A 647,023-nucleotide genomic window follows, 5' to 3' on the forward strand; every position below is an offset into this window, starting at 1 on the left:
TGATCAGTTTATGGGCGATCTTGAATGAGGAAAGACTCATGTGCGCGGCCTCTTATTCGAGTATGGGCTGGCACAAGGATAGCTCGGTATTGAGGGTTGTCTGCCATTCAGCTTATGAATGCAATGAGAAACCCTGTGGGAGCGAGCTTGCTCGCGATAGCGCACTGACATTCAGCATCAATGTTGAATGCTCTACCGCTATCGCGAGCAAGCTCGCTCCCACATTTGGACAACGCTGACCCTTCAGACCTGGGCCGTGCGCAACTTCTCGCTACGCCCACGCAACCACTCCAGGGTCAGCAGCAGGATCACCGAGAAGGCAATCAGCAGCGTCGCCGCCGCGGCGATGGTGGGGCTGAGGTTTTCGCGGATGCCGCTGAACATCTGCCGCGGCAACGTTGCCTGCTCGGGGCCGGCCAGGAACAGGGTCACCACCACTTCATCGAACGACGTCGCGAAGGCGAACAGGGCGCCGGAGATCACGCCCGGGGCGATCAACGGCAGGGTCACCCGACGAAACGCCGTCAGTGGCGAAGCCCCGAGGCTGGCGGCGGCGCGGACCAGGTTGTGATTGAACCCCTGCAAGGTCGCCGACACCGTGATGATGACGAACGGTACCCCCAGCACGGCGTGGACCACGATCAGCGAGAGGAAACTGTTGCCCATCCCGAGCGGTGCGAAGAACAGATAGCTGGCCACGCCGATGATCACCACCGGCACCACCATGGGCGAAATCACCAGGGCCATCACCAGCGCCTTGCCCGGGAAGTCACCGCGGGTCAGGCCGATGGCCGCCAGTGTGCCAAAGATCATCGCCAGCAACGTCGCCGCCGGGGCCACGATGATGCTGTTTTTCAGCGCCCGCATCCATTCGGCCGAGGCGAAGAAATCGTGGTACCACTGCAGCGAGAAGCCTTGCAGCGGGTACACCAGGAAACTGCCGGAGTTGAACGACAGCGGAATGATCACCAGCACCGGCAGGATCAGGAACAACAGGATCAGCCCGCAGAGCGTGCGCAAGGTGTAGAACCACACCCGTTCGACGGGAGACATGTAAGGACTCAGCATTTCGATCTCCCCTTAGCTCAGGCGCAGGCGACTGGCGCCCACCAGCCGGTTGTAAATCAGGTAAAGCACGACGGTCGCCAGCAACAGCAGCCCGCCGAGCGCCGTGGCCATGCCCCAGTTGATACTGGTGTTGGTGTAGAACGCGACGAAATAGCTGACCATCTGGTCGTTCGGGCTGCCCAGCAGCGCCGGCGTGATGTAGTAGCCGATGGCAAGGATGAACACCAACAGGCAACCGGCGCCGACACCAGCATAGGTCTGCGGGAAATACACCCGCCAGAAACTGGCGAACGGATGGCAGCCCAGGGAAATCGCCGCCCGCATGTAGGTGGGCGAGATGCCCTTCATCACGCTGTAGATCGGCAGGATCATGAACGGCAGCAGGATATGGACCATGGAGATGTAGACACCGGTGCGGTTGAACACCAGCTCCAGGGGCTTATCGATGATGCCCATGGCCATCAGGCCACTGTTGATCAGGCCGCCCGACTGCAGCAGCACGATCCACGCGGCGACGCGCACCAGGATCGAGGTCCAGAACGGTAGCAACACGAGGATCATCAACAGGTTGCTTTGGCGCGACGGCAGGTTCGCCAGCAGGTAGGCCAGCGGATAGGCCAGCACCAGGCAGATCGCGGTGATGACCAGGCCCATCCAGAACGTACGGGTGAAAATATCCAGGTAAATCGCCTGGTCGGGAGTCGCCGGGGCCAGTTCCCCCAGGTCATCGATACGGTGGTCGACGGCCGCCAGCAGGTAGTACGGGGTGACATTACTGGTGTTACGGCGGACCACCTGCCAGTACGCCGGGTCGCCCCAACGCTCATCGAGGTTTTCCATGGCTTCTTTATAGGAAGCCGGCTCGGTGGCAAACGGCAACGCCCGAGCAGTCTTGGTCAGCAGGCTGCGATAGCCGGCCAGTTCCATGTTCAGGCGCTTGGACAAGTCACCCAGGGTCTGATTCTTGCGGGCTTCGGCCAGGTCTTCACTGGCAGCCTTGTACACCGGCTCGCCCGGCAAACCGCGTCCGTCCCAGGCCGCGACGGCAGCGACCGTGCGAGGCATGGCGCCCACCACTTCCGGGTTGCTGACGCTTTTGAACAGCAGTGCCACGATCGGCACCAGGAACACCAGCAACAGAAACAGCACCAGCGGCGCGATCAAGGCCTGGGCCTTCCAGCGGTTGACCCGCTCGGCGCGCTTGAGCCGTTGCTTGAGGGTGGGGCTGGTGCCCGCGTTCAGTGGAACGGCGATGGCCATGGCGAACTCCGCAAATCTTTTTATCGTTACAGGGGCGGCGGGCCGCCTCTGTTCTTTTGAAACACCCGCTTGGAGCAAAAACCTGTGGGAGCGAGCTTGCTAGCGATGGCTACGGCACATTCAACATTGATGTGTCTGACAAACCGCTATCGCGAGCAAGCTCGCTCCCACATGGATTTCATCCAGCTTCAGAGCGTCGGGTTACTTGGCCGCCCAGGAGTTGAAGCGCTGCTCCAGTTGCTCACCGTTGTCAGCCCAGAAGCTGACGTCGATCTGCACCTGGTTGGCGATGTTTTCCGGGGTGGTCGGCATGTCTTTGAGGACATCCTTGGCCAGCAACGGCACAGCCTGGGTATTGGCCGGGCCGTAGGCGATGTTTTCCGAGTAGGTCTTCTGCTGCTGCGGTGCAACCGAGAAGGCGATGAATTTCTTCGCCGCTTCGGCGCGGGTCTTGTCCAGGCCGCGCGGGATGGCCCAGGCGTCGAAGTCGTAGATGCCGCCGTTCCACACCACTTTCAGGTTGCTTTCTTTCTGTACCGCAGCGATCCGGCCGTTGTAGGCCGAGCTCATGACCACGTCACCGGAAGCCAGGTATTGCGGCGGCTGGGCGCCGGCTTCCCACCACTGGATATTCGGCTTGAGCTCGTCGAGCTTCTTGAACGCACGGTCCTGGCCATCCTTGCCGGCCAGCACTTTGTAGACGTCTTTCGGCGCTACGCCGTCGGCCATCAAGGCGAATTCCAGGGTGTACTTGGCGCCTTTGCGCAGGCCGCGCTTGCCCGGGAATTGCTTGGTGTCCCAGAAGTCTGCCCAACTGGTCGGCGCGGTCTTGAGTTTGTCGGCGTTGTAGGCCAACACGGTCGACCACACGAAGAAACCTACGCCGCAAGGCTGGATGGCGCCCTTGACGTAGTCTTCGGTCTTGCCGAACAGGGCCGGGTCCAGTTGCTCGAACATGTCTTCGTCACAACCACGGGACAATTCCGGAGACTCGACTTCCACCAGGTCCCAGGAAACGCTCTTGGTATCGACCATGGCCTTGACCTTGGCCATTTCGCCGTTGTACTCGCCAGCCACGATCTTGCCGTTGCCAGCCGCTTCCCACGGTGCGTAGAAGGCTTTGACCTGAGCCGCCTTGTTCGCCCCGCCGAAAGACACCACGGTCAGGTCCGGGCCCGCCGCCATCGCGCTTGCCGCACCCATCATGCCCAGTGTCAGGGCTGTGAACTTCAGGGATCTCAACATTTATTGTTCTCTCCACGTGCAGGGTTGGTGTTGGTACAGCAGGGGGCGATCAATTCGCCTCTAGAAGGGGATCGAGCGCACGCACATGCTCGACTTGCCAGCCAAGCGGAACCACGTCGCCGACGGCGAGCGCGGGATCGAGCTCGGCAATCGGTTGCTTCACGAAGAAGTCGTTCTTGCCACAGACTTCCAGGCGAACCCGGACGTGGTCGCCCAGATAGATGAATTCCGCCACCCTCCCTGAGAAGCGGTTGACACATTGTTCGCTGACGCCGTTGAGGCTCACCCGCTCCGGACGAATCGACAGGGTCACCGGCTCGCCGGGCTGACCGACATTCACCGCCAGGGCCTCGACTTTCTCGCCGCGCGCCAACTCCACCAGGCAACGATCGCCGGTATGGCTGTGCAGGCGACCGTTGAGACGGTTGTTTTCGCCGATGAAGTTGGCGACGAAAGTGTTTTTCGGCTCTTCATACAGGGTGCGCGGTGGGGCGATCTGCTGGATTTCGCCCTGGTGAAACACCGCCACACGGTCGGACATGGTCAAGGCTTCGCCCTGGTCGTGGGTCACGTAGACCACAGTCACGCCAAGGCGCTGGTGCAGGTGCTTGATTTCCATCTGCATGTGTTCACGCAATTGCTTGTCCAACGCCCCCAGGGGTTCGTCCATCAGCACCAACTGCGGCTCGAACACCAGCGCCCGGGCCAGGGCCACCCGTTGTTGCTGGCCGCCGGACAATTGCGCCGGGTAGCGTTGGGCGAAGCTGTCCAGCTGGACCATGCTCAGGACACGCTTGACCCGATCGCTCACGTCGCTCTTGTTCAGGCCTCGCACGGTCAGCGGGAAAGCAAGGTTCTCGGCGACGGTCATGTGCGGGAACAAGGCGTAGTTCTGGAACACCATGCCGATGTCGCGCTTGTGCGGCGGCACATTGTTGATCGAACGCCCGGCCAGCAGGATCTCGCCGGCGGTTGGGGTTTCAAACCCGGCGAGCATCATCAGGCTGGTGGTCTTGCCGGAGCCGGAAGGCCCGAGCAGGGTCAGGAATTCGCCTTTGCGAATGTCCAGGTTGAGGTCTTTGACGATCAGGTTCTCGCCGTCGTAGCTCTTCTGCACACCACGAAAGCTGACCAGCACATCGCTGGCCCCCGCGCTTGAATCGACCTGGCTCATACCCGCACCTTTTGTTTTGATGACTGCTTGTGAATCAAGCCTAGTGGACCCTGGGGTCCGCGCAAATCGGGGCGCAGGAGAGAATCGCCTCAGCCGGATGGAAGAGTCGGGGTAGGGATCGCCCTACAAGGATGGCGGGATTGGGTAAGTGCGGCGGCGCGTTTCAAGCGCCAAGCTGCAAGTAAGGGCAAAAAGCGCTGTCGGGGTGTGTCGCAAATGGATATGCCGACACAGAACCCTGTGGGAGCGAGCTTGCTCGCGATAGCGGAGTGTCAGCCGACATCAATATTGAATGTGCCGCCGCCATCGCGAGCAAGCTCGCTCCCACAAGGGGAAATTGCGGGGCTCAGAGCAACTTGTGCTCCATCGCATATTTCACCAACTCGGCCAATGAGGTGATGTTGAGTTTCTGCATCAGCCGCGCCTTGTGGGTGCTGATGGTCTTGCTGCTCAGGGCCAGTTGCTGGGCGATGTCGTTGACGTTGGCGCCCTGGGCCAGGCGTTCGAAGACCGAGAATTCACGCTCGGACAGCAGCGAGTGCAGCGGTCGCGTGTCCGTCAGGCCGACTTCGAAGACCATGCGGTCGGCCAGGTCCGGGTCGATGTAGCGCCCGCCGGCCGCGACCTTGCGAATCGCCATGAGCAGCAGGGCCGGGTCGCTGTCCTTGGTTGCGTAGCCCGCGGCGCCGACCTTCAGGGCACGGGCGGCCATTTGCGCCTCGTCATGCATCGACAGCACCAGGATGGCCGGCGGATTGTTCAACGCACGGATCCGCGGGATCGCCTCCAGGCCGTTGACACCCGGCATGGAGATATCCAGCAGCACCACTTCGCAGGGCACCTGGCGCAGGGTTTCGAGCAACTGTTCGCCATTGCTCGCCTCCCCCACCACCAGCAGATCCTTGGCCAGGCCGATCAACTGCTTGATGCCTTCGCGGACGATGGTGTGGTCTTCGGCTACCAGTACACGGATCACATTGCTCTCCAGATTCAAGATCTCATCGCGAGCCAGCTCGCTCCCACACGGTGTGTGTACACCTCAATCGATGTGGGAGCGAGCTTGCTCGCGATAGCGTCAGCCCAGCCAACCCAAACCATCAGGCCTCATTCAACGGCACCCGCACCGACAGGGTGGTGCCCTCCCCCGGCTCACTGTCCAGGGTCAACTGTCCGCCCATGATCAACACCCGTTCACGCATGCCGACCAGGCCAAAGGACGTTGGCCGGCTCGTATCGGCAATAAATCCTACACCGTCGTCACTGACAGTCAGACATAAATCAGCGCCTTGCTGAACCAGCGTCAACTCCACAGTATGCGCCTGGGCATGGCGCATCACGTTGGTCAGCGCCTCCTGGAGAATCCGAAACAGGCCGATGGCCTTGGCGTCGCTCAGGGGTGGCAGGTTGTCCGGCACCTGCACCAGGCAAGGAATCTGCGTTCGCGCCTCGAAGCGCCGGGCCTGCCATTCGATGGCCGAAGCGATGCCGGCATCCAGGATTGGCGGGCGCAATGCCGTCGCCACATCCCGCACCAGCTGGAACAGCTGAGCAATCAGGCGCTTCATGCTGTTAAGCCGCTCATGCAGGCCCGGGTCGAGTTGCGCGTAGGCCAATTCACACATGGAAGTTTCAAGCTTCAACACCGTCAGCATCTGGCCCAGCTCGTCGTGGACCTCCCGGGCAATCCGCGCTTTTTCCTCTTCCCGCACGCTTTCCAGGTGCGCCGACAACTCGCGCAACTGCTCCCGGGAACTGGCCAATTCCAGTTCGATGCGCTTGCTGTCGGTGATGTCCCAGACGATACCGTCCCAGACATAGGCGCCATCCTCAAGGCGCCGAGTGATCGCCTTGATCTCGGCCCAACGCTCCTGGCCTTCGCGGGTCAGGATACGGCCCTGCCATGACCAGTCGCTGTCGGTATCCAGCGCCTGGTCCTGGGTGCGGTGATAATCGGCCTTGTCCTGCGGATGCACCAGACTGCGCAGCCCGGTGTCGCTGCGGGCCAGGGTTGCAGGGGAATAGCCCACCAGGCTTTCGCTGCCTTCGCTGATGTAGGCAAAGTCGATCTGGCCGGTCACCGGCGCCCGCTCCAGGCGAAAGACCAGGCCCGGCACGTTGGCGGCGATGCCTTGCAGCCGCGCCTCGCTTTCGCGCAACGCCGCCAGCGCACGTCGGCGCTCGGTCACATCATTGAGGTAGACCACCAGGTATTCGGCGTCGCGAAAACGCAGGAAACTCAGGGAAACGTCGGTCGGCAGAATACTGCCATCGGCTCGCACGCACTCGGTTTCGAAGCTCAGCGGCCCCTCTTCACTGGCCCGGGCGCGCTTCCACAGATTCAACCAGCGATCCATGTGCAAGCCCGGCTCGAAGTCGATCAAGGGCCGCTCGATGATGGCGCCCGAGGCGTAGCCGAGCATGGTTTCGGCCGCTCGGTTGGCATAACGCACGTGGCTGTCCCAATTGACCCACAGGATGCCGACCGTGCTTTGATCGATGGAGAACTGGGTCAGGCGCAAGGCTTCTTCGCTGGCTGCACGCTGGGCGATGTCTTCCCTCGCGGCACGCAGGCGGCGCTCCAGTCCACGTTGCTGGCGGCGCTGCCAGAACACGATGGCGACACTGCTGAGCAGCAGGGCCAGGATCAACAGGGTCAGGTTCTGCCAGAAACCCGGGGTCTCGGTCAGGCGCGGGTATTTTGGCTTGAGCCAACGACTGTGCAGTTGCTCCAGCTCCTTGGCCGGGATTGCCTGCAACCCTCTGTCGATGATTTCTGCCAGCTCCGGCCAGTCCCGGCGTGTGGCAACCCGTAGCAACTGCGGCAGGCCAATGTCGCCCACCACCGCCAGCTCGGCGAATTCGGGTTCGACCATCAACCTGCCCAGTTGCGCCTCGTCGACCACCGCGTACCGGGCCTGCTGGGTCAGCAGCAATTGCAGGGCCTCGCGCTCCATCGGCACGCCTTGCAGGTTCAGCGTCGGGTAGTTGCTGCGCAGGTAATCGGCCGTGGCACTGGGCATGCGCACCACAACGCGGGCCTGGGCGTCGAGTTTTTCCAACTCCACCCCCTCGGCGCCTTTCTGCGCACCGACGATCAATTGCGGCACGCGCATGTAGGGATCGGAAAACTGCCAGAGCTTGAGCCCGCCTGGGGATTGGGTCAGGCCCGGAGCGATGTCCACCTCGCCGGCACGCAATGCCGCTTCCAGTTGCGCCACGTCCTGGAAGTTGCGCCAGGTCAGCTCGACGTTCAGCGCCTTGCCCAGCCATTGCATCAACTCGACATTGGTGCCGGACAAACGCTGCAAGCGCCGGTCGTATTGCGCATAGGGCGCCTGCAAGACCAGGCCGACCCGCCACTGCGGATGTTGCACCAGCCATTGGCGCTGCCCTGCATTCAATTGCACCCCAGGCGCCGACGGCGCGGGCGCGGCCCACGCCATCAAGGGAAGCCATAAACAGCCGATAACCCACAGGCAGCAAAAACGCATCATTGAAGTCTCATGCACTGACAAATACTGACCAACCCATTAGGCTGCCGGAAATACTTCTGGTCATGGAATATCCAATGCCCTCTGTTTATCGCCTGGCGTTGCCAGCATTGTGCCTATCGCTGATCCTGCCAAGTGCCTTTTCTGTCCAGGCCAGCGAAACGGCCCCCGCCGCCGAGCAACCCGCCGGGGAAAAACCTGTCGAGCGCCAGCCTTTGCTCGAGCGTAGCCAGGAAGAAGCGGCTGCACTTGGACGAACAGTCCCGCCCCAGGAACAGCAACAGTTGCAGACCGGCAGCGACACCTTCCTCGCACTGTGGAAACCGGCCAATACCAGTGACCCCAGAGGCGCGGTCATCATCATCCCCGGTGCCGGCGAAACCGCTGACTGGCCTCAAGTCGTCGGCCCATTACGCAAAAAGTTGCCCGATGTCGAATGGAGCAGCCTGAGTATCACCCTGCCGGACCTGCAAAGCGACGTCATTGCTCCTCGCGTGGAGGAAGCCGCGCCCGAGACCAAACCGGCCGACACCGCTGCCGCGGCACCGGACGCTACCACTTCGGCGCCGATCGAACAGGTCGCCGGCGGCGAAGCCGATGCGGTGGATCCGCTCGTTGCGCAAACCGATGAAGAGCATGCCAAGGCCGACGCCGAGCGCATCTTCGCCCGCATCGACGCGGCGCTGGCCTACGCCGAACAGCAAAGCGCACGCCGTATCGTGCTACTGGGCCATGGCACCGGCGCCTATTGGGCCGCGCGTTACTTGAGTGAAAAGCAACCCTCGCAAGTCGAACGCTTCGTGATGGTGGCTGCGCAGACTCCGGTCACTGCCAAACCCGGCCTGGCTGAACTGACCCCGACCTTGAAACTGGCGACCGCCGATATTTTCTACATGGACAAACCGCTGGATCGCAACGCGGCGCTGGAGCGCTTGCAGGCGAGCAAACGTTTGAAAGGTTCGACCTTCAGCCAAGTGTCCCTCAAGGCCCTGCCGAACCCGTCGGCGGAGCAGGAGCAGCTGTTTCGTCGGGTTCGGGGTTGGTTGAATCCGCAAAAGGCAGGGGAGTAAGGCTGACAGCTGGCCAAGCCGAACACTAACTTTGTGGCGAGGGGATTTATCCCCGCTGGGTTGCGCAGCAACCCCAAAGCCCGCGCGACAACACAATCTGATGGCCAGTGCTGAGCACTTGAGCGGGGATAAATCCCCTCGCCACAGTGGTTACCTTCCTCTCTACTGTTATCCCTTCTACCGAAAATCCCGCCGCTCGCGAATCAACCGATAGGCGTTATGCAGCTCTCGGGTTTTGTCGGTGGCTTCACGCACCTGCAAAGGCGTCGCCCCGCTGCCGGCAATCTTGTCCGGGTGATGGCGGCTGAGCAGTCGCCGGTAAGCACGCTTGATCTGCGACGGCTCGCTGGTGGCCGAAACCCCCAGCAAGCGCAAGGCCTCCTGATAGGTCACGCCGGCGTTGGGGCGCGACAGTTTCTGCGGTTCGTAATCAGCCGCCAGCGCCTGGACCTGTTGCGGCGTCCAGCCCAACCAGCGGCCCCATTGGGCCACCAGCTCTCGCTCGCCGACACCGGCACGCCCATCGGCCCAGACCATCCGCCAACAGGCGCGCAATACCCCTTCAGCCGCATGGGGCTGGACGGCCAGGCGACGCATGTAACCGCGCAACCGATCGTTTCCGGACTTGCCCCGGTTGAACGCCGCGATCGCCCGGCGCTGCGCCGATTCACTCAAGTCCAACGCCCGCATCTCCTGGCGAGCCTGCTGGATGTGGCCGTCGACCACACGCCCATCGCATTTGGCCAAGCGCCCGAGCAATACGAACAACAATTCATCGTTGCGCAACGCCGGACGGCCGCCCAGACGCTCACGTACTTGCGCCCAGCCCTGCAGGTTCAGGCGCCGGTCCAGCGCCTGCCCCAACAACGCACCAAGCATGGCCCCCGGAATGCTGGCGATGGCAAAGCCTGCCCCGGCTCCAATCAGAGTCCCTGGCCACCACATATCAACCGCTCGCTTCTATCAAGGTTTCGACCTGCGCCAACCGTTCATGGGTGCCGACATCGACCCAATGTCCTTTCAGGTGCTCGCCACTGACGCACCCTTCGGCCATGGCCGTGCGCAACAGCGGTGCGAGCTTGAAGGCACCGCCTGTGCAACCGTCGAACAAGCGCGGGTGCAGGACGGCAATGCCGCTATAGGTCAGGTTGTCGGCAGGTGTTTGCCCATCGTGAACCTTTCCGTCGGCCAGGATGAAATCGCCGTCCGGGTGATGCTCTGGATTATCGACCAGCACCAGGTGCGCCAGCCCTTTGAGCGGCCTGCGCAAGACGCTGAAATCGTAGTCGGTCCAGATATCGCCGTTCACCACCACAAACGCGTCATCGCCCAGCAGCGGCAAGGCCCGGAAGATTCCACCACCGGTTTCCAACGGCTCGCCTTCGGGTGAAAACCGAATGCTCACGCCAAAACCCGAACCGTCCCCCAGGTGATCTTCGATCTGCTGGCCGAGCCAGGCGTGATTGATCACGATCTCGGAAAAGCCGGCCTTGGCGAGCGCCCGCAAGTGGTATTCGATCAAGGGAACGCCACCCACGCGAATCAACGGCTTTGGCGTGGTGAGGGTCAAGGGGCGCATGCGCTCGCCCTTGCCCGCCGCCAGGATCATTGCCTTCATTCTGTTGCTCCGGCCAACTGCCGCAGGCTGCCAAGCAGCTCATCGAGCGGTGCCAGTTCAGGACGCCGGGCGATGACCGCATCTATATAAGCAAAGAAACGCGGCACATCACCGAGGTAACGTGGTTTGCCATCACGGTGGCAAATGCGCGCGAAGATCCCGATGACCTTGAGGTGACGCTGCACGCCCATCAAGTCGCTGGCCCGCAGGAAATCCTCGAGATCCGGCTGGACGGGAATGCCAAGGGCGCCAGCCTCCTGCCAGTAACGCTCCAGCCAACCACGCACACGCGCCTCGGGCCAACTGAGGAAGGCATCCTTGAACAGGCAGGTCACGTCATAGGTCACCGGGCCATAGACCGCATCCTGAAAGTCCAGCACACCGGGGTTCGGTACGCTGAGCATCAGGTTGCGCGGCATGTAGTCGCGGTGCACCAGCACTTTGGGCTGGGCCAGGGCGCTGTCGATCAACAGCTCGCTGGCCTGTTGCCAGAGTTGCTGCTGGGCCGGATCGAATTCGATGCCCAGCTCGCGCTTGACGTACCACTCGGGAAACAATTCCAGCTCCCGACGCAGCAACGCGACATCGTAGCTCGGCAACGGCGCGACCATCGGCAGTTGCTGGAAAGCCAACAAGGCCTGCAAGGCATCGCCGAATAAATCGTCGGCATTTTCGCTGTCGATCACGTCCAGGTAGGTCTGATTGCCCAGGTCATTGAGCAAAAGAAAGCCGCGCTCGAGGTCTTCGGCATAAATTTTCGGCACGTTGATACCGGATTTCGCCAGTAAAAAAGCAATATCCACGAAGGGTTTGCAGTTTTCCTGGGGCGGTGGCGCATCCATTACGATCAAACTGCGACCCTCGCCTTCCCAGCGGAAATACCGCCGGAAACTCGCGTCACTGCTGGCGGCGGTCAACGTGGCCGGGGGTACGGTGCCCCAGCCCTGTTGAGTGAAAAGGATCGGCAGTTGTTCATCGAGCCAAACTTTCAGGTGTTGCAAGCGTACATCTTGGTCGGGCATTGCAAGGGTCTCCGACGGCGCTAGCCGTCAAGCGGGTCATGCTTTATTATCCAGCATCTTTTTCAGACCATCGAGAGGCGTGCGGCCCACACCGCGGGCAGATGGCACGCAGGAAGCCCGGACTAATAAGATGGCATTGAAATCCCCCGCGTTTCGTAAAAAATTTCCGTTGCTGGTCACCGGCAGTCTGCTGGCCCTGCAACCCCTGGCCTCTTCATTCGTCGTCGCGGCGCAGCAGTATGACTGCTCCGTCTCCGCTTCGGGTGCCTGGGACTGTGCGCCCAAGACACCGGCCGCCGCGTTGCCGCCGCGTCCCGTGCATGACGGCAGTGCGGTTTCCGACAGCGGCGCGGCACCAGCCGACAGCAGCTCGGGCGAGGAAGCCGGCGAAAAGCCGATGCTCGTTACCGAAGCCAAGGGCCGCGGCCTGAAGTCGCGCAGTGCAGACTACAGCCACCTGGATTGGGTTCCACGCGAGAACCTCACCCCGGCGCAACTGGCTGAAACCGGTCCTTACTGCGCCGGTGCCTATATCGAGCCGACGCGTCCTGGCATGAATGACAAGACCGCCAAGAGCGATGCGCCCACGTTCCTCGGTGCCAAGGCTTCACGCTATCAGCAGGAAGAACAGGTGGCGACCCTGGCCGGTGACGTGGTCATGCGCCAGGGCAGCATGCAGGTCGAGGCCGACGAGGCCAGCCTGTACCAGGCCGAGAACCGTGGCGAGCTGAGCGGCAACGTACGGGTTCGCGACAACGGTGCGCTGATCGTCGGCGACCATGCCGATGTACAGCTGGACACCGGCGAAGCCAAGGTCGACAACGCCGAATACGTGATGCACAAGTCGCGCATCCGCGGTAACGCGCTGTACGCCAAGCGTGCCGAGAACGCGATCATCCGCCTCAAGGACGGTACGTACACCACGTGCGAACCGGGCAGCAACGCCTGGACGCTCAAGGGCAACAACATCACCCTGAACCCGGCCACCGGCTTCGGCACCGCGACCAACGTGACGCTGCGGGTCAAGGACTTCCCGGTCCTGTACACGCCGTACATCTACTTCCCGATCGACGACCGTCGCCAGTCCGGCTTCCTGCCGCCGACCATCGGCAGCGGCAGCGACACCGGCTTCCTGCTGGTCACCCCGTACTACTTCAACCTGGCGCCGAACTACGACGCCACGTTGTACCCACGCTACATGAGCAAGCGCGGCCTGTTGATGGAAGGCGAGTTCCGCTACCTGACCAAGTCCAGCGAAGGTCAGTTCGGTGCCGCATACCTCAACGACGAAGACAACGAGCGCAGCGGGCAGAGCGACTACGACAAGACCCGCTACATGTACAACTGGCAGCACAAGGGCAGCCTCGATTCGCGCGTGCTGACAGAAGTCGACTACACCAAGATCAGCGATCCGTACTATTTCCAGGATCTTGAAAGCGATCAGATTGGTATCGAGTCCAATGATTACGTCAATCAGCAAGGCGCAGTCAGCTATCGTGGCGACAGCTACACGGCGCGGGTGAATGCCCAGGCCTACCAGATGGCAACGATTTCGAAGATCACCCCTTACAACCGCTTGCCTCAGATCACCTTCATCGGTGAGCTGCCGCAACACCCGTATGGACTGGACCTCGCCTACAAGACAGAGCTGGTGCGGTTCGATCGTGATCTGCGGACCGGCGCCTACACCGACGAAGACGGTAACTCCGAGCCAAGGCTGGACTCCAACGTTCGCGGACTGGCACGGGCCAACGGTACTCGCCTGAATCTGGCACCGGTAATGAGCCTGCCGATGGAAGCCACCTACGGCTTCATCACGCCGTCGCTCAAATACCAATACACCCAATACGATCTGGATCTGGACGGCACTGGCAAATCCCAGATCGCCGCGCAATCCGCCGAGACGGATCGCCTGCGCGGCACGTACAGCGGCAGCCAGAGCCGCGGCGTCCCAATCGCCAGTATCGATAGCGGCCTGTATTTCGACCGTGATACCCAGTGGTTCGGCACCAACTATCGCCAAACCCTGGAGCCACGCCTGTTCTATCTCTACGTACCTGAGAAAGACCAGAGCGATATCCCTGTGTTCGACACCGGTGAGTACACCTTCAGCTACTCCTCGCTGTTCCGTGACAATCGTTTTTCGGGCTCCGACCGTGTCGGCGACGAGAACAAACTGTCGCTGGGCATAACCAGCCGCTGGATCCAGGAAAACGGTTTCGAACGCCAGCGCATCAGCGTCGGCCAGGCCTTTTACTTCAAGGATCGCGAAGTCCAGTTGCCGGGCATCGACTTCAAGACGCGCGAAGACGCCAAATCGGATGTCTCGCCTTACGCCCTGGAGTATGAGTTCCGCTGGAACCGCGATTGGCGCACCACGGCTACCTATAACTGGGACCCGGACACTCGCAGCCCTCGCTCGGGTAGCGCGATGTTCCACTACCAGCCTGAAGACAACCCGAACAAGGTCATCAACGCCGGTTATCGCTATCGCAACGACCAGGTCCGTTACGACCAGACTACGGGTCAATGGTCCGTGGGCGGTGGCGACTACGGCACGCCTGGCCAGCCTGGCTACGTGAAGGACTACTACAAGATCCAGCAGCACGACTTCTCGGTCATCTGGCCGATCGTGCCGCAGTGGAACGCCATCAGCCGCTGGCAGTATGACTACAACCGCAACCGTACCCTGGAAGCCTTCGGTGGTTTCGAATACGACAACTGCTGCTGGAAATTGCGCCTGATCAACCGTTACTGGGTCGACTACGAAGAGTTCAGTCAAGCCGCCCCGGAAAACGAAAAAGGCGACCACGGCGTCTTCCTCCAAATTGTTCTGAAGGGACTCGGCGGCCTCACCGGCGCCAAGGTAGAGAGCTTCCTCGACAAAGGCATCCAAGGTTATCGTGAACGTGAAGACCAAGCTTTCTGATTGTCTGCGCCCGCTGATGCTGGGCGCGCTGTTCCTGGGTACCGCGGCCAACGCCGCGGTACAGTCCATCGACAAGGTCGTGGCCATCGTCGACAACGACGTGGTCATGCAGAGCCAGCTGGACCAGCGCGTCCATGAAGTGCAGCAAACCATCGCCAAGCGCGGCGGTGGCCTGCCGCCCGCAGGCGTGCTGGACCAGCAAGTGCTCGAGCGCCTGATCGTCGAAAACCTGCAACTGCAGATCGGCGAACGCTCCGGCATTCGCATTACCGATGAAGAACTGAACCAGGCTGTCGGCACCATTGCCCAGCGCAATAACATGAGCATCGACCAGTTCCGCGCCGCCCTGGCTCGCGACGGCCTCTCCTACGAGGACGCCCGCGATCAGATCCGTCGCGAAATGGTCATCAGCCGTGTGCGCCAGCGCCGTGTCGCCGAACGCATCCAGGTGTCGGAGCAGGAAGTGAAGAACTTCCTCGCCTCCGACCTGGGCAAGATGCAGCTTTCCGAAGAGCTGCACCTGGCGAACATCCTGATTCCTACTCCGGAAAGCGCCAACTCCGAAGCCATCCAGAGCGCTTATCGCCAGGCAATGGATGTCTACCAGCAGCTCAAGCAAGGCGCTGATTTCGGCCAGATGGCCATTGCCAAGTCGGGCAGCGACAACGCCCTGGAAGGCGGCGACATGGGCTGGCGCAAGCCCGCTCAACTGCCGCCTCCGTTCGACCGTGAACTGAGCGCCATGGCCGTGGGCGACATCACCCAGCCAGCACGCACCCCAGGCGGCTTTATTATCCTGAAAGTGCTGGAAAAGCGCGGTGGCGGAACCCAGGTCCGTGACGAAGTGCATGTTCGCCACATCCTGATCAAGCCAAGCGAGATTCGCAGCGAAGCCGAGACCAAGCGCCTGGCGGAAAAACTCTACGACCGCATCGAAGCGGGCGAGGACTTCGCCGAACTGGCGAAGAGTTTCTCCGAAGACCCGGGGTCGGCCCTCAACGGCGGCGATCTGAACTGGGTTGACCCGAATGCACTGGTTCCCGAGTTCCGCCAGGTCATGGCCGAGACACCGCAAGGCCAACTGTCCAAGCCGTTCAAGAGCCCGTATGGTTGGCACGTACTGGAAGTCCTTGGCCGTCGCGCCACCGACAGCACCACCCAGGCGCGTGAACAGCAGGCGATGACCGTATTGCGTAACCGCAAATACGACGAAGAGCTGCAAACCTGGCTGCGTCAGATTCGCGATGAAGCCTACGTTGAAATCAAACTTCCTGGTGCAGACCAGGCAGCGCAGTGAAACCCAAGCGTTTCGCGCTGACACCCGGCGAACCAGCCGGCATCGGTCCCGACCTGTGCCTGCTGCTCGCCTCGCACCCCCAGCCGCACCCCCTGATTGCCATCACCAGTCGCGACCTGCTCCTTGAGCGGGCCGCGCAACTGGGGGTGGTCGTCGACCTGTTGCCGGTGACGCCGCAGGCCTGGCCGGATGCTCCGGCGCCCGCCAACAGCCTGTATGTCTGGGATACGCCCTTGGGCGCCCCGGTCGTCACCGGGCAGTTGGACAAGGCCAACGCCGCGTTCGTCCTGCAAACCCTGACCCGCGCCGGCCAAGGCTGCCTGGACGGGGTGTTCGCTGGCATGATCACCGCACCGGTGCACAAGGGCGTGATCAACGAATCCGGGATTGCCTTTTCCGGACACACCGAATTCCTGGCGGACCTGACCCACACCGCGCAAGTGGTGATGATGCTCGCCACCCGCGGCCTGCGTGTGGCCCTGGTGACCACTCACCTGCCCCTGCGGGACATCGCCGACGCCATCACCCCGGAACGCCTGGAGCGGGTCACGCGCATCCTGCACGCCGACCTCCAGGAAAAATTCGGCATCGCCCGGCCACGTATCCTGGTCTGTGGGCTCAATCCCCATGCCGGCGAAGGCGGGCACCTGGGCCGTGAAGAAATCGACATCATCGAACCCACTTTGGAGCGCTTGCGCAGCGAGGGCATGGACCTGCGTGGCCCGCTGCCTGCCGACACTCTGTTTACCCCCAAATATCTGGAGCACTGCGATGCAGTGCTGGCGATGTACCACGACCAGGGCCTGCCCGTGCTGAAGTACAAAGGCTTCGGCGCGGCAGTCAACGTGACGTTGGGCCTGCCGATCATCCGTACCTCCGTGGACCATGGCACCGCCCTGGACCTGGCCGGCAGCGGCAAGATCGATACCGGCAGCCTGCAAGTCGCCCTGGAAACCGCCTACCAGATGGCCGAGACCCATTTATGACCGAGCAATACCAACACCGCGCGCGCAAGCGCTTCGGCCAGAACTTCCTGCATGACGCCGGCGTGATCGATCGCATCCTGCGCTCCATCCGGGCCAAGCCCGACGACCGCCTGCTGGAAATCGGGCCGGGCCAGGGCGCCCTGACCGAGGGCCTGCTCGACAGCGGCGCGCAACTGGACGTGGTGGAACTGGACAAGGACCTGGTCCCGATCCTCAACCAGCAGTTCGCCGGCAAGAGCAATTTCAACCTGCACCAGGGCGACGCACTGAAGTTCGACTTCAATAGCCTGAATGCCGCGCCGAACAGCCTGCGGGTGGTGGGAAACCTGCCGTACAACATCTCCACACCGCTGATCTTCCATCTGCTGAGCAACGCCAGCCTGATCCGCGACATGCACTTCATGCTGCAGAAAGAAGTGGTCGAGCGCCTCGCCGCCGGCCCTGGCGGTGGCGATTGGGGTCGCCTGTCGATCATGGTCCAGTACCATTGCCGGGTCGAACACCTGTTCAACGTCGGCCCGGGGGCATTCAACCCGCCGCCGAAAGTCGATTCGGCCATCGTCCGCCTGGTACCTCATGCCGTCCTGCCGCACCCGGCCAAGGATCATCGCCTGCTGGAGCGGGTGGTGCGCGAAGCGTTCAACCAACGCCGCAAAACCTTGCGCAACACCTTGAAACTGTTGCTCAGCAGCGCCGAAATCGAAGCCGCCGGCGTCGATGGCAGCCTGCGCCCCGAGCAACTGGACCTGGCGGCCTTCGTACGCCTGGCCGACAAGCTCAGCGAACAGGTCGCCCCGCAAGCCGACGCCAGCTGAACGGGTGACAAGCGCTATCGGGCAGTACGCCAGTCTGGTCTACTACCCGATACTTGGCCTAGACTGATCTCCTGAGTCGCGCCCGCGTCCCGCTTCGTTTTTAAGGCCTTATTTGCATGTCTGATCCTCGTTACCAGGTCGACGTCAGCGTCACCACCCGTTTTCTGGCAGAACAGTCGCAACCCGAGCATGACCGCTTCGCCTTCGCCTACAGCATTACCGTGCGCAACAATGGCTCCTTGCCGGCCAGGCTGCTGTCGCGGCACTGGGTCATCACCGATGGCGACGGCCATGTCGAAGAAGTGCGTGGTGAAGGCGTTGTCGGCCAGCAGCCGTTGATCGACGCCGGTAAAAGCCACAGCTACAGCAGCGGGACCGTGATGACCACCAAGGTCGGCACCATGCAGGGTACCTACCAGATGCTGGCCGAGGACGGCACACGCTTCGACGCCGTCATCAAGCCCTTTCGCCTGGCCGTGCCCGGAGCGCTGCACTAATGGCCACGTATGCGGTCGGCGACCTGCAAGGTTGCCTCGATCCGCTCAAATGCCTATTGGAACGCGTCGCCTTCGATCCCCAGAAAGACACGCTGTGGCTGGTGGGCGACCTGGTCAACCGTGGCCCACAATCCCTTGAGACGTTGCGTTTTCTCTACGGCATCCGCCAGTCGCTGGTGTGCGTGCTCGGCAACCACGACCTGCACCTGTTGGCCGCCTGGCAGAACATCGAGCGCCTGAAAAAGTCCGACACCTTGAGTGAAATCCTCGACGCCCCCGATTGCGTTGAACTGCTGGAGTGGCTGCGCCAGCAAAAGCTCATGCACTACGACGAGCCACGGAACCTGGCGCTGGTCCATGCCGGCATCCCGCCCCAGTGGTCCCTGCGCAAGGCACTCAAGTGCGCCGGCGAGGTGGAGCAGGCACTGCGCGACGACAATCTGTTCGCGCCCTACCTCGATGGCATGTACGGCAACGAGCCGGTCAAGTGGGACAACGACCTCACCGGCAGCGCCCGCCTTCGCGTCATCACCAACTATTTCACGCGCATGCGCTTCTGCACCCGCGACGGCAAGCTCGATCTCAAGGGCAAGGAAGGCATCGAGACCGCACCACCCGGCTACGCCCCCTGGTTCAAGCACAGCGAGCGCAAGACCCGTCACCTGAAAATCATTTTCGGACACTGGGCGGCACTGGGCGGTCAATGCGACGAACCCGGCGTCTTCGCCCTCGATACCGGCTGCGTGTGGGGCAGCGCCATGACGCTGATGAACGTCGACACGGGCGAGCAACTGCATTGCGATTGCGACGAACAGGGCCACGCCAGAATCCATCACCCGACCACTGCACCATTGCCGGCCGGCACCGCCGTTTGACCGGCGTTGCGCTCAAGCTACAGGAGTCCCTCATGACCGAATTCAAACGCATCCCCCCGGAACAGGCCCAGGCCCTGCGCGAGCAAGGCGCGGTCGTCGTCGACGTCCGCGACCCAGCCACGTTCGCGGCTCTGCACATCAGTGGCGCCAAGCACCTGGATAACCATTCCATCGCCGACTTCATCCGTGCCGCCGACCTCGATGCGCCGACCGTCGTGGTCTGCTATCACGGCAACTCCAGCCAGAGCGCAGCCGCCTATCTGATCAGCCAGGGCTTCACCGACGTCTACAGCCTGGACGGTGGTTTCGAGTTATGGCGCACGACCTATCCCGCAGAAACAGCGCAAGGCACCGCCGAATAATTTTTTATGCCGGCCAAGCCCGCGTGAACCGTGGGCTTGAGCGATGGCAGACGAACGGTCAGCCACAACTAATTACGTATTCCACCTTTACCTCCGTGATTCCGAACTATCCTTAGCCTCAGGCCATCCAAAACAGGGGAGAGCCGGTACACCGGCGCGCGGGTCATCGGGAGTCAGCTTTCAGGAGCCTGCATTCTTGAAAGCATTCTGGGGGGTAAACGGCAACTGGGTTCCCAGCGGCTGTCCAGCATCGACTGATTGATCCGACACCGGCTCCACGTATCGAGCGAGGTGACGTCATGAGCATTTTTAGCCACTTCCAGCAACGTTTCGAGTCCACGCGGCAAGAGGAATACTCGCTGCAGGAATACCTCGAACTCTGCAAGCAGGACCGCAGTGCCTATGTGTCGGCTGCGGAGCGTCTGTTGCTGGCCATCGGAGAACCGGAACTGCTGGATACCTCGACCAACTCGAGGCTCTCGCGCATCTTCTCCAACAAGGTGATTCGCCGCTATCCGGCCTTTGCGGACTTCCACGGGATGGAAGAATGCATCGAACAGATCGTGTCCTATTTCCGCCACGCCGCCCAAGGCCTGGAAGAGAAGAAACAAATCCTTTATCTGCTCGGCCCCGTGGGTGGTGGTAAATCGTCCCTGGCCGAAAAACTCAAGCAACTGATTGAAAAAGTGCCCTTCTATGCCATCAAGGGCTCGCCGGTGTTCGAATCGCCCCTGGGGCTGTTCAATGCGACAGAGGACGGCGCGATCCTCGAGGAAGACTTCGGTATCCCACGCCGCTACCTCAACACCATCATGTCGCCATGGGCGACCAAGCGCCTGGCCGAGTTCGGCGGTGATATCAGCCAGTTCCGGGTGGTCAAGCTCTACCCCTCGATCCTCAACCAGATCGCGGTAGCCAAGACCGAGCCGGGGGACGAAAACAACCAGGACATCTCCGCCCTGGTGGGCAAGGTCGATATCCGCAAACTGGAAGAATTCCCACAGAACGACGCCGACGCCTACAGTTATTCGGGTGCGCTGTGCCGGGCCAACCAGGGCTTGATGGAATTCGTCGAAATGTTCAAGGCACCTATCAAAGTGCTGCACCCGCTGCTGACCGCCACCCAGGAAGGCAACTACAACAGCACCGAGGGCCTGGGGGCCATTCCGTTCACCGGCATCCTGCTGGCCCACTCCAACGAATCGGAATGGCATACCTTCCGCAACAACAAGAACAACGAAGCCTTCATCGACCGGATCTATATCGTCAAGGTGCCGTACTGCCTGCGAGTGACCGACGAAGTGAAGATCTACGACAAGCTGCTGTTCAACAGCTCGCTGTCCAAGGCTCATTGCGCCCCCGACACCCTGAAGATGCTGGCCCAGTTCACGGTTCTGTCGCGTCTCAAGGAGCCGGAAAACTCCAACATCTATTCGAAGATGCGTGTGTACGACGGTGAAAACCTCAAGGACACCGATCCGAAGGCCAAGTCGATCCAGGAGTACCGCGACAACGCCGGCGTCGATGAAGGGATGAACGGGCTGTCCACACGCTTCGCGTTCAAGATCCTGTCCAAGGTCTTCAACTTCGACCCCCACGAAATTGCCGCCAACCCGGTTCACCTGCTGTATGTGCTGGAACAGCAGATCGAACAGGAACAGTTCCAGGCCGAAACCCGCGAGCGTTACCTGCGCTTCCTCAAGGAATACCTGGCCCCACGCTACATCGAGTTCATCGGCAAGGAAATCCAGACGGCGTACCTGGAGTCCTACAGCGAATACGGCCAGAACATCTTCGACCGCTACGTGCTGTACGCAGACTTCTGGATCCAGGACCAGGAATACCGCGACCCGGAAACCGGCGAAATACTCAATCGCGTGGCCCTCAACGAGGAACTGGAAAAAATCGAGAAACCGGCGGGCATCAGCAATCCGAAGGATTTCCGCAACGAAATCGTCAACTTCGTGCTGCGCGCCCGGGCCAACAACAACGGCAAGAACCCAACCTGGCTCAGCTATGAAAAGCTGCGGGTGGTCATCGAGAAGAAAATGTTCTCCAACACCGAAGACCTGCTGCCCGTCATCAGCTTCAACGCCAAGGCCAGCAAGGAGGACCAGCAAAAACACAACGATTTCGTCACACGCATGGTCGAACGTGGCTACACCGACAAACAGGTACGACTGCTTTCCGAGTGGTACCTGCGGGTCCGGAAATCGCAGTAAGCAGCGGCAAGCTTCTAGCTACAGACTGCAAGGGAGCGGCGTCGAGCCCTAGGCTCGACGCCACGCCACTTACGGCTTGAGGCTTACGACTTGAAGCTCCCCTGGAGGGGCCTATGAGCTATGTGATCGACCGACGCCTTAATGGCAAGAACAAGAGCACGGTGAACCGCCAGCGGTTTCTGCGGCGTTACCGCGACCACATCAAGAAGGCCGTCGAAGAGGCGGTCAGCCGGCGCTCCATTACCGATATGGAACACGGCGAGCAGATCAGCATCCCCGGCCGCGACATCGACGAGCCGGTGCTTCACCATGGTCGCGGCGGCAAACAGACCGTCGTGCACCCTGGCAACAAGGAATTCACCAGTGGCGAGCACATCCCCCGGCCCCAGGGCGGCGGTGCCGGCAAGGGCCCTGGCAAGGCCGGCAATTCCGGCGAAGGCATGGATGAGTTTGTCTTCCAGATCACCCAGGAGGAATTCCTGGAGTTCATGTTCGAGGACCTGGAGCTGCCGAACCTGGTCAAGCGCAACCTGACCGGGACCGACACCTTCAAGACCGTGCGTGCTGGTATCAGCAATGAAGGCAACCCATCACGCATCAACATCATCCGCACCCTTCGTTCGGCCCACGCCCGACGCATCGCGCTGTCGGGCAGCAGCCGGGCCAAACTGCGCGAAGCCAAGGAAGAACTGGCTCGCCTGAAACGCGAAGAACCCGACAATTTCGGCGACATTCAGGACCTTGAAGCGGAAATCGAGAAACTCAGCGCACGCATCCACCGCGTCCCGTTCCTCGATACGTTCGACCTCAAGTACAACCTGCTGGTGAAACAGCCAAACCCCAGCTCCAAGGCGGTGATGTTTTGCCTGATGGACGTTTCCGGCTCCATGACCCAGGCCACCAAGGACATCGCCAAGCGCTTCTTCATCCTGCTGTACCTGTTCCTGAAACGGAACTACGACAAGATCGATGTGGTGTTCATCCGCCACCACACCAGCGCCCGGGAAGTGGACGAAGAAGAGTTTTTCTACTCCAGGGAAACCGGCGGCACCATTGTCTCCAGCGCCCTGAAGCTGATGCAGGAAATCATGGCCGAACGCTACCCGGCCAACGAATGGAACATCTATGCGGCCCAGGCGTCGGACGGTGACAACTGGAACGACGACTCACCGATCTGCCGTGACATCCTGATCAACCAGATCATGCCGTTCGTCCAGTACTACACCTATGTGGAAATTACTCCACGGGAACACCAGGCGTTGTGGTACGAATACGAACGGATTGCCGAAGCATTTTCCGACACATTTGCCCAACAGCAACTGGTCTCGGCCGGGGATATCTACCCGGTCTTCCGTGAACTCTTCCAGCGCAGGTTAGTGACATGACCGCCAAAAAAGAGCAGAAACGCCAGCCCATTTCCACCGGCTCCGAATGGACGTTCGAGCTGATCAAGGCCTACGACCGCGAAATCAGCCGTATCGCGGACCGTTATGCCCTCGACACCTACCCGAACCAGATCGAGGTGATCACCGCCGAGCAAATGATGGACGCCTACGCGTCGGTCGGCATGCCGCTGGGCTATCACCACTGGTCCTACGGCAAGCACTTCCTCAGCACAGAGAAATCCTACAGCCGCGGCCAGATGGGGCTGGCCTATGAGATCGTGATCAATTCCGACCCCTGCATCGCCTACCTGATGGAAGAAAACACCATCTGCATGCAGGCCCTGGTGGTGGCGCATGCCTGCTACGGGCACAACAGCTTCTTCAAGGGCAACTACCTGTTCCGCACCTGGACCGATGCCAGTTCGATCATCGATTACCTGGTGTTCGCCAAGCAGTACATCATGCAATGCGAGGAGCGCCACGGTATCGACGCGGTGGAGGACCTGCTGGACTCCTGCCACGCCCTGATGAACTATGGCGTGGACCGCTACAAACGACCGTATCCGATTTCCGCCGAAGAAGAACGCCGGCGCCAGAAGGACCGAGAAGAACACCTGCAAAAACAGATCAACGATCTATGGCGCACCATTCCCAAGGGTGCGGACAAGTACAACGAAAAAGACAACGCCCGCTTCCCTGCCGAGCCCCAGGAGAACATTCTCTATTTCATTGAAAAACATGCGCCGCTGCTGGAACCGTGGCAGCGGGAAATCGTGCGCATCGTGCGCAAGATCGCCCAGTATTTCTATCCACAGCGCCAAACCCAGGTAATGAACGAAGGCTGGGCCACGTTCTGGCACTACACGCTGATGAACGACCTGTACGACGAAGGCCTGGTCACCGACGGCTTCATGATGGAGTTCCTGACGTCACACACCAGCGTGGTGTTCCAACCTGGCTTCGACAGCCCGTACTACAGCGGCATCAATCCTTACGCACTGGGTTTCGCCATGTACCGCGACATTCGGCGCATGTGCGAGAACCCTACCGAGGAAGATCGTCGCTGGTTCCCGGAAATCGCCGGTTCGGACTGGTTGTCCGCCATTAAATTCGCCATGAGCAGCTTCAAGGACGAAAGCTTCATCCTGCAGTACCTTTCGCCCAAGGTGATCCGCGACCTGAAACTGTTCAGCATCCTGGATGACGACCAGAAAGATGACCTGGTGGTACCCGCCATTCACGATGAGAGCGGCTATCGCATCATCCGCGAAACCCTGGCGGCGCAGTACAACCTGGGTAATCGCGAGCCCAACGTGCAGATCTACAGCATCGACCGCCGCGGAGACCGCTCGCTGACCCTGCGGCACCAGGCCCACAACCGCAAACCACTGGGTGACTCCACCGATGAAGTGCTCAAGCACCTGCATCGCCTCTGGGGCTTCGACATCCACCTGGAAACCCTGCAAGGCGACCAAGTGATGAAAACCCATCATGTACCGCCCAGGGGCGAACAAGCCGAAGGCGATTATGGCCGCCTGGACCTGGCCGTCATTCATCTTTGATCCCGTTTTCGCCTCCGGACGTCCGACGCAAAGGTTATCCTGTCGGACCAACGGAGGTTTTTTATGCAGATCTATAAAGTTGGCGGCGCCGTACGCGATCGCCTGCTGGGCATTCCCATCACCGACGTCGATCGGGTCGTCGTGGGAGCCACCGCCGAGGAAATGCTCGCCAAGGGTTTTCGCCCCGTGGGGGCCGACTTTCCGGTATTCCTCGACCCGAAGACCGGCGAGGAATACGCCCTCGCCCGCACCGAGCGCAAGAGCGGTCGGGGCTATGGCGGCTTCGTGTTCCATGCCAGCCCTGAAGTCACTCTGGAAGAAGACCTGGTCCGCCGGGACTTGACCATCAACGCCATGGCTGAAGATGACCATGGCAACTTGACCGATCCGTACCACGGCCAACGCGATCTCGAAGCCCGGGTGCTGCGTCACGTTTCCCCCGCTTTCACCGAAGATCCGCTCCGAGTTCTGCGGGTTGCCCGCTTTGCCGCGCGTTATGCGCCGCTGGGTTTCAAGGTGGCGGGCGAAACCCTTGAGCTGATGCGCCAGCTCAGCGAGTCCGGCGAACTGGAGGCGTTGACGGCCGAGCGCAGCTGGAAAGAAATTTCCCGCGCCCTCATGGAAAAGCAACCACAGGTATTTATCCAGGTCTTGCGCGACTGCACGGCCCTCAAGGTCTTGATGCCCGAAGTCGACGCGCTGTTCGGCGTGCCACAACCTGAAGCCCATCACCCGGAAATCGATACCGGCGTCCATACCCTGAGCGTGTTGGAACAGGCGGCACTGCATCAACAGCCGTTGACGGTCCGCTGGGCCTGCCTGCTCCATGACCTGGGTAAAGGCCTGACGCCCCAGCACGAATGGCCGCGACACATCGCCCATGAGCACACGGGCTTGAAGCTGATCAAAGTCGTAAACGAGCGCTTCAAGGCGCCGCGCGACTGTCAGGAACTGGCGTTATTGGTGGGCCAGTACCATACCCATGGTCATCGCGCGCTTGAACTGAAGGCATCTACCCTGCTTGAACTGCTACAAAGTTTTGATGTGTACCGTCGGCCCCAGCGCTTCGAGGAATTCATTGCGGCCTGCGAGATGGACGCGCGCGGGCGCAAGGGGCTTGAGCAGCGAAGTTATCCACAGGCTGATTATCTGCGGGGCGCTGCGGCAGCGGCCCGCGCGGTGGCGGTGCAGCCTTTGCTGGAAAAAGGCTTCAAGGGGCCGGAGCTGGGTGAGGCGATCAAGCGTGAGCGGCTCAAGGCGTTAAAAAGCTACAAAGAAGCGGCGAGCTGACGGGAGGTCGTGTCAGTTTGTATTTTGCTGGATGTTCCGCCGTCATCGCGAGCAAGCTCGCTCCCACAGTGACTCTCAGTGGACACATGTCTTGTGTTCGACTGAAATCCTCTGTGGGAGCGAGCTTGCTCGCGATGGCGGCAGGCGCCTCACAGCAGGCTGGACGGCGTAAGCTGCTGGCCGCGCCACTCGAAAGCCACCGGCGCCAGCACCTGGTCGATCTGCGACTCTTCCCACAACGTGGCGAAGCTTTTGCCCACTCCTGGGTGAACCCGATCCGGCGCGATCAACGACAAAGGCCACAGGACGAAGGCGTTCTTGAGGATTTCCGTACGTGGCAGGATCAGCCCGTCGAAGTTGCCGACCTGTTCGCCATACAACAACACGTCGATATCCAGTGGCAGCCCCTTGCGGTCCGGCGCATAGCGACCGTTGTCCGCCTCGATGAACTTGAGGCGACGATCCAACTCCATCAGCGGCAGGTCCGTGAAGGCCGAGACGACAAAATTGAAGAACGGCCCGCTCTTGATCCCCACCGGCTGGCTCTCGAACACGGCCGAACAGCGCATGTCCACGAGAAAACCGGCCAAGGCCTCAAGACCGGCGCGCAAATGGGTTTCGCGCTCGATATTGCTGCCGAGCCCGAGAAAAACCTGAGTCAGCGACATCCGCGCTCGATCTCCACGCCAACGCCGCTGGCCGCCGGTACGGCGCCAGGCTTGGTCACCTTCAGACGCATCCAGGTGATCTTGAACTCGTCCATCAGCTCCTGGGCCAGTCGTTCGGCGAAGGTCTCGACCAACTGGAACTGCGCTTGTTCGGCAAACGCCTGGATGCGCGACGACACGCTGGCATAGTCGAGTGCCAGGGTCAGGTCGTCGCCCGCGGCGGCCGGGCGGTTGTCCCAGGCGAAGCTCAGGTCAAGCCGCAGGCACTGTCGGATACCTCGCTCCCAGTCGTAGGCACCGATTACCGTGTCGACTTCCAGGCCCTCGATAAACACTCTGTCCAAGCACTCTTCTCCGCAGCACGACAAGGGCGCGATGCCCCGTTAGAATCAGGGCGTCCTCGCCCGGAATAGTTAGCATGTTTTGGTTACTGGCGATTCTCGCCTACCTGCTCGGCTCGCTGTCCTTCGCCATTTTGCTCAGCCGCCTGACCGGTCGCCCGGATCCGCGAATGAGTGGCTCAGGCAATGCCGGCGCCACCAACATGCTGCGCCTGGCCGGACGCAAACTCGCCATCCTGACCCTGCTGGGCGACCTCTGCAAAGGCCTTGTCCCGGTATTGATCGCCAGCCTTGCAGGGCTCTCGTTGCAGCAACAGGCCTGGATCGGCGTCTGCGCCGTCATCGGCCACTTGTTCCCACTGTACTTCCGTTTCCGTGGCGGCAAGGGTGTCGCCACCGCCGCCGGCATGCTGCTGGGCCTGTACCCGCCCGCCGCCCTGCTGGCTGTCTGTGCCTGGCTGCTGACGTTCTACCTGACCCGCACCAGCTCCCTGGCCGCGCTGATCGCCACGCCGTTGACCCTGCCATTGCTGGCCTGGCAGGAACCGGCGGCCTTGCTGCCAATGACCGTGCTGGTTGCACTGATCGTCTGGCGCCACCGAGGCAATCTACGCGACCTGTTCGCCGGGCGCGAACGGCATTTTTAAATACCGTTTCACAGAGGTGCCAACTGCTCCATGGGCCAGCGCGCCTGCACACTGATTGCCAGGCTTTCCTGCTGACCGGCCTGCAAACGCTGGCAGCCGGCAAAAGCAATCATTGCGCCGTTATCTGTGCAGAACTCCGGCCGGGCGTAGTAAACGTCGCCCTTCATGTCTCCGAGCATTTTCTCCAGCGATGTGCGCAAGGCCTTGTTCGCACTCACGCCCCCGGCGATCACCAGGCGCTTGAGGCCGGCCTGTTTCAGGGCACGCTTGCACTTGATGGTCAAAGTCTCCACCACGGCCTGCTGGAACGCCAGCGAGATGTCGCAACGGGCTTGCTCACTGTCGTCCCCGGCGCTGACACACTGCTGCCAGGTGTTCAGGGCGAAAGTCTTCAGCCCACTGAAACTGAAATCCAGGCCGGGGCGGTCGCACATCGGCCGCGGGAACACGAAGCGCCCATCGACCCCTTGGTTTGCAAGCCGGGAAATTTCCGGCCCACCGGGATAATTGAGCCCCATCATTTTTGCAGTCTTGTCGAATGCTTCGCCGGCGGCATCGTCGAGGGTTTCGCCGAGCAGCTCGTATTGGCCGATGCCATCGACCCGGATGAGCTGTGTATGGCCACCCGATACCAACAAAGCGACGAACGGGAATTGTGGCGGTTGCGCCTCCAGCATCGGCGCCAGCAAGTGGCCTTCCATGTGATGCACGCCCAGGGCTGGAATATCCCAGGCAAAGGCCAGCGCCTGGGCACAGGAAGCGCCCACCAGCAACGCGCCCACCAGGCCCGGGCCGGCAGTGTAGGCGATGCCGTCGATCTCGGTCGGCATGCAGCCGGCTTCGGCCAGGACCTGGCGGATCAAGGGCAGCATGCGCTTGACGTGATCGCGGGAGGCAAGTTCGGGCACTACCCCGCCGTAGGCGCGGTGCAGGTCGATCTGGCTGAACAGCGCATCGGCCAGCAGGCCGCGCTCACTGTCGTAAAGTGCGACACCGGTTTCATCGCAGGAGGTTTCTAATCCCAGTACTAGCATGGGTTTGCGCCTTGTAGAGGCTGAATTCGAAGGCGCGCATAATAGTCGCCGCGTTGTGCCCCGACCAGCGGTTTTCGATCAGAGGCTTTGCATTCCGAGCGTTGAGGGGTTAACATCCGCAACCCTTAAAAACCGACGTCTTCAAGTGCTCTTTTGCCGCGAGGATGTTGACCCCGGTAATGAATGAAGGTAGCTCTGGATGCCAGCCGTCAAAGTAAAAGAGAACGAACCCTTCGACGTAGCTCTGCGTCGTTTCAAGCGCTCCTGCGAAAAAGCCGGTGTTCTGGCTGAAGTTCGTAGCCGCGAATTCTACGAGAAGCCGACTTCTGAGCGTAAGCGCAAGGCAGCAGCCGCTGTTAAGCGTCACGCCAAGAAAGTTCAGCGCGAACAGCGCCGCGCCGTACGTCTGTACTAATACACAGACGTCCGTAGCAAGCTTCTGCCAAGCCCGGCCTTCAAGCCGGGCTTATGGCATTTGCGGAATAACGCTTGATGCTTCACCGTCAAAGCCGCAGACGCGACCAAGACAACCGTTTCACCGCGTCAGACCTGGCTCTTTTGCCAGCGGTGCACGTCTTTCCTGACGAGCCTTCCAAGGCTACCGACGAGCACACCCTGATTCCTCTAACGACGATCAGCCCAAGGCACCTGCCTGCGTGCCCGCTTCATGAGCTATCCGAGGCCTGACCGGCCGTTACCGGACTCAGCGCAACACATTCAAACAGTCGAATACTGATAGTTATTAACGTCAGTGGATTATCGGCAGATACACTTCCCGACAGCGATGATGCAGACGACCCGGTCGAGCCACCGATTCAGCGTGCCTCAAACCCAGACCCGGTTACGCCTGCCGATTTCGGGTCCATATTTCGCGCAGTGATGATGAGAACGCCATGGCCGGGCTGATTCCCCAGAGCTTTATTGACGACCTCCTGAACCGCACCGACATCGTCGACGTGGTCAGCTCTCGCCTGCAAATGAAGAAAGCAGGCAAGAACTACACGGCCTGCTGCCCGTTTCACAAAGAGAAAACGCCCTCTTTCAGCGTCAGCCCCGACAAGCAGTTCTACTATTGCTTCGGTTGCGGCGCGGGCGGCAATGCCCTCGGCTTCATCATGGACCACGACAACCTGGACTTCCCCCAGGCCGTCGAAGAACTGGCCAAAGCCGCCGGCATGGAAATTCCCCGCGAGGAAAGCGGTCGACCGCACAAGCCGCGCCAACCGACCGACTCACCGCTCTACCCACTACTGACGGCGGCGGCCGATTTCTATCGCCAGGCCCTCAAGAGCCACCCGGCGCGCAAGGCCGCGGTGGATTACCTCAAGGGCCGCGGCCTGACTGGCGAAATCGCCCGGGATTTCGGCCTCGGCTTCGCCCCGCCCGGCTGGGACAACCTGTACAAGCATCTAAGCAGCGACACGCTGCAGCAGCGCGCCATGATCGACGCAGGCCTGCTGATCGAAAACGCCGAAACCGGCAAGCGCTACGACCGCTTCCGCGACAGGGTCATGTTTCCGATCCGCGACACACGCGGGCGGATCATCGCCTTTGGCGGCCGAGTGCTGGGCGATGACAAGCCGAAGTACCTGAACTCCCCGGAAACCCCAGTGTTCCATAAGGGCCAGGAACTCTACGGCCTGTACGAAGCGCGCAAGAACAACCGCAACCTCGACGAAATCATCGTCGTCGAGGGCTACATGGACGTGATAGCCCTGGCCCAGCAAGGCCTGCGCAATGCCGTCGCGACCCTGGGCACGGCCACCAGCGAAGAGCATATGAAGCGCCTGTTTCGCGTCGTGCCCAACGTGCTGTTCTGCTTCGACGGCGACCAGGCCGGTCGCAACGCTGCCTGGCGCGCACTGGAGTCCACCTTGCCGTGCCTGCAGGACGGCCGGCGGGCACGCTTCCTGTTCCTGCCCGAGGGCGAGGACCCGGACACCCTGGTGCGCTCCGAAGGCACCGACGCGTTCCGTGCGCGGATCAACCAGCACGCACAACCGTTGGCCGACTATTTTTTCCAGCAGTTGACCGAAGAAGCCGATCCACGCTCCCTCGAAGGCAAGGCCCACATGGCCACCCTCGCGGCGCCGCTGATCGACAAGGTGCCCGGTGCCAATCTGCGCACGCTCATGCGCCAGCGCCTCACCGAGATCACCGGCCTCAACAGCGAAGCGGTCAATCAACTGGTGCACAGCGCCCCCCAGGAGGCGCCGCCGGCGTATGACCCGGGCATCGATTACGACGCGATGCCGGATTTCGCCGACTATCATCAACCCCAGCAGGATTACGCCCCCCAGCAGGAATGGACGCCGAAAAAACCCGGCAGCGGCGGCAAGAAATGGGACAAGAAACCCTGGGACAAGAACGGCAAGCGCGGCGATCGCGACCAGCCACGTGCCCCGCGCGTGCCGGCCGCCGTCGAACCCCCAACACTGGCCGCTTTGCGCACCTTGCTGCATCACCCGCAACTGGCGGAAAAAGTAGAGGACGCAGGGCACTTCGCCGCCGAGGACCACAGCAATACGCAATTGCTGGTCGCTCTCCTTGAAGCCGTGCAGAAGAACCCCAAGCTAAACTCTTTCCAGTTGATCGCACGGTGGCACGGTACCGAGCAGGGACGCCTCTTGAAGGCCTTGGCCGAGAAGGAATGGCTGATTGATGGAGACAACCTTGAACAACAGTTTTTCGACACCATTACTAGCTTGTCCGCCCGCCAACGCGAGCGAAACCTGGAACAACTTCTGCGAAAAGCTCGCCAGAGCGAGTTGACCAGCGAAGAGAAAAACCAATTGCGCGACTTACTCAGCCGCAATGTTTGCGCATCAAACCCGACCTCAACTGGCGCGTGAGGTCACAGCTCAGGTATAATCCTCGGCTTGTTTTTTGCCCGCCAAGACCTTCAGTGGATAGGGTGTTATGTCCGGAAAAGCGCAACAGCAGTCTCGTATCAAAGAGTTGATCCTATTGGGTCGTGAGCAGGGCTACCTGACTTACGCGGAGGTCAACGACCACCTGCCGGAGGATATTTCAGATCCGGAACAGGTGGAAGACATCATCCGCATGATCAACGACATGGGGATCAACGTATTCGAGGTTGCTCCAGATAAGGATGCCCTTATGCTGGCCGACGCCGATACCGACGAGGCGGCCGCTGAAGAAGCGGCCGCAGCGTTGGCAGCGGTCGAGACCGACATTGGTCGCACCACGGACCCCGTGCGCATGTACATGCGTGAAATGGGTACGGTAGAGCTCCTCACACGTGAAGGCGAAATCGAAATCGCCAAGCGTATTGAAGAAGGCATCCGTGAAGTGATGGGCGCAATTGCGCACTTCCCTGGCACGGTTGACCATATTCTCTCCGAGTACACCCGCGTCACCACCGAAGGTGGCCGCCTGTCCGACGTCCTGAGCGGCTATATCGACCCGGATGACGGCATTGCGCCGCCTGCCGCCGAAGTGCCGCCGCCGATCGATGCGAAAGCCGTCAAGGCCGACGACGACACCGATGACGACGACGCCGAAGCGAGCGACGACGAGGAAGAAGCCGAAAGCGGTCCGGATCCGGTCATCGCCGCACAGCGTTTCGGCGCTGTCGCCGACCAGATGGAAATCACCCGCAAGGCGCTGAAGAAGCACGGCCGCAACAACAAGCAGGCGATTGCCGAGTTGTTGGCGCTGGCCGAGTTGTTCATGCCGATCAAACTGGTGCCGAAGCAATTCGAAGGCCTGGTTGAGCGTGTTCGCAGTGCCCTGGATCGCTTGCGTCAGCAAGAGCGCGCAATCATGCAGCTTTGCGTGCGTGATGCCCGCATGCCACGTGCTGATTTCCTGCGCCAGTTCCCGGGCAACGAAGTCGACGAAAGCTGGACCGATGCACTGGCCAAGGGCAAGAGCAAATACGCCGAAGCCATTGCCCGCCTGCAGCCGGACATCATTCGTTGCCAGCAGAAGCTCAGTGCGCTGGAGGCCGAGACCGGCCTGAGCATCGCCGAGATCAAGGACATCAACCGTCGCATGTCGATCGGCGAGGCCAAGGCCCGTCGCGCGAAGAAAGAGATGGTCGAAGCGAACTTGCGTCTGGTGATCTCCATCGCCAAGAAGTACACCAACCGCGGCCTGCAATTCCTCGACCTGATCCAGGAAGGCAACATCGGCCTGATGAAGGCGGTGGACAAGTTCGAATACCGTCGCGGCTACAAGTTCTCGACTTATGCCACCTGGTGGATCCGTCAGGCGATCACTCGCTCGATCGCCGACCAGGCCCGCACCATCCGTATCCCGGTGCACATGATCGAGACGATCAACAAGCTCAACCGCATTTCCCGGCAGATGCTGCAGGAAATGGGTCGCGAACCGACGCCGGAAGAGCTGGGCGAACGCATGGAAATGCCTGAGGACAAGATCCGCAAGGTATTGAAGATCGCCAAAGAGCCGATCTCCATGGAAACCCCGATCGGCGATGACGAAGACTCCCATCTGGGGGACTTCATCGAAGACTCCACCATGCAGTCTCCGATCGATGTCGCCACTGTCGAGAGTCTCAAGGAAGCGACTCGCGAAGTACTCTCCGGCCTCACTGCCCGTGAAGCCAAGGTACTGCGCATGCGCTTCGGCATCGACATGAATACCGACCACACCCTTGAGGAAGTCGGTAAGCAGTTCGATGTAACCCGCGAGCGGATTCGTCAGATCGAAGCCAAGGCGTTGCGCAAACTGCGCCACCCGACGCGAAGCGAGCATCTGCGCTCCTTCCTCGACGAGTGACCTTCAAAACCCCCGGCCCTGCCGGGGGTTTTGTTATGCGCAAATAAAATCCCCTTCGTTACGCTCCTCCCCCCCTGTTGCCCGTCTACACTCGAAACATCCTCCCCAAGCCATGACGAGACAGTGATGCCCAGACTGACGGCCGCGCTTTTGCTGTCATTGATCACCTGGACCGCAACAGCTGGCGCGTTGACGCTCACCGATGAGGAGCTCCGCTGGCTCAAGGACCACCCCGACCTGCGCCTGGGTGTCGACGCCTCATGGCCGCCGTTTGAGTTTCGCGACGATCAAGGCCGCTATCAGGGCCTGGCCGCCGACTACATCGAGATCATCCGTGAACGGTTGGCCGTCAGGCTCACGCCCGTCGAGCCGGCCAGCTGGACTGCCGTACTGGAACAGGTCGGACAGGGCAAGATCGACCTATTGCCTGGCATCATGTCCACTCCGGAGCGCCAGAATTACCTGGCATTTACCCGCCCCTACCTGGATTTCCCCATTGTCATCCTGGCCCATTACGGTGGCGCCCAGCCTCACAGCCTCAAGGAACTGTATGGGCTGAAAATCGCCGTGGTGGAGAACTACGCGCCTCATGAATTGCTGCGCAACCATCATCCCGACCTGAACCTGGTGGCGCTGCCTAACGTCAGTTCAGCCCTGCAAGCACTGGCGACCGATGAAGTGGACGCGGTGGTGGGCGATCTCGCTTCCAGTGTCTGGAGCCTGCGCCAGCTCAAGCTCGAAGGCCTTTATGTCAGCGGGGAAACGCCTTATCGCTATCAATTGGCAATGGCCGTCCCTCGAGACAACAAGGTATTGGTGGGCATCCTGGACAAAGTCCTGGCAGACATGAGCCCGGCCGAGGTCGCCGAGATCCAGCAGAAGTGGATCGGCAATGTGCACGACTATGGCCAGCTCTGGTCAGATTTACTGTTTTACGGCCTGCCTGCGCTGCTGCTCCTGGTCGGCATACTGGCGGTGGTGATTCGCATCAATCGCCGGCTCAGCTCGGAAATCGCCCGTCGGGTGGAGCTTGAGCAGGAGCTGCGCAGCAGCGAATACCATTACCGTGGGCTGGTGGAGAGCCTGTCGGCCATTGCCTGGGAGGCAAGGGTCAGCGATTTCACCTACAGCTACGTGTCGCCTCACGCCGAAGACCTGTTGGGCTATCCCCTCTCCCATTGGCTGGTCCCGGGCTTCTGGCGCAACATCATTCATCCGGCCGACCTGATCCGCGCCCAGACCTATTGCGACCATGAAGTGCTGGCGGGTCGCGATCACTGCATCGATTACCGGGTCATCACGGCCGATGGTCGCTGCCTGTGGGTGCGCGACATTGTCAGCCTGATCGAACACGGGCACGAGCCGCTGATGCGCGGATTGATGATCGATATCAGCGAAGCCAAGCGCACCGAGGAAGCGCTGCGTCTTTCGGAGCAGAAATTTGCCTCGGTGTTCCGCCAGTGTCCGGACATCCTGGTGATAGCACGGCTGTTGGACGGTTGCCTGCTGGAGGTCAACAAGGCGTTCGAAGAGCAGATCGGCCTGAGTGCCGCAGAAGTGGTGGGGCACAACGCAACCGAACTGAATATCTGGGGCATCCAGGGCGTGGGGCCGAGCCTGTTGCAGCGTTTGCAGGCCGGCAGCATTCGCAACCTGGAAATGCCCTTTCGTCGCAGCAACGGCCAGGTATTCACCGGGCTGATCTCCGCTGAACCCTTCGACCTCGACACGACGCCAGCCCTGGTCGTGGTGGTGCGGGACATCAGCCAGCTCAAGGAAACCCAGCAGCAATTGCAGACCTCCGAAGAGAAGTTCGCCAAGGCGTTCCACGCCTCGCCCGATGGACTGCTGCTGTCCCGGCAAAGCGATGGCCTGCTGATCGAGGTCAACGAAGGGTTCAGCCGCATTACCGGCTTCAACAGCGCCCTGTCGGTGGACCGCTCTACCCTGGACCTGGGCATCTGGGTCAATCTCAACGAACGCAAGCAGATGCTCGACCTGTTGCAACGGGACGGCTTCGTGAAGGATTTCAGCTGCCATATCCGCCGCAACGACGGACAGATCCGGCTCTGCGAAGTGTCCAGCCGCCCCCTGCCCATCGGCAACGAAGACTGCATGCTGACCATCGCCCGGGACATCACCGAGCGCCACCTGATGCAGGAAAAACTGCAACAGGCCGCCACCGTGTTCGAAAGCACTGCCGAAGGCGTGCTGATCACCGATACGCAACAGCACATCAGCGCCGTGAACCGAGCCTTCACCGAAATCACCGGCTACAGCGAAACCGAAGCCTTGGGCCATACGCCTCGGTTGTTGGCTTCCGGCCTGCATGACAGCGCGTTTTACGCCGCGATGTGGCACCAGTTGACCGCGGAGGGACACTGGCAGGGAGAGATCTCCAACCGACGCAAGAACGGCGAGCTGTACCCCAGTTGGCTGACCATCAGCGCGGTGCGCAATCGGGGCCGACAGATCACCCATTTCGTCGCGGTCTTCGCCGATATCTCCAGCCTCAAGCACGCCCAGGCCCGGCTCGACTACCAGGCTCACCACGACCCGCTGACGGGCCTGCCCAATCGCACGCTGTTCGAAAGCCGCTTGCTGGCGGCGCTCAACGGCCAGCAGGAAAACGGCGGCCAGGGTGCTGTGCTGTTCCTGGACCTGGACCGCTTCAAGCACATCAATGACAGCCTCGGGCACCCGGTCGGCGACCTGCTGCTCAAGGGCATTGCCGTGCGCTTGCGCGAGCAGCTGCGCGACATCGACACCGTGGCGCGCCTGGGCGGCGACGAATTCATTATCCTGCTGCCAGGCCTGCAACAGCCCAGCGATGCCGAGCACATCGCCCAGAAACTGTTGAACTGCTTTACCGCACCGTTCCAGGCCGGCGAGCACGAGTTTTTCATCAGCGCCAGCATCGGCACCAGCCTCTACCCCCAGGACGGCTGCGACGTCGCCACGCTGGTCAAGAATGCCGACGCGGCGATGTACCGCTCCAAGGCCAAGGGACGTAACCGGGTGGAAAGCTACACCCGCGACCTCACCGCCCAGGCGAGCGAGCGCGTGGCCCTGGAACACGAACTGCGCCGAGCGATTGAACGCAACGAGCTGTCACTGTCCTTCCAACCGAAAATCAGCCTCGCCGACAACCGACTGGTGGGGGCGAGGCGCTGATTCGCTGGTATCACCCGACATTTGGCGACGTTCCCCCCGAACATTTCATCCCGTTGGCGGAAGAAAACGGCATGATCCTGCAAATTGGCGACTGGGTACTGGAACGCGCCTGCCGGCAACTGTGCGAATGGAACAGCACCTACGAAAGCCTTGGCTCCCTGTCGGTCAACCTGGCCGGCGCCCAACTGCGCCAGCCCAACCTGCTGGGGCGTATCGAACAACTGCTGCGCGAACACCAGCTCCGGCCCGACTTATTGCAACTGGAAATTACCGAGAACTTCATCATGAGCCAGGCCGAAGAGGCCCTGACGGTGCTGCACCAGTTGAAGAACCTCGGTGTGCAACTGGCCATCGACGACTTCGGCACGGGCTATTCCTCCCTGAGCTACCTCAAGCGCCTGCCGCTGGACATCCTCAAGATCGACCAGTCCTTCGTCCGCGGCCTGCCCGACGACCCACACGATGCGGCCATCGTGCGGGCAATCATCGCCCTGGGCCGCAGCATGCAATTCACCATCATCGCCGAGGGCGTCGAAACCCTGGCCCAGCAGCAATTCCTGGCCGAAGAAGGTTGCGAACAGATCCAGGGCTACATCGTCAGCCTGCCCCTGTGCGCCGACGAGTTTGCCGCAACGTTTCTTCGTGTGAGCGTATCGGATTTTTCGGATAGCACAGCCGAGAAACCGTCGCTATAATCCGCGGCCTACTGAGGGCCTATAGCTCAGTTGGTTAGAGCAGAGGACTCATAATCCTTTGGTCCACGGTTCGAGTCCGTGTGGGCCCACCATACAAAAAGCCGCGCATTGCGCGGCTTTTGCGTTCTTGAGCCTGTTGACTCTTGCGCCCTAGGCGAAGGTCTTCATAAAACGGCTCTGCACACTGCCTGATGGCTGCGACCCCATTCGCTGCTTGTTCACAAAGTTCAGTCGAGCGGGTCAGCACCTGAGGCGTTGCTACCCGTAGCAAGGTCGTCATCAGTCGAACACTCCCTGGATTTCCTCAAGCGTAGGCATCGCAGCCGGTACCACGGCGAACTCACAATCCAGGGCCCCAGGACTCGTGCATAGGCAAGCATCCCCACCGACGGGTCACCCTTTTCGAGCGGATATCCCCTCGCAGTTAACGTACTCACCTTTCACCGAAACATCCGTCCCCGAATCGACGTCAAAAGCTCGCCGTTGTTTGACCGCGATAGCAACTTTGGCAACTGCCCGCCCTCTTTCCTTGTTCCTCGACTCACCTGGAAGTAATACTCTGGGGAATTAACGACGGGCGAAGACCCCACGTCCAAGCCGTTCAACCTCCTCAAGCGAGATCCCCATCATCGCCAGCCCCAGCCTCTCCCGACTGTTTCTTGAACTGTTCTGGCAACTCGGCATCCTGCTGGTGCCGGCTTTTTTCGTCACGATATTGCCGCCTCCATTGGCTTTGTTAGCGGTGTTGTTCTTCGGCCTGCTGATGGGGCTTGCCGCACGATTCGGTTTTCTGTCGGCCGGGCGAGTCTGTGGCAGGTTGATCGTCGGCGCCGTGTTCGGCCTGGGTTTCAGCGTGGGTCGGGCCTTGCCTGAGTGGTGGGGCATCCTGGCGGCCATCGCCTGCATCGGCGGCGGGCTGGCGGGCGTCAGCACCTGGGAGCGGCGTCTGGGCTTGGCGCCCGTTTCTGGCAAGGGCGCCAGTGCCTGGGGTGGAAGCGAGCCGCAACTGACGCCTGAAGGCGAACCGATCCGGGTGTTCAACCACAGTGAAATCGCCATGGGCGGCCCCACCTATTGCGACTATCTGTTTCCCGATGGTGTGCTCCTGCAAGGCCTTGGCTCTTCGTCACTGTTCTCCCGCGACGGGCGCTATTTTGCGGCGACCGTACCGTCCCGGCAGAACTGGGGGCTGGTCGTCCTCGACCGTCAACAGCGCCAGGTGTACCGCTGTGCCGACAGCGAACTCTGGGAGTTGGACGCTTTTGACCTCGGCGTGTTGAGCGGGCGCCATAGCCCGCTGGTGGACGACAGCGTTCGCGAAATCCGACTGGAGGAACTGTTCCAGACGGCCAGCGTTACCCCCTTGGTCCCCTTCGCCGACCTCTGGCTGGACTCCGATTGGCATCCCGAGCAAGTTCAACATACCTTCGAGCGGCGTTCTGCGGACGGCCAGCACTGCCTGCGGGGCGACATTGCCTTGCCCGCGACATTTCGCGACCTGGCCCAGCCGCTGGAACCGCTGGTTTCACCGCGCTACGCCATCAGCGTCAACGGGCAACCGGCCGGCCTGTCGATGGCGGCCGATGCGCCGTTGGTATGGAGCAGCGATCAACGCGCCCTGGTGTGTCTGGCCCAGGAACAACCCCCTCATGCAGACGGCGACCAGTATTGGCTGTGGCAGCTCGACCTGGGCTGGCGCGCCCTGCCCTCGCCTTGGGTGAAGAGCGAAGCAGAACCGTCCTTCTATTGGCACGAGTTGCTGGGTCTCGACGCAAGCCATGTGCAGATCGGCTCGTACCTTGACTATCCGCGACCGGGCTCCGGGCGTTATGGCTACCGCTTGGACAGCATCCACGGCGATAGCGAGACCCAGGTCGGTCACGATGCCCAAGGTCGCGTGCAGGAGGGCGAGTTTGCGTTGACCCGCATGACCATCGCGATGCCGCTGGACAGCCAAGGCCAGCGCGGCGATTCATCCATCGAAACGCAGCCGATGCAGGACGGGGTGCGCGCACGGTTGACCTGGCTTGGCGATAATCCCGACGGGCTGGGCGGTTATCGCTGTCAGATCGGCGACTGGCAATTGCCTGGCCGCTGGTTGTTGGATCATCGGGTCTCCGATTGCGGACGTTACCTGGCCCTGCTGCCCTTCGACGGTGCAACGACGGTCGCGACCCACGGGGTGGTTGCCGATCTGAAGGAGCGACAGCTACTGCAGGGGCCCACGATGTGGGTCGCTCGCCTGCTCGATTTCCGCGCAGGCCGGCTGAGCCTGGCGGTGGTGGCCGGCCGTCTCGATCAAGACCTGGAGAGCAGCGCGCTGCAACGCTTCAATATCCCCGCGCCGCAGAGCGATAGCGACTCTTCGTTCTTTCAACCCGACGAGCAATCCCGGCTGTTCTACAACACCGTGGAGCTGCAGGTGACCGATTCACACCTGCACAGCGTTACACCTTGGCGTCTGGTGGATCGCCCGCAAGTGGCCAACGCCGATGGCGACTTCATCCAGCCCGCACCCGACCATCGAGATGCCGCCTGGTTGTTCGGCAGCGAGACGGAATATGCCGACAGTTGGATGCGGGCGCGGACGCCTCGGCTTGGCGGCCATCTGCTGACAGCATCAGGCTGCGCGTTGACCGACCTGGCACCCTCGATGATCTGGTCGGCGAATGGTCGTTATCTGGCCCTGACCTGTATGGCTACCGACGTGACCGAGCTGTGTGGCAGCTATCGAGGCTGGCAGTTGCTGCTGCTGGATGTCCAGGCGCACACGTTGCGAGTACATCCGCAATGGCTGGGTCAACGCCCTCTGTTTGAAGACTTCGCCGACGATCAGGTGCACGTGCGCTGTTTTGAACGCGATTGGGAAGCAGAGGACGACGAGGACCCAGGTTCAATACAGTCATTGCCTCTGACCCTTTTGCTGCAAGCGCCCGCTGAACAGCTGGTGTGCCAGGACGGTTTCTGGCTAAGGTCTACGCAAGTACACCTGGCCCCCGCCTGGCGAGCGTTGACCTTACCCGCCATTGGCTATTTCGAACGCGAGAGCCTGTAACATGCTCGCCATCGATGCCCACGCCGGAGCCCACCTTGCCTGACACCCGCCCTCCCGTCCTCGACGAAATCGACCGCCAACTGATCGCGGCCCTGCAAATCAATGCCCGGGAAAGCGTCGCCATGCTGGCCCGGCAGTTGGGTATCGCCCGCACGACCGTCACTTCGCGCTTGGCGCGCCTGGAAAAGACCAAGGTCATTACCGGGTATGGCGTGCGCCTGGGCCAACGGGTGATTGATGGCGGCTTGCAGGCTTACGTGGGCATCAAGGTGCAACCGCGCTCCGGCAAGGACGTGCTGCGACGCTTGAGCGCCATGGCCCAAGTCCAGCAACTGTGCGCGGTCAGCGGTGAGTTCGATTACGTCGCCTGGCTGCGCACCGATTCACCGGAACAACTGGACCAGTTGTTGGACCAGATCGGCAGCGTGGACGGTGTGGAGAAGACCACCACCTCCATCATCCTCAGCAGCAAGATCGATCGGGGCCAACCGGTCTAGCGCTTATACATGCGACTTACCTTGTGGGAGCGAGCTTGCTCGCGATAGCGGTCTGTCAGTCCACGAAAGTGCTGACTGAACCGGCGCTATCGCGAGCAAGCTCGCTCCCACAGGAATATCGCCAGTTACGGTGTTGGATGGGAGAAATTTTCGATCCTGACCTGCCCCTCTGGAAAGGTCGCGATAATCTCCAATTCTCCCCCCATGGCCCGGATGTAATTTCGCAACGTGCTGATGTACATATCCGTCCGACGCTCCATTTTCGAGACTGCCGCCTGGTTGATATGCAGTGCCTTGGCCAAGGCCTCCTGGCTCAACTCCTGCGCCTGGCGCAACTCGTGCAACGGCATTTCTGCACGCAACGTCTGATACAGAGCCTGTGCACGAGCCTGGGAGTCAGGCGACCGACGCGCCATCAAGTCGGAAAATTTCTTAGCCATTGTCAAAGCCCTCTCTCTTCAATACTTCCAAATGCTCGTCATAGAGGCGTTCGGCCAAAGGCACATATTCCTGATACCAACGGCCCTGGCCGGTCTTGTCTCCCCCGATCAGCAGGATGGCGCAGCGGCGAGGATCAAACGCATAGAGCACACGATAAGGCCTACCCGCGTGTTGCACTCGTAACTCACGAAGGTTGCCATGGCGCGAACCCTTGATATCACTGGTGTGAGGAAAGCCCAGATACGGCCCGGTGTCGCCGAGCAGCATTACCGAGGCCTGTACAGAGTCTTGCTCTGACTCACAGAGACGGTTCCACCACCTCTCAAATTCGTCAGTGTATTCAACGTCCCATTTCATTCAAATATGCCACCCAGGATATATAACCTCAAGGGAATAACCATAGGAGTTTGGGCGGGTATCTGCTTCTGTTGATCGCGCAAGCAATTGTTAAGGAGAGTTTCTGTGGGAGCTTGCTCGCGATAGCGGTCTGTCAGTCCATGAAAGTGCTGACTGAACCGACGCTATCGCGAGCAAGCTCGCTCCCACAGGAATGCATTTCGTCACTACGCCTTACAATCACATCAAAATGACTTATAACCACTCAAAACGACGACATATTGTGTCTTATTAACGTGTTCTACCCTCCCTAGAATGGCTGGCATCTTTCCTATACTCAGACGCGAACACCGCGTCGAGTCGCCCATCAAGGTCCGCCATGAACAAGAACAATCGCCACCCAGCAGACGGTAAGAAGCCCATCACCATTTTCGGGCCGGACTTTCCTTTCGCCTTTGACGACTGGATCGAGCACCCGGCGGGCCTGGGCAGCATTCCCGCCCACAACCACGGTACGGAAGTGGCGATTGTCGGTGCCGGGATCGCCGGCCTGGTGGCGGCGTACGAACTGATGAAGCTGGGGCTCAAGCCCGTGGTCTACGAGGCGTCGAAAATGGGCGGGCGCCTGCGCTCACAGGCGTTCAACGGCGCCGAAGGGGTGATCGCCGAGCTGGGCGGCATGCGTTTTCCGGTGTCATCCACCGCGTTCTACCATTACGTCGACAAACTGGGCCTGGAAACCAAACCCTTCCCCAACCCGCTGACCCCGGCGTCCGGCAGCACGGTCATCGACTTGGAAGGCCAGACCTATTACGCACAGAAACTGGCGGACCTTCCCGCACTGTTCCAGGAAGTCGCCGACGCCTGGGCCGATGCGCTGGAGGACGGTTCGCGCTTCGGCGACATCCAGCAGGCGATCCGCGACCGCGACGTGCCACGCCTCAAGGCGTTATGGAACACCTTGGTGCCGCTGTGGGACGACCGCACCTTCTACGACTTCGTCGCCACCTCCAAGGCGTTCGCCAAGCTCTCGTTCCAGCACCGCGAAGTGTTCGGCCAGGTCGGTTTCGGCACCGGCGGCTGGGATTCTGACTTCCCCAACTCGATGCTGGAAATCTTCCGCGTCGTGATGACCAACTGCGATGACCATCAGCACCTGGTGGTCGGTGGCGTCGAGCAGGTGCCCCACGGCATCTGGAACCATGTGCCGGACCGCTGTGCGCACTGGCCCGAAGGTACCAGCCTGAATTCGCTGCACCTGGGCGCCCCACGCAGCGGCGTGAAGCGCATTGCCCGCGCCGCCGATGGCTGGTTCAGCGTGACGGACGTGTGGGAAAACACCCGCGAGTACGCCGCCGTGCTGGTCACTTGCCAGAGCTGGTTGCTGACCACCCAGATCGAATGTGAAGAAGCGCTGTTCTCGCAAAAAATGTGGATGGCCCTGGACCGCACCCGCTACATGCAATCATCGAAGACCTTCGTGATGGTCGACCGACCATTCTGGAAGGACAAGGACCCGGAAACCGGGCGCGACCTGATGAGCATGACCCTGACCGACCGCCTGACCCGTGGTACCTACCTGTTCGACAACGGCGATGACAAGCCAGGGGTGATTTGCCTGTCGTATTCCTGGATGAGCGATGCGCTGAAAATGCTCCCGCATCCGGTGGAAAAACGCGTGAAGCTGGCCCTCGATGCCCTGAAGAAGATCTACCCCAAGGTGGACATCGCCGCACGGATCATCGGCGATCCGATCACCGTATCCTGGGAAGCCGACCCGCACTTCCTCGGTGCCTTCAAGGGCGCCCTGCCCGGCCACTATCGCTACAACCAGCGCATGTACGCGCATTTCATGCAAGACGACATGCCGGCCGAACAACGCGGGATCTTTATCGCCGGCGATGACGTCTCATGGACACCCGCCTGGGTCGAAGGCGCGGTACAGACCTCACTCAATGCCGTGTGGGGCATCATGAAGCACTTCGGCGGTGAAACTCACGCCGAGAACCCGGGTCCAGGTGATGTGTTCCACGAGATCGGTCCGATCGCCCTGCCTGAATAAAAGGAGTTTTCGATGCGCGTAGCCCTCTACCAATGTCCACCGCTGCCACTGGATCCGGCCGGCAACCTGCACCGTCTGCACCAGGTGGCGCTTGAAGCCAGGGGCGCCGATGTGCTGGTGCTGCCGGAGATGTTCATGACCGGCTACAACATCGGTGTCGATGCGGTGAATGTACTGGCCGAGGTCTACAACGGCGAATGGGCGCAGCAGATCGGCCGCATCGCCAAGGCAGCCAACCTGGCGATTGTCTATGGCTACCCGGAACGTGGCGAAGACGGGCAGATCTACAACGCGGTGCAACTGATCGACGCCCAGGGCGAGCGCCTGGCCAACTACCGCAAGAGTCACCTGTTCGGCGACCTTGATCACGCCATGTTCAGCGCCGGCGACTCAGCGCTGCCCATCGTCGAGCTCAACGGCTGGAAGCTCGGCCTGCTGATCTGCTACGACCTGGAATTCCCGGAAAACGCCCGACGCCTGGCCCTGGCCGGCGCCGAGCTGATCCTGGTGCCAACCGCCAACATGCAACCCTACGAGTTCATCGCCGACGTCACCGTGCGCGCCCGGGCCATCGAGAACCAGTGTTTCGTGGCGTACGCCAATTACTGCGGCCATGAAGCTGAATTGCAGTATTGCGGCCAAAGCAGCATCGCCGCACCGAATGGCAGTCGCCCGGCGCTGGCGGGGCTGGACGAGGCCTTGATCGTCGGTGAACTGGATCGACAACTGCTGGACGACTCCCGCGCGACCTACAACTACCTGCACGATCGCCGTCCCGAGCTTTACGACGACCTGCACAAACACTGATTGAGGATTGAGAAAGGGCCCTGATCCGCTAGCATGGGCGCATCCTTGTTCTGGAAGCGCCCATGCCGGTCCCCGATTCCCTCCGCCCCCACACCGAAACCCTGGCCAACGGCTTGCGGGTGACATTGCGTCATGTCCCGGGCCTCAAGCGCAGCGCCGCGGTACTGCGCGTCGCCGCTGGCAGCCATGACGCCCCCCTGGCCTGGCCGGGCATGGCGCACTTGCTCGAACACCTGTTCTTCCTCGGTACCGAACGGTTTCCCGCCGAGGAGAATCTGATGGCCTACGTGCAGCGGCACGGCGGTCAGGTCAATGCGCGCACCAGTGAACGCACCACGGATTTTTTCTTCGAGCTCCCTCCCGCAACCTTCGCCGACGGGCTGGAACGGCTGTGGGACATGCTCGCCCAGCCACGCCTGGATGAAGCTGAGCAGTTGCGGGAACGGGAAGTGTTGCACGCGGAGTTCATCGCCTGGTCCCAGGATGCGGCCGCCCAACGACAGCTTGCCTTGTATGACGGCGTGTCAGCGGCCCATCCGCTGCGGGGCTTTCACGCCGGCAATCGCGACAGCCTCGCCGTGGAAAATGCCGAATTCCAGAGCGCATTGCACGACTTCTATCGCCGCTTTTACCAGAGCGGCCAGATGACGTTGAGCCTGGTCGGCCCACAAAGCATCGACGCCTTGAAAGCGCTGGCGCAACGGTTCGGCAGCCATGTATCGGCCGGTGAAGCGGTCGCTGGATCGTCGCCGCCAAGGCTGCTGGCATCGCCCCAGATGCGTTATCAACAGGCCCGGGAAGGTTGTCTCGACCTGCTGTTCGCCTTCGAAGCGTTGCCCGCCGCCTCCCCCCAAGCCCTGGATTTTCTCTGTACGTGGCTGAACTCCAGCAAACCGGGCGGCCTGCTCGCCACGTTGCGCCAGCGCGGCCTGGCGGACAGCCTCAAGGCCACTGCGCTGTATGAGTTTGCCGGACAAGGGCTGCTGCACATCGAGTTCAAGCACGGCAACGCTCAGGCAGCGGCGCAAATCCAACCGTTGCTGCACGACTGGTTGGGATTCTTTGCCGCCCAGGATGACTGGGCGCCGTTGCGCCAAGAGTTCACCGCGTTGTTGCAGCGACGGCAGGAGACAGGTTCGGCCTTGCAGTTGGCCCGCTGGGATTGTGAAGGACGTGACACGCCGCTGCTGGCAAACGACCTCGTGAGGCTCAGGGAAATCCTCAGGCAACTGCACCCCGCCGATACCGTCGTGGAACCCTGGCAACTGCCCGCGCCCAATCCGTTCCTGCAAACACCAAGCGAAGTGCCTCGCGCCGGGCTGATCCGCGGCCAGACCAGCGCCCACCGCGGCTTGCGCACCTTCGCCCAGGATCGCTCCCGGGCCGGCGGGAACGCTCGCCCATGCAGTTCAGCCAGGCGCTGCCAGACAATGGTCGCGAAGGCGCGGTGTACCTGCGCTGGCAACTGACGACCCAGGCACCGCCCGACGTTCAATCCAGGCTCGACCGGCACCTGCAGGATGTGCGCGAAGAGGCTCGGCAGGCTGGCGTGGACGTCAGTTTCGAAGCGTCCGCCCATCAATGGCTGCTAAAACTGGTCGGCTTGCAGGCACCGCTGCCGCTGGTGCTCGAACACGTTCTGGCGAAGCTTGCCCAACCCCTGCCAATGGCCCAGGCCGGTGACGAAATTCCGTCGATGCCGATTCGACAGCTGTTGAAGGCGCTGCCGGATCATTGCCGGCAAATATCAACGTTGCCAATGCCCGACAGCGATCAAGACGTATGGACAACGGCCCGCTGGGATGGGCTGTCCATCGGTCTGTCGGCCGCCACCCAAGGGGCGCTTGGCCCGGCGCTGGCCCGTGTGCCGGGCGTTGTCGGCGAGGACGTCAGCCTGGCGACGGCGTCGCGCGGGCAACGCGTCTGGCATAGGCTCCAGACCCACGGTGAAGAATCGGCCGTGTTGCTGTTTTGCCCGACCGCCACCTCGGTGCTCGCCGACGAAGCCGCCTGGCGGTGGCTGGCGCAGTTGTGCCAGACGCCGTTCTACCAGCGCCTGCGCGTCGAGTTGCAGGTGGGTTATGCGGTGTTCAGCGGCTTGAAGCAGGTCGATGGGCAAACCGGAGTGTTGTTCGGCGTCCAATCGCCCAGCCTTTCGGTGGCGGAACTGATCGCCCACCTCGAGCAATTCCTGGCCGGGTTACCGGCGCTGATCCAGCAGCTTGATGATGCGTCCCTTGCCCGTCAGCAGCAGGCACTCGCCGCCCAACTCCAGAGCAGTGCCCTGCCCTTCGCCCAGGCCGCCGAACTGCTCTGGCAGGGCAAGCTGGCCGGCCGCCCGTCGGATTATCTTGAGCAGTTGTCTGCTGCCATCCTGTGCCTGGATCGCGCCCGGCTCGAGGCTGCCGCCCAGGGTTTGCTCGATGCGCAAGGGGGATGGTATTGCCTGAGCAACGGCGCCTGCCCACCAGAACACTGGCAAGCGGCGCAGTGATCATTGCAGCCGCTGTAATGAGCTTTCTTCGAGAATCGCGGCGAACGAATTTGTCAGATTTAGTAACATAGGCGCCTAAGCATCTGAACATCTCCGAACGGAGGTGGACTATATGTATAGGTCTCCACCGTTCCATCAAACCAAAGTCCCCCAACCAAAGGAGTATTCCCATGTCCTGGTCCAAACCCGCATATATCGACCTGCGTATCGGTTTCGAAGTCACCATGTACTTCGCCAGCCGCTGATTGCTGCAGGCGGTTAAGCACGCAGCACTACGCCTCGGCCAGCCGAGGCGTTTTTATTTCGGTTTGCAGATGGAGCAGCCATGTTCGTCCAGATTCTAGGTTCCGCCGCCGGTGGCGGTTTCCCCCAGTGGAACTGCAACTGCGCCAATTGCGCAGGTTTTCGCAACGGCAGCCTGCGGGCCCAGGCGCGTACCCAGTCGTCCATCGCCCTGTCCGATGACGGCGTGAACTGGGTGCTGTGCAACGCCTCCCGGACATTCGCGCCCAGCTCCAGGGCTTCGCCCCGATGCAGCCTGGCCGCGCCCTGCGCGACACCGGCATTGGCGCGATCATCCTGATGGACAGCCAGATCGACCACACCACCGGCCTGCTCAGCCTGCGCGAAGGTTGCCCGCATCAAGTCTGGTGCACCGACATGGTTCATGAAGACCTGAGCACGGGCTTTCCACTGTTCAACATGCTGACCCACTGGAACGGCGGGCTGAGCTGGAATCGCATCGAGCTCGACCAGAGCTTCACCATCGCCGCCTGCCCGAACCTGCGCTTCACCCCGCTGCCCCTGCGCAGCGCCGCACCGCCCTATTCACCCCATCGCTTCGACCCGCACCCGGGCGACAACATCGGGCTGATCGTCGAAGACCTGCGCACGGGCGGCAAGCTGTTCTATGCCCCGGGGCTGGGCAAGGTCGACGAGTCATTGTTGGCGATCATGGCCGGCAGCGATTGCCTGCTGGTGGACGGCACGATGTGGGACGACGATGAAATGCAGCGCCGTGGCGTAGGCACCCGCACCGGCCGGGAAATGGGCCACCTGGCCCAGAACGGCCCCGGCGGCATGCTGGAAGTGCTGGAGCAACTGCCTGAGCAGCGCAAGGTCCTTATCCATATCAACAACACCAACCCGATCCTGGATGAAGACTCGCCCGAACGGGCCGAGCTTGTACGTCGAAAGATTGAAGTGGCCTACGACGGAATGAGTATTGAGTTGTAGGAAGGTCGGAACCAATGTGGGGTGGGCTTGCGGTGTATCCGTCGACATGGGTGCCGACTGGTAGGACGCTATCGCGAGCAAGCTCGCTCCCACAGTAGTCCTGATATCTGATTCACAGCACAACCCGTGTGGGAGCGAGCTTGCTCGCGATGGGGCCAGCCCTGACGCCACCGAAACCAACGGTTATTCCCCGGAGACCGAAATGACTGACACCCCCCTGTCCCCCGCCGAGTTCGAAGCGGCCCTGCGTGCCAAAGGCGCGTATTACCACATCCATCACCCCTATCACGTGGCGATGTATGAAGGCCGTGCCACTCGCGAGCAGATCCAGGGCTGGGTCGCGAACCGTTTCTACTATCAAGTGAATATCCCGCTCAAGGACGCCGCGATCCTGGCCAACTGCCCGGACCGGGAAATCCGTCGCGAGTGGATCCAGCGCCTGCTCGACCATGACGGCGCGCCCGGCGAAGACGGCGGCATCGAAGCCTGGCTGCGGCTGGGCCAGGCGGTGGGCCTGGACCCTGACCAACTGCGCTCCCAGGAGCTGGTGTTGCCAGGTGTGCGTTTTGCCGTGGACGCCTACGTCAACTTCGCCCGCCGGGCCAGTTGGCAAGAGGCCGCCAGCAGCTCGCTGACCGAACTGTTCGCCCCGCAGATCCACCAGTCGCGCCTGGACAGTTGGCCCCAGCATTACCCGTGGATCGACCCGGCCGGCTATGAATACTTCCGCACCCGCCTGGGCCAGGCCCGGCGCGATGTGGAGCATGGCTTGGCGATCACTTTGCAGCACTACACCACCCGCGCAGGGCAGGAACGCATGTTGGAGATTCTCCAGTTCAAGCTGGACATCCTCTGGAGCATGCTCGACGCCATGAGCATGGCCTACGAATTGAATCGCCCGCCCTATCACAGCGTGACCGACCAACGGGTTTGGCACAAAGGAATTACCTTATGAGTTTCGATCGCAGCCAAACCCCGCGCTGGCGCCCCGGCTATCGTTTCCAGTACGAACCGGCCCAGAAAGGCCACGTGCTGCTCTATCCTGAAGGCATGATCAAGTTGAACGACAGCGCTGCGCTGATCGGCGGCCTGATCGACGGCGAACGGGATGTCGCGGCCATCATCGACGAGTTGGCCAAGCAGTTTCCCGACGTGCCGGAACTTGGTGACGACATCGAGCAATTCATGGAGGTCGCCCGTGCACAGCACTGGATCGAACTTGCCTGACACCACCGCCCTGCCACCCAGGCCGGAAGTCGGCCTGCCGCTGTGGCTGCTGGCGGAGCTGACCTATCGGTGTCCGTTGCAATGCCCGTACTGCTCCAACCCGTTGGACTTCGCCGAGCAGGGCAAGGAGCTGAGCACCGAGCAGTGGTTCAAGGTCTTTCGCGAAGCCCGGGAAATGGGCGCCGCGCAGTTGGGTTTTTCCGGTGGCGAGCCGCTGGTGCGCCAGGACCTGGCCGAACTGATCGGCGAGGCGCGCAGGCTGGGTTTCTATACCAACCTGATCACCTCCGGCATCGGCTTGACCGAACAGAAAATCAGCGACTTCAAGAAGGCCGGGCTCGACCATATCCAGATCAGTTTCCAGGCCAGCGACGAGCAGGTGAACAACCTCCTGGCCGGCTCGAAGAAAGCCTTCGCGCAAAAACTGGAAATGGCCCGGGCGGTGAAGGCCCACGGCTATCCGATGGTGCTGAACTTCGTGACCCACCGGCACAACATCGACAAGATCGACCGCATCATCGAGCTGTGCATCGCCCTGGAGGCCGACTTCGTCGAACTCGCCACCTGCCAGTTCTACGGCTGGGCGCAATTGAACCGTGTCGGCCTGCTGCCCACCCGGGAGCAACTGGTGCGCGCCGAGCGCATCACCAATGAATACCGCGCCAAGCTGGAAGCCGAAGGCAATCCGTGCAAGCTGATCTTCGTCACGCCGGACTACTATGAAGAGCGCCCCAAGGGCTGCATGAACGGCTGGGGCAGCATTTTCCTCACCGTCACGCCGGACGGCACGGCATTGCCCTGTCACGGTGCCCGACAGCTGCCGGTGCAGTTTCCCAATGTGCGCGACCACAGCATGCAGCACATCTGGTACGACTCGTTCGGCTTCAACCGTTTCCGCGGTTATGACTGGATGCCCGAACCGTGCCGCTCCTGCGATGAAAAAGAGAAGGACTTCGGCGGTTGCCGCTGCCAGGCGTTCATGCTCACGGGGGACGCCAGTAACGCCGACCCGGTGTGCAGCAAGTCCGAACACCACGGGGTGATTCTCCAGGCCCGTGAAGACGCCGAGCACGCCACGCAAACCATTGAACAGTTGGCCTTTCGCAATGAACGAAACTCGCGCCTCATCGCCAAAGGCTGAGCCTTTCAGCGCCGCCCAGGCCGTTGCCGCCGGCACTGACTTCGCCGAACTGCAGGTCGGGCCCTTGGGCTTGTTCTGGAATGAATACCGCCCCGCGGACGGCGCCTGCCGGATCTGGCATTGGCAAGATGCCCAGGCCCGCTGTTTGACGCCGGACGGGTTCAGCGCGCGCAGCCGGGTCTATGAATACGGCGGCGGGTCGTTCTGCCTGAGCCGTGACGGCGTGCTGTTCGTCAATGAGACCGACCAGCAGTTGTACCACCAATCGCTGAGCGACGGGCAGCCCGTGGCGCTGACCTCCGGTGAGTGCCGCTACGGGGACCTCGGCTTTGCCGGTGGCCAGGTGTTGGCGGTGGAAGAACAAGCCAACCAGCATCGCCTGGTGTCGATCGGGTTGGCGGATCATCAACGGCATCTACTGGTTGAAGGCGCCGATTTCTACGCTTCGCCGACCCTGAGCCCGGACGGCCAGCGGCTCGCCTGGGTTGAGTGGAGCCGCCCGCATCAACCCTGGACAGCCACGCGGTTGATGTTGGCCGAACGCAATGCTTCGGGTTGGGGCGAGCCACGCTGTGTGGCCGGCGAGGGTGAGCAAGAGTCCATTCAGCAACCGCGCTTCGACGCGGCCGGTCGCCTTTATTGCCTGAGTGATCGCGGTGGTTATTGGCAGCCCTGGAAGGAGTCGGCCCAAGGCCTGGAACCACTGCCCGCCGCCGAAGCCGATCACGCCCCGGCGCCATGGCAACTGGGTGGCTGTACCTGGCTGCCGCAGGATGAACACACGTACCTGGCGAGTTGGACCGAAGCGGGTTTCGGGCGCCTGGGCCTGTGTCGCGAAGACCACGCCAGCGATGACTTTACCGGCACCTATACCCGCTTTCGCAGCCTGGCGCTGGATGAGCGGTTCATCTACGCCATTGCCGCCTCGCCGACCGGCCCGTCGGCGGTCATTGCCATCGAGCGGCATAGTCATGACGTGGCGGTGCTGGCCGGCGGCGTCGCGCCATTGCCCGTCGAACAGATCAGCCGTCCTCGCACCCTGCGTTATCCATCCGGGTCAGGTGAGGCCCACGGGTTCTTTTACCCGGCCATGAATGTACAGGCGAAGCCGCCCCTGGTGGTGTTCATTCACGGCGGCCCCACCTCGGCCTGTTATCCCCTGTTCGATCCGCGTATCCAGTATTGGACCCAGCGTGGCTTTGCCGTTGCCGATCTCAATTACCGCGGCAGCAGCGGCTATGGCCGGGCCTATCGGCAGGCATTGCATTTGAACTGGGGCGTGGTGGATGTCGAGGATGCCTGCGCGGTGGTCGCCTACCTGGATGAACAAGGCCTGATCGACGGCCGTCATGCGTTCATTCGGGGTGGCAGTGCCGGCGGCTATACGTCCCTCTGCGCCTTGGCGTTCCATGAGGTCTTCCGTGCCGGCGCCAGCCTCTATGGCGTGAGCGACCCTGTCGCCCTCGGCCGGGCCACGCACAAGTTCGAAGGTGATTACCTGGACTGGCTGATCGGCGATCCGCAACAGGACGTCGAACGCTACCGCGCCCGTACGCCGCTGCTGCACGCCGGGAACATCCGTGTGCCGGTGATCTTTTTCCAGGGTGAACTGGACGCCGTGGTGGTGCCGCAGCAAACCCGCGACATGGTCAGTGCCTTACAGGCCAACGGCGTGGCCGTCGAGGCGCACTACTATCCGGATGAGCGCCACGGTTTTCGCAAAGCCGCGAACCAGGCGCATGCGCTGGAACATGAGTGGTTGTTCTATCGCAAGGTGATGGATGGCGATCTGTAGGACGCCAGACAAACTGTGGGAGCGAGCTTGCTCGCGATAGCAGTAGTCCAGTCGATATTTCCGTGGACTGACACACCGCTATCGCGAGCAAGCTCGCTCCCACAGGGGATTTTATGACCGATGAATTCAGCGCTTGGCGATGATGTACACCGCATGCACGATGCCAGGGATGTAACCCAACAGCGTCAGCAGGATATTCAGCCAGAACGCCCCGCCGAAACCGACTTGCAGGAACACCCCCAGTGGCGGCAGCAGGATGGCGATAATAATGCGAATGAAATCCATGGATGACTCCCTGATCGACGATGGCCAAATTGCCACATAGCTCATTGACCTCAAGCCGCTCGTCAGGGTTCAGTGAAACGCAAGCAGAAGCAGCCCGGAGTAGGGCGCGCTGCCAAGGAACAAAAAATCCAGGCAAAAGAAAACCCCGCCGAAGCGGGGCTTTGCAGACTGTTTCCCTGACATCCATTTCACTCCGCCGTCCTGGCAGAATCCTACGTGTCCATGTTGTTACTTTTGCGCGTCCTGCGCGGCGTCCATGTGAAGTAGATTAGCCCTGGATCCAATCTGCCGATAGAGGGAAAACGCCAGCACATTGTGTAAGCTTTTGCTTACACAATGTCAGTTTTTAGAACTGCCCGGGCTCCAGCAGAAACAGCGACTCGCTGCCAGCTTTCACCGAAGCACTCAGGGAGTGAATGCGCGGCAGCAGGCGAGCGAAATAGAACCGCGCCGTGCCCAGTTTGCTCGCGTAGAAATCATCCTGGTTTTCTTTGCCAAAAGCCGCCTTGGCCATCAACGCCCACATGTAAGCGTAAGCGGTGTAGCCGAACGCCTGGAGGTACTCCACCGAAGCGGCGCCGATTTCGTTCGGGTTGTTCTTCGCCCGGTCCAGCAACCAATCGGTCAACTCATCCAGCGTACCGACCGCATCGTTCAGTGGCTTGGTGAACTCCGCCAGGTCGCTGCTCGCGGTGGCGGTGAAATGGCGGATTTCATCGGCGAACAACCGGTAGAACGCTCCGCCACTGCCGACGATCTTGCGCCCTACCAGGTCCAGCGCCTGGATACCGTTGGTACCTTCGTAGATCTGGGTGATGCGCACGTCACGCACCAGTTGCTCCTGGCCCCATTCACGAATGTAACCATGGCCGCCGAACACCTGCTGGCCATGGACCGTGGTTTCCAGGCCCAGGTCGGTCAGGAATGCCTTGGCCACTGGGGTCAGCAACGCCACCAGGTCTTCGGCGCGCTTGCGGGTGACCGGGTCTTCGCTGAACTTGGCGGTGTCCAGTTGCATCGCCACGTAGGTGGAAAATGCCCGGCCACCCTCGTTCGAGGCCTTCATGGTCAGCAGCATCCGACGCACGTCGGGGTGGACGATGATCGGGTCAGCGACCTTGTCCTTGTTCTGCGCACCAGTGGGCGAACGGCTTTGCAGGCGGTCACGGGCATATTCGACGGCGTTCTGGTAGGAACGCTCGCCGGAGGCCAGGCCTTGGATGCCAACCCCCAGACGCTCGTAGTTCATCATGGTGAACATCGCCGCCAGGCCTTTGTTCGGCTCACCCACCAGGTAGCCCACGGCTTCGTCGAAGTTCATCACGCAGGTGGCGGACGCCTGGATGCCCATCTTGTGTTCGATCGACCCGCAGTTGGCCGCGTTGCGCGCGCCCAGGCTGCCGTCGGCATTGACCATGAACTTGGGCACCAGGAACAGCGAGATACCCTTGGGGCCCGCCGGTGCATCTGGCAGTTTCGCCAGCACCAGGTGGATGATGTTTTCGGTGAGGTCGTGCTCGCCACCGGTGATGAAAATCTTCGTGCCACTGACCTTGTAGGAACCGTCGGCCTGAGGTTCGGCCTTGGTGCGGATGATCCCCAGGTCCGTACCCGCGTGAGGCTCGGTCAGGCACATGGAACCGGCCCAGACGCCGGCGTACATGTTCGGCAGGTACGCCGCCTTCAGTTCTTCGCTGGCATGGGCATTGATCGACAGGCAGGCGCCGGCGGTCAGCATCGGATACAAGCCGAAGGACAGGCTGGCGGAGTTGACCATTTCCTCGACCTGGGCCGAAACGGCCTTGGGCATGCCCATGCCGCCGTACACCGGATCACCACCGACACCGACCCAACCGCCTTCAGCGTAAGTCTGGTAGGCCTGTGGGAAACCTGCCGGCGTGGTGACGGCGCCGTTGGCCCAGTGGCAACCTTCTTCGTCAGCGGCGCGGCTGAGGGGGGCGATGCTTTTGCTGGTGACTTTGCCGGCTTCTTCGAGGATCGCTTCGACCGTTTCAGCGTCCACGGTGTCGGCCAGTACCGGCAATTGGGCCCAGAGCTTCGCGACCTCGAACACTTCATTGAGGACGAAGCGCATATCGCGCAGGGGCGCTTTGTAGTCAGCCATGGCAAACCTCGCAGGATCTAAACAGTTGGGTTCGTAAAAGACGGTTTCGCAATGACCCGAGTGTACCTCAACAACTTTTGCGACACATAGGGTCAACCCATGACTGTTTTGTTATTTTTAGTCACCGCAGGATTTTAGAGATTAACCGTGGCGAAAGAGCTTGCTCCCGCTTGAGTGCGCAGCATCACAAAAAAAAGGGCTGCTGCGCAGCCCAACGGGAGCAAGCGCCCTCGCCACGGTTCAGTCAGAGGGCAAACAACGCTGCCGGCAGCTTCATCAAACACTCGCTCCCGGCTTCGACCGCAGCCCGATGGGCGGTCGTACGTGGCAGCAGGCGCTTGAAGTAGAACTCGCAGGTCGCCAGTTTGGCCTGGCAGAAATCGCCGTCACCCTTGCCGCTGTCGAGTTGCGCCTGGGCCACCAAGGCCATGCGCAACCACAGATAGGCCAGGATGATGTAGCCGCTGTACATCAGGTAGTCCACCGAGGCGGCACCCACTTCATCCGGATTCTTCATGGCGGCCATGCCAACCCGAGTGGTCAGCACGCCCCACTGCTGGTTGAGCCCGTCGAGTTGCGCGACGTACTCCTTGAGCTGCGGATGTTGCGCGTTGGCAGCGCAGAACTTATGGACAATCTTGGTGAAGCCACGCAACAACTTGCCCTGGCTACCCAGCACCTTGCGCCCCAGCAAATCCAGGGCCTGGATGCCGTTGGTGCCCTCGTAGATCGGCGCGATGCGGCAGTCGCGCACCAACTGCTCCATGCCCCACTCGCGGATGAAGCCGTGGCCGCCAAACACTTGCATGCCGTGGTTGGTTACCTCCAGCCCGGTGTCGGTCATGAAGGCCTTGCAGATCGGGGTAAGAAACGCCAGCAGGTCCTCGGCCTCCTGGCGCGCGGTGTCGTCCGGGCTCAGGTGGGCGGTATCGAGCAGTTGCGCGGTGAAATACGTCAGCGCCCGGTTGCCTTCGTTGAAGGCCTTCATGGTCAGCAACATCCTGCGTACATCGGGATGGACGATGATCGGGTCGGCAACTTTTTCCGGCGCCTTGGGGCCGGTCAGCGCGCGCATCTGCAGGCGGTCGTTGGCGTATTTGATGGCGCCCTGGAAGCTCGCCTCCCCCAGGCACAGGCCCTGCATGCCGGTGCCAAGCCGGGCGTGGTTCATCATGGTGAACATGCAGTTGAGGCCCTTGTTCGGCTCGCCGATCAGGAAACCCTTGGCCCCATCGAAATTCAACACGCAAGTGGCCGAGGCCTTGATGCCCATCTTGTGTTCGATCGAGCCACAGGAAACGCCATTGCGCGCCCCCGCCTCACCGCTGGCCTCGGGCAGGAACTTGGGTACGATGAACAACGAGATGCCCTTGGTCCCGGCGGGGCGTCCGGCAGCTTGGCCAGCACCAGGTGGATGATGTTATCGCTCATGTCATGTTCGCCGGCGGAGATGAAAATCTTGCTGCCGGAGATCGCGTAGCTGCCGTCGGCCTGGGGCACGGCGCGGGTCTTGATGATGCCCAGGTCGGTGCCGCAGTGGGCTTCGGTCAGGCACATGGTGCCGGTCCACTGGCCGGCGGTGAGTTTGCTCAGGTAGGCCTGTTTCTGCTCTTCAGTGCCGTGGGCATGAATGGCCGACATGGCACCGTGAGTCAGACCCGGGTACATGCCCCAGGACGTGTTGCTGGAACCGATCATCTCGCTGATGACCAGGCCCAGGGAGCTGGGCAAGCCTTGGCCACCATACGCCGGATCTGCCGCCAAGCCGTGCCAGCCGCCTTCCACGTACTGTGCGAAAGCCTGCTTGAAGCCTGTAGGCGTGGTGACCACGCCGTTGTCGAAATGGCAGCCCTCTTCGTCACCGGAGCGATTGAGCGGCGCCAGCACGTTTTCACAGAATCTGGCGCCTTCCTCGAGGATCGCGCTGACCATGTCCGGGCTGGCATCGCTGGCACCCAGCTCGGCATAACGGCCATGGAAATCGAAGACGTGATCGATCAGAAAGCGCATGTCGCGCAGGGGGGCTTTGTACTCGGGCATGGTGGTTTTCTCCGGTAGCAGATCGTTCCAACCTACTGCCGGCCACCCTGTCCCACAATCACAGTCCAGACGCTGAATGCGCCGTCATCACTCAACCCGCGGCGACTTCCATGCGCACCGCGCCGCGGCGGTTCTGGCCGAAGGCAACCACACAGTTACGCCCCGCGCCCTTGGCGTTGTACAGCGCCTGGTCGGCGGACTTGAGCACTTCTTCGGGCGTGCGCTGCTCAAGGCGCTCCGCGACACCGATGCTGACCGTCACCGATACGCTGGAAGCACCCGCGCCGGAGCGACGCTGGCGGCCTTGCTGATCGTCCTGGGGACGGCTATCGGGATTGCGCAGCTGGATGGCATACGTCTCGATGGACTGGCGGATGACTTCCAGATGGGGCATGCACTCGTCGATGGTCTTGCCTGCGAACACCAGGGCAAATTCCTCACCGCCGTAGCGATACGCCCTACCGCCACCGCCGATCTTCGACAACTTGCTGGCGACCAGGCGCAGCACCTGGTCGCCCACGTCGTGGCCATGGGTGTCGTTGAATTTCTTGAAATGATCCACGTCACTCATCGCCAACACATAGTTGCGTCCCAGGCGCTGCATGCGTTCGTTCAGTGCCCGCCGGCCCGGCAGGCCGGTGAGTTCGTCACGGAAGGCCATCTGATAGGCCTCGTGGGCGACCGCCGCGGCGATCATCAACATGACCTGGCTGCACATGATGTTCAGGGTGAACGGCAGGATAAAGGTCTTGGGCAGCATCCAGAACAACCCCAGCAAACCCACCAGTTGTGCCGCGTGCAATGGCCGGGGATTGCGCCAGTATTGCCAGGCCAACAGCAGGAACGCGGCGGCGAACATCGGGTAGGACAATTGGATCAGGCTCATCCAGGCACCGTGCAACGCGGGCCAGCGGATCTCCGAGAGCCACAACAACAAGGCCTGGGGGAAACTCTGCTCCAAGGCCAGCGCCACACTGCCAAAGACCAGCAACACCGCAAACCGCGCCACCATGTCCTGGAACAGGTGGGTGCGCTCCTGCCACGCGGCGAACAGCCCGAACAACAGCGGCAACAACAGGCAGACGAGATGGAACACCACCGCCGCGTCTTCGCGCACCTTGCCGTTATCGCGATAAAAGTCGGTTTGGGTATCCAAGAGAAAGTAGGCGATATACACCGTGACCATCAGAAACAGTTCACGTTGACGTCGGTAGACCGCGCAATACGCCCCGCCTAGCAACAGCACCAGCGTCGGGAGAACGTTGAACAGCGAGGTGAAGAAAACGTTGAGATCCTTGACGTAGGCAGCCGCAAGCCCCGCCACCAACAACAGCAACGACGGTAGGAAATGGCTCAAACGTACAGCGGAAGAACGCGGCAAGGGTAAAGCTCCGACCCGGCTGATCAAAGATGGCATTGTGCCTGCAATTGGAACAGTAAGGCACGCGAGATGTGACAGATGTCACACTGCCATCGCTGTAACGGCAGGGCGGGAGGTTTTCTTAAGGCTTTGTCGGAGCAATTGTTGTTACAGAATTTTCATGCAAACAACTGCGCCTGCTCAGATGGAAAACCTGAGCTTGCGATCCACGGCAAAGTGGCCGCTACCGCGCACGGCAATATAGAGCGCAAGAAATCCCATCAATACGGGAAACTCAATGCCGCGATCGATCCACGGCCAAGTGGGGCCAAGCGCGTAGCTGATAGCCACCATTTGCACCGCCATCATGAACGCGACCGGGCGCGCCCACAGACCGACAGCCAGCATGACCGCACCGACCGTTTCAAGAAGCATGACCAGAACCGCCCATTGCGCGGCGAACGGCAGGCCCATGACGTTCTGGATCAGGTTGATGGAGCCCGCCATGGGATCCGCCATGGAACCGTGGGATATCCCCAGGGCTTTTGGAAGGCCGTGGGTGAACATGACAACGCCGAACGCAAACCGCAGCACTGCATACAAAACGGGCTCCGCACGGGTGTAAAGCCCATCCAGCGCCGGAAACAGCAGGCGCTCTTGGGAGGCGGTGGTTTCCATGGAGGTCATCCCGGATTTACGTTGTGACGTGTCCATCTTGGTAGTCCTTTTTGTGAATGAGGTTTTCAGAGCCACCCGCTAACGCGGCCGGCACTTGCTGGCGAGATGCTGGACTCCCCGCGTCAATGACCAGCGCCCTGGCGAACCCGCTTTTGCAGCGAATGCGCCAGCAGGGCCGCTGTCGCTCCCAGCGTCCCGGCCAGGGCCAGCATCCCGAAGGTTGTGAGCGACGGGGGTTGGTGCGAAGCGAAATACGCCACCAGCCCCAGGAAGAAACCGAGCAGGTTGTTGAACACCGGCGCCTTGGCCAAAGACAGCGCAATGACCGTGATGGCGAACACCACTGCACTGATGGCATAGCTGCCCAGAACAGGCGTCAGGGCAGCCATGGCCTGGGCCGCACCGATCCCCAGAATGACGCCGATCAGCACGCAGGCCAGGTTGATCGCCCCTTGCTTGAGGTTGAGCCCGCGGGTAAAGAATGAAATCCACCCGACAAACATGGCCCACACCGGAACCTCCAGCGCCATCACGCTCAGGGTGGCGGCGGATGACGCAATGACCGACTCCCCCACCACCACCTTCAGATGAGTGAAAAATGCATTATTGGCCATGACTCACCTCCCGGGTCGCAAGTACCCGCCCTGACGTCAAGAGGCCAGACAGGGCGATACGACGCAAGAAGCGATCGCCAGCGGCAATCAGGCGCCAGGCCGCAAGAGTGGTGTTCACGTTCATGGTCAATTCCTTTCCGGTACGTGCGATAAAGCTGGTTTCACGGGATCGGCACCGGCCGACCCACATGGGGCGAAGGTTGTCAGCCCACAACCCCATGATGTCGATTGACCGTCTGTGAATAAACGGGATGAAATTGACTTATCTATTCCAAAAACCACAACAAATGGGCCGCTATGGACCGTTTCGACGCGTTGCAGGGACAGGTGACGGAATTTGAAGCACGAGGCTGGATTTCCACAGTGAGAAATTCGGCGACTTGAAGCCTGCTGGTGCTTGAGGCGCGTGTTTGTCGGCGGCGCAAAAAAAAGCCGCTGCTCCCGAAGAAGCAGCGGCTTTTTTCAAAGAACCGCGTAAGGCTTAGTAACCCAGCGCGAAGTCTTCTTCTTTCATGTCCATCAGGTTGTTCGCGCCCGACAGCATGGTTGCCACGTGGGTACGGGTGCGCGGCAGGATGCGCTGGAAGTAGAAGCGCGCGGTCTGCAGCTTGGCGGTGTAGAAGGCTTCTTCGGTGGTGCCGGCTGCGAGTTTTTCCGCTGCCAGGCGCGCCATGTCGGCCCAGAAATAGGCCAGGCAGGCGTAACCGGAGTACATCAGGTAGTCCACCGATGCCGCGCCCACTTCTTCACGATCCTTCATGGCCGCCATGCCGACCTTCATGGTCAGCTCGCCCCATTCCTTGTTCAGCGCAGCCAGGGGTTCGACGAACTCCTTGACCGCTTCGTTGCCTTCGTTGCTCTGGCAGAACTTGTGGACAATCTTGGTGAAGCCCTTGAGTGCCTCGCCCTGGGTCATCAGCACTTTACGGCCCAGCAGGTCGAGGGCCTGGATGCCGGTGGTGCCTTCGTACAGCATCGAGATGCGGCTGTCGCGAACGTTCTGCTCCATGCCCCACTCGGCGATGAAGCCGTGGCCGCCGTAGATCTGCACGCCATGGTTGGCCGATTCGAAACCGACTTCGGTCATGAAGGCCTTGGCGATCGGCGTCATGAACGCCAGCAGCGCATCGGCTTTTTTCTTCTCTTCTTCGTCCACGCCGTACTTGACGATGTCGACCTGCTTGGCGGTGAAGTACACCATCGCCCGGTTACCTTCGGCGAAGGCCTTCATGGTCAGCAGCATGCGACGCACGTCAGGATGCACGATGATCGGGTCGGCGGCCTTGTCTGGCGCTTTCGGGCCCGTCAGGGAGCGCATTTGCAGGCGATCACGGGCATATTTCAGGCCGCCCTGGAAGCCGATCTCGGCGTGGGCCAGGCCTTGCAGCGCAGTGCCCAGGCGTGCGGTGTTCATGAAGGTGAACATGCAGTTCAGGCCTTTGTTCGCCGGGCCGATCAGGTAACCGGTGGCCGCGTCGAAGTTCATCACGCAAGTGGCGTTGCCGTGGATGCCCATCTTGTGTTCCAGGGAACCACAGCTCACCGCGTTGCGCTGGCCGATGGAGCCGTCGGCGTTAGGCAGGAATTTTGGAACGATGAACAGCGAAATGCCCTTGGTGCCAGCCGGTGCGTCCGGCAGGCGTGCCAGTACGATGTGGACGATGTTGTCGGCCATGTCGTGTTCACCGGCCGAAATGAAGATCTTCGTACCGGAAACCTTGTAGGAACCGTCGGCCTGAGGCTCGGCCTTGGTGCGCAGCATGCCCAGGTCGGTACCACAATGCGGTTCGGTCAGGCACATGGTGCCGGTCCATTCACCGGAAACCAGCTTGGTCAGGTAGGCCTCTTGCTGCTCGGGCGTACCGTGCTCGGAAATCGTGTTCATCGCGCCATGGGACAGGCCCGGGTACATGCCCCACGACCAGTTGGCTTCACCGACCATCTCGCTGACCGCCAGGCCCAGGGATTCCGGCAGGCCTTGACCGCCATGCTCGACGTCGTGGGCCAGGCTCGGCCAGCCGCCTTCGACGAATTGCTTGTAGGCTTCCTTGAAACCGGCCGGGGTTTTCACGCCGGACTCGCTCCAGGTGCAACCCTCGATGTCGCCCACACGGTTCAGCGGAGCCAGCACCTGCTCACAAAACTTGGCGCCTTCTTCGAGAATGGCGTCAACCATGTCCGGAGTTGCATCCTGGCAAGCCGGAAGGCTCTGATAATGCGCTTCGTAGCCAAGCAGTTCGTCACGAACGAAGCGAATATCACGCAAGGGGGCCTTGTAGTCAGGCATAGCGATAAACCTCTGCTGATGTAACCGGGAATGAACGACCGCGTGGATTTGTTGTGGCGGTCAAACAGTTGTTTGAAACATACGTTTACGCCCAAATCTTGTCAAGCGCCGATCTTTTGCCGTTCGTCATCAGCCTGAGAAAAATGTCGGACACAGGAAACCCATCGCCCTGAAGAATCCGCGATGCGCGTAGGAAAAGATTAGTTGAGCAATAAGACGTTAGAGACAAAAACGCCGCGAATAATCGCGGCGTTTTGGCAAATCTGAAGAACAGGATCAGGCAAAGGTATCGATCAATGTCCCGAGCATTTCGTCGGATGCCTTGGCGACGTTGGCACCCAGTTGCACCTGGAACTTGCCCTGGGCCATTTCGACCATGTTGGCAGCCTGGTCCGACTGCTGGCTACGATCCACCGAACGCAGGCGATCTACCTGGACTTCGGACGACTGGCTGGTGACCGAACGCTCGATCGTGTTGTTGGCGATCTGGCCGGAGGCCTGATCGACGCGGTTCTGCCCTGTCTGAATCGTGCTCAGACCGGCATAGAACGCGGTACTTCCTGAGATTTCCATGGCAGAGCTCGTCTTCTTGAAGGGTCGACAGTGGCCATTGAATCAGAAGCCCCGGGAAAAGGCTCGACAAAAACACTAATGGCACAGTGCCGTGTCATAGGCAAAACCTTGGCGGGGCTCAGTCCAGCAGATCCAGTTGCAGGTGTCCGGCCACGGCTTCGGCCGTCACACTCTGGATCCGCGCCACCCTGCCCAGGCACGGCGCCGGAAGTCGCTCGGCCAAGGTTGCCAGGTTTTCTTCCAGGCGCGAGGTGGCCGGGTCGATGATGTTCGCGACCCAACCGGCAAGCTGCAAGCCATCACGGGCGATAGCCTCGGCGGTCAACAACGCGTGGCTGATGCAACCCAGGCGCACGCCCACCACCAGAATCACCGGCAAGCCCAGCGCGATCGCCAGATCGGAAAGATTGTCCTGGCCGGCCAGCGGTACCCGCCAACCACCTGCGCCCTCGATCAGGGTGAAATCAGCGTTCAGCGCCAGCACTTCGCGCATCGGGCCCAGTAGCGACTGCACCGTCAAGGCAACGCCCGCTTCCCGGGCGGCCAAGTGCGGCGCTATTGCCGGTTCGAACGCCACCGGGTTGACCTGTGCATACGTCAACGGTATCGAGCATTCGGCCAGCAAGGCCAAGGCATCGGCGTTGCGCAGGCCCTTGGGCGTCACGTCGCAGCCAGAGGCCACGGGTTTTCCGGCAGCCGTGCTCATGCCAGCCTGTCGCGCAGCATGCAGCAGGCCCGCCGCGACGGTGGTCTTGCCTACATCGGTGTCGGTGCCGGTAATGAAATAGGCCTTGCTCATAGCGGTTTCTCCAAAACGGCGTAGACCACCTGGTAAGTTGCCGGCAGCCCCTGGGCCTGACGAAACTGCTCATAGGCCTCAACCAGCGCGAGAATCCGCGCCCTGCCCGTCAAGCCACCGGGGCGACCAGGGTTCAGATTGTGGGCACCCAAAGCTTTCAATTCATGTGTCAGGCTGCGCACATCAGGGTAATGCAGCACATGCGGACGGATTTCAAGACTGATGACATTCAGCCCGCTGGCCGCGCAAAGGTGCTGATACGTTTCGAACGCACGGAAACGGTTGACGTGCACCAAGCCATCCACCTGACGCCAGCTGTCGCGCAACTCGTACAAAGTGCCCACGCAGAGGCTGGTGAAGGCCAACACCCCACCCGGCTTCAACACCCGATGGGCCTCGCTCAGCACCGTGGCGAAATCCGCGCACCATTGCACCGCCAGGCTGGAGAACACCAGGTCGCAGCTCGCCGCCTGCAAAGGCAGCCGCTCGGCATCACCGGCGACAAAATACGCGGCGCCACCTTGAGGACGCGCATGGTTGAGCATGCCTTCGGCGATATCCAACGCCAGGCCGGTAGTCGCACCAAAACGCGCACCCAAGGCCCGAGTGAAGTAGCCGGTGCCGCAGCCCAGGTCCAGCCAACGTTGCGGCGTGAAAGAAGGCGGCAAGCGACCGAGCAATTGCTGCCCCACGTCGCGCTGCAGCTCGGCCACACTGTCATAGCTGGTCGCTGCCCGGGAAAACGACGCCGCTACCTGGCGTTTGTCGGGCAAGGCACCGGGCAATGGAGGGAGAGACAAATCAGTCATCGCCGGACTCATGCAAAAAAACCTGGATCGCCGCCGCTATACCGTGAGGGTCTTCCAGAAGGAATACGTGGCCGGCCTGTTCAATCAGACCGATTTCGACATCCGGCAGCAAGACCAGCAAATCACCCGCCGCTTCAGCCGGCACCAGGGCATCGAGCCCGGCAAACAGATGCAGTTGCGGGCCTCGGAAACTCTGCAACGCAGCGCGGGTGTCCAATCGCGCCAGCAGTTCGAGCCCGGCCATCAATACTTCAGGCGAAGTGCTTGGCGCCCCGGCCAACAACAACCGCGACAACCCGCGTGGATCGCTGCAGCCCTGGGCACACAGCAGACTGAAACGCTTGAGGGTCTGGCGTGGGTCGGCCCCACAGCCGGCGAGAAAGCCATCGAACGTCTGGCCGTCCATCGCGCTCGGCCATTGCTCATGGGCGACAAAGGACGGATTGCTGGCCATGGTCAGCAGGCCACAGCAGCGCTCACCCCGGCGCGCCGCCAGCGCCGAGGCCAGCATGCCGCCCAGGGACCAACCGCCCAGCCAGGTGTCCTGAGGCACGGTGGCGTCCAACTCTTCGAGCCATTCATCGGGGTCGCTCGATAGCAATGCCGGCAACGGCTCGATTTCCACCCGCAGGTGTTCGTCGAGCCCTTGCAAGGCCGCCGCCAGCGGTTCCAGCGGTGAAACGCCCAAGCCCCAACCGGGCAGCAAAATCAGTCGATCACGCATGGCTTGGCTCCGGTCCCAACAGGGCAAAACACTCGGCCAGTGCATTCAACAATAGCTGCACCTGGGCCTCGCTATGGGCGGCGGTCAGGGTCACGCGCAAACGAGCGCTGCCGGCCGGCACGGTGGGTGGGCGGATCGCCGTGACCATCAGCCCGCGCTCACGCAGCATCTGCGACAAACGCATGGCCCGACCCGCATCGCCCACCAGGATCGGCTGGATCGGCGTGAAGCTGTCCATCAATTGCAGGCCGATCTGCTCGGCACCTTGGCGGAACTGGCGGATCAGCACCTGCAGGTGTTCACGCCGCCAATGCTCGCCGCGCAGCAGTTCCAGGCTCTTGAGCGTGGCGCAGGCCAGGGCCGGCGGTTGGCTGGTGGTGTAGATGTAGGGACGCGCGAACTGGATCAGGCTTTCGATCAGTTCCTCGCTACCGGCGACGAAGGCCCCGGCGGTGCCAAAGGCCTTGCCCAGGGTACCGACCAGCACCGGCACATCGTCCTGGCTCAAGCCGAAATGTTCGACGATACCGCCACCATGGGCCCCCAGCGGACCAAAGCCGTGGGCATCGTCGACCATCAGCCAGGCCCCCCGGGCCTTTGCCTCACGGGCCAGGGCCGGCAGGTCGGCAATGTCGCCGTCCATGCTGAACACGCCGTCGGTGACCACCAGGGTATTGCCAGTGGCTTTCTCCAGGCGACTGGCCAGGCTCTGGGCATCGTTGTGCAGGTATCGGTTGAAACGCGCACCGGACAACAGCCCGGCGTCGAGCAGCGAAGCATGATTGAGGCGGTCTTCCAGCACCGTATCGCCCTGCCCCACCAGCGCGGTGACCGCGCCGAGGTTGGCCATGTAACCGGTGGTGAACAGCAACGCCCGCGGACGCCCCGTCAGGTCGGCCAACGCTTCTTCCAGGGCGTGATGAGGGCTGCTGTGGCCAATCACCAAATGGGAGGCGCCGCCCCCGACGCCCCAACGCGCCGCGCCGGCGCGCCAGGCCTCGATCACTTGCGGGTGATTGGCCAGGCCCAGGTAATCGTTGTTGCAGAACGCCAGCAACGGCTGGCCGTCCACCACCACTTCCGGGCCCTGGGGGCTTTCGAGCAGCGGGCGCTGGCGGTAGAGGTTGTCGGCACGACGGGCAGCCAGGCGTGCGGCGAGATCGAAGGGCATGCAGGCCTCGGGGTGAACCATTTATGGACGGAGTGAGATCCCCTGTGGGAGCGAGCTTGCTCGCGATGAGGCCATGACATTCAACATCTCTGTCGGCTGTTATACCGCCATCGCGAGCAAGCTCGCTCCCACAAGGTCTTGCATTCCAATCAGGGGATCGGTGAGCAATCAGACAGCGGCGTTATAGAACTGCTCGCTGCTCTTCTGCTCCACCAGCGCCTGTTCGATCGCCGCCTGGTGCACTTCGTCGGCATGTTCTTCCCGGGCTTCGGGCTGGATGCCCAGGCGTGCAAACAATTGCATGTCCTTGTCGGCTTGCGGGTTGGCGGTGGTCAACAGCTTTTCGCCGTAGAAAATCGAGTTGGCACCGGCAAAAAATGCCAGGGCCTGCATCTGCTCGTTCATCGCTTCACGACCAGCGGACAGGCGCACATGGGACTGGGGCATCATGATCCGCGCCACGGCAAGCATGCGGATGAAATCGAATGGATCGATGTCTTCGGCATTCTCCAGCGGCGTGCCGGCGACTTTGACCAGCATGTTGATCGGCACCGATTCCGGGTGCTCCGGCAGGTTCGCCAACTGGATCAGCAGGTTGGCGCGGTCGTCCAGGGACTCGCCCATGCCCAGGATGCCGCCGGAGCAGATCTTCATCCCCGAATCACGCACATAGGCCAGGGTTTGCAGGCGCTCGCTGTAGGTACGGGTGGTGATGATGCTGCCGTAGAACTCCGGCGAGGTATCGAGGTTGTGGTTGTAGTAGTCCAGGCCAGCCTGGGCCAACGCTTCGGTCTGTTCCTGGTCGAGGCGGCCCAGGGTCATGCAGGTTTCCAGGCCCATGGCCTTCACGCCTTTGACCATTTCCAGCACATACGGCATGTCCTTGGCCGACGGATGTTTCCAGGCCGCGCCCATGCAGAAACGGGTCGAACCGATGGCCTTGGCCCGCGCAGCCTCTTCGAGGACCTTCTGCACTTCGAGCAATTTCTCTTTATCCAGACCGGTGTTGTAGTGACCGGACTGCGGACAATATTTGCAATCTTCCGGGCAAGCACCAGTCTTGATCGACAGCAGCGTGGAAACCTGGACGCGGTTGGCGTCGAAGTGCGCGCGGTGCACGGTCTGCGCCTGGAACAACAGGTCATTGAATGGCTGGACAAAGAGTGCTTTGACTTCGGCCAAAGACCAGTCATGACGCAGGTTGGCAGTGGTGCTGGCGCTCATGGGCATTTCCTTGATTATGCTTGGCTGGCGCCTGGGGCATGCAATACCCACAGGCGCGACACGGATGTTCGGCATATTTAAGGAAGAGTCATGCGCTGTCAACCACGATACAAATGGCCGGTTTACATCTGGTTAAAAAACAAGCATCCCTGTCTACTGTGCGGCGAAAGCACGGATACCCCGCAACCCATCTGCACCCCCTGCGAAAGCGAGCTGCCCTGGCTCGGCGATCAATGCAGCATTTGCGCCCTGCCACTGCCCATGGCCGGACTGCGTTGCGGCCAATGTGCCTCGTGGCCGCCGGCCTTCGAGCGGGTCCTGGCGCCCTGGGCCTACGACTTCCCGGTAGACACCCTGATCACCCGCTTCAAGCATCAGGCGAAATGGCCCCTTGGCCGGCTGCTGGGCGAACTGCTGGCGCAATCGCTGCAACATCATTTCGACGAAGGGCTGGAACGGCCCGACGCACTGGTACCGGTGCCACTGGCAACCCGGCGTTTGCGCCAGCGCGGTTTCAACCAGGCGGCACTGCTGGCCCGCTGGCTCAGTGGGCCGCTGGCGATCCCTTGCGAAGAAAACCTGCTGCGACGCACCCAGGACACGCCCGCCCAACAGGCACTCGACGCCAGGGCCCGGCGCCAAAACCTGCGCCAGGCCTTTGCCCTCGCGCCCCAGGCGACGTTACGCAATCGTCACCTGGCGTTGGTCGACGACGTGCTCACCACCGGCGCCACCGCCCAGGCCCTGGCCGCCCTGTTACTCGATGCCGGCGCGGCGCGGGTCGATGTGTATTGCCTGGCCCGCACGCCGAAACCCGGTGAACCGGCTTGACGTGCCGCGCCCAAGGCGCCAACGTCCGCTCATCGACTTTTGCACGCAGTTTGCCGTCATGTCATTGCCCACGCTCCTGACCCAACACATCGTCCGGCGACCACAACGCATCGCCCTGTTGCAGCACATCGCCGAACAGGGCTCGATCACCCGCGCCGCCAAGAGCGCGGGCCTGAGCTACAAGGCGGCATGGGATGCCATCGATGAGTTGAACAACCTCGCCGACCATCCGTTGGTGGAACGCAGCGTCGGCGGCAAGGGCGGTGGCGGCGCGAGGCTGTCGCAGGAAGGCCAACGCGTGCTGCGCCTGTATCAGCGCCTGCAAGCGCTGCAGGCGCAACTGCTGGAAGCCAGCGAAGACGCCGGGGACCTGGGCCTGCTCAGTCGCCTGATGCTGCGCACCAGTGCCCGCAATCAATTGCATGGCAAGGTCCTGGGCATCGAGGCCCAGGGGCACAACGACCGGGTACGCCTGGAACTGGCCCGGGGCCTGGTCATCGAAGCGCGGATCACCCATGACAGCACGTTGCGCCTGGAGCTGGCTGTCGGCACCGATGTGGTGGCGCTGATCAAGGCCGGCTGGCTGGAATTGCACCCCGTCGAACAAGCGGAAAAACCGGGGATCAATACGCTGCGCGGCCTGATCGAGCAGGTCGACGCCGCCGAAGACGGCCCCAGCGAAGTGCGCATCGGCCTGCCCAACGGCCAGACGCTGTGCGCCCTGGCCGACCCGCTTCAGTTGCAAGCGCAGGACCTGGCAGCCGGCTCACCGGTGCAAGTGACGTTTTCAGCGACAAATGTGCTGCTCGGCACACCGCTGTAGCGCGCTGCAACAATAGCTTCATCGACCCGCTTTAAGGTGACTGCCAAAACCAGCAGGGAGCCTGATGATGAGCCTATTAGAAGAAAACCAATCCACCGACCTGGAAAAGATCGTCGGCCTGAGCCGGCGCAGTTTCATCAGCGCCGGCGCCCTGTGCGGCGCGGCGATGTTCCTGGGCGGCAACCTGCTGAGCCGCAGCGTGCTGGCCGCCGCCGTGAGCGAAGGCAACAGCCGGCTGCTGGGTTTCAACAGCATCGCCGCCGCCACGGCTGACACCATCACGCTGCCGCCAGGCTACAAGGCCTCGGTGCTGATCAGTTGGGGCCAGCCGCTGCAGAAAAATGCACCGGCGTTCGATCCCAGTGGCAATGGAACAGCCCGCGCACAGGAAGTGCAGTTTGGCGACAACAACGACGGCATGAGCCTGTTCGAATTCCCCGGCGACAAGAACCGGGCGCTGATGGCGATCAACAACGAATACACCAACTACCGCTACCTCTTCCCCCACGGCGGCCAGCCGCAGTCGGCCGAAGACGTGCACAAGGCCCAGGCCAGCGAAGGGGTGTCGGTGATCGAGGTCCAGCGTCGTCGCGGCCAGTGGCAGTTCGTCCAGGAATCGCGCTACAACCGCAGGATCCACGGCAACACGCCGATTCGCCTGCGTGGTCCGGCCGCCGGCCACGACCTGCTGAAAACCAGTGCCGACAAGAGCGGCAAGAAAGTGCTGGGCACCTTCCAGAACTGCGCCAATGGCATGACGCCGTGGGGCACCTACCTGACCTGCGAAGAAAACTTCACCGACTGCTTCGGCAGCAGCAAGACCGACCTGCAGTTCGATGAGGCGCAAAAGCGCTACGGCGCCACCGTCACCAGCCGCGAGATCAACTGGCACCTGTACGACCCGCGTTTCGACCTGGCGAAGAACCCCAACGAACTCAATCGCCATGGCTGGGTGGTGGAAATCGATCCGTTCGATCCAGAATCCACGCCGGTGAAACGCACCGCCCTGGGCCGCTTCAAACACGAAAACGCCGCCCTGGCACAAACCAACGACGGTCGCGCCGTGGTGTACATGGGCGACGATGAACGCGGCGAGTTCATCTACAAGTTCGTCAGTCGCGAGCGCATCAATCATCGCAATGCCAAGGCCAACCGCAACCTGCTGGACCACGGCACCTTGTACGTGGCGCGCTTCGATGCCGGCGACGGCAACCCGGACCACCCCAAAGGCAAGGGCCAGTGGATCGAGTTGACCCACGGCAAGAACGGCCTCGACGCCAGCAGTGGCTTCGCCGACCAGGCCGAGGTGCTGATCCATGCGCGCCTGGCCGCCAGCGCCGTGGGTGCCACCCGCATGGACCGCCCTGAGTGGATCGTGGTCAGCCCGAAAGACGGCCAGGTCTATTGCACCCTGACCAACAACTCCAAGCGCGGCGAAGACGGCCAACCGGTGGACGGGCCGAACCCTCGGGCCAAGAACGTCTACGGGCAGATCCTGCGCTGGCGCACCGACCGCGACGATCATGCCGCCAAGACCTTCTCCTGGGATCTGTTCGTGGTCGCCGGCAACCCAACGGTACACGCCGGCACGCCGAAAGCCGGGTCGTCCAATATCAACCCGCAGAACATGTTCAACAGCCCCGACGGCCTGGGCTTCGACAAGGCTGGCCGGCTGTGGATTCTCACCGACGGCGACTCCAGCAACGCCGGGGACTTCGCCGGCATGGGCAACAACCAGATGCTCTGCGCCGACCCTAGCAGTGGCGAAATCCGCCGCTTCATGGTCGGACCGGTGGGCTGCGAAGTGACCGGGATCAGTTTTGCCCCGGACCAGAAAGCCTTGTTCGTCGGGATCCAGCATCCAGGGGAAAACGGTGGTTCGACCTTCCCTGAGCACCTGCCCAACGGCAAGCCGCGGTCTTCGGTGATGGTGATTACCCGGGACGATGGCGGGGTCATCGGCGCCTGACAGGGCCTCATCGCGAGCAAGCTCGCTCCCACAATGTGGACTGCCCCCAAAAAGTTGGACACCCATCTGGCTTTTGGGGGCAGTCCAATGGATCCGCTATCCCTGTGGGAGCGAGCTTGCTGGCGATAACGTCAGCACAGCCGCCACCTATCTGCCTCTGTCTGCGCTACCATGCTGTGCCGGACGCGGCAGCCCTGCCGCTGCGCAGGAGTCAGCATGTCCCATCCGTTTGAAACCCTCACGCCCGACCTGGTGCTCGATGCCGTTGAAAGCATCGGCTTTCTCAGCGACGCCCGCGTGTTGGCCCTCAACAGCTACGAGAACCGCGTCTACCAGGTCGGCATCGAAGATTCCGAGCCGCTGATCGCCAAGTTCTATCGCCCCCAGCGCTGGACCAACGAAGCGATCCTGGAAGAGCACAGCTTTACCTTCGAGCTGGCCGAATACGAAGTGCCCGTGGTGGCGCCGCTGATCCACAACGGCGCCAGCCTGCACGAACACGCCGGGTTTCGTTTCACCCTGTTTCCTCGTCGCGGTGGCCGGGCGCCGGAGCCGGGCAATCTCGACCAACTCTATCGCCTGGGACAATTGCTCGGACGCCTGCACGCGCTCGGGGCGACCCGGCCGTTCGAGCATCGCGAAGCCCTGGGCGTGAAAAATTTCGGCCACGATTCACTGGCCACCGTGTTGGCGAGCGGCTTCGTTCCCCGCAGCCTGCTGCCGGCCTACGAGTCGGTCGCCCGGGACTTGCTCAAGCGCGTCGAAGAGGTCTACGCCGCCACGCCCCACCAGAACATCCGCATGCACGGCGATTGCCACCCCGGCAACATGATGTGCCGCGACGAGGTGTTTCACATCGTCGACCTGGACGACTGCCGCATGGGCCCGGCGGTGCAGGACTTGTGGATGATGCTCGCCGGCGATCGCCAGGAGTGCCTGGGGCAATTGTCGGAACTGATGGACGGCTACCGTGAGTTCCACGACTTCGACCCGCGTGAACTGGCGCTGATCGAACCGCTGCGGGCCCTGCGGCTGATGCACTACAGCGCCTGGCTGGCACGGCGCTGGGACGACCCGGCGTTCCCCCGCAGCTTCCCGTGGTTCGGCAGCGAACGCTACTGGGGCGACCAGGTGCTGGCATTGCGCGAGCAATTGGCGGCGCTCAATGAAGAGCCGTTGAAGCTGTTCTGACCTACAGCGGGTCCCCCTGTGGGAGCGAGCTTGCTCGCGATGGCGATCGAACACTCGACACCTCTGTCGACTGACACATCGCTATCGCGAGCAAGCTCGCTCCCACAAAGGGATTTGCGCTGGAACGCTCACAAAGGTTCACAGCACAACCAGACAAATCTCCTTACAATCATCCCTTTGTTAGCTGCCTAAGCAAGGATTCTGCATGCAAGCCGCCAACCCGCGTCGCGGGTATATCCTGGGCCTGAGTGCCTACATCATCTGGGGTCTGTTCCCGATCTACTTCAAGGCCATCGCCAGCGTGCCGTCAGTGGAAATCATCATCCACCGGGTGCTGTGGTCGGCCCTGTTCGGCGCGGCATTGCTGCTGGTCTGGAAACACCCGGGCTGGTGGCGCGAACTGCGGGACAATCCACAGCGCCTGGCGATTCTCGCCCTGAGCGGGACACTGATCGCGGCCAACTGGCTGACCTACGTCTGGGCGGTGAACAACGAACGCATGCTCGAAGCCAGCCTGGGTTACTACATCAACCCGCTGGTGAATGTGTTGCTGGGCATGTTGATCCTCGGCGAGCGCCTGCGCCGCATGCAATGGCTGGCGGTGGGGCTGGCGGCCGTCGGCGTGGCGCAGCAGGTCTGGCAAGTGGGCAGCCTGCCGTGGGTGTCGCTGGTGCTGGCGCTGACCTTCGGTTTCTATGGGTTGATCCGCAAACAAGCGCCGGTCAAGGCATTGCCGGGGCTGGTGGTGGAAACCTGGATGCTGGTGCCGATCGCCATCGCCTGGTTGCTGTTCAATCCCACGGCCACCAGTGCCCAGGCCGCGTTCTGGACCACCTCCGAAGCCTGGTGGCTGGTGGCGGCCGGCCCCGTGACACTGGTTCCACTGGTGTGCTTCAACGCCGCGGCCCGGCATTTGCCCTACACCACCCTGGGGTTTCTCCAGTACATCGCACCGACGCTGGTGCTGTTGCTCGCCGTGCTGCTGTTCGGTGAGCACCTGTCGTCCAGCACGCTGGTGGCGTTCCTGTTCATCTGGGCCGGGCTGGCGGTGTACAGCGTCGATGCGGTGATCAGCATGCGCCGGCGCAGCTGATCAAAAAACGCACAACCCTCTACAGGCCACGTGCGCCGTGGCCTGCGCTTATCCTTCCCAAGGTTATCCACAGCGTGATCCCCGCCGTTTGTGCACAAGCCCTTGAAAACTGGTGATTTTTTGATCATTGGCCGCTGAGCCCCGGCGGGCCTGGGCTGGAGCCGGGTCTCTACAGGTTATCCACAGGCAGGCGCAGTTTTTCCTTGGATAACCTTCATTACACTTCGTCGCTGAGCTTGAGCTCCACCATCAACTCATCGGCCAAGGTTTCCAGACGTTCCTGCAAGGTCTCCAGGGACAAGGTCAAGGGCACGCCCAGGATCGCTTCGGCATGAAACAGCAGCTCACTGCTCATCGGTGCCGGCCGGACATGGGTCACCAGCCGCTCGACATTGACGCCCTGCTCGCTCAACAACCGGGTGATGTCCCGTACGATACCGGGACGATCGTTGCCCACCAACTCCATGGTGATGGGTTTCCAGGTGCAGGACTCCTCAACGGCGCTTTCAGCGATCAATACGTGGATGCCGTGGGCCGCCAGCCCCTGCAAGGCCTCGATCAATTCTTCATGGGCCTCGGCCGGGGCGCTGAAGCGCACGATCCCGGCAAATTGCCCGGCCAGGTGCGCCATGCGGCTTTCCAGCCAGTTACCGCCATGTTCGACAATGCAATCGGCGATGCGCTCGACCTGCCCGGGCTTGTCCGGGGCGAAAACAGTGATGACGAGGTGGTCCATGGCGCAGTCCTCTTGTGGTGGAAGGAACAGTATAGGCAGGACGCGCAAGTGCTGTGTGCTCACGCCAATCGTGTACAAGTTTTAATATTTATCTGGAACAATCCACAGTTTTTTTGAGAACATCAGAAGCCGCGCCGTGACTGTACTGCTTTAGTCGGTCGCGGAACGACGCAATTAGTCTAATTTTCACAACCGCAATTGATCATGTAGTATGCCGCAGCGCGCACTACATAATCGTGACACCCCTGTTGTACCGATGTCTGCTTAAGGCCAGTCGCATCCCTGAAAAGCCCCGTCAGCAAGGCTTGAATACCCAGCCGCCAGCGATGGCATGTACTGGTTCCGGGGTTTGTGGTTTAAATGTCCCGAGGCTTCATTGTCAAAATCGAAGAGCTGAAAAGCGAAATAGCTGAGCAGAGTGAGGCAAGCAATGACTGAACACGTTCAAGTCGGTGGCCTGCAGGTCGCCAAAGTCCTGTTCGACTTCGTGAATAACGAAGCCATTCCCGGAACCGGCCTCACCGCCGACGCATTCTGGGCCGGTGCCGACAAGGTCATCCACGACCTGGCCCCGAAGAACCAAGCCCTACTCGCCAAACGCGATGATTTCCAGGCGCAGATCGATGCCTGGCACCAGGCCCGTGCCGGCCAGGCCCACGACGCCGTGGCTTACAAAGCCTTCCTGCAAGACATTGGCTATCTGCTGCCAGAAGCGGCGGATTTCCAGGCCACGACCCAGAACGTCGATGACGAAATCGCCCGTATGGCCGGTCCACAGCTGGTGGTACCGGTGATGAACGCCCGTTTCGCCCTCAATGCCTCGAACGCCCGCTGGGGTTCGCTGTACGACGCGTTGTACGGCACCGATGCCATCAGCGAAGCCGATGGCGCGGAAAAAGGCAAAGGCTACAACAAGGTGCGTGGCGACAAGGTCATCGCCTTCGCCCGCGCCTTCCTCGACGAAGCGGCCCCCCTGGCGGCCGGCTCCCATGTCGACTCCACCGCGTATAAAATCGTCGACGGCAAACTGGTCGTGGCCCTCAAGGGCGGCAGCAACAGCGGCCTGCGTGACGATGCCCAGTTGATCGGCTTCCAGGGCGATGCCTCGGCACCGACCGCCGTGCTGCTGAAACACAACGGCCTGCACTTCGAAATCCAGATCGATGCCAGCACGCCCGTCGGCCAGACCGATGCCGCCGGCGTCAAAGACATCCTGATGGAAGCCGCGCTGACCACCATCATGGACTGCGAAGACTCGGTCGCCGCCGTCGACGCCGATGACAAAGTGGTGATCTATCGCAACTGGCTCGGCTTGATGAAGGGCGACCTGTCGGAAGAAGTCGCCAAGGGCGGCCAGACGTTTACCCGGACCATGAACCCTGACCGTGTCTACACCGCCGTCGACGGCTCGGGCGTGACCCTGCACGGCCGCTCGCTGCTGTTCGTGCGTAACGTCGGCCATCTGATGACCATCGACGCGATCCTGGACAAGCACGGCAACGAAGTGCCGGAAGGCATCCTCGACGGCCTGGTCACCAGCCTGGCGGCGATCCACAGCCTCAACGGCAACACCTCGCGCCGCAACAGCCGCACCGGCTCGGTGTACATCGTCAAGCCGAAGATGCACGGCCCGGAAGAAGCCGCGTTCACCAACGAGCTGTTCGGTCGCGTCGAAGACGTGCTGAACCTGCCGCGCAACACCCTCAAGGTCGGGATCATGGACGAGGAGCGCCGTACCACGGTCAACCTCAAGGCCTGCATCAAGGCCGCCAGCGAACGCGTGGTGTTCATCAACACCGGCTTCCTCGACCGTACCGGCGATGAAATCCACACCTCCATGGAAGCCGGCCCGATGGTGCGCAAGGCCGACATGAAAGCCGAGAAGTGGATCGGCGCCTATGAAAACTGGAACGTCGATATCGGCTTGAGCACCGGCCTGCAAGGTCGCGCGCAAATCGGCAAGGGCATGTGGGCGATGCCGGACCTGATGGCGGCGATGCTCGAACAGAAAATCGCTCATCCGCTGGCCGGCGCCAACACCGCCTGGGTTCCGTCACCCACCGCCGCCGCCCTGCACGCGCTGCATTACCACAAGGTCGACGTGTTCGCTCGCCAGGCCGAACTGGCCAAGCGTGCTCGCGCTTCGGTGGACGACATCCTGACCATCCCGCTGGCCGTCAACCCGAACTGGACGCCGGAACAGATCAAGAACGAACTGGACAACAATGCCCAGGGCATCCTTGGCTACGTGGTGCGCTGGATCGACCAGGGCGTCGGCTGCTCCAAGGTGCCGGACATCAACGACGTCGGCCTGATGGAAGACCGTGCGACGCTGCGTATCTCCAGCCAGCACATCGCCAACTGGCTGCGCCACGGCATCGTTACGCAAGACCAGGTAATGGAAAGCCTCAAGCGCATGGCGCCAGTGGTCGACCGCCAGAACGCCAGCGACCCGCTGTACCGGCCACTGGCGCCAGACTTCGACAGCAACATCGCCTTCCAGGCGGCGGTCGAACTGGTGATCGAAGGCACGAAGCAACCTAACGGCTACACCGAGCCGGTGCTGCACCGTCGCCGTCGCGAGTTCAAGACCGCCAATGGCTTGTGATTGAGCGCTAGACGCGGCACAAAAAAGCCCTGATCGAAAGATCAGGGCTTTTTCATTTGCACGGCATCACCTCGCTGTTGTGGCGAGGGAGCTTGCTCCCGCTCGACTGCGCAGCAGTCGTCAGTCAGCCAATGAGGTTTCGAATGCTGGAAAAAAAGAGGGTCTGCTTCGCAGCCCAGCGGGAGCAAGCTCCCTCGCCACGACAGCACTTCGGCACAAATACGACAGGCTACAGATCCATCCCCAACTCATGCTTGACCAACCCCAGCAGCTTGTCGGTATCGATCGGCTTGAGCAGAAAGTCCACCACGCTCAAGTGCATGGCTTCGATGGCGTCCTTCACGTCGGCATCGCCTGACACGATGATGATCGGCAGAGCCGCCCGCTCGGACTCGCGCACCAGGCGGACCAGTTCCAGGCCATCGACATTGCCCATGCGCAGGTCGGTGATCAGCAGGCCGATCGACGGCTTGGTTTCCAGCATCTTGAGTGCCGTTTCGCCGCTGGCGGCGGTCATGCAGTGAATCCCATCCAATGCCAGGATCTCCGACAACAGCTCGCGAGCGTCTTTATCGTCATCGACGATCAAGACGCGCTGCGGCGGCAGGTCAGGTTCCAACATGACGGCACTCAGCGCCTCGCGCTCGGCGTCACTCAAAATATCGTGGTCGGACATGGTGCTCTCTACGTTCTTTAAATCGATCCCCTGGCACAGTGGTCAGACATCGTTCTGCGGCGCTTCAATGTGCACTTCGTCGGATTTTTTTCCAAGAACATTCAATGAAGATTTTTCTGACGCCTGGCGTAAGACTTTTCCGTGAGTCCGGCCCTTAGGCCGCGACCTAGACTTACGTCCAATGGGCACCCCGCGCTGAGGGGCCGACCATGGAGAACAGATCCGACCACAACAATTCGAATAAGACTGCGTAATGGTTATGAAAAAAGCGGACGCCTTCATCCAGGCAGGGAAAACCGCGGTGTTGCAAAACATCCAGGGGACGCTGCAGTTTCTCCAGCGCTTTCCGCCGTTCAACCAAATGGAAAACGCCCACCTGGCCTATCTGGTGGAGCAATGCCTGCTGCGTTTCTACGCCCCGGGCGACACCATCATCAAACCGGCCGACGGCCCGGTGGAGCACTTTTACATCGTCAAGCAGGGCCGGGTGGTGGGCGAACGCCCGCATTCGGCCAAGGGTGGCACCGAGACCACCTTCGAGATCACCACCGGCGAATGTTTCCCCCTGGCCGCGCTGCTGGGCGAGCGGGCCACGCGCACCGAGCACCGGGCCGGCGAAGACACGTTCTGCCTGCAACTGAACAAACTGGCCTTCATCAAGCTCTTCGCCCTGTCCGCCCCGTTTCGCGATTTCGCCCTGCGCGGGGTCAGCAGCCTGCTCGACCAGGTCAACCAACAGGTCCAGCAGAAATCCGCGCAAACCCTGGGCACCCAGTACTCCCTCAATACGCGGCTGGGTGAACTGGCGATGCGTCATCCAGTGAGCTGCAGCCCGGACACGCCGCTGCGCGAAGCCGTGAAACTGATGCACGAGCAGCAGGTCGGCAGCATCGTGGTGGTCAATGAGCAAAAGGCGCCGGTGGGAATTTTCACTTTGCGCGACCTGCGGCAGGTGGTGGCCGATGGTTCCGGGGACTTTTCCCAGGCCATCGCAGGCCACATGACCCAGGCCCCTTCTTCCTTTCGCCGGACCACAGCGCCTTCGACGCGGCCATCGCCATGACCGAGCGCCACATCGCCCACGTCTGCCTGGTCAAGGACCAGCGCCTGTGTGGCGTGGTCTCGGAGCGCGATCTGTTTTCCTTGCAGCGCGTCGACCTGGTGCACCTGGCCCGGACCATCCGCAACGCCCCCAGGGTGGAAAACCTCGTGGCCCTGCGCGGCGAGATCGGCCAACTGGTGGAGCGCATGCTGGCCCACGGTGCGTCGTCGACCCAGATCACCCACATCATCACCCTGCTCAACGACCACACGGTGTGCCGCGTCATCGAGCTGACCCTGGCCGACAAAGGCGACCCGGGTGTGCCGTTAAGTTGGCTGTGTTTCGGCAGTGAAGGCCGGCGCGAGCAAACCCTGCACACCGACCAGGACAACGGCATATTGTTCGAAGCCCGGGACGCCGCCCATGCCGCGCAGATCCGCGGCCTGCTGCTGCCCATCGCCCAACAGATCAACCAGAGCCTGGCCCTGTGCGGCTTCACCTTGTGCAAGGGCAACATCATGGCCGGCAACCCCGAGCTGTGCCTGTCCCGCGCCGAATGGGCCCGGCGCTTCGCGTCATTCATTCGCGAAGCGACGCCGGAAAACCTGCTGGGCTCGAGCATCTATTTCGACTTGCGGGTGGTCTGGGGCGATGAGCAAGGTTGCGAGCAGTTGCGCCAGCAGATCCTTGGTCAAGTGGCCGACAATCGCCTGTTCCAGCGCATGATGGCCGAGAATGCGCTGCGTCATCGCCCACCGGTGGGACGCTTCAGGGACTTCGTGCTGAGCCGCAAGAATGGCGAAAAGGCGACCCTGGACTTGAAAGTGCAGGGCCTGACGCCCTTCGTCGACGGCGCCCGCCTGCTGGCCCTGGCCAACGGCATCGAAGCCAACAATACCCTGGAACGCCTGCGGCAACTGGTCGTCAAGGAAGTGATCGAACCGCTCGATGGCGCGGCCTATGAAGAGGCCTATCACTTCATCCAGCAGACTCGCATGCAACAACACCAACTGCAAACCCGCGAGAACCTACCCTATTCCAACCGCGTCGACCCCGACAGCCTCAACCATCTGGACCGACGCATCCTGCGCGAATCCCTGCGCCAGGCCCAACGCCTGCAAAGCAGCCTGACGCTGAGGTATCAGTTGTGAACCTGTTTTCCTGGCTGCGCCCGGCCCAGCCGACATTGCCCGACGCGCTGCAGCAGCGCCTGGAGCGCCTGCCCGCGCCTTCGCCACTGGGCGAAGGCGACCTGCGGGCGCAACGCTGGGTCGTCCTGGACCTGGAAACCACCGGGTTGAACCTGAACAAGGACCAAGTGCTGTCCATCGGCGCGGTGGTCATCGAAGACGGTGCCATCGACTTCAGCCAGCAATTCGAACGTACCTTGCAGTGCAATCAGCAAAAGCTCGGGCCCAGTGTGTTGATCCATGGCCTGGCGCCCAGTGCCATCGCCGCCGGCAGCGACCCGGCCGAGGCGCTGCTGGCGTTCATGGCGTTCGTGGGCGACAGCCCGCTGCTGGCCTTTCACGCGCCGTTCGATTCCCACATGCTCGGGCGCGCCTTGAAAGACCATCTGGGCTATCGCCTGCAGCATCCGTTCCTCGACGTGGCGGACCTGGCCCCGATGCTTTGTCCACAAGCCAACCTGCGCAAGTCCGGCCTGGACGAGTGGATCGACTGGTTCAAGCTGCAAGTCTTCGACCGCCACAACGCCAGCGCCGACGCCCTGGCCACGGCGGAACTGGCGCTGATCCTGTTCAGCCGCGCCCGCCAGCAACAGATCCACAGCCCGCTTGACCTGCAACAGCGCCTGGGCCAGTGGAAACGGCGGCAGCAGGCGCCTTCGCTTTAAATCCTCTGCTCCGAGGGTGGTTCCCTGTGGGAGCAAGGCTTGCCCGCGATGGCATCGCTTGGGATTGAGAGACTGACCGAGTCGCCTGCATCGCGGGCAAGCCTTGCTCCCACAGACTCATGCAGACCCACAAACTCACGCCGGCCCCACAGATCGGGTCCCGACCAGCGCCAATTGCTTTCCCGCCCCCGCCTCTGCCACAATCGCGAACAATTCTCGTTACTTAAAACATCGGTGATGCTCCGTGTCGTCAGTTCCTAGCCCCCACAGTGATTTGGTTGGTGCGTTGTACCGTGACCATCGCGCTTGGCTATTGGCATGGCTGCGACGCAACGTGGCGTGTGCGCACCGGGCGGAAGACCTGAGCCAGGACACTTTTGTGCGCTTGCTGGGACGCGAGGACCTGAAGACGCCCCGCGAGCCCCGGGCATTTCTGGTGGCCATCGCCAAGGGCCTGTTGTTCGATTATTTCCGTCGAGCGGCATTGGAGCAGGCTTACCTCACCGAACTGATGCTGATCCCCGAGGCCGAGCAGCCCTCGGTGGAAGAACAGCAAATCATCCTGGAAGACCTCAAGGCCATCGATCGCCTGCTCGGCAAACTGTCGAGCAAGGCCCGTGCAGCCTTCCTCTATAACCGCCTCGACGGCCTCGGCCACGCCGAAATCGCCGAGCGCCTGGGGGTTTCGGTGCCGCGGGTACGGCAGTACCTGGCCCAGGGCATCCGACAGTGCTACATCGCCCTGTACGGTGAACCGACATGAGCCAGGCCCATGCCAAACCGGTCTCGGCCAGCGTGCTGGATGCCGCCATTGCCTGGCAGTTGTCTTTGGACACGAGCAACGCCCAGGAGCATGAAGCGTTCGCCCGCTGGCATGCCGCCGATGAAGAACACGCCCGGGCCTGGCGGCAATTGGGCATGCTCGACCAGCGCTTCAGCGTGGCCAACGGGCCGGCGCGGGCGGCGTTGCTGCAATCGCGGGTGAGCATTCGTCGACGGATACGCAAGATCGGCAGCGGCCTGGCCAGCGTTGTCGCGGTCATCGGCCTGGCGTTGTTTGCCAGTGAACGTCTGCCGCTGGATTACTGGCTGGCCGATCAGCGCACCGCGACAGGCGAGCAACGCACCCTGCGCCTGAGCGACGGCACGCTGATCAACCTCAACACCCACAGTGCGCTGGACGTGCGTTTCGATGACAAGCAGCGCCGTATCGTCCTGCAGGAAGGCGAAATCCTGGTGGAAACCGGCCACGACGACCCGCGCCCGTTCATCGTCGAGACCCGCGAAGGCCGCCTGCGCGCGTTGGGCACACGATTCCTGGTCAAGCGTGAAGACGAAGGCACGCGCCTGAGCGTGTTGAAATCCGCCGTGGCGGCGCATCCCCAGGCCACGGACAGCGAACAGATCCTGCGCGAAGGCCAACAAGTGCTGATGCGTCGCGACGGCCTCGGGCCGACCGTTGCCCTGAGCCCCGGCGCCGATGCCTGGACCCGCGGCATGTTGGTGGTGGATAACGCGCGTCTTGAAGATCTGGTCCACGAGTTGGGACGCTATCGTCGCGGCTACCTGGGCGTCGAGCCACAAGTGGCCGATTTGCGCATCACCGGCAGTTTCCCGCTGCACGACACCGACCTGGCGCTGACCGCCCTGCTGCCGACCTTGCCGGTGCAGGTCGAGCATCACACGCGGTGGTGGGTGGTGGTGGGGCCACGGGCTGAAGCCAAGCCCTGAATGGCTTTGTGTCAGGGATGGCCTCATCGCGAGCAAGCTCGCTCCCACATTGACCGGGTCGCCCACGAATCATCCTGTGGGAGCGAGCTTGCTCGCGATGAGGCCATTCGCTTCACCACAAAGCCACCAGCTGCAAAACGAATCTAAATTATTTTCATCCAGCCCTATCACTTTTCGACTTTCATCCGGCACCCAGGCAATTGAGAAATATTTCCATTCAGGAGCCGCCGTATGTCCCGCCCGCTAGACACCCTGTTGCGCCCCAGCCTGTTGGCCGTTGCCATTGCCTTCGCCGTCCCGTTGACCAGCGCCCCGCTGCTGGCCGCCGAACAAGCCACAAGCGTGCGCACCTACAACCTGCCCGCCGCGCCCCTGGCCAGCACCCTGAACCAGATCGCCAGCCAGGCCGGCCTCGCACTGAGCCTGAATCCGTCCCTGGCCTCGGGCAAGACCTCGGCCCCGGTCCAGGGCCAGTTCGACGCCACCGGCGCATTGCGCGAGGCCTTGCGCGGCACCGGCCTGCAACTGGAACAAAGCAGCGCTGGCACCTACAGCCTGGTGGCCTTACCTGAAGGCGTCATGGCCTTGCCGGAAACCAGCGTGATCGGCGCCGGTCTCAGCGAAACCGCGTGGGGCCCGACCGAGAGCTACGTCGCCACCCGCACCGCCGCTGGCACCAAGACCGACACGCCGATCGTCGAACTGCCGCGCTCCGTCTCCGTGGTCACCCGCCAACAGATGGAGGACCGTTCTGTCCTCAACCTCAATGACGCCCTGCGCTACACCGCCGGCGTGCAAAGCAGCGGCTACGGCTCGGATTCGCGCAACGACTGGCTGCTGGTGCGCGGCTTCGTACCGACCCAATTCCTTGATGGCCTGCCGCTGCCCAAGGGCAACTACATCACGCCGAAAATCGAGCCCTGGAACCTTGAGCGCATCGCCGTGCTGCGTGGCCCGGCCTCCTCGGTCTACGGCCAGACGCCACCTGGCGGCATGCTGGACATGGTCAGCCGTCGCCCACAGGCCGAAAGCAGCCATGAGGTCGAGCTGCAGGCCGGCAGCTACGAACATAAGCAGATCAACTTCGACAGCACCGGCAAAGTCGATGACGAAGGCCAGTTCCTCTATCGGGTCAGCGGCACCGTGCGCGACAGCAACTCCCAGGTCGACCACATCCCGGACAAGCGCTACAACCTCGCGCCGAGCCTGACCTGGAACATCAACGACGACACGCGCCTGACCTTCCTGTCCCAGTACACCCGCGACGACACCGGCATCACCGGGCAATTCCTGCCGCTGCAAGGCACCAAGCTGTCCTCGCCAGCAGGCAAGATTTCCCACCACAAGAACCTCGGCGATCCGGATTGGGAATTCTACGACCGTACCTACTACGCCCTCGGCTATGCGTTCGAACACCGTCTGAACGACACCTGGCAGTTCCGCCAGAACCTGCGCTACACCAAAAGCGACCTGGAAACCCAGGGCATCTCCGCTGGCGGGCAGTTCTGGCCGGCGGGGCCTGAGGAAGCAGTCAGCGCCGATGGCACCATCAAGCGCAGCGCCAGTGTCGTTGACGAAGACATCAGCCAGTTCGCCGTGGACAACAATTTCCAGGCCGACTTCCAGACCGGCGCCCTCAATCACACCCTGTTGCTGGGCCTGGATCACCAGCGCTCCAACAGCAATTCGCGTTGGTTGTGGGGCTCGACCGGCGTGCCGACCAGCAACATCCACAACCCGACTTACGGACAGGATTTCTCCAACGTCCAGTATTTCACCATGTATGACTACAACCAGAAGACCAACCAGACCGGCCTGTATGTCCAGGACCAAATCGCCCTGAACAACTGGCGCCTGACCCTCGGCGGCCGTGAAGACTGGATTCACACCGGCACCGAATTCCACAACCAGAACAACGTCACCAACACCCAGCGCGACAAGAAATTCAGCGGCAACGCGGCGTTGAGCTACGTCTTCGATAACGGTGTGACGCCCTACATTTCCTTCGCCCAGTCGTTCCAGGCAGCGGCCGGTTCAACCGTCAACAGCACCGAAGCGTTCAAGCCAACAGAAGGCGAGCAGTACGAAGCCGGTATCAAGTATCAACCGCCGGGCACCAAGACCTTGCTGACCGCCGCGGTGTTCGACCTGACCCAGAAAAACAACTCCGTGACCGAAAACAACGTCACCCGCCAAGTGGGTGAAGTCCAGGTGCGCGGCCTGGAACTGGAAGCCTCGGGCGATGTGACCGACAACCTGAAGCTCATCGGCTCCTACACCTACAACGACAGTGAAATCACCAAGGGCACCGCAGCGGAAAAAGGCAAGCGCATGGCCCAGGTGCCGCGCAACCAGGCCACCGCCTGGGCGGACTACACCTGGCACAACGGCCCGCTGGATGGCTTCGGTGTCGGTGCCGGTGTGCGCTATGTCGGCGACACCTACGGCAATACCACCAACACCGATTGGGGTCATGTCGGCTCCTATACCGTGTACGACGCATCGGCCCACTACGATCTCGGGCGTTTGAACAAGACCCTCAAAGGCGTCACGGTGGCGGTGGACGCGAAGAACATTTTCAACAAGGACTACCTGTCCACTTGCGATGGCTTCTACTGCTACTACGGCGACCAACGCAACGTCGTCGCCAGCGTGAATTACAAATGGTAAACGGTTAGCATTTGCAAAACCTTTTGAGGGCACCTGTACCCGAGACCTGCCAGTCAAATGAAATCCCTGTGGGAGCGAGCTTGCTCGCGAAGACGGCGTAACAGTCAACATTGATGTTGTCTGGCACCCCGCTTTCGCGAGCAAGCTCGCTTCCACAGGTTTCACGACTGGACCGAAGGGGTTCAGGCATCGAGGCCCTCTTGCATTCGGATCGCTCATGAAAAGCAAAACCATCCGCCGCTGGTCCTTCGTCCACACCTGGACCAGCCTGATCTGCACGGTGTTCCTGCTGATGCTGGCAATTACCGGGCTGCCGCTGATTTTCCATCATGAAATCGAGCATCTGCTGGGCGACGCTCCCGAGTTCCGGGAGATGCCTGCCGACACGCCACACCTGGACCTCCAGCAGTTAGTGGAAAAGGCCAAGGCCCATCGTCCGGGTGAAGTGGTCCAGTATTTTGGCTGGGACGAAGACGAGCCCAACGGCATCTTCACCATCATGGCGCCGACACCGGACACCGAGCCCAATTCCTCCCATACCTTCATGCTCGATGCACGCACTGGCGAGGCCCTGGAAATGCCCTCGGCCAACGGCGGTTTCATGATGGTCATGCTGCGCCTGCACGTGGATATGTTCGCGGGTTTGCCGGGCAAGTTGCTGCTGGCGTTCATGGGGCTGTTGTTCGTGATCGCCATCGTTTCCGGGGTGGTCCTGTACCTGCCCTTCATGCGCCGGTTGAAATTCGCCACGGTGCGCCAGGACAAATCCACGCGCCTGCGCTGGCTCGACCTGCACAACCTGATCGGCGTGGTGACGCTGGTCTGGGCGCTCACCGTGGGCGTCACTGGCGTGATTGCCGCGTGCGCCGACCTGATCATCGCCGCCTGGCGCAACGACAGCCTCAGCGCCATGGTCGAACCCTATCGCAACGCCCCGCCGCTGACGCAATTGGCCCCGGCCACCCGCTTGCTCGACATCGCCAAGGAGGTCGCGCCGGGCATGGAGCCTAGCTTCATCGCCTTCCCCGGCACGTTGTTTTCCAGCCAACACCACTACGGCGTGTTCATGAAAGGCAGCACCCACCTGACCTCGCACTTGCTGACGCCGGTATTGATCGATGCCAGCACCCTGGCGGTCACCGCGGTGGCCGAGCGGCCGTGGTACATGGACGTCATGAGCCTGTCTCTACCGTTGCACTTCGGCGACTACGGTGGCCGGCCGATGCAGATCTTCTGGGCCACCCTCGACGTGCTCACCATCATCGTCCTCGGCAGCGGCGTCTACCTGTGGCTGGTACGGCGCAAAGCGGCCAAGCGTGCAACGGTCGGTACGGAGGTCGCCTCGTGAGGCCACGGCAGTCGAGTTTCTGGAAAGTGTTCGGCATGCCCGTGCTGATCGCCATTCTCTGCGCCGCCGGGCTGTTCAGTGCCTTGCTGGGGGACGGCCTGTGGGACGCCGTCAGTTGGCTGGGGTTGGGTATACCCTCCGTGTTGGCGGTGTGGGGACTGATCCCCCGCCGCTGAGTCATCCGGGCGTGCACTTGCCAGAGTGGGCGCCCCTTCTCTCTTCGTTATACGACAACCGCGAGCGCGCCGGCTGTTTCAGACCGCCCAGCCTTTGACATATTTGTTGACAAATTAATTCTTGACCCTCTATAAGTGCGCTAGTTGTACGACAACCTACAACGAAACACGCCACGCCAAATCCAAAAATAATCGATGGTGAAGTGATGAAAATCAAAGGCATCCGCTGGTGGATGGTCGGCCTGGTCACGGCCGGCCTGATGGTCAACTACCTGGCTCGCAATACCCTCTCGGTGGCCGCTCCCACCCTGATGAGCGAAATGAATATCTCCACCGAGCAGTATTCCCACATCGTCGTGGCCTGGCAGGTCTGCTACGCGTTGATGCAACCGGTGGCCGGCTACATCATCGATGCCATCGGCACCAAGATGGGCTTCGCCATTTTCGCGTTCGCCTGGTCCATCGCCTGTGCCGCGGCGGCCATGGCGTCGGGCTGGCAGGGCCTGGCGTTTTTCCGCGGTTTGCTTGGCCTGACGGAAGCCGCCGGGCTGCCGGCTGCGGTAAAGACCTCTACCGAATGGTTCCCGGCCAAGGAACGCTCGGTGGCCATCGGCTGGTTCAACATCGGTTCCTCGATCGGCGCCGTGCTGGCTCCGCCGCTAGTGGTCTGGGCGATCCTGAACAGTGGTTGGGAGCTGGCGTTCCTGATCGTTGGCGGCCTGGGCGTGGCCTGGACGTTCCTCTGGCTGATCTTTTACAAACATCCACGCGACCAGAAGCTCCTGGGCGACACCGAGCGTGATTACATCCTCAGCGGCCAGGAAGCTCACTTTCAAGACCCGACGCCGAAGAAAGGCAGCTGGAAACGCATCATCGCCAGCCGCAACTTCTACGCCATTGCCAGTGCCCGGATCCTCTCAGAGCCGGCCTGGCAGACGTTCAACGCCTGGATCCCGCTGTACCTGATGACCGAGCGGCACATGAACATCAAGGAGATCGCGATGTTCGCCTGGCTGCCGTTCCTGGCCGCCGACCTCGGTTGCGTGCTGGGCGGCTACCTGAGCCCGTTCTTCCATAAATACTGCAAGGTGTCGTTGTTCACTTCGCGCAAGATGGTCCTGCTGTTCGGCGCCTCCTGCATGATCGGCCCAGCCTGCATCGGCCTGGTCGCCAGCCCGTACACAGCGATCGCCCTGCTGTGCATCGGCGGCTTTGCCCACCAGACTCTGTCCGGCGCGCTGTACGCCATCACGTCCGATTCGTTCGGCAAGAATGAAGTCGCCACCGCCACCGGCATGGGCGGGATGTTCGGTTACCTGGGCGCCGCCGCCTTCACGCTGCTGTTCGGCGTCATGGTGACCCAGATCGGCTACAGCCCACTGTTTGTGCTGCTGGCCATTTTCGATGTCATCGCCGCGTTCATCGTCTGGACTGTCGCCCGGGAACTCAAGCAGCAACCGACGACGTCGACGCCAGAACCGCAGGCCCTTCAACCGGCCACCTGATGCATGGCGCGACCGCCCTTCTTCGCCTCGGTCGCGCCTGCCTTGAACACGGATGAACGCGCTATGCTGCGCGACAAGTCCCATTGAATCGAGACGTTGCCATGTCCACCCCCAGCATGACGCTGTTCCACAACCCCGCTTCGCCCTTCGTTCGCAAGGTCCTGGTGCTGCTGCACGAAACCGGTCAGCAGGACCGCGTGGCGTTGCAGCTCAGCCAGCTCACGCCGGTCAAGCCGGATCGGGCGCTGATCGAGGACAACCCATTGAGCAAGATCCCGGCCCTGCGCCTGGCCAACGGGAGCGTGATTCATGACAGCCGGGTCATTCTCGACTACCTCGATCACCAGCATGTCGGCAACCCGCTGATCCCCCGGGACGGCGCGGCTCGCTGGCGGCGTTTGACCCTGGCCTCCCTGGCCGATGGAGTCATGGATGCGGCGGTGATGATCCGCTACGAAACCGCGCTACGTCCTGTGGAAAAACACTGGGACGAATGGCTCGAGGCGCAACGGGACAAAATTCGCCGCGCCCTGGGCCTGCTCGAAGCCGAGGCGATCGCCGAACTGGCCAGCCATTTCGACGTGGCCTCCATCAGCGTGGCCTGCGCCCTGGGCTACCTGGACCTGCGCCATCCCGACCTGGAATGGCGCAAGGCCAACCCGCAATTGGCGGCGTGGTTTGCCGAGGTGAGCTTGCGGCCTTCAATGATTGAGACAGTGCCAAAAATCTAGCTCTGCACTGGCTGCACCGGCCCCATCGCGAGCAAGCTCGCTCTCACATTTGATTCGGTTGCCTGGGTAAACGAGGTCTCCTGTGGGAGCGAGCTTGCTCGCGATAGGGCCAACGCGGTCCAGCGGAAACAACCCGGCAATCAGCGCCACCAACATCGCCCCCTCCCGCTGATCCTCACGCAACCCCAACGACCGGCTCATTTCACTTCTCCCAGATCGAAGGCCATTGCAGCGGCCGGCTTCGACCCCACCCCGTACCAATCCAGCTTGCGGGTCAGCACCATGAACACGCCCAGCAGGCCGAATAGCAACAGCGACCCCATCAGCAACGCATAGTCCTCCGCGCTCAACAGGCCGTAGAGCAAACCGTACAAACCCGCCAGCCCTGCCGAAAAACCCAGGCCGTGGCTCACGCTGCGCAACACGTGGCAGACATAAAACCCGATCAGCACGACACAGGCACTGGCCGACACCAGGTACGCCAGGGTGAAGCCGATGTGCTCCGACAGCGACAACAGCAGCAGGTAGAAGAACGCCAGCGCCACGCCCACCAAGGCGTACTGGACCGGGTGGACGGCCAGGCTCTTGAGCACTTCGAAGAGAAAGAAGCCGGCGAACGTCAGGGCAATGAACAGCAACGCATATTTGATCGCCCGGTCGCTCTTGAGGTACTGGTCCACCGGGTCGATGAAGCTCACACCGAAGGCCCGGCTGCGGAACGCTTCACAGCCATCGCTCGGCTCGCAGGCTTGCAATGTTTCCAGCAGGTTGGTGGAGAAAAACGACGTCTGCCAGTCGGCACTGAAACCCTGCTCATTGATCTCGCGATTGCTGGGCAGATAGTTGCCAATGAAGCTCGGGTGCGGCCAGTCCGCCGACAAGTGCACTTTGGTGGATTTGCCCACCGGCAGAATCTGGAACTCGCCAGTGCCTTGCAGGCGCAGGTCAAAACCGAAGGTCAGCTCGGGGCCGCCCTGGGCGGTGATCATCGGCAGCGGCACATGCACACCCTGCCCCAGCCAGCCAAGCCGCGAACCGGGCAGGAAGTCGACGGTCTGCTGGTTCAGCGTCAGGGTCAGCGCGTTCTCGATGCCACGAATATCGCTGATGCCAACGCTCAAATACGGTTCGTCGAAGCGGTAGTCGGCAAAGTCCTTGGCGGCGACACCGTAGCGCTCTGGCACCTTGAAGCGGCCATCGATCCGGTTATCGGCGTGGAACATCCGCGCTTCGTAGATGCCCCGGGCACGGGTCTCGGTGCGGACCTGGCCGTCGAGCTCGAATTGCTCCGGCAAGAAATACAACTCGCCCGTGCGCTCGACGGTTTCCAGGAAACGCACGCCGGTCTTCTCATTGGTGTTCCAGACCTTCACGCTCTTGCGAAACGGCACCACGATCATCGGCCCGATCAATTGCTGGCTGTAGCTGGAGCTGCGGGCGATATCCTGCAGCACACCGTCGCGCAACTCCTGGCGCTCATCGATGAGGCCGTTGATCATCAACAGCGGAATCATCAGCAAGAGAATCAAGAGGGCAATCATGCCCAGTTTTATGGCGAGGCTGCGGTTCATGTGGGGCTCTCCCTGTTCGAATGAGGGAGAGTCTGGGCTGGCTGTGTGAGGGGTTTATGGGCGCAATATGGAGATTGTGTGGAGAACCAGGAACCTCTGTGGGAGCGAGCTTGCTCGCGATGGCGGTGGGTCAGCGCCAGTTATGCCGGCTGGTACCCCGCTATCGCGAGCAAGCTCGCTCCCACAAGGATGAGTGTTCCGTCAGATAGCGGATGCGGTTTCAGGGCAGCCGCAAAACCACCTCCACCCCGCCCTCGACATTGCCAATACTGAACTGCCCCCCATGCAACTGCACCACCTCCTCCACGAAGTTGAGCCCCAGGCCGGTGCTCTTGCGGCCACTGTCCGGGCGCGGCAGGGAGTAGAAGCGTTCGCTCAGGCGAGGCAGCGCGTAGTCGGGGATCGGCGCGGCCTGGTTGAACAGGCGGATCTCGACGCGGTTCCCACGGCGCTCGGCGCTGACTCGTAGCAGGCCGTTGACGGGGGTGAAGTCCAGGGCGTTTTCCAGCAAATTGCCCAAGGCCTGGCGCAACAGGAACGGCTCTCCCGTCAATGTCAGGTCGGCAGCGATGTGCTGTTCAACCGTCAACTGGCGACTTTCGAGCCAGCCGCCGCGCGCTTCCAGCAACTCGTCCATCAACGCCGCCAGCGGCACCGAGACCTCTTCCTCCAGCCCCTGACGCTGCTCGATCTGGGCCAGGTTGAGCAAGCGTTCGATCAACTGCTGCATGCGCGCACTTTCGTTGTCGATGTTACTGACGAAGCGCTGGTGCTGGGCGGCGGGCATGTCGCTTTGCAGCAGCTCGGCGGCGCCGCGAATCGCCGCCAGCGGGCTCTTGAGTTCGTGGGTGAGTGTGTGCACGTAACGCTCGACGTACGCCTTGCCTTCGAGTTGGGTGCGCATGTGTTCCACGGCACCCGCCAATTGCTCGAACTCGCCGCCACGATAATGCGGCACTTCCACCCGACGCCCCTGGCTGACCGCCTGGGCATAGATCGTCAATCGCCGCAGTGCCGCGCTGAGCCACCACGACAGCAAGCCGCCCAGCAACAAGCCCAGGGCGACCAAGCCGGCGCCGTAGGCCAACAGGCGCCGCTCCGTGCGGTCGACATAAGGCTGCAAGGAACTGTTGGGCTTGGCGACGGTGACAACGCCGATGATCCGGCCGTTGTCGCGGATCGGCGCGCCGACGTGCATCACCGAAGACGCCGGATCGTCCGGATCGCTGCGGCTCGAGCGGGCGCCGTAGTGGCCGCGCAGGGTCAGGTAGACGTCGTTCCAGCGCGAGTAATCCTGCCCTACCGCCACGCCACTGGAGTCGAGCACCACGATGCCGTTGGCATCCGTAACGTAGATGCGATGGCTGACCTGATTCTTCGGCAAGCCCCAGATCGTCGCCGCCGGCTGGCGCTCGCCGTAGGCCTTGAGCAACTGCGGCCAGCGATTCTGGTTGAGGGTGCCGGCCTTGAAATCGTCCCGCAGGATCTCGGCCATCAGGTTGGCGGTGTCCACCAGGGTTTCTTCGGTGGACTGGCGCACGCCGGGGCGGATTTCCTCCATGACCGTGTTGAGCACGAAATAGCCGGTCAGGGCGATAAACAGCACATACACCAGGAAAATCCGGATCCCCAGCGACATCAGCTGTGCCCTGGGCTGTAGCTGTAGCCCAGGCCTCGATGTGTCTGGATCGGTTCGGCCTCGGCCCGAACCAGGCGCAACTTGGCGCGCACGCTCTTGATGTGGCTGTCGATGCTACGCTCGTAGCCGGCATCGCTGGCAACCCCCAAGGCATCGAGCAATTGCTCGCGGCTGAAGACCCGCTCGGGTTGCTCCAGCAGACAATTGAGCAGGCGGAATTCGTGGCGGGTGAGGTTCAGCGGTTTGCCGCGATAGTTGATCTGCACACGGTCGGCATCGACCTGAAACAATCCCATGCCCGGCTCTACCGCTGGCCGCGGCGCCACGCGCTTGAGGATCGCCCGGACCCTGGCCGCCACCTCGCGGGGGCTGAAGGGTTTGACCACGTAATCGTCGGCACCGATTTCCAAGCCTACGATCCGGTCGATCTCCCCATCCCGGGCTGTCAGAAAAATGACCGGAACCTCGCTGAAACGTCTGAGATTTTTACAAGTCTCGAATCCGCTGATGTCCGGCAAGCCCACATCGAGAATGATCAGGTCCGCCGGGGTGCTTTTCTGGTACTCGAGGGCGGCGGCGCCAAGGCTCAACCAAGTGGTGTCAAACCCCTCCCCTTGCAGGGCAAACACCAGCGTATCGGCGATGGCGGCTTCGTCTTCGACAATCAGGATATGAGGCATGGCTTGCGAGCCCGGCAGTAAAAGTTGCCGGAACGGTGCCGCAAGGCTTGGGGTGAGTCAATCAGGGAAATCAGCAGTCCGGCTTATCCGCCGTAAACCGCCGCGCCGGGTTCACCGCCGCGCCGAACTCACGCAACGCCTTGGCACCAATCAACAGTGGGTAATTGAAACTGCTGCGGTCAGTCAGGTTGACCTCGACCGTGCGCTTGACGTTACCCAGGCACAACTCCAGATCGACCACCGGGCGCTTGGTGGGGGCGATCTTTTCGTCGTCGTCCTCATCCTCTTCGGAACGGGTCTTGATCTTGCTGATGCGGGCGATCTTGTGTTCGTAGACCTTGTTGCTCGCATCCTTGGTCGCCAGGCGGAACCGCACCCAATCATCGCCGTCACGGGTAAAGGTCTCGATGTCCTTGGCCGACAGCGAGGCGGTCAGGGCGCCGGTGTCCATCTTGGCCTTGAGCACTTCACCGCCGATTTCCGGCAGCGCGATGTATTCGTAGCGCCCGTACAGGGTCGGCTCGGCGGCCAGCACTGGAAGGGCCACCAGGGAAAGCAGGGCGAGAAGGGATTTCATGGGATAGGGCTTCCTGTATGGGTGGGCTTTTAGACAGTGGCAAAGGGATTCGTTCTGCGTACTTCAAGATCGATAGCCGAGAACAACCAGCCCGGCGCGGCCCCTGTGGCGAGGGGATTTATCCCCGTTCGAGTGCGAAGCGCTCGCCATGGTGCTGAATCGCTGTACAGAATCCGGGCCGCCGCGCAGCCCGACGGGGATAAATCCCCTCGCCACAGAAGCAAACCCAGCATACCGATCAAAAGGTGAAACATTCGTCCACACCGATTTGGCCTACCGCCCGAAGCTTGCTTATCATGGCCCGCCCACCCGTTTGCAAGAGTCATCTATGCGCCGCCTGCTCACCGGCTGTTTCGTCACCCTGCTGCTGTTGCTCAACACCCTGGTGCTGTTCGGGCCGCTGATGGTGTTCGCACTGCTCAAACTGGTCCTGCCCGGGCGCTTTCGCGACTACGCCTCGTGGGCGGTGATGTGGATCGCCGAGACCTGGGCCGAGATCGACAAACTGATCTTTGCCCTGTGCATCCCTACCCGCTGGGACATTCGCGGCGGTGCGGACCTGCGCAGCGATACCTCTTACCTGGTGATCAGCAATCACCAGTCCTGGGTAGACATCCCCGCCCTCGTCCAGACCCTCAACCGGCGCACGCCGTTCTTCAAGTTCTTCCTCAAGAAAGAACTGATCTGGGTACCGTTCCTGGGCCTGGCCTGGTGGGCCTTGGACTACCCTTTCATGAAACGCTACACCAAGGCGTTCCTGGCGAAGAACCCGGAGCTGGCCGGCAAGGACCTGGAAATCACCAAGGCCGCCTGCGAGCTGTTCAAGCGGCAACCGGTCACCGTGGTCAACTACCTCGAAGGCACCCGCTTCACCACCACCAAAAGCCAACAACAGCAATCGCCCTTCACCCACCTGCTCAAGCCCAAGGCCGGTGGCGTGGCGTTCGTGCTGGCGGCCATGGGTGAACAACTGGATGCGGTACTGGACGTGACCGTGGTCTATCCGCAAGAGAAGATTCCCGGGTTCTGGGACTTGATCAGCGGCGCGGTGCCCAGGGTCATCATCGACATCCAGACCCGCGAACTGGACCCCGCCTTGTGGCAGGGCGACTACGAAAACGACCCGGTGTTTCGCCAGCATGTGCAGGATTGGGTCAACCAGCTCTGGACTGAAAAGGACCAGCGTATTGCAGCTTTGCGCAACAAGGGTGGCTGATCAGACACCTGTGCCCCAAATACCACCCAGGTTCTGCAGCAGCGAACCGGCCACACCCTGCTGGCCGAGGTACTGCAGAATGATCGGGGCAAACTGGCCGATCATGCCGCTGTCCATGCCCAGCGCACTGAAGGCATTGTTCAGGTCGCCGGTGTCCTTGACGTTACCCAGCAGGTCGTCGAGCAAGGCATTTTTGTCCGACCCGCCACCGAGCAAACCGCCCAAGCCATTGAGCCCCCAATGGCGCTGTTGCCGGCGATCTGATCCAGGCCCGGCACACTTTTGCTCAACTCGGAGAACTGCGGCTCGCTGAGCCGATTCTTCGCCAGCCCCAGCATCGCACCGGCGCCGCCGATGGCCTGTTCCGGCGTGATCTTGAGTTCCGACCCCAGGGTGTTGAGCAGGCCGGCAGCTTTCGGCGCGGCGGCTACGACGCCCTCTTCCTCACCTGAGTTGCCCTGCATCGCCGACACCACATTGGCCGCATCGCTGAGGCTGAACTGCGCGAAGGCCGGGCTGGCGGCCAGTATCAGCAGCCAAGACAGTGCAAAACCTCGTGAAACCTTCATCCGGTACATCCTCTTGAGCATGAAAAAGCCGCCCATAACGAGCGGCTTAAAACGTGCGTTGGACTGGCACGGACGGAGATTGTTCCTAAACGTATTACGAGAATGGCCGATAGCCATTACAGAAAATTCTTCAGGGCCAGTAGGAAGCGTCTGATTTAACGAAAACTGCGCTTTTTTATATAGCAAAAAGTTACCAAACATCCCTATACAGTTCTAAATTGACATAAATAACTGCCAACATTGACAGTAGCCCGCCCCGACCAAAGCCGTGAAATTGTCGAACTGAGCCCTGGAGCCTGGCACATGAAAAAAATACTGGCTGGAGGCGCGGTCTTGCTTTTGCTGATCATCGGCCCCGTCCATGCCAGTGAAATAACGTGCCCCGCCGTCACTGACATTCACCGGAACATTGAATCTCTGGAAGATGTTTACTTCGTCGATATCCGGGAAGACCACGAATGGAAGAGCGAAAGCCTGGTGGACGTGGTCGACCCGACCTCGTTGCAATTCGAAGGTGCCGAGTACGTCATCCATGAGGACGATGGGGACGAGCAGACAGCCCCCCGTGCGACCATCACGTGCAGGTACGGGGCGATCAATCTGAAGTTGGATGATCAACAAATCCTGGAACCGGCCTTTTCAAAGTGGATGAGCAATCGCTGCGAAAGCGCGGAGACCCGAATGTGCAGGTTGATGAACGGCGACTACTTCAACTTGATTTATTGATCGGTCATGGTAACCGCGTCACTGTTCCAGCACCGCCCGCCCAAAGCCCCCTGCCCTCACCTGCACCATTACCGTACAGTGCGGCTTCCTCCTGCAGAGTTTGCCCATGAACGTAAAAATCGGCGGCGCCACCCTCGCGGTCATCCTGACCGGCATGCTCATCGCCCTGGGCGTCAGCGAATGCCAGCGCGGCCCGCTGACCCCGGAACTTGCCGATGGCACCAGCGAAGAACAAAAGACCTGGCTGACCATCGAACACCGCATCAAACGCTCCGACCCGACCCTGACCGAGGTGAGCCGCGATCAACAGGCGCTGACCGTGCTCTACCGTCCAGGCCCTTGCGCGGATGACTGCGAGCCCTGGGTCCCGCACATGCTGCGTGTCGTCGGCCACGGCCTGGCGGCACTCAATGGCGCACCAGGGGGCAAGCAATACACACAGGTGACGGTCAAGGCGCGACTGCTGGCTGATGATGACGTGGAATTGGTCTACGACATGCAGGGTTTCGACGCCATCAAGACGCAACAGGATGGCTACATCACCTTTGCCAGCATGCCTCGCAACCTGAATTTCAGCGGTGCTGCATTGGCCCAGGCGCAAGACTATTGCCAAGGCCCTAGCGCCCGGGGTTCTACCCTGAATTCTGCGACCGGGTCGGGGCCGCAACTGCACATCAATAACCCGTGGCGAGGGAGCTTGCTCCCGCTCGAGTGCGAAGCGCTCGCCGCTGGTATCTGAAAAGCAAGGGGCTGCTACGCAGCCCAACGGGGATAAATCCCCTCGCCACAATGGAAAGCGCAAGCCATGGCATGACCGCCTCATGACAGGCCTCTGAATATCACCTGCAATCGGTTATTTCCTCTCGGTATTGCCTACTGTCAACTCTGACAGTAGGCAACGATTTGCCCCGTCCCTAAGCTCCCGTTGTGTCAACGGAAACAAGGTCATGGGCAACCACGCCTTTATTCATTCGGCAAGCAGGACAATAAAAATGAACGACCGAATCAAAGGAACCGTTAAATGGTTTAACGATGCAAAAGGCTATGGCTTCATTACCTGCGGCAACGGCGGCGAGGAATTGTTCGTTCATTACTCGGCGATAGCCGGCGAGGGTTATAAAACGTTGAAACAGAAGCAGACCGTTTCATTTGAAATCGAGAAGGGAACTAAAGGCATGCAGGCCACAAGAGTAACGCCGGAATAAGCAATCCGGGACAGGCCGAATAAAAAGGGCGACATCACTGTCGCCCTTTTTCCGTCCTGCCTACTGCTTTACGCCGCACTGAACAACTTGTGCGGATCAATCACAAACTTCTTCGGCACGCCCGCATCGAACTCGCCATAACCCTTCGGCGCATCATCCAGGCTGATGACCTGCACACCCACGATTTCGGCGATGTTGATACGGTCCCACATGATCGCTTGCATCAGCGCGCGGTTGTACTTCATGACCGGGGTCTGGCCGGTATGGAAGCTGTGGGATTTCGCCCAGCCCAGGCCGAAGCGGATGCTCAGGCTGCCCATTTTTGCCGCCGCATCGACTGCGCCCGGATCTTCGGTGACGTAGAGACCGGGGATACCGATCTTGCCAGCGACGCGGACCACACCCATCAACGAGTTGAGCACGGTGGCCGGGGCTTCGTGCTTGACGCCGTCATGGCCATGGCCGCGGGCTTCGAAGCCTACCGCGTCGACAGCACAGTCGACTTCAGGCTCGCCCAGCAGCGCAGCGATCTGTTCGTGCAACGGTGTATCGGTGGACAGGTCGGCAATTTCGAAACCCTGGGCCTTGGCGTGAGCCAGGCGGATCGGGTTGACGTCGCCGATGATCACCACCGCCGCGCCCAACAGGCGAGCGGAAGCGGCAGCCGCCAGGCCAACCGGGCCGGCACCCGCGATGTAGACGGTGCTGCCAGGGCCAACACCCGCAGTGACGGCGCCGTGGTAGCCGGTCGGCAGAATGTCGGACAGGCAGGTCAGGTCACGGATCTTCTCCATGGCCTTGTCGCGGTCCGGCAGTTTCAGCAGGTTGAAGTCGGCGTAAGGCACCAGCACGTATTCGGCTTGGCCGCCGGTCCAGTCGCCCATGTCCACATAACCGTAGGCACCGCCGGCACGGGCCGGGTTGACGGTCAGGCAGACGCCCGTGTGTTGCTCCTTGCAGGAACGGCAGCGCCCGCAAGCCACGTTGAACGGCACCGACACCAGGTCACCGATTTTCAGGTTCTCGACGTCGCTGCCCTTTTCGATCACTTCACCGGTGATCTCGTGACCCAGGACCAGGCCGGTCTGGGCAGTGGTACGACCGCGGACCATGTGTTGGTCGGAGCCGCAGATGTTGGTGGAGACCACGCGCAGGATGACACCGTGCTCAATCTTCCTGCCGCGCGGGTCCTGCATTTTTGGATAGTCGATTTTCTGTACTTCGACCTTGCCGTTGCCGAGATACACGACACCACGATTACCAGACATGCTTTCACCTCGCTGTTGTTTTTGTGGAACTGCGTTGCCCAGGCAGGCAGCGCGTTGATTGCTCGGGTTAGTGCTTGTGTCTTGTTTCTTTGTTGTCTTAAAGGCCTCATCGCGAGCAAGCTCGCTCCCACAATTTTGACCGCGTACCCCTTGTTCGCGATGTCGGCCTAAAGAACGACAGTACGATTGGCGTTCAGGAACACCCTTCTTTCAATGTGATACCCCACCGCCCGGGCCAAGGTGAGCCCTTCGATGTCCCGGCCCTTGGCGATCAGGTCTTCGGGATAGTGGCTGTGGTCCACCACTTCCACGCCCTGGGCGATGATCGGGCCTTCGTCCAGGTCGTTGTTGATGTAGTGCGCCGTGGCGCCCACCAGCTTCACGCCTTTGTTATAGGCCTGGTGATACGGCTTGGCCCCCTTGAAGCCCGGCAGCAGCGAGTGATGGATGTTGATCGCCTTGCCGTCGAGCTTGCGGCACAACTCCGGCGACAGCACTTGCATGTAACGGGCAAGGATCACCAGTTCGGCACCGGTGTCTTCGATCACCTGCCACACCTGTCGCTCCTGGGCCGGCTTGTCGTTCGGGTCCAAGGGGAAATGGTAGTAGGGAATCTGGTGCCAGTCGGCCAGCGGCTTGAGGTCGGGGTGGTTGGACACCACGGCCACCACGTCCATGGACAACTGGCCGATGCGCTGGCGGTAAAGCAAATCGTTGAGGCAGTGATCGGCCTTGGAGACCATGATCACCACTTTAGGGCGGTAGTTGGGCGGTGTCAGTTCGAAGACCATGCCGAAGGCTTGCGCACGCTCGGCCAGGCCGGCGCGAAAGGCCTGCTCGTCAAAACCGTCGGGCTGGCGAAACTCCACGCGAATGAAGAAACGCGCCGAGAGCCGGTCGTCGAAGGAGTGGTGCTCGGTGACATAGCAGCCCTGCTCGAACAGAAAGCGGGTCACCGCGTCCACGGTGCCGAGCACGCTGGGGCAGTCGGCAGTCAAGATCCATGTATCCGGGGCGCGGCTCATTGCGGTGACTCCTGTTCAAATTAACTGGGCGACAAAGAACCCTGTGGCGAGGGAGCTTGCTCCCGCTCGACTGCGCAGCAGTCGCCTGATACTGGGGGCTGCTTCGCAACCCAGCGGGAGCAAGCTCCCTCGCCACAAAAGCATTCCAAGGCCATCAATCAGGCCTGCACGCTCAACCCATACTCAGCCGCGGCATCCTGCAACCACAGCCACCAGTAATCGGAGAAGCTGCGGCGAATCACCAGCTCCCAGGTGTCTTCGCCCGTGTGGCGGATCACCAGTTGCGACTTGGCGAACACCGTACCCACGGCCTTGCCCACCGGGAAGTTGCTTGGGTGTACATCGTAGCTGGTGGATTTCATCAGCACGTCGCGCACGTTCGGGCCGGACAGCTCGAGCAGCTGCTGACCGCCGCTGACGTTGACGATCTGGATGTGCAGGTCGCCCAGGGCTTCACGCAGTTTCTGCTCGGCGGCGAACTCTTCGCCAGTGGGCACCACCAGCAGCCATTCATCCGGGCCGAGCCATTGCAGGCTGGTTTCACCCTTGACGATGACGGCCAGGGCGCCTGGCAATTCCAGGCCCAGGGCCTTGTGCACGCCCGCGGCGAACGCCGGGTCATGGCCATCGCCACGGAGGGTCAGGTGGCCCAGGAGTTTTTTCTCGCGCACGGTCACACCGGCGTTCTTGCGACCCTTGCCCACCAGGCTGGCGAGGTCGGCATGGTGCAGCGACGACTCGGCCTTGGCCCCGGTGGTTGGGCGTTGTTGGTACACGTTGACTGCGGTCATATGGAGCACCTGTCTGAATGCTTGCTCGACCTGCCGGTGCGTGGCGCTGTGGGAGCAAGGCTTGCCCGCGATGAACGATAACTCGGTCTGATGGCTACCGTGTCGCCTGCATCGCGAGCAAGCTTTGCTCCCACACGCCCCCACCGCAGGGCTTGAATGTTAGATATTCTGCCGATCCCCCTTCGGATCGAAGAACACCGAAGAAACGATCTCTGCCTCGATCACGCTGCCATCAGCCAATGGCGCGAACACTCGCTCGCCCATCCGCTTGAGGCCGCCCTTGACCACACCCATGGCAAATGAATAACCCAGGGAGTTGTGGGCGTAGCTGGAGGTCACGTGACCCACCATGGTCATCGGGATCGCCTGCTTGGTGTTGAACACCAGTTGCGCACCTTCCGGCAGCCAGACATTCGGGTCGATCGGCTTGAGACCCACCAGTTGCTTGCGGTCTTCACGCACGCAATCTTCGCGATTCATGCCACGCCAGCCGATCCACGAGAACGGTTTGGTCCGGCCTACACACCAGCCCATGTTCAGGTCGTCCGGCGTCATCGAGCTATCAGTGTCCTGGCCGACGATGATGAAGCCCTTCTCGGCCCGCAGTACGTGCATGGTCTCGGTGCCATACGGGGTCAGGTTGTATTTCTTCCCGGCCTCGACGATCTGCTCGAGCACGCCCATGGCGTAGTCGGCCTGTACGTTGATTTCGTACGACAGTTCACCGGTGAACGAGATCCGGAACACCCGTGCCGGCACGCCACCCACCAGGCCTTCCTTCCAGGTCATGAACGGGAACGCGTCCTTGTCCAGGTCGATGTCGGTGACTTCGCTCAGCAGCTTGCGGCTGTTGGGGCCCGACAGGGTCATCGTCGCCCAGTGGTCGGTGACCGAGGTGAAGTACACCTTCAGGTCCGGCCATTCGGTCTGGTGATAGATCTCCAGCCATTGCAGCACGCGCGCCGCGCCGCCCGTGGTGGTGGTCATCAGGAAGTGGTTGTCCGCCAGACAGGCCGTTACGCCGTCGTCGAAGACCATGCCGTCTTCCTTGCACATCAGGCCGTAGCGGGCCTTGCCCACGTCGAGCTTGGTCCAGGCGTTGGTGTAGACGCGGTTGAGGAACTCGCGGGCATCCGGGCCCTGGATGTCGATCTTGCCCAGGGTCGAGGCATCGAGCAGGCCGACGCTGTCACGCACCGCCTTGCATTCGCGCTTGACCGCGGCGTGCATGTCTTCGCCGTTCTTCGGGAAGTACCAAGGGCGTTTCCATTGGCCGACGTCTTCGAACTCAGCGCCATTCTTGACATGCCAGGCATGCAGCGCGGTGAAGCGCACCGGCTCGAAGATGTGCCCACAGTGCCGGCCAGCCACCGCGCCGAAAGTCACCGGCGTGTAGTTCGGACGGAACATGGTGGTGCCCATCTGCGGGATGCTCACGTTCAGCGAACGGGCCGCGATGGCCAGGCCGTTGACGTTGCCCAGTTTGCCCTGGTCGGTACCGAAGCCCAGTGCGGTGTAGCGCTTGACGTGTTCCACCGACTCGAAGCCTTCGCGGGTGGCGAGTTCGATGGCGGCGGCAGTGACGTCGTTCTGCAGGTCGACGAATTGCTTCGGCGCCCGCGCGGTGGATTTTTCGTGAGGCACCTGGAACAGCGCCAGGGTCGGCTCTTCATGACGGCTCAGGGCTTTGGGCAACACGCCCTCTACCGCTTTGAAGCCGGCTTCGCTGGCCGCGCGCACGCCGCCTTCGAAACCGTCGGCCAAGCTGTCGCCGAGGCTGTAGACACCGTTCACACCGCCGACGCAAACACGTTTTTGCGGTGCTTCGCCCGGTACGAAACCGAGGATGTCTTCACGCCAGATCGGCTTGCCGCCCAGGTGCGAAGCCAGGTGGACCACCGGGCTGTAGCCGCCGGAGCTGGCCACCAGGTCGCAGTCCAGCCATTCGCCAGGGCTGGTGACTTTATGGGCGCGGACGTCGATCGCGGCAACACGTGCCCCGGTGACGCGCTTGCTGCCACGGGCTTCGACCACGGCGCTGCCGGTGAGGATACGGATGCCCTTGGCGCGGGCTTCTTCCACCAGCGCGCCACGTGGGTTGCTGCGCGCATCGGCCACGGCCACCACTTGCAGACCGGCGTCGAACCAGTCCAGGGCGACGCGATAGGCGTGGTCGTTGTTGGTGCTCAGCACCAGTTTCTTGCCCGGTGCCACGCCGTAGCGACGCACGTAGGTCGACACCGCACCGGCCAGCATGTTGCCCGGCACGTCGTTGTTGCCGTAGACCAGCGGGCGCTCGCAGGCGCCGGTCGCCAGCACCACGCGCTTGGCGCGAACGCGGTTGATGCGCTGGCGAACCTGGCCGATCGGTGCGCGGTCACCGAGGTGGTCGGTGAGGCGCTCGTGGATGGTCAGGAAGTTATGGTCGTGGTAACCGTTCACCGTGGCACGAGGCAGCAGCACCACGTCGGGCATCGACTTGAGTTCAGCGACAACAGAGGCTACCCATTCGGTCGCTGGCTTGCCGTCCAGGCTCTCGCGGGAGTCGAGCAGGCTGCCGCCGAACTCTTCCTGCTCATCGGCCAGGATGACGCGCGCACCGCTGCGGGCCGCGGCCAGTGCGGCGGCCAAACCAGCAGGGCCAGCACCGACGATCAACACGTCGCAGTGACGGTTCATGTAGTCGTAGGTGTCCGGATCGTTCTCGGTCGGCGAGCGGCCCAGGCCGGCGGCCTTGCGGATGTACTTCTCGTAGGTCATCCAGAACGATTGCGGGTACATGAAGGTTTTGTAGTAGAAACCCGGCGGCATCAGCTTGCCGCCGACCTTGCCGAGAATCCCCATCATGTCGTTGTTCACGTTCGGCCAGCCGTTGGTGCTGGTGGCGACCAAACCTTGGTACAGCGCCTGTTGCGTGGCGCGCACGTTAGGGATCTGCGTGGCTTCGGTGGCACCGATCTGCAGCACCGCGTTCGGCTCTTCGGCACCGGCGGCGAAGATGCCGCGCGGGCGGGAATACTTGAAGCTGCGCCCGATGATGTCGACACCGTTGGCCAGCAGCGCAGCGGCCAGGGAATCGCCCTCGAAACCTTTGTAGGTCTGACCGTTGAAGGTGAAGCTCAGCACTTTGTTGCGGTCGATCCGTCCGCCGTTGGACAGGCGATTGATCTGGCTCATACCTTCTCTCCCAGAGCCTGTGCAGCCGCTTTCGGACTGTCAGCCTTGTCGGTGAACTGCGGCTTTTGGCCGATCTTGTAGGTTTCGAGAATCTCGTAGGTCACGGTGTCACGGGTCACGTTGAAGTACTGGCGGCAACCGGCGACGTGGTCCCACAGTTCATGGTGCAACCCGCGCGGGTTGTCACGGAAGAACATGTAGTCGCCCCACTCCTCGTCGGTGCAGGTGTTCGGATCCAGCGGACGCGGGATATGCGCCTGGCCGGATGCGTGGAATTCCTCTTCGGAGCGCAGTTCGCCGCAGTGAGGACAGAAGATGTGCAACATAGGGATTTCTCCTGTTAGTGGGCGACGGCAGCAGCGCCGTGTTCGTCGATCAGTGCGCCGTTGTGGAAACGGTCGATGGAAAACGGCGCGGCCAGCGGGTGCATTTCACCCTTGGCCAGGCTTGCAGCGAAGACGTTGCCCGAACCCGGAGTGGCCTTGAAGCCGCCGGTGCCCCAACCGCAGTTGAAGAACATGTTCGGCACCGGGGTCTTGGAGATGATCGGGCAGGCGTCCGGCGTGGTGTCGACGATGCCGCCCCACTGGCGGTTCATGCGTACGCGGGACAACACCGGGAACATCTCGACGATGGCCTGGACCGTGTGTTCGATCACCGGGTACGAGCCGCGCTGGCCGTAGCCGTTGTAGCCGTCGATACCGGCACCGATCACCAGGTCGCCCTTGTCGGACTGGCTGATGTAGCCGTGCACGGCGTTGGACATGATCACGCTGTCGATGATCGGCTTGATCGGCTCGGACACCAACGCTTGCAGCGGATGGGATTCGATCGGCAGGCGGAAGCCCGCGAGCTTGGCCATGTGCCCGGAGTTACCGGCGGTCACCACGCCGACGCGCTTGGCGCCGATGAAGCCCTTGTTGGTTTCCACGCCGATGCACACGCCGTTTTCCTTGCGGAAACCGATCACTTCGGTCTGCTGGATCAAGTCCACGCCCAACGCGTCCGCCGCCCGGGCAAAGCCCCAGGCCACGGCATCGTGACGGGCCACGCCGCCGCGACGCTGGACGGTGGCGCCCATCACCGGGTAGCGGGTGTTTTTCGAGCAATCCAGGTACGGGATCTCGTCGGCCACTTGCTTGGCGTTGAGCAGCTCGCCATCCACGCCGTTGAGGCGGTTGGCGCTGACGCGACGCTCGGAATCACGGATGTCCTGCAGGGTGTGGCACAGGTTGTAGACGCCACGCTGGGAGAACATCACGTTGTAGTTCAGGTCCTGGGACAGGCCTTCCCAGAGTTTCATCGCGTGTTCGTACAGGTGGGCCGATTCGTCCCACAAGTAGTTGGAGCGCACGATGGTGGTGTTGCGCGCGGTGTTACCGCCGCCCAACCAGCCCTTCTCGACCACCGCCACGTTGGTGATGCCGTGTTCCTTGGCCAGGTAGTAGGCGGTCGCCAGACCATGCCCGCCACCGCCGACGATGACCACGTCGTAGACCTTTTTCGGGGTCGGCGTGCGCCACATCCGCTGCCAGTTTTCGTGATGGCTGAGTGAGTGTTTGAAGAGGCCGAAGCCCGAATAGCGTTGCATAGTCATTACTCCAAAACCGACTCAGCGATAAACCGGGAAGTCCGCGCACAGGGCCGCCACTTGCTGTGCGACATTGGCCTCGACATCGGCATCGCCGAGGTTGTCGAGAATGTCGCAGATCCAGCCGGCCAGCGTGACGCACTGGGTAACCTTGAAGCCACGGGTGGTCACCGCCGGGGTGCCGATGCGCAGGCCCGACGTCACGAATGGCGATTGCGGGTCGTTCGGCACGGCGTTCTTGTTGACGGTGATATGGGCGCGGCCCAGGGCAGCATCGGCATCCTTGCCGGTCAGGCCCTGACGGATCAGGCTGACCAGGAACAGGTGGTTATCGGTACCACCGGACACTACATCGTAGCCGCGCTTGATGAACACGCCAGCCATGGCCTGGGCGTTATCGATCACTTGCTGCTGATAAGCCTTGAAGCCAGGCTCCGCCGCTTCCTTGAAGCACACCGCCTTGCCGGCGATCACGTGCATCAACGGGCCGCCCTGGGCGCCGGGGAATACCGCGGCGTTGAGCTTCTTCTCGATTTCTTCGTTGGCCTTGGCCAGGATCAGGCCACCACGCGGACCGCGCAGGGTCTTGTGGGTGGTGGTGGTGACCACGTCGGCGTACGGCAGCGGGTTCGGGTACAGACCGGCGGCAACCAGGCCAGCCACGTGGGCCATGTCGACGAACAGCAGGGCACCGACCTTGTCGGCGATCTGACGGAAACGTGGGAAATCCAGGGTCTTGGAGTAAGCGGAGAAACCGGCCACGATCATTTTCGGCTTGTGCTCGACCGCCAGGCGCTCGACTTCGTCGTAGTCGATCAGGCCGGTGGTGGTGTCGATGCCGTATTGCACCGCGTTGTAGAGCTTGCCCGAGGACGACACCTTGGCACCGTGGGTCAGGTGACCGCCATGGGCCAGGCTCATGCCCAGGATGGTGTCGCCGGCTTGCAGCAGGGCCAGGTACACGGCGCTGTTGGCCGAAGACCCGGAGTGCGGCTGGACGTTGGCGTAATCGGCACCGAACAACTGCTTGGCGCGCTCGATGGCCAGGGCTTCGACTTTGTCGACGTGCTCGCAGCCACCGTAGTAGCGCTTGCCCGGATAGCCTTCGGCGTACTTGTTGGTCAGGCCGCTGCCCTGGGCCTCCATCACGCGCTTGCTGGTGTAGTTCTCCGACGCGATCAGCTCGATGTGATCTTCCTGGCGTTGCTCTTCGGCGTTCATCGCCGCCAGCAGCGCATCATCGTAGCCTTGAATTTGGTCTTGTTTGCTGAACATCGCGTCTCTCCCAGCGGCGGCGGTGCGCCTTTCGTCTCGGTGAGGCACGGACCATTCGGTCGTGCCCTTTGGATGCGATGGTATGGCTGGCGCAGGCATGTCAAATGCCTATGGACGCCACGCAAAGGTGCGTTTACGACATGGGATCAAAGAGTCGGAGAGCAAGGCCTGCGCGATAGCACTGTGGGAGCAAAGCTTGCTCGCGATCCAGGCGCCGCGATCCATGGAAGACCGCGGCGCTTTCATCGCGGGCAAGCCTTGCTCCCACAGGCCTGTTCCCAAAATACAGTTCCCGCAGGGTTAAGCAGCGACCTGGCGAACCGCGAGCAATAGCAGGAAATGCGCTGGATAAAGGCCATAGGCCCAGCGCCGCATCGCCGGTGGATGAAAACGACCGGCATGTCGCAAAAGCACCTGCCCAAGCCATGGCGCGATCAGGCAAGCCACCAGCCCCCACAACGCCACCCCATCTCCCAACCACGCCGCGCCATACAATACTCGCCATTGGTTGGCCGCCACGCAGACCAGCCCCGGCAACAGCGCCATGTACAAGGGACGCTTGAATACCAGCAACATCGCCAGCGGCAGCAGCACACCGAAGAAACCGAACATCAACTGCGACGAAAACAGCGCCGCCAACAGCAACGCCATCACCGCCAGGCATCGCGCCTCCAGGGTGGGCGTTTGCCAACAGCGCGCCACCAACAATCCCAGCACCAGGGTTGGCATCACATTCAGGGTGGTGGGATCAGGAATGAACAAGCGGTAGGGGATTTCGCTGACGGCACTGAATAGCAGCAGCCAGCCCAGGTACCGCCATGGAGCGGCGCTGGCACCCCTGCGCGCCAGATTCGCCGCCATCGCCAGGCAGAACCACGGGAATGCCAAGCGTCCCGGCACATAGAGCCAATCGACGGAAAAACCGACATATCGCAGATGATCGAGGACCATCGACAAAAGAGCCAACCACTTGAGCAGGTCCAGGGCCCCGTCACGCCGGCTCATGTATAAAGCCGCGCGACGAGATTGATACTTTCCGACAGAAACATCCGGTGTGTTCCCCCACTAATCTTGGGTAAAGTGCGCACCAGTATCGACCACGGCGCTGTGGACCCAAACACGCCGAACCAGGGAACGCCCCATCCGGGCATTCCGCCAGGGATCTCTTTATCCAGGACTCTCTATTCAGGAGCAAGGCCATGACCGACAAGAGTCAACAGTTTGCCAGCGACAACTATTCCGGCATTTGCCCCGAAGCCTGGGCCGCCATGGAAGAAGCCAACCAGGGTCATCAACGTGCCTACGGCGACGATGAGTGGACCCACCGCGCGGCGGACGATTTCCGGGCCTTGTTCGAAACCGACTGCGAAGTGTTCTTCGCGTTCAACGGCACGGCGGCCAACTCCCTGGCCCTGTCCTCGCTGTGCCAGAGTTATCACAGCGTGATCTGCTCGGAAACCGCCCACGTCGAAACCGACGAATGCGGTGCACCGGAGTTCTTCTCCAACGGCTCCAAGCTGCTGCTGGCACGTACTGAAAACGGCAAGCTGACCCCCGAGGCGATCCGCGAGATCGCCCTCAAGCGCCAGGACATCCACTACCCCAAGCCTCGGGTCGTCACCCTGACCCAAGCCACGGAAGTCGGCAGCGTCTACACGCCGGATGAAATCCGCGCCATCAGCGTCACCTGCAAGGAACTGGGGCTGAACCTGCACATGGACGGCGCGCGCTTTTCCAACGCCTGCGCCTTCCTCGGCTGCTCCCCGGCGGACCTGACCTGGAAGGTCGGCGTGGACGTGCTGTGCTTTGGCGGCACCAAGAACGGCATGGCGGTGGGCGAGGCGATCCTGTTCTTCAACCATGACCTGGCCGTGGATTTCGACTACCGCTGCAAACAGGCCGGGCAACTGGCCTCGAAAATGCGCTTCCTGTCGGCGCCCTGGGTCGGCCTGCTGCAAAACGACGCCTGGCTCAAACACGCCCGCCACGCCAACCACTGCGCCCAATTGCTGGCAGAACTGGTCAACGACATTCCCGGCGTGGAACTGATGTTCCCGGTCCAGGCCAACGGCGTTTTCCTGCAACTGTCGGAACCGGCCATCGCCGCGCTGACCGCCAAGGGCTGGCGCTTCTATACCTTCATCGGCAAGGGCGGCGCACGGTTCATGTGCTCGTGGGACACCGAAGAAGCGCGGGTGCGGGAATTGGCGGCGGATATTCGGGAAGTGATGAGCCTTTAAGTGACCACCCAGAGCCTGGGTGGCTTTGGGCGCCTTTTGTGGCGAGGGAGCTTGCTCCCGCTGGGCTGCGTAGCAGCCCCATGCGGTGTATCAGGTAGCTCGTGTTTACCGGATGACGACTGCTGCGCAGCCGAGCGCGAGCAAGCTCCCTCGCCACAGGGGGCTCACTGCAGCATCAGAACTCGATCCGCACATCCCCCTTCGGCACGCTGCAGCACGACAGGATGTAGCCCTCGGCCTCGTCGTCCTCGGTGATCCCGCCGTTGTGATCCATCTCCACTTCCCCGCCCAGCTTCAGCACCTTGCAGGTACCGCAGATGCCCATGCCGCAGGCCTTGGGGATCATCATGCCGAGCTTGGCGGCGGCGGCGTGCACGGTTTCGCCCGGGCCCACGCGGATGCTCTTGCCAGAGGAAGTGAATTCCACCAGGTGCAGGTCCGCCGCATCGACTTCCGGCGCGTCGGCCGCCTGTTCGGCCTGTTCCACGGCGTCGGCACGGGCTTCCGGTGGCGTGGCGCCGAAGGATTCCTCGTGGTAACGCTTCATGTCGTAGCCAGCCGCTTCCAACAGGCGCTTGACCGCGGTCATGTACGGGGTCGGGCCGCAACAGAACACTTCGCGCTCGAGGAAGTCGGGCACCATCAATTCCAGCATCTTGTGGTTCAGGTAACCGCGATACCCGGCCCAAGGCTCGCCCAGGCCATGCTTTTCACAGATCAGGTGCAGGCTGAAGTTGTCGATCCGCGACGCCATGTGTTCCAGCTCGCGGTGGTAGATGATGTCCTTGGGCGACCGGGCGCTGTGGATGAAGGTCATGTCGACATTGGCGTTGGTGTCGTAGAACCAGCGAGCCATGGACATGCACGGCGTGATTCCCACGCCACCGCTCAGGTACAGGACTTTCGGGCTCGGGAAATCGATGGCGTTGAACAACCCCACCGGCCCGTGCACCGCCAGCTCCTGGCCTTCATGCAGGGTATCGTGCAACCAGTTGGAGACCTTGCCCCCCGGCACGCGCTTGATGGTGACCGAGAAGCTGTAGGGCACCGACGGCGAACTGGAGATGGTGTAGGAGCGCATGATCGGCTGGCCTTCGATTTCCAGCTCCAGGGTGACGAATTGCCCCGGCTTGAAAAAGAACATGATCGGCTGATCGGCCATGAAGCAGAAGGTGCGCACATCCCAGGTTTCCTGGATGACTTTGACGCAACGTACGATATGTCGGCCATTGGCCCAGGTCTGGGTAGTGACCGGGTTCAGGAAGTTATTGGACATGCTGATCTCCACGGCCGACTGTCGGCCTTCATGATGGCGATTGTGCGCAGGCGCCTGGGTGACCATTTACCTATCTGCGACATTCACATACTTATCGCGACCAGCCCTTAACTACCGGGGCTTGCGCGTCGGGAACAGATTGGGCCATGTCGCCCATGGATAAGGTTCGGCCCCTGCGCGGCCCCACACTCGCCCCAACAGATAAACAAAGTTTTCTGCCTTGCGTAGCACAACCGATTAGTCATTTTCACCGGCTCCGCTTAGAGGGCCACGAGGATAAAACGATGGACACCACTACCCTGAGCCTGGGCGATCCGCTGGAACCCGCACGCAAGGCCACCGCGCAAATGCTGCAAGAGCGCGAGCGCACCTTCTCGCTGCCACAACCGTTCTACAGCGATGAGCGCCTGTTCGATATCGATATGCAGGAAATCTTCCAGAAGGAATGGTTGATCGCCGGCATGACCTGCGAGATCCCGGCCAAGGGCAACTACCTGACCCTGCAAGTCGGCAAGAACCCCATCATCGTGATTCGCGGTGCCGACGGTGTGGTCCACGCTTTCCACAACGTCTGCCGCCACCGCGGTTCGCGGCTGTGCACCAGCGAAAAGGGCAAGGTCGCCAAACTGGTCTGCCACTACCACCAGTGGACCTACGAGCTGGACGGTCGCCTGCTGTTCGCCGGCACCGAGATGGGCGCCGACTTCGACATGAAGCAGTACGGCCTCAAGCCTGTGAACGTGAAGACCGCGGGCGGCTACATCTTCATCAGCCTGGCCGAGAATCCGCCGGCCATCGATGATTTCCTGTCGACGCTGAACCACTACATGGAACCGTACGACATGGAGAACACCAAGGTGGCAGTGCAAACCACCTTGATGGAAAAGGCCAACTGGAAGCTGGTGCTGGAAAACAACCGCGAGTGCTACCACTGCGGCGGTTCGCACCCGGAATTGCTCAAGACCCTGCTGGAATGGGACGACGTCACCGACCCGCGGGCCGACCAGGCCTTCAAGGACCACGTGGCCGCTTCCGCCGCCGCCTGGGACGCCGAGAAGATCCCTTACGCCCACGCCAGCTTCGGCCTGCGCAACCGTATCGTGCGCATGCCGCTGCTCAAGGGCACCGTGTCGATGACCATGGACGGCAAGCAAGGCTGCGCCAAGCTGATGGGTCGCATCAAGAACCCGGATCTGGGCTCGATGCGCATCCTGCACCTGCCGCACTCGTGGAACCACTGCATGGGCGACCACATCATCGTGTTCACCGTGTGGCCGATCAGCGCCCAGGAAACCATGGTCACCACCAAGTGGCTGGTGCACAAGGACGCGGTCGAAGGCGTGGACTACGACGTCGCGCGCATGCGCCAGGTCTGGGACGCCACCAACGACCAGGACCGTCGCCTGGCCGAAGAAAACCAGCGCGGCATCAACTCCACCGCCTACCAGCCTGGCCCGTACTCCAAGACCTATGAGTTCGGCGTGGTGAACTTCGTGGACTGGTACAGCGAGCGCATGCTCAACAACCTCGGGGCCGAGCCAGCGCCGTACCTCAAGGGCGTTCCGGTCCAGGGTTAAGTCAGAAGCATCGCGAGCAAGCTCGCTCCCACAGGGGTTCTGTGTCGTTCACAAAACCTGTGGGAGCGAGCTTGCTCGCGATAACGGCCTGACACTCACCGTCTACTTGGAAGACCACCGCACACTGCCATCCTCCCCGTAAAACGTCTCTTCGATGTTATCCCCCACCAACCGCACCTTCACGTACCCATTCAGCACCCGCTCCGGATACGCCTCGTCCCCCGCCAATTGAGTCTCCGACCACAGCACCCGGGCATGCCCGTTCAGCTCGCTGGTGGTGCCGTAGGGAATCGCCCCATGCCCGGCGCAGCGCGCATGCAGCCCGCCCTGGGTGGCGTAGCAGATGCCGTTATGCAAATGCCCCCAATACCAGTAGTCCGGCTCACGCCCCAGGGCATCGCACACCGGTTGGTAGAGGGCGGTCTTGTTGTGCCCGGAAATATCGAAGCCCTGATGATGACTGAGCACCATCAACTTCTTGCGCTTGGGCAGGGTTTTCATCCACTCGATCTGCTGGGTGTTGAGGGTGCCGTCCATGTACAGGTTCATCGCGTCCGAGGCGTAGGCACTGTCCAGGCCAACCACCAGCCAGTCGTCGTTGTACAAGGCAAAGTAGCTGGTGCCTTGCTGCACCGGAAAACGCTTGGCCAGTTCCTTGAAGTAACCGTGGGCACCGCTGTACATCTCGTGGTTGGAGTTGAGGGTGAACGAGCCGTGCTTGCCCTGGGGCCAGCCGACCATGTCGACGTCTTCCTGGGAATGGGTGCCGGCGTAATACACATCACCCAGATGGATGGTGAAGTCAGCCTGGGCCAGTTGCATCTGATTGGCCACGGCCACCGCCGGCGCGTGACTGTCGAACGGCCCGGTGCCCCAGTCGCCGGCGATGGCCAGCACCACGTCGCTGTCCATTTTCACCAGCGCCGGGTTGGTGGCGAACGGCGCGTGATGGCGCAGGTTCTCGATCCACTTGAGCAGCGCCTCGCTCCACAGCAGGTCCAGCAGCTCCCATTTGCGACAACCGAGCAAGGTGCCGTCCTTGAGCACCCGGGTCGGCAGTTCGTCTTCGCTTTGCGGCAACGGCGTGGGGTTACCGATCTTCAGGATCGACAGGCCGTGGGCCAGCTCCCAGGGTACGGCCGGCTCGTCATCCGGGAGGTCGCCATGCTCGATGACGTGCCGCGCCTGGTCGTGCCCGCGCTGCAGCAGTTTGACGATGGCCTGAAACTCCTCGGGTTCCAGGTCGTTGACGAGTTTCTTCCAGGACATCTCCAGCCGCGTGACCAACCCGTGCAGGCGGACCTTGACCTTGTCGAACTCATGTTCCCAATGGTGCAGTAATGACATGTGAACGCTCCTTCGCAATGCCCTGGGCTACAGGGTCTTCATGAACTCGATCAGGGCCCGTTTGTCGACGTCCGACAGTTGCGTGCCATACAGGTGGCCGCCGTTGTGGTTGCCTTCCAGACGGGTGTCGTATTTGAAATCCGCCGATGCTTTCATCTGTGCACCGCGGGTGACGAAGCCGACCTTCTCCTGGTCGTAAATGTCAGAGCCGGTGTAGAACACCTGCGGACGCTGTTCCGGTGCTTGCAGCAAATCCCACAGGGTTGGCACCGAACCGTTGTGCAGGTACGGCGCCCGCAGCCAGATGCCGTCGGTGGGGGTGTTGCTGTAGCTCTGGGTCTTGCGGTAGGCGCCAAAGTCGAACGGCGGTTTCTTGAAGCCGTGGAACGCCGTCACCAGGCCCGTGGTGAAGGAATTCAGGCGATGGGGATCAGTGCCCAACTGGTCGATGTTGGTAGTGACCTGGCCTGTATCGGTGCGGCCGAAGTCGTGACAACCGGCGCAGTTTTTCTCCCAGATCGGTTTGCCCTGGGCGACTTTCGCCTGGTCCAGGGCGAACGGCCAGGCCGGTGCCTTGTGGCCCAGCAGCCAGTTGGTCACCCGGTTGAAACTCGGCGGCAGCACCGATTCCGGCGTCGCGCCCACGGCCATGGCCGCTGCGTAGTTGCGCTCGTGGATCTGGTTGTTATTGCCGTCCCAATGCAGGTACATGGACTCGCGGGGTTTCTGGTTCCAGACCTGTGGCAGATCCACGGTGCCGATGGTGGAGTCATCCGGGAAGCCGAACACCACCATTTTGGTCGGGTTGAAGGTGTCGGTCCGCCCTGGCCCCTGGGCCGGGCGCAGCTTCTGCCAGGCATAGGCCTGCTTCTGCTTGAGCAGCGCACTCTTGGCCATCGGGATGATCAAGTAACGGTTGTACAGTTTTTCGAAAAAACCCAGCTGGAACTTGCCATTGATCGCCGCCATCACCGCCTCGGGGGTGAATTTCGGGTCGCTGGCGCAATCGTAGGCGAACCACTGGAAGGCTTGCAGTTGCAGGGTATTGGCCGGCGCGGCGGCGACCGGCACTGCCACGTCAGTGGCATTGGCCCGGTAGGAGCCGGTGTGACACAGGGCGCAATTGGGCTCGACCGTGGGGTAACCGAGTTGCCGCTTGGCCATGCCGATGGGCAGGTCTTTGCCGTTTTCATAGAGAAACCCGAACACTTCGTAGCCGCCGGGCTTGGGCAGTTTTTCCGGGCACATTTGCGGCAGCACGGCGAACAGGTAGTAGGGAATCCGCGCCTCGATGCCCAGGCCGATGGCGGCGTATTTGTAATGGTCTTCGTCGGAGGCGAAATCCGGTTGCGGTACCTCCCGGATCATTTGGTACCAGGTCTGGTAGCCAATGAAACCCAGCAACACGACCACTACCAACATGCCGACCTTGAACCCGTGGCTCTGCCAGCGCAGCGCCCAGCTGGCGCGCCATTCCCGCCAACCGGCGCACAGTAGGGCCAGCGGACGATTGGCCACCGGGCTGCCCAGGTACAGCAGCACGCCCAGGATCAGGAACATGCTCAGGTCGCCCATCAACATCGGCACAAACAATTGGCCCTGGTTATTGGTGTTGATCAGATAGATCCAGAACACCACCGCCACCAGCCGCGACAGCACGCACAACCACGAATGCACCACGAAACGCGGCGCGTTGAACCCCGAGGGCATGTAGAACAGGCTGATCCCCACCAGCAACATGCCGGCGTTCTCCAGCCAGGGATCGGACAAGACAGGTGGCAGGCCGATCATGGACGTCAGCAATGCCGGCGCGAACAACGCCGGGATCGCGAAGAACATGTTCATGACAATCCCGACCCAGATGATGCGTTGGAACCAGCGGATGTAAGTGTTCATGGCATCCTTTTCCTTATTCTTGGCTCACGATATGCGGCGCTCTGACGATCGCCATCGCGAGCAAGCTCGCTCCCACACTGGATGTGTGGCGTGCACAAAATCAGCGGCACATGGCCCCTGTGGGAGCGAGCTTGCTCGCGATGCAGACCACTCGGTCTTGCGTCAACCGAGGGCAGTCTTTTCCAAGTGCTCAAGAATGATCGGATACACATCCACCACCGCATCCTTGCCGAACATGCAGTCGATGTGACCGTACCCCGGCACTTCGTGGCGGCTGAACAATTGCGGGCCATGCATCTCGCACAGTCGCTCGTAGGTCTTGAGGGTGCTTTGCGGCAGGTAGCACTGGTTGTCGGCGCCGCTGATGAAGCAGATCGGCAACTTCAATCGATCGAAATGCGGCATGTAGACGTCGTTGCCCTTGAAGTCCACCAGGTGCCCCTTGCGCACGATCAGCGCCAGGTGCTCGAAGGTCTGGATGTTCGACTCGCCGAACAACTCGTGCAGGTTGTCGTGCAGGGTTTCGTTGAGGGTGTCGTGGCGGTACAACGATGCATACATGAACGTGATGCGATGGCAGACCGGGTTGGTGCAATAGCCCTGGGCCTCGATCCGGGCATAGCCATTGAGGGCCTTGTCGTAGAGTTTGTTGAACCAGCTTTCCTTGGTGTCGGCGTAGGCCGTGAGGGACTTGATGCCGATGGCATCGAGCATCCCCGGCAAGTGCAAGCCGGCCTTCAGACCGGTGGCGGTGGCGACCACCGTGTCGGCGGCGATCTGCGAGCAGACCACCGAGCGCACGCCCTGCAGCCCCGCCAGCATCGACATGAAGAACGTCGTCGCGCCGTAGCAATGCACCACGCACTGCACGTCACGGGCCAGGGTCGCTTGCTGGATCTGCTCGATGGCGGCCTTGAAATCGTACTGGGCCACCTGGTCGCCGTTCCATTCGTGCTTGCTGGCCGGCAGCAGGATGCTCACCCGCAAATCCAGGAGCCAGACGTCATATTCGTGCTTGCACAGGTACTCCAGCAGGTTGGTGTGGATGGTGTCGGTGGAGAAAATGTTCGAGCCCACGCCCAAGCCATGGACCAACATCACCGGACCTTTGGTGCCGGCCTGATAACGGGTCAGGCGCAGCTCGACGTTGTCTTCGGTCTGGAAGAAATGCACGGCCGGCGCCGGCGCATCCAACGGCCGTTTCAACCGGGGCGGCGCGTCCGGGTTAAAATAGACGTCGCCGGCGAAGACACCGCCGTAGCTCTCCCACAGGATCCCGGCAAAGAACTTGCCGAACCGAGCCAGCGCCTCCACGCGCTCACGCTCGTTGCGCGCGTTGAGCACTTTCATGGTGGTCATCTGCTTGGCGAAGTCGGCCGGCAGGATGTGCATCACGCCGCAGCCAATCACTGCGCCGGTCTTGTCCGGCCCGCGATAGAGCGTGACATAGAGCGTGCTGGTGTCGTGCCAGATATTCAGCACGCCGTTGTCCTCGGGCACGGTCTTGAAGGCGCTGAAGTAATAGTCGCTGCCGTCCTCGGCGGTCAGCTTCATGTCGTAGTTCATGTGCCGTACGCCGACCTGTTCCTGGTACTGCTCGAACAGGTTGAACACCCCGTTGCTGGCCACCAGCGGTTGCGGTGAGAGCAGCGGTGCATCGAGGGTGCCCACCAGGGTGGCGGCGTGTTCCGGCTCCTTGATCAGACGGTTGAGGTCGGCGGCGGTGATGGTCAGGGTGAATTCGATGGGCGAGTTGTCGGCCTTGCCGCGCTTGGCCGCCGCCTCGTACAGGCTCAGATCGGTGCCCTGGGCCTGAGTGAAGGCCGTGGAGAAGTAGCCCTTCATGGTTTCGGTGAACTGCACGCCAAGGGTCGGCGGCGCCACCGTTTTGCGCGGGGCCGAGGGCAGCGTGTAGTCGATGATCCAGCCACGATCGGCCGCCAGCAGCCCCATGTTGCGCTCGCTTACCGCCGAGATGGTCAGCAGCGGATTGACCGCCAGGGACGTGGGGATCACCGCACCGTCAGTCACGTACAGGCCCGGGTAGACATCGGTGCCGCTGGCGCCACTGAACACCTGGCCCTTGTGGTTGACCACCCCTTGGGTGGCATCCTCGCCCATCACGCAACCGCCCAGGGGGTGGACCGAAACGATGCTGTGCTTGAGCAGCTTGGTCCAGATCGGGTTCTCGACCCAGATCCCGCCCAGGGCCTTGGTGCTCTGGTGCAGCCGCTCGTTGCCAAGGGTGACGTTCTCCTGTTCGCCGACGCCGGGCCAGTCGATGCGCAACTGGTCCTTGTTGTCGAGCAGCATGCGGCCCTTGGCGTTGTCATGGCTCATGATCAAGTAGGTCTGCATGTTGTGCAGCGCGCCGTAATACGGCCCGCGCAGGAAGCTCTCGGCCTCCCGGCCCTTGTACTTGAGGCTGGCACCGAAACCGGTGTCGGTGGCCACGCCGATCATTTCGGCAAACGCCGCCATGCTCGGCACCATGGCCCGGCCGAGGGCGCCGGGAATCGAACCTTCCTCGATGACCATGCGGCTGCGCCAGTCGCCTTCGGTGCGCATGTCGATGATCGAGGTGATGCACGGCCCCACCGGCTCCAGCTCCTTGGCCGGATGGGCGCCGAAACCGATGCCATTGATGACCTGGTCGCAGTTGTGGCCGAACCCGAGGATGTCGCCGTTGCCGCTCATGTGCTCGCCCAGTTGGCCGGACATGGCCAGGCCCTTGTCCCGCGAGCGCAACATGATTTCGGTGGAGCCCAGGGTGCCGGCGGACACCACCACGATATCGGCCCGCACGAACAACGTGGGCGCCGAGAACAGCTCGCGGCCGCTGTCCAGGTATTGGAAGTGCACGATCCAGCCGTCGCCGTCGCGCTCCAGGTGCCGCACCTCGGCCTGGCAGAAAATCTCCGCGCCGTGGTTCCAGGCATCCGGCAGGTAATTCATCAGCGTGGTGTTCTTGGCCTTGTTGTTACAGCCCGAGACGCAATCGCCACAGCCATTGCAGGGCAACTGTTCGACGCCGACGTGGTTGAGGTTGTTGGGCAGCTTGTCGAAGGTCACGTTGATCGGCGGCTTGTAGAAATGCGCGCCTTGCTTGAGGTAATCGGCCGACTTCTTGTGAGCGTCGAGCTTGGGCAGGTTCGGTGCTGAAGCCGGGTAAGGGTTGGGCTTGAGCATCTCCCGGGCCCGGGCGTAGCCGTCCTTGAGCAGCGTGTCGCGGTGCTCCCGTACCGCCAGGGGCCAGCGCGGGTCGTCGAACACGCCAGGCTCCGGCTCCAGCGCAACGTTGGCATTGATCAGCGACGTGCCGCCCAGGCCACAACCGACCACCACGTTCTGCTGGGCGTTGACGTGCAGGTCGAACAGCCCGGTGCGCGAGCCGATATGCCCGTCCGGGTCATGGACCTGCAGTTCCTCGGTGGCCGCGAGCAGGGTGTTGGGGTATTCGCCGGGCTGGATTTCCCGGCCACGCTCCAGCAGGCACACCTTGCGTCCGGCCCGGGACAGGCGCGAGGCAGCAATGCCGCCACCGTAGCCGGAACCGATGACGATGACGTCGTAGTGCTCCTGGATATCACTGATGGGGGTTGAGATCCGTGTCATGTTCAAGTCCTCTCAGGCAGAAGGGGCAACTCTGCGGTTGCCTGCAAATCGACAGGCGCACGAACGCCTGGCCACTGTCCCGTGCAGGGTCCAGCGGCAGTCAGCGGTGCTACAGGGGGAAAAACCGGACGCTATAGACGTGCACGCTGATTGGCGGCGCGACGGTGGATGCGTTTATGCAGCGAAGTGGGCGGTGCCGGGACGCAGGTCAGCAGGGGGAGCGGGTGCGAGCGGGGGTGCTTGCTATCCATCATGTGTTCTCCCTGAACCTGATGTGGATAAAGTGCGATGTCCTTGTGCCATGGAAGTGAAGACAGCCGACAGACCTGCGTCAAGGTTGGGCCTTAGAACTGTATGAAATTTGATCTATCGCGATTTGCGCTATGCCGGCCGTGGCCGGCAGCGTTTGGTGAACAAGTTATCCACATGACCACCCACAGCAAATGGGGACAAGTGTGCGTAAGTCGGGCATTTTCTCCGTGGCAAAGTGAATAAAAACCGTGACTTATGGACAATCACGGTTTTAGGGGTCCATCGGTTGTTTTTTGAACAAATCCCTGTAAGCCCCGATAAGCATGGGCTGTGGCGGTGAGCAAACACCTTATCCACAGAAGCGCCAACAGTGTTTGGGGGTAATTTTGACGATTCTGTGGAAAACCCCGTGGACGGCTTGTAAATCGCGGTTTTCCGGAGGTTTTACCGATAAAAAACACCAATCGATCATTTTATGATCAATCCACTGAACACCCCGTCTCGTATGGCTTGCAGCGTTGAGCGAACATCTTATCCACAGAAGCGCCAACAGAGATTGGGGGCAAGTTTCAGCTGGAAGGGGTCGTTATTCACCACAAAAAGCCAATAAAAACCGTGGGTTAGCCTGGCTACTTTTTGATCGCAGGCCGGCAGGGCCCGATCTGCATGGGGTGCAGCGAGGGGCGAACAGGTTATCCACAGAGGCGCGCACAGGGATTGTGGGTAAACACATGCCCCTGTGGGAGCGAGCTTGCTCGCGATGGCGGTGTGTCAGTCAACATCGATGCCACTGATCTACCGCTATCGCGAGCAAGCTCGCTCCCACAGGGTTTCAGGGCCGCTGTGCCGGCTAAGGCCGATGCATGAGGTAGGCCGCGCCCGTTACTTGAATCAACGGATGCGGGACGACCTGACAGGTTTTGACGATGCCAAAGCCATGGCGCTCGTAAAAACGCCGTGCGCCGGTATTCGCGGCGTAGTCGATCAGGCTCAGGCCCTTGAGTGCCAGTTGATCGGCACGCTGTTGCGCCAGTTCGAGGAAGCGAACGCCGAGCCCCTTGTTACGCCAGCCTTCATGCAGGGCCAAGCTTGAGATATAGAGGGTGTCGGGCACTTCCATGTCGGCATAGGGCGCCAGGACCGGGTCTGTGACTGGTGCCGCCTGTGGATCATGACGCGTGACATAAGCGTGCATCATGCCGATGACCTGTCCGTTGGCCTGGGCGACAAGGCAGTTCTGGTAGGAAAAATCGACACCTTCCCGGGCATAACGCGCGGCGCCCACGTCAAGCAGATCCTGACCAGGCTCCGCCAGTTGGCTCCAGATGTAATCCGACGCACCCTCTGAGGAAATCCGGAACAGACGGGCGATATCCCGTGCATCCGTGGGCAAGGCCGGGCGAATTGCTACTTCCATTGATAGGACTCCATTGGCGATGAAACGACCTTTTTCACCCACAGGCTTGGGACGCGGCAACCCGTCAGGCCAGCGGTTTTATGGCCGGATGTTGCAGCAGGTCAGGTGGGTGTTTTTTGAGCGCAGGCCTGGGCCTGGTTTACGGCGAGGGGCCGAGCAGGTTATCCACAGAGACACACGGCAATGGTGGGCAAACACTGCCTGTGGGAGCGAGCTTGCTCGCGATAGCGGCGTGTCAGCGAAGAAGATGCAACCTGACATACCGCCATCGCGAGCAAGCTCGCTCCCACAAAGGGATTCAGGTATTCCTGGGGTTAGCGAACGACCCCTTCCTCAATCAACAACTTGAGAATGGCCTCGGCCCCGGCCTCCGGGCTCACGCCCTTGAGCACTTGCCCGCCTCCGCCGCTGGCCTTGGCCGTGGCGGCTTTCATGCGGTCGGCGCCGCTCTTGGCCTTGATCACTTTCAAGCGCTTGGGGCGTGGCTTGGCCGGTTGCAGGGTCGCCACCGCCAGCAAGGTGTCGTCGATCACTTCGACTTCCTCGGCATGCAATGCCCCACGCCGGGCCGGACCGTAGGCGCTTTGCCGAGGTTTTGGCGCGGCGTTATCCACAGTGGCCAGGAATGGCAGGCGCACTTTGAGACGACGCCGTTGGCCGCGGGGCAAGGCTTGCAGCACCAGGGCCACGCCACTGTCGATGGACTCGACCTGGGCCAGCCCCACCACCAACGGCCAACCGAGGTTTTCCGCCAGCAGAAAGGGAAGCATGCCCGAGCCTTCACCGGTTTCCGCCTGGCTGCCGGTGAGCACCACTTGGGCGCCAGCGTCACGCAGGTAGTCGGTCAGGGCCGGCAGGGCGTCGGCCCCCTCGGGATTTTCCAGGACGTGGAGTTCATCCAGGCCCATGCCCAAATAGGCGCGCAGGGCTGGTTCGGCCACGTCACCGGCGTGCAGCACTTGCAGGTCGTTGCCGGCCAGTTGCAGGCCCAGTTCCACGGCCCGGGCGTCCTGTTCGGCGCGCCGGGGCCGACCGGAAGTGGGGTGGGCGCCAATGGACACGAGGCTGATCACTTGGGTACTCATCAACTTATCCTTCTTAAGCCGCATCGCGCTTGGCTTCGTTGCGGTAAGCCTCTACCGCCGCGATCAAGGCCTGGAGAATCGCCGCGCTGTCACCGATCACCGACAGGTCTGCCCGTTTGATCATGTCGCAGCCTGGGTCGAGGTTGATTGCCACCACCTTGTCGCAGGCGCCAATGCCCTGCAGGTGCTGGATCGCCCCGGAAATCCCCACCGCCACGTAGACCCGTGCCGTGACCCAGGTACCGGACGCACCGACCTGGCGATCCCGGGCCATGAAGCCGTCGTCCACTGCCACCCGCGAAGCGCCTTCGGTGGCACCCAGGGCCGCAGCGGTCTGGTGGAACAGCGCCCAGTCCTTGACCCCGTTGCCGCCGGAGAAAATGAATTCGGCCTCGGCCATCGGGATCGCGCCCGGGTCCACCGCCACCGCACCGAGATCTTCGATTCGCGACAAGCTGCGGGCCACGCTTGTGGATAACTCCACCGGCAAGGCTTCGTGGCGGGTTTCGCTGACCGGTTCGGCGCATTCGGCCGCTGCCAGGATCAAGCGCGCCAACGGCCGGGCCAAGTCTTGCAGGCCCGCACCGGCGCGGCCAATGCACTCTTCGCCCTTGACCTGCCAGACCCGCGTGGCCGGGCGCTCACCCAGGGCTGCGGCAAAACGCCGACCCAGTTCACCGCCACCGGTGCGGCTGTCGGGCAGCAGCCAATGGCGTGGGTTGAATTGGTTATCCACAGCCCGCAGACCCTGCACCCGTTGTTCCGGTGCATAACCGCTGAAGGCCTCACCTTCCAGTACCAGCAAGCGGTCGACACCGGCCGTGGCGAAGGCGTTTTCCTTGTGCTCGCCGAACACCACTGCCAGCACCGCGCCGTCCGTACCCGCCAGCTGATGGGCCAGGCCCAGCAGATCGCGGTCGTGGCTGCTGAGGCGACCACCGACCATGTCCGGCACCACACTGATGTAGAACGCCGGTTGCGGTACTTGATGCAGCGGCAATTGCACTTCAACGGCGGCAGTGCGTTTGCTCGCGCCACCCTGCTGGGCACCGCTGCGGTCGATGCGCTTGATGCCGTTGGGGCCGATGAAACCGATGCCATGGACGTTTTTGCGAATGACGCCGTTGGGGCCCATCCAGCTGTGCTGGACCGGTTGCATGGCCGCGTGCAGCGGGTGCAGGCGGTTGCGGGCGATCCACTCGGCGCGAGGGTCGCGGCGGATGATGTCGCTCATTAATGCACCTCCGCAGGTTCACGTTTGGCTGGGGCCACGGGCTTGCTCGGGGCTGCGTCTTCAAGCAGTGCGTCAGCCACCAGTTCGGCAATGTCCTTGATCATTGGCCGCGGTTCGACCACGCCTTCGAGCATCGCGGTGCACTGTGGGCAACCCACTGCCACCAGCTCAGCGCCGGTTTCGCGAATGTCGTCCATGCGCATATCAGGAATCCGCTGCTTGCCTGGAATGTCAGTGATCGGCGCACCGCCACCGCCGCCGCAGCAACGCGAACGGAAACCAGAACGCTGCATCTCCTTGACCTCGATACCCAGCGCACGCAGCACCTGGCGCGGCGCCTCGTATTCGCCGTTGTAGCGGCCCAGGTAGCACGGGTCGTGATAGGTCACGCTGTCGCCCTTGTGCTGGCCGAGGTTCAGCGCACCGGCGTCGATAATCTCCGCCAGGTAGGTGCTGTGGTGCTGCACCAAATAGTTGCCATCGAAGGCGCCGTATTCGTTTTTCAGCACATGGAAGCTGTGGGGGTCGCAGGTGACGATGCGGTTGAAGCTGTATTTGGCCAGGGTCTGGATGTTGCGTTTGGCCAACAGCTGGAACGTCGCTTCATCACCCAGGCGCCGGGCCACGTCGCCACTGTCGCGTTCTTCGAGGCCGAGCACGGCAAAATCGATTTTCGCCGCCTTCAGCACTTTGACGAAGGCGCGCAAGGTGCGCTGGTTGCGCATGTCGAAGGCACCGTCGCCGACCCAGAACAGCACGTCGGTGGATTTCTTCTCGCTGAGCAGGTTCAAGTTCAGGTCCGCCGCCCAGTTCATCCGCCCGCCCGGGGCAAAGCCGCCAGGGTTGTCGGTGGCGATGAGGTTTTCCAGCACCTCGGCGCCCTTGTTCGGCGTGGCGCCTTTTTCCAGGGTCAGGTGGCGGCGCATGTCGACGATGGCATCGACGTGCTCGATCATCATCGGGCATTCCTCGACGCAGGCGCGGCAGGTGGTGCAGGACCACAGGGTCTCGGCGTCTACCAGGCCGTTGACGATCGGCTGATGGGGATTACCCGCATGTTCGCCCACAGGTTTACCCGGGTATGGGCTGCCAGCGAATTTCGCATCGGTGCCGCCGGCCAGGCCGACGACCATGTCCTGGATGAGTTTTTTCGGGTTCAACGGCTGGCCGGCCGCGAACGCCGGGCAGGCAGCCTCACACTTGCCGCACTGCACGCAGGCGTCAAAGCCCAGCAGTTGGTTCCAGGTGAAATCCTTGGGTTTCTCCACGCCCAGTGGCGCGGCGGGATCGTTCAGGTCCAGCGGCTTGAGACCGGTGGAACGGCCGCCGCCAAAGCGCTCGGCGCGGCGGTGCCAGGCCAGGTGCAGGGCACCGGCGAAGGCGTGCTTCATCGGCCCGCCCCAGGTCATGCCGAAGAACAGTTCCGAGACGCCCCACAGCACACCGACACCCAGGACCGCCGCCACCAGCCAACCGCCGAAGTTCTCCGGCAGGATGCCCGCCACCGGCAGGGTCACCAGGAAGAACGACGCCGAAAACGCCAACAGGCTTTTCGGCAGGCGCATCCACGGGCCCTTGGACAAACGGGCCGGCGGATTGCGCCGACGCAGGTAGACGAAGATCGCACCGACGAACATCACGGCCGACATCAACAGCAAGGCATAGCCGAGGAAACGGTTATGCAGGCCAAACCCGTGGACCAGGATCGCCAGCACCACCGACGCCACCGCACCACCGGCCGTGGCCACGTGGGTGTTGGCAATGTATTTGTCCCGCGCCACTACGTGGTGCAAATCCACCATGTAGCGCTTGGGCATGGCAAAGAGACCGCCGATCAGGTCGACCTTGGCCGGTCGTCCCCGGCGCCACATGTTCACCCGCCGCAAGGCGCCGAGGACCGCGAGGCCCAGGGCTGCGAACAGCAGGATTGGAAGAAGGGTGTTCAGCATGGTGAAGCTCCCAAAGACCTCAGGTCTTGCAGGCACAGAAACCTGGATGTCTTGCTCGATCCCTGTGGGAGCGAGCTTGCTCGCGAAGACGGACTCAGATCCAACATAAATGTCGCCTGATCCACCGCTATCGCGAGCAAGCTCGCTCCCACAGGGTTATCCACAAGCCGTTAGAAATCCTTGCACAACCGCAGGGCGTCGTAGATGGCCGCGTGGGTATTACGCTGGGCCACGCAGTCACCGATGCGGAACAGCAGGTAGCCATCGCCGCTCTGCTCCAGGCACGGCTGGGGCTTGATCGCGAACAAGGCTTCGACGTCGATCTGGCCCTTGTTGCGCGAGCCTTCCTTGAGCGCGTAGTAGATTTCTTCGTCCGGCCGCACGCCGTTTTCCACCACCACCTGGTCCACCACGCGTTCTTCCTTGGCGCCGGTGTATTCGTTCTCCAGCACCGCCACCAGCTTGTCGCCTTCGCGGTAGACCTTCTCCAGCATCATGTCCCCGGTCATGATCACTTCCTTGGGGTACATGCTGCGGTAGTACGTGGGGAACGAAGTCCCGCCAATGGCCACGCCCGGCTTGATGTCGTCGGTGACGATCTCGACCTGGCTGCCTTTGTCGGCGAGGAAGTCGGCCACCGACATGCCGGTGAACTCGCAAATGGTGTCGTAGACCAGCACGTTCTTGCCCGGCGCGACCTTGCCGTCGAGCACATCCCAGCTGCTGACCACCAGCCCTTCGGCGGCGCCCCAGTGTTCGTTCTGCTCCAGGAACGGATGGCCGCCGACGGCCAGCACCACCACGTCCGGACGCAGGTCCATGATCGTCGCCGCGTCAGCCGCCACGCCCAGGCGCAGGTCGACTTTCAGCCGCGCCAGTTCCAGTTGGAACCAGCGAGTGATACCGGCGATCTGGTCCCGTTGCGGGGCTTTCGAGGCGGTAGTGATCTGCCCGCCGATGAATTCCTTCTTCTCGAACAAGGTCACGTCGTGCCCACGTTCGGCGGCCACACGCGCCGCTTCCATCCCGGCCGGGCCGGCACCGACGACGACCACTTTGCGCTTGGGCCCGGTGGACTTCTCGATGATGTGCGGCACGCCCATGTATTCACGGGACGTCGCGGCGTTCTGGATGCACAGCACGTCCAGGCCTTGGTACTGACGGTCGATGCAGTAGTTGGCGCCCACGCACTGCTTGATCTGGTCGATCTGGCCCATCTTGATCTTGGCGATCAGGTGCGGGTCGGCGATGTGGGCACGGGTCATGCCGACCATGTCGACGTAACCGCCTTCCAGGATCCGCGTGGCCTGGTTCGGGTCCTTGATGTTCTGCGCGTGCAGCACCGGGACCTTGACCACTTCCTTGATACCGGCGGCCAAGTGCAGGAACGGCTCCGGTGGATAACTCATGTTCGGGATGACGTTGGCCAGGGTGTTGTGGGTGTCGCAACCCGAGCCCACCACGCCGATGAAATCCAGCATGCCGGTGTCGTCGTAGTACTTGGCGATCTGCTTCATGTCCTCGTGGGACAAGCCGTCCGGGTGGAACTCGTCGCCGCACAGGCGCATGCCCACGCAGAAATCGTCGCCCACTTCGGCGCGCACGGCCTTCAGCACTTCCAGGCCGAACTTCATGCGGCCTTCGAAGCTGCCGCCCCATTCGTCGGTACGCTTGTTGACCCGTGGGCTCCAGAACTGGTCGATCATGTGCTGGTGCACGGCGGACAGCTCGACGCCGTCCAGGCCACCGGCCTTGGCACGCCGTGCCGCCTGGGCGTAGTTGCCGATCACCCGCCAGATTTCTTCTGGCTCGATGGTCTTGCAGGTGGCACGGTGCACCGGCTCACGCACGCCGGACGGCGACATCAGGGTCGGCCAGTTGAAACCGTCCCAGCGCGAGCGACGGCCCATGTGGGTAATCTGGATCATGATCTTGGCGCCATGCTTGTGCATGGCGTCGGCCAGGTTCTGGAAGTGCGGGATGATGCGGTCGGTGGACAGGTTCACCGAGCTCCACCATTCCTGCGGGCTGTCGATGGCAACCACCGACGAGCCACCACAGATCGCCAGGCCGATGCCGCCCTTGGCCTTTTCTTCGTAATACTTCACGTACCGGTCGGTGGTCATGCCGCCGTCGGTGGCGTAGACCTCGGCGTGCGCGGTGCTGAGCACGCGGTTGCGGATGGTCAGCTTGCCGATCTGGATCGGCTGGAACATTGCTTCAAAAGCCATGGCGCGATCCTCGACTTACAACGGCTTGACGATGAACAGGCCGTCGTCGTGGCCTTCTTCGGAACCGCCATAGACCTGCTCGGCCACGGTGCGGATCGAACTGCCACGAGCGGCGAGGATCTGGTCCATGGCGCCGGCGAACCAGCCGGTGAACATGTAGTCGACCTTGCGCCCGACCTTGCCGTACACATAGACGAACGCCGAGTGCTCGAGCTTGACGCTGGCGGTGCCTTTATCCAGGTCGATGTCCTGGATCTTGAACAGGCCCCAGCCACGCTGGGACAGGCGTTTCATGTAGTGCTCGAACACTGCGACGCCTTCCAGGCCGTGGCATTCGGCTTCTTTTTCACACCAGTGCCAGGCGGATTTGTAGCCGGCCTTGTAGAGAATCTCGGCGTAGGCGTCGGCGCCCAGCACTTCTTCGATGCCCATGTGGTTGTTGACGAAGAAGTGACGCGGTACGTACAGCATCGGCAGGGCGTCGGACGTCCAGATACCGGTTTCGCTGTCGACTTCGATAGGCAGTTGCGGGGCGATCTTGGCCATGAAAACTTGACTCCGGAAATTCGTGGTATTGCCTGCGGCGCAGAGGGCCGCAGGTAGAGGATTAGCGATGCGGCGGCGATTATTCGCCCCAGACGTCTTTCAGCACGTTGACCCAGTTCTCGCCCATGATCTTGCGCACCACCCGCTCAGGATGGCCGCGCTTGAGCAGCGTCTCGGTCAGGTTCGGGAACTCGCCCACGGTGCGGATGCCCAGGGGGTTGATGATCTTGCCGAAGCTGGTCAGACGACGGGCGTAGCCCTTGTCGTGGGTCAGCATTTCGAAGAAATCCTGGCCGTGGCCCTGGGTGAAGTCGGTACCGATGCCGATGGCGTCCTCACCGACGATGTTCATGGTGTATTCGATGGCTTCGGCGTAGTCGTCGATGGTCGAATCGATGCCCTTGGCCAGGAACGGCGCGAACATGGTCACGCCGACGAAACCGCCGTGGTCGGCGATGAACTTCAGCTCTTCATCGGATTTGTTGCGCGGGTGCTCTTTCAGGCCGGACGGCAGGCAGTGGGAATAGCACACCGGCTTCTTCGATTCGAGGATGACTTCTTCGGAGGTCTTGGAACCGACGTGGGACAGGTCGCACATGATGCCGACACGGTTCATCTCGGCGACGATCTCGCGACCGAAGCCCGACAGGCCGCCGTCGCGCTCGTAGCAACCGGTGCCGACCAGGTTCTGGGTGTTGTAGCACATCTGCACCACACCGACGCCCAACTGCTTGAAGATCTCGACGTAGCCGAGCTGGTCTTCGAAGGCGTGGGCGTTCTGGAAGCCGAAGATGATGCCGGTCTTGCCCTGTTCCTTGGCGCGACGGATGTCGGCGGTGGTTTTCACCGGAATCACCAGGTCGCTGTTCTCGCGGATCAGCTTCTGGCTGGCGACGATGTTGTTGATGGTGGCCTGGAAACCTTCCCACACCGACACGGTGCAGTTGGCTGCGGTCAGGCCGCCCTTGCGCATGTCTTCGAACAGGTCGCGGTTCCACTTGGCAATGATCAGCCCGTCGATAACGATGCTGTCGGCGTGCAATTCGGCTGGGCTCATCAGGCAGTCCCCTTTTGTCAGCGATTCATGCGCCGAATCGTGTGCCGGCGCTTTGGGGCCAGCATATGCCTGAGGGCCGTCGCGACCCGGTGCAAAAACGACAGGGGAATTGCCGAAAGCGTCAATCCACGACAATGGGCTACGACAGGCCCACCCTGCCCGTCTGTTCTTTACCCGACGGTTGCGCCAGAATCCGCCGCATCACTGGTTTTCACTGGACTTGAGCGGCAACGCGATGAAATCAATCTTCCTGGCTTTGGCACTGATCAGCACCCTGGCACACGCAACCGAAGACACCGAGCCCAATCCCTGCGACGAAGTTGAAAACGACGTCCAGACCCTGGCCTGCTCGGCCTACGGCAAGACGGCCGCCGAACAACTGCTCAACGAAAACCTGCAGAGCCTCAACGAGCGCCTGCAAACCCGCTACGCCAGCGACAAGGCCCAGCTCAACGACATCACCGCCAAGGTCAAGGCCGCCCAACAACTGTGGCAAAAACAGCGCGACGCCGACTGCGCCATCGCCGCCTTCCCAGCCAAACCCGGTAGCGAAGCCTACAAGATCGCCGAAAACGACTGCATGGCCCAGGTGAGCGATGATCGGTCGGAGTTTTTGGAGTCGATTGGGCAGGAGTAAAGGGTTATCCACGGAGCAATATCCAGACATCGTTCACGCGTTGGCCCCGGAAAGAATATAAGTCAGGATTCGCAAATCTTATAAAAGACTTATATTCTTTCCATGAACACTATCCACTGGACCAGAAAAGCCGTTAAGCAGCTTCTGAAATTGCACTCAGCCCATCAGGCCCAAGTTCGGGATGCCGTTACGGCGCTCGCCCAGATGCCTGACGTGGTCAACGTCAAAGCGCTTGTCGGTCATGACTATGCGTACCGCCTGCGGGTAGGCAACTACCGAGTCATGTTCGATTGGGACGGGGCGATCAAGGTCGTCAGCATTCAAGAGGTCAAGAAACGCGATGAACGCACCTACTGATATTCAGATCATCAACGATGCAGACGGAAACCCGGCATTTGTGGTCATTCCGTACGCACAATACGTTGCGCAAAAACTGGAACCCGATCTGATCCCTCACGAAGTGGTCAGCCGTATCGTCGACGGCGCTACGCCTATCCGCGCCTGGCGCGAACACTTGAACCTGACTCAGGATGAAGTCGCCAGGCGACTGGGTATTTCTCAACCGGCGTTTGCCCAGCAGGAATCGGTCGCAAAGCCTCGCCGGGCTACTCGAGAGAAAATTGCCGCTGCCTTTGGTATCCATGCTGACCAGTTGGAACTGTAGGCCTACGGGGATATCCCAACAGACATTAGGCTTCAGATACTGTTAACTCTGACAGTATCCGAAGCGAAAGGAGGGCTTAGGATCAGCTCATGACAGGCGCTCACGTTAGTCGGTGTTATTGCCTATCAAGGGATTTTCATATGCTCTCTCTTACCGCCTTGCCTTTATATGGGTTAGCTATTTTTATCGCCATCGTGGCGGGCATCGAGGCCGGTCGCCGGATCGGCAACCGTCACCTGGCCCAAGACCCGGAGGGCGCCCGCCAAGGCATTGGGGCAATAGAAGGCGCAGTGTTCGGCCTGCTGGCACTGCTGATTGCCTTTACCTTCTCTGGCGCAGCCACGCGCCTGGATCAACGGCGCGCGCTGATCGTTGCCGAAACCAATGCCATGGGCACCGCCTGGCTACGCCTGGACCTGCTACCGGCCAGCGAGCAACCGGCCGTGCGCCAGGCGTTCAAGGATTACGTCGACGCCCGCATCGAGTATTACCGCGATCTGCGCGAAGACGAACTCGACGAAGCCGCCCATGATCGTGCCAGTGACTTGCAACAGACCATCTGGAAACGCACGATCGCCGCCCTGCAGCAAATGCCCACCCCAACCCTGGGGGTCAGTGTGCTGCAGGCACAAAATGAAATGATCGATATCACCACCACCCGCGCCGTGGCCCATGAAACCCACCCACCGCTGGTCATCTACCTGATGCTGGTGACCATGGCCCTGATCAGCGCCCTGCTGATCGGCTATGGCATGGCCGGTACAAAGCGGCGCAACTGGCTGCACAGCCTGGGTTACGCGGCGGTCATGGTCTGCGTGCTGTATGTGATCCTGGACTTCGAATACCCCCGCTTCGGCGTCATCCGGGTCGATTACTTCGACAAGATCATGCTCGATCTGCGCCAAAGCATGAACTGAGTGGGCCGCAAATGAAAAAATCACCGCGGCGTTCCAGACCAAGATGGATAAACTGCAACTCCACACCTCCAGGCATCAAGGGTTCCAATGATCATTTGCGGCATCGAAATCAAAGGCAGCGAAGCGATCATCGCCGTTGCCTCGCTGGAGCAGCAGGCGTTGACTCACATCGCGCTGAACACCAAGAAAATCGCCCTGGACGACGATGACGAAGCCGCCAACGTCAAGGCGTTTGCCGCCCAGGTACGGGCGTTCGTGGTCGAGAATGGCATCGAACGCATCGCCATCAAGAAGCGCAGCAAGAAAGGCGAGTTCGCCGGCGGACCGACCACGTTCAAGATTGAAGGGGTTTTCCAGTTGCTGGAAGGCTGCGAGGTGACACTGCTGTCACCGCAGACCCTCAACGCGCAGCACAAGAAACATGACTTCGCCTTGCCGGCGACGCTGAACAAGTATCAGCACGAGGCGTACAAGGCGGCGTGCTCGGCATTGATGAAGAAATAGACCTTTTCCAGCCGAACACAATACCTGTGGCGAGGGAGCTTGCTCCCGCTCGGCTGCGCAGCAGTCGTAAACCGGTTTGCAGGGTTCACCTGTTGCACCATGGCGCCTGGTTTGGGGCGACTGCGTCACCCAGCGGGAGCAAGCTCCCTCGCCACAGAATGTATTCCCAGGTTCAATGTTGCTTGCGATACCCCTTCAACCAATCCGCAAACGCTTTGTCCTCCAAGGCGTAACCACCGCGATTGGACTTCCACACCAGTTCCTTGTCACGCAGCGCGTCGATGCAGGATTGGATGGTCTGGGTGCCAGGCACGACTTCGCTGCCCATGCTCCTGAGCACCTTGCCCACGGCGTCCAGCGTTGAATCGGTGAAGGGCGCAAAGGGTTCGTTGTTTTGCGAGCGCTCGGCCATGACCTGCAGCACTGCCCGTTGCGGCACCGTCAAGGCGTTCCAGGCACTTTCAAACTCGGTCCAGACGCCAGCACGGAGCATTTGCGCGCTGTTGCGCAGCAATTCGCCCAAGTGGCTCGCCTCACCCAGTTCCAAGGCAATTTCGCCAATGACGCTGCGCAGCATTTCAGGGCGGCGCCCTACCAACTCGAAGGCCTGGTCCAAGTCATCGGCATTGAACTGATTGGTTTGGGCCAGATGCGCGTTCAAATGGGCAGCGTAGGCTTTGGTGAACTCTTTACCCAGCAATGGGAACGAGGTGATGCTGGATCCGTAGAACGGTTGGTTACGGCTGAGTACCAAGTGCGCGAGTTTGTCGCGATTGGAGCCGGTGAACACCAGGCGCAGGCCGCTGGTATCACCCTCGCGCCCTTGGTTGAGTTGGTCGCGGGCAGCCTTGAGGGCGAACATGGCGTTGACCCCGGCCTCGGTGGTCAACGCATGCTGAGCTTCGTCGATCACCAGCACCACGGTTTTACCGGCCGCACTGTGCAACAACTCCAGCGCCTGGGTCAGCGTCGCCCCTTCGGGCAGTTGCGGCAGGCTGAAATCCCAGGACAACGTGCGCAAGAAGCTGAGTTTGTCGATGCCCATGGATTTGGCCAGCTTGCGGATCCCCTTTTCATAAGGCACCAGTGCCCCGGCGATTGCCGAAGCGATCAGGTCGGCAGGGTCTTTCTCCTTGTTGGCCCACAGGTCGACGTAGACCGCGAGCCAGCCGCGGGTTTCGCACTCGGGAATCAAGTCTTCACGCAGGAACGTACTTTTTCCGGTACGTCTCGGCGCGGCCAGGAACAGGCCTGAGGTGTAATCCTGGATCCCGGCGCCGACCAGCCCATCGACAATATTGCGGGCCAGATCAGGGCGCCGGAATACAAAACCAGGGTGCTTGGACATGGTTTTATACTCAATTATGGCGACAGGTATAATTTATAGTCGCGAGTATAATTGAGTATAAAAGCCTGTCAAACCACCTCCCGCCCATCCCCCTGCCGCCGCCGATCTTCCCGTGGACAACGCGCGAACCGTGCCCGGTAACTGCGGGTGAAGTACGACGGTGACTCAAAGCCGCAGGCGATGCTCACTTCCAGTACGCTCATGTCGGTCTGGCGCAGCAGTTGCCGGGCCTTTTCCAGGCGCAGGCGCAAATAGAAGTTGCTCGGGGTGTCGTTCAGGTGCAGGCGGAACAGGCGTTCGAGCTGGCGTCGTGTGACGTTGATCGACTCGGCCAGGGCCAAGGTGCTCAGGGGCGGTTCGCTGTGGGTTTCCATCTCGCCGATGACGTGCACCAGCTTCTTGTTGCGAATGCCATAGCGGTTGGCGATTTCCATGCGTTGGTGATCTTTGCGCGGGCGGATGCGGCCGAGCACGAACTGTTCGCTGACCTGGATCGCCAGCTCCGAACCATGGGCCTGGCCGATCAGGTCGAGCATCAGGTCGATGGACGCGGTGCCACCGGCGCAAGTGATGCGGCGACGGTCGATTTCAAACAGTTCCTGAGTCACGCCAAGCTGCGGATAAGACTCCTTGAACGCCTCGATCGCCTCCCAGTGCAAGGTCACGCGATGCCCTTCCAGCAGCCCCGCCTCGGCCAGGACCACACTGCCGGTGTCGATGCCGCCCAGGATCACGCCTTCGTTGTCCAACCGATGCAGCCAGCGCTCCAGGGCCGGGGTGGCGAACTTCAGTGGTTCGAATCCCGCCACCACCCAAAGGGTCGCGCCCTTCTTCAACGGCTCCAGCGCGGCATCGGCGTTGACCGACATGCCATTGCTCGCCAGCACCGCCCCGCCATCGACGCTCAACACATGCCAGCGATACAGCTCGCCACGAAAACGATTGGCGACCCGCAACGGCTCGATGGCCGAGATGAAACCGATGGCCGAAAAGCCCGGCATCAACAAGAAGTAGAAATCCTGGGACATGAAGCGCACTCGGTCGACGGGTAGCGTGCGGACCTTGATACGCCAGTTGCAAGCGTCGTTCAAGAGCGCAGGTCGCTGCAGTGCAAGAGCACGTCGCCGCTGTGCGTTTTGCCACGCTTCGGGCTGCGTAACTTGGCATCACCGGCGCACAGACACCGGGCCCCATAACAATAAGCTGCCGAGGAACCCGACATGAAACGACTGATCAGCTCCTGCGTTCTTGCACTCAGCGCTACCACCTTAATGAATGGCGCCGCCATGGCCGCGGAACCCGCCGCGTGCCAGAACGTGCGCCTGGGCGTGGTCAACTGGACCGACGTCATCGCCACCAGCGCCCTGACCCAAGTGATGCTCGACGGCCTCGGCTACACGACCAAGCAGACCAGCGCCTCCCAGCAAATCATCTTCGCTGGCATTCGTGACCAACGCCTGGACCTGTTCCTGGGCTACTGGAACCCGCTGATGACCCAGACCATCACTCCATTCGTCGAAGCCAAGCAGGTCAAGGTCCTGGAGCAGCCCAGCCTCAAGGATGCCCGCGCCACCCTGGCCGTGCCGACCTACCTGGCCGACAAGGGCCTGAAGACCTTCGCCGATATCGCCAAATTCGAAAAAGAGTTGGGGGGCAAGATCTACGGCATCGAACCCGGCTCGGGCGCCAACACCCAGATCAAGGCGATGATCGCCAAGAACCAGTTCGGCCTGGGCAAATTCCAACTGGTGGAGTCCAGCGAAGCCGGCATGCTCGCCGCCGTGGACCGCGCCGTACGGCGCAAGGAAGCCGTGGTGTTCTTTGGCTGGGCGCCGCATCCGATGAACGTCAACGTGCAAATGACCTACCTCACCGGCAGCGAAGACGCCCTCGGCCCGAACGAAGGCATGGCCACCGTCTGGACCGTCACTGCGCCGAACTACGCCGAGCAATGCCCGAACGTCGGTCGCTTGCTGAGCAACCTGACCTTCACCGCCGAAGACGAGAGCCGGATGATGCAGCCGCTGCTCGATCACAAGGATCCGCTCGAATCGGCCCGGCAATGGCTCAAGGATCATCCGCAAGACAAGCAGCGCTGGCTCGACGGCGTGACCACCTTCGACGGCAAGCCGGCCGCCGACAACCTGAAACTCACCAGTAACTGACCAACCGTTCTCCCTCTGCGCAGCACCATACGGCTGCGCGGTGACTCACCACGCCTGAAGGAATCCGCACCATGAACCACGACGTCATCATCACCTGCGCACTCACCGGTGCTGGCGACACGACCGCCAAGAGCCCCCACGTGCCGGTCACCCCGAAACAGATCGCCGCCGCTGCCGTCGAAGCCGCCAAGGCCGGTGCCACCGTGGTCCACTGCCACGTCCGCGACCCGCAGACCGGCAAGTTCAGCCGCGACGTGGCGCTGTACCGCGAAGTGATGGAGCGCATCCGTGAGGCGGACGTGGACATCATCGTCAACCTCACCGCCGGCATGGGCGGTGACCTGGAGATTGGTGCGGGCGAACGACCGATGGAGTTCGGCCCCAACACCGACCTGGTGGGGCCGCTGACCCGCCTGGCCCACGTCGAAGAGCTGTTGCCGGAAATCTGCACGCTGGATTGCGGCACCCTGAACTTCGGCGACGGCGACACCATTTACGTCTCCACCCCGGCACAACTGCGGGCCGGGGCCAAGCGGATCACCGAGCTGGGGGTCAAGGCCGAACTGGAAATCTTCGACACCGGGCACCTGTGGTTCGCCAAGCAACTGATCAAGGAAGGCCTGCTGGACAACCCGCTGTTCCAGCTCTGCCTGGGCATCCCGTGGGGCGCGCCGGCCGACACCACCACCATGAAGGCCATGGTCGACAACCTACCAGCCGACGCAGTGTGGGCGGGCTTCGGCATCGGCCGCATGCAAATGCCGATGGCCGCCCAGGCGGTGCTGTTGGGGGGCAACGTGCGGGTCGGGCTGGAAGACAACCTCTGGCTGGATAAAGGCGTGCTCGCCACCAACGGCCAACTGGTGGAGCGCGCTGGCGAAATCCTCAGCCGCCTCGGGGCGCGCGTGCTCACTCCGGCTGAAGGCCGCAAGAAAATGGGCCTGGCCCAGCGCGGCTGAGCCGACATCCACATTCCCCTATTGGGGGGCACAACCTGTGGGAGCAAGGCTTGCCCGCGATGACGGTATGTCAGTCGACATCCCTGCTGAATCTACTGCCGCCATCGCGGGCAAGCCTTGCTCCCACAGGAGACCACCGAACTATTTTTTCAGGACATCACCATGAGCTTTATCACCGACATCAAGACCTTCGCCGCCCTGGGCAGCGGCGTGATCGGCAGCGGCTGGGTCAGCCGCGCCCTGGCCCATGGCCTCGACGTCGTCGCCTGGGACCCCGCGCCGGGTGCCGAGGCGGCATTGCGCAAACGCGTCGCCAACGCCTGGGGCGCGCTGGAAAAACAGGGCCTGGCCCCTGGCGCCTCGCAGGATCGACTGCGCTTTGTCGCGACCATCGAAGAATGCGTGCGCGACGCCGACTTCATCCAGGAAAGCGCCCCCGAGCGCCTGGAACTGAAGCTCGAACTGCACGGCCAGATCAGCGCCGCCGCCAAGCCGAATGCATTGATCGGCTCCAGCACTTCGGGGCTGCTGCCCAGTGAGTTCTACGAAGGTTGCACCCACCCCGAACGCTGCGTGGTCGGACACCCGTTCAACCCGGTCTACCTGTTGCCGTTGGTGGAAGTGGTCGGTGGCAAGCACACCGCGCCCGAAGCCGTGCAGGCGGCCATGCAGGTGTACGAATCCCTCGGCATGCGGCCGCTGCATGTACGCAAGGAAGTGCCCGGCTTCATCGCCGACCGCCTGCTCGAAGCGCTGTGGCGCGAAGCCCTGCACCTGGTCAACGACGGCGTCGCCACCACCGGGGAAATCGACGATGCCATCCGTTTTGGCGCCGGCCTGCGCTGGTCATTCATGGGCACGTTCCTGACCTACACCCTGGCCGGTGGCGATGCCGGCATGCGGCACTTCATGGCCCAGTTCGGCCCGGCACTGCAACTGCCCTGGACCTACCTGCCAGCGCCGGAGCTGACCGAGAAGCTGATCGACGATGTGGTGGACGGCACGAGCGAGCAATTGGGCAGCCACAGCATCTCGGCCCTGGAGCGCTATCGTGATGATTGCCTGCTGGCGGTGCTGGAGGCGGTGAAGACCACCAAGGCCAAGCATGGAATGGCTTTCGAAGAGTAAACCCTGGTTCTGGGGCCAGCAGGCCTGGCCCCATCGCGAGCAAGCTCGCTCCCACAAGGATTTCGCGGTGTGAACGCTCTTTATTTCCCCCAGAAGATCCCTGTGGGAGCGAGCTTGCTCGCGATAGCGCCAACCCAGTCACCCCAATTGTCGGACCTGAATCATGCCCACCCTCACCACCTACCAAACCCGCATCCTCCCCGAATGGGTCGACTACAACGGCCATCTGCGCGATGCCTTCTACCTGCTGATCTTCAGCTACGCCACCGACGCGCTGATGGACCGGCTCGGCCTGGACAGCCAGAACCGCGAAGCCAGCGGTCACTCGCTGTTCACCCTCGAGCTGCACCTCAACTACCTGCACGAAGTGAAACTCGGGGCCGAGGTGCAAGTGCACACGCAGATCATCGGCCACGACGCCAAACGCCTGCACCTCTACCACAGCCTGCATCTGGTTGGTGGTGATAAAGAACTGGCCGGCAATGAACAGATGCTGCTGCACGTCGACCTGGCCGGCCCGCGCTCGGCGCCCTTCACCGAGCAGACCCTGGCCCGGCTCGACGCCCTGCTGGACGAGCAATCCGACCTGCCGCCCCCAGCCTACATCGGTCGGGTCATCGCCCTGCCCCCGCCCGATAAGCCCCGCACAGGAGATCGCATGAACACCGCCGCCGCTTTTGCCGACTTCCGCCGTTATCCCCTGATCTTCGCGTTGACCGCCGCAACCCCCTTGGCCGACCGGGTGCAAGTCACATGGGCCGATGGCCGGACCAGCCCCTTTCATCACCCATGGTTACGGGACAACTGCCCTTGCCCCCAATGCGTCTACAGCGTCACCCGCGAGCAGGTGCTGGAAATCGTCGATGTCGCTGAGGACATGGCCCCCGGCGCGATTCGCCTCGACGACGAAGGCTGCCTATGCGTGGACTGGCAGGACGGCCACCAGAGCCGTTTTGACCCGGGCTGGTTGCGCGCCCACGCCTACGACGATCAATCCCGGGCCGAGCGCCTGGCGAACAAGCCCCAACGCCAGCTATGGCGGCACGACCTGCCACTGCCGGTGTTCGATTATCCGGCGCTGATGGACGATACCGACGCGCTGCTGCAATGGTTGCTGGCGCTGCGCGACATCGGCTTGACCCAAGTAAGCGGCGTGCCCACCGAACCCGGTTCGCTGAAACGGGTGGCCCAACGCATCGCCTTCATCCGCGAGAGCAACTTCGGCGTGCTGTTCAACGTGCAGTCCAAGGCCGATGCCGACAGCAACGCCTACACCGCTTTCAACCTGCCACTGCACACCGACCTGCCGACCCGGGAGTTGCAGCCGGGGCTGCAGTTCTTGCATTGCCTGGTGAATGACGCCGACGGTGGCGAGAGCATTTTTGTCGACGGTTTTGCCATTGCCGAAGCCCTGCGCCGGGAAGACCCCGAGGCCTTCGACGCCCTGTGCCGGATTCCGGTGGAATTTCGCAACAAGGACCGCCGCAGCGACTATCGCTGCCTGGCGCCGATCATCGCCCTGGATGCCCTCGGACAGGTCTCGGAAATCCGCATGGCGAACTTCCTGCGCGGGCCGTTCGACACCTCGGTCGAGCAGATGCCCAAACTTTACCGTGCCTACCGCCGCTTCATCGCCCTGACCCGCGAGCCACACTTTCGCTTGGTGCAGCGCCTCGAACCGGGCCAGCTCTGGTGCTTCGACAACCGCCGCACGCTCCATGCCCGCAACGCCTTCGACCCGGCTTCCGGCGCGCGGCATTTCCAGGGGTGTTATGTGGATCGGGATGAATTGTTGTCGCGGATTCTGGTGTTGCAGAGGTAGACCGCGTCATCGTTCATCGCGAGCAAGCTCGCTCCCACATTAGGTTTCGTGAACGACACAACCCCAGTGGGAGCGAGCTTGCTCGCGATAGCGTCCTGACGAACAACCCATCACTCCCTGATTGTCACAGACAAAAAAATCCCCGATCAAGCCGTGACAGGATCGGGGCAGGTTGCGTTACTGGAGGAGCTGTCGCGCGAGGGTGACCAAACCATCGTGATTCAGCTTGGGGCCAGTGTGCCCAGTCCAGGCCTGGGCAAGTTAACCGAAAACGACGCCTCCATAGTCATTCGTGACATTGCGACCATTTGCCCTTGCCGCCGCTTCGGGTGGCTACCAGAATCGAGACACGACCCCAATCCCTGAACAAGGAAAAGCGTCATGATGCACGCCGATTTGATCGACCAGGAAGACCTGCTGGGCCATCTCAAGGCCCTGGGACTGCAGATACCCAGTGGCTCCACCGCCGAGCAGGCCTGCGAGTGCGCTGTGCGGGGCTTGGACCAGGCCCGCGCCAATGAACTGCGGCGGATGGTCAAGGACATGTACACCAGCAGCGCCACCATCCTGCCGGCCGTGCGCCAGGCAATCGACAAGCAGCTGTTGCCGGCGCTGATGAATTACCAGCAAAACCACAGCGCCTGATAAAACCAATCGCGAGCAAGCTCGCTCCCACAGTGATCCCTGGTGTGCACACTTTCTATTGCACCCAGCCGATCGCCCTGTGGGAGCGAGCTTGCTCGCGATGAAGGCGCTAGAGGTTTTAGAGCCTCACACTGGCAAACGTCGACTCATTACGCGCCTGGCTCAGCGCCGACAGCGGCCCGGACAATGGCGACAGCACCAACGCCTGCGGCAGCGGCATCATCGCCACCTGTTGCGTGGTGTTGGAACCGACGCGCTCGTCCCGCGGTGGAATGCCGAAGTATTCGCGGTAGCACTTGGAGAAGTGCGGGGTGGAAACGAAGCCGCACACCGAGGCTACCTCGATGATCGACATCGGCGTCTGCTTGAGCAGTTGCCGCGCACGAATGAGCCGCAGCTTGAGGTAGTAGCGCGACGGTGAGCAGTGCAGATACTTCTGGAACAACCGCTCCAGCTGACGCCGGGACACGGCGACGTACACCGCCAGTTCGTCCAGGTCGATCGGCTCTTCGAGGTTGGCTTCCATCAACGCCACGATTTCCTGCAACTTCGGCTGGTTGGTGCCAAGCATGTGCTTGAGCGGCACACGCTGGTGATCCTGCTCGTTGCGGATACGCTCGTAGACAAACATTTCAGAGATCGCCGCCGACAGCTCGCGACCGTGATCGCGACTGATCAGGTGCAGCATCATGTCCAGCGGCGCGGTGCCACCGGAGCTGGTGAAGCGGTTGCGGTCGAGGGTGAACAGGCGGGTACTCATCGACACCCGCGGGAATGCTTCCTGCATCGCCGCCAGGCATTCCCAGTGCACGCTGCAATCGAAACCGTCCAGCAGGCCGGCGCAGGCCAGGGCCCAGCTGCCGGTGCAGACCGCGCCGAGGCGACGGGACTGGCGGGCCTGGCTCTGCAACCACGACACGTGTTCACGGGTCACGGTGCGCTGGATGCCAATGCCACCACAGACGATGACGGTGTCCAGGGGCGGCGCCTTGTGCATGGAAGCGTCGGGGGTGATCTGCAAACCGTCGCTGGCCCAGACCTGGCCACCATCGACCGTGAGGGTGGTCCAGCGATACAGCTCGCGACCGGACAGCTGGTTGGCCATGCGCAGCGGTTCCACCGCGGACGCCAGGGAAATCAGCGTGAAATTGTCCAGCAGCAAAAAGCCGATGGATTGAGGCGCACGGTTCTGGGGTTGGGCCCCGGAGTTGGACGTCGTCATCGCGGTATCTCCTCACACAAAGCGGGTGATGGCCTCAGGCGGAGGCTCTTGTTATTGCCACGTTCTCTTGCGCGAGACAGGGCTTTATCGGGATAGAGCAATTGCCATGCCTAAAATTGAATGTGTGTTCAATAAATCCTGAAAACGACATCGCAGCCTGTCTATATAAGGCGTGCATCGCGTCCGGGTTTTAGGTGCCATCAATGGCGGCAGGTACCGATCACAGAAGGCTGTGAGCAGTTCGGTAGCACTTGTGGGAACTGGGCTGCGCGGCTAGCGCAAGGAGTAGCACCACAGGTGCGGGTGACGGACGGTCGAGCGCGATTGAGCGGCTGGCTCGACAACGGGGGGCTTGTCTGTTTGCGACGCGCTAAAAGGTGGCGTGTTTCAGGATGGATGTGCATTTTGTGAGCGATTTTAAGAACAACCCGTGGCGAGGGAGCTTGCTCCCGCTCAGCCCGGTAGGAGCTGTCGAGCGAAGCGAGGCTGCGATCTTTCCACAGCCCATTGAATCGAGAGCCAAAGATCAAGATCAAAAGATCGCAGGCTTCGCCAGCTCCTACCGGGCCCAGCGGGAGCAAGCTCCCTCGCCACAGAGAGCCCCGGCAATGCGTGCTTCAGCACTCCACCGCACTGACCGCCAAGCCGCCGCGCGAGGTCTCTTTATATTTGTCATGCATGTCGGCACCGGTGTCACGCATGGTGCGGATCACCCGGTCCAGGGAGATGAAATGCTGGCCATCCCCGCGCAGGGCCATTTGTGCGGCGTTGATGGCCTTGACCGCGGCGATCGCGTTGCGCTCGATGCACGGCACCTGCACCAGGCCGCCCACCGGGTCGCAGGTCAGGCCGAGGTTGTGTTCCAGGCCGATTTCCGCCGCGTTGCACAGTTGCTCCGGCGTGGCCCCGAGGATTTCCGCCAGGCCCGCCGCCGCCATGGCGCAGGCCGATCCCACCTCGCCCTGGCAACCGACTTCGGCGCCGGAGATCGATGCGTTCTTTTTGCACAGGATCCCGATGGCCGCCGCAGCGAGGAAATAATCCACGACGTTGGCGTCGGTGACCGCTTCGCTGAATTTCATGAAGTAGTGCAGCACCGCCGGGATGATCCCCGCCGCACCGTTGGTCGGTGCCGTGACCATACGCCCGCCGGCCGCGTTCTCTTCGTTGACCGCCAGGGCGAACAGGTTGACCCACTCCATGGCGCTGAGGGTCGAGCCGATGACATTGGGCTTGTTCAACTCTTGCAGGCTGCGGTGCAACTTGGCCGCCCGCCGACGCACATTCAAACCGCCCGGCAGGATGCCTTCGTGCTTGAGGCCCTGCTCGACGCAATCCTGCATGGCCCGCCACAGTTTCATCAGGCCACTGCGGATCTCTTCTTCGGACCGCCAGACCTTTTCGTTGGCCAGCATCAACTCGGCTACCCGCAAGTTGTGGGTACGGCACAGCTCAAGCAACTCTTCGGCACTGGAGAAATCGTAAGGCAGCTCAGTGCTGTCCAGATCCACCACGCCGCTGGAGGCCTGGGCTTGATCGACGACAAAACCACCGCCCACCGAGTAATAAGTGTCACGGTGCAGCTCGCCGTCGGCGCCCTCGGCCACCAGCGTCATCGCATTGGGATGGAATGGCAGGTTCTCGTCGATCAGGCGCATGTCCCGGGACCACACGAACGGCACCGGCAGCCGACCGTCGAGCAGCAGGGTCTGGGTTTCACGCAGCAGCTCGATGCGCGGGCCGATCTGCGACGGGTCGATCGCGTCCGGCCACTCCCCCATCAGGCCCATGATCACGGCGTTGTCGCTGCCGTGGCCGATGCCGGTGGCTGACAGCGAACCGAACAATTGCACCTCGACCCGGCGCACATCATTGAGCAGGGCCTTTGCCTTCAGCGCTTCAACGAACAGCGCCGCGGCACGCATGGGGCCCACGGTGTGGGAACTGGACGGGCCGATACCGATTTTGAACAAGTCGAAAACGCTGATTGCCATTGCCGATAACCTCCAGAACAGGCACATCCGGGCGCAGGAGCGTCCGGTGACGGAGCTGCTACGCTCAACGCCGGGATGGCCGCATCATCCGGTTTTTGCCTGGGCGCCCGACGTCTGACACCGACGCAATCATGCCCACCAGCGCCGCCCGTCCCTGACCCCGTTTCTGCGGCGTTTTTCTGCGTGTCAGAGGCCCGTCAGGGGCGGAAAAAATCTGTAAACGACGTCACCGACACTGGATGCGACCATCCCTGTACTGGATACGACCCACCCTGTAGGCGTCAGATTTGCACTGGTACATGATCGGTTACGGCTCGTTTGCAAGGCCGCGTGTCAGAGAGTGCCCACGCGCCACCAACCGCAACATCCAATTAAGCGTGGTTGTCCTGACCGGACACCGCCGATAAAACACCAGGAGTCCACCCATGAAAGGTTCCAAGCCGTTGTTGTTGGCCGCCATGCTGAGTCTTCCGATGCTGGCCAACGCTGCAGACCCCGAAAAGTGCAGCACCGTCAACTTCTCCGATGTCGGCTGGACCGACATTACCGTGACCACGGCGACCACCAGCGTGGTGCTGGACGCGCTGGGCTACAAGACCAAGACCACCATGATTTCCGTGCCGGTGACCTACAAGTCCCTGGCCGATGGCAAGAACATGGATGTATTCCTCGGCAACTGGATGCCGACCATGGAAAACGACATCAAGGCCTACCGCGAAGCCGGCACCGTGGAAACCGTGCGCACCAACCTCAAGGGCGCCAAGTACACCCTCGCCGTGCCCCAGGCCTTGTACGACAAAGGTCTGCATGACTTCGCCGACATCCCCAAATTCAAGAAAGAGCTGGACGGCAAGATCTACGGCATCGAACCGGGCAACGACGGCAACCGCCTGATCCAGAGCATGATCGAAAAGAACGCCTTCGGCCTGAAGGACGCCGGCTTCAAAGTCGTCGAATCGAGTGAAGCAGGCATGCTCTCGCAGGTCGACCGCGCCTCCAAGCGTGGCACCGACGTGGTGTTCCTCGGCTGGGCGCCACACCCGATGAACACGCGTTTCAAGATCCAGTACCTGACCGGCGGCGACGACTTCTTCGGCCCCGATTTCGGTGCCGCTACCGTGGCGACCAACACCCGCAAGGGCTACAGCCAGGAATGCAGCAACGTTGGACAACTGCTGAAAAACCTGGAGTTCACCGTCGACATGGAAAGCCAGCTGATGGGCAACGTGCTCGACGACAAGATGAAACCTGAGGCCGCCGCCAAGGCCTGGCTGAAGAAAAACCCACAGGTACTCGATACCTGGCTCGCTGGCGTGACCACCATTGACGGTAAACCTGGCCTGGAAGCCGTGAAAGCCAAACTTGCGCAATAACTGCTTATGTTATGCCGGGCGAGTTCGCTCGCCCGGGCTGTTTATTCCCTTGCATGCGGACGTTCACTACCATGCTTATTGATCAGAAAATACCCTTGGGCCAGTACATCGCGGGCTTTGTCGAATGGTTGACGCAAAACGGCGCCAGCACATTCGACGCAATCGCGCTGTTTCTGGAAACGATGATTCACGGCGTGACGTTTGCGCTGACCTGGTTCAACCCCCTGGCCCTGATCGGCCTCATCGCGCTATTGGCGCACTTCATCCAGCGCAAATGGGGCCTGACCGTATTCGTCATCGCGTCCTTCCTGCTGATTCTCAACCTGGGTTACTGGCAAGAAACCATGGAAACCCTGGCCCAGGTGCTGTTCGCGACCCTGGTCTGCGTGCTGATCGGCGTGCCGCTGGGCATTGTTGCCGCGCACAAGCCGATGTTCTACACAATGATGCGGCCGGTACTCGATCTGATGCAGACCGTACCGACCTTCGTCTACCTCATTCCTACCCTGACCCTTTTCGGTCTGGGTGTGGTCCCGGGCCTGATCTCCACGGTGGTGTTCGCGATTGCCGCGCCCATCCGCCTGACCTACCTGGGCATCCGCGACGTTCCGGACGAACTGATGGACGCCGGCAAAGCCTTCGGCTGCTCCCGCCGCCAACTCCTGTCGCGTATCGAACTGCCCCATGCGATGCCAAGCATCGCGGCCGGTATCACCCAGTGCATCATGCTGTCGTTGTCGATGGTGGTGATCGCCGCGCTGGTGGGTGCCGATGGCCTGGGCAAACCCGTGGTCAACGCACTGAACACCGCCGATATCGCCCTGGGCTTCGAAGCAGGCCTGGCGATCGTATTACTGGCGATCATGCTCGACCGAATCTGCAAACAACCCGACGCTAAAGTAGGGGGTGACGCATGAGCATCATTCGTTTCGAGGACGTCGATGTTATTTTCTCCAACCGTCCCAAGGCCGCGCTGGACCTGCTGGACAAGGGTTTTTCGCGCCCCGAGATCCTGCAGCAGACCGGCCTGATCGTCGGCGTGGAAAAAGCCAGCCTATCCATCGAGAAGGGTGAGATCTGCGTCTTGATGGGCCTTTCCGGCTCAGGCAAATCCAGCCTCCTGCGCTGCATCAACGGCTTGAACACCGTCAGTCGTGGCAAGTTGTTCGTCGAGCATGAAGGACGGCAGATCGACATCGCCTCCTGCTCCCCCGCCGAGCTGAAGATGATGCGCACCAAGCGCATCGCCATGGTGTTCCAGAAGTTCGCCCTGATGCCTTGGCTGACGGTGCGCGAGAACATCAGCTTCGGCCTGGAAATGCAGGGCCGTCCCGAGAAGGAACGGCGCAAGCTGGTGGATGAAAAACTCGAGCTGGTGGGCCTGACCCAATGGCGCAACAAGAAGCCCGACGAGCTGTCCGGCGGTATGCAGCAACGGGTCGGCCTGGCCCGCGCCCTGGCGATGGACGCCGACATCCTGCTGATGGACGAACCGTTCTCGGCCCTCGACCCGCTGATCCGCCAGGGTTTGCAGGACGAACTGTTGGAACTGCAACGCAAACTGCAAAAGACCATCGTGTTCGTCAGCCATGACCTGGACGAAGCCCTGAAACTGGGCACGCGGATCGCCATCATGAAAGACGGCAAGATCATCCAGTACAGCAAGCCGGAAGAGATCGTGCTGAACCCGGCGGACGACTATGTGCGCACCTTCGTCGCCCACACCAACCCACTCAACGTCCTGTGCGGTCGCAGCCTGATGCGCACCTTGGACAACTGCAAGCGCATCAACGGTTCGGTCTGCCTGGATCCGGGCGGCGACTCCTGGCTCGACCTGGCCGAAGGCAACACCATCAAGGGCGCCCGGCAGAACGGCGCGGTCCTGGATTTGCAAAACTGGGCACCGGGCCAATCGGTGGAAGAGCTGGGCCGGCGTCCGACCCTGGTGGACTCCAACATCGGCATGCGCGACGCGTTGCAGATCCGCTACCAGACCGGCAACAAACTGGTGCTCCACGATAACCAGAAAGTCGTCGGGATCCTGGGCGACAGCGAGCTGTACCACGCATTGCTCGGCAAGAACCTGGGCTGAGCCCACGCACACAAACGCCGCGAGATGATCGCGGCGTTTTTGTTTGTGCGGACATTCAGCCTTGCCACAACCGTTTGCTCGGCAACCGACCGACGAGTGTTATAAAGACATCCCGAAAAAGTCCTCGCCCCTGCGCGGCGGGTTTCCATGTGCCTTCAGGCGCCATTTACACATGGAATCCCGACAAACAGCGACGACTTGTCATAGAACTTTGTTTTTGTTGATTGAACGTTCAATCAAAACAAAATAGACTGGCCCTCGCCATGACGGACTGCACTCGTCCGCCTGCAGGCCTAAGGAGATGTGCTAGATGCCCAAGGTCGGTATGCAACCCATCCGCCGCCAACAATTGATCGAAGCCACATTGCAAGCGGTCGATCAGGTCGGGATGGGGGACGCCAGCATTGCGCTGATCGCCCGTTTGGCCGGTGTCTCCAACGGCATCATCAGTCACTACTTTCAGGACAAGAACGGCCTGATCGCGGCCACGGCCCAGTACCTGATGACTGTCCTGAGCGAGAACGTCACCGCGCGCCGTCATGCGCTGGAGGATTCGAGCCCGCGGGCTCACCTCAAGGTGATCATCGAAGGCAACTTCGACGCCAGCCAGGTCAATGGCCCGGCAATGAAAACCTGGCTGGCCTTCTGGGCCACCAGCATGCACCACCCGTCTTTGCACAGGTTGCAGCGGATCAACGATCACCGTCTGTATTCCAACCTGTGCTGCCAGTTCCGCCGCCTGTTGCCCGTCGATCAGGCACGCAGCGCGGCACGGGGCCTGGCCGCGTTGATTGACGGTTTGTGGCTGCGCGGAGCGCTGTCGGGAGACGCGTTCGATACCGCCCAGGCGCACCAGATCGCTTACGAATACATGGATTTCCAACTGGCCAAGGCAGGGGCGCCAGAGCACACAGAACCGCTCGATTCCTGAACCCCCACCGCAGCGCGTAGTCAGCTATAAACGACACGCTCGGTGGCCAGCCAACCACTCATGCACTTGCGAGGACTTTATGGCCCGTTTCGAACTGCAAAAACTCTACATCGATGGCGCGTACAGCGATGCCAGCGGCGACGCCACTTTCGAAGCCATCAACCCGGCCAACGGTGAAGTACTCGCCCTGGTGCAGCGCGCAACGTTCGAGGACGTCGAGCGCGCCGTGGTCAGCGCCGAAAAGGGCCAGAAAGTCTGGGCGGCCATGACCGCCATGCAGCGTTCGCGCATCCTGCGCCGCGCCGTGGACATCCTGCGCGAGCGCAACGATGAACTGGCCGCCTTGGAAACCCTGGACACCGGCAAGGCCTACTCCGAAACCCGCTACGTCGACATCGTCACTGGCGCCGACGTGCTGGAATACTATGCCGGCCTGGTGCCCGCCATCGAAGGCGAGCAGATCCCGTTGCGCGACACGTCTTTCGTCTATACCCGCCGCGAGCCCCTGGGCGTAGTGGCCGGTATCGGCGCGTGGAACTACCCGATCCAGATCGCCCTGTGGAAATCCGCACCGGCCCTGGCGGCTGGCAACGCGATGATCTTCAAGCCGAGCGAAGTCACCTCGCTCACCACCTTGAAACTGGCCGAGATCTACACCGAAGCCGGGGTTCCAGCGGGTGTGTTCAACGTATTGACCGGCAGCGGCCGTGAAGTCGGCACCTGGCTGACCGAGCACCCGCGCATCGAGAAAGTCTCCTTCACCGGCGGCACCGACACTGGCAAGAAAGTCATGGCCAGCGCTTCGAGCTCTTCGCTCAAGGAGGTGACCATGGAACTGGGTGGCAAGTCGCCGCTGATCATCTGCGACGATGCCGACCTGGATCGCGCTGCCGACACCGCGATGATGGCCAACTTCTACAGCTCCGGCCAGGTCTGCACCAACGGCACCCGCGTGTTCGTACCGAGCCACCTCAAGGCCGCCTTCGAAGCCAAGATCGCCGAGCGCGTGGCGCGCATCCGCGTTGGCAACCCAGAGGATGAAAACACCAATTTCGGCCCGCTGGTGAGCTTCGCCCACATGGAAAGCGTGCTGGGCTACATCGAGAAAGGCAAAGCCGAAGGCGCGCGCCTGCTGTGCGGCGGCGGTCGCCTGACTGAAGGCGAATTCGCCAAGGGCGCGTTCGTCGCCCCGACCGTGTTCACCGACTGCACCGATGAGATGACCATCGTGCGTGAAGAAATCTTCGGCCCGGTGATGAGCATCCTCACCTATGACACCGAAGAAGAAGTGATCCGCCGCGCCAACGACACCGACTTCGGCCTGGCCGCTGGCGTCGTGACCCGCGACCTGAACCGCGCCCACCGCATCATCCACCAGTTGGAAGCCGGTATCTGCTGGATCAACGCCTGGGGCGAGTCCGACGCCAAGATGCCGGTCGGCGGCTACAAGCAATCGGGGGTGGGCCGGGAGAACGGCATCAGTTCGCTGAACAACTTCACGCGAATCAAATCGGTACAGGTCGAACTGGGCGATTACGCGTCAGTGTTCTAAGCCGGCGTTGCCTCTGCGGCCGCCATCGCGAGCAAGCTCGCTCCCACAGGAGCTCCCATTCCAATGTGGGAGCGAGCTTGCTCGCGATTGAGTGCGAAGCACTCGCCAGGCCTGACCTGAACCCAATTCAAAAAGAGGGTGCATTTCATGTCCCAAGAATTCGATTACATCATCATCGGTGCCGGCTCGGCCGGTAACACCCTGGCCACTCGCCTGACCGAAGACGAGGGCGTCACCGTCCTGCTGCTCGAAGCCGGCGGCCCGGACTATCGCCTGGACTTTCGCACGCAAATGCCTGCCGCCCTGGCATTCCCACTGCAAGGCCGACGCTACAACTGGGCCTACGAGACCGACCCGGAGCCGCACATGAACGGCCGCCGCATGGAATGCGGTCGCGGCAAGGGCCTGGGCGGTTCTTCGCTGATCAACGGCATGTGCTACATCCGCGGCAACGCCCTGGACTATGACAACTGGGCAAAACTGCCTGGCCTCGAGGACTGGACGTACCTGGACTGCCTGCCCTACTTCAGAAAAGCCGAGACCCGGGACATCGGCCCGAACGACTACCACGGCGGCGACGGCCCGGTCAGCGTGACCACGCCCAAGGCCGGCAACAACCCGTTGTTCCACGCCATGGTCGAAGCCGGCGTGCAGGCCGGTTACCCGCGTACCGAAGACCTCAATGGCTACCAGCAGGAAGGTTTCGGCCCGATGGACCGTACCGTCACGCCCAACGGCCGTCGGGCCAGCACCGCGCGCGGTTACCTGGACGTCGCCAAGAAGCGCTCGACCCTGACCATCGTCACCCACGCCCTGACCGACAAGATCATCTTCGAAGGCAAACGCGCGGTCGGCGTGCGTTACCTGGTGGGCGCGGCTGAAGAGCGCGTGGAAGCCCGGGCACGCAAGGAAGTGCTGCTGTGCTCTGGCGCCATCGCCTCGCCACAGATTCTGCAACGCTCCGGCGTCGGCCCGGCCCAATTGCTGGAAAGCCTCGACATCCCGGTGGTCCATGACCTGCCGGGGGTCGGTGAGAACCTGCAGGATCACCTGGAGCTGTACCTGCAATACGCCTGCACCCAACCGGTCTCGCTGTACCCGTCGCTGCTCTGGTACAACCAGCCGGCCATCGGTGCCGAATGGCTGTTCAACGGCACCGGTATCGGCGCCAGCAACCAGTTCGAAGCCGGCGGCTTCATCCGCACCCGTCCGGATTTCGATTGGCCGAACATCCAGTATCACTTCCTGCCGGTGGCGATTAACTACAACGGCAGCAACGGCGTGAAGGAACACGGTTTCCAGGCGCACATGGGCTCCATGCGCTCGCCAAGCCGCGGCCGGATCCAGGCCAAATCCAAGGATCCGCGCCAGCACCCGAGCATCCTGTTCAACTACATGGCGACCGAGCAGGACTGGCAGGAGTTTCGCGACGGCATCCGTCTGACCCGCGAGATCATGCAGCAACCGGCGCTCGACCCGTTCCGGGGGCGCGAGATCAGCCCGGGCATCGAGGTGCAGACGGACGCGCAACTGGACCAGTTCATCCGCGAGCACGCCGAAACCGCGTTCCACCCGTCCTGCTCGTGCAAGATGGGCACCGACGACATGGCCGTGGTGGATGGCGAAGGCCGCGTGCATGGCATGCAAGGGCTGCGCGTGGTGGATGCCTCGATCATGCCGATCATCACCACCGGCAACCTGAACGCGCCGACGATCATGATCGCCGAGAAAATCGCCGACAAGATCCGCGGCCGCAAGCCCCTGCCACGCAGCACCGCCCCGTACTACGTGGCCGGCGAAGCGCCGGTGCGTGGCAAGCCACTGCGCGAAGTGGGGCCAATGGCTCAGTAAGGCTCAGGACCGCCATCGCGAGCAAGCTCGCTCCCACAGGGATCTGCAGCGAACGCACATTTTGTGACCATTGAAGATCCCCCTGTGGGAGCGAGCTTGCTCGCGAAAGCGGTGGGTCAGCGTGCATCCATGTCGGATGTACCGCCGTCTTCGCGGGCAAGCCCGCTCCCACAAAGGGCACGATGGCCGGCACGGATTCCGTGGTCGCCGAAGATCCAATGTGGGAGCGAGCTTGCTCGCGAAAGCGTCCGCCCTGACAACCTCAGTATTCCCTTCTACCTTGATCCCACCCCACCCCAGGCCTAATCTAGAGCCGCCGCGTCAAATCACCGCAATGCGCTGCACCCTCGCTCCAGACAAGGAGGTTCCATGTTCGACTTCCACCCCCAGCTCAAGGAGCGTTTCGCTGCCTTGCGCACGGGCGCTGAATTCTTTTCCCTGCGTTACGTGCGCGAATCCGGCCAGCATTTGTCGGTGCGCAAGAACGTCGCCGAACCGCCCAGCCTGAACCGTGATGAAGGTGCGATGCTCACCGCGCGGGTCAACGGTGTCGAGGCGTATGCCGCCACCAACGACCTGTCCCAGGCCGGTCTGCAAGCGGCACTGGAACGTGCCGAACAACATGCTCGCCAGCTCAAGCCCCATGCCTTGCTCGACCTGCGTGAACAAGCCGTGTCCAGTGACCGCGCCGATTACTTCTCGCCGCATTTCGACCAGGCCTTCCCACCCCTGAGCGACTGCTACCAGTTGCTCGGCGACGAATCGGCTGCGGTGCCCCAGGACGAGCGCCTGGTGAACTGGCAGGCCAGCATCGGCCTGACCCAGGTCGAGCAGATCTACCTCAACAGTGCCGGCGCTGAACTGCGCCAGGCCCAACGCTTCATCTACCCGGCCCTGGAAGTCACCGCCTTCGACGGCCACGACAGCCAGACCCGCACCCTGGGCCGGGAAAACTTCGGCCAGCAAGGCGGCTTCGATGTGATCAGCCGCTGCGGCCTGATCGGGGCCGGGCCGAAAATCGCCGACCAGGCCCTGCAGTTGCTGATGGCGCCGAACACGCCGCAAGGCCCCCGCGACCTGCTGCTGATGCCCGACCAGATGATGTTGCAGATCCACGAGTCCATCGGCCATCCGCTGGAACTGGACCGCATCCTGGGGGACGAGCGCAATTACGCCGGCACCAGCTTCGTCAAGGCCAGCGATTTCGGCCACCTGCAATACGGCTCCCGCCTGCTGAACGTGACCTTCGACCCGAACATTCCCGAAGAACTGGCCAGCTACAGCCACGATGACGACGGCAGCGCCGCCAGCAAACAGTTCCTGATTCGCGAAGGCCTGTTGCTGCGTCCACTGGGCGGTGCGCTGTCGCAGTTCCGCGCCGGCCTCGACGGTGTCGCCAACAGCCGCGCTTGCGGCTGGAATCGGCCACCCATTGACCGCATGGCGAACCTGAACATCGAACCCGGCGACCAGTCCCTGGCGCAATTGATCCAGGGCACCGAACGGGGCGTGCTGATGCGCACCAACCGCTCCTGGTCCATCGATGACGCCCGCAACAAATTCCAGTTCGGCTGCGAGTGGGGCCAGTTGATCGAGAACGGCGAGCTCAAGGGCGTGGTGAAGAACCCCAACTACCGGGGCATTTCCGCGCAGTTCTGGAAGAGCCTGCGCGCGGTGGGCGATGCCAGCACCCTCCAGGTCCTGGGCACGCCGAACTGTGGCAAGGGCGAACCGAACCAGGTCATCCGCGTCGGCCATGCGTCGCCAGCCTGCGTGTTCAGCAACGTTGATGTGTTTGGGGGGGATGCCTGATGAGCACTTTCAACAATCAGGCCGAGGCATTCAAGGCGTTGGTCGGCTGGCTGCGCGATACGTTGCATGAATCCGAACAGTTCACCCTCGGCTACGCCGCCGAGTCTTCGGCCTTCGTCCGTTTCAACCATGGCAAGGTCCGCCAGGCCGGCCAGGTGCAGCAAGCCAATGTCAGTTTCAAACTGATCGACGACGGGCGCCACGCCGATTTGCAGATCACCTTGTCCGGCGAAACCGAGACGGACTTGCAACGCCTGGCCGAAGGCCTGCAACAACTGCGCGAAACCTTGCCGTTGCTGCCCCGCGATCCGTACCTGCTGCTCAACCCCGACCACTGGCAGAGCAACAATGTGCAAGCCCATCCATTGCCCGAGACGGAACAGGCCATTACCGAAATCACCCGCGCCGCCGAAGGCCTGGACCTGGTGGGGTTCTACGCCGCCGGGCCCATCAGCCGTGGTTTCGCCAGCTCTTCGGGGGCGTTCGGCTGGCATCAGGCCAACAGCTTCAACTTCGATTTCAGCCTGTTCCATGACAATGGCCAGGCGGTGAAAGCCAGCTACGCCGGACATGAATGGAGCAGCGACGGATTTGCCCGGCGCTTCGAACAGGCCCGCGAGCAACTGGAATTCCTCGGCCGCCCGCTGCGCACGTTGCCGCCCGGCGAATATCGCGCCTACCTGGCGCCGGCCGCTCTGGAAGAGATCATGGGCATGCTCAGTTGGGGCGGGTTCTCGGCCGGTGCAATCGCCAGCAAGCAAAGCCCGCTGCAGAAGTTCTACGCTGGCGAAGCCCACTTCAGCCCCAACGTGTGGCTGACGGAGCAGGTCAGCGGCTCCTTGAGCCCGGCATTTTCCGACGAAGGTTATCCCCGCGATGACTTGGGGCTGATCGCCAAGGGCACGGCCAATGCGCGACTGGTCAACTCCCGCAGCGCCGCCGAATATGGCCTCGCGGCCAACGGCGCCAGCAGCAGCGAATACCCTACGGCGCTGGACATGCGGGGCGGACAACTGGAGCAAAGACACATCCTCGAAGAACTCGGCACCGGGCTGTACATCAGCAACCTCTGGTACCTGAACTACTCGGACCAACCGGCGGCGCGCCTGACCGGCATGACCCGCTTCGCCACGTTCTGGGTCGAGAATGGCCAGATCGTCGCGCCGGTCAGCACCATGCGTTTCGACGACAGTGTCTACAGCCTGCTCGGCTCACAACTGGAAAGCCTGACCCAAGAGCGGGAACTGCTGCTCTCGGCCAGCACCTACAGCCAGCGAGCCACGGCCTCGATGTTGTTGCCGGGGGCGCTGGTGAAGCGGTTGACCTTGACGCTGTAACAAAGCATCGCGGGCAAGCCTTGCTCCCACAGGATGTGCGCCGTACATGTGGGAGCAAGGCTTGCCCGCGATGAAGCCAACAGACACCCGAACACAAACAAGAGGTCCCATGCCCAACCGCGCACCGCTCGACGCCGTCACCGCCCGCTGGCTTCCGTGGGTGGTGGCGATCGCCTTCTTCATGCAGTCCCTGGACGGGACCATCCTCAACACCGCCCTGCCCGCCATGGCCAGCGACCTGGCGGAAAACCCGCTGCGCATGCAAGGCGTGATCATCGCCTACATGCTCACCGTGGCGTTGCTGATCCCGGCCTCGGGCTGGATCGCCGACCGCTTCGGCACCAAGAAGATCTTCTTCGGGGCGATCCTGCTGTTCAGCTTCGGCTCGCTGCTGTGCGCCCTGTCCAATTCGTTGAGCATGCTGATCGGCGCCCGGGTCATCCAGGGCCTGGGCGGTGCGCTGATGCTGCCGGTGGGCAGGCTGGTGGTGCTGCGGGCTTATCCGCGCTCGGAACTGGTGCGGATCATGGGCTTCATCACCATCCCCGGCCTGCTCGGTCCACTGATCGGGCCGACCATGGGCGGCTGGATGGTCGAGTACCTGACCTGGCACTGGATCTTCATCATCAACCTGCCGGTGGGGGTGATCGGCTGTTACGCGGTGTGGAAATTCATCCCCGATCTGCGCGGCAGCGAGCGCACTCGGTTCGATAGCCTGGGGTTCCTGCTGTTCGGCGCGGCGATGGTGCTGATCACCGTCGCCATGGAGGGCCTAGGCGAACTGCACCTGCCGCACCTGCGGGTGATGCTGTTGCTGTTCGGCGGCATGGCCTGCCTGGCGGCCTATTGGCTGCGGGCCGGGCATGTCGAGAACGCGCTGTTCCCGCCGTCATTGTTCAAGACCCGCACCTTCGCGGTGGGCATCCTCGGCAACCTGTTCGCGCGCCTGGGCAGCGGCGCCTTGCCGTTCCTGGTGCCGTTGCTGCTGCAAGTCGCCCTCGGCTATTCACCGTCCCAGGCCGGCATGAGCATGCTGCCCCTGGCGGCAGCGGCCATGGTCGCCAAGTCCGTGGCCCGACCGCTGATCGAACGCCTGGGCTATCGCATCGTCCTGACCGGCAATACCGTGGCCCTGGGCGTGATGCTGGCGAGCATGGGCCTGGTCAGCGAACAGACGCCGTACTGGCTGCTGCTGGCGCAACTGGCGGTGCTGGGGGCGATCAACTCGCTGCAATTCACCGCGATGAACACCGTGACCTTGATCGACCTGGACGACGCCAACGCCAGCAGCGGCAACAGCCTGTTGTCGGTGGTGGCGCAACTGTCCCTGAGCCTCGGCGTGGCCTGCGCCGGCGCCCTGCTCGGCGGCTTTACCGCCCAGGTGGGCAACGACGGGGTGGAGACGGTGCTGGGCGCGTTCCAGCTGACCTTCGTGACGGTGGGGATCATGGCGATGCTGGCGGCGACGATTTTTTCCCAGTTGTCCAAGCAGGATGGACGGCGGCAGAAGCGTCCCGATGAGCATATCGAGCACTGAAAGGCTGGCTGAACATTGGAGGGAGCGATTGAGAAGCCAGACCCGGCAACCCTGTGATGGAGTTGTGGGAGCAAAGCTTGCTCGCGATAAGGAGCACGCGGTGCCTTGAATAACCGAGGTGCCTGTTTCGCGGGCAAGCCTTGCTCCCACAGCCTTGTCCCCATGGTCTTGCTTCCGGACCCTGCCCCACAGCTCGTCCAGAACTTTCGAAGAAAGTGGCACGAGGCTGCTACACTGCGCGACATTTTGTTTTGCAGGCCAGTCCCGTGACCACCATTGCCACCGCTTTTAATACTTTGCCCCTGTCCGCCGCCATGCTGGCTAACCTCGAATCACTCGGTTATGCCCAGATGACGCCGATCCAGGCGCAAAGCTTGCCGGTGATCCTCAAGGGCATGGACCTGATAGCCCAGGCCAAGACCGGCAGCGGCAAGACCGCCGCCTTCGGCATCGGCCTGCTGAACCCGATCAACCCACGCTTCTTCGGCTGCCAGGCACTGGTGATGTGCCCCACCCGCGAGCTGGCTGACCAGGTCGCCAAGGAAATCCGTCGCCTGGCCCGCGCCGAAGACAACATCAAGGTCCTGACCCTGTGCGGCGGCGTGTCCTTCGGCCCGCAGATCGCTTCCCTCGAACACGGCGCCCACATCATCGTCGGCACGCCGGGACGCATCCAACAACACCTGCGCAAGGGTTCGCTGGTGCTCGACGGCCTCAACACGCTGATCCTCGACGAAGCCGACCGCATGCTCGACATGGGCTTCTACGACGCCATCGAAGACATCATCCAGCAGACCCCGGAACGCCGCCAGACGCTGCTGTTCTCCGCCACCTACCCGGTGGGCATCAAGCAACTGTCGTCCAAGTTCATGCGCAATCCGCAGCAAGTGAAAGCCGAGGCGTTTCACTCCGACGCGCAGATCGAGCAGCGCTTCTATGAGATCTCCCCCGAGGAGCGCATGGACGCGGTGGTCAAGGTGCTGGCGCATTTCCGCCCGGCCTCCTGCGTGGCGTTCTGCTTCACCAAGCAGCAGGTCCAGGAAACCGTCGACCACCTGAGCGCCAAGGGCATTTCTGCCGTTGGCCTGCACGGCGACCTGGAACAGCGCGACCGCGACCAGGTGCTGGCGATGTTCGCCAACCGCAGCACCTCGGTGCTGGTGGCGACTGACGTGGCGGCCCGCGGCCTGGACATCGATGCCCTGGACATGGTGATCAACGTCGAACTGGCCCGGGACTCGGAAATTCATATCCACCGCGTTGGCCGCACCGGTCGCGCCGGTGAGAAAGGCATCGCCATCAGCCTGGTAGCGCCGTCCGAAGCCCACCGCGCCCAGGCCATCGAGCAACTGCAGAAGTCGCCCCTGAGCTGGGACCAACTGGACAACCTCAAGCCCCAGGGCGGCGGCCCGCTGCTGCCGGCCATGAGCACCCTGTGCATCGGCGCCGGGCGCAAGGACAAGGTCCGCCCCGGCGACATCCTCGGTGCCCTGACCGGCGAGGCCGGCATCCCCGGCACCCAGGTCGGCAAGATCGCGATCTTCGATTTCCAGGCCTATGTGGCCGTGGAACGCGGCATCGCCAAACAGGCCCTGCAACGCCTGAACGATGGCAAGATCAAGGGCCGCTCGTTGCGGGTGCGGATCCTGTAAAGCGATCTGCAACCCAACAGAGATCAAACTGTGGGAGCGAGCTTGCTCGCGATAGCGGTGGATCAGCGGCATTGATGCTGCCTGAGACGCCGCCATCGCGAGCAAGCTCGCTCCCACATTCAGTGTGCGAGAAAGTTGAGAGGACACCGTTTTGCGCTCTACCGAAGTCGTGATCATTGGCGCTGGCGCCGCGGGGTTGATGTGTGCGCTGACCGCGGCCGTGCGCGGGCGGCAGGTGATGCTGCTGGACCACGCCAACAAGGCCGGCAAGAAAATCCTCATGTCGGGCGGTGGGCGCTGCAATTTCACCAACATGTACACCGAGCCGGGCAACTTCCTGTCGCAGAACCCGCACTTCTGCAAATCGGCCCTGGCCCGCTACACCCAGTGGGACTTCATCGCCCTGGTGGCCAAGCACGGCGTGCCCTATCACGAGAAAAAACTCGGCCAGTTGTTCTGCGATAACAAATCCAGCGACATCCTCGGCCTGCTGCTGAATGAATGCGACCAGGCCGGCGTCAGCCTGCACCTCGACACGTCGATCACCCAGATCGAAAAAACCGACGGCGGCTACCTGCTGCAAACCACCCTTGGCGCCCTCGCCTGCCAATCCCTGGTGATCGCCACGGGTGGGCTGTCGATCCCGACCCTCGGGGCGACCGGCTTCGGTTATCAGGTGGCGAAACAGTTTGGCCATGCGCTGCTGCCGACCCGCGCCGGGCTGGTGCCGTTCACCATCACCGATCAGCTCAAGACGTTGTGCACCGAGCTGTCGGGCACCTCGGTGGATTGCCTGGTGAGCTGCAACGACCAGAGTTTTCGCGAGAACATCCTGTTCACCCATCGCGGCCTGAGCGGGCCGGCGATCCTGCAGATTTCCTCGTTCTGGGAACCGGGAGACACGGTGCAGATCAACCTGCTGCCCGACCACGACGTGCCGCAATGGCTGCAACAGCAACAGGCCGAACGCCCCAACAGCGAACTCAAGACCCTGCTGGGCGAGCTGTTCACCAAGAAGATGGCCAACCTGCTGGCCGACACCTGGTTCGTGTCCAAACCCATGAAGCAGTACACCCACGGGGAGCTGGCGGACATTGCCGAGAAATTGGCGAGCTGGAACGTCGTCCCCGCCGGTACCGAAGGCTACCGCACCGCCGAAGTCACCCTGGGCGGCGTCGACACCCGGGAAGTCTCGTCCAAGACCATGGAATCGTTGAAAAGCCCTGGCCTGTACTTCATCGGCGAAGTGCTGGACGTCACAGGGCACCTGGGCGGGTTCAATTTCCAGTGGGCGTGGGCTTCGGGTTATGCGGCGGCGCAGTACGTCTGATCCGACATGATTTGAATGTGAGCAGTAACCCTGTGGGAGCGAGCTTGCTCGCGATAGGGCTGGTTCAGTCAACATCAATGTGACAGGACTGCCGCCATCGCGAGCAAGCTCGCTCCCACAGGGACTGGTGGCGGCTCCCGGAACACTTTTTGCTGTCAGATGTGATCGCCGCCATTGCGTCGGCGTCATTACTGCCTCAATTTAGCGTCATTGCCCGTCAGGCCCGTGCACTTCATGTCATCGAACTCGTTTAGCCAGTCTTTGCGTCGCCTTTGGGCGTTGGATAAGTTCAGTTATAGCGTGCGGGTGTTCATCGCCCTGACCGGCAGCATGGGGCTGTGCTGGTACCTGGACGAAATGGCGCTGCTGATTCCCCTCTTTCTGGGCATCATCGCCAGCGCCCTGGCCGAGACCGACGACAGTTGGCAGGGCCGCCTCAACGCGCTGGCCGTAACGCTGGTGTGCTTCACCATTGCGGCGCTGTCGGTGGAGTTGCTGTTCCCGTATCCCGTGCTGTTCATCGTCGCCCTGGCCCTGGCGAGCTTCGGCCTGACCATGCTCGGGGCCCTGGGTGAACGTTATGGCGCGATTGCCTCGGCCACCCTGATCCTTTCGGTCTACACCATGATCGGCGTGGACCAGCGCGGCGGCGCGGTCACCGATTTCTGGCATGAGCCGCTGCTGCTGGTGGCCGGCGCCACCTGGTACGGCCTGCTTTCGGTGCTGTGGCAGGCGCTGTTTTCCAACCAACCGGTGCAGCAAAGCCTGGCGCGGCTGTTTCGCGAGTTGGGACGCTACCTGAAACTCAAATCGTCGCTCCTCGAGCCGATCCGTCAACTCGACGTCGAGGCCCGCCGCCTGGAACTGGCCCAGCAGAATGGCCGGGTGGTCGCCGCGCTCAACAGCGCGAAGGAAATCATCCTGCACCGCGTGGGCAACGGCCGGCCGGGCTCGAAGGTCAGTCGCTACCTGAAGCTGTACTTCCTGGCCCAGGACATCCACGAACGCGCCAGTTCCTCCCACTATCCCTACAACGCGCTCGCCGAGGCCTTCTTCCACAGCGACGTGCTGTTCCGCTGCCAGCGCCTGCTGCGCCAGCAAGGCAAGGCCTGCCAGGCGCTGGCCGAGTCGATCCAACTGCGACAGCCGTTCGTCTACGACGACACCTTCGCCGAGGCCCTCAACGACCTGCACGCGTCCCTTGAACACCTGCGCATCCAGAGCAACCCGGCCTGGCGTGGCTTGCTGCGTTCGTTGCGAGCCCTGTCGGTGAACCTGGGCACCATGGACCGCCTGCTCAGCGACGCGAGCAACCCCGACGCCCTGGCCGACGCCACCGACAGCAGCCTGCTGGACCGCTCGCCGCGCAGCCTCAAGGATGTCTGGCTGCGCTTGCGCACCCAGCTCACGCCCACCTCGCTGCTGTTCCGCCATGCCCTGCGCTTGCCCCTGGCTTTGAGCGTGGGTTACGCCGTGGTGCACATGATCCACCCGTCCCAGGGCTATTGGATCATCCTCACCACGCTGTTCGTGTGCCAACCCAACTACGGCGCCACCCGGCGCAAGCTCGGCCAGCGGATCATCGGCACCGCCATCGGCCTGACGGTGGCCTGGGCGTTGTTCGATCTGTTCCCCAACCCGCTGGTGCAGTCGTGCTTCGCCATTGCCGCCGGGGTGGTGTTCTTTACCAACCGCACCACCCGCTACACCCTGGCGACGGCGGGGATCACCATCATGGTGCTGTTCTGCTTCAACCAGGTGGGCGACGGCTATGGTCTGCTGCTGCCGCGGCTGTTCGATACCTTGCTCGGCAGCCTGATCGCCGGGCTGGCGGTGTTCCTGTTCCTGCCCGACTGGCAAGGTCGGCGGCTGAACAAAGTGCTGGCCAACACGCTGACCTGCAACAGCATTTACCTGCGCCAGATCATGCAGCAATACGCCGCGGGCAAAAGTGACGACCTGGCCTACCGCCTGGCCCGACGCAACGCCCACAACGCCGATGCCGCGCTGTCCACCACGCTGGCCAACATGCTGATGGAGCCTGGGCATTTCCGCAAGGAAGCCGATGTGGGGTTCCGCTTCCTGGTGCTGTCCCACACCCTGCTCAGTTACTTGTCCGGCCTGGGCGCCCACCGGGGCACCGAACTGCCGACGGAAGTGCGCGAACAGTTGATCGACGGTGCCGGGGTGAGACTGGCAGCGAGCATCGACGAAATCGCCCAGGGCCTGGCGAGCAAACAACCGATTGCGATCCAGAGCGACGAAGAGGAAGCCCTGGCCAGCGAGCTTGAACAGATGCCCGATGAAATCGACGAAGGCCAGCGCCTAGTGCAGACGCAACTGGGGTTGATCTGTCGACAGTTGGGGCCGTTGCGCACGTTGGCGGCGCATTTGATCAAGGACACTGGCGAGGCTTGAGGGCTGTGGTGTCCAAGCGGACCTCATCGCGAGCAAGCTCGCTCCCACATTGAATCTGCTGTAACACAAAGTCTGTGCACACCAGCGATCCACTGTGGGAGCGAGCTTGCTCGCGATAGGGCCGGCTCAGGCGCTACATCCCATGCGCCTTCAATAACCGCGCATAACTCCCATCCGCCTTCATCGCCGCGATCTCCCGATCGAACCCGGCCACGATCTGCTCATGCTCCGGGTTCTTCAGGCTGACCAGGATGTGCAGGCTGTTTTCGCTCAAGGGCTTGGGCAGGAACTCCACGGCGCTGCGCACCTTGGGCGATTCGCGGGCCAGGTAATAGCGGGCGACGAACTCGTCTTCCAGGGTCAACTTCACGCGGTCGGCAGCCAGCATGCGCACCGCCATGGCGAAGTTATGCACCGGGACTTTCTGCATCTGCGGGTCTTCATCGAAATCCTTGGAATAGGCATAACCGCGCACGACAGCGATGGGATAGGCACGCAGCTGTTGCAGGCTGTCGAACTGGATCGCCTCGTCCTTGCGCTTGATGAAGAGCACGCGGTTGATCAGGTATTCGGCCGAGAACCGGCCGATATGGGTGCGATCCTCGCTGTACCAGGCGTTGATCAGCACGTCATAGCGGCCCTCGCCGATGCCCAGCATCGCCCGGGCCCAGGGCACCTGTTCGAAGTCGGTGGCATAGCCGGCCCGCGCCAGGGCGGTGCTGACGATATCGGTCGCCAGGCCGCCATTGATCAAGGTGGAATCGGTAAAGGGCGGCCAGGCATCGGCGACCAGGCGCAACTTCTGCGCGCAAGCCTCATAGCTCAGCAACAGCAACCCGATCAATGCAAGAGTTCGATGCAATCGCGGCATGCCAAACGTCCTTGACGGGTTCAAAGCCCGGTTTGTTTTTAGCCGAAACTCAACAGGCATCCTCGGACACCCGGTCCTAACATTAGCTCATTGGAACCGCTGCGCAGGGCTGTCACGAAGATTACACAAAGACGACAGCACCGCGACAAAGGAATGATGGCATTTTGGTCTTTGTCACAGATTTTCCGGTCGCGCGAGCAAGAGACTTCCGAGCCAACCACGCTTAATATCGGCAGCAGGTTCTTCAGGAAATTCAAAAATGGATATCGAGTGGGTCTGCAAACATCACAGTGACCTGAGCAAGGAACAGCTGTATGCCATCCTCAAATTGCGCTCCGACGTGTTCGTCGTCGAGCAGAACTGCGCCTACCCGGACGTCGACGGGCTGGACCTGGAGGGCGACACCTGCCACCTGATGGCCTGGCACGACAACCACCTGGTGGCCTACCTGCGCTTGCTCGACCCGCACTCGCAGAACAGCGACGTAGTGATCGGGCGCGTGATCATCGCTCCCCAGGCGCGCGGCCAGGGGTTGGGCCACACGCTGATGGAGCAAGCGCTCAAGCAGGCCGAGAAACATTGGCCCGGCACATCGATCTCATTGTCGGCCCAGGCGCATCTGCAGGGGTACTACGGGCGGTACGGGTTTGAAGTGGTGGGGGTGGAATACCTGGAGGATGGGATTCCACACATCGGTATGCATCGACCTTGATGACGGCATCGCGAGCAAGCTCGCTCCCACAGTGGATCCAGGTCGTACATCAATCGCGTGTTCACCGAAGATCGATGTGGGAGCGAGCTTGCTCGCGATAGGGCCAGCCCAAACACCACCCTACAATCAGGGATACTCGAGCACCGCCTTGATCCGCGGCAGATTCGCCTCGATCCACTCCCGGTCAATCGCACCCCAGTCGCGAATCCGATAACGCCCGGCGTGGTTGCGAGCGCCCTCCTCTTGTTCGAACTCACACACGATATCCAGGTCCGCCAGGGCCGCGACCGTGTCCTGGGCAGTGCGTCGCGGCATGCCGGTGACTTCAGTGAGCGCCGGGACGTTGCTCGCCAGGCCGCTGTCGATCAGGTAAGCCACGTACAGGCGACGGTAGAAACTGGTCTTGGTCTTGCTCACGTCCATCCGGTCAGTCCTTGTGAGGTTGCAGGTCACGCCAGGTCAGGTACACCCGCAGGTCGAATTCCAGTTGGTGATAGCCCGGCAGCATGTGTTCGCAGAGTTGGTAGAAGGCCTTGTTGTGGTCCGACTCCTTGAAGTGCGCCAGCTCGTGCACCACGATCATCTTCAAGAACTCGGGTGCCGCGTCCTTGAACAGCGCCGCGATGCGGATTTCCTTCTTGGCCTTGAGCTTGCCGCCCTGCACCCGCGACACCGCGGTGTGCAGGCCGAGAGCACGGTGGGTCAGGTCCAGGCGACTGTCGAACAATACCTTGTCGATGGCCGGCGCGTTACGCAGGTATTGCTGCTTGAGGTCCAGCGCATAACCGTACAGGGCCTTGTCGCTCTGGATCGGATGCCGATCCGGGTAGCGCTGTTGCAGGTAATCGCCCAGGCGGTCCTGGGCGATCAATTGCTGCACTTGGGCTTGCAAGGCGGCGGGGTAGGCCTGGAGGTATTTGAGCGCGGTCATCGGCAGGCAACACAGTCACAAGAGGCCGCCAGTGTAGCGAATTCAGACCTGCACCGCGCTCCAGTCGAAGGGCGTGGCGAAGACATCGGTGTCTTCGGCCATCAACGGACGCGCCACCAGGAACCCCTGCACGAACTCACAGCCGTGGGCATGCAGCCACAGATACTGCTCGCGGGTTTCCACCCCTTCGGCGATGACCCGCAAGCCCAACTGCGTACAGAGGTCGATGACCGAGGCGGCCAACGCGGCATCCCGGGGCGACCCTGGCAGACGGGCGATCAAGTGCCGATCCAGCTTGAGGGTATCGAGTTCAAGGTCACGCAGATGCGTCAGCGAACACGGGCCCGACCCGAAGTCATCCAACGCCACCCGCACCCCGAGCTGGCGCAGCAACCGCAACTGCTTTTGGGTTTCATCGGGATTGCGCATCAGCGCATCCTCGGTCACCTCGACCTCCAACTGCCGAGGCTTCAAGGCGTGGCGCTCCAGGACCTGGCGCAACTCGGTCACCAGGTTCGGCATGCCGAACTGAGTGCTGCTCAGGCTTACCCCCAACACCAGGTCGTCAGCGAACAAACGCTCCCAGACTTTGCGCTGGGCCGCGCTGCGATGATAAATCCAACTGCCCAGCCGACTGATCAATCGCGCCTCTTCCAGCAACGGCAGGAACAGGCCCGGCGGCACATCGCCGACACTCGGATGCTGCCAGCGCAACAGCGCCTCGAACCCACGGATCCGCCCGTCGACGATGCTCACCTGCGGCTGGTAGACCATATTGAAATCACGGTTTTCGATGGCCGAGCGCACGCTCTCTTCCAGCATCAGCCGTGAACGGGCTCGACCGTTCATTTCATGGTCGTAGAAACGGTATTGCTGGCGACCGGCACGCTTGGCTTCGTACATGGCGATGTCGGAGGCCCGTAGCAAGCCATCGAGGTTGGCGCCACAGTCCGGGTACGTCGCGATGCCGATGCTGGCACCGAGTGCCACGTCCATGCCTTCGATCTGCTGGCAGATCGCGACGCGCTCGATGAGTTTCTCCGCGATCTTGGCCGCCTGCTCGGGAAACTCCAGGTCCAGCAGGGCCGTGAACTCGTCACCGCCCAGCCGCGCCAGAATATCGAAGGGGCGCAGGCACGCCTTCAACTGCTCCGACACCCAGCGCAAGACCCGGTCCCCGGCGTCGTGCCCCAGCGAGTCATTGACCCGCTTGAAGCCATCGAGGTCCAGGTACAGCAGCACCCAATTGCTTTCCAGCCGCTCGCTGCGCATCAACAGGTTTTCCGCGGTCTGGTAGAAGCCCCGGCGGTTGAGCAAGCCGGTCAGCGGGTCCGTGACGGCCTGGTATTCGAGCTGCTGGTGCAAGTGGCGAACCACGGACATGTCCTGGAGCGTTACCACCATCGCCTTCTGCTCCGAGGGCAGCGGCGCACAGGACAAGGCCACCGACACCTGCTGGCCGGGTGCCGTGCGCAGCACCGCGTCATGCAGTCGCCAGGTTTCACCGCGCCGATAGGCATTATGGATATCAGAATCGGCCCATTCGGGAATATGGGGTTTCTGCAGGAAATCCAGGAACGGCATCCCCTGCAACTGGTCGGCGGTGGCATTGAGCAAACGGCAGGTAGACGGGTTGGCGAAGCGGATACAGCCATTCTCATCCACCACCAGGATGCCTTCGGCGGCATTGTCCAGCACCGAGGCATTGAAGGCCCTGGCCGCTTCGAGATCCTGGCTCAGGCGCTGCAAGGCCCGGCGATTGCGCTGGTGCTCGAGCAATGCCTGGACCTTGGGCTTGAGGATTTGCGGATCGAAGGGCTTGAACAGGTAATCCACGGCTCCACTGGCGTAGCCCTTGATGACCGCGTCCTGGGATTGCTCGTTGGCGGTCAGGAAAATGATCGGCGTGAGCCGCGTGCGCTGGCTGCCGCGCATCAGGCGCGCCACTTCGAAACCGTCCATTTCGGGCATCTGCACATCCAGCAGCACCAGATCGATGTCGTGTTCGAGCAGCAGGTTAAGCGCCTCGACCCCCGAGGACGCGGTCATCACCTGCCAATCCTGCCGCTGCAACAAGGCCCGCATGCTGAGCAGGTTTTCAGGGTAATCATCAACAATCAAAAGGACAGAGCTGTCTTCGCCGGGCGTTGGTTGCGCGCATTCCATGCTGCTTCTCTTATCGGGCGCCACGTCCGTTTTTACGTAGCAAATCGGACAAATACTGTCCCCTCACTCTAGACCGGGATTTTGAAAAGCAGTAGGTGTCATCGCGCCATCATCCAGACAAAGCCCGAAATAGCCGACTAACGGTCACCCACCTCGGGCACAAAAACTGCAAAGACACCAACGACGAACAATTGACGTCAATCATCCGCCGGACGGTTGTCGAAAAACACCCATCCTGCGTGATCAACACGCCCACAACGCGCGAGTTAGAGCCCGCGCCAGGGCTTCAACTTTTTTCGCTTCGTTACGTAGGATCCGGACATGATCGATCTCGCCACCTGGAACTTGAGCATCCCCGAGGGCAGCCCACCGGCAACCATTTCAACCCCGCTGCTGGTACAGGGGTTCAAGGACCAATACTTCAACTCCGAAACCGGGACCCTGTTCTTCTGGGCACCGGTGACCGGCGCCAAGACGGAAAACGCGATCTACCCGCGCAGCGAACTGCGGGAGACCTACAGCAACGGTACATTGCGCAACTGGCTGTATTCGGCGGCGGACAACAAACTGGCCGCGACCCTGACCGTCAGCCAGGTGCCCAGCAGCGGCAAGATCGTGATCGGCCAGATCCACGCCAAGGACAGCACCAGCCCCATGGTGAAGCTGGAGTACCAGTACAAGACCTACAGCTCCACCGGCAACATCGTCGCCAAGGTCCGCATACGCCCCGATGACGAATCGGGCCAGGTCATCACCATCGCCACGGGCATCAAGCTGAACCAGTCGTTCTCCTACCTGATTCACCTCAGCCCCGCCGGCGTCCTGACCATCAACGGCGCCGGCTATCAGTGGAATACCAACATCAGCAACACCTGGAGCGACAAGCCGCTGTACTTCAAGGCAGGCGTGTATGTGCAAGACAACACCGGCTACGTCACCGAAGGCGGGAAAGTGACCTTCAGCATGCTGGATATCGATCACAACCTCTGATTGCGCCCTCTCGTAGCGCCATAGCAGCAAGGAACGCTGCTTGCCTCGTGCGACAAAAACCTCCCTATGGGTTGTTTGACGCCCCACAACAGGGCGCCATAGACAGATGCCATATCGCCATGTTCCCGAAAAATTCCTACTAGCCGACTAACGGTCGCCTATCTCGGGCACCAAACCGGCAAACGCAACTCTGACGGACTGTTGACGCCAACCCTCCGCCGTACGAACGTGCCAAATACACGTTCGCGCCCCCTTTTTGGCCTCAGCAAAAGCGCGTCTTAGAGCCCTCCGGCTGTGGCGTAAATCATTTCTTCTTCTCAGAAAGGATCCGAACATGGTCGATCTTGCAACCTGGAACCTGAGCATCCCCGAGGGCAGCCCACCGAAGACCATCGAAACGCCTCGACTGGTGGATGGGTTCAAGGATAAGTACTTCAACTCAGAAGGCAGCACGGTGTACTTCTGGTCGCCTGTCACCGGCACCAAGACCGAAAACGCGATCTACCCGCGCAGTGAATTACGGGAAACCTATAAAGACGGCACCTTGCGCAACTGGGTCTACCCTGACGCCGACAATAAATTGAGCGCGACCCTGGTGGTCAACCAGGTGCCCAGCAGCGGCAAGATCGTGATCGGGCAGATTCATGCCAAGGACAGCAGCAAGCCCATGGTGAAACTGGAGTACCAGTACAAGGATGACGGCAAGACTGGCGACATCGTTGCCAAGGTCCGCATGCGTCCCGATGACGATGAGGGTCGGGTTATTACCGTCGCGTCCGGCGTGAAGCTGGCTCAGTCCTTCAGTTATCGGCTTCACCTTGATCGTACGGGTGACCTGGGTATTACTGCGGCGGGTCGTAGTTGGTACACCACCGTCAGTTCCAAATGGAAGGTCAAGCCGTTGTACTTCAAGGCTGGTGTGTATGTGCAGGACAACAGTGGCTATACCAGCGAAGGTGGGAAGGTGACGTTCAGCAAGTTGGATATCGATCACAACACTTGATTGTGGGCTTTCGATAGAGAGATACCGTGTGTATATCCGTTGCTGCGGTAACGGCGGCTTACGGTTCCGCCCTTACGGCGGGTCACTTTTGAGAAGCGCAAAAGTAACCAAAACGCTTTATGCCCCACCACTCGGCACCTCGCCTAGGCTCGGTGTGCCCTCACTCCGGCATTGCTCCGTGGGCCCGCCGCGAAGGGCCATCCATGGCCCAGCGCGGCTATCCCGGCATCCATGCCGGGATGCCCACTCCACAATACCTGCGTTCGGCCAGCGTGGTTAACGGGGCGCCGAGATCAACGTCCACCGCGAGGCGGCCTGCCAGCCGGCGTGGCTCTCACGGTCGTACTCCGATCCAATTGTGGGAGCGAGCTTGCTCGCGATGGCGGCCTGACAGCCGACCAATCTCTACCGGTTGCACCCGATCCCAACTGTGGGAGCGAGCCTGCTCGCGAGACGGCCTGACAGCCGGCCAGTCCCTCCCGGTTGCCCTCCATCAACCACAGCATCTGCCATTCCCTCAGGCGCAGCGACAGCAAATACTGCGCACCTGCCCTTCTGAAAATCTCGTAGGAAAACACGCACCGTGGCGAGGGAGCTTGCTCCCGCTGGGCTGCGAAGCGACCCTTCTTTTCGTCAGACCTACCCGATGCCCAATGTTTACGGGGGCTGCGCCCCCGAGCGGGAGCAAGCTCCCTCATCACAGGGGCTGCGTGCGTCCTACAGCTCGGTTGCTGGGTCAAAAATCCGCTCTGAATCCGCTCTATAGTTAGGGCCGTCGCTGGCTTTGGTCAGTGACGGGGGTTTCGCAGCCCAATACAGAGGAATACACCGTCGAATGAATATTCAGGCAAAATGCCCGCGTTCATTTTATGGCGGTTGCGCGCGGGAGATCTTTGGGTCTGCCGAGTTTGATTCCTCTTCGGTCTGCGAACCCGCGCGTAGCTGCCACCCGTTTGTTTCGCAGCGAAAAGGTGGCATTTCTTTTTTTTTGAGGAATTAAACCTTATGACGTCGAATCAATCGTCCAACAGCTTCACCCCGCTAACCCCAATCGCAACCACCCACCCCGTCCTGTTCATCGATAAAACCGCCCCACTGCCCGAACTCCACGCCTGCGCCAGCGAACGCCTGCATGCCACCCTCGACTACCTGACGCTGATGGCCTGCACCACACTGCGCGATTCGGCCGAGACCGACATCAACACCATCACCAACATCGCCCGAATCATGGTCCAGGATGTAGCGGATGTCTTTGGGGTGATTGAACAGCGCGGGCTCGAAGGGCAATAAAGCTTCCCGTAGGAAGAAGCCTGCAAACTCAATATCTTCATCGACAGTAACATTGCCTTCGCGAGCAAGCTCGCTCCCACAGGAGAAACGCGATCACATCAAGAATCAGGTCGGCTATAAGGCCGCCTCGGCGGGCTTTTGATCTGGGGGCCCCGTTGACCACGCTGGCCGAACGCAGGTATTGCGCAGTGGGCACCTCGGCATGGATGCCGAGGTAGCCGCGCTGGGCCATGGATGGCCCTTCGCGGCGGCCCACGGAGCAATGCCGGAGTGAGGGCACACCGAGCCTAGGCGAGGTGCCGAGTGGTGGGGCAATGTACGGGACAACCACATGGGTTACAAAAAAGTGCATTCACATAGGTGACACTTTGATTGAAACATAGCCGTTCTTTGCGTCCCTGGCGTTGACGTGACCTAGGATCACCGGACCGAAGATCACATTCCATACTCCGTCTTTGATCATCTCCATTCCAATGTTTTGATGCCTGAGCAGATTCCCCACGTATATCCGCAGACCCGCTCGGTTAATGATTCCGCAACTATCAGCCAGGTAACACTCAACATGGCTCGCATACCCCATTTCCGGTAGCTTTTCCGGGTAAGCTCGGGTTGAGGGTGTATAGCAGGAGGCCGGGGTTTTCTGGCCGAGAGCCTCGTGTCCCCGCTCGTGATTGTAGTGCTGCATAAATCGATCAAAGTGTTTTTGCTGAGCCTCCCAGGCAATGGCTGGCGGTTTGGGAAAAGTACTTTTTAATGTCCGGTGCATGCGCTCATGACGCCCATTTTGATCTGGCCGACCGGGCTCAATTCGCTCAGGAATAATCCCAAGTCGCAACCACCAGATCGACAACTGCGATAGCCCTGCACGACCCGTACTGGCAAACGGCACGCCGTTATCGGTGCGGATGCGCTCAGGCATCCCGTATTCGCGAAAAACGCGCTCGAAGGTTTGCTGGGTCTCCTTGAGATTGGTATTGGCCATGCTCTCGCAGGCAAGCAAGAAGCGACTGGCATGATCCATGATCGTCAGTGGATAGCACCAAACGCCCGCCCCGGTGAGAAATTGGCCCTTGTAATCTGCGCTGAAGAGCTGATTAGGCGTTTCTGCCTTACGCAAAGGCTTGGGATAGACAGCGACACGCTGGCGCAACGGTCGAGACGTAATCAAGTCCGCTGCCTTAAGGATGTTGTAGATAGTCGTCTTCGACGGCGGATCCTGTCCCGGAAAACGTTTCATCAGGTCGTTCTGAATCTTTTTAGGACCCGGAACCGTTTCGCCAGTAGAGCGAAACTCAATGATTGCCTGCCTCACAACCAATGGCACCACATAGGTTTGGTTGTGCCGTCGGCGGCTACGTTCGTCGAGCCCACTGGGTCCCTCCAGCTCATAGCGCTCGACCCATTTGTAGCCAGTCTTTCGGCTGATCTGATAGTCCTGGCACAGCCGGCTAAAGCTGTACTTTTCAGACAGATACTCAGCGATGAACATCACTTTGAGGTCCATAGGTTTCAGCTCTCTCCAGGGCATGGTCAGATCCTCGCGAAATCGACCCTGCCAGTTAAAAACTGTTACCTATGTGCGTGAACTGATTTGTAACCCATGTGGGTGAGTCATACCGCAAAGACCTTTTGGTTACTTTTGGGGCGTTTGCCAAAAGTGACCCGCCGTAAGGGCGGAACCATAAGCCGCCGTTACCCAAGAAACGGATATACACACAAACCCCACCCATAAAAAAACCCGCATCACTGCGGGTTTTCTCACACCACTGAAGGAAGCCTTAGTTAACCTTGGCGTTCAACTCACCCTTCAAATACCGCTGATACATCGCTTCCAGCGAGATCGGCTTGATCTTCGAAGCATTACCGGCAGTCCCAAACGCCTCATAACGCGCAATGCACACATCACGCATGGCCGTCACAGTAGCGCCAAAGAACTTACGCGGATCAAACTCACTCGGGTTGGTCGCCATCAAACGACGCATGGCACCGGTAGAGGCCAGGCGCAGGTCAGTGTCGATGTTGACCTTGCGCACGCCGTACTTGATGCCTTCGACGATCTCCTCAACCGGCACGCCGTAGGTTTCCTTGATGTCGCCGCCGTACTGGTTGATGATCGCCAGCCACTCTTGCGGTACCGAGGACGAACCGTGCATCACCAAGTGGGTGTTGGGGATGCGCTTGTGGATTTCCTTGATGCGGTCGATGGCCAGCACGTCGCCGGTAGGTGGCTTGGTGAACTTGTAGGCGCCGTGGCTGGTGCCGATGGCGATGGCCAGGGCGTCGACCTGGGTTTTCTTGACGAAGTCCGCCGCTTCTTCCGGGTCGGTCAGCATCTGGCTGTGGTCCAGCACGCCTTCGGCACCGATGCCGTCTTCTTCACCGGCCATGCCGGTTTCCAACGAACCCAGGCAACCCAGTTCGCCTTCCACGGAAACGCCGCAGGCGTGGGCCATGGCCACGGTCTGCTGGGTAACCCGGACGTTGTATTCGTAGTCGGTCGGGGTCTTGCCGTCTTCGCCCAGGGAACCGTCCATCATCACCGAGCTGAAGCCCAGTTGGATGGAGCGCTGGCAGACGTCCGGGCTGGTGCCGTGGTCCTGGTGCATGCACACCGGGATGTGCGGGAATTCTTCGATCGCCGCCAGGATCAGGTGGCGCAGGAACGGCGCGCCGGCGTATTTGCGGGCACCGGCCGAAGCCTGGACGATCACCGGAGAGTCAGTCTTGTCAGCGGCTTCCATGATGGCGCGCATCTGCTCAAGGTTGTTGACGTTAAAGGCTGGAACGCCGTAGCCGAACTCGGCTGCGTGGTCCAGCATCTGACGCATGCTGATAAGTGCCATTGTGTCTCTCTCCCGGTCGAGGGTCGTTAATCGTGCCAGCCTGCCGGAGCGGCGGCGGCTATTCAAGTCATTGCGGATCGGGGGTTGGCCCGAGCTGCGTGTTCGGTATCGCTAAACCCAAATACTGACGCGATCCCTGTGGGAGCGAGCTTGCTCGCGATGAGGGCGGTACATTCAACATCACTGTTGCCTGGTACACCGCTATCGCGAGCAAGCTCGCTCCCACACTGGATCTGCCCCCACATTTGGATCTGTGTGGATCAGTTCAATCGTATTACTGCGCCTTGCAACCACGCCCAATCAAGTCATTGGTGGCGACCCAGTAAACCAGGCCTTCCTCACCCTTGACGTGAAAGGCCAGCATGTCATCGCTGTACAGCGAACCTTCAGCACCCGGCTCAAGCTTGAGGCGATAAACCTTATCGGCGCCGCCCAGGCGTACATCGACTTCCTTGCGGGTGGCATCGGTGTAGCGCCAGAGCACTTTGGCCTCGCTGTCACAGGTCCAGCTCGTCCAGCCCTCTGCAACGGGCTCGGACGACTGCAAAAAACCCAGTTGCGAACAACCGGCCAGCAATGCCAACGCCATAACGGCGATCAAGCCTTTCATCCGTGTTCCTCGACGGACGGCACACGCCGCCTGCCATGAGTTAAGAGTCAGACCCGTCAAGGACAACCATGTTCCTTGGCCGGGGTTTGCGTCTCGTATTTGTCCAGGCCGTCCGGTCCGGAACGCTTGTTCAGCACCGGATTCGTCTCGGCCTGCCAGTCGGCCTGGTAACAGCCTTCTTCGGGCGTCGGCGTGTCGGTCTGCGAGGCCGGAGCCTCCGGCCTGCTCGAGCAAGCCACCAGCATCGTTGTCGCCAGCAGCAACGTGAACGTCTTGACCATCAGAACACTCCTTTGCCTGGTCAACGCAGCCTCAGGCCTTGGCCCGGCTTTCCAGGACTTCCACGGCCGGCAACACTTTGCCTTCGACGAACTCGAGGAATGCGCCGCCACCGGTGGAAATGTAGGAGATCTGCGCGGCCACGCCATATTTGTCGATGGCCGCCAGGGTGTCGCCGCCGCCAGCGATAGAGAACGCGGAGCTTTCGGCGATGGCCTGGGCCAACACCTTGGTGCCGTTGCCGAACTGGTCGAACTCGAACACGCCGACCGGGCCGTTCCACAGGATCGTCTGGGAGGATTTCAGCAATTGGGCGAAGTTGGCTGCGGTTTGCGGGCCGATGTCGAGGATCATGTCGTCGTCGGCCACGTCGGCCACCAGCTTGACGGTGGCCGTCGCGCTTTCAGCGAATTCCTTGGCCACGACCACGTCCACCGGCAACGGTACGCTGACCTTGGCGGCGATTTCCCGGGCGGTGTCCAGCAGGTCCGGCTCGTACAGGGATTTGCCGACCGGGTGACCGGCGGCGGCGAGGAACGTGTTGGCGATGCCGCCACCGACGATCAACTGGTTGCACACCTGGCTCAGGCTGTTGAGCACGTCCAGCTTGGTGGAGACCTTGGAGCCGGCCACAATGGCGGCCATCGGCTGGGCCGGCGAGCCCAGTGCCTTGCCCAGTGCGTCCAGTTCGGCCGCCAGCAACGGGCCTGCGGCGGCGACTTTGGCGAATTTCGCCACGCCATGGGTCGAACCCTCGGCGCGGTGAGCGGTGCCGAAGGCGTCCATCACGAATACGTCGCACAGGGCGGCGTATTGCTGGGCCAATTCGTCGGCGTTCTTTTTCTCGCCCTTGTTGAAGCGCACGTTTTCGAACAGCACGACATCACCGGCCTTCACATCGACGCCGCCCAGGTAGTCCGCGACCAACGGCACGTCGCGGCCCAGGGCACGGCTCAAGTAATCGGCTACCGGCTTGAGGCTGTTTTCCGCCGAGAACTCGCCTTCGGTCGGGCGGCCCAGGTGGGAGCAGACCATCACGGCCGCGCCTTTTTCCAAGGCCAGCTTGATGGTCGGCAGCGAAGCCAGGATACGCGCGTCGCTGGTGACAACACCGTCCTTGACGGGGACGTTGAGGTCTTCGCGGATCAGTACGCGCTTACCTTGCAGATCGAGGTCGGACATCTTCAACACGGTCATGGGTCGCAATTCCTGGGTAACTGTTTAGAGAGCAGGTTTTTTCGAAGCGGTTTGCAGGTAATGCTCGGCAACGTCCAGCATTCGGTTGGCAAACCCCCATTCGTTGTCGAACCAGGCCAGGATGTTCACAAGCCGCGGCCCGGAAACACGGGTCTGGCTGGCATCGACAATGGCCGAATGAGGGTCATGGTTAAAATCACAACTGGCGTGAGGCAACTCGGTGTAAGCCAGGAGGCCTTTGAGCGGGCCGCTGGTGGCGGCTTCGCGCAGGATCCGGTTGACCTCGGTGGCGTCGGTATCGCTCACGGTCTGCATCGTGATGTCGAGGCAGGACACGTTGACCGTCGGCACCCGCACGGCTTTGGCCTGAATTCGCCCGGCAAGTTCCGGCAGCAGCCGTTCGATGCCGCGCGCCAGACCAGTGGACACCGGAATCACCGATTGGAACGCCGAACGGGTGCGGCGCAAGTCCTCATGGTGGTAGGCGTCGATCACTGGCTGGTCGTTCATCGCCGAGTGGATCGTGGTGATCGACACGTATTCCAGACCAATGGCCTGGTCCAGCAGGCGCAACAGCGGCACGCCGCAGTTGGTGGTGCAGGACGCGTTGGACACCAGCAACTCTTCGCCGGTCAGGCAATCCTGGTTCACACCGTAGACAATGGTGGCGTCGACATCCGCTTCGCTGGCCATCGGCTGGGAGAACAGCACCCGTGGCGCGCCGGCCGCGAGAAAACGCTGGCCGTCTTCGCGGGTGTGGTAGGCACCGGAACACTCGAGCACCAGATCGACACCCAGGGACGCCCAATCGATGCCTTCGGGGGTGGCGCTGCGCAGCACTTTCACGCAGTCGCCATTGATATGCAGACAATCGCCCTCGACCCGCACTTCACCGGGAAACCGGCCGTGAGTGGAGTCAAAGCGTGTCAGGTATTCGATGCTGGCCATGTCGGCCAGGTCATTGATCGCCACGATCTCGAAATCGGCCTTGGCCCCTCGCTCGAACAACGCACGCAAGACGCAACGACCTATCCGGCCGTAGCCGTTGAGTGCAACTTTGTAGGGACGCGGTTGGGGCATGGGGTTCTCGGTTACCGTGGTGAATCCTTCAGTCCAGTATTGCCTGGGCCACCGCTATCGCGAGCAAGCTCGCTCCCACAGGGCCGGTGAAAATCCTTGTGGGAGCGAGCTTGCTCGCGATGGCGTCAGCCCGGACGACGCAACTTTCGGATCAGTCTTCCAGCAGCTCTTCAGCCTGACCCAGGATGTTTTCCAGGGTGAAGCCGAACTCCTCGAACAGCGCCGGCGCAGGCGCCGATTCGCCGTAGGTGGTCATGCCGATCACGCGGCCTTCCAGGCCCACGTACTTGTACCAGTAATCGGCATGGGCAGCCTCGATGGCGATCCGTGCGCTGACTTGCAGCGGCAACACCGCCTGCTTGTAGCCAGCATCCTGGGCATCGAACACGCTGGTGCACGGCATGGACACGACGCGTACGTTGCGGCCCTGCTCGGTCAGCTTGTCGTAGGCCTGGACGGCCAGGCCGACTTCGGAGCCGGTGGCGATCAGGATCAGTTCAGGCTCGCCGATGCAGTCCTTGAGCACGTAGCCGCCGCGCGTGATGTCGCCGATCTGGTCGGCATCGCGGTTCTGATGCTGCAGGTTCTGACGGGAGAAGATCAGCGCCGATGGGCCGTCGTTACGCTCAAGGGCGTATTTCCAGGCCACTGCCGATTCCACGGCGTCGCAGGGACGCCAGGTGTCCAGGTTCGGCGTGCAGCGCAGGCTCGCCAGTTGCTCGATCGGCTGGTGCGTCGGACCGTCTTCGCCCAGGCCGATGGAGTCGTGGGTGAACACATACAGGATGCGTTTTTTCATCAGCGCCGACATGCGCACGGCGTTGCGGGCGTATTCCATGAACATCAGGAAAGTGGCGCCGTAAGGTACCAGGCCACCGTGCAGCGCAACGCCGTTCATGATTGCGCTCATGCCGAACTCGCGAACGCCGTAGTACATGTAGTTGCCGCTGGCATCTTCGGCGCTGACGCCTTTGCAGCCTTTCCACAGGGTCAGGTTGGAACCGGCCAGGTCCGCCGAACCGCCCAGCAGTTCCGGCAGCAGTGGGCCGAAGGCATTCAGGGTGTTCTGGCTGGCCTTGCGGCTGGCGATGGTTTCGCCCTTGGCGGCGACTTCAGCGATGTACGCCGAGGCTTTTTCGGCGAAGTCGGCCGGCAGCTCGCCGCTGAGGCGACGCACCAGCTCGTTTGCCAGCGCGGGGAATTCGGCGGAATAGGCAGCGAAACGCTGGTCCCACTCGGCTTCGAGCGCACGGCCCTTTTCCTTGGCATCCCATTCGGCGTAGATGTCGGCCGGGATTTCGAACGGGCCATGGTTCCATTTCAGCGCAGCGCGGGTCAGGGCGATTTCCTCGGCCCCAACGGTGCGCCGTGGCAATCTTCCTTGCCTTGCTTGTTCGGCGAGCCGAAGCCGATGGTGGTCTTGCAGCAGATCAGGGTCGGCTGGGCGCTTTTGCGAGCGGTCTCGATGGCGGTCTTGATTTCTTCCGGATCGTGGCCGTCGACGTTGCGAATCACCAGCCAGTTGTAGGCTTCGAAGCGCTTGGGGGTGTCGTCGGTGAACCAGCCTTCGACTTCGCCATCGATGGAGATGCCGTTGTCGTCGTAGAACGCGATCAGCTTGTCCAGGCCCAGGGTGCCGGCCAGGGAGGCGACTTCATGGGAAATGCCTTCCATCATGCAGCCATCGCCCAGGAACACGTAGGTGTGGTGGTCGACGACGTTATGACCTGGGCGGTTGAACTGCGCTGCCAGGACTTTTTCCGCCAGGGCAAAACCCACGGCGTTGGCCAGGCCCTGGCCCAACGGGCCGGTGGTGGTTTCCACGCCTGGGGTGTAGCCGTATTCCGGGTGGCCCGGGGTGCGGCTGTGCAACTGGCGGAAGTTCTTCAGGTCATCGATCGACAGGTCATAGCCGGTCAGGTGCAGCAGCGAGTAGATCAACATCGAACCATGGCCGTTGGACAGCACGAAGCGGTCACGGTCGGCGAACGAGGGATTGCTCGGGCTGTGCTTGAGGTAGTCGCGCCAAAGCACCTCGGCGATATCCGCCATACCCATGGGGGCACCGGGATGGCCGCTGTTGGCTTTCTGCACGGCATCCATGCTGAGGGCACGAATGGCATTGGCACGCTCACGACGGCTGGGCATCGCTGTTCTCCTGCGGGTATTGAATCGAGAATGAATAAAACGAAACTGAAAAAGGCGAGCATTTTCCCTCACCCACCCGCTCCGGGGCAATGACAGATAGTCATCCTTGAGCGTTTTTCCGGTGGATAAAGTCGCATTCGCCGGGTGAAACCTTTCCGCTGATGGCCTGTAGAGTCAAGCACGGAGTGGGAAGTGCCATTTATCAACCAATATCAAAACTTTTTGATATTGAACTTGCGATGATTCAAACCCCTCACTAGACTGCCTCACTGAAACGGACCGCCCCACTCATGAAACAGACGGCCCCACGATGAACCTGCCCGCGCCCTCCATTCGTCACGACGACTGCGATGAGCTGGCGGCCCTTTGCAAGGCCGGCGGCGATCCGTTGCGGCTCAATGTATTGCGCGCCCTGGCCAACGACTCGTTCGGCGTGCTGGAACTGGCGCAGATCTTCGGCATCGGCCAGTCCGGCATGAGTCACCACCTCAAGGTCCTGGCCCAGGCCGACCTGGTGGCGACCCGCCGGGAAGGCAACGCCATTTTCTATCGTCGCGCCCTGCCCCACACCGACCTGCTGGGCGGCAAGCTGCACGCGGCGCTGCTGGACGAAGTGGACGCACTGAGCCTGCCGACCGACGTGCAGGCTCGCATCACCCAGGTTCACGGGCAGCGGGCGGCCGCCAGCCAGGACTTCTTCGCACGGGTCGCCGAGAAGTTTCGCGCCCAGCAAGATCTGATCGCCGGCTTGCCGCAATACCGTGAAAGCGTGGTGGCGCTGCTCGACAAATTGAGCTTCGAGCCTGCGGCCACGGCGATCGAAGTCGGCCCCGGCGATGGCGCCTTTCTGCCGGAGCTGGCGCGGCGCTTCAGTCAGGTGACGGCACTGGACAACAGCCCGGCCATGCTCGAACTGGCGCGCCAGGTGTGTGAGCGCGAGGCCCTGGCTAACGTGCGCCTGCAACTGGCCGATGCACTGGATGGCATGAGCCTGCAGGCCGACTGCGTGGTATTGAACATGGTGCTGCATCATTTCGCCGCGCCGGCCGATGCACTCAAGCACATGGCCCGCCTGCTGCAACCGGGCGGCAGCCTGCTGGTGACCGAGTTATGCAGCCACAACCAGAGCTGGGCCAGGGAAGCCTGCGGCGACCTCTGGCTCGGCTTTGAACAGGACGACCTGGCCCGCTGGGCCACCGCAGCGGGCCTCGTGCCCGGGGAAAGCCTCTATGTAGGCTTACGTAATGGTTTCCAGATCCAGGTTCGCCACTTTCAGCGACCCACTGGCGACACTCACCAACGGTAACTTGTAGGAAAACATCGAGATGAGCGAATACTCCCTTTTCACCTCCGAGTCCGTGTCTGAAGGGCATCCGGACAAAATCGCCGACCAGATTTCTGATGCGGTGCTGGACGCCATCATTGCTGAAGACAAGTTCGCCCGCGTGGCGTGCGAGACTCTGGTGAAAACGGGCGTGGCGATCATCGCTGGCGAAGTCACCACGTCGGCCTGGGTCGACCTGGAACAGATCGTTCGCGACGTCATCCTGGGCATCGGCTACAACAGCTCCGACGTCGGCTTCGACGGCGCAACCTGCGGCGTGATGAACATCATCGGCAAGCAGTCCCCGGACATCAACCAGGGCGTTGACCGGGCCAAGCCTGAAGACCAGGGCGCAGGCGACCAGGGCCTGATGTTCGGCTACGCCAGCAACGAGACCGACGTGCTGATGCCGGCCCCGATCACCTTCTCGCACCAGTTGGTTAAACGCCAGGCCGAGGCCCGTAAATCCGGCCTGCTGCCGTGGCTGCGCCCGGACGCCAAGTCCCAGGTGACCTGCCGTTACGAAGGCGGCAAGGTGGTCGGTATCGACGCCGTCGTCCTGTCGACCCAGCACAACCCCGAGGTGTCCTACAAAGACCTGCGTGAAGGTGTGATGGAACTGATCGTCAAGCACGTGCTGCCTGCCGAGTTGCTGTCCAAGGACACCCAGTTCCACATCAACCCGACCGGCCAGTTCATCATCGGCGGCCCGGTGGGCGACTGCGGCCTGACCGGTCGCAAGATCATCGTCGACAGCTATGGTGGCATGGCCCGTCACGGCGGTGGCGCGTTCTCCGGCAAGGATCCATCGAAGGTTGACCGCTCGGCCGCCTACGCCGGTCGTTATGTCGCCAAGAACATCGTGGCCGCCGGACTGGCCGAGCGCTGCGAGATCCAGGTGTCCTACGCCATTGGCGTCGCCCAGCCTACGTCGATCTCGCTGAACACCTTCGGCACCGGCAAGATCGGCGATGACAAGATCATCAACCTGGTCCGCGAAGTGTTCGACCTGCGTCCATACGCCATCACCACCATGCTTGACCTGCTGCACCCGATGTACCAGGAAACCGCCGCCTATGGTCACTTCGGCCGTACGCCAGAGACCAGGACCGTCGATGGCGATACCTTCACCACGTTCACCTGGGAAAAGACCGACCGCGCGGACGCCCTGCGCGCCGCTGCCGGCCTGTAACACCCGCGTGTAAGGAAAAGCCCCTGGCGACTGGGTCGTCAGGGGCTTTTTCATGCCAGGTGCTTGACTACTCAGAGTGCAAAGTCATGCCAGGTTCTTGTGGCGGGAGAATTTATCTGTGGGAGCAAGGCTTGCCCGCGATGAGGACAACGCGGTCCCTGCGGTAACGAGGCGCCTGTATCGCGGGCAAGCCTTGCTCCCACAAAATCCCCTCGTCATGGCGCTCAAGAGCGCCGTGCCACCAGCAAAAACGAAGCCGCACTGGCGAGCAGCCCCGCACACATCCGATTGAACAGGCGTTTGCCACTGGGCCGGGCAAACAGCCGCCGCGCGTAAATGCCCATGTAGCAATACAACCCGATGGCGATGCACTCCAGCGCGAGGAACAAGCCGCCCAGCACGGCGAATTGTTGGGTGACGGTACCTGTACGGTCGACGAATTGCGGCAGGAACGCAGTGAACAACAAAATTGCCTTCGGATTACCAATCGCCACCAGGAACTCCTGGCGCGCCAGGCCGGCCCGGGTCATCGATGCGAGCCCGGCTTCGCTGTCGGCCTCGGGCCGGGCCCGCCATAACTGCACGGCCAGATAGAACAGGTAACCGGCACCAACGAGCTTGATCCCCAGGAACAGCAGCTCCGATGTGTGCAACACGGCGGTGAGCCCCGCCGCAGCCAGGGCGATCATGATCGCAAACGCCAGCAACCGACCGACGCCACCGCTGCACGCCCGGACGAAGCCATAACGCGAGGCGTTGCTGATAGAGAGCAGGTTGTTCGGCCCCGGCGCCATGTTCAGCGCAAAGCAGGCCGGAATGAAAACAGCGAGTGTCGGCAGGTCCATTCGGGCGTTCCAGGCAGAGGTGGATCGAAGGCTCATTCTGCACCGGTCATTGAGGGGTTCAAGGGACAGTTGCGTGGCGAAATCCCGCAGGACTGTACCGCCGCGACTTTGCCACCAGGCGCCGCAAAATCCGGTAACGCTCCGCCCCTCGCAACAACCGGGACGCTGACTAGCCTTCAGATACTCAACCGAGCAAGGATGCTTCGATGCCACCGTTCCTCTATGCCCTCGCCTGTCTCGTATTCATGGCCCTCCCCGCGCTATCCGCACCCTGTCCCGACTGGCCCGCTGAACGGGCCCGGGCGGAGATCGCCGCACTGCAACAACAAATCGACACCTGGGACGACCGTTACCACCGCCTCGGCCAATCGCTGGTGGCCGATGAGCTTTATGATCAGTCCCGCACACAGCTGGGCCAATGGCGCCGCTGCTTCGATCTCGCGGCGCCCGACAATCCCCTGCGCTCAGCGGGCGGAAAGGTGCGGCACCCCATCGTCCATACCGGCCTGGAAAAACTGAAGGACGCCGACGCCGTGGAGGCCTGGCTGCTCGGTCGAGAGGACGTCTGGGCGCAACCGAAAGTCGATGGCGTGGCGGTCTCCCTGGTTTACCGCACGGGTCGCCTGCATCAGGCGATCAGCCGCGGCGATGGCGTCCTGGGGCATGACTGGACCGCGAGTGCGCACCAGATCGGCGCCATCGCGCAGCAACTGCGCCAGCCCGTGGACCTGGTCGTCCAGGGCGAGTTGTACTGGCGCCTGGACGCCCATGTCCAAGCCAGCCACGGCAGCCTGAATGCCCGCGCAACCGTGGCGGGCTTGATGGCGCGCAACAATTTGACGGCGCAGGAGGCATCCTCCATCGGCCTGTTTGTCTGGGACTGGCCTGAAGGGCCCGGCACCCTGCCAGAGCGGATGGCCGCGCTGAACGCGCTGGGTTTCGCTGACACCCACGACTACAACCAACCTGTCCGGACACTGAGGGATGCCCAGCGGTGGCGCGACCACTGGTATCGCACGCCGCAGGCCTTCGCCAGTGACGGGATCGTCCTGCGCCAGAGCCGCCGTCCACCCGCCGACCGCTGGCAGGCCAGGACGCCGTTCTGGAGCGTGGCCTGGAAATACCCGTATGCCCAGGCCCTGGCCGAAGTGCGCAAGGTGCGCTTCAAGGTCGGGCGTACCGGGCGCATCACCCCTGTGTTGGAACTCGAACCGCCCCTGCTCGACGACCGGCGGATTCGCCGGGTCAGCGTCAGTTCCCTCAAGCGCTGGGAGGAGATGGACATCCGTCCCGGCGATCGGGTTGCCATCAGCCTGGCCGGGCTGACCATTCCACGCCTCGACGAGGTGGTGCTGCGCAGCCTCGAGCGCCAAGACGTCAATGCCCCCACGGCAAGCAATCACCACTTCTTGAGTTGCTGGCAAGCGACGCCCGGCTGTGAAAGCCAATTCCTCGCCCGCCTGAACTGGCTCAGCGGCAAGCACGGGCTCGCCCTGGCCCATGTCGGCCCCGGCACCTGGGAAAAACTCCTGGCTGCCGGCAGGCTTCACGGATTGTTGGATTGGTTGACCCTCGATGCCGCCGAGCTTGCTAACATTGACGGCTTCGGCGAACGCACTAGCGCGCGCCTGCTCGCCAGCCTCGACAGCGCCCGGCAACGCCCTTTCGGGCAATGGCTCAAGGCCTTGGGCCTGCCACCCATCGGTGAGGCCCGGCTGGAAGGGCCGTGGCAGGCGCTGGCCGAGCGCAGCACCGAACAATGGCAAGCCGAAGTCGGCATCGGAGCGGGACGCGCCGCGCAATTGAGCGCCTTTTTTCGCGACCCGCAGGTGCTGGCCTTGAGTGACGTATTACGCTCCGCCGGGGTCGACGGTTTTTAATCCGGCCCCCGTGCGGTTGAACCCAAGGGGCGAACATGCGTTCCAACAGCGCATCTGTACCGACCGCTCGCGATTTTTTACGGAGTTGCTATGAATTTCCTGTCCCCCGTTGCCCTGTTGGTCTTATGCAGCGCCATGGCCGCCCCTTTGCTGGCGGACGAACAAACCCCGGAACTCACCGGCTGCGCGGCCAAGCGCCAGGGCATCATCAACCAGATCGAACTGGCCAAGTCCCGTGGCAACCAGGACCAGCAGGCAGGCCTGGAAACCGCATTGAGTGAAGTCACCACCCATTGCACCGATGCGTCCTTGCGCAAGGAGCGTGAAAACAAGGTACTCGATGCCAAGCACGAGGTCAGCCGGCGTCAGGCCGACCTGGAAAAGGCCATGAAGAAAGGCGACGCCGAGCGGATCAACAAACGCAAGGACAAGCTGGCAACCTCCCGCAAGGAGTTGCAGGAAGCGGTGGATGAGTTGGATAAGTGAACACCCGATCTGTAGGCGCTGGCGAAGCCTGCGATCCTTCAAGGCATGTCAATAATCCCGAAACTCTTTATGACAGGCACTGCACGCATCTTCGACCTTCTGCACCGCCGGCCCCAGGTAACTGGCCCTGTAAGGCTGGACTTTGCTGGCGGTCACCAACTCACCGGTGGCCGCTTCAAGGTTGCGGGCCAGTTCCTGAAAGCGTGCCTGTTTTTGCCAGACGTCATCCCGGGCGCTGGTGTGGTCTTGCTCGCGCACTTGCGGGAAGTGCTTCCACGGCTCATGGGACAATTGGTCCAGTTGCGCCGCGCCCTCGGCGAAACGTGCGCCATCGAACGGAACTCGGCCGCGCAACATGCCGCCCAGCTCTTCGTTGGTCTTGAGCATCTGCTTGAAAATCGTCTTGCGCTGGCCCAGGGGAGAATTGGGATCGACGCCGCCACAGGCGGACAACATCAGGCAGGCCAGCACGGCCATGGAAAATCGTTTTACAAACATCTTGGCCTCGGGGCAGGAAACGGCGGTTAGTATCCTCGGGTCATCGGTAAAGACCAATGGCCCTATCAACAATACGGGTTGTTCGAGCGCCTGACAGCGCCCGAATGGCTGCAAAGGAAATCTTCATGAACAGCCGCATCAAGCCCTGGCACAAAGGCCTGGCATTGACCCTACCGCTGATCGCACTGTTGGCCGGTTGTAACCGCGGCGAAAAGGTCGAAGAACCTCAGACCCATGCCCTCGCCACCTATGTCAGCGCCCCTGGGAGGCGCTGCCAGCGGTGTCCGATGCAGACCTGCTGGCCGGTTTCGGTTCCTGGCGCAGCGCGTGCACCCGGCTCAAGGCCGATGCGACCTGGGGTCCGACCTGTGCGGCAGCGGCCAACGTGCCGCAAACCCCACAGGATGTACGCAACTTCCTGAAACAGAACCTGGACGTCTATGGCCTGCGCTCGGGGGACAACAGCCCCAACGGCCTGATTACCGGCTATTACGAGCCGGTCTACCCCGGCAGCCTCACCCAGACCACCACGGCGAATATCCCGGTCTACGGTGTACCGGAGGACATGATCATCGTGTCGCTGGACAGCATCTACCCTGAGCTCAAGGGCAAACGCCTGCGCGGCCGCCTCGAAGGCCGGGTGCTCAAGCCGTACGACGACGCGGCCACCATCGAGACCAATGGCGTGAAGGCGCCGGTCATTGCCTGGCTGACCGATCCCATGAACCTGCAATTCCTGCAGATCCAGGGTTCGGGACGCATTCAACTGGCCGATGGCCGCCAACTGCGCATCGGCTATGCCGACCAGAACGGCCATCCCTACCGCCCCATCGGACGCTGGCTGGTCGAACAAGGCGAACTCAAGAAAGAAGACGTGACCATGGGCACCATCAGTGCCTGGGCCAAGGCCAACCCGAACCGCATTCCCGAATTGCTCGCCAGCAACCCCAGCTACGTGTTCTTCAACCGCAACCCCGACAGCAACGAAGGCCCACGAGGTTCGCTGAATGTACCTCTGACCGCTGGCTACAGCGTGGCGGTGGACCGCAAGGTGATTCCGCTGGGCAGCCTGCTGTGGTTATCCACCACTCGCCCCGACGGCAGCGCCTTGAACCGCCCCGTCGCCGCCCAGGACACTGGTGGTGCGATTACCGGCGAAGTGCGGGCGGACCTGTTCTGGGGCACGGGTGAAGCGGCAGGCCAACTGGCCGGGGACATGAAACAGCAGGGGCAGATCTGGATGCTCTGGCCCAAGGGCATGGTGTTGCCGCAAGTACCTCAGGTGGCGAATGCGGTGACCGCCAACCCTTGAGAAATGGATTGAGGGTACAGGCCCCATCGCGAGCAAGCTCGCTCCCACAGTCGATCGCCAGTGGACACATATCTTGTGTGCGGCTAGATCCAAGTGGGAGCGAGCTTGCTCGCGATAAGGCCAGTACAGACGCCGACGATTCAGCCGCCAGGCTCAAATCGAAACGAAGAAGAAACTCGCCACCAACCCTACCCCCACGAACCACACCAGCGAACGCAGAATCGCCCAGTCCGCCAGATAGCAAATGATGTAGAGCAGGCGGCTGGTGATGAACAGCACCGCCAGCACGTTGATGGTAACCAGTTCGGCGTTGCCGGCCAGGTGCGCGACGATCACGGCGGCGGCGAAAAACGGGCTGATTTCAAAGCTGTTCAGTTGCGCCGCGTAGGCGCGCCGGGGAGCGCCTTCGAGCGAGTCCAGAAAATCCCGGGGGTCGTGATTATCCTGCAACCGGTATTTCCCACCGGCCTTGGCGATCCCGATACACAGGTAAGGCAGGAGAAAAGCAATCAACACACACCACAGGGCAACTGTCATACCGCACTTCCTTTTTGAGTTTTATAGAGAGTCGAGCGTCAGGCTTTCATCACCAGCATGCCAATCAGCACCAGCCCGCAGGCTAAGAGCCGCGGCAAGCCAAAAGGTTCTTTCAGATAGCGCATGCCGAACAGCACCACCAGGATCACGCTGATTTCCCGCAACGCCGCCGCTTCGGCGATCGAGCCCAGTTGCATGGCCCACAGCACCAGAGCGTAGCTGAACAATACGCAGAATCCGACCGCCAACCCCAGCCGCCACTGCTCGTGCCAGAACCGCATGAACGCCGGCCGTTTGCTCACCAACGCCAGCACGGGGAAGGGCCAGGCGCTGAGCAGCGTGACCCAGACCAGGTAATCCAGCGGATGGGACCAACGCCGCAGGGCATGGCCGTCGATAAAGGTGTAGCAACCGATGCACAGGCCGATCAACGCCACCACCGGCAACATCGACCACGGCAGCCGATCGCCGCCACCGCCCTGCCACAACAGGCAAAGCATGCCGAACGGGATCAGCAAGATACCGATGACCTGCTGGGTCGTCAGCGCTTCACCGGCGAAAATAAACGTCAGGGCCAGCACCACCAGCGGCGACAGGCCACGCATCAGTGGATACACCAACCCCAGGTCACCGACCCGATAAGCCTGGATCAGCAAATAGCGGTACAACAGCTCGAACGCCGCCGAGGCCAGGATCCACGGCCAGATCTCCAACGGCGGCAATGCCACGAAACCCAGGGCCAACGCGACGAACAGCAAGGCGACGCTGTCCATGCACGCCACCACCAGCAAACGCTCGCCACTGAATTTGATCAGCGTATTCCACGCCGCATGCAACAGCGCCGCTACCAACACCAAGGCCGTCGCAAGCACGGCACGCTCCTTGTCTTCTCCCCGCCCCTACGATCAGCGGGCTCATGAATTGATTCGCGATCGTTTATACTTCAAGCCGATCACGCCGCACTCAGTTGCGCATAAGCCAATTCCAATAATTCTGCTGCTGCCAAGTTCACTAGAACCGGGCGCCGGCATGCGTATGCCTGATCCGGGCGTCAAGACTACAGACAGAGACCTTGCGCATGCCACTCGCCTTGCTTGCTTTGGCCGTTGCCGCTTTTGGCATCGGCACGACTGAATTCGTCATCATGGGGCTGTTGCCCGATGTCGCCCGGGACCTGGCCGTGAGCATTCCCCAGGCCGGGCTGCTGATCACCGGCTACGCCCTGGGCGTGGTGTTCGGTGCGCCGATCCTGGCGATCGGCACCGCCAACATGCCGCGCAAGGCCACGCTGTTGGGCATGACCCTGATGTTCATTCTCGGCAATGTGCTCTGCGCCCTGGCGCCGAACTACACCACGCTGATGGCTGCCCGGGTGATCACGGCGCTGTGCCACGGGGCGTTCTTCGGCATCGGCTCGGTGGTGGCCGCCGGGCTGGTGGCGCCGAACAAGCGGGCCCAGGCGATTGCCATGATGTTCACCGGCCTGACCCTGGCCAACGTGCTGGGCGTCCCGTTGGGCACGGCCCTGGGTCAATACGCCGGCTGGCGCTCGACTTTCTGGGCGGTCTCGATCATCGGCGTGATCGCGGCCATTGCCCAATGGGTCTGGCTGCCCAAGGAAATTCCCATGGACAAAGCCAACCTGGCCAGTGAGTTCAAGGTCCTGGGCAAGGCCAACGTGTTGCTCGCCCTGGGCATGAGCGTACTGGCCTCTACCAGTCTGTTCAGCGTATTCACCTACATCGCGCCGATCCTGCAGGACATCACCGATGTCAGCCCCCACGGCATCACCGTCATGCTGCTGTTGTTCGGCGTCGGCCTGACGGCCGGCAGCTTCCTCGGTGGACGCCTGGCGGACCGGCGCCTGCTGCCTTCGCTCGTCGGCATGGCCCTGGCCGTGGTGCTGGTATTGGCCGCGTTCAGCCAGACCAGCCGGTCGGTGATCCCGGCGGCAATCACCCTGGTGCTGTGGGGCATCTTCGCCTTCGCCCTGTGCCCGATCCTGCAATTGCTGATCATCGACCAGGCCCACGAAGCACCGAACCTCGGCTCCACACTCAACCAGAGCGCATTCAACCTGGGCAACGCCGCCGGGGCCTGGATGGGTGGGTTGGTGGTGGCCAGCGGTGCCGACCTGGCGGATCTACCCTGGACCGGAGCAGCGGTCGGCGGCCTCACGGTATTGACCGCATTGTTCTTTATTCAGCGACAACGACGCTTGGCGGCAGTCGCTGTTTGAGGGCCTGAGAAATATGCCCTGCCCATGAGCGAATGGGCGACGCCTTCAGTAAGACTTAGCCCCCCAGCCATGCGAGCTGTTTTACCAGCCCTCCAGAAGCCTTGTTCCAGAGCGTTTCGCATTGACATCCGCCGGGTACTGCTTGTAGCCGGCGGATGTTTGTCCAATTGAGTCGCAACGAAATTAGCCTTCAGATCTTGCTTACAGTTCGGCCCCCTCCCTCCCGGGCACACGGAACGAACCAGAATGCTAGCAATCTCGCAATACACCCCCTCCCTTCACACGTTTGAAAACGCAGGCCAGCCCGCAAAGCAAGCCATCCCTGAACGCCCCCAACAATTGGCATGCGGCGCGACAGACCGGTCGATCACCCTCGTTCGAAATGAAGACGGTAGCGCTCAAGTCAGTATCAATCGGCCTCCCATCACAGAATTGGTGCTCAGTGGCGGTGGCGCCAAGGGGGTGGCGTATTCCGGCTTCGTCGATACGCTCGAAACCAACGGCATCATGGACAATATCAGAACGATTTCAGGCTCCTCTGCGGGGGCCATATCGGCAGCGTTGCTCGCCAGCGGCATGAATCATGCCGGCTTCGATAGGATTTCTGACGATATCCCTCTCATTTCCTTGCTCGACAGCACCAACGCTACTGTTCAAAAAATCCAGAACGGATTGTCGAAGCTGGGCGAGAAACTGGAAAAACTCCCGCTGGCGCAACTGTTGTGTGATTTGCTGCCACGCCTGGGTTCCAAAGGGATGCCACTGGAGAAACTGATCAGGGAGGAAGCTTGCACGTCGCTGTTGCAGCGTTGCAAAGAACACCCGGAGCCTCTTTCCGAAGACGCGCGACAAGCCGTTGCCAATGTGGAAAGGAACCAATACGTCACTTTTGCCGACCTGGCCGTCCTGAGCAAAGAGGTCCCGCAAATCAAATCCGTGGAAATCACCGGCACCGCCATGTTCGAGGAAGGCACGCAATTGGTGGTCTTCAGCGCGGACCTGACCCCCGATATGGACATTGCCGTGGCCGCGCATATCTCCGCATCGCTGCCGGTGGTGTTCAGCCAGCCGACCCTGCAAGGACAGCCGTTCCAAGCGGTGGGCACCACCACGGCATTTGCCGATGGCGGCATCCTGAACAACACACCGGTACCTGCCATCTACAACCCGGCCACCTCCATGAGCCCGATCCCGGACGGCGAGCCGTTGATTCTGGTATTCGAGGCTCAAGAGTCGGCCCAGGAAAGCCCGCGAGGCACGGGCATCTCGGCCCTGATCGATCGGGTGCTCAAGGCTCCCCACACAGCCAGCTCTGCATGGAATGCCGAACAACTGAAGCCCTTTGCCGACAAGACCGTCGTCGTGCCGCTGATAACCGATAAAGGCAATTACTCTGGCCTGGTGAGCGGAACGATCAACTTCAGCATGTCCAAGGAGACCAAGAACCATCTTCAGGAAGAACTGCGCAAGGCTGTTCAAACCCACGTGGACGAGCGCAACACCACGCAGCAGACCTTTTCGTTTGCCTCGGTCGAGGACGCCCTCCTGGCGTTGAGCGACAAGGACTTCGAGCCGCTGAGCATAGAACTGGAAGGCGACGAAGCCTGCGCCGAGGTAATCGCCTTCAGGCGCCACGCACTACTGGCGTTGACGCAATTGAAGGAAGCGATCCAGGCGGCCAACGAAACATCCTCCAAGCTTGAACCCACTTCACAAATGCAGAGCGCCATCTGGGCCCTCGACCAGCTTGCGGACCAGCCCGGCAAGCTGGATTGGTTGGCAAAACGCCTCAACCACGGCAATGACCCGGACTTCATGCAGTTCCTGCAGGCTGCCGCCGAATGGGACAGCGGCGCGACCGGCGCCATTTCCGAGGTGACCCGTCACGCCGTCGAGCAAATGCACCTGCACGACATTGGCACGCGCATCCATAACGTCGTGCAAAACGTGCTGAATCCCGCACGCTTTATCGGCGGCCAGCCCGATGCGAACATCAAGCTGATAAATGGGGTCATCCGGGACCTGCAGGACGTGCAAGATCCAAAGGCCTCCAAAAACTCACTGGAGCAGAAGATCGCGTTCAACAATTCACTCGAACGGGTCATCGCCAACTACAGGTCCCGCTACACGGGGATGCTCGATCCGGAGTCGACAACCCGCAAGACACTGCGCAACATGCAATTCAAATAACCGCCGCTCACGCCGGGAGCCAGGGATCAGGTTCCCGCCTACTCCGAATCGTTGCGCCGCGCAGGCTTATCTGGGCGTTTATCGTTGGGCAGGCCGACTTCGCTGCGGATCTGTGCATGGCTGATCAAAGCGAAGATGAAGCTACCGCCGACGATGTTGCCGGCCAGTGTCGGCCCGGCGAAGACCATCCAGAAGTCCTCCCAGGACAACTGGCCGGCGAACACCAGGTAGGACACTTCGGCCGAGCCGACGACGATGTGGGTGAAATCCCCCAGCGCCATGAGGTAGGTGATCAAAATGATGATCCACATCTTGGCGCTTTCCATGGACGGGATCATCCAGACCATGGTGGCGATCATCCAGCCGGAAATGATGCCCTTGGCGAACATCTGGCCGGTGTCGTTCTCCATGACCTTGCGGCCGATTTCCAGGAAAGCCTGGTCGGTGCGCGGGTCGAAAATCGGCAGATGCAGCATCACGTAGGCCACCAGCAAGGTGCCGCACAGGTTGCCCACCAGCACCACCCCCCACAGCCGCAACAACCGACCGAAGTTGCCCAGCGTGGGTTTGCTCATGATCGGCAGCACGGCGGTCAGGGTGTTTTCGGTGAACAGTTGCTGGCGGGCCAGGATCACCGCGAGAAAGCCGGCGCAGTAACCGAAACTGGCGATGACCTTGAAGCCCTCGTGATCCGGCAGCCGGGAGCTGAGCAAGCCCATCGCCATCAGCGACAGCCCCATGGTCAGTCCCGCCGCCAGCGCCGACCACCAGAGCGCGGCGATACTGCGCTCCAGCTCCAGATTGCCCTGGGTGCGGATGATTTCATGCAACACGGCCGCCCGCGGCGGCTGGTTACGGTCGACTTCGTGCTGCTCCTGAGCCGAAAGGTCAGGGGTCTTGCCGTCTTTGTGGGTGTCCATACAGCTCCTGAACCGGTGGCGTGATGTACCTACGACACGCGGCGTTCAGAGCTGTTCAGTGGCACCCCGAACACAAATGTGGGAGCGAGCTTGCTCGCGATAGCGGTGGGTCGGTTTGCATCGGTGTTGAATGTGCAATCGTCATCGCGAGCAAGCTCGCTCCCACAGGGGAGTCCTCACCGCAGTCCCCTTGTGGGAGCGAGCTTGCTCGCGATGACAGCGCCGCCGATCTCACCCGACGACATCCTCCTTGAACTGATCCTTGACGTACGTGATCTCGGTCCGCCCATGAGGCGCGGGCAAGCCGTCTTCGCCGAGGTTGACGAAGACCATCTTCTCCACGGTCAGGATGCTCTTGCGGGTGATTTTGTTGCGCACCTCGCAGGTCAGGGTGATGGAGGTGCGGCCAAACTCGGTGGCGGTGATGCCCAGCTCGATGATGTCGCCCTGGCGCGAAGCGCTGACGAAATTGATTTCCGAAATGTACTTGGTGACCACGCGCTGGTTGCCCAACTGGACAATGGCGTAGATCGCCGCCTCCTCGTCGATCCAGCGCAACAGGCTGCCGCCGAACAGCGTGCCGTTGGGGTTGAGGTCTTCGGGCTTGACCCATTTGCGGGTGTGGAAATTCATGATCACTCCTGAGCGTCTGGCCGTTGAATAGCCGCATCATGGCAGACCGGGCGGTCAGGCTCTAGGTCGCGGGCCCTATGACGATCATCGGCAATTTCGATTTGCCGACAGAAACCCTTTTGGAAGATCCGATTAGCCCGTTATAATCGCCCCGCTTTACCCGGTCCACCCGTTGGACCGTTCCCGCCACCTGTCCGAGGGGCGCTGCAGCAGGCTCGACCTGTCAGGCTCGGATGGGGCGTTGTTTGTACGGGCCTGCCCGCACGGACACTAAACGCACAACGGCGCCCATTCGCATACATTACGAATGGAGGCTCTTCATGAGCGCTGTTATCACGCCTGCAGCTTTTACCGATTACAAAGTCGCCGACATGTCCCTGGCTGCCTGGGGTCGTCGCGAAATCATCATCGCCGAATCCGAAATGCCAGCCCTGATGGGTCTGCGTCGCAAGTACTCTGGCGAACAGCCATTGAAAGGCGCAAAAATCCTCGGCTGCATCCACATGACCATCCAGACTGCCGTGCTGATCGAAACCCTGGTTGCCCTGGGTGCCGAAGTGCGCTGGTCGTCCTGCAACATCTTCTCGACCCAGGACCAGGCCGCTGCCGCCATCGCCGCCGCCGGTATCCCGGTATTCGCCTGGAAAGGCGAGACCGAGCAAGAGTACGAGTGGTGCCTGGAACAGACCATCCTCAAGGATGGCCAGCCATGGGACACCAACATGATCCTCGACGACGGCGGCGACCTGACCGAGCTGTTGCACAAGAAATACGCATCCGTGCTGGAAAACGTCCACGGCGTGACCGAGGAAACCACCACCGGCGTACACCGCCTGCTGGACATGCTGGCCAAGGGCGAACTGAAGATCCCGGCCATCAACGTCAACGACTCGGTGACCAAGAGCAAGAACGACAACAAGTACGGCTGCCGTCACAGCCTCAACGACGCCATCAAGCGCGGCACCGACCACCTGCTGTCGGGCAAGCAGGCGCTGGTGATCGGCTACGGTGACGTGGGCAAGGGTTCTTCCCAGTCCCTGCGTCAGGAAGGCATGATCGTCAAGGTGTCCGAAGTCGACCCGATCTGCGCCATGCAGGCTTGCATGGACGGTTTCGAGCTGGTTTCCCCGTTCATCGACGGGATCAACGACGGCACCGAAGCCAGCATCGACAAGGCGCTGCTGGGCAAGATCGACCTGATCGTGACCACCACCGGCAACGTCAATGTCTGCGATGCCAACATGCTCAAGGCCCTGAAGAAGCGCGCCGTGGTCTGCAACATCGGTCACTTCGACAACGAAATCGACACCGCTTTCATGCGCAAGAACTGGGCATGGGAAGAAGTGAAGCCACAAGTCCACAAGGTGCACCGCACCGGTACCGGCAGCTTCGACCCACAGAACGACGACTACCTGATCCTGCTGGCCGAAGGCCGCCTGGTTAACCTGGGCAACGCCACCGGTCACCCAAGCCGCATCATGGACGGTTCGTTCGCCAACCAGGTCCTGGCCCAGATCTTCCTGTTCGGCCAGAAATACGCCGACCTGTCGCCGGCCCAGAAAGCCGAGCGCCTGACCGTGGAAGTACTGCCCAAGAAACTCGACGAAGAAGTGGCCCTGGAAATGGTCCGCGGTTTCGGCGGCGTGGTCACCAAGCTGACCAAGCAACAGGCTGACTACATCGGCGTCACCGTCGAAGGCCCGTTCAAGCCGCACGCTTACCGCTACTGATCGGCGCTGCTCCCCCACGGGAGCAGGCTTTTTTGTGGGAGCGAGCTTGCTCGCGATGCAGACACCTCGGCCCAACTGCCGTACCGAGGCGATGGCAATCGCGAGCAAGCTCGCTCCCACATAAGCCCGCCCCCACCAGGGATATGCAAGCCTCACCGGCCTACGAGTTTCCAAGGATATGACCATGTCCCAAGACCGTCGCTACAGCTTCGAGTTCTTCCCGACGAAGACCGATGCTGGGCATGAAAAACTGATCGCCACTGCCCGCCAGTTGGCCAGCTACAACCCCGATTTCTTCTCCTGCACCTATGGCGCCGGCGGTTCGACCCGTGATCGCACCCTGAACACCGTGTTGCAGCTCGAAAGCGAAGTCAAAGTTCCCGCAGCCCCTCACCTGTCCTGCGTCGGCGACAGCAAGGACGACCTGCGCAGCCTGTTGGCCCAGTACAAGGCCGCCGGCATCAAGCGCATCGTTGCCCTGCGCGGCGACCTGCCGTCGGGCATGGGCATGGCCAGCGGTGAGCTGCGCCACGCCAACGAACTGGTGAGCTTCATTCGTGAAGAAACCGGCGAACACTTCCACGTCGAAGTGGCTGCGTATCCGGAAATGCACCCGCAAGCACGCAACTTCGAAGACGATCTGCGCAATTTCGTACGCAAGGCCAATGCTGGCGCCAACAGCGCCATCACCCAGTACTTCTTCAACGCCGACAGTTATTTCTACTTCGTCGAACGTATCCGCAAGCTGGGCGTCGACATTCCTGTCGTGCCGGGAATCATGCCGATCACCAACTACAGCAAGCTGGCACGCTTCTCCGACGCATGCGGTGCAGAAATCCCACGCTGGATCCGCAAACAACTGGAAGCCTATGGCGATGACTCCTCAAGCATCCAAAGCTTCGGCGAGGAAGTCATCACACAAATGTGTGAACGTTTGTTGCAGGGCGGCGCACCGGGGCTGCATTTCTATACCCTTAACCAGGCCGAGCCCAGTCTCGCGGTATGGAACAACCTCAAGCTGCCGCGCTGATTGACTTAATGCGGTGGTACAAAGAGGCCTTGGCGAAAACCAAGGCCTTTTTTTTAAGCGCAGACATCTGGAGGATTGCAGTAGATGCCTAATGGTCACAGGCTAACGACCCCACAACTCATTTATCTGGTCTACGGGGCCGAAACCTACCACCAGGAAGCGTTGTTCAGCATCGCCAGCGCGCTGGCCGGTCTGCGCAAGACGCCGGACGAAGCCTTGGATATCCAGGTGTTCACCGACAATCCCGCACCGTACGCAGGGCTGCCGGTGCGTTTGCGCCCGCTGGACAATGAAACCCGCCAGGCCTGGATCGAACCCCACGGGTATCACTTCCGTGCCAAGCACGTGGTAATGCAGAAGGTGCTCGAAGAAGCCGAGGTGGCGCTGCTGATCGACACCGACACTTTTTTCCACTGCTCCCCCTCGAACTGTTTCGCCGCGTCCAGCCTGGTACGTTGCTGTGCAATGCCTTCGGCCTGACGTATGGCGCCAACAAGGACGCCGAGCTTTACCTGACACTGGCCGACACCCTGCGCCAGCGGCAGTTGGCGGACGACGACATGCCCTTGCTGAACTCCGGGGTCATTGGTCTCAACTGCGTCGATGCGTCAGTCCTGGATCGCTCGATCGCCCTGATGGATGAACTGTATCCATTGGCGAAGGGTGCCTACACGCTGGAAGAGTTCTGCCTTTCGGTAGCGGCCTATCGCTCGGTGCAAGTGCGCGAATGCCCGGACCTGATCCACCACTATTGGAGCCGCAAGCAGCTGTTCCGCGCCAAGACCAAAGCCTGGCTCGACAAACACGGCGCCGCACCGACTTGCCACCAGGCCCTGGATGAAACCGGCCAAGTCACCGCCACCCTGCCTCGGCCGCCGACCTTCCAACGCCTGGCCTACAAATTCATCACCCTGGGGCTGCCCAGCCATAAACGCCAGTTCATGCGCGAGATCCTCTATGGCTGCTACCGCCATACCAACGAGTTCGACCAGGCCTGCGCCCCGGTCTGGTGGGAAAAAGCCCTGGAGAACGTCGAACATCGCCTGGAAAAATCGCTGCAGGACCATGAACTCAAACGTTGGCTCGATCATCCGCTGATTCGTCTCGTGCTGGGTGAGCGCCGCGAAGCCATCTATGCGCACCTGATGCAGGCAAAAGGCAAGTAGTGGCCTGTGTGGTGAGTTCGTCAGTTCAAATTCGCAGAAGTTGACTCACTAGCCAAACAGGCCACCAGGGCACAGGCCAGGGCGCTCTAGCTATTTGATGAGCTCTCGTCGTAACCTCAGGCCCATGCCCGTCATTGTCCAGCTGCTGACCGCCCTTCTTCTCTTGTGCCTGAGCGTGACCGCCCAGGCCGAGAAGTTGCGCATTGTCACCGAACCCTGGGCGCCTTATGTCTACGAAGAGAACGGCAAGATGCTCGGCCTGGACTACGAAACCACGGCCATTGTGTTCAAGCGCCTGGGCATCGACGTGGAATGGCAATTCCTGCCCTGGAAGCGGTGCCTGGCGATGCTGGAACAGGGGTTGGCGGACGGTGCGCTGGACATTTTCCACAGCGATGAGCGCGATGCCCTGTTGCTTTACCCCAGCGAACCACTGTCGGACGTGGAGTTCGTGATGTTCTACGCCAACGCCCGCCCCCATCCGTTTCGCACGCTCGACGACCTGGGCGGCCTGACCGTCGGCACCTCGCCCGGCTACCTGTACAGCCAGGCCTTCAGTGAGTCGACCCTGTTCAAACGTGAAGCGGCGCCCACCCACGAAGCCAACTTCGGCAAGTTGCAACTGGGTCGGATCGACCTGCTCATCACCGACCGCAGGGTCGGCCGACATGTGCTCGAACAAATGCAGTTGGGCGACCAGATCACCGAAAACCCGGTGGTGGTGAGCCGTCAAAGCCAATACCTGGCGGTGCGACGCAATGCCGGGATGGATTTGCTGGTGCAACGCTTCAGTGCCGAACTCAAGCGTTTCAAGCGCGAACCAGCCTATGCCGAGCTGAGCGCCCGCTACGGCGCAGGCGATATGACCAAGGCCACTTCGCCCGGACGGGCCAGCACTGAAATAAACCGTTGAGCAGCAGGAAAGCGGCGCGAGGCGTTTGCTCTGTTATACTCCGGCCTTCCCGCCAGGCTCACGCCCGGACGCCCGGTCTTGCAAAAGGCATCCCGACACCGCTACAGCGCAGCCTACAGCCCGCGCGAGCCTTGTCCGGACCCGCCTTCGAGGCCCGGCAGGACCGGACGGGATGACGTCTTTTGGTTGAACGTCATTCGCGCCCGGCAAGACTATCCCATTGGGCCAGGCCCTCACTAAAACAGGATTACTCATGTCCTTTGCTTCCCTCGGTCTCTCCGAGGCTTTAGTCGGCGCCATCGAAGCCGCCGGCTATACCCAGCCTACCCCGGTGCAACAGCGGGCCATTCCCGCCGTGTTGCAAGGTCGCGACCTGATGGTCGCGGCGCAGACAGGTACTGGTAAAACCGGTGGTTTCGCCCTTCCGATCCTGGAGCGGTTGTTTCCCAACGGTCACCCAGACAAATCCCAGCGTCATGGCCCGCGCCAACCGCGCGTACTGGTCCTGACCCCCACCCGCGAACTGGCGGCCCAGGTACACGAGAGCTTCAAGGTCTACGCTCGCGACCTGAAGTTCGTCAGCGCCTGCATTTTTGGCGGCGTCGGCATGAACCCCCAGGTCCAGGCCATGTCTCGTGGCGTCGATGTACTGGTGGCCTGCCCCGGTCGCCTGCTGGACCTGGCCGGCCAGGGCAGCGTCGATTTGTCCCACGTTGAAATCCTCGTGCTGGACGAAGCCGACCGCATGCTCGACATGGGCTTCGTCCATGACGTGAAGAAAGTCCTCGCCCGCCTGCCCGCCAAGCGCCAGAACCTGCTGTTTTCGGCGACGTTCTCCAAGGACATCACCGACCTGGCCGGCAAACTGCTGCACAACCCGGAGCGCATCGAAGTCACGCCGCCGAACACCACGGTCGAGCGTATCGAGCAGCGTGTGTTCCGCCTGGCGGCCAGCCACAAACGTGCCCTGCTGGCGCACCTGATTACCGCCGGCGCCTGGGAACAGGTCCTGGTCTTCACCCGTACCAAGCACGGCGCCAACCGCCTGGCCGAGTACCTGGACAAGCACGGCCTGCCAGCCGTGGCGATCCACGGCAACAAGAGCCAGAACGCCCGCACCAAGGCCCTGGCCGACTTCAAGGCCGGCGAAGTGCGCATCCTCGTGGCCACCGACATCGCGGCCCGTGGCCTGGACATCGACCAGTTGCCCCACGTGGTCAACTTCGAGCTGCCGAACGTCGATGAAGATTACGTTCACCGTATCGGCCGTACCGGCCGTGCCGGTCGTTCGGGCGAAGCGATCTCGCTGGTCGCGCCGGACGAAGAAAAGCTGCTCAAAAGCATCGAGCGCATGACCAAGCAGAAAATCGCCGACGGCGACCTGATGGGCTTCGATGCCAGCACGATCGAAGCCGAGAAGCCTGAAGTACGCGAACGTCCGGATGTGCGTAATCCGCGCAATGCCCGCGGCCCACGGGGCGACGGTCCGAACGGCGGTGGTGGCGGCGGCGGTCGCAAAGACAAAGGCAAGGACAAGGGCAAGGAAAAATCGGCCAGCAACAGCAATGGCCGCGGCGAACGCCCTGCCCGCGAACAGAAGCCCCGCGAAGGCACCCCGGCCCGTGAGCAGCAGCGCCCGGCTCCACGCGCCGCAGCCGATCGTGCCCCGGACGAGTTCCTGGATGACGATGTCGATAACTTCGGTAACCGCGTCGACTACGTGCCACAGCAGAAACCAGCCCAGGGCCGCGGTCGCCGTCCGGGTGCCCCGGCACAAGGCGCAGGTGCAGGCGCACCGCGCAGTGGCCAGCCACAGGGTCGCCAGAACGGTCCGCGCAACAGCAACGGCTCGTCTACCGGCACACCGCCGGCCAAGCGCAGCGGCCCACGCAACGGTGCCCCCCGTGACGGCCAGGCCCGTCGCGACGACACCCGCCCGCGCCGCCCGGCCCGTGACGACCAGCCTCGCCAGGAACCGGCCGTGCAGAACCCGCGCAGCAACCAGCCGAAAATCATGCACAAGGAATCGAAAGCCGATCGCTTCCCGACACCTGAACAGCTGGATCAACTGCCAAGCCGTCCACGGGGCGAAAAACCGGCATTGCTGACACGCAATCGCTGAGTTTTTCCAATCCGTGAAAAAGCCCCGGGTCTCGCGACCCGGGGCTTTTTTTGGCCCGACACATTCCAAATGTGGGAGCGAGCTTGCTCGCGATAGCGGTGTATCAGCCAACATCAATGTGACAGAACTGCCGTCATCGCGAGCAAGCTCGCTCCCACAGGGTTCTCTGCGTTGCCCGAATCCGCGCAATAAAAAACGCCCCTGGTCCCAAGACCGGGGCTTTTTTTGGCCCGCACATTCCAAATGTGGGAGCGAGCTTGCTCGCGATAGCGGTGTATCAGCCAACACCAATGTGACAGAACTGCCGTCATCGCGAGCAAGCTCGCTCCCACAGGGTTCTCTGCGTTGCCCGAATCCGCGCAATAAAAAACGCCCCTGGTCCCAAGACCAGTTTTTTTGGCCCAACACATTCCAAATGTGGGAGCGAGCTTGCTCGCGATAGCGGTGTATCAGCCAACACCAATGTGACAGAACTGCCGTCATCGCGAGCAGGCTCGCTCCCACAGGGTTCTCTGCGTTGCCCGAATCCACGCAATAAAAAACGCCCCTGGTCCCAAGACCAGGGGCGTTTTTTTGTCAGGCGCGAAGGTTACTTCGCTTTGACACCTTCAAACGAGACGTACAGTTCGACCGCGTCGGAGGTTGGACCCAGGTCTTTCTGCTTGCCGAAGTCCGAACGCTTGATGCTGGTGGTGCCTTCGAAGCCAGCACGGTAGCCGCCCCATGGGTCCTTGCCTTCACCCAGGAAGGTGGCCTTGACCACAACCGGCTTGGTCACGCCCAGCAGGGTCAGGTCACCGGTCACATCGGCGGTTTCCTTGCCATCAGCGTTCTTGCCAGTGGACTTGACGCTGGTGGAAACGAAGGTCGCCTTGCCGAATTTGCTGGCGTTCAGGAAGTCAGCGCTGGCGATGTGCTTGTCGCGCTCGGCGTGGTTGGTGAACACACTGGCGGTATTCACGTTGAACTCGATCTTGCTGGCTTCAGGCTTGGCGGCGTCGAAGCTGAACTTGCCGTCGATGTCCTTGAAGGTACCGGTGATGTAGCTATAGCCCAGGTGGCTGATCTTGAAGTCGACGAAGGCGTGCTGGCCTTCCTTGTCGACGACGTAGTCGGCAGCCATGGCCTGGCCGGCAGACAGCAGGGCAGAACCGATTGCCAGGGCGGCGAGCGTCTTTTTCAACATGCTTTCTATTCCTTTGGAGTCGAGGTTGAACATCAGGCTTGGCGCCCCAGCATTCGCTTGAGGGTCGCGTCACGGTCGATAAAGTGGTGTTTCAATGCTGCCAACGCATGAAGGCCGGAAAAAATGACCAACGCCCATGCCAGGTAGAAATGAATCTCACCGGCGACGTCTGCCTGATCGGGCAGTCCGGACACCAGCGCGGGTACTTCAAACAGGCCAAACACCGGAATCCCGACACCGTCTGCGGTGGAAATCAGGTAACCGGCAATCATCACGGCGAACAACCCGAGATACAGTGCGCTATGGCCAAGCTTGGCGCCGACGCGGGTCAGGCGGCCATAGGTTGGCAGAGTCGGTGGTGGCGGGCTGACAAACCGCCAGATTACCCGCAGCAACATGACCGCCAGCAGCACCAGGCCAATGCTCTTGTGCAGGTCCGGCGCGTCTTTGCGCCAGGTGCTGTAGTAATCCAGCCCGACCATCCACAGGCCCAGGGCGAACAGCCCGTACACCACCAGCGCAACGCCCCAGTGCACAGCGATACTGACCCAGCCATAGCGAGAAGAAGAGTTGCGAAGCTGCATTGCTCATATCCTGTAAAAACTGCGATCAAGACTAGCGAGTTATCTATCGATTTAAAGCGGAAATTTTCGCTTTGAAATATCGAGAAATACGATCATCAGTCTGGAGGGGGTGGGTTAAGGAAAGATTAAAGGGGAAACGGTGCTGATGGCGAGGGGTACAGGCAGCCGTTGGGTGCCTGCAAGGACCTCATCGCCAGCAGGCTCGCTCCAACAGAAGACCGCGTCGGAATCGTCACCATCGCCCAACTATTTTTTCCATGCAATATATATGTATCACCATTTCCGCTTCTCCTCTTGATCAAATGGGCGCTCAACAACTATTGAACGAGGTGAAGCATGGCTGTTCCTTACACCCCATTTCGGGCCAACGGCTCGCCGCTACTTCCGCCCAATCAAACAATGGCGCCGGGGCAGTCTCTTCAGTCCCCAAACGGAAAGTTTCGACTGATATTGCAGGCTGATGGGAATTTGGTTATCAAGGACGGCGGTACTGTCGTCTGGATTGCAGACAGCAATCAACGTTATAGTGCAACCTTGTATCCAAAGAGAATGCGAGAGCCCCTGCAATTTGTAATCGCTAATAGCGGCTTTCTTTATGATCCATCCAGAAGACGCTTATGGATTTCTGAAAGTAGCCATAGCAGGGACAAGTCGCTTTGGTACAACGCTTGTATGATCATTCAGGATGACGGCAACCTGGTCATCCATGACAGGCGAACGGGAAAGCTATGCTGGGCTCGCTTTGGTTTCGTCCCGGGACGTATGTCCAAGCCAAAGCGGGTCAAAATTTTATTTGAGGACTTTGAAATTAAAACTTGGTCGTTTTCACTGCCGCCTCTCTAGAGTCACTTATTGACGCACTCAGGCCTGTAAGGATCCATGTCGCATCTATAAACTAATTGAGGATCGTGCTTTTTCAGCACCATACGACCATCAGCAGTGCAACCACTGATACCGAATACTGCCAATAGCATTAAAGCTACTATCAATCTCATATTAACTCCAGCTTTTACGAGGTGAAAATTGTGAGTTATTAGTTTACCGAGCACTCAGGCCTATATGGATCGATGGAGCACTTATGTACTAACTGCGGATCTCTTTTTGGAATCATTGGAATTCTCAAAGGATCCCGGCATTCACCATACACACATCCTTATATCGAAGCCAACACGACCACTGCCATTAGTATTTTCATACGCGCTTCTGTTTTTTGGAGGAGCCTAGACTTATGGTTTGGTAAGCGCTATCGCCTGCTTCCGGTTAAAGGGTGGGAAGTTTCCGATATATCGCCGAGGCGTGTAGGACGTCGCGCTTATCAAGCCGCGCCGATACGCTTGATGCGGGATAAAAAAACGCGGCCCTTGGGCCCATGTGGTTCATTTGAGAAAAATAATGGAGCTGTGGCGAGGGAGCTTGCTCCCGCTCGGCTGCGAAGCAGTCGTAAACCGGCGGGTGCGGTGTATCTGATGCTCCGCATTTGGCAGGTTTTGGGGCCGCTTCGCGGCCCAGCGGGAGCAAGCTCCCTCGCCACGGGTTTTTCGATCACCTCAAGTGAACAGCATTGGGTCCTCGAGCCGTGCTTTTTTCCACCTGACCGTTACTGAGCCTTCGTCTCAGTAGTCGCCGCCGGCTTGGTGGCGGGTTTCTTCACCGGTTCAGTCTTTTTCACCGGTGCCTTGGCCGGTGTTTTTTTAGCCGGTGCCTTGGCAGCTGGTTTTTTTGCTGCCGGTTTGGTCGTTGCTTTCTTGGCTGGCTCAACCTTCGCCGGGGCCGGCGCGGGAGGTTCCACTGGTGCCGGCGCTGGGGCGGGTGCCGGCACTGGAGCAGGCGCTACCGGCTGCTCTGGCGCCTTGACCGGCTCCGGCTTCTTGTCGTCATCCGAGCCACCGAACAGGTTGCTGAAGAAGTTGCCCTTCTTCGCCGCCACCGCACCGGCAGCGGCGGCTGTCGCGGCGGGAGCGACCTTGGCCGGTTCGAACGACTTGCCGGCCGCCAGGTCTTCAACCTGGCTGGCAGCCCGCTGGCCGCTGCGCAACGCGCCTTCCAGGGTGCCCGGATACAGGGTGTCGGTGTGTTCGCCGGCAAAGGCTACACGCTGCAACGGTTTTTCCCACAGACGCCAGTACTTGCTGATCTGGCCCGGGCCGAAGGCCAGGTACGCGCCGCCCGTGGACGGGTCGGTGCTGTAGCGGCGGATTTCATAGCCGGTGAACGCGCCACGGGCCTGTGGATAAAACGCGTGCAGGCGGATCAGCACCTGATCGACCATCTGCTTGTCGCCGAAGGCCTGCATCACCCGGGCGTTGTCGCCGGACAGGTTGATGACCACGTTGGCGCCGCCCTTCATGGCCGGCTCGATCCACATCATGCCCAGGCCGGCGTTGCTGTAGATTTCGCCCGACATGCGTGCCTTGCTGTCCCAGACGGGGGTCTTGAACTTGAGCATGATCTGGTCGCGCCAACCGTAGTTGGTGCCCTTGATCGCGCCTTGATGCTGGGCGTCCAGGGCCGGGGTCAACTGGATCTTGTTCAGCGCCCGCAACGGCACCGCCAGCACCACGTAGTCAGCCTGGTAACCCACGCTGCCGACCTTGACGGTCACGCCATCCTTGTCCTGGGAGATGGCCGACACCGGCGAGTTGGTCTTGATGGTTTTCAGTTGCTTGACGAACGCCTGGGCCAGGGTCGGACTGCCGCCGAGCAGGCGCGAGGCGCGCAGGTCGCGGTCGGACACGCCACGATAGACGCGGTTCTGCTGGGCGAAATACAGCAGCGACAGGCGCGAAGGTTCGTCATAACGGGTGCGAATCTCCTGGTTCACCAACTGACGCGCCGTGGCCGGCAGTTGTAGACGATCGAGCCAGTTGGAGACGGTGATCTGGTCCAGCGCGTGCAACGTGTTATTCGCCGCCGGGTTCTGCGGGTCTTCGATGGAGCGCGCCAGGTCGTCCAGGGTGGTTTCGTAGCGCTTGAGGGCTTCGGCGGTGGCCGGCTGCTTGGTCGCCAGATCGGCGGCGGTGAAGTAGGTGCCGTCGATCAGGTAGCTGGGGGTACGCACGAACTCCGGGGCCGGCGTGGTGCTCAGCTTGAAGGCCGAGACGTATTTGTTCAGCACCGGCTGCGTCTTCTCATTGCCGATCCACTCGCTGGTGGCCATGCCCGAGCGACCGCCCAGGTCCGGCTTGGCTTCCAGCAGCGTCACGGCCCAGCCTTTGTTCTGCAGCTCATAGGCCGCGGTGAGTCCCGCCAGGCCGCCGCCGATGACGATGGCCGTCGGTTGTTTGTCCTTGGCCAGCGCCGAAACGCTGAACAGCCCTATCATCACCAGCGCACAGGCGCGCAGCCAACCAGCAGACATTCAACGAACTCCGGATTAAACGTAGGAAATTTCAGCTTTCGAGCCAGGCGGCTCTCGGTTTTTCGAGCCAGTCGGCTCAGGGAACGGCGAAGAATACGACAGCCATCAAAGCGCCGCCAGCGGCGTCTATCGCCTCGCGCAAAGTCGCGTCAACGACACAATGGGTTGTCCCCAGGGCCGCCATTGCATAGGCTTGCGCGATTGTTTTGCCCGCGCCCGCCGCGAGCCGCCTCGAGGAGACTGTAAATGGGCCTGAATAACCAGTGGATGCAACGCGACCTCGCGGTGCTGTGGCATCCCTGCACCCAGATGAAAGACCACGAACAGCTGCCGCTGATCCCCATCAAGCGTGGTGAAGGCGTGTGGCTGGAAGATTTCGAAGGCAAGCGCTACCTCGATGCCGTCAGTTCCTGGTGGGTCAACGTGTTCGGCCACGCCAACCCGCGCATCAACCAGCGCATCAAGGACCAGGTCGATCAGTTGGAGCATGTGATCCTGGCCGGCTTCAGCCATCAGCCCGTGATCGAACTGTCCGAGCGCCTGGTGAAGATGACGCCCGAGGGCCTGACCCGGTGCTTCTATGCCGATAACGGCTCGTCCTGCATCGAAGTGGCGATGAAGATGAGCTTCCACTACTGGATCAATCGCGGCCGGCCGGACAAGAAACGCTTCGTCACCCTGAGCAACAGCTACCACGGCGAAACCATCGCGGCGATGTCAGTGGGCGATGTGCCGTTGTTCACTGAAACCTACAAAGCGTTGCTGCTGGACACGATCAAGGTGCCGAGCCCCGACTGCTACCACCGCCCCGAAGGCATGGGCTGGGAAGAACATTCACGCAACCTGTTCGCCGCCATGGAGCAGACCCTGGCCGAGCACCACGACACGGTGGCGGCGGTGATCGTCGAGCCGCTGATCCAGGGTGCCGGCGGCATGCGCATGTACCATCCGGTGTACCTGAAGTTATTGCGCGAGGCATGCGACCGCTATGGCGTGCACCTGATCCATGACGAAATCGCCGTCGGCTTTGGCCGCACCGGGACGATGTTCGCTTGTGAGCAGGCCGGTATCACACCGGATTTTCTCTGTCTGTCCAAGGCCCTGACCGGCGGCTACCTGCCGCTGGCGGCGTGCGTGACCACCGACGAGGTCTACAGCGCGTTCTACGACGACTACCCGACCCTGCGCGCCTTCCTGCACTCCCACAGCTACACCGGCAACCCGCTGGCCTGCGCGGCGGCCCTGGCGACGCTGGACATCTTCGAAGAAGACAACGTCATCGAAAACAACCAGGCCCTGGCCCAGCGCATGGCCAGCGCCACTGCGCACCTGGCCGATCACCCGAACGTCGCCGAAGTGCGCCAGACCGGCATGGTGCTGGCCATCGAGATGGTCAAGGACAAGGTCAGCAAAACCGCGTATCCGTGGCAGGAACGGCGTGGCCTGGCGGTGTTCCAGCATGCCCTGGAGCGCGGTGCATTGTTGCGGCCGTTGGGTAGCGTGGTGTATTTCCTGCCGCCGTATGTCATCACCCCCGAGCAGATCGACTTCCTCGCCGAAGTGGCCAGTGAAGGCATCGACATCGCCACCCGGGACAAGGTCAGCGTGGCGGTGCCGAAGGACTTTCACCCGGGCTATCGCGATCCGGGCTGACGACACGTTTCTCTGTGGCGAGGGAGCTTGCTCCCGCTGGGCTGCGAAGCGGCCCTAAAGAAGAGCGGGCGCTGCGCACCCGAGCGGGAGCAAGCTCCCTCGCCAAAAAAGCTCCCCTGCAGCAATGTCGAATTCAGATTCAATAGAGAACAAAACATGAGACTGTCCCGCTTCTTCATCGACGCCCCCCTGAGCCTCGGCGACCACGAACTGCCTGAAGCCCAGGCCCACTACATCGGTCGGGTGCTGCGCATGGCCGAGGGCGATGCGGTGCAAGTGTTCGATGGCTCCGGCCAGGAGTTTCGCGGCACGTTGGCCGAAGTCGGCAAAAAGCGCGTGCGGGTGCAGTTGGACGAGCAGTTCGCCGGACAACTTGAATCGCCGTTGCGTATCCACCTCGGCCAGGGCCTGTCCCGGGGCGAGCGCATGGATTGGGCGATCCAGAAAGCCACGGAGCTGGGGGTCAGCGAGATCACGCCGATTTTCAGCGAACGTTGCGAAGTGCGCCTCAAGGACGAGCGCGCCGACAAGCGCCTGCTGCACTGGCGCCAGGTGGCGATCAGCGCTTGCGAGCAGTGCGGGCGCTCGACCGTGCCGGTGATCCATCCACCGCTGCTGCTGGCTGACTGGTTGAAGCAGGCCGAGGCCGAATTGAAGCTGGTGCTGCACCCGGTGGCCGAGCCGCTGGTCAGTCATGAAAAACCGTCGACCCTGGCCTTCCTGATCGGTCCCGAAGGCGGGTTGTCGGATGCCGAGGTCGAGCAGGCCAAGACCGCCGGCTACCAGGCCGCCCGCCTCGGCCCACGCGTGCTGCGCACCGAAACCGCGCCGGTGGTGGCCCTGGCCGTGGCACAGCAGTTGTGGGGGGATTTCTGAAGTCAGCCCCCCTGTGGGAGCGAGCTTGCTCGCGATGGCGGTGGGCCAGTCAACATCGATGCTGACTGATCCGACGCTATCGCGAGCAAGCTCGCTCCCACATTGAATCCAGGTTGCTCAGGGGTTAGAGCACATAAAACAGAATCGCCACGAAGTGCAGCAGGCTGCCGGCGATCACGAACAGGTGCCAGATGCCGTGGGCGTGGCGCAGACGGTGGTCAAGGGCGAAAAAGATGATGCCCACGGTGTACAACACGCCGCCCGAGGCCAGCCAGGCAAACCCGGTGCTGCCCAGGGCCGCCAACAACGGTTTGACCGCCACCAGCACGATCCAGCCCATCACGGCGTAGATCACGATCGACAGGATCCGCGCTTCGGAACGCGGCTTGATTTCCTGCAAGATCCCGATCACCGCCAGCCCCCAGACGATCCCGAACAACGTCCAGCCCCACGGCCCGCGCAGGGTCACCAGGCAGAACGGGGTATAGCTGCCGGCGATCAGCAGGTAGATCGAAAAGTGATCGACCTTCTGCATGATTTCCTTTTTGCGCCCGCGCACGCTGTGATAAACCGTCGAAGCGCTGTACAGCACCAACAAGGTGAACCCGTAGATCGCCACGCTGACGATCTTCCACGGATCGCCGGCCATCCCGGCGATCACCAGCAACCACACTGCGCCGATAAACGCCGCCACCGCCCCCACCAGGTGCGTCCAGGCGTTGAGTCGTTCCCCGTGATACATCCAATACCACCTCACATTTAGAAACAGGTGCCCAGGCTCAGGCTTGGCGCTGCAAAGTGCAATGGTTTGCTGCTACCCCTCTGAGCCCACCACTGATTAACTCCTCCAAAAAGAGTCGGTTGGGGCACAATCAAACCATACGAATAAGAGTCCGCCCCATGCTGATCGACGAAGAATTGACCCTGAAGAAACTGGAGGTGTTCCTGGCCTTCATGCGCACCGGTAACCTGGCGCGGGCGGCGGCCGAGTTGCAGACCAGCAACGTCAGTGTGCACCGGGCCATTCACTCGCTGGAAAGCGCCCTGCGCTGCCCATTGTTCAAGCACGAAGGGCGCAACCTCACACCGCTGGAAAGCGCTTACGTGCTGGAAGAACGGGCGCAGAAGCTGATCCAGGACGTGGTCGACAGCGTGCGCCTGACCCGTGAGGCCGCCGGTTTCTCCGCCGAGCGCTTCAAGCTCGGCTCGCTGTATTCGCTGACGGTCAAGACCGTGCCGCAGTTGATCATGGGCCTGAAGATCCGCCGCAGCGAACTCAATATCGACCTGATCATGGGCTCCAACATCGACTTGCTGTACAAGCTCAAGAACATGGAGGTCGATGCGATCCTGGTGTCCCTGGACGACAGCGTCAACGACCCGGACTGCGAGCAGATTGCGCTGTTTTCCGATGACATCTTCCTCGCCACGCCAGCCGACTCACCCTTTGCCCATCGCAGCGAAGTCGACCTGGCCGAGGTCCGCGACGAGACATTCATCACCTTGACCCAGGGTTTTGCCACACATCAGGACGGGATTCGGGTGTTCAAGCAGGCGGGGTTCGAGCCGAAGGTGGCGATGCAGGTCAACGACATCTTCACCCTGCTGAGCATGGTCAGCTCCGGGGTGGGTTATGCGTTGCTGCCCGGCCGGATCGCGGCGGTGTATGAAAACCGGGTGAAACTGATCCCGTTGCAGGAAAAGTACCGGTTGCAGCAGCACATCGGCGTGGTGTTCCTCAAGGCCAAGGAGCGTGATCCGAACCTGCTGGCGCTGTTGGCCGAGTGCCGGATGTATGCCAATCGCCAGGCCTGAAATCGTGCTGCCCCCATCGCGAGCAAGCTCGCTCCCACAAGGTTCGTGGCATACCCAGAATCCAGGTTCACCCCGATCCACTGTGGGAGCGAGCTTGCTCGCGATGGCATCGGCCCACTCAGAGCCGATCCGGAGGCTTAACCAACAATCCCGCGAACAATGAAGTACAACAACGAAGGCCCCAGCAAGCACCCCAACCCGGTGTGGAAGGTCGCCGTCAACGCGCCGTACGGCACCAGCCGCCGGTCCGTCGCGGCCAGGCCGGCCGTCACGCCACTCACCGTCCCGGCCAAGCCACCGAATACCATGGCCGAGCGCGGGTTATCCAGGCCCATCCAGCGCGCCGCCATGGGGGTGCCGACCATTACGATGATCGCCTTGATCAAGCCGGTGGCAATCGACAACGCCATCACATCGGACGTGGCGCCAATCGCGGCCCCGGTCACGGGCCCGACGATGTAGGTCACCGCACCCGCGCCGATGGTGGTCATGCTCACCGCGTCGCGATAACCGAACAACCAAGCGATGCTCGCACCGACGATGAACGGCAGGATCGTGCCCAGCAGCAACGCGATGACGCCAATCATCCCGGCCTTCTTCGCCTCGGTGGCCTGCACTTCGAAGGCCGTGGCAACGATGGCGAAGTCACGCAACATGGCCCCGCCCATCAAACCGATACCGGAGAACAGGGACAAGTCCGCCAGACCTTTTTGCCCGCCAGTCATGGTGCCGCCCACCCAGGCCAGCACCAGGCCGATGACAATGGCGATCGCCGAACCGTGGATCCGTCCATAGGTCAGGCGCTTGGACAACACCACCGATACCCACATGATCACGCCCACGAACGCGAACGCCGTGATCAGACCGTTATGCTCCAGGCCTTTCTCGATGAGATCCCACATATCAGCGACCTCCTGCTGGCGTGCCCAGCGGGGTCAGTTCCGCCGGCTCATCGGGCAATGGCTCGCCTTTGTGGGTCCGGCTGATCAGCGCAATGGTGCAACCACAGAGCACCACCGAACCGATGGCCGCCAACACCGCCACCGGGCCACCGTGCAGGGCCGTGACCACGTTCTGCTGCGCGGCCATCGCCACCACCACCGGAATGTACATGGCGCCCCAGAAGGCCACGCCCATCTCACAGTCCTTGGTCATGCCGCCGCGTTTTTGCATCCACAACCGTGCGCAGATCAGCAGGATCATGGCAATGCCGACCCCGCCCACGTTGGATTTGACGCCCAGCAACACGCCGAGCATGTCGCCCAGGATCACCCCTGTCAGCGTACAGATCGCCAACAGCGCCACACCGTAAATAATCATTGTCGTAGTCCTCAAAGTGCATCGTCGAAGTTGTTGTTTTTGTGCTTCGTCAGCTTGAGTAGGTGGTCTAGGGTTGGCGGTTTCCCTCCTCACGCAACAGCGCCTGCAAGGTATCGAGCCGGGCACCGTCGAAGGCAATGACGGTGCCCTGCTCGAACACCCGGCGCGCCAGCCCGGTGAGTACCGCGCCGGGTGGCAGTTCGATCTGTAGCCGCACGCCACGCTCGTAGGCGCTTTGCACGGTGCCGCGCCAATCGACGACGCGGCACATGTTGAACGCCAGGTCGTCGCGCAGGGCCTCAGTGCTGATCACCGGCCGGGCGCGGCTGCTGCTGAGATAGCCCAGTGTGGGGGCTTTCAACGGCACCTCGGCAAACGCCTGGGCCAATGTCCGCGCCGGAGCCTCCAGCAACGGGCAATGGGACGGCACGCTCACCGCCAGCCGACAGGCTTTGCCAGCGCCTTGGCGCCGAGCCTTTTCGGCGACCAGGCCCATGGCTTCGTCGCTGCCGGCAATGACCACTTGGTTGTCGGCGTTGATATTGGCCAGGTAGACCGGCGTTGCTTGGCTATGCACCTGGGCCAGCAAGGCTTCCACTGCCGCCAGGTCCAGGCCGATGATCGCGCTCATGCCGTAGCCATGCGGATACGCCTGCTGCATCAGTTCACCGCGCAGGCTGACCAGCCGCAGCGCATCCTCGAAGCCCAGCGCCCCGGCAACGACCGCCGCCGGATACGCACCGATGGACAGCCCTGCCACATAATCCGGCGCGGGGGCTTGTTCCAGCAATCGGCGGGCCGCCGCCACGCCGGCGATCAGCAGGCACAGCTGCACGGCGCGGGTCGATTGCAACGCCTCGGCGCTGTCCAATCGCAAGACGTCTTCACCGAGCACATCCCCTGCCTCGTCCAGGATCAGCGGCGCCAGCCCATGAAGCATGCCCACGCGCTGCGCACCCTGGCCGGGAAAGACGAAGAGGCTGCTCACACGACCTGCTCCACGCAAGGCTGCCAAGGATCGCTCACCAGCCGGGCCTGAACATCGTCCTTGAGCAAGACCCGAGGCGACGAACCCGCCCATTCCCGCAGGGCCACGGCGCCGCGAGGCGTTTGCAACTGCATGTCCACGGCGCATACCGAAGCATCCAGTAGCGCCAGCAAATCCCTGGCCTGGAGACGATCCAGACAGTGCGGTGTGCGCAGAATCAAATCCAGGTCACTGCGCTCATGCAGGGCCTCGACACCGCTGGCGAGTTCGAACCCGGCGCTGCCGCTAACGCCCCAGGTCCAGCCACTGCCATCGAGTAGCGGGCGCAGCCGGGCCAGGGCGTGCAGGGCCGGCAGATCGCGCGGCGACTCGATCTGGCACAGGTCCTCCGGGCGCACCCGGCGCTGGATCGCAGCCATCGGCATCGACGTGGCGTAACGCTGCGCCCTGGAGCGACCGCGCACGCCCACCGCGACATCCCCGGACAAGGTCAACGCCCGGCGCACCACCACCGGTTGGCCGAGGCCGAGGCTCTCGACGGCCCAGCGTGGCGCATCCGCCGGCAAGTGCTCCGGCGTCATTCCCCAGAGCAGGTCATGGGCCAGGAACCCGTTCACCACTGCGCGCTCAACAATTGGCGAACCGTGCTGGAGGCGGCCCGATGGGTCGCACCGAGGCGGCTGCGCAAGTCGCGAGGCGCATTGGCGACATCGTTGATCGCTTGTTGCAGGCAGTCAGTCACCCGAGCCAGATCGCTCGCGCAGGGCTGCTCGATCTGCTCCACCGACAAGGTTTCCCACAGCAGGCCCAGGCTGGCAAAACTGTCGATGTCATAGGCCATCGGCGGCACGCTGGCGGCCAAGGCTTCAAGCTCTTCGACACTGCGCAAGGTCACCCGCGCCGCCGAGGCCTTGCCCATGGCGTGGACCATCACGCCCGGGTCGCGCAGGGCAATCAGCCGGTTGGCCTGGTAGCCGTGGGCCAGGAACGCCCCCGACATCGCCTTGCCCACCAGCAAGCCAATCACCGGATGCCCGGCCAGCCGCGCACGGGCATAGCTGTCCGCCGCACCGGCCAAGGCCTGATGAATGCCCAGGGCTTCTTCACGCCGGCCATAGGCCTGGCTCGGTACATCGACAATCGCGATCAACGCACGCTTGTGGGCGGCATCGCGGTCGGCATCGATGGCGTCATCCACCGCCTTGGCCAGGCCCCAGCCTTCCAGCAAGCCGACTTCGCCGTTGCGCGCCCGGGGGAAACGGTTGTCGGGATCGGCCACCACCGCCAGCAGGCGCGCGGTTTGCTCGCCCAGGCGGACATCGGCGACCTTCAACGAAGCAGGCAAACCTTGTACCGCGCTGGCATCGCCACTCAAGGCTTCGAACCAGCGCAAGCCTCTCAATGAATAGGCACTCATGGGCGTTCTCCCTGATACAACTGACGAACCGCTGCCGGTTCGATTTGCACATCAGTGTCCAAGCGCGCCAAGCGCTGCAGGAACAGTTCGGCCTGGCCGCTACGGTGTTGCACGGGCACGCCCAGGTGCAGCAATTGGCTGACCTGTTGGCGGATCTGCGTCACATCGTCGGCCGCATAACGATCCACCAGTCCCGTGGCGAAACGCTGCTCGCCGCCCGTCAGGCTCCAGATGAATGGCCGGTCACGGGAGTCGTATTCGTCGAGGCCGGCTTCCTGTTCGATCACTTGCGGACCGTTCAGGCCCAGCCGCGCTTCCCGGGTCACCAGCAGATAACTGCACAGCCCGGCGGCGATGGACATGCCGCCAAAGCAACCGACGCTGCCGGCCACCACGCCCACCACGGGCTGGTACTGACGCAAATCGACAATCGCCGAATGAATCTCGGCAATCGCCGCAAGCCCCAGGTTGGCCTCCTGCAACCGCACGCCACCGGTTTCCAGCAGCAGCACGGCGCGGGTCGGAATGCCTTTGCGGTTGTCTTCGGCGGCCAGTTCCAACGCCCCGGCAATCTTCGCCCCGCCGACTTCGCCGAGGCTGCCACCCTGGAACGCACCTTCAATGGCGGCGATCACCACGGGCAGGCCATCGAGCGAGCCTTTGGCGATCACCACGCCGTCGTCGCTTTGCGGCACCACGCCCTGACGCAACAACCACGGCGACATGACCCGCTGGAACGGGTCGAGCAATTCACGGAAAGTGCCGTCATCGAGCAAGGCCTTGGCCCGCTGCCGGGCGCCGAGTTCGACGAAGCTGTGCTTGTTGAGCAACGCTGCGCTGTCAGTCATGGCCGATCTCCTCGAAACCTTGCTCCAGGCGCAGACGCACCACGCCAGGGGTGGCGCCGAAATCATGAATGTCGATGGACAGGGCCGGTGGCGTCTGGCCGTCGAACATGCGGGCGAACAGATGTTGCCAGCGTTGCTCGCTGCCATTGACCGAGGTCTGCACCTGGATGGTCAGCTTGCCCGCCAGGCCAGGTTCGATCAGCACTTCCAGGTCGCCCGAGCCGACGCAGCCCACCAGCGCCCGGCCCCGTGGCGGCTGCCCGGCGGGGAATTCAAAGGATAGGGTTTCCATCAGCACACTCCAGGGAAGAGGCCATCGCCACGCTCGATACGATCGAGGAACAGGCAGGCGGCGAGCAGGTCGGCAGCGCCGCCGGGCGAGGCGTTCAAGGCAATCAGTTGTTGATCCAGCGCGTGCAATTGGCGCCGACCGCCCAGGCTCGCACTGCCACCGGCATCGAGCACCGCTCTGGCGCCTTGTTGCATGGCCTGCAAACCCGGCTCGCCAGCGCGGTAGAGCACGCAGGTGTCGGCCAGGGTGGTCATGATCGCCAGCAAGGCATCGAGCCGGGCGTTCTGCTCGCCCGCCCCTGCCGCGCGGCTGCGCTTGAGTTGCGGCAGGCCCAAGCCAGTCACCGCCGGAAACGCCAGTTGCGCTTCTTCCCGGGCACCGCGCACGCCATAGCGCTGGGCGACCTGGGCGCCATGGCTCAAGGGGCGAGGCGCATAACGGTCGTTGAGCAAGGCCAGGCGGGCGGCGCGCAAAGTAACGGCGCTGGCGACACTGGATTCAGGTTCCAGCGCCGCTGCAGCGACCAACAGGCCCAAGGCCCAGATCGCGCCACGATGGGTGTTTACCCCGCCCGTGGTGGCAAGCATCGCCGCTTCCCCCTCACGGCCGATCCGCCCAAGGGCTTCACGCAACGGCAGGCCGATTTCGCCGCATTCGAGGGCGGCCTCGGCCATTTCCTTGAACGCCGGCCACAGCGACAGCGCCGAAGCATGCATCAGGCCCAGGTGCAGGTCGGTGTGGGCGCCATTGCCGCGACGGTCCACCAAGGCCGGTTTAGGTGACAGGTCGGCTTCGTCGATCAGCGCATCCACTGCCATGTCCGCCAGACGTTCGGCCAAGGACAGTTTTTTCGGTTGCAGGTTGAAGGCGTGCATTTACCAGCTCCTGAACTTGGCGGGTGGGTTGTAGAGGCCACCGGACCATTCCACCAGATCGGCCACGCTCTTGGCCGCGAGCAACTCGCGGGTGGCGTCGGTGCGACGGATGCCGAGGTCTTCGGGCAAGGCGATCAGCCCTTCGCGGCGCATGCGCGCGGTGTCTTTCGGGTTGTGGCGCAAGCCGATGGCAGTGACCCCGGCCACGGCGGCGATCATCGCCTGGCGTTCTTCCAGGGAACGAGCCTTGTACAGGTAGGCGATGCCCTCTTCGGTCAGCAGGTGGGTGACGTCGTCGCCGTAGATCATGATCGGCGCCAGGGGCATGCCGGCTTTCTTCGCCACGTCCACCGCATCGAGGGTCTCGACGAAGGTCGGTTTGCCGCCCTCCTGGAACGTCTCGACCATCTGCACCACCAGCTTCTTGCCGCGTTCGAGCAACGGCGCCTCGCCATCGCCATGGCGCATGTCGAGCCAGGCCGGCGTGCCATGACGGCGACCGCGGGGTCGTGGCCCATGTTCGGCGCACCGCCGAAGCCGGCCAAGCGGCCGCGGGTCACGGTGGAGGAATGGCCGTCGCCGTCCACTTGCAGGGTGGCGCCGATGAACAGGTCCACCGCGTATTGCCCGGCCAGTTGGCAGACCATGCGATTGGAACGCAGAGAGCCGTCGTGGCCGGTGAAGAACACGTCGGGGCGAGCGGCGATGTAGTTTTCCATGCCCAACTCGGTGCCGAAGCAATGCACGCTTTCGACCCAGCCGCTTTCGATGGCCGGGATCAGGGTTGGATGGGGATTGAGGGTCCAGTTGCGGCAGATCTTGCCCTTCAAACCGAGGGATTCGCCGTAGGTCGGCAGGATCAATTCGATGGCGGCGGTGTTGAAACCGATGCCGTGATTGAGGGACTGGACGTTGTGTTTTTCGTAGATCCCGCGGATCGCCATCATCGCCATCAACACATGCACAGGCTTGATGTGGCGCGGGTCGCGGGTGAACAGCGGCTCGATGTAGAACGGCTTGTCGGCCACCACCACGAAGTCCACCCAGGACGCCGGGATGTCCACTCGCGGCAGGTCGCTGACGTCATCCACCAACTGGTTGACCTGGACAATGACAATCCCGTCGCTGAAAGCCGCCGGCTCGATCAGCGCCGGCGTGTCTTCGGTGCTGGGGCCGGTGTAGATGTTGCCGGCGCGGTCGGCCATGAAACCGGCCGAGAGCACCACGTTGGGAATCAGGTCCACCACCAGCCGGGCATAGAGTTCGATGTAGGTGTGGATCGCACCGATTTCCAGCAGGCCATCTTCCAGCAACTGGCTGATGCGCAGGCTCTGGGTACCGGCGAAGGAGAAATCGAGCTTGCGGGCAATGCCGCGCTCGAACAGGTCCAGGTGCTCGGAACGGCCGACGCTGGGCATGATCATGTGCAAGTCATTCAGCTTGCTCGGGTCAGCCTTGGCCAAGGAGCGCGAGAGGAAGTCCGCCTGCTTCTGGTTATTGCCCTCCAGCACCACACGGTCGCCGGGCAGGATCAACGCCTCCAGCGCCGCGACGATCTTGTCGGTGGGCAACACCACACCGTCGGCAAGCCCCTTCACCAGCCCGAGACGCCGCTGCTTTTCGCTGCGCCGCCGCGTCCAGCGCGAGTCGGGGGATATTGTTGTTGTCATGACCACTCCACGGGTTCGCTGTCGTGGGGGTTACCTTAGGAGTGTTGTGGCGAGGGCATCAATCAAGCTCAGCGGCGGATCGTTACGGTTGGAGTAATGGTGGGAAAAACGGACCCAGTCCCCTGTGGGAGCGAGCTTGCTCGCGATGACGGCGGATCAGTCAACGCTGAGCCGGCTGACACTCCGCTATCGCGAGCAAGCTCGCTCCCACAAGTATTGCGTTTGGCTTTAGATTTTGTGGCGGCCAGCAGGGATCAACTCATACCCATCAATTGCCGGACCCGTTCGAGCAGCTCTACCGCACTCTCAATCAGTTGGGTAAGAAGCGCGTCATCTTCATCCATGTAGCCCTCGTACTCGGCAAGGTTGCGCCGCTCATGGCATAGGGCGAATAGCCGGACCTGCACTTTAGTGACATCCGCCGTATGAACCAGACACTGAAAGACCAGATAACGCTTGTCCGAACGATAGCCGCTCAAACGTACGCCGTAAGGGCGGCGGCATGGGCGGCGTTGTACGCCAAGTCGAATCGACTGGCAAACGAAAGAGACACTGTTTGCGCATCTGTCAGGCGTTCCATTGCAGAACGCATCAAGCCCTCACATTCCTGGCGATCAGGCGGTTCTGCTTTGAGGCTGCCGCTACGTAACAGATTTTCCAGGCTTTCCTGCTTGCCCATCCTTGGACTCCAAAGGGTCTTCACCCAACAAGTTGATCTTGTCCTGCTGCGCTACCCGAACCACGAAGCTGTTACCCGCCGCAAATTTTGCGGCCCAGTCCTGGGGCGTGTAGAGCGTAGGGTTAAGAGGACGGCCCAATTGCTCTTCCAGAGGCATAAGCCGCTCCATCACTTCACTGTAGTGCAGGCCTTCGCCGATCAGCATGAGATCTATGTCACTGGATGCGTTCGCCTGGCCTTTGGCGATGGAACCGTAGACGAATGCCCAGCTCAACTGCCTGGAAAACGGCTGCAAGGCTTGGCGCAAAGGTTCCGCTATACCCATGGTTTTTTGAACGATGCCCAACAGTTCCGCGTAAATCGGGCAGTTCACATTGGCTTGGTAATGGGTTTGATTGCCCTGGCGAGTCATCATCAAGATCCCTGAGTTTTGCAAACGCTCCAACTCCCGCATCAGACTGCCCTTGCCGACTTGAGCCCAGCGAGCAATTTCATTGGCATAGAAACTTTGATCCGGTTTACCGAACAACAGGCCCAGGACCCGTTGCTGAGTGGCCGTGAACAAGGCATCGCTTAGAGAGAGGTGATTCATGGAAAAGGCCACAAGTCCCAAAAAGGGAACGATAGGTCCCTTTTTGGGACTTATCAAGTTGGAAGTGGCGTTAAACGTAAGCGTCTGGACTTTTGTGGAGCGAGCTTGCTCGCGATGACGGTGGATCAGTCAACACTGAGCCGGCTGACACTCCGCTATCGCGAGCAAGCTCGCTCCCACATGGGCCCTGCATAGGCTTCAGGATTTGTGCTGCTGAACCAACCCGGCCGCCACCACCAACTCCTCCAACGCCAACAAATCCGGCACTTTCGCCACATGTTCCCCCACCTGCACCGCCGCCTGCTCCAACCCGCACAGCGGCACGTCGACATAGCTCAACTGACTGTCGAGCTTGCAGGAGCGGGGAATGCCTTGCACCAGCAATGCGATGAAGCGCAGCTCCGGCCGGCCGCCCAGGGCGTTGAGGATGACGATGCGTGCTCGCTCGCCGATCACGGTTTTCTGGCCGCAGGCCGATTCGAAGCTCAGCAGCGGGATTTGCCGTTCGCGCCAGCTCACCCACCCCAGGAACCACGGCGGGGTGTCCATATCGAAGGCACTGCTCTGGTAGTCGATCAGTTCGGCCACCGCCACGTTGGGCAGGATCAGGTGGCGGTCGGCCAGTGGCAGCAGCAGGCCGGTGAGGTGGCTGGCGCGTGAGTGATGCAGGTCATGCATGGGTTCTGCTCCAGTAGGCGATGCTGTCGAGCAGCACCGATTCCTGGTACGGCTTGCCCAGGTAGTCGTTGACACCGATGGCCATGGCGCGGTCGCGGTGTTTCTGGCCCGTGCGGGAGGTGATCATGATGATCGGCAGGTGCGCCAGGCGTGGGTCGTTGCGCACTTGCGTGGCCACTTCGAAGCCGTCCATGCGCGGCATCTCGATGTCCAGCAGCATCAGGTCAGGCGCGTGCTCGGACAGCAGCGCCATGGCATCCACGCCGTCCTTGGCGGTCAGGACGTGCATGCCATGGCGCTCCAGCAGGCGGCTGGTGACCTTGCGCACCGTCACCGAGTCGTCCACCACCAGCACCAGCAGTGGCCGTTGCGGTTCGCCCTCGCCTTCCGCCGGCACCTGGCGGCGCGGGACTTGATGGGGCAAGGCGCGGATCGGCGCCAGCAGGTCGAGAATCAGCACCACTCGGCCATCCCCCAGGATCGTCGCCCCGGACAGACCCTGCACCGCCGAGAACTGCGGGCCAAGGCTCTTGACCACGATCTCCCGGGTCCCGGCGATAGCGTCCACCTGCACGGCGACGTGCCGCTCGTTGCACTGCACCAGCAGCACCGGCAACGGCTGGCTCTGGCCCAGCAGCTTCGGCCGGGCGCCAGTTTTCAGCAGCTCGCCCAGGTAGCACAGTTCATAGCGTTGCCCGGCGTAGGTGTAGGTCGGCGGGTCGAGTTGGTAATGGCCGTCCAGTTCGGCCGGCAACACCCGGACAATGCTTTCGATGGCGTTCAACGGGATCGCGTACTGGTCTTCGTGACAATGCACCATCAACGCCCGGTTCACCGCCACGGTAAACGGCAGGCGAATGCGGAAATGCACGCCCTGCCCCGGCGTGGAATCGATGGTCATGCTGCCGCCCAACTGCCGCACCTCTTCGTGGACCACGTCCATGCCCACGCCACGCCCGGAGATCTGGGTGATTTTTTCCGCTGTGGAAAACCCCGGCTGCAGGATGAACTGCAGCACGTCGCGGTCGCTGATATCGCTGTCCGGCGCCAGCAGGCCCCGCTTGATCGCCTTGCTCCGCACCGCCTCCAGCGGCACGCCGGCACCGTCGTCGCGGATGTCGAAAATGATGTCGCCGCCTTCCCGCGACAGGTCGAGGCTGATGCGCCCTCGCGCCGGCTTGCCAGCGGCGAGGCGCACGTCGGCCGGTTCCAGGCCGTGGTCGACGGCGTTGCGCAGCATGTGTTCCAGGGGCGCGGCCATACGCTCCAGGACGTTACGGTCCATCTCGCCGTCGGCATTGCCCACCACGAATTCCACGTCCTTGCCCAGTTCCTGCGCCACTTGCCGGACGATGCGCTTGAGCCGCGGCAGCATGCGCTCGAACGGCACCATGCGCGTGCGCATCAGGCCTTCCTGGAGCTCGGTGTTGATTCGCCCCTGCTGTTGCAGCAGAAGCTCGGCATCATGATTGCTGCGATCCAGGGTTTCCTTGAGTTCGAGCAAGTCCGAGGCAGACTCGAACAGCGCCCGGGACAGTTGCTGCAACTGGGAATGCCGATCCATCTCCAGCGGGTCGAACTCTTCGTAGCCCAGGCGCTCGGCCTCCACCTGTTGACGACTGAGAATCCGCCCCTGGGTTTCGGTATCCAGGCGCCGCAACTGGTCGCGCATGCGCTCGATGGTGGTTTCCATTTCGCCCAGGGCCACGTGTGCGTCGTTGACCTGCTGTTCGATGCGCCCACGGAAAATCGAGGTTTCCCCCGCCAGGTTCACCAGGTCGTCGAGCAGCTCGGCGGAGACCTTGACCATGTCCGCACCGTCGCCCGCGGCACTGGGGTCTTGTCTGGCGGGCGCCGCGGGCGGACTTGCGATGGGGGGCGTGATCGGCTCCGGCGCCGGGACAGCCTGGGCCACCGCACTTGCCTGGGGATGATTCACCGCCTGGATCTGCGCGATCAGCCGATCGGCCAGCGGACACGGATGGCCGGCGCGCACCGCATCGAGCATCTGCGCCAGTCGGTCATGACTGCTTTGCAGCAAGGCGAACAGCGCCGGGGTCGGCTGGAGCAGGCCCGCCGACAGGCCTTCATAGAGGTTTTCCAGCTCGTGGGCCAAATCGCCGATAGGGACGATTTCCACCATCCGCGCACCGCCCTTGAGGGTGTGCAAATCCCGCAGCAGGGTCTCCACGGCCTGGCGATTCGACGGTTCTTCCTGCCAGCGCAGCAACGCCGCGCCTGAGCTGTCGAGGATGTCGAAACCTTCTTCAAGGAAGATTTCCAGCAACTCGGGATCATGGCCGGCACCGTCGGCCTGGGCCGCTGCGCTCGTCTCGATGGCGTTCGGCTTGTCCTGGCGGAACCTTCGGATAGAGTCGATCAGTGCAACGGGATCGCCCAACGGTTGGCCCTGTTGCAACTGCCCGAGCAACAGGTCGAGGCGTTCGTGGCTGCTGCCGAGCAGTTGCGCCAGCTCCTCACTGTAGCTGTAGCGCCGGTCCACCAGCCCTTCGTAAAGGTTTTCCAGCTCCTGGGCCAGGTCGCTCACCGGCCGGATGTCGGCCATCCGCGCGCCGCCCTTGAGGGTGTGCAAGTCACGTTGCAGCGAGGACAGCGGCGCACCGTTATCCGGATCGGCCAACCAGCGTTGCAAGGCCTGGGCGGCACTTTCGAGGATGTCCTGGGCCTCTTCGAGGAAAATCGATGCGAGGTCATCTTCCACCGAGGTTTCGGCGGGCGCGTCGCGTTCCATTTCCGCCGTCGCGTGGCCCAGTTCGCGGATACTCAGCGTGCGGCTGCCGTCGCTGCGGATCAGGCCAGTGGCCGACGGGTCGAGGCTCTCCTGAAGCAGGCGACGCAGGGCCGCTACCCGCTCCGGCTGCGGACGCACATGCTGCCCGGCCGCCAGCTGATCGAGCATGTCGATCAGCGCTTCATGGGCGAGCTGCGCCTGCCGGAAAAATTCATCGCTGACCGCCAGGCTGCTTTCTTCCACCGCGCCGTAGAGGTCCAGCAAGGCTTCGCAGAGTTCGTCCACCGGGTGCAGATCGGCCAGGTGCGCGCCTTCGCCGAGGGTGGTCAGCTCATCCAGCAGCGCACTCAGTTCCTGGCCTTCACCGGGGTGCTGCTGCCAGCGCTGCAAGAGGCTTTCGGCGTCCAGCAGGATGTCCATGCCCTGGGCGAGGAAGTTGTTGATCAGTTGTGGATCGCGCTTGGTCCGTAGTGCTTTGTCCGGCGCACTGTTGGCGGCGTGCAGACGCTCGGCCAGCAGGGCCTGGGCGCGCTGGATCAGGTCCTCGGCGTCGGGGATCGGCGCCAGCGGCTCGCTGTGCAACTGGCGCAGGCCGCGGCGCAGCAGCCCTTCGGCCTCCAGCAGCAATTCCACCTCATCCAGGTCGAGGGCAATCAGGTGCGCCCGGTACTCCCGGGCCAGCTCATCCATCGCACCGGCCAACTCGGCGATGGGTAGCACGCCGGCCATCGAAGCGCTGCCCTTGAGGGTGTGCAAGGCCCGCTGCAATTCATCGCTGGCCTGCAACGGCAGGTGGTCGGCCGCCTGGTCGAGAAAACGATTGAGGCTGGCGAGGTGGCCCTGGGCTTCGTTGTCGAAGATCTTCAACAACAGCGGATCGAGAGCGGCCACGTCCTGCTCGTCGTCTTCGTCGTCTTCATCGCCGCCCTTGGCCAGGGCATGGGCGCGGGCGGCCAGGCGGTCGACGTCATCGCGCTGGCGTTGCCGATTGGCCGCGAATTCGGCCACCAGGGCCGGCAACAACTGCACCGTGTCGTCGATCAACTGACGGACCGACGCCTGCGGTTCGACGCTGCGCTCCAGCACCCGGTTGAGCAGGTTTTCCACAGCCCAGGCCAGTTCACCCAGCACCAGCGCCCGCACCATCCGACCACTGCCCTTGAGGGTGTGGAAGGCCCGGCGCAGTTCGCTCAGGGCGCCGTGGTCGTCGGGATACGCACTCCAGCGCGGCAAGTATTCGCGCAGAACGTCGAGCACCTCGGCGGTTTCCTCGAGGAAGACCTCGCGCAACTCGTCGTCCACCGGGCTCTCATCCAGTGGTGGGGGCAACAGGCTGCCCGGGGTACTCCTGGCCGGCGGATTGACCGCCGAGACCGGGCTGGCCAGCACCTGTGCCAAGGACTGCACCGTCTGCGGGTCATCCAGCTCCTGCAGGTCCTGCAGGTCCTGCATGACCTGGGCTTCGTTGGGACTCAACACATCGTCAAGCACCGGCACCCGCGCTTCATCAGGGTAATAACCGAGCGCGGCCAGGCTCCGTTCGACCCCATCGAGCAAGGGCTCGCCAGGGGTTTCCGGGTCCTCGCTCAAGCGCTCCAGGTAGTATTCGAGACCGGTGATCACGTCGGCCAAATGGTCGAGTTCTTCCCAGCCCGGCTGGGCCTGCTCCAGCAATAGATGGTCGCGAATGAACGCATTGCAGGACTCCACCAGGCTGGCGGCACGGCTCAGGGGGATCATCGCCAGCGCACCGCGCACCTGGGTCAGCAGCGCCGGCAACGGTTGCAGCTGCTCGCTGTTCCAGTCCGCGTCGATGTAGTCGACGATCATATCCTTGGCCTGTTGCAGGCAGGTGTGGGTTTCCTTGATGACGATCTGGTGGATCTGGGTCAGGTCGGTGGTGGGCAGGTGCGTGTCTTCGCGACTCTCGGGCTCGACGGTGCCAACCATGCCGGCCAGGGTCGCCTCGACATAGAGCAAGGCCCCGGCAACGTCCATGAGGGTCGCGTCATCCGGCTCGCGCTGGCCCTGGGCGAGGCTCAGCACCACCGCCAGCTGATCGATGATGACCTTGCGCGGCTGGCCGAAACCCAGCACCGCCAAGGTGTCGGCGATCTGCCGCAACGGCGCCAGCAGGCTGTCCAGTTCCGAGGCGTGCTGGCGATCGCTGCGCACGAACAGGTCCAGGCGCTCCTTGACCCGTACCAACTCCTCGCACAGCGCGGCGAGCACCGAGCGCATGGCATCGCGGTCGGGCCCGGCCAGGCGCGCGCGTTCTTCGTCGACCATGGCGCTGTCGGGCAGCGCGTCGTCCAGTGAGTAGCGTTCTTTCATGATCTGCATCTGCCCGCTGGGATGTTCGGCCTTGGCAATATAGAACAACAAGCTCTTGAGCAGGTGGGGCGGTGCCGGCTGATTGATGCCGGGCATGCCTTGGTCCAGCAGGCGCTTGAGTTCCTTGTCGGCTTCCTTGAACAGGCTGCGCAGCGCCGGGCTGTTGGCGATGCGTCCGTCACGCATGCCTTCGACCAGCGCTGAGGCCACCTGCCATAAGGCATTGAGCGGCGCCCCGGCACACAACGTTTCCAGGCGCTGGAAAACCTTGGCCAGGTAACCGAGGTGGGTCGCGTCATCCTGTTCGCGCAGCAGGCCCACCAGGGCCATTTGCAGGGTCTGGCGCCATTTGCGCAAGGTGTTCGGCAGGTCAGCGGGTTCGAGGCGCTGCAAGGCTTCGTCGCTGAGCGGCGCAATATCGGGCAACTCGGGACTGAACAGGCTGGTTTCCGACAACAGGCTCTCGCCCCGGGCACTGCGCAGGTCGTTGATCAAGGGCAATACCACCAGCGGCAGGTCACGGCGAGCGCCTTGTATGCGGTCCAGGTAGATCGGCAACTGCCCCAGGGCCTGGCTCAACAGACTGATGGCTTCGTCGCGATGGATGACGCGGTTGTCCTGCAGGGCGGCGCACAGTTGCTCCATCTCTTCGGCCAGCAACGCCGCACCGTAGAACTCGACCATCTGCAGGCCGCCGTGGACCTGGTGAATGCAGGCCAGGCATTGCCCGAGGGCGTCCGACGCCTGGGGATCGTCCACCAGGCGGTTGAGGGCCAGATGGGCCTGCTTCAGCGTTTCGGCAATCTCGCCCTTGACCCATTCCAGGGCCACGTAGTCGTGCCGATCACCCATAACCACTCCAATCAGGAGAACACAACACGCCTGTGAAGAAGAGATTTACCTGTGGGAGCAAAGCTTGCTCGCGACGCAAACACCTCGGTTTCCGAGGTACAGCGCTACCTTCATCGCGGGCAAGCCTTGCTCCCACAGAAACCTCCTCGCCACAAAAAGCCTTTTCCAACAGGTGGATCCGGTTGGTCACCCTTTTTCCTCATCGCCAGCCGCTGCCGCCGCCGGCAAGGTAAACCCCGACACCGAACGGCGCAGTTGGCTGGCCATTTTCGCCAGGTTGCCGATGCTTTCGGCGGTGGCGGTGGAGCCCGAGGAAGTCTGCGTGGTGATCTGCTGGATCACGTTCATGGTCAAGGAAATCTGCCCCGCCGAGGTGGTCTGTTGCTGCGCCGCGTTGGAGATGCTCTGGATCAGCGCCGCCAGGGTCTTGGACACACCTTCGATCTCTTCCAGGGCGACGCCGGCGTCCTGGGCCAGTCGCGCACCGCGCACCACTTCGGTGGTGGTCTGTTCCATGGAAATCACCGCTTCGTTGGTGTCGGCCTGGATCGCCCGCACCAGGGTTTCGATTTGCCGGGTCGCCGCCGAAGACCGCTCGGCCAGGCGTTGCACTTCATCGGCCACCACCGCGAACCCGCGCCCGGCATCACCGGCCATGGACGCCTGGATGGCGGCGTTGAGGGCCAGGATGTTGGTCTGGTCGGCGATGTCGTCGATCAGGCTGACAATGTCGCCAATTTCCTGGGATGACTCGCCCAGGCGCTTGATGCGTTTGGCGGTGTCCTGGATCTGCTCGCGAATGTTGTCCATGCCATGAATGGTGTTGTGCACCACCTCGTTACCCTTGTTGGCAATCTCCACCGAACGTTCGGCCACCGCCGACGATTCGGCGGCATTGGCCGACACCTGGTCGATGGACTGGGCCATTTCATTAATTGAAGTCGAAGCTTCGGAAATTTGCTGGGCCTGGTGCTCGGACGCCTGGGCCAGGTGCATCGCCGTGGCCTGGGTTTCCTGCACGGCGGCGGCGACCTGGCCGGCGGTGAGGTTGATGGTCGCCACCAGATCCCGCAGTTGGTCCACCGAGTAGTTGATGGAGTCGGCGATGGTGCCGGTGAAATCCTCGGTGACCGAGGCCGTGACGGTCAGGTCGCCGTCGGCCAGGTCCTCGATTTCATCCAGCAGCCGCATGATCGCGTTCTGGTTGCGCTCGTTCTTTTCCGCGGTTTCGTGCAACTGGCGGTTGGTCTCGCGGACCATCACCAGCCCGATCAGGATGATCGACATCAGCGCCAGCAGGCCCAGCACATAACCGCCGATGGTATTGACGGAACGCCCGCCGGCCAGGTTTTCGAAGGCCGTGGCCAGGTGCGAAGCCTCGTCGAGCAAGGTCTGCGACAGGTTGAAGATATTGCCGGCCGATTCGCGGACCTTGAACAGCTCCGGTGAGGTCTCGAGGATTTCATCCACCGAGCCGGAGACGAACTCGAACAGCTCGCTGATTTCGCTCAGTCGCGCCCGGGCATCGCGGTCCTGGACCTGGGAGATTTTCAGGGCCGGGTCACCTTGCAACATGCCATTGAGCACCTGGCCAAAACGCGCCGCGTCGCGACCGAAGGTATCGGCGGCCTGGCTGGCGTTTTCGTCCCCCGCCAGCACGGTATTCACTGCGCCGAGAATCCGCTCGGCCAGCAGGGACTGGCGCTGGGCCATGGCCACCTGGGTGGCGGGGGCGCCCCGTTGCAGCAGGATTTCGACGACTTTTTCGTACTCGACCTGCAACTGCGGCACGGTTTCGGCCAGGGTGGCCGCCACCTGGTGCAGCGACAGCACAGTCTGTTCGCTGGAGAGGATGGCATCGGTGTTCTTGAGCAGGCGCTCCCAATCCAGCTGCACGGCGCGCATCTGCGGGCGCAGGGTGGCGGGCGCAGGCGGCAGGCCGGTCACCGGGTCGCCCTGTTTCAGGTAGCCCCAGCGCTGGGCGAAGTCATTGCGCGCATCGCTCAGCAGCTTGAACGCCGCAGGCTTGCCGGCGGCGGCCTCGGTGGCGTTCTTGGCGATGCGCTGGGACAGCACCCGCAGCTCACCGGCATGGCCGATGTACTGTTTGTCGTAGGTGGACTGGGTGTTGAGGTAAGCGAAGTTGGCGAACAGCAGCACGATGAAGACGATCAGCGCGACGAACAGCACGATGATCTGCGAACGACTGCGCGACGCTTCCAGTGGCTTGCCTGTTTTTGCTTTGATCATCGGTTCTCGCCTGTGCTACCCAGTCCAACTCACTCACCGTGGTCCCCATGTGGGAGCGAGCTTGCTCGCGATAGCCTTGGATCAGTCAGCATTGCTCTGGCTGACCCACCGCAATCGCGAGCAAGCTCGCTCCCACAAGGGGCCTGCGCTGCATCTCGTCAAATCGCCACATCCATGAACCCCGGCGACCGCGCCAGGGCAAACGGGCTGAACACTTGCCACTCGCGCTCGCCGCCGAACCGGCCCTTGACGAAGGCCGCTTCCGGGCCGTCGTGGTCGTCCACCAGCATCGGTTCCAGACTGTCCTGGGCAAAGTGCTGCAGCCCGAGGACCTCGTCCACCAGCAACCCGGCGAACACCTCGTCGTGGTCCACCACCAGCACCCGCCGTTGCTTGCGCACGGTGGACAGCTCATGGCCGAAGAACCCGCACAAATCCATCAACGGCAACAAGCGCCCACGCAGGTTAGCCACGCCACGCACCCACGGCTTGACCCCGGGCAAATGCGTGTGACGAGGCTCGTGCAGCACTTCGCTGACTTCGCCCATCGGCGCCACGTACCAGTGCTCGCCCAGGCGAAAGCCGATGCCGCTCCAGCCGGCACGGTGGGTCGGCTGGGAAGGCAGGTCCGCCCCCAGCAGCCGGCAACGCCGGTCGATCTGCAGCAGCAGTTCGAAGGCCGTCAGGGATTGGCTCATGGCCGCGCCGTCAACCCGCCAGCACTTTGTTCAGGGTCGCGATCAGGGTTTCTTCGTCCACCGGCTTGGTCAGGTAGTCCTTCGCCCCCTGGCGCGTACCCCAGACCTTGTCGGTGTCCTGATCCTTGGTGGTGATGATGATCACCGGGATATGGCCGGTGTCCGGGTCCTTGGTCAACTGGCGCGTGGCCTGGAAACCATTGAGGCCGGGCATGACGATGTCCATCAGCACCGCATCGGGTTTTTCCTGGCGGGCCAGCGCCACGCCATCGGCGCCATTCTCGGCCTTCAGGACCTGATGGCCGTGCTTTTCCAGCATGCCGGTCAGTTTGTACATTTCAGTCGGCGAATCATCGACGATCAGAACTCGTGCCATGGTGTTCCCCATTTTCTTGTTGACCCCAGGCCCGTTGGCCGAGTGTCATTAATGTGCCTGGTGCGGCTGGACAGCGGCAAAGCCCGGGACATGGGCCTGTATCGCCCCCAGCAGTTCTTCCTTGCTGAACGGCTTGGTCAAAAACTGATCGGAACCGACGATGCGCCCCTTGGCCTTGTCGAACAACCCATCCCGGGACGACAGCATGATCACCGGCGTGGCCTTGAACGCGCTGTTGTTCTTGATCAGGGCACAGGTCTGGTAGCCATCGAGGCGCGGCATCATGATGTCGACAAAGATGATGCCCGGATGATGGTCGGCGATCTTGGCCAGGGCATCGAAACCGTCGATCGCCGTGATCACCTCGCAGCCCACGTTGCGCAGCAAGGTTTCGGCAGTGCGGCGGATGGTCTTCGAGTCGTCGATGACCATGACCTTCAAGGCGCTGGGTTGCTGTTGCGTAGAGTGCTCTGCCATTGCCGCTGCGGACCGGTTTTTAACGCCTGAGAGTGAACGACAGCGCAAACCCTTGATGTTCAAGGCCCGCACGTCACATGGCAGCCTTTTTAGCACAGTCTCCATCGCCGATCTATCGGCCGCTGGGCGCGGTGGTTTTTCCTTGACCGCCAATCTTCCGGGCGCCACTCTGACGCCACTTTTTCACGCCATTATGTGCCCATCATATTTCGAGGAACCAAGCCATGAGCGTACGCGTCGGCATTGTCATGGACCCTATCGCCAGCATTTCCTATAAAAAGGATAGCTCGCTGGCCATGCTGCTGGCCGCTCAGAAGCGCGGCTGGGAGCTGTTCTACATGGAGCAGCGCGACCTCTACCAGGCCGAAGGCCAGGCACGGGCGCGGATGAAGCCGCTGAACGTCTTCGCCAACCCTGAAAAGTGGTTCGAGCTGGGCGACGAGCGCGATGCGCTGCTCAGCGACCTGGACGTGATCCTGATGCGCAAGGATCCGCCGTTCGACATGGAGTTCGTGTACTCCACCTACCTGCTGGAACAAGCGGAAAACGCCGGCGTGCTGGTGGTCAACAAGCCCCAGAGCCTGCGCGACTGCAACGAAAAGCTGTTCGCCACGCTGTTCCCGCAGTGCACGCCGCCGACCATCGTCAGCCGTCGCCCGGACGTATTGCGCGAATTTGCCGACCATCACGGCGACGTGATCCTCAAGCCCCTGGACGGCATGGGCGGGTCCTCGATCTTCCGGCACACCGCCGGCCACCCGAACCTGTCGGTGATCCTGGAAACCCTGACGCTGCACGGCAAGCAGCAGATCATGATCCAGGGCTACCTGCCGGCTATCGTCGATGGCGACAAACGCATCCTGATGATCGACGGCGAACCGGTGGACTATTGCCTGGCGCGTATCCCGGCAGCCGGTGAAACCCGGGGCAACCTGGCGGCCGGTGGACGTGGCGAAGCCCGTCCGTTGACCGAGAAGGACCGCTGGATCGCTGCCCAGGTCGGCCCGACGCTGCGGGAAAAAGGCCTGTTGTTCGTGGGCCTGGACGTGATCGGCGAGCACCTGACGGAAATCAACGTCACCAGCCCGACCTGCATCCGCGAGATCGATAACGCCTTTGGCACCGACATCGGCGGCATGCTGATGGATGCCATCGATCAGAAGCTCAAGGCTCGTTGATCCAGATCTGCTGAAGGAAACCCACATTGCGTTATCATGCCCGGCCTGAAAAAAACGCGATGTTGGTTTCCTTGTCATGACACTCCCGTCCGATCTGCCCCTAGAGCTCGCCCATCGTGGCGTGCGCCCGGCCGATCGCCTCGGTTTTACCCTGTTCCTGGCGGCGTTGATCCACCTGGCCTTGCTGCTGGGCGTCGGGTTTGCCACGGTCGAGCCGAAACAGATCAGCCAGACCCTGGAAATCACCCTGGCCACCTTCAAGAGCGAGACCAAGCCCAAGAAGGCCGACTTCCTCGCCCAGGAAAACCAGCAAGGCAGCGGCACCCTGGAAAAAAAGGCGATCCCCAAGACTACCGAGATCGCGCCCTTCCAGGACAACACGGTGCAGAAAGTCACCCCGCCGCCAGCGGCCAAGCCCGAAGTGCAGGAAACGGCGCCCAAGGCGGCCGTGACCACCGTCGCGCCGAAACCGAAGAAAGCCCCGGTCAAGGAAGAGGTCAAGCCTGATCCCAAGCCCCAGGCCCCCTTGCCTACCTTCGACAGCTCCCAACTGTCCAGCGACATCGCCAGCCTGGAAGCCGAACTGGCCCAGGAGCAACAGCTCTACGCCAAGCGCCCGCGCATCCACCGCCTGAGCGCCGCTTCGACCATGCGCGACAAGGGTGCCTGGTACAAGGACGAGTGGCGCAAGAAGGTCGAGCGCATCGGCAACCTCAACTACCCTGACGAAGCGCGGCGCAAGCAGATCTACGGCAACCTGCGGCTAATGGTCTCGATCAATCGGGACGGTTCGTTGTATGAAGTGCTGGTGCTCGAATCCTCCGGCCAGCCGCTGCTGGACCAGGCCGCCCAGCGGATCGTCCGTCTGGCGGCACCGTTCGCGCCGTTTACCGGGGACCTGTCGGACATCGACCGGCTGGAAATCATCCGCACCTGGAAATTCGCCCGCGGCGACCGGCTGTCCAGCAACTGATAACCCCCCAATTCCCTTGTGGGAGCGAGCTTGCTCGCGATAGCAGACGGTCAGTCGACCTCTGTGTTGAATGATCAATTGCTATCGCGAGCAAGCTCGCTCCCACAGGGGATTGTGTGACAGTCTCAGGCATTTCCCGGCTTGTCAGTTCGCCCCTGCCCCGCCACACTAGCGCCTATGAAAAACGTCAGCCCCACCTACCTCAAGCATCACTTCCTGATTGCCATGCCGCACATGGCCGATCCGAACTTTGCCCATACCTTGACCTACATCGTCGAGCACACGGCCAATGGGGCCATGGGGCTGGTGATCAATCGCCCGCAGGAGCTGAACCTGGCGGACATTCTTGAGCAACTGCGGCCCGAGATCGAACCGCCACTCTTGTGCCAGCACGTGCCGATTTTCATCGGTGGCCCGGTGCAGACCGACCGCGGCTTCGTGCTCCATCCGTCGGGCCCCAAATACCAGGCCACGGTGGACCTGGACGGCTTGTCGCTGTCCACTTCCCAGGACGTGCTGTTCGCCATCGCCGATGGGGTCGGCCCGGAGAAAAGCCTGATCGCCCTCGGCTATGCCGGTTGGGAACCCGGGCAACTGGAAGCCGAGCTGGCCGACAACGCCTGGCTGACCTGCCCGTTCGACGCCGACATCCTGTTCAACACCAGCAGCGAACTGCGCCTGGAAGCGGCGGCCAGCCGGTTGGGGGTCAACCTCAGCCTGCTCACCAGCCAGGCAGGACACGCCTGATGGCCCTGCGCTTGCTGCTGGGCTTCGATTACGGCACCAAACAGATCGGCGTAGCGGTCGGCCAGGTCATTACCGGCCAGGCCCGCGAGTTGTGCACCTTGAAAGCGCAGAACGGTGTTCCGGACTGGAACCAGGTCGAAGCGCTGATCAAGGAATGGAAACCCGATGCCGTGGTGGTCGGCCTGCCGCTGAACATGGACGGCACGCCCAGCGACATGTGCCTGCGCGCCGAAAAGTTCGCCCGCCGGCTCAATGGCCGCTACAACCTGCCCTTCTATACCCATGACGAGCGCCTGACCACCTTCGAGGCCAAGGGCGAGCGCCTGGTGCGCGGCGGGCAGAAAGGCAGCTACCGCGACAACCCGGTGGACGCCATCGCCGCCGCCCTGCTGCTGCAAGGCTGGCTCGACGCCAACGCCGCCCTGTTCGAAACCTGATTTTTTACAAAGCGCCGCCAAGGCGCTTTCTTTTAGCGACAAGCCGCGCCACTCACCACCGGCCCGGGAACCTGAAGGAGCCAGCATGAGCCTGCCCAATCCTGCCGAACTGATCAGCCAGATGGCGATTCGTCTCACGGCACACCTGGAACACCGCGGCATCAGCGAACCGCGCTACATCGGCATTCGCACCGGTGGCGTCTGGGTCGCCCAGGCCTTGCTCGAAGCACTGGGCAGCCAATCGCCGCTGGGCACCCTGGATGTGTCCTTCTACCGCGACGACTTCAGCCAGAACGGCCTGCACCCGCAAGTACGCCCCTCGGCGCTGCCGTTCGAGATCGAAGGCCAGCACCTGGTGCTGATCGACGACGTGCTGATGAGCGGCCGGACCATCCGCGCCGCCATGAACGAACTGTTCGACTACGGTCGCCCGGCCAGCGTGACGCTGGTGTGCCTGCTGGACCTGGACGCCGCCGAGCTGCCGATCCGGCCGAACGTGGTCGGCGCGACGCTGACGCTGGCCGCCCATGAGCGGGTCAAGCTCTCCGGGCCGTCGCCGCTGCAACTCGAACTGCAAGACCTTGCCCTTTAACTGCCCTTGTAAGAGTCCATCGCGATGACGCCTCTCGAAACCAAGCGCCCGCTGCAGCTCAACGATCAGGGCCAGCTGCGGCACTTCCTGTCCCTCGACGGCCTGCGCCGCGAGCTGTTGACGGAAATCCTCGACACTGCCGACTCCTTCCTCGAGGTCGGTGCCCGGGCAGTGAAGAAAGTCCCGTTGCTGCGCGGCAAGACCGTGTGCAACGTGTTCTTCGAAAACTCCACCCGCACCCGCACCACCTTCGAACTGGCGGCCCAGCGCCTGTCGGCGGACGTGATCACCTTGAACGTGTCCACGTCCTCGGCGAGCAAGGGCGAAACCCTGCTCGACACCTTGCGCAACCTCGAAGCCATGGCCGCCGACATGTTCGTCGTGCGCCACGGCGACTCCGGCGCAGCGCACTTCATTGCCGAACACGTGTGCCCGCAAGTGGCGATCATCAACGGCGGCGACGGCCGTCACGCCCACCCGACCCAGGGCATGCTCGACATGCTGACCATCCGTCGGCACAAGGGCAGCTTCGAAAACCTGTCGGTGGCCATCGTCGGCGACATCCTGCACTCGCGGGTCGCCCGCTCGAACATGCTGGCCCTCAAGACCCTCGGTTGCCCGGACATCCGCGTGATCGCGCCGAAAACCCTGCTGCCCATCGGCGTCGAGCAATACGGCGTGAAGGTCTACACCGACATGACCGAAGGCCTCAAGGATGTCGACGTGGTGATCATGCTGCGCCTGCAACGCGAGCGCATGACCGGCGGCCTGCTGCCCAGCGAAGGCGAGTTCTACCGCCTGTTCGGCCTGACCACGGCGCGCCTGGCCGGGGCCAAGCCGGATGCCATCGTCATGCACCCGGGGCCGATCAACCGCGGCGTGGAGATCGAGTCGGCGGTGGCCGACGGCCCGCACTCGGTGATCCTCAACCAGGTGACCTACGGCATCGCCATCCGCATGGCCGTGCTGTCCATGGCCATGAGCGGGCAAACGGCCCAGCGCCAATTCGACCAGGAGAACGCCCAGTGAAGCTCAGCATTCTCGGCGCACGCGTGATCGATCCAGCCAGTGGCCTGGATCAAGTGACTGACATTCATATCGATGCCTGCAAGATCGTCGCCCTGGGCGCCGCGCCCACCGGTTTCGTGGCGGCTGAAATCCTCGACGCCCAGGGCCTGGTGGCCGCGCCGGGCCTGGTGGACCTGAACGTCGCCCTGCGCGAACCGGGCTACAGCCGCAAAGGCAGCATCGTCAGCGAAACCCGGGCCGCCGCTGCCGGTGGCGTGACCAGCTTGTGCTGCCCACCGCAGACCAAACCGGTGCTGGACACCTCGGCCGTGGCCGAACTGATCCTCGACCGCGCCCGCGAAGCCGGCAACACCAAGGTCTTCCCGATCGGCGCACTGAGCAAAGGCCTCGACGGCGAGCAACTGGCCGAACTCATCGCCCTGCGGGACGCCGGTTGCGTGGCGTTCGGCAACGGCCTGAACAGTTTCCGCAACACCCGTACCCTGTGCCGCGCCCTGGAATACGCGGCGACCTTCGGCCTGACGGTGATCTTCAATTCCCAGGATCACGACCTGGCCGAAGGTGGCCTGGCCCACGAAGGCCCGACCGCCAGCTTCCTCGGCCTGCCGGGCATCCCGGAAACCGCCGAGACCGTGGCCCTGGCCCGGGACCTGCTGTTGGTGGAACAAAGCGGCGTGCGCGCCCACTTCAGCCAGCTGACCAGCGCCCGCGGCGCGGCGTTGATCGCCCAGGCCCAGGCCCGCGGCTTGCCGGTGACCGCCGATGTGGCGCTGTACCAGTTGATCCTGACCGACGAGGCGCTGATCGACTTCAACAGCGTCTACCACGTCCAGCCGCCGCTGCGCACCCGCGCCGACCGCGATGGCCTGCGCGAGGCGGTGAAGTCCGGGGTGATCTCGGCCATCTCCAGCCATCACCAACCCCACGAGCGCGATGCCAAGCTGGCCCCGTTCGGCGCCACCGAGCCGGGCATCAGCAGCGTCGAACTGCTGCTGCCGCTGGCCCTGACGCTGGTGGAAGACGGCTTGCTGGACCTGCCGACCTTGCTGGCCCGCCTGAGCGCCGGCCCGGCCCAGGCGCTGCAATTGCCAGCGGGGAAACTGGCGGTGGGCGCCCCGGCGGACCTGGTGCTGTTCGACCCTGCCGCGTCCACCGTGGCCGGCGAAGCCTGGCGCTCCAAGGGCGACAACTGCCCGTTCCTCGGTCACAGCCTGCCGGGAGTGGTGCGCTATACCCTGATGGATGGGCGGATCACCCACCAGGCCTGATACCGCGCCTATCGCGAGCAAGCTCGCTCCCACAGGGGGATCTTCGGTGAACACATGATGTGTGAACACCTCGATCCAATGTGGGAGCGAGCTTGCTCGCGATACAGGCGACTCGGTCTTACTGAAAAGCCCCCCGCTTCTGCGCATTACGAATCGACACCTGATCGTTCAGCGTCCAGAAGTCATACAGCACCCCGAGAAAAAACACCCCGCCGGTCAGCAGGTAAATAATCCCGCTGATCCACTTGCCCTGATACATCCGGTGTACGCCCAGCACCCCGAGAAACGTCAGCAGAATCCACGCCACGCTGTACTCGATCGGCCCTGGGGTGAAACGCAGGTCCGCCTCGCGGTCCATGGCCGGGATCAGGAACAGGTCGATCAGCCAACCGATGCCCAGCAGGCCGAAGGTGAAGAACCAGATCGTCCCCGTGACCGGCTTGCCGTAATAGAAACGGTGGGCGCCGGTAAAACCGAAAATCCACAGCAGATACCCGATGACTTTGCTGTGGGTATCGCGGATTGCGTCCTGCTGATAGCTGTTCATGAATGGCCTCTTTTGCCTCGATAGAAAAATTTGTTCGGACTTTTTGTGACTTTTTTGTGTCTCGCCGACAAGCGGTCCTGGGCGACACGAACCGGGGAAACCCCCGTGTCACGGGGGTTCTGTCGGACAATCAAGCCCAATTGTCGCCATTGTGCAGGGTTTACGCTGGGTTTCGAATCGACAAACGGCCTCGGAATGGCAAAAAAAGCTGTTATAAAGTTGCGCGCTAACCTTTAAGAGCCTTGCCTAATGCGTCCATTTTTCAAGACATGGCTAACCATTTGCCTATTATTGCCACTGGCCGCCCACGCCACCAATCGTGAGCAACGTCTTCCCAACGTCAACGGCTACACCCCGAAATCCCATGTTTCTGCTCCTTCGAGCAAGAACAAGCCAAGCGTCCAGCGCGTGGGCACGGCCAACAGCAAGCTGGTGCCGCCCATGGCGACCAAAGCGAGCAGCAACGTGCTGAGCCGCGCCGTGAATGTACTCGGCACACCTTATCGTTGGGGCGGCAGCAGCCCAAGTAAAGGCTTCGATTGCAGCGGGTTGGTGAAATACGCTTTCAACGACGCCACGTTCGACCTGCCACGCACGTCCAACGCCATGGCCGCCGGTCATGGCGAGAAAGTCGAGCGCAAGGATCTCAAGCCCGGCGACCTGATCTTCTTCAAGCTCAAGAGCCGCCGGGTCAACCACGTGGCCATCTACCTGGGCAACGACCGTTTCATCCACGCCCCACGCCGTGGCAAGTCGGTGACCATCGACACCTTGAACAAGCCGTACTGGGACACCCACTACGTAGTGGCCAAGCGAGTGCTGCCGAAAGAACCAGGTGCGCTGCGCGTGGTTCAGCGCTGATCAAGCATTTGTGTCACAACTGAGGCCCCCATCGCGAGCAAGCTCGCTCCCACACTTGATTTTCAGCGCTCACAGAAATTGTGTCCGCCGTAAATCAAATGTGGGAGCGAGCTTGCTCGCGATGAGGCCTGCAAAAGCGCTGCAAATCTCCTGACAGATCCCCTAGAAATTATCCGGCGTACGCGCCCGCTCCCGGGCATGTTCGCGGCTGATCAGGCCCTTGTTCACCAAGTCCTTCAAACACATGTCCAGGGTTTGCATCCCCAGCGAGCCGCCGGTCTGGATGGACGAGTACATCTGCGCCACCTTGTCTTCACGGATCAGGTTCCGGATGGCCGAGGTCCCCAGCATGATTTCATGCGCCGCGATCCGGCCGCCGCCGATCTTCTTGATCAGCGCCTGGGAAATCACCGCCTGCAACGACTCCGACAACATCGAGCGAACCATGGACTTTTCATCGCCCGGGAACACATCCACCACCCGGTCGATGGTCTTGGCCGCCGAGGTGGTGTGCAAGGTGCCGAACACCAGATGCCCGGTTTCGGCGGCGGTCAGCGCCAGGCGGATGGTTTCCAGGTCGCGCATCTCGCCCACCAGGATCACGTCCGGATCCTCCCGCAGGGCTGAACGCAGCGCCGTGGAGAAACTTTGGGTGTCGCGGTGCACCTCGCGCTGGTTGATCAGGCATTTGCGCGGCTCGTGAACGAATTCGATAGGGTCTTCGATGGTGAGGATGTGATGGTGCTTATGGCTGTTGAGGTAGTCGATCATGGCCGCCAGGGTGGTGGACTTGCCCGAACCGGTCGGCCCGGTCACCAGCACCAGCCCGCGCGGCGATTCGGTCACCTTGCGAAACACCTCGCCCATTCCCAAGTCTTCCATGGTCAGGACTTTCGACGGAATGGTCCGGAACACCGCCCCCGCGCCGCGATTCTGGTTGAAGGCGTTGACCCGGAATCGCGCGACGCCCGGCACGTCGAAGGAAAAGTCAGTCTCCAGAAACTTTTCGTAATCCACCCGTTGCCGGTCGTTCATGATGTCGTAGATCAGCTCATGCACCTGCTTGTGGTCCAGCGCCGGCAGGTTGATCCGCCGCACATCGCCATCCACGCGGATCATCGGCGGCAGCCCGGCGGACAGGTGCAGGTCCGACGCCCCCTGTTTGGCGCTGAACGCCAGCAGTTCAGTGATATCCATAGCGCTCCTCAATTCCAGTAGAATGCCGCGAACCTCACCGCTGGCGCTTCCTTTATGTCCACGATAGCAGACAACATTGCTCAGGTTAGTTCGCGCATCCGCACGGCGGAGCAGACCGCCCAACGTGCCGAAGGCAGTGTCCAACTGCTGGCCGTGAGCAAGACCAAGCCTGCCCAGGCCCTGCGTGAAGCCTATGCCGCCGGCCTGCGGGACTTCGGCGAGAATTACCTGCAAGAGGCCCTGGGCAAACAGGTCGAATTGACCGACCTGCCCTTGATCTGGCACTTCATCGGCCCCATTCAATCGAACAAGACGCGCGCTATCGCCGAACACTTCGACTGGGTGCATTCCGTGGATCGTTTGAAAATTGCACAGCGCCTGTCCGAGCAGCGCCCGGCCGAGTTGCCGCCGCTGAACATCTGTATCCAGGTCAACGTCAGCGGTGAAGCCAGCAAATCCGGCTGCGCCCCGGCGGACCTGCCCGCCCTGGCCAGCGCCATCAGCGCTCTGCCGCGCCTGAAGCTGCGCGGGCTGATGGCGATTCCCGAACCCACCGAAGAACGTGTCGCCCAGGATGCAGCCTTCGCCGCCGTTCAACGCCTGCAAGCCAGCCTGGCACTGCCGCTGGACACGCTTTCCATGGGCATGAGCCACGACCTCGAGTCGGCCATTGCCCAAGGCGCCACCTGGGTGCGCATCGGTACTGCCCTGTTTGGTGCCCGCGACTACGGTCAATCCTGAACCATGGCCGACTCATCTCTTTATAAGGACCTGTCATGAGCAACACGCGTATTGCCTTCATCGGCGCCGGCAACATGGCCGCCAGCCTGATCGGCGGCCTGCGGGCCAAGGGCCTGGACGCTTCGCTGATCCGCGCCAGCGATCCGGGTGAAGAGACCCGCGCCCGAGTGAGTGCCGAGCACGGCATCGAAACCTTCGCCGACAATGCCCAGGCCATCGACGGTGCCGACGTCATCGTGCTGGCGGTCAAGCCGCAAGCGATGAAAATCGTCTGCGAAGCCCTTCGCCCCAGCCTCAAGCCCCATCAACTGGTGGTATCGATTGCCGCCGGCATCACCTGCGCCAGCATGAACAACTGGCTCGGCGAGCAGCCGATCGTCCGCTGCATGCCCAACACGCCGGCGCTGCTGCGCCAGGGCGTCAGCGGCCTGTTCGCCACGCCACGCGTGAGCGCCGAGCAGCGCCAGCAGGCCGAAACGCTGCTGTCGGCCGTCGGCCTGGCCCTGTGGCTGGACACCGAACAGCAACTGGACGCGGTCACCGCCGTCTCCGGCTCCGGCCCGGCGTACTTTTTCCTGCTGATCGAAGCCATGACCGCCGCAGGCGAAAAACTTGGCCTGACCCGGGAAACCGCCGCCCAGTTGACCTTGCAGACCGCCCTCGGTGCCGCGCACATGGCGGTGTCGAGCGACGTCGATGCGGCCGAGCTGCGTCGTCGCGTAACCTCGCCGGCCGGCACCACCGAAGCGGCCATCAAATCGTTCCAGGCCGGGGGCTTCGAAGCCCTGGTGGAAAAAGCACTCGGCGCCGCCGCGCACCGCTCGGCCGAAATGGCCGAACAACTGGGCCAATAAGGAGCCATTCATGATTGGATTGAACACTGCAGCGGTCTACGTGCTGCAAACCCTCGGCAGCCTGTACTTGCTGATCGTGCTGCTGCGTTTCGTGCTGCAACTGGTGCGCGCCAACTTCTACAACCCGCTGTGCCAGTTCATCGTCAAGGCCACCCAGCCGCTGCTCAAGCCGCTGCGCCGGATCATCCCGAGCCTGTTCGGCCTGGACATGTCGTCGCTGGTCCTGGCGATCCTCGTGCAAATGGCGCTGATGGCCCTGACCCTGCTGCTGACCTACGGCACCACCGGCAACCCGCTGCAATTGCTGATCTGGTCGCTCATTGGCGTGACCGCGCTGTTCCTGAAGATTTTCTTCTTCGCCCTGATCATCAGCGTGATCCTGTCCTGGGTCGCACCGGGCAGCCATAACCCGGGCGCCGAGCTGGTGAACCAGATCTGCGAACCGGCCCTGGCGCCGTTCCGTCGCATCGTGCCGAACCTGGGCGGCCTGGATATCTCGCCGATCCTGGCGTTCATGGTGCTCAAGCTGATCGACATGCTGGTGATCAACAACCTGGCGGCGATGACCATGATGCCGGAAATCCTGCGGCTGCTGATCTGACCCGATACCGGCCTGATCAGTCAGCACCTCTCTCAGTGGGAGCAAAGCTTGCTCGCGAAACAGGCGCCTCGGTCCCCAAAAGACCGCATCGGCCCCATCGCGGGCAAGCCTTGCTCCCACAGGGTCTACGTTCACCGAAGAATCAGCGCCGCCCTTTGCTTGCCGCCCGCCACAGCGGTCTTTAGACTTACGCCTCATTTCAACGCGAGCAGGGTCGATGCCAGCTGCCTTTCCCCCGATTCCGTTGGTCTGGTGACGCCGCAAACGGCGCATTTCAGCGAGCCCCTGGCCCTGGCCTGCGGCCGTTCGTTGCCAGCCTATGACCTGATCTACGAAACCTACGGCACCCTCAATGCCACGGCGAGCAATGCCGTGCTGATTTGCCACGCCTTGTCGGGGCATCACCACGCCGCCGGCTACCACAGCATCGACGACCGCAAGCCCGGCTGGTGGGACAGTTGCATCGGCCCGGGCAAGCCCATCGACACCAGCAAGTTCTTCGTGGTCAGCCTGAACAACCTGGGCGGCTGCAACGGTTCCACCGGCCCCAGCAGCCTCAACCCGGACACCGGCAAGCCCTTCGGCGCCGATTTCCCGGTGCTGACCGTGGAAGACTGGGTCCACAGCCAGGCCCGCCTGGCCGACCGCCTCGGTATCGGCCAGTGGGCCGCCGTGATCGGCGGCAGCCTGGGAGGCATGCAGGCCCTGCAATGGACCATCACTTACCCGGACCGCGTGCGCCACTGCCTGGCAATCGCCTCGGCCCCCAAGCTGTCGGCGCAAAACATCGCCTTCAACGAAGTGGCGCGCCAGGCGATCCTCACCGACCCCGAATTCCACGGCGGTTCGTTCCAGGAACACGGCGTGATCCCCAAGCGCGGGCTGATGCTGGCACGGATGGTCGGGCACATCACCTACCTGTCCGACGACTCCATGGGCGAGAAATTCGGCCGTGGCCTCAAGAGCGAAAAGCTCAACTACGACTTCCACAGCGTCGAGTTCCAGGTCGAGAGCTACCTGCGCTATCAGGGTGAAGAATTCTCCGGGCGTTTCGACGCCAACACTTACCTGTTGATGACCAAGGCGCTGGACTACTTCGATCCGGCGGCGAACTTCGACGATAACCTGGCGAAAACCTTCGCCAATGCCACCGCCAAGTTCTGCGTGATGTCGTTCACCACCGACTGGCGCTTCTCCCCGGCGCGCTCGCGGGAGCTGGTGGACGCGCTGATGGCCGCGCGCAAGGACGTCTGCTACCTGGAAATCGACGCGCCCCAGGGCCACGACGCCTTTTTGATCCCGATCCCGCGCTACCTGCAGGCGTTCGGCAACTACATGAACCGTATAACGCTGTGAGGACGCCATGAGAGCCGATCTGGACATCATCCAGGAATGGATCCCCGCCGGCAGCCGCGTGCTCGACCTGGGCTGCGGCAACGGCGAACTGCTGACCTGGCTGCGGGACAACAAACAGGTCACCGGCTACGGCCTGGAAAACGACCCGGACAACATTGCCGAATGCGTCGCCAAGGGCATCAACGTCATCGAGCAGGACCTGGACAAGGGCCTGGGCAACTTCGCCAGCAACAGCTTCGACATCGTGGTCATGACCCAAGCCCTGCAAGCGGTGCACTACCCGGACAAGATCCTCGACGAAATGCTGCGGGTCGGGCGCCAGTGCATCATCACCTTCCCCAACTTCGGTCACTGGCGCTGCCGCTGGTACCTGGCGAGCAAGGGGCGCATGCCGGTTTCGGATTTCCTGCCCTACACCTGGTACAACACGCCGAACATCCACTTCTGCACCTTCAAGGATTTCGAAGCGCTGTGCCGCGAACGCGAAGCCAAGGTCATCGATCGCCTGGCCGTGGACCAGCAGCACCGCCACGGGTGGGCCAGCAAGCTATGGCCTAATCTGTTAGGTGAAATAGGCATCTATCGGGTCAGCAACCCAGGCCTTGCCGATTACCAGGTCGCGGTGTAAGCCCCGGCCTCACCAGGAGCACGACATGAAACGTCTAGCGTTGTTTCTCATCACCGCTTGCCTGAGCGTGGGCGCCATGGCCGCCGACGTCATCAAGGGCGAGCGCAAGGAAGTGTTCGGTGATATCACCGTGCACTACAACACGTTCAACTCCACCTTCCTGACGCCGGAGATCGCCAAGGCTGCCGAACTGATTCGCAGCAAGAACCAAGGTGTGATCAATGTCTCGGTGATCAAAAGCGGCAAGCCATTGATCGCCGACGTCAGCGGCACGGTGAAGGACCTGACCAGCAAGACAGTCCCCCTCTCCTTCCGCCAGATCACCGAACAAGGCGCGATCTATTACATCGCCCAGTATCCAGTGGACCAACAGGAAACCCGCACCTTCGAGATCAAGGTGCAAACCGGCGACAAGATCAACACCATCAACTTCAACCAGGAACTGTTCCCCGGCGAATGATGAACCTCACCCAACTCGTACTGGCCAGCCACAACGCCGGCAAACTCAAGGAACTGCAGGCCATGCTTGGCGGGTCGGTGCAGTTGCGCTCGATTGGCGAATTCAGCCAGGTGGAACCGGAAGAGACCGGCCTGTCGTTCGTCGAGAACGCCATCCTCAAGGCCCGCAATGCCGCACGCATCTCGGGCCTGCCGGCGCTCGCCGACGATTCCGGGCTGGCCGTGGACTTCCTCGGCGGCGCACCGGGCATTTACTCGGCCCGTTACGCTGACGGCAAAGGTGATGCGGCGAACAACGCCAAGCTGCTCGATGCCCTCAAGGACGTGCCCGAAGCCGAGCGCGGCGCGCAGTTCGTCTGTGTGCTGGCCCTGGTCCGCCACGCCGACGATCCGCTGCCGATCCTCTGCGAAGGCCTGTGGCACGGGCGCATTCTCACCCAAGCCAGCGGCGAGCACGGTTTTGGCTACGACCCGTTGTTCTGGGTGCCAGAGCGCAATTGCTCCAGCGCCGAGCTGGGGCCGGTGGAAAAGAACCAACTGAGCCACCGCGCCCGCGCCATGGCCCTGCTGCGTCAACGCCTGGGCCTGCAATGACCGACGACGCCCCCGCACCCCTGATCCATGGCGGTGCACAAACCCCGCGGGCGCCGCTCCCGGTGCTGCCGCCCCTGGCGCTGTACATCCACATCCCGTGGTGTGTACGCAAATGCCCCTATTGCGACTTCAACTCCCATACCGCCAGCCCGCAGCTGCCGGAGGAGGAATACGTCGACGCTTTGCTGGCCGATCTCGATCAGGACCTGCACGGGGTTCATGGCCGCGAACTGAGCTCGATCTTCTTCGGCGGCGGTACGCCAAGCCTGTTCAGTGCCCAGGCCCTGGGCCGATTGCTCAAGGGGGTCGAAGCGCGGATACCCTTCGCCCAGGACATCGAAATCACCCTGGAAGCCAACCCCGGCACGTTCGAGCAAGAAAAATTCGTCGCTTACCGGGCCTTGGGCATCAACCGCCTGTCCATCGGTATCCAGAGCTTCCAGCAGGCCAAGCTCGAAGCCCTGGGGCGGATCCATAACGGTGACGAGGCGGTGCGCGCCGCCGGCATGGCCCGCCAGGCCGGGTTCGACAACTTCAACCTGGACCTGATGCATGGGCTGCCCGACCAGTCCCTCGACGACGCCTTGAGCGACCTGCGCCAGGCCATTGCCTTGAAGCCGACTCACCTGTCCTGGTACCAGTTGACGCTGGAACCGAACACGGTGTTCTGGAATCAGCCGCCGACCTTGCCCGAAGACGACACGCTGTGGGATATCCAGGAAGCCGGGCAGGCCTTGCTGGCCGAACACGGCTACGCCCAATACGAAGTCTCGGCCTACGCCCAGCCCGGTCGGGCGGCGCGGCATAACCTCAACTACTGGAGCTTCGGCGACTTCATCGGCATCGGCGCCGGCGCCCACGGCAAGCTCAGCCATCCGGACGGGCGCATCGTGCGCACCTGGAAGACCCGACTGCCCAAGGACTATCTCAATCCGGCCAAAAGCTTCCAGGCTGGCGAGAAAACCCTGGCCAATGAAGAACTGCCGTTCGAGTTCCTGATGAACGCCCTGCGCCTGACCGCAGGCGTGGACGCGCGGCTGTACCCGGAACGCACCGGGTTGCCCCTGCAAAGCCTGGCCGAAGGCCGGCGCGAGGCCGAACAAAGCGGGTTGTTGCAGGTCGAACCGACACGTCTGGCGGCCACCGAGCGCGGACAGCTGTTTCTCAATGACTTGCTGCAGACATTTCTGAGCTGATCAACACAAGGAAATCGAATGGATCTGGTACTCGACCTGCTGGCCACCGTGTCCCGCTGGAGCCGCAGCAACCTGTCGGAAATCTCCCTGGCATTGGTAGGTTGCCTGCTGGTGCTGTTTGGTGCCGACATCAAGGGCTGGGTCGACCAACGCCTGGGCAGCATCGCCGGCGCCTTGCGCGTCCCCTTGATCGCCCTGCTGTGCATGATCGGCAGCGGTGCCGCGCTGATCTATGCCACGCCATGGATCGTCAGGGGCTTGAGCCAGTTCAACAACTACAGCCTGGCGCCGGTGTTGTTGGTGGTGCTGGTGTTGATTGGCGTGGTGGCGGATCGGCGCTGATTTCGACCATTACACAAAACAAATGTGGGAGCGAGCTTGCTCGCGATGGCGGTATAACAGTCAACATTGATGTTGGATGTCATGCCCTCATCGCGAGCAAGCTCGCTCCCACAAGGGATCCTGTTTCAACAGGATCTTCTGATGCTTACGCCACCTTCTCGAACTTCAAATCCCAAACCCCATGCCCCAGCCGTTCGCCACGGCGCTCGAACTTGGTGATCGGCCGTTCGGCCGGGCGTGGCACGCACTTGCCGTCTTCGGCCAGGTTGCGATAGCCCGGGGCGACGTTCATCACTTCCAGCATGTACTCGGCGTAGGGTTCCCAGTCGGTGGCCATGTGCAGCACACCGCCGACCTTCAACTTGCTGCGCACCAGTTCAGCGAACGACGCCTGGACGATACGGCGCTTGTGGTGCCGGCTTTTGTGCCAAGGATCCGGGAAGAACAGCATCAGCCGGTCGAGACTGTTGTCGGCCACGCAGCGGTTGAGCACTTCGATGGCATCGCAATCGTAGACCCGCAGGTTGGTCAGCCCTTGGGTCAGCACGCCGTTGAGCAGCGCACCGACGCCGGGACGGTGGACTTCCACCCCGATGAAATCCTGCTCCGGCGAAGCGGCGGCCATTTCCAGCAACGAGTGGCCCATGCCGAAGCCGATTTCCAGCGAGCGCGGGGCCGAGCGGCCGAACACCTGGTCAAAATCCACCGGTGCATCGGCCAGGGGCAGGACAAACAGCGGCGCGCCCTGCTCCAGGCCGCGCTGCTGGCCTTCGGTCATGCGCCCGGCGCGCATCACGAAACTCTTGATGCGGCGGTGCTGGCGCTCTTCGCCTTCTTCCGGCAGGACCGGCGTGTCGTTCGATTCAGTCATCAATGGCTCTTACTTGATCAGACCATCCAGCGGCGAGGAGGCGCTGGCGTAAAGTTTTTTCGGCATGCGGCCGGCCAGGTACGCCAGGCGACCGGCGACGATGGCGTGCTTCATGGCTTCGGCCATCAGGACCGGCTGCTGGGCGTGGGCGATGGCCGAGTTCATCAGCACCGCCTCGCAACCCAGCTCCATGGCGATAGTGGCGTCGGAGGCGGTGCCGACACCGGCATCCACCAACACCGGGATCTTGGCTTCTTCCAGGATGATCTGCAGGTTGTACGGGTTGCAGATCCCCAGGCCAGTGCCGATCAGACCGGCCAGCGGCATGACCGCGATGCAGCCGATTTCCGCCAGTTGACGGGCAATGATCGGGTCATCGCTGGTGTAGACCATCACGTCGAAACCTTCCTTGACCAGGGTTTCGGCGGCCTTGAGGGTTTCGATCACGTTGGGGAACAGGGTTTTCTGGTCCGCCAGCACTTCCAGCTTCACCAGGTTGTGGCCGTCGAGCAGCTCACGGGCCAGGCGGCAGGTGCGCACGGCCTCGATGGCGTCGAAGCAACCGGCGGTGTTCGGCAGGATGGTGTAGCGATCCGGCGGCAGGATATCCAGCAGGTTCGGTTCGCCCGGGTTCTGGCCGATGTTGGTCCGGCGCACGGCGACGGTCACGATCTCGGCGCCCGAGGCCTCGATGGCCAGGCGGGTTTCTTCCATGTCGCGGTATTTGCCGGTGCCTACCAGCAAGCGCGACTGGTAGGTACGACCGGCCAGGACGAAGGGCTTGTCGCTACGAACGATGCTCATGGGAAATCCTCTGTTGGGGTGAGGTTCTTGCGAAATGCTGCGAAACCGAGGCGGCTAGCCACCACCGATGGCGTGGACCACTTCGACCGAATCGCCGTCGTTCAACGTGGTTTCGGCGTGCTGGCTGCGCGGGACGATATCCAGATTGAGCTCCACCGCGACGCGACGTCCAGCCAGCTCCAGACGGGTCAGCAGGGCCGCAACGGTTTCACCGTCGGGCAGTTCAAGGGGTTCGCCGTTCAACTGAATGCGCATGCCGGATGCCGCCATCATTTTTAGGGGCTGGCATTCTAGCCCGATCAGTCAGGGCGACCCAAGCCATTCGTCATGAAATGGACCGGCAGGTCAGCCCAGCCGCCAGGCGGCAAGCCCCAGGCACAACCAGCCGATCAGGAACGCCACGCCACCCAACGGGGTGATGATGCCCAGCTTGCTGATGCCGGTCAGGGTCAACAGGTACAGGCTGCCGGAGAACAACAGGATGCCGATGACAAACGCAATCCCGGCCCAGGTGACGACGCGTCCGGGAATGTGCGTGGCCAGCAACGCAACGCCCAGCAACGCCAGGGTGTGCACCAGTTGGTAGGTGACGCCGGTGTGGAAAATCGCCAGGTAATCGGCGCTCAGGCGATTTTTCAGGCCATGGGCGGCAAATGCCCCCAGCGCCACGCCCGTAAAACCGAAAAAAGCCGCCAGCATCAGAAAGCTACGCAACATGGGAACTCCAGTCAGACTCGGTGGACAGGGTCTGTATAATGGCCCGCTCGACGGGTTCGGCCAAGCCATCTCTATGCTGCGTTTATTGTTTCGACGATTCCTTAAAGCCCTGCTCTGGTTCGCCGTCGGCAGCGTCGTGCTGGTGCTGCTGTTTCGCGTGGTGCCGCCGCCGTTCACGGCACTGATGATCGAGCGCAAGGTTGAATCCTGGTTCGGCGGTGAGCCGATCGACCTGCAACGCACCTGGCAGCCTTGGGACCGGATTTCCGACAGCCTCAAGGTGGCGGTGATCGCTGGTGAAGATCAGAAATTCCCCGAGCACTGGGGCTTCGACATTGGCGCGATCCAGGCCGCCTTCGCTCACAATGGGCGTGGCGGTTCGATTCGCGGCGCCAGCACCCTCAGCCAGCAAGTGTCCAAGAACCTGTTCCTGTGGTCGGGCCGCAGTTGGCTGCGCAAAGGCCTGGAGGCCTGGTTCACCGCGCTGATCGAGGTGCTCTGGCCCAAGCAGCGGATCCTTGAGGTGTACCTCAACAGCGTCGAGTGGGATGACGGTGTGTTCGGGGCGGAAGCCGCAGCACGCCACCACTTCCGCACCAGCGCCGACGCCTTGTCCCGGCAACAGGCCAGCCTGCTGGCGGCGGTATTGCCCAACCCGCGGAAATGGAACGCCAGCCGGCCGAGCCCCTATGTGCTACGGCGGGCGGGCTGGATTCGCCAGCAGATGAGCCAGCTGGGGGGCGACAGCTACCTGCTGGAGCTCGATCGTTCGCGGCGAGCGCCCTGGGCGCAGTAGCCCAGACACTAAAAAACCCTGTGGGAGCGAGCTTGCTCGCGATAACGGTTCGACAACCAACACTGATGTTGAATGCAATGGCCTCATCGCGAGCAAGCTCGCTCCCACAGAATCAGCAGTGAATTCAAATCATTGGCACAAACAAAAACGCCCCGATCATCACTGATCGGGGCGTTTTTCATGGCTGCTATCGCAGGTCAAGCCGCAATCGACACCTTGAGCTTGTTCATCGCGCTCTTCTCGAGCTGGCGAATCCGCTCGGCCGACACGTTGTACTTCTGCGCCAGGTCGTGCAGCGTGGCTTTTTCCTCGGCCAGCCAGCGCTGGTAGAGGATGTCGCGGCTGCGTTCGTCCAGCACTTCCAGGGCTTCGTGCAGGTTGGTGTTGGAGTTGTCGCTCCAGTCGGCGTCTTCCAGTTGACGCGCCGGGTCATACCGGTGGTCTTCCAGGTAGTTGGCCGGCGATTGGAAAGCGCTGTCGTCGTCCGCTTCGGCGGCCGGGTCGAAGGCCATGTCATGGCCGGTCAGGCGGCTTTCCATCTCGCGCACTTCCCGGGGTTCTACGCCCAGGCTTTCAGCCACGCGGTGGACTTCTTCGTTGTTCAGCCAGGCCAGACGCTTCTTCTGGCTGCGCAGGTTGAAGAACAGCTTGCGTTGGGCCTTGGTGGTCGCGACTTTCACGATGCGCCAGTTGCGCAGGATGAACTCGTGGATTTCCGCCTTGATCCAGTGCACGGCGAACGACACCAGGCGCACACCCATTTCCGGGTTGAAGCGCTTGACCGCCTTCATCAGGCCGACGTTGCCTTCCTGGATCAGGTCGGCCTGGGCCAGCCCGTAGCCGGAATAGCTGCGGGCGATATGTACGACAAAACGCAGGTGGGCGAGCACCATCTGCCGAGCCGCCTCAAGATCCTGCTCATAATAGAGACTCTCGGCCAGTTCACGCTCCTGCTCGGGCGTCAGCAAGGGGATGCTGTTCACCGTGTGCACATAGGCCTCCAGGTTCGCACCCGGGACCAGAGCATAAGCAGGTTGCAAAGAAGTGGTCATACGAAAAAACCTCCGACTCACATAACTCGTGCAGTTCAGCACTGCGAAAATTGACCGGGAACCCAAAGACAAGTTCCCACAAAAACCGAAAGGTCAATACGCGCAAAAAAACACTATTTTGGCGCAAGCTCACGCAAGTGGCGTGCGACCGCAATCCATGCACCGATATAACCCAACAGCACCGCGCCAAGCAAGAGCGACAGACCGTCGGCGACTGGCACTCCGGCCAGCGCGAAATCACTGCCGTACAAACCGGCCAGCCCCACTACCGCATCGTTCAGCCAGTCCAGGCCAAACGCCAATACGCCCCAGGACAGAATCCCCGCACCGAAGCCATACAGCGCCCCCATATAAAGGAAGGGCCTGCGTACATAACTGTCCGTACCGCCGACGAGTTTAATCACTTCTATCTCGGTGCGGCGGTTTTCAATATGAAGACGAATGGTATTGCCTATCACCAAAAGTAATGCAGAAACCAGCAGCACCGTCAGACCGAAGACAAACCGGTCGCCGAGCTTGAGGATCGCCGCAAGACGTTCGACCCAGACTAGATCAAGTTGCGCCTGTTGTACCTTCGGCAACTCGGAAAGTCTTTGTCTTAATGCTTCAAGGGCGGGCTTGTCGACCTCGTTCGGCGTCACCAGCACCACGCCCGGCAGCGGGTTCTCCGGCAGTTCCTTGAGCGCGTCGCCCAGTCCGGACTGTTGCTGGAACTCTTCCAGCGCCTGCTCGCGGCCGATGTATTCGGCTTCGGCCACTCCCGGCATCGCCTTGATCTGCTCACCCAATGCCTGGCCTTCGGCGGGACTGGCGTCCATCTGCAGGTAGAGGGAAATCTGCGCCGCGCGCTGCCAGGAGCCGCCCAGGCGTTCCACATTATTCAGCAATAATGACAGGCCCATGGGCAGGCTCAAGGCAACCGCCATCACCATGCAGGTAAAGAAGCTGCCGATGGGCTGCTTGCCCAGACGCCGCAGGCTGTCCAGCAGGCTGGCGCGATGGCTTTCGATCCAGGCGCGCAACAGCGTGGCGAAGTCCGGGCCGTCGTCATCGTCGCGCTTTTTCTTTTGCGGCTGCGGATCGGAGGCCTTCGGGGCCACGCGTTCGGCCACTTTCGGGCTGCGAGTAGCACTCATGCGCCAGCCTCCCCGTCACCGATCAATCGACCGCGTTGCAAGGTGAGCATGCGGTGACGCATGCGGGCGATCAGGGCCAGGTCGTGACTGGCGATCAGCACACTGGTGCCCAGGCGGTTGATGTCTTCGAACACGCCCATGATTTCCGCCGCCAGGCGCGGGTCGAGGTTACCGGTGGGCTCGTCCGCCAGCAGCAAGGCTGGGCGATGGACGATGGCGCGGGCGATGCCGACGCGTTGTTGCTGGCCGGTAGAGAGGTCGCCCGGGTACAGGTCGGTCTTGTCCGACAGGGCCACGCGCTCCAGGGCCGAGTCCACCCGCTTGATGATCTCGGCCTTGGACAGGCCAAGGATCTGCAACGGCAACGCCACGTTGTTGAACACGGTACGGTCGAACAGCAACTGGTGATTCTGGAACACCACGCCGATCTGCCGCCGCAGGTAGGGGATCTGGGCATTGCTGATGGTGCTCAGGTCCTGGCCGGCCAGCAGCAGTTTGCCGGTGGAAGGCCGCTCCATCGCCAGCAACAGGCGCAGCAAGGTGCTTTTACCGGCGCCGGAATGGCCGGTGACAAACAGAAACTCGCCCCGACGGACCCGAAAGCTCAGCTCATGCAAGCCGACGTGACCGTTCGGATAGCGTTTACCGACCTGTTCGAAACGAATCATGGATGCTCCCGTTCGGCAAACAGTGCCTGGACAAAGGGCTCGGCCTCAAAGGTGCGCAAGTCGTCGATGCCTTCGCCCACGCCGATGTAGCGAATGGGCAGGCCGAACTGCTTGGCCAGGGCGAAAATCACCCCGCCCTTGGCGGTGCCGTCGAGCTTGGTCAGGGCCAGCCCGGTCAGTTCGACGGTCTGGTTGAATTGCTTGGCCTGGTTGATGGCGTTCTGGCCGGTACCGGCGTCCAGCACCAGCAGCACTTCGTGGGGCGCGTCGGCGTCGAGCTTGCCGATCACCCGGCGCACCTTCTTCAATTCTTCCATCAGGTTGTCTTTGGTGTGCAGGCGACCGGCGGTGTCGGCGATCAGTACATCGATGCCACGGGCCTTGGCCGCCTGCACAGCGTCGAAGATCACCGAAGCGGAGTCGGCGCCGGTGTGCTGGGCGATCACCGGGATCTTGTTGCGCTCGCCCCACACTTGCAGTTGTTCGACCGCGGCGGCGCGGAAGGTGTCGCCGGCGGCGAGCATGACTTTCTTGCCTTCGAGTTGCAGCTTCTTGGCCAGCTTGCCGATGGTGGTGGTCTTGCCGGCGCCATTGACGCCAACGACCAGGATCACGAATGGCTTGTTCTGCGAGGCGATCACCAGCGGCTTTTCCACCGGCTTGAGCAGGCTGGTCAGCTCGCCCTGCAGGGATTTGTACAGGGCGTCGGCGTCGGTCAGCTGCTTGCGTGCGACCTTCTGGGTCAGGCTCTGGATGATCACCGAGGTGGCCTCGACGCCGACATCGGCGGTCAGCAGGCGGGTTTCGATGTCCTCCAGCAATTCGTCGTCGATGACTTTCTTGCCCAGGAACAGGCTGGCCATGCCTTCGCCGATGCTGGCGCTGGTCTTGGACAAGCCCTGCTTGAGGCGGGCGAAGAAGCCGACCTTGTTTTCCTCGGCGCTACGGACGGGCTCGACGGGGGCCATGGTTTCCAGCACGGCAGGTGCCGGCTCGGGGGCGGCAGGCGCAACCACGGGTGCAACGACGGCGGCTGGCGGTTCAATGACAGCTTCGACGACTGGCGCCTCGACAACCTGTGTCGGCGCTGGAATCGGCGGGGTGATATGGGGCGTGGTTTCCTCGACCAGCGCGACGGGCTCTTCCGCCACCGGCAAGGTCAGCCAGGGCGTTTGCTCGGCGGGCGGGGTCAGCGGCTGCTCGGCCATCGGCTCGGCAACGGGCTCAGGCTCGACCGGTTGCAGCACCGGCTCGGCGATCGGCAGGACAATGGGCGCGGCCTCTTCGGCCACTGCCTCGGCGGCGGGCTCAGGCAGCGCTTGCGGCTGTTCGACGACGGTATCCTGCGGCTTCTTGCGCAGCCATCCGAACAGGCCTTTTTTCTCGCCAGCCGCGGCTGGGGTCTTCTTGTCGTCGTTGGAACCAAACATGGAGGACGGCTATCTCACGGTAGCGATGCGCCACGAGGGCGCCTCGGTGATAAATATTCAATGCTGAACAGACTGCGTTTCATCCAGCTTGTTCACGCGCAACATTTTGTCGAAGCGTCCCCGGACGCCTCAAAGTCGATTTTTTCGAAGGACTGGTACGGCATCATCGGCGAAAACGCCGGGATCAACGAGCAAACCCAGGGTTTCTCCGCAGAACCCAGACAACCCCGGGCCGATAAAAGGCCCGATAGGCGTGGCCGCCAGTAAAACGGATCAGTATCCTAGCACCTCCTCGCCTGCCGAGGCTAAGACCTAGCAGGCAACCCAACAGGTTTAAACACGAATGAATGCTCTTGCCCGCCGCGCCGCAGGCCTGCTGCTCAGCACAGTTTGTCTGCCTCTTTCAGCCCTGGCTGCCGACCCACAACCCACCCATGAATTCACCCTCGACAACGGCCTGAAGGTCGTCGTGCGCGAAGACCATCGTGCGCCGGTGGTGGTGTCCCAGGTCTGGTACAAGGTGGGTTCCAGCTACGAAACGCCAGGCCAGACCGGTTTGTCCCACGCCCTTGAGCACATGATGTTCAAGGGCAGTGAAAAAGTCGGCCCCGGCGAAGCGTCGCTGATCCTGCGCGACCTCGGTGCCGAAGAGAACGCCTTCACCAGCGACGACTTCACCGCCTACTACCAGGTGCTGGCCCGCGACCGCCTGGGCGTGGCCTTCGAACTGGAAGCCGACCGCATGGCCAGCCTGCGCCTGCCGCCGGAGGAATTCAGCCGCGAAATCGAGGTGATCAAGGAAGAGCGCCGCATGCGCACCGACGACAAGCCCATGTCCAAGGCCTACGAGCGCTTCCAGGCCATGGCTTACCCGGCCAGCGGCTACCACACGCCGACCATCGGCTGGATGGCCGACCTGGACCGGATGACCGTCGAGGAACTGCGTCACTGGTACGAGTCCTGGTACACCCCGAACAACGCGACCCTGGTGGTGGTTGGCGACGTGACGCCGGAGGAGGTCAAGTCCCTGGCCCAGCGTTATTTCGGCCCGATTGCCCGGCGCGCGGTGCCGGTCGCGAAAATCCCCCTGGAACTGGTCGAACCCGGCGAACGCCAGATCACCTTGCACGTGCAGACCCAACTGCCCAGCGTGATGCTGGCCTTCAACGTGCCGAGCATCGCCACCGCGACGGACAAGGCGTCGGTCAACGCGTTGCGGCTGATCTCGGCCCTGCTGGACGGCGGCTACAGCGGCCGGATCCCGACCCAACTGGAGCGCGGCGAAGAATTGGTGTCCGGCGGCTCGTCGAGCTACGACGCCTTCACCCGCGGCGACTCGTTGTTCACCTTGTCGGCGACGCCCAACACGCAGAAAAACAAAACCCTCGCCCAAGCAGAAGCAGGTTTGTGGCGCTTGCTTGAGCAGTTGAAAACCACCGCCCCGACCGCCGACGAACTGGAACGCGTGCGCGCCCAGGTCATCGCCGGCCTGGTGTATGAGCGCGACTCGATCACCAGCCAGGCCACCGCCATCGGCCAGCTGGAAACCGTCGGCTTGTCCTGGAAGCTGATGGACACCGAACTCGCCGAACTGCAAAGCGTGACCCCGCAAGACATCCAGAAGGCAGCCCAGCTGTATTTCACCCGCTCGCGCCTGAGCGTTGCGCACGTCCTGCCCGAGGAGAAAGCTCATGAATGAGCGCAAATCATCGCGCCTGGTACCGATCGGCCTGGCATTGATCGCCCTGGCCGGCGCCCTGGCCTTTTACCTGTCGCCGTCCAGCGACTCCAACGCCAGCCAGGCATTGGACAAGGCCAAGTCCGGCAACAAGCTGCAATCCCTGGCCGAACTGAACGACAAGGCCCCCAGTCGGCGCCAGCTCGACGTGCAAACCTGGACAACCGCTGACGGCGCCAAGGTGCTGTTCGTCGAAGCCCGGGAATTGCCGATGTTCGACCTGCGCCTGACCTTCGCCGCCGGCAGCAGCCAGGACGGCGACGCCCCCGGCCTCGCCCTGCTGACCAACGCCATGCTCAACGAAGGCGTGGCCGGCAAGGATGTCAGCGCCATCGCCCAAGGTTTCGAAAGCCTCGGCGCGGACTTCGGCAACGGCGCCTATCGGGACATGGCCGTGGCGTCCCTGCGCAGTCTCAGCGCCGCCGACAAGCGTGAGCCGGCATTGAAGCTGTTCGCCGAAGTCGTCGGCAAACCGACCTTCCCCGCCGACTCCTTCGCCCGGATCAAGAACCAGATGCTCGCCGGCTTCGAGTACCAGAAGCAGAACCCCGGCAAACTGGCGGGCCTGGAACTGATGAAGCGCCTCTACGGCGAGCATCCTTATGCCCATTCCAGCGACGGCACCGCCGACAGTATTCCACCGATCACCCTGGCCCAGGCCCGGGCGTTCCACGCCAAGGCCTATGCCGCCGGCAACGCAGTGATTGCACTGGTGGGGGACTTGTCCCGCGCCGAAGCCGAAGCGATTGCCAGCCAGGTCGCCGCCGCGCTGCCCAAAGGCCCGGCCCTGGCGAAAACCCCGGCACCGGTGGAACCGAAGGCGAGCATCGGCCACATCGAGTTCCCGTCCAAGCAGACCAACCTGATGCTCGCGCAACTGGGCGTCGACCGCGACGATCCGGACTATGCCGCGGTGTCCTTGGGCAACCAGATCCTCGGCGGCGGTGGCTTCGGCACGCGGCTGATGACTGAAGTCCGCGAAAAGCGCGGCCTGACCTACGGCGTGTATTCCGGTTTTACGGCGATGCAGGCCCGCGGCCCGTTCATGATCAACCTGCAGACCCGTGCCGAGATGAGCGAGGGCACCTTGAAACTGGTGCAGGACGTGTTCGCCGACTACCTCAAGAACGGTCCGACCCAGAAAGAACTCGATGACGCCAAGCGTGAGTTGGCGGGCAGCTTCCCACTGTCCACCGCCAGCAATGCCGACATCGTCGGCCAGCTTGGCGCCATGGGGTTCTATGACTTGCCGCTCAGCTACCTGGAAGATTTCATGCGCCAGTCCCAGGAACTGACGGTCGAGCAGGTCAAGGCCGCGCTGAACAAACACCTGAGCACTGACAAAATGGTCATCGTCACCGCCGGCCCGAGCGTGCCGCAAAAGCCGTTGCCGCCCCCTACTGACAAACCTGCCGAGCAGCCGCTCGGGGTTCCGGAGCACTAATGGCCCGCCCATCGAATTCCAGCAAGAAACCCGTGCACAACGGTGTGAACCAGTTGCGCATCATCGGCGGCGAATGGCGCAGCCGGCGCCTGAGCTTCCCGGATGCCCCGGGGTTGCGCCCCACCCCGGACCGCGTGCGGGAAACCCTGTTCAACTGGCTCGCGCCCTATGTGGCAGGCGCTCGGGTACTCGACCCGTTCGCCGGCAGCGGCGCACTGTTTCTCGAGGCCCTGTCCCGTGGCGCCGCCATGGGCCAGGCGCTGGATGCCAGCAACCTGGCGGTCTCCAGCCTCAAGGAACACCTGGGCACCCTGCGTTGCACCGTCGGTCAGGTGCAGACCGCCGACGCGCTGCGCTACCTGGACAGCCAACCGGCAACGCCTTTCGACCTGGTGTTCCTGGACCCTCCTTTCAACCAGAACCTGTTGCCGACGGTCTGCGCCTTGCTCGAGGAGCGTCACTGGCTGGCCGAGGATGCCTGGGTCTACACTGAAAGCGAGACTGCCCCGTCCACCCTGGGCTTGCCGGGCAACTGGCGCTTGCACCGCGAGCAGAAATCCGGACGGGTGTACTACGCGTTGTGGCAGCGTTTGCCAAAGGACATTGGCTGAACGGCTGACCAGTGCATCGAGAATAATAATGATGTCCGCCGCATCTGAACGTTTCGTCCCTGCCCCGGGCCTTGGCAACCCGCACCTGCAAACCTTGTGGGGCCCCTTGTGGCGCCAGACCACCCACATCGAGCGTCAACGCGAGCGCCTGTGGCTGGAAGACGGTGATTTCCTCGACCTCGACTGGCACGGCCCCACAGCGCCGAGGCACCACTGGTGCTGGTGCTGCACGGGCTGACCGGCTCTTCCAACTCGCCTTACGTGGCCGGGTTGCAGCAGGCGCTCGGTCGCCAGGGCTGGGCCAGCGCGGCCTTGAACTGGCGTGGCTGCTCAGGCGAGCCGAACCTGTTGCCCCGCAGCTATCATTCGGGCGTCAGCGAAGACCTGGCCGCCGCCATCACTCACTTGCGCGCCAGGCGGCCCTTGGCGCCGCTGTTTGCCGTGGGTTATTCACTGGGCGGCAATGTGTTGCTCAAGCACTTGGGCGAAGCCGGCCGCGACAGCCAGTTGCAAGGAGCGGTGGCGGTCTCGGTACCGTTTCGCCTCGACCAGTGCGCCGATCGCATCGGCCAGGGATTTTCCAAGTTCTACCAGGCGCACTTCATGCGACAAATGGTGGCCTATGTGCGCAACAAGCAACGCCAGTTCCAGCACGACGGACGCCACGAAGGCCTGGCGACCCTGGCGGCCCTTGGCCCGCTGGAAAACATGCGCACCTTCTGGGACTTTGACGGCCGGGTGACCGCGCCGCTGCACGGGTTCTCCGATGCAGCGGACTATTACCGCCGCGCCTCCAGCCGTTATTTCATGGCGAGCATCAGCACGCCGACCCTGGTCATCCAGGCCGCCGACGATCCTTTTGTGTTTCCCCACAGCCTGCCCGAACCCGGCGAGTTATCCACCTCGACCCGACTTGAACTGCACGCCCGGGGCGGGCATGTCGGGTTTGTCGACGGAACCCTGCGCCGCCCAGGGTATTACCTGGAGCGACGGATTCCCGATTGGCTGGCCAGCCTGAGGCGCGGCTGACGATTCGCAGACAACACAAATCCCCTCTGGGAGGTGTTCACCCGTTCAGCGTTCGCCAGGAATCCCTGTGGGAGCGAGCTTGCTCGCGATAGCGGCGGGACAGCGACATTGAAATTGCCTGGCACACCGTCATCGCGAGCAAGCTCGCTCCCACAATTTTTTTGGGGTATTCACCGGTTCAGCGTTCGCCAGCAATCCCCGTGGGAGCGAGCTTGCTCGCGATAGCGGCGGGACAGCGACATTGAAGTTGCCTGGCACACCGTCATCGCGAGCAAGCTCGCTCCCACAATTTTTTTGGGGTATTCACCAGTTCAGCGTTCGCCAGGGAATCCCCTGTGGGAGCGAGCTTGCTCGCGATAGCGGCGGGACAGCGACATTGAAATTGCCTGGCACACCGTCATCGCGAGCAAGCTCGCTCCCACATTGGTTTTTTGGGGTGAGCTATTCGCCCTTCGCCACGCCCCGCTGGGGATCATTGATCCACTCACTCCACGAGCCGGCATACAGCCTTCCCAAGGGATACCCTGCCAGGCACAAGGCGAACAGGTTATGGCACGCCGTCACGCCGGAGCCGCAGTACGCCACCAGTTCGGTGGGCGAGCGCTCGCCCAGTTTTTCGGCGAAGCGTTGCTTGAGCTGGGCGGCCGGCAAGAAGCGTCCATCGGCGCCCAGGTTGTCGGTGAACGCTGCGCACTGGGCGCCCGGGATATGCCCGGCCACCGGGTCGATCGGCTCGACTTCGCCCTTGAAGCGCGGCAACGCCCGGGCATCCAGCAGGGTCATGGCCGATTCGCCGAGGCGTTGTTGCAGCGCTTGCGCATTGATCAACAAGCTCGCATCCGGCGCCCCCGTGAAACTTCCACGACTGTGCTGCGGCGGATCCAGGCTCAACGGCAAGCCGGCGGCATGCCAGGCCTTGAGCCCACCGTCGAGGATGGACACGCCATCACGCTTGCCCAGCCAGGCTAGCAACCACCAGGCCCGCGCGGCATAAGCGCCAGGGCCATCGTCGTACAGCACGACGTCGCTGTCGTTATCGAGCCCCCAAGCCCTGAGGCGCTCGATCAAGGCCTCGGGCTCGGGCAGCGGATGGCGCCCGGTCACGCCTCTGGTCACCGGCCCGCTCAGGTCGCGCTCAAGGTCCGCGAACGACGCCCCGGCAATGTGGCCCTCGGCATAACTGCGTTGACCGTAATCCGGGTCTTCCAGGGCAAAACGACAATCGAGGATGACCAGCCCGGGCCGTGATCGCCGCTGTTCGAGGGCTTCGGGGCTGATGAGTAGCGCGATGGGCATGGTGAGCTCCTGTGGCTAAGTCGGGGATCGATCCTACTGCCCTTCCTCCAGGGTCTGGGCCAGGGGGACGTAATATTCCTTGAACAGTGCATCCACCGCTTCGCGGGCCTGATCGGTCACGAAACCGGCTTCCAGCACCAGCACCTGATAGACGCCGCGCTTGATGGCCTGCTCACTCAGGTGACTGAAATTTTCCCGCGTGGTGCACAGGAACCGCACCCAGGACGTGAGAATGATCCAGGCGTTGAGGGTCAGGGACTCGATCTGCACCCGGTCCATCTTCAGGATGCCGGCGGCAACGAAACCCTCGTAGATCGCGGTGCCGTGGATCAGGCAGCGCTGGGAAAACCGACGATAGCGGGCCGCAAGGTCCGGATCGCTGTCGAGCAGATGCTCCAGGTCCCGATGCAGGAAGCGATAGCGCCACATGGCCGCCAGCAGCTCCTGCAGGTAGAAGCGCTTGTCATCCACCGTGGCCGCCCGGCCCTGGGGCGGACGCAGGAAGCTGTCCACCAGGTTCTCGTATTCACTGAACAGCACGGCGATGATCGCCTGCTTGTTGGGGAAGTGGTAATAGAGGTTGCCCGGGGACATGTCCATGTGGGCGGCGATGTGATTGGTGCTGACGCTGCGCTCACCCTGTTGGTTGAACAGCTCGAGGCTGTTTTGCACGATGCGCTCGCTGGTTTTCATTCGTGGGGCCATGGTTTGGGCTTTAATTCGACGAAGGCATTGATCGGCATCTTACGACCTATCGGTCACAGGAAAAACCCACAGCCGTTGCGGATGCCATTGACTTTCTAGAGTATAAGCTCTAGAAAACACCCACTCTAATAATATCCGGTGCCTGACGATGCCTGCCGACGTTGCCTACCTGCACGAGTCTCAACAACAACTGGACGAGCTGCGGTCGCTCTTCGATGCCCAGCGCCAGGCCTACGCCGCCCATCCGATGCCACCGGCCGAACAGCGCCGACAATGGCTCACGGCACTGCGCGAGGTATTGAGCAACGAACGGCAAGCCTTGATCGACGCCATCAGCCAGGATTTCAGCCACCGCAGCGCCGACGAGACACTGTTGGCCGAGCTGATGCCGAGCCTGCATGGCATCCATTACGCCAGCCGACACCTCCAGGGCTGGATGAAACCCTCCCGACGCAAGGTGGGCATGGCCTTTCAACCGGCCTCAGCCAAAGTGATCTATCAGCCGTTGGGCGTGGTCGGGGTCATCGTGCCGTGGAACTACCCGCTGTTCCTGGCCATCGGGCCGTTGGTCGGGGCGTTGGCGGCGGGCAACCGGGTGATGCTCAAGCTGAGCGAATCGACACCGGCGACCGGCTTGCTGCTCAAGCAACTGCTCGCCCGGGTCTTCCCCCAGGACCTGGTGTGCGTGGTGCTCGGCGAGGCGGAGGTCGGCATGGCGTTTTCCAAGTTGCCCTTCGATCACCTGTTGTTCACCGGCGCCACCAGCATCGGCAAGCATGTCATGCGGGCCGCTGCCGAAAACCTGACTCCGGTCACCCTGGAGCTGGGTGGGAAATCGCCGGCCATCGTGTCGGTCGATGTACCCATCAAGGACGCCGCCGAACGCATTGCCTTCGGCAAAACCCTGAATGCCGGGCAAACCTGTGTCGCCCCGGACTATGTGCTGGTGCCGCAGAACCGCGTCGGTGAATTCGTCGAAGCGTATCGCGAGACGGTTCGCGGGTTTTATCCGACCCTGGCGAACAACCCGGACTACACCGCCATCATCAACGAACGACAACTGGCGCGGCTCAATGGCTACATCAGCGACGCCACCGGCAAGGGCGCGTTGCTGATCGAGCTGTTCGAGCAAGGCCAGGGTCGCCGCATGGCCCACAGCCTGCTGCTCAACGTCAACGATGAGATGACCGTCATGCAAGACGAGATCTTCGGCCCACTGTTGCCCATCGTGCCCTATGACCATCTGGACCAGGCGTTTGCCTACATCAATCAGCGACCCCGCCCGCTGGCGCTCTACTACTTCGGCTACAACAAGGCCGAACAGCATCGCGTGCTCCACGAAACCCATTCCGGCGGCGTCTGCCTGAACGACACGCTGTTGCATGTCGCCCAGGATGACATGCCGTTCGGCGGCATCGGGCCCTCGGGAATGGGGCATTACCACGGGCATGAGGGCTTCCTGACCTTCAGCAAAGCCAAGGGCGTGCTGACCAAACAGCGATTCAACGCGGCGAAGCTGATTTATCCGCCCTACGGCAAACCCTTGCAGAAACTGATTCAGAAGCTGTTTGTCCGCTGACGCGTGTCTGCCCGGGTAATCACAATCATGAACGCCAGCCTCACCGATACCCCCGCGCTGTCACGGCGCGGCCTGCTGAAATTCAGCCTCGGCGCCAGCGCCTTCCTGGCCACCGTCGGGCTGGGCGCCAGCCTGAGCGGCTGCTCGCCAAGCCAACCGGCCGCCGGTCTGACGGCCCTGCGCGACAGCGACCTGGCGTTTTTACGCGCCGTCATCCCTGTGATGCTGGACGGCGCAGTGGCCGTCGGGCAGATCCCTGCCGCCATTGACGCGACCCTGGGCAGCCTCGACAGAAGCCTGGCCCACTTGTCCCCCGCCATGCTCAAGCTCCTGCACCAGCTGTTCGATGTGCTCACGCTGGGCGTTACCCGCGGGCCACTGACCGGGGTCTGGGGGGCGTGGGAAAACGCCAGCGCCGATGACATCCGCCAGTTCCTCGCGCGGTGGGAAAACAGTTCGCTGGATCTGCTACAGCAAGGTCACTGCTCGTTGCTGCAATTGGTGATGATGGCCTGGTACACCCAATCCGAAGCCTGGGCGCATTGCGGGTATCCGGGGCCGCCAACGGTTTGAAAACCAGAACCAACCCCTGTGGGAGCGGGCTTGCTCGCGATAGCGTCACATCAGCCACCTATCGATTGACTGATAAACCGCTATCGCGAGCAAGCTCGCTCCCACAAGGGGTCTATCGCTACCTCAAAACAATAAGAGAGCCCAGAACATGCCCGTACCCGATCCCTTTCGCGAAGGCCTGGCCCGTGGCTGGACCACCTACAACGGCGCGCAGTTGACCGAGGACCTGACCCTGGAAGCCGACGTGGCAATCATCGGCAGCGGTGCCGGTGGCGGCACCACGGCGGAAATCCTCAGTGCTGCCGGCTACCGGGTGTTGCTGATCGAGGAAGGGCCGCTCAAGACCAGCCATGACTTCAAGCTGCTCGAAGACCAGGCCTACAGCAGCCTGTACCAGGAAGGCCTCGGGCGCATGAGCAAGGACGGCGCCATCACCATCCTCCAGGGCCGGGCCGTCGGTGGCACGACGCTGATCAATTGGACCTCCAGCTTCCGCACGCCCGACCAGACCCTCGATCACTGGGCCGCCGAGCACAACGTCAAGGGCCACGGCCGCGCCGAAATGGCGCCCTGGTTTGCGCAGATGGAACAACGCCTGGGCGTGGCGCCGTGGCTGGTTCCGCCCAACGCCAACAACGACGTGATCCGCAAAGGCTGTGAACAATTGGGCTACGCCTGGCACGTCATCCCGCGTAACGTGCGCGGCTGCTGGAACCTGGGCTATTGCGGCATGGGCTGCCCAACCAACGCCAAGCAGTCGATGCTGGTCACCACCATCCCGGCCACCCTGGACAAGGGTGGCGCGCTGCTTTACCTGGCGCGGGCCGAACGCCTGACGATCAAGAACGATGCCGTTGCCGGCCTCGAGTGCCAGGCCATGGACGAGCGCTGCGTGGCGCCCACCGGGCGGCGCATCACCGTCAAGGCACGGCACTACGTGCTGGCGGGCGGCGGCATCAACAGCCCCGGCCTGCTGTTGCGCTCCGCTGCGCCAGACCCGCACGAACGTGTGGGCAAACGCACCTTCCTGCACTTGGTGAACATGTCCGCCGGGCAATTCGACGAGGTCATCAACCCGTTCTACGGTGCGCCACAATCGATTTATTCGGATCACTTCCAATGGCAGGACGGAACCACCGGCAAGATGTCCTACAAGCTCGAAGTCCCGCCCTTGCACCCGGCGCTCGCCGCCACGCTGTTGGGCGGGTTCGGCCCCGAGAACGCCTTGCACATGTCCCGGCTGCCTCACACTCACGCCATGCTGGCGCTGCTGCGCGACGGTTTTCACCCGGACAGCCCCGGCGGCCGCGTCGAGTTGCGCAGCGACGGCACGCCGGTGCTCGACTACCCCGTTTCGCCGTATACCTGGGACGGCTTGCGCCGGGCCTTCCACAGCATGGCCGAAATACAGTTCGCCGGCGGCGCCAAGGCGGTCATGCCCCTGCACAACGACGCCCGCTACGTGAAGACCCTGGCCGAGGCCCGCACGCTGATCGACGGACTCGACCTGGCCTTGTACCGCACGCGCCTGGGCAGTGCCCACGTGATGGGTGGCTGCGCCATGGGTGAAGACCCGAAAACCGCCGTCACCGACAGCCTGGGTCGCCATCACCAACTGGGCAACCTGTCGATCCATGACGGCTCGCTGTTCCCCACCAGCATCGGCGCCAACCCGCAATTATCGGTGTACGGGCTGACCGCACAATTGGCGACAGCCCTGGCCGAACGCCTGAAAAACCCATGAATATCCGGATTATTCGCAGCGTCTATAGTGCTTTCTTATCCAACAGCCGACTTGGCCGACCGAGAAGGCTGCGATACCATCCGACTCCCCAACGGACTCCCGCCAGGACGACGCGATGAACCGAGTGTTGTACCCAGGTACCTTCGACCCTATTACCAAGGGCCATGGCGATCTGGTCGAACGCGCCGCGCGCCTGTTCGACCACGTGATCATTGCCGTCGCCGCCAGCCCGAAGAAGAACCCGCTGTTCCCGCTGGAGCAACGTGTGGAGCTGGCCCGCGAGGTCACCAAGCACCTGCCCAACGTGGAAGTGGTCGGCTTCTCGACGCTGTTGGCCCACTTCGCCAAGGAAAAGAACGCCAATGTGTTCCTGCGCGGCCTGCGTGCGGTCTCGGACTTCGAGTACGAGTTCCAACTGGCCAACATGAACCGCCAATTGGCACCGGACGTCGAGAGCCTGTTCCTGACGCCGTCGGAGCGCTACTCCTTCATTTCCTCGACCCTGGTCCGGGAAATTGCGGCGTTGGGCGGTGATATCACCAAGTTTGTCCACCCGGCCGTGGCCGATGCGCTGACCCTGCGCTTCAAGAAATGACCGGCAGGCGCTGCGAGCCACCTCGCAGCGCAACGCAGTCCATCGCGCCCGCGTGCACTGCGCTCGCCAATGCGGCACAATTGCGCCCATACGTTTTCAGATGCCCGGGCCCAACGCCCCGGCAGGAGCCTGCATGTCCCTGATCATCACCGACGACTGCATCAATTGCGACGTCTGCGAACCCGAATGCCCGAACGAGGCCATTTCCCAAGGCGAGGAGATCTACGTCATCGACCCGAACCTGTGCACCCAGTGCGTCGGCCACTACGACGAACCCCAGTGCCAGCAGGTTTGCCCGGTGGATTGCATCCCGCTGGACGAGGCTCATCCGGAGACTGAAGAGCAGTTGATGGCGAAATATCGCAAGATTACTGGCAAGGCTTGAGCTTTTAGGCGGCCCCACAGGCCCCATCGCGAGCAAGCTCGCTCCCACAGGAGCTTTGCTTCAGGCACGAATGGTGTAACCACAGCAGATCCCTGTGGGAGCGAGCTTGCTCGCGATGAGGCCAGCAGCAATACCCAAGCTCCAGCTGCCCGCCTCACTCCTGCCGCTCAAAACCCTCCCCCACACACCCCAGGCACCGCACGAACGTGGCCCTGGCAGGGTCCACCACCAACGCCTTCCCCGCATCGCCGACCCCGCCGCCCAGCGCGGTAAAGGGCAACGACACCACGAATGCCCCAGCCCCGATCACCGTAGCGGCGAGCAGCAGCGGGCGGGCGATCAGCAGGTCACCGAGCATGGCGAAGGCCGGCGGATTCTGGATGGTGTAGCGCGGGTCGCCGCTGCCGCTGTTTGCCAGGGCAGGCAAACCGACACTCAGCAGCAGCGCTAGAACGACAGGTCGAAGCGGTTTCATCGGGCGATCCTTCGGCTAAATCAATATGACTACTGACTATAGACCGTCGGACGAATCAGCTCTGGCAGCGTGGGCACCAGACACTGGCGCGCTGGCCCAGGCGGATTTCCCGCAGCCCCGTGCCACAGACCTTGCACAATTCCCCGCCCCGGCCGTAGACGAACAGCTCCTGCTGGAAATAGCCGGGCTGGCCGTCCCCACCGATGAAATCCCGCAACGTGGTGCCGCCGCGCTCGATGGCATGGGCGAGGATGCGCTTGATCTCGATCGCCAGCTTCAGGTAACGCCCCCGGGAAATGCCTCCGGCAGCCCGACGCGGGTCGATCCCGGCGGCGAACAGCGCCTCGGTCGCGTAGATATTGCCCACGCCCACCACCACCGCGTTGTCCATGATGAACGGCTTGACCGCCATGGAACGCCCCCGCGACAGCTGGAACAGCCGTTCGCCATCGAACAGGTCGGTCAGTGGCTCGGGGCCGAGGCGAATCAACAGCTCGTGATTGAGCGGGTCGAGGCTCCAGAGCATCGCGCCGAAGCGACGAGGGTCGGTGTAGCGCAAGGCCAGGCCGGACTCCAGCTCGATGTCCACGTGCTCATGCTTGAGGGCCGGCATGCCGACCTCCACCAGCCGCAGGTTGCCGGACATGCCCAGATGGCTGATCAACGTGCCGACCTCGGCATTGATCAGCAGGTACTTGGCCCGCCGCTCCACCTGCACGATGCGCTGGCCCGAGAGCCGCACGTCGAGATCTTCCGGGATCGGCCAGCGCAGGCGGCGGTCACGGACCACCACGCGACTGACCCGCTGGCCTTCAAGATGGGGCGCGATGCCGCGACGGGTGGTTTCGACTTCCGGCAGTTCTGGCATGAGGTTCTCGCGTCAGGCGACGCCACGCACTCAACGAGAGGCGAGGTCGCGAATTTCCTGTTTCTGGGTCTGGAAGTCGTATTCCGACAAACCGATGTAGTCGAGCACCAGGCTCCCGACGCTATCCCACTCGTGGTCTTCGGCCTGGTTGCCGAGCACCCGGTGGGACGCACAGATGTTCTCGGACATCTTCAGGATCGCCAGCAGGTTTTTCAACTGGCTGTTGTTGCGTGAAGAGTCGTCGCTGAAGACCGCCAGGGCATTGTGGTGGTTGGCGATCGCCTGGCTGACGTGATCCGGCAGGCGCCAGGATTTGGAGGTGTAGTAACCGACCACCGCATGGTTGGTGTTGAACACGCGGTTCTCGGTGTCCACCACCCGGCACTCGGCGCTGGCATTGGCGTAGGCCTCCTCCAGCACACTCATGTAGTTGGGGAACTGCTTGAGCATTAACGGCACGCCGCAGTCGTGGAACAACCCCAAGGCATAGGCTTCGTCACCGTTCTCCAGGCCGACGCGCTTGGCCAGGGTCAGGCAGGTCATCGCCACGTCCTGGGCCGTATCCCAGAAACGGTTCAGGGTCACGATGGCATCGTCGTGCAGTTCGCCCTTGATCGACTGCGCATTGATCAGGTTGATGATCGAACGGCTGCCCAGCAGGTTCACCGCGCGCTGGATCGAGGTGATCTTGTTGCGCAGCCCGTAATACGGCGAGTTGACGATCTTGAGCAAGGCTCCCGAGAGACCCGGGTCCTGGGAGATCAACTTGGCGATGGTCTCCAGGTCCGGGTCGGGCATGTACTGCTCCATCTGCAGATCCACCATGATCTGCGGCTGGGGCGGCACACTGATCCCTTGCAGGGACTGTTGGATCTGTTCGGCGGAAAGTTCTTTGGACATGAGTACACACTCCGGGTCAGGCGGGGATTCTAACCCTTAAAGATGGATCCGATACACCGCCGGGCCACCGATCGTCCTTCAAGCCCGTCAACCCTTGCAACACGGTATACTCCCGCTCTTTTTTCCGGAGCGACGTCATGTCCCTGCCTAGCCTGCGCCTCAAAGCCAACGCCGACCGTCGCCTGCGCGCCGGCCACCTGTGGGTCTACAGCAACGAAATCGATGTGGCCGCCACGCCCCTGCACGGCTTCAAGGCCGGCGACCAGGCCATCCTCGAAGCCGCCGGCGGCAAGCCGTTGGGCATCGTTGCGATGAGCCCCAACAACCTGATCTGCGCCCGGCTGCTGTCCCGTGACGTGAAGCTGCCGCTGGACAAGTCCCTGCTGGTGCATCGCCTCAACGTGGCGTTGTCCCTGCGCGAGCGGCTGTTCGACAAGCCGTTCTATCGCCTGGTCTACGGTGACTCCGACCTGTTGCCAGGCCTGGTGGTCGACCGTTTCGGCGACATCCTGGTGGTGCAGATCGCCTCGGCCACCATGGAAGCCCACAAGGACGACGTGATCGCCGCCCTGACCCAGGTGCTCAAGCCCAGCGGCATCCTGTTCAAGAACGACTCTGCGGCCCGTGACGCCGAGGGTCTGAACCGCTACGTCGAGACCGTGTTCGGCCTGGTGCCGGAATGGGTGGCCCTGGAAGAGAACGGCGTGAAGTTCGAAGCGCCGGTCATGGAAGGCCAGAAAACCGGCTGGTTCTACGACCACCGCATGAACCGCGCCCGCCTGGCCCCGTACGCCAAGGGCAAGCGCGTGCTGGACCTGTTCAGCTACATCGGCGGCTGGGGTGTGCAAGCCGCGGCGTTCGGCGCCAGTGAAGTATTCTGCGTCGATGCCTCGGCCTTCGCCCTCGACGGTGTCGAGCGCAACGCCGCGTTGAACGGCTTCGCCGAGAAGCTGACCTGCATCGAAGGCGACGTGTTCGAGGCCTTGAAAGAACTCAAGGCCAGCGAAGAACGTTTCGACGTGATCGTGGCCGACCCACCGGCCTTCATCAAGCGCAAGAAGGACCTGAAGAACGGCGAAGGCGCCTATCGCCGTCTCAACGAGCAAGCCATGCGCCTGCTCAGCAAGGACGGCATCCTGGTCAGCGCGTCGTGCTCGATGCACCTGCCCGAAGACGACCTGCAAAACATCCTGCTGACCAGCGCCCGTCATCTGGACCGCAACATCCAACTGCTCGAACGCGGCGGCCAGGGACCAGACCACCCGGTACACCCGGCCATCGCCGAGACCCGCTACATCAAGAGCATCACCTGCCGGTTGTTGCCCAACAGCTGACACCGGGCGGGGCCAGTGCCGCAGCGCTGCGCCCCGCGCACTCGAATCGCATTCTGATCGCGGCCTCGGCTGCGATTTTTTTGCGCGTCTGAATAAGTCCGCAGGAGAACTCCCACGCAATTACCAGAGCCTTCCTACTCAATCTCCCCGCGCCCGGCGGGCATGACGCATTAGGATTGAAAGCGCCCCTCAGGTACGCCTTGGACCTCGTCAATGATTGATCCGCAAAATCGTCTGGCTGCCCGCAAACCAGCCACCGTCGGCTTGTTGCTGACGCTGACACTGCTCGGCGTCTTTCCCATCGATGTCGTGCTGCCCTCGTTCCCCGCCCTGTCCGAGCATTTCGAACGCTCATCCGCGGACATTGCCCTGTCTGTCAGCCTGTTCGCGGTGGGGATTGCCCTTTCCCAACTGCTGGTCGGCCCGCTCTCCGACGTCATGGGCCGGAAAAACCTGCTGTTGATCGGAATCGCCGTTTCCGCCGTGGGAGCCGCCGGTTGCGTGCTCGCCGACGGTTACGGGGCCTTTCTGTTCTTGCGTGTCGTCCAGGCCTTGGGGTGCGGTTGCTTCGTGCTGTCCCAAGCGCTGATCCAAGACCTGTTCACCGGCCGGGAACAGCAGCGCCTGCGGATCTTTCTGGTCACCTGCGGGGGATTTTCATTTCCGTTTCGCCCCTGGCCGGCACCGGGCTGCAAAGCTGGATGGGCTGGCGAGGCAGCTTCCTGGTGTTCATTGCCCTGGCAATCGGTGCATTCATCAGCGCCTGTCGTTTACTTCAATGCCCTGTGGCAGACAGCCAACCCAGGCGCCTGGATTTCATCGCATCCTATCGAAAGGTCTGCGGCGACTTCAGCTTCATGGCCTATTGGTTAACCTCGGCGCTGGCTTTTTCCTGCCACTTTTCGTTCATCGTCATATCGCCGCTGGTCCTGATCGACCAGTTGCGCCTCTCCCCCGAGGCTTTTTCCCTGGCGCTGCTGGGCTATGGGCTGGCCTACATCGGCGGGGGCGCGGTGGCGTCCGTGCTGAGCAATCGAATCGATCCACAGACGCAAATCATCACCGGGCTAGCCCTGATCCTCGCCGCAGGCTTCCTGATGCTGGGGCTTGCCAATCAACTGGGGTTGTCAGTCACCACCCTGTTGCTGCCCATGATCGTGTGCACCACCGGGACGACCATTGCCCGCGCAGCCGCCCACACCCAAGCCATGAACAGATTTCCCGGACGGGCCGGCACATCCGCCTCCGCCGGCAGCGTGCTGATCTTCATCGTCGGCGGGCTGACCAGTGCCGCGATCAGCCTCACCCCGCTGGACTTGCAGCTCACCCTGGCCCTGTGCCTGGTCTTGCTCAGCCTGCTGGGGCTGGCGCTCAATGCCTTGGTCCGGCAGCGTGACAGGGGGCTGTTGGCCGGCTGAACCCTGCCAGTCGTCATCCCGTGCACGACATTGGCGCCCGATCAGCGCTTTGCGTCATTTCATCCTGGCGCCAGCGGTGTAGAATCGTGGCATTCATCGCCATTCATCCCCGGCGGGTTTATGAGCTCATGCCGAGGCGCGCAGCGATCCTGCAAAGTCATCGGCCACTTCCGGACACACGGCCAAACCCGGGTGCTCCAGACGTCGACAGAAGCTCACTTCCCCATTGATACCTGATAAGTACCTGATTAGCCGCCCGGAGTGCTCCATGCCTGATTACCGCTCGAAAACATCCACCCATGGCCGCAACATGGCCGGCGCCCGTGCCTTGTGGCGCGCCACGGGGATGAAGGATGACGACTTCAAGAAGCCGATCATCGCCATTGCCAACTCCTTCACCCAGTTCGTACCCGGCCACGTCCACCTCAAGGACCTCGGCCAACTGGTTGCCCGGGAAATCGAACGCGTCGGCGGCGTTGCCAAGGAATTCAACACCATCGCCGTGGACGACGGCATCGCCATGGGCCACGACGGCATGCTGTATTCGCTGCCGAGCCGCGAGATCATCGCCGACTCCGTCGAATACATGGTCAACGCCCACTGCGCCGACGCCATCGTGTGCATTTCCAACTGCGACAAGATCACCCCGGGCATGCTCATGGCCGCCCTGCGCCTGAACATCCCGGTGATCTTCGTTTCCGGCGGCCCGATGGAAGCCGGCAAGACCAAGCTCGCCAGCCACGGCCTCGACCTGGTCGATGCCATGGTGATCGCCGCCGACTCCAGCGCCTCTGACGAGAAGGTTGCCGAGTACGAGCGCAGCGCCTGCCCGACCTGCGGTTCGTGCTCCGGCATGTTCACCGCCAACTCGATGAACTGCCTGACCGAAGCCCTGGGCCTGGCCCTGCCGGGCAACGGCTCGACCCTGGCCACCCACAGCGATCGCGAGCAGTTGTTCCTGCAGGCCGGCCGGACCATCGTCGAGCTGTGCAAGCGCTACTACGGCGAAAACGACGAGTCGGTGTTGCCGCGCAACATCGCCAACTTCAAGGCGTTCGAAAACGCCATGACCCTGGACATCGCCATGGGCGGTTCCACCAACACCATCCTGCACTTGCTGGCCGCGGCCCAGGAAGCCGAGATCGATTTCGACCTGCGCGACATCGACCGCCTGTCCCGTCACGTGCCGCAACTGTGCAAGGTCGCGCCGAACATCCAGAAGTACCACATGGAAGACGTGCACCGTGCCGGCGGGATCTTCAGCATCCTCGGTTCCCTGGCCCGTGGCGGCCTGTTGCACACCGACCTGCCGACCGTGCACAGCAAGAGCATGGCCGAGGCCATCGCCAAGTGGGACATCACCCAGACCACCGACGAGGCCGTGCATCACTTCTTCAAGGCCGGCCCGGCGGGCATCCCGACGCAAACCGCGTTCAGCCAGTCGACCCGCTGGGATACGCTGGACGACGACCGTGAAAACGGCTGCATCCGTAGCGTCGAGCACGCGTACTCCCAGGAGGGCGGCCTGGCCGTGCTCTACGGCAACATCGCCCTGGATGGCTGCGTGGTGAAGACCGCCGGCGTCGACGAGTCGATCCATGTGTTCGAAGGCAACGCGAAGATTTTCGAAAGCCAGGACAGCGCCGTACGCGGCATCCTCGCCGACGAAGTGAAGGCCGGCGACATCGTGATCATTCGCTACGAAGGTCCGAAAGGCGGCCCGGGCATGCAGGAAATGCTCTACCCGACGTCCTACCTGAAGTCCAAAGGCCTGGGCAAAGCCTGCGCCTTGCTGACCGATGGCCGGTTCTCCGGCGGCACCTCGGGCCTGTCCATCGGCCACGCTTCGCCGGAAGCGGCGGCTGGCGGTGCCATCGGCCTGGTGCGCGATGGCGACAAGGTCCTGATCGACATTCCGAACCGCTCGATCAACCTGTTGATCAGCGACGAAGAACTGGCCGGGCGCCGCATCGAACAGGACAACAAGGGCTGGAAGCCGGTGGAAGTGCGTCCGCGCAAAGTCACCACGGCCCTCAAGGCCTACGCCCTGCTCGCCACCAGCGCCGACAAGGGTGCGGTGCGTAACAAGGCGATGCTTGACGGCCTGTAAGCGTCGTTAGTCGCAATAAAAATGCCCCGCCAAGTGCGGGGCATTTTTTTAGCGATGAGCGCAAATCCTGAGAACGCCGACAATCAATGTGGGAGCGAGCTTGCTCGCGATGGTGGTGTGTCAGCCAACAAGGATGCTACTGATCCGACGCCATCGCGAGCAAGCTCGCTCCCACAGGGTGTGGGGCTTACTGGATATCTTCCGGCTTGACGATCACCCAGTTCTTGTCCGCCGTCACCGGCAGTCCTTCCTTGGCCTGGGCGGCGGCGTGCTTGGCCATCATCCCGTTAATCTGGGTCATGTATTTGTCCTTGCGGTTGACCCACAGGTGAATCCCGCCCTTGGCTACGTCCACATCGTGGAACAGCATGTAGCCGTCGCTGCTTGGCGTGTCACCGGCCACCAGCACCGGTTTTTTCCATTCGTCGATGTACGTCAGGATCGCCGCGTGCTTGCCGGCCATCCAGGTCGCCGGGGTCCACAGGTACGGCGTGTATTCCAGGCCGAGGTTGGCCTTCTCGTCATATTTGCCCGCGGTGATCTGCTTGCGGGCGGTGGTCAGTTCGCCGGTCTTGCGGTCCTTGAGCAACGTGGTCACGCCGATCACGTTCTGCGGCTTGAGGTTGTAGCCGTATTTCGGGTCCGCGGCGACCATGCGTACCAGCTCTTCGGAAGCGGCGGTCATGACATAGACCTCGATGCCGTTTTCCATCAACTTGTTGTACAGCTCGGCCTGGCCGGTGAAGACTTTCGGCGGGTTGACGTTGTACTGGACCACCTTGTCGCCATCGTAATAGGTGGTCGGCACCGGCTTGCCGGACGCCATCAGCTCATCGACATAGCCCTTGAGTTCCTTGAGCGTAAAGCCCGAGAACACCTGGGCCACCCACGGATAGCAGACCATGTCATCCACTTCGCACAGGCGGTAGTAGTAACTGAACAGGCTTTCCTTGTGGTCGGCCGTGTCCTTGAACGGCATCAGCTTCAAGGACGGGTCCAGGCTTTCCCGGGTGATGAGGCCCTTGTTCTCCATGAACGGCAACAACGATTCCTCAAGGTCGTAGCGGTAACTGGTGTTGTCCATGTCGAACACCGCGTAGTTACCCTTGTTGGCGTTGGCCGCGATCATCGCGTCCAGGGCCTTGGCCTGTTCCGCCGGCCAGTGCTTGAGTTCGGTGGCGAGCACCTGGCCAGCGAGGCCAAGACTCAAGGCGACAGCGAGAAAACGAGGTGCGAGTTTCATCGGCATTTCTCCCGGGTTCAAAGAATCCGACGCTAACAAATGCTTGTGACAGTCCTCGCCTGTGGGCGACCGCTTACATCGTGATCACGCCAGCCGCGTATCCGTAAACGTCATTGCCTTATTCCATAAACGACAATCTACATGCTTTTTTAGTATTAATTCATTAGTTATCAGGCTGTTAGGCTCCCCGGTTCGCAGTCGCGGCTTCAGGCGACTGGCACAAGTCTGATGGAGCTCTCTTGATGAATCTGCCGCTGATCCTCAATCTGCTGGTATTCCTCGCCTTGCTGTTCGGCCTGGCGCAAACCCGTCATAGCACCTGGAGCCTGGCCAAGAAAGTGCTGCTGGCACTGGTGCTGGGCGTGGTGTTCGGCATCGCCCTGCACACGATTTATGGCGCCGGCAATCCGGTCCTCAAGGCCTCGATCGGCTGGTTCGACCTGGTGGGCAACGGCTACGTGCAATTGCTGCAAATGATCGTGATCCCGCTGGTCTTCGCTTCGATCCTCAGCGCCGTGGCACGCCTGCACAACGCCTCGTCCCTGGGCAAGATCAGCTTCCTGACCATTGGCACGCTGCTGTTCACCACCGCCATCGCCGCGCTGATCGGCATCGGCCTGACCAACCTGTTCGGCCTCACCGCCGAAGGCCTGGTGGCCGGCACCCAGGAACTGGCACGCCTGCAAGTGATCCAGAGCGACTACGCCGGCAAGGTCGCCGACCTGAACATCCCGCAACTGCTGCTTTCGTTCATTCCGCAAAACCCCTTTGCCGACCTGGCGCGGGCCAAGCCGACGTCGATCATCAGCGTGGTGATCTTCGCCGCGTTCCTCGGTGTCGCGGCGTTGCAGTTGCTCAAGGATGACGTGGAGAAAGGCCAGAAAGTGATCAACGCCATCGACACCCTGCAAAGCTGGGTGACGCGCCTGGTGCGCCTGGTGATGAAGCTGACGCCGTACGGTGTGCTGGCGCTGATGACCAAGGTGGTGGCCGGCTCCAACCTGCAGGACATCATCAAGCTCGGCAGTTTTGTCGTGGTGTCGTACCTCGGGCTGGGCCTGATGTTCGTGGTCCATGGCCTGTTGGTGTCCGCGGCCGGGATCAACCCGTTGCGCTTCTTCCGCAAGATCTGGCCGGTGCTGACCTTCGCCTTCACCAGCCGCTCCAGCGCGGCCACCATCCCGTTGAGCATCGAAGCCCAGACCAGCCGCCTCGGCATCCCACGGGCGATTGCCAGCTTCAGCGCCTCGTTCGGCGCTACCATCGGCCAGAACGGTTGCGCCGGCCTTTATCCGGCCATGCTCGCGGTGATGGTCGCACCGACCGTGGGCATCAACCCGCTGGATCCGGTCTGGATCGCGACGCTGGTGGCGATCGTGACGTTGAGTTCAGCCGGGGTAGCCGGGGTCGGTGGCGGCGCGACGTTCGCCGCGCTGATCGTGCTGCCGGCCATGGGCTTGCCGGTCGCGCTGGTCGCCTTGCTGATTTCCGTCGAGCCATTGATCGACATGGGCCGTACGGCGTTGAACGTCAGTGGCTCGATCACCGCCGGGGCGATTACCAGCCAGGTGATGCAGCAGACTGACAAGGCCTTGCTCGATGCCGAGGAGCATGGGGAGTTGGTGCACGCTTGACTGCCTGACACCTGTGGGAGCAAAGCTTGCTCGCGATCCGGGCGCCTCGGTCCATGGAAGACCGCGTCGCTTTCATCGCGGGCAAGCCTTGCTCCCACAGGCTGCACCCACAGGGCTTACAGCTTCTCCCACACCTCAAAGCTGTAGGCCGGCTTGTCCCCTTCCGCCGGGTTCGGCTGGTTCGAGACCAATTCCCACTGGCTCGAATCAAATTCCGGAAACCAGGCATCCCCCTCCGGGCTCAGCGCCACGCGGGTCAGGTACAGTCGATCCGCCTGCGCCAGGGCCTGGGCGTACAGCTGGGCGCCGCCGATCAACATCAGCTCATCGACGCCCTGCTCCAGTGCCCAGGCCTCGGCCCGCGCCACTGCGGCCTCCAGGGTGGAAAACACTTCCGCACCTTCCAGCACCAGGTCCGGCTGGCGACTGACCACGATGTTCAAGCGCCCGGGCAGCGGTCGGCCGAGGGAATCCCAGGTCTTGCGTCCCATGATGATCGGCTTGCCCAAGGTGGTGGCCTTGAAGTATTTGAAATCCCCCGGCAGGTGCCAGGGCATGCTGTTGTCGACGCCGATCACGCGGTTTTCACCGAGGGCTGCGATCAGGCTTAAGGGGAGAGTTTTGTTCATGGCCGCGAGGATACCAGAGGCCCGGCGTACCCCGACAGGCATCACAGCGGTTATGCTCAACCCTCATTCGAGCAACGGAAGCCCCCGTGACAGCACTGCAGAACCTCTGGTTGACCGAGACGATCCGCCTGCGTGAAGAACACGCCGGCCCCCTCGAGGACCAGGAAGCCAATCGCCTGGCCCGCGCGGCAGGCGGCGATCTTTGCACCCGCATCCGCCACCGCGCCCGCTGGCTGGCCGAGCGCGATGGCCTCAGCCAAGCCCTGCGCCATTGGCTGCAAGGGGCACGCCTGGCGCTGATCGTGCTGGCGGTGCTCGCCATCATCAGCGGCGCCGGCCTCGGGTTCGCCGCCCTCGGCGACGGCCAGGCCCCGGTCAATGTGTTCTGGGCCCTGGGCAGTCTTTTGGGGCTGAACCTGATCCTGCTCGTCGGTTGGGTCCTGGGACTGATCTTCGCGGGCGAGCAAGGTGCAGCGCTGGGGCGCCTGTGGCTGTGGCTCAGCGAAAAACTCGCCCGGGATGCCAAGGCCGCCCAACTGGCACCGGCCCTGCTGCTGTTGCTGCAACGGCACAAGCTCAACCGCTGGGCCCTCGGTGCGCTGGTCAACGGCGTGTGGTTGCTGGCGATGCTCAGCGCGCTGGTCATCCTACTGATGCTGATGGCGACCCGGCGCTATGGCTTTGTCTGGGAAACCACCCTCCTCGGCAGCGAGACCTTCGTCGCCATGACCCGTGGCCTCGGCGCGTTGCCTGCCCTGTTGGGCTTCAGTGTGCCGACGGTGGAGATGATCCGCGCCAGCGGCGACGGCGCCCTGGCCATCGAGAGCGCCCGCCAGGCCTGGGCCGCCTGGCTGGTCGGCGTGCTGCTGGTCTATGGCGTGCTGCCGCGCCTGGGCCTGGCGTTGCTGTGCCTGTGGCGCTGGCGACGCGGTCGCGCCACATTGCACCTGGATTTGAACCTGCCGGGCTACGCCCAATTGCGTGAACGGCTGATGCCCAGCAGCGAGCGCCTGGGCGTCAACGACGCCGCACCCGCGCAGTTGCACCCCATCGAAAGTGCCGTCGGCGCGATGGACAGCGACGGCGCGCTGCTGGTGGCGATCGAACTGGACGATCGACCCTGGCCGCCCAAACTGCCCGAAACCGTGAAAAGCGCCGGCATTCTCGACAGCCGCGAGTCGCGCCACAAACTCCTGGAGCAACTGTCGCGCTTTCCACCCGCACGCCTGGCCATTGCCTGTGACCCGCGCCGTTCACCGGACCGGGGCAGCCTGGCGCTGATCGCCGAGCTGGCCCGCAGCGCCAGCGCCACCCGCGTCTGGCTGTTGCAGGCGCCGCCCGGCGAAGCCCTGGACGCCGAACGCCTGGGCGACTGGCACAACGCGCTGCAGCAGTTGCAGCTACCCTTCGCCGACTGCATGCCCTTGAACTGGCTGGAGACCGGCCATGACTGAATCCATGAAGCCGTTGAAGCTGGCCGTGGTCGGCCATACCAACGTCGGCAAGACCTCCCTGCTACGCACCCTGACTCGGGACGTCGGCTTCGGTGAGGTGTCCCACCGTCCGAGCACCACCCGGCACGTCGAGGGCGCACGGTTGTCGGTGGATGGCGAAGCACTGCTGGAGCTGTACGACACGCCGGGCCTGGAAGACGCCATCGCCCTGCTCGATTACCTCGAGCGCCTGGAACGCCCTGGCGAACGCCTGGACGGCCCGGCGCGCCTGGCTCGCTTCCTCGAGGGCAGCGAGGCGCGGCAACGCTTCGAACAGGAAGCCAAGGTGCTGCGACAATTGCTCGCCAGCGACGCCGGGCTGTATGTGATCGATGCCCGTGAGCCGGTGCTGGCCAAGTACCGCGATGAATTGGAAGTCCTCGCCAGTTGTGGCAAACCGCTGCTGCCGGTGTTGAATTTCGTCAGCAGCGCCCACCATCGCGAGCCCGACTGGCGCGAAGCCCTGGCGCGATTGGGGCTGCACGCCCTGGTGCGTTTTGACAGCGTCGCCCCGCCCGAGGACGGCGAGCGGCGCCTGTATGAAAGCCTCGCGTTGTTGCTGGAAAGCGCCCGCGGGCAACTGGAGCGACTGGTCGCCGACCAACAGGCCCAACGCCTGGCCCGCCAGCAGAGCGCGGCGCGCTTGATCGCCGAATTGCTGATCGACTGCGCCGCCTGCCGACGCAGCGTGGCCAGTGATGCCGAGCTGGAACGCGAGGCCATCAGTGAGCTGCGCAACGCGGTGCGTCAGCGCGAACAGCGCTGCGTCGAAGCCCTGCTCAAGCTCTACGCGTTCCGCCCCCAGGACGCGGCCGCCAGCGACCTGCCGCTGCTCGACGGACGCTGGGGCGATGATTTGTTCAACCCCGAGACCCTCAAGCAACTGGGCGTACGCGTCGGCGGCGGAATCGCGGCAGGCGCGGCGGCCGGCGCTGGCGTGGACTTGCTGGTGGGCGGCCTGACCCTCGGTGCCGCCGCCCTGGCCGGGGCCATTGTCGGCGGCACCCTGCAAACCGCCCGCAGCTACGGCAACCGGCTGATGGGCAAGCTCAAGGGGCAACGGGAACTGACGGTGGACGATGGCGTGCTGCGCCTGCTGGCCCTGCGCCAACGACAATTGCTGCAAGCCCTCAACCTGCGCGGCCACGCGGCGATGGACAGCATCCGCATCGCCACGCCCCAGGACAAGACCTGGCGCGAAGGCAAGTTGCCCGACGCCCTGAACAAGGCCCGGGCGCATCCACAATGGTCATCCCTCAATCCCCAGGCGCGGTTGAGCCAGGCAGAGCGCCAGGAGCTGATCGAGCAGTTGGCCGAGCAGCTCTAAGCGACACAAAACCCTCTGGCAAGCACACAAGACCTGTGGCGAGGGAGCTTGCTCCCGCTGGGTTGCGAAGCAACCCCAAAACCTGACACATCGGTGTGTCAGGCCTACCGCGCTTCAGCATTTCGGGGCCACTTCGTGGCCCAGCGGGAGCAAGCTCCCTCGCCACAAAAGCAATCCATCAATCGTTGTTCAAGGCCTTGAGGGCCGCCGCCGCTTCAGCCAACTCCAGCTCACTGAACACTTGCACCCCATGGCGCTTGAGCAACGCCGCCGTCACGCCTTCGCCACTGACCTTCACACCGCTGAACGTCCCATCATAGGTCAGCAGATTGCCGCACGACGGGCTGTTGGCCTTGAGCACGGCGATACGGATGCCGTGTTCACGCACCTGTTCCAGCGCTTGATACGCGCCCGACAAAAACTGCGCACTGACATCTTCACCGTCGGTAGTGATCACGGCTGCGTGGCCGTCGAGCACTTGTCCACCCTGCCCGCCGGGAATCTCCGCCGCCGCCCGGGGCGTGGGCAGGCCGCCGGCGACTTCCGGGCACAGCGCCACGATCCGGCCTTCGTCGAGCCAGTGCTGAAGCTGATCGAACGGCCCGCTGGCACCGCCGTCGTAGCGCACGCGATGGCCGAGCAGGCAGCGACTGACCAGGATCTTTTCCATCGTCAGAACAACTCGTTGCCGCGGCGTCGGAACCACCCCGTCAAGGACAGGCGATCCCGGGTGGCCGGCAGTACTTCGTGGGGGATATCCCCCGACAGGAACACCACCAGGCAACCGCCGATGGGCACCACATCACGCTCCACGCCATCCTCCAGATACATGCGCAACTGGCCGCCGTGCTCCGGCAGCCAATCGTCATTGAGGTAGAGCACCGCAGACACCGCGCGTCGGTCGTCATCGCGAAAGCGGTCGACATGCTTGAGGTAAAACGCACCGGGCGGGTACAGGGCGAAATGGCTTTCGAAATCCTCCAGCCCCAGGAACAGCCCGCGATTCATCGCCTCGCGCAGGCTGTCCATGAACCCCAGGTAACGGTCGCAGGCTGGTGCCTGGCCGGGTTCGATCCACTGGATGCGATCACCCCGAATGCCTTCGCGAATCTCCGAGAACGGCCCGCGCCCGACCGCTGCCGGAGCCAGCTCGCCCTCGGCGGCACGCTGACGGCATTCGGCCGCCAGGGCACGGGTCAGCGCGTCCGGCAGGAAGAGGTTCTGCTGCGACCAGCCGCGCTCGGCCAGGTCGTCGACGATACGTAACAGCAGCGGGTGATCAGAAGGTATTTGCATGGCGCGCATAGTATGCCTGTGCCTGCAAAACCGACAGCGCCACGCAGCGGGTTCGCTGCGTCGGATAGCAACACCGTACGAACTTGATACGAATTCTCGACAAGACCCCACACCCCACGGAGAATAGTCGGCTGCTGACAGGAGTCCCTATGCGCCGTTTGCTTTTCTCACTGTTGATGTTCTGCGTTTTGCCCGCCTGGGCAGACAGCTACGACCAGTTGTACAAGGTCGCCGGCTGGCCGGAACAGCGGGCGCATTTCAATGATGCCTTGAGCGCCGCCCAGCAGCGCTATCAGAGCAGCCTGCCGCCGGCGGTGTTCCAGGCCCTGGTCAACAACAGCAATCAACGTTTCGCCCCCCAGGCCATGGACCAGCGGGCCGAGGCACAAATACGCAGCAAGCTTCGAGACCCGAACCCGGCCCTGGCCTTTTTCCAGTCGCCCCTGGGCCGCAAGGTCGTGGCGGCCGAGTTGCTGGCGACCCGGCGCGATCAATTGGCGAAAAACGCCAAGGGCCTGCCGAAGATGCAAGCCAGCGACAACCGCCTGTTGATCATCGGCCACCTGGCCCAGGCCCTGCCCGCCCGCGAAGCCGGCGCCGAAGTCAGCCTGGCGATCGCCGGCGTGGCGGCCGACAGCCTGAGTTCGATGATCCCCGGCCTGCTGGGTGCTGGCCAGGCCCAAGGCATGCTCAACGGCCAGCGCCAGCGACTGATGGAGCAGATCGGCGCGGACCTGAACAACACCCTGCTCTACGTCTACCGCGACCTGACGGACACCGAGCTGGAAGAGTTCGCCACCTTCGCCGAATCGGCCGAGGGCCAGGCTTATTACCAGGCGGCTTTGGCGGCGATCCGGGCGGGGTTGGCGGTGGGGCAGACGCTCGGGCAATAGTTCAGCACCGCTATCGCGAGCAAGCTCGCTCCCACAGGGGCTTGAGTGAACTCAGGTTTCGCGAGCACCAAAGGTCCAATGTGGGAGCGAGCTTGCTCGCGATAGCAATCGCCCGGTCACCGCCGAACCCGACTCATCCGCTTGGTCAGAAACCCAAACATCTCCTGCCGCAACGCCAAGGCCTCATTGGCCAGGTGATGCCGCCCCTGCGGCAACATCAACACCTGCGGCCGGTCGAACTTGCCACGCAGCACTTGCAGGTTGTGCACCCAATCCACCGTCATGTCCGCCTGCCCCTGCACGATCAACGGCTGGCGCGGGCTGCTGGGGGCGGCTTCGATACGCTTGATCCATTGCGCCAATGCCCCCACCCAGGCAGTAGGCAGGCGCAGCGGTTGCAGCGGGTCGGCTTGCAGGAATGGCAGGAACTGCGGGTCGGTGGAGTTCTCGCTGAAACGCCGGGCGATACCCGTCACGAACGGCTTGAGCAAGTAATAACTCAGGCGCGACCACCCCCAGGCCCGCGGCCGTACCAGGGGTGACAGCAGGATGACCTGGCCCTGGGCTGGACTCTGTGCGCCGTGGTTGAGCACGTGATCGACCACGATCGCCCCGCCGGTGCTCTGCCCGCACAGGTGCCAGGGGTGCGGCAGGTCCAGCGTCGCGGCCTCGGCCAACAACCCTTGCAAGGTGGCCTGGTACTCGGCGAAATCCTCGATGCTGGCGCGTTCGCCGCTGGACAGGCCATGGCCCGGCAGGTCGCAGGCGATCACCGCGAACTTCTGCTCCAGGGCCCACTCGATCAAGTGCCGGTACAACCCCATGTGGTCGTAGTAACCGTGGAACACAAACAACGTCGCCACGGCCTTTTCCGGCCACCAGACTTGGCTGACGACCTCATACCCGCCCACCTCGAAACGTCCCAACCCTTTGCGCACACTGCGCTGGGGAAAATCCAGCCCGTAGAACCGCTGGTAAGCCTGGGCTTGCTCGGACAGGGCTTGCCACTGGGCCAGCGGTTGCAGGCTGGCACGCAGGAGATCGGGGTCGAAAGTGGCAGGCATCAAGGTTTCCAGGCATGGGCGCATTGCGCGAAACAGACTTTACAGGCCTGCGATATTCATCTGTCGCGGCAAGCATGGCAAGCTACGCGGCTTCAGAGGATCGACTCCATGCGCCCGACCCACCGCACGACCTTGCTTGCCAGCCTGCTTGCCCTCGGGTGCGCCGTCGTCTTGTGGGTGGCCTACGACTGGTTCCAGGGCCGTTTCCTGCGGGCCTTCAGTCAACACACCGCGGTGTTTTCCGGCGACCCTCTGCGCCTGCCCGCCGACCTGGCCGGCCCTGGCGCGATCCGCCTGGTGCATTTCTGGGACCCGGCGTGCCCGTGCAACGTTGGCAACCAGCAGCACCTTGCCGAACTGATCGATAAGTATGTACCGCAAGGCGTTGAGTTTTATGCCGTGCAAAAAGCCGGCAGCCAAGGTCAACTGCCGGCCACCTTGAACAGCCTGAAAACCCTGCCGGCGCTTCCGGGTTCAAGCCAGATTCCTGCCAGCCCAGCGGTGGCGATCTGGGATCGCAGCGGCCAGCTGGCGTACTTCGGCCCTTACAGTGAAGGCCTGACCTGCAATTCGAGCAACAGCTTCATCGAGCCGATTCTCGAGGCGTTGAGCGCTGGTCGGACGGTCAATGCGACCCATACGATGGCGGTGGGTTGTTATTGTCCGTGGGACAAGGACACATCTGCCAAAGAATAAGTAATCCCTCCGAGGGGCGATGCGCAGGAAAGCAGTGGCATGCTAAACAGGGAATCAACAGCGAGACCATGGAACCGCTGTCATCAGAATAAGGAATCACCATGAAACGCACCCTCATCGCCTTCCTGTCATTGATCGTCACCGCGATCATCGTTGCGGGCGGCTACCTCTACAGCAAGCAGCCCACCCGCCAGGGCACGATGCAGGTGCAAGGGCTCCAGGGCTCGGTGACGGTGCGCTACGACGAACGTGGTGTGCCGCATATCCGCGCCGAGAACGAAACCGACTTGTACCGCGCCCTCGGCTATGTCCATGCCCAGGACCGGCTGTTCCAGATGGAGATCATGCGTCGTCTCGCCCGGGGCGAACTGGCCGAGGTGCTGGGGCCGAAGCTGCTGGACACCGACAAACTGATGCGCAGCCTGCGCATTCGCGAACGCGCCGCGGCCTATGTGACCGAACAAGACCCGCAATCCCCGGCCTGGGTCGCCATGCAGGCCTACCTGGATGGGATCAACGCCTACCAGGACAGCCACACCCGGCCCGTGGAGTTCGATGTGCTGGGCATTCCCAAGCGCCCCTTTACGGCTGAAGACACCGTGAGCATCACCGGCTACATGGCCTACAGCTTCGCGGCGGCGTTCCGTACCGAACCGCTGCTGACCTACGTGCGCGATCAACTGGGCGCCGATTACCTGAACATCTTCGACCTCGACTGGCAGCCCCAGGGTGTGCTGGCCGACGGTCCCAAGCGCGGCCTGGCCCTCGCCGCCGCCGACTGGAAAGACCTCAATGCCCTGGCCCGCCTGAGCGAACAGGCCCTGGCGGAAAACGGCCTGCCGCAGTTCGAGGGCAGTAACGCCTGGGCGGTCGCCGGCAGCCGTACCCACAGCGGCAAGCCGTTGCTGGCGGGCGACCCGCATATCCGTTTTTCCACGCCGTCGGTGTGGTACGAGGCGCACCTGTCCGCGCCGGGTTTCGAACTCTACGGGCACTATCAGGCCTTGATGCCCTTTGCGACGCTGGGCATGAACAAGGATTTCGGCTGGAGCATCACCATGTTCCAGAACGACGACCTGGACCTGATCGCCGAGAAGGTCAACCCGGACAATCCCGAGCAGGTCTGGTATCGCGGCCAATGGGTGGAGATGACCCGCAGCGAACAGCAGATCGCGGTCAAGGGCCAGGCACCGGTGACGCTGGTGCTGCGCCAGTCGCCCCACGGCCCGATCGTCAACGATGTCCTCGGTGCGAACGCCGGCAAGACCCCGGTCGCCATGTGGTGGGGGTTCCTGGAAAGTCGCAACCCGATCCTCGACGCCTTTTACCAGCTCAACCGCGCCGATACCCTGGCCAAGGCCCGTGGCGCCTCGGCCCAGATCCACGCGCCGGGGCTGAACGTGGTGTGGGCCAACGCCAAGGGCGATATCGGCTGGTGGGCTGCCGCGCAACTGCCCAAGCGCCCCGCCGGCGTGAAACCCGCGTTCATCCTCGATGGCAGCAGCCCGGAGTCGGAAAAGGAAGGCTTCTACCCGTTCAGCAGCAACCCGCAGGAAGAGAACCCGGCGCGGGGCTACATCGTCTCGGCCAACTTCCAACCCGTGCCGGCCAGCGGCATCGAGATCCCCGGTTACTACAACCCCGCCGACCGCGGCCAGCAACTCAACCAGCAGCTCAGCGACAAGCAGGCGATATGGGACATCCAAACCACCCAGAAGCTGCAACTGGGCACCACCACCGCCTACGGCCCTCGCGTGCTCGCGCCGTTGTTGCCGGTGCTACGTGAAGTGGTCAGCGACCCGCAGGAACGCAAATGGGTGGAACAACTGGCCCAATGGCCGGGCGATTACCCGCTGGACTCCATCAGCGCCACGCTGTTCAACCAGATCCTGTTCAACCTGGCCGGCGCCGCCCTGCACGATGAACTGGGTGACGGATTCTTCGAAACCGCGCTGTCGACCCGGGTGATCGACGCGGCCCTGCCACGCCTGGCGGCATCGAAGGATTCACCGTGGTGGGATGACCGCACGACGCTGGGCACGGAAACCCGTGCAGACACGGTGAGCGTCGCCTGGAAGAAAAGCCTGGCGCACCTGCGGGCCACCCTGGGCGACGATGCCACGCAATGGCAATGGGGCAAGGCTCACACCCTGACCCATGGTCATCCGCTGGGTCAGCAAAAGCCGCTGGACCGTGTCTTCAACGTTGGGCCATTTGCGGCCCCAGGTACCCATGAAGTGCCCAACAACCTCTCCGCCAGAATCGGCCCGGCGCCGTGGCCGGTGACCTACGGGCCTTCGACCCGGCGCATCATCGACTTCGCCGACCCCAGCCATAGCGTCACCATCAACCCCGTCGGCCAGAGCGGCGTGCCGTTCGACAAGCATTACGAGGATCAGGCCGAGGCGTACATCGAAGGGGTCTATTACCAGGCGCACCTGGCCGAGGAAGAAGTGGTCGCCAATACCCGCACAACCCTGAAGCTGCTGCCGGCCCGGGCGCCCTGAACCGTGCGTGCCGATCTTTTTCACTGCTGAACCGGGCTTGATCGTCACGGATGGTCAAGACTACAGGGGCTCACCTCCCCGCCTCTTTCACAGGAGTCAACGCTATGTTCAATAACTGGTCCGAACTGCTGCCCACCATCAAGAGCGCCTTTGGCGCCCTGGGCAAAAGCAATCCGAAGATGGTCAAGGCCTACATGGCCCTGGACGAAGCCGCGGCTGAAAACAACGTGCTCGATGCCAAGACCCGCGAGCTGATCTCCATCGCCGTGGCCATCACCACCCGCTGCGACGGCTGCATTGGCGTACACACCGACGCCGCCATCAAGGCCGGCGCCACCCGCGAAGAAATCGCCGCCACCCTGGCCACTGCCGTGTCATTGAATGCCGGCGCGGCGTACATCTATTCCCTGCGAGCCCTGGAGGCCCATGACGCATTGAAGAAGTGAGCGGCGATAACTGAACCGCTATCGCGAGCAAGCTCGCTCCCACAATGGGGTCTGCGTTCGACTGCGGATTTGTAGACGCCCCAAAAAACTGTGGGAGCGAGCTTGCTCGCGAAGGCGGACTGACATTCAACATCTTCGTCGACTGTCACATCGCTTTCGCGAGCAAGCTCGCTCCCACAATGGAATCTGCGTTCGGCTGCGGATTTGTAGGCGCCCAAAAAACTGTGGGAGCGAGCTTGCTCGCGAAGGCGGACTGACATTCAACATCTTCGTCCACTGTCACACCGCTATCGCGAGCAGGCTCGCTCCCACAATGGGATCTGCGTTCGACTGCGGATTTGTAGACGCCCCAAAAAACTGTGGGAGCGAGCTTGCTCGCGAAGGCGGACTGACATTCAACATCTTCGTCGACTGTCACACCGCTATCGCGAGCAGGCTCGCTCCCACAATGGGGTCTGCGTTCGACTGCGGATTTGTAGGCGCCCAAAAAAACTGTGGGAGCGAGCTTGCTCGCGAAGGCGGACTGACATTCAACATCTTCGTCGACTGTCACACCGCTATCGCGAGCAGGCTCGCTCCCACAATGGGGTCTGCGTTCGACTGCGGATTTGTAGACGCCCCAAAAAACTGTGGGAGCGAGCTTGCTCGCGAAGGCGGACTGACATTCAACATCTTCGTCGACTGTCACACCGCTATCGCGAGCAAGCTCGCTCCCACAATGGGGTCTGCGTTCGACTGCGGATTTGTAGGCGCCCCAAAAAACTGTGGGAGCGAGCTTGCTCGCGAAGGCGGACTGACATTCAACATCTTCGTCGACTGTCACACCGCTATCGCGAGCAAGCTCGCTCCCACAATGGGGTCTGCGTTCGACTGCGGATTTGTAGGCGCCCAAAAAAACTGTGGGAGCGAGCTTGCTCGCGAAGGCGGACTGACATTCAACATCTTCGTCGACTGTCTCACCGCTATCGCGAGCAAGCTCGCTCCCACAGGTAGAGCTGCGTCGGGTTAGACCGGTGCGGTCTCGGCCCGGCGGACTTCCGGTTGTTTCCAGGAGTCGGCAGCGCTTTCTTCGATGGCTTGCTGGATCGCGCGCTTGCGGTTCTCTTCGGCGCGGCGGCTGAAGTACCAGACCAGGAAGGTCACCAGCGACACCGCCAGCAGGATCAGGCTCGCCACGGCGTTGATTTCCGGTTTTACCCCCAGGCGCACGGCCGAGAAGACTTCCATTGGCAAGGTGGTCGAGCCGGGGCCGGAGACGAAGCTCGCCAGCACCAGGTCATCCAGGGACAACGCGAACGACATCATGCCCCCCGCCGCCAGTGACGGCGCGATCATCGGGATGGTGATCAAAAAGAACACCTTCCACGGCCGGGCACCCAGGTCCATGGCCGCCTCTTCGATGGACAGGTCCAGCTCACGCAAACGTGCCGAGACCACCACCGCCACATAGGCCGCGCAGAACGTGGTGTGGGCGATCCAGATCGTGACGATGCCACGCTCCTGGGGCCAGCCAATCATCTGCGCCATGGCGACGAACAGCAGCAACAGCGACAGACCGGTGATGACTTCCGGCATCACCAGCGGCGCGGTGACCAGGCCGCCGAACAGCGTGCGGCCCTTGAAGTGGGTGATGCGGGTCAACACGAAGGCCGCCAGCGTCCCCAGGGCCACCGCGGCAATCGCCGTGTAGCAGGCGATTTCCAGCGAGCGCACCACCGAGCCCATCAACTGACTGTTGTCCAGCAGGCCGACGTACCACTTGATCGACCAGCCACCCCACACCGTCACCAGTTTCGAGGCGTTGAACGAATAGATCACCAGGATCAGCATCGGTGCGTAGATGAACAGCAAACCCAGCACCAGCATCAGGCTTGAAAAACTGAAGCGCTTCATTCCTTGCCCTCCATTTCTTTGGCCTGACTGCGGTTGAACAGGATGATGGGCACGATCAGGATTGCCAGCATCACCACCGCCAGGGCGGATGCCACCGGCCAGTCTCGGTTATTGAAGAATTCCTGCCACAGCACTTTGCCGATCATCAGGGTTTCCGGGCCGCCCAGCAGTTCCGGGATGACGAACTCGCCCACCACGGGGATGAACACCAGCATGCAGCCAGCGACGATGCCGTTCTTGGATAGCGGCACGGTGATTTTCCAGAAGCTGTTGAAGGTGCTCGACCCCAGGTCCGACGCGGCTTCCAACAGGCTGGCGTCATGTTTCACCAGGTTGGCGTACAACGGCAGGATCATGAACGGCAGATAGGAGTAGACGACCCCGATATACACCGCCAGGTTGGTGTTGAGGATCTGCAGCGGTTCGCTGATCCAACCCATGCTCAGCAAAAAGCCGTTGAGCAAGCCGTTGTTGCTGAGGATGCCCATCCACGCGTAGACGCGGATCAGGATCGCGGTCCAGGTCGGCATCATGATCAGCAGCACCAGCACCGTCTGCATCTCTTTGCGGGCATTGGCGATGCCATAGGCCATCGGGTAGCCGATCAGCAGGCACAAGAGCGTGCTGATCAGGGCCATTTTCAGCGAACCGAGGTAGGCGGCGATGTACAACTCGTCCTCGCTCAGCATCGCGTAGTTGGCGAGGTTGAGCAGCACCTGCAGCTTCTGGTCGACGTAGCTGTAGATCTCGGTGTACGGCGGGATGGCCACGTCGGCTTCGGCAAAGCTGATCTTCAGGACGATGAAGAACGGCAGCATGAAGAACAGGAACAGCCAGATGAAGGGCACCCCGATGACCAGTTGGCGGCCACCGGGCGTTATTCGATCGAGTCGGCGTTTGAGTTTGCGCATGTTCATGAGCGAAGCACCACGCCGCTGTCGTCTTCCCACCAGACGAACACCTGGTCGCCCCAGGTCGGGCGCTGGCCACGGCGTTCGGCGTTGGCGACGAAGGACTGCACCAGCTTGCCGCTCGGCAGCTCGACGTAGAACACCGAGTGGCCGCCCAGGTAGGCGATGTCATGGACCTTGCCGCTGGACCAGTTGTGCTCGCAGGTCGGCGGCTCGGAAGTGACCAGCAGCTTTTCCGGGCGAATCGCGTAGGTCACCGACTTGTCCTGCACCGAGGTACTGATGCCGTGGCCGACGTAGATGTTGCGGTCCAGGTCCTTGCAGGTCAGCACCGCGTGGCCTTCGGCGTCGTCCACCACTTCGGTCTCGAAGATGTTGACGTTGCCGATGAACTCGCAGACCAGCCGGCTGGTCGGGGTCTCGTAGATGTCGATCGGGCTGCCGATCTGGGCGATCCAGCCCAGGTGCATGATCGCGATACGTTCGGCCATGGTCATGGCCTCTTCCTGGTCGTGGGTCACCATGACGCAGGTCACGCCAACCCGCTCGATGATCTCCACCAGCTCCAGTTGCATCTGCGAGCGCAGTTTCTTATCCAGCGCGCCCATCGGCTCGTCGAGCAGCAACAGCTTCGGGCGCTTGGCCAGGGAACGGGCCAGGGCCACACGCTGGCGCTGGCCGCCGGAGAGCTGGTGCGGCTTGCGCTTGGCGTATTGGCTCATCTGCACCAGCTTGAGCATCTCCGCCACGCGGGCATCGATCTCGGCCTTCGGGATCTTGTCCTGTTGCAGGCCGAAAGCGATGTTCTGCGCCACGGTCATGTGCGGGAACAGGGCGTAGGACTGGAACATCATGTTGATCGGCCGCTCATAGGGCGGCATGTCGGTGATGTCCACACCGTCGAGGAAAATCCGCCCCTCGGTGGGCCGCTCGAAACCGGCCAGCATGCGCAGCAAGGTGGATTTGCCCGATCCCGAACCGCCGAGCAAGGCGAAGATCTCGCCTTTCTTGATTTCCAGGGACACGTCGTCCACGGCAATCGTCTCGTCGAACTTCTTCGTGACCCGGTCGATTTTGACCAGCACCTGCTTGGGTGTCTGGTCGCCCTCGAGGGCTTTCTTATAGGCGCCGGAGGCAACTGCCATTTACGAAACTCCCACAGAATTTGCAGTTCGCCCCACGCGGACGAACAAGAGTGTTGAGGTTATTTACCCGACTTGACCTTGGTCCAGCTGCGGGTCATGAGTCGTTGGATCTTGGGCGGCAACTCGGAGTTGACGTAGAGCTTGTCGACGACCGCTTGCGGTGGATAAACCGCTTCATCGGTGCGTACTTTCTGGTCCATCAGCTCGCCAGCCTTCGGGTTCGGGTTGGCATAACCGACAACGTCACTGACCTGGGCGATGACCTCAGGCTTGAGCACATAGTTGATGAAGGCATGCGCTTGCTTGACGTTGGTGGCGTCACGCGGGATCGCCAGCATGTCGAACCAGAGATTGCCGCCTTCCTTGGGAATCACATAGGCGATGTTGACGCCCTTGCCGGCCTCGCTGGCACGAGCCCGGGCCTGGAAGATGTCGCCGGAGAAACCGGCCGCCACGCAGATCTCGCCATTGGCCAGGTCGGAGATGTATTTGGAGGAATTGAAATAAGTCACGTAAGGCCGGATCTTGAGTAGCTGCGCCTCGGCCTTCTTGTAGTCTTCGGGGTCTTCGCTGTTGGGGTTCAGGCCCAGGTAATTGAGCATCGCCGGGATCATTTCGTCGCCCGAGTCGAGGAACGAAACACCGCAGCTGGACAGCTTCTTGATGTTTTCCGGTTCGAACAGCATGGCCCAAGAATCAATCTTCTCGACGCCCAGGACCGCCTTGATCTTCTCGACGTTATAGCCGATGCCGTTGGTGCCCCAGAGGTAAGGCACGGCGTACTGGTTGCCCGGGTCGTTCTTTTCCAGGCGCTTGAGCAGCACAGGGTCGAGGTTGGCGTAGTTGGGCAACTGCGCCTTGTCGAGCTTCTGGAACGCCCCGGCCTTGATCTGCTTGCCCAGGAAGTGGTTGGACGGCACGACCACGTCGTAGCCGGTACGTCCGGCCAGCAACTTGCCTTCCAGGGTTTCGTTGGAGTCGAACACGTCATACACCGGCTTGATGCCAGTGGCTTTTTCGAAATCCGCCAGGGTGGTCTCGCCGATGTAGTCCGACCAATTATAAATATGCACGGTGGAAGCGGCCTGGACACTGACGGCGAGCGTCAGGCCGGCGCCGACCAGCAAGGCGTTGCGTAACAAAGAAAAGACTGGCACGTGGAGGTCCTCTTAAATAGTTGGGCCCAAGTTGCCCCCGTTACTTGGTCACGATGGACCCTGCAACAAAACCGGCGCGCAACTTACCCTCGATAAACCGATCCAGCAAAACTTTTAGTTATTGAGTTGCTCCTGTTGCCGCCGCAGCAATGCCAGCGGCAACAGGAGGATGCTTCAGACCGGCTTATTTACCGGATTTGATCTTGGTCCAGCTGCGGGTCAGGATCCGCTGGGTCGCTGGCGGCAGATCGCTGATGGCGTACAGCTTGGCCTTCACTTCGTCCGATGGGTAAATGCTCGGGTCACCGGAGATTTCCTTGTCCACCAACGCGGTGGCGGCCTTGTTGCCGTTAGGGAAACGCACGTTGTCGGTGATCTGCGCCATGATTTCCGGCTGCATGATGAAGTTCATCCATTTATAAGCGGCCTCGACATTTTCGGCATCCTTGGGAATGGCGACCATGTCGTAGAACGAACCGGCACCTTCCTTGGGAATGGTGTAGGCCACTTTCACTTTGCCGCCAGCCTCGGCAGCACGGCTCTTGGATTGCTCGATATCACCCGAGTAGCCCACGGCGACGCAGATGTTGCCGTTGGCCAGGTCGGAAATGTATTTGGAAGAGTGGAAGTAACCGATCGATGGACGCAACTTGAGGAACAGTGCTTCAGCCTCGGCCAGTTGCTTCTTGTCCTGGCTGTCGGTCGGGTAGCCAAGGTAATGCAGGGCCACCGGAATCATTTCGGTTGGCGAATCGAGGAAGCTCACGCCGCAGCTCTTGAGCTTGGCGATGTTCTCGGGCTTGAGCAGGGTGTCCCAGGAATCGATCTTGTCGACGCCCAATGCGGCCTTGACCTTCTCGGGGTTGTAACCGATGCCGATGGTGCCCCACATGTAAGGGAAGGCGTGTTTGTTGCCCTGGTCGCTGGCATCGCCAACAGCCTTGAGCAGGTCGGTGTCCAGGTTCTTCCAGTTCGGCAGCTTGGACTTGTCCAGCTCCTGGTAGACGCCGGCCTTGATCTGCTTGGCCAGGAAGTTGTTCGACGGCACCACGATGTCATAACCGGACTTGCCGGCCAGCAACTTGGCTTCCAGGGTTTCGTTGCTGTCGAACACGTCGTAGACGACTTTGATCCCCGTTTCTTTCTCGAACTTGGCAACGGTGTCCGGCGCAATGTAGTCGGACCAGTTGTAGACATGCAGCACTTTGTCGTCCGCCTGGACGGCGCCCGCCATCACGCCCATCAGTGACATGGCGAGGAGGGTCTTGCCAGCTATCTTCATACCTAATGCCTTCATGGATTGATGCTCCAGTTATTCTTTTTAGCCACGTTCAGTAGCCGGCTCGCGGGCAACTTGAACAGTCGGTAGTCTGGCAAGTTACAGGGCAGGCTTTCAACACAAGCCCAGCCTTTTGTTCACGCTGGGCGAGGCCCTTGCAGGCACCTCGCTCAGAGCCTAGCACTTAGCCCTGCAACGCACTGAGCGTCAGGTCCAGGCAATGCCGCGCCTTGGTCACCAATTCATCGATCTCGGCCTTGCTGATCACCAGCGGCGGCGCAATGATCATGGTGTCGCCCACCGCGCGCATGATCAGCCCGTTATCGAAGCAGAACTGCCGGCAGATCATGCCCACGCCCTTGCCTTCGTAGCGTTTGCGCGTGGCCTTGTCCTGGACCAGTTCGATCGCCCCCAGCAAACCGACCCCGCGTACTTCACCCACCAGCGGATGATCGTTCAGTTCCCGCAAACGCTTCTGCAAATAGGGTGCCGTTTCGCTGTGGACACGCTCGATGATCTTCTCGTCGCGCAGGATGCGGATGTTTTCCAGGGCCACCGCCGCGGCCACCGGGTGACCGGAGTAGGTAAAGCCGTGGTTGAAGTCACCGCCTTCGTTGAGCACCGCGACCACGTCGTCGCGCACGATCAGCCCACCCATGGGGATATAGCCGGAGGTCAGGCCCTTGGCGATGGTCATCATGTGCGGTTTCAACCCGTAATGGTCGGTACCGAACCACTCACCGGTGCGGCCGAAGCCACAGATCACTTCGTCGGCCACGAACAGAATGTCGTACTTGGCGAGGATTTCCTTCATGCGCGGCCAGTAGCTGTCCGGCGGCACGATCACGCCACCGGCGCCCTGGATCGGCTCGGCGATGAAGGCCCCGACGTTGTCCACGCCGATCTCCAGGATCTTTTCTTCCAACTGGTTGGCCGCCCACACGCCGAACTCTTCGGGGCTCATGTCGCCGCCTTCACCGAACCAGTAAGGCTGGGCGATGTGGACAATGCCCGGGATCGGCAGGTCGCCCTGCTCGTGCATATAGGTCATGCCGCCCAGGCTCGCGCCCGCGACGGTCGAACCGTGATAACCGTTCTTGCGGCTGATGATGACTTTCTTGTTCGGCTGGCCCTTGATCGCCCAATAGTGGCGGACCATGCGCAGCATGGTGTCGTTGCCCTCGGAGCCGGAGCCGGTGAAGAACACGTGGTTCATGCTTTCAGGGGCGATGTCGGCGATGGCTTTGGACAATTCCAGCACCGGCGGGTGGGCCGTCTGGAAGAACAGGTTGTAGTACGGCAGTTCACGCATCTGCTGGCTGGCGGCGTCGGCCAGTTCCTCACGGCCATAACCGACGGCCACACACCAGAGGCCGGCCATGCCGTCGAGGATCTTGTTGCCTTCACTGTCCCAGAGGTAGACGCCCTTGGCGTGGGTGATGATGCGCGGGCCTTTCTCTTTGAGCTGCTTGAAATCGCTGAACGGCGCCAAGTGATGATCGTTGCTCAGGGCCTGCCATTCACGGGTTTGCGGGTTATTGCGGGTCATGCGAATTCTCCTGTTATCGGTGGGGGCGAAGCTGCCTGAAGCAGCCTCGCCCAGCGCTTCAGACGGCAAAGAGCAGGAATTCCCGCTCCCACGAACTGATGACGCGCTTGAAGTTTTCATGCTCGGCCCGCTTGACCGCGACGTAGCCTGTGATGAATTTCTTGCCCAGGTATTTCTCGATGGTGGTGCTGTTTTCCATGCGTTCCAGGGCGTCTTCGATGGTCAGCGGCAAACGCAGGTTGCGGCGCTCGTAGCCACGGCCCACCACCGGCGCGCTCGGGTCGATGCCTTCGACCATGCCGATGAAGCCACACAGCAGGCTGGCGGCAATCGCCAGGTACGGGTTGGCGTCGGCGCCCGGCAAACGGTTTTCCACCCGACGGTTCTGCGGCCCGGCATCCGGCACGCGCAGGCCCACGGTGCGGTTCTCTTCGCCCCACTCCACGTTCACCGGTGCCGAGGTGTCCGGCAGGAAGCGGCGGAACGAGTTGACGTTGGGAGCGAACAGCGGCAACAGCTCGGGGATGAACTTCTGCAAGCCACCGATGTGGTGCAGGAACAGATCGCTCATGGTCCCGTCTTCATTGGAGAAGACGTTCTTGCCGGTTTCCTTGTCGATGATGCTCTGGTGCAGGTGCATCGCACTGCCCGGCTCGCCGGTCATGGGCTTGGCCATGAAGGTGGCGGCCACGTCGTGCTTGAGTGCCGCCTCGCGCATGGTGCGCTTGAACACCAGGATCTGGTCGGCCAGGGACAGGGCATCGCCGTGACGGAAATTGATTTCCATCTGCGCCGTGCCGTCCTCGTGGATCAGGGTATCGAGGTCCAGCTCCTGCAGTTCGCACCAGTCGTAGACGTCTTCGAACAGCGGATCGAATTCGTTGGCCGCTTCGATCGAGAAAGACTGGCGACCGGTTTCCGGGCGGCCGGAGCGGCCAATGGGCGGTTGCAGCGGAAAGTCCGGGTCGTCGCTGCGCTTGGTCAGGTAGAACTCCATTTCCGGCGCCACGATAGGCTGCCAACCTTTGTCGGCATAGAGCTTGAGCACTTTCTTGAGCACGTTGCGCGGCGACAGCTCAATGGGGTTGCCCTGCTTGTCGTAGGCGTCGTGGATGACCTGGGCGGTGGGCTCGATGGCCCAGGGCACAAGGAACACGGCGTTCTCGTCCGGGCGGCAGATCATGTCGATGTCAGCCGGGTCGAGCAGTTCGTAATAGATGTCGTCTTCGACATAGTCGCCCGTAACGGTCTGGAGCAGAACGCTCTCGGGCAGGCGCATGCCTTTCTCGGCGATGAACTTGTTGGTCGGCGAGATCTTGCCCCGGGTGATACCGGTCAGGTCGCCAATCATGCATTCGACTTCTGTGATCTTGTGGTCTTTCAACCAATCGGTGAGCTGGTCGAGGTTGTTACTCATAAATGCCTCTAGGCGTGAGTTTCCTGACTGCTATTAGTTGTCAGGCGTTGTTTGACGCATCTGCGTCGCGTTGTGTTGCCCTTGCTCGGCAGGCATCGCCAAATGCCTGGAAAATCGCAAGGTAGTGCGGGTTAGAGCTTACCTCCCATTCAGGGTGCCATTGCACACCTAAAGCAAAAGCCTTGCCTTCTGGCACCGAAACAGCCTCGATCAGGCCATCGGGCGCCACCGCTTCGGCCCGCAGCCCAGGCGCCAGGCGCTCGATGCCCTGGCTGTGGATCGAGTTGACTTCAATCGACTGGGGCAGCCCCAGGCCTGCCAGTATGCCGCCAGGCTGGATGTCCACGGCGTGGGCAGGACCATATTGGACCTCCACCGCTTGAGTATCGTCTTCACGATGATCGATGAACGTTCCGACTTCATGAACTTTCTGATGCAGGCTGCCGCCAAAGGCTACGTTCATCTCCTGGAAACCACGACAAATGCCCAGCACCGGGACGCCCGCCTCGACAGCGGCGCGGATCAGCGGCAGGGTGGTGGCGTCCCGTGCAGGATCATGGGTAGTGCCTGGCGCGCTGGCTGGGCCCTGATAATGAAAAGGTTCTACATTGGAAGGAGAGCCGGTCAGAAGAATGCCGTCCAGGGCGTCCAGAATATCGGACGGTGGGAACAGATCCGCCAGGGACGGGACCAGCACTGGCAAGCCCTTGGCGGCTGTCGCGACAGCCCGGGCATATTTATCGCCACTGGTGTGATAAGCATGCAGACCCATCTGCCTGGAGCAGGTGGTGACGCCGATTAACGGCAGGCGAGACATGAAGCACCCCGGTATTATTGCTGTTATGGGTTTGAATCGAGCTTAGCCTTGTTCATTTTTTTACACAACACCCCCGTAAAAAATACAACACGGCCCGCTCAAGCCTGCGGGCGCCAAGGCCCCTAAAGGGAAAAAAACGCCCTAAATTGCCTCAAAAAAGCCCTGCAGGTGCTTTTTTAGGGCAAAAAAGGCCCTGCTTGACTTCGGCATGCCGTTCGGGTTGACTGGCTTTCGAAGAGATCAATGATTGATATTTTTAACAACAAAGGTGTTGCATCATGTCGGTACCCCCGCGTGCCGTTCAGCTTAACGAAGCGAACGCGTTCCTTAAGGAACATCCTGAGGTTCTGTACGTTGACCTTCTGATTGCGGATATGAATGGTGTGGTGCGCGGCAAGCGCATAGAACGCACCAGCCTCCACAAGGTTTACGAGAAAGGCATCAACCTGCCGGCCTCTTTATTTGCCCTGGATATCAATGGCTCTACGGTGGAAAGCACCGGCCTGGGCCTGGACATCGGTGATGCTGACCGAATCTGTTATCCAATCCCTGACACCCTGTGCAACGAGCCTTGGCAGAAGCGCCCGACTGCGCAACTGTTGATGACCATGCACGAACTCGAAGGCGAACCTTTCTTCGCCGATCCCCGTGAAGTCCTGCGCCAAGTCGTGACCAAGTTCGATGAACTGGGCCTGACCATCTGCGCCGCATTCGAGCTGGAGTTCTACCTGATCGACCAGGAGAACGTGAATGGACGCCCACAACCGCCTCGCTCGCCGATTTCCGGCAAACGCCCGCATTCGACACAGGTCTACCTGATCGATGACCTCGACGAATACGTCGATTGCCTCCAGGACATTCTGGAAGGGGCCAAGGAGCAAGGCATTCCCGCCGACGCCATCGTCAAGGAAAGTGCCCCGGCGCAGTTCGAAGTGAACCTGCACCACGTGGCCGATCCGATCAAGGCTTGCGACTATGCGGTCCTGCTCAAGCGCCTGATCAAGAACATCGCCTACGACCATGAAATGGACACCACCTTCATGGCCAAGCCGTATCCGGGCCAGGCGGGCAATGGGTTGCACGTCCACATTTCGATTCTGGATAAAGACGGCAAGAATATCTTTGCCAGCGAGGATCCCGAGCAGAACGCCGCACTGCGTCACGCGATCGGCGGTGTGCTCGAGACCCTGCCCGCGCAGATGGCTTTCCTCTGCCCGAACGTCAACTCCTACCGTCGTTTCGGCGCACAGTTCTACGTGCCGAACTCGCCGACCTGGGGCCTGGACAACCGCACCGTGGCCTTGCGCGTGCCGACCGGCTCGGCCGATGCCGTGCGCCTGGAACACCGCGTCGCCGGTGCCGATGCCAACCCCTACCTGCTGATGGCAGCCGTGTTGGCGGGCGTGCACCATGGCCTGGTCAACAAGATCGAGCCCGGTGCGCCGGTGGAAGGCAACAGCTACGAGCAAAACGAGCAAAGCCTGCCGAACAACTTGCGCGATGCCCTGCGCGAGCTCGACGACAGTGAAGTCATGGCCAAGTACATCGATCCGAAATACATCGATATCTTCGTGGCCTGCAAGGAGAGTGAGCTGGAGGAGTTCGAACACTCCATCTCCGACCTCGAGTACAACTGGTACCTGCATACCGTGTAAGCGGTTGCAGTAAAAAAGACGCCGCAGGCCTTCGGGGCTGCGGCGTTTTTTTGTATTTGGGGGATGGCCGCCTTCGGCGGATCGCGAGCCAGCTCAGCTCCCACAGGGGATTTGCGGTGCTGACTTGAAATCACCACAAACCCAATGTGGGAGCAAGCTCAGCTCCAACCGGGGCTTTGTGATCGTTTGGTCTGATTCACTGAGTATTGCTCTGTGGGAGCAAGGCTTGCCCGCGATGAGGGCCGGGAAGACAACACCGGACCCGACTCGTACAATGCCCGGCAGCCCCGCAGGAGAGCTTCATGACACGCATCGCCACACCCCGCAAACCCCGCGCACGCAGCCAGGCCCGGATCGACACCATTCTCGATGCCGCCCGTACGCTGCTTGCCGCCGAAGGCGTGGCCAGCCTGTCGATCTACAGCGTCGCCGAGCGCGCCGGGATCCCGCCCTCTTCCGTGTACCACTTCTTCGCCAGCGTCCCGGCCCTGCTCGAAGCCCTGACCGCCGACGTCCACGCCGCTTTTCGCGCTGGCCTGCAGGCACCGATCGATCATGCGGCGCTGAACCATTGGCACGACCTGTCACGGCTGGTGGAGCAGCGCATGCTCGCCATCTACAACCAGGACGCCGCCGCGCGCCAGTTGATCCTGGCCCAGCACGGCCTGACCGAAGTCACCCAGGCCGACCGCCAACACGACCTCGAGCTGAGTGACTTGATGCACACGGTGTTCGACCACCATTTCGCCCTGCCGCCCCTGCCCGGCGACGTCGATGTGTTCGCCCTGGCCATGGAGCTGGGCGATCGCGTCTACGCCCGCTCGATACAGCAGCACGGCCAGATCACCCCACGCATGGCCGAAGAAGGCATGCGGGTGTTCGATGCGTACCTGGGGCTGTACCTGCCGCCGTATTTGCCCAAGCGTGAAATCATCCGGTGATGACAGCCACTGTCAGTTGACCCGTGGGAGCAAAGCTTGCTCGCGATAGCGGTGGTCCAGCCGATACGGTTTTCAACGGTCATGCCCAATCGCGAGCAAGCTTTGCTCCCACAGACTTCTGCGCCGCTTGGTCCTTGACTGACCGGCACTACGCTATAGAAAAGCCCCGAAGGGCTCACGCCGTCCGGGGCTGTGGGTGAAGCATCGTTCACAACTTGGCGATAGACACCTCGGTGGATTTGACGAAGGCGATCACTTCGCTGCCGATCGCCAGTTCCAGCTCCTTGACCGAACGGGTGGTGATGACCGACGTGACGATGCCGGAAGCAGTCTGCACGTCGATTTCCGACAGTACGTCGCCTTCGACGATTTCCTTGATGGTGCCTTTGAACTGGTTGCGTACGTTGATGGCTTTGATAGTCATGGTGTCGATTCCTGTCTGGATGAAGTTATTGCGCCCAACGCAATTGCGTGGGCAAGGGTGAAACGGGTTCGGGATCCGGCGGTTGGCCGGGCAAGGACAGCACACGGTTGAGGACTTCGGTTTCCAGGCTGGCCAGGCGATGAGAGCCGCGAGCCCGCGGACGCGGCAGGTCGATGGCCAGGTCGAGGCCGATCTGGCCGTCCTCGATCAGGATCACCCGATCGGCAATCGCCACCGCTTCGCTGACGTCGTGGGTCACCAGCAACACCGTGAAGCCGTGCTGCCGCCAGAGGTTTTCGATCAGTTGCTGCATCTCGATACGGGTCAGGGCGTCCAGCGCTCCCAAGGGTTCGTCGAGCAGCAACAGCCGGGGCTTATGAATCAATGCGCGGGCCAGGGCCACCCGTTGCTTCTGGCCGCCGGACAGCGCCGCCGGCCACTCATGGGCGCGGTCGGCCAGGCCCACCGCTTCCAGTGCCTGCAACGCTTGCGGGCGCCAATTGCCCTTGAGGCCGAGGCCGACGTTATCGATGATTTTTTTCCAGGGCAGCAAACGTGCCTCCTGGAACATCAGCCGCGTGTCTTCCCGTGCATCGCTCAACGACGCCGAACCGGCCAGCAGCTGTCCACCGGTGGGCTGATCGAGGCCAGCCAACAAGCGCAGCAAGGTACTTTTGCCACAGCCACTGCGACCGACCACGGCCACGAACTGACCGGCCGGAATATGCAGATCGATATCGCGCAATACCTGGCGCGTGCCAAAGGTTTTTTGCAGCTTGCGCACCGCCAGCGGGATGCCACGCAGCAGATGCGGAGGTTGTTGGGCGGTCATGCCACACCTCCCTTGTTCACTTGGTACGCCGGGTGCCAGCGCAGCCAGACCCGCTCAAGCCCGCGAGCGGCCAGGTCGGCCAATTTGCCCAGCACGGCGTACAGGAGAATCGCCAGCACCACCACATCGGTCTGCAGGAACTCCCGGGCGTTCATCGCCAGGTAACCGATGCCGGAGCTGGCCGAGATGGTTTCCGCCACGATCAGCGTCAGCCACATGAAACCCAGGGCGAAGCGCACGCCCACCAGGATCGAAGGCAAGGCCCCCGGCAGGATCACCTGGCGAAACAGGCTGAAGCCGGACAAGCCGTAGCTGCGGGACATCTCCACCAGCGCCGGGTCGACGTTGCGAATCCCGTGGTAGGTGTTGAGGTAGATGGGAAACAACGTGCCCAGGGCCACCAGGAAAATCTTCGCCGACTCGTCGATGCCGAACCACAGGATCACCAGCGGAATCAGCGCCAGGTGCGGGACGTTCCTGACCATTTGCACGGAGCTGTCCAGCAGGCGTTCGCCCCATTTCGACAACCCGGTGATGAAGCCCAGGGTCAGGCCGATGCCGCCGCCGATCAGGAAACCGACCGCTGCGCGCCAACCGCTGATCGCCAGGTGTGTCCAGATTTCGCCGCTGCGCACCAGGTTGACCCCGGCTTCGATCACCGCCACCGGTGCCGGCAGGATCCGCGTGGACAACCAGCCAGCCGATACCGACAGTTGCCAGACCGCCAGCAACAGCAGCGGCACCGCCCAGGGCGCGAGGTTGTGGATGATTTTCTTCATGGCCGCCTCAGCTCTGGGACGCGGCTTTGGGCAGGATGTCGTTGGCGACCATTTCACCGAACGGACTCACATAGCCCTGGCTTTTCGGCAGCTCAGGGCGCTCCACGTCCAGGTGCGGGAACAACAGTTCCGCCACGCGATAGGACTCTTCCAGGTGTGGATAACCGGAGAAGATAAAGGTGTCGATGCCCAGGTCGGCGTACTCCTTGACCCGCGCCGCCACGGTCGGGCCATCGCCCACCAGCGCCGTACCGGCACCGCCGCGAACCAGACCGACACCGGCCCAGAGGTTGGGGCTGACTTCCAGCTTGTCGCGACGGCCACCGTGCAGGGCGGCCATGCGTTGCTGGCCCACCGAATCGAAGCGCGCCAGGGAGGCCTGGGCACGGGCGATAGTGTCGTCGTCCAGGTGGGAGATCAGCCGGTCGGCCGCCTGCCAGGCTTCGGCGTTGGTTTCCCGCACGATCACATGCAGGCGAATACCGAAGCGCACGGTACGGCCCAGTTTCGCTGCCTTGGCCCGTACCTGGGCGATTTTTTCCGCCACGGCCGCGGGCGGCTCGCCCCAAGTCAGTACCATTTCCACTTGCTCGGCCGCCAGGTCCTGAGCGGCTTCCGACGAGCCGCCGAAATACAGCGGCGGACGCGGTTGCTGGATCGGCGGATAGAGCAGCTTGGCGCCCTTCACACTGATGTGCTCGCCGTCGTAATCCACGGTCTCGCCTTCCAGCACCCGGCGCCAGATGCGGGTGAACTCCACTGAGGCCTGGTAGCGTTGCTCGTGGTCGAGGAACAGGCCATCGCCGGCCAGTTCGTCCGGGTCACCGCCGGTCACCAGGTTGAACAACGCCCGCCCGCCGGACAACCGGTCGAGGGTCGCGGCCTGACGCGCCGCCACCGTCGGGGAAATGATCCCGGGGCGCAGGGCCACGAGGAATTTCAGGCGCTGGGTCACGGGAATCAACGAAGCGGCCACCAGCCAGGAGTCCTCGCAGGAACGCCCGGTGGGGATCAGCACCCCGCCGAAGCCCAGTCGATCCGCCGCTTGGGCGACCTGCTGCAGGTAACCGTGATCGACGGCGCGGGCGCCTTCGGCAGTGCCAAGGTAATGGCCGTCGCCGTGGGTAGGCAGGAACCAGAAGATATTGAGGCTCATGGAGTGGTCTCCTAAAGGAATCGAATTACTGCGCGTTCGCGACGGCCGCCGGCGGCGTCCAGATCACGTCCTTGATGCTCAAGGGCTTGGGAATCAATTTGAGCTGGTAGAAGCTGTCGGCGATTTTCTGTTGTGCCGCCACCACTTCCGGCGTGAGGAACAGCGCCCCGTAGCCTTGGCGTTTCACCGACGTCAGGGTGATGTCCGCCGGCAGGCCCAGCAGCGGCGAGACCTGCTTGGTCACGTCTTCAGGGTTGGCCTTGGACCACTCGCCGACTGCGCGCACTTCCTCCACCAGGGTCGTGATGACCTGCGGGTGCTTCTGCGCATAGGGTTTGGTGGCGAGGTAGAACTGGTGGTTGTCGACGATGCCCTTGCCGTCACGCAGGGTGCGTGCCTGCAACTGTTGCTCGGCGGCAGCCTGGTACGGGTCCCAGATCACCCAGGCGTCCACGCTGCCCCGTTCGAACGCGGCACGGGCGTCGGCCGGCGGCAGGAACACAGTCTGGATATCGGAATACTTGAGGCCGGCGTCTTCCAGCGCCCGCACCAGCAGGTAGTGGACGTTGGAGCCTTTGTTCAGCGCGACTTTCTTGCCCTTCAGGTCTTGCACCGACTGGATGGCCGACCCCTTGGGCACGAGGATGGCTTCGCTGGTGGGTGCCGGTGGTTCGTAGGCGACATAGAGCAGATCGGCGCCCGCGGCCTGGGCAAACACCGGCGGGGTTTCACCGGTCACGCCAAAGTCGATGGAACCGACGTTCAAGCCTTCCAGCAGCTGCGGGCCGCCGGGGAACTCGGTCCATTGCACGTCCACGCCTTGGGCGGCGAGGCGCTTCTCCAACGACCCCTTGGCCTTGAGCAGCACCAGCGTGCCGTATTTCTGATAACCGATCCGCAAGGTCTCGGCTTGAGCTTGAGCGATGACGCCGAGGGACACAGCCGCAGCAAACAGAGCGACCAGCCCGCGACGCAAAATGACAGTGCGCATGGCGCCTCTCCTTTCTGCTGTGGGGTTTTGGCTGCACCTGCTGGGCCGTTGGCGGCTGAGTAAGGTGAGTTGAATCAGGGTGTTCGGGGTTCAAATGCTCCAGCGAGCACTCAGCAAACGTTCGTTCAATACATTGGGGTCCAGCGGCCTGGGCCGACGGGCCATGGCACTGAAAAACTGTTCCAGCGCCTCATTCAGGCGCTGTTGCAGGGCCGGCGTCAATTGCGCCTGGGCGCTGCCCTCGCCGTAAGCGATCTGGCTGTCTTCGGCAAAGATCCCGTGGAGCATTTCCTGGGCCTTGAGCGCTGACAACACCGGCTTGAGGGCGTAGTCCACCGCCAGCATGTGGGCGATGCTGCCGCCGGTTGCCATCGGCAACACCACTTTATGGGCCAGGGCGCGCTCAGGCAGCAGGTCCAACACAGTCTTCAGTGCGCCGGAAAAAGACGCCTTGTACACCGGCGTGGCGATCAACAGGCCATCAGCGTTTTCGATCTGCTGGAGCAGGTCCACCACCTTCGGGCTGTCGAAACGGGCATGGAGCAGATCTTCGGCCGGGAAGTCGCGTACCTGATAACTCACCACTTCCACACCTTGCTGCTGCAACCAGCGTTGCGAACGTTCCAGCAGCACCCCTGAGCGGGAGCGTTGGCTGGGACTGCCACCGAGTGAGACGACCAACATGCCTACCCTTCCTTAACTGTCACGTGCGATTCGCGGCGGGCGATCTCGCTGCATGGGTCAAACCATAACAGGGGATTCATATATCTTTAAATCATATTTATTCATTTGGTTATGCAATCTAGATATATTCAATATCCTTTCCCTGCCGCAATAAAAAAAGGCCGTCGAAACGGCCAAAACCCTTGGTGCACAGAAAGACCAACCTGTGGGAGCGAGCTTGCTCGCGATAGCGGTGGATCAGCCGACATTGACGCTGGCAGATCCGACGTCATCGCGAGCAAGCTCGCTCCCACAGGTTCGGATCAGGTGTTGCGTCAGCGATTGGGTTGCGGGGTGAGGCGCAGGTAGGGCTTCACGGCGCGGTAACCCTTGGGAAAGCGCTGCTTGAGTTCCTCTTCATCCTTGAGCGACGGCACGATCACCACTTCATCACCGTCCTGCCAGTTGGCCGGGGTGGCGACTTTGTAGTTGTCGGTCAGCTGCAGGGAATCGATCACCCGCAGGATCTCGTTGAAATTGCGCCCAGTGCTGGCCGGGTAGGTGATGGTCAGGCGAATCTTCTTGTTCGGGTCGATCACAAACAGTGAGCGCACGGTCAAGGTGTCGCTGGCATTGGGGTGGATCAGGTCGTACAGGTCCGACACCTTGCGGTCGGCATCGGCCAGGATCGGAAAATTGACCACGGCGTTCTGAGTCTCGTTGATGTCCTCGATCCACTTGTGGTGCGAGTCCACCGGGTCCACCGAAAGGGCAATGGCCTTGACCCCGCGCTGGGCGAACTCGTCCTTGAGCTTGGCGGTGAGGCCCAACTCAGTGGTGCATACCGGTGTGAAGTCCGCCGGGTGGGAAAACAGCACACCCCAACTGTCGCCGAGCCATTCGTGGAAGCGAATCTTGCCGGCGCTGGAATCCTGCTCGAAGTCGGGGGCGATGTCGCCAAGTCTGAGGCTCATGGTGCGGCTCCTGGATGAGGTTGTCGTGAGCCCAACTTTGCACCGGTTTCGATTGATTTAAAAAGAATAAATATCCATTTATCTAGATCATTAGTGAATATAAAAAACTGTTCACTGGCGCCATTCCGCCTACCGGCCCAAGATCGGCATCGAGGTTCGAGAAGGCCTCGAGTTGCTGAAAGAGGAGAAGTTTCGAGGAAGGCTACAGGGGTGGGCCCGACTCGAAAAACGTAAAGCCCCGCCCGGCGTGATGTCGGGCGGGGCTTTTTTTGTTTTGTACCCACACTACGGAAATTATTGACGCGATTTCAGGACGAGCGGCTAGGATAGGCAACATGAACACTCAAGCCTTGTTGACTCATCTGCAAAACCAACTCCCTGGTCTGCTGGCGGTTTACCTCTTTGGTAGCCATGCACAGGGCACCGCCGGGCCTGACAGTGATGTCGATTTGGCTGTGCTCTTGTCCGGCGAGGTTGACCCTGTGTCGTTATGGCAGCTTTCAGGGGATTTGGCGGATATCGCTGGCAGTCCGGTGGATCTGATTGACCTACGTGCGGCAACCACCGTCATGCAATATCAGATCGTGACCCGAGGCCAGAGACTCTGGGCCAGAGACGTACAGGCCGGGTTGTTCGAAAGTTTTGTTCTCAGCGAGAAAACAGCCTTCGACGAAGCTCGAGCAGGCTTGCTCAAGGATATTCAGGAAGAAGGCATCGTGTATGGCCGATGATGTACTGATCAATAAAGCAGCGAGTATCGAGCGTTGCGTCGCCAGGGTACGGGAGGAATATGAGAAGAATCCCGCTACGTTTGCCACCGACTTCACTCGCCAGGATTCGGCAGTTCTGAACATCCAGCGTGCATGTGAAGCGGCACTGGATATGGGCCAGCATTTGATTCGCCGTGAGCGACTGGGCGTCCCACAAAGTGCCCGGGACGTGTTCGAGTTGCTTTTTCAAGGGGGCTGGGCGGAGGAAGGCCTGGTTAAAAACCTGAAGAACATGGTTGGCTTCAGGAACATCGCCGTGCATGACTACCAAGCCCTGCAATTGCCGATCATGGTCGCAATCATTACCGGCCATCTGGACGATTTCCTGGCATTCAGTGCGTTCGTCCTGCGTAAGGACGCGAGGGAGTCGGCGTCATAGCGCTGGGGCGTCGAGGCAGAAGGAGTAAGGGATAGAGCTTGCTACCTGCCGCCGAAAACGCAAAAGCCCCGCCCGGCGTGATGCCGGGCGGGGCTTTTTTGCCGCCGAATTACAGAATCGGCAGCGTGTAGCTCACGATCAGGCGGTTTTCGTCCTGGTTACGCTGGTTGGCCACTTCGGAGCGCAGCGAAGCGTTCCTCCACGCCAGGCCCAGGCCTTTGAACTTGCCATCCGGAACAACGTAACCGAGCGTGAAGTCACGTTCCCACTCGCTCTTATCACCGGTAGCAGTAGCAATGTTGTCGCCCTTCAGGTAGATGACCGAAGTCGTCAAGCCTGGCACGCCAACAGTTGCAAAGTCATAGGCGTACTGAGCCAGCCAGGTACGCTCGCCAGCCCGCTGGAACTTGCCAATCTGAACGTCAGTGATCAGGTAGGCGGATGCTCCGTCACCCTGGTTCAGGAATGGGAAGTCGCTGGTGCCATTCACACGCTGATAACCGGCGCTGAGCGCATGGCCTTGCAGGCTATACGTGAATTTTGCACTCCAGGTACGGTTGTCTACTTCACCACCGTTGTTCTGGAAGCCAGAAGCGCGATACCCCGCCAGACGACCTTCCTGACTGGCGTTCTTGCCATCGGAATCACTGTTGAAGTAACGCAAGTCGGATTTCAGGCTACCCACTGGCAACGCCAGGTTGTGGACCAGACCCAGGAAGTGCTGGGTGTAGAAGTCTTCCAGGTTGCCGTAGTAGTACTGAGCGGTCAGATCCTTGGTGAGCTTGTAGTCACCACCAGCATAGTAGAACTCGTTGCTGCGCTGGTTGCTGGTGGCGGTGGTCGTTGCGCCGTTGGAACCTGCAATGGTCAGCGAATCGTTGTTAGTCGAGTTACGACCTTTGGCATGCTCCAACTTACCGCCAACCAGGGTCAGGTTATCGATATCGTTGGAGGTGATCTGACCACCCTCAAACGTTTGTGGCAGCAGACGACCATCGTTGAAGGTCACAACAGGCAGCTTCGGCTGCAGGGTGCCCAGACGCAGTTCAGTCTTGGAAACCTTGACCTTTGCGGTCAGGCCCAGGCTGCCGAAATCGTCGACCGCACGGCCATCGCTTTCGCTAGGGAAAACGGTGCCACCCTTGTTGTTGGTAGCGTTGTAGGCGGTCCCTTTGCCAGAGTCCAGCTTCACACCCAGCAGGCCAATGGCATCGACGCCGAAACCGACGGTGCCTTGAGTGTAGCCGGAAGTGAAGTTGAAAATGAAACCCTGACCCCACTCTTCCTGCTTGGAAGGATTGGCAGCGCCATCACGGTTATCCGTGTTGATGTAGAAGTTACGCAGACCCAAGGTAGCCTTGCTGTCTTCGATAAAACCGGCGGCGCCTGCCTGCTGCGCCAAAACCCCAACGGCCACAGCCAGGGCCAAGGTGGACTTGTTCATGCTTCGCTCCTCTCGTTTTCTAATTCTTGTGTGTCTTTGGTTCCGGATCGAACGCCCGGAATCCGCGGATGCGCGATTAGCGCCAGACCGTGACTGACAAGTCAATCGTAACCATTTGTGACTACGACCAAGGTCTAACCCCGCTACACCGGCCCGCAGAATAATGGATTCTCTATAAATCCAAAAAGAATTGTTTCGTTAGTTTTCAGCTCGTTTCGACATATGGTTGCCAGCAAAGCGTCATCAAGCCGTGGAAAGGCTTATCGGCGATAGCGAGGATTACTGAATGGTGTTTTATCGGGCTTTTTGCGAGGTCCGCTCATCCTGCGGCGAAATAGGCTCCGGCGCCTCCAATGGCTTCGATCCTGATCACGACGGCTCGCGCACGGTGCGATCTTGAGCGTTCCAGACTAGCTGCTCATTGTCTGAAATCAAGATCGCGGTCGCGCAAGGGTTCAGGACGGCTCTACAGGGCTTTTTCGAAGATCTTCGAATTACGCTGATAGTTGTAGAGCGACGCCCGCGCTGCCGGCAGACGGTCGACGCTGCTGGGCTCGAAACCACGTTCGCGGAACCAGTGGGCGGTCCGGGTCGTCAGTACGAACAGCGTCTTGAGCCCTTGGGCGCGGGCCCGGGTTTCGATTCGTTCCAGCAGTTCATCGCCCCGGCCACCGTGCCGATATTCCGGGTTCACCGCCAGGCAGGCCAGTTCCCCGGCATCCGAGTCGGCGATCTGGTACAGCGCCGCGCAGGCGATGATCATGCCTTCGCGCTCGACCACGCTGAACTGCTCGATCTCGCGTTCCAGCACTTCGCGGGAGCGACGCACCAGAATCCCCTGCTCTTCCAGTGGGCTGATCAGGTCCAGCAGGCCGCCGACATCTTCGATGGCCGCTTCACGTACCACCTCGAATTGCTCCTGGGCCACCAGCGTACCGCTGCCATCGCGGGTGAACAGTTCAGCCAGCAGCGCGCCATCCTCGGCATAGCTGACGATATGGCTGCGTGCGACGCCGCCACGACAGGCCTGGGCCGCCGCATCCAGCAGTTCGGCCTGATAGTCGCTGCCCAGGCGTTGCATGTGGCCCGGGACCTGTTGCGGGCGCAACTCCCGAACCAGCCGTCCGTCCTCGCCGATAAGCCCTTGCTCGGCGCCGAACAGCAACAGCTTGTCGGCCGCCAGGTCGATGGCCGCCCGGGTGGCGACGTCTTCACAGGCCAGGTTGAAGATCTCTCCCGTGGGCGAATAACCCAGCGGCGACAGCAACACAATGGAGCGTTCGTCCAGCAGGCGGTTGATGCCCTTGCGATCGACCCGGCGCACTTCACCGGTGTGGTGATAATCCACGCCTTCGAGCACGCCGATAGGACGCGCGGTGACCAGGTTGCCGCTGGCGACCCGCAGCCGCGAGCCCTGCATGGGCGAGGAGGCCATGTCCATGGACAGGCGTGCCTCGATGGCGATGCGCAACTGGCCGACCGCGTCGATCACGCACTCCAGGGTCGCCGCATCGGTGATGCGCATGCCGTGGTGGTAATGGGGCGTCAGGCCCCGTGCCGCGAGACGGGTCTCGATCTGCGGGCGCGAACCATGGACCAGCACCAGGCGCACGCCGAGGCTGTGCAGCAGCACCAGGTCATGGACGATGTTGCCGAAATTGGGGTGTTCCACCCCGTCGCCGGGCAGCATGACGATAAAGGTGCAATCGCGGTGGGCGTTGATGTAGGGCGAAGCGTGACGAAGCCAATTGACGTATTCGGGCATGAACCTGGACCTGTAATAAATAACAGCCAAAAAAAGACGAAACAGAACGCACAACGGGCTGGTGGTTATCGTCGGAACAGGCTTGGCGACACGCGCGCTCTCCTCATGTGATGAATACGGCCCCGCAAGGGCGCAATTTAACCGGCCGTGGCCGGCGTCAGGCAGTAATGGCCGATCAACTGCCGCAACAGCTGTACGGTAGGTTGCAAACGTGACATTTCAAGGTACTCGCCCGGTTGGTGGGCACAGGCGATATCGCCAGGACCGAGCACCAGGGTTTCGCAGCCAAGGCGCTGAAGATAAGGCGCTTCGGTGCCGAACGCCACTGCTTCGGCGCGATGGCCGGTCAGTCGTTCGGCCACGCGGACCAACTCGGCGTCCTCGGCCTGCTCGAACGGCGGCACTTCGGGGAACAGCGGCGCATAGTCGATCTTGACCTGGTGTCGCTCGGCAATCGGCTCGAGCTTCTGCCGGATCGCCGCCCGCAGCACTTGCGGGTCCATGCCCGGTAACGGCCGCAGGTCGAATTCCATGGAGCACTGGCCGCAGATCCGGTTGGGATTGTCGCCACCGTGGATGCAACCGAAGTTCAGGGTCGGTTGTGGCACGCTGAACTGCGGATTACGGAATTCACGCTGCCATTGCAGGCGCAGGCCACGCAATTCGCCCATGGCATCGTGCATGGCTTCCAGGGCGCTGCGGCCCAGGCTTGGGTCGGAGGAATGGCCGCTGCGCCCGAGAATATCGATGCGTTCCATCATCACGCCCTTGTGCAGGCGAATCGGTCGCAGGCCGGTCGGCTCGCCGATCACTGCCGCGCGCCCCAACGGTCGGCCGGCATCGGCCAGGGCCCGGGCGCCGGCCATGGAGCTTTCTTCGTCACAGGTCGCGAGGATCAGCAGCGGTTGCTTGAACGGTTGGTCCAGCAGCGGCTTGACCGCTTCGATGGCCAAGGCGAAAAAACCCTTCATGTCGCAACTGCCCAGGCCCACCCAACGGCCATCGACCTCGGTGAGCTTCAATGGATCGGTCTGCCATAACGCACCGTCGAACGGCACCGTGTCGCTGTGGCCCGCCAACACCAGGCCGCCGGGACCACTGCCGAAACTGGCCAGCAAATTGAATTTGCCGGGGCTGACCTGCTGGACATCGCAGGAGAACCCCAGCTCGGTGAGCCAGCCTGCCAGCAGCTCGATCACGGCACTGTTGGACTGGTCGAGCCCAGGTTGGGTACAGCTGACCGAAGGCGTGGCGATCAGGGCAGCGAATTGATCTTTCATGGACGGCAAAGGCATCGCTGACTCCAGGCTTACAGATTGATGTCCATCATAGAACCATCCGGCGCAAGGAATAAACCGTCGCGGCGCGTAGGATGATCGAGTCCTGTACACTGCACGGCCTTGGCAGCCACACCTTCCCCCGGCTGCGCACCCGATCCCTGGATTTTCCGGCCATGCAGAAAGAAACCGAAATCAAACTCCGCGTCAGCCGCGAGACCCTGGCAGCCTTGCGCGAGCATCCGCTGCTGAAAAAACGCAACAAGAGTGGCTGGGAACGCCACGAATTGATGAACCAGTATTTCGACACGCCAGAACGCGACCTGGCCCGGGCCAAGGTCGCCCTGCGCCTGCGCCGCGACGGCGAAGAGGTGATCCAGACCCTCAAGACCCGTGGCCAGAGCGTCGCCGGCCTGTCCGAACGCAACGAATACGACTGGCACCTGCCCAAGGCCAAGCTCGACCTGAAGAAGCTCGACGGCGAGTGCTGGCCCGAGGCCCTGGCCGAACTGGACAAAAAAACCCTCAAGGCCATCTTCACCACCGATTTCGTCCGCGAACGCGCTGAAATCGCCTGGGGCCGTGGCAAAAGCAAGGTGGTCATCGAAGCCGCCCTGGACCTGGGCCACGTCGTGGTGGGCAAGCAGAAGGAAGAAATCTGCGAACTGGAGCTGGAATTGCGCGAAGGCGAGCCCGCCGCCCTGCTGGAACTGGCCGCCGAGCTGGCCGCGACCCTGCCCTTGATGCCGTGCGACATCAGCAAGGCCGAGCGTGGCTATCGCCTGTATGACGCGGGCAGCTATGCCTTGAGCCTGCCGGCCCCGCAGTTGACCGCCGAAACGCCGCTGGATGACGCCTTCGCCGCGCTGAGCTGGCATTTGCTCGGCAGCAGCCAGCGCCTGGCTGAACAATACCGTTTCAACGGCCACTGGCGCCTGCTGCAGGACTGGGTGGAAAACCTCGCCGAACTGCGTGCCCTGCTCAGCAGCCTCGGCCAGGCCGCGCCACGCCAATCGACCCACGACCTGCGCCTGGCCCTGGACGCGTTGCTGGAAGACTGGCGTCCGCTGGTCCAGGCCGGCCTGGACGATGAAGACGTGCGCAAGGCCGCGCCGGAACAGTTCCTTGAAGAGCTGCAAGACCCGCGCTGGGGCCTGTTTTCCCTCAACACTTCACGCTGGCTGATGGCCCACAGCTGGGCCGCCGAGCGCAACACCCGTGGTAATCGCCAGGGCGCGGCACAACTGGGCAGCTGGCTGCCACGTCTGTTGGGGGAAGAATCCTCGTCCCTGCAATTGCAACGCTATCAGCAGCAGCCGGAAGACCTCGCCGAGCAACTGCCGCGTATCGAACGCATCCAGGCCTGGCTGCACCACGCCCGTCATGTGCTGGAGATCCCGGAAATGGATCGCCTTTATGGTGAGCTGAACAAGCTGGCGCAACTGGCCAACCAACCCATCACCGACGAAACCCTGGATGCACGCAAGCAGCAGGCGATTGCGGTGTACCAGAATCGGGCTTGGAAGACTTTGCTGCGCCTGTGATGCCGCCATCGCGAGCAAGCTCGCTCCCACAGGGGTTCAGCGTTGTAACCACATCTAGTGGCCGCTGAAGATCAACTGTGGGAGCGAGCTTGCTCGCGATGAGGCCAGCACAAACACCCTGGAAACAAGCTTCAGCGCACCACCGGCAAACTCGTCGTCGACTTGATCTCCGACAGCGCCACGATCGAATTCACTTCCTGGATCCCCGGCACCATCGACAGCTTTTCGAAAAAGAATCGCTCATACGCCTCGATGTCCGCCGTGACGATGCGCAGCAGAAAATCCACCGCCCCCATCAACACATAACACTCCAGCACTTCGGGAAAGCCGCGAATCGCCTCGGTGAACTCGGTGAAGTTCGAACGGCCATGGGCGTTGAGTTTCACTTCGGCGAAGATCTGCGTGTTCAGGCCGATTTTCTTGCGATCCAGCAACGTCACCTGAGCACGGATGATGCCCTCCTCCTTCATCCGCTGGATCCGCCGCCAGCACGGCGATTGAGACAAGCCGACCTGCTCGGCGATTTGCGCACTGGACAGCGAGGCATCCTCTTGCAGCAGCGCCAGTATCCGGCGGTCGTAGCCATCCAGCTCGCTTTGCATAAACAAACCCATAAATAATGATTTGGAGAATCAAGCGATTCGAAAAATCGCTAGAACCACTCATCTTAGATAAGAAATACCCCGCGACACATGTAAATATTTCTCCCGAATCCCAGGAGACCACCCATGCCCCCACTCGAAGCCGTTGCCACAACCACGACCCGCGCGGACGTCTGGCACGCCGCCAATGCCCATTGCCGAGTGCAGTACCAGATGCTGGCCGAGGCCGAGCCGGACCTGTTGTGCCGGGCGTTGAACCTGTTTGCCTTGCAGGGCCTGACGCCACGGCACGTGCGCGTCGAGCGCCTCGACGATCTGCTGTCGCTGGACATCGGCCTGGATGGGCTGAGTTGGCACCGAGCCCAGGTGATCGCTGAAAAACTACGTAACCTGATCGGCATGTGCTCGGTGGACCTGCAAAGCGCTGAATTTACGAGGGTTGAGCCGACCCAGGCGGCCGGCTGAGCGCCCCACGGGCAAGACCTGGTAACGCATTGGTCGGGTAGTGGCCCAACGGACCACTGGGTCGGGACTATTCTTTTGCAGACCGAGCGAGGACGCCGAAGCGTCTGTATCGCGGCTTTGCTGCAATTGTCCAATAGGAACCCGCATGTCCACCAAACACGCCACTCAGGACCGCTGGCTGGACCTCAATGATCTGCTGCGCCAACTGGTCACCCAGGGCTTCATCAGCCAGGATTCAGCCGAAACCGCGCTCAACGCCCGCCGACGCCACAGCGCCAATAGCCAGCTACATCCGCTGGAGTTCATTGCCAACCAACACCTGGACGACCTCAGTCGACCCGGCAAGCGCCTGGACCTGGAGAACCTGACCCTGTGGTTGTCCCAGCAGGCCGGCCAACCCTACATGCGCATCGACCCGCTGAAAATCAACGTAGCGGCCGTGACGCCCTTGATGTCCTATGCCTTTGCCCAGCGCCACAAGATCCTCGCAGTAGCCGTCGATCGTGACGCCGTCACCGTTGCCAGCGCACAACCCTACGTCAGCAGCTGGGAAGCCGACCTGACCCACGTGCTCAAGCTGCCGATCAAGCGGGTGGTCGCCAACCCGGTGGATATCCAGCGCTTGAGCGTGGAGTTCTATCGCCTGGCCAAATCGGTCAGCGGCGCCACCACGACCGACCAGCAACCGAGCAACCTGAGCAATTTCGAACAGTTGCTCAACCTGGGGGCCAGTGACCAGGAACCGGACGCCAACGACGCTCACATCGTCAATATCGTCGACTGGTTGTTCCAATACGCCTTCCAGCAGCGGGCCAGCGATATCCACATCGAACCGCGCCGCGAGCAGGGCACCGTAAGGTTTCGCATCGACGGGGTGCTGCACACCGTCTATCAGTTTCCGCCGCAGGTCACGATGGCGATCGTCAGCCGCCTCAAGAGCCTGGGGCGGATGAACGTCGCGGAAAAACGCAAACCCCAGGACGGCCGGGTCAAGACCAAGACCCCGGACGGCGGCGAAGTGGAATTGCGCCTGTCGACCTTGCCCACGGCGTTCGGCGAAAAAATGGTCATGCGGATCTTCGACCCGGAAGTGCTGCTCAAGGATTTCGACCAGCTCGGTTTCTCCGCCGATGACCTGCGCCGCTGGCAGGACATGACCCGCCAGCCCAATGGCATCATCCTGGTGACCGGGCCTACCGGTTCCGGCAAGACCACCACCCTCTACACCACGCTCAAGAAACTGGCGACGCCGGAAGTGAACCTCTGCACCATCGAGGACCCGATTGAAATGGTCGAGGCGTCCTTCAACCAGATGCAGGTCCAGCACAACATCGACCTGACCTTCGCCGCCGGGGTACGGGCACTGATGCGGCAAGACCCGGACATCATCATGATCGGTGAGATCCGTGACCTGGAAACCGCTGAAATGGCGATCCAGGCGGCGCTGACCGGGCACCTGGTGCTGTCGACGCTGCACACCAACGACGCGCCGAGCGCCATCAGCCGCCTGCTGGAGCTGGGTGTGCCCCATTACCTGATCAAGGCCACCGTGCTCGGGGTCATGGCCCAACGGCTGGTGCGCACCCTGTGCCCGCAATGCAAGGCCCCGCTGGCCCTGGACGAAGACGACTGGCAGACCCTGACGCGGCCCTGGCAGGCACCGTTGCCGAGCAATGCCCAACAGGCCGTCGGCTGCCTGGAATGCCGCGACACCGGTTACCGCGGCCGCGCCGGTGTCTACGAAATCATGCAACTGACCGACAGCATCAAGGCCTTGATCCACCCCGACACCGACCTGCTGGCGGTGCGCCGCCAGGCCTTCAAGGAAGGCATGCGCAGCCTGAGGCTGTCGGGGGCGCAAAAGGTGGCGGCGGGCTTGACCACCGTTGAGGAAGTCCTGCGCGTGACACCGCAGAGCGAACAGAAGTAGCTGTGGGAGCAAGGCTTGCCCGCGATGAAAATGACGCGGTCTCCCGGGGAGGCAAGGCGCCTGCATCGCGAGCAAGCTTTGCTCCCACAGAGTTTGCTCCCACAGAGTGAGGATAATGGCCGCTTGCCCTACACTCAGGGCTCGCAGGTCCATCTCAACTCGCACAGGGAACCGTCATGCAGATCGGTAGCGTACTTTTACTTTTCATCGGCCTGGTGGTCGCCATTCTCTTCATGGGCTTCAAGGTCGTGCCCCAGGGCTACCAATGGACTGTCGAGCGGTTCGGCCGCTACACCAACACCCTCAAGCCGGGCCTGAACATCATCATCCCGGTGATGGATCGCATCGGGCGCAAGATCAATGTCATGGAAAGCGTGCTGGACATCCCGCCCCAGGAAGTCATCACCGCCGACAACGCCACGGTACAGATCGACGCCGTGTGCTTCTTCCAGGTGGTCAATACGGCCCAGGCGGCCTACGAGGTGAATAACCTCGAGCACGCCATCCGCAACCTGCTGCAAACCAATATCCGCACCGTGCTGGGATCCATGGAGCTGGACGCGATGCTGAGCCAGCGCGACGGCATCAACGAAAAACTGCTGCGCACCGTCGATGAAGCCACGGCGCCGTGGGGCATCAAGATCACCCGGATCGAGATCAAGGACATCAGCCCCCCGGCGGACCTGATGGCCGCCATGTCCGGGCAAATGAAAGCCGAACGTATCAAGCGTGCCCAGATCCTCGAAGCCGAGGGCCTGCGCGCATCGGCGATTCTCACCGCCGAAGGCAAGAAGCAGGCACAGATCCTCGAGGCCGAGGGCAGCCGCCAGGCGGCGTTCCTGGAATCCGAGGCCCGCGAGCGTCAGGCGCAAGCCGAAGCGTTGGCCACCCAGGTGGTGTCCCAGGCCATTGCCGACGGTAACGTCCAGGCCGTGAACTACTTCGTCGCACAGAAATACATCGATGCACTGGGCAAACTGGCGTCGGCCAACAACAGCAAGGTGATCCTGATGCCGCTGGAAGCCAGCCAGGTCATCGGTGCGGTCGGTGGCATCGGCGAGATCGTCAGGGCCACCTTCGACAGCAAGAAAGCCTGAGGCGCGCGTATGTGGGGGTTCCTGCAACACATGTCGTACTGGGACTGGCTGGCGCTGGGCGTCATCCTGCTGATCCTTGAAGTGTTCGGCGCCGGTGGTTACCTGCTGTGGATCGGCATGGCCGCCGCGGCAGTCGGCGTGCTCACGTTCTTCCTGCCGCAGATGCCGTGGGAACTGCAATTCCTGTTGTTCGGCCTGTTCGCCATCGCCACGGCACTGTACTGGTGGCGACGCCAGCGCAGTGCTGTGCGCCAAAGCGATCAGCCGCACCTGAACCTGCGCGGGCAGGAACTGATCGGCAAGGTCTTCCTGGTGCATGAAGCGATTGTCGATGGCCGCGGCAAGATCAAGGTGGCCGACAGTGTCTGGCTGGCCAAGGGGCCCGAATCGCCCGTTGGCACGCGGGTCAGGGTGGTGGCGCAGGAGGGCGCGGTGCTGCAGGTGGAACGGGCTGACTGACAAGTCATGGAACTGAATCGAGACGCAGGTAATCCAACGTCATAGTTAACCCAGTGGAGTCACCTATCATGCGTCTCAAACTTGCTGTCGCTACCCTAGCCTTGCTGTCTCTTCCTGTTGGCTCGGCAATGGCCGACACGTTTTGGCGTAACGTCATCTCGTCCGGTGCGACCACCGGTTCCACCTACCTGACCTTCAAGGATCACAAACTGATCGTCGCCGCCCAGGACGACGCCGGCAGCTTCGTCGCCAGCGATGGCGGTATCCGTGGCCCTTACCTGGAAGCGGCGATGCAGAAAGTGCGTGCCGATAACCCAGGTCTGCAAGCCACCGACATGGAGCTGGCCAATGCGATCCTGGCGAAAAACGCCGTCGCCCAGGACTGATGCCCGGCCAATAAAAAATGCCGCTCGATGAGCGGCATTTTTTGCCCGGTAAAACCCCCAGGGCTATCCCAACCCCCTGTGGGAGCGAGCTTGCTCGCGATAGCGGAGTGTCAGCCCACATCAATGCCGCTGATCCACCGCTATCGCGAGCAAGCTCGCTCCCGCAGGTGCGGTCGTCCTTACTCGCCGATGGCAGCCTTGTAACCCGCCGCGTCCAGCAACTTGTCCAACTCAGCCGTGTTGCTTGGCTTGAGCTTGAAGATCCAGGCGCCGTACGGATCGGAGTTCAGCAGCTCAGGCGAACCGCTCAGTTCTTCATTGACTGCAATCACTTCACCTGCAATCGGGGAATAGATATCGGAAGCGGCCTTGACCGACTCCACCACGCCGGCCTGGGCGCCCGCCTCAAAGACCGTGCCGACCTCGGTCAGCTCGACAAAGACCACGTCGCCCAAGGCTTCCTGCGCATGATCACTGATGCCCACGGTAACGGAGCCGTCGGCCTCCAGACGCGCCCACTCATGGCTTTCGGCAAAACGCAGTTCGGCAGGGATATCACTCATATTCTGTGTCCTCAATAAAAAGTGTCAGCGGCCAGCGGCCCGCCGCAAAAGGTTAGATCAGGGTTTTGCCATGGCGGACGAAGGTCGGTTTGACCACCCGTACCGGGTACCACTTGCCGCGAATTTCTACCTCGGCACGGTCGGCGGTTGCCATCGGAACACGTGCCAGGGCGATCGACTTGCTAAGCGTAGGAGAAAAACTACCACTGGTGATCTCCCCTTCGCCAACATTGGCGATGCGAACCACCTGGTGGGCGCGCAAAACACCCCGTTCTTCCAGCACCAGTCCGACCAGTTTGTGCTGCACACCGCTGGCCAGCTCGGTCTCCAGCGCGCTGCGCCCGATGAACTGACGGCTCGCCGGTTCCCAGGCGATACTCCAGGCCATGTTCGAGGCCAGCGGGGAAACATCCTGGTGGATATCCTGGCCGTAGAGGTTCATGCCGGCCTCCAGGCGCAAGGTGTCGCGGGCGCCGAGGCCGATGGGCGAAATGCCAGCGCCGACCAGGTCGTTGAAGAAACTCGGGGCCTCCTGGGCGGGCAGGACGATTTCCAGGCCATCTTCGCCGGTGTAGCCGGTCCGGGCGATGAACCATTCGCCGTCGGCGCGCCCTTCGAAAGGCTTGAGTTGCTGGATGATTTGCCCACGGGATTGCGTGACCAGCTCGGCAATCTTCTGCCGGGCGTGGGGGCCCTGGATCGCCAGCATCGCCAGCTCGGGGCGCTCATGCAGTTGCGCGTCGTAGTCACCGAGTTGTGCCTGCATCCAGGCCAGGTCCTGATCGCGGGTCGAGGCGTTGAAGACCAGGCGATAACCGTCTTCGACACGGTAGATGATCATGTCGTCGACGATGCCGCCGCGCTCATTGAGCATCGCGCTGTACAAGGCACTGCCTGTGTCTTGCAAGCGGTCGACGTCATTGGCCAGCAAGCGCTGCAGCCAGACCTTGGCCTGGGGGCCGGCGACGTCGATCACGGTCATGTGGGATACATCGAACACACCGCAGTCGCGACGCACCTGATGGTGTTCTTCGACCTGCGAGCCGTAATGCAAAGGCATATCCCAACCGCCAAAATCGACCATCTTCGCGCCAAGGGCGAGATGAAGGTCATACAGAGGCGTACGCTGTCCCATGGGTTTCTCCTTCCGGGCTTGGCGAAGGTGCGGACGGACACTGCGTAGCGCGAACGTCTGAAAAAAGGAGTTTTCTGACGCTCTCAGTTGCCCGGTCCGACAGACGGACCGCACCGAATGCCGCGCATTGTAGCCGCATGAGGTAGGACTGGCACCTAGCTGTTTCGATGGGCCGAACGTCGTATCAATCCGATGACCGGCAACAGCCCCACCAATACCAACGTCAGCGCCGGTAACGCGGCCCGGGCCCACTCCCCTTCGCTGGTCATCTCGAAGATCCGCACCGCCAGCGTGTCCCAGCCGAACGGGCGCATCAGCAACGTCGCGGGCATTTCCTTGAGTACATCGACGAACACCAGCAACGCCGCGCTCAAGGTGCCGGGCAACAGCAACGGCAGATACACTTTGAAAAACAGTCGCGGGCCACTGACCCCAAGGCTGCGTGCCGCTTCGGGCAAGGACGGACGAATGCGCGCCAGGCTGCTCTCCAACGGCCCGTAGGCCACGGCCAGGAAACGCACCAGGTACGCCAGCAACAGCGCCGACAGGCTGCCCAGCAACAATGGCTTGCCTGCACCGCCGAGCCAGGTCGACAGCGGGATGACCAGCTCACGGTCCAGGTAGCTGAACGCAAGCATGATCGACACCGCCAGCACCGAACCGGGCAAGGCATACCCCAGGTTCGCCAGGCCGACGCCGGCACGAATCGGACGGGTCGGCGCCAGCCGCCGGGCGAACGCCAGCAGCAAGGCCACACAGACGGTGACCAGCGCCGCCAGGCCGCCCAGGTAGAGGGTATGGACAATCAGCCCGGCATAACGCTCATCCAGGTCGAAACGACCGCGTTGCCAGAACCACACCACCAACTGCAGCACCGGGATGACAAACGCGCAGGCAAATACCAGGAAGCACCAGCCACTGGCCGCCACGGCCTTGAGGCCGCGCAACGTGTACAACGCCTTGACCCGGGGCCGCTCGTTACTGGTCCGGTGAGCGCCGCGGGCCCGGCGTTCGCCGTAGAGCACCAGCATCACCGCCAGCAACAGCAGGCTGGCCAGTTGGGCAGCGCTGGAAAGGCTGAAGAAGCCGTACCAGGTCTTGTAGATGGCGGTGGTGAAGGTGTCGAAGTTGAACACCGACACCGCGCCGAAATCCGCCAGGGTTTCCATCAGCGCCAGCGCCACGCCCGCACCGATGGCTGGCCGGGCCATCGGCAGCGCCACGCGCCAGAACGCCTGCCACGGCGACTGCCCCAGCACCCGGGCAGCCTCCATCAAGCCCTTGCCCTGGGCCAGGAAGGCACTGCGCGCCAACAAATAGACATAAGGGTAAAAGACCAGCACCAGCACCAGGATCACCCCGCCGGTGGAACGAACCCGGGGCAGGCGCAGGCCGCTGCCGAACCATTCACGCATCAGCGTCTGCACCGGACCGGCGAAATCCAGCAGGCCAACGAAAACGAACGCCAACACATAGGCCGGAATCGCGAACGGCAGCATCAACGCCCAATCGAGCCAGCGACGTCCCGGGAATTCACACAGGCTGGTGAGCCAGGCGAGGCTGACACCCAGCAAGGTCACTCCGACACCCACGCCAATGATCAAGGTGAGGGTGTTGCCCAACAAGCGCGGCATCTGCGTATCCCACAAGTGGGACCAGATTTGCTGGTCGATGCTCTGCCAGGACAGCAGCAAGACACTCAAGGGCAACAGGACCAGCGCAGCGATGGCGAAGACCAGGGGGTACCAGCGGCGTTGGGCGGGGTGGGCCAAGGGGAGCTCTCGTTCAAATGATGATGCCCGCGCATTGGCGCGGGCATCTATTTTATAACCACCACAGGGAATCGTGTCTGGCTTGGGGTTAATTCCAGCCAGCGCGATCCATCATGCGAATGGCTTCGGCCTGGCGTTTACCCGCGACTTCCACCGGCAAGGTGTCGGCCTTGAACGCACCCCAGGCCGCCACTTCCTTGGACGGCTCGACCTTCGGGTTGGCCGGGAATTCCTGGTTCACGTCGGCGAAGATGCTTTGCGCTTCTGGTGTGGTCATCCACTCCACCAGTTTCTTGGCGGCATCCGGATGCGGCGCATGCTTGGTCAAGCCAATGCCCGAGAGGTTGATGTGCACGCCGCGATCAGCCTGGTTCGGCCAGAACAGCTTCACCTTCAGGTCCGGCTTCTGCTGGTGCAGGCGGCCATAGTAGTAGGTGTTGACGATACCGACATCGCACTGGCCAGCATTGATCGCTTCAAGCAATGCGGTGTCATCGGAGAACACGTCGGTGGACAAGTTCCTGACCCAGCCCTTGAGGATTTCCTCGGTTTTTTCCGCACCGTGGGTTTCGATCAGCGTGGCGGTCAGGGACTGGTTATAGACCTTTTTCGAGGTCCTCAGGCACAGACGGCCTTCCCACTCTTTGCCGGCCAGCGCTTCATAGGTGGTCAATTCGCCCGGTTTAACCCGGTCGGTGGAATAGACAATGGTCCGCGCCCGCAGGCTCAAGCCGGTCCAGGCGTGGGACGAGGCGCGGTATTGGGACGGGATGTTGGCGTCGATCACCGGGGAGGTGAACGGCTGGAGAATGCCCATCTGCTCGGCCTGCCAGAGGTTGCCGGCATCGACGGTGAGCAGCAGGTCGGCGGTGGCGTTCTCGCCTTCGGCCTTGATCCGCTGCATCAACGGCGCTTCCTTGTCGGTGATGAACTTCACCGAGACGCCGGTTTTCTGGGTGTAGGCATCGAAGACCGGCTTGATCAGTTCATCGATACGCGAGGAGTAGACCACCACCTCATCGGCGGCCTGGGCGGCAGTGGTGCCGATCAGGGTCAAGGCGAGGACGGACAGCAGGCGCTTGGTTGCCAACATGATAGCGGTCTCTGGATGGCGAAAGAGGCGCAAATGATAAGGACTCACATTTGGCTTCTCAATCGAACAGTGGGTGGACACATTTCCAAATGTTGCACAGATGGAGTGAGGTGGCTGTGACGGCCTCATCGCGAGCAAGCTCGCTCCCACATTCGAACCGGTGACGACTGTGGGAGCGAGCTTGCTCGCGATGAGGCCATAAGCCCCAACCCACATCTCAGGCCTTGGCCAAATCCGGCAAGTCCCCACTCAACCCCAGCGCCTCGCGCACGAACAAGGCCTTGGCCTCAGGCAGGCGGTCCACCAGCTTCAGCCCGGTGTTGCGCAACCAGCGCACCGGCAGCGGATCGGCCTGGAACAACCGCTCGAAGCCCTCCATCGCCGCCATCAGCGCCAGGTTGTGGGGCATGCGTCGGCGCTCGTAGCGGCTCAACACCTTCACGTCCGCCAACCGCTCGCCACGACCAGCCGCGTGCAACAGCACTTCGGCCAGCACGGCGGCGTCGAGGAAGCCCAGGTTCACCCCTGCCCGGCCAATGGATGGATGGTATGGGCCGCGTCGCCGATCAACGCCAGCCCTTCGGCCACATAGCGCTTGGCATGTCGCTGGCGCAGCGGTACGCACAGGCGCGGGTCGGCGCTCAGTACCGGGCCAAGCTGGCCTTCGAAGGCGCGTTCCAGTTCGTTGCAAAATTCGCTGTCATCGAGCGCCATCAAGCGCTGCGCTTCTTCGGGGGTGGTGGACCAGACAATCGAGCACCAGTCGTGCTGGCCGTCACGCTCAAGGGGCAGGAACGCCAGCGGGCCGTTGTCGGTGAAGCGCTGCCATGCCGTCATCCGATGCGGCCGGGTGCTGCGCACGCTGGTGACGATGGCGTGGTGCAGGTAATCCCATTCGCGCGTCGCCACGCCGGTCAGGCGGCGCACAGCGGAATTCGCGCCATCGGCGGCAATGACCAGGGGCGCCCGCAACGTGCGGCCATCGGCCAGGGTCAGCAGCCAGTCGTCGCCAGAACGACGCATCTGCTCCAGCCGGGCGTTGGCCAACAAGCCCAGGTCGCAGTCATGCAGGCGGTCCAGCAGGGCATCCTGCACCACGCGATTTTCCACGATGTGCCCAAGCGTCTCGGCATGCAGGCTGGCCGCGGAAAAATGGATCTGCCCGGTGCCACTGCCGTCCCAGACGTGCATGTCGGTGTAAGGGCTGGTACGCCGGGTGGTGATGCCCTGCCAGACGCCCAGGCGATCGAGGATCCGCTGGCTGGCCGTCGACAAGGCACTGACCCGGGGCTCGAACGCGGCCTGGGGATCGAAGGGCTTGACGCTCATCGGGCTGCCGTCGAGCAACAACACTTGCAGGCCACTGCCCTGCAACGCCAGCGCCAGGGCGCTGCCGACCATACCGGCGCCGACAATCAGCAGATCTGCACGCAATTCCATGCTCTAAGCCTGTTTTGCGGGCGACATCAGCCGCCCATGAAAAGAAATGACCACCCCAGCCTCAAGCATCGGGACGCGTCCCCAGCCCCATGGCCTGGCGGGCGAACCAGCGCTTGGCCGGCGGCAGCAGGTCGAGGCCCAGCAAGCCGAGGTTGCGGCCCAGGGACACCAACGGCAGGCTGCTGCCGAACAGCCGCGTGACCTGGTCGGAGAAGCCCACGGTCAGGGCCTGGTCCATGCGCTGGCTCTCGCGGTAGGCTTGCAACACAGCAAAATCCCCCGGCTCGCGGTCGCTGTCGAGCAAGGCATCGGCCAGGGCCTGGGCATCGCGCAGGGACAGGTTGAACCCCTGCCCGGCAATCGGATGCAGGCTGTGGGCGGCATTGCCCAGGATCGCCAGGTGCGGACGGACCTGCTCTTCGGCCTCCACCAGCGCCAACGGGTACAGGTGCCGTACACCCACCTGCTTCAGCGTCCCCAGGCGATAACCGAACACACCCTGCAATTCGGCGAGGAAGCTGCGCTCGTCGAGGGCCGCCAGCCGTTGCGCGTCCATGCCCTGGCGGGTCCAGACCAGCGCGCAACGATTCTCCGGCAGCGGCAACAAGGCCATCGGGCCGTCATCGGTGAAGCGTTCGAAGGCCATGCCATTGTGGGCTTCGCTGGGGGTGATGTTGGCGATCAAGGCGCTCTGGTCATAGGGACGACTGCGTACGCCGACCCCCAACTGCTCGCGCAGGCTGGAGCGACCACCATCGGCCAGAACGGCAAGGTCGCACTCCAGGGTGGTTTCGTCGTCGAGGGTCAGGCGATAACCGCCGACCAGTGGCTCCATACGCGTAACCTGCGCCGGGCAGCGCCAACTGACCACCTCCGGGTCCAGGCCTTGCCACAGGCACTGGCCGAGCCAGGCGTTTTCCACCACGTAGCCCAGCGCCGGCACGCCCTCTTCCATGGCCGACAGCCGCGCGGTGGAAAACCGTCCGCGATCGGACACATGGATCTGCTTGATCGGTTCGGCACGACGGGAAATCTCCTGCCAGACACCCAAGCGTTGATAAATCTGCCGGGCACCGTAGGACAATGCCGAAGACCGGGCATCGTAGCTTGGCTGCCAGGCGTCGCCGGGGGCGAAGGGCTCGATCAGGATGATCCTCCAGCCCCGGGCCTTGGCACCGGCCTGCAGGGCCAGCGCCAGGCTCGCGCCGACCAGGCCACCACCGATGATCGCCAGATTGACCCGGCTCATGCCGCTTGCGTCCGGGCGGCGGCCATCAGGGCCTCGATGTCGGCGACCGTTTTCGGCACGCCTCGGCTCAGGATTTCACAACCGGTTTTGGTCACTACCACGTCATCCTCGATGCGCACGCCAATGCCGCGCCATTTTTTCGCGACACTGCGGTTGTTCGGGCTGATATAGATGCCCGGCTCCACCGTCAGCGTCATGCCGATTTCCAGGACCCGCCACTCGCCGCCAACCCGGTATTCGCCCACATCATGCACGTCCATGCCCAGCCAATGGCCGGCGCGGTGCATGTAGAACGCCCGGTAGGCCTCGCTGGCAATCAACTCGTTCACCTCACCCTCCAGCAGCCCCAGGTGCACCAACCCTTCGGTTATGACCCGGACCGTCGCTTCGTGGGCCTGGTTCCAGTGCTTGTCCGGTGCGATCTGGGCAAACGCGGCTTCCTGGGCGGCCAGCACCACTTCGTAGATCGCCTTCTGCTCGGGCGAAAACTTGCCGCTGACCGGCCAGGTACGGGTGATATCGCTGGCGTAGCAGTCGATTTCACAGCCGGCATCGATCAACACCAGGTCGCCGTCCTTGAGCAGCGCATCGTTCTGCTGGTAGTGCAGGATGCAGCTGTTGCGCCCCGCCGCGACGATCGAGCCATAGGCCGGCATCTTCGCCCCGCCCTTGCGGAATTCATAATCGAGCTCGGCCTCCAGGCTGAACTCGTGCAACCCCGGGCGCGCCGCCTGCATCGCCCGGATGTGCGCCTGGGCGGAGATCCGCGCCGCTTCGCGCATGACCTTCAGTTCCGCCGCCGATTTATACAGGCGCATATCGTGCAGCAAGTGATCCAGGGCAACGAATTCGTTCGGCGGCTGGGCGCCGAGGTGGGCCTTGGAGCGAATCACGTTGATCCACTCCATCAGGTGCCGGTCGAATTCAGGGTTGCTGCCCATGGCCGAATACACCCGGTCGCGGCCTTCGATCAGGCCCGGCAGGATGTCGTCGATGTCGGTGATGGGAAACGCGTCGTCGGCACCGAAGTCACGGATCGCCCCTTCCTGGCCGGCGCGCAGGCCGTCCCACAACTCACGTTCGGCGTTGCGCTCGCGGCAAAAGAGGATGTATTCGCCATGGGCGCGGCCGGGCATCAGCACCAGCACCGCTTGCGGCTCGGGGAAGCCGCTGAGGTACTGGAAGTCACTGTCCTGGCGGTAGACATGCTCGACGTCGCGGTTGCGGATCGCAACGGCGGCGGCGGGCAGGATTGCGATGCTGTTGGGTTCCATCTGCGCCATCAGGGCCTTGCGGCGACGGCTGTATTCCGATTTCGGGATATGAATCATGGGCAGACGGGGTTCCCTCTGAAATTCAATGCAAGGACGGCTTGGGAGCCGCTGCATCGGTTTTCTTGGTCTCTGTGAACAGTAGCAATGGTGCGACCCGCAGGTACTCCATCACTTCCATGTAGTCGCTTTCGCCGTCATCGGACTCTTCCAGGGCATCCTGGACCTGGGAGATCGCGGCCAAGTCCTGCAGCACTTCCTTGGCCTCTTCGCTCAGCGCGTATTCGCGGCGGGTCAGGCCGAAGCCGGCAAGGAAGCCCTGGCACCACTGGCCCAGCGCCGCGGCGCGCTCGGCCAGGGGGGCGTCGTCGGTGGGCAGCAGCAGGACGACGGTCATGTCATCGCTGGTCAACTCGCCCTTGACCATTTCCTGCAGGCCGATCAGCGCGTTACGGACGTTGTCCGCCGGCTCGCCTTCCAGCAGCTCGGCGGCGTCGGCCAACCAGCCGTCGGCATCGAAACCGGCGCCGGCGCAACTGCGGCCGAGCAACAGGCCATGCAGTTCGGCAGGCGAGACAGGGTGACCGCTGGTGCTCAGCAGGGTGGCGAATGCTTGATACGGGGAATTCTGAATGGGCATGGGCAGCTAGGCGCCAGACGGCGCTATGTCTAGAATGGAGGCCTTGTATCCTACATCGACAGACTCGCCAAGACTATCAGAGGCTGTGCGACCCACATCCCTCCATCAGACACATTCTTCAGTGGACACAATGGAAGACACCGACCTGCAAGCGCTGATGGCCAGACTCGAACTGCTAATTGACCGGGTCGAGCAACTTAAGAGCCAAAACGGACTCCTATTAGCTCAGGAAAAGACCTGGCGCGAGGAACGCGCGCACCTCATTGAAAAAAACGAAATCGCCCGGCGTAAGGTCGAATCGATGATTTCGCGCCTCAAGGCCCTGGAGCAAGACTCATGAGTTCAAGCAATAGCGTTACCGTGCAGATCCTCGACAAAGAATATTCGATCATCTGCCCCCAGGAAGAGCGCAGCAACCTGGTGAGCGCCGCCCGTTACCTGGACGGCAAGATGCGCGAGATCCGCAGCAGCGGCAAAGTCATCGGCGCCGACCGCATCGCCGTGATGGCCGCCTTGAACATCACCCACGACCTGCTGCATCGCCAGGATACGCCGGACGTACAGGTCAGTGGCTCGACCCGTGAGCAGGTACGCGACCTGCTCGATCGGGTGGATCTGGTGCTCGCCACCGATCCAGACGTCAGCAAGGGCTGATTCGCGAGGCTGCCTGGGGTATACTCGCCTCACTCCCTGGGGTGCTTGCCAGTTGGTGATGTCCCTGAGCCGATACGCACAACCACGGGGGTTGCACGTTGGGGCCGGTGTGCATGTCCGCTTGACGGAAAGCCTTAACGCCTCCTGCAACTTCCACCTTGAACTTTCGGGTTCAAGGGCTAAGCCGACAGCGGTTCATCCGGGGAGCCTGACTCCAGACAATGCCAGTCCATGTGGACTGGCATTGTCGTTTCCGGGCGCAGGCATTTCTGAGCGTCCTGTTTTGCGGTTACGCTGTACGGCATCGCCACTGCGTGAAGCCTCGACATGACTGAACCCGCGCTGCTGCCCCGCCCGCAACTTCGCCGCCTGCTGCGCCAGGCCCGTCGCGCCCTGACGCCCGCCCAGCAACGGCAAGCCGCCCGCGGGCTGTACAAACAACTGGCCCAGCATCCGTTGTTCCGCCGAGCGAAGCACATCGCCCTGTACCTGCCCAACGATGGCGAGATCGACCCGCGCCTGCTGCTGCGCGCAGCCCAGCGCCGGGGCAAGGCCACCTATCTGCCGGTGCTCAGCCCGTGGCCGCAGACCAAGATGGTGTTCCAGCGCATCCACCCCGGCGAAAAAATGCAGCCCAACCGGTTTCGCATCCCCGAGCCACGCAAGAACATCGCCCGACAACGCAAGGTCTGGACGCTGGACCTGGTGTTGTTGCCATTGGTGGGATTTGACGATGCGGGAGGTCGGCTAGGCATGGGCGGCGGCTTTTACGACCGCAGCCTGGCGTACCTGGCGCGACGCAAGCAGTGGCGCAAGCCGACGCTGTTGGGGCTGGCCCATGAATGCCAGAAGGTCGAACGATTGGCGCAGGCAAGCTGGGACGTGCCGCTACAGGGAACGGTCAGCGACAGGCAATGGTATATCGCGGGGTTGACGCCGCGGTAATCAGCGGCGCCTGGAAAGCAGGTTCAGCGTTTGAGCGTTGGCGCGGGCTGGGTGATATCCACCGGCGCCTCGGTCTTGTTGGCCCACAGGCTCTGGGCGTAACCCGTGGTCACGACACCCAGTCCGAACAGAATGACCAAGATCCACAACAAATCCGGTTTGCGTTTCATCGATTGCCCCCCTCAAGGCATATCACACACGATGACAGCAGCGGTTTTCTTATTGGCCGTGCAGCAGCGTCAAGCTTGGAAGGCCGGCATTTTGCGGCAAGCTGCAGCGACACGCAAACTCTGGCGTCAACCGACTGTCGGTTTGTCATAAAATCGCCGAACTATTTTGATACCCACCGCCCAGGAGAAAAAATCATGGCCTATTGGCTGATGAAGTCCGAGCCCGACGAATTGTCCATCCAGGGCCTGGAAAAACTCGGCCAGGCCCGCTGGGACGGCGTTCGCAACTACCAGGCGCGCAATTTCCTGCGGGCCATGACAGCGGGTGACACGTTCTTTTTCTACCACTCCAGTTGCCCCGAGCCGGGCATCGCCGGGATTGGCAAAATCATCCAGGCAGCCTACCCCGACCCTACGGCCCTGGACCCGGACAGCCATTATTTCGACCCCAAGGCCGGCCCGGATAAAAACCCCTGGACCGCAATCGACGTGGCGCATGTCGAGACCTTCCCCCGCGTCCTCAAGCTCGACTACCTCAAGCAACAGGCCGCCCTGGCCGAGATGCCCCTGGTGCAGAAAGGCTCGCGGCTTTCGGTGATGCCGGTGACCGCCGAGCAGTGGGCGGCAGTGATTGCCCTGCGCTGAACCTCCATGTATTGATGGATATCAAGCTGGGGCGGTAGCGGATCCAGCAAACTGGACGCTATAGCCGCAGGATGCCGGACATGTCGACGCCCCCTCATACCTCTCGTTTCTTCGCCCTCGCCCTGCTGGCCGTCTTGTTGGCCGCCGGCGGGTTCGGCTACTGGAAGTCCCGACATGACCGCCTGCCGGAAGGCCTGAGCATAGGCAACGGGCGCCTCGAAGCCACCGAAGTCCAGATCGCCAGCAAGACCCCCGGTCGCCTGGCCGAAGTGCTTGCCAATGAGGGCGACAAGGTCGTCAAAGGCCAGTTACTGGCGCGCATGGACACCCGTACCCTGGAAGCCCAGCGCAACCAGGCCGAAGCCGAAGTGCTGCGGGCCCGGGAAAATCTCGCGGCCACCGAGGCCAATGTACATCTGCGCCAGAGCGAACAATTGCTCGCCCACCAGGAACTCCAGCGGACCCGGGAACTGTTCAAGCGTGGTTTTGCCAGCGGCCAGGTCATCGACCAACAGCAAGCTCGCATGGACACTGCCAACGCCGCGGTCAATGCGGCCCGGGCCCAGGTATCGGCGGCAAACGCCGCCATCGGCGCGACCCTCGCCCAGGTGGCCCAACTGACCAGCGAAATCGACGACAGCCGCTTGCGCGCGCCCATCGACGGCGTGATCCAACTGCGCCTGGCCGAGCCGGGCGAAGTGCTGGGTGCTGGCGGACGGGTGCTGCTGATGATCGATCCGAACGACCAGTACATGAACCTCTACCTGCCGGCCTCCGTGGCCGGGAAACTGGCGGTCGGCGACGAAGCACGCGTGCTGCTCGACGCCCTGCCCGAGCGACCGCTGCCGGCCACGATCAGCTTCGTCGCGGCGAAATCCCAGTTCACCCCCAAGGAAGTCGAAACCCGTGACGAACGCCAGAAGCTGGTGTTCCGCGTCAAGGTACGCCTGACCCGGCCCGGCGAGGTGCCCCAGGCCAAACCCGGCATGCCGGGTGCCGGCTATCTGCGCATCGCCCCCATCGACTGGCCGGCCAACCTGCAATGAACGCCGGCGGCGGCGAACCGGCGCTGCGCGCCTCGGGCCTCAAGCACCGCTACGGCGCCCATGCCGCCCTGGACGACATCGCTTTCAATCTGCCCGTCGGCACTCGCTGCGGCCTGATCGGCCCGGACGGGGCCGGCAAGTCGAGCCTGCTGGGATTGATTGCCGGGGTGAAGAAACTCCAGCACGGCGAACTGGACGTACTGGGCGCATCGATCGAGGACCGGCATCATCGCAACACCCTCTACCGACGTATCGCCTTCATGCCTCAAGGACTGGGGGGCAACCTTTATCCTGATCTGTCGATACGCGAGAACATCCGGTTTTTCGGCACGCTGTTCGGACTGTCGCGGGCGGAATGCGAACAACGCATGGGCACGCTGCTGCTGGCGACCGACCTGCAGCGTTTTGCCGACCGCCCGGCGGGCAAGTTGTCCGGTGGCATGAAACAGAAGCTCGGCCTGTGTTGCGCTCTGATCCACGAGCCGGACCTGCTGATTCTCGACGAACCCACCACTGGCGTGGACCCGCTGTCGCGGCGACGCTTCTGGGAACTGATAGAAGACGTGCGCCGCCAACGACCGCAACTGACCCTGCTGGTCGCCACGGCCTACATGGAAGAAGCCGAACAATTCGAGCATTGCCTGATGCTCGATAACGGTCGCTTGATCGCCCAGGGATTGAGCGCGGACCTGGCCGCTGTCACGCCGGACGGCAAGCTCGACTCGGCCTTCACCCATTTCCAGGGCGACAGCGGTCACGACGCCGAGCCGCTGACGATCCCTCCCAGGGGCGACAGCACCGCCGACATTGCCATCGAAGCCCATGACCTCACCTTGCGCTTCGGTGATTTCACCGCGGTCGATCACGTCAGCTTCGCGATTGGTCGTGGTGAGATTTTCGGTTTCCTGGGCTCCAACGGTTGCGGCAAGACCACCACCATGAAAGTGCTGACCGGGCTGATGCCTGCCAGCGAAGGCAGCGCACGCCTGCTGGGCAACCCGGTCAACGCCAAGGACCTCGCCACTCGCAAACGGGTGGGTTTCATGTCCCAGAGTTTCTCGCTGTACGGCGAGCTGAGCGTGCGCCAGAACCTGACCTTGCACGCCAAGCTGTTCGACCTGCCCAAGACCGAAAGCACCAGCCGCATCGAAGACCTGATCCAACGTTTCCAGTTGCAGGACCTCGCCGACCAGCCTTCCGGGGCATTGCCCCTGGGCCTGCGCCAGCGTTTGTCCCTGGCGGTGGCGGTGCTGCATCGCCCGGAAGTGCTGATCCTCGACGAGCCGACCTCCGGCGTCGATCCGGCCGCCCGGGATGACTTCTGGCGCCTGTTGATCGAGTTGTCTCGCGAACAGGGCGTGACGATTTTCCTCTCCACGCACTTCATGAACGAAGCCCAGCGCTGTGACCGTATTTCGCTGATGCACGCCGGCAAGGTCCTGGCCTGCGACACGCCAACGGCCCTGCAGGCGCAGTTCAACGGCCAGACCCTGGAAGCCGCGTTCGTCAGCTGCCTGGAACAGGCCCAGGGCGAGGCGCAGCCAGACGCCACCCCCGTGGCCCTCGACCAGGCCGACACCCCGCGGGACCGGCACGGCCTCAGCCTGGGTCGCCTGTTGGCCGTCGCCAGCCGGGAAGGCAAGGAACTGCTACGGGACAAAGTGCGAATGGCATTCGCCCTGCTCGGTGCCCTGTTCATGATGGTGATCTTCGGCTACGGCATCTCCCTGGACGTGGAAAAGCTCGCTTTCGCCGTGTTCGACCAGGATCAGAGCCCACAAAGTCGCACCTACCTGGAAGCTTTTCGCAGCTCGCGCTATTTCGAGGAGCAACCGGCTATCCGCGACGCCAACGAACTGCATCGACGCCTGCAACGCTCGGAAATCAAGCTGGCCCTGGAAATACCGCCTGGTTTCGGTCGCGACCTGTACGCCGGCCGACAGCCCACCGTCGGCGCCTGGCTGGACGGCGGCATGCCGTTCCGCGCCGAGACCAGTCGCAACTATGTCGAGGCCGTGCACCTGGCCAACCTCGAACAATGGGCCGAACAGAGCAGCCCGGCGCGCCCCCCGCACACCGCGGCCAAGCTGGAAACCCGGTTTCGCTACAACCAGGACGTGGTCAGTGTGAATGCCATCGGACCGGGGGTCATGGCACTGATCCTCGCGTTCATTCCCGCCATGTTGACGGCTCTGGGCATCGTGCGGGAGAAGGAACTGGGCTCGATCACCAACTTCTACGCCACGCCGCTGACCCGCCTGGAGTTCCTGCTGGGTAAACAGGCCCCCTACCTGGTCGTCAGCCTGGTCAACCTGGCCCTGCTGACGGCCATGAATCGCTGGCTGTTCGGCGTGCCGTTCAAGGGCAGCGGCCTGACGCTGGCACTGGGCGGCCTGCTCTACGTGCTGGCGACCACCAGCATGGGCTTGTTGATCTCGGCGTTCACCCGCACCCAGATCGCTGCGATCCTCGGCACCATGATCATCACCAGCCTGCCGACCATCCAGTTCTCCGGGCTGATCGTGCCGCGCTCGTCCCTGGAAGGCGCAGCGTCGGTGATGGGCCAGTTGTTCCCCGCCGGCCATTTCCTGGACATCGCCGTCGGCACCTTCACCAAGGCCCTGGATCTGCGCCAGCTATGGCCGCAATGCCTGGCGTTGTTCGGGTTTTTCCTGGGGTTCACCGGGCTCAGCCTGGTCATGCTGAAGAAGCAGGAGGCCTGATGCGCACGCTTTCACACATCTGGCGCCTGGGCCTCAAGGAACTGACCAGCTTGCGGTACGACTCGGTCCTGCTGCTGTTTTTGGCTTACGCCTTCACTGTGGCGATCTATATGCCGGCCGCAGGCTCGGTGATTGGCGTTCACAACGCCAGCGTGGCGGTGGTGGATGAAGACCAGAGCCTCCTCTCACGCCAACTGGCCCAGGCACTGCAACCGCCGGAGTTCCAGACTCCGATGGCGCTGCCCTATGCCGAACTGGACAAGGTCATGGACAGTGGCCGCTACACCTTCGTGATCAACGTGCCCGCCAACTTCCAGGCCGACCTGCTTGCCGGACGCGAACCGGCGTTACAACTGAACGTCGATGCCACGGCCATGAGCCAGGCGTTCATGGGGGCCGGCTACATCGGGCGGATTTTCCAACAGCAATTGCTGACCTACAGCGGCCAGGCACAAGCGAGCGAGCAAACGCCCATCAGGCTGACCACCCGTGCGCTGTTCAACACCAACCTTGAGGGTGGATGGTTTCTGGCGGTGATCCAGATCGTCAACAACATCACCATCCTGGCCATCATCCTGACCGGAACCGCACTGCTGCGCGAGCGCGAGCACGGCACCCTCGATCACTTGCTGGTGCTGCCACTGACGGCCCTGGAAATCATGCTGGCGAAAATCTGGAGCAACATGCTGGCGGTCGTGCTGTGCACCTGGGCGTCGCTGGAAATCATCGTCAAGTTTGCCCTGGGCGTGCCGCTCGCCGGCTCCATGCTGCTGTTCCTGCTGGTGACGGCGCTCTACCTGTTCGCCAGCACCGCCCTGGGTATCTTTCTCGCCACCCTGGCGCGCTCGACGCCGCAGTTCGGCTTGCTGTCGATCCCGGTGATCATCCCGATGCTGCTGTTGTCCGGCGGCAGCACCCCGCTGGACAGCATGCCGCAATGGCTGCAATGGGTGATGCAAGGCTCGCCTTCGACCCATTTCGTCAGCCTCAGCGCGGCGATCCTGTTCCGTGACGCAGGGGTTGGCGTGGTCTGGCCAGACCTGTTGGCACTGGCGGCCATCGGGCTGTCGTTCTTCGCTATTGCCCTGGGGCGTTTTCGTAAAAGCCTGGCCTCTTGATAAAAAAAAGCCTTGGACAGAGCCTGGAAACCCAGGCCCTGTCCAAGGCTGTGTGCCAGCGCTTATTGAATGATCAGGTTGTTGAACAACAGATCGTCCACCATCGGCTTGCCGGTCTCGTCATTCATCACCTGCTGGGTCTGCTTCAAGGCTTCCTGGCGCAGCTTTTCCTTGGCTTCGAGGTTGTTCATCGTCTCGGTGGTCTGCTGGGCGAACAACGCCACCAATTGGTTACGAATCAGCGGCTCGTTGGCCTTGACCGCCGCAGCGGCGGCGTCACCGGTCACGCGCAGGGCCACATCGGCCTTGTAGACCTTCAGCTTCGCCGTGCCGTCCAAGCCATAGTTGCCCACGAATGGCGGGCTGAGGGTGATGTAACTGACTTTCGGTGCCTCGCCCTCTTTCGCTTCCTTGGCCTCTTCGGCCATTGCCGCCACAGGCAACGACAGGGCCAGCATCAACATGATCCGCGCTTTCACAATTGACTCCTCATCCGGTTTGCGGCCCAGCATACCGCCCCACCGTTCAAGCACAAGCTTATGGCCGGCTATCAGGGCGGGGCATGCTCGTTGACCCGTTGTCTCTCACACCTACACTTATCGGCCATCACTCCCAAAGGAATAGCCCTGATGAAAGCCGTGCTGTGCAAAGAATTCGGCCCCGCCGAATCGCTGGTGCTGGAAGACGTCGCCAGCCCCGTCGCCAAGAAGAACGAAGTGCTGCTGGACGTGCACGCCGCCGGGGTGAATTTCCCTGACACACTGATCATCGAGGGCAAATATCAATTCAAGCCCCCCTTCCCGTTTTCCCCCGGTGGCGAAGCGGCGGGCGTGGTCAGCGAGGTGGGTGAGAAAGTCAGCCATTTGAAGGTCGGCGACCGGGTGATGGCGCTGACCGGTTGGGGCAGCTTTGCCGAACAAGTGGCGGTGCCAGGCTACAACGTGTTGCCGATTCCCGCGGCCATGGACTTCAACACCGCCGCCGCCTTCAGCATGACGTATGGCACCTCGATGCACGCCCTCAAGCAACGGGCCAACCTGCAACCCGGCGAAACCTTGCTGGTGCTCGGCGCCTCCGGTGGCGTTGGCCTGGCGGCCGTGGAAATCGGCAAGGCCATGGGCGCCCGGGTCATCGCCGCCGCCAGCAGCGCGGAAAAACTTGCCGTGGCCAAGGCAGCCGGCGCCGACGAACTGATCAACTACAGCGAAACCAGCCTGAAAGATGAAATCAAGCGCCTCACTGACGGCCAGGGCGCCGATGTGATCTACGACCCGGTGGGTGGCGACCTGTTCGACCAGGCCATCCGCGCCATCGCCTGGAACGGCCGGCTGCTGGTGGTGGGCTTCGCCAGCGGACGCATCCCCGAACTGCCGGTGAACCTGGCGCTGCTCAAGGGCGCCGCCGTGGTGGGCGTATTCTGGGGCTCCTTCGCCCAACGCCAACCCCAGGACAACGCCGCCAACTTCCAGCAATTGTTCGGCTGGTTCGCCGAGGGCAAGCTCAAGCCGCTGGTGTCGCAGGTATACCCGCTGAGCAACGCGGCACAAGCCATCAATGATCTGGGCCAACGCAAGGCAGTCGGAAAAGTGGTGGTTCAGGTTCGCTGATTGCTTACCCGAACGGTTTCATACCGGGCCGTAACCCTGCGACCCGGTTTCGCCATTCCCACAGCGCCCTTCATTTACACCTGAGCGACATGTTCATAAAAGAACACGGTATCTCCAACATTCCTGCTTTTTTGTTGATGCGAACCGATGCTATTTTCGGTAACGAAACTGTAACATTCGCATCCGCAGTCAAAACAAGAAATCTGGAGCTCTTGAATGTTTGCTTTCTTTCGTCCCGCCGCCCATCAGGCTCCATTGCCTGAAGAAAAAATAGACAGCACCTACCGACGCCTGCGCTGGCAGATCTTCGCCGGGATTTTCATTGGCTACGCCGGCTATTACCTGTTGCGCAAGAACTTCTCCCTGGCCATGCCGTACCTGATCGACGAAGGTTACACCCGTGGCCAGTTGGGCCTGGCCATGTCGGCCATCGCCATTGCCTACGGGCTGTCGAAGTTCCTGATGGGCCTGGTGTCCGACCGTTCCAACCCGCGCTACTTCCTGCCCTTCGGCTTGTTGGTATCGGCGGGGGTGATGTTCGTGTTCGGTTTCGCACCCTGGGCAACCTCCAGCGTGACCATGATGTTCATCCTGCTGTTCATCAACGGCTGGGCCCAAGGCATGGGTTGGCCGCCAAGCGGACGCACCATGGTGCACTGGTGGTCGCAGAAGGAACGTGGCGGCGTGGTCTCGGTGTGGAACGTGGCGCACAACGTCGGCGGCGGCCTGATCGGCCCGCTGTTCCTGCTGGGGATGGGCTGGTTCAACGACTGGCACGCGGCATTCTATGTGCCCGCTGCCGTAGCGCTCGCCGTTGCGGTGTTTGCCTTCGTGACCATGCGCGACACGCCGCAATCCGTGGGCCTGCCGCCCATCGAGAAATACAAGAACGACTACCCCGAAGGCTACGACGCGAGCCACGAGAACGAATTCAGCGCCAAGGAAATTTTCGTCAAATACGTGCTGCGCAACAAAATGCTCTGGTACATCGCCATGGCCAACGTCTTCGTCTACCTGCTGCGCTACGGCGTGCTGGACTGGGCGCCGACCTACCTCAAGGAGGCCAAGGGCTTCACGGTGGACAAGAGTTCCTGGGCCTATTTCTTCTACGAGTGGGCAGGCATTCCCGGCACGCTGCTGTGTGGCTGGATGTCGGACAAGATCTTCCGTGGCAACCGTGGCCTGACCGGCATGGTGTTCATGGCCCTGGTGACCGTGGCCACGCTGGTGTACTGGCTGAACCCGGCCGGCAACCCGACCGTCGACATGATCGCCCTGGTTTCCATCGGCTTCCTGATCTACGGCCCGGTGATGTTGATCGGTTTGCAGGCATTGGAGCTGGCACCGAAGAAAGCCGCCGGTACAGCTGCCGGCTTCACTGGTCTGTTTGGTTACCTGGGTGGCTCGGTCGCGGCCAGCGCCGCCATGGGCTACACCGTGGACCATTTTGGCTGGGACGGTGGCTTTGTGCTGCTGATCGGCGCCTGCCTGCTGGCAATGGCGTTCCTCGCGCCCACGCTGTGGCACAAGCAAATAGCCAGTCAGAGCCGCGAAGCGGTCGCCTGATCCAGCGCTGATTGGCAGCGCTTGAGCCGCGCCTCCAGATTCCGGTCTGGCATGGCGTGGCTGCGCAGGGCGTGGACGGTCTGCTCGACGTAATCGCGAGTGGTGCCGTAACGCCCACAGGCGCTTTCGAACACCTGGCTCAGCACATGGTCCGGCACGTTGCCGGCATAGCTGGGCAGGTGCCGCTCCAGCACAAACCCCAAGGCTTGCACCCGGCTGCCATCCTCGAGACGGCAACTGAGCCAGTGCGGACGATAGGACGGGACCGGCATCTCGCGCTGCCACAGGGCAAACAGCGAGTCCTCGAGATTCTCTTCCGGCAATTGGTAGGCGAACCCGCTGCACGAACCGCCGCGATCCAGCCCGAACACCAGCCCCGGCAACTCCGGGGTCCCGCGGTGCTCATGGGACCACAGGTACAAACCGCGATGATAACCATGGACCCGACCGCGCATGCGCTGCACCGCCGTGCATTCCGGCCGCCAGATCAATGAACCGTACGCGAACAGCCAGACCGGACCGCCCTGGTGGAGACTCATGGTCAATTGCATCGAGGCGAGCAATTGCTCACGGGTCAGCTGCGGCCCCAACTCGAGTCGTGGCGGGTACAAGGCACAGGTAATGGCGGATTCGATAGCGGTCATGGCCGGTAGCGGTTGGCTCCTCGCGGGTCGGAAAGTGAATGGGGCCCGTCATGGGGTTGACGTTCACAGGGATCAAGGCAAGTTAAATGCCATCCACTCCCTATATACGTTATCGGTATCTAGCCTTGAGACTAAATATCGAAACGAAATATATGCAGTTATATCGATGGGTGGACATGCGCTGTTGTGGCGAGGGCGCTTGCTCCCGCTGGACTGTATAGGAGGCGGTTGCTGCGCAACCGAGCGGGAGCAAGCTCCCTCGCCACAAAAAGCGCACGATCCAGATCACAAAAGCGCATGAATCCAGATTTCAGGTCAGCCGCTAAGCCCGAGGCGCATAGGCAAATACATCGGCGCGCATCTGGTGGGCGTCCATGCCGGCTTCCACCAGCGCATCGAGCGTGGCATAGATCATGGCCGGCGAGCCGCTGGCGTAGACGTGCACGCCGGAAAGATCGCTGAGGTCCTCGCACACCGCTTCATGGAGCATCCCGCAGCGACCTTCCCAGCCGCACAAGTCGCTGACGACTTTGTGCAGGAACAGGTTCGGCAGCTTTTTCCATTCGTCCCAATGCTCGATTTCATAGAAATCGTCCGGCCGCCGCACGCCCCAGTACAGATGCACCGGGTGCTTGAAGCCCGCAGCACGACAATGCTCGATCAGGCTGTGCATCTGCGCCATGCCGGTTCCGGCGGCGATCAGCACCAACGGTCCGTCCGGCAACTCGGACAAATGCGTGTCGCCAAAAGGCATTTCGATGCGCACGCTGGGGTTGCGTTGCAGTTGTTCCAGCAGCGCCTGTGCACTGCTTTCGCGCACCAACACATGCAGCTGCAGCTCGCGCCCGGAATGCGGTGCCGAGGCCAGGGAGAACGCCGATTTTTCGCCGTTTTCCCGTTCGATCATCAGGTACTGCCCGGCGTGATAGCGCGGTGGCTTGCCCGCTGGCGCCCGCAAGCGCACTCGCCAGACATCGCCGCCCACGTCGGCGCACTCGATCACCTGGCACGCCAGGTTGCGTACCGGTAGCTCACCTGGCGAGAGCACGCCGTCCCACAACACCACGCAATCCTCCAACGGCTCGGCGATGCACGTGAAAATCTCACCGTGGTCGCGCACCTCGCCCGCCTGTTCCACACGGCCTTCCACCAGCAACGCACCACAGACGTGGCAGTTGCCGTTGCGGCAGCTTTGCGGGCATTCATAGCCCAGGCGCCGCGCGCCATCGAGAATCCGCTCGGCGGGCCGTATCTCCAGCACCGCCCCGGAAGGCTGCAAGGTTACACGCATCAATCTATTCCTAACTGATTCCAGATGGCATCGATCCGTTGGGTAACGGCTTCATCCTTGACGATAACCCGGCCCCACTCGCGAGTGGTCTCACCGGGCCATTTATGCGTGGCATCGAGTCCCATCTTCGACCCCAGGCCAGACACCGGCGAGGCGAAGTCGAGGTAGTCGATCGGCGTATTCTCGATCATCACCGTGTCGCGCTTGGGGTCCATGCGCGTGGTGATGGCCCAGATCACGTCGTTCCAGTCCCGTGCGTTGATATCGTCGTCAGTGACGATAACGAACTTGGTGTACATGAACTGTCGCAAAAACGACCAGACCCCGAGCATCACGCGCTTGGCATGCCCCGGATACGACTTCTTCATGGTCACCACGGCCATGCGATACGAACAACCTTCCGGCGGCAGGTAGAAGTCGGTGATTTCCGGAAACTGCTTCTGCAGGATCGGCACGAACACTTCGTTCAGCGCCACGCCGAGAATGGCCGGCTCATCGGGTGGACGGCCGGTGTAGGTGCTGTGGTAGATCGGCTTGATCCGATGGGTGATGCGCTCGACGGTGAACACGGGGAAGCTGTCCACTTCGTTGTAGTAGCCGGTGTGGTCGCCGTACGGACCTTCATCGGCCATTTCGCCGGGATGGATCACACCTTCAAGAATGATCTCGGCGGTGGCCGGCACTTGCAGGTCATTGCCACGGCATTTCACCAGCTCCGTACGGTTGCCCCGCAACAGGCCGGCGAACGCATATTCGGAGAGGCTGTCGGGCACGGGCGTGACGGCGCCGAGGATGGTCGCCGGGTCCGCGCCCAAGGCCACCGACACCGGGAAGGGCTGGCCGGGGTGTTTCTCACACCACTCACGGTAGTCCAATGCACCGCCGCGATGACTCAGCCAGCGCATGATGACCTTGTTGCGGCCAATCACCTGCTGACGGTAGATGCCCAGGTTCTGGCGGTCCTTGTTCGGGCCTTTGGTGACAGTCAGGCCCCAGGTGATCAGCGGCCCCACGTCGCCCGGCCAGCAGGTCTGCACCGGGAGCGTGGCCAGGTCGACGTCGTCGCCCTCGATGACCACTTCCTGGCAGATCGCGTCCTTGACGACTTTCGGCGCCATGGCAATGATCTTGCGGAAAATCGGCAGCTTGGACCAAGCATCCTTCAGGCCTTTCGGCGGCTCGGGCTCCTTGAGGAAGGCCAGCAGCTTGCCGATCTCACGCAATTCGCTGACGGCTTCGGCCCCCATGCCCAGGGCAACACGCTCCGGCGTACCGAACAGGTTGCCCAGCACTGGAATGTCGTACCCCGTCGGGTTTTCGAACAGCAGCGCCGGGCCTTTCGCACGCAGGGTGCGGTCGCAGACCTCGGTCATTTCCAGGACAGGAGACACCGGTACCTGAATGCGCTTGAGTTCGCCGCGCTGTTCCAGCCCGCTGATAAAGTCGCGCAAGTCGCGATACTGCATGCAAAAGCCTCATGGTGGCCGTGGCGTTCGGGGGCCCGAGTTTAACGCCGCCCGTCCAGAATAGTGAATGCACAGATAGCAAAAAGCCGGGTTTCCCCGGCTCTTGCTGGCCTGTCTTGGCGATTTACTTGCGTTTCATCGACAGGAAGAACTCATCGTTGGTCTTGGTCGTTTTCAACTTGTCGACCAGGAACTCGATGGCGGCGACTTCATCCATCGGATGCAGCAGCTTGCGCAGGATCCACATGCGCTGCAACTCGTCGTCGGCGGTCAGCAACTCTTCGCGGCGCGTGCCGGAACGGTTGATGTTGATGGCCGGGAACACACGCTTCTCGGCGATACGACGATCCAGAGGCAGCTCCATGTTGCCGGTGCCCTTGAATTCCTCGTAGATCACTTCGTCCATCTTCGAACCGGTTTCAACCAGTGCGGTGGCGATGATGGTCAGCGAACCGCCTTCCTCGATGTTCCGCGCGGCGCCGAAGAAACGCTTTGGTTTTTCCAGCGCATGGGCATCGACACCACCGGTCAGTACCTTGCCGGAGCTCGGGATCACGGTGTTGTAGGCACGGGCCAGACGGGTGATGGAGTCCAGCAGGATCACCACGTCTTTCTTGTGTTCGACCAGGCGCTTGGCCTTCTCGATCACCATTTCGGCAACCTGCACGTGGCGGGTTGGCGGCTCGTCGAACGTCGAGGCGACCACTTCGCCGCGCACGGTGCGCTGCATCTCGGTCACTTCTTCCGGACGTTCGTCGATCAGCAACACGATCAGGTGAACTTCAGGGTTGTTACGGGCGATGTTGGCCGCGATGTTCTGCAGCATGATCGTCTTGCCCGCTTTCGGCGGCGCCACGATCAATCCACGCTGGCCCTTGCCGATGGGTGCGCACAGGTCGATCACGCGACCGGTGAGGTCTTCGGTGGAACCGTTGCCGGCTTCCATCTTCATGCGCACGGTCGGGAACAGCGGGGTCAGGTTCTCGAAGAGAATCTTGTTCTTCGCGTTTTCCGGACGGTCGAAGTTGATCGTGTCGACCTTGAGCAGGGCGAAATAACGTTCGCCTTCCTTCGGAGGGCGGATCTTGCCAACGATGGTGTCACCGGTGCGCAAGTTGAAGCGACGGATCTGGCTCGGCGAGACGTAGATATCGTCCGGGCCGGCGAGATAGGAAGCGTCTGCGGAGCGAAGGAAGCCGAAGCCGTCCTGGAGAATCTCCAGCACGCCATCACCGGAGATTTCCTCGCCGCTTTTCGCGTGCTTCTTGAGCAGGGAGAAAATCACGTCCTGCTTGCGCGAACGGGCCATATTTTCTATGCCCATCTGTTCGGCCAATTCGAGCAGTTCGGTAATCGGCTTTTGCTTGAGTTCAGTCAGATTCATATAGGAATGACGTAATCATTTATGGAGGGGGGAAATTAAGCTTTTGGCTTAATGAGGCCGCGCCGCAGAGAAGGCGACAGGATCGCGTACTTATTCGAAAGGAGAGCGTCGGCGACGGCTTGCAGGGGGCAATGGAGAAACCAGTGCGGGGCCGAATGTACCACCTGGGTTTGCAAGCGTCTAGCCCCGGATAACGAAAAAGCCCCGCGATTTGCGGGGCTTTTTCAGTGGCATTCGGCGCTTAGATGTTGGCGTCGAGGAAAGCAGCCAGTTGCGACTTCGACAACGCACCGACCTTGGTGGCTTCGACGTTGCCGTTCTTGAACAGCATCAGGGTCGGGATACCACGCACGCCGTGCTTGGCCGGAGTCTCCTGGTTTTCGTCGATGTTCAGCTTGGCAACGGTCAGCTTGCCCTTGTAGGTCTCGGCAATCTCGTCCAGGACTGGGGCGATCATTTTGCAGGGACCGCACCACTCAGCCCAATAGTCGACCAGTACCGCGCCTTCGGCCTTGAGTACGTCAGCTTCGAAGCTAGCGTCGCTAACGTGTTTGATCAGATCGCTGCTCATGGAAATCTCCGGGGTCATCAGCAAAAAAACGTGGCCCATCATAGCGGCCCTTCCCGGGTTCAGGAAGCCGCAGTTGATTGAGTCTCGCTATGGCGCAGGATGTATTTGGGTATGGCCCGACTCATGAAGCCGTGGGGGCGACGAACGAAATCCCGGTACGCAGTGCAGCGTTACGTACATGTTCCTGCATGGCTTTTTGCGCGGCGCCGCAAGCCCGACGGGCCAGGGCGCGAAGGATCTTGCGGTGCTCCTGCCAGGTTTCCATCGCCCGCTCCGCCCGGATGAACGGTAGTTTCTGGCTTTCCAGGAAGATGTCGGCGCTGGCGGTAAGGATGCTCAACATCGCCTGGTTGCCGCTGACCAGCAGGATTCGCCGATGGAATTCGAAATCCAGCCGCGCGGCGGCGTCGAAATCGCCGACCTTCAGCTCCCGGCGCATGGCTTCGACATTGTCTTGCAACCGGTCGAGTTCATCGGCGCTGAGCGTCACCGCCGCCAACCCCGCCGCAAAGCCCTCCAGGGCGTAGCGCAACTGGAAGATGTCCACCGGCGAAGCCTGGGCCGCGAACGGCCAACCCGGCGCCGACTCGGTGCGTGGGGCCTCTACCGGTGCCTGCACGAACACCCCCTTACCCGGCTGCACGCTGATCATGCCCAAGGCACTCAGGGAGGACAGCGCTTCGCGCAACGACGCCCGGCTCACGCCCAGCTGCAGCGCCAGGTCCCGTTGCGACGGCAACGCATCGCCTGGGCCGAAGCCTTCATCGACGATCAGTTTGCGGATGGCTTGCAGAGCCACTTCAGGAACGGCACGAGCGATGGAATTCATGGTTTTTTCAGACGAACCGGGCCAGTGAGCGGCTAGTTGTAAAGCTATTCGCCGCGCCCGGCAAGTCGTGCCCCAGCAGGGTTCGGCGACAAATGCCGACGCCCGATAACGGTGCGAAACACAATGCAACTGTTCAGACCAGTAAGACCGCTGCCCACCAGCAAAACCGTGGCTTTGGCCGATTAAAAGTCGCCTTGGCATGGCCTGTGCTCTGTCCGAACGCAGAAATCACATCACCGATTGCGGAGATTCGCCATGATTCAGCGTTGCAGTGTCCTGCTCACAGCCCTGTTTGCCAGCCTGATGCTTTGTCAGTTACCCGCCCACGCCGATGGCCTGGAAGACGTGGTCAAGCGTGGCACCCTCAAGGTCGCCGTGCCCCAGGACTTCCCGCCATTCGGTTCGGTCGGCCCGGACATGAAACCCCGTGGCCTGGACATCGACACCGCGAAACTGCTGGCCGACCAGCTCAAGGTCAAGCTTGAACTGACACCGGTCAACAGCACCAACCGCATCCCCTTCCTGACCACTGGCAAGGTCGACCTGGTGATTTCCAGCCTGGGCAAGAACCCGGAGCGGGAAAAAGTCATCGACTTCTCCAGTGCCTATGCGCCGTTCTACCTGGCCGTGTTCGGCCCGCCCGATGCCGCCATCAGCACCCTGGACGACCTCAAGGGCAAGACCATCAGCGTCACCCGTGGCGCCATCGAAGACATCGAGTTGACCAAGGTCGCCCCCGAAGGCACCACCATCAAGCGCTTCGAAGACAACAACTCGACCATCGCCGCCTACCTGGCCGGCCAGGTGGACCTGATCGCCAGCGGCAACGTGGTGATGGTCGCCATCAGCGAACGCAACCCCAAGCGTGTTCCGGCGCTGAAGGTGAAACTCAAGGACTCGCCGGTGTACGTGGGCGTGAACAAGAACGAGCCGGCGCTGCTGGACAAGGTCAACCAGATCCTGGCCACCGCCAAGACCGATGGCAGCCTGGAGAAGAATTCCCAGACCTGGCTCAAGCAGCCACTGCCGGCCGATCTCTGACCGTCGCTTGAGAGGCTGAGCATGGCTTATCAGTTCGATTTTCTGCCGGTGGTGCAAAACACCGAGCTGCTGCTGCGCGGTGCGCTGTTCACCCTGGAACTGACGGCCATCGGTACGTTGCTCGGGGTCGGCCTGGGCATCGTCGGCGGCGTGGTGCGGGCGTGGAACATTCGTCCGTTCGCGGCGATCTTCGGTGTGTACGTGGAATTGATCCGCAACACACCGTTCCTGGTGCAGTTGTTTTTCATCTTCTTCGGCTTGCCGTCCCTGGGCCTGCAGATTTCCGAATGGCAGGCGGCGGTGCTGGCGATGGTGATCAACCTCGGCGCCTACTCCACCGAGATCATCCGCGCCGGTATCCAGGCCATCCCGCGGGGGCAACTGGAAGCGGCCGCGGCCCTGGCCATGAGCCGCTTCGAGGCTTTCCGCCACGTGGTGCTGCTGCCGGCATTGGGCAAGGTCTGGCCGGCCCTGAGCAGCCAGATCATCATCGTGATGCTCGGCTCGGCGGTCTGTTCGCAGATCGCCACCGAAGAGTTGAGCTTCGCCGCCAACTTCATTCAGTCGCGCAACTTCCGCGCCTTTGAAACCTACGCACTGACCACGCTGATCTATTTGTGCATGGCGCTGCTGATCCGCCAGTTCCTGAACTGGGTGGGGCGCCGCTACATTGCCAGGAGCGGCCAATGAGCGATTTCACTTTCTGGGACGTGGTGCGCAACCTGCTCACAGGCCTGCAATGGACCCTGGCGTTGTCGCTGGTGGCGTTTATCGGCGGCGGCGTAATCGGCCTGCTGGTGATGGTGCTGCGCATCTCCAAAAGCGCCCTGCCCCGCAACATCGCCCGCACCTACATCGAGTTGTTCCAGGGCACGCCGCTGTTGATGCAACTGTTCCTGGTGTTCTTCGGCGTGGCCCTGGCCGGCGTAGAGATTTCGCCGTGGATGGCGGCGGCCATTGCCCTGACGTTGTTCACCAGTGCCTACCTGGCGGAGATCTGGCGCGGTTGTGTCGACTCGATTTCCAACGGCCAGTGGGAAGCCTCGGCGAGCCTGGCCCTCAACCCGCTGGAGCAGTTGCGCTACGTGATCCTGCCCCAGGCCCTGCGCATCGCCGTGGCGCCGACCGTGGGCTTTTCCGTGCAGGTGGTCAAAGGCACCGCCGTGACGTCGATCATTGGCTTTACCGAACTGACCAAGACCGGCGGCATGCTCGCCAACGCCACGTTCGAGCCGTTCATGGTCTATGGCCTGGTCGCCCTCGGTTACTTCCTGCTCTGCTACCCCTTGTCCCTCAGTGCGCGCTACCTGGAAAGGAGACTGCATGCCTCTGCTTAGAATTACCGCCCTGCATAAATACTACGGCGATCATCACGTGCTCAAAGGCATCGATCTGACCGTCGAGGAAGGCCAGGTGGTGGCGATCATCGGCCGTAGCGGCTCGGGCAAATCCACCTTGCTGCGCACCCTCAATGGCCTGGAGTCGATCAACGACGGCGTGATCGAAGTCGACGGCGAATACCTCGATGCCGCCCGCGCCGACCTGCGCAGCCTGCGGCAGAAAGTCGGAATGGTGTTCCAGCAATTCAACCTGTTCCCGCACCTGACGGTGGGCGAGAACGTGATGCTCGCGCCGCAAGTTGTTCAAAAAGTGCCCAAGGCCAAGGCGGCCGAGCTGGCGCGGCAGATGCTCGAACGGGTCGGGCTTGGCGAGAAGTTCGACGCCTTCCCCGACCGGTTGTCCGGCGGCCAGCAGCAACGGGTGGCGATTGCCCGCGCGCTGGCGATGTCGCCGAAAGTGCTGCTGTGCGACGAAATCACCTCGGCCCTGGACCCTGAACTGGTCAATGAAGTGCTCAGCGTGGTGCGGCAACTGGCCAAGGAAGGCATGACCCTGATCATGGTCACCCACGAAATGCGTTTCGCCCGGGAAGTGGGCGACAAACTGGTGTTCATGCACCAGGGCAAGGTGCATGAGGTGGGCGATCCCAAGGTGCTGTTCGCCGATCCGCAGACCGCGGAGCTGGCGAATTTCATCGGGACCGTCGAGCCGGCCTGATGCTCGCGGCCAAAGAGCTCTCGTGGCGAGGGAGCTTGCTCCCGCTCGGCTGCGAAGCAGTTGTGAAACCGCCTAACCGAGTTTTCCTGATGGACCGCGTTGAATGGCTTTGGGGCCGCTTCGCAGCCCAGCGGGAGCAAGCTCCCTCGCCACGGGAACTGCTCTGGCTCAAGGGTTTGGTTCAGGTGCGTTGGCGTAAGCGGTCGATCGTGGCAGGATGGCGAGGTTATCGACCGAGACTTTTTGACCATGCCGCCATCCCAAGCCAAGAATCTGTCCCTGATCGCCGCCATCGACCTGGGCTCCAACAGCTTCCACATGGTCGTCGCCAAGGCCCAGAACGGGGAAATCCGCATTCTTGAGCGGCTCGGCGAGAAGGTCCAACTGGCCGCCGGCATCGACGAAGAACGCAAGCTCAGCGAAGAATCCATCCAGCGCGGGCTCGATTGCCTCAAGCGGTTTGCCCAACTGATCAACGGTATGCCCCTGGGCGCGGTGCGGATCGTCGGCACCAACGCCCTGCGCGAGGCGCGCAACCGTGGCGAATTCATCCGTCGCGCCGAAGAGATCCTCGGCCATCCGGTGGAAGTCATCTCCGGCCGTGAAGAAGCCCGCCTGATCTACCTTGGCGTCTCCCACACCCTGGCCGACACCCCGGGCAAGCGCCTGGTGGCGGACATCGGTGGTGGCAGTACCGAATTCATCATCGGCCAGCGCTTCGAACCGCTGTTGCGCGAAAGCCTGCAGATGGGCTGCGTCAGCTACACCCAGCGTTATTTCCGCGACGGCAAGATCACCCCGGCCCGCTACGCCCAGGCCTACACCGCGGCGCGCCTGGAAATCATGAGCATCGAACACGCCCTGCACCGCCTGACCTGGGACGAAGCCATCGGCTCCTCCGGGACCATTCGCGCCATCGGCCTGGCGCTCAAGGCTGGCGGCCACGGTACTGGCGAGGTCAACGCCGAAGGCCTGGCCTGGCTCAAGCGCAGGGTGTTCAAGCTCGGTGAAGCGGACAAGATCGATTTCGAAGGCATCAAGCCCGACCGCCGGGCGATTTTCCCGGCGGGCCTGGCGATCCTCGAAGCGATTTTCGACGCCCTCGAACTGCAACGCATGGACCACTGCGAGGGCGCTCTGCGCGAAGGCGTGCTCTACGACCTGCTGGGGCGTCATCATCACGAAGACGTGCGTGAACGCACCCTGGGCTCGCTCATGGAGCGTTATCACGTCGACCTGGAGCAGGCTGCACGAGTCGAACGCAAGGCACTGCATGCCTTCGACCAGGTGGCCGATGACTGGGACTTGAACGACGGGGTCTGGCGCGAACTGCTGGGCTGGGCCGCCAAGGTCCATGAAGTGGGCCTGGACATTGCCCACTATCACTACCACAAGCATGGCGCCTACCTGATCGAGCACTCGGACCTGGCGGGCTTCTCCCGGGAAGACCAGCAGATGCTCGCGCTATTGGTGCGCGGCCATCGGCGCAACATTCCCAAGGATAAATTCGCCGAGTTCGGCGATGACGGCATCAAGCTGATTCGCCTGTGCGTACTGCTGCGCTTTGCGATCCTGTTCCACCACATCCGTGGCACCCAGGAAATGCCCCAGGTCGCCCTGCATGCCGACGGCGATCAACTGGACGTGATGTTCCCCGACGGATGGCTGGAAGAAAACCAGCTGACCCAGGCCGACTTCGCCCAGGAAGCCGAGTGGCTGACCCGGGTCGGGATTGTGCTGAACATTCACTGAGCCCCGGCTACAACACAGATCTGTGTGGCGAGGGAGCTTGCTCCCTCGCCACACAAACCAAGCCTGCCTCCCCTGTTTTTTAACGAACCGCCAACACCGGGCTGCTCAAGCGCTCCAGCAACGTCGCCTGGGCGCTGCGGGGGTTCTGGTTGCCGGTCGGCGTGTTGCGGATGTAACGGCCATCCGACTGTAGGCTCCAGCTGTGGGTGTTGTCGGTGAGGTAGCTTTCCAATTCCTTCTTGACCCGCAGGATCAGCTTCTTGCCTTCCACCGGGAAGCAGGTCTCGACCCGCTTGTCGAGGTTGCGCTCCATCCAGTCGGCGCTGGACAGGAACATCTGCTCCTCCCCGCCGTTGAGGAAGTAGAACACCCGCGTATGCTCCAGGAACCGCCCGATGATCGAGCGTACATGGATATTGTGGGACACCCCCGGGATGCCCGGCCGCAGGCAGCACATGCCCCGCACCACCAGGTCGATGCGCACGCCCGACTGGCTGGCCTTGTACAACGCACGGATGATCTTCGGATCGGTCAGCGAGTTGAACTTGGCAATGATGTGGGCCGGCTTGCCGTCCAGGGCGAACTGCGTCTCCCGGGCGATCATGTCGAGCATGCCCTTTTTCAAGGTGAACGGCGCATGCAGCAGTTTCTTCATGCGCAGGGTCTTGCCCATGCCGATCAACTGGCTGAACAGCTTGCCGACGTCTTCGCACAAGGCATCGTCGGAGGTCAGCAGGCTGTAGTCGGTGTACAGGCGGGCGTTGGCGGCGTGGTAGTTGCCGGTGCCCAAGTGGGCGTAACGCACGATCTCACCGGCCTCACGGCGCAGGATGAGCATCATCTTGGCGTGCGTCTTGAAGCCGACCACGCCATAGATCACCACCGCGCCGGCCGCTTGCAGGCGGCTGGCCAGTTGCAGGTTGGATTCTTCGTCGAAACGGGCGCGCAATTCGATCACCGCCGTGACTTCCTTGCCGTTTCGCGCCGCATCCACCAGGGCATCGACGATTTCCGAGTTGGCGCCGCTGCGGTACAGGGTCTGGCGCACCGCCAGGACGTGAGGATCCTTGGCGGCCTGGCGCAGCAGGTCGACCACCGGCGTGAACGACTCGAACGGGTGCAACAGCAGGATGTCCTGCTTGCTGATCACGCTGAAAATGTTCTCGCTGTTTTGCAGCAGTTTCGGGATCTGCGGCGTGAACGGCAAATATTGCAGCTCAGGGTGACTGTCCAGGCCGGTGATGCTGAACAGTCGGGTCAGGTTGACCGGACCGTTGACCTGATACAGCTCGGTCTCGTGCAGGTTGAACTGCTTGAGCAGGTAGTCGGACAGGTGTTTCGGGCAGGTGTCGGCCACCTCCAGGCGCACCGCATCGCCGTAGCGACGGGAGAACAGTTCGCCGCGCAGGGCCCGGGCCAGGTCTTCGACGTCCTCGGTGTCCACCGACAGGTCGGCGTTACGCGTCAGGCGGAACTGGTAGCAACCCTTCACCTTCATGCCCTGGAACAGGTCATCGGCGTGGGCGTGGATCATCGACGACAGGAACACATAATTGTCGCCGGGGCCGCCGACATCTTCCGGCACACGGATGATGCGCGGCAACAGGCGCGGCGCCGGAATGATCGCCAGGCCGGAATCGCGACCGAAGGCGTCGATGCCCTCCAGTTCGACGATGAAGTTCAGGCTCTTGTTGACCAGCAGCGGGAACGGGTGCGTAGGATCGAGACCGATCGGCGTGATGATCGGCGCGATCTCGTCGCGAAAATAGCGGCGCACCCAGGTCTTGATCTTGGTGTTCCAGTAGCGCCGGCGGATGAAGCGCACCTGGTGCTTTTCCAGCTCCGGCAACAGGATGTCGTTGAGGATCGCGTATTGCCGGTCCACATGGCCATGGACCAACTCGCTGATGCGGGCCAGGGCCTGGTGCGGTTGCAAGCCGTCGGCACCCGCCTGTTCACGGGCGAAGGTGATCTGCTTCTTCAGGCCGGCCACGCGGATTTCGAAGAACTCATCCAGGTTGCTGGAAAAGATCAGCAGGAATTTCAGCCGTTCCAACAGCGGATAGGACTCGTCCAGCGCCTGCTCCAGCACGCGGATGTTGAACTGCAGTTGCGACAGCTCGCGATGGATGTACAGGCTGCTGTCATCCAGGTTCGGAATGGCAATCGCCGGCGCCGGGGCGGGCTCGATGACGGCCGGGGGAGCGGGCTCCAGCTCCGGCGGTGTTTCGGCAACTTGCTCGACCACGGGTTGAGCGTCTTTTACGGCAACTTCGGAGAGTCCTTCGGTATTCATCGCAAGTTCCTGGGAGGCTATTTCTGCTCTCGTAACAATTGGGCGGCGCGCACGGCAAAGTAAGTCAGGATGCCATCGGCACCTGCGCGTTTGAAAGCGGTCAAGGACTCCAGGATCACCCCTTCGCCCAACCAACCGTTCTGGATCGCGGCCATGTGCATGGCGTACTCGCCGCTGACCTGATAAACAAAGGTCGGCACTTTGAATTCGTCTTTGACCCGGCAAAGAATGTCGAGGTAGGGCATGCCAGGCTTGACCATGACCATGTCTGCACCCTCTGACAAGTCAGCCGCCACTTCGTGCAAGGCTTCCTGACTGTTGGCCGGGTCCATCTGATAAGAGGCCTTGTTGGCCTTGCCCAGGTTCAGGGCCGAGCCGACCGCATCGCGGAACGGGCCGTAATAGGCGCTGGCGTACTTGGCCGAATAGGCCATGATCCGCACGTTGACGTGACCGGCCACCTCGAGGGCTTCGCGGATCGCCTGGATGCGCCCGTCCATCATGTCCGAGGGGGCCACCACCTGGGCACCGGCCTCGGCGTGGGACAGCGCCTGCCTGACCAGTGCATCGACGGTAATGTCGTTCTGCACGTAGCCCTCTTCATCGAGGATACCGTCCTGCCCGTGGGTGGTGAACGGGTCCAGCGCCACGTCGGTGATTACCCCCAGCTCCGGGAAACGCGCACGCAGGGCACGCGTCGCACGTTGGGCGATGCCCTCCGGGTTCCAGGCTTCGGCGGCGTCCAGGGACTTGAGAGCCGGCGGGGTCACCGGGAACAGGGCCAGCGCCGGAATGCCCAGTTCGACCCACTGGGCCGCTTCTTCGAGCAGCAGGTCGATGGTCAGGCGTTCCACCCCGGGCATCGACGCCACCGCTTCGCGACGGTTCTCACCGTCCAGCACGAATACCGGCAGGATCAGGTCATCGGTGGTCAGCACGTTTTCACGCACCAGCCGACGAGAGAACTCATCACGGCGGTTGCGACGCAGGCGGGTAGCAGGGAACAGACGATTGGCGGGGGTAAAGCTCACGGCAGACTCCTGAGCCCGCAGACGGGCGAGCGTGACAGTTATAAGCGGACATTATGACGAACGCGTGACAGTTGTGCTAAGGCGCGACCGGTAGTCGCAGTCATTGTCTTCTGTAGGAATTGTTCACGTCGAGACACATTTCGATACTTTCCTGAATGTGCCTGAAGGGTTAGGCTGCGCGTTCATTTCGCCAGCACCCAGACAATGCTCCAACAATTTCTGCATGACTTCGGCTACTTGGCCTTGTTTATCGGCACGTTCTTCGAAGGCGAAACCATCCTCGTGCTCGCAGGTTTCCTGGCGTTCCGTGGCTATATGGACATCAACCTGGTGGTGGTCGTGGCTTTCTGCGGCAGCTACGCGGGCGACCAGCTGTGGTATTTCCTGGGACGCAAGCACGGCCGCAAGCTCCTGGCGCGCAAGCCGCGTTGGCAGTTGATGGGGGATCGCGCGCTGGAGCACATCCGCCGGCATCCAGACATCTGGGTGCTGAGCTTCCGCTTCGTCTATGGCCTGCGCACGGTGATGCCAGTGGCGATCGGCCTGTCAGGCTACCCGCCGGGCCGCTACCTGTTGCTCAACGGCATCGGTGCGGCGATCTGGGCCACGGCCCTGGCCGCTGCCGCGTACCACTTCGGCGCCGTGCTGGAAGGCATGTTGGGCAGCATCAAGAAATATGAGCTGTGGGTACTCGGCGCGCTGCTGGTGCTGGGCCTGGTCCTGTGGTTGCGCCGACGCATCAAGAATGCGCGGCTGGCCAGGAAAGTCCTCGAAGCCGAACGCCTGGAACAAGCCAGGTCCGACGCACCTACGACGCCAACCGAGTAAACCGGCTGCGGCAGCAATACAGCCCGATGCCACTGAGCAGGCTGTAGCTGAGCAGCCCGACCCAGGCCACAGCGCTGGCCGGCCACAACCCGGCCAAGGGCGCCAGCCACACCAGCGGCAGGTTCGAGGCCAGCCGCAGCAGCTCCAGTTTCAGCGCCCACGGGCGATTCTCCAGGGCCACGCCCAACACGAACAGACCGAAGGCCACCGCGCCCCACCCCAGCACCAGGGCGGCGACCGGCAGACTGCTTTCAAGGTTCATCAAATAACTGCCCAAGGCAATGTAGACGCAGAACTGCAGCCCCACGTACCACTGCTGGCGCGGGTCCAGCGGCACGGCAAATTTGCGGAACTGGCTCAGGTCCGGCTTGTTCAGCGGGTACCGGGCTGCGACGTCCGCCGGACGCCAGCCGGTGGGCATGAACCAGATCCGCAGCTTGTCCCTCCAGCGCCCGGCCCGCCGCGCATCGGCCCATAACTGTGCATAGAACTGCAGGTTGGCCCACAACGGATTCCAACTCGCCAGCGGCGTGGTCACGCCAAAAATCACCGGTTCGTTATCGTCTTCTTCCTGGAAGGTGCCAAATAGACGGTCCCAAATAATGAACACCCCGCCGTAGTTGCGATCCATGTAGAGAGGGTTCTGTGCATGGTGGGCACGATGATTGGACGGCGTCACGAAGCACCACTCCAGCCAGCCGAGCTTGGGAATGTGCTGGGTGTGGACCCAGAACTGGTACAGCAGATTCAACGCCGCGACGCTGACGAAGACCACCAGCGGCACGCCCAGCACGGCGAGCGGGACGTAGAAGATCCAGCTCAACAGGAACCCGGTGCTGGTCTGGCGCAACGCGGTGGACAGGTTGTAGTCCTCGCTTTGGTGGTGAACCGAATGGGCGGCCCAGAGGATGTTGCGCTCATGGCCCATGCGGTGCAGCCAGTAGTAACAGAGGTCGTAGAGCACGAAGGCGAACACCCAGGTCCAGGCCCGGTCGGCAGGCAGTTCGATGACGGCCAGGTGTTTCAGCGCAAAGGCATAGGTCAGCAGCCCCACGCCTTTGGTCAACAGCCCCGTGGTGGTCGACAGCACGCCGGTGCTCAAGCTGTTGATCGCGTCCGCCACGCGGTAGTGGCTCACACCCCGCCAGCGATCGGCCAGCAACTCGACGGCGATCAGCACGAAGAAGAACGGCACGGCATACAGGATGAAGTTCATGACGCAACCCGGGCACGCGAGGCAAGGAGATAGTCGGCAGATTAGGTGTAGCTGCCCGATCCCCCTATGGCAACGAGTGACAAATTAGTAGACATTTAACGCCATGAATCTGGAGAAAAGCCCATGAGCAAAAAAATTGCAGTGATCCTTTCCGGCTGTGGCGTCTATGACGGCGCCGAGATCCACGAAAGCGTGATCACCTTGCTGCGTCTCGACCAGCGCGGGGCGCAGGTCCAGTGCTTCGCCCCCAACATTGCCCAGTTGCATGTGATCAATCACCTGACCGGCGAGGAAATGCCCGAGAGCCGCAACGTGTTGGTGGAGTCGGCGCGAATCGCCCGGGGCAACGTGAAGGATTTGCGTGAAGCCAGGGTCGAGGATTTCGACGCCTTGATCGTACCCGGTGGTTTTGGCTCGGCGAAAAACCTCTCCAACTTTGCCGTCGAAGGCGCCGGCTGCACCATCCAGCCAGAGGTCCTGGCCTTGACCGAGGCCTTTGCCGAGGCGGGTAAACCGGTCGGGCTGATCTGCATCTCCCCGGCCCTGGCGGCCAAAATCTATGGCCCGGGGGTGACGTGCACCATCGGCAACGACCCGGACACGGCGGCAGCCGTGGGCAAAATGGGTGGCACTCACGAAGACTGCGCAGTCACCGACATCGTCGAAGACCGCGCGCGCAAATTGGTCAGCACCCCGGCCTACATGCTGGCCCAGAACATCAGCGAAGCGGCTTCAGGCATCAACAAGCTGGTGGACCGGGTGTTGGAGCTGACGCACGAGAATGATGCCTAGCAACACGCCGAGCCCCTGTGGGAGCGAGCTTGCTCGCGATAGCGTCGGTTCAGCTACATTTGCATTGGTTGATACACCGTATCGCGAGCAAGCTCGCTCCCACAGGGGGGTGGGCATGATTCAAGGCAATCGGGTCAGACGCGTCAATATCCGATCCAAAGCATTGGCAAACCCCTGCTTGTCCCGCTCGCTGTACGCCGCCGGGCCGCCGCCCATATGGCCCTGTTCGCGCAAGTCGGTGAACAGGTTTCGCACCGCCAGCCGCTCGCCCATGTTTTGCGCATCGAACTCCTTGCCTCGCGGGTCCAGGGCCGCGACGCCCTTCTTCACCAACCGATCAGCCAGGGGCACGTCGCTGCAGATCACCAGCTCGCCCGGCACGGCGTGCTCCACCAGGTAGTCGTCCGCCGCGTCGGGGCCGCTGGGCACCACGATCAATTTCACACAGGCCAGGGCCGGCTTGATCTGCGGTTGACCGGCCACCAGCACCACCTCGAACCGGCGCTTCAGGGCGAACTTGACCACCAGCTCCTTCGCCGCCTTGGGGCAGGCATCGGCGTCGATCCATACGCGCATTGTGTTGTTTCCTCCAAATAAGAGCATCGCGGGCAAGCCTTGCTCCCACAGCCAGCAATTACCTGTGGGAGCAAGGCTTGCCCGCGACTATGAGCGCAGCGAATGTTTATCAGGAAACCTGGACCCGACGCTTCTCCGCCACCCAACTGCGCCCATACAGCACCACGATCGCCAGGATCGCCACCACTTGAGCGGCCAGCGAATAGGCATCGGCATGAATGCCCAGCCAGTCGAAGTCGAAGAACGCCACCGGGTGGGTGCCGAAGATCCCGGCTTCCTGCAACGCCTTCACGCCATGGCCGGCAAACACCACCGACAGTGCGCACAGCAACGCGGCGTTGATGCTGAAGAACAGCGCCAGCGGCAGTTTCGCCGAGCCGCGCAGGATCACCCAGGCCAGCCCCACCAGCAACACCAGCGCCGTCGCGCCGCCGGCCAGCACTGCGTCATGCCCGGCAGGACCCGCTTGCAACCACAGGGTTTCGTAGAACAGGATCACTTCGAACAGTTCACGATAGACCGAGAAGAACGCCAGGATCGCAAAACCAAACCGACCACCGCCGCCCACCAGGCTGCTCTTGATGTAATCCTGCCAGGCCGCCGCGTGACGACGGTCGTGCATCCAGACCCCGAGCCACAGCACCATCACACTGGCGAACAACGCCGTCGCGCCTTCGAGCAGCTCGCGCTGGGCGCCGCTGACGTCGATCACATACGCCGCCAGCCCCCAGGTCGCCAGGCCGGCCAGCAGCGCCAGGCCCCAACCGACGTTGACGCTGCGCACCGCCGACTGCTGGCCGGTGTTGCGCAGGAACGCCAGGATCGCCGCCAGCACCAGGATCGCCTCCAACCCTTCACGCAGCAGGATCAGCAACCCGGAGATGTAGCTCAGCGACCAGCTCAAGCCATCGCCACCCAGCAGGCCAGCGGACTCCTTCAACTTGGCCTTGGCCGTGTCCAGGCGCTGTACGGCCTGCTCCACCGGCAAACCGTCCTGCAACGACTGACGGTAGGCCATCAGGGCCTTTTCGGTGTCCTTGCGCACGTTGGCATCGACGTTGTCCAGCGAGCTTTCCACCAGCTCGAAACCTTCCAGGTAAGCCGCTACCGACAAGTCATAGGCCTGGTCGTGGTCACCGGCGCGATACGCGGCGATGCTTTTATCCAGGGTGGCGGCCGTGTAGTCGAGCAACTGCGCCGGGCCACGTTGCACCTGCGGCGGCTGGGCGCGCTGGGCACGGAATGTCGCCGCCGCTGCGGGGCCTTGCGCGGCGAGCACTTCGGCCGGGGTCTGGCGCGCCAGGTCAGCGAGATTGAAGACCTGTTCGCCTTTGGCCGCGGCCGGGTCGGCGCTGAAGCTGGCGATGTAGGTTGCCAGGTCCCAGCGCTGACGGTCGTCGAGCTGATCGGCGAAGGCCGGCATGTCGGTGCCTTCGATGCCCATGCCGAGGGTGTTGTAGATCGCGTAGAGACTCAGGCGATCCAGGCGCTGGGCGTCGCGCAAGTTGGCGGGCGGCGGTTCCAGGCCAACACCGGCAGGACCGTCGCCGGCACCGTTGGCGCCGTGGCACACCGAGCAATTCTGCGCATACAGCGGCGCGCCGCGGGTGGGGTCGGGCGTGATGACCGGTGCCTGGCTGACTTCATACGCTACCGCCAGCTTGGCCCCCAGTTGCCGCGCCAGGCGTGCAACATCGCCGCCGTCCTGGCGCTGGGTGATCGCCGTGCGCAAGGTGCCGATGCCCTGGACCAGCTCAGTCTTTTCCGGCTTGGCCGGCAACCCGGCGACCAACCCTTCCAGCGCCTGGGTAAATTCCAACTGCTCGCGGTACTCCGCCTCGCCGATGACCTTGCCCGCCTCGACCGTCGCCGGGTAATCCGCCCCGATGTAATCCAATAAATGCAGCGCCTGGGGGGCACTCTCGAGGGTGTCGGCCTGCAGCGCAGTGCTGCACAAAGCAAGCAATGGCAGTACAAGCCAGGCCAGGAAACGGTACGGCGCAGTCATGAATGACTCTCAGTTGGTAATAAGAAGTAACACATTGTTCACTTCCAATGGCTTCGGCTCAAGGGCGGATGTGGCTTGGGAGCCGATTTTCATCGGATTTTCATGCTTTGGAGGTGATATCACAAAAACAGCATTTAGGAATTGAAAAGCCATTACATAGCCAAGCGCCATGTTTATAATCCCGCCGCCTTCTTATCATTCGATGGCATAAAAGCTCCTCTTTTTATGAGGAACCGACAGCGTACCGACGCTTGTCCGTGGGATCGCTCCAGCCCGACCCGCACACCCCGGCTGCTATCAGGGAAGAAAATGTTCATGGCATCCCGTGCCGTTCTTTCGGTCGCCCTCGGCGCGATCACCTTGTTGTCCGGCTGCTCGGCCTTTCGCAACTATGACAGCGAATTGGCCCAGACCAACCAGCAGTTGGCGTCCGGCAATGTCGACGGCGCGTTGACCCTGCTGGAAAAGAACAACTCCAGCCAAGACAAGGACCTGCTGTACTACTTCGAGAAAGGTGAGCTGCTGCGTGCCAAGGGCGACTTGTCCGGCAGCCAGACCGCCTGGAGCAGCGCCGACCAACAAGTTGCCCAGTGGGAAGATGCGGTCAAGCTCGACACGGCCAAGTACCTGGCCCAGTTCGGCAGTTTCCTGGTCAACGATAAAGTTCGCCGCTACGAAGGCTACGATTACGAAAAGGTCATGCTGACCACGCAGATGGCCCTGAATCTGCTGGCGGTGAATGACTTCGACGGCGCGCGGACCCAGATCAAGAAGACCCACGAACGCGAAGCGGTGATCGCCGACCTGCGGGACAAGGAATACCTCAAGCGCGAGGAAGAAGCCGAGAAACAAGGGGTCAAGACCGAATACAAGGACCTCCAGGGTTACCCGGTGGCCAGCCTCGACGCCCCGGAAGTGGTCAACCTCAAGAACAGCTACCAGAGCGCGTTCAGCCATTACCTGGCCGGTTTCGTCTACGAAGCCCTGGGTGAAAAGGACCTGGCCGCACCGGGTTATCGCAAGGCCGCCGAACTGCGCCCCAACACACCGTTGCTGGAGCAGGCCCTGCGTGACCTCGACAAGCCCGCCGCCAAGAGCGACGACAGCGACATCCTGATCGTGGTGCAGAGTGGCCTGGCACCGTCCCGGGATTCGATCCGCATTCCCTTGCCTTTGCCAATCAGCGGCAACCTGGTCATCACGCCGTTGTCGTTCCCCCTGATCAAGCCTGACACCTCCACGGCCACCTTCGGCCAGATCGGTGTCGACGGCCGTCAGCTGGACCTGACCCAACTCAACAGCACCACCGCCATGTCCCGTCGGGCCCTGCGCGACGACATGCCGGGCATCATCCTGCGCACCACCGTGCGCGCCGTCACCCGTGGCGTGGCACAAAAGCAGATCAACGAGACCAATCCCCTGGCCGGCCTGGCCGTCGGCCTCACCTCGGCGGTATTCGAAGGGGCCGACACCCGGACCTGGCGCACCCTGCCCGACTACACCCAGGTGGTGCGCCTGCGCCTGAAGAAAGGCGAGCACCAGGTCACCTTGCCAAGTGCCGTGGGCGGCTCGGTGGTCAAGGTCACCGTCGACCAGCGCTACCAGGTCATCAGCCTTCGCGCGGTGGGTAACCAAGTGTTCGCCGGTGGCCTCGCGGCCCAGGTGATGCCAAGCGCCAACCCGACCGCCATTGCCCTCAAGCAACCTTAAGAACGGAGTCTTGTTCACATGCGTTTAAAACTGATCGCCGTCGGCGCCCTGGCCTTGCTGGCCGGTTGCGCCACCCCGCCGCCACCGGAGCCGGGCAGCGCCGCCAGCAAGGTCGTGGCGATGGGCAAGACCAAGAACATCGTGGTCGGCGCCATGCGCGTGGCCCGGGAAAACGGCTACATGACCGTCAATGTCCAGTTGAGCAACACCAGCTACAACAACAAGACGATGTACTACCGCTTTGCCTGGTTGGGGCCGGAAGGTTTTCCGATCGCCGAGGAAGAAACCTGGAAAAGCCTGACGCTGTACGGCGAACAGACCAGCTTCCTGCCGGCCATCGCCCCGACGCCCAAGGCCGTGGATTTCCGCTTGGAAATCAATACCCCTTAAAAACGCAAAAAAACTGTGGGAGCTAGCTTGCTCGCGATAGCGCTGGATCAGCCAGCCATGATGTGACTGACACACGGCTATCGCGAGCAAACTCGCTCCCACAACAAACGCCCGAGTGACGCGTTATCCCTTTTTCAGTTTTCGAGAGTCCTTACATGTTCGTACGCATTTCATCCCTCGCCCTCGCCGCCCTGCTGGTCAGCGGCTGTGCCAACAACTCGCCGGTCCTGGGCAACAAGAACATCAGCTACGGCGATACCAAGGCCGTGGAAACCGTGACCAACGAGTTCGGCTCCACCGACCTGCAAATGATCGCCGAGTCCATGACCCGCTCCCTGGCCCAGTCCGGCATCCTGCAGGGTCGCCCGGTGGTCCAGGTCTATGACGTGAAGAACAAGACCAGCGAATACATCGACACCCGCGAAATCACCACCAGCATCAAGACCCAGTTGATGAAGACTGGCGCCGCCCGTTTCGCCAGCGACAACACCGCCATGGACAGCCAGGTCGACCAGCTCAAGCTGCAGAACCAGAGCGGCCTGTACAAGAAAAGCACCGTGGCCAAGACCGGCAACATGATCGCGGCCAAGTACCGTCTCGAGGGCTCCATCAGCTCGATCGTCAAGCGCAGCAGCGACTACAAGGACGTCTTCTACAAATTCAGCCTGCAATTGATCGACGTCGAGAGCGGTCTGGCCGAGTGGATGGACGAAAAAGAAATCCGCAAGACCACGGAGCGCTAAGCCATGCGCACATGGATAGGCATCATGGCCCTGGCCTGCGCATTCAGCGCGCAGGCGGCCCCAAAAGTCGCGGTGACCGACCTGGCGTACCAGGAGCGGGTGGAGGAATACATCCACACCGTTTCAGCGCAGAGCAACTTCCAGGCGAACCCCTACAGTGCCAGCGCTTCCTCGAGCTACGACGAGATGGAAGCCACCAGCAGCTACATCGAGCAGGGCGAACTGCGCAAGTTCACCGGCGACATCAAGGGCGAGATCCTGCGCAGCGGGATGTTCCAGCTGACCCAGGGCACGCCCCACACGGCGGCGTCCAGTGGCGACGTCTATGACGTCATCAAGCGCATCAAGGCCGGGAACTTCAAGGGTGCCGACTACGTTCTGTTCGGCACGGTGTCGGACATCGACTTCACCCGCGACATCAACGAGCTGGCCAATACCGACAGCTACTCGGCCGTGCTGGCGCTGACCCTGGTGGCGGACTTCAGCCTGATCAACACCAAGACCTACGAAATCACCTCGGCCTTTACGGCCATGGGCGAAGGCCAGGACACCAAGTTGTTGAACCACCGGGACGTGCGCATCAGCCTCAACCGTCCACGGGTGGTGCGCGAAGTGTCCAAGGCCCTGGGTGAAGACGTGGCGCGGCAGCTGAGCGAACAGCTCGGTGGCCCGAGCTACCAACAGCCCGGCGAGCCGATGCAGCGCAATAACCTGCCCCGGGATACCGCGCCGGTGATCCTGCGCTGAATAGCTGAGCGAATGCTCTGTGGCGCAGAGGTCTTGTGGGAGCAAGCCTTGCTCCCACAAAGTAACCTCGCCACAGGTTTTGCTTTACACCGCAGCCTTGCGAATCGTCGCGAGCAAACCCGCCGCGCCAATGAACATACCCGCGAAGGCGCGGTTCATCCGCCGTTGCTGCTTCGGTGTGCGCAGCAGGCGCAGGACTTTGGACGCCAGCCCGGTGTACCCGGCCATGACGATGAGATCGACGACGATCATTGTGACGCCCAGGGTCAGGTATTGCGGGATCAACGGTGCATGGGGATTGATGAACTGCGGCAACACCGCCAGCATGAACACCAGCGCCTTGGGGTTGCTGACGTTGACCAGAAAGCCGCGAAACACCAGTGCCAGGGGGTTGCCGATGGGCCGCGGGGCCGCGTCATCAGTCATGTCACCGGGAATGGCTCGCCACTGCTTGACCCCCAGGTAGACCAGGTAGGCCACGCCGAACCACTTGATCGCATAGAACGCGGTGGCCGACGCCGTGAGGATCGCGCCAACACCGGCGGCGACGATCACGATTTGCAGCGCCAGGCCCAATTGCAGGCCCAGGGCATTCCAGTAACCGCGCCAAAAACCGTAGCGCAAGCCACTGGACATCGATGCAATGGCGCCGGCGCCCGGGGAAAGACTGATCACCCAACAGGCGGCGAAAAACGCCAGCCATGTTTCCAGCACCATTGCACACCTCGGCTCGGATTCGTCGAAAACGACTAAGCTAATGCGCCGCCGCAGGATTGACCATCGCTTTTTTGCAAAAAAAGCCAATCGGCGAGGCCAGGTTATTCGACGAACCCACCCACCGGAAACGCTTCGCTGCCACGCCAGCGCCGTACCGAGCGCTGGAAGAACAGGCTGTTGGGCACTTGCACCATGGCGCTGCCGGTACCGAGTTCCTCGGGCTCGATCAGCGTGGTGTACAGCAGATTGATCGCCACCACGCGCCCTTTGATGCCGGGCTTGTCGGTGGTGTCCACCAGCTCGACCACATCGCCCAGGCGAAACGGTCCGACGGTGTAGATCAACACGGCGCAGAACAGGTTGGACAGCACGCTCCAGATGGCGAAGAACGCCACCGCTGCCACCGCGACAAAACCCGACAGAGCCGTCCACAGCACCGTGGCCGAGACGCCCAGGCGTTCGAGCACCACCAGCACCGCAGTCCCCATGATCAGCCAGCGCAGCACGCCCCGCAGGATAATCACCAGTTGGGGTGGAAGCGGGTAACGCTCACCCAGGCCTGTGAGCGCACGCGCGACGAAGCGCTGCGAGACATAACCGGCCACCAGGATCAGCAGGATTTGCACACCGAGCCAGATCGGCTCGATCCACATGACAGGAACAGGCAACGCCAACGCTTCCATCAGGACAACGCCTCCAACTCCGCTTGCAGGTTTTCCAGCAGTTCCAGCGCTTGCATCCACGCCTCCTCGAGCTCCGCTTCCCGAACCTTCAGCTTGGCCTGTTCGGCCAGCAGGTCACGCAACTCATCCTTGCGCGCCGCCTCGTAGAGACCGCTGTCGCCCAGGCTGGTTTCGATTTTCTGCAGCTTTTCATGCAGCTTGCCCAGCTCGGCTTCGAGCTTGTCGGCCTCACGCTTGTGCGGCGCCAGTTGCTGGCGCAATGCGGCGGCGGCCTGGCGCTGGGCCTTTTTGTCGGTCTTGTCCGGGTTGACCGGTGTGTTGCTGACCGGCGCGTTGCGCTGGCGGTATTCCACCAGCCAACGGGCATAGTCTTCCAGGTCACCGTCGAACTCCTCGACCTTGCCGTCGGCGACCAGGAAGAAATTATCCGTGGTGCTCTTGAGCAAATGCCGATCGTGGGACACCACCAGCACCGCGCCAGTGAATTCCTGCAAGGCCATGGTCAGGGCCAGGCGCATTTCCAGGTCCAGGTGGTTGGTCGGTTCGTCGAGCAGCAACAGGTTCGGCCGGCCCCAGGCGATCAACGCCAGCGCCAGGCGCGCCTTTTCGCCACCGGAGAAATTCAACACCGGCTCGTCGATGCGCGCCCCGCGGAAATCGAAACCACCGAGGAAATCGCGCAGGGTTTGCTCGCGCTCGGTTGGCGCCAGGCGTTGTAGGTGCAGTAGCGGGCTGGCCTTGGAATCCAGGGAATCGAGCTGGTGCTGGGCGAAATAGCCAACGACGGTGTTTTCGCCTCGGGTCAGGCGTCCAGCCAATGGCTGGAGTTCGCCCGAGAGGTTCTTGATCAGGGTCGACTTACCGGCACCGTTGGGGCCCAGCAGACCGATCCGCGCACCCGGGGTCAGTTGCAGCTTGACCTTCTCCAGCACGGTCTTGTCGCCATAACCCAGGCGCGCGTCGGACAGGTCGATCAACGGGCTGGAAATCTTGGTCGATTCGCGGAAGACAAAATCGAACGGTGAATCGACGTGGGCCGCCGACAGCTCTTCCATCCGCTCCAGCGCCTTGATCCGGCTCTGGGCCTGACGGGCCTTGGTGGCCTGGGCCTTGAAGCGGGCGATGTAGCTTTCCATGTGCGCACGTTGCGCCTGTTGCTTCTCGTAGGCCTGCTGTTGCTGGGCCAGGCGTTCGGCACGGGCGCGCTCGAAGGCACTGTAGCCGCCGCGGTACAAGGTGAGCTTGCGCTGGTCGACATGGGCCACGTGATCCACCACCGCGTCGAGGAAATCGCGGTCGTGGGAAATCAGCAGCAGCGTGCCCGGGTAACCCTTGAGCCAGTCTTCGAGCCAGATGATGGCGTCGAGGTCCAAGTGGTTGGTCGGCTCATCGAGCAGTAGCAGATCCGAAGGGCACATCAGGGCCTGCGCCAGGTTCAGGCGCATCCGCCAGCCACCGGAGAAGTCCCCGACCTGGCGGTCCATCTGTTCATTGGTAAAGCCCAGGCCAGCGAGCAACTTGCGCGCGCGGGCATCGGCGGTATAGCCGTCGGCACTGTCGAGCTCCGCGTGCAGGCGGGCCTGTGCGGCACCGTCGTGGGCCGCTTCGGCCGCCGCCAGGTCGTGTTGCACCTGGCGCAGGCGCAGGTCGCCATCGAGCACGTAGTCCACCGCCAGACGATCGAGGGTGTCGACCTCCTGGCGCATGTGAGCGATACGCCAGTCTGCCGGCAGCAGGCAATCGCCCGAGTCCGGGTGCAGCTCGCCTCGCAGCAAGGCGAACAGGCTCGATTTGCCGGCGCCGTTGGCACCGATGAGGCCGGCTTTGTGGCCGGCGTGCAGGGTCAGCTCGGCGTCTTCTAGCAGACGTTGCGGGCCACGCTGTAAAGTCAGGTTCTGAAGTCGGATCATAATGGCGGCGGAGTCTACCAGCTTCGCTCGCAACTGGCGCGAGTAGCACGATGTCCCCTGACCTGTGGAGTTTCTCCCTCGACCTCTATGCCAAGCCTGGCGTAGAGCCTGCGTGCCTGACGCTGCAGAGCGCCGGTGTCAATGTCTGCCTGCTGCTTTGTGGACTGTGGCTGGAACGACGCGGCGTGGCCTGCAATGAACAACGGCTGCAACAGCTTCGACAATTGACCGAGCCTTGGGAGGCAGAGGTGGTAAGGCCCTTGCGCACGCTTCGCAGCCAATGGAAAGCCGGCGCCCTCCGGGACACGGCACTCGATAGCCTGCGCGAACAGGTCAAGCGACTGGAATTGGAAGCCGAACGACGATTGCTGGAACGATTGCAGGCGGCGGCCGAGGATTGGCCTGAGGAACAATGGAATGATTCAGCGCTATGGCTGCAACGGCTGGTGGCGAGTGCCGACCCAGCGAACCGCGACGCGCTGCATCAGCTGCGCGTCGCGGTGTCCGGCACTTAGGAAGCGCTGGTTGGGGTGCTGCTGGTGGTCGGCGCAACGGCGGCTGGGCTGGTCGCCGAGGCCGGAGTGCTGGCGGTAGGCGCAGGCGTCGCGGTCGGAGCCGGTGTCGCTGGCTTGGCGGCTGGCGCAGTCGCAGGTTTTGCAGCGGCTGGCTTTTTCACGGCCGGTTTAGCGGCGGGCTTGGCGGCAGCTGGCTTGGCCGTAGCGGCGGGTTTGGCAGCCGTTGGCTTCGCTGCAGCAGGCTTCGCGGCAGCAGGCTTGGCAGCGGCTGGTTTGGCAGCGGGTTTAGCCGCCACTTTGGCAGGCGCTTTGGCAGCGACGGGCTTGGCAGCCGTTTTCGCAACAGGCTTGGCCGCGGCCGTTTTGGTTGCCGCAGGCTTGGCAGCAGGTTTGGCGGCAGGTTTGGCGGCAGCAGGTTTGGCAGTGGCTTTTACCGCCGCTTTGGCAGCCGGTTTAGCAGCAGCGGTTTTCGTCGCGGCAGGTTTTGCGGCGGCGGTTTTAGCGGCAGGCTTGGCTACAACTTTTGTTGCAGGCTTAGCGGCAGGCTTAGCAGCGGCTTTTACAGCAGGCTTGGCAGCGGCAGGTTTAGCGGCCGCCGTTTTTGCGGCAGGCTTGGCAGCAGCAGCCTTGGCGACTGGTTTTTTTGCCGCAGGTTTTGCAGCGCTGGCAGCGACGGGTTTGGCAGCCGGCTTGCTGGCCGCCTTGGCCGGTGCTTTGGCGGCAGGCTTGGCTGCGACTTTGGCCGGTGCTTTTGCCACGGCGGGTTTAGCCGCCGGCTTCTTGGCCGATACAGCGGCAGGCTTGGCAGCACGAAGCGACAGCGCCTTGCCCGCGGCTTCTTGCACGCGACCGACGCCTTGGGCCAGCTTCAGGCTTTCCTGGGCATCACGCTTGAGTTGCAAAATGTAGGCGCGGGTTTCGGACTGACGATCCTTCAGGGCATCGAGCAGGTCTTCGAGCTCTTTCACGACATCTTTGGCCTTGGCTTGTGCCTTGGCCTTGCCAGCGGTGGCTGCGTCTTGCAATTTGGTGCGCGACTTGTGCAGTTTTTCCTGCGCTTTGCCGCGTTGCTTTTCCAGTTTGGCGAGCAGTTTTTCAGCATCAGCCAGGGCTTGGGAGCAGGCGTTTTCCAGATGTTCGAGCAAGCTGCCCGAGAGTTGTTGGAGCAAGTGCAACGGAGTGTTTACAGGCTTCTTGGTGGCCGACATGGTTTACCTCCTGACTGACGTGAGTGCGGCTCATACTAGACCTCTGCTGCAACCGCCGCTAGGGCATGTTGACAGTACACAAGACGTTGCGTTGCAAGGGACGAAAAATCTTCTGCGCCAGAGCCTTGGCAATCCACTTCTACAGATATCGACACTGGCATAATTCCTCGATTCGAGGCCGGAGAGCACACATGTCGCGTCACCTGTTTTTATTCCTGTGCATGGCTTGCGCCACGGTCCAGGCCGTTGAAAAAACCAGCGCAAACGATGCCCACGATCTGGCTTACAGCCTGGGCGCGAGCCTCGGCGAACGCCTGCGCCAGGACGTGCCGGACTTGCAGATCAAAGCCTTGGTCGAAGGTTTGCAACAGGCCTACCTGGGCAAACCGCTGGCCCTGAAAGATGAACGCATCGAACAGATCCTGGCCGAGCACCAGGCGCAACTGAACGCGCCATCGACAACGCCGCAGGACGAAGCCGCGTTGAAAACCGAGCAGAAATTTCTCACCGAAGAAAAAAACCGGCCCGGTGTCCAGCAACTGGCCGACGGCATTCTGCTGACCGAAATCAAGCCGGGCCATGGCGCCAAAGCCGGCCCTCACGGCAAGGTCCAGGTGCTGTATACCGGTCGATTGCCAGACGGCACCGTCTTCGATTCAAACCGCCAGGCACAGTGGTTCAATCTTGACAGTGTGATCGACGGTTGGCGCACTGCATTGCCGCAAATGCCGGTCGGCGCGAAATGGCGGCTGGTGATTCCGTCGTCCCTGGCCTATGGCGCTGAAGGGGCCGGGGATGTGATCCCGCCGTACACACCGTTGGTGTTTGAAATCGAGTTGCTGGGCGCGACGACCTGACGCTGGCCCTGGTCCAACGAAAAACGGTGCGCAATGCGCACCGTTTTTTCATGACCGCGAACCCTCAGGCCTGGACCGCAGCTTCTTCCTTGTGAGCGTTGTGCAGCACTTCGATCAGGCAGTCTTCCAACTCGAAACGCTCGTGCAACAAGCCGCCCAGCTCCTTGAATTTTTCCGCTACGCACTTGCCTTCATCGCACAGGTCGTTGAACGCCAGCAGCTTCTCGGTGATGACATCGATGCGCGGGTAGATCGTCTCGGCCAGTTCAAGGCCGCGCTTGTCGTTGAAGGCCTTGGCCTCGCCCGTCAGTTGTTCGTATATCTCGAAATGACCGGCAGACACATAGTCGACCAGCACGCCGCAGAAATCCTGCAAGGGTTTGCGGCTTTCGCTCAGGGCTTCAGGCTTGGCGCCGAGATCATCGTAGGCCCGAACCAGTTCGTGACGCTCCTGCAGCCAGCGATCGATCAGCAGATGCACTCCACCCCAGCGTTCCTGAGCATTCTGACAACTTTCGAGCATGGTGATTTCTTCCCTTGTGAGTCATGCCCCCTCGCAGCTTGTGCACGCCTGATGACCAGGGACAAGCCAGACACAACATGATCGAGCGGCACAATTCCAATAACACGTGCGGGCCAGATTATGCCCGCACGACAACGGCTTCAAGGTACGCAGGAGATAAAGTTCATACAAGTGTTTAATCCAGGGCCCGGACCAACTGCGACGTCTCGCCGCTGAGCGGTCGTACCAGAGCACTCCAGGCAAGGCGCAGCAGCAGGTAAGTCATGGCGCTGGACACCGCGAGAAAAAACAACAGGCTCCACTCGGGGATGCTCAGGTCGAACAACGTCCACGTGATATTCGCGCAGTCGACGGTGCCGTCGAGGACACGATGCAACGCGCACCACCACGAACCCGTCGGGTTGAGCTGTGCCGCACAATCGGATAACGGCTCGAACGAGTGGCTTTGCATCAGGACCTGACGCCACGCCAGGGTCATGCCCCCGGTCGCAAAAACCAATCCTGCGGTGCCATAGAAGAGACTGCCTCGTTGGCCTGGACCGTGTACGCACGCTACGAGGCTGTTCGCCAGGAACAGCATCAGGCACAACCGCTGCAAGACACACAGGCTGCAAGGCGTCAGGCCGGCCGAATACTCCAGATAAGTGCTGATGCCCAAAGCCAGGGCGGCGGCGATGGAAGCCATGAGAAACGAGAAGCGTGAGCTGGCCAAAGACATGGCGATTCCGTAACAGAAGAGACAAGCAGTTACGGTAGAGGAAAGCCCTCGGGCCTTTCAAGGCAGCCCCGCGCAGACACTTCATCAGGGGTGTAGGGAATTCCCGACAGGTCGAAGAGGATTCGGCGCGGTCAGCTGTAGGACTTTGCTGAAGGTATGACCAAAGCCCCAAAAACAAACGGGTGTCACCGGTGGGAGCAAGGCTTGCCCGCGATGAAGACGACGCGGTCTTTTGAGAAACCGAGGTGCCTGTTCGCGAGCAAGCTTTGCTCCCACCCATGCGGGAGCGCCACAATGACTCATCTCAAGTGGACAAGACCTGAGCCGGAACCGGCAACGGCGCGGCCAGCAGGCGCTCATCCAACAGCCCCAACCCCTCCTGGAACAACTGGTTGCTGCGCTCGGCATCCCCCAGTTGCGCCAGCAGGCGCGCCAGTTCGGCGCAGGCTTCGGGATTGCGCTGGGCGCGCAAACTGCTTTCCAGATAATCCCGCGCCTTGCCCCACAAGCTGTTCTGCAGGCATAGGCGCCCCAGGGTCAGCAACAGGCTCGGGTCGGCCGGGTGGTCCTTGAGCCAGCCTTCGGCCGCTTGCAACTGGCGGATCGGATCACTGCCGCGCACCAGCCCGTACAGGCGCGCCAGATGGCTGTCATAGTGACGCTTGAGCGCGCCGCGCAGCACCTCTTCGGCTTCGACCTGGGCGCCCAACTGACGCAATTGCTCGGCATAGGCCAGCACCAGCGCCGGCTCCTGGCGCTGTGCGGAGGTCAGTTGTTGCCAGGCGCGATTGAGCGACTGCAAACCGACGCTGCCGTCCTCCTCGCGGTGGGCCGCCAGGGTCAGGTTTTCGCCCCAGGCACGCCGCTCCAGTTCAGCCAGTTCGGCCGGCGGCAGGACTTTATCCTTGCGCAGCTCCGGCAACAGCCGGATCACCGCCGACCAATCGCCGCGCTGCTGATGCAGCCGTTGCAATTGGCGCAGGACCTGGGCGTTATGGGGGTGACGCTCATGCATGGCTTGCAGCGTGCTCAATGCGCCATCCGTGTCACCTCGATCCATCTGCAATTGCGCGTGCGTCAGGGCAATGGCCAGTTCCGCCTGGGGCTGACGCTCCAGGGCGCGCTCGAGCAAACTGTCGCTCTGTTCGTAAAGCCCTTGTTCGTTGGCCGCGCGGGCGGCCCCCAGGTAATACAGCAGCGGCTGGCGCTCGGCTTCGGCGGCACGATGCAGATGGCGCTGGGCACTGGCCCAGCGACCTTCGGCCAGGTCCAACTGGCCGTGTTCGATCGCCACTTGCACCCGACGGCTGCGGTTGCGCCGCGACCACGGGTTGACCACACCGCTGGACGTGGTCACCAACCCGATCAGCGCCCTCAGGCCTCGCCACACCAGCCAGAGCACCGCCACCAGGGCCAGGGTGACCCACAGGCCAGCTTCATAACGGAAGTTCTTGTACGCCACCAGCACGTAACCCGAATGCTCGGCAATCGCTACGCCGAGCAAAGCTGCGGCAGCGATGACCACGAACAGAATCACGTAGAGACGCTTCATGGCGTGGCCTCCTGCGCGCCTGGCGCGGGCAGCGGCTTGACCGATTCCTGGGCATTGAGGTTGCGGCGTTCAAGGTAGGCCTGGACGCTGCTCAGCGTGCCCGTGAGGTCCGGGGTGACCACCGTCACCGGCTGCCTGGACAGTTCACCCACGCGTTCGAGCATGATTTTGCTTTGCGGATTGTCCTGGTTGAAGTTGTTCTTCAACACGTCCCGGGCCTCGGTCAGCGCCTGGGTGTATACCGGCGCCTGACCATTGAGGGCGGCCCATTGCGCCTGCTCCAGCGCCAGGCTCAAGGCCAGGCGCACTTGCACGAGGCTTTGTCCGGCCAGCAGCGGACGGACGTTCTCGTCGGCGTTGAAGTCGATGCGGATATAGCGCGAGATCTGGTCCCACCACTGCGCCCACCGGCTGGCCCCATCGCCATCGGCGGTCAGGCCCAGCAGCGACTCTCCACGATCCTTGTACTCGGGTGCCAGTTCGGTCAGTTGCAGCACCTGGTCACGCAAGGCGCCCAGTTGCAGGAACAGCCCGGTACGATCCGGTTGTTCCGTGCTGCGCAGCGCAGCGAGGGTCTTGGCCAATTGCTCGCGGGCCGCGAACGAACCGGGGTCGTTCTGTTCGCGCAGGATTTCGTCAGCGCCCTGGACCAGCGCCTGGGCACTGTCGATGTCTTGCAGGGCGGAAAGACGCAGGCTGGCCAGGCGCAACAGATGCTCGGCCTCCGCCAGGCGCCAATCCTTGCGGCTGGCACCCAGCACGGTTTCCAGTCTCTGGCTCAGGTGCTGCTGATCACCTTGCAACTGGGCCACCTGGCGCCGCCGCTCCTCCAGCTCTTCGGCCGGGGGCAATTGCGCCAGGCGCTCGCTCAGGCGTTGCTCGTTGAGCTTGAGGGCCTGGGCCTGGTCGTTCAGCGCCTGGACCTGGGCGGACTGCTGCTGGTTATTGGTTTGCAGGTGACGTACCTGCCACACGCCCCAACCGCCCACGGCGACACCGGCGGCGCCGAGCAGCAAGGCAACAATGGCCAGCCCGTTGCCGCGGCGCGGCGCCACTGGGGCCGGGGGTTCAACCGGCGCATCGATCGCTGGCTGGTCTAGATCTTCTTTTGGCAAGGCTGTTTCGCTCACGTATCCATCCTTTGCATTAGAAAACGGCACGGAGTGTTCCCGTAACGCCGCCAGCAAAGCCGCGGCATTGGCGCCACGGCAATCCACAACTGTTCGGGCTCCGGCGGCACGCGCCATCTCGGCAACCCTTGGGCTTGGAACAAACAACGGTAACCGCGCCAGGGCCGGCCACGCTTCGCCGGCCAGCCGCTGCAGATGCTCGAAGCCCTGCCCACTGCTGACCACCAGTGCGTTCAAGCGTTCCGCTTCGACTATCGCCGGCAACGCCCCTTCACCGTAACTGGGCAGGTGGCGGCGGTACAATTCCAGATAATCGACACTAGCACCTTGCTCGCGCAAACGCTCTGCCAGCAAGCCACGCCCGCCTTCGCCCCGCACGATCAAGACCTTGGGGTCGGGCCGCGAAACAGCCTGGCGCAAGACCAAGTGTTCCAGCAAGGCTTCGCTGTCGTCGCCGTTATCGGGATAAAACACCGTGAGGCCGGCATCGGCAAGGATCTGTCCGGTGGCCGCGCCCACGCTGAACCAGGGTTGGTCCGGAGGCTGGGGCCAGTGTTGGCGCAGCAGCTCGAGGCACAGGCGTGCGGCCGGCTTGCTGACCACGATCACGGCAGAGTATTGATCCAGTGCCAGGAATATCGCCCGCCCGGCCTCGGACAGCGGAACCGGCTCGATATCCAGCAACGGCAGGCTGCTGCTGTAGACCCCCGCTTCGGCCAGGACAGCCGCCAGCGCCGACGACTCGTCCGCCGGCCGGGTGAGCAACAGCCGCCAACCCGTCACGCGTGGCCGGCCTCGCCGTAGACCGCCTTGAGAATGTCGGCGGCGCCCTGGCTCAACAAGTCTTCAGCCACCCGCACGCCCAACGCCTCGGCATCCTGGCGCGGTGCCCGGGCTTCGGCGCTGAGCAGCCGGCCCCCGTTGGGATCCCCCACCAGGCCGCGCAACCAGACCTGTTCGCCCTCCAACACGGCGTAACAGGCGATCGGCACTTGGCAGCCGCCATTGAGGTGTTTGTTCAGCGCGCGTTCGGCGAATACTCGCGTGGCGGTGTCTGCATGGTGCAGCGGCGCCAGCAGGGCGTGGATGTCGCTGTCGGCGCTGCGGCACTCGATACCCACCGCCCCTTGCCCACCGGCCGGCAGGCTGTCGTCGACGCTGATGGCCGAGGTGATGCGGTCTTCGAAGCCCAGGCGGATCAGGCCGGCGGCGGCGAGGATGATGGCGTCGTACTCACCGGCATCGAGCTTGGCCAGGCGCGTGTTGACGTTGCCGCGCAGGAAACGGATTTGCAGGTCCGGACGACGCGTCAGCAATTGGGCCTGGCGACGCAGGCTGGACGTACCGACCACGCTCCCGGCAGGCAACGCCTCAAGGCTGGCAAAGGTGTTGGAGACGAACGCATCGCGCGGGTCTTCCCGCTCGCAGATGCAAAACAGGCCCAGGCCTTCGGGAAAGTCCATGGGCACGTCTTTCATCGAATGCACGGCGATGTCGGCTTCGTTGTCCAGCAGCGCGGTTTCCAGCTCCTTGACGAACAGCCCCTTGCCGCCGATTTTCGACAGGGGCGAGTCCAGCAGCTTGTCACCGCGACTGACCATGGGCACCAGGGTCACGATCAGGCCGGGATGGGCCGATTCCAGGCGGGCTTTGACGTATTCGGCCTGCCAGAGGGCCAAGGCACTTTTACGGGTGGCGATGCGGATCTCGCGAGGGGACATGGATCAATCCGTACTTAAAAGATACGGCAGATAATAACAGCTCAGTCAAAACCGCTTTGATTTGAATCACGACCCCAAGGCCTCCCTGGCCGCCAGATCCTGGAAATGAAACGCGTTGAACGCCTTGGACCGCCTGGCTTAAAGCTGCTGCATCATCTTGCGCACGCCGGCCACGTGCCGCCGGCTGACAATCAGCGCGTCGCCATTGAGGCCTTTGAGGAACAGTTGGAAATGCCCAAGGGGGGTGCGTTGCAAACGCTCGATGCGCTCGCGGGCCACGAGGGCGTTGCGGTGGATGCGTACAAAGCGTTCGCCGAACTCGTCTTCAAGGGCCTTGAGAGGTTCGTCCAGCAACACCTCGCCACTCTCATGGCGCAAGGTCACGTATTTATGGTCGGCAATGAAATAGACCACCTGGTTCAAGGGGATCAACTCGATGCCTTTGCGGGTGCGCGCACTGATGTGGCTGCGTGGGCCACTGCCGCTTTCGGCGGCCGGACGGGTCAGCGCCGCCAGTTGCACGCGGTTGGGTCGCTCGGCCTTGCGCAAGGCTTCGAGCAACGCCTCGGACGCCACCGGCTTGACCAGGTAGCCCACGGCACCGGCCTGCAACACCTCGGGTGGAAAGTCGTCCCGGGTGGTACAGAACACCACGGCGGGCGGCGACTCTCGTTCGCACAACTTCGCCGCCACCTGCAGGCCGTCCAGGCCAGGCATGCGAATGTCGAGCAGCACGATATCCGGCTTGTGGCTGTCAATAAGGGCCAATGCCTCGTCGCCATTGGTGGCGCTCGGCTCCAGGACACTGTAACCCTCGAGCTCGCCAACCATTCGGCTCAGGCGCTCGCGGGCCAGTGGTTCGTCATCAACGATCAGGACATTCATATTGCGCTGGATTCCTGCGTGAGTCTCGCACAAGGATAGCGTAGACAGGGGAAGTGACATCCGTCACCGCGATCCACGCTAAGACTCGCTCGAGGGCCAAAAAGTGCCGCGAGGCGGTTGCCTATCTTTACCAGCGCTTGCCGACCGATGCCCGAGGCCCGTTGTCGCACGGCGTTGCCGTAGGGATTGTTAACTGTCGATCTGACCAATATGAGCTCCCCCTTTTTCTATGTGTCCGGTGCGCCATGGATGGAAAAAGCAAAAGTCCTACCGTCCACTGTAGACGGTTGCCACGACGATATTGCTCAATTGAAAAATATCGTTGTGCGAAAACCCGGTTGGATCCCAGGCCTCGATCGAAAAAACCTGCCGACCAGTGCCAGCGCCAGTCCCGGCAACCCTGCTATCATCCGCCGCAGCCTTTAACCGCTACTTTTTCCACAGCCGATCACGAGCGAATTCATGAGCACTGACAAGACCAATCAGTCCTGGGGCGGCCGCTTCAGTGAACCCGTCGACGCCTTCGTCGCCCGCTTCACCGCCTCCGTCAACTTTGACCAGCGCCTGTATCGCCACGACATCATGGGCTCGATCGCCCACGCCACCATGTTGGCCAAGGTCGGCGTGCTGACCGATGCCGAGCGCGACAGCATCATCGATGGCCTGAAGACCATCGAGACGGAAATCGAGGCCGGCCAGTTCGACTGGCGCGTCGACCTTGAAGATGTGCACATGAACATCGAAGCACGCCTGACCGACCGCATTGGCGTGACCGGCAAGAAGCTGCACACCGGCCGCAGCCGCAACGACCAGGTCGCCACCGACATCCGCCTGTGGCTGCGGGATGAAATCGACCTGATCCTGGGCGAAATCACGCGCTTGCAAAAAGGCCTGCTGGAACAGGCCGAGCGCGAGGCCGAAAGCATCATGCCGGGCTTCACGCACCTGCAGACGGCTCAGCCTGTAACGTTTGGGCATCACATGCTGGCCTGGTTCGAAATGCTCAGCCGCGACTACGAGCGCCTGGTGGACTGCCGCAAGCGCACCAACCGCATGCCCCTGGGCAGCGCCGCGCTGGCCGGCACCACGTACCCGATCGATCGTGAATACACCGCGCAACTGCTGGGCTTCGACGCCGTGGGCGGCAATTCGCTGGATAACGTCTCGGACCGCGATTTCGCCATCGAATTCTGCGCCGCCGCGAGCATCGCGATGATGCACCTGTCGCGCTTCTCCGAAGAGCTGGTGCTGTGGACCAGCGCACAGTTCCAATTCATCGATTTGCCCGACCGCTTCTGCACCGGCAGCTCGATCATGCCGCAAAAGAAAAACCCCGACGTGCCGGAACTGGTGCGCGGCAAGAGCGGCCGGGTGTTCGGCGCACTGATGGGCCTGTTGACCCTGATGAAAGGCCAGCCGCTGGCCTACAACAAGGACAACCAGGAAGACAAGGAACCGCTGTTCGACGCCGCCGACACCTTGCGCGACTCGCTGCGGGCCTTCGCCGACATGATCCCGGCCATCAAGCCCAAGCACGCGGTGATGCGCGAAGCGGCCCTGCGCGGCTTCTCCACCGCCACCGACCTGGCCGACTACCTGGTGCGCCGTGGCCTGCCGTTCCGTGATTGCCACGAAATTGTCGGCCATGCCGTGAAATACGGCGTGGACACCGGCAAGGACCTGGCGGAAATGAGCCTGGACGAACTGCGCCGGTTCAGCGACCAGATCGAGCAGGACGTGTTTGCCGTGCTGACCCTCGAAGGCTCGGTCAATGCCCGTGACCACATCGGCGGCACCGCGCCGGCGCAGGTCAAGGCAGCGGTTGTGCGCGGCCAGGCGTTGCTCGCCAGCCGCTAAAAGCCAGAAGCATCGCGAGCAAGCTCGCTCCCACAATGGATCTACGGTGAACACACCCTTTGTGAACATTCAGAGATTCAAATGTGGGAGCGAGCTTGCTCGCGATAGCTGACTTCAAATCACCGAAAAGCTCACTTCTTGGCGGCAATCATCGCCAAAAACGCCGGCATCTCTGCCTCCCTGTCTGCAGCGATCCGCCGCACGTTCGGGTTCTGCTCCAAGCGCTCCATCAGCGCCTTGGCCGCCGGCATGTCCGCCAGCCAATCGATATCGAAGACCTTCCTGCCCACTTGCAAGGCCAGCGAAAGGCTGTAGTAGAAATACAGGTCGGCAATGCTCAGGCTGTCGCCCGCCACATAGGGCGAGAATTTGCCGTGCCGGCCGAGCGAGGCGAACCCCAGCAGCAATTCGGACTTGGACTTTTCCTTGATGGCATCGGCCACTGTCATGCCGAAAAACGCCTCGCCATAGCAGGCCCGCCCCGGCAGCTCGATGTACAGCTCGATTTCCCGGCACAAGGCCAACACCTGGGCGCGCTCGAACGGGTCGGTCGGCAGCAGGGTTTTACCCGATTGGGTTTGCTCGATGTATTCGAGAATGACGCTGGTCTCGTTGATAAAACCCTGCTCGGTCTTCAACACCGGCACCTTGCCGCGCGGGCTGATGGCCAGGGCTTCCGGGGTCTGGCTACCAAAGAACTGCACTTCTTCGAAGGGCACGCCCTTCTCCAACAGTGCCAGCTTGACCATGTTGTAATAATTACTGACAGAGAAACCATAAAGCTTGAGCATTACAAAGCCTCCAGGCCGTGCGGGGTTGGCAGCCTTGCGTTATAGACCGTCGAGGGGGTTCTTGCCAGGCGCATCACGCCGCTGAATGCAGGTAAACTGGCGACCTTTCTTACAGGAGCCTGCCATGAGCGAGCCAACCGACATCGACAACGACGAAGAAGAATTCGTCGAGAACACGCTGATCCAAGCCATCGAAAACCAGATCGAAAGTGACAATCCGCCTGCGGCCAAGGCCACTTTCAACAAGTTGACCCTGGTCGGTTATGAGCGCGAAGAAATCCTCAATCTGATGGCCCATGTGCTGGCGGTGGAGATCGATGCGATCCTGGAAGAAGATCGCCCGTTCGATACCCAATGGTACGAAGCCGCATTGCGCGCCCTGCCTGAGTTGCCGCCGGAAAAGAACTGAACCGACAGGCAAAGTTGCTTCTGTGGCGAGGGAGCTTGCTCCCGCTGGGGCGCGAAGCGGCCCCAATAGCTTAACGACTGCTGCGCAGCCGAACGGGAGCAAGCTCCCTCGCCACGACAAATGGCTTCTCTTGCCACCCAAAACAAAAAAACCATGACACTGACACTGGACAGCTCGGCCGAGTGCGCTCACCTTAGTGACGCTGTCGACCAAATTCCTAGAAAGTCTGGAGTCCTTATGTCGCTTACCCCTGAGCTGGTTGCCGAACTGGAAATCCTTGCACTCTTCAACCTGGACAGTTCCCAGGAAGGCCTGAAAATTCATCAGACCGCTGCCCCTAAAGCGATTGCCGCTGCCCAACGCTTGTACGAGAAAGACCTGATCACCCAGCCCGACGGTGGTTACCTGACCAGCCTGGGACGGGATGCCGCCCAAAATGTCCAAACCGTCCTGACGATACTCAGCGTTCAACAAGAAGCCGCCTGATCCCCCTGCCGCCCACGGAAATCTCCTCTACGGGATTTCCGCAGGCGCACTGGCGCCCGGCGTAAAGAACCGGCATCAAAAATCCTGTTTTCAGCTTAAGTATTCCCAAGACCGGGCGCTAACCTGCCATCACCCCACGTTCGACGCCGCGAGCCGGTTTGAGCTGACATGACCCGCAATCACGAAATACGCCCCGATCTGGACGAGGGAATCGACCGCAAGGTGCTGAGCCAGTTGCGCGCACGTTTTCTCAAGCTCAACACCGTGCGACTGGAGCGCGCCCTCGAAGGCCTGTCGCCCCGCCAGCAAGGCGTACTGACGCTGCTGCCGCTGTTTTTCCACGTCAACCATCCGCTGCTGCCCGGCTACGTCTCCGGCAGCACGCCCGCCGGGCTGTCGAACTACGAACCTGACGCCAACGTCCTTGCCGAAGCCCAGCGGCTGACCCGTTCGTTTTCCTACAAGCCCCGGCACGGCAGCAACCCGCCGCGGCCGATCCTTGGCCTGTTCCTGATGGGCAGCCTCGGCACCCTGGCCCAGGCCGACCAGAGCGACATGGACGTGTGGGTGTGCCACGGGCCGGACCTGAGCGACGATGAACTGGCCGAGCTGCGCAAGAAATGCCAATTGCTGGAGATCTGGGCCGCGACCCAGGGCGCCGAAGCCCACTTTTTCCTGATCGACCCGGCGCGTTTCGTGCGGGGCGAGCGGGACAACCAGCTCAGCTCCGACGATTGCGGCACCACCCAGCATTACCTGCTGCTGGACGAGTTCTACCGCACTGCGATCTGGCTGGCCGGGCGCACGCCGATCTGGTGGCTGGTGCCGGTCTATGAAGAAGAGAACTACGAGCAGTACACCCATACGCTGATGTCCAAGCGCTTCATTCGCGCGGATGAAACCCTGGACCTGGGACACCTGGCCTATATTCCGCCGGGCGAATTCGTCGGCGCCGGGCTCTGGCAGCTGTTCAAGGGTATCGAATCGCCCTACAAGTCCGTGCTCAAGCTGCTGCTGACCGAGGTCTATGCCAGCGAACACCCGAACGTGCGCTGCCTGAGCCTGCGCTTCAAACAGGCCGTGTTCGCCAATCGCCTGGACCTGGAAGAGCTGGACCCGTACATGCTGGTTTACCGCCGCATCGAGGAATACCTCAATGCCCGTGGCGAACCCGAACGCCTGGAGTTGATCCGCCGTGCGCTGTACCTGAAGGTCAATCGCAAACTCACCGGCCAGGCGCGCAGCAGTGGCTGGCAACGGGTGCTGCTTGAGCGACTGGCCCGGGAATGGGGCTGGGACCAGCGTCAACTGGCATTACTGGACAGCCGCAGCCAGTGGAAAGTCCGCCAGGTCAGCCACGAGCGGCGCGCACTGGTCAACGAACTCACCCACAGCTACCGCTTCCTGACCCAGTTCGCCCGCACCGAGAAAACCGTCAGCCTGATCAACAAGCGCGATCTCAACGTGCTTGGCCGGCGCTTGTATGCCGCCTTTGAGCGCAAGGCCGACAAGGTCGAGTTCATCAACCCCGGTATCGCGCCGGATCTGGCCGAAGACACCCTGACGCTGGTCCAATCACCCAACAAGAAGGAACCGGGGCAGAACCAGTGGGGCCTGTACAACGGCAGCCTCAACGCCCTGGAGTGGGAGAACTTCGCGCCCATCAAGCGTTGCCGCGAGTTGCTGGAGCTGCTGACCTGGTGCCATCGCAACGGCGTGATCGACAGCAGCACGCGCCTGGCGCTGCACCCAGGTGACAGCGACCTGAGCGAGTTCGAACTGTTCAACCTGCTGGGCAGCCTGCAACAGTCCATCGCCCTGCCCCTGGTCACGGTGGATGAAGCGCAGTTACTGCGCGCCAGCGTGCCCAGCGAAGTGCTGATCCTGGTGAACGTCGGCGTCGATCCGCTCAAGCACCATCGCGACCTGAATATCCTGATGACCACCGAGCGTACCGACTCCCTGAGCTATGCCGGGGTCCGGGAAAACCTGGTGCTGACCCTCGACCAGGTTACGCTCAACAGTTGGAATGAAGTGCTGGTCAACCGTTTCGACGGCGAACACGCCCTGCTCGACTGCCTGCGCGACTACCTCAACGACCTGCCCGTCACCCAGCGCCAGCCGCGCTTGCAGGTGCGCTGCTTCTGCCACAACCGCGCCCAATTCATTGCGCGGCGTGTCGAGGAAGTGATCGAAACGGCGCAGACCCTGCTGTTGAGCAGGCTCAATCACCGCTACCTGCTTCAGGTCCAGCAGCATTACCACGTGCTGGAACTGGTGCCCGGTCATGTCAATCACGTGGCCCTGGGCAGTTTGTCGGCGCTGATGGATTACCTGGGCGAGGAACTGACGGCCTACAGCCCCTTGCACCTGGACCCGATGGCCCTGGAAGACCACGACCTGGCGCTGATCCTGCCCATGGGCCAGCCCGAGTGCATCCAGGTGTTCTACCGGACCAACGAGGACGAAGCCGATCTGTACGTGCTCGATGAATTCAACGCGCTGTGGCAACAACACCTGCCCTATCACGACGAACAAAGCCTGCTGGTGCCGCTGCAGCGCTTTCTGCAATCGGTGCTGTACCGTCGCGACGCCCTGCTGCCGCTGGACGCCGCCCAGCCGCTGACCCTGGAAACCCTCTACTACCAGTTGCTGCCTTCAGGTGGCCGGGCGCGCCGGATCGAAGCGCGGCAAGCCCCACAGACACCGGTCAACAAGCCGTTCTATGACGTGCAGGCGATCATCGGCAAGGCGGCGCACGGGCAGGTGCACGTCACCCTGTACTGCGATCAGCAGGAGTTTTCCGAACTGGAGCATGGCGACCAACTGTTCCGCGTGGTCGCCAGGGAGATCGTCGAACAGCGCCGCGAAGCCCAGCGCTATCGCTGCTACATCACCGACCTGGACCTCTCGGGGCTGGTGGGCGATGGGGCCTGCTCAAGCAATTTGTACCTGCGCTACAAGGCCGACCTGGAACGCGCCCTGAACGAGGCGCTGGCCCTGGTCTGAAGCACCCGGGCACTCAGAGGTGGAAGTCGCCGCCTGCTTCGGGCTGGTACTCGACGTCCAGCAAGGTCAGCTTCAACGTCTTGCCGCCCGGGGCCGGCCAGTCGATGTGCTGGCCGACCTTCAGGCCCAGCAAGGCACTGCCCACCGGCGCCAGGATCGAGATCCGGCCTTCGTCGGCATTGGCGTCCTGTGGATAAACCAACGTCAGGTGATAGTCCTTGCCGCTGCTTTCTTCGCGGCAGTGCACACGCGAGTTCATGGTCACGACATCGGCAGGCACTTCTTCGTGGCCCACCACGTTCTCGGCGCGATCCAGTTCGGTTTGCAACGCAATCACGCCTGGCAGCGTTTCATCAAGACTGTCGATCAGGCGTTCCAGACGCTGTACGTCCAGGCGGGTAAGGGTGATGGAAGGTGCGGTCATGATCCAGGCAGACTCCTTTCTTCTGCACAAAAAAAGCAAAACCCCGCCACAAAAAGGCGGGGTTTTCACGGGCCTCGACGAATTGAGGCGTAGCCGGACACTATCACAGCTCAATAAATAAACAAGACGGGCGGGGTCTAGCCGTGCCAATAGGTCGCTCACGAACAAACGAATGTGAGATGCCGAACCCTCGCCACAAAAGCTTCCAAGGCCAATGGTTACCTCAGAGATTTGCGCTTAGCCGCCTCTGCACAAATGACCCGCCGGCGCTCATCATCGGCCGAGCGCCATTCGCGGATATCTTCCACATGGCGGAAACAGCCGAGGCAGACCTTCTGTTCATCCAGCTTGCACACGCTGGTGCACGGCGACGGCACGGCGGGGCTGACGTTGCTGTAGAGCGGCTTGGGAGGCCGTGGCGGGGCGGTCTGGATCACGCCGTCACAAGCCTTCGAACTCGAGTTCCACGTCCGCCTGCTGCTTGACGATGCGCTCGAGCATCTCGCCCAGTTGCTCTTCGCTCTTGTCGCACATCCAGCGCTCGCTTTCCTCGTCGTAGTCGAAATGAAAGCCGCCGGAGACCGCCGCCAGCCACAGCTGCCGCAACGGCTCCTGGCGACTGAAGATCAGTTGGCTGCCGTTTTCGAACTTGACGGTGAGTACACCGGCGGAGATTTCCAGGTCAATGTCCAGGCCACTGTCATCGAACACATCTTCCAGCGTTTGCTGGGTCGCATCGACCAGATCGTGGAAACGGGCTTCACTCAAACTCATTTGCGGCAACCTCGAAAATGTCTGCTCATGCTCAAGCGCCGCAAGATACGGACGCCGCCCGGCGATTGCAAAGGATATACCGATCAACGACAACAGTGCCGCCGGACGGGCGCCCCGTTGCATAGGCAAGCTGACGGGTGGCCGGTATACTCCGGCGCAATTAACGCATTTTCAAGGATTTCGCCATGAAGCGCCTGATCTCTTCCCTTGCTGCGCTCGTCGCGGTTGCCTGCCTCGTGACAGCCTGTGGTCAAAAAGGTCCGCTGTACCTGCCTGATGACAGCAAGTCCCCTGAAGAACAGGCCAAGTCGTCGCAATCCAAGACACACTCGCACGACACCCACACCACTTACTAAGGGAACGCCATGGACGCTTTTAACTACCGTGGCGGGGAGCTGTTCGCGGAAGGGATTGCCCTGTCCGCGATCGCCGAACGTTTCGGCACGCCGACCTACGTCTATTCCCGTGCCCACATCGAAGCCCAGTATCGGACGTTCGCCGATGCTCTCGACGGGGTGCCGCACCTGGTGTGTTTCGCCGTCAAGGCCAACTCCAACCTGGGTGTGCTCAATATCCTGGCGCGCCTGGGGGCCGGTTTTGACATCGTCTCCGGTGGCGAGCTCGAGCGCGTGCTGGCCGCGGGCGGCAGCGCCGACAAGATCGTGTTCTCCGGCGTCGGCAAGACCCGCGAAGACATGCGCCGCGCCCTGGAAGTCGGCGTGCACTGCTTCAACATCGAATCCACCGATGAGCTGGAGCGCCTGCAGGTTGTCGCCGCCGAGCTGGGCGTTCGCGCGCCGGTTTCCCTGCGCGTGAACCCGGACGTCGACGCTGGCACCCACCCGTACATTTCCACCGGCCTGAAGGAAAACAAGTTCGGCATCGCCATTGCCGACGCCGAGGACGTGTACGTACGCGCCGCCCAGCTGCCGAACCTGGAAGTGCTGGGTGTCGATTGCCACATCGGCTCGCAACTGACCACCCTCGAACCCTTCATCGATGCCCTCGACCGCCTGCTGGCGCTGGTCGATCGCCTCGGCGACTGCGGCATCTACCTGCGCCACATCGACCTGGGTGGCGGTGTCGGCGTGCGCTATCGCGATGAAGAGCCGCCGCTGGTGGCCGACTACATCAAGGCGGTACGCGAGCGCCTCGAAGGCCGTGACCTGGCGCTGATGTTCGAGCCCGGCCGCTATATCGTGGCCAATGCCGGCGTGCTGCTGACCCAGGTCGAATACCTCAAGCACACCGAGCACAAGGATTTCGCCATCGTCGATGCGGCGATGAACGACCTGATCCGCCCGGCGCTCTACCAGGCGTGGATGGACGTCACCGCCGTGCGCCCTCGCGACACCGCGGCCCGCCCCTACGACATCGTCGGGCCGATCTGCGAAACCGGTGACTTCCTGGCCAAGGGTCGGGAGCTGGCGCTGGAAGAAGGCGACTTGCTGGCCGTGCATTCGGCCGGTGCCTACGGGTTTGTCATGAGTTCCAACTACAACACCCGCGGCCGTTGCGCCGAGGTGCTGGTGGACGGTGATCAGGCATTCGAAGTGCGTCGCCGCGAGACGGTAGCCGAGTTGTTTGCCGGCGAAAGCCTGCTGCCGGAGTAAAACCATGCTGCTGCGTTTTACCAAGATGCACGGCCTGGGCAATGACTTCATGGTCCTCGACCTGGTCAGCCAGCACGCGCATATCCTGCCCAAGCATGCCAAGCAATGGGGAGACCGGCACACCGGTATCGGTTTCGACCAGTTGCTGATCGTCGAGGCGCCCAACAACCCGGACGTGGATTTCCGTTATCGGATCTTCAACGCCGACGGTTCGGAAGTGGAGCAATGCGGCAACGGCGCGCGCTGCTTCGCCCGCTTCGTGCTGGACAAGCGCCTGACCGCCAAGCGGCAGATCCGCGTCGAGACCAAGAGCGGCATCATCGAACTGGATGTGCGCAGCGACGGCCAGATCGGCGTCAACATGGGCGCTCCGCGCCTGGTACCGGCGGACATTCCATTCGAAGCGCCGGCCCAGGCCCTGAGCTATCCGTTGGAAGTCGATGGCAACACGGTGGAACTGGCGGCAGTCTCCATGGGCAACCCCCATGCCGTGCTGCGAGTGGCCGATATCAACAGCGCCCCGGTGCATGAGCTGGGGCCGAAAATCGAACACCATCCGCGCTTCCCCGCGCGGGTGAATGTCGGTTTCCTGCAAGTCATCGACCGTCACCGCGCACAATTGCGCGTCTGGGAGCGCGGTGCCGGGGAAACCCAGGCCTGCGGTACCGGCGCCTGTGCCGCTGCCGTCGCTGCGATCAGCCAGGGGTGGATGGATTCGCCATTGTTGATCGACCTGCCCGGCGGGCGCCTGTCCATCGAATGGGCGGGCCCTGGCCAACCGGTGATGATGACCGGCCCGGCAGTGCGCGTATACGAAGGACAAGTTCGTCTTTGAGTGAGCCAAACCCATGACCGATCAGCCACAGGTTCCAGCCCCACAGCCCGACGAATCTCCCAGCCTTCCAGAAGTCGCGGCGGTGACCGCTTACCTGGAGGCTCATCCGGACTTCTTCGTCGAGCATGAAGAACTGCTTGCGACGATGCGCATCCCCCACCGGCGCGGCGACACCGTGTCGCTGGTGGAGCACCAGATGAAGATCCTGCGCGAGCGCAACATCGAAATGCGCCATCGTCTTTCGCACCTGATGGACGTGGCCCGGGACAACGACCGGCTCTTCGACAAGACCCGTCGGCTGATCCTGGCCCTGATGGACGCCAGCACCCTCGAAGACCTGGTCATGAGCGTCGAAGACAGCCTGCGCCAGGACTTCCAGGTGCCCTTTGTCAGCCTGATCCTGTTTGGCGACAACGCCATGCCGGTGGGCCGCTGGGTGACCCACGCCGAAGCGCAGACGGCCATCGGCGGCCTGCTCACGGAAAACAAAAGCGTCAGCGGCAGCCTGCGCGAACATGAGCTGGACTTCCTGTTCGGCGAAGAACAGCGCAAGCAGATCGGCTCCACCGCCGTCGTCGCCATCGCCCACCAGGGCGTGCATGGGGTACTGGCCATCGCCAGCCGCGATCCGCAGCACTACAAGAGTTCGGTGGGCACACTGTTCTTGAGCTACATCGCCGAAGTCACCGGCCGGGTGCTACCAAGAGTCGCCGGTTCGCTGCGCTCGGTACGCTGATGATGGAGCGGCAACTGGACGCCTACTGCGAACACCTGCGCAGTGAGCGCCAGGTGTCGCCCCACACGTTGTTGGCCTATCGCCGCGACCTGGAAAAAGTGCTGGGCTGGTGCCAGAAGCAGAACATCGGCAGTTGGTCGGCCCTGGACATCCAGCGCTTGCGCAGCCTGATCGCCCGCCTGCATCAACAGGGACAGTCCTCCCGCAGCCTGGCGCGACTGTTGTCGGCGGTGCGCGGCCTGTATCACTACCTCAATCGCGAAGGCCTGTGCGATCACGATCCGGCTACCGGCCTGGCACCGCCCAAGGGCGAACGCCGGCTGCCGAAGACCCTCGACACCGACCGCGCCCTGCAATTGCTTGAAGGCGCCGTCGAAGATGACTTCCTGGCCCGGCGCGACCAGGCGATTCTCGAGCTGTTCTATTCTTCCGGCCTGCGGCTTTCGGAGCTGACGGGGCTTAACCTGGATCAACTGGACCTGGCCGACGGCATGGTCCAGGTGCTTGGCAAGGGCAGCAAGACCCGCCTGCTGCCTGTCGGCCGCAAGGCCCGTGAAGCCCTGGAACTGTGGCTGCCCCTGCGGGCCCTGGCCAACCCCGCCGACGACGCGGTATTCGTCAGCCAACGCGGTCGACGCCTCGGCCCGCGGGCGATTCAGTTGCGGGTCAAGGCCGCCGGCGAACGCGAGTTGGGGCAGAACCTGCACCCGCACATGCTCAGGCACTCCTTCGCCAGCCATCTGCTGGAATCCTCTCAGGACCTGCGCGCCGTTCAAGAGCTGCTGGGCCACTCGGACATCAAGACGACCCAGATCTACACCCACCTGGACTTCCAGCACCTGGCGACGGTCTACGACAGTGCCCACCCCAGGGCCAAACGCATCAAGGGCGACGAATCATGACCATCGAACTCATCACTTTCGACCTGGACGACACCCTGTGGGACACCGCCCCGGTGATCGCCAGCGCCGAAGCCATACTCCGCCAATGGCTGAGCGACAACGCACCGAACCTGGGCGGGCTGCCGGTGGAGCATCTTTTTTCGATTCGCGAGCAAGTGTTGCACGAAGAACCCAACCTCAAGCATCGCATCAGTGCGCTGCGCCGGCGGGTGCTGTTCCGTGCCTTGCAGGAAGCCGGCTACGACCAGTGGCATGCCTCTGAACTGGCGGACCAGGCCTTCGAGACGTTCCTGCACGCCCGTCATCAGCTGGAGATTTTTCCCGAGGTGCAGCCCACCCTGGAAATCCTGGCCAATCATTTCGCCCTCGGCGTGGTCACCAATGGCAACGCCGACGTGCGACGCCTGGGGCTGGCGGACTACTTCAAGTTCGCCTTGTGCGCCGAAGACATCGGCATCGCCAAGCCTGACGCCCGGCTGTTCCACGAAGCCCTGCAGCGCGGCGGCGCCACGGCACAGACCGCCGTGCACGTTGGCGATCACCCGGGCGACGACATCGCCGGCGCCCAACAGGCCGGCCTGCGCGCGGTGTGGTTCAACCCGGCAGGCAAGCCCTGGAATGCCGACCATGTACCGGATGCGGAAATTCGCAGCCTGACCGAACTGCCGGGGCTGTTGGCAGGTTGGCATAGCCAACCCTGAACCCTGCTTCGCAACCGCCAAAGCCCTCTGTGGGAGCGAGCTTGCTCGCGATGACGGCGGCACATCCAACATCAATGCCAACAGACCCACCGCTATCGCGAGCAAGCTCGCTCCCACCCTGGAGCGGCTGTGGCCCGCAGCTCCCCGCCCACCAAAAAACCTGTGGGAGCGAGCTTGCTCGCGATGACGGCGGCACATCCAACTCAATGCCAACAGACCCACCGCTATCGCGAGCAAGCTCGCTCCCACAGGGACTGCGCCTGGCCCGGAGTAGAATCGCGCCCATGAAAAAGCCCGCAGCGACGGCGGGCTTTTTCAGCAAGCAAGAAGCCGATACTCAGATAGGGCGGCTGCCGTACTTGTTGTCAGGCTTCTTGGGCGGATCAGCGACCACGTTGGCTTCCACTTCCTGCACCTTACCGCCCCTGGCCAGGAACTCCTCCATGGCCTTGGCGAGGGCATCACGCTCCTTGTTCTTGGCCTCTACGCTCGGCAACTCGTCGACCGACACCGCGGCCTTGGCCTTGCCCTTGGCGGTAGGCGTCGGAACGTCGGCGCCATCGTCTTCGGCAACGTCTTCAGCCGCCACTTCAAGGCCTTCTTCGGTCTCGTCTTCGTCGCCTACTTCGAGGTCGTCGTTTTCCAGATCATCGTCGCTCATGTTCTACCTCATGACTTGCGAAAAGCAGATTAGTTATAGCCCAGCTTCGCCATCTGTTCGAAGGCTGCCGGAAAAAATTCAACATCCGCTGGCAATCAGCGGTTATGCCCCTTCACCGTACAAGGTGGCGAGGACTTTACGAGCACCGCCGTGATCACGGTGCTCGCCCAGATAAACACCTTGCCAGGTTCCCAATGCCAGCCGTCCCGCCGTAACCGGCAGGCTGAGCTGGCAACCGAGCACACTGGCCTTGAAGTGCGCCGGGAGGTCGTCCAAGCCTTCGTCGTTGTGCTCATAGCCGGCGGTTCCTTGTGGGATCAGCCGATTGAAAAATCGTTCGAAGTCTCGACGTACCGCCGGATCGGCGTTCTCGTTGATGGTCAACGAGGCCGAGGTATGCTGCAGCCACAGATGCAACAGACCGACACGACACGCCTGGACTTCAGGCAGGCCGGCCAGCAACTCGTCCGTCACCAGATGAAAGCCCCGGGGCCTTGCCCGCAGGGTTATCAGCGTCTGTTGCCACATACAGATCTCCGCACGTTCGGCGCGCATTCTAGCGCGCTCTGGGAAAAAACAAAGGCCCTAATATTCTTGCTTCGGTGTAAGCCTTTGGCGGTATAAAAACCCATGTCGCATCCACAACAAAAGGCGTCGGAAAAACCGCCACACCTTGTGAGCAATGACAAACTCCAGACAAAAAAATGCCCGGCGAACCGGGCATTTTTTGTTGCGCGTACTTACAGGTTGTAGCCACGCTCGTTGTGCTGGGCCAGATCCAGGCCCACAGCTTCTTCTTCCTCGGTGACACGCAGACCCATTACGGCGTCCAGGACCTTGAGGATGATGAAGGTGACGATCGCGGTGTAGACCACCGTGAAACCCACGCCCTTGAATTGAATCCACACTTGCGCGCCGATATCGGTCACGGTGCCGAAGCCACCCAAGGCCGGTGCGGCGAACACACCGGTCAGGATCGCGCCGAGAATACCGCCGATGCCATGCACGCCGAAGGCATCCAGGGAGTCGTCATAACCGAGCTTGCGCTTGAGGGTGGTGGCGCAGAAGAAGCACACCACGCCCGCCGCCAGGCCGATGACCAGGGCGCCCATCGGGCCCACGGTGCCGGCAGCCGGGGTGATTGCAACCAGGCCGGCCACCACGCCCGAGGCAATGCCCAGCGCGCTTGGCTTGCCGTGGGTGATCCACTCGGCAAACATCCAGCCCAGCGCCGCCGCAGCGGTAGCGATCTGGGTCACCAGCATCGCCATGCCGGCAGTGCCGTTGGCGGCGACAGCGGAACCGGCGTTGAAGCCGAACCAGCCGACCCACAGCATGGCCGCGCCCATCAGGGTGTAACCCAGGTTATGCGGCGCCATTGGCGTGGTCGGGAAGCCTTTGCGCTTGCCCAATACCAGGCACGCCACCAGGCCGGCGATACCAGCGTTGATGTGCACCACGGTGCCGCCAGCGAAGTCCAGCACGCCCCAATCCCACATCAGGCCGCCATTGCCGGACCAGACCATGTGCGCAATCGGTGCATACACCAGGGTGAACCACACGCCCATGAAGATCAGCATGGCGGAGAACTTCATCCGCTCGGCAAATGCACCGACGATCAGGGCCGGGGTAATGATGGCGAACGTCATCTGGAAGGTGATGAACACCGCTTCAGGGAACAGCGCCGCCGGGCCGGTCAGGCTGGCTGGCGTGACACCTGCCAGGAACGCTTTGCCGAAACCGCCAATGAAGGAGTTGAAGTTGACGACGCCCTGCTCCATGCCGGTGGTGTCGAACGCGATGCTGTAGCCATAGATGACCCACAGGATGCTGATCAGACCGGTAATGGCAAAGCACTGCATCATCACGGAAAGAATGTTCTTCGAACGGACCATGCCGCCGTAGAACAGCGCCAATCCGGGGATGGTCATGAACAGTACAAGAATCGTGGCCGTGAGCATCCAGGCGGTGTCGCCGGAGTTCAGGACAGGGGCTGCCGCTTCTTCTGCCATGGCCAGGCCAGGCATTGCGAAGGACAACAGGGCTCCTAGCCCTGCGAATTTACGCAGAGTCATATTGTTTTCTCCTGGGGCGTTGGGTTTGGCGGCTTAGATAGCGTCGGTATCGGTTTCGCCGGTACGGATGCGGATAGCCTGTTCCAGATTGACCACAAAGATCTTCCCGTCACCGATCTTTCCGGTGTTGGCGGCCTTGGTGATTGCCTCGATCACCCGGTCCAGATCCTTGTCGTCAATGGCGACATCGATCTTCACCTTGGGCAGGAAATCGACCACGTACTCCGCGCCGCGATACAGCTCGGTGTGGCCCTTCTGCCGACCGAAGCCTTTGACCTCAGTAACGGTAATGCCCTGCACGCCGATCTCGGACAACGACTCGCGCACGTCGTCCAACTTGAACGGCTTGATGATGGCAGTGACTAGCTTCATGAAACTTTCTCCCGAATTGGTGGACTTGCCCCAGGAAAACAAACCCGACTCAAGTCTAAGCGCAGTGCCTGGCTTTGTAACGCGTCGTCGGCCCAAGTTGCCCGACAGGTGCCAGTTAACCGATCCTGACGAAACTCCCCGTTCCGCCTGCTGCACTGCATTCGTCACAGCGACTGCATCAGTGCATGGGTCATCAGCCTCTAAGCAGAAACCTTGCCATCTGCACCCAAACCCTCTGATTTCAGCCCCTTGGCCACCGGCTCGACGTGCACCGCACCACGAACCGCAGCGATACGCACAACAACAGTGCAGCGCCGCCCGGCCCCATGCGCGAAAAGCGTGCATCCCTGGCTGGCGAATTGACTATAGACACTGCGTGGTACACTGCCCGCCATCGTTTCCAGGACACCTGCACATGCTTGCGCCCAAAGACCTCCTCGACGCCCTGAGCGGCCACGCCTCCCGTATCTTGAGTGGCGACACGCCGCTGCCCAAAAGCGAAATCGAAAGCCAGTTCAAGGCCCTGCTGCAAAGCGGCTTCAGCAAGCTGGACCTGGTCAGCCGGGAAGAATTCGACAGCCAGATGGTCGTGCTGGCCCGGACCCGAGCGCGGCTCGAAAGCCTGGAGGCCAAGGTCGCTGAGCTGGAAGCGCGACTGGCTCCGGCCCAGGAATAAGCAGCCCCCTGCGGGCCACTCAACCACTCGCAGCGTGTTGAGACTGCTCCGGGGTCAGTGCCAGCGGCAGCTCCAGGATAAAGAGCGCGCCCTGCCCCGGCCCCGCGCTCTGCGCCGTCAGCTCGCCGCCCATCTCGTGCGCCGCCAGAATGCAGCTGTGCAAACCAAAGCCGTGACCGTCGACACGCGTGGTGAAGCCGTGCTCGAACACCCGCGCAAGATTGTCCTGCGCAATCCCCTCGCCATTGTCCTCGACCTCGACCCGCACGCGCCCATCGTCAACGACCTTCAGGCGCAGGATGATCTGCGGTGGCCGGTTCACACCGGCGTCCAGCGCCTGCTTGGCGTTGTTGATCAGATTGACCAGGATCTGCAGCACGCGGTGCTTGTCCAGTGGCATTTGCGGTATATCGCTGAACTCCTTGACCAGCGTGATGTGGTGGCGAGCCAGGGACACATCGCAAATGCGCACGACATCCTCGACCAGCTCACGCAACGAGCCCGGCTCCAGCACGCTGGCGTTGCCGGCGTAGGATTGCTGAGTGGCGACGATTTCCTTGATGTGGTCGATGCGGCGGGTCAACTGCGCCAACTCGGCGATCATGCCCTGCTGCTCGACGGCCAGCGCGTCGGCCAGCTTGTCGAGATAGTCCGGTAGCGCGCGTCCTTTCGGGTCGCTGCTGATGAAGTCGCCGAGGTCGTCGGGATGCTCCTTCATCAACTGGACAACCTTGGCCACCCCTGGCCCCTTGGAGGTGTGCACCTTCTCGTAGAGGACCTGGGCTGACACGTTGACGCTATTGAGCACATTGCCCACGTTGTGCAGCACATTGGTGGCGATCTCCGCCATGCCGGCGCGGCGGGCGGTGGTGACCAGTTCGGCCTGGGCCTCGCGCAACTCGTCGTTGACCTTGGCCAATTGCTGCGGGCTGGGGATCTTCAGGGCCGCCGGCACCAGCCGGACCAGCAGGATGGCGGTAATCACCGAGGCAATCGCGGTGATGACCTTGACCAGCGCCATCAACCAGTAATAAGGCTGCCAGATGGTCAGGATCTCCATCACATGGCTGGTCCCGCAGGCCAGGATAAACACGCCAAAGGCCGCCAGCATCCAGTCGAACGGCACGTCCTTGCGCTTGTGGATAAAGTACAGGAGCGTGAAGGGGATGGTGACGTAGGACAGGGCGATCAAGCTATCGGCGATCACATTCGTCCACAGCAGATCCGGACGCCACATGTAGCAATGCCCGTGGGGCATGAAGCGCTTGTCAGTTAACAGAGCCAGCAGATCATTCATGGCCACTTCCTCCCTGTGCCGTTGATACCGCCAAGTGCCGACTGGGCAAGTCGGAGTCTAGGCCGGTCCCGGGCATTTCGCTTGGGCAGGTGAAGGATGGCATCGGCTGAACCGTATCGCGCTTGCCGCCTCGGCTGTCACTGACAGTCGAAACATCCTGCCAAATTTTCTCCCCTCAATTGCTGCGCCCAAGTTCATCCCCACGACTACCCTTCAAAAGTCGCAGGACGCGGCCTCCCATTCACTCAAGGAACGATTCATGTCGCTCGCCATTGTCCACAGCCGCGCCCAAGTGGGGGTCGAGGCTCCTGCCGTTACCGTTGAAGTCCACCTGGCCAATGGCTTGCCGTCGCTGACGATGGTTGGCCTGCCGGAGGCGGCGGTGAAGGAAAGCAAGGATCGGGTGCGCAGCGCGATCATCAACTCGGGGCTGAATTTTCCGGCGCGGCGCATCACCCTGAACCTGGCGCCGGCGGATCTGCCCAAGGACGGCGGGCGGTTCGACCTGGCGATTGCCCTGGGCATCCTGTCAGCCAGTGTGCAGGTGCCAACCCTGACGCTGGACGACGTCGAGTGTCTCGGTGAGTTGGCCTTGTCCGGCGCGGTGCGCCCGGTGCGCGGGGTACTGCCAGCGGCGCTGGCGGCTCGCAAGGCCGGACGCATGCTGGTGGTGCCGCGGGCCAACGCCGAGGAAGCCTGCCTCGCGTCGGGCCTCAAGGTGATCGCCGTGGATCATCTGCTCGAAGCAGTGGCCCACTTCAATGGGCACACACCGGTCGAGCCTTTCGTTTCCAATGGACTGCTCTCGGCCAGCAAGCCCTACCCCGACCTGAATGAAGTACAAGGCCAGGCCGGGGCCAAGCGTGCCCTGCTGATCGCTGCCGCGGGGGCACATAACCTGTTGTTCAGCGGACCACCGGGCACCGGCAAGACCTTGCTGGCGAGTCGTCTGCCCGGGCTGCTGCCGCCCCTGGCCGAGAGCGAGGCCCTTGAGGTGGCGGCGATTCAGTCGGTTGCCAGTTGCGTGCCGCTGAGCCATTGGCCGCAGCGGCCGTTTCGCCAGCCCCATCACTCGGCTTCCGGCCCAGCGCTGGTGGGTGGCGGGTCAAAACCGCAGCCAGGGGAGATCACCCTCGCCCACCATGGCGTGCTGTTTCTGGATGAACTGCCGGAGTTCGACCGCAAGGTGCTGGAGGTCTTGAGAGAACCGCTGGAGTCAGGGCACATCGTGGTCTCGCGCGCCCGGGACCGAGTGCGCTTCCCTGCCCGTTTCCAGCTGGTGGCGGCGATGAACCCCTGCCCCTGTGGCTATCTTGGCGAGCCCAGCGGCCGTTGCGCCTGCACACCGGATATGGTGCAGCGCTACCGCAACAAACTCTCCGGCCCGCTGCTGGACCGTATCGACCTGCACCTGACCGTCGCCCGGGAAGCCACGGCATTGAACCCCAGGCTCGAACCCGGGGACGATACGGCCACGGTCGCCGAGCGCGTAGCCGAAGCCCGGGAACGCCAGCACGACCGCCAGGGCTGCGCCAACGCCTTCCTCGATCTACCGGGGTTGCGCCGGCATTGCAAGTTATCCACAACCGATGAAACCTGGCTGGAAACCGCCTGCGAGCGGCTGACCCTGTCGCTGCGCGCCGCCCACCGCCTGCTCAAGGTCGCCCGGACACTGGCGGACCTGGAGCAAGCGGGGAACATTCGCCGCGAGCACCTGGCCGAAGCGCTGCAGTATCGGCCGGCTACGGCGTGAACCGCGTTACGGTTTGCTCAGGTCTACCAACGGTGTTTCCCGGACCTCGGTCTTTTGACCGTTCTGGATCGCATCGATGCGCTTGAGCGCCTTATCCACAGCGCCCTTGTCCGCCAACAGGCTGTAGTGGATCTGGAATTGCCTGTGCTCCTTCGGCCCGATCGTGGGCACCAGGCCCAGGGGGCGCTGGTACCGGCGGTTGTAGGAAAAACTGGTGCCTGGTTCCAGCCCGGTCACGTAGCCCTGGCCCTGGGTATCAGTGTTTTTCCACAGGGAGAACACGGGCAGCGTACCGGTGTTGAAGCCTACCGACACACCGAGGCTGCCGGCCTTGTTGTGCAGCACGGTGAGGGTGTCACCCTTGGCGTCTGCGTAGGGCACGACGTTGTAGACGGTTTCGTCGTAATCCTTGGTCGGGGCCCGGTAGGTTTGCCAATCGGGCAAGTCGCCCTTGGCCTTGTCGTTGAACGGCGAGACCTGCTTGACCGGTGCCGCGAAACGAGCGCCCTGTTCCAGGAAAGGCGTGCTGAAATTGCTGTGGTAGAGCGCTTGGTACTCCTTCGGGTAATCGCCGTTGTTGGTCAGCGTGTCGCTGAGCGCGAACGTCACGCTGCCAGGCTCGGTGACCAGTTCGGTCTGCACCGAGAAATCGACCTTCTTGAACGCCTGCTCCTTCAACTCGCCCCGCAGGGTGATGGCGTAGGGCGGTTTTTCGTCGATGTGCAAGGTGACTTTGTTGGCCGGAATATTGGCGGCGCGACCATGCAGGGTCAGCAGCTCGCCATTGTCCATGCCGGGATGGCCGACCCATTCGTAGCCGCAGCGGGTGACCAACTCGTTGAAGCCTTCGAGCCAACCCAAGCCGCCTCGACCGTTGAGCTCGATGAACGCCGGGTTGACCACTTCCTTGACCGGCGAATCCCACCCCATGCGCACATTCCCGACCGACGCCTGCAGCACATTCATGCCACGGGTCGGGACGACTGAAAGCTTCAGGGTGCCGTTGTCGATATCAACGATGCTGACGCCCTCTTGCCGGCCACCGTGCAGGGTGCGCATCGTCACAGAGAAAGGTTTGTCGGTTTTCACGCCGAGCTGCTGGCTGGTGATTTGCCAGGGTTGGGCGGCTTTGTCGGTATCCAGCAGGACGTAATCCCAAGCCATGGCATGGGAGGCAGCGCCCAAGGCGCCAAGGGTAATGAGGAGTTTGAGCGGAGTCATGGACGCGACCTTTTATTGGAGTTGTGCGGTTTTTATAGACTTGAAGAAACGTTTCAGCAAGCTTAAAAACAGCAATACCCCTAAAAAATCACGACTACATGATCGACAGCGATTTGTGGCAGCGAGCTTGCTCGCGATAGCGGTAGGTCAGATTGAGATGATGCTGGCTGGGCAACCCCAATCGCGAGCAAGCTCGCTCCCACAGGGAATCGAGGGTGGCCCGGGTTCGTATTCACTCGGAATCAAACTGTGGGAGCGAGCTTGCTCGCGATGGCGGTGGGTCAGATTGAAGTGATGTTGGCTGGGCAGCCGTCATCGCGAGCAAGCCCGCTCCCACAGGGAATCTCTGGGAGCGGGCTTGTGAGAGGCTTCAGCGGAACCGATCAACCTCTTGGCGCAGGTCCTGGGCCAGTTTTTCCAGTTCCTTGGCGGTGACCGCCAGGTTCGAGACCACTTGGCGCTGTTCGCTGTTGGCCATGGCGATGCTCTGCAGGTTGCTGCTGAGCAGGGTCGCGGTGCTGCTTTGTTCCTGGGTGGCGGTGGTGATCGCCGCGAATTGCTGGCCAGCCGAACGGCTCTGCTCATCGATTCGCGCCAGGGCCGAGGCCACATTGGCGTTGCGCGACAGGCCTTCCTGCATCAACAGGTTGCCCTGTTCCATGGTGCTGATGGCATTGCCGGTTTCCTGCTGGATGCTGTTGATCATGCTGGAGATTTCGTCAGTGGCCTGGCGGGTGCGGGACGCCAGGCTGCGGACTTCATCGGCCACCACGGCGAAACCACGGCCCTGCTCGCCGGCGCGGGCAGCTTCGATGGCGGCGTTCAAGGCCAGCAGGTTGGTCTGCTCGGCAATCGAGGTGATGACCCCCACGATGCCGCCGATTTCCTGGGAACGCTGGCCCAGGGTATTGATGACCGTGGCCGTGCTGTTCAGCGCGCCGGCGATTTGTTCCAGGGACGACGACGCTTCATCCATCGAGGTCCGGCCAATGCGGGTTTGCTGGGCGTTTTCCTGGGCCAGGCGCTCGGTGTTGCCCATGTTGTCGGCAATGTTCAGGGAGGTCGCACTGAACTCTTCCACCGCGCCGGCCATGCTGGTGATTTCGCCGGATTGCTGCTCCATGCCTTCGTACGCCCCGCTGGACAACCCGGACAGGGCCTGGGCGCGGCTATTGACCTCCTGGGAGGCCTTGCGGATGTGCTCGACCATGGTCGACAGCGCCTGGCTCATCTGGTTGAAGGCACGGGCCAACTGACCGATTTCGTCATGGCTCGACACGTTCAGGCGCACGCTCAGGTCGCCAGCACCCAACGCTTCGGCCTGGCGCACCAGATCCCCCAGTGGCGCCAGTTTGCTACGCAACAACCACATTGCCGAACCGACCGCCAACAGCATCGCCAGCAGGCTGCCAATGGCCAATTGCGTACCGACGCTCCAGGTCACGGCGCGGATCTCGGTTTTCGGCATGCTCGCCACCACCGCCCACGGCCCACCCTCGAACGGTACGGCAACGCTGTAGAAATCTTCGGCGGTATCGGCCCAGAACGCGCCCTTGCCCGGCTTTTTGATCAAGCCGGTGATGGTGGTGGTAGCGTTGTCCAGCGCCTGCACGCCGGCGGGCGGCACCAGCCATTTGTTTTGTTCGTCCAGCAGCGCCAGGGAGCCGGTCTGGCCAATGCGGAAGCGCTTGAGGTTCTCGAACTGCGCGTTCTGAGCATCGGTGTAGTCGAAGCCTACGTACAACACGGCAATGATCTTGCCGCTGCTGTCGCGCACAGGCGTGTACTGCGACATGTAGAAGCGCCCGAAAAGCAGGGCCCGACCAATGTAGCTCTGCCCGCTGATCACCGGACCGTAGGCGGGGCCGGCGCGGTCGAGCACGGTGCCGATGGCCCGCGTACCGTCCTGCTTGCTGACGGAGGTACTGACTCGGATGAAATCGTCGCCGCTGCGCACGAATACCGTGGCGACCCCAGCGGTCATCGCTTTGAAGTCATCCACTTCCTTGAAGTTGTTGTTCAACACTTCGCTACCCAGGCTCAAGCCTGGGGTTTGTACGCCCGCCACCGTCACCGGCTGGTCCGGATGCACGCTCAGGCCCGCGCTGAAGCGCTTTTCGAACAGACCGGCCAAGCGCTGGGTGCTCTCGCGCAAAGTGCCGTGGAACGTATTGAGCTGATCGGCCATCAGGCGCGCTTCGCTGGCCAGGTGCTCTTCACGGGTGGCAAGGTTGGCAGCGTCCAGCGAACGCAAGGCGAAGACGGTACTGCCGGAGATCACGATCGCCAGTATCACGGCAAGGGCAAGGCCTAGCTGTGAGGCGATCCGGGCGCGGGGTTGAGACATGACGGCTCCTGGCCGAGAGACCGGATCATCCTGATCACGTCGCACGCTCGGCATTTTATTCGGGTGAGGTGTAAGTAGACCCTTTCTGAACGAGGGTTCCATGTTCACGGATTCGGCGGCAAAGCCAAATACTTGAGCGGTTTGCACGGATTAGTGCCAAGTGGCTAGCACGCCAACTTCAACGTTTCAGCTTAGACGTTGTACATCAGGCAGTTGCATGGCCTTGACCTCGCCTTGGAGAAAGTCGCTGAGCCGGCGCAAACGTTCACCTCCCGGCCGGGTTTTCGGCCAGACCAGGTAATAGTGTTCCCCACTGGCGACAGCTGTCGGCCATGGCAGGCTCAGGCGCCCTTGGGCAACGTCCTCGGCCACCATCAGCAGGTCGCCCATGGAGACCCCATAGCCACGTGCGGCCGCGATCATGCCCAGCTCCAGGGTATCGAACACCTGCCCCCCCTTGAGCGAGACCTTGTCGGACAGGCCCATGCGTTGCAGCCAGTTGCGCCAGTCCCGGCGATCCGGCGTCGGATGCAACAGCTCAGCACTGGCCAGCCGCGCCACATCCCAGGGCTGATCGTTCAACAGGTTCGGCGCGCCCACCGGAATCAATTCCTCGGGAAACAGCAAACTGGCCTCCCAGTCCGCCGGAAAATGCCCGTTGCCCAGCAATACGGCGCAATCGAAGGGCTCGACGTTGAAGTCCACCGAATCGATGTCCATCCAGGCACTGGTCAGTTGCACCTCGTTGCCGGGCTGCAAATGCCGGAAGCGACTCAGGCGCGCCAACAACCAACGCATGGTCAGCGTGGAAGGCGCTTTCATGCGCAGGATGCCGTCTTCGCCATGCAAAGTGTGGCAGGCCCGCTCCAGCGCCATGAAACCCTCGCGCACGCCCGGCAGCAGCAACCGCGCCGCCTCGGTCAACTGCAGGTTGCGGCCGCTGCGCAGGAACAGCCGGCAGGCAAAGTGATCTTCCAGCGTGCGGATGTGCCGGCTGACGGCGCTCTGGGTGATCGACAGCTCTTCGGCGGCCCGGGTGAACGAGCTATAGCGCGCCGCGGCTTCGAATGCCCGCAACGCATAAAGAGGAGGAAGACGACGGGACATCGCAAAAGCTCCATGGCGTGGTCTGCAAACCCTACCAGAAACCCATCCAGCATGAGTTTTAATCATGCCAGCGATCTTTTTTATCCTTTTGTGCAATCCGCCAAGAGCGCCGAGAATCGTCGCTTTACTGCCTTGTTTGAACATGGAGCGTGATGATCATGCGGCATCCGGTGCGTACCGAACTCTGGGCCATCCTGCGGCTGGCGGGGCCGTTGATTGCCTCGCAGTTGGCGCACATGCTCATGGTGCTCACCGACACCGTGATGATGGCGCGCCTGAGCCCCGAAGCCCTCGCCGGGGGCGGGCTCGGAGCGGCCACCTATTCGTTCGTGTCGATCTTCTGCATCGGCGTGATCGCCGCGGTGGGCACCCTGGTCGCGATCCGCCAGGGCGCGGGCGATGTCGAAGGCGCCACCCGGCTGACCCAGGCCGGGCTTTGGCTGGCCTGGTTGATGGCGCTGATGGCCGGGTTGCTGCTGTGGAATCTCAAGCCCGTACTGCTGATGTTCGGCCAGACCGAAACCAACGTGTTGTCCGCCGGCCAGTTCCTGCTGGCGCTGCCGTTCGCCCTGCCCGGCTACCTGAGCTTCATGGCCCTGCGCGGCTTCACCAGCGCCATCGGCCGGGCCACGCCGGTCATGGTGATCAGCCTCGGCGGCACGGTGGCCAACTTCCTGCTCAACTACGCGCTCATCACCGGCATGTTCGGCTTGCCAAAACTCGGCCTGATGGGCATCGGCCTGGTCACGGCCATTGTCGCCAACTGCATGGCCCTGGCCCTGGCCTGGCACATCCATCGGCACCCGGCCTACCGTGCCTATCCGCTGCTGGATGGGCTGTCGCGGCCCAATCGCCAATACCTCAAGGAGCTGTGGCGCCTGGGCCTGCCGATCGGTGGCACCTATGCGGTGGAAGTCGGGCTGTTCGCGTTCGCCGCGCTGTGCATGGGCACCATGGGCAGCACGCCGTTGGCGGCCCACCAGATCGCCCTGCAAATCGTCTCGGTGGCGTTCATGGTGCCGGCCGGAATGTCCTACGCCATCACCATGCGCATCGGCCAGCACTACGGCGCCGGGCAGCTGTTGAGGGCGCGCCTGGCCGGTCGGGTCGGCATTGGCTTTGGCGCGGCCGCGATGCTGGCGTTCGCCATGGTGTTCTGGCTGCTGCCCCATCAATTGATCGGCTTGTTCCTGGACCACGATGACCCGGCGTTCCGCGACGTGATCAACCTGGCCGTGAGCCTGTTGGCGGTGGCGGCGTGGTTCGAGCTGTTCGACGGCACGCAAACCATCGCCATGGGCTGCATTCGCGGGCTCAAGGACGCCAAGACCACCTTCCTGGTGGGCCTGGGTTGCTATTGGCTCATCGGCGCACCGTCGGCGTGGTGGATGGCGTTCCATTTGAACTGGGGACCGACCGGTGTCTGGTGGGGCCTGGCCCTGGGGCTGGCCTGCGCGGCCGTGAGCCTGACCCTGGCGTTTGAATGGAAGATGAAGCGGATGATTCGCAGTGAAGCTGGGCAGCCCGGTTTCGAAGCCATTCAGGCCAAGTGAAGTCCATGCCTTTGTGGGAGCGAGCTTGCTCGCGATAGCGGTGTGTCAGTCAAAATCGATGTGACAGACCTATTGCTATCGCGAGCAAGCTCGCTCCCACAAGGTTTTGCGTCAGACCACGACGTCGTGTGTGGAGTGCTGATCACCCTCGAACGTCAAATACTCAACCAATTCCGGCAACGGCAACGGCTTGCTGATCAGGAAGCCCTGCACCTGGTCGCAACCGAAACCGCGTAGCAGGTCCAGTTGTTCCTGGGTTTCCACACCTTCGGCCACCACCTCCAGGTTGAGGTTGTGGGCCAGGTTGATCATGGCGTGCACCAATTTGCGGTTCTCTTCGCGCTGCTCCATGCCGCCGACGAAGCTCTTGTCGATCTTGAGCAAGGCGATCGGCAGGCTGTTGAGGTGCACGAACGAGGAGAACCCGGTGCCGAAGTCGTCCAGGGAGAAGCGCACCCCCAGGCGGCCCAAGGCATCCATGGTCTGCTTGACCAGTTCGCTGCGGCGCATGACCGCGGTTTCGGTGAGTTCGAACTCCAGCCATTGCGCCTCGACACCTCGCTCGGCAATCAGTCGGCTCAAGGTCGGCAGCAACTGGCTGTCCTGGAACTGCCGGAACGACAGGTTGACCGCCATGTGCAACGGCGCCAGCCCCCGTTCGCGCAGGGCCTGCATGTCCCGCAGCGCCCGGGAAATCACCCAATAGCCCAACGGCACGATCAGGCCGCTCTGTTCGGCCAGCGGCACGAACTCACTCGGTGGCAACAAGCCGCGTTCGCCATGGCGCCAACGCACCAGGGCTTCGAGGCCGACGATGTGGCCGCCATCGAGGTCCAGGCGCGGCTGGTAATGCAATTCCAGCTCGTCACGGCGCAGTGCCCGGCGCAGTTCGCTTTCCAGGTCGGCAAGGCTGCGGGCATTGCGATTGATGCGCTCGTTGAAGATATGAAAGGTGCAGCCCTGGGTGCTCTTGGCCTGCTGCATGGCGATGTGGGCATGCCACATCAGCGGATCGGCGCCAGCCTGGGCGCGAGCATGGGCGACGCCCAGGCTGCAACCGATCAGCAGGCTTTCGCCGTCCACCCAATAGGGTTCGGCCAAGGCTTCGGTAATACGCTCGGCCATCCATTCGGCCCGCTGCGGTGCGCGGCGGGTGTCGATCAGCAAGGCAAATTCATCACTGCCCAGCCGCGCCAATTGATCGCCGGCTTCGAGCGACCCCTTGAGCCGCGACACCACTTGCAGGATCAAACGGTCGCCGGCCTGGTGACCGAGGGCGTCGTTGGCGTGGCGAAAGTTGTCCAGGTCCAAGTGACCGAGGGCCAGGCCTCGGCCGTCATTTTCCGCCAGGCGCGCCGCCAGCAATGTCTGGAAACCCTGGCGATTGGCGATGCCTGTCAATGGATCCTGCTCGGCGAGGCGCTGCAGGGTGTTTTCCAGCACGCCGCGCTCGCGCACATGGCGCAGGCAACGACGCAGGGTCGCGCTGTCGAGGACATCGCGCACCAACCAGTCGCTGGCACCGTCGGGGGCAACCGCCGGCTCGTGCTCGAGCAACAGGATGGTCGGCAGGCTGCAACGGCCCGGCGTCGGCTGCAACGCCGCAACAGTCAGCAACACCGCGTTGCGATTGTCTTCGAACAGGCTGCTGACGGACTCCCAGCTCGGGGCGCTGATCAACACGACCGAGGGCCCCATGGGCACCAGGCACTCGCGCAGTATTGCTGACCACTCTGGCTCTTGGGCCAATAACAGCAAACGCAAGGGTTCGACAGGCGTTGACAAGCTGACTCCCTAGACTCTGCAAGGTGGTAGGCGCCGGGCATTATGACCTGCCGATGGGCAATGACCAATGCCAACGGTTCTCAAACACGCGCTTTCGGTGGTTTTTCCCGCTCGAAATGCTGCGCGGGACCCAATTGGTTCCACATCCTGCGTGAAAGTGGCAGAAGCGGCAAATGACAATCCTGTGTGCGTCACAAGTCGGACAGAGCAGCACAATTCTCTGAGCCTGTTAAAATGCCGGCCCATTTCGCAAACGACTCCCTGACTCTGTCATGTCCCGACTCAATCCCCGGCAGCAAGAAGCCGTGAACTATGTCGGCGGCCCTCTTTTGGTGCTCGCCGGTGCAGGCTCCGGCAAGACCAGCGTAATCACCCGCAAGATCGCGCACCTGATCCAGAATTGCGGCATCCGCGCCCAATACATCGTCGCCATGACGTTCACCAACAAGGCCGCCCGAGAAATGAAAGAGCGGGTCGGCGGCCTGTTGCGCGCCGGCGAAGGCCGCGGCCTGACGGTGTGTACCTTCCACAACCTGGGCCTGAACATCATCCGCAAGGAGCACGCGCGGCTGGGCTACAAACCGGGCTTCTCGATTTTCGACGAGACCGACGTCAAGGCCTTGATGACCGACATCATGCAAAAGGAATACTCGGGCGACGACGGCGTGGACGAGATCAAGAACATGATCGGTTCCTGGAAAAACGACCTGATCCTGCCCGCCGAAGCCCTGGAGAACGCCCGCAACCCCAAGGAACAGACTGCCGCCATCGTCTACACCCACTACCAGCGTACCCTCAAGGCGTTCAACGCGGTGGACTTCGACGACCTGATCCTGTTGCCGGTCAAGCTGTTCCAGGACCACGCCGACATTCTCGAAAAATGGCAGAACAAGGTCCGCTACCTGCTGGTGGACGAATACCAGGACACCAACGCCAGCCAGTATTTGCTGGTGAAGCTGCTGATCGGCAAACGCAACCAGTTCACCGTGGTGGGCGACGATGACCAGTCGATCTATGCCTGGCGCGGCGCGCGGCCGGAAAACCTGATGTTGCTCAAGGACGACTACCCGTCGCTCAAAGTGGTGATGCTGGAGCAGAACTACCGCTCCACCAGCCGCATCCTGCGCTGCGCCAACGTGCTGATTTCCAACAACCCCCACGAGTTCGAAAAACAACTGTGGAGCGAGATGGGCCACGGCGACGAGATCCGCGTGATCCGTTGCCGCAACGAAGACGCCGAAGCCGAGCGCGTGGCCATGGAAATCCTCAGCCTGCACCTGCGCACCGATCGGCCGTACAGCGACTTTGCGATCCTGTACCGCGGCAACTACCAGGCCAAGCTGATCGAGCTGAAATTGCAGCATCACCAGATCCCCTATCGCCTGTCGGGGGCAACAGCTTCTTCGGGCGCCAGGAGGTGAAGGACCTGATGGCCTACTTCCGCCTGATCGTGAACCCGGACGACGACAACGCCTTCCTGCGGGTGATCAACGTGCCGCGCCGGGAAATCGGCTCGACCACCCTGGAAAAACTCGGCAACTACGCCACCGAGCGCAAGATCTCGATGTACGCCGCCACCGATGAAATCGGCCTGGGCGAACATCTGGACAGCCGCTTCACCGATCGCCTGGCGCGCTTCAAGCGCTTCATGGACAAGGTACGTGAGCAGTGCGCCGGGGAAGATCCGATCTCGGCGCTGCGCAGCATGGTCATGGACATCGACTACGAGAACTGGCTGCGCACCAACAGCTCCAGCGACAAGGCCGCCGATTACCGCATGGGTAACGTCTGGTTCCTGATCGAGGCGTTGAAGAACACCCTGGAAAAGGACGAAGACGGCGAGATGACGGTCGAGGACGCCATCGGCAAACTCGTCTTGCGGGACATGCTCGAGCGCCAGCAGGAAGAGGAAGACGGCGCCGAAGGCGTGCAGATGATGACCCTTCACGCCTCCAAGGGCCTGGAATTTCCCTACGTGTTCATCATGGGCATGGAAGAGGAAATCCTGCCGCACCGTTCCAGCATCGAGGCCGACACCATCGAGGAAGAACGGCGCCTGGCCTATGTCGGCATTACCCGGGCACGCCAGACGCTGGCCTTTACCTTCGCCGCCAAGCGCAAGCAGTACGGCGAAGTGATCGACTGCGCCCCCAGCCGCTTTCTCGATGAGCTGCCACCGGACGACCTGGCCTGGGAAGGCAACGACGACACGCCCACGGAAGTCAAAGTCGTTCGCGGCAACAGTGCCCTGGCGGATATACGCGCGATGCTAAAGCGCTAGAATCGACTACTTTTTTTCAACGACTTCAGGCGCTGAAGGCGTCATCAGAGGAGGCTTCATGGAAGCCCTGCACCAGAAAATTCGTGAACAAGGCATCGTGCTTTCCGATCAGGTCCTGAAAGTCGACGCTTTCCTGAACCACCAGATCGACCCGCAATTGATGAAGCTGATCGGCGACGAATTCGCCGCGCTGTTCAAGGATTCGGGCATCACCAAGATCGTCACCATCGAAGCCTCGGGCATTGCCCCGGCGATCATGACCGGGCTGAACCTTGGCGTACCGGTGATCTTCGCCCGCAAGCAACAATCCCTGACCCTGACGGAGAACCTGCTGTCGGCCACCGTGTATTCGTTTACCAAGAAAACCGAAAGCACCGTCGCCATCAGCCCGCGTCACCTGACCAGCAGCGATCGGGTGCTGATCATCGATGACTTCCTGGCCAACGGCAAAGCCTCCCAGGCGCTGATTTCCATCATCAAGCAGGCCGGCGCCACCGTCGCCGGGCTGGGGATCGTGATCGAGAAGTCGTTCCAGGGCGGCCGCGCGGAACTGGATGCCCAGGGTTATCGCGTCGAGTCGTTGGCCCGGGTGCAGTCGCTGGCGGGTGGGGTCGTGACCTTCATCGACTGACCCAATCCCCCCTGTGGGAGCGAGCTTGCTCGCGATAGCGGTGTATCTGTCAAATAAAAGGTGTCTGACAGATCGCCATCGCGAGCAAGCTCGCTCCCACAGGGGTTTCAGGTTGATTGTTGTTGTGCAGTAGCCTTGAGCCCGGCCAACAGCAACCGCTGGAATAGCTCCTCCTTCAGCCCTTCAGGACTGGTCAGCTGCATCCGCTCCAGATGCCCGGCAAATTCCCAGGGCTCCGGCGCATCCAGCGCGGCTTTGCCCAACTCCAGGATCTCGGTGAGCTTGAATTTGCTCTTGAGCCAGTTCAGCGCCCGCAACAGGTCCCGCTCGACCCCGTCGAAATCACAGCCCAGCGGGTATTCGGGAAACAGATTCGGATGCCGGGCCTGGATCGCCTGCAACCGCTCCGACGTGTTGTCGGCGAACCGCGGATCGAGGCGGAAATCCTTCGGCAATTTGCCAGCCTTCTGCGCCTGCTCGATCAGCCCGGGCTGGAAGCGTGAGTCGCTGATGTTCAGCAACGCCTCGATCACCGCGGCGTCGGTCTTGCCGCGTAGGTCGGCGATGCCGTATTCGGTCACCACGATGTCGCGCAGGTGCCGGGGAATCGTACAATGGCCGTACTCCCAGACGATGTTCGAGCTGATCTCGCCCCCGGCCTCGCGCCAACTGCGCAGCAGCAGGATCGAGCGCCCGCCCTCCAGCGCATGGCCCTGGGCAACGAAGTTGTATTGCCCGCCCACGCCGCTGAGCACCCGCCCGTCCTCCAACTGATCGGCCACCCCGGCCCCCATCAGGGTCATGGTGAAGACGGTATTGATGAAGCGGGCATCGAGGCGCTGCAGGCGCTTGAGCGGCTCCTGGCCGTAGAGCTCGTTGATGTAGCTGATGCGCGTCATGTTGAATTCGAGACGACGGCTCTGCGGCAACTCGCGCAGGCGCTCGTAAAAACTGCGCGGGCCGAGAAAGAAGCCGCCGTGTATGCAGATGCCGTCGGGTTGTGCCGCCTCGTCGAGGGTTCCGGCGTTCGCTCGTTCCTGGGTCGGCTCGTCGGGGTAGACCTTGCGCCGGATGATCCCGGCCTCGGCCAGCACCAGCAAACCGTTGACGAACATTTCACTGCAACCGTACAGCCCTTTGGCAAACGGCTCGACCCCGCCCTCGCGCTCGATCAGTTGCGCCCACTGGCTAAGGTTCAGGTCCGCCAGCAACGCCTGGTAACCGGCGTTATCGGCCTGGCGTGCCAGCAGCGCCGCCGTCAACGCGTCGCCCATGGCGCCGATGCCGATCTGCAATGTCCCGCCGTCACGCACCAGGGTACTGGCGTGCAGGCCTATCAGATGATCCTGGAAACCCACCGGCATGTTCGGCGTGGAAAACAGCGTGTGGCTGTCCTTCTCGTCGATCAACAGGTCGAAAGTGTCGATGCCGACTTCCGCGTCGCCCGGCATGTAAGGCAAGTCGTTGTGCACCTGGCCGACCAGGAGAATGGTTTCCCCGGCCGCCCGGCGCTTGGCGATCATCGGCAGCAGGTCGAGGGTGATGTCCGGGTTGCAGCTCAGGCTCAGGCGGTCCGGGTGTTCCGGGGCGCTCGCCACCAGTTGCGCCACCAGGTTCAAGCCGGCGGCGTTGATGTCCCGGGCCGCATGGCTGTAGTTGCTGCTGACATAGTCCTGCTGGGCCGACGCACTGTGCAACAGGCTGCCGGGCTGCATGAAGAACTGCTGGACGCGGATGTTGGCCGGCAGACTGTCCTGGTGCAGGTCGACCAGGTAATCCAGCTCGGGATAGTCGCCGAAGACCCGTTCGACAAAGGGTTCGAGGAAGCGCTTCTGCAAACCATCGCCCAGGTTGGGCCGGCCCAGGCTCAGGGCGGTGTAGATCGTCAGTTGTCGCTCGGGCAGTTGTGCGATGCGCCGGTACAACGCGTTGGCGAACAGGTTGGGCTTGCCCAGCCCCAGGGGCATGCCGAGGTGAATATGCGCGGGCAGGCGCTCGAGCACGTCATCCACCGCCTGTTCGATTGAACACAACTGCACCATCGGACCCTCCAGGACATTCCATGAATGTGGGTTGGACCGAGCTTGCCGGGTCTTGGTTGCGATGAACAGTCCCGAAAAATCCGAGGCGCAAAAAAGCCGCTCGTAAGCGGCTTTTTTGTGAAGGATGCCGGCGTATTACAGACCGGACATCTCTTTGATGGCGCCCTTGAGGTCGTCATCCGAGCAATCGGCGCAGGTGCCTTTAGGCGGCATTGCGTTGATGCCGGTAATGGCCTTGGCCAGGATGCCGTCGAGACCGCCCTGGTGATCGGCGCGTTCTTTCCACGCAGCCTTGTCACCAATTTTCGGCGCGCCCAGCAGGCCCGTGCCGTGGCAAGCGTTGCAATGCTTTGCAATTACGTCTTTCGGCGCCTTGGCACCGCCGGCGCCGCCGGCCGAGGCCACGACTTCCATACCCTTGCATTCCTTGCCCTGGACGCAGACCTGGCCGACGGGTTCAAGGCGCTTGGCGATTTCGTCGTTCGGCGCCGCTTGAGCGGTCGCAGCCCATAGGGCCAATACGGTTGCTGGTGCAGCCAGCATTTTCATAATTAGGTTCACGCGTACACCCTCAATGGTGGCTAGTCACGCCTGCGGCCACGGTTTGCAGGCGGGCGCAAGTATAGCGGTAAGCCTGTCACTCTGAAACAACCCCAAAGTCGCAAGGGTCTTGTTTGTCATGACAGCCCAACAGGTGGGCGCCTTTGCCACGCGGGCCTGGCGCCTCTTGGTCTAGAAATTGGCCGGCGTGGCTGCGCTGATCAGTCGCGCCGGCACATCGAACGGATTACGGAAACGGTGGGGCTTGGTGCTTTCGAAATAGTAGCTGTCGCCAGCCTCGAGCACGAAGGTTTCGACGCCGACCACCAGTTCCAGCCGTCCTTCCACCAGGATCCCGGTCTCCTCGCCCTCATGGGTGAGCATCTCTTCACCGGTATCGGCACCCGGCGGATAGATCTCGTTGAGGAAGGCAATCGCCCGGCTCGGATGCGCCCGGCCCACCAGCTTCATGGTCACGGCACCATCGGAGATGTCGATCAGTTCGTTGGCTTTGTAGACGATCTGGGTCGGTTTTTCCTGAAGGATCTCTTCGGAGAAAAACTCGACCATGGACATGGGAATCCCGCCAAGGACCTTGCGCAGCGAGCTGATCGAGGGGCTGACGCTGTTCTTCTCGATCATCGAAATAGTGCTGTTGGTGACGCCCGCGCGCTTGGCGAGTTCACGCTGGGAAAGGCCTTTGAGTTTACGAATGGATTGCAGTCGTTCACCGACGTCCAATGCTGGAGCCTCCAGGGAATCAGGTTGTGAGGAAAGTGAGCGTTATCATGGCGACAGCGTTCAGTATTTACAACACTTTGACCCGAATCCTGTGCGGTGAAGCGACTTTCGGTAGGTGGCGCTTCGTCTCAGCCCCCGGAATAGAGCCGTGGCACCCGCCGCAGGTTGCAGAAAATCTGATAAGGAATCGTGTCGGCGGCCTTGGCGACATCACTGGCAAGGATGTTCTTGCCCCACAACTCCACGGTCGAGCCGAGCCCGGCCTGGGGGACATGGGTCAAGTCGACACACAGCATGTCCATCGACACCCGCCCGACCAGCTGGCTGCGCTGCCCATCCACCCGCACCGGCGTGCCGTTCGGCGCCTGGCGCGGGTAGCCGTCGGCATAGCCCATGGCGACCACCCCGACCCGGGTCGGTTGCGTGGTCACGAAGCGAGCACCGTAGCCCACCGGCTCACCGGCGGGCAATTCACGCACGCAGATGATCTTCGATTCCAGGGTCATCACCGGTTGCAGGCGCGAGGCGACAGTGTTGGGTTCGTCGAAGGGGGTCGCGCCGTAGAGCATGATGCCCGGCCGCACCCAGTCGCTCGGCATCTGCGGCCAGCCCAGTACCGCTGGGGAGTTGCGCAGGCTGATCTCTGCCGCCAACCCCTGACGGGCCGCCTCGAACACGACCAGTTGCTCGGTGCTGCTGGGATCGTGCAGTTCATCGGCACGGGCGAAGTGGCTCATCAGGACAATCTTCGCCACTTTGCCGCTGGCCAGCAGGCGACGGTAGGCCGCCTGGTAATCCGCCGGATGCAGGCCGACCCGGTGCATGCCGGAATCGAGCTTGAGCCAGACCGTGATCGGCTGGCTCAGCGCGGCTTTTTCAATCGCTTCGAGTTGCCACAACGAATGCACCACGCACCAGAAATCATGCTCGACGATCAACGGCAGCTCATCGGCTTCGAAAAACCCCTCCAACAGCAGGATCGGCCCACGGATCCCACCGGCCCGCAGCTCCAGGGCTTCTTCGATGCAGGCCACGGCGAACCCGTCCGCCGTGGCCTGCAGCGCCTCGGCGCACCGCACCGCACCGTGCCCGTAGGCGTCGGCCTTGATCACCGCAAGGGCCTTGGCCCCCGTGACTTCGCGGGCCAATTGGTAGTTGTGACGCAGGGCTTGGAGATCGATCAGGGCACGGGCAGGACGCATGGCGGCAGGCTTCTAGGCGGTCATGAATAAAAAACCGGCGCAGGTTGGCAGGGTGAACCACCCAGCGCCGGAAGAGGGATCGTTTAGGCAGGTATTAAGGCAGCGCAGCCACGACGGACAGCTCCACCAGGATCTGCGGTTCACACAGCTTGGCCTCCACCGTGGCCCGGGCCGGGGCGACGCCTTTGGGCAACCACTTATCCCAGACCGCGTTCATGCCTGCGAAGTGAGCCTCAATGTCCTTCAGGTAGATCGTCACCGATAACAGCCGCGTCTTGTCGGTCCCGGACAACTCCAGCAAACGCTCGATATTGGCCAGGCATTCGCGGGTCTGCTGTTCAATACCGGCGTTCATGTCGTCGCCGACCTGCCCGGCCAGGTAAACGGTGCCGTTGTGCACGACAACCTGGCTCATGCGGTCATTGGTGAGCTGGCGCTGGATTGACATGTTTTGCAGACTCCTGGGTTTTGCTGCCATAACGGGAAATATCGAGGCCTTCGGCGCTGATCTGCGGCTTTTTCTTCGCCATCAGGTCGGCCAACAGGCGACCGGAACCACAGGCCATGGTCCACCCGAGGGTACCGTGGCCGGTGTTCAGGAACAGATTCTTGAAGGGCGTGGCACCGACGATGGGCGTGCCATCCGGGGTGGTCGGACGCAAGCCGGTCCAGAAACTGGCCTCGGCCAGATCGCCGCCCTGAGGATAAAGGTCGTTGACGATCATCTCCAGGGTTTCACGCCGACGCGGGTTCAGGGACAGGTCAAAACCGGCGATTTCCGCCATGCCGCCCACCCGAATGCGATTGTCGAAGCGAGTGATCGCGACCTTGTAGGTTTCGTCGAGAATGGTCGAGGTCGGGGCCATCGCCGGGTTGGTGATCGGCACGGTCAGGGAGTAACCCTTGAGCGGATACACCGGCGCGCGGATCCCGAGGGGCTTGAGCAATTGCGGCGAATAGCTGCCCAGGGCGAGCACATAGCGGTCGGCGGTTTCCAGCTTGCCGTCGATCCAGACACCGTTGATGCGGTCGCCAGCGAAGTCCAGGCGCTGGATATCCTGGCCAAAGCGGAATTGCACACCCAGCTTCACCGCCATTTCCGCCAGGCGCGTGGTAAACATCTGGCAGTCGCCGGTCTGGTCGTTAGGCAGGCGCAAGGCACCGGCCAGGATGTCGGTGACATTGGCCAGTGCCGGCTCGACCCGGGCAATGCCTTCGCGGTCGAGCACTTCGAACGGTACGCCGGACTCCTTCAGCACGGCGATGTCTTTTGCCGCGCCATCGAGCTGGGCCTGGGTGCGGAACAACTGTGTAGTCCCCAGGCTACGGCCCTCGTAGGCAATGCCGGTTTCGGCGCGCAGCTCGTCGAGGCAATCACGGCTGTACTCGGACAGGCGCACCATGCGTTCCTTGTTGATGGCATAGCGGCTGGCGGTGCAGTTGCGCAGCATCTGCGCCATCCACAGGTATTGATCAATGTCGGCCGTGGCCTTGATCGCCAGCGGCGCATGCCGTTGCAGCAGCCACTTGATGGCCTTGAGCGGCACGCCCGGCGCGGCCCATGGCGAGGCATAACCCGGCGACACTTGGCCGGCGTTGGCGAAACTGGTTTCCATGGCAGGTGCTGGCTGACGGTCGACCACCACCACTTCAAACCCGGCACGAGCCAGATAATAAGCACTGACGGTACCGATGACGCCGCTACCCAAGACCAGAACGCGCATGTTGATGCCCTCATCGCGGATGAACCGCTGACGTTTGTTGTACAAAGCTTTGATGGGCGCAGTGTAAAAAAGATCAGCCAGTGCTTTTCACTATATAAACACCTATATTTGGCGAGAATTCTCGGCAAAACCCCTTTTCATGGAGGCGCATCACCTGTGCGTACCAACACCCAGACCAAACGCGAGCTGGACAAGATCGACCGCAACATCCTGCGCATTCTCCAGGCGGACGGGCGGATCTCCTTCACCGAGCTGGGGGAAAAGGTCGGCCTGTCCACCACGCCCTGTACCGAGCGGGTTCGGCGCCTGGAGCGCGAGGGCATCATCATGGGCTACAACGCCCGGCTCAATCCGCAGCACTTGAAGGGCAGCCTGCTGGTATTTGTCGAGATCAGCCTCGACTACAAATCCGGCGACACCTTCGAAGAGTTCCGACGCGCCGTGCTGAAACTGCCTCACGTGCTGGAATGTCACCTGGTGTCAGGGGATTTCGACTACCTGGTGAAAGCACGGATTTCCGAGATGGCTTCGTACCGCAAGCTGCTGGGGACATCCTGCTCAAGCTGCCCCACGTACGCGAATCCAAGAGCTACATCGTGATGGAAGAAGTGAAGGAAAGCTTGAACCTGCCGATTCCGGATTGAGCCTGGCTCCGGACCGCTTTCGCGAGCAGGCTCACTCCCAAACAGGTGAGGGGTGAGCACGTTCTTGCGAACGAACCGAGATCCATTGTGGGAGCGAGCTTGCTCGCGAAGGCCGCGACTCGGTCTCCTGGCGACTAGACCAACACCTGCCGGGTGCTGGCCATGTACTCATGAATCTGCTTCTCGACCCGTGGATGAATCAGTTCCACTGGCCGCCGGCCATTGGGACACGGCAAGGTCGCCGTGGTGCCGAACAGCCGGCAGATCAGCGGTCGCTCGTCGTAGACGGTGCAACCGTTGGGCCCCAGGTGCACGCAGTCCAAGGCGTCCATGGCCGCGTCCTGTTCGGCGCGAGTCTTGCGGGGCAAGCGGGCCATTTCCTCGGGCGAGGTGGTGACCGGACCGCAGCAGTCATGGCAACCCGGTACGCACTCGAACGAGGGAATCTGCTGGCGTAGCGTGCGGATCTTCTGACTGTTGCAGCTCATCGAGGCGTTTACCGAGAGGGACAAACCGGGATTCTGCCTTAAAGGCCGCGTGCCAGACAGCGCAAACCGACCGGTGTTGCCCAGGAAGGAAGCCCCGGCTTATGCTCCGTAAAATTTCTCAAACACAACAATCAGGATTACGCACATGAACGCCCGTGTTCAGCAACCGGTCCCGAACCACGCGCACGCCGCCTCTTACTACGCCGCCAGCAGCCTGCCGCAACCGGACCATCCGCTGCTGCAGGGTGAGTTGCGGGCGGATGTCTGCGTCGTCGGCGGCGGGTTCTCCGGGTTGAACACGGCGATCGAACTGGCCGAACGCGGCATGAGCGTGGTGCTGCTGGAAGCGCACCGGATCGGCTGGGGGGCCAGCGGGCGCAACGGCGGCCAATTGATCCGTGGTGTTGGTCATGGCCTCGACCAGTTCGCGTCGATCATCGGCACCGACGGCGTGCGCCAGATGAAACTCATGGGGCTTGAGGCCGTGGAAATCGTCCGACAGCGCGTCGAGCGTTTTCAAATCCCCTGTGACCTTACCTGGGGCTACTGCGACCTCGCCAACAAACCCAGCGACCTGGAAGGCTTCGCCGAAGACGCCGAAGAATTGCGCAGCCTGGGTTATCGCCACCCGACCCGACTGCTGCAAGCCGACGAAATGCACAGCGTCGTGGGTTCGGATCGCTACGTCGGCGGACTGATCGACATGGGTTCGGGCCATTTGCATCCGTTGAACCTGGCCCTGGGCGAAGCCGCCGCGGCGCAGCAATTGGGGGTCCGGCTGTTCGAACAATCGGCGGTCACGCGCATCGACTACGGCCCTGAGGTGAACGTGCACACCCAACAGGGCTCGGTCCGTGCCAAGACGCTGGTGCTGGGCTGCAATGCCTACCTCAATGGACTCAATCCACAACTCGGCGGCAAAGTCCTGCCGGCCGGCAGCTACATCATCGCCACCGAGCCCTTGAGCCAGACCCAGGCACAGGCGCTGTTGCCACAGAACATGGCCGTCTGTGATCAACGGGTAGCACTGGATTACTACCGGCTTTCGGCGGATCGCCGCTTGCTGTTCGGCGGGGCTTGTCACTATTCCGGCCGCGACCCGCAGGACATTGGCGCCTATATGCGTCCGAAAATGCTCAAGGTGTTCCCGCAATTGGCGGATGTGAAAATCGATTATCAATGGGGCGGGATGATCGGCATTGGTGCCAACCGTTTGCCGCAGATCGGCCGGCTGAAGGACCAGCCCAATGTGTATTACGCCCAGGCCTATTCCGGCCATGGGGTGAATGCCACGCACCTGGCCGGCAAACTGTTGGCCGAAGCCATCAGCGGGCAGCACAGCAGCGGTTTCGACCTGTTCGCCCAGGTCCCGCACATGACCTTCCCGGGGGGCAAGCACTTGCGCTCACCGCTGTTGGCGCTGGGGATGTTGTGGCATCGGTTGAAAGAGTTGGTTTAGTCCTGGATCCGTGGCGAGGGAGCTTGCTCCCGCTCGGTTGCGCAGCAACCGCAAAAAGACGGTCTGCTACGCAGCCCAGCGGGAGCAAGCTCCCTCGCCACCGGGTTCCTATTGCTTCAAAGCCGCCAGAACGGCCTGAGCCCCTCCTCCAACGCCTGCTCCCGACTCAGCCCGACGTCACGCAACTGTTCGGGTGTAAGTTCCAACAAGGCCCTGCGTGTATGCAGACGATGCCAGAACAGGGCCCAGCGGCTCAGGCCGGACGGCGAATTGCGCAATGTCGCGCTGCGCAGCCCCTTCTCCTGCCCTGCCGCCAGTTCCTGACTGTGTAACGTCAGCCGCACATCGCTCAAGCCGTTCATTTTGATCGCTCCTGTTTACTTGGGTAGCCAGAGGTTTCATGATGCGCGAACGGCTAAAAGCAATACAGATTCAACCTATTCCTTTTATAAGCATACAGATTCGGTATTTCCGCCACTGAATTGTCATTTTCCAATCCAACTGTATCGGTCGCAGTTGTCCATCTCATCGGGAGCGCACCATGACCCTCTATGTGAACCTCGCCGAACTGCTCGGCACCCGCATCGAACAGGGCTTCTACCGCCCCGGCGACCGGCTGCCGTCGGTGCGGGCATTGAGCACCGAACATGGGGTCAGCTTGAGTACGGTGCAGCAGGCCTATCGGGTGCTGGAGGACAGTGGGCTGGCGATGCCGAGACCCAAGTCCGGTTACTTCGTACCCGTGGGCCGCGAATTGCCAGACCTGCCGGTAGTAGGCCGTCCGGCCCAGCGCCCCGTGGATATTTCCCAGTGGGACCAGGTGCTGGAGCTGATACGCGCCGTACCGCGCCCGGATGTGGTGCAACTGGGACGCGGCATGCCGGACATCAACTCGCCGACCATGAAACCGCTGCTGCGCAGCCTGGCGCAGATCAGCCGCCGGCAAGACATGCCCGGCCTGTATTACGACAACATCTACGGCAACCTCGAACTGCGTGAACAGATCGCCCGACTGTCGTTGGACTCCGGCTGCCAACTGGGCCCCAACGACCTGATCGTCACCACCGGCTGTCATGAAGCCCTGTCGGTCAGCATCCGCGCCACCTGCGAACAAGGCGACATCGTCGCAGTGGACTCACCCAGCTTTCACGGGGCCATGCAAACCCTCAAGGGCCTGGGCATGAAGGCCTTGGAAATCCCCACCGACCCGCTCACCGGCATCAGCCTGGATGCACTGGAGCTGGCCCTGGAGCAATGGCCCATCAAGGCCATACAGTTGACCCCCAGCTGCAATAACCCGCTGGGCTACATCATGCCCGACGCCAATAAACGCGCGCTGCTGAACCTGGCACAGCGCTTCGACGTGGCGATCATCGAAGATGATGTGTATGGGGAGTTGGCCTACACATACCCCCGCCCACGCACCATCAAGTCCTTCGATGAAGACGGTCGCGTCCTGCTCTGCAGTTCGTTTTCCAAGACCCTGGCGCCTGGCCTGCGCATTGGCTGGGTTGCGCCAGGCCGGTATCTGGAGCGGGTGCTGCACATGAAATACATCAGCACCGGCTCTACCGCGCCACAGCCGCAGATTGCCATTGCCGAGTTTCTCAAGGGCGGGCATTTCGAACCCCATTTGCGGCGGATGCGTACGCAATACCAGCGCAATCGCGACGTGATGATCGACTGGGTCAGCCGCTATTTTCCAGCGGGCACCCGTGCCAGTCGCCCACGGGGCAGTTTCATGCTGTGGATCGAATTGCCCGACGGCTTCGACACGCTGAAGCTCAATCGGGCTCTGCTGGACCAAGGCGTGCAGGTGGCCGTCGGCAGTATTTTTTCGGCATCGGGCAAGTACCGCAACTGCTTGCGGATGAACTACGCTGCCAAGCCAACGGCTCAGATCGAAGAGGCCGTGCGCAAGGTCGGGGCCGCCGCTATCGCGCTGTTGAACGAAACCCAGCGCGACGTCGTCTGAACTTTACCCAGGGAAGCAGCACCCAATAGCCGATCAACGTGAACAAGCGGAACGATCCTACGTGAGATCCAGACCGATCCTGCCTGCGCTACTGTTAGTCGGCTCACTGCTGAGCGGCTGCGCCGGTCTTGATGTCACCCGCGAGCCGTCCCAGGCCCTGCCGGCCACCGAATCCTCGTTCGGCCGCTCGGTCCAGGCCCAGGCCGCCGCCCATGAAGGGCGCTCGGGCTTTCGGCTGCTGTCGGACAGCACCGAGGCCTTCACTGCCCGGGCCGAGCTGATTCGCCATGCCCAAGGCAGCCTGGATTTGCAGTACTACATCGTCCATGACGGCATCAGCACGCGGATGCTGGTGGATGAACTGCTCAAGGCCGCCGACCGGGGCGTACGCGTGCGGATCCTGCTGGACGACACCACCAGCGATGGCCAGGATCAGATCATCGCCACCCTCGCCGCCCATCCGCAGATCCAGATCCGCCTGTTCAATCCGCTGCACCTGGGACGCGCCACCGGCGTGACTCGCGGCCTCGGACGCCTGTTCGACCTGTCGTTGCAACACCGCCGGATGCACAACAAGCTGTGGCTGGCGGACAACAGCATGGCCATCGTCGGCGGTCGCAACCTGGGCGATGAGTACTTCGACGCCGAACCCAACCTGAACTTCACCGACATCGACCTGCTCAGTGTCGGTCCGGTGGCCGAACAATTGGGCCACAGCTTCGACCAGTACTGGAACAGCGCCCTGAGCAAACCCATCGAACAGTTCCTGTCCCATCGCCCCACGCCCAAGGACCTGGCCAACAGCCGCCTGCGCCTGCAAGAGTCCCTGGAGCAGACCCACAAGGAAAACCACGCGCTCTACCAGCAGTTGACCGCCTACAAGACCCAACCGCGCCTGGACACCTGGCGCGACCAGTTGATCTGGGCCTGGAACCAGGCGCTGTGGGACGCACCCAGCAAGGTGCTGGCCAAGGACGAACCGGACCCTCAGTTGTTGCTGACCACCCAACTGGCCCCCGAACTGACGGGCGTCAGCAAAGAACTGATCATGATTTCCGCCTACTTCGTCCCCGGCCAGCCAGGCTTGGTGTACCTGACCAGTCGCGCCGATGCCGGCGTGTCGGTGAGCCTGCTGACCAACTCCCTGGAAGCCACCGACGTGCCCGCCGTGCACGGCGGCTATGCACCGTACCGCAAGGCCCTGCTGCAACATGGCGTGCGCCTGTTCGAACTGCGACGACAACCGGGCGACACCGGTGGCAGCCCGCATCTGTTCTACAGCAAATCCTACGGCGAATCGGACTCCAGCCTGCACAGCAAGGCGATCATCTTCGACCAGCAGAAATCCTTCATCGGCTCGTTCAATTTCGACCCGCGCTCAGTGCTGTGGAACACCGAAGTCGGCGTGCTGGTGAACAGCCCGGAACTCGCCGGCCAAGTCCGCGAGCTGGCCTTGCAAGGCATGGCGCCGGCCCTGAGTTACCAGGCCAGGCTGAAAGATGGAAAGCTTGTATGGACCACCGAAGACAACGGCAAGATCCACGACCTGGACCGCGAACCGGGCAGTTGGTGGCGCCGGTTCAATGCCTGGTTCGCCACGACTGTCGGGTTGGAGCGGATGCTTTAGAGGCAGCCCGCTTTTGTGACAAGGGATTTGGGTGTGCTCAGGCCGCTTGGGTTGCCCCGAACGCCCCTTGGCGCAACAGCAGGATCACCAACCCGAACGCCCCGGCCGCCATGAACAACGGCAGCGCATGTCCGCTGACCCATTGGCTGCCCGCTCCCGCCACCAGCGGGCCGACCAGGCAGCCGATCCCCCACAACTGCGCGATATGGGCATTGGCCCGCACCAGCGCATCGTCGCGGTAACGCTCGCCGATCAGGATCAGCGACAAGGTGAACAACCCGCCTGCGCTGGCACCAAACAGCACCCATAGCGGCCAAATCAGCAACGTATCGATCAGCAGGGGTACCGCCAGGCTCGATAACGTCAGCGCCACCGCGCATCCGGTGAACAACGACCGGCGAGACACGCGATCGGCCAGGGCGCCGATGGGCAATTGCAGCAAGGCATCACCGACCACCACGGTGCTGACCATCGCCAGCGCAATGTCGGCCGTGAAACCCTGGCGCAGGCAATACACCGGCAACAACGTGAGGATCATCGCCTCGAACGCAGCGAACAACGAGACCGCCCAGGCAATCGCCGGCAAGCCACGGCAAAACCTCCACAAATCGCCGAACGTAACGTTGCCGGCCTCGCTGCTCGGCGCACCGCTACGGCCCAGCAACAGCAAGGGTGCGACCAACAGCAGGCCGACGCCCACCCAGAACCCGTAGTCATGATCGGTCCCCAGCGCGCCCAGCAGCAGCGGGCCGGACAACTGGCTCAGGGCGTAGCTGCTGCCGTACAGCGCCACCAACCGTCCACGCCATTTTTCAATGACCAGTTGGTTGATCCAGCTCTCACCCAGAATGAACACCAAGGTCAGGACCACGCCAATCATCAGGCGCAGCAGCAACCAGACCGGATAGCTGGGCAGCAGCGCCAGCAACCCGATGGACACCGCACCGCCCCACAGGCACAGGCGCATCAACGCCGCCGTGCCGAACCGCGCCGCCAGCCGGCTCGACACCTTGGCCCCGAGCAACACCCCCACCGCCGGCATGGCCGCCATCACACCGATGGCAAACGAACCATAACCCCAGCCCTCCAGGCGCAGCGACACCAACGGCATGCTCACGCCCAGGGCCAGGCCGACGCTCAGGACAGACGCCAGCACGGCGAAATAGGTTGCCCAACGCATTTCCACGCTCCTGTGGACAGTTATCAATCTCAACCATCACCCAAAACACTGTGGGAGCGAGCTTGCTCGCGATGGCGGCGCAACATTCAACAAGGTCGTCGACTGTCGTACCGCTATCGCGAGCAAGCTCGCTCCCACAGGGGATGTGTGTTGACCGCCAATCTTCCGCTCATCCCCGACCAATGTGGGAGCGAGCTTGCTCGCGATGGCGGCGTAACATTCAACAAGGTCGTCGACTGTCGTACCGCTATCGCGAGCAAGCTCGCTCCCACAGAGGGAATCAGCGCTGCATGAGACCCCGGACAAGATCCGGGGCCGTCACTGTCAGAGCTTGATCCAGGTCGACTTCAGTTCGGTGTATTTGTCGAATGCATGCAGCGACTTGTCGCGACCGTTGCCCGACTGCTTGAAACCACCGAACGGTGCGGTCATGTCGCCGCCGTCGTACTGGTTGACCCATACGCTGCCGGCACGCAGGGCCTTGGCGGTCAGGTGAGCCTTGGAGATATCCTTGGTCCATACCGCTGCGGCCAGGCCATATGGCGTGTCGTTGGCGATCTCGATGGCCTGCTCGGCGGTGTCAAAGGCGATGACCGACAACACCGGGCCGAAAATCTCTTCCTGGGCAATTTTCATGGCGTTGCTCACGCCGTCGAAAATCGTCGGCTCGACGTAAGTGCCGCCGGTTTCCTCAAGGATGCGCTTACCACCGGCCACCAGTTTGGCGCCGTCGCTATGGCCAGCCTCGATGTAGGACAGCACAGTATTCATCTGCTGGGTATCGACCAGGGCACCGACGTTGGTGGCCGGGTCCAGGGGATTGCCCGGCTTCCAGCCCTTGAGGGCTTCGATCACCAGCGGCAGGAACGTGTCCTTGATGGAGCGCTCCACCAACAGTCGCGAGCCGGCGGTGCAGACTTCGCCCTGGTTGAAGGCGATGGCGCTGGCAGCGGATTCGGCAGCGGCCTGCAGGTCCGGGGCATCGGCGAACACGATGTTCGGGCTCTTGCCGCCGGCTTCCAGCCAGATGCGCTTCATATTGGATTCGCCGGAATAGATCATCAGTTGCTTGGCGATCTTGGTCGAGCCAGTGAACACCAGCGTATCGACGTCCATATGCAGGGCCAGGGCCTTGCCGACGGTGTGGCCGTAGCCTGGCAACACGTTCAGCACGCCTTTCGGAATGCCGGCCTCGATCGCCAGCGCAGCGATACGGATGGCGGTCAGCGGGGATTTTTCCGACGGCTTGAGCACCACCGAGTTACCAGTGGACAGCGCTGGGCCGAGCTTCCAGCAGGCCATCATCAACGGGAAGTTCCAGGGCACGATAGCCCCCACGACACCCACCGGCTCACGGGTCACCAGGCCCAGTTGATCGTGCGGGGTGGCCGCCACTTCGTCGTAGAGCTTGTCGATGGCTTCACCGCTCCAGCTCAACGCCTGGGCCGCGCCGGGCACGTCGATGTTCAGCGAATCGCTGATCGGCTTGCCCATGTCCAGCGTTTCCAGCAGGGCCAGTTCTTCAGCATGCTGCTTGAGCAAGCCGGCGAAACGGATCATGGTGGTTTTGCGCTTGCTTGGCGCCAGGCGCGACCAGACGCCGGAGTTGAAGGTGGCGCGGGCATTTTCGACGGCACGTTGGGCGTCGGCCACGTCGCAGCTGGCGATCTTGCCCAGCAGGCGGCCATCGACCGGGCTGAGGCAATCGAACGTTTCGCCGGACACCGCATCGGTGTACTCACCGTTGATGAAGGCGCGGCCTTCGATCTTCAGGTCGCGGGCGCGTTGTTCCCAATCGGTACGAGTCAGGGTGGTCATGCGTGTGTCCTCCTCTTATTGAGTACGAACGCCGCGCAATGCGCAGCGCTCAAAAGAATTCTGCCCGGCCAGCCTGTTTTCGGCGCTGTTTTCGGCATAGGGCACCCGCCACCCTAAACCAGCGGCCGGTCATGTTTCAATATATTTGACACATCGACGGCAAACGGCCTTGCGATGTTCGTTTTAATAAACATAGACTCGAGGCCTTCCAAGCGATCACTGGGGATCACCCGCATGAGCATTCAGGACATCGTCGACTTCAGCCAGGCCAATACCACCGCCGAACGTTATCGCCCGGACCCGGCCAAGGTGTTCAAGGGCGATCCCGAGCAAACCGTGTTCAACCACTACAGCAGCCCTTGTGGGCAAATGAACGCTGGCGTATGGGAAGGCGCCGTCGGCCAGTGGACGGTCAATTACACCGAACATGAATACTGCGAGATCGTCCAGGGCGTCTCCGTGCTGCGGGACAACGATGGCAACGCCAAGACCCTGCGGGCCGGCGACCGCTTCGTGATCCCGGCCGGATTCAAGGGCACCTGGGAAGTGCTCGAGCCATGCCGCAAGATCTACGTGGTGTTTGAAGCAAAGCTATAAATATGTACCGCACAGCGTGTGGCGCCGAGGAAGAAGATCGAGTTGTCCATCCGGACATCACTTCTTACTCAAAGGATTAATGACCATGACCAATGACGAGGTCCAACACAAGCTCCGCTACCTGATTGGCAGCTCTTATGTATCCTCCCTGAAGGCTTACATCAGCGAGCTGACCGGGCGTGCACACGTCGTAGGCCCTAATGAAGGGGCTTCCAGGGAATGGGATCCCAATCGAATTCGCGTCGTCGCCAATGCTTGTGGGACCATTGAATCGTTCCGCTTCGGCTGAAAACAAGACACATCGAACAAGTAACAAAAAAGGGCCCGTATCTCACGATACGGGCCCTTTTTTAGCCACCGAAAAAGAAGCTGACACTCTATCGCTGGCCAATGTCCCCCACCACAGATAAGACTGCTCACGGGCGTCACGCACTTTATTGTCGCAACGACAACGCACAGGACGTGCGGTCAACCCGACAAGTGAGCGCCCCGACCCCATAACTATTTGCAAGGAGGCAAACATGCCCGTCTTACCCGATCAATGCGACCTGGCCATCGCCCGATACACCATCGGCCAAAAATGCACCCCCGAGCTGCTTGAAGAGGTTCGCGCCTTGGCCAATGGGGCTCCCGTACGCGCCACGGGGCCGAAGTATCCTTCGAGCTGGGACCTGCGTCCGCGACGCATCAACCTGCACACCGATGCCAACAGGATCATTGTCAGCATCCACTGCGGTTGACCCCTCTCGTTACTGACCACGAAACCTGAGCAACAAAAAAGGCCCGTATCTCGCGATACGGGCCTTTTTCGTAAGAGGGAAAAATCAATTACTTGATTTTGCCTTCCTTGTAGATCACGTGCTTGCGAACAACCGGATCATATTTCTTGATCTCGATTTTGTCCGGGGTAGTACGCTTGTTCTTGTCGGTAGTGTAGAAGTGACCAGTACCGGCGCTCGAGATCAAACGAATCAATTCACGCATGATTAGCTCCCTTAAACCTTGCCATCGCGACGAAGTTCGGCCAGCACGACACTGATGCCACGCTTGTCGATGATACGCATGCCCTTGGCAGATACGCGCAGACGCACAAAACGTTTCTCTTCTTCAACCCAGAAGCGGTGATGCTGCAGGTTCGGCAGGAAACGACGACGGGTTTTGTTGTTTGCGTGGGAAATGTTATTCCCAGTCACCGGACCCTTACCGGTAACTTGACAGACTCTCGACATGCCTCAGCCCTCTAAAACCACATGCCCAACCCGGCATGGGTTGGCCGCTTAATCTCTCAGTCATTTGGCGCCAGGCGCCGCGTTTCTTTAAGGGTCTTACCGGCTACACCTACAGTGAAGGAACCGGGCCCCTAGAAAAGAGCGCTGCTTTATACCAGAAAGACCACAGCGCAACAACAGCCGATGTGATTTGTCTTTCTGAAGAAACATCGGCTCACCGCCCCGGACGGCTGGGGCAGAGGCTGGCACGGCCCCTGACCGCTCGTCGCTGCACGCAGGTTTTTTTCACGTGCGGCAGGTTCTGGCCACCCATACCGTCGCCGCAGAGTGCCGGAAAATGCAAAAAGGGGATAGTCATTTGGCAGCGAGCCCACTAGGGTAGGCCTTTTCCAGACTGCACTCGCAGATGGGCCTTCGACTTGCACAGGAAACCGACCATGCGCCTCGCTGCCCTACCGTTGTTGCTCGCCCCTCTGCTGATCACCCCGCAGGCTTGGGCCGCCGCCCTGAGCGTCTGCACCGAAGCCAGCCCGGAAGGGTTCGATGTCGTCCAGTACAACTCCCTGACCACCACCAACGCCTCCGCCGACGTGCTGATGAACCGCTTGGTGGATTTCGATACCGCCAGCGGCAAAGTGGTCCCCAGCCTGGCCGAGCGCTGGGAAATCTCTACCGATGGCCTGACCTACGTGTTCAAGCTGCGGCCACAGGTCAAGTTCCATCACACCGAGTACTTCACGCCGCGCCGCGACCTGACCGCCGAGGACGTGAAGTTCAGCTTCGAGCGCATGCTCGACCCGGCGAACCCGTGGCACAAGGTTGCGCAAAGCGGCTTCCCCCACGCCCAGTCCATGCAATTGCCGGCGCTGATCAAGAAAATCGACGCCCTGGACCCGCTGACCGTGCGTTTCACCCTCGATCACGCCGATTCGACCTTCCTGGCAACGTTGAGCATGGGCTTTGCCTCCATCTATTCGGCCGAATACGCCGATCAACTGATGCAGGCCGGCACGCCGGAAAAACTCAACAATCAGCCGATCGGCACCGGCCCGTTCATCTTCAGCCGGTTCCAGAAGGATGCCTCGATCCGCTACAAGGCCAACGACGCCTATTTCGGCGGCAAGCCCAAAGTGGACCCGCTGGTCTTCGCTATCACGCCGGATGCCAACGTGCGCCTGCAGAAACTGCGCCGCAACGAATGCCAGATCGCCTTGTCGCCCAAGCCGCTGGACGTGCAGGCCGCCCGGCAGGAACCGACCCTGAGCGTGGCCCAGACCGACGCCTTCATGACCGCGTTCGTGGCGATCAACAGCCAGCATCCGCCACTGGACAAGCCTGAGGTGCGACAAGCCATCAACCTGGCCTTCGACAAGGCCAGCTACCTCAAGACCGTCTTCGAAGGCACCGCCGAAGCCGCCAACGGCCCCTACCCGCCCAACACCTGGAGCTACGCCAAGAGCCTGCCCGGCTATGCCCACGACCCAGCGAAGGCCCGCGACCTGCTGGCCAAGGCCGGTTTGAAGGAAGGCTTCCAGACCACCATCTGGACCCGCCCTTCCGGCAGCCTGCTGAACCCCAACCCCAGCGTTGGCGCCCAGCTGCTGCAATCCGACCTGGCGCAGATCGGCATCCAGGCGGAAATCCGCGTGATCGAATGGGGCGAACTGATCCGCCGCGCCAAGGCCGGCGAACATGACCTGCTGTTCATGGGCTGGGCCGGCGACAACGGCGACCCGGACAACTTCCTCACTCCGCAGTTTTCCTGCGCGGCACTCAAGTCCGGCACCAACTTCGCCCGCTACTGCAACCCGGACCTGGACAAACTGATCAGCGCCGGCAAGACCACCGGCGAACAAGGCGTGCGTGCCAAGCTCTACGAGCAGGCCCAGGCCCAGATCCAGCAGCAGGCCCTGTGGCTGCCCCTGGCGCACCCTACCGCCTTCGCACTGACCCGCAAGGATGTGCAGGGTTATGCGGTGAGCCCGTTTGGACGGCAGGATTACTCCAAGGTCAGCCTCAAGTAACCACAGTCCCCTCCTGTGGGAGCCTGTGGGAGCAAAGCTTGCTCTCGATAGCGGTTTTACAGCCAACAGAAGTGTTGTATGTGTCAACGTCATCGCGAGCAAGCTTTGCTCCCACAAGGGATTATTCAAGCATGACCCTGGCTACATCCACCCATACTCCGCCATCGACAGCGGCTCCCCATCGCCAACAATGAAGTGGTCGAGCACCCGCACGTCGATCAGTTCCAGGGCCTCTTGGAGCCGCTCGGTGAGCACCCGGTCGGCCTGGCTGGGCTCGGTGTTGCCGGAGGGGTGGTTGTGGCACAGGATCAACGCAGCGGCGTTGTGGGCCAGGGCGCGCTTGACCACCTGCCGGGGATGGACACTGGCGCTGTCGATAGAACCGCGAAACAGCGCCTCGAAGGTCAGCACCTGGTGCTTGGCGTTGAGAAACAGGCAACCGAACACCTCGTGGGGTTCGTGACGCAGCATGGACTTGAGGTATTCACGAACCGCCAACGGGCTTTCCAGCATGGTCTTTTCCCGCGCCCGTTCAGCCAAATGCCGCCGACTCATTTCCTGAGCCGCCTGCAGTTGGGCAAACTTCGCCGGCCCGAGCCCCATGTGGTTACTGAATGTGATCTGATCCGCTTCAAGCAGCGCGCGCAGGCTGCCAAATTGAATCAACAGTTGTCGCGCCAGATCCACCGCGCTTTTGCCGGACACGCCGGTTCGTAAAAAAATCGCCAGCAGCTCGGCGTCCGAAAGACTCCCCGCCCCCAGCGCCAATAACCTCTCCCGCGGCCGCTCGGCCACAGGCCAATCGCGAATACTCATGGCATCTCCCTGATTGTGGGCGCCGCTGTTCCGTAGCGGTCGCTGTGATATCGTAGCCCATCTTTTTTGCAGGTGATTTGCACCCTGGCAGCTGCTGCCAAGGGGTTCGCCTTGCACTGACCACTGAAATCGAAAGGCAGGCCTATGCAGCGGCTGTATCGGAAACGCATCGTTCTGGGCGTCGGCGGCGGCATTGCCGCCTACAAGAGCGCCGAGCTGGTTCGCCGACTCATCGACCAGGGCGCGGAAGTACGGGTCGTCATGACCCGTGGCGGCAGCGAGTTCATTACCCCACTGACCATGCAAGCCCTGTCGGGGCACCCGGTCCACCTGGACTTGCTCGACCCGGCGGCCGAAGCCGCCATGGGCCATATCGAACTGGCCAAGTGGGCCGACCTGGTGCTGATCGCCCCGGCCACGGCCGACCTGATCGCCCGCCTGGCCCAAGGCATCGCCGACGACCTGTTGACCACCCTGGTGCTCGCCACCGACGCCGTGGTCGCCGTCGCACCCGCCATGAACCAGGCCATGTGGCGCGACCCGGCCACCCAGGCCAACCTGCAACTGCTGGAAAGCCGCGCCCTGAAAGTCTTTGGCCCGGCCTCCGGCAGCCAGGCCTGCGGCGATGTCGGCATGGGGCGCATGCTCGAAGCCACGGACCTGGCCCAGTGCGCCGCCGACTGCTTCCAGCGCCAGGCCCTGACCGGCAAGCACGTGCTGATCACCGCCGGGCCGACCCAGGAAAACATCGACCCGGTGCGCTACATCACCAATCACAGCTCCGGGAAAATGGGCTTCGCCCTGGCCGAAGCCGCCGTGGAAGCCGGCGCCCGAGTGACTCTGATCACCGGCCCCGTGCACCTGCCAACCCCGGACCGGGTCACGCGCATCGACGTGGTCAGTGCCCGGGACATGCTCGCGGCCTGTGAAGCGGCCATCCCCTGCGACCTGTTCATCGCCTCGGCTGCGGTAGCGGACTACCGCCCCGAAGTCGTTGCCCCGCAAAAATTGAAGAAAGACCCTACAAGCGGCGACGGCCTGCTACTACAAATGGTGCGCAACCCGGACATCCTGGCCAGCATCGCCACCCGCCCCGACCGCCCGTTCAGTGTCGGCTTCGCCGCCGAGACCGAACACCTGCTCGATTACGCCGCCCGCAAGCTCAAGGACAAGAACCTCGACTTGATCGTCGCCAACGACGTCGCCAATCCGAGCATCGGCTTCAACAGCGAAGAAAACGCCTGCAGCGTGATCGACCGCCAGTTGCACGCCACGCTTTTCGCCCAGACCAGCAAGAGCAAGATTGCCCGCCAGCTGATCACTTTTATCGCCGAACGTCTGAACCAGGTTTAATTTTCATGCACGCCTTACAAGCCAAGATTCTCGATCCACGCATCGGTAGCGAATTCCCGCTGCCGCAATACGCCACACCGGGCTCCGCCGGCCTCGACCTGCGGGCGATGCTCAAGCAGGACACGATCCTGGAACCAGGCCAGACCCTGCTGATTCCTACCGGCCTGTCGGTGTACATCGGCGACCCGGGCCTGGCCGCGCTGATCCTGCCGCGCTCGGGCCTGGGCCACAAGCACGGCATCGTGCTGGGCAACCTGGTGGGCCTGATCGATTCCGACTACCAGGGAGAACTGATGGTGTCGTGCTGGAACCGCGGCCAAACGGCTTTCAACATTGCCGTGGGCGAGCGCATCGCGCAGTTGGTGCTGGTGCCGGTGGTCCAGGCCCACTTCGAACTGGTCGAGGAGTTCGACGAGAGCCAGCGCGGCGCCGGTGGTTTCGGGCACTCCGGCAGCCATTGACCGTGCAGTTCCGGGCCGGGCGTCCTGCCCGGCCCGTTTGTTAAGCTTCTGTTTCAGGACAAAAAATGCGCAATGGCTTTCTGCTAGGTTTCCCATCCGGAATCAATGTATTAGGCGAGCGAGGCCGGGGTAACGCTGTCTCATGGCAATTTCCCACCACGAACTCTCTGTCAAAAACGCCGTCATACCCTTCAGCTTGAGCCTGCCGACGCCCAGCGTCGGCCTGTCCAGTCACTTTCCTGATAGAGCGCCCCGCCCATGAACACCCCAGCCGCAATCGCCCCGATCTTCCCTGATAGCATCTTCCGCGCCTACGACATCCGTGGCGTGGTACCGGAAACCCTCACCGCCGAAACCGCCTACTGGATCGGTCGCGCCATTGGCTCCCAGAGCCTGGCCCAGGGTGAACCGAACGTGTGCGTCGGCCGCGACGGCCGCTTGTCGGGCCCCGAGCTGGTCGAACAATTGATCAAAGGCGTTGCCGACAGCGGCTGCCACGTCAGTGACGTGGGCCTGGTGCCCACGCCTGCGCTGTACTACGCCGCCAACGTGCTGGCCGGCAAGTCCGGGGTCATGCTCACCGGCAGCCACAACCCGTCGAACTACAACGGCTTCAAGATCGTCATCGCCGGCGACACCCTCGCCAACGAGCAGATCCAGGCCCTGCACACCCGCCTCAAGACCAACGACCTGAGCAGCGGCCAGGGCAGCGTGACCAAGGTCGACATCCTCGAGCGCTACAACGACGAGATCGTCAAGGACGTGAAGCTCGCCCGACGCCTGAAAGTGGTGGTCGACTGCGGCAACGGCGCGGCCGGCGTGATCGCTCCGCAACTGATCGAAGCCCTGAACTGCGAAGTCATCCCGCTGTTCTGCGACGTGGACGGCAACTTCCCTAACCACCACCCGGACCCGGGCAAACTGGAAAACCTGCAAGACCTGATCGCCAAGGTCAAGGAAACCAACGCCGACCTGGGCCTGGCCTTCGACGGCGACGGCGACCGCGTCGGCGTGGTGACCAATACCGGCAGCGTGGTGTTCCCCGACCGCCTGTTGATGCTGTTCGCTCGCGACGTGGTGGCGCGCAATCCGAACGCCGAAATCATCTTCGACGTTAAGTGCACCCGTCGCCTGGTCCCGCTGATCAAGGAATATGGCGGTCGCCCGCTGATGTGGAAAACCGGTCATTCGTTGATCAAGAAGAAAATGAAACAGAGCGGCGCCCTGCTGGCCGGTGAAATGAGCGGCCACATCTTCTTCAAGGAACGCTGGTTCGGTTTCGACGACGGTATCTACAGCGCCGCGCGCCTGCTGGAGATCCTCAGCAAGGAAAAATCCACGGCCGAAGAGCTGTTCGCGACCTTCCCGAACGATATTTCTACGCCGGAAATCAATATCCATGTGACCGAAGAGAGCAAATTCAGCATCATTGATGCACTGCACGACGCCCAGTGGGGCGAAGGCGCCGAACTGACCACCATCGACGGTGTACGGGTCGACTACCCACAAGGCTGGGGCCTGGTCCGCGCGTCCAACACCACCCCGGTGCTGGTGCTGCGTTTCGAGGCCGACAACGAGGCCGAACTGCAGCGCATCAAGGACGTGTTCCATACCCAACTCAAACGTGTTGCACCTGATCTCCAACTACCGTTTTGATTTTTTGAAGCACTACCGGAGCCCTGAATGACCCTCGAACGCGAAGCCGCCGCCAACACCGCCAAGGTCCTGTCCGAAGCGTTGCCTTATATCCGACGCTACGTCGGCAAGACCCTGGTGATCAAATACGGCGGCAACGCGATGGAAAGCGAGGAGCTGAAAACCGGCTTCGCCCGCGACATCGTGCTGATGAAGGCCGTGGGCATCAACCCGGTGGTGGTCCACGGCGGCGGCCCGCAAATCGGCGACCTGCTCAAGCGCCTGTCCATCGAGAGCCACTTCATCGACGGCATGCGCGTGACTGACGCACAGACCATGGATGTGGTGGAAATGGTCCTCGGCGGCCAGGTCAACAAGGACATCGTCAACCTGATCAACCGCCATGGCGGCAGCGCCATTGGCCTGACGGGCAAGGACGCCGAGCTGATCCGGGCGAAGAAACTCACCGTCACCCGCCAGACGCCGGAGATGACCCAGCCGGAAATCATCGACATCGGTCATGTGGGCGAAGTGGTCGGCATCAACACCGACCTGCTGAACTTGCTGGTCAAGGGCGACTTTATCCCGGTGATCGCGCCAATCGGCGTGGGCGCCAACGGTGAGTCGTACAACATCAACGCCGACCTGGTGGCGGGCAAGGTTGCCGAGGCACTGAAAGCTGAAAAGCTGATGCTGCTGACCAACATCGCCGGCCTGATGGACAAGACCGGCAAGGTCCTGACCGGGTTGTCGACCCAGCAGGTAGATGACCTGATCGCCGATGGCACCATCTACGGCGGCATGCTGCCGAAGATCCGTTGCGCGCTGGAAGCGGTACAGGGCGGCGTCGGCAGCTCGCTGATCATCGATGGCCGGGTGCCGAATGCGATTCTGCTGGAGATCTTCACCGATACGGGTGTGGGTACGTTGATCAGCAATCGCAAGCGTCCTTAAGCGATACCGGTAAAAAAAGACCCCGCTCAACCAGGTTGAGCGGGGTCTTTTTTTGTCTGGCTACTGTGGGAGCGAGCTTGCTCGCGATAGCAGTGGGTCAGTCAATAGTAATGCTGAGGATAAGCCGCCATCGCGAGCAAGCTCGCTCCCACAGGGCTTGGCGCAAGCCTTTTAGACACCAAACTGCGCGCGATAAGCCTCAACCGCCGGCAAATGCTGCTTGAGCTGCGGGTCGTCGGCCAAAAACTCCAGCACCTGGTTCAGTGACACGATGCTGATCACCGGAATGCCGAAATCGCGCTCCACTTCCTGGATCGCCGACAACTCACCGTTGCCACGCTCCTGACGGTTCAGGGCGATCAGCACGCCGGCCGCCTTGGCACCTTCCTGGGAAGCGATGATCTGCATCACTTCGCGAATGGCGGTCCCGGCGGTGATCACGTCGTCGATGATCAACACATCGCCGGTCAGCGGCGCGCCGACCAGACTGCCGCCTTCGCCGTGGGCCTTGGCTTCCTTGCGGTTGAAACACCAAGGCAGGTCGCGGTCATGGTGTTCGGCCAGGGCGACGGCGGTGGTGGCGGCCAAGGGGATGCCTTTGTAGGCCGGGCCGAACAATACGTCGAACGGGATGCCGCTCTCGACGATGGCCGCCGCATAGAAACGGCCCAACTGCGCCAGGGCGGTTCCGCTGTTGAACAGGCCCGCATTGAAGAAGTACGGGCTGGTGCGCCCGGACTTGAGGGTGAATTCACCGAAGCGCAAAACCCCGCGATCGATGGCAAAGCGAATGAAATCGCGCTGATACGCCTGCATGAAAAAAGCCTCAAATACCGCGGATTTAGCTAAATAGGTACACGGCGTGTATCATACACGCACGTGATTTTTGGGGCCATTTATGCGGATCATCAGTGTGAACGTCAATGGTATTCAGGCTGCAGTGGAGCGTGGTTTGCTCAGTTGGCTGCAAGCACAGAATGCCGACGTCATCTGCCTGCAGGACACCCGCGCCTCCGCCTTTGAACTGGACGATGCAGCCTTCCAACTGGATGGTTACTTCCTTTATGCCTGCGATGCCGAAGTCCCCGCCCAGGGTGGCGTGGCTTTGTACTCGCGGCTGCAACCGAAGGCTGTCATCAACGGTCTCGGTTTCGAGACGGCGGACCGCTACGGGCGCTACCTGCAAGCCGATTTCGACAAGGTCAGCATCGCGACCTTACTGCTCCCTTCGGGGCAGAACGGCGATGAAGATTTGAATCAGAAATTCAAGTTGATGGACGACTTCGCCCGTTACCTGGATAAACAGCGGCGCAAACGTCGCGAGTATATCTATTGTGGCTCGCTGTACGTGGCGCAACAGAAGCTGGATATCAAGAACTGGCGCGACAGCCAGCAATCTCCTGGTTTCCTGGCGCCGGAACGGGCCTGGATGGACGAGATCATTGGCAACATGGGTTATGTCGATGCCCTGCGTGAAGTCAGCCGCGAAGGCGACCAGTACAGCTGGTGGCCGGACAACGAGCAGGCCGAAATGCTCAACCTCGGTTGGCGCTTCGACTACCAGTTGCTGACGCCTGGGCTGCGCCGCTTCGTACGCAGCGCCCGCCTGCCGCGCCAGCCACGGTTCTCGCAGCATGCGCCGCTGATCGTGGATTACGACTGGACGCTGACCATCTAAGCGTATCGGCGACAGCCTTCAGGCCGACCGCCCCAAAAAATGCCCGTATCGCAAGATACGGGCATTTTTCATGGAGCGCGCTACCGCCTCGAGCATCAAGCCACGGCAAAAAACGGCAGGGCCAGATACAACTTGATGACGATGACGTTAATGAGGTCGATGAAGAACGCCCCTACCATTGGCACCACCAGAAACGCTATCTGCGAAGGTCCGTAGCGCTGCGTCACGGCCTGCATGTTGGCGATGGCCGTTGGCGTGGCGCCCAGTCCAAAACCGCAATGCCCTGCCGCCAATACCGCGGCATCGTAGTGACTGCCCATGAGCCTGAACGTCACGAAAATCGCAAACAGGGCCATGACCAATGTCTGGGCCGCCAGAATGATGAAGATCGGCAAGGCCAATGACGCCAGGTCCCACAACTTGAGTGACATCAAGGCGATCGCCAGGAACAGTGACAAGCTGACGTTGCCGAGCACGGACACTTCTCGCTCGAATACCTGATACAGGCCAAGTGCCGAAAGCCCGTTGCGCAGGATCACGCCCACGAAAAGAACACAAACGAACGTCGGCAACTCGAATGCGGTGTCGTGGAGCTGTCCATTCAGGAGCGTACCGGCCAACAGGCTGACCGCGATCAAGGCGAGCGTCTCGATAAACGAAAATGGCGTAATCGAGCGCTCCTTGTTTGGCTGTTCGAAGCCCTTGGGCACGCGGGGCTTTTCTGGTTCAAGGCCGCCGGGCGATTGGACACGCTTGATGAGCAGGCGCGCAACCGGCCCACCGATCAAGCCACCCAACACCAAGCCAAACGTCGCAGAAGCCATCGCAAGCTCGGAGGCGGAAGCCAGACCGAACTTCTCGCTGAACACCGTTCCCCACGCCGCACCGGTGCCGTGACCGCCCGCCAAGGTAATCGAGCCGGTCAGCAATCCCATCAACGGATCGAGCCCCAGTGCTTTTGCGAGTCCGATGCCCATGGCATTCTGGACCACCAACAGGCCGGTGACCGCCAACAGGAAAATCCCCACCACGCGGCCACCTTTCTTCAGGCTGGCGAAATCCGCACTCAGGCCAATCGTGGCAAAAAACGCCAGCATCAAGGGTGTTTGCAATGAAGTATCAAAACGCACTTCAACTTCAAGCCCCCGTAAAGCCAGGAGCAGCAGGGCAACTACCAACCCACCCGCCACGGGTTCGGGAATATTGTAGACGCGTAGAAAACCGACACGTTTAACAAGACCGCGCCCCAGCAAAAGCACTAGAGAGGCGGCGACAAGGGTTCCGTAGAAGTCGAGCTGAAACATAAGTGTTTATTCTTTGAATATATCTATTCAGGGCGAACTTTTTACCTGGGCACGCCGCCTGAACAGGTTGATTGCCTCAACACTGATTGACTTTGAATTCAAGGACCTTCAATGGTCTGAATATATCGAAATATTTCTAAAGGAATATAACTTGGGGCAACTCTATCAATCGACGCGTGTTATTGCCAAGAACATAGATCGCCTTGAAACTTCGTGAGTTGTGACTAAAAATTTAAGAGTGCTACATGGATGCGCACGATAACGCGCCAGGCAATTGGATGCTCGACAGGGATAGAAACATTTTTATTTAAAAAAGAATGCCCCGATAAATCGGGGCATTCTTTTGAATCACAGCATTGATCGTTATTTGACCAACCGCCAGGTGAACGGATACCGATACGGCTGCCCTTCATTGGCCTTCACGCCACCTATGATGGTCAGCACCAGCGCACCGATGGCCACCAGGCCGAACAGGAAGAAGCCAATCACCACGATCATCAGCAGCAGGCAGATCGCCGAAGCAATCGCCACGGTGATCTGGAAGTTCAGCGCTTCCTTGCCCTGGGCATCGATGAACGGGTCGGATTCACGCTTGAGTTGCCAGAGCACCAACGGCCCGATCAACGTGCCAAACGGAATCCAGATCCCCAACAAGGCGGACAGGTGACAAAACATTGCCCATTGACGCGCCTCTTTGCTCGGCTGGGGCAGCAGGATTTGTTCATCACTCATGACGCTCTCCTTGTTGTCTTGAAGCAGGGATCGATCAGTCAGCCAACGCGGCCTTTTGCAATTCGAAGATCTCGTTCATGCCTTTCTTCGCCAACTCCAGCATAGCGTTCAAATCTTCCGGCTGGAACGGCGCGCCTTCGGCGGTACCCTGGACTTCGATGAAACCGCCGGCGCTGGTCATGACCACGTTCAGGTCGGTCTCGGCGGCGGAGTCTTCCAGGTAATCCAGGTCCAGCACCGGCTCGCCCTGGTACATGCCCACGGACACAGCGGCGATCATTTGCTTGAGCGGGTCGCCGCCCTTGAGGCCGCCGCGCTTCTTGATCACTTTCAAGGCATCGACCAGCGCAACCATGGCCCCGGTGATGGAGGCCGTACGGGTGCCGCCATCGGCCTGGATCACGTCGCAATCGACATACAGCGTCACGTCGCCCAGCTTGGACATGTCCAGCGCAGCGCGCAGCGAACGGCCGATCAGCCGTTGGATTTCCAGGGTACGACCGCCCTGCTTGCCACGGCTGGCCTCACGCTGGTTCCGCTCACCGGTGGCGCGCGGCAGCATGCCGTATTCGGCGGTCAGCCAGCCCTGGCCCTGGCCCTTGAGGAACCGTGGCACGCCGTTTTCGACGCTGACGGTGCAGATGACCTTGGTATCACCGAATTCGACCAGTACAGATCCCTCGGCGTGTTTGGTGTAGTTGCGGGTAATGCGGATCGAGCGAAGCTGATCGGCAGCGCGACCACTTGGACGTTTCATAGGGAACACCTGTACAGAGGACGGAAAACTGCCTGGCATTATAGAGCCGTGAACCGTCAGAGGGCAGTTAAAACGTCGTGCAGCGCTAAAAAGCTGGCGCGGGTGAGCGCCCTCAAAGCCCCGGCCGACGGGCTGCGGCGCTTTGTTACCGGAGCTGTTTGGGCGCTTGCGTCCCACTGCGCTACAATCCTGCGCCTTTGCTGCCCTCGGGCTTTTATCTACAGATCCCAGGCCCACGACCACCGTCGTGCCGGCCTGCATTGCGAGGAACCTCCATGGTGCACAGCATGACCGCCTTCGCCCGCGTCGAAAAAGCCGGGGCCCAAGGCACGCTGAGCTGGGAACTGCGCTCGGTCAACAGCCGTTACCTGGAGCCGCACCTGCGCTTGCCCGAGTCCTTCCGCGACCTGGAAGGCGGCGTGCGCGAAGCCCTGCGCCAGGGCCTGTCCCGGGGCAAACTGGAATGCACCCTGCGTTTCACCGAAGAAAATACCGGCAAGACCCTGCAAGTGGACCGCGAGCGCGCCGCGCAGCTGGTCGCTGCCGCCGAAACCGTCGCCAGCCTGATCAAGAACCCCGCCGCCCTGAACCCGCTGGAGGTCCTGGCCTGGCCCGGCGTGCTGGTGGGTGACGCGAGCGACCCGCAAGCGCTGAACGCCGAGGCGCTGGCGCTGTTCAACCAAGGCTTGCAAGAACTCAAGGCCGGTCGCGAGCGTGAAGGCGCGGAGCTGGCCCGGCTGATCAACGAGCGCCTGACCTCCATCGAAGAAGACGTCAGTACCCTGCGCGAGCTGGTCCCGCAGATGCTCGCCACCCAGCGCCAGAAAGTCCTCGACCGCTTCGCCGATATGAAGGCCGAGCTGGACCCGCAACGACTGGAACAGGAAATGGTCATGCTCGCGCAAAAGAGCGACGTGGCCGAAGAACTGGATCGCCTGAGCACCCACATCATCGAAGTTCGCCGGGTGCTCAAGTCCGGCGGCGCGGCCGGTCGTCGCCTCGACTTCCTGATGCAGGAGCTCAACCGCGAAGCCAATACACTGGGCTCCAAGGCCTTCGACCCGCGCAGCACCCAGGCGGCGGTCAACCTCAAGGTGTTGATCGAGCAAATGCGCGAACAAGTGCAGAACATTGAGTAAGGCTAACAACATGACCCACAGCACCGGCACTCTCTACATCATTTCCGCGCCCTCGGGCGCCGGCAAGACCAGCCTGGTCAAGGCCCTGATCGACGCCGAGCCGCAGATCCGCGTCTCGGTCTCGCACACCACCCGTGCCATGCGCCCGGGCGAAGTGAACGGCGTGAACTATCACTTCGTCGACCGCGAAGAATTCGTGAAGATGGCCGAACACGGCGACTTCCTGGAGCGTGCCGAAGTCTTCGGCAACCTCTACGGCACCTCGCAAAGCTATCTGCAGCAGACCCTCGACGAAGGCCATGACCTGATCCTGGAAATCGACTGGCAAGGCGCCGAGCAGGTACGCAAGCTGATGCCCCAGGCCCGTTCGATCTTCATCCTGCCGCCGAGCCAGCAGGCGTTGCGCCAGCGCCTGACCAATCGCGGCCAGGACAGCGACGAGATCATCGAAGGCCGGATGCGTGAAGCGGTCAGCGAAATGAGCCACTACGTCGACTACGATTACCTGATCATCAACGACGATTTCGCCCATGCGCTGGACGATCTGAAGGCGATTTTCCGCGCCAGCCAGCTGCAGCAGAAACGCCAGCAGCAACGTTTCGGTAAATTATTGGCCGAACTGTTGGGTTGAACAGCCCTTCCCAAAACCGCTGCGACGGCTTTACATTGGTACTCGCAGCGCGCCGAGGGGTTTGGTTAAAAAATCAGCGCTTCCCTAAACGCTGGTGTTTTTTTAAACTGTCGAGTCCGCTCGCCCAACCGGGCAGCGCGCATATTGCATTCGCTCCGAGGAATACCATGGCCCGCGTAACCGTTGAAGACTGCCTAGAACACGTGGAAAACCGCTTTGAGCTGGTCATGCTCTCTACCAAGCGTGCCCGTCAACTGGCCACCGGCGGCAAAGAGCCATTGGTCCAGTGGGAAAACGACAAGCCTACCGTGGTAGCGCTGCGTGAAATCGCCGAGGGCCTGATGAGCTACGAGTTCATCGCCAACGCTGAAATCGTCGAAGACGAACCGCTGTTCGCAGCGTTCGAGGACGAGTCCAACGAGGCGGTCTAAGCCTATGCCTGGTCGACGTAGCACGGCGCGGGGTCACAGCAAACGGCAGGAGTCATCATCATGCCGAGCATAGACGCCCTCGCCGATCGCTTATCGGCCTACCTCGGCACGGACCAGGTCAACCTGGTCCGCCGAGCCTATTTCTACGCCGAACAAGCCCACGACGGCCAACGCCGCCGCAGCGGCGAGGCGTACGTCACGCACCCGCTTGCCGTGGCGAATATTCTTGCCGACATGCACATGGACCATCAGAGCCTGATGGCGGCGATGCTGCATGACGTGATCGAAGACACCGGCATTGCCAAGGAAGCGCTGCAAGCGCAGTTCGGCGAAACCGTGGCCGAACTGGTCGACGGGGTCAGCAAGCTGACCCAGATGAACTTCGAGACCAAGGCCGAGGCCCAGGCCGAGAACTTCCAGAAAATGGCCATGGCCATGGCGCGCGACATCCGCGTGATCCTGGTCAAGCTCGCCGACCGCCTGCACAACATGCGCACCCTGGAAGTGCTGTCCGGCGAAAAACGCCGGCGCATCGCCAAGGAAACCCTGGAAATCTACGCCCCCATCGCCAATCGCCTGGGCATGCACGCGATCCGCATCGAGTTCGAAGACCTCGGCTTCAAGGCCATGCACCCGATGCGTTCGGCGCGGATCAACCAGGCCGTCAAGCGCGCCCGGGGCAACCGCAAGGAAATCGTCAACAAGATCGAAGAGTCCCTGAGCCACTGCCTGGCCATCGACGGCATCGAAGGCGAAGTCAGCGGGCGCCAGAAACACCTCTACGGCATCTACAAGAAAATGCGCGGCAAGCGGCGGGCCTTCAACGAGATCATGGACGTCTACGCGTTCCGGATCATCGTCGACAAGGTCGACACCTGCTATCGCGTGCTGGGTGCTGTACATAATTTGTACAAACCGTTGCCGGGGCGCTTCAAGGATTACATCGCGATCCCCAAGGCCAACGGCTACCAGTCGCTGCACACCACGTTGTTCGGCATGCACGGCGTCCCGATCGAAATCCAGATCCGCACCCGCGAGATGGAAGAGATGGCCAACAACGGCATTGCCGCCCATTGGCTCTACAAATCCAGCGGTGACGAACAACCCAAGAGCACCCACGCCCGTGCCCGGCAGTGGGTCAAGGGCGTGCTGGAAATGCAGCAGCGCGCTGGCAACTCCCTGGAATTCATCGAGAGCGTGAAGATCGACCTGTTCCCGGACGAGGTCTATGTCTTCACGCCCAAAGGCCGGATCATGGAGCTGCCCAAAGGCTCCACGGCCGTGGACTTTGCCTATGCGGTGCACACCGACGTCGGCAACAGTTGCATCGCCTGTCGCATCAATCGGCGCCTGGCACCGTTGTCCGAGCCGCTGCAAAGCGGCTCCACGGTGGAAATCGTCAGTGCCCCCGGCGCACGGCCCAACCCGGCATGGCTCAACTTCGTGGTCACCGGCAAGGCCCGTACGCACATCCGGCATGCGCTGAAACTGCAACGCCGCTCCGAATCCATCAGCCTCGGCGAACGCCTGCTGAACAAGGTCCTGAACGGTTTCGACAGCTCCCTGGACAAGATCCCCGGCGAGCGTGTGCAGGTGATGCTCCACGAATACCGCCTCGAATTGATCGAAGACCTGCTCGAAGACATCGGCCTGGGCAATCGCATGGCCTATGTCGTCGCCCGTCGCCTGCTCGGCGAAGGCGAACAACTGCCAAGCCCCGAAGGCCCGCTGGCGATTCGCGGCACCGAAGGCCTGGTGCTCAGCTATGCCAAGTGTTGCACGCCGATCCCGGGCGACCCGATTGTCGGCCACCTGTCCGCCGGCAAGGGGATGGTGGTGCACCTGGACAACTGCCGCAACATCAGCGAAATCCGTCACAACCCGGAAAAATGCATCCAGCTCTCCTGGGCCAAGGATGTCACCGGCGAATTCAACGTCGAGCTGCGGGTAGAGCTGGAACACCAGCGCGGCCTGATCGCGCTGCTGGCCAGCAGCGTCAACGCCGCCGACGGCAATATCGAAAAAATCAGCATGGACGAGCGCGATGGCCGCATCAGCGTCGTCCAATTGGTGGTCAGCGTGCACGACCGTGTGCACCTGGCCCGCGTGATCAAGAAACTGCGCGCCCTGACCGGCGTTATCCGCATCACCCGCATGCGCGCATAGCGCCTCAATAGCCCTATTCCTTACAAGGAGTCATCAATGACCAAGACCGTTATCACCAGCGACAAGGCCCCAGCCGCCATCGGCACCTACTCCCAGGCGATCAAGGCCGGCAACACCGTGTACATGTCGGGCCAGATCCCGCTGGACCCGAAGACCATGGAGCTGGTGGAAGGCTTCGAAGCCCAGACCGTGCAGGTGTTCGAAAACCTCAAGGCCGTGGCCGAGGCCGCCGGTGGTTCCTTCAAGGACATCGTCAAGCTGAACATCTTCCTCACCGACCTGAGCCACTTCGCCAAGGTCAACGAGATCATGGGCAAGTACTTCGACCAGCCTTACCCTGCCCGCGCCGCCATTGGCGTGGCGGCCCTGCCAAAGGGCGCGCAGGTTGAAATGGATGCCATCCTGGTCATCGAGTAATAAGGTCGGCGCAGCCTCCCCCGCTGCGCCGTTTTCGTCTTGAAAGGATTCCACCATGCGCAAAGCGCTTGCTTTCTCGCTGCTCGCCCTTTTTCTGGGCGGTTGCGCCAGCGACCCTGCCGACCGTGACATCAGCGGCACCTGGATCAACCAGGCGGCCATCGACGCTGCCGCCAAGGGCGGCCCGCTGCGCGAAGCGCTGCAAGGCTATGGCCCGAACCTGGAATGGGACGTCAATACCCGGGCCGGCCAGGCACGCTACACCAATGGTTTTGAAAACGTCGAAGGCAAGCTGCTGGGCGAAGAAGACGGCGCCTGGAAAGTCGACTTCTACGGCAGCTCCGCCAGCGAGCTCAAGCGCGACGGCGACCAGTTGAGCCAGGCCGCCACCGAGAACGAACCGCAGCAGGTGTTCCACCGCGCGCAAGTCCAGGTACCGGAAGGCGCCCCCATCGGCGCCAGTTTCGAACGCGCGCTGTATGCCGCCTACCTGGGCGGCACCTGGAACATCGCCAGCGGCCCCGGCCAGGGCGCCACCGTGCAATTCCAGCCCGACGGCCAGGTCAGCGGCCTGCCGGGCGCCGACCGTTACGCCCTGTGCCTGGCCGGCGATTGCGCCTCCATGAGCGGCGGCAACGACAATATCTGGCTGCAACAGAACGGCCAGGGCAACACCTGGATCTTTGCCCGTGATGGCAAGAAGCTGGAGATTTTCCAGACCGTGAATGCGGCGCTGGCGGATGAAATGCCGTCGTTCACGCCGGGCAACCGGCAGTGGGTGTTGGAAAAGCAGTAAGTCGGATCTGAGCCCTTCAGACCGAAATCCTCTGCTCGCGATAGCGCGGTGAAGCAACGCCGCCATCGCGAGCAAACCCGGCCCTTGAGCCCTCCCTGTGCCCCCCGAACATCCCCAAACGTTTTTTAGTGGGCGTTTGTCCGCAAAGGGAGCCGGCCGGTATAGGGTTGATGCTTAAGATGTGGATACGTCCCCTAAGCTGCTCAATGCCGGTACGACGGCTATCCGCCGATGCTGTTGAAAACAGTCGGTTCTTCCAGACTGACCGCATTTGGCGTTAGCGCTGGCTTCACCTGCCTGCAATTCCCCGATCCTCGCCCCTTCGCGATGATCGTCACCGCGCTGTTTTTCCTTTGGGTTATCTGTCGGGCGACGGTTACCGGCGAGTCGCCAAAGCCTACCTGAAACAGTAGCAGGCCCCTTAGGCGGCATCCGGTTCGCGTTTACCAAACTTCCCCTCGTGGTGCTTTGCTTGGGGTTTCTCATCTTGATCATGGTGGGAGCCGTGACCGCCGAACGTATTTCAGAGTGGGAACGTTTTTTGCCGCCGTCGCCTTTTTGAGGGCTGGAGCCTGCCCCGGATTCTGCAGAAGATACTCGATGTGGTGCAGCTTGCTTGTGCTTTTACACGCCCGTTCTACACTAGCTGAAGCCACGAATGGCCACTATTTTGATGCCATACAGATGAATCAGGGAGAAAGGTATATGAAACATTTCGTTCCTATGGGCGAGAGGTACATCTTTCCCCTGCTAACGGCCTGCTTGCTACTGAGTAGTTGTATTTCAGTTCCAACAGGAACGACGCACGTCTATCGCAAATCCGATGCAACCAACCCTCCAGCGCAACCAACCGCGAATACGGTGACGTTCAATCCGACACTGTTCACGAACGCCATCGATCCCAATTTGACCGTCCGAAAGGCCAGCATAGATAAAAACAACGCTGACGTGTTTGCGATTTATCTCAGCGATGGATACTTCAAGTATCTCAAAGACATCGGGGGCGTTAACGAGGTCGTGGTAGTGGCCGAGTTCACTGAAACCAATGTCGGCACCGAGTCAGATACTGTTACCCGCGTGTTAGGCCCCTATTTTGGAGTGTCCGATAAAGCCAATACACCCTTCCTCAACAAACTGCTCTATGGCCCCAAAACACTCGATGCCGACCACCTCAATATGAGGCTTACGGTGATTGAGTACGACCAGGGCGAGAACCAAAACTCAGCGGCATTTCTGGATTTCATTCAATCCGTCACCCAGACACTTTCTCTAGCCAACCCGGTCACCGCTTCCGAACAAGCCTTTGCCAAAGAGATTGCCAAGAGTCTTCTGAGCTTGAATAAAGATGATGTTGTCATGGAAATTGACATGAATTTCACTGGCAACGCCGGTCAGTTGGCGAGCATGAAATACAACGGGTCATACATTCCCTTGAATGTGGGCGATTATGTACTGATCAATAAAGAGCATTGTGTCTCGGCCAACTGCTTTATGCAGATGACGAATGAAGGACGCTCTTGGAACCCCTTCGCCTGGATTGGCGATATCGCCATGCTGGTGCCCACCGCAGTACGCCGTGGTTGGGCAGATACGCCTGACGGCCCATCGCTGGAAAACGTTAGTAGCGACGATCTGGATTACGTCAATCACAGGCTTGCCAAGAAACCACCTGCAAACCCATCAGGTACTCCCGGCTCGCACCCTTCACCCAGCTCTGAGCCCTTCACTGACAAAACCTGGCTTGCCCTATCCATCGTCAAGGGTGGTGATCCCACACTCTGGCAAAAACGTAAATTGTTGACCCAGGCAGAAACCTCCATTCAGAAAATGATAAAGGTTCGCGGTGGACCAATAGCGTTTAACCAAGACTATCAAGCCGCCAGGCAAGCACTGGAGGAAGCCCGAGAGGCCGAACGGTTGAGCAGCTCCGGGATTACTTTCATTTCGCCATTGACGGTCAACGGCGATTTTTCCCCAACTACAGGCGATAGTGAGTATTGCCTGTACCATTCAAACAACCTTACCGAGATAGCGGCCGGTTTCTACCGCCTGGACGCGGAAAAAGTGCCCCAACAACTGCCACCTTCTTCCATCTCCAGGAATACCGCAAAAACCACACCCAACAACACCTGCTTCACCGTCACGCCCTCTGCCCGCACCGTAGGAACCTACGACATGCTCGCAACGTACAAAGTCGCAGGCGAAATCCTGACTCAGAAGGTTCGCTACAAAATCGAAAAATAAACTCTGACTCTTTCGTTAACCGAGTTGCGACAGCGGAGGGATTCGTGATGCGAGCGTTCTTTGTGGGACTGGGACTTCTAGTTGTGCTTCCAGCAATGGGGACAGAGATTACCTGGTCTGTTGAAAATGGCTTTCCACTCTTTCGCGGTACGGAAGCAATAAAGAAGATAAAAGACAGTTGGGAGCCCGGTCTTTCAGCAAGCGATTTCCTGGCCACACAGAACGCGGCAAGCTTGAGGGAACTCCTACCCAAGACATCGGAAACGTTATGGAATCCTGCAACTGGGCTCTATGACAAAAAAGCCCTATTTGTCCGCGATCACACGGTTGTCGCTCAGGTTAGCGGCGTGCCCGAAGGGACTTATTGCCTCTGGTTCCGAGATGAAAAGCAATATGGCAAATCAGTGCCTTGTACCGAGGCACTCAAGATTTCCATTCCGGAGCGCGTGAGCACGACGCTTAGCGTGGTGCCTGCCGAGGGTGAAAAGGCCTCTGCGAATGTATTCATCAAAACCCACACTATCCTTGCATTTGGAGACTCTTTCGCAAGCGGAGAAGGAAATCCCGATAGAGCAGCCATTGGAACGGGAAAATCGACCGAAGACTTGCTCAAAGGAAGCCAAGTACTGAGTGCCAAGCACAAAGCCGGAGGCCGATTCTCGCAAGGTGCCGATTGGTGGGATACCACTTGCCATCGCTCGCTACTCTCCTGGCAATCAATGTACGCCCTCAAACTGGTGATTTCCGACCCTCATCTGGTGGTGAGATTTGCATCGTTCAGCTGTTCTGGGGCTGAGATCTACGATGGTTTTTTTCGAGCGCAGATGTCACCTCCGGCAAACGATGTTTCTGACCGCGTGAGACGCTGGCCGACTCGCGACGGCGGCAACTTTCTTGAGTTGTCAAAAAAAATCGCGGGGAAGCCATTGCAGGAAGATATCGTCAGAGGTGAGTTACTAAATAAGTCACAGCTGAATGCTGCGATACACCTTCTTTGCCCGGAGGCCCCCTACCCTGCACGCCCTCATTCTTTTCGACCGGAAATCACAATGCTTGGGAGCCGAAAGTATTTCGGCGCTGTAAAGTACGATGCCTGCAAAAAACAGATGCAAGCCGTCGACGAGGTTCTTCTTTCTTTTGGAGGTAATGACTTTGGATTTTCCGGCGTAGTGAAATGGGCCCTGGTACCAAGTGGAATATACAAGAGCTCGTGGTCTGACTCGACTAACGCGCTCATCGCCGGACTTGGTGGTTTGCAAGACGGTGTGCACAGGACTGGCCTAAACGGCCTCAGGCTATTTCTTGGCGTGATCCACCCAGAAAAAGCCGCAGATGCGGCCAACCCCAATCTCAAAAAGCTGTATGCCGACCTGGATTACGCACTTACCCACTACCTGCATATCCAGTCCGGCAGGGTACAGGCGCTACTCTATCCCAACCCCATTCAGACCCCCTTCCAAGCATACTGCAAAAACCGGCTGAACCAGGGCAACGTCGCAATGACTGAGTTAGTCGTTCAGACCCTGGGAGTAAATCGAGGCAAAAGATTCATGTTCCTGATTGACGAAGAAAATGGAGAAAAAGTCGAACGGCAATTCATCGATCATTTTCGCAACAACCAAGAAGCCGCCAAGGAGGAGAATTACAAAAGGTGGAACCTTATCGATGCCCAGCGTGTTTTCCAGGGACGCTCATTATGTGCAGTATCTCCCGAGTGTGATGCTGGTGCAGCCTGCTCGGAATCGGATCGCTTTGCCTGGACAAAGGGTGGAGAACTCAAAGCGAACCACGCATCAATGGAGCCAATTTCAACTTTTGCACAGTGGGAGCCCTACAGCAGTACACGAACTCGTGGCATCAGGACCGGAAACGACGCTTTCATGACCATGGCCCGCTTCAATTCGAATGGCGAATTACTCGATGACTGGTTCCTGGGGGCCGTACACCCCGATGCCAAAGCCCATTCAGACATTGCCGATCTCCTGGTATTGCCGACAATCGAGCAGCCGGAGCTCTCAACTTCGAGGTAACCACATCTAACCGATGTGAAAGATCTCTTGTAAATACAAACGACAACGAACTTTCAGCGAAGTCCCCCATGAGAGCCGCCCAACGGGCCAACAAGGCCAAGGCGACCACATTGGTCGCTCCAAGGTCCCCCGTGTCGCCTACCGCCCGCTCGATCGCTCGCTCCAGCGCGGCCGTGGTTCGATCATTCAGCTCGATGCGCAACGCCACCGCCCGTTCCACGCCAACCTGCAGGGCCGGGCCGAAGCGGCTGGTGTCCAATCCCAGACGGATGAGCATCTTCTCGACACCGACGGTGGTAACCGTCACGAACTGCTTCACCCCACACCCGAGGGCGAAATTCACAATGGCGTGGATCGCCTGGACAGTGCCTTGGGAGAAACCGAAGCGGTTGTCATGGGGCATCTCGATGGCAAACCGGCTCAACTCCCAGATCGAATCGGAGCACGGCGCCGGTTGTCCGTGCAGCAGTTCGGGAAATGTATGCGCCAACATGTTCGGCCCGGTGGTGGGAAGGATCCGCCAGCAACCGCAGACGTATGCCTGCTCCGCGCTCCGATTGATAATCATGTAATAAGGATCGAGTGCATCGTATCCATCGATTTCCATGTCATTGATCAGCGGTATATCCCACATCTTCTTTTGCTTGAAGATACGCGCCCGAAGTTTGTGCATGTTATTCAGCGCTTGAGGATTGATCTTGTGGCGACGGCCAATGGAAATAAACATGACGGGTATATACCGGCGGAGTGAAATATGTCGCACAGCGTATATTCGCAATGAATAAATGAGACCCTCCCCGATCCGGGAGGTAGTTCGGGCCGGACGGATTTGCTAGTTTTTGCCTTTTGAAGGACTCAGCCCGATGAAGCTACTCAACACCTCGACCGTGCGCGAGGTTGCGCGCCAAGCCATCAGCCTGCGCCTGGATCAAAAGCAGAGCCAGACCGAGTTCTGGTCAAGGTTCGGCATCAGCCAGGCCTGCGCCAGTCGTATCGAATGCACCAGCCAGGTCCCCGCCCCGGTTTACATTCTGTTGCGCCTCTACTTGAGCGGGCGCCTGCAGGAGAGCGACCTGGCCCAGCGTCCACAGTGACGCTCAAGGCGTGATCGATTTCTGCTGGATAGCCTTGAGCACTGCCATCTGGCGCGAGCTGACCTGAAACTTGCGGCGAATGTTCTTGAAATGGAAGTCGATTGCCGAGGTTGTACAAGAGAGGATCATCGCGATCTCCCAAGTCGTCTTGCCCGCCGCGCTCCATTGCAGCACCTCTTTCTCCCGTTTCGTCACATGCACCGGTGCATGGTGTTCAGCCTGGGCCTTGAGGACCCGCTCGATGACGTAGTCACGCAGCATTGTCGCCAGGGGCAAGGTTTCGATCATGGCAGGGGTGGCTCGGGCGCCGTGTTCGGAGTGCTTGAGACAGAGCATACCCGCCTCCCCCCGTGGACCATGCAGGGGCAGCGCCAGTCCGCGCTGGAGCCCATACATGGCAGCCTCTTCAAAGAACGCCGATTCCGAGGGCCGACGGTAATTTTCACGGTTCCAGAGCAACGGCTGGTTCAGGTTCAGGCAATGCTGGACGATCGGGTCAACCGCCACATAGCCCTGGGCGTCGTAACGTTTGCGCCAGGCGCCGGGATAGTCACTGTGGATCAGCACCTGCTGGTTCATGGCAGCGGGGCCGGGCTTGAGGCCCAACAGGAAGTTCGCGTAGCCCAGCTTGCGGGTCAGCGTTTTCAACCCTGCCAGCCAATCCTCGAAGCACTCCGTTTCGCTGAGTTGTATCAGCTCATCCATTGCCAGCACAGCCATTCCCTTCCTTGTGACACCGCTCGACGGTGCTCTCATCCTGAGACAGCACGTGAGGGAAACCGCCCCCCTCGCAAAAGTGGGGCGATAAGATAGAGATATGGCGCTTTGAAATCAATGTGCGAGCGAGGCCCTCTGGCAAAGGCTCACGCGCGAGACGGGACAGGCGTTTTTCTGCCCAGGCGGATCAGCTCGTTGGAGAAACACAAACCGATGATGATCAGTGCCGCGCCCGCGTACAGACTTTCGCGAGGCACCTCATTGAGCACCACAAACGCCAGCAGGGCGGCGAACAGCGGTTCGGTCAACTCCAAGGCCTGCACCTGGGAGGGCTTGAGGTATTCGATGGCCTTGGTGGTGCAGAAAAAGCCGAGGATGGTCGGCAGCGCAGCCAGCGCCAGCAGCGCGGCAATCGCCAGGGACGACAGCTCACCGATCACGAAACCGTCGGCCGCGGCCGGCATCAACAAGTACAGGCTTCCGAAGAACAGCAGTTGACGGGTGAAGTGCAACCCACCGGACACGCCCATCCGCTTCATGGCGACCGAAAACGCTCCATAGCCGCAGCCCGCCATGGAAGCCAGTGCAGCGCCTTGGAGAGTGAAGCCCTGCCGCAGGTCGGCACCGAAGATCACCGCGATCCCGGCGATAGCCAGGGCCGCGCCCACGGTGGCGTTGGCGGTGATGGCGTCCTTGAGGAATATGCGGCCGAGCACGATGGAGGAGATGGATGCGCTGGCCATCAACATCACGACCACGCCCGCCGCGGCGTAATGCCGATAGGCAGATGTTTCGAAGTGGAACAGCACGAAGATACCGAGGAACGCACAGATCGCCGCCTGGGTCCATTTGGCTGTCGTCGCCGGACGCTTGAGAAACAGCAGCAAAGCCGAGAGCAGCAGACAACCCAGGACCGTCTTTATGACGGCGACACTGCTGGCGGTAAAGCCATTGCTCATGAGCACTTTGCTGAGCACGCCGATCGTGGCGTTAAGTGCGGCGGCGGAGAGTGCAAAGATAACGCCTTTGCTGAAACTAGCTTGCATTGATGACGGTCCCTGTCGCTGGTAGGTCGTTCGATAAAATGTCGGCCCACATCGACGGCGCGAAATTGGAGGATATGAAGATCCCGCCAAACCCCGCATTCGTGGTGGCGTATGCCGCGTCGCAGAGCAGGATCCGATGAGCCTTCTTGAGGTTCCAGTACGGAATGGCAGGGAAGAGATGGTGGATCAGGTGGAAGTTCTCTCCATGCATGGCCGTGAAGAAATGCTCGAGCGGATGGCTGAAGCGGTTTCGGGTGGCCTGCAGATCGCTCTTGGCTTGGGCGATCATCGGGTAATGCTCGGCGAGCTCGATGAACCAAGTCAAGGCCTGGAAAGTACTGAGGTAGGGCAAGAGCCAGTAGAGAACATAGCCCTTGGCGCCGAACAGCATCGTCAGGCCCACGCCGAGCAGGCCCTGGCAGGCGAGCACCGCAAACAGCTCACGCTTGCTGGGGCTGCGGATCAGTCGGTTGACCAGCAGATACTTCAAGCTCTGCGGTGCGCCCAGGAATAGCAGCGGCCTGATGAGGTGCGCAAGCGCGAACCTGGCCGTCGAGCGCACCTCGAACACCCCGGACTGCTGATAGTACCGATAGTCGGGATCGCGCTCCGGGTCACCCAACTTGTGGTGGTGATCCAGGGTGTGGGAGCGCTTGTAGCTGGCCCAGCCCTGGAAAATCAGGTAACCCGAGCACCAGGTGCCGAGGAATTTTTCCAGCCGCTTACTGCGACACAGCGCACCATGCGCCGCTTCGTGCAGCAGCGTGGCCAATGCCCGTTGTCGTGAACCGATCAGCAGGATGGACAACGGCAGCAGCCAGGGACTGGACTCGCCCAGGTAGATCGCCAGGCTGATCCAGAACAGGTTCTGCAGCAACGCGAGGGGGCCATGGTAATTGTCGTAGCGGTACAACTGCTTGATCTGGTCCTTGATCTCTTTCGAGAACCGGTGTCTGGGTAACATCGATGATCCTGTTTCATTCGCCTTGGAGACTCGGGCCCTGCGGATAGGGCGTCCGCCAGCCTTCGAGCGGCCGCAGAAACTAGTGAGTTGCCACGACGCTAACAACCTCCCTGTTCCGGGAGGTACCAGGCCGTACGCGCGCCCTATCTACTAGGCAGTGCCGGGCGCTATCGGGCCCGACAGCACCACTTCGCACCAAGGACGCCACGGGAAGTTAGCGATGCCAGGTCTTGAAAACGATTACCTCACTTACGATTTCGACATTACTTTCGAAAACAGCGTCGCGCTGGTGGCCTTCACCGACTCGCACCGGCACAACCTGTGGTCGATGCCACGGATGGCCCAGCTGACCCGACTGCTGAGACAGTTGAACGAGGATGACGCGGTAGGTGCAGTGCTGCTGCACAGCGGCGAGGGCCGATCGTTCGGTGCCGGCGGCAGCTTCCACGAGACCTCGACATTCACCGGTGGCAACGAGGTCGATGTCTGGATCGACCACGTCACCGACCTGTACATCGCAGCCCTGCAGTTGAACCGTCCGCTGATCGCAGCCATCGATGGCTACGCCATCGGCATCGGCCTGCAGATAGCCCTGACCGCCGACTACCGGATCGGCAGCGATCGCTGCGTGCTGAAGATGCCCGAGTTCGAACTGGGCATCGCCTGCACCTTTGGTGGCTTCATGCTGGAGAAGATCGTCGGTCGCAGCCTGATGCAGAACATGCTGATGTCCTGTGCCGAGTGGCCAGCACCGCGCGCCATGGCCGACGGGCTGCTGCATGCAGTGGCCGATGCCGGACAACTGCGCGCCAGCGCCCTGGAACAGGCCCACCGCGCCGCCGCGTTCACCGATGCCGCGTTCCGCAATACCAAGGCCTACCTCAACCGAGACTTCATCGCCGGGCTGGAGCAGACCCGCATCGCCGGCAAACAGGCGCATCGCGCGGCCTTCGCCGCTGGCGAGGCACAGGGCCGGATGAAGACGATCCTCAACCGCTCCAGTGTGCAACCGAGCCTGGAGGCGACCCCATGACCGTACAACCCTGGTTGCTGCTTTCCAGCCGCCCCCTCGACCGCTTCGAATCCGCCCACGTGCCGCTGGCCGCCTCGGCTTTCCACGGCTATGCCTCGGCCTGGCCGGTCCCCGCGCCCGACGACCGTCACGATGCGTCTGGCCGGCCTCGCACGCGCCTGCACGTAGGGGGAGACAACCTGATCGAGGTGCAAGGCGACCAGCTGACCGTGACGACCAGCAGCCGCAACACCTGCGCGCTGTACTGGAGCGCCGACCATCAAGGCAACTTCGTCCTGTCGACCGACCTGCTGATCGCTGCCAGCGCCTGGATGAGCCTGACCGATTGCCAGTTGGGCGTGCGCGAACAGGCGGGCGTGCACCTGGACGATCGCTCGAGCATCCATGGCATCGGCCGGTTGTTGCACAGCAGCCGCCTTGAGGTTGTGTTGCAGGGCAACCAGGTGCGCGTCGGACGTGACGCAATGCAAGACACCCTGGCCCTGCAAAGCGACCGCTACGGCGACGCCCTGTTCGCCGGACAGACGCAGATCAGGGCGTTGCAGGAAAGTATCGCCGGCCATCTGCAGCGGCCCGGCAAGGTCGCCGCACTGGTTTCCGGTGGTGTCGACTCCGGGTTGGTCGCCGCCCTGCTCGCCGCGCAGTGCCCGGACTTCGAAGCCTTCAGCATCGGTACCCCCTGGGGCAACGAGTTCGATGACGCCCAGCAACTGGCCGACGCACTCGGACGCCCGTTGAACCGTGTCGAACTCGACCCGCAATCGATCCTGCTGGCGCTGCCCCAGACCATCCGTGCCTTTGGCCATCCGCAGCCCCAAGCCGTAGAGATCGGCGTGGCAATCACCGCGTTCTGTCGGCAGTTGGAAGAAGGCCGGACGATTTTCACCGGTTATGGCTCGGATCTGATCAACTCCGGCATGGCCACGGGTGACGGCCTGGCTGAAGATATCCGCAGCAGTATCGCGGTCGAGGTCGACAAGACCCGTTACTCCAGCGAACTCACAGGCATCGCGGCCCAAGCCTGCGGCAGCGAACTGGTTCATCCCTACTGGGACCTGCCGGTGCTGCGTAGCGCGCTGGACACGTGTCCGTCGGTCAAGACCACCCGCGGCCGCGAAAAGGGCCACCTGCGCCTTGCCGCCGAACAATGGCTGCCTGCCGAGGTCGCCTGGCGCAAGAAGACCGCCATCCACCACGGCAATGGGTTGGGCACGGCGCTGTCGCAGTTGATCGACGTCACCACCCACCAATCCGCCAGCGCGCCGGCGCTGTACCGCCAGATCCTGGCGACCCAGCTGGACCAGGCCGTACGAGCCCCATTGGCGCCGCTGTGTGCCGAAGAAGTACTCGACCGCGCCCTGCACTCACTCGCTCACCGCCGCTGAAGGAACCGCCCATGAACTCATCCGTTTCTTTGCGCGACCTGCGCGGCCAGACCCTGACCGCCTCTGGCCTGGGCGTCCATCTGCCGGACGAAACACCGCTGGCGGCCGTTCGCCAGGCGGTGCTCGACCATGGCGTGACCCTGTTGCGCAACGCCCACTTCGACGAAGACAGCTTCCGGCAGTTCGTCGAAAGCCTGGGGGACAAGGTGTCCTACGACGAGGGCAACGCCAACGTTGGCTACGGCTTCGCCGACATCCTCAAGCTCGACGGCACCCACGATAAGGAAAAGGTCATTACCGGCCGGGGCAGCCTGCCGCTGCATACGGACGGCATCCTGCTTGGCACCCAGGTCGACCTCATCATCCTGTATGCCGCCGACGTTGCGAACATTGACGAAGATGGCGCAACCGTCGTGTGCGACCAGCTCGCGGCCTGGAAGGACATGCCCGATTCGTTGCGCCAACCGCTGCTGGACGGCCGGCTCGAATACCTGGCCTTCGAGCGAGGCTATTTCGCCACGGTGCCCGAGGGCTGGTATCCGATATCCACGTTCCGCGACTACGGCCGTGTCCGCTCGCTCAACCTCGCGCTGCCTTTCGACAGCCAGGTCCAGGCCAGTTGGGATGTTCGCGTGCCGGGGCTGAGCGAGGACGCATCGGCTGCCTGGTTCGCGGAACTGGAACGACACCTGACAGCCGACCCGTACCTGTACTGCCATCGCTGGCGCAAGGGTGACCTGTTGATCATCGATAACCAGCGCACCCTGCACGGCCGGCGCGGGCTGTTGCCCAATACCTGCCGCAAGCTGCTACGCGGCCAGGTGACGTTCGAGGCCATCGCCTCGGCACCCGGCGCGGCGCTGGAGAGTGCCTGAGCGTGTGCACGATCATTGCCGCGCTCGGCCTTTCACCGCAGTGGCCGGTGATGCTGGCCACGGTGCGGGACGAGTCGGTCGCGCGCCCATGGCAAGCCCCGGCCGCGCATTGGCCCGAGCAGCATCCACAGGTGATCGGCGGCCTGGACCTGCAATCCGGCGGCACCTGGCTGGCGCTTGACGTTCACCAGCACCGCGCGAGTTTTCTGGTCAACCGCCCAGAGCACGTCGCCGGTAAAACCCGCAGCCGTGGCGAGCTGCCGCTCATCGCATTGCAAGCACCCGCGCAGCGCTGGGACGCCGACAGCCTGAGCCAGTACAACGGCTTCATCCTAGGACTGGCCGATGCCAACGGCCTGGTGCTCCATCAATGGGACACCCGCACCCTGCGCTCAGTGCGTCTGGGCAAGGGTATCCACGGCCTGTGCTACCGCGGCATCGGCGAGGATCACCCACGCCTGGCACGGCACCTGCCCCGTTTCGCCGCCAGCCCGCTGCCTCGGCCTCTCGCGACGGCCTCCCCGGCGCAAGCCTGGGGTCGCTGGCTGCACCTATTGGCCGATGGCGGCCAGTACAGCAGCGCCGACGATGCGCTGATGTGGCGGCGCGACGTTGAAGGCGGCCCCTGGGCCTCTCAATCGGCCGCTTGCCTGGCGCTGGGCAAACAACAGTCGCGACTGGACTTCAGCGCCTCGCCACTGGACCCGACCAGTTGGTGCAACTTGCCGTCCCCTTTATCCCATTAGAACGAGAATGCTGCCTTGAACATCCACCTCCTCGCGCCGGATCAATACCCCCAGTTGCTGGCTTTCATCGGCCAGTCGAACGATGCCGACGCCCAGTTGTTCCTCGCCGGCGCACTGAGCAATCGCGCCGAGGGCCTGCAGGTCTATGTGCGTCAGGCGGGCGACCACCTGCTCGGTGCCGTCGCCCTGTTGCCCAGCCTGCCGCCGTTCGCCGTGCCGGTCATCCTCGTTGCCGGCGAGCCGGACGCAGCGTTGCTGGCACACGTTGCCGCAGGGCATGTCAGCCCGCAGATGGCAATCGGTCCCAAGGCCGTCCTGGAGCGCTTGCTGGAACACTGGCCGGCCGCCTGGCTGCAGCTGATCGGGCGGCGCGACGAAGTGCTGCTCAAACAGTTCGCCCCCTTCCCGGTCGAATCGATACCGGCACTCAGCACCCGCCTGGCCGGGCCTGAGGATGAAGCCACCCTGGTGGGCTACCGGATCCAGATGGAGAAAGACTCCGGCGTAAAGCTCGTGTCCAGTCGCGAACAGGCCACGCATACCGTCCGCCAGCTCACCCAGCGCCAGGCGCTGCATGTGATCGAGGTGGACGGCCAGCTCGGCGGCTGCACGGCCCTGACCAGCCGGGACGAACAGCACGAGCAACTGGGCTTCATCTTCGTCGAGGCCCGTCACCGGCTGCGTGGCGTTTCGGACAGGCTGCTGAGTGACGTCTGTGCCGGCATCCACCGCCGCCAGCGCAAGCCGCTGACGTTTACCTGCAGCGGCGGCCCGTTGCGTCATCGCCTGGGTGAGATCGGCTTTCGCACAGTGGGCGAACATTTGAAGCTGTATTTCGGCTGATCACCAAGGAATCCAACGAATGTTCCAGCGCCAGTTCCTCAGCATGGTTGCGCATCATCGAGACCATCCGGCCGTCATCGACAGCCACGGCACGTCCAGCACCTACGGCGACCTGCTGCAAGCCATCGACCTGTTGCGCGCCCGCTTGCAGGCGGCGGGCCTGCGAGAAGGCGATGTGGTGGCGACCCAACTTGGCAACAGCACCGGCTATGTGGCGCTCTTGTTCGCCATGGCCAGCCTGGGCCTGGTCCATTGCCCGATCAATCTGGCCAGCAGTGCCGAGCACCGGGCGATGCGCCTGACCCAGGTCGGTGCCACCGTGCTGGTCAATGAACGGGGCATCGTACCCGACGGCATCGATGTACCCGGCTTCGCCCTGCACTCCTCGATCCCCGTCAACCAGGAAGCTCCCGCCTGGCAGGAGCGAACCGGGCTGATGCGCATGCAGGAGACCTCCGGCAGCACGGGTACGCCGAAACTCGCCCTATGGCGCCAGGACCGCCTGTTTCGGGAGATCCTGCACTGGGTCGAGTGCGCCGGCCTCGATGACAGCGCGCGCTACCTGAACATCCACACCCTCGATGGCGGCCATGCCGTCGACCTCCATGTGTTCCCTGCCTTGCTGACGGGCGCCACGCTTTACCTGGGCGAAGCGTCCCGAATCGAGGACACCCTGCGCACCCTCGACGAGCAGCGCATCAGCGTGATGAGCGCGTTGCCCTCGCAATACCTGGCGCTGGCGCAAGCCGCGCAACGGCTCGGCACCCGGTTGCCGGCGCTGACCCGGCCGTTCTGCGGCGGCGCCTACCTGGACGATCAGGTGGTGCTCGAAGCCGAGCGCGGTCTGGGCATACACATCAAGCGAATCTATGGTTCCACCGAGTTCGGCATGATCCTGGCCAATTTCGCCCCCGGCCTGCAGGTCAACTGCGGCATGCGTGCGGTGGGGGATGTCGAGGTGACGCTGGCGGTGCTCGACCCCGCGCAGCCGGAGGTCGGCGAAATCGTCGCTCGCTCCGCGCATCGCGGCTCCGGTTACTTCCCCCTCCCGGCCAACCCGGTCGAGGACGACGCCTATCCCACCGGGGATGTCGCACGAAGACTGGACGATGGCAGCCTGATGCCCTTGGGACGCACGAACGACGCCCTGCTGACCGCACAGGGGACACAATTCACGCCCGCCCTGGAAGGACGTCTTGCACAGTCGCTGGTACTCGAACGGGTGGTCGTGCTTGTCGACGAACAGGATCGCCGTCGCGCCCACGTGGTGCTGCAAGCCAGCCCCGTCATCGCTGCTCAAAAGCGGTCGACGCTGGTCATGCTGCTGGAGCGACTGGGTGTTGCCGCTGGCATCGCGGCAATCGAAAGGATACCGTTGACGCCGACCGGCAAGCCGGACCGCATGCGCTTGCGCATGCTGCTCGGCACAAGGCACACAGGCATGGAATCAATCATTTATCTGAAGGACCTGACATGAGCGCCACGCACATTCAGCCAAAAGGCTTTCGAAGCATCATCGCCAACCTGGGCATCAAGGACAGCCGCGACGATTTCATGGCCGTCATCTCCGACGTGCCGGCCAGCATCAGTGCCGTGTTCACTCAGTCGCGCTTTGCCGGCCCGAGTGTGACGCTGTCCCGCGAGGTCGCCCAACGTGATACCGCACAAGGCGTGGTGGTGATCGCGCGCAACGCCAACGTCGCCACGGGCCCAGAGGGCCTGGCCAATGCCCAGGAAGTTCGCGCGGGGCTGGCCCGGGCCGTGGACGTCGACCCGCAGGCGCTGGTGATCGCCTCGACCGGCGTGATCGGTCGCCAGTATCCGATGGAGAAGATCCGCACCTTCCTGGGCAACGTACCGCCCCTGCAACCCGCCGACTTCCAACGCTGCGCGGCGGCGATCATGACCACCGACACCCACACCAAGTACGCAGCACGCCAGGTCGGCAGCGCAAGCCTGGTTGGCATCGCCAAGGGCGTGGGGATGATCGAGCCGAACATGGCGACCCTGCTGACGTTCTTCTTTACCGATGCCCGCATCGCCCCCGATGTGCTGGATGCGCTGTTTCGTCGGGTGATCGACAAGACCTTCAATGCCTTGAGCATCGATACCGATACCTCCACCAGCGACTCGGCGGCGATCCTCGCCAACGGACTGGCGGGCGAAGTGGACATGGTCGAATTCGAGCAAGCGCTTTATGACATCGCCCTTGGGCTGGTGCGCATGATCGCCTCGGACGGCGAAGGCGCGAGCAAGGCGCTGGAGGTGCACGTCACGGGGGCGCGTGATGATGCGCAGGCCAAGCGTGTGGCCAAGGCCATCGTCAACTCGCCGCTGGTCAAGACTGCTGTCCATGGCGCAGACCCGAACTGGGGGCGCGTAGCCATGGCAATCGGCAAGTGCGAGGCAGAGCAGGACATCGACCCGGACAAGGTACGCATCGTTTTCGGTGAGACCGAGGCGTATCCACAGCAGTTGGACGAGGCTGGGCTACTGGCGGTCAAGGGTTACCTGCAGGGCAAGGAAGTGCTGATCTCGGTAGACCTGAACATCGCCCAAGGGCAGTTCACCGTCTATGGGTGCGATCTTTCGGAGGGTTACATCCGCATCAACGCCGACTACACGACTTGAGTACCGGCGTGGGCTGAAGTTCGAGGGTGGAACCGTGGTGCCCGTGCATTCAATGGGCACCACGGATCCTGCGCGGGCCACAGCAATAGCGGCTCACGGCCAACGAGCGAGCCTAGGCCCCGAGGGCATCGTTGATACCGTGTCAGCAGCGCCCTTCCAGAATCGCCGCATACCCCTCGCGAAAACTCGGATAACGCGGCGACCAGCCCAGGGCCTTGGCCCGGGCGTTGCTGCAGCGCTTGCTACCGGCGCGGCGGACGCTGGCGTTTTCGGCCCATTGGGTGACACCCATGTAGTTGCGCAGCCAGCCCACCACGTCGGCCAGCGCGGCGGGCGTGTCGTCGACACCGATGTAGCAGTCTTCCAGGGGCTTGCCCTGGCGATCGGCTTCCAGCAGAAAGGCCAGCAGGCCCGCCGCGTCGTCGGCGTGGATGCGGTTGGCGTACAGGGGCGGATCTTCCACCACGCTGTAGCCCTGGCGCACCTGGTTCAGCAGCCATTCGCGGCCCGGCCCATAGATGCCGGTCAGGCGCACGCGGCTGGCGGGGATGCCACTGTCCAGGGCCACTTGCTCGGCTTCGAGCATCAGCCGGCCGGAATACCCGCCGGCCACGGTGGGCGAGGTTTCATCCACCCATTCGCCCTGCTGCTGCCCATACACACTGCTGCTGGACACAAACAGCAGGCGCTTGGGCCGCTGCCCATGCTGCTCCAGCCAGCCCAACACATGCTGCAAGCCTTCGACATACGCCGTGCGATAGCCCGCTTCGTCATGGTCGGTGGCCGCGGCGCTGTACACCAGGTAATCCAGCGAGCCGGTGGGCCAGTCGGCCGGGCATTGCTCGCCGAACAAATCCCCCGCCACCCCGATGACGCCGGCCGGCAGGCTCGAAACCGTACGCCGCAGGCCATGGACCTGCCAATGTTCGGCCAATAACTGGCGAGCCAGGCGGCCGCCGATATCACCGCAGCCGGCGATCAAAACAGAAGGCGCGGACATCAAGAACTCCTCTGGCAAAGCCCCAGACTAGCCTCCGAGGGGGACGAGCGGCTAGCCATGGGACAAAAAAAGTAACTGTATTACTTTTGTTAACAAGAATTACTTGCAATAATGCCCGCCACTTTTGTTCTCGGCCCACGAGGCCTGGAAGAACATCAACCTTCTTTTTTTCTCAGGTCCGGCCAGCATGAAACGCTCTCTATCCCCCGCTTCGCCAACCAACCGACCTCGTGCCTGGAGCACGGTAGCCGCCCTGCTGTTCAGCCTGCTGCTGGCACCTGTCGCCGCGCTCGCTGATGCACAGACGCCCGCCACGGCCCCAGCCACAACCCCGGCCGCCGCCCAGGCACCGGCAGACCCGGCCGCTCCCGTTGCGACGCCGGTCGCCACCGATCCGGCCCAAGCCGTCGAGGCCCAGGCACCTGAAGCACTCGAAGCCGACAACTCGCTGGGCATGGCCCACGACCTGTCGCCATGGGGCATGTACAAGAACGCCGACATCATCGTGAAAATCGTGATGATCGGCCTGGCCATCGCGTCGATCATCACCTGGACCATCTGGATTGCCAAAGGCTTCGAGCTGTTGGGTGCCAAGCGTCGCTTGCGCGGTGAAATCGCCGCCCTGAAAAAAGCCGCCACCCTCAAGGACGCCAGCGCCACCGCCGCGAAGGAAGGCACCCTCGCCAACCTGCTGGTGCATGACGCACTCGAAGAGATGCGCCTGTCGGCCAACAGCCGCGAGAAAGAAGGCATCAAGGAACGCGTGAGTTTCCGCCTGGAGCGCCTGGTTGCCGCCTGCGGTCGCAACATGAGCAGCGGCACCGGCGTGCTCGCCACCATCGGCTCCACCGCCCCCTTCGTCGGCCTGTTCGGCACCGTGTGGGGCATCATGAACAGCTTCATCGGCATCGCCAAGACCCAGACCACCAACCTCGCCGTCGTCGCTCCAGGCATCGCCGAAGCCCTGCTGGCAACGGCACTGGGCCTGGTCGCGGCCATTCCAGCCGTGGTGATCTACAACGTCTTCGCCCGCTCCATTGCCGGCTACAAGGCCCAGGTCTCCGACGCTTCGGCGCAAGTCCTGCTGCTGGTCAGCCGTGACCTCGATCACCTGCCATCCGAGCGCAGCTCGCAACCGCACATGGTGAAAGTGGGGTAATCGGCCATGGGCCTGCATTTGAAAGAAGGCGCAGACGACGATCTGGCCGAGAACCACGAAATCAACGTCACGCCGTTCATCGACGTGATGCTGGTGCTGTTGATCATCTTCATGGTGGCCGCCCCGCTGGCCACCGTGGACATCAAGGTCGACCTGCCGGCGTCGACGGCAAAGCCTTCGCCGCGGCCGGAAAAACCGGTGTTCCTCAGCGTCAAGGCCGACCAGCGCCTGTTCCTGGGTGAAGACGAGGTCAAGGCCGACACCCTCGGCGCGACCCTCGACGCCAAGACCCAGGGCAAGAAAGACACGACGATCTTCTTCCAGGCCGATAAAGGCGTGGACTACGGCGACCTGATGAGCGTGATGGATGCGCTGCGAAGCGCCGGCTACCTGAAGGTCGGCCTGGTCGGACTCGAGACGGCGCCCAAGAAATGATCACGACGCGCCAAAAGCTGACGCGTTACAGCGGTAGCCTGGTGGTGGTATTGGGCGTGCATGCGCTCGCCATCGCCCTGGCGCTGAACTGGACCTCGCGCGCGCCCATCGAATTGCCACCCCAGGCGATGATGGTCGAACTGGCGCCAGTGCCAGCCCCGCCGCCACCGGCACCGCCGAAAGTCGTCACACCGCCGCAACCGCCCGAGCCGGTCGAAGAGCTGCCGCTGCCCAAGCTTGCCGAAGCGCCGACGCCGGAAATCGCCGTGCCCAAGCCGGTCAAGCCCAAGCCCAAGCCTCAACCGCCCAAACCCAAGCCCGTGGTCGAGAAAAAGCCGGAGCCGCCGAAGGAACAGCCGTCGGAGCAGAAACCGAGCGACACTCAGCCGACCCAGGCACCGACCGAGAAGTCCGCGCAACCGGCGCCCGGCCCGTCACCTGCGCAGACGGCCGCCAAGGCCAATTGGCAGGGCACGCTGCTGGCACACTTGGGCAAGTACAAGAAGTACCCGCCCAGGGCGCAGCAAATGAACAAGGAAGGCACCAACCGCTTGCGTTTCGTGGTGGATGCCGACGGCAACGTGCTGTCATTCGAATTGGTGGGCAGTTCCGGCACGGAGTTGCTGGACCGGGCCACCCTGGAAATGATCCGCCGCGCCCAACCGCTGCCCAAGCCACCGGCGGAGTTGCTGACCAACGGCACCATCGAACTGACGGCACCGTTTGTGTACTCCATCGACAAGCGCCGGCGCTGATCGCAAATTTGCAAGCCCCTGTAACAGGGGCTTTTTATTTCTGGTGAAGAGGCCTTTTGGAGCAAAGGCAATGTGGGAACCAGGGCATCTGTGGGAGCAAAGCTTGCTCGCGATACAGGCACCTCGGTTCCAGTGAACACCGCGTTAACTTCATCGCGGGCAAGCCTTGCTCCCACAGACAATTCCACATTCTTGAATAAATCCCCTCGCCACACAGACATTCGACAGTGTCACACCGCGCCCCCAGTCTGATAACGTGCGTCTATCGATTGCAGCCGGTATGCTTGGCTCGCAACTTCACGGACGCTCGCCATGACCCTCACAGAATTACGCTACATCGTGACCCTCGCCCAAGAGCAGCATTTCGGCCATGCGGCCGAGCGTTGCCACGTCAGCCAGCCGACGCTGTCGGTGGGCGTGAAAAAACTTGAAGACGAACTCGGTGTACTGATTTTCGAGCGCAGCAAAAGCGCCGTGCGCCTGACCCCGGTGGGTGAAGGCATCGTCGCCCAGGCACAGAAAGTCCTGGAGCAGGCCCAAGGCATTCGCGAACTGGCCCAGGCCGGCAAGAACCAACTGACCGCCCCGCTGAAAGTCGGCGCGATCTACACCGTCGGCCCATACCTGTTCCCCCACCTGATTCCACAACTGCACCGGGTCGCCCCGCAGATGCCGTTGTACATCGAAGAAAACTTCACCCACGTGCTGCGCGACAAGCTGCGCAACGGCGAGCTGGACGCGATCATCATCGCCCTGCCGTTCAACGAAGCCGACGTCCTGACCCTGCCGCTCTACGACGAACCCTTCTACGTCCTGATGCCGGCAGAGCACCCCTGGACCCAGAAAAAAACCATCGACGCGGCCCTGCTCAACGACAAGAGCCTGCTGCTGCTCGGCGAAGGCCATTGCTTCCGCGACCAGGTGCTCGAAGCCTGCCCGACCCTGACCAAGGGCAGCGAAGGGGCCAAGCACACCACGGTGGAATCCAGCTCCCTGGAAACCATTCGCCACATGGTCGCATCCGGCCTGGGCATCTCGATCCTGCCGCTGTCGGCAGTGGACAGCCATCATTACTCCCCCGGGGTGATCGAAGTCCGCCCGCTGACGCCGCCCGTGCCGTTCCGTACCGTCGCCATCGCCTGGCGCGCCAGTTTCCCGCGGCCCAAGGCCATCGAAATCCTCGCCGACTCGATCCGCCTGTGCTCCGTGGCCAAGCCGCCCGCTGGCAAGTAAGCCGCGGTCATGACTGAGCTGTCGAAGGTGCCGGTCACGACACTCAAGGGTGTCGGTGAAGCCATGGCCGAGAAACTGGCCAAGGTCGGCCTGGAAAACCTCCAGGACCTGCTGTTCCACCTGCCGTTGCGCTATCAGGACCGCACCCGCGTGGTGCCCATCGGCCATCTGCGCCCGGGACAGGATGCGGTGATCGAAGGCACCGTCAGCGGCGCCGATGTGGTCATGGGCCGCCGCCGCAGCCTGGTGGTGCGCCTGCAGGACGGCACCGGCGGGCTCAGCCTGCGCTTCTATCACTTCAGCAATGCGCAAAAGGAAGGCCTCAAGCGTGGCACCCGCGTGCGCTGCTACGGTGAGGCGCGGCCCGGGCGTCGGGACTGGAAATCTACCACCCGGAATACCGCAGCATTACCGGCGACGAACCGCCGCCCGTGGATGAAACCCTGACCCCGGTCTATCCGCTCACCGAAGGCCTGACCCAGCAACGCCTGCGCCAGCTCTGCCAGCAAACCCTGACGTTGCTCGGCCCCAGCAGCCTGCCCGACTGGCTACCCACGGAACTGGCCCGGGATTACCACTTGGCGCCGCTGGCCGACGCGATCCGCTACCTGCATCATCCGCCCGCCGACGCCGACGTGGACGAACTCGCCCTCGGCCATCACTGGGCCCAGCATCGTCTGGCGTTCGAAGAGCTGCTGACCCATCAACTGTCCCAGCAACGCCTGCGCGAAAGCCTGCGCTCCCTGCGCGCCCCGGCCATGCCCAAGGCCAGGGACCTGCCGACCCGCTACCTGGCCAACCTCGGCTTCACCCCCACAGGCGCCCAGCAACGAGTCGGCAACGAAATCGCCTACGACCTGAGCCAGCCCGAGCCAATGCTGCGGCTGATACAGGGCGATGTCGGCGCCGGCAAGACCGTGGTCGCCGCCCTCGCCGCGCTGCAGGCCTTGGAGGCGGGTTATCAGGTGGCGCTGATGGCGCCCACCGAGATCCTCGCCGAACAACACTTCATCACCTTCCAGCGCTGGCTCGAACCGCTGGGCATCGAAGTCGCCTGGCTGGCCGGCAAGCTCAAGGGCAAGAACCGCGCCGCCGCCCTGGCGCAGATCGCCGAGGGCGCACCGATGGTGGTCGGCACCCATGCGCTGTTCCAGGACGAAGTGCAGTTCAAGAACCTGGCCCTGGTGATCATCGACGAACAGCACCGCTTCGGCGTGCAACAGCGCCTGGCCCTGCGGCAGAAAGGCGTCGGCGGGCGGATGTGCCCCCATCAACTGATCATGACCGCCACGCCGATCCCGCGGACCCTGGCGATGAGCGCCTACGCCGACCTCGACACCTCGATCCTCGACGAACTGCCTCCCGGCCGTACGCCGGTCAATACCGTGTTGGTCACCGATACCCGACGAGTGGAAGTGATCGAGCGCGTGCGCAGCGCCTGTGCCGAGGGCCGGCAGGCCTATTGGGTGTGTACGTTGATCGAAGAATCGGAAGAACTGACCTGCCAGGCGGCCGAAACCACCTTCGAGGACCTCACCGCCGCCCTCGGCGAGTTGAAAGTCGGGTTGATCCACGGTCGCATGAAGCCCGCCGAGAAAGCCGCGGTCATGGCTGAATTCAAGGCCGGCGCCCTGCAACTGCTGGTCGCCACCACGGTGATCGAAGTGGGCGTCGACGTGCCCAATGCCAGCCTGATGATCATCGAAAACCCCGAGCGCCTTGGCCTGGCACAGTTGCACCAGCTGCGCGGCCGGGTGGGCCGGGGCAGCGCCGCCAGCCATTGCGTCTTGCTCTATCACCCGCCGCTGTCGCAGATCGGCCGCCAACGGCTGGGGATCATGCGCGAAACCAACGACGGTTTCGTCATCGCCGAAAAAGACCTCGAATTGCGCGGCCCCGGTGAAATGCTCGGCACACGCCAGACAGGTCTGCTTCAATTCAAGGTAGCCGACCTGATGCGCGACGCCGATCTGCTCCCCGCCGTACGCGACGCCGCCCAGGCCCTGCTGGAACGCTGGCCCGACCACGTCAGCCCGCTGCTGGATCGCTGGCTGCGTCATGGGCAGCAATACGGCCAAGTGTGAGCACGCGCTCAGTTTTCAAGCCCCGCGTGCAGGACAAGCTGGTTATACTGACCAACTTGTAGGAAAACGGATACAGACCATGACAGAAGCTGCCCTCGTCCCCGAAGCCCCGCACGCTCCGTCTGTTATTCGGCTGTTGCTCGAGAAATTGGGCATCGGCTATGACGAAGTACTCGAACGACCCGGCCTGAACCCCGCCCGCAAAGTGCAGGCGGTGTTGCTGCACGATGCCGTTGGCGCGCTCATGGTGCTGTTTCCACAAAGCCAGCTGCTGGACCTCAATCGCCTGGCCGAACTCACCGGCCGCAAGCTCACGGCTGTGCCGACCGAACGCCTGGAGCGCATGCTTGGCAAACACAGCCTGAGCCTGCTGCCCGGGCTGCCGGCGCTGACCAGCTCACCGTGCCTGTACGAAGAAAGCCTGCTGCGCGAACCGAAGCTGCTGATCAACTCCGGCGAGCCGGGGCTGCTGCTGGAAGTGACCAGCGAAGCGTTCAAGACCATGCTCACCAAGGCCAGCGCCGCGACGTTCGGCGAAGCCGTGAGCAACATCACCCCCAACCTGGACCGCCCCCACGACGACCGCGCGGAAATCACCCAGGCTGTGCAGGCGTTCACCGCCCGGCGTATCCAGCAACGGCTGGAAGAAACCATCGAGATCCCGCCGCTGGCTGAAACCGCGCAAAAAATCATCAAGCTGCGGGTCGACCCCGACGCCACCATCGACGACATCACCGGCGTGGTGGAAACCGACCCGGCCCTGGCCGCGCAAGTGGTGAGCTGGGCCGCCTCGCCCTACTACGCGTCGCCGGGCAAGATTCGCTCAGTGGAAGACGCCATCGTGCGGGTACTGGGCTTCGACCTGGTGATCAACCTGGCACTGGGCCTGGCCCTGGGCAAGACCCTGAGCCTGCCCAAGGACCACCCGCAACACACCACGCCGTACTGGCACCAGTCGATCTACACCGCCGCCGTCATCGAAGGCCTGACCCGCGCCATGCCGCGCGCGCAACGTCCCGAGGGTGGCCTGACCTACCTGTCCGGCCTGCTGCACAACTTCGGCTACCTGCTGCTGGCCCACGTGTTCCCGCCGCACTTCTCGCTGATCTGCCGACACCTGGAGGTCAACCCGCACCTGTGCCACAGCTACGTGGAACAGCACCTGCTGGGCATCAGTCGCGAACAGATCGGCTCATGGCTGATGCGCTACTGGGACATGCCCGACGAACTGGCTACCGCCCTGCGCTTCCAGCACGACCCCAACTACGACGGTGAATACGCCGCCTACCCGAACCTGGTGTGCCTGGCCGTGCGCCTGCTGCGCGCCCGCAGCATCGGCTCCGGCCCGGACGAAGACATCCCGGATGCCCTGCTCGAACGCGTGGGCCTGACCCGGGAAAAGGCCAACGACGTGGTCAGCAAGGTGCTTGAAGCAGAAGTGCTGCTGCGGGAGTTGGCTTCGCAGTTTCATGGCTGAACACCGCGCCGGGTCGCTGTGTCACCGAGCTTTTGTGGCGAGGGAGCTTGCTCCCGCTCGACTGCGTAGCAGTCGCCCGCTCCTTCGCCACGCAGGTTTACTAGCTTTGCTCATGGCTCAAGCCAGATAACGAATCACCCACCCTCCCCCAATAGCTGCCCAGGGGTCCCTATCTATCCACGTTAACCCACACCCGACGATCCGCCCGTCTGGCATCTTGGTCATGTCTTGCAGGCTTTCAAACGTCAAGTCTTCGTCGAAAATCGTAAAACCGCTGCCGTTGAACGCCGGGTCCAAGGAGCCATCAGAAAGAAAGCGTGCCGTCAGCACCGTCGCCTCTTCGGTAGCGAACCCCCTGCCCGTGGTTCCGGCGACGATGATCGAACCATCTGCCTGCAATGCACAACGCCACCATTCCAAGCCCTGGGGCACTAGCGAAGAGAACAGCGGCTGCCCACGATTGAAATTGAAATCGAAGAATCCACCCTCGCTTAATACGAATATCAATCCATTGCGTACACCAGCGCGCAGTGCGTCACCTACCGCGACAATACTGCCGTCGGCCTCTCTTACGTCCATAGCCCTCAAGTAAATAAGGCTAGAGTTGCGAACGGTCACAGTTCCGCCATTGAAGCTTCTATCGAGATGTCCCATAGCATCGAAACGCGTCACATACACGCCTCTGACATTTTGCCCTGCCAAATCAAATTCACCACCGACCAGCACCTTGCCATCCGCCTGGACAGCCACAACGTTGGCAAAGTTGTCCCCAGCACCAATGCCTTCAAGTTCGACAATCGCAAAGCCCGACCCGTTGAACGTGTAGTCGGTTGAACCATCCGGGTTAAGACGCAGTACGGTCCCTTTACTCTGGCCAGACTCGGTTCTCACCGCACTGACCAAAAGGATTTTCCCATCCAACTGCTGGACCGCAGTGGCTCCGTTACCGCCGGAGGTTCGTGGCGCCCCTGTTGAAGGCCCTTCGTCCCTCAATCCAAGTGCCTCCCCGCCTATCCCGACATCTCCGGGGTTGCCCATGCCAGCGAAGGGAAGTAAGCGCACACCTTCTTCTCCGAATGACTCGTCCACCTGCCCATCTTCGCGATACCGCACAAGGTACAGGCCTGAAGATCCGCGTAGCGCGTACCGGCCCATTACCAGCCAACCACCATTGCCCAAGCCGAAGAGCTTGTGGACATCCAACTCTGCTCCTTTTATAGGAATCTCGACGAAACCGGCCCCATCACTACCGAATTCAGTGTCGAGCGAACCATTTTCATTCAGTCTCATTACTATGGTGGGGCGTTGGCCAATTTCTCCCAATAAAGTCATACTCAAGAGTATTTTTTTATTGGGCAACGCCAGAAGGGCCTCCGTATAAACCCCAAATATTTCGGGGATTGGAAACTTCAATACACCCTTATCGGCAAAACTCGGATCCAGAGTGCCTACTGCTGTGGTGCTTGTTGGTTGAGTCATGGTTCTGTCGCTCTTGAGGTGAAGGTAACCTCATGAAATCCCTAAACAGGCACGTCTACACCTGTCAGGGATGACAGTTCGCATTACTTTTTGGAGATAAGGTCCAGGCCCGTTAAGCCAAACTCCGACTCAATTTGATTGAGTGATTGCGGCTTTCACCTTGCTCCCTCGCCCTACTCAAGCCAGATAGCGAAGGATCCAGCTTCCAATAATCCGGGACCAAACCGGGCCGGGTAGCCGCGCAAAACCGCCAACGACGATCCGTCCGTCTGGCATTAGCGCCATATCCTCGACCGTCTCGTACTGTCCTTCTTCGTCAAAAAGCACAAAACCAACGCCGTTGAAAGTCAGGTCCGGCGAACCATCGGAACGGAACCGTGCGGTGAGCGCTGACACGCCCTCTTCCACAACCCCTCTGCCGGTACTGCCCCCGACAAGAATGGAACCGTCTGCCTGCCATGCGCAGCGATACCAGTCATGCCCCTGATCCACCCACTTAGAGAACAGCGGCTGCCCGCTATTGAACGCAAAATCGAAGAATCCATCGCGACTCAACACGAACATCAGCCCGTGCCTGTATTGGTCGCGCCAAACATCCCCGACAACAACAATCGCGTCGTCGCGTTCTCTCAGCGCCATCGCATTCGCATTCATGAAAGTGGGATTGGCAACGGTCACAACGCCGACGCCGCCATTGAAACTGGTATCGAGACGTCCCGTTACATCCAGACGCATCACATAGATACCGTTGGAATCCGGAGTGTCTTGGGAAGAATACTCCCCGCAAACCAGCACCTGGCCATCCGCTTGAAGGACAACACTTCTGATACTGGTAGGGGTACGGGGAATACCGGGGAGTTCGATAACCACGAACCCACTCCCGTTAAACGTGTCGTCAGTAGAGCCATCCGGGTTAAGACGAAGCACCGCCCACTGCCCTGGTGACGTGCCGAACTCTACCCAACTGGGCAGAACGATCTTCCCATCCGACTGCACAACCGCAGAGACGCCCTGATTGCCTGAAGATCGCGCAGCCCCTGCGGAGGGTTCTCGGTCCCGCCGACTGAAAGTCGCCGGCCCATCTTCCCTACCTCCATCCCTTGGCTCACTACGATACGGAAGCAAACGCACACCGCCCTCGCCAAAGAGCGTATTCAGCTGTCCATCCTCCAGGAATCGCACGACATAAGCGCCGCTCTGCTCGAACGATGAAAATTGACCGATCACCAACCATCCACCATCGTCCAGGCCGCTGAGTTGGTAGACCTCCAAGTCTGTATTTTTGATGGAGAACTCCACCAAGCCCGTCCCGGCGCCACCAAACGCCATATCGAGCGATCCATCCTCGTTCACTTTCGCCAGTCTGATAGGGGCGGGGTCTCCCGGTAGAAGCACGGTGATCAGCAGTTTGTTTTCAGCCAGCGGCAGGATGGCTAGCGTGCGATAGCCTGTTAAATCGGGAGTCGGCAGTGTCAGTACCCCCTCTTCGGCAAAGGTCGGGTCGAGCGTGCCAGCCTGAACGGCGCTTGGTGCCTGGGCCATGATCGTCACTCCATCAAGGTGTATGAAACCACGCGGGTTTCATCACAATGGAGCACCCAAACACCGATCCGCACACCTGTCAGAGCTGACAGTCACCATGATCCCTGACGGCCAAATCAATGGCCTTTCAGGCCAAACCCGATCAAGCCTTCGGCTTGGCCTTCTTCGGCTTCAGATACTTGGTCAGCCCCTGGAACCAGATCACCAGCGCCGGGTTGCCCTTGATCTGGATCGACTTGTCCTGGATCCCTGTCATGAACGCCAACTGCTTGTTCTTGGCCTGCATCGTGGCGAAGCCATAGGCGGCGTCCTTGAAGGCGATGGCGAAGGCAGGCTCCGGGTAAGTACCGGACTGGCTGGTGATGCGCTGGTTCTTCACGGTGAAATGCCGGGCGACCTTGCCGTCCAGGGTTTGCAGCTGAAACACCAACTCCTTGTCGCCCAACTGCTGCTGGAACGCCGGATTGGTCCGACTGGCCTTGCCCATCAACAACCCCAGCATCCACAGCAGAAAACGAAATTTCATGGGCACAGCCTCGTGAGAAAAGATCAATGGCTGGCAGTTTAGCGATTCTTCGGCACAACGCCATCATCGGATCGCTTTGTCGGAAGATAAGCGGGTTTTCGCGAAAGATGACTGCCAAGTCACAAAACCTGAAATCAAAAGATCGCAGCCTTCGGCAGCTCCTACATCGGTTTCTGTAGGAGCTGCCGAAGGCTGCGATCTTTTGATCTTTTTGCCCTCCTGCTCCTCGGACATTTCCTTCAACACGCCGGGCTGTTCATGAACTAGGCAGGGCTCTGGGGCACCGCTAACCTTTGTTTGTCATCGCAAAAAACGGTGACACGGACGTGCAAGTCCGGATTGGTACGCAATTGGTCATGGCTATTGACCGAGCATTTTTTTATGCTCGCGTCCGTTATGGCGATTGTGCGTGGGAGACCTTCGGGTCTGCCGGGGGTACCAGCCGGTCTTGCACACCTACGCACAGTTGCCACCTCTTCGAATGCAAGCGAAAGGATGTCGACCCCAACTCTGGTACATAGATATGTTCAAGGTCACTCCAAATCCGCCACAAAGCGGCCACAAATCCCGCGTCGAAGCGCAGGAAGAAAAAAGCTCGAAGACGCCGCCACCCGCGCCCTCGACTACTACCTCAACCCCAAACCCTCTGACCCACCCGAAACCGATAAAAGCCAGCTCTTCATCGTTGCTCCCCACATCGACACCGAAACCCTGCTCGCCAACGCCTCCGAAGACCTGCTGTCCATCAGCACCATCGCCGCCGACCTGGCTGACGACGTGGATGACTCACGCCGCTGCATCGCCCTGGCAATCAGCCGCATGGCCGATGGGGTGCAGTTGTTGGTCGAGCGGGCGTTGGATCATCTGGAAACCAAGGAGATGGCGGCGCCTGATGCCAAGGGATAGCGCTTGCATTGATGCAGGCTGAGCCAACGCCATCGCGAGCAGGCTCGCTCCCACAATTGGATCGGGCACAACCGCAAGAGATAGGCCGGCTACTAGGCCGCCTTCGCGGGCAAGCCCGCTCCCACAATTGGATCGGGGGACGACCAAAGAGCCAGGTCGGCTATAAGGCCGCCTCGCGAGCAAGCTTTGCTCCCACAGTTGGATCGGGGACGGCCAAAGAGCCAGGCCGGCTATAAGGCCGCATCGCGAGCAAGCTTTGCTCCCACAATTGGATCGGGGGGACGGCCAAAGAGCCAGGCCGGCTATAAGGCCGCCTCGCGAGCTAGCTTTGCTCCCACAATTGGATCGGGGGGACGGCCAAAGAGCCAGGTCGGCTATAAGGCCGCCTCGGCGGGCTTTTGATCTGGGGGCCCCGTTGACCACGCTGGCCGAACGCAGGTATTGCGCAGTGGGCATCCCGGCATGGATGCCGGGATAGCCGCGCTGGGCCATGGATGGCCCTTCGCGGCGGGCCCACGGAGCAATGCCGGAGTGAGGGCACACCGAGCCTAGGCGAGGTGCCGAGTGGTGGGGCATGTACGGGACAACCACATGGGTTACAAAAAAGTGCATTCACATAGGTGACACTTTGATTGAAACATAGCCGTTCTTTGCGTCCCTGGCGTTGACGTGACCTAGGATCACCGGACCGAAGATCACATTCCATACTCCGTCTTTGATCATCTCCATTCCAATGTTTTGATGCCTGAGCAGATTCCCCACGTATATCCGCAGACCCGCTCGGTTAATGATTCCGCAACTATCAGCCAGGTAACACTCAACATGGCTCGCATACCCCATTTCCGGTAGCTTTTCCGGGTAAGCTCGGGTTGAGGGTGTATAGCAGGAGGCCGGGGTTTTCTGGCCGAGAGCCTCGTGTCCCCGCTCGTGATTGTAGTGCTGCATAAATCGATCAAAGTGTTTTTGCTGAGCCTCCCAGGCAATGGCTGGCGGTTTGGGAAAAGTACTTTTTAATGTCCGGTGCATGCGCTCATGACGCCCATTTTGATCTGGCCGACCGGGCTCAATTCGCTCAGGAATAATCCCAAGTCGCAACCACCAGATCGACAACTGCGATAGCCCTGCACGACCCGTACTGGCAAACGGCACGCCGTTATCGGTGCGGATGCGCTCAGGCATCCCGTATTCGCGAAAAACGCGCTCGAAGGTTTGCTGGGTCTCCTTGAGATTGGTATTGGCCATGCTCTCGCAGGCAAGCAAGAAGCGACTGGCATGATCCATGATCGTCAGTGGATAGCACCAAACGCCCGCCCCGGTGAGAAATTGGCCCTTGTAATCTGCGCTGAAGAGCTGATTAGGCGTTTCTGCCTTACGCAAAGGCTTGGGATAGACAGCGACACGCTGGCGCAACGGTCGAGACGTAATCAAGTCCGCTGCCTTAAGGATGTTGTAGATAGTCGTCTTCGACGGCGGATCCTGTCCCGGAAAACGTTTCATCAGGTCGTTCTGAATCTTTTTAGGACCCGGAACCGTTTCGCCAGTAGAGCGAAACTCAATGATTGCCTGCCTCACAACCAATGGCACCACATAGGTTTGGTTGTGCCGTCGGCGGCTACGTTCGTCGAGCCCACTGGGTCCCTCCAGCTCATAGCGCTCGACCCATTTGTAGCCAGTCTTTCGGCTGATCTGATAGTCCTGGCACAGCCGGCTAAAGCTGTACTTTTCAGACAGATACTCAGCGATGAACATCACTTTGAGGTCCATAGGTTTCAGCTCTCTCCAGGGCATGGTCAGATCCTCGCGAAATCGACCCTGCCAGTTAAAAACTGTTACCTATGTGCGTGAACTGATTTGTAACCCATGTGGGTGAGTCATACCGGCAAAGACCTTTTGGTTACTTTTGGGGCGTTTGCCAAAAGTGACCCGCTGTAAGAGCGGAACCGCCAGCCGCCGTTACCGCAGCAACGGATATGTACTCAGTCAACAACATCCTGGCCGGCTGTCAGGCCGCCATCGCGGGCAAGCCCGCTCCCACAATTGGATCGGGGACGGCCAAAGAGCCAGGTCGGCTATAAGGCCGCCTCGCGAGCAAGCTTTGCTCCCACAATTGGATCGGGTACAACCGCAAGAGATCGGCCGGCTACTAGGCCGCCTTCGCGGGCAAGCCCGCTCCCACAGTTTGATCGAAGTAAAACCGGAAGAGACAGGCCAGCTGTAAGCCCGCTCCCACAGGGGATTGGAGGTGTCGCAGATATCACCGGCAACACAAAACAACTGTGGGAGCGAGCTTGCTCGCGATGGCGGCGGGTCAGTCGACATGGATGCCAACTGAACGGACGCTATCGCGAGCAGACTCGCTCCCACAGGTTTTGGCTGCTGACCAAAGATCAGCAGCCCTCACTCAATCAAACATTCGGGCAAGGCACCGGTGCCCAGTCGCCCAGGTCCGGGTTTTTGCACATGCTGTTGACCTGAGTGGTACCGGCACTGGCAACCTGCTTGCTTTCATCCTGCTTGACCTTGGCGGTCTGCAGGGTTTTCTCGGTGGTCACCGCTTCTTTCGGCACGGTCGGCAGGTCTTTCTTCTTCGCCGGCTGCACTTTCTTGATTTTCTTGTTGTTGGTGGTCTGAGCCACGACCGCCGGGGTATCAGCAGTGGCCACAGTCACCACGTCAGTACGCTGCACACCCACCTGCTGCAGATCTTTCTCGTAGGCCTGGGTGTAGTTGTTCAGGTCTTCCGAGGCTTTGCCGTTGACCGCGACGATCAGGTCGTTCGACTCTTTCAGGCCGGAAACGATTTCCGCCAGGCGCTTGCGGCCTTCGGTGTCGTTGACGGTCTTGGCCTTGCGGTCGGCAACCAGTTTGCTGAACGCGTTCTGGTAGCACTGCTGCGAGGTCTTGGCGTAAGCGGTGCTGCGGTCGATGTCGGAGACGCTTTTGTTGACGTCGGCAGCGTAGGAGGCGATGCGCTGGTTGTCATCGGCGATCTGCTTCTGGCGCTCGGTGTAGTAACCGGCGGCACCACCGGCCAATGCACCGCCCGCGGCACCGATGGCAGCGTTGCGGCCACGGTCTTCCTTGTCGGCGGTCAGGGCGCCCAGCAGTGCACCACCGACAGCGCCGACAGCGGCACCGGTGACGACCGACTTGGTCATGTTGCCTTCGGTGGAGCGCAGGTGCTGCACCGGCTCGTAGCAGTTCGGGTAGTACTCGACCTTGGTGCTCGAGGCGACCTTGGAGGTCGGCGACGTGGCGCAGCCGGTCAGTACGGTGCTGAAGCCGACAGCGACCATCAGCAAGTGACGCTTGGAAACCGAAGCAAATGGTTTACGGGAGAAAAGCATAGTTGTGTTCTCGTTTAAGTGTTGACCAAGCTCAGCACGGCGCTATCGCCGCCTGAGTCCCTTCCAAGCTCGCTGACAACGAACACTCAAGACCGCTGAGCGTTCGATGCGAGCAATTCCTTCAATATCGCCGCCGGGTCGGCTCGTTTTTGCTGACGATAATCCCCGACATGACGAACGAATAACGTTGCACGCGCCACCAGGCTCTTGCCCAGTACCGGTTTGCGCTCCAATTCTTCCTTGATGCGCTGGAACTGCGCCTGGATCACGGCATCGGTGTAGCGCGTGCCGGTGGCCAGGTTGTCGATGTAGATCGCCACCGCGCCATCCAGTGCGCTGCGGCCGTTGTCGATGGCCGTGGCAAACAGCGTGGCGCTGGCCTCATCCTTGGCATCCAGCGCGGCCTGCCGGCTGTTCTGCAGATTGGTCAGGCGAATGTTGTAGTTGTTGACGGTCTCGGCCACCAGGGCCGACGACTGGATCAGGTTGCCCGCCGCTTCCTCGCGCTGCTGGGCGATGAGCGAGACGTTGCGCTTGAGCTCTTCGTTGACCAGGCCCAGTTCGGCTTGCAGGCGCGGATCGACGCTGGCAGCGATGATGCTGTCCAGGCGTTTGGTCGGGTCGTCAGCGTCATCGATGGCGTCGGTCAGCGACGCGAGCCGCCCTTCTTTCTGCCATTGGGCGAACAATTCCTTGTAGCGCGAACGCGGCGCCGACAGTGCCCCGACGGCCACGCGAAAGCCGGTGGTTTCGTTGCTCTGCTCGGTACCGTCGGCGGCGAACAACGGGTATTCGCGGCGCATGCCGGTGAACAGCGTGCCCTCGCCTTCCAAGTAGTTGCCGCCCTTGACCACGAAGCCGCCATAAGCGCCCTGGCGGCGACCGGCATGCACCAACTGGAAGGACTCCTGGACCATCTCGGCCGCGTTGCCCACCACATCGAACAGACCGATGGGGTTCGGCAACTTGGTGCCGATGGGCATCAGCCGCGCCGCCTGACCGGTGCCACCGGCGACCTGGTTGAACACCGCCCAATCGGCCAGCGGCCCGTCGCTCTCACTGCCCTCCAGGCGCCGGGGAAACAGGCGCCCTTCCAGGTCCTGGCGGCTGACGGCTTGCCCGCCGCGGGCGGCGAATTCCCATTCGACTTCCGTCGGCAAGCGCACGAAACCCAACCCGCCGTCTTCGGCGGAGGTGCCGCGACCGCTCACCGGCAGCAGGTCCTTGTGGTATTTCATCAGCCAGGCGCTGTACACCGCCGAGAAGCGCTCGGCCTCGAACTTCGACAGTTTCACCTTGGGCAAACGCCCCGCCACCCCTTGGGGCAAATCGGCTTGCAGGGTTTCGCAGGCCGGCGCCGCTTCGCCGCTGGCCAGCGATTGCGCCTGGGCCATGACCTGGGCGTATTGGCGGGCCGTGACCTCGTACTTGCCGATGAAATACAGCATCGGCTTGAGCGGCGTCTTGGCGTCGGTCTTGGGCATCAACGGCGTGATGGTCGTGTTCCAGTCCTTGGGCAAGTCCTTGAGAGTGAACTGGCCGTTGATGAAGTCGCGCCGGTAGCCGGAAATGAACGACTGCTGGTAACCGGCCTCGCCTTCACTGAACGGGTAACCGAGGCTGATCTCGCGATCGTCCAGGGTGCCCTGGGCGAGGATGTAGACGTAGCGGAACACCATCTGGCCTTCGCACGGCAGCGGCAGGCTGACGTCGTCGGGCAACGGCTTGGGGTTGTCCAGTTTGTCCGTGCTTTCATCAGCCCAGACCAAACCGGCCAGGCTCAGCGCCACGGCGGCGCCCAATAACTTATACATCGCGAATTCCTTCACACGCCTGGATGCGCGCCACCCGCCAGCCACCACAAGCCGCCGCGACGGCGCTGACGCCGAGCACGGCCACCAGGGCCAAAGTGTAGTGACGCACCAACAGATGGCTGGCGTATTCGCCGGGCATCTGTGCAAATAAATAATTCAGGCCCGACTGCGCCAGGCCATACAGGCCGGCACTCAGCAGGGCCGCGAACGTGGCACTGTAGAGCGCCTGCAACACCACGAACAGCAACAGCGCCGCGGTGGAAACCCCCAGCAGGCGCAACACCGACAACTCCCGGCGCTTACGCTCGACCGCCGCCAGGGCGCCGGCAAAGATCGCCGCGAACGCACCGGCCAAGGCCAACCCGGCGATGATCCAGAACACGATCGACAGATTGCGGCTCAGCGATTGCACTTGTGCGATGGTCTGGGCCTGGGTCGAGACCAGCAGGTTCTGCCCGGCGAAATACTGACGCAGCGGCTCGACGTCACCGAGGCTGCGGGCATACAAACGAAACGCCGGGTAGACCCGTTGCCCGGCCACACTCACCGCATCGCCCGGCCAGCCGAACGCGGGCACGGCGCGGCCGTCGCGGTAATCCTCGGCGGCCTCCAGCAGGGCCAGCGGTGCAAACAGGCCGTCCCGGGCGAAGGCTTCCAGGGGCAGCACGTGCAGCACCTGCACGCGGGTGCGCTGCGCCTCGCTGCGACCGGCCACCTGCCGGCCGAAACTGGCTTGCACCCAATCGCCAGCCTTGGCGCCGAGCTTTTCAGCGGCGGTCTGGCTGAGCACCACTTGATCCAAGCCTTGCGGCACCGGCAAATGCTCGAACAAGGGATCGTTGGCCGCGGTGGGAATCATCTCGACCGTGACAGCCGAAGCATCGCTGCTCAGATCCGCCGTGGCGGCGATCTGGCGGGTGCGCGGCAAGGCAAAGGCCACGTCGCCGCGCTGGCTCAATTGTTCGATGAATTCGGCACTGAAGCGACCGCCGCCCAAGGGGATGATTTCCCGGGTGGCCGGGTCGTTCTGCAAGCGCTCGGTCAGGCTGCTGACCAGGCCGAACTTCAGGCCGAACAACACCAGCAACGGCGCCACCACGGCCACCAGCGCGAGCACCGAGCAGGCCGACAGCCAGGCATCGTTGCGGTAATCCTGCCAGGCCAGGGAAGCCACCAGCGCGCCGCGCATCAGCAAGCCTCCCCGAGGGTGGCGGTGACACCGCCGTCGGCATCGCGACGGCAACTGATGCGTCGCACCTGCAAACCGCTGGCGCGAGCCAACGCCTCGTCGTGGGTGGCGACCACACAGCACACCCCATGTTCGCGAGCCTGGGCCACCAGCAAGTGCATGACGCGCTCGGCGTTCAGCGGGTCGAGGGCGGCGGTCGGCTCATCGGCCAGCAGCAGGCGCGGCCCATGGGCCAACGCCCGGGCACAACTGACCCGCTGGCGCTGGCCGACGGATAAGTCCGCCGGTTTCTTGTCCAGTTGATCGGCGATGTCCAACTGCCCAGCCAGGCGCGTCACGCTTGCGTCATCCTTCAAGCCCAGCAATTTGCGCGACAAGGCGATGTTGCCGCGCACATCCAGGAAGCCCAACAGGCCGCCGGTTTGCAGAACATAACCCAGGTAACGACTGCGCAGCTCGGCCAAGGTGCCCTGTTGCGACGCACGCCACAATTTGGCGATGTCCAGCGGCGTGTCGGCGGGCGTGAAGTCGAACTGCCCGGCCTGATCCGGTGCCAATACCAGCGCCAGCAGGTCCAGCAACGTACTCTTGCCGCAACCGCTGGGGCCGACCACCGCCAGTTGTTCACCGCCGCGCAATTGCAGCCGTGGGATCACCAGGCTGTAGCGCTGGCTGCCGGCGCCCCGGCTTTTGTGCACGGCGTTGAGGGTCAGCATCACGGCAGCGTCGACAACGGAACGCGGTACAAGGCATCGCCCGGCTCGGCGTCGCCGAAGCGCACCCAGTTGGCGAGGTCGTTGTGGAAGGTTTCGTAGAGGCGGATTTTCGAATCCAGCTCGTCGATGAAATCTTCCTGCTCGGCCACGCTCAAGGACAGCCACAAGTCCTGGGTCATGTTCAGCGACTTGCTGCGGTACGGCAGCCCTTCCAGGTACTCGCCCAGAATGCCGCCGTCGGCCAGGTTGCCGCCCTTGCGCAGGGCCGACGGGTCGCGGCTCATGTAGGCACTGGCGCTGGCGATTTCCTGGAAGAAATCCTTGGGCGAGCTCTGGGTCTTGCGGGCCGCGTCGACAATCAGCTTCAGCGACTGCTGCAGGTCGTTGAGTTGCAGCTTGGTCAGCATCACGCAGACCTGGAACGCCGGCAGCGCCGGGTTGGTCAGGTCGCGGTCGGCGGTCCAGGCGCTGACCAGTTGCGGCGCCTGGCTGGCGGATTTGCGCCCCAGGAAATCCATGTGCATCGCGTAGCCGACCGCGACCGACTTGTCGGCCAGGCTCGGCGCGGCACTGAGCAGCGGCACGCTTTGCGCCTTGTTGCTGCGCACCTGATGCACCAGGTCGGCGAACACCGAACCGATCTCGTCGACCCGCTCGCCGAACTTGCGCACGTCGGCGCCCGGCACCGGAATGTACAGGTCGCCGATCTGCGGGTTGGCGTCGGCGGTCAGGGTGCGGTACTGGCTCTGGGCGCCGGCATGGGTTTTCTTGCCCGCGTCGCTGAGCAGGTGCAAGGCGTAGATCTTGATCTGCTTGCCCAACGCCGCCTGGCGCACTTCGGCCTCGTTCATTTGCGTGGCGGCAAATGGGTCGTTCTTGCGCAGGGCACCGGCGTCGGTGACCAACAGGATCAAGCGCCCACCGTAACCGGACCAGTCCATGCCTTCGACGGCTTCCATGACCCCGGCGAACGCATCTTCGTTGAACGAATGGCTCGACACCGTCGATGCCTTGACCTGCCGCGCCAGGTCCATGAAGCGTTGCGGGTCGCGGCCCTGCTCGAGGGTGATCAGGGTCTTGGCGACGTATTCCAGGCCCGGGGTTTTCTTGATGCTGCTGCGGAAACCCACCATGCCGAAGCTGACGCTGTCCAACTCGCCGCGCTCGGCGATGCGGGTTTGCAGTTCGTGGACCACGTCGCGCACCTGGTCGATGTAGGGCTGCATCGACACGGTGGTGTCCACCACCAGCACCACGGCGGTGCGGAACGCGTCGGCGTTGGCGGTGGTGATCGGCGTATTGCCCGCCGCCTTGGGGGTGTTGCCAGGGTCGATGGACGCCACGTTCAGCAACTGCACCGGCTGGCCGTTTTCATCGAGGCTTTCGCGGGAGTCGAAGATCGGCAACAGATAGAACTGGCTCTGCGGCACCGCGCTGGCGGCCGGTTCAAGGGCCAGCACTTGCTGGTCCTCCTGCGGACTCTGCTGGGCCTTGAGCAACACGTTCTTGGCGGCCGATGGGTTAGCCAGGAGCTTTTCCACTTCGCCAGGCTGACGCAGGAACATCACTGGCGCACGGCCGGAACGTTCGGTGAATTTGAGCACCAGGCTTTGCTTCCAGTCGCTGACCTGGGCGGCGGGCAACCAGCCGTCGCTGCGCCCGTCGGTGGCCGCGCCGACCCGTACCCAGGCGCTGCCATCGAGGTCTTTGCGCTGATACACGTACAACACCGAAAACGCCGGCAGTGCCTTGCCCGGTGCGGCACCCGGCGCCTCGGCGAGTTTCGCCCCCGGCTTGCTGAGCACACGCTGGAACAGGGTTTTCTTGCCAGCCATTAACAGCGGACGCTGGCCACCGTCGGCCTCGGTCGCCACGGGGGGCTGGGCCGGCGGGGCGACGGGTGGCTTGACCGCCGGCACGTCCGGGGCCTTCGGCGGCTTCACTTCCGGTGGCTTGACCGAGGTGGTCGTGGCCACCGGCGTCTTCACTTCTTTACCATCGTCACCGGCCAACCACCAATAACCCGCGCCACCCAACGCCAGCGCCACGGCGACCGCAACGGCGGCCAGGGCGAACACCGGGCCCTTGCGTTGCTCCGACACCGAGGATTGAACCGTCGGTTTTATCGGCGGCGGAACGGGCTTGGACTGCGATTGTGGCTGCGGTGGTGAATAAGCCGGGCCGCTGGGAATGTCGATGGACATGGGCGTCAAACCCGCCAAGTCATCCACCGAAGGCGGCGTGGTCGGCAGTTGCAACGACAACGGCCGGATCAGCGTCGCTTCCGACGATTCCTCAGGCAGGTTATCCAGCGCCCGCAGCAATGCCGCCGCGTCCGGGAAACGCTCCGCCGGGTCCTTCGCCAACAGTTTGCGCAACACGTCCTGATAACGGCCGTGGTGCACCGGCAACTCCGGCAACGGTTCGGTCAGGTGCGCCAGGGCCGTGGACAGTGCGTCGTTGCCGGTATACGGCAGTTTGCCGACGAGGATTTCGTAGAGCACCACGCCCAGGGCGTACAGGTCGGCGCGGCCGTCGATGTCTTGCCCTCGGGCCTGTTCCGGGCTCATGTAGCTGGGCGTACCGACGGCAAAGCCGGCCTGGGTGAACTGGGTGCGGTCGTCCAGGGACTTGGCGATGCCGAAGTCCGAGAGCACCGCCGTGCCATCGGCGCGGAACAGGATGTTGGCCGGCTTGACGTCGCGGTGGACCAGGCCCAAGCCGTGGGCATACCCCAGGGCCGAGGCGATCTGGCGGATGTAGGTCAGGCCCTGCTCCGGCGTCAGGCCCGCGGCGATGCGTTCCTTGAGCGTGCCGTTGGGCAGGTACTCCATCGCCATGTAATACAGCTCACCGACGTTGCCGATGTCATGGATGGTGACGGTGTGCGGGTGCGACAAGCGCGCCAGGGTCTTGCCTTCGCGCAAAAACCGCTCGCAGAACGTCGGGTCGGCGGCCAGGGCTGCCGCCATCACTTTCAACGCCACCTTGCGCTCCAGCGAACGCTGGGTCGCCAGGTACACGCTGGCCATCGCGCCTTCGCCGATCGGCCCTTCGATGTCGTAGCCGGGGATGACAATGTTCAGGGTCAAGCTCATGACGGCACCTTCACGACCACCACGGTGATGTTGTCCGGCGCGCCGCGCATCAGGCCCAGGGACACCAGGCTGCTGGCGATTTCGCCGGGCTCGTCGTGGCTCAGTACTTCGCGGATCTCCTCGTCCTCGACAGTCTTGGTCAGCCCGTCGCTGCACAACAGGTAGCTGTCGCCAGGCACCAGCAGCAATTCGGTCAGCGCCAGGTTCAGTTGCGCCTCGACGCCAATGGCCCGGGTGACGATGTTCGCCCGCGGGTGCACCCGCGCCTCGGCTTCGCTGAGCAGGCCGCTGTCCTGCAGATCCTGAACGTAGCTGTGGTCCCGGGAGATGCCTTCGAGCACGCCGTCGCGCAGGCGATACAGGCGGCTGTCACCGGCCCACAGGCACATGCCCCGCAGGTCACGGACGGCCAGGACCACCACGGTGCTGCCCATCATGGTCACGCCACGGTTGGCGGTTTCTTCCCGCACGGCGGCGTTGACCCGTAGCAGGTCGCTTTGCAGCGCCGCGACGTATTCGTCCAGCGAACGCCCCACGGCGATGCCGCGCAGGCTGTCGACGATCAGGCTGCTGACGTAATCGCCCGCCGCGTGCCCGCCCATGCCGTCGGCCACCACCCAGAGGCCGTTTTCCGGCAGGTCCAGGCAGGCGTCTTCGTTGACCTGGCGGACCATCCCGACATGGCTCTTGCTTGCAGACTTGATTGCTTTTCCGGCACTTGGACGCATCTACACAACACCTTCTTGGCCGAGCAAAAATTGCGCAAAATCAGCGGCTGCCGGCAATCCCTGGCAGCGCATCAAACCCGGGGCAATGCGCTCCGATCCCTGGCCCCACCACAGGCTTACGCCTTCGCAGGCCGCCTCGGCCAAGGCACTCATGCGCCGCTGCGGGTCGGTGGCATCGAAGCGATGCAGGCTGGCGAAACGGCTGCTCGACGTGCGCGGCAGGTACATCGGGCTACCGAGGGTTTCCAGCTGTTCGTTGAACGCCTCGAAACTGGCCTCCACGCTCAACGTGCTCAGCAACAGGTTTTCGACCCGCTCAAACCACTCGTCCGCACCGCCCACCACGGACGCCGGGTCCGCATCGGGCTCCAGCAGCACCGCGACGGTCAGCGGGAAATAACGGCCGACCCGGTCGATGCTCGGCATCACCACCCCGACGGCGGCGTCCGGGCCACACACCCCCGGCGCGAGCATGAAGCGCCACAGCGGGCTGACCAGATAAGCATCCAGCCAGCGCTCGCCGAGGCTGCTCTGGCTGGCGAGCAGACCCGCCGCCAACCACGAATCCCACGGGCCGATGAACCCCTGGGGCAAGCCACGGCTGACGAAGTCGCCGCGGCTGGCCAACTTTCCGTAGAAGCCCGGCGTACTCATAGCCGCTCCGGCAGGCTGAAGCCGCTGAGCACCCGGCTCTTGAACGGGTTGAAGGCGCTGTTGGCCCGCAGCTCATAAGAGGCACTGGCACCATCGACCCGCAGCCGCAGGTTGAAGCGATCCGGCGAGTTGCCGGCGGTCAGGTCCGATTGTTCCAGCAAGCGGAACCAGGCCCACGGCCCGTCCAGGGTGATGCCGGAACGACCGCTGGAAGACGGCGGCATGATGGATATCCGCACCACGCCGATGCTGCCCGGGTTCGGCCACTGCATGGCGGTCGGGCGGCTCGGGCCGTGGTCATAGCTCAACTGTTGGCCGTCGAGGTCGAGCAGGAATTGGGTGATGGTCGAGTCCATCGCCACCGGCTTGAGTTCGAAGCGCACCATCGGCTGGGTGCCGCCGGAGCGGAAGAACGCATCGCGGATGGTGGCCGCGCGCTGGAAGGTCTGCAACACGCCGGGGGCGATGCCGAGCTTCTGCGCCGCGCCCGGCTGCCAGCGCCAGGTCGGAGTCGAGGTGTCGACGTAGGGTTGCAGGTACTTGCGGAAGTAGTTGTCCATTACCCCGCCAACGCCGAAGAACTGGCCGAAATCGTCCAGGGTCGCGTCCCGCGCACTGCCCGGCGACATCGGATAGCGCCCGGCCAGGGACTGGCGATAGATGTTCACCACTTCGCTGGTCCAGGCGGCGTTCAGTTGGTTGCGCACCCCACCCATCATGCTGTTGGTGGTGGAGTTGACCACCGACTTGACCAGGCCCTGCACCAGCGGTGGCTGGCGTTCGGCGTTGAGGCTGACGCGAGTGGCGGCGGCCGTGGCCTGGTTCTTGGCCTCGCCAAGCAAGGCGTCGCCGCTGGCCCCGACCATGGCGCTGACCTGCACGTACAGAGCGTTCATGTCGGCCAACAGACCGTCGATGGCCGCCGGCTCGCCTTCGCTTTTGCTGACGATGCTGTTGAGCTCGGCGAAGTGCGCGGTGATCGGGTCATCACTCGTCGCCGGCGCGTTTGGCGTCGCCTGCTCCTGGCCGAGCAAGCTGCCCAGGCGTTCCTTGAGCTTGTCCACGCCACCTTCCACCGGCGCACCTTGGGCGGCCAGCAGGCGTTCATCCTGTTGCAGGTCGGTTTCCTTCGCCACCGCCACCAGCAGTTTTTTCAGCGGTGAGGTCGGTCCGGAAATCACCCGCAGCACATCGGCGGCCTGGGCCACGCTGGTGATCGGCACGAAGTCGATGTCGGCGAGCAAGGCGTCCCATTGGCGCAGGTAGTCCTGGAAGTACAAGCGACGCACATCGGCAGCCAGGCTGGCGACGTTCTGCTGATCGGCCTGTTCATGGCCCAGCACCCACTGCTCTTCGGCCAGGGTGCCGGTCTGGCTCAGGCTGGTGAGCAAGAAGCCCTGGCGGTAACCCTTGACGGTGAAGAACCCGCTCAGTGGTTCGCCCAGCGGCTTGCCGCTCTTGCGGCTGAACACCAGCGCCGCGTCACGCCCGGCGGCTTCGTTGATGCGGAAGTCCGGGATACCTTCGGGCAGTTTCTGGCGCTTGATCCGGTCATAGACCCGCTGGGCCACCGGCAATTGCTGCAACTGGCGCCGCAGGTCTTCGACCAGGCGCTGGTCCAGGCGCGCGAGGGGCGGACGTCGCTCGAACAGTGCCTGCAAATGCGCGGCCAGGGCCTGGCGCTGCTCGGCCGGCAAGTCCCGCGGCAGGCTGCGGTCCCAATCCAGGGCGATCCAGGCCTTGATGAAGTCGGCGTCGTAATGCTCGGTGTCGGCGAGCATCAGGTAGGCCTTCAAGCCTTCGTAGAGGAAATCCGAATTGCCGCCGCTGTGCAGCTGTTCTTCGATGCGCGTCAGCAGGCGTGGCGCGAACACCGCGATCAGCAGCTTGCGGTAGACGCTGCCGGACTCGGCTTCGAGCATGTCACCCTGGTACAGGCCCAGGCCTTCGGCCCAGCTCGGGGCGTCGTCGGCCAGGTGTTTCACGGCGTTGAGCAATGGCAACACCGCGAGCACATCCCGTTGCGCCGGGCTGAGGTTCTGCACGGTCTGGCCCAAGGGCGCGACCTTCTGATCGACCTGGGCGATGTAGGCCTGGTTGGCACGGTAGCTGACCCACCACAACGTGCTGACCACCAGCACCAGCACCACGGTGGAGGCCAGAACGCCGCGGGCGATCCACTTGCGTCGACGCTCGACTTTCGGGTCGACGCCCACCAGCCCGCGCTCGGCGAAAGCCACGGCGGTGAAGAGTTTTTCGATGAAGTAGCTGCGCCCGGTGCCGGTCTGGCGCGCCAGGTGTTGACGGTCCAGGTTCATGCTCTGGGCCATGGAGCCGATCAGGCGGTCGATCGGGCTGCCCTCCTGGGTGCCGCTGGTGAAATACACACCGCGCAGCAACACGCGCTCTTCGAAGGCGTTGGGTTTGAACACCCCTTCGAGGAAGCTTTGCAGGCAATCTTTCAGGGCGCCGAACTGCTGCGGGAAGCCGTAGATCAGGTCGCGCCGCGCCGGGTCGCGCTCTTGTTGCAGGCGCTCCACCAGGCGATCGTTGAGGCGTTGCTCAAGGCCGGTGAATTCGCTTTGCAGGTGCGCCAGCGGGCTGTCGTTGCTCTTGCCATCGTCCAGGGCGAAGGTCATGCCCCAGACCTGGGCGCGCTCTTCCTTGCTCAGGGTATCGAAATACTCCATGAACCCGGGCACCAGGTCGAGCTTGGTCAGCATCAGGTAGATCGGGAAGCGCACGCCCAGTTGGGTGTACAGCTCCTGGATCCGCAAGCGAATCGCCGCGGCATGGGCGGCGCGCTCGGCGTCGCTGCCCAGCAGCAGGTCGGACAGGCTGATGGCGATGAACGCGCCGTCAATCGGGCGGCGGGCCCGTTGCTTTTTCAACAGCCCCAGGAAGCCCAGCCAGGCGGCCTTGTCGATGGTCGCGTCGCTGTCCTGGGTGGTGTAGCGGCCAGCGGTGTCGAGCAGGACCGCCTGATCGGTGAACCACCAATCGCAATTGCGCGTACCGCCAACACCGCGCACGGCACCGGCGCCCAGTTGCGCGGCCAGTGGGAAATGCAGCCCGGAGTTGACCAGCGCGGTGGTCTTGCCCGAACCCGGCGGGCCGATGATCACGTACCACGGCAGCTCGTAGAGGTTGCGACGCTCGTCCCCGCCCAGCTTGGCTTTCTTGAGCAGGGCCAAGGCTTCGTCCATGCGCTGGCGCAGGGTTTCGAGCTCTTCGGCGGTGGCGATGCTGGTGGGGTCGGGCGGGGTTTGCGCGGCCAGGCTGCGCATCACTTCGGCGGCCTGACGGCGCGCCTGGATGATGCGGAACACCCGGTAGGCGATCCACACCGCGAACACCAGGATGATCAAGGCCCAGCGGCGACCTTCAGGCACCAGCCAATCGAGCAGCGGGCCGACGAACCAGATGATCAGGCTCAGGGCGATCAGCCCCAGCAATGGGATGACCCAGCGGGTCATAAAACTGAAAAACGCCTTCACTCGACCCCCTCCGCCAATACTGTGATTTCAACCCGACGATTGCGCGCACGCCCCTCTGGGGTGGCGTTGGACGCCAACGGCTCGGTGTCGCTGCGGCCTTCGGCGCTGAAGCGCTCGGGCTGGCCGGTCTTGGCCGAAAGAATTTGCAGCACCGATTGGGCCCGCGCTTCGGACAACGCCCAGTTGGACGGGAACCGGAGGGTGGCGATCGGCCGATTGTCGCTGTGGCCGGTGACCAGGACCTGGCCCTTGACCTTGCGCACCGCATCGGCGATGCGCAGCATCAGCGGCTGGAAATCGTCCTTGATGCTGGCGCTGCCCGAGGCGAACAGTTCGTCGCCGCGGATGGTCACCACCGAGCGGTCGACAGCGTCTTCCACGGCAATCCGGTTGGCGCGGATTTCATCGGCCAGAAAGCCTGCCAGGCGTGGGCGCTCGACCACTTTGGGCTGCACCACGGGGCGGTCGATGGTCTGCACCGGGATTTCGCCCAGGAAGTGAATGTTCTTGAACACCGGCTCGGCATCGGAGGCCAGTTTCATGCGCAGGCCGAACAGCAGCGCCAGCAGCAAGGCCGCGCCGATGGCCACGGCGATCCACGGCGGCATGAATTGCGCCAGTCGATCACGGGCCACGGTGACACCGCGCCAGTGCGGCGACAGCTCGCGCTCGTAGTCGCCCCGGGCGCTGCGGATCACCGCGCTGGTGCGCTCACGCAACGCTTCCAGTTGGCTGCGACCGTCGTTCATCACCCGGTAGCGCCCCTCGAAACCCAGGCACATGCACAGGTACAACAGTTCCAGCAGGTACAGGCGCTCACGGGGGCTTTGCAGGCAATGCTCCAGCAACTGGAACACCTTCTCACCGCCCCAGGCTTCGTTGTGCACGGTGATCAACAGGCTTTGCTTGCCCCAGTCACTGGTGCCGCCCCACGGCGTGCTCAATACCGCTTCGTCCAGCGCGGTGCACAAGGCGTAGCGGGCCAGCAACACATCGTTGCGCACCACACCGGCGGCCTCGGCGCGCTCTTCGAACTGGCGCAGGTAGGCCAACAGTTGCGCGCGCAAACTGGCCGGCGCCGGGTGGGCGATGGTGTTGCGCAGGCGCGTCAGCAGGGCCAACAGCGGGCCGGCGGCGCTTTCCAACGGGTTGAGGCCCTCGGCCTTGCCGGTCAGGACCGGCGCGGCCGGCATCGACAGCGGTGCCGGCTGTGGACGAGCCGGATCCGGACGGCCAGGGTCCGGGCGGAATGGATCGGCGCCACGGCCACCGGGCGTCGGCATGAATTGGGTACGATCGTCGTTGCTCATCGCGGTTTATCCTCGGATCGCCCAGAAAGCCAGGTTCAGCCCTGGGAACTGGCCGGCGATGTGGAACGCAAAGCCGCCGGAGTTGCTCAACTGCTGCCAGTGGTCGCTGCCCCGGTCGAGTTCGTAGTAGGTGGAGCCGGCGTGGTACGGCAGTTGCCGTGGCGCCACCGGCAACGGCAGCAGGCCGATGCCCGGCAGTTGCAGGTTGACCAGGTCGCGGATGTGCTCCACCGAGCCGACCTTGCTCTGCTGGCCGAAGCGGCTGCGCAGGGTTTCGGCCGGCACATCGGCACGCACCACCAGGATGAAGCTGGCGCTGTCGAGCAGGGTCTTGTCGGCCAGCATCGCCACGTGGATGCCGTAGGCTTTCTCGACAATCGGAATCGGCGTCGCCTTGCTGTCGATCAGCATCGACAGGGCTTCGCGCAGGGCCTGCATCACCGGCGCGTAGCTGAGCGCCAAGTCATCGTGCTGGTACGGCGGGTATTGCTGCGGTCGTCGCCCGGACGCGGTGAACGTGGAGAACTCCCCGGCCAGGCTCACCAGTTCGCTGTAGAAGCGCTCGGGGTGCAACGGGCTCAACTGGCTCAGATGCTGGATCAGCGGCTGGGCGCGGTTGACCAGTTGCAGCAGCATGAAGTCGGCAATCTCCGAGGCGCCACCGGCACCGGACGCCACCACCCGCCCGGCCAAGGCTTCGCCGCGTTGATGCAGCAGGCCCAGCAGTTCGCTGCGAAACGCCGCCAGCGGTTTGGAGGCGATGACATCCAGCAGTGGCGGGATGTAGGTGTCGTCGAGCACCAAGGCACGGTCGGCACGTTTTTCCTTGATGCGCACCACACCGATGGCGGCGTAGTCGCCGATGCCATCCTGTTCGGTCAACAACCGCAGGGCCCGGGAGCCAAGGGCCACCGGCGCGCGGTTTTCGAACGGTGCGTTGTCGTCGCGCACTTCGCACACCTGGCTCACATAACGCGCGGCGCCGAGGTCTTCGCCTTCGTCCACGGTGTCACGGGCGCCGGCGCGCTTGAGCGGCAAGGCCAGGTACACCAGGCCATCGCGCAGGTTGTCATCGACGTTCAGCGGCGTGGGCGCCAGGTCATCCTGGGGAATGTTGAAGGGCGTGCCGTCCGGCAACAGGCCCCGCGCCGAGATGATCGCCAGCTTGCCCTGGGCCAGCAGGCCCTGGTCGATCAGCAATTCGGAAAAACCCCAGGCGCCGGCCGACAATGGGCGGCTGCGTGCGTCGATGAGGTTTTCCAGGTAACGGTCATGCTGTTGGAAGTGCTGCGTTCCAATGAACATGCCTTCCGACCAGACCACGCGATTGTTCCAGGACATGGGGGCTCCGATTGCTTATTGGGCAGGGCTGGATGGGGGAACGACGACGGCGCTGCGCACGGCGCGCACATCGAGGCTGATCTGGTATTCGGTGTATTCGCGCGCCGGGACATTCATCACCGTGCGCCACAACGACTGGTCCAGCTCGCGATAGCCCACCAGTATTCCGATGTGTCGCGTGGCCGGGTCGAGGTCGCGTTGCAGGCTCAGTTGCTGGCCGGGCTGGATCAGCACCTCGTCCTGGTCGATCAGGTCAGCGCCCAGCGTGGCCTGGGCCCGTTCGGCCAGGGCGAAATAATCGGAACGGCCAAAGGTCGCGGCATTTTTCAGTTCGAAAATGCGCACCCGGACCGGGGCCGGCTGGCCGGTGGCGCCGGGGTTGAGGCCGGCAATGGCATGGAAATGCAACTCGATGGCGGCGGTGTCGGCCTCAGCTTCTTCGGGCTGGGGGTTGGCCGCATCCTTGGCGCACGCCGTCAGCAGAAGCGCGGTGGCGACTGCGAGTAAAAACCTGGGAATCATCCTGCGTCCTCAATGACGTTTGAGCTATCCGTTGTTGGCTGATCAATATTGTTATAGGACAGCGCCGCTCAACGGCGTCGCTGTCGTGTGCTGTGTTCTTCGTAGGCGCGACTGAACTCGCGACCGAACAGGTCCTGGAAATCCTCCTGGGCTTCCCGGGAAATGTTGCTGTAGAGCTCGGTGAATTGCTGCCAGTACTGGGCCTGCCGCGAGCCGCTGAAAATCCCCGAAAGCCCGCCGGGCTTGGCCATGCGTTCTTCCAGTTGCGCCGGCTCGAAGCGCCCCAGCAAATGCTTGATGGCCGCTTCCACACCGGCCATTACCGCCAGTTGGTGGGCCCGCAAGTCATCGAAACTGTCACGCACCGCCGCGTCCGGGGCCATGAACGCCTGGTTGCCGTGGCGCAACAGCAACAGCAAGGCTTCATCGACATTGGGGGCGAACTTCAGCGGGTTGTTTTCCACCGGCTGGATCATCGTCTGCTGGATGCGGAACTCACCCTTGAGGCTGCTGCGGGCGCGCAAGACATCGATCAGGCCTTCGACCATCAAGCGATAACTGCGCCCGATGCTTTCCATCTGTGCTTCGGCATTGGCCTTGTCCAGGCGCAACTGATCCAGCCCGGCGCCGCGCAGGAAGGCTTGCAGCAAGTCGGGTTGGGCGGCCTCGACCGGCGCGGCCGGAGGAACTGGAGCAACTGGAGCAACCGGGGCAACTGGAGGAGCAACTGGCGGTGCGACCGGGGTCTCGACGCGGGTCACCGGTGCTTCACGCACGGGTGCCGGCGGCGGTGCACTGATTTCAGCAAAGATGTCGACGAGCGGAGGCTGCGAAACCGGGGTCGCGATCGGCTCAACCACTGGCGGTAGCGGCACCGGCGGCGGGGCCACGGGCAGCGGGGCAACCGCCACCGGTGCAGGCTTGTCGCTGAACGGGTCCCAGTCGTCCGGAATCACCGAGGCAGACGGCGGTACAACCGGCTCGACCACGGAGGGCGGGCTCGGCCGGGCAATTGGCGTCGGCGGGCGGAAATTGTGTTGCTCGGCCGGGACATGGTCAGGCTGGGTGGCCGGCGGGACACTGCTCGGGGCCAAGAAGTCGAACAGGTCCGGCAGGGTGTCCATGGCCGACACGCCCTGGAAATGCGCAGGCGAGGCCACCTGGATCGGCGACGGCACATGCGCCGTGGCGCTCTGCTGCCCCATCAAGGCCTCGAAACTGCTGGGCGATTCGGCGAACGGATTGCTGTCGGTGACCGGCAGGTTGAAATCGACGCGGGCCTGGATTTCATAATCACCAATGCGGATCACTTCGCCGTCTTGCAGGGGCTCGCTGTTGCCCTTGCGCAAGCGAACGCCGGCCTTGACCAATTCCACACCATTGGTGCTGTTATCGGTCAAATAATAACGCCCGTCTTTGTATTGGATAACGCAATGTTTACCGGAAACCAGGCGCTCGGGGTCCGGTAATACCCAGTCATTATCGGAATTACGGCCAATTGCCATCACCCCCTGGTCCATGGACTTTTCAGAACACTGGCCTGGGGTAATTTTGTGATAACTAGTGATAGTCAAACACAGCGGCATCTTGCCTCCTTGCTGAATACTTCGCGCGCGGGCGGGAGTGAGGGTTCAGACCTTGACCACCCGCCGGCAACCTGCCAACAACCGTAAAAACGGCTTTTTGCCAGCATGATCGCTGATCATAACCGGCTTGCGTGACAAAAACCCCACGTCAGTTGCCGCTTCGACCGGTAGGTCGGACAGGCTGTTAAGCGCATCACAACTGTTACATAGGGCATACACAGGCGAAATAGCTTACCTTGACAAGCGATAAGTACTACACCAAAAATGCACAACTTCTTGAATATACATGATGGCACTTTAGGATCATCACAGATCTAAAGGGCCATTACCGTCAAGGAACATGTGAAGTTTCATCCGAAACTTGCGTGTGAACTGCCCGACTTCTATCAAGCGGGTGATAGGGAGATCGATCCAAGTGGATGTGCCTTTGCTGCTCGCCGCCGTTTCCGCGACTTCGCCGTGTGGTGAAGATCTGGAATATGACGCGGATTTCCTGCGCCTGGAACGTGACTCCCGGGGCCAACCCGAGCGCAGCATGGGCGATTCGATCCTGCCTGCCGAACCCCCTGAATGGCGCAGCATCCAGCAGCAGAGCCTGGACTTGCTGCAGCGCAGCAAAGACCTGCGCATCACCCATTTCCTGATGCAAAGCTCCCTGGCCCTCGAAGGCCTGCCGGGCATGGCCCGTGTGCTGACGCTGATCAGCGAATTGCTCAAGCAATACTGGGCCGAACTGCATCCGCGCCTGGACGCCGATGACGACAACGACCCCACCGTGCGCATCAATGCCCTCGCCGGCCTGACGTCCGATGTCACCATCCGCCTGCTGCGCGAAAGCATCCTGACCCGTTCGCGGACCTTCGGTGCCGTCAGCCTGCGCGCCGCCGCCAACGCCAGTGGCCTGCAAAGTTTCCCGGATGAAAACCTCGGTGCCGAACAGCTCGCCGGGGCCCTGCTCGACAGCGACCCCGAGCAGTTGGAAGTCATCCGCGCCGCCCTGCTCGAAGCCCGCAGCGCCGCCGAAGCCATCGAGCAGCAGGTCAGCGACCAGGTCGGTTCCGCCCAAGGCGTGGACCTCGGCCCGTTGAAGCAACCGTTGAAGATGGCCCTGCAGATTCTCGGCCAGTTCGCCCCGCAGAGTGGCGACAGCGCCCAGGCCGATTCCGTCAGCGACAACAGCCCAGCGCCCGCTGAGCATGCAAATGTCACAAGCTCACCGCGCAACACCAATAACAGCACCAACACCGTCAGCGGCGACATCAACAACCGCGACGACGTGCTGCGCAGCCTGGACCGGATTCTCGCGTACTACACCCGTCATGAGCCCTCCAGCCCGCTGCCGGTGCTGTTGAACCGGGCCAAGCATCTGGTGCACGCCGATTTCGCGGCCATTGTGCGCAACCTGATTCCCGACGGCATGAGTCAATTTGAAAACCTGCGCGGCCCAGACAGCGAATAAAAAGCGAGCGGATCACGCAGTCACGTCACCGGCACCCCCGATGACGCCAACACCGTCGCTCAAGCGACCAGGAGCAGCAACGTGGCGAAGCAAAGTTCTCAGAAATTCATCGCGCGCAACCGCGCGCCTCGAGTGCAGATCGAGTACGACGTCGAGCTCTACGGCGCCGAGAAAAAGGTCCAGTTGCCCTTCGTCATGGGCGTCATGGCCGACCTCGCCGGCAAGCCTGCCGAGCCTCTGGCTGCGGTAGCCGACCGCAAGTTCCTCGAGATCGACGTCGATAACTTCGACTCGCGCCTCAAGGCCATGCAGCCGCGCGTGGCGTTCCATGTGCCTAACGAACTGACCGGCGAAGGCAACCTGAGCCTGGACCTGACGTTCGAAAGCATGGACGACTTCAGCCCGGCGGCCGTGGCCCGCAAGGTCGACTCGCTGAACAAGCTGCTCGAAGCGCGCACCCAGTTGGCCAACCTGCTGACCTACATGGACGGCAAGACCGGCGCCGAAGAAATCATCATGAAGGCGATCAAGGACCCAGCGCTGTTGCAGGCCCTGGCGAGCGCGCCGAAGCCAGCACAGGACCAATGATCATGACTGACAATACAGCCCGCGAAGGCGCACAGAACCTCGGCGCGACAGAAGAAACCAGCGAGTTCGCGTCCCTGCTGCTGCAAGAATTCAAACCCAAGACCGAGCGCGCCCGCGAAGCCGTCGAGACCGCCGTGCGTACCCTGGCCGAACAGGCCCTGGCGCAGACCGACCTGGTGTCCAACGACGCCATCAAGTCGATCGAATCGATCATCGCCGCCATCGACGCCAAGCTCACCGCCCAGGTCAACCAGGTCATCCACCACCCCGACTTCCAGCAACTGGAAAGCGCCTGGCGTGGCCTGCACTACCTGGTCAACAACACCGAGACCGATGAGCAGCTCAAGATCCGCGTGCTCAACATCTCCAAGACCGACCTGCACAAGACCCTGAAGAAATTCAAGGGCACCGCGTGGGACCAGAGCCCGCTCTTCAAGAAGATGTACGAAGAAGAATACGGCCAGTTCGGCGGCGAGCCTTACGGCTGCCTGGTGGGCGACTACTACTTCGACCAGTCGCCACCGGATGTCGAGCTGCTGGGCGAGCTGTCGAAAGTCTGCGCGGCCATGCACTCCCCGTTCATCGCCGCGGCATCGCCGACCGTGATGGGCATGGGCTCGTGGCAGGAACTGTCGAACCCGCGCGACCTGACCAAAATCTTCACCACCCCGGAATACGCCGGCTGGCGCTCGCTGCGTGAATCGGAAGACTCGCGCTACATCGGCCTGACCATGCCGCGCTTCCTGGCGCGCCTGCCTTATGGCGCCAAGACCGACCCGGTGGAAGCCTTCGCCTTCGAAGAAAACACCGACGGCGCCGACAGCTCCAAGTACACCTGGGCCAACGCCGCCTACGCGATGGCAGTGAACATCAACCGCTCGTTCAAACACTTCGGCTGGTGCTCGCGCATCCGTGGCGTTGAATCGGGCGGCGAAGTGGAAAACCTGCCAGCCCACACGTTCCCGACCGACGACGGTGGCGTGGACATGAAGTGCCCGACCGAAATCGCCATCTCGGACCGCCGTGAAGCGGAACTGGCGAAGAACGGTTTCATGCCGCTGCTGCACAAGAAAAACACCGACTTCGCCGCGTTCATCGGCGCCCAGTCGTTGCAGAAACCGGCCGAATACGACGACCCGGACGCCACCGCCAACGCCAACCTGGCCGCGCGCCTGCCGTACCTGTTCGCCACCTGCCGGTTCGCCCATTACCTGAAGTGCATCGTGCGCGACAAGATCGGTTCCTTCAAAGAGAAGGACGAGATGCAGCGCTGGTTGCAGGACTGGATCCTCAACTACGTCGACGGTGACCCGGCGCACTCCACCGAGACCACCAAGGCCCAGCATCCACTGGCTGCCGCCGAAGTGATCGTCGAAGAAGTCGAAGGCAACCCGGGGTACTACAACTCCAAGTTCTACCTGCGCCCGCACTACCAGCTCGAAGGGCTGACCGTGTCGCTGCGCCTGGTATCGAAACTGCCGTCGGCCAAGGGCGCGTAAAAACTTATTGAAACGGGTGGCGGTAACCCTGTGGGAGCGAGCTTGCTCGCGATAGCGGTGGATCAGCTTGCATTGATGTCGGATGTGACGCCGCCATCGCGAGCAAGCTCGCTCCCACAGGGGATCTCCAGCAGGCTGGAGATCGTCTTCCACCCCGTTCAGCACCCGTAATTTCGCAAGGTCAGCGTCAACCAAACAATGTGGTTAGAAACCACACAGGGAGAAAACATGGCTGTTGATATTTTCATCAAGATCGGCGACATCAAGGGCGAGTCCATGGACAAGGCCCACAAGGACGAGATCGACGTCCTGAACTGGAGCTGGGGCATGTCCCAGTCCGGCAACATGCACGTGGGCAGCGGCGGCGGTGCCGGCAAGGTCAACGTCCAGGACCTGTCGCTGACCAAGTTCGTCGACAAGGCTTCGCCGAACCTGATGATGCACTGCGCCAGCGGCAAGCACATCGACAAGGTCAAGCTGACCGTGCGCAAGGCCGGCGGTGAAAGCCAGGTCGAGTACATGATCATCAACCTGGAAGAAGTGCTGGTCACTTCCCTGAGCACCGGCGGCTCGGGCGGCGATGATCGCCTGACTGAAAACGTCACCCTGAACTTCGCCAAGGTGCTGGTGGACTACCAGCCACAGAAAGCCGACGGCACCAAGGAAGGCGGTCCGGTCAAGTTCGGCTGGAACATCCGTCAGAACGTCAAGGTGTAATCGAAAATACCCCCGGTGCCACGCGCCGGGGGTGTTTGGTGCTTGCTCGAATCCAATCTTTTCCCTTTCGGTGTCTGAGTCATGGCCAAGCCTTCGTTTATCAATTTGTGGAAAGCCTATTCCGACCTGCTGATTGCCCATCCTGACGCAAAACCCTGTGACGGTCCCTGGGCAAACCAATGCGCCATACGCATGAGCCTGACGCTCAATGCGGAGAAAACCATCAAGGTCAACAAATCCACCTACACCAAAGACCCCCTGTGTAAGCATGAACACGCCAGGGGCGCCGAGTCATTGGCGAATTGGTTGTGGAAACATCATCTGGGCCATCCAACTATTCTCAGTAACAGCCCCGAAGACCGAAAGACATTGATGGGCAAGACCGGTCTGATTTTCTTCAAGGACTGCTTTCAGCAATCAGGAGAGACTGCCGAAGGTCGTAGCGGCGACCATATCGATCTATGGAATCGTGGCCTGACCCAAACCAGCGACCTTTTCTATCGATCCAAGAAGGTCTGGTTCTGGGAGCTCATTTAATGAACAAGCCCCTGCTCGCCTTATGCCTGACGACTAGCCTGATCAGCCTGAGCGCGTGCGCCGAGCATGCCGGGGCGCCGACGACCCAGGCGGTTTTCGAGGGCCAGTCACTCAGCCTGGTTGACGATCAGGGCCAATGCACGCTGGTCAAACCCGATCAGAGTCGCATGAAGCTGGACATGGAATGGCCGTGCGGCTTCAGCTTGGATAAACAGCAGAAACTGCGCGTGGAAATGTTCAATAACATCCCGATTTTTGCGGTCTGGCGCAGCGAACACATGCCCGCCCCCAGCCGCGATTGTCTGAGCAAAATGCAGGCTATTCGTCAGATGCCGGAAGGTTTTGAGGCGGGAACGGTCAGCCTGTATGCAGCTTGCGGCTCCGGCGGAGACCAGAAAATGTACGTGGCGCCCTTTACGTGGTAACCGAAATCGCCACCCGCGATCGCCTCCAGCCCTCCCTATTGGACCGGTTGACCGACGACGATCCGACCAACCCCAAGGAAAGCGCTGACAAACGCGTGCTGTCCCTGACCCAATTGAAAGCCTCGGTGCTGCGTGACCTGGCGTGGCTGCTCAACACCACCTCATTGCTCGACGCCGATGCCACGTTGCACACCCCGGCGGGTACCTCGGTGGTGAATTTCGGCCTGCCGGCGCTGGCCGGCAACAGCGCGTCGAACGTCGATGTCTCGGCCCTGGAAACCTTGATCCACCAGGCCATTGCCACCTTCGAACCGCGCATCCTGCGCCACACCCTGCGGGTACGCGCCCGGGCGACCGCCGAGATGAACCACAACGCCTTGAGTTTCGAGATCGAGGGCGACCTCTGGGCCCAGCCGGTGCCCCTGCGCCTGATGCTGCAGACCGACCTGGACCTGGAAACCGGCCATGTGCGCGTGGTCAACGCCGACCAGCGGAGACGCTCATGAACCCGCGCCTGCTGGAGCTGTACAACCAGGAACTGCACCACGTGCGCGAAAGCGCAGCGGAGTTCGCCAAGGAATACCCGAAGATCGCCAGTCGGCTGACGTTGTCCGGCATGGACTGCGCCGACCCGTATGTCGAGCGCCTGCTGGAAGGCTTCGCCTACCTGACGGCGCGGGTGCAGCTCAAGCTCGACGCCGAGTACCCGACCTTCACCCACAACCTGCTGGAAATCGCCTACCCCCATTACCTGGCACCGACACCGTCGATGACCGTGGTGCAGATGCAGGCCGACCCGGACGAAGGCTCGCTGAGCAGTGGCTTCCCGCTGCCCCGCGATACCGTCCTGCGCGCCGCCCTGGGTCGCGAAACCCAGACCTGCTGCGAGTACCGCACCGCCCACGCGGTGACGTTGTGGCCGTTGCAGGTCAGCCAGGCCGAATACTTCGGCAACCCGTCCGTGGTGCTCGGGCGCCTGGCCGCCAGCGAGCCCAAGGCCAAGGCCGGGCTGCGCATCACACTGCGCACCGGTGCCGAACTGCCGTTCAACAGCCTGGCCCTGGACAACCTGCCGCTGTACTTGAGCGGCGCCGACGAACAGCCCTTCCGCCTCTACGAACAACTGCTGGGCAACGCCTGCGCGGTGTTCGCCCGCAAGCCCGGCGGCGACTGGGTGGAGCGGCTGCCCCAGGACGCGTTGCGCTCGCGCGGTTTCGACGATGCCGACGCCGCGCTGCCGGTGGTGTCCCGGGCCTTCCAGGGCTACCGCCTGTTGCAGGAATACTTCGCCCTGCCCCACCGCTTCCTGTTTGTCGATTTCACCCAGTTGAGCCGCGCGGTGAAACGCTGCGACGGCCAGGAACTGGAGTTGATCGTGCTGTTCGACCGTCACGATCCAAGCCTGGAAGGCAGCGTCGGCGCTTCGCAGTTCCTGCCGTTCTGCACCCCGGCCATCAACCTGTTCCCCAAGCGCCTGGATCGCATTCACTTGTCGGAGCGGGTCAACGAACACCACGTGATCGCCGACCGCACCCGGCCGATGGATTTCGAAGTCCATTCGCTCAGCGGCCTCACTGGCCACGGCACCGGGCCGGAGCAGCCGTTCTTGCCGTTCTACGCCGTGCGCGATCCATCCCGCTATGGCCGCGACCAGGCCTACTACACCGTGCGCCGCGAACCGCGCGTGCTGTCCAGCGACCAACGACGCAACGGCCCGCGCTCGACCTACATCGGCAGCGAAACCTTCGTCAGCCTGGTGGACAGCCAGCAAGCGCCCTACCGCCACGACCTGCGCCAGTTGGGCGTGACGGCGTTGTGCACCAACCGCGACCTGCCGCTGTTCATGGGCGTGGGCAACGGCAAGACCGACTTCACCCTGGCCGACAGTGCGCCGGTTGGCGCCGTGCGCTGCGTGGCAGGTCCCAGTCGCCCACGGGCCAGCCATGCCCACGATGCCAAGGCCTGGCGGCTGATCAGCCAGTTGTCGCTGAACTACTTGTCGTTGAGCGAACAAGGCCAAGGCGCCGCCGCCCTGCGTGAACTGCTGCGCCTGTACGGCGACAGCAACGACGCGGCGCTGCAATTGCAGATCGAAGGCCTGCGGGAAGTCAGCAGCAAGGCTTGCACCCGGCGCTTGCCGATGCCCGGCCCGATCGTGTTCGGTCGGGGCCTGGAGATCACCCTGGAATTCGATGAAAACGCGTTTCGCGGCACCGGGGTGTTCCTGCTCGGTGCGGTGTTCGAGCGCTTCCTGGCACGCTACGTGTCGATCAACAGTTTTACCGAGACGGTGATCCGTACCACCGAACGCGGCGAGATCATGCGATGGAAAGCCAAGCCCGGACGTCGTCCGACCCTGTGAGTACCCTGGAAGCGATGCACCAGGAACCCTGGGAATACGACTTCTTCCAGGCGTTGCGGCGCATCGAGTGCGAATCCCCCGAGCTGCCGCGCCTGGGCCATTCCCTGCGCCTGGCCGATGACCCGTTGCGCCTCGGGCAACAGGCCGACTGCACCTTCGCCCCGGCCACCCTCGCCTCGGTGCAACCGGGCGGCGACGGTACGCCGGCGCGCCTGGAGCAATTCTTCTTCGGCCTCGGCGGCCCCAACGGCCCGATGCCGCTGCACATTACCGAATACGTGCGCGAACGCCAGCGCAACAACGCCGACAGCACCAGCAAGCGCTTCCTCGATGTGTTTCACCATCGCCTGCTCAGTCTGTTCTACCGGGCCTGGGCCGAAGCGCGGCCGACCGTCAGCCATGACCGCCCGGACGATGACTACTGGTCGGCGCGCCTGGCGGCGCTCAGCGGCCGGGGCATGCCGAGCCTGCTCAACCAGGGGCTGATCCCCGACACGGCGAAACTCCATTACAGCGGCCACCTGTCGGCGCAAACCCGCTACCCGGACGGCTTGAAGGCGATTCTCAGCGAGTACTTCGGCCTGCCGGTAGAGATCGAAGAATACGTCGGCCAATGGCTGGAGCTGCCCGAACGCAGCCGCGTCGGGGTCAGCGCCCATCAATTGGGCGTGGACTTCTGCCTGGGCCGCTTCGTGTGGGATCGCCAGCACAAATTCCGCATTCGCCTGGGGCCACTCAAGCTCGTCGACTACATGGGCATGCTGCCCGGCAGCCAACCGTTCAACGAGCTGGTGGCCTGGGTCGCCGAATACCTGGGCCATGAGTTGGACTGGGACCTGAACCTGGTCCTGGAACAACCCGAAGTCCCGGCACTGCAACTCAATGGTCGCTTCCGCCTGGGGTTCAATACCTGGCTGGGCCGCCCCGAAACAGATGCCAACGATTTAATACTGGCCCGGCATTACGCCGAACAGGCCAACACCTCACAGACCTCAAGGAGCCATGAGCATGGGTGAAATCAGTCGCGCCGCGTTGTTCGGCAAACTCAACAGCGTGGCCTACAAAGCCATCGAAGCCGCCACCGTGTTCTGCAAGTTGCGCGGTAACCCTTATGTGGAACTGGCCCACTGGTTTCACCAGTTGCTGCAACTGCAGGACTCGGACCTGCATCGCATCATCCGCCAGTTCAACATCGAGCCGGCGCGCCTGGCCCGTGACCTCACCGAAGCCCTCGACCGCCTGCCACGGGGATCGACTTCCATCACCGACCTGTCCTCCCACGTCGAAGAAGCCGTGGAACGCGGCTGGGTCTACGGCAGCCTGATGTTCGGCGAAAGCCAGGTGCGCACCGGTTACCTGGTGCTGGGCATCCTCAAGACGCCGAGCCTGCGCCACGCGTTGCTGGGCCTGTCGTCGGAGTTCGACAAGGTCAAGGTCGAAGCCCTGAGCGAGCGCTTTGACGAATACGTCGGCGACTCGCCGGAAAACGCCCTGACCGCCAGCGACGGCTTCAATGCCGGCGCCGTGCCGGGCGAAGCCAGCGGCGCCATGGCCCCCAGCGCCATGGGCAAGCAGGAAGCCCTCAAGCGCTTCACCGTCGACCTCACCGAGCAGGCCCGCAGCGGCAAGCTCGACCCGATCGTCGGCCGTGACGAAGAGATCCGCCAACTGGTGGACATCCTCATGCGCCGCCGGCAGAACAACCCGATCCTCACCGGTGAAGCCGGTGTGGGCAAGACCGCCGTGGTCGAAGGCTTTGCCCTGCGCATCGTCGCCGGCGACGTACCGCCGGCCCTCAAGGACGTGGAACTGCGCAGCCTCGACGTGGGCCTGTTGCAGGCCGGCGCGAGCATGAAAGGCGAATTCGAACAGCGCCTGCGCCAGGTCATCGAAGACGTCCAGGCTTCGCCCAAGCCGATCATCCTGTTCATCGACGAAGCCCACACCCTAGTGGGTGCCGGTGGCGCCGCCGGCACGGGCGACGCGGCCAACCTGCTCAAGCCGGCCCTGGCCCGTGGCACCTTGCGCACCGTGGCGGCCACAACCTGGGCCGAGTACAAGAAACACATCGAAAAAGACCCGGCCCTGACCCGCCGTTTCCAAGTGGTGCAAGTGGCCGAGCCCTCGGAAGACAAAGCCCTGCTGATGATGCGCGGCGTAGCCTCGACCATGGAAAAACACCACCAGGTGCAGATCCTCGACGAAGCCCTGGAAGCCTCGGTCAAGCTGTCCCACCGCTACATTCCCGCGCGCCAGCTGCCGGACAAATCCGTGAGCCTGCTGGACACCGCGTGTGCCCGCGTCGCCATCAGCCTGCACGCCGTGCCGGCCGAAGTGGACGACAGCCGCCGGCGCATCGAAGCGCTGGAAACCGAGCTGCAAATCATCGCCCGTGAGCACGCGATTGGCGTGGTCATCGGCACTCGCCAGACCCAGACCGAAAGCCTGCTGAGCGCCGAACGCGAGCGCCTGGCCGAGCTGGAAAGCCGCTGGGCCGAAGAGAAAACCCTGGTGGACGAGCTGCTCGCCACCCGCGCCACCCTGCGCGAGCGCGTCGGCGTGGTGGACAGCGAGGACGGCAGCGAAGCCAGCCACACCCTGCGCGAGAAATTGGTGGACCTGCAACAGCGCCTGACCGCCCTGCAAGGCGAAACCCCGCTGATCCTGCCGACCGTGGATTACCAGGCCGTGGCCTCGGTGGTCGCCGACTGGACCGGTATCCCGGTGGGCCGCATGGCCCGCAACGAACTGGAAACCGTGCTCAACCTCGACCAGCACCTGAAAAAACGCATCATCGGCCAGGACCATGCCTTGCAGATGATCGCCAAGCGCATCCAGACCTCCCGCGCCGGCCTCGACAACCCGAGCAAGCCGATTGGCGTGTTCATGCTCGCCGGCACCTCCGGCGTGGGCAAGACCGAAACCGCCCTGGCCCTGGCCGAAGCCATGTACGGCGGCGAGCAGAACGTCATCACCATCAACATGAGCGAGTTCCAGGAAGCCCACACCGTGTCCACCCTCAAGGGCGCACCACCGGGCTACATCGGCTACGGCGAAGGCGGCGTGCTGACCGAAGCCGTGCGGCGCAAACCGTACAGTGTGGTGTTGCTGGACGAGGTGGAAAAAGCCCACCCGGACGTGCATGAAATTTTCTTCCAGGTGTTCGACAAAGGCGTGATGGAGGACGGCGAAGGCCGAGTGATCGACTTCAAGAACACCTTGATCCTGCTGACCACCAACGCCGGCACCGAGCTGATTGCCGACGTCTGCAAGGATCCGCAGAACGTGCCCGAGCCGGAAGAAATCGCCAAGGCCCTGCGCCAGCCGTTGCTGGAGATTTTCCCGCCGGCCCTGCTCGGCCGCCTGGTGACGATCCCGTACTACCCGCTCAGCGACGAGATGCTCAAGGCCATCACCCGCCTGCAACTCAACCGCATCAAGAAGCGCGTGGAGAGCACCCACAAAGTGGCCTTCGACTACGACGACGCGGTGATCGATTTGATCGTCTCGCGTTGCACCGAAACCGAAAGCGGCGGGCGTATGATCGACACCATCCTGACCAACAGCCTGCTGCCGGACATGAGCCGCGAGTTCCTGACCCGCATGCTCGAAGGCAAGGCCTTGGCCGGGGTGCGGATCACCGCGGTGGACAACGAATTGCAGTACGATTTCAGCGACGCGGCCTGACGGTAAGGAACACTGCAAGACCCCGTGGGAGCGAGCTTGCTCGCGATAGCGCAGTCACATTCAACATCCGTGTTGACTGACATACCGCCATCGCGAGCAAGCTCGCTCCCACAGTTGTTCCAATCAGCGGCGCAGCCATTACAACGATGAGATGAGCGATGTTATTCAACCAAGCCTCACGCCTGGCCAAGATCACCAGCCCCCTGGGACCTGAGGTACTGCTGCTCAAGGACATGGGCGGCGGCGAAGAACTGGGGCGGCTGTTCAACTATGAGCTGCAGCTGCACTCGCTGGACAACGCCATCGACCTCAATCAGGTGCTCGGCAAGCCCATGTGCGTGAGCCTGCAACTCGATGGCGGTGGCGAGCGTTATTTCCATGGCATCGTCGCCCGTTTCAGCCAGAACGTCGACGAGGGCCAGTTCGCCAGTTACCAGGCCACCCTGCGCCCGTGGTTTTGGCTGCTGACCCGCACCTCCGATTGCCGGATTTTCCAGAACCTGACCATCCCGCAGATCATCAAGCAGGTGTTCCGCGACCTGGGCTTTTCCGATTTCGAAGACGCCTTGAGCCAGACGTATCGCGAGTGGGAATACTGCGTGCAGTATCGCGAGACCAGCTTCGATTTCGTCAGCCGCTTGATGGAACAGGAAGGCATCTACTACTTCTTCCGCCATGAGCAGGGCCGGCATGTGCTGGTGCTGGCCGATGCCTATGGCGCCCACACCACGGCCCCCGGCTACGGCTCAGTACCGTACTACCCGAAGAACGAGCAGCAGCGCGAGCGTGACCACATTCACAACTGGCACCTGGCCCAGGAAGTCCAGCCCGGCTCCCTGGAGCTCAACGACTACGACTTCCAGCGCCCGAGTGCGCGCATCGACGTGCGCTCGGCCATGCCCCGCCCGCACACGGCCGGCGACTATCCCCTGTACGACTACCCTGGCACCTACGTGCAGAGCCAGGACGGCGAACACTACGCCCGCACCCGCATCGAAGCCTTGCAGACCCAGCACGAACAGGTCGAGCTGGCCGGTAACGCTCGGGGCCTGGGCTCGGGGCATCTGTTCAGCCTCACCGGCTTCACCCGCCAGGACCAGAACCGCGAATACCTGATCGTCGGCGCCCGCTACTACATTTCCCAGGAAAGCGGCGAAACCGGCGGTGGCGCGCCTTCGGCGCAGTTCGAAAGCAGCCTGATCTGTATCGACGCCCAGCAAAGCTATCGGCCACTGCCCACCACCCATCGCCCTATCGTCAAAGGCCCGCAGACTGCGTTAGTGGTGGGTCCCAAGGGCGAGGAAATCTGGACTGACCAGTTCGGCCGGGTGAAGGTGCATTTCTACTGGGACCGTCACGACCAATCCAACGAAAACAGCTCGTGCTGGATTCGCGTGTCCCAGGCATGGGCCGGGAAAAACTGGGGCTCGATGCAGATCCCGCGAATTGGCCAGGAAGTGATCGTCAGTTTCCTCGAAGGCGACCCGGATCGGCCGATCATCACCGGTCGCGTCTACAACGCCGAACAGACCGTGCCCTACGACTTGCCCGCCAATGCCACCCAGAGCGGCATGAAAAGCCGTTCGAGCAAGGGCGGCACGCCAGCGAATTTCAACGAAATACGCATGGAAGACAAGAAAGGCGCCGAGCAACTGTACATCCACGCCGAGCGTAACCAGGACATCGTGGTCGAGGTGGATGAAAGCCATTCGGTGGGCCATGACCGCAACAAGAGCATCGGCCACAACGAGACGGTGACCATCGGCAACAACCGCCTGCGCATCGTCAAGCAGGAGGACATCCTCTCCGTCGGCCAGCGCAAGACCGACAGCATCAGCCAGAGCTACGTGATTGAAGTGGGCGAAAACCTGCGCCTGGTATGTGGCGAAAGCATCCTGGAGCTCAACGCCAGCGGCCAGATCAACCTGACCGGCGTACAGATCAGCTTCTACGCCAGCGGCGATGCCGAGTTCAACACCGGCGGCGTGCTGCACCTGAACAACGGTGGCGGCCCCGGAGCCACGCCGGACGGCCAGGGCGTCAAGGGCAGCATCGATGCCAACATCCAAGCCGCGTTCCCTGCACCCAAGGGCTAACCTCGAGATTTTCGCGCCATGACTTACCGCCTCAATGAATTCCAGTTCCAGCTGCCGCCCAGCGAATTGCTGGACGCGACAATCAACATCCTCAAGTTCCCCGAACTGGGCACGTCCTTGATCGTCAGCCGCAGCTTGCTGGCCGAGGGCGAGACCCTGCAAAGCAACCTCGACGACCAGCTCAAGCGCCTGGAAAAACAGGTCCAGGACCTGCGCTGCCAACCGGGCGCCACCGTGCGCGTAGGCGCCAACCAGGAAGTCGAAGCCATCGAACTGCGCAGCCAGTTCAACAAAGGCAATGAAAAGGTCTTCCAGTTCCAGCTGGCCCTGGTGCTGCCCGGCACCCGCAAAATGCTTGCCCTGAGCTACGTGAAAGCCGAGAAACTGGGCGATGCCGAAGCCGCGCATTGGGCAACGATCAAGGGTTCGCTGCTGTTCGACGCTCTGGCTTGATGAGCACCTTGCATGTCTGACGCACTCTGGGCCGCTCGGCTAGGCGACGCGCTGAACCACACCTCGATGATGGCCGATATCCTCGGCGGCGTCCTGGAAGTGGCCGCTAACATTGCGATCACCGCGGTGGCGACGGCTGCCGTGGTCGCGGCCACGGGCATTACCGTTGCCACTGGCGGCTTGGGTTGCTTCCTGCTCGGCGCGGTGGTGGGTGCCGTGGTCGGCCTCGCCATGAGCAAGACCGGGGCCGACAAGGGGCTAAGCGACTTATGCGAGGGCATCGGCAACGCCCTCTTCCCGCCCACGGTGCAGGCCAACATCCTCACCGGCTCCACCAACACCTTGACCAACAACATCCCTGCCGCCCGCGCCGCCGGGGCGATCGAGTCCCATGTCGCGCCGGCCGGCACCGAACTTGAAGCACCCGAAGCCGAACCCAGCTACCTGGACATGGCCGAGAATTTCTTCTCGCAGATGTGGCGTCCCACCGTCGCCGTACCCGCCCCCGGTGCCGTGCCCAAGCCGCTGGACATGATCACCTGCATGAAACACCCGCCGATGCCGCCGCAGTTCCTGGCCGAAGGCTCGGACAAAGTCACCATCAACGGTCAGCCCGCCGTGCGCAGCGGCGACCGCAGCACCTGCGATGCGACCGTGGTATCAGCCGGGCTGATTTCACCTGACGTGACCATCGGTGGCGGTTCGGTGGTGGTGCGCGAGATCCGCAGCGGCAAGACCCCGGGCGTCGGGCTGGCGGTCACGGCGCTGCTGATGCTCAAGGGCGGCAAGGGTAAATTCCTCAGTAACCTGCCCTGCATGTTGATCGGCGGTGCGGCGTCGATGGCGGTCAGTAGCGCGATGGGCGCCGCGGCCAACGCCGCGATGGGCTCGTCGAACCCCGTGCACGCCGCCACCGGGGCCAAAGTGTTGGGCGATGTCGAGGAGATGGACTTCGTCCTGCCCGGCATCTTGCCGATCGACTGGCAACGCTTCTACAACAGCCGCGACGAACGCCGCGACGGATTGTTCGGTGCCGGTTGGAGCGTGCCCTACGAGGTGCGCGTCGAAATCCTGCCCCATCCAGACGGCGGCGAAACCCTGGTCTATAGCGACGAACAGGGCCGCCGCATCGACATGGGCTCGATCCCCCTGGGCGGTGCCGTGTTCAGTGCCGGTGAAGGCCTCAGCGTGCGCCGGCATGCCAACAGCGAGTTGCTGATAGAGAGCGCGGACGGGCTGTACCGCTTGTTCGAACCCACGCCAGCCAATGCAGCGCTGCTGCGCCTGAACCAACTGGGCGACCGCAACGACAACCGTATCCACCTGGAATACGACGATAACGGACGCCTGGCGCAACTGCGTGACACCTTCGACCTGACCCGCATCGCACTGGCGTATGACGAGCGCTGGCCACAACGGGTCAGCCGGATCGACCGCCTCTATGCCGATCAACGCCGGGAAGTGCTGATGCACTATGGCTACGACGGCCAGGGCGATCTGGCGCAGGTCCGTCAGTCCAACGACCAGGTAAAACGTCGCTACGCCTACGACGCCGGGCGGCGAATGGTGGAACACCAACTGCCTACCGGGCTTCGCTGTTTCTATGAATGGGCGTTGGTTGAAAACCTGGAATGGCGCGTGGTTCGCCACTGGACCGACGCGGGCGACGCCTACACCTTCGATTACGACCTGGCCGCCGGGACCACGCGCATCACCGACGGTTTGCAGCGCATCAGCACCCGTCGCTGGGATACCCGATATCAGATTACCGAAAACACCGACACGCTGGGTCGCACCTGGACCTTCCAGTGGAACGACGAAAGCCAGTTGCTGGGGGCGACCGATCCCAACGGCGGGCAACATCAGTTCAGCTATGACGAAGCGGGCAACCTCTGCGAAACCCGCGACCCGCTGGGGCGCAGCGAGTCAACCCTGTGGCTCGAACACTGGGCCCTGCCCCTGGCTGAAACCGATGCCGCGGGAAATACCTGGCAATACCGCTATGACGCGCGGGGAAACCGCGTTCGCGAAACCGACCCGCTGGGCCACGTCACCCGCTATCGCCACGACGCCCACGGCCAAGTGGTGGAGGTCATCGACGCCACCGGCAAAAGCAAGCGCATGCGCTGGACGGCGCTTGGGCAACTCAGCGAACACACCGATTGTTCCGGTTACACCACACGGTTGAGCTATTGCGAGCGAGGGCTGTTGCTCAGCAGCACCGACGCACTGGGAGAGCGGACGCTTTTCAGCTACGACGACCAGGGTCGACTGCTGAGCAAGCAACTGCCGGACGGGCGCACCGAGCACTATCAGCGTGACGCAAGCGGACAGTTGATCAGCTATAGCGATCCGGCCGGGCATACGACAACTTTCCAACACACCCTAAGCGGCCAACTGCGGGTGCGCACCGACGCCCATGGTCGCCGGGTGGAGCTGAGCTACGACAACTACGGGCGCCTGCTGGCCCTGACCAACGAAAACGGTGAGCGCTACCGGTTCGCCTGGGACGCCGCCGACCGCTTGACCGCCCAACACAGCCTGGACGGCAGCCTCAAGCGCTACGCCTACGACCCGCTGGACAACGTCACCCGCGTGGAAGCGCTCGCGGTGCCTGGCAGCACCGACCTGGACCTCGCCCCCCAAGCCCCCATCATTCATGAGCTGGAGCGCGATGCGATGGGGCGACTGGTGGCGAAAGTCACCGCAGACGGGCGCACCGAGTACCGCTATGACGCGCTCGACCAGGTCAACGCGATCACCTTCACCAGCCAGACCGGTGAAGTACAAAGCCTGGGCTTGCGTTACGACGCCCTGGGGCAATTGATTACCGAGCAAGGCTGGGCGGGGAACCTCGAACATCGCTATGACGAACTGGGCAACCTGAACCAGACGCTGCTTCCCGACGGTCGTTGGCTGAACCGCCTGCACTACGGCAGCGGTCACCTGCACCAGATCAACCTCGACGGCCAGGTCATCAGCGATTTCGAGCGCGACCGCCTGCACCGCGAAGTGCTGCGTACCCAGGGGCGCCAGAGCACCCGCAGCGAATACGACCGCAGTGGCCGCCTGCGGGCCCGCCAGCGGCGGCAACAGGGTCAATCCACGCTGCTGCAGCCTGTGGCGCAATCGCTGTTTGGCTATGACGCCAGCGATCAACGGGTGGAGCGCTTCGACAGCCAGCCCGAAGCGTCCCATCGCCAGTTACTGCACTATGACGCCACCGGCCGCATTCTTGCCAGCCAGGACAACCTTCAAGGCCAGCGTGAAAGCTTCGCCTATGACCCGGCCGCCAACCTGCTGGACGGCCTGGGCACAGGCCAGGTCGCGCATAACCGCTTGTTGACCTACCAGGACAAGCGCTACCGCTATGACGGTTTCGGTCGCATGGTGGAAAAACGCAGCGCCCGACGTGGCGTCCAGCGTTTTCGCTACGATGCCGAACAACGCCTGGTGGAAGTGCGCAACGATAACGGCTCGGTCGTAAAAATGACCTATGACCCGTTGGGTCGACGCATCGAAAAAGCCGAGTACGACCGCAACGCCACGCTGCTCAGCCGCACCCGTTTCACCTGGGATGCGCTGCAACTTTTGCAGGAACACCGCGACAGCCAGACCAGCCTCTACATCTACGCCGACGACAGCCACGAACCCCTGGCGAGGGTCGACGGCCTGGGCGATCAGCAGAAGGTCCGCTACTACCACAACGACTTCAACGGCCTGCCCGAACAGCTCTCGGAAGCCGACGGCCACACACTCTGGCGAGCCCGTTACCAAGTGTGGGGCAACACCGCCGAAGAGCTGCGCGAACCGTACTACATCGAAGAGCAGAACCTGCGCTTCCAGGGCCAATACCTGGACCGCGAAACCGGGTTGCACTACAACACCCTGCGTTTCTACGACCCGGACATCGGCCGCTTCACCACACCGGACCCGATCGGCCTAGCCGGTGGGCTGAACCTCTACCAGTATGCGCCGAACCCGGTGAGTTGGATCGACCCCTTCGGGCTGATGAAATGCTCGACGCCGCCCAAGGGTCGCAAGGTCAACCGAACGGTGTATCGCTTTGAAGAGCCGGGGCGGATCAGCACGACTTGGACGGCGCACAAGTGGAACGTCGCCTCCAGGCACCGTTACACCGCCCCCGGCCTGGGCGGTGTCTATGGCGCCAACTCACGCAAGACAGCCATGGGCGAAGTCAATCACTGGGGCGTGGACCTGTCCACACGGGTGCTGGTCAGCAAGAAAGTGCAGCTCAACAACGTCCTGGACCTGACCCGGGCCGATGTGCGCAAACAATTGGGGGTCTCCCTCAAGAGCATTACCGGCGACAAATACACCCAGACCCATCAAATCGGCGCCTGGGCCAAGGCTAATGGTTATGATGGGATCCTGGCGCCGTCGGCGCGAAACCCGACCGGCAGCAACTTGATTTCGTTTGCAGGTTTTTAAAATGGGACTGGAAGACGAATACGTCGGCGATGCCGATTGGCAGCATTTCGTGCGGTTGTACGAAGAGGACTACCTCGACGACAACGCCCGCGTGCTGGCCAAGGCCATGGATGACAACCTCGACATGGCCGTGGTGCTCTATGGCAAAAGGGGGCTCAAGGAAGGCTTATGGTGGCTGGAACAGACCGTGCCCGCCCTGGGTAACAAACGCCCGGCCGATTGCCTCAAGACCCCGAAACTGATCAAGCGCCTGAGAATGGCCCTGATGAGCATGCCCTAACCCACAAGGACAGATGCAATGGAAGGCATCCAACTGCTTGAACACACTCTCCCCAACCACCCTACCCGCCTGAGCAACGTGCATGTCTGACGCGCTCTGGGCCGCCCGCCTGGGCGATGCACTCAACCACACCTCGATGATGGCCGACATCCTGGGCGGTGTATTGGAGGTGGCGGCCAACATTGCGATCACCGCCCTGGCGACCGCCGCCGTGGTCGCGGCCACGGGCATCACCGTGGTCACCGGCGGCCTGGGCTGCTTCGTCCTGGGCCTGGTGGTGGGCACCATCGTCGGCCTGGCCATGAGCAAGACCGGGGCCGACAAAGGCCTGAGCAATTTATGCGAGGGCATCGGCAACGCCCTCTTTCCGCCCACGGTGCAGGCCAACATCCTCACCGGCTCCAAGGACACCTTCACCAACAACATCCCCTCGGCCCGGGCCGCCGGCGCGGTGGTTTCCCATGTGGCGCCGGCCGGCACCGAACCGGAAATGCCCGAGCCGGAAGAAGAACCCAGTTACCTGGACATGGCCGGGAGTTTCTTCTCGCAAATGTGGCGCCCCACTGTCGCCTCGCCCGCCCCCGGTACGGAGACCCGACCGGAAGACCTGGTGATCTGCACCAAGCACCCACCCATGCCACCGCAGTTCATGGCCGAAGGTTCGGAGAAGGTCACCATCAACGGCCAGCCCGCCGTGCGCAGCGGCGACCGCAGCACCTGCGATGCCACGGTGGTGTCGGCCGGGCTGATTTCCCCTGACGTGACCATTGGCGGCGGCTCGGTGGTGGTGCGCGAGATTCGCAGCGGCAAGACCCCGGGCGTGGGCCTGGCGGTCACCGCACTGCTGATGCTCAAGGGCGGCAAGGGCAAGTTCTTCAGCAAACTGCCGTGCATGCTGGTGGGCGGCGCGGTGTCCATGGCTGCCAGCAGCGCGGCGAACGCGGCCGCCAACGCGGCCATGGGTTCGTCGAACCCGGTGCATGCCGCCACCGGGGCCAAAGTGCTGGGCGCTGACGAGGACCTGGATTTCGTCTTGCCCGGCATCCTGCCGATTGACTGGCAGCGCGTCTACAACAGCCGCGACGAACGCCGCGACAGTTTGTTCGGCGCTGGCTGGAGTGTCGCCTACGAAGTGCAGGTGGAAATCCAACCCCACCCCGAGGGCGGCGAAACCCTGGTCTACACCGACGAACAGGGCCGGCCCATCGACATGGGCTCCATCCCGTTGGGCGGCGCGGTGTTCAGCGCCGGCGAAGGCCTGGCCGTGCGCCGCCACGTGAACGGGCAATTGCTGATCGAGAGCGAAGACGGCCTGTACCGTTTGTTCGAACCTTCACCCGCCAACCCCTCACACCTGCGCCTGAACCAACTGGGCGACCGCAACGACAACCGCATCCACCTCGACTACGACGACGCCGGACGCCTGGTGCGGCTGCGCGACACCTTCGACTTGGTGCACGTCGAGCTGATCCGCGCAGGCGAACGCGTCACCCACATCGAGCGCCTCTACCCCGACCAAACGCGGGAGGTGCTGGTCAGCTACGCCTACGACGCGGCCAACACCCTCGCCGAAGTGCGCGACGCCAGCGGCCAGGTACAACGGCGCTTCCGCTACGACGCCGGGCAACGGATGGTCGAGCACCAGTTGCCCACCGGCCTGCACTGCTTCTACGAATGGGCCCTGATCGACGACCAGGAATGGCGCGTGGTCCGGCACTGGACCGACGAAGGCGACGCCTACCAGTTCGACTATGACCTTGAGGCCGGCACCACCCGCATCAGCGACAGCCTGCAACGCGTCAGCACCCGGCAGTGGAACAGCCAGCACCAGATCACCCACTACACCGACAACCTCGGCCAGACCTGGCTGTTCGAATGGAACGACGAACGCCAGTTGCTCAGCGCCACCGATCCACAAGGCGGCCAGTACTCATTCAGCTACGACGAAGCCGGCAACCTGCTCAGCGAAACCGACCCGTTGGGCCGCAGCGAATCCACCCTCTGGCTCGAACACTGGGCCTTGCCACTGGTGGACACCAACCCCGCCGGCCACAGCTGGAAATACCGCTACGATCAACGCGGCAACTGCACAGCGCAAATCGACCCGCTGGGCCACGTCACCCGCTACCGCCACGACGCCCACGGCCAGGTCGTGGAAATCATCGACGCCACCGGCAAAAGCAAAAAACTGCGCTGGAACCCGTTCGGCCAATTGGTGGAACACGTCGATTGCTCGGGTTACCCGACACGCTTCAGCTACGACGCCCGCGGTTATTTGCAGACCATCACCGACGCCCTCGGCGAGCGCACCCAATTCAGCTACGACGCCCAGGGGCGTTTGCTCGGCAGCCAGTTGCCGGACGGCCGCACCGAGCGCTACCAGCGCGACACCGCCGGCCAGCTCACCGGCTACACCGACCCGGCCGGGCACACCACGCTCTACCAACACAACCGCCGCGGCCAGGTCCGCCAACGCACCGACGCCCAGGGCCGGCAGGTGCAGTTTGTCTACGACAGCTTCGGCCGGCTGCAAGCGCTGACCAACGAGAATGGCGAAAGCTACCGGTTTGCCTGGGATGCAGGGGATCGGTTGGCCGAACAGCGCAACCTTGATGGCAGCGCCAAAGGCTACACATACGACGCCCTCAACAACGTAAAACGGGTCGAAACCGTCGCCGCGTCGCGAGGTGGTCATCAGCCCAGTGAAAAGCCCCTTGTTCATCAGTTAGAACGTGATGCCATTGGCCGGCTGACAACCCGAATCACACCGGATGGACAGTCCCGGTACAGCTATAGCCCGTTGAATCAGTTAATCGAAGCCACGGTTGTCGATAACGACGGCAACGAACAACGACTGGGCTTTGCTTATGACGCTCTGGGTTATCTGATTGAGGAGCAGAGTTCAGCAGGTGTTCTGAAGCATCACTACGATGAACTCGGCAACCTGATCCAGACCCAGCTACCCGATGGCCGTTGGGTCAACCGTCTGTACTACGGCAGTGGTCATCTGCACCAAATCAACCTCGACGGGCACGTCATCAGCGACTTCGAACGCGATCGGCTGCATCGAGAGGTACTGCGCACCCAAGGCCAAATCAGCACACGGAGTGAGTACGACCGTAGCGGGCGCTTGCGCAGCCGCCAACGTCGGCATACCAGCCAACCGGCGTTGATCCCTGCCACCGATCAGACCCATTTCGAGTTTGATCCTGGCGACCACCTGGTGGGGCGCCTTGAGCGGCGGCCAACAGGTCAACAACGCCAATTGCTGCACTACGATGTGACGGGCCGGATCCTGGCAAGCCAGGGCACTCGGCAAAGCCAGAATGAAACATTCTCCTTCGATGCCGCCGCCAATCTCCTCGACGGTTCACCGGGTACAAGTGGGCGGGTTACGCACAACCAACTCAAGCGCTATCAGGATAAGCACTATCGCTACGATGGCTTTGGCCGAATGATTGAAAAGCGCAGCGGCCGGCATGGCCTGCAGCGTTTCAGCTACGACTCGGATCATCGGTTGGTTGAAGTTCGAACGCACAAGTCCGACGGTGAAAGCATCGTCAGGATGCGCTACGACCCGTTGGGCCGAAGGATTGAGAAAACCGAACACGATGACGACGGACGTCTCATCGCCTGCACGCGTTTCGACTGGGATGGCCTGCAACTACTCAAGGAACATAAAAATAGCCTGACCAGCCTGTACCTCTACATCGGCGACAGTCACGAGCCCTTGGCCCGTGTCGACGGCATCGATGAACATCAACGCATCCGCTATTACCACAACGACCCCAATGGTTTGCCACAAGCCTTGACCGAAAGTGACGGCCATCCGCTATGGCACGCTCACTACCAGGTATGGGGCAACACCACTGATGAAGTCCGTGAGCCGTACTACATCGAAGAACAGAACCTGCGGTTTCAGGGGCAGTACCTGGACCGGGAAACGGGCCTGCACTACAACACCTTCCGCTTCTATGATCCCGACATAGGCCGCTTTACCACGCCCGACCCGTTGGGCCTGGCGGCAAGCCTGAATCTCTATCGCTACGCACCGAATCCATTTACCTGGATCGACCCGCTGGGGCTCAAAGAGAATGAGATTATCCGGTACATGGGCGAGAGCGAAACCGTCTCGTCCAAGGCTGCCAACGGGGGCAAAGGTGGCCTGGTTCCGAATATTCGAGGAGAGAAAGCGGTGTGGGTCAACCAGGACAGTAACCCTGGATTCAACCCAGGCAATGAGAAGTATCGGGTAGTGGCCACCGTCAATAACGAAGGTGTGAGCATGCTCAATAATCACAAGGACATCTCTACCGTTGACTATAAAGAGACGGGCCTGAAAGATGGCGTGCTGTCCAAGACGAATGAGCCCAAGGCCAGAGGCATCGGTTTCCGATTATTGGATAAATTCAATAAAACCATTACGTCATTTCGTGTCGAGAAAAAAGGCCCGAACGGAAAATGGAAGACCTGCGGATAACGCCAGATGGACATATTCGATCTTCTCTCCTACAAGCTTGAAAATTTCCTCAACGTCCGGCCGTATCCGAAGGCGTTGGGTGCTGTTTTTTACGAAGAAGACGAGCCTGCGCTGCTGACCGCTGTCGCCAGAAAACGCAATGGCGCGCCCTTCAGCGTTAGCCGCTGGCATGATTTGTTTTCCGTCAGCGCTTTCGAAAAAGCCATGTTGAAGAACGGCTTCACAGAACCCGACTGCTACGCCCTCCTGCTGGTCCTGTCGCGTTTTGGCTACCTGCTTGAAATCGACAACCGTCAACGAACCAACAAGCAGTACTTTATTTTCTTCTACCTGATCCAACTGATCAGCTTGAAGAACAGCGCCCTGGATGCGGACACGCACCTGAGGAACTACATGCTCAGGTTTCTGCTTTTCGAATTGAGCATTGATGACGAGGCTTATCGCCGGTTCAGCATCGAAGGTAATCAACTGATGATGGCGACCGACGGGCTGGGGTCCGTGGCTTTTCTGGATGTGATTGATCGGGTCTACAAAACGATCAAGGCCGACAGCAGGAAAGAGCATGAACTGCTCAGGACGTTGAAGACCTTTCAAACAGGCACCGTCAGATTACTCACCGAGCCCGACGAGACTCATTACCGCTTCGCGATCAATGATCGCCACAGCGAGCTTATGTACCCCGATGTATTTCTGCTCACGTACGCTCAGGACCCGAAAAAAATATTTGATGCGTTGATCGATGCGGTCAATCCGCTTCAGTCAACGGCAAACCTGTTCGTCTCCAATATGGTTGTGATGAATTACGCCTTTCACATCCTGAAAGACAAACCTCGCGACGTTCTAAAACTGAAAAAACACGTCCGTGATGAAGCGTTGTTCGGCCAATTGCTGGAGGTGATCATCCGGCGTCGGATGGGGGTCGACAAAGCGCTGTTCGAAAAAATTCCCACAGGGCAGGATCTTGCCTTGATCAACGATGAGCACACCGCGTTCTACAACATCTTGTACAGCCACGCAGGCTAAGCACAAATCCCCGTGGCGAGGGAGCTTGCTCCCGCTGGGTGGCGAAGCCGCCCCCGCTTGCCGAAAAAAAAAATGCGCTTTGGCTTGGTCTCCCAACATTCTTTTGCTCGGCTCAGTCGCGGACATCGACTCCATGAGCTATACCAGAGTGCCATCATCGCCAAGCAAAGGGAGCCATGCGCCATGAAGGGGACCTTATTAGCTTTCATCATTATGTCTATCGCCGGCTGCGCCAACCTGAACAGCATCTACCGAACTTTTGATGTTTCTCGTGGGGAAAGCTCCCTGAGCGATATTCGACAGAGAGCCATACTGGTAGCCCCCAATGAGAACGTAACCAGAAAATACGACCCCACCGGAAAGCTCGTTTCGGAGGAGCACAAAAAGAACGGGGTGTTTGTCTGTGCAGAACCCAGCCCCGATGCAATGGCCTCCCTTGCTTATGAGTTGGCGGCAAAAGGGGGGTATCCAGGTAAGGCAAGCGGTGAATTGGCTTTCGCCATGCAGGATGGAGCCGCATTCACAGGCATACGCACACAAAGCATCCAGTTGCTCCGTGATTTCGGCTATCGCTTGTGTGAGAGCTACATGTCTGGCGCGATAAGCGCCGCTCAATATGACCTTCTCATGAGGCGCTTCCAAAAAAATACAGTGGCCCTTTTGGCGATTGAGCAACTGACAGGAACGGTGAAGGCCCCTCCAATAGCCCTCACGACCAGTGGGCGGGCCGAAGCGACAAAATCACTTTCCGAACAAAGAGCAGAGAGAGAAAAGGTCAGCGATAGAATTTCTGCCCTGGAAACAGAGAAGACGGCCGTAGACAAAAAAATCAGTGACGCAAAAAAAGCGGACGCCAAGGCTGATACGTCGGAAATGGATCAAACCGCATCGGACCTGGCGGAAAAAATCAAAAACCTGAAAGACGATAGAACCGTTATCGACAGCGCAATAGCCGATACAAAAGGCGTCATTGCAGACGGGGAAATAAAGGTAAAAATAGAAACCACTGGCATGGGTAGCCAACGATCAGACGCCCACATACAACAAATAGCAAAAACAGTCGAAGGGATTGTGAATAACGTTGTGCTTGCCGATGATGAACAGCAATTGTGCATGTCGGCTCTTTTATTGCCAGACCCGAATGAGGGCCAGAAAAAATTCTCGGCTTGGTGCGTCAAAATATTGGAAACCCAGGCTGAAGCCCGGGATGCCTCGCTGAAAAACGCAAAACTCCAGATGGAACAAGAACAAGCAATTTTGCGAAGCGGAGCCAGTCCAAAAGAAAAAGAAAAGGCAAGTAATAAGCTTGCCGATCTCCAAGATACATTTGATGGTGCTGGGAAGGGCATAAGGCAATACAACGTAACCAGACCTTCCGTTGATAAATAATGCAATTAAAGAACGCCGCGTATCCATCGTTATTTACCGGCGTAGACGGAGAAACTATGAAGCGTCGGGACAGCACTGTCTCGACGCTTCTTTATTGATCGCGCTTAGCTGTTCCAGAAAAGTTAATTCATTGCTGGCAAACTGAGTACTGGATAACGCCGACCCACGATAGCCGCAACACCACCAACCCTGTGGCGAGGGAGCTTGCTCCCGCTGGGCGGCGAAGCCGCCCCAAAACAGGCTGACGCATTTCTCCGGAAAAACCGCATCAGCCGGTTTACGTCGGCTGCGCCACCCAGCGGGAGCGATCTCTGGCCACGGATCGCGTACACCCTCAGATCGAGAAGGGCCGGACTTAGGTGTGTAATGTACTGCCGCCTTCGCGAGCAAGCTCGCTCCCACAGGGGATTTGCGTGAACGCAATGCCTATGAACAACTGGGAAAAAACTGTGGGAGCGAGCTTGCTCGCGATGACGACGGCACCTTCAACATCACCGGGTCAGACAAGCTCACTCCCACAGGGGAATGTCACCACCAAGACGAAACATCACTCAAGGCATCACACAACTGAGCCGCACCAATACGCCGCTGCCCCGGATCAAGCGCCAACGCCATTCGCAGCGCCGGCCAGCAACGCCTGGGCAGGTGGCGCGGTGCCTTGAGCCCGCGCTCCAACCGGGCATCGCGAGCCTCGGTGGCGGGTAACCGTCGGAACGGGTGTTGGCCGCTCGCCAGTTCATACAGCACGCAAGCCACACCATAGACATCGGCACCCGCTGACAGGCGTGCACCTTCAAGCAATTCAGGTGCCGCGTAACCTGGCGTCCAAGCGTTGAGGCGCTCACGGTTCAGGTTCGGCAGGTGCTGCGAGGGGCCTTCCTCGGCCAGGCCCAAGCCAAAATCGAACAGACGCAGGCCTTCCTCGCTCAACATGACGTTGCTCGGCTTCATGTCTCCGTGCAGCACGCCACGGCTGTGGGCGTACGCCAAAGCATCGAGCAGCGGCACGGCGATCGCCTTCAGTTCAGGCCAAGGCAGCCCCAGGGGCCGTTCGCAAAGCAGCTGGTCCAGGGTCAAGCCGCGCATCAGCTCCATGGTGATGAACGCTCGCCGTTGGCCGGCATCCACCTCGAAGGTGTACGGACGCAAAATATTCGGGTGGTGCAATCGCCGCGTCAGGGCAAACTCGCTGTAGAGCAACGCACTCCCATCGGCTGACTCATCGAATGCCTCACTGAGCATCTTCAGCGCAAGGTACGGATCGGGATCGGCGTATTGTTCGTGCAACAGGTCCCGCGCACGGTAAACCACGCCCATTCCGCCGGCCCCAAGCAAGCGTTCGAGGCGATAGCGCCCTGCGAGTATGTCCGGTACTTCGCTGGCGCTACGCGGGTTGGATTTCACAACGGGTGCCGCGTTGGCGAAGGCGAAATACGTGGGATGACCAGCCTCTTCATTCACGGTCGGATCACTACGGCCGTCAGGTTATCCCGCGCCGGGCCACGCAAGACGTCATCGAAAAGCTGCTCCAACACCCTAGGTGGCGATGCCAGGCCCAAGGCATTGCCAAGGGCTTGCGCACCAAGGCCTTGGTACAGACCGTCACTGCACAGCAAAAATGTGTCGCCCGGGTGAACATCCAGCTCCAGCACCTCCAACGTCAGTTCTGCTGCGGCGCCCACCGCGCGCGTCAATGCCTTGGCCGCAGGATGGGCACCGGCTTCATCGCGGCTGATGTGTTGCGTGTCGATCAGTTGCTGTTGCAGTGAGTGATCCTTGGTCAATTGGTACAACCGACGACCGCGCCACAGGTAACAACGGCTGTCGCCCGCCCAGATGCAGACCCCACGGTTCCCTTCCAGCAACAGCGCCACCACCGTGCTGCCGGTAATGCCGGGATGATCTTCGGTGACGGTAAGCTCCTGGCTCAACCGGCGGTTGGTCCAGCGCAGGCATTGGCGCACCGCTTTCGAACGTTCATCCAAGTCTTGGTACAAGGGCAGTGCCGCCAGGTTGGCAACGATCAACTGGCTGGCGATGTCGCCGCCCGAATGGCCGCCCATGCCATCGGCGACCGCCCACACTCCCTGTCGCGGGCAGTCGAGAAAGGCGTCCTCGTTACGTGCCCGGGTCTTGCCAGGGTCCGTGCGCGCGGCGCTGCGCCAGGGGCCGGGCTCCTGTTTCAAAGCTGCACCGGCAGGCGAAATGTGCGCAGCACGCTCATGTCGAAAGGGTTCGGCGTGCGCTGGCTCGTCAGTAAGTAATTGGCGCGCAGGCCACCCAGGTCCGCCTTCAATACACGGACATCGCGCCCGGTCAGGTATTCGCTCTGCATCAGGTCGAACAAACGAAACAGCGACCACGGCCCGGTATTCTTCTCAATGCCGACGCCACGACCGATCATTTTATCCAGCACCAGGGCGGTCCGACCGTTCTGCGCGTCGGTTGGCCAGGTAAATGCCACCGGCAGGATCGGACCGTGGCGGTACTCAAGCGTCTGGTCGCCAAAGCGGAATTCAGCACGGCTCACCGCCGGATCCAGGGTGTACGGTTCAAGCTTGAACTGCACTTGCGGCTCGGTCGGGTTTTCGGCGAAAAAGCTCCGGCGGATGGTATGCGCTGTCGCCATCTGATCAAGATAGACCCGAGACATCGGCAAGCTCTGGCCGTCGATACTACGCAAGCGATAGTGTCCCGCAGGGCCACTGACGAAGGGCTGCATGTAATGTTCGAAGAATCGATCGACGATGCCCTGCTCCTTGAAAAACTCCCGGAAGTCGTTGAGCGCGACGTCGCTGGCACTGTGGGCGCTGAACGGATACCGCTTGTTGATCGCCTTGCCGTAAAAACTGTACAGCTCGCTTTGATAACGCTGGTTCAGGTAGCGGTACGAGTCGTTGAGCACCAAGCGCCAGCTATCCTCGGCCAGCACGTTGAACCATGCCTTGACCGGACGCGGAAGCCGAGCAGAAGCGTCGCGCAGGCTGCTCAGCGCATCGCGCTGCCCGCCCATGCGGTGCCTGGCCAGTTCGAACGCCGCTTGTTCCGGTGCACTGGCCCGAGCCAGGTTCGCCAGTTGCAATTGCACCTCATCAAGGGCCCGCAAGGCCTGGAGCAGATCAGCCGTGGGGCCGCCATCCCTATCCAGAAGACGATGCAGCGGTTCGAAACGCCGTCGCAGGGATTTTTGCGCGGTGTCCGGCAGATGCTCGGTCAGAGACGCAGCGGTTTTCCCAGCTACGGCGACGAGCTTTGTCACGGCTTGTCCACCCTTCCCGACCGCTGGCGCCAGATCGTCGAGCTGCTCGGCCCCCCCTGGAGTCGAGTGTTCTCGCGCACTTGTACCAGCAGCCGCAGAATCGGCGAATGTGCCGAGGTCAGGCCCGCGAGTTGCTCGGCGCCCTCACCCGGATGGCTGATGGTTTGCAGGCCGACCTGACCGACGGCTTCGCTCCAGTGGTCGGCATAATCACGAAAATACAGCTGTTCCAGTTCGACCATCAGGCGCCGCATGTCCATGCCGCTGAGGCCATCGCCTTCACCCAATACCCAGTTGTCCCGCAGCAATTCGGTGACCAGGGCCACGCCCTGGACCGAAAAGTAGCGTTCGTAACCCTGGCGGGTGTAGAAACCGGGGATCATACGGTCGGTGCCAACCAGCAGCGCACCTTGTGAACCCAGGTGTCGGCTGAGTCGGTAGAGCGGCAGATGATTGGCCTGTTCGTGCAGCATCCTGTACACCACGGCGGCCAAGGACTCACGGCGAAGCGCCTCCCGAGCCTGGGCCACCAGCGGCTCGTTGAGCTCATGGATGAAGGGCAGCTCCAACAGGCGCGCGAAGTGGGCATTCAAGCGCTCTTGTCGCGCCGTGTTGCCGGGGTAACGAAGCGATTCGTCGTTGGCCACCCGATCCTTGAGCCAGGCGATATCGCGACGCTCTTTGAGGCCCAGCATCAAGTACGCACGCAGGCTGTTGAGCAGTTGCTCGCGGTCAGCCCGGCTGTTGCGGACATGTTCTTCCAGCCTCTGCGCAATCTTCGGTAGCAGTTGCGCCTGAAGCTCACGCTCGTAAGCGTCGATCACCGCAGCCTTGATCGCTTCCCCCTGATACAAGCCGACACGCTCATGCAACGGCACCGCACTGTAGGGTGGGAAAACCCGAGTGGCCTCCAAACGCGTATCCAGTGATTCAAGCAGCGCGCTCCAGTCATCAGCGTTCATCTGGGTCGATTGCTGCTGGTCCCAGCGTTGCGCCAGCGTACGCAAGCTGTCCAGGCGCTCGTGGTTGGTTGAAAAACCCTTCGCCCACAACAACCCGCACAGACCAACGACTGCCAGCGCTCCAAGGTATAGGGCCCGCTGCCTCCAATGGATACGGCGGCGTTCGCGTTGAACGAGGTCGCTCAAATCAGCTTCCGGAAAGATCACCCGGCTGAGCAAGTGATGAATGAACCGCGAGCGCCGGCCAGGTGCGGTATGGCTGACTCCCAACCCCGCGTAGCCAGGTTCGGCGGTCGGGGTTGCCGTGCGGTCCAGCGACGATGCGCAGGTCAAATAGAAACCACGCAACGTTCCGACGTTACCGCCGAACACCTGTTCGACCAGCAGGCACAGGCTGGTGCCGAGCTGGCCAAGGTGATGAGGGAAATCAAGCATACGGCTACGGCGTAGCGTGTCGCGCTCCTGATGCATGCGCATGATCATTTGGCTATTGAGCCGCTGCAGCAGCGCCTCGAACTCGGCACGTAACACGGTGATGTCACTGCCGCGTGGGTCCCGGCTGAAACTCGCCCCCAGCACCTGGTCGTTTTCCTCACGCGTCAGCGAATCAAAGAACTCATCGAAACCGGGCATGCTGTCCGCTTTGCTCAAGACCAGGTAAATCGGGACATCGATGTGCAGTCGCTGTTGCAGCTCCTGCAGGCGACCACGAATCTGACGGGCCAGCGTGGTCACTTCGTCCTCACTGCCCCGCAACAGCAACTCGGCCGGCACCGTCACCAGTACACCGCCCAACGGACGACTGCGGCGACGCTTGCGCAACAGTTCGAGCAATACGGCCCAGCCACGGCCGTCGACCTCACTGTCCGCCTGAGTCAGGTAGCGCCCGGCGGTATCGACCAGCACGGCGTGCTCGGCAAAATACCAATCGCAATACCGAGTGCCAGATGCGTCGCTGACAGGGCTGCGATCTAGCCTGTTGAGAGGAAACTCCAGGCCCGAGCACTCCAGCAGACGGGTCTTGCCGCTGGCAGGCGGGCCTATCAGCAGGTACCAGGGCAAATCGCTGCGACCGGCATAAAGGTTCGAGGACCTTGACCTGGTCAAGGCTTGCTTGAAGCGCGAGCGCACTTCGCGCCGCTCATCGTCGATCCTGGCTTGGTGCAGGGCGCGAGCCTGGTTGGGGACGTTTTGTTGGGCGTTGGTGTTGGAAGCGGCGCGCTCATTGACGAAAACCATGCCCAGGCCCCAGCCCAGCGCCAGCACGCTGGCGGTCAGCAATCGCGCCGTCGGACTCGCCCAGAACTTGTAGTCATTGACGGCCACGAATGGCCCGGCGAACCACACCAACAGCGTGACACCTAGCACCAGCAGCAGCGTCCAAACCCAGGTCTGGCGCACCCAGGCGCCGGCTTTCCTGAAAAGCAATTTCATGACACGTCCCTGTTTACGGCAGCGGCTGAGCAGCGACCGGTTCTGACAGTTGATAAGGTTGCAATACGCTTTTGCGTTGCTCGTCCAATACCCAGGCGAAACTCGCATACATCACCCCCAGGCAGGCCAGCGTGAACACCGCCACCGTCCAGGTCGGGACAATGCGCACCGGACGACGTCGCGCACCGTCGAAGCCTTCCCAGTGAGGCGACAGTTCACGCGGGGTGTCGCCGCGGGTCTGGAGAATCAGCCGATACAGGGCGTCGCGCAGGCTTTCGAGTTCGAGCATCCCGCGGGTCTGAATCCGGTATTTACCCTCGAAACCCAGGGACAGGCACAGGTACAGCAACTCAAGCATCGGCAAGTGCTTGATGGGGCTCTTTGACAAGCGCTCGAGCAATTGAAAGACTTTCTCGCCGCCGAAGGTTTCATTGTGGAAGGTGCTGAGCAGGCTTATCTGTGACCAACCACCTCCGTGGCCCCACGGCGTGGTGACAATCGCCTCATCGATCACCGTGCACAGCACGTAACGCGCGGCGATCAGCTGACTGTTTTCAACACCGCCCTGCAAGGCACAGGCTTCGAACTGCTCCAGGCCCCGCTTCAGCTCACCTTTAAGGGCGTGCAGGTCCTCGCGTTCGCGACCGTGCTTGAGCTGCACCATGTGCGACAGCAATCCGGACGCCGCCGCCACCAGCGGATTGAGGCTGACCGTGAATATCTGTGGCTGCGGCAGGTGCGCGGCGTAGATCATTCGCTCTTGCAACTGTTCGAAACGCGGTGGCGCGGCAGCGTCGGTCAAGGGCCCTGAAGCAGGGCGTTGTCCATGGTGGTCGAGCAGGACCGTTTTTTCGTCCTGAGGACTTTCCTTATCCATTTGGTTCAGTTCCTGATGGCCCAGAAATTCAGTTCAAGCTCGGCGAAATCACCGCTGACATGGAACGCAAAACCTGCAGAGCGCTTCAGTTGCGCCAGGTCTTCGGCGTTGGGCTCGAGAATGAAATAGGTTTTGTTGGCATGGAATGCAATCTGCCGAGGGGCCACGGGCAAAGGCCTGATCTTGATGCCGGGCAGATGCAGGTTGACCAACTGGCGGATGCGCTCCACCGAACCGACCTTGAGGTGCGCAGGCAATCGATGGCGCAGTTCTTCGCCGTCACAGTGGGCACTTGCCGCCAGTACGAATGAAGCGGTGTCCAGCAGTGACAGATCCTGCACCGGCGAGACAATGATTCCGTATTGGCGCCGCTGCAGTTGCAGCTCGATAGCGTGTTGCTCGAGCACCATCGATAGAACCTGGCGGATCGCTTGCATCAGGGTTCGAAAACACGCGCCTTGGTCACTGTGCCGGTAGCGGTTGTTGAGCGGCGGGCGCTTGCTGTCACTGGAGAACGTTGCCAAGTCACCCAGCAAGGCCAGCAGCGCTCGGTAAAGTTTTTCGGGGTGCACCTGCTCCAGGTCCAGGTAATGACGCAGCATCAGTTCGCTGCGGTTGATCAGTTGCAGCATCATGAAATCGCCGACTTGCGCACCACCGGCCTTGCCATTGAAGCGGACTCGCTCGGCCAGGCTATCGCCCCGATGGGCAAGCATGCCGATGATCTCCTTGAGGCACGCCAGCAAATAATGAGAGGAGCGGGCCTGGATGAAGGTCGGCACAAAGTTCGGATCCAGCCTGATGACGCCATCGGCCGTGGTATCGAGCACCTCGCAGAGTTTGAGCTTCACAAACGCATGGTCACTCTGCTGTTCGCCCAACAGCAGGCGCAGGTCCGGGCGGCCGCAACTGATCTGGCTTGCACCGGCATCCCCGGCGTTGGAGTCGGTCACTTGCGCGTCGTAGAGGGTGTAGCGTGCCAATACATCAGACTGTTCCGGACGACGGGACTCGATGTGATTGCCGGTCACCAATGGCAGCGCGAGGTAGATCGGTGTGTTGCGGGTATTGGATGGTACTTCCAAGGCCAGCGGCTCGGCGTTGCCGCCCAACTCGAACAGACTGCCGTCCGGCAGGACCCCACTGGCCTGGCTGACCACCAGTTGCCCCATGTTGAGGAATTGCAGATCGATATCCAGCGCCAGGAATCCCCAGGCGTAGCTGGCCAGCAACCGAGTGCGAACCTTCAACTGGTGGTCGAAGTAGCGATCGTTGTGTTGCAGATGTTGTGGGCGCAACAGCATGCCTTCCTGCCAGATGACCTTATCGTGATTCATCGGTCATCCACCTTGGCCAGCCGCTCAAGCGTGTTGGCGATCCCATTTTCGTCGAGTGTCAGGTTCGCTTCAGTCAACTGCGTTGCCGCCACCGGCAGTGTGTAGCGCCAGCGAGCGTGTGGCAGGTCACGGTACGCCACGAGTACGCCCACGTAACGGCCATCCCCGCTGATAGCGAGCCTGAGCTCGACGGTTTCGCCTGGGCGCAGTTCCAGCTCCTCGCTGGAAACCAGATCAGGGGCCAGTGTTTCCCTCGCGCGCTCATAGAGGCTGAAGAAATCTGCGTTTTCATAAGCCACGGGGTGCTTGAGTTCGAACAACCGCACCACCACGGGCGATGGTCGTCCATTGAGGTCGGGGTTGAGTCGATCACTGGCCGTCAGGGTGAGGTTGAGCTTGGTCATCGTCGAAAAGGGCGACAACGCGGAGCAACCGGCCAGCAGCAGGGTCGTGGCGAACGCCGGCAAAATCTTGGATAAGTGCATCGTGCAGTGCGGCATGGACATCATCCGTGGTGGTCGATTTGCAGGCCGGCAATCAAGCGAACCCGTTCTTCATAGGTCTGGGCCTGACGCCATTCGCTGTTCAATTCCGAGCGAGTACGCAGGCTCTGTTGCAAAGCCTGGATGCTTTGCTTGAGCAGCAGCGCGGCGTTGATCGCCAGGGCTTCGCGGGCCTCGCCATCCAGGCTGTCGAGATCCATGCCCAGGGCAGTACCGAAGCGCTGCCAAAAGCCTTCGAGAGGGTGATCAATAACGTCGGCGGACGGGCCCGGTTCAAGGGGGGCTTCGACCAGCTCCGGCCAGGGCAGGTTTTCCATGTCGATACGCGCATAATCCGGCCGCCCAAGGGCATCCGGCGGCACGACAGCGGGATTTATTAGTTCATCGACGTCCAAAACGGCCCGCTCCTGCTGATCCAGCGCCTTCAGCGGGTCGAGTTCCAGAAAGGCGTCATCCGGAATGAGGCTGTCGACCGGCATCGAACGGCTCGCTTCGGCAAGCTGGCCCGCCGGCCTGGAGACCAGCCGTGCGAGGACCTCGAAATCGCCCATGATGTAGGCATCTCCGTCCTGTATCCGTACCGGCTCGCCCTTGGGCAGACGCGCGCCGCTTTGGCGATGAGTCGTACCGTTGCCACTGGTGTCGGTCAGGAAAAACACACCGTCACGGAAACTGACCTGCGCATGACGCTTGGACAGCAGGCGCTCGCGGTCATGGATGACCCAGTGGCAGCCCTCGCCCCGCCCAATCACGCCGCCGGCCGGCCCAAAGGTCTTTTGGCACAGCCGTGACGGGACGAACTGGTTGGCGTTCAGCATTTCGAAAACAAGTTCCATCTATCAAAGGCTCCTTGGGATCACTTGCCGCGATTAACCGCCTGTGGATCACCCAAAGGGCGATAACCACTGTCGTTGAATGTGTAATTGGCGTTGCAACCGCCCAGGGTGAGTGACACGAGAACCATCAACAGGACTGCTCGCCAGGAAAAGACAGGCATCGAAAAGTCTCCAGGAATGAAAGGGTCGGGCTGGAACGGCTGCGAATAGGGCGAGGACAGGGTCAATCATTGAAATCACTGCGCTGGACGTTCAGACGCGCAAGGCGATAAATCAATGTGCGCAGCGGCAGGCCGAGTTCGCTGGCGGCGCGGGTCTTGTTACCCGAATGCTCGCGCAGGCAATCGATCAACAAACCTCGTTCGATCTGTTCCATTCGCTCACGCAGATTGATGCGGCCGCGCTCGGAAGGGGGCTCGATGTGCAGCGCAAAATGCTCGATGAGCAGTTCGCCGCTCTCGCACAGGAGCACTGCCCTTTCCACGACACTCTTGAGTTCACGGACGTTGCCCGGGAAACCGTAGGCAGCCAGGTGATCGAGCGCTGCCTCTGACCAACGCACCGGATCACGCTGCAGGAGCGCGCAAGCCTTCTCGGCAAAATGCCGCGCCAGTTCAATGATGTCGCCATCGCGCTGACACAACGCCGGTAACTGGATCGGAAATTGTGCCAGGCGGTAATACAGGTCTTCGCGGAACTTGCCCTCCTCCATCAACTGCTTAAGGTCGCGGTGAGTGGCGGCAACGATGCGCACGTCGACGTGATGAGTGTCGTTGGACCCCAACGGACGAATTTCGCCTTCCTGCAACACGCGTAGCAACTTGGCTTGCAGGGACAGCGGCATGTCGCCAATTTCATCGAGCAACAGCGTGCCACCGTTGGCCGCGTCGAACAGCCCGGCACGGTCCCGATCGGCACCGGTGAACGCGCCCTTGCGATAGCCGAACAGCTCGCTTTCCAGCAGATTCTCGGGAACCGCCGCACAGTTCTGCACGATAAACGCCTTGGATCGACGCGGGCCATGGTCATGGAGGGCCCGGGCCACCACCTCCTTGCCGGTGCCGGTCTCACCCCGCAGCAAGACGGTATAGGGGCTGTGCAGCACTTTACTGATCAATGAGCACGTCTTGCGCATCGCCACGCTCTTGCCGATCAGGCCATAGCTGATGCCACTCGGCAGGCTTGAGGTAACGGATACGGGCTCGTCGACAGGACGCTGCAGGCGCTGCAGCAGATGCATCTGGCCAAGGGCAAAAGCCCCGAGCTGTCCTAGGGATTCAGCAACCCCATGCAGGTCGAGATGCTGATCGCTGGCACACAGCAGTAGGCCTCCGACACGACCCTGCGGGTCGACCAGGGGTACACACAGCAGTGACTGCCAGGGTGTGGCCCGGGCTGGCAGGAAGCGGGTTTCGTGCACGCTGTCGCCCAACGCGCCAAGACACACCACACGGTTCTGGCCCAGGGAAAACTGCAGCAATTGCTCAGCGCGATAATCGGAAGGCAGGCTTTGCGGGTCACGAAACTGCAACTGGCCTTCCAGGCATTCGGTGTTCATTTCCAGGCGGGTACCGGTGGCATCGAGCACGTACAACTGCACCAGCTCACAGCCGCTGAGCCGCGCCACGCCCTGAAGGAAATCCCCCACCAACACCGCACCGTCCGCCAAACGCGAGAGGCTGAAGAACTGCGCCAAGAGTGCTTCGGCATAGTCCAGCGGCTGCGAGAGCGTCTTGAACATGGCGCCCACCTCAGGAGAACTCGCACGCGACGCTGGCTTCACCCTCGAGCACCGCGTGTACATGCCGTAGCGGTTCGCCACCGGCCATGGCCGCGAGCAAGCGGTCGGCCACCAGCGGCATCAGGTGCTGGTCGAGCAGTTGGTCAATCAGCCGCGCACCACGGTCATTGCGACTGCAGCGCTCGACCAGATGGCTCACCAGATGCCCGCAATAACTGAAGCCCAACTGCCGACGACGCAACCGCTCGCCCAGGCGGTCGAGTTTGATTTCCACCAGCTCACGCAACACCGGCCCGCTGACCGGGTAATACGGGACCACGCACATACGGGCCAGCAGCGCTGGCTTGAAATGCTCGCTGAGGATCGGGCGAATGGATTCTTCGAGGCGCTCGGCACTCGGTTGTGCGCCGTTTTCGCACAGTGCGTCAATACGTTCACTGCCCAGGTTCGACGTCATCAGAATCAGGGTGTTGCGAAAATCAATCTCCCGCCCTTCCCCATCGTTGGCCAGGCCCTTGTCGAAGATCTGGTAGAACAGGTTCAACACATCGGGATCGGCTTTTTCGACCTCATCGAGCAACACCACGCTATAGGGCTTTTGCCGCACGGCTTCGGTAAGCATGCCACCTTCGCCAAAACCGACGTAGCCCGGCGGCGCGCCGATCAGCCGGGAAACGGTGTGTTTCTCCTGAAACTCGGCCATGTTGATCGTGGTGATGAAACGCTCACCGCCATAGAGCAGGTCGGCGAGGGCATGTGCCGTTTCGGTCTTGCCGACGCCACTGGGGCCTACCAACAGAAATACGCCCACCGGGACATCGGGTTTGTTCAAGCCTGCGGCGGCGGCGCGCATCGCACGATCAAGGGCCTGCACAGCCGGTTCCTGTCCACGAATACGCGCACGCAGGTCCGTGGCGAAACTGGCGACTTTCAGATTGTGCTCGCGTGCCAATTGCGCCAGCGGTACACCGGTCCATGCGTTGATCACCTCGGCTATCAGTCGTGGGCAAACTTCGAAACTGACCAGGCGCTCCTGGGTTTGCGCAGCCACCAGCGAGCCGTATGTTTGCTCCACCGCCGCTTCCAGGGCTTCAATACTGAGGTCTTGATCGACCGCGCTTTCCCGTGCCCTGGCCAATTGCTGACGCAGCGACAGCAAACGCTCCGCGAGGATACGTTGCTCGGTCCATTGGATTTCCAGCGTTTGGCACTCGTCTTCGATGGCCGCCAGACCTGCCTCCAACGTTTCCAGCGCCTGAAGATCAATGGATAGGCCCGCCTCGGCATCACGCCGCAGCGCCCGGCGTTGGCACTCGCCTTCCGCCAGCTCGCCGCGCAATCGCTCCAGGCTTTGCGGGGCAGTGGCCAGGCTGATACGCACGCGAGCGCAGGCGGTGTCGAGCACGTCCACGGCCTTGTCCGGCAACTGACGACCGGCCAGGTAGCAGGCCGATAATTGCGCCGCCGCGACCACCGCATCATCACGCAGGTAGATGCCGTGGCTGTTTTCGTAGATACGGGCCAGGCCACGCAGGATGGTCACCGCTCCACCGACGGTCGGCTCGTGCAATTGCACCGGTTGGAAACGACGGGCCAGGGCCGAGTCTTTTTCAAAGTATTTTTTATACTCGGTCCAGGTGGTGGCCGCGATCGTACGCAGCTCGCCCCGGGCCAAGGCTGGCTTGAGCAGGTTCGCCGCATCGGCGCCCCCGGCGTTGTTACCCCCGCCGATCAAGGTATGGGCCTCGTCGATGAACAGGATGATGGATTTGGACGAAGCCTTGACCTCGTCGACCACCCCTTTGAGACGACGCTCGAATTCCCCTTTGATGCTGGCACCGGCCTGCAGCAGTCCCATATCCAGCGAAAGCAGTTCAACGCCCTCAAGCGCTGGGGGTACGTTCCCGGCGACGATGCGCAACGCCAACCCCTCGACGATGGCGGTCTTGCCCACCCCTGCTTCACCGACCACGATTGGATTGTTTTTGCGGCGACGAACGAGAATATCGATCATCTGCCTGATTTCGTCATCGCGACACAGCACCGGGTCGAGTTGGCCTTCGCGGGCCTGTCGGGTCAGGTCATGGGTAAAGCGCGCCAGCAGGGAGTCGTCCGGCGTGGTGGGCTGGTCGGCAACCGGTTGAGCCTGTTGCGACAAGGCGAACGCTTTCAGCCGATCGACATTCAGTCGGGTCAGCAGCGCCAGGTAAGCACTCCCGGCGTAGCGGAGCGGATTGCGCAGCAACGCCAGGATCAACGCGGCTTGTCCGACCTGGCCGCGGCCGAGTTCGAGATTGGCCACCAGCAGCGCATCCTGCAACCACTGCACCAGTTCCGGGGCAAATACCGGGTTGCGCGAAGCACTGTGCCCCATCCGCGGTTGCAGGGCCGCGCCCAGTTCGCCGGCACTGACCTGGGCATCCTGCAAGGCACGCGCGAGCAGCCCCTGCGGACGCTCCAACAAGCCCAGCATCAAGTCCTCCACCAGGACCTTGTCTGCGCCACGGGCCACGCATTGCTCGGCCGCGCGCTCCAGATCACGCCTGGTTTCGGCGTCCAACGCCTGGATCAATTGTTGAAGGTCTACGTTGATCATGTCATCCATTCCTAATGAATTTTGCTGCCAAGGGTCACCATCCCATCGGCGCGCTCGTGTCCCAGCCAACTGGTCCATCCCAGGCGGCAGGTGTTCTGTTCACCGATGCACAGCTGACGAATCTCCTGCTGGCGCAGGACCAGGCGAATGTCATATTCAAGGGGATCACGCAGGGTGAATCGCACCAGCGAGCACAACGGCTGGTAACCGCTTCCGATGGGCAAGAATTCGTGGAAACGCTGCCAGTCCAGCTCGCAGACATGGATCCGGAACTTGCCGCTGCGGTCGCGCACCCGCTCGCCGAGCACCAGGTCCTGGCTGAGCAGGCTATTGGCGCTTCCCAGGCGATTGCGCTGTTCCTCAAGGATGTCCACATGCCGCTCGATGCACTGTTCGAGGTTCAGTTCGGCGTGCTTGAAGTAATAACGCAGTACGGCTTCGATCAGCGCCGCCGAATGGGCACGCAGGCTCAGCAAGCCCAGGTATGGCAGCAGACGTTTCCAGTTCAGTTGGCTGGCCTTGCGAATCTCTTCGCCCCCCAAACCGATCAACGCGTACAACTGTTCGGAAAACGGATCTCGGGCACCGCTCTGAAAACTTGCGCAGTAACGGTACTTGCGCCAGATCGGCAACATCAGCCGTTGGAGACGATGGTGAAAGACGTCGAGGAAGTCCCGTGTCGGGTTGTCCTTTTCATCCCCCAGGGCCTGCTCACCATAGAACGCCGGCAGCGGCGACCCCGCCCCCACCAGTCCGATCAGGTTCAAGCACAGACGCGCCCGCACCTGGCCGTGTTCTTCGAAAAACTCCACGCGATCAATGTCGCTGGCCGGGAACCCCAGGCTTGGATTGGCCTGGAATTCCAACTGGTCGTACAGCGCGTCATCATCCAGGCCAGGGTGAGCCTCGCGTAGCCGATCAATGACCAGCAACACAGCCTGGAATAACGAGTACTCGCGTATTCCTCGTGTCAGCACGCTCAGAGAAGCGGCTGTTGGCCCATGCGGGGTGTCCATTGGTACACCTCTCCCTGTGTGCTGTTCACCCGCAGCTCGTGGTACGAATTGAGGCTGGCATACAACGCGAAGAACTCGTTGAGGACCGAGGCGAAGACGAACAGGTCGCCCTCGCCGATGTAACCCTGCGGGTCGACGATCAGTTCGGTGCGCAAGCCACGCACCGGCAAGCCCCGGTGCAGGCGGTCGACGTGTTGGTGCCGGATCGACTTGAGCCCCTCCAGCAAACGCTTGCTGACTTTCTCTGCCTGCTCGTCGTGGTAACGCGGAAAATCGTAACTTTCGAGAATCACCTTGAGCGCATTGACGTCTGCCAGTGACAGGTAGTTGAGCGACATGTTGCTGATCAGCTTCCAGAGGAAGTCGTGATTGAGTGGCGGCGCGAAGCTTGGCGTGACGGGGCCGATGTTGCGGAAACTCAGCCCCTCGGGGCTTTTTTCGCCGGGTTGGTCGATGTCACCCGGCTTGAGCTGGCGCGGCAGGTTCCGGTTGGTGCACATCAACTCGATGGACAGGGTTTCATGCGGGTGAGTGTGTCGGACACCAAAGCCCAGGCAAGTGTCCAGACCGCCGTGCAACAACGAAGGTCGCTGACGAACGCTGTAGTAGGGGCGGCTGTGGGGCACATCGAAGCTTGAATCGTGCTCGAAAGACTCGAACGGCACATAAGCCTGATAACCCAGGCCTCCGGGGCTCCAGCCAGTGACGCTTTCGACCGAAAACACGCCGCAGTGCGCCTGGTCGTAATCGGCCGGCAACAGCAGGTACTCATCCTGTTTGCCGTCCAGGCGGATCGGCTGGGCGTCATGCTTGAACAGATTGACGATCGGCGTGCAGTACAGCTTTATGTTATCCAGCGTCGGGCGCATCCGCTGGATACCACTTTTGCCAATATCGAAGCGCAGCTCCAGGCCACGTATCTGTTCGATGTTGCCGTGCGGCAGGGCGTTGATCACGTCCAGGCCATCGATGTCGACGAACAGGAACTTGTCCTGGAAAGCGAAATATTCTTGCAGGTAGCGATAGCCGCGAAAGGTATTCAGAGGATACGGGACCAGCGCTTCCTCTTCGGCAAACCCTACCGGCTGAACACGGTCGGCGGGGAGCCTGAATGTCATTGGACTGCCATCCGCAGCCCGCAGGGCCACACCAGTGCCGTCCAGCGGGATCAGCTCGATAACCTCGAGATTACGTAACAGGCTGAGATAGAGCATCTGGCTGATGTAGCGCTCGCCGGTCAAGTGCAGGCGCAAACGGCTCAGTTGCAGCTCGCCTAAATGACCGTCGCAACACATCTCCAGATGCAGGCTCAACAGCGACCCCTCCCCTTTCACGGAGTAACTCAACCGAGTCAGATCAAGCGCCAGGACTTGCGTGGGGTAACACGTCAGGAAACGACAACGCACCTGCTGGACAGGCTTGCTTTCGACCGGCGTATCGCGCTCGACCCGCAGCGCCGGGCCGGATCGCTGCAGCGGATCGAACTGTAAAATGCCGAAGGCTGGCAATGGCCGCATGTAGTTCGGCCACAACAGCTGCATCAGCGAATGGCTCAGCTCCGGCAACTGGTCATCGAGCTTCTGGCGCAGTCGCCCGGTCAGAAATGCAAACCCCTCCAGCAGCCGTTCTACATCCGGATCCCGTCCGGCCTGTCCCAGGAAGGGAGCCAACGCCGGGTTACGCTCGGCGAAACGTCGACCCAGTTGGCGGAGCGCCGTCAGCTCGCTCTGGTAGTAATGATTGAACGACATCAGGGGCTATCCTTGACCTTGACCTGACCGCTGCCGTCCAGGCACGCGGAAAAACTGACCTGCCGCTTGATCCCCTCCACATCCAGCAAGGCGTCGATGCGCAAGGACAGGCGAAGCTGATCGGCGTTACTCGGCATTGAAACGACACAGACATTGCGCAGACGTGGCTCGTAGGCCTTGATAAAGGTCTCGATCGCCATGCGGGCCTGGCTCCTCGCGTCGTGCAGGCTCAAGCGCATGTCATTGAGGTCCGGCAGCCCGTAATCCACGAGCGTCTGCACGCTACCCGCCCGGGTGCTGAGCATCTTGGCCAGATGCGCAGCCACGGATGTGACGATGCAGACCTCGCGGCTCAAACCCGCGCGCTTTTTGGAATCACCGGCCAGGCGCTCGAAAAGGCTGCCGTAAGTCATGGGTGCTTACGCCTTGTCCAATTTGCCAACCAGCGACAGCGTGAAATCGGCGCCCATGTACTTGAAGTGAGGCCGAACGTTGAGGCCAACGCGGTACCAGCCCGGCTCACCGTCCACGTCACTGACAATGACCTTCGCCGCACGTAATGGACGGCGGCCACGGACTTCGGCACTCGGGTTCTCCTGGTCGGCCACGTACTGGCGGATCCAGTTGTTGAGCTCACGCTCCAGGTCCGTACGCTCTTTCCAGGATCCCAATTGCTCGCGCTGCAGCACCTTCAGATAATGAGCCAGGCGATTGACGATCATCATGTACGGCAACTGGGTGCCGAGTTTGTAGTTCAGCTCGGCATGCTTGTCCTCGGCACTGTTACCGAAGAACTTCGGTTTCTGCACGGAGCTGGCGGAAAAGAACGCGGCATTGTCACTGCCTTTGCGCATGGTCAGGGAGATGAAGCCTTCCTCGGCCAATTCGTATTCGCGACGGTCGGACACCAGCACTTCGGTCGGGATCTTGGTTTCGATTTCGCCCATGCTTTCGAAGTGGTGCAACGGCAGGTCTTCGACCGCGCCACCGCTTTGGGGACCGACGATGTTCGGGCACCAGCGGAATTTGGCGAAGCTGTCGGTCAGCCTCGTACCGAACGCATACGCCGTGTTGCCCCACAGGTAGTGCTCGTGGCTGTTGGCAACGGTTTCCTTGTAGACGAACGACTTGACCGGGTTCTCTTGGGGGTCGTATGGGTTGCGCAACAGGAAGCGCGGTACGGTCAGGCCGAAATAACGGGCGTCTTCCGATTGACGGAAGCTCTGCCACTTGGCGAATTGCGGACCTTCGAAATGGTCTTTAAGGTCCTTGAGGTCCGGCAGTCCGGTGAAGCTCTCCAAGCCGAAGAATTTCGGACCGGCCGCGGCGATGAATGGCGCATGGGACATGCAGGCGACACTGGACACGTACTGCATCAATTTCACGTCCGGCGAGCTTGGGGACATGAAGTAGTTGGCGATGACCGCACCCACCGGCTGTCCACCGAACTGGCCGTACTCTGCGGTGTAGATATGCTTGTACAGGCCCGATTGCATGACTTCCGGCGAGTCCTCGAAGTCGTCCAGCAAATCGTCCTTGGACACGTTGAGCATTTCTATCTTGATGTTTTCACGGAAGTCAGTGCGGTCCACCAGCAACTGCAAGCCGCGCCAGGCCGACTCCAACGCCTGGAATTGCGGGTGGTGGAGGATTTCGTCCATCTGGCGACTGAGCTTGGCGTCGATTTCGGCGATCATGCGGTCAACCATGGCTTTCTTGACCGGTTCGCCGCTGTTTTGCGGTTTGAGCAACTCTTCGATGAACGCGGATACACCGCGCTTGGCAATGTCGTAGGCCTCATCGTCCGGGGTCAGGCGGGTCTGGGCGATGATGCGTTCCAGAATGCTGTAATCCGCGTTGTCCTGGCTCTGCTGCTGTACTGCATGGGTACTCATGTTTCGGCTTCCTTGGCTGAAAGAATCAAGCGCTCTTCGCGGTGGTATCCAGACCCAGCTCATCCAGGACGCGACGGCGGGAATCGTCATTGGCGAGTACGCCTTCGATGGCTTTACGAAACGCCGGCGCGTTGCCCAATGGGCCCTTGAGCGCCACCAACGCGTCGCGCAACGCCATCAGTTTGCTGAGTTCCGGTACTTGCTCGACCAGGCTCGCCGGGTTGAAGTCTTTCATCGAGTTCAAGCGCAGCTGTACCGCCAATTCCTCAGTACCGTCCTGTGCCTGGAGACGATTCGGTACGCTCAGGGTCAGGCTCAGCGCTTGCTTGGCCAACACTTCGTCGAAGGTCATTTTGTCGATGCCAATCGGCTTGCGATCCTCGACCTTGCGTTCGTCCTTGCGGTGGGTGTAATCACCGAGCGCCAACAATTTCAACGGCAGTTCAATGTCCTCCCGAGCACCGCCGGTGGCGGGTTTGAAGGTGACGTTGATGCGTTCCTTAGGGGCGACCGAGCCTTCTTTGGCCATGACTTTCTCCTTGCAGTTTGGGACTCTGAGACCTATTCAATGACCCGTTCCAGATCGAGGTGACACAACCTGCGATGGGTCTCTTCCTTGCACTCACGTACAGAGTGGTTCTGTGGCAACAACTCGCAGCAACTGTGCAACAGGTGCAGCACCTGCAGCTCCAGGAGGGGTTCCCAGGCGTTCAGACCTGCGTTTCGTAGCGTCTGATCGAGTACCTCCAGTTGAACCTTGGTGAGTTCGTATTTCCTGGCTGAAAAGCACAGGCGAGCCAGCGCGAACTGCCAGAGGAATCGCTCGCGTGTCCTATGGGCGCCTTGCATGGCTTGCCTGAGCAACTGAACGGCAGGTTTGAGACCGTCCTTGCGCAGGATCGCCTCGGCCTCCTCCAGCGCCAGTTCCCAAGGCGCCTGGTTGTCGGCGACATCGGCTGTGGGTGCCCCGCCGGGGCTTTGCAGGTGAGGCATGACCTGGGCAGCGATCCAACCCCGGGTGGCCGAGTCGGCGAACGGTGTACCGTCATGCCAGCGCAACTCGATAATGCCCGGCAGGCGCTGGATGAATAACGCGAAGTGGATTTCCACCTCACACATGGCCAATTCGGCGTTCAGCCCTTGCAGGCATTCCCAGGCAAGCCTCTGGCCATCGAACCAGAACGGCGCCGTCGCCAGGCTCGCCTCGATATCCACAAGCAGGTCTGCGTAATCGCCCTGTTGGAGTCGGTCCTGATAAGCCTTGAGTTTGTCCGCCGGCAGGCCACGTAACTGGGTGACCTGCTCGGCGTTGCGCTCGGGCAATACATCGATGGCCAGCCAGAGCATGGTGCGACTCAGGCGCAGGGCACGAGCGTCAGTCGCTTTTTGTTTGAGCCACCAGGTGCATAACGGCCGCGCACCTTCCTGCTGGACGCGCAGGGCCTTGTGGGCTTCTTTTTCGTTTTCGATCGGAGTGCCGGGCGTGAACAGCTGGGTGGCAACGTGCTTTACCTGGGCCACAACCGTTCCAATGGCACCCGTTTGCGGCAGGTTTTCGGTGGCCCGCTGGATCATGGTGTTGAGGCGCCGACACAGCGGCAGCAGTAGAGGCGCGTCATCACCCAAGTGGGCGGTGCAAGCAGCGTCGAGGCCTTCCAGTTGCGCCGCCAGATGACGGAATATCGGCAATTGCTCCTTGATCGCAATGTCATCGCCGAACGCTTGCTCAAGGCGAGGCATCAACCAATTGATGCTGGCGGCACGGGTTCGATTTTTGAGCGGATGAATGTCCAGCCAATGGTGCTTGCATAAGTGCTGCAAAAGACCGAGACCCGCCAGCAACCCCTGGAACGACTCACACTGATACAGCGCCCACACCAGCCAGGCCACCACCCGCAGATCCTTCGACTGGGTGCGCAACAACGCTTCACTTGCCTCAAGAACCTTCAGCCAGTCGACATGGCCACTTTCGTGCATCGACTGGGTTTTGCTCACCTCGCGCTCCAAGGCTTCGTATTCATTTGAAAAACGCACATCCGCACCCGCAAAACTTTCCTTGGACACAGGAGTTTTGGCGAGCGCCAGATAATGGACGGACAGTTTTTCGGAATACGACATTCACGCCCCTGCTGAGACAATTCGGTTTGTGGCATGGGTTGTTTGGACGACATGGTTATTGAGTGGTAAATATTCAGCTTCGCTTGTAGGAAGTTTCGCCAAACATCATCCAACCACTTCCCCTGAACTCACACCGCTTTTTTACCAGCCGAACGCCGCGAAGAATGCCAAGGTTTTCAGGATAAAAAAGTAGGAGCTTTCCTTTTTTCAAAGAAACAAATCCAAATAGATATTCGCTGAAACATCCGAAGACGAAACGGTCGTTGACAACATTTGACCCTCCAGTCCAGGCAACGAAAACCACTTCAAATTATTTCATTCGCAACCTCTTTCTCTTACAGAGAAAAGTCCTACATCCTTTTCTTTTTTTACCAGCGCCGGCGCGCGCATCCAGCAAGGCTGCTTCACTGAGAGCAGGAGTCAAAGCCACAGCCCAAGGACGTTCGCATGTTCCATACCCTTGATTTGCCCAGCTTCCATCTCACGATTACGGATCTCAAACATGATCTCCAAGTCGTGGCCTTCAAAGGTTACGAAGCCATCAGCGCACCTTATTCGTTCGACATTGAACTCGTCAGCGAACAAAGCGACATGAATCTGGAACATTTATTAAACAGGCAAGCCTTTCTAACATTCGATAAACAGGGAAGCGGTGTTCACGGCCTGATTTATCGCGTTGCACAAGGCGACACCTGCAATCGCCTGACTTACTACAAAGTAAGATTAGTGCCACGACTGGCTTACTTGGAACACCGCACCAATCAGCGAATTTTTCAACAAACCAGTGTGCCGCAAATCATCACAACGATTTTCAAGGAGCACGGCATTCTCACGGACGCTCATCATTTCCAGTTAAGTGCAAGTTACCCGACTCGTGATTACTGCGTGCAATATGGAGAGTCCGATTTGCACTTCATTGAACGCCTGTGTCACGAAGAAGGCCTGCATTACCACTTCCAGCACAGTGAGTCGGGCCATCAGTTGGTATTGGGTGATGACCAGACCGTGTTTCCTCGACTTGAACAGCGCACTGTTTATAAACACGGCAACGGGATGGTTTACGACGAACCGGTTATCCATCGGTTCGGCCTGCGGCTGGAACCCCGAACCAGCCGCGTCACGCGCCGTGATTACGACTTCAAGAAGTCGACACACCTATTGGAGAGCAGTTGCCAGCCCAGCCTCGAAGCGCTCCGGCCAGACGTGGAGGCCTATGAATATCCGGGTGACTTTACCCAGGAAAAACGCGGCAAGTTATTGAGCCAGAGGACCTTGGAGCGCCATCGCGCCGACTACGTCCAGGCTGAAGGAAAGAGCAATCAGCCGGCACTGACGACGGGACACTTCCTGGCATTGAGTGAGCACCCTCGCCAGGAATGGAATGACCTATGGCTCCTGACCCAGGTGAATCACGAGGGCAAGCAGCCGCAGGTGCTGGAGGAAATGGCCCCTTGCGACACAGGTAGACATGAAGACCACTTCAACCAGGGCTATCGCAATCGCTTTGTTGCCACGCCTTGGAACGCGATCTTCCGCTCGCAGCGGGTTTATCGAAAACCATGTATATCGGGCAGCCAGACGGCAATCGTCACGGGGCCCAAGGGTGAAGATATCCACTGCGACCCGTACGGCCGGGTCAAGGTCCGGTTTTTCTGGGATCGTGCGGGACACTTCGACGACGGCAGCAGTTGTTGGTTGCGAGTTGCTTCCAACTGGGCAGGCAACCGCTACGGCGGCGTCACGATCCCGAGGGTGGGCATGGAGGTGCTGGTGACCTTCATGGAAGGCGATCCCGACAAGCCTTTGATCAGCGGGTGCCTGACCAATAGCGCCAATGCCGCGCCCTACCCGTTGCCGGCGCACAAGACCCGCTCGGTGTTTCGTTCTTGCAGCTCGCCGGGCAGCCAAGGCTTCAACGAGTTGCATCTGGAAGATCGTGCAGGTCAGGAGCTGATCTATCTGCGGGCCCAGCGCGACATGGAACAGAAAATCGAGAACGACAGCCGCCTGGAGATTGGCAACGAACGGCGGGAAACCATCAAGGGTAACAGCATCACCGTGCTGCACGCCGAGGAACATCGGACCACGGCCGCCGACCGCTCGGTCCAGGTCAAAGGCAATGATTACCTGCGCGTCACCAACCGACACACCCGCGTCGATCAGACAATGGTCGTCGAGGCCGGGCAACACGTGCATATCAAGGCGGGTGCCCATCTGGTCCTTGAAGCAGGTGCGACCCTCAGTTTGAAAGCCGGTGGCGAGCACATCGTGATCGACCACAGCGGCGTCTACAGCAGCAGTGCAATCCAGCTCGGCGGCGCGCCCATGGCCAGTATCACCGCATCGTCGTTCACGCCAGGCTCGACGGATCCCTCGCCGGAGCTCGCCCCCACCCAACGTGCCCTGATGGCGGCCAGCAAAGCAGCGGGACTGGATTTCTGCCCTGTCTGCGAGGCTTGCCGTGAGGGTTTCTGCCCAACGGAAGCCACCGCATGACTCACCCACTCCCGCACCGCTGGTTGATCGAACAGCAACGTCTCGGGCATGCCTTGTGCGTCGTCCTGGACTCAGAAAATGAGCACTCCGTGCGCCAGACACTGCTCAAGAGCCGTCGTCCCGACCAATACCTGAGCATCTACGCCCAAACCCCGGTTGCCGAGCTGGGTGACTCCGGGCCCTTTGTGTTCAGCGTCGAGCGGCCCGGCGACGAACCTATCAATGAATTGCTCAACCGACCGGACAACCACTGGGGATGGCTTGCCAGCCTTCCCCAAGGGGGCCTGCCAAGACTGGTGGAGCACTGGCGTGAGCGGTTGATCATTGGAGAACGTCCTCATCAGGTGCTGTATCGCTTCCATGACAATCGAGTCCTGGCCCGGGCGCTCAAACATTTGCCCGTTGAAGCCTATCCGGCTTACCTCGGACCGGCGCTCAGTGTTTGCTATTGGCAGGACACGGGTTGGGCAAGCACGGGCAACCCGGCACCTGGGACATATCCGGTGCCAGATTCACCTCTTTGGTTGCAGATGCCTGCTACCCCGCAACAAGCAACGCAAGCTCGCCTGCTCAATGCCCGCCGTTTCCTGTTGGCCGAGCATGTCCAGGCCTTCGCCACACTTGCCGAACAACAGGACCCGGAAATGTGGTTGCGCGCCACGCTTGATCAGGCCGGGGCATGGCACTGGCAGACGCCTGAGCAGTTGGAGTTTTTGCTGACCCAAGGCCTGCAAGCTCCCGCCTATAGTCGGGCGTCGTACTGGCAAGTACGCCCGGCCGAAAAACCTGACGAGCATTTTGAACGGGTGCGCCTGATGACGGCGTTCTGCCAAGGAGACGCGCCGCTATGAAACTTGCCCTGCGAATTGCCGCTTTGAACGGCTGCCTGGCGATGGCGACAGGTTGTGCCGACAAACCACCGAACACGTTTATTTTCACGGCAGATTTGCCGCCTGACTTTGCCTATCGTGCGGCGGTGTACTACGTCCCCGCCCCAGGCGAAACCTGCACCGTCGAGACCCGATATAACAAAGCACCGGTGTTCAACAGGGCGTGGCGCGAGGCCTACAAACCTGACTCCGAAATCGTCATTCGCCGCACCCGCATGGGCTGCCCGTTGGTGATCAATCGCATCGAACTCCAAATCCACTCCGCCTACGGCAAGGATTGGAGCGATATCAGTCAGGACTCGGCCACGGTCTTGATTCACGATGCCCTGGAAGAACACTACAAAGGTGTTTTCAGCGAAGCGGGTGAAAGTACTTTTTACGGCCAATGCCAATGGTTGTTCCGCACCTCAGGCAAGCCTCGAATCCTCAGGAAAATCCTCGACTGCAAAAAAACCAACCCACAGGTCGAGCTCGGGCGCGGGCGTCCTTTCTCGGCGTACACCCTTGCTCAGCTCCCGGGTAAAACCGTGAGGATGAAAATCAAGCTGGCCCGCGAAGAAAGACCCTACATGGGTGATACCTGGGTAAAGGTGCCCAACGGCTGGAAGCGCTGCATGGGCGATAGTTTCGAAGACCCATACGCATTTTGTTTCGGTAATCACAAAGACTTCAGCGGTTTTCAGATGCCCGACGGACGCAAATGCACTATTTACCCCGGTTGTACGGAATAAGGAGATCACGTATGACGTCGTTTCAAAAGGAATTGGAATCAAGGCTGAGCAGCCGCAATCTGACCTGCCCTGTAGGGGGTAGATGGACCAGCTTTCAGCTCGTCGATGAATGGGGCTCTGGTGAGCCTTATGCGGGGCTGGCCTATGTCACTATCGATTCGGAAGGACAAAGATATTCGGGCAATCTGGATACCAGGGGTATCGGTAAGGTCAACAACCACTATGCCGGGCCCATTGCCCTTACCTTTGAGCAACCGTATCAAGGGGAGGAAAAACTCTATATCGAGCTTCAACGCAGAGCTCACTACCCCCTCAAGATCACTGAACTGCAAGTTCGCGCCGAGCAAACCCGCTACCTGAACCCAAACGCCACCCGCACCCGGGAAAACCCGGCACAAGCCTGCGCAGACGACTTTTTCCAGGTGGAAGTGCGGCATCTGGTCGAGCACGTCGCCCATTTGCCACCCGAGGTGTACCGCCATTACCCGCACCCGGCAGGGCCGGCACGACTGATGGGCGAACATGGCAAGCTCGGCGTGGCTGTGATGCCGCAAAAACACACGGTGCTAGAAATACGGCCGTTGCGTGCCCTGCGGCCCATGCTGTCCACCGCCTCAGCATTCTGCGCGCTCAACTTGTACCAGTTGGCCCTGATGTCGACACTGACCTATTGTGCCTTCGGCCAGAAACCCGACAAGGCTCCGATCACAACAGCGGTGAGCTTCACTCGACAGCCAAGCGTGGGTAACTGGTTCGCCGATGCACTGGCCAAGTCCGAGGAACTCGGGGAGTGCTATCCAGGGCAAAGAAAACCCTACTACCCGCTGTATGAAGACGTGCCCTACTCCAGACGCCTGGAGGTCGTGCCATTCGACCCTGCCCTCTACGCGGTCAACGATCCTGAATTGGGCATACATCAAGAGCATCCCGCCAACGTCCATTTTCTTGACGACACCGGCGAAGAAGACAGCACGGACACCCAGGCCTACATCACCCACAACGACGAGCTGATCCTGATAGCCGTGCGCGGCACCCAGCAACTCGCCGACTTCCTGCGCGACGCCGATGCACGCCAAGTGCCGTTTGAGGAAGGTGTCGGCCAGGTGCATCGAGGCTTCTATGGCGCCGCCAAAAAAACTGCGGCCTTCGTGACGAGTTATCTGGACCGGTTCTACGCCGGGCAAAAACTGCTGATCTGCGGTCACAGCCTGGGCGGCGCAGTAGCATTGCTGCTGGCAGAAATGCTGCGGCGCCGACCGGAAGGCTACACCCTCCAGCTCTACACTTATGGTGCACCTCGCGCCGCCGATGCCACCTTCACAAAAAACGCCGAACCCCTTGTGCACTACCGAATGGTCAACCACAACGACCCGATACCCAGCGTGCCCGGCAGTTGGATGAATACCAAGAGAAACGTTTATGGCACAGGATTGGCCCTTGCATTCGCCAACGTACCGGTCGGCCTTTCCGTGTTCGTCGCGGGCATCACTCGCTGGACGGGCGAACCGTATGAACACCACGGGATCTTGCGACATTTCCTACCGGTGGAGTTCGATCGCAAGGAGCGCTCTTCGATCTTGTGGATGCCCCGTTGCGACACCATCACCCAACACGCCGCCTGCGAGGTGGCCCTCGAGCATAAACATGGCCTACCGGACCGCCCTGCATTACTGGCCCAACTCATCCAGACCGGCAACCATTTCATGCTCCCCAGCTACATCCCCGCTTGCTGGGCGACCTTGCGGCGCTGGCAGGAAGCGCACATAACCGGAAGCACACTGGCGACAAAACGCGAATATGAATGGATCGACAATGCGCTGGCACGCATTACCCAACAGCTGCGTGATGAAGAGCGCTCCCTGGCGGGACGGAGCGCACCCAATGGACGTAGCGAAAGCGATATCAACATTGCGCTCATCCGCGAGGTCGACAAGCTGCACAGCACCCGCGCGCGCCTGGCTACGTTGCGCACTGCATCGGTCAGCGAAAAAGACGTCTATGGGAGCTTGTCGGAACACCCCGAGCAACTGGCACAAGACCTGGCCCGCTGGCAGGCACACCCGGAAAACAGGGAGGAGGAGCAACTGGCGATGGCACCGACCCGGGATGACGACGGTGAATTGATCCGTGGTGCTCACGGATACGCTATTGGTGAACCGTATACGCTGGATCTCGATTCAATCGTTTGATCGGCGTAGCCGCCCCCGAGCGAGGAGCAAGCACCGTCGCCAACCAGCTACAAGCCCGTCCTAACGCGTCTAGGATCCTTATAGGTCAAAAAATGATCTATTATTAGCTTATTAGGCTTATTTAGCTGTTCAGCTAAACACCTAATTTGAGCTAAGGTATTGCTTCTCGCAGAGGTTTTGCTGGCCAGCTAAAGATGGGATTGGAGCTAAGATATGGAACGACATCATGATTGGGACTCCAAGCTTGAGGGTCAGGTCTTGGATAGCTTAGAGCACAGTCTCACTGACGCCTTTGGTCACGAGGCACACGTTAAAGTGCACTCAGGCCTGGATTTTTATCATGGGCATGAAGGCCTAAACGCAAGTCCCGACGGTGTGATCGAGCTGAGCATGTCAGCTAAAGACCTAAAGATCCTCGTCGAGGTCATTGGCAGTGCTTACCCCCGAGACATCCGAGACGCAGTCTGGCGCCTGGACAGTTTTGAACGAAATCGCCTCCGCGATGTGGATAGTGTCCGGATGATTGCAGCGGAATCGCTGAGTCCTGGCGCAAAGAAAGAACTGAAAGAGAGAGACATCGCATTTTTTGAGCTAGGTGGAAGCCTCTACCTAAAACATGGCCACTGGCTAGTTGATATACAGCGGCCATCAAAACCCAACACCTCAAAGCGAGCGATACAGCTTTTTACAGGTGCTCGCGAAAACGTCATTCATTCGCTGCTAATGCACAGTCATGAATGGCTGACAGGAACCGAGCTATCGAATTTGGCAGAAACCTCTCAGTACACCTGCTCACTGGTGCTTCAAGAGCTAACGCAGCGCGAATGGTGCGAGTCTGTAGGTGGAGGGCCGACCCGCCGGAGACGGTTGGTCAACCCTGGAGCCTTACTCGACGCGTGGGCCGAGCAATGGCAGGCGCGAGCACGTGAGAACTCATCCACTTGGTATACGTTTGTGGAAAGCTCAAAGCACCTACTTGCCCGGGTTGCAGAAACAGTTGCCGAAAAGCAGGTCGATTATCCATGGGCATTCACAGGGACCGCTGCTGGAAACGTATTCGCACCCTTGCTCACAAGCACAGACACCGTCGACCTGATTGTTCCTAAGGGGTATACGCAGGACATGGCGGATATGCTCGGGCTCAAGCCCGCAAAAAAAGGGTCGAACGTAACCATCACTGAGCGTGAAGGCGCTAGCTTGCTATTTAGGCAGCCGCACCCTGAATACCCTGCATATTTTGCAAGCCCATACATTCTGTATCTTGATCTCCTTGATGGTAGAGGGCGAAACAAAGAGCTGGCTGAGCACATCAGGAATTTTTTGGAGGTTGAATGGGCAAGGAATTGAAACCCCGCACGGCTGCGGGGTACGACGCTGATGTGACGAACGCCTGTGAGAGGACCTTGCTTACGCTACTCAGTGCGTTTGGTAATTTGAAGGACACATTGCGCTTAGTCGGCGGCCTAGTGCCTCGCTATCTGACTCCAGAGGCACCACCAGAGGTGCCAACGCATGCGGGTACGTCTGATGTAGATATTGTGCTGAACCTGGAAGTCCTAGCGACCGGCGACGAATACGTTAGCCTTGCCGATCAGTTGAAGGCGCGAGGATTTGTACGTTGGGTCGAGAATGGAAAACCAACGTCTTGGAGATGGCGCAGACAAGTTGATGAGCATATTGAGGTCGTCGTAGAGCTACTGCGTGATGCCGGTGACGAGCAACCTGGAAAGGCCGTAAGCGTCAGCGGTGAGCAGGTCTCAGCACTCACCATTAAACACGCCAGAATCGTGCACGACTGGTATCAAGAAAAAGAGGTCGGTGCTCAACTGCTCGACAGTGGAGGAATGTCGGTCGATATCATACGTTTTGCAGACGTGCCTGCATTCGTGATTCTGAAAGCGCTTGCCCTTGACCAGCGGCAAGAGAACAAGGATGCAGCGGATCTCATCCATGTAGTTCGGTACTCAGGCTCACTTGAAAATGTTGCCAGGCTTTTTGTCGAGCGAATTCGCACGGGGAGGCATGGAGAGGCCGTAAGCGATGGGTTGGCTGCATTGGCCCGGCGTTTTGGCGATGATCATTTCAGCGAAGGTTTTGAAAAGGTGGGGGCAGTCGCATACGCACGGTTTCATGGCGGCGAAGATGAAGACGACCTCATTAGCGCACAGCGTTATGCGGCAGGCTTAATTCAAGGCTTGCTCGCAGAAATTGAAGCTCAAATGGCCTGACTTCAGGTTGTTCAAACACCTTTAGACTGCACTCTGGCATGACCGCTGTGCTGCCGCCATCGCGAGCAAGCTCGCTCCCACAAGGCGGTGGCGGTGGACGTACATTTTGTGGCGAGGGGATTTATCCCCGCTGGGCTGCGCAGCAGCCCCAAAAAGGCCGGCGCATTCCTACAGAAAAACCGCTGCGCCACCGAGCGGGAACGAGCTCCTTCGCCCCGAATCCTGGGCATTACGAAGGCTTGTTTATTCTCCCTTCGCAACGCTTCCACCAAGCTACGAATCCTTGCGCCATTGCCTACAACTACGCCAGAATCCGCCCGCTTGTGCGCCTTGCCCCCGGGTTCTATCGTTTCCCTGCCACTGCCCATCAGTGGTCGGGTTTAGTAGCCCGGGGTTGTGTCAGTAAGATGTACAAGTTCTCCATCGAAGCAGGTTCCTAACCTGTCCTTGATGGTGGCTGTGCGCAGGGCGCTTCGGCGCGCCGGCAATGCTGATCTCCCCGGTCTACTAACCTGCGTACAGCCGCCACCCTTCTTTTAGTAGGGAAGAGGTTGCGGCTTAACCATGGAGTATCAGCACATGTTCAAGCCTACACCGAATCCCCCAGGGACAGACCGCACCTCCCCGCACACCAGATCCGAGGCTAAAAGGCACGACGAAGCCGCCAAACGTGCCTTGGATCACTACCTGCTACCGAAACCGGAAAAGTCCGAAGATACATCCAAACCAGGCCAGCTCTTCACCGTGGCAAAAAACGCCGACAACGAATGCCTGCTCGCCAACCTCAGCGAGAACCTGGCATCCGCCGACGCGATGATCAGCAACCTGGCCTTCGACCTGGAAGGCCCCCGCCGCCACATCGCCCTCGGCATCCAGCAACTGATCGAAATGAGTTCATTGCTGGCAAACCGAGTGCTGGATAACGTCGACCCGCGCTAACCGCTACACCACCAACCCGTGGCGAGGGAGCAATCTCTGGCCACGGATCACCTGCACCTTCAGACCGAGGAGGGGGCGGATTTAGATGTGTATGGGCTGCAGCCATCGCGAGCAAGCTCGCTCCCACAGGGGATTGGTGGTGGGTGCCCGCTCTGTGATCGCCTCGGGATAAGGCACGTCCTAGAACCATCGAAATTCACATCACAACAAAATAACCATATTTTATTTTATGAACCACAATTGACTAAATGGTTTTTCAGGTAGACGATGGTTCCATCTCTTCTACGTCGGAGGAGCTTTCCCAGAGTCATTCCCTATGAACGATGTTGAAAAGGCCGAAACGGTCTCCTACACGCTGCGTAATTTGAGCAGCAGCCTGGACAGGACCATTGCCGCTGTCGCCAATACCCTTGGCAAATCGAAAAACGCCTTGATCCTGGAGACCTTGGAGCGGGAGTTCTACGCCTACATCTCCACCTACGCCCGGTCGAATCTGCTGGTTTCGGCGATGGATGCCGAGCTGGCGAAAAAGTTCGGCATCGAGATTCTTTCGGAATGGTATGAAAGCGACCACACCATTCGATACGACCGCTACCTCAGCGGCGAACTCAAACTGGACAGCATCGATAAGGTGGATGCTATGTTCAAGACGAACCTTCCATTGCTTGAACTGCGTGCCAAGCAACTTATAGACAAAGGTTACTTCCGGCTGCCACGGGGCATCTCTTTGACGTTTGCCGTGTTCATTGAGATCGCCAAGCAAGATGAGGCTCTCGTTCACAAGATCTACAGAGGGGCGTTCGGCAACACTGAGGATTTCTACGTGTCCTTGAACGCAATACGTGCAGCCCTTTCGCTTCCCGCGATCAAACCTGAATAGCCAATGCCCAAGGGGCTCCCCCCGCTAACCCCGCGCATTCGTTCAGCTAACAAATGAACAAGGAAATATGACGCATGCTCCTCGATCACCTGAGTGAAATTACTGACAACCAGCACTACCTTGTAAAAACCAGCATTCATTACGACGAGTACCTACACGCTCTGAATAAAATCCTCAATTCGCTTCAGGCTAAGATAGGCGAGAAAGCAGTCAAGCGTCTCATCCGAGAAAAATTGCAAGTTCGCGCCGGGGCTTTTAACGAGAGTCAATATATACAGGCTGCTTGCGAGCTAACAGCCATGAGTGAATTTATCGACTACCCCAATGCGGCATTCGTCTACGAAGATAAAGTCACATCGCCTAAAGATGTTGACTTCAGCATAACTGTAAAAGGGGGGAAATATAATCTCGAAGTAAAATGCGCTTCTTATAAGGATGAAGTACGCCCCCCTGACGAAGTGACGCTTACCTTTTCAAACAGAATGCCCCACAACGCACTTCGCGAGCAGGCGCTTAAGGACGCGCGTGAGCGCTTAACGCCACAAGGCATCACAGTGAAAGAAGGGAAAAATCTAGATAACGTAATGAAGGATTTTCTGGAATCCACCCAAGCAAAAGTCAAGCAATGCAGAGTCGAAGACACCAACATATTAATTGTGTGCTGTCACAAAGAGATCGACATGCAACTGTGGCGTGGCTACCTGTTTGGTGAGGGTGGTTTTTTTACCGAAGACAGTCCAATTGGGCATGAACGCTTCGATCTCGTGGATTTTGTCTTGCTCACCAACATCTACAACCGGCATTTCAATTACTTCAATGACCTCAGGGTATCCAATCACTGGCGCCTTTCGTCCTCTTTCAATCTGTTGTACCCCAATAGATTTTCAAAGAAAAGCAAGTCCATAACCGTAGAAAATGGACGAAAAAAACTAAATGAGCTAAATGAAATATTTCCCAACCACAATGTAAAATTTGAAGAATTCCTAAAAAACCGAGACGATGTTCCTTCCGGAGAAAAGGAAGCAATGAAGCATATTCTCGGCGTTGCTTGGTACGCCGACAAATTCAAGAACAACGGTATTTTCTATTTTCAACAGAGCTGAATCACGAAATCTTGCGTGACCAAACGCATTATTCATTACAAACAAAACTACTTGAGCACCTAAATGGCCTCGACCCCTGACGTTTTCATTATTGAAACACTTAATCCTGACGATGAGGGCAATGGCCGCTTTGAAGGGGGTGTTATTTCTTCAGTCTTAAGGCTACACGAAAAAAACCCCATCTACCGTTATGTCAGGACACGACACCAGTTCATCGAAGCCGTTACAGAGTTCGGGAAGTCGGGATATCGGTACCTGCACATCTCTGCTCATGGGAACGAAGATGGATTGTTCACGACCAATCAGAATGAGATCGGCTATACGGATCTTGCAAAAATCCTAGAACCTCACCTGAAAAAACGTCGCCTGTTCCTATCCGCTTGCTCCATGATCCATGACAAATTTTTATCTGCACTTTTCTCTACTACAAAGTGCATCTCAGTCGTGGGCCCTCGTGAGGACATCTATTTTTCGGACGCAGCTGTCACTTGGCCTGCCATTTACCACCTTATGTTTTCAGAAAATACTGATCGCATGACTCGATCTCATCTCAAAGCACAGCTCGCCCACGTCCGCGCTCTTTTTAAAATCGATCTAGCTTATTACTCCAAATCAACCAAGGAAAAACGCGGCTATGCCCATAATCTCTAAGCTGATTGGCCCCCGGCTCTGACCGCTCCCCTGCCCCAACCCCGCGCACACCCGCGCCAACAAGGGGCGATTTACGGTCAAACTTTTTGGCCATTTCGATCCCCTTTTGGCCTCTCCTGCCGTTCTCTGAAACGCCGCGCGCCGCAAGACTGTGTTCAACCGAATCAGCCTTGCGGAGAACAAAAAAATGCTGACGATCTACTCAGACGATCACCACCTGCACCACGGGCGCTGCGAGTTGATGGATGGGCAATTGATGCCCTGCTTCGAGATGCCGTCCCGGGCCGATCATGTGCTGGAGCGGGTCAAGGCGCAGGGGCTGGGGCCGGTGGAGGCGCCGCAGGATTTTGGCCTGGGGCCGATCCAGCGCATCCACAGTGCGGCGTACCTGGAGTTTTTCAAAGGCGCCTGGGACCGCTGGGCCAAGTACAACCGCGACGGTGATTTGTTGCCCTTCACCTGGCCGGCGCGAACGCTGCGCTCGGTCATTCCCACGAGCCTGCACGGCCAGTTGGGTTATTACAGTTTCGACGGCGGTGCGCCGATTACCGCCGGCACTTGGCAGGCGGCCTACAGCGCCGCGCAAGTGGCCCTTACCGCTCAGGCGGACATCCAGCGCGGGGCGCGCAGTGCCTTTGCGTTGTGCCGCCCACCGGGGCACCACGCCGCCGGTGATTTGATGGGTGGTTATTGCTACCTCAACAACGCCGCCATCGCCGCCCAGGCCTTTCTCGACCAGGGCCATCAGAAGGTCGCGATCCTGGATGTGGATTACCACCACGGCAACGGCACCCAATCGATTTTCTATGAGCGCAGCGACGTGTTGTTCGCCTCGATCCACGGTCACCCAGAGGCGGAGTTTCCATTCTTCCTGGGGTATGCCGACGAGCAGGGCGAGGGCGACGGCGAGGGCTTCAATTTCAACTACCCTTTGCCAGCCGGTTCAGGCTGGGACACCTGGAGCGCGGCGCTGGAGCAGGCCTGCGGGCAAATCCGGGGGTACGACGCCGATGTCATCGTCGTGTCCCTGGGTGTCGACACGTTCAAGGACGACCCCATCTCGCAATTCAAGCTCGACAGCCCGGATTACCTGGCGATGGGCAAGCGCATCGCGGCGCTTGGCAAGCCGACGCTGTTCGTGATGGAAGGCGGCTACGCGGTGGCAGAAATCGGCATCAATGCCGTGAACGTTCTTGAAGGTTTCCAAAGCGCCCCATGAGGAATCACAGCATGAACAGACTCAAGCGTTTTATGGCCCCAGCCGTGTGCGCCGCGCTGCTTTGCGGCGCTGTCCAGGCCGAGGAGCGCACCTTGCGCGTCTACAACTGGTTCGACTACATCACGCCCAAAGCCCTGGAGGATTTCAAGGCGCAGAACAGCCAGGTCAAGCTGGTCTACGACATCTTCGACACCAACGAGGCCCTGGAGGCCAAGTTGCTGACGGGTAACTCCGGCTATGACGTGGTGGTGCCGTCCAACGTGTTCCTGGCCAAGCAGATCGAAGCCGGGGTGTTCCAGCCCCTGGACCGCAGCAAGCTGCCGAACTGGAACCACCTCGATCCCAAGCTGATGAAGCTGATCGAAGCCAACGACCCGGGCAACAAGTTCGCCGTGCCCTACATGTACGGCACCATTCTGATCGGCTTCAACCCGGACAAGATCAAGGCCGCCCTGGGCGACAACGCGCCGGTGGACAGTTGGGACCTGATCTTCAAGGAAGAGAACATCAGCAAGCTCAAGCAGTGCGGCGTGGCGCTGCTGGATTCGCCGTCGGAGATCCTGCCCCTGGCCTTGCAGCACCTGGGCCTGGACCCCAACAGCAAGAAGCCGGCGGACTACGCCAAGGCCGAAGCGCTGATGATGAAGATTCGCCCGCACATCACCTATTTCCACTCGTCCAAGTACATGGCCGACATCGCCAACGGCGACATTTGCGTGGCGGTGGGTTACTCCGGCAGCTTTTCCCAGGCGGCCAACCGCGCCAAGGAGGCCAAGAACGGCGTGACGGTGGACATGCGCCTGCCCAAGGAAGGCGCGCCGATCTGGTTCGACATGCTCGCCATTCCCAAAGGCGCCGCCAACCCAGGCGACGCCTACACCTTCATCAACTATTTGCTGCAACCGCAGGTGATCGCGCCGGTCAGTGATTTTGTCGGCTATCCGAACCCGAACAAGGACGCGACCGAGATGGTCGACCCGGCGATCCGCAACAACCCCAACCTGTACCCGACCGAAGCGGCCATGACCACGCTCTACACCTTGCAACCCTTGCCACGGGATGCCGAACGGGCGCGGACGCGGGCCTGGACGCGGATCAAGTCCGGTCAGTGAGTTCATCAAGCTAAACAGAAAACCTGTGGGAGCGAGCTTGCTCGCGAAGACGCCGGTACATTCAACATCACCGGCGCCTGATACATCGCTTTCGCGAGCAAGCTCGCTCCCACAGGCGCTATCCCCGTCCCATACATAGTTACCACCTTCCCTGTTTTTCGCCTCACTAGTATGGCTATCCCGAAGCGCTCGGCTTCGCCATTCCATTCGTCGCGAGAGACAGGAAGACTCAGATGACACCCACGCCCCCTATCACGGCCCCCAGGGCCAATGCCAATCCCAAAGATGCAATCCTCAATCAGTTGCTCGCAGGGCCCACGTATCCGGAGGTCGCGTCCATTCTCTTGCGCGATGCCCTCAAGAAGCTCTACCCCACGCTGAACCTCGATCCACACAACACCGTGGTGGGCGAGCCGGACTGGGAGATTGTCGACGATGAAATCGTGCGACGGCCCACCCGCTACGAAACCCTCAGTGAAATGCTGGCCGGGCTGGTGAACGAGGAAGGTAATTCGATGCTGTTGATCGAAGGCCTGCATTTCCTCACCCGACTGCCGCTCACCTCTCCCGATGTGCATTTACCGGTGCGCATCGACCAGATCGGGCACCTGCTCAACGAGCTGGTGCCGGCCATGCTGACGGCTTGCCAGGAGCAACAGTTGGCCTATTGGAATGCCTCCCTCGGCGAGTCCGGGCCCCGCTGGCATCAGCTTTCCAGTGCGCTGCGTCAAGCCTGGAACGTCGGGCGCGTCCGCGGCTGGACGACGACCGAATGCGACATGGCCAGGCAATTGTTCCACCACCCCGACCGCAAGGACCGCAAGGAGAACGACCCCTACGATAGCCATGGTTATCTGATCGACATCGATAGCGTCGATGGTTCCGAGGTGAAGCGCCTGGGCGACAATTCCATCGTCGTGCTGATCGGTACCATCGACAAAAAGGAGGTCATCCTCAAATACTCGATCGCCAACGGCTACCAGAAATTCGATTCACAGCAGGCCCTTGGTCAATCCCTCACGACCCATTTCGGTACGGCCACCTACCGCAAGATCCAGTGGCGACTGTATGAGCCCGAGGGCAATCTCTTCGATCACAAGGCCTGCGGGATGATTGCCGAGCAGGTCAAGATCATCGGTTCTTCCCCGCAGACATGGGCGACCTACGATCCCCCCGCCAGCGGTGAAGAAAGCGACGAAGATGCGCTCGTGGCCTGGTTCCAGAGGCAGATGCCCCACTGGTTGCTGGACGCCTCGCCGTCCGATCAGATCCTGTTTGCCCAGCACATGAAAAACCTCTCGATCTTGAACCAGGAGCATGCCGGCAAGACCTACCTGGACGGGATCGTGCCAATCAAGACGTTCACCTTGAACCTGCTGAAGCAGCAGATGGTCTCGGACCATGCCGACGCCTCGACATTCGATCTGGAGAACATCGAGATCGAGGTGCGCAGCCCCGTGGTCTGGGGAAGCTTCGTGCTGCCCGGCAAGATCGAGACCACCCGGTTCAGCCTCGTCGAACTGGCCTTGCAGAACCTGATCGCCCTGCCCCTTGGCGACAAGACCGTCAAGTTTCGGGACGACACGGAACTGCCCGGATGGATGACCGTCGAGTACATCGAAAACCTCATCACCCAGGCCGATATCGGTCGTGTCTATCCCGAGCTGATCCAGCGCACGCTGCTCGACGATCCAACCGAATCGAGCCGCCGCGAACAGCTGTACACCTCTCAGCTACGCATCCAGCTGCCGATGCTGGCGTTGGAACGCAAGATCCGCAGGGAGGACCACCTGGACGATACGGGTTACCGCTACGTCGCCGCGCTGATGGAACCTGCCGAGGCGGATCGCAAGGTGGACGGAAAAACCATTGTCCTGCGCCAACTGGCCTTCGTGCCGGAACTGCAACTGGGCGATGCACAAGACGTGGTGGGCAATATGTTCATCATCGGCCCCGAGGATTCCAGCGCCGGGCCCTGCCTGTTGTATCGGCCCCTGCTGGAACCACAGTTGAGCCAGTACCCCTCCTTCAGCAACCTGCTGTACGCCATCAGGCAAACCCCGTCGTTACGCCAGTCGGTACTGGCCTGGTTGCCCGATGGGGTACGGGACGATTACGGCCGGTTTGTCTTCCCGGACCTGTTGCCCTCCCCCTGGAGCATCGTGGCATTCGTGGTCGATCCGTTGAGTTCCTTGGCCAACAGCGGTCCTGTCAGTTTGACCGACAAGACCCTGGGGGCGAATTTCTTGCCGCAGCTGTTCAAGGCCAATGCCAACGCCTTGGTCGAACTGGCCGATCGTCAATCGGTGTCCAATCGGGAAAACCGCTGGGAGACCTTCAAACGGGCAGGCTGGCTGCTGTTCAACCTGGCCCTGCCGTACCTGGGCACCGCCGTAGGCACGGCCGGCTGGCTCTGGCAGATCCTGGACGACATCGACAAGCTCACGCAGGGCAAGGAAGGCGCCGACAAACCGGCCAAGTGGGAGGCGTTCACCGACCTGCTGCTGAACGTTGCGCTGGCGATCATCACCCATGCCATCGATCGCGCCAGGTCAGCCAGGAGCCCCCACCGGCTCCAGGCCTCGCAAGAAGTAAGGGAACTGGAAAGCCTGCCCAAGCCCCCCCATGAGCTGGTGATCGAGCGACTCCCACCGCTTCCAGGCGCTTCGCTGCCGACCGAACACTACGAAGCCATTCGCTCCAGCGGTGCCTTGATGGGCAAATCGAAAGAAAGCGCCCGGTTTCTCGACACCTTCAGCATCGCCGAACCCGAAGACCCCGGACAGTTCCGAACCTGGGGGGCCCTCAAGGGGCTCTACGAAAAGGACGGCGTCTGGCACGCAAAAATGGCCGGCAAGTGGTTCAAGGTGCAGGTCGAAGGCGAGCTGGTTTCTATCGTCGACGCAACGGATCCCGCGCGTGAAGGCCCTCCGCTGATGAGTGACACCCACGGCAAATGGCACATCGACACGCGCCTGCGCGTACGTGGCAGCGGGTCCAAGGGCATCCGGCAAAAAGTCATCGCCGATGCGCAGCGGCGCCGAATCGATCTGCTTGCCTCGCTCAATCAATTCGAAGCGAAGAAACCGCAGAACCAGAAACTGTTGACCATGCAAGCGGTGGAAATGGACGTGGCCTCGGGCGCTGCCAAGGAGGTGAAACGCGACGCCTATGTCGCGGCACTGAAGACGCAGCGGGAAAACTACGAGCAGGCACTGGCGCTGCTGTTGGAATGGCCGCTCTTCCAGTCCAGGCCCGACTACCCCCGCACTCGGCTCGGCTACCTGAATGCGCAGATCAACTTCACCTTTGCCGAGATGGAAGCCCTGGAGGATCGGTTCGCCCCGGCCATGGACAAAGCCAAGGGCATGATCACCTCCGGGATCAAGGTGCTGGAGCAAGCGCACATCGACGCGGCCGAAAGCATGATCAGCGTCGGCGACGACATGACCGAACGCCTGGACTACATGGAGACGCGCTTCACCGAACTGAAGAGCCTTGGCTACGAAGGTTTCGAATTCATCCGACGGCACCGCAAGAAGATGCCGCTCTACACCGGCGCCGACCTGCGCCTGATCAAGCTCGATATGTTCCGTCACTTGTGCCTGACACTCGACAGCGTCGAGTCGATGCCCGAAGGCTGGGAAGCGATCAACCAGATCGTGGACAACGCCACGGTCGCCTACCAGAGCCTGCGCGACGCGATCGATGAACGCAGCGTGATCCGGCTCGATGAGCGCATCGACGCCTTCGGCAGCCTGGCCGAACAGTTCGCCGCCATCGACGAACATCTCAACTACCTGGGCAACGAGTACAAGGGCAGCGTGCGTGCGCCCCAGCTCGCCCGCCTGCGCAAGGGGATTGGCACGCTTGAACAATCGACGATGCGGCACTTGGCGGCGGCCCTCGAAGAACGCAGGGACCAGCGCAGCGCCGGCTCCCCGTACGTGCAACGCCCTCGGCCGAGGAAAAAATTCATCCGGGCGCGCTTCTGGGGCCTGGTCAGCGGCGAGCCGCGCCTGTCTCGGTTGATGGAGGAAACCGATTGGGTCGATGTGAAGAACCCGTTTTCCGGGGAGATCATCATTACGTTCCACCGCAAAGAAACCGGCGAGTGGATCCCTCATGTCAAACCCGACGCGACGCCGCCCGCCGTCCCGCCCCTGGACGTCAGCGTCACCAAGGGCCAGGACCTGATCAACGGCCTGACGGCGTTCAAGGCGCAGATGCAAGCCACCGTCAAACAGCCCAGCCATACACCTGCCGGGATCGGGATGATCCTCAATGCCCATGCCGGCAGGATGGAGAAAATCAGCGCGGCCATCCAAAAGGCCCTCGACCAGGCGCAAGGTGTGGCTTCGAATGAAACCTTCGAGCTGCCAGAAGCACAGCGGCGCTCGGCCGAGACCCTGCGCGCGCAGCTTCAGCGGGAAGCGAGCGCGTTGTATGTCCTGGGGTTCGACACCGTGTTGAATGTCATCAAGCAACGCCCGCCGACCATGAGCAGCATCCTGTGGCTTAAAAGCCGGAACCAGATTTCCATTACCAAACAAAAGAGCCGGCAGCGCATCAAGACTCCGCCCTACGGCTACCTTGACCGGTATGAGATCAGGGACGTGAAAAGCGGTGAGACCCTCTGGTTTGCCGATTTCCGCTATTCGACGAACTGGGTGCCCGCCTATGCGTTCCTTTCGGCACGCTTGAAAACCATTGAGCAAGCCAGCCGAGAAGCCACTGCCGCCGATGCCACACAAGTCCTCAGCCAGCGCCAGCTGGTCGACCGTTATCGCAGCGAAATTGCCGTGGACCAGGCCAAGGAGGTGTTCTTTCAAAAAGCCCGGTCATGAACCCAATGCGGTTCATTTAAGAAAAATGATGGACCTGTGGCGAGGGAGCTTGCTCCCGCTCGGCTGCGAAGCAGTCGTAAACCGGCGGGTGCGGTGTGTCTGATGCTGCGCATTTGGCAGGTTTTGGGGCCGCTTCGCGGCCCAGCGGGAGCAAGCTCCCTCGCCACGGGTTTGTCGATTGCCTTAAGTGAACCGTATTACGGTCATGCACACGGGGCGTCAGAGCCTCCAGGCTTGGGCCAGGCTCGCCAACGCGGTCGCGATCGCCGTGGGCGGGACCGCGGCGAATCCCAGCACCAACCCGCCGTGGATAGGCGTGGTGGTGCTGGGCAACCAGTAGCTGCTCAAACCATTGACTTCGACCCCTGCCGCCGTCGCCTGGGCGATCAGTTCGCGTTCCCGGGCGAGGCTGTCCACCGGCACCGTGACATGCAGCCCGGCCACGACGGTCGGCAAGCTGCCAACCCCTGGAATGTCTTTGGGCCAACCCGCCAGCAGCGCGTCTCGTCGGACCAGCGCGGCCCGCCGCATGCGCCGGATGTGCCGTTGGAAATGCCCGGCGGCCATGAACTCGGCCATTACCGCCTGGGTACTGACTTCAGAATGGCGTACGTCCACGGCGCGACGCCGGGCGAAGGCGTTGACCAGGCCCGGCGGCAGCACCAGGTAGCCCAGGCGCAAGGCCGGGAACGCCACTTTGCCGAACGTACCGACGTAGAGCACCCTCCCCTGGCGATCCAATGCCGCCAAGGGCGCCAGGGGCGCGCCGCTGTAGCGGTACTCGCCATCGTAGTCGTCCTCGACGATCCAGCCGTTGTTGCGCTCGGCCCAGGCCAGCAGTTCCAGGCGCCGGGGCAGGCTCATGACCACCCCGGTCGGGTATTGATGGGACGGGGTGACGTAGGCCAGCCGGCAGTGGCTCAACTCACCGAGCGCCGTGCAATCCAGGCCATCACCATCGACCGGCACGCCTCTGACGTCGGCACCGGCGACGGCGAACGCATGCCCGGCCGCTCGATACCCGGGATTTTCCACCGCCACGACGTCGCCCGGGTCCACCAGCAGCTGTGCACAAAGGCTGATGCCCTGCTGTGCGCCACTGGTGATCACAATTTGTTCAGCCGTGCAGTGCAGCCCCCGGGAGCTGCGCAGGTAAGCGGCGATCAGCCCGCGCAAGCGCGCATCCCCTTGAGGGTCGCCATAACACAACTGCTGCAGATCCGGTTTGCGCCAGAAAGCCGCGTTCAGCTTGGCCCACACGTCGAAAGGGAACAGATCGAACGCCGGCACACCGACCCTGAATGCTCGCGGCGGGCCACCAGGCGGCTGGGGTAAATGGTGGTTTTCGACACGATTCAACCCATCGCTGTGGATAACTTTACTGGATGGAACCACAGGCAAATCGAGCCAATCTGTGGATAAGGCTGTGGGTAAGCCTGTTGAAAACCCTGTGGATACTTTTGTGGATATGTTTTTCAGCGGCAGGGTCGTCGAGGACAGTTTCGCCACGTAAGTACCGTCCCCTACCCGCCCTTCGATGAAACCTTCGGCGTAGAGCTGGTCGTAGGCCCGCACCACGCTGTTGCGCGAGATCGACAAGGCCGCCGCCAGGTCACGGCTGGCCGGCAGGCGCGTGCCGCTGGCCAGGCGTCCGTCCAGCACCCGGGTGCGCAACGCCTGGTAAAGCTGGCGGCTGAGCCCCTGGCGGCGGTCCAGCTCAATGCCAGCGGGGTTGAACGACAGTGGCGGGACGACGTTGTGCATGGCAGCCCTCACGAATGGACCTATCGAATTGGCCGGAAGTGGCTCTTACAACAGACCAATAGCCTGCCTAGGATGCTCGCATTCGCCAAGGAAAATCATCATGTACAACCCCAAAGCCTTTGCCGTCGAAGACTTGCCCCCATTGCACCAGATGATGGGCGATTGCCGCCTGGCCGTGCTCGTCACCCACGGTGAACACGGTGTGCAGGCCAGCCATCTGCCGCTGTTGCTGGACACGCAACAGGGGCCGAACGGCACCCTTTACGGGCACATGGCCCGGGCCAATCCACAATGGCGCGACTTGGAAGCCGGCACCGAGGCCCTGGTGATATTCGCCGGTGCCGAGGCCTACGTCAGCCCGGGTTTCTACCCGAGCAAGGCCGAACACGGCAAAGTCGTGCCGACCTGGAACTACGTGGCCGTACACGCCTACGGCAGCGCGGAGGTGTTCAGCGACGCGCAGCGCCTGCGCAACCTGGTCGGCGCCCTCACCGACCGCCACGAAACCGCTCGCGAGCCGTGGAAAATCGACGATGCACCGGCCGAGTACATCGACAGCATGCTCAAGGCCATCGTCGGCTTCGCCCTGCCCATCCAGCGCCTGGAAGGCAAGCGCAAGCTCAGCCAGAACCGCAGCCCCGCGGATGTCGCCGGGGTACGCAACGGCCTTGCCGCCAGCCCCGACCCGCAGGACCAGACGCTCGCGCGGCTGATGCCTGATCCATCGTCCAAGGAGTGAATATGAGCCAGATTGAAATCCGCCGCGTCAGCGCCAACGATCACGCCGCGTGGCTGCCGCTGTGGCAGGCCTACCTGCGTTTCTACAACACCGAGCTGCCGGAGGCGGTCAGCCAAAGTACCTGGCAGCGCTTGCTCGACGACCGCGAGCCCACCCACGGCGCCCTCGCCTGGAACGGCGACACGGCAGTCGGCCTGGTACATTTCATCTACCATCGCTCGAACTGGAGCATCGAAAACTCCTGCTACCTGCAAGACCTGCTGGTGACAGAACAGAGCCGTGGCACCGGTGTGGGTCGCCAGCTCATCGAATTCGTCTACACCACCGCCAAGGCCGATGGCTGCTGCAAGGTGCACTGGTTGACCCACGAAACCAACGCCACGGCGATCCAGCTGTACGAGCGCATCGCCGAGCGCCCAGGCTTCATTCAATTTCGCAAAGCCCTTTAAGGAGCCCCCCATGTCGTCTTCACTCGCTGATTGGAAAGGTGTCCCGGCGCCGTCTGCGCAGTTGCTCGAAGGGCGTTTCATCCGCCTGGAAAAACTCGATCCGGCGCGGCATGCCGACGGCCTGTGGCAAGCCCTCGAAGGGCCCGGGGCCGACCCAAAACTCTGGGATTACTTGCCCTATGGCCCGTTCAAGGATCGCGGCGCGTTCGATGCCTGGCTGAACAACCACGCCGCCAACACCGACCCGTATTTCTTCAGCGTGATCGACCGCGCCAGCGGCGAGGTGCAGGGCATTCTCAGCCTGATGTCCATCGTCCCGGCCCAGGGCCGTATCGAGATCGGCCACGTGACCTTCGGCGCGCCGATGCAGCGCTCGCCGAAAAGCACCGAGGCGGTCTATCTGTTGGCGAAGGAGTCTTTCGCCCTGGGTTACCGCCGGCTGGAATGGAAGTGCAACAACGGCAACGCTCGCTCCAAATACGCCGCCGAACGGCTGGGGTTCACGTTCGAAGGCGTGTTCCGCCAGCACATGGTGGTCAAGGGCCAGAACCGCGACACCGCCTGGTACTCGATGCTGGATTCGGAGTGGCCGGCCATTGGCGCCGGGTTCGAGCAGTGGTTGAGCGAGGCCAATCAGCGCGACGGCGGACAGGTGCGCAGCCTGGCGCAATGCCGCGCATAGGCTAAGTGACGGATGATCGCCAGCGCGAACCGCTTCGCGCTGGCGATCGATCAGGACGCGCTACTTCGGCTTGGACGGCTTCCTGCGCTCCAGGAACCCTGCGAGAGTTTCGTCGCTTACCCCGGGGCGGGCGTAGGGCCATGCCCATTGTGGTATCTCGCCATTGATATTCACATAGCGAGCCAGGTTCAACCGGCTGTGATCGGCACGATGGTTAGTGAATTGAAAGTTGTGGAGAAAGTGCTGGGCCTGTCTTTGGGTCACGACGTACGCGTCCATGATCAGCTGGTGCGCCAGGGCTTCTTCCTCGACCAGGCTGTCGATCAAGGCTCGGGTAAACGCCGCCTCGGAACTTAGCGAACCCGCCCGCCCGAGGGCGAAGCGGATGTTGTCGTCGGTGAACTGCGGCCCCATCAGGTCTTCCCAGATGCCCCTGGCGCTCTGGAGCGTGATACCGGGCATATTCTGTAGAGAGCCCCATATATCCGGCGTATCGAGCACGATGGCGATCCGGCTATTGGGAACGGGCCCACCGGCAACGCTGAACAGCCTGGCGATCGCCGCCATGTCACTGTCCTCGACATACCGGGTACCGCCAAGAAAGGTGAAGAAGTTCGACAATGCCGAGCGCTGATTGAACAGGCGACGCAGGTTCCGGTCATTGAACCGCCGCATCCAATCGATATCAATGCGGCCCCGGTTCGCCACTTCCTGATACCGGCTGCCGGCATACTCGGCAATCACCTGCAGGCGCGCATCGGACAACGCCGGGGTGCGTATCCATTGCGAAACGACATTCAAGGGCAGCAGCCCGCCCAGGTTGGAAGCAATCACCGGAGACTGCAGCAGGATATTGGCCCGCCGCAGCAAGATCGGGTAACGCCCAAGGACAACGGTCAACAGATCGACCAGGTCTTCAGCCCGGTCGTAATAGATAAACTGATCCAACAGGTCCGAAGCGTCGTCCATGACATCGCCGGTCTCGCGCTCGTATCGCGTCTTCACTTTTGCCAGATCGTCGCTTTCCACCAGAAGCGCGCCATTGAGCTGCTCCTCCATTTGCTCGTAGCTGAGGTGACCATGCAAGGCCTGGTCGTACTCAACATAGCCCAGGTGGTTCTTGGGGTGGTGATCGGTCAGCTCCCGGGCCCGGACGCCGTACTCGAGCATGATATGGAGCACGTCCTGGGACAGCATCAAATACTCATTGTTGAGCAGTTCGGTGACCTCCTGGTGCAGGACCGGTCCCAACAACGTGTCCTCGAAGAAGGTTCGCAGTGCTTGATCTTTCAACGAGTAAAAAGGCGTGCTGCTCAATGGCAGGCGAACGGGCGTGCGCGGCGACAGATAGCTGCCGATCAGGCGCAGCATCTCCGGTGGCAGGTTGGCGCCTTCGGCCTGATTCAAGTAGCGGCGCCCCATGTCCAGGGCATACTGATTCAGGCGGTTCAAGACCGGTTGAAACAGACCCTGGGGATTGGGCGACCCAAAGACGATTTGCGTCAGGTCCAATACCGCCGACTCGCCCAACAAATTTTCCAGCGCCGGGGCGTTGTAAGCCAGTGCCTGTTGCATCGCAGTGGGCTGCGCCACCAGGTAGTTCCCCATCTCCGGATGCTGGTCGATATAGTCGGCAATGTCATTGCGCAGTCGCTGCATCGTGAATCTTCGTTGCACCGGCCCTCGTTCAGGCCCCGGGCGACCGCGTTGAAGAAGCAATTGCCGTCGGCCGGGAACAAGACTTCCTGATCCTGGTCCAGCATCAACGTGTAGTGGTTTTCACCCGTGCGCAGCAGCACCACGTCGGTGCTCGATCTAAGCGGATGGGTGCGCATCGGATAGCCGACTTCATCCTGTCCCGGCGTAAAGCGTACGGACCAGTCCTGGTGCCCGCGCCTTTGATCGATGATCAACAGACTGCGGTTCTGCGGCCAATTCGGAAGGCGGGTGATGACGGACGGCACCAGATCCATGATCTCTACGTCCCATTGGTTGGGCGTACGGATCAGGTCGGAAACGGCGCGAAGCAACGAGGTGGCAGGTCGCTTGGGTGCCGACGGGCCCGCTTCAGGGGAACCGGGCTGCGACCGTTTGCCCCCGCCCATGCCAAACCCTACGGCACGCCACTCACCATCGGGCGCGCGCGCCACGGTGCTGCGCATCACGCCACTGGAGCGAATGTTCACCCCCGTGACAGGGTCGACGATGTTGGCCTCGGTAGCCCTGATCGGCGTGTTGTCGTGGACCCGGAACACCGTCCCATCAGGTTGGCGTACGAACACAGGCCGGGTCACGCTGCCGGTGGCGCCATCGGTAATCACCGGTCGATAGAAGCCCTGGGCATCGGCTGGCAGGCTCTGGATCAGCGTGGTATCCGCCACGGCATAGCGGCGATAAAGCGCCTCCTCCAGGGGCAATCCGATCGATGCTTCAGCCTGGCTCTGCTGCGCCGTTATTGCCCGGAATGAGGCCTGCCCTCGCAAGTTGACGCTCACGCCGCCGAAGCCTGTCGTGGTGCGGGTGTTTGCCACCCGATGGACGAAAACCAGCGTTGCCAGGTCCGTCGGAACCCCGCCGGTCTTGACCACCAGCAGGCCCGTGCGGATGGCACGCGTGAGCAGCTGGAACCCGGGAATCAGCAGCAGGCCGGCCAGGTCCATGACGATCTCCACCACCATCATCACGATCCGCGCCGCGGTTTGCAGGCCGATATCGCGGTTGCTGTTGGAGCGGTGGTCCGCGTAGGCACTGTGGAAATTGACGTGGGCCCGGTGAAGCTCTTCAAGTACATCGCCGTTGAGCAGATAGCCACGGATCAGTGGCCGACCGCGGTTCTGGCCCAGCGCACGCTTGATCTCCTCCTGGTCGAGGGTCGAAATGCGCGAGCGGAAATACGCTCGCCACTCTTGCTCTTGCAGCAACCCTGTGACGCCATCGCTCAGGTCGGCGAATTCGTGAAGGTCATTGCCATGAGGACTGTCCGGGAAGTAAACGCCCACGGTCCCCTTGATGTCCGGCCCGCTCTGGTCTGAAAGGATCAGCGCGCCGTCAATGGTGACCGCGTTGCCCATGGTGCCACGTTGCAAACCGACGGTTCCGCCCAGCAGCAGGCCATGGACGTGCACCCTGCGCCCACCTACCAGCGCACGTTTCGCAGCGCTGGGCGCTTGCAAGACCGCTTCCAGCCATTGCGCGACCAGTTTTTGCGATTTGGGTGGGTCGCAAACTTCATCGATCACAGTGGCCTTGAACACTTCGTCGCCCTTGAGCACCGCCTCGTAGCCTTTGAACTCCAGACTGGCGCGGTAGGCGGTCTGCCAAGCAGCCTTGTATCGAGGCTGGTTCATTTGCTCGCGAAGCAGAATTTCGTAGTTGCCACCGGCATCGATACTCGACGCCATCTTCGCCAGCTCACCGCCCGTCAAGGTGATCAGAAAACCGCTCGCCGGGTGACGCACCCGTTGTCCATACTTATCGACCAGCTGGACCGCCAGCACTTCGCGCATGGCGTTGGGGTACTGCGGCGGGCGCAGGTTATCGAGCATCAACTGGGTCAGGCTGCTGACCCGCGACTGTCTCGGGTTGGCTGCATCACCGAAGGACAACCGGATCATGGTTCGATCAGGATCCAGGTCCAGCCGCGGATGGATGGTTCGCTGCAGGTATTGCCTGATCTTCTGGCGAGTGAATTGCACCAGCGTCGGAATATCGCTGCCCAGTGCATAGACCGCCTGGAATACCTGCCCTTCCAGACGGCGATAGCGGGCCTGCTCGGCAAACGTCGCCATTTTGTAGAAGCCGGGGCGACGGTTCTCCGCCAGGGTTTCCTGACGAGTCGCCAGTGGCCCGGCCAAGGACAACATGGGCAAACCCAAGGCGTCTTCGGCTCGTTGAGCGAACACGCGCACGGCGAGGGTTTCGTTGCCTGGCGCATTCAGGGCCCTGTCCAGCGCAGCGCTTTGGCTCTGCAACAGGTCCGCCGACGCCACTTCAAAGACATGCCCGGACAGCTCCACGGAGATATCCAGGATCGTGCGTTCCTGGCCCTGGACGCTGGGCCGCACGTGAGCGACCAGATCCTGGAATGAACGAAATCGCTGCAGCCCGTGCTCCAGGGAGTACAGGAACAGCGACTGCCTGTCGGTGAACTTGATCACCATCGCCGCGGGCCATTTCTGCGGTGAGGCCATGCCCTGGTCGAGCAGGACGGCATAGACATGGGGAATGGGCGCCCGTAGCAGCCGGTTCCTGTCAGCCTGGGAAGGATGGGTGGTGATGAGGTCCAGCAGGCGATCGTCATCGGCCTGCTGGATTCGCGCGGCTTGGGTGAGTGGAGCGGCAGGATCCCGATCGGCTTTATACAAGTTGAACAAGTGCAGGAATCGTTGGGAAAGCAATTGGGCGAGGACCGCTTCAGCCGTGGACGGTGCGGTCGCCTCGCTGGTGTCGCCCCGGTTCTTGCCCAGGCGAAAGCGCGCCAGCTCGTCACGGAACTGACGTATTACCCGTTCGTTCGCGGTGGGCCGGGGAAAATGGAACACCGACTCCAAGGCCCGTAGCGTCTGCGCGTCCGGTTGCCGGGCGAATACGCTGTCGGCCTCCTCCAGCGAGTCCGGACGGGTGAAGAAGCCGACGCCACCGTTCGTGAAGTCAGGCGCGGTGTCGCTGAGCAAACCGTTGTGCAGGACATCGGTGAAACGCTCCGAGGACGTCAGGGTGCGGCCACCGGCCTGGTCCTTGGTGAAGCGGTTCACGTAGCAGTTATCCGGATCGATATCCGCGAGCAGCGATGGGCGGAATCTGTCGGCGGGAATCTTCGCCTTGAGCAGGCTGACCAGCAGGTTCCCAAGCACCCCGTCGAACGTGGGAAGGCCTGCAAACAACCGGGTGAGTTGAATCTGGTTGGTGTCCAGCAACTCCAGTTGCCTGAGTTGCACCTTTGCCTGGGCGCTGAGCGGTTCGCCCTGGGGGACGACGGCGTTGGCCGGGTCGCCTTTGGAGAAAGTAGCCATCTGAATGGTCCGGTTCTGATTGAAGAGTCCGGACCCTATCGCGCCGTTCGACCCGAAACGGCATACATATGTATGGCTTGGCTACGTCATTCAACGAAAAACGTAATCGCGGATGTCGCTCAGCTAAGCCACAAACCCGTGGGAGCAAAGCTTGCTCGCGATTGCTGGGCAAGAGCCAGTACCGGTGTCGACTGACTTATCCCACTCGCGAGCAAGCTTTGCTCCCACAAGCTTTGCATCGTTTTGACGATTGATTCATTCATCTGCCGACATCGCCAGACGGCTCAACCCAGTTGCTGTGCCAATACCGCAATATGCTCCGGCCCGATCCCGCAGCAGCCGCCCAAATGGCTGGCCCCGCGCTTGCGCCAGTCCGCCGCCCATTGCAGGTAACCCGGTGGATCGAGGTCTTCGCGCAGCGGGTCCAACCCGTCGTTGGCGGTCGCTTCTTTGGGTTGCGGCGGAAAGGCGTTGGCGTAGGCGCCGATGTGGATCGCCACGCCCAGGCGCTCGAAGGTTTCACGGGCATCGTCAATCGCCGCACCGATCACTTCCGGCTGGCTGCAGTTGAACAACAGCACTTCGACGCCCAGTTCGGCCGCCACTGCCGCGGCTTCCGCCACCGGTTCGCCGGAGCGCAGGCGCGGCACTTCATCGGTGTCTTCGTCTTTCAGGGTGAACGACAGCCAGAACGGCTTGCCGTCCTTCGGCAACCCGGCGTGAATCGCCCGCGCTTCAACGGTCGAGCTTTGAGTCTCGGCCAGCCACAAATCGATGTGGGGGGCCAAGCCGTTTACCAGGGGCGCCAACAGTTCACTGGCGCGGGAAGCGTCGAACAGGTCCGGCCGATAGGAACCGAACAGCGGCGGCAGCGACCCGGCCACGCGCACCGCTTTGCCTGAGGCCTGCACCGCCCGTTGCGCCAACTCGCCAGCCAATGCGGCCAGGGCTTGGCCTTCGGCGGCGAAACGCGCTTCGCCAATATGGAACGGCACCACCGCATAGCTGTTGCTGGTGATCACGTTGGCGCCGCTGGCGATGTAGGCCGCGTGCACGGCTTCAACCGCCTGGGGCGCTTCGCTCAAGGCCAGGGCCGACCACTCGGGCTGGCGGAACGGCGCGCCCCGGCGTTGCAGTTCGCGGCCCATGCCGCCATCGAGAATGACTGTCGTTGCTGCGCCCATATGCGATTCACTCATAAGCTTATGAAAAATACTCACTACCGGAGTTGTTCTTATAACTATTTAATACGCACCATTCAGAGAACTACAACTTATTTTTCTAACAGGGCCCTCACATGAAACGACAACCATTGCTGGCCCTGGGCCTGACGCTGCTGGCCGCCTCTTCGCAAGCGTTTGCCGGTGCCACGCTGGATCGCATCGAACAGAAAAAAGAACTGGTCGGCGTATTGATGGAAAGCTATCCGCCCTTCTCGTTCCTCAACGATCAGAACCAGCTCGACGGGTTCGACGTCGACGTGGCCAAGGCCGTGGCGCAGAAACTGGGGGTGAAGCTGCGCCTGGAGACGCCGTCCTGGGACGTGATCGCGGCCGGTCACTGGAGCGGGCGCTATGACATCTGCATCTGCTCCATGACGCCGAGCAAGGCCCGCGCCGAAGTGTTCGACTTCCCGGTGCAGTACTACGCTTCGCCCGCGGTGATCGTGGTCAACGCCAAGGACGACCGTATCCACGGTGCCAAGGACTTGAGCGGCAAGAAAGTCGGCCTCACCAGCGCCTCCAGCTACGAAAGCTACCTGAACAAGAACCTGGTGATCGAAGGTGCCGAGGATACCCAACTGAGCTATCCGTTCGAGGACGTGCAGGTCGCCCCGTACGACACCGACAACGTGGCGTTCCAGGACCTGGGCCTGGGCGCCGGGGTGCGCCTGGACGCGGTGCTGACCAACCTGGTGACGGCCCAGCCGCGCCTGACCGAAGACAAGCGCTTCAAGGTGGCCGGCGAGCCGCTCTATTCCGAACCGAACTCGGTGGCCATCGAAAAAGGCGACGCCCAATGGGACAGCAAGGTGCGTGAAGTCTTCGCCCAGTTGAAACAGGACGGCACCTTGAGCAAACTCTCGCAAAAATGGATCGGCGCCGACATCACCCAATGACTTCTTTTCCACCCCCTCAGCCACCGCCATCGGTGGCTGAGTCACGCCTGCAGAAAATCTTCGGTTTCCGCACCCGGCTGTACCTGACCTGGGCGGCCATGCTGGTGCTGTTCGCGAGCTTCTTCCTGAGCTTCGACCTGAAGTTCTCCATCATCCTCGACAAACTGCCGAACCTGCTGGGTGTGCACCTGGCGCCCAATGGGTTTTTGCAGGGTGCGGTGCTGACATTGTTCCTGTGCCTGTGCTCGATCGTCGCCTCGTCATTGCTGGGCTTCATCACCGCCCTGGCGCGGCTGTCCAGCAGTGCGGTGGCGTTCGGCATCGCCAGTTTCTACGCGTCGTTCTTTCGCGGCACGCCCCTGCTGATCCAGATCCTGCTGATCTACCTGGGCCTGCCCCAACTGGGCGTGGTCCCGGGCGCCATCGCCGCCGGGATCATCGCCCTGTCGCTGAACTACGGCGCCTACCTGAGCGAAATCTTCCGCGCCGGCATCCTCGGCGTCCCCAACGGCCAACGCGAAGCCTCCCTCGCCCTGGGCCTGAGCGAAACCGTGATCTTCTGGCGCGTCACCCTGCCCCAGGCCATGCGCACCATCATCCCGCCGACCACCAACCAATTCATCTCGATGCTCAAGGACTCTTCGCTGATCTCGGTGATGGGGGTCTGGGAGGTGATGTTCCTGGCGCAGTCCTATGGTCGTTCCAGCTATCGCTACATCGAAATGCTCACCACGGCGGCGATCATTTACTGGTTGATGTCCATTGCATTGGAGCTGATCCAGGCACGGATGGAGCGGCATTATGGGAAGGCGTATCTGAATAACCGCTGAGCCGTTGCCAGCGTTGCCGGTATGACTCACTCACATGGCACGGTACAAAAACCTGTGGGAGAGAGCTTGCTCGCGATGACGTAGGCACAGCCAACATCATCGCAAGCTGCCTCACCGCCATCGCGAGCAAGCTCGCTCCCACAGGAGATACGCGTTCATTTCTAACCATGCACACCGAGCCTAGGCGAGGTGCCGAGTGGTGAGGCATTGCTCCGTCAAATGCCGGTCAAATAGAAAGGTCCGTACGGGCTGTAAGGCAAAGCTTCGAACCATGAAAGCCAACGAACCGCCACGCTGATCGCAGCACAAGCAGCCTACAGATTTCATCCGCCGAATCTTTCCCACGGCGAGAAAGTGGCTGGCATCGCCGCCCAGGGTGAAATTTTTAAAGTGCGACCTCCTTCATGAGAGGTCGCATTCGATGCCTACCCAACACCTGTTCCTGCCCCAACACCTCGCGCTGGCCATAGCCTTGGTACTTGGCTGTGCCGAGGTTTCGACAGCTCAGCCAGTTACCGGGGAAACCCGCCCCTTCGAAACAACCGCCGAGATGCAGGCTCGTCTCAAGGCGTTCGCGGATAAGCCGGATACAAATATCGATAGAGTCATCAAAGCCCGGGAAACGCCCCTGTCCAAGGACGACAGCAATGATCTGGTGGTTGTCAGCAGGCAAGGCGAACTCATCGGGCTCACCGACGGTGGCGGCGGTGCCAATGTCTTGCAACTGGAGATCGCCAAGGGCGGCGAGTTAGGCGAGATACGCAATATCCAGGATGTGTATTTGAAGCGAGGCGAATGGTCGAACGGCAAGGATTTCGACAGCCGCAGCCTGATTGATTCGAACGCCAAATTGATCAACACCGGCCGTATCGGTGGTGCGGTTCACGTTCTGGGTGAGTTCGCGAACCAGGGCTTCGTCGCCGGGCCGGTCTTCGTGGGGAAAAAGGCCAGGTTCAGCGGCAGCGGAACGGTCGACGCGCTGGACGTAGCGGGCTCGCTGGAAGTCGGCCCTGACATGGGCGCCCCTTCAGTGGTCAACGACCTCAGGTTTTCCAAGGGCGCGACGCTGGTCTATGGCATCGACGCAAAGAAAGGCAGCGCCACGATCAAGGTCGGCGGCACCGCCACCCTGGACAATGCCATCTTGAAAATCGCAGCCGTACCGGGCGAATACATCGACACGAGCAGACACATCGTGATCGACGCGGATACGGTCGAGGGGGAATTCGGGAAGATCGTCAATGACCTTGCGTACATGACGGCTACAGTGGACTACACCACAGGAAAACAGGTCGGCCTGACCTACACACGTAACAATGTCCCGCTCGAACAGGCCGCGACCACTGATAGCGGCCAGGCACTTGCAGCCAGCATCCTGGCGCCGGCCTCAGAACACGTCGTCACGGCAACAGCCCCACAACCGCCTGCCACCGAGCCGCCACCCCACCACGTCACACCCAAGCCCGCGGAACCCGCAAAAATCGCCCGCGCCACGCCCACTCCCGCCAGCCAAGCGCAAACCACCCAACCGGGCCCCAAGCCCAACGCCGCCATCAACGCCCTGCTCGGCAGCAACCGGGTCACCGCCGCCGATGCCCTCGACCAGTTGAGCGGATACGACACAGCTGACCTGGGCAACGCTACCCTGAGCAGTGTCGCGCCCATCAGCACCGGGATACTCGCGGCCATGGGCCAGAACACTTCGCAGGGCACCCATGGCAATGGGCAGGTCTGGGTCCAGGCCATCGGCAACAGTGGCCGTATCGGTAAGCATCTGGACGACTACGCGCTAAAGCATTCGACAACCGGTTTGCTGCTGGGAACCGACTGGACGATCAACCCGACTTGGCGCCTGGGGGTCATCGGCGCCAAGAGCGAGACGCGGCTGGACGGTCATCGATTCGATGGCCGGCTCGACAGTTGGCATGTCGGCGCCTATGCCTTGCGCCAGGATGGGCCGCTGGCGCTACGCCTGGGCGCGGTGTATGGCGATCACGACGGCAGCACCAAGCGCCACGTGGCTTTCAACGGTTTCAGCGATCGACTCAAAGGTCGTTACGACGCCAACACGCAGCAGGTCTTCGGGCAAGTCGGCTACAACCTGGACGTCGGGCATTTCGATATCGAGCCCTATGTCCAGTTGGGTTACCAGCGCTACCAACGCGATCGCTTCACGGAGAAAGGTGGCGACGCGGCGCTGCGGTTCGAGAGCCAGACCCAAGATCACTACACCAGCGAACTGGGCCTGCACCTCGCCCGCCCCTTCGTTCTTGACCAGGGAGCGCGGTTGACGCCGCGCCTGAATGTCGGCTGGAAACACCTCTATGGCGACGTCCGAGGCAGTTCTCGGCAGCGCCTGGTCGACGGCGGCAAGGCCTATACCGTCGAGGGCATCGAGCTGGACCGGGACAGCTTGCTCCTGGAAGCCGGCCTGGACCTGGCCGTTTCGCCACGACACACATTGGGGGTGAGCTACCAGGGCGAAACCGGCCAGGACAATCGCAACGGCGCGCTGATGGGGCAATGGCGGATGATGTTCTGACTCATTTTCGGCAGACACCACCCTCCCCTGTGGGAGCAAAGCTTGCTCGCGATGCAAGCGACTCGGATCCAGCTTGGTACCGAGGCACTACTATCGCGGGCAAGCCTTGCTCCCACAGGCTCGCTCCCACAAAGGACTGCGGAAAATGGGCAAAAAAAAAGGGGAGCACATGCCCCCCGAGGTTAAAACGTTGTATCGAGGCTGTTCAGTCAGCCTTCGATCTCGATCAGGATCTCGCCCGGGTTGACCCGGTCGCCCTTGGCCACATGAATGGCGGTGACCTTGCCGGCGATGGCCGCCTGCACTTCGGTTTCCATCTTCATGGCTTCGGTGATCAGCACCGCTTGGCCGGCCTTCACCACGTCGCCCTCCTTGACCAGGACATCGACGATGTTGCCCGGCATGGTGGTGCTGACATGGCCCGGCGCAGTGGCTTGCTTGCGCTTGCTGCTGCCGCCGCTGACAAACTCATTGAGCGGTTCGAACACGACCTCTTCCGGCATGCCATCGATGGACAGGTAGAAGTGACGCTTGCCTTCGGCCTTGACGCCCACACCGGTGATGTCGACGCGGTAGGTTTCCCCGTGAACGTCGATGACGAACTCGGTCGGCACACCTTCGCCGCCCGCGGAGCTGACGCTGCCCGCCTCGGGGATCGGCAGCAGCACTTCCGGGGTCAGGGTGCCGGCGTCGCGTTCTTCGAGGAACTTGCGACCGATGTCCGGGAACATGGCATAGGTCAGCACGTCCTCTTCGGACTTGGCCAGCGCACCGATTTCGCCACGCAGCTTGGTCATTTCCGGCTTGAGCAAATCGGCCGGACGCACGTCGATCACCTCTTCGCTGCCGATGGCCTGGCGACGCAGCTTTTCACTCACCGAACCCGGCGCCTTGCCGTAGCCGCCCTGCAGATAGAGCTTCACTTCGTTGGTGATGGTCTTGTAGCGCTCACCGGCCAACACGTTGAAGAACGCCTGGGTGCCGACGATCTGCGAGGTCGGGGTCACCAGCGGCGGGAAGCCGAGGTCTTCGCGCACCCGCGGGATCTCCGCCAGCACTTCGTTCATCCGGTTCAGTGCGCCCTGCTCTTTCAACTGGTTGGCGAGGTTGGAGATCATCCCGCCTGGTACCTGGTTGACCTGGACGCGGGTGTCCACGGCGGTGAACTCGCTTTCGAACTGGTGGTACTTCTTGCGCACGGCGTAGAAGTACAGGCCGATTTCCTGCAACAGCTCCAGGTCCAGACCCGTGTCGAATTCACTGCCTTTAAGGGCCGCGACCATCGATTCGGTGCCCGGATGGCTGGTGCCCCAGGCGAAGCTGGAGATCGCAGTGTCAATGTGATCGGCACCGTTTTCGATGGCCTTGAGCTGGCACATCGCGGCCAGGCCGGCGGTGTCGTGGGAGTGGATGAACACCGGCAACGATTGCTCGGCCTTCAGCGCTTTCACCAGTTCGCCAGTGGCATACGGGGTCAGCAGGCCGGCCATGTCCTTGATCGCCACCGAGTCGCAACCCATGGCTTCCATCTGCTTGGCCTGGGCCACGAACGCCTCGATGGTGTGCACCGGGCTGGTGGTGTAGGCGATGGTGCCCTGGGCGTGCTTGCCGGCGGCCTTCACCGCTTCGATGGCGACCCGCAGGTTACGCACGTCGTTCATCGCATCGAAAATACGGAACACGTCGATGCCGTTGACAGCGGCCTTGGCCACGAACGCCTTGACCACATCATCGCTGTAATGGCGGTAGCCCAGCAGGTTCTGGCCGCGCAGGAGCATCTGCAAGCGAGTGTTGGGCAGCGCCGCGCGCAGTTGGCGCAGGCGCTCCCACGGGTCTTCCTTGAGGAAGCGCACGCAGGCGTCGAATGTCGCGCCGCCCCAGACTTCCAGCGACCAATAGCCGACTTTGTCGAGCTTGTCGCAGATCGGCAGCATGTCTTCGGTGCGCATGCGGGTAGCGAGCAGCGATTGGTGGGCGTCGCGCAGGATTGTGTCGGTAACAAAGATCTTCTTGGACATGGTCATACTTTCCTTACAGGCCTGCGTGGGCGGCAATGGCGGCGGCGATGGCCAGGGCCAGCTCTTCGGGTTTGCGCTTGATCGAGTAGTTGGTCAGTTCAGGGTGGCTTTCAACGAAGCTGGTATTGAACTGGCCGCTGCGGAATTCCGGATTGCGCAGGATCTCCTGGTAATACGCGGCGGTGGTCTTGACCCCCTGCAGGCGCATGTCATCCAGGGCTCGCAGGCCACGGTCCATCGCTTCTTCCCAGGTCAACGCCCAGACCACCAGTTTCAGGCACATCGAATCGTAGAACGGCGGAATGGTGTAGCCGGTGTAGATCGCCGTGTCGGTGCGCACACCCGGGCCGCCAGGGGCGTAGTAGCGGGTGATCTTGCCGAAGCTGGGCAGGAAGTTGTTTTTCGGGTCCTCGGCGTTGATCCGGAACTGCAACGCGAAACCCCGGTGCAGGATGTCTTCCTGCTTGACCGACAGTGGCAGCCCGGAAGCGATGCGGATCTGTTCGCGAACGATGTCGATACCGGTGATTTCTTCGGTGATGGTGTGTTCCACCTGCACCCGAGTGTTCATCTCCATGAAGTACACCTCGCCTTCGGCGAGCAGGAACTCCACGGTGCCAGCATTCTCGTAGCCCACGGCCTTGGCCGCGCGCACCGACAGGTCGCCGATGTAGGCGCGCTGCTCGGGGGTCAATTGCGGGCTCGGGGCGATTTCGATCAGCTTCTGGTTGCGGCGCTGGATCGAGCAATCACGCTCGAACAGGTGCACCACGTTGCCGAAACTGTCCCCCAGGATCTGCGCTTCGATGTGCTTGGGGTTGACGATGCATTTTTCCAGGAACACTTCCGCCGAACCGAATGCCTTGGTGGCTTCGGAGATGACCCGGGGGAAGGCCTGTTCCAGTTCTTCCCGACTGTTGCAGCGACGGATGCCGCGACCGCCGCCGCCAGACGTGGCCTTGAGCATCACCGGGTAACCGATCCGATCACCTTCGGTCAGCGCTTCTTCAATGCCCGATACGTTGCCTTCGGTGCCTGGCGTGACCGGCACACCGGCCTTGATCATGCTGCGGCGCGCTTCGGTCTTGTCGCCCATGCGGCGAATGACTTCCGCCGACGGGCCAATGAATTTGATGCCGCGTTCAGCGCAGATGTCCGCCAGTTCGGCGTTTTCCGAAAGGAAACCGTAACCGGGGTGCAAGGCATCGCAGCCGGTTTCCACCGCCAGGTTCACCAGTTTGCGCGGGTTGAGGTAGCCGGCCAGCGGATCGGCGCCGATGCTGTGGGCCTCGTCCGCACGCTTGACATGCAACGCATGACGGTCCGCGTCGGAGTAGACCGCGACCGAGCGAATGCCCATCTCGGCGCAAGCGCGCACGATGCGGACGGCAATCTCACCACGGTTGGCGATCAGGATCTTTGTTATCAATTGGAGGTTCCCTTGAGCCGGTGATACCACGGCCTGAGGTCCAGGCCGACGCGTGACCAGATGTAACAATTGGTCGCAGCTCCACACTAGTCCTGGCCGTGGATTAACAAAAATGAATAATTATTGGGTCATGCATAAGCAAAGACTTATAGTTGCGTTACCCGCCCCACCCCAGAGTGCTTAGAAAATGCGTAAGTCATTGATGCGTATGACATTGCGTCAATTGCAAATTTTCAACGAGGTGTGCGACCTGAGGTCTTACAGCCGTGCAGCCGACGAAATGTCTCTCACACAACCGGCCGTTAGCCTACAGATTCGATCCCTGGAAGAGCTGATTGGCCAGCCGCTGTTCGAGTATGTCGGCAAGAAACTCTACATGACCGAAGCCGCCGAAGCCCTGCAACGTGCCAGCCGAGACATCTTCGGACGCCTGGAAAACCTCGATATGCAGCTCTCGGACATGCAGGGGTCGCTGCAAGGTCAATTGAAGCTGGCGGTGGAGTCCAGCGCCAAGTACTTCGTGCCGCACCTGTTCGCCGCGTTCAAGCGCCAGCATCCGGAGGTCAATCTGAACCTCACGGTGGTCAACCGGGGCCAGGTCATCCGCCGCCTCTCGGACAACCGTGACGACCTGGTGATCATGTCCATGGTGCCCCAGGACATGGGCCTGGAGTTCCTGCCCTTCCTCAACAATCCGATCGTCGCCGTGGCGCCGCCCGATCATCCGCTGAGCCACCTGGGTCCGCTGCGCTTGCAGGACCTGGAGCCCTACACGCTGCTGTTGCGCGAACCGGGGTCCGGCACACGACTGGCCTGCGAGGAATACTTCAAGGAGAAACGGGTGCACTTCACCCAGACGCTGGAAGTGGCGTCGGCGGAGGCCCAGCGCGAATGCGTGGTGGCCGGGCTGGGCGTGGCGCTGTTGACGCGCCACGCCGTGAGCCGGGAGCTGTCGTCCGGCGCACTCATCGAGCTGCCGGTGGAGGAATTGCCGCTGTACCGCAGTTGGTGTCTGGTGCAGGCCAGGGCCAAGCGCCTGTCACCGGTGGCCCACGCCTTCCTGGCGTTCGTGCGCGGCGAGCGCGCTCAGATCATTGGCCTGGTTGAGCGTTTCGACGGGAAACCGCCGACGATGCCTGCCAGTAATTGAATTCTGCCGCGTCAGGAAATTCGCTGATCTCGGCCAGGAGCTGACGCTGCTCATAGCGGTCTTCGATGGCGCGACGGAACGCCATGCGGCGCTGATCTTCCTGCTGACGACGGGTTTTGACGGCGCTGCGTTCTTCGTAGGACTGGGTCATGTCGAGACTCCCAAGACGTATACGGGAGTTTCACGATGAAGGCGCGCGATGACCGTTTGGCGGCGCGGGGGTTACAGAACGATGAATTCGGGCGGATGACACCCTGTGGCGAGGGAGCTTGCTCCCGCTCGGCTGCGCAGCAGTCGCACCTGCCAATGCGGCGTGTCTGGATAATCGTTTGGGGGTCGCTTCGCAACCCAGCGGGAGCAAGCTCCCTCGCCACAGAAGCCCCAAGTTTCAAGACCGGGGCTCAGTCGTCCAGCGCCTTCACCGACTTGGGCGACAGCCGCAGGCTGCGAAGGCTGCGCTTCACGCTCTTGAGGTGGTTGACCAGGCTCGGGCCACGGGCCATGGCGACGCCCATTGCCAAGACGTCGATCACCACCAGGTGGGCGATGCGCGAGGTCAGCGGCGTATAGATCTCGGTGTCTTCATGCACGTCGATGGCCAGGTTCACCGTGGACAGCTCCGCCAGTGGCGTCTGGCTCGGGCACAAGGTGATCAGCGAGGCACCGCTTTCACGCACCAGGTTCGCGGTGATCAGCAGATCCTTGGAACGCCCCGATTGGGAAATACAGATCGCCACATCGGTGGGTTTCAACGTCACCGCCGACATGGCTTGCATGTGCGGGTCGGAATAGGCTGCCGCCGTGAGCAGCAACCGGAAGAACTTGTGCTGGGCATCGGCCGCCACCGCGCCCGAAGCGCCGAAACCATAGAACTCGACACGCTGGGCCTGGGACATGGCCGTGACGGCTTTTTGCAACGCCACCGGGTCAAGCTTCTCGCGAACCTCCATCAGCGTATGCAGGGTGGTGTCGAAGATTTTCAGGCTGTAGTCCGCCACCGAGTCATCTTCATGGATCGCAAACTGACCGAAGCTCGCCCCGGCGGCCAGGCTTTGCGCCAGCTTGAGTTTCAGGTCCTGGAAACCCGAGCAACCGATGGCCCGGCAGAAGCGCACGATGGTCGGTTCGCTGATGCCGACGCTGTGGGCAAGATCGGCCATGGAGCTATGCATCACGGCCGCGGGATCAAGCAGTACGTGATCGGCGACTTTCAGCTCCGACTTGCGCAGCAAGTGGCGTGACTGGGCGATGTGTTGCAACAGGTTCAAGGGGCTGGACTCTTGTTATGGGCAAATGCCGGGATGTAGCAAGCTTGTAGTTATACTACAAGAATTGGCGCTTTGCCCGTCCAAAACGTAACTGGATTGCCGCGCCGCCCCTTTGTTTTGGCCGAGGATCGCCAGATGTAGCAGCCTGGACCGTAGCGCCAACCCTCTGCGCTGCCGATCGGTTGATCCCCAGACGCGACCTGAGCCTCTGGCTGGGGGAAAACCATCTATTCAATCACTGACTACTTCCCCAACAACATACTCCGGCCGTCATCGATAATATGACCCACGAAAAATCTGACAACTCACTCAACAACTAACGTCTTCTTACAATCCCAATCGCAATTTCCCAGACACTATCAAGTCAAAGTCGATATATTGGCTCCCGCAGGACGCAATCAACTAACTACAGGAGTTACTATCATGAAAATCACAACTAAAGATTGGACCGCACAAATCGATCGCATGCCAGGTGCCGCGTCGTTCCGTACCTTTGGCACTGTAACCGTACCCCACACCGGCATTACGCCAACGCTGGTACGAAGCCCAATGCAGGACAAGTCCTTTGATCTGCGACTGGAATTGAAACTTGAATCTTCCACTGAAGTTTCGCTGCCGGTCATAACCGACAAAGTCGTCGAATACAAAGTACCCGGCGAGTCTCATGTCACCGGCGTGAGCATTTTTTTCGAAGGGCAGTTGCTGCATCACATTGATGACGTACTCGTGACCAACTAAGCGCATGTTAATAACTTCCCGCCAGACACTAAAAGCGTCTGGCGGGAAGTTCCAATCGAGGATCTGACTCATTCAGTCAAGTGTTGCATCCGCAACAACCCGGCCAGCCCATCAGCTTCCACTGGCCGACTGATCAGATACCCCTGCACCTCATCGCAACGCTCGTTCCTGAGGAAATCGAGCTGCTCCTGCCGCTCGACGCCTTCGGCCACTACCTTGAGCGACAGCCCATGGGCCATTGCGATGATTGCCCGGGTAATGGCGGTATCCACGCTGCCCTCGCCCAGCCCGCGAATGAATGCCTGGTCGATCTTCACGTAGTCCACCGGGATACGTTTGAGGTAGCTCAGGGATGAGTAGCCGGTGCCAAAATCGTCGATCGCCAGTTTGACCCCAAGATCACGCAATTGCTGGAATGTGGCGATGATGTGTTCGACGCTGTCGAGCAACTGGCTCTCGGTCAACTCCAGCTCCAGGTACTGGGGCGCCAGACCGGTTTCTTCCAGCACTTGTCGCACCAGGCTGACCAGCTTGCCCTGGCGCAATTGATGCACCGACAGATTGACCGACACCCTGATCGGCTCGAGCCCCTGGCGCTGCCATTCGCACGCCTGCCAACAGGCCTGGCGCAACACGAACTCGCCAATCGGCCCGATCAACCCGGTCTCTTCGGCCAGGCCGATGAAATCCCCCGGCGGAACCCGCCCCATGGCCGGATGATCCCAGCGCACCAGCGCCTCGGCGGCGTTCAGGCGACCGGTCGCCAGGCACAGTTTCGGCTGATAAAAGACCGTCAGTTGTTGCTCTTCCAAGGCCTTGCGCAGTTGGTTTTCCAGTTGCAGGCGCTCCAGCGTGCTGGCCTGGAGGCTCTCGGTGTAGAACTGGAAGTTGTTGCCCCCAAATGCTTGGCGTGCTGCATGGCCATGTTCGCCTGGCTGACCAGCGTGGCAATTTCCCGCGTGTTGTCAGGCAACAAGCTGATGCCGATGGAAGCACTGAGCACCAGCTCATGGCCCTCGATGGTCAGCGGCACGCGCAGCTTGGAAGCCAATCGGGTCGCCACCCGCGCCAGGCTTGAAAGGTTGCCGTAGGCATCGAACAACACCGCAAACTCATCGCCGGATAACCGGGCGATGGTATCCGCCTCGGGCAGTGCATTGATCAGGCGCCGCGCCATTTTCTGCAACAACTGGTCGGCGATGTCATGGCCGAGGCTGTCGTTGAGCAATTTGAAACGGTCCAGGTTGATATGCAGCAACGCCAGGCTGCGCCGTCCACCCTGGCGCACCCGCTGATGCGCTTCGTTCAGGCGTTCGCGAAACAGCGAACGATTCGCCAACCCAGTCAATTCGTCGTAATGGGTCAGGTAGCGCATCCGCTCTTCGGATTCGCGCCGTGCCGAAAGATCGGCGAAGAAGCCCACGATATGGCTGACATTTCCCCGAGCATCGCGCACGACGTTCAGTTGCAGCCACTGCGGATACAGCTCGCCGTTGGCCCGCGCCTCCACCAACTCACCCTGCCAGGTGCCGTGCTGCTTGAGCGATTGGCGAATGACGGGGTAGTGCCGGCGCGCATCGCGGCTGCACGGCAGGTCGACCACGTTGCGCCCAAGCATGTCCTCGATATTGAAACCGGTGACCCGCGTGAACGCCTGATTGGCGGCGAGCAGCAGGTAGTTGGGGTCGAAAATCACAATGCCTTCGCTGGCGGCCTCGAACACCGTGGCCGCCAGCTGGCGTTGCTGCTCGAGTTCCTTGCTGGCGCTGATGTCGCGCCGGGTGCCGACCATGCGCAGCACCCGTCCGCTCGCGCTCCGCTCCACGGCCCGGCCGCGGTCTTCGATCCAGACCCAGTGACCATCGCCATGACGCACACGGTATTCGATCTGGTAATCCTCGCTGCGACCCTTGAGGTGTTCGACCAGGGCCCGCTTGAGCGCCGGCACGTCCTGGGGGTGCAGGCGCGGGGTGAGGTGGCTGAGCATCGCCGTGACGTATTCGGGCTCCAGGCCGAACAACTCCTTGAGCTGGGTGTGATGGACTTCGTCAGTCTGCAGGTTCCAGTCCCACAACCCCAGCTCACTGGCCTTGAGGGCCAGGGCCAGGCGCGCCTCGCTCTTGCTCAGGGCCTGGCTGGCGACCTCCAGTTCAAGGCTGCGTTGCGCGACCCGCGCCTCCAGGCCAACCTGGGCCGCCCGCAGTTTCTCCTCGGCCGAGCGACGTTGCTCGACCTCCCGGGCCAGTGCCTCGTTGAGCAACGCACTGCGGGTTTGGGTTTGCTGCAGATGCTCGATCAGGGCCTGGTTCTGGAAGCGGCGCAGCATGCCACTCTGGATCAAGCGATTGACTTGCCAGGCCACTACGCTCAGGGAAACCAGCACGATCAACCCCAGCCAGCCCCACCCATGTTGCTGCTCATCGCCGCCCCAGAAGAGATAACCGATGGCCGGTAACAGGCAGGGCAAGGTGAAGGACAGGAACGCTGGAAGGCTCACGGCATAGGCCACACTGGCCGACAGCACCGCCGCGCCAATCAGGCCGAACACCCAGGCCTGCTGCTGGAAGCTGTCGGCCGGGACCAACGCGATGCCGGCCCCGGCCAGCGTCAGGCCGGTCATCGCCGAGCCCAGCAAAAACATGCGCAACCAGATCGGATGCGCCTGGCGGCCTGGCATCGCCGAATCGAAAGCTGCCACTTGGATCACCCGCAGCGCCACCAGCGACAACAACCAGACGAGCCAGACGCTGACCAGGAAATAGCGCCGCGGCTCCCATAACAGCGCGGCGCAGACCAGGCCATTGAGCAGCATGAACAGCGTAGGCAGCAGTGAGCCTTGATACAACAGACGTGTTCGCTCGACCGCCATCTCCGTGGCGTACTGCTTGCAGATGACCCGCGGTTCCACACAGGGGCCCGCCGGATCGGAATTGAGGGTCATTGGCACTGTTCTTGTTCTTATTCAGTCAAGCGTGGAGAACCCGAAACGAGCACCGAGCATACACAAGCCATGGGCCATCCCACACTGCCCCAGCTCATAAAAACCAGGAAAAAAGTCGCTATTTCATTGGGTGGCGCCACTCCCGAGCGAGTCCCGCCAACGCCTGTAGCCTGTGACCCGCCGGTCATCACCAAGCGGTCTTTCTATCGGCTGATGCAAAGCTCGGTTTGCCCGGGGTGACGCCGCACCCTAGAATGCCCCGATGCGCGATGATCTCTCCCTTCTGCTGAACTCCCTCAACGATGCCCAACGTCAGGCCGTAGCTGCCTCCGTGGGTCGTCAGTTGGTCCTGGCCGGTGCCGGCTCCGGTAAAACCCGAGTGCTGGTGCACCGTATCGCCTGGTTGATCCAGGTCGAGAACGCCTCGCCCCATTCGATCCTGTCGGTGACATTCACCAACAAGGCCGCGGCCGAGATGCGCCATCGCATCGAACAACTGATGGGCATCAATCCCGCCGGTATGTGGGTCGGCACCTTCCACGGCCTGGCGCACCGCTTGTTGCGGGCGCATTGGCAGGAAGCCGGGCTGAGCCAGACCTTCCAGATCCTGGACAGCGACGACCAGCAGCGCCTGGTCAAGCGGGTGATCCGCGAGCTGGGCCTGGACGAGCAACGCTGGCCCGCGCGCCAGGCCCAATGGTTCATCAACGGCCAGAAAGACGAAGGCCTGCGCCCGCAGCACATCCAGGCCAGCGGCGACTTGTTCCTGGCGACCATGCGCAGCATCTACGAAGCCTACGAGGCGGCGTGCCAGCGTGCCGGGGTGATCGACTTTTCCGAGCTGCTGCTACGGGCCCTGGACCTGTGGCGCGACCACCCAGGCCTGCTGGCCCACTATCAGAAGCGCTTCCGGCATGTACTGGTGGACGAATTCCAGGACACCAACGCCGTGCAATACGCCTGGTTGCGCCTGCTCGCCAAGGGCGGCGACAGCCTGATGGTGGTGGGTGACGACGATCAGTCGATCTACGGCTGGCGCGGCGCCAAGATCGAGAACATTCACCAGTACTCGGCGGACTTCCCTGACGCCGAAGTCATCCGCCTGGAACAGAACTACCGCTCGACCGCCGGCATCCTCAAGGCCGCCAACGCCCTGATCGCCAACAATACCGGGCGCCTGGGCAAGGAACTGTGGACCGACGGCGGCGAAGGCGAGGCGATCAACCTCTACGCCGCCTTCAACGAACACGATGAAGCCCGCTACGTGGTGGAAACCATCGAGAGCGCGCTGAAAACCGGCCTGGCCCGCAGCGACATTGCCATCCTGTACCGTTCCAACGCCCAATCGCGGGTGCTGGAAGAAGCGTTGCTGCGCGAACGGATCCCCTACCGCATCTATGGCGGCCAGCGCTTTTTCGAACGTGCTGAAATCAAGAACGCCATGGCCTACCTGCGCCTGCTCGAAGGTCGTGGCAACGACGCGGCCCTGGAGCGGGTGATCAACGTGCCGACGCGAGGCATCGGCGAGAAAACCGTCGAAGCGATTCGCGATCACGCGCGCCACAGCCACGTGTCCATGTGGGAAGCCATGCGCCAACTGGTGGCCAACAAAGGCGTGACCGGTCGCGCCGCCGGCGCCCTGAAGGCCTTCATGGACCTGATCGAAGACCTGGCCGCCAAGTGCGGGGAGATGCCTCTGCACTTGATGACCCAGACCGTCATCGAGCAGTCCGGCCTGATCGCCTACCACGAAGCGGAAAAAGGCGAGAAAGGCCAGGCCCGGGTGGAAAACCTCGAGGAGCTGGTCAGCGCCGCGCGCAACTTCGAGAACACCGAAGAAGACGAAGACCTGTCGCCGCTGTCGGCCTTCCTGGGTCACGCCTCCCTGGAGGCCGGCGACACCCAGGCCGACGAACATGAAGACAGCATCCAGCTGATGACCCTGCACAGCGCCAAGGGCCTGGAATTCCCCTACGTGTTCCTCGTGGGCATGGAAGAAGGCCTGTTCCCCCACAAGATGAGCCTGGAAGAACCGGGACGCCTGGAGGAAGAACGGCGCCTGGCCTACGTTGGTATCACCCGTGCCATGCAGAATCTGGTGCTGACCTACGCCGAAACCCGACGCCTTTATGGTAGCGAGACCTACAACAAGGTGTCGCGCTTCGTACGTGAAGTGCCGAAGGGCCTGATCCAGGAAGTTCGGCTGTCCAACAGTGTCAGCCGACCGTTCGGCGGCGGCCAGCAACAAAGCACCAGCAGCCTGTTCGGCGGCAGCGACATCCCGGAAACCGGCTTCAGCCTCGGCCAGACCGTGCGGCACTCGGTGTTCGGCGACGGCGTCATCCTCAACTTCGAAGGCGCCGGCGCCCAGGCCCGGGTGCAGGTGAACTTCAGCGAAGGCAGCAAGTGGCTGATGCTGGGGTATGCCAAGCTCGAGGCGATCTAGAGATTTCGTAAGAAGGACCTTGCTGTGGGAGCAAGGCTTGCCCGCGAGGCGGTGGCACATTCGACACAGGTGCGCCAGACAGATCGCTATCGCGGGCAAGCCTTGCTCCCACAGGTATTTCTCCCTATCCCACATTAGTCTCCGACCAAACTTATTTACTTTTCCTACAGCCCAAAGCGAACAGGCCCTCTTGCACAGCTGAAGCTGAACCTCACCTGTCATGCAAAAGCCAGAAACACTCTGCCGCTAGCCAGCAACAGTTCAGCTGTGCAACATGGCCCGCGTGCTATCCACAAATGGGAATGCCTTTATATGAAACGTTTTCTTAGCGTCGCCATGGCGTTGTGCATCGGCCTGACGATGGCCATCGATGCCAATGCCGCCAAGCGCTTTGGCGGTGGTAAAAGCTCGGGGGCAGCCCCGACTCACCAGACCAGCCAGATGGCGCCGTCTTCTGCCGCCGGCTCCACCGCTGCCACCGCAGGCGCGGCCGGTGCCGCTGGCGCTGCCACCAAGGCCAGCGGCGCTTCCCGCTGGCTCGGCCCCCTGGCCGGCATCGCCGCCGGTGGCTTGCTCGCCTCCATGTTCATGGGCGACGGCTTCCAGGGCATGCAGATCTTCGACATCCTGATCATGGCGGTCATCGCCTTCCTGGTCTTCCGCTTCATTGCCGCTCGTCGTCGCAAGCAGCAGGAGCAACTCGCTCCAGCCGGCCACGCGCCGATGCAGCGTGAAGTGTTCAACCAGCAGCCTGCCAGTGGTTCGATCTTCGGTGGTTCGGCAGCGCCTGTGGCCGCTCGTCCGGTCATCAATGCGCCGGCCTGGTTCAACGAGCAGCGCTTCATCGAAGCCGCGCGCAACCACTTCATGGCCCTGCAGCAGCATTGGGACGCGAACGAAATGGACAAGATCGCCGAGTTCGTGACCCCGCAACTGCTGGAGTTCCTCAAGCGCGAGCGAGCCGAGCTGGGTGATGGCTTCCAGTCCACCTACATCGATAACCTGCAGGTGCAACTGGACGGTGTCGACGATCGCGCCGACAAGACCATCGCCACCCTGACCTTCATCGGTGTGTCGAAGGATTCTCGCTTCGACAAGGGCGAAGCGTTCAGCGAAAGCTGGAACATGGAACGCGCCCAGGGCGATGACCAGCCTTGGCTGGTGGCAGGTATCCGCCAGAACGGTTGAACCTTTGCCCGTTTTGCATGTTGAAATAAAAGAACCCCGGCCCAGGCCGGGGTTTTCTATTTCGCGGTTGCATCTATAGCGAGCTACTGTATAAACCGCTTCATATAAAACCGCGCCATCGAGAAAGAGGATCCCCGGACGTGGAAGAAATCATCGAACAATTGCGTGAAGCCAACGAACCCGTACCGGTCCCGCTGGAGTTGCCCGACGAAGATTTGCTGGTAGAGATCGAAGAGCAGCTGTTCATCGATATCCCATTCGTCTTCAGGGAGTTTTTGCTGACCGTCAGCGATGTCGTCTACGGCAGCCTGGAGCCGGTGACCGTCACCGATCCACAATCCCACACCTACCTGCCGGACGTGGCCGCCAACGCCTGGGATGCCGGTGTCGACCGCAGCCTGATCCCGATCTGCCAGGACGGCGACGATTATTACTGCGTCGAAGAGGACGGCACGGTGGTGCTGTGGCAGGCCGAAGAAGAACTGATCGCCGAGGAAACCTGGGAATCGGTCTGGCACTGGGCCCGGGACGTCTGGCTGGAAAGCTGAGCCCCGCCGCCGGTCAATGCCCGGACGACTCCTTGTGGTTGTCCAGGGTTTCAAGCAAGGCCACCTGCATCCGCGTATGCAGGCGGATGAACCAGCGCCAGAGCAATGCCGCCACGGCAGTCGCCACCACGGCGATCAGTACGAGCAACTTGTTGGTCGGCAGAATGCTGGCCGACAAGGCTGCCAAGAGCAGGAAAATCACCAACAGCGAGAGAATCGGGATCACTTCGGCGATCACCCGACGCACACGCTGGGTGTGGCGGCCAGCCATCTCCGGCTTCACGCCCATTTCCGCCAGCAGCATCGACAGCGCCTTGAGTTTGCGGTACGCGGCGATCAGGAACGGTAGCGACAGCAGCAACGCCCCACCCCAGATCAGTGCTTTCTGCCAGCTCGGGTCGCTGATCCAGGCTTGCAGGTAAGCCGACATCCGTTCGGCGAAAAAACCACCCGAGACAAAAATCGCAATCACCAGCGCCAGGTTGACGCCGACCTGCAGCAAAATCCGCCGGATCATCGACGCCACCATCGCCCCTTCACCCTGGGGTTGGATGCTACGCAGCCATTCCCCGTACATCCCCAGCACCCGCGTCAGGCGCTGCGGCATGACCGTTGCCAGCTTGACGGACAGCGGGTCGGCAGCTCGGATCAGGTACGGCGTCATCAGTGTGGTCAACACCGAGACGGCGACCGCGACCGGATAGAGGAAATTGCTGGTGACCTGCAGGGTCATCCCCAGCGAAGCGATGATGAAGGAAAATTCGCCGATTTGGGAAAGCCCCATCCCAACGCGCAGCGAGGTGCGTCCGTCATTGCCGGCGATAAAAGCACCAAGGCCGCAGGACAGCATCTTGCCGAGCACCACTGCGCCAGTGATCACCGCAATCGGCCAGGCGTACTGCAACAGTATCGCCGGATCGAGCATCAACCCGATGGCGACGAAGAAGATCGCGCTGAACAGATCACGCACCGGCTCCACCAGCCGCTCGATTTTCAGTAGCTGCCGGGACTCAGCCATGATCGCACCGATCAGGAACGCCCCGAGCACCATGCTGTATTCCAGTTTCACCACCAGCAGGCAGAAGCCGAAACACAAGCCCAGTACGGTAATCAGCAGCATTTCGTTGCTGTCGAACTTCGCCACGTAGGCCAGCACCCTCGGCACCAGCAGAATGCCGATGACCAACGCGACGATCATGAACAGCGACAACTTGCCGACGGTGGAAAACACTTCGCCGGAGCTCACGGTGCCGCTGACGGCAATGCTCGATAGCAAGGCAATGATGCCAATGCCCAGGATGTCCTCGACGATCAACACCCCGAAAATCAGCTGGGCGAAGCGCTCGTTTTTCATCTTCAGGTCGTTGAGCGCCTTGACGATGATCGTGGTGGAGGAAATGGCCAGGATGGCGCCGAGGAACAGCGAGTCCATGGTGCTCCAGTCGAACCAGCGGCCGATTTCGTAGCCGATCCAGATCATCAGCACAATTTCGAGGAACGCCGCAATGAAGGCCGTGGCGCCGACCTTGAACAGTTTGCGCAGGCTGAATTCAAGGCCCAGGCAAAACATCAGGAAGATCACCCCGAGCTCGGCCAGGGTCTTGATCGTGTCTTCGTCATGGATAAAGCCGAACGGTGGCGTGTGCGGACCAATGATGAAGCCGGCCACGATGTAGCCCAATACCACCGGTTGTTTGAAACGATGAAAGAGTACGGTCACCAACCCCGCCGCCATCATGATGATCGCCAAATCCTGGATGAAACTGATGGCATGCATGTCGGGGCTCCCTGTTCAAAAATGACTCACTGCAGAGCTGGAGAAATCCGTTTCCTCTGTAGGAATTGCCCTCGCAACGGGCTTTTGAAGGGTAACACCGCGACTTCCGACAAAAAGACGGTGCAATATATGGAAACAGATCCATCGGCGCGTGACGGCAACCACAGGCGCAGCGTCCCGATATCGTGTGGTTTTTAAAACCTGGTGACCTGTTCGCAGGCCACCCCTAGCACCCGCAGAGGTGCCTCCCGAATGACTGCCTTGAACCGTGAGTACGTTATGGAACCCGGAAACGCCCAGCTGTCGATGACGGTGTTGATGACCCCCGATATGGCCAACTTCTCTGGCAATGTCCATGGCGGCACCTTGCTCAAATACCTCGACGAAGTCGCCTACGCCTGCGCCAGCCGCTACGCCGGACGCTACGTGGTGACCCTGTCGGTCGACCAGGTCATCTTTCGTGAGCCGATTCATGTCGGCGAACTGGTGACCTTCCTGGCCTCGGTGAACTACACCGGCAACACGTCGATGGAAGTGGGCATCAAAGTCGTGACCGAAAATATTCGCGAGCGCTCGGTGCGCCACACCAACAGTTGCTTCTTCACCATGGTTGCGGTGGATGACCAACGCAAACCCGCGACCGTGCCGCCCTTGCAGCCGCAAAACAGCGAAGAAAAACGCCGCTACGAACAAGCCCAGCAACGCCGGCAGATCCGCCAGGAACTGGAGAGGCGCTACCAGGAGATCAAGGCGGACGGGCCTTAATCGGCCGCCGGGAGCGCGCTTGCTCGCGATGGCGGTGTCACAGCCAGCATCGATGTTGAGTGTGATGGCCTCATCGCGAGCAAGCTCGCTCCCACAGGGATTTGCAGCATCTCCACGGGCGATCAGAGGCTGATTGGCACAGCCTCGAAGCGCACCCGTGGATGGGCGATCCGGTCCTGGGCGCGGACCAGTTCCAGCTCATAGCTGGTACAGGCCTGGGTCTCCAGCAACACTTCGTGCACCGCCGCGGCGGTGAATTCGAACGCCGCGACCAAACTGTCCCCCAGCAGAATCCGCGCCAGGAACAGGCCCGACGTCAGATCGCCCACCCCCACCGGCTGGCGCGGGAAAGCCAGCAGTGGACGACGCAGGTGCCAACTGTCATTGGCGGTCACCAGCAGCATTTCGAAACTGTCATCGGGTTTGCCGGGGTAGGCCAGGTGCTTGACCAGCACCGCCTTCGGGCCACGGGCCAGCAACGCGCGGGCCATGGCCAGGCAGTCCAGCAACGACTGCGCCTTGCGCCCCGAAAAACTGTCCAGCTCCAGTTGGTTCGGGCACATGAGGTCCGCCACGGCAGCGGCTTCTTCCAGGAGAAATTCGCTCACCTCGGGCGCCACGATGCAGCCCTTCTCAGGGTGCCCCATGACCGGGTCGCACAGGTACAGCGCCTTGGGGTTGGCGGCCTTGATCCGCGCCACGCCCGTCAGAATCGCCCGCCCCTGAGCCGCGCTGCCCAGGTAACCGGACAACACCGCATCGCAATGCCCCAGCTCACCGATAGCGGCAATGCCATCTACCAATGCCGGTATCTGCTCTGGCGCCAACACCTCACCGGCCCATTGGCCGTACTGGGTGTGATTGGAAAACTGCACGGTATTGAGAGGCCAGACGTTCACGCCGACCCGCTGCATCGGAAACACCGCGGCGCTATTGCCAGCGTGACCGAACACCACGTGGGACTGAATGGCAAGCAGATGAGGCGTACGTTTCATGCGGGAAGTTTCCGTAAAACGATTGAAATTCAAGCCGCGCAGTATGCGACTAAACACAGCCTGTACGACAGACCGGCGAGACAGTTAAGCTGACAGCAACTTGTTGGAGCACTTCGTTCATGCTGACCCTTGGAAACATCTTCGTGCTGATGCTGCTGGCTACCGGCGGCGCCTGGCTGTGGCACAACCATGGCTTGCGCGAACGGGCGTTGGCGAGGGTCATGCAGCATTGCGCCAACCTCAAGATCGAGCTGCTGGACGGCAATGTAGCGCTGAAAAAAATCGGCTTCGTGAAGGACGCCAATGGACGACGACGCCTGGCTCGCGTCTACAACTTCGAGTTCACCGTCACCGGCGAAAGCCGCCATTCGGGCACCATCACCCAATTTGGTGCCCACAGCGCACACATAGAGCTGGCGCCCTACCCGATGCCCTTCGAAGAAACACCGCCAGCGCCCATCGAACCGGTCCAGACCAGGCCCAGGGCTGAAGTCATCGAATTGAGCCAGTGGCGCCAGGAACACAACAAGTGGAAGCCTTGAAACAAGGCTGATTCAGGAACATCGACAACTCACCAGACCGGCTTTCAGGCGATCGACGTCTTGCGGCTGATGGAAAATCAGCTCGACCCGAGAATCCTGGCGCCACTCGCTGGTTTGCCAGCCCAGCGCCTCCCCCTCCAACGCATTGGCTGAAACCCAACCGTCGCGGCTGTAGATAACCATCTTCGCCCGTTTCCAGCCCTGGTCTTGTAGCCATCGCGTCAGCGCCGCCGCGTCGAATCGTTGGCTTGGGTGCCAGCGCCAGCCGATACTCCAGCCTCCGTCCTGCTGCTGATACAGGCAGATGGGTTGCGTCGGGTCGGTCCAGATGGCCGGGATCTGCCCCAGACTCTTGGGCAGGTTCACGTTATCCACAGACCCGCTGCCCCGAGCCGCCAGGCCTGGCAATCGATCGATCGGTAATGCCCCGTGTTGCGTCCAGTACAACGCAGACCCTGACAGTTGCGCCGTCACCCGTTCGCGATCGGCTTGCGTGAGGCGCTCGGATTTGTTCAGCACCAGCAGTCCGGCATCCGCCAGGGTTTGTCGCTGCGCATCGGGCAAGGGTTTGCCGTCCGCCATCGCCCGGGCATCCAACACCAGCACACAGGGTTGTACCGCGAGCACGCCGAGCCAGGGCGCTTCACTCAGTTGCCGCATCAACTGTGCCGGATGACCCAGGCCCGAGGGTTCGATGAACAGCCGATCCGGCCGGGCCTTGCGCAGCAAACGCCCAAGACCGATCTGAAACGGCGCGCCATTGACGCAGCACAAACAGCCGCCGGCCACTTCGCCCAGTGCGATACCATCGCCAGCCTGGGTCAGCAGCGCGGCATCCAGGCCGATCTGGCCGAACTCGTTGATCAGCACCGCCCAGCGTTCATTGGCCGGTCGCTGGGCCAGCAGATGCTTGATCAGGCTGGTCTTGCCGGCGCCCAAGGGGCCGGCGATGACATGGGTGGGAATGTGCTGCAACATAATCGACGGCTTTCGAAGGAGGTGAACATGCGATTGATCGGCTGGTTGTTACTGGCACTGACGTCGGACCAGGCGCTGGCCCAGGCCTGCGTGGTTCACAGCCAGGCGGAGCGACTCGATGTGAAAGTCTGCCAACAGAACCGCAGCATTCCGCAGAAGCTGTTTGCCGATGGCTTCTGCCAGCCAAACCTTGCCGGCCAGAAGGTCGAGGTGCAATACGTCGATCAATGCCCTGGCGGCGCGTTCGGCGTGTGCAGCAACGCCCAGGTCGCCAATATGCCTTACCGCCAGGATATTCACTATTACGGCGTGGCGACCGATGCCGCGTACCTGCAGCCATTTTGCGAAGGGCAAAGCCAAGGCACCTGGCTCAAGCCCTAAGCCAGCCAATCCAGCGTGAGAATCAGGCGACGCTCTCCCGGCGCAGGCGCCGGCGAGCGATGGATCAGGCCGAACCCCTCATTACCGTGCCATTTCTCGCCTTTAAGCAAGCCGACATCACCGCAACCAAACTGCTGGATCACACGCGGATCAACCGGCTCTGCCTCAGGCAGTGCCAGGTGCCGACGGTCCATCGCCTCTTCCTTGAGCCACTGGCTGCCGACGCCCGCATAAGTGGTCAGCAGCCGCACCGGTACGTGGTCAACGTGGAAGCGCGGGCACATGGCCTTGTCCAGCGTGCGCAGGCGCAGACCGACACGTTGCGCGCCCAACAGGCAGGCAAACGCACAGACCAGCCAGGAAACATCGGCGATAAAACCCTCATAGCCCCGCAGGTCACCGAAACCCGCGGCCAGACCGTGCAGCGCTGGCTGGGTGTCTTCCTCTGGCAAATCGAGCACCCGTGATTCAGCCAGCGGCTGGTCCATCACCAGCACCATGGCCGCAAAATCGCTGATGTGGGCGGGAAGCTGACGCTGCCAGAGCGCCAGGTTGGTGCCGTCGTCCAGGATCTGCGTGAATACCCCTGGCGTATCACCTTGGACCTGTCGTACCTGCGTCGCTCGTTTCAGACTGGGCGCCAGCATCACGCTGCAACCTCTTCATGCCACGGCCCGAACGGATCCGGCAACAAGCGCCAATTTTCGACCCCGAGGGCCATTTCCGCATCGGTGAGCAGGCAAGCATCCAGTTCAGCGGCGAGTTGGCCAAAATCAATGTCCTGGCCAATGAAGACCAGCTCCTGACGGCAATCGCCTGTGGCAGCCAGCCAGTTCTTCATGATCGCCGCGGTGCTCTCTTCGTCCTGCGGCCATTGGTTTTTCGGCACGAACCGCCACCAGCGCCCGGCGAAGCCATGTCGCATCAAGCCGCCAGCCTGAGACCAGCTGCCCGCCTCCTCAGGTTTGCTGGCCAGCCAGAAGAACCCCTTGGAGCGCAGGAGTTTGCCATTGGGCCACGGCCGGTCGATGAAGTTGAAGAACCGCTGGGGATGAAACGGTCGGCGAGCCCGATAAGCGGTCGAGGCGATGCCGTATTCCTCGGTTTCTGGCACGTGCTCACCGCGCAGCTCCTGTAGCCAGCCAGGTGCCTGGGCGGCGCGTTCGAAGTCGAAAAGGCCTGTGTCGAGGATTCTGCCCAGTGGCACCTGCCCCATGACCATCGGAATGATCTGCGCCTGGGCGTTGAGACGCTGCAGAATCGCGGTCAACTCTTCCCGCTCATGCTGGCTGATCAGGTCGATCTTGCTGATCAGAATCACGTCGGCAAACTCGATTTGTTCGATCAGCAGATCGGTGATCGAGCGCTCATCCTCCTCACCCAGGGTTTCGCCCCGTGACGCCAGGCTTTCGGCGGCCTGGTAATCCAGCAGGAAATTCACCCCATCGACCACCGTGACCAGGGTATCGAGTCGCGCCACATCGGCCAGGCTTCGGCCCTCTTCATCCCGAAACGTGAAGGTTTCCGCCACTGGCAGCGGTTCGGAAATACCGGTGGACTCGATCAGCAAGTAGTCGAAACGCCCTTCCCTGGCGAGTTGCCCGACTTCTTCGAGCAAGTCCTCGCGCAACGTACAGCAGATGCAGCCGTTGCTCATTTCCACCAGTTTCTCTTCGGAACGACTCAGGGTGACATCTCGCTGGACTTCGCTGCCATCGATGTTGATCTCGCTCATATCGTTGACGATCACAGCAACCCGCAGGTTGTCGCGATTCCGCAGGACGTGATTGAGCAGTGTGCTTTTACCGGCACCGAGGAATCCGGAAAGTACGGTGACGGGAAGACGATTGGGCATCAGGTATATCCTCATCGGGCGGCCGCTTCGATGACGGCTCGTTTTCAGGGTTTGGTTGTTTTTATGTTATAGTATAACAATACGGTTCAACCAGCCCCGCCGCTCCTCATTCGTCTGAGTTCCATCCATGCGCAATCCTCTGAAATTTGTTTTTGCGGGCTCATTGTTGCTGTGGGCGTCAGGCGCTGCTGCCCAGAGTCCGCTCTTGGCAAACTGCACCCGTAGCGCGAATTTGCTGGCGTGTGTGGATATGCAAGGCAATGCCTATAGCGTTGCGACGGCTGGAAACACTATTTACTTACGCGGCTTTGAAGCAGCCAGTCGCCGCTATTGGGCGCAAACGAACAGCCGTTATGGTCAGCTCACGTTCTTTACCGGACTGGCGTCGGATGGAGAAAGTTGGGTTGGATACAGCCGGCGTGTGGGCTGGACAACCCTCAATCGTTTTTCCAGCTCGGGCGGTAGCACCGGTGCATTTACATGCGGCCGCATGAACGGGTGCCAGGATTCATCGCGTTAATGTTTCACGTGGAACGTGAACATGCGGGGAGATGAAACTCCTTTCATGGAAAAGGTTTCTTGAAATTAACTGTTATACTATAACATCTAATTTTAACCTTCGATGGGCCTTGACCATGAATGCGTTAACGCTGCCCGATGTGGCTGCGCAGGTTTCACATCAAACCCTACCCCTTGATTGGGTAGGCATGTGTGGTATCGCAACGCCGGTGTTGATTGATGGCCAGCGCCTCAGCGCAACGGTCGACGCCGGTGTGAGCCTCGATGACAGCGAGGCACGCGGCATTCATATGTCGCGCTTATATCTGGCGCTGGGGTTACTGGAAGAGACGCCACTTTCTCCAGCGCTATTGCGCCGAATCCTGGAGCAATTTCTTGATAGCCATGAAGGCTTATCCCATGCGGCTTCGCTCAGCGTGCATACCAATCTACTGCTCAAACGTCCGGCGCTAATCAGCCCGTTGGCAGGCTGGAAAGGTTATCCGGTGAGCATCGAAGCTCAGTTGAAAAACACAATGTTCCACGTGGAACTGAAAATTCAGATCCCCTATTCCTCGACTTGCCCTTGTTCGGCAGCCCTTGCCCGGCAGTTGATCCAACAGCAATTTGTCGACGACTTCGCTAACAAGAAACTTGAGCATGCCGAAATTCTCGCCTGGCTGGGCTCATCGAACGGCATTGTCGCCACCCCTCATAGCCAGCGCAGCACGGCGACCTTGACCCTGCGTCTGGGCACCGCTGTCGACGAATTACCACTGCAGTCATTCATCAACCAAGCCGAAGCAGCCCTTGGCACCGCCGTGCAGACCGCCGTGAAACGCGCCGATGAACAAGCCTTCGCCCTGGCCAACGGGCAAAACCTGATGTTCTGCGAAGACGCCGCGCGGCGATTGAGCACGGCCCTGGCCCGCTCATCGGAGATCACCGCCCTGGATGTACGCGTCGTTCACGCCGAAAGCCTTCATGCCCACGACGCCGTGGCGCAAAGCCGCTGGACCCGGGAGCCATCATGATCGACTGCCAAGCACTGCGCTGGGGTGCACCCGGACAACCCCTCACACCGCCCCTCGCCATGGAGCGACCGGCAGGCAGCCTCACCGCCATCATCGGCGCCAACGGTTCGGGCAAAAGCAGCCTGTTGAAAGTGCTCGCGGGGCTGCAAAAGCCGCTGGCCGGCAAAGTCGCCTTGAATGTTCCACGACGTGGTGGCGTCTCATTCATGCCCCAGCAGCAACATCTGGATCGGCAATTTCCCATCAACTTGCAAGACCTGGTGGCGGCCGGTTCTTGGGGCAATCGCCACACGCCAGCCATGCGTAGACAGTTACTGCAGACCGTACTGGACGATTGGGCATTGAACGGCCTTGAGCAGCGTCCGCTAATGGCGCTGTCGGGAGGCGAGCTGCAACGCGCCCTGCTCGCTCGCCTGAGCCTGGCCGAAGCGCCTTTGCTGTTGCTCGACGAACCCCACGCCGCCCTCGACGAACAAGGCCAGGCGCTACTGTGGAAACACATCCATCGCTGGCACGCAGCAGGCCGAACCCTCGTAGTGGTGTGTCATGACCTGGCAGCGGTACGCCAACATGTCCCCCATACGCTGCTGATCAAAAACACCGGCTGCGTGCTGGGCCGCAGTGTCGATTTGATCGCCCAACAACCCCATGCGTGGGTGGCCTGATGCTCGCGGCCACGCATTTCTGGCAACCCTTTCAAGAGTTCGTCTTCATGCGTCGGGCCCTGCTCGGTGGCCTGGTGTTGGCGTGCAGCACGGCGCCGTTGGGTGTGTTCCTGATTCTTCGGCGCATGAGCCTGATCGGTGACGCCGTGGCTCACGGCATCCTGCCCGGCGCCGCCCTGGGCTTCTGGTTTGCCGGGCTGAGCCTGCCCGCCTTGACCCTGGGCGGCCTGGGCGCGGGCCTGAGCATGGCCGGGCTTGCCGCCTGGATTACCCGGCGCACCGGCCTACGAGAGGACGCCAGCCTCGCGGCGATTTATCCCATTTCCCTGGCGGCCGGCGTGTTGATCCTCGGCATGGCCGGCAAACGCCTGGACTTGCTGCACCTGCTGTTTGGCTCGGCCTTGGCGGTGGACGGCCCCACACTCACCGGCATGTTGTGGGTTTCCGGCGCCAGCCTGGTGGCGATGGCGTTGATTTATCGACCGCTGCTGCTCGATACCCTCGACCCGCTGTTCCTGCAAACCGTCAGTCGTCTCGGCCCGTTGGCCCACGGCGTGTTCCTGACCTTGGTGGTGCTGAACCTGGTGATCGGTTTCCAGGCCATCGGCGCGTTGATGGTCGTCGGCCTGATGATGCTGCCGGCCGCCGCGTCGCGATTCTGGAGCCGTCGCCTGCCGCTACTGATCCTGATCGCCGCGCTGCTCGGTTGCCTCTCGGTTTGGCTTGGCCTGCTGTTGTCGTTCTATTACTCACTGCCCAGCGGACCGTCCATCGTTCTGGTGGCGGGCGTGTCGTATCTGCTGTCGGTGGTATTCGGGCCGGTGCACGGTTTGCTGCGCCGCCCGCCCTTGCTCACATCCCAATGAGGTGTTTCCCGATGCGCGTACTGCTCGTGCTAATCAGTCTGATGCTGTCCATGTCCCTGTCCGCCGCCGAAAAACTCCAGGTGGTGACCAGCTTCAGCATCCTCGCCGACATGACCCGACAGGTCGGTGGTGAGCATATTCAAATCACCAACATGGTCGGGCCGGACGCCGATGCACACACCTACGAACCCACCCCAGACGACGCCAAGGCGTTGCTCAGGGCAACACTGATCATCAAGAATGGCTTGGGTTTCGAGCCGTGGCTGGACCGACTGGTGACCAGTACCGAAACCAGTGCCCCGGTGATCAGCGCCAGCCGTGGCGTCATCCCGCGGTCACTGGATGAGGACGGTGAGACCATCCCCGACCCGCACGCGTGGCACAACCTGGCGAACGCCGAGCTGTATGTCAGCAACATCACCAAGGCACTGGAAGCTGCCGACCCGGCCAACAAGGCCGACTACGAACGTAACAGCCAGGCATACCTGAAAAAGATTTACGCCCTACTCGCCGAAGCCAAGGCCAAGCTCGGCGCATTGCCTGCCGGTAATCGCAAGATCGTGACGTCCCACGATGCATTCGGTTACCTGGGCCAGGCCTATGGCATCGAGTTCATGGCGCCCCAGGGGTTATCCACCGAACGTGAACCGTCGGCGGCAGAAGTCGCGGCGCTGATTACCCAGATCCGTCAGGCGAAAGTCAAAGCGGTGTTCATGGAAAACATCAAGGACGCGCGCCTGCTCAAGCAGATCGCCGACGAGAGCGGCGCTCACATCGGCGGCACGCTGTACTCCGACGCACTCGCCGCCAGCGGACCTGCGAGCACGTTCACCGGCCTGTTCGAATACAACCTCAATACGTTGTACGAGGCACTGAGTCGGCCTTAGAGCATGTGTGGGAGCAAGGCTCGCGATGAACGGTGACGTCCTTGGCGACTCACCGAATTGTTTGCATTGCGATGCAAGCCTGGCTCCCACAGGCTCACCAAGCGATTATTTCAAATGAGCTTCAAGCCCTCGGTTTGACCGTCCCGCAATCCTGCCCCAGCCAGACCGCGCGAGTGTCGAGGCTACCGTTCTGCTGGATGCCGGTGGCATTGAACGTGCCGTTGACCTTGGTGGTGAATTCACGATCACTTTGGAATGTCGCGACCCCATTACCCTGGGCTTTCGGGCAACTGAAGCGAAACTTCCACTGATTGCCGGTGCGCTCGGTGATCTGCTGCTTGCAACCCGATTGCGGGTCTTGCAGCGGAATGTCATTGGTTTGCACCTGCGCCGGGGTCAGGCACACGCGAATGCCTTTACCCCCCATGGTAATCCCCTGCTTTTCCAGCATCGCCCGTTGCTCCGGGGTCATCTGGGTTTGCAACTGGCCAAGGATCAGTTGCAGGTCCGGCAGGTTCTGGTTATCGACCTTCATATTGCTGGTGGTCAATTCCCACAAACCCGGCTGGAGCATCTGCGCCTGAGCCGCCATCGGAACCGACAAACCCATCGCCAAGGCCACACCCAGCAGACGAACATTCATTACACGAACTCCAGAGGACAAGTGGCCGTTAGACGCCGTCCGCCGGCTTCGGTTCAGAGCCCGGACCTGTGAATTAAATAGCGACATTCGTCACGGAACATGGTCTGTTAAGCATTGAAACTTCAGGAGCAAGGCTGCCCCATGGATTATTTCGGCCCGCATGTTTTCGGTTACCTGATCGCGCTGCTCCACACCCTGGGTTCCATTGCCGCCGTCCACGCCGTGCTGACGGTGCGCACCGCCCAAGGCTCGATTGCCTGGGCCCTGTCGCTGACCTTCATTCCCTACCTGACGTTGATTCCTTACCTGGTGTTCGGCCGCAGCACGTTCGATGGTTACATCAAGGCGCGCCGGCAAGCCAACGAAGAAATGCGCAAGGCAATCTCCGAGTTGAACTGGCGCCCCTGGGTCGAAGAAGCCCTGACCGCTCGCGCCTCCCAGGCCTATGCCTCGTTACGGGCCATGCCGAAACTGGGACGCACACCGTGCCTGGCCAATAATCAGGTGCGTTTGCTGGTCAATGGCCACGCTACGTTCGAGGCGATTTTCCAGGCCATCGAGCAGGCACGAGAGGCCGTGCTGATCCAGTTTTTCATCGTCCATGACGACCGCCTCGGTCAACGCTTGCACTCGCTGCTCTTGAAGAAAGCCGCCGAAGGCGTGGCCGTGTACCTGCTCTATGACCGCATTGGCAGCCACTCCCTGCCCCACCGCTACGTGCAAGCCTTGCGCGACGGTGGCGTCCACGTAAAAGCGTTCGCCACCCGCAGCGGCTGGCTCAACCGATTCCAGGTCAACTTTCGCAACCATCGAAAGATCGTGGTGGTGGACGGCGTGCAAGGGTTCGTCGGCGGGCACAACGTCGGTGACGAATACATGGGCGATAAACCACCCTTGGCGCCGTGGCGCGACACCCATGTGCAAGTGTGCGGGCCGGTGGTGGCGAGCATGCAAGAGTCGTTCGCCGAAGACTGGTTCTGGGCGGCCCGTTCCCTGCCCCCACTGATCCTGCCGGACAGCTATCCGGACGATGGTGTGCTTTGCCAGTTGCTGGCCAGCGGCCCGGCCGACGCCTATGAAACCTGCTCGCTGTTTTTCGTCGAGGCCATTCACGCCGCCAGCGAACGCGTCTGGATCACCACGCCCTACTTCATCCCCGACGAAGCGGTGTTCGCAGCCTTGCGCCTGGCGGTACTGCGCGGTGTGGATGTGCGCATCCTGCTGCCCTCGCGACCCGACCACAAGATCGTCTACGCAGCGTCCAGCCTGTACGCGTTTGAAGCGGTACGGGCCGGTGTGCGGATGTTCCGTTATGGGCCGGGCTTCCTGCATCAGAAAGTGGTGTTGATCGACCGGGAAATCAGCGCCATTGGCAGTGCGAACCTGGACAACCGTTCGTTCCGCTTGAACTTCGAAGTCATGCTGCTCACCGTGGATATCCCGTTCGCCAGTGAGGTCGAGCAAATGCTTGAAGAGGACTTCGCCCAAGCCCAGGAAATCGACAAACAGGAAAGCCGGGAGACCCACCGCCTGCAGAAGGTCGGCATGCGGATCGCCCGGCTTATTTCCCCGATTCTCTAAGGGGTGTAGATGTCGTCGCGGGTCCATGGCAGCTCATGGCTACCGTCGGCATGGGCCTTCACCGCCAGGATCTGGTGCAGGTTGATCCAACCCTTGGCGAACGCGTAGGCGCACCCGGCCAGGTACAGACGCCAGATCCGCAATGCCTGCTCCGGCACTTCCTTCGACGCTGCCTCGAGGTTGTCCTCCAGGCGTTCACTCCAGTGATCGAGCGTGCGTGCATAGTGCATGCGCAAGCTTTCCACATCGACGATCTCCAGCCCCGCTTCACTGATCTGCGCGGAAATCATCGACAGGTGCGGCAGCTCGCCGTTGGGGAATACGTACTTCTCGATGAACTCGCCCGCGCCGCGACCGACCGGACGCCCGTCGGTGTGCTTGGCGGTGATGCCATGGTTCATCACCAACCCTCCTTCGCGCACGGCGCCGAACAGCGTCTTGCAGTACTGCTCGAGGTTGGCGTGGCCGACATGCTCGAACATACCCACGCTGACTACTTTGTCGAAGCGGCCGTCCTGGGGCAGGTCGCGGTAGTCCAGCAGTTGCAACTCGACCTGATCCTCCAGGCCTTCGGCCTTGACCCGTTCCCGGGCCAGTGCCAGCTGCGCCTTGCTCAGGGTAATGCCGAAGACCTTGGCGCCAAACTCCCGCGCGGCATAACGTGCCAGGCCACCCCATCCGCAACCGACATCCAGCAGGTAGTCCCCCGGTTGCAATCGCAGCTTGCGACACAGGTGGCGGAACTTGGCTTGCTGGGCCTGCTCGAGGGTTTCGCTACCCGTCTCGAAATAGGCACAGGAATAGGCCATGTCGCTGTCGAGCCATAGCTGATAAAACGCGTTGGAAAGATCGTAGTGGTAGGAGATCGCCTTGGCGTCGGTTTCCTTGTCGTGGACCGAGCGCACCGGCTGGTTGTCGGGATCGTCCTCGACCAAGGCCTGGCTCAATTCATCGCAGACCCGAATGACTTCGTGGATCGGGCCTTCGAGTTCCAGTTTGCCTTCGACAAACGCCGCCCCCAATGCGTCCAGGCTGGGGTGGGTGAATTGCGCGACCATTTGTGGGTCCTTGACCACAATCGTGACGCTGGGGTCGGCCCCCAGTGAAAATTCATGGCCATCCCAGAGCCGCAGCCGAAGCGGTAAATGCAGATTCTGTAAGGCCGGTGGAAGTTGCGCGAGCATGGAAAATCCCCCTTGTTTCAGACGTCTGAAATGAGGGTAGACCATGCTAGAAAAATAGCAGGCTATCGAATTTATAGCCTTTTTCTATCGCTGTCCCAAATCACTCCTGTGGCGGGTAACTCCTGCGCTGGCACGCCCTCTCCAATAGCAGACTGCAAGTACAACGCGCAGTTCGCTGACCCTACCCAACGGTGCCCTTCGCTTGGATCTTGAGCAGTGGCTCCTGGAACCGCAGCAAGCGCCCGGCATTACCTAACACTAGCAGGGTACTGAGATTGTGCAGCAGCGCAGCGATCATCGCCCCCGCCGCGCCAAGCCAGCCGAAGGCGGCAAAGGCAACGATGGCCAGCGTCCAGCCCAGGCCAATGATCACGTTGACCTGCAACGTGCGCCGACACTGGCGACTCAGTCGCACGCAGGTGCCGAGGCGCCGCAGGTCGCTGCCGATCAGCACGATGTCTGCTGACGCCAAGGCGATGTCTGCACCTCCGGCTCCCATGGCGACGCCCACCACCCCGGCCTTGAGCGCCAGGGAATCGTTGATGCCATCACCCACCACCATCGGGCGGAACCCATGGTCGATTTCAGCCATGACCCGCTTGAGTTTGTCTTCCGGCAAGGCCTGGGCTTGCACATCGCCGATGCCGACATCCCGGGCCAGGATCGTGGCCACGCTATGGCGGTCGCCGGTCAACAGCAACTGACGGCCCAGACCCAACTCGCGCAACTCGGCCATGGCCACCTGTGCCTCCGGCTTTACGCTGTCGGCCAACAGCAGCCAGGCGAGGAACTGCCCATCCAGCGCCAGACCGGCAATCGGGCCGTCGTGCTCAGGGACCGCTGGGGTTTGAATGCCCAACTGTGCAAACAACTCCGGCCGACCGAGGGCCGCTTCGCCCTGAGCCGTCATCGCGACCACCCCCAACCCTTGGCGCTCACGAATGTCCGTCAGGGCCAGGCAGTTGTCCTGTTCCACCAGCCCCGCCAAGGCACGACTGACCGGATGACTGCTGGCCGACCCGAGGCTGGCAGCCAGCGGCAGCAGCAACGATGCGTGAGCATCCTGGGCAGGTTCGATGGATTGCAGGCGCAGCACGCCATAGGTCAAGGTACCCGTCTTGTCGACGACCAACGAAGTCAGGTCCGCCAGTTCCTCCAGGAAGGCCGAGCTGCGGATCAGGATCCCGTGGCGCGCCGCCACCGCAATCCCGGCAATGGCGGTGGCCGGCGCCGATAGCACCAACGCGCAGGGACACGCCGCCACCAATACCGCCAACATCGCCTGGGCATCGTTGGTGACGAACCAGGTCACTGCCGCCAGCAACAACACCAATACCAGGTAACTGCCGGCGTAGCGTTCCAGCAAACGGGTGATGGGTGGCTTGGAGCGTTCGGCGTTTTGCATCAGGGCGATGACCTTGCCCAAGGTGGACGCTTCGCCGGTACGGGTCACCTCCAGGCGCAGCAGGCCATCGAGGTTGATCGCACCACCGAAGACTTCCGTGCCAACCACCGCCTCCAGCGGCACCGACTCACCGGTGATGGGCGCGGTGTCGAGGCTGGCCTGACCAGACAACACCCGACCATCGGCCGGCACCCGGTCACCGGCGCGCACCTCCACGACATCGCCGGCCTGGAGCGTCGCGTTGTCGACGTCGATGATCGAGCCGTCGGCCTGTACCTTGCGACCTTGGCTACGGGTCAGTTGGCCAAGGGCATGGATCGCCTCTTGGGAACCGATGACACTGCGCTCTTCCAGCACATGGCCGAAGATCATGATGATCGGCAGCAACGCCGCGGTCAGCAGATCGCCGGTGGCCCAGGCGCCGAGCATCGCCAGGGCAATCAGTTGGTCAGTAATTCCGTGCAGGCTTGGGTACCGCAAGCTGTACCAGGCCGAACGCATCACCGGGACCGCCACCAACAGCGAGGCGAACCCTAACAGCAGTTGGCTGACGCCGCTCTGCTCTGGCGACCAACCGCGCCATGCCAGGCCCAATGCGAGCAAGCCGAGAGCGAGCATCGCCAAGGTCAGTTGCCGGGCGGCGATGCGTTGTTCCGCCGAGGACAACATCGGTACAGCAGGTGTTCGAGCGGTCATTGGCCGGCTCCCTGGATGATCAGACGAGAATCGTCTTTCGGGTCGACCGTGGTCACTGAACCGGCCTGGCGAAGGATGGCAGGCATGCGTTCGCGATACAGGCGCAGCAGCATTTGCGGATCGCTGCCCTGGGTTTTCGCCAGTCCGAGTACCGTGGCCGTGTCGGCCGAAGCCTTGGCGAGCCGTTCGCTGGCCTGGGCATGGGCGACTTGCACGGTACGGTCGGCGTCCTGGCGGGCGACCTGGGTGAGTTTTTCCGCTTCAGTCCGGGCGTTGGCCACGGCTTTGTCGGCCTGCTGGCTGGCGGTCAATACTGCATTGAAAGCACTCACCGCCGGCCCGGGCAGACTCGATTGCACGTCGACCCGCACCACTTCGATGCCCAGCCCCTGCCCCGTCGCCGCCAGGTCAGCCAGGCGTCGGTTAAGCCCCTGAACCAGATCGCCTCGCAAGCGTTCGCGGCGCTCGGCCGCCTGGTTGTCACTGCCCATCAGTTCGGGGCGAGCCACCAGAATGGTGTCCAAGTCCCGGGCCGCGGTCAGGGCCACGGCACTGCGGGTCGCCAGTCGGTCCAGTGCCGGCAGGACATGCTCACCTTGCAAAACGAAAGCGTAAGGATCAGTGACCTTATAGAACACCCGCACATCCAGTTGCACCACGCCGGCATCACCGGTCAATAAATAACCAGAGCCGGCCAATGCATCGCTGACCGGCGTGGCGAAACTGGCCACACGATCAGCCTGCAAGGCCGCATCCGAGCGCAGCAGATTTTCCACCCGCCGCTCGAGCACCCGATCCGCTGCTGGCAGCAGGATCACTTGTTCCACGGGACGCGGCCAAGCCAGCAAGAGGCCGGCATTCTGGATACGATCCAAGGCGCCGAAGTGCAGCACCACCGCACGATTCTGCGGGTCGATCTGGCGCACGTTGGAAAAGACCCAGGCCAACGCCGCCAACACCGTGACGGCGTAAAGCGCTAGAAACGCCAAACGCCCGGCCTGGATCCACGGACTGGATAACGTATTTGTTCCACGTGGAACCAAACTCATGGTTGTGTTCCACCTTTGCCGTCCATGGAGGCAGGACCATCCACCAGGACACGGAATGGCGCGGCATCGGTGCGCAAAATCAGCTTGGTGCCTGGGCTGACGATGGTGCCCAAGGTGTCCAGCGAACGGAGCAGGTTGTAGAGCTGGGGAGAGCCGGCGTATGCCCGGCCATAGATTTCGGCCGCGTCCACCCGGGATTGCGCCTCGATATCAGCGGCCTTTACCGTGGCATCGGCTTGCACGACGCGGGCATCCCGTTCTGCGGCGGAGCGAATCTGCGCCGCTTCGCGCTTGCCGATGGCGGTGCGTTCGGTGGCGATGGTTTCGCGCTCGGCTCGCATGCGGTCGACCGTTGCGGTCAGCGTTACCGATGGCAACGTCAGGCGTTCGATACCGACTTGCAACACTCGTACACCGTAAGTGGTGAGCAACTGTTGGTCAATCTGCTGACGCAACTGCGCTTCGAAATCGGCGATGCGCACTTGGCTGGCATCGGTGTTGACCAGGTTCGCCAGGTCAAAACTGGCGGCCGTGGTTTCCAGCGCGGAGCCGACAAATGTGCGGATCTGCCGCGCAGCTTCGTCCGGTTGGTTCTGCACCGCGCGCATGAAACGCTGCACGTTGTCCGGGTCGCCCTGGACCTGCCAGGCCACGTAGGCCTGGACAATGATCCGCAGTCCATCGCGGGTACCGACATCCTGCAGGCCGCTTGAGGTGGTGCGCAATCGCAGGTCCACCGGGATCGCCGCCTCGAACGGCGCCGGCCAGCGCCACCCCAGGCCAGGTTGCAGCAGCACCCGGGCCGGATTGCCGAAACGGGTAATGACCGTGGCCTCCCCCGACCGCACTTGCACCAGGCTCGCGGCCGCGACGGCAAATGCCACCAACAACACGGCCCAGCCCATCCGCCGCCAAGGAAACGGCCCGGCTTGCTGCGGGTCGCCGTGATGGTGGTGATGATGACCATGGTGATGACCGGCATGGCCGTGATCGTGACCGGCGTGATCGTGTGAAGAGGACTGGCTCAATGGGCAGCTCCTGGCGGGACAGGGTTACGCGGCGACGCGGGGTCGGCCGGCAGCGTGAAGGTTCGCAAGTCGATGGTCGGCGCGTTGCTGCTACCGCCCAGGCGATGATCGAGAATCAGCAACTGGGCATTGCCGAGGCCCTGGCTCAGTTGGCTCAAATAATGTTCCAGCACAAAAGCGTGCCCCGCCGTGGCGTAGGCTTTGCGGTCGGCGTTGAAACGCAAATCGGCAGCCTGGGCGGTCGCGTTGATTTCCCGCGCCGTGGCACTGGCCCGGTCATGGGCGATGCTGGCTTGCAATTGCGCCTGGTTGGTCTGTTCCGCCGCCGCGCCACGCTCCCGGGCGATCAATGCCTGGGCGCCGATCTGCGCGGCCTGCACGCCGTGGTAGGCATTGGCCGCACCGGCCGGCGGATGAATCGCCTCCACCACCGTCGCCAGGATTTCCACACCGCTGTCGACAGATTGCAGATCAGCCTGGACAGCGCGACCGATTTCGTCGGCCAGGCTCACGCGGTCGGCGCCCAACAAACCATCCAACGTACGCGAAGCAAACTCATGCACCAGGATGCGGCTGGCGGTGCTGCGGATCAGCGTCGGCACATCGGCGCTGTTGTAAGTCGCCGCCAGCGCCGCGGCATCCGTCAGGCCGATGCGATAGACAAAACGCACATCCATGTTGACGATCTGGAAGCTCTGCTGGTCGGCACGACGGCTGGCAATGACCTGGGATTTGTCGTTCACATGGCTGGCATCCCACAACCGATTGGCAATGGCCGGTGCCGGTCCCTCCGCCGGTTCAGCCTCGACCTCTGCACGACTCTGCGCGACGCTGGTCGCCAGTTCATGCACAACGCCATTCTCGACATTGAGCACCCTGCCCCACGGCCAAGGCAACGCGACATGCAAACCGGGACCGAACACCTCTACCGGTTTACCGAAGCGCTCATAGATGCCCCGCCCCTGCAGCGGCACTTCGTGCACACCTGTCAGCAACCAGCCCACCAGCGCCACTGACGCCAACACCGGCAGAAAAGCCCGACGCATGTAGCTGAAGGCCCAGATCTGGCGCAGGTCGATGCCGAAACGGTTATGCAGCTCATGCTGCAAGGCCAGCCACGGTTGCGGTGGCCAGCGCAGCAGATCGGCGATGACACTGCGGCCTAGCAGCGTCGGCTCCAGGGCGTCCCGGCGCGGGATGAACAACGATAGCACCGCGCGCAACAACAACTCCGCCGCCACCAGCCCCGGCAACAGCCCCATCAGCACCGCCAGGCGCACCGGCCAGATGGACGTTTCTGCAGCGAACAGCAAGCACAAGGCGCCAAGCACCAGCACGATGATCGCCACCCGGGTCAGTTGCGCCAGCGCTGGCGCTTCCGGCCATTCCACGGGGGGCTGCTGGGCCAATTGCCGCTCGAACACCAATAACCCGAACGCCAACAACAACGACAGCACCGCCCCCACACTGGCGGAAACACCGAGGGCGGCAGCCGGCAACTGCAAGTCCCAGGCGTGCTCCAGGCCCAGCAATACCAGCACGGCCCAACCGGCCAGCCACAACGCGGGCGCACCGATTTGCTTGAGCAGGCCGACCGAACGGGCACCGATGCGGTCCAGCAGCCGCTCATACCAACCCAAGTTATCAACAGGCTCGTTTTCCGTCGGCAGGTTATCCACAGCCGGCAACAATGCCCTGCTGCGCCATTGCGTCACCCACCAGGCGGATTGCAAGCCGGCCACCAGCACCAACAGTCCCGCACCTTGGCTGACCAGCAAGACCGGCCACAGCGATTGCGGCGAAAACACCCCGATAAAAAACGCCAGGACCAGACCCAATCCCGCTACGCCTCCCAAGGCGCAGGCGATAAGCTTCAAGCGGCGTCCTTGAAACGACGCGCGCTGGAAACGCGGCCATTCGGCCACTTGTGCCCCCTCGATATCTAGATCGACTTGCATACCACCCCAGCTTTCGTGGCGATCAAAATCCGGGCCTGTGGGCAGACGCCACCGCCGCTTCGTTATAGGCCGTTACCTTATAACGATTACTGTGAAATTTCCGTTTTGAATTCTTCATGACAAGGCCCACGCCGACCTCTTGACTTAAGCCTTGACCGGAATCTCTGGAAACGCTCATATTACGATCATAATTTTTTATCAGGCCAAGCGGGAGAACAGCGATGAGCAACTACGACGTGGTCATTCTGGGCGGTGGACCCGGCGGGTACAACGCGGCGATTCGGGCCGGGCAGTTAGGGTTGAAGGCCGCCTGTGTCGAAGGTCGAGCCACCTTGGGCGGCACCTGCCTGAACGTCGGCTGCATGCCCTCCAAGGCCTTGTTGCACGCTTCGGAACTGTACGAAGCGGCCACGGGAACGGAGTTCGCCAACTTGGGCATTGAGGTCAGCCCTACCCTCAATCTTGCGCAAATGATGAAGCAGAAAGACGAAAGCGTGACGGGCCTGACCAAGGGCATCGAGTTTCTGTTTCGCAAGAACAAGGTCGACTGGATCAGAGGCTGGGGCCACATCGACGGGCCGGGCAAGGTGACCGTCACCGGTGACGATGGCAGCAAGACCGAACTCACCGCCAAGGACATCGTCATCGCCACCGGCTCGGAACCCATGCCGCTGCCAGGCGTGACCATCGACAACCAGCGCATCCTCGACTCCACCGGCGCCTTGTCCCTGGGTGAGGTGCCCCGGCATCTGGTGGTGATCGGCGCTGGCGTCATCGGCCTCGAGCTGGGCTCGGTCTGGCGGCGCCTGGGCGCCCAGGTGACCGTGGTGGAATACCTCGATCGCATCTGCCCGGGCGTGGACGGTGAGGCCGGCAAGACCTTGCAACGGGCCTTGGCTAAACAAGGTATCCAGTTCAAGTTGAGTTCGAAGGTCACCGGCGCCACAACCTCGGCCAGCGGTGTGCAATTGCAGATCGAACCGGCGGCGGGCGGCGAAGCACAGTCCCTGGACGCCGATTACGTGCTGGTCGCCATTGGTCGACGGCCCTACACGCAAGGGCTGGGGTTGGAAAACGTCGGGTTGAGCACCGATAAACGCGGCATGCTCGCCAACCAGCATCACCGTACCGAAGCACCCGGCGTCTGGGTGATCGGCGACGTGACGGCCGGACCGATGCTGGCCCACAAGGCCGAAGACGAAGCCATGGCCTGCATCGAACAGATCGCCGGCAAGGCCGCCGAGGTTAACTATGCGCTGATCCCCAGCGTCATCTACACCCGTCCGGAGCTGGCCAGCGTCGGCCAGACCGAGGAACAGCTCAAGGCCGAAGGCCGCGCCTACAAGGTCGGCAAGTTTCCGTTCACGGCCAACAGCCGGGCCAAGATCAACCACGAGACCGAAGGGTTCGCCAAGGTCCTGGCCGATGAGCGCACCGATGAAATCCTTGGCGTGCACCTGGTGGGCCCGAGCGTCAGTGAGATGATCGGGGAGTACTGCGTGGCCATGGAGTTCAGCGCCTCGGCCGAGGACATCGCCCTGACCTGCCACCCGCACCCTACCCGTTCGGAGGCGTTGCGCCAGGCGGCCATGAATGTGGAGGGGATGGCGACGCAGATGTAGGAACAACGCTCCACGGGCGATAACACCCACCCCTGTGGGAGCGAGCCTGCTCGCGATGCGGTCATCCATAGGCACTGGTAGTGCCTGCAATGCCGCTATCGCGAGCAAGCTCGCTCCCACAATGGGTGCTTCACCTCAGGAGGCTGACATCCGGGCCTTGCGCCGCCGACGACTGATCAACCCCAACCCCACCGCCACCACCAGCACGAGCCCGCCCACTTCCAGCCAAACCTTGTAAGGTCGCAGCGTCGAGCGGATCGGGTCCAGGGCCTGGGTCACGTAGCGTTTGTTCGCCTTGCCGAAGTCCGGCTCCTGGCATTGATGACCAAAATCCCCAGCCCAATCCACGTATGGGCCGTCCTTCACATAGCGCTGGTACAACGCGCTTTGCTCTTCAAGGCTGGAGTTGTACCCCACCGCCTTGCACAGCACCGCCGCAAACGCCTGGCTGGTATGGGGCAGGTAATCCGCCGCCTGGCTCGCCAGCGCCGTGGCGACAAACCGATAGTGATAACGCACGTCCGGCTGCGCGGCGCTGGCCTGCTGGCGTTGCACTTCACCTTCGGCCACCAGTGGCCCGACGTTCAACTCGACCGGTTCCAGGCTGTAATTGCCGCCCAGGCTGGCGTAATCCGGTGCCATCTCATAGCCGAGCAGTTCCATACCCCATTTGCGCGCCATCCACGACGCATGGAAATACGCCTCGGCCCGCCGGGTTGGCCACCACTTGGACTCGGCGTCCTGGCGCAACTGCCCATAGGCACGGGCCTTGTTCTGCAGGTCCGGGTTATCGAAATAAGCCGGCGCCTCATCAAAGCGCCCTTCCCTCAGCAAACGCCTGCCCAGCAGATTGCGCAAGCTGGCGGCCACCGGCAGCGGCACGTAGTTGTCCCGGTCCTCTTGGCTCAACGCCGGTGGCGCCGGGACTTGAGCGTCGACGTACTGCTTGAGCTCATCCACTGTGAGCACCCGCTCGGCGACGGCGGCAGCGTCGTACCAATAGTTGCTCTGGCCGCGATAGAGCTGATCGAAGGCTTGCAGGTAATCACCGCGCTGCAAGGCCAGGATCGCGCTTTCCCCTTCGACCCGGCACTTGGGTTGCACCGATTCGTAATTCCAATCCGGTGTGCGCCGGCTGCCCCAGGACTCATCGTTCGGAAAGGCCTGGGCAGCCTTGGCATAGGCCGCCGCCGCGGCCACCTTGTCGCCGTCGCGCAAGGCCAGCTTGGCGCGCACCCACCAGGCCAGGCCTGTGTCGGAAGCCTTTTGCACAAACGCCTGGGCGTTGGCGTAATCGCCGTGCTGGTAACTCACCGCCGCCAAACGGTCAGCATCGTCCAGGTTGTCCCGGGCGTTGGTCTGCAACAGTTTGACCAACCTTTTCTCACCCGAAGGTTCTTCACCGTCCCACCAGCCAACGCGGCTGAGCAGGTAGGCGGTGACCAGTCGCTGCACCGCTTGGGTCTTGAGCAGCTCGCTCAAGCGTTCATCCGACTCGACGCTCAGGCGTTGTGCCAATTGCAGCAACGAACTGTAGCCGACCGGGGACCCTAGCAGGTTCTGGATCGCGTACAGACCGATGGCGCTCTCCCAGTCATCGGCGGTGTAGGCCACCCGGGCTTCTTCGCCGAGGCTGGCGATGCCCAGTTCCAGCGGATCGCTGAACCCGGCGATGCTCATTTCCCGGGCTTGGCGAAACGCCGTTCGCGCCTGATCCTGCAAGGCCACAGGGTCGCCGCTGCCCGCCTCGGTGCTCACGGCAAACAATGCCCGCCCAAGGGAATACGCGGCCCAGGTGCTGCGCAACCGTCGCTGGTCAGCCGGTAATGCCAGCAATTGCTGGAACGCCTCCACGGCGCGCTGATGCTCACCGACGTTAAAAGCCGTCGCGCCGAGCGCATACAGGCGCAGCTCATCGGGCAAGTTGGCTGCCTCGGCCGCTACCTGGTCGATATCGGTCAGCGCCCGCAGGCGCTCCACCACCGCTTGTTGCGGCGGGGTCAGGCCAATCTGCTCGGCCTGGTTGCGTTGTTCAATGTAGGAAGGCAGGTCGTCATAGCTGTAGTCCGGGTTGCGCGTCGCCTCGGTGGCCGGCTTGAGCCCGGCAATCGCCTGGCCGAGACGGCTGACCTCGAAGCGAAAGCTGCCTTCGGGCAACTCCGCCAGGGTCTGGGCGCGGTTATCCAGCAGACGCATCGGGAAATCCGGCCCGCAGGCCAGCGCCGGGCCCAGCGGCAGGCACAGGCTCAGGCACAGCAGGTGACGAGACCACTTACGGGTAAACATTGAAACCTCCTTGGTCGATTTTCGTACAGCGCGCCCAACCGATTGCTCGTTGGCTACCAGCCGCCAAGCGGCCTTCCTGAATGCGGGTGAAGGTAAGCAGTCCGGGGGTTTGTTGCAACGTGTAACCGGCCAAGGCATCGACGCCGTCACACGCCCCGACCGCCAACGTCAGGCGCTGGGGCCAGGGGCGGTCGAGATTGCCCTGGTTGACCAGGCGGATATCGTACAAACCGCCCTGCTCCTCCCACTGCAATGCCAGGCGACTGTCCAGGTGATCGCCCCGGGCGACGGCGCCGAGCGTGGTCAGGCTCCACGCTCGCCGGTCGCCGGCCAGAGGCAGGCGAAACCAGATCAGCCCGGCGAGATGTTTCGGCGGATCAGCCCGCAAATCCGCCGCAAGCCCGGCCACTTGTTGCGGATCGGCCAGCAACTCCCGACGCTCGCCACCGCGATCGATCGGCACTTCGCTTTCCACCACCGGTACGCCGCTCTCCTGGGTCAGCAGCGCCACGCCGTAGGCTGGCAGGGCCAGATAAAACGGCCCCGTGGTGACCTCGCTCCAGCGTTGTGCCCAGTGCCGGGCCTGTTTCGGATCGAACAGCCCTTGCCGTGGATCGCTCACCGCGTGGACCTGCAGCACGCTGCTGTCCACCGTTTCCAACAATCCCGGCAATGCGGGGCTGTCGAGCCAGGCTGGTAGCGCCGTGATGCTGAGCCGCAGGTTGGCCGGCAGGCTGTGCCGCAGTTGGCCGAGGAAGTTTCCATAGGCCGGCAGCCGCGCATTGCCAGCATCGTGGTCGACCTCCACGCCCACCGGGGTCAGGCCTTGGGCTTGCCAATCGCCCAGCACTTGCTGGATTTGCGCAATGACCTCGTCCTGGTCCAAGGCCTTGAGCTGGCCGTCCAGGCGAATCACGGCGATCAGCGGACGGCCGTCCGCCTTGAGCAGGCCCGGGTCGATCCGCGCACGACGCCAGCCCGCCCCGGGAAAAGCCTGCAACGCCAGCACCCGCAGCGTGGAAAAATCGCCCCGGCTCTGGCGCAGCGCCGGCTCATGAGCCTTTGTCCATTGGCGCTGCCAGATATACAACTGTTGATCCAGGGCTGGGGGTGGCGGTTGTTCGCAGCCCGCCAAAAGCAACACGGCGAGGGCCAGGGAGAGCCGGAAAAAAACAGTCATGAAACCTTACCGCGCGCAAAAGATGTGCAGATTAACGCCGAGCACGTCATTGTGGGAGCGAGCTTGCTCGCGATAGCGGTGGGTCAGTCAACATCAATACAACCTGACCCGACGCCATCGCGAGCAAGCTTTGCTCCCACGGCTCGGTCCCACAGGGTTCCATTCTTTAACAGCCCATCAAGGCTTACGCGCAATAATCACCTGACTCTTGGCCACCACCGCGTCCAGCGCCTGCTTGATCTGCGCCCCGCGCGGTGAGTTCAGCACCGCTTGCCAGGTGTCGGCCCAGTGATTGAGCAACGGGTGGTCGGCGTTGCTGAAGTCGACCTTGGCCTCCCAGAACAACAGCATCCACATCGACCAATAGAACCCGTATTGGCTGTGGCTCAACACCTCCAGCCCGGCCTCGCTGACCATCGCCTTGAACTGCTCTTCACTGATGATGCGAATGTGGTTGGGCTTGCGGAAGTACTCCGGTGCGGCGATGTCTTTTTGCAGGTCTTCGGAACTGGGGTGCGGCACGCTCAGCAGGTACAGCGCGCCGGGCTGGCCGACCCGTACCAGTTCGGCGAGGAACTGCGCCGGGTCGTCGACGTGCTCGATGACTTCTGTGGACACCACCCGGGTGGCCGTGGCATCGGCAATGGGCAGCGGATTGCAGTCGGTCACATGGCACTCGACGCCGCGCGCAGGGGTGTCGCTCAAGCGCTGGCGCGTGGCTTCGACCTTGGCCGCGTCGATGTCGGCGATGATGATCTTCGCCCCGCGCATTCCGCAAAAATGCACGTTGCCGCCGTCGCCGCATCCCACGTCCAGCAACGTGTCCTCAGGCGTCACAGGGAAACCCGTGAACAGTTCGCCGGTTTGCTGGTTGAACCAGCCGCTGAGCATCGCATCGTGCAGCCCAAGCATGTACGGGTCGACTTTCTCGGCCACCGGTTCGGCGGGCGCGGGCGTGCCCGTGGTGAGTTTCTTCAAAAGGCTCAGCATGACGGGGCTCCAGAAACAGGAAGGACGGTTCGGGCGGCGGACAGGCGTTCAACCAACCGTGCGCCACGATTGCGCATGGGCATTTCGACCCAACGGTAGTTGAGTTCGCTCAACAGCCCGATCAGCAACAACGCACACGCCAGGGCCGGCCAGGGATGGCTTGCCGGGTCCGGCGAGCCCAAGGGGGCGAAACGAAACCACAACTCGCGCAGCAGAAAAAACACCGGGATGTGGATCAGGTAGATCCCATAGGAACGACTGCCCACCCAGGTCAGCGCCGTTTTCAGCCGACCGCGGGGCAACAGGTAATCCCGGTCGTAAGAGGCCACCCAGACCAGCACGGCACTGAGCACCGCAATGACCCCGAGACGGTAGAACGACAAATTGAAGTGCTCGGTGGCGATCCAGGCCATCACGCCACCAAGGCCCAGCACCAGTAGCACACCCAGGGGTGGGCGGCGCAGCCACGTGGGCTCGAAGCGCCAGTAGCTGGACCGCAGGCTCCAGATCGACAACAACACACCCAGCGCCAAGGCATCGGTACGGATCACCGACAGCCACAGCGCCCGCCAGGTGAAAAACTGCACGAGCACCACCGCCAGCAGCACCCACACCAAATAGCGGCGCGAGACGAACACCAGCAGCGGCAGGATCAGATAGAACTGTTCTTCCAACGACAGCGTCCAGTACACGAAGCTCGCGCCGTATTCATACTGCATGAAGGCATCGGCAAAACGCAGGTTGGCGAATTGCAGGAAACCGGCCAGGGTCGCCTGCAGGTTGGCCTGCACGCTGCCGAACGCACCGGAACGGTTCAGGAAAAACACCGCGAACAACACCAGCAGCAGCCAGAGCCAGGCCGACGGCAACAGGCGAAACGCCCGGCGAATCCAGAAATCCCGGGTGACGGCCCAGAATTGCCGGGGGCTGTCGCAGCGACGCAATTGCGGGATCAGGCTGCGCCCGATGACGAACCCGGATATCGCAAAAAACAGGTCCACGCCCCACCACAGCTGGAAACTGTCGGCCAGGGCCGCCAGGCGCGGCCATCCGCCAGGAAACGGCATGCCTTGCAGGTGATGGAACAGCACGCCGATCACCGCAACGGCGCGCAGCAATTCGATGTCCAGGATCCGCTTGCCGCTCATGAAGTACTCCCGGAAGAAGGATCGGGCTTACGCGCGATGATGACCTGGCTCTTGGGCATGAACCGGTCCAGCACCTGCTTGATCACCAGGCCGTCGGGTTGCGTCAGCAAGTCCTGCCAGAGGCTCGCCCAGCGCTCCATCAAGGGTGGATACGGCGCCTGGATACGGTCACGCACGGCACCCTCGAGGTCCCGGCCGGCCGCTCGTTCGCTGGCCCAGAAGAAAATCATGCCCATGACCCAGAAAAACCCGCTGGCCTGGCGATGCTCGATCACCAGCCCGGCGTCCTCCACCAACGCGGCGAATCGTTCGGCACTGAAAATCTGCACATGGTTGGGCGCTTGAAAGTAGCCCGGCGGCGCGATGCCTTGCTGCAAATGCTCGCCCACCGAGGCCGGCACGCTGAGCAGGTACTGCGCCCCGGGTCGGCCCATGCGCACCAGCTCGGCCATGAACGGCTCAGGCTCATGGATATGCTCGAGCACCTCCATGCAGACGATCTTGTTCGCACAGCCATCGGCCAGGGGCAGCGGCAAGCTGTTGCTGACCAACCCCAGGAACGGCGCGGCGGCCTGGGCTTCGACTTGGCGAGCCAGGTCGCGCACCTTGTCCTGTTCGCTGTCGGTAAAGATCACGGACGCACCCTGGCGCATGGCAAACAGCGTCGCCACACCTTCTCCGCAGCCCACATCCAGCAAGGTATCGTCGGCCGTGATGGCAAAGCCCTTGAGCAATTCGCCGGTTTCACTGCGAAACCAGCCGTCGAGCATCGCGTCGTAGAGGCCGGCATCCCGGGGCGAAACGGCCACCGTCGGCGCTGGCGAAGGCGCCACAGGCCTGCGCCCGGCCAGCCATCGCCGGATCATGGCTGCGTCGCGTTCCGGCGACGCTCGGACAGTTGTTCGAAAAACGCCCGCAAGCGCTGCTCGGCGTTGGCCTGGCTGCAGAATTTCTCCAGGCTGCGCACGGCATGGGCCGACATGCGGCGATACCGCTCGGGATCATTTGTAGCCACGTCGTAGCTGGCGCGGTAGGCCGAGCACAGCGAGTCCCAATCGGTGACATAACGCAGGGTCCGGTAAGCCGCACGCGGGTCGTGGGGCCAGGCGGTCAATTCCTCGGTCGAATCCACCACGAAGGCATTGTCGTGATCGATGTAGTCGGCCATCGCCGTGTTCAGCGGCGCAATTGCCGGACGGCCGCAGGACATGAACTCCATCAACGGCAGGCACTGCCCTTCGCCATAGGAACTGTTGACCACGTACCGGGTGGCTTCCACCAGCCGTTCGTAGTCCGCGTCCGCCAGGTAACCGTGGATCAGCACGATGCGGCAGCGGTACGACTGGTTCTTGTAGACGTGGTGGAGCATGTCGGTGAGCGCGGCGGTGACATCGTGGTGGGTCAGCTTGAGCACCAGGGTAGCGTCAGGAACATCGCGAAACGTCGCGCAAAATGCGCTGATCATGTCCTTCCAGTTCTTGCGCCCGTCGTAGGGATTGAACACGGAGGTATAGATCACACCGTCCAGCAGTAACTCGCAATCCTCGGCCGGGCCGTCCAGCACCAGCGGCGTGCCGGCCTGGTGCACCGGTGGGCCATAAGGCCGCAGGTCGGTGGTGCGACTGTCAATCAGCAGGCCACGCAATTGCAGGCGCATGTGATCCACGGTCGGCCGCTGGGCCAGCACCGCGCCACGGGCGGCAAAGCGGTCCCATACCGGCGCGGCGACAGCGGCGATGGGAAAGTCCGCGCCCATCACCTCACGAACGGTGTTGACGGTGAAGCTGGAATGGGTGATCGCCATGCCGGTCGCGCCCAAGACCACTCGCCAGTCGTGCCGGGCCTCGCCCTGCCAGCTTTCGGTAGGGATGGTGCTGAATTCCCAGGCGAACACCGGAATCGTCGGGCAAGCGTAGTGGGCAGCGGTGCGATGAGGCGGTGAAAACGACAGGAATACGCAATCCTCGCCACGCCCCAGGCAATCGGCGTACAGCTGATCGACCTCTTCGTCAGGCCGGGTCACTTCGACCACCCGCCCCAACCGCTCCAGCACCGGGCGAAACTCCTTGAGCACGAAGTAATAGCTGTACTCGGGCTTACCGAGGTTTTCCAGAATGTTGCTCTGGTTGGTTTCCGAATAAATGATGATCAACATGAGGCGGTACCTGCCTGGACCGCCAGCGGCAGCCCTTCGTCACAACCTGGCTCAGCCAGGAAATCCGCCAGGCGCTGCTGCACCGGGGCGAACGCGCAATAGCGGCGCATCCGCTCGTTCGCGGCAACCGCCATGGCCTGGTAGGCCTGCGGCTGGTGCTTGGCCATGGCGTAGCTCTGCTGGTAGGCAAGTTTCAATGAGCCCCAGTCGGGTCGATGGCGCAGGGTACGATACAAAATGCGCGAGTCTTCCGGCCAGATGGTCGGTTCGCGGCTGGACTTGACGATGAAGGCCACCTCGGCGTCGATGTAATCGCGCATTGCCGTGTGGTCCGGCGCGATGACGGGGCGTGCACAGGACATGAACTCCATCAACGGCAGGCACAGGCCCTCGCAGCGGGACGCATTGACGTAGAAACTCGCCGCGCCATACAGCCGGGCGAATTGTTCGTCCTCCAGGTAACCGTGCATCACCACCACCCGGCAACTGAACGGCGACAGTTGGGACAGCAGCGTCAACAGTTCGACGTAGTAGGTCGACAGGTCGTTCTGGGTCATTTTCAGCACCAGCGTGGCGTCCTCGACGTCACGCAGGGCCCAACAGAATGCGGTGACCAACTGATGCCAGTTCTTGCGCCCGTCATCGGGGTTGAACACGCTGACGTACACCACGCCGCTGACTTCGGTTTCCACCACTTGGAGGGTATCCGGCAGCACGGCCTGGGGATGTGCCGGTGCCGCCGGTTCGGGGGCAGGCTCTGGAACGGGCTCGACGGCCACCGGCAGCGGTGCCGGCCCTCTCAGGACCCTGCTGATGGCAACGCGCACCGGCACGGGGACCAGGTCGCGGACCGCCTCGCGATACCAGCACAGCAGGTTGTGCTTGCACAGCCACACGGGGCCCTGCTCGTGCTTGCCGCTGAAGGCGCGGATGACTTCGCGCAGGTAATGGCGGGAAATGAATGCGCGCCGCCGCCAAGTCAGAGGGGGTGGCTCAATGATCGGTTCCGGCTCTGGTTCCGGTTCCGGTTCCGGCACTTCTTCGAGGATCGGTGCGATCAAGCCATCGGCCGACAGCCCGAGGGGCAGGCTGTCGATGATGCAGCCCTTGATCTGCAAGGTCGTTCCCGGGTTGATCGGCAGGCTCGGGTATTGCTCGCGAACCGCCGCGAAACGCTCCCACAGCGGCGTGGGCAATACCAATACCGGGAAATCCTCGCCCAAGGTCCGACGGATCGCCTCGGCCGTATGGCTGGACAGGGTAATCACCCGGCCATGACGGGCCAGCGTGCGACTCCAGTCATGCCGCAGGTCGTCGTCCCAGTGCTCGGCCGGGATCGAATCGAACTCCCAGGCCACCACGCAGACCATCGGGCAAAGCAGGTCCAGCGGCGTCTTGTGCGGGGGGGAAAACGAAAGGAACAAGCAGTCCTGCCCGGCCTGCTGCAGTGTCTGATACAGCGGATCGACCTCGGCAACCGACGACACCACATGCACCGGCCCCAGGCTTTCCAGCACGGGACGATAGGCCTTGAGCACGAAGTAATAGCTGTACTCAGGGCGGCCGAGGCTCTGGCTGATGGAGTGGTCGTTTACGTCCGAGTAAAGAATGAAATTCATGGCATCCCATCATGGCGCCGCCGTCCCGGCAGCCCCACTTCATGACGGTCGAGTCACGCATCGAGCCGGCCCGGGGCCGCCACGCGTCGTTCATCTCGCTACCCGTCTCGTTCTTGTTTTTTTATGGTCCTGCTCCTGGGGTTCCTCTCGAAGATCGAAACCAGGGACAGCCTGACGAGGGGCATTCTAAACACATCCGCCAAGGGTTCGTGAACCGCCCGGCGAGAATAAACCAGCTATAAATATGAGAACTGACCAGTCACGGTTTGCGCTGTTGAAATTGCTGCAAAATTGGCACAGATTGGCAACCAAACAACTACAACAAACGCTTCTCTAGGCTAATCGTTGAGTGGCTTTTCCCCGATCTTACGGAAATTTCCCACTCAGTTCGCAATAGACGAAGCAACCATCAGGGGAGCTGGTGCTTGAAAAAACGTCTGTTCGTTACGGGCCTCAGCGGTTTCGTTGGACGTCACCTCAAATCTCGACTGAACGGTCATGATTCGACGTGGCAGGTGATGCCTGTCGCCGCACGCTACGACCTGACGGACGCCAAGACCCTGGAGGGCCTCTGGCCCGAGCTTCCCGACGCCGTGATCCACCTGGCAGGCCAGACCTTTGTGCCCGAAGCCTTCCGCGATCCGGCGCGCACCCTGCACATCAACCTGATGGGCACCTTGAACCTGCTCCAGGCCCTCAAGGCCCGGGGTTTCACCGGGACGTTCCTGTATGTCAGCTCCGGTGACGTCTATGGCCAGGTCGGTGAAGACCGACTGCCGATTACCGAACTGCAACCGCCCGCCCCGCGCAACCCGTATGCCGTGAGCAAGCTGTCGGCCGAACTGCTGAGCCTGCAGTGGGGCATGAGCGAAGGCTGGCCGGTGCTGGTGGCCCGCCCGTTCAATCACATCGGTGCCGGCCAGAAGGACAGCTTCGTCATTGCCAGCGCCGCCCGGCAGATCAGCCGGATCAAGCTGGGCCTGCAACCGGCCCGGCTGCAAGTGGGCGATATCGACGTGACCCGCGACTTCCTCGATGTCGGCGATGTGATTTCGGCCTACCTGACCCTGCTGGAAAAAGGCACCCCGGGGCAGGTCTACAACATCTGCTCGGGGCGCGAGCAAAGCATTCGCAACCTGATCGAACAACTGGGCGATCTCGCCCAGGTCGATGTGCAACTTATCCAGGACCCTGCGCGTCTTCGCCGCGCAGAACAGCGTCGCGTCTGTGGTAGCCCAGCCAAGCTACGACAGGCCACCGGATGGACGCCCGAAACAACAACACAACAATCCTTGCGGACGATCCTGTCCGACTGGGAGATACGGGTACAACAAGAATGAAAAGTGCATTGATCACAGGGATCACCGGCCAGGACGGCGCGTATCTGGCCAAGTTGCTGCTCGACAAGGGTTACAAAGTCCACGGCCTGGTGGCGCGACGCAGCAGCGATTCGCGCTGGCGGCTGCGAGAGATGGGCATCGAACAGGACATCGTTTACCTGGACGGTGACATGGCCGATGCCTGCTCGGTGCAACGGGCAGTGATCAAGTCGGCGCCGGACGAGGTGTATAACCTGGCCGCGCAAAGTTTCGTCGCGGCCTCCTGGGACCAGCCGGTGACCACCGGCATCGTCGACGGGCTGGGGGTTACCCACCTGCTCGAAGCCATTCGCCAGTTCAGTGTGCAGACCCGCTTCTACCAGGCCTCCACCAGCGAAATGTTCGGCCTGATCCAGGCCGAGCAACAAGACGAGCACACCCCGTTCTATCCGCGCAGCCCCTATGGCGTGGCGAAACTGTACGGCCACTGGATCACCGTCAACTACCGGGAAAGCTTCGGCCTGCATGCCAGCAGCGGCATCCTGTTCAACCACGAATCACCGCTGCGCGGCATCGAGTTCGTGACTCGCAAGGTCACCGATGCCGCTGCGCGCATCAAGCAGGGCAAGCAGCAGAAATTGCGCCTGGGCAATATCGACGCCAAGCGCGACTGGGGCTTTGCCGGCGATTACGTCGAAGCCATGTGGCTGATGTTGCAACAGGACAGCCCCGATGATTACGTGGTGGCCACCGGCGTCACCACCACCGTGCGCGAGATGTGCAGGATTGCCTTCGAACACGTGGGCCTGGACTACCGTGACTTCGTCAAGATCGACCCGGCGTTTTTCCGCCCGGCCGAAGTCGAGGTGTTGCTCGGCAACCCGGCCAAGGCACAACGCGTCCTGGGCTGGAAGCCTCGGACCGACCTCGACACCCTGATCCGCATGATGATGGATGCGGACATGAAACGCGTCGCCAAGGAGTAGGCCATGCTCATTCCCGTGATTCTTTCCGGCGGTGCCGGGACGAGGTTGTGGCCGGTGTCCCGCGAGGGCCATCCCAAGCCTTTCATGCTCTTGCCCGACGGCCAGTCGCTGCTGAGCAAGACCTATCGGCGGGCGGCGGGGTTGTTCGACGGTCGAGGCGACATCGTCACCGTCACCAATCGCGAGTACTACTTCCAGAGCCGCGACCACTATCAGAGCGCCCATCTGGAGCGTTATCGCGGTCACTTCGTTCTGGAACCGACAGGCCGCAACACCGCGCCGGCCATTGCCACGGCCACCCTCGCGGTACAGGCCCTGCACGGTGACGAGGCGATCCTGGTGGTCATGCCTGCCGATCACTTGATCAAGGACGAGGCGGCCTTCAAGGCCTCCGTTGAGCACGCCGTGGAGCTGGCCAAAAACGGCCATCTGGTGACCTTCGGCGTGCTGCCCTCGGCGCCGGAAACCGGCTTCGGCTATATCGAACGGGGCCAGCCCCTGGATACCAAGGGCGCGGCCAAGGTCGTGAGATTTGTCGAAAAGCCCGACTTGCAGACCGCCACGCAGTACCTGGAAAGTGGCCGTTTCCTGTGGAATTCGGGGATGTTCTGCTTCTCGGTCAAGACCCTGTTGGCGGAGCTGCACGCCCACGCTCCCGAGCTGCTGGAACAGGCGCGCGCCTGTGTCACGGCCAGCACGGCGGTGGAAACCTCAGGTTGTGTGCAGCAGGAATTGTCCGCGGCGCATTTCGCCGAAATGCCGGACATCTCCATCGACTACGCCCTGATGGAGCGCTCAGCCAATGTCGTGGTGATCCCGGCCGACTTCGACTGGAGCGATATCGGTTCCTGGAGCGCCGTCGCCAGCCTGGTACCCGCCGACGGGCAAAACAACCGCGCCACCGGTGAAGCCCTGTTTATCGACAGCCAGAACACCTTCGTCCAGAGCGACAGCCGCCTGGTGGCCGCCCTGGGCGTGGAAAACCTGATCATCATCGACACCGCCGACGCCGTGCTGGTGGCCCATGCCGACCGCGCCCAGGATGTTCGCCGCGTCGCCCGGCAACTCAAGGACAAGGACCACGAAGCCTATCGCCTGCATCGCACGGTCAGCCGTCCATGGGGCAGTTATACCGTCCTCGAAGAAGGTCCACGTTTCAAGATCAAGCGCATCGTGGTCAAGCCTGGCGCATCGCTGTCGCTGCAAATGCACCATCACCGCAACGAACATTGGGTAGTCGTCGAAGGCATGGCCAAGGTCACCAATAACGGCTCGGGCTCGCACCTGGTCGCCAAGAACGAATCGACCTTCATTCCCGCCGGCCACAAGCATCGCCTGGAAAACCCCGGTGTCATCGACCTGGTCATCATCGAGGTCCAGAGCGGCGAATACCTCGGGGAAGACGACATCGTCCGCTTCGAAGACCACTACGGCAGGGCCGTCTGATGCTGTTGGCCTTGCAACGCTCACTGTGGAGCTATCGCGGCTTCGTCCTGGGCAGCGTCAAGCGCGAGTTCCAGGCACGCTATCGCAACTCGTTGTTCGGCGCGTTGTGGACGGTGCTCAACCCGTTGTCGATGATCCTCGTCTACACGGTGATTTTTTCCCACATCATGCGTGCCCGCCTGCCCGGGGTCGAAGACGGCATGGCCTACAGCGTCTACCTCTGTGCCGGGCTGCTGACCTGGGGGTTGTTCGCGGAAATCACCACCCGCAGCCAGGGCATGTTCCTGGAAAACGCCAACCTGCTGAAAAAGATCAGCTTCCCCCGGATCTGCCTGCCGGTGATCGTGCTGTTCAATGCAGGGATCAACTTCGCGATCATCCTCGGGCTCTTTCTCGGTTTCCTGCTGATCACCGGGCGCTGGCCAGGCATGACCTTGCTGGCCCTGGTGCCGCTGCTGGCCCTGCAAGTGATGTTCGCCGCCGGGCTGGGCATGCTGCTGGGGATCCTCAATGTGTTTTTCCGCGATGTCGGGCAGTTGTTCGGCATTTGCCTGCAATTCTGGTTCTGGCTCACACCGATCGTTTACCCGATGACGATCCTGCCGCCATCGATCCAGCAACTGCTCGCCCTCAACCCCATGACCGCCCTGATGCAGAGCTACCAGAACCTGTTTCTCTACAACCAGTGGCCGGTCTGGAGTTCGCTGGTGCCGTTGCTGGTGGTGGCCCTGTTGTTGTGTGCCTTGGGCCTGCGCATGTTTCGCCGGCGCGGCGGTGAAATGGTGGATGAACTCTGATGGGACATTTGCGCGTCACCGGCCTGGGCAAGGCCTACAAGCAGTATCCAAACCGCTGGAGCCGGCTGTTCGAGTGGTTGATCCCCTTTTCCCGCCAGCGCCATCAACTGCACTGGATCCTGCAAGGTGTGGACTTCGAGATCCAGCCCGGCGAAGCCGTCGGCATCGTCGGGGTCAACGGTGCCGGCAAAAGCACGTTGCTCAAGATGATCACCGGCACCACCCAACCCACCTGCGGCCACATCCACTTGCAAGGCCGCGTCGCCGCGTTGCTGGAATTGGGCATGGGCTTTCATCCTGACTTCACCGGCCGCCAGAATGCGTTCATGGCCGGTCAGTTGCTGGGGATGCACGTGGAGGAAATCGAAGCGTTGATGCCCGAGATCGAGGGGTTCGCCGAAATCGGCGAGGCCATCGACCAGCCGGTACGCACTTATTCCAGCGGCATGCAGATGCGCCTGGCGTTCAGCGTTGCCACCGCCCGACGCCCGGACATCCTGATCGTCGACGAAGCGCTGTCGGTGGGCGATGCCTACTTCCAGCACAAGAGCTTCGAGCGCATCCGCAGCTTCCGCAAGGCCGGCACCACGCTGCTGATCGTGTCCCACGATCGCTCGGCGATCCAGTCGATCTGCGACACCGCCATCCTGCTCGAACACGGGCGCATGGCCATGCGCGGCAAGCCGGAAGAGGTGATGGATTACTACAACGCGATGCTGGCCCAGCGCGAGGGCCAGGTGGTTCGCCAGGAAATGCTCGCCAACGGCCAGATACGCACGATTTCCGGTACCGGCGAGGCCGGCATCGTCGATGTGCAATTGCTCAACAGCCAGGGGCAGTCGGTGGAAGTGGCCGAGATCGGCCAGCCAATGGTGTTGCAAGTGCGGGTCGAAATCCGCCAGGACATCGAGCGGCTGGTGCTGGGCTTTTTGATCAAGGACCGCCTTGGCCAGCCCATGTACGGCATCAACACCCATCGCCAGGACAAAGCCGTGACCGACCTCAAGGCCGGCGAACAGATCACCTTCCGTTTCAGTTTCGACATGCGCCTGGGCAAGGGCAATTACTCCGTCGCGCTCAGCCTGTCGCGACTGGACTCGCACCTGGACCGTAATTTCGAATGGCGCGACTATGGGTTGGTGTTTCACGTCATCAATAATCGCCAGGAGGATTTCGTCGGCTGTTCCTGGCTCCAGGCCCGGACCAGTATCCAGCGTTCGAGCCAGACGGCCGTCGAGGCGTTGCCGCAAAAGGAGTTGCCATGAGCCGTCTGCTGGTGGATTGCACCTACGTATACGACCACCCGAATGACAACTCCGGCATTCAGCGAGTGGTGCGCAACGTCATTCGCGAATTACCGGCCAAGGACCAGGACCGCGAATGCATTCCCGTGGTGATGCTGCAGGGCAAGCTGTATGAAGTGATAAGCCTGGCTCCCCTGCCCACGGACGGACTGGATCTGGCCGGCCTGCGAGTACGGCTGCTACAGTTCGCCAACCTGTTCTGGGTCAGACATCGGTCCCTCGAACAGCAGCGCCCCTTCAGCCAGTCGATCTGGGCGCGCCGCTTCCTGTACGTTGCTTGCCGACTGTTCGCCCTGGGGTGCCTGAGCCTGCCCATTCGAATCCTCGATCGTCTGCTCAAACGCAAGCCTGCCCCGGCGCGCAGCGTACCGCTGGCACATCGAGCCGGCGATCAACTGGTATTGCTGGACTCTTCCTGGCACTCAGGTTTCTTTCCCCTGGCCGAACAGCTCAAGCGTGATGGCGTCGGGATCATCTCGGTGATCTATGACCTGATTCCCCTGACCCACCCACAATTCTGCGACGCCGGACTGGTCAAGGTGTTCAACCATTGGTTCGACTGGATTGCCCGCACCGCCGACGGCTACATCGCCATCTCCACCACCATCCGCGACCAGCTTCGCCAGGAAATGGTCCGGCGTATTGGCGAGCAACAGGTGCGCGAGCGCTGGTTCGACTATTTCCACTTGGGCAGCGAACTGGACCTGATCGACGCCACTCACGCCGTCGACCCGAACTTGCTGCGGCTGTTCAAGCGCCCCGAGCCGGTGTTCCTGATGGTCAGCACCATCGAACCGCGGAAAAACCATGCCTACCTGATCGATGCGTTCGAGCGGGCCTGGGCCGCCGGGTCACAAGCACGGTTATGCATCGTCGGGAAAATCGGCTGGAAATGCGAAGCCCTGATCGAACGTATCCAACGTCATCCACAACTCGACAGCCGCCTGTTCATGTTCAACAACCTGGCGGACCAAAGCCTGGAACACGCCTATCGACACTCCACTGCACTGGTGTTCCCGTCCTACGTGGAGGGCTTCGGCCTGCCGTTGGTGGAGGCCATGCAACGCGGCTTGCCGGCGATGGGCAGCGACATCCCGGTATTTCGGGAAATCGGCGGTGACTTCATGGTCTACTTCGATCTCGACGATCCCCAAAGCCTGGCGAACCTGGTCATCGACATGGAACACACCGGGGTATTCCCGGCCAGGCGCAACCTGGAGCAATGGCAATGGCTGAGTTGGCGCCAGGCCAGCGCGCAACTGGTGGAGCGGATCGAGCGACACGTCGACGAAGTGATCGTCGACAGGGAAACAGCATGCGGATAGCCCTCAACGCACGCATTCTCCAGGCGCCACGCACCGGCATCGGCCACTACGTGGCGGAACTGGCGACGGCCTTGGCCCGGGAACCGGATGTACAGCTGTCGCTATTCCACGGCTGGGGCTGGAGCCCGCAATTGCCGCCAACCGCCAAGCCTGGCTATTCAAGGCTGAGCCCCTTGCTGCGACGGGTTCCGGGCGCCTACCAGGCGCGGCGCTGGCTGGAGCAGAAACGCTTCGATCAAGGTCGTTCAAAAGCTATCGACCTGTATCACGAGCCCAGCCTGTGGCCGCTGGCCTTCGAAGGGCCGACGGTGATCACTCTCCATGACCTGACGCACCTGCGCTACCCCGAGACGCAACCACCGGCACGCCTGAAGGAAATCGAGCGACGACTCAGCCGCGCAGTGGAGCAGGCGCAGCTGATCCTGACCGACTCGCAGTTCATCGCCGATGAAGCCCAGCAGTATTTCGGCCTGCCCGCCGAGCGCCTGAGGGTCGCGCCACTGGGGGTCGCGGCACGTTTCCACCCGCGCGAACCGGAAGCGATCGACGCCGTGCTCAAAGCCCATGGCCTGGAGCACGGCCGATACTTCCTCTGTGTCGGCACCCTGGAGCCACGCAAGAACCTGTCGTTGGCCCTGCGCGCCCATGCCGGGCTCCCTGAATCCCTACGTCAGGCTTTTCCTTTGTTCATTGTAGGAATGAGCGGATGGCAACAGGCGCAGCTCAATGATGAGTTGAAACGCGCCCTGGCTGGCGGTCATGTTTGTCTGGCAGGTTACCTGCCTGACGAACAGGTCGCCCATTTGTTGGCGGGAGCACGGGCACTGGTGTTCCCGTCGTACTACGAAGGTTTTGGCCTGCCGGTGCTCGAAGCCATGGCCAGTGGCACGCCGGTGATGACCACCCGCTGCTCGGCGATGCCGGAAGTGGCCGGGCCGGCCGGTATCTATTGCGAACCCGACGATCCGCAAGGCATGCGCGACGCCATGGAGCGGTTGATTGAAGACCGCCTACACTGGCAAGCATGTCGGGAGGCGGGATTACAACAGGCGGCGCTGTTTTCCTGGGAACGCTGTGCAAAGGTCACTGCCCACGCGTATCGCCAGGCCTTGGGAGGTTGAATGCGAGTCCTGCACTTCTACAAAACCTATTTGCCTGACTCCATGGGTGGCATCGAACAGGTGATTTTTCAACTCTGCGACAGCACTGACCGGCTGAGTATCGATAACACTGTGTTGGCCCTGAGCGGGCAGCCATCACCAGAACCGATCCAGCTTCGACAGCATGTCGTTCACCAAGCCCGGATGGACTTCCAAGTGGCGTCCACCGGTTTCTCCTACAGCGTGTTCAAGAAATTCCGTGAGTTGGCCGCCGAAGCGGACGTGATCAACTACCACTTCCCCTGGCCGTTCATGGACCTGGTGCACTTTTGCAGTGCCGTGAAAAAACCCTACGTCGTGACCTACCATTCGGACATCGTTCGCCAACGGCACCTGCTCAAGCTCTATCGGCCGCTGATGCGACGCTTCCTGGACGGCGCTGACCGCATCGTCGCGGCCTCGCCGAACTATGTTCATACCAGCGATGTGCTCAAGGAATACAGCGCCAAGACCCGTGTCATCACCTACGGCCTGAACAAGACCAGTTATCCACAGCCTGACGCCGAGCGCATGGCGCACTGGAAGGCAAAACTGGGCGAGCGCTTCTTTTTGTTCGTGGGGGTGATGCGTTATTACAAAGGCCTGCACATTCTGCTCGACGCCCTCAAAGGCGTGGATTACCCCGTCGTCATCCTGGGCGCCGGCCCATTGGAAAAGCAACTGCATGCCCAGGCCACGAAACTGGGCCTGCGTAACCTGCATTTCCTCGGGCGCCTGGGGGACGAAGACAAGGTCGCATTGCTGGAACTGAGTTATGCCATCGTGTTTCCTTCACACCTGCGCTCCGAAGCCTTTGGCATCTCCCTGCTCGAAGGCGCGATGTTCGGCAAGCCGATGATCTCCAGCGAAATCGGCACCGGCACCAGCTACATCAACATCCACGACGAAACCGGCCTGGTGGTGCCCCCCAGCAACCCCGAGGCCTTCCGCGAGGCGATGCGCACCCTGTGGGAAAACCCGGCCCAGGCCCAGGCAATGGGCATCAAGGCCGAAGCCCGTTACCGCCAGTTGTTCACCTCCGAAGAGATGGGCCAAAAGTGGGTGCAGTTGTACGAGGAACTGCTGGAGGAAAAGGCACTTTCCTACGCCTGATACCAAATCACGATAGAGCGACGAAATCTCTGCCGAGTGGGAGCAAAGCTTGCTCCCACAGTGAAGATACCCCCCTCACCACCGGGTCTGTTTCAGGCGTGCTTTTGCAACCCGACAACCGTACGCGGCATGCCCACGAACCCGGGCAAGGCTTCGATCCGCACCAGCCAGGCCCGCACATGGGCATAGTCCTCCAGCGACACATTGCCTTCCGGTGCGTGGGCGATGTAGCTGTAGCCGGCGATGTCCGCGACAGTCGCCGTATCACCCGCCAGAAAATCACGACGGCTCAATTCCTGATCGATGACTTTCAGCACAGCGTGGGAACGGGCAATCACGTCCTCGGCGTTGTAGGCCGCGCCAAACACCGTGATCAGCCGTGCGGTGGCTGGCCCCGCATGGATCGGCCCGGCCGCCGCCGACAACCAGCGCTGCACCCGCGCGGCGCCGACTGGATCGGTGGGCAGCCAGCGACCCTTGCCATATTTGTGCGCCAGGTACACCAGGATCGCGTTGGAGTCCGCCAGCACCACGCCGTCATCGTCAATGACCGGTACCTGGCCAAACGCATTGAGCGCGAGGAAACCCGCCTGTTTGTGCGCGCCCTTGGCCAAGTCGACGAAGACCTCCTCGACCGGTAGCCCGAGCAACGAAAGCATCAATTGAACGCGATGGGAATGGCCGGAAAGCGGGAAGTGATAGTGCTTGATAGGGTTCATGGTCGACTCCGCAGGAAGTGACGCCATCAGCACAACGGCGTCGATGGGGTCATCTTCCGCTCCGGGCCAAAACAAGAGAATCACCCAGAAATGCAATCCATTGTTTCAGCCAGAGAAACAATGCGTCAGCCGCTCAAGGCCGGATGTTCGCGCAATGCACTGACGACAAAATCGACAAAACTGCGGACCCGCGCCGGCGCATTGCGTCCGCCCTGGTACACCACATGGATCGGCAGAGGCGGCAATTCGAAATCGGCCAGGACGATTTCCAGTTCGCCGGCGGCCACGTTGCCCGCCACTTGGTAGGACAGGACTCGCGTCATTCCCAACCCCTGGCAAGCGGCAGTGATCGCCGCCTGGTTGGCCGTCACCACCAGCCGAGGCACGGGCCGGACGGCCAACGGTTGGCCTGAATCGATGAAGGTCCAGCTTTTGACCTGGCCAATGGCCGACGACGCCACCACGGGCATTCGCTCCAGGTCATCCGGATGCCGGGGCCGCCCGTGGCGTGCGAAGAAATCCGGGGAGCCGCACACCACTCGCCGTACTTCACCGACCCGAACGGCGTGCAGGTTGCTGTCCGGCAGCTCGCCGATGCGCAGGGCAACGTCGATGCCCTCCTCCACCAGGCTGACCGTGCGGTCCAACAACAAAGCGTTGATGCTGACCTCGGGGAACCGATGCAGGTAATCCACCAGCAGCGGCGTGACGAACAACTGGCCGAACAGCACCGGCGCGGTGATCGTCAATTGCCCACGGGGCTGAACGTGACTGCCGGCCGCCGAATCCTCGGCTTCCTGCAAATCGCTCAGGATCCGCCGACAGTCCTCGAGAAAGCGCTGACCGGCTTCACTCAGGTACACATTGCGGGTGGTGCGCACCAGCAATGGCGTGCCGATACGTTGCTCCAACCCTGCCACCGCCCGCGTGACGCTGGCCGCCGACAGGCCCAGGCGCCGCGCCGCCGCCGAAAAACCCGACTCCTGGGCCACGGCGAGAAAAACCTGCATTTCCTGGAACCTGTCCATCCATCCCCCGATGAGAAATCCTGATACAAGTTTTCCGCGCACCTCAAAAACAGCGCTGCGCCGCCATTGTAGAGGCCTGCGCCAGTGAACCACAGCCTAGCGCAGCCGGACACCGGGACATTGGCTCGGCCAGGGGCGATTGCCCTTGGTACCATCCCTCCTCATGACAGTTTCATGACCGAAGGAAGAACCTGCTGTGGGAGCGAGCTTGCTCGCGATGGCGTCAGTCAGTCACATGCCATATGGACTGATACACCGCTATCGCGAGCAAGCTCGCTCCCACAGGGTGGGTGTGTCGTTCAATGGATTGGCTTCAACAGAAAGGCCCGTTTCTCGTGAATATTCTTTATCGCGCTTCAACCCACCCCCGCGCCGCCCTCATCGCCCTGATTGGCTGCGTATTACTCGTCCCCATGGGCCTGCGTCTCGCCCTGGGTTGGTCCGACCCGCTGGGCTATCTGTCGGACCTGGGCGTCGGTGGGTTACTGATCGCGTTGTTTTATCGTCGCCCCTGGTGGCTGGTGCTGCCGGTATTGCTGGCCTGGAGTGCGTTGACGCTGGCTAGCATCGAGCTGGTCAGTGCGGTGGGGCGGATGCCCAATCCTTCGGACATTCATTACCTGACCGACCCGCAGTTCGTTGAAAACTCCACCAGCGGCGGCTTCGCCCATCCGTGGCTGGCCGCGATCCAGTTGGCCGCGCTGGCGCTCTGGCTGATGACCCAATGGACCAGCCGCCCACACCTGGCGCCACGCTTGCCTCGCCACGCCTGGGCCGTGCCCGTGTTGCTCCTGTTGAGCCACGGCGCATTGCAAACCTGGCGCCCCAGTGAGGCGGACCAATGGAACGTGTTCAACCTGCCTCACCAACTCGTCACCGCAGGTGTCGCGGCCGGGCAGGACCAAGCCCGGCAATGGCTCGACGGCGATGCCGTGGACCCCGCCCCGCCCATGGCGGGGCTGACCCGCCTGGACCTCGATGGCAACAGGCTGCTGGCCGAACCGGGGCGTGCGCGCAATGTCCTGGTCATCGCCCTGGAGGGCATTCCCGGCGCCTACGTGAGTGCCAACCGCCAGGCCTTGAACAGCCGCTATCAGGAAAACCTGATGCCACACCTCAGCGCCTGGGCCGAGCGAGGCATGAACACCCCCGATTACGTCCTGCACAGCCACCAGACCATTCGTGGCTTGTACGCGATGCTGTGTGGCGACTACGACAAACTCGACGACGGCACGCCCAAAGGCGTCGAAATGCTCAACCAGACCCAGCGCAACCAGGCCTGCCTCCCGGCCCAGTTGCGCCAGAACGGCTTTTCCACGCATTTCCTCCAGGGCGCGGGCCTGCGGTTCATGGCCAAGGACCGGATCATGCCGCACATCGGCTTCGACACGACCCTGGGCATGGAGTGGTTCACTCGCCCCGCCTACCTGGAATTTCCTTGGGGCAAGGACGACAAGACCTTCTTCGAAGGCGCACTGGACTACGTCGGACAACTGCAGCAGGCGGACAAGCCCTGGATGCTGACCTTGCTGACCGTTGGCACGCACCAGCCCTACTCGGCGCCGGATGACTACCTGCAACGCTACGACACCGCCAAGCAGGCGGCGGTGGGTTACCTGGACGACGCACTGGCGAGCTTCCTGGCGGGCCTGGAACGCCAGGGCATCCTGGACAACACCCTGGTGGTCATCACCTCGGATGAGTCCCATGGCATCGACGAGGTGCGGCTGGCCTCGTCCTGGGGGTTCAACCTGACGCTGGCGCCGGAACCATTGCCCCGGATCAAGTCAGGCACCTACGGGCATGTGGACCTGACCGCCTCGATCCTCGATTACTTCGGCTTCACGGTGCCCACGTCGTTGTCCGGTCGCTCGATGTTCAGGGACTACCCGACGGGCCGGGAAATCATGTCGTTCACCAATGGCAAGCTGCGCTACCACGACGGCAAGGGCACGTTTACCGAATGCGACTTCCTCCAGCATTGCCGTTACTACAGCAGCGAAGGTTTCATCGCCGACCGCGCCACCTATGGCGGGCAATACAGCGGCCAGCGCGCCCGATTGATCAGCGCCCGGGCCACGGCCCTGGACCAGACCCTGATGCGCACGCCCCTGAACCAGCACTATCAGTTCGGCAGCGCCGATAAAATCCCGCTGCCGGCCCAGGTCACCAACGACTGGACCGACAACCTGATCGGTGCCCAATACCTGGAAATGCCCAAGGGTTCACAGACCCGCGTCAGCCTGACCATCCGCGCGGTGGAGGCAGACCATGCCGCCTACATCTCCCTCAAGGCCAAGGAGTTCGAGCAGGATGTGCCAATGGACCTGCCGACCGAGGTGGCGGTGACACCCGACCAGCCGCTGGTGATGAACATCAGTTTCGACAACCCACAGCAGCGCAAGGCGTTTTCCTTCCATCTGCTCGGCCATGGCGTCGGCGCCATCGAAATCAGCGACTTCAGCGTCGTGACCGAACTGCCGGACCAGACGGACCAGCCGCAATACCTGGACGATATGCAGGAAGACAGCGAGGCCCAATCCAGTTGAACAAAAAACGCGGCTAATCCAGCAACCGATGCAGCTTGGCGTACTGCAACAACATGATGGTCTTGCCGTCGCAGATCTCCCCGCTCTCGATCATGCCCAAGGCCTGGTCGAGGGACAGCTCCAGCACTTCGATCTCTTCGCCCTCGGCTTCAAGGCCACCGCCTTCGTGCTGCTTGTCTTCGTCGAAATATTCGCCAACGAAAAAATGCACCCGCTCAGTCACCGAGCCTGGGCTCATGAAGGCGTCGAACACCTTGCGCACGTCCTGGATGATGTAGCCGGTTTCCTCCTGGGTTTCCTTGCGGATGCAGGTGTGCGGGTCGTCGTTGTCCAACAGGCCGGCGCAGGTTTCTATCAACAGGTCATCGTGCCCGTTGACGAAAGCCGGAAAGCGAAACTGCCGGGTCAACACCACCGTTTGCTTGGCCTTGCTGTACAGCAGGATGGTGGCGCCGTTGCCGCGGTCATAGGTCTCGCGCGTCAGTTCGCGCCATTGGCCGTTGCGGCCGAGGTAGTCATAGGTGGTCTTGCGCAGCACGTACCAATCGTCCGAGAGGACTTCGACGTGCTTGATGCGTACGCGATCCTTGATGCTGATTGCCTGTGTCATTCATCACTCCATTCCGGCCCCGGGGCCCGGCATAAAAATCCTGTTCGGGTGTTCGGTGCCCACAAAAAAAACCACGATGGCCCATCGTCTTTTCTCGTTCGACAAAACCTGCCCGCTCGTTAACTCTTCGACCAGCCCTGGGCCTGCGGGGATGCATAAATAAAAACAAGCCAGACGAGAACTCCTCATGGGCATCCATCTGAAATTCGGTCACAAGATTCTTCTTGGTGCCTGCGCCATCGTGATGACGGTATTTCTGTCTTTCTCTTTGTTCAACGACCATCGCCAGGAAGCCAGCACCCGCGAAGCACTGCACAGCAATCTGCAGGCCACGGGCCAGTTGCTGGGTGCGAACCTCGGCAGCTGGCTGGCCGGCCGGATCCTGTTGATCGAAGGTGCCGCCGAAACCGTCGCCGCTCATCCCACGCCGGACACCATCAGCCGCGTTCTATCCCAGGACATCATTACAAAGACCTTCATAGCCAGCTACGTCGGTCTTGAAGACAGTCGGTTCTTTATTCATCCCGAACGGGTGATGCCCGATGGCTATGATGTCCGCCAACGCTCTTGGTACAAAGACGCGGCTCGCACCCTTCAACCCGTGCTCACCGAACCCTACATCGGTGCGGGTATCGATTATCTGATCATGACCCAAGCGGCTCCGATCAAGGTCAATGGCAAAGCCGTTGGGGTACTGGGTGCGAGCCTGAGCCTGGAACAACTCGCGAAAATCATCAATGCCGTGGACCTCAACGGCATAGGCTATGCCTTCCTGGTCAGCGACGACGGCAAGATCCTGGTGCACCCGGACAGCACGCGGGTTACCCAGACACTGGCGCAAGCGTTCCCCGAAGGCCCGCCGAGTATCAACAGCGCCTTGAATGAAGTGCAGGAAAACGGTCAGGCGCGGATCGTCACTTTTACGCCGATCGACGGCCTGCCCTCGCTGCACTGGTCCATCGGACTTTCCGTGGATAAAGACAAAGCCTACGCCGCACTCCATGAGTTTCGCACCTCGGCGCTGATCGCCACCCTGATCGCGATGCTGGTCATGGTCGGCTTGCTCGGCCTGCTGATCAACGCCCTGATGCGACCTTTACGCAGCATGGGCTTAGCCATGCAATCCATAGCCGATGGCGAAGGTGACCTGACCCAACGCCTGCACAGCCTGTCCCGGGACGAGTTCGGCCTGATGGCAGCAGGGTTCAACCGCTTCGTCGAACGGATCCAACAATCGATCCGAGAAGTCCTGGCGTCCAGTATCCAGCTCACTCAATTGGCATCACAGGTCAGCCAGGCGTCCAACTCCTCCCTGAAAAGCTCTGACACTCAAGCGTCGCTGACCCATAACGTTGCCACGGCGATCAATGAACTGGGGGCCGCTGCCCAGGAAATCGCTCGTAGCGCCGCTCACGCGTCAAGCCGCGCCTCTGACACCAGAGATCGGACCCGGGAAGGCCAGTCTGTGGTGCAGCAAAGTATCAGTGCCATGTCGCAACTCTCGTCGCAAGTGGTCAATACGCGCCAGGACATCGAAAGCCTGAATGAAAAAACGCTGAAGATCGGACGTATTCTCGACGTCATCAAAGGCATCTCTGACCAGACCAACCTGCTGGCCCTTAACGCTGCCATCGAGGCCGCCCGCGCCGGAGATGCCGGACGCGGTTTTGCGGTGGTCTCGGACGAAGTGCGCACGCTCGCCCATCGCACCCAACAATCAGCCCAGGAAATCCACGGCATGATCGAGGCGTTGCAAGCAAATGCCGGCAACGCGGTGAGCGCCATGCTCGAAAGCCAGCGTTACAGCGACGACAACGTCAATACTGCCAAGCTCGCGGGCGAACGGCTCGATCGCGTGCTGCTAGGTATTGGCGAGATCGACGAGATCAACCTGTCGGTGGCCACCGCCACCGAAGAGCAAACCTCAGTGGTGGATAACCTCGATCGCGACATCAGCCACATCAATGACCTCAACCAGGAAATGGTCGGCAACCTGCAATCCACCTTGCAGGCCTGCACAGAACTGGAAGATCAGTCACGCCGCCTGCAACAAATGGTCAATACCTTCAAGATCTGAACGTCATCCAGGACCGGATTGGCGGCGATCGCTCCGGTCCTGGCACGAATAAAGGGTTCCAACTACAAGGCCGGAACGCGTGGCAATGCGCGCTTGTGGGCCGTCTTGATGTAGGCGCGCTCGATGATCTGTCGCGCCTGGGGCGACACCTCTTGGCCCATCAGGTACGCGTCGATTTCCTCGTAGCTGCAGCCGTACGCCACTTCATCCAACTTGCCGGGCGCCAGGTCTTCCAGGTCCGCGGTCGGCGCCTTGCGCACCAGGTGCGCGGGGGCGCCCATCGCGTCGGCCAACAATCGCACCTGGGTCTTCGTCAGCCCGGACAACGGTGCCAGGTCGCACGCGCCGTCGCCGAACTTGGTGAAAAACCCCATCACCGCCTCTGCCCCATGATCGGTGCCCACCACCAACCCGTTGCTTAAGTTGGCGATGGCGTATTGCGCCAGCATCCGTGCCCGGGCCTTGGCGTTGCCTTTGGCAAAGTCGGTGAGTTCGGCCGAAGGCTGCAAGCCATCGATGGCGATGCTGCCCATCAGCCCGTCGACACACGCGGCGATGTTGCTGGCGGTGATCACGTCCGGCCGGATGAAATCCAGGGAAGCCTGGGCGTCTTGCTCGTCGGCCTGGGCCTTGTACGGCAGCCGGACGGCGATAAACCGCGCCGCGTAGTCTTCACCCCGCAGTTGCTCCACCGCCAACTGGCAGAGGCGACCGGCGGTAAGGGAGTCGACGCCGCCACTGATCCCCAGGACCAGGGACTGGCAACCCGACTCGCGCAAGATCTGCTTTATGAACTCGACGCGGCGGGCAATCTCGGTTGCTTCGCCGCCCTGCGTGAGTTGGCGGTCGATGCCCAGCTCCTGGGCAATGCTCTCTTGCTGAAACGAAGTCATATCAAGCTCCCAACTGTGGATTGATCAGGGCGACGTTGAACACTTGGGCGGCGTACCGCAGAAACGAGACATCCTCGCAGACGTTCTTGATCGGGTCGTCGGAGAACTTCACCACCGGTTCGCCGTGAACCCGCACCAGTTTCATGACGATGCTCAGCGGTTCGACACCGTCGACATCGCAGGCCAGGCTGGTGCCCATGCCAAAGCCGAATTTGGCCTTGCCGCGAACATGACGCAGGATCGGCAGGCACTTTTCGAAATTGAGGCCATCGGAGAACATCAGGTCCTTGGTACGCGGATCGATGCCCAGTTCCTGATAGCGCCCCAGCACCTTGTCGGCCCAGACGATCGGATCACCGGAATCCTGGCGCAGGCCGTCATAGAGCTTGGCAAAGTACAGGTCGAAATCCTTGAGGAAAAAGTCGGTGCTGATGCAGTCCGTCAGGGCGATACCAAGGCGGCCGCGATACTCGCGCACCCAATTTTCCAACGCCGCGTTCTGGCTCTCGCGCAAGCGTCCGAGTTGCTGGTGCACCATCAGCCATTGGTGAGCCATGGTGCCGATCAGGGGCAGATCGAACTCGTACGCCAGGTGAGCGTTACTGGTGCCGACAAAGACCCCAGGAAAATCGCTGCGCATCACATTCACCACCTCACGCTGGGCCCTGAACGACAGCCGCCGCCGGGTGGAGAAGTCTGAAACGCGAAACTCGGCGAGTTCTTCACGGCTGGCATTTTTCTCCAGCCATTCGAACTTCTGGTACAGCTTGCGGGTGACGTCGGCCAACTCGACCTCGGGGTATTTCTCGCGGTTGCGCAGTTCGCTGACCATCGCCAATACCGGTTGCTCGAACATGATGCAGTGCAGCATCGGGCCACGGACGCGGATGTGCAGTTGGCCATCGACTTCCGCAACGTGGATGTAACGCAAATTGAAGCGAAACAGGCCAAGAAACTGTTCGAAGTCCGGGGTCAGGTACTCACGGAAACGCTTGTTGAACAGGAACCGCTGCTCTCCTTCGCGCAGCTGCAACCCGGCGAGCTTCTCCAGTTCGACACGGATGTCCGGGATCAGGTGACCGAGCCGCTCCTTGGAACGCACGATGAACTGGTATTCCACCTCGACATTCGGGTGCTGGTGCAAGACCGCCTGCATCATGGTGAAGGTGTAGTAGTCGGTATCCAGAAGGCTCTGGATGGTGCCACTGCTTGAATCGAATGCACTGTCCATGTCTTTTCCTTATGGGTTTGCCAGGCAGATGGTTTCTTCGCGGGTCGCGGCAACCGAGATCCCCGCTTGCTGCATGTCTTGGATGGCTTGAATCGCCCCCTCCTCACTGATGGCCCGACAGGCCGGGAGGTGAATGATCACCTTGAAGCCGGCGGCGGCCAGTTGCAGGGCGGTGGTCTTGACGCAGAAATCCAGCGCCAGCCCGCCGACAATGACCTGCTCCACTCCCAGGCCCCTCAGGTACTCGATCACCCCGGTGGACAGCTTGCCGTGCAGGTCGTGGTAGCAGGCGCCGTACGGGTGCAAATCCGGCTCGACCCCCTTCCAGACGAAATAGTCGTAGTCGTACGGGGTCGGCAGTTGATCCAGCAGGGCGAAACCTTCGGTACCAGGGACGCAGTGGCTGACCCAGGTGATGTCGGCGTGCTCGAGCCCGGTCGGCACGAACATCTGTGCGTGATCGGCGACCACCCACGGGGCAGGGGCGAATGGGCGTCCTTGCTGCCGATACGGAGGCTGGCCAGGGACGCGATGAAATTCAGCTCACCGGCAATCTGATCACCACCCGGCACCGGAAGCTCATCGGGGCATAGCGGCGTGAAGCTCTTTTGCGCATCGACATCGAAGGAAGCGGTTTTCCGGGTCAGGCTGTTCATGCTGGGTTTCTCCTCTTCATGGTCACGAGAGTACATAAGGTGTACTTTCATAACAAGCCATCCGTAGAAAATATTTTTGACGTGCCCTTTCTATCCAAACCAATTGGTGCAACAGAAAGCGGGTTTTCACAAAAAAGATTTTGCTGATAGAGTACATGTCATGTACTAACAGAGGATGAGCCATGTTCGAGATAGCCCTTTATGGCGGCGCCTTCAATCCCCCTCACGCCGGTCATGCCCAGGTGATGATCGAGGCCTCATGCCAGGCCAGACGCGTGCTGGTGGTCCCAAGCTTGCGCCATCCCTACGGCAAGCAAATGGTTGACTATGAGGTGCGCCTGAACTGGCTGGAATCGATCGTCGAGAACGTTCAGCCGCTGTGCCGCGCCGAAGTGCGTGCAAGCCGGGTGGAACAGGTCGTGGCCCGCGGCGTTGAAGGCGCGATCTACAGCTACACCCTGCTCGCCCACCTCGCCGACAGCCTGGCCCTGGAAGGCAAGCGGATCGCGTTGGTGGTGGGCCAGGATGTCGCGGACCTGCTGCCGACCTTCTATCGCGGGCAGGAATTGCTGGAGCGTTTTTCCATCCTTCGCGTGGAGGAAAAGATCCACGTGCGCAGCACTGTGGTTCGCGAACGGCTGGCCTTGGGCGAGCCGCTTCCCAGCGACTGGATGGCACCCGGCATGAACCCGTTAAACTATGACCTTTACGCTACCCACGGAAATCGACATGCCCACTAGCACAGCCCCCGTCCGCGGTTACCTGCACACCATCGACCTCTGTGTGCTGCGCTTCTGCCGGGAGACCCAGGCGCTGGAAATCCTCCTGAACCGACGGGAAGCCGAGCCGTTCGCCGGCCATTGGGCGCTGCCCGGGATCGTGGTCAATGGTGGCGTCGAAGATCTCACGCTGAACGACGCCGTGGAGCGCCTGCGCAGCTCGAGCAAAGTGGGCATGCCGCTGGCCTGGATCGAACAGGTGGGTACCGTCGGCGACGCCTTCCGCGACCCACGCTGCTGGTCATCCTCGACGTTCTACCTGGCGATTGTCAGCGAGGCGGTCCAGCTCACCGAACACCAGGGGTTTTTTCCCCTCAAGGATGTCGCCGACGCCTCGATCAAACTCCCTTTCGACCACAACAGCCTGGTGGCCGCCGTCCAGGAACGGTTGTTGTCCAAAGCCCTCTACAGCAGCCTGCCGCTGATGTTCCTGGGACCGGAATTCAGCGCGCCGGAAGCGGTGAGCATTTTCTCCGTGGTACTCGACCGCCCGGTGCTCAAGACCAGCATGCGCCAGCGTTTGCTGAAGATGAGCGAGGCGGGTTATTTGCAGGAAACCGGCCGCAAGAAAAGCGGCGACGGCGGCCGCCCGCAACGCACGGTGGAAAACCTCAAGCCGGGAAGCGTTTATCTTTTTGATCGTTGCTTTCTGGAATAGCGCTTAGGGGGCCAGCGCAAATGCTGGCGCCATCCGCTCCTGCTCATTGCTTGAGATGCCCAGATAGCGTGCGACCCTGGGCCATTTTCTGACGACGCCCTGGAACCTCTCGATGGTTTGTCTGGCATCGTCAGCGGAGACGCGGAAATAACCGGCCACGCTCATTGCAAGATCAAGGTCTATGGCGTTATCGGCCTCTGAAACGTTGAGCCTCAAGCCAGTGTCACCAGGGACAGGGTTCATGTCATACGCAGGCGAAAGACGCCAACCGCGCCCTGGCTCCAATAGGAAGCCGTGGTTTCGTAGATGATCATCAGTATTCGAAACCAGCATGTTGAAGACAATTCTTCGCCAAAGCTCGGGAAGATCCACGTCGGCAGCGGCCCCCTCCCTGACCAATACCTCTGCAATCTCCAGGTAACTGGCCCCTGTCTCATGCCCATCACCATCCTGATGGTCCGTCAGGGTCATCGCTGAAGCAAAGTGAAGTCGACCACCCGTTGCTGTTCTGTCAAAGCGCTTAACCATGAAACAGTGGTACTCACTCGCGTACCGTTGCGCTTTTCCTTCAGCCACATAGAGCCCACAGCCTTGGGCCAATGTGTTGACGACCATCTCCCAGCCGCCCACGTCGTGGGTGTCTCTATTACTGGGAAATTTTCCTATCCAGAGCGCGTGCTCGTCATCTACTACACTTGCCTTGGGCCTCGCTCCACCCAGAGAGCCACCTGGAGCAATGAGCATTCGAATCCAGTCCTGACCCTGAGCCCCCCGATCCTCTCCAGCTTCAAATCGACGCGAAGCCTCTTCAAGCTCACGCATGCGGGCCATCGGTGGGGCGGCATGCTCCACATGGTCGTCGAGGAACGCTCCTTCTTCCTCGACTTTGAAACGCAGTCCCCCTACCCGGTAGGCGTCGTGAACCCCGATGAGATAGTCCGAGTCAAACAGCCGCGCGTCCTGCGGTACGACTCCTGCTCTTTTGTCCCGCTCCAAGCGACGATCCATCAACAGTCGCCCCCATCGATCAGGCGAGGAGTCCGATACGCACCCAAAGCAATTTCTCGTTGGATATTGCCGCCCTTCGTAAGGCTGAATCCGAGGGTCGATCGCAATCTGAGTGTGAAGGGTTTGAAGAACAGCCCGTGCGTACTCGAACTCCATACGCTCGGATCCTGCCAATCTGCGGGAATGAAGGGTTCCAAGCAGTACGGGTGCTGTTTCATTCCAGTCTGCGTAGACGAAAATCCTTTCAGGCATCGTCGTCCCCTAAAAGCTTCTTAGCCAGTTCAGAGCTTGTCTGGCTTCGGCTGTCAGCGGCTGGTGAGGTAGAACTGTTCTCTTTTGCCGAGACGCTGACCAGATTGTCCCAATGAAACTGGGGCAGCCGTACTTTTGGCTTGATGTGCTCGACTGCAGAACGCCCTTTCAATTCGGCATCTTGCAGATCACGGCCTAATTCATCCGTGCGTGCGAGCAATTCAAGGTCCTTCTCCAACCCCAAGGCTACCAATACCGAAACGTAGGCCCCGATGGTCACAGCAGGACTGCCACTTTCCAGCGCCCTCAACGTGGGAGCGCTCATGCCCGCCCGCGCAGCCATTTGCGCCGCAGTGATCTTACGGCGCTTGCGAGCCAGTTCGATCCGTTCGCCAAGCTGGCGCAGGAGCCGCTCAGCGGATGGCATGAGGGGTGCTGTTTTTTTCGGCATGGCAGTATTTTTTCAATTTCTTTGAGGATTTGAAAAAATACTAGCACATGGATGATCGAAATCTGCCCATAACGAGAAAAAATGAAAGTATTTTTTCATATTCATAAAGAAAATCGAAAAATACCTTCCAAGCCAAATTTTGGTTTCTCAAAGATCAGCAGATGTCAGGTCGGTTTTCTCTTCAGCTGTTCGGTGAAGGGTCGGGATAGACCCTCAAGGTGTCATCCATTTGTAGGGACCGATGCGGCTGAACGAATGAGCGGGTTTAGCAGTGCTAAACCCGACCAGATTCATTACCTAGGATCACCAAGAAGCCTGGCCCTGGTGGACGACTCACTCCACCGTCACAGACTTCGCCAAGTTACGCGGCTGGTCCACATCAGTTCCCTTGAGCACCGCGACGTAGTACGACAGCAGCTGCAGCGGGATGGTGTAGAGGATCGGCGACAGGATGTCGTGGATGTGCGGCATGTGCACCACGTGGGTGCCTTCACCGTTGGTCATGCCGGCTTGCTCGTCTGCAAAGACGATCAACTGGCCGCCGCGGGCGCGCACTTCCTGCAGGTTGGACTTGAGCTTTTCCAGCAGCTCGTTGTTCGGCGCCACGGTGACCACCGGCATGTCGTTATCCACAAGCGCCAGCGGGCCATGCTTGAGTTCACCGGCTGGGTAGGCCTCGGCGTGGATATAGGAGATTTCCTTGAGCTTCAAGGCCCCTTCCATCGCCACCGGGAATTGCGCGCCACGCCCGAGGAACAGGGTGTGGTTCTTCTCGGCGAACAGTTCGGCGATTTTTTCCACCGTGCTGTCCATGGCCAGGGCTTCGCCCAGGCGGGCCGGCAGGCGGCGCAGTTCTTCCACCAGTTTGGCCTCGACGCCCTCGCCCAGCGTGCCGCGGACCTGGCCCAGGGACAGGGTCAGCAGCAGCAGACCCACCAGTTGCGTGGTGAATGCCTTGGTCGACGCCACACCGATCTCACGGCCGGCCTGGGTCAGCAGGGTCAGGTCGGACTCGCGCACCAGCGAGCTGATGCCGACGTTGCAGATCGCCAGGCTGGCGAGGAAACCCAGTTCCTTGGCGTTGCGCAGGGCCGCCAGGGTGTCGGCGGTTTCCCCGGACTGGGAAATGGTGACGAACAAGGTGTCCGGCTGCACCACCACCTTGCGGTAACGGAACTCACTGGCCACTTCGACCTGGCACGGAATACCGGCCAGTTCTTCGAGCCAGTAACGGGCGACCATCCCGGCGTGATAGCTGGTGCCACAGGCGACGATCTGCACGTTACGTACTTTGGCGAACAGTTCGGCGGCCTGTGGGCCGAACGCCTGGACCAACACCTGGCTCTGGCTCATGCGGCCTTCCAGGGTGCGCTGCACCACGGCCGGTTGTTCGTGGATTTCCTTGAGCATGAAGTGGCGGAACTCGCCCTTGTCGGCGGCTTCGGCACCGTCGCGGTATTGAACGGTCTCGCGCTCCACGGCTTTGCCGTCGATGTCCCAGATTTGCACGCTGTCGCGGCGAATCTCGGCGATATCGCCTTCTTCCAGGTACATGAAGCGGTCGGTGACCTGACGCAGCGCCAACTGATCGGAAGCCAGGAAGTTTTCCCCCAGGCCCAGGCCGATCACCAATGGGCTGCCGCTGCGGGCTGCGACCAGGCGATCAGGTTGTTTCGCGCTGATGACCGCCAGGCCATAGGCGCCATGCAGTTCCTTGACGGTGGCCTTGAGGGCCACGGTCAGGTCCGCCAGGTCCTTGAGCTTATGGTTGAGCAGATGGGCGATGACTTCAGTATCGGTGTCCGAAGTGAACACATAACCGAGTGCCTTGAGCTGTTCACGCAGGGCTTCGTGGTTTTCGATGATGCCGTTATGCACCACCGCCAGATCGCCGGAGAAATGCGGGTGAGCGTTACGCTCGCACGGCGCGCCATGGGTGGCCCAACGGGTGTGGGCGATACCCAGGCGACCGAGCAGCGGTTCGGCGTCCAGCGCCTGCTCCAGCTCGCTGACCTTGCCCGGACGACGCATGCGCTCGAGCTTCTCGTCGTGGGTGAACACCGCCACACCGGCGCTGTCGTAGCCGCGGTATTCCAGGCGCTTGAGGCCTTCGAGCAAGATTGCTGTGATGTTGCGTTCAGCAACGGCGCCGACAATTCCACACATGCTATTTCTCCTGGCTGACAGGCGCGCAGATCACGGTGATGCCGCGGGCCTGAATCTGATCGCGGGCCTCTACGGGCAGGCGATCATCGGTAATGAGGGTATGGACGCTGCTCCACGGCAGCTCCAGGTTGGGGATCTTGCGGCCGATCTTGTCGGCCTCCACCATCACGATCACTTCCCGGGCAACCTCAGCCATCACGCGGCTCAAGCCCAGCAGTTCGTTGAAGGTGGTGGTACCTCGAACCAGATCGATGCCGTCGGCGCCGATGAACAACTGGTCGAAGTCGTAGGAGCGCAGAACCTGCTCGGCCACCTGGCCCTGGAACGACTCGGAGTGAGGGTCCCAGGTGCCGCCGGTCATCAACAGCACCGGCTCGTGCTCCAGTTCGCTCAAGGCATTGGCGACATGCAGGGAATTGGTCATCACCACCAGGCCCGGCTGTTGGCCGAGTTGAGGGATCATGGCGGCGGTGGTGCTGCCACTGTCGATGATGATCCGCGCGTGTTCGCGGATCCGCTTCACGGCGGCCCGGGCAATGGCGAGTTTGTACTTGGAAACGGTTTGCCCGTTATCGGCCACCAACTCCTGCGGCATCGGCACCGCGCCACCGTAGCGACGCAGCAGCAGGCCATTGGTTTCCAAGGCGGCGAGGTCCTTGCGAATCGTAACCTCCGAGGTTTCGAAGCGCTTGGCCAGTTCATCCACACTGACCTCGCCCTGCTCTTGGAGCAAAGCAAGGATGTTGTGACGGCGCTGTGGCGTATTGCGTTTCGACATGGCGGCTTAAGTTTCGATTCGAAAGATAACGTAAGCAATCAAAACCTATTGCAACGATATCGTCAAGGCGCCAGAAGAAAAATTCAGAAATCCTCTCATCCCTGTGGGAGCGAGCTTGCTCGCGAAGGGGCCAGGCCAGGCAATACAGCTTTCCTGATACACCGCTATCGCGAGCAAGCTCGCTCCCACAGGGGTTGTGGATAACTTAGGGCTTCTTGATTTTTTCCGGCCGCTTCCAGCCGTCGATGTTGCGTTGGCGCGCGCGCGCCACCGCCAATTGGCCGTTATCCACATTCTGGGTCAGGGTCGAACCGGCCGCCGTGGTCGCACCGCTGGAGATATCCACAGGCGCCACCAAGGAGTTGTTGGAGCCGATGAAGACATCGTCACCCATTACGGTTTTCCACTTGTTGGCGCCATCGTAGTTGCAGGTGATGGTGCCGGCGCCAATGTTGGTGCGGGCGCCGACTTCAGCGTCACCCAGGTAGGTCAGGTGACCGGCCTTGGCGTCTTCGCCCAAATGAGCGTTCTTGAGTTCGACGAAGTTACCCACATGGGCACGGGCTTCCAGCACGGAGCCTGGACGCAATCGCGCAAACGGGCCGGCGTCGCTGCCTTCGCCCATGACCGCGCCATCGAGATGGCTGTTGGCCTTGATCACCACGCCTTTGCGCAGGGTGCTGTCCTTGATCACGCAGTTCGGGCCGATGACCACATCGTCTTCGATGACGACCTTGCCTTCGAGGATGACGTTGATATCGATGACCACGTCGCGACCCACGCTGACTTCACCACGCACATCGAAACGGGACGGATCGCGCAGGGTCACGCCTTGGGCCATCAGGCGGCGGGCGGCGCGCAATTGATAGTGGCGCTCCAGCTCGGCCAGTTGCCGGCGATCGTTGGCGCCCTGCACTTCCATGGCGTCCAGCGGCTGCTCGGTGGCGACCACCAGCCCATCGGCGACAGCCATGGCAATCACATCGGTCAGGTAGTACTCACCCTGGGCGTTGTTGTTCGACAGACGACTCATCCAGTCACCCAGGCGCTCGGCCGGCACGGCAAGAATTCCGGTGTTGCCCTCGGTGATCGCGCGCTGTGCCTCGTTGGCGTCCTTTTGCTCAACAATCGCCGTCACCTGGCCGTCGGCGTTGCGCACAATGCGGCCGTAACCGGTGGGGTCACCCAGCTCGACGGTCAGCAGGCCCAACTGCTGCGGGGCGACGTGCTTGAGCAGGCGCTGCAAGGTCTCGACTTCGATCAGCGGCACATCGCCGTAGAGAATCAGCACCGTATCGGCCGTGATGAACGGCACGGCCTGGGCCACGGCATGGCCGGTGCCCAGTTGTTTGTCCTGCAGCACGAAATTCAGGTCATCCGCCGCCAGGCGTTCGCGTACCGCATCGGCACCGTGGCCGATGACCACATGAATGCGCTGTGGATCAAGTTGCCGCGCACTGTGGATAACATGACCGAGCATGGAATTGCCGGCGACCGGGTGCAAGACCTTGGGCAACGCCGAACGCATGCGGGTGCCTTGGCCGGCCGCGAGGATAACGATTTCAAGAGACATGACTGGCTACCAATCCTGGGTGGTCAGCGGCTGCGACCAGGTAATGAATAGGGGGAAAAGAAAAAAGGGTAGCCGAGGCTACCCTTTTTAATCAATCGCACAGAAAGCAGACGGCTTAGCCGCCGAACTTCTTGCGGATCTGCTGGACGGTACGCAGCTGGGCTGCGGCCTCGGCCAGACGTGCGGCAGCAGAACCGTAGTCGAACTCCGCGCCGCGCTCATGCAGGGCCTTCTCGGCGGCCTTGACGGCCTCCTGAGCGGAAGCTTCGTCCAGGTCGGCAGCACGTTGCACGGTGTCGGCAAGGACCTTGACCATGTTCGGCTGAACCTCGAGGAAACCACCGGAGATGTAGAACACCTCCCTTTCCCCGCCCTGCTTGGTCAGAGTAATCGGACCTGGCTTCAAGCTGGTGATCAGCGGTGCGTGACCCAGGGCGATACCAAGATCACCCAGCTCACCGTGCGCAACCACAAACTCGACCAGACCGGAGAAGATTTCCCCTTCCGCACTGACGATATCGCAATGGACTGTCATAGCCATCTGATTGCCTCAACCTAAATTAGCGCCCGTTGCCGGGCGCCGGGATTACAGTTTCTTGGCTTTCTCGATCGCTTCTTCGATGCCGCCGACCATGTAGAACGCTTGTTCTGGCAGGTGGTCGTAGTCACCGTTGAGGATGCCTTTGAAGCCAGCAATGGTGTCTTTCAGGGAAACGTATTTACCCGAGGCACCGGTGAAGACTTCAGCCACGAAGAACGGCTGCGACAAGAAGCGCTGGATCTTACGAGCACGGTTTACCAACTGCTTGTCGGCTTCCGACAGCTCGTCCATACCCAGGATCGCGATGATGTCCTTCAGTTCCTTGTAACGCTGCAGCACGTACTGAACGCCGCGAGCGGTGTCGTAGTGCTCCTGGCCGATCACGTTCGGGTCCAGTTGGCGCGAAGTCGAGTCCAGTGGGTCTACCGCTGGGTAGATACCCAGGGAAGCGATGTCACGGGACAGAACGACGGTGGCGTCCAAGTGGGCGAAGGTGGTCGCTGGCGACGGGTCGGTCAAGTCGTCCGCTGGTACGTATACCGCTTGGATCGAGGTGATCGAGCCTTGCTTGGTGGAAGTGATGCGCTCTTGCAGCACGCCCATCTCTTCAGCCAGGGTCGGCTGGTAACCTACTGCCGAAGGCATACGGCCCAGCAGTGCGGATACTTCGGTACCGGCCAGGGTGTAACGGTAGATGTTGTCGACGAACAGCAGAACGTCGTTACCTTCGTCACGGAACTTCTCGGCCATGGTCAGGCCGGTCAGGGCTACGCGCAGACGGTTTCCCGGCGGCTCGTTCATCTGGCCGTAGACCAGTGCCACTTTGTCCAGAACGTTGGAATCCTTCATCTCGTGGTAGAAGTCGTTACCCTCACGAGTACGCTCACCCACACCGGCGAACACGGAATAACCGCTGTGCTCGATGGCGATGTTACGGATCAGTTCCATCATGTTTACGGTCTTGCCTACACCGGCACCACCGAACAGACCGACTTTACCGCCCTTGGCGAACGGGCAAACCAGGTCGATAACCTTGATGCCGGTTTCCAGCAGCTCGTTGCCACCAGCCTGTTCAGCGAAGGTTGGCGCAGGACGGTGAATGCCCCAGCGCTCTTCGGTGTCGATCGGGCCAGCTTCGTCGATCGGGTTGCCCAGTACGTCCATGATCCGGCCCAGGGTCGCTTTACCGACCGGTACGGAGATGGCTGCGCCAGTATTGTTGACGTCCAGACCGCGCTTCAAGCCCTCGGTGGAGCCCATCGCAATGGTACGAACCACGCCGTCGCCCAGCTGCTGCTGAACTTCCAGGGTGGTTTCGGCGCCTTGAACCTTCAAGGCGTCGTAGATGCTCGGTACGCTGTCGCGTGGGAATTCCACGTCGATAACGGCGCCGATGATTTGAACGATACGTCCGCTACTCATAGCTGGATCCTCTGAATATTTGAACCGTTAAACCGCGGCAGCGCCGCCGACGATTTCCGAGATCTCTTGGGTGATCGCAGCCTGACGCGCCTTGTTGTAGATCAGCTGCAAATCGCTGATCAAATCACCGGCGTTGTCGGTAGCGTTCTTCATCGCGATCATCCGCGCCGCTTGTTCAGCTGCGTTGTTCTCGACCACCGCCTGGTAGACCTGCGACTCCACGTAGCGGACCATCAAGCCGTCAAGCAGCTCCTTGGCATCCGGTTCGTAGAGATAGTCCCAGTGGTGCTTGAGTTCCTGTTCCGGGGTCGCCACCAGTGGAATCAACTGCTCCACGGTCGGCTGTTGCGTCATGGTGTTGATGAACTTGTTGGATACCACGGACAGGCGGTCGATCCGGCCTTCCAGGTAAGCATCCAGCATCACCTTGACGCTGCCGATCAGGTCATTGATCGACGGTTCTTCACCCAGGTGGCTGATAGCAGCGACGACGTTGCCGCCGAAGTTGCGGAAGAAAGCCGCACCCTTGCTACCGACCACGCACAGATCGATCTCGACGCCTTGTTCGCGGTTTGCCGCCATGTCCTTGACCAGGGCCTTGAACAGGTTGGTGTTCAAGCCGCCGCACAGACCACGGTCACTGCTCACCACAACGTAACCGACGCGCTTGACGGCGCGTTCGATCATGAACGGGTGGCGGTATTCCGGGTTGGCGTTGGCCAGATGACCAATCACCTGGCGGATGCGCTCCGCATAAGGACGGCTAGCAGCCATGCGCATTTGTGCCTTGCGCATTTTGCTGACCGCCACTTTTTCCATGGCGCTGGTAATCTTTTGCGTGCTTTTGATGCTCGCAATCTTACTGCGAATCTCTTTTGCGCCTGCCATGTAACACCTATCAGGTTAGCAAGCGGGAGCCTTGCGGCTCCCGCTGCGGCTTACCAGGTTTGGGTGGCCTTGAACTTCTCGATACCGGCCTTGAGGCCAGCGTCGATTTCGTCATTGAAGTCACCTTTAACGTTGATCTTGGCCATCAAATCGGCGTGATCGCGGTTGAAGAAAGCGATCAGCGCTTGTTCGAAGCTGCCGATCTTGGCGATTTCAATGTCAGTCAGGAACCCACGCTCAGCGGCATACAGCGACAGCGCCATGTCAGCGATCGACATTGGTGCGTATTGCTTCTGCTTCATCAGCTCGGTAACGCGCTGACCATGCTCAAGTTGCTTACGGGTCGCTTCGTCCAGGTCAGAAGCGAACTGGGCGAATGCCGCCAGTTCACGGTACTGGGCCAGGGCGGTACGGATACCACCGGACAGCTTCTTGATGATCTTGGTCTGAGCGGCACCACCCACACGGGATACCGAAACACCGGCGTTCACAGCAGGACGGATGCCCGAGTTGAACATGGCCGATTCCAGGAAGATCTGACCGTCGGTGATGGAAATCACGTTGGTCGGAACGAACGCGGAAACGTCGCCAGCCTGGGTTTCGATGATCGGCAGAGCGGTCAGGGAACCGGTCTTGCCAGTCACTGCGCCGTTGGTGAACTTCTCTACGTACTCTTCCGAAACGCGGGATGCGCGCTCCAGCAGACGGGAGTGGAGATAGAACACGTCGCCTGGGTAGGCTTCACGGCCTGGTGGACGGCGCAGCAGCAGGGAAATCTGGCGGTAGGCCACTGCTTGCTTGGACAGATCGTCATAAACGATCAGCGCGTCTTCACCGCGGTCGCGGAAGTATTCGCCCATGGTGCAACCGGAGTACGGTGCCAGGAACTGCAGTGCGGCCGATTCGGAAGCACTGGCGGCAACGATGATGGTGTTAGCCAGTGCACCGTTTTCTTCCAGCTTGCGAACCACGTTGGCGATGGTCGATTGCTTCTGACCGATTGCCACGTAGACGCAGAAGATGCCGCTGTTTTTCTGGTTGATGATCGCGTCGATCGCCAGAGCGGTCTTACCGATCTGACGGTCGCCGATGATCAGCTCACGCTGCCCACGGCCGACAGGGATCATGGCATCGACAGCCTTGTAGCCAGTCTGTACAGGCTGGTCTACCGACTTACGCCAGATCACGCCTGGAGCAACTTTCTCGACCGCGTCGGTCTCGGTGTTGTTCAGCGGACCTTTGCCGTCAACAGGGTTACCCAGTGCGTCGACAACGCGACCCAGCAGTTCCTTACCTACCGGAACTTCGAGGATGCGGCCGGTGCACTTGGCGCTCATGCCTTCAGCCAGCGTCGTGTATGCGCCCAGTACCACGGCACCTACAGAGTCTTGCTCCAGGTTGAGGGCCATACCGTAGACGCCGCCCGGAAACTCGATCATCTCGCCGTACATGACGTCGGCCAGACCGTGAATCCGCACGATGCCGTCAGATACGCTGACGACAGTGCCTTCGTTACGGGCTTGGGAGGTCACATCGAGCTTGTCGATGCGGCCCTTGATAATTTCACTTATTTCGGAAGGATTGAGTTGCTGCATTGCTCTGCTGCCCCTTCAAACTCAAGATTTCAATGCTTCGGCAAGTTTCGCGATTTTGCCGCGAATCGAGCCATCGATAACCAGGTCGCCGGCGCGGATGACAACGCCCCCAATCAGGGACTTGTCTTCCTCGACTTGCAGGCGCACTTCCCGGTTGAGTCGTGCACTGAGAACCTTGGCGAGTTTGTCTTGCTGTTCTTGGTTCAATGCGAAAGCACTGGTGACTTCCACGTCTACCGATTTCTCTTGCTCGGCCTTGTACAGGTCGAAAAGAGCGGCGATCTCCGGCAGAAGCGGGAGACGGTCGTTTTCGGCAACGACATGGATGAAATTCTGTGCCTTGGCATCGAACTTGTCGCCGCACACGTCAATGAACGTGGCGGCCTTTTCTGCGCTCGTCAGTCGCGGGGCCTTGAGCACGCGCTGCATGGTGCCGTCTTGCGACACCGCTGCTGCCAGGCCGAGCATGGCTGACCAATTGGCCAGTTGCTGGTGGGCCTGAGCGTGCTCGAAGGCCGCCTTAGCGTAAGGTCGGGCCAACGTGGTCAGTTCTGCCATGATCGCCCTCGCTTAGATTTCAGCAGCCAGTTTGTTTACCAGCTCTGCGTGCGCGTTTTGATCGATTGTGGCACCCAGGATCTTCGAAGCACCGCCAACGGCCAGAGCACCCACTTGGGCACGCAGCGCGTCTTTGACACTGTTGAGTTCCTGTTCGATCTCGGCTTGAGCCTGAGCCTTCACACGGTCAGCTTCGACGCGAGCCTGTTCACGGGCTTCGTCGACAATCTGGGTACCGCGTTTCTTGGCTTGCTCGATGATTTCAGCTGCCTGAGCTTTCGCTTCGCGCAGTTGCTGACCCACTTTCTCATGGGCCAACTCCAGGTCGCGAGCTGCACGGCTGGCAGCGTCCAGACCATCAGCGATCTTCTTTTGACGTTCGTGCAATGCCGCAATGACCGGAGGCCATACGAACTTCATGCAGAACAGTACAAAAATCAGGAACGCAACGGACTGGCCAATCAGGGTCGCATTAATGTTCACGCCAACACCTCGCAGTTACGTTGTCCATCACACCAATCTACTCGAGAAATCCGAGTAATTAGCCAGCGATTTGACCAACGAACGGGTTCGCAAAGGTGAAGAACAGCGCGATACCAACACCGATCATGGTCACGGCGTCGAGCAGACCGGCCACGATGAACATTTTGACTTGCAGCATTGGAACCATTTCTGGCTGACGCGCTGCGCCTTCCAGGAACTTGCCGCCCAACAGGCCGAAACCAATTGCGGTACCCAGTGCGCCCAGGCCGATCAACAGTGCAACAGCGATAGCGGTTAGACCAACTACAGTTTCCATCTTTCCTCCCGACTTTTACGTCGTATGGTTTAGGTTTTTTAGATTAAAGCGGTAAAACAAATCGTTTCTCAGCCCGGTTCGGGCTCCTTCCCGTTTGACCGGGAAGGACATCAGACTAGTCGAGACTGGCCTTAATGGTTTTCTTCGTGCGCCATCGACAGGTAGACGATGGTCAGCATCATGAAGATGAACGCCTGCAGGGTGATGATCAGGATGTGGAACACAGCCCACGCCCACTGCAGAACTACACCCAGGCCGCTGAGCCACAGCAGGCCGCTGCCGAACATCACAGCGATCAGGATGAACACCAGTTCGCCGGCATACATGTTGCCGAACAGACGCAGTGCCAGGGAAATCGGCTTGGCGATCAGGGTCACGAATTCCAGCAGGAAGTTCACCGGAATCAGCAGGGCCTGAACGAGGATGTTCTTGCTGCCGAACGGGTGCAGGGTCAGTTCGCCGATGAAGCCGCCGATGCCCTTGACCTTGATGCTATAGAAAATGATCAGTGCGAAAACCGAGAACGCCATGCCCAGGGTCGCGTTCGGGTCGGTGGTCGACACGGCGCGGAAGGGGATGTGTGCATCGCCGGAGATCAGGATGGCCAGCTGAGGAATCCAGTCGACCGGTACCAGGTCGATGGCGTTCATCAGGAACACCCAGACGAAGATGGTCAGTGCCAGCGGTGCGATCACCGGGCTGCGGCCATGGAAGCTGTCTTTCACGCTGCCATCGACGAATTCGACCAGTACTTCAACGAAGTTCTGCAGTGCACCTGGCTGACCGGAGGTCGCCTTCTTCGCCGCCATGCGGAAAAGAAGAACGAAAATCAGGCCCAGTGCGACCGACCAGCCGAGGGTATCGACGTGGAAAGCCCAGAAGCCCATTTCCTTGGCTTCTGCTGCGGTGTGGGCAAAGCCCCAGCCGCCGTTGGGTAGCTGACCGAAGGTCAGGTTCTGCAAGTGGTGCTGGATATAGCCCGAAGCGGTTGTCTCTGCCATGGTTGCCTCAAACGCCCTAAGGTCTCGAAAGTCTTGTTCTCATTAGCAGGGGAGCGAACCAGCTGACCAGTTGGGTCAGCACGAAGACGCCGAATACAGCCAGCGGCGCCAATGGCTTCACACCTGCGAACGTCAGTGCAAACAGCACTGCCGTCAAAATCAGTTTCCCCGCCTCGCCGGCATAAAAAGACCGGACGATAGCCTGGGCTGCTCGGGCGCCGGAAAACCGAAAGGCCCTGTGAGCGAAGTAAATATTGGGAAGCAAGGCTATCAGGCCTCCGCAAAGGCCTGAGTATCCGGCGACGACTCCTTTCCATTGCCAGAGCGCCAATGTGGCGATCAGTACGACGGTGAATTGAGCCATCAGAACCGGGAAAACTGCCAGACGATGGAACGGCAAGCGGTTTGGCGTGCGGGTTTCCATCGCTTTTGCTCTCCAATAGTCGGCCGCCATAATTCAATAACTTGGCATAATTTGTGCCGACAAAATGCGCGCAGAGTATAGGGGCGGTTCTGCCCCTATTCAACTGTCAGGTAGTGATTTCCGACTGCGCGCTACAAGAGCAATTGTTTCAGCGAATGTGTGCAAGGACACCTTGCAACTCATCGAGGGAGTTATAACCGATCACCAGTTGACCCTTGCCCTTCTTCCCGTGGCGAATCTGCACCGCAGAGCCCAGGCGCTCGGCCAGGCGTTGTTCGAGGCGGGCGATATCCGGATCGATCTTGGGTGCCTCCACAGGTGCCGGTTTGCCACTGAGCCACTGGCGAACCAGTGCCTCGGTTTGGCGCACGGTGAGGCCGCGTGCGACAACATGTCGCGCCCCTTCAACCTGTTGATTTTCCGGCAAACCGAGCAATGCCCGGGCATGACCCATTTCCAGGTCGCCATGGGACAACATGGTCTTGATGACTTCCGGCAACGCAATCAGGCGCAGCAGGTTGGCCACGGTCACGCGGGACTTGCCCACCGCCTCGGCAACCTGTTGCTGGGTCAGCTGGAATTCCTGCTGCAAGCGCTGCAAGGCCACGGCTTCCTCGATCGGGTTGAGGTCTTCACGCTGGATGTTCTCGATCAGCGCCATGGCGATGGCCGTTTCATCCGGCACATCGCGGACCATCGCCGGGATGGTTTCCTGGCCGGCCTGCTGGCTGGCGCGCCAGCGACGTTCGCCGGCGATGATCTCGAAGCGTCCATTGGCGATCGGCCGGACCACGATCGGCTGCATCACGCCCTGGCTCTTGATCGATTGGGCCAATTCTTCCAGCGCCTGCGGGTCCATGTCCCGACGCGGCTGGTATTTGCCGCGCTGGATCAGGTCCAGGGGCAAGTGCTGCAGCTCACGCTGGTCGGCCTGTACGGCCTGTTCCTCCAGCGAGCTGACAGTCGGACCGCTGAGCAGTGCATCCAGTCCACGTCCGAGACCTCGTTTCTTGACGGCCATGGGGTTTCCTTAAGTTGGCTGGGCTGCAGCGGTGCGTGGGTTGCGGCGCTGACGACGAACCATCTCGCCCGCCAGGGCCAGGTAAGCCAGCGCACCACGGGATTGTTTGTCGTAGGCCAGGGCCGGCATGCCGTAGCTCGGCGCTTCGGCCAGACGGATGTTACGGGGGATGACGGTGTCGTAGAGCTGCTCGCCGAAGTGTTCCTTGAGCTGGGCCGAGACATCGTTCATCAGGCTCAGGCGCGGGTCGTACATGGTCCGCAACAGGCCTTCGACCTTCAGGTCCGGGTTCAACAGTTCGGCGATGCGCTTGATGTTATCCACAAGGTCGCTCAACCCTTCCAGGGCGAAGTACTCGCACTGCATGGGGATAATGACCCCATCGGCGGCCACCAGGGCGTTGAGGGTCAGCATCGACAGCGACGGCGGGCAGTCGATCAGGATGTAATCGTAGTTTTCCCGGATCGGCGCCAAGGCGCTGCGCAGGCGGCTTTCCTTCATCTGCATTTCCAGCAGCACCACTTCGGCCGCCGTCAGGTCACGGTTGGCCGGCAGCAGTTGATAACCGCCATGTTCGGAGAAGTGCATGGCCTGGCCCAGATCGCATTCGCCGATCAGGACGTCGTAGATGGAATTTTCCAGGCCATGTTTATCCACACCGCTGCCCATGGTGGCGTTGCCCTGTGGATCGAGATCGATCAACAGCACCCGGCGCTTGGTCGCGACCAGGGATGCTGCGAGGTTGATGCAGGTGGTGGTCTTGCCCACACCACCTTTCTGGTTCGCTATCGCGAATACCTTAGCCATTCTTGCTTGTGTTCCCAATCATGCCGTGCGGCGCAGTATCAGCAGATGGCGTTGGCCTTGGCAACCGGGTACGGCCAAGGCGTGTTCGCTATCGAGGTGGAAGTCTGCCGGCAATGCTACCAGCTCATCGGCCGGATGAACGCCCTTCATTGCCAGCCAGCGCGTATCGGCGTCGCCCAGGTGGCGAGTCCAGTTGCTGAAGTTCTCCATGCTGCTGAACGCCCGGGAAATGATCCCGTTGAACGGCTCGGCAGGCTGGAACGCTTCGACGCGGCTGTGGATAACTTGCAGGTTATCCAGTTTGAGTTCGAGTTTGACCTGGGTCAGGAAGCGGGTTTTCTTGCCGTTGCTGTCCAGGCAGGTCACTTGCGAGTCGGGAAACAGGATCGCCAGCGGAATGCCCGGCATGCCACCGCCGCTGCCAACGTCCAGCCAACGACCGTTTTCGATGAAGGCCATCACGCTGAGGCTGTCGAGCAAATGCCGCGAGACCATTTCATCCGGATCGCGCACGGCGGTCAGGTTGTAGGCCTTGTTCCATTTGATCAACAGCGCCAGATATCCCAGCAATTGCGCATGCTGGGCTTCGCTCAGGCTGACGCCGAGTTCACGGGCACCTGTGGATAACTCTTCAGCGTGTTGCGAGGTGACCATCGAACTCAAGCGCTTTGCTCCAACTGGCGGCCCGCGCCGCGTTTTTTCAAATGAATCATCAACAGGGAAATCGCCGCCGGCGTGACGCCGGGAATGCGCGAGGCCTGGCCCAGGGTCTCTGGACGGGTCGCACCGAGCTTGCTCTGGATTTCTTTCGACAACCCGGAAATGCCGGTGTAATCGATATCCACAGGCAGCTTGGTGTCTTCGCTGGCGCGCAGGCGGGCGATTTCATCCTGCTGGCGGTCGATGTAGCCGGCGTACTTGGTCTTGATCTCGACCTGTTCGGCCACCTGCGGATCTTCCGCGCCCTGGCCGGTCACCTCCACCAGCCCGGCGTAATCGATTTCCGGACGGCTCAAGAGGTTGAGCAGGTTGTATTCGTGGGTCAGCGGGGTACCGAATTTCGCCGCGATGGCATCGCCCTGCTCGGTACCGGGACGAACCCAGGTGCTTTTCAGGCGTTGCTCTTCCAGCTCGATACGCTCGCGTTTCGTGCAGAAAGCGGCCCAGCGCACGTCATCCACCAGACCCAGCTCGCGACCTTTCTCGGTCAGGCGCAGGTCGGCGTTGTCTTCACGCAGGATCAAGCGATATTCGGCGCGGGAGGTGAACATCCGATACGGTTCCTGGGTACCCAGGGTAATCAGGTCGTCCACCAGCACACCGATGTATGCCTCATCGCGGCGCGGGCACCAGCTGTCTTTGCCCTGGGCCCGCAGTGCCGCATTGGCACCGGCCAACAACCCTTGGGCGCCGGCCTCTTCGTAACCGGTGGTGCCGTTGATCTGCCCGGCGAAAAACAGGCCGCCGATGACTTTGGTTTCCAGGCTGTACTTCAGGTCACGCGGATCGAAATAGTCGTATTCGATGGCGTAGCCGGGGCGAACGATGTGGGCGTTTTCCATGCCGCGAATCGATTGCACGATCTGCAGCTGCACATCGAACGGCAGGGAGGTGGAGATCCCGTTCGGGTACAGCTCATGTGTGGTCAGGCCTTCCGGCTCGATGAAGACCTGGTGGCTTTCCTTGTCGGCAAAGCGATGGATCTTGTCTTCGATCGACGGGCAATAACGTGGGCCGATGCCTTCGATTTCACCGGCAGCGGAATACATCGGCGAACGATCGAGGTTCGCCGCAATGATTTCATGGGTGCGGGCATTGGTGTGGGTGATCCAGCAACTGACTTGCCGTGGATGCTGTTCCTTGTTGCCCATGAACGACATGACCGGGATCGGCGTATCGCCAGGCTGCTCGGTCATCACCGAGAAATCCACAGACCGACCGTCGATACGCGGTGGCGTACCGGTTTTCAAGCGCCCGACACGCAATGGCAGCTCACGCAAACGGTGAGCCAGAGCGATCGACGGCGGATCACCCGCGCGCCCGCCGGAAAAGTTCTGCAAACCAATGTGGATAAGTCCGCCGAGGAAGGTCCCGGTGGTCAACACCACGGAATCGGCGAAGAAACGCAGGCCCATCTGCGTCACGACACCGCGTACCTGATCCTGCTCGACGATCAGGTCATCGGCCGCTTGTTGAAATATCCACAGGTTCGGCTGGTTTTCCAGGATTTCGCGGACAGCGGCCTTGTACAGGATGCGGTCGGCCTGGGCGCGAGTAGCGCGCACGGCTGGGCCTTTGCGGCTGTTCAATACGCGAAACTGGATCCCCCCCTTATCGGTGGCCATGGCCATCGCGCCCCCAAGGGCATCGATCTCCTTGACCAGGTGGCTTTTGCCAATGCCACCAATGGCAGGGTTGCAGCTCATGGCGCCGAGGGTTTCCACGTTATGCGTCAGCAACAGGGTTTTTACTCCCATGCGCGCTGATGCAAGTGCTGCCTCGGTACCGGCATGACCGCCGCCGATGACGATCACTTCAAAACGGGAAGGGAAATCCACCACGCACCTCGTGCCTGCTTTATTCAGGTAATTCGGAAATAGGTTTTGAGTCTGGCCCTGGGCGTTTTTCGAGCCAGGTCGGCAAGTATAGGGACTTCATCCTTTCTAAAGAACCCTTTGCACAAAATTTAACCAGCTGTGGAGAACTCGCGGTTAAAAAAATAAAAAAGAAAGAAATTTATAAAATCTTTGTTTTTATGTTTATTCTTACTGCCCCACCTATCTGTGGATAACGTTCTGTAGTCCTTTATTTACGTTGTGTACAGAGATTCAAAACCCTGTGGTCATGTGGCATTGAGGGGCTTGGATAACCGGTGTAAGCCTGTGGATGAATGAGCTGGTTATCCACAGAGGCGGTTATCTTCAGTTTTGAAGGCCGCTTATCAACCGACCTCAATGGCAGTTATTCACAGGGCTTAATCCACAGAAAACCGCCGCTACGGGTCGCATCAGCGCCCACAGGCAAGCCGCCATCAGGGGCAATCGGTTCAAAAAAAGAGAGGGGGAACCGGGTTTGCGTTGCGCTCGTCAGATTGTCGAGGACAAACCCGGTTGCAAAGGAGGGGCTATTTACCGATACAAAAGCTGGAAAAGATCCGCCCCAGCAAGTCATCGGAGCTGAAGGCGCCGGTAATTTCCCCAAGGGACTGTTGCGCCTGGCGCAGGTCTTCGGCCAACAACTCACCAGCCCCCGCCAAGGTCAGCTGCGCGCGACCGTGTTCCAGGGCGGCACTGGCATGGCGCAACGCTTCAAGGTGCCGCCGGCGAGCGCTGAAGCTGCTTTCCGAGGTCTGCTCGTAGCCCATGCAGGCTTTGAGGTGCTCGCGCAGCAGTTCCAGGCCTTCGCCTGCCGACTTCGCGCTCAGGCTGATGGTCACGTGCCCGTCATCGCTGACTTGCAGGGCAATCGATTCCCCAGTCAGGTCGGCCTTGTTGCGAATCAGGGTGACTTTCGCGGGATCCGGGCGGACCTCGAGGAACTCCGGCCACAACGCAAACGGATCGTCCGCTTCCGGTGCGGTGGCATCGACCACCAGCAACACACGATCGGCCTCGCCAATAGCTTTCAGTGCCCGCTCAACCCCGATCTTTTCCACATGATCGTCGGTGTCGCGCAAACCGGCTGTATCCACCACGTGCAGCGGCATGCCGTCGATGTGGATATGTTCACGAAGGATGTCCCGGGTGGTGCCGGCGATCTCGGTGACGATCGCCGCCTCGCGGCCGGCCAGGGCATTCAACAGGCTGGATTTGCCGGCATTCGGTCGGCCAGCGATCACCACGGTCATCCCATCGCGCAACAAGGCACCCTGCCCGGCTTCGCGCAGTACTGTGGATAACTCATCGCGCACTTTATCGAGCATGCTCAGCACGTGGCCATCGGCGAGGAAGTCGATTTCCTCTTCCGGGAAGTCGATCGCGGCCTCGACGTAGATCCGCAGGCCGATCAATTGCTCGGTGAGGTTATGCACACGCTGGGAAAACGCTCCCTGCAAGGAACGTAACGCGTTGCGTGCAGCCTGTGCAGAACTGGCTTCGATCAAATCGGCGATCGCTTCAGCCTGGGCCAGGTCGAGCTTGTCGTTGAGGAACGCCCGCTCGCTGAATTCCCCCGGCCGGGCCAGTCGACAACCCAATTCCAGGCAGCGCTTGAGCAGCATGTCCAGCACGATGGGGCCGCCATGTCCCTGCAGTTCCAGTACGTCTTCGCCGGTGAACGAGTTTGGCCCCGGGAAATACAAGGCCAGCCCTTCGTCGAGCACCTGCTGGTCATCACTGAAAAACGGGCCGTAATGGGCGAACCGCGGCTTGAGTTCACGACCGCTGATAGCCTTGGCCGCGGCACTGGCCAAGGGCCCCGAAATACGGACGATGCCGACACCGCCGCGACCTTGGGCGGTGGCAACGGCGGCGATGGTTTCACGCGGTGCGCTCATAAACCGGTATCCAGACAAAAGTGGCAGATAGCAAAACGCCCCACTAGGGGGCGTTTTGTGTGGTTATCCACAGAGCAAGTTACGCCTCGGCTTTTTTAGTCGCCGCTTCGATCTTACGCGTGATGTACCACTGCTGAGTGATGGACAACACGTTGTTCACAACCCAGTACAGCACAAGACCCGCCGGGAACCACAGGAAGAAGAAGGTGAAGATGATTGGCATCATTTTCATGACCTTCGCTTGCATCGGGTCCGGAGGCGTCGGGTTCAGTTGCTGCTGGATGAACATGGTCGCGCCCATGATGATCGGCAGGATGAAGAACGGATCCTTGATCGACAGGTCGGTAATCCACAGCATGAACGGTGCCTGACGCATCTCCACGCTTTCCAGCAACACCCAGTACAGCGACAGGAACACTGGCATCTGCACAAGAATCGGCAAGCATCCACCCAGCGGGTTGATCTTCTCTTTCTTGTACAGCTCCATCATGGCCTGGGACATTTTCTGCCGGTCATCGCCATGCTGTTCTTTCAGGGCGGCCAGTTTCGGCGCCACTGCACGCATGCGCGCCATGGATTTGTAACTGGCGGCCGACAATGGGAAGAAGATCCCCTTGATCAGCATGGTCAGGAAAATGATCGACCAGCCCCAGTTACCGACGATGCTGTGGATATGTTGCAGCAGCCAGAAGATCGGCTGGGCAATGAACCACAGGAAACCGTAGTCCACGGTCAGTTCCAGGCCTGGGGACAACTCTTTCAGCACCGCCTGGCTTTTTGGACCGGCATACAGAATGGCGCTGGTTTCGGCTTTCGCACCTGGCGCGGCAGTCAATGTCGGGCCGGTGTAACCGATGATGAAGTTGCCCTTGCTGTCTTTACGCGTCTGGACAACATTGCTGTCGCCCTTCTGCGGGATCCAGGCTGTTACAAAATAGTGCTGCAGCCAGGCAACCCAGCCACCTTGTACGGTTTCCTTGAGCTGACCCTTGTCCATGTCCTTCATGGACACTTTCTTGTACGGCTCCGAACTTGTCCACAGGGCGGCGCCCAGGTAAGTCGCGGTGCCGGTGGCCGTGCTGGAGGAAGGATCGTCGCTGGCGTCACGCTTGAGTTGCGCGAACATCGCACCGGACCAAGGCTGGGCGCTCTGGTTGTCGATCAGGTAGGAAACGGTGACGTCATACAGGCCACGTTTCAGGGTGAAACGCTTGATGTAATTGACGCCGTCCTTGCTGAACTTCAGGTCCACGACCAATTGGTCCTGACCGTCAGCCAGTTGATAAGTCTTCTTCTCGGCAGAGTAGACCGGGCGACCGGCCGGGTTCGAATCCGGGCCGTTGCTACCAATCAGGCCACTTTGGGCCAGATAGGTGCGCTCGTTGCCGTTGTCGAACAACTGGAACGGGATGTCCGGATGATCCTGGCGACGCGGGTACAGCGGCAGCTTCAGCTGGGCGACGTCACCACCTTGTGGATCGATTGCCAGCTCGAGCACGTCCGTCTTGACCTGGATGAGATCTTTGCTTGCGGCCACAGGGGCTTCGGCAGGAGCGCTGGTATCGCTTGCCGCGCGTGGGATGTCGTCATTGTTGGCAGCGTTGTTGCCAACGGGAGCATCCGGCAGGCTCGGTGCGGTATTGCTGGCTGCAACATTCTGAGTCGGCAGGGCAGCCTGGCCATAGTCCTGGTTCCATTTAAGGACCATGACGTAGGACACGATTGCCAGGGCGACGATCAGGATCGTGCGTTTGATATCCATGATTACTCGGCCATCGAAGAAGAACGGGAGGTAGGGATAGGCGGAACCGGGTCATAACCGCCGGGATTCCACGGATGACAGCGACCTAAACGACGAAAGGTCAGCCAGCCACCGCGCAGGAGGCCATGATTTTCTATGGCTTCGTACGCGTAGCAGGAACAACTGGGGTAGAAACGACAGTGACTGGCCATCAAAGGACTAATGGCGTAGCGATAAAACTGGATCGGAACGAGTGCCAGTTTACGCATCGGGACTGTCTACCCCTGCAGTTTCGGTGTTGACTGCCGGTACTGGCTTGTTGCGTGCCAGACGTTTCCAGAGCTTGCCGAAATGCTGAATCAATTCGGGGTTTTCTACGTCACCCAAACCTTTGCGCGCGACGATAACGATGTCCCATCCAACCAGTGAATCCTGGTTCAGGCGAAACGATTCGCGCATCAGACGTTTGAGGCGATTGCGCTGAACGGAGAGCTTGACGCTCTTTTTCCCGATAACCAGCCCTAGTCGGGGGTGATCGAGATCGTTACTGCGCGCAAGGAGCAGGAGATTTTTCCCCGGAACCTTGCCGGTAGGGGAGTCAAAGACTGCCTTGAAATGCCGGGGTGTAAGCAGACGCTTTTCCCGACTGAAGTCCTGACTCACCTCCAGTGCCGGATTATCAAACTGCCAGACGCGCACGACCTTTGGCGCGACGACGCGACAGGACGGCACGACCGTTCTTGGTAGCCATGCGAGCACGGAAACCGTGGGTACGAGCGCGTTTGATAGTGCTTGGTTGGAAAGTACGTTTCATGTCGTGTTACCTGGTTCGTCCACAACGGGCCGGAATGGCCCCCGTTTTAAGAGACCGGGGATTCTAGAGAAAGCAAGCCTCTAGGTCAATTTCCAACCAGCGTTTCCTTTAAATAGATATCCAGCCGCTTTCGGCGGATTCATCACACAGCGCTAGATATAGAAATAAAGAAGGGAATTATTTAAAGCTTTTCTGTAAAGCTTATAAAAGCAAGGTCGCCACCTGTCTGTGGATAACCATGTCGGGGCCTTGTAATTCGCCATGTACAGAGAATGACAACTACAGGGGAAAGCAGTGGCCAGCCTGTGCTGCGCTGTCGGATAAGCTGTGGGTGGAATGGCTGGTTATCCACAGGGCGGTTATCCAC

540 protein-coding genes, 1 tRNA gene, 1 other RNA gene, 27 pseudogenes and 1 riboswitch (1 of these 570 only partly in view) are annotated in these 647,023 nt (G+C 61.7%); of the genes and pseudogenes, 277 read left to right on the top strand and 292 right to left on the bottom strand.

What is annotated here, in order from left to right; genetic code table 11:
* From ACZ5M5_RS27820 to ACZ5M5_RS27850, 7 genes are all read right to left on the bottom strand, one after another.
* On the bottom strand, window positions 1-40 hold the 5' end (the start) of the coding sequence (locus ACZ5M5_RS27820; protein WP_060740370.1) for an iron-containing alcohol dehydrogenase. Its footprint begins 1,109 nt before the window's first position; only the first 40 of its 1,149 coding nucleotides appear in the window; the start codon lies at window positions 38-40; its stop codon lies off the left edge, out of view.
* Between the two features lie 203 nt (window positions 41-243).
* Window positions 244-1,068: an ABC transporter permease gene (locus ACZ5M5_RS27825; RefSeq protein ID WP_060740369.1), complete on the bottom strand. Its 825-nt coding sequence runs from the start codon at window positions 1,066-1,068 to the stop codon at window positions 244-246.
* Window positions 1,069-1,080: 12 nt separating this feature from the next.
* Complete coding sequence (locus tag ACZ5M5_RS27830; RefSeq protein WP_060740368.1) at window positions 1,081-2,328, bottom strand: ABC transporter permease; 1,248 nt, start codon at window positions 2,326-2,328, stop codon at window positions 1,081-1,083.
* 201 nt (window positions 2,329-2,529) lie between these two features.
* On the bottom strand, window positions 2,530-3,573 hold the full coding sequence (locus ACZ5M5_RS27835; RefSeq protein ID WP_042730717.1) for an ABC transporter substrate-binding protein: 1,044 nt from the start codon (window positions 3,571-3,573) through the stop codon (window positions 2,530-2,532).
* Between the two features lie 49 nt (window positions 3,574-3,622).
* Window positions 3,623-4,747 carry an ABC transporter ATP-binding protein gene (locus ACZ5M5_RS27840; RefSeq protein WP_072342484.1) on the bottom strand — a complete coding sequence of 375 codons (1,125 nt, stop codon included), beginning with the start codon at window positions 4,745-4,747 and terminating at the stop codon, window positions 3,623-3,625.
* Between the two features lie 346 nt (window positions 4,748-5,093).
* Window positions 5,094-5,723 (bottom strand): response regulator, encoded by a 630-nt coding sequence (locus ACZ5M5_RS27845; RefSeq protein ID WP_060740366.1) that lies wholly within the window; start codon window positions 5,721-5,723, stop codon window positions 5,094-5,096.
* Window positions 5,724-5,844: 121 nt separating this feature from the next.
* Entirely contained in the window at window positions 5,845-8,241 is a 2,397-nt protein-coding gene (locus tag ACZ5M5_RS27850; protein WP_103308213.1) for a PAS domain-containing sensor histidine kinase, read from the bottom strand.
* Window positions 8,242-8,315: 74 nt separating this feature from the next.
* Between ACZ5M5_RS27850 and ACZ5M5_RS27855 the strand changes: the two genes are divergently transcribed.
* Window positions 8,316-9,308, top strand: a complete 993-nt coding sequence (locus ACZ5M5_RS27855) for an alpha/beta hydrolase family protein (RefSeq protein ID WP_060740364.1) — start codon at window positions 8,316-8,318, stop codon at window positions 9,306-9,308.
* A 177-nt stretch (window positions 9,309-9,485) separates the two neighbouring features.
* Here the strand turns inward: ACZ5M5_RS27855 and ACZ5M5_RS27860 are convergent, their stop codons facing one another.
* From ACZ5M5_RS27860 to ACZ5M5_RS27870, 3 genes are read right to left on the bottom strand one after another with little or no spacing between them, the layout of a single operon-like run.
* Window positions 9,486-10,253, bottom strand: a complete 768-nt coding sequence (locus ACZ5M5_RS27860) for a TerB family tellurite resistance protein (protein WP_060740363.1) — start codon at window positions 10,251-10,253, stop codon at window positions 9,486-9,488.
* Window position 10,254: 1 nt separating this feature from the next.
* Window positions 10,255-10,926 (bottom strand): N-acetylmuramate alpha-1-phosphate uridylyltransferase MurU, encoded by a 672-nt coding sequence (gene murU / locus ACZ5M5_RS27865; protein WP_060740362.1) that lies wholly within the window; start codon window positions 10,924-10,926, stop codon window positions 10,255-10,257.
* On the bottom strand, window positions 10,923-11,948 hold the full coding sequence (locus ACZ5M5_RS27870; protein ID WP_103308211.1) for an aminoglycoside phosphotransferase family protein: 1,026 nt from the start codon (window positions 11,946-11,948) through the stop codon (window positions 10,923-10,925). The genes murU and ACZ5M5_RS27870 overlap by 4 nt, the downstream gene beginning before the upstream one ends.
* 130 nt (window positions 11,949-12,078) lie before the next feature.
* Here ACZ5M5_RS27870 and ACZ5M5_RS27875 point away from each other — a divergent pair, with 130 nt between their 5' ends.
* From ACZ5M5_RS27875 to ACZ5M5_RS27925, 11 genes are all read left to right on the top strand, one after another.
* Window positions 12,079-14,877 carry an LPS-assembly protein LptD gene (locus ACZ5M5_RS27875; protein WP_464738254.1) on the top strand — a complete coding sequence of 933 codons (2,799 nt, stop codon included), beginning with the start codon at window positions 12,079-12,081 and terminating at the stop codon, window positions 14,875-14,877.
* Window positions 14,858-16,174, top strand: coding sequence for a peptidylprolyl isomerase SurA (gene surA, locus ACZ5M5_RS27880; RefSeq protein WP_464738255.1), 1,317 nt, complete (start codon window positions 14,858-14,860; stop codon window positions 16,172-16,174). Before ACZ5M5_RS27875 ends, surA begins: the two co-directional genes overlap by 20 nt.
* Entirely contained in the window at window positions 16,171-17,160 is a 990-nt protein-coding gene (pdxA, locus tag ACZ5M5_RS27885) for a 4-hydroxythreonine-4-phosphate dehydrogenase PdxA (protein WP_060740359.1), read from the top strand. Before surA ends, pdxA begins: the two co-directional genes overlap by 4 nt.
* Window positions 17,157-17,975: a 16S rRNA (adenine(1518)-N(6)/adenine(1519)-N(6))-dimethyltransferase RsmA gene (rsmA, locus tag ACZ5M5_RS27890; RefSeq protein WP_060740358.1), complete on the top strand. Its 819-nt coding sequence runs from the start codon at window positions 17,157-17,159 to the stop codon at window positions 17,973-17,975. The genes pdxA and rsmA overlap by 4 nt, the downstream gene beginning before the upstream one ends.
* A gap of 116 nt (window positions 17,976-18,091) precedes the next feature.
* Complete coding sequence (apaG, locus tag ACZ5M5_RS27895; protein ID WP_053125932.1) at window positions 18,092-18,472, top strand: Co2+/Mg2+ efflux protein ApaG; 381 nt, start codon at window positions 18,092-18,094, stop codon at window positions 18,470-18,472.
* Entirely contained in the window at window positions 18,472-19,347 is an 876-nt protein-coding gene (locus ACZ5M5_RS27900) for a symmetrical bis(5'-nucleosyl)-tetraphosphatase (protein ID WP_060740357.1), read from the top strand. Before apaG ends, ACZ5M5_RS27900 begins: the two co-directional genes overlap by 1 nt.
* 32 nt (window positions 19,348-19,379) lie before the next feature.
* The gene (gene glpE / locus ACZ5M5_RS27905; protein ID WP_060740356.1) at window positions 19,380-19,709 is read left to right on the top strand and encodes a thiosulfate sulfurtransferase GlpE; all 330 of its coding nucleotides are present in this window, start codon (window positions 19,380-19,382) and stop codon (window positions 19,707-19,709) included.
* Between the two features lie 299 nt (window positions 19,710-20,008).
* Window positions 20,009-21,931 (top strand): PrkA family serine protein kinase, encoded by a 1,923-nt coding sequence (locus ACZ5M5_RS27910; protein WP_053125937.1) that lies wholly within the window; start codon window positions 20,009-20,011, stop codon window positions 21,929-21,931.
* Between the two features lie 113 nt (window positions 21,932-22,044).
* The gene (locus ACZ5M5_RS27915) at window positions 22,045-23,316 is read left to right on the top strand and encodes a YeaH/YhbH family protein (protein ID WP_014340517.1); all 1,272 of its coding nucleotides are present in this window, start codon (window positions 22,045-22,047) and stop codon (window positions 23,314-23,316) included.
* Window positions 23,313-24,878 (top strand): SpoVR family protein, encoded by a 1,566-nt coding sequence (locus ACZ5M5_RS27920; RefSeq protein ID WP_060740355.1) that lies wholly within the window; start codon window positions 23,313-23,315, stop codon window positions 24,876-24,878. The genes ACZ5M5_RS27915 and ACZ5M5_RS27920 overlap by 4 nt, the downstream gene beginning before the upstream one ends.
* Before the next feature lie 63 nt (window positions 24,879-24,941).
* Window positions 24,942-26,168 (top strand): multifunctional CCA addition/repair protein, encoded by a 1,227-nt coding sequence (locus ACZ5M5_RS27925; protein ID WP_464738256.1) that lies wholly within the window; start codon window positions 24,942-24,944, stop codon window positions 26,166-26,168.
* A gap of 149 nt (window positions 26,169-26,317) precedes the next feature.
* Here ACZ5M5_RS27925 and folK read toward each other — a convergent pair whose 3' ends face one another.
* Both folK and folB read right to left on the bottom strand, forming a co-directional pair.
* Complete coding sequence (folK, locus tag ACZ5M5_RS27930) at window positions 26,318-26,836, bottom strand: 2-amino-4-hydroxy-6-hydroxymethyldihydropteridine diphosphokinase (protein ID WP_060740353.1); 519 nt, start codon at window positions 26,834-26,836, stop codon at window positions 26,318-26,320.
* Complete coding sequence (folB, locus tag ACZ5M5_RS27935) at window positions 26,827-27,180, bottom strand: dihydroneopterin aldolase (RefSeq protein ID WP_060740352.1); 354 nt, start codon at window positions 27,178-27,180, stop codon at window positions 26,827-26,829. Before folB ends, folK begins: the two co-directional genes overlap by 10 nt.
* 74 nt (window positions 27,181-27,254) lie before the next feature.
* On the opposite strand from folB, the gene plsY reads away from it, so the two are divergent.
* Window positions 27,255-27,824: a glycerol-3-phosphate 1-O-acyltransferase PlsY gene (gene plsY / locus ACZ5M5_RS27940; RefSeq protein ID WP_060740351.1), complete on the top strand. Its 570-nt coding sequence runs from the start codon at window positions 27,255-27,257 to the stop codon at window positions 27,822-27,824.
* 8 nt (window positions 27,825-27,832) lie between these two features.
* Here the strand turns inward: plsY and tsaD are convergent, their stop codons facing one another.
* Window positions 27,833-28,858, bottom strand: coding sequence for a tRNA (adenosine(37)-N6)-threonylcarbamoyltransferase complex transferase subunit TsaD (gene tsaD, locus ACZ5M5_RS27945; protein WP_103308207.1), 1,026 nt, complete (start codon window positions 28,856-28,858; stop codon window positions 27,833-27,835).
* Window positions 28,859-29,057: 199 nt separating this feature from the next.
* Here tsaD and rpsU point away from each other — a divergent pair, with 199 nt between their 5' ends.
* The 5 genes and pseudogenes from rpsU (at window position 29,058) to ACZ5M5_RS27970 (ending at window position 37,586) form a co-directional block, all read left to right on the top strand.
* Window positions 29,058-29,273 (top strand): 30S ribosomal protein S21, encoded by a 216-nt coding sequence (rpsU, locus tag ACZ5M5_RS27950; RefSeq protein WP_002551877.1) that lies wholly within the window; start codon window positions 29,058-29,060, stop codon window positions 29,271-29,273.
* A gap of 478 nt (window positions 29,274-29,751) precedes the next feature.
* On the top strand, window positions 29,752-31,710 hold the full coding sequence (gene dnaG, locus ACZ5M5_RS27955) for a DNA primase (protein ID WP_464738257.1): 1,959 nt from the start codon (window positions 29,752-29,754) through the stop codon (window positions 31,708-31,710).
* A gap of 67 nt (window positions 31,711-31,777) precedes the next feature.
* Window positions 31,778-33,625 carry an RNA polymerase sigma factor RpoD gene (gene rpoD / locus ACZ5M5_RS27960; RefSeq protein WP_060740348.1) on the top strand — a complete coding sequence of 616 codons (1,848 nt, stop codon included), beginning with the start codon at window positions 31,778-31,780 and terminating at the stop codon, window positions 33,623-33,625.
* 126 nt (window positions 33,626-33,751) lie between these two features.
* A pseudogene (locus ACZ5M5_RS27965) lies at window positions 33,752-37,494 on the top strand (bifunctional diguanylate cyclase/phosphodiesterase).
* Window positions 37,495-37,509: 15 nt separating this feature from the next.
* A tRNA-Ile gene (locus tag ACZ5M5_RS27970) sits at window positions 37,510-37,586 on the top strand.
* A gap of 187 nt (window positions 37,587-37,773) precedes the next feature.
* Here the strand turns inward: ACZ5M5_RS27970 and ACZ5M5_RS27975 are convergent.
* Window positions 37,774-37,901: pseudogene (locus ACZ5M5_RS27975) on the bottom strand (transcriptional regulator); the annotation flags it as partial.
* Window positions 37,902-38,221: 320 nt separating this feature from the next.
* Here ACZ5M5_RS27975 and ACZ5M5_RS27980 point away from each other — a divergent pair.
* Window positions 38,222-40,549 carry a hypothetical protein gene (locus ACZ5M5_RS27980; protein ID WP_464738258.1) on the top strand — a complete coding sequence of 776 codons (2,328 nt, stop codon included), beginning with the start codon at window positions 38,222-38,224 and terminating at the stop codon, window positions 40,547-40,549.
* A 35-nt stretch (window positions 40,550-40,584) separates the two neighbouring features.
* Window positions 40,585-41,046: an Lrp/AsnC family transcriptional regulator gene (locus tag ACZ5M5_RS27985; RefSeq protein ID WP_060743121.1), complete on the top strand. Its 462-nt coding sequence runs from the start codon at window positions 40,585-40,587 to the stop codon at window positions 41,044-41,046.
* Between the two features lie 125 nt (window positions 41,047-41,171).
* Here the strand turns inward: ACZ5M5_RS27985 and ACZ5M5_RS27990 are convergent, their stop codons facing one another.
* Entirely contained in the window at window positions 41,172-41,486 is a 315-nt protein-coding gene (locus ACZ5M5_RS27990; RefSeq protein WP_025215812.1) for an XRE family transcriptional regulator, read from the bottom strand.
* A complete protein-coding gene (locus tag ACZ5M5_RS27995) occupies window positions 41,479-41,844 on the bottom strand; it encodes a type II toxin-antitoxin system RelE/ParE family toxin (RefSeq protein WP_060740345.1) in 366 nt (121 codons plus the stop codon). Before ACZ5M5_RS27995 ends, ACZ5M5_RS27990 begins: the two co-directional genes overlap by 8 nt.
* 358 nt (window positions 41,845-42,202) lie before the next feature.
* Here ACZ5M5_RS27995 and ACZ5M5_RS28000 point away from each other — a divergent pair, with 358 nt between their 5' ends.
* The 9 genes and pseudogenes from ACZ5M5_RS28000 to ACZ5M5_RS28040 all read left to right on the top strand — a co-directional run bounded on the left by ACZ5M5_RS28000 (window position 42,203) and on the right by ACZ5M5_RS28040 (window position 52,585).
* Entirely contained in the window at window positions 42,203-43,885 is a 1,683-nt protein-coding gene (locus tag ACZ5M5_RS28000) for a flavin monoamine oxidase family protein (RefSeq protein WP_464738259.1), read from the top strand.
* A 12-nt stretch (window positions 43,886-43,897) separates the two neighbouring features.
* Window positions 43,898-44,692 (top strand): carbon-nitrogen hydrolase family protein, encoded by a 795-nt coding sequence (locus ACZ5M5_RS28005; RefSeq protein WP_464738260.1) that lies wholly within the window; start codon window positions 43,898-43,900, stop codon window positions 44,690-44,692.
* A 62-nt stretch (window positions 44,693-44,754) separates the two neighbouring features.
* Window positions 44,755-47,186: pseudogene (pqqF, locus tag ACZ5M5_RS28010) on the top strand (pyrroloquinoline quinone biosynthesis protein PqqF).
* Window positions 47,187-47,356: 170 nt separating this feature from the next.
* The gene (pqqA, locus tag ACZ5M5_RS28015; RefSeq protein ID WP_003177660.1) at window positions 47,357-47,431 is read left to right on the top strand and encodes a pyrroloquinoline quinone precursor peptide PqqA; all 75 of its coding nucleotides are present in this window, start codon (window positions 47,357-47,359) and stop codon (window positions 47,429-47,431) included.
* Window positions 47,432-47,511: 80 nt separating this feature from the next.
* A pseudogene (gene pqqB / locus ACZ5M5_RS28020) lies at window positions 47,512-48,422 on the top strand (pyrroloquinoline quinone biosynthesis protein PqqB).
* 202 nt (window positions 48,423-48,624) lie between these two features.
* Window positions 48,625-49,377 carry a pyrroloquinoline-quinone synthase PqqC gene (gene pqqC, locus ACZ5M5_RS28025; protein WP_060740340.1) on the top strand — a complete coding sequence of 251 codons (753 nt, stop codon included), beginning with the start codon at window positions 48,625-48,627 and terminating at the stop codon, window positions 49,375-49,377.
* The gene (gene pqqD / locus ACZ5M5_RS28030) at window positions 49,374-49,649 is read left to right on the top strand and encodes a pyrroloquinoline quinone biosynthesis peptide chaperone PqqD (RefSeq protein WP_060740339.1); all 276 of its coding nucleotides are present in this window, start codon (window positions 49,374-49,376) and stop codon (window positions 49,647-49,649) included. The genes pqqC and pqqD overlap by 4 nt, the downstream gene beginning before the upstream one ends.
* Window positions 49,621-50,790 (top strand): pyrroloquinoline quinone biosynthesis protein PqqE, encoded by a 1,170-nt coding sequence (gene pqqE, locus ACZ5M5_RS28035; RefSeq protein WP_060740338.1) that lies wholly within the window; start codon window positions 49,621-49,623, stop codon window positions 50,788-50,790. Before pqqD ends, pqqE begins: the two co-directional genes overlap by 29 nt.
* Complete coding sequence (locus ACZ5M5_RS28040; RefSeq protein WP_103310497.1) at window positions 50,756-52,585, top strand: S9 family peptidase; 1,830 nt, start codon at window positions 50,756-50,758, stop codon at window positions 52,583-52,585. The genes pqqE and ACZ5M5_RS28040 overlap by 35 nt, the downstream gene beginning before the upstream one ends.
* A gap of 126 nt (window positions 52,586-52,711) precedes the next feature.
* Here ACZ5M5_RS28040 and ACZ5M5_RS28045 read toward each other — a convergent pair whose 3' ends face one another.
* The 14 genes and pseudogenes from ACZ5M5_RS28045 to bioB form a co-directional block, all read right to left on the bottom strand.
* Window positions 52,712-52,870 carry a YqaE/Pmp3 family membrane protein gene (locus ACZ5M5_RS28045; RefSeq protein WP_003177654.1) on the bottom strand — a complete coding sequence of 53 codons (159 nt, stop codon included), beginning with the start codon at window positions 52,868-52,870 and terminating at the stop codon, window positions 52,712-52,714.
* 346 nt (window positions 52,871-53,216) lie between these two features.
* Window positions 53,217-54,995 (bottom strand): acyl-CoA dehydrogenase C-terminal domain-containing protein, encoded by a 1,779-nt coding sequence (locus ACZ5M5_RS28050; protein ID WP_103310495.1) that lies wholly within the window; start codon window positions 54,993-54,995, stop codon window positions 53,217-53,219.
* Between the two features lie 244 nt (window positions 54,996-55,239).
* A pseudogene (locus ACZ5M5_RS28055) lies at window positions 55,240-57,035 on the bottom strand (acyl-CoA dehydrogenase C-terminal domain-containing protein).
* A gap of 91 nt (window positions 57,036-57,126) precedes the next feature.
* Window positions 57,127-58,416 carry a GGDEF domain-containing protein gene (locus ACZ5M5_RS28060; RefSeq protein ID WP_464738261.1) on the bottom strand — a complete coding sequence of 430 codons (1,290 nt, stop codon included), beginning with the start codon at window positions 58,414-58,416 and terminating at the stop codon, window positions 57,127-57,129.
* Window positions 58,417-58,596: 180 nt separating this feature from the next.
* Window positions 58,597-59,109, bottom strand: a complete 513-nt coding sequence (locus tag ACZ5M5_RS28065; RefSeq protein WP_464738262.1) for a DoxX family protein — start codon at window positions 59,107-59,109, stop codon at window positions 58,597-58,599.
* 86 nt (window positions 59,110-59,195) lie between these two features.
* Window positions 59,196-59,687 carry a DUF1097 domain-containing protein gene (locus ACZ5M5_RS28070; RefSeq protein ID WP_060740333.1) on the bottom strand — a complete coding sequence of 164 codons (492 nt, stop codon included), beginning with the start codon at window positions 59,685-59,687 and terminating at the stop codon, window positions 59,196-59,198.
* On the bottom strand, window positions 59,677-59,811 hold the full coding sequence (locus ACZ5M5_RS28075; protein ID WP_464738263.1) for a hypothetical protein: 135 nt from the start codon (window positions 59,809-59,811) through the stop codon (window positions 59,677-59,679). Before ACZ5M5_RS28075 ends, ACZ5M5_RS28070 begins: the two co-directional genes overlap by 11 nt.
* A gap of 357 nt (window positions 59,812-60,168) precedes the next feature.
* The gene (locus ACZ5M5_RS28080; RefSeq protein WP_060740332.1) at window positions 60,169-61,974 is read right to left on the bottom strand and encodes a phenylacyl-CoA dehydrogenase; all 1,806 of its coding nucleotides are present in this window, start codon (window positions 61,972-61,974) and stop codon (window positions 60,169-60,171) included.
* A 276-nt stretch (window positions 61,975-62,250) separates the two neighbouring features.
* Window positions 62,251-62,547, bottom strand: coding sequence for a hypothetical protein (locus tag ACZ5M5_RS28085; RefSeq protein WP_060740331.1), 297 nt, complete (start codon window positions 62,545-62,547; stop codon window positions 62,251-62,253).
* A 118-nt stretch (window positions 62,548-62,665) separates the two neighbouring features.
* Entirely contained in the window at window positions 62,666-63,346 is a 681-nt protein-coding gene (gene bioD, locus ACZ5M5_RS28090) for a dethiobiotin synthase (RefSeq protein ID WP_060740330.1), read from the bottom strand.
* On the bottom strand, window positions 63,343-64,155 hold the full coding sequence (bioC, locus tag ACZ5M5_RS28095) for a malonyl-ACP O-methyltransferase BioC (protein ID WP_060740329.1): 813 nt from the start codon (window positions 64,153-64,155) through the stop codon (window positions 63,343-63,345). The genes bioD and bioC overlap by 4 nt, the downstream gene beginning before the upstream one ends.
* Window positions 64,148-64,879, bottom strand: coding sequence for an alpha/beta fold hydrolase (locus ACZ5M5_RS28100; protein ID WP_464738264.1), 732 nt, complete (start codon window positions 64,877-64,879; stop codon window positions 64,148-64,150). The genes bioC and ACZ5M5_RS28100 overlap by 8 nt, the downstream gene beginning before the upstream one ends.
* Complete coding sequence (gene bioF / locus ACZ5M5_RS28105; protein ID WP_464738265.1) at window positions 64,872-66,050, bottom strand: 8-amino-7-oxononanoate synthase; 1,179 nt, start codon at window positions 66,048-66,050, stop codon at window positions 64,872-64,874. The genes ACZ5M5_RS28100 and bioF overlap by 8 nt, the downstream gene beginning before the upstream one ends.
* Before the next feature lie 168 nt (window positions 66,051-66,218).
* Entirely contained in the window at window positions 66,219-67,274 is a 1,056-nt protein-coding gene (gene bioB / locus ACZ5M5_RS28110; RefSeq protein ID WP_464738266.1) for a biotin synthase BioB, read from the bottom strand.
* A gap of 90 nt (window positions 67,275-67,364) precedes the next feature.
* Here bioB and ACZ5M5_RS28115 point away from each other — a divergent pair, with 90 nt between their 5' ends.
* The 5 genes from ACZ5M5_RS28115 (at window position 67,365) to rarD (ending at window position 73,181) form a co-directional block, all read left to right on the top strand.
* Window positions 67,365-68,105, top strand: a complete 741-nt coding sequence (locus tag ACZ5M5_RS28115) for a double zinc ribbon domain-containing protein (RefSeq protein WP_464738267.1) — start codon at window positions 67,365-67,367, stop codon at window positions 68,103-68,105.
* Between the two features lie 58 nt (window positions 68,106-68,163).
* Window positions 68,164-68,928 carry a TOBE domain-containing protein gene (locus tag ACZ5M5_RS28120; RefSeq protein ID WP_103309919.1) on the top strand — a complete coding sequence of 255 codons (765 nt, stop codon included), beginning with the start codon at window positions 68,164-68,166 and terminating at the stop codon, window positions 68,926-68,928.
* A 67-nt stretch (window positions 68,929-68,995) separates the two neighbouring features.
* Window positions 68,996-70,897 (top strand): PhoX family protein, encoded by a 1,902-nt coding sequence (locus tag ACZ5M5_RS28125; RefSeq protein WP_103309917.1) that lies wholly within the window; start codon window positions 68,996-68,998, stop codon window positions 70,895-70,897.
* Between the two features lie 216 nt (window positions 70,898-71,113).
* Window positions 71,114-72,088: a serine/threonine protein kinase gene (locus ACZ5M5_RS28130; RefSeq protein WP_060740323.1), complete on the top strand. Its 975-nt coding sequence runs from the start codon at window positions 71,114-71,116 to the stop codon at window positions 72,086-72,088.
* A 205-nt stretch (window positions 72,089-72,293) separates the two neighbouring features.
* On the top strand, window positions 72,294-73,181 hold the full coding sequence (gene rarD, locus ACZ5M5_RS28135; RefSeq protein ID WP_103309916.1) for an EamA family transporter RarD: 888 nt from the start codon (window positions 72,294-72,296) through the stop codon (window positions 73,179-73,181).
* A gap of 217 nt (window positions 73,182-73,398) precedes the next feature.
* Here rarD and ACZ5M5_RS28140 read toward each other — a convergent pair whose 3' ends face one another.
* Complete coding sequence (locus ACZ5M5_RS28140) at window positions 73,399-73,917, bottom strand: glycine cleavage system transcriptional repressor (RefSeq protein WP_207284144.1); 519 nt, start codon at window positions 73,915-73,917, stop codon at window positions 73,399-73,401.
* Window positions 73,918-74,347: 430 nt separating this feature from the next.
* Between ACZ5M5_RS28140 and ACZ5M5_RS28145 the strand changes: the two genes are divergently transcribed.
* Window positions 74,348-76,525, top strand: a complete 2,178-nt coding sequence (locus ACZ5M5_RS28145; protein WP_464738268.1) for a malate synthase G — start codon at window positions 74,348-74,350, stop codon at window positions 76,523-76,525.
* Between the two features lie 229 nt (window positions 76,526-76,754).
* On the opposite strand, the gene ACZ5M5_RS28150 is transcribed toward ACZ5M5_RS28145, so the two are convergent.
* Window positions 76,755-77,201, bottom strand: a complete 447-nt coding sequence (locus ACZ5M5_RS28150) for a response regulator (RefSeq protein ID WP_060740319.1) — start codon at window positions 77,199-77,201, stop codon at window positions 76,755-76,757.
* Between the two features lie 259 nt (window positions 77,202-77,460).
* On the opposite strand from ACZ5M5_RS28150, the pseudogene ACZ5M5_RS28155 reads away from it, so the two are divergent.
* The 9 genes and pseudogenes from ACZ5M5_RS28155 (at window position 77,461) to ACZ5M5_RS28195 (ending at window position 88,259) form a co-directional block, all read left to right on the top strand.
* A pseudogene (locus ACZ5M5_RS28155) lies at window positions 77,461-79,394 on the top strand (putative nucleotidyltransferase substrate binding domain-containing protein).
* Window positions 79,391-80,098: a 3'-5' exonuclease gene (locus ACZ5M5_RS28160; RefSeq protein WP_060740317.1), complete on the top strand. Its 708-nt coding sequence runs from the start codon at window positions 79,391-79,393 to the stop codon at window positions 80,096-80,098. The pseudogene ACZ5M5_RS28155 and the gene ACZ5M5_RS28160 overlap by 4 nt, the downstream one beginning before the upstream one ends.
* 244 nt (window positions 80,099-80,342) lie before the next feature.
* Window positions 80,343-80,861: an RNA polymerase sigma factor gene (locus ACZ5M5_RS28165; RefSeq protein WP_060740316.1), complete on the top strand. Its 519-nt coding sequence runs from the start codon at window positions 80,343-80,345 to the stop codon at window positions 80,859-80,861.
* The gene (locus ACZ5M5_RS28170) at window positions 80,858-81,829 is read left to right on the top strand and encodes a FecR domain-containing protein (RefSeq protein WP_464738269.1); all 972 of its coding nucleotides are present in this window, start codon (window positions 80,858-80,860) and stop codon (window positions 81,827-81,829) included. The genes ACZ5M5_RS28165 and ACZ5M5_RS28170 overlap by 4 nt, the downstream gene beginning before the upstream one ends.
* Window positions 81,830-82,060: 231 nt before the next feature.
* Window positions 82,061-84,499 (top strand): TonB-dependent siderophore receptor, encoded by a 2,439-nt coding sequence (locus tag ACZ5M5_RS28175; protein WP_464738270.1) that lies wholly within the window; start codon window positions 82,061-82,063, stop codon window positions 84,497-84,499.
* A gap of 217 nt (window positions 84,500-84,716) precedes the next feature.
* Entirely contained in the window at window positions 84,717-85,847 is a 1,131-nt protein-coding gene (locus ACZ5M5_RS28180) for a PepSY-associated TM helix domain-containing protein (protein ID WP_060740313.1), read from the top strand.
* On the top strand, window positions 85,844-86,023 hold the full coding sequence (locus tag ACZ5M5_RS28185; protein ID WP_060740312.1) for a hypothetical protein: 180 nt from the start codon (window positions 85,844-85,846) through the stop codon (window positions 86,021-86,023). The genes ACZ5M5_RS28180 and ACZ5M5_RS28185 overlap by 4 nt, the downstream gene beginning before the upstream one ends.
* Window positions 86,024-86,229: 206 nt before the next feature.
* Window positions 86,230-87,528 (top strand): MFS transporter, encoded by a 1,299-nt coding sequence (locus ACZ5M5_RS28190; protein WP_060740311.1) that lies wholly within the window; start codon window positions 86,230-86,232, stop codon window positions 87,526-87,528.
* Window positions 87,529-87,629: 101 nt separating this feature from the next.
* On the top strand, window positions 87,630-88,259 hold the full coding sequence (locus ACZ5M5_RS28195) for a glutathione S-transferase (RefSeq protein ID WP_464738271.1): 630 nt from the start codon (window positions 87,630-87,632) through the stop codon (window positions 88,257-88,259).
* A gap of 197 nt (window positions 88,260-88,456) precedes the next feature.
* Here ACZ5M5_RS28195 and creD read toward each other — a convergent pair whose 3' ends face one another.
* The 4 genes from creD to rloA2 all read right to left on the bottom strand — a co-directional run bounded on the left by creD (window position 88,457) and on the right by rloA2 (window position 92,726).
* Window positions 88,457-89,830, bottom strand: coding sequence for a cell envelope integrity protein CreD (gene creD, locus ACZ5M5_RS28200; protein WP_207284137.1), 1,374 nt, complete (start codon window positions 89,828-89,830; stop codon window positions 88,457-88,459).
* Between the two features lie 220 nt (window positions 89,831-90,050).
* Entirely contained in the window at window positions 90,051-91,469 is a 1,419-nt protein-coding gene (creC, locus tag ACZ5M5_RS28205) for a two-component system sensor histidine kinase CreC (RefSeq protein WP_464738272.1), read from the bottom strand.
* Window positions 91,469-92,149 (bottom strand): two-component system response regulator CreB, encoded by a 681-nt coding sequence (gene creB / locus ACZ5M5_RS28210; protein WP_464738273.1) that lies wholly within the window; start codon window positions 92,147-92,149, stop codon window positions 91,469-91,471. The genes creC and creB overlap by 1 nt, the downstream gene beginning before the upstream one ends.
* 70 nt (window positions 92,150-92,219) lie before the next feature.
* Window positions 92,220-92,726 (bottom strand): retropepsin-like aspartic peptidase RloA2, encoded by a 507-nt coding sequence (gene rloA2, locus ACZ5M5_RS28215; protein WP_053188779.1) that lies wholly within the window; start codon window positions 92,724-92,726, stop codon window positions 92,220-92,222.
* Between the two features lie 328 nt (window positions 92,727-93,054).
* Between rloA2 and ACZ5M5_RS28220 the strand changes: the two genes are divergently transcribed.
* Window positions 93,055-93,942 carry an acyltransferase gene (locus ACZ5M5_RS28220; RefSeq protein ID WP_103310884.1) on the top strand — a complete coding sequence of 296 codons (888 nt, stop codon included), beginning with the start codon at window positions 93,055-93,057 and terminating at the stop codon, window positions 93,940-93,942.
* On the opposite strand, the pseudogene ACZ5M5_RS28225 reads toward ACZ5M5_RS28220, so the two are convergent.
* Window positions 93,943-94,511: pseudogene (locus ACZ5M5_RS28225) on the bottom strand (DUF2780 domain-containing protein).
* Between the two features lie 303 nt (window positions 94,512-94,814).
* On the opposite strand from ACZ5M5_RS28225, the gene ACZ5M5_RS28230 reads away from it, so the two are divergent.
* The 3 genes from ACZ5M5_RS28230 to ACZ5M5_RS28240 all read left to right on the top strand — a co-directional run bounded on the left by ACZ5M5_RS28230 (window position 94,815) and on the right by ACZ5M5_RS28240 (window position 96,442).
* Entirely contained in the window at window positions 94,815-95,237 is a 423-nt protein-coding gene (locus ACZ5M5_RS28230) for a hypothetical protein (RefSeq protein WP_060740304.1), read from the top strand.
* Between the two features lie 106 nt (window positions 95,238-95,343).
* Window positions 95,344-95,976: a hypothetical protein gene (locus tag ACZ5M5_RS28235; protein ID WP_464738274.1), complete on the top strand. Its 633-nt coding sequence runs from the start codon at window positions 95,344-95,346 to the stop codon at window positions 95,974-95,976.
* A 253-nt stretch (window positions 95,977-96,229) separates the two neighbouring features.
* The gene (locus ACZ5M5_RS28240; protein WP_060743119.1) at window positions 96,230-96,442 is read left to right on the top strand and encodes a cold-shock protein; all 213 of its coding nucleotides are present in this window, start codon (window positions 96,230-96,232) and stop codon (window positions 96,440-96,442) included.
* A gap of 68 nt (window positions 96,443-96,510) precedes the next feature.
* Here the strand turns inward: ACZ5M5_RS28240 and fdhA are convergent, their stop codons facing one another.
* From fdhA to ACZ5M5_RS28280, 8 genes are all read right to left on the bottom strand, one after another.
* Window positions 96,511-97,710, bottom strand: a complete 1,200-nt coding sequence (gene fdhA / locus ACZ5M5_RS28245; RefSeq protein WP_464738275.1) for a formaldehyde dehydrogenase, glutathione-independent — start codon at window positions 97,708-97,710, stop codon at window positions 96,511-96,513.
* A gap of 167 nt (window positions 97,711-97,877) precedes the next feature.
* Window positions 97,878-98,735: a formyltetrahydrofolate deformylase gene (gene purU / locus ACZ5M5_RS28250; RefSeq protein ID WP_060740301.1), complete on the bottom strand. Its 858-nt coding sequence runs from the start codon at window positions 98,733-98,735 to the stop codon at window positions 97,878-97,880.
* 158 nt (window positions 98,736-98,893) lie between these two features.
* A complete protein-coding gene (locus tag ACZ5M5_RS28255; RefSeq protein WP_060740300.1) occupies window positions 98,894-99,526 on the bottom strand; it encodes a sarcosine oxidase subunit gamma in 633 nt (210 codons plus the stop codon).
* Window positions 99,527-99,685: 159 nt separating this feature from the next.
* The gene (locus ACZ5M5_RS28260) at window positions 99,686-102,703 is read right to left on the bottom strand and encodes a sarcosine oxidase subunit alpha (protein WP_060740299.1); all 3,018 of its coding nucleotides are present in this window, start codon (window positions 102,701-102,703) and stop codon (window positions 99,686-99,688) included.
* Complete coding sequence (locus tag ACZ5M5_RS28265; RefSeq protein ID WP_060740298.1) at window positions 102,700-103,029, bottom strand: sarcosine oxidase subunit delta; 330 nt, start codon at window positions 103,027-103,029, stop codon at window positions 102,700-102,702. The genes ACZ5M5_RS28260 and ACZ5M5_RS28265 overlap by 4 nt, the downstream gene beginning before the upstream one ends.
* A gap of 14 nt (window positions 103,030-103,043) precedes the next feature.
* Window positions 103,044-104,294 (bottom strand): sarcosine oxidase subunit beta, encoded by a 1,251-nt coding sequence (locus tag ACZ5M5_RS28270; RefSeq protein WP_003177603.1) that lies wholly within the window; start codon window positions 104,292-104,294, stop codon window positions 103,044-103,046.
* A 21-nt stretch (window positions 104,295-104,315) separates the two neighbouring features.
* Window positions 104,316-105,569, bottom strand: a complete 1,254-nt coding sequence (gene glyA, locus ACZ5M5_RS28275) for a serine hydroxymethyltransferase (RefSeq protein ID WP_003206308.1) — start codon at window positions 105,567-105,569, stop codon at window positions 104,316-104,318.
* A gap of 300 nt (window positions 105,570-105,869) precedes the next feature.
* Window positions 105,870-106,574, bottom strand: coding sequence for a TraX family protein (locus ACZ5M5_RS28280; RefSeq protein ID WP_060740296.1), 705 nt, complete (start codon window positions 106,572-106,574; stop codon window positions 105,870-105,872).
* Between the two features lie 194 nt (window positions 106,575-106,768).
* On the opposite strand from ACZ5M5_RS28280, the gene ACZ5M5_RS28285 reads away from it, so the two are divergent.
* Window positions 106,769-107,809: a threonine aldolase family protein gene (locus tag ACZ5M5_RS28285; RefSeq protein WP_060740295.1), complete on the top strand. Its 1,041-nt coding sequence runs from the start codon at window positions 106,769-106,771 to the stop codon at window positions 107,807-107,809.
* A gap of 175 nt (window positions 107,810-107,984) precedes the next feature.
* On the opposite strand, the gene gbcB is transcribed toward ACZ5M5_RS28285, so the two are convergent.
* The gene (gene gbcB / locus ACZ5M5_RS28290; protein WP_060743118.1) at window positions 107,985-109,085 is read right to left on the bottom strand and encodes a glycine-betaine demethylase subunit GbcB; all 1,101 of its coding nucleotides are present in this window, start codon (window positions 109,083-109,085) and stop codon (window positions 107,985-107,987) included.
* Window positions 109,086-109,369: 284 nt separating this feature from the next.
* On the opposite strand from gbcB, the gene gbcA reads away from it, so the two are divergent.
* On the top strand, window positions 109,370-110,662 hold the full coding sequence (gene gbcA / locus ACZ5M5_RS28295; protein WP_060740294.1) for a glycine-betaine demethylase subunit GbcA: 1,293 nt from the start codon (window positions 109,370-109,372) through the stop codon (window positions 110,660-110,662).
* 102 nt (window positions 110,663-110,764) lie between these two features.
* Here gbcA and ACZ5M5_RS28300 read toward each other — a convergent pair whose 3' ends face one another.
* From ACZ5M5_RS28300 to ACZ5M5_RS28345, 10 genes are all read right to left on the bottom strand, one after another.
* Window positions 110,765-112,009 carry a metallophosphoesterase gene (locus ACZ5M5_RS28300; RefSeq protein ID WP_103309275.1) on the bottom strand — a complete coding sequence of 415 codons (1,245 nt, stop codon included), beginning with the start codon at window positions 112,007-112,009 and terminating at the stop codon, window positions 110,765-110,767.
* 27 nt (window positions 112,010-112,036) lie between these two features.
* Window positions 112,037-113,905: a c-type cytochrome gene (locus ACZ5M5_RS28305; RefSeq protein WP_464738276.1), complete on the bottom strand. Its 1,869-nt coding sequence runs from the start codon at window positions 113,903-113,905 to the stop codon at window positions 112,037-112,039.
* A 162-nt stretch (window positions 113,906-114,067) separates the two neighbouring features.
* A complete protein-coding gene (locus tag ACZ5M5_RS28310) occupies window positions 114,068-117,520 on the bottom strand; it encodes a GMC oxidoreductase (RefSeq protein ID WP_464738277.1) in 3,453 nt (1,150 codons plus the stop codon).
* Window positions 117,521-118,622: 1,102 nt separating this feature from the next.
* Window positions 118,623-119,189, bottom strand: coding sequence for an N-acetyltransferase family protein (locus ACZ5M5_RS28315; RefSeq protein ID WP_464738278.1), 567 nt, complete (start codon window positions 119,187-119,189; stop codon window positions 118,623-118,625).
* Between the two features lie 314 nt (window positions 119,190-119,503).
* The gene (etfB, locus tag ACZ5M5_RS28320; RefSeq protein WP_060740289.1) at window positions 119,504-120,274 is read right to left on the bottom strand and encodes an electron transfer flavoprotein subunit beta; all 771 of its coding nucleotides are present in this window, start codon (window positions 120,272-120,274) and stop codon (window positions 119,504-119,506) included.
* Between the two features lie 13 nt (window positions 120,275-120,287).
* Window positions 120,288-121,508, bottom strand: a complete 1,221-nt coding sequence (gene etfA / locus ACZ5M5_RS28325; RefSeq protein WP_060740288.1) for an electron transfer flavoprotein subunit alpha — start codon at window positions 121,506-121,508, stop codon at window positions 120,288-120,290.
* Window positions 121,508-123,457 (bottom strand): dimethylglycine demethylation protein DgcB, encoded by a 1,950-nt coding sequence (gene dgcB / locus ACZ5M5_RS28330; protein ID WP_103309268.1) that lies wholly within the window; start codon window positions 123,455-123,457, stop codon window positions 121,508-121,510. The genes etfA and dgcB overlap by 1 nt, the downstream gene beginning before the upstream one ends.
* A 170-nt stretch (window positions 123,458-123,627) precedes the next feature.
* Complete coding sequence (gene dgcA, locus ACZ5M5_RS28335; RefSeq protein WP_060740286.1) at window positions 123,628-125,688, bottom strand: dimethylglycine demethylation protein DgcA; 2,061 nt, start codon at window positions 125,686-125,688, stop codon at window positions 123,628-123,630.
* A 15-nt stretch (window positions 125,689-125,703) separates the two neighbouring features.
* The gene (locus tag ACZ5M5_RS28340) at window positions 125,704-126,234 is read right to left on the bottom strand and encodes a DUF5943 domain-containing protein (RefSeq protein ID WP_025215877.1); all 531 of its coding nucleotides are present in this window, start codon (window positions 126,232-126,234) and stop codon (window positions 125,704-125,706) included.
* A 79-nt stretch (window positions 126,235-126,313) separates the two neighbouring features.
* On the bottom strand, window positions 126,314-127,291 hold the full coding sequence (locus ACZ5M5_RS28345) for a dipeptidase (RefSeq protein ID WP_030139307.1): 978 nt from the start codon (window positions 127,289-127,291) through the stop codon (window positions 126,314-126,316).
* A 235-nt stretch (window positions 127,292-127,526) separates the two neighbouring features.
* Here ACZ5M5_RS28345 and ACZ5M5_RS28350 point away from each other — a divergent pair, with 235 nt between their 5' ends.
* From ACZ5M5_RS28350 to ACZ5M5_RS28370, 5 genes are all read left to right on the top strand, one after another.
* On the top strand, window positions 127,527-127,928 hold the full coding sequence (locus ACZ5M5_RS28350; RefSeq protein WP_103309267.1) for a lysozyme inhibitor LprI family protein: 402 nt from the start codon (window positions 127,527-127,529) through the stop codon (window positions 127,926-127,928).
* 102 nt (window positions 127,929-128,030) lie between these two features.
* Window positions 128,031-128,285, top strand: a complete 255-nt coding sequence (locus ACZ5M5_RS28355) for a type II toxin-antitoxin system RelE family toxin (protein WP_060740284.1) — start codon at window positions 128,031-128,033, stop codon at window positions 128,283-128,285.
* The gene (locus ACZ5M5_RS28360; RefSeq protein ID WP_103309265.1) at window positions 128,269-128,592 is read left to right on the top strand and encodes a helix-turn-helix domain-containing protein; all 324 of its coding nucleotides are present in this window, start codon (window positions 128,269-128,271) and stop codon (window positions 128,590-128,592) included. Before ACZ5M5_RS28355 ends, ACZ5M5_RS28360 begins: the two co-directional genes overlap by 17 nt.
* A gap of 140 nt (window positions 128,593-128,732) precedes the next feature.
* On the top strand, window positions 128,733-129,509 hold the full coding sequence (locus tag ACZ5M5_RS28365) for a bestrophin-like domain (protein WP_060740282.1): 777 nt from the start codon (window positions 128,733-128,735) through the stop codon (window positions 129,507-129,509).
* Window positions 129,510-129,596: 87 nt separating this feature from the next.
* Window positions 129,597-130,013 carry a DUF3010 family protein gene (locus ACZ5M5_RS28370; protein WP_060740281.1) on the top strand — a complete coding sequence of 139 codons (417 nt, stop codon included), beginning with the start codon at window positions 129,597-129,599 and terminating at the stop codon, window positions 130,011-130,013.
* 172 nt (window positions 130,014-130,185) lie between these two features.
* Here the strand turns inward: ACZ5M5_RS28370 and ACZ5M5_RS28375 are convergent, their stop codons facing one another.
* Together ACZ5M5_RS28375 and ACZ5M5_RS28380 are read right to left on the bottom strand one after the other, a co-directional pair.
* On the bottom strand, window positions 130,186-131,361 hold the full coding sequence (locus tag ACZ5M5_RS28375; RefSeq protein ID WP_464738279.1) for an AAA family ATPase: 1,176 nt from the start codon (window positions 131,359-131,361) through the stop codon (window positions 130,186-130,188).
* Between the two features lie 68 nt (window positions 131,362-131,429).
* Window positions 131,430-132,389, bottom strand: a complete 960-nt coding sequence (locus ACZ5M5_RS28380; protein ID WP_060740279.1) for a GlxA family transcriptional regulator — start codon at window positions 132,387-132,389, stop codon at window positions 131,430-131,432.
* A gap of 192 nt (window positions 132,390-132,581) precedes the next feature.
* Here ACZ5M5_RS28380 and choX point away from each other — a divergent pair, with 192 nt between their 5' ends.
* From choX to ACZ5M5_RS28410, 6 genes and pseudogenes are all read left to right on the top strand, one after another.
* Window positions 132,582-133,526, top strand: a complete 945-nt coding sequence (gene choX, locus ACZ5M5_RS28385; protein WP_060740278.1) for a choline ABC transporter substrate-binding protein — start codon at window positions 132,582-132,584, stop codon at window positions 133,524-133,526.
* A gap of 71 nt (window positions 133,527-133,597) precedes the next feature.
* Window positions 133,598-134,485, top strand: a complete 888-nt coding sequence (gene cdhC / locus ACZ5M5_RS28390) for a 3-dehydrocarnitine:acetyl-CoA trimethylamine transferase CdhC (protein WP_060740277.1) — start codon at window positions 133,598-133,600, stop codon at window positions 134,483-134,485.
* 162 nt (window positions 134,486-134,647) lie between these two features.
* The gene (locus ACZ5M5_RS28395) at window positions 134,648-135,613 is read left to right on the top strand and encodes an L-carnitine dehydrogenase (protein WP_060740276.1); all 966 of its coding nucleotides are present in this window, start codon (window positions 134,648-134,650) and stop codon (window positions 135,611-135,613) included.
* A gap of 163 nt (window positions 135,614-135,776) precedes the next feature.
* A pseudogene (locus ACZ5M5_RS28400) lies at window positions 135,777-136,244 on the top strand (thioesterase family protein); the annotation flags it as partial.
* A gap of 27 nt (window positions 136,245-136,271) precedes the next feature.
* Window positions 136,272-137,435 carry a gamma-butyrobetaine dioxygenase gene (locus ACZ5M5_RS28405; protein WP_060740274.1) on the top strand — a complete coding sequence of 388 codons (1,164 nt, stop codon included), beginning with the start codon at window positions 136,272-136,274 and terminating at the stop codon, window positions 137,433-137,435.
* A gap of 381 nt (window positions 137,436-137,816) precedes the next feature.
* Complete coding sequence (locus tag ACZ5M5_RS28410) at window positions 137,817-138,080, top strand: hypothetical protein (RefSeq protein ID WP_060740273.1); 264 nt, start codon at window positions 137,817-137,819, stop codon at window positions 138,078-138,080.
* 118 nt (window positions 138,081-138,198) lie between these two features.
* On the opposite strand, the gene gbdR is transcribed toward ACZ5M5_RS28410, so the two are convergent.
* Both gbdR and ACZ5M5_RS28420 read right to left on the bottom strand, forming a co-directional pair.
* Window positions 138,199-139,302: a choline metabolism transcriptional regulator GbdR gene (gene gbdR / locus ACZ5M5_RS28415; protein ID WP_060740272.1), complete on the bottom strand. Its 1,104-nt coding sequence runs from the start codon at window positions 139,300-139,302 to the stop codon at window positions 138,199-138,201.
* A 617-nt stretch (window positions 139,303-139,919) separates the two neighbouring features.
* Window positions 139,920-141,296, bottom strand: a complete 1,377-nt coding sequence (locus ACZ5M5_RS28420) for an L-serine ammonia-lyase (protein WP_192262743.1) — start codon at window positions 141,294-141,296, stop codon at window positions 139,920-139,922.
* A gap of 425 nt (window positions 141,297-141,721) precedes the next feature.
* Between ACZ5M5_RS28420 and ACZ5M5_RS28425 the strand changes: the two genes are divergently transcribed.
* The 12 genes from ACZ5M5_RS28425 (at window position 141,722) to yccS (ending at window position 159,181) form a co-directional block, all read left to right on the top strand.
* Window positions 141,722-142,669: a choline ABC transporter substrate-binding protein gene (locus tag ACZ5M5_RS28425; RefSeq protein ID WP_060740270.1), complete on the top strand. Its 948-nt coding sequence runs from the start codon at window positions 141,722-141,724 to the stop codon at window positions 142,667-142,669.
* A gap of 71 nt (window positions 142,670-142,740) precedes the next feature.
* Complete coding sequence (gene choW, locus ACZ5M5_RS28430; RefSeq protein ID WP_060740269.1) at window positions 142,741-143,586, top strand: choline ABC transporter permease subunit; 846 nt, start codon at window positions 142,741-142,743, stop codon at window positions 143,584-143,586.
* A complete protein-coding gene (gene choV / locus ACZ5M5_RS28435; RefSeq protein WP_060740268.1) occupies window positions 143,583-144,761 on the top strand; it encodes a choline ABC transporter ATP-binding protein in 1,179 nt (392 codons plus the stop codon). Before choW ends, choV begins: the two co-directional genes overlap by 4 nt.
* A gap of 310 nt (window positions 144,762-145,071) precedes the next feature.
* Window positions 145,072-145,692 (top strand): transcriptional regulator BetI, encoded by a 621-nt coding sequence (gene betI, locus ACZ5M5_RS28440; RefSeq protein WP_060740267.1) that lies wholly within the window; start codon window positions 145,072-145,074, stop codon window positions 145,690-145,692.
* Window positions 145,693-145,771: 79 nt separating this feature from the next.
* Window positions 145,772-147,244, top strand: a complete 1,473-nt coding sequence (betB, locus tag ACZ5M5_RS28445; protein WP_060740266.1) for a betaine-aldehyde dehydrogenase — start codon at window positions 145,772-145,774, stop codon at window positions 147,242-147,244.
* A gap of 147 nt (window positions 147,245-147,391) precedes the next feature.
* On the top strand, window positions 147,392-149,095 hold the full coding sequence (gene betA / locus ACZ5M5_RS28450) for a choline dehydrogenase (protein ID WP_103309619.1): 1,704 nt from the start codon (window positions 147,392-147,394) through the stop codon (window positions 149,093-149,095).
* Between the two features lie 369 nt (window positions 149,096-149,464).
* A complete protein-coding gene (locus ACZ5M5_RS28455) occupies window positions 149,465-150,907 on the top strand; it encodes a TldD/PmbA family protein (RefSeq protein WP_060740264.1) in 1,443 nt (480 codons plus the stop codon).
* The gene (locus ACZ5M5_RS28460) at window positions 150,907-152,244 is read left to right on the top strand and encodes a TldD/PmbA family protein (protein ID WP_464738280.1); all 1,338 of its coding nucleotides are present in this window, start codon (window positions 150,907-150,909) and stop codon (window positions 152,242-152,244) included. The genes ACZ5M5_RS28455 and ACZ5M5_RS28460 overlap by 1 nt, the downstream gene beginning before the upstream one ends.
* A gap of 70 nt (window positions 152,245-152,314) precedes the next feature.
* Window positions 152,315-153,781, top strand: coding sequence for a multidrug transporter subunit MdtD (mdtD, locus tag ACZ5M5_RS28465; RefSeq protein ID WP_464738281.1), 1,467 nt, complete (start codon window positions 152,315-152,317; stop codon window positions 153,779-153,781).
* Between the two features lie 314 nt (window positions 153,782-154,095).
* Window positions 154,096-155,433: an ATP-dependent RNA helicase DbpA gene (gene dbpA / locus ACZ5M5_RS28470; protein WP_464739469.1), complete on the top strand. Its 1,338-nt coding sequence runs from the start codon at window positions 154,096-154,098 to the stop codon at window positions 155,431-155,433.
* Between the two features lie 151 nt (window positions 155,434-155,584).
* Entirely contained in the window at window positions 155,585-156,763 is a 1,179-nt protein-coding gene (locus ACZ5M5_RS28475; protein ID WP_464738282.1) for a BaiN/RdsA family NAD(P)/FAD-dependent oxidoreductase, read from the top strand.
* Between the two features lie 234 nt (window positions 156,764-156,997).
* Window positions 156,998-159,181 (top strand): YccS family putative transporter, encoded by a 2,184-nt coding sequence (gene yccS / locus ACZ5M5_RS28480; RefSeq protein WP_060740260.1) that lies wholly within the window; start codon window positions 156,998-157,000, stop codon window positions 159,179-159,181.
* 133 nt (window positions 159,182-159,314) lie between these two features.
* On the opposite strand, the gene ACZ5M5_RS28485 is transcribed toward yccS, so the two are convergent.
* Window positions 159,315-160,052 carry a substrate-binding periplasmic protein gene (locus ACZ5M5_RS28485; RefSeq protein WP_060740259.1) on the bottom strand — a complete coding sequence of 246 codons (738 nt, stop codon included), beginning with the start codon at window positions 160,050-160,052 and terminating at the stop codon, window positions 159,315-159,317.
* A gap of 259 nt (window positions 160,053-160,311) precedes the next feature.
* Between ACZ5M5_RS28485 and ACZ5M5_RS28490 the strand changes: the two genes are divergently transcribed.
* Window positions 160,312-160,764: a GNAT family N-acetyltransferase gene (locus ACZ5M5_RS28490; protein WP_060740258.1), complete on the top strand. Its 453-nt coding sequence runs from the start codon at window positions 160,312-160,314 to the stop codon at window positions 160,762-160,764.
* Between the two features lie 126 nt (window positions 160,765-160,890).
* On the opposite strand, the gene ACZ5M5_RS28495 is transcribed toward ACZ5M5_RS28490, so the two are convergent.
* The 3 genes from ACZ5M5_RS28495 to ACZ5M5_RS28505 are packed head-to-tail and all read right to left on the bottom strand — an operon-like array spanning window position 160,891 to window position 163,861.
* Complete coding sequence (locus tag ACZ5M5_RS28495; RefSeq protein ID WP_464738283.1) at window positions 160,891-161,187, bottom strand: winged helix-turn-helix domain-containing protein; 297 nt, start codon at window positions 161,185-161,187, stop codon at window positions 160,891-160,893.
* Window positions 161,188-161,191: 4 nt separating this feature from the next.
* Window positions 161,192-161,695: a M48 metallopeptidase family protein gene (locus ACZ5M5_RS28500; RefSeq protein WP_060740256.1), complete on the bottom strand. Its 504-nt coding sequence runs from the start codon at window positions 161,693-161,695 to the stop codon at window positions 161,192-161,194.
* Between the two features lie 42 nt (window positions 161,696-161,737).
* A complete protein-coding gene (locus ACZ5M5_RS28505; RefSeq protein WP_464738284.1) occupies window positions 161,738-163,861 on the bottom strand; it encodes a putative bifunctional diguanylate cyclase/phosphodiesterase in 2,124 nt (707 codons plus the stop codon).
* 321 nt (window positions 163,862-164,182) lie between these two features.
* Between ACZ5M5_RS28505 and ACZ5M5_RS28510 the strand changes: the two genes are divergently transcribed.
* The 3 genes from ACZ5M5_RS28510 (at window position 164,183) to ACZ5M5_RS28520 (ending at window position 167,144) form a co-directional block, all read left to right on the top strand.
* A complete protein-coding gene (locus ACZ5M5_RS28510; RefSeq protein WP_060740254.1) occupies window positions 164,183-164,851 on the top strand; it encodes a polysaccharide lyase family 7 protein in 669 nt (222 codons plus the stop codon).
* 334 nt (window positions 164,852-165,185) lie between these two features.
* On the top strand, window positions 165,186-165,854 hold the full coding sequence (locus ACZ5M5_RS28515) for a polysaccharide lyase family 7 protein (RefSeq protein ID WP_092446209.1): 669 nt from the start codon (window positions 165,186-165,188) through the stop codon (window positions 165,852-165,854).
* A 1,005-nt stretch (window positions 165,855-166,859) separates the two neighbouring features.
* Complete coding sequence (locus tag ACZ5M5_RS28520) at window positions 166,860-167,144, top strand: fructose-bisphosphate aldolase (protein WP_092477216.1); 285 nt, start codon at window positions 166,860-166,862, stop codon at window positions 167,142-167,144.
* 145 nt (window positions 167,145-167,289) lie between these two features.
* Here the strand turns inward: ACZ5M5_RS28520 and ACZ5M5_RS28525 are convergent.
* The 8 genes and pseudogenes from ACZ5M5_RS28525 to tkt form a co-directional block, all read right to left on the bottom strand.
* Window positions 167,290-167,376, bottom strand: a pseudogene (locus tag ACZ5M5_RS28525) (nucleoid-structuring protein H-NS); the annotation flags it as partial.
* A gap of 120 nt (window positions 167,377-167,496) precedes the next feature.
* Window positions 167,497-168,672: an integrase core domain-containing protein gene (locus ACZ5M5_RS28530; protein ID WP_464738285.1), complete on the bottom strand. Its 1,176-nt coding sequence runs from the start codon at window positions 168,670-168,672 to the stop codon at window positions 167,497-167,499.
* Window positions 168,673-168,922: 250 nt separating this feature from the next.
* Window positions 168,923-169,987, bottom strand: coding sequence for a class II fructose-bisphosphate aldolase (fba, locus tag ACZ5M5_RS28535; protein WP_003177554.1), 1,065 nt, complete (start codon window positions 169,985-169,987; stop codon window positions 168,923-168,925).
* A gap of 274 nt (window positions 169,988-170,261) precedes the next feature.
* Window positions 170,262-170,597, bottom strand: a complete 336-nt coding sequence (locus ACZ5M5_RS28540) for an MliC family protein (protein ID WP_060740251.1) — start codon at window positions 170,595-170,597, stop codon at window positions 170,262-170,264.
* Between the two features lie 56 nt (window positions 170,598-170,653).
* Window positions 170,654-170,878 carry a hypothetical protein gene (locus ACZ5M5_RS28545; RefSeq protein WP_060740250.1) on the bottom strand — a complete coding sequence of 75 codons (225 nt, stop codon included), beginning with the start codon at window positions 170,876-170,878 and terminating at the stop codon, window positions 170,654-170,656.
* A gap of 31 nt (window positions 170,879-170,909) precedes the next feature.
* Window positions 170,910-172,073, bottom strand: a complete 1,164-nt coding sequence (locus tag ACZ5M5_RS28550; protein ID WP_060740249.1) for a phosphoglycerate kinase — start codon at window positions 172,071-172,073, stop codon at window positions 170,910-170,912.
* Window positions 172,074-172,097: 24 nt separating this feature from the next.
* Window positions 172,098-173,153, bottom strand: coding sequence for an erythrose-4-phosphate dehydrogenase (gene epd / locus ACZ5M5_RS28555; RefSeq protein WP_060740248.1), 1,056 nt, complete (start codon window positions 173,151-173,153; stop codon window positions 172,098-172,100).
* Between the two features lie 151 nt (window positions 173,154-173,304).
* Window positions 173,305-175,301, bottom strand: a pseudogene (gene tkt, locus ACZ5M5_RS28560) (transketolase).
* Between the two features lie 310 nt (window positions 175,302-175,611).
* Here tkt and ACZ5M5_RS28565 point away from each other — a divergent pair.
* Window positions 175,612-176,607, top strand: coding sequence for an ArsR/SmtB family transcription factor (locus ACZ5M5_RS28565; protein ID WP_092176560.1), 996 nt, complete (start codon window positions 175,612-175,614; stop codon window positions 176,605-176,607).
* Window positions 176,608-176,626: 19 nt separating this feature from the next.
* Window positions 176,627-177,817: a methionine adenosyltransferase gene (metK, locus tag ACZ5M5_RS28570; protein ID WP_060740245.1), complete on the top strand. Its 1,191-nt coding sequence runs from the start codon at window positions 176,627-176,629 to the stop codon at window positions 177,815-177,817.
* A 224-nt stretch (window positions 177,818-178,041) separates the two neighbouring features.
* Here the strand turns inward: metK and ACZ5M5_RS28575 are convergent, their stop codons facing one another.
* Window positions 178,042-178,662, bottom strand: a complete 621-nt coding sequence (locus ACZ5M5_RS28575) for a LysE family translocator (RefSeq protein ID WP_464738286.1) — start codon at window positions 178,660-178,662, stop codon at window positions 178,042-178,044.
* 206 nt (window positions 178,663-178,868) lie between these two features.
* Between ACZ5M5_RS28575 and ligB the strand changes: the two genes are divergently transcribed.
* Both ligB and ACZ5M5_RS28585 read left to right on the top strand, forming a co-directional pair.
* Window positions 178,869-180,542: an NAD-dependent DNA ligase LigB gene (ligB, locus tag ACZ5M5_RS28580; RefSeq protein ID WP_464738287.1), complete on the top strand. Its 1,674-nt coding sequence runs from the start codon at window positions 178,869-178,871 to the stop codon at window positions 180,540-180,542.
* Window positions 180,543-180,632: 90 nt separating this feature from the next.
* Window positions 180,633-181,028 carry a DUF1090 domain-containing protein gene (locus tag ACZ5M5_RS28585; protein ID WP_060740242.1) on the top strand — a complete coding sequence of 132 codons (396 nt, stop codon included), beginning with the start codon at window positions 180,633-180,635 and terminating at the stop codon, window positions 181,026-181,028.
* Between the two features lie 48 nt (window positions 181,029-181,076).
* Here ACZ5M5_RS28585 and ACZ5M5_RS28590 read toward each other — a convergent pair whose 3' ends face one another.
* Window positions 181,077-181,526 (bottom strand): c-type cytochrome, encoded by a 450-nt coding sequence (locus ACZ5M5_RS28590; protein ID WP_060740241.1) that lies wholly within the window; start codon window positions 181,524-181,526, stop codon window positions 181,077-181,079.
* A 125-nt stretch (window positions 181,527-181,651) separates the two neighbouring features.
* Between ACZ5M5_RS28590 and mltA the strand changes: the two are divergent.
* Window positions 181,652-182,838 (top strand): annotated as a pseudogene (gene mltA / locus ACZ5M5_RS28595) (murein transglycosylase A).
* A 153-nt stretch (window positions 182,839-182,991) separates the two neighbouring features.
* Here mltA and ACZ5M5_RS28600 read toward each other — a convergent pair.
* Together ACZ5M5_RS28600 and ACZ5M5_RS28605 are read right to left on the bottom strand one after the other, a co-directional pair.
* Complete coding sequence (locus ACZ5M5_RS28600) at window positions 182,992-183,375, bottom strand: MAPEG family protein (RefSeq protein ID WP_060740239.1); 384 nt, start codon at window positions 183,373-183,375, stop codon at window positions 182,992-182,994.
* A gap of 38 nt (window positions 183,376-183,413) precedes the next feature.
* A complete protein-coding gene (locus tag ACZ5M5_RS28605) occupies window positions 183,414-184,247 on the bottom strand; it encodes an EamA family transporter (protein WP_103310285.1) in 834 nt (277 codons plus the stop codon).
* A gap of 206 nt (window positions 184,248-184,453) precedes the next feature.
* On the opposite strand from ACZ5M5_RS28605, the gene ACZ5M5_RS28610 reads away from it, so the two are divergent.
* Both ACZ5M5_RS28610 and ACZ5M5_RS28615 read left to right on the top strand, forming a co-directional pair.
* Window positions 184,454-185,614, top strand: a complete 1,161-nt coding sequence (locus ACZ5M5_RS28610; RefSeq protein ID WP_464738288.1) for an MFS transporter — start codon at window positions 184,454-184,456, stop codon at window positions 185,612-185,614.
* Window positions 185,615-185,860: 246 nt separating this feature from the next.
* A complete protein-coding gene (locus ACZ5M5_RS28615) occupies window positions 185,861-187,804 on the top strand; it encodes a patatin-like phospholipase family protein (RefSeq protein WP_103310287.1) in 1,944 nt (647 codons plus the stop codon).
* A 38-nt stretch (window positions 187,805-187,842) separates the two neighbouring features.
* Here ACZ5M5_RS28615 and ACZ5M5_RS28620 read toward each other — a convergent pair whose 3' ends face one another.
* Both ACZ5M5_RS28620 and ACZ5M5_RS28625 read right to left on the bottom strand, forming a co-directional pair.
* Entirely contained in the window at window positions 187,843-188,724 is an 882-nt protein-coding gene (locus ACZ5M5_RS28620; protein ID WP_060740236.1) for a formate/nitrite transporter family protein, read from the bottom strand.
* Window positions 188,725-188,955: 231 nt separating this feature from the next.
* Window positions 188,956-189,357 (bottom strand): acyl-CoA thioesterase, encoded by a 402-nt coding sequence (locus tag ACZ5M5_RS28625; protein ID WP_060740235.1) that lies wholly within the window; start codon window positions 189,355-189,357, stop codon window positions 188,956-188,958.
* A gap of 190 nt (window positions 189,358-189,547) precedes the next feature.
* A riboswitch (S-adenosyl-L-homocysteine riboswitch) is annotated at window positions 189,548-189,654 on the top strand.
* A gap of 23 nt (window positions 189,655-189,677) precedes the next feature.
* Between ACZ5M5_RS28625 and ahcY the strand changes: the two genes are divergently transcribed.
* The 5 genes and pseudogenes from ahcY (at window position 189,678) to ACZ5M5_RS28650 (ending at window position 196,318) form a co-directional block, all read left to right on the top strand.
* A complete protein-coding gene (ahcY, locus tag ACZ5M5_RS28630) occupies window positions 189,678-191,087 on the top strand; it encodes an adenosylhomocysteinase (RefSeq protein WP_103311190.1) in 1,410 nt (469 codons plus the stop codon).
* 184 nt (window positions 191,088-191,271) lie between these two features.
* Complete coding sequence (gene metF, locus ACZ5M5_RS28635; RefSeq protein ID WP_060740233.1) at window positions 191,272-192,117, top strand: methylenetetrahydrofolate reductase [NAD(P)H]; 846 nt, start codon at window positions 191,272-191,274, stop codon at window positions 192,115-192,117.
* Between the two features lie 84 nt (window positions 192,118-192,201).
* Window positions 192,202-193,283 (top strand): annotated as a pseudogene (locus tag ACZ5M5_RS28640) (hypothetical protein).
* 124 nt (window positions 193,284-193,407) lie between these two features.
* Window positions 193,408-194,218: pseudogene (locus ACZ5M5_RS28645) on the top strand (substrate-binding periplasmic protein); the annotation flags it as partial.
* Between the two features lie 231 nt (window positions 194,219-194,449).
* The gene (locus ACZ5M5_RS28650; protein ID WP_092204931.1) at window positions 194,450-196,318 is read left to right on the top strand and encodes a DEAD/DEAH box helicase; all 1,869 of its coding nucleotides are present in this window, start codon (window positions 194,450-194,452) and stop codon (window positions 196,316-196,318) included.
* A gap of 589 nt (window positions 196,319-196,907) precedes the next feature.
* Here the strand turns inward: ACZ5M5_RS28650 and ACZ5M5_RS28655 are convergent.
* Window positions 196,908-197,504, bottom strand: coding sequence for a YceI family protein (locus ACZ5M5_RS28655; RefSeq protein ID WP_025215936.1), 597 nt, complete (start codon window positions 197,502-197,504; stop codon window positions 196,908-196,910).
* Window positions 197,505-197,536: 32 nt separating this feature from the next.
* Window positions 197,537-198,088 carry a cytochrome b gene (locus tag ACZ5M5_RS28660; protein WP_060740229.1) on the bottom strand — a complete coding sequence of 184 codons (552 nt, stop codon included), beginning with the start codon at window positions 198,086-198,088 and terminating at the stop codon, window positions 197,537-197,539.
* 336 nt (window positions 198,089-198,424) lie between these two features.
* On the opposite strand from ACZ5M5_RS28660, the gene llpB reads away from it, so the two are divergent.
* On the top strand, window positions 198,425-198,931 hold the full coding sequence (gene llpB, locus ACZ5M5_RS28665; protein WP_464738289.1) for a lectin-like bacteriocin LlpB: 507 nt from the start codon (window positions 198,425-198,427) through the stop codon (window positions 198,929-198,931).
* A gap of 754 nt (window positions 198,932-199,685) precedes the next feature.
* Here the strand turns inward: llpB and ACZ5M5_RS28670 are convergent.
* Entirely contained in the window at window positions 199,686-201,446 is a 1,761-nt protein-coding gene (locus ACZ5M5_RS28670; protein WP_464738290.1) for a flavin monoamine oxidase family protein, read from the bottom strand.
* 246 nt (window positions 201,447-201,692) lie between these two features.
* On the opposite strand from ACZ5M5_RS28670, the gene ACZ5M5_RS28675 reads away from it, so the two are divergent.
* Entirely contained in the window at window positions 201,693-203,099 is a 1,407-nt protein-coding gene (locus tag ACZ5M5_RS28675; protein ID WP_060740227.1) for an adenosylmethionine--8-amino-7-oxononanoate transaminase, read from the top strand.
* A gap of 156 nt (window positions 203,100-203,255) precedes the next feature.
* Window positions 203,256-203,975, top strand: a complete 720-nt coding sequence (locus ACZ5M5_RS28680) for a 16S rRNA (uracil(1498)-N(3))-methyltransferase (protein WP_060740226.1) — start codon at window positions 203,256-203,258, stop codon at window positions 203,973-203,975.
* Between the two features lie 124 nt (window positions 203,976-204,099).
* Here ACZ5M5_RS28680 and trhA read toward each other — a convergent pair whose 3' ends face one another.
* A complete protein-coding gene (trhA, locus tag ACZ5M5_RS28685; RefSeq protein ID WP_060740225.1) occupies window positions 204,100-204,717 on the bottom strand; it encodes a PAQR family membrane homeostasis protein TrhA in 618 nt (205 codons plus the stop codon).
* Between the two features lie 158 nt (window positions 204,718-204,875).
* On the opposite strand from trhA, the gene ACZ5M5_RS28690 reads away from it, so the two are divergent.
* Entirely contained in the window at window positions 204,876-205,790 is a 915-nt protein-coding gene (locus ACZ5M5_RS28690) for a LysR family transcriptional regulator (RefSeq protein ID WP_464738291.1), read from the top strand.
* Window positions 205,791-205,927: 137 nt separating this feature from the next.
* On the opposite strand, the gene madM is transcribed toward ACZ5M5_RS28690, so the two are convergent.
* From madM to ACZ5M5_RS28775, 17 genes and pseudogenes are all read right to left on the bottom strand, one after another.
* Window positions 205,928-206,692 (bottom strand): malonate transporter subunit MadM, encoded by a 765-nt coding sequence (gene madM, locus ACZ5M5_RS28695; protein WP_060740223.1) that lies wholly within the window; start codon window positions 206,690-206,692, stop codon window positions 205,928-205,930.
* A 1-nt stretch (window position 206,693) separates the two neighbouring features.
* Window positions 206,694-207,110: a malonate transporter subunit MadL gene (gene madL / locus ACZ5M5_RS28700; RefSeq protein WP_060740222.1), complete on the bottom strand. Its 417-nt coding sequence runs from the start codon at window positions 207,108-207,110 to the stop codon at window positions 206,694-206,696.
* Between the two features lie 67 nt (window positions 207,111-207,177).
* On the bottom strand, window positions 207,178-208,098 hold the full coding sequence (gene mdcH, locus ACZ5M5_RS28705) for a malonate decarboxylase subunit epsilon (RefSeq protein ID WP_060740221.1): 921 nt from the start codon (window positions 208,096-208,098) through the stop codon (window positions 207,178-207,180).
* Window positions 208,095-208,718, bottom strand: coding sequence for a malonate decarboxylase holo-ACP synthase (locus ACZ5M5_RS28710; protein ID WP_060740220.1), 624 nt, complete (start codon window positions 208,716-208,718; stop codon window positions 208,095-208,097). The genes mdcH and ACZ5M5_RS28710 overlap by 4 nt, the downstream gene beginning before the upstream one ends.
* Window positions 208,712-209,515 (bottom strand): biotin-independent malonate decarboxylase subunit gamma, encoded by an 804-nt coding sequence (mdcE, locus tag ACZ5M5_RS28715; RefSeq protein WP_060740219.1) that lies wholly within the window; start codon window positions 209,513-209,515, stop codon window positions 208,712-208,714. Before mdcE ends, ACZ5M5_RS28710 begins: the two co-directional genes overlap by 7 nt.
* The gene (locus tag ACZ5M5_RS28720; RefSeq protein ID WP_454249013.1) at window positions 209,512-210,363 is read right to left on the bottom strand and encodes a biotin-independent malonate decarboxylase subunit beta; all 852 of its coding nucleotides are present in this window, start codon (window positions 210,361-210,363) and stop codon (window positions 209,512-209,514) included. Before ACZ5M5_RS28720 ends, mdcE begins: the two co-directional genes overlap by 4 nt.
* Entirely contained in the window at window positions 210,356-210,655 is a 300-nt protein-coding gene (locus ACZ5M5_RS28725) for a malonate decarboxylase subunit delta (RefSeq protein WP_003206454.1), read from the bottom strand. The genes ACZ5M5_RS28720 and ACZ5M5_RS28725 overlap by 8 nt, the downstream gene beginning before the upstream one ends.
* Window positions 210,655-211,530 (bottom strand): triphosphoribosyl-dephospho-CoA synthase, encoded by an 876-nt coding sequence (locus ACZ5M5_RS28730; RefSeq protein ID WP_060740217.1) that lies wholly within the window; start codon window positions 211,528-211,530, stop codon window positions 210,655-210,657. The genes ACZ5M5_RS28725 and ACZ5M5_RS28730 overlap by 1 nt, the downstream gene beginning before the upstream one ends.
* A pseudogene (gene mdcA, locus ACZ5M5_RS28735) lies at window positions 211,531-213,200 on the bottom strand (malonate decarboxylase subunit alpha). It abuts the gene before it with no gap.
* Between the two features lie 254 nt (window positions 213,201-213,454).
* Window positions 213,455-213,879, bottom strand: a pseudogene (locus ACZ5M5_RS28740) (hypothetical protein).
* Window positions 213,842-214,471 (bottom strand): nucleotidyltransferase domain-containing protein, encoded by a 630-nt coding sequence (locus ACZ5M5_RS28745; protein WP_103308875.1) that lies wholly within the window; start codon window positions 214,469-214,471, stop codon window positions 213,842-213,844. Before ACZ5M5_RS28745 ends, ACZ5M5_RS28740 begins: the two are co-directional and overlap by 38 nt.
* A gap of 198 nt (window positions 214,472-214,669) precedes the next feature.
* Entirely contained in the window at window positions 214,670-215,149 is a 480-nt protein-coding gene (locus tag ACZ5M5_RS28750) for a chemotaxis protein CheW (protein ID WP_060740215.1), read from the bottom strand.
* Window positions 215,142-221,087 carry an Hpt domain-containing protein gene (locus ACZ5M5_RS28755; protein ID WP_464738292.1) on the bottom strand — a complete coding sequence of 1,982 codons (5,946 nt, stop codon included), beginning with the start codon at window positions 221,085-221,087 and terminating at the stop codon, window positions 215,142-215,144. Before ACZ5M5_RS28755 ends, ACZ5M5_RS28750 begins: the two co-directional genes overlap by 8 nt.
* Window positions 221,088-221,273: 186 nt before the next feature.
* On the bottom strand, window positions 221,274-223,337 hold the full coding sequence (locus ACZ5M5_RS28760; RefSeq protein ID WP_060740213.1) for a methyl-accepting chemotaxis protein: 2,064 nt from the start codon (window positions 223,335-223,337) through the stop codon (window positions 221,274-221,276).
* Window positions 223,338-223,495: 158 nt separating this feature from the next.
* Entirely contained in the window at window positions 223,496-224,035 is a 540-nt protein-coding gene (locus ACZ5M5_RS28765; RefSeq protein ID WP_060740212.1) for a chemotaxis protein CheW, read from the bottom strand.
* 10 nt (window positions 224,036-224,045) lie between these two features.
* Complete coding sequence (gene pilH, locus ACZ5M5_RS28770) at window positions 224,046-224,411, bottom strand: twitching motility response regulator PilH (protein WP_003206465.1); 366 nt, start codon at window positions 224,409-224,411, stop codon at window positions 224,046-224,048.
* Window positions 224,412-224,459: 48 nt separating this feature from the next.
* Window positions 224,460-224,888, bottom strand: a complete 429-nt coding sequence (locus ACZ5M5_RS28775) for a response regulator (protein ID WP_060740211.1) — start codon at window positions 224,886-224,888, stop codon at window positions 224,460-224,462.
* 224 nt (window positions 224,889-225,112) lie between these two features.
* On the opposite strand from ACZ5M5_RS28775, the gene gshB reads away from it, so the two are divergent.
* The 7 genes from gshB (at window position 225,113) to ACZ5M5_RS28810 (ending at window position 231,112) form a co-directional block, all read left to right on the top strand.
* The gene (gene gshB, locus ACZ5M5_RS28780; protein ID WP_060740210.1) at window positions 225,113-226,066 is read left to right on the top strand and encodes a glutathione synthase; all 954 of its coding nucleotides are present in this window, start codon (window positions 225,113-225,115) and stop codon (window positions 226,064-226,066) included.
* Window positions 226,067-226,142: 76 nt separating this feature from the next.
* On the top strand, window positions 226,143-227,039 hold the full coding sequence (locus ACZ5M5_RS28785; RefSeq protein WP_060740209.1) for an energy transducer TonB: 897 nt from the start codon (window positions 226,143-226,145) through the stop codon (window positions 227,037-227,039).
* Window positions 227,040-227,216: 177 nt separating this feature from the next.
* Window positions 227,217-227,786 carry a YqgE/AlgH family protein gene (locus ACZ5M5_RS28790; RefSeq protein ID WP_053126215.1) on the top strand — a complete coding sequence of 190 codons (570 nt, stop codon included), beginning with the start codon at window positions 227,217-227,219 and terminating at the stop codon, window positions 227,784-227,786.
* Window positions 227,786-228,223, top strand: coding sequence for a Holliday junction resolvase RuvX (gene ruvX / locus ACZ5M5_RS28795; RefSeq protein WP_003177497.1), 438 nt, complete (start codon window positions 227,786-227,788; stop codon window positions 228,221-228,223). The genes ACZ5M5_RS28790 and ruvX overlap by 1 nt, the downstream gene beginning before the upstream one ends.
* 85 nt (window positions 228,224-228,308) lie before the next feature.
* Entirely contained in the window at window positions 228,309-228,815 is a 507-nt protein-coding gene (pyrR, locus tag ACZ5M5_RS28800) for a bifunctional pyr operon transcriptional regulator/uracil phosphoribosyltransferase PyrR (RefSeq protein ID WP_060740208.1), read from the top strand.
* 24 nt (window positions 228,816-228,839) lie between these two features.
* Window positions 228,840-229,844, top strand: coding sequence for an aspartate carbamoyltransferase catalytic subunit (locus ACZ5M5_RS28805; RefSeq protein WP_003177495.1), 1,005 nt, complete (start codon window positions 228,840-228,842; stop codon window positions 229,842-229,844).
* On the top strand, window positions 229,841-231,112 hold the full coding sequence (locus ACZ5M5_RS28810) for a dihydroorotase (protein WP_060740207.1): 1,272 nt from the start codon (window positions 229,841-229,843) through the stop codon (window positions 231,110-231,112). Before ACZ5M5_RS28805 ends, ACZ5M5_RS28810 begins: the two co-directional genes overlap by 4 nt.
* Before the next feature lie 118 nt (window positions 231,113-231,230).
* Here the strand turns inward: ACZ5M5_RS28810 and ACZ5M5_RS28815 are convergent, their stop codons facing one another.
* Window positions 231,231-231,659, bottom strand: coding sequence for an NINE protein (locus ACZ5M5_RS28815; RefSeq protein WP_060740206.1), 429 nt, complete (start codon window positions 231,657-231,659; stop codon window positions 231,231-231,233).
* A gap of 249 nt (window positions 231,660-231,908) precedes the next feature.
* Here ACZ5M5_RS28815 and ACZ5M5_RS28820 point away from each other — a divergent pair, with 249 nt between their 5' ends.
* Entirely contained in the window at window positions 231,909-232,520 is a 612-nt protein-coding gene (locus tag ACZ5M5_RS28820) for a C40 family peptidase (RefSeq protein ID WP_060740205.1), read from the top strand.
* 162 nt (window positions 232,521-232,682) lie between these two features.
* On the opposite strand, the gene ACZ5M5_RS28825 is transcribed toward ACZ5M5_RS28820, so the two are convergent.
* A complete protein-coding gene (locus ACZ5M5_RS28825; RefSeq protein WP_060740204.1) occupies window positions 232,683-233,717 on the bottom strand; it encodes a type IV pilus twitching motility protein PilT in 1,035 nt (344 codons plus the stop codon).
* A gap of 54 nt (window positions 233,718-233,771) precedes the next feature.
* On the opposite strand from ACZ5M5_RS28825, the gene ACZ5M5_RS28830 reads away from it, so the two are divergent.
* The 9 genes and pseudogenes from ACZ5M5_RS28830 to ACZ5M5_RS28870 all read left to right on the top strand — a co-directional run bounded on the left by ACZ5M5_RS28830 (window position 233,772) and on the right by ACZ5M5_RS28870 (window position 240,488).
* On the top strand, window positions 233,772-234,458 hold the full coding sequence (locus tag ACZ5M5_RS28830; RefSeq protein ID WP_464738293.1) for a YggS family pyridoxal phosphate-dependent enzyme: 687 nt from the start codon (window positions 233,772-233,774) through the stop codon (window positions 234,456-234,458).
* A 35-nt stretch (window positions 234,459-234,493) separates the two neighbouring features.
* Window positions 234,494-235,312: a pyrroline-5-carboxylate reductase gene (gene proC / locus ACZ5M5_RS28835; RefSeq protein ID WP_464738294.1), complete on the top strand. Its 819-nt coding sequence runs from the start codon at window positions 234,494-234,496 to the stop codon at window positions 235,310-235,312.
* Between the two features lie 10 nt (window positions 235,313-235,322).
* Window positions 235,323-235,913 carry a YggT family protein gene (locus tag ACZ5M5_RS28840; protein WP_060740201.1) on the top strand — a complete coding sequence of 197 codons (591 nt, stop codon included), beginning with the start codon at window positions 235,323-235,325 and terminating at the stop codon, window positions 235,911-235,913.
* A 217-nt stretch (window positions 235,914-236,130) separates the two neighbouring features.
* Window positions 236,131-237,269 (top strand): annotated as a pseudogene (gene metX, locus ACZ5M5_RS28845) (homoserine O-succinyltransferase MetX).
* Window positions 237,270-237,276: 7 nt separating this feature from the next.
* Entirely contained in the window at window positions 237,277-237,897 is a 621-nt protein-coding gene (gene metW / locus ACZ5M5_RS28850) for a methionine biosynthesis protein MetW (protein ID WP_464738295.1), read from the top strand.
* Window positions 237,898-237,922: 25 nt separating this feature from the next.
* Window positions 237,923-238,357: a DUF4426 domain-containing protein gene (locus ACZ5M5_RS28855; protein ID WP_060740199.1), complete on the top strand. Its 435-nt coding sequence runs from the start codon at window positions 237,923-237,925 to the stop codon at window positions 238,355-238,357.
* On the top strand, window positions 238,354-238,950 hold the full coding sequence (gene rdgB, locus ACZ5M5_RS28860) for an RdgB/HAM1 family non-canonical purine NTP pyrophosphatase (RefSeq protein ID WP_060740198.1): 597 nt from the start codon (window positions 238,354-238,356) through the stop codon (window positions 238,948-238,950). The genes ACZ5M5_RS28855 and rdgB overlap by 4 nt, the downstream gene beginning before the upstream one ends.
* A complete protein-coding gene (hemW, locus tag ACZ5M5_RS28865) occupies window positions 238,947-240,146 on the top strand; it encodes a radical SAM family heme chaperone HemW (RefSeq protein ID WP_092474683.1) in 1,200 nt (399 codons plus the stop codon). Before rdgB ends, hemW begins: the two co-directional genes overlap by 4 nt.
* A gap of 18 nt (window positions 240,147-240,164) precedes the next feature.
* Window positions 240,165-240,488 (top strand): DUF3392 domain-containing protein, encoded by a 324-nt coding sequence (locus ACZ5M5_RS28870; protein ID WP_060740196.1) that lies wholly within the window; start codon window positions 240,165-240,167, stop codon window positions 240,486-240,488.
* Between the two features lie 145 nt (window positions 240,489-240,633).
* Here the strand turns inward: ACZ5M5_RS28870 and trmB are convergent, their stop codons facing one another.
* The 4 genes from trmB to ACZ5M5_RS28890 all read right to left on the bottom strand — a co-directional run bounded on the left by trmB (window position 240,634) and on the right by ACZ5M5_RS28890 (window position 242,880).
* The gene (trmB, locus tag ACZ5M5_RS28875; protein WP_014340682.1) at window positions 240,634-241,359 is read right to left on the bottom strand and encodes a tRNA (guanosine(46)-N7)-methyltransferase TrmB; all 726 of its coding nucleotides are present in this window, start codon (window positions 241,357-241,359) and stop codon (window positions 240,634-240,636) included.
* 9 nt (window positions 241,360-241,368) lie between these two features.
* Window positions 241,369-242,163: a thiazole synthase gene (locus ACZ5M5_RS28880; RefSeq protein WP_060740195.1), complete on the bottom strand. Its 795-nt coding sequence runs from the start codon at window positions 242,161-242,163 to the stop codon at window positions 241,369-241,371.
* Between the two features lie 54 nt (window positions 242,164-242,217).
* On the bottom strand, window positions 242,218-242,418 hold the full coding sequence (thiS, locus tag ACZ5M5_RS28885) for a sulfur carrier protein ThiS (protein WP_060740194.1): 201 nt from the start codon (window positions 242,416-242,418) through the stop codon (window positions 242,218-242,220).
* A gap of 90 nt (window positions 242,419-242,508) precedes the next feature.
* Window positions 242,509-242,880 (bottom strand): DUF423 domain-containing protein, encoded by a 372-nt coding sequence (locus ACZ5M5_RS28890; RefSeq protein ID WP_060740193.1) that lies wholly within the window; start codon window positions 242,878-242,880, stop codon window positions 242,509-242,511.
* Window positions 242,881-242,953: 73 nt separating this feature from the next.
* Here ACZ5M5_RS28890 and mtgA point away from each other — a divergent pair, with 73 nt between their 5' ends.
* Window positions 242,954-243,676 carry a monofunctional biosynthetic peptidoglycan transglycosylase gene (gene mtgA, locus ACZ5M5_RS28895; protein WP_464738296.1) on the top strand — a complete coding sequence of 241 codons (723 nt, stop codon included), beginning with the start codon at window positions 242,954-242,956 and terminating at the stop codon, window positions 243,674-243,676.
* 197 nt (window positions 243,677-243,873) lie between these two features.
* Here mtgA and rpoH read toward each other — a convergent pair whose 3' ends face one another.
* The 4 genes from rpoH to ftsY form a co-directional block, all read right to left on the bottom strand.
* Window positions 243,874-244,728, bottom strand: coding sequence for an RNA polymerase sigma factor RpoH (gene rpoH, locus ACZ5M5_RS28900; RefSeq protein WP_003177476.1), 855 nt, complete (start codon window positions 244,726-244,728; stop codon window positions 243,874-243,876).
* A gap of 113 nt (window positions 244,729-244,841) precedes the next feature.
* Window positions 244,842-245,864, bottom strand: a complete 1,023-nt coding sequence (gene ftsX, locus ACZ5M5_RS28905) for a permease-like cell division protein FtsX (protein ID WP_060740191.1) — start codon at window positions 245,862-245,864, stop codon at window positions 244,842-244,844.
* A complete protein-coding gene (ftsE, locus tag ACZ5M5_RS28910; protein ID WP_060740190.1) occupies window positions 245,861-246,532 on the bottom strand; it encodes a cell division ATP-binding protein FtsE in 672 nt (223 codons plus the stop codon). The genes ftsX and ftsE overlap by 4 nt, the downstream gene beginning before the upstream one ends.
* Complete coding sequence (ftsY, locus tag ACZ5M5_RS28915; RefSeq protein ID WP_103310933.1) at window positions 246,529-247,962, bottom strand: signal recognition particle-docking protein FtsY; 1,434 nt, start codon at window positions 247,960-247,962, stop codon at window positions 246,529-246,531. The genes ftsE and ftsY overlap by 4 nt, the downstream gene beginning before the upstream one ends.
* Before the next feature lie 343 nt (window positions 247,963-248,305).
* Here ftsY and ACZ5M5_RS28920 point away from each other — a divergent pair, with 343 nt between their 5' ends.
* The 4 genes and pseudogenes from ACZ5M5_RS28920 to ACZ5M5_RS28935 all read left to right on the top strand — a co-directional run bounded on the left by ACZ5M5_RS28920 (window position 248,306) and on the right by ACZ5M5_RS28935 (window position 252,784).
* Window positions 248,306-249,661: a M16 family metallopeptidase gene (locus ACZ5M5_RS28920; protein ID WP_464738297.1), complete on the top strand. Its 1,356-nt coding sequence runs from the start codon at window positions 248,306-248,308 to the stop codon at window positions 249,659-249,661.
* Window positions 249,654-251,144: a M16 family metallopeptidase gene (locus ACZ5M5_RS28925; RefSeq protein WP_464738298.1), complete on the top strand. Its 1,491-nt coding sequence runs from the start codon at window positions 249,654-249,656 to the stop codon at window positions 251,142-251,144. The genes ACZ5M5_RS28920 and ACZ5M5_RS28925 overlap by 8 nt, the downstream gene beginning before the upstream one ends.
* Window positions 251,144-251,755, top strand: coding sequence for a 16S rRNA (guanine(966)-N(2))-methyltransferase RsmD (rsmD, locus tag ACZ5M5_RS28930; RefSeq protein WP_060740186.1), 612 nt, complete (start codon window positions 251,144-251,146; stop codon window positions 251,753-251,755). Before ACZ5M5_RS28925 ends, rsmD begins: the two co-directional genes overlap by 1 nt.
* Window positions 251,756-251,786: 31 nt before the next feature.
* Window positions 251,787-252,784: pseudogene (locus ACZ5M5_RS28935) on the top strand (hydrolase).
* A 441-nt stretch (window positions 252,785-253,225) separates the two neighbouring features.
* Here ACZ5M5_RS28935 and ACZ5M5_RS28940 read toward each other — a convergent pair.
* Both ACZ5M5_RS28940 and ACZ5M5_RS28945 read right to left on the bottom strand, forming a co-directional pair.
* Window positions 253,226-254,080, bottom strand: coding sequence for a sulfurtransferase (locus ACZ5M5_RS28940; RefSeq protein WP_464738299.1), 855 nt, complete (start codon window positions 254,078-254,080; stop codon window positions 253,226-253,228).
* A gap of 33 nt (window positions 254,081-254,113) precedes the next feature.
* Entirely contained in the window at window positions 254,114-254,785 is a 672-nt protein-coding gene (locus tag ACZ5M5_RS28945; RefSeq protein WP_060740184.1) for a TetR/AcrR family transcriptional regulator, read from the bottom strand.
* 148 nt (window positions 254,786-254,933) lie between these two features.
* On the opposite strand from ACZ5M5_RS28945, the gene ACZ5M5_RS28950 reads away from it, so the two are divergent.
* The 5 genes from ACZ5M5_RS28950 (at window position 254,934) to ACZ5M5_RS28970 (ending at window position 259,661) form a co-directional block, all read left to right on the top strand.
* Complete coding sequence (locus ACZ5M5_RS28950) at window positions 254,934-256,364, top strand: coniferyl aldehyde dehydrogenase (protein ID WP_464738300.1); 1,431 nt, start codon at window positions 254,934-254,936, stop codon at window positions 256,362-256,364.
* A 27-nt stretch (window positions 256,365-256,391) separates the two neighbouring features.
* A complete protein-coding gene (locus tag ACZ5M5_RS28955) occupies window positions 256,392-256,937 on the top strand; it encodes a hypothetical protein (protein ID WP_060740182.1) in 546 nt (181 codons plus the stop codon).
* A gap of 148 nt (window positions 256,938-257,085) precedes the next feature.
* Window positions 257,086-258,681: a GMC family oxidoreductase gene (locus ACZ5M5_RS28960; RefSeq protein ID WP_464738301.1), complete on the top strand. Its 1,596-nt coding sequence runs from the start codon at window positions 257,086-257,088 to the stop codon at window positions 258,679-258,681.
* A 115-nt stretch (window positions 258,682-258,796) separates the two neighbouring features.
* Window positions 258,797-259,276: a pantetheine-phosphate adenylyltransferase gene (gene coaD, locus ACZ5M5_RS28965; RefSeq protein WP_003177462.1), complete on the top strand. Its 480-nt coding sequence runs from the start codon at window positions 258,797-258,799 to the stop codon at window positions 259,274-259,276.
* A gap of 133 nt (window positions 259,277-259,409) precedes the next feature.
* Window positions 259,410-259,661, top strand: a complete 252-nt coding sequence (locus ACZ5M5_RS28970) for a YfhL family 4Fe-4S dicluster ferredoxin (RefSeq protein WP_003206534.1) — start codon at window positions 259,410-259,412, stop codon at window positions 259,659-259,661.
* Window positions 259,662-259,815: 154 nt separating this feature from the next.
* On the opposite strand, the gene ACZ5M5_RS28975 is transcribed toward ACZ5M5_RS28970, so the two are convergent.
* Genes ACZ5M5_RS28975 through ACZ5M5_RS28985 form a run of 3 tightly spaced genes read right to left on the bottom strand, consistent with a single transcriptional unit; the run spans window position 259,816 to window position 261,850 of the window.
* Window positions 259,816-260,136, bottom strand: a complete 321-nt coding sequence (locus ACZ5M5_RS28975; RefSeq protein ID WP_060740179.1) for a hypothetical protein — start codon at window positions 260,134-260,136, stop codon at window positions 259,816-259,818.
* Between the two features lie 55 nt (window positions 260,137-260,191).
* Window positions 260,192-261,004, bottom strand: coding sequence for a bifunctional DNA-formamidopyrimidine glycosylase/DNA-(apurinic or apyrimidinic site) lyase (gene mutM, locus ACZ5M5_RS28980; RefSeq protein ID WP_060740178.1), 813 nt, complete (start codon window positions 261,002-261,004; stop codon window positions 260,192-260,194).
* Between the two features lie 30 nt (window positions 261,005-261,034).
* On the bottom strand, window positions 261,035-261,850 hold the full coding sequence (locus tag ACZ5M5_RS28985; protein ID WP_162491253.1) for an HDOD domain-containing protein: 816 nt from the start codon (window positions 261,848-261,850) through the stop codon (window positions 261,035-261,037).
* Between the two features lie 191 nt (window positions 261,851-262,041).
* Between ACZ5M5_RS28985 and ACZ5M5_RS28990 the strand changes: the two genes are divergently transcribed.
* The 3 genes and pseudogenes from ACZ5M5_RS28990 (at window position 262,042) to ilvD (ending at window position 266,766) form a co-directional block, all read left to right on the top strand.
* Entirely contained in the window at window positions 262,042-263,238 is a 1,197-nt protein-coding gene (locus ACZ5M5_RS28990) for a class I SAM-dependent rRNA methyltransferase (protein ID WP_003206543.1), read from the top strand.
* Window positions 263,239-263,451: 213 nt separating this feature from the next.
* A pseudogene (locus ACZ5M5_RS28995) lies at window positions 263,452-264,656 on the top strand (MFS transporter).
* Between the two features lie 268 nt (window positions 264,657-264,924).
* Window positions 264,925-266,766, top strand: a complete 1,842-nt coding sequence (gene ilvD / locus ACZ5M5_RS29000; protein ID WP_060740174.1) for a dihydroxy-acid dehydratase — start codon at window positions 264,925-264,927, stop codon at window positions 266,764-266,766.
* Window positions 266,767-266,953: 187 nt separating this feature from the next.
* On the opposite strand, the gene ACZ5M5_RS29005 is transcribed toward ilvD, so the two are convergent.
* Window positions 266,954-268,009 (bottom strand): HAD family hydrolase, encoded by a 1,056-nt coding sequence (locus ACZ5M5_RS29005; protein ID WP_060740173.1) that lies wholly within the window; start codon window positions 268,007-268,009, stop codon window positions 266,954-266,956.
* Between the two features lie 242 nt (window positions 268,010-268,251).
* Between ACZ5M5_RS29005 and ACZ5M5_RS29010 the strand changes: the two genes are divergently transcribed.
* Window positions 268,252-269,643, top strand: coding sequence for an L-cystine transporter (locus ACZ5M5_RS29010; RefSeq protein WP_060740172.1), 1,392 nt, complete (start codon window positions 268,252-268,254; stop codon window positions 269,641-269,643).
* A 116-nt stretch (window positions 269,644-269,759) separates the two neighbouring features.
* On the opposite strand, the gene ACZ5M5_RS29015 is transcribed toward ACZ5M5_RS29010, so the two are convergent.
* Window positions 269,760-270,272 carry a dihydrofolate reductase gene (locus ACZ5M5_RS29015; RefSeq protein WP_060743114.1) on the bottom strand — a complete coding sequence of 171 codons (513 nt, stop codon included), beginning with the start codon at window positions 270,270-270,272 and terminating at the stop codon, window positions 269,760-269,762.
* An 86-nt stretch (window positions 270,273-270,358) separates the two neighbouring features.
* On the opposite strand from ACZ5M5_RS29015, the gene ACZ5M5_RS29020 reads away from it, so the two are divergent.
* Window positions 270,359-271,726, top strand: coding sequence for a DUF2868 domain-containing protein (locus ACZ5M5_RS29020; protein ID WP_060740171.1), 1,368 nt, complete (start codon window positions 270,359-270,361; stop codon window positions 271,724-271,726).
* The gene (locus ACZ5M5_RS29025; protein ID WP_464738302.1) at window positions 271,719-273,092 is read left to right on the top strand and encodes a GTPase/DUF3482 domain-containing protein; all 1,374 of its coding nucleotides are present in this window, start codon (window positions 271,719-271,721) and stop codon (window positions 273,090-273,092) included. Before ACZ5M5_RS29020 ends, ACZ5M5_RS29025 begins: the two co-directional genes overlap by 8 nt.
* 178 nt (window positions 273,093-273,270) lie before the next feature.
* Here ACZ5M5_RS29025 and ACZ5M5_RS29030 read toward each other — a convergent pair whose 3' ends face one another.
* Both ACZ5M5_RS29030 and ACZ5M5_RS29035 read right to left on the bottom strand, forming a co-directional pair.
* A complete protein-coding gene (locus tag ACZ5M5_RS29030) occupies window positions 273,271-273,762 on the bottom strand; it encodes a 2-thiouracil desulfurase family protein (protein ID WP_103309860.1) in 492 nt (163 codons plus the stop codon).
* Window positions 273,763-273,764: 2 nt separating this feature from the next.
* Complete coding sequence (locus ACZ5M5_RS29035) at window positions 273,765-274,397, bottom strand: 2OG-Fe(II) oxygenase (protein ID WP_464738303.1); 633 nt, start codon at window positions 274,395-274,397, stop codon at window positions 273,765-273,767.
* Window positions 274,398-274,537: 140 nt separating this feature from the next.
* Between ACZ5M5_RS29035 and ACZ5M5_RS29040 the strand changes: the two genes are divergently transcribed.
* A complete protein-coding gene (locus tag ACZ5M5_RS29040) occupies window positions 274,538-275,281 on the top strand; it encodes a DUF2059 domain-containing protein (RefSeq protein ID WP_464738304.1) in 744 nt (247 codons plus the stop codon).
* Between the two features lie 116 nt (window positions 275,282-275,397).
* On the opposite strand, the gene bipL is transcribed toward ACZ5M5_RS29040, so the two are convergent.
* Window positions 275,398-276,345: a phospholipase BipL gene (gene bipL / locus ACZ5M5_RS29045; protein WP_464738305.1), complete on the bottom strand. Its 948-nt coding sequence runs from the start codon at window positions 276,343-276,345 to the stop codon at window positions 275,398-275,400.
* 108 nt (window positions 276,346-276,453) lie between these two features.
* Between bipL and ACZ5M5_RS29050 the strand changes: the two genes are divergently transcribed.
* The 3 genes from ACZ5M5_RS29050 to ACZ5M5_RS29060 all read left to right on the top strand — a co-directional run bounded on the left by ACZ5M5_RS29050 (window position 276,454) and on the right by ACZ5M5_RS29060 (window position 279,994).
* On the top strand, window positions 276,454-277,041 hold the full coding sequence (locus ACZ5M5_RS29050) for a DUF6436 domain-containing protein (protein ID WP_060740164.1): 588 nt from the start codon (window positions 276,454-276,456) through the stop codon (window positions 277,039-277,041).
* A 101-nt stretch (window positions 277,042-277,142) separates the two neighbouring features.
* Window positions 277,143-279,548, top strand: a complete 2,406-nt coding sequence (locus ACZ5M5_RS29055; RefSeq protein ID WP_464738306.1) for a penicillin acylase family protein — start codon at window positions 277,143-277,145, stop codon at window positions 279,546-279,548.
* A 104-nt stretch (window positions 279,549-279,652) separates the two neighbouring features.
* Window positions 279,653-279,994 carry a carboxymuconolactone decarboxylase family protein gene (locus tag ACZ5M5_RS29060; protein ID WP_014340738.1) on the top strand — a complete coding sequence of 114 codons (342 nt, stop codon included), beginning with the start codon at window positions 279,653-279,655 and terminating at the stop codon, window positions 279,992-279,994.
* Between the two features lie 1,005 nt (window positions 279,995-280,999).
* On the opposite strand, the gene ACZ5M5_RS29065 is transcribed toward ACZ5M5_RS29060, so the two are convergent.
* The 8 genes from ACZ5M5_RS29065 to ACZ5M5_RS29100 all read right to left on the bottom strand — a co-directional run bounded on the left by ACZ5M5_RS29065 (window position 281,000) and on the right by ACZ5M5_RS29100 (window position 290,162).
* Window positions 281,000-281,887: an ABC transporter permease subunit gene (locus ACZ5M5_RS29065; RefSeq protein WP_060740161.1), complete on the bottom strand. Its 888-nt coding sequence runs from the start codon at window positions 281,885-281,887 to the stop codon at window positions 281,000-281,002.
* The gene (locus tag ACZ5M5_RS29070; protein WP_060740160.1) at window positions 281,884-282,804 is read right to left on the bottom strand and encodes an ABC transporter permease subunit; all 921 of its coding nucleotides are present in this window, start codon (window positions 282,802-282,804) and stop codon (window positions 281,884-281,886) included. The genes ACZ5M5_RS29065 and ACZ5M5_RS29070 overlap by 4 nt, the downstream gene beginning before the upstream one ends.
* A complete protein-coding gene (locus tag ACZ5M5_RS29075) occupies window positions 282,801-283,943 on the bottom strand; it encodes an ABC transporter ATP-binding protein (protein ID WP_060740159.1) in 1,143 nt (380 codons plus the stop codon). The genes ACZ5M5_RS29070 and ACZ5M5_RS29075 overlap by 4 nt, the downstream gene beginning before the upstream one ends.
* Window positions 283,944-284,002: 59 nt before the next feature.
* On the bottom strand, window positions 284,003-285,100 hold the full coding sequence (locus ACZ5M5_RS29080) for a polyamine ABC transporter substrate-binding protein (protein ID WP_060740158.1): 1,098 nt from the start codon (window positions 285,098-285,100) through the stop codon (window positions 284,003-284,005).
* Window positions 285,101-285,284: 184 nt separating this feature from the next.
* Window positions 285,285-286,382 (bottom strand): polyamine ABC transporter substrate-binding protein, encoded by a 1,098-nt coding sequence (locus ACZ5M5_RS29085; RefSeq protein ID WP_060740157.1) that lies wholly within the window; start codon window positions 286,380-286,382, stop codon window positions 285,285-285,287.
* A gap of 181 nt (window positions 286,383-286,563) precedes the next feature.
* Window positions 286,564-287,928 carry an aspartate aminotransferase family protein gene (locus ACZ5M5_RS29090; protein ID WP_464738307.1) on the bottom strand — a complete coding sequence of 455 codons (1,365 nt, stop codon included), beginning with the start codon at window positions 287,926-287,928 and terminating at the stop codon, window positions 286,564-286,566.
* A 58-nt stretch (window positions 287,929-287,986) separates the two neighbouring features.
* Entirely contained in the window at window positions 287,987-289,345 is a 1,359-nt protein-coding gene (locus ACZ5M5_RS29095) for a glutamine synthetase family protein (RefSeq protein WP_060740155.1), read from the bottom strand.
* Between the two features lie 40 nt (window positions 289,346-289,385).
* Window positions 289,386-290,162, bottom strand: coding sequence for a gamma-glutamyl-gamma-aminobutyrate hydrolase family protein (locus ACZ5M5_RS29100; RefSeq protein WP_464738308.1), 777 nt, complete (start codon window positions 290,160-290,162; stop codon window positions 289,386-289,388).
* 278 nt (window positions 290,163-290,440) lie between these two features.
* Here ACZ5M5_RS29100 and ACZ5M5_RS29105 point away from each other — a divergent pair, with 278 nt between their 5' ends.
* Both ACZ5M5_RS29105 and ACZ5M5_RS29110 read left to right on the top strand, forming a co-directional pair.
* A complete protein-coding gene (locus tag ACZ5M5_RS29105; protein ID WP_025216023.1) occupies window positions 290,441-291,817 on the top strand; it encodes a glutamine synthetase family protein in 1,377 nt (458 codons plus the stop codon).
* Window positions 291,818-292,119: 302 nt separating this feature from the next.
* Window positions 292,120-292,758 carry a TetR/AcrR family transcriptional regulator gene (locus ACZ5M5_RS29110; protein WP_464738309.1) on the top strand — a complete coding sequence of 213 codons (639 nt, stop codon included), beginning with the start codon at window positions 292,120-292,122 and terminating at the stop codon, window positions 292,756-292,758.
* Window positions 292,759-292,966: 208 nt separating this feature from the next.
* On the opposite strand, the gene ACZ5M5_RS29115 is transcribed toward ACZ5M5_RS29110, so the two are convergent.
* From ACZ5M5_RS29115 to ACZ5M5_RS29145, 7 genes are all read right to left on the bottom strand, one after another.
* On the bottom strand, window positions 292,967-293,182 hold the full coding sequence (locus ACZ5M5_RS29115; RefSeq protein WP_003177394.1) for a TOBE domain-containing protein: 216 nt from the start codon (window positions 293,180-293,182) through the stop codon (window positions 292,967-292,969).
* 25 nt (window positions 293,183-293,207) lie between these two features.
* The gene (gene ssuB / locus ACZ5M5_RS29120; protein ID WP_060740152.1) at window positions 293,208-294,014 is read right to left on the bottom strand and encodes an aliphatic sulfonates ABC transporter ATP-binding protein; all 807 of its coding nucleotides are present in this window, start codon (window positions 294,012-294,014) and stop codon (window positions 293,208-293,210) included.
* Window positions 294,011-294,793 carry an aliphatic sulfonate ABC transporter permease SsuC gene (gene ssuC, locus ACZ5M5_RS29125; protein ID WP_060740151.1) on the bottom strand — a complete coding sequence of 261 codons (783 nt, stop codon included), beginning with the start codon at window positions 294,791-294,793 and terminating at the stop codon, window positions 294,011-294,013. The genes ssuB and ssuC overlap by 4 nt, the downstream gene beginning before the upstream one ends.
* A 7-nt stretch (window positions 294,794-294,800) precedes the next feature.
* Complete coding sequence (ssuD, locus tag ACZ5M5_RS29130; protein WP_060740150.1) at window positions 294,801-295,949, bottom strand: FMNH2-dependent alkanesulfonate monooxygenase; 1,149 nt, start codon at window positions 295,947-295,949, stop codon at window positions 294,801-294,803.
* Between the two features lie 25 nt (window positions 295,950-295,974).
* Window positions 295,975-296,940 (bottom strand): sulfonate ABC transporter substrate-binding protein, encoded by a 966-nt coding sequence (locus ACZ5M5_RS29135; RefSeq protein ID WP_060740149.1) that lies wholly within the window; start codon window positions 296,938-296,940, stop codon window positions 295,975-295,977.
* 90 nt (window positions 296,941-297,030) lie between these two features.
* Window positions 297,031-297,624, bottom strand: a complete 594-nt coding sequence (gene ssuE, locus ACZ5M5_RS29140; RefSeq protein WP_060740148.1) for an NADPH-dependent FMN reductase — start codon at window positions 297,622-297,624, stop codon at window positions 297,031-297,033.
* A gap of 314 nt (window positions 297,625-297,938) precedes the next feature.
* Window positions 297,939-298,577: a peroxiredoxin gene (locus ACZ5M5_RS29145; protein WP_024617266.1), complete on the bottom strand. Its 639-nt coding sequence runs from the start codon at window positions 298,575-298,577 to the stop codon at window positions 297,939-297,941.
* Window positions 298,578-298,912: 335 nt separating this feature from the next.
* Between ACZ5M5_RS29145 and mntA the strand changes: the two genes are divergently transcribed.
* A complete protein-coding gene (gene mntA / locus ACZ5M5_RS29150; protein ID WP_464738310.1) occupies window positions 298,913-299,308 on the top strand; it encodes a type VII toxin-antitoxin system MntA family adenylyltransferase antitoxin in 396 nt (131 codons plus the stop codon).
* Window positions 299,298-299,726 (top strand): type VII toxin-antitoxin system HepT family RNase toxin, encoded by a 429-nt coding sequence (gene hepT / locus ACZ5M5_RS29155; protein WP_454249064.1) that lies wholly within the window; start codon window positions 299,298-299,300, stop codon window positions 299,724-299,726. The genes mntA and hepT overlap by 11 nt, the downstream gene beginning before the upstream one ends.
* A gap of 109 nt (window positions 299,727-299,835) precedes the next feature.
* Here hepT and ACZ5M5_RS29160 read toward each other — a convergent pair whose 3' ends face one another.
* From ACZ5M5_RS29160 to argE, 3 genes are all read right to left on the bottom strand, one after another.
* Entirely contained in the window at window positions 299,836-301,170 is a 1,335-nt protein-coding gene (locus ACZ5M5_RS29160) for an OprD family porin (protein WP_464738311.1), read from the bottom strand.
* 466 nt (window positions 301,171-301,636) lie between these two features.
* Window positions 301,637-302,935, bottom strand: a complete 1,299-nt coding sequence (gene argA / locus ACZ5M5_RS29165) for an amino-acid N-acetyltransferase (protein WP_053126389.1) — start codon at window positions 302,933-302,935, stop codon at window positions 301,637-301,639.
* A gap of 137 nt (window positions 302,936-303,072) precedes the next feature.
* Window positions 303,073-304,230, bottom strand: a complete 1,158-nt coding sequence (gene argE, locus ACZ5M5_RS29170; protein ID WP_060740146.1) for an acetylornithine deacetylase — start codon at window positions 304,228-304,230, stop codon at window positions 303,073-303,075.
* 158 nt (window positions 304,231-304,388) lie between these two features.
* Here argE and ACZ5M5_RS29175 point away from each other — a divergent pair, with 158 nt between their 5' ends.
* Complete coding sequence (locus tag ACZ5M5_RS29175) at window positions 304,389-305,756, top strand: CYTH domain-containing protein (protein WP_464739472.1); 1,368 nt, start codon at window positions 304,389-304,391, stop codon at window positions 305,754-305,756.
* Between the two features lie 131 nt (window positions 305,757-305,887).
* Here the strand turns inward: ACZ5M5_RS29175 and ACZ5M5_RS29180 are convergent, their stop codons facing one another.
* On the bottom strand, window positions 305,888-306,358 hold the full coding sequence (locus ACZ5M5_RS29180) for an Lrp/AsnC family transcriptional regulator (protein ID WP_060743113.1): 471 nt from the start codon (window positions 306,356-306,358) through the stop codon (window positions 305,888-305,890).
* Between the two features lie 126 nt (window positions 306,359-306,484).
* Here ACZ5M5_RS29180 and ACZ5M5_RS29185 point away from each other — a divergent pair, with 126 nt between their 5' ends.
* From ACZ5M5_RS29185 to ACZ5M5_RS29205, 5 genes are all read left to right on the top strand, one after another.
* Window positions 306,485-306,823, top strand: a complete 339-nt coding sequence (locus tag ACZ5M5_RS29185) for a hypothetical protein (RefSeq protein ID WP_060740145.1) — start codon at window positions 306,485-306,487, stop codon at window positions 306,821-306,823.
* A 145-nt stretch (window positions 306,824-306,968) separates the two neighbouring features.
* Window positions 306,969-308,753 (top strand): type IV pilus assembly ATPase TfpB, encoded by a 1,785-nt coding sequence (gene tfpB / locus ACZ5M5_RS29190; protein ID WP_060740144.1) that lies wholly within the window; start codon window positions 306,969-306,971, stop codon window positions 308,751-308,753.
* 176 nt (window positions 308,754-308,929) lie between these two features.
* Complete coding sequence (locus tag ACZ5M5_RS29195; protein WP_014340768.1) at window positions 308,930-309,850, top strand: SPFH domain-containing protein; 921 nt, start codon at window positions 308,930-308,932, stop codon at window positions 309,848-309,850.
* Window positions 309,851-309,859: 9 nt separating this feature from the next.
* Window positions 309,860-310,309, top strand: coding sequence for an NfeD family protein (locus tag ACZ5M5_RS29200; protein ID WP_060740143.1), 450 nt, complete (start codon window positions 309,860-309,862; stop codon window positions 310,307-310,309).
* 65 nt (window positions 310,310-310,374) lie between these two features.
* A complete protein-coding gene (locus ACZ5M5_RS29205; protein ID WP_170846005.1) occupies window positions 310,375-310,695 on the top strand; it encodes a DUF2388 domain-containing protein in 321 nt (106 codons plus the stop codon).
* 179 nt (window positions 310,696-310,874) lie between these two features.
* Here the strand turns inward: ACZ5M5_RS29205 and gcvH are convergent, their stop codons facing one another.
* From gcvH to ACZ5M5_RS29245, 8 genes and pseudogenes are all read right to left on the bottom strand, one after another.
* Window positions 310,875-311,258: a glycine cleavage system protein GcvH gene (gene gcvH / locus ACZ5M5_RS29210; protein WP_060740141.1), complete on the bottom strand. Its 384-nt coding sequence runs from the start codon at window positions 311,256-311,258 to the stop codon at window positions 310,875-310,877.
* A gap of 52 nt (window positions 311,259-311,310) precedes the next feature.
* Window positions 311,311-312,393, bottom strand: coding sequence for a glycine cleavage system aminomethyltransferase GcvT (gcvT, locus tag ACZ5M5_RS29215; protein ID WP_060740140.1), 1,083 nt, complete (start codon window positions 312,391-312,393; stop codon window positions 311,311-311,313).
* A gap of 155 nt (window positions 312,394-312,548) precedes the next feature.
* The gene (locus tag ACZ5M5_RS29220) at window positions 312,549-314,165 is read right to left on the bottom strand and encodes an ABC transporter permease (protein WP_207284051.1); all 1,617 of its coding nucleotides are present in this window, start codon (window positions 314,163-314,165) and stop codon (window positions 312,549-312,551) included.
* An 88-nt stretch (window positions 314,166-314,253) separates the two neighbouring features.
* A complete protein-coding gene (locus ACZ5M5_RS29225) occupies window positions 314,254-315,258 on the bottom strand; it encodes an extracellular solute-binding protein (protein ID WP_207284050.1) in 1,005 nt (334 codons plus the stop codon).
* A 217-nt stretch (window positions 315,259-315,475) separates the two neighbouring features.
* Window positions 315,476-316,692: pseudogene (locus ACZ5M5_RS29230) on the bottom strand (2-octaprenyl-3-methyl-6-methoxy-1,4-benzoquinol hydroxylase).
* 67 nt (window positions 316,693-316,759) lie between these two features.
* A complete protein-coding gene (gene ubiH / locus ACZ5M5_RS29235; protein WP_060740136.1) occupies window positions 316,760-317,947 on the bottom strand; it encodes a 2-octaprenyl-6-methoxyphenyl hydroxylase in 1,188 nt (395 codons plus the stop codon).
* Complete coding sequence (gene pepP, locus ACZ5M5_RS29240) at window positions 317,944-319,278, bottom strand: Xaa-Pro aminopeptidase (protein WP_060740135.1); 1,335 nt, start codon at window positions 319,276-319,278, stop codon at window positions 317,944-317,946. The genes ubiH and pepP overlap by 4 nt, the downstream gene beginning before the upstream one ends.
* Before the next feature lie 25 nt (window positions 319,279-319,303).
* Window positions 319,304-319,858, bottom strand: a complete 555-nt coding sequence (locus tag ACZ5M5_RS29245; protein ID WP_060740134.1) for a YecA/YgfB family protein — start codon at window positions 319,856-319,858, stop codon at window positions 319,304-319,306.
* A 130-nt stretch (window positions 319,859-319,988) separates the two neighbouring features.
* Between ACZ5M5_RS29245 and ACZ5M5_RS29250 the strand changes: the two genes are divergently transcribed.
* The 4 genes from ACZ5M5_RS29250 to ACZ5M5_RS29265 all read left to right on the top strand — a co-directional run bounded on the left by ACZ5M5_RS29250 (window position 319,989) and on the right by ACZ5M5_RS29265 (window position 321,457).
* Window positions 319,989-320,198: a TIGR02449 family protein gene (locus tag ACZ5M5_RS29250; RefSeq protein WP_003177365.1), complete on the top strand. Its 210-nt coding sequence runs from the start codon at window positions 319,989-319,991 to the stop codon at window positions 320,196-320,198.
* Window positions 320,195-320,512 (top strand): cell division protein ZapA, encoded by a 318-nt coding sequence (locus ACZ5M5_RS29255; RefSeq protein ID WP_039590276.1) that lies wholly within the window; start codon window positions 320,195-320,197, stop codon window positions 320,510-320,512. The genes ACZ5M5_RS29250 and ACZ5M5_RS29255 overlap by 4 nt, the downstream gene beginning before the upstream one ends.
* 30 nt (window positions 320,513-320,542) lie before the next feature.
* Window positions 320,543-320,722: non-coding RNA, 6S RNA (gene ssrS, locus ACZ5M5_RS29260), on the top strand.
* A gap of 117 nt (window positions 320,723-320,839) precedes the next feature.
* The gene (locus ACZ5M5_RS29265) at window positions 320,840-321,457 is read left to right on the top strand and encodes a 5-formyltetrahydrofolate cyclo-ligase (RefSeq protein ID WP_103309018.1); all 618 of its coding nucleotides are present in this window, start codon (window positions 320,840-320,842) and stop codon (window positions 321,455-321,457) included.
* A 23-nt stretch (window positions 321,458-321,480) separates the two neighbouring features.
* On the opposite strand, the gene ACZ5M5_RS29270 is transcribed toward ACZ5M5_RS29265, so the two are convergent.
* The gene (locus ACZ5M5_RS29270) at window positions 321,481-321,627 is read right to left on the bottom strand and encodes a hypothetical protein (protein ID WP_177431714.1); all 147 of its coding nucleotides are present in this window, start codon (window positions 321,625-321,627) and stop codon (window positions 321,481-321,483) included.
* Between the two features lie 195 nt (window positions 321,628-321,822).
* On the opposite strand from ACZ5M5_RS29270, the gene ACZ5M5_RS29275 reads away from it, so the two are divergent.
* The 4 genes from ACZ5M5_RS29275 to ACZ5M5_RS29290 all read left to right on the top strand — a co-directional run bounded on the left by ACZ5M5_RS29275 (window position 321,823) and on the right by ACZ5M5_RS29290 (window position 327,159).
* Window positions 321,823-322,272, top strand: a complete 450-nt coding sequence (locus tag ACZ5M5_RS29275) for an EVE domain-containing protein (RefSeq protein WP_103309019.1) — start codon at window positions 321,823-321,825, stop codon at window positions 322,270-322,272.
* A gap of 80 nt (window positions 322,273-322,352) precedes the next feature.
* Complete coding sequence (locus ACZ5M5_RS29280) at window positions 322,353-323,318, top strand: HlyD family secretion protein (RefSeq protein ID WP_464738312.1); 966 nt, start codon at window positions 322,353-322,355, stop codon at window positions 323,316-323,318.
* Window positions 323,315-326,041, top strand: coding sequence for a ribosome-associated ATPase/putative transporter RbbA (gene rbbA / locus ACZ5M5_RS29285; protein WP_464738313.1), 2,727 nt, complete (start codon window positions 323,315-323,317; stop codon window positions 326,039-326,041). Before ACZ5M5_RS29280 ends, rbbA begins: the two co-directional genes overlap by 4 nt.
* Window positions 326,041-327,159, top strand: a complete 1,119-nt coding sequence (locus tag ACZ5M5_RS29290) for an ABC transporter permease (RefSeq protein ID WP_464738314.1) — start codon at window positions 326,041-326,043, stop codon at window positions 327,157-327,159. Before rbbA ends, ACZ5M5_RS29290 begins: the two co-directional genes overlap by 1 nt.
* A gap of 62 nt (window positions 327,160-327,221) precedes the next feature.
* On the opposite strand, the gene ACZ5M5_RS29295 is transcribed toward ACZ5M5_RS29290, so the two are convergent.
* Window positions 327,222-327,638 (bottom strand): flagellar basal body-associated protein FliL, encoded by a 417-nt coding sequence (locus ACZ5M5_RS29295; RefSeq protein WP_060743112.1) that lies wholly within the window; start codon window positions 327,636-327,638, stop codon window positions 327,222-327,224.
* 150 nt (window positions 327,639-327,788) lie between these two features.
* Here ACZ5M5_RS29295 and ACZ5M5_RS29300 point away from each other — a divergent pair, with 150 nt between their 5' ends.
* Both ACZ5M5_RS29300 and glpT read left to right on the top strand, forming a co-directional pair.
* Window positions 327,789-328,766: an NADPH:quinone oxidoreductase family protein gene (locus ACZ5M5_RS29300; RefSeq protein ID WP_060740128.1), complete on the top strand. Its 978-nt coding sequence runs from the start codon at window positions 327,789-327,791 to the stop codon at window positions 328,764-328,766.
* Window positions 328,767-328,982: 216 nt separating this feature from the next.
* Complete coding sequence (glpT, locus tag ACZ5M5_RS29305; RefSeq protein WP_060740127.1) at window positions 328,983-330,332, top strand: glycerol-3-phosphate transporter; 1,350 nt, start codon at window positions 328,983-328,985, stop codon at window positions 330,330-330,332.
* On the opposite strand, the gene ACZ5M5_RS29310 is transcribed toward glpT, so the two are convergent.
* From ACZ5M5_RS29310 to ACZ5M5_RS29335, 6 genes are all read right to left on the bottom strand, one after another.
* Window positions 330,308-330,976 (bottom strand): gamma-glutamylcyclotransferase, encoded by a 669-nt coding sequence (locus tag ACZ5M5_RS29310; RefSeq protein ID WP_060740126.1) that lies wholly within the window; start codon window positions 330,974-330,976, stop codon window positions 330,308-330,310. The genes glpT and ACZ5M5_RS29310 overlap by 25 nt on opposite strands.
* Window positions 330,977-331,298: 322 nt before the next feature.
* Window positions 331,299-332,267 (bottom strand): CDP-6-deoxy-delta-3,4-glucoseen reductase, encoded by a 969-nt coding sequence (locus tag ACZ5M5_RS29315; RefSeq protein ID WP_060740125.1) that lies wholly within the window; start codon window positions 332,265-332,267, stop codon window positions 331,299-331,301.
* Complete coding sequence (gene ubiD, locus ACZ5M5_RS29320) at window positions 332,267-333,733, bottom strand: 4-hydroxy-3-polyprenylbenzoate decarboxylase (protein ID WP_060740124.1); 1,467 nt, start codon at window positions 333,731-333,733, stop codon at window positions 332,267-332,269. The genes ACZ5M5_RS29315 and ubiD overlap by 1 nt, the downstream gene beginning before the upstream one ends.
* A gap of 124 nt (window positions 333,734-333,857) precedes the next feature.
* A complete protein-coding gene (rho, locus tag ACZ5M5_RS29325; protein ID WP_003206716.1) occupies window positions 333,858-335,117 on the bottom strand; it encodes a transcription termination factor Rho in 1,260 nt (419 codons plus the stop codon).
* Window positions 335,118-335,358: 241 nt separating this feature from the next.
* Entirely contained in the window at window positions 335,359-335,688 is a 330-nt protein-coding gene (gene trxA, locus ACZ5M5_RS29330; protein WP_003206727.1) for a thioredoxin TrxA, read from the bottom strand.
* 121 nt (window positions 335,689-335,809) lie between these two features.
* Window positions 335,810-336,517: a FadR/GntR family transcriptional regulator gene (locus ACZ5M5_RS29335; RefSeq protein WP_464738315.1), complete on the bottom strand. Its 708-nt coding sequence runs from the start codon at window positions 336,515-336,517 to the stop codon at window positions 335,810-335,812.
* Between the two features lie 255 nt (window positions 336,518-336,772).
* On the opposite strand from ACZ5M5_RS29335, the gene ACZ5M5_RS29340 reads away from it, so the two are divergent.
* From ACZ5M5_RS29340 to ppx, 5 genes are all read left to right on the top strand, one after another.
* Window positions 336,773-337,558 (top strand): transporter substrate-binding domain-containing protein, encoded by a 786-nt coding sequence (locus ACZ5M5_RS29340; RefSeq protein WP_060740122.1) that lies wholly within the window; start codon window positions 336,773-336,775, stop codon window positions 337,556-337,558.
* 21 nt (window positions 337,559-337,579) lie between these two features.
* Window positions 337,580-338,248 (top strand): amino acid ABC transporter permease, encoded by a 669-nt coding sequence (locus tag ACZ5M5_RS29345; RefSeq protein WP_072405981.1) that lies wholly within the window; start codon window positions 337,580-337,582, stop codon window positions 338,246-338,248.
* On the top strand, window positions 338,245-338,895 hold the full coding sequence (locus ACZ5M5_RS29350) for an amino acid ABC transporter permease (RefSeq protein WP_053126442.1): 651 nt from the start codon (window positions 338,245-338,247) through the stop codon (window positions 338,893-338,895). The genes ACZ5M5_RS29345 and ACZ5M5_RS29350 overlap by 4 nt, the downstream gene beginning before the upstream one ends.
* A complete protein-coding gene (locus ACZ5M5_RS29355; protein ID WP_192262569.1) occupies window positions 338,882-339,616 on the top strand; it encodes an amino acid ABC transporter ATP-binding protein in 735 nt (244 codons plus the stop codon). The genes ACZ5M5_RS29350 and ACZ5M5_RS29355 overlap by 14 nt, the downstream gene beginning before the upstream one ends.
* 249 nt (window positions 339,617-339,865) lie before the next feature.
* The gene (gene ppx / locus ACZ5M5_RS29360) at window positions 339,866-341,368 is read left to right on the top strand and encodes an exopolyphosphatase (protein ID WP_060740119.1); all 1,503 of its coding nucleotides are present in this window, start codon (window positions 339,866-339,868) and stop codon (window positions 341,366-341,368) included.
* Between the two features lie 79 nt (window positions 341,369-341,447).
* On the opposite strand, the gene ppk1 is transcribed toward ppx, so the two are convergent.
* Together ppk1 and hemB are read right to left on the bottom strand one after the other, a co-directional pair.
* Window positions 341,448-343,664, bottom strand: a complete 2,217-nt coding sequence (gene ppk1, locus ACZ5M5_RS29365; protein ID WP_060740118.1) for a polyphosphate kinase 1 — start codon at window positions 343,662-343,664, stop codon at window positions 341,448-341,450.
* A 17-nt stretch (window positions 343,665-343,681) separates the two neighbouring features.
* Window positions 343,682-344,695, bottom strand: coding sequence for a porphobilinogen synthase (hemB, locus tag ACZ5M5_RS29370; RefSeq protein WP_060740117.1), 1,014 nt, complete (start codon window positions 344,693-344,695; stop codon window positions 343,682-343,684).
* A gap of 204 nt (window positions 344,696-344,899) precedes the next feature.
* Here hemB and ACZ5M5_RS29375 point away from each other — a divergent pair, with 204 nt between their 5' ends.
* A complete protein-coding gene (locus ACZ5M5_RS29375; protein ID WP_072405987.1) occupies window positions 344,900-345,523 on the top strand; it encodes a DedA family protein in 624 nt (207 codons plus the stop codon).
* On the opposite strand, the gene ACZ5M5_RS29380 is transcribed toward ACZ5M5_RS29375, so the two are convergent.
* Window positions 345,504-346,739, bottom strand: coding sequence for a sterol desaturase family protein (locus ACZ5M5_RS29380; protein WP_060740115.1), 1,236 nt, complete (start codon window positions 346,737-346,739; stop codon window positions 345,504-345,506). The two genes, ACZ5M5_RS29375 and ACZ5M5_RS29380, sit on opposite strands and share 20 nt — an antisense overlap.
* Before the next feature lie 123 nt (window positions 346,740-346,862).
* On the opposite strand from ACZ5M5_RS29380, the gene elbB reads away from it, so the two are divergent.
* Window positions 346,863-347,531, top strand: a complete 669-nt coding sequence (elbB, locus tag ACZ5M5_RS29385) for an isoprenoid biosynthesis glyoxalase ElbB (protein ID WP_464738316.1) — start codon at window positions 346,863-346,865, stop codon at window positions 347,529-347,531.
* 120 nt (window positions 347,532-347,651) lie between these two features.
* Here the strand turns inward: elbB and ACZ5M5_RS29390 are convergent, their stop codons facing one another.
* Complete coding sequence (locus tag ACZ5M5_RS29390; RefSeq protein WP_060740113.1) at window positions 347,652-348,107, bottom strand: YaiI/YqxD family protein; 456 nt, start codon at window positions 348,105-348,107, stop codon at window positions 347,652-347,654.
* A gap of 109 nt (window positions 348,108-348,216) precedes the next feature.
* Window positions 348,217-350,115: an FTR1 family protein gene (locus ACZ5M5_RS29395; RefSeq protein ID WP_060740112.1), complete on the bottom strand. Its 1,899-nt coding sequence runs from the start codon at window positions 350,113-350,115 to the stop codon at window positions 348,217-348,219.
* A 315-nt stretch (window positions 350,116-350,430) separates the two neighbouring features.
* Here ACZ5M5_RS29395 and ACZ5M5_RS29400 point away from each other — a divergent pair, with 315 nt between their 5' ends.
* The 4 genes from ACZ5M5_RS29400 to ACZ5M5_RS29415 all read left to right on the top strand — a co-directional run bounded on the left by ACZ5M5_RS29400 (window position 350,431) and on the right by ACZ5M5_RS29415 (window position 353,705).
* Entirely contained in the window at window positions 350,431-351,825 is a 1,395-nt protein-coding gene (locus ACZ5M5_RS29400; RefSeq protein WP_464738317.1) for a COG3014 family protein, read from the top strand.
* Between the two features lie 18 nt (window positions 351,826-351,843).
* Entirely contained in the window at window positions 351,844-352,215 is a 372-nt protein-coding gene (locus ACZ5M5_RS29405; protein ID WP_003206754.1) for a YcfL family putative periplasmic lipoprotein, read from the top strand.
* Between the two features lie 155 nt (window positions 352,216-352,370).
* The gene (lpoB, locus tag ACZ5M5_RS29410) at window positions 352,371-352,958 is read left to right on the top strand and encodes a penicillin-binding protein activator LpoB (RefSeq protein WP_003177333.1); all 588 of its coding nucleotides are present in this window, start codon (window positions 352,371-352,373) and stop codon (window positions 352,956-352,958) included.
* 3 nt (window positions 352,959-352,961) lie between these two features.
* Entirely contained in the window at window positions 352,962-353,705 is a 744-nt protein-coding gene (locus ACZ5M5_RS29415) for a hypothetical protein (protein ID WP_060740111.1), read from the top strand.
* Window positions 353,706-353,789: 84 nt separating this feature from the next.
* Here the strand turns inward: ACZ5M5_RS29415 and rhtB are convergent, their stop codons facing one another.
* The 3 genes from rhtB to ACZ5M5_RS29430 form a co-directional block, all read right to left on the bottom strand.
* A complete protein-coding gene (rhtB, locus tag ACZ5M5_RS29420) occupies window positions 353,790-354,422 on the bottom strand; it encodes a homoserine/homoserine lactone efflux protein (RefSeq protein ID WP_464738318.1) in 633 nt (210 codons plus the stop codon).
* Between the two features lie 101 nt (window positions 354,423-354,523).
* On the bottom strand, window positions 354,524-355,105 hold the full coding sequence (locus ACZ5M5_RS29425) for a mechanosensitive ion channel family protein (RefSeq protein ID WP_060740109.1): 582 nt from the start codon (window positions 355,103-355,105) through the stop codon (window positions 354,524-354,526).
* Entirely contained in the window at window positions 355,105-357,015 is a 1,911-nt protein-coding gene (locus tag ACZ5M5_RS29430) for an ATP-binding cassette domain-containing protein (RefSeq protein WP_464738319.1), read from the bottom strand. Before ACZ5M5_RS29430 ends, ACZ5M5_RS29425 begins: the two co-directional genes overlap by 1 nt.
* Before the next feature lie 50 nt (window positions 357,016-357,065).
* On the opposite strand from ACZ5M5_RS29430, the gene ACZ5M5_RS29435 reads away from it, so the two are divergent.
* On the top strand, window positions 357,066-357,530 hold the full coding sequence (locus ACZ5M5_RS29435; RefSeq protein WP_464738320.1) for a TIGR02444 family protein: 465 nt from the start codon (window positions 357,066-357,068) through the stop codon (window positions 357,528-357,530).
* On the opposite strand, the gene ACZ5M5_RS29440 is transcribed toward ACZ5M5_RS29435, so the two are convergent.
* A complete protein-coding gene (locus ACZ5M5_RS29440) occupies window positions 357,527-358,738 on the bottom strand; it encodes an AlgP family protein (protein ID WP_464738321.1) in 1,212 nt (403 codons plus the stop codon). The two genes, ACZ5M5_RS29435 and ACZ5M5_RS29440, sit on opposite strands and share 4 nt — an antisense overlap.
* 191 nt (window positions 358,739-358,929) lie before the next feature.
* Between ACZ5M5_RS29440 and ACZ5M5_RS29445 the strand changes: the two genes are divergently transcribed.
* Window positions 358,930-359,595, top strand: coding sequence for an FKBP-type peptidyl-prolyl cis-trans isomerase (locus ACZ5M5_RS29445; RefSeq protein ID WP_060740105.1), 666 nt, complete (start codon window positions 358,930-358,932; stop codon window positions 359,593-359,595).
* Between the two features lie 64 nt (window positions 359,596-359,659).
* On the opposite strand, the gene ACZ5M5_RS29450 is transcribed toward ACZ5M5_RS29445, so the two are convergent.
* The 7 genes and pseudogenes from ACZ5M5_RS29450 to ACZ5M5_RS29480 form a co-directional block, all read right to left on the bottom strand.
* Window positions 359,660-360,118, bottom strand: coding sequence for an Rsd/AlgQ family anti-sigma factor (locus ACZ5M5_RS29450; RefSeq protein WP_060740104.1), 459 nt, complete (start codon window positions 360,116-360,118; stop codon window positions 359,660-359,662).
* Window positions 360,119-360,293: 175 nt separating this feature from the next.
* Window positions 360,294-360,836 (bottom strand): disulfide bond formation protein B, encoded by a 543-nt coding sequence (locus ACZ5M5_RS29455; protein WP_060740103.1) that lies wholly within the window; start codon window positions 360,834-360,836, stop codon window positions 360,294-360,296.
* Between the two features lie 304 nt (window positions 360,837-361,140).
* Complete coding sequence (locus tag ACZ5M5_RS29460) at window positions 361,141-362,388, bottom strand: heme biosynthesis HemY N-terminal domain-containing protein (protein ID WP_464738322.1); 1,248 nt, start codon at window positions 362,386-362,388, stop codon at window positions 361,141-361,143.
* Window positions 362,385-363,518: a uroporphyrinogen-III C-methyltransferase gene (locus ACZ5M5_RS29465; protein WP_256587228.1), complete on the bottom strand. Its 1,134-nt coding sequence runs from the start codon at window positions 363,516-363,518 to the stop codon at window positions 362,385-362,387. The genes ACZ5M5_RS29460 and ACZ5M5_RS29465 overlap by 4 nt, the downstream gene beginning before the upstream one ends.
* 36 nt (window positions 363,519-363,554) lie before the next feature.
* Window positions 363,555-364,301 (bottom strand): annotated as a pseudogene (locus tag ACZ5M5_RS29470) (uroporphyrinogen-III synthase); the annotation flags it as partial.
* Window positions 364,298-365,239, bottom strand: a complete 942-nt coding sequence (gene hemC / locus ACZ5M5_RS29475; protein WP_060740101.1) for a hydroxymethylbilane synthase — start codon at window positions 365,237-365,239, stop codon at window positions 364,298-364,300. The pseudogene ACZ5M5_RS29470 and the gene hemC, both read right to left, overlap by 4 nt.
* A gap of 138 nt (window positions 365,240-365,377) precedes the next feature.
* Window positions 365,378-366,124 (bottom strand): LytR/AlgR family response regulator transcription factor, encoded by a 747-nt coding sequence (locus ACZ5M5_RS29480; RefSeq protein WP_060740100.1) that lies wholly within the window; start codon window positions 366,122-366,124, stop codon window positions 365,378-365,380.
* A 249-nt stretch (window positions 366,125-366,373) separates the two neighbouring features.
* Between ACZ5M5_RS29480 and ACZ5M5_RS29485 the strand changes: the two genes are divergently transcribed.
* Window positions 366,374-366,550, top strand: coding sequence for a hypothetical protein (locus ACZ5M5_RS29485; RefSeq protein WP_158249665.1), 177 nt, complete (start codon window positions 366,374-366,376; stop codon window positions 366,548-366,550).
* Between the two features lie 36 nt (window positions 366,551-366,586).
* Window positions 366,587-367,981, top strand: coding sequence for an argininosuccinate lyase (argH, locus tag ACZ5M5_RS29490; RefSeq protein ID WP_092174831.1), 1,395 nt, complete (start codon window positions 366,587-366,589; stop codon window positions 367,979-367,981).
* Window positions 367,982-368,112: 131 nt separating this feature from the next.
* Here the strand turns inward: argH and ACZ5M5_RS29495 are convergent, their stop codons facing one another.
* A complete protein-coding gene (locus tag ACZ5M5_RS29495; protein ID WP_103310265.1) occupies window positions 368,113-368,772 on the bottom strand; it encodes a glutathione S-transferase family protein in 660 nt (219 codons plus the stop codon).
* 124 nt (window positions 368,773-368,896) lie between these two features.
* Between ACZ5M5_RS29495 and ACZ5M5_RS29500 the strand changes: the two genes are divergently transcribed.
* From ACZ5M5_RS29500 to ACZ5M5_RS29510, 3 genes are all read left to right on the top strand, one after another.
* Window positions 368,897-369,181: a hypothetical protein gene (locus ACZ5M5_RS29500; protein ID WP_060740097.1), complete on the top strand. Its 285-nt coding sequence runs from the start codon at window positions 368,897-368,899 to the stop codon at window positions 369,179-369,181.
* Between the two features lie 237 nt (window positions 369,182-369,418).
* A complete protein-coding gene (locus ACZ5M5_RS29505; protein WP_060740096.1) occupies window positions 369,419-369,667 on the top strand; it encodes a TIGR02647 family protein in 249 nt (82 codons plus the stop codon).
* Between the two features lie 168 nt (window positions 369,668-369,835).
* Window positions 369,836-372,676, top strand: coding sequence for a class I adenylate cyclase (locus ACZ5M5_RS29510; protein WP_464738323.1), 2,841 nt, complete (start codon window positions 369,836-369,838; stop codon window positions 372,674-372,676).
* Window positions 372,677-372,689: 13 nt separating this feature from the next.
* Here the strand turns inward: ACZ5M5_RS29510 and rnk are convergent, their stop codons facing one another.
* From rnk to cyaY, 3 genes are all read right to left on the bottom strand, one after another.
* Window positions 372,690-373,100: a nucleoside diphosphate kinase regulator gene (gene rnk / locus ACZ5M5_RS29515; protein WP_060740094.1), complete on the bottom strand. Its 411-nt coding sequence runs from the start codon at window positions 373,098-373,100 to the stop codon at window positions 372,690-372,692.
* A gap of 218 nt (window positions 373,101-373,318) precedes the next feature.
* On the bottom strand, window positions 373,319-373,537 hold the full coding sequence (locus ACZ5M5_RS29520) for a DUF1289 domain-containing protein (protein WP_060740093.1): 219 nt from the start codon (window positions 373,535-373,537) through the stop codon (window positions 373,319-373,321).
* 4 nt (window positions 373,538-373,541) lie between these two features.
* A complete protein-coding gene (cyaY, locus tag ACZ5M5_RS29525; RefSeq protein ID WP_464738324.1) occupies window positions 373,542-373,874 on the bottom strand; it encodes an iron donor protein CyaY in 333 nt (110 codons plus the stop codon).
* A 185-nt stretch (window positions 373,875-374,059) separates the two neighbouring features.
* Between cyaY and lptM the strand changes: the two genes are divergently transcribed.
* From lptM to ACZ5M5_RS29555, 6 genes are read left to right on the top strand one after another with little or no spacing between them, the layout of a single operon-like run.
* The gene (gene lptM, locus ACZ5M5_RS29530) at window positions 374,060-374,230 is read left to right on the top strand and encodes an LPS translocon maturation chaperone LptM (RefSeq protein ID WP_072406122.1); all 171 of its coding nucleotides are present in this window, start codon (window positions 374,060-374,062) and stop codon (window positions 374,228-374,230) included.
* A gap of 9 nt (window positions 374,231-374,239) precedes the next feature.
* Window positions 374,240-375,487 carry a diaminopimelate decarboxylase gene (gene lysA / locus ACZ5M5_RS29535; protein ID WP_464738325.1) on the top strand — a complete coding sequence of 416 codons (1,248 nt, stop codon included), beginning with the start codon at window positions 374,240-374,242 and terminating at the stop codon, window positions 375,485-375,487.
* 4 nt (window positions 375,488-375,491) lie between these two features.
* Window positions 375,492-376,322 (top strand): diaminopimelate epimerase, encoded by an 831-nt coding sequence (gene dapF, locus ACZ5M5_RS29540; protein WP_060740090.1) that lies wholly within the window; start codon window positions 375,492-375,494, stop codon window positions 376,320-376,322.
* Window positions 376,323-376,335: 13 nt separating this feature from the next.
* Window positions 376,336-377,058, top strand: a complete 723-nt coding sequence (locus ACZ5M5_RS29545) for a DUF484 family protein (protein WP_060740089.1) — start codon at window positions 376,336-376,338, stop codon at window positions 377,056-377,058.
* Between the two features lie 2 nt (window positions 377,059-377,060).
* A complete protein-coding gene (gene xerC, locus ACZ5M5_RS29550) occupies window positions 377,061-377,960 on the top strand; it encodes a tyrosine recombinase XerC (protein ID WP_060740088.1) in 900 nt (299 codons plus the stop codon).
* Entirely contained in the window at window positions 377,957-378,661 is a 705-nt protein-coding gene (locus ACZ5M5_RS29555) for an HAD family hydrolase (protein ID WP_464738326.1), read from the top strand. The genes xerC and ACZ5M5_RS29555 overlap by 4 nt, the downstream gene beginning before the upstream one ends.
* A gap of 337 nt (window positions 378,662-378,998) precedes the next feature.
* Here the strand turns inward: ACZ5M5_RS29555 and sutA are convergent, their stop codons facing one another.
* The 4 genes from sutA to glnK all read right to left on the bottom strand — a co-directional run bounded on the left by sutA (window position 378,999) and on the right by glnK (window position 381,769).
* Complete coding sequence (gene sutA, locus ACZ5M5_RS29560) at window positions 378,999-379,322, bottom strand: transcriptional regulator SutA (RefSeq protein WP_060740086.1); 324 nt, start codon at window positions 379,320-379,322, stop codon at window positions 378,999-379,001.
* A 102-nt stretch (window positions 379,323-379,424) separates the two neighbouring features.
* Window positions 379,425-379,850: a secondary thiamine-phosphate synthase enzyme YjbQ gene (locus ACZ5M5_RS29565; RefSeq protein WP_060743109.1), complete on the bottom strand. Its 426-nt coding sequence runs from the start codon at window positions 379,848-379,850 to the stop codon at window positions 379,425-379,427.
* Window positions 379,851-380,062: 212 nt separating this feature from the next.
* Window positions 380,063-381,397 carry an ammonium transporter gene (locus ACZ5M5_RS29570; RefSeq protein WP_060740085.1) on the bottom strand — a complete coding sequence of 445 codons (1,335 nt, stop codon included), beginning with the start codon at window positions 381,395-381,397 and terminating at the stop codon, window positions 380,063-380,065.
* A gap of 33 nt (window positions 381,398-381,430) precedes the next feature.
* A complete protein-coding gene (gene glnK / locus ACZ5M5_RS29575) occupies window positions 381,431-381,769 on the bottom strand; it encodes a P-II family nitrogen regulator (protein WP_002555808.1) in 339 nt (112 codons plus the stop codon).
* Window positions 381,770-382,184: 415 nt separating this feature from the next.
* Here glnK and ACZ5M5_RS29580 point away from each other — a divergent pair, with 415 nt between their 5' ends.
* Window positions 382,185-382,445 (top strand): accessory factor UbiK family protein, encoded by a 261-nt coding sequence (locus tag ACZ5M5_RS29580; RefSeq protein WP_060740084.1) that lies wholly within the window; start codon window positions 382,185-382,187, stop codon window positions 382,443-382,445.
* A 19-nt stretch (window positions 382,446-382,464) separates the two neighbouring features.
* On the opposite strand, the gene ACZ5M5_RS29585 is transcribed toward ACZ5M5_RS29580, so the two are convergent.
* Window positions 382,465-383,742 (bottom strand): sensor histidine kinase, encoded by a 1,278-nt coding sequence (locus ACZ5M5_RS29585; protein ID WP_103309555.1) that lies wholly within the window; start codon window positions 383,740-383,742, stop codon window positions 382,465-382,467.
* 259 nt (window positions 383,743-384,001) lie between these two features.
* On the opposite strand from ACZ5M5_RS29585, the gene ACZ5M5_RS29590 reads away from it, so the two are divergent.
* Complete coding sequence (locus ACZ5M5_RS29590) at window positions 384,002-385,495, top strand: YifB family Mg chelatase-like AAA ATPase (protein ID WP_464738327.1); 1,494 nt, start codon at window positions 384,002-384,004, stop codon at window positions 385,493-385,495.
* 6 nt (window positions 385,496-385,501) lie between these two features.
* Here the strand turns inward: ACZ5M5_RS29590 and ACZ5M5_RS29595 are convergent, their stop codons facing one another.
* The 3 genes from ACZ5M5_RS29595 to ACZ5M5_RS29605 all read right to left on the bottom strand — a co-directional run bounded on the left by ACZ5M5_RS29595 (window position 385,502) and on the right by ACZ5M5_RS29605 (window position 390,170).
* Window positions 385,502-386,716 carry an aldose 1-epimerase family protein gene (locus ACZ5M5_RS29595; protein ID WP_464738328.1) on the bottom strand — a complete coding sequence of 405 codons (1,215 nt, stop codon included), beginning with the start codon at window positions 386,714-386,716 and terminating at the stop codon, window positions 385,502-385,504.
* Between the two features lie 370 nt (window positions 386,717-387,086).
* Window positions 387,087-389,063, bottom strand: a complete 1,977-nt coding sequence (locus tag ACZ5M5_RS29600; protein ID WP_103309561.1) for a methyl-accepting chemotaxis protein — start codon at window positions 389,061-389,063, stop codon at window positions 387,087-387,089.
* A gap of 186 nt (window positions 389,064-389,249) precedes the next feature.
* A complete protein-coding gene (locus ACZ5M5_RS29605; protein WP_060740079.1) occupies window positions 389,250-390,170 on the bottom strand; it encodes a LysR substrate-binding domain-containing protein in 921 nt (306 codons plus the stop codon).
* Between the two features lie 158 nt (window positions 390,171-390,328).
* Here ACZ5M5_RS29605 and ACZ5M5_RS29610 point away from each other — a divergent pair, with 158 nt between their 5' ends.
* The gene (locus ACZ5M5_RS29610; RefSeq protein WP_081015468.1) at window positions 390,329-391,723 is read left to right on the top strand and encodes a NorM family multidrug efflux MATE transporter; all 1,395 of its coding nucleotides are present in this window, start codon (window positions 390,329-390,331) and stop codon (window positions 391,721-391,723) included.
* Window positions 391,724-391,834: 111 nt separating this feature from the next.
* On the opposite strand, the gene ACZ5M5_RS29615 is transcribed toward ACZ5M5_RS29610, so the two are convergent.
* Window positions 391,835-393,508, bottom strand: coding sequence for a putative bifunctional diguanylate cyclase/phosphodiesterase (locus tag ACZ5M5_RS29615; RefSeq protein WP_060740077.1), 1,674 nt, complete (start codon window positions 393,506-393,508; stop codon window positions 391,835-391,837).
* A gap of 272 nt (window positions 393,509-393,780) precedes the next feature.
* Between ACZ5M5_RS29615 and rep the strand changes: the two are divergent.
* Together rep and ACZ5M5_RS29625 are read left to right on the top strand one after the other, a co-directional pair.
* Window positions 393,781-395,789 (top strand): annotated as a pseudogene (gene rep, locus ACZ5M5_RS29620) (DNA helicase Rep).
* Between the two features lie 58 nt (window positions 395,790-395,847).
* Window positions 395,848-396,420, top strand: a complete 573-nt coding sequence (locus tag ACZ5M5_RS29625) for a xanthine phosphoribosyltransferase (RefSeq protein WP_014340844.1) — start codon at window positions 395,848-395,850, stop codon at window positions 396,418-396,420.
* A gap of 107 nt (window positions 396,421-396,527) precedes the next feature.
* Here ACZ5M5_RS29625 and ACZ5M5_RS29630 read toward each other — a convergent pair whose 3' ends face one another.
* The 6 genes from ACZ5M5_RS29630 to dadA all read right to left on the bottom strand — a co-directional run bounded on the left by ACZ5M5_RS29630 (window position 396,528) and on the right by dadA (window position 402,669).
* Window positions 396,528-398,462: an acetyl-CoA hydrolase/transferase C-terminal domain-containing protein gene (locus ACZ5M5_RS29630; RefSeq protein ID WP_103309565.1), complete on the bottom strand. Its 1,935-nt coding sequence runs from the start codon at window positions 398,460-398,462 to the stop codon at window positions 396,528-396,530.
* A 135-nt stretch (window positions 398,463-398,597) separates the two neighbouring features.
* The gene (locus ACZ5M5_RS29635) at window positions 398,598-399,011 is read right to left on the bottom strand and encodes a c-type cytochrome (RefSeq protein WP_092174467.1); all 414 of its coding nucleotides are present in this window, start codon (window positions 399,009-399,011) and stop codon (window positions 398,598-398,600) included.
* A gap of 183 nt (window positions 399,012-399,194) precedes the next feature.
* Window positions 399,195-399,743, bottom strand: coding sequence for a cupin domain-containing protein (locus tag ACZ5M5_RS29640; RefSeq protein WP_003206841.1), 549 nt, complete (start codon window positions 399,741-399,743; stop codon window positions 399,195-399,197).
* A gap of 128 nt (window positions 399,744-399,871) precedes the next feature.
* Complete coding sequence (gene alr, locus ACZ5M5_RS29645; RefSeq protein WP_060740073.1) at window positions 399,872-400,945, bottom strand: alanine racemase; 1,074 nt, start codon at window positions 400,943-400,945, stop codon at window positions 399,872-399,874.
* Window positions 400,946-401,039: 94 nt separating this feature from the next.
* Window positions 401,040-401,393, bottom strand: a complete 354-nt coding sequence (locus tag ACZ5M5_RS29650; protein ID WP_060740072.1) for a RidA family protein — start codon at window positions 401,391-401,393, stop codon at window positions 401,040-401,042.
* On the bottom strand, window positions 401,365-402,669 hold the full coding sequence (gene dadA, locus ACZ5M5_RS29655; protein WP_060743108.1) for a D-amino acid dehydrogenase: 1,305 nt from the start codon (window positions 402,667-402,669) through the stop codon (window positions 401,365-401,367). The genes ACZ5M5_RS29650 and dadA overlap by 29 nt, the downstream gene beginning before the upstream one ends.
* Before the next feature lie 156 nt (window positions 402,670-402,825).
* Here dadA and ACZ5M5_RS29660 point away from each other — a divergent pair.
* Window positions 402,826-403,313, top strand: a pseudogene (locus ACZ5M5_RS29660) (winged helix-turn-helix transcriptional regulator).
* A gap of 134 nt (window positions 403,314-403,447) precedes the next feature.
* On the opposite strand, the gene ACZ5M5_RS29665 reads toward ACZ5M5_RS29660, so the two are convergent.
* Window positions 403,448-403,801 (bottom strand): YkgJ family cysteine cluster protein, encoded by a 354-nt coding sequence (locus ACZ5M5_RS29665; RefSeq protein WP_018602566.1) that lies wholly within the window; start codon window positions 403,799-403,801, stop codon window positions 403,448-403,450.
* Between the two features lie 145 nt (window positions 403,802-403,946).
* On the opposite strand from ACZ5M5_RS29665, the gene ACZ5M5_RS29670 reads away from it, so the two are divergent.
* Complete coding sequence (locus ACZ5M5_RS29670; protein WP_464738329.1) at window positions 403,947-405,260, top strand: NAD(P)/FAD-dependent oxidoreductase; 1,314 nt, start codon at window positions 403,947-403,949, stop codon at window positions 405,258-405,260.
* A 116-nt stretch (window positions 405,261-405,376) separates the two neighbouring features.
* Here the strand turns inward: ACZ5M5_RS29670 and ACZ5M5_RS29675 are convergent, their stop codons facing one another.
* Window positions 405,377-405,622 carry a DUF1127 domain-containing protein gene (locus ACZ5M5_RS29675; RefSeq protein WP_060740070.1) on the bottom strand — a complete coding sequence of 82 codons (246 nt, stop codon included), beginning with the start codon at window positions 405,620-405,622 and terminating at the stop codon, window positions 405,377-405,379.
* 179 nt (window positions 405,623-405,801) lie between these two features.
* On the opposite strand from ACZ5M5_RS29675, the gene ACZ5M5_RS29680 reads away from it, so the two are divergent.
* Both ACZ5M5_RS29680 and ACZ5M5_RS29685 read left to right on the top strand, forming a co-directional pair.
* Window positions 405,802-407,235, top strand: a complete 1,434-nt coding sequence (locus ACZ5M5_RS29680) for an aminotransferase-like domain-containing protein (RefSeq protein WP_464738330.1) — start codon at window positions 405,802-405,804, stop codon at window positions 407,233-407,235.
* Window positions 407,236-407,296: 61 nt separating this feature from the next.
* Complete coding sequence (locus ACZ5M5_RS29685; protein ID WP_464738331.1) at window positions 407,297-408,862, top strand: phospholipase D family protein; 1,566 nt, start codon at window positions 407,297-407,299, stop codon at window positions 408,860-408,862.
* Window positions 408,863-408,899: 37 nt separating this feature from the next.
* Here the strand turns inward: ACZ5M5_RS29685 and ACZ5M5_RS29690 are convergent, their stop codons facing one another.
* Together ACZ5M5_RS29690 and ACZ5M5_RS29695 are read right to left on the bottom strand one after the other, a co-directional pair.
* On the bottom strand, window positions 408,900-410,042 hold the full coding sequence (locus ACZ5M5_RS29690; protein ID WP_060740067.1) for an MFS transporter: 1,143 nt from the start codon (window positions 410,040-410,042) through the stop codon (window positions 408,900-408,902).
* 324 nt (window positions 410,043-410,366) lie between these two features.
* A complete protein-coding gene (locus ACZ5M5_RS29695; RefSeq protein WP_060740066.1) occupies window positions 410,367-411,860 on the bottom strand; it encodes an aldehyde dehydrogenase in 1,494 nt (497 codons plus the stop codon).
* A 234-nt stretch (window positions 411,861-412,094) separates the two neighbouring features.
* Between ACZ5M5_RS29695 and ACZ5M5_RS29700 the strand changes: the two genes are divergently transcribed.
* The 3 genes from ACZ5M5_RS29700 (at window position 412,095) to ACZ5M5_RS29710 (ending at window position 413,197) form a co-directional block, all read left to right on the top strand.
* Complete coding sequence (locus tag ACZ5M5_RS29700; RefSeq protein ID WP_060740065.1) at window positions 412,095-412,457, top strand: cupin domain-containing protein; 363 nt, start codon at window positions 412,095-412,097, stop codon at window positions 412,455-412,457.
* An 85-nt stretch (window positions 412,458-412,542) separates the two neighbouring features.
* Window positions 412,543-412,746 (top strand): hypothetical protein, encoded by a 204-nt coding sequence (locus ACZ5M5_RS29705; protein ID WP_060740064.1) that lies wholly within the window; start codon window positions 412,543-412,545, stop codon window positions 412,744-412,746.
* A gap of 232 nt (window positions 412,747-412,978) precedes the next feature.
* Window positions 412,979-413,197, top strand: a complete 219-nt coding sequence (locus ACZ5M5_RS29710; protein ID WP_103310997.1) for a peptidase inhibitor — start codon at window positions 412,979-412,981, stop codon at window positions 413,195-413,197.
* A gap of 88 nt (window positions 413,198-413,285) precedes the next feature.
* Here ACZ5M5_RS29710 and rpmG read toward each other — a convergent pair whose 3' ends face one another.
* Together rpmG and rpmB are read right to left on the bottom strand one after the other, a co-directional pair.
* Window positions 413,286-413,441 (bottom strand): 50S ribosomal protein L33, encoded by a 156-nt coding sequence (rpmG, locus tag ACZ5M5_RS29715; protein WP_003177274.1) that lies wholly within the window; start codon window positions 413,439-413,441, stop codon window positions 413,286-413,288.
* A gap of 11 nt (window positions 413,442-413,452) precedes the next feature.
* Window positions 413,453-413,686 (bottom strand): 50S ribosomal protein L28, encoded by a 234-nt coding sequence (gene rpmB / locus ACZ5M5_RS29720; RefSeq protein ID WP_003177273.1) that lies wholly within the window; start codon window positions 413,684-413,686, stop codon window positions 413,453-413,455.
* Window positions 413,687-414,123: 437 nt separating this feature from the next.
* Here rpmB and ACZ5M5_RS29725 point away from each other — a divergent pair, with 437 nt between their 5' ends.
* Entirely contained in the window at window positions 414,124-415,710 is a 1,587-nt protein-coding gene (locus ACZ5M5_RS29725; protein ID WP_464738332.1) for an ABC transporter substrate-binding protein, read from the top strand.
* Window positions 415,711-415,851: 141 nt separating this feature from the next.
* Here ACZ5M5_RS29725 and radC read toward each other — a convergent pair whose 3' ends face one another.
* A complete protein-coding gene (gene radC, locus ACZ5M5_RS29730; protein ID WP_103311001.1) occupies window positions 415,852-416,526 on the bottom strand; it encodes a RadC family protein in 675 nt (224 codons plus the stop codon).
* Window positions 416,527-416,670: 144 nt separating this feature from the next.
* Here radC and coaBC point away from each other — a divergent pair, with 144 nt between their 5' ends.
* The 4 genes and pseudogenes from coaBC (at window position 416,671) to argB (ending at window position 420,929) form a co-directional block, all read left to right on the top strand.
* A complete protein-coding gene (gene coaBC, locus ACZ5M5_RS29735; RefSeq protein ID WP_003206865.1) occupies window positions 416,671-417,879 on the top strand; it encodes a bifunctional phosphopantothenoylcysteine decarboxylase/phosphopantothenate--cysteine ligase CoaBC in 1,209 nt (402 codons plus the stop codon).
* A 5-nt stretch (window positions 417,880-417,884) separates the two neighbouring features.
* The gene (gene dut / locus ACZ5M5_RS29740) at window positions 417,885-418,340 is read left to right on the top strand and encodes a dUTP diphosphatase (protein WP_053126549.1); all 456 of its coding nucleotides are present in this window, start codon (window positions 417,885-417,887) and stop codon (window positions 418,338-418,340) included.
* A 252-nt stretch (window positions 418,341-418,592) separates the two neighbouring features.
* Window positions 418,593-419,996: pseudogene (locus ACZ5M5_RS29745) on the top strand (phosphomannomutase/phosphoglucomutase); the annotation flags it as partial.
* 27 nt (window positions 419,997-420,023) lie between these two features.
* A complete protein-coding gene (gene argB, locus ACZ5M5_RS29750) occupies window positions 420,024-420,929 on the top strand; it encodes an acetylglutamate kinase (RefSeq protein WP_025216133.1) in 906 nt (301 codons plus the stop codon).
* A 171-nt stretch (window positions 420,930-421,100) separates the two neighbouring features.
* Here the strand turns inward: argB and pyrE are convergent, their stop codons facing one another.
* Window positions 421,101-421,745, bottom strand: a complete 645-nt coding sequence (gene pyrE / locus ACZ5M5_RS29755) for an orotate phosphoribosyltransferase (protein WP_072406083.1) — start codon at window positions 421,743-421,745, stop codon at window positions 421,101-421,103.
* Between the two features lie 82 nt (window positions 421,746-421,827).
* Here pyrE and ACZ5M5_RS29760 point away from each other — a divergent pair, with 82 nt between their 5' ends.
* Entirely contained in the window at window positions 421,828-422,607 is a 780-nt protein-coding gene (locus ACZ5M5_RS29760) for an exodeoxyribonuclease III (protein WP_013694557.1), read from the top strand.
* 95 nt (window positions 422,608-422,702) lie between these two features.
* Here ACZ5M5_RS29760 and gltS read toward each other — a convergent pair whose 3' ends face one another.
* From gltS to rph, 3 genes are all read right to left on the bottom strand, one after another.
* Complete coding sequence (gene gltS, locus ACZ5M5_RS29765; protein WP_060740058.1) at window positions 422,703-423,911, bottom strand: sodium/glutamate symporter; 1,209 nt, start codon at window positions 423,909-423,911, stop codon at window positions 422,703-422,705.
* A 363-nt stretch (window positions 423,912-424,274) separates the two neighbouring features.
* Window positions 424,275-424,643 carry a DUF4870 domain-containing protein gene (locus ACZ5M5_RS29770; protein WP_060740057.1) on the bottom strand — a complete coding sequence of 123 codons (369 nt, stop codon included), beginning with the start codon at window positions 424,641-424,643 and terminating at the stop codon, window positions 424,275-424,277.
* A 34-nt stretch (window positions 424,644-424,677) separates the two neighbouring features.
* A complete protein-coding gene (gene rph, locus ACZ5M5_RS29775; protein ID WP_060740056.1) occupies window positions 424,678-425,400 on the bottom strand; it encodes a ribonuclease PH in 723 nt (240 codons plus the stop codon).
* A gap of 275 nt (window positions 425,401-425,675) precedes the next feature.
* Here rph and ACZ5M5_RS29780 point away from each other — a divergent pair, with 275 nt between their 5' ends.
* The 7 genes from ACZ5M5_RS29780 to ACZ5M5_RS29810 all read left to right on the top strand — a co-directional run bounded on the left by ACZ5M5_RS29780 (window position 425,676) and on the right by ACZ5M5_RS29810 (window position 433,224).
* Window positions 425,676-426,539 (top strand): YicC/YloC family endoribonuclease, encoded by an 864-nt coding sequence (locus ACZ5M5_RS29780; RefSeq protein ID WP_060740055.1) that lies wholly within the window; start codon window positions 425,676-425,678, stop codon window positions 426,537-426,539.
* 10 nt (window positions 426,540-426,549) lie between these two features.
* Entirely contained in the window at window positions 426,550-427,170 is a 621-nt protein-coding gene (gmk, locus tag ACZ5M5_RS29785) for a guanylate kinase (protein WP_053126561.1), read from the top strand.
* A gap of 167 nt (window positions 427,171-427,337) precedes the next feature.
* The gene (rpoZ, locus tag ACZ5M5_RS29790; protein WP_003177259.1) at window positions 427,338-427,601 is read left to right on the top strand and encodes a DNA-directed RNA polymerase subunit omega; all 264 of its coding nucleotides are present in this window, start codon (window positions 427,338-427,340) and stop codon (window positions 427,599-427,601) included.
* 60 nt (window positions 427,602-427,661) lie between these two features.
* Window positions 427,662-429,767 (top strand): bifunctional GTP diphosphokinase/guanosine-3',5'-bis pyrophosphate 3'-pyrophosphohydrolase, encoded by a 2,106-nt coding sequence (gene spoT / locus ACZ5M5_RS29795; RefSeq protein WP_053126562.1) that lies wholly within the window; start codon window positions 427,662-427,664, stop codon window positions 429,765-429,767.
* Window positions 429,768-429,803: 36 nt separating this feature from the next.
* Window positions 429,804-430,184: a RidA family protein gene (locus tag ACZ5M5_RS29800; RefSeq protein ID WP_014340863.1), complete on the top strand. Its 381-nt coding sequence runs from the start codon at window positions 429,804-429,806 to the stop codon at window positions 430,182-430,184.
* 55 nt (window positions 430,185-430,239) lie between these two features.
* Window positions 430,240-430,980, top strand: coding sequence for a hypothetical protein (locus tag ACZ5M5_RS29805; protein WP_060740054.1), 741 nt, complete (start codon window positions 430,240-430,242; stop codon window positions 430,978-430,980).
* 705 nt (window positions 430,981-431,685) lie between these two features.
* Window positions 431,686-433,224, top strand: coding sequence for a hypothetical protein (locus ACZ5M5_RS29810; RefSeq protein WP_464738333.1), 1,539 nt, complete (start codon window positions 431,686-431,688; stop codon window positions 433,222-433,224).
* 1,896 nt (window positions 433,225-435,120) lie between these two features.
* On the opposite strand, the gene ACZ5M5_RS29815 is transcribed toward ACZ5M5_RS29810, so the two are convergent.
* Entirely contained in the window at window positions 435,121-435,981 is an 861-nt protein-coding gene (locus ACZ5M5_RS29815; protein ID WP_464738334.1) for an acyl-homoserine-lactone synthase, read from the bottom strand.
* A gap of 136 nt (window positions 435,982-436,117) precedes the next feature.
* On the opposite strand from ACZ5M5_RS29815, the gene ACZ5M5_RS29820 reads away from it, so the two are divergent.
* A complete protein-coding gene (locus ACZ5M5_RS29820) occupies window positions 436,118-436,348 on the top strand; it encodes a hypothetical protein (RefSeq protein ID WP_060740052.1) in 231 nt (76 codons plus the stop codon).
* A gap of 3 nt (window positions 436,349-436,351) precedes the next feature.
* Here the strand turns inward: ACZ5M5_RS29820 and ACZ5M5_RS29825 are convergent, their stop codons facing one another.
* From ACZ5M5_RS29825 to gntB, 3 genes are all read right to left on the bottom strand, one after another.
* The gene (locus tag ACZ5M5_RS29825; RefSeq protein ID WP_464738335.1) at window positions 436,352-437,068 is read right to left on the bottom strand and encodes a helix-turn-helix transcriptional regulator; all 717 of its coding nucleotides are present in this window, start codon (window positions 437,066-437,068) and stop codon (window positions 436,352-436,354) included.
* 143 nt (window positions 437,069-437,211) lie between these two features.
* The gene (locus ACZ5M5_RS29830; protein ID WP_092174378.1) at window positions 437,212-438,111 is read right to left on the bottom strand and encodes a DMT family transporter; all 900 of its coding nucleotides are present in this window, start codon (window positions 438,109-438,111) and stop codon (window positions 437,212-437,214) included.
* On the bottom strand, window positions 438,101-439,075 hold the full coding sequence (gene gntB / locus ACZ5M5_RS29835; protein ID WP_060740049.1) for a guanitoxin biosynthesis L-arginine gamma (S) hydroxylase: 975 nt from the start codon (window positions 439,073-439,075) through the stop codon (window positions 438,101-438,103). Before gntB ends, ACZ5M5_RS29830 begins: the two co-directional genes overlap by 11 nt.
* Before the next feature lie 220 nt (window positions 439,076-439,295).
* Here gntB and ACZ5M5_RS29840 point away from each other — a divergent pair, with 220 nt between their 5' ends.
* From ACZ5M5_RS29840 to argJ, 7 genes are read left to right on the top strand one after another with little or no spacing between them, the layout of a single operon-like run.
* The gene (locus tag ACZ5M5_RS29840; protein ID WP_060740048.1) at window positions 439,296-440,108 is read left to right on the top strand and encodes an enoyl-CoA hydratase/isomerase family protein; all 813 of its coding nucleotides are present in this window, start codon (window positions 439,296-439,298) and stop codon (window positions 440,106-440,108) included.
* The gene (locus ACZ5M5_RS29845) at window positions 440,105-441,493 is read left to right on the top strand and encodes an asparagine synthase C-terminal domain-containing protein (RefSeq protein WP_464738336.1); all 1,389 of its coding nucleotides are present in this window, start codon (window positions 440,105-440,107) and stop codon (window positions 441,491-441,493) included. Before ACZ5M5_RS29840 ends, ACZ5M5_RS29845 begins: the two co-directional genes overlap by 4 nt.
* Before the next feature lie 11 nt (window positions 441,494-441,504).
* Window positions 441,505-442,368, top strand: a complete 864-nt coding sequence (locus ACZ5M5_RS29850; RefSeq protein ID WP_464738337.1) for a TauD/TfdA dioxygenase family protein — start codon at window positions 441,505-441,507, stop codon at window positions 442,366-442,368.
* A gap of 2 nt (window positions 442,369-442,370) precedes the next feature.
* Window positions 442,371-443,114: an NRDE family protein gene (locus ACZ5M5_RS29855; RefSeq protein ID WP_464738338.1), complete on the top strand. Its 744-nt coding sequence runs from the start codon at window positions 442,371-442,373 to the stop codon at window positions 443,112-443,114.
* Window positions 443,115-443,129: 15 nt separating this feature from the next.
* The gene (locus tag ACZ5M5_RS29860; protein ID WP_464738339.1) at window positions 443,130-443,957 is read left to right on the top strand and encodes a GNAT family N-acetyltransferase; all 828 of its coding nucleotides are present in this window, start codon (window positions 443,130-443,132) and stop codon (window positions 443,955-443,957) included.
* Window positions 443,958-443,976: 19 nt separating this feature from the next.
* Window positions 443,977-445,434, top strand: coding sequence for a class I adenylate-forming enzyme family protein (locus ACZ5M5_RS29865; protein ID WP_464738340.1), 1,458 nt, complete (start codon window positions 443,977-443,979; stop codon window positions 445,432-445,434).
* Window positions 445,431-446,588, top strand: coding sequence for a bifunctional glutamate N-acetyltransferase/amino-acid acetyltransferase ArgJ (gene argJ / locus ACZ5M5_RS29870; protein ID WP_060740042.1), 1,158 nt, complete (start codon window positions 445,431-445,433; stop codon window positions 446,586-446,588). Before ACZ5M5_RS29865 ends, argJ begins: the two co-directional genes overlap by 4 nt.
* Before the next feature lie 142 nt (window positions 446,589-446,730).
* On the opposite strand, the gene ACZ5M5_RS29875 is transcribed toward argJ, so the two are convergent.
* Entirely contained in the window at window positions 446,731-447,588 is an 858-nt protein-coding gene (locus ACZ5M5_RS29875) for an SDR family oxidoreductase (protein WP_464738341.1), read from the bottom strand.
* A 187-nt stretch (window positions 447,589-447,775) separates the two neighbouring features.
* Between ACZ5M5_RS29875 and exbB the strand changes: the two genes are divergently transcribed.
* From exbB to ACZ5M5_RS29905, 6 genes and pseudogenes are all read left to right on the top strand, one after another.
* A complete protein-coding gene (gene exbB, locus ACZ5M5_RS29880; protein WP_060743107.1) occupies window positions 447,776-448,747 on the top strand; it encodes a tonB-system energizer ExbB in 972 nt (323 codons plus the stop codon).
* A 6-nt stretch (window positions 448,748-448,753) separates the two neighbouring features.
* The gene (gene exbD / locus ACZ5M5_RS29885; protein WP_060740040.1) at window positions 448,754-449,182 is read left to right on the top strand and encodes a TonB system transport protein ExbD; all 429 of its coding nucleotides are present in this window, start codon (window positions 448,754-448,756) and stop codon (window positions 449,180-449,182) included.
* Complete coding sequence (locus ACZ5M5_RS29890) at window positions 449,179-449,937, top strand: energy transducer TonB (RefSeq protein ID WP_103309437.1); 759 nt, start codon at window positions 449,179-449,181, stop codon at window positions 449,935-449,937. Before exbD ends, ACZ5M5_RS29890 begins: the two co-directional genes overlap by 4 nt.
* 312 nt (window positions 449,938-450,249) lie before the next feature.
* The gene (locus tag ACZ5M5_RS29895) at window positions 450,250-451,170 is read left to right on the top strand and encodes a hydrogen peroxide-inducible genes activator (RefSeq protein WP_053126577.1); all 921 of its coding nucleotides are present in this window, start codon (window positions 450,250-450,252) and stop codon (window positions 451,168-451,170) included.
* Between the two features lie 9 nt (window positions 451,171-451,179).
* Window positions 451,180-453,254, top strand: a pseudogene (gene recG / locus ACZ5M5_RS29900) (ATP-dependent DNA helicase RecG).
* Between the two features lie 79 nt (window positions 453,255-453,333).
* Window positions 453,334-454,731 carry an HDOD domain-containing protein gene (locus ACZ5M5_RS29905; protein ID WP_464738342.1) on the top strand — a complete coding sequence of 466 codons (1,398 nt, stop codon included), beginning with the start codon at window positions 453,334-453,336 and terminating at the stop codon, window positions 454,729-454,731.
* A 117-nt stretch (window positions 454,732-454,848) separates the two neighbouring features.
* Here ACZ5M5_RS29905 and ACZ5M5_RS29910 read toward each other — a convergent pair whose 3' ends face one another.
* The 3 genes from ACZ5M5_RS29910 to ACZ5M5_RS29920 all read right to left on the bottom strand — a co-directional run bounded on the left by ACZ5M5_RS29910 (window position 454,849) and on the right by ACZ5M5_RS29920 (window position 458,278).
* A complete protein-coding gene (locus ACZ5M5_RS29910) occupies window positions 454,849-456,210 on the bottom strand; it encodes a hypothetical protein (protein ID WP_464738343.1) in 1,362 nt (453 codons plus the stop codon).
* A 177-nt stretch (window positions 456,211-456,387) separates the two neighbouring features.
* Complete coding sequence (locus ACZ5M5_RS29915; protein ID WP_464738344.1) at window positions 456,388-457,752, bottom strand: delta-60 repeat domain-containing protein; 1,365 nt, start codon at window positions 457,750-457,752, stop codon at window positions 456,388-456,390.
* Between the two features lie 142 nt (window positions 457,753-457,894).
* Window positions 457,895-458,278, bottom strand: a complete 384-nt coding sequence (locus tag ACZ5M5_RS29920) for a hypothetical protein (RefSeq protein ID WP_060740034.1) — start codon at window positions 458,276-458,278, stop codon at window positions 457,895-457,897.
* 495 nt (window positions 458,279-458,773) lie between these two features.
* Here ACZ5M5_RS29920 and ACZ5M5_RS29925 point away from each other — a divergent pair, with 495 nt between their 5' ends.
* Complete coding sequence (locus tag ACZ5M5_RS29925; RefSeq protein ID WP_464738345.1) at window positions 458,774-459,184, top strand: DUF6124 family protein; 411 nt, start codon at window positions 458,774-458,776, stop codon at window positions 459,182-459,184.
* A gap of 612 nt (window positions 459,185-459,796) precedes the next feature.
* Here the strand turns inward: ACZ5M5_RS29925 and ACZ5M5_RS29930 are convergent.
* The 13 genes from ACZ5M5_RS29930 to tagH (ACZ5M5_RS29990) all read right to left on the bottom strand — a co-directional run bounded on the left by ACZ5M5_RS29930 (window position 459,797) and on the right by tagH (ACZ5M5_RS29990) (window position 478,986).
* Window positions 459,797-460,972 carry an integrase core domain-containing protein gene (locus tag ACZ5M5_RS29930; RefSeq protein ID WP_464738285.1) on the bottom strand — a complete coding sequence of 392 codons (1,176 nt, stop codon included), beginning with the start codon at window positions 460,970-460,972 and terminating at the stop codon, window positions 459,797-459,799.
* Between the two features lie 617 nt (window positions 460,973-461,589).
* The gene (gene tagQ, locus ACZ5M5_RS29935; protein ID WP_060740032.1) at window positions 461,590-462,531 is read right to left on the bottom strand and encodes a type VI secretion system-associated lipoprotein TagQ; all 942 of its coding nucleotides are present in this window, start codon (window positions 462,529-462,531) and stop codon (window positions 461,590-461,592) included.
* A gap of 86 nt (window positions 462,532-462,617) precedes the next feature.
* Window positions 462,618-464,345, bottom strand: a complete 1,728-nt coding sequence (locus ACZ5M5_RS29940; RefSeq protein ID WP_464738346.1) for a formylglycine-generating enzyme family protein — start codon at window positions 464,343-464,345, stop codon at window positions 462,618-462,620.
* Window positions 464,338-465,534: an ABC transporter permease gene (locus ACZ5M5_RS29945; protein WP_060740030.1), complete on the bottom strand. Its 1,197-nt coding sequence runs from the start codon at window positions 465,532-465,534 to the stop codon at window positions 464,338-464,340. The genes ACZ5M5_RS29940 and ACZ5M5_RS29945 overlap by 8 nt, the downstream gene beginning before the upstream one ends.
* A complete protein-coding gene (locus ACZ5M5_RS29950) occupies window positions 465,534-466,250 on the bottom strand; it encodes an ABC transporter ATP-binding protein (protein ID WP_060740029.1) in 717 nt (238 codons plus the stop codon). The genes ACZ5M5_RS29945 and ACZ5M5_RS29950 overlap by 1 nt, the downstream gene beginning before the upstream one ends.
* Window positions 466,250-469,348 carry a serine/threonine-protein kinase gene (locus ACZ5M5_RS29955; protein ID WP_464738347.1) on the bottom strand — a complete coding sequence of 1,033 codons (3,099 nt, stop codon included), beginning with the start codon at window positions 469,346-469,348 and terminating at the stop codon, window positions 466,250-466,252. The genes ACZ5M5_RS29950 and ACZ5M5_RS29955 overlap by 1 nt, the downstream gene beginning before the upstream one ends.
* Window positions 469,345-470,076 (bottom strand): PP2C family protein-serine/threonine phosphatase, encoded by a 732-nt coding sequence (locus ACZ5M5_RS29960; RefSeq protein WP_060740027.1) that lies wholly within the window; start codon window positions 470,074-470,076, stop codon window positions 469,345-469,347. Before ACZ5M5_RS29960 ends, ACZ5M5_RS29955 begins: the two co-directional genes overlap by 4 nt.
* The gene (gene tagF, locus ACZ5M5_RS29965) at window positions 470,077-470,730 is read right to left on the bottom strand and encodes a type VI secretion system-associated protein TagF (RefSeq protein WP_060740026.1); all 654 of its coding nucleotides are present in this window, start codon (window positions 470,728-470,730) and stop codon (window positions 470,077-470,079) included.
* Window positions 470,727-474,227, bottom strand: coding sequence for a type VI secretion system membrane subunit TssM (tssM, locus tag ACZ5M5_RS29970; RefSeq protein WP_207283957.1), 3,501 nt, complete (start codon window positions 474,225-474,227; stop codon window positions 470,727-470,729). Before tssM (ACZ5M5_RS29970) ends, tagF begins: the two co-directional genes overlap by 4 nt.
* The gene (locus tag ACZ5M5_RS29975) at window positions 474,224-475,537 is read right to left on the bottom strand and encodes a DotU family type VI secretion system protein (RefSeq protein WP_060740024.1); all 1,314 of its coding nucleotides are present in this window, start codon (window positions 475,535-475,537) and stop codon (window positions 474,224-474,226) included. Before ACZ5M5_RS29975 ends, tssM (ACZ5M5_RS29970) begins: the two co-directional genes overlap by 4 nt.
* A gap of 6 nt (window positions 475,538-475,543) precedes the next feature.
* Window positions 475,544-476,878 (bottom strand): type VI secretion system baseplate subunit TssK, encoded by a 1,335-nt coding sequence (tssK, locus tag ACZ5M5_RS29980; RefSeq protein WP_072407490.1) that lies wholly within the window; start codon window positions 476,876-476,878, stop codon window positions 475,544-475,546.
* A gap of 15 nt (window positions 476,879-476,893) precedes the next feature.
* On the bottom strand, window positions 476,894-477,400 hold the full coding sequence (tssJ, locus tag ACZ5M5_RS29985) for a type VI secretion system lipoprotein TssJ (protein WP_060740022.1): 507 nt from the start codon (window positions 477,398-477,400) through the stop codon (window positions 476,894-476,896).
* 68 nt (window positions 477,401-477,468) lie between these two features.
* Window positions 477,469-478,986, bottom strand: coding sequence for a type VI secretion system-associated FHA domain protein TagH (gene tagH / locus ACZ5M5_RS29990; RefSeq protein WP_464738348.1), 1,518 nt, complete (start codon window positions 478,984-478,986; stop codon window positions 477,469-477,471).
* A 415-nt stretch (window positions 478,987-479,401) separates the two neighbouring features.
* Between tagH (ACZ5M5_RS29990) and tssA (ACZ5M5_RS29995) the strand changes: the two genes are divergently transcribed.
* The 17 genes from tssA (ACZ5M5_RS29995) to ACZ5M5_RS30075 all read left to right on the top strand — a co-directional run bounded on the left by tssA (ACZ5M5_RS29995) (window position 479,402) and on the right by ACZ5M5_RS30075 (window position 504,433).
* Window positions 479,402-480,445 carry a type VI secretion system protein TssA gene (tssA, locus tag ACZ5M5_RS29995; RefSeq protein WP_464738349.1) on the top strand — a complete coding sequence of 348 codons (1,044 nt, stop codon included), beginning with the start codon at window positions 479,402-479,404 and terminating at the stop codon, window positions 480,443-480,445.
* Between the two features lie 81 nt (window positions 480,446-480,526).
* Entirely contained in the window at window positions 480,527-481,033 is a 507-nt protein-coding gene (tssB, locus tag ACZ5M5_RS30000) for a type VI secretion system contractile sheath small subunit (RefSeq protein WP_003206923.1), read from the top strand.
* 2 nt (window positions 481,034-481,035) lie between these two features.
* Window positions 481,036-482,532 (top strand): type VI secretion system contractile sheath large subunit, encoded by a 1,497-nt coding sequence (gene tssC, locus ACZ5M5_RS30005; RefSeq protein WP_060740019.1) that lies wholly within the window; start codon window positions 481,036-481,038, stop codon window positions 482,530-482,532.
* A 228-nt stretch (window positions 482,533-482,760) separates the two neighbouring features.
* Window positions 482,761-483,249 (top strand): Hcp family type VI secretion system effector, encoded by a 489-nt coding sequence (locus ACZ5M5_RS30010; protein WP_025216165.1) that lies wholly within the window; start codon window positions 482,761-482,763, stop codon window positions 483,247-483,249.
* A gap of 81 nt (window positions 483,250-483,330) precedes the next feature.
* A complete protein-coding gene (locus ACZ5M5_RS30015; RefSeq protein ID WP_060740018.1) occupies window positions 483,331-483,786 on the top strand; it encodes a type VI secretion system amidase effector protein Tae4 in 456 nt (151 codons plus the stop codon).
* Window positions 483,786-484,211, top strand: a complete 426-nt coding sequence (locus ACZ5M5_RS30020) for a hypothetical protein (protein ID WP_060740017.1) — start codon at window positions 483,786-483,788, stop codon at window positions 484,209-484,211. Before ACZ5M5_RS30015 ends, ACZ5M5_RS30020 begins: the two co-directional genes overlap by 1 nt.
* Window positions 484,205-484,717 carry a type VI secretion system baseplate subunit TssE gene (gene tssE / locus ACZ5M5_RS30025; RefSeq protein WP_058542707.1) on the top strand — a complete coding sequence of 171 codons (513 nt, stop codon included), beginning with the start codon at window positions 484,205-484,207 and terminating at the stop codon, window positions 484,715-484,717. Before ACZ5M5_RS30020 ends, tssE (ACZ5M5_RS30025) begins: the two co-directional genes overlap by 7 nt.
* Window positions 484,714-486,573 carry a type VI secretion system baseplate subunit TssF gene (gene tssF / locus ACZ5M5_RS30030; RefSeq protein ID WP_060740016.1) on the top strand — a complete coding sequence of 620 codons (1,860 nt, stop codon included), beginning with the start codon at window positions 484,714-484,716 and terminating at the stop codon, window positions 486,571-486,573. Before tssE (ACZ5M5_RS30025) ends, tssF (ACZ5M5_RS30030) begins: the two co-directional genes overlap by 4 nt.
* A complete protein-coding gene (gene tssG / locus ACZ5M5_RS30035; protein ID WP_060740015.1) occupies window positions 486,537-487,589 on the top strand; it encodes a type VI secretion system baseplate subunit TssG in 1,053 nt (350 codons plus the stop codon). The genes tssF (ACZ5M5_RS30030) and tssG (ACZ5M5_RS30035) overlap by 37 nt, the downstream gene beginning before the upstream one ends.
* The gene (gene tssH / locus ACZ5M5_RS30040) at window positions 487,582-490,260 is read left to right on the top strand and encodes a type VI secretion system ATPase TssH (RefSeq protein ID WP_464738350.1); all 2,679 of its coding nucleotides are present in this window, start codon (window positions 487,582-487,584) and stop codon (window positions 490,258-490,260) included. Before tssG (ACZ5M5_RS30035) ends, tssH (ACZ5M5_RS30040) begins: the two co-directional genes overlap by 8 nt.
* Window positions 490,261-490,418: 158 nt before the next feature.
* A complete protein-coding gene (locus ACZ5M5_RS30045; RefSeq protein WP_464738351.1) occupies window positions 490,419-492,356 on the top strand; it encodes a type VI secretion system Vgr family protein in 1,938 nt (645 codons plus the stop codon).
* 18 nt (window positions 492,357-492,374) lie between these two features.
* Window positions 492,375-492,809 (top strand): DcrB-related protein, encoded by a 435-nt coding sequence (locus ACZ5M5_RS30050; protein ID WP_060740012.1) that lies wholly within the window; start codon window positions 492,375-492,377, stop codon window positions 492,807-492,809.
* Window positions 492,810-492,821: 12 nt separating this feature from the next.
* Window positions 492,822-497,261, top strand: a complete 4,440-nt coding sequence (locus ACZ5M5_RS30055; RefSeq protein WP_464738352.1) for an RHS repeat-associated core domain-containing protein — start codon at window positions 492,822-492,824, stop codon at window positions 497,259-497,261.
* Between the two features lies 1 nt (window position 497,262).
* Complete coding sequence (locus ACZ5M5_RS30060) at window positions 497,263-497,541, top strand: hypothetical protein (RefSeq protein ID WP_060740010.1); 279 nt, start codon at window positions 497,263-497,265, stop codon at window positions 497,539-497,541.
* 82 nt (window positions 497,542-497,623) lie between these two features.
* Window positions 497,624-502,021 (top strand): RHS repeat-associated core domain-containing protein, encoded by a 4,398-nt coding sequence (locus ACZ5M5_RS30065; protein ID WP_464738353.1) that lies wholly within the window; start codon window positions 497,624-497,626, stop codon window positions 502,019-502,021.
* 6 nt (window positions 502,022-502,027) lie between these two features.
* Entirely contained in the window at window positions 502,028-503,044 is a 1,017-nt protein-coding gene (locus tag ACZ5M5_RS30070; RefSeq protein WP_464738354.1) for a hypothetical protein, read from the top strand.
* A 183-nt stretch (window positions 503,045-503,227) separates the two neighbouring features.
* Window positions 503,228-504,433, top strand: coding sequence for a hypothetical protein (locus ACZ5M5_RS30075; protein ID WP_464738355.1), 1,206 nt, complete (start codon window positions 503,228-503,230; stop codon window positions 504,431-504,433).
* A 528-nt stretch (window positions 504,434-504,961) separates the two neighbouring features.
* On the opposite strand, the gene ACZ5M5_RS30080 is transcribed toward ACZ5M5_RS30075, so the two are convergent.
* From ACZ5M5_RS30080 to tssA (ACZ5M5_RS30155), 16 genes and pseudogenes are all read right to left on the bottom strand, one after another.
* Window positions 504,962-505,894 carry a serine/threonine-protein kinase gene (locus tag ACZ5M5_RS30080; RefSeq protein WP_464738356.1) on the bottom strand — a complete coding sequence of 311 codons (933 nt, stop codon included), beginning with the start codon at window positions 505,892-505,894 and terminating at the stop codon, window positions 504,962-504,964.
* Entirely contained in the window at window positions 505,891-506,619 is a 729-nt protein-coding gene (locus ACZ5M5_RS30085) for a PP2C family protein-serine/threonine phosphatase (protein WP_464738357.1), read from the bottom strand. Before ACZ5M5_RS30085 ends, ACZ5M5_RS30080 begins: the two co-directional genes overlap by 4 nt.
* Window positions 506,616-510,088 (bottom strand): annotated as a pseudogene (tssM, locus tag ACZ5M5_RS30090) (type VI secretion system membrane subunit TssM). The gene ACZ5M5_RS30085 and the pseudogene tssM (ACZ5M5_RS30090) overlap by 4 nt, the downstream one beginning before the upstream one ends.
* Window positions 510,089-510,101: 13 nt before the next feature.
* On the bottom strand, window positions 510,102-510,965 hold the full coding sequence (gene icmH / locus ACZ5M5_RS30095; protein ID WP_464738358.1) for a type IVB secretion system protein IcmH/DotU: 864 nt from the start codon (window positions 510,963-510,965) through the stop codon (window positions 510,102-510,104).
* A 5-nt stretch (window positions 510,966-510,970) separates the two neighbouring features.
* Window positions 510,971-512,302, bottom strand: a complete 1,332-nt coding sequence (tssK, locus tag ACZ5M5_RS30100) for a type VI secretion system baseplate subunit TssK (protein WP_464738359.1) — start codon at window positions 512,300-512,302, stop codon at window positions 510,971-510,973.
* Complete coding sequence (gene tssJ, locus ACZ5M5_RS30105) at window positions 512,299-512,802, bottom strand: type VI secretion system lipoprotein TssJ (protein WP_464738360.1); 504 nt, start codon at window positions 512,800-512,802, stop codon at window positions 512,299-512,301. Before tssJ (ACZ5M5_RS30105) ends, tssK (ACZ5M5_RS30100) begins: the two co-directional genes overlap by 4 nt.
* 5 nt (window positions 512,803-512,807) lie before the next feature.
* Entirely contained in the window at window positions 512,808-513,641 is an 834-nt protein-coding gene (gene tagH / locus ACZ5M5_RS30110; protein WP_464738361.1) for a type VI secretion system-associated FHA domain protein TagH, read from the bottom strand.
* Between the two features lie 20 nt (window positions 513,642-513,661).
* Window positions 513,662-513,802 carry a hypothetical protein gene (locus tag ACZ5M5_RS30115; RefSeq protein ID WP_060739999.1) on the bottom strand — a complete coding sequence of 47 codons (141 nt, stop codon included), beginning with the start codon at window positions 513,800-513,802 and terminating at the stop codon, window positions 513,662-513,664.
* A gap of 62 nt (window positions 513,803-513,864) precedes the next feature.
* Entirely contained in the window at window positions 513,865-515,382 is a 1,518-nt protein-coding gene (locus ACZ5M5_RS30120; protein ID WP_103309070.1) for a sigma-54 interaction domain-containing protein, read from the bottom strand.
* A 10-nt stretch (window positions 515,383-515,392) separates the two neighbouring features.
* A complete protein-coding gene (gene tssH / locus ACZ5M5_RS30125; protein ID WP_464738362.1) occupies window positions 515,393-517,978 on the bottom strand; it encodes a type VI secretion system ATPase TssH in 2,586 nt (861 codons plus the stop codon).
* A gap of 11 nt (window positions 517,979-517,989) precedes the next feature.
* A complete protein-coding gene (gene tssG / locus ACZ5M5_RS30130; RefSeq protein WP_464738363.1) occupies window positions 517,990-518,994 on the bottom strand; it encodes a type VI secretion system baseplate subunit TssG in 1,005 nt (334 codons plus the stop codon).
* Complete coding sequence (gene tssF / locus ACZ5M5_RS30135) at window positions 518,958-520,745, bottom strand: type VI secretion system baseplate subunit TssF (RefSeq protein WP_060739995.1); 1,788 nt, start codon at window positions 520,743-520,745, stop codon at window positions 518,958-518,960. Before tssF (ACZ5M5_RS30135) ends, tssG (ACZ5M5_RS30130) begins: the two co-directional genes overlap by 37 nt.
* Window positions 520,745-521,158, bottom strand: a complete 414-nt coding sequence (gene tssE / locus ACZ5M5_RS30140) for a type VI secretion system baseplate subunit TssE (RefSeq protein ID WP_060739994.1) — start codon at window positions 521,156-521,158, stop codon at window positions 520,745-520,747. The genes tssF (ACZ5M5_RS30135) and tssE (ACZ5M5_RS30140) overlap by 1 nt, the downstream gene beginning before the upstream one ends.
* A gap of 6 nt (window positions 521,159-521,164) precedes the next feature.
* Window positions 521,165-522,640 (bottom strand): type VI secretion system contractile sheath large subunit, encoded by a 1,476-nt coding sequence (tssC, locus tag ACZ5M5_RS30145; protein ID WP_464738364.1) that lies wholly within the window; start codon window positions 522,638-522,640, stop codon window positions 521,165-521,167.
* A 25-nt stretch (window positions 522,641-522,665) separates the two neighbouring features.
* A complete protein-coding gene (gene tssB / locus ACZ5M5_RS30150; protein WP_060739992.1) occupies window positions 522,666-523,169 on the bottom strand; it encodes a type VI secretion system contractile sheath small subunit in 504 nt (167 codons plus the stop codon).
* Window positions 523,170-523,201: 32 nt separating this feature from the next.
* Window positions 523,202-524,758: a type VI secretion system protein TssA gene (gene tssA, locus ACZ5M5_RS30155; RefSeq protein ID WP_464738365.1), complete on the bottom strand. Its 1,557-nt coding sequence runs from the start codon at window positions 524,756-524,758 to the stop codon at window positions 523,202-523,204.
* Window positions 524,759-525,205: 447 nt separating this feature from the next.
* On the opposite strand from tssA (ACZ5M5_RS30155), the gene ACZ5M5_RS30160 reads away from it, so the two are divergent.
* The 13 genes from ACZ5M5_RS30160 to ACZ5M5_RS30220 all read left to right on the top strand — a co-directional run bounded on the left by ACZ5M5_RS30160 (window position 525,206) and on the right by ACZ5M5_RS30220 (window position 544,043).
* On the top strand, window positions 525,206-527,254 hold the full coding sequence (locus tag ACZ5M5_RS30160; protein ID WP_060739990.1) for a type VI secretion system Vgr family protein: 2,049 nt from the start codon (window positions 525,206-525,208) through the stop codon (window positions 527,252-527,254).
* Entirely contained in the window at window positions 527,251-528,105 is an 855-nt protein-coding gene (locus ACZ5M5_RS30165; protein ID WP_060739989.1) for a DUF4123 domain-containing protein, read from the top strand. Before ACZ5M5_RS30160 ends, ACZ5M5_RS30165 begins: the two co-directional genes overlap by 4 nt.
* On the top strand, window positions 528,102-528,875 hold the full coding sequence (locus tag ACZ5M5_RS30170; RefSeq protein WP_464738366.1) for a hypothetical protein: 774 nt from the start codon (window positions 528,102-528,104) through the stop codon (window positions 528,873-528,875). The genes ACZ5M5_RS30165 and ACZ5M5_RS30170 overlap by 4 nt, the downstream gene beginning before the upstream one ends.
* Window positions 528,876-528,886: 11 nt before the next feature.
* Complete coding sequence (locus tag ACZ5M5_RS30175; protein ID WP_464738367.1) at window positions 528,887-531,064, top strand: lipase family protein; 2,178 nt, start codon at window positions 528,887-528,889, stop codon at window positions 531,062-531,064.
* 213 nt (window positions 531,065-531,277) lie between these two features.
* On the top strand, window positions 531,278-532,411 hold the full coding sequence (locus ACZ5M5_RS30180; RefSeq protein WP_464738368.1) for a type IV toxin-antitoxin system AbiEi family antitoxin: 1,134 nt from the start codon (window positions 531,278-531,280) through the stop codon (window positions 532,409-532,411).
* Window positions 532,396-533,292, top strand: coding sequence for a hypothetical protein (locus tag ACZ5M5_RS30185; protein ID WP_464738369.1), 897 nt, complete (start codon window positions 532,396-532,398; stop codon window positions 533,290-533,292). Before ACZ5M5_RS30180 ends, ACZ5M5_RS30185 begins: the two co-directional genes overlap by 16 nt.
* Before the next feature lie 579 nt (window positions 533,293-533,871).
* Entirely contained in the window at window positions 533,872-534,231 is a 360-nt protein-coding gene (locus ACZ5M5_RS30190) for a DUF6124 family protein (RefSeq protein ID WP_207283944.1), read from the top strand.
* A 316-nt stretch (window positions 534,232-534,547) separates the two neighbouring features.
* Complete coding sequence (locus ACZ5M5_RS30195) at window positions 534,548-535,111, top strand: hypothetical protein (RefSeq protein ID WP_464738370.1); 564 nt, start codon at window positions 534,548-534,550, stop codon at window positions 535,109-535,111.
* Window positions 535,112-535,185: 74 nt separating this feature from the next.
* On the top strand, window positions 535,186-536,214 hold the full coding sequence (locus ACZ5M5_RS30200; protein ID WP_464738371.1) for a hypothetical protein: 1,029 nt from the start codon (window positions 535,186-535,188) through the stop codon (window positions 536,212-536,214).
* Between the two features lie 63 nt (window positions 536,215-536,277).
* On the top strand, window positions 536,278-536,865 hold the full coding sequence (locus ACZ5M5_RS30205) for a hypothetical protein (RefSeq protein WP_207268105.1): 588 nt from the start codon (window positions 536,278-536,280) through the stop codon (window positions 536,863-536,865).
* Window positions 536,866-537,052: 187 nt separating this feature from the next.
* The gene (locus ACZ5M5_RS30210; RefSeq protein WP_158455008.1) at window positions 537,053-538,084 is read left to right on the top strand and encodes a histone deacetylase family protein; all 1,032 of its coding nucleotides are present in this window, start codon (window positions 537,053-537,055) and stop codon (window positions 538,082-538,084) included.
* Between the two features lie 11 nt (window positions 538,085-538,095).
* The gene (locus ACZ5M5_RS30215; RefSeq protein WP_060739982.1) at window positions 538,096-539,196 is read left to right on the top strand and encodes a polyamine ABC transporter substrate-binding protein; all 1,101 of its coding nucleotides are present in this window, start codon (window positions 538,096-538,098) and stop codon (window positions 539,194-539,196) included.
* 233 nt (window positions 539,197-539,429) lie between these two features.
* Window positions 539,430-544,043: a dermonecrotic toxin domain-containing protein gene (locus tag ACZ5M5_RS30220; RefSeq protein WP_464738372.1), complete on the top strand. Its 4,614-nt coding sequence runs from the start codon at window positions 539,430-539,432 to the stop codon at window positions 544,041-544,043.
* 219 nt (window positions 544,044-544,262) lie between these two features.
* Here ACZ5M5_RS30220 and pdxR read toward each other — a convergent pair whose 3' ends face one another.
* On the bottom strand, window positions 544,263-545,807 hold the full coding sequence (gene pdxR, locus ACZ5M5_RS30225; protein WP_464738373.1) for a MocR-like pyridoxine biosynthesis transcription factor PdxR: 1,545 nt from the start codon (window positions 545,805-545,807) through the stop codon (window positions 544,263-544,265).
* Window positions 545,808-545,907: 100 nt separating this feature from the next.
* Here pdxR and ACZ5M5_RS30230 point away from each other — a divergent pair, with 100 nt between their 5' ends.
* Genes ACZ5M5_RS30230 through ACZ5M5_RS30240 form a run of 3 tightly spaced genes read left to right on the top strand, consistent with a single transcriptional unit; the run spans window position 545,908 to window position 547,677 of the window.
* Window positions 545,908-546,546 (top strand): FMN-binding negative transcriptional regulator, encoded by a 639-nt coding sequence (locus tag ACZ5M5_RS30230; protein ID WP_464738374.1) that lies wholly within the window; start codon window positions 545,908-545,910, stop codon window positions 546,544-546,546.
* A 2-nt stretch (window positions 546,547-546,548) separates the two neighbouring features.
* Window positions 546,549-546,995 (top strand): GNAT family N-acetyltransferase, encoded by a 447-nt coding sequence (locus ACZ5M5_RS30235; RefSeq protein WP_092473894.1) that lies wholly within the window; start codon window positions 546,549-546,551, stop codon window positions 546,993-546,995.
* Between the two features lie 10 nt (window positions 546,996-547,005).
* Window positions 547,006-547,677 carry a GNAT family N-acetyltransferase gene (locus tag ACZ5M5_RS30240; protein WP_060739977.1) on the top strand — a complete coding sequence of 224 codons (672 nt, stop codon included), beginning with the start codon at window positions 547,006-547,008 and terminating at the stop codon, window positions 547,675-547,677.
* Between the two features lie 1,502 nt (window positions 547,678-549,179).
* On the opposite strand, the gene ACZ5M5_RS30245 is transcribed toward ACZ5M5_RS30240, so the two are convergent.
* Window positions 549,180-552,689: a dermonecrotic toxin domain-containing protein gene (locus ACZ5M5_RS30245; RefSeq protein ID WP_464738375.1), complete on the bottom strand. Its 3,510-nt coding sequence runs from the start codon at window positions 552,687-552,689 to the stop codon at window positions 549,180-549,182.
* 284 nt (window positions 552,690-552,973) lie between these two features.
* Window positions 552,974-553,873 (bottom strand): homocysteine S-methyltransferase family protein, encoded by a 900-nt coding sequence (locus ACZ5M5_RS30250; RefSeq protein WP_464738376.1) that lies wholly within the window; start codon window positions 553,871-553,873, stop codon window positions 552,974-552,976.
* Between the two features lie 113 nt (window positions 553,874-553,986).
* On the opposite strand from ACZ5M5_RS30250, the gene ACZ5M5_RS30255 reads away from it, so the two are divergent.
* The 3 genes from ACZ5M5_RS30255 to ACZ5M5_RS30265 all read left to right on the top strand — a co-directional run bounded on the left by ACZ5M5_RS30255 (window position 553,987) and on the right by ACZ5M5_RS30265 (window position 558,180).
* Entirely contained in the window at window positions 553,987-554,808 is an 822-nt protein-coding gene (locus tag ACZ5M5_RS30255) for an ABC transporter substrate-binding protein (protein ID WP_464738377.1), read from the top strand.
* Window positions 554,805-555,638 carry an amino acid ABC transporter permease gene (locus ACZ5M5_RS30260; protein ID WP_060739974.1) on the top strand — a complete coding sequence of 278 codons (834 nt, stop codon included), beginning with the start codon at window positions 554,805-554,807 and terminating at the stop codon, window positions 555,636-555,638. Before ACZ5M5_RS30255 ends, ACZ5M5_RS30260 begins: the two co-directional genes overlap by 4 nt.
* A 421-nt stretch (window positions 555,639-556,059) precedes the next feature.
* On the top strand, window positions 556,060-558,180 hold the full coding sequence (locus ACZ5M5_RS30265) for an autotransporter outer membrane beta-barrel domain-containing protein (RefSeq protein ID WP_464738378.1): 2,121 nt from the start codon (window positions 556,060-556,062) through the stop codon (window positions 558,178-558,180).
* A 209-nt stretch (window positions 558,181-558,389) separates the two neighbouring features.
* On the opposite strand, the gene oadA is transcribed toward ACZ5M5_RS30265, so the two are convergent.
* Window positions 558,390-560,198 (bottom strand): sodium-extruding oxaloacetate decarboxylase subunit alpha, encoded by a 1,809-nt coding sequence (gene oadA, locus ACZ5M5_RS30270; RefSeq protein ID WP_060739972.1) that lies wholly within the window; start codon window positions 560,196-560,198, stop codon window positions 558,390-558,392.
* Window positions 560,199-560,211: 13 nt separating this feature from the next.
* Window positions 560,212-561,627: an acetyl-CoA carboxylase biotin carboxylase subunit gene (locus ACZ5M5_RS30275; protein ID WP_025216234.1), complete on the bottom strand. Its 1,416-nt coding sequence runs from the start codon at window positions 561,625-561,627 to the stop codon at window positions 560,212-560,214.
* A gap of 187 nt (window positions 561,628-561,814) precedes the next feature.
* Between ACZ5M5_RS30275 and ACZ5M5_RS30280 the strand changes: the two genes are divergently transcribed.
* On the top strand, window positions 561,815-562,777 hold the full coding sequence (locus ACZ5M5_RS30280) for a LysR family transcriptional regulator (protein ID WP_060739971.1): 963 nt from the start codon (window positions 561,815-561,817) through the stop codon (window positions 562,775-562,777).
* On the opposite strand, the gene ACZ5M5_RS30285 is transcribed toward ACZ5M5_RS30280, so the two are convergent.
* The gene (locus ACZ5M5_RS30285; RefSeq protein ID WP_060739970.1) at window positions 562,719-562,928 is read right to left on the bottom strand and encodes a PA3496 family putative envelope integrity protein; all 210 of its coding nucleotides are present in this window, start codon (window positions 562,926-562,928) and stop codon (window positions 562,719-562,721) included. The genes ACZ5M5_RS30280 and ACZ5M5_RS30285 overlap by 59 nt on opposite strands.
* Before the next feature lie 250 nt (window positions 562,929-563,178).
* Window positions 563,179-564,045, bottom strand: a complete 867-nt coding sequence (hexR, locus tag ACZ5M5_RS30290) for a transcriptional regulator HexR (RefSeq protein ID WP_003187110.1) — start codon at window positions 564,043-564,045, stop codon at window positions 563,179-563,181.
* A gap of 423 nt (window positions 564,046-564,468) precedes the next feature.
* Between hexR and ACZ5M5_RS30295 the strand changes: the two genes are divergently transcribed.
* Window positions 564,469-564,783: a hypothetical protein gene (locus ACZ5M5_RS30295; RefSeq protein ID WP_060739969.1), complete on the top strand. Its 315-nt coding sequence runs from the start codon at window positions 564,469-564,471 to the stop codon at window positions 564,781-564,783.
* Between the two features lie 68 nt (window positions 564,784-564,851).
* On the opposite strand, the pseudogene ACZ5M5_RS30300 reads toward ACZ5M5_RS30295, so the two are convergent.
* A pseudogene (locus ACZ5M5_RS30300) lies at window positions 564,852-567,724 on the bottom strand (putative bifunctional diguanylate cyclase/phosphodiesterase).
* 262 nt (window positions 567,725-567,986) lie between these two features.
* Here ACZ5M5_RS30300 and uvrD point away from each other — a divergent pair.
* The 3 genes from uvrD (at window position 567,987) to ACZ5M5_RS30315 (ending at window position 571,906) form a co-directional block, all read left to right on the top strand.
* The gene (gene uvrD, locus ACZ5M5_RS30305) at window positions 567,987-570,170 is read left to right on the top strand and encodes a DNA helicase II (RefSeq protein ID WP_060739967.1); all 2,184 of its coding nucleotides are present in this window, start codon (window positions 567,987-567,989) and stop codon (window positions 570,168-570,170) included.
* A gap of 312 nt (window positions 570,171-570,482) precedes the next feature.
* Window positions 570,483-571,358, top strand: a complete 876-nt coding sequence (locus ACZ5M5_RS30310) for a Tim44 domain-containing protein (protein WP_060739966.1) — start codon at window positions 570,483-570,485, stop codon at window positions 571,356-571,358.
* A 140-nt stretch (window positions 571,359-571,498) separates the two neighbouring features.
* The gene (locus tag ACZ5M5_RS30315; protein WP_003187120.1) at window positions 571,499-571,906 is read left to right on the top strand and encodes an SMI1/KNR4 family protein; all 408 of its coding nucleotides are present in this window, start codon (window positions 571,499-571,501) and stop codon (window positions 571,904-571,906) included.
* A gap of 13 nt (window positions 571,907-571,919) precedes the next feature.
* On the opposite strand, the gene ACZ5M5_RS30320 is transcribed toward ACZ5M5_RS30315, so the two are convergent.
* Complete coding sequence (locus tag ACZ5M5_RS30320) at window positions 571,920-573,683, bottom strand: cation:proton antiporter (protein WP_464738379.1); 1,764 nt, start codon at window positions 573,681-573,683, stop codon at window positions 571,920-571,922.
* Window positions 573,684-573,962: 279 nt separating this feature from the next.
* Between ACZ5M5_RS30320 and ACZ5M5_RS30325 the strand changes: the two genes are divergently transcribed.
* Window positions 573,963-574,448, top strand: coding sequence for an acyl-CoA thioesterase (locus ACZ5M5_RS30325; RefSeq protein ID WP_060739964.1), 486 nt, complete (start codon window positions 573,963-573,965; stop codon window positions 574,446-574,448).
* 122 nt (window positions 574,449-574,570) lie between these two features.
* Here ACZ5M5_RS30325 and pdxY read toward each other — a convergent pair whose 3' ends face one another.
* Complete coding sequence (gene pdxY, locus ACZ5M5_RS30330) at window positions 574,571-575,443, bottom strand: pyridoxal kinase PdxY (protein ID WP_464738380.1); 873 nt, start codon at window positions 575,441-575,443, stop codon at window positions 574,571-574,573.
* Between the two features lie 119 nt (window positions 575,444-575,562).
* On the opposite strand from pdxY, the gene ACZ5M5_RS30335 reads away from it, so the two are divergent.
* Window positions 575,563-575,985 (top strand): DUF3301 domain-containing protein, encoded by a 423-nt coding sequence (locus ACZ5M5_RS30335; RefSeq protein ID WP_060739962.1) that lies wholly within the window; start codon window positions 575,563-575,565, stop codon window positions 575,983-575,985.
* A gap of 12 nt (window positions 575,986-575,997) precedes the next feature.
* Here the strand turns inward: ACZ5M5_RS30335 and ACZ5M5_RS30340 are convergent, their stop codons facing one another.
* Entirely contained in the window at window positions 575,998-576,963 is a 966-nt protein-coding gene (locus ACZ5M5_RS30340) for a CobW family GTP-binding protein (RefSeq protein ID WP_060739961.1), read from the bottom strand.
* 27 nt (window positions 576,964-576,990) lie between these two features.
* Between ACZ5M5_RS30340 and ACZ5M5_RS30345 the strand changes: the two genes are divergently transcribed.
* Entirely contained in the window at window positions 576,991-577,344 is a 354-nt protein-coding gene (locus ACZ5M5_RS30345; protein WP_060739960.1) for a hypothetical protein, read from the top strand.
* Here the strand turns inward: ACZ5M5_RS30345 and ACZ5M5_RS30350 are convergent.
* Window positions 577,341-577,991, bottom strand: coding sequence for a DUF1826 domain-containing protein (locus tag ACZ5M5_RS30350; protein WP_464738381.1), 651 nt, complete (start codon window positions 577,989-577,991; stop codon window positions 577,341-577,343). The two genes, ACZ5M5_RS30345 and ACZ5M5_RS30350, sit on opposite strands and share 4 nt — an antisense overlap.
* On the bottom strand, window positions 577,991-579,199 hold the full coding sequence (zigA, locus tag ACZ5M5_RS30355) for a zinc metallochaperone GTPase ZigA (RefSeq protein ID WP_060739958.1): 1,209 nt from the start codon (window positions 579,197-579,199) through the stop codon (window positions 577,991-577,993). Before zigA ends, ACZ5M5_RS30350 begins: the two co-directional genes overlap by 1 nt.
* Before the next feature lie 127 nt (window positions 579,200-579,326).
* Between zigA and ACZ5M5_RS30360 the strand changes: the two genes are divergently transcribed.
* From ACZ5M5_RS30360 to ACZ5M5_RS30380, 5 genes are all read left to right on the top strand, one after another.
* On the top strand, window positions 579,327-579,719 hold the full coding sequence (locus ACZ5M5_RS30360; RefSeq protein WP_081015350.1) for a glutamine synthetase: 393 nt from the start codon (window positions 579,327-579,329) through the stop codon (window positions 579,717-579,719).
* A 115-nt stretch (window positions 579,720-579,834) separates the two neighbouring features.
* Window positions 579,835-580,731, top strand: a complete 897-nt coding sequence (folE2, locus tag ACZ5M5_RS30365; protein WP_464738382.1) for a GTP cyclohydrolase FolE2 — start codon at window positions 579,835-579,837, stop codon at window positions 580,729-580,731.
* A complete protein-coding gene (locus ACZ5M5_RS30370) occupies window positions 580,728-581,396 on the top strand; it encodes a metal ABC transporter ATP-binding protein (RefSeq protein ID WP_060739956.1) in 669 nt (222 codons plus the stop codon). The genes folE2 and ACZ5M5_RS30370 overlap by 4 nt, the downstream gene beginning before the upstream one ends.
* On the top strand, window positions 581,396-582,262 hold the full coding sequence (locus tag ACZ5M5_RS30375) for a metal ABC transporter permease (RefSeq protein WP_103307953.1): 867 nt from the start codon (window positions 581,396-581,398) through the stop codon (window positions 582,260-582,262). Before ACZ5M5_RS30370 ends, ACZ5M5_RS30375 begins: the two co-directional genes overlap by 1 nt.
* Window positions 582,263-582,273: 11 nt before the next feature.
* Window positions 582,274-583,149 carry a metal ABC transporter substrate-binding protein gene (locus ACZ5M5_RS30380; protein WP_103307952.1) on the top strand — a complete coding sequence of 292 codons (876 nt, stop codon included), beginning with the start codon at window positions 582,274-582,276 and terminating at the stop codon, window positions 583,147-583,149.
* A gap of 121 nt (window positions 583,150-583,270) precedes the next feature.
* On the opposite strand, the gene ACZ5M5_RS30385 is transcribed toward ACZ5M5_RS30380, so the two are convergent.
* Entirely contained in the window at window positions 583,271-583,792 is a 522-nt protein-coding gene (locus ACZ5M5_RS30385) for a DUF3617 domain-containing protein (protein ID WP_060739953.1), read from the bottom strand.
* Window positions 583,793-583,933: 141 nt separating this feature from the next.
* On the opposite strand from ACZ5M5_RS30385, the gene cls reads away from it, so the two are divergent.
* A complete protein-coding gene (gene cls / locus ACZ5M5_RS30390) occupies window positions 583,934-585,373 on the top strand; it encodes a cardiolipin synthase (protein ID WP_464738383.1) in 1,440 nt (479 codons plus the stop codon).
* Here cls and cfaB read toward each other — a convergent pair.
* The 5 genes from cfaB to ACZ5M5_RS30415 all read right to left on the bottom strand — a co-directional run bounded on the left by cfaB (window position 585,370) and on the right by ACZ5M5_RS30415 (window position 592,693).
* Window positions 585,370-586,557 (bottom strand): C17 cyclopropane fatty acid synthase CfaB, encoded by a 1,188-nt coding sequence (cfaB, locus tag ACZ5M5_RS30395; RefSeq protein ID WP_060739951.1) that lies wholly within the window; start codon window positions 586,555-586,557, stop codon window positions 585,370-585,372. The two genes, cls and cfaB, sit on opposite strands and share 4 nt — an antisense overlap.
* A gap of 181 nt (window positions 586,558-586,738) precedes the next feature.
* Entirely contained in the window at window positions 586,739-588,658 is a 1,920-nt protein-coding gene (locus tag ACZ5M5_RS30400) for a heavy metal translocating P-type ATPase (protein WP_464738384.1), read from the bottom strand.
* Window positions 588,655-589,707, bottom strand: a complete 1,053-nt coding sequence (gene hflK / locus ACZ5M5_RS30405) for a protease modulator HflK (protein ID WP_464738385.1) — start codon at window positions 589,705-589,707, stop codon at window positions 588,655-588,657. Before hflK ends, ACZ5M5_RS30400 begins: the two co-directional genes overlap by 4 nt.
* Window positions 589,704-590,735: a protease modulator HflC gene (hflC, locus tag ACZ5M5_RS30410; protein ID WP_464738386.1), complete on the bottom strand. Its 1,032-nt coding sequence runs from the start codon at window positions 590,733-590,735 to the stop codon at window positions 589,704-589,706. Before hflC ends, hflK begins: the two co-directional genes overlap by 4 nt.
* Window positions 590,732-592,693: a protease modulator HflK gene (locus ACZ5M5_RS30415; protein ID WP_103307948.1), complete on the bottom strand. Its 1,962-nt coding sequence runs from the start codon at window positions 592,691-592,693 to the stop codon at window positions 590,732-590,734. Before ACZ5M5_RS30415 ends, hflC begins: the two co-directional genes overlap by 4 nt.
* Before the next feature lie 221 nt (window positions 592,694-592,914).
* Here ACZ5M5_RS30415 and lpdA point away from each other — a divergent pair, with 221 nt between their 5' ends.
* Window positions 592,915-594,315, top strand: a complete 1,401-nt coding sequence (gene lpdA, locus ACZ5M5_RS30420) for a dihydrolipoyl dehydrogenase (protein WP_103307947.1) — start codon at window positions 592,915-592,917, stop codon at window positions 594,313-594,315.
* A 135-nt stretch (window positions 594,316-594,450) separates the two neighbouring features.
* On the opposite strand, the gene ACZ5M5_RS30425 is transcribed toward lpdA, so the two are convergent.
* From ACZ5M5_RS30425 to ACZ5M5_RS30455, 7 genes are all read right to left on the bottom strand, one after another.
* Window positions 594,451-596,601: a hypothetical protein gene (locus ACZ5M5_RS30425; RefSeq protein ID WP_464738387.1), complete on the bottom strand. Its 2,151-nt coding sequence runs from the start codon at window positions 596,599-596,601 to the stop codon at window positions 594,451-594,453.
* Window positions 596,588-597,781 (bottom strand): DUF3142 domain-containing protein, encoded by a 1,194-nt coding sequence (locus ACZ5M5_RS30430; protein ID WP_464738388.1) that lies wholly within the window; start codon window positions 597,779-597,781, stop codon window positions 596,588-596,590. Before ACZ5M5_RS30430 ends, ACZ5M5_RS30425 begins: the two co-directional genes overlap by 14 nt.
* A gap of 177 nt (window positions 597,782-597,958) precedes the next feature.
* Complete coding sequence (locus ACZ5M5_RS30435; RefSeq protein ID WP_072407604.1) at window positions 597,959-598,771, bottom strand: class I SAM-dependent methyltransferase; 813 nt, start codon at window positions 598,769-598,771, stop codon at window positions 597,959-597,961.
* On the bottom strand, window positions 598,765-599,919 hold the full coding sequence (locus tag ACZ5M5_RS30440; RefSeq protein ID WP_103307943.1) for an acyltransferase family protein: 1,155 nt from the start codon (window positions 599,917-599,919) through the stop codon (window positions 598,765-598,767). Before ACZ5M5_RS30440 ends, ACZ5M5_RS30435 begins: the two co-directional genes overlap by 7 nt.
* Window positions 599,916-600,785, bottom strand: a complete 870-nt coding sequence (locus tag ACZ5M5_RS30445; RefSeq protein ID WP_060739941.1) for a class I SAM-dependent methyltransferase — start codon at window positions 600,783-600,785, stop codon at window positions 599,916-599,918. The genes ACZ5M5_RS30440 and ACZ5M5_RS30445 overlap by 4 nt, the downstream gene beginning before the upstream one ends.
* A complete protein-coding gene (locus ACZ5M5_RS30450; RefSeq protein WP_060739940.1) occupies window positions 600,782-602,074 on the bottom strand; it encodes a glycosyltransferase in 1,293 nt (430 codons plus the stop codon). The genes ACZ5M5_RS30445 and ACZ5M5_RS30450 overlap by 4 nt, the downstream gene beginning before the upstream one ends.
* The gene (locus tag ACZ5M5_RS30455; protein ID WP_464738389.1) at window positions 602,068-603,693 is read right to left on the bottom strand and encodes a glycosyltransferase; all 1,626 of its coding nucleotides are present in this window, start codon (window positions 603,691-603,693) and stop codon (window positions 602,068-602,070) included. Before ACZ5M5_RS30455 ends, ACZ5M5_RS30450 begins: the two co-directional genes overlap by 7 nt.
* A 425-nt stretch (window positions 603,694-604,118) precedes the next feature.
* Between ACZ5M5_RS30455 and ACZ5M5_RS30460 the strand changes: the two genes are divergently transcribed.
* The 8 genes from ACZ5M5_RS30460 to ACZ5M5_RS30495 are packed head-to-tail and all read left to right on the top strand — an operon-like array spanning window position 604,119 to window position 613,122.
* A complete protein-coding gene (locus ACZ5M5_RS30460; RefSeq protein WP_060739938.1) occupies window positions 604,119-605,033 on the top strand; it encodes a GDP-mannose 4,6-dehydratase in 915 nt (304 codons plus the stop codon).
* Complete coding sequence (gene gmd, locus ACZ5M5_RS30465; protein ID WP_464738390.1) at window positions 605,030-605,998, top strand: GDP-mannose 4,6-dehydratase; 969 nt, start codon at window positions 605,030-605,032, stop codon at window positions 605,996-605,998. Before ACZ5M5_RS30460 ends, gmd begins: the two co-directional genes overlap by 4 nt.
* Window positions 605,999-606,001: 3 nt before the next feature.
* Complete coding sequence (locus ACZ5M5_RS30470) at window positions 606,002-607,444, top strand: mannose-1-phosphate guanylyltransferase/mannose-6-phosphate isomerase (protein WP_464738391.1); 1,443 nt, start codon at window positions 606,002-606,004, stop codon at window positions 607,442-607,444.
* Entirely contained in the window at window positions 607,444-608,241 is a 798-nt protein-coding gene (locus ACZ5M5_RS30475; RefSeq protein ID WP_092168198.1) for an ABC transporter permease, read from the top strand. Before ACZ5M5_RS30470 ends, ACZ5M5_RS30475 begins: the two co-directional genes overlap by 1 nt.
* Window positions 608,241-609,506: an ABC transporter ATP-binding protein gene (locus ACZ5M5_RS30480; protein WP_464738392.1), complete on the top strand. Its 1,266-nt coding sequence runs from the start codon at window positions 608,241-608,243 to the stop codon at window positions 609,504-609,506. The genes ACZ5M5_RS30475 and ACZ5M5_RS30480 overlap by 1 nt, the downstream gene beginning before the upstream one ends.
* On the top strand, window positions 609,503-610,870 hold the full coding sequence (locus ACZ5M5_RS30485; protein ID WP_464738393.1) for a glycosyltransferase family 4 protein: 1,368 nt from the start codon (window positions 609,503-609,505) through the stop codon (window positions 610,868-610,870). The genes ACZ5M5_RS30480 and ACZ5M5_RS30485 overlap by 4 nt, the downstream gene beginning before the upstream one ends.
* A complete protein-coding gene (locus ACZ5M5_RS30490) occupies window positions 610,861-611,991 on the top strand; it encodes a glycosyltransferase family 4 protein (protein ID WP_464738394.1) in 1,131 nt (376 codons plus the stop codon). The genes ACZ5M5_RS30485 and ACZ5M5_RS30490 overlap by 10 nt, the downstream gene beginning before the upstream one ends.
* Window positions 611,992-613,122: a glycosyltransferase family 4 protein gene (locus tag ACZ5M5_RS30495; RefSeq protein WP_103307935.1), complete on the top strand. Its 1,131-nt coding sequence runs from the start codon at window positions 611,992-611,994 to the stop codon at window positions 613,120-613,122.
* Window positions 613,123-613,214: 92 nt separating this feature from the next.
* Here the strand turns inward: ACZ5M5_RS30495 and ACZ5M5_RS30500 are convergent, their stop codons facing one another.
* Together ACZ5M5_RS30500 and ACZ5M5_RS30505 are read right to left on the bottom strand one after the other, a co-directional pair.
* Window positions 613,215-613,841, bottom strand: a complete 627-nt coding sequence (locus ACZ5M5_RS30500) for a glutathione S-transferase family protein (RefSeq protein ID WP_103307934.1) — start codon at window positions 613,839-613,841, stop codon at window positions 613,215-613,217.
* A gap of 125 nt (window positions 613,842-613,966) precedes the next feature.
* On the bottom strand, window positions 613,967-614,869 hold the full coding sequence (locus ACZ5M5_RS30505) for a LysR family transcriptional regulator (RefSeq protein WP_103307933.1): 903 nt from the start codon (window positions 614,867-614,869) through the stop codon (window positions 613,967-613,969).
* A gap of 302 nt (window positions 614,870-615,171) precedes the next feature.
* Here ACZ5M5_RS30505 and ACZ5M5_RS30510 point away from each other — a divergent pair, with 302 nt between their 5' ends.
* On the top strand, window positions 615,172-617,418 hold the full coding sequence (locus ACZ5M5_RS30510) for an LTA synthase family protein (RefSeq protein WP_464738395.1): 2,247 nt from the start codon (window positions 615,172-615,174) through the stop codon (window positions 617,416-617,418).
* Window positions 617,419-617,431: 13 nt separating this feature from the next.
* Here the strand turns inward: ACZ5M5_RS30510 and nudK are convergent, their stop codons facing one another.
* A complete protein-coding gene (nudK, locus tag ACZ5M5_RS30515) occupies window positions 617,432-618,028 on the bottom strand; it encodes a GDP-mannose pyrophosphatase NudK (RefSeq protein ID WP_060739927.1) in 597 nt (198 codons plus the stop codon).
* Between the two features lie 187 nt (window positions 618,029-618,215).
* Between nudK and ACZ5M5_RS30520 the strand changes: the two genes are divergently transcribed.
* Entirely contained in the window at window positions 618,216-620,105 is a 1,890-nt protein-coding gene (locus ACZ5M5_RS30520; protein ID WP_464738396.1) for a methyl-accepting chemotaxis protein, read from the top strand.
* Window positions 620,106-620,167: 62 nt separating this feature from the next.
* Here ACZ5M5_RS30520 and nadE read toward each other — a convergent pair whose 3' ends face one another.
* From nadE to ACZ5M5_RS30535, 3 genes and pseudogenes are all read right to left on the bottom strand, one after another.
* Window positions 620,168-620,998 carry an ammonia-dependent NAD(+) synthetase gene (gene nadE / locus ACZ5M5_RS30525; protein WP_464738397.1) on the bottom strand — a complete coding sequence of 277 codons (831 nt, stop codon included), beginning with the start codon at window positions 620,996-620,998 and terminating at the stop codon, window positions 620,168-620,170.
* A gap of 1 nt (window position 620,999) precedes the next feature.
* Window positions 621,000-622,229, bottom strand: a complete 1,230-nt coding sequence (gene pncB, locus ACZ5M5_RS30530) for a nicotinate phosphoribosyltransferase (protein WP_060739924.1) — start codon at window positions 622,227-622,229, stop codon at window positions 621,000-621,002.
* A gap of 9 nt (window positions 622,230-622,238) precedes the next feature.
* Window positions 622,239-622,885, bottom strand: a pseudogene (locus tag ACZ5M5_RS30535) (nicotinamidase).
* Window positions 622,886-623,067: 182 nt separating this feature from the next.
* Here ACZ5M5_RS30535 and ACZ5M5_RS30540 point away from each other — a divergent pair.
* Window positions 623,068-623,625, top strand: a complete 558-nt coding sequence (locus ACZ5M5_RS30540) for an adenylyltransferase/cytidyltransferase family protein (RefSeq protein WP_464738398.1) — start codon at window positions 623,068-623,070, stop codon at window positions 623,623-623,625.
* Window positions 623,615-624,322 carry an NUDIX hydrolase gene (locus ACZ5M5_RS30545; protein ID WP_464738399.1) on the top strand — a complete coding sequence of 236 codons (708 nt, stop codon included), beginning with the start codon at window positions 623,615-623,617 and terminating at the stop codon, window positions 624,320-624,322. The genes ACZ5M5_RS30540 and ACZ5M5_RS30545 overlap by 11 nt, the downstream gene beginning before the upstream one ends.
* 3 nt (window positions 624,323-624,325) lie before the next feature.
* On the opposite strand, the gene ACZ5M5_RS30550 is transcribed toward ACZ5M5_RS30545, so the two are convergent.
* The 23 genes from ACZ5M5_RS30550 to rpmH form a co-directional block, all read right to left on the bottom strand.
* Window positions 624,326-625,582 (bottom strand): type II toxin-antitoxin system HipA family toxin, encoded by a 1,257-nt coding sequence (locus tag ACZ5M5_RS30550; RefSeq protein ID WP_060739920.1) that lies wholly within the window; start codon window positions 625,580-625,582, stop codon window positions 624,326-624,328.
* Window positions 625,575-626,033, bottom strand: a complete 459-nt coding sequence (locus ACZ5M5_RS30555) for a helix-turn-helix domain-containing protein (protein ID WP_060739919.1) — start codon at window positions 626,031-626,033, stop codon at window positions 625,575-625,577. Before ACZ5M5_RS30555 ends, ACZ5M5_RS30550 begins: the two co-directional genes overlap by 8 nt.
* Before the next feature lie 333 nt (window positions 626,034-626,366).
* Window positions 626,367-628,199, bottom strand: a complete 1,833-nt coding sequence (gene glmS, locus ACZ5M5_RS30560; RefSeq protein WP_192261795.1) for a glutamine--fructose-6-phosphate transaminase (isomerizing) — start codon at window positions 628,197-628,199, stop codon at window positions 626,367-626,369.
* Window position 628,200: 1 nt separating this feature from the next.
* A complete protein-coding gene (locus tag ACZ5M5_RS30565) occupies window positions 628,201-628,977 on the bottom strand; it encodes a DeoR/GlpR family DNA-binding transcription regulator (RefSeq protein ID WP_060739917.1) in 777 nt (258 codons plus the stop codon).
* A 205-nt stretch (window positions 628,978-629,182) separates the two neighbouring features.
* Entirely contained in the window at window positions 629,183-630,550 is a 1,368-nt protein-coding gene (gene glmU, locus ACZ5M5_RS30570; protein WP_464738400.1) for a bifunctional UDP-N-acetylglucosamine diphosphorylase/glucosamine-1-phosphate N-acetyltransferase GlmU, read from the bottom strand.
* A gap of 115 nt (window positions 630,551-630,665) precedes the next feature.
* Window positions 630,666-631,091: a F0F1 ATP synthase subunit epsilon gene (locus ACZ5M5_RS30575; protein ID WP_060739915.1), complete on the bottom strand. Its 426-nt coding sequence runs from the start codon at window positions 631,089-631,091 to the stop codon at window positions 630,666-630,668.
* 45 nt (window positions 631,092-631,136) lie between these two features.
* Window positions 631,137-632,513 carry a F0F1 ATP synthase subunit beta gene (atpD, locus tag ACZ5M5_RS30580; RefSeq protein WP_003187186.1) on the bottom strand — a complete coding sequence of 459 codons (1,377 nt, stop codon included), beginning with the start codon at window positions 632,511-632,513 and terminating at the stop codon, window positions 631,137-631,139.
* Between the two features lie 27 nt (window positions 632,514-632,540).
* A complete protein-coding gene (gene atpG, locus ACZ5M5_RS30585; protein WP_060739914.1) occupies window positions 632,541-633,401 on the bottom strand; it encodes a F0F1 ATP synthase subunit gamma in 861 nt (286 codons plus the stop codon).
* A 50-nt stretch (window positions 633,402-633,451) separates the two neighbouring features.
* Entirely contained in the window at window positions 633,452-634,996 is a 1,545-nt protein-coding gene (gene atpA, locus ACZ5M5_RS30590) for a F0F1 ATP synthase subunit alpha (RefSeq protein WP_053126819.1), read from the bottom strand.
* 21 nt (window positions 634,997-635,017) lie between these two features.
* Entirely contained in the window at window positions 635,018-635,554 is a 537-nt protein-coding gene (locus ACZ5M5_RS30595) for a F0F1 ATP synthase subunit delta (RefSeq protein WP_060739913.1), read from the bottom strand.
* 12 nt (window positions 635,555-635,566) lie between these two features.
* Window positions 635,567-636,037, bottom strand: coding sequence for a F0F1 ATP synthase subunit B (locus ACZ5M5_RS30600; RefSeq protein WP_047230097.1), 471 nt, complete (start codon window positions 636,035-636,037; stop codon window positions 635,567-635,569).
* A gap of 58 nt (window positions 636,038-636,095) precedes the next feature.
* Window positions 636,096-636,353: a F0F1 ATP synthase subunit C gene (atpE, locus tag ACZ5M5_RS30605; protein WP_003097235.1), complete on the bottom strand. Its 258-nt coding sequence runs from the start codon at window positions 636,351-636,353 to the stop codon at window positions 636,096-636,098.
* Between the two features lie 131 nt (window positions 636,354-636,484).
* Entirely contained in the window at window positions 636,485-637,354 is an 870-nt protein-coding gene (gene atpB, locus ACZ5M5_RS30610; protein WP_039593180.1) for a F0F1 ATP synthase subunit A, read from the bottom strand.
* Window positions 637,355-637,370: 16 nt separating this feature from the next.
* Complete coding sequence (locus ACZ5M5_RS30615) at window positions 637,371-637,778, bottom strand: F0F1 ATP synthase subunit I (protein ID WP_053126821.1); 408 nt, start codon at window positions 637,776-637,778, stop codon at window positions 637,371-637,373.
* Between the two features lie 148 nt (window positions 637,779-637,926).
* The gene (locus tag ACZ5M5_RS30620) at window positions 637,927-638,799 is read right to left on the bottom strand and encodes a ParB/RepB/Spo0J family partition protein (protein ID WP_060739912.1); all 873 of its coding nucleotides are present in this window, start codon (window positions 638,797-638,799) and stop codon (window positions 637,927-637,929) included.
* Window positions 638,800-638,808: 9 nt separating this feature from the next.
* A complete protein-coding gene (locus tag ACZ5M5_RS30625; RefSeq protein WP_003207100.1) occupies window positions 638,809-639,606 on the bottom strand; it encodes a ParA family protein in 798 nt (265 codons plus the stop codon).
* An 18-nt stretch (window positions 639,607-639,624) separates the two neighbouring features.
* Complete coding sequence (rsmG, locus tag ACZ5M5_RS30630; RefSeq protein WP_464739475.1) at window positions 639,625-640,260, bottom strand: 16S rRNA (guanine(527)-N(7))-methyltransferase RsmG; 636 nt, start codon at window positions 640,258-640,260, stop codon at window positions 639,625-639,627.
* 5 nt (window positions 640,261-640,265) lie between these two features.
* On the bottom strand, window positions 640,266-642,164 hold the full coding sequence (gene mnmG, locus ACZ5M5_RS30635) for a tRNA uridine-5-carboxymethylaminomethyl(34) synthesis enzyme MnmG (RefSeq protein WP_464738401.1): 1,899 nt from the start codon (window positions 642,162-642,164) through the stop codon (window positions 640,266-640,268).
* 566 nt (window positions 642,165-642,730) lie between these two features.
* Window positions 642,731-644,101: a tRNA uridine-5-carboxymethylaminomethyl(34) synthesis GTPase MnmE gene (mnmE, locus tag ACZ5M5_RS30640; protein WP_464738402.1), complete on the bottom strand. Its 1,371-nt coding sequence runs from the start codon at window positions 644,099-644,101 to the stop codon at window positions 642,731-642,733.
* 79 nt (window positions 644,102-644,180) lie between these two features.
* A complete protein-coding gene (gene yidC / locus ACZ5M5_RS30645; RefSeq protein ID WP_060739908.1) occupies window positions 644,181-645,863 on the bottom strand; it encodes a membrane protein insertase YidC in 1,683 nt (560 codons plus the stop codon).
* A 2-nt stretch (window positions 645,864-645,865) separates the two neighbouring features.
* The gene (yidD, locus tag ACZ5M5_RS30650; protein ID WP_010465488.1) at window positions 645,866-646,111 is read right to left on the bottom strand and encodes a membrane protein insertion efficiency factor YidD; all 246 of its coding nucleotides are present in this window, start codon (window positions 646,109-646,111) and stop codon (window positions 645,866-645,868) included.
* Window positions 646,104-646,505 carry a ribonuclease P protein component gene (rnpA, locus tag ACZ5M5_RS30655; RefSeq protein ID WP_207268155.1) on the bottom strand — a complete coding sequence of 134 codons (402 nt, stop codon included), beginning with the start codon at window positions 646,503-646,505 and terminating at the stop codon, window positions 646,104-646,106. Before rnpA ends, yidD begins: the two co-directional genes overlap by 8 nt.
* A 16-nt stretch (window positions 646,506-646,521) precedes the next feature.
* A complete protein-coding gene (gene rpmH, locus ACZ5M5_RS30660; RefSeq protein ID WP_003213577.1) occupies window positions 646,522-646,656 on the bottom strand; it encodes a 50S ribosomal protein L34 in 135 nt (44 codons plus the stop codon).
* Window positions 646,657-647,023: the final 367 nt, after the last annotated feature.

The organism is Pseudomonas sp. Van50 (assembly GCF_055390755.1).

Bases quoted from the DNA above. Each gene is read 5' to 3' on its own strand.
- ACZ5M5_RS27825 (WP_060740369.1), bottom strand. From the start codon at position 1,068: ATGCTGAGTCCTTACATGTCTCCCGTCGAACGGGTGTGGTTCTACACC.
- ACZ5M5_RS27830 (WP_060740368.1), bottom strand. From the start codon at position 2,328: ATGGCCATCGCCGTTCCACTGAACGCGGGCACCAGCCCCACCCTCAAG.
- ACZ5M5_RS27835 (WP_042730717.1), bottom strand. From the start codon at position 3,573: ATGTTGAGATCCCTGAAGTTCACAGCCCTGACACTGGGCATGATGGGT.
- ACZ5M5_RS27840 (WP_072342484.1), bottom strand. From the start codon at position 4,747: ATGAGCCAGGTCGATTCAAGCGCGGGGGCCAGCGATGTGCTGGTCAGC.
- ACZ5M5_RS27850 (WP_103308213.1), bottom strand. From the start codon at position 8,241: ATGATGCGTTTTTGCTGCCTGTGGGTTATCGGCTGTTTATGGCTTCCC.
- ACZ5M5_RS27855 (WP_060740364.1), top strand. From the start codon at position 8,316: ATGCCCTCTGTTTATCGCCTGGCGTTGCCAGCATTGTGCCTATCGCTG.
- ACZ5M5_RS27860 (WP_060740363.1), bottom strand. From the start codon at position 10,253: ATGTGGTGGCCAGGGACTCTGATTGGAGCCGGGGCAGGCTTTGCCATC.
- murU (WP_060740362.1), bottom strand. From the start codon at position 10,926: ATGAAGGCAATGATCCTGGCGGCGGGCAAGGGCGAGCGCATGCGCCCC.
- ACZ5M5_RS27870 (WP_103308211.1), bottom strand. From the start codon at position 11,948: ATGCCCGACCAAGATGTACGCTTGCAACACCTGAAAGTTTGGCTCGAT.
- ACZ5M5_RS27875 (WP_464738254.1), top strand. From the start codon at position 12,079: ATGGCATTGAAATCCCCCGCGTTTCGTAAAAAATTTCCGTTGCTGGTC.
- rsmA (WP_060740358.1), top strand. From the start codon at position 17,157: ATGACCGAGCAATACCAACACCGCGCGCGCAAGCGCTTCGGCCAGAAC.
- apaG (WP_053125932.1), top strand. From the start codon at position 18,092: ATGTCTGATCCTCGTTACCAGGTCGACGTCAGCGTCACCACCCGTTTT.
- ACZ5M5_RS27900 (WP_060740357.1), top strand. From the start codon at position 18,472: ATGGCCACGTATGCGGTCGGCGACCTGCAAGGTTGCCTCGATCCGCTC.
- glpE (WP_060740356.1), top strand. From the start codon at position 19,380: ATGACCGAATTCAAACGCATCCCCCCGGAACAGGCCCAGGCCCTGCGC.
- ACZ5M5_RS27910 (WP_053125937.1), top strand. From the start codon at position 20,009: ATGAGCATTTTTAGCCACTTCCAGCAACGTTTCGAGTCCACGCGGCAA.
- ACZ5M5_RS27915 (WP_014340517.1), top strand. From the start codon at position 22,045: ATGAGCTATGTGATCGACCGACGCCTTAATGGCAAGAACAAGAGCACG.
- ACZ5M5_RS27920 (WP_060740355.1), top strand. From the start codon at position 23,313: ATGACCGCCAAAAAAGAGCAGAAACGCCAGCCCATTTCCACCGGCTCC.
- ACZ5M5_RS27925 (WP_464738256.1), top strand. From the start codon at position 24,942: ATGCAGATCTATAAAGTTGGCGGCGCCGTACGCGATCGCCTGCTGGGC.
- folK (WP_060740353.1), bottom strand. From the start codon at position 26,836: ATGTCGCTGACTCAGGTTTTTCTCGGGCTCGGCAGCAATATCGAGCGC.
- plsY (WP_060740351.1), top strand. From the start codon at position 27,255: ATGTTTTGGTTACTGGCGATTCTCGCCTACCTGCTCGGCTCGCTGTCC.
- tsaD (WP_103308207.1), bottom strand. From the start codon at position 28,858: ATGCTAGTACTGGGATTAGAAACCTCCTGCGATGAAACCGGTGTCGCA.
- rpsU (WP_002551877.1), top strand. From the start codon at position 29,058: ATGCCAGCCGTCAAAGTAAAAGAGAACGAACCCTTCGACGTAGCTCTG.
- dnaG (WP_464738257.1), top strand. From the start codon at position 29,752: ATGGCCGGGCTGATTCCCCAGAGCTTTATTGACGACCTCCTGAACCGC.
- rpoD (WP_060740348.1), top strand. From the start codon at position 31,778: ATGTCCGGAAAAGCGCAACAGCAGTCTCGTATCAAAGAGTTGATCCTA.
- ACZ5M5_RS27990 (WP_025215812.1), bottom strand. From the start codon at position 41,486: ATGGCTAAGAAATTTTCCGACTTGATGGCGCGTCGGTCGCCTGACTCC.
- ACZ5M5_RS27995 (WP_060740345.1), bottom strand. From the start codon at position 41,844: ATGAAATGGGACGTTGAATACACTGACGAATTTGAGAGGTGGTGGAAC.
- ACZ5M5_RS28000 (WP_464738259.1), top strand. From the start codon at position 42,203: ATGAACAAGAACAATCGCCACCCAGCAGACGGTAAGAAGCCCATCACC.
- ACZ5M5_RS28005 (WP_464738260.1), top strand. From the start codon at position 43,898: ATGCGCGTAGCCCTCTACCAATGTCCACCGCTGCCACTGGATCCGGCC.
- pqqC (WP_060740340.1), top strand. From the start codon at position 48,625: ATGACTGACACCCCCCTGTCCCCCGCCGAGTTCGAAGCGGCCCTGCGT.
- pqqD (WP_060740339.1), top strand. From the start codon at position 49,374: ATGAGTTTCGATCGCAGCCAAACCCCGCGCTGGCGCCCCGGCTATCGT.
- ACZ5M5_RS28040 (WP_103310497.1), top strand. From the start codon at position 50,756: ATGAACGAAACTCGCGCCTCATCGCCAAAGGCTGAGCCTTTCAGCGCC.
- ACZ5M5_RS28045 (WP_003177654.1), bottom strand. From the start codon at position 52,870: ATGGATTTCATTCGCATTATTATCGCCATCCTGCTGCCGCCACTGGGG.
- ACZ5M5_RS28050 (WP_103310495.1), bottom strand. From the start codon at position 54,995: ATGGCTGACTACAAAGCGCCCCTGCGCGATATGCGCTTCGTCCTCAAT.
- ACZ5M5_RS28065 (WP_464738262.1), bottom strand. From the start codon at position 59,109: ATGGACACGTCACAACGTAAATCCGGGATGACCTCCATGGAAACCACC.
- ACZ5M5_RS28070 (WP_060740333.1), bottom strand. From the start codon at position 59,687: ATGGCCAATAATGCATTTTTCACTCATCTGAAGGTGGTGGTGGGGGAG.
- ACZ5M5_RS28075 (WP_464738263.1), bottom strand. From the start codon at position 59,811: ATGAACGTGAACACCACTCTTGCGGCCTGGCGCCTGATTGCCGCTGGC.
- ACZ5M5_RS28080 (WP_060740332.1), bottom strand. From the start codon at position 61,974: ATGCCTGACTACAAGGCCCCCTTGCGTGATATTCGCTTCGTTCGTGAC.
- ACZ5M5_RS28085 (WP_060740331.1), bottom strand. From the start codon at position 62,547: ATGGAAATCTCAGGAAGTACCGCGTTCTATGCCGGTCTGAGCACGATT.
- bioD (WP_060740330.1), bottom strand. From the start codon at position 63,346: ATGAGCAAGGCCTATTTCATTACCGGCACCGACACCGATGTAGGCAAG.
- bioC (WP_060740329.1), bottom strand. From the start codon at position 64,155: ATGACTGATTTGTCTCTCCCTCCATTGCCCGGTGCCTTGCCCGACAAA.
- ACZ5M5_RS28100 (WP_464738264.1), bottom strand. From the start codon at position 64,879: ATGCGTGATCGACTGATTTTGCTGCCCGGTTGGGGCTTGGGCGTTTCA.
- bioF (WP_464738265.1), bottom strand. From the start codon at position 66,050: ATGCCCTTCGATCTCGCCGCACGCCTGGCTGCCCGTCGTGCCGACAAC.
- bioB (WP_464738266.1), bottom strand. From the start codon at position 67,274: ATGAGCGCCAGCACCACTGCCAACCTGCGTCATGACTGGTCTTTGGCC.
- ACZ5M5_RS28115 (WP_464738267.1), top strand. From the start codon at position 67,365: ATGCGCTGTCAACCACGATACAAATGGCCGGTTTACATCTGGTTAAAA.
- ACZ5M5_RS28120 (WP_103309919.1), top strand. From the start codon at position 68,164: ATGTCATTGCCCACGCTCCTGACCCAACACATCGTCCGGCGACCACAA.
- ACZ5M5_RS28125 (WP_103309917.1), top strand. From the start codon at position 68,996: ATGAGCCTATTAGAAGAAAACCAATCCACCGACCTGGAAAAGATCGTC.
- ACZ5M5_RS28130 (WP_060740323.1), top strand. From the start codon at position 71,114: ATGTCCCATCCGTTTGAAACCCTCACGCCCGACCTGGTGCTCGATGCC.
- rarD (WP_103309916.1), top strand. From the start codon at position 72,294: ATGCAAGCCGCCAACCCGCGTCGCGGGTATATCCTGGGCCTGAGTGCC.
- ACZ5M5_RS28140 (WP_207284144.1), bottom strand. From the start codon at position 73,917: ATGGACCACCTCGTCATCACTGTTTTCGCCCCGGACAAGCCCGGGCAG.
- ACZ5M5_RS28145 (WP_464738268.1), top strand. From the start codon at position 74,348: ATGACTGAACACGTTCAAGTCGGTGGCCTGCAGGTCGCCAAAGTCCTG.
- ACZ5M5_RS28150 (WP_060740319.1), bottom strand. From the start codon at position 77,201: ATGTCCGACCACGATATTTTGAGTGACGCCGAGCGCGAGGCGCTGAGT.
- ACZ5M5_RS28170 (WP_464738269.1), top strand. From the start codon at position 80,858: ATGAGCCAGGCCCATGCCAAACCGGTCTCGGCCAGCGTGCTGGATGCC.
- ACZ5M5_RS28175 (WP_464738270.1), top strand. From the start codon at position 82,061: ATGTCCCGCCCGCTAGACACCCTGTTGCGCCCCAGCCTGTTGGCCGTT.
- ACZ5M5_RS28180 (WP_060740313.1), top strand. From the start codon at position 84,717: ATGAAAAGCAAAACCATCCGCCGCTGGTCCTTCGTCCACACCTGGACC.
- ACZ5M5_RS28190 (WP_060740311.1), top strand. From the start codon at position 86,230: ATGAAAATCAAAGGCATCCGCTGGTGGATGGTCGGCCTGGTCACGGCC.
- ACZ5M5_RS28195 (WP_464738271.1), top strand. From the start codon at position 87,630: ATGTCCACCCCCAGCATGACGCTGTTCCACAACCCCGCTTCGCCCTTC.
- creD (WP_207284137.1), bottom strand. From the start codon at position 89,830: ATGAACCGCAGCCTCGCCATAAAACTGGGCATGATTGCCCTCTTGATT.
- creC (WP_464738272.1), bottom strand. From the start codon at position 91,469: ATGTCGCTGGGGATCCGGATTTTCCTGGTGTATGTGCTGTTTATCGCC.
- creB (WP_464738273.1), bottom strand. From the start codon at position 92,149: ATGCCTCATATCCTGATTGTCGAAGACGAAGCCGCCATCGCCGATACG.
- rloA2 (WP_053188779.1), bottom strand. From the start codon at position 92,726: ATGAAATCCCTTCTCGCCCTGCTTTCCCTGGTGGCCCTTCCAGTGCTG.
- ACZ5M5_RS28220 (WP_103310884.1), top strand. From the start codon at position 93,055: ATGCGCCGCCTGCTCACCGGCTGTTTCGTCACCCTGCTGCTGTTGCTC.
- ACZ5M5_RS28230 (WP_060740304.1), top strand. From the start codon at position 94,815: ATGAAAAAAATACTGGCTGGAGGCGCGGTCTTGCTTTTGCTGATCATC.
- ACZ5M5_RS28235 (WP_464738274.1), top strand. From the start codon at position 95,344: ATGAACGTAAAAATCGGCGGCGCCACCCTCGCGGTCATCCTGACCGGC.
- ACZ5M5_RS28240 (WP_060743119.1), top strand. From the start codon at position 96,230: ATGAACGACCGAATCAAAGGAACCGTTAAATGGTTTAACGATGCAAAA.
- fdhA (WP_464738275.1), bottom strand. From the start codon at position 97,710: ATGTCTGGTAATCGTGGTGTCGTGTATCTCGGCAACGGCAAGGTCGAA.
- purU (WP_060740301.1), bottom strand. From the start codon at position 98,735: ATGAGCCGCGCCCCGGATACATGGATCTTGACTGCCGACTGCCCCAGC.
- ACZ5M5_RS28255 (WP_060740300.1), bottom strand. From the start codon at position 99,526: ATGACCGCAGTCAACGTGTACCAACAACGCCCAACCACCGGGGCCAAG.
- ACZ5M5_RS28260 (WP_060740299.1), bottom strand. From the start codon at position 102,703: ATGAGCCAGATCAATCGCCTGTCCAACGGCGGACGGATCGACCGCAAC.
- ACZ5M5_RS28265 (WP_060740298.1), bottom strand. From the start codon at position 103,029: ATGTTGCACATCTTCTGTCCTCACTGCGGCGAACTGCGCTCCGAAGAG.
- ACZ5M5_RS28270 (WP_003177603.1), bottom strand. From the start codon at position 104,294: ATGCAACGCTATTCGGGCTTCGGCCTCTTCAAACACTCACTCAGCCAT.
- glyA (WP_003206308.1), bottom strand. From the start codon at position 105,569: ATGTTCAGCAAACAAGACCAAATTCAAGGCTACGATGATGCGCTGCTG.
- ACZ5M5_RS28280 (WP_060740296.1), bottom strand. From the start codon at position 106,574: ATGAGCCGGCGTGACGGGGCCCTGGACCTGCTCAAGTGGTTGGCTCTT.
- ACZ5M5_RS28285 (WP_060740295.1), top strand. From the start codon at position 106,769: ATGACCGACAAGAGTCAACAGTTTGCCAGCGACAACTATTCCGGCATT.
- gbcB (WP_060743118.1), bottom strand. From the start codon at position 109,085: ATGTCCAATAACTTCCTGAACCCGGTCACTACCCAGACCTGGGCCAAT.
- gbcA (WP_060740294.1), top strand. From the start codon at position 109,370: ATGGACACCACTACCCTGAGCCTGGGCGATCCGCTGGAACCCGCACGC.
- ACZ5M5_RS28300 (WP_103309275.1), bottom strand. From the start codon at position 112,009: ATGTCATTACTGCACCATTGGGAACATGAGTTCGACAAGGTCAAGGTC.
- ACZ5M5_RS28305 (WP_464738276.1), bottom strand. From the start codon at position 113,905: ATGAACACTTACATCCGCTGGTTCCAACGCATCATCTGGGTCGGGATT.
- ACZ5M5_RS28310 (WP_464738277.1), bottom strand. From the start codon at position 117,520: ATGACACGGATCTCAACCCCCATCAGTGATATCCAGGAGCACTACGAC.
- ACZ5M5_RS28315 (WP_464738278.1), bottom strand. From the start codon at position 119,189: ATGGAAGTAGCAATTCGCCCGGCCTTGCCCACGGATGCACGGGATATC.
- etfB (WP_060740289.1), bottom strand. From the start codon at position 120,274: ATGAGTACCCAAGTGATCAGCCTCGTGTCCATTGGCGCCCACCCCACT.
- etfA (WP_060740288.1), bottom strand. From the start codon at position 121,508: ATGAGCGACATCATCCGCCGCGACCCTCGCGCCGAGTGGATCGCCCGC.
- dgcB (WP_103309268.1), bottom strand. From the start codon at position 123,457: ATGCTGAACACCCTTCTTCCAATCCTGCTGTTCGCAGCCCTGGGCCTC.
- dgcA (WP_060740286.1), bottom strand. From the start codon at position 125,688: ATGGCTTTTGAAGCAATGTTCCAGCCGATCCAGATCGGCAAGCTGACC.
- ACZ5M5_RS28340 (WP_025215877.1), bottom strand. From the start codon at position 126,234: ATGGCCAAGATCGCCCCGCAACTGCCTATCGAAGTCGACAGCGAAACC.
- ACZ5M5_RS28345 (WP_030139307.1), bottom strand. From the start codon at position 127,291: ATGAGCCCAGCCGAATTGCACGCCGACAGCATCGTTATCGACGGGCTG.
- ACZ5M5_RS28350 (WP_103309267.1), top strand. From the start codon at position 127,527: ATGAAATCAATCTTCCTGGCTTTGGCACTGATCAGCACCCTGGCACAC.
- ACZ5M5_RS28355 (WP_060740284.1), top strand. From the start codon at position 128,031: ATGAACACTATCCACTGGACCAGAAAAGCCGTTAAGCAGCTTCTGAAA.
- ACZ5M5_RS28360 (WP_103309265.1), top strand. From the start codon at position 128,269: ATGAACGCACCTACTGATATTCAGATCATCAACGATGCAGACGGAAAC.
- ACZ5M5_RS28365 (WP_060740282.1), top strand. From the start codon at position 128,733: ATGCTCTCTCTTACCGCCTTGCCTTTATATGGGTTAGCTATTTTTATC.
- ACZ5M5_RS28370 (WP_060740281.1), top strand. From the start codon at position 129,597: ATGATCATTTGCGGCATCGAAATCAAAGGCAGCGAAGCGATCATCGCC.
- ACZ5M5_RS28375 (WP_464738279.1), bottom strand. From the start codon at position 131,361: ATGTCCAAGCACCCTGGTTTTGTATTCCGGCGCCCTGATCTGGCCCGC.
- ACZ5M5_RS28380 (WP_060740279.1), bottom strand. From the start codon at position 132,389: ATGTCCCAGGATTTCTACTTCTTGTTGATGCCGGGCTTTTCGGCCATC.
- choX (WP_060740278.1), top strand. From the start codon at position 132,582: ATGAAACGACTGATCAGCTCCTGCGTTCTTGCACTCAGCGCTACCACC.
- cdhC (WP_060740277.1), top strand. From the start codon at position 133,598: ATGAACCACGACGTCATCATCACCTGCGCACTCACCGGTGCTGGCGAC.
- ACZ5M5_RS28395 (WP_060740276.1), top strand. From the start codon at position 134,648: ATGAGCTTTATCACCGACATCAAGACCTTCGCCGCCCTGGGCAGCGGC.
- ACZ5M5_RS28405 (WP_060740274.1), top strand. From the start codon at position 136,272: ATGAACACCGCCGCCGCTTTTGCCGACTTCCGCCGTTATCCCCTGATC.
- ACZ5M5_RS28410 (WP_060740273.1), top strand. From the start codon at position 137,817: ATGATGCACGCCGATTTGATCGACCAGGAAGACCTGCTGGGCCATCTC.
- gbdR (WP_060740272.1), bottom strand. From the start codon at position 139,302: ATGACGACGTCCAACTCCGGGGCCCAACCCCAGAACCGTGCGCCTCAA.
- ACZ5M5_RS28420 (WP_192262743.1), bottom strand. From the start codon at position 141,296: ATGGCAATCAGCGTTTTCGACTTGTTCAAAATCGGTATCGGCCCGTCC.
- ACZ5M5_RS28425 (WP_060740270.1), top strand. From the start codon at position 141,722: ATGAAAGGTTCCAAGCCGTTGTTGTTGGCCGCCATGCTGAGTCTTCCG.
- choW (WP_060740269.1), top strand. From the start codon at position 142,741: ATGCTTATTGATCAGAAAATACCCTTGGGCCAGTACATCGCGGGCTTT.
- choV (WP_060740268.1), top strand. From the start codon at position 143,583: ATGAGCATCATTCGTTTCGAGGACGTCGATGTTATTTTCTCCAACCGT.
- betI (WP_060740267.1), top strand. From the start codon at position 145,072: ATGCCCAAGGTCGGTATGCAACCCATCCGCCGCCAACAATTGATCGAA.
- betB (WP_060740266.1), top strand. From the start codon at position 145,772: ATGGCCCGTTTCGAACTGCAAAAACTCTACATCGATGGCGCGTACAGC.
- betA (WP_103309619.1), top strand. From the start codon at position 147,392: ATGTCCCAAGAATTCGATTACATCATCATCGGTGCCGGCTCGGCCGGT.
- ACZ5M5_RS28455 (WP_060740264.1), top strand. From the start codon at position 149,465: ATGTTCGACTTCCACCCCCAGCTCAAGGAGCGTTTCGCTGCCTTGCGC.
- ACZ5M5_RS28460 (WP_464738280.1), top strand. From the start codon at position 150,907: ATGAGCACTTTCAACAATCAGGCCGAGGCATTCAAGGCGTTGGTCGGC.
- mdtD (WP_464738281.1), top strand. From the start codon at position 152,315: ATGAAGCCAACAGACACCCGAACACAAACAAGAGGTCCCATGCCCAAC.
- dbpA (WP_464739469.1), top strand. From the start codon at position 154,096: ATGCTGGCTAACCTCGAATCACTCGGTTATGCCCAGATGACGCCGATC.
- yccS (WP_060740260.1), top strand. From the start codon at position 156,998: ATGTCATCGAACTCGTTTAGCCAGTCTTTGCGTCGCCTTTGGGCGTTG.
- ACZ5M5_RS28485 (WP_060740259.1), bottom strand. From the start codon at position 160,052: ATGCCGCGATTGCATCGAACTCTTGCATTGATCGGGTTGCTGTTGCTG.
- ACZ5M5_RS28490 (WP_060740258.1), top strand. From the start codon at position 160,312: ATGGATATCGAGTGGGTCTGCAAACATCACAGTGACCTGAGCAAGGAA.
- ACZ5M5_RS28495 (WP_464738283.1), bottom strand. From the start codon at position 161,187: ATGGACGTGAGCAAGACCAAGACCAGTTTCTACCGTCGCCTGTACGTG.
- ACZ5M5_RS28500 (WP_060740256.1), bottom strand. From the start codon at position 161,695: ATGACCGCGCTCAAATACCTCCAGGCCTACCCCGCCGCCTTGCAAGCC.
- ACZ5M5_RS28505 (WP_464738284.1), bottom strand. From the start codon at position 163,861: ATGGAATGCGCGCAACCAACGCCCGGCGAAGACAGCTCTGTCCTTTTG.
- ACZ5M5_RS28510 (WP_060740254.1), top strand. From the start codon at position 164,183: ATGATCGATCTCGCCACCTGGAACTTGAGCATCCCCGAGGGCAGCCCA.
- ACZ5M5_RS28515 (WP_092446209.1), top strand. From the start codon at position 165,186: ATGGTCGATCTTGCAACCTGGAACCTGAGCATCCCCGAGGGCAGCCCA.
- ACZ5M5_RS28520 (WP_092477216.1), top strand. From the start codon at position 166,860: ATGACGTCGAATCAATCGTCCAACAGCTTCACCCCGCTAACCCCAATC.
- ACZ5M5_RS28530 (WP_464738285.1), bottom strand. From the start codon at position 168,672: ATGCCCTGGAGAGAGCTGAAACCTATGGACCTCAAAGTGATGTTCATC.
- fba (WP_003177554.1), bottom strand. From the start codon at position 169,987: ATGGCACTTATCAGCATGCGTCAGATGCTGGACCACGCAGCCGAGTTC.
- ACZ5M5_RS28540 (WP_060740251.1), bottom strand. From the start codon at position 170,597: ATGAAAGGCTTGATCGCCGTTATGGCGTTGGCATTGCTGGCCGGTTGT.
- ACZ5M5_RS28545 (WP_060740250.1), bottom strand. From the start codon at position 170,878: ATGGTCAAGACGTTCACGTTGCTGCTGGCGACAACGATGCTGGTGGCT.
- ACZ5M5_RS28550 (WP_060740249.1), bottom strand. From the start codon at position 172,073: ATGACCGTGTTGAAGATGTCCGACCTCGATCTGCAAGGTAAGCGCGTA.
- epd (WP_060740248.1), bottom strand. From the start codon at position 173,153: ATGCCCCAACCGCGTCCCTACAAAGTTGCACTCAACGGCTACGGCCGG.
- ACZ5M5_RS28565 (WP_092176560.1), top strand. From the start codon at position 175,612: ATGAACCTGCCCGCGCCCTCCATTCGTCACGACGACTGCGATGAGCTG.
- metK (WP_060740245.1), top strand. From the start codon at position 176,627: ATGAGCGAATACTCCCTTTTCACCTCCGAGTCCGTGTCTGAAGGGCAT.
- ACZ5M5_RS28575 (WP_464738286.1), bottom strand. From the start codon at position 178,662: ATGGACCTGCCGACACTCGCTGTTTTCATTCCGGCCTGCTTTGCGCTG.
- ligB (WP_464738287.1), top strand. From the start codon at position 178,869: ATGCCACCGTTCCTCTATGCCCTCGCCTGTCTCGTATTCATGGCCCTC.
- ACZ5M5_RS28585 (WP_060740242.1), top strand. From the start codon at position 180,633: ATGAATTTCCTGTCCCCCGTTGCCCTGTTGGTCTTATGCAGCGCCATG.
- ACZ5M5_RS28590 (WP_060740241.1), bottom strand. From the start codon at position 181,526: ATGTTTGTAAAACGATTTTCCATGGCCGTGCTGGCCTGCCTGATGTTG.
- ACZ5M5_RS28600 (WP_060740239.1), bottom strand. From the start codon at position 183,375: ATGACAGTTGCCCTGTGGTGTGTGTTGATTGCTTTTCTCCTGCCTTAC.
- ACZ5M5_RS28610 (WP_464738288.1), top strand. From the start codon at position 184,454: ATGCCACTCGCCTTGCTTGCTTTGGCCGTTGCCGCTTTTGGCATCGGC.
- ACZ5M5_RS28615 (WP_103310287.1), top strand. From the start codon at position 185,861: ATGCTAGCAATCTCGCAATACACCCCCTCCCTTCACACGTTTGAAAAC.
- ACZ5M5_RS28620 (WP_060740236.1), bottom strand. From the start codon at position 188,724: ATGGACACCCACAAAGACGGCAAGACCCCTGACCTTTCGGCTCAGGAG.
- ACZ5M5_RS28625 (WP_060740235.1), bottom strand. From the start codon at position 189,357: ATGAATTTCCACACCCGCAAATGGGTCAAGCCCGAAGACCTCAACCCC.
- ahcY (WP_103311190.1), top strand. From the start codon at position 189,678: ATGAGCGCTGTTATCACGCCTGCAGCTTTTACCGATTACAAAGTCGCC.
- metF (WP_060740233.1), top strand. From the start codon at position 191,272: ATGTCCCAAGACCGTCGCTACAGCTTCGAGTTCTTCCCGACGAAGACC.
- ACZ5M5_RS28650 (WP_092204931.1), top strand. From the start codon at position 194,450: ATGTCCTTTGCTTCCCTCGGTCTCTCCGAGGCTTTAGTCGGCGCCATC.
- ACZ5M5_RS28655 (WP_025215936.1), bottom strand. From the start codon at position 197,504: ATGTTGAAAAAGACGCTCGCCGCCCTGGCAATCGGTTCTGCCCTGCTG.
- ACZ5M5_RS28660 (WP_060740229.1), bottom strand. From the start codon at position 198,088: ATGCAGCTTCGCAACTCTTCTTCTCGCTATGGCTGGGTCAGTATCGCT.
- llpB (WP_464738289.1), top strand. From the start codon at position 198,425: ATGGCTGTTCCTTACACCCCATTTCGGGCCAACGGCTCGCCGCTACTT.
- ACZ5M5_RS28670 (WP_464738290.1), bottom strand. From the start codon at position 201,446: ATGTCTGCTGGTTGGCTGCGCGCCTGTGCGCTGGTGATGATAGGGCTG.
- ACZ5M5_RS28675 (WP_060740227.1), top strand. From the start codon at position 201,693: ATGGGCCTGAATAACCAGTGGATGCAACGCGACCTCGCGGTGCTGTGG.
- ACZ5M5_RS28680 (WP_060740226.1), top strand. From the start codon at position 203,256: ATGAGACTGTCCCGCTTCTTCATCGACGCCCCCCTGAGCCTCGGCGAC.
- trhA (WP_060740225.1), bottom strand. From the start codon at position 204,717: ATGTATCACGGGGAACGACTCAACGCCTGGACGCACCTGGTGGGGGCG.
- ACZ5M5_RS28690 (WP_464738291.1), top strand. From the start codon at position 204,876: ATGCTGATCGACGAAGAATTGACCCTGAAGAAACTGGAGGTGTTCCTG.
- madM (WP_060740223.1), bottom strand. From the start codon at position 206,692: ATGTGGGATCTCATCGAGAAAGGCCTGGAGCATAACGGTCTGATCACG.
- madL (WP_060740222.1), bottom strand. From the start codon at position 207,110: ATGATTATTTACGGTGTGGCGCTGTTGGCGATCTGTACGCTGACAGGG.
- mdcE (WP_060740219.1), bottom strand. From the start codon at position 209,515: ATGAGTGCCTATTCATTGAGAGGCTTGCGCTGGTTCGAAGCCTTGAGT.
- ACZ5M5_RS28720 (WP_454249013.1), bottom strand. From the start codon at position 210,363: ATGACTGACAGCGCAGCGTTGCTCAACAAGCACAGCTTCGTCGAACTC.
- ACZ5M5_RS28725 (WP_003206454.1), bottom strand. From the start codon at position 210,655: ATGGAAACCCTATCCTTTGAATTCCCCGCCGGGCAGCCGCCACGGGGC.
- ACZ5M5_RS28730 (WP_060740217.1), bottom strand. From the start codon at position 211,530: ATGCACGCCTTCAACCTGCAACCGAAAAAACTGTCCTTGGCCGAACGT.
- ACZ5M5_RS28745 (WP_103308875.1), bottom strand. From the start codon at position 214,471: ATGAATCACCTCTCTCTAAGCGATGCCTTGTTCACGGCCACTCAGCAA.
- ACZ5M5_RS28750 (WP_060740215.1), bottom strand. From the start codon at position 215,149: ATGCATGACCTGCATCACTCACGCGCCAGCCACCTCACCGGCCTGCTG.
- ACZ5M5_RS28755 (WP_464738292.1), bottom strand. From the start codon at position 221,087: ATGGGTGATCGGCACGACTACGTGGCCCTGGAATGGGTCAAGGGCGAG.
- ACZ5M5_RS28760 (WP_060740213.1), bottom strand. From the start codon at position 223,337: ATGATCAAAGCAAAAACAGGCAAGCCACTGGAAGCGTCGCGCAGTCGT.
- ACZ5M5_RS28765 (WP_060740212.1), bottom strand. From the start codon at position 224,035: ATGAGCCAATCCCTGACGGCCTTCGAACTGCTGCTGCAGATCGACCGG.
- pilH (WP_003206465.1), bottom strand. From the start codon at position 224,411: ATGGCACGAGTTCTGATCGTCGATGATTCGCCGACTGAAATGTACAAA.
- ACZ5M5_RS28775 (WP_060740211.1), bottom strand. From the start codon at position 224,888: ATGGCAGAGCACTCTACGCAACAGCAACCCAGCGCCTTGAAGGTCATG.
- gshB (WP_060740210.1), top strand. From the start codon at position 225,113: ATGAGCGTACGCGTCGGCATTGTCATGGACCCTATCGCCAGCATTTCC.
- ACZ5M5_RS28785 (WP_060740209.1), top strand. From the start codon at position 226,143: ATGACACTCCCGTCCGATCTGCCCCTAGAGCTCGCCCATCGTGGCGTG.
- ACZ5M5_RS28790 (WP_053126215.1), top strand. From the start codon at position 227,217: ATGAAAAACGTCAGCCCCACCTACCTCAAGCATCACTTCCTGATTGCC.
- ruvX (WP_003177497.1), top strand. From the start codon at position 227,786: ATGGCCCTGCGCTTGCTGCTGGGCTTCGATTACGGCACCAAACAGATC.
- pyrR (WP_060740208.1), top strand. From the start codon at position 228,309: ATGAGCCTGCCCAATCCTGCCGAACTGATCAGCCAGATGGCGATTCGT.
- ACZ5M5_RS28805 (WP_003177495.1), top strand. From the start codon at position 228,840: ATGACGCCTCTCGAAACCAAGCGCCCGCTGCAGCTCAACGATCAGGGC.
- ACZ5M5_RS28815 (WP_060740206.1), bottom strand. From the start codon at position 231,659: ATGAACAGCTATCAGCAGGACGCAATCCGCGATACCCACAGCAAAGTC.
- ACZ5M5_RS28820 (WP_060740205.1), top strand. From the start codon at position 231,909: ATGCGTCCATTTTTCAAGACATGGCTAACCATTTGCCTATTATTGCCA.
- ACZ5M5_RS28825 (WP_060740204.1), bottom strand. From the start codon at position 233,717: ATGGATATCACTGAACTGCTGGCGTTCAGCGCCAAACAGGGGGCGTCG.
- ACZ5M5_RS28830 (WP_464738293.1), top strand. From the start codon at position 233,772: ATGTCCACGATAGCAGACAACATTGCTCAGGTTAGTTCGCGCATCCGC.
- proC (WP_464738294.1), top strand. From the start codon at position 234,494: ATGAGCAACACGCGTATTGCCTTCATCGGCGCCGGCAACATGGCCGCC.
- ACZ5M5_RS28840 (WP_060740201.1), top strand. From the start codon at position 235,323: ATGATTGGATTGAACACTGCAGCGGTCTACGTGCTGCAAACCCTCGGC.
- metW (WP_464738295.1), top strand. From the start codon at position 237,277: ATGAGAGCCGATCTGGACATCATCCAGGAATGGATCCCCGCCGGCAGC.
- ACZ5M5_RS28855 (WP_060740199.1), top strand. From the start codon at position 237,923: ATGAAACGTCTAGCGTTGTTTCTCATCACCGCTTGCCTGAGCGTGGGC.
- rdgB (WP_060740198.1), top strand. From the start codon at position 238,354: ATGATGAACCTCACCCAACTCGTACTGGCCAGCCACAACGCCGGCAAA.
- hemW (WP_092474683.1), top strand. From the start codon at position 238,947: ATGACCGACGACGCCCCCGCACCCCTGATCCATGGCGGTGCACAAACC.
- ACZ5M5_RS28870 (WP_060740196.1), top strand. From the start codon at position 240,165: ATGGATCTGGTACTCGACCTGCTGGCCACCGTGTCCCGCTGGAGCCGC.
- trmB (WP_014340682.1), bottom strand. From the start codon at position 241,359: ATGACTGAATCGAACGACACGCCGGTCCTGCCGGAAGAAGGCGAAGAG.
- ACZ5M5_RS28880 (WP_060740195.1), bottom strand. From the start codon at position 242,163: ATGAGCATCGTTCGTAGCGACAAGCCCTTCGTCCTGGCCGGTCGTACC.
- thiS (WP_060740194.1), bottom strand. From the start codon at position 242,418: ATGCGCATTCAGTTGAACGGCGAACCCCTTGAACTGCCCGACGGTGAA.
- ACZ5M5_RS28890 (WP_060740193.1), bottom strand. From the start codon at position 242,880: ATGTTGCGTAGCTTTCTGATGCTGGCGGCTTTTTTCGGTTTTACGGGC.
- mtgA (WP_464738296.1), top strand. From the start codon at position 242,954: ATGCTGCGTTTATTGTTTCGACGATTCCTTAAAGCCCTGCTCTGGTTC.
- rpoH (WP_003177476.1), bottom strand. From the start codon at position 244,728: ATGACCACTTCTTTGCAACCTGCTTATGCTCTGGTCCCGGGTGCGAAC.
- ftsX (WP_060740191.1), bottom strand. From the start codon at position 245,864: ATGAGTGCTACTCGCAGCCCGAAAGTGGCCGAACGCGTGGCCCCGAAG.
- ftsE (WP_060740190.1), bottom strand. From the start codon at position 246,532: ATGATTCGTTTCGAACAGGTCGGTAAACGCTATCCGAACGGTCACGTC.
- ftsY (WP_103310933.1), bottom strand. From the start codon at position 247,962: ATGTTTGGTTCCAACGACGACAAGAAGACCCCAGCCGCGGCTGGCGAG.
- ACZ5M5_RS28920 (WP_464738297.1), top strand. From the start codon at position 248,306: ATGAATGCTCTTGCCCGCCGCGCCGCAGGCCTGCTGCTCAGCACAGTT.
- ACZ5M5_RS28925 (WP_464738298.1), top strand. From the start codon at position 249,654: ATGAATGAGCGCAAATCATCGCGCCTGGTACCGATCGGCCTGGCATTG.
- rsmD (WP_060740186.1), top strand. From the start codon at position 251,144: ATGGCCCGCCCATCGAATTCCAGCAAGAAACCCGTGCACAACGGTGTG.
- ACZ5M5_RS28940 (WP_464738299.1), bottom strand. From the start codon at position 254,080: ATGCCCATCGCGCTACTCATCAGCCCCGAAGCCCTCGAACAGCGGCGA.
- ACZ5M5_RS28945 (WP_060740184.1), bottom strand. From the start codon at position 254,785: ATGGCCCCACGAATGAAAACCAGCGAGCGCATCGTGCAAAACAGCCTC.
- ACZ5M5_RS28950 (WP_464738300.1), top strand. From the start codon at position 254,934: ATGCCTGCCGACGTTGCCTACCTGCACGAGTCTCAACAACAACTGGAC.
- ACZ5M5_RS28955 (WP_060740182.1), top strand. From the start codon at position 256,392: ATGAACGCCAGCCTCACCGATACCCCCGCGCTGTCACGGCGCGGCCTG.
- ACZ5M5_RS28960 (WP_464738301.1), top strand. From the start codon at position 257,086: ATGCCCGTACCCGATCCCTTTCGCGAAGGCCTGGCCCGTGGCTGGACC.
- coaD (WP_003177462.1), top strand. From the start codon at position 258,797: ATGAACCGAGTGTTGTACCCAGGTACCTTCGACCCTATTACCAAGGGC.
- ACZ5M5_RS28970 (WP_003206534.1), top strand. From the start codon at position 259,410: ATGTCCCTGATCATCACCGACGACTGCATCAATTGCGACGTCTGCGAA.
- ACZ5M5_RS28975 (WP_060740179.1), bottom strand. From the start codon at position 260,136: ATGAAACCGCTTCGACCTGTCGTTCTAGCGCTGCTGCTGAGTGTCGGT.
- mutM (WP_060740178.1), bottom strand. From the start codon at position 261,004: ATGCCAGAACTGCCGGAAGTCGAAACCACCCGTCGCGGCATCGCGCCC.
- ACZ5M5_RS28990 (WP_003206543.1), top strand. From the start codon at position 262,042: ATGTCCCTGCCTAGCCTGCGCCTCAAAGCCAACGCCGACCGTCGCCTG.
- ilvD (WP_060740174.1), top strand. From the start codon at position 264,925: ATGCCTGATTACCGCTCGAAAACATCCACCCATGGCCGCAACATGGCC.
- ACZ5M5_RS29005 (WP_060740173.1), bottom strand. From the start codon at position 268,009: ATGAAACTCGCACCTCGTTTTCTCGCTGTCGCCTTGAGTCTTGGCCTC.
- ACZ5M5_RS29010 (WP_060740172.1), top strand. From the start codon at position 268,252: ATGAATCTGCCGCTGATCCTCAATCTGCTGGTATTCCTCGCCTTGCTG.
- ACZ5M5_RS29015 (WP_060743114.1), bottom strand. From the start codon at position 270,272: ATGAACAAAACTCTCCCCTTAAGCCTGATCGCAGCCCTCGGTGAAAAC.
- ACZ5M5_RS29025 (WP_464738302.1), top strand. From the start codon at position 271,719: ATGACTGAATCCATGAAGCCGTTGAAGCTGGCCGTGGTCGGCCATACC.
- ACZ5M5_RS29030 (WP_103309860.1), bottom strand. From the start codon at position 273,762: ATGGAAAAGATCCTGGTCAGTCGCTGCCTGCTCGGCCATCGCGTGCGC.
- ACZ5M5_RS29035 (WP_464738303.1), bottom strand. From the start codon at position 274,397: ATGCGCGCCATGCAAATACCTTCTGATCACCCGCTGCTGTTACGTATC.
- ACZ5M5_RS29040 (WP_464738304.1), top strand. From the start codon at position 274,538: ATGCGCCGTTTGCTTTTCTCACTGTTGATGTTCTGCGTTTTGCCCGCC.
- bipL (WP_464738305.1), bottom strand. From the start codon at position 276,345: ATGCCTGCCACTTTCGACCCCGATCTCCTGCGTGCCAGCCTGCAACCG.
- ACZ5M5_RS29050 (WP_060740164.1), top strand. From the start codon at position 276,454: ATGCGCCCGACCCACCGCACGACCTTGCTTGCCAGCCTGCTTGCCCTC.
- ACZ5M5_RS29055 (WP_464738306.1), top strand. From the start codon at position 277,143: ATGAAACGCACCCTCATCGCCTTCCTGTCATTGATCGTCACCGCGATC.
- ACZ5M5_RS29060 (WP_014340738.1), top strand. From the start codon at position 279,653: ATGTTCAATAACTGGTCCGAACTGCTGCCCACCATCAAGAGCGCCTTT.
- ACZ5M5_RS29065 (WP_060740161.1), bottom strand. From the start codon at position 281,887: ATGAAGCGCTTCAGTTTTTCAAGCCTGATGCTGGTGCTGGGTTTGCTG.
- ACZ5M5_RS29070 (WP_060740160.1), bottom strand. From the start codon at position 282,804: ATGAACATGCGCAAACTCAAACGCCGACTCGATCGAATAACGCCCGGT.
- ACZ5M5_RS29075 (WP_060740159.1), bottom strand. From the start codon at position 283,943: ATGGCAGTTGCCTCCGGCGCCTATAAGAAAGCCCTCGAGGGCGACCAG.
- ACZ5M5_RS29085 (WP_060740157.1), bottom strand. From the start codon at position 286,382: ATGAAGATAGCTGGCAAGACCCTCCTCGCCATGTCACTGATGGGCGTG.
- ACZ5M5_RS29090 (WP_464738307.1), bottom strand. From the start codon at position 287,928: ATGACCCGCAATAACCCGCAAACCCGTGAATGGCAGGCCCTGAGCAAC.
- ACZ5M5_RS29095 (WP_060740155.1), bottom strand. From the start codon at position 289,345: ATGAGTAACAACCTCGACCAGCTCACCGATTGGTTGAAAGACCACAAG.
- ACZ5M5_RS29100 (WP_464738308.1), bottom strand. From the start codon at position 290,162: ATGTCTCGCCTGCCGTTAATCGGCGTCACCACCTGCTCCAGGCAGATG.
- ACZ5M5_RS29105 (WP_025216023.1), top strand. From the start codon at position 290,441: ATGTCGGTACCCCCGCGTGCCGTTCAGCTTAACGAAGCGAACGCGTTC.
- ACZ5M5_RS29110 (WP_464738309.1), top strand. From the start codon at position 292,120: ATGACACGCATCGCCACACCCCGCAAACCCCGCGCACGCAGCCAGGCC.
- ACZ5M5_RS29115 (WP_003177394.1), bottom strand. From the start codon at position 293,182: ATGACTATCAAAGCCATCAACGTACGCAACCAGTTCAAAGGCACCATC.
- ssuB (WP_060740152.1), bottom strand. From the start codon at position 294,014: ATGACCGCCCAACAACCTCCGCATCTGCTGCGTGGCATCCCGCTGGCG.
- ssuC (WP_060740151.1), bottom strand. From the start codon at position 294,793: ATGAAGAAAATCATCCACAACCTCGCGCCCTGGGCGGTGCCGCTGCTG.
- ssuD (WP_060740150.1), bottom strand. From the start codon at position 295,949: ATGAGCCTCAATATCTTCTGGTTCCTGCCTACCCACGGCGACGGCCAT.
- ACZ5M5_RS29135 (WP_060740149.1), bottom strand. From the start codon at position 296,940: ATGCGCACTGTCATTTTGCGTCGCGGGCTGGTCGCTCTGTTTGCTGCG.
- ssuE (WP_060740148.1), bottom strand. From the start codon at position 297,624: ATGTTGGTCGTCTCACTCGGTGGCAGTCCCAGCCAACGCTCCCGCTCA.
- ACZ5M5_RS29145 (WP_024617266.1), bottom strand. From the start codon at position 298,577: ATGAGCCTCAGACTTGGCGACATCGCCCCCGACTTCGAGCAGGATTCC.
- mntA (WP_464738310.1), top strand. From the start codon at position 298,913: ATGAACACTCAAGCCTTGTTGACTCATCTGCAAAACCAACTCCCTGGT.
- hepT (WP_454249064.1), top strand. From the start codon at position 299,298: ATGGCCGATGATGTACTGATCAATAAAGCAGCGAGTATCGAGCGTTGC.
- ACZ5M5_RS29160 (WP_464738311.1), bottom strand. From the start codon at position 301,170: ATGAACAAGTCCACCTTGGCCCTGGCTGTGGCCGTTGGGGTTTTGGCG.
- argA (WP_053126389.1), bottom strand. From the start codon at position 302,935: ATGCCCGAATACGTCAATTGGCTTCGTCACGCTTCGCCCTACATCAAC.
- argE (WP_060740146.1), bottom strand. From the start codon at position 304,230: ATGCCTTTGCCGTCCATGAAAGATCAATTCGCTGCCCTGATCGCCACG.
- ACZ5M5_RS29175 (WP_464739472.1), top strand. From the start codon at position 304,389: ATGCAGAAAGAAACCGAAATCAAACTCCGCGTCAGCCGCGAGACCCTG.
- ACZ5M5_RS29180 (WP_060743113.1), bottom strand. From the start codon at position 306,358: ATGCAAAGCGAGCTGGATGGCTACGACCGCCGGATACTGGCGCTGCTG.
- ACZ5M5_RS29185 (WP_060740145.1), top strand. From the start codon at position 306,485: ATGCCCCCACTCGAAGCCGTTGCCACAACCACGACCCGCGCGGACGTC.
- tfpB (WP_060740144.1), top strand. From the start codon at position 306,969: ATGTCCACCAAACACGCCACTCAGGACCGCTGGCTGGACCTCAATGAT.
- ACZ5M5_RS29195 (WP_014340768.1), top strand. From the start codon at position 308,930: ATGCAGATCGGTAGCGTACTTTTACTTTTCATCGGCCTGGTGGTCGCC.
- ACZ5M5_RS29200 (WP_060740143.1), top strand. From the start codon at position 309,860: ATGTGGGGGTTCCTGCAACACATGTCGTACTGGGACTGGCTGGCGCTG.
- gcvH (WP_060740141.1), bottom strand. From the start codon at position 311,258: ATGAGTGATATCCCTGCCGAACTGCGTTTTGCCGAAAGCCATGAGTGG.
- gcvT (WP_060740140.1), bottom strand. From the start codon at position 312,393: ATGGGACAGCGTACGCCTCTGTATGACCTTCATCTCGCCCTTGGCGCG.
- ACZ5M5_RS29225 (WP_207284050.1), bottom strand. From the start codon at position 315,258: ATGTTGGCAACCAAGCGCCTGCTGTCCGTCCTCGCCTTGACCCTGATC.
- ubiH (WP_060740136.1), bottom strand. From the start codon at position 317,947: ATGAGCCGGGTCAATCTGGCGATCATCGGTGGTGGCCTGGTCGGCGCG.
- pepP (WP_060740135.1), bottom strand. From the start codon at position 319,278: ATGATTCATATCCCGAAATCGGAATACAGCCGTCGCCGCAAGGCCCTG.
- ACZ5M5_RS29245 (WP_060740134.1), bottom strand. From the start codon at position 319,858: ATGCCCATTCAGAATTCCCCGTATCAAGCATTCGCCACCCTGCTGAGC.
- ACZ5M5_RS29250 (WP_003177365.1), top strand. From the start codon at position 319,989: ATGGAAGACACCGACCTGCAAGCGCTGATGGCCAGACTCGAACTGCTA.
- ACZ5M5_RS29255 (WP_039590276.1), top strand. From the start codon at position 320,195: ATGAGTTCAAGCAATAGCGTTACCGTGCAGATCCTCGACAAAGAATAT.
- ACZ5M5_RS29265 (WP_103309018.1), top strand. From the start codon at position 320,840: ATGACTGAACCCGCGCTGCTGCCCCGCCCGCAACTTCGCCGCCTGCTG.
- ACZ5M5_RS29270 (WP_177431714.1), bottom strand. From the start codon at position 321,627: ATGAAACGCAAACCGGATTTGTTGTGGATCTTGGTCATTCTGTTCGGA.
- ACZ5M5_RS29275 (WP_103309019.1), top strand. From the start codon at position 321,823: ATGGCCTATTGGCTGATGAAGTCCGAGCCCGACGAATTGTCCATCCAG.
- ACZ5M5_RS29280 (WP_464738312.1), top strand. From the start codon at position 322,353: ATGTCGACGCCCCCTCATACCTCTCGTTTCTTCGCCCTCGCCCTGCTG.
- rbbA (WP_464738313.1), top strand. From the start codon at position 323,315: ATGAACGCCGGCGGCGGCGAACCGGCGCTGCGCGCCTCGGGCCTCAAG.
- ACZ5M5_RS29290 (WP_464738314.1), top strand. From the start codon at position 326,041: ATGCGCACGCTTTCACACATCTGGCGCCTGGGCCTCAAGGAACTGACC.
- ACZ5M5_RS29300 (WP_060740128.1), top strand. From the start codon at position 327,789: ATGAAAGCCGTGCTGTGCAAAGAATTCGGCCCCGCCGAATCGCTGGTG.
- glpT (WP_060740127.1), top strand. From the start codon at position 328,983: ATGTTTGCTTTCTTTCGTCCCGCCGCCCATCAGGCTCCATTGCCTGAA.
- ACZ5M5_RS29310 (WP_060740126.1), bottom strand. From the start codon at position 330,976: ATGACCGCTATCGAATCCGCCATTACCTGTGCCTTGTACCCGCCACGA.
- ACZ5M5_RS29315 (WP_060740125.1), bottom strand. From the start codon at position 332,267: ATGCGTGTAACCTTGCAGCCTTCCGGGGCGGTGCTGGAGATACGGCCC.
- ubiD (WP_060740124.1), bottom strand. From the start codon at position 333,733: ATGCAGTATCGCGACTTGCGCGACTTTATCAGCGGGCTGGAACAGCGC.
- rho (WP_003206716.1), bottom strand. From the start codon at position 335,117: ATGAATCTGACTGAACTCAAGCAAAAGCCGATTACCGAACTGCTCGAA.
- trxA (WP_003206727.1), bottom strand. From the start codon at position 335,688: ATGAGCAGCGATCTGATCAAACACGTTAGCGACGCTAGCTTCGAAGCT.
- ACZ5M5_RS29335 (WP_464738315.1), bottom strand. From the start codon at position 336,517: ATGAATTCCATCGCTCGTGCCGTTCCTGAAGTGGCTCTGCAAGCCATC.
- ACZ5M5_RS29340 (WP_060740122.1), top strand. From the start codon at position 336,773: ATGATTCAGCGTTGCAGTGTCCTGCTCACAGCCCTGTTTGCCAGCCTG.
- ACZ5M5_RS29345 (WP_072405981.1), top strand. From the start codon at position 337,580: ATGGCTTATCAGTTCGATTTTCTGCCGGTGGTGCAAAACACCGAGCTG.
- ACZ5M5_RS29350 (WP_053126442.1), top strand. From the start codon at position 338,245: ATGAGCGATTTCACTTTCTGGGACGTGGTGCGCAACCTGCTCACAGGC.
- ACZ5M5_RS29355 (WP_192262569.1), top strand. From the start codon at position 338,882: ATGCCTCTGCTTAGAATTACCGCCCTGCATAAATACTACGGCGATCAT.
- ppx (WP_060740119.1), top strand. From the start codon at position 339,866: ATGCCGCCATCCCAAGCCAAGAATCTGTCCCTGATCGCCGCCATCGAC.
- ppk1 (WP_060740118.1), bottom strand. From the start codon at position 343,664: ATGAATACCGAAGGACTCTCCGAAGTTGCCGTAAAAGACGCTCAACCC.
- ACZ5M5_RS29375 (WP_072405987.1), top strand. From the start codon at position 344,900: ATGCTCCAACAATTTCTGCATGACTTCGGCTACTTGGCCTTGTTTATC.
- ACZ5M5_RS29380 (WP_060740115.1), bottom strand. From the start codon at position 346,739: ATGAACTTCATCCTGTATGCCGTGCCGTTCTTCTTCGTGCTGATCGCC.
- elbB (WP_464738316.1), top strand. From the start codon at position 346,863: ATGAGCAAAAAAATTGCAGTGATCCTTTCCGGCTGTGGCGTCTATGAC.
- ACZ5M5_RS29390 (WP_060740113.1), bottom strand. From the start codon at position 348,107: ATGCGCGTATGGATCGACGCCGATGCCTGCCCCAAGGCGGCGAAGGAG.
- ACZ5M5_RS29395 (WP_060740112.1), bottom strand. From the start codon at position 350,115: ATGACTGCGCCGTACCGTTTCCTGGCCTGGCTTGTACTGCCATTGCTT.
- ACZ5M5_RS29400 (WP_464738317.1), top strand. From the start codon at position 350,431: ATGGCATCCCGTGCCGTTCTTTCGGTCGCCCTCGGCGCGATCACCTTG.
- ACZ5M5_RS29405 (WP_003206754.1), top strand. From the start codon at position 351,844: ATGCGTTTAAAACTGATCGCCGTCGGCGCCCTGGCCTTGCTGGCCGGT.
- lpoB (WP_003177333.1), top strand. From the start codon at position 352,371: ATGTTCGTACGCATTTCATCCCTCGCCCTCGCCGCCCTGCTGGTCAGC.
- ACZ5M5_RS29415 (WP_060740111.1), top strand. From the start codon at position 352,962: ATGCGCACATGGATAGGCATCATGGCCCTGGCCTGCGCATTCAGCGCG.
- rhtB (WP_464738318.1), bottom strand. From the start codon at position 354,422: ATGGTGCTGGAAACATGGCTGGCGTTTTTCGCCGCCTGTTGGGTGATC.
- ACZ5M5_RS29425 (WP_060740109.1), bottom strand. From the start codon at position 355,105: ATGGAAGCGTTGGCGTTGCCTGTTCCTGTCATGTGGATCGAGCCGATC.
- ACZ5M5_RS29430 (WP_464738319.1), bottom strand. From the start codon at position 357,015: ATGATCCGACTTCAGAACCTGACTTTACAGCGTGGCCCGCAACGTCTG.
- ACZ5M5_RS29435 (WP_464738320.1), top strand. From the start codon at position 357,066: ATGTCCCCTGACCTGTGGAGTTTCTCCCTCGACCTCTATGCCAAGCCT.
- ACZ5M5_RS29440 (WP_464738321.1), bottom strand. From the start codon at position 358,738: ATGTCGGCCACCAAGAAGCCTGTAAACACTCCGTTGCACTTGCTCCAA.
- ACZ5M5_RS29445 (WP_060740105.1), top strand. From the start codon at position 358,930: ATGTCGCGTCACCTGTTTTTATTCCTGTGCATGGCTTGCGCCACGGTC.
- ACZ5M5_RS29450 (WP_060740104.1), bottom strand. From the start codon at position 360,118: ATGCTCGAAAGTTGTCAGAATGCTCAGGAACGCTGGGGTGGAGTGCAT.
- ACZ5M5_RS29455 (WP_060740103.1), bottom strand. From the start codon at position 360,836: ATGTCTTTGGCCAGCTCACGCTTCTCGTTTCTCATGGCTTCCATCGCC.
- ACZ5M5_RS29460 (WP_464738322.1), bottom strand. From the start codon at position 362,388: ATGAAGCGTCTCTACGTGATTCTGTTCGTGGTCATCGCTGCCGCAGCT.
- hemC (WP_060740101.1), bottom strand. From the start codon at position 365,239: ATGTCCCCTCGCGAGATCCGCATCGCCACCCGTAAAAGTGCCTTGGCC.
- ACZ5M5_RS29480 (WP_060740100.1), bottom strand. From the start codon at position 366,124: ATGAATGTCCTGATCGTTGATGACGAACCACTGGCCCGCGAGCGCCTG.
- ACZ5M5_RS29485 (WP_158249665.1), top strand. From the start codon at position 366,374: ATGGAAAAAGCAAAAGTCCTACCGTCCACTGTAGACGGTTGCCACGAC.
- argH (WP_092174831.1), top strand. From the start codon at position 366,587: ATGAGCACTGACAAGACCAATCAGTCCTGGGGCGGCCGCTTCAGTGAA.
- ACZ5M5_RS29495 (WP_103310265.1), bottom strand. From the start codon at position 368,772: ATGCTCAAGCTTTATGGTTTCTCTGTCAGTAATTATTACAACATGGTC.
- ACZ5M5_RS29500 (WP_060740097.1), top strand. From the start codon at position 368,897: ATGAGCGAGCCAACCGACATCGACAACGACGAAGAAGAATTCGTCGAG.
- ACZ5M5_RS29505 (WP_060740096.1), top strand. From the start codon at position 369,419: ATGTCGCTTACCCCTGAGCTGGTTGCCGAACTGGAAATCCTTGCACTC.
- ACZ5M5_RS29510 (WP_464738323.1), top strand. From the start codon at position 369,836: ATGACCCGCAATCACGAAATACGCCCCGATCTGGACGAGGGAATCGAC.
- rnk (WP_060740094.1), bottom strand. From the start codon at position 373,100: ATGACCGCACCTTCCATCACCCTTACCCGCCTGGACGTACAGCGTCTG.
- cyaY (WP_464738324.1), bottom strand. From the start codon at position 373,874: ATGAGTTTGAGTGAAGCCCGTTTCCACGATCTGGTCGATGCGACCCAG.
- lptM (WP_072406122.1), top strand. From the start codon at position 374,060: ATGAAGCGCCTGATCTCTTCCCTTGCTGCGCTCGTCGCGGTTGCCTGC.
- lysA (WP_464738325.1), top strand. From the start codon at position 374,240: ATGGACGCTTTTAACTACCGTGGCGGGGAGCTGTTCGCGGAAGGGATT.
- dapF (WP_060740090.1), top strand. From the start codon at position 375,492: ATGCTGCTGCGTTTTACCAAGATGCACGGCCTGGGCAATGACTTCATG.
- ACZ5M5_RS29545 (WP_060740089.1), top strand. From the start codon at position 376,336: ATGACCGATCAGCCACAGGTTCCAGCCCCACAGCCCGACGAATCTCCC.
- xerC (WP_060740088.1), top strand. From the start codon at position 377,061: ATGGAGCGGCAACTGGACGCCTACTGCGAACACCTGCGCAGTGAGCGC.
- ACZ5M5_RS29555 (WP_464738326.1), top strand. From the start codon at position 377,957: ATGACCATCGAACTCATCACTTTCGACCTGGACGACACCCTGTGGGAC.
- sutA (WP_060740086.1), bottom strand. From the start codon at position 379,322: ATGAGCGACGATGATCTGGAAAACGACGACCTCGAAGTAGGCGACGAA.
- ACZ5M5_RS29565 (WP_060743109.1), bottom strand. From the start codon at position 379,850: ATGTGGCAACAGACGCTGATAACCCTGCGGGCAAGGCCCCGGGGCTTT.
- ACZ5M5_RS29570 (WP_060740085.1), bottom strand. From the start codon at position 381,397: ATGACTCTGCGTAAATTCGCAGGGCTAGGAGCCCTGTTGTCCTTCGCA.
- glnK (WP_002555808.1), bottom strand. From the start codon at position 381,769: ATGAAGCTAGTCACTGCCATCATCAAGCCGTTCAAGTTGGACGACGTG.
- ACZ5M5_RS29580 (WP_060740084.1), top strand. From the start codon at position 382,185: ATGCTTGCGCCCAAAGACCTCCTCGACGCCCTGAGCGGCCACGCCTCC.
- ACZ5M5_RS29585 (WP_103309555.1), bottom strand. From the start codon at position 383,742: ATGAATGATCTGCTGGCTCTGTTAACTGACAAGCGCTTCATGCCCCAC.
- ACZ5M5_RS29590 (WP_464738327.1), top strand. From the start codon at position 384,002: ATGTCGCTCGCCATTGTCCACAGCCGCGCCCAAGTGGGGGTCGAGGCT.
- ACZ5M5_RS29595 (WP_464738328.1), bottom strand. From the start codon at position 386,716: ATGACTCCGCTCAAACTCCTCATTACCCTTGGCGCCTTGGGCGCTGCC.
- ACZ5M5_RS29600 (WP_103309561.1), bottom strand. From the start codon at position 389,063: ATGTCTCAACCCCGCGCCCGGATCGCCTCACAGCTAGGCCTTGCCCTT.
- ACZ5M5_RS29605 (WP_060740079.1), bottom strand. From the start codon at position 390,170: ATGTCCCGTCGTCTTCCTCCTCTTTATGCGTTGCGGGCATTCGAAGCC.
- ACZ5M5_RS29610 (WP_081015468.1), top strand. From the start codon at position 390,329: ATGCGGCATCCGGTGCGTACCGAACTCTGGGCCATCCTGCGGCTGGCG.
- ACZ5M5_RS29625 (WP_014340844.1), top strand. From the start codon at position 395,848: ATGGAAGCCCTGCACCAGAAAATTCGTGAACAAGGCATCGTGCTTTCC.
- ACZ5M5_RS29630 (WP_103309565.1), bottom strand. From the start codon at position 398,462: ATGGTGCAGTTGTGTTCAATCGAACAGGCGGTGGATGACGTGCTCGAG.
- ACZ5M5_RS29635 (WP_092174467.1), bottom strand. From the start codon at position 399,011: ATGAAAATGCTGGCTGCACCAGCAACCGTATTGGCCCTATGGGCTGCG.
- alr (WP_060740073.1), bottom strand. From the start codon at position 400,945: ATGCGTCCTGCCCGTGCCCTGATCGATCTCCAAGCCCTGCGTCACAAC.
- ACZ5M5_RS29650 (WP_060740072.1), bottom strand. From the start codon at position 401,393: ATGTCAATCCAGCGCCAGCTCACCAATGACCGCATGAGCCAGGTTGTC.
- dadA (WP_060743108.1), bottom strand. From the start codon at position 402,669: ATGCGCGTTCTGGTCTTGGGTAGCGGCGTCATCGGTACCGTCAGTGCT.
- ACZ5M5_RS29665 (WP_018602566.1), bottom strand. From the start codon at position 403,801: ATGAGCTGCAACAGTCAGAAGATCCGCACGCTACGCCAGCAGATTCCC.
- ACZ5M5_RS29670 (WP_464738329.1), top strand. From the start codon at position 403,947: ATGAACGCCCGTGTTCAGCAACCGGTCCCGAACCACGCGCACGCCGCC.
- ACZ5M5_RS29675 (WP_060740070.1), bottom strand. From the start codon at position 405,622: ATGAACGGCTTGAGCGATGTGCGGCTGACGTTACACAGTCAGGAACTG.
- ACZ5M5_RS29680 (WP_464738330.1), top strand. From the start codon at position 405,802: ATGACCCTCTATGTGAACCTCGCCGAACTGCTCGGCACCCGCATCGAA.
- ACZ5M5_RS29690 (WP_060740067.1), bottom strand. From the start codon at position 410,042: ATGCGTTGGGCAACCTATTTCGCCGTGCTGGCGTCTGTCCTGAGCGTC.
- ACZ5M5_RS29695 (WP_060740066.1), bottom strand. From the start codon at position 411,860: ATGACCACCCTGACTCGTACCGATTGGGAACAACGCGCCCGCGACCTG.
- ACZ5M5_RS29700 (WP_060740065.1), top strand. From the start codon at position 412,095: ATGAGCATTCAGGACATCGTCGACTTCAGCCAGGCCAATACCACCGCC.
- ACZ5M5_RS29705 (WP_060740064.1), top strand. From the start codon at position 412,543: ATGACCAATGACGAGGTCCAACACAAGCTCCGCTACCTGATTGGCAGC.
- ACZ5M5_RS29710 (WP_103310997.1), top strand. From the start codon at position 412,979: ATGCCCGTCTTACCCGATCAATGCGACCTGGCCATCGCCCGATACACC.
- rpmG (WP_003177274.1), bottom strand. From the start codon at position 413,441: ATGCGTGAATTGATTCGTTTGATCTCGAGCGCCGGTACTGGTCACTTC.
- rpmB (WP_003177273.1), bottom strand. From the start codon at position 413,686: ATGTCGAGAGTCTGTCAAGTTACCGGTAAGGGTCCGGTGACTGGGAAT.
- ACZ5M5_RS29725 (WP_464738332.1), top strand. From the start codon at position 414,124: ATGCGCCTCGCTGCCCTACCGTTGTTGCTCGCCCCTCTGCTGATCACC.
- radC (WP_103311001.1), bottom strand. From the start codon at position 416,526: ATGAGTATTCGCGATTGGCCTGTGGCCGAGCGGCCGCGGGAGAGGTTA.
- coaBC (WP_003206865.1), top strand. From the start codon at position 416,671: ATGCAGCGGCTGTATCGGAAACGCATCGTTCTGGGCGTCGGCGGCGGC.
- dut (WP_053126549.1), top strand. From the start codon at position 417,885: ATGCACGCCTTACAAGCCAAGATTCTCGATCCACGCATCGGTAGCGAA.
- argB (WP_025216133.1), top strand. From the start codon at position 420,024: ATGACCCTCGAACGCGAAGCCGCCGCCAACACCGCCAAGGTCCTGTCC.
- pyrE (WP_072406083.1), bottom strand. From the start codon at position 421,745: ATGCAGGCGTATCAGCGCGATTTCATTCGCTTTGCCATCGATCGCGGG.
- ACZ5M5_RS29760 (WP_013694557.1), top strand. From the start codon at position 421,828: ATGCGGATCATCAGTGTGAACGTCAATGGTATTCAGGCTGCAGTGGAG.
- gltS (WP_060740058.1), bottom strand. From the start codon at position 423,911: ATGTTTCAGCTCGACTTCTACGGAACCCTTGTCGCCGCCTCTCTAGTG.
- ACZ5M5_RS29770 (WP_060740057.1), bottom strand. From the start codon at position 424,643: ATGAGTGATGAACAAATCCTGCTGCCCCAGCCGAGCAAAGAGGCGCGT.
- rph (WP_060740056.1), bottom strand. From the start codon at position 425,400: ATGAAACGTCCAAGTGGTCGCGCTGCCGATCAGCTTCGCTCGATCCGC.
- ACZ5M5_RS29780 (WP_060740055.1), top strand. From the start codon at position 425,676: ATGGTGCACAGCATGACCGCCTTCGCCCGCGTCGAAAAAGCCGGGGCC.
- gmk (WP_053126561.1), top strand. From the start codon at position 426,550: ATGACCCACAGCACCGGCACTCTCTACATCATTTCCGCGCCCTCGGGC.
- rpoZ (WP_003177259.1), top strand. From the start codon at position 427,338: ATGGCCCGCGTAACCGTTGAAGACTGCCTAGAACACGTGGAAAACCGC.
- spoT (WP_053126562.1), top strand. From the start codon at position 427,662: ATGCCGAGCATAGACGCCCTCGCCGATCGCTTATCGGCCTACCTCGGC.
- ACZ5M5_RS29800 (WP_014340863.1), top strand. From the start codon at position 429,804: ATGACCAAGACCGTTATCACCAGCGACAAGGCCCCAGCCGCCATCGGC.
- ACZ5M5_RS29805 (WP_060740054.1), top strand. From the start codon at position 430,240: ATGCGCAAAGCGCTTGCTTTCTCGCTGCTCGCCCTTTTTCTGGGCGGT.
- ACZ5M5_RS29810 (WP_464738333.1), top strand. From the start codon at position 431,686: ATGAAACATTTCGTTCCTATGGGCGAGAGGTACATCTTTCCCCTGCTA.
- ACZ5M5_RS29815 (WP_464738334.1), bottom strand. From the start codon at position 435,981: ATGTTTATTTCCATTGGCCGTCGCCACAAGATCAATCCTCAAGCGCTG.
- ACZ5M5_RS29820 (WP_060740052.1), top strand. From the start codon at position 436,118: ATGAAGCTACTCAACACCTCGACCGTGCGCGAGGTTGCGCGCCAAGCC.
- ACZ5M5_RS29825 (WP_464738335.1), bottom strand. From the start codon at position 437,068: ATGGCTGTGCTGGCAATGGATGAGCTGATACAACTCAGCGAAACGGAG.
- ACZ5M5_RS29830 (WP_092174378.1), bottom strand. From the start codon at position 438,111: ATGCAAGCTAGTTTCAGCAAAGGCGTTATCTTTGCACTCTCCGCCGCC.
- gntB (WP_060740049.1), bottom strand. From the start codon at position 439,075: ATGTTACCCAGACACCGGTTCTCGAAAGAGATCAAGGACCAGATCAAG.
- ACZ5M5_RS29840 (WP_060740048.1), top strand. From the start codon at position 439,296: ATGCCAGGTCTTGAAAACGATTACCTCACTTACGATTTCGACATTACT.
- ACZ5M5_RS29845 (WP_464738336.1), top strand. From the start codon at position 440,105: ATGACCGTACAACCCTGGTTGCTGCTTTCCAGCCGCCCCCTCGACCGC.
- ACZ5M5_RS29850 (WP_464738337.1), top strand. From the start codon at position 441,505: ATGAACTCATCCGTTTCTTTGCGCGACCTGCGCGGCCAGACCCTGACC.
- ACZ5M5_RS29865 (WP_464738340.1), top strand. From the start codon at position 443,977: ATGTTCCAGCGCCAGTTCCTCAGCATGGTTGCGCATCATCGAGACCAT.
- argJ (WP_060740042.1), top strand. From the start codon at position 445,431: ATGAGCGCCACGCACATTCAGCCAAAAGGCTTTCGAAGCATCATCGCC.
- ACZ5M5_RS29875 (WP_464738341.1), bottom strand. From the start codon at position 447,588: ATGTCCGCGCCTTCTGTTTTGATCGCCGGCTGCGGTGATATCGGCGGC.
- exbB (WP_060743107.1), top strand. From the start codon at position 447,776: ATGAAACGCTCTCTATCCCCCGCTTCGCCAACCAACCGACCTCGTGCC.
- exbD (WP_060740040.1), top strand. From the start codon at position 448,754: ATGGGCCTGCATTTGAAAGAAGGCGCAGACGACGATCTGGCCGAGAAC.
- ACZ5M5_RS29890 (WP_103309437.1), top strand. From the start codon at position 449,179: ATGATCACGACGCGCCAAAAGCTGACGCGTTACAGCGGTAGCCTGGTG.
- ACZ5M5_RS29895 (WP_053126577.1), top strand. From the start codon at position 450,250: ATGACCCTCACAGAATTACGCTACATCGTGACCCTCGCCCAAGAGCAG.
- ACZ5M5_RS29905 (WP_464738342.1), top strand. From the start codon at position 453,334: ATGACAGAAGCTGCCCTCGTCCCCGAAGCCCCGCACGCTCCGTCTGTT.
- ACZ5M5_RS29910 (WP_464738343.1), bottom strand. From the start codon at position 456,210: ATGACTCAACCAACAAGCACCACAGCAGTAGGCACTCTGGATCCGAGT.
- ACZ5M5_RS29915 (WP_464738344.1), bottom strand. From the start codon at position 457,752: ATGGCCCAGGCACCAAGCGCCGTTCAGGCTGGCACGCTCGACCCGACC.
- ACZ5M5_RS29920 (WP_060740034.1), bottom strand. From the start codon at position 458,278: ATGAAATTTCGTTTTCTGCTGTGGATGCTGGGGTTGTTGATGGGCAAG.
- ACZ5M5_RS29925 (WP_464738345.1), top strand. From the start codon at position 458,774: ATGTCGACCCCAACTCTGGTACATAGATATGTTCAAGGTCACTCCAAA.
- ACZ5M5_RS29930 (WP_464738285.1), bottom strand. From the start codon at position 460,972: ATGCCCTGGAGAGAGCTGAAACCTATGGACCTCAAAGTGATGTTCATC.
- tagQ (WP_060740032.1), bottom strand. From the start codon at position 462,531: ATGCTTTTCTCCCGTAAACCATTTGCTTCGGTTTCCAAGCGTCACTTG.
- ACZ5M5_RS29940 (WP_464738346.1), bottom strand. From the start codon at position 464,345: ATGTATAAGTTATTGGGCGCCGCCGTGGCGCTGAGCCTGGCCGGTTTG.
- ACZ5M5_RS29945 (WP_060740030.1), bottom strand. From the start codon at position 465,534: ATGCGCGGCGCGCTGGTGGCTTCCCTGGCCTGGCAGGATTACCGCAAC.
- ACZ5M5_RS29950 (WP_060740029.1), bottom strand. From the start codon at position 466,250: ATGCTGACCCTCAACGCCGTGCACAAAAGCCGGGGCGCCGGCAGCCAG.
- ACZ5M5_RS29955 (WP_464738347.1), bottom strand. From the start codon at position 469,348: ATGAGCTTGACCCTGAACATTGTCATCCCCGGCTACGACATCGAAGGG.
- ACZ5M5_RS29960 (WP_060740027.1), bottom strand. From the start codon at position 470,076: ATGCGTCCAAGTGCCGGAAAAGCAATCAAGTCTGCAAGCAAGAGCCAT.
- tagF (WP_060740026.1), bottom strand. From the start codon at position 470,730: ATGAGTACGCCGGGCTTCTACGGAAAGTTGGCCAGCCGCGGCGACTTC.
- ACZ5M5_RS29975 (WP_060740024.1), bottom strand. From the start codon at position 475,537: ATGAGCAACGACGATCGTACCCAATTCATGCCGACGCCCGGTGGCCGT.
- tssK (WP_072407490.1), bottom strand. From the start codon at position 476,878: ATGTCCTGGAACAATCGCGTGGTCTGGTCGGAAGGCATGTTCATTGGA.
- tssJ (WP_060740022.1), bottom strand. From the start codon at position 477,400: ATGATTCCCAGGTTTTTACTCGCAGTCGCCACCGCGCTTCTGCTGACG.
- tagH (WP_464738348.1), bottom strand. From the start codon at position 478,986: ATGCCGCTGTGTTTGACTATCACTAGTTATCACAAAATTACCCCAGGC.
- tssC (WP_060740019.1), top strand. From the start codon at position 481,036: ATGACTGACAATACAGCCCGCGAAGGCGCACAGAACCTCGGCGCGACA.
- ACZ5M5_RS30010 (WP_025216165.1), top strand. From the start codon at position 482,761: ATGGCTGTTGATATTTTCATCAAGATCGGCGACATCAAGGGCGAGTCC.
- ACZ5M5_RS30015 (WP_060740018.1), top strand. From the start codon at position 483,331: ATGGCCAAGCCTTCGTTTATCAATTTGTGGAAAGCCTATTCCGACCTG.
- ACZ5M5_RS30020 (WP_060740017.1), top strand. From the start codon at position 483,786: ATGAACAAGCCCCTGCTCGCCTTATGCCTGACGACTAGCCTGATCAGC.
- tssF (WP_060740016.1), top strand. From the start codon at position 484,714: ATGAACCCGCGCCTGCTGGAGCTGTACAACCAGGAACTGCACCACGTG.
- tssG (WP_060740015.1), top strand. From the start codon at position 486,537: ATGGAAAGCCAAGCCCGGACGTCGTCCGACCCTGTGAGTACCCTGGAA.
- tssH (WP_464738350.1), top strand. From the start codon at position 487,582: ATGGGTGAAATCAGTCGCGCCGCGTTGTTCGGCAAACTCAACAGCGTG.
- ACZ5M5_RS30045 (WP_464738351.1), top strand. From the start codon at position 490,419: ATGTTATTCAACCAAGCCTCACGCCTGGCCAAGATCACCAGCCCCCTG.
- ACZ5M5_RS30050 (WP_060740012.1), top strand. From the start codon at position 492,375: ATGACTTACCGCCTCAATGAATTCCAGTTCCAGCTGCCGCCCAGCGAA.
- ACZ5M5_RS30055 (WP_464738352.1), top strand. From the start codon at position 492,822: ATGTCTGACGCACTCTGGGCCGCTCGGCTAGGCGACGCGCTGAACCAC.
- ACZ5M5_RS30060 (WP_060740010.1), top strand. From the start codon at position 497,263: ATGGGACTGGAAGACGAATACGTCGGCGATGCCGATTGGCAGCATTTC.
- ACZ5M5_RS30065 (WP_464738353.1), top strand. From the start codon at position 497,624: ATGTCTGACGCGCTCTGGGCCGCCCGCCTGGGCGATGCACTCAACCAC.
- ACZ5M5_RS30070 (WP_464738354.1), top strand. From the start codon at position 502,028: ATGGACATATTCGATCTTCTCTCCTACAAGCTTGAAAATTTCCTCAAC.
- ACZ5M5_RS30075 (WP_464738355.1), top strand. From the start codon at position 503,228: ATGAAGGGGACCTTATTAGCTTTCATCATTATGTCTATCGCCGGCTGC.
- icmH (WP_464738358.1), bottom strand. From the start codon at position 510,965: ATGGATAAGGAAAGTCCTCAGGACGAAAAAACGGTCCTGCTCGACCAC.
- tssK (WP_464738359.1), bottom strand. From the start codon at position 512,302: ATGAATCACGATAAGGTCATCTGGCAGGAAGGCATGCTGTTGCGCCCA.
- tssJ (WP_464738360.1), bottom strand. From the start codon at position 512,802: ATGCCGCACTGCACGATGCACTTATCCAAGATTTTGCCGGCGTTCGCC.
- tagH (WP_464738361.1), bottom strand. From the start codon at position 513,641: ATGGAACTTGTTTTCGAAATGCTGAACGCCAACCAGTTCGTCCCGTCA.
- ACZ5M5_RS30115 (WP_060739999.1), bottom strand. From the start codon at position 513,802: ATGCCTGTCTTTTCCTGGCGAGCAGTCCTGTTGATGGTTCTCGTGTCA.
- ACZ5M5_RS30120 (WP_103309070.1), bottom strand. From the start codon at position 515,382: ATGTTCAAGACGCTCTCGCAGCCGCTGGACTATGCCGAAGCACTCTTG.
- tssH (WP_464738362.1), bottom strand. From the start codon at position 517,978: ATGATCAACGTAGACCTTCAACAATTGATCCAGGCGTTGGACGCCGAA.
- tssG (WP_464738363.1), bottom strand. From the start codon at position 518,994: ATGGACACCCCGCATGGGCCAACAGCCGCTTCTCTGAGCGTGCTGACA.
- tssF (WP_060739995.1), bottom strand. From the start codon at position 520,745: ATGTCGTTCAATCATTACTACCAGAGCGAGCTGACGGCGCTCCGCCAA.
- tssE (WP_060739994.1), bottom strand. From the start codon at position 521,158: ATGACTTACGGCAGCCTTTTCGAGCGCCTGGCCGGTGATTCCAAAAAG.
- tssC (WP_464738364.1), bottom strand. From the start codon at position 522,640: ATGAGTACCCATGCAGTACAGCAGCAGAGCCAGGACAACGCGGATTAC.
- tssB (WP_060739992.1), bottom strand. From the start codon at position 523,169: ATGGCCAAAGAAGGCTCGGTCGCCCCTAAGGAACGCATCAACGTCACC.
- tssA (WP_464738365.1), bottom strand. From the start codon at position 524,758: ATGTCGTATTCCGAAAAACTGTCCGTCCATTATCTGGCGCTCGCCAAA.
- ACZ5M5_RS30160 (WP_060739990.1), top strand. From the start codon at position 525,206: ATGTTCCATACCCTTGATTTGCCCAGCTTCCATCTCACGATTACGGAT.
- ACZ5M5_RS30165 (WP_060739989.1), top strand. From the start codon at position 527,251: ATGACTCACCCACTCCCGCACCGCTGGTTGATCGAACAGCAACGTCTC.
- ACZ5M5_RS30170 (WP_464738366.1), top strand. From the start codon at position 528,102: ATGAAACTTGCCCTGCGAATTGCCGCTTTGAACGGCTGCCTGGCGATG.
- ACZ5M5_RS30175 (WP_464738367.1), top strand. From the start codon at position 528,887: ATGACGTCGTTTCAAAAGGAATTGGAATCAAGGCTGAGCAGCCGCAAT.
- ACZ5M5_RS30180 (WP_464738368.1), top strand. From the start codon at position 531,278: ATGGAACGACATCATGATTGGGACTCCAAGCTTGAGGGTCAGGTCTTG.
- ACZ5M5_RS30185 (WP_464738369.1), top strand. From the start codon at position 532,396: ATGGGCAAGGAATTGAAACCCCGCACGGCTGCGGGGTACGACGCTGAT.
- ACZ5M5_RS30190 (WP_207283944.1), top strand. From the start codon at position 533,872: ATGTTCAAGCCTACACCGAATCCCCCAGGGACAGACCGCACCTCCCCG.
- ACZ5M5_RS30195 (WP_464738370.1), top strand. From the start codon at position 534,548: ATGAACGATGTTGAAAAGGCCGAAACGGTCTCCTACACGCTGCGTAAT.
- ACZ5M5_RS30200 (WP_464738371.1), top strand. From the start codon at position 535,186: ATGCTCCTCGATCACCTGAGTGAAATTACTGACAACCAGCACTACCTT.
- ACZ5M5_RS30205 (WP_207268105.1), top strand. From the start codon at position 536,278: ATGGCCTCGACCCCTGACGTTTTCATTATTGAAACACTTAATCCTGAC.
- ACZ5M5_RS30210 (WP_158455008.1), top strand. From the start codon at position 537,053: ATGCTGACGATCTACTCAGACGATCACCACCTGCACCACGGGCGCTGC.
- ACZ5M5_RS30215 (WP_060739982.1), top strand. From the start codon at position 538,096: ATGAACAGACTCAAGCGTTTTATGGCCCCAGCCGTGTGCGCCGCGCTG.
- ACZ5M5_RS30220 (WP_464738372.1), top strand. From the start codon at position 539,430: ATGACACCCACGCCCCCTATCACGGCCCCCAGGGCCAATGCCAATCCC.
- pdxR (WP_464738373.1), bottom strand. From the start codon at position 545,807: ATGCACAACGTCGTCCCGCCACTGTCGTTCAACCCCGCTGGCATTGAG.
- ACZ5M5_RS30230 (WP_464738374.1), top strand. From the start codon at position 545,908: ATGTACAACCCCAAAGCCTTTGCCGTCGAAGACTTGCCCCCATTGCAC.
- ACZ5M5_RS30235 (WP_092473894.1), top strand. From the start codon at position 546,549: ATGAGCCAGATTGAAATCCGCCGCGTCAGCGCCAACGATCACGCCGCG.
- ACZ5M5_RS30240 (WP_060739977.1), top strand. From the start codon at position 547,006: ATGTCGTCTTCACTCGCTGATTGGAAAGGTGTCCCGGCGCCGTCTGCG.
- ACZ5M5_RS30245 (WP_464738375.1), bottom strand. From the start codon at position 552,689: ATGGCTACTTTCTCCAAAGGCGACCCGGCCAACGCCGTCGTCCCCCAG.
- ACZ5M5_RS30250 (WP_464738376.1), bottom strand. From the start codon at position 553,873: ATGGGCGCAGCAACGACAGTCATTCTCGATGGCGGCATGGGCCGCGAA.
- ACZ5M5_RS30255 (WP_464738377.1), top strand. From the start codon at position 553,987: ATGAAACGACAACCATTGCTGGCCCTGGGCCTGACGCTGCTGGCCGCC.
- ACZ5M5_RS30260 (WP_060739974.1), top strand. From the start codon at position 554,805: ATGACTTCTTTTCCACCCCCTCAGCCACCGCCATCGGTGGCTGAGTCA.
- ACZ5M5_RS30265 (WP_464738378.1), top strand. From the start codon at position 556,060: ATGCCTACCCAACACCTGTTCCTGCCCCAACACCTCGCGCTGGCCATA.
- oadA (WP_060739972.1), bottom strand. From the start codon at position 560,198: ATGTCCAAGAAGATCTTTGTTACCGACACAATCCTGCGCGACGCCCAC.
- ACZ5M5_RS30280 (WP_060739971.1), top strand. From the start codon at position 561,815: ATGCGTAAGTCATTGATGCGTATGACATTGCGTCAATTGCAAATTTTC.
- ACZ5M5_RS30285 (WP_060739970.1), bottom strand. From the start codon at position 562,928: ATGACCCAGTCCTACGAAGAACGCAGCGCCGTCAAAACCCGTCGTCAG.
- ACZ5M5_RS30295 (WP_060739969.1), top strand. From the start codon at position 564,469: ATGAAAATCACAACTAAAGATTGGACCGCACAAATCGATCGCATGCCA.
- uvrD (WP_060739967.1), top strand. From the start codon at position 567,987: ATGCGCGATGATCTCTCCCTTCTGCTGAACTCCCTCAACGATGCCCAA.
- ACZ5M5_RS30310 (WP_060739966.1), top strand. From the start codon at position 570,483: ATGAAACGTTTTCTTAGCGTCGCCATGGCGTTGTGCATCGGCCTGACG.
- ACZ5M5_RS30320 (WP_464738379.1), bottom strand. From the start codon at position 573,683: ATGCATGCCATCAGTTTCATCCAGGATTTGGCGATCATCATGATGGCG.
- ACZ5M5_RS30325 (WP_060739964.1), top strand. From the start codon at position 573,963: ATGGAACCCGGAAACGCCCAGCTGTCGATGACGGTGTTGATGACCCCC.
- pdxY (WP_464738380.1), bottom strand. From the start codon at position 575,443: ATGAAACGTACGCCTCATCTGCTTGCCATTCAGTCCCACGTGGTGTTC.
- ACZ5M5_RS30335 (WP_060739962.1), top strand. From the start codon at position 575,563: ATGCTGACCCTTGGAAACATCTTCGTGCTGATGCTGCTGGCTACCGGC.
- ACZ5M5_RS30340 (WP_060739961.1), bottom strand. From the start codon at position 576,963: ATGTTGCAGCACATTCCCACCCATGTCATCGCCGGCCCCTTGGGCGCC.
- ACZ5M5_RS30345 (WP_060739960.1), top strand. From the start codon at position 576,991: ATGCGATTGATCGGCTGGTTGTTACTGGCACTGACGTCGGACCAGGCG.
- ACZ5M5_RS30350 (WP_464738381.1), bottom strand. From the start codon at position 577,991: ATGCTGGCGCCCAGTCTGAAACGAGCGACGCAGGTACGACAGGTCCAA.
- zigA (WP_060739958.1), bottom strand. From the start codon at position 579,199: ATGCCCAATCGTCTTCCCGTCACCGTACTTTCCGGATTCCTCGGTGCC.
- ACZ5M5_RS30360 (WP_081015350.1), top strand. From the start codon at position 579,327: ATGCGCAATCCTCTGAAATTTGTTTTTGCGGGCTCATTGTTGCTGTGG.
- folE2 (WP_464738382.1), top strand. From the start codon at position 579,835: ATGAATGCGTTAACGCTGCCCGATGTGGCTGCGCAGGTTTCACATCAA.
- ACZ5M5_RS30370 (WP_060739956.1), top strand. From the start codon at position 580,728: ATGATCGACTGCCAAGCACTGCGCTGGGGTGCACCCGGACAACCCCTC.
- ACZ5M5_RS30375 (WP_103307953.1), top strand. From the start codon at position 581,396: ATGCTCGCGGCCACGCATTTCTGGCAACCCTTTCAAGAGTTCGTCTTC.
- ACZ5M5_RS30380 (WP_103307952.1), top strand. From the start codon at position 582,274: ATGCGCGTACTGCTCGTGCTAATCAGTCTGATGCTGTCCATGTCCCTG.
- ACZ5M5_RS30385 (WP_060739953.1), bottom strand. From the start codon at position 583,792: ATGAATGTTCGTCTGCTGGGTGTGGCCTTGGCGATGGGTTTGTCGGTT.
- cls (WP_464738383.1), top strand. From the start codon at position 583,934: ATGGATTATTTCGGCCCGCATGTTTTCGGTTACCTGATCGCGCTGCTC.
- cfaB (WP_060739951.1), bottom strand. From the start codon at position 586,557: ATGCTCGCGCAACTTCCACCGGCCTTACAGAATCTGCATTTACCGCTT.
- ACZ5M5_RS30400 (WP_464738384.1), bottom strand. From the start codon at position 588,658: ATGACCGCTCGAACACCTGCTGTACCGATGTTGTCCTCGGCGGAACAA.
- hflK (WP_464738385.1), bottom strand. From the start codon at position 589,707: ATGAGTTTGGTTCCACGTGGAACAAATACGTTATCCAGTCCGTGGATC.
- ACZ5M5_RS30415 (WP_103307948.1), bottom strand. From the start codon at position 592,693: ATGCAAGTCGATCTAGATATCGAGGGGGCACAAGTGGCCGAATGGCCG.
- lpdA (WP_103307947.1), top strand. From the start codon at position 592,915: ATGAGCAACTACGACGTGGTCATTCTGGGCGGTGGACCCGGCGGGTAC.
- ACZ5M5_RS30425 (WP_464738387.1), bottom strand. From the start codon at position 596,601: ATGTTTACCCGTAAGTGGTCTCGTCACCTGCTGTGCCTGAGCCTGTGC.
- ACZ5M5_RS30430 (WP_464738388.1), bottom strand. From the start codon at position 597,781: ATGACTGTTTTTTTCCGGCTCTCCCTGGCCCTCGCCGTGTTGCTTTTG.
- ACZ5M5_RS30435 (WP_072407604.1), bottom strand. From the start codon at position 598,771: ATGCTGAGCCTTTTGAAGAAACTCACCACGGGCACGCCCGCGCCCGCC.
- ACZ5M5_RS30440 (WP_103307943.1), bottom strand. From the start codon at position 599,919: ATGAGCGGCAAGCGGATCCTGGACATCGAATTGCTGCGCGCCGTTGCG.
- ACZ5M5_RS30445 (WP_060739941.1), bottom strand. From the start codon at position 600,785: ATGATCCGGCGATGGCTGGCCGGGCGCAGGCCTGTGGCGCCTTCGCCA.
- ACZ5M5_RS30450 (WP_060739940.1), bottom strand. From the start codon at position 602,074: ATGTTGATCATCATTTATTCGGAAACCAACCAGAGCAACATTCTGGAA.
- ACZ5M5_RS30455 (WP_464738389.1), bottom strand. From the start codon at position 603,693: ATGAATTTCATTCTTTACTCGGACGTAAACGACCACTCCATCAGCCAG.
- gmd (WP_464738390.1), top strand. From the start codon at position 605,030: ATGAAAAGTGCATTGATCACAGGGATCACCGGCCAGGACGGCGCGTAT.
- ACZ5M5_RS30470 (WP_464738391.1), top strand. From the start codon at position 606,002: ATGCTCATTCCCGTGATTCTTTCCGGCGGTGCCGGGACGAGGTTGTGG.
- ACZ5M5_RS30475 (WP_092168198.1), top strand. From the start codon at position 607,444: ATGCTGTTGGCCTTGCAACGCTCACTGTGGAGCTATCGCGGCTTCGTC.
- ACZ5M5_RS30480 (WP_464738392.1), top strand. From the start codon at position 608,241: ATGGGACATTTGCGCGTCACCGGCCTGGGCAAGGCCTACAAGCAGTAT.
- ACZ5M5_RS30485 (WP_464738393.1), top strand. From the start codon at position 609,503: ATGAGCCGTCTGCTGGTGGATTGCACCTACGTATACGACCACCCGAAT.
- ACZ5M5_RS30490 (WP_464738394.1), top strand. From the start codon at position 610,861: ATGCGGATAGCCCTCAACGCACGCATTCTCCAGGCGCCACGCACCGGC.
- ACZ5M5_RS30495 (WP_103307935.1), top strand. From the start codon at position 611,992: ATGCGAGTCCTGCACTTCTACAAAACCTATTTGCCTGACTCCATGGGT.
- ACZ5M5_RS30500 (WP_103307934.1), bottom strand. From the start codon at position 613,841: ATGAACCCTATCAAGCACTATCACTTCCCGCTTTCCGGCCATTCCCAT.
- ACZ5M5_RS30505 (WP_103307933.1), bottom strand. From the start codon at position 614,869: ATGGACAGGTTCCAGGAAATGCAGGTTTTTCTCGCCGTGGCCCAGGAG.
- ACZ5M5_RS30510 (WP_464738395.1), top strand. From the start codon at position 615,172: ATGGATTGGCTTCAACAGAAAGGCCCGTTTCTCGTGAATATTCTTTAT.
- nudK (WP_060739927.1), bottom strand. From the start codon at position 618,028: ATGACACAGGCAATCAGCATCAAGGATCGCGTACGCATCAAGCACGTC.
- ACZ5M5_RS30520 (WP_464738396.1), top strand. From the start codon at position 618,216: ATGGGCATCCATCTGAAATTCGGTCACAAGATTCTTCTTGGTGCCTGC.
- nadE (WP_464738397.1), bottom strand. From the start codon at position 620,998: ATGACTTCGTTTCAGCAAGAGAGCATTGCCCAGGAGCTGGGCATCGAC.
- pncB (WP_060739924.1), bottom strand. From the start codon at position 622,229: ATGGACAGTGCATTCGATTCAAGCAGTGGCACCATCCAGAGCCTTCTG.
- ACZ5M5_RS30540 (WP_464738398.1), top strand. From the start codon at position 623,068: ATGTTCGAGATAGCCCTTTATGGCGGCGCCTTCAATCCCCCTCACGCC.
- ACZ5M5_RS30545 (WP_464738399.1), top strand. From the start codon at position 623,615: ATGCCCACTAGCACAGCCCCCGTCCGCGGTTACCTGCACACCATCGAC.
- ACZ5M5_RS30550 (WP_060739920.1), bottom strand. From the start codon at position 625,582: ATGCCTGAAAGGATTTTCGTCTACGCAGACTGGAATGAAACAGCACCC.
- ACZ5M5_RS30555 (WP_060739919.1), bottom strand. From the start codon at position 626,033: ATGCCGAAAAAAACAGCACCCCTCATGCCATCCGCTGAGCGGCTCCTG.
- glmS (WP_192261795.1), bottom strand. From the start codon at position 628,199: ATGTGTGGAATTGTCGGCGCCGTTGCTGAACGCAACATCACAGCAATC.
- ACZ5M5_RS30565 (WP_060739917.1), bottom strand. From the start codon at position 628,977: ATGTCGAAACGCAATACGCCACAGCGCCGTCACAACATCCTTGCTTTG.
- glmU (WP_464738400.1), bottom strand. From the start codon at position 630,550: ATGTCTCTTGAAATCGTTATCCTCGCGGCCGGCCAAGGCACCCGCATG.
- ACZ5M5_RS30575 (WP_060739915.1), bottom strand. From the start codon at position 631,091: ATGGCTATGACAGTCCATTGCGATATCGTCAGTGCGGAAGGGGAAATC.
- atpD (WP_003187186.1), bottom strand. From the start codon at position 632,513: ATGAGTAGCGGACGTATCGTTCAAATCATCGGCGCCGTTATCGACGTG.
- atpG (WP_060739914.1), bottom strand. From the start codon at position 633,401: ATGGCAGGCGCAAAAGAGATTCGCAGTAAGATTGCGAGCATCAAAAGC.
- atpA (WP_053126819.1), bottom strand. From the start codon at position 634,996: ATGCAGCAACTCAATCCTTCCGAAATAAGTGAAATTATCAAGGGCCGC.
- ACZ5M5_RS30595 (WP_060739913.1), bottom strand. From the start codon at position 635,554: ATGGCAGAACTGACCACGTTGGCCCGACCTTACGCTAAGGCGGCCTTC.
- atpE (WP_003097235.1), bottom strand. From the start codon at position 636,353: ATGGAAACTGTAGTTGGTCTAACCGCTATCGCTGTTGCACTGTTGATC.
- atpB (WP_039593180.1), bottom strand. From the start codon at position 637,354: ATGGCAGAGACAACCGCTTCGGGCTATATCCAGCACCACTTGCAGAAC.
- ACZ5M5_RS30615 (WP_053126821.1), bottom strand. From the start codon at position 637,778: ATGGAAACCCGCACGCCAAACCGCTTGCCGTTCCATCGTCTGGCAGTT.
- ACZ5M5_RS30620 (WP_060739912.1), bottom strand. From the start codon at position 638,799: ATGGCCGTCAAGAAACGAGGTCTCGGACGTGGACTGGATGCACTGCTC.
- ACZ5M5_RS30625 (WP_003207100.1), bottom strand. From the start codon at position 639,606: ATGGCTAAGGTATTCGCGATAGCGAACCAGAAAGGTGGTGTGGGCAAG.
- rsmG (WP_464739475.1), bottom strand. From the start codon at position 640,260: ATGGTCACCTCGCAACACGCTGAAGAGTTATCCACAGGTGCCCGTGAA.
- mnmE (WP_464738402.1), bottom strand. From the start codon at position 644,101: ATGAGCGCACCGCGTGAAACCATCGCCGCCGTTGCCACCGCCCAAGGT.
- yidC (WP_060739908.1), bottom strand. From the start codon at position 645,863: ATGGATATCAAACGCACGATCCTGATCGTCGCCCTGGCAATCGTGTCC.
- yidD (WP_010465488.1), bottom strand. From the start codon at position 646,111: ATGCGTAAACTGGCACTCGTTCCGATCCAGTTTTATCGCTACGCCATT.
- rpmH (WP_003213577.1), bottom strand. From the start codon at position 646,656: ATGAAACGTACTTTCCAACCAAGCACTATCAAACGCGCTCGTACCCAC.